The sequence below is a fragment of the Bacillus sp. FSL K6-0268 genome (assembly GCF_038005425.1).
Lineage (GTDB): Bacteria > Bacillota > Bacilli > Bacillales > Bacillaceae_G > Bacillus_A > Bacillus_A thuringiensis_S.
Window position 1 is genome coordinate 1,326,445 of record NZ_JBBOTF010000001.1, and the last position, 922,746, is coordinate 2,249,190.

A 922,746-nucleotide genomic window follows, 5' to 3' on the forward strand; every position below is an offset into this window, starting at 1 on the left:
GTAATAACATCTAACTCTAATAATTCACCAGCAATCCGTCTAAATTCTTTCTTTGCAACTGAATCTAACCACGTTGGTGGCTTTACCTTGTCTTTTTTTGCTTGTAACTGTTTTTCAGCTTTTAATCGTTGTTCGATTTCATCCTTTGTCAATCGATTTGTATTACCTTCTAATAAATGCAAATGAATCGGCTTCGCTTTCCTTCCTATGTGAACCACCTCCCTCAGCTGAACCCCCTTTTATAGAATAAAACGAACTTTTTACACGGAAAGCTTGGCGGCGGTCTCCAGGGCACCATTACTTGCTTTTTCAAGGTGGGGGGCTGTTTATCATTTTTTCTTCTCATCTTCTTTTGTTTTCTTGTTGTGGCAAGCATGACAGAGTGTTTGTAAGTTTGTTGGTTCTAATCGTTTCGACCAATCAACACGAATCGGAATGATATGATCGACTACATCTCCTATCTTGATAATGTCCTTGCTTCTACATTGCACACATAAGCCATGATCTCTACGAAACATAAGCTCACGCATATCCTTCCACAGTCTTGAGTTGTAGAAGGAACGTGAGCTTTTGTTTCGTATGTATTTATCATAATGTCTGGTGTTCTCCTGTATCTTATCTTGATGTTTCTCACAGTACTTGTCTTTCGTTAACGCTGTACACATTGGTGAAGTGCATGGCTTCATCGGTTTACTTGGCACTTGTACCACTGCCCTTACTACATAGCTTTATCACTCTGAATGTCAACAATGCTGGCCATAATGGAGCAAACAAACATATGAGCATAAGTACAACGGCCATCGCGATTGCTTCTCCTTTCTCATCACCCCCCTCTTCTTTCAACATCTTATGCAAAGTGGGTCGCATTTGAATCGATGCATACACCATACCTATAATGAGATACCCTAATACCCACAAAATCTTTATTCCCCCTGTTATTCGTTTATTTTCGTATACAAACGGTCGTATCGTGTATCTGGAACAGGCTCCAAATCTTGTAGCACCCTCGCCTCATTCATCGTTATCCGACAATCCTCAATTAGTTTGATTATTAAATCCTTTTTATTCATTATTCTCACCCTTCAATTTTAAAAAATAGCCATTCGGTTACTCAAGTACAACAGAATCTATGTTACTTGTAGTTGCATCTCGTAATGTTCATGACAATTAGAACAGTAGACTTGCATCTATCTCACTCCTTTAGAAAGAATATTCCGATTATATATTTACAAATAAATACAACTTGTTATAATAGAGTTAACATTGTCATCCGGAAAAGTAATTCGTCCCCAATACGAGTTACTTTTCCGTTTTTTTATAGCTACTTTTCTAAGAATTCATCCAACGTTTTACCAAGCAAACTAATCATCGCTTCTCTCTTTTGCTTTGGTGTTGTATTATCTTGCATTTCATTAAAGATAGGAAGTACACTTTCTAATTTCTTTTTATCAATGCGTTCATTTACAATATCCTGTCCTAACATTGAAATGAATGTACCAATTACAACCGCTTGTTCTTGTTTATTTAGTTTCATTTATCTCACTCCCTTTAATTACGCCACATTTGATTGAATCAGCTGTATGTTCGACAATAGATTCCGCTACAACTCTTCCATCTAATGAAACTCCAACTTTACAATCCATCCCTACCGATTTACTATCGTTAATCTTTTTAATTATTACAGATTGTTCAGCTATTTCTCTCACGTGATTGATATCAGCTTTCATTGCTAATCCCTCTTCTAACATAGTTACTCTTCGTATTAGTTCTTCAATCGTTGTTGTAGTCCAATAACTTGCATTCTTAATTCAACCATTCCAACTTTCATGTTGTTGTTTTTATTCCCCATCTTCATACTCCTCCTAAATTAAAAGTAGGCCTTCGGCTACTCAATCACAACTTGACGAACTATCAAATGAACTTCCTGCATCATACGAAGAATGTGAAGAACAAGAAGATGAATGGCTACCGCTATCATAGCCACCGTAATCCGAACTGGATTGGCTTGCACTTGATGCCATCGCATTGTGAATCAACCAATCATTTGTTGTACCATCGCTATTTCTGTTTCCATGTTCTTGCTTTACTTTCTTATTCTGTTCCTTCTTTTTCTTTCTTTTGAAAAATAACATGTTTCTTCTCCGCCTTCACATAAGAAAAAGCATGGAAGAAATGACCCTCCATACTTTTTCTTAACTTTATAATGCTCTTACCTGTTTTAGTGGCCAAAAAACAGCTTGTGCTTTTCCAACAATTTCATCTTCTGAAATAAAGCCAAATATACGACCATCTTTAGAAACTTCACGGTTATCTCCTAAGACAAACACTTTTCCTTCCGGTACTTTTGTTTCTCCTGTTATTTTTTCTAAGTTAAAATCTGGAGTTAATACATGACCAGCTGCTTTTTCTTTAAACTCTTTTAAATACGGCTCTACCATTGCTTTCCCATTTACATATAAAACATCATTTTTATATTCAACTGTATCACCTGGCAAACCAATTACCCGTTTCACTAAATCATATCCTTCTTCACCATGGAACACAATGATATCGAAACGGTTTAATCCATAGATACTATAACCAATTTTATTAACGAAAACTCGCTCATTATTTTCTAACGTTGGCATCATTGATTGACCTTGCACTAACGAAGGCGCGAATACGAGCGTTCGAACAAGGAAGGCAATCCCAAGTGCAATCCCTATTATTTTCATCCAAGATATCCATTCTTTTTTCTTATTTTCTTCCATCGCATTCTCTCTCCTCTAGCATAGTTTGATTACCTCTTTTCATGCGTGTTTTCATTATACAGCAGGAAACAACAGAAACCTACCGTTCTCATTTAACATCAACGCAAAGAGGAAAGAAAAATTTTAATACGAAAAAAGGTACGACACCGTACCGTGGTCATATATAAATTCCCTTGGTCTTTTCGTCCTATCGCGGGTTCCTACCGCCCATGCCCGTTCTTCGGTAACGTTTTGATAATGGGGCCCACTCACATCACTTCACATGATGGTGGATACGCTATCCCCACAGCCTCCTGTCTTCCAAACAGGAACTGTAAGAATATCGTACCTCCGATTCCAACTTAAAAAGGTACCCGATTTAGTGCCCCAAACAGTACCCCAAAAGTTCCATAAATTTTCATATCATCTCTAATGCAGTTGCAAAATTCAAAATCCCTGACTTTCGTTTCCGATAAAACTTACCGCGCTTCATCCCTAATACCGTATAAATATAATCATCGTTTAACTCTGTCGCACTCATATACTTCATTTCCAATATACGTTGTTCATCTTGATCTAAAGCATGTTCAAATGCACGATGTAATTGTCTGTACTTGAGTTCATGAACATCTACCTTTCGTAATTCCGGAAATAAGATATCTGCACCTATCTCCATTCGTTCTCGCTGATTCTGAAACCGAACACGTAATACCTTATACTTCTTTAATTCTTCTATCACAAAAGGGCGGATTTCTTTCTCATCGACATATGTAAAAAAAGATAATTGATTCATCGTTCCCCTCCTGCATAAAATCTTATGTTTCGTGCACACTGTAACTAAGCCTTGACGCGGCTTCCTTCCTGAATTGAATTGTTAACTAAACACTTCTAGTCCTTGAAAAGGAAAAACAGCTATTTTTGGCTAGCTGTTTTTTCTTTGTACCTTTTTTACCCAAGAGACATATGCTATCTCGAATCCTTACTTGTCGAATCATTATTTGTTCATGACTCACACACATAACAAGAATGAATCAACTTTAGGCTTCAAGAACGAGCACGCTGGCACAAGTGCTCGTTTTATTGTTTGTATAAAAAGAAAAAATTAACTCATACTATTCATAGGCTTGATATATAGCCCACAATGTCTGAAGGTGTAAAGAGCATATTCGCATTCCTTTCATCAACTGAGCAGTTAGCTTTTGCTAACTGCTTTATTATTTCTCCTTTCTATTCTATTCACTCTAAACTTTCTATACTTTGTCCTACCTAATCTGCTATACTACATATACAACCGTAAGAAAGGCGCTGATATCATGTATGAACAACAGGATAATAGGGATCGCGATCAAAAAATGATGTTCCAAATGCAAGGTATTCCCACGAATCAAGTCAACATGAGCCAATTACCAAAATGGATTCGTTATTTCGGCTATTTCTTTTATGCTTGGATAGGATTATTCAGTATCATCGCAGTTTTGTACTTACTTTTTCGATGACTTTTGTATAACCTTGTAAAACTGAGATATACTACACATACATTATGATGTTTTTTCTTGTTCATTTGTCAGCTACCTGTGGAACTCTTACAAAAGGGTTCCTCTTTTTGGTACAATCCCTATTTTTGATTTAAGCATCCTACTATTCTTTTTAAAGACCTATTGTCTGTCCGATACCTACGACATTCAAAAAAGATTCTAACGCAAATTTACCCGGTTCTATTAGGTCGCTTTTCTACAGTATAAAATTTAAACAGCCTCTCTATCCATTTCTGGAATAATACCTCGCTTCGTCAACATATCATGGATAAACAACCTTCCTTTTTGCGTCCAGCGTGTATTCATCTTTACAGACTTGCTGCCATCCGAATGTGTCACATCAATTGTTTGCGATTTTGTATGCCCTTTATTTTGATGTTTGGCATATAGCAACCATTGATTGTTTACTTTGTACTGTACTTTCTCATCCTTTAAGATTTTATTTAATCGTACAGCTGATAACCCATAATCAGCTGCAATTTGTGCAACAGTTACTGTATCTTTTGACTGAAGAATTTGATCGAGGTATGTAATCTTAGATGCATGCTCTGCGACTTGTTGGGTTAACATGAGATTCTTTTGCTCAGCCACTTCCCTTGCCTGTTGCTCATGTTTGAGTTGAGACGCCAAACTGATGAGTAAATCTGGATCTTGTAGTAAAGCGTTTATCGTAGGCGGTGTCATGTAAGCCCCGTGTTTTCGAATGCTGGGGAGTACTTCTTCAAACACCCATTTTTCAAATTGTTCCGCTTGTGGGAGTTTAGATTTGACGATTAATCTATACACATTCCCCTCATTGATGAACTTCTTCTCTTGTGTTCTCCCTAGTGAATCGATGACCTCGCAAAACGCGACCCCATCTTTTTTACAATGTTTACTTAAAGCATCATGAGGGTTTGAGTACCCTAAAGCTTTCGCAACATCGATTGCTGGAAAGTACTCTTTTCCATTCTGAATTAAGATTTCTAAATTACCGAACATGTGATGTGCGAATGTTTGCATTTGCTTCATCTCTTTCAATTCCCCTCGTTGTTATATTTTGTGACACAACTACTCTGCTATTTTCGGTAAGAACATCCATTTTAAAATAACCACCGAACGAAACGTTCCCCCGTCTTTTTTCGTTTGTTTACCACTATTCACAAGGACTCACAATACATACAAGCTTCCAATCTAGAAGACCACTGGGCAAAACGCCCACCCATCCTCATTCATTTGTTTACCGCTATTCAGAGAGACTAACGTTTCGTTCACCCCTTCTTGTTTACAGTGATCCCTAATTGCTTTGTGCGGATTCGTGTATCCTAATACTTTTGCAACATCTGTCCCTGGAAAGTACTCTTTCCCCTCCATAATCAAAATCTCTAGATTTCCGAACATGTGATGTGAAAATGTTTGAAATTGGTTCAATTTCTATCTCTCCCTCATAAAATATTTTTAGTCTTATTATCTACACCTTCACTTTTCTAGAACCGAAAACTCGTCTATTTCATTAACTAGGAAGAAAGGAGTGAAATTCATGTTTTTTTCCGATTGCGAATGTAATGAAATGAATTGTGAAGCATACGAAGCTAGCACGCTTCCAGCTTTTGGTTTCGCTTTTAATGCCACTTCACCTCAATTTGCTTCCTTATTCACACCCTTAGCATTACCTAGCGTGAGTCCAAATCCAAACATTCCTGCTCCTGTCATACATGATACAGTAAGTGTTGGCGATGGTATTCAAATTCAACGAGCTGGTATTTATCAAATCAGTTACACATTAACGATTAGTCTTGATAATATACCAACAGCTCCAGGAGCCGGTCGTTTCTTCTTGTCATTAAATACAACCAACAACGTTATTGCAGGATCCGGTACAGCAATACGCTCTAATGTGACTGGTACTGGTGAAGTAGATATATCCAGTGGTGTTATTCTTATTAATTTAAATCCTGGGAATGTCATTCGAATTGTACCAGTTGAATTACTTGGAACTGTGGATATACGCGCTGCCGCATTAACAGTTGTTCAACTTGGTTCTTAATCATGATGCATCCGGTGAAAGGTCCTATTCTTTGTAATAGGGACCTTTCACTCTTATCTCTCATACATTCCAATGTAATACTATTCCGCTAATCCCTGCTCTTTCCCAAACTCATTCGCTCTTTTCTGAATTCGTTTCAATATCCGACTTACTTGCACCTGACATCTCCCCACTCTATTCCCAATTTCTTGCTGCGTTTTATGTTTCGCATGCATATCCCACACGATCAATTCTGGGTGCTCCAGTGTTTGGTAAAATGATTGAAGGATCATATGATTCTCCACTTCTCCCACCTTATGTATTGCTTGTGTATCTTCCAGCATGTCTTCTAACAAAATTTCTTCATGACCACCACTGGCTGATGTATACATGACATCCTGTAAAGACTTTGTATTGAGTTGATATTGCAATGCCTCGTTCACTTTCGGAAGAGGCACACCCAGTTGTTTACAAATCGTCTCTGCATCTTCCTCCATCAATCCTTGCCTCATCATTTTTCCTCTTAGTATATATAAATTTCTTGGCACCTTTATCTTGTGACTATTCATAATGAGCTTTCCAACTTCTCCATGAATTTTCGGTATCGCATACGTGGAGAACTGATAACCCAGATTAGGATTAAAATCCCTTCTCGCTTTTATGAGACCCATCATCCCGCACTGCACTAAATCCTCCATCTCCAAACCTGTATTCCCTTTTACGATATCTAACCTGCCTTTGTATCTCTTCCAGATAAAGTGATGCACCAAATTTTCATATTTCCTCATAAATTCCTCATCTGACATCGCTCTCACATCTTCAATCGCTTTCATCATTTCCGCTTCCTCTTTTCCGTTTCTTCGATTTCTTCGGTGCCCGATTTGGTCCTTCCCATACTCCTTGCTTTCTCCATTTATTTTTCAGTTTTCCAACGTAGGAAGGACTTCGTCCAAACATGAGACTGATTTCTTTGTCTGGAATCCCCTGGTCATTGAGTTCCCTTACACGGGCTGGCGTCAATCCATCCGGAATATTTCCAGGTTTCCCTGCGCGTTGTCTCGGCTCTGTATCAAAATACCTACCCAACTGGCGTAACTCCTGACCAGTCGGGCAATTCGCACAAATGCTGATACTGAAACTCGCATCATCTGAACGATTGTAATAACACCGTCTACATTTCTGTTCGATGATATCGCCAATCTGATACGTAAGCTGGATGCGTTCTTCTCTGGTGAGCTTCATGTCTCTCACCTACAATATGGCTTTCAATGCGATGCCTAATGCTTGTGCCCTTGCTTGACATTCTAGGCGGTGCTTCCGTTCCATATCAGCCGTTTCTTCCGCTGCGTTGATTCTAATTTGAGTTTTTCGTAGTTCAGCTTCGACTTCCCATTTCTTTTCGCTTAACTGGTTACTTTCATTCAGTAAAATCGTATATGCTTCTTCCTGTTCTTGTAACTGTTTCTTGATACGTTCGTATTCCGCTTCGATTCCTTTTCTCGCTTCTTGTTCTGTCTGTAGGGTTTGTAAGAGTTGTTCTTTTTCTTTCAAAAGTACAGGAGTAGTCATCACACTTTTTCCGTTTTCATTGTTTGTTCCCTGAGCCTTTTCTTTTGTGGTGAATAGCTTAGATACGCCTATACGTCTCCTAGCCTTCTCTTTTTTCTCTCGTCGTTTTGCAACGTTATAATACAAGGTACTTTCACTCACACCAAGACGGTCTGCAATTTTTGCCCAAGATAGTTTTTCACCTCGTAATTTCTCCGCTCTCTCGCATAATGCATCCCAATTTCTTTCTTCAGCCAGTTGTTCTGCCATCGTTTCATTTCTCCCTTCCAGTAAGGTTTCTCCTAATTGTTTGATTCGCTTCCCAATCCTACAGTTATCCGCACACCAGGAAGTCTTACGATTCCCTGACTTCCTGTATGCCGGCATTTTCTTGCATCCTACGCAGTGTTCATCTTGTAGATTTAATATTTGAATCCGTATAGATTTATTCTTGCTCTTCTTCAAATGACTTGTCCTCATCTGTTATTTCAAATTCTTCTGATGGCTGCGTTGATTCTAAAGCGACCTCTTTTTTTATATCCGCTGTCTCCTCACTCTTTGGCTCTTCTTTTGTTTCTGGCTGCTGTTCTTTCCACTCATGCCACTTTATCGCTAATGGTGCTACACGCTTACGATATTCATCGATTACCTCGATAATTTGACCAGAAGACATATTCAACTCATTTGCCAATTTTAAGTAGGATTCTCCTTCCAGACGGCGTTTCACAATATCCGGAAGTTTATTCGGCATACCCTCAAAGTTCGGTGCTAAACCGCTAATGATAAACGCATCGATAACTTCACGGTCCGCTTGTTCTTTTTCTTCACGAGTCTGCATCTTTTCTTCTGGCATATCTAAATCCGCTTCCATTTGCTCGAACGTTGATTTTACCTCTTGCACCATTCCTTTCTCATCGACTTCGTACTGCGTAACTGGTTCATTTGTTTTCGCATTAATCGTGACATTAAAGTTGACTTGCATAGACTCTAGCGAGACAAATACTTTCGCATCAATCATTTCAGACAGAGAATCCAATTTCCCTTGTAGTGAGGAATCTGTTACTTCTAACACAATCTCTTTCTTCCCATCAGGTTTTAAGTTCACTTTCTTCAACACCGGTTTAAATTCGATATATGCCATTATGATCCGCTCCCTTTATTCTGTTTTTTCGCTTTTTTCTCCGCTCGTTGCAACTTGTTGTACTCATCCAATGTGATAAAACCACCGTATTTCTTCACATGCTTCAGCAAAATCAGCTGTAAGTGCGGGTATTTATATTCAAATAACTTTCTTTTTACGTTGAACGTTTCGGTAATGACGCCTTTTATGTCTATGACCTCTATCTCACCATTTGGCAAGTACACCAAGAAGTCCGCTATGTATGTAATGGCTTGAAAGCTCTTGTTATGTTTCTTGAATGCTGGTTGTAACTTAAATACGGGTTGTCGTTCAAATCCTTGTATTTCGCCTCCTGCACTGCGTATTTTTAAGTCTTCGTAATAATTTGCTTCCGCTTGTGAATCGAACACGTAATCATCGAGGTTCACTTTTTTGTTGTTGTATTTACTCAATCCCTCTCACCCTTATTTCATAACCAGCTTTTTAAATAGTGCTTCATCCTTCGTGTCGAGTGCATAATCGATGAGTTGTTTTGTGAGGAGATTTTCGATTGCATCATGATCTTCCCCGTCTAAATACGTCTGCAAGGAACATTCATCGTCTTCTAGTACATCCAGGTACTGCACATTCTCATATTTCCCTTTGAAATTAATTTGGATGTAGATTGGATTCTCATTCTCTACAAAATGTTCGTATGGCGCTGCCAAACGTTTGAATACACCATAAGGTGTATAAAATACTGAGGCTTCTCCTTCTGAACACGCAGCCGAAATTTCGATACCATACGGATATTTGCGGGCATTTTCTACGAAATGAATCCGGTTTATAAATCTCTCGTCACTAAACGTGACCAAAGAAGCAAATCCTCTTCTGATTTTCCGTTCTAGATTGTCAACTACCCATTCAATAAACTCCAATTTCTTTTCAGCTGACACTTTGCTCATAGCCTTCACTCCTTCTCCCGATAATCTTCGCCTTCAACAGCAACCATATAGTCTTTGCTCATGCCCTTTAAACGACTATTTGCTGCAAAACCTACCTTTTCACCTAACGTCTCGTCATCTTCGTTTGAACTATACAGAATCGGTAAATTATGACGATATCGATAATCAATAATCTGGTAGTACAAATTTTCTTTTGCTTCTGACCATTTGGATTTCCCTAAGTCATCCCACACTAGAACTTCTACTTGCTTTGCGGCATGTAATAAGCGATTGAATTCTTTTTTGTCATCATTCATCATCTTTGCTGCAATAAGGTCATCCATGAACGTCCCGTCCGAAATCAGTAATACGCTATATCCTTGTTTCATGAGATATTTTGCTGCCGCCACTTGCAAATGTGTTTTCCCAAGACCAAAACTGTTATGTTCCCGCTTTGCCTGTGCTCGTTTGGATGGTTCTAACTGTTTAATACGGAGCTCACCAAACGTTGCGATAAAGCCTAAGCTATTTTGTTTCGTCCCCTTGATTTCTTCAAAATTACGCAAATATTTTACGATCGTGCCATACAATAACTTTTGTTTTTCTGTCTCTTGTTGGTACGAATCAAATCTCGCTTGTGCAAACTCTTCTGGAATCATTGCATTTTTCAACCTTCGTTCGATCACTCGTTGCACTTTACACGAACAATCCTTCTGCACCGATACCCTCATTCCAAATTCATTCACTTCCTCGTAAAACAGTACTTCCGTATCCTGGCATGTTGAGCACTTATACGCGTTTGATGTAACTTGGCATGTTTCGTTCTCGGCTTGCAACTTCTTCCTCATAGCTTCTGCCCGCTTGATAATTTCCGCCATTGCGTCTCCCACGTGTTGCATGTTCCCCACCGCCTTTTTGATTTTTATATGATTCATCCAGTTGCATCACATCCGCCATTGTTTTGACATTGCCTTTCTGCCAATTGGATAAAATACCGCTGATATACTTCCAACGTTTTGCATTTTGGTCAATTGCTCGATCCACAGCTTCTACCACCATTTCACTTCCTAGCACATCACAAAACTCTCCCAAATCTTGCAGAGCTGTTTCACTTAGCGGAATATTGTTCTGCAGTAAGTACTGATAACTTTTCTGAAATTCCTCATCAATCAAGGGATGCTTATCTACATCATCATCTATATTTGTTGTAATATCTGTAGTAATATCTGTTAAAGAAAGTTCGTTTTCGCAATTTCCATCTTTCGATTTCGAACTTTCCTTTTTTCGATTTCGCAAAAAGGAAATGATCATTTCGAAAAAACGGTTTTTATCTAGTTTGTAGTGTACAGTAGGAACACCATTTGCCTTTTTCACATACGTTTTCAGAACGCTCATTTCCTCTAGCTTTTTTCTTGCTTTTCGAACACCGTATTTACTAATTCGGATTTCCTCATGCCACTCGCTATCCGTTTTATAAAAATAACCATCTTCTCTTGTTGTACGATCTGACCAATATACAAGTTGTGATAAAAACAAACCTGTTTCTAAGTCATCTACAAGGTCAATAAATACTGTATTGACAACGATTTTATTTGCTTGTCCACTAAACGTATGAATGATGTCAAACACTTCACTTTGAAAATCCACAAGGTTCATTCCCTTCTGCAAATTGCGATGTATGATTGGTTTTCCACAATAACTTTTTCAATTCGATAGTTTGGATACCCAGTCTGTATATATCTTGCAATAGAAAGCTTTAGTTCTTCTTTGGATTGCGCTCTCTCCCACAATTTACGGGAGAGGAGCACCTTTGATTTGCTCATCCTTCAATCGGGAATTCTTGTTGTCCAGCATCTTCTGTTATTACCTGCTCTCCTTCGATTGGATCCACTTCAATAAACTCCGGCTCTTCCGTAATATCCTTTCGCACCACTTCATCTTGCTGCGCTTGTGTCTGCACTTCAATACTAATCGGTAAGTATTTAAACATGTAACGAACCACGGTTTTCTTCGCCATTTCTTCATAGTCGCTACTCCAAGGGCTATAGCTAGAATGAGCGGAAGCGGAACGTTTCCGGCGTTTCTCAATTTCACTTTTCGGCATGAATTCCATTTGATACCCACCATCTTTAAAATGTGCGACTGCATACGCTCCAATAAACGCACCACGGCCCCCATGTGACGGCCTATGCTCCAATTTAGGATGTAGCCCCAACTCATACTCGAATTCATCATTTTCATGTACAGCATGGGCATAAATACTTTGAATATGACCAGACCGTCTTGCGAGGTCAATCATCCCTTTATAGCCTATGATAAATGTGGCTTCACGCTTATACGGTAAGATATAACAATGCCCCAATAATCCTGGTTCCAATCCTAGCTGTACGGCTTGCATCACAGCTCCCATAAGAGAAGGAACTGCGCATTCCAAAAGCTTTGGGTTTGTCCGGATTGTTGTTAAGGCAATGCGACTCATACGGTTCATATCCATATGCTTCGGTAATACTTCCGCCATTCTTGGCGCCATTTTCTTCATGTATGCTTCTACGGTTTGTTCTGGTGTAACTGGGGCACTTTCTTTTCGATTTGCCAATTGATTTTTTAACTTTTCATTTGTTGCCATATGTAACCCGCTCCCTATTTTTTATTTCACGATAAATTTTCTCGATATAGTTTCTTTTGCGTATTTTTTATATAAATCCGGATGGTCTGTTTTAAACCGTTTACTGTCAAAACGATTACTCGTATAGGACTTCCAATGAATGGTGTAATTCTCCGTTGTCGCTTTTTCATGAGAACCTAATTTCGCTTTCAGCTTGTTCTCATACTCTGCCTTTTGTTCTTGTAGTACCTTCATTTCTCTATCTACTTGGTCTCTCGCTTCAATGAGTAGCTCTTCTTGCTTTCCTAGACTGATAGAACTATCCTCAATAGATTCTGGATACATTTGCTTGAGTAGCTGCGTAGATGCCTCTGAACCATCAAACATAGGCGGTTCATCCTTTTCGACGTGATTCAGCCAAAAGTCCCGTTCCATGTTGATCAGATACTGGATTATATCCTCATCCCGCTCGACCTTTTTGTACACGAATTTGTTGCCACCAATTAATACGGCAATCCACCATGCTTCATAGCCTGTAACCGCCATATAGTGCTGACACTGGAGAAGATAAGCAACAGGGACCTCTTCATCCTTCCATTCTTTTTTCAAATATTCAGATGCTGTTTTGCATTCTAATCCAATTCTTTCTCCCACGATGAGCCTGTCCACATTTGCAAGCATCCAAGGATACTCTGGGTGTTGTAAGATGGCATTTCGACGCTGTACCTTTAGTCCTGTACGCTTAGCAAACTCTTGTGCGACTACTTCCTCGAGTACATTCCCAAAATACGCAGCTTCACTTTGTACATCCTCTTGCTCAATAGCTTGTGTTTTCTCAAGAAACACCTGTACTTGCGACTTCCATTTACTTAAGCCAGCAATGGCTGCCACATCTGAACCGCCTAATCCTTGCTTACGTGCTTCTAACCAAGCCTTGCGATCCATATGTAATGTATTTGCTAATACTTTCGCCTGCATGTTTCTTTCACTCACTCTCCGTGTTATACTAACTTCAAATTTATTTTTTCTAAGGAACTCATTGCCGTGAGTTCTTTTTTATTCCCCTGCGACAAAACGTGTGCCGTGTCGCTCTAAAAACTTCCCATGACAATCTTCGCAAATAAGATTCCCCTCAAATTCGTAATACGTCATACCGAAATACAATTCACCGTCACAGTCGCTACAATAATGTTCGAAATCTTTTCTGGAGGAATTGTGTTGGTTGCCTATGGTGTTTGGGTTTTCTAGCATTCAGCTAACCTCCTCAGAAAGCGTAATATAATGCGCCCTTTCCACAACATCCGCATTCACGCCTACACTTCTCAAACGATGAACAATTTCTTTTATATGCGTACGTTCCTCATCATGTTTCTCTTTCGCACGATAGAGTGCCGCCAATTCCCTTCGGGCTAATCGGGCTTCTTTGATCCAGATGCAAAACTGATATGGATCATTCTTTTGCAGCGCTTCAACTTGCTTCTTTTCACAATGCTGTAAAAATTCCTCTAGTATTTGTTTCTTGCCGAGATCCTTTGTTAGAACAGATTTGGTCATGATATTTTCTCCTTTCTACATCTCTTTAAACTTGATTTGCGAATTTACTAAATTAATTTTTTCACTTAATACAATTGGCAATGTATACTCTTTAACAATCTGCGCTGCTATTTCTAAATGACAACGTTTGATAGCTTTATGACTCGTCACACCAAATTCACGGTATAACTGGTTATAAATATCCCGATACACTTTCCCTCTCAATCCTGCGTGTTGATACGCATTTGCCTGTTTACCACCTAATAAAGCAACACCATGACGCTTTACTGCGTTTGAAATTTCATCGCATTCTACTGCAAATAGTGGTGCGTTTTCTCGTAAATCTTTTACATCTGATTTAATGTGTTGGAGTTCTTGTTTTTGTCCTTCTAATGCTTCAAAGGTCAGTTTTAAAATACTCACGGGGTCTGTTGGAACTTGTTGTTGGTTCTGGATGTGGTTTTTCATGCGCTTGAATTCTTGTATAAATCGAATTTTGGTTTGTACAGCCTCTTTCGTGTTATAGCCAAAAACAACTAATGTAAATGCTTCCTCTGTTAAATTGTACTTTGGGTAACTTCGTCCTCTATCTGTTTTATAATTTGACTCCTGAAAATTTAGGAGTGAGAATTCTTCTCCTGCATATTCTATTTGAAGCTTAATATCTGACAAGACATTGTCATGTCGTTTGCCAAACATTTCAGCAATCATTAAACTATCTGTTACTGCCTCACCATTCTTTTCAAATACCAGTTCATTATGTAAGGGTTGTTCGTTTGCTGCTGTTAATTCATTCATATAAAAAATCCTCCTCATTTGTAATAATGCTTGTCCACCCTACGCACTTGGAATGACTCGTCTTGAGTTCGTATGACGATGAACCAAATGTATCCGTCCATCCGCTTTCTTATAGATCAACCAATTTTCTGGATTTAACTTATACGAGTTAATATGTATCTTCTCTCGCTTCGTTGGTCGTTTACCGTTTTTCACTTGTTTCCTCTCCCTCTATTTCTCAAACAGCTCGTCCACTGTTGTTTTGAAGTATTTTGCTAGTTTTTGAGCCTCTTTTAGGGTGAAATCACTTTTGCCGTGTTCTTTAGCAAAATAGGTTCTCGGTGCAATATGAATCAAATTTGCTGCTTTCTCTTGTGTCATGCGTTGTTCTTTTCTAGCGATGTATAGGTTTTTATGCATGGGGATCGCTCCTTGTTTAAATTTTATTCACATTAACGCTTAATTGAAGTGTTTCCTTCAATTAGCTTTGGATAAAACCGTTTAAATACGAACGTTTCGTTCGTATGACAATTAAAAAAAATCTCTTCGATTGGTTCATCTAAAAAGTCAGAAATTTTTTTAGCAACTTCCATTGATGGAATCCGTTCTTTCTTATCCAACATTCTTATATATCTTTCAGTAACACCACAATGTTTAGCGATTTTATGATAAATAATTGACTGTTTCATGTCTGCCTCCTCAATAGAACGTTTCGTTCGATTTTAATCATATCGAATAATTTATACATTGTCAATGACTTTCCGAACATAATGTGCTATGATTGTCTCTAAAGAGAACAGGTTGTTCAAGTGAACAACCTTATGAGGTGATGAAAATGACAGGTATAGGTGCTAGAATAAAAAAACTAAGAAAACAACGTAACTGGACACAAGAAACGCTAGGAAAAAAGGTAGGCGCTTCGTCTCGTGTAATTGGTTATTATGAGTCCGAAGAACGTTTTCCTTCACCAGATACTATTGCAAAATTATCTGAAATACTAGAAGTAACAACGGATTTTATACTAGGACGTAGTACCGAATTAGATATAAAAAAACACAACAAGTTTAAGGAAATTATGGAACGATTAGATACATTACCTGAAGATAAACAGGACATTGTCCTACAACAAATGCTCGCAATCACCAAAACACTAGAAGAATACCATAATAACGAAAAAAATAGCCCCTCATATTAGAGACGGGCTATTTTTTAAATTTTAAAACTTTGTTCTATGTACTCCTCCACTAATTCAGGCTGCGTTTCATCTATTGTTTTCAAAAATAATTCTACAATCTCTTCTTTCGTCATTTCCATTCCTCCTGGTTTCATCTCTATCTACATACATTCTATCATCTTGTAATTTGTTAAATAGCTTACTCGCAAAACTTTTAAAAATAAATTTTTAGCTACTAAATAGCACAATAGAAACCTGAAAAATAAAAAAAGACAACTGCAAAAGTTGTCTTTTTAAGTTTCAGCCCCCAGGCTTCGACCCTTCTTCCATCTTTTGTATTTTATTCAATTGATAATTCTTTGTTTCTAGCACTTTGTCCGTTATTGGTAATATGAATGTCATTGCACAAATTACTAATACAATTTTTTTCAAAATTGATCCCTCTTTTCTCTTTTTTGTATCCCATAATCCATTTTAATGTTGGATGACTATCACCACCATTATATAACTTTCTTGCAATTAAACCAGCAAAAAAATAATTAGATTGGGCAAAAAATTGTTCAAGAACTTCATGCATAATCCCATAATCCTTACTTGCAATAGCTTTAAAAAAGATAACAAAATCATCATCGTCTTTCTGATAGAAAGCCTTCTTTATTTGATCAATCTCTGTAAAATTCAATACCCTATCTTCATAGTATATTTTTGCCAATATAAGATTATGCTTGGTCTCTTGTTCTAATTCAAATATCCCCGATTTTTGAGCAACTTCATGACTTCGTTCAAGATACTCTAAACACATTTTTTTATCCTCTGTCAAATAAGACATACCTAGCCGATAATATGCATCAGCAACTGTTTTATTACAAATATTCGCATTAATTATGATGTATGCATAATGCCTAGTAGCCTCTAAATCATTAAGTTGCAAACAAACTGTACAAAATAACTCTGCAACTCGGTGAATATAACAATTCCTTATAAACAATTTTCGACTTTCGCTCACAGTCAAGATGGAATTCTCAATTTCATTCCCAATTGTAAGCATACGTTCAAAATTTTTATCAAAATAATAATTGTAACATTTCATAATATCTGATAGAACCCGTAAAACTGGATCTTGAATTTTTCCATATCTATCTAATTCTATCTCTATATCATTCCCTTGCAATGTATCTTTCATGTAGTCGTACAAAATTTTATATACACCTACGTATTCTCTTATAGATGTTTCTTCACTTGAATACTTATTAATAAGGGCATTTAGTAATTCGATATCTCTAATAATAGCCGCATATTCGAAACTCTGTTTAATTAATTCTGTAGAATTTAATTCTAAACACCAGTTATGCATCATTTTTTTTGATTCAGCTGTATCTACTGACATAACATGCGATAGTTTAAGTAAATTACAAAAACTAATTGTTCCTTGTTTTTTGAATTTCGACATATATTGTAGTGGAACATCAATTTTTTCAGCCACAGTTGTTAAAGTTAAATCCTCCCTGTCTTCAATCAAATCACATATTTTTTGATGAAAGCGCATAAGAATATTTCCTCCCCCCTCAAATACATAAAAATCCACCATCCTATTTTCTCAACCTCTAAACTGCACTACGAGTGATGAATATCTGTTAAACTAAGAAGGAACTCGTATGATGCAAATGTTTGTCCTAAGGTAGTAGGATGAACGGTGTGAGCGGTTTTGTCACGATCACCTCTTACACACGCTCTGCGAGTTTTTATGTTTTAAATTATTATTTTTGTGATTATTCTGTCTATTAGTTAGATAGAAACCCATATACTGTATACAAGATTAATGTTATCACGAACCTACATTCTCTTCCATCCCTTACAACTTGATAAATATATGTGCCAAAAAATTCGTTGTATTTCCATAAAAATTTCTTGGCACATTTTCCATTTTTAATGAATATTGGTTCATTTTTATTATATTCTACCGAAATTAAATCCAGAAGCCAGCCAATTTTTGATGAATGTACCCAACCAATTTTAAATCGCATTACAATATTACAAGAAATAAATGTAGAACTTTCTCAATATGTGTCAACCCCTTTTTATGGTAGTATGATTTTATCCTTACTTGCAACATCCTGATTGGTGTCCCTAACCAATCTCCCCACTAATCCTAGTGGGGAATTTTATTTTTGGAGTATTTTCGGATTTAAATATAGTATACTATTTTAAACAGCAATTTTATTTTCATGTAGGTAATATGTTATTAAAATTAAAGTGGTTCAAGTCAAGGAAAGGCTCTCAATTTATTTTGGGAGCCTTTTCTTTTGGTAACAAACACGTTATAATCTACTCAATAAATTGAATTATCAATCTTTATATATACAGGAGGGATTCCTATGGTGGTCTACAAAGATAAAGAACGCGGAACCTATTTCTTCGTTGTCAGAGTACGTCAGTTTGATGGTACTCAAAAGCAAGTAAAGCGTCGTGGGTTTAAAACGAAAAAGGAGGCACGTGAAGCTGAGGCAAAAATGTTGGTTGAAAAAGAGACGAACTCTAGCTTAACTTTTGCTCAAGTCGCAGATAGTTATTTTGATTGGTATTGCCAAAGACGAAAGCACACATCAATAAACGTTATAAGAAATATAATATACAATCATTTAATCCAAGAATTTAATAAAATCAAAATTGACCAGATTACGGCCAAACACATTATGCATTATCAAAATAAAATTATTAACAACTATTCCGCAGACCATTTAAAAAAAATTCATACTGTACTCTCTTCCATATTCAACTTCGCAATTAAATTTCATGGATTAACAAACAATCCTGCACGCATTGCTGGAAATTTCGAAAAGGAATCGAATAAACGAATGAATTTTTGGGAGTTTGATGAATTTCATCAATTTATTGATAGTGTAGACGATTTATTATATAAAACTTTTTTCTCGACACTTTATTATAGCGGTGCTAGAAAAGGGGAGCTACTAGCCTTAACTTGGGAAGATATCAATTTTGAAGAAAAAACAATAAATATAAATAAAACAGAGTTTAACAGAAAAATTACAAAACCAAAAACAAAATCCTCAAATAGAATTATTATGTTACCATCTCTTGTAATCGATTTATTGAAAAATTTAAAAGAGCATGCTACAGTAAAATCACCTATCAAAATTAATTACGTTGTGTTTGGCGAATTTTATACTAGCATATCAGCAAGCACTCTCGATAGAAAGTATACAAACTATGTAATTAACGCTGGTGTTAAAAGAATCTTGTTACATGAATTTAGGCATTCCCATGCATCATATCTAATTAACAAGGGTGTAAGTCCACTTATAGTAGCACAACGTCTTGGTCATTCAGATGTGTCTACAACCCTAAATACGTATAGCCACCTATACCCTTCAAAACAAGCAGAAGTAATTGCATTTATAGAAGAAGATTTAGTAAAAAAGGTACCAAAATGTTGCCACAGGGTTTAAAAACCCTGTTATAATCACATTAAGAAACACTGTGACCATGTAATTCAGCAAAATTTGAAATATCATGAACGATTTCGCTTGAAAGTACTGATTTATGTATAACTTCTTCCCCACATTTTATATGTGCACCATTTGCAGAAATATACGTATTTATGCCTAACCCCTTAAATTGTGAGCATAAACTATATGGTCTCCCTGTTGTAACAACTACGTGAATCCCCTTATCTATTAATCTTTGTACCGCTTCTTTTGTACTTTCGTGCATACTTCTATCAATCTCGCTTAAAAGCGTACCGTCAACATCAAAAAATGCAACTTTGTACATAAGTCTTTACATCCCGTCCAAATGATTCGTATCATTAATGAAATGCACCGTTTTTTGTTCACCCTCAATTTCAATTAAACTTATTCCCGTATCTCCCATTTTGAAATAGTAGTCCATTGAAATTGGCATATTGAAAAATGCACGTAATAGACTATTAATTACGCCTCCATGGGCAACAATCGCAATTCGATCATATGTATTCTCTGTCACAATTTTAGAAAAAATCCCTTCTATTCTCATTCGAAACTCAATAAATGACTCTCCGTTTTCAAAACGGTCATGAAGAAACTTTGGTTCTGGATATTTCTTTGCTTCTTCAAATGATAAGCCAGCTTGTATTCCATTATTAAACTCCATTAATTCCTCTTCTAATTGAATTGGACAACCAATTACTTCTGCTAATGTTTCACCCGTTTCACGAGCACGTTTTAATGTGCTTGCCCAAATGAAATCTGGTGCAAAATCTTTTTTCACTTTCTGTACAAGTTTTTGTACTTGTTGTCTCCCTTTTTCAATTAACTCAAAATCAGCTCGTCCTTCATGCACATGTAAAATATCAGCTTCTGATTCTCCGTGGCGTATTAGTAGTATTTGCATGTTTCTCTCTCCCTTTATTTAACATTCATAAAATTCCATTATATCACATTTTAAGATTTCAAAATAAAAAAGGAACGGTCTCCCGTCCCTCATCCATTCACTTTTTCCGCATCATTCCAATAATATTTACTAAACGCTTCTGTTAACACATCAATTGTGTTATATAATTCATCTAACGTATTATCAACACCACCAACTTCAATTAACATCGCATTTTTCGATAAATCTTGGTTATAAACGCCATTTCCATCTTTTTTATACTTTGGAAAAATCCCTCTACTTAATCCGTAGTAGTTTTCATCTAAATAACTATTGATTGCTCTTGCAATTTTTTCATTTTCAGCACGCCTTTCATTTTCCATCCCAATTATAAAATATAATCTTGCATACGATTTCCCGTTAATTACTTTTGTTGTTACTTTCTTACGCTGGTCATCACGATGTATATCAATCGGAAACGCAATTTTATTATTTTGTGCTAATGCTTCTTTTACATATTCATGAGACGCTTTATATGACTGATACCATACCCACTTTTTACTCGCTAATAAATCACCCATATTCGTTTTATCGTGAATTACTGGAATTCCTTGCCCCTCAAGTTGTTCCTTCATACGTTTTCCTAGTAAGGACACATTTACATCTGGGCTAGATGGATCAGTTGCCCCTGGTAATAATGGAAAGAAGGATTCCCAGCTATGTGTATGATAAATATATACTGCACTCTCACCTTTTTTCGCTCCGTTCTTTTTCTGAACCGGATTATTCTTTTCCGCTTCTGTAACTTTATCTTTTGCTACTTTCCGCTCTTTCGTTACTTCTTCAATCGGTACACTAGATTCATTTGGGATATTCGTCAAGTTTGTCCCTTCCCCAGCTACGATAATGTTAGAATAATACTTTGACATACCAGGTACTTCTTTACCGACAAATGTTCTTAAATCTTTAATCTTCAAATCTGTCGCAATAGAGAACATTAAATTCCCAACTGACTCTCGTTTATTCTGCTTAAAATAATCAAATCCATAATAGCGATTCTCACTTTCTATCATTTGAACAAAACCTTGCATCGATACTTTTCCAAACCATTGATTTGCATAATTCGATTTCATTGTATGTAAAAGTGACGTCAGAATCGACGCTATCATAATTACTATTAGCGCATATAAAAGGAGTAACGAAATTAGTTTCTTCCCATGTATTCGAGTTGCATACTTTTTCACTGCATCACCTTCTTTATACATGGATATGTACAAGCTTTTCGGAATATACGCACAAAAAAAGAGAAATGGTATCCCATTTCTCTTCCTCACTTTTATTGTTCTTTTCCTGTATCATTTGAAGGTAGTTTCTTCGCTTGTTTTTCTTTAAATATTTCTCCAATTGCCCCAAGAGTACCAAGTGTTTCAATTGCATTAGACGGAATAAAGACTTTATTTGCTGGTCCTTTTGCAACTTCTTCTAATGATTCAAATGATTTATAAGCAAGTATACGTTCATCTATATTCGCTTCACGAAGCAATTCAATACGGTTTTGTTCTGCTTTTGCGATTTCTTCAATTGCTCTTGCTTCCCCTTGCGCTTCTAATTCTTTCGCTTCTTTTAAACCTTCAGCTTCGCGAATACGCGCTTCTTTATCCCCTTCAGCCATCAAGATTTTACTTTGCTTTTCCCCTTCAGCGCGAAGAACTTTATCTTGTTTTGCTGCTTCAGCTTCTAAAATAATCGCACGTTTATTACGCTCAGCCTTCATTTGTTTTTCCATTGATGCTTGCACATCTTTTGGCGGGTTAATATCAACAACTTCGACACGTTCAATACGTACGCCCCATTTTTCTGTTGCTTCATCAAGCGCTAAGCGGATTTCTGTTGAAATTTTTTCACGACCAGATAACGTTTCATCTAGTTCCATTTTACCGATGATTTGACGCATCGTTGCTGAAGTAATATTACGAACACCATATTCATAGTTTGAAATACCATATGTCGCAAGTTCTGGTTCAACAATTTGATAGAAAATAATTGTATCAATTTCTACTTGAACATTATCTTTCGTAATTACCTTTTGCGGTGGTACATTCGTTTGTTGAATACGTAAGTCATGATATACACGGACACGATCTACAATTGGTATTAAAATATTTAACCCAGGGTGCATGATACGTTGAAACTTACCAAATCTTTCAACAACCCCAACTTTTTGCTGAGGAATAATTTTAATTGTTAATGCGATAAATGTAACTACAATTAGTGCGAATATAATCGTTAACGTTAATGCTACCATATTTATTCACTCTCCTTTTTCACTTGTAATATAGTACTATGCCTCTTTATAACAACGACTTTTTCTCCAGCATCAATTGAAGAATCTGCAATAGCTGTCCAAGTATCTCCATCCACCTTTACAATACCATTCGCTTCATTTGTAATCGCTTGCATAACAATCCCTTTTTTACCAACAAGCATATCTACTGTATCAGTAAAACCTTTTGCTTCTCGAAAGTTTTTTGAAATTCTTTTCGTAAAGAATGTCAAAGTTAAACTTACAATTGCACCAACAGTAACTTGTAACAGTAGTGCATCAGGAGCAAACAAAGCAATAAGACCTCCGACAACAGCCCCAATTCCAAGCCAAAGCATGTAAAATGTAATCGACAACATTTCTGCGATAAATAAAATACCAGCTATTATAAACCAAATTACCCAAGCAGCCATATGCAACCCTCACTTTCTTTCTCATTTTCTATATGTATATGAAGAAAAGAATGGTTTATCCGCCCTTTCTTACACTTGGGCGTTTGCTACAAGCTATTGTACATACTCACTGTTACAATGATTATTAATATAATACTATATCAATATATTCTTCATTATACATGAAAATTCCTTTCAAAAAGTGACAAAAAATGAAATTCTTTAAAAATTTTAATTTTTAAACTACAATTATTCTAATTACTAAATACTATTTTTTAGAGGTGGTATTCTTATTGAAAAACCAGTCACTAACTTACTACTTAGGTTCCAAAATATGCATTACTCTTGCTGACATCGTATATGTAATGATTATTACAACTCATATTTATATAGCAACTAAATCAGCTACTATTACTGCTCTTTTTCCACTATTACAAGTTATCACAAATCTAATTGCTAACATCTCTGCACCTCTTATAGTAAATCGTTTTCCACCTTATACGTTGTTATATACGCTACAATGGCTAAAAACAGTCTTTTTACTATTATTAATGATTTTATTTCCGGTCTTATCCACAAATATTATAGCTCTATTAACTTTTATTTTTTTCATTTCATTATGTAGTGGATGGAGTGCTCCATTACTATACAGCATTCTTCCGCGCCTTACACCAAAAGAAAAATTAGTAAAAGTAAATAGTATCTTTTCCTTTTCAACACAAATTGCGCAAGCCGCCGCTTATTCATTTACGAGTGTTATCGTTCTTCTCATTGGCGCTACATCTACACTCATGATTAATAACATGTTGATGATTTTTGGATGCATTGCATTACACTTTTCATTACATACCATACATACTGAACGAATAGCAGACCCTCCCTCTTCAAAAAGTACTGCTTTATCGGAAGGTTGGAAACTCTTATTTCAAAATCCTTCTCTCCGTACCGTTACATATATGGACTTAATTGAAACTTTCGCAGGGACAATATGGATTGGTGCTATTACAATGGCATATGTTACGTCTATTCTTCATAAAAGCGAAGAATGGTGGGGATATATTAATACAAGTTATTATGTTGGTACGTTAATCGGTGGTCTATTAGCATGGAAAATGAGTTCCTATATTCAAAACAATTTAATACGATCCATGTCGATTGGCTCTCTTATGTTTAGCATTCTTACATTTTTATATGGTATGACGAGCAGCGGATTTATTGCGCTTTTTCTATGTGTTCTAATGGGACCATGTTATCAAATTAGAGATATTTCTCAAACGACAGTTTTACAATCAAGTGTCGCCCCTTCTTTATTATAAAAAATGTATACGGTACATGGCGCCCTTCTTTCAACAACTTCTGGTCTTTCTATGCTTAGCGTTGGCATTATTACTGATATGTTCGGTGTCCGTACAATTTATATAATCGCTTCTATTCTTATTTTATGTTCCGCTTGTTTATCTTTCAGTTTATTAAAATATTATAAACCAGAGTAGAATAATCTATCACTGTAGTCAACACAGCAAAAAGGACAGGAATTCCCTGTCCTTTTTGTTTATTCTGTTCATGACAAGTTCGGGATTTTTCTATGTTTTGTCGCCTGTTCAAAAGCGTAAGCTAGCTTAATTAATATCCCTTCACTAAAGGCAGTACTTGCAATCGTAATTCCAAAAGGTCTCCCGCTTTCCATATACCCTGCTGGTATTGCTATAGACGGATAACCCGCTTTCGCACATATAGTAGAACCTATATAGGAAGGAAACAGTATCGCATCAAGATTATATTTTTCCAATGCAAAATCAATGCCTTGTTCTTGAGAAAAATATATATCTTCTAATCTCGCATTTAAATATTCTGGATTTCGTAACGTATTAGGAAAATCTTTTCTTCCCTCTAACTTAGTTTGTCCATATTTTAAAGCTCTTTCTGCCATGTTTTTATTAAACTCCATTAACTCCGAAATAGAATGTACCGGAATAATAGAACGTAATTTAGAAAGATAGTTATCTAAACTATGCTTCAGTTCATAAAGCGGAACTCCCCAACTCCATTCTCTATGAAAAGAATGAATATCAATATTCTCTACTACTGCCGCTCCCTCATTACGTAATACTTGGATCGTTTCTTTAAACAATTTTTCATCATACTCACCATTTTCGTAATAATCTTTTGGTGCGTCGTTAAACACACCAATTTTCGCTCCATTTAAACCATTAGCATCAAGGTAAGATGTATAATCCTGATATGCCCTACCTTCACTTTTACGAGTTGCTACATCTTTCTCATCCACTCCAGTTAAGCTCCCTAGTAAAATAGCGGCATCTGTTACTGTTCTAGCAAATGGTCCAGCTGTATCTTGCGAATAAGTGAATGGAATAATTCCTCTACGACTAATTAGACCGACAGTCGGTTTAATGCCAACTACAGAGTTTTGAACAGCGGGGCTCAAAATAGAAGCATCGGTTTCTGTCCCAATAGATACTACTGTAAAGTTAGCGGCAACTGCTATCGCAGAGCCTGTACTTGAGCCCCCAACAAACATACCATCCTTACCCGTTCCGTATGGATTAATTGTTTGACCACCTCTTGCACTATATCCAGCCCACATTTTAAAAGACATTGCATTTGCTAATTCTGTCATATTCGTTTTTCCTATTATCACGGCCCCTGCTTCTCGCAGTTTAGTAACGAGAAATGCATCTTCACTACTTATATTTTGTTCTAGAGCAATCGTACCTGCACTTGTATGCATGGAGTCATTCGTTTCAATATTATCCTTAACCAAAACAGGTATACCATGTAGCGGACCCCTTACACCCTTTGTCTTTCTTTCATGATCTAACGCTTCTGCAATAAAAATAGCATCTGGATTGATTTCTAAAATTGAATTGATTTTCGGTCCGTCTTGATCATACTTTGCGATTCTATAGAGATAATACATCACTAGCTCTTTTGAAGTTAACTTTCCAGATTCCATTTCATTTTGAATATCTTGAATTGTTAGTTCCGTTTTTAAGATTGGATTAAACTGAATTTCCATTTATATTCTCCCTTATATGAACTTTTTTAGCGTATACCCCTTACTTTTTCATTTTTTCACCTCAACACATCCTAAATTAATATCCCTTTAAAGAAATTCAATTTCCTTATTTAAACACCTTTAATTTCCCGAAAAATAAAAAAAGTCTGAAACGGATTAACCTTCGCTTCAGACTCTTACATTACTGTGCGTATACTTCATCTAACAAATGTAAAAACTCACCTTGTTTCCCAGCTAATTCAGGGCATTTTGCAATATTAATCCATTCGTAGCAAAATACTAATCCTTTATCTTCCTCACCAGCACTTACAATATGTTCCCAAGTATCCTTTACATCTGTTAGTAAAGTTACATGGAAAAAGTGGCGTTTTTCATATTCCTGTTTTTCTTTCATATGTATAATGTAATCTGCTAAAAAACGCTCTATGCATAAATGACGCAATCCGGATTCTTCCTGTACTTCACGCAATATAGCCGCTTCTAACGTTTCACCTTCATCAACCGTTCCCCCTGGCACTTGAATACCAGCTTCATGTATATCACGATGTTTAAAAACAAGTAATTGCATAACCCCCTCTTTTTCTCTTGTAATATATGCATGTACTTTTTTCTTATATAATATCGTCATTGTACGCCTCTCCCCTCAATTGTTCACTCTGTTACTTCTTCAAGCGTCAGTTGATTATCATACAAATATGTAGCTTGTGGATTTCCCACATACCTTACGTGCCATGGTTCATACCGATAGCCCGTAATCGTCTCTTTCGCTTTTGTGTATCGAATCACAAAACCAAATTTATGGGCATTTTCAGAAAGCCACTGACCTTCTTTCGTTTCCCCAAAAACCGTCTCTAACTGAAATTTAGCAGATTGAGACGTAATATCCATAGCTAGTCCAGTTTGATGCTCACTTGTACCAGGAACCGCGCTAGACATTGCTGTTTTTGCTTCTCCATCTTGTTTTTTATACATCGTATTTAATGCTTTTTGTCGATCAAAAGATCTAAATCCAGAAACTGCAAACAGGAAAATACGCTCGTTGTCAGCCTGCTGAAACATATCCTCAAGCGCCCTCGCTGCCTCTTTTCTCATCTTTTTCTTTTCTTGATCACCTTCACTAGAGTAGCGCACTTTCGGAATAACTAAATCTGGCGGTCTATACCCATCTGGTAAACGCCTACTTTTATTCACAAGTACAAGCATTGAATTCGGATTATTAATTACCGCAATATCCCCATCCATATTAGCAATCGTTTCTTTTGCTTTCGGAAATATGCTATTTACACTTACTTCCCGCGCCTGCTTATCCTTATACATTTTATAATTGATTCCTGCTACTCCAACAATAATTATTGCAGCTATGATACCAAGTAGTGCCCATCTTTTTTTCATATAACGACCTCTTATTTTAATAATTTGGCCATTTCATACTCATCGATGCCCTTTCCATCGATAATAAGAGCAGCTTTTTTGACACCTTCTTTCTCAAATCCAGCTTTTTTATATAGTGCCTGAGCTCTTGTATTGTGGGCCATTACTGTTAATTCTAAACGCCATACATCATGTAATTTTGCCCACTTCTCAACCTCTTTAAACAATCTCGTCCCAATACCTCGCCCGTTATACTCTTGCAAAATACCAATTACAATGGTTGCTACATGCCTCTTTCTTTGAATGTTATTTCCATTCACTAATATAAAACCTACTATCCTCTCATCTTCAACTGCTACAAATATTGTTGCATATTCATTTTCTATAAAGCGATGGATCATTTTTTCTTGTTGCTCAGCTGTAGTTTTTCTTTCTCCTGGTTCATATAACATAAACTTCGTTTCTTCATCTAATTGCTTACTTAATTGCAAAAATGATGCTGCATCTTCTATTTCGATTTCCCTAATCACTTCAATCACCCTACCAGTTTCATAATAAAAAGTTTTCCTTATAAAAAGATTTTCTCTACTTTCCCGAAAATCCCTTTGTAAATCTCCTACTATAAATTGACAAATTTCGATATTACTATAACAACGACAAATTATGTCTATTCTGTGACGTCTCATCATTACAAAGAAAAAACGCAAGCATTACACTTACGTTTTTTCAAAAATACTGTGAACTCATCTTCATCAGGTGAGGTCTCTCACCAATTTAAATTTCACTTTATCCATTCACTTTTTCTGCCTGCCAAAAATATTCACCAAATGCTTTAGCAAGTGCATCAATTGATCGATTCAATTCTTCCTCTGTATTATCTACACCGCCAACTTCTATTAATATCGCTTGTCCTGATAGGTCTTGATTATAGATTCCATTTCCTGTCTGGAACCCTTTTTGAATGACCCCACGACTCACTCCTGGATATTTCTTATTAATCGCCTCATGTAAAGCTGTCGCTAATTGTAAGTTTTTTTCATAGTTTTTATTTCCTTTCCCTACTACAAATGCAAGCTTTGCATATGATTTATCTCCAATTGTTTTTGTCGTTACATTCTTTCGGGCACTATCACGATGCAAATCAAAAAAGTATTGAAGATCTTTATTTCCAGCCATAGCTTGCTGCACAATTTCTCGTGACATCTTATACGAACTATTACTGTTTAAACCTTTACTTATTAACTTTTGACCAACATCACTCTTATCGTTAGTGGCGCCAATTCCTTCACCTTCTAGTTGTTCACGGAAACGGTCTCCTAATATAGAAATATTCGATACAGAACTCGTTGCTTTATTCGGATTCGGGTCATTCGTTAAGTTAAGTAAAGGTAAATAGGATTCCCAGCTATGTGTATGATAAATAAACGCAACTTGTCTTTTCCCGGTCGTTTGGGACGGCTGTTTTTTCTCTTTACTCGTATCTTGTTTAGGTGCTTGTCCAGTTCCACTAGTCCGTTCCTTCACTACTTCTTCAAGAGGGACACTCGACTCTATCGGTAAGTTAGAATAATTTGTACCCTCACCCGCAATAACAATTTCTGTATCGTACTTACCAAACCCAGGGAGCTCTTTCCCGACAAAACTGCGTACATCATTAAAGCGAATATTTGTAGCCATAGAAAAGAGAAAAGAAGAAATTGAAAAATCTTGATTCAAATTTCGATACTCCTGTGTAAAATAATGATTCTCTTTTCCAAGTACATACATGTAACCATTCATCGATAACTCATTTAACCAATTATATAAATACGTTGACTTCGTCTCTTTCATAGAGGTTACCATCATACTAATAAGAAAAAAAGTCGCTAGCACTGTAGTAATAACAAATAAAACTAACTTACGCATGCTTGTAAACTTCATAAAAAAAAAGCCCCGATTCATACTATCACCTCTCTATTTCAAGTTATGTACAAGCCCTAGAGAATAGACCGTTAAAATTTCGGCTATATTGTTAATGAGGTGAAATGAATTGAAGCTATTAATAGGAATATTACCAATCGCTCTATCATTCATTTTTTATTTGTCCGCTAAGCATCCAAAAGTCTCTATTGTGCTACATATTTCTGCGTACTTGGCACTGTATGTACTCGGTACAATTATTTCCATTAATATATACGATGTTTTAATACAAGATTTAGTTTTCATGACAAGCATTCATGGAATTTTACTGAATCCATTTTTCCTTATTGCAGGAGCGTATATAGGAACTTACACTTTGTACCTACTTTTGTCTCACATTATTATGAAAATAAAAAATGGAGCGTAATGAAATGCAACCACCATTTATCTGTCATACATGCAAAAAAAGAATTGTAAGAAAGAAAGATCTTATTACAGCCACATGGTGCTTCCGCTTTTATTTATTTCACAGTGATTGTTTTAAACGACAGCAAGTGTTCATCTCACGGTTTCTCCCTGTGAATACACTTTTCAATTTCTTTCTTATTGTATATGGACTTATTTTTGGCAGTATTCTTATGATTACAGAACCATCTATTATTTGGCTGACTTTCTTTTTCCCCATTTTTTATCGGTTTCTTTCTTATTATTATGTTGAACGTTTTTTCTCTACATAACGAGTTGACTGTCCTTTAGGAATGCTTAAACATAGCCACTCATTTTCTTTTAACATTTTACCGATGTAAATAATCTGTCCAATATGCAATGCATAATGAGAAATTTGCCTTTCAATTGCTTGCAGGACCGTATGAGCTTCACCACGAATGTATACCGTCTTCAATAGATGTTCCGGCAATATCGTATTCATCGTATTAAAAACGTATTCCCATCCTTCTTGCCACGCTGCAAGGGCTTCCTTCTTTGAAGAATAGCCTCCTTCAAATTCACCATCTCGGTCACGATCAACTTTTTCACCATCAGATGTTAAAAAATCCGTCCATCTAGAACGCATATTACCATGCAGATGCTTTATAATAATCGCTATACTATTTGTTTCTTCATGAGAAGACCATTGTATTTGTTCGTATGATAATTGAGAAAGTGCCCGTTCCCCTTGCTTCTTTGTTGCTTTAAAGTTCGAAATCGCACATTGTAAATATTCTCGTCCGATACCCATATTAGCCCCTGCCTTCACCCTAGCTAATTTTTGTTCCATTTGGCAATTCCATATTAGGCTGAAGCAACACAACATCATCAGCTTCAGGAACGCCGCCAAGCACAAGCACTTCCGATTTAAATCCAGCTACACGCTTTGGCGGGAAATTTACAACAGCAACAATTTGTTGACCGACTAAACCTTCTGGGCTATACCTTTTCGTAATTTGAGCACTTGACTGCTTTATCCCAATTTCTCCAAAATCAATTTCTAGTTTAATCGCTGGAACTCTCGCTTCTTTAAATTCCTCTGCATGTATTACAGTTCCAATTCGCAAATCCAAATTTAAAAAATCTTCAAAATTAGCCATTTTATCATTCCTCCCAATTATTACTTAGACAAAATATAAAAATCCCCTTCAAAAAAAGAAAGGTGCCTAAGCACCTTTCTTTTGTAATTTACTTGATTCATTTGATTTATAGAGGAAGAAACCGAGAATCCCGCCAATACATGATGGAATTAACCATCCGATTCCTTCGTTATATAACGGTAACATTTGTAGTACATTAGAAATCACGTCAATTTTAATGTTCGCACTTTCTAAACCGTTAAAGAAACTAATTAACAATGCACCTAAAATAGCTCCAATATAAATTGTATTACGCTTCCCAATCCACTTATGGAAATACGAAAGTACGATTAATACAATTGCAACTGGATAAATGATCATTAACACAGGTAATGTTACGGCGATTAATTGTGTTAAACCTAGGTTAGATACAATTAAACTAAATACACATACCATTGTTACAATCGTTTTATGTGAAAGTTTTGGGAATAAGTTTGTAAAGAAACCCGCACACGCAGATGTTAACCCAACAGAAGTTGTTAAACAAGCGAGTATAATAACAAGCCCCAATAAAATTTTACCACTCGTCCCATATAGCTCATTTACAACATTCGTTAAAATAAGACCACCGTTTTCTGAGACACCAAGTGATGTACTTGTTGAACCAAGATAAGCAAGTGATAAATAAATTAACGTTAAACCAAGTACAGCAATAATACCTGATACGACTGTTATTTTTGCAATTTGACTACTCTCTTTTATCCCTTTAGAGCGAATAACTTGTACAACGACAATTCCAAATACGAGAGCACTAATTGCATCCATCGTTAAATATCCTTGAATAAATCCACCAAAGAAAGCATTTTCTTTGTAAGCAGCTAACGGCGCAGCCGGCTCTCCAATTGGATCAATAATTGCCTTTCCGACAATAACAGCGACAATTAATACCAATAGTGGCGTAAGAAACTTTCCGAACCAATCCACTAATTTAGATGGATTTAATGATAAATACCACGTTATTCCGAAGAAAACTATCGTGAAAAGAAATAGCATGTACCACTCTGAAACCATTGCCTCTGATAAAAACGGCTTCATACCCATTTCAAACGAAACAGCTCCAGTACGCGGGATTGCGAAAAATGGTCCAATTGCTAAATAACTAATCAATGGGAAAATAAACGCAAATATAGGGTGGACTCTAGAAGACAGCGCTTTCAAGTCCCCCTCTACAAACGCGACAGCTGTTACAGCTAGTAGGGGTAATCCGACTCCCGTTACAAGGAATCCTATTGTAGCAATCCAAACATTCTCTCCTGCTTGTTGACCTAAAACTGGCGGAAAAATTAAATTTCCTGCTCCTAAAAATAATGCAAATAGCATTAAACCAATTGCTACCGTATCACCTGGCCTTAAACGTCCCTTCATGCTCTTCATTTGCATAGCACTTTTCCATTGTTTATCTCTATATTTTACAATATGCTATGCATCCTCCTCTCTGCTCAAGATGATAAAATATGCCCCTTACAAAGCAGTGTCTTTCTCCATAATTTCTCCATTCCCCTTATTTTTACTCTAATCATTAATACAATTGTTATTTTCGAATTTTGATTTTTTTGAATTTTTAAATCATTAGAGTGTTATTACGTGGAGTATAGTTGTCAGACCTCTTTGTTTTTATCACACATATAGTAACATATTTAGTTGCAAAATAAAAACATATTTTCAAATTGATTTTTTTGAAAATCGAAATTATCTACAATTTTTATTCTCTTACACAAATATTGTTACAATCTCTCCTATTATCCTATCGTTATTTTCAAATAACTTTACACACGTAACATAACAAAAGCCATCCAAGATAATTAGATGGCTTTTGTATGTTACTCTATCGTTTCAACTTCACGTGGATTTTTCATCTCTTCCACATACACAACTCTAAATCCGTGATCTTCTAAATCTTTCAATAATGTCTCTAATTCACCGTCGTTAAACTCTTCTCCTAATGTAAACATAATTCTACGAACTAATAAGGCATCATTATCAAAAGTCATCAAACTTTGAATACCAGTGTATTTCTTTAAAACTGTCGATAACTTTTGAATTGCTCCATTATAGTCTTGCGTTCCAATCATGACAGAGTATTTACTAGAGTGAACGCCCCATGCATCCTCTAATAACTCAAAAACTTTTTTATGCGTTAAAATTCCAAGGAAAATCCCTTTTTCGTCAACTACTGATAAATATGGCAATTTTTTTATTGTAAAAAATACTTTAAAGAAAGATGAATCTTCTCTCACAAATCCTTCTTTATCGTTTAATAATTGTATTACACTCTCATCAAGCGATCCTTTATATTCTAAAATATCTACTTTATATATATTCCCTAAAAATTTCTCTTTTTTTTCATCTAAAACTGGTACACAACGATACCCCGTTTTATTTAAATGCTCTAACGCTTCCCCTATCGTAATCGAACTTGAGCACAGTAAAACTTCCCTTTTCGGCACGTAATTCCCTTTAATCCTCATAAAAAGCCTCCTTATGTTAAAATACTTTCTGTGCCATAACTATATTATATTTTCAGAAAAAAATAAATAATTTATTTTATTTTTCTGAAAATTTTCCATTTTCTTGTCATAATTTATTCATGAATCCTTCACTTGCACTTTCTTCAGCATCTAAAACCCTTCCTCTGAATTCTGAATCACTTCAATGTATCATTTGTACGGACCTAGTTGCTTTTTAGAAAAGTAATGATTTGTCTCCTTACTTTTCATTAATATATTTCCTTTTATAATTAAAAAATAGGTAGCTATTAGAAAGTAGATCACCCCAAATAACCAATCCAAATTTGTAGCCAGATTGTGTAAAAGAATATATCTCATATATACATAACCAATTGGAACATGTAGTAATACAACCGCACCTAATCCCGGATTATATATTGTTTTAGCTTTTATATTCGCAAAAATACCATGCCATATGAATTGAAAAAATCCCATTAAAATAGGTGCCAACCCAAGCCATATTATATTTTGAAAGAAAACCGGGAGTAAATAAAAAACATACGTAATCAAAATATTTATTACCATAGCAGATTGCGTATTTAATGGATAGCGATCTGGTATATCACTTTTAAATATAACTACATTAAATAGACCAGCAAAATAACCTGGCCAACGATACTCTTCAAATTGATGCACTAAAATGGCCACAAAACTTAACCATAACAGTACTTTCATTTCACTCATTTCTCCCAAATTCGCGACTAAACAAACTACGACAACAATAGCGACCACTAATCCTATATCACACCAATGCTTTCTAAAGAAACTAGCCATCTCTATCACCCACTATCTCAATTTTTATAAAAATAGCGTTCAATTAGGAAATCAATCTGTTTTTCTACAGATGGTACTTTTATATCTGCCCCTGATTCGAGAATTGGCATCATTAATGTGGGAAGAAAAATAGATCCAAATATTTGTACTGTCATCATCATTAAAATTTCCTGATCCGTTTCATTCGTTATTTCGCTCAAAATATTCTTCACTTTACTAAAACCTAGCCTCTTCAAAAAATCCCCATATTCGTATTGAGATGTAAATGCCGTAGTTCCCATTGCAATAATCTTCCTAACTAACTTCGGATATTGCCGAATTACTAGTACATAATCCAATAAAAATATTTTTAATCTTTCTTTTGCTGGCACTGTAATATTATCTAAAATAGAAAAAGTGCCTTGAAAGCTAATTAATAAGACTCTAATCGTCTCACTAATCAACTTTTCTTTTGAACCAAAATGGTAATTTACAAGCGCGATATTTACATCTGACAATGCTGCAATTTTTCTTATCGTTACCCTTTCAAAACCTTCTGTTTTAATTAATTCCAATGTTGTATTTAAAATCTTTTCTTTCGTTGATACGTTTTCATTTCCCTCCAATTTATATCCCCCCTCTAGAATTTATTAGTTAAACAAAGATTTAAACACCGTTTAATTACATGGTATCACTTTCAAATTAAAAAAATCTATTTAATCCTTTCGACACTTCCCTACATTTCTCTTCATTCCATACAAAAAGTGTGAAAATGCAAAACTGTTCACGCTTTTTGTATTCGTACTGTTACATACCCGTTTCTGCTTTATATTTCATACATAAAATAGATTTCTAAAAAGAATTTAAAACTATCCATCTACCGATACTTAAAGAAAAATATATTGTAACTTGCTCCAAAAACGGCTAAAATAAGAATAAGAATTTTCTGAATATTCCAAGAGTAGGTGGTTATATGTCCTTATTACGCTCACATATATACAAATTAATAATTGGTGTTATTGTTATTTTTGCCATAAGTCCAATTCCAGCTCTTTTTATTACACACAATTACTCTTATCAAAATGGATTTATTAGCATTTTTCAAAACTTCGCACAGCTTTCTTCTATATCAATTCCAAAGGTTGATTGGATGCATGAATCTATCTTTTTCTCAGCAAATCAAATGATACATACTTCTAATCATTCAACACCATTATTCCCTTACATATGGGAAATATATTTTATATCGATTGTTCGTTTTACTTTTACCCTTGCGATCGGATTTTTCATAAGTTTGGGTATCGGCCATTTATTTTTCAAAGTACCTAACTCGTTTAAAAAGTTTACTACTGTATTGAATTGGATACCTTACTCTTTTTGCACTGTAGTATTACAATGTTCAGTCTTATTACTACTTCTATACGTCGCACAATTTATAAACCTTCCTTACTACTCATCTTTTATCATCGTATGTAGTACTTCCATGATTATCGTTATGCAAGCAATAAAAAAATGGATTCCTTTCTTGAAAAACACAAATGAATATGAAATAAAACATGATTCTTTTCTTGTGGATACATTGTTTTTGGCGCTTACTTCGAATCATAAATCAATTTTAGGTTCCATTATTCTTTCATTCGTTTTTATGGAATGCGTTTTTCATACAAGTGGACTGTTACAATTTATCGTTCAATTTGGCGGAAATTCACCCATAATTGTTACAATAGGCTTATTACTACTCTATATCCCATATAGCATACTTTCTTTTCTTCAAACACTATGGACCACAAACTACTCCAAGCAACAGTCATATACTTTAACAAGAAGTGTTCCAAAACCTTAATTTGAAATTACCCTCTATAATCTAAAAGTAAGGGGTTATTCCTTTTGTATAGCGGACAAAATAACAGCAAATTCAAAAACTATTACAGAAACATACCAATATTTACCCTTTTCCTTTGACTATTCTTTTCATTTGGATTTATTATAAAAGTATAACATAATTGCAGGAGGTGACATCTTTATTCCAAACCTTGGAATAGAGAACACACTTGGACATATTAAATATTTTTCTCATATTTGTACTTATTCTTATTTCTGGCTTTTTCGTCGCATCAGAATTCGCTGTTGTAAAAGTACGTAAAAGTCGAATTGACCAACTTGCAAATGAAGGTAATAAACAAGCTTTAGCTGCAAGAAGTGTCCTATCTAATTTAGATGTTTATTTATCAGCTTGTCAACTCGGCATTACGATCACTTCTTTAGGGCTTGGTTGGCTTGGTGAACCGACTGTGGAGCATATGCTACGACCGCTCTTTGAAAAAATTAATATTACTGGAACAATGGCTAACACTTTATCTTTTGTTATTGCTTTTAGTGTTATTACATTTTTCCACGTTGTATTAGGTGAGTTAGTTCCAAAGTCTTTCGCAATTCAAAAAGCAGAAGCAATCACACTCAAATTTGCAAGACCACTTATTTTATTTGATAAAATTATGTATCCATTCATTTGGCTACTAAATAGTGCAGCTATATTTTTCACAAAACTACTCGGATTAGAACCTGCGAAAGAAAATGAACTTGCTCATTCTGAAGAGGAATTGCGACTCATTTTAGGTGAAAGTTTTAAAAGCGGTGAAATAAACCAAACCGAATATAAATATGTAAATAACATTTTTGAATTTGATGATCGAGTTGCGAAAGAAATTATGGTTCCTCGTACCGAAATGATTTGCTTATCTACTGAAAATACGTTAGAAGAAAATATGGATATCGTCGCTACTGAGAAATATACACGCTATCCAATCATTGAAAAAGATAAAGATGATATCATTGGGATGATCAATACGAAAGAAGTATTCCATGATCAAACGAAAGGTATTTATAAACCACTTGAATCTTATATACATCCTGTTCTAACTGTATTTGAAACAGTTCCAATTCGTAAAACGTTAGTCCACCTTCAAAAAAATCGCGTTCAGATGGCAATCGTTATGGATGAATATGGTGGCACTGCCGGACTTTTAACGATGGAAGATATTCTTGAAGAAATCATTGGAGAAATTCAAGATGAATTCGATGCGGATGAACCACCTATGATTGAAAAACGTACACCTAAGCTTACTGTTGTAGATGGAAAGGTACTTATTTCTGAAGTAAATGATATGTTTGGCCTACATATTGATGATAGTGATTTAGATACAATCGGAGGGTGGATTCTCTCTCAAGCAGTTGACTTAAATATTGAAGCTGGCTATTCCATTGAATATGCTGGTTTTCAATTTAAAGTATTAGAACTTGATGGACATCAAGTCAAAAAAGTTGCTGTACATAAACTAGATATTAAAAAGGAGCTATAAAGTGACTGTTTTATTAACAATTTGTATCATTGCCTGTTTCATTGTTTCATTTCTCGCCTTTATTTATCCCATTATCCCTGGCATACTAGCTGTCTGGGCTGGATATTTGATTTACCATTTCGGTATAAATGGAGGAGAATTAACAACTTCTTTTTGGATTATTCAAGTCATTTTCACTCTTTTCATTTTCGTTGCTGATTTTATTGCAAATGGATATTTCTTAAAAAAATACGGTAGTTCTAAATGGGGCGAACGTGTCGGAATGATTTCTATCATTGTTGGATCGTTTTTCTTCCCACCATTCGGACTTATTATCATACCGTTCTTATCAGTATTTATAACAGAACTAGTGCATAAAAAAGCGCCAAAAGATGCCTTTCTAGTTGGAGTCGCTACTGTAGTTGGTTTTTTAAGCAGTACAGTAGCGAAAGCAATTCTCCAAATCATTATGATTATCATCTTCGTATGTTATATCATCTTTTAACCATCCCGACTTCGGGATGGTTTTTTAATATGCAATACCTACTCGGCTATTTTCATATATGTTTTTCTTACATAGATCCCATGCAAAGTGTGCCGTATCACCCACTGTAATTTTTGATCCACCTTCTGGCAATATATCTTTTTCAGTTCGATATACCTCTGTCGCCTCACCATCTATTAAATGTGTCGGACAAACAACTGTCCAACATAAATTATTACTATTACTTAGTACCTTATATGCAGCCAAATGATCTTCTGCTGCTGTTGTCGTTTTCCTTTTGGATTCCGTTGATTGGAAACGATATAAATTTGGATTTGTTCTTGCTTGTAAAATACCGGCTGTTCCTACTGTAATAATTTTATGAACCCCTGCTTCTTCCATTTGCTTTATAATTTGTGGCATACTCTTCGCTAATGTTCTATTTTGATCCGTTCCAAGTGCACTAATTACTATATCACTTCCTTCTATCGCTTTCTTTATATCCTCTTCGTTCAATACATTACCTTCTATAACTCGTAACCTTTCATGTTGTATTTCTATTCTATTTAAATCACGCGCTAATGCAGTCACTTCAGCTGAATCCTTTAATGCTAAATTAATTATATTTGAACCTACTCGTCCTGTTGCTCCCAATATACATACTTTCATTTGTTTTCCCCCTCTTTCATTCTCTTTCTATTTTTCAATAATCTCAATCAATTTACAACAAAAAAGCTTCCTCATATAAAAGAGGAAGCTCTATTATTACATTATTTCTTTTCTTTAGAATCCGTAGACTTCTCAGTTCCGCTTGTTTCTTTATCGTTTTTGTCCTCTTGTTGTGTTGTTGTTTCGTCTTCTTTCTTCTTGTCCTCACCTTTACTACAACCTACCATTAATAAAGAACTTGCAAGTGCCATAGCAGTTAATGATTTAACCCATTTATTCATTTGCGTTTCCCCCTTGTGATAGAATATGTACAACCTCATATTACTCTCTATTTTTAAAGAAGAGATTGAAAAACAGTAAATATACGGTAAATTTTTGTAAATTTTCTGATAACAAAACCTAATTTAAATTTATATATTTCATTTCCAATTGATACACAATAAAACTAGTTTTCCCCTCTCAATGGACGTAAAAAAACTAAGGCGCATACCATTCCGCCTTAGTTTCTCATGCAAACTTTTCATTTTCATATAGATGTGTAATCTTATATTCCTTCTTCATAACATATTGCCACACACTATAAGCGTAACGGTTCATTTTCAAGAAACAATTTTCCAAAAATGAGCGAAACTCCGGATTAGCAACTTCCACTGCAACTTGAGCAAACTTTAAAGCTAATCGTTTCAAGTGCGCAATATAACAGGTTGCAATATGAATATCCCCTGTATATTTACTAACTGTCTCCTTTTCCATTTCATGCAAATCAAACTCCGTTGTTTCACAGGTTATATGCTGCACATTCTCTCCTTCTTGAAAATTTACTTGTTCATTATATGCTTGTAACATATATGGTAAATGGTGCTGTAATAGATTTTTTAATTCTTCGTCTCTGACCTTTCCAGCATACTCTCCAACCTTGTATATTAGCATATAACTATATCTCATTAATTCTTTCATACAGTCCATTAAAGCGCCTCCCTTCTCTTTTGTCCATATGCTATAAATATGATGCTAAAACATTCGCTATTCTTGCTAAAAACCAATCCCATCCACTAATTTTCTCAAAATCTTCTTCAGAAAATCGTTTTGATTTATGAAAGTCTACCTGTAATCGACTCCATACTTCATCAACAACTGTTTTATCATATATGATACAGTTAGACTCGCAATTTAAATAAAAACTTCTATTATCAAAATTCGCTGTCCCAATATCAACAATTTCTCCATCAATGATTGTTACTTTCCCATGAAAGAATCCATTTCGATATTGATAAATCTCCGCTCCAGCATGTAACATATCTTTCAAATATGGATAGGCAGCTTGTTTTAACAATATGGCATCACTTTTAAATGGCACGAGAATTTTTACATTAACACCACGATTTAATGCAGCTTTTAACTCTTTCACCATTTCTTTACTTGGTACAAAATATGGTGTAGCGATAATTAAAGACTTTTTAGCCTTTTTTAAAAGTGTCCCATACTTTTCCCATAAGCCTTTTCCATTTGAAAATAAATATTGATATTTCACATTCCCTAATGTAGGTATACTTTCATGTATAGGCATTTTTTCTCCTGTATCTTCTTTCCAATCTTCGGCGAACTTTCTTTCCATATCCGCTGCACCATCACCATGGATGCGCACGTGATAATCACGCCATGGCCCAAACTTCGGATCTTGTCCAAGGTACTCCTTTCCGATATTAAAGCCACCGACGTATGATATCTTTCCATCTATGGTAACAATGCGTCTATGATTCCGTTGATGCAAAGAATAGAACACATTTTTCAGTTTCAGTTTTTTACTAAATGTAAACTTCACACCGTTTTCCTTTAATCGGCTAATTACCTTTTTCTTCAACTTATATCCGCCTATCCGATCGACTGACAATTTCACTTCTACTCCGCTAGATGCTTTTTTCTCTAATAACTGTAAAAACTCTTGGCTTATTTCATCTTTTCCTACAATATAAAAATGGATATATATATACTTTTCTGCATCGTTTATATCGTCAAATAATTTTCTATATAACTCTTCACCGTTCGTATATAGTTGAAATTCACCTAATCGAACTTGTCCTAATTCATATTCACTAGCCATTTCCTTCCCCATTTCCACATCGATGTTCATCCAAATGAATACACCTATTAAACAAAGAATTATAGCGAAAAAGTGCTTCATGGATAAATTCCTTTCTCCACTTACTGTTATTTCTATATCTTCCCTTTTTTATTACATTATCATTCAAGAAAATATGTCATTGCATGATATATGTCCATATCAAACAATAGCTCATTTGCATATTGTATGTTGTATCTTAAAATAAAAGGAGGAAATAACAATGGGCTTCGCACATGGTAATGGATTTGCGCTACTAGTCGTATTATTTATCCTCTTAATCATCGTCGGTGCTGCTTGCTTCTGCTAAGTAGCTACTGTCATATGATATGTGGATGAAAAAACTATAAAAGCGGACACCTATTTTTAGGTGTCCGCTTTTCATTTTAAAACCATTTCCGCCTACTATAGTAAATTAAATGGCTAAATATTCATCTCAAAAGGTTAACAATGTGGCTACTTTCTTACTCTCTGCCTTACGTATATGACGCTGTTCTGCACGTAACACAGCAATACGATGTAATTCTTTCTCTTCTTCTGTTTCAGGGATAACACGCGGTACAGGAACTGGATTATTTTCCTTACTAAGTGCCACAAAAGTAACGAATGACGTTGCCGCTATACGCTTCTCACCTGAGATTAAATCTTCAGCCACTACCTTCACAAACACTTCCATTGAAGTTCTTCCCGTCCAAATTACGAAAGATTCATAACTAACACAATCTGAAGAACGAACAGGATGTAAGAAATCGACCCAGTCCATAGATGCTGTGACACATTCCTTTCTCGAATGTCTGGATGCTGAAATAGAAGCAACCATATCCATCTCCGCTAATATCTTCCCACCAAATAGCGTGTTATGATCATTTAAATCTGTTGGGAATACTCGGCTCGTTTTGAACACCCTTGACTCATTGGCTGTTTTCCCCTTTAATGATTTATCCCTAATATTTCAATAATCACTATACGAAATGAACTACACGTTTAATATTAACAACATTCAGAACTTTTAGTCCACAAAAAAGAACCGATCTTATCAATCGGCCCCTCTAAATACATATTGTTCTTTCGGCTGTTCAACTTTATTCCATTTCGTTACTTCTAATACAGGAATATTCGCATGAAACGGCTGATAAAATTCAGTAGAAATTTCTCCCTCTATTTGAATCCAATCATCATTTTTCCATTCTACACCTTCTGGTTTTTTCACTAACATACCATACACACCAGAATCTGCTACACAATGTATAATACCGAAACGGAATAAGAAGTATTGTTCTTTTTTAGAAGAATCATCTCTAAAAACAAACCCTTTAAAAGATAATTTTTTCCCAGTAAACTCGCCAGGATAATTGTAAATTGTTTCCATACCCTTTAGGAAGTCTTCATCTTTCAAATTAATATTGTCTTTCGTAACAAACTCTTTCTTCCCTTTTTCCATTACACCGCGGTATCCTTCTTTCCCGTAATAAATGCTCGTATCAGGTCTTAGAAATTGTCTTGTCATAAATGGATCCTTACTTTCTGCTTGTGCAACAGGAAAATGAAATCCTTTCGCCTTAACAATATCTGAATCTAACGTTGCAATCGGGAAAAATAAGCCTGAGATAATCGGAAAACAAAACAATGAGTACGAAAATGCTTTTTTCCACCATGTATTCTCATCTTTTGAATGATCATGCCCGCAATGGCTATGGTCACAACTGCAATCATTTTTCTCTTTTTCCTTTTGGTGCTCTTTTTGGAAAACGACGATAATTTGTACAATCGTTAAGAAACCTAAAATAATTGCTGCTGTTGTTGATAAATAAGCATACTTCATATTGATATACTTCGTAATGTTACCCGAAATATGAAGCTGCGCAATTAATATTGTAAAACCTAATAATATATACGCTCGAAACATAACCTACCACCCCATCGCATAAATGAGTAGTGAGCTTGCATAAACAACAAGTGTAACTGTAACTGTAACGACAATTACAAATTTCGTTTTAAATGTCGCAAGCATCATAAACATATTTTTAATATCCACCATCGGTCCGTAAACAAGGAACGCGACAAGTGATGCTGTTGAAAATGTACTTTGGAATGATGAAGCAATAAACGCATCCGCTTCTGAACAAAGTGATAATATGTAAGCAAGTCCCATCATAACAGCTGGTGAAGAGAACGGCCCTTGTCCTATAGCAAGAAGTGTTGAAGTTTGTACGAACGTTTGAACTGCAGCTGCAATTAACGCACCTAATACTAAATATTTTCCCATCGAGAAAAATTCCTCAACAGCATGCGTACATACATCCCACATTTTTTTACGTAATGGACGCTTATGATTCACTTCTGGGAAGTGATCATCTCTTAATTGATGTTCTCTAAACATAAATGATAATATAATTCCAACGATAATTGCTACGATAATCGCTACAATAGAACGATACCATACCATGTGCATACTACTTCCAAAGGCAACGTATGTTGCAAATAAAACAACTGGATTAATAATTGGCCCAGTTAACATAAATGCAATCCCCGCATATGGCGGAACCCCTTTTCCGATTAATCGTCTTACAATCGGAACAATTCCACATTCACAACCTGGAAACAACATCCCTAAAAAAGTAGCTACTAAAACAGACAGAAATCGGTTTTTCGGCATCCATTTTGCTACCATATCTTCTGTCACGAACATTTGAATGAATCCTGAAATAAATACACCAATGAGCACGAAAGGAAGTGCTTCGATCAATATGGAGATAAAAATTGTATTCATTTGCAGGAATGCTTTCGGTAATTGAAACAATTCCATGATGTATTTCCTCCAACTTTTCATTAACAATATGTAATTTTAACCCCATTTCATTAATTGGACAAGGTTTATATGGAATACATACCCTTTATATACATTACATTGTACAAGTTATATTCTATTCAAAATTTGAGATTTCATAGCAAAAAAGCTGCTCTAGCGTAGTTATATAACTATGCTAGAGCAGCTTTTTTATCGTTAAAAGTAACGTTTCTTCCAAAAAACAAAAGCTAACGTGAAAGATAGTGTTACACATATGATGAGTACAATTACAAAACCGTGGGCTTCCCCTTCAAACGGAACCTTTACGTTCATTCCAAAGAAACTAGAAACCATCGTCGGTAAAGATAAAATGATCGTAATTGACGTTAACAGTTTCATAACACTATTTAAATTATTTGATATAACGGAGCTAAAAGTATTCATCATTCCACTTAAAATGTGACTATATATTTCCGCCATTTCAATAGCCTGTTTATTTTCAATTAATACATCTTCTAATAAATCTTGATCGTCTTCATACATTTTTAAAAATGTACTATTACGCATTAACTTTTGAATCACAATTTTATTAGCCTTTAATGACGTTGTAAAGTATACTAAACTTTTCTCAAGGCCTAATAATGTGAAAATCTCTTTATTTTTCATTGACTGATTTAATTGATGCTCTAAATCAATTGTTTTTCGATTTATTTGCTTTAAGTATCTTAAATAATAAGTAGAAATCGTATATAAGAGCTGAAGTGCAAAGCGCGTCTTCTTAAACGTATAAAATTCTTTAATACGTTGATTAATAAAACGTTCAAAAATTGGGTTTTCTTCTAAACAAATTGTCACAAAGCAATCTGGCATCACAATCATACCTATTGGAATCGTGTCATAAATCGAATTTCCTTCTTCGTCATGTCTAACTGTCGGAATATCCACGATAATTAAAGTATTATTGTCTTCCTTTTCAATACGAGAGCGTTCTTCATCATCCAAAGGGTCTTTAATGAAATCTAAGTCTACATTTAAAGTTTGTACTAGATATTGAATTTCTTCTTCTGTTGGATGAAGTACATTAATCCAGCACCCCTTTTGCATTTCCTCAATCTCTTGTAGTTTTCCGTTTCGGTCTGTTAAATATATATTTAACATACTATCACCCCGATTCTTTTTACATGTAGGAATCTACCTCTCTTAAATCACAGTTTTTAAACCGCCATTCTCAGCATATGAAACATACGTTTAAATTTCAATAGAAAAATTATTTTGAAAACGTTTTTATAAGAAAAATATTATAAACATAGAAAAAGACAGAGTGCTCTCTGCCTTAAAAGCTTATGTTGCCTTTATAACATATTTAGAAAGCATCCACAAGTTAAACCCAACTGAAATCGTATAGCCCGCGTATGTTGAAATAATAAAACTTACATAATCGAAATACGGAAGCAATACAATATTTAAAACTATTTTCACAATAATTCCAATCACTAGTCCTAGCACCGTCTTCTGCTGTTGATTGATTCCTTGTAGCATAGCAGCCGTTACTGTAAAAAGAGAAAATAGTATGCAAGCAGGAGCATAATACTGTAAAATGATTCTCCCCATCTCTGGATCATTTCCAGCACCGAATAAAAGAGTATATACAGGCTTGGCTAACACAATCATTCCAATTGCAGCCGGCACCGTAATCGCTACTACTAATACATTTGTTCTCGTAAAATGTTTGTACAATAGCTTCGTATTTCCTGCTGTGTAAGCTTTCGTCATCTCTGGTACGAGAGACATACTAAAAGCTGTCGCAACGGATACCGGGATGAGCACAACCATTTGAACAAGACCAATTATCGCATTAATTTTTTCCGCTTCTCCTTGCATATACCCTATTTGTATAAGTAGTTTATTAATTGTAAATGTATCAATAGTCTGATACAACGGAATTGCTAAGCCCACCACAACAAAAGGAATAGAATATGTAAAGAGCTCCTTATACAATGAGAAAAAGGATTTTGTTGTTTGTGGTATACTTGCCATCTCTTTTTTCTTTAAGTGCCTTCTCCTTCTTATATAATATGCACTTAAAACAGTTAATCCACCTACAGCTCCCATAAATGCACCGAACGTTGAAATACCAACCGCTAATGAAACAGACGCTTTTAAAACATATAAAACGACAAAGCTTCCTATTAAAATGGTTAAAACCCGAAAAAATTGCTCTACAACTACACTTAATGCAGAAGGCCCCATCGATTGGAATCCTTGAAAGAAGCCCCTTAATAAACTCATTACTGGCACAAGTATTAACGCAAAACTTACAATTCGAATATTAGTAGTAACCGCTCCTACACTATTCCCCGTTTGATCATTTCCATCGATGACAAGCTTAGCTAAATGCGGAGCTAGCATATATAACGTAAAACACGAAATGACTCCCATTATAAACATAAACACGATTCCACTTTTCAACACTCTCTTAACCGTATGATAATCATTCAGTTGATCATATTTTGATACCATTTTTGAAACTGCAAGTGGTAATCCCATTGTCGCAATGCTGAGCATAATTGTATAGGGGCGATATGCATACGTATATAAAACGTACCCACTCGTACCGACCATTGCTGTAAATGGTATAACATATATAAACCCTAACATTTTTGATATCATCGTTGCCATCGTTAAAAATATCGTTCCACGTATAAACGGTGACCCTTTCATCACATTCCTCCGCTACGCTTTATTATTATACATTATGGACAACTCTTTTTTTTTAGAACCGAACCGAAACAAATAAAAAAAGCCAATGAATTATCATTGACTTTAGCGTGTTGTTTTTTTCTTTTTCAAATATTTTAAACCGAAGTATAGAGCAATAAAAAGAACAGCTCCTATAATTATGTAATGTGTGTAATCAGATGCATACTCTTTAATTTGTCGCCAATTCCCACCAAGTTTTTCACCTAAGTATATAAATAGAATTGACCATGGAATGATCGCTACAACCGTATAAAGCGTAAATAGTTTTAATGGCATCTTAGCTAGTCCTGCTGGAATAGAGATTGCATGACGTACTACTGGGATAAAGCGCGCAGAAAATATTACGCCAGCTCCATAACGCTTAAACCAACCTTCCGCTATGTCTAAATGGTGTTTATTAATAAGCAGATATTTCCCATATTTCTCTACAACCGGACGCCCTCCGTAGTATCCAAGCCAGTATAAAAAGATTTGGGCTAAAGTACCACCAATCGTTCCGGCGATAACTGCACCCACAAAACTAATTTTACCATCCGCTACTAAAAAGCCAGCATACGAAAGTACAATTTCACTTGGGATTACTTCAATCATTAAAGCAAGAGCTACTCCAAAGTAACCTAAGCTTGCAAAAAATTGCAATAACTGATCTATTATGTTTGCTAACATGTTCTTTTTTATCTCCTTTTTTCTTCACATACCATCCCATTATTACATAAAGGCTGCAATCTGCCAATATCTTCATTTTAACAATATGTACAATTCAAGCAGGATTAATCTATTAATTTCTCTTTCTGCGGGTCTTTCATGTAGGCAAACATCTCTTTAATTTGGTCTTCTGTATTTCTAGCAATTGATAAATTAGGCAATTCATTTTCACCAAAAAACTCCACCTCTTCTGTTTCAATGCTAGTTTTCTTTTCTCCACCAATAATCTCGCATCCAATGAAAATCTTATATACATGCGTCGCCGATGGAGATGGTTGATGTTTTTCTTTATCAAATATAGCTAGTAACTTAAAATGATCTACCTCATAACCCGTCTCTTCGACAACCTCTTTTGCTGCAACTTCGGTTGGCGTATAACCGACATCAGCCCATCCACCTGGCAATGCCCATTTCCCATCGCTTTTTTCTTTCACAAATAATAACTTTTCATTTTGAAAAACAACTGCTCTTATATCAACTTTAGGTGTTTGATAGCCTGTCTCACTTGCAAATAATTTCTCTACAACTTCCCAATCAGTTTTTGTGTAATGTGACATCATCGAAATCGAAATGTCTCGTAATTGTTGGAAGCGTTCTATATCGTACACATCCTTAGAATACGTTAAACCTGCTTGGGTTATAGATTGTATTTGTTTTACCCAATCAATCCATTTAATCGTCATATATCCGCATCCCCATTCTCTTTCAAATATATTACTTCACTTTTATTGATACATCTTTATTATACAAAAAAAAGAGATTGATAACGTTTCAATCTCTTTCAAAATTAATCCAATTCATATAAGTGGTCTTGTATATATTTTCTTCTTTTATTTATATATTCATAAATCATATCAGCCTCTTGATCAAATGTTTCTAATTTTTCTTTCATATATGGATCTTGTAGTAAATATGGACGAATCAATTCACACAATCCTTCTACTTTCGGCCTCATAAACGAAACTGTAAATTGGTCTTCTAATATTTCTTCTAAAATACTTCGATACTGCTTTCTAAACACAGGTATGTCTAACAATCTTGCACTTAGCGTGTTATACCCTTGAATGCGGATATATTCATGATTAAGCGGTCTCCCTTGTACATCTCGCCCCCAAGTCGCATCATAATCCCACGGTATAACTTCAAATAAATTTGTTTCATCGTTATGATATAGTGCATAGTTATGGACAAAACCATCAAAGTTTTGCGTAAAAATAACTCCTGCTAACCATCGTAAATATTTATCTACATGTAGAAACTTCCCAATCTCTTTTTCATAGGCTTCCCTCGTCAAAGTATTCGCTTGAAATACAAATTCACTCAGTTGTTCTTCACTATTTTCATTCGAATATTTAAATTCATAACCCGCAAAGAGCTCCGTCTTAACATCTTTATCTCGTTCACTCATTAATGAAAAATTCGCATCATCATCTATCGCATAATAAATAGAACCACTCGGTAATCCTCTATTTTTCAAAAAGTTTTCATCAACCGATTCTAACTGTAAATACACACCTTGAATTTGACCATTAATTTTTATAAATACATGTTGTGATTTTGGCGAAAGTACACCAATGTTATGAAAAAAGTCTAGCGATAGTTTATTTCGTATGAGAGACGGATCCATAAACTCAGAATTCAAATGAAACTCTTTCGCACCTTGAAATTTTTTTGGTTTATAAAACATAACATGATAAGATTTTTTCTCAAACTCACGAATATGAGCTCCTCGGTATACGATATCAATGTCATATTTCTTTTTTCCATAAGTTAATTTTGCTGGCACTGGACTATCTGACCAAATGTCTTTTTTCAATTCCACTAAGTACATTGGATGAACAAAAAAATCATATGAAGGTAACATATTTTCTCATCCCTTCTCAGTTCTCTTCATTCAATGTATGCGCCTTGTCTTGTCCATACATCCGCTATCATCTATTTATAGAAAATTACACTCTTGTCCTGTTCAGAAAGACGTCATCTCTCATATCATGTTAAGGAAAAAGAATACCTTTTCAACTTAATACATGATAAGGAGGATTTCTATGAAACGTGATATTAGAAAAGCTGTTGAAGAAATCAAAAGTGCTGGGATGGAGGATTTCTTACACCAAGATCCAAGCACATTCGAATGTGATGACGATTGCTCTTCAAAAATTGAGTGTAGCGACGATTGTAAATGCCCAAGAACAAGATGTACTCGTGTGAAACATTGTACATTTGTTACAAAATGTACTCACGTTAAAAAGTGGACATTTGTTACGAAATGTACTCGTGTACGCGTTCAAAAATGGACGTTCGTTACGAAAGTAACACGTAGAAAAGAATGCGTTTTAGTTACAAAACGTACGCGTAGAAAACATTGTACTTTCGTTACAAAATGTGTACGTTTTGAAAAGAAATTTTACTGGACTAAACGATGTTACTGTAAAAAATGCGAATTCTTCCCTCACGGACACGGCGGCTCTTGCGATGATTCATGTGATCATGGTAAAGACTGTCACGATGATGGGCACAAATGGAATGATTGCAAAGGCGGACATAAATTCCCATCTTGCAAAAATAAGAAATTTGATCACTTCTGGTATAAAAAACGTAACTGCTAGTTTTTATACCACCAAAAAAAGGCCGTTTTGCGGCCTTTTTTACATTTATTGAAAGTGACTTATATCTGCAAATTGTTTCACTTTACCAATACCCTCTTCAAATTCTATTATGCTCAAACTAGCACTATGCATAAATGGATCATCCCACACATTTTCTATTTCAATTCCCGCGAAATGCCCTACAAGTAATTTTGCTGCTGCCGCATGAGAAACAATCAATATGCTTTGTCCCTTATGCTTCTCTAAAAGAAGCTGCATCCCTTCAATTACTCTTTCATAAACGGCCTCAAAATTTTCGCCTGATGTTGACTGAAAAAGATGTGGCTCATTCCAAAACAGATGTACTTCTTCTGGAAATTGCTTTTCTATATCCGCGATTGTTTGTCCTTCCCATATACCCATGTTGATTTCATAGAAATGCTCATCCGCTATAATGGGTATATCACGTTCCCCCTTTATTAACTCTGCCGTATGAAGTGTTCTTTCGCTCGGACTACTATAGATCGCATGGATTGGTAAATCTTTCATTCGATTCCCTAATTGTTTCGCCTGAACTATACCATTTTCAGTTAAAGCAGAATTTTTCCGTCCTTGCATTCGCTTCACTACATTCCACTCTGTTTCACCATGCCTTGTTACATATATAGTTGTTTTCATTTCTTACTCCCCCTCACCATGTTGGTCGTAATTCCCACGGTTCAACTCTCCCTACAATCCACTCCGCTCGTTTACTTTCAATCCCTTTTATAACTCCATCAGCTATCTCTTCATGAGTAAGCCATCTTCCATATGTATCTTCTAAAATAAAACCTAAAATAATTCTATGATAACTACATCGCGTACTCCCTATTTTTTGTGCAGTCATACGTGATGCTTTACTACCTAAAATATGAAATAAACTATATGTTTTAGACGATAAATCTAGTTCTTTACAAATATTTGATAGTGCATGCTTTGCACTTGAGTGTACCCATGCAACAGCTAATGTGATCGGGCCATTTTTCTCAACTGTACTTTTAATAGCTAGCTTTACATCTTCATCATTATGATAATCTAACGAAAGGCATGTAATATTTTCTAGTGTAGAACTCATCCGCTTAACATTTTCTAATTTCACTTCATCTCGCCCGATAATAGAAACATGAAACCCTTGCTCACAAAGCCACATAGAAACTCTCTTTAGCATTCCTGTTCCACCAATTACAAGTGCATGCAAATGCTATCCCTCCCTAATAAAATGTCATATGAGGTTTCTCATCTCTATAATAATTTAAACGATCTTGCAGTGTCCCTGAGTGAAACTCAAATTTATTACCGTCAGGATCAACAAAGTATATAGATTCGCAATCTCTGACATCACGTTCTCTTCCTTTTAAAATATGAACATCATTTTCTTCTAATCGCTGTATTAGATATTCAAAGTCTTCTTGTTCAACAGAAAATGCAATGTGCGTATAAGATTGATGAATCTCATTTCTCGGAATATGTGTCTCTTCATTAAGCGCTATCCATACTCCACATATGTTAAAATACGCCAATTTCCTCCCTTTAACTAATAATTCTCCTTCTAATACTTTTTCATAAAACATAATAGAGTTTTCTAAATTAGATACCGAAAAACAAATATGATTGATTCCCCTTAACAACTATAATTCCTCCTTATACAAATAAAAGATGAGCGAAAATTCACTCACCTTTTATTGTACTATTTTTTTGTAACATATGCCCATTTATAACTGAAGTCCCCGCCAAACGTATGGTTAGCAATGCCTTTTACAAACGGCTTCTCTAAATAAGCTGTACTTTGTTGGTACGTAGGAGAAATTGCTGCGTCTTGACCAATTAAGATTTTTTCAGCTTCCGCAAGTGCATTCCAGCGTGCTTTATCATCTTTTAATAGCTCTCCTTTTGATTTCGCTACTAAATCATCATACTTCGGATTAGAATAATCCATTTCATTAAATGAGCTTCCAGTAACAAACATATCAATATAAGTCATTGGATCCGGATAATCAGGGCTCCATGCAGATAATGAGAATTCATATTGGAATTTCTTTTCTAAATCTAGCTTCTGCTTGTATGGTTGCTGTTTCAAATTCACTTTAATACCAGGCAAGTTTTTCTCTAGTTCTTCTTTAATAAAGTCGCCTACTTTTTTACGGCTACCGTTATCATCGTTTAGTAATTCAACCGTAATTGTATCTTGACCAAGCTCTTTCTTCGCTTCTTCCCATAATTTTTTTGCTTTCTCTGCATTATCTTTACTATCACGGAAGTTTTTATTTACAGAGCGGAAGTCTTTTCCATCCGGACCTGTCGTGAATTTTTCAGGTACTAAGAAATATGCTGGCAATGAACCGTCATTTAAAATGACATCAGCAATTCCTTTTTTATCATATGCCAAATCAATTGCTTCACGTACTTTTTGGTTTTTAAATGTTGCATTTTTTTGGTTAAAACGCAAGAAATATATGCGTGGATCTAACTTCGTTTTAAATTCATCTGGTTTATTCTTTTTATATTTATCAACAAATTCAGAAGTTAAAATAACTCGATCTGCTTGATCACTATCATATAAATTTACTCCCGTGCTTGTTTCCTTCACAATACTTACATTAATTTCGTCTAACTTTACAGTATCTTTATCCCAATAATTAGGATTTTTCTTTAACTGATAATTTTGTTCATGTTTCCATTGACTCATTGTAAATGGTCCATTATATAATAATTTATCTGCTTCTAATCCATATTTATCTCCTTGCTCTTTCACATATTTTTCATTTAATGGGAAAAATGTAGGGAACGACGTAAGCTCAAGAAAATAAGGTGCTGGTTGCTCTAATTCTACTACCAACGTTTTATCATCCTTCGCTTTAACACCCAATTGATCTGCTGGTAATTCACCTTTATTTACTTTCTGTGCATTTTTCACATCAAATAAAATGAATGCATATTCTGCCGCTATTGCTTTATCTAATGTACGTTGCCATGCATATACAAAATCTTGTGCTCGAACTGGATCACCATTTGACCATTTCGCATCACGTAATTCAAATGTATATGTCTTTTTATCTTCACTAATCTTCACATCTTTTGCCATACCTGGTGTTGGTTTATTATCTTTATCTAGACGATATAAACCTTCCATTGCATTTACAAATACACGGAAAGATACAGAATCCGTTGATTTAGATGTATCCATTGAAGGAATTTCAGCTGTTTCTAGCAAATTTAAAACTTGTTTATCGGCCATTCCCTTATTCGATTCTTTCTTCGTTGTCGAAGCCTTCTCACCATTCCCACATCCTGCAACCAATACACTCGTCGTTAACGCAAGTGCAGCAATTGTTGTTGTCTTTCTCTTCATTCTTCCTTCCCCCAATCTATATGTATAAGTTAAATCCTATATAATATATTTTATTATACAAAAGATTCTGATTATTTTAAATATTTATTTTAACAAACATAGAAAAAAGCGATCGGAAATTTCTTTCCAGCCGCTTCCTTGAATAGCATTTACTTGTAATCCATCCTCTATATCAAATGGATTTTGAACTTTAAATATTTCTTCCATCAGCTTCAAAAACTCTTCTTCAGTTTTAGATTCACCATTAACCATAAGTGAGTATGGTTCCACTTCACCTAATTTATAATCGACAACAAATTGAATCTTCACCTTTTGTCTTGGCGTTCCGGCGTTATATCCTTGGAATTCTACTAATTCTAACCCTTCCGTTCCACGATAATATATCCAACCTGAATTTTGAAAATAATTTTCGAAAGATTCACCTATTGAAAAGAAAGGATATTCATAAAGCGAGCTTGTACGAACCTTTTGAATAACGTCTCGATCAGTCGGAAAAAAGAAATGACTAAAAAATATGCTAGCAACTGCTAAAATAGTAACAATTGTCGCTCCCATTTTGCTCGTTCCGCCGCTATCATTGATTAGATAGTTTTCAACTGATTTATCTTTTATTTCTCTTGCTTTTATTCGGTATATACGTCTTTCCGCAAATTGATAGTATAATCCATTTGCAAAAATCCCCATTCCAAACAGAATAAAAATGAGTAATAAAAACGTAAGAGGTACCATATTAATGATTGGCAACGCTACATTAAATCCCATATAATACGAAAATGCATCACACGCTACTAATAACAACATAAATAAAGCAGCTGGTACATAATACTTACGATATCCTAGCCAGCCTATATTGAAAATAGCAGCCCAACCATTCCAGCTCCACCTAGCAATCCGCTTATTCTCAAGCTCCCATTTCCTTTTGTAATACGGATATTGTCTCCCTACATATACTTCTAGTTCTTTATCTATTAACGAGCTGCCTTCATCTTGTTCATTATCCAAGTTTCGCTGACAACTTGCACAATTTAACTGTTCCTCCTCGCAAGGTTGCCCACAATTTATACATTTCAAAACAATCCCTCTTCCCATACATACGTCATTTCAAAATACCTTCGTGTTTTAATAACCACTCTTTCCTCCATAAACCACCCGCATATCCAACAAGCTTTCCACTCTTTCCTATTACACGGTGACATGGAACGATTATTGAAATTGGATTCCGACTATTTGCCCCTCCTATTGCCCGTACAGCTTTTGTATTTCCAACCTTCTCTGCAATATCTAAATATGAAGCACTTACGCCGTACGGAATAGTATAAAGAGCATCCCATACATTTTTTTGAAATGCGGTTCCCTCCGCAGACAGCGGGACCGTAAACTCTTTTCTTTTCCCTTTAAAATATTCATCTAACTCATTTATACATTGTTCTATCATTTCATTTTTATTCTCTTCTTGTCGTTCATCAACAAATATAACAGACGTAATGCCTTCTTGATTTGCTGTAATTTCTAGCAAACCTACTTCACTTTCATAATAAGCCTGGTACATATGTCATCCTCCAATTCAGTTCATATTAGTCATTGTAACACGAATAAACAAAATTTTTCGTATAAGCGTTTTATTAGAGAAACAAAAAAGAGAATGGTAAAATATAAGAAAATTCAATCAAGGAGGCTATTTGATGAATTCCAAGCTTTTTTCACCTTATACAATTAAGAACGTTACACTAAAAAATCGTATCGTTATGTCGCCTATGTGTATGTATTCATCGGGGAATGAAGATGGCCGCGTTACGAATTTCCATCTCATTCATTATGGAACTCGCGCTGCTGGCCAAGTAGGTTTAGTTATGGTTGAAGCAACTGCCGTTTTAGCTGAAGGACGAATTTCTAACAAAGACTTAGGCATTTGGGATGACAACCTAATTGAAGGCTTACATAAAACGACTACTTTTATACATGATAACGGTGCAAAAGCTGCCATTCAACTCGCTCACGCCGGAAGAAAAGCTGAATTAGATACGAATGCTTTCGCTCCTTCTGCAATTCCTTTTAATGATACGATGAAAATACCAGTAGAAATGAATATACAGCAAATCAAAGAGACTATATTAGCTTTTCAGAGGGCCGCGTTACGTTCAAAACAAGCCGGATTTGATGTTATCGAACTACATGGCGCTCACGGTTACCTTATCAATGAATTCCTATCACCACTTACTAATAAACGAACGGATGAATACGGCGGCTCACCTGAAAACCGCTATCGCTTCTTACGCGAAATCATCGACTCTGTAAATAAAGTTTGGGACGGACCAATATTCGTTCGTATTTCAGCAAATGATTATCACCCTGACGGACTAACAGTTCAAGATTATGTTCAGTATACAAAGTGGATGAAAGAACAGGGAATAGATTTAATCGATTGTAGTTCTGGTGCAGTTGTACCAGCACATATTGATGTGTATCCTGGTTACCAAGTACAATACGCCAAACATATTAAAGAGTATACTAAGATTGCAACTGGTGCAGTTGGATTGATTACGACTGGATCTCAAGCAGAGCAAATTTTAAATGATAACGAAGCAGATTTAATTTTCATCGGACGTGAGTTACTTCGCAACCCGTACTTCCCGAGAATAGCAGCCAATGAACTTGGCTTTGAATTGCAAGAACCTCACCAATATAAGCGAGCACCAGGAAAAATTCATACGAATAAATAAAACCGAGAAGTCATTCTTCTCGGCTTTATTTATTCTATCGTTGTAATTTCATTTGAATTATAAGTATGGATACCCGATTCTTCTCGCAGCGCGGTTATATACATCCCTTTCGCCACATCTTTAGCTGAAATTGGTTTATACTTTTTGAAAGCCCCTTTAAAGATAAAAGGAATAATACGAGATAACTTTTCAGCCATTCGTTCACCGAAACGAAATTCTTGTCGATTTCCTACTAATAATGATGGTCTAAAAATGTGAATACCACCGATCACTAACTTTTGCAATTCTTCTTCCATTTTTCCTTTCACTTGTGAATAAAAGAAAAATGATTTAGGATTCGCTCCCATAGAAGACACAACAAGGAAATTTTGTACCCCTTGTTTTTCAGCTAAACAAGCAGCTCGTAACGTATATTCATAATCTACTTTTTTAAAATTTGCTTTTGTTTTTGCTTTTTTTATTGTTGTTCCTAAGCAACTAAAAACATCATCCACAGCAAAGAACTCTTTATATTCCTCTAATACCGAAAAATCAACTTGTTTCTGCTGTAACTTTTCATGTTGCCATTGCATTGGATCTCTTACAAAAATAGTAACCGAATCATAGTAATCTGATTCAAGTAATAGACGCGTTATCTCTTGTCCAACTAAACCACTTGCACCAAGTATTAACGCTGTTCGCTTATTCATATATGCATATACCTCTTATTTTACTTTTCTCTCCTTCAGTAAAATACAACCTTTAGGAGTTTCCTGATCTTATTTTACCACAAGTAAAACACTATGCGTACGCATAGTGTTTTACTTACTCTTTTTTCTCATCTCTCTCTTGTAATTTCGTTATTGTTGTAGCGTCCCCTAAATTACTTATTAATCTTCTTAAAAAAATTAATACAAAAGATAATGGCAATACTACCGCTAATATTAATAAAATAGCTTCCATTAAGTAACCCAAACGTTCACCCCCCTCTTTAACCTCCTTTTCAATATATGAAAACAGCGTTGTCACATATGCATGCATTTGCAAAAATAATACACTTATATTTGACAACTTTATAACAAAAACAAATCGGAATGATTATTATTTATTGCAACTTTATTAAAGATGTATTATACTAAGTTCGCAAACTAAAACGTAATTATTCCGTTTTGTATTAAAATGATATTTTTCTTCTATAATTGGGGAAAATATATCCGTAAAAAAGAAAAGAGGAGAACTTCATGCCTAAAAGATTGACTATATTTTCATTCTTACTTATTTTTACCTTAATTTTCGCTGGCTGCTCAAATAAAAAAGAAAGTAATGCCAAGAAAGATGGAAAGCTAACAGTTTATACAACGATTTTCCCACTTGCTGATTTCGCAAAGAAAATCGGTGGCGACTATGTAAATGTTGAAGCAATTTACCCACCTGGTGCAGATTCACATACATTTGAACCAAGTCAAAAACAAACAGTACAAGTTGCAAAAGCTAATTTATTCGTTTATAACGGCGCTGAATTAGAACCATTTGCTGAAAAAATGGAAAAAACATTACAAAAAGAAAATGTTAAAATTGTAAATGCATCTAAAGGTATTGAGCTTCGTGCTTCTACTGAAGAAGAGCATCATGATCATGGAGATGGCCATAAAGAAGATGAACATCATCACGATAAAGACCCGCATGTTTGGTTAGATCCTACTCTAGCAATGAAACAGGCGGAAAAAATTAAAAATGCACTTGTAGAATTACAACCTGAACATAAACAAGAATTCGAAAAAAACTTCGCCGCACTTCAAACTAAATTTACTGATTTAGACGATCAATTTAAGGCAGCTGTAGCGAACGCAAAAACGAAAGAAATTTTAGTTTCTCATGCTGCCTATGGTTACTGGGAACAACGATACGGCCTAAAACAAATTCCTATCGCTGGAATTTCAGCTTCTGATGAACCATCTCAAAAGCAGCTTGCTGACATTACAAAAACAGTAAAAGAACATAGTCTACAATATATTTTATTCGAAACGTTCTCTACTCCAAAAGTAGCATCCGTAATTCAAAAAGAAACTGGTACAAAAGTTTTACGCTTAAATCACTTAGCTACTATTTCTGAAGATGATGCGAAAAATAATAAAGATTACTTCACTTTAATGGAAGAAAACGTAAACACATTGAAAGAAGCAACAAACTAATCCATTATATTTTCTAGGCAGCTGAATCTGGTATTCAGCTGCCTTTTTATGTATTTATCCTTGACTTGACCAAAATAACAAGTAAAATTATCCATATTAGCTTTAAAGCTATATTAATTTAGAAGGTGAGTTGGAATTATGAATCTTCACATTTGTGAAGTAACAGCAAAAAATTGGCGTTCAGTAGTTGCTTTAAACGTCACAAAAGATCAGCAACAATTTATTGAAAGTAACGCGTTTTCTTTAGCAGAATCATTATATGAAGGAAACGGAACGTCAGTAGGTTTATATGATGGAGAAACACTTGTAGGTTATGCAATGTATGGATGGTATTCAGTAAAACATAAAAGTGTATGGCTCGATCGCTTTATGATTGACCAACAATATCAAGGAAAAGGATACGCAAAACGTTTCCTTCGCTTACTCATTCAATTCTTACAAGAAAAATTTGAATGCAAAATAATTTACTTAAGTTTACATCCAGACAACAAACTTGCAATGGGACTGTATGAATCATTTGGTTTCCGCTTAAATGGTGATATTGATGATGAAGGTCCAGTTGTAGGTGTTGTAATGGAGTTACTAATAGACGAAAATACAAGCCTGTGAAAACAGGCTTTTTATTATACATTTATCAATTTTTAATTTCTTTCCCTTATTTAATTCTGTTTTGCAATCTAATAGAATGTTCATAAAAAATAAGCCTGCAATTTACGCAGACTTATTTCACACACTCCTGAAAATGTTCTTGGAACCACTCTTTATTAATATCTCTTCCGATGAAAACTACTTCACTTACTCGCTCTTCACCCTCTTGCCACTCTCTATCGTACGAAGCGGCAAATAAAGTATGTACACCTTGGAAAACGATACGTTTATCTACTCCATCTATCGATAAAATTCCTTTGTAACGATATAAATATTCCCCTAGCTCTTGAACGACAGCTGACATCCACTCATTAAGCTTTTGTAAATCCAGCGGACGTTCTTCACGTAATACAAATGATTTCACACCTTCTAAGTGATTATGTTCTTTATGAGGGTAAATTTGCAACGTATCTTTCGTTTTAAACGTTTGGATTTGTAATAAAGATGGTATATCTACCTCACAGTTAGTCGCCTCAATTAACTTTGCAGTCGGGTTAATTCCTTGAATTTCATGCAAGAGATTTTCTTTCTCACTCTCTTCAATTAAATCTAATTTATTTACTAAAACGACATCCGCAAACGCAATTTGCTCTTTTGCCTCTAATCCTTTTTCAAAATGTTTATGTATATGATAACTATCTACCACCGTTACAACACCGTTAATTTGGTATGCAGATTGAATGACTGGATCTAAAAAGAATGTTTGAATAATCGGCCCTGGATTTGCAAGTCCAGTCGTTTCAATTACTAAACCATCAAAATCCATTTTCCCTTCTGCTTTTACGTCCAGTAACTGTTTTAAAGCAACAAGTAAATCTTCACGTACAGTACAGCATAAACAGCCATTTGTCATTTCCATAATTTCTTCTTCTACATTCATAATCAACTGATTATCAATGCCAATTTGCCCTATTTCATTTACAATCACCGCTAATTTCTTACCGTGATTTTCTGATAAAATACGATTTAATAAAGTCGTTTTCCCTGATCCAAGAAAACCAGTTAATATTGTTACTGGAATCATTCCTTACATCTCCTTATAGCTATATGTTTCTACATTATAGCATATAGAGAAAATCATTTTTTTAGCAAAACATATTTATTGTATGTACGCCCCCCAAACTATATAATAATACGTAGTAAGAAAGCCTTTTCAAAATAATAATCATTCATCAAGGGGGTACTTATAATGGAACGAGTTCAAATGAATGAAACGCTCGAATTCTCTCGTATTATTCAAGGATTTTGGCGTTTAGCAGAATGGAATATGACGAAACAAGAATTACTTTCTTTCATTGAAGATTGTATGGATATGGGAATTACTACTTTTGATCACGCTGACATTTACGGCGGATATACGTGTGAAGGGTTATTTGGCGAAGCTTTACAATTAAAGCCTTCCTTACGAGAAAACATGCAAATTATTACAAAGTGTGGAATCGCTCCCCCATCACCAAAATTTCCAGAGCGATATGTTGCTCACTACAATACTAGTGCAGATCACATTATTCAAAGTGCAGAAGCATCACTAAAAAATTTACATACAAATTATATTGACGTATTACTTATTCATCGTCCCGACCCTTTTATGGATCCAAATGAAGTGGCAAAGGCATTTTCACAATTAAAACAAGAAGGAAAAGTTCGTCACTTCGGTGTATCTAACTTCTTACCTTCACAATTTAATATGTTAAGTTCTTACTTAGATTTCCCGCTTATTACGAACCAAATTGAAGTTTCTGCCTTGCAGCTTGAGCACTTTGAAAAAGGGACAATTGATTTATGCCAAGAAAAACGAATCAATCCAATGATTTGGTCACCTCTTGCTGGTGGGGAAATCTTTACTGGTCAATCAGAACGCGCCGTACGTGTACGTGAAACTGTGCAAAAAGTTGCTACTGAGCTAGGTGTTACTAGTATCGATACGGTTATGTATGCTTGGTTACTTGCGCATCCAGCTAACATGATGCCAATCGTTGGATCTGGTAAATTAGATCGTGTAAAAACGGCCGCTCTTGCTACAAACGTTAAATTAGATCGTCAACAATGGTTTACAATTTTCGAAAGCTCTAATGGACATCCTGTACCATAATACACAAAAAGAAGAGCTGTTTCTTTACAGCTCTTCTTTTTTATATGTATTTCTCGTCATTGCAAATACACACATATCCCTTAATCCATTTCCATCTACTGCAATACTCGCACTTTCTAAAATCCCCTCTAATTTAAAGCCCAATTTCTCAGGTATCGCTCTACTCTTTTTATTTAGAGAATCACAACGAATTTCTACACGGTTTGCTTTCAATTCAGAAAAAGCATAATCCGTTATACCTTTCGCAGCCTCTACCATATAGCCTTTTCCGCTAAACCTTGTATCAATCCAATATCCGATTTCAAATTGAGGTATATCCCAATTAATACGATGTAATCCGGCAGAAGCAATAAATTCACCTGTTTCTTTCGAAAATACTAGTAATCTTAAATCCTCACGTTGCAAAAATTGAATATGCGATTTTCTAATACTCTCTTCTATTTCTTCCTCTGTTTGCTCTTTTTGTGCAAAAGCCATCCAAGGTTTTAGTTCTTGTATTGAAGCTTGAATTGCATCATATACAACTTTACCATCTCCTGGTTTCGGCATTCGAATAAAAAGCCTGTCAGTATAAAATTCAGAAGGAAAATCGAATAATAACGGATTCACTGTAAACACTCCCTATAATTCTTTTATATATAATAATATCCATCTCAATTTATATAGTAAAGAATTTTCTGAATTAAAAACATTTTACTCATTCACTTCCATCGCTACAAAAATTCCAGATTCAATCGCACCTTGAATCCATCCGTGATATAGCGTTGTATGATCTCCAGCGAAGAATATTCTCCCCTCTGGTTTGACAATCGCTGGTTGTAGCTCAGATTCTTGACCTGCTTGAAAAAGCGCAAATCCTCCAAGCGCATACGGATCCAATGTCCAGCTTTTTGATATTCCAGATATGAACTCATCATACACTTGACCACCTAATATTGTTGCTAAGTTGTGTAAGGCGTAATAAATACGATCGCCTTTTGATAAACCATCCCATAACAATGCATCGTAAGACCATGTATAGCTACCTAACATCATAGCAGGTCCTTTTTCTCCAATTCCATGACTTGGATAATAGGCATAACGAATTGGCAAATCTGTTATAATTCTGCCACCTAATTGCCCTTGTTCTTCCCAAAATCTGCTTTTAAATTGAATTCCTATTTTCGTCGCAGGCATGTAATGCAATTCACGAATTGCTTTCCATTTTTCATGAGATATAGAATCAAACGGATCTACTTCTACAAAACGCATTGTCGAAAACGGGATAGTAACAATAACTAAATCTCCTGTAATACTACTATATTCAAAAGTTTCCTCGTTCCGATAGAAAGCTGTCACACCATTATCGTGTTGATGTAACTTCATTAATTTTTGATTATATATAATATTTTCTTCTAATTGCGGTAAAAATGACTTTGGTAATCTATCATTCCCGCCCATAATTTCACAAAATCCGCTCTCCTCTTGCATAATGTATAGAAATCGTAAAGTCTCTACAAACGACCGCTCTAAAAAACCTTCTAAATCTAATAGAACACCGATCATCTCAATTGTTACTGGCGAAAAGTAAGTATTATACTGATAAGGATGATACTTTAAAAATTGTCCTGTGGAATATCTCCCAAAATCCTTCACTACAACATCCCAATTTTTCTCTGGATTTCTTTTAATAAAATTTATTATCGGCTGTACTGCTAATAACAATAGTTCTTCAGACGTTTTTCCCACTTCGTTCATTTCCACAGGATACCTTAAAATACTCGGATCCTTTTCATATTGTTTCAACGTCGTTTTCCGTCCATTTACATAAATAATATCCGTCTCATTCCTATTAATAAAAGGACTCACCTGTAGCCCAAATTTTCTTATATATGCCATCGTTAACCTATGTGTATACGGAATTCTCATTGCTCCCACATCTAAATATAATCCGGTATCTTCCATTCTAACTGTCTCTATACGGCCACCTACCCGGTTGTTTGCTTCAAAAATTTTCACATCATGTCCTGCAGCCTTTAATAAAGATGCTGAAACTAATCCAGCCATACCAGCTCCCACTACAATAATTTGTTTTGGACTTATCGTCTTCTTCAATCCTTTATCTATAACTTTTAACGCTTCATCCATTTCAGTGTTATACATTATATCTTTCTGCACAATTCCACCCCTTATTTCTGATATTAAGTCAATAAAATAGACACAGATAAATTTAATTATGTAGCCTCCAAGTCGTACATACGTTCTTTTTCTGTCGGGGATAAATAATCATTCGCTGAATGAATTCTTTTACGATTATAGAAAATTTCAATGTATTCCCAAATATCTTGCTGTGCTTGGGCACGTGTTGCGTATTGTTGCTGGTAAATAAGTTCTTTTTTCAAGACACCATGGAAGGATTCGATACAAGCGTTATCATAACAGTTCCCTTTTCTACTCATACTACATTGCATTCCATACTGTTGTAATTGTTTTTGATAATCATGGGAAGCATATTGACTTCCTCGATCAGAGTGATGCAAGACTGAACCTTCCGGTTTTTGACGGAAATAAGCTTGTTGTAAAGCCTTCAATACTAATTCTTTTGTCATCGTACGATCAGCATGCCAGCCCACAATTTTTCTAGAATACAAGTCCATCAGACTTGCCACATACAACCATCCTTCTTTCGTCGATACATAGGTAATATCAGCTACCCAAACTTGATTTGGCTTTTTTACCTTGAATTGACGATTTAACACATTGTCCTGTACCGGATAAGAATGTTTGGAATTTGTAGTAGCTTTATATTTTTTTACAGTTCTTGATTGTAATCCCTGTTCTTTCATGATTCTGGCCACTGTTTTTTGTGAGATTTGCTTTCCTTTTTGACGTAAGACAGACGTTACTTTCGGACTTCCATATAAACAACGCGATTCTAGAAAAATGCGGTGGATCTCTTTGGTTATTTGTTCTCTCTGTATTTGCCTGGGGCTTTTGGTGTGATGTTTCCATTTGTAATATCCGCTTCGGGATACATGTAGAACTTGGCACATCTTCTCCACTCGGTATGTGAAGCGGTGTCGATGGATAAATTGAAATTTTACCGATGGTCTTTCGCGAAGAAGTGCATCGCCTTTTTTAAGATTGCATTTTCTTCCTCTAAATCTCGAATACGTCGCTCCATTTCATTTGTTTTTTTGTCCTCAGAACGGAACGTTCGTTGCTGTATCACCTTGGGCTCTTGTTTATATTTCTTTACCCAACCGTGAAGGGTATTCACTGAAATTCCTAACTCTCGGGCAACTTGAGCTACAGCTTTACCTGTTTGGAAAACATGTTTTACGCTTTGGCGTTTAAATTCTTCTTCATATTGTTTTACTTTCCCCATGTAAACACCTCGTTCGGTTCATTTTTATTATAATAACCTGTGTCTACTTTTTAGTCTAACATCATTTCATCAAATGGACGTTAGTGGTTTAGTGCATTTTATTCATAGATCTCCATAAACATAACACCATTGCAATTTGAATATTCACTAAAAATACATAAGAGACAGATTTCATATTTCTTTATGCTTCGTATAATATAGCAACTGCAAAGAAGGAGTGGTTAAAAATGAAACATACTTATGACTACCATGCTACAAAAAAACATTTAGAATTAAAGAAACAAAACTTATGTAAAAAACTTAGCAATATGACACTATCTGCAAAAGAACGTGAACAGCTAAAACGTGAAATTGACAACTATGAATATATTTTAAATCTAGTCGAAATGAATCATTATGAACGCGGATTTTCTCATTAAAAGCGGAAATAAGATTATCCGCTTTTCATTTTGAGCATTTCACTACGCATTTTTCATAAGTAAATATATAATAGGATGTACATTAAGATTGAGAGGTATATTCTATGATCAAGTTAAGTGTATTAGACCAATCACCTATTTCAGATGGTAGCACAGCAGCCCAAGCTTTTTCACATACAGTTACGCTTGCACAAGAAGTTGAAAAACTCGGATTCACACGTTTTTGGGTATCCGAACATCATAATTCCGTAGGCTTAGCTGGTTCAAGTCCAGAAATACTTATTTCTCATATTGCCGCAAAAACGGACCATATTAGAGTCGGTTCAGGTGGTGTTATGTTACCGCATTATAGCCCATATAAAGTCGCTGAGAATTTCCGTGTTTTAGAAGCACTGTATCCAAATCGTATCGATCTCGGTGTTGGTAGAGCCCCTGGTGGTATGCCAATAGCAACTCGCGCACTTCAAGAAGGGAAAATGGTCTCACTTGATCAATATCCAGAACAAATTGCAGACGTTGCAATGTACATACATGATCAAGTACCAGAAAACCATCACTATGCAAACTTAAAAGCCACTCCAGTTATCCCAACATCTCCTGAAATGTGGATGCTCGGTTCTAGTGGAGAGAGCGCTAAAATTGCTGCAAACAACGGAGCTTCTTTCGCATTTGCACAATTTATTAATGGCTTTGGAGGCCCTGAAGTTATGAGGGCTTACCAAGAACAATATCAGCCCTCATTTTTAGGAGATAAACCAAAGTCAATCGTTGCTATTTTTGTTATTTGCGGAGAAACAAATGAAGAAGCAGAAAAAATTGCTTCTAGTTTAGATTTATCAATCTTATTATTAGAGCAAGGAAAACGAACTACTGGTACACCTTCTATTGAAACTGCTCAAAATTATTCATACAGCGCTTATGATTTATTCCGTATAAAAGAAAATCGTCAACGTATGATTGTTGGTGATCCGTCTTCTGTAAAAGAAAAAATAATAAACTTAAGCAAAGCATACAATACTGACGAATTTATGATTGTCACGATTACTCATCAATTCGAACATAAATTAAAGTCTTATCGCTTACTAGCAAATGCTTTTAATTTATAATTCTAAAAAGAGATGCATCACATATGATGCATCTCTTTTTCTTACTACTTATTGTTTTCATTTCCTATATATTCAATAGCTTCTTTTAATAGCTCATCAAAGTTAATAGGATAATTATGATCTAAGTCAGGCACAACTTTATACTTATGTTCTATATTCTTATCTCTTAATAGTTGCACAAATTGCTGCACGGATTCGAAACAATCTTCATCTTGATCCCCGCATACTATATATCCTTTTATATGTTTATCCTGCAGCACACTCAACAACTCATCCCATTCTTCAATCTTGGGAAGCCAGGGTGCCATAAAAACAAAACCATCTACATCTATATCTTTTTGTAAAATCGTATATAAAGCTACTCTTGCCCCTGCAGAAAAACCACCAATTATTACATTTTCTACTGTATGATTTTCTATAAACTTATTGTAATGCTCTTTTAATTCCCCTTTCCCTCTCTCTAGATCATCCCAAACAAATCCATCTGAAAACTGAATTTGTGAAGACTGTGGTAAAGCTAACGTGTAATCTTGTGTCAAAACTGATTTCCAATATGGCTCTACTATTTGAATATTTTCTTGGTCACCATGTAATGTAAGTAGTAGATTTCCCTCTTTCTTGCTGTATATATATTTCACGTCTGGTCTTTCCGTTTTATGTGCTAATCCTTCTCTTTCTTTACATAATTGAACCATTGTATGAAATTCTTCAAATTTATGTAGTGATTTTAAATCATCGTCCGAAATTAAATACTCATTTCCATACCAGAATCCCTTTTCTATAATGGCCTCTCTCATTAAATGTAATGCTTCTTTTTCAAGTCCCGATGCACTTGCGAGCGCATACTTAAAATTATATATTTGCGCCTCATTCCCTATTACACCTGTAGCATTTTCCATTATATAATTGTACGCTTCAAAACTTCCTTTATTTGCATAACAACGTAACGTTTCATTTAATAATTGAATGTAAGTCATACTATTTTTCATGTACCAATTCCCCCGAAACCTTTTATAATATTTTTTTGCGAATCTTTATACCACTTTGTATAACCTACGCTAACAATATCTTATTCTCAGAATGATGCTTAATAGTTACTCTTCCCTGTCCAATACATTTAGTATAAATAAAAATAGACTGAAAAATCAATATTTTAACAAACAAAAAAAGACAACAATATATGTATTGTTGTTTTCATTACATCTACCCGCTCTTTTGTTTTTTTCTATCTGGTTTACTTGAAACTAAATAATGTTTTTCTGAAATATATAAGTCTCTTTTTAAGCTACGATTTAAGTAAGGTCCTAGTTTCATTCCGCATATGAGGCGATCTTCGCTACCTTCAACAATTGGGAACATTTCTTTTTCTGTTACGTATTGATCTACTGCTTTTTGTACGACATCAATTTCTTTCACTAGGTTTAAATTTTCTGCTGTATGTTCAAATACCTCAAGCGTTTCCTTCGTTATGAGAAAATCATTTGTTGGAAATGCAGGTAAATACGGTTTTAACAAATCATAATTCACTGTATAATCGTCATTTACTAATACTGTATAAACAATATTAGCATTCGTTTCTAAAAACTGAGCCATCGCTTGTTCTAATTCATCTTTCGTAATTTCCCGCTCTTCTTTTCCAGTTCTGAAAAAGCGAAACATCGCATCGCCTCCTTTTTACTATATTATAGCATAAAAGAAAACTGAAAAATCATAAAAAAACCCATTGAAATAATTTTTCAATGGGTTTCTATATATTTATCGTTATTTTAAGAATGCACTTAGCATCCATACATGTTGTTCTAATGTTGTATGAATTGCTAACAACATGTCAGCTGATGTTTCATCGCCAGCTTCGCCCGCAACTTCCATACCTTCTTTTAATTCTTGAATAAGTGCAGAATAATCATTCACTAATGTTTGCACCATTTCTTCTGCAGATTCTTTGCTTGTCCCTTCGCTGACACTAGATGTTGCGAGATATTCTTTCATTGTCGCTAATGGTTTACCTTCTAAAGCTAAAATACGTTCTGCTAACTCATCAATATACGTTCCAGCTTCATTATAAAACTCTTCAAATTTCTCATGTAATGTAAAGAAGTGTGGCCCTGTCACATACCAGTGATAATTATGTAGTTTCACATATAACACATTCCAGTTTGCTACCTGCTTGTTTAATACTTCAACAACATTTGTTTTCGTACTCATACAACCCACTCCTCTTATCATTTTGTAATGTTTATCTTTTAATAACCTAATTACATTTTACCATACATTCCCTTTCCTTTCGAACAATCGGCTTATATGTAACAAAGTTTTAACACCTTTAATACTTCCCTAATATCATTTAATTCATGTATTTTTTCAAACACTTCATACGTCTAATTGTCCAAGCTCATACATATGCATAATAGTACATCAAGCTCATCATAGTAGAAAGAGGGATAACATGGACAATCAACAATGGCAAGTAGCAAAGAAAGTAGCTGCTACTTATATCGGAACTGTCGTTGGAGCTGGATTTGCTACTGGACGAGAAATTGTTGAATTTTTCACAGTGAATGGATTATATGGGACAATTGGCATATGTGTAAGTGGATTTTTTTTTATTTGGCTCGGCACAAAGATGATGTTACTTTCATCGCAAATTGGGGCATTTTCAGCGCAAGAATTTAACAAATATTTATTTGGGGATGTATTTGGGAATGTTGTAAACACATTATTATTACTCGTTTTATTCGGCGTAACGAGCGTTATGTTATCAGGGGCTGGTGCAGTATTTGAAGAGCAACTTCGCTTACCAAGACAACTCGGTATTCTCATTACAGTTATCGCTTGTCTCATTATAAGTAGCCGCGGATTACAAGGTGTTTTTGAAGTAAATACACTTGTCGTACCTATTATGATGATTTTTATTATCGGACTTGCTATTACAACCTTTTTTCACGGTACACCTTCCATTAATAACACTATTCCTGCAGAGAGTTGGAATATGAAATGGATTACTAGCCCTATTACATATGTCGCCTTAAATCTTTCTCTCGCCCAAAGTGTTCTCGTCCCATTAGCCAGTGAAGTTAAGGATCGAAAAGCCATTTTTTGGGGTGGGATTTTAGGGGGTGCTGGACTTTCTTTAATTTTATTATGCAGCCATTTAGCAATCTTATCAGTCGATCAATTTTATCAATATAACATCCCAATGGCTGAAGTCATAAGAAGATTTAATGCAACTTTTCACTTCTTCTTCGTTCTCATTATTTTCGGTGAAGTTTTCACAACTTTAGTTGGTAATGTGTTCGGAATGACAAAACAGATGCAATCTATTACTGGGTGGAAAAATAACAATATTATTTTCTTTATTTTACTAATTAGTTATTGCTTTAGTTACATCGGTTACAGTGACTTACTTCACATTCTATATCCTATCATCGGATGGGTAAGTATTGTTATACTTCCAATCATTGCATTTAAACAACTTCAAAAAACATAAAAAAGCATCCATGTTATTGGATGCTTTTTTATGTTCATTCACAATCATCACATACTTCCCAGTACGGCCCCATTTCTAATGCTAAATATGGCTTTAATTGCAACCGAATCATTCGACTAGGCATGCGCTCTAAAACAAATTGAATACCCTCTTCATCTTCGTCTAATTCAACTTTTGAAATCGCAATTCTTTGCATAGTCGTAATGGGAATTCCATCTTTATATAAAGTGATTTTCACCTCATCGTATTCATTAAAATACAATTCGACACTCATTTGATTTTTCAGAATTTCATCAACAATTTTATATGTATCATTTTGTTCTTGGATTATATATTTCCATCCGCCTCTATCTTCTTTCGGAGCTGTTTGAAATAATGTCTCCAAATCCTCGTATAGCATAAGATAACCCCTCTCTTACTAAAAACGATGAGTATTTTATATACCCTTTATCTCTATCACTATCCATAGCTATTGTACCATATATCACCGTTCTTACCGTATTCATTTGCTTCATACATACTTATAAAACAACTAATTCTATCTCCATTATTATGTATATTACCTCATTACTCCATACTCTCTTACAAGTTCAAATAACATCAGACTTTAATCAATGCAAATATTCTCTACTGTCCGCTTTTATTAGCTTACAGCATTCACACTTTTACATATAGTAAGACTAACACAAATAAAAAAGGAGAGTGACTTATACCACTCCCCTTAAAAGAACTTCCCTATAGCTGCTAAAACTAATACGATTATTAAAATTGCGAATAATAATGAGACAATGAAACTAAAAATAGGTAACGCTTTCTTTTCATTCTTCTTAAATAGTAACTTTAAACTAAGAAAAATATTTACTGGCACAAGTATAAAATAAAAATATTTAACAATTTGCACCGAGCTATTCGAAAGTGTTTTTAATATAAACACTTCAATTAGAAAAACAATAAAAAATGAAATACTTAGCCAAAATGAAACGTAACTAAGCCAAGAATGTCTTTTTGTCCCCCAGTACACTCCCATAATACTCTCCTTTTATTTGTATTCTATAGGTTAACAATTATACACAAAGCTAACAAATACCTCTATTTTTCGACAAATATTATGCAAAATACCATTTTAAACGTCATAAGAGGACTCTACATCCCACATTTAAATTTACATAATAAAACAGACTCTCCCAATACATACTTCTATTTTAGGGACAGCCTGTTCTCTGTTAAACTTTAAATCTGTCAATTAGTCCTTGTAACTCTTCAGCCATTTGAGATAACGTGCCCGCTGCGGATCCAATTTCCTCCATCGAAGCTAGCTGTTCTTCAGCTGAAGCCGCAACATTTTGTGTGCTTGTTGCATTATTTTGTGCTGTCATTGCAATTTGTCCTACCGAAATAGATACTTCATTTGCCCCTTTTGACATTCCATTAGCCGTTTCAACCATCGTCTTAATTTGATTAGCTATTTCATTTGTAGATTGTAAAATTTCAGCAAAGTTTTGCTTCGTTTCATTTGCGATAACAAGTCCAGATTGAACTTCCTCATTTACATGATTCATAGATTTGACTGTCTTACCCATATCATCTTGTATTTCACATATTAATTTACTAATTTCACTAGAAGATACGCTAGACTGCTCTGCCAATTTACGTACTTCATCTGCAACAATCGCAAAACCTCTTCCATGCTCACCGGCTCTTGCAGCTTCAATCGCCGCATTTAGAGCTAGAAGGTTTGTTTGATCTGCAATATTTTGAATTACTTCTAAAATATCACCAATTTGTTTTGATTTATTATTTAGTAATTGTATAACTGCATCTGATTGTGACACAGATTCTGCAATAGACTGCATCTGGTTTACTGTTCTTCCTACTAGTTTCCCACCATCTTCTGCTTTTTCACGAGTATGTGCGGAAGCCGTATTAATAGATGATGAACTATTTGCTACATGCTGAATTCCTTCCGTTACATCAAATAGCAACATAGCACCATTTTCTACGCTTGTTGTTTGCGTCGTTGCCCCACTTGATATTTCATCCATTGCGATTGTAATTTGCTCAGTCGCTTCACTTGCTTGCCTTACACTTGCAGTTAGCTCTTCTGATGCCGCTGCAACATGCCCAGCTGAATCGTTAATTCTTCCGATTAACGTCCGTAACGAATTCGTCATCTCATTAAAGCCTTTAGCAAGTTGGCCGATTTCATCATTAGAATGAATTTCAATTGTTTGCGTTAAATCCCCTTCACTTATTTCTTTAGAGGTAACAACTAATCTCTTTAAAGGCTTCGTAATTGAAAGTGTTACAAAATAAATAAGTGCTCCACCTATTACTAATGAGATAAGCATAACAATTAACATATTATAAAATACAGGTTGAGCAGCTTCAATTACTTCACTTGAGTACATAGTCCCACCAATTTTCCAACCTGTTTTTACATTTGTAGCAAATACCATATTCTTTTCACTACCACCATAAGAATATGAAAAAGCACCGTGATTATCTTCATAAATTTTCTTTGCCCAAGAATCAGCCGCTTTTTCTCCTGATTTTTCTTGTGGATGAGCAATTATTTTTTGCTTTCCATCTAAAATGAAGGCATATCCTTTTTTACCAATATTAATTAACTTTGATGTTTTTAATAAATTATCTAAACTTAAATCTAGCGCAACAACCCCATTTTTATCTTCTGTTTGTTTTGCGATTGTTACGACAATATGTCCATTTCCTTTTGCCTTATACGGCTCAGTAACAACAATACCACCTTGTTTTGCCACTGCATCTTTATACCAAGGTCGTGCTGTTGGATCATAATCTGCTGCCATTTGTATATTTGGTTCTTGCACAAATTTTTTATCATTTCCGGCAACATATACTTGTTCAACATCTTTATTTAAATTTATATATTGAGATAATATTTTTCTTAATTCATCCTGATTATCTCCTTGATACATATTCCCCTGAATCACCCGTGCAAAATTATTCACATCATTAAATTTTGCATCAATCATTTGATTGATTAAATTATCCAGTATTTTTATATTGTCGTTGGCACTACTCTTAATTTGTGATTCAAAATTCTTTTTGGCTGTTTGATAAGACATGCCTCCGATAATAGACACAGCCGCAATTAAAATTACAAAGAATGAAATTAATAGCTTTTTTGCTACTTTCATATCACGAAACAAATTTAATAGTTTACCCATTATGAACCTCCTAATTTTCAAATTTAAAAGTTAAATTGAGTTAATTATTAATATTTCCCAATCCCTAATTATTATTTTCATAACCTATTATGATGAATACTTTGTAAAGTTTAAACAATTAATTTCTCTTTGTCTATATATATAAATAATATTATTATAAAATTTACAAATAGAAAAAACCAAAGGGCACCCTTTGGTTTTTACATTTTTTTATGTTGTTTAGAAAGCTTTTTCCACTTATCACGCTCTGCTCTGGCAAGGATTGCATCTTGTCTTCTCATAAAATACGCCAGTTCTCTTTGTAATTTTTTATAGCTTTTCAAACGATCTATCGTAATAAGTCCGTTATCAATTGCACTATGCACCGCGCATCCTGGTTCATTCTCATGCTTACAATCACGAAAACGGCATGTTGTCGCGAGTTTTTCAATATCAGAGAATGTTGTTTGAATCGCTTCGCTTCCTTCCCAAAGTTGCAATTCCCTCATGCCGGGAGTATCAATAACTAAACTACCACTCGGTAATCGGAACAATTCACGATGAGTTGTCGTATGTCTTCCTTTACTATCTTCCTCACGAATATCTCCCGTTTTTGCTACTTCAATTCCTATAAGTGCATTTAACAAAGTGGATTTCCCAACACCGGATGATCCGACTAAAGCAATTGTTTTCCCTGAAGAAACAAATTGCTGCAACGATTCAATACCAGTATGCTCTAAACTATCAACGACGAAGATTGGAACACCAATTGCCACAGCTTCCGTTTCAACAATTTTCTGTTCCATGTCCTCACATAAACTACTCTTTGTTAAAACAATTACAGGCATTGCACCGCTTTCATACGCTAAAAGTAAATAACGTTCCATTCTTCTTACATTAAAATCATGGTTAAGTGCATTCACTAAAAATAGATAATCTACATTCGCTGCTATTACTTGTTCTTCCGTTCGAGTACCAGCCTCTTGTCTAGAAAAAGAGCTTCTTCTCGGAAAAATACTATGAATGATAGCTTTCTTTTCATTCTCTATTTTCTTTATATACACCCAATCACCAACAGCTGGATAATCTCCCTTCGTTACTGCTTCATGCCGAAACTTCCCAGACAGTTCTGCCATATATTCACCATCGTTACAAATAATGCGATATATATGCTTATGCTCAAGTAAAATACGACCTACTTCAAATTTCTCTACAGCTTGTTCCTCAAAAAAAGAATCCCAGCCATACGATTCTAAAATATTTTGATTCAAATTGATATCCTCCCTAGTTTTAGCTAAGTGGAAGGATAGTGCGCTCACTTATATCGTTTCGCCCTTTCCATCCACCTTTGTATTTGGTTTATTATTCATATAAGTTATTTTCGCCATAACACATCACCCCGTTCTTATTTTAATTACTCTCATTATATGGAATTCTCCTATAAAAAGCTACATCATTTAACGTAATTTTCAAATAACTTGTTTTTGAGCATTCTAATTTGTCCTCAGTGACTAATTTCATCTTCTAGCACATGAAACCAAAGATAGTGCTGGTTATATACTACACCGTTAGGCCACTTTCTTTCTGACATGAGCCACTCATCACCTTGTTCACTTAAATACTTCAGAGATTCTTCTCGAACACTTTGTAGAAGTTGTACATAATACTGTATTTCATGACCACGGATTGCTCTACCCGCTTCCCCTAAATACAGTGCATCTTCCCATATTTCTAATTCTTCTTTTGTAAAGTCACGATCTTGAAATGAAATAAGCTGATGAACTTTTTCAATAGCTGCTATATGTTTTAATAAGGCACCAATTGAATTCCCGCTACTCTGCATAATTAAATCTAATTGCTCAACTGATAAATTTCTTACTTCGCCTAATGTTACAGCTCTCGTATGCTCAAGCATGCTTACTAATTCCCCTATTTTTTTTGTATAACCATCTACACTTCTTATTCGATAATCTATATTCATATCACGCACCCCTTTCTGCATTCATATTATTGTAAAAATGATTCATATAATAGACTGAAATCTATCGGAATTTTCTGTTATAATTAAATTGAATACAAAATATACCCAAACAAACTTTCTCAATATGCTTATATGAAATATTAAAAGGAATCAATATAAAATAATCGAATCTTATTCACTAAAAGGAGTGGATTCGATGGAAATGTATCAATGGCTAACCGCTGTTCTCGTTGGTGGCATTACTGGCTTCGTTTCCCATCTAATCAATAACCAAGGTAAGTTATTGCTTCCACGCCGTTTGAAAACATTTTTTCATTTTGGATTTTTAACTGATATTTTTACCGGTAGCCTAGCCGCACTTCTCGGACTCGTTTTATTCGATGTCACCGCAATAAAAGAAATTATAAAAGTATCCATTGTAACTGCTATTTCCGGTCAAACTTTCTTACTACATCAAGCTCTTGGTGGCGAACAGGCTAAAAATACGCAAATTGGGAAAGCTGATGAGAAGATTCAAGAAATTGACAAATTATTGCGACGTTAGTGTATACTTTCTTTTAAAATTATTGTTATAATGAGAAATAAATATTTTCTATTGCGTCGTTTGTCAGGAGAAAGGGTGTTTCGTATGACAAAAAAGAAAATAGAAGATTTCTTAACAAACTCCGAAAAAGAGGAACTGCTAGAAAACTATAAATGTTTACGAGAAGCCCGCACAAAAAGCGAAGCTAACTATTTTGGTGAAGCAGTGAACCATCTATTAAATAAAGCAAAACAACGAATTATTAAAGATGCAGGTATACATGATGAAAATGCAGCAACTGTTCAATCAAAAAGAAAAGCACTGTTTTAGTTACATTAGCTAAAACAGTGCTTTTTGTTACAATATTTTTCACATTACTTTCACATCTATTTCACAAATATAAGTACTTCTATATGTTAAACTAGGTATATCCTTTTCCGAGGAGCTATATGCCGATATATAAATCCCTATCACCATAGGGATTTTTTATTTTCCCATAATTTTATTACAATTCTTTTTCAATAATATAGCTGAACAACGAATTATTAAAGATGCAGGTATACATAATGAAAATGCAGCAACTATGCAATCAAAAAGAAAAGTACCTTTTAGACTTAACCCAAAAAGTGCTTTTTGATTTACTAAAACTTTATGATGCAATTCCTTTTTCATTATCTTTATTAATGTTTTCACTTTTTCTAAACAGAAATAAAGCTAAAATATATAATAACGCAGTAAAGCTACCTACTAATATAAAATTATGAGATGTTGCAAATAACATTCCTGCTATTGCCGCACCAATCATTTGGCCAATGTACATCGAGGCATTTGCAAGAGCAGCACCTGTTCCTCTTGCTATAGTAGACATGTTTTGTAAGTGTCCCATCATTAATACAAACAAAATTCCTGTCACAAAAAATAAAACAAAGAAAAATAATTCAACAAATATAATACTCTTTAAATAAGGGAGTATTACATATAACACTGCTGTAAATACAATTCCACCATAGAAAGAAAAATTGTAACCAATTTTATTTACGAGTCTAGGGCCCAAAATATTACCAGCTAAATTTCCTAATCCTAGTACAAGCATAGCCGTACCTACTTCATGAACCTGTAACCCAAATTGAACGAAAAGCCATACACCAAAGAATGAAAATGCAGCAAAATTTCCGGTTTGAAAAATAAAGTAGGCAAAATAGGAAAGTGAAACCTTTGAATCTGTAAGTAATTGTTTATAACGCTTTAAGATAGATTTTTTATTTCCACTTATATAAACAGAGGGTACTATCCCTCTGTTTCACTAATCTTCTAAAATAGATTGGATTTCTTTCATGACTCTTTTATTCAATGAAACGTCTACCGCTTTCACACTTTCTCTTATTTGCTCTGCCCGCTTTCCACCAGGTATAACTGTATCAATTCCTTCTTTATTTAATAACCATGCTAACGCTAAATGAGACACTTCAATATGATTTTCTTTAGCTAGCCCTTTTAACTTTTCCACTTTCTTAAAATTACTCTTATATGTATTTTCTTCAAATAGATTTACATTTTGGCGCCAATCGACTTTGTTCAATTTAAAATCTTCTGTATATTTTCCGCCTAATATTCCAAAAGCAAGAGGCCCATATGGAATAAATGAAATACCCGCTTCTATACAATACGGCAACAGTTCTTCCTCAGCCGTACGTTCTAACATATTGTACGGAGATTGTACAACATCTATATGACCATGTTGGTTCGCTTCTTTTAATTGTTCTATGTTTACGTTCGATATTCCAATTGAACGAATTTTCCCTTCTTCTTTTAAACGAGTAAGCTCTCCGATTGAATCTATGTAACTTGTTTCAGAATTTGTAAAATGCAAATAATATAAATCAATATAATCAGTCTGTAACCTTCTTAAGCTATTCTCCACAGCATTTCTTAAATAACTTGGTTCATTGTTAATATAAGTTTCTCCATTTAATAACGGTTGAATTCCACCTTTTGTAGCAAGTATAAGCTTATGGCGTTTTCCCTTTAATACTTCTCCTACCATTTCCTCAGATCTACCGACACCATATGAATCTGCTGTATCAAAAAATGTAATCCCTTGCTGAATAGCTTCTTCTACTAATTGCTTTCCTTCTTCTTCATTCACATCAGCATATAAATTATGTCCCCCTACTGCATTTGTACCTAAACCCAACTTTGAAATATTTAATCCTGCCTTTTGCAATTTTGTATACTTCATTTCTTCTCCCCCTATATTTCTATTGTTCGAATATATTCGAACAATAGAAATATACCACTTTATATGTTATAGTGCAAATATCTCAACTTATACAAGCAGGTGAAATATGCGTACACTCTATCATCCAAATCGAGAAGAAATTCAATTTTCTTCTGTCTTATATGCACTTAGCGATCAAATTCGTTTACAAATTGTAAATATGTTACTAGAGAAAAACGAACAATCTTGTGGAGCTTTAAACATTCCTATTGCGAAATCAACTTTATCTCACCATTTCAAAGTTTTACGTGAGTCAGGTGTTATGTACACGCGCCTTGAAGGAACACAACGTTTCATTTCAATTCGTGAAGAAGATTTAAATGCTAGATTCCCAGGTTTGTTACAAGTTGTATTACATGCGACAGAGCCATATTAAAAAACATCTCATATGAATATGAGATGTTTTTTAATATGGCTATTCTTTTAATAAATCTATTAATCCATTTCCTTCAGATGTACGTTCGTACCCTAAAGGTACAGTTCTTTTAATGAGTTGTGCATATATTTCCGGCTCCGATAACTTTCGACCATATTCTTTCTCACACTGTTTAATGAGCAAGGCGAGCGCTCCAGCAACATGCGGCGTCGCCATGGAAGTTCCACTTAACACAGCATATTTCCCATCTGGATACGTAGATAATATTTCATCACCTGGCGCTACTAGATCAATTTCTTGATTTGAATTACTAAAACATGTAATCTTCCGCTCTAAATTAACAGCACCAACTTCAATTACCTCAGAATAAGCACCTGGGAAATCTAATTCCTCTGTTTCATCATCGCAATCTCCATTATTTCCAGCAGCACATACAACGAGAACATCCTGATTTACCGCATTTTGAATTGCTTCATGTAATTCTGGAACATCTTGCGGACCACCAAGTGACATTGAAATAATTCTCACTTTCTCTTGATTCGGCCCTCTCCAATTTACAGCATAATGAATTGCCTCAATAATTTGCTCATAACTTCCAGAACCATCTCCCGCTAAAACTTTTAATACTAACATTTTAGCAAGTGGTGCAACTCCCAATACACCGACACCATTTTCAGTCGCGGCAATCGTGCCCGCTACATGAGTACCATGTCCGTTATTATCAAGATACACATTTGGATCAGCTTCATAATCTTTTGTGAAATTTCTTCCGCCGATAATACGATCCTTTAAATCTATATGATTGGTATCACACCCTGTATCTAATACGGCAACGACTACATCTTGCCCCTTCACACTCTTTTCCCATACTTGTGGAGCGTGAATCAGTTGTACACCTGGTGGAATTTCATTTACTTGCTCTACCACCTTATTTACGGTAAACGGAATCAATTGTATACCTTTTTGCTTATTCACTGTACTACTCATCGTAATCCCTCCTGAAAATGTATTATTTTCATTTCAGACCACTTTTGAATACTTGTAAATGTAACATTCGTTTTATTCTTTTTGTTTTCCTTCTTTTCAAATATTTCTCAACATCATTAACTAACTCTATACTACTTTTTTATTTCCCCTATGATTTGTAGGAAGTAACAGCCCGTGTCGTTCAACTAATAACCAAAATAAGAGGACCAATTAATGGTCCTCTTACAGTCTTTTAAAAAAATGATATGTAATTTGAAAAATAATATAAATTAAGACTAAACCTCACTCTTGTTTAAAAACTTTTCTATTTCTTTTACTAAATATTCCGCTCCCTCTATCCCAACAGTAATATTTCCATTTGCTAATGATATGTTCTGTTCTGAAACATCACCTGTGATTTGGCAAGCATTGTAAGGTTGATATTTTTGCAAAATGATTTTATCTGCTTCTACAAAAATTTCAAGCGGTGATTTGATTTGTATTCCCAATACATCGCGTAATTCTTTAGGGATAACAATTCGTCCTAATTCGTCTACTTTTCGAATAACTCCTGTTGCTTTCATAGTTCTCCCCCCTTACTCTCTATTAATTTTTCCACCTCGCTTTTTCCATTTTATCACTTTTTGACAATACTTGCCTCTTTTTAGAAAATTTTGTACTCGAGTTAAAAAAACACATTTAATGCATACGTAATCTCTCTTTCAATTGTTTTACATAACGGGATCTTATAAGTAAGAAGTATACAACTTGAATACCTATGAAAATACTTAATACAACTGTATTTTCTTTAAACAATGAGTACTCAAACATTTGCCCTAACGCCGTTAAGGCTACTGCCCCATGTAATGTTGCAACACCAATTGGAACGAAGAATAAAAGCGCCAATCGAATTGTAACTACCTTCGATAATTCCCCACTCGTCAATCCAACTTTTCGAATCATTTCGAACAAGCGAACATCATCCTCCAAATCGGAGAATAAACGGAAGTAAAGGAAACTTCCTGCGCAAACGAAAAATACTATACCAATAAAGAAACCTACAAATAAAATCGGTCCTGCAATTTGTAAACTTTGGTTTTGTTCGTACTCTTCCGCACTAAACGTTGAATGTTCTTGATGCGGTTTAATTTGATGCGTAAGCTCTTTACCAATTTCAATCTCATCTTTCATTCTTTCAGTTTTATACATATAATCTTTTGTCTCTATAAATCCATCTTGTAATGAATCATATTGATTATTAGAGATTACATAAACATTTCCTCTTAATATTTTCCCCAATGAAGATGAAGTAACTTTTTTCACCTTTAAATGTTCATTCATATTGGGTAAAGTAATTTCTTTTCTTTCTTTCATCGCCGGCCCTGGTATATTAGCTGACAAAAATACAATCTCTTTATTGGCTACAGTATTAAATGGTTCTCCTGTTAACTTTGCATATTCCTTATAATCTGATTCTTTTATAAAAGTGGCGCTTCTTAACGACTGTTCCTCCGTTTTCTTTGTCGAAATATTAGTTTTTGAAGCTGCTATATTATGTTTCTTTAATCCTTTGTCAATCATTTGTATATGTTGTGATTCGTTACTATTCCCTTGCTTAGAATGGTAATGAAACGCAATTGGTCTCTCCATTATCCCTTTCGTCATGGATGCGAAGCCGACTAATGTCCCTATTGCGGAAAATGCTACAGTAGAAATAATGGTTACAATAAAGAACATTCTTGCGTTATCTCTCATGCGATACGCTAAATCTGATAACGTAATAATATTAGTCTGTGTCCAATAGAAACGTTTACTTTTTTTACATAATCGAATAATAAAGACACTCAGCTGCTTGTACAACAAATACGTCCCAATAGTAACTACCGTTGTAACAGGAATCATCATAATAAATACCATTGCGCCATGCGATAGAAGAGCTCCTATATAGCCAGCACTAAGCAACACTACTGCTAATATTGAAGAAATGATTGATGCTTTCGGTTCCGGTTTTGCCTCTGCTGATCCTCTAAACAACTTCATAATTTTATTTTTACGAATCATTCCTGCACTAAACAATGATATGATCATAAATAATATGAAAAACATAATACTCGTTACAACAATTGCTTTCATCGGTATGTAATAGGATAAGGAGATATCTAGTTTTAATATCATCGGGGCGACAAATAGTAATACCCCTGAAAATAACATACCTGAAAGAATACCAAAAATAATTGCCCCTATTCCAATCATAATATTTTCAAAAAAGATAAGACGCTTTAATTGATATTTCGTCATACCTAGCATCATTAAAATTCCTAGCTCACGCTTTCTCGTTTTTAAAAACATTCCCATCGAATATAAAATAAAGAAGAATGTAAATAAGTAAATAATAGACTGTGCAAAAGACATACTTACGAATACGTACTGCCCCAATTCTCCTGCACTTAATGCCGGATGAAACGCAAAAAATGAATACACAAAAAAGGCCATAATTGCAAATGCACTACTTAAAAAATAGGCTGAGTATGTCCGTCTATTTCGCGTTACATTCCGATATGCGAGTTCTCTAATGTTCATATTACTTCTCCGCCCTTCTTTCTACTAACTATGTTTTTATATTAGTAAAGTACGGAAATACCTTCCATCGATTCAAATGACAAAAACCTTACATTTTTGAAAGGTTTAAAAAAATTGATTATGCGTAGTACTTTATTTATAATGACTACATTCATATTCATACACACATCCTATTGTATATTCGTTAGTTTTGCGAAATAATAAAGGATAGAAGTATGTACCAATATAATACATAATTTTTTTTACCGCTTTAATATGAATAGGAGGAAAATATAATGACATTACAAGAACAGATTATGAAAGCATTACATGTTCAGCCTGTAATTGATCCAAAAGTTGAAATTCGTAAACGAGTTGATTTCTTAAAAGATTATGTAAAAAAAACAGGTGCAAAAGGATTTGTACTTGGGATTAGCGGCGGCCAAGACTCTACATTAGCAGGACGCTTAGCACAACTTGCAGTTGAAGAAATTCGTAACGAAGGTGGTAACGCAACGTTTATCGCTGTACGTCTTCCTTATAAAGTACAAAAGGATGAAGATGACGCACAATTAGCGTTACAATTTATTCAAGCTGATCAATCAACTGCATTTGATATCGCTTCAACCGTTGATGCTTTTTCAAATCAATACGAGAACTTATTAGGTGAATCATTAACTGATTTCAATAAAGGTAACGTGAAAGCTCGTATCCGTATGGTTACACAATATGCAATTGGTGGACAAAAAGGGCTACTTGTTATCGGAACAGATCACGCTGCAGAAGCTGTAACAGGGTTCTTTACAAAATTCGGAGATGGTGGTGCAGATTTATTACCATTAACGGGATTAACGAAGCGCCAGGGACGTGCATTATTACAAAAGTTAGGTGCAGACGAGCGACTGTACTTAAAAATGCCAACAGCTGATTTATTAGATGAAAAACCGGGTCAAGCTGATGAAACAGAGTTAGGTATTACTTATGATCAATTAGATGATTATTTAGAAGGTAAAGCAGTTCCAGCTGACGTTGCAGAGAAAATTGAAAAACGTTACACAGTAAGTGAGCATAAAAGACAAGTACCAGCGTCAATGTTTGATGATTGGTGGAAATAGAACATAAAAAAAGAAGCTAATCTTTTAGCTTCTTTTTTTATGTTAGCGATATACCCCTACTCTTTTCTCCAATAAATCTTGCAAGCAATCTTCATGTTGTTTACAAAATAACGGTGGCATGTCGTCTAACGGGAAAAACTTCAAATCTAACGTTTCATCACCATCTACTTTTTTGTCGCCTCCAACTATTGAGCATGAAAAACACATCACAATTGACTGTGCCTTATCTCCATTTGGATATGATTGAAAATATTTTGTATACACTCCAATAAGCTCATTTATTTCTACATCATACCCGGTTTCTTCTTTTATTTCTCGAATCGCAGTTTCCGCAGCCGATTCTCCTATCTCCATTGCGCCACCTGGAAATCCCCAAGCGTTAAAGTCTCCTCTTTTTTGCAATAATACTTCTCCCTCTTTATTAAATACACAACCACCGGCAAAATTTAAGAAAACATAATCATGCCCTACTTTTTCACGTAATTCTTTTATATAGTTGGCCATTCTCTTTCCCCTTTTCATACTTCTATCACTATTTCTTATCTTTTTCAAGCAACTCAATAATTCAATCTAGCTTCTGGTTCATATTAATTACATAGTGTTTCTTTGCAGCGCTGCTTTGTAATACTCTTCTAATAAACAAAGTAAATGATATGAAAAACAAAACGATAAGTCTGATTACTAAACAAGTATATATCAATGTAAATATATTACTTTCGAACAAGTTCATTCAGCATTCACATCTTCTCCTTTTTATTTTATCACATAATTAACAATTTTTTAAATTAAACAACAAATATAAAAAGAGCATCTTTTACAGATGCTCTTTCTCATTACTTAATACGTAAATGTAATTGTCGCTAATGAATAACCGGCCATTGCACTATATGGTGCTACTTGATAAGACACACGCTTTGCACCTTTTGGCCAATTTATTTCATTTAATACTTTCTTTATATCTTGCATCGCTCCATCCATGGACTGCTTATATCGTACTTCTACTTTGTCTGGTTTGGCTGCAAACTGTTGCTGTAACTTTTTCTTAAATTCATTATAATTTTCTGCTCCGTATTCCGCAGATAAGTATTGTAAATTTGTTTCTTTTAACATTTGCTCATATACGACAGTTTTTGAGCTACCAGCTTTTATTTTATTTGTTAATTCACCAAAATAACTTGTAGTTGCTGCTGGATATTTACTACGATCCCAGTCGTGATCTTTACTTAACTGTTCGTCAGACATATTAAAATATGAGTAAGTTACACGCCCTGCTTTATCTGGTACTGGATCATCAAATGTAGTATCTAGGTGATACCATTTGTTTTCAATGTTTACTAAATTCCACGCGTGAGCTTGTCCGTTTCCTGTGCCTGTTACAATATGATTTTGAATACCTGCCTCTTTTAACAACTCATACGTTAATAGTGTATATCCTTGGCAAACGGCAGAACGATTCGCTAATGCTTCATATGCCGTATACGCTTGATAAGACGTATCATAAGACACATGCTTAACAACGTAATCGTGAATAGCTTTTACTTTCTCATGCTCATCCATCCCTGGTTTTACAATTGATCCAACAATTGCTTTCGCCTGAGCTTTTACATATTGAGTTTGTTCTTTTGATTCACGGTATTTTACTTGCAGTGTAAACGTATAGTCCCCTGGCATTCCTTTAATAGAATATCTAGTAGACGCTACATTATATTTTACATACTCATCAGCATCTACAATTTTATTAAACTCACCATACAATTGATCCATAATATTTCTAGCATTTCTATCTTTTGTTTTATATGTGATTGTAATATTTTCTTCTCGATTATCAATCTGTTTTTTTAATTCTTTTCTGAAATCATCTAATAACTTTACATCTGATTGTGCTGTCACTGTAGTCGGATTTGTAGCTGCATAAGATACAGATGACGCTTGTAAGCCTCCCATTACTATAGTTGAACAAAGTGCGGCAGCTGTCACATACTTACTTGTCTTTCCCATCTTGTCACTCCTTATATTCTATAACTATACGAAAAAGTATCGTATAGTTTCAGAGTATACAATACTTTTTCGTATAGGTCATATGAGATTATGCATATTAACTAATTCACATAAAAAGGTTGTTCTTTTAAAAAGAACAACCTTTTTTCATTAGCAAGTTTGTAATACGCAGCATGTATTTTCAAAACGTCGATTTTTCAAATCTTCATTACTAATGCAGAAATATAGCATTCCTAGTTCTCCCCAAACCATATTACAATTTTTATGATCTGAATCAATTTGGAATAAAAGAGTCATTTGCTGCGGGTCTACTCCCATATATTCTCCTGTCTCATATAACACTTCTTCTTGTACAGAGAATGGCTCACCAAACATTTGATGGTTATCGTAGTTATCCGGAATTAGCTCTTCAAGTAATTGCAAGAAATGATCTGAATCAGCCTCATCTTCAATGAAAAGTTCTGGTAATTTGTATGTCAGTTCAAAAGTAATTGCACACTGGTTATATTTCGCTTGTATTTGATTTTCTCTTCGTAATTGCTCTACAGGAATATCATAATAAAGTACATGCCCAGCTTCTGTTAGGTTCACATTTTCTTCAAAATAATTTTCAATGCAAAAGAAATACAGCATCCCCGTTTTAGGAAGATTGTGATCCATACCAACATTTTGTAGATCACTTAAGTTAAATTGCGCGATAAATTGTAGTGGATTTCCTTTATGCTTTGGATATTCAAATAAAGCTGGTAAATCTGGAAATCCCCCCATTTTCGAACTACCTATCGCAACAGTTTCCTGCTGCTTTGGCACAACTTTTATACAAGGAAATATAGTATTAATAAGTTCCTCTTTCAAGTGTGTTAGTTCATATTTATCAATTAATACTTCAATTTTTTTATTCATAAATTCTCCTTACATTTACATACTTATTTGTATCTTAGTACAAAGATTATACTTCATTCTTTACAAAATCAACAAGCCTCCAAAAAACGGGCTTATCCTTCGTACGCGAACAAGTTTAAATAAGCATACTATACATTGTTCCTACAAACACGATAATTCTTTAGTTCTTCCAGTACATTTTCCCCTCGTTCATTTTTAAATATAAGGAGGAATTCCACATGGGTTACGGATATAGTTGCTGTGGTTACGGATACGGTGGTGGCGGCGGTTGTGGTTACGGAGGCTTCGCTTTATTAATCGTTTTATTTATCCTTCTAATCATCATCGGAGCTAGTTGTTGGGGCGGCTTTGTAGGCTGCTAGTAAACTTAAAAACTATTGCAAAAAAGCACGTACAATACGTGCTTTTTTGCCATTTCCAAATCTTTTATTCGAAAGGAAGTATGTTTAATGAAGATTGATGGTGTTTTTGAAGGAGGCGGTGTGCGCGGTATTGCGCATGTTGGGGCAATTTGCGCGTTAGCCGAAAAAGGTTATGAATGGGAACGTGTAGCTGGTACATCGGCTGGTTCGATTATTGCAGCGCTCCTAGCGGCAGGATATTCTTGTTCAGAGTTAAAAACGATTATAACTGATATTGATTATAATAAATTTATGAAAAGAACTTTTATTGATAGAATTCCTTTTATCGGTAAGGGACTAAGTGCATGGACTACTCTAGGTATATACTCTAATGTATTTATAGAAGAATGGATTGAAGAATTACTTCGAAAAAAAGGTGTTCATTTATTTACTGATTTACCAGATCTAAACAAACTCAAGATCATCGCCTCTGATATTAGTAATGGTAAAATGGTTGTCTTTCCTGACGACTTACCAAACTACGGATTTTTAAATTTTCGCTTCTCTATTGCTAAAGCGGTAAGAATGAGTAGTACAATCCCCTTCTTCTTTGAACCCGTAAAATGGAGAACTCCAAAATGGAAGCAGCCTTGTTATATGGTTGATGGAGGAATTCTAAGTAATTATCCAATTTGGATCTTCGATTCACCTACCGCTCCTCGCTGGCCGACTTTCGGATTTCATTTTGTAAAGGATGAAATTCAAGCTGACCCTGCTCGCTATAACGAGCCTATTTCCATGTTCAAAGGACTATTTAAAACAATGATGCAAGCCCATGATTTACGTCATTTAGATAAGGAATCAAAAGCAAGAACCATTACAATTCCAACAGGAACGATTACAAGTACTAATTTTGAACTGACAAAGGAAGAAAAAGAATGGCTTTACAATTCTGGCTATAACTCTGCTAATAAATTTTTACAAGCTTGGAACTTTAGGCAATATATTGATGAATATAGAAAAGGGAATCAAGACCGAAAGACAAATCGATTTTTCCGTCAACTTGACTCATAATATTATTACTTTGCATATAAATACGAGAACGTTTAACAACCTAATAGTAAATAAGCCTAGTAATTTCTTATATTACTAGGCTTATTTACTTCCTATATAATCTCGTACATTGTTTAAGGATACGTTAACCCTTCGGCTTCTTCTGCAGTAATAACTATGTAACGATTTCCCGTTCTTAATCCTAACAGTTCTGCTTTTTCAATCGCCTCTTGCTTCGTCTCCGCATAAGCAGCTAAGTATTTATGTCCACCAATCATTTGGCAAATTACATATTGTTTCATGACTTTCTCCTCTTACTTTTTCATTAGTTGTGCAAGTTTTTCTATACCTATTTCAATTTCTTCTAACGTTGCATATGAATATGATAGGCGCAAAAATTGATTTGCACTTCTATCATACAAAGTACCTGGGTTTAATAAAACCTTTTCTCGCAGAGCTTTATCAAATAAACTACGATATGAAATGGGTACTTTTATATGTACCCATATATAAAACCCACCTGTTGGTTCATGCCAAGTTGCTATTTCACGAAGATATTTATCTAACATTAGTAACATAAAATCTCTTCGTTTTTTCAATTCACTTCTTACAAATCGTAAATGCTCATCATATAGACCATTTGTAAACCACTCTGCTGCAATTTGCTGGGATATAGAGCTTGAACCATAATCTGTTTGCATTTTTATGTCTGACAATCTTTGAATTACTGGCTCGGGTCCAACAATCCATCCAATTCTTAAACCTGGACTAATTACTTTGGACATGCTTCCAATATGTAATACGATTCCATTTTTATCATAGGCTTTTAAAGGTTTTGAACAAGGTGCATCAAACCATAAGTCTTGATACACTGCGTCCTCTATAATAGGTAATCCAATTTCATTACATACTTCCATTATTTCTTTTCGCCTCTTAGTATCCATACTAAAATTCGTCGGATTATGAAAAGACGGAATTGTATATAAAATAGAGGCATTAAATTGCTTCTTATATTTCTCAATAAATGATGGATGTAAGCCACTCTCATCCATTGGGATTCCAATTAAACGTATTCCTGCTGATTGAAAAACATTAAGTGAATATAAATAGGAGGGTTTCTCTAATAAGATTGATGCCCCTTTCGAAAGAAGCCCCATAGAAATAAGTTGCAGCGCTTGAATTGCTCCCGAAACAATTAATATAGAGTCAGGAGATACATATACACCATGCCCCTTTAAGTATTCGGAAATCTTTTCCCTTAAATAAAGATTTCCTTTCGGCTCTTCATACCCAAGCGTCACATTTGACTTTAAAAGCTTATTCATAATTTCTTTCATCTTTGTCTCAGGTAAGAGACTCGGCGCGAGCTCACCTGTTCCTAACCGAATTACATGTGGATAAAATTCAGCTTGATTAATCTCTTGAATAGCTGGGAGATTCGGATAATGAACTCCTGTTTCTACATAAGACTGCCAATTAGGCGGGGGTGCGTAAGTTGAAGCATTCTCATTATTATTTACAACAATTGTTCCTTTCCTGCCATTCCCTTCAATATATCCCTTCGCAACTAGTTCATCGAAAGCCATTACAATTGTGCTTCGATTCACACCAAATGTATGGGCCAAATCTCTTTGTGAAGGTAATTTTGTTCCAACGGTCCATTCTCCATTAACGATCCTTTCTTTTATATACGTTTCTATTTGTTTATACAGCGGCGTCGCTAGAGACATATTCGGTTTCCAAACGAATCTTTCCATCATATCACCTTATATTCTTTTTGGTTGGTAACCTCCCCAACCATATGGATGGATACAAATTTTCATTTCTTCTATACAATATACAATATCATAATGAATTAAAATAGGAGGTAATATGATGAGTGAAGCAATTATTCATGGTATCATTCTTGCATTTGGACTTATCATTCCATTAGGTGTACAAAATGTTTTTGTCTTTAACCAAGGTGCGAGCCAACCAAACATTTGGAGGGCAGCCCCTGTAGTATTAACTGCCTCTATATGTGATACGTTACTCATATTGATTGCGGTGCAAGGTGTCTCCCTTGTACTCCTTACTTTTTCTTGGCTAACTAACTCGTTATATATAATTGGATTTTTCTTTCTCCTATATATGGGCTTTGTTATTTGGAGAAGTAACCCTTCCAACGATGTAAAACAAGAAAAAAGTATGCCCTTAAAAAAGCAAATCCTTTTCGCAGCATCAGTCTCATTATTAAATCCACATGCAATTTTAGACACAATCGGTGTAATTGGAACAAATTCTATTCAATACATAGGAAGTGAAAAATGGGCTTTCACACTTGCAACTATTATCGTTTCTTGGATTTGGTTTATAAGCTTAGCTTTAGCGGGGAAATTTCTAAAAAGACTAGACTCAACCGGAAAGGCAATCTTATTATTAAATAAATTTTCTGGTCTCATCATATGGGGTGTCGCGCTTTATATGTTAAAACAAGTTATTTATTCTTAATGAACGTAAGAGAATTGCATGTTACTGAAAACATCATGCAATTCTCTTATAAATTATGAAGTAGGTTCCGGTTTCTGTTTTACCGTCTTTTCATCTTTTGCTGGTTTAATCCAAATGATTGCTATAACAGCACCAATGGCAGCAAAAATACTTGTCAAATAAAACACTTCATGGTCCGCCCCTTTCATAAAAAAAGAATATAAAGGTGGTCCAGCTGCTACACCGATAAATCGCATTGAACTATAAAATGACGTAACCGTTCCCCTTTGCTCCTTTTCAATTCCTTGTGTAATGAGGGCATCTAAACATGGGAGTGCCATACCAATTCCTATCCCCATAATAACAAGACAAAGAAGTAGTAAATAAATCCCTTTTATAAATAAAGGAATGATGACTGATGCAGCTGCCATTAAAAAACCAATATAAATACACTTCTTCATAACATTTTGATTATCTCCAATTTTTTTACCGGCCATATATGAACTAAGTGACAGTACAAGTAACGGGATAGCAAGCACACACCCTTTCCATATACCATGAATGTCATACTTTGATTCCAGTATAGTCGACAAATAAAAGAGAATTCCGAATAAAATAAGCATAATAATTGCACCTAATGCAAAAATGGCAATTAACCATCTTCCCTTTTCTCGAAACGTAGAGATAATAGATTGAATAAACTCTTTTAGTGGTGGTACTTCCCCTTCTTGTTTTTTTGCCTTTACTAATACCAGCAATAAAACAATTGATACGACACATAAAACTGGAATCGCCCAAAATGGTAAGAACCATACAATGGCAGCAAGAGCAGATCCTAAAATAGGGCTCAGCACTTTTCCAAATGTATTGGATGTCTCAATGATTCCCAAACCTGTACTAACTTGTTTTTCATCTTTGTATAAATCACCAACACACGGTATAACAACCGGCATTGCACCAGCAGCACCAATACCTTGAATCGCTCTACCCATTAGTATCCAAATGTAGGGATTATCAACTTTCCAAGATACCCAGCCAGTTATCGCTCCTCCTATAGCCGCAATCAGCAAACTCGGAACCATTACCATCTTTCGTCCCCATCTATCTGATAAATAACCAGCAATCGGTATAAGTAAAATGGCTACGATAGAGTAAATTGTAATAATCATGGATACTTGAAACGATGAAATATGTAATTTCTTTTCAATTGTCGGCAAGATTGGAATAAGCATTGAATTCCCTAATGTCATGACAAGTGGAACTGATGCAAGCGCAATTAAACAACAGTTTTCTTTTTTTAACATGTTGATTTCGGAACCTTTCATCATATATTTCTTACCATATAATAGCCCTGCTGGAACATAATTTTCATTCCACCAGGGCTATTACATCTTTAATACTTCCCATTCACAACAAAAGAAATTGGGTAAAATATAGTATTACTTCTATTCTTTGAATTCTGTTCGCTATATATCCATACCAATTAATTGAAAAAAAAAGAAAGGAAGAATCCTTCCTTTCTCCTATAACCTTCTACATTTAGCGAGTATATCCGCCACCAAGCTGTTGTTCTGCCATCGCTACTAGGCGTTTTGTGATTTCACCGCCTACAGAACCGTTTGCACGTGAAGAAGTATCAGCTCCCAGTTGTACACCGAACTCTTGTGCAATTTCATACTTCATTTGATCTAAAGCCGCTTGTGCTCCATGTGATGCTAATTGATTAGAATTACGATTTCTAGCCATTACCAATCACCTCCTTATTTATATATAAATTGTGTAAAATTCAAATTAAAATACATGGAAATTTTTGGTTATTATTTCACGATAAAAAAAGAGCCTCTAAACGAGACTCTCACATCATTTCACATTATGAAGTTACTACTTCTAAATTTCTATTTATTAATACTTTCATTTCTTCTTTTAATATCTCCTTTGAGTTATGTCCAAACCATTCTAAAGAAGCAAAAAGATTCGTATCCCTCACTTCCTGAATAATCTCATCATAATTTACAATACCTTCAAATAACGGAACCATACCAATACGACTTCCTGCTGCAGCATATACATTATTAGGTTCAAACACATGCAAATAATTCGCTGAAGATATATTCTTAAAATGGTAATGTAATGTCCACGGCTTTAATTGATGGAAACTGTCTATTGGATCTGCGCCAGACTCCCATATATGAAGAAAATCAAGATTTATTTTTAAATTCGGATGATTTACTTCTTCTAATAGTTCTATAGTAGCAGGCAATGTGTCCGTTAGTGTATTGGGATGTGTTTCTAACAGCACATACATATTGTGCTGAGCAAACACATCACAAATCTTATGTATTCGCTTCACATACTCTTTTCTCTCTTGTTCCGAGAAGTCCTCGCTCCCTTTTTGCCCAGCAAACGTGCGAATTTTATTCGTATTAAACCAATTAGCTAGTACTACAAGTTGTTCACTTTTCTCTATCGTTTTTTCAAAATCTGCTGATAATGATATATCTAAGTAATCACTTATCATCGTAATTTCTAAGTTTTTATCCTTTAGAAAATTCAATTCTCGTTCTGTCGTTTCACGTTCTTGCATGTACAAATTTTGTGCATGCGTCCCCCATAATTCAATTCCTTCAAAACCGTTTTCATATGCAAATTGAACAATATCAGTAAATGAAATTAATTGATGACGAAATGAAATGGTACATAGCGAATATTTCATAGCATTAAACTCCCCTATCTTAAATTCAGTTAGCTTATTAAAGAGTTACGACAGACTGATTTGTTTTCATACCTTTCCATGATAGAAACTGTCTCTCTAATTCCTTCTTAATTTGCAGTTCAATTGCATTCATTTCATCCAGTTTTTCAATAATCGATACTAGCATACCTTTATTATTCGTCATTGCCATTTTAATTGCACGATACTGTACATTTGTAAATCCTTGTACAATATCCTCTACCCGATCACACCAATAATCAAATTCTTGCTCCGAATATTGCAACGTTTCACGGAAGTATGCAAAGGCATGCTCATAACTATATTTACGAATTGCAAGTACTGGTATTTGTTTTACTGCTGCTACAAGTCCAGAAAGCGTATACCCTTCTTCCTCATTTGCCATTTTTACAATTACATTTTTTAGTTCCATAGTCAGTTCATTGTCGTTCTTTTTGAATGTTTCTGTGAAATAACTAGCTACTGTTTCTTGCGTTGGCTCCCCAATTCTTTCTATATCAATGAAATACCCTCCACCAAATGGGTTATCTTGAACAGAGTGAAGTACTTTTTCTCTTTCCATACTCCCTTCCCAACGAAAATCAGGATCTAGCATGAACCACTCTTCTTCTTTCTCTGTTTTTGATATCATTAAATAATGCGGAAACGGTTTTTGATGAAATTTATTTTCCCTCTCTGGCAATAAAGACATATCAACCATTACAATGATATAACGATTTTCCGGCTTGTTTTCTACTAATTCTAAAAACATTTCTACATTGCTATCTTTATCTTTTGCATGATCATACCATTCGTTTACTTTAATACCGTACAATTTTTCAAACCAAAGTAAATAATGATCATGGTTAATGTTTTCAGAGTGATATGAAATAATTCCGCCTTCTGTTATATCAAAATCTCCATCCCATAGTCCAAAATAAAATGGACGAAAATCAATGTCGCTACGCCTTTTTATAATTTCACAAAAACAACTCACTAAACAGTGCACTTTAATTGAAGTCATACTCTCATCCACTTTCCTAAAGGTTAGTTATTCACATTTACTTCCTGTAACGGCTGTAACTCCTCCATAAAATCAAGCAAAGATCCTACAGTAAGAAATGCTTTTGGATCTACCTCATCCTCTGGAACGCATAGCTTTAAATCCATTTCTATGTATACAATAAGCTGTAACATCATTACCGAATCTATATATAAATCTTGATTTAAGCGCATCGTTTCTTCTAAATGCGTTACATTTTTCAGTTCCATTTTTTCTATCATAATTTTTAACACGGCATTCTTTAACGCTTCCCGTCTCATGTTGTAACCTCTCCCATCTCTAGTAACTTTCTACTTACTTTTCCCGTTTTATTTTTAGGAATTTCATTTACACTTTCAATTTCATGCGGAACTTTATAAGAAGGTAAGTGCTGAATACACCATCCTCTTATTTGCACTGGATCAACATGAGAGATCACTTTCGCTTTAACTATTTCGCCCATCACAGGATGTTTCCCTCGATATACAATTGCCTCTTGAACACCTTCCAATCGAAGCATTGTTTCTTCTACCTCTATAGGAAAGACTTTTAATCCTGAAACGTTAATTACATCATCCATACGCCCCATAAAATGAAGGCCGCGCTCAGATTTATACCCTAAATCTTTCGTGAAAATTTCCTTATCGTTCATTTTCACGACGATTTCTTCCGGTGCATTTTCATCTGAACCTATGCTTATACTCGCATGAGGTAGAGGGTTCCCTAAATCTAAATGGCTTGTCATATCATGACATATACTAATACAACCTGCTTCAGAACAACCATATTGCTGCATCATAAATGTTGTCATTTCTTTTAGTTTATAAAATAGTGCTTCTGGCAAAGGCGATCCGGATGTCATAATTTTATGAAACCGAAACGTTCCTAATGGAAAACTCCCCATAATGTGTAACATAAGTGGCACTGCATATATGATATGTTTTTCTGTATTACGAACTATATTTAATGCGAATTTAGGATTTTTGTTCGTAATGATTACAGGCTTGCTCCCCCTCTTAATTGCTGATAACGTACCACATATTAGTCCGTATGAATGTGAAACAGGAGCCATAACGATTGGCACTTCATCTACTCCACAGTTTAAAGCTTCATTATAAGCGGTAATTTCCGTATCAACTTCTGTCCATGCTCTACGAATCAATTTCGGTTCCCCTGTAGTTCCAGAACTATATTGCAATAAAGAAGGCTCTTCTAGTAAAAAGTTCCCTACTTCTAATTTTGTAAAATCCCCATATTCTCCATATAAAATTCCTACACAATTTGCACGCTTTGCCATTTCAATAGCTGTTTCTTTTGGCGTATCTTCATGTATAAGTAATACTGATGATTTCTTTTCTTTTAAGAAAAACACAAGCGTAATAATATCGAATGGATCTTTCAGACAAAGTGCAAATCTATTTCCTTCTGCTTTTTGAAATTGTTCCATTTCCGCATAAACTTGTAATCTCAATTCAAAATCACTTTTGCTATACTCTTGTTTATTAACGATTAGCATAATTTCCCCCTGTAACAACTGATTTTTGTTTCATAAGTTGTCTTACTCTATACAATGGATTTGGAACTTCATGAACAAGCGATTCCACATCCATATATAATCGACGTTTCGTTAATTGTTCAGCATAGAATGTAGGTGCATATAATTGAATATTTTCAAATCTACCTTTCAAATGTGGATATATTCTTAAATGATTTTCAATTTCTTCAACAACCATTATCCAAAAACGTTCTTCTTTCAATCCATATTCATCCGCAAGTACGAACGCTAATTCTCCTAAATTAAACAGGAAAAGTGCATCTAATACCATCTCTTGCAAACATTCGATGCGATCCATTTCAAAGAAATCATTCATTTTTCCATTCGCATATGTTCTATGCATTTTAGTAAAGTCGGGACATTTATCAACTTCTTTCAAATATGGACGATAAAACTCAAGCCCTTCATGAAAATCCTTTAACGCAATACGAACAGGCACCCCTTCTTTATGGACTAGAATCATATTTTGTCCATGTGATTCCAGTGCGATGCCATGCTCTACAACAAGATGTATAACTGGTATTATCGCTTTTTGAATAAGTAATTGTAGCCAATCCTTCATTCCATATTTGTTCAACCATGCATCAATAATTGGTGTACCATCTTTCTCTTTAGCGTATAAACCATTAAAAGGAATTGCGTCCTCTTGTGCATCTAAATACTTGTGAACGCTTTCGCGCCAAATACATCCTAATGAACCATATATAGCTTTCTTATTTGTGTCATACGTTACACTGGAAAACTCCTTTAACAAGATTAAACGTGCTTCATCGCTTAAATAGGCGTCATTACTTACAACATCACTTAACCAATTTGATATTGCTGGTGCACTCACAACAGAATACGGTTTCAACGTACGGAGTGTTGAAGTGTTGAGTAAATTCATCGATAATTTAACGTACGGTTTCTTTGGATTCGTAATATTTCTTACCGTTCTCATTGACTGTTGTGCGCAATACTCATCCTCTGATGTTCCTAAATAAATAATAAATTTACCCTGTATATGATCCGCATAATTTGAAATGATGAAATTCTCCCACTGCCAAGGATGAACAGGTATAAACACGTACTGTTTTGGATTACATCCCCGATTACAAATTCGCTCCATAAACTCTTCTAATTTACGCTCACCAATCTCCTCTATTAAAATTTCGTCATAAATTACTTCATTCTCATACCCTACACTGGAATATTTTTTATGCGCTGCAATCCATATGAGTTTTATTGGCTGCATAAATTCATATCCATATTGAAAATTGTCACGATATTGAAATCCAATACGAGCTTTATAACTAGGGTGATATGGATGGCCGTCTATTAAATGGCTTTCAAACTCATCGTAAGATTTTTGATTGTATTCTTTCTTATTATTTCTTTCATATTGTGCAATCGTGTCTTTAAATATTGTTTGTTCTAATTCGTGCATAAAAGAATCTAATTTGGCTTGTTCTACACTAGCAACTCGAAAAACTTCTTCTAGAAATTGCGAGACAGATTGTATTTCTTGCTGTTCATCTTGGACTCTTACTATTAATGAGTCTAAAGAAATACGTCCAAATGTCATCCGTTCCCTGCCATAGCATTTGTACGTGACACTTTTGTCTTCTTCATCAAGTCCTTGTATTATAAAAAGAATTTGTTCTTCTTTTTCTATGCGAACCGGTGTAATAATCCCCTCATAAATTAACGATTCTACTAATTGACGTAGCACTCTTCTTCGTACTGAAATGTAATCTTCTGATTCGAGCGCCTTCAATACTTTCGTATGATACATGTCCACTCTCATAAAACCCTCCACCTTATGACAAAATACCATTATTTGTATTACGTGAAATTTTAACGCTATTTATGAACGAACAGCCACTTCTCTAACGAGCGGATTATGTACTTGCACATAAATTGCTTGCTCTAATGGATTACTTAACTCATCGACATCGAAAAATCTCGTTAGTAAATTTGCTTTACACGCTAACTTATCTTCGTCCAATAATTCTCTTAAAAATGTTGAAGGTTCCCGGTTATACGGAAGGAATGATTCAAGTACAGACCTTAATTCCGAGAGAAGAATTTCCTCCTTAATTAATCCTGCTGTGCCAAAACCATTAATGAGGCCAAACATATGATTGAAAATTAAGTAGTAACGAAATCTCTCATCCACAATATAGTCGTCATATAAATTTCCAGTACGTTCTCCAATACCAGCTAATTCATTATTAAGCATCTCTTTCATTGAATTACAGAAATAAAATCCTTGATTATCACGGAAATAATATTTGACCGGATAACCATCTTTTAGCTGAACAACGCTATTTTGCTGATGAGCTTCTAATGCAACACCATACTGTAAATACATCCATACCATTGGCTTTAAAGAAATATTCATATATCTTCTAAACCACTCTAAGCTTACTTCTTCACAGCTTTTACTTTCTAAATCTGCTAGGCGATGAATAATATTCGATAACCGCGTACGCTCCCCAGGTATAGCATCTTGAACTAGCCCAGCAATTAATGTTGCGTCGTTTGCATGTTCACTATAAAAAGGGTTCTCGCGAATAATCACTTCAAATCCAGATTCTTGTGTTCCATAATTTAATGTAATATAGGCTGGATCACAAATAAAATCAAAGCCTGGAAATCTTTCTCGTACTTCACCAATAGCCGTATTTAACATTTCCTTCCCTTCAAGACCACTCTCAAGTTCTTTCAGTTTATTAATACGCATTGAATTCGTTACTTTCACCGGAAATGAAAACTTAAGCATATACTTCGAATCGGGATGATACAGCGTCCTTAGTGATGATGTTGCCATAAAATACTTACCTACAGGTCCAATATACTCAAGCAATTCTTGAACTATCCAATCCTGTACGTAAGCTTGATGCAAGAGCCATTCTGCCTGAAGCGGATGAATTGGAATTAATGCATATTGATCTTCCTTACAGTACTTCGCTATAAATTCCTTACTAACCATCTCATCATTACTTAATTCTTCTTTTATAATCGTTGTTGTAGAAGCTGATAATAATGATTTTTCATTTACTATACTTTTATGTGCCCGAAAATAATGAAGCTGACATTCTCCTTTTAATTCTGGAGAATACATTTCACTTTTCCAATCCAATATCCCCTGTCTACTCTTTGGTGTAGGATGAGTTAAATGCCCAAATAATAAAGACTGCTCCGCTTCTATAAAAGTTGTATGGAAACCGTATAATGCGGATGTATCTTCTATTCTCTCTTTTATAAATTCCTCAATATTTTGACAACTACGAATGACTCGAAGCATAAGTTCCGCAGGATTCGTTCCTTCTCCGTAGTTGATAGACATCTCTTTTATTAAAAATGTAATAACTGTAACGTAATCTGCTTTAATAACAGAATTACTATCTCCAATTTGATAATAAAATTTTTCTCCAAACAAATGGCGATCTGTTGATGATTTATATATAACTTCTCCATACAAAGTAACGTTCTGTGCCGATAGCCGACAACATAAATATGTGGGGACTGTATCTCTATTCAACGTATTACTGAAGATACTCTTCATTCTTTCATCCTCTGTAATCCATTCTCCACTCCCTGTTTCTCTTAAATAACAGTTTAAAAAGCTTTGTAATGTTGCATGTTCTGCGATTTGTTTCGCATGCTGCATGTTGGTCCTCCTCTTTATATTAAAGCTATCGAAATTTTATATAATAAACGATAATTGAATGTCGTTATCAATTATGATTCTAATTGATAATGATATTCAATTCAAGAGTATATTTCAGAATTTTTTTATCAAATAAAATTTTTCTTTTTTTCTTTCTTTTCTTTAATCTAGTTAAAAGTACACTAGAAAAATTCTTGTTTTCAAACTAATTACCTACTTTTATTAATCCATTTTTTGATGGATTAATAAAAAGGTACACCAAATGAGGTATACCTTTCCCTATGATATGTTTACATAATACTATTATATGCATCAATCTATATAGCTGTTTGTTTTTGTAAAAAATTCAAATCTCTCCAACAATACGCTGTTTCTTCTACCTTTACTCTCTCTAAAAATTTCGTATCAATTTTTTCAGGGTTGAATTTTTCATAAAACTTTTTAGAAGGATTATTCGTAACGACCCAAACTAAAAGAGATTGCATATCATTCTTTACACATTCTGATAGTAACGCTTGAAATAACTTTTGGCCTATTTTCAATCCTTGATACTGTTGTAAAAGATAGATTGCATATAATTCCCCATCACAATTATATGCACCGCTTCTTTCAACTCCCCCATCAATAAATCCGACTATCGTTCCATTTAACGTCTCTGCTACAAATCTATATTGGCATGTATCTTCTTGTTGAAAAATGTTTTCCCATTGTTTTTCTCGTTGCTCATATGTTATATTTTCTAAAAATTCGTCAGCAAATATACCTTTATACGTTGTTTTCCAGCTATCAACATGCACCTTTGCTATACCTCGTATATCATCTTTTATAGCTCTTCTAATATGTATTTCCATCATTTCTCCCCCTTGTTATTCATCATTATATCAATTTATTTCCTTAAAAATCCAAATAAAAAAAGAGCGAATGCACTTGAACTGCACCCCAATTGTTAGACACAGTCTAACAATTGGAGGTGCAGTTTTTCTATGGCTAAATTTACAGCTGATGAAAAAATACAAATCGTTCTACGTTATTTGAACGGAAATGAAAGTTATCGAGAAATGGGTAGATCGCTCGGTATAAGTGACACAATCATTTTGAATTGGGTAAACCAATATAAACAGAATGGTCTGGAAGCTTTTCTAAAACGATGTACAAATTACACACAACAATTTAAACTAGACGTACTAAACTTTATGATTGAAAACGGTATGTCCTTATTTGAGACGGCAGCTATCTTTAATATTCCTGCCCCTTCAACGATTTCTGTTTGGAAAAAACAGCTCGAAACACAAGGAATTGATGCCCTTCAATCTAAGAAAAAGGGGCGTCCATCCATGAAAAAAGATTCAAATAAACAATTAAAACAACATTTAGCTGAAGGGTCAGTCGAAGCACTTGAAGCACGCATTAAACAGCTTGAGATGGAAAATGAGTACTTAAAAAAGTTAAATGCCTTAGTTCAAAACAAGGAAAAATCACAAAACAAGACAAAGCGCAAGTAATCTATGAATTAAGGCATAAATATTCGGTGAAGGCACTCGTGGAGCTAGCTACTATTCCTCGAAGCACGTATTATGATTTAGTAAAGAAAATGAATCGTCCAGATGTAGATGCCGATTTGAAAGCTGAGATTAAAGCGATTTATGAGGAAAATGAAGGTCGTTATGGTTACCGTCGCATTCGTGATGAATTAACGAATCGTGGCCAGAAAGTGAACCACAAGAAGGTTCAGCGCATTATGAAAGAGCTTGGGTTAAAGTGTGTTGTGCGTATGAAGAAATATAAATCCTATAAAGGAAAAGTCGGTAGAATTGCACCTAATATTTTAGAGCGTAATTTTCATACAGATGCACCGAATCAAAAGTGGGTAACAGACATCACAGAGTTTAAATTGTTTGGAGAAAAACTGTATGTATCACCTGTATTAGATTTGTATAATGGTGAAATTATTACCTATACAATTGGTTCTAGACCGACGTATTCGCTTGTTTCAGACATGTTAGAGAAAGCATTGGAACGTTTACCTGAAACGCACCAGCTACTGATGCATTCGGATCAAGGATGGCATTATCAAATGAGACAATACGTCCGTACACTAGAATCAAGAGCTATCGTCCAGAGTATGTCTCGAAAAGGCAACTGTTACGACAACGCAGTAATAGAAAATTTCTTTGGGATTATGAAATCGGAGTTCCTCTACATAAAAGAATTTGAAAATGTAGAGCACTTTAAAATAGAATTAGAAAAATATATAGATTATTATAATACGAAACGGATTAAGGCAAAATTAAAAATGAGCCCGGTACAATACCGGACTCACTTTTATCAAGCTGCCTAATCAAATAACCGTGTCTAACTTTTAGGGGTCACTTCAACTTCACTCTTTTTTATCATAATTATCTACTTTCCACTTCCACTGAAACAACACGATCAATCTCTTTCAGGGAGCTATATAACTCTGTTGTATATAAATCTTCTGGAGCTAAAATAACCATTTCCAATTGCTGAAATGCTCCACTATCTATATCTTTAATTTTCACTCGTTTCACATGCATACCTAAATTTTTAATTTGCTTAAATATACCATCTAACTCATGATGCTCTTTTACAGTAATTTTTATAGATAAATCCTTTTGTCGTAATGAATACGGACCTGCAATTTTCACAAGTTGTGGAAGTACGTTAATTGCTAAAATAATTAAAATCATAGCAACCGTCGCTTGTAAATAAAAGCCTGCCCCAATTGCTATACCTAAAGCTGAAGCAGCCCACACCATAGAAGCTGTCGTTAATCCAGAAATAACATCATTACTTCTTCGTAAAATAACACCTGCCCCAAGAAAACCAATCCCACTCACAATTTGAGCAGCTAGACGCATTGGATCCATATTTGTATGCCCTGGAACAGAATATACATGTACGGCTTCAATTGAAACCATCGTAATTAAACAACTTGCTACAGAAATAACCATACTTGTTTTCACACCAAGCGGTTTATTCTTTAGCTGCCTATCTATCCCGATGAATAATCCTAAAAAGAGTGCTAAACCTAATTTGAGTAAAAATTCATATGACATATTTCCATTCTCCTTACTTTACAATATTTCCCTTGGAATAATTCACTATAACTCTTTTATGATATCAATTCCAGTCTTTTCTATTCATTCAACATAAAAAACCGAAAAAACATTTGTAACGATGTTTCTCCGGCTTTTTATTATGCTTAAGATTCTTCTTTATTTCTGATCTTTAATCTTAATCTCTGCATCTTTGTAGAATGCTAATTTACTGTCATTATACTCTTTTGTAAATTTGTTAAACTGCTCTTTCGATTTTTGTGCTTCCACATTTAATTCATTAACAGTTTTAACTTTTTCACCGATTTCTTTTAATTTCGTTTCTTTTACTTTTAATTTTTCATACAGTTCTTTTTCAGTCGCTAATACTTTCGTGTAATTTTCATTCATCTTTTTGAATGCATCATAACGATTTTTATACGACTCTTCTACTGCTTTTGCTTGTTTTTGTAACTTCTTATCTTCAATTTTCTCTATATTACTTTGAACAGATTTCGTTTCCTTCTGTGCTTTTTCTAGCATTTCTTTTTCACTTTTCAATACTTTTTCACGGTCATCTACATTTGCAGTAGCTTGCTCTATTTTCTTCACAACTGCTTCATTATGATCTTTACCTTCTTGCAAAATTTGAGCATATAATTCTTGCCCTTGTTTCTCTAACTGCTCTAATTTTTTTGCTTCATCCACTAAAGATTTTTCTTGTGTTGCTGCTGTTTCAAAAGCTGTATATAGATTTTCTTCTGGCTTTTCACCGAAACAACCTGTTAAAAGCCCTACTGATAATGCTCCAACTACTGCTACTTTTCCATACTTCAACGTTCATTCCTCCATTACATACGGTTATCATGCCAGAAGTTCACTGGAAAGTGACTCTCTTCATGATAAGCTTCAAACTCATAACCCTTTTCTTTTAGCCCCTTTAAAATTGCTGGCACAGCAGCAACTGATTGCGGGTGAATATCATGCATTAAAATTACTTCTTGTGGTTTTGTTGCGTTTGTTAAGACATTTTGAGCAATTTGTGCTGCAGCTGCATCAACTGGCATTTTATTGTATTTCCAATCTAATGAATCAATTGTCCAATCCCATACTTTAAATCCGCCTTCTACCACTTTATTTCGAAGACCTTCATTCAATCCAGGCATCGAACCATATGGAGGACGTGTTAATTTAGGTGATTTCCCAATAATATTAGCGATTAAACCTTGATCTTCTTTCATTTCATTTACATACTCGCCATTTTTATATAACTTTGCGAAATTATGTGTCATACTATGCATGCCTACATAATGACCCTCAGCATTTTCACGTTTCACTAAATCAGGAAATTCTTTTACATTCGCTCCAATTAAAAAGAACGTCGCCTTCGCATCATGTTGTTTTAGCGTATTTAATAATTCAGCCGTATATTTCCCTGGCCCATCGTCAAATGTAAGATAAGCAACTTTTCTTTCTTTTCCATTAAAACGACTTGGTGCCGTTTTATTCATTTCAACTTTCGGCTGTTCACTTGCAAGCTGCACTACATTTTCTTGTTTTGCAACAGCTTTTGCTGGTGAAGTAATTGATTGGAACATGTAATACCCAATAGCTACTGCGGCAATCGCTATTAAAACGACTACTATTTGTTTAATTTTTAAAGCTTTTTCCATTCTATCGAATTCCTCTCCCTATTAATCTTATATATAAATCGCCCAATATAATTATACATCTATTTATTTTTATTTCACCATGTAAACAGATTTTTTTGTATTATACTGGGAGTTTTATCAAAAGTATTGTTCCATGTGCTTATAAGACTCAACGTATCTCCATGAAGATCCACCATTTTTTGACGATAGCTAAACCATATTTTCACCTATTACATAATTATTAATCTGGCAAAATAGCTGGTCAATATATGATAAATGATCTTTCGCAATTACTATCTCTTCATCTTTCACCTTAATCGCTTCAATGTGTATGAATATGTAATTGCATTTTGAACAGTCTTTCTTTAACCTGTTTCAATTTCCACCAATTCAATTGTTCTATAAATAGTGATAAATTGAATTTCCTTTCCTTCAACTTTAGGAGCTAATTTCCAAATAGTCCCCTCTAGTATATCGTATAATTACACCTTTTGTTTATATAAATTAAAATGATTTTAGTATAATTTTTCTAGAACAAAAAAACGTTATTAAAAAGTTGCTAATCCACTTCAAAAAAAAGATTGGCAAAAGCCAATCTTTTTTTATTATTCGTTTCGAACTGATTTTGGCGTTACACCTAAATGATCATTTAATTTTTTTGAAATATCTTTTATATTTTTTTCATTTGGAATGTAATAATAAATACCACCGATACGTTTATCTGTACCTTCTATTTGCATTTTTTCCATTTCCAAATTAGTTCCTGCCATATTTTTTGTAATGGCAAGCATATCGTCAAATGTTAAGTTCGTTTTCATGTTTTTATCAACCGCATCTAGTAAAGAGCCCATTTTGCTAATTGATTGAACAGACATCGCTTTTTTGGCAATTGCTTCTATTACAAGTTGCTGTCTCTGTCCACGCATTGCGTCACTATCAATTTTACGCGTTCTTGCAAGTGCAAGTGCTTGTTCTCCATTTAAATGTTGGTAACCTTTTTCTAAATGGATCATACCAGCTTGGTCTTTACTATCTTGTTCAGTGAAAGTAACTGGTACATCAATATCAATACCACCAATTGAATCGACAATTTGTACGAATGATTCAAAGTTAAACTTCACATAATAATCAACAGGGACATTTAAAAATCTTTCCACTGTATCGCGTGTGCTTTCTACGCCACCAAATACGTGAGCATGAGTAATTTTATCTAATTTTTTTCTAGTTGGAATATAAACACGTGAATCACGTGGAATACTTACTAGCTTAACAGACTTATCATCTTTATTAATTGTTGCTAATAAAAGTGCATCTGTTCGAACTGCTTCGCCATATTGGCTTTTTCTCATTTCACTTCCATCTACACCCATGATTAATATTGAAATATTATCCTTTAAAGGTTCAACTTCTTTATCACGCTTTGATGACTTTTCAATTTTTGCATATGCATCATTTACAACTGCTTTTGCTTTATTATATATAAACGAACCATATCCTACTCCTCCAAAAATAAGTAGGAAAAATGGAATTAATATGAACCATTTTATTGACTTTCTTTTAGAACGCTTTTTATTACTTCTCGTATTTTGTTCTAATTCAGAGCTCATACCCATTCGCCTCTCTTTCTCTTTACCAAGTATAATGTAAGTCTATTTATCTTCATATTGAATTTCCTTTCACTAACCTTACAATTTTGTAAGGTTACTACTTAAACCCAATACGTATTCCATTTCACATTATACTCTCGTACTTATTTTTGGCAAGTCACTATTTACCAATTTCAAAAATTTAGCACTTCGCAACATATGAATTTACAAATTTATTAACTCTTTCATTTTAAATTAGGATGTCTTTTTCTTAACAAACGATATGAATAAAGAATCCAGCTAATTATAAAATCTCTATGAATACAGTATATTTGACGTTATTATTTCTCAAACGGCGTATACACGCTTTTCTTCCCCTGATTATCAATGTAAGCCGACTTTGCTTTTATTTTCGTTTTTTCTACTTCCATGTCTTCATTTGAGAAGTTCACAATGATTTTAATATCTTTTCCATAAGAAACAGATTGTACTAGCTTATCTTCTGACAAATACGCAAAATTCGTCATCTCTTCTTTTACTGCTTTTTCATGAACTTCATTCCAAACTTTTAGATGCTCTGTAATTTCTTTTTTATGCTTATTCCACTCTACTTCATCTAAATGGTACAACGGAGGAACATTATACAATAATTCAGACAGCATTCGATTTCCAACTTCATCTTTTACCTTTAAACTTCCCCATTCCCAATGATGCGTTGTAATAACGGAATCATTGTATACTAATTTATATAATGGTACCGAATATACTGGGTTTAAATATACTTGTTTATATTCTTCTTTTAATGGTACTTGTTTTGCATATTTTTCAGGCACATTTTGATTTGGTGACCAATATCCACCGACATAATACGGACTTGTTTTATTTTTCCGCATATCTTCATCGTCCCATTTAATAACAGGTGTTTCAATTCCATGTGCAAATGCAATCGTACCACTAGCAAAATCATTTCCGCCTTCAGAACCAACGACCATACCCTTTTCTTGCGCAATGTAGTCCATTCGTTTTAAACGTGCTTTTAAATCTTGCTCTTGCGTCGTTATATGTTTCGCTGAATAGTCATCGTAAATTTCACCTGTCGCATCACAATCAATAAACCATGAATTATATTTAGGACCATTTTGTAATATATCATTCATGCGTTCCTTTACACTAGGCAGCGATAAAGTCGGATTTAACTTGCGACCTCTTCCTAAAAAGCCTTGCACCTTTTCTCCGTTTTTCTTCGTTACAGTAGCCTCTTCATATAATGACGGGTCATTAAAGGATGCTGTGTTCCAATTTTTATCACTTTTTTCATGAATGGAATGATATGAATCATACGGACCAACTAAATACCCCATTTCCTTAGCTTTTGTCACGAAATTAGGTTGCATAAATCCTTGTTCCCAGTTCGGCAGACCAATCCACGCTTTTTCTATTCCTGCCTCTTTCATTTCCTTTAGTATATCCGTTCCATCTGCATTACCCCATTTACTTACCTCTTCAACCGCATCACCAAGTAGCGACTTTAATGAATGCTTATTTAAGCTATACAATTCTGTATTCGTTAAGTGACCTACACCTTTCTTTAATAGCACACTAGCTTCCTGATCAACGTTTTGAAAAATATCCTCTTTATAAAATTCCTTCATAGATAATACTTCGTTTATATAACGTAAAATAACATTTTTTTGATACTTATCAATGAAATCTTGTTTACTTACTTGATCTAATACATTCAGTTCCCCAGGCTCTGAACTGTTCTTTTGAATAAGTTCTTTTATATGGCTAAACAGCGGGCTATTTATTTGCTCTCTTAGTTTTGGCCAATTTATATTACTTTCTGATAAACCATTTTGATTCCAAAAATAAAAATGCGCCGCTCCATATAACTTTTCGATTTCTTTATTTTTTCTAGCCTTTTCTTGTAATGTTTTAAATTCACCTTTTCGAACAATATCATCCTTATACAGTTTAGCAATGCTTACCGCATCATTATTTGTCACATATAATTGAAATCCATATGTTTTATTTTTATTTATGCTCGGAAATTCATGTGTAAAATCAAATCCTATTTTCGGATCCGAATGAAATTTCAATTCATTATTAAACATATTGTTTGCAATATATACAATTGAATATTTCGAACCATTTAATGCGAAAAACTTCATAGAAAATGATTCAGCAAATGAATATGCATCATCCTTTAAAAACTTCTTCCAATTCTCATCATTGCTCGGAATTTGCTTACCCTCCCATAACGGAAGTGTATAATTTTCAGCTTCTACTTTCGGCCATGTAAAACTTTCTGCACCAGTCGATTCCACTTCAATGTTTAAGTGGTCTTTTTTCTTTTCTAATTTTATTTTTACTTTTTGATCTGGATATTCCCACGATGTACGATCCTTTTCTTTTTTTACATTCGATACCTTCATTTTCGGTAGGGGTTGTGATGCCTGTTCCTTTACACCCTCATGTTCTACAGTTACTGTGAATGTTTCTGGATTTACATCATAAGTAAAATCTTTATACGTCGCTTTCTTTATTTTAGACTCTTGTACAGCATTACTACCTTTTACGTCACAACCGACTAAAGTCGAAAATGGCATAGTTGTTAGAAGACATATCGCTATCATTTTTTTCATCCTCTGCACCTCCACCAATGAATATACAGGTGGTTTGTTACAGAAATGTGGCAAAAAATAATAGAGCTAGCATTTTGCTAGCTCTATTTGGAGTATTAAAAGTTGATATGAACAACTATAATTCGCTTAGAAGATATGTAATACAGTAACTGCATTTTTTCTCAACAATTATGAAACTAAACAAATCAAAATTTTAACAAGCATTCTTTAACTGAAAAAATAAGTGTATACAATGTATCCTAAAAGTAGTACTAAAATGATTATCCCTGTACCTTTCCAATTCATACCACCTGCTATATCAACTGAACTACCTGTTTCCGCTCTATTGAGTCCGTCATGTAAAGAACCCGTAGGATTACTTTTTAATTCACTTTGTCTCATACGCTCTCTTTTTTCTTCTGGTGACTCTTTATTCATTTAATCACCTCCAAAATGAATGCACTCTTTACTTACATTATTCAAAATCAACATTTGTTTTATATTTTTTCCGAAAAAACCCAATTTAAAATAGGTTTGCAACGTAAAGAAAGCTAGCCATGCCAGCTTTCTTTATAATCCAATATGCTCTTCCTTATTTACAATAATACCTTTATGGTCGATTTCAAGCTCACATACTTTCATATCTGTAAATACTCTCGCTAATTGCTCAGCGATTTCTTGACGTTTCTCATATGGCGTTAATATAAAAATAGATGGTCCCGCACCGCTAAGTGCTGTGCCGTACGCACCAAATTCTTTTGCGCATTTACGAATAGATGGTAATAACGGTACGAGTTCTAAACGATATGGCTCGTGAAAATGGTCTCTCTCCATCATTTCACCTACAACTTCCCACCGCTTTTGACATAATGCAGCTACTAATACGTTACTTATCGCACTAGCTTTAACTGCCTCATGAAACGGAAACATCTTTGGTAATACAGATCGACTTTCATCTGTATTTAATTCTTCATTCGGAATAAGAGAAATTACCCCTAATTCCTTGCTCTCAATTCTTACGACGGAAATATCCTTTCCATCAAGTGCTCCGATTACAGTTCCACCTAATATAGAAGCAGCAACATTATCAGGATGTCCTTCAAAATTTGTAGCAATTTGAACTTTTTGATCAGCAGTTAAGTTCAAATCACCTAGTTGATTCGCAAGCTCTATCCCAGCTACAATCGCTGATGCACTACTTCCTAGCCCTCTCGTTAATGGGATATTGCTAGTAACTTCTATTATATGGGGTGATATAGAAGGACATACTTTACATGCCGTGCTAACGATTAAATTTTTATCGTCTGTCGGAATTGATTCTTCAAAGGAATGGATTACTTGCCATTTATCAGCTTTTTCTTTAACCACCACATCTAAATACAATGACAAAGCTATTCCAACTGAATCAAATCCAGGACCAACATTCGCCGTACTAGCAGGGACACGAACGCTAAATGGTATCACGACATAATCACCCCTTTAATATGATCTTTAATTTGTTCTATATCATTTGACACACTTGCGATGTCTAGTTGATTTGAAGAAATAGCGATATCAGGATCCTTCAAACCATTTCCAGTTAATACTGCAACAACTGTTTCTCCCTTTTTGATTTTTCCAGATTCAACATGTTTAATTACGCCGGCTAATGAAGCATTTGATCCCGGTTCAGCGAAAACTCCTTCAGTTTTTGCCAATAACCTATACGCATGTAAAATTTCTTCATCTGATACCATATCTATTTCACCGTGAGACTGCTCAGCAGCCTCTACTGCGTATGACCAACTTGCCGGGTTACCGATTCGAATCGCTGTTGCAATTGTTTCAGGCTCTTCAATTACATGCCCTTTTACAATTGCAGCTGCTCCTTCCGCTTCAAAGCCATGAATTCTTGGCTTCTTATAACCTTTTTCTTTCTCATATTCACAGAAACCTTTCCAATATGCTGTAATATTTCCTGCGTTCCCAACAGGGATAGCTAGAACATCTGGTGCATTTTGCAATTGGTCACAAATTTCAAATGCTGCCGTTTTTTGCCCCTCAATTCGATAAGGATTTACTGAGTTTACTAACGTAATCGGCTCTTCTGCAGCAATATTTCTTACAGCCTTAAGTGCATCATCGAAATTCCCTTCTATTGAAATAATTTCAGCTCCATAAGCGACCGCTTGCGCTAATTTCCCATGTGCAATCTTTCCTTCAGGTATGACGATTATACATTTCATCCCAAGACGTGCCGCATATGCTGCAGCTGATGCTGATGTATTACCTGTTGATGCACAAATGATTGCTTCTGAACCTTCTTCTTTCGCCTTAGCAACTGCCATCACCATACCACGATCTTTAAAAGAACCTGTCGGATTCGCTCCTTCGTACTTACCATATAGCTGAACCCCTAATTGCTTTGATATATTTAATAACGGAATAAGAGGTGTGTTTCCTTCCATTAAGCTCACATCAGGTGTTTTTTCATTCACCGGTAAATAAGAAGCATACTGTTTTAATAGTCCTTTATACATATTGTTTTTCCTCCTCAATAATGTAGTAACTGTTTATTTCACTTGCGACAGCTTCTATCGCTCCTAAAACTCGTTCGAATTGATACTTGGAAGTTCGATGTGTCACAACAACAACTTCTGCCAGTTCACGGTTTAAAGGTAATTGAATAACTTCTTTTAAACTTACAGAGTAATTAACGAAACATTCTGTTATTTTTTGCAACATCCCAGGCTCATCTCGTAATGAAATACGCAAGAAATATTTCGAAACTACTTCTTCATCACCTTGTAATTCATAAGGAACTGGTTCTTTTAATGCACTTTTATTTTTCGGAACTTGATTCATATTTTTAACGATGGAAATAATATCACTTACTACGGCAGAACCAGTTGGCAACTTTCCAGCTCCAGGTCCGTAAAACATTACTTCTCCTACCGCTTGACCATGAACATATACTGCATTAAATTCATTATTTACATTCGATAATGGATGCCGTCTCGGTAAAAGCGTCGGTTCTACACTTAAATGAATGGCTGGTCCTTGTTTTTCTGCCTTACCAATTAACTTCATAGTAAATCCTAACTTTTCAGCCATTTGTAAATCTTCTTTTTCGACCTTTCGAATCCCTCTTACTTGCACATCATCTAATGAAACATTCATCGAAAAACCTAAGTTTGCAAGAATTGCTACCTTTCTCGCCGCATCTAGTCCATCTACATCTGCTGTCGGATCCGATTCTGCAAAACCTAATTTTTGAGCTTCCTGTAAAGCCTCTTCATAAGACCACCCATTTTGACTCATTTTTGTTAACATATAATTTGTTGTACCATTTACAATTCCCATTATTTTTTCAATTTGATCTGATGCTAGCCCGTCAGTTAATCCTCTTAACACTGGAATACCACCCGCTACACTTGCTTCATAACATAGATCACAATCATTTTCTTTCGCTAATTTGAGAAGCTCTGCACCGTATACAGCCATTAAATCTTTATTTGCTGTTACGACATGTTTCTTATTTCGTAAAGCCTTAACAATATGCTGTTTTGCTTCTTCAATTCCACCCATTACCTCTACTACAATATCAATATTCGAATCATTTAGAACTTCATCTACATGGCTTGTTACTGCAATTCCATCAATACAAACATCGCGTTCTTTTTCTAAATCACGTACAACGACTGTTTTCGCTTTCACTTCGTATCCTGTATCAAGAGCGATTTTTTTATAATGTTCTTTCAAAATATGAACAACACCACTTCCGACCGTACCTAAACCTAATACCCCAACATTTATAACGTTATTCATCTTCTAATCTCCTCCTACAATTTTATTATTTAGCTCTATCAATCACCTTGCTCTGCTTTTTAATTATGCAGGTGGTGGTTATTTCCATACGTATAAATAGTTTCATGTTACCGCACCTCCCTTCAAAGTAATAAAAAACACACTCATCCCTAGGAAAGGGACGAATGTGTTTTCGTGGTTCCACCCTTGTTCCAACCTAGGCGTATTTCTCCCTAGATTGCTCAAGTTCAGATAACGGCTGATTCCGTCAATAATTACTAGATTACTCGTTCACTATTGAAGTTCAAAGGTGGTAAAATCATTTCTCGTGTTAGGAAGCTCACACCCTTGGCTTCCCTCTCTGTAAACCGTAAAAATGATTCCGTGTCCTTATCGTTACTTTTTCGTTCATGTTTATTTGTTAACTCATTATACTCGCATAAAAAGCAAAATCAACAATATTTTTCAATTATTTTAAATTTTCGGTCTCAAAAACTATAAAAAAACACACTCATCCCTAGGAAAGGGACGAATGTGTTTTCGTGGTTCCACCCTTGTTCCAACCTAGGCGTATTTCTCCCTAGATTGCTCAAGTTCAGATAACGGCTGATTCCGTCAATAATTACTAGATTACTCGTTCACTATTGAAGTTCAAAGGTGGTAAAATCATTTCTCGTGTTAGGAAGCTCACACCCTTGGCTTCCCTCTCTGTAAACCGTAAAAATGATTCCGTGTCCTTATCGTTACTTTTTCGTTCATGTCTATTTGTTAACTTATTATAGTTATCAACTTTTTAAAAAGCAAGCCTATTTTTACTAACTATTTTTAAGAAATTTTTTATTATATTTCACAATAGCATTATGCAACTGCCACTCAATTTATCTATTTTGTTATTTCTCCAGTTTGTAAATCAACGGTTCATATATAAAGTGAAACTTTAATCAGTGGGGATTTTGTTCATCCCCACTGATTATTAGTTGAACCAATCGGGCTTTTACGGGCAGTTGATACCCACCTAACTTCTTTACTTACGCTGAATTTTAAGGTAGGGGTCTTACTGCCCGTTAATGCGGGATAAATTCCCCATTCTAAAACCCGTACATATCCGCTCCACAAAACTATATCAATAAAATTTTTAATACAATCTTTTTGTATAACTTTCTTCTAAAGAACGTGCAACATCTTCTTCTGAAGTATTCACTTTCGCATGTGCTCCAGCAACATTTTTGCTGCTGAAGGTAACTCTTTTTTATTTAACCAAGATTCTGAATCCCACATCTTAGAACGAATAAAAGCTTTTGCACAATGAATATAACACTCTTCTATTTCAACAACAATTCCAAGCAATGGATTACGTCCATTCGCCTGCATTTCTTTCAAAACTTCTTCGTCGTTTGTAATATACGCTCGGCCATTTATTCTGAGTGTCTCCCCAAGACCGGGAATAAAAAAGATTAATCCTACACTTGGATTGGAAATAATATTCAAAATGGAGTCTATACGGCGGTTTCCTGGTCTTTCCGGAATAATAATTTTACTATTATTTAATATGTAAACAAATCCAGGTGCGTCTCCTCTCGGCGAGGCGTCACACTCCCCCAACTTATTTGCAGTAGATAATACTAGAAAAGGAGATTTAGAAAGAAAATCTATGCAATGGTGGTCTAATGATGAAATAACTTTTTTCAATGCTCGCTCACTTGGTTGCCCCAATATTTTCCGTAACTCTTCCTCTGTTGAAATAATCGATTTTATTTCCATACGCTCTATCTCCACTTATAACCACTCCTTTTTCTTTATTTTCCCAAAATTCAATACAAATATTGTATAATAAAATTTGAGGAAAGGGGAATTAAAATGACAGAGTGGTTAACAATATTTGATCCTGAAAGAAATACACTTGGGAAGAAATTACGTGACGAAGTGCATCGTGACGGTGATTGGCACGAAACATTTCATTGTTGGTTTGTAGAAAAAGATAATGAAGATATGTTCTTATATTTCCAATTACGCTCTAAAAATAAAAAAGAAGCTCCATGTATATGGGATATTACTTCAGCTGGACATATTATGCATGATGAAGATGTACAAATTGGTGGCCTTCGTGAAATCGAAGAAGAATTGGGGCTTTCCTTTCAAACTACTGATTTAATATACAAAGGCATCTTTAAAATAGATTATGAAATTTCAAATCTTACTGATCGTGAATTTTGTCATATGTATTTTCACAATGTCAACAATCCACTTCCATTCGCACCAGGTGAAGAAGTAGACGATGTGATGAAAGTACATACAACTCCTTTTCTACAACTATTAAAAGGAGAGATTTCATCTTTAACGACGATTTCAGTCCTAAACAATAAACCGATTACGATAACATTTGAAGATATTTATCCGTATGATCTTGCATACTATGAATTTGTTATAGAGCAAGGAAAAGAAGTATTAAAAAATAATAGTTTATAAATAAAATAGGACTCTCAGCATCATATTGCGTGGAGTCCTATTTTTCATTATTGCTCAAGTACTTTTAATCTACTCTCTACTTGTATAAATAAACGCATAATTAATAACAGCATAACCACCATAATCGCTATCATTGTATGTGGATATCTAAACAGTATACTAATAACACTCCCAATTAACATCATGATGAATCCATTTTGCTTCATCACTGCTGCACTATACCTATTACCCGCATCCCATAATTCCTTATTTTTCATAGATCGTTTCGTACGATAACCATATGCCGCATTAATATCTGTCGGTGGATTTTTTTGAAGGATAAGTGCCGCAAGTATAAATATAATTCCAATCAATATGCTTATTCCTATGTTTACTAGTGCATAAATCAATTATATCCCTCCTAAACTTACACTTTCATTATACGGCATAACCCTATTTTTTCCAATTTATAACACATTCACTTTCTTTCTTTTGATGTCTGAAACATACTTGGAAGTGTTACAAAACGTGCCCCTTTCGTTTTTAACTGCGGAATGATTTTGTCTAGTGCATCTACAGATCCTTGTAAATGTCCACCTGGTGTTGAATGCTGGAGGATGACACTTCCAGGAAATGAATTCCCTAACACATTATTTGTAATCGTATCAGCGCTTACACCTTTCCAATCAACCGTATCAACACTCCACTGTACAATCATAAAATTTTGCTCTGTTGCCCATTTTAATTGATTTTCAAGTATTTCACCGTATGGCGGACGTATAAACTTTGGTGCGTAACCAGCTAAACGATTTAATATTTCTTCCGTTTTTATTATTTGATTATGGTACTCAACGTCATTTACTTTTGCTAAATTCGGATGACTATACGTATGATTACCAATTACATGCCCTTCATTTGCAATACGCTTTACTACGTTTGGATACTTTTCTGCGTTTTCACCAAGCAGGAAGAAAGTCGCTTTCACATTATGTTGTTTTAACTTATCTAATATTTTTGGCGTAAAGACTAAATCTGGCCCATCATCAAATGTAAGGGCTACTTCCGCTTTATTGTAAGAACCTGAAAATGCATACGCATATTTTTCGACCCACGAAAATGGTGTCCATGATCCACGCTCATATGCTTTCATTGGTACTTCATAATTTTGAGGGGTATATACGTAAGGTAATGAGCTTTTATAGTCTCCATAATAAAATGAGTTATATGGCATATAAGCATACGAAACATCTCGTTCTAGTCCCCATTGATATGGAACGAACATTTCTGGCGAATAAAAATAATACATGATAAAAACCTCCCTAAATTTTCATATGTGATTCATCTGCACTTTGTTAGAGAAATTGTTATTCATAAGCACAAATAAGACTGTCCGTTAACAGGACAGTCTTACTGCTTTATATTATTAATAAATCGATGTACTATCTTTTGGCAAAGCTTTCACATGTTTTAAATAGTTCGTCACTTTATCATCATCATCTTGCGCATATTGATATCCATATGTGTTAGCAATTTCATTCGCCACTTCTCTAAATAAATCACCCATGACAAAGAATGAGCCCCATATGTTTTCGTATTCTGCATTAGAAAATGTCTTTTTAAATTGCTTCCACATATCTTCTTCAACATATTGCTCGAAATGCTTTCCAAACTTACCTGCATTAACTGTAAAATCTTTTTTCATACCAACATGCCATTCTAGCATTACGATGAACATATCTCGTACTGGACCATCAAGCATCCCTTTCGCATAAGAAAGTTCCTCTCTCCATAGTCCTTTCCCTACATTCGTACTACACCACCAAAATTCATTACAGCAATCTAAAAACTCTTTTTCTGTAGGCTTTTTTATTAAGTAGTCTTTATCGCTTGCTGGTGGAAATTCAACAATACAATTATCTTTATCAAGAAGCAGCTTACTTAAACTATCTTGTCCAACGAACTTATTTATCAAATCAAATGGAACGAGCGTTAAATCAATTCGATTTCCATCCATAAACTGCATTAAATACGGAAATTTCCCGTCTTCGTCCGCTGGAATTAATGACATTTCTTCTGGCATTTGTACAATCATTATTTCTCCAAATCTATGAATCCAATTATGATTAGACGTAAAAGATTGTATATCATGTACAACATACATAATATCGTAGTCTTGAAAACAATCTCTTTTCACATTTGGATTTACACGCGATCCATTCATGATAACTGCTCGGATTCTTTCATCCTCTTTTGCTGTATTTATAATTAAGTCTAACATTTTTTTTCAGTTCTCATCTATTCCTAACCTCCAATTTTTATATAAACTTATATTTCCAAGTATGTTGGAGGTCCACGAGGTAGCTGCGTTGTACAAGATACATGTTATAATTTTTGAAATTTCTTTTTCATTTTCTCTCCTCCTATTTTTTTATATCTTTCATCCCCTTCAGCAATTGCAAACTCTTCTGTAATTTCATTCATAGGTACTATTGTTACTTCAATTGTTTTTACAATTGCTACCGGATTTTCATCGTAATCCAAAATAACAGAGTAGTCCTCTGTAGTTGGTAACGGTACATTCTTTAATTCATAGAAGAGATATGCAGAACAAGTTGCCGTTTTCGTTCCGTCAACTACTTGCTTAGCAAGACGATTTGCGGTATCACCAAATTTCCAAGCACTCACCGTTTTTGGTATCTCAGCATCTTTCCAATACTCCGCCCAGTATTGGAAAGATGCTTCATTCATTATCTCTCACTCCCCTAAAGTCTACTATAAATATAATAGACTTTCGAACGGTATCACTCTTTTACTACTGCCATTACAAACCCATCGTATCCTTTACTTCCGACAGTTTGAAGCGCTGTAGCACTAACACGTGGCTCATCAGCTATTAATTCATAGAAACGACGTATCCCTTGTACACGAGGATCGGTACTAGTATTGTCAATAACTTCTCCTTCACGTACTACGTTATCCCCAATAATTACAGTACCCGGTCGTGATAGTTTTAGTGCCCATTCAAAATAAGCAGGGTTATTTTGTTTATCAGCATCTATAAAAATAAAATCAAACGGTTCATACTTCTCGTTTTCTATTTGTTGTAAAGAATCTAACGCTAATCCTGTTCGTATTTCAATTTTATCAGTCAAATTAGCACGCTCAATATTGCTACGTGCAATTTCTGCATGTTTTTCACTTGCTTCCAATGTAACAACTCGGCCTCCAGATGGCAATGCTCTAGCAATCCATATCGTGCTATATCCGCCTAGCGTACCAATTTCTAAAACATTACGGGCCCCTTGAATTTGTACTAATAGTTGTAAAAACTTACCTTGCGTTGGTGATACATCATGTGCTGGCAAATTAGCTGCAGCATTAGTTTGAAGAACCCCTTCTAATGTAGAATCTTTCGGTATTAATACATCACTCATATATTGATCAACAGCCGTCCATTTCTCAATTCCAATCATGCAAATACCACCCCTTTCAATTTTCCAATGCTTTCTACCATTCACTTTTGATTATACAGAAAATTCCGTCTTAAACACAAAAAATAAAGAAGGGACATCTATCCCATTACAGAATAGATATCCCTTCTTTTATTAATAAATGTAATTCTTATGGATTAGTAGACCAAAGTCCAGCTGATTTAATAAATGTACGTTTATTTAATTTCAGCTGTGCTACGATAAATTCTGCAATATCTTCAGCTTGCATAACTTTATCAGGATTTCCGTCAGTTAATCCTAAATCAACAGCCATATCAGTTGCTACTGTACTTGGTGTTAAAGCCGTTACACGAATGTTATGCTTACGAACTTCCATCGCTAACGATTCTGTTAAACCAAGAACACCAAATTTAGAAGCACTATATGCACTTGTTACAGGTGCACCTTTTTGTCCTGCTGTAGATGAAATGTTAATGATATCACCAGATTGTTGTTCAATCATGCTTGGTAAAGCAGCACGAGTTGCATAATATACACCCATTAAGTTTACTTGAATGATTTTTTCCCAATCAGCAACATCTAATTCTAAAAACTTACCGAACTTAGAAATACCAGCGTTATTAATTAAAATATCGATAGATCCTAAACCATTTTTTAACGTTTCAATCGCAGTAGTCACTTCTTCGTATGAAGAAACATCAGCAGTTGCAATAACAGCTTTTACACCTTCTGCTTCTACTTCTTTCGCTACTGCTTTTAAGTTTTCTTCTGAACGAGCTAATAGTCCTACATTTACGCCTTCTTTCGCTAATGCGATTGCGACAGCGCGACCAATCCCTCTACCTGCTCCTGTAATTAAAGCATTTTTGCCTTGTAATAATTCTGCCAAGTATAACACTCCTTAATCATCTCAGTTATGTATTATATTAAAATTGTATCTATGTTTATGTAAAAAGGCAATGATGCACTTTCATGTGCGTAGGTTACTTGTAGGTAACTATAAAAAGTTTTTATTTATAAGTATCATGTTTTTTCCATTATTCATATAAAATAAAAATAAATCCAGCATAGGAGCGTGTATGTGTATGAAAAGAAAAAAATGGTTCTTATCACTAACTGCAGTCGGACTATGTATCATATTTTTGGCTATGTATTTTATATTTGGTAATCCACTACATTATAAAGTAATAGAAAAAGATACTAGCGACTATCTCCATACTATAAAAGGATATAAGCAAAAAGAAATACAAAGCATAACCGGAAAATATACTCCCCTTTATAATATCGGCTATTATGCAACAGTAGTATATAAAGACGAACCCTATTTTACATACTCTTATACATACGATAATAATAAAATAATACAAGACGAAGGCATTTTAGGAAGACATACTGAGTCATTTGAAAATCTTAATTTAAACTGGTCATTGTTTGACGAGTTAGTAGACAGTATACATAAAAATTTGCAAGAAAAGGGATTAAGTGAAAAGGAAGATTATTCTATACGATCCGTTCAATTCATTGATATAGATGATGATAAAAACGGTGCAGAAGCGTACGTTGACTTTAAGAAAGATAAAGAATCAGATTACTCATACCGTATGAATAGCGAAGGAAGAGCTTATCAATATAGCTGCAACAATGGTAAATGTATTTATAAAGAGAAATAGTGTTAGAAGATATCACCCTAACACTATTTCTCTTTATATTTAGGAATACACACAATAAATTCAGTACCATTCCCTTCCTCACTCTCAACTTTTATTTCCCCATGATGAAGATCGAGTACTTTTTTTACAATAGCTAAACCTAAGCCACTTCCTCCATAAGCACGATTTCGTGAAGAATCCGCTTTATAAAAACGCTCAAAAATATGTTGTTTCTGTTCTTCAGATATACCAATTCCTGAATCACGGATACGCACTTCCACTACTGTTTCATGTTCCTTTAACTGAATAATAATCGTACCACCGCTTGGAGTAAATTTAATACTATTATGAATTAAATTAATCCACACTTGACTCATACTTTCTTGATCAGCAATAACATGTACTTTTTCTAAATCTAGTTCTAACTCAATTTCTTTTTCAGCCCAGAGTGGTTCACTATTTAACACAATTTGCTTTAACTGCTGATCTAATCGATAACTCACTCTTTCTGGTATATACTCTTCTGATTCTAAAAGAGTTAGCTTTAATAAGTTTTGACTTAGTTTAGATAATCTCGTTGTTTCAGTTTCAATAATGGTAAGATAATGCTTTCTTTTTTTCTCAGAAAGATTATCGTCTTGTAGTGCTCTAGCAAATCCTTTTATAGAAGTTAATGGTGACTGTATTTCATGAGAAACATTCGATACAAATTCTTGTCTCATTTTCTCCATCGTATTCAGTTCATCTGTCATATCATTTATACTTTTTACGAGCACGCCAATTTCTCCATCATACTTTTCTTCATTTCGTATTTTTACGGAGAAATCTCCTTTTGCAATTTTTTGTATCGGTTCAATAATAGTCCAAATCATTGCCTCTCGTTTTGGCCTCATTAATATTCCAATTAATGTCCAAATAAGAATAATAAATACAAAACCGACCATATCACTAATTAGAAAGGCAACAAATGGCGATACGTTTACGTCAAAAGCATTCAATATACTAGTTGCTACATAAAATGCGATAGACCAAATGATAGTAAGAAAAGAAAAGAGCGCTAATACCGCTCCAAATACTTTCAGCATCTTCAACTTACTCATTCGTTTTCCTTTTCTCATTTACTTACCTCTAAGCGATACCCTAATCCTCTTATTGTTTTAATACTAAATTTCGACTGCTCTTCTTGAAACTTCTCACGTAACCGATTAATATGAACGTCTAGTGTACGTTCATTCCCTTCAAAATCATATCCCCATATTTCTTCAATTAATTGCTCTCTCGAACAAGTTCTTCCCGATTTAGACCCTAAAGTAAAGAGCAGCTCAAATTCTTTTAACGGTAACGTAACCGTTTGTTCTCCAGATGTAACTTCGAATGTTTTACGATTTAATAATACATTTCCAACTTGAATCGATTGTGAAACTGTAATTTGGTAACGTTTCAATAATGCCTTTACTCTCACTACTAGTTCTATAGGATCAAATGGCTTTACAAGATAATCATCTGTCCCAAGGTGAAATCCTTTTACTTTTTGTGATGTTTCTCCTTTGGCAGTTAGCATCAGAACCGGGATATCATAGTATTTTCTTAATTCAAAACATACATCAAATCCATCCATATTTGGCATCATGATATCAAGAATAACCATATCGACTTTTACGTCATCCATTTTCCGAAGTGCATCTACTCCATCAATTGCCTCATATGTTTGAAAACCTTCTCGTTCTAAAAATACAGAAACGAGTTCCCTAATGTGTGGATCGTCGTCTACTATTAAAATTTTAGGTATCAAAGGAACCATTTCCTTTCTACTTAGCATCTAATATATTTTTTTAAAATGAATCATCAGTGGAGTAAAATCCCACTGATGATTCATTTTATAATGCACCCTCTTTAATTTTCAATTGTTGCGTTGCAAACTCGCGATACATATCATGCGTCTGTAATAATTCATCATGCGTACCACTACCTGTAAGATTCCCTTTTTCAATAAAGATAATTTTATCTGCATCTACAACAGTAGAAAGTCTATGCGCGATCACTAACGTTGTTCTGCCTTTCATTAAGTTATTTAACGCTTTTTGAACGACAGACTCAGATTTACTATCTAAGCTTGAAGTTGCCTCATCGAGCATAAGAATTTGCGGATTTCGAAGTAACGCCCGGGCAATGGCAATTCGCTGTCTTTGTCCACCAGAAAGCTTCACACCGCGTTCTCCAACTTCTGTTGCATAACCGTTTGGTAAGTCATGAATAAATGCATCAACATATGCCATTGCTGCTACTTTTTCAATTTCTTCATCCGTTACTTCGCCTTCAACGCCGTAACAAATATTATCACGAATCGTTCCATCGATTAACGGACTATCTTGTGATACGTAACCGATTTGACGTCGCCATGACTGTAATGAATAACTCGTAATTGATTCTTTTCCTAATTTAATGGCACCGCTAGTTGGCTCATAAAAACGTTCCAGTAATGAGAATAACGTTGTTTTCCCACTACCACTTGGTCCTACAATCGCTGTCACTTTTCCTGATTCAATTGTGAAATCAATATTTTTCAAAACTTGCTCTTCTTCGTTATACTCAAAATGTACATTTTCAAGAACGATCGGCTGCTTAGCATTTGTCACTTTCACACCAGTTTCATGATCTTCTACTTTATATTCTAAAATCGTACTAATTCTTTCCGTTGCACCAATTGCCTTTTGAAATTGTGTAAAGAACATAGATAATTGACTCATCGGCATTATAATTTGAACTAAATACAAAATAAACGCTACAAGTTCACCAGTTGTTAATGCACCGCTAGAAACTCTCATCCCGCCATATCCTACGATAATAACAAGTAGTGCCATTAAAACAAACGACATAACTGGCGAAATTAATGCTTGCACTTTTCCTTCTTTCAAACCAAATTGTAATAACTTTTGTATACCTGTATTACCCGTTTCATATTCTCTTTTTTCTGTATTTGAAGATTTCACTAAACGAATTTCTGATAACACTTGCGTTAACACGCTTGTAAAAGATGCCGTTTCATCTTGAAGCGCTTTTGAAATCTTATACATTTTTCGTCCAAGTGGAACTAAAATTAATACAGACAACGGAATAACCGTTAAAAGTAACGCAGTCATTTTCCAATCTAACACAAATAATACAATTAACGATCCAACAATTGAAATACCACCTGTTAATAAGTTTGACAAATGCTCAGAAATTAACGTTTTCACAACACCTGTATCATTCGTCATACGGCTAATGGTATCACCTGTTCTATTTTGATCGTAATAAGATACCGGCAAGATAAGTACCTTTTTCCACAAACGTTCTCTTAGTCCCGCTACAATCTTCTGCCCAATATAATTTAGTAAATATATAGACAACCCTGCCGCAATAGTTTGCATTACAAAGAAAGCAACTAACCCAACAATTTGTCCTGCACTAATTGAAGAAAGCGAAAAATTATCTACTAATCCTTTTGTCAGCATAGGAATAAATAAACTCGCTCCCGTAGAAAGCAAACTCATTAATAACGCAAAAATTAAAATTCCTTTCGGAGGATTTGTATCTTGAATAAGGCGTAAAAACTGCCTCCAGCTCCCTTTTTTCTTCATTTCATTTCTAACTTCCATTCCTGTTCATCTCCTCGTGTTAAACCAAACTGTTCTTTCTAAAATTAGAATACGATACAAATGTAAACTGAATGTAAACACACTTTTTCTATTTTTACAAAATATACATAAAAACTCATCTTTACAACAGATATAAACATCTGATATTATTACCTGGTACTTAATATTATTCTATGTAAATTATAGATAAATAATTTACAACACGATATAAATCTCCAGTTAGTGAAAGGAGTATCCTTTTTGCAAACAAATATACATTCTGAAAAGGAAACAATTATTTTTATTCATGGATTAGTTGGCAATCGTCGCGCCTTCAAAAAGGAGCAAAAACGATTTTCTGCCTCCTACAACATTATAACTTATGACTTATTAGGTCACGGTGATGATAAAGGAGAAGCAATCGACTTTTCATTACAGCGCCTCGTAGATCAATTATTAAACTTATATGAACAAGAAGGTATTAAAAAAGCTCATATTTGTGCGCTAAGTTACGGCTGTTACATCTCTACAATTTTTGCACAAATGCATCCAGAAAAAGTATTAAGTATTTGTCATATTGGAGGACATTACAATAATCCTTCTCGCTTATATAACGTATTCCAAAAATTTTGGGAGAAACGAGGAGATGAATACTCTAAATGGCTCTCTCAATACGCAAATACTATTTTTCCAAGTGGTATACTAAAATCAAATCCGTTTGCAGTCATTTCAAGAAATATTTACTACCGTTTCGGATTACAATTACATTCATCCATTATTGCCCAGTCATTACGACATCGGTTAGAATTCGATTTAAAGTCTAAATTAAAATCACTTCCTCACCCTATACTATGGGTAATGGGAGAGCATGATCATCTCTATAAATCTTGTCTATTTGATTTGAAATCTATTTTACCTAACGTTCTATACAAGGAAATACCTTTAGCAGGACATGCAGCTAACTTATTTCGTCCTAACTATTTCCACGACTTATATGATCGATTTTTAAATGGAAAGTTAAAATAAAAACTATTAAACTTCCAATTCATTCAACTATAAAAAGGCTTCCCAAGTTTCCTTGGAAAGCCTTTTCTCTATACGAAAAGTATATAAACTACTTTTTCTTAGTATGCTTTTGTGTAACCAGTTAGATGTTTAGCCCAGTAAGAGTTATTAATTGAACTAATTCTTACACCAACTTGGTCATTCTCCGCACTAATGAACTGACCATTTCCTAAATAAATACCCATGTGAGAAAGACCTTTTTTATAAGTATTAGAGAAGTATACTAAATCACCTGGTTGTGGATTGCTAGTTTTTGTTTTAGAGCTCCAGTATCCAGCAACTGTTTGACGAGCGCCTTTATGACCAGTTTGATTTAATACGTAGTGAATGAATCCACTGCAATCGAAACCATCAGGAGTTTCACCACCGAATACATATTTTGAATGATCTAAAGATCTAGCGAATCCAACGATTGAAGATGTATCTCCACCTGTTGTTGGTTTTTGAACGTTATTTGTAACGTTGTTTACTCCGCCTTTTACAAACTTAACGAAGTCTGCACTTACGTAACCTGTGCGGCCGTTATGGTTAATTTTGTACCAGCCATTTTCAGCACCAGTAACGTTTAGTACTTTACCATTTGTTACTCCACCGATTACAGCGTTGTATGTAGCTGGGCCTGTACGTACTTTTAAAGCACCAGTGTTAACAACATAAGAACCACCAGTTTGAACTGTTGTAGTATTGTTGTTTGTAGTTGGTTGTTGTGTTTCGTTAGATACAGCAGAACCACCTTTTGTTACGAAGTCTTTGCTTACGTATCCAGTTCCACCATTGAAGTTGATTTTAAACCAATCTTGTACTTCACCTACAACTTGTACTGTTTTACCTTTGTTTACAGAACCTAATACTGTATGAGATGTACTTGGGCCTGTACGTACGTTAAGTGAAGAAACGTTTACTGTGTAAGTACCTGTTCCTTGTTGAACAGTCGTTCCTGTTTTGCCACCAGTCGTTACGAAGTCACCACTTACATAACCTGTTTGACCATTTACGTTTACTTTGAACCAACCATTTTCTTGTCCAACTACTTGTAGCACTTGACCTGATTTCACTTTAGAAATAACGTTATGTCCTGTACCAGCACCTGAACGAACATTTAATACATCAGCAGTTACTGTGTATTTTAATTCAGAAGTTGTTTCTACAGTTTTTGTTTCAGTTACAGTCGTTTGAGTTTGAGTTTGAGTTTGAGTTTGTCCATTAATTTCTTTTAGCGCTTCATTTGAAACTTGTGCATGAGCAGAATCCATTCCTGGAACTGCAACGCCAGCTACAGAAGCTGCTGCTAAACCTGCAATTACTTTTTTCATAAGTTGTCTTTACTTCCTTTCCCTACTATCCTCTTAAAAAAAACTTAAACCTTTAATACTTTACAATATTATCAAAGTAAAATATTCATCCAGTTCCATTTTTTAGCAAGAGTTTTATTTTTCACACAGAGTTCATTTTAAATGAACAAAGTGAAATCCGTGTGAACTTCATGTGAACTTTATCATTAAATATAGTGTTTTTGCAATGGTTTTTTCAAATTTCTTATATATCGCATGAAAATTCGACATTCTATTTAATATTTTAATATAAAATATCCCTTTTCTATCTATTACAAAAAATTCTATTAACCTAATACAAACTAAAGTATGTATTTCCTTATAAAGCTCCTTAAATGAAGTATACTTTCATCATGACAAAAATCACTCTATTTATCAATAGTATAATATTTTTAGAAAACTAATTTTCTATACTATCTACAATTTTGAAATAATTTGACGAATTGTAAGATTTATTTCACAAAAGTCATTTCTCCTTTAAAGAAAACACACACTATATCAACTGTTCTCTTTTTCCGATAATGGAATTTATAGGATGTTTATAGTATTATATACATATCTTAATAAAAAAGAATTTTAGCGAACTGATTAAAGTTTCATTCCCTTATAAAATGAAACTTTAATCAGTAAGGGGTTTATACATCCTCCGCTAATTATTAACCCTCACCACTCGGGTTGCCCATTAATGCGGAGTTTTATTTGAATAAAAAGAGGAGGCATATTTGTGAGAAATATAATAGATGATCCAATACAAAAAAATATAGAGCTATACTATGCTTTTATTCAATTCGTTTCAATGATAACATTACAAAAAGTATCAGCCATTGTAACACGTAAAAATGAATTAAAGAATCAGATGAAAAATGCCGAACAAAAAAACCCTTACTACTTATAAAAGGTGAACAGGTTATATTCCTGTTCACCTTTTATCAAATTATTTATAAATTTTCACACGGTTTTCTAACGGTTGGAATTCTTTTTCACCAGCCTGTACTACCGGTTTACCAAATGGCATTTGCGCAGTTAGTTTCCAATTCCCTGGGATATCCCACTCTTTTCTCACTTTTTCATCAATTAGCGGATTGTAATGCTGTAACGTAGCACCAAACCCTTCAATTTCTAAAGCTGTCCAAATTGCAAATTGTAACATTCCTGATGATTGCTGAGACCAAGTTGGGAAATTATCTTTATATAATGCAAAGTTTGCTTGAAGGCCTTCCACTACTTCACTGTCTTCAAAATATAAAACCGTCCCATAACCACTTTTAAATGCATTCATTTTTTCTTCAGTAGGTGCAAAGTTATTTTCAGGTACAATTTTTCTTAACGTTTCTTTCGTAATATCCCATAATTTATCATGTTGTTCTCCTAATAAAACAACAACACGAGCACTTTGAGAATTAAAAGCTGAAGGTGTATGTTTTACAGCATGATAAATCACTTCTTGAATTTTCTCATCAGAAACTACTTGCTCTTTACTAATTGCATAAATAGATCTTCTGTCTTCAATTGCTGAGTAAAAATCTTTTGCCATCATAATTCCCTCCAATTTTCAATTGAGGCTATTTCATATGTATACATCATATTACGCCCCTCAAACTTATTATTAATAAGCTTATAACTTTATAATATCACAGCAACAAATAAACTCAAATGATAACACTTGTATTTAGAATCTTTTTCCTTTTTAAAGTTAAAATAAAAAGACTGTTTATTGTTATCTAAAATTAGTAACAACAAACAGCCTTACTTATGTAGCGATCTAGATTGGTATTTTACTTACTTAATTAACTAATCCAAATGCATACGACATTAACTTATTCGTCTCTGTAAAACGTTTTGTTTTACTTGAGGTCCCCATGACTACTGTAATAATTCTGTTATCACCTTGCTTGGCAGTCCCAGTAAAACAATATCCTGCACTATCTGTAAATCCTGTTTTTAGTCCGTCCATTCCTTCTATATATAAACTTTTATTATTTTTGTTTAACATGTCGTTTGTGCTTATAACATTAATATTATTAAATGCTAGCTGACTTTGACGCAAGTGAGTCACTTCTAATATTTCCGGATAATCTTTTATAAGATGATACGCCAATTGTGCTACATCAGCAGCCGTCATTTTTGTTTCACTTCCATCTGGCTCTTGTAATCCAGAAGCATTTGCAAATTTAGCATGTTCCGACATTTTTAACTGTTTCGCTTTTGCATCCATAAGCTGAACGAAATCTTTCTCCGATTTTGCCATATGTTCTGCTAAAGCCACAGCTGAATTATTAGCTGACTCAATCATTAATGCATGATATAAATCTTTAACAGTTAATGTGTCATTAACTTGTACTGGGATTCTCGCTCCCTCTGTTTGTGCCGCCTTCGCACTCATTTTAACTGGATCTTCCCAGCGAACTTTCCCGTTATGTATACTCTCTAGTAGGAGATACGCTGTCATCATCTTAGACATACTAGCCGGTGCAAAAGCTTCATTTTCATTATATTGATAAATAATATCTCCATCACTCGCATCGATAATCATAGCCGCTTTTGCGTTAATTTCTGGTGGGATGTACTTTGGCGGGACTACTTTTTCAGTAAATCCTGCTTTAGGTAGTTCTGCCACTTGCAAAGGTTGTCCTTCTACATTCGCTACGCTCTTTTGATTTCCTTGGAATAAGAACCAACATATCCCTAATATAATGACTAATAGGACTGTCATCCTTCCCCATTTTAACCGATTCATTTCAAAACTCCTTTAGCAAACCTTTTATACACTCACATTTAACCTTAACAACAATTCCTTTATACAGTCAAGGTAAAAAGTATATTTATTCATATACAGTAATTATTATTTTAATTTGTTTATGTTACACTTATAATACTGAAATATAAGAATATTCAACAATAAAATCTTGTAAATAAACTATTTAATAGAAGGGATTCATACAAATGCTACTTCCAAAATCATTAAAATATGGAGACACAATTGGGATCTACTCCCCTTCTTCACCAGTAACCTACACTTCTCCAAAAAGATTTGAACGAGCAAAATCTTACTTACAACAGAAAGGGTTTCGTATATTAGAAGGTTCATTAACAGGTCGATATGATTTTTATCGTTCTGGTAGTATACAAGAGCGTGCTGATGAACTAAATGCCTTGATAAGAAACCCTAATATTTCTTGTATTATGTCAACAATTGGTGGGATGAATTCAAATTCAATATTACCTTATATTGATTATGATGCTTTTCTAAATAACCCTAAAATAATGATTGGATATTCAGATGCAACTGCTTTATTACTAGGAATTTATGCTAAAACAGGAATCCCTACATTTTATGGGCCCGCTCTCGTCCCTTCCTTTGGCGAATTTGAACCTTTTGTTAACTGCACATACAAATATTTTGCAGAAACTTTACTACATGATCAATCTCTTCCTTATCATATAAAACAACCATTATTTTGGTCAGATGAATTTATTAATTGGGAAGAAAAGACGAAGGAGAAAGAACTTCGACCAAACAATTGGATTTCAGTAATTGACGGAAAAGCTACTGGGCGTATTATTGGCGGGAATTTAAACACGATACAAGGAATTTGGGCTAGCCCCTATATGCCACATATTCAAGAAGGCGATATTCTCTTTATTGAGGACAGTTCAAAAGATGCAGCTACTATCGAAAGAAGCTTTTCATTCCTTAAAATTAACGGTGTATTTGATAAAATTTCAGGTATCATTCTTGGAAAACATGAGCAATTTGATGATTGTGGTACAAATCGAAAACCTTTTGAAATACTGTTGGAAGTACTTCAAAATCAAAGAATTCCTTTTCTAGCTGACTTCGATTGTTGTCATACACATCCAATGATTACTATACCTTTCGGTGTTCAAGTAGAGTTGGATGCAACAAATAAAACGATACATATTGTAGAATCTTGGAAAAAATGAATGCATGGCTTCTATTGTTTTACAATAAAAGCCATGATACTATATAATTTGGAATGTGAAAGATTAAACAAAATATATTTCTATATCTATCATTTAAAAAAACAGATATAAATAGATATTTATATGTAAAAGAGAGTGAATAAATGAAACCAACTATTAAAAATTATGTATTTTTACATGTAGCTTTTTTGATATATTCTATCATTATGGTTTACATGAAATGGGCAGCTCAATTTCCAATTGCTTCAATCTCATTTTTTGTTGCTTATTTCGGACTAGTTATACTTTTATTCGGATATGCAATTTTATGGCAACAAGTAATTAAACATTTCGAAATTTCAAAAGCATATTCACATCGAGGGATTATTATACTATGGTCAATGCTTTGGTCAGTATTTCTATTTGGAGATACAATTCAGTGGAATCATTTACTTGGTGCAGCTATTATTATCGTCGGAATTGTGGTGGTGACAAAAGATGAATAGTTATATGCTATTGTTTATTTTCGGGATAATTTTAGCAAATTACTCACAAATATTATTAAAAAAAGCTACTTTACAACAATACGATTCTAGAATAAAAGAATATGTGAATCCTTATGTTATTATCGGTTACTCTTTATTTGTACTTAATGCTGGATTAAATGTAATCGCCATGAAGGGCATGGAATTAAAACAAGCATCAGCATTAGAATCCTTAAGTTATATCATCATATTAATTTTCGGTTGGTATTTCCTAGGGGAAAAAATAACGAAACGTAAACTCATCGGCAACATGATTATTATCGTTGGTGTAATCGTTTATTGTATCCAATAACAAAAAGCTCCGTTTGTTACAAACGGAGCTTTTTGTTATTGACCTAAATTTTGCACCTTATCTTTCAAATCACGAACTTGATCTATCGTCTGCATGAGCTCTGAGTTTTTAAATTGCTCTACGTCCATTTTTCCTTCCTCTATCTTTTTCATAGACGTATCAATTAACGAATTTAGCTTTTCATTATATCCAACGATTTGTTGATGAAGATCCTTCGCTACATCTGGTGGCGTTAATTCATTGAAAGCTGGTATATCTTGTTTAATTTCATTCAGCTTCGTTTCTAATTCTTTTCGAGCTGTCCCATCGTTAATAGCTTTCTCTGCTAGTGCCGGTGCTTCATTTGCAAACGCGCTTATTTCATTTACATAGTCTGTCGCCTTTTGAGCATAATCTATCGAGTTCTTTCCTTCCTCCACTATTGAACATCCCATTAAACCAATTGAAACTATAAATACTAATAAAATTGATTTTATTTTCATTTCAGACTCCCTTCGTCTTTATAATTGTCTATAATTTTCTCTATCATAACTTCTAGCTAAATTGCTTACAACCTTTTTTCAAATAGCTATTTATACTCTTACATGCCCTATTATTGTTACAACATCTATTTCTATATGTACGCTTATAATATCTTCAATTATATCCATATATCCTTGTCCTATAGCTGCTCCATAGTGTAATGTAATCCCCTTCTTTTCATACACTGACTGTGGCACTGAAAAAATAAATCTCCTCAAGTTTCTTTCATCAGCTGGTTCCATAATTAAAACAATCCCATCCTCATCAAACATATACGCTCGCCCTCCAACTTTACATTCACTATGGCTCAGTATTGCCTTGGTCAGCAAAATTTAAAACATAATAAGTTAAGATACACTCTGCTCTATCATAAAGTGAAACTTTAATCAGCTCCCACCTAATTTCTTTGCTTTCGCTGAATTTTGAGGTGAAGTCTTACTGCCCGGCAAATAGCGGGATAAAAATAAAAAGCATTCATTCTTTTTTATTAAGAATGAATGCTTTTTAAAAAATCAATTTCCAACTCTAGCATCTTTTTTTGACGAGGTTTTACTTTCCTTACGGGAACTCCAGCGTAAATATACCAATCATCTAAACTCTCTTTTACCATACTCATCGCGCCGACTGCCGTACCTTCTCCTACAGTTACATTTGGAAAAATAATAGAATTAGCACCAATAATCACATGTTTTTTAAAAATAACTTTTCCTACTTTCACATTCCTATATTGATTCGGGACGGTTGGCCCCATTAATGTATTTCCACTGAAATCATCAAGTACTGCATATACGATTGTTTTAGCTGAAATGTTTGCAAAGTCATGCATTTCAATCCCAATTTCCCCTCCATATAACGCTGTATACGCCGAGATGTGCGAATAACTTCCAATTGTGATTTTGCCACTTAAAATGCAAAAGTCATCAATTCTTACATTATTGCCAACTGATATAGCACCCGGATTATATATACTTGCTTTTTTACTAACCAATACATTTTTCCCAACAGATAAAAATCCAATTTTCTTTAGTTCTTCTTGACTATAAAAACTATTCATCTACCAACACCACCTTCTGCTCTAAACAGATTACAATTTGCTCTACTAGTTCTTTCGTCATTCCTTCCCATAAAGGTAAACTTACAATTCGTTTTGCTATTTTATTCGTTTTTGTTAAATCTGTAGACTTATATTTTCTAAAAAGAACTTGTTGGTGGCAAGATGGTGAAAAGTATAATCTAGCTTCTATTTTCTGTTTTTTCAGTTCTTCTATTACTTGTATGTTGTGAACTTCTTCTGGACAAATGATAGGCATAAATTGATGAATAACCGCTTCTGTCTTTTGGACTTCCCACCCTTTTTTCATTAACCCAGTACTTTGCAATAACTGTTTATACCATTCAGAAATACGGGTGCGTTCTTTTAATTTTTGATCCCATCTTTTTATAGTCGCTATCCCAATAGCTGCTGCGTATTCAGACATTTTACAATTAAACCCCATCATCGTGCATTCACGATTTTTATCAAATCCGAAATTCCCCATTCTTTTAATACGTTGTATATCTTCTTCGTTTTTACTATATATGAGCCCTCCTTCACCAATTCCGAAAGGCTTTGTTGCATGAAAGCTATATACGATCATTCCACTAAAATCCTGACCGTAATGCATACCACTATTCATTAATCCAAATCCCGGTGCCGCATCTACGACAACCGGAACCCCGATTTTCTCTAATTCTTCATATTCTTCTAAGTCCATCCATGATCCAAAAGTTGCGTACGGGACAACAATCGCAACCTCTTCTTTTAATTCTTCTATCTTATCCAAAAGTACGGTTTTATCCATATACCAATCATCGATTGAAATATCAATAAAATAAGGTTCCAATCCACACCAAATAGCGGCTAAGGCAGTCGCAGGGAATGTAAAGCTAGGCATGAGAGCATACTTTCCCTTTCTTCTTTTCTTTAGTTGAATAGCCGCCATTAACCCTAACGTTGCGTTTGCTACTGTTGTAACAGCTCCCCTGTTTTGAAAAAATACCGACATAATTGTTTCCTCAAAACGTTGATTTATAGGTCCATAATTCGTATATATGTGAGATGTATCAATTTCCTTCAATTCGTCCAAATACTCAATTACAGGTACAGTTGAAGCACGTAAAAAAGGAATATTCTCCATATCTATCTATTCCTTCCTATCATTTTCGGACAATATAGAGCATATCCGTTTCAGATAATCCAAATCTCCTAGCACTTTTCATTCCTTGTTTTTCCGCTATGTTATATAATTCCACCTTAAATCCTGCATTCATTAATCGTTGAATAAATCCCGATTGATTATAAATTCTCACATGATCTTCTTGACCAAAAGCTAATTTCCTCAATTGTGGTGTTACAATTAATTCATTCTCTACAATAAAATCTACATTCATTACGATTGGTACTTGAATAATTCCCCATCCATTTGGCTTTAACACTCTATATAACTCTCGCATTGCTTTGTCATCATCAGGAACGTGTTCTAACACATGGCTACATAATATTACATCAAAGGTATTACTATCATATGTAATCCTTGTAACATCAATTTCCTTCATTAATGGATCCTTTGGTTCTAAGTCACCACATACGTACGTAATATTTTTATACTCGTTAAACCAATCTCTTAACTTCGCTTCAGGTGCAATATGAAGCATAGTATAGTTTCTATTTAACAAGTCTGTTTCCGTTTCAATGTATGTACGATACAATCTTTCACGATCCATCGAATTACAAACTGGACATATCCCTGTATCTTTATTCCACATCTCAAATTTATATTTCGGAAAATCATAATGTGCTGGCCAAGGTGAAAATTTTTCAAATTGTTGATTGCAATATTGACAATAACAGAATTCTTTCTCAAACATGTGAGCAACTAATTTGTGTAACCCTTTTTTTATCTTTTCATTATAAATTTGATCTATTTCGCCGTTTCTTACTGCATCCTTAACTATAAATCCCGCATTTTCTAAACAATAAGATAAACTCTCTTTATACTCACTTTCAGAACTTAAAAATCCACTATTATATGCATCTATAATTAATTCAATCCACTCTTCAATTGTCATTAACATAAAATGCATTTGTTTTTGATTTTGTCCACTATGTTGTCTAAAATAACTAAGAGGTTCTTGTATATAAACTACTTTTCCTTTTCTCATCATATCTATCCAAGTTGCAATATCATTAATAGCAGAATAAGCCTTTCCTTTAAAATACCCAAACTTACCTTCAAACAAATCCCGATTAAACAAAACAGTTGTCGGCTCACCAACTATATTTTTTAAGTTTTTTAACATATAATTCCCTAATTCTTTTCCTTCAAAAAGTGTTGTTTCTTTCGCGATTTTCATATTCAATGTTGAAGGTGGTAATATCTCTCCATTCTCATCAATCAGTTCACGATATGACGTCACAAATGAAATGTTTTCTAATGCCAAAAAGTATTTCATCATTCTCTCGATCTTTTCATGATGAAATAAGTCATCATCTAATAAAAAGTTTATATAATCCCCATTCGCAAGTTCTATACACTTATTAAAGTTTTCAGCAACTAATGGCGTTTCATTTTCAACATATGTAATACACTCATATTCACGTAAGTACGGTTGAATCATAACATTGACTTCATTATTTGTACTGTCGTCAGAAATAATAATTTCTATATTTTCATATGTTTGATTCAGAGCACTGTTGAGCGCTAATTCCAAGTAATAAGGTCTATTGTATGCAGGAATAAGTATACTTACTTTCGGTAAAGAAGAATTATTATTTATATGCTGTTTTTTCTTTTCTATATTTATTTTCTTTCCTCTAATTTTTTGGTAATAGTCTAATGTATATAATATCGATGATGGAACTATCCTTCTTGCATAATCTAGAAAATTAGTTATCGCTTTGTCTAAATCTTTTTCGTTGGATAAGAAACCATATTTTTCTCCCGCTATAATACTGTGTGAAAAATCTTCTAACCCATCCATCATTTTATTAGATTCATTTAACTGTTGATCTGGATGTAATCGAAAGTAACTAAGTGTCTCTGCTATATATACTGCTTTTCCTTCACTTAATAAAGATAACCATGAAGCTATATCTACATTACATAAATACCGCCTCTTATCAAAAATCCCATACGGTTCTTGTAACTCATTTTTACGAAATAAAACTGTTGTTGGTTCTCCAATATAATTTTTTTGATCCACAATTACCTTATTTCCTAATTCTATTCCCTCTATAATCGTATCCTCTTCAAATAAACGGACAGTTGAATAAATATGTCGTAGTTCTTTCCCTTTATCATCAATTACTTGACGATGAGATGTTACTAGCTTAATTTCATTATCTAGATCATTGAAAAAATACTTCATCATCTTTTCAATTTTATTCACATGAAATATATCATCATCCATTAAAAAATTTATATACTCACCGTTCGCTTCATGAAATAACATTAGCGCATTTTCAAATTGTCCGAGAGTTGATGTGTTTTTTATATAAATAATATTTAAATGATCACATAAATATTTTTGTAACACCTTTTCTGTTTCGTCATTCGTGCTGTCATCTCCAACTATAATTTCTATATTAGGGTACGTTTGTTCTAACACACTACATAACGCCTTTTCAAAGTAGCGAGGACGATTATACGTAGGAATTAACACACTTACCAACGGAAGTTGCTCTACGACCTCTTCAATTCTTTCAATACGATTTCTCATTTTAACTCTCTCACCTCTTCGCAAATTATTTATATACGCGACACAAAAATCACATTACTTTAACTGTATGGAGCCTATATACTTTTATGCAAACATGAAACAAAATATCATACTCTTCGTTCCTGAATAAACATATTTAATAACGCGGACATTTTATTTGCACCTTTTTTATTCATATGATCACTATCATAAAAATCATCCTCACAAAATAATGGCGAATCAAATAGATCTATGATTTGAAAAGAATATTGAGTTTGAAACTCATTTATAACTTTATAAAAATCTTCTTTTAATTTCTTACTACTACAATTGAAATAATGTGAAGTAACAGGGAATACAACAATTAATGGCTTTATATCGTTTTTTAATAGTAATTCTAAATATTTCTTAAAAATCATTTTATTTTCAACTAAAGTATGAGGATACGCCAATTTAGCGTGTGAAGCTGCTCTTATTTTCCCGTGTTCTTCAAAAGGAATGTAAAGAGGAGTAGTATTCCATTCAGCATTTATCCAAGGCAGTACCAATGATTCATCTTTTAGTTCATCTAATAAAATATATTCAAAATGCAAATTAAAAATAGAAAGAAGTGGTTTCGGAGTATTTAGATGTGAGAATCCATCAGTGGGTAGAGGAGAATGAACTACAGTATGATGACCATCTTGAAACAATGGATAATATACTTTGTGAATTCTATATGATTCAGATGATAACGACATATCAAAGAAAAATGAAAAATAGGCTATTCCTATTAAACAATATTGAAATGAATGAGTGTTTGATAGAAGTTGTGACGCTATTAAATAATCATAGTATAGATCTTGCGATGGAAGTGTTAATTTTATTGACTTTTTTGAGAGGAGCTCCGTACTTATGCCACAATGTGGATAAGACAAACCGGTAGCAAACAATTCATACGTCGGATCACTCTTTGCTTTTTTCATAGAAATGTATAAAGACATAAGCTCTGGATTTATTTGATAGATAGAAATTAATTTATCCTTCCATTCATACATGTATTTTGTTAAATTAATAATTTTTGAACTTTGCACGCCCCTATTTATCAAGTCATTTGTAAGTTTTTCTGCTTCCACTCTCCAAATGACTATATATTGAAAAGAATTTTCTATTCGAACAACATCTGAAACGTCTACAACATGAACTATTGTTTTACATTTATTTTTGTCTAATGTATTTCGAATCCTCTCCCCGGATAATTCATCACTTAAAACAATGATTTTATACTGCTCCTTCATGTACATCCCCTCCATTATATGTATAATATGAAATTCATTTTTAATTCGTAACAATCATATACACCTGCAATCTAACAAAAAAATAGCTCCACCATTAGGCGTAGCTATTTTTACAATTATTGCTTATTCAAATCATATTCCTTTATCTAACTCATAAAGTTTACGATACTTTTCATTTTCTTTCAGAAGTTGTTTATGACTACCTTGCATGACAATTTGGCCACGATCAAGGAATATAACTTCGTCTACATGTTCTATTCCTACAAGATGGTGCGTAATCCAAATAACCGTCTTTTCTTCCGTTGCAGAAAACATTGTTTCAATTAAAGACAATTCTGTTTTCGGATCTAAACCGATAGTCGGTTCATCAAGTACAATGATGGGTGTTTCTTGCATAAGAGTTCTAGCAAAAGCAACCCTTTGTCTTTCACCACCAGAAAACCGCTTTCCCATTTCATGCATTTTTGTTTGTAATCCGTCCGGAAGAGAAGTAATATGTGAAGCTAATTGTGCTTTCTCTAAAGCTTTCCATATCTCTTCATCCGTCGCCTCTGGTTTGCCAATTCGTACATTATTTCCAATTGTCGTATCAAACAAATGGGGCTTTTGATTTAATACAGAAATATATTTAGATAAAAGATTCGTATGAGCTCGTTCACCATTCAATACAACTTGGCCGTTTACTGGGCTTAACGCCCCTGTTAACAATTTTAGTAAAGTAGATTTCCCTGTCCCACTTCTGCCTAAAATAGCAATTTTCTTCCCTGCTTTTATTTGTAATGATACGTCTTTTAATACAATCTCATTACTATCTGGATAACTATACGATACGTGATTCAGTTCAATATCTACATGTCTTGGTTCAACGTAATCATTATCTCCATACAAATCCATTTTATCATGTAAAACAATATCACTTTCTACGCCATTAAGACGATGGGTAGATTCTACATACGACGGGATTCGATCGATGGCATCTGCAATAGGAATAAGCGCATTCGTTACAGATAAAGTCATTAATACGAAAGCTGCGATAACTGTAGGAGCAATTTGCTCACTTGCCGCTTCATTTCCAGTCCATATAATCATCGAAATAACTACAATACCTACTACTGATTGAATGATACTGTCCCGAATATGATACCAGCGTTTCACTCTCTTTTCGATTTTTAACAACTGATCATTTTGTTTTACATACTCATTAATAAATTCACCTTTACGACCACTTGCCTGCCAATCAGATAATCCAAAAACAGCATCCGTCAGTTGTTGATACAAACGGCTTCTGCCTTGCTTTAAAGTAACATGGTGTTTCTTCATCAAAAGTAATGATACAAATGGAAGAAGAAACACGATAATAGCTAACATACAACCTACAATAAGTGCAAACACAAGGTCAAATGCACCGATAACAAGTACGAAGATACTATAAACAACTAGCGCTAATATACTAGGAAATATTGTACGTAAATATAGGTTTTGCAAATGCTCTATATCTTCGGATAACACTCCTAACATATCACCCGTTTGAAATCGAGAACGGAAAAATAACGCCTGTGGTTCTACTATTCTATATAGCTTCGTTCTCATTTTTTCTAATATACGTAGTACGACATCATGTCCGACTAAGCGCTCTATATAATGAAACACAGCTTGCCCTATACTAAACGCTCTTGTTGCAACAATAGGAACATATACAGCCATTACATTTTCTGGTCTAAGGGCAGATTTTGAGATTAAATAACCTGAAATAAAAAGTAACATCGCTCCTGAACTAACTCCAAGAAGACCAAGGAAAATAGTTAAAGTCATTCTACCTTTATTTTGTTTTATATAAGGTTTAACCCAGTTACTCATTTCTCTCCCCTCTCTTCCCTATGAAAATGTAATGTCTCACTCTCTAAAAGTTCTTCATACGTCCCACTTTCTTTCATTTCCCCTTTATTTAAAATAAGGATATGGTCCATTTGTTTCATCCAATGTAGACGGTGAGTTGCTAAAAATACTAACTTTCCATTAAATAGACGTAACATCGCTTGCTTTATTTCAAATTCGGTTTCAATATCAAGATGTGCCGTAGGCTCATCTAATAAAATGATTGGTTTTTTACTTAAAAGTGCACGCGCCATAGCAACACGCTGTTCTTGTCCGCCACTTAGCATACGTCCACCTTCCCCAATTCTTTCGTGCATCCCATTTGGAAGTGATGTAACGAGTGAACGAAGGCCGACTTCATTAATAACTCTTTCAACTTCTTCATCTGTTGCTTTTGTTTCATAAAAACGAATGTTATCCTTTAATGAAAGCGGAAAAATATAAGGTTGCTGCGGAATGTAAGCAATATTTTTTTGCCAATCTTCACGAGTAGATCCATCAACTTCTAGACCATTTACTAACATCTTTCCACTCGAAGGAGATAAAAACCCGGCTAATACGTCGATTAACGTCGATTTCCCCGCACCACTTTCACCAATAACACCAATAGCACCGTTACCTTCCCAAGTAAAATTAATCCTTTCTAATATAGCCTTCTCAGATTCAGTATTATTAACTTTGATATCTTGTAATTTCAAGCTACTAGAGGCATTCCATACTATATCTTCATTTAAATCTTTCTTTTCTATTCCTTTTTGTTGTTGCAAAATCTCTTCTATTTGCTCCATCGCAATTTGTCCATCTAATGTCGCATGATAATTTGCTCCCACTTGTTTAATCGGCAGAAAATATTCCGGAGCTAAAATCAAAATTGTAAGGGCTGGTAATAGTATAATCGTTCCATCTATTAAGCGTATCCCTAATCCAACTGCCACAAACGCGATTGATAAACTCGTAAAGAAATCTAATGCAAAAGAAGAAAGAAAAGCAACTCGCAAAGTACGCATCGTTGCTTTTCTATATCTTTTACTTACTTTTTCAATCTTTCCTTCGTGCTGTTCACTTTTCCCTAAATACTTTAATGTTTCTAAACCTTTTAACGTATCTACAAAATGGTTCGAAAGTACACGATATATCTCATACTGACTATCTGCCATTTTTTGCGCTGCTAATCCGAGAAGAATCATAAATATGATCACGATAGGAATCGTTACAACTAAAATGATTCCAGACTCAATATCTAGCGTAAAAACATATAGTACAATTAGACCTGGAACGATACTGCTTCTAATCATTTTAGGAATCGTTAATTCAATATATGTTTTAAATTTCTCAATCCCCTCAATTGATAAGGTAACCAGATGACCAGTTCCAACCGTTTGAACATACCTTGGACCTAATGTGAAATATGCCTCTATCAATTGTTTTCTTAGTAACGACCCTGTTTTTTCGGCAAAACGTTCCACTAATATTTGTGATGTTCGAACTACTATGTGACGCGCTGCAAACGCGATACCAAAATAAACAATTTCACTTAATATTGTTTGTACTGTCTCTCCATGAAATAAAAACGTAATAGCTCGTGCTAAAAAGATTGTTTGCGCAATAATACTAAAAGCTTCTAAAATACTAATAATCGTTAACGCTACATATAAAATACGGCTACCGGGATAAGACGGAAGTCCTCTTTTTCTTTTCATTAGTACTCCAAATCGTTGTCTGACTTAACAGGTTGTCTAAATACATAATAACTCCATATTTGACTTCCGATAACGAAAGGCAAAATAGCAATCGCAAAGTAAGTCATAAGTTTTAATGCATAAGCTCCTGATGCTGCGTTGTAAATTGTCAAATCATTCATTGCTCCTAAAGAGCTAATCATAACACGTGGGAACATACCGATAAATACACTCGCACTTAGTAAAATGATTGTTAAACTCGTCATAAAGAAAGCCCAACCATCTCTTCTTCTTTTATTTAATAAAGTGGACACTAATAGTGCTACAAAAGCTCCGATTGGTACCATAATCCATTCTGTTCCATGAGCAGTGAAAATGTCGGTTTTCCATAACCCCACACCAGCAAAAACAAGAAGTGTAATTAATGAAAATGGTGCAATTTTTATTGCAGCAATTCGTGCACGTTCTCTCAATTTACCAGTTGTACGTATCGTAAGAAATTGTAATCCGTGAACAATACATAGTAGGAGAAACATTACTCCCCCAAGTAACGCAAATGGATGAAGTAATTGCAGGAATCCACCTACAACATTTTTACTCTCATCAATAGGTACACCTACCATAAAGTTTGCAATCGCAACTCCCCAAAGGATAGGAGGTAACATACTTCCAATAAACATCCCCCAATCCCACGCACTCTTCCATTTATGATTATCTATTTTCGCACGAAATTTAAAGGAAACACCTCTTAAAATTAAAGCAAGAAGCATAAACGGAATATAAAAACCACTAAATAAAGTTGCATACCAGTGCGGAAATGCCGCAAACATGGCTCCACCAGCACAAACAAGCCATACTTCATTCGCGTGCCAGAACGGTCCTATTGTATTTAAGTAAACTCGTTTTTCAAAATCATTCTTTCCTAAAAACCTCGAAACCATTCCTACCCCAAAGTCGAAACCTTCCAGTACGAAGAATCCAACAAATAAGATTGCAATAACTAAAAACCATAACTCATTAAGAGATAACATACTCTTCCTCCTTATCAAATGGATCATGGCTTTGATAATCCTTTTTCGTTTTCTTATTCGTGTGGCCCTTAATGGTACGAACAAATAAGTACACACAAATTCCACCCATAATTAAATACATTGATGTGAATGAAATAAGTGAGAATAATACTTCACCGAATGTTACATTTGGTGATACAGCATCTTCTGTTTTCATTACACCAAATACAACCCAAGGTTGACGACCCATTTCAGTCATAATCCACCCTACTGTATTACCGATGAATGGAAGAGAAATTGCATACACCATTAATTTTAAATACCACGTTTTTTCAGCTAAACGATCTTTTCTTGATAAGAACCATCCGTAAGCTCCTAGAAGAAGCATGAATGTTCCACTCATTACCATCGCTCTAAAACTCCAAAACATTGTATGCACTGGAGGAATATAATCCCCAGGTCCATATTTTTCTTCATATTGTTTTTGAATTTGATTCATCCCTTCAACTTGACCGCTAAACTTATCATACGATAATAGACTTAGCATATAAGGGATTTGAATTTCAAACGAATTTTCTTTCTTCTCTGTATCAATTTTCGAAAATACTGTAAATGGCGCTGGATCCTCACTTGTATTCCATAGTGCTTCAGCTGCCGCCATCTTCATTGGATGTGTCTTAATTAATTGTTGCGCTTGTGCATGACCGAAGAATAATACAAGCGCCGTTGTAATTGTTCCAACAATGATAGAAATGCGGAAAGATTTTTTAAATACTACAGTTTCTTGTCCTTTTGTAATTTTCCATGCACTTACACCCGCAATAAAGAATGCACCTGTTGCAATTGCTGCTGTAATTGTATGCGGGAATTGTACCCATAGTTGTGGGTTTTGAATAATGGCTAAGAAATCATTCATTTGTGCACGACCATCAGCTGCCATTTCATACCCGACAGGTGACTGCATAAATGCACTTGCAGTTAAAATCCAGAATGCTGATAACATCGTTCCAATTGAAAGGAGCCAAATACACATTAAGTGAATTCGCTTCGGTAATTTATCCTCACCGAATACCCATAAACCTAGGAATGTAGACTCAATGAAAAATGCCAGTAATCCTTCAATTGCAAGCGAGGGACCAAATACATCACCTACAAAACGTGAATACGTTGACCAGTTCATACCAAACTGAAATTCTTGTAAAATACCTGTTACTACACCTACTGCAAAGTTAATAAGGAATAATTGCGTCCAAAACTTTGCCATCTTCTTATATACTTCTTGCCCTTTTACCACATACAACGTTTGCATGATCGCAATAATAAAAGCTAAACCAATTGACAGCGGAACAAAAAAGTAATGGAAAATCGTTGTTGATGCGAACTGTATTCGTGCCAATTCGAGCGTTTCCATACTAAAATCACTTCCTTCATAGTTTTTATAATAAAAGTTAATTGAGCAATCTTATCAAACTCAATTATTAAGAAATACGAAAAGACAAAAACATTTTGTATGTATTGTCGAAAAATATGAAGTTTCAGTTTTTCAAACTATTGCAATGCTAATTTTTACCTTTTCACTATTTCTGTAGTGTTTTATTCGTTAATCGAATTGTATAATATACCTGCATAGTAAATTCAGGTTATTTTTGACGTATTATTGACATCATTTTGTCTGAAATATGTCTTTTGTCATTTTTTGAATCAGATTTTTTTCATTAGCAAAATGTGTTTTTTCAATATACTTCTTACTTTTATATCTATAAAACAATCGTTTTTTCTTCATACACTTGACTTTCAACCGAAAAAATGTCCTCGAAACTACCCTCGATAAATGCTTATTTTTTGTCAAGAGAAAAATGTATTTTCAAAATTCAAACTCGAAATAATGTTATTCAAAAATAGAAAACAACTTCCCTCTCCCTCGACTAAAAGTTCATTTTTTTGTCATTTTTCCATAACAAATAAAAAACTGAGAGTCAATTAGACTCCCAGTTTTTTTATTTATTTTGCTGTATGTTTTCTAACGGCTGGTAATATTTCAGTAGCAATTAATTCAATATTTTTCTCAATTTTATCAAATGGTACACCGCCAAAATCAATTTGTGCCATAAAGCGTTGTTGGCCAAACAATTCATATTGGTAAAGCATTTTCTCAATGATTTGTTGTGGGCTACCAACCATTAAAGCATCACGGTAATCTATTGCATTTGTAAATTGCTGTTTCGGATACCCACCACCGCGCAGTGTAAGCATACCAGCATTAATGTGAGGATAATATTCACTAAGTGCATCTTGTGAATTTTTTGCCGTATAAAATAAACTCGTTGTCGCAACTGGTAAACTAGCTGGATCAAATCCACTTTGCTGAGCAGCCTCGCGGTAAGCATCTACTGACACTTTAAAGTTAATTGCTGGACCACCAAGTGTTGTTATCATCATTGGCACACCTGCACGTCCTGCTTTAATTGCACTAGCTGGTGGACCTCCAACTGCACGCCAAATTGGTAAGTTATTATTTTTCGCTCTTGGAATAACCGATGCATGTGCGAGCGGTGCTCTGAACTGTCCATTCCATGTTACATGTTCCTCGTTATTAATTTTTAATAAAAGATCCATCTTCTCTTCAAATAATTCTTCATAATCATTCACGTCATAACCAAGTAAACTATATCCTCCAATACGAGATCCACGACCAGCTACGATTTCAGCACGACCATTAGAAATCAAGTCAATGGTAGCGAAATCCTCATATACTCGAACTGGGTCAGATGTACTTAATATCGTTGCGGAACTTGCAATTTTTATATTTTTCGTAGCTTGCGCGACCGCACCTAAAATAACTGTATGAGCTTGCGTTGTAAAATGCGTTTGATGACTTTCACCTACAGCAAACACATCAAGCCCTGCCTCATCTGCTAACTTAGCTGTTTCAATTAGTTCGTGAATTCTTTTCTCTGGCGTAATTTTCTCCCCATTATGTGGATTTAAAACATGATCACCAATTGAATATAATCCAAACTCAATTCCTTTTCTTGTATCTATACGGTATTTTTCCATAGTTACTCTCTCCTTTAATGAAGTAATATTAGTTTCTCTTCTAAAAACGTTGGTAAGTCAAGTATATCTCCGTATTACCTATCTCATCACTTGATTAGTCAATTGATAAGGTAAAAAAAATTACTCTTGCGGTAATTCTTTTTTTTCACTATGTTTATGAACTTTCGTCATCAGCTCGTATAATATTTTCTGCTCTTCTTCATTTAATACATCATCAAAAAACGAAGATTGAAATGCAAGTTGCTCTGGCAAGGCTCTCTCTAAAGCTGCTTCTCCTTGCTCTGTAAGACTAATTGTTTTCGTTTTCCAATCTTGTTTTCGTACAATATATCCTTCTTTTTCAAGACGAGTTAACATTCGAGAAATGCCACCTTGTGTAACAGTTACCTTTTCAGCTAACTCCATTTGTGTTAGTGGTTGATACGTACGTATTTGCAAAAGCACATCAAATTGAGCTGTCGTTAAATCAAAACGTTTTAAAAACTCATTTGACATTTGATTACTTTGGTTCGTAAATCGTATTAAACGTAACCATATTAATGATCCTATCGTATTATCACGCATGTTTCATCACTTCCTAGCGTTCATCTTACTATCAATTTACTACGCAAGTGATAAAAAAGCAAGATAAAATGTAATAAATATAGCGATAGAGTATTGCATAAATAATGATAAGTAAGAATTCATATAAACATGAATTCTTACTTATCATTATTCTTAACTTTTCATTTCATTCATTACTATATTTAAAGCTGTTACTGCTTTGGGCCAGCCAACATAAAAAGCCATATGCGTTATTAATGCAATCATTTCATTTTCTGCAATTCCATTTTGTTTGGCCAACTGCAAATGAAATAATAATTGTTCTGTATGACCAAGACTGATTAATGCCGACACTGTACATAAACTTCTTTCTCTTAATGTTAAAGTATCATCCCGCCACACTTCCTCAAACAATATCTCTTCACTATAATGAGCAAATGCAGGTGCCTTTTCTCTCATTTTCTCTTGAATACAATATTCAATTGATTCATTCATCATTTCACTCACCCTTCACTTTTACCAATTGTGCCAATCCTTGACCAAATGACCAATTTTCAGCAGATGTCTCATTTAGCGTAATAAAAATATCTGCACTTTTTATCCCCGAGCATTTAGAAACCTTCAAGGATATCGACTGATATAAATTCCTTTTTTGTTTTATCGTTCTTTCCGGTCCACATGTAATAGAAACATAAATCATATTCTCCGTTCTCTTTTCTCCTCTTTCTAATAAATAATATGGATTATATAAAAAGTGATTTTGTTGATAAGGTAAAAACATTTGAAAAAAATCATTTTCAGGGATGTTAAAATGTTCAATTAATGACAGATGAATACATTCACCTATCTTTTTCAGCTCTTCTTTATTTAATATATTTTCATGATAATAAACGTTCACAAAAGGCATACATTTTCATTCCTTTTTCTTAATTTAATTTCAACAAGTTTTCATCGTGAAATGTGCAAAATCTCATATACTGTAACACCTTTATTTGTTACCATTTCAGGCTTCTCTTCATAAAACTCAAACCTACTGTATCCCCATTTATCCGGATTATAAACGATTACATTCCCTAAACACTTTTCATTGTTTTGTACATTTTCATTTATCGTGTTTAATTGAGTCCCAATCAACGTTTTACTTTGAGAAATACTTCCTGCATATTCAACAACATATCTACTTTTCTTAAATCCATCACTTAGATTAACCACTAATGGAACACCTATATGTATTTGTTGCCATCCAAAAGATTGTAAAATGTTATCGTAATACCCTTCAAAGATAAATTTATTCATCCCTTCATGACCATTCCAAATATATAAAGGTGCATAGCAGTTATAAAAATTCCCGTCTTTCTCCGTTTCCGTAATTAAATAAGCTTTAAAATTTAGTTCTTGGAAACCATCAGTTTTATAGCCATTATCCTTTACCCTTTTCTTAATAATTTCCATGTCATAATCCTTTGGAAAAATGACCTTATATTGCATTCCAATCATGTTTATCACTCGCTTTCAATCTTATATACATTATGATAAATCGATAAGCGGCTAACGTAAAATAGGTATAAATTATGTTTGGTATCATTTATAATGATAGTGCATAAGGGGCTGAGATACATGGAAATAAATGATCTTATTATATTCAAAACTGTGGCCAGTGAGGGTTCTATTAGTAAAGCTGCTAAAGAGTTAGGATATGTTCAACCGAACGTAACTGAGCGAATCAAAAAATTAGAACAAGAATTAGAAACGCCTTTACTACATAGAGATAACAAAGGTGTTTCCTTGTTACCTGCTGGTGACATTTTATTAGATTACACGAATAAAATATTAACTCTATTAGAAGAAGTAAAAGATGAAATTAAAACGAGTGGTTCTTCTTATATAATAGCGACGTCACAATCTATTTTGACAAATTATTTAAGTAAGCGTATTAAAGTAAATTTCAGAAATTATCAAATATATGTAGAAAGTAGTAGTCATTTGCAAAAATTACTGCAGCAACAAAAAGTTGATATGGTCATAACTTATGAGGATTATCCTGACGCATCGTTTAAAAAAGTGTTCACAACCTCAATTTCTGTAGGCTTATTAAAAGCGAAAGAAAAATGTACCATTGATTATTCAAAAGAAATTTTCTTCGTTAGCAATGACAAAAAGTGCCCTTTTAGGAATAAGACAATACAATTTCTAAAAGAAAACAATCTATCTCAGCGACAACTTCAACAGTTGGATTCTTATTCGCTTATGGAAGAGTTTATTGCTGATGGAAAAGGAATAGCTTTTTTACCGATTAAAAATGATACATTAGTAATAATTGAAGATGTTCCCCTTGAGAATTTAGCTGTTCATTTTTTTACGAATCAAACCTTTATCAAGCATATCCCTGATGAACTATTTGATTAATAAAATGACTTTGATTACAAACTTTTTTCAAAATAAAAATCCCTCTTTAACGAATATACAAGAGGGATTTTTATTTTGTATACAATTGATTTTTCACACGTTTTGCTCCACTTCTGTACTTTTCTCCTTTTTATTCCTTTTAAAACTCTTCAATTTCTTAACCGTCCCAACCAATCCTTTCGGAAAAACGAGTAGCACGATAATATACAATAAACCTAGAATAATCGTCCATCTTTCAAAAATCGGATATTCCGTCGCTAGTTCTGATAAATAATATTTTAGTGATTCAATAATCCCAGACCCAGCAATAGCTCCAATTAATGTTCCGACTCCTCCAATCATTGTCATTAAGAGTGCATTTAGTGTCATTTCAATTGAAAATACAGTCGTATTGACAAAGCGTAATGTAATAACAAATAAACCACCGCTAATTGCAGCTACTATTCCTGCGACTACACTTGCGATTATTTTATAATGGAGGACTTTATATCCAAGTGCTTCAACACGTTGTTCATTTTGTGAAATTGCCTTTAATACTTTCCCAATAGAAGACTTTGTAAAAAGACGTAATAGAATAAAAATGAAGCATAAACATACAAGTGATACATAATAAAAAGTAAAACGATCACGGAATATTTCTGGTACCCCAAATGTAAAACCATCTCCTCCGTGAGTAAGCCCACGCCATTTTTCAGCAAGTACGAAAAACAACTGTGAAATAGCAAGTGTTAACATTGCATAAAAATGACTTTTCAATCGTAAAGAAAGCAAACCAATTATATAACTAACGATTGCTGAAACGATAATTGCAGCTACTATTCCAATTAAAAAGTTCGTTATTGATACGCCTTGTCGATCAAATAAAAGCGCTACCCCATATGCTCCTATCCCAAAGAACATACAATGACCGAACGATACAATTCCTGTATACCCAAGCAATACATCAAAACTCATTGCAAAAATAGCAAAGATGAAGATTTGAGTGAACAAAATTAACAGGCTCCGTGAATCATTTACGAACGGAAATACACTTAAACAAATGAGCATACATACTCCGGAGTATACTTTAATTCGGTTCGATGTGTTGTTCACCATTTCACCCCTTTTCACCAACAAGTCCAGTTGGCTTCACTATTAAGAAAAATAGTAACATTAACATATTAATTGCAAGTGATAAATCTGGTATAAAATACGCTGTAAAAGCACCAGCTAATCCGACAATTAAAGAAGCAATAGCTGAACCTTGTACGCTTCCTAATCCACCGATAATTACTACTATAAATGCTAAAATTGCATACTGCATGCCCATCTCGGCGAAAATAACGCCCGAATACGGTGCTAATAAGAATCCTCCCAAAGCTGCCATCCCTGCTCCTAATAAAAAGACGAAAGAAAATATCGCTTTTACATTAATACCAAGCGCTTGAACCATTTCTTTATCCATTACACCAGCACGGATCATAAGACCTATCTTCGTCTTTTTGAGTAATAATAGTAGTGCAATGTAAATAATTATCCCAATCAAAATAACAAATAGACGATATTTAATTAATATAATACCTCCGGATGTAAAACTTCCTTGTAACCATAACGGTAATTTTGCACTAATAGGGTTTGGCCCCCAAAATATTTTAATACACTCACTAAGAACGAGCATTCCTCCAAGCGTAACGAGCAGCTGTCGAACATGATTTCCATATACTGGTCTAATAAGAAACCTTTCTAAAATAAATCCTAGGAACATTCCCATAGCTACTGCTCCAACTAAAGCTAATATATAACTTCCTGTCATATTAAATAACCAAACACCTGTAAATGCTCCCCACGCAAATAAACCACCGTGTGCAAAGTTTAAAACGCTCATTAGACCGAAAATAAGTGAAAGACCTGATGCTAACAAAAAAATGAGCATCCCTGTTGAAATCCCATTTACAAATAAATTTATTAACACATCCATCCTTTTCACCTCGGGTTCATGTTAAGAGATTCCTAAATATTTATGACACATTTCCTTATCCTTTTTTAATTCATTCATAAAACCGTTATGAACAATTCGTCCGTTATCCATAATGTAAAAATAATCGCCAATTTGACTAGCCATCATAAAATTTTGCTCAACAAGTAAAACTGTTGTTTTCTCTTTCATCTTCAAAATAGCTACCATTAATTTCTCCACCATTATCGGGGATAGCCCTTTGCTCGGTTCATCAATAAGTAATAATCCATCACTATTAATAAACGCTCTTGAAATAGCCAACATTTGCTTTTGCCCTCCGCTCAAGAGCCCACTTTTCTTATTCCAAAACTGCTTTAAATCCGGAAATAGTTCCAGCATCCACTCTATTTTCCCTTCTACTTCTTCACCTTTCCCCCTAGCAAGAGCGAATGTTTCTTCTACTGTCAAATCATGAAAAATACCTTGATTTTCTGGTACATACCCTATTCCTTTCCTTGAAATTAAATGTGTAGGTAATCCACTTACTTTTGCACTATCATAATAAATTTCACCATCTGCAATCCGGTGAAACCCCATAACTGAGCGTAATGTCGTTGTTTTCCCTGCCCCGTTTCTACCAAACAGTACAGTAATCGTCCCTTTCTCAACAGTAAGAGATACTCCTTGCAAAATATGAAACTGATCTAAATACGTTTCTATATTATTCACTTGTAATAGTGCCACTATATAATCCCCCTAAATAAGCACTTTGTACACGCTCATCTTTTATAATTTCTTCTGGCAATCCTTCAGCCAATAACTCTCCATGAAATAAAACGATAAGATGATCTGACAAACCTAGTATCATATCCATTTTGTGTTCGATAAGTACAATTGTGCTCTCTGGATGTTTCTTAATATTTTCAATCACTTGTAATATAGCAGGGACTTCCTCAACCGAAATACCTGCCGTCGGCTCATCAAGTAATAACACATCCGTTTTTAAAGCTAATAACATCGCAAGTTCTAGCTTTCTTTTCTCTCCATGTGCTAAATCTTTCGCTAATACGTTCTCTTTCTCGTGAAGTAATACTGTTTTTAAGAAACGTCTCGCCTCTCCAACTTGTTGCTTTAATTTTGCTGGACTCGGGAAAAAACTATAGTAATCTTGTACGAATGATTGAACACTTAAACGGACATTTTCAAGTACCGTTAATTCTGGGAATATGTTTGTAAGCTGAAAAGAGCGACCGATTCCTAAGCGTGTTCGATCTGAAATCGATAGTTTTGTAATATCTTGCCCTTTAAAATACACTTCACCTGTTGTGGGTGAAATCTGTCCACTTAGTAAATTAAATAATGTTGTCTTCCCCGCACCATTTGGCCCGATAATAGAAATGAGTTTTCCTTTTTGGACAGTTAAATTTACATCTTTAATAACATGATCTTCACCAAAAGATACGCTAAGATTTTTCGTCTCTAACAAATGTGTCACGAAATCCCCTCCCTTTAAAGCCGTGAGTATGAAAGAAATATGTATAAAGAGGGTCCCCCCTCTTTATACAAAAACAACAGAAAATTCAGTCTATTTATTTTGAACTGGTGGTTCTGTTTCTTTCATCGTTAATTCTCGCTCTAACACTGGCACCGGATAATCAACACCGTCTTGCTTTTTCAATGTGATAGAATACAGTGTCTGCATCGCTTGGTGATCCTTCTCTCTAAACTTCATCTTTCCTTTTGGTGTATCAAATTCCATTCCTTCCATTTTCTTAATCAAGGTATCTACATCTGTATCACCTTTTGTTTTCTTTAAGGCTTCTACAATAGAAATTGCTGCTGACATTCCTCCCGCTGTAAACAAATCTGGCACTGCACCATTAAAACGTTTTTTATGCTCTTCAACTAGCCAATCATTCACTTTATTTTTTGGAAGTGTGTGATAATATACAGAAAAACCTTGCATACCTACTAATGCATCCATTGTTTTTAATGCTGGTATATCTGGCGCACCTGTAGAAATTTTAATACCTTGCGCTTCCACATTCATATCTTTCAACTGTTTCCAAGGTGAATTTGCCCCTGCCCAAACGATAAATAAATAATCTGGTTTTGAACTAATGATATTTTGAATATTCGCTGTAAAATCTGTTGAATTTGTATCCGCGTATTGCTCATTCACAATGTTCGCACCTAATTTTTTCGCACCCGCTTTAAATGCAGCAATCCCTTCACGACCAAAAGCGTTATCTGGGGCAAATGTCGCAATCTTTACATCTTTTTTCGCAATTGCTGCTGCTCCTGCAATCGCATCTTGTGAGGAACTTCTTCCAGTTCTAAAAATATATTTATTCCAGTTCTTCCCGGTAATACTATCCGCAACTGCCGGTTCTACAACCATAATCTTTTCATATTCTTCTGCCAGTGGTAAAACCGCTAACGTATCACTTGAACTAGACGATCCAACTAAAAAATCAACTTTCTCTTCTTCTAATAACTTCGTAGCTTTCTTCACTGCTACATCCGCTTTCGTTTCTGTATCTTCTACAACAAACTTAATCTTTTTCCCATCTACTTTCCCAGTCCCACCAGTTGCATAGTCTAACCCTAATTCAAATCCGTTCACTGTTTGTTTTCCATACGATTCTAGCGGTCCTGTTAAAGAAGCAAGGACTCCTACCTTAATCGTTTTTTCATCTTCTGTACTTGTTTTCTTTCCTGAACAAGCTGCCGTTATTAATAACGAACCTAAAACACAACCAGTAAACATTGTCTTTAGCCACTTACGTTTTTTCATCGACATTGTGATCCTCCCCATACTTTACTTTCTGATAGAATCAAACACGCCAAAATCCCCTGTCCGTAATCATGACTAACTAATACGATAGATAATGGAAAACTCTTGTAGTACCCTCTACATTCGGCACAAATATATAATCACCTTCCTATGTAATGGAAACGGACATACAATCAATATATATTCTGCAATCCAATTGAAAATACTGTTTCATTTTAGTAATGGCCATACAAAAAGACTAACTTATTTTTTAAGTTAGTCTTTTCACCTTAATTAGAGTTAAGTTCTACTTTCTCTAACCCTTCAGCCAATCGTTTCTTATCTATTCCTTCTCCAATTACTACTAAGTTTGTTGGGAAACCGAAATCTTGTTCCAGTAAAGTCGGTACTCCGAACGAATATTGGAATAGGTGAGGGTATTTATCTCCATGGAATTTCACAAAGCCTTTCACTCGATAAATACTATCTGGTAAATTCGAAAGCCATTCATATAATTTGTCTTGATCAATCGGTTTCGTAAATTGATACGTCATCGTTTGTATATGTAAATGCTGTTTAACGTGTAGTGTCTCATGTTCCTCATCATTTGGAAATTCTGCTTCTTCTATATCTTTTAAAGATATATTACAATACTTTGTCTCATACATTTTCGCATGATCATTTATTGTCTTTACTTCTTCAAGTACTATGTTCTTATCTTCATCTGTTAGTAAATCTGCTTTATTAACAAGAATGTGACTACCAAATTTCAGTTGCTCATGCAATAGCTGTTGTACATTTGCACTTAATATACTTTTGTTTAACCACCTTACTGCATCTAAAACGACTACAATTGATTTCACTTCCAGGAAAGGAGCTAAAATTGGCGAGACACACGCGTCTAACACTTCAATTGGATGCGCAACACCTGTCGTTTCTATATAAATGACATCTGGTCTTTCTTGTTGGTATAACGAATGTAATTGTATTTCAAGCTCTTCTTTTAACGTACAACAAATACAGCCTTTAAGAAGTTCTCTTAAAACATTCTCTTTTCCAATAATATCTGTATCTACCGAGTATTCACCAATTTCATTCATTAATACTGCAACTTTTCTATTCTTCTTTTTCTCTGCTAACAATAAATTTTGTAATAATGTTGATTTTCCACTACCTAAAAAACCACCTAATATATGAATCTCCACTTTATTCATTCAACCGACCATCCATTTCTTTACTTCAAATGTATTCAAAGCGTAATAATTACGATTTATATTTATCATTTTATTAAAAGAATGACCATTTGTAAATATAAGAGATTCACTGTTCATTTACTTCATATGCAACTCTTACTCCAGACTCAATTGCCCCTTGCATCCATCCATGTGTTAATGTCGTATGCTCTCCTGCAAAATGTACTTTTCCAGATGGTGGTGTAATATACGGAAATAACTCGAGCTCTTGGCCTGGTTCGAAAGCTGTAAATGCACCGCAAGAATACGGATTTTTACTCCAGCTAAAAGATGTTCCAGTGACAAACTCACTATAGACGATGTCACCGTATATTTCCGCTAAATTTTTTAATGCGTAACGAATACGATCTCTTTGCGGGAGACTATCCCATGTTAACGCCTCATCTGCCCACGTATAACTTGCTATTACGATAGCTGGTCCTGGAGTATGAATGCCATAACTCGGATAGTATGTAAACCGTATCGGTAAATCAGTAATAGATTTACCGCCACACTGTCCCGCTTTCTCCCAAAATCTACTTTTAAACTCTATTGCAATTTTAGTTGCAGCAATATAATTTAATTCACGAATTGCTCTTTTTTTAAAATAAGAGAATAAATAGTATGGCTGAACTTCTACAAATCTTAACGCTGAAAATGGAATTGTAATAATAGCAAAATCACTTGTTATTGTAAATTGCTCTAACGTTTGTTCATGATTTCCTTGTAACATTACTTTATTATCTTCTTGTATAATTTTATCAACCTTATATGGCATTAAAATATGTTCTCTTAATTGTGGTAAGAATGCATTCGATAACTTATCCATTCCACCAGTTATTTCATAATATTTTGTCGTTGAAGTAAAGAAAATCATTTCACGTAATACTTCAATTAAGGACATTCCCATATAAGCTTCCATATCAAGAAGTACCCCAATCATATCTATTGCACCATCTGAATAATACTCCATTAAAAATAAACCAAGCGAATACGTTTTATACTTTTTTTCAACGATAAGCCAGTTTTTATCAGGATCCTTCTTAATATAATTTAGTATTGGTTCTAATACCTCAATCATTAGCTCTTCTGCCGTTTTTCCTCTTTCTTTATCCAAAACCGGATATTCAAGTACACTTGGATCATTTTCAAACACATTCAATCTCGTTTGAATGTTATTCGTATAAATGATATCTGCAAAAGTTTTATTTATAAAAAGGTTTAAAGGTAGTTTAAATTTATGAATATACGCTAAGGTTAACTTATGGGTGTCAGGGATTCTCATCGGTCCCGCATTAAAATATAAACCCACACTAAATGGTTCCCGAATCGTATACACCCTGCCACCTATTCTGTTATTTGCTTCTATAATCGTTACTTCGTGCCCAGCCTCTTTTAATAAAGAACCTGCAACTAATCCAGAAATCCCTGCACCTGCAATCGTAATCCGTTTTGGGTTATTCTTTTTGACAAGCCCTGCATGAATAATATGAAGCATTTCTTCCATTGCTAATGGGTTCCCCATGCCATTTCCCCTTTTACAAAGGATTTTACTGAATTATATTCGGTTCACTGAATTCCTATGTTTTGTTCGCGGATTTGCACGGATACATTTTCAAATACTTGAATATCTTTTATAAAATGTAATAAACTAGATATGACTCTATAGAAGTAAGACGTATTATCTTACATAATAAAATCAATGAAATTGCGAGGAATTTTGAAATGAAAAAAGGTATTAACCGTGTTGTATTAGTAGGAACAGGAGCAGTTGGATGTAGTTATGCTTACTGCATGATTAACCAAGCCGTAGCTGAAGAATTTGTTTTAGTCGATGTAAATGAGGCAAAAGCTGAAGGGGAGGCAATGGATTTAAGTCATGCTGTTCCATTCGCACCAGCTCCAACTAGAGTATGGAAAGGCAGCTACGAAGATTGTAAAGATGCTGACCTTGTAGTTATTACAGCTGGATTACCACAAAAACCAGGCGAAACACGTTTAGATTTAGTTGAGAAAAACGCTAAAATCTTTAAACAAATCGTTCGCAGTATTATGGATAGCGGATTTGATGGCATCTTCTTAATCGCAACAAACCCTGTAGATATTTTAACTTACGTAACTTGGAAAGAATCTGGTTTACCGAAAGAACGTGTAATCGGTTCTGGTACAACGCTTGATTCTGCTCGTTTCCGCTATATGTTAGGTGAGTACTTCGATATTGGTCCACACAACATTCACGCTTATATTATCGGAGAACACGGCGATACTGAACTTCCTGTTTGGAGTCATGTTTCCGTTGGTATCCAAAAACTACAAACACTGCTTGAAAAAGACAACACGTATAATCAAGAAGATTTAGACAAAATTTTCATAAACGTCCGTGATGCAGCTTACCATATTATTGAGCGTAAAGGCGCAACTTATTATGGTATCGGTATGTCACTTCTACGTGTTACAAAAGCAATTTTAAACGACGAAAATAGTGTATTAACTGTATCAGCTTACTTAGAAGGTCAATATGGTCAAAAAGATGTTTATATCGGGGTGCCTGCTGTTTTAAATCGCGGCGGTGTTCGTGAAATTTTAGAGGTTGAATTAAGTGAAGAAGAAGAATTAAAATTCGATCACTCTGTTCAAGTATTAAAAGAAACAATGGCTCCGGTTCTTTAATTAAGATAAAAAAGCAATCCAATTTATTTTGGATTGCTTTTTTATCTTAATTATCCCCTATGACCTTTTAATGATTTTCTATCATTTCTTATTTTTTAGTCGCATCCTCATTATTTATATCAAGTACATCTAATAAAAAGATAAAGATTGGTATCCCGATAATAAGCCCCCATATTCCGAGGAAATGCTCTGAGAAGATGAGAATCATAAATGTATAAAAGATTGGTAAATTTGTTTTTGCAGACATAAACTTCGGATTTAAAAAATAACTTTCAAGAGCGTGGATTACTGTTATGAACACGAGTATGTATACTACGTACATAACCCCGCCTACGTTGTAAGCAATGATACAAAGTGGAAACAAAGAAATAATCACACCTGCAACAGGAATCAACCCTAGTAAGAAAACCATAACAGCTAATACAAGTAGCTGTGGAAATCCTAAAACAATTAATGCAATGACAGTAAGAATACAATTTACAACGGCAATTAAAAACTGAGCTTCAATTACTTTTCCGAACGATCTTGCAAATCTTTCACCAAAATATGCAATTTCCTCATAAAAGATTTTTAACTTACTATCTTTAAACTTAGATGTAAATGTAATAATACGCTCTTTTTCTAATAAGAAAAATAAGCTTAAAATTAGAGATAATAATATTTGTAAACTTACCTTCCCTATATTTGCTATTGATTGATATATAACATCTACACCTTGTTCTATATATTTTGATACTTCCATCCCATTAATTGTCGAAAGTACATATTTAACGATTTCATTATCAGGTGGATTTTGAAAAAATAGTTTAAATTGATAAATTAATTGTGAAATTTGTATCGTCAGCACAGGTAAATATTTATATAACGTTGTGCCTATAAAGGAAACTAGTATTATATACAAACATGCAATAACAATTTTCCGGTTTACTTTCAATTCCCTTGAAATAAAACGTTGAAATCGATCCATTAAAAACGTCAGTATAAACGTAATTAATATTAAATTGATCATACTTTTTAATGCATATAATACAAGCGCTACTATTATTAAAACGAGAAACCGTTGAAACCCTCTACTTCGAAAAAAACTCTTTACTTCATTCATTAAGAATTAACCTCCCCCTCCAATGGATGGAAATTGAATCTATTACATTTTATGAACTCCTATAGACAATCTTTCTTACTAATTGAGAAGAATCCTTTTTTTCTTTTCATATTGTTAGATTCGTTTAACTGGAATCCACCAACATATTTCGGTGGACTCCAGTTATTTTTCATATAATCTTTTTATAAACTAGGTGATTTTCTATTTTTAGACTGCTGTTCATACGCATATCCCATATTGAAAAGCTCTCTTTCACCAAACTGTTTCCCTACAAACACTACACCGATTGGTTCTCCATTTTTATCATATCCAGCAGGAACCGCTAATTCCGGATAACCAGCTACAGCTGATAGAAGAATTTCATCGTTATTAATCATAACTAGAGCATCCAAACCTTTTTCTACTAAATACCTATCTAGCTCTTTTTTTGCATTTGCTTGACTCGTTTGTACTACGTTTTCGAACTCTTCTTTCGTTATAGCAGATTTTTCAGACCCCTCAATTAATGTTTGTCCGTATTTTATTCGTCTTTTACTATCCTTTTTATTAAACGCTATAATCTCTTCTAACGATTTTACCGGTATATTTTTTTGCTGTGAAAAATAGTCGTTTACATTATGCTTGAACTCATATTCTAATGTTTGCAAATTATCTACACCCTCAGCACTTAACTGGATATTATCAGCTAATATCGCACCTGCATCTTGAAGGTCTTTTCTAATTTTTTCTGCTACTGTTTTTCTATTTTCATCTTGTTGGTCTACAGAAAAAAGAAGCCCTATCTTTTTCCCTTTTAATCCATCTATTGATAAATCCTTTGTATAATCAATTCTTTCTTTATCTTTCATTTTTTCTGTCATAACATCTTTTTCGTCATAACCTATCATTGCATTAAATAACGTTGCTGCATCTTTTACTGTTCTTGCCATAGGTCCTGCTGTATCAAGAGTTTCAGCTAATGGAATAATTCCTGTTCTACTTACCATACCTAAAGATGGACGTAACCCAACTACTGATTGCTGCGCCGCTGGTGCAACAATCGATCCCGTCGTTTCTGTTCCAATTGCAAGCGGCGCAAAATCTGCCGCAACTACTGTAGCAGATCCTGAACTTGATCCTGAAGTATCGAATGTAATCGGACCGTACGGGTTTAAATTTTGTCCTTTCTTCCCGCTATACCCACTTGGCATTGTAAAAGATAAATAATTCGCCCACTCAGACATATTCGCTTTTCCTAAAACAAATGCTCCTTCTTCTTTCAACTGCTTCACAATTGTTGCGTCTTGATCTGCAATCCAATCTTTTAATACATAAGTTCCTGCACTAGTCGGCATCACTTTTTCCGTCTGTACATTATCTTTTACAACGACAGGAATACCATATAAATTCGAATTTTTGTTTCTACCCCGCTCTTGATCTAACTTTCTTGCTTCTTCCATCGCATTAGGATTTATCTCTGTAACAGAATTTAATGTTATTCCATTTTGATCATGTTCTTGTATTCTAAAGAGATAAATGCTCGTTAATTCTTCATATGACAACTTTCCATCATCAATCATTTTTTGAAGCTCATCTACAGTCGCATTTACGACTTCTTTTTCTTTTATTTTTACATTTTCTATATTGATTCCTTTAAGCTGATTATGTATCGGTTGTAGCACTCTTTCTTTATCATATACAATACGCTCAGGTTCCTTTGGAAAATAATTTTTATACACGTAATATCCGCCGACACACGCTAATAAGACAATGCCTCCAGCGATAGACAGCGTTACCTTTACCCATTTCTTCATGTTGCTTCCTCCACTCTATAAGGTGCTTCGTTACACGAAAAAGAGAGTTACCTTTTACTTAACTCTCTCCAATCAAAATGCTAAATGAAAAAATGAAAGATTTCAATCTAATTACTTCTTTTTTGCATTTGCTTTGCTAACATTTCTTTCACTTGATTATACGTTAACCCTGAATTTTTATTTAAACGCTTTACTTCCTCAACATCAGTACCTACCACTGTATATTTTTTCTCATCATTCATTTTTCTAATTCCCTTCTCACCGGATTATTTCTTATATTTCTTCCCTAAATGCACATAAATTAACACCACTACAAAAAAGGAAGCTGTTTTTAAGCACAGCTTCCTTCTCGTTACATATTGTATTTCTTAATAAAATTTCACTACATCTTCAGTAGGCAAGAACGTTCTTTCTGCTGGTTGTTCGTTTGGTTCACCAAATGGCATTTGACCTACTAAGCTCCACTCTGCTGGAATGTTCCAAGTTTCTTTCACTTCAGCATCTACGATTGGGTTGTAATGTTGTAATGACGCTCCAATTCCTTCAGCAGATAATAGCATCCACACAGTATGTTGTAACATCGCATTTCCTTGATGAGACCAGAATGGGAACTGATCTTTATATAATGGCGCATTTTCTTGCATTTTTTGTACAGTTGCTTGATCTTCAAAGAATAGAACTGTTCCTACACCTGCATGGAAGCCTTTTAGTCTTTCTACAGTCGCTTCAAAGTTTTCTGCTGGTACGCGAGCTCTTAGTGTTTCTTTAACAATATCCCAAAACTTTTCATGCTCTCCATCCATTAATACAACCATACGACCACTTTGCATATTGAAAGATGTTGGTGCGTGTAAAGCTGTTTTTAACACTTCTTCAATTCTTTCTTTCGTAATTGCATCGTTTTTTGCTACTTTACGAATTGAACGGCGATTCACAATTGCTTCTTTTAAGTTTGTTGTAGTTGCTGACATTTTAATTCCTCCAAATGTTTGTTTTATAATTTATTTTGTTATTTCATAACAAGCGAATTAGCAATATCCATCGGTATTACATTGCATACCTTCAAATGAATTTGTTTTATCCTTTTCAATTTCTTTATCAATGACCCTTTCTAGTGTTTCTTTACTAGCAAGCCCTTGAATGACTTCATCTCCAATCATGACAGTTGGAACAGCCATAATATTCGCTTCATCATATGCGTGTTGAATTGCTTCTTGATGCTTTTCTTTATATTTACGAGTTACTAAAGCATCTTTAAATTCCGCCTCAGGAAGTCCTACTTCTACCGCTAATTTTGTTAACAAATCAATATCTTCAATGTTTTGCTCTTCTTGGAAAAATGCTGTGAATACGCGGTGATGATACTCATTACCTAGTCCACGTTCTTTCGCAAATTGACATCCTTCGAAAGCTAAATGTGTATATGGATGTGGTGAAACACGTGGCAAGCGCATATCAATTCCTAACTTCTTCGCTGTCGGAAGAATGAAAGCATCCCATGAACCTAATTTTTCTGGTTCATTCCATGGATCTATTTTTGAATATGGACTTGGACGTAATTCAAATGGCATCCATTCAATCTCTACATCTTTCTCTTTCGCTACCTCATCTAATGGACCTTTTGCTAAAAAACAAAACGGACATATAAAATCTGAGTATACTTTCATTTTTACAGTCATAACTTTTACACCTTACCTTTATAGTTGTAATCAAATCAGTTACATTAATGACAAAAAAATATAAATAGGATTTAAGCATTCATTTTTTCTTGCAAAGTTTCAAACAACTGCCCCATTGTAATATTTCCCAAAACTTCTTCCATCGCGGATTGTGCTTGAATTAAAATAATTTCTAACACCGCTTGAATATTCGCCCCAATTGGACAATCTGGATTCGGTTGCTCGTGAATATGAAATAGCTTGTCTTCTTCGACTACGTTCACTGCATGATACACATCTAACAATGTGATTTCATATAAATCCTTTAGTAATCCCGCGCCACCCGGTCCACGATTTACGTAAACAAAGCCAGCTTGTTTCAAGTACGACATGATTTTACGAATGACTACTGGATTTGTATTGACACTCTCAGCCATATAGTCTGAAGTACAAAGTGAAGATGGATTGTTTTTCAAAATAGATAAAATATGAACAGCTATGGAAAAGCGGCTACTAATTTTCATCGTAATCACCACCTCGATGTAATCATTATAGTTACAACTAAAAAATAAGTCAATCCTTTTCATAGATTTTTTATAAGTAAATTAAAAAGTGTCCCATTATGATATATGAGACACCTCTTTTTATTCTGCAAATAGCGATTGAAATTCTTCAATAAATAGCTGCACAGCGATTGAAGAATCCTTTAATGAAGGAACAGCTAAAGCAATTTCTCTCCATACTTGTGGTTCCAATTCTCTCGTTTGCACATTTTTTGGTAAATTCGTTAAAGATAATTCAGCTAATATTGCAATGCCCAATCCTTCTTGAATCATATTTAAAGCTGTAGTAACTGTCGAAATTACATATTCAGCCCGAAGTGGTACGTTTGCTTGTTTAAACATATCAATAATGGGTGGTTCGTATCCACCCTTACATAATATGATCGGTTCATTCTCTAAATCACAAATTGTAAGAGCGTCCTTCTTACAGAGAGGATGATCCTCTCTTAAGATAGCAACCATTTTCCCCTTCGTTAATGGAACAATCTCCATATCTTTATTAGGCAAAATAACAATTCCTATATCAATAACCCTCGATACTAACCAATCTTCAACTTCTTTAATCGTTCCTTCACAAAAAACGACTTCTAAGTTCGGATACTTCTCCTTAAAAAGGTTTATCATTTTGGGTAAGAAATGTGCAGAAGCGCTCGGAAAACTCCCAATTCGAATCGTCCCAACTTCGTGCCCTTTCTCCATCGCAACTTCTTGTTCAATCTTCTCTACACCGTTCAAAATCTCTCTAATATGTACAAGAATTCTGTTTCCTACATCCGTAACAATTAATCCTTTTCGTTTATCACGTATAAGAATCGTAACTCCTATCTCTGACTCAATACTTGAAATCGCATGACTAACAGCTGGCTGCGTCATATTTAACACCCGAGCTGCCTTCGTAAAACTACCTAACTCAACGGTTTTTATTAATACTTGCAGTTGTGTAATGGTCATAACTAATCACTTATACTCCCCATAAAAAAGATTCATTTTATTTATTACAGTCGATATCATATCATAGTGAAATGAATAACAACAAGGAGGTCTTACCGTGACACAGCTTTCTCGAACTAAGACGGCCATAATCCTTACCTTTCTCGTTTTCATGTGGGGAATCAATTGGCCTTTATCTAAGTTTGCCCTGCATTATACACCACCCGTTTTATTTGCAGGCGTTCGAACTTTAATTGGAGGATTCATTTTACTCCTTTTCGCATTACCGAAATACAAAGAGTTACACTTAAAAGAAACTTGGCATTTATACGTTATTTCTTCTTTACTTAACATCATTATATTTTACGGATTACAAACTGTAGGCCTTCAATATATGCCAGCTGGGTTATTTTCCGCCATTGTATTTCTACAACCTGTTTTACTCGGCGTTTTCTCATGGATTTGGCTTGAAGAATCTATGTACGGCTTAAAAATTTTTGGGCTTGTTCTTGGATTTATTGGCGTGGGTGTCATTAGCTCTAGTAGTTTAACTGGACATATCTCTATTATCGGAATCCTTCTCGCGATAGGATGCGCTATTGGCTGGGCACTTGGAACAGTATTTATTAAGAAGACTGGGCACCGCGTTAATTCCATTTGGATGGTAACACTTCAGCTCATTATTGGCGGGCTTTGCTTAATTGGATTTGGTTCAGAGTTTGAAAGCTGGTCTAGTATCGCTTGGAGTATACCATTTGTTAGCGTACTTCTCTTTATTTCGTTCTTCGTTATTGCAATGGGGTGGCTTGCATACTTCACACTTGTTGGAGCTGGTGAAGCAAGTAAAGTTGGGGCTTATACATTCCTCATTCCACTAATCGCTATTATTGTAAGTTCAATTTTCTTACATGAGGCCATTACAATGAGCTTATTTATTGGGCTATTATTTATTGTTGTGAGCATTTGTTTTGTAAATATAAAACCAAAAGCACTTGCTATAAGGCAGCAAGTTGAATTGAAATAAACGTAAGAAAGAGCCTACTGTTTGTAGGCTCTTTCTTACGTCTTACTTTTTACGACGTACTACAAAAACACACGCACCAACCGACGATACAATCGCCAAAATAGATAAGACAATCGCTATTACTTGCATATTACTAGTGCCTTCATTCTTTTCTACACTAGACACTTCACCATGTTCTCCTGTTAATGACGTACCTTTTGCAATTGTAGTAAGTGAATGTGGTTTTTCAGCTTTTTCATCGCCTGTCCATTCAACAATTTCTCCATCTTTATATTGTTGATATGCGTCCCAAGCTATTTTTTGCTCTTTATCCGGATTTTTAGCGACGAAAGTAAATCGTTGGAATTGACCGGTTAAAATCCCTTCTCCTGTCGCTTCCCATACTACAGTTTTCACTTTTCCAGCACTATCTTTTTGCGCTTCCACTTTCCACCCTGGCACTGGCTCATACTGTTGAAACTCAACGCCAGACGGTATTTTTAGTGTGACTTTTGTTGTTGCTATATTTTTTTCAACTGGTACCTTTATTGTGTAAGTCTCCCATGAATTAACATCAGAAGTTTCTGGCTTTACCGTCACATGAGCACTAACAGGTAACGAAAAGATTCCCATTGCAATTATTGTTGCGATCATTGTTGTTCCTAATTTTTTTATACGTTTCATTTTCTATTAACTCCCTTTCATCTATAACGCCTCTTTATCTGCCACCTACAATAAATTTATAATCTGTATCGAAGCTATCCAGAGATTTTGTTAATCCATGAACATGTATATTCCAGTTTCCTGTCATGTTAATATACATACCTTCTGCTTCATATTCTCCCGGTGAAACTGCTGAAACTTTAAATGAACCTTTTCCCATATTCATATCTAATGATTGAGTAGTTAAAATAATTTGCTCCATATCAGTAACAGGTTGTCCGTTTTCATCCTTTAAAGTAATATGAAATGTATTTTGTCCTACTTTATTAGGACTTACATGTAAAGTAAGTTCATACCCATTATCCAGTTGCTTACTTTCTGTAAAAGGTCCAGTAGGAGGCATCGGTGGTGTTTGTACGTTTGTCATAAAAGCTACGATGACAAAAATGATAATTCCGATGATAAACTCTACTTTCACCGTAGCGCCTAATCCCTTCTGCGCTCTCATTTTCCCTTTCACATAATGTACAATTCCCAATATCCCCATGAAAATGAATAAAAGTATTTTTGCTAATAAAGCTAATCCATACTTCGTATCAAATAAAGAGTGGATTGTTGGAATAAAAAATGTACTGTTAAAAAGACCTGTTATTAAAATCACGATGACAGCACCTGTTGCCCACGGTGAAAAACGCTTAATCATATCCCAATACATACTCCACTTGTCATCCTCTTTACGTAAAAGAAGAATAATGGATGATAGACCGCCAATCCATAATGAAGCTGCAAATAAATGCAGAAAATCCATAACGACAGCAATCTCTTTAAACTTCAAACCATATGCATGACTATTAAAGGCTTTCATAACAAGTATCCCGATAAACAATACTATTGGAATACTCCATACTTTAAACGACGATAGCTTCCCACACTTCATCGCAAAATACGTAACAATTATAAGTGAACTAATAAGAACCATTTGAGTAATCCATACATATCCAAAAACAGAAAGCTGTAACGTTTCTTTTAAGAGTAAAGGATTGAATGCTTCTAGCCATGAAACATCTGCATTTATTTTTGCTTGTAGTGGTAGATTGAATAACAAGCTAATAAATATCCCAAATAAGGAAATCCATATTATGTTCTTACTCCTTGATCGAACCGAGGTTGCATTCCCTTTATACATAATAAGATTAAAGAATAGCACTCCTATAAATAGTGAGAAACTTGTATATAGAACCCCACGTTCCATAATCATATCTATTTGCGGGACATACCCCATCTCTTCTAATTGTACATCATCTGCTCCCGCTTCCGCTGACCCAATTCGGAACGGAATAACTCCTTGAATTGGATGTCCATCAGCTGAAATCACTTTCCACTGAATAGAGTAGAGTCCGTTTTTCAGATTTTCTTTTAACCCTGCTTCTAATAGTTTTTTGTTTTTTTTATCAATATGAGCATCTTTCAAATCGACCCTTTTACCTGATGTATCCCTCACGTACAATGTATTAAAACTTGAAACTTGTATGTCCTCATCGAATTCGATTTTCACAACAGATGGTGCCTTCTTCAAAGTTTCATTTTCAACAGGGTTTGATTTCACAACGTACGCATGAGCAGATGTACTTTTCGGTATCGATATGATAAGCACACATGCAATTAATAACCATGTCCCTAACTTTCTCATTACTTTCACAATCACTTCACTTCTTTCTTACTCATCGCTATACTTCCATTCCTTTAACTTTCCAAGTTTGATTATCGGGCGAAATATTAACCTTATTAAATATAATCTTCTATACAGTATAACTATTTATTTCTCTCTCACCTCTAAACTTCCAATATAATAGTAACTACCTTCATAGATACTACTTACATTTTTAAAGTCGATTGTTATTATATCATAAAATATATTTACGTAAGTTCCTGAAGAAGAAAAGTTATCGTGAATCATTTGTGAAGAAAGTGTGAAATACATAAATAAAAAGGTATTACGTTATTACGTAACACCTTTTAAAAAATATCCCTCTTCTATTTCTCTTCCGGATAATCACAATACTCTATGATTGTTCCCTCTGTATCCGCTGGGTTAAGATAGATTAATCTTCTGCCGTGTTTATTAATTCGAAGTGTATGCTTTAACGTTCGAATACCTTGTTCTTTCAATTCCTCTAAAGCCACATCTAAATCATCTACTCGATACGCAACGTGATGAACACCTTTACCTTTTTGTTTAATAAAACGGGCAATTGGAGATGTCGTATTATTCGTCGGTGCAAGTAATTCAATTCTATCTCCATCCACTTCAAGAATGGCTACTTCGCTTTCCACACCAGGAGCTTCACTTACGTAACGATCTATTAAAGTTCCTAGTAACACATTTTCATAAAAACGTATCGTACTATCTATATCACGAACTGCGATTCCGATATGATCAATTGTTTTTTTCATTTTATTTCCCCTACTACTTTATTTTTTCTCATTATTAATAGTAACAAAAAAAGCTATAGAAACAAGTCTATAACTTTTTTTATTTAACCTATTTTCTTATCTGCTCTAGTTGCTGGTTGAACTTGGTTTTTCACTTTTAAAATGCTAATGCCATATCCGATAAATCCACCGATAATCGCTGGGAAGATCCAGCCTAATCCTACTTCCTGCATCGGAAGGAATTTAGTGAACACTTGGCTTACTACTTCAATGTTAACTCCAGCTGCACTTAATCCATCGAATAAGCTGATGATAAATGTTACGATCAAGCTTACTTGATAAACTTCCGCTCTTCCTTTAAATAATGAATGGAAGAATGTTAAGAAAATCAATACGATTGCTAGTGGATAAATTGCTGTTAATACTGGAACAGAAACTGCGATTAATTGTGTTAATCCTACGTTTGCAACAATGGCACTAAATACACAGAGCGTGATTGCAATTGCTTTGTAAGGAACATTTGGGAATAACTTATGGAAGAATGAAGAACATGCTGATACAAGTCCCACACTAGTTGTTAAACACGCTACTGTAATCATTAATCCTAATAATACTCCGCCGTATGATCCAAAATAGTAGTTAGAAACTTTCGCTAATACTTCTCCACCGTTCTCTAAATGTCCAAGCTTTGCAACACTTGAAGCACCCATATAAGAAAGAGCTGTATAGATAATTGCTAAAATAGATGCTGCAATTATGGTCGCTTTTGCACAAACGACCATAATTTGTGTTTTCGTTTTTGCACCTTTTTCTTTAATTGCATTAATGATAATAATCCCGAATACGAATGATGCGAGCGTATCCATCGTTAAGTATCCTTCTTGGAATCCTTTAAAGAATGCATGTGATGTATAAGCTTCCACTGGTGCTTGCATATCTCCAATCGGATGTATAAAAGCAACGATTACTAAAATACCGATGAAAGTCAACTTAATTGGCGTTAAAATTTTTCCAACAATATCGACAATTTTCGCGGGATTTAGCGAAAAAAAACAAGTGATGCTAAAGAATATAATTGTGAAAAGAATTAAAGGTGTAGAACCTACTCCCTCTGGCATAAACGGCTTAAGACCAATTTCATAAGATACATTTCCTGTTCTCGGTATTGCAAATAACGGACCGATCGCTAAGTATAAAACTGTTGTAAACACAATCCCGAACACTGGGTGAGCGCGACTTGCTAATGACTGCAAATCATCTTTACCTGAAAAACCAAATGCTAGTACACCTAGTAATGGTAGTCCAACACCAGTTACTAAAAATCCAGCGTTAGCAATCCATACATTCTCTCCTGCTGATTGACCAAGCATCGCTGGGAAAATTAAATTTCCCGCTCCAAAAAATAGTGCAAATAACATTAATCCAATAACTACTATGAACGAAAACGGTACTTTATTCGCCATAATATAACCCCCATTCAAATTTCCTTATCTCATTTTCCAATTTTAACTAATTGAATTTTCTGAATATTTAATTTAAGTATCAACTATTCTTGAACTCATTATAGTTTGCTATATAATATTTTGCAATACTATTTTCGAACTTTTCTTTTATTTTATAAATATACATTTTTTAACATGAAAAATAGACTAAAAAACCAACATGGTCATCCATGTTGGTTTTTCCATTTACTATCATGAATTAAAATTTCGCTGCTACTTTTTTAACGTTTTCTAGACCTTCTTCAACAATTTGTTGTGAACGATCTGGATATTGATTGTGCCCTTCAATTACAACTGTCTCTGGATTTGTAATTCCCCAGAATCCAAGTACAGTTGTTACGTAATTAACTGCCATTTCCATAGGAGCCATTTGTTCTGAAGAGTAATCTGAACCACGAGCACCTAACACAACTACTTTTTTACCACCAACTAAACCTTCTGGGCCATTTGCTGTATATTTAAACGTTTTTCCAGCTTGAGATAAGTATGAAATATATGTGATTAATGGTGCTGGTACTGTAAAGTTCCATAATGGGAATGCAAATACAACCTTATCAGCTTCTAAAAACTGATTTAAATATTGATCTACTGTAGCAACTGCCTTCTCTTCTTCAGCTGTTAACTCCATGCCTTGGCTACGTTTATATCCACCTGAAATCGCGATATTTCCGTAATAAGGAAGATCTAATGCAAATAAATCTAATTCCGTAATTTCTGTATTTGGATTTGCTTCTTTATAAGTACTTACAAATGTTTCATACATTTTTGAACTAACTGCTTGCTCCGCTGGACGATCGTTTGCTTTTACAAATAATACTTTTGACATTTTTTTATTCCCCTCTACATTCTTATTTTCTTCTTTTTTACCAAATAACGAGCTAAATAATCCCATTTTCTTCACCTAAACTTTCTTATCATATTCATTATTCATCATCATAAAAATTCTTATTCTAATAAAAAGTTCCAATTGATACCTTAAGTAAAGCCAATCAAAACTTTTTGTTATTTAATTACCTTATGTAAGTGATTGTAATATAACAACTTACTTTAGTCAAGTAACTTTTAATAAAAAACAAAATCTCAATTTAAAAATATTAACTAAAATACAATTGAACACCAAATACATCTTTATTACTTGTATAATAAACTTAGAGAGGAAAATTCATATATAGAAAGGATTTATTCATGAGCACTATAGAAAAGATTCAAACTTTTATTATTCTTTTTGCTGTTACATGCGGCATCGTACTCGGACAATTTAATATGATACATACGTATTCAGACAAGTTTATTGTTCCCTTCTTATTTTTTATGCTATATGGATTATTCCTCAGCATCCCATTAAAAGAAATAAAAAACGGATTTCGCAATTTAAAATTTGCTGGAACAAGTCTTACTATTAACTTCTTATGGACACCTTTACTCGCTTGGGGGTTAGGGGCACTATTTCTTTCAGATCATCCAGCACTTTGGGTTGGATTTATAATGTTAATGGTTACTCCATGCACAGATTGGTACTTAATCTTTACTGAAATAGCGAAAGGAAATGTAGCACTTTCTACTGCAATTTTACCTGTAAATTTAATTTTGCAAGTTCTACTCCTTCCAATTTATTTATTTTTATTTGCTGGTGTCATGAAAACTGTAGCGGTTTTTGTTTTAGTAGAAAGTATTGTTATCGTAATCGTCTTACCATTTATACTTGCACACGCTACAAAATTCATTATGAATAAAATGAAAAAAGCTGAAACTCTCGAGAATAAACTCATTCCGTTTTTCAGCTCTGCTCAAATTGTATTTTTAAGTTTAGCAATAGTAGCGATGTTTGCATCACAAGGTAAATATTTACTGCAAAATATGAATGTCGTTTTATTATTACTCGTTCCTGTTCTATTGTTCTTCATCATTAATTTTTTACTAGGACAATTTATCGGGCGCATGATGCATTTATCTTACAAAGATACAGTAAGTCTAAGCTTAACAACGTTAGCAAGAAACTCACCTGTTGCACTCGCTATCGCTGTGACCGCTTTTCCAGATGAGCCTCTTATCGCACTTGCACTCGTTATTGGACCATTGATTGAGTTACCAGTACTAGCTGGTGTGTCACAAGTTTTGTTGCTTATTAAGAAAAAACGGCAATACGCATAATAAAAAACGTCCCATTTTGGGACGTTTTTTATTATGGAAAGATTACATACAACACTTATTTCTTATTTATCATTACAAATGAAATTACCGAAACTACAAACATAATAATACCAATTATAATAAAGTGAAACTTTAATCATTGGGGGTTTTGTTCATCCCCCAATGATTATTAGCCCTCACCACTCCCGCATTAACAGATCCTTTCTAATTAAAAATGATAGGAAACGTAAATATGACGAAAGCTGCCCAAAGTCCATATATTGGCAAATACTTCGTAACGGCATCTTGGATAGCTTTTGGTCCTGATTTATTTTGCAAGAAACGCATATAGGAAAACATAATCCAAATTAGATTTGCCCAGATCAGTATGTTTACACCTAAAACAGCTAGTCTATTAGGTGTAATCCCGTAAGAAGAAAGTCTAAATACGATGGCTGACAATGCAACAGTATCAATAATAAGTGCCAGAACAATTAAGGCAAAATTTATATAATCTGAAATACTCTTTTTCTCGTCTGAGTCACTCTCAACGATAGAAAATATAGTAACAGCCAATACACCAAGCAGTATTCCGTTGAAGGCCATTAGGAAATTGCGATCCAAGAATGGATTTTTCCCGACCAAAATTACCGTTATAAGATAGATAAGCAAGGTAATCAGGACGAGAGGACTAAAAATTTTAGATATGTATGGTGTAATATTTTTAGCAAGCTTAAGATTCATTGATACTAAGTATGCAGTCACAATAGCGAGAGCCGCTGCTCCAAATAAAACAACATTACTAAAATAGAATTCTCCTATATCTAAGTCAACAAAGCTAAATAAACGCATGGTGAATATTGCTAGTATCATTCCGCTCACTGCCATGCTCCCGTAGAGAAGACAATATTCTAAATTAAATTTAATATAGGCTAATCTTGTACTGCCTTTTGAATATTCATTTCCTGTAAATGCAAGCCCTACTAAGACCCATAAAAATATAGGAAGATGTAAATACGCAAGTATGGTACTGTCTTTATAATTTATTGGCAACGTATTAAGATACACCCCGGAAACTAGGAATAACGCTATAAGGGAATAAATAATACTTTTTTTCGGCTTATTATTGTAAACAAAATAAGCAGCAATAAAGGGAATTACACCAAAAGCCAAATTAATTGGAGCAATTGCTTCCTGCTCAACAAAGTGGAAAATGATTCTAGTGCTTATGCCGGCCAGAATAGCTAAAAGGCCCATGAATAAGAAACCTTTTTGAAACAAAGATGTTTTTTCTTTATTTACTTTCTCCTTAAAATGCAACCTTTCATACCAAGCACCTAGAATTTGAGAATCAGGGTTTTGGTCCCATGCTTGTGAGAATGCTTTTTTAAAAGCTTTCGGATCTTTTCTATACATCTTCTCCAACTCATGGGGGTTATCCATATGTTTAACAATCAAATTGTTACTGTTCATAGTTATACCTCCTCTAATTTTAAAAATAAGGTTGTTACCTTTTAACAAAAGCATCTCACTCATTTATTATGATTTTGATTTTAATACAAAATTTATCGTTTTACAATAAAAAATTATTATTTAAAGGTTTTTTTTTATCGTTAAATTTTATATAAAAGAAAAAACAAAAGAGCATGACAGTTTTATGTCATGCTCTTTTAACAAATTAATTCTCAAATACAAAATTAATCTTATTATCTTTCCACTCTAATTTCGCATCAAACGTTTTCTCGCCCTTTTTAAAGCCTTTAATTAAATCAGTCTTTTCACCTTTTAAGAGCTTTGTCATATTCTTTTGCGAAATTGTTTTACTTAATATCTTCTTTGAAATGGTGAAATCACATTGCGTTGTATTATAGTTAGAACAACCGTAAAACGTTGACTTATCAATTACATCTCCATCACATTTTTTACAGCTACCAACCTTTTTACCCGTTGTAAATTTCGATCCTTTTCGTTCAACCGATTCAACATGTAGTCCCGTGAAATCCCACTTCTCAGACATTTCCACTGCGTCTTCAATAATTTTAGCTGATAGCTTTTTCGTCTGTTCCATAAATGTAGCTGGTGAAGCTGTACCTTCCCCGATTTCCGCAAGGCGTTGCTCCCATTTTGCAGTCATTTCTGGTGAAGCGAGTATTTTATCACCGATTGCTGTAATTAATACTTTTCCTTTATCGGTCGCATACACTTGGTTTTTCTGCACATCTATATATTTACGGTCTTTCAGCATCGTAATAATACCTGCACGAGTTGCCTCAGTACCTAAACCTTCTGTTTTCTTTAATACTTTCTCAAGCTCTTCATTCTCTAAATACTTACCTGCCGTTTTCATTAACGTAATAAGTTGTCCTTCTGTATAACGCTTCGGCGGCTGTGTTTTTCCTTCTTTCACTTTCACCTTTACAACTTTTCCTTCTTCGCCTTCAGCAACAATTGGAAGAATTGTTTCGTCATCTTTATCATCTTGGAAAATAACTTTACGCCAACCTTCTTGAATTTGCTGTTTTCCTTTTGAAATGAATTCAGCACGTTCATCTACAAGCGTTACAATCGTTGTATAGTCAAAGATTGCAACTTCATAATGAGCTGCAATAAGCCTTCTTACGATCATATCGTATATTTTCTTTTCATCACCTGATAGTCTGCTTGGGTTTGTAACTTGCTCTGTCGGAATAATCGCGTAGTGATCTGTTACTTTCTTTTCATTTACATAACGCTTATTGTTCATAATGGATTCAACCGGAGCCGGTAATAAACCTTTATATTCATCAAACTGACTTAACTTCTGTAAAATATCAGGGAAAGTCGCTGCTTCTCCTTGAGTAACATAGTTAGAATCTGAACGTGGATAAGAAACAATCCCTTTTTGATAGAGTGCTTGCGTTATATCAAGCGTCTTTTTCGGTGAAAACTTAAAGGCTTTATTTGCCGTTGCTTGCAGTGATGATAAGTTGAATAAAAGCGGCGGCTGAAACTCTTTACGCTCCGTTTTCATTTCCTTCACAACAGCCGGTTTCCCTTGGCAAAATGCCGCAATTTTATTCGCCATATCAGGGTCTTTTAAGCGGTATTCATTATCCTTCTCCCATTTCCCGTCATATTTCTTTCCTTCTATATTAAAGGTTGCAAACACTTCCCAGAAAGGCTCTGACTTAAAGTTTTCAATTTCTTTCTCACGCTTTACAATCAATGCTAACGTTGGTGTTTGGACACGACCAGCAGAAAATACATCATTCATTCCTTTTTTCTTTAACAAAATACTAAACACACGTGATGCATTCATGCCAACAACCCAGTCAGCACAAGATCTTGTGTATGCTTCGTAATACGTATTAATTGTATCTGATTCATCAAGTAAATTTTTAAACCCTTGATAAATAGCTTGCTTCGTTAAAGACGAAATCCATAGACGCTTCATAGGCTTTTGCACGTTACAAAGATTAATAATATTTCGTACGATCAGTTCCCCTTCACGCCCAGCATCGCCTGCGTGAATAATTTCTGTTACCTGTGGATTATGTAACAGCTGTTTCACAACGTTAAATTGCTTATACTTTGACTTTGTAACTTCAAATTGAAAACGCTCTGGAATCATCGGTAACGTATTAAGTGACCATTTTTTCCACTCTGCGTGATAATGCTCTGGATTACATAACTGCGTCAAATGACCAATTGCCCATGTACAGTACGCTCCATTTGGAAATAACTCATTCGCTTCTACTTCTAAATATCCATCTTTCCGGCGATATTTAAACTGTGAAACAAGAGCCAACCCTTGATCTGGTTTCTCGGCAATAATTAATTTCATTTTATAACTCCCTATCTGTATTCCAGTGTTACTTTCATTGTCTATATGTTTAGAAGCGATGATAAAACAACAATCTTATTTATCATTCGCGGTTTGTCTCGCAAATGTGAGACCTATAATATTATACGCTTATTCTTTATGGCTTCACAATAGAAACTCATAATACAGCAAATTCTTTAACACAGTTATATATAAAAGACGCCCAAAAATTGAGCGCCTTTTACATGTACTATTTTCTTTAATATCTTCTCTATAATCGGAAGTACTATCGATAATTGATTATATAGTACTAACGTATTTTACAATCAATGATATAAGTAAACCTAAATAGCGTTTTAAAATGGAACATATAAGTAACAAATACAAATCTCAAAAATGATTCGATAGTTTATTCTACACGGAACCTATCTTCAATTCTTGAAAAATAAACTGCTTCTCGCTCACTAACATTATCATCTGAACCCAGATAAGATACAATCGAAATACTAATTAATATTATACTCATTAGAACTTGCCACATGTGGCTACATGCATGAATTAAAGTCGATTTAATAAAAGAAGTATTTAAAAATGAAACTTCAATACTATGTAGTAATATATGAGGATATTACTCAAAAATCATCGTATTACTTATTAACATTGAATTATGCCCTTTTGAAAGTCTAAGTACATAATCTCTATAATTAATCGTACTCACAATTTCATTATTTACAGGAAAAATCCCACTCGGATTTATCTGATTAAATAAACATAAAAAATAAAACACTATCAAAAAAGATATCATCATTTCAATTAGAGAATATACAGCTAACAGAATTCTTCCATAAAACTCCTCTACATTCAAGTGTGATATCAAAAATTGAGTAGCACCAGTTAATTAGTTGCGGTATGGCACCTCTCATCAAACAGAAATCATTCTGTTTGAGAAGATCCATTGTAATCATTAATAACTTTATTTTGAAGAATCCATTTTTGATGGTCGTAACAATTAAATTGAATATAAATCCTGGGTTACAATTGTAATATCCTCTGAAACTTTAAATTCACTAAAATCATCCTCAGTGTTAATGTAAAGCCCTCTTGATTTTTGTTCTCTTAAACTTTTAACGATTTTATCTAAATTCAATACTCCATCTTGAGAATTCACATTTATTAACGCCAACATTCCATTTAAAGGTACAAGTAGCCGATCTTCAATGAACAGCTGACTTCTTTTATCAACTGCTATATAGAGGATATCTGGATCATCAGAAATTTCGTCAGGAGAAACTTTCCCTTCCAATATGTAACTCAATTTTTCTTTATCATTTTTTATAAAATCCTTGTGTTTACTAATTTGCTCATTATAAATTTCGTTTAGTGATTGATGTATCTTTTTATAATTCTCTTCACCTGCTGTTGTATAATGGTTTTCCTTCCATTTGGATTCAATAATAATAAATGTATTGGAGAGCTTGTCATACAATGCCACATCAATATCGCTATTAATTTTACCCATATCCCCTTGGAATTCATAGTATACTTCCTGACCAAAAACAATATTTTTGAATGTTTCAACTCGGCGAGTTATACTATTTACCACACTATGAGAAATAGTTTTATCACGGTTTCTAAATCTTTCACCTTTATAAAAATGACCATTTACTACACAAAATTGAAGATCATTTAACATCCATGACGATGGAACAAATATTAACTTTTCATTATGAAGAATGAACGGGAACTCCAAGAGGCTCCCTCTTCCATCAAATAAGAAGTAATTGAAATACTTCTCAACTTTACCAATAGACAGACCTGTAAATTGAACAGCCTTACTTAAAAACCACTCTTTATCTTTGAAAAAAAGTAAATCTAAAGAGGTCGTTTTATTAAAGTTACTACCCATTGTATAAGCAGCACGAACAACTATACTATAGTAATAAAAGAATGATATAATCGAATTTAGTTCACGAATATTTTTAACCACAGTACTTTTAACATTACCACCTAAATAATCCAAATCTACTTTTACACATTCATAACATAATTCGAGTAGTTCCCTATCCCTATCAACCAATAGTCTTTTTATCTTTTGATAAACCCTGGGTCCAAAATGAGAAAATTTCTCCACTATTTTTTGGGGAAGTCTCATCTTTATTTCTCTTTCCATCCCAAAATTTTGGTTATCTAACCCATGAAAATAGATATATTCTTTTCTGAATCCTCCCTCAATGATTGCTGTGGTAAATAGGTATTTATTCTTCTCAATTTCTTTACATTCACTTTTCGCAATGGAATTCATATCCATTATTTGGTCACATATATTGAAATCTCTATATAAATCTTTTATCTTACCTAAATAAGCAGCCAAAAAGTGTTTCAGTTCTTTCTCATTATATTCAAACCTTAGCTCCCAGTTTATTCCCCTCTTAAATAGCTCACCAATAAACCAACTAAGCGCAAACCTATCAATTATTGCCTGTTGATGATTTGGGTCAACCTCATGAAATCGATATTCAATAGCTATTAAAGGATAATACAATAGATATCCAATATTCTCCTTATAAGTTGTTACATATTCATCAATATAGCCTTCAATTTGTTTGAAAATATAATCTTTTGTTAGCGCACGAACCTCATATTCAACCATATATTTACCTCCAAATAAGCTTAAACCTATAAATTTAAAACACTTCACCTCAAAAACTTAATTAAAAGAATCCGAAAGACTAAAAGTTTACGTTCTGAAATAGTTTTATAGCACCATAAAAAATGGGAGAAATTCCTTGTCTAACATTATCATCGCTTAGTACTTCTCTTGGATAGAAATCTGAATGGGTTCACCTTTATTTAGCGAAGTACTAATGATGTCCATTTCTTCTTTGTTATAGTGTTCGAATTTAATTTTCATTAGTACAGGCACCTCAATAACATCATCTATCACGCTATCAACATACTCAGTATACAAGTACTTTCCTTCTTCTTTATCGTAATAAGAACTTGCAGAGTCCATATAAGAAACATTCGCCACGATATTCACACTTGCCTTAAAGGCTAACATAGCGGATTGTTCTTCATTCAAATCAATATTTTCGACCTCTCCATCCTCACCTATTAACATAAACCAGTGTTCCTCTATAAAATTTAATAAACTTGATTCAATTTCGTTTATATTAGCATCATAAACAGATACAATAAATTGATGTTTATATGTTTTATTCTTAGTTAGCCTATCAAAAAATGCCTCTAATGATGGCTTATAAATTGGGATTTGACTCTTTTCACAGAATTCTTGAGATCCTCATCACCACTAACAATGCTAATTTTTTCTTCTTGTTGCTCGAACCATTCCTCAAACGCCACTAACGAAAACTTATCAGGAAATTCGTCTCTTTTCTTCCTAATGCATCGCTTTTAAACAGTGGAAATGTGCAGAGTGTATGTGGCAACATATGGGGTGCTGGTGAACTAAACATTTTATGAACATGAATGAAATATTACAACTCATCATACTTGATATAATAAAATATAGTCATTAAAAAAGAGGAATTTTACACTTCTTTGTTGAATTTATACAGCCGACTAAATTTGTTGGAGGTTTTTATTGTGTCTAGTAATTCTTTTAGTGAAGGACAAATCAAAGAAAAATTCAAAAAAATTTCTTCTAGTAAAGATTTTGTATCGATTTCTGCAAATATGTTTCATGATAATCAAGATTCCGTGCAAAATTTTAAAAACTTACGTACAGTTGAAAAAGACAATCTTTATACATGGCTTGCTTTAGGAAAATCTTTTGAAGAAAGTCTAGATCCAAGGAACTCTATTGCTATTATTATTGGGTTGCTGGTTTTCGTCTTAACTTTTATAACTTCAGGAATAATAACAAACTTTGCCACCGGAAGCTTCAAATATAATTTTTTAATAATCGCTCTGATACTTGTAATAGTTGCATTTGTCGCTGTTTGTATTCTGGTTGGTAATTTAATCAGAAATAGGATGAGGGTTGTCCAACTAAATAACCTTATTGAAGCAGCAATTAATTTTAAAGAATAAATTATTAAGAGTAGCTCCTACTTAAAGTAGTTCTTTAGGTAGGAGTTATCATTTCATTTTAAAAGTCCACTTTTTAATTTTTATTAACTATCTTTAACAATAGTCAGAATAGTTATCCATCATTTCCGCCACCATATCAGCCCCATATTCTCTTATTTGAGACAGCATACCATCAACAGCATCTAAAAATGCAAATAATCCTTTATAACATAATGATATATTAGTAATGTCAAACTTCTTACGATTTTGAAAATGTAATTTTAAATTTTTATCTATTGGATATCTGAACTTATCTGATATTTGGTCTAAAACGTGTAGCTGATTTATATACACTTCAACATTCTGTAAGGTGTTATCATCAGAAGCATTTGAATTTATAGACATTTTATCTTTTATGGAGTTCCATAACCCCAAGATACTGTACTTTTTCTTTCTAATTATATTTGCAGCCAACAACAATCTGAACGCAGTATTCTCCACCCTCGATTATTAATTTTGACTCGTTATTTATAGTACCAATTTCGAGCATAACATTATTTAATGCATGAGTTAAAATACTATAAGCGGTATTCATATTTTCATAAAGAGCAATTAAGTTAATATGTGTTTGTTTATTAAAACAAATCTCCATTTTATTATTAAATGAATATCTAAATAAATCGCTTTGAGCACCAATATTGGAAATATATGTTGGATAATTGTACAACCATTCAATCTCTTCTTTACTCTTGTCAAAAACCTCCCCCATTTAAATTTATAATTTCCTCAAAACAATTTATTAAATTATGTCTAACAGTGGTAATAAAAGATTTTCTCTGATGTTCATCGGAGATATATTTAAAAGCGATAGATTTTAAAATAAGTTCTAAACATTGTCTGTATAGATAAACAACAGCGAAAAAATTCATATCTAATTTATGTATTTCAGCGGTGTCTATCATATATTCTACCAATTCATTCCCAGCTAAATTAAATTGCCTTGAGTACTCATAAAACTCTTTTTGAAAATCATTGGAGTTTTCTATATCAATTATATTCAAAAGATAGCAAATAGCTTGCTATTCTTTTCTATTCCAGAGCTACTATTCTGATTGTGAGTAACAAAATTGTAATATTACCAATTCAGCCAGATTTTCTATAATAATTTCCCATTCATTACTATCATCGGAGTTTAGTATAGCAGGAACTAATAATTCAAAATTTGCACCTCCCTTACCGTGAACCCTACTATTTCGATATTCATATAAATTATTTGCAAATTCTTTCTTATCATCTTGATTACTAATCAATCCCTTTGAAAAAGCTAACTCTAGTATTGGTTCTATATGCTCAATTTTATTAATTAATATTTCTATTAAGTTACGCTCTTTATCATTGTATACGTCTGAAATACCTCTTATCATTTCATCTAGATCTTTATCTTTGATATAAGTCGTAATATGAGCCTCAAAATCATCTTTCCTATTAATAATAAAGAAGTATTCTAATACTTTATAAAAGCTTAAAAAATCTTTTTTCTGTTTCCCTTCGTTATAGAAGGATATTGGATCAGTATATTTTCCCATTCTAAAATTATTACTAACTTCACCCTCTATTATTTCTTCGGGTTCAGTAAAATAGTCATGAGTGTACAAATACTGATAGACTTGTGGGTAATCGCCCACCAAATCTGATGGAGCAAACTTATGTATAATATACATTGCATGTTGGAGATAACTTTCCAACATTTTTTTATCTACATTCTTCAATTTTATCGTGTGAATATTTTCCCACTCAAAATTGTCATCATCTGATATATGATGAAACATTACTTTAAACATGTCACTCGGTTCACCAATTTCGAATTCTACATCATCAATGTTAAACTTGAGCATCGGATGATCTGGATATTCACTTTCAATGAGAGTGTAATGAAAAAGAAATTCTGCAGTATTTTTGATGTAAAAACCTTTGTCTTTAAAAAACTCTATTTGGGGGTTATCCAATTTATAATTATATTCTTGAAAAAGACGACTCACCCAATACATTTTCCAAGGTCTCCTCACTTGTTTGGGTGAAATAAATTTCTCACGACTAATCGCAATCTTATAGCCTGATTTTTGCTCTTCCCAAACAAGGATATCGTTATCATCTTTTACAATTTTAATAATTCCTTCATCAATGAAACTATTATAATACTCTTTTAAACACTGAAAAACTTCAACATCACTGAAAACTTTCATGATTCCATCTCCTTTTTAGAAAATATATCCATCACCTATTATACACTACTTAAAATTTAGATTTAACAGAGAGACTTTATACATTTTTTGTATTACTCGACTGATTACCAATTAGCTATCACTCTTATAGAGTCAACATATAAATAAAAAAATACCTCATAACAACTTGTTATAAGGTACAATTCATCACGTTTTATCTATTATTTACGAGTTTGATTCGCTCATATAAAATAGCATTAGTCTCGTACATCTTGTATTGAACTACGACTGTCTATGGTTATGTTTGAACCATGATGGCGACTCCCTTGATAAATTGCCTCAATTTGATTGGTAAAAATAGAAAGTAAAGCAAAAAACACCGATACAAGTATGCAACGGTGTTTTTCTATTTGTTATTTAGTGACACCAAGTCCCTTTGTTTCACTGATGATATGATAAAGTGGTGCCAAAACTTTAGCAATTTCAAATGATGTATCCGCTATACTCTCTGCTGTTTTAATACGCGGATCATTTGGAGAAAAGCTGCAAAGAAAGTATGATTCAAGTCCCTCTCTATCATAATTTTCATAAAAGGAAATAAAATCTTTCGGGTCTCTCTTGTCGATTGAAAACACCTCTTTTACACGATTTGCTTCAGGGTCATAAATTCGCCATTCGAAACCATCCCCTTTTAGCAAATTGAAGCAAGTAACAATCACCTCTTCTACTTCAGGGTGATGCAATTTCTTATGGAAATATTCGCGATCCATTGCCCCATTTGCAATAGAATGAAAAATGGTGACATTGACACCTTCTCCACGGATTCCAACTTGTATATTAGCATGTTGGTACATGGAATCTGCTTCTTTGGTTTTATCCCAATATGCGCCTTTTACATTATAGCTTGAAAGAACATTTGGACTTTTTCCGTATCGGATCCCTAACCAAGAAACACGTTCACGATTACTTTTATTCGGTACAATCGAAGATAGAATAAAGTTTGGATGACGATGCGAATGCAGATTTAGTTTCTTCATTCGCTTTTCTATAATTGAATGGATATGTAACAGTTTTGTTTTTACCCGTATCCGTTGCTTGTGAATAGGGTGATTAGATCCTAATCTCATATTACGGTTAAAAAACACTGCGAAATCTTCATACTGAAAATAATAGTCTTGTAATTCGTAAGTCTCGCTATCAAACGGATCTTGTTGCATTTTTTTTGGACGTATGCTTCGGGTTAACCTTTTCTTTGCTTCTTTCCATTCTGCAAAAGCACTTTCTAATTCTTCATAATGCATAACAGTGTCTTCTGTCACTTTCTCACTATAAGCGTGAAGCTGTTTAAAGTACGTGCCAAGTGAAGTCCCCATAGTCTCGGTCACAGTTTGTAGGCTATTGAATTCAGCGTTACTTTCATACCCTCCCCTTGTTAAATTACTACTACCGTGACACACATATGGATTCCTCCCTTTGAAATAATAGACCTTTGCATGCAAGAATAGGTCTTCTACAAGGTACACCTCAGCAATCTCCATTGTTTTTTTCAGGAGTTCTCCTGGTTGATTCATCGAAAATTCCTGTGAGAGATATAGCTTTATATGTTTTTTTGAGAGCCCCCACTTTTTCGACCATTCATTTAATAATTCAAGTCCGTATGTAGAATAGTATGCCGTTGCAATCTGTAATTCTGTCACTTCCGTTACTTTTTTATTAATGTCTTGTTGTAAGTCATAGCCCTCCCATAAAAAACGAATATCCTCCATCTCTTCACCCCTAGTTCAATTTTTACTCCTATAAATTATGATACTACGACAGTTAACATTCTAAAAGAAAGAAAAAGCTGCCGCCCGCGTTCATCATGCAATCCAAGAACTAATTCGGGAAAATAGGGCTGTAAATTTCCATGCCGTTTCTGTGCATTCTGGTATTTCTAAATCGTATCTCTATCAAAATGAAGATATCTTTCTACATATTGATAAATTGCGTAAAATGTTTGATTAAAAAAATGTTCTAGACTGAGTATCGCTGGTTTAATAGGATTCCTTTATTTTTATTTTTTTCTATTAATTAAATAAGGATTTAGACTAATGAATAGTTTATATTTAGAGAAAAGAAATTTTATTAAAATAAAGTATTAGACTAGATAGTAGGGTTTATTCTATCAAACGTATGAAAACGCATTTCAGGATTAAAGTGGACGTACTTTATAATTTTGAAATGAAACAAAGTAAATATTTCAAAATTATATCGATTATACATTCCATATATTGTATTTTAAAAGTAATCTTACTTTTGCAAACTGAAAAAAAGGGGGGCTTATTCATGCCAATTATTAAAACAAAAAACGGTGAATTTCACTACGAGTCTTTTGGACAAGGGGAATCAATCCTTTTTTTACACGGAAGCGGGTCATCTTGGAAGATATGGAAACCACAAATCGAATCATTTTCTAAAGAATATCAAATGATTCTTCTCGATTATCGTGGTCATGGAGAATCGAGAAAAACCTTTCCCGGTAATGTATATGATTACGACTTAATCGTATCTGATATCATTTCATTTTTAGATACACTAGGCCACACACCTCTTCATGTAATCGGCGTTTCACAAGGAGCAATTCTTGCGACATTAGTAGCCATTCATCATCCTTCCTATGTAAAAAAATTGGTCATTTCTAATAGCTATAGTGAATTCCCAACTAAAACTTCTAAATGGGTACTTCAATTTTCCAATTTCATCTTTAGTTTGCTGCCCTATTCAACAATTATTGATTTAATGATGAAATTTTACAAACACGAACCGTACACGCAACAAATACTACGCGATTCATTTTCAATAGACAAAAAAATGTTATTAATGATGAAAAAAGCAAAATTTCCTGTTCATACTTCTTTACTACATCTCATTCAATCCCCTACTCTAATTCTATCTGGAGCAGGTAAAGTTGTAACAGGTGTTGATGAAGGAAAAGCAGCTAAAACAATTCACCAGTATATCCCAAATAGCACACTTGCTTTATTCCAAGATGCATTCGATCCCCTCAATGTATTGAAAGAATCAACGTATCGTATCCTCTTTTATAAACATCATAACTTTATTTCAAATCTACATTTCGACGACCCTTATTAAAGTAAAGTACCTGATAATTTAAGTATAAACTTTCTTTTGAATAAGGAAAAAAAACTTCTTAATTGAAAAAAACACCTGTTAGAGTACCTTTATTTTTACGAATACTATTAGACTTAAAGAATCTATTTTTGGTATAATTCACACATAAAAATAATATATGGAGGTATTCGTATAAAAGCTAATCTTGTTTAAAGAGAAAAGAACCCTTTTTAAACACAAACTTACTCATAAATGATTGGAGAACCTGTATGACTGAAAAATTAAGTGCTGCATCTATTACCGCTCTAAAGGAAATCTCGAAGGAAGTTCTTAAGTTGATTGTTGTTCTTCTAATAATTGGTTTCATTCTCTTTTTTACTGTAAGTAATATTAAAAGTATATTTACCTTACACCGACTCATTAACCTATCTATCCTTTCAATTATTTTCATTATATTCAGATACATATATCTTGTTTATGATCTTTATAATCATCAAGAAAAAGTAGAAAAAATAAAGAATAGTTCTGATGATGTCTTACTCTCTAGCATTAATAAAACAAAAATGATTTCAGATCGTTTCAAATTAAAAGTAGATATCTATAAATCTTTTTCACCATTACCGGTTATTGTTTTGTTATTAACTATTCTAGTAAATAATGATAATTTCAAATCAATTCAAAAAGTAGAACAATATATAACTCATTTTAATATGAGTGATTCCTTAAGGTTTGTTTATGTAATATTTTCCGTAATAATATTGGTTATTTACTTTATGATTCTGATGAATAATTACAACAAATATAAAAACGCTCAAGACTATTTAACTCTTTACCAGACAAAATACGATGATATTAAATATAATCTTGAAAAGGAAAAGTTAGGCAGAGAAGTTGAGAAACATAAATTAGATATTCAGAAACTGGAACTTGATATAAAAAAACTTCAAACGGATAACTAACAACAATAAAATTCGTGAAAATTTTATTATACGAATAGTCAATGTAAAGAACCTCTTCTCTGGAAATACCTCATATGACGAGTGACACAAACTACTAAAAAATTCTGTACGCAGCTACTTTAAATTTAGTAATTTTGTGACTCTCGTCATCTATATTTCCTGTATCCATTTATGAACTATCGGGGACAAGCTCGTCCCGACCAAGTAACTTACTCCTACAGCCCATATTGTCTCTAGTACTGATGCAGAAGTTAAACTTACGTGATAAGTAATATTTCTCATACACATCTCTCCCTTAAACGTTGAAACCAGCAAATAACTAACATATCTAATTAAAGTTAAAACGATTAAGGCTGTAAGTATAATTTCAAGGTCCTGGGTTAAGCACACTCCCAGCGGGGTTCCCCCCGATAATTCACAAATCTCGAATGTCTATAATGTATTATACTGTTTCTAAGTTTTACTTTCAAAATAACTTAAAGAATCCTTACTTGTAGAAACGTCTCTTTTGAAATACAACAAGCGTATAATTTACCAAATTCGACTTTATATATATAAGCACTATTGACCTGTTTTCTGTCTTTAATTAAATGTAAAAAGCCAAGATTAACTATTTATTTTATAAAGTTTAATCAGAAATATTTTTTGGGATTTTATTTAGTAAGAAACAAACAGAAACCACCTTGAAATAATAGTGATGGTAATAACTTATCTATAAATCCTGGTACAAGGATTACTTTATACGCTGCAGAAAAAACAAAAAAATATTAATACCAGACACCCCTTTAGATATATCATATCTAAAGGGGGAAAACTATTGTTATTGTGTTTAGTTTGAAAATAAATGTAAATGCCTTCTTACTTCTGGTAAACTATCAGTTTCACATATCTTTTGCCACTTAATTAATATATCTGGCGTACCTTTTTTCTTCTCTTGAAACACTTTATAGGCTACACCAGCCAGCCTCACACATAGTTCTCTATATATTGCATATGATGATTTAGGAAACAGTTGAAATTCACTCTCTTTTGTTAAAACCTTTATATCTACTTCTTCGATAAGGTACTCCAAACCTTCTAACACATAATTCCAGTGCATCTCATTTAGTACATTAGGGACATACAGTATACAATCCCCTATGTCTCCTAATAAGTTATCTAATTTAGGTTGACGACGACTATAAACTTTATTTATCCAATTGTCAACAAGAATATTTGGAATTTCTGGTGCAATCCCTATTTGCTCGTATATAATCCAGTGCAAGCAACCTTTACTTGAGTACTTTACTCTATTTTTATCACTTGACTCTAAATCTTTTTTTAACATTTGATATACATAATCTATATCGTAAATCTTCAAATGTAAGGTTGCCGGCAGAACATGAGAGATTTGAATTCCCTTTCTTTTAAGATCTTCAAGTAATTCCTTTATCTCCATTTTGATTTTATCATCAATACTCTTTAATTTTAAAAATATTACGGTAACCATTAAATACGCAAGATTATACATGTGAGTTTCAGGATTTTCATGAAAATCCCCTTCACCTAATATATTAAATTTCTCCTTTTCCTTCTCCCACCAAGCCAGCACTTTCTTTAACAATATTATACAATCTTCTTCACTGTAATTTATATCCGTCTCACTCTTTAGGTCTGGGAATAAGGAAGGAGCGCTATTAATCCATTCAGTTACAAATTCAGCGAATTCAATACCACCACTATATCCACCAATTTCCGTGAAAACTCCTGGTATATCTTGCTTCACTATCCAATTATAATAATTCTGTTTAACCTGTTCCTCATCTTTTTTAGGCAAACGTAAAAAGAAACTGTTAAAAAATTTAAAAGTACATGGTAACCCCGTCTGCTTGTCAATTCGACTGTATAAGGCCTCAGCAAATTCCCCACACTGTCCTTTTGTTAACCCACAAATTTCAAATAAACTATTTAACCTTACTATTGCATTATCTCTAGCAGAATTGTTGAAATCTCTAACCAATTTTATTAACCTTGTAATGGCATTATCCCAAGCTTCATCCGTTCGATTAACCTTATAATTTCCGCTCCATTTTATGTGTCCAAAAGGCTCAAACCACCTTGGCTTTTTCTCTAAATCAAACCCTTTTTCTCCAATTATCGGGAGTTCCAACAACGTATTTAATTGTTGATATATTTCCTCATCACTCATGTCATATAATACCCTTTTAAACATGGAATTCAATTGAGAGTGCACAAGATGGAATTGTTGAATTTCCTTTGACTTATACATTTTTATCATTAAATTAAAAACTTCTTTCTTTTTCTCTTTTGAAAACCGAAAATATATCCTAGATATAATTTCTATTAAGTTAGGTAAGAGCCTACTAGAAAAACTAGCAATATCCTCCTCTTGAGAAATCCTACTCATCGCTTGCACAAGCGATGGAACAAATAATTCATAAAAAATTTCAACTTGTTCTTTTGTTAAAGAAACAATAAATTCCCTTGTAAATATTTTCTCAATTTCTTTGGTATCTCCTGTCCTAATTAAAGCACTCATTGCTAGCAAAGGTGCAGAATGTTCTATCCATTTTGTTGCATTTATAACAGATTTTTTATACATCGTTACTATTCCACATCTTTTAGGCATAGCTACTTCTTCAAACAAACGTAAAAAAGCAAAAGATAAACGTATTTCTTCTGCAAAAACGCTTCCATAGGAATAATGGCGCTTTATTATTCCTGGATCGAACCCTTGCGTAATACTAACATTTCCTTTCCATCTAGGAACAGAGTCTTTTAATAAAGAATCCATTACTTCCACTTCTTGAAATGGGTTACATTTGTATTGCGAAAGTTTTGTCCATCTATCACGATACTCCCCAAAATCATTTTCAAAATCACCATTATTCTTAATACTCCTTAATAAAACCATTGTCCATCCTTCTTGAGAAAGTAAAGAAACATCTACTCTATTGGCCTGTAATCGTATACGAATATCTTCTAAAGCTTCTTCACACTCTCTTTCAGCTTCCCTCATCTCACCTAATTCAGCAAGTATAGATGCCCTTTTAACCTGCCAAAAAGGAAAGTTTTTATTTCTTGGCCACTCTTTGAGAACACGCTGAATACCTTCCTGATCCAATTTGAACAAATTAAAGAGCGCTTTTTCATAGTACCACCTTGAAGTCCACTCAGGACTTTGCTTCACAACATCCTCAATGGTATCCATCCAATAATCGAATTCCGCTACTTTGTGATCCCCTCTAACTTCTCTTATAATCGCAAATATTAATTCCACCCAACACTTTTGTAAAAATTGCCAATCAATAGTTGATGTCAAATTTGACTTGAAATCTTTTAATTTTTCCTGATTTCTATATATATTTTTAGTTTGAAAGATTGCATTAAATTTCTCTATGATTACAACCATTTTACTAATATTTTCAGTGTATAACGGTACTAGTGAAGTCTCAATTCTCCAATTCAACTCATATAGAAGCATTAGTGCATCTACATAAGTTAACTTATCAAGATTATTTAGTATAGGATTGATTGCTCTATCAGTTTCTCTCCAAAGGCTATCTCGATTGTTTTTAGGAGTAATTATCCAACCGGGATGTAACATATGTATATGCTTCCAATCCTTTAAAATTTTTAATAGATCCTTTTCTTCGACTTTTTTACCAAAACCAAAATCCATTTCAATATTTGGAATATCAAGATTTTGCACAGGTATATATGGCAAATCCTCATGCTTACTATGAATAACGTTTTCTACATTAGGCCACCTTAACACGTCTGCTTTTCTACCATATTTTAGATTTAATAAAAACCATTCTAACGCTTTTTTATGCTTTAATATCCCAGGATATTTATAGTCTGGAAATAACGGCGAAAAATCAATCGGGGTAATTCCTCTTGCCTCTAACATTCTTCTTTGGGTAGAAGAAACAAATCCACAAAAGTAAATAGGCGGAGTATTTTTACCTAAATTATCTCTTACCCAACCTATCCAATTTAAGAAATTCGGATCATCTCCCGAAAAGCCAATCAAACATAATACGTTCTCCATAATTGTTTGTTGTACCATATTAACAAACGGAGCATAATTTATTGGGTAAGTTCGATAGTCCTCTTCACTAAAAATAAAAGGGCGATGCGAAGGGAAACTTCCATGTAATTTTACTATCCTAGGTTTCATACGATTTGGAATATCTGAGGTATTTAAAACTAAATTATATTTTCTATCATATATGTATTTTGTGGTTCTTTCTAAAAGAGTGTCATAATTTGTGGTATAAACATCTGCCCATGGCAAAGACAACAACACTTTATGTAGGCTACCCGGTACATAATTTTCATCCGGTAGAGAACTTATAATTAATTCGTCAAGAGCTTGTCTTCCAAAAACCTCTTCATATTCACTCGCAAGTTTCAGGACATCTTGATTATAACTGCTACTATAAGGATATAATCCAGCTTTCATTTTTTCTCCTAGTTGATTCCAGAGTAAAAAAGAACCTGAATTATCAGACAATTTATCAGCATTCATACTAAAACCTGCCCCTACCATTATTGAAACATTCCCATATTCTCTTTCACACCAAAGATTCTCTCGTATTTTTTCAATATGATGTTGATCAGGTAAATAAATTATATCTTCCATAATTCTCCCTCCTCCTTAAGTAATAATTTTATTATTACCACTACCATAATGATGGTAAATCGTACAATGCACCCGTTGTAAAAATAGGTAGTTTTTTCTAATTTCATTATAACAACGAACAAACATTCTCACAATGAGTACCTTTGAAAATAGATGTATTTAATATACAGATTCATTTAAAGTAAGGTCCTATATGTGTCTGTAGATATGGATTCAAAAGTTAAAGTTACAGTAACACTTATATTATTTAATTAAGTTTTAATAATTATATAGGTCGATATTAAAAAGTATCAAATATTTTAAGGTAAAACATTTGATACTTTAGGCTATTAGTCAGTTTTATTACATTCGGAAAACACCATCAACTTGTATATTACTCTTTAATTCTTCATCTGTCATAACTCGAATTTTTTTAAGTTTTTCAAATAGGTCATCTTCCAGAGGATTATGATGAGCAATATCCCAAAAGTATGGTTTTAATATTTCATGTTTATATACATATCGCAATAATACCATGTATTCTCTGAAATCATCTGCATTAAATTTGGAATGCCTTCCATCATAAGTAGTACTGATATGATTATATATAGATCCTTTAGGAACAATTAAAAATGAACCATTAAACCAACGTTTAATACTAAATAATGCTCGTTCATCATTTTCTCTATATGGCTCATACTCTTTATTTTCATTGACGATTAAATCTTCTGAAGATAATACTCCAAAATCATTTAAGTATTCTTTCATCATTTTTTCATTTTCTGCAACTATCTCGGGATATATAGGACTTAATCTTTCAAACTCTAAACGAAAATAACCAAATTCCGGATCCTCGTTTGGTAACTCCCATATTAATTTTTTTATTTTAAAAATCTGTGACATGTTAGGACCAAATTTAAGCATAACCATATCTTTTTCTATATCATCAAACATTTCGATACCTATTGAATCCATTCCCCCGCCATCATGGATAAAAGTATGATTGAAGTTTACAATAGATAATTGCTTAAGAATTTCTACTACTTGACTTTTGTCTCTCCAAATTACTGTACTTGGATATTTTTGATGAATAATATTTTGTTCTATGAATCGCCAACGGCTCATATCAACTTTAGCACTATCTTTAGATATTTCTTCCCACTCTATTAATCTACTTAAAAACTCCTCAATTGTGGGCCTTTTCTCCGGAATTTCAGCTGTTGAATCCATTAGCAATTGATATAATTCTACAAAATGTATTTCTTTATATTTATTTTGCATTTTCTGATTTTCAAAACAATTAAACTGACCATCAAATGCAAATTCCTCTCCAGTAAGTATAATCCAAAGTGTTTTTGCAAAGGAATAAACGTCTGCTGGCCTTGAATCTTGAACTAAAGAAGGCGTTCTCATTTCAGGAGCCATTGTTTTTCGGTTCCCTATAGGTTCATTCCCTCTAGTTAACTCTTCTTTTTCAGGGAAATCGATTAGACCAAAATCTCCAAAACAATACTCATCTTGATAATAAAGGATATTTTCCGGCTTTATGTCTCGATGCGAAATTGTTTTGGAATGCAGCTCGCCTAATGTTTTTGCCAAGCTTTTGAAAATATTTATTAAATCATAAATATTATTGTAATCCTTAATCTTTTCTTCTAAAGGAATTGCTATGGGCATTACAAAATAATAATCACCTGTTTCTTCGCAAGGTAATTTATAATCAAATACAGGAATTATTCCCCTTTGCCCCTCTTCATAGAGCTTATGGACTTTAATTGCTTCAGTTTTAAATCTTTCTAATTTTGATCTTGTATAGTGCCCCGTAACTTCCTTTATTTTCGAAATTTTGATAGCAAATTCCTCTTTGGAATCATTCTCCATTAGAAAAACTCGACCATTCCCGCCTTCACCAAGTTGTTTAATTCTTTTATAATTAGAGTACCGCATTCATTAGTCTCCTTTATAATAATATTTCTTTGGCTTATTGCTTATTTAATTAAGTCTTAAAATTAGTGGTTTTTCTCACAATCCGTACAATAAGCACCAGCAAGCTCACCTATTTCAAAGAAGTTCCCGCAATCTGGACATCCTTCATATTTTAGAGAACAATTATTACAAATGTTTTTACCTTTGTGGGTGATATATTCAGCTGGATTTCTGTTACAATCTTCACAAATTTCTTCCCCTGTTTCCCAATCAACTAACCTAGTTTTTCTTTGGATATCTTGAACATCAAATCCATTGACGATAATTTTGAGTGTATTATGATCTATAAAATTAACTTCATCTAAAGTTATAGCAAATTCAATAGTTATTAGACCTGCGAGCTTTAGTAATGCCTCGTATGAATGTTCATAGTCCTTTGTAACAAGCTCATAAATTATAGTACCAATATAAGTTTCAAAACTAGCCTCTATAATTGCTTCCTTGTTCTTAAGATCTATTGTATTTATTTCAATTTCTGGCATGCGATATGATGTAATTACAACATTTGAAAGTAAATGTTCTATTAAATTTTCAACGTCACCACTATGATTTAGGTAAAAAGAAAGACCACTTTCATGTAATATATTTTTCCAATCCAATTCTGATATTAAATTTAGTATGATTTCATTGGCATTCATCTCTATTTGAGTTTTATTCTTTATAATAATTTGATTTATTTCTGAAATATAATCTATAAAATTATTACGACTCATCAAAACAAATTGTTCATTACTATATTCAGAGAATTCTATAGTTAATTCTTCTCTTGGTTTTAAAGGTACTTTATTTTTTTCTAAAACCCACCAATCTTCTTTAACATCTTGAGTAACAAGTATTACTGGATTTGTGGTGGAGCTAGCTTTTTTTTAAATCTGTTTCCAAAGAATTAAATCACCAAATTTTTGTCTCTTAGTTTCATCTTTCTGATCTTTTTGTAAATCCTCATATCCAGGTGGAATTTTATATTTATACCTTTGCTCTCCCTCTGTATACAATTTTAATAATGTAGAAATATTGAACGGACTACCCACATTTCCATGTTCTTTAATTGTATCTATAAATAATTGAATTTTATCTTTACTAAGCATTTTTTATTTTGTTTAATTTCTTCTTTAATATCTTCCTCATATTTTTTTGCTTCATCACATATCAACGAAATCATCTTATTAATTTTATTTTCTAATGTGGTGACATGTGGGAATTTAAATTTAGTATACTGAGCAAAACTCTTCGAAATTTCATTGCGTGCTTTTGTCATTGTCGATTCAACTTTTGCAGGTACATCTTTGTATTTATTGTATTGTCCACTTTTTACTTGTTCTTTATTTTTATCAAATTCTTCTAAAATTTGTGCGGGAATCCAAAATTGGTCTAATGGGATAGAATTCATTACTCTTAATATATCCTCTGTAGTATCTGAAGAGCATTTATAAAGATTTAGAAATATATTAGTATCAATAACTATAATGGGATTCTTACTCCATATTTTTTGAAAATCTTTGAATGGATATTTATTAGACACTTATAGTCTCCTTCCTGAACTGAATCTAAGTTTGTATGTTTTGTTCTTTTATACAACTTGTAACCTCTTATTTTGTAGGACATCCTATCACCAAGCTTTTTCTCACCATGTTCGATGAATAATCTTTCACTCTGTAAAGCACTTTTTGTTTTTTGAAACTAATAATAGGTATTATTAGTTTTCTTTATCTTTATTCGTGAAATAATTTTTGGAATGAATACCTGCGACAATGTTGAATTTGATTAAAGACCTCTTTAAAATCTAGTCCTCTACGCTTAAATTCAAGTTGAACGATTGGAAATCCATTGATTAAAACTGTCACATCATAGCGGTTCTCATATTTTCCTACAACTGTTGCCTATGTTGTTAATTGAAATAAAATCTCCTTTTTTATGACTATAAATTTATATTGCTTTTTTATCCCTATACTAATTTATTATTTTTGGAACTCATAGATTTCTGTAAACTCTGAACATAGGTTAAAAACTCAAGTGTATTTTTTATTTTAGATTCAACAGCCCAGTTATTTACACCTTTGTTATACTTTGAAAAAGACTCACGAACTGTTTTAGTAGTCATTTTTTCACCAACCCAGTTTAAGACGTATTCCTCTTTTATATTTCCTAATTTATAAGGTACCTTATACTTAATTAGTATATTCTTATTCAGTAGTATATCTAAATTATTACTAATCACACTATTCGATAGTGAATTAATACACTCTTCATCTATTAGACAACCTGACCATTCTTGAATAGCTTCTTTTTTATATGCTTCTACTAATGCTTTTCCTACAACTGTAAACCTATGGATTAAAATATCCCCCTTAGATTTATCATGTTTTTGTGTCACAAGGGGCCCTTTTGCAATCGCACCTCTTAATGGAATTCCAGCTTTCATACTATTATATAAGACCTCTCTAACTACAAGTATTAAATCCATAAAATCCCAAGGATGATCATGATTAGTCCATAATAGTATACTGTCCGAAATAACCAGCGTATTTACTGAAGCGTACTCTAAATTTGGATTAGCATTACCATTTTCGTCAATATTTATCTGTCCCTTTGAAAGAGCATTTTCTACACTTCCGTCAATAATCTTAGAATATAGATCTATTAAATCCTTATTACTATTATTATTTACCAAATCTTTGAATCCTAATATATCTAAAAATGCAAAAAATACTTCTTTCTCTTTAACTTCTTCAACTTTCACAATACTTCCTTGATTAATTCCTCTAAATATTCGGCTTAGTTCAGATTCATTCAATTTATCTATATAATTTAAGTGTATTTTAATTTCCTTTATTTTTTTGGTATGCTTTTTTTCTTCATATGAACCAATTCTATCATTTATATATGAACGAATCTGTTCAGCATTTTGTTTATCCTCTTCTGTTATATTATTGTATTCTATTGATAGATTACCATCACCATAATCATCATTTACCCATCCTATTAAAGTACTTAATCTATGAGCCCCATCAATTATTAAGACTTTATCATCATTTAATTTCAAAACGTTAACTATTACCACTGTATCCCCTTCTATCACACCTTCTAAATACTTCATAATAGTTGACATTCCCCAAGAAATCTTTCTTTGATATATTGGTTTTCTTATACTTGATAAGAATGCTGATCCACTCAATAAATTATTAAGAGAAATTAAATCGTTATTTTTTTCATTTATTTTTATTGAACTTCTATCCTCTATCCCTACTTCTTCCTTTTCAATTAAAAAATCTAAATTTACACTATTCATTTATTTTCTCCATTCTACATTTTTTAAACTGATGAAAATAATCCTCTTTCTTACATAATCCTCCTCGAGAAACATCTATATATATCGCATTAAAAATATTATACTGTTAATGATTCAAACAAATAAAAAGGTCTGCTTACTTTTTCAGACCTTTTTATAAATGAAACGAATGAAATATTATAACCATTATATATTTTTATCTCATGGTATTTATTGTAAGGTCGCAATATCAAAAATTTTATACAAAGAATACTAAATGGATTAGGAATGTGTAGCAACCTTTCAAAACGCTTACCATCATCTGATTATGATTAAATTGGGATAACATTAATTCTTAAACCTATTATAATAGAATGATGCACTCCACTATTTGTAGTACAAACTCTGCACACCTTAAATAACTTCCTTTGATAGAGGTTTTTTCTAATAAAAACCTCTATCCCTATTCATTATAAGTGAACGTATTTTTTCATACACAAGAGATTAGCAAAAGGCTTTGGTACGGAGCTTTTTTTATGTATGCCAATTCCTCTAAAAGATTGCAAGAATTACAGCTTTAAAAGTGTATTCATATTACAAATACGGATACACCGACATAATACTTATACCGCAACTTATAATTCTATCGCCTATTTATTAACGCTTTTAACAAGTGCAAGGATTACTGTCATTTACTTTTTATGGTTCAAGACTTTTCTTATATCACACTTTACTCTCTCGGCAGCTATAATATGTGTGGCTTCTGCTTTGTAGGTCTTTGTGGATTACTACCATTTAAAATCATTTGAAGCCTATGGAAGGGTCTTAAGTAACTGCTTATTCTCCCTTTATAATCTAAAAGTTCGGTGTAAAAGACCTGCGCGTTTCCATATTTCCTTATGCCCCAATCAATTTGAAAGAACAAATGGTTCACATATTTTCCATCAATTGTTGTTTCATACTCCCATTTACAAACACGTCGTCCTTGCTGATCATAAGTATAACCACGTACTATAAAAGCTCTAGGATTATTTGTATCCACTTCCCAAATTTTGTGTTCCAAAATTCTATCCCCCACTAATCATATTTTATTTCTACTGAAAAATAAGCATAGAAAAGCCCTCTTACTATGAGTTCTTCTTACTTATATATACTAGTGCTCCAAAATCTGAATACGGGTTACTTATCCAAGGGCGCAGCCACATTATACAAAGAGATAAAATAGTATATTTATACTATACCGATAACTAGCTTATTGTCTAGATAACTAATTATTATCTATTGCCTGATTAAACCTCTTACCATAAATCCCCCATTTTTATGCTCTTTCGTATATAAGTATATAATTTTTTATTTTTCATTAATTTAGTCTTAAACGACTACGGAAACCTCGTGACTTTACTTCAAATCCACAACTACTCTTCTCATTCCTCACGTCCCTTTTCATAATTTGAATATATTAGATAAACTAGTTAAATATATCTCTATTCCTTTGCTATTTCATTACAAATAACATAATTACTTTATTGTATATTTACTCACTACTGTTATTTGAACTATTCCATAATAATAGTCAAACAAATATAGTCTTCTTAACCCTTTATGTGACAAGGATTAAGAAGACTATATAAAGTGTATTTATGATTGTTTGTCCATCCTTATCCATATAAAATAATTAATTTCATTTTATAACTCCCTATCTGTATTCCAGTGTTACTTTCATTGTATATATGTTTAGAAGCGATGATAAAACAACAATCTTATTTATCATTCGCGGTTTGTCTCGCAAATGTGAGACCTATAATATTATACGCTTATTCTTTATGGCTTCACAATAGAAACTCATAATATAACAATTTCTTTCACATGCTTACAATTAAAAAAGACGCCCTAAAAAATCAAGCGTTCCTTTGCTTACATCTATGAAATTGTGCAGATAATATGCAGATATTAATAAGCATAAGTACTCTCCATATAAACATATGATGAAATGAACGATAGGACAAGGAGGTATCATAATGTTTGCTTATACGTTAACTACCTTAACACTTTGCTGTACCTCAATTCTTATTGCATCCAATATTTCTAAACGTAAGGGTACCCTAATGGAGTATATGGTATTTATTATGTCTTTTAGTATGAGTATCGGTTTAAGTATTGGTTCTTATTTAGGCATTCTCTTTAAGGGGGAATTACTATATTCTACTTTACTTGCTATTTTAATTAGTGGTTTTATCGGTTTTTTAGTGGGTCTACGTTTTCACCTATATACTGCTTTAGAAGGAATGTTCTCTGGATTAATGGCAAGTATGATGGGAGCAATGATTACAGAAATGTTAAACGCTCAACAAGCTCATAGTATATTGTTCATTAGCCTTTTACTTACTATAACGATTACTATGTCCTGTGCGATTCAATTGTTATCGGAGAACTTTTCTACTTTTATCCAACAGCGTTTTTTGTTATTACTTTCAATTAGTGTAGTAATTATCGTTGCCGTATTCGCGACATTCCCAGATCATACTCCTGCACCTGGGCATAATCAACATATACATTAGTACTTGCAACAAAAATGAATAAGCAGCTATCCATAGGATAACTGCTTCCTATTATTCTGGCTTATTAGGAATATTTTGGTTTGGAACATAGTCAGATTTATAATCTGTATAGTTCACTTCCGTTACCATCCCTGCTGAAGCATGATGTAGGTCGTGACAGTGGAACATCCACTCACCGGGATTGTCTGCTACAAAGGCTACTTCATATTCTTCTCCTGGTTTTAAGTTCAATGTATCTTTTACAATTGGAGAACCTTTTATCGGTTTTCCATCTTTACTCAACACCTGAAAGAAGTGCCCGTGTAAATGCATTGGGTGATCATCCATTTTAGAACGATTTACCAACTTCACTTTTACTAAATCACCCTTTTTTACTTGAATTGGGTCAATATCCGGAAATACCTTTCCGTTAATTGTATATACCATTTCATTTCCATTCATTTGCGTATTTAAGTCCATATTATATGTGGCAGTATACTCTTGATTTAACGTGAAACCACCTAATTTTTTAGTACCATATTTCATTATATCTACTTTCGGTAATTTTTCTTTTTCGTCTGCTTTATCTTTCATCTCTTTGCTGCCATCATATTCAATAACAGCTTTCATTCCTTTTGCACCTTTATTTTTCGAATGGTCTTCAACATACCATTTCCCAGTTTTATTAGCAGTAAATTCAATATCATAACGTTCGCCCGGTGCGATTGAAATTACTTTATCCTTTATAACTTTTGGATCGTTTATTGGTTGACCATCTGTCGCAATTACTTTTATATCATGACCGTGAACATGTATATCATGTGATAGATAACCAGCATTAACGAGTCGAAAACGAACTTTATCTCCCTTATTCACTTTCAATGGCACTACTAAATCACCGCTTTTTCCATTAATTGTGAATAAATCATACATACTCATATCATGACCTTCCATCTTCATATTTCCATGGTCCATTCCTGTCATATTACTAGAGTCTTTTTGATCACTGTCCATGTCCATACCGGAATGATCCATGCCGTTCTTATCGTCATTCTTTTTCGTATTTTCATCACCTTTAGATTTATTACCTATTTGCCCTTTTGTCATTTCTTTTAACTGCTTTTTAATTTCTTCTTTATCTGTAACCCATTCATCCAACATTAATGTGTAATCTTTATCATATTTTTCCTTTGCATCTTCTACAATGAGCGCTCCATACAAACCTCTATCTAATTGATTTACAGAATCTTGATGCGAGTGATACCAGTACGTTCCTGGTACGTTCGCTTCAAATTCGTAAGTGAAACTTTTTCCTGGTTCAACTGCATCTTGTGTCACGCCTGGAATTCCATCCATGTTATTTGGGACAGGATATCCATGCCAATGAATAGATACTGGTACAGATAATTCATTTTTTAATGTCACTTTCACCTTTTCACCTTTTTTCACCCGAATTTCTGGACCAGGAGATGAGCCATTAAATGTCCAGACTGGAACAATAACACCGTTACTTAATTTTTGCTTTTCTTCTTTCGCTATTAAAGTAACTTCTGGTCCTTTTTCAACCTTCAATGGTGTTGTAGCTGTTTCAGTCTGTATTGTTTTTTTATCATTCATATTTTTATGATCATTTGTTGTATTTGTCGTCACAGAACAGGCAGCAATTAAAAATATTACATAGACTGTAACGGCTGCTAATACAAATCGCTTCATGGAAAATCCCCCCTTTTTCTTTTTCAAAATCATTATAGAAGTTGATTTTCAAGAAAATAAGGAGATGTAATTAGATCTTACGTAAGCTAATTGGAAGATTACTAAAAGCGGAGACATTACAAGAGGCGAATATTTTAGAAATACAAAATGCTTTCCTTGTAGCGACTATATTAGCCGTTCTCGTATTTGTTTTGACGTTATTTCTTAAGAAACAATAACACTGCTATTATTAAATAAGAAAAATGTAGCTAAAATGCTCTTCACAAAAGAACTTACATTTTTGTATAATAAGAACTAATGTTCCTTACAAGAAGACAATAGACTCAAATTACACAAATATATCAAATAGAAGAGGATTGATATACGATGAAAATTGATAGACCAAAAATTTCACCAGAGTTATCTTCAAAGAATTTTCAAGATATTTTTTATGAAGAAGATCCAACATTAGAAGTGTGTGAAATTATAGACTCCACTTTCGAAAATGAATCTGTAGATAGAGTGCGATTGTATGATGCAGTGATAAAGAATTGTAAATTCACTAATACAGACTTTAGCAATATCGATATTACAGATGTTTGTTTTGAAAACTGCGATTTATCAAATGTTAATTTAAGCAATTCTTCTGTTCATAGAGTCGAATTTAAAAACAGTAAATTAATCGGGGTTAATTTTGCAGAATCTAGCTTAGGAAATGTTAAATTTGAGAATTCAATTTTGAATTTAGCAGCATTTGGGAATTCTAAACTAGAAAAAATTATATTTAATGAAACTTCATTAAATAATGCAGATTTTTTTGACTGTAAACTTAAAAAAGTTGAATTCCAATTATGTAGTCTTGATGAAGCTAATTTTGATCAGACATCACTGAAGGGGATAGATATTAGTTCTTCTACCTTTGATACACTTACAGTTTCAGTGAACGATTTAAGAGGATGTAAAGTATCAACATATCAAGCTGTTCAGTTTGCAACTTTATTAGGATTAATAATTAAAGATTAGTATTTCGAAGATAAAAAGAACCCTATCCCGAATCCTGGATTTTTTAATTGTCCACGATTCGAGATAAAGTTCAAATAAATTAGTGATGACTTTTTTATTATTTAACTACAGCTTGGTTTCCTTTTACATGTTCATTATTTACACTCATAAATTCTTCAATTTCTTCAACTTCTCTAATGATATCTTTTGATAAGTTTTCATACCCGTCTTTCGTTACAAGAATATCATCTTCTATTCGAATACCAATCGACTCTTCCTCAATATAAAGACCAGGTTCAATTGTTATAACCATACCTTCTTCTAACACTCTATCTTTATATGTTCCTACATCATGTGTATCTAAACCAAGGAAATGGCTGACACCATGATAATAGTATTTTGATAACTCTTCATCTTCTTGAATTAAACCAATTGCTTTACACTCTTCTGCCAGTACCTTTTTTGTATGCTCATTTAATGCAGCGAACTTTAATCCTGGCTTAATAATCTCTGTTGTTTCTTTTAATGCTTTTAATACAATATTATAAATTTGTTTTTGGCGACTAGAGAATGTTCCATTTGCCGGGAATGTATAACTAATATCAGCGTTATAGTAGTCTTTTTGAGCGCCTAAATCTAGCAATACTAAATCACCATTTTGAATTTGTGCATCATTATCTTCATAATGAAGAACTGTAGCATTTTTCCCACTCGCCAAAATTGTATTGAATGCATGGTGCTTAATGCCAGATGATTTCAGTGTAAAATCAAATTGTGCTTCTAATTCATACTCCATCATGCCTGCTTTTGCATGCTTAAGTACGTTGTAAATACCGTCTTTCGTTATAGCAATCGCTTCTTTAATAATTTCAATTTCTTCTTCTGTTTTAAATACTCGTAATTCACAAATGTTCGGATATACATTACCAATTGTTACGTGTGGGAATTTTTCTCTTACATGTTTAGCAAATGCTAATGTTTTTGTCTCCATACCATTCCACTCACGACTTTCTATATCTAAATATAGATGCTTCGCATTTTCTGTAAAAAGTATATTTGACATTGTCTTTTCAAAGCTATCTAAATATACAACTTTCTTTATACCTGAAATTCCCTCTGCTTCTTCGCTAGAAACTGTTTTCCCAACCCATTTTTCCATTACTGGATCTGATTTTCCAATGAAAAGTGTCTCTTCTACACTATTCCCAAACTTTTTCAGCATAAAAATAACATTTGGTTCACCGATTCCCGTTAAGTAGTAAAAATTACGATTCGGTACAAATTTATAATGTGCATCGGCTGACATATGAGGTGCTTGTCCAGCAAATAAAATCGTAATGGATTCCTCTGGTAATGTGTTTGCTAATCGTTCTCTATTTTGAGCAAAAAATGTTGATTTCATAATAATCCCCCTAGCGTTTTATGTATAATTGTGAAACTAATTATTCAATACACTTCATTTTATTATTGTTATAATTTTTCGTCAATTTTTAACTAAATTTTAGATAGTATTGACACAGACAACTAAACAAGTTACAATAACTATAAATTAGTAAGTTACTAATTTAAATTTAAATAAGAGGTGAACAAAATGCAAAACATTTTATTCCGTATTAACGAATTGTCAAAAAAAGAAAAAGCAACTGGATTAACAGTTGATGAAAAACAAGAACAACAAATGTTGCGTCAAAACTATACACAAACATTTCGTGGAAGCTTAGATTCCATTTTATTAAACACAAAAATTGTTGATTCGAATGGTCTTAACGTTACACCAGCCGCATTACAAGATGCTCAAATACGTTTAAAATTAAGCAAATGAGTTCCGCGCTAAAGAATTTTAATAAAACATAAACAGAGCTGGATTTCCTATATAGAAATTCCAGCTCTGTTTATTGTCTTTTCTAATTTAGTAAACGAGCGATACATCGCAATTCTCCACGACACAATCATCGCAAATGCAAGTAAGAAAAACATTCCGCTTAACTCTGCCAAATCAATTGATTGGCTTAAATATGACTTTAATGCCACGCGTACAGCTAATAAGCCTACTAAAATGAATATGAATGCTTTTGACGGTTTCATAAATATATGTTCGCCTTTTATTTCGAACTTAGTTGTTTTAATAAGAAAAATAGAGAAAATAAGCCCTATACTAATTGCCTCGACTATTTCTAACGATGTTAATCGAAACTCTGGTAAAAAGTACATCATCGCGCCTGTACTCATAAAAATTGGCGGCAATATAATTTTCTTTTTCGTTACCGGCTTTTTCGCTGCTTTAAAACGTAGAAACATTACCCCAACAGCCATACAAACTGCTACGACACTTGATAAAAGTGCTATCATACTTTCCACTCCTATCTATTTAAATGACTTTTTTAACAAAACCATAAACCAAATGAGCCCTACACTTATAATAACGTGACCTACCCCAGCCATATGGCTTAAACCGTTAAAGTCAGTTCCGTTTACTTGTAATAGACCTCTAAATAGCATTGTTGCAATATTAAAAATTAATCCTACATTATAAACAATAAACCATGCACGAAAGCTCTTTGTTTCTTGTACATGAAACACTTTACATAAAGCGAAAGCAATTAAAAAAAATAAGAAACCAAGCACTAGTACATGTGTATGTACTAATTGCAACATTGTGGATCCTTTAATTCCTTGTGCTTTCGAATACTCTCTTGCAAATACTCCTGATAATAAACCGATAATTAAGTAAATGAATGATGCATTATATAAATTCTTCATTTTATTCCTCCTATTGTAAACTTTCCATATTCGCTACAATCATTTTACGGAAAGTTTATGAACGGAATATGAATAAAATATTACATCCTATTTTCAAATAAAAAACCATTTTGTTTATATTGGTTTACCCATTTCAAAATTACGGTGTCTCTTATATCAATAGCTTTACTAATTTCTCGGTAACTTTCATTTCCGTTCAAATAACGTTGAACGATGTATATTTTTTCATCAGTTGTGAATTTAACCATAGAAAAACTGCACCTCCAATTGTTAGACTGTGTCTAACAATTGGAGGTGCAGTTTTTAATGGTGGGATGCTCTTTTATAATTTATTCATTATTGATTATTTTCCATCCTGTAAGTTTCTAGTTTAATTTAAACCATTGCTTCAGTTTCTATAATTACTAAAATTACCCTTTTCTCATAACCGTCTAATATTCCTAGAATTTCCGGGATTTTTGAGTTCATGCGGTTAAGCCCTCTCAATTATTTTAGAACTTAACTAATCTCAGTTTGCAACTCCATTCCAAACATCGACATCATTATCATCTAAAATGGCTTTGATTTTATCTTTCTCAAAAACTACCAGATATTCATAAGGTAAGGCTAAAACTTGAATAATTGAAGGTCTAATTTTTAGTAGCTGATATGCGTAATATGCTTCTAATTCACCGTCAGTTTCTTCTGTTTCATCGACAGGACCGATATACCAACCAGAATCACCTTTATCACAATCCCTAGCTCTTTGTAAATAAACCTCATCTAGTTGTAACACATTTTTTGAAGTCACTATTTTATCGCTAAACTTTATTGTTTCACCGTCAATATTTAACTGACGTAAACAATGTACTTGTTCTAATTGCACCCATAAAGCAATTGTTAGATCATCTGTAGTATCCTTAAATGGATTTTTTGTATAATCTGGGGCAATAATGTGATACCCATCTTCACGTTTGGATAGAACAAAAATAGACCAACCAACTTGCATAGAAAATCTATCAACTAATTTATTATCTTCTACTTTAGTTAGCAAATACAATAACTTTTCTATCTGGGGGCCTAAATGTTCTTCTGCTGTAGCTATTATCTTTTTACCACCTATATTTTTAACTATTGTTTTCAATGGGTTGTAACCTCTCTTTTATTGATTTTTTCAAAGCTTCTCTAGCCACTGCTTCACGTTCTAACATTTCTAGTCTTATAATTTCCGGAACCTTACCGTATTTAGGGTGCCCCGGCCATGTACTCCAATCTTTTGCATTCTTAGAAGCATTTGTTGGTAGGGTGTTTTTTAGAGTACGAAAGGTAATTCAATTATAAAAATAGCCTATCATCTTTTAATATTAATTGGGAATTTATATTGTACTTACACTACATTAATATTTAATTTTTAAAATTTCACATGTGGTAAAATAATAAATTGATGAAAAAGGGGACGAAATATCAGTAAATAATTCACCGCAATATAAAGTAAAAAAACTGCCCCTCCAATTGTTATGCGTTTCTAACAACTGGAGGGGCAGTTCACTTTTCAACTTATTTTAGATTTTCTATTGTGAAAGCACCTGGAAGTAATTGCTCAACAGTCACTTCTTTTTCATCACCTTTTACATTCGTTAGTAATACAGGCATTTTCGGATCACAGAATTCAACAATTACTTGTCTACACGCACCACATGGTGAAATCGGTCCATCAGTTTCTCCTGTAATAACTAAGTAACTAAAATCGCGCTCACCTTCTGATACTGCTTTAAATATTGCTGTTCTTTCTGCACAGTTACATAAACCGTAAGAAGCATTTTCTATATTACAACCAGTATAGATTTTCCCTTCTTTCGTAACTAACGCTGCGCCAACAGGAAATTTAGAATACGGAATATACGCTTTCGATAACATCTTGTTTGCTTCTTCAATATATTTTTTCTTATCCATATTATTTCCCCCTCAAAGTAAATGAAATAATGATTAGTCAGTAATAACTGTATGAACTAATTTAGGAGCCACTGCTGTTTCAGCGATAGAGATGTTCTCATAAATTTTTGCTTTTACATCTTCTACATTTTCACGATTTGCGTAGATTGTTACGAACGGCTCGCCTTCTTTTACTGCATCGCCAACTTTTTTGCGTAACATTAAACCTACTGCTAAATCAATTTCATCTTCTTTTGTTGCGCGGCCAGCACCAAGTAACATAGCTGCGATACCGATTTCATCTGCAACAATGTTAGAAATAACACCTGAAGTTTTTGCAGGTACATCAATTACATACTTCGCTTGTGGCATTTTTTCTGGATTGTCTACAATTGAGCTATCTCCGCCTTGATTGCTTAAGAACTCTTTAAATTTCTCAGTTGCTTTTCCGTTTTTCATCACTTCAATTAGCATTTCACGAGCTTCTTCTAACGTATTTGCTTTTTTCGCAAGTACGACCATTTGACTTCCTAATACAAGTACTAATTCTGTTAAATCTTCTGGACCTTCACCTTTTAACGTATCAATTGCTTCTTTCACTTCTAGAGCATTACCAATCGCAAATCCAAGAGGTTGTGACATATCTGAAATAACTGCCATTGTTTGACGTCCTACATTATTTCCGATACGTACCATTGCATGTGCTAATTCTTTTGCATCTTCTTCTGTTTTCATAAATGCACCAGCACCTGTTTTTACATCAAGTACGATTGCGTCAGCACCAGCTGCAATTTTTTTACTCATAATTGAACTTGCGATTAAAGGAATTGAGTTAACAGTTCCTGTTACGTCGCGTAATGCATAAATCTTTTTATCTGCAGGTGTTAAGTTTCCTGTTTGTCCAATAACAGCTACTTTGTCACGGTTTACAATATCAATGAATTGTTCTTTCGTAATTTCAACGTGGAATCCTTCTACCGCTTCTAATTTATCAATTGTTCCGCCTGTATGCCCTAAACCACGACCAGACATTTTTGCTACTGGTACGTCTAAAGCAGCAACTAATGGTCCTAATACTAAAGTTGTTGTATCACCAACACCGCCAGTTGAATGTTTGTCTACTTTAATTCCTTCAATTGCTGATAAGTCGATCGTTTCTCCAGACTCAACCATCGCCATCGTTAAATCTGCACGTTCGCGATCTGTCATATCTTTAAAGAAGATTGCCATTGCAAGTGCACTCACTTGATAATCAGGAATACTTCCGTCTGTATATCCATTAATAAAGAATTTGATTTCTTCAGTCGTTAATTCTTTGCCGTCACGTTTTTTCGCGATAATATCTACCATTCTCATTACAATCACCATTCCTTTTTATATTATATGAATCTATTAAAATAATAAGCCAACGATTGTTGCTGATAAGAAACTTACTAACGTTGCACCGAATAGTAATTTCAAACCAAATCTTGCGACTACATTCCCTTGCTTTTCATTTAAGCTCTTAACTGCACCTGCAATAATTCCAATTGAAGAGAAGTTTGCAAATGAAACTAAGAATACAGATATAATTGCTGTCGTTCTATCTGAGAAATTAAAGTTTCCTTGTGCTAAATCTGTCATTGCGACAAATTCATTTGATACTAATTTTGTTGCCATAATATTTCCGGCATTAACTGCTTCATGCCAAGGTACACCCATAATAAATGCAAATGGTGCAAATGCATAACCAAGAATTTCTTGGAATGAAATACCGATTACACCTTTAAATACTGCATTAATGAATGCGATAAGAGCAACGAAACCGACTAACATAGCTGCTACTGTAATCGCAACTTTAAATCCATCAATAATGTATTCCCCTAATACTTCAAAGAAGGTCTTTTTCTCTTCTTCTTGTACTTCTAACATATCTTCTTCCTCAGTAACTTCATACGGGTTAATGATAGAAGCGATGATGAAGCCACCGAATAAGTTAAGCACTAAAGCGGTTACAACATATTGTGGTTTTAATAACACCATATATGATCCAACGATAGACATAGAAACTGTAGACATTGCCGATGCACATAATGTATACATTCTTTTCTCTGGCAATAACCCTAGTTGTTTCTTAACTGATATAAATACTTCAGATTGTCCTAAAATCGCAGAAGCAACAGCATTATATGATTCTAGTTTCCCCATTCCATTTACTTTACTTAATGCTAGACCGATAGATTTCACAATAATAGGTAATACTTTAATATGTTGCAAAATACCGATTAAGGCTGATATAAATACGATTGGCATTAATACACTTAAAAAGAACGAAAACTCTTTTTGATTTACTAATCCACCAAATACGAAATTCACACCGTCAGCGGCATATTTTAATAACTCTCCAAAACCATCTGCTATTCCGCTAATTAATATATTCCCTATACTTGTATTTAATAATAGAAACCCCAAAATGAATTGTAATATAACCATCGTTATGATTGGACGATATTTGACTTTCTTTCTATCATTACTAGCAAGCCAAGCGATACCTAAAATCAATACGAGGCCAAAAACACCGATTAAGTATTTCATAAGCCGTTTCCTCCCATTCGTATCCGCTTACATTTTCTTTAATTGTTAAAGCAATAGATATACTTTAAACGTATATCTATTGCTTTAACCTTTTATCGATTAGTAGTTATCTGTAGCACCTTTTGCATCATTTAATACGATTGCAACACTAGCACTTGCTCCAACGCGAGAAGCTCCAGCAGCTACCATTTTATCTGCATCTTCACGTGTACGAACACCGCCAGATGCTTTTACACCAACGTTTGGTCCTACTGTTTTACGCATTAATGCGATATCTTCAGCAGTTGCTCCGCCAGTTGAGAATCCAGTTGAAGTTTTTACGAAGTCAGCACCAGCTTTTACTGATAATTCACAAGCGCGTACTTTTTCTTCATCTGTTAATAGACAAGTTTCAATGATTACTTTTACAAGAGCTTTTCCTTTTGCTGCTTGTACTACTTCATAAATATCTTTTTCAACAAGTTCGTTGTCGCCATCTTTTAAAGCGCCTACGTTGATTACCATATCAACTTCAGTTGCACCTTTTGCGATAGCATCTTTTGTTTCAAATGCTTTTGTTTCAGTAGTGCTTGCTCCTAATGGGAAACCGATTACAGTACAAACGTCTACATCATGTCCAGCTAGTTCATCAGCCGCTAATTTTACCCATGTTGGGTTAATACAAACAGAAGCGAATTTATATTCCTTTGCTTCTTCGATTACTTTCATAACATCTTCTTTAGTAGTATTAGCTTTTAAAATTGTATGGTCAATTAACTTTGCAATGTTCATTATCTTCACTCCTCATATCTTTTAACAACTTCATTCTAACTCTTAGTTGAACAAATGTAAATACACTTTTGAAATTTTGTTCATTCTTTTTTAAAAGGAATTTTCTTGTAGTAAATAAAGCGCATTCTAACTAAGAAACAATTCCTATTTAAAATCAAAACTTTTATATTAACAATGGTAGTATGTATCTCCATATCCATAATTATTTTTAAAAAGGCAATTTGTGTTCAAAAAAACACCTATCATTCATACATAACAAAATAAAAGGCGTTCTCAAAATTAACATTTTGAGAACGCCTTTTATTTCTAATCTTTTTGATAATGTAACAATTCTTTTGCTGTATGCTGATCGATAATTAATACATTTGCATACCCGCCACGTAACGCACCATCAATTGCTTTTATTTTTCTATTACCACCTGCAACTAAAATAGAGCGTTTCTTTAATTTCAGTTCCTCTAACTCAATTCCAATGGTCCGCTTATTAATTTCTTCACTACTAATATTTCCGTCTCCATCAAAGAAACGTGAACAAATGTCACCGACCGATTGTTTTTTGAGTAAACTTGTTTCCTCCTTATCGAAATAACCTAATCGGAATAATAGCGCTTCATCTCGCACTGTTCCTACAGTAAAAATTGCAATATTCGCTTGCTTCCCCATTTCGATAATGTGATGAATATGTCGATCCTGCTCTACTAATTCTTTTGTCACTGCATTATCAAATATAACTGGAAGAGGTAGATTTCTTGGCGTCGTTTGAAAAGCATCTGCAAATAAAGCTATCGTCTCATTCGCATATGTATTTACACTCGAGTGACTAATGCCACCTTTTAGCTGGACAACCTCTATCCCTTTTACATGTTGCGGTACGATTTTTCTAGCGATTTCATACATTGTCATTCCCCAGCTTACACCAACGATATCACCATTTTTAACCGTCTTTTCCATATACTCAGCTGCATATTTACTAATATACTCTGTAATCGTTGCATATTCTGGCACTGGAGAAAACACAACATGTGCCTCTAACAAGTTGTACTTTTCTTTTAGTAAATTCCCAACGTTATCTAAATCCGCAAATGGATCGGCGATGCTAATTTGAACAAACCCTTTTTCTTTCGCGTACTTTAACAATCTAGAAATCGTCGGTCTTGAAATATTTAATTTGTTAGCAATTTCTTGCTGACTATAATCTGATTGATAATATAATCTTGCAACTTCAACGCTTAATTGTTGTTTATCTTTTTCCATAGTAACTCATTACAAATCCCTTCCTGTATTTCCCTTTCGTTACAAGCATTATACAGCTTTATGCAAAAAAATTCGACTACCGAATTTTATCTAACTGAACTTATATTCCACTTATTATATACAATGAAACCGTTCAATAAGAAACATAAACCATCGTCTAAAAACTATTCAAATACCCCTTATAAACAGAAGATACTGGTTATAAGGGGTATGTATTCAATTTAATTTTATAAAAATTGGATGAAAACAATGCAAGTTCCCACTTATTTAGAATAAGTGAAAAGATGATGTTTTATTTGTTCAATAAAATAATGATGGTGTATATTATCGTTAGATACTCGACTTGCCATAATAGCCCCCTCCATTGAAGATGCAAGAAAGGAAGCAAGTGATATAACCTCTATATCTTCTTTAAGTTCTTGTTTCTCTATTCCTTCTTTTATGAGAGAAGCCATTAACATTACTGTATCATCATAACCTTTTGCTGCTGCTTTTTGTAATTCTGGAAATACTCCAGTACTTTCAATTGCGCTATTAAGTAATGGACAGCCTCCAGCAATAGGAGGATTATTAGCTGCATCTTGATATACAAGGAAAATTGCAAGGATTTTATCGATTGCTGTCTTTTTATTTTCCATTGCTTTATGAAAATGACTCCACATAATCTCACCACTTTTGTCGTAGGCAGCAAGGACAATTTCTTCTTTACTTTTGAATCTACGATAAATAGATCCTTTAGGTAGTTCAGTAGCTGTCATTATATCCTGGATGGATGTGCGAGTTATCCCATTAGTATTAAATAAATATAAAGATGTTTCAATAATTTTTTCTTTAACCTTATCAACTTTAGTCATGCTTTGTAATCCTCCTAATAAAAACGAGCTTAATATTCCAGGTGATATTTACCATCTATTTTCTTGAATTTTTTTGTAAGTATAAAGAAGTTTGAAGCGAAAATATCTTATCAACCCCTATATTATGTGAACCTCAAACAATACAGTTTGAAAAGAGATTAATCAAATTGTATTATCTATATCATTCAAATGAATTTTCTGTCAAAATTAACATGACCAATTATTTAATTCAGTCATGTTATACAACTAATTTCACCTAACTTCGTAGTAGGTGTAAAAATATATAGTTAAATTTAACGTATAGACATATGATTATTATATATAATTTTGATTAATATGTTTAGCTAAAGTGTTTGAACTATCCCCACTTTCACTTCATTCTATAAAAGGGTAATCATTAATGATTACTGGAATTAAATTGTACCAAAGAAACTGAGATATAAATATATTTGCTTTTTTTCCATTTGGATTTTGTTAATACTTTATAAAAAGGGTTTAAAAAACTAGAAACTTATAGTATCATTAGGTTCCGGACCGAACCGTCCGGTTTATAATCTTATATAAATATATTTAGAAGGAGAACGTTATGCAGAGAGAAAAATCAAAAATTATAGGTAATTTAATTATGGGGGCAATACAGTGAACTTTATAAAAATGAATAAAAAAGAAATCATTATGCTCATAATCTTTACAATGTTTGTACCATTTCAAATTGGCTTGTACATATTATTTGGCATATCACTTTTAGCTAATGTCAATTTAGTTGAATCAGAATTTGTTCTTAGTGCCATCGGTTTTACTGTACCTGCTATTGTAGGAATCATTTTCTTTAGGAAAGAAATTATTGAAAGTTTTACTTATTTTAAAGAGAAGACAATTTTGAAAATAGTAAGTATTCCTATGGTAGTTTTATTTACGGTAATTGTGGAACAGTGTGTTATGCGTTTTCTAGCAACTGGTCAACCAGAGAACCAAGAGCAGCTCCTTGAAACGGGTGCGGAGGTACCTCTTGTATTTACATTGCTTGTATTTGGTATTCTGGGTCCAATACTTGAAGAAATTGTGTTTCGTCACATATTAATAAATCGTTTTTCTTACCATATTGGTACTGCTATTGCATCTATCATTTCGATTATGATTTTTACACTTCTTCATACGAACCAACTTTCGGATATTGCTATTTATTTACCTGGATCGTTGATACTTACTGCGGCTTATCTTATTTCTAAAAGATCCATTGCATATGTTATAGCGATACACATGTTAAACAATTGCCTTGGTTTCATTCTGTAAGAAACTAGACTTGTTTCTGGTGCCAAAAATACTTTTTCTATGGCATAAGAAAGCTAATCAAAAATTATAAGATATTAGGAGAGTGTCAGTCATGATTGTAACAACAACTTCTGGAATTCAAGGTAAAGAGATTATTGAGTATATTGATATTGTAAATGGTGAAGCTATTATGGGTGCAAATATTGTCCGCGATGTATTCGCTTCCGTTCGTGATGTTGTCGGTGGCCGTGTTGGTGCTTATGAAAGTAAGCTAAAAGACGCTCGTGATATTGCAATGGGCGAAATGAAAGAACTTGCAAAAGAAAAAGGTGCGAACGCTATCGTTGGTATTGACGTAGATTACGAAGTTGTTCGTGATGGAATGTTAATGGTTGCTGTCAGTGGTACAGCTGTACGTATATAAGTAAATAAAAAAACGGTTCCCCTTGGAATTTATACTTTGAGGGGAAATCCTGGTTCTGTTGCAGATTTTAAAGAATAATAAGAGATGTTGATAAATCATTGTACGTCGAAAAACACAGTTTGAGTGTAAACTGTGTTTTTTTATATAGAGGCCCCATCCCATCACTATCAAGCTAAAATTTTTTAGTGCCTCTAGAACGAAATTTTGTATTAACTTGTAACAAAAAGTTCATTTTTATTTTGTTGATAATTCAGAATATTTCGGTTGATAGGTATGTGGCGGTACCCTGATACGGTACAAATTTTTTATAAACGGTTGTAAGATTCTACGTTTTTGACCATTCTGTACAACGATAACTTTGGTTTATTAATTTCGCCTGTAATCTGGTAGCCTATCCTCTGATACAATTTAATGGCAAGTTGATTCTCTTTCTTTACCGTCAGAGAGCATTTGGCAAAGCCTTGCAGGGAAGCTTGTTCCTCGGCAAACTTAAGTAGTCTGGTACCTATCCCTAGTCCTCGACTTTCGGGCAATAAGGCAATTGTTCCGATGTGAAACTCGTCATCTTCTCCCTCCTTCAAGGTAAACATGGAATAAAGCATTTTGATATTCAAAATGTTATAAATAACAAAACCCAGCTTTCGGAATGAAAGCAGCTGTTTAAAAGTGGACCAGGCAAGACGGTTTAAAACGGGTATGGGATAGCAAGTAATCATCCCTAAAGTTTTCCCGTCCATTTGAGCTTCATAAGCGTATTGATGACTAAAACGGTTGTTCTCCTGCCGCCAGAGCTTACAAAATGTCCCTTCGACTGTGTTCTTCTCCTCAGATCCTGCAAGTGGAAACGCCATGTATTCCAATGCCATTACATTTAACTGGGCGCCGACCATGGATTGATGAACAGCCTTTACAATAGAGATTTGATTCATTTCCCAGTCCTCCTTTTCGCTTTCTGTATTATTGATATTAATTATCATGGATTTGAATCAGTTCACTTACCTCTCAAATCATCCTTAGCTTTAAAACCATAATAAAATGTATTTAAAACAAGCTCTGCAGCAGATTTTTTAGCCACATTTCCTTCATGTACCTGTTCCCAAGTATGGAAAAGCAGAGCATAAAGCGTATTCAAAATCCATTCGCTGCTAACCGTTTGCTGAAAATAACCTCTTTGTTGTAACAGCTCAATAACGCGTCGTAAGGGTTCCCTCAGCTTCTCTTCTGCTTTACCTAATTCTTTGTTGTTAAATACAGATGCATCATGACCTAGAAAATAGATTTTGTCACCTAAAGGGATTAACGCTTCAATGAGTTCCGGGATATAGTTTTCGCTTCTTTCCTCATCCAGTGGAATCTGGTTTACAGTATCACTTACCAGTTGTATAGCCCGATGGCCTAAGAACAGCATCAATTTCTCCCTGCTTTCGACGTAGCGATGGAGTGTAGCAATTCCAATTCCCGCATATTCCGCAATTTCATTCATCGAAGCAGTAGGATTTTCAACAAGCAATATAGTAGCCGAATCAAGAATTGCATTAAATCTCGCTTCCTTCAACGCTGACAAGTCTTTCTTCATCGTCAATCTCTCCCTTTTTCTGTATAAATTCGTCATTTTTGATAGAAAAATATATCATTTGATATTATAATAAACAATCTCAAATAAAGTGTCCAGATGCTGAATGTAGCTTTTCAAAAAGAATTATATTACTGAAACTGATAGTACTTTGAATGTTTCATTTTTAGCATTTCATTATTTAGATAACGATGAAGAAATTAAATTATTTAATGTAATAAATACAAGAACCAAAGGAAATGGTTCGAATCGCTTTCTTAGTAGAGAAATTGATTACCTTATCTAGGTTTTTTAAACTATTTTTCATGACGCATTAATACTTATAGTAATTTTTCTACTTTTATTAAATCCGGTTGCACTTCATTTAATTACTGAATGTTTTATAATGAAGCTTCTTTCTGCATAAAGTTATCGGTTTACTTTAAAATTCACTTCCGGGTATTTGGTCATCAGCCTTTTAAGGGTTGAGCCGTCATCCTTCTGTTTTACATACTGGTCAAAAAATGCCAGGCTGAATTCGTTGATAATACGATGAACTTCCTTTGGATTTTCACCTGGGCTCTGCAACAGAGGGGAGAACAAATGTAAATCAGTGAGGCTTGTATGATCCGTATGAGGTATGACCATTGACATACCACCACCAGCTAACCCACGTCCATATCGCTCCCTCACTTCATAGGGATCTGCTTCATCAGGCTCTTCTGCACTCATGAGTAGAAATGGTTTTCCAATTCCACTTTCAGGAAAGATTTCTCCATACAATGTACCATCCATATTGATAGCTGCTTTGACACGAGAATCTTTTGCAAGTATTTGTGCTGCGGTAGCTCCACCGTAAGAGTGACCAAACATTCCAATTCGCGAAGTATCCATTCTTCCTGTAAAGAAGCCGGTCTCATCGTTTTGATTAAGTTTCTCTATCTGATTAAGGACAAAGCTGACATCTTCCTCCCATAATTTTATGTGGCTATCCCCTTCATCAGTTAAATTGATGGGCTGTACGTAAGCAGTTCGACCATCTGGAAAGACGGTAGCTGCAGCATCAAAGGTATGATCGATACTTAGAACAATATATCCTTGACTAGCCAACTCCTCAACTTGAAACGTGTTTTGATTACGAAAACCATTAAAACCATGAGAGAAAAGTAATATGGGATAATGATTCTCTGAATCTGAGAGTTGTAAATCCATAAACGAATGAGATTTTACCAATTCCATGTGGCTGAATGCAAATGCAGGAATGGACAATGTTTTTTCCAATCCCTTGGAAAGCTCATTTATGTTACGAATATAAGGTTCTGGATCCCCCTTACTTTTTTCAGCTGTAGGATACCAAATTTGCACCATCAGTTCGCGCCGATCGGTTGGATTTTTCGAATATGGTTCATTTCTCTGATGATCAATCCAATGATATACCTTCGTACCGATCCTATGTGGGCCGGTTGGTTCTTCAAATGAAAATACTGGCATAAGTAAGGGTAGCGCCACTGCTACAGACAAATAGATACATAGCAACGAGGTCTTAACTATGAATATCCCCCAACTTCTACAGCCCTTTTTCCGCCCAGTTAATAAATAGCATAAAATTAAGATAACTGGGGATACATATGCCGGAATCATCTGCCACCTAAAACCTTCTGCCAATAACTGAACTGTAACCATTACAACGGCAATCAAAGTAGCTAATTTAGACCACTTTTTCGTTTCTCTGCCTATTAACAGTATCCAACTCAATAGACTAAAATTCACTACTATCAAAACAACTTCCCAGAAATTCATTGGCCTATCTCCTTTGAATGTATTTTACTTCTAATTAAAGAGGTAGTTTTCAGCCTAAGCAAAAGCAGATGAACCCCCTATATAGTTGCACCAATTATGCTTAGTAACCGTTTCATCCACTCTACTCCTTTCTTCAAATTAAAAACTTAAAATGCCCAGCTACCTTTACGGAAAATTGGTTCTACAGTTCCATCTGGTAGAATACCGTCGATGTCCATCTCACTGCTGCCAATCATAAAATCCTCATGTGTTACTGAAATATTTGCACCTAACGTTTCAAGCTGATCGTTTTCTAAATCTCTTCCATCCTCTAAGCAAGTTGGATAAGCTTTACCAATCGCTAAATGGTTCGATGCATTTTCATCAAACAATGTATTAAAATATAAAATTCCCGATGCTGAAATTGGTGATTCATTTGGTACAAGTGCTATCTCACCTAAATAGCACGAGCCTTCATCCACATTAATAAGCTCCTGTAATAAATCATGTCCTACCTGTGCTTCAGCTTTAACAATTTTTCCTTCTTCAAATGTCAGTTTAAAGCCGTCGATAATATTCCCTTGATAAACTAATGGTTTTGTATTGCTTACATAGCCATTTACACCTTGTTTCATCGGTAACGTATAAACCTCTTCGGTCGGCATATTAGCCATAAAGATAGTATCATCAGGAGTTTTACCACCTCCAGTAATCCATTTATGCTGTGGTGCTAATGCAATTGTTAAATCAGTACCTGGCGCTGTATAGTGAAGCTTTATATATTTTTTATTGTTCAGTAGGACCGCACGAGATTCTAAATTTTTTACATGTTCACGCCATTTTTCAATAGCACTGCCTTCACCAATACGAACAGCTTTAAAAATAGCCTCCCATAATGCTGGTACTTGATCCTCAGCTGCTAAATCCGGGAACACCTTCGATGCCCACTTTGGTGAAGGAACTGCTACCATAGACCAAGCTACTGAATCCTTCATTACGGCGTTGCGATTGTTGCTCAGAGCAGCTCCTGCTACCTTTTGATAGGTAGCTAGACGATTAGATGAAATACCTGTAAATTTATCAGGATCTGTAGCATCTATCATTAATAATGCTCCTTTACATTCGATCAGCTCATCATTCATTTTGACTATCCACTCTGGGAAGCGATTAAATTCTTCATCTGAGGCATAATCAAAGTAAGCACGTTCCATTTCTTCATCCGAGAAATTAACATGAACACGCCCTGCCCCAGCCTTATAAGCCTCTTTCACAACTATACGGGCGAAATCCAATGCATCCACTGATGTATTGACTAATAAGTATTGCCCTGGTTGAATATTCACACCGATTTTCACCGTAAGTTCTGCATATGCTTGTAATTTTTCTTCAAAAGTCATATTATTTACCTCACTTTTATCAAATTGGTTTTGAATTCCCATCACTAACTTGCTTTCATACCATACTTTCTGAACAGGTTTTCTCAGAATTTTTCTTGCCTATTTTTTATGTTTTTCATCAAGACATGATAACAACTAATGGCTTTTTTCTACTACTCATATATTTAATTTCTAAACTTTGATTCAATTAATATTGGTTTGTTTTTTAAAAAAATCTAATCAAAGGGCATCAAACACTACATAAAGTTATAGAGTTCTTTATTGTGAAAGCTCACTCATTTCTTCCCAATCTTTTCAATGTGGTTGCACCTAAAGGCTTACCATCAATGGGGCGTTTAACATTCTCAATCACTCCTTTATCTTTACAAAAGCATTTTTGATAGATAAATATATCATTTGACATAAGATTAAATCATTTTAAACGAATTATCAAGCCGTAAAATTTAATTTTTAAAAAATTCGGTAAAAAACCTATGTGAAAATGGATTCTATCAAAGGGAGCGATAACAAAAAGATTTTTTATACACACATGGATAAAACACATGAAAACTTATATATAAAATTACAAGTTCAACTCTCACAAAAAAACGGAATAAAAATAAACAGCGGAACTAGCCCACTGTTTACTTTGCCACACCTTCATGTAATTTTTCTGTATAATCCTTTACATCTTTCCAGCTATCTTTCGCTGTATGTAAATCTTCTTTTATAAACGTAAACTCTTCCGGACTAATTCCTTTTACGTTTTGTAGTAAATTATTATATTTTGCACCTACTGTATACCATTGGTTTGATATGTTTTGTAGTGCTGTAATTGCTGCATCAATTGTTTCCGTCATGTTTGTTGTTTTATTTTTTACATCAGTCAAAATTACGATTTCTGCTTGTGCTCCTGAAATTCTATCTTTTAAATTAGCTATCTCTCTTTCTGCATTTGCGATATCTTTTTTTGCAACCGCAATCATCGGCCCGCCAGCAAGACATGTTATTAGCGCTACGCAAAGTACGCCACCAGCAATGACCATATCATTACTCTTTTTAATCGAATCGTTATATGTATTTATTTGTTGCTCTAGAGCTGGAATACCAGCATTCGTACTTGCCAATATCGCTGTTAACTGATTTGTATCCTCTTTGAAACTATTTGTATCTTTCGCCATTCTATCGCGAAAACTTTTCAAATTTCCTAATAATCCATCTACCTCATTTTGATTCTTTACAATATCCGCATACAACTTTTCTAAATCCGCTTTTAATTTTCCGCTATCCTTTTGATCAATCGCTATTAACATGTCGTTATAATACGATTGAAAAGTATTATTGTAATTTATAATATTTTGATCCGTTTTCATAATTTGAGGCTTCATATTATTTAACCAATATGCTGCATTAATTTTTGCATCTCTTTGATGCTGAATCATATTCCCTTTAAATTCACTATTAATCGAACTTATTTTACTTAAATCCGTCTCTTGTTGATTTTGAATTAATTTTGCATATGAATCCATTGCAAATATACTCGATGTCGTTTGTGCCATTACATCTTGGAATCCAGCTGGTCCAAGAGAATAGTTTTTCACATTTTCTTGTAGTACCTTTACATTTTGTTCTGCTGCAAAAGGATGTAAAGGAGATACGTTACTCGTTGCCACCCCAGCAATCATTACCGCTAAAAGACATTTTTTATAAAATCTTTTCTGCATACTTTTCACCTATTTTCTTTATAAGAGTATAAAAAGCTCCTGCTCACAACTGAACAGGAGCTTCAAATCATTCATCAACACTTAACGCTCTAACGATTCGTATTCAATTATGCTTTTTTCGTATCTACTACTTTAATATCTTCAGCATAAATCTTTTCTGCATAGTCTTTAATATTTTTCCAGCTATCTTTCGCAATGTTTAAATCTTCTTTAATGAAAACAAGGTCGTTTGGACTAATTGAATCCACATTTTGAAGTAAAGAATTATATTTTGATCCCATTGTGTACCATTGGTTTGAAATATTTTGTAACGCTGTAATTGCAGTATCAATTGTATTTGTTAAATACTCTGTTTGTGTTTTAATGTTCGTTAATCCAGCTACTTCTAATTGCGCAGTTGTAACTTGTCCTGTTATCTTTTGAATTTCTGCTTGTGCATTATCAAGCTCTTTCTTCGCTAATACGATTCCAGCTGTACCACCGCCTACAGCTGCTGCACCACCTGCAATTAATGCTACTCCTAGCGGTGTTCCTGCGCCCGTAGCAATAACTACTGCACCACCGATAATTGCAATTGGTCCTAGAGCTGTCGCAACAGATGAACCGATAATAATTGCATTATATTTACTAATTGCTTCATTGTACGTTGTAATTTGATTTTGTAATAGCGGAATTCCTGCATCTTGACTAGCTAATATAGATGTAATTTGATTTGCATCACCCTTGAAGTTTTGCGTATCCGAAGTCATTTTATTTCGGAATTTCTTCAAGTCTTCTACTAACTGATCCACTTGTGCTTTATTTTCATTAATACTACTTGATAATCTAGTTAAGCCTTTCGTAAGAGTCGCTTTATCCTTTGCATCAACTGCAGCAACTAAAGTATCATAATAGTTTTGGAATTTCGTATTGTAGTTAATGATATTTTGATTCGTTGAAATAAGCTGTGGTTTTAATACATCTAACCATTGCTTCGCATTTCCTCTAGCTGTATCTTGGTGCTGAATTACTTTCCCTTTTAAAGCCGCATCAACAGACGATACATTTCCAAAGTTAACATTACCTTGTTTAATAATTGTTAAAGCGTACAGATCCATTACTAAAGCATTTGAACCTGTTCTTTCCATTGCATCTTTTAGGCCTTCTGGTCCTAATGAATATTCTTCATAGTCATTATAAGCTTTTGCTACCGCATGAACTGGAGCTTGTTTCACTGTACTTTCAGCTGCATACGTATGAGCCGGCATAATATTTCCTGCTGCAAATACTGCCATAAGTGCTGATAGAGCCATTACTTTATAAGGTTTTTTTGTCATTTTTCTTCTCTCCCTATATCGCTAATTATTTTTCTGTTTAATGTACTTCAACGTTTGTAACGTAATCTTCAAATTGATTTGTTTGCTTATTCATTTCATCACTTACTTTTTTAATTTGATTGAAATGTTTTTGAAGTAAACTACTGTCTGTATACGTGCCTTCTTCGACATTTGTTTGAATTTGAATCATATTATTATTTAAAACTTTCCAATCCGTTAATAACGTTTCTAAAGTTGTAATTTGACGATCAATTAATTCTGTAAAGCTATTTACTTGATCTTCAACGAATGTAATTTGAGTCGCCTCTGCTTCAGTTTGTGATAACTTTTGAATAAGTGGCAATAACTCCTTTTGCTTTTGTTGAATGCGAAGAGCTGCTTCCCTCGTTTGACTATCTGCAGCATTTACAATTTCATTACTTAAAGTACCGATAGAAACAAAATCGATTGTTTTCGTTTGTGCAGTTTGATTTGTGATTGTAAATACTTGTTTACCAATATTAATAGAACCTTTAATGATTTCTTGAGGTCTATTCAAAATAGTAGTTAATTCAGCTTGAATTTCACCTTGAATTCTTTTAATATCTTCTCTTAATTTCACAATATCTCCACTTGATCCTTGCAGTGTTTTTATTGCTTCATCGGCTTTAATTGATAAGTTGTTACTATCTTTGTCTAATACTGTTTTAAATCGATTTAACTCTAATAAATCTTGCTCCATACTCTCTTGGATGCTTTGTACTTGCAATTGTAATTTTCCATATGCACTCATAAAATCTGCTTTTGCTTGCTGATCTTCATTTACGTTTCCTGCTAATTCATAGAGCTTACTATAATAGCTATTAAATCTAGTGCTGTATCTCATCATCTCTTGATTTAAGTCAATTAGCTTCGGATTATATTCATCAATCCATTCTCGTACATTCGCCTTTGCAAACTTTTGATGATTCGTTAAGCTACTCATCGCATTTACCTTAATATCTGGCTGTTGTAAAATAATTAATCCATATGCTTGAATAAGCGGTGATTGTGATCCTAACATTCTAATTGAATTGGATAATGTATTTGGAGCAATTACATTTTGTGCATATACTGTTTTCACTTCCGTTTGCCCCTCCTTAGCGTAAGCGCTTACAGGAATGAAGCAACTCGTAGATACTGCTGTAACCAATAACCCTGTAATTAAAGTCTTTTTCACTTTAACTCCTCCTATGTATTAGCAACTATTACTATCGCATTTTATTATTCTATTTTCTTACCTATAATTTGAGATGGTTAAAATAGAGAACGTTCTCACCGCGATCCATGTACGAACCACCTCTCTCGTATTGCTACAGTACTTACTTATCGTCACAAAACATTTTATTATTTTTCATATGTGTTTAGTATGAATAATATTGTATAAATTTTCTATTTCATCGAAATCCCCACATTCACACAGTGAATATATTACATAAAAATATTATTCATTTTAAACTAAACAATATACGTAAATATGAAATTTCGTTTTGTTTTCATATATGTTTTGTACTGTAAGGTCATTTAAACACAGCTGTTTATATAACGTAAAGAAGTATTTTCATTCCCTTTATTTTCAAGCTTTCGTGTCCTTATTTCAAAATATAATCCGATTCACTTTATAGATTGAAATATCTACATATCACAACAGAAAACACTACTTGAAAATAACTGATAAAATTATATAAATATAATTTTCGAGCCCGTATGCAATTATGCATAGCATATACACAAAAAGGATAGCTTCATTTTCACGAAGCTATCCTTAAAAAATCTTCTTATTTTTTCAAATGATATGGAACTGTCGTAATAACAACATTTCTTTTATAAAGTAAATACGCACGTATGAGTAAACTGGATTGATTATGAAGAATGTTATGCCAACCTTTTTTCGGAATGAACTGTGGTATAACGACCGTAACGCGGTAATTCGATTCACTTGCCTTATATTGCACTGTATCGATGAACTTCGTTAGCGGTTGGATAATACTTCTATAATGAGAATGTAATGTAACAAGCCTAACTTCAGGTTGCCACTTTTTCCATTTCTCTTCAAATTTCTTTTCCTCTTCCCTGTCAAAAGCAACATATACAGCAATAACTTGATCTGCCGAAAGAGCCTTAGCATAGTTCAATGAATTTTCTACTACGTGAGTCATACCAGCTACCGGAACGACGATTACATTTCCCTTAATCGGAACAAGTGGTTCACAAGTTTTTAAACTTAACTGATCACCTACCGCATCATAGTGCTTCTTAATTCTGTGGAATAAGAATATGATTGCAGGTAAGAAAATAAGTATCGACCAAACTTGTGCAAATTTAGTTAAAAAGAACATGCTCATTACGATAAAACTAATAACTGCACCAATTAAATTAACCGTTAATCTTAAAGCCCATCCTTCAGGTTTTTCCCGAAGCCATTTTAATACCATCCCTGTTTGAGAAAGTGTAAATGGAATAAATACACCTACTGCATATAGTGGAATTAAATGTTCTGTTTGTCCTTGGAAAGCTACAATTAAAATAATCGAAGCAACTCCAAGTATAATAATACCGTTTGAGTAACCTAAACGGTCTCCTCTAATCGTAAACATTCTCGGTATGAATTTATCTTTTGCAAGGTTAACCGCTAATAAAGGAAATGCAGAATAGCCTGTATTAGCAGCGAGAATTAATATTAAAGCTGTTGTACCTTGTATGAAATAGTACATGAAATTACGTCCAAATGTTTGTTCAGCAATTTGAGAAACAACTGTTACTTCTTTACTCGGAGTCACTCCGTAATAATAAGCTAAAAATACAATTCCTGAAAATAACACAGCAAGTAATGCACCCATTGCAAGCAATGTTTTTGCAGCATTGTTTGGCGCAGGATCTTTAAAGTTCGGAATTGCATTTGAAATTGCTTCAACACCTGTTAAAGCAGAACTACCTGATGCAAATGCTCTTAGTAATAAAAATAAACTAATTCCTGCAACTGGTGTTCCAATCGGCGCATGTAAAGTAGGTGAAACATGACCAGTTAAAATATTATATATGCCCACACCAATTAATATAAATAGTGCTAAAACGAATAAATAAACAGGATATGCTAGCACGGAAGCTGATTCCGTTACTCCTCTTAAATTTAATATCGTAATTAATATAACAAATATAACCGCAATAATTACGTTATGTGCATGTAAGCTAGGAAACGCAGAAGTAATTGCATCTGTACCCGCGGACACACTTACCGCAACAGTTAAAATATAGTCAACTAATAAAGATCCTCCAGCAATTAAGCCTGGATTCATCCCTAAATTTTCTTTTGATACAACATACGCTCCCCCGCCATGCGGATAAGCAAAAATAATTTGACGATAAGATAAAATAAGGGCTGTCAATAATACTAATACCCCAACAGCGATCGGAATGGAATACCAATAGGCGATCGCTCCAACACCTGCTAAAGCAATTAAAATTTGCTCTGGACCGTAAGCAACTGATGACAATGCGTCAGAAGATAAAATAGCTAAAGCTTTCGTTTTATTAAGCTTTTGTTCTCCAAGCTCCGTTGATTTTAACGGTCTTCCAATTAAAAATCTTTTAATAGATGAAACCAATGCTGTCCACTCTCCAATAATTTTGTACGAACTTTTCTGCTTGTTACAGCCAGTAAACTATTTCTTCAGAAAACAAAAAATGTCTACAAGCCATAGCGAAATAGACTTGTAGACATTATTTTTTTTGTCGCACAAGCTCCACCTTCCTTCTCAATATAACGCTTACGAGGTTAGCTGTCGGATTCGGGCCTATGAGTAGCCCTACCTTTTTCAAGGATTCACCCCATCGGATTATGTACTAATCCGTAAAAACGGGTCCCCCGTACCATGCGGTTTCAGCGATTTAGAAAATTGAAACTGTGGATTATAATACTCCTTTATTTTCAAAAAGTAAACAAAAATTTTTAATAAGAAAAAAATTAAAATGATTGCGCATAATCCGCTGAGAAATATACATAATGAATACTAAAAAATCCACAAAGGAGACCCATATGTCTAAAGAAAAGAAGCCTATTTTTTCCGATTCATATTTAGATGCAGTAGCAAATGAAATTAATCAGTTATATGGTAAACGTGAACAGGAAATAAATTTGACAGATAGAACGAAAAGAAATAAATGATTTGTCATACAAAAAAAATAAAAAAGATAGCAATACACTTATATATTGCTATCTTTTTTATTTTTTCATACATCTAATTCTATTACAGATTTGTTAAAGGTCATCTCTTCATACACCTTTAAATTTTGATATATAGTTCCTAATAATGGTGCCGCTATAGAAAATTTCTCTGCTACATCCAGTAAATATCCTTGCAAGTGCTTCCCTTCAATAAATGAACCCTTTTCCATATCACGCTGCATCGATGACTTCATATCATACGAAATTTTATCAATCGTTTTCATATGTTCCTGGGCAATATTTTCCTTTACTGGAGCTCCTAATACTCTCATGATTTGTACAGATTCCTCAAACACATTACGGATAAAATCACGGCCGCCTTCACTTTCACGGATTGGTCCAATTGGTGCACGCATTAACGTTGTCACACCTGACATTACAGTAATAAATAAATATTTATGCCACATATCTTGCGTAATATTTTCACTTAAAACAAAACTAGACTTCGTACCTGCAAATGCTTTAGAAATATGCTTTACTCTTTCTGAATTTTGAGACTTAATTTCTCCAAACACAAGTCTGTTGGCAGCACTAGTTTGTACAATTTCTCCTTGATCGTTTAACGTCGTCTCGATAAAGCATAAACCGCCAATTACTTTTTCTTCGCCGAATTCTTTTTGTAGTAGTGATAAATGAGCGATACCATTTAACAATGGAATGATTACAGTATTTTCGCCAACAAACGGCTTCAAATCTTGAATAGCCTCGTTTAAGTGATACGCTTTTGTTGAAAATAAAATGACATCAAATGGAGAAGTTCTCTCTTCTTTCGTTATTAATTTCGGTTGGAAGGAAAAATCCCCGTTAACACTTCGGATTACAAGTCCTCTTTCCTCTAATTGTTTTTTCCGTTTACTACGAACAAGAAATGTAACATCTTCTCCCTTTTCGACTAATCTGCCACCAAAAAACCCTCCGACTCCACCAGCGCCTAATACTAAAATCCGCATACAGCATCCCCCTTTTCAAAATACAATTTTACAACTTTTAGTATACATAACATTATACATGTCCTCTGCTAAATAAGCTGAATTTTCACTCTCAATTGAGTATAAAACAGTGGTTATTTTCAAATAAATTTGGGCATGTTGTTTCTATAGCATATATGGAAAGGAAACAATGTAGATGGAGGCAATACAAACAATTGAGGAAAAAGGTGTAGCAACAGCTATATTCCAATTTATATTCCCGTTTTCGTTTAAAACTGGATATGAACAAAATATGTTCCCTTTCTTACAAAAAAACGATTTTCGTCCTTTTCGGCTCGATCATCTCGATGATGAAAATACATATTATGGGGAGTTTAAAGTTTCACATCAAAATATGGAAGCATACTATCTTTCATTTACAAATAAAATTCTCTTTCCTCACTCAGAGCATCAAAAGGGCTTGCAACGTTATTCAAAAGATCTTAACTTAACTGGACATTTAACAACAAACCTTATTTCAATTCCATTCAAGATACACTCTATTGATGTAACACTTTGTCCTTATGAACTTGGCTTCTTAACAATTCGAACAGAAGTAAACACTGCTCCAAACATGACTTTATCTGAAGCAATCGAATTCGCAGATCGCTTCCGTGTACTTGAAACTAAAACTGATACAAATGAGTCTATTTGTATTGAATGTAACGGAAAAAAGTATTCCCAAGTTGAAAAATTCATTTTTGGTTATTTATTTCATGGCGTAACTGATTTCTTTGAAAAGAAGAGATTAAGAAGTTCATACTTTCAAACCTTCCCTTTCTTTGAAGACCAGAGAATGTACGTCCAAACTTTATTGTCACTAAAAGAAGGTATGGAACTTAATGAAGTGGATGTTTATCGTACTTCCAGTCTTTCCGGATTAACAAGTGATGGTAAGCCATATGTGAGTGCAAGTAACCTTCCTTACATTCATAACTATTTAAAAAAACACGCTTACCAGAGATGGGCTCCAAATCGTTATTTCATTATGGAAGAACATATTTTTACATGTGTAACAAATGAAGGAGAACGCGAAATCGATAAACTTGCTAGTCAAATGTACGGAGAATTTTATTACGCTTTATTATTAAACCTATTCCATAAAATTGTTTTATTAAAAATGGCAAACGCCTATGCTGAGCTAAATATTGAACAAGATACTAATGAAATAGAGAAATTAATTTATTCGATTAATTCGTTCACTGCTAATTATTTTTCTTTAGAATTAGTATCTCAATCACAAAGTGAAGATATTTTCTTCCGCTTAAGAAAACTTTTTAATATTGAGGTTTTATACTCGAACGCGAAACAAAATCTTGATAGTTTGTTTAAATATCAAGAAAATGTCGCCTCAAAAAAAGATAGTCTCTTATTATTAATTTTAACGCTCTACTCTGTAGTTGGCCAAATGTTAGGGTTTACTATGATCGATCTTCTAAGAAACACCGATTCAAACAAAATATCGTCACCTCTTGAATTTTTCGCTCTATTAATTGCGATTAGCGGCATTGTCATTTCACTTATTTTAGGCGCTCAAGGGTTATACCAATGGGCTGTGCAGCACAAAAGAAGAAAAGCATGGGTAAAACAAACTGTACTGTCTGCTGTAAAAGAAAAAGAGGATAAAAATTAAAGAAGGTTATTTCCAAATATGTGGTATGCTGCAGTAAATAAAATTTTTATCAGCGATTTTTCAAATATATCGACTTACCGACAAATGACAGAACCGTATAACAAAAAAGGTACTCCAAAATAAAGCTTGGAGTACCTTTTTATTATACGAATTCAGCTTACTTCCCTGCTTCGATTTTCTCTAATGCAGCAGCTACTTGCTCTTCCGTTAATTCATGTTGTATTACGTAGCGGTTACGTGGACTTACACGACATTTATGAGAACATGCACGTAAATATTTCGCTTCGTTTTCTTCAGAACATAAAATTTTCTTATTACATTCTGGATTTGAACAGTTTACATAGCGCTCACATGGTTCACCTGTAAAGTGGTCTTTACCAACGATAACATGTTCTTTTTGATTTACTGGTACAGCGATACGCTCATCAAACACGTAACATTGTCCATCCCAAAGCTCACCTTGTACTTCTGGGTCTTTTCCGTACGTTACAATTCCGCCGTGAAGCTGACTTACATCTTCATAACCTTCACGAACTAACCAACCTGAGAATTTCTCACAACGAATTCCGCCTGTACAATAAGTTAAAATCTTTTTACCTTCAAGTGTTTCTTTGTTTTCTCTAATCCAATCTGGTAATTCACGGAATGATTCAATATCAGGTTTAATCGCACCTTTGAAGTGTCCTAAATCAAATTCATAATCATTTCGTGCATCAATGATAACTGTATCTTCTTGTTTCATTGCCTCATAAAAATCTTTTGGCTCTAAATACTTCCCAGTTATTTCGTGTGGGTTAATGTCATCTTCTAGACGAAGTGTAACTAATTCTGGACGAGGACGTACGTGCATTTTCTTGAATGCATGCCCTTCTTCTTCATCTATTTTAAATACGATACCATCAAAACGTGGATCATTGTTCATTGCTTCCATGTATTTTTCTGTTTGCTCTACAGTTCCAGAACAAGTTCCGTTAATACCTTCTTTTGCTACAAGAATTCTTCCTTTTAATTCAAGTGAATTACAAAATTCTAAATGCTCTGCCGCGAATTCTTCTGGATTTTCAATTGTTGTGTACATGTAATATAGTAATACTCTGTATGGTTTTGTAGTTGCCAATGTATTTCTACCACCTATCTAATTTTTAAAATCATGTATAAGTTAACGTTCATATCAAAACATATATAATAAGAAAATGAATCCCATTTTCTTTTCTTTATACTATTTTCTATCAGTTAACAAAAATAAAAAAACAAGATTACACATCAAAACACTATGGTTATGTTGTAATCCCAATATATTATATATCATACAAATGCAATTCCATCAATTAATATGCTGTATTATCGGCTTTATGTTCACATAAATTTCAAAAACAGCCCTTTAATTCACTATGTTTCCCCATGTCATCACACCATAAACTCCCAATTCATTTTACATTATCACACCATCCATTGCATAAAGGCATATAATTTGCATTAAGGAAACTTTCGTGTTCAAATGAAATTATCACATAACATATTTAAATGTATTGAAATAATGAGTAAGAATAAATACAATAATTTCATCAAGTTAACATTTTAAAGGGGAAAACTACTATGAATAAAGATATAACAAAAGATGAACATCTCCCTTCTGAAAGTACAACTGTACAATCAGCTCACTTAGCTTTAAGTGGAGAAACAAAAGGCTGGAAAAGACTGTTACCATTTTTAGGGCCCGCTTTTATCGCGTCCGTTGCTTATATTGATCCTGGCAACTTTGCTACAAATATCGCAGCTGGTTCACAATATGGATATTTACTATTATGGGTTATATTCGCTTCTAACTTAATGGCTGTATTAATCCAAACTTTATCGGCTAAATTAGGAATTGCTACAGGAAACAATTTACCCGAAATAGCTCGTGAAAACTTTCCAAAGCCTGTGTCTATCGGCTTATGGATACAAGGTGAACTCGTTATTATGGCTACAGATTTAGCTGAATTTATCGGGGCAGCACTCGGATTGTATTTATTATTTGGAATACCTATGTTACCAGCTGCTTTAATTACAGCAGTCGGATCATTTATTATTCTTGAGTTTCAACGCAGAGGATTTCGCTCACTAGAAGCTATTATTACAGGGATGATCTTTATTGTAGTAATAGCATTTGGGATCCAAGTTTTTTATGCAAAACCAGAATTAAGTCCCCTTCTTTCAGGACTATTTATTCCGAAATTCCAAGGTGTAGACAGTATATTACTTGCAGCAGGGATTTTAGGTGCGACAGTTATGCCGCATGCAATATACTTGCATTCTGCATTAACACAACGCCGCGTGGTTGGAACAACTGACGAACAAAAGAAAAAGATTTTTCGTTTCGAATTTATCGATATTATTATTGCAATGGTTATCGCTGGAGCAATTAATGCAAGTATGTTAATTGTAGCAGCTGCACTATTCTTTAAAAACGGTATGCACGTTGAAGATTTAGATGTTGCTTACACTCAATTTACCAACTTAGTAGGTCCTGTATCGGCTGCATTATTTGGGATTGGACTTTTATCAGCAGGTTTATCAAGCTCTTCTGTCGGTACAATGTCAGGTGATATTATTATGCAAGGATTCATTCGCATGCATATTCCGTTATATTTACGTCGATTTATTACAATGATTCCACCACTAGTTATTATCGCTTTAGGTGTAAATCCAACTTACGCTCTCGTTATGAGTCAAGTTGTCTTATCATTTGGTATTGCATTTGCACTAGTGCCACTTATTATGTTTACAAGTAATAAAAAGATTATGGGTGCACTCGTTAACCACCGTATAACAACATTTATCGCATGGATAATTGCAGCACTCGTTATCATTTTAAATATTTTCTTACTGTATCAAACGTTTGTAGGGTAATGAAAAAAGGGTATTCCAATTTTAATTTGGAATACCCTTTTTGGATGAAATGATTTTCTTCTACTTACCACTTATGTATGTCCCTCTTTCCGGCATCATGACACCATTTTCAGTTCGAAAGTAAAGTGGCAATCCTTCCGCAAAAAACATATTTACTTTGGACGGATCCTGCCTTTGATGATGAATATGTAAATGCGGCTCACTTGAACTTCCGGAGTTACCGACTTGAGCAAGAACCTCTCCTTCATTTACATGTTGGTCTTCCCTCACTTTAATTGAGCCTTTCTTTAAATGGGCAAGAATCAAAAATGTCCCTGATTCATCTAGTCGTAAATAAATATGATTCCCCGCCATCGACTGAAAATCATCCTCTCCTGGAACTACATCTTTTTCATCATTATTAATAGATACAACTGTTCCAGAAGCTGGTGCCATTACTTCTGCTCCATATATTCCATAATCCTCTAACATACTACTTTTCACTTCAGCAGGCGGCATAAGGATATCATATGCCCACCTTTCATTTGGTTTTATAACGTGATAGTTCGTTTCTAACCGATCACCGCCCCAACCTATCAATGCTCGTTCATTCAAAGGAACACGAACTACTGCTTTAGGACTCATCGATTGTATATCTGCTGGATAAGCAATTCTACCTATATTAGCAAACCAACCGACAGGCCAAGCTCCAATGATAGAAAACAGAATAATTAAAAGTAGCGTTCTATCTATCCGCTTTCTAAAAATGCCGTTCAAAAAAAACATTATTACTGATCCTATTAAGAGAAAAACTGAAATTACACTAAAAGCCTGTATACACCACCAAACAAAGACTGATGTAACACCATTAGCTACATAAATTAAACTCCAACTTATAATTAAAAAAGGAACTATAATTACTAATAAAAATTTCTTCCACATGTCGTATCCCTACTCTCATATCCTTTTTCTCAATGATACAAAGTAAAAATTACGACATATGAAAGAAATACTTACGACTTTCTTACTTTTTTATACTGCGGTAATTTTACAGTAAAAACTGTTTCTTTATCGTTACTACGTACAGTTATATCCCCTTGATGGAGCTGTGCTATACTTTTCGAAATTGCAAGTCCTATTCCTTTCCCACCCGTATGAGAGCTACGTGATTTTTCACTACGATAAAATTTCTCAAAAACGTAAGGAAGGTCCTCTTTCGGAATGCATTTTCCAAAATTTTTAATTTCTACTTCAACATTCATTGTTTTATTGGAAATTCCAATTGCAATTTCCTTTCCATCTTTTCCATACATAATACTATTACCTATTACATTTTCAAATAGTCTCACTATAAGTGCCACATCAACTTCTACATGTAGCACTTCATCACTTTTAATATAAAAGCTCATATTGGCATCATCTAATTGTGGTACAAAGTCAATCATGATTTGTTCAATTAATGCTTTCATATCTATTTCATCTTTATGTAATTCAATCTCTCTATAATTTATTTGACAGTATTCTAATAAATCATCTACTTGATTTTTTAATTCATAACTTTTTCGCTTTAATATACTTACATACTCTTCACATTCTTCTCCATTTGAATGAAGTTTATTTCCTAACAGGTCCGCATAACCTATTAAAGATGTTACTGGCGTTCGTAAGTCATGAGAAATATTACTAATCATTTCATTTTTCATTTCCTGTGATTTTTTTTCATTCTCAATAGACTCTTTTAAACTTTTCGCCATTCTATTAACATTTGCCGCTAGTTCACCAATCTCATCGCTTTTCGAAATAGGTATATGTATTTCAAAATTACCATCACTTATTTTCTTCACGTTCTTATTAATTTGAGATAATCTTTTCATCATCGTTTTTGTCATGAATGCAAAGTATGTTGTAGTAAAAATCAAAAAAACTATAAAATATAAAAATGAATATTTTTCCTCTAACGCAGTAACATGACTATATATATTTCCAATTACAATTTGAAACGCTATTATACTTACAGTTGCTAACAAAATGCTACATATGAATGCAATAAAAAACTTAGCTCTAATGCCTTGTAATGATTTAATCTTCAATTTTATATCCGACTCCCCAAACATTTTGAATAAACTTCGGCTCTTTTGGATTCTCTTCAATTTTATTTCTTAATCTTGCAATATGAACCATTACTGTATTATTACTTTCATAGGCTCTTTCTTTCCAAACGCTCTCATATATTTCTTCAATAGTGAACACACGATTCTTTGCAGCGGCCATTAAGTACAAAATATCATATTCAGTTTTCGTAAGATTCATTGTTTCTCCATATAACATTACTGTTCTCGACACTTCATCTATTTCTAAACCTCTAATATTTATTTTCTTTTCCATTACTTGAACAGCATTTTGGTTGAAATATGTATACCTTCTTAATTGAGCTTTCACTCTTGCGATAAATTCAATTGTACTGAACGGCTTCACAATATAATCATCTGCCCCAGTACTAAATCCAATTACCTTATCTACATCCGATGATTTCGCGCTTAAAAACATAATTGGTAAACTATGTTTCTCTCTAACCCTTCTACAAAGTTCTATACCATCCATTTGAGGCATCATAATATCCAAAATAGCAAGTTGAATACTGTTATTATTTATTATTTCTAAAGCCTCTTCTCCGTTATGAGCACTAAAAACTTTAAAACCTTCTTGCATTAGATTCACTTTTATAAATTGAACAATATCTTGATCATCATCTACAATTAAAATTGAATTTTTCTCCATATACAAACCTCTTTTTGAAATATATTCCACAATCAATTTTATCATAAATTAAAACCTTACTCCCCTCTTGAATAATCTTTATTTTCAGACTAGATTATATAATAACAACACATTCTAGTTTCAAAAGAAATGGAGTGAAAGCATGTTTCCTATATTGAAAACAGACCGACTCATTTTAAGAGAACTTACCGAAGAAGATGCACCGCGTATACTACAATGCTTTTCTAATACTAATGTACTGCGCTATTATGGCCAAAAACCGTTACAAGATGTTGATCAAGTGAAACAAATCATTCATAACTTTAAGCTCAGTTACAATGCAAGAAACGGTATAAAATGGGGAATCGAATTAAAAGACAAGAAAGAACTCATCGGTACCATTGGTTTTCACGATTGGTCTTCTGAGCATAAACGAGCCAATATAAGTTATGCCTTTTTACCTGAACACTGGGGAAAAGGATATGCGACTGAAGCTGTTTCTGAGGTTATATCATACGGTTTCCATACGATTCATTTAAAGCGGATCGGGGCAATTGTATTTCTTGAAAATGAAGCTTCCAATAAAGTACTATTAAAATTAGGCTTTGAAAAAGAAGGCGTTCTAAAAAATTATATGTATCAAGATGATATCCCATATGATACGAATTTTTACGCTTTATTAAAATCGGTTTAATAGAATTCATGTGTAAAAAACCTTACTTTTAAAAAGTAAGGTTTTTTGTATTTATTCATTAGCAATATAAGCATTCTTATAAGTATAAACACCACCAAATTGATGTTTTTCAATCCCTTTTACATACTCCTTTTGTACATACGCTGAGCCAATATGATAAAGCGGCGCCACCGCAGCATCTTCTAATAATACCTGCTCGGCTTCTCGCAACGCTTCCCATCGTTTTTCCCTATCTAGTACAAAATCCGTTTTCGCTTTCTTTATTAATTCATCGTAACGAACATTAGAATAATTCATTTTATTATTCGGATTCCCTGTCGTAAATAACTCTAAATAACTAATTGGGTCTTTATAGTCAGGTCCCCAATTTGCCATAGTTATATCGTAATCACCTGTTTGTTCTAACTGTAATTTTTGCTTAAATGGCTGTTGTTTAATTTGTATCGTTAATCCATGCAAATACTTTTCTAAGTCACCTTTTATATATTCTGCCATACGTTTTGCGTTATCTTGTTCAAATGTTAGAAACTCAAGGTTTACTTCGCCTACTCCAAGTTCTTTTTTCGCTTCTTCCCAAATCTTTTTCGCCTTTTGTAAGTCATATAGAGAAAGATCTCCGTTTTCTTTTCTAAAATCTTTGCCAGTCTCTTCATTTACATGACCAACTGGTACAAGTCCACTTGCAGGTTTTGCTCCGTTATTAATAAAGTGAGCAACGAAATCATCTTTATTTAACGCTAATGAAATAGATTGACGCACCTTTTTATTTGCTAACGCTGTATTTTTTTCATTAAAACGAAGCATAGCAATTCCAGGATCACTCGACATATGTAATTCCTTATTCCCCTTATACTTGTCTACAACTTGCGAATTAATAGGTACCCGGTCCAAATCTCCGGCTTCATATAAATTTACAGCTGTCATTGTATCCTTCACGATATGAAAGTTTATTTCGTCTAGTTTCACTTTCTTTTGATCCCAATATGTAGCATTTTTCTTTAATTGAAACTCTTGTTCATGCTTCCATTTTTCTAATACAAATGGACCGTTATATATGAGATTACTAGGTTCCAATGCATAATTGTTTCCTTGTTCTTTCAAAAATGATTCATGCTGTGGTAAATATATAGGTAATGCTAACAACTGTAAAAAATACGGAATTGGCTGTTCTAGTTCAACTTCTAACTTATAATCATTTATAACCGTAACTCCAAGTTCATCTAGAGACATTGCTCCCTTATTAATCTCTTTCGCATTTTTTACATAAAAGAGCATGGACGCATATTGAGATGCTGTTTCAGGGTTAATTGCACGTTTCCACGCAAACATAAAATCATTTGCTGTTACATTATCCCCATTTGACCATTTTGCATCTTTACGCAAGTCAAATGTATATTTCTTACCATCTTCACTTCTTTTAAACGATTTTGCTATGGCTGGAGTAGGCTGATCTTGATCATTTAATACATATAACCCTTCAAATATATTCTGCATAACGTGCGCTGATGTACCATCTGTTGTTTTCACAGTGTCCAGAGAAGGAATTTCTTCTGATACTGTTACATTTAACACTTGTTTTTTAACCTCTATGTCACTTTTATCCGCTTTATTATTACAAGCTGTTAATAATAAAGATGTAACAAGTGCCATTACCATTAAATGGCTCTTTTTTCGCTTCATGAGTTGTTCTCCTTAAATATAAAATATTATAAAGCGTAATATATTATAGCAGAAATATGAACAGAAAGATGCGACATTCTTTTGAATATTTATTCGTTCGAGAAAAAAGCTATCCTTTTAAAAAAGGATAGCTTTTTCAACTGCCACATAATTATCTATCTTTGTAAACCTCGTTTATAACGACTCGCTTCAAATATAATACGCTCTTCATCTAACGTTTTACATTCGCCATTCCAAACGACACGCTTTCCGTTAATAATTACATCGCTTATATCTTTTCCACTAGCTGCATATACCAGGTGCGATAACACTTCATCTGCTGGTTGTAAATGCGGCTTATTAGATGGGTCAATCGTAATAAAATCAGCACACTTTCCAACCTCAAGTGATCCTGTTTGTTTCATCCCGATTACTTCAGCAGCTCCTTTAGTCGCAAGTGTAAGAGCTGTTTCAACTGGTAACGCTGTTGCATCTTGGTGAATACCTTTTTGTAGTAAAGTCGCTATGCGCATTTCTTCAAACATATCTAAATTGTTGTTAGATGCCACACTATCTGTTGCAATTCCTACTTTCATTCCTGCCTCTAGCATCGCTTTTACATTTGCTATACCAGAACCTAGTTTTAAATTACTATTTGGGTTATGTGCTACTCGAACATCATGTTCTGCTAAAAATGCACGCTCATTTTCATTTAATACTACACCGTGTGCAATAACTGTTGGGCGTTTAAACAACCCGCAACTTGCTGCATATTCTACTGGACGTTTCCCGTACTGCGCTTCAATATCACGTACTTCACGCTCTGTTTCCGAAAGATGAATATGAACCATCGTTTGATTTTCTACTGCAATACGAGCGCACTCTTCTAACAGTTCTGCACTACATGTATATGGACTATGTGGTGCAACCATCGTAGTTAACATGCCACTTTCGTTATAGTAACGCTTCACATATTTCTCAGCTTCTTCGATTGCTTTCTTTTCATCGTCTTTCGTTCCGAAGCTAAATAAAGTTCTTGAAACAGCAGCTCGCATCCCACTCTTTGATACCGTTTCCATAATTGCATCTTGATCTACTCCAATTGGATTAAACATGTCAGAGAATGATGTTGTACCACTTTTCACCATTTCAAGTAATCCTAATTCCGTACTAGCAACCGCAAGCTCTGGAGTAAACTGACTTTCAAGTGGCCAAATTCTCGTCTCAAGCCATGGTTGTAATAACATATCATCGCCAATACCTCTTAAGAGACTCATTACAACGTGTGTATGTGTATTTACAAGCCCTGGTAAAACCCACTTTCCTTTCATGTCAATTACTTCATCTACTGCAAAATCATTAGCGAATTCTCCGCTCTTTACATCTATAATTTGATCATTTTCTACAATGATATATCCATTTTCTATCACTTCGTTTTGTTCATTCATCGTTACAATTGTAGCGTTTACATAAGTTGTTTTCAAAAGTATTTCCCCTTTCAACTCTATGAAGTTCCCTTTAATAAGTTACCACCATTATAGTAACTTATTAAAGATTAAGAGTCAAAAGATAATTTTAATTCTTTTGTTATTTTTTCCTTCAAAATGCTATATTGCTTTTCATTTGTATCTGCAAATGCTTCTTCCCGATTTGACTTTTCATCCATATAATTCAATTTCCCATTGAATTGAGTCTCTGTAAAATCAAATCTCTGCCCATCTATAAAGTTATAAAAGTGCCATACCTCTCTTACTTTTGTCTTTTTAATTTCTCCTCCGTATATGTCTTGAACGACAAGAGCTGTAACACCACATTGTCCCTTTGCTGGATTTTCAATTGTCCACTTTGAACTTGTTTCAATCGACCACGATTTTATTAGTGCTTCATATATTCTTTTTTCCTTTACATCATCCATTCTAATCTTCCCCTACTATTAATAGTTTTACACATCATATTTCAAAAGAGGCAGTAAACGACCCTTAAAGACAGTTGATGGTGTCTCTCCTATTAACTGTGCTCCCATTTTTAAGTAATATCCTTTTGCATTCGGATCACTATCAATTGTAAAGCTTTTTATTCCTAGTTCCTTTGCTTACTCTATTACAAACTTCCACATTATTTTTCCATACCCCTTTCCTTTGTAACGAGGATGAATGTATAAGAAATCGAGAGCTTTATCGTTATGTAAAAATGAGAACAACCCAATCTTCGTATTATCGTTTTCTAAAACATATACAAAATTATTTTTTATGTACTCTTCCGTAATTGTTAAATCTTCCTTACAGGCAAGTATGAATTCTTCACTATAATTCCACGTTGCTTTTGAATGTAGTGCGAATTCACTTAATTCATTTGCTTCACTTAATAACGCTTCTCTTATCTTCATGATTCTTTTTCCTCACTTTCAATATGTAAACTACTAAATTGATTCGGAAAGCACTTCAAAAAACCTTTTATTTCCATAATTTAGAAATTACTTTTATAAATCTTTATTATAATCAGTACGATTTTTAACAATTTATTTAAAGAAAAAGAACGCCATTGAACTGCACCCCAATTGTTAGACACAGTCTAACAATTGGAGGTGCAGTTTTTCTATGGCTAAATTTACAGCTGATGAAAAAATACAAATCGTTCTACGTTATTTGAACGGAAATGAAAGTTATCGAGAAATGGGTAGATCGCTCGGTATAAGTGACACAATCATTTTGAATTGGGTAAACCAATATAAACAGAATGGTCTGGAAGCTTTTCTAAAACGATGTACAAATTACACACAACAATTTAAACTAGACGTACTAAACTTTATGATTGAAAACGGTATGTCCTTATTTGAGACGGCAGCTATCTTTAATATTCCTGCCCCTTCAACGATTTCTGTTTGGAAAAAACAGCTCGAAACACAAGGAATTGATGCCCTTCAATCTAAGAAAAAGGGGCGTCCATCCATGAAAAAAGATTCAAATAAACAATTAAAACAACATTTAGCTGAAGGGTCAGTCGAAGCACTTGAAGCACGCATTAAACAGCTTGAGATGGAAAATGAGTACTTAAAAAAGTTAAATGCCTTAGTTCAAAACAAGGAAAAATCACAAAACAAGACAAAGCGCAAGTAATCTATGAATTAAGGCATAAATATTCGGTGAAGGCACTCGTGGAGCTAGCTACTATTCCTCGAAGCACGTATTATGATTTAGTAAAGAAAATGAATCGTCCAGATGTAGATGCCGATTTGAAAGCTGAGATTAAAGCGATTTATGAGGAAAATGAAGGTCGTTATGGTTACCGTCGCATTCGTGATGAATTAACGAATCGTGGCCAGAAAGTGAACCACAAGAAGGTTCAGCGCATTATGAAAGAGCTTGGGTTAAAGTGTGTTGTGCGTATGAAGAAATATAAATCCTATAAAGGAAAAGTCGGTAGAATTGCACCTAATATTTTAGAGCGTAATTTTCATACAGATGCACCGAATCAAAAGTGGGTAACAGACATCACAGAGTTTAAATTGTTTGGAGAAAAACTGTATGTATCACCTGTATTAGATTTGTATAATGGTGAAATTATTACCTATACAATTGGTTCTAGACCGACGTATTCGCTTGTTTCAGACATGTTAGAGAAAGCATTGGAACGTTTACCTGAAACGCACCAGCTACTGATGCATTCGGATCAAGGATGGCATTATCAAATGAGACAATACGTCCGTACACTAGAATCAAGAGCTATCGTCCAGAGTATGTCTCGAAAAGGCAACTGTTACGACAACGCAGTAATAGAAAATTTCTTTGGGATTATGAAATCGGAGTTCCTCTACATAAAAGAATTTGAAAATGTAGAGCACTTTAAAATAGAATTAGAAAAATATATAGATTATTATAATACGAAACGGATTAAGGCAAAATTAAAAATGAGCCCGGTACAATACCGGACTCACTTTTATCAAGCTGCCTAATCAAATAACCGTGTCTAACTTTTAGGGGTCACTTCACATCCCTAAAAGTCGGCGTTCTCTTTTTCTAAAATTTAATCTTCAAGCTCACTCATTCGTTTTACTATTTCGTACGATACACACCTATACAGTTTCTACTACCGCTTCAAGCATTGTTCCATTTTTAGCATAGTTCGTATGCCAAGAAAAAGCTTTTTCTAAAACATGAGGAGTTTGTCCACCTCTTGTTTGTGCTTCTTCGTAATAAGCTCTTAGCTGGTCACGATACATTGGATGTACACAATTCTCAATAATTAGTTCCACTCTTTCTCTTGGCGCTAATCCTCTTAGGTCAGCATACCCTTGTTCAGTGACGATAACATCTACATCATGTTCCGTATGATCTACATGAGAAACGAAAGGAACGATACTTGAAATGTTACCACCTTTTGCAATTGATTTCGTAACAAATATAGCTAGACGTGCATTTCTCGCAAAATCACCAGAACCACCAATACCATTCATCATCTTTGTACCTAAAACGTGAGTAGAGTTAACATTTCCGTATATATCTAATTCTAAAGCAGTATTAATCGAGATTAATCCGAGGCGGCGAATGATTTCAGGGTGATTAGAAATCTCTTGTGGGCGCATCATTAATTTGTCTCGGTATTTTTCAAAGTTAGAAAATACTTGTTGCATTTTCTCTTCAGAAAGCGTGATCGAGCAGCAGGAAGCGAAATTAACTTTCCCAGTGTCCATTAGATCAAAGACCGCATCTTGTAAAACTTCAGAATACACTTCTAAATCTTCAAACTCCGAATCTAGCATGCCGTGCAATACTGCATTGGCAACTGAACCAATTCCCGATTGTAACGGTGCTAAACTCTTTGTTAATCGGCCTACTTTAACTTCTTCTCGAAGGAACTCTATTAAATGTTGTGCCATAATGACAGTTTCTTCATCTGGAGGAACAATTGTCGATGGTGAATCCAGTTGATTCGTAAACACAATCCCCTTCACTTTTTCAGGATTTATCGGGATACCAATTGTTCCAATTCGATCATCCGTTTTTACGAGCGGAATTGGAAGTCTTACCCCTTGTTTACCTGGTTCATATAAATCATGCAGTCCCTCTAATTGCGTAGATTGAGCCATATTCATTTCAATGATAATAGACTTAGCATGTAAGGAAAATGCTAAGGAATTTCCAATTGAAGTGGTTGGAATAATCATACCATCTTCAGTAATCGCAACCGCTTCCAAAATAGCAACATCTATATCCATAACGTCAGCACGGAGTAACTCTGCTGTATGAGATAAGTGCTGATCCACAAATAAAAAGTCTCCGTTATTAATTCCTTTTCGCATAGTTGCATCGGCTTGGAAAGGCAATCTTTTCCCTAAAATCCCTGCCTCAGCAAATAATTTATCTACATCCGAACCTAAGGAAGCCCCTGTATAAACATTTACTTTAAAAGATTTATCATTCTTAACTCGATTTACAAGTGCAAATGGAACTGCTTTTACATCACCAGCACGTGTAAATCCACTTAAACCTAAAGTCATTCCACTTTCAATCCATGAAGCTGCTTCTTCGGGTGTAACTACGCGATCTTTTAATCGTTGATCCCTAATTCTATCTAAATTATTTTCCATATGTAATCCCTCTCTTAATGAATATTCATAATTATTTTACACATTAACACCATCAAAATAGGGGTTTTCTTATACAATACCGAAAATTCAGACAGAACAGCAAATCTAGGTTCTAAAGCAGAAAAACTTAGAATCCTAGAAGCTTACGGAAATAACTAGCGTACGATTGACTAACTGGTACTCTCTCACCATTATCCATTGAAAGTACAAAAGTAGAATGGGTATCAGGATAAATCGCTTTAATATGATTAACATTTACAATAAACGAACGATGACATCTAATAAATGAATCTTTCGGAAGCAAGTATTCGAATTCTTGCAGAGAGTATTTATGTGTTCCTGATAACTCTTCTGAATTCACATACGTCTTTTTATCTTTAGCCTCTAAATACATAACCTTTGAAAAAGGAACCGGAATCCAGCCGTCTGTTGTTTTTAAAGTAACAACTGACTTTCCATCCGTTAAAGCTGGATAAATTGCCGTTACGCACCCTTCAAGCTTTCCATTGTTTGAAAATGGTACAGCCATTCCATGATAAGGAATACCAAAAACATCCCGATTAATAAACTCAGAGGTTTTTTGGTTCATCACCATCGCTTTATGAGCAATCGTTCCTTCCTTTATAGGATCCCCGACACTAATCTTTAAATCAATTCGTTTACTTGGCCGATAGTAAATATATTCTTTCGTATTCGAAACAGCAATTGAAATTTCATCTGAAAATAATTCCCCAACAACATCTAGTAATAAACCTAACGTTCTATCTTCCATTCTATTAACACCTCATTCACTATTATACTACTATTATGAACAGGCATCTGTTGCTTTATAAAAAGGTTGATTTTAAGTTACTTTTAAAATTAGTTTTATTCACTATTACTTCGTTACTACAAAAAACCTCACTTCAGAAAAGTGAGGTTTCCTCTCATACAATATTTCTTTATTTTTTGAACGACTATAGAATAAGATTTATTTTTTATTAAGTAAAGTGAATTTAAGAATTTATTGCCTCTATTTCTGTATAATAAATAATCCCAAACTACAAACAGTTTGGGATTATCTTTCTCATTTATTATGCGCATCTAACCACGAAATTAAATCTTTAAATACTTCATCCTTATTTACTTCATGAAACATTTCATGTCTACCATTTTCATATAAACGTAGTGTCACGTCTTTCACACCACATTTTTTATAGTTTTCATATACTTCTTTTACACCTTTCCCCATATCCCCAACAGGATCACGATCTCCTGAAAAAATATGTATCGGAAGGTTTTTCGGTGTTTTTTTGAACTCTTCTAGTTTATTTACTTCTAATACACCAGAAAATAATTCTCGATAAAAACTCGTTGTACAAATGAATCCACATAATGGGTCCGCAATATATTTATCTACTTGACTGTTATCTGAAGATAACCAATCAAATTTTGTACGATTTGGTTTAAAGTGTGAATTGAAGTTTCCGAAAGATAAAAAATTTAACATTGGACTTTTCGTTTTTTCCCCGCGTAATTTCATCTCAATTGTCGCTACTTTATGACCGATACTTCCTAAAATCCCTGGATTTCCACCAGTTCCTGAAATAAGGAATCCATCATATAATTCACCTTTCAGTTGTACAGCACGTCTTGATAAAAAAGAACCCATACTATGTCCAAGTAAAAATAACGGGCATGTCTGCTCTTTTCTTATCGTTTCTGATACAAAAATAACATCAGAAACAGCCTCATTCCAACCTACATTTGGTTTAAAATGACCATAATCTTCTTCTCTTTTCACTGTTTTCCCATGACCTTTATGATCATGTGCATAAACACCATACCCTGCTTTTAATAACGCAGCAATAAAGTCTGTATAAACACCTGCATGTTCTGTCATACCATGTGCAATTTGAATAATCCCTCGCGGATCTCTTTCTGGTAGCCACTTACGTAAATAAATTTCCGATCCATCCAATGCCGTAACGAAACTTTCCTGTACGTTCATTTCGTCAGCCCCCAACTCTATTATGTATATCAAAAAATGAATATCCATTCATTATTCTTATTATGTATTATATGCAATTGCTTTCATTATGACAAATGCCGCACTTTTCCAATTAGCTCAATAACTATTATGTTGACGAATTTGAAATAAAATTATATAGTTACTTACATAAAGTAATTATTATATTTTTTGGGAGGTTTCTATTATGATGCCATCATTATTTTTAGCACACGGATCACCGATGCTTGCTATTCAAGATACAGACTATACAAGGTTTTTAAAAACACTTGGAGCAACATATAAACCGAAAGCGATTATTATTTTCACTGCTCATTGGGAAAGTGAAGCATTAACGATTTCTTCATCAGATAACGAATATGAAACAATTTATGATTTTGGAGGTTTTCCTCCTGAGTTATACGAAATCAAATATCGTGCGAAAGGTTCTTCTAACATTGCATCTATGTTAGAAACAAAATTTAAAAACAAAGGTATTCCAGTCCATCATAATATGACGAGAGGTTTAGATCATGGCTCATGGACTCTTCTGCACCGCATGTATCCAGAAGCAAATATTCCTGTCGTCCAAATTTCAGTCAATCCATTCCTTCCTGCAAAAGAGCAATTTAAGATTGGAGAAGCACTTAAAGGGCTTGGACAAGAAGATATTTTAATAATCGGTAGCGGTGTTACTGTTCATAACTTACGAGCTTTGAAATGGAATCAAACGACACCCGAACAATGGGCAATTGAATTTGATGATTGGATTATTAAACATATGCAGACTACTGATAAAGATGCATTATTTAATTGGGAGAACAATGCCCCTCATGCACAATTAGCAGTACCAAGAGCAGAGCATTTTGTTCCTTTATTTATCGCTATGGGAAGCGGTGAAAATAACGGTGAAGTCATTCACCGCAGTTATGAGATGGGTACATTAAGTTATCTTTGTCTTCAATTTTAAAGAAAAGGATGAAGCAATCGTTGCTTCATCCTCTTCTTTTTCATTCACTTAGTTAACTAACTTCCAAATGTCGTTTCTCTGATACCTCTTCGTTCTTATTATGAAAATAAACCCAAATGCACGCAATAAATAATAGTGATGATGTAGAGAAGAAAACATATTGGAAGCCCGCATGTGCTGCAATTTGTCCACCAAGTACTGGTCCAATCATATTTCCTAAAAATTGAAACGATTGATTATATCCAAATATTCGTCCCGTTACATGGGTTGGTGTATGTTGTTTTAGTAGAGTTTGTACGGAAGGTAATAATCCTGCTTGTGCGATACCTAATAAAAATCGAAGAATTAATAGTTGCCAAGCTGAGGTTACAAATGCTTGCGGGATAAAAATAATTCCTGCAGCAAACAACGCTACAACTAACGTTTTTTGAGGACCAATTTGATCTGATAATCTACCTAGCTTAGGAGCTGCCATAATAATAGCTAAACCTGTCGCAGACATGACTGCACCTGCAATCATTTCAATATGAGCTGTTCCTGGGCCTTCTAAATTCTTTACATACAATGTAATAATAGGTTGAATTGACATGTTCGCAAGTTGAATAATAAATGTTGTTACAAATAAACTAATAATTAAATGCTTTGCTGGAACCATCGTCCATACTTTTTTCTGTTGTACTTTTTTTGCTTGAGCGGAGTGATTCTCTTCATGTAGGAAGAAAAAAACGATGAGAAAAGAAAGGAATAAAAAAGCTCCTGTAACAAGAAAAACATGGCGCATTCCAATTAACTCCGACAAATAACCACCAAGTAATGGGCCAAGTAAAGAACCGCTCACGCCCCCAGTTGAAATTGTAGAAATTGCCCAACCTGAATGCTCTTTCGGAGTTTCTGCTGCAATAAATGTCATCGCCGTTGAAAGGAAACCAGATACCGCTCCCATCAAAAATCTTAGTGCGACTAGTTGATACACATCCGTTACAAACCCCATAAGCGTCATAATAATCGCCATACCAAGGCTCGCACGAATAAGCATCAATTTCCGTCCATGTATATCACCAAGCTTTCCCCATATTGGTGATACGATCGCACCCATTAAAAATGTTATACCAAATGCAAGTCCCGACCACTGTGCAATACTAGAAGTGCCAGTTACTCCTAATTCCTCAATATAAAAAGATAAAAAAGGAATTACTAAACTCATACCGGCTGCAGTGGTAAAACAACCTAGCCAACAAATCATCAAATTTCGTTTCCAGCTGGCCATTTTCACACCTTCTTTCTTTAGATACCCATTCTACACCCTTTCTTGTAAAAAGTTTAGTAATTTGCTTTATTTGTAAGATTTACTACAAAACCCGCTATTTTCTAGTGAAAATCACTACATCTCTACATTATTTTCATAAAAAAAACAACTCCCATATATGGAGTTGGTTAATTACTCTCTACCGGTATTAAACGTGCATTACAACATCGCTCATAAAACTCAACCGGACCTGCTTGTCCAATAATTGCGTATTCATATCCTTCTTTCTTCATACTATGTAAACAACGATATAACAATTGCTTCCCTACACCATTCACACGATTTTTTTTCGCTGTGCCCATTGGACCAAACAATCCTTTCTTCCCTCTCACTACATCATAACAAGCAAAACCTACTATCACTTCTTCTTGTTCTGCTATATAAATAGGTAAGTTTTCTTTATATGTACCTTCATCCCCTACTACTTTACTATTAAACCGTAACCATAAATAAGTGAAACAATTATACCAACTACCAATATACCTGGCAGTAAATTTGCCACCTTAATTTTAATAATACCAAGTAAGTTCAATCCAATAGCAGCTATCATAATACCACCTGTAGCTGTCATTCCCACTATAAATTGATTCATTAATGCTTTCGGGACCAAACTATTAATTTGTGTTGCAAAAACCGCAATACCGCCTTCGTATAAAATAACTGGAATCGCCGAAAATACTACACCAATTCCTAAAGTTGTCGTTAATATAATAGAAATAAATCCATCGATAATCGCCTTTGTAAATAAAATATCATGATTGCCACGAATCCCGCTGTCGAGTGCACCAAGTATGCCCATCGCACCTATTGCAAAAATTAAAGTAGCAGTTACAAAGCCTTCTGATATGCTCCCTTTCCCTTTTGATCCAACTTTATTTTCTAGCCAATCCCCTAAATGTTTTAACTTTCTCTCTAATTGTAGCCATTCCCCGATGACGGTACCAATCACTAAACTTAGTATGACAACAAGAAAATTTTCACTTTTCAATGCCATTTGAAGCCCAAGCACAGTAACCGCTAAACCGATTGCATGCATAATTGTTCCCTTCATACTTTCTGGAATCCTACTAAATAATTTACCTAGTAAAGTACCAAATATAATACAAATCCCATTTACAACTGCTCCTAATATAACCATTTCTTATTCTTCACCCTTCGAATTCTTTATTTCTATATTTTGGTTTATACATTGATTTACAGGTTATCTATATGTTAACTTAATATTAAGAATATTAACAAATGTTTTCCACAACATAAACCGCAATTTTTTTTGTAGTAATACATAATGTGAAACTTTAATTAACGTGAGTTTTATTGCCCACAAATTGCGGTATAAATTCAAAAGGGACGGTATTTATGAAAACTTTACTAAAACGATTTCTGTTAATAGCCTTTTGCATTACACCAATTGTTTTATTAATTAACTACTCTTTTACTTCAAAAGCGAAAGACAAACCCGATTTGCAAAACAAATCTAGTAAAACCGCTTCAACAAGTGAAAAGAAAATAGAAGACCCGGAAATTACACTCACTTTCTCTGGTGATACAATGTTCGATTGGCAATTACGTCCTGTAATCGAAAAAAATGGGGCTGATTATCCATTCCAACATGTAAAAGAAGAAATAACAAAAGCTGATATTTCTTTCGTTAATTTAGAGTCAGCATTTACAACGAGAGAAAAGAAAGCTCCTGGACAACTGTTTTGGATTAAAAGTGATCCATCCACGCTACAAGCTATAAAAAACACTGGATATGACATCGTAAATATCGGAAATAACCATACACTTGATTATGGGCAAGATGGATTATTAGACACGATTTCTCACGTAGAAAAATTAAAATTCCCTTATATCGGAGCCGGAAAAAATGCAAAAGATGCATATACAGCACGAGAAATGACTGTAAAAGGGAAAAAGTTCAAATTTCTTTCCTTCGTTCGATTTATGCCTGATACGAACTGGGTAGCTGGTAACAATAAACCTGGTGTTGCAAACGGATATGATTTAAATCTCGTAACAAAAACAATTAAAGAGCAAAAACAAGATGCAGACTATTTAATCGTCTATATGCATTGGGGCGTTGAAAAATCAAATCGTCCGGTAGAATACCAAAAACAATATGTACCTAAAATGGTTGAAGCAGGAGCTGACGCGATTGTCGGGAGTCACCCGCATTGGTTACAAGGATTTGAGTATTATAATAAAGTTCCTATCGCTTATTCATTAGGTAACTTTTTATTCCCAAGTTATGTGAGTGGGAAAAGCGCCGAAACTGGCGTATTAACTTTAACTTTTAAAGGAAAGGATGTACAAATGTCATTCAATCCTTACATCATTCGTAACAACCAAGTTTCCCCTGTAAATGAGGAAGAAAAGAAAAAAGCTCTTCAATATTTACAAACAATTTCAACTGATGTAGAAATTGATGCTACAGGGAAAATAAAAAACAAACGAAACTAGACAGCTCAAGATCTATTTCTCTGTAACATACATTACAGAATAGGTAATGAACATGCTGAAAGACTTATTAGAAAATGTAAGTTTGTTAGAGAATATTTATAAAATATCTATAGCCGTTCTACTTTTATGTTCAATTTTCTCTGTTAGACTTCTAAAAAAAATAAAACACGAACGAAAACTTACTACCTTTGAATTTACTATGTATGTAATCATTCGTATTGCGATACTCTTTTGGTTAACTAGCTTTATCCTTCTTGAATATGGAAAATATTTAGTTTAACTATAAAAAGATAGATACAAGTAGCGTTTCTACTGCTTATATCTATCTTTTTTATTTCTAGTAAAACCGTATGTTATCCCTTTCCTTCTATTAAATAAGTAAATCAAACAAGATGGGATTTTTATTAAGCTCCATAAATTGAATATTATTTTCTTTAAAGCGAGTAATTAATTGCTCATAATCTTCTTTATGTTTCAACTCTACGCCGACTAACGCTGGACCATTTTCTTTATTATGTTTCTTAATGTATTCAAAGCGCGTAATATCATCTTCTGGTCCTAATCCTTTATCAAGAAATTCTCTTAGCGCACCTGAACGTTGCGGGAATTCAATAATGAAGTAATGTTTTAATCCTTCGTAAATGAGCGAACGTTCTTTCATTTCTTGCATTCTATCAATATCGTTATTTCCACCACTTAGCGTGCATACAACTGTTTTACCCTTTATTTCATCTCTATATAAATCAAGCGCTGCAATAGATAGTGCACCAGCCGGTTCAGCTACAATTGCATTTTTCTTATACAGTTCTAAAATCGTCGTACAAACTTTTCCCTCTGGTACTAAAACAATGTCATCAATTACATCTTTACAAGTTTCAAATGTTAACTTTCCTACTTTTTTAACAGCTGCCCCATCAACAAAACTATCTATTTTCTCTAATGCGACATTTTCATTTTGAAGAAAAGCCTCTTTCATAGATGCAGCTCCCATCGGCTCTACACCAATAACCTTTGTAGCAGGACTAACACCTTTCACATATGTACCAACACCTGATGCTAACCCACCACCGCCGATTGCCGTAAAGATATAGTCAACCGATTTCTCCATATCATGCATAATTTCAACTGCAACTGTCCCTTGACCAGCAACTACATACGGATCATCAAATGGATGAACGAACGTCATTCTATTTTCTTCACAATAGCGCTGCGCTTCTTGGAAAGAGCTATCAAATGTATCACCAACTAATACGATTTCCGCAAAATCACCACCGAAAAATTGTACTTGTGATACTTTTTGTTTAGGTGTTGTCGTCGGCATGAAGATTTTTGACGCAATCTTCAATAAATTACACGTATAAGCAACTCCTTGCGCATGATTACCAGCGCTCGCGCATACAACACCGTTTTGTAATTGTTCTTTTGATAAACTTTGAATTAAATTGTACGCACCACGAATTTTGAAAGAGCGAATCAATTGTAAGTCTTCTCGTTTTACATAAACGTCACAATCATATTTCTCAGATAAAACTGTATCACGTTGTAACGGTGTTTTAATAACGATATCTTTCATGCAATTATGAGCCATTAAGATATCTTCAATTTTCACTCTCTCCTTTACCTTCTGCACCATTATATATCATCCTTATCTCTTTTAAATTGGCTCAATCAAAATCCGGGATTTTTAGAACTGCACCTGTATTCGCCGATGTTACCATCTGTGCATAACGTCCAAGCCAGCCAGTTTTCACTTTCGCTTCTGGTCGTTTCCATTCTTTTTTACGCTTATCTAATTCTTCATCACTAACTCTTACTTCTAGCAAGCGTTCTTCAACATCAATACATACAATATCCCCTTGTTCAAGAAGTGCAATCGTTCCACCCGCAGCTGCTTCTGGTGAAATATGTCCTACTGAAATACCACGTGAAGCACCCGAGAAACGACCATCCGTTAATAGCGCAACATCTGCACCTAATCCCATTCCAGCAATCGCTGACGTTGGCGCTAACATCTCTGGCATACCAGGGCCACCTCTTGGTCCTTCATAGCGAATAACAACTACATCGCCTTTCTTCACTTTTCCAAGCATAATGCCCGCAAGCGCCTCATCTTGTGAATTAAAAATAACGCAAGGTCCTTCAAAACGCTTTACCTCTGTTGCACCGCTTTTAATAACCGCTCCATCTTTCGCAAGGTTTCCTTTTAATATACGTAATCCCCCTTCTTCACTATGAGGGTTTTCGAGAGAATGAATAACTTCCTTATCTTTAATCTCTGCATGAGCAATGTTTTCTCTTAACGTCTGCCCGGTAGCCGTTATTCGGTCTAGATGAAGCACCCCTTCTTTTCGGCTCATCTCTTTCAAAATTGCACTAATCCCGCCCGCTCGATCAATATCTTCCATGTGCCAATTGGAAGCAGGGCTTACTTTACATAAATGTGGTACACGTCTTGAAACGGCATCAATGCGATTCATATCGTAATCTAAACCCGCTTCTTGTGCGAGAGCTAATGTGTGCAATACTGTATTCGTTGATCCACCCATTGCCATATCAAGCGCGAACGCATCATCAATCGCTTCTTCCGTTACGATGTCTCTTGGTTTAATATCTCTTTCAATTAAAATTTTTAATTTCTCTGCTGCTTGTTTAATTAACTCTTCACGTCTTGGATCAATTGCTAAAATACTCCCGTTACCAGGAAGAGCTAAACCTAACACTTCACATAAACAGTTCATAGAGTTCGCCGTAAACATTCCGGAACAAGAACCACAAGATGGACAGCCATGATCTTCAATATCCTTTAATTCTTCTTCTGAAATTTTCCCAGATTGATAAGCTCCTACTCCTTCAAAAACAGAACTTAAATCGACAACTTCTCCTTTAGATGTTTTTCCTGCTGCCATCGGGCCGCCTGAAACAAACACAGTCGGAATGTTAATACGTAGTGCAGCCATCATCATACCAGGTGTAATTTTGTCACAATTTGGGATACAAATCATGCCGTCAAACCAGTGTGCATTTACAACCGTTTCTACTGAATCTGCAATAATTTCACGACTCGGAAGAGAATAACGCATACCGATATGTCCCATCGCAATACCATCGTCAACTCCAATCGTATTGAATTCGAATGGTACCATACCTGCCGCGCGAACTGCCTCTTTTACAAGTTTCCCAAACTCGTTCAAGTGCTTATGCCCTGGAATAATTTCAATAAAAGAATTACAAATCGCTATGAAAGGTTTATCAAAATCTTCATCTTTCAAACCAGTTGCTTTTAATAAACTACGGTGCGGCGCTTTATCAAAACCTTTTTTAATCATGTCACTTCTCATCTTGTCAAATCCCCTCTTACGTATTTTTCACTTACAATCACTTACTCTATTTTTTCACTAATTCTTTCGGTGCATGAATCCAGCTCATCATTTCACGAAGCTCTGCCCCTACTTTTTCTAACTGATGATTTCGCTCTGCTTTTTTCATCGCATTATACGTTGGACGCCCTGCTTGATTTTCTAAAATCCATTTCTTCGCAAATTCACCTTGCTGAATTTCTGTCAAAACACGCTTCATTTCCTTCTTCGTTTCATCTGTAACAATTCTCGATCCTGTTACATAATCTCCGAACTCTGCCGTATCTGAAATAGAATGGCGCATATTCGTTAAACCGCCTTCGTACATTAAATCAACAATTAACTTTAATTCATGCAAACATTCAAAGTATGCAATTTCAGGTCGATATCCACCTTCTGTTAATGTTTCAAAACCAGCTTTCACAAGCGCAGTTACCCCGCCGCAAAGCACTGCTTGCTCTCCGAATAAATCCGTCTCTGTTTCTTCTTGGAATGTCGTTTCAATTACGCCTGCACGTGTACAGCCTACACCTTTTGCATACGCAAGAGCTAAACTTAATGCTGTTCCTGTTGCATCTTGATGTACTGCCACTAATGCCGGAACACCATTTCCTTCTTGAAATACACGACGAACGAGGTGACCTGGACTTTTTGGCGCGACCATCGCTACATCTACGTAACTTGGCGGGTTAATTTGTCCGAAGTGAATATTAAATCCATGTGAGAAAAGTAACATTTGTCCTTCACGAAGATTCTCTTCTACCTCTGCTTTATACACATAAGCTTGCTGTTCATCTGGCAATAACATTTGTACAACTTGTGCGGTTCGAACCGCTTCTGAAACAGACATTACTTCAAATCCATCTGCTTTCGCTACTTCATACGACTTACCAGGACGAACACCAACTACAACTTCTACACCAGAATCACGTAAATTTTGTGCTTGCGCATGACCTTGTGATCCATAACCAACTACTGCAACAGTTTTTCCTTGTAATAACTCTACATTTGCATCTTTCTCATAATATGTTTTCATATTCCATACACTCCTTATAATTTATTTACTTGCAGTACATCAATTAATTTTTTCAACTGACTAACAAGTAATGTCGCTTCATTTTCAGTACAAACTGCTGTGAGTTTCATTTCAGAAACACCACTTGTATCTCTTTCATTTAAATGTAAAGAAGAAATATAATAACCACGCCGAGCAAAAATCCCACTTATACGTAATAAGACGCTTGGCTCGTTATGAATAACGAGTGAAAAAGTATGACTCATTCTTCCCACCTCTTCATAATCATTTCGTTATTCCCTTTGTTTGGCGGAACCATCGGAAATACGTTTTCACCTTCTTCTACACAAAAATCAACTACGGCAGGACCTTCATGAGCAAATGCTTCTAACATCACTTGTTTCGCCTCTGTTGAATTTGTCGCTCTTAATCCCTTCACTCCATAAGCTTCTGCCACTTTCACAAAATCTGGCGATCCAATTTTTGATTCTGATAAACGATTTTCATAAAACATTTCTTGCCATTGCCTTACCATCCCTAAAAATTTGTTATTTATGATAAATACTTTTACAGGGATGTTATTTTCAGCAATTGTTTGTAGTTCTTGAATGTTCATTTGAAAAGAAGCATCACCTGCAATACAAATGACAAGTTCTTCTTTTTTAGCTAGCTGAGCACCAATTGCTGCTGGAAAACCAAACCCCATCGTTCCTAATCCTCCAGAGGTAAGGAACGTCCGAGGTTTTCTTGCTTTATAGAAGTGAGCAGCCCACATTTGATGCTGTCCTACTTCTGTTGTGACAATCGCTTCACCATTCGTTAATTCACTTACTAAGTTGATCACATGCTGTGGTTTTAACTCAGATTCTTTTTGCTTATAAGAAAGTGGATATTCTTCTTTCCATGCCTTTACTTTCTGAAGCCATTCGTCTGTTTGTGTATAAATAGACATATGTAACAACATGTGTAACGCTTTTTTCACATCACCAACAATGGGATGCTCTACAGTTACATTTTTATGAAACTCAGAAGGATCAATATCAATATGTACTTTTTTCGAGTGCGGAGAAAAAAGTTCTAATTTTCCTGTTACACGATCATCGAAGCGAACACCTAATGCAAGTAGTAAATCACATTCTGTTACCGCCATATTAGCAGCGTATGTCCCATGCATACCAAGCATCCCTAAAAACAATGGATCTCCCGGTGGATATGCACCAAGTCCCATTAAAGTTGAAACGACTGGAATACGGTTCTCCCTTGCGAATTCAAAAAGTTCATCGGATCCACCTGAATGAATGACACCTCCCCCAATATAAAGAAGCGGACGCTTTGATTTTGAAATTGCTTTAGCTACCTCTCTAAGTTTCATGCTGTCTGGTACAAGTTCTGGTTTGTACCCCGGAATATCAACTTCTTCATTAAAGAAACTGGTGACTTTTGCATTTTGAACATCTTTTGGAATATCGATTAATACTGGTCCCGGGCGTCCGCTTTCGGCGATGTAAAAAGCTTCTTGCACAATTCGTGATACATGATTTACATCACGAACTTGGTAATTATGCTTCGTAACAGGTACTGTAATTCCGACAACATCCGCTTCTTGAAATCCATCTTTACCAATTAAAGGCGTTGCAACTTGGCCGGTAATGACAACTAAAGGAATCGAATCCATATAAGCGTCTGCTAAGCCGGTAACTAAATTTGTCGCCCCTGGGCCAGAGGTAGCAAAGACTACCCCGACCTTTCCAGAAGCTCTCGCATATCCTTCAGCCGCATGAATGGCAGCTTGTTCATGACGAGTTAAAACATGTTTCAAACCACTTTCGTATAACGCATCGTATACTGGTAAGATCGCTCCGCCTGGATAGCCGAAAACGGTCGTTACACCCAATTTCTTCAAACATTGAATCACGTGCCCAGCGCCTGTCATTTCTTCACACTGTAACTTCTCATACGCTGTATACTGCTGCTTCATTTCAATTAACTCCTCTCCTTATTTATGCTAAGCTTTCCGTCAGCCCGGGAACACGTACTCCTCTTTCTCTCGTTAATTTTTTAAATTCTTCGGTCAATTGTTTCGTTACACTTCCTGGTTTCCCATCTCCAATTTCTCTCGAATCAACTTTTACAACTGGAATTAACTCCGCTGCTGTTCCTGTTAAAAATACTTCATCCGCTACATATACATCATGGCGAGTGAATGGTCTTTCCTCACATGGAATACTCAGTCGTTCACATAGCTCGATAACACTATTTCTCGTAATACCTTCTAATGCTCCTAAATAGGATGGTGGGGTTAATACTTTTCCATCTTTCACAACGAAAACATTATCGCCAGAACCTTCACAAACATATCCTTGTTGATTTAACATAAGAGCCTCTAACACTCCTGCTTGTGCCGCTTCAATTTTTACAAGTACGTTATTTAAGTAGTTCATTGACTTAATGCGTGGATCTAATGCATCTGGCGTATTACGTCTTGATGCAACAGATACAACGCTTAATCCATTATCGTAAAATTCCTGAGGGAATAACTTTAATTGTTCTGCAATGATAATAACGCTCGGTTTCACACAACTTCTAGGGTCGAGCCCTAAGTCACCTTTTCCTCGTGAAACAATTAAACGAATGTAAGCATCCGCATACTCATTTTTTTGCAACGTTTGTAAAACTGCTTCTTCCATTTCGTCAACTGTCAGTGGGACTGTAAGTAAAATAGATTTTGCCGATTCATATAATCGTTTTACATGTTCTTTTAAACAAAATACATTTCCTCCGTAACTACGAATCCCTTCAAATACACCGTCTCCGTATAAAAATCCGTGATCATATACTGAAACAACTGCCTTTTCTTTTTCTACAAATTCCCCATTCATGTAAATGTACTGGTTTCCCATCTCACATCGCTCCTCTTTTTTTCTCTATTTTTTGCAATCTATTTCTACATCGATTGCTGAGATGAGTATTTTTAACAGAATATTCAGTATATAAATATTAAAAATATACTCGTCTCAACAATCGATTACTTACATACTTGTAGCAATCCATTGCTGAGACGAGGGAATCGTGGTACCACTCAGCTTCCTTACACTTCTCACGAAATATAAGCTCTGCAAGTCCAATTAGACTTTTGTTTTTCTATCGGGAACAAAACCCGCTACTTTTTACTAATTTTCAAAAGTAGTGCTCCGAGGTGATTTTCAATGAGTGCATTGTTACCACCCTCACAGCCTCGGGGCAGCTCTCTGAAACAATCTTTATCATTTACTCTCCTCTTCCACGCATTCTCTTATTCTATTTTCTAAAATAAAAACTCTCGCCTCAGCAATCAACTACTACAATTTAGTAGCTTTGATTGCTGAGGCGAGAGTTTCGCGTTACCACTCAGCTTCCTTATACTTCTCGCGAAATATAAGCTTCGTAGGTCCAATTAGACCCCCGTCCTTTTACCGGAGACGATGCCGCCGCCCTCTACTCAGTTTCCCTTTCGCAAGCGATGCTCCGAGGTGATCTTCAATGATTTGATTGTTACTACTCTCGCAGCCTTGGAGTAGCTCTCTGAAACGATCATAATCATCTACTTTCCTCTTCTTTGCATATACAACATATAAAGTTAGAAAATTTTTAATTAACTTTTATTTGTTACACGTATTATAGGACGTTGTTCTTTTCTTTGTCAACATGTTTTTTCAAAAAAAATCTAAATTCATTCTATTTATTTTTTCTCAAATCAAAATTGGAATGAATTACTTACATACACTCATATATTGCTTAAGTATGTTTGCACTACTACATAAAGAAAGATTTATGAGGAGATGAGAAAACTATGTTAAAAGGGAAAGTAGCGTTAGTTACAGGAGCAAGCCGAGGAATTGGACGAGCGATCGCTAAACGTTTAGCAAATGACGGTGCATTGGTTGCTGTTCATTACGGTAATCGAAAAGATGACGCTGAAGAAACTGTTCATGAAATTCAATCAAATGGTGGCCAAGCTTTTTCTATCGGCGCAAATTTAGAATCCTTACATGGTGTAGAAAACCTTTATAAAGCTTTAGATACTGAATTACAAAAGCGCACTGGTGAAACACAATTTGATATTTTAATAAACAATGCTGGCATTGGTCCTGGTGCTTTTATTGAAGAAACGACTGAACAATTTTTTGATAGAATGTTTTCAGTAAATGCAAAAGCACCATTCTTTATCATTCAACAAGCACTGCCACGTTTACGTGACAATAGCCGAATTATTAATATTTCATCCGCTGCGACCCGCATTTCTTTACCTGATTTTGTTGCATATAGTATGACGAAAGGCGCTATTAATACAATGACTTTTACACTAGCAAAACAGCTTGGAGCACGAGGAATAACGGTGAATGCAATACTTCCAGGATTTATTAAAACAGATATGAATGCAGAACTCTTGAGCGACCCGATGATGAAGCAGTACGCTACTACTATTTCCGCTTTCAATCGCTTAGGTGAAGTAGAAGACATTGCCGATACTGCTGCATTTCTTGCTTCTCCAGACAGCCGCTGGGTTACTGGACAATTAATTGATGTGAGCGGAGGATCTTGTTTATAAAAAACATATATTTTCAAATCTTTTTTATTGCGCAATAAAACAATTTATATAATACTATATAAAAGATATACATTTAGGAGGATTACAGCAATGTCCGAAAAAACATACGAACTCGCAACCTTCGCAGGCGGTTGCTTTTGGTGCATGGTAAAACCATTTGATGAACTTCCTGGTATTCATAAAGTACTTTCTGGCTATGCAGGAGGTCATGTAGAAAACCCAACATATGAACAAGTAAAAACCGGAACATCTGGACATTTAGAAGTTGTTCAAATTACATTCGATCCTTCTATTTTTCCTTATCAGAAATTACTAGACTTATATTGGCCACAAATCGATCCAACTGATGATGGCGGACAATTCTTTGACCGTGGTCCATCTTATCGTACCGCTATTTTTTATCATAACGAAACACAAAAAGGGCTTGCTGAAAAATCAAAACAAGCTCTTGCAGAAAGCAGTATGTTTAAAGATCCAATCGTGACTGAAATTCGTCCTGCTGCACCTTTTTACGAAGCAGATGACTACCACCAACATTTCTATAAAAAGAATCCAGAGAAATATGCTACTGAGCAAAAAGAATCTGGCCGTGAAGACTTTATTAAAGAAAATTGGCAAAAAAAATAATAAAAACGCATCGTGCTTTTTTAGTACGATGCGTTTTTATTTTTGATAAAAGTACCATACAATTAACAGAACAATTGCTGTTAGTAACCAAAGTACTATCTCGTTTTTCACTCTATTCTTTTTCTTAGTCATTTCATTCCCTCCTAATAACAATTAAACATATTCAAGTTTTTCTTTGTTTAATTGTCCACCTTATATACATGAATACATCCTTACAAATTCTAATAGCAAGACCACCAATAATTCCGATTGCAATTGAAATTACTAACATCTGTCCAAAACTAAAAGAATTTGTGTACGTTATGTAGAGAACGATACATATAAGTAAAACATCCGGTAAAGAAAGTAAAAACCTTTTAAGCATTCCTTTATCTCCTCTATACTTTATTTATATCTTCTACTGTAATTTTGAAAGAAAGTTTGTTCAAAAATTCCATTTAGACCCTCATTTTACGAAAAATAATAAGAATCCCTTTTTAAAAGAGATTCTTATTCAGCAGATTTAAGTTTAATTATTTTCTACATATCCTATTCCATAATTACTCCTAAAATAGAATAATATTACTAATCATTTATTGTAAATTGACTATTTGCCAGGCGACCGAATGTCGCGCCAGCTACCTACATCACATTGGCCAAATTCATTATTACCTACCGCGACCACCGTGCCGTCTGATTTTAGTCCGACTGTATGTGCACAACCAGCCGCTATCGCTACAATATCCCGCCAATCGCTTACGTTACATTGACCATACTCATTCCAGCCCACGGCCACCACGGTACCGTCTAATTTTAGTCCGATTGTATGATTCGTACCAGCCGCTATTGCTACAATATCTATCCAGCCACTCACATCACACTGGTTATGTTTATCATTCCCCACTGCTGTCACCGTACCGTCTCATTTAAGACCAACAGTATGAAGATACCCAGCCTTGACCGATACAATACCTCGCCAGCTACTTACATTGCATTGACCATATCGATTATTTCCCACAGTCGTCAATGTGCCGTCCAATTTAAGACCGACTGTATGCCAGTCACCCGCTGTGACTGCCACAATACCTTGCCAACTGCTTACATTGCATTCTCCTTCTTTATTTCGGCCCACCGCTACTACCGTGCCATCCGATTTAAGGCCAATAGTACGACGCCACCCTGCCGCAACCGCTACAATATTATGCCAATCGTTTACATCACATTGTTCATGCTTATTCCAACCCACTGCTATCGCAGTATTGTCACATGTAAGACCGATTTTGTGAGCATTACCTGTGTTCGTCGCCATATGAACATTGCCTGCTGCAACTGCTTCAATATCTCGCCAGCCACATACATTACATTCTCCTTCTTTACTCCGGCCCACCGCTACTACCGTGCCATCCGATTTAAGACCAACAGTATGACCACGCCCCGCCGCTATCGTATCTTTTGGCCATCGCTTCAATTTTTCTTTCGGTAAAATGTAATCCATGTTTTACCTCCTTGCATATAAGCAACTGTATCATAATAGATATTTTTATCAAATTTCATTATAAATCTACATTTACAAAGAAAGCTTATTTTACTTCTTCAAAAAATAAAAACCTCCAGTTTAAATACTAGAGGTTTTCTCGTTATTTCTTCAAGCGGTCAATAAAATCGTTCAATTTATCTAGCGATTTCATATTCAGATTGCAAGCTACACCATCTTTGCAAATGTAGTTTCCCTTTTTAACGAAAGTTCCTGGTACATCACCTTTAATTTCAACTAAAAACATCCCTACTTCTTCATGCCCATGACATAATGAACAAATACTTTTTTTATTTAAACTTTGGAACGTTCCTTGCAGACCAACAAACTTATTTTTATCATTTTTCGCTATAATAAATTTCCTGCTTGATCCTTTGTCAATCCAGCTTAAATAAGATAATTCTTTCATATCCAGTTCTTCCATATCGGGAAGTTTTAGCTTTTTTGCTTTAGGAAATAATTTTTTTAATGTTTGTGCTGTAACTTCTTGAAACGGAATTACATACGGATTTATTTTCATTAAAAATGATTCTGCATCTTCTCTATTTTGAACTGTTAATACCGTATCAATTAACTCTTTCTGTTCATCGGTTAAATTCTCAAATACATGTATTATCTTTTCGATCGCAAGTGATTTTAACGCTTGAATTACACCTCTATCGTTTGCCGTTGCATGCCCGTTTGCTAAAATATAAGCTTGTGATTTTATAAAATTATATTGATCACTTCTAATAAACGCTTCCATCTTTATCACTCCATACAAATTGTTGATCTAGTTTTATTGTATACAATGATTACGTTTTTTGATATGTAAAAGATAACTTAGAAACAAACATTACATACATCACTTATTCTCTACCGCTGCATTTCCTGACAAAAGAAGCCATCATCTGTTTTCCATTCCGCATATAATACGTCTTCAAATTTAGTAATTCCTTTTTGCTTTATTTGTTTATAAAGCCACCCTTCATCAAATCCTGCTTCCCTCAAATTATCCTTAACTACTTTCCCATCACTAATTAATGAAATTGGTAAGTAGACAGGCTTATGTTTTAAACTTAAATCATTTATAGTAGGAGATTCGTATTTACTTTTTTTCAGAACGCTTATGTTTCCATTAGGTTCCAATATCATATATTCAACTTCTCGGATTGAAAATATATCTTTTTGTTGCCTAAGCATTTGTTGTAATTGGTTTATATCCAAATGATTCGATTTTAATTGATCTCTGTCAATATATCCATTACGAATAATAATAGAAGGATATCCTTCAAAAAACCTTCTTGTCCCCCTATATTTTTGCGTTATCACTTCTATTGCGTAAATTAATACTGTCCATACTAGTACCGCATATAAAATGGACCAGACTTTCACTTCAGGGTCATATATCGTATTTCCAACCAATTCTCCGAGTACAATGGCAGAAATAAAATCAAAAGGTGTTAGCTGCGATATTTGTGTTTTCCCTAATATTTTAGTAGCAATTAATAAAACAAAAAAACCAACAAAAAGTTCTATCGTTATTTGTCCAAGATGATTCATATATGTTCACCTTTCTGCTTTTCACTCAAATGTTATGTATCCAATTTAGTAAAAAATGGCACATTGTCGCTATTATCATGTCCATTCACATCCAATAAATACAAAACAAAAAGAGTCTGATTCAAAGTAATATATGAATCAGACTCTTTTCCTCTTATTTAGAATACACAATCTTTTTAATCGTTTCCCCAGAAAGAAAATATTCTTCTGCAAGTTGATGAATAGCAATCCCACTTTTAAACGCTTCTTTAATTGCTTTATTTCTTTCATCTAGTTGTTTTCTTCCGCCAGATCGTGTACCCCATTTATAATGTTTCGTTTCTTGTTTCGGAATGTAAATTGTTTCACCTTGTATATACTTTTGAATTTCAGTAATTAAACTCTCTGGTAAAACAGCATTAGCTTTTACGTATTTCATTTCTGCTCGCCCCTTATTTTTTATGGTTCATTTCAATAAGGTGCAAAGCCAAATATAAAAAATGATACGAGCTCATATAGGCGATTGTATATTACTTGTCTACCTCACGCAAAGTATCGCCATTTCCATACTTGGCTTTGCATGAGACGTTGCAGTGTCTGGCAATTGAATTATAATCGCCATATAAACACCTCCTAATATACCTTTTGCATTTTATTATATGATAAAATCCCTCTCCTTGCATCTTCATACTTTTTCAGCAATAAATAATTAATTTTGATATAATACTTTTTATTGAATCAAAAATCATTGTGAGGTTACGTTATGAGGAAAAAAATTATCATTACAATCGTTACACTATTCTTTATTATCACGGCATTATTCGGAACATACAAATTGATGAACGCAAGAAGCTTTCAATTATTTGGAGATTTAACACAACGCGTAGAAACAAATGAAAAAGTGATCGCTTTAACTTTTGATGATGGCCCTACTAACAATGTAAAACAAATATTACCGTTACTAGATAAATACAACGCTAAAGCTACTTTCTTTTTAATTGGAAATGAATTAGAGAAAAGTCTATCATTAGGAGAAGCTATCGCGCAATCTGGGCACCAGCTTGGAAACCATACATATTCTCATAAAAGAATGATTTTCAAAACACCTTCTTTTATTAAAGATGAAATAGAAAAAACGAATTCATTAATCCGCCAAACAGGATTTACAGACGAAATTGATTTTAGACCGCCTAACGGAAAAAAATTAATTGGACTACCCTATTATTTAAATAAAAATAATATTGAAACGATTATATGGGATCTTGAGCCCGATACTTTTTATAAATCTGCGGCTGATAAAATTAAATATGTTAATAAAAATGTAAAACCAGGTTCTATCATTTTACTGCATTCTATGTATGATGAGTCTGATGACAATTTAAAAACGATTGAAGGTATTTTAGATTCTTTATCTAAGAAGGGCTATCAGTTCGTAACAGTAAATGAATTGCAAAAAAGAGCAAAATAAAAAGAAAGGTAGCGTATCTTTGTATGATACGCCACCTTTCTTTTTATATAATGCCAAGTACATTTAAGAATACGATAATAATCGCAATTGGTGCGATAAAGCGAAGTAAGAATAACCATAATACGAATAGTTTATAACCTTTATTTTTACTTACACCTAGCTCTTTCATTAATACATCTTTCTTCATTTTTAAAGGAACAAAGATAGAAACTAATAATACACCAAGTGGCATTAAAACGTTACTTACTGCATAGTCCGCTAAATCAAAGACTGTCTTTCCGAAAATCTTCAGATCACTTAATATACCGAATGATAATGCTGATGGTACCCCAACAACGAAGATTAATAACCCTACGATTAAGGCCATTTTTTCACGTTTCCCTTTACCTTTTGATGTTAACGATGCAACACTAATTTCTAACATCGAAATTGCTGATGTAATCGTAGCGAAGAAGAATAGTAATAAGAAAACGATGAAGAATAATTTTCCGAATGCCATTTTACTGAAAATAGCTGGCAACACGATAAATAATAGTCCCGGCCCTTGAGATGGTTCCATTCCAAATGCGAACACAACTGGGAAAATTGCAAGTCCTGCAAGTAATGTAATAACAAGAGTTAAGGCTACGATAGAAAATGCTGAACGTGGTAAGCTTTCTTCTTTCGGTAAGTATGAGCTATACGTTACCATAACGGCTACCCCGACAGATAATGAGAAAAACGATTGCCCCATTGCGTATAATATAACTTCTGATGTTACATGTGAGAAATCAGGTTGTAAGAAGAAACGAACGCCTTCTCCAGCACCATCTAATGTAAGTGCACGAACGATTAATACAAAGAATAAAACGAATAGTGCTGGCATGAAATATTTATTTACTTTTTCAACACCATTTTGTACACCTTTACTTACGATGAAAATAGTAATAAGGATGAATAATAGCTGTGATCCAACTGCTAAATATGGATTGGAAATGATTTCACCAAACGTAGCTTCGTATGCTCCATTTCCTTCCCATAGTCTACCTGTAATTGCATTCCATAAATATAATAAAATCCAGCCTCCTACAACACTGTAGAAAGAAAGTAATATGAAACATGTTACAATTCCTAATTTACCTAACCAAGGCCATAACGTTTTAGGAGCAATCTCTCTATATGCATCGACAGCCTCTTTTTGTGTACTTCTTCCAATAACAAATTCAGCTAATAATAGCGGTAAACCAATTAATAATGTGAAACCGATGAAAATTAGGAAGAACGCTCCGCCTCCTCCAATGCCGGCCATATATGGGAATTTCCAAATCGCCCCAAGACCAATTGCCGAACCTGCTGCAGCTAATACGAAACCTAATTTCGATGTCCATTGCTGTGAATTCATTTGTTAATCTCCTCTCTACCTCTTTTTCTTTGTTACAATTCGGTATTTATATTGTTCTATCAATACTCTTTTCTAATACGTTCACTTCCTCCCTAATAAAAAAACGTCCCTACGTAAATACGTAGGGACGACAAAAATATCGCGGTACCACCCTAGTTGTGAAGAACACTAAGAAACCACCTAAATAAAAACGCCCCTACGCAAAAACGTAGGGACGATAAAATATCGCGGTACCACCCTAGTTATGAAGCCACACCAAAGTTAGGACCTAAATAAAAAACGTCCCTACGTAAATACGTAGGGACGATAAATATCGCGGTACCACCCTAGTTGTGAAACAATCTTCACCACTTTATTTGATAACGGTATAAACTACCGTCTTTCATTTCCTCATAATGCGAGATTTATGAAAGATGCTCCAGGACGAACTTCATGAATAATCTATATACTGATTCACACCAACCATCAGCTCTCTGAAATAGGGAGATATTCACTACTATACCCTTTCATTGCCCAAATATTATTTTCCGAATTGATTACTATCATTTTTATCACACATTAAAAATAGTGTCAACTTATATTTTGAATTTTTATGTATTACAATCTATTTAAAAATTCGAAATATAAGTTTTAGTTTAGAAAACAAGTGGATTAGTACATAACGAATTCTAACAGGCAATAGAAAAAGAATTACGTATTATTGATACTTATTCAATAATACAAATCATCTAGAAACATAACCTGTCTCTCTGTATTCATTTTTTAAGAGTTTGATGGATACCAAGAAAATTTCGCATCACTATCCAGTGGTCTATTTTTCGTTTCTTCTTTAATTACACGAAACCATTCATTTAAAATTTGAGTTTTTGGCAATTGAGCAGCAAGGTTATCTTCCCAAATTATATGTGAGAACCAGGCTTTCGTTTCCCATTCAAACTGCAATTGTGCGAACGAAATTATAGGGTGATCAGCTTCACGAAATTGCTCATTTACTGCATTTGAAACTTCTGGAGCTTGCGGTAACAACTCGTTCTGAATTCTATTTTTTATCTTCTCATTTTCTAGCTGATCCCAGAAATACAATTGCCCATTTATTTGATAAAAAATATCAAATGAAGCCTCACCTTTCTTCAAATTCAATAATACGAAGGCACGTTCCACATCATTGTCAGCTGCCTTTACAGCATTAATAATTATATTTTGTGCCATTGATACCCAGTAACTAGTCGCTTCCTCTACCGGTGATTCAACATACAATTCTTCACTTAATTCATGAAGAGTGGCCTCTTGCTCATTTACTTTTTCAACTTTTTTAAAAAACCTATTAAAAAAACCCATAACTTCCCCCTTATTACTATTTTCTATTTCACAAAATAAAAAATAGATTTTTCTTGCTCATCCACATTTACTCCTGGCGCGTATGTATGAACTTGTTGCAATACTTCTTCTATTAGCAACTCTAACTCCTGCACACTATTTTCTGGACTCCCTATTAATGTATCTGCCATACGTTTATATAATTTTTCAGGTTTAATAGTCATTCGTTCCACATTATTAGGCATCCATTTAAACGCTGGATGATGTACGTACATTTTATTCAAACCAAATAAAACACCAAATACATTCCTTTGTACTTCACAAATAACGTCATAAAGCATAAGCCAATCTTTCCGTTTTAAAAGCGCCTTTCGATTGTGCCAACGATTACTTAACCATAGATTTTCTGAAATCATCCGTTTTGCTAGTTCATCTGGATATGCCGCTACTCTATCTTTTAATTCATTCACTTTCCCTTCTCCATACAAACTAACACCATCATGAACAGATGATACAATACATTGTTTTTCATAACTTATATCATATTGATCCACCACATCCGAAATCACTTTCTCTACTGTCTCTGTTAAAAAGTTACTAATCTCTAATTTAATTCCCTCTTTCGTTAAATACGTTTCCGACCATTCTTCTTCCTCATACGGATGATACGATAATATTTTCCCATCAATATGATAAATAGGGGCCCTACGATCCTCATCTTCCGGCGGTGTTGACCATAAAATATGTAATTCTATATCTGAATGTTCATCTTCAAGTTTTCTAGCTACTGAACCCGCTAAAATAATAGCTTCCACTTTCGGATTTTTCCTATAAATCTCTGCCATCTCTATTGCTTTCTCTTTTAATCCCAATTCATTTCCTCCTAAAATTGCAGTAATCCCCTTACTTTTCATTTATCTATTTCGATTTTACAGCTTGCATTACCTTTTCAAATTCCTACTACATCATATTTCTATCCAATAGCGCTGAATAACTTCACCAGTACGAGAAGAAACTACTTCATTTTCTAACACACCGCCAACCTTTTGAATCGTTTTAGCAGAACCGATATTGGATTTATCGCAAGTTATTAACACTTTCTGTAATCCTAATTTTTGTGCTTCAGCTAATGCAAGTTGTAGTTGTTTCGTAGCGTAACCGTGGCGACGCTTATTTGGATGGACACTATATCCAATATGACCGCTTACCCGTAATAATTCTGGATTTAATCTATGTCTAATATTCACAAAACCTATAAGTTCCCTTTTTTCAAAACTTAAAAACTGGCTAGATGGCACTCGATTAGCTAGTATATTTTCTCCTAGTTCTTGTTTACTCACTTTTTCAAACCATTCATCAAGAGAATCAAAGTTTTGTAAAGAACTACTTCCATGTGGTTGTTCCCCTGATTGTAAAAATGCCTGTCTATACGCCGTAATATGCTCACTATATTCATGGATTGGTTTTAATAGTTTCATTGTTCTTCTCCCCCTTCTTCATTCCATAAAACAAACACCTTAATAGCAGCTATTCACTATTAAGGTGTTTCTATCCTTTTTATTCAAATAACCCCATACTCAAATAACGTTCCCCTGTATCAGGCGCAATACATAAAACTTTTTTACCAGCGCCTAGACGTTTCGCTATCATGATTGCAGCGTAAACAGATGCTCCAGAAGACGGCCCAACTAATAATCCCTCTTGTCTAGCTAAGTTTCTCATTGTCGTTAAAGCCTCTTCGTCTGCAATTTGAATAATTTCGTTATACACTTCTATATTTAAGTTTTTCGGGATGAACCCTGGGCTTGTTCCTACTAGTTTATGAGGACCTGGTACACCACCTGATAAAACGGGAGATCCTTTCGGTTCCACTACTGCAATATATAAGTTTGGTAATTTCTCTTTTAACGTTTCACCAGTCCCTGTAATCGTTCCGCCTGTTCCTGCCGTTGCAACAAAGGCGTCAAGCTCTCCATCCATTTGTTCATAAATTTCAAGCGCAGTCGTATAGCGGTGAATATTCGGATTAGCTGGGTTTTCAAATTGTTGCGGAATAAAACTATTCGGTATTTGCTTTTGCAATTCTAACGCCTTCGCAATTGCTCCTGGCATTCTTTGTTCTGCTGGTGTTAAAACTACTTCTGCCCCGTATGCTTTTAATAAATTAATACGCTCTTTTGACATATTGTCTGGCATAATTAAAATCGCTTTATACCCTTTAGCTGCTGCATTCATCGCTAAACCAATCCCTGTATTCCCGCTTGTCGGTTCAATGATTGTATCTCCTGGTTTGATGAGACCATTTTCTTCTGCAACGTGAAGTAAATTATAAGCAGCACGGTCTTTCACACTGCGCGATGGATTAAACATTTCTAGTTTCACATACACATCTGCTGCGTCTTCCGGAATAAATTTAGATAATCGGACGACAGGTGTATCGCCTATTAATTCTGTTACGTTTTCACATAATTTCATAGCGCATCCCCTATTCTATCGTTTTCTTATCACTTGGCAGTAACCATGAAGTGAGTCCAATTAATGGTAGACAACTACATAATAGCATAATAAATTGCAGGCTATATATATCTGCTAATTTCCCAAGAACTACTGCACCTAATGCTCCAAGTCCAAACGCAAGACCTACGATTAATCCTGACACCATTCCCACTTTTCCAGGTACAAGCTCTTGTGCATATACAACAATTACACTAAAACTACTTGAACTAATAAAACCGATACATAAAAATAACGGTACGACCCACACAAGTGAGACATGTGGTAATAACAGTGCAAGTGGCGCTGAACCTAACATTGAAAATACGATGATATTTTTCTTACCAAATCGATCTGCTAACGGTCCTCCGAAGAAAGTTCCTAACACACCAGCAATCATAAATGCGAATACGAAATACTGTGCATTTTTTATAGATAAACCATAATGCTCTATTAAGTAAAATTGATAGAAATTCCCGATACCAGCACCGTACCAAGAACGTACAAAAGTAAGAAAAACAAGAAGTATAATAACGAATTTAATGTGTGTACTTACAATTGCATTTTCCGCCTCAAGCGCAGCCCTCTTCTTCCTTCTTACAGCGCCGGTTGCTAATTCATTTTTGTACCAATTCGATACGAAAATTAATAATACAATTCCTACTGCTGCAAATGCTGTAAAACCTAATGAACCAATTTGACCGAGTGGAACGAAAATTAGCGCTGTAAAAATAGGAGCTAAGGAATTCCCCGTGTTTCCCCCAACTTGATAAATCGCTTGCGCTAACCCTCGTTTTGCACCTGCCGCCATATACGCAACACGAGCGCCTTCTGGATGAAAAACTGCGGAACCTAAACCAATAAATAAAACAGAAATAATAACAATAATAAAGTTTGGTGCAAACGCGAGTCCAATCATTCCAAGCATGCTTGAAAACATACCGAGTGGTAATAAAAATGGTGATGGCTTCTTATCTGAATACATACCAAACACCGGTTGCATAATCGATGACGTCATATTTAAAGCAAACGCAATCCACCCTACTTGCATATAGGATAAATTCATCGTTTTTTCCAAAATAGGAAACAACGCCGGCACAACTGCTTGCATCGAATCATTTAAAAAATGCCCAAAGCTAATCGCAAATAAAATTCGATATATTGTCGGTGTTTCTACAGTTTTTTTGTGTGAAACTGCCTGCATATGTGAATCTCCCCTTTCTGTACAAAATATATATTTATTACAGTAGGTGTAATAAATTCTGACTTTTGAAACATTTCTATTCTATACTGCTTTCATTTCTTTTTCCAGAAATATAACTTAACTCCCGTCATTGGCTTGCATCCTTGTAACTTTCAGCGGTAAAACAGTACAAAAAAAGACAACCCAATCACATACTGGGTTGCCTCTTACATTAAATTGCAAAATGCTTATACTTCTCGTAATCACTCGTCTTACATTCTATTTCTAATTTGGTACCTTCGTTTTCGTAACTCGTAGATAAAACGTGTGCATGATTATTGAAATACGAAACTACCTGTCCTTGATCATATGGAATTAACATTTCACACTTCGTATACTCTTTATAGATGTGTGAGCGAATCATTTCTACAAGTTCTTCAATTCCAACATGTTTCTTCGCTGATAAATAAACGCGATCTTCTTGCACTTTCGGAATTTCAACATCTACCATATCTGATTTATTATAAGCATAGATCGTTGGAATATTTTCTACTCCAATTTTCTTTAACGTTTCATTTGTAATATCAATTAATTGTTCATAATTTGAATTTGCGTAATCTACGACGTGAATAAGTAGGTCTGCTTCCGCTACTTCTTCTAACGTTGAACGGAACGCCTTCACAAGATGATGTGGTAATTTACTTACAAATCCAACTGTATCTGTTAATAAGAATGATTTATTATCTGGCAAATCAATATTTCGTACAGATGTTTCTAACGTCGCGAATAACATATCTTTTTCAAATACTTGTTTTTCTTCTGTACCATTATAAATTTCAAGCATTGCATTCATCGTCGTTGACTTTCCTGCATTCGTATAACCTACTAATGCTACAACAGGTATTTCATTTTTCTTACGTTGCTTTCGCTGCGTTTGACGCTGGGCAACGAGCGCTTCTAAATCTTTATTTAAAACTGAAATTTGTTCTTCAATTTTACGACGGTCTAACTCTAACTTCTTCTCACCGACACCTTTATTTTTCGTACCAACGCCGCCGCTCTGTCTTCCTAACGATTCACGAAGACCGATTAAACGAGGCATCATATACTGAAGATGGGCTACTTCTACTTGTAGCTGTGCTTCTTTCGTTTTCGCACGTTGCGCAAAAATATCTAAAATTAAAATGGTACGATCAATTACCTTACAATCTAAATCCTCTTCTAAATTTCGAATTTGTGAAGGAGATAATTCATCATTAAAGATGACCATATTCGCATCTATTTCTTGTACATACGCTGCTACTTCTTCAATCTTTCCTTTTCCGATATAATGCGATGGATTTACTCGTTGTAAATTTTGCGTTACTTGCCCAATTACCTCTACATCACAAGCTTCCGCAAGATTTGTTAACTCTTCCATCGAATATGCAAAATCATCTTCATTACCTACATTTACTCCAACTAAAACTGCTCTTTGTAATACTTCTTCCATATATTTATTCCTCCATTTCGATTACGTAAAATAAAAAACACAGGTCGCTGCCTGTGTTTTCGTAAACGGATAAGGGTTCATCAAAGAAATAGAAGAAAGCTGTGCTTTCATCCTATCTCATAGTAAAAAAAGTCCCAAAATCGTATACGTATCCACAATAAGTGTTCACCTATACAATCCCATTCTATTTATAAAGGCAAAACAAAAAGAGGGCGTATTCGTCCCTCCCTCTTTTTCACATATAAGCTTAATAAAGGGTTCCTTTAAAATAGGCAGACCAATCCCGTTCACTCTGTACACAGACAGAGCCTTTGAGCGCTATTCAATTATTGGCACAAAGTATTGAGACGTAATCTGATTAAGATCAAAGGAAGCCCCTCCGTTCATTTTAAGTTACATAAAGTGTAGCATAAGTAATTCGCTTTCACAAGGTTTAACAACCTATATCACACTAAAGAAAATCGTTATATTTTTACTTTAATCGTCATTTTTTGCGAATTTTTCTCACAATAAAAATAACAAAAGCAATTATCAATTTTAGAAACTTCTCGTATATTATTTTTACAACACTCGCTAAATTCCTTCATAGTAAGTTAAGTCGTTCAATACATCAAAAATCTATATTGACATTTTATAACCTAATATTAGTATCAGGTTATAAAAATAAAAATTAGGAGATGTTCCTATGCATTCTAAATCTCGTATTACTGCAATTGGTACTTATGTTCCAAATCAAATATTGTCTAATAACGATTTAGAAAAGATGGTCCATACGAATGATGAATGGATTGTACAAAGAACAGGAATGAAGGAAAGAAGAATCGCTAGCGAAGAAGAATATTCCTCAAACTTAGCCATTAAAGCAATTAAAAATTTATGTACAACATATAAGAAAAACTTAGAAGATGTCGACTGTATCATTGTCGCTACTACTACTGCTGATTACGTTTTCCCTAGCGTTGCTTGCCAAATACAACAATACTTCAACATACCTCATACACTAGCTTTTGATTTAAATGCAACTTGTGCTGGTTTTACATATGGACTACACGTCGGTAATAGCTTAATCACTTCTGGATCACATGAAAAAGTACTTGTCGTAGCGACAGAGACATTATCTAAAGTTACTGATTATACCAATAGAACGACCTGTATTTTATTCGGTGATGGTGCTGGAGCTATTTTATTAGAAAGAGATGAAGACACCCCAAGCTTTATCGCTGCTCACATGGGAACAAACGGTGATGGCGGCATTCATCTATATAGAACAAACTTATCTACTACTATGAATGGCACACCACTGCAAACAAATGAAAAAATCGTTCAAAATGGAAGAGAAGTATATAAATGGGCAACACGTACAGTGCCAAAAGGCATAAAAGATTTAATACATACCGCAAATATGCCAGTAGATGATATAGACTGGTTCATACCCCACAGCGCTAACTTACGAATGATCGAATCTATTTGCGAAAAATCTCAAATTCCAATACAAAAAACATTAACGAGCGTGGAATATATGGGGAATACCTCTTCAGTCACCATTCCACTCGCTCTAGATTTAGCTATAAAAGAAGGGAAGTTAAATAATGGAGACACACTTTTACTATACGGATTCGGTGGTGGTCTTACACATTTAGGGCTTATTGTAGAGTGGAATTTAATTTAAGTGTATAAAAAGAGGCTCTAGTCAGTAACTAGAACCTCTTTTTCATTTAATTTCTTGCCCCTTTTCGAGACCATATCACAACAGGAATAAGTAATAACGCTAACACGCCTCCAGCCAATGACAATGCCGCATAACTTGAATTCGCTACTACCATACCTGACATCGCTCCACCAGAAGCTCCAGCTAGCGCAATACAAACATCTATTTTCCCTTGTGTTTTAGCACGTGTAGACGGTGTTGTGGAATCAACGATTTGTGCTGTACCACTTATCAATCCGAGGTTCCATCCTAGCCCAAGTAAAGAAAGAGCAACGATTAATAATAATAAAGAATCACTTGGCGCTATCGCAGCTATGACACCCGCTGCAAGTAAAATCACTCCACCAGCTATACTCATTGTAGTTCGGCCAATTTTATCAATTAACATTCCTGTAATGAGAGATGGAAGATACATTGCACCTACATGAAAACCTATCACAAGTCCTACTGCACTTAAACCGTGACCGTGGTGTCCCATATGAACTGGCGTCATCGTCATAATCGCAACCATCACTATTTGCGTAAGTATCATTACGATTGCTCCAACTGTAATACCTCGTTTATTTTCTTTCGCTTCTTCTGTTATTGGTTGCCCTTTATATGTATGTTCCTGTTTATATCTTTCTATTATGTTAGCAATAATTAACGGATCTGGACGAAGCATAACAAAAAGAACTAGACCCGCCAGTATAAATGCTGCTGCCGATAGTATGAACGGACCTGCAAGTTTAGGAACTCCAATTGAATGAGCAAAACTTCCCATTACCCCTACTAAATTTGGTCCTGCAACTGCACCGAAAGTCGTCATTACCATCGTAATACTAACAGCCGTTGCTCTCTGCTTCTTATCTGCTAAATCTGTACCTGCATAACGAGCTTGTAGATTCGTGGCTGTACCGGCACCATATATGAGTAAAGAAATAAGTAAAAGAATAATACTATTTGTTAAAGCTGCCATTACAACACCAATTGCTCCAAATCCACCTACTATAAATCCTGTTGCAAGACCTATCCGGCGTCCATATCGTTGCGAAAGCTTCCCTACTATGAAAGCTGCTAATGCCGATCCCAATGTAAACATAGCAGTTGGTAATCCTGCAAATGCATCTGTTCCAAGCATTTGCTGCGCAAGAAGTGCTCCCACTGTAATACCAGCAGCTAGTCCTGCACCGCCAAACATTTGTGAAATGCTGACGATTATTAACGTTCGTTTGTATAGTTTTTGTTGCTCTTCTTCTGTGTACACATGATTATCTATTAAAGCCCCTGCCTTATCTAGCAATTCCCCATCCTCCTTTTAAAATTAAGCCCTCTTGTTAATGTACTATGTATAACGTTACATATTCAATGGCATTTTCCATTCATCCCTTTCATTCTAAAAAACTTTTTAATCATACTCTACTTATCCCATGCTATATTAAAAATACTACTATTCACAATATGCAAGGAGGAAACAATGAAAAAAACAGGCTGCTATAGCCTGTTTTTCTTTACGCTTCTTCTACTAATCTTCCCCTTCTCTTTTTACTCAAAGCTTTCCCTTCCCAAAACAACAAACTTACGAAAGCACAAATTAAAATAATTGGCACACTTGCTTTATATAAATCTGTAAAACTCATAGCCATCTGATTCTTGGCATAATGATTCACATCATTTGAAAATGTGAGTACCTCTTTCTTTATACTTTCCTCTTGTTTTTCAACTTCTTTTGTCACTTGCCTCATAACTTCTTCTCTTTTTACATCTCTATATTCTACTGGAACTTCTCTTAATATTTCATCCGTCTTGTCGCGAATCAATTCTTCCTTTTTCTCTTTACTTAATCCTATTGTCATTGCATTTTGTTTCTTATTTATATTCGACTCTAAACTTTGATTCTCTATTTTCTCTTTAGTCATTTGTAAAATTTCAGTTTGCTCAGCACTATTCACATGAATATTACGCACCTTTTCTTCTGCATAACGATATACTTTTTCTTTATTTACAGTTAAATTGTGAGTTAAGTTAGAGACAAATATTGCAACCGCCAATACAATTCCAACTTGTCGTAACATTGATACAACACTTTGAGAAGCAGTTAACAGTTCTCCTTCAAATGAAGAAGCACTTAAAACTGTAATTGGCCCCACTACTAAACCATATCCAACACCTAATATCATACACGGAATAATAATTTCTATATTTGTTGAATGAACATCAATCATTTGCAACCAATAGTAGGAAAGCCCCATAACAAGAAATCCTGACAAAATAATAGTTACTTTTCCGAGTTTTTTAATTAAAGTTGCTGCAACTGGTGAGATTAAAAATATCATTGCTGAAATAGGTGTCACTAAAAAAGCCGCTTCAATTTCCGTCCGACCTTGTAGTTTCGTCAAGAACGTTGGAAGCAATACAGTAACTCCAATTAAAAATAAATTACTTAATATAACAACGATAGACGCTCCGACAAACATTCGATCTTGAAATAACTTTAAATTCACCATTGGGTTATGAATCTTTCGTTCTACTAAAACAAATAGAATAAGAGAAATAGTGCTAATTGCATAACAAGACAAAGCAATATTACCTTGCCATCCCCATGTATTACCTTTTACTAATATGAGAGTAAATGAAAAAATTGCTGTGCTACTTAATAGTAGTCCTATCCAATCTATTTTTGAGATAATACGTTCTTCATTTTTTATTTGTAGCATGATGCAACATAACACGATTCCTATTATACAAACCGGAACATTAACGAAGAACACCCATCTCCATCCTAAATTTTGCGTAATAATTCCACCTATCACTGGTCCCATAGCAGCTGACAATCCTTGTGTTACTCCTAAAATCGCAAGCGCAACATGCCTCTTAGCTAATGGCATAGCTGATACACCAATTACCATACTTGTTGGAAATAAAATCGCCGCACCAATACTTTGTATAAAACGAGAAAAAATAAGAAAATCACCTGTATTAGCAAAAGCGCAAAGTACCGATCCACCACCAAAAATCACCAGACCAAGAACATACATCTTTGCTTTTCCAAAGATATCAGCTATCCGCCCTAACGGAATGGCAAGTACTGCAATCGTCATTGTATAAACATTTAATACCCAAGACATCTTTTCTAATGAAGTATTTACACTCGATTGTATTGCTGGTAAAGCTATATTCATAATTGTCGTATCAATCATACAAAGAAAGATACCTAGACACATTAAAAAGACAATCTTAATACCCTTTGATTGTTCCATCTTTATATACCCCTTTATTTATTGTGAACGCGTTTTTCATTCTTCTGTTTTATTGTTTTCTTCCGCCTCTAACTCTTCTAATTTTTTCTTCAAAGTCTCTACTTGTGCACTATACGATGCAATACCTACATCTAGTGAAATTTCTTCGACGAAAGTAATACCTACTCTCCACTTTTCATATTTCAATCGAAGATCTGCAATGTACGCTTCTTTTCTTTCAATTTCATCTTTAATCCATTTTTTTATCGTCACATCATCACTATAGTTGCCAAAATACATTCTCATTAAAAAATCCGAACGTAAAACATCCTTCTCTACAGGCGTCTGCATATATTGATAAAACTCTTCACGTCCTTCATCTGTAATAAAGTACATTTTCTTATTCGGTTTCCCCTCTTGCATGACAACCTCTTTTTTTATTTTCCCCTCATTCTCCAATTGTCGTAACGTTGGATAAATCATTCCAAAACTTCCATCAAAAAAGTGGGTAAATACGTCTTCAAAAACAATTTTAATATCGTAACCAGACATTTCTTTTCCCATTAATAAACCTAAAACAACATCTCTTCCCTTCAAAGTAAAACCCCCACATATTATATAATCAATAATCATATTAACAATGTTAATATGATTATTGATTATATACCTTATTCTGTTAATTGTAAAATGTTTCTAAATAAAAAAGCCCCATAATTTGGTTTTACCAATTCACAGGGCCATTTTCTTATTTACTCCTTCACACCTACATCTTGCAAAACTTCAATATCCTCTTTCATTTCATAATAATAAGAAGGCAATTCTATACCATGTTCTAAGAAATAATCCTCTATGAATGAAATAATGATTTTTAACGTTTTCACACGGGCATACAATTTATCGTTACTTTCAATAATATGCCACTTCGCATTTGGCTTACTTGTTCTTTCAAACATGTCTTCCATCGCTTCAACATACTCATCCCATTTTTCACGATTACGCCAATCTTCATCTGTAATTTTCCATCTTTTCAAAGGATTTTTCTCTCTATCGTTAAATCTCTTTAACTGTTCCTCTTTACTTATATGGTAGAAGAACTTCCCTATTATGTAATGGTCATCTGTTAGTAGTTTTTCAAAATCATTAATCTCATCATATGCTCTCATCCACTCTTCCTTTGTAGCAAAACCTTCAACACGCTCAACTAACACACGACCGTACCATGAGCGATCAAAAATGGTAATTTGCCCGTACTGTGGAATTTTGCGCCAGAAACGTTGCAAATAATGGTAACGTTTTTCATGAGGTGCAGGCGCTCCAATTGGATCTACTTGGAACCCACGTGGGTCAAGATGTTCCGTCACCCGCTTAATTGCCCCACCTTTACCAGCCGCATCCCATCCTTCCATAACAAGCATAACCGCGATTTTTTCTTCTTTCAAAATTTGTTGTAATGCTAATAAGCGCCTTTGATATTTTTCGAGTTTCTTGTTGTACTTAGATTTTGATTCAATTTTTTTCGTTAAATCTACTTTAGCAAGATGTCCATTTTCCATAAAACAAATCCCCCTTGTTGTATGACAATGTTATTTTAATATATTTTTGGTAATTTTTTCATATCCTAAAAAGCTGTGTAGGAACATCTCTACACAGCTTCCTTCTCTAATTTCACATCTACAAGCACATTTAACTACATTAAAATAAATAATTTATACGGAACTCTTAGTATATTCTTTTTTTAAAACGTAAAAATAGCCCTTTTAAAAAGGGCAGTAATCTAAGTATAGAAAAAACAAATTTATTCTTTCTTACTACATACGTAATTATGCCAGCTATAAGAGTAGTGAATAAGATATTGATTCACTACTCACAATACTCACTTTACATTATATGGTATATTTACTCGTAAAAAGAAGATAATAACAAGTAAATCCATTAAAGAATGGGAGCTCTCAAAAAATGAAACGAAAAATATTAACTCTCTTTACGCTTATATGTTTAGCACTACCAATGCAAGCTAGTGCTTACACATTTCAGTCACTACCGATTGCGTCAAAGTCTAAACAATGGTATGTCGAAATTGATAAATCTCATAACTCAAACAAGCAAGCAATCCAGCCAAAGCAAGGTGTATTTGATACGTATAGTTTACTCGTAAAAAACATCGGTCATGATGTATCAAACGTATCTGTGGAAATACTTGATAACAATCCTACCTCTAAGGCTACCTTTAAACCTACTACACCTAATGAAAATATTTCTAAAAGTCATACAAGCTTTGAGTACATGGTATTCCCATTAGACTTTAATAGTCATAATTTTAAAGTTGTGATCACTTGGGAAGAAAAGAATTTCTCTTATAACGGCCATCCGGTAAATGAAGGTAAAAAAATGAAACAAACATTTGTATTTAGTGAAGAATAAGTCCTAATTTCTTTAGGGCTTATTCTTCTTTTTTGAAACCTGCTTGTATCGCTTCCGTCACTTCTTTTGTGATTTCTAATTTTGTTGCTTCGATACTAATTTTTTGCGCCAAATATGTATGGAAGGCTTTTCATTACAAAGTTGTTTTATTAATACTGGTTGATTATATGCTAGGTTATTTTCTATATAGGTCTAGCCCTCTTTTCCCATATAATCAATTAAATCGACGAATACTCGGTACAGACAATGCTATTCCAATTGTTAAAATTACTAAACTAGCTAGTGTTATAATAGTTATCTCGCCACCTATGACAGTAGCTAACCAGCCTACAACTACATACCCTAATGGCAATAAAGCAAAAGAACCCAACATATCAAGACTTGCCACTCTTCCGAATGCTTCTTCTGGTACAAGTTCCTGTAAACTCGTTTCCCAAATGAGTCCAAATATCATCATGCCAAATCCTTCAATTGCCATTAAGAATATTAAAGCGGGTGCCCAAGAAATGAATGGCATAATTAATAAAGCAATACCACTCATTAAAACACCTCCATAAGCCAGTAATCCTCTCTTATGCCACCGCTCTTTCCCACCAAATATTAATGCAGCAATTACAGCCCCACCACCAGAAAAGGCCATGCCAAGTCCATACACGTAAGCTTCAAAATGATGATGAACATTAAATAACCACGGAATTAATACGACGATAATGCCGGCATAACAAATATTTATAAAAGAAAAAACTAAAATTGTAATCCACAGCCACGGATGACTTTTTAAAACTAATACACCTTCCATAAACTCTTGTTTGTAATTAAGCTTACTCTTTTCAATGGGTTTTACTTTTTCAAACTTAATTTCTTTTAAAAATAATAAACATAAAAATGATAATAAGTACGTTACTGCATCTAGTCCGAAACCTATCCCTGCAGACGCAACCGATACGATTAACCCACCAAGTGCTGGTCCAATTAATCGTATACCTTGATTACTCATTTGAGTGAGTGCGTTAGCTGCATTACGAATTTCAGGAACGAATACTTTCGCCCTTACAGCAGAATATGCTGGTTGGAATATCCCTTCCATAAGTCCGTATAAGGCAACGAGAATGTATAAAACTGTAATTGTTAATAAATCCATAAATATAAGCGATGCAAGTAATAGCATTAATATACAGCGGAGTATATCCGTAAATAACATTAATTTAACCCGATCAATTCGGTCTACAATTAAACCTGCAAACGGTAAAGCGAGAATATTAGGTAGCATGTACATTGCCATTGTCATTCCCATCACAACTGTTGAGCCAATTAATGAATACACAACAACTGGGAGTATGACCATAGTTATCGAACTACCTAAGGCCGAGAGTAATTGTCCAATCCATAAAAATTTAAAGTGTGGTGATACTTTAACCGGTAATAATAATTTACCAACATAACCTAAACTTTTCTCCTTTTGTATTTCTCCTTGCATGTCTCTTCCCTCTTTTCGAATGACTATAGAATTTATAATTTATAACTTAAAATTTATAATATTCAATTTATAATTATATAAGAAACAATTATGTTATGGTAAAATTATCAAAAAAATATAAAGGAGAATACATCATTATGCCTCTAAATTCACATAACATCGAACACCAGATCTATACAATGTGTATGATCCAACGTAACAATGAAGTTTTACTCATAAAACGCCCCAACCATCGAGGTTTCCCTGGCTACATCGCTCCTGGCGGCAAAGTAGATTTCCCCGAAAGTATCGTTCAAGCCGCTATAAGAGAAGTAAAAGAGGAAACTGGATTACTTGTTTCGAATTTAACTTTTAAAGGATTAGATGAATATGTAAATCCGAAAGGTAATGTTCGGTACATGGTATTTAACTACTGGACAGACTCATTTGAAGGTGAACTTCTTTTAAACCCTCCTGAGGGCGAATTATTATGGATACCAATCGATACAGCACTACATCTTCCTATGCAAGATTGGTTTAAAGAGAGATTCCCATTATTTTTTGAAACAGGCACTTTTGAAATTCAACGTGTTTGGGATAATGAGCTAAATAAACAAATTTCTATGACAATTACCCATACATAAAAAAGCTTGGAAACCTGTCCAAGCCTTTCTTACTTCTAAGTAATTTTTTCAATCTTATAATGAATATGTAAAAATTTAAGTCCAAATATCCACATGCTATGATGAGCTGTTAACATTTTATCCTTATCCTCTGTAATGACGAAAGTCTCTGCTAACGGTAAACGGATTGTTAAGAACTGAGTATGTAAATAAATACCCTCATCTCCCTGACCATTTTCTCTTAACTTACTAGTAATGATTAAATCATGACTATCATTATATATTTTCAAAATACCAGTCATATTCGAATAAGGTAAAGGTAAGGCGATATTCATATATGTCTCATTCTTATTTGTATGCTTTGAATAAAGAGCTACAAAAATAGATTCACCTGCTTCATTTTTCCTTAGCCAAGCCCTTACATTCTCTCTTCCATCTTTCTCATCTATTACATTAATGATAGAGCCATGCATCGTTTCCCAATTGCCGCCCATCCCTAAATGTATTTGTCCCACACGCTTACTCATTTTCTCATAACAAAATGCAAATGGGCGGAACCAACGAGCCCATTTAATATTTGATTGCAACTCATACTCTGTTGTATTTTCATAAAAACGAATAATACTTAAAGGTACCTTCGTCACGTCAAATGACTCACTATGAAAATCAGTTATTTGATCAACTAAACCGTTGTATTCCTTACTGCCTACTAAATTGCCGCTATATAAAAAAGCCTCACCAATTGCCACACTTCCTCTTAATTTACTCATTGGTTTCCCATAGTATTTATAATTCGGAACACTCTTTTCGATCATCCAGCCGACAAATGCCGGTAACGCTACTCCAATTCCATTGACAACACCATGAATCCAAACCATTTGAGCAATTGTAATCGTCATTACATGCTTCAAATTCCCGTATGAGTATATAAGTGAGAACATAATTGTAACCATGAGTGTACTAGACGAAACGATTAGTAGAATCTTTGCACTGATAGCATTAAATTTTGCTTTCCAAACGTAAAATCCATACCCATAAATCGCACATAAATATAGAAACACTGCAAAAAATTCAAATATTCTCGAGTATGTAATTCCTATTGCGACTGTCATAGGTGAAATCATGATGATAAACATAATAACATCATATACTTTACTTCTCTTTTCTCTTTTTCTCCCTATTAAACCAGCTGATAATGGCAATAGAAACGCCGAATAATGAAAATGTGCAGCTGTGAGTAAAACAATGTCAGAGCTAAACTGCATAATTGAAAGTTTTGCTACTGAAGCAAAAAACCAAAAACCACCTAAAAACAAATAAATAAACGCACTATCTATGGCGGTCTCTTCTAACGGCTTCCATCCTCTTTCTAGCAATCTACTTACACCAAATAACGCAACAATTCCTGTATATACAAACCAAACTAGCGCAAATACATAGTGATTTGTGACGAAAGCTAGCATTGCACAAATTGCTGCAATTGGATATAAAAACGATACGAATTTATAAAATAATAAATACGATCCATCTCTTTTTCTTTTATCAATAATACAAAGTGACATTGGTATAAATAATAAAACAGATAATAATATAATTGCTTCAACAGGATTTATATTCGACCGCTCACATAATAGAAAAACAACATAACCAGCAAGCCCAAATATTATATTTTTCATATCGTTTATTTCCTTTCCACAAATGTTCCCTTATATGAAAAAAGCGAGCCAATTAACGGGTTTCGTACTTGTACATGAATTCGAAAACACTGTAGTGTTGCATCATAACTTTCAACAATTTTTGCTTCACCATACAAGAATTTTGGCAACGGAATTTTTCTTCCAAACATATAAAACCATTGTTTCTTTGAAGCAATATGCATTGCCCCTAACTCATCGATATGAAAATGTAGTGTAGAAACGAGTAAATGTGGTTCGCCAAAATAATCTACAATTTCATTTTCGTTTTCATCCAATTGCATAACTGCGTTAAAATATCTTTTCTTATTATGAAAATAAAAAGTACGGTTCCACCTTACTAATTCTTGTCCATATTCATCTCGCTCAGCTATGTTTTGTATCGTAAATGGAATTTCCTCTCCTCGTTCCGAGAAAAACATTCGAAACTTCGATGCAATTTTCAATATAAATTTCACGAAAAAAGAGCCACCGTAAATTTCATCCATCTTTCCTTCCCCTGTAAAACTATTCTCTTCTGTAATGGCATAACGCTTCTGCAATTCAGGATGAAGATTTTTATAGGTATCCCCTAATAATCGTTCATACATATTAGCCATACACTTATCCCTTTCTCGCCCTCTTGCAATTTTTCGCGCTTGGTAAATCGAAACTATTTATATAACCGACAATTGATAACCCCATTAGAAGAACATTTAATGTAATCGGATTAAACGGCCCTGTAAAGCTTGCGATATTCGTAAATCCTGCCGCTAACGTTAAAACTAGTAATACAATAATATGCAGTATAAATAATTTTCGTTTTGTTAGTGGCAACAGCCATACGACACCGAAAATTATTTCTAACACCCCAATTATTTTAAGTATATATACACTACTTTCATTTGAACCAATTAATACAGAAAGCATCTTTACTTCTTCTGAATGAGTAAACAGTAGTTTCGGCACTATCCCTTGATATATCCATACAAAAGCAAATAAAAAGCATACGAGCCAATACGTCATTGTTCTTCTAATTAGTAACCTAGGATGAAGCCCCTTTTCTAACCATAATTTTAAGGCATCAAAACTCCAAGCGGTCGCCCAACCTAATAACGGACGAAAAATATAGGAATCTATTACATTTCCTATACGACCAAATCTTGTATCATAATCATATTGTGTCTCAAAATGGATGTATTCTTTATTCGGCGTATACTTCCAATAACCACGTCCTATTTGAATAAGAGATAATGTATTATCCGTCCAAAATTTTAAAGAGGAAATTCTTTCACCAGTTTCTTTTCTTATTTCACCTATTGATTCCCCTCGTATATTAATATTTAAGCCCTATCTCAGGCTTAGTTTTTCTCTCTAATAAGAGTCCAGTAATAAAGAAAATACTTGGACGTCTCAAGATATTTCTAGATAATGGTCTTAGGATCATTTGGGACAATTCTGTATTCCCCTGTGGATTTACCACACGAAAAGAGTGTTTCTCAGTGAACGCGCGGGGCTCCCTACTCGCAGGCTGAGCAGCCTGATCCTCGAACCTAGATGTTAGTAGCTCTAGGGCGGCTTTCGATTCAGGACTAGCTCTTATACACGAGGTTGTTGGTCGGCGTACACACTAGAGATATCTCGAGACGTCCAAGCAATGATTCTAAATCGAAAGGAGGTCTCTTACGTGAGATTATTTGTTGGTCTAGATGTAAGTTCGTTTGATATGAAAGTTTGCTTTTTAAATGGTGAAGGAGAAAAGCTAGATTCTTTTTCAGTCAGTAATGACTTACCAGGTGCACAGGTACTTAAAGAACGATTATTACAGTGCACAACCAATCAAGAGGTTGAAACTTTAAAAATCGGCTTAGAATCTACATCTGTTTACAGTTTTCACCCATCCATGTTTCTCCATCATGACGAAGACTTAAAAAGATTTGGCACAAAGGTATTTCTTCTAAATCCAAAACAAGTCGCAAACTTCAAGAAAAGTTATTCAGACATGAATAAGACTGACGAAATTGATGCCTTTGTCATCGCTGATTATTTACGATTTGGGCGAAATCAAATGTCCATCGTGAAAGAAAGTCAATACGTGGCATTACAGCAATTAACAAGAGCTCGTTATCAACTCGTTAGAATGTTGACAAAGGAGAAACAACATTTTCTACAACACCTAAGTTATAAATGTAATACGTTCTCACAAGAAGTCGATTCTTCTATATTTGGTAACGCCATGATGGAATTGTTCCTTGAAAAATTCAGTCTAGAAGAGCTAGCTGACATGCCTTTAGAGGAACTCGCTGAGTTCCTACAGGAAAAGAGTAAAAATCGATTTGGTGACCCGAAATGTGTCGCATCAACCATTCAAAAGGCTGTTCGCACGTCGTACCGTTTAGATAAGGTGGTAGAAGACTCAATCGATATTCTTTTAGGAACATCAATCGAAATCATTCGTACCTATCAAAGACAAATTAAAGAACTAGAAAAATCTATTAAGCGGATCATGGCTGGATTAACGCAAACATTAGAATCCATTCCTGGAATCGGGCCTATATATGCCGCTGGTATTATCGCTGAAATTGGCCAAATCGAAAGATTTGACGATGAAACCAAAATCGCAAAATATGCCGGGTTATATTGGCGTACATACCAGTCTGGCCGGTTCACCGCTGAAAATACTTCATTATCTCGTAATGGGAATCATTACTTGCGGTATTACTTAGTTGAAGCCGCCAACTCTGTAAGAAAGCATGTATTGGAATACCAAGAATATTACGCAAAAAAGTATAATGAAGTACCAAAACATCAACACAAACGTGCACTCGTTCTAACCGCAAGAAAATTTGTGCGATTGGTGGATGCGCTACTACGTAATCACCAACTCTTTACGCCTGAAAGGTGTGTGAAAGTGTGACATAAAACTTGTCATCGCTACCTTTCAATCAATTCCAGTATTTTACATGCGGTGCTGGTCTAGTTTCGTGATGTCTTTTTTAAGCAATTTGTCCTTTGATAACTTCAAAATATATTATTTTTCAGTTGACATACTACCGCAGGTCTTCTCCAGCTATTTCAAGCCCAAATCCAATCTTTGTTTTATACAAAAACTTCTGTGGTTCTCCTTCTTTTTTCCCTAAATACGAAATTTCAGTAAAGCGAGCATCCCACTCTGTATGTATATCTGGTTCTTGCGTATATCTCCATAATTTTTCCATCGTCGTGTTCATTTTTGTCGCAACATAAATAGGCTGTTTCCTTTTCATTCTCCCACCTCCTATGCACTATAAGTTTAATGTACATGCAATGAATTTATTTTGCTACATTTTTCACAAACTTTTCTAGAAAAAGAAAGAATTTTTAAAATATATATAAAACACTTGATTCCACGAAAAATTTAAATTATTATAAAACAAATGTTACCAATAACTTCATAAATCAAACACTCTCGCCTAAAACGTGAGATAGAGGTTGCGATACTTATGAGTATTCTAATGGAGACACAGAGATGTCTATGAACTTAGATGAAAGGAAGTATTGCCGAAATTGATAAATTTCTCTGCATTTGTCAATTGGGGCTGTTTTCGAATAGAAACAGAACTGTCATATGTACAGACGTGTACGTATGAAGAGCTATCTACAAAAAAGAGATATCATTTTTTTATGATATTCCTTTTTTGGCGGTTTTTTTATTAGCTCCGTTTTCTGTTTCCCTTTTCCTGTAACAGCACCATCCTCACTTATTTGAGATGGTGTTTTTTGTTTGTCTTTCTGGTAACTACAGGAGTATTGGGATTTATATATTTCCTAATCTATTCTTAAAAATAGACGAAAGAAGGAATTTGTAATGGAAACAATTGTTCAAAAATTTGGTGGCACTTCTGTCGGAAGCGTCGAACGCATTCAACATGTAGCAAATTTAATTATTGAAGAATATGAACGAGGTCATAGCATTGTCTCTGTCGTTTCAGCAATGGGAAAAAGCACAGATGAACTTGTCGCACTCGCTAACGCTATCACAGAAAATCCAAGTAAACGTGAAATGGATATGCTTCTATCTACAGGAGAACAAGTAACTATTTCATTATTAACAATGGCACTGCAAGCAAAAGGCTATCATGCAATTTCATTAACAGGGTGGCAAGCAGGTATTACGACAGAATCTATACATAGTAGTGCACGGATTACTGACATTCATACAAATCGTATTCAATCTTATCTTGCTGAAGGCACGATTGTTATCGTAGCTGGTTTCCAAGGTATAAGTGTAGAAAATGAAATTACAACGCTTGGCCGTGGTGGTTCTGATACGACTGCTGTCGCACTAGCCGCTGCACTTAAAGCAAAAAAATGTGATATTTATACGGACGTGACAGGCGTATATACGACGGACCCACGAGTTGTAAAAGATGCTTACAAATTAGACGAAATTTCTTATGACGAAATGTTAGAGCTTGCTAATCTCGGTGCCGGCGTATTACACCCGCGCGCTGTTGAGTTTGCTAAAAATCATAACGTAGTTTTAGAAGTTCGCTCAAGTATGGAACAAGAAAACGGAACAATTGTAAAAGGAGAATGTAACATGGAACAACAATCAATCGTTAAAGGTATTGCATTTGAGGATAACATTACACGTGTCACAATTAAAGGATTAGAACAAGGCTCGCTTTCAACAGTTTTCTCTACATTAGCAGCAGCACACATTAATGTAGATATCATAATTCAAAGTATTACAAATGAAGGAACTGTACACCTCTCCTTCTCCATTCATTCGAATGATTTAAGAGAAACTTTAGAAGTTTTGGAACAAAATCAAGAAACTCTTCACTATGAATCTGTAGAACATGAAAATCACTTAGCAAAAGTATCAATCGTAGGATCTGGCATGGTATCTAACCCAGGTGTCGCTGCAAATATGTTCACTACTTTAAAAGAAGAAGATATTCATATTAAAATGGTAAGTACATCAGAAATTAAAGTGTCTGTCGTTATTGACCGCCTTCATTTAGTAACAGGCGTTGAGGCGCTGCATCAATCATTTATGGCGAAAATTGAGCCTTTCGTGCAAATGAGCTAATCTCATCTATTTAGTAATACTAAAAAAATCATATTAATGTATTACATTCCTATTAAATAAAAAGCTGTTCGTTAACACGATGCTATATGACATATTAAAAAACACCTTGTCACATTTTCCTATACTGTGACAAGGTATTTTTAACTGAAAGGAATTTGTAACTACTTAGTAGTATAATTATGAGGATAATTAAATAATAGACTTTTATACATAAGGAGATAAGACTATGGCAAAAAACAAATTACTACGAATGGACAATGTCAGCATCGTTGTAGAATCCCTTGATAACGCAATCTCTTTCTTTGAGGAGATTGGCTTGAATCTCGAAGGTCGAGCCAATGTCGAAGGTGAATGGGCTGGTCGCGTAACTGGACTCGGTTCTCAGTGCGTAGAGATCGCTATGATGGCCACTCCAGATGGCCACAGCCGAATTGAACTTTCGCGATTTCTCACCCCTCCTACTATAGCAGATCACCGAACAGCTCCTGTAAACGCCCTCGGTTATCTACGCGTCATGTTCACCGTTGAAGATATTGACGAAATGGTATCGAGACTCACTAAGCATGGTGCAGAGCTCGTTGGCGAAGTAGTTCAGTACGAGAACTCGTATCGTCTCTGCTACATTCGTGGAGTCGAAGGAATTTTAATCGGTTTGGCGGAAGAACTCGGTAATAAGTAAGCAAGTGACGTTTTGTAAAAAAGAGGGAATAGCTCTATATTTAAGCTATTCCCTCACTTCTATTAAAACAGATGAATGTTTTCTTTTTTACAAGCTGCACGTAAATCGTCAGGCCATACAGAAGATTGAACTTCACCGATATGTGCTTTACGTAAGAAGTACATGCACATTCTTGATTGTCCAATGCCACCGCCGATTGTTAATGGTAGTACGTCTTCTAATATACCTTTATGGAAATCATACTCACGTTTGAAGTCTTCACCAGTTTTCGTTAACTGCTCATCAAGTGATTTACTATCAACACGAATTCCCATTGATGATAATTCAAATGAAGATTGTAGTACTGGGTGCCAGAATAAAATATCACCGTTTAATTTCCAATCGTCATAATCAGCTGCGCGTCCGTCGTGCTTTTCACCTGAACGAAGTGCATCACCAATTCCAATAATAAAGACTGCACCGTGTTCTTTCGCAATTGCATGTTCACGATCTTTCGGTGTTAATTCTGGATATTTATCTTCTAGTTCTTGAGAAGTAATGAAAACAATCTCTTCTGGTAAATACTTTCCAAGGAACGGATATTTTTCAAATAAGTGATCTTCTAAATCTTTGAATATTCCATAAATTGTTTGTACTGTTTTTTGTAAGTAATCGACAGTACGCCATTCTTTTTGAACGATTTTTTCCCAATCCCATTGGTCAACGTAAATGGAATGCGTTGCATCAAGTTCTTCATCACGACGAATCGCGTTCATGTTTGTATATAAACCTTCACCAGCTTCGTATCCGTATTCATGTAATGCAAATCGTTTCCATTTCGCTAGTGAATGAACAATTTCTAATTCTTCTCCTGAATGTAACATATCAAATTCAATTGGGCGTTCTACACCGTTTAGGTGATCGTTTAATCCTGATTTTTTCGTTACGAATAATGGTGCAGATACGCGGAATAGTTCAAGGCGTTTTGCTAATTGGTCCTCGAAAAATGTTTTAACTTCCTTAATTGCGATTTGAGTCTCTCTTACTGTCATTAATGATTGATACATGGTGGTTTCCTCCTAAAATGTTTGGATGTTGTGAAAAGAAGCCAACAAAAAAAGCCCTTCTTTCCCAAAAAACTGGGACGAAAGGCTTTGGTTCCGCGGTACCACCCAAATTAGCAACAGAGGTTGCTCACTTATACAGTACGGAGATAAAATATCTCGATACTGTTCTTCTTGTAACGGCGAAGTTCCCGGCTAAGTCTACTTTCCTATAAAGGATTTCGGTTAGCAACTCCAGGAGGTTCTTCATAATAGGCTTCGTATCAGGCTCACACCACCCCTGACTCGCTTAAACTACGTCCTACTACTACTCGTCCTTTCATAGTCGTTTTGTTGTCACATCTCTGAAACATTTTATTAATGATTATTCTATACAAAAAATAAAGAAAGTCAACAAAAAGTTTTAAAATGTTTTTCAATTCTTTATTTTACGGCTTTATTGATTGTTGTTAATTTAACATCTTTACTTTTTCTGCCTCGTCAATCCAAAAAATGTTTCACTGATCGAAACTAACGTATACACAACAATTAATGTGATCGTTCGGAATATAGAATCCGCAGTATTTCTTATTATTTTCATTTTCTTTATAATTCCTTTCAGTTTACTTGCAATTTCATGATATACTATAGCATTCAAGCAGTTTATTTTTACTTAAAGTAATCATAGTCATTTATAAAGAGTATTTTCTAAATCATTGACTATTATCAAATAAGATTTTTATATAACGGAGTGATCATATGAGTAAAACGAAAGCAAAACCGAAAAAAGGTGTAGGACAAGGTACAGGAAGTAAAGGATGGAACCGTTGGCAATCAAGTGCAAAGAAAAAGGCAGCTGCCAAACCATACAAAAGTAAAGGTACAAAGAAGTAATTTAAATAACATTTGATTTCTTTACTTTGTACAAAACAAAATATAATTATTACAACAAAAAAGCTATGCCCTCATCAATTTGAAGGCATAGCTTTTTTATATTAAATCATTAAAATATCTCGAATTTCTTCCTCTGTGATTGAGGACAATTTCTCTTCTCCCGGCTCAATCACTTCAGCGATTAAATTTTTCTTACTTTCTTGCAGTTCATGCATTTTCTCCTCAATTGTTCCCTGAGCTACTAGCTTTATAACTTGCACTGTATTTTTTTGTCCCATTCGATACGCTCTATCGGCCGCTTGTTGTTCAACAGCTGGATTCCACCATAAATCATATAATATTACTGTATCTGCACCAGTTAAATTAAGTCCGGTACCACCAGCTTTTAAAGAAATGAGAAATAGCTCTCCTTCTCCTTCGTTAAACCGATCGCACAGCTCTACACGTTCCTGCGCTGGTGTACTCCCGTCTAAATAAAAGTATGGAATTGCTTGTCGATTTAACTCACGACCAATAATAGAAAGCATCTTCGTAAATTGAGAAAAAATTAATATTCTCTTCCCTGTACTTCTACATTCCTCTAGAATCTCTAACAGTTGTTCAAATTTAGCTGAACTTCCTTTGTAATCATCAACAAATAAAGCGGGATGACAACAAATTTGTCGCAATCTCGTTAAACCAGCTAAAATTCTAATTTTATTTTTACGTAACGTGTCTTTGTCTAAATGCTTCAACGTTTCTTCCCTTAACTTCGCTAAATAAGCAGCATAGAAACTCTTTTGATCGGGTAATAACTCCGATGATTGTAAGTGCTCTATTTTCTCTGGCAACTCATTTAATACGTCCCCTTTTAACCGTCTTAATACGAATGGTTTCACTCGCTTCGCTATATCTTCACGCCTTAAATCACCGAACTCTTTTCTTCCTGGTAATAATTCCGGGAAAACGACATGGAAGATAGACCATAGCTCTTCTAATGAATTTTCTACAGGTGTCCCCGTTAGTCCGAAACGGTATTCAGCTTGAATTGTTTTCACAGCTCTTGCCGTTTGTGTTGTAGGGTTTTTAAACGCCTGTGCTTCATCAAGAAATAGTGTATGAAATGGTCTTGCATATAATCTTATATCTCTTCTCAGTAATGGATATGACGTAATTATGACATCAAATTCCGCTATATCTTTCAAAATCTTCCGGCGCTCTGCTTGGTTTCCATCTGCAATAACCGCTCTAATATGCGGGGCGAATTTTTTCAATTCACTAAACCAATTATAAACAAGAGATGATGGTGAAACGACTAATATAGGCAGCTTCTTTTCTCGAATCTCAGGCAAAACAGAATCTATAAAAGCAATGCTTTGCAACGTTTTTCCAAGTCCCATATCATCTGCCAAAATACCGCCAAAACGGTAATAAGCAAGTGTTTTCATCCATTCGAACCCATATACTTGATACTTTCTCATTTCTGCATTTAAAGTATTTGGCACAGCAAACTTTAATTTTTTCGGATTTTGAATATTTTCTACTAACTCTTGAACAGAATCATCCACACTTAAAACATTGCCTTCATGAAGTCCATTCATCCATTTTACACTCCGAATAAGCGGAACATTTACCTCTTCTCCATGTAAAAATTCTTTCCGAATACCTGATTCTTTTATAAACTGATTAATTTCATTAAACTCTTTACTCTCTAGCGATAAAAAAGAACCGTTCGCCAATCGATAATATTTACGTTTCTCTTCAAGAGCCGCTAATACACCTTTAATTTCTGCTTCTGGTATTCCTTTTATATCAAAACGAAATGACAACCAATCAATTCTTTCTTTTCTTCTCACTCTAATAAGAGGAACTACATCCCCTTTACTAATTCGCAATTTAATTGCTGTCGTCGCATAAATATCAACTAAACCTTTTAATGTTGGCACGACGTGATATAAAAAGTTATACTCAGCTTCTTCATTATGCATAAAGTAACCGCCTTCTGTTTTTGCAAAGGCACTTTCACTCATAATGTCTAAAATCTCTTTTTCCTTTTTCTCATCACGATTAAAAACAGACGGCTGTCCATCCTCTTCTAGCGGATTAATCATGACGTTCCCATAGTGAAATTCAAGACCTGCTAATAAGCGATTTTTCACGCGGTCTAAATACAATTTCGCTTTTAGCGAAGGTGTTTCAACACGATCCGATATTACTTCATCAATGTGTACAGTTCCGAGCTTCATTAATCCTGGTACAACTTTCCCGACGAAATGTTCCATCTTACTTTCTGGAATATAAAACTGATTACTATTTGAGCGACTTATCATCTTTTGTAATTCAATAAGTCGCATACAATCTTCAATGTGTAAGTGATATAATTTCCCATCGTAAAGTGCATTGTTATACATATCCATAACTCGTACACGATTTAGACCATCTATATGAAGTGTAAATCCGCCATTATTTCCCTTTGTAAATTCAAAGTGTAACGGCAACAAACCTTTTGAAACTTGTAATCCCTGAAACAGTTGTTCATTTTGTTTCAGCTGTACATATTCAACTTTAGAAAGTGAAGAGAGCATATCTTTCCATGAAGCTGGTGGTATGAATATCATACTTTCATCTTGTTTCGCATGTACTTCTAGCGCATCCTCATACATTTTTTCGTTATGATACATTTTAATGAGCTGCTGGATAATCGCATCCGTTTCTTGTTTAAAACTATGTACATCTGGCGTATATGTAAATTCATTTGAACAATGAAAAGACTCTCTTTTCTCCACCTTAGAAAGAAATTCTCTAATATGATTTATGAAATACACTTTGGCAAGTTTCAATTGAATTCCAAGTAGAGCCCCACCACTTCTCGTAGCTACTGGTGTACATATAAACTCAACATCTAATATTTCGCGTGTATCAAAACGGTGTTGTTTACTTTTTGGCCTCAGTGGTTTGTCCGCAAACAGCTGAAACATACCACTTGTCAATTGATCGTTTCTGTTACTAGTGGAGCTCATTCCACCTGTTTGTTGATTATAGTTTATTTGTATTAATACTGCTGCAACATGTTGACAATACGTTTGAAAAGACGATAATGAAGGACAACTACATTTTGCAACAACATCACCCTTTTTAGCTTTTTCTACTGTAACATGGAAATCCTCGTTCCCTTTTACTGTAGCCTCGCAAATTTCTTTATTTTTATCATAATGATTTATTATCACTTTATTTGATTTATAATAGGCTTCACCTCTTTTATATGAGGTCTCTCCGCACACTTCTTTAATAATCGATTTATTCAATGTGAAACTCATCGCTTTGACACTTCCTTAATATAAAACCATTTTCTCTTACTTAACATTTTACATGCTCCACGAGAAAATATAAAATGTTGATTTAACAAAAAAGATGCTTATTTATAAGCATCTTCTTCACTCTATTTCCATCAACCTCTTCGCCTCAAAATACAACACTTGAATAAACTTCTTTGTATTAATTCGCGTATGACCAGAAGATGCAAGTTCATCTTTCGTCATTTCTGTCATCCGTTTTCTAACTACAGTGAAATCGAAAAATTTTGGAGCATAGCTTTCAAATTTTGGATTTGAAAAGTCTGTTAGTCCTAAAGAAGCCAAATGATTTAACGACTGATAAATAGCTCGACGTACTCTTTGTTCAGACGCTTTTTTCTCTTTATCAATATCCGCCTCTAAAGCTATATCCCCTAATTTCCTTATCGTAATATGATGAAAAATTTCTTTTAACGCAGGAAAGCCAAAGTCAAATGTCTGTGCCTTTTCTTGACCATATAAATATTCCAGCATACTAAGTAAATCTTTACTTCCATTCTCTCCCGCAATACCGAGTTCTGATAGTAAAAAGCGCCCTAAATCCCCTATCTTTTTTCCTTCTTGTACTGGTTCAGTACGCAATTGCGGTTTTTCCCACTGAAACACGTTATTCAATGATTTTTGAATATCATGTATAGAACGCTCCAATCTAATACGCTCTATCACTTTGCGTACAACAGATACAACTTCGATTTTATTTAATGGTTTTGTAATATAATATTCTACACCAAATGTATATGCCTCACCTATAAGCTGCTTCGATTCCACCTGAGAAATCATAATAATTTTCCCCGTGAAAGTTGACGCAATGTGACGAACCGTTTCAATTCCGTCCCTCATCGGCATCAACAAATCAATAAATAAAATATCTATTTTTTTAAAATTTAGTTGATCCGCTTCAATAAAAGCTCCGTCATCCGCCTCACCAATTACTTCTCCAAGATCTCCATCTTCAATAATTTGCGACAGCATTGAACGGAAAACTTCATCATCGTCTACGATATAATAAAACAAATCTATTCCCCTTCCCGCTTTAAACTGCACTCCGGTAAACAAACGATAAACTTACACCCTTTTCCGGTTTCATTGTCTTCTAATCTTACTTCTCCGCCTAGCTCTGTTACCATTTCATGTATGTAAGAAAGTCCAATGCCTGTTGACGGTGTTCCTGTTTGATCATACTTGGAAGTAAACCCGGGCTTAAATACTAATTTTTTATACTTTTGTGCAATACCAGGGCCATCGTCAATTACTTCAAATATTACATGTTGCTCTCGTTTATATAAATCAATATGAATGAGACCTCTATCTTCAATTGCTTCCACTGCATTGGCAACTAAGTTATTAAAGATTGATAGCACTGTATACACGTGATATGCAGCGTGTTCACCTTCTATATATTTAGCAAAACGTATATCTTTCTCTAGCATTCCAGCGTACTTTTCATTTATTCTTACAATCATTTCTGTAAGCTCATGTCCTTCTACATACTCAGCTACATTTTTATCTAATAACAGTTTAGATAATCCCGCAAAAATTCTTTGATTATCCTTTTTTATTTCGTGCACTTCTCCTGCTATTTTCAATGCTGTTTTACTACTTGAATCAGCGCTTGCTTGTAAATTTCGATATAGTTGATATGCTTCTTGTGTAATTAACTCTGCATTTTGTAATGTCTTTTTCAAATGAACAGATTCCACATATAAATTAGAAAGATGCATTAACATGTTTTCATTTTCTTTTCGAACTTGCGATTCTTTTAATTTCGTTTCATATAAATTCATCATATTTAAAAAACCAAGTGCAAAGAAACTACGAAAAATAGCAATAATAATAAGTTTATTTACTTCAGAAATCGTTATTGTTGTACCGAGTACTAACATGTGATAGAACGCAAGTTCTGACATACTTGCAACAATTTCAATTGAAATGCCAAGGCATCCAATAATGATTGGTTTCTGATGGAACTTATTTACCCTGCAAAGCGAAAAAAGACTGCCATAAATAAAATAATAGAAGAACACAGGATAACGCAAATAAAATGATTCTGTCATATGAAATGAACCTTGCATGATCCAGTCAAGACATACTCGGAATAAGACTACAGATATACCAACAAGAATACCTGCAACTCCTGCTGGTACTCTTCTTAAAAATAATAATAAAAAGAAAAATAGCGGTGTACCGAAGCTAACTCGAAACGTATCATTAAAGGGATGAAAGTTCAGCTCCCCAGCAATAGGAACAACGACCATTAATATAATTAAAAGGGACATATCTTTCTTCCATAATTGATTCCAATTCAAAGGTGCCACTTCCTATACTTTTTTTCAGTAGTAAAGCGAAAGCCCGCTTATTGTTATAAACGGGCTTTTTTTCTATATTCTAACCTTTTCTACCGCTTTTATTTGGCGGTACTCCGGCTCCCATATTGCTTCTTTCACTGCCATCTTAATATCGTTATCACTTAAGTTCACTCTTGCAACACCTTCTGCAACTGCAACTTTAGCTACTTCAATTGCAACCATTTCTGAGATATTACGTAATTCTTCGACCTCTGGTAAAATAGGTGCTCCTGGCTGACTTGTATCTACCATACTTGCAACTGCTTCAGCAGCTGCTGCGAACATTCCATCCGTCATAACACTTGCACGTACTACAATTGTTCCAAGACCAAGCCCTGGGAAAATAAGTGCATTATTTGATTGTCCAATCACATACGTTACACCGTTATATGTAACTGGTTCAAATGGACTTCCTGTTGCAACTAATGCTCTTCCTTCTGTCCACTCGATTACATCTGCTGGCTTTGCTTCAGCAAGCGGTGTTGGATTCGACATTGGTAAAATGATTGGTCTTTCTACGTGAGAAGCCATTTCTTTAATAATTTCCTCTTTAAATGCGCCCGCAACAGTAGATGTACCAATTAAAATTGTCGGTTTTACATGTTTCACAACTTCAGCAAGTCCGATCATATCATTTTGCTTCCACTCACTTACTTCCGCTTCTTTTCTTGCGTACGGAATTTGGAAATCAAGAAGGTCTTCCATATTATCTGTAACTAATCCGTTACGATCAATACACCAGAAACGCTTATATGATTCTTCTTCAGATACGCCTACGCGGACCATCGCATCTCTAACTTGATCTGCGATACCGATTCCAGCCGTACCAGCACCAAATACAACAACGCGGTGTTCACTTAATGGTACACCAGAAGCTTTCACTGCCGATAACACAGCAGCAAGTGAAACTGCACCTGTACCTTGAATATCATCATTAAATGTACAAATATCATGACGATATTTATCTAAAATTTTTCGTGCATTTCGAGAACTAAAGTCTTCCCAATGTAAAAGTGCTTTCGGGAATTGTTTATTCACTGCTTGTACAAATGTATCAATAAATTCATCGTAAGCTTCACCAGTTATACGAGGGTGACGATTTCCAATATAAAATGGATTGTTTAATAGTTCCTCACGATTTGTACCCACATCTAAAATTACCGGTAATACACGGCTAGGATCGATACCAACTGCGGCCGTATAAACAGCTAATTTCCCGATTGCGATGTTTATACCACCAACACCCCAGTCACCAATTCCAAGTATGCCTTCTCCATCTGTTACAACGACTAAATCAATGTTTTCAGCTGTTGCACCGATATTGGCGAATGCTTCTTCGATACCCGACGGATCGTTAATTGATAAATACACACCACGCGGTTTACGGTATTCATGACTATACCTTTGAATTGCTACACCGACTGTTGGTGTATATACAATTGGTAACATTTCACGTAAGTGATTTGTTAATATACGATAAAATAATACTTCATTTCGATCATGTAACGCTGTTAAATATACGTTCTTTAATAAATCATCCGGCTGAGAACAGAATTGTTCATATGCTCGGCGTGCTTGTTCTTCTAATGTTAAAACTGCTGGCGGTAATAACCCTTTTAAACCTAATTCTTCTCTCTCTTCTTGCGTGAAAGCGACCCCTTTATTTAAAAGTGGTGTCGATAATACTTCTACTCCTCTTAATGTCGTTTCTAATGAACCATTAGAAGCTACTGTAAACTTACTCATAACATCCCTACCTCTATTCATATATAGCATTTCTATATTGTAAACAAAAAAGAGGGGATTGTCCCCCCTCTTCTTTTAATTTTTCTTTAAAAGAGTTGCTCCTGCAATCCCTGGGTGCGTCATTTCGAATGGATCTAGAATTAACTCTAAGTCTTCTTGTGACAGTACACCGTTTTTCACACAAAGTTCTCGAACGGATTGACCTGTTGCAATTGCTTCTTTCGCAACGCGAGCTGCTGCTTCATAACCGATATGAGGGTTCACGGCTGTAATAATTCCTACACTCTTCTCAACATACTCTTTTAAGCGATCTTCATTCGCTTCAATTCCTTTTAAGCAATTATCTGTAAAGGCACGGAAACCGTTATTCATAATGCTAATAGATTGAAGTAAGTTGAAAACAAGTACTGGTTCCATAACGTTTAATTCTAACTGTCCTGCTTCTGAAGCAAGGCAAATTGTATGGTCGTTACCAATTACTTGGAACGCAATTTGATTAATTACTTCTGGCATAACAGGGTTTACTTTCCCTGGCATAATAGATGAACCTGGTTGACGAGCAGGCAACATAATTTCCGCTAAGCCAACACGTGGACCTGATGCCATTAAGCGAAGGTCATTCGCAATTTTAGACATATTCATCATACATACTTTCAGTGCTGCTGATACTTCTGTGTATGCATCCGTATTTTGCGTTGCATCTACTAAGTCTTCTGCACCAACAAGTGGCAGTTCACTAATTGTAGCTAAATGTTTTACAACTGCTTCAATATATTCTGGATCTGCATTTAAGCCTGTACCAACTGCAGTTGCTCCCATATTTACTTCATATAGATGTTGACGTGATTGCTTGATACGTTTCATATCACGTTCAAGTACGCGAGAATACGCTTTAAATTCTTGTCCAAGACGAATTGGCACAGCGTCTTGTAAATGTGTACGCCCCATTTTAATAACATGATTGAACTGCTCTGCTTTTAATTCAAATACATCGTGCATATAACCCATCGTTTGTAATAAGCCTTCTAATGCATTTAATGTTGCAATATGAATCGCCGTTGGGAATGCATCGTTTGTTGATTGCGCCATGTTTACATGACTATTTGGACTAATATAATGATAGTCTCCCTTTTCCATTCCTAATAATTCAAGAGCACGATTGGCCATGACTTCATTTGCATTCATATTCATTGAAGTACCTGCTCCGCCTTGGATTGGATCTACGATGAAATGATCATGCCATTTTCCATCAAGAATTTCTTGAGCGGCTTCTGCGATCGCGCCGCCCTTGTTCAATTCCAATCTTCCTACATCTGTATTAGCAAGCGCTGCAGCCTTTTTTACAATTGCGAATGCTTTAATTAAGCCTTCATGGATTTTGTATCCTGTAATTGGGAAGTTTTCTACTGCACGCATTGTTTGTACGCCGTAGTATGCATAGTTTGGCACTTCTTTTTCACCTAAAAAATCTTTTTCAATTCGAACACCATTTTTAACTTCAGTTAATGTTGCCATGATTATTCACTCCTTAACGATTTCTTATGCTGCTTTTGTTTCTTTGACTGTTTCTACATATTGTTTTGCTTTCTCATTATCGAATTCGCCTTCCCACTTCGACATAACAATGGCCGCTAATGCATTTCCTAATACATTGACAGATGAGCGAATCATATCTAAAATGCGGTCAATTCCCGCAATTAACGCGATACCTTCTAGTGGTAACCCCATTGAACCTAACGTTGCTAATACAACAACGAACGATGCACCTGGAACTCCCGCCATACCTTTGGATGTTAACATGAGAACGAATAATAACGTTATTTGCTCCGTTAATGACATGTGCACACCGTACATTTGTGCAACAAACAATGCCGCTAACGCTTGATAAATAGCCGATCCAGTCAAGTTAAATGTATAACCTGTCGGAATTACGAAAGAGGCAACTGCCTTTGGACAACCGAACTCTTCCATTTTTCTCATTATATTAGGTAAAACAGCTTCTGAACTTGCTGTCGTAAACGAAAGAATCAGTTCTTCTTTTAAAATTTTCATTAATGTAAAAATGTTTACGCCAACCATTCGTGCATTAATACCTAATACAATCACAACGAATAGTATAACAGTTACGTATACAGCTAGCACTAGTTTTCCTAGCGGAAGTAATGTCGCTACACCAAATTTTGCAACCGTAACGGCAATTAATGCGAATACACCAAATGGTGCAAATTTCATCACTTGATTTGTAACCCAAAACATGGCTTCGAGTACGCCTTCAAAAAAGTTAAAGACAGGCTTTCCTTTTTCCCCAATTGCCGCAACTCCTAAGCCGAATAATACTGAGAAGAATATAATCGGTAATAGGTCACCTTGTGCAATCGATTCAAATACGTTTTTCGGTACAATGTGAACAATTGTCTCAGCAAAACCTTTCTTCTCGGTTGCATCTGCAGTTTGTTTATAAGAAGAAATATCACTTTGCTGTAAATTACTCATATCAACACCAGTACCTGGTTGGAATATATTCGCTGCAAGTAATCCCATTAAAATAGCAATTGTCGTAATAATTTCGAAATAAAGAATTGTCTTACCGCCCAGTTTCCCAAGCTTTTTCATATCTCCTACACCAGCTACTGCAACAATTAATGCTGAAATAACAATTGGTACTACAATCATCTTAATTAAGTGAATAAATATATCTCCAATTGGTGTGATATAAGAAATCGCCGTTTTATTGCCATAAAAGACTGCCCCTACTACAATCCCTAAAACAAGCGCTACAAAAATTTGTGTTGCCAATCCGAATTTTTTCATTTATGTTCATCCCCTTCATGCGAACGCTTTCAATTTGAATTTATAAAAGCTACTTACACATCTTATAAGCGAACCTACAAAATCATACAAAAACCTACAAGTTCGTCACAAAAAATTCAAATATTTTTATTCTTTTTTTCATTGACACCATTTTGTTAAAAAACGATAAAATAAACTTGATAAGTAATCAGATTGTTTCGTATAATCAAAAAGATATATACTTAAAAAAAATCGAAATGAAAAGGAGTGGATGTTATGAGAAACTATACAAAGAAATTCGTCCTATCTTCTTCTTTTCTTTTTCATTTTCTTAAAAAGGAACAAAGGCATTCGCCTTTGTTCCTTTTTTATTGCGATCTATATAGGGGGGAATAGTTATGAGACCATATAAACGTGTCTTAATTAAATTAAGCGGCGGTGCACTTGCCGATCAAACTGGAAATAGCTTTAACTCCAAACGATTAGAACATATCGCAAACGAAATTTTATCCATTGTTGATTTAGGTATCGAAGTATCCATCGTCATCGGTGGCGGTAACATTTTTAGAGGTCATCTAGCTGAAGAATGGGGAATTGATCGCGTAGAAGCTGATAATATCGGTACGTTAGGTACAATTATTAACAGCTTAATGCTTCGCGGTGTTTTAACAAGTAAAACAAATAGAGAAGTGCGCGTTATGACTTCCATTCCATTTAATGCAGTAGCTGAACCATACATTCGTTTGCGTGCAGTCCACCATTTAGATAACGGTTATATCGTTATCTTTGGAGGCGGAAACGGGCAACCGTTCGTGACGACAGATTATCCAAGCGTACAAAGAGCTATTGAAATGAATAGTGATGCCATATTAGTCGCAAAACAAGGTGTCGACGGCGTTTTTACAAGTGATCCAAAGCATAACAAATCAGCAAAAATGTACAGCAAACTAAACTATAATGATGTTGTTAGACAAAATATACAAGTCATGGATCAAGCAGCATTACTGCTTGCCCGAGACTACAATTTACCAGCACATGTCTTTAACTTTGATGAGCCTGGAGTGATGAAACGAATTTGTTTAGGGGAGCATGTAGGGACGTTGATTAATGATGATGCTTCATTGCTGGTGCATGAAAAATAATGATTTCCCACCAAAAAAGGGTGTCTTTTGTAGGCACCCTTTCCTAATTCATCATCACAAATAGAAGTCAACCAATCCCGCTACTTTCTCCTTACAACGCTCCCAAAAAGATAACTTTTCAAAAAACTCTTTCGTCATTTCTTTCGAATCATGAAAATCCTCTGTTAACGCCTTATTAACTTGTTCTACAATAGGACCACCATAAATATAAAAATTCATTTCATCATTTATATTGAAGCTACGCGAAGTAAAGTTTGTTGTACCTATAACAGTTAACTCATTATCAATCAGCATTAACTTTCCATGAAACATTCCTTTTTTATACCCATATACAGTAATCCCGTTATTAACAGCCTGACGTATGTATGGATACGCCGCTTCTTTTATAAGAGGTAGATCTGGTTTATATGACCAAAGTATTTTTACTGTAACACCACGCTTTTGCGCCGCGATTAAAGCATTCATAGATTCTTTATTTTTCGCTATAAAATACGGCGTTGCAATTACAATTGAGTGCTGAGCTTGTTTTATGAGCTCTATATATTTCTCAGCAACGTAATGGCCATTGTAACTAGTCATAGTATGTAATGTATTCCCTTTGCTAGCCTTATTCGTACTTCTCTTTATCTCTTCTTTCGTATCTCGCTTCCAATCTAAAGCGAATTGCTCCTCTAAATCTTTTGCTCCTTCTCCTTTAAGCCGTACATGATAATCACGCCAATATCCAAATCGCTTATCTTTCCCCAAGTACTCATCTCCTATATTAAATCCGCCTGTATAGCCAATTTCTCCATCAATCGTCGTAATACGGCGATGATTACGATGATGTAGGGAATAAAACCCGAATGGTAATTCCTGTTTTCTACTATATGTAAAATGCACGCCACTTTCCTGTAATTCTTTTTTCACCTTTCTTTCAAATGATAAATCGTTAAGTAAATCGACAGATAAATATACGTTTACTCCTTCTCTCGCCTTCTCTTTTAATAAGTTTAAAAAAGTATGGCTACTTTTATCATCCGACAAAATGAAAAAGTACGTGTAAATAGATTGCTTCGCCTCTCTTATATCAGTAAATAACTGTTTATAAAATGACTTTCCTTCTACATATAATTGAAAATCACTATAATGAGGAGCGTACTCTGTCGGCATATTTTTCCCGACTTCCATTTTTCTTCCGAGCGTAACGTCAATATGCATCCAAATTAAAACAAAAACGAAAATAGTAATTACAATAGAAGTAACTCGCAATATTTTTTTAATCATTTTGATTTCCTTCCGCTCATTTTCTTTCCACCTTTCTATTTTGTCATTCAAATTTAGATTTCATGCTTCATACAAAAAAGGATGCGACTTAACGTCACACCCTTTTCATATTAAACAAAGTTTCTCGCATCATTATTTCTTCCAAACTTATAAATAGCAATTAAGAAGAATGCTACTGCAAAGGCAAATAAGATTAAAATATTTAAATACAAATCTGAAATTGGAATTCCTTGTTGTAGTTTTGATACTGTGTCTAATAGCCATCTCTGCGGAAGAAAATCAGCTACTTTTTGTACCGCTTTTGGCATAATGTCATAAGGAAAATAACATCCAGCCAGTAAACATGTTGGTACAATAATCATATTTTGCAGTGCATTTGCTGATGCTGAGTTTTTCGAAAAAGCGACAAGGACTAACGATATTCCAATCGCTATTAAAGCAAATAGCATGAGTACACCAATCATCACTATGAAAGGCATATTGATATTTATATGAAAAATATTCGTTAGGAATAAGATTGTAATCAGAATTTGTACTGTTAATAGCAGCATATTTACCCCGACATTAGATAATATGAATTTCTTCCCATCTATCGGCGTTGATAAGAGTCTAAAATACGTTCTATTTTCCTTTTCTTTTAAAATATAACCTGATAAGTTCGCTGCTGAAAATAGCATAAACATAATAAGGTAACCCATCGTTTGGTTTGTCATATCTTTATTTTTCGAAGTATCTTCTAGCGTCTCAGTTTTCATTTTAAATGAACCTTTTTGATATCCTGCGTACATAGTATCAAATGCACTTTGATCTGTTCCTGCTACTTTACTAATAGCTGCTACATTATCAATATAATTGTATAAATATGATTTTATAAATCCTGTTACTTGATCACCTTTAATCGATGAAATTTCAATATGATTTGGTTTCCCTTCTCGAACACTTTTTGAAAAACCAGAATCTAATGTAATAACTCCATCAAGTTTTTTGGAAGTGAGTTTATCTTCTACTTCAGATTCTTTAATTTTACTTACCTTTACATGATTTAATCCTTCTAAAAATTTCACCGTATCATTTGCTATAGATTGATTTTCTTTATTAATAACCCCGATATTTAACGTCCCTTGCCCCATATTCCCATACATCGAGAAGGAGATTAGTGTTCCAATTATCGGCAAACTAATAATAATGAATAACCCTTTTTTATTTTTCAAAAGTACAGATAACGTTTTTTGTATGAGCCATAAAATATCTTTCATACTATAGCCCCTCCCGTCTACGTAATGCAATAATTGCAATTAATAAAAAGAGTGCTGAAATGCCAAGGTTTAAACATATTACCGGTAGTGCTGCTCCTACATCATTTGCATAAATAATTTTCATAACAGCTGTGTTTGCCCACGTTAATGGTGATAAATTCGTAACGAAATTTTCTTCTATTACGAAATATGCACCACCAAAAATAGAGGATAATTGCACAATAACCATAATAATTGCTCTAGATGATTCCGGTGTTTTTGTAATATATCCAATTCCTAAACCGAAGCTAATTGCTAGAAAAATTTGTGTTAATAAAATAAGAAATATGATTCCAAGATGGTCGCCCCAATTCGCTTGAAAAACAAATTTACTAAATAACATGACGAGTAATATGCACAGAGCATTTGCTACTAGGCTACCAAGTACTTTTCCAATGAATATTTCAGCCTTACTTATAGGTGCAGCAATGAGACGATCTCCTGTTTTACGTATTCGTTCTCCTCGAATTAAAGAACTCGCTCCCATCGCAGCATATAGTGCAATCATCGTTGTCATTACAACCGCGTAGTAATCCATAGAACCTGGTTTTTTCGCAGCTTGTAAAGATGTTTCTTTTATATAATCATTATGATTTCCGCTTGAAAAAACTGTGCTCACCTTACTAGGATCTACTTTTGCAACTTCGGCCGCTACATTGTACTTATCAACAAATGTTGTAAGCATGCCTTTCACAATACTTCCCTCAACACTACTTTTGTCACTTCCATAAAATTTTGCACCATCTTTATTTAACTCTACATAAGCAGCATATTTATTTTGCTTCACTTCTTCTTTCCCATCTATACCTTCGGAAGCTTTTTTAAAATGAATACCCGATTTATCGACTTCTTTCGTAAATGCTTCGAACGATTGAGAAAATGTGCTACTCGCTTCATCTTTGTAGAGCACTTGTATATCTTTAATCGCTTGACTATCGCTATCAAATGCATTCGTTAACGCTGTTCCTAACACAAGCATAAGTACAACCGGAAATGCTAACATAAAAACTAAAGTTCTTACGTCTCTGAAATCTCTTTTAATATGCATAACTGCAATATTGAAGATGTTCAATTGATGAACCTCCCTTTACCTTTTCTTCATTTACCTTTTATTTATCTCGTAAGTTTCTTCCAGTCAACGTAAGGAATACTGTTTCTAAGTTCGGGGCCTGCTCCTCTACCGAACGAATTTCAATATCATGATTAATGAAGTGCTGAATAATTTTATTTAAATTGTTTACTCCTGCATCCGAGTTTACTTTAATTACGTTCTCTTCAATTTGAACAGCTTTCACACCGTTTATCTCTTTTAACTTTTTTACATCTAAATTTTCTACTGACTTCACTTCAACCCAAATATCTTTCGTATCAGTAATAATCGCTTTTAACTGTTCTTTCGTACCTTCTGCAATTACTTTACCGTGATCTACAATTGCTATTTTCGTACAAATCTCTTCTACTTCTTCCATGTAGTGGCTCGTGTAAATAATGGTACTTCCCATTTCATTTAATTTTCGAACAGACTGGAGAATATAGTTTCTTGACTGTGGATCAATTCCCACTGTCGGCTCATCCATAATAATTATCTTCGGTCTATGAGCGATCGCACAAGCGATATTCAATCTTCGTTTCATCCCGCCAGAAAAGTTTTTCGGATAACTTTTATGTTTATCACTAAGCCCCACAAACTGAAGCGCTTCCTCTACTCTTGCTTTTAGCTCTGCTCCTCTTAAACCGTACAATCCAGCAAAGAATTTCACATTTTCATAGGCAGTTAACTCTTCATAAATCGCAATATCTTGCGGAACGATACCGATATTCATCTTCGCAAATCGATTATGTTTTTTTATATTTTTTCCTAATATGCTAATTTCACCTTCATTACTTCTTAACAACCCAGCAATCATATTTATCGTTGTACTTTTACCAGCACCATTTGATCCTAAAAAGCCAAATATCTCTCCTTCTTTAATAGATAAAGACATATTATCTACCGCGATGAAATCACCAAATTTTTTCGTTAAATTTTTAATTTCTAATGTATTCATCATTTCACCCCTATTTCGGTTTCTCTGCTTTTAGTATAAACAAAAAAAATGAACCTGCTCAGTGCAGAAGTTCATTCTTTTCACATGAGATTATTCACTTTTTTCATATGAGATGGTTCATCCTCGTACCATTCTCTTTATATTGGCAACAACATCGTTACTGAAAAACCACTTGTCCCATCTACAATAATTTTTCCGTTTACAGACGCCGTTCGCTCCTCCATCCCCATAATACCGAGACCTTTCTTAACAAGAGCTGCGCCTTTTCCGTTATCCTTCACTTGCACCTTAACCATCTTATTAAGTACATGAATATCTATAGAAATAACTGTCGCATCAGCATATTTCATCGCATTTGTTAGTGCCTCGGTAACATTTTCACCAATAATTTTCCACTGAATGGGAGAAATCATATCTAAGTTTCCCTTATATACGAAAGGAATGTTTACATCATGCTTACTAGCAAACTCCTCTATGAATAATTTCATACGGTGAATGCCAATTTGCTCAGTTGGTGGCTTCATATTTTTTAATGTAATGCGAATACTTTCAATTCCATCTTTTGAAATATGAATTGCATTTTGTAATAACTCCGCAGATTTTTCTTTATCTATCCCCATTAATCTCTTTGCAGCTTCCATTTGAATTAATGCACCTGTCATCGAGTGACCAATTTTATCATGAATTTCTTGTGATAACCGATTTCTCTCTTCTAGCTTAAATGTGTATTCTGATTGTCTTATGTACTCTTTATTTTCATGTAAGCTTTTCGTAAGTCGTTGCATATCTTTTCGCATCTTATCATTTTGCGATTCAAGCTTTACTACACGTGATATATATCGATCTGCCATAGTTAAAACGAGAAAAGAAAATGCAACAATTAATCCATAAGTCATTCGAATGCTTTCATCTGTAATTGTAATTGGAAGCATCATAATAACAAAGCGTGACCAATTCTTGTCTATGTAATGGAATGTAATTTCGTATAAATTCAAAGGTAAAAACAAAATAAAAAACGGATGAACCCTCCATGTTAATAACATAACTACACTAATTGAAATACAAATCAATATTTTTTTGTACGTATCTTTTTTTAATATAGAGATTAGCACGTTTACAGAAAGATATAAAAGCAAAGCAAATATAACCCATGGTAAGTTCGTAACATTTGAATGTATGTAACTGAACACAATATATATAAAGACAATTAATTTACTTACAGTTAACCAAAATTCCATATCATTAATCTACTTTCCCTGTTAAGTAGTAAATCGCAATTTGTGTGCGATGTTCAAGTCCCGTTTTCCCTAAAACTGATGTAATATAATTTGCGATTGTTCCTTCAGATATAAAAAGCTGTTTCGAAATTTCTTTATTTGAGAAACCTTTTGCAATTAATGCGATAATACTAAGCTCTCTTTCAGTAAAAAGACTTTTATCTATTTTACATTCTTCCTCTTTACTTTCCATTAAATTGGACTTAATTTTATCGAGAACTACATCTTGCATAACAGTTTGGCCATTATATACCCCTTTTATTGCATCACGAATACGCTCCGGATCGTTATTTTTTAATAAATACCCTTTCGCTCCGTTTTTTACTGCATCCAAAATATATTCATCATCATCAAACGTCGTTAAAATAAGCGGTTTTGTTTTCGTCTCTTCACAAATAAACTTCGTCGCCTCTACACCGTTCATATTTGGCATACGAACATCCAAAAGAGCAATATCAACTTCATGCTTTTTACAATATGCTACAGCTTCTTCTCCATCATTTACTGTATCTACCACTTCGAACTCTTCATATGTATTTAAAATAATTTTCATGCCTTCTCTAATAAAAGAATTATCGTCTGCTATTAATATTTTAATTTTCATGTTTGTTAGTATGGACCTTCCTCCTACTAACATTCACATCCTTTCTCCGTATAACATTTCCTACTTGCTCATTATATACTTCTGCTTACCATTTTTTCACACTTTTTTCATCTAGCTCTTCTGCAAAAAATATATTATTCTTTTTTTACAAAATGTGTAGGGTGACTTATCATTCTTTACGTCTATATAATAGAATGCGTCAAAAAGGAGGGAGAGACCCATTGAGGAAAAACAATTAATTGAAAAAGCACAACAAGGAAGCGAACATGCTTTTCGTATCCTCGTGCAAACATATCGTCATTATATTTTTCAAGTTATCTTTTCTATTGTAAGACATGAAGAAGATGCGAAAGATGTTACACAAGAAGTATTCGTAAAAATTCACGCCTCTCTCCCAAATTATCAATTTCGCGGATTAAAAACGTGGATGGCACGTATTGCCACCAATCACGCTATTGATTATAAGAGGAAGAAAGCTCGAGAAAGTGAAGAACTCTCCTTATGTAAAGAAAATGAGGAAAATATACAGTCCTCTCATAATATTGAGGCTTTATTATTGACGAAAGAGCAGAAATTACTCATTGCTCAAAAACTGAGAGAACTTCCTGAAAATTACCGTGACGTCGTTCTCGCACATTACTTACAAGAAAAAAGCTATCAAGAAATTGCTTTACAGGAAAACATTGAAGTAAAAACAGTCGAAATGAAACTGTATCGGGCAAGAAAATGGATTAAAAAACATTGGAAGGAGGAAGAGTTTCTATGATGCATTATTCAAAAGAAGATTGGCGCAATTATACATTAGATTTTATAGAAAGCAATGAACGTGAATCTATGGAAGAACATCTTTATGAATGTGATCATTGTTTAGCACTTTATATGGAAAGTATTGATGAACAACATGAAAACCTTCCAATGATAAATGATGATTCATTTACGAACGAAGTTATGACGCAAATTAATTTTGAAACACTACAGTCTAATGAAAATATAAAAACAACCTCACTAAAGCGCACGATCATTCACTACATAATTGCGACTGCGGCTACAATTATTTTTATGGTAAGTGGTTTATTTCAGTATATTTTTACAGCGACATCAAATTTAGAGAAATCTTCAAAACATAACGAGTCTTCTATCTCACAACAAATTGTAAACAAATCGGTAGACACATCGAAAAAGGACGGAGGTTCAAAGCATGAATAAAAATCCCTTTTTAGCACTTGTATTAGGGCTAATTCCTGGGCTTGGACATTTATATTTAAAGAAATTTGGACGGTTTATTTTATATAGCGGAGGGGCTGTATTTCTATTTATCTTTGCAGCATTTTGTACAATAGCATTAGGAGCCCGTGATATTGCTTTTCTTTCTCTATTTTTACTAGTCGTGTTATGGGCAATCAATTTATTAGATTTAGTTATCACTATTATTAATCAATCGAAAAAACAAGCTGCCGGAGAATTCATAGAATCCTCTAAAGAGAGCGAACGATTTTATATCATTCTCTTATCCATCATCCCTGGACTTGGCCATTTTCAATTAGGACTTATGCAACGCGGACTTACATTTTTAGTAGCTTGCACAGGAATCGGAAGTATGATCATTTTCGTTGCACTTTTAACATCGCAAGAAAGTTTTCTTATCTTCCTTATTACATTACCTGTTTTATGGATTTACAATTTCTTTGACGTTGTTCAGCAACTCCAGAAAAAAGAACGTGGCGAGCAATTAGATGATCGTACTATTTTCGAAGAGTTTGAAGAGCACCGCGAGCAAGGAAAGAAAAATAAAACATTTGCTTCTATTTTAGCGATGTTCCCCGGAGCAGGTCATATGTATTTAGGCTTACAACGCCGTGGTCTTCAGCTTATGGCAGCCTTTTTACTATCTATTTATTTACTCGACTTATTAAGACTTTCTGCGTTTTTATTTTTAGTGCCAATCATTTGGTTCTATAGCTTTTTTGATGCTTTACAGCAAACAGCAAAATACGGAAAAGAACGAGTACAAGACGAACCCATTATCGATTATTTTATAAATCATCAAAGATGGATTGGTATCGGATTAATTACACTCGGTGTTTATTATTTATTAGATCAAACAGTCCTTCCTATTTTGAATGATTATTTTGTAACTATATTTAATATTCATCTTAGTGAACTATATTATCGCTATTTCCAAACATCTATCGTTGCGCTCCTTTTAATTGGCGGCGGCTTTAAATTGTTACTTGGAAATAAAGAAAACAAAGGTGGGACAAGCGAATGAGGACTTGGCGTGTTGGAACATTCTCAATGGGGCTTTCTATTATATCGTTAGGATGCTTTTTACTATTTTCAGTCGTAAAAGGAATTCAAGTATTAGATACACTAACTGCATGGTGGCCAGTTTTACTTATCATACTTGGAGCTGAAGTTTTACTATACCTTGTATTTTCTAAGAAGGAACAATCATTTATTAAATATGATATTTTCAGCATTTTCTTTATCGGCGTTTTAGGAAGCGTCGGAATTGCTTTTTACTGTTTATTATCAACTGGATTACTAGAAGAATTTCGTCATTCTATTAACACAACGAGACAAACGAGTAATATTCCAGACGGACAATTTGATATACCTGAATCTATCAAAAAAATTGTAGTAGATGCAGGGCATCAGCCTCTAACGATAGAGGGAAATAATACAAATCAAATTCACCTTTTGGGAACTTATGAAATGACGACGAAAGCAAATGAAAAACTCAATTTAAAACAAGATGATTTCCTTTCAGTTCAAACGGCTGGAGAAACGATGTATATCAATTTAAAATCATTACCTGTTCAACATACGTTATTTAGTTCAGCACCACAAGTGAAACCAACGCTTGTTCTTCCACAAAATAAAAATGTGGAAATCCGTGCTTCAAATAACGAACTATCTCTTTATCCAGGTCAATTACAAAATAATTGGTTTGTACAAGAAAGCTCAAGAGTGTCTGTCCATCTTGCAAAAGAGAGTGATGTTTCTTTAACAGCAGTAACGAATCAAAAAGAAACACACGGAAGCACACCTTGGGAACAAGTAGAAGATTTAACAAAAAAAGAAAATACTTCTTCAGAAGAACATCCAGAATTAAACAACCAAGAACATTGGTATAAAAATTCAATTAAAACTGGAAATGGCACGCACAAGTTAAATATTGAGAAAACTTATAATTTAAATATGAGCGTTATTGAAAAATAAGAAAAACCTTCCGCAATTGCGGAAGGTTTTTCTTATATAATCGCTTTAATTCCTTCTAACACTAATCCAATCATAAATCCGCAAACCGCCCCGTTCACTCGGATCCACTGCAAATCTTTACCGACATTATTTTCAATCATTTCGATTAACGTTTTATCGTCTAACTTATCAAGGTTTTCTTGTACAAGCTTACCAATTTTCGAATGGTTCTTCTCAATAAGATTCACAACTTGTTTTTGTAACCAATCTTCTATTTTTTGAACTGTCTGTTCATCTTCTTTTATTTTATTCATTTGTTTTTGTAAAAATGGAATAACATATTGATTAGCAAATTCTTCATTATTTACAAAAGCAACTGCTCTTTGTTGTACTTGCTCTAGCATCTCTTTTATTTTGTCAGTAGCATTCCAATTCGCAATCCACTTTTCTTTCCAATTTTCTAATTCCTGTAATAAAGCTTCATTTTCTTTTACATTGATAATCTCTTGACGAATCTTCGCTAATATAAGTTGTCTTGTGCTATTATCAGCCTCTTGTAAGCTGTTAATATTACTAATGATAAACTTCTGCAAAATACCGCCAATTTTATCTTCATCTACAATATTCATAAATGATTTCAAAGTAAACTGCAAGAATCCATCTACTTTTATATTTTCCATCGCCTTCATACCTAAGCTACCGAGCTGGTAACGAGCTTCATCTTGCGCTGTCCAATCTTTTACCTTCACTAATATGTAATCAAGTGTCTTTTCATCATATTCTTGCACAACTAATTGATCAACAAGCACTTGTAAAATATTACTTGTATTAATTGTATGTAAATATGTTTTTAATTCTTTTTCAATAATAACAGCTAACTTTTCTGTATCTATTGTTACAATTGCTTTCTCTGCAATCGTTACAATCCCCTTTTTCACAGCATCAGACTGCATTTCTCTCTCAGCAATTTGCAGTACCATTTGTGCTAACTGCATCTCTTTTACTTTATTCGTAATACTTTCTTTCGTTAGCCATTCATTTTCTAACGTATGAATGAGCCCTTTCGTTACCCGTTTACGGTTTTTAGGTAACAAAGCTGTATGCGGAATTGGGATACCCATCGGATGACGGAATAAAGCAGTAACTGCAAACCAATCCGCAAGTCCCCCAACCAATCCAGCTTCAAATCCACCTTGTATAATCTCTCCAGCTACCGTTCCTTGAAAAGGGATAGAAGCCGCAAAGCCGACACCCATAACCCCAAGCGAAATACCCGCTATATATTTAGTCTGTAATGACATCGTATACACATCCTCTTATTATGTAAAATAAAGCTTTTTTGTTATATTTATTCAATATTAGTTATCCTTTATATATACTATAAAGAACTATTGTGAAAATAACAAAGATTTTTATGTACATGAAAAAATGAGGCTACAACTAGCCTCATTTTTCTTATATCGTTAATTCCAAACCTTTCCTATAATATTCATTCATTACATCTTTAGGAACCATGCTTCCACCCGTTCCCCACACAATATGAGTACCTTTTTTCACTTTCTCTGTTAACTGTTGCTTTTGTAAATACTCATCTTCTTTACACACTTTCACTGGCCCTATCATACCTGCTAGTGCAGAAGGCTCTAAATAAATATTCTCCGTATCAGCTAGTTCTTTTAACAATCTATATAACTCTTCATCGTTTACTGTATAATTTCCACTTAAAAATGGTTCCATCGTTTTCCCGACAAATCCAGACGGTCTTCCTACCGCAAGTCCATCCGCATCTGTTACATTATCAATTCCGATATCTTGAACGGCAATTTTGTCATGAAGGCCTGTCATTAAGCCGAGTAACATACATGGTGAGTGTGTTGGCTCTGCAAAGAAACAATGAACGTTGTCTTTATACAATAACTTTAAACCGAATGCTACTCCGCCAGGTCCTCCTCCTACTCCGCACGGAAGGTAAACAAATAAAGGGTGATCTTCATCTACTACAACCTCTAACTCTTCTAATTGCTTTTGTAATCGTGATGCTGCTACTGAGTATCCTAAAAATAGATCATGTGAGTTTTCATCGTCTACAAAATAACAGCTAGGATCCGCATCTGCCTGTCGTCTTCCTTCTTCTACTGCTTTGCTATAATCATCTTCATATTCAATAACGTTTACACCTTTACTTCTTAATAAACTTTTCTTCCATTCTTTTGCGTCTGCTGACATATGAACAGTTACATTAAAACCTAGATTCGCACTCATAATTCCTATGCTAAGTCCTAAATTCCCTGTAGAACCTACCGCAATTGAATACTTCGAGAAAAACTCTCTACATGTATCACTATCTAAAATGGAATAATCATCTTCTTCTGTTAACATTCCGTGCTGCAATGCTAGTTGCTCAGCATGTTTCAACACTTCATAAATGCCACCTCTAGCTTTAATTGATCCTGATATCGGGAGATGACTATCACATTTTAATAATAATTCTCCTAAAATAGGTTGCTTGTAATTTGTCTCTAAAGCTTCTTTCATAGAAGGTATTTTTACTAAAGGTGATTCGATTATGCCGTTAGTCCCTTTCGTTTCAGGAAAAACTTTCGCAATATATGGCGCAAAACGCTTTAATCTCTCTTCCGCATCTTTTACATTCTCTTCATTAAGTGGTGAATCTTTTATTGCCCTTTCATACTTTTCTATGTGTGGGTTTATCCAAAATACTTCTTTTGTTGCAATAAGTTTATTCACTAATGGGTATTCTGCTTGTAATGCCCCTATTTCTTTCATTTTGTTTCCTCCTTATATCCTTGTAGCTCACCATATAATAAATTATAATTAAATTAATTTTAATATAGTTTAACACAAATTGTTCACTTTAGTTAATTTTAATTTAATTTATTTAAATATAATTTAATAATCCTTGAGGAGATTTTCATTATGGAAAATATAGATATTGGTAAAAAAATTGAAAAACAAAGAAAAGAAAAAGGTTTAACTAGTAAAGAACTAGCAAAGATGGCCGATATTACACCATCTATGTTAAGTCAAATTGAGCGTGGGTCGGCTAACCCTTCTATTCAAACATTAAAAGTACTTGCTAAAGCTCTTGATGTTCCAACATTTAGCTTTTTACTTGAAGATACAAATACAGACGATTTAATTGTACGTTCCCATAAACGAAAGAAAATGATTATCGATAATTTATCATATGAAATGCTTTCACCTGATTTCACTGGAAATTTAGCAACAGCAATTATGACCGTCCCGCCTAATACAGCTTCATCAGAAAATGTGCTAGAACATAAAGGAGAAGAATTAGCATTTGTCTTAGATGGGAAAATCACATTATATTTAAACGAGGAAGAATACGTATTAGAAACTGGTGACAGTGTAAAGATACCTGCTTATTTAAAGCATAAATGGGTGAATCATTTTGAAAAAAACGCGATAGTTTTATTTTCTGTTACTCCGCCGATTTTTTAATGTATAAATAAAAACAGGATGGTTCTTATAAAATGCGGATTATCCTGTTTTTATTAAATAAGAAAGTGAAATTTTTGTTAAAAACTTAACAGTTGGACCCAATCCGAACAATCCTCCTAAAAACATATTTACAACTGAAACTATCCCTCCCATTGATGCTAACGTATCATGAGTCAGATTCATCCCACCACTACCAGAGGCACTTGTAATATTCACATAAAAATAAGAAATACGTAAAAATTAATTGATTTTTCAGAATTTTGTTGAAAAATATGGTAAAATCACTCTTATACTTCTTCTATTTTGTTATTATAGAAATAATTAAATTAGGATACTTTTATCGGATGGGGGAATATATAATGAGTGTGTTATTAAAAGGGCATGAACAGATTGTCAACGAATTAAACATTTTATATCAAGTAATGGTAGCGGAGCAATTAATTGAAGCGAAACAATTAAAAGAAAAAATAGAGAAACAGATTAATAAAATTGAAGCTGATCAAAATCTATCGCTTTACTACTCCCTACTAAACTTTAAATATAAGGTCCTAACCGATTGGACAAACATTAAGTATGATACTTTTAGTCAAATTGTTCGTTTAGACAATCCAATAACTGAAGACTTTATTACTTATTATTATCACTTTTTTAAAGCTGAACATGCTACCATTATTGGAAATTATGATGAAGCAAAAAAAGAATACGAAAAAGCTGAATCCCTTTTAAAACATGTACCAGGCGAACTAGAAGAAGCTGAATATAAATATAAATTTGCTATATTTAATCACCATACAAACAAACCACTTACAGCAATCAATTATGCAAATCAAGCTAAAGAGATTTTCTCAAAATATCCACGTTATGAAATTAAAATAGCTCTATGCGAAAACATTTTAGGCTCATGTTCTGTTTATTTAAAACAATTCGAACAAGCCGAAGAGAACTATAATTCAGCAATCAATATTTTACAAAAGCTGAAAGACGATACACTAATCTTAAAAGTTCGAAATAACTTAGGTTGGCTCTACTCTTCTCAAAATCTATCAACCCTTGCTATTAGACATCTTACAATAGTTACAAACAAATTACCTAAACACCTAAAAGCCAATTTTCTACAAGCCAAAGAACATTTTATTTTAAATGAAAAAGAACTTGCAAACCATTGGGTTCAAAAAGGCTTAGAAATTTGTAATGAATTAAATAATCAAGAATATAAACACCATTTCACTATCTTAAAAACACAACACACTGGTATTCTAGACGACTTAGAAAACGCAATCATTGCAGGCACTACATATTTTAACAGTAAAGAATTATACGATTATGCACAAGAATATTACGAATTATTAGCAGTAGAATTTCATAAAGTGAATAAAATAGAGAAATCTCAAAAATATTTTTTCAAAACTTACGAAGCAAAACAAAAATTATTAACTAAGGAGGCACTAAGATAATGAAAAAGATTAGTTTAGCTATTTTAACCTTTACATGCATACTTGCTTTTGGATTTAATAATTTTACTGAAAGTCAACAAGCAAAACAACTTCCAAAATGGGATACAGATAAACAAGAAACACATGCAGACCTATAGAAATCTAAAAACCCCTAATAAAGGGGTTTTTAGATTTCTACAATATAATGATTTAGCATATGATGAAGAAATATGCTTATAAAAGATAGCCATACACAGATACTCTCTGTACATGGCTATTTTTTATTTTTTCGACACTAACAAAATCCCTAAACTAATAATACAAAAGCTCATTATTTGCTGTGCTGATAGACCAAACAGAACCGAATTTTGTTCACTAACAAGCGAAATAATGATTTGAGCAAACCCCTCAATAATTAGAAAAACACTTATATTCTTTCCATTTCCAAGCCTTTCATTTTTCATCCATAAAAAGCCCATTATACAAAGAGCAAGGATGATCTCATATACGAAAATAGGGTGATATAAAAGTTTAGATTCATATATTTTTATTCCCCATGGTAGTGTCGTTTGTGCGCCTACTTCATGATGTAATAGAAAATAAAAGATAATACTCACACACAGACTAAAAGGCAATACATCAAGTAAAATACGAAGCGAAAATTGCTCCTTTTTACTTTTCCAAACAATGTATACACTCGCAATTACGCATCCTACTACAATATGTTGCATACTCCCAACAGCTAATATTGCTTGCACTGGCGCCCCAAAAGCCCATACAGGATTTAAAATTACTGGCGCAAACTTCCATACAAATACGATGATAAGAAAAGCATTTGTTACGGCATCCATCATTTTTTCATATGATACATTTTGATGCCTCATCTTTCGTTTCATCAACATAAATCCAAATAGACTTCCAATTATAAGAGATATGGGTTGTAACCTCACGATCCACTCCATCGTCACGAAATCTCCTTTTAATTCTCAATCAATTTCTTAAATTTCTTTTCTAATTGATCTGGTGGTAATACACCTCGTACATGATCTACTATGATTCCATCTTTATTAACAAAAAATGTCGTCGGTAAAGAGAATACTTTATAATCTAGTCCAGCTACTCCGTCCATATCTAGTAGAACAGGAAACTCAAACCCATAGCGATTAGCAAATGCGCTTGCTTCTTGTACTGGGTCACTAACAGTTGCATTCACCGCAAAAATTTCAACATCCTTTTTATATTTATCATACATATGAACTAAGTCAGGTGCCTCCATTTCACACGGCCCACACCATGATGCCCAAAAATTAATAATATACGGTTTTCCCTTGGCATCATTTAACGACTGCAACTTTCCGTCTAATCCTTTTAATGTGATGCCAGGTGCTTTAAAACCTACTTGTGGTAATACTTCTTTCTCTTGTAACTCTGCTTGCTTTGCTTTTCTTTCCTTTTCTTCTTTCTTTGAATTATAAAAGTTAACCCCCGCCCAAACGAGAGCACCTACTAGTATAATAGCAATTAGTTTCTTCACTTTTCTTCCTCCTCATTTTTAAAAGCCTGTAAATCCACCGAATAGACGAATAAAGAATGCTGTAATTTTCGTCATTTGATTTGTATACAATAAAATACCTGTTACAATCATCATTCCACCGCCAATTTTCATCATGACATTCGCATATGTAACAATCCATTTTACCTTCCCAATAAAGAATGCCATCACGAAAAATGGAACCGCAAACCCAAGAGTATACGCTGTAATATAAAGAAGTGCCCCTTCAGGATTCGTCGCGCCAAGCATGAGTACAGCTGAAAATATCGGTCCAACACATGGCGTCCAACCCGCTGCATATGTCATACCGACTAAAATCGAGCGAATATATCCAGTCGATTTACTTCTATACTGCACCTTTTTCTCTGCCATAAGCCACTTAGGCTGAAACAAGCCCGTCATAAATAGCCCCATTAAAACAATAAAAATCCCACCAATTTGTTGAATCAATTTTTGGTTAGATGAAAATGTTATTCCAATCCAGCTTACCGATAAACCTAACGCGTAAAATATAACCGAAAATCCGATCATAAAAAATATGGTATGTATAATCGCTGATTTTTGCATAATCCCACGATTTTCTTTTAAATCTTGGATAGACACACCTGTAATATAAGATAAATAAGATGGATATAACGGTAAAGAGCACGGTGATATAAATGACAATACTCCCGCCCCAGCCACAAGCCAAATTGTTAAATCTGCTGCATTCATTTTATTCCCCCTAAAACACTACAATAAGTAGTGTTTATTCTTAAAAAAAAGAGGCTATATGCACTCTCCGACAATAAGTACAACCGACATACAGAATAAACCTACTGTTACATATACCGAATTCGTATGTAACGGAATAGTAAGCTTAACAACCTTTTCATTTAACACTTGCTCGATTCGTAAATTTATTGCTGTTTTTGCAAATGAAGCGGTAACACATCGATTTTCCATTGTCTTTATTTTAATTAATTTTAATAACGCGCTACCTAACTCAAATGAAGATTCCATTTTTTGCATCGCATATTTATCAGCAGCTAGCTCCTGATACGTATGATATCGCTGTAACAACCCTTTTAATATCGGGATGTACATCATTCCTTCTGCTAATAACGTAAAACAAAATAATTTTAGCGGATCCCAATTCTTTTGATGATATTCTTCATGGAAAATAATTGCATCAATTTCTTCATCTGAAAACGTCTGAAGCAAACCTTCCGACATGACAACTTTCGGACGGAATAATCCAATTGTAAATGCCGCAACTTCCGTAGTCGGCAATATATATATTTGTTTTCCTTTTCGGATGAAAGGGATAAGTACTTTTTGTAATTTTTTACTATAGAAAAATTGTCGCCAAATTCTTTTGCACACGATTAATATAGTAAGTAATAATAATCCAGCGATTATAATACGAATCAGCGATAATTCTTTCATATGTTTTTCTAACTGGAACAAGCAAAAATTTGAAAGAAAGAACATCTTATTTTGAAACAGAAATGGATATGTAACGTAATACACTAACATACTGAAAAAGAGGGTACTAACAATTACTGCTAACAATACGATTTTACGCATTTGCCATTTCATTTCATTAATCCTCTTTTTTTAACTGACTCAATTTGTCTTCTAACTTTTTTATTAAAGTCGGATCAGCCTGCTCTAACTCATCTAACATATGATTTACAACTAAATCTCCAAATTCCCCCATCAATTCCTGTGTCATTTTCTTCGTTTGCTTGGATAAGAATTCTTCTTTTGTTTGTACAGCACGATATATGCCACTTCTTTTTACAATCTGTTTTTCTAAGTGTAACTTCTCTACTAACCTGTTCATAACTGTCATAACAGTGTTAAAATTCACAGGCGATTCTTCACTTAATTTCTGCTGCACTTCTTTAATCGTAATACCTTTGTTAGACCAAACAATCTCCATAATTTTCGCTTCAAGCGGTCCAAAGAAATGATTTAACCCGTGCTCATTTAATTTATAGTTTTGAGTAAACATAGTATGACTCCTTTCACACTACGAATTGTAGTACAAATTAAATAAAAGGTCAAACACGAATGAGATACACTAAAATTCACTACTTATAAATACGTACGCCATTCCATTAATTATAAGCCTAACTTATCTCCAAATGTATCAAAAAGATACTGCTCTAATATTTGTACACTAAACTTCTCATTACGCCCAAGTGCAAATAATTCCCGATCTTTCGCTACGATAGTATCTAACGGAATAGCTACATTATCCACTATTTTTGTAATTTCAATTATATTACTTTTTACATTTACTTCTGTTTTAAATTCAACATTTTCTAACACTATATGTGAACGTCTTCCTGATGCAAAAAAAGTAAAATTAGGATTTTTAACAACGCCAATTTCAGTCTCTAACGCATATAAATAGTGAAAAATTACATCTCTGTGCCCATCTTTTATTATTTTTTCATCCTTCTCATCGTCTAAGTATTCTTTCAGCTTCGTTGTAAATTCAAATCGAAAATCCACTTTTTTCACGCTCCTTCTTTGTATTTCATATTAAATAAATATATTGAAATAATTTTACCATATTGTAATACAACTTCCTATTAAAAGTAAAAACTGTTTTGGAAAATCGCTATTATTTCCGATTTCCTTTTAAAATATAAATATAAATTCAATATGAATTAATACTTCATTATATCTATTTAAACATATTTTTTCCATTTTTTGAAACATTAGTATGAAATATTATATATCAATGAATGGTTTCTAATTCACTGATATATATAATCAGTGTTTTCTTTACTATTCCGATATACTTAAGCTACATTTTCTAATTATTGATTACATTACAGAAGGAATGTAACTCTCTTCTATCGAATTTTTATATAACAAAAATGATTAGGTGGTGCTTTACTATGAAATTAGCTGTCATTGGTGGCGGTGATTTACAAGATTCAAATCACTTGCCTATTAATGAACGCCTTATAGAATTAACAAATAAACAGTATCCAAAAGTATTGTTTATTCCAACGGCAAGTCATGATGATGAAAGCTATATAAAATTATTTTTAGACACGTTTGAAAAACAATTACATTGTGAAGTACAAATTTTACGTACTACAACAGATTCACCTTCTAAGTATGAAATAGACGAGATGATTCATTCAGCCGATTTAATTTATCTAGGTGGCGGGAATTATATTCACATGTTTACGCAATGGAAAGAACATAGACTCGATGAAAAATTATTATTGGCTCTGCAACAAGGAACACTTATTGCTGGTTATAGCGCTGGTGCTATGTGTTGGTTCACGTCTAGTATCCGATCAGATTATGAAGGTTCTGGTTATATAGAGAGTAACGGATGGGGGATTGTTAATAAAAGATTTTGTCCACATTATAATCAATTAAATAGAATGAACGCCTTCCATTCCTTTTTACAAAATCATCAAGGGAATATAGAAGGAATTGCACTGGAGGATAATTGCGCTTTATATATTACAGAGGAATCCTTTGAGATTATCGGTGAACCAGAAAAAGCGTGGGAGTTTTATATGAGTGATAAAACACTCATTAGACAACATTTTGATATAACTTTAAAAAGCTATTTGTAAACCTGCACCTACAAAAAAATGTCCCTAAGTCAAATAACTTAGAGACATTTTTTCTATTTAACTAACTAATCGTGTAATTCGTTTCTTTTGCCATGAAAGCTTATAATATGCATACTGTAGTATTAAGCTGACAATAAATGCTGCTGGATACCCGATCCAGATCCCTTCTATTCCAAGACTTGTATGGTAAGAAAGATAATATGCTACGGGTACTTCCACAAGCCAAATTGAAACAACTCCAATAACAGTTGGCCAAAGTACTGTACCACTCGCTCGCATTGTCGCACTAATAATTTGTGCATGACCGAAAATTAAATAACTCCATAACGTAATCATAACTAAGCTATGAGCAATTTCAATTGTAGTTTGACTCGTTAAAAATAGTGATAAAATGTCTCTTGAGAATAAGTAAATAAGAGCTATTAACACACCACCGATGACGTAGTTCATAATAATTCCGACCTTCACAACTTTCTGCAATCGATCAAATTGATTCGCCCCAATTGATTGTGCTGCAAAAATAGAAACTGTAATACCAAGGCTAACTGCTGGCATTTGTACATAACTTGCAACTTGATTCACAACTCCGTAAGCAGCTGTTGCATCCGAACCGTAACGATTTACAAACGCGATTACAGCAATTTCAGATAATGAAACTAATATCATATTAATACTCGCTGGAATACCGAGCCTTAGCAATAGCTTTAATAACTCCCCATCCATTCGAAGGTATTTTCTAACCGTGCTATCTAGTTGTAATGGGTGATTTTTCTTCTTTAAATACAAAAGCATGACAATAAACGTAATAACTGTAGATATAACAGAGGCATAGGCTGCTCCATACACATCTAATTTCGGAGCTCCTAACCATCCAAAAATAAGAATTGGTAATAAGATCATATTTAGCGCTGTACTTACAATTAAAAAGTAAAATGGCGTTTTAGAATCTCCTGTACCTCTCATAAATGTTGTGTATGCGAAATATAAAAATAATACTGGCATCGATATAAATAAAATTCGTGCATAATGTACACTTATTTCAATAATATTTTCTGGCGTTCCCATTAGACGCATAATATCCATCGCAAAAATACTGCCTATTATCGCCAACACAACTCCAATAATAAAGGTAAATGTCAGCGTCGTACCAACGATAGCTTTTAAACGATCTTCGTTTTTAGCACCAAACGCCTGACCAATTAAAATAGAGCTTCCTGAACCGATACCAATTACAAATGAAACGAGCAAGAAAAATAATGGGAAGAATGCTGATATAGCCGCTAAATCATTAACTCCAAGCCATCTTCCTACTACTACCATACCAAATAATTGTCCAACTGATTGTAGTACATTACTTAATAATAATGGTACTAAAAACATCGACATCGATTTCCAAATCGGTTTACTCTCACTTTCCAACTTATGTGACTCCGCACCTTCTTTATTGTTATCTGCAGGTGGTTTCAAATTTCATTTCTCCTTTTATTAAAAATCAATTTTCAATATCTATCTCTTTGTATAGTTGTTATAATACTGTGCTTCTATTCACTTTCTTTTCGTATGATTATAACTTCACCCAATATTGACTTCCATCGGCTGTTCGATCTAAAAATCCATACTCGATTAAATATCTTCTTAAAGTTACGAAATCAGGGTATACATTTTCTATCACTGTATTTACTTCTTTTTCAGTATACTTTTTATTACTATCAAACTTCTTTACTAAATGACGTAATATAATTAATTTACGCTTTTGTTTTTTCGGAAATTTAGAAAGAGGTCCATCTAATCCTTCTGTAAAATGAGCTTTTAATACTTCATCATTTTCTTCTTCCGTAATATTGTATCGATCATCCACCATCGTTGCTGTTCTATGAATTGGTACAAATTTCGTTTGTACTTTTGATTTTTCTTCTGATAATTCCATTAGAGCTAAAAATACTTTTGCTTGCTTCATTTTCTCTCGCAGTGTAAATCGATGATTACGAATTGTTGATGTACTTCCGCCATCCAACTCTTTTACAATTTCTTTATCATTCAGTCCCATATGGAAAAACTGAACCATTTTCTTTTGTAAATCCGTTAAACCAGTAAATTTCTTATCCATATTTAACAAATAATCAAACATAGACGTATGCTCATTTTGAATATGCAATCGGACGAACTTCTCTGCTTCATACAAAACTTGATTATCTTGATAAATAACACCTTTAATAAATGTTTCACCACAAGCTAAGCAAATGTACTCCTCTTTTTCTCCATCAAACACATACCCTTTCTTTAATTCCTCTATTGACGCATCCCAAAACTTCTCTGAAATACCACTCATACTAAACACTCCTTCAAAATGTTTATTCAAAAACCAAACAAATCACTATAACGTTTATTACCACTTCACCATCTTATCATAACACAAACAAACATTTCAACATTTCGTTTACCCATTTTATAAACTTTTATAAAAACATCTACCGAAAGGGTTTAATACAACGAAAAGCGAATGTGTTTATAGAAATTCATTTTATATGATGTGGATTAGAACATGGATATTCTTCAAGACTCTTGGTTTACCGTTAAGCAAATTGCACAGAATACATATGCGATTAGTGAATATGGAACCGGTATTCATCCATTACAAAACTTCAGTATTCAATTTCAACTACAAAAAAGATGTTTCCGTATAAGAAAACACCTTTTACTTTTTATCCCACATTTAAGGGCAGTAAGACTCCCACATCAAAATTCAGCGGAAGCAAAGAAGTTAAATGAGGGCGGGCTGCCCTTAAAAGCCCGATTGGTGAGGGCTAATAATCAGTTGATTAAAGTTTCAATTTATATATTCTATTTACAGTCTCTACTAAAACCTTACTTGCTTGTACAAATGTATGCTTTCGATTTCTATCTTCAACAAATTTATTAGCACAACTACTCATAATCATCATACAACTAATTATGACTAACACTATCTTTCTATTCTTGTAAGTCACTTCATGTCACTCCACTATTACAAAACTTCTTTTGAATTTATCCTATCAAGAAATTTTACATGAATAATAAAACGTGTGAATATGCAATTCTGCATATTCACACGTTTTATCACAATGTTATGATTTAATTTAGTTAAAGAACAAGTATACCGAGGTGACTAACTTGAAATTTAAAGCGAAAAAAAATCCATTCCACGTCATTTTCATTACATTATTTCTAATTATTTTTTTCGTTTCGTTATTCTTCCAAAATGAAAATTCTATTTTTTTCACTCTCATGATGCTATTAAATATCGTGAATCTTTCTTCATTCTATTTCTCTCACTACAACGTAACGGAATCATCTCTTGTTGTAAAACACGGTTTCATACTTCGTACTGAAATCCCATTTAAAGACATTCGCCATATTAAGTACTCTGGCAAAAAACTTCGTTCAAAAAAATGGACTAGGCAACAATTAGAAATTAATTATAATTTATTTGACTCAGTGACCACTTTCGTACCACAAGAAGAAGAAAAATTCATTTCACTCTTAAAAGAGAACTGCCCACAGATGAAAGTAATGAATACGCCTGCTAACAAATAATATATTTTGAAGCTTGCAGTATTGCAAGTAGATGAAACATAAAAATGAACATCAAAAAAGCCAAGATTCTATACTAAGAACCTTGGCTTTTTCTATTACTCTTTTGGAGCAATCATTTTCTTTGGATCTACAATTTCATCAAATTGCCCTTCTGTTAGTAGCCCAGATTGCAATGCTGCTTCTTTTAAAGTTAATCCCTCTTTATGAGCATACTTCGCAATTTTCGCTGCATTTTCATATCCGATATGTGGGTTTAGCGCTGTTACAAGCATTAGTGAACGATTCACATTTTCATTAATTACTTCTTCATCTGCTTCAATACCAACTGCACAATTGTCATTAAACGAAACAATTGCATCCGCTAATAAGTGAGCTGATTGTAAGAAGTTATAAGCAATAACAGGTTTAAATACGTTTAACTCAAAGTTACCTTGGCTCGCAGCAAATCCGATTGTTGCATCATTCCCCATCACTTGCGCTACAACCATCGTTAATGCTTCACTTTGCGTTGGATTTACTTTACCTGGCATAATAGAGCTTCCTGGTTCATTGGCTGGAATAATAATTTCTCCAAGACCACTACGTGGACCACTTGCAAGCCAACGTACATCGTTAGCGATCTTCATTAGATCTGCAGCTAATGCTTTTAATGCACCGTGAGTATATACAACTTCATCATGGCTCGTTAATGCATGGAACTTATTTGGTGCAGAAACAAATTGTTTACCTGTAAATTGACTAATTTCCTCTGATACCATCTCACCAAATTTAGGATGAGCATTAATACCTGTTCCAACCGCAGTTCCACCAATTGCTAACTCTTTCATATATGTATTGCTCTCTGCAATCATACGCTCTGTTTTTTCAAGCATACGGTGCCATCCGCTAATTTCTTGCCCTAAAGTTAACGGTGTTGCATCTTGTAAATGTGTACGACCAATTTTTATAATATGTTCAAATGCAGTTACTTTTTCTGCTAAAGTTCCTTTTAATTTCCTGATTGCTGGTAATACGTGATTTTCTACTGCGATTACACAAGCTACATGGAGCGCCGTTGGAAATGTATCATTTGAACTTTGTGACATGTTCACATCATCATTTGGATGAATATGTACGTCAGATCCATTCTCTTTCAAAATTTGATTCCCACGATTTGCAATTACTTCATTCACATTCATGTTTGACTGTGTACCACTACCTGTTTGCCATACGACAAGCGGAAAATGTTCATTCCATTTCCCTGCAATCACTTCATCAGCAGCTTCTACAATTGCTTCTGCTTTTTCTTCTGATAACTTTCCTAATTTTTGATTGCTAAGCGCTGCACTCTTCTTTAAAATTGCAAATGCTTTTACAATTTCAAGCGGCATTTGCTCTGTTCCAATTGGAAAGTTTTCTTTACTACGTTGTGTTTGTGCTGCCCATAATTTATCAGCTGGAACTTTTATTTCTCCTAATGTATCTCTTTCAATTCTGTACTCCATGTTTTCATCCCCTTGAAAATATAATACCTACATCTCTTATAATAACAGACTTTTTCTTAAATGATAAGAATTCTCACTCTTATATATAGATATTTTATATTTATTTTAAAAAATTCCTCTTGACCTAAACTTAAGTTTAGGCTGTATCCTTTCCATTGTAACCTACTATAACACTACTGGAGGAATTCAATATGAAAAAATATGCTTTTATAACAGGTGCGAATAAAGGAATTGGATATGAACTTGTTCGTCAATTAGCAGAAAAAAATTATCACGTATTTTTAGGTGCTCGTAATGAACAACTTGGACAACAAGCCGTAGACTCTTTAAATGTTTCAAACGTTTCCTATATTCAAGTAGATATTTCAAATTCACAATCCATTCAAGAAGCAACAAAGAAAATTCACGAAACGACTGACCATTTACATTTATTAATTAATAACGCAGGCATTGCATTAGACTTCAATACGCTACCTAGTGAATTAAATATTGAAACTTTACGCCAAGGATTTGAAGTTAACTTTTTTGGAACTTTCCAAATGATACAAGCCTTTTTACCATTATTAAAGAATTCAAGCAACAGTAAAATACTAAATGTAACAACTGACATGGCCTCACTAACAATGTTTGCTAATGGTGAAACACATCCAATCAATACACTAGGATATAATTCTTCCAAAACTGCTATTAATGCTTTAACATTAGCTTTTAGTAAAGAATTTGCTACTAACGGTCCAGAAGTATTTGGGATAACTCCTGGTTTTACAACTACTGATCTTAATGGAAATTCCCCTGGTGGCCATACAACTATTGAAAGTGCTAAAATTATTATTAAATATGCATTAAGTGAAACAAACTATAATGGTAAAATACTAAATAAAAATGGCATTATACCTTGGTAACAAAAGGATGAATGATATGTATTATACAATTGGGCAAGTCGCCAAAATGCAACACTTAACTATTTCTCAAATACGTTATTATGATAAACAAGGACTGTTCCCTTTTCTGCAAAGAAATGAAAAAGGAGATCGAGCTTTTGATGAAGAAGCACTCAAATACTTAGAAATGATTTTGTGTTTAAAAAACACTGGTATGCCTATTCAAAAAATAAAACAATTTATCGACTGGTCTATGGAAGGAGAATCTACCATCTTTCAACGGTTGGAATTAATGAAACAACAAGAGACCAATGTCTTACAGCTCATCCAAGACACTGAAAAAAACTTAAAAAAGATACAACAAAAAATTGCTAAATATGAGAATGAAGTAACTTCAGCAGATGCTATTACAAAATAAAAAATCACCTTCTACATATTGTAGAAGGTGATTTTTATTTTATGATGCTTGCTTTCCTTTATCTGCATCATCTACATACCAGATGAATTTGCCTGTATATCCGTAAATAACTGCTAAAATTAACGATACGAAGCTTAACCACATAAACGGAACGTATGAGAACGTTGCTACACCTAAAATACCCGCCATAAAAATACCATTATCAGACCATGGAACCATACCTGAAGTTAACGTTCCACCTACTTCTGAGTTACGCGCTAATACACGACGGTCTATTTTTAATTTATCATAGCTATCTTCCATAATTTTTGGTGTTAAAATTAGTGATACATACATCGCACAACCAAATATATTAGCTAAGAATGCCACGATTAATGTAGACAATGTTACATTACCTGCAGAATTTAATTTCTTCTCAAATTTTGATACGATTACTTTTAAAACACCTAGTTTTTCAAGTAATCCACCAAATCCTAAACCGAAAATAATAACAGCTACTGAGCCAAGCATGCCGTTAATTCCACCACGGTTTAATAACTTGTCAACAAACTCAACACCAGATTGAATTGAGAATCCGTTATAAGCTGTTCCAATCGCCTCTCCAAAGTTCATCCCTTGGAAAAGAGTTGCCCAAATTGCACCAATTAAAGCTCCCATTGCAATTGTTGGCATAGACGGTTTCTTCATCGCTAATAGAACGATAACAATGACCGCTGGAATAAGCATCCATATTTTAATATCAAATTGCTTTAATAAAGCTTCTTTTAAAAATTCTACTCGATTCAAATCTACATTATCGCCGCCATACATCCAACCAGCTACAGTAAACATAATACTAGTAATAATATAAGCTGGAACATCTAATACGAGCATAGCTCGAACGTGAGCAATAACATCTACTTTCGCCATAGAAGCTGCAAGAACTGTGCTATCAGAAAGTGGTGATAATTTGTCGCCGAAATAAGCTCCTGAAAGAACTGCACCAGCAACAAGCGGAAGTGGTAAACCAAGTCCTTCACCAATCGCCATCATAGCAATACCTGCTGTTCCCACTGTTCCCCAAGACGTTCCTGTTGCGATAGAAGTTATAGAACAAATAATTAATGTTGCTAATAGGAATATGCTAGGGTGAATAAATTCTAATCCATAATAGATTAATGTTGGTACTACCCCACCAGCAATCCACGTTCCAATTAAAGCACCTACTGCAACTAAAATCAGTATTGCTTCTAATCCGTTAGAAATCCCTTTCGTAATTGCATCTTGCAATTCTTGATAACGAAATCCTAATCTTAATCCAAGCGCAATTACTAAAAACCATGAAATAAATAGCGCTAATTGAATTGGGAGATCAAAAATCGTTTGGAAGGAAAAGACAACAGCAAGAAATAGTAATAAAAGAACTATGATTTCTAGCATCGATGGTAATCTTACACTTTTCATTTTTTTCTCTCCTTACAAGTCGATAACATGACGTATGTCGTCTTACATGTATGTAATATACAATTAGCGAAGACAAAACAAAATTTTCATATTATTTCGATTTATTTTTCCAGTATAATATATTCACAACCCTTTCTATTGTAAAAGTAGATTACGTTTTTCGCAATGAAAAATATAAAAAATGTTGTATTTTTATTTATCCCGATATTTTCGGCCAATAAGACCTCCGCCTTAAAATTCAGTAAGCGCAAAGCACTTAGATAAGAAATTAACTACTGTAAAATTCCGAATTGATATGAACGTATTAAAGCTTCACTTTATTTACAAAGAACAATCCCATACTAACTTTTTTAATATTTGCTGCAACAAAACTTTTTACAACTATCTTCACTTTTTAATTAACACCATTATTTTCTACACAAAAAATAGGGCACACATCATTAAAATGATGCATGCCCTATCTTTATTTATACATATTTTGTATTTCTTCTTTATTTTTAAGTATTTCCTCAAACTTATCACTACAACCCTTCGGAAATAACACTCCCAGTCCATATGAATGCGCAAATTGAAAATGAGGGTACTTCGCTTTTACCTCATCCCAAAACTGATATACGCCGAAATCACCACTTCTAACTTCAATATCATGAAATAATACAATACCGTTTTTCGCGACTTTCGGTAGCCATGTGTTATAATCGTGAGAAACAGCTTCATACGTATGATAGCCATCAATATGCAAAAGATTTATCGTTTCATCTTGAAACTGGTCTACAGCATCATCAAAAGTAGATCGAATTAAATTTCCTATATTAAGGTAGTTATCGCTCACTACTTTTTCTACTATTTGAAAAACCCCTTCTCCATATGGACCTGTATGCCCATCTCCAGCCCAAGTATCTACTGCAAAGCATTTAGTCGATAACCCTCCATCTTTTACTCCCTGACAAAAACTGAAGAAAGAAGCACCTAGATGTGTACCTAACTCAACTAAAGTTTCTGGTTTTTCAAATCTTACTAAGTCATATGCAAAATCTAAATGTCCACTCCACGCAGATTGTGACCGAATAATAGGACTAAATGTTTCAAATTCAAATGATGGTTTATGAGTAACCCAGTTCATCGCATAACTCCTTCTGCACATATTTTTAACAAACCAAATTACTCTTATCTTTATTTTTTTATCGCCATGATTATGATTCTATTTCATGAAAATATGAAGAATTTATTCTTTTCTATTGAGGTAAAGCGTCATATACATATGGTTCAGTTGGCTTATCAATTTTCTCGATTTTGTTTACTTTTACAAGTGGAAAGACTGTTCCTTTATATGTCGTTTCATCTAATAATCCTGTTATTTTCACCCATGTTTCTTTTGGAATTTTCCCAACGTTTTTCCCGGTAACAATCATCCCCCAGACTGATGCATCCGCAATACAACAAGTTATGCCATATCGAGCCACTACTGCTTTATTACCCGTCACATCCTTATCATTATATATAAACCCTGAGAATATAATTTCTTTCCCTTTAAACCCTTTTACATCTTGACCAATTATACTCATTGTTTGAACATAATCCTTATCCTCTACTTGTAGTTTATGCTGTCCTAACATACTTTTTACTACTTGCTCTTCCGTTTCATAAGTCGTTGATAAATTTGATGTTTCATCTGGATCATCGAATACCTCTCGCCCATCAAAATCATCCTGTTTCCCCTCTTTTTCATTCCCTTCCATACTTCTCGCCTGTACACTTTGATTCATACCCCTTTTTCCTGCTAAACTTCCATCAATTGTTACATTTCCAAATAGAAAAGCACTAATAATCGGAACAACAAATAAAACATATACAAAGAAACTTTTCATCCCTGATTTTAATGCTGTATGATGCTTACAACAATTACAATCATCCTCTTTTTCTCTCCCATCTCTCCAAACTTGTAAAGAACCAAGAAGTAAAATCACTACAAAAGCTATATACGTAAATTTAATCATTTTTGGAGCGATAAAATTATAAATATTCCCTGTTACAAGTAGTTTAAATAAGAGCATTGCTAAACCAATTAAAATAATACCACGAATATAGCGATGATATGCCTTCTGCTCCTCTTTCTCCATTCTTTCTCACCTCCTATAACATTATAATTTGCAGGATGGTATACACAGATACAATGACAATTCCCATTAAAAAGAATACAAATTTCTTTTGAAAATATGCAAATAGCATTAACGTATTTTTCATATCAAGCATCGGCCCAAACACAAGAAATGCGAGAAGTGCCTTTACTGAGAAAACATGTCCAAAAGATGCCGCTATAAAAGCATCGGCTGCAGAGCAAATTGATAAAACATAACCAAATCCCATCATAATAAAGGGGGCAATTACTTCGTTATGTGCTACTGCATCCAGTACATTCCGATCAAAAAACGTTTGAAATACACTTGCTAAAAAAGCACCAATCAATAAATACTTACCAGTATCAAAAAACTCATCTACAGTGTGATTCATAACATCTTTCCAACTCTTTTTTTTGCTTGTTTGAACTGAAACCTCTACGTCTTTTAAAACATTTCTTTCGCGATAGCAATAATACACAATTAGACCTATGAATAGAGCAACTAAAATTGTTATCCCAAAGCGTGCATATACAACATAATCATTTTTTTGAAACGCATATACAGTAGATAAAAAAACGACTGGATTCATAATGGGTGCACTCAGTAAAATAACAATGCCTACATGAAGTGGTAACCCCTTTTGAATGAGCCTTCTTACAATTGGTATAATGACACATTCACACATTGGAAAAAGAACTCCCACAAATACTGCTGGAATCATTGCAACAATCGGAGATTTCGGCATTACTTTTTGAATCATATCTTCCGTCACAAACACTTGAATAAATGAAGAAACAATTACCCCTAATAAAATAAAGGGTATTGCTTCAAAAATGATACTTAAAAATACTGTATTCACATTCAACCATTCCTGTGGTATATTTTTGTGCAAATTTGCTAGACTTGTAAAATCTACAAAAAATAATAAAAAGAGAAACATAGCGATAAGAGCTATGCCTACTAATTCTTTTGAAACTCTATTAAAGACCAAGCTTCTCGCCTCCATTTTATTTATATGTAAACATGTGCTTGTCCAAATGCTTCATACTACAGCACAAATTTTATAGTCTATTTCTATTCTCAAATCGTAATCATTATGATTTATTATTGATTTTTCTTTTTCCATCGTTTAATATAAAACGTAATCATTACGATTTAAAAGGGAGATCATTTCATGAAAAAAGTACCTATCACTGTATTAAGTGGGTTTTTAGGATCTGGAAAAACTACCTTACTACATCACATTTTGACTAATAAGAACAACTTAAAAGTAGCTGTTATCGTTAATGATATGAGCGAAGTAAACATTGATGCATCTCTTATAAAAAAGGGTGGTTTTTCACGTACGGAAGAGAAATTAGTAGAAATTCAAAATGGTTGCATCTGCTGTACACTACGAGAAGATTTAATGATAGAAGTGGATCGTCTTGTTGAAAATGGTGATATTGACTATATTATTATTGAATCTTCTGGTATAAGTGAGCCTATTCCAGTTGCTCAAACGTTTACTTATACAGACGAAGTTCTTAACATTGATTTAACGAGAAATTGTCGCCTCGATACGATGGTTACAGTTGTAGATGCAAATAGGTTTTGGGATGATTTTGCAGATGGAGAAAGTTTATTAGACCGAAAACAAGCAATCGATGAGAATGATACCCGGGAAGTTATTGATTTATTAATAGATCAAATTGAGTTTGCAAACGTAATTATTCTTAATAAAATAGATTTGCTAGAAAAAGAAGATGTGATAGAGCTTCATCATTTACTAAAAAAATTAAATCCTAATGCAAAAGTTCTTAAATCTTCGTTTAGCAAAGTACCATTACAAGAAATTTTAAACACAAATCTATTTAATTATGAAGAAGCCAGTCAATCGGCCGGCTGGATACAAGAATTAAATAGTGAACATCATACACCGGAAACGGAAGAATACGGTATCAATTCCTTTGTTTACCGTCGCAAATATCCTTTCCATCCCGAGCGCCTTATGAATTGGCTAGAAAAATGGCCTTTAGATGTTGTAAGAGCGAAAGGATTCTTCTGGCTCGCATCTCGTAATAATATGATAGGGCTTCTATCTCAAGCAGGTTCCTCTATTACAATTCAAGGAGCCGGTGAATGGATAGCCGCATTACCTGAAACTGAAAGAAATCAAATGATTGCAGAAGAACCAGAAGTATTAAAAAACTGGGACGAGCGATATGGAGATCGAATAACTGAGCTCGTATTTATCGGTATTGATATGAATCGTTCTGTGATTGAACAATCATTAGATGATTGTCTATTAACAGAAAAGGAAATGGAACAAAAGTGGAATACATTTATTGATCCTATTCCGGCTTTTACTTATACTTCATAATAATTAATAAAAGGCTTCAGTAGAATGAAGCCTTTTTATTTTATAGCACTCTTATTTAATAGGTTTGCTTTAATTATAAATACAACTGTACCTAAAACAATTAATATAGTATATATGTTACCAACTACATCACCTATTTTTTCTAAGCCAAGCGGTAATATTATAGTAGCAACTCCGACTATATAAGAAAATGCTCCTGAAAGCTTCACTAATTTATTTTTATCTCCAACAAACGTTTCTTCTTGATATCCTGCTAACAAAAACAACCTCTAAAGAACAGCACCCTATTATTCAAGCGCTACAAAAACAAGATGAAAAACAAATGGAACAAATGATGTCTCAAAACTGGCTCCGTCCCATGAAAGAAATATAAAAAATGATTTCTATGAAATAATAAAGCTGGCTACACAAAAGTGTAACCAGCTCCTTATTTACTAATCTATGTGCTATGCCTGAATATTTGCGTAATCCTCAATATCTTCATACTCTTTTTCTAATTCCTCTAAAGACAGCTCGTATAATTGTCGGTCACGAATTTTAAACACACCTGCTCCAATTAACTCATCAATTAAATGCCTCTTACGATTTTCAACAGCAAAACGGAGTTGACTACTCATCTTTAAAAAAACTCCTTTCCACGATCATTGAAAATGATAATCTTTATCAATTACCACTTTTGATTATAAAAGATGACTCTTTATAAGTAAAGTAATTTCATGAAATATTTACCTGACAAAGTATTTGTGGCCACATTATATATATGTATGCCGTGCGAAAAATGTTATGACACATTTTCTTATCCTTTTTCTTTCATACTTTGCAGGTTGTCTCACTATGATTAAATTCACCATCTATTTCTACTTGAATGGTGACATGTTCTACATGAAACTTCTCCTTTAATACATCCGTAGCCTCTTTTAATACATTTTGCGTTTCATCACCTTTAATAATCAAATGGCAAGTTAATACTTGAAAATCAGATGTGACAGACCATATGTGCAAATCATGAACTTCTTTTACAACCGTAATATTTAATAATGTACTTTTTACCTCTTCAACATTTATGTGCTGGGGTGCACCTTCCATTAATATATGGACGGTATCACGTGTTACACGCCATCCACTAATAATGACTAAAATAGACACAAGAATACTAGCAATCGCATCAGCAACCGTCCATCCGAAAAATTTAATACATAGCGCTGCAATAATCGCTCCGACTGATCCTAATAGATCGCCTAATACGTGGAGGAAAGCACTTCTTAAATTCAAGTTCCCCTTCACATCTCCGCCTCTCATTAATATCCAAGCTGATAAAATATTAATAAGCAGACCAAGTACAGCAATAATGAGCATCCCATTACTAGCAATCTCAACTGGTTCTTTAAAACGGCGGATTGCTTCAATAAAAATGTATACCGAAATGACAATAAGAACGACACCGTTACATAATGCTGCTAACATTTCGACTCGCTTATATCCATATGTTTTCGCAGTTGTTGCTGTTTTTTCTCCGAGCTTAAACGCAAGTAAACTTAAGGCTAAAGATACCGCATCACTTAACATATGCCCCGCGTCAGATAATAGTGCTAAGCTATTTGTTACAAATCCACCAACAACTTCTGCAATCATAAAACTTGTTGTTAGTAGGAAGGCAATTAGTAACGCCTTTTTATTTTTTGAATGACCATGATCATGCGAATGTCCCATACGAATACTCCTTTAAGTACAATATCTGTATGTTAGTATGAAACAAACTCCCCATCTTTATCCCGAATTGACTGATTGTAAACGCCCGCTTCCTCTGTATACACACTTCGCTTCTTTTTAAACAATCCCTTTTTCTCAAATAAAACAAGACTACTTCTTTTTTATTTTCATATTGTTTACTAATGAAAGAATTTTTAAGGAGGTTACTAAAATGAAACGTTTATTTCTCTGTATGGAACGTGAACTTGTTGTAGTGAAAGAACAATATGATGACTATGAAACGACTTACCACTTACAAAATATGCAACCTACCTGTATCGCTGTTGATCCATTTCAAAAAAATCGTGTATATTGCGGAACATTTGGACGAGGTCTATGGTTAAGTGACGATAGCGGGGATTCATGGAGACCAATTGGAGATTCTTATCGTTACTTTGATTTTCCTAAAGAAGATGGTATTTTGCACTCCTCTATCACTTCCATAACAATAAGCTCAAATGAACAAGTTAACGGATATGGTGTCGTTTATGTTGGCACAGAACCGAGCGCTTTATTCCGCTCTGAAAATGGTGGTGAAACGTGGACTGAACTTAAAAATATGAAATCATTATTATCTTCTTATACGTGGGCATTTCCGCCTAGACCTTTTACCCATCACGTACGCTGGATTACAGTTGATCCAAACAACCCTAATACAATACACGTTTCAATCGAAGCTGGTGCTGTTATTCAAAGTAATGATAAAGGGCATACATGGATCGATAAAAAATTCGGTGCCCCTATCGATGCTCATCAATTACTTATGCACCCTGAAGCACCAAATCGCCTTTATGCATCATGTGGTGACGGATTTATGGGCGGACCTGATCGTGCATATCTTGAAAGTTATAACAATGGAAACAGCTGGATCTCATGCAGTGAAGGACTTGAACATCATTATTTATACAGCATGGCTATCGATCCCGCTGATTGCAATACGATTCTCGTTTCAGCTGCACCGAGTGCTGATCTCGCTCATCACCATATTCCTTATGAATCTTATATTTATCGAAAAACGAAAGATACTCCTTTCCAGCAAGTACAACAAGGACTACCATCCGCAATCGGTACAGTCATTTCGATGTTTGCGACAAACAAGGCAGAGCCACATACGTTTTACACGTTAAATAACAACGGCGTGTTTCAATCCAATGATAGCGGCGAATCGTGGGAACAACTAAACATTCCGTGGAAAGATGAGTATAAAACGCAGCATCCACATGCGTTACTCGTAACTAGTTTTTAGCGAAAAGAGAGACTGCCTAATGTTTTTAGGCAGTCTCTCTTCTATTTCTTTAAATCAATTACGATATCATCTAGAACAATATCTTTACTCTTCGCTTCTTTTTTCGGCACTTCAATTTTCTTCTCTTTTCCATTCACATACTCCACTCCACCATGATTTTCAGGTGTATGCACTCGCAAATTCACATGAGGCGTAACGATAAGCTTTGTAGCATTTTTATTCAATTTTTGGAATGTAGTACTCCAACTACTTTTATGTGGTTCTGCTACTGTACCCGTTCCGCCATTTCCTTCACCAGCGTATTGATTTCCTAAATCATCTTTTATTTCTAGCTCAACATCTGCACTATCCCATATGCGCCTTAATGCCTTAGATTCTTCCTGATTATAAAAAACGATAAATGACATAGGTGTTACTTCCATTTTGTCTATATTTACTTTTATACCTTCTTTTTCGGAAATCCCATTAACTTTTATATCCTTACTATCCATCGCCTTTAAAGTAAGAGCAAAATTCCAATTCCCTTTTATTGATTTTTTTTCTTCGTACATATTAATTGATTCCATATTCCATCTAACATTTGCAACGTCCATTCTTTTACTACCAAGATCACTTGTTGTAGTCATACCTACATATTTTTTATCTCCTACTTTCGTAGTTTTAGAACTTCCAGCCGCACCATTAGACATGCTTACTTGCGGGGAACCAAATATGCTCGGATGCTCTCCTAAATCTTTTTCACTTTCGATAGAATACGTTATCGTTACAGTTCTCCCATCAAACACAGCATCATTAATTGTAACCTTAACCCCATTACTCTCTCTCGTCATATTCAATTCAGTCGAAAACTCTTTATAATTTTCATGTAGCCCTGTTCTACCATTATCTAAAAATCGGAATATATCTCCTACTATAGGAAGACCTCCAGCATAGGTTGGAAAACCAATACCAAGTGTTGCAACTGATAGTCCTACTAAAATAGATGCAGCAGCGACACCTTTTTTCCAACTTTTCATCTTTTTCTTCGTACGTATCGATTGTTTTACATTACGCTTCACTTTTTCTTTTTCAATTTCAGAAGCCTCAATTTCCTCTAGTTCTTTTTCATCTATATCAATATCATTTAATAGTTCATAAATGTCTTTCATATTGCACTACCTCCAAAACTAATTTTCGTAGCATTTTGTTGTAGTTTCTTTTTCCCCCGGTACACTCGATTATCAATTGCTGCCCGAGTTAATCCTAACTTGTCACCTATTTCCTCTGTCTTCATACCAAGTAAATATTTCATAATGAATACCTTTTGATCTAACGGTTCTAATTGATTAATGAGCTTCAATAATTCTTCCCTATCTTCCATAACGATTAATTCGTCTTCTGCTGATTTTTCTGTACTGATATGAAACTCATCTGAAATAATTTCTACTTTTTTAGTCGCTTTTCGGTAATAATCAATTGCTTTAAACTTTGCAATCGCTGCAATCCACTTTTTAAAATCACTCGGCTCTCCATGGAATTTATTTGCGTTATTCCAAATGGAAAGAAATATATCGTTTATACATTCCTCTATGAGTCCATCATTTTGAATTGGAAGTAGAACTTTATGCGTGATCCCCTTTATGAGTGGTAAGTATGTATCGACAACAAATTCTAACGCGCCTTCTTTTTGCCGCTGTAATCTTTTTATAAAATTTTTCTCATTTGATTTCATGTAGCGATTCCCCTTATTGTTTTGTAAAAGCTTTTACACCCTATATAACGTCTGAAGAAATTTTTTCTCTCATCTTTTTTATTTTTTGTATGTAATGGAATACTTCCCCTTAGCCATTGTCTCACATGACTATGCGTTCAAAGAAAATTTTCTCAAGTCTACAATTTAATTCATGTAGTACACTATTTATATAGTCATTCTTTAATTTGGTGTACATTTTATTTCATTAATATATTTTTAAAATTAGGAGATGAGATGTGTATGTGTGGAATTACAGGTTGGGTAAATTGGAATAAGGATCTCTCCAATGAACATGTTATTTTAGAAAAGATGGCAAATAGTATCCAGCATCGTGGTCCTGATGCTGAAGGATTTTGGTTTTCACCTCGCGCGGCCTTTGCACACCGACGTTTAATTGTTATTGATCCAGAAGGCGGGACGCAGCCGAAGACATTTCGTGCTGGTGATTATACGTATGCTCTTACTTATAATGGAGAAATTTATAATTTCCGTGAACTGAGAGAGCAACTTCAAAAATGTGGTCATACATTTGAAACCCATTCAGATACAGAAGTATTACTACATGCTTATTTAGAATGGAAAGAAGACTGCGTACGACATTTAAACGGAATTTTCGCTTTTGCATTATGGGATGAACAGAAGCAACAATTGTTTTTAGCACGAGATCATTTAGGTGTAAAACCGCTCTTTTTTACAGAAAGAAATGGCAGTATTATTTTCGGCTCTGAAATTAAAGCATTATTAGCGCATCCATCTGTCCCTGCTGAAATTGATGCGGATGGAATAAATGAAATATTTGGATTAGGCTTATTTCGCACTCCAGGATGTGGTGTGTTTAAGCATATTCAAGAAGTACGTGCTGGACATTCTATAACATTTACACGTCATAAAAAAGTAGTTACGAAGTATTGGAATTTAGAAAGTAAGATCCATACAGACTCTATAGAAGATACATCTTCGCATATTTTATCTATTTTACAAGATACAGTAAAAAGACAATTAATTGCCGATGTTCCTCTCGTTTGTATGTTATCAGGCGGATTAGACTCTAGCGGTATTACTGCACTTGCAGGTAAAGAATTTGCAGAGGAGCACGAAACACTTCACACGTATTCAATCGACTTTTTAAATAGCGCCAAAGATTTCGAGCTGACATTTGCTCGCACTGGCTTAGACGCTCCTTGGGTAAAACGTGTTTCCGAACATGTAGGGACATCGCATCATGACATTATTGTGAATGCTGAAGAATTAGCAAATCACTTATTCGTTCCCCTCCATGCGAAAGATTTGCCAAGTGCAGGCGAAATGGAAACTTCACTATATTTACTATTTTGCGAAATGAAAAAAGATGCAACCGTAGCTTTATCTGGTGAATCGGCTGATGAAGTATTCGGGGGATATCCTTGGTTTCATCAAGAAGAACTACTGTATGTAGATAAGTTTCCATGGTTAACAAACTGGAAAAACACATCTTCTCTATTATTAAACGAAGTAACAAAGCAATGTAATCCTGAACACTATATCAATAAAAGATTCCATGAAGCTGTTCATGAAGTACCTACTCTTGAAGGGGAAAGTAAAAAATCCGCGAAACAACGCCAAATGTTTTATTTATTTTTAACGAGATTCCTTCCTTTCTTACTTGACCGTAAAGATCGTATGAGTATGGCTGTTGGTTTTGAAGTTCGTGTACCGTTTTGCGATTATAGATTAGTTGAATATTTATGGAATGTTCCTTTCAACATAAAAAGTATTGATAATATTGAAAAAGGCATTTTACGTAGAGCACTACAACCAGCTTTACCTGACGATGTACGCAATAGAAGAAAAAGTGCTTATCCAACTTCACAAGATCCACACTACTTACAAACAATCCGTAATTTAACACTTGATATGTGTAGCAATAAAAACAATCCTATTTTCTCACTTATTAACCATTCCATCTTACTTTCAATTGCTAATCAAAGTAATAAAGAGATTAACAATTTTGAGGCAAGAAGTGCCATGGAGTATATGCTACAAGTAAATGAATGGTTGAAAACATATCATATTCATATTGCTTAACAAAAAAGAGTTCAAGGATAAAAACCTTGAACTCCTTTTATATTAATTAGCACATTGTTTATTATCAGTATCAATAGACCATCCAATAATCGTGGCACAATCTCTACCTTTCCACTGCAATACATTTGTTAATACGGGCTCAATCTGCAAGCAACTTCCGTCGTGTAATATTTCTACTAAAGATTGATCATCATCAAACCTTCGTTTGTCACACTCTAAAATACCATCTGTTGCCATTACAATGTGATTCATTCCTTTTTCTAATCCTCTTACACCTGACGTAAAGCAAGGTGTATTTGCTGCAAAAATATTTTTCCTACCAATATATTCGTAATTTTTCCGTTTATTTAATCGTCCTTTTCCATTTTTCGTTTTCTCAGAATGGAATAAATACGCGAAACAATCACCAACTGATAACCAATATAAAAATTCGCCTTTTCGTAAACAAATTAAGCAAGCGAGTTCCTCATCATCTTGATCACATTTTTTAATAAATAACTCATCTGTAAATAACGCTAATAAGTACATATGTGTATGATGAAAAGCTAAATGTATTGGATATGAGAATAACTCTTTTAGTTTTTCTTTTCTTGCCGAAATCGCTTCTATTATATAATCTATATTTTTTGTTTTGTGATGTGTATCAAAAATCATAACAAATTCAAATTGTAATTCAGGATCCCACCAAGCAAGCACCGCATCTCCTCGTTCATATGCATCACTCTCTTGATTCCCCCCATATACGCCGACTGAAAGAGGACCACATTTTTCAACATGTATTTCATCTACATACATCTGTTCATGACTAATCCATTTGAATGTATTCACAGCTATCATCCTCTCTCTTGCTAAATGTATACCTTTACACATAGATTACCTTATATTTCAATAAAAATAAACTTTTTCAACATTTTTTATCCAAATAAAAGGATTTTATTTCTAAAATAACGAATATATCTTACTATACGATATAAAAAGGGGATTTATTATTATGAACAACATTAATCAACATTGGGAGAGCATTTATTATCACTTACGATACGAATACGAGGACAACCTTTCCCACCAAGCAATTCGTATTTTACAAATCGTTTCTCGTGAGAAAGATATAACAATTGGAAAAGTCGCTACTGAGCTTAGTCTTTCTCATAACACAGCGTCTGAACACATAAAGCGCCTTATTCAAAAGGGCTTCATCGTTAAAGAGAGAAATAAACAAGATGAAAGAGTGGTAAACCTTACATTAACAATTGAAGGGATTGAAGTATTAGAAAAACATACTTTACTGGATAAAGAAAAGATAAAAATATTAGAATCACAGTTATCAAAAGAAGAACAACAATTAATTGAAAAAGCATTTTCGTTATTAGCGAAGGAGGCAAAATATGCATTTCCTCGTTAAAGTAATCGTTTCGGCACTTATTATCGGCGTTATCACTGAAGTTGCTAAACATTTCAGTACGATAGGTGGCTTTATTGCTGCCCTTCCACTCGTTAGTTTACTTAGTCTATTTTGGATTTCATTCGAAGGCGGGAATAAACAAGAATTAAGTCAATTTGCTTTAGGGGTATTATATGGATTCCTCGCATCAGCACTACTATTATTTATCGTCTATATTGGTTTAAAAAATTCATTTACACTTAGTACATCTGTCCTACTCGGTATAGGTGTTTGGTGTATCGTTTTTGCTTGTCAAAAATTATTTCAAGCTTAGGAGGAATTAACATTCATAAATTTGTAGAAATAATGGGGCAAAATATAGAAGTACATATAAAAGGAAGTGGTAAACAAACTGTAGTCATTCAAACCGGAATGAGTTGCTCATTTTATGATTGGTTTCCTATTATAGAAAAGCTTTCAGAGTACTTTACAGTCGTTTCATACCATCGCCCAGGTTACGGAAAAAGTGATGTAGGCCATCAGCCGCGTACAATAAGGCAAGTTACAAAAGAGCTACATATGTTACTAAACAAACTAGCTATTCAAGAGCCATTTATTCTAATCGGTCATTCCTACGGAGGATTATGTGCACAACATTTTGCGATGTTACATGAAGATAAGCTGCAAGCACTTATTTTAGTTGATTCTACTTCGATGAACTTACACCGTTTAGATGAACTTCATTTACCAATTTCTGATCAAACTGATTCTGATGATGTTTGGTTTCAAAAATATAATATGTATTCCAAAATGGATGTAGACACACTTTATAATGAACTAAAATCTATGCTCGCCAATCAATCAAAACAGCAAATTGAATTCTCTACCTCCGCCTCATTATATAAAGCGACAGCTTCTGAACTATCTGAGTGGAAAAACTGTGCTCTCTCACTAAAAGAGCTATGTAAAACATTAGAAATACCATTAATCGTTATCGGTAGAGATCCTCAATATTCTATTACTCAATTGACTAATGGTGGCATGCCAAAAGAGGAAGCAACACAACTTGAAGCAATGTGGCAAGAACTAATTCATGAACAATTACACCTCTCAACTAACAGCCACTATATTCTTGCCCAACATGCTAGTCACGGTATAGAAAATGATCGACCAGATATTATTATTGAAGCAATTCATTTCTTACAAATCAAAAAAGGAAGCAACTAAAGCTGCTTCCTTACTTATCTTCTATTCATAATCTTCTTCATCATCGATTTCTTCGTAATATGAACTACCATTACTTACATATATAGGGCCATTCGCAACATCAATACGTAGTACCCACGCCCATGGCACAGCTAAACGTTTATGTATCGCTCGCCAAAAGCTCATTGATTTTCTTTCGTACTCCTGGAACTCCTGAAGTAACTCTTTGTAGGAGGAACCGTCTAACTGAATATTTGCTTCTAACAAACGAGAATGAGCATAGTACTGTAACTCTAGTTCAGCAGCAATTTCCATTTCTTCTTCCGTTGCCATACCAATAATTGTTCCATCTTCTGGTGCAATTTCATATACGTTTTGAACTTCAATAAGCCCTTCTTTCTCTTTCTCAAACATGTAAACAGCCTCCTTTAACATATATTTTTTATGTTACAAAGTCATACTTCTACAATAACTTCTCTGTTTCCTCTTTTTTTGATAAACTTTTACAAAATATTTAACCGATGACCTGTTTTCTCTATTCTTTCAGCAGAAATGAAGCGATTTTTATCAAAATTAAATTTATACACATCAGGCATATGAAGTGTTTTCCAAAACTCAAAATCATATTTCGAATTAAAATAATTCATTAGTAATACCATAATATTCCCATGCGTACCTATTACAATGTTCTTACCTTCATATTGTTTTAATATATTTTGCATACATATTACAGCGCGCCTTTGTGCGACATCACTCGATTCTCCGCCTTCGTATGCAAAACTCCAATCTTTCCACACATTCTGCATAGCAACATTAAAATCTGCTACTGGCTCTGTACTCAATAATCTTTCACGCAAATCTTCTTCTGTTTGTATTAATAATTTATATGTATTCGCAATTCCTTGTACAGTTTGGATCGCTCTTTTGTACGGACTAGAAATAACAACATCAATATGTTTATCTTTTAATAAATGCGTTACATTCTCTGCATCACAGTTCCCTTTTTCAGATAAAGGTCGTTCCCGTTCTTCTTTTGTATATGTAGAATGGGCATGGCGAACGAAATAGATTGTCGTCATTTATTCATCTCCCTTTTCCGTTTTTATCCAAATTCAATACATTACCATCAAATCCCTTTACCTTTATTATAAGTACTGTCAAATTCAAATGTTGATTTTCATATTAATAAAAGGGAAACACCTCATATGGTATTTCCCTCAATTAAAATAGACTACATCCAATTAAATACTTTATCAATTTTATTTCTATCGTATTCTAATATCCAATCATTATATGTATTATAAATATCCCTAATTGTATCAGGAGAGATAGCTAATACATCACAACCTCTATCATCATAAACGTGAAATATAGTATTCTTGTTAACATTTATAAAATACACCCTATGAAAAATACTCGGTTTTATTCCCATATCTTGATTACAAATTGCTTTTAGCATAGGAATGTATGTAAAGTCAGAGATTTCACATTTCAAAGTATATCTATGTGTTTTATATGCTCCATCTTCATCTTCATCTGGAAAAATATAAGGGATTGTATTTTTCTGTAACTTAAACAAATCGGACTTCTCTTTGACATACTTAGAAAAGATATTCAATTTCTGTTTGAAAGTTTCACCGTTTGCATGGTCATTTACATCCACTACAATATAAATATCATCTTTTGTTGAATGTAAAGACTGAAATAAAGTAATCGTCCTTTTATAAACGCCTTCTAAATATAGACAATTTTCATAAATGTTATTACAATCATAGTCCACACCTAATCTAAAACGAATACCAATATCCCAATTATAAAATAGAGGTGGTCTAAGTTCTAAATTCGGAAACGTTTCAAGCATATACTCATTCAACCTCATCTCAATACCTACCTTTAATAGCGTGTTGTTTACATAATAAAATTATTTCATTATAATTTATTTCTAAACTCTTCATCTGTTATAGCATCTTGAATAAAATAATTTATATTATTTCTCAGCTTTTGATATACAACTTGATCTTCTATATCGTTAAACATAATTACAACTTCTACTTTATTCCCTTTCTTATCTGTAGTATACAAGCTTTTTGTCAATACGAATGCGGTAGAACCACCTTTTTGCCCCGCAAATTCTAACTTACTATTATTAACTGTTCCTTTGAAAATATTCTCGATTTCTTCCTGCATTGATTTTGGAAAATACTTTCTACTATTTATTTTTCCCATTATACTCATATAATCTTTAGCGTTTGCACCCACTAATCGATCTGACCAAATTCGCTGAAATTCCATATCTACTTTTAATGGAATATCCCGCTTTTTCCATTCTTCCTCATCTTTCATCCATTCCTGTATTTGTAACACATGTTTATTATATTCATCTTTTGACATGTTACGTAACGTTTTTAATGACTGATTTTCTGGCACATGAAGTTCTTTTTCTACGTATCCTCTCATATATAGTGCAGCCGTATAAGAAGTGAACTTATCATGACTAGTAAGCTCTAACTCTTTTATACTTTCATTTACTCTTTCTATTCCAAGCTTTTCTAACAAATATGTTGTATTTGCATTAGAACTATAATGAATCATTCCTTTAGCGACTTCTTCTAAAGCGATTTGTCCATTTTTCACTAATTCTCTCGCTTTGGCATCTTCTAACCAGTTAGGATGTGCTCCACCATCAGTATCTTTAACGTAATATTTTTCTAGCTCGTGCAATGAAATTTGTTCATCACGACTTATTTTTCCTTCTGAAACTTGCTTAGCAAATTCAACTGCTATTACGATTTTTGCCATACTTGCTAATGGCAATTTTTTATTTTCATTTATAGAAGTTAATACTTCTCCATTTCTTCTAATCAGTAATGAACATGTCTCATCGTCTTTATGTTCTTTTATATACGTTAATACGTAATCAGAATCTTTTTTTGACAAATAATACTTCATTATGACAAAGAAAACTATAACTGCTACTATAATCACTCCTGCAACAATTCCTATAATCTTTAATATGTTCACAATGTACCTCCTCTAACAAATTTCCTTCTATATCATAATTATACCGAACTAAATTACAAAATTATACAAAATAGAATAACTCTTCCTACACATAAAGAATTATTATTTTATTTCACACTGTATTGCACGAAAAAATCTCATGAATATGTCTAACATTCACATAACAAAAAAACATGCTTTCATGATGAGAGCATGTTTTGTGATATTCTTCACATTGTTTCGTTAAAAAATTATCTTTTTATTTACCATGATGTAACATTAAATCACTAAGTTCTTCTTCAATGTGATTTAATTTCGCAACGCTTTCTTTCCATTTATGAATATAACGTGAAACCCCAACAAAAAACAAAACAATAATTGTGGAAAGAATAATACCATATACGATTGCTACAGTACTCATAGTTACACTTCCTTATAATTAGTAATGTGGTTATTAGTTATATTTTTATTATAAACCTTTTTCTTTTAAAATACTTCAATTTCAACTTTTTGTAACAAAATTGATTTTTCTAATATTTCATTCGTAAAAATGGCATATTTTTCACAAATTATACAAAACTTCACCATATGTACTATTACCATATGAGTTATATTATTAAATAGAATAAAGGGGATGATTACTATGACGACTTGGTTTATTGTAATGTTAGTTGTATTTGGGGCATTTAAAATTATCGTTTCTAGCCTTCCTAACACTGTTATTGAATCCATTATTAGCAAGTACGAAACACATCCAAAACTTGAAGAAGAGAATGTGACTATTACAATTCACGGAAATAACGTAGAAGGCGAACAGAAATCAAAAATTATTCATGATTTTAACGAAGGTTTATTTTTAGATCGCTATTATGCACCACCCCATAATGAAGGCACTCCTTTAATTATCAATGCAAAACGTGGTAAAAAAGATTTCACATTTTATATTTACAGTCATGAAGAGCATGTTGATGTTGTAAAACAATATAAAAAGAAGGTAGTTGCTTATAGTTTACGCTCTAAAAATCTTCAAAATAGTGATATGTTCGTGTCAGCTGATTTAGCTTAATACTCATATATAAAAAGGAATCCATGGCATATGGATTCCTTTTTACTATTTACTGAAAAATAAGCTCTGTCTTCAAACTATCTTTCGGTAACAACCAGCCTTTTTTCTCTAAACTCGCCATTAATAATTCCCTTTGTTTTGTCGCAATACTTTCTTCATTTGTTTTAAATGACACTTCTATTACGAAGTCATCTTCTAATTTTCCGGTATTACTTAATGGCCAAATTTCAATATTTGCTTTTATGTTTTCAAACTCTCCTGTATATCGTTTCATTAATACAGGACCGTAAATACGGGAATTCTTTAACATCTCTTCTCCCCAATTTGTATACAACCATCTGTTCATTTTCCCTGGTAATTTTTCCATTAACATATTTTGAGCAGCTTGTTCATTTGGTAAATCAAGTATTCCATATCCTTTAGCACTGTAACTTTTCTTATTTGAAATGCTTAATGTTTTCTTCTCAAATCCCCAATCTATTTCCGCCTCATAACTATCCGTATTACTATCGAATCCTTCTTTTTTAGCTACTTCTAGTGCATCTTGAATTACACCATTTTGAATAGGATATCTTTTTTTATATGTTAGTTCAAAATCTTTACTAAATTCTTTCTTTCGAATTCTAGCAAACCAACCTTCATCACTTAAACTTTTATTTGCAGTATCTAAAAATTGTACTTGTATTCTTTCATATTTTGTACCAGCCTGGAAATGTTCTAGCACCTCTTGCTTCATCTCTTTGTTATAACCTAATACTTGTTCTGGCTTCAATAATAACTTTACTTCAAAACTAGGTTTCATTGGACTAGCAGCAAACCCTTCCTTAACGTTATAAAGAAAACAACAAAAGAAAATACTTACGAATACAAATACTTTTTTCATATACCTATCCCCTTTACATTTTAAATGACTTCTATACGTTCCATTGCAAGTGAATATACATTTTCATATCCTGCTGTACTTAGCTTTTGTTGTAATCGATCCGTATCCTCTTTCAAAGCATGCACTAGCACCGTATGTTCTGGTAATAATGTATTTAACATCTCTTTAACGTCTTTTATACTTTGGTGAACTTTATACGGAACTCGCTTCACCCTACATGTACTCCTTACATGTTCTTTCATAACTCTTTCTGCAAAACTCCCTTTCGCAATATGCCCAGTAAAAATAACGGAATTACGTTTTTCATTCCGAAGCTGTTCATAGCATAACTGTGCTCGTTTCGTTTGCATATTCGCATCACTCATTACAACTATTCCATAACTATTTTGCATACTAATGTCATTATCCATAACGATTATGTTTCTTTTTAAACTCTCCATAATCCATTTAAGTTCTTCATTATTTTTTATCCAATCTTTATATATGAACATCTCTTCAAATCCAGCCAAAATTTCTTTATCTACTATAAGCGGAAATTCTTTATATCGTTCATATAAATACAATACTATATCTTGCGCCCTACCAAGTTGTGGCAGCGGTAGCAATGCTATTCCTTTATTCTGCATAACTCGCTCAATTTCTGCACATAGATCATCTAATCTTTCATTTTGCGAAACATCATCTGTGTGGTAAGCGGCATCTACAATTGCAACTTTTATATTGTGGCCCAATTTCTCAGGTAAATTAGCTCGTAGTATATTAGACTCTGCTGAATAATCGCCGGAATAGAACACGTATGTATTACACAAATCAACTAAAAACCAAACAGCTCCCAATACATGCCCACTATATCCCCATTGAAACCGCAATGTAGGAGTAATTTGTATCCATTCATTTGGATTACTAATCTCATCAATACATACATAATTTAAATCTTTTATGTGTTGGTCGCTATAAGGTAAATTCCACCCTTGCATCACATTATAGTTTCTCCATTTTTCATAATATAACGGCAGTTGCTCCTTCGTATAACGAGTCGTCCAAATTTTTTTCTTATATCCATACTTCGCTAATAAAGGTAAACCCATCGTATGATCTTCATGAATATGTGATAAAAATACCGCATCTAAAAATGGAACAGCTTCTCTCTCTATTTCTGGATAACTCTTCTCATATGATCGATTAATACCACAATCAAATAATATTTTCGTCTCTTTATTTTTTACAAAATAGCAGGAGCGACCGTATTCTCCTGCCCCACCCCATACTTCTATCCTCATCATGCTACCCCTTTTCGCTTTTGCTCCATATGTTGTAGCAGTAATAAGCACATTGTTGTAAGTCCAACAGAAACAACGGCCATCGCCATGCCTATAGATACTTCACCCTGTTCAAATTGAGCAAAAATAAACGTTGCTGACGTTTCTACTGATGGAGGTAATACGAGAAGCGATGCTACTAACTCTCTTATCGAAATTGTAAATGTCATCGCCCATCCAGCAAGAATGCCTGGGATAATAAGAGGCAATATTATTTTTCTAAAAATATAAATATAATTTCCCGAAAAAACACTTCCTGCCTGCATGAGAGAATCATCAATTTGTCCGAGTGATGATTTTACATATTGCACCGTGTAAGGTAAAAACAGCACAACATACGTTACGATAACCATGACTGGTGTATTGTAAATTGACAGGGGCATATATGGTGAATTCCAAAATAGAATAAGACCTACAACCATAACGATTCCTGGTACCATATTGGGTAACATACCGCACATATCGAGCCATTTTTCAGAGTTTTTTTTCCCCTTTCGAATCATAAGTGCCAAAAAGACTCCAATCATTACCGCAATAATCGCTGTTACGAGTGAAAAAAGAAAACTATTCCATAAAGCCTCTAATCCCGGAGATCCCATTGTAAACAATGCCTCATAATGGCTTGTTGTAAAGTTATTTACATGTAAACCGCCGCCTCTTAATTTTGACAAAGAAGCAATCAGTATAGAAAAGTATGGAATTCCAATTGATACGATTAATAAACCAATTACATACATCCATGCTACAACGCGCGTAAATATAGACAAAGTATATCTTTTAGATTTCACACCTTTTCCACTAACCATTGCATATGAATACTTTCGATTCAATACATTTTGCATATACCAAATGAGCATACAAGCACTAAGTAATAAAGAAGATAATGCTGTTGCACTACTAAAATCAATTGGCCAACTCGAAATAAATTTATGGATTTCTGATGTTAACACGTGGAATCCTATTCTACGTCCGAATGTAGCCGGTGTTCCAAATTCAGCAATCGTCTTTACGAAAATGAGTAAAGCACCCATTACATAACTTGATACTAATAACGGCAATATTATTTTTCTTAAACGATAGAGAAAACTTCCGCCATGAACTGCTGCAGCTTCTTCTTTACTACTCCCAATCTGAAGTAACGTGTTTTTCAGCATGAAATAAAGGAATGGGAATAAATGCAGACTCATAATTAAGACCATACCTCCTAAACTAAAAAACGATGATGAAACTGTCTTTAGCATCGGAAAAAATTGTTCAAAATAGCCGTTAGGTTGCATGAACAAAATCCAGCCCATTGATCCAATATACGGCGGTGTCATAAATGGAATCATAAAAACAATATCTAACTTACTATACTTTCCTACATCTGTTTTGCTCATAATAAACGCCAATGGAAATGCAAATATTGTAGCTCCTATTACAACGAGTACACCTAGAAGCATCGAGTTTAGAAAAATCCCAGCTAATCCACCACTCTGCATCACTTCAAAAGGCTTTAAAAAGTTCCAGCTGCTATTTTCATATATACTAGAAAATAAAATGAGAAAAAGCGGAATGACGATTAACATCGCCACAAGTAATAACGCTACCGTCATTCCAACTTGTCTTACTGATATGAATCGATTTACCATGGAATCACCATCTTATTGAAATACTTTCTTAAATTGTTTTCCTATTTCATCTTGCTCTTTCTCAACTGTTTTCCAATCAATATTTAATACTGGAATCTCTTCTACATTCGGTCTATTTTCAGCTTTTATATCTGTTCTACCTGGCAATAAATACGCTTTAGCAACTTGTTTTTGCACATCATCTGATAATAAATAATCAATAAACTCTTTTGCACCCTCTACATTTTTACTATCCTTCATAATCCCCGCTGCACGTGGGCTAATAACTGTTCCGCTTTTTGGATATACGATATCAACCGGTTCACCCTTTACTTTTGCGCTGTACGTCATATAATCAACACCTGCAATTACCATATCTTTCGCACCTGTTACTACTGGATCTAAAGCTTCTTGATTTGCTCCTGCTACTGTAACTTCATTTTTCTTAAGCTGTTCAAATAAATTCCATCCATCTTTTCCATTCTTTTTCACATATCCTGTTACAAAGTCTAAAGCTGAACCTGAAAGTGCTGGATCTGGAAGATTCACTTTTCCTTTCCATTCCCCTTTCGTTATATCGCTCCAATCTTCAGGCGCTGTCTTCACATTTTTTGTATTGTACACAATCCCTAATGCTGAAGCACTATACCCGAAATAATGTCCTTTATCATCTGACCATTCAGAACGCAGCTTATCAGCTTGTTTCGCTTCTTTATAAGCTAACGTTTGACCCTCTTTCTTTAATCCTTCCATCGCTGGTAATGATGCAAGTACGACTACATCAACGACTGGATTTTTCTTTTCAGCTTCCATTCTCGCTAAAATCTTACCTGTTGTTCCTTGAAACATTTCTACTTTTATACCTGTTTTCTTTTCAAAGTCTTTTTGAATTTTTTCTGCTAACCCTTTTGGCCCTGCACTATATACAACAATTTTCTTTTCATTCGTATTTTTACTTTTTGCATCTGCATTGCCTGTCTTTGAACTACACCCTGTTACTACAGCCGAAAATAATAAAGTACATACAAATAAAGACTTAAGCGAACTGAATTTCTTCATACGATTCTCCCCCTATATGATGAATACATTTTTTTGGCACATATAACGATACTGGTTTACCGATGCTTAATTTACTATTGTGATAAGCTGTCCATATTCCGAGTGCCCCCATGTTTACTTTTATTTCATACCGTTCTCCTACATATGTAACGTGCTTAATTTCACCTGTATACATTTCGCACACTTCATTTTTCGTCCAGCTCACATGCTCTGGACGAACCATTTTTTTACCCTCTACAAGCCAATTCGCCTTACCAACAAATTTGGCAACAAATTCATGAGACGGTTTCACATAAATATCTTCCGGTGTTCCTTTTTGTAATACTTCTCCTTGTTTCATGACAATAATTTGGTCTGACATTGACATTGCTTCTGTTTGATCGTGAGTGACATACAGTGCAGTTAAACCAATGGAATGAACGATATCCATAAGCTCTATTCTCATTTCTTCTCGCAAAATTGCATCGAGTGCACTTAGCGGTTCATCAAATAAAATAAAATGAGGTTTTGTTACAATTGCTCTAGCGAATGCGACACGTTGTTGCTGTCCACCAGAAAGTTCGTGTGGATACCTTTTCTCCATACCTTGCAGGCGAACTCGCTTTATCGCATCTTCTACTTTTTCTCGTAAATGATTTGTTTGCTTTGTAGCCCTTAAACCAAATGCAACATTGTCAAAAACAGTCATGTGCGGCCATAAAGCAAAATCTTGAAATACCATACCGATATTCCGTTCATGAGGAGATGTCTTTATCTTTTTTGCAGCAGAATACATGCACTGGTCTCCAAAATATATTTCTCCCTTATCCGGTTCTTCAAGCCCTGCTATCATTCTAAGTAAAGTCGTTTTCCCACACCCCGAAGGTCCTAAAAGTGTAGTGAATTCCCCTTGTTTCATTACAATCTGCAACGGCTTTAACGCCTGTGTTTTTCCAAATGTCTTTTCTAATCCACTAATTGTAATATCCATTGCTTCACCTCTCTCCCCTCATTCTTAACCTGCTTTCATTCTATATGGAAGATTTATACTGAATGTTAATGTACTGTAAAGATTAAATTAAAAAACTTCTAATAAACTATTTATTTCTATAGATTTTTTCTATAGTTAAAATAAAAAAGGCGGCAATTCATAATGAATCTCTTAAAATTAGAAATTGTAGTACTTATTAAGAAATACAAAAAGCTTACAATTGTTGCAGAAAAACTTGGCGTTAAACAACCAACTATTACATTTCATATAAAAAGCTTAGAAGAAGAACTCGGTGTGTCTTTATTCGAATTACGTTCTGGAAGGTATTTCTTAACAGAGGCTGGTGAGGCTTTGCACCATTATGCTTCTAAAATAGATGCACTTATGAAAGAAGCTAGACGTGTCACGCAAGAGTTTAAAGATTTTAATAAAGGTGCTATAACAATCGGCGCTAGTTATGTACCAGCGACTTATCTTTTGCCAGAAGTCGTTCATGAATTTCAATGTGAATTTCCCAATATAAAAATAACGCTACTAGTTAAAACAGCCCCTGAAATTCGAATGATGCTACAAAATCACGAAATCGATCTTGGGATAATTTCCGCTGCTCCATTTGATGAACCACTTTTAAAACAAACGAATATAATACCTGATACACTTGTTCTTGCCTTTTCCAAAGAACATCATTTTTCAAAGAAAGAAAATGTATCGTTACAAAATATCGAAAAGGAACGCATACTATTGCATCGTAATCCATCTACAACGAGAGATTTACTTACAAAATGGATGTCAGTTCATAACATTACATTCCAATCAGAAATTGAATTAGACTCATTAGAAACGATGAAACAAATTTTAAAATATGGTAATGGAATTGCCTTTATTTCTAAACTTGCTATTGAGCAAGAAATACAACGAAATGAGCTATGCTATATACCAATCCCAGAATTTGAATTTCAGCGTAATATTTATACGATTCATCATGAGGACAGATGGAATTCTAAAATCATTTCTTTTTTACTACAGAGCATCCATTCATTTGCAACAAAAAATTAAAAGGCTGTCGTTATGCACGACAGCCTTTTACACTATAAATCTATTTATTTTTCTTTGCCTCAATTTTTGCTTGCGCCTCTTCAGCCTTATCTAATGCTTCTGATACTTTCTTCTCTTTTTCTTTCACTTCATCTATACTATCGACAGCTTTAATAATTTTATCGATTCCTTCTTCTTCTACCTTTCTACGCTTTGCTACTCTTTCATTCACTTTCTCTTCTACATCTTTTGCTTTTTGAAGCATATTCTCTGCATTTGATGTTACAGCTTTTTCAAGTGCATCATCTTTTTTCTTTTGTAACACTTCATTTGCAATGTCTTTCGCTTCTAAATACTTACCGTCTTTTAATACTGTTGCCCCGTGATCCATTTTCTCAGCAACTTCTTTATATGATTTCGCTTCATTTCCTGATTTCTCTTTTTCTGCTTTTTCGAACCACATTGTTGCATCACTATACTTTTCATCTTTCAATGATTGCATACCTGTTTCAATATATGTGTCATAATTGCTACATCCAGCCATTACGATTAATAGAAAAAGCATAACAAAATTTAATTTTTTCATGCTGTTGTCTCCTTTTCTTTGCAAGCTCACTTTACTTTAACATACATGAAAAAGAGTTTCAAAAACTAAAATACTAATTCGGTCATTTTTATTTCGTTAAGTCAAATTTCCTTTTAGGCAGACACATCCACTTGCTTTTTCATTACATGCTTCTTTACTCCTACTAATACAACTAACAATAAGCCTCCGCCTAATGTCATCATAACAATGCTAGTTGGCAACATATCTAATAATAATCCATACACAATCATACCGAGTGGTGCGATTGCAGTAGAAATTGTTTCAAGTAAGCCGAAAACGCGTCCTAAATAATTGGGATTTGTCGTCTTTTGCAAATGTACTTGCATCGGAATATTTACAACCATCATTGATATACCAGTTAACATCATAAAAGCGATATAGTAAATAAAACTTGCTACTTTCGGAATGGTGACTACTAATGGAAACACTGTACATAAACTCAAGCTCGCAAATAAAAACAACCCAATATAAACAGAGCGAAACGGATTATTCACTTCTTTACGTACTGATAACGCAATTGCACCAATTAACATCCCAACTGCTAACATTCCCTCTACAACACCGAGTTGCTTCGAAGATAGATGCAAATTTTGAACAATAATATATGGAAGTGAAACGAAAAGTGCACTCGCAAAAAAGTTTACCCCTACTGCAATTTTCATTAAACCATATATTTCATGCTGTCTTTTTACATATGAAAACCCTTCTTTTATACTTGTCAAGAAATGCTCTTTACTTTCAGCCATGTCTTTTTTATATAAATCGAATACGATAAATAATTGTACAATTACCGCTAAAAAGAATGTAATGCTATTTAGCAGGAAAAACGATTTAATTGAAAAGAAACCAAATACAACTCCACCAATAATCGGTGCTAAAATATTTGATAAAGATGCTGCCGTCTGGTTCAAAGCACTCGCTTTTTGAATACGTCCCTCATCTACTAAACTTGGAATAGATGAAGTTAATGCAACAGAATAAAAACTCGCACAAATTGATAATAATGCTGCTGAAACATAAATAAACAGAAGTGATGGCCCAAAAGTAGTTGCAAGGATAAACATAATAAGCATTGTTAAACTACTTAACAAATCAATACCGATGACAAGCCATTTTCGATTAACACGGTCAGCTACAGCACCAGCAATCGGTCCACAGATCAGCCTTGGAATCGATCCGCAAATAAGCGTAGTTGCAAACCCCATTCCTGAACCCGTTGTCTTTAATACGTATAATCCCATTGCAAACGTATAAATACCCGCTCCTAACAAGGACGTCATTTTTCCAATCATCATTAAAATAATATTTCTCGTTGCAATCTTCATTTTCCAATCATTTTGACCTATATTTATATCCCCCATTATGACACTCTCCCCTTAAAAGTTAAATTGTGTTAAACTTATTATATAATCAACTTTCCAATTTTTACAATAAAAAGTTTAATTGTATTTAACTTTTAAATTATAAAGGAGCATATAATGGCTACTCTCGGTGCAAAAATTAAAACGTTACGAAAAGAAAAAAAGCTTACTCAAACTGATTTAGCAGGTTCAGAGCTGACAAAAAGTATGCTAAGCCAAATTGAAAACGGAAAAGCTACACCTTCCATGAAAACATTACAATATATTGCTGAAAAACTTGGATGCGAAACGAGTTTTTTACTAGAAGATGATGATGTGGAAAAGATAGAACTCATTCAACAAATGGAACAACTAATAAAAGCAAATAAGTACGATGAAGTATATGAGATCTTACTACCTATCGTTCAAAAAGAGCTACCTCCTACTTTGAATACCGCTCGTTTATATAAACAATTTGTAACAGCTGCGGCTAAAATGAAAGATTACAATATTGAACATTACGTGGAAAAGGCTACTTCTATTTTTGAAAAATATACGTTATACCGGGAAAGTACGGAAACAAAATTAAAATTATCCTTTACGATATTCACACGTAAAAAGTATGCTGAATGTTTACAACTCATTGCTAGCATCCGAAATGACTATGAAGAGAAACATTTAGAAATGGATCTCATTATACATATCGAGTTATATTTATATGAGGCGATTATTTTTCTTGCATATGGTAATTACGAACAATGTGAAAGTGTCATTTTAGATGCGCTTGCATTTTCAAAAAAACATCAAGTGTATTATAAAACAGATGAATTTTACCGTATTTTATCTTACCAAAAAGTCCTAACGGCTGATAAAGAACAATATTTACATTACATAAAAAAATCAGAGCAATTTGCCATTTTTACAGAAGATACTTTATCTGCAGCGGTTATTAATCTTTTAAAAGCTTACTACTACAACACAATTACTCATGAATATACTATTGCATTAGAACATGTAGAACAATTTCGAGAACAACTAAAAGATGAGCGAATTTTTCAAGATGATGGATCGTATTATCTTGAAAAAGGAAAAGCTTTGTATGGTTTAAAACAATACGAAGAAGCTTTAAAAACATTACAACGTGCTATCATACCAGATTATATAAACCATCCACTTGATCACGCACGGCTTACAACAGCTGGGGCATATCGTGCTCTTTGTTATGTCAAACTTAATGATAAAAAAAGAGCTCTTGAAGAAGTAACAGAAGCATATGAAATCGTACAGTCCTATCCTGATTCCATCTTCACTTCATTTATTAAAGAAACATTACAAATAATACAAAAACTTTAAGAATGTCTCAAAATGGTATATTATTCCTCTTTTTTAGCAAAGATAATAATGATGGGAGGAATATAAATGAATATACAACGTGCAATAGAGCTTTCTGTGTCAGCGGAACAAGCCAATGTCAGTTTTCAAGGCATGCCTGTTATGATTCAACACGTCGATGAAAGCAATGAAACCGCCCGCATATATGAAGTAAAAAACCCAGGACGCGAATTAACTGTTCCAGTTAATAGCTTAGAGGAAATATAAGAAATGCCACTTCTCTTTTGAAGTGGCATTTTTCTTATGAATCAAAAATACAACTATTATTTCTTCTAATTTTTTAAGCTTATAATAAGAAAATGTAAATTTTATACTCTAACCCTATATTTTGTGATATTTTATACTCTGGAAATAATTAAATCTTTATAGATGAATAATATAAATTTTTTTCTATTTCCCACTCTATACATAAAGGAGGAATTGTATGAGCCTCTCTATATACGAAGGTTTAGGTATTATTTTTTTCGTAATCATTATTACTTACGCCCTTGCACACAAATATTTATGGTCAAAAAAATTACTTATTATTCTATTTCTCATTTGTAATGCTATTTATCTTATTTGGCGAACTTTTTATTCGTTACCAACTATTAATCTCATAAGTATTATCGCTGGTATTATATTGTTAATTACAGAATGGGCTGGTTACTTACAATCTATCGTTTTTAGCATTGTTTCATGGAAACCATATAAACGGAAAGAAGTACCATTATCCACTTTTGAAAAACTACCTACTGTCGACATATTTATTGCCACTTACAATGAACCGATCGATTTGTTAAAACGTACTGTAGCTGGTTGTACGTTGATTACTTATCCGAAAGAGTTACTAAACATTTATATTTGTGACGACGGGCGCCGTGAAAGTGTAAAGCAACTTGCGGCAGATTTTTCTGTTCATCACATAACTCGCACCGAAAACAAGCATGCAAAAGCTGGAAATTTAAATCATGCGATGCTTCATTCAAAAGGTGATATTATCGTAACAATGGATGCCGATATGATACCACGAGCTAACTTTTTAGAGCGAACGATTGGATATTTTTCTAAAAATAATGTTGTATTCGTTCAAGCACCACAAGTTTTTTATAATGCTGATCCTTTCCAATATAATTTGTTTTTTGAAGATAACATCGCCAATGAACAAGATTTCTTTATGCGCCAGTTAGAAGAAGGGAAAGATCGCTTTAATGCTACGATGTATGTTGGTAGTAACGCCCTATTTCGCCGCACCGCGCTTGAAGAAATTGGAGGATTTGCGACTGGAGTTATTACTGAAGATATGGCAACTGGTATGCTACTACAAGCTAACAAATGGGAGACTATATTTGTCAATGAAACACTAGCTGTTGGATTATCCCCAGAAACATTTAGTGATTTATTAAAACAACGGGACCGCTGGTGTAGAGGGAACATTCAAGTCGTAAAAAAATGGAATCCTTTCACTATAAAAGGATTATCTTTTATGCAGCGTCTTTTATATGCAGATGGAATTCATTATTGGTTTTTCGGTGTTTATAAAATGATATTTTTATTAGCACCGCTATTATTTTTAGTATTTGATATTTATAGTTTAGAAATTAATTTCATGCACTTATTTATGTTCTGGGCACCTGCCTTTTTAACATCACAGCTTATTTTCAAAGCTGTTTCTAATAAAAAACGAACAACTACGTGGAGTCATGTGTACGAAGTTGCTATGGCTCCTTATATGGGATTTGCTATTTTATCAGAAATTTTCTTACGTAAAAAGTTTCAATTTCATGTGACAAGAAAGGGAGTTCAAAATAATACAAGGCATTTTTTATGGATTGCAAGCATCCCTCATCTCATATTACTCATTTTAACAATTATTGCACTTATTCGAGCAACACTTATGCTCTTATACCCTGAGCAATATTATATTGAAAGAGAGAGCTTATATATTAACATTTTCTGGTTACTATACAACGGGATAGCTATTGTCACTTCACTATTTGTAGCATTTGAAAGACCGCGTTTTCGAAATTCAGAACGTTTCGTAGTAAATTTACCAGGTACTTTATATGCCGAAGATATGATCATTTCTTGCAATATCCTTGATATTAGTGAAACGGGGGCACGTTTTGAATTAGATTCCTCCATTCCATTTGAAACTTTATCAAGTCTATCTTCCTATATGCTATCTTTTGGCGAGGTAGAAAAGATTTATAGTACAAAAAAATGGATTCGGAGACAAGAAAGTTCTGTACAAGTTGGTGTATCATTTGATGATGTATCCCATGAGCAATATTGTAAACTCATTCTTCATCTATTTAGTAAACCGGTTAATGACCGGGTGGAAAAGGTGTACGATAAAGCATTTCTTACACTAGCAATTGCATCTTTCATAAAAAACACAAAAAAAGCACCAAGACAATTTCGCAGGCAACATATACGTGAGCAACTGATGTCTCCTGGAACATTGCATATGAATGGGATGCCGATTGAAGCGACCATTATCGACTATAGTACAGGTGGGTGCCAAGTACAAACGAACATCCCTCTTGTGATTGACCAAATTATACAAGTAACAATGGAAGAACGTAATATTCAAAAGAAAAATGCACAAGTATGTTGGATTCAAAAAAAGGGTCGTAAAATATATGCTGGATTAAAATTCACAGCGTAAAAAAGAAAAGAAGCGTCGTGCTTCTTTTCTTTTTTACATGCTAAAATACTTATTAAAGGGGGGAATGTATATGAAAAATACTTCACAAAAAATGAGTCATTATTATGCCGTGATATTCACTTCTAATTTATCAAATGATACAACAGACTATAATACCGTTGCCGAAACAATGGAGGAACTTGCAAAGCAACAACCTGGATTTTTAGGTGTAGAAAGTGCACGAGGTAATTCTGGGCTCGGAATAACAATTTCTTATTGGGAATCACTTGATGCAATTGAAAATTGGAAGAAGAACGCCTTACATAAAGAAGCGAAAAAAAGAGGTCGTGAGCAATGGTATGAAAACTTCCATCTGCGTATTTGCCTTGTTGAGAAAGAATTTAAGTTTCAAAGAGGCACAATATAACTATGAAGGAAAAATTAGCTCTCGTTATTGTTCATGAAATATATGGTGTGAACGACCATATGCATCACGTTACCGAGCAATTTACTTCATCTCATATTGACGTATTCTGTCCTAATTTTCTGCACTTACAACACGCATTTCATTATCGTGATGAAGAAAAAGCATATGAACATTTTGTAAATCATATTGGATTTAATGATGGAAAAGACCAAATTGAAGCATTCATCAATACCCTTTCAAGCAATTATACACATATTGGACTTATCGGCTTTAGTGTTGGAGCTACCATCTCATGGCTATGTAGTAACAATCCGAAAATAGATTTTATCATCGGATGTTACGGTTCTCGTATACGCGACTATGTTCACATAAAGCCTACATGCGCTACACTACTTATATTTCCTGAAAAAGAAGCTAGTTTTTCAGTATCCTCTTTAATTCAAACATTGCAGCAACAAAAAAATCCTTTACTAGAAATACAACAACTACACGGTGAACATGGATTTCTAAATCCGTACACTGAAAAATATAACGGGCACTCTACAAAACAAGCATACAATGTAATAGATTCATTTCTTGTAAAGTGAAACTTTATTAGTTTTTTATTTGGGTTATTGTTGTTAGTTATTTCAGGGATGTAATAGAAGAAGGAAGAAAAGCCAACATTCAACTTTTCTTCCTTCTATCTTTACCTTTAGCTTTCACTGTCACTGTCACTGATTCACAAGGTGTATAATATATTTGAGGTGTCGCCTTATCAACAAACATCATAAACGTAATAAAGCCGATAATAAAGAAAATAAAAAACGTTAACAAAATTGCTCCTATCGTTAAAAGTATCATAACACCACCCCTATATTTTTCATGTTATTACACCTTTCGCTATTATATGAGCGTAATCCTTTTTAGAAAAAGAAACGTAACAAAATAATCACAACCACTCCCGTTAATACTGTACCTAATAAACTACGAGTATATATCGCTACAAGAAATGTGGGAATTGCTGCAATAAGATAATCCCACTGCATCGTCTCATGCATAAATAAAACTTGTGCTAAAAGTGCTGCTAATATCGCAATTGGTATGTAATTTAACCATTTTAAACCCCAGTCAGGAATTTGTAGTTTGCTAAATACGAGTAGAGGTAAAATACGTGGCACGAGTGTAACAGCTCCTGCTGCTAATAAAAGTAATAATACATCTAATCTCATTTCCATTTTTCAATCACCACTCCAATCGTCGCAGCTAGTAAGGTTGCGATAATAACCGCTATACTATCTGGCATAAATAGGTGTGAAACGTATGCGATGATAATCGCTACAATTGCAACACTTAAATGAATTGCTAGTTTTGGTTTACTACTTATGAGCTGAAGAACAAATAATCCAATAAACATCGCTGGTAATGCATAATCCATCCCGTATGTATGTGGATCTGGTATCCACTCACCAAACAGTCCACCAATAATAGTAGCAAGAATCCAATTTAAATACGCTGTTACGTTAAGCCCGATCATCCATCTTTCACCTAAATATCCTTTTTGCGCCGCGTGTTGCACTGCAACGCCGAAAGTTTCATCTGTAATTTGCGAACCGATGATTAAGTTTTTAAATAGAGGAATTTTCGTAAAGTACGGCGCGAGTGCAGCACTCATAAGAAGGTGGCGCAAGTTAACAAAAAATACAGTAAAAATAATTGCGGAAGCAGGAGCACCGGCTGCATACATACCAGCTAATATAAATTGGGCAGAACCTGCATAAATTAAAGTGGACATAAATGCAATTTCAATGATAGAAAAACCTGCTGTTTTTGCAATTACACCAGCTGCTATACCGATGCTCAAGTAACCAAATACAGTTGGTAAACAATCTTTTACTCCTTGCTGAAATGTATCATCGCTCTGCAAAGCTACATGTGCCTGAGCTTTACTCATCTCTATCATCCTCCATTCCTTCTAAAGTTCGTTTTCCTGTTACGACATGAACTAAATCTATATTTTCACGCCATAACGTATCTAACTTATCAGCTCCAAATTCCTTCGTGATTTCTTCAACCATAATATCGTGCCGCACATACTCTGTAGCAACGAGAACTAGCGCTGGGTCATACGTTGTAACGGCCCATGAAGTGCTATCATTTGAGAAGTTCGCAATTAATACTTCCTCTCCATCACGCGCAATAACAGTTAAATGACCACCCATTCTCTTTTCAACAACGTGAGGCGTCATATAATTATGGTGAAACGTCGCTCCTATTTTTGTTTCTGGAGCTCCAAATAAGATTGAAAATATATGTACGCCTTCCTCTTCCTTTTGATAAATGTATGGCTCAATTTCATGCACTTGATCTTCCCATACAGAAATCCATAATTCTTCCTTTGCCCTATTAATTATATTGCATATTTCTTTTAAAACACGATCATTTGAGCGAATATGCGAAATTACATCTATTTGTCGCTCTTGTTCTAAACAATTTAATTTCTCATCTAAAAATTCAAAGGACTTTTCAAAGTCTTTTCGCATTCGATTCATTAATTCGGTAGCTGGTACTGGTACATATTTAACTGGTTCAGAAGGTACAATATGCACTGCTCCTTTATCCATTAACTTACCGAGTACCTCGTAAATCATAGAACGAGGTACTCCTGTTTGTTTACTCACTTCATAGCCAGTTACTGGGGAATGTTTTAACAATCCAATATACGCTTTACATTCATATTGGGAAAATCCTAACTTTTGTAATTCCTTTATAATTTCATCCATCGGTAACCCCTCACAATCTAAATCGCTCTTACTTCAAAACGGCGATTTTGCTTCCCTTTACTTTTTACTTTATCAATAACAAGTGTTCCTATTTCACTCGTATTTTTCACATGTGTGCCTCCACAAGCTTGTTCGTCTAAGTTTTCAATTGTAACAATGCGGATTTCTTGGATAGTAGTTGGCAGGAGATTGATTGCTGTTTTAATCATTCCTACAGCATTTTCTGCTTCTTCGCGGCTCATATAACGAGTGGAAATTTCTTTATTTTGCTTAATAAGTTTATTCACTTCCTCAACAATTTCTTCTACTTCCACGCTCGATAACTCTTGTAACTCATTAAAATCGATACGTGCTTTATCAGGATAAATTTGATTTCCGGTGCATAGAGCTCCATACTTTTCATAAACTACAGCTCCGATAAGATGCAGTAAAGAGTGATGACGCATTAAATTATGACGTCTTTCCCAATTAATCTCTAATTTAACTGGACCTAATTTTACTTGAGCTTCATCTTTTATATAGTGAACTATTTCTCCCTGCTCCTTCTTTACTTTTTCAACTTCAAATACAGACCCATCTTGTACAATGACACCCGTATCACATTCCTGTCCTCCACCAGTTGGATAAAAAACTGTTTCTTTTACAAATACTTTATTCCCTTCCACTCTTATCACTTCTGTCTCGCAACTCGTTTTGTATGCATCTTCTAAATATAATGCCGTTTTCATACTCTCACCTCTTTAGTAGTTATAGTTATACCTACTAATATAAAAAATAATATTCATACAGTCAACTTATATTTCAGAATTTTTAATTTTAAATAAAAAAAGCCTTTTATAATAAGGCTTTTTTCTACATGCTATTATTTATTTTAACTGTAAAGTATTTAACATGTTTCCCGCCAAATGCTCCCGTAAAGTAGAACCTGTATACTCTTCCCTAAATACTCCCGCCTTCACAAATAAAGGAATGACTTCACTAAAGAATAGATTTAGTGACTTGGGAGGTCCTCCTGGAATAGCAATAAATCCATCTAACGCTCCGGCCTCAAACCTATCCATAATTTGCTTCGCAACGTCTTTTGGTGTACCAACCGCAACCCAATGAGCCGATCCAACAACTTCTGGTCGCTCTAATATTTGTTCAACTGTTGGTTCATTTTTAATAATGAAATGCCGTAATAATTCTGCATGTGTTTTACTACGTACAGTTTGATCCCGACTTGGCAGCATCTCTTCGGTAATTTTACTTTCTAGCGGAATCCCTCTCGCATCTAATCCGAGAACCATTTCAAGTAACGCATATCTCTTCTCTTTTGTGAGATGTTGATGAGCTTGTCTATGCATTTCTAGCGCCTCTTCATATGTATCACCTATAAAGAAATATAATCCAGGTAATACGCGTATAGCATCTTGCTTCCGGCCATGCTGTTCTGCTCTTCTTCTTAAATCTTGACGAAGTTCAATACCTGACTCTACATCTGGCGTTGCAGCAAAAATTGCATCTGCAACAGAAGCAGCAAAATTCCGACCAGACTCTGAAGCACCGGCTTGAAATAATGGCATTTCTCCTGATATATGCTGTGGGATATTCAGCGGACCTTTTACCTCAAAATATTCACCACTATGTTCAATTGGCTTGGCCATCTCTCTAATAACTTCAGTGTTATCTATTTTCAACACTTCATAAGGATGACTCCTCCAAAGTTTTCTTACTAACTCTGTACATTCTGCTGCTTTCGCATATCTCTCCTCAGATGATGGCATCCCTTCCTCACCAAAGTTTTCAGCACCGTCAATTGATGTAACAATATTCCACCCTACTCGGCCGTTACTAATCCAGTGTAACGATTGTAATTGCCTTGCTAATATATATGGTGGATAAAATGAAGTTGAATCGGTTGTAACGACTCCAATTTTTTCAGTTGCGTACGCAATAGCAGTAAACAGTAACGTCGGGTCTAAAATGACACTCCCTTTATTACGAGCAATTAAATCTGGGTGCGCCACTAAATAATCGGCTTTAAAAACAAAATCTAACTTAGCCTTTTCTGCCTGTAGTGCCAACTCTACTTGTTCATCAATTCCGGAATTAAACTCATTCAATTCTTCTTTCTTTCTAGAAATTAAACATAATCCAATGCAAAGTTGATTCTTTGTAGACATATATACACCATCCCCTTGTTTTTAATTCACTTAGTTAAACAAATGTTGCTGTCATTATGAAATTCTATTCTTATGAAAATAGATAAAATGATATTGATAATCATTATCATTTTATGATGTAACTGTAATAAAAGCAATAACAAAAAAGACTCCCACTTTTGGAAGTCTTTTATCTCAATATTTCATTCGCTTCTTTTTCATAAATTTTATCAAATGACGTCATAACACGCTGTGATGCTTGAATCATTTTTTGATCCGTCATAAGATCTGCCATCTCTTTCGTCATATCAACATTTGAATTTTCTAGCATATGATTTTTTACTATTCCTGTTCCGTTCGGTAAATTAGCAATGTTTCCTTCTGCTAGTGTAAAGCTTTTGTTCTCACGTTGCACGAGACGAGCATTCGTTTCGGCATCTACTGTTTTTGTTTGTAAACGAGCAATATTATTTTGTGTTACTTCATCATATAATGTACCGTCTGCTTGTACAGCAACCTTTGCTCCTTCCGGAATACGAATACGCTCATTATTCTCTCCCATTACGAAAGCACCTGAAGATGTTTGTAAATAACGATCACTATTTAATGTGAAACTACCATCTCTCGTTAAAAACGTTTCATCATTTTTAGAAGTAACGAAAAATGATGTTGTGCCGGCCGCGCCGTCATCTAAAAAGAAATCTGTAGCGCTATTTGTCATTTGTATATTTCCTTGTACTAAATTCACATGTGTTGCAGCTGGTACTACAGCGTAATCGACCGAACCGATATTTGTTACCGCCCCATCTCCTCGGCGATATGTGTCTTGTACATCAAATACTTTAGACGTCATATTTTCTGCTTTAAATCCTGTCGTTTGAGCATTTGCAACGTTATTCGAATGAACATTAATACGCTGCATGTAATTCATCATACCCATAGAACCTATATAAAGACCGTTCATATTCGTTTGAATAAGGCAAGCGCCTTATTCTTCACCTCTTTTCTACGATGTTTGTAACATTTGTTTCGCTAAATGTTCAGCTGTAGCGATATGTATATTTTTCCTTATGTCTTGGCCATCTGTCATTAATACAATAGGAGCTGATGATACTGCTGGAATTTTCAACAATTCGCCACTACTTGCTGTTTCATCAAATTTTGTAAACACAATACCATCTATATGAATATCTTTAAAGTTTGTAATGATTTCAATCATATCTTTACTTTTCATCGAAGCTGATAACGTTAAACAAATATAATCTGGTTCTACTTGTCCCATCGTTTCAATCATTTCTTCCACTGTTTCTGACGTACGATAATTTTTTCCGGCTGTATCAATTAAAATATAATCGACGCGTGCTTCTTCTTTAAAATACGTAAGCGCTCTTGTCATTGCAGCCTCATCACGCACAGCAATTACTTCCGATCCAATTGTCTTTACGTTATCTTGCAATTGCTGCACTGTCCCTATGCGAGAATGATCTGTCGTTATAAAACCAACTGTTTTGTTCTTACCGTGAAATTGCCATGCCATTTTCGCGAGTGTCGTCGTTTTACCAACGCCAGTTGGACCGATTAATGCGATTGTTTGTACTTCTTTTTCAAAGACGTTTTCCGTATTAAAATGAGATTTCATATCTTCCAATATGTACCTGATAACTTCTTCTTCTGTAATCATCGTTGCATTTTCAAACTTTATTTTTAACTTTTCAGCATATGCATAAATGAAATATTGTTCTACATCGTTTTGTTCTAGCATCCGAATTACTTTTTGAATAATAAACGGTACAGATTCTTGATTTTCTTTCTTTGGAGCTACTTCTTCTTTCTTTACCTGAACGACTTGTTTCACAACTTTTTTCTTTTTCGTTACTTCCGCTTCTTTCGTCGGTTTCACAACGACAATTCCTTTTTCGAACAGCTTTAATAGTTTCTCTTTTTTTCTTGCCCATTCTTCACTATTTCCTGTTTGCATCGCCGCGTATGACATAGAAGTCGTTACGTTTTCTAAATTGTGCAGTACTGATTGAATTCCATTCGCCTTCACAATTTGTTCTGAAGGATCATTCACAACATCCATTAACTGTTCATGAAATTGAGCTGTACCTTCATTCACTTCTTCCTGTTTTTCTTCTGGAAAAGCAACTAACATTTCATAATCCTTTTTCCAGAAAAACGGTATATTTCGTTTTACACTTTCATCGACAACGTAATAATAATCTGTACCATATTGGTCAAATAACTTTCGATACAATTCATTTTTCGAAGCTGCTTTTATTCGCATTAACGCTTCTTTCTTTTCTGTACTTTCCATTACTTCACCCCCTACTATTCAATATAGGCAATTTGATCCACAACAATTTCTGGTGCTAATTCGCTAATACAAAGTACTTGTGCTTCCACTTGATAACGTTCTAGCAGTCTTACGATCGCAAATCTAAAATCTTTTCTACGTGTTAATAACACTGGTTCTCTTCCCATTAAACGTGCTTGCTTAAAGACGCGCTGCACTTGCTCAACGACACGTGTTTCTAAATCTAAATCCCAGTTTAATAAGTAACCTTGATATGAATTATTCACAACATCCGCATCTAACTCAATTGAATCAGAGAAGAGCGCTGCATATATTTTTCCGTCCGGATTTTTCGCATTTTCACAAATAACTTTTGAAATACATTCACGAACAAATGATGTCACACCGTCAACGTGGTTTTGATAAATTTCTTTGCCGTCAATAATACCTTCAATAATTGTTGGTAAATCACGAATAGAAATACCTTCTTTTAGAAGTTGTTTAATAACATTTTGAACGAGTGATAAATCAATTTCTTTCTTCTTAATCTCTTCTAATAGAACGCCATTATCATTTTCAAGCGAGTTAATTAAGTCTTTTACATGTTGACGCTGAATTAATTCATGAAGATTACGTCTAACGACAACATCTAAATGTGTAATTAATATGCTAAGTGGCTCTAACACTTGATAGCCTTTCATTTGTGCATCTTGCACCATATGCTCTAAAATCCAATATCCATCTTCACCGAAAATTGGATCTTTAGCTGGCTCTGCATCTAAATCAGCCATTACGTTCGGTGTTTTCAGTGCTAATAAATAACCTGATTTTAAAACACCTTCAGCTGCCTTCGCACCTTTAATACGAATAATGTAACGTCCGCGTGGTCTAAAGCTCGTATTATCTTTAAAGTTAATTCCAGGAACGTTAATACCAAGGTCAGTAATAATCGACTTCCGCATAAGAACAACTTTATCACGAGCTGTTTCCCCGTTAATTTTCTGCTTTACAAGTGCTGCTAAATCTAAACCGAGTTCTACAATAATCGGATATTTATCCGTAAATACTCCGAATGAATCTTCCACTTGTTGCAGTTGCTCATCTTCGCCTTGAATCATTTCTAATTCTTTTTGAAGCTCGTCTTCTTTTTCTTTCTTTATTCGATTTTTATTACGAATACCTAAGAAGATAATCGTTCCACCAACGAGTGCGAATGGTAGAAACGGTAGCGGAGTAAAAATACCCATTGCGATAAATAAACCACCTAGTGCATATACAACAACTTCATGCGCTAATAACTCTTTAAAGATACCTTCTGTTACTGTATCCGGTGAGCCGTCAAATACACGCGTTACGATAATACCTGTTGAAATTGCAAGCATTAATGAACCGATTTGGTTTACGATTCCGTCACCGACAGTTAACTGTGTATAATGAAGAGCTGCATCTGCAAAGCTCATTCCTTGCTGCATCATGCCGACAATTAAACCGAAAATAATGTTTACGAATAAAATGACAATCCCGAAAATAACGTCCCCTTTAATGAACTTTCCGGCACCATCCATCGCCCCGTAAAACTCTGTTTCCATATTTAATTTTTTTCGTTTTGCCTGTGCATCTTTTTCTGAAATAATACGCTGGTTTAAATCAGCATCGATAGACATTTGTTTCCCCGGTAAAGAATCAAGTGTAAAACGAGCTGCTACTTCAGCTGTACGAGATGCACCGTTTGCAACGATAAACTGGAATATGATTAATACTGTAAAAATAACGATACCAATTAATAAGTTTCCGCCAATTACGAACTGGCCGAACTCTTCAATAACATGACCTGCATTTCCATCTGTCAAAATCGCTCGCGTCGTCGAAACGTTAATCGATACGCGGAAAATCCCGATTAATAACAACATCGTTGGAAATGACTTTAATTCATCCCACTCGTTAATACTTGTCGCTCGCATATAAATAAGCACTGACATACTTAGTAGAAAAACGATAATGATATCAAGTATAAATGGTGGAAGTGGAATTAAGAGCGCCACTACGAATGACGCTGCTAAAAAGATAGAAAAATAGGTTCTTGCAGACTCTATCTTAAACAAAGAGATCTCCTCCAAACGCGCTATTACACTTCAAGTTCGTTCGTCTGAATTAAATAGCGCATAACTTCAATTACAGCTACGTATAAATCTTCTGGAATCGTCTCATCTTCCTCGACCTGATAATATAAAGAACGAGCAAGCGGACGGTTTTCCACCATTGGTATTTCTTGTTCACGGGCAAGCGTTCGTATATATAATGCGAGCTCATCTTCCCCTTTTGCAACGACAATTGGTGCTGCATCAACGTGTTTATTGTAACGAAGTACGACCGAAATATGAGTCGGGTTGTTGACAATAAACGTTGCGCCATCCATCTTCTTCGCAATTGTTCCTTGCAAGATTGCATGCATAAAGTTTTTTCGTTTTCCTTTTACTTGCGGGTCCCCTTCATTATCTTTATGCTCCCTTTTTACTTCTTCTTTTTTCATCTTAATATCTTGTTCGTACTCCCATTTTTGATAAATGAAATCAATAATAGAAAGAATGATTAAAATAATTAAAATGGCTAAAAAGATAAATTTAATTTGGCTAATAATTTCAGTGAGTGACGCTGTCCAGTTAAATCCAATCATACTAACAATCTTCTCTAAATTCTTTTTAAAGAGAACGTACGAAACGTAACCAATTAATCCCATATAAAACAGTGATTTCAAAATATCTACTAAACTTTTACGACTAAACAATCTCGTAAAATAGTTTTTCGGATTAATACGTGACGCTTTCGGTTTAATGACTTTAGAAGAAAATAGGAAGCCGACTTGAATCATATAATTGAATAAATGAAAAGCATATACGAGTATTAATATCGGAGCCGATACTTTCAGTAATAAAATCCCCATTAAATAAAAATACTCGGTTGAATCTGTATTTTTTCCAATTTGATTAAACAGTACCGCTACGGAATTCGCAATCTCAAACCCTAGCCAATCTCCGAAGAAATAAACGACAACTGCTAATACAAGTATGGAAAATAAATTATTTAAATCTTTACTCCGGGCAATATTCCCTTCTTCACGCGATTTTTTACGCTTCTGCGGGGTGGCCTTTTCTGTTTTATTATCCTTTGCCATGCGCGTCCCCCTACTTCGTTAAGAAAAAGTTAAATAGTTTCGTATACTCTTCAAGTAATACATCCGTCATATTTTTAAACACATAACCGAGCATCGGTACACTCATCGCAATAAACAAAATCCCACATGTAATTTTAATTACGTATGCATTCATAAAAACGTTTAATTGCGGAGCATTTTTTGCAATTAAAATTAGAACAAAGTTAATGATGAATAAACTTCCCATAAGCGGCAGAGCAATTTCAACCGCTGATGTGATCGCAAATAATAACGTTGCGAGTAGACTATCTAAAAAACTAGTCGTCAACAATTTTGAAATCGCCTCTGTATATTGAAACGACTTTAAAATAGTGGCAACGAAATAGTTAATGCCGCCAAGTGAAATAAAAATAATAAGAAAAAATATATCAAAAATTGTTGATAGCAAAGTGGACTGTGACCCTGCATTTACATCAAACAAACTTGCTTGTGATAAACCAATATCAAAGTCTAAAATATGCCCTGCCATTTTCGGAATGTTCCACAGCATTTCTACAATTTTTGAAAGTGATAATCCAATTACAATTTGCGTTCCTGCATAAGCTGCAACGTCCCAAACTGTCTTGATGTGAGAGACATCCACTTGATCGGCCACTGTAATTGAAAGAGCAAGTCCAAATGTAGCCTTTGCCATCGCTGGAATGGATCGGCCTGAGAAAAACGGTAAAAAATATAAAAATGAAGTAATGCGGCAAAACGCCAAAAACGTCGCCGCCCATAATTCCATATTCATTTCAGTTCACCTATCTTAGTACGAACGCAATAGCGATGGGATTTTATCAAATAAATCTAAAATAAGCATCGTTAACTCTTGAAACATCCACGGACCTAAAATGATAATAACGAGCACAATACTCGCCATTTTCGGTAAAAACGTCAGCGTTTGCTCTTGAATTTGCATCATTGCCATAATAACCGCGATAATAATAACGACAATCAGACTTACAACGGCAATCGGCATTAAAATCATAACCCCTTTATAAAAAAAGGTTTGGAAAATATCTATAATTGGTGACGTATTCATTTATATGACTCCTATCACATAGCATCAAACGCTTCAGGCGACCGTCTTAAACATAATATCGACAATTTTTGTATATCCACCTAAATATACGAAAACGAGTATTTTAAACGGTAAACTTAAAATCATCGGCGGTACCATCATCATCCCGAGGTACATTAAAAGTGTACTAATAATCAAATCTATAAATACAAACGCTAAATAAATGAACATCCCTGTTAGTAAACCTTTTTGAATTTGCGTTAACGTAAAGGATGGTACAAGTGTAAATAAGGAAAGATCTTTCAAATCTTTCGGCAACTCTTCTCCGCGTACTTTCAGCATCATTTTCAAATCATGCTTATACGTATGCTTTGACATATATTCTTTCATAATAGGAGCTGTCGTTTCCGCAGCTTGGCTTACTGTTATTTTCTCTTTCGTCATCGGATCCCACACATCGCTCTTCAGTTGCCCGAGTACAGGCTGCATCGTAAAGAGTGATAAAAATAATGCAAGTCCAACAAGCACTTGGTTTGGTGGTAAATTCATTACCCCAAGTCCTTGACGTGTAATCCCAAGAACGATCATAAAATAAGTAAAATGTGTAAATAATAGAACGATAGAAGAAGATAATGATAAAAGGGTAACGAGCGCAAATAGTTGTACACTTGAATTACTCGTAAACTCTTTTCCATTTTCGAAATTAATAAAACCGTTCGGGGCCGCATACGCTGGATTTACAAAAATAATTGAAAAAACGATAGAAAATACGAAAATAACGGCTAATAATGATAACTGTTTCTTTATTCTCATGATGGATCCTCTACTTTTTTCGTTTCAGTCTTCACCGCGTCTTCTAGTGCTTGTTGAAACTGATTTCCTGTTCCGGTTAATTGCACAGACTGCACACCGTTATTACTAATAACAGTGAACACTTGCTTTCCGTCCACTTCAAATAAAAAGGCACTCGTTTGATGATTTAAATACACGCCGTCTTTTACTTGAATATGGCCATTTTCACCCTGCTTAAAAAACTGCTGTTTGCGCGTCTTTTTTGTCATATAATATGCACCGTAACCGAGCGCACCAAACAGTAAAACGACTTGAAATAAGGTCGTCATATACGACATATGACTCCTCCTCTACTCTTTATCTTGCATTTGACTTTGCGCTTTCATAAGCGCCGCTTGTTTCTTGTCAGCTTCAATTTCAGAAATGATAATACCGAATTTCTCGTCCATTACGATTGCTTCACCGATGCCGACTTTCATATTACTTAAATACACATCTACTTTATGTCCTAAGTTTTTCTCTACTTCAAGAACATCGCCAACTTTTAACTGCTTTACATCACCAAGCGTAATAGATGACTTTCCAAGCTTTACACCAAGTTCAATCGAAATATCTGAAACAGTATCGATATGTGCTTTGCCTGCTTCATTTCGCTTTCCTGCAAAATCTTCTAATCCCATTAATGACACAGGAGATACTTCATGCTTCATATGGATCCTCCTACTCTACAAAACTTTTAAATAGGAGCGCCTTACGCGTTCCATCTTTTCCAATAAAACAATTAAATTTATGCTTTCCATCTACATAACCAAGTAATTCATCCGAAACTTTCGTATGAAGCGGAATAATATCGCCTTCTTCAATTTGTTCAATCTCACTCATTGTCATTTTCTGCTCACCAATCGCAACGTGAACAGGTTTGTACACTTGATTTACTTTCACTTCCACTTCAGACGTGTACTTCCTACGTTTATCCGAAGAATGTTCGACAATATTTTCAGACGTTAACTTATCCATAATTTCTTCAACAGATAAGAACGGAATCCCGATACGCACCGTCGTATTCCAAAAATCTGTTTTCATATTTACATTAAGTAATGAAATGATATCGCTCGCTGTCGTAATCTTTAGTGCATTCGGATCTGTTTCCGTCGTTACAAATTTCGGTTCAATCGCAACAACACTTTCGAATGATTGCTCCAAATTTTTACAAAGAAGCAAGAATATATTATCAAGCGTTAAAAACTCAAATGCTGTTAACGGTCTGCGCATCGTAAAGTTACGCTTACTATCTCCGCCAAGCCAACATTCATGAATATAAATAACGAATGCTAAATCAATCTCAATAACAATTTCTCCAAGCTCTGGTAAACCGAGATCAATTACGCAATATAAATAATAATCTTTCGGCATTTTCTCCACATACTCACTCGTAAATGGAACTTGCTCAACTGTTGAAGGCTCTAGTTCAATTGGAATACGCATACGCGCTGATAACGTCTGTGACGTCTGTTTTCCAAACGTAGAAGCAATCGCTTGCAAACTACGTAAATGCTCAACACCGAACTTCTCTGGTCTATTAAAATCATACTCTTGAAATTTCTCTTGCTTTCCTGCTTCTTGTGCGAAAGCTGGCATTTCCTCGCCTTCATTTACCGCCTTCAGCAGGGCATCAATTTGCTCTTGGCTTAATTTTTCGCCACTCATGACAATCCCCTTCCCTACCTTTTCAATTCAACGATTTCAACGTACATCTTCCCATTCTTCGTCAAAATCTTTCCGGTTCCAATCTCTTCATTCTCAAGCATAAGACGCACCGTATTTTTCGTTGAATTTTCAAGACGATACAATGTACCTTTCGTAATATGAAGCAGATCTTCAATTTTCTTTTTCGTATTTCCGATTTCAAAATAAATTGTTAACGGAATATCATCTTGTAATTTCAAATCTAGCCAACTCCCATATCATGTTCACGAAAATTTCATGTTCTCTCTATATATGAAACTTCTTATTTTGAAACGTCGATATTTAATATTTTTTTAATATATCCTTGCGTTTCTTTAAATGGCGGTACGCCTCCGTACTTCCTCACATTCCCAGGACCAGCATTATAAGAAGCAAGCGCCAATACTAAGTCGCCGTTATTTTTCTTTAAATAACCGCTTAACTCTTTTACGCCACCTTCAATACTTTCAGCTGGTGAAAATGGATTCTTCACACCCATCTCCTTCACATTCGCTGGCATAAGCTGCATAAGACCCATCGCACCGGCATGTGACACCGTTTTCGGATTAAAATTAGACTCTACTTCAATCATTTTTTGAATTAACGTTTTCGGAATTCCGTATGTACGGCTAGTGCGATCAATAATATCCTCATACTTCCCTTCATTGGAAGAACGTATTTTTTGAATATTATACTTCTTCGTTAATTCCCACGTATCAACAGCCTCATTTTTCGTTTCTGGGAAACGTCGTTCAAACTCTTTTTGCGCAACTTGCACTTCATCTGCTTTCTTCGCTTCAGCCTTTTCTTCAGACTTACTCGCTTCCTCTACTTTATTAATAGTTTCTACCGGCTTATTAACAACCGCTTCTATTTTCGTAGATTGTACTGGCTGACTCATATCTTCTACTTTTGCCGGCTGCGTAGTTTCTTTCGTCTCCTTCGCAGGTTCACTCTGCAACTTCTCTTGAAAACGACTACTAACGAATGCTTGTGGACTACTTAGCTTTTGCTGAATTTGCCCTTTTTTATATGCAAGCACTTCTTTTACTATATTTCCAACTATCATAATATCACCTTTTCGGTAAACAAAGATAATCTAATATTAGAGTTTTTTTTTAAAGTTTGCAATAATCCTTTTAATAATTATGTAATAAAAAAATGAATATATTGTTAAACTGTTATTTTTTTATATTTATTAATTCGAATTTTTAGTTGACACCCGTTGTAGCAAGGATTACAATAAATCTCGAAATTGATTTTTTCGCATATTACCGTTTTTCAATTTGCAGAAAAGTCAATATAAAAAAATGGGGGTTTCTTAACATGAGAATTAATACAAACATTAACAGCATGCGTACTCAAGAGTACATGCGCCAAAACCAAGCTAAAATGAGCAACGCTATGGACCGTTTATCAAGCGGTAAACGTATCAACAACGCTTCTGACGATGCAGCAGGTCTTGCAATCGCAACTCGTATGCGTGCACGTGAAAGCGGATTAGGTGTTGCAGCTAACAACACACAAGACGGTATGTCATTAATCCGTACAGCTGACTCAGCTTTAAACTCTGTATCTAACATCTTACTTCGTATGCGTGACATCGCTAACCAATCTGCGAACGGTACGAACACAAAAGAAAACCAAGGTGCACTAAACAAAGAATTTGATGCATTAAAAGAACAAATTACTTACATCGCTGAAAATACACAATTTAATGATAAAAATTTATTAAATACTGATCAAGTAATTAACATTCAAACTCTAGATTCAAGTGAAGGTGCTAAACAAATTGGTATCCAACTAAAAGGTGCTAACCTTAAGGACTTAAAAATTGATGATTTAAAGATTGAAGATGCAGCAATTCCTCAAGATAAAATTGCTGACCTAGGAAAATTTAAAGACGCAATGAAAACCTTCGAAGCTGATTTTGGAGCAGCAACAGATGAAACAGCTAGAAAAAAAGTGGTTTCAGATGCTAAAGCTCAATTTGACAAAGTAAAAGGTTTATTTGATGGAACTAAAGTGACTGCATTTGAAAATGCTATGACAGCTGTTAAAACTGCTGATAGTGCTGATAACACAGCGGAATTTGCAAAAGTTACAGAAACATTGAATGATGTGACTTCACAAAACACTTTAAAAGCAATCGACAAAATTGACAATGCTCTTAAAACAATCGCTGACAACCGTGCAACTCTAGGTGCTACATTAAACCGTCTTGACTTTAACGTAAATAACCTTAAGAGCCAATCTGCTAGCATGGCTTCAGCTGCTTCTCAAATCGAAGACGCTGACATGGCGAAAGAAATGTCTGAAATGACTAAGTTCAAAATCTTGAACGAAGCTGGTATCAGCATGCTTTCTCAAGCAAACCAAACTCCACAAATGGTTTCTAAATTATTACAATAAGCCATTTGAGTTAGCTTCATGAATAAACCTCTCTGCTTGCGGAGAGGTTTATTTTTTATAAAAACTTCTTTTTTTTGATGGAAGAGAGCATCTGCGGTGCATAGAAGCGGTTAGTGCTTATCTTGATCCCCTCTTATGCTAAAACACAAATAGCAAATAAGCATAAGCCTTTTTATTTTTTCATAACCGTTTATTAGCTTTAGAACACTGACTATATCAATCTATAAGGAGTGTCTATTATGCGTATTGGTACGAATGTTTTGAGTATGAATGCTAGGCAGTCGTTGTATGAGAATGAGAAGCGTATGAATGTTGCAATGGAGCATTTGGCGACTGGTAAGAAGTTCAACAACGCTTCGGATAATCCCACTAATATTGCCATTGTGACTCGTATGCATGCGAGAGCGAGTGGTATGCGCGTGGCGATTCGTAATAATGAGGATGCGATATCGATGCTTCGCACGGCAGAAGCTGCCCTTTAAACTGTGACAAATATTTTACAGCGTATGCGTGATTTAGCCGTTCAATCTGCGAACGGTACGAATTCAAATAAAAACCGTCATTCGCTGAATAAAGAGTTTCAGTCTTTAGCAGAACAAATTGGCTATATTGGCGAGACGACTGAGTTTAATGATTTATCCGTATTTGACGGTCAAAACCGCCCTATTACATTAGACGATATCGGTCATACAATAAATATGACGAAACATATTCCCCCTTCCCCTACACAACATGACATCAAGATTTCAACAGAACAAGAAGCAAGAGCGGCGATTCTTAAAATTGAAGAGGCTTTACAAAATGTATCACTTCATCGTGCCGACCTTGGCTCTATGATAAATCGTTTACAGTTCAATATTGAAAATTTAAATAGCCAAAGTATGGCGTTAACAGATACTGCATCTCAAGTTGAAGATGCAGACATGGCGCAGGAGATAAGTGATTTTTTAAAGTTCAAATTATTAACTGAAGTTGCCCTTAGTATGGTTTCACAAGCAAATCAAATTCCGCAAATAGTTTCTAAACTACTACAATCGTAAAAATTCATCTTCCTTCTTCGGAACGATTCCATACAAAATAAAAGGGAAATACATATAAACTATGTATCTCCCTTTTATTTTGTACCCAATTTTTATTACTGTGTTACGGTCATAACTTGTCCGCTACGATCAACCATAATTTTCATTTTACCGTCTTGTGCATTATATAGCCCTAGTTTATGTAATTCCATTTTACAATCTTGTACGAAAGTTGGTAATTTACGAATTTGATCGATATCAGAACTTGTAATGAAATGAATTAAAAGCTGCGTCATGCCTTTAATATCTTGTACAAGCTCTTCTTTCTCTCGTTTTAGCCTTTCATTTTCTAGTTGTAACGACTGCAATTCACCTTCTAGACTACGTGTATTCTTCGCTTCCCTAGAACGCCCTGCTGCCATGCTAGAAAGCTTATAAATACCTTCCATAAACTGATGTAGTTCGTCTTCTTTCCTTTCACTACATTGATTAATCGTTTCAAAATTATCAACGATACCAGATATAACTGTTACAAGATTTTTTTCATCCTCTTTATGCTGGATTTCTTCTTTTAATTCGTACTCGTTTTCTTGTTTTCTTGCAACGATTGTCTCTTTTACTGGTATATATTTTCGCTTTCGTCCTGGTTTTTGTTTTTCAATATTTTCAAACGGTATTTCACGTTTTTTCAATTTATAATACGTATTTTGCAATTGACTTTCTGTTTTTGGAAAAAGATTTAGTTCATTTTTACTTACGTATTTTGAAATATTTAAAATGTTTAAACCGTGACGCTGACAAAATTGATACACTTCATACAGTAGCTCTAGTTCAGATTTTAGCCATGTAATTGCTGATTTTTCGTACGCTCGCATTCCGCCATTTTTTTCTATATCTATTTGAAATAATACCATTCTATTATGTAAATCAAGTAATTCTTCATACTTTACTTGGAATTCTTTTTCTATTTTTTTAAATTCCACCTCTAGTTGCATATCGTTCATTTTATTATTTGACATGTTTTGTAAAAGACCTAATACATTAATTGCTGTGTGGTGATACATAATCTGTGCCACTCCCCCTCATCCTTTCACAATTCTCATCTGACTCCCATGTCTTTTAAGAAAATAGCAATTTTTACATATCCATATTATAACAGTTCGAAATTATCTGTCAAATAATTAACATACAAAAATGTATAGAAAGTATAAAAATTCGGAAAATGTTTTTTATTAATATGTAAAATTGCATATTAATTACATTTAATTATATTATATGGTATTTTGAATATTTTTTCACCGAAAAAATTTGCGTTACCACGAAATATTACTAAAATAACCATCGAAAATACGTTTGCTTATATTTTTAAATCAAAAATCTCTAAATAAAGATTATTCATACATACAGCGACAAACACCCAAGAAACCTTTCATTTTTCTACCAGCTTAAAGTATAGAATACTAAAAAGGAATTAGCCATATGTAGCATTGGCTAATTCCTTCCCCTCTCTAACAGAATAGAGTTATAAATCCAGTCTTCAGATCCTCAATCAAAGTCTCACTTCTTCTTACCTAAAACTACTTCATACCTCTGAACTCACATCGCATAAGACTCTATTAATCACTAAAAACTTCCTTACATAAGTAGTTCCCCTATTCCTACTAAATAGAAAAATGTTATACGCCAGCTCTTCTACTTACCTATAACCACTCCATATGTCTGGTCTCAACATCGCATAGGGCTCTATTAAGCACTGACTGCTCAACACTTAGCTAGAGCTTCTATTCTGGCTAAATAGAGGCTTTTAAAGTACTAACTTATCAACTAAACCAATTAGCTCTTGAATATCTGGCTTACTTACTTGAGCATTTGCTCCTACAGCTTCACCTTTATGGAATAATTCATTTGTAATTAATGAAGAGAAAATAATGACTGGTAAACGATTCATTACTTCACTATCCTTAACCACTTTCGTTAAATGATGTCCATCCATTTTTGGCATTTCAATATCCGTAATTAGCAAGTGAATATGTTCAAACATTTTTTCGCCTTGCTCTTTCGCTAATTTTTCAATTTGCGCTAACGCTTCTGCACCATTGCTGAAGAAGTTCATTTTCGTATATCCAGCTGATGATAATGTTTCTTCTAATATTTGGCGAAGCATTGCTGAATCTTCTGCAATATAAATTACTTTTTCAGCTCGATCTGTTTTTTGTTCTAACCCTGCAATTGATTTATTGTCATAACCAGTGCCGCTAATTTCACATACAATTTTTTCATAATCTAATAGTAAGATGATTTTGCCATCTAGTTTTACAATACCAGATGTCGTTTCTTCTAGTCCCATAGATAATGAAGCTGGTTCATCAATTTGTTCCCACGAAATACGTTGAATACGATGCACTTCATCAACGCGGAAAATAACTTTCATTTGGTTTAATTCTGAGATGATAAATTTCGTTTGATCAAGTGGCTTTGTTGACTTTAAATTAAGAGCCATTGCTAAGTTAATAACAGGTAAAATTTCACCACGTACTTGAACAACACCTTCAACTGCATGATGAGATTCTGGCACAGTTGTAACAGGGAATGGATTAATGATTTCACGTACTTTCATTACATTAATACTAAATAGGTTTTCACCAACAGTGTACGTAACAATCTCTAATTCATTTGTTCCGCTTTCTAATAAAATACTTTGTGCTTGTGACATAAAGGTGTCGCTCCCCTTCCATTAATTCCGTATATCTAATTATTAAGCTTTATAAAAGCGAAAAAGTCAACTACCTATATAAAAAATATAGATAGTCGAACGATTCATTTTATAAAAAAACAATTAATCTTGTATAAACGAAGCAAGTGCCTCTAATAACACTTCTTGTGCTCCTACAACTTCCGTCGGCATTGCTTCCCATTTTTTCGAAAGCTCGGTCTCTACTCTTATTCTCAGCTCAGAATTCATTTCTGCTAGCACATATTCTTTCGTTGCTATATCAACATCAAGTAGCGCAAGTGCATATAATTCCGGGTCATTTATTTCTTCGAATAATCGTTTTAATACCACCGGTGCTATATGTTTTAATTTTTCAATATGAATTTCCTTATCCGAAAATAGTAACTCATATTGAATAAACGTAACATTTTCTTTAATCACTTTAAAATAGCAATTATTTTTTTTATCATTTACAAAATAACCGTTTGGATCTGCGATAATACTTTCTACTTTACGAATTAAATCTGGCAAACTATTCGCCGCCATTACAGTCCGCTGTTCAACCTCACTCGGCGAAATGAATGTAACGCGATACTTATTTTGCGCCATCCTCCTCACCTCTCCTTTTATAAAAATCTATCGTCACATACTATCCAGAAGGCACTAGCCTACTATGAAATGATTATCTCATCCCCAACCATCTCAGTACGCCTCCATAGCTCTATTCTTACTACTAGGAGCTCTTCTGGACCATAACTGTTTATCCACACTAAACTTTGCTTACCTCTTCTTATACTACCCTAGTAGCTCTCCATACCTCTGTCCTTACACACCAGTCGAGTCCCTATTAGGCACTAACCGCTCCAAAACAACGCTGGGCCCTCTCGTCAATCCTAAAAAGAGCTTTTTAGATCTTTTTAAGAACTTTTCAATAACTCTATGTTATTAAACCAAAACGCTATCTGCTGATCCGTAATATTTGGCAACATAACAAAAAACTCACGACACTTCATCTCATCCTTAAACAGTTGATACTTCCAAACGCTATCGCTACCAACACTTATGAAATAAAACTCATGGATGCGGCCAATGATTGCTTGTTTTTCGCCAAATGAATATGGAGGCACTTGCTTAATTTCAAATTGATCTGGTAAATATACATGCTCTTCTCGTTCTATTTTTAATACTTGCTCGGCAAGTTCACGTTTATTTTCGAAAAAAGGCAATTGTAAAATTCGCTCTTGTCTTGTCATACGAATAAAAAACCCTTCCTACTCCATTACATTTTTTCCATGCGATATATTATCGAATTAAGTTTACAACTTCATTTAATACTTCATCTGAAACTTTAATCACTTTCGCATTTCCTTGGAATCCGCGTTGGTATAACATTAAGTCAACGAATTCTACAGATAAATCTACATTGGCACCTTCTTGTGCACCACCGCGTACTTTACCCGCACCGTTTTGACCAGATGCACCAAGAGCTAAAATACCTGTTGTATTCGTCGCTGTATAGTTACCATTACCTGTTTTCATTAGTCCGCCTTCGTTCGGGAACATCGCAACAGCTAATTGACCAGCTGATTTCATACTTCCATCAGAATATTTTACCATCACATATCCACCGTCAGCAATGAAACAATCTTTAACCGTCGCTGCTGCTCTACCATCTACGTCTGTTACTGATAATGTTTTATCTGTTGGATGGTTTGTTAAATGACTTAAGTCTAATTTTATAGAGCCGCCATCAAATGGAATATTGGCCCCTTGCTCTTTCGGATTTGGATTTCCAACAGCATCAAATGTCATATTACCACCTGCACCTGGAACATCCTTAAACTCTGTTTCTTTTTTCGAGTCATTACGCATTTGTACTTTATATGTATAATTATGTTCGCTCGTTTGTTTAAACTCGACACGCATTGTCCATGTATTCCCCGCATTATCATATACAGGTAAATCTTGTGTAATTTGTTTTTCACCAGTTGGAATATTACCTTTAATTGTCCCTTTCGATGTTCGAATACCACCAATTGCTGTTCCCATTGGAATTTGCAACGGTCCTGGAATTCCAGATAAATCAACTTCACCAGTTGCCTCATTCGCAGGGTATGCAAATACATATTGACCTTCAGTATTCGTAATATAGTAATCTGAAGATATCCCAAACGTACCTTTACGAGTAAATTCCATATTTCCGCCTTTTGAATCACCTACAACGAAGAAACCATTACCTTCCATTGCGGCTTGTGTTTTGCCACCTGTTAACGTAATTGTACCATCACTATAATCCGTAACTGTACCACTCATTTTCACACCGTTACCAATACTTTTCGGATTTGTTCCTGCGTATTTACCGTCACCTTTTGCACCAATCGAATTGTTATATAGTAAATCATCAAACATTGCTTTTTGTTTTTTATAACCTACTGTTTGTGCATTGGCAATATTATTTGAAGTTACACTTAATGCATTTTGTGTTGCATTCATCCCTGTAATACTTGTATATAACGCTTTAATCATAACGTATGGACACTCCTTATGAATTTGTAGTTTTTACTTCTTCAGTTACTTTTTGATCGTCTTTCTTTGCGTCTTCTGGGTTCGTTTCCCCAATCGGTTTATCAGACACTCTCTCAACGAAACGAAGAGATACAACCTTATTATTAATAACGAGCTGTACATCGTTATTTTCCGCAAGGCGAACTGTTTCTACTTGACCGGTTACTTTGTTTCCGTCACCGTCAACACCTCTTACGTATTTACCTAAAAACTTCATTCCACCATCAAGTGCTGTTGAATACATCGTTGATTGCAGCTTATCTACTGCTTTCGTCATATTCTGTACTTGTTCCATAAGAGATAACTGCGCTGTCTGATTCATCATTTGATTCATATCCATCGCATTAAATGGATCTTGATGTTGGAAACTTGATAAAAACAATTTTAGGAAATCATCTTTCCCCATTACCCCAGGAGTCTTTTGCGCTCCTGCCGAAACTCCATTACTTTGTTGCACTGGCGATTGTACACCATTAACAGGTACATTACTTTTTTGCGCTCCTGCTTGTAACGGAATATGATTTGTACTCGTTGTATTTAATCCAACTGTTGGCACGCTTTATTCCTCCAATAATCCCGCAAATTCTGTTGATTGTTGTTTTTCATGATTTGTATTTGCTAATTTCTGTTTTTGCCTTTGCTCTTGTTCTCGCTGTTCTTTACGATTTTCATCTTTATCTGAATAGCTAATTTGAATATTGATTTCTTTTTCTTTTAACTTTAATTTCAATTCATCAAAAATGATTTCAACACGTTTTTTCGCATCGTGTTTTTCCATTTCTACGTGAACATCAATTTGATCTCCGTGTTTTTTCATAAACACTGTTAATGTACCAAGTTTTTCTGGATTTAACTGAAATAAAACACGTTCTTGTTTCACTACAAATTTTTGCAGCGCTTCTACTTGTGCTTCCATTTTCTTTCCTAAGTCAGGTAATGAAACTTTCTCAGCACCACTATTTGATTTCCCTACTTGTTCGGTACTCGTCGTTTTATTTAATAACTCTGCACCTGTAGAGCTCGAATCATTTAATGCATCAACCTCTGGCAACTCTACCTTTGCATCATCGCTCTCACCTTTCGGAAGATCTACGTCTTTAAACTCTTCTTGTTTCTTTGCAATATTACAAGTTTCTGTTTCTACAACCTTCAATGCTTGCATCGTTTGCTCCGGCATCTTCATTTTATCTAATACCATTTGCATTGTATCTTCTAAACATATAGCATTTTTGATATTCATATTTGAAAGAAGTTCTTGTAATTGTTGTAATTCAGCTGCAGGTAATTCATTAAGTTTAATATTGCCATATTCTTTATATAGCTCTTGTATTTTTTGTATGTATTGATATAACAATTCCGGCAGCACATGTAATTGCTCAATTGCAACCATTTGCTCAGATACAGCTAATAACAACTGTTCTGTCTCTTTTTTTTCTTCTTTCTTTACAATAGGCTCTTCTTTCGTTACCGATTTTTTAGAAAGAATATAATCTTTTTTCTCTTCTGTTGGTGCTTCTTCTCGTTTCGTTTTCTCCGTTTGCGGCTGTTTTTTATTTTCCATTCTCATCGTACGATCGAATGAAGAATCTTCATTTTTTGATTGTATTTCTAGCCCTTTGTCTTTTTGCGGAGGTAAACTTTGTTGCACCGGTAATACAGACTGTATCACTACATTCACCTCATCCATTCATACACATTTTCAAATCCAGAAGCATTTTTTCTTCCAGCTTTTCTTGTGCTTTCGCAAGCTTTTTGCAATCTTCTTGATACATCTCATCAATGACACGTTCTTTTTCTTTTACTTGCTCTAAAAGGCTTTCATTTTTTTGAATAAAACCTTCCGTTTTTTTAATTTTTCGATTCCATTCTTCTATTCTTTCAGGTGAAAACGTATGTGAAGAAAGCATGCCCGCCATAATACGTTGCCCAGTTTGTACGACTTTACTACGCGATTTCACAACATATAAATCATATTCTTTTTTTTGTTCTATTTTTCTTTTTTCAGCTGTTAATTCATACACTTCTTTTAAAATATTTTCTTTTTCTTGATTTATTTGCAATTTTATTGTGTCGTACTGCTGTTTATCCACCTGTTTTCATAGCCCCTTCCTATTATAACGTTCTCTTTTTCTATTATATAGTTTTTTTCCAAAAAAATCTGTGAAATATTAAAAAACAAAAAAATAAGACCTCTTAGGCAGAGGCCTTATACTATATGGTGTATCGCTTGAACGATATCATCAAATTGGAAACTATCCGATCGACCTTGCTTTAAAAATGTATTTATACCTTCTACTTTATTTTTACATTCAAAAATATAAGCATTTTCTTCATTTTCTTGAATCGTTCCTAACTTAAAATACAATTCATTTTCTTTATAAATTGATAAAATTTTCCTCATTTCATTTGCAAGTTGCCAATGATGTGGCGAAACAATTTCTTCCATAATCCTACTTACTGAATCTAATACTGAAATTGCAGGATAATGACTAAGCGTTGCAAGCTCACGCTTTAATACAATATGTCCATCTAAAATACCACGTGCTAAATCTGGTACAGGACCATTTAAATCGTCCCCATCAACAAGCACCGTATAAATACCTGTTATAGATCCCTTTTGCGTTTTTCCGGACCGCTCTAACAGCTTCTTCATATAACTTTCCATTAACAGTGTTTTACCACCAATCGGTAACTCTTTAACAGCAATATCAACACTTCTACGGGCATCGGCGAAACGAGTAACAGAGTCCATCATAAGTAGTACGTTATTGCCTTGATCACGGAAGTATTCAGCAATAGACGTTGCGAGTTTCGCGGCACGAAGTTGCATAAGGTGACTTTCATCTGACGTCGCTACAACAACGACGCTTTTTCGCATCCCTTCCTCGCCTAACTCTTTTCGAATAAAGTCTTTTACTTCCCGGCCACGTTCTCCTACTAAACTAATAACGTTTATATCCGCTTTTGCATTTTTTGCTATCATTCCAAGTAAAGTTGATTTACCAACACCTGACCCAGCAAAAATACCAATCTTTTGACCGATACCAATTGTTAGCATAGAATCAATTGATTTTATTCCTGTTTCAAATACATCAGTAATCTCTTCACGTTCAAATGCATGTATAGGCGGCGCATCTAATTTTATTTTCTGTAATGGCACGTTTTCAGCGTCCTCATTTAACACTTCACCATTTGCACTTAGCACTTTTCCGAGTAAGTGATTACCACGTGGTACAACAACATCTTCTGAAATTAATGTCACTGAATCTCCATAACATACTTTTTCTGTCTGTTCAAATGGAAGTAGCATATTATTTTCTTTTTCAATGGCAATCACTTCACATAAGACCTTATGTTCTCCAACGAAGCAAACATCTCCAATCTTCGCTTTCGGCCCTTTTGCTACGAAAAACTGTTCTTGTACACTATGAACTTTGCCTACTTTCGTATACAGTGGTGTTTCAATGAACTTATTCCATTTTTCGTTCTCATTCATTAACAGACGGCTCATACATTTTGCTCCTCAAATAACTTCTCTTCTTCCCATTTCTGACGAAGTTTCGCAAATATAGGTGCAAATTTAAATTCAAAGAACTCTTTCTCTTCTTCCAGAACAAATTCACCAAACTGCAGGGAGAAATCATATTTCCATTCTACTAATTGTAGCAACCAATATTCTTTCGTATTTTCCTTCTCTTCTTGAATACGTTCAAACGTTTCTGGATGTACTGTAATGATTAATTTTTCAAACGAAGTTGGCAATGTTTGCACGATGCCAGTTAAAATAGGTAACACATCAAGCAATCGTGAATCTACCGCTTGATTCACGATTTTTTCTGCTAGATGAAAAGATTGATCCCATAATAACTCTGTCCATTCATACGCTGTTTCTTGTTGTTCTTTTTGAAACTGCACACGCGCTGCTTCCATCTGTTCCATTTGTTCATGAATATGCATTTGAAATTGTTCTTTATCTTGTAATAACTGCTGCCGCTCTCGTTCTAGTATTTGCTTCTCTTGCCTTAGCTGATTCATTTCCATATGTAATGACTCTTGCTGGGCGCGAAGCTCTGCATGATCAGCTTGTAATTCTTCCTCTTCTATTTGAACTGAAGCTGGTTTTGGAAATTGTAATTCATACGTTTCTTCAGAAAAAGAAACAGAATTCTTCGGAATTCTGTTTTTAAATAAGGACATCCTCTTCACCTCTTTGAACGATAATTCTTCCTTCTTTCTCTAGCTTTTTCACTGTACCAGTGATCGTTTGCTGTGCTTTTTCAGCATCCGTCATCTTAAGCGGTCCTAAGCCATCTAATTCTTCTAGAATCATCTCTTTACGGTTTGAAGACATACATGTAAATAGTTTCTCTTTAATTTCTTCTTTTGCAATTTTAAGTGCTTTCGCAAGAACACCGTTATCTGTAATTTCTTCTAATACACGGCGAAGCGCAAGATCTTCAAGACCAAGTAAGTCTTCAAAGACAAACATATTTTCTTTAATTTTCTCAGATAACTCATAATCGACTTCATCCAGCTTTTGAAAGACTGTTTTTTCAACACCACGTGAAACATTATTTAAAATGTTTACGATTGTTTTCAAGCCATCAGTTTTATTAATTGCACTGAATGCCATATTATTTAATTTCGATTTTAACAACTCACCAATTTGATTAATTAATTCACCATCAACTTGTTCTAACTTCGCAATACCCATTACCGTCTCTACTCGTTTATGATCTGGCAATCTCTCAATTAATTGAGAAGCAAGCTGCGGTTTAATATAAGAAGCGATAATTGCAATTGTTTGTGGTGATTCATCATTAAGCACTGTAAGAAGTGGCTCTAAATCTGTAAGTGAATTTAAGAATTCAAATGGATTATCTTTGTTATACCAAAGGTCTTCCAATAATTTTTCCAGTTCGTCTTCTGGCATGTTTTTAAATATGCGACGAATGTATTCTTTATCTGGAGTGACTAAGTTCAATTCTTTTACATTTAGTTCATATAAGAACTCTCCCAGTACATTTTCTAACGTTTCTGGTTTATATACACGAAACTTCGCGATTTCACGAAGTAATACTTCTTTTTCCTCAGCTGTCATATATTCAATGACTTTTGCTGCCACCCCTTCTTCTAATGTACGAATAAGGATGGCAGCTTTTTCTTTGGAGGAGATTTCATCTAACATCGTTGTTCCTCCCTTACTGTCCGTTTAGCCATTTTTTAATTACTTTTGCAGTACCTTCTACATGTTCTTTCGTAGCATCCTGCACTTGTTCATCTAACGTTGGTTCTTTCGGTTCTTCTGGTTCAGGTTTTGGCTCTGGCACTATTTTTTCTTCAGGAATTTCCAAGATACTTTCATTACTTGCAGCAATTTCATCTTCTGCTAAATATTCTTCATATTCCTCTTCTTCTTCTTTCTTTCTCTTACGTCTTGCTAATAAGAACCATACTAGACCACCGATCGCTAATAAGCCAGCTGTAATTCCACCGAATAACCACCAGTTCATGCCACTTTTTTCTGGCTCTTTCTCTTTTTCGACTTTCGGCTGATCGAACTGAACAGTTACAACGTTAACTTGACCATTTATAAAGTTACCGTTCGGATCAGCTTGAAGTCCTGCCGCTGTTCCGATTGCTTCTTTAAAAGTTGTCATATCCATTCTACGTTTTACTAGCGTATCATTATCTACCCATACAACAACATTTGTTTTCGTTAATTCTGGGTGTTTCTTAATTGTTTCAACTGTTTTATCTATTTCATAGTTTTCGATTTTGTTACCATTTTTATTATCATAGACAACTTTACCATTTTGATTATTGTTCGTACCGTAGTTTGGCACTTCACCGTTCGCTGTAATACCAGCACCTTGCTTCGGATCTGCCCCTTCTTGCGCAGTAGAGCTTTCCTCTTGCTCTTGTTTACTACGAAGTACACCTTTATCACCATATTTCTCTGACTGACGTGTAACTTCATCGTAGTTTACAGATACTTTCGTATTCACTTTATATTCATTCGGTTTAAACATCGTCATTAACGTTGCATCAATATCTTGTTTTAATTTACCTTCAAGTTGGTGCTGCATCTCTACTTCTTTCTCATAAGAAGAAGAACTACTAGAATGTGCTTCATCTGTCCCTTTTGAGATAACACCTTTTTTACTATCAATAACGCTTACTTCTTCTGCCTTTACACCAGGAACTGCTGCACTTATCATTTGCTGTATACCTGCAACTTGATCAGCTGTTAACAATTGGCCACGCTTCACCCCAATTGTAATCGCCGCTGTTCCTTTTGCTTTTTCTTCATCAAAAATTGTCTCTTTTTCAGGCAATGTAATTTGAACATTTGCCGTTTCAACTGTCGCAAAGTTTCTTACAATATCTTGCTCCAATTGCTTCTTCGTACCGACAATTTGCTTCATTTTTTTATCTTGCTCACTTGAACCGAGCGAGCTTTCTAATAAAATTTCCTCACCGCTTTTAGAATTAAACGGTAAGCCCATCCCATTCATTTCTTTTCGAACCCATGGAGCATCATTCTTTTGCACACGAATCGAACCATCGGCCGCTAATTGATAATCGACACCTAACTTCGATAATTCTGCTGTAATCTCTTGTTTATCTGTATCATTTAAATTTTGATATACAACAACATATTTATCTGGCAAGGTGAAGTATAAAAGTGCTCCTGTTACAATCGCTAAAAGCGCAGCACCAATTACTAACTTATGCCACGTTTTTAACGATTGGATAACATTTTTCATCTTTTCCATTTAAACACACCCGTCCACTTTCCTAAATTTGCATATTAATTAGTGACTTATAATTTTCAATAAGATTATCACGTACGAGAGCAGCCGTTTTCATTTGAGACTCAGCTTTCTTTTGCTGAATTAAAACGTCATGTGTTTCTCCTACCCCTTTAGTTAGTAAATCATATACTGCTGTTTGTGCATTGTTTTGCGTTTGATTCATATCTTCCAATAAATCAATAAACTTTTTCCCCGGAGCTACAGATGTTTCAGAAGTTTTCGGTGCACCAATTGACTGAATTGCTCCAAATGGTTGTGTATGTAACATTGGTTGGATTTTCATATTACCATCTTCCCCCTTATCCTCGGCCGATTTCTAAATCTTTATCAAGCATTTTTTTATTTGCATTTAATACACTCGTATTTGCTTCATACATTTTTTGAGCAACCATAACATTCGTCATTTCAGCAGTTACATCAATATTTGGATAACGTACATATCCTTCTTCATTTGCGTGCGGATGCGTCGGATCATACACTAAATTTTCCGTTTTGTCTGCTTCAATACTTTTTATCTTTACTCCGTTAGTAGGAGCCCCATCTAGCATACTTGCAAAACTATTGTTTGATTCTAGCACCACACTACGACGCTCATATAAATCTGCCCCCGGAGCCGCCGTCGTATTTGCATTTACAATATTGTTAGAAGTAACTTCCATCCACTTTCTCGCTGTCGTTAGCCCTGAGCCACTTGCATTAATTGCCTGAAACATCCGTTGTCTCTCCTTCTACTTTTAACGTCCGCGTGCCGCTTGGTTAATTGCATATTGTGTATTAATTGCGTTAACTGAAATACCGTATAACTGATTTGTTTTCATTAAATCTAGCATTTCTGTCGTTACATCCACACTATTTCCGTCTTTATTCGTTTGCATTGATTTTGTTTGAATCTTTGCATATGTATTTTTCGTATTTACTGTCGGCAAGTGCATTTCATTCGTTTGATATAAATCTGGATTGCTCTTTAAATCAGCCGCATTGTTTTTATATAATGCACTACTTTTATTCATCTGCTCAGCAAATGTTACATCTTGTGCTTTATAGCCAGGTGTATTCGCATTTGCAATATTACTAGAAACAGTATTTCGTTTCGTCACTAAATAATTCATATAATGGCTTACATCACTCACTAAATCTGGCATATTCCACACCCTTTCTTTTCTAACGTAATGATCCACTGATAGAAGTTTCACTTCATTATTTATTTTCTTATATGCATTTATTAAAATATTTACTATTATGTACCCTTACATATTTTATTCCATTTTTTCATTGTTGTCTTTAGAAAAATACAAAAATATAAAAAAGAATGCAAAAAAACTGTATACACATAGTAATCTATAGAACATTTCAATGGATAAACTATAAACTAAAGTCCATTTTTTATTATTTAGATTACTATTATTTTTTCATCACAGTCATAAAATGAAACCTCAATCAGCGGAGTTCTTTATGCAAACGAAGGAATAGACCCCCTTTTAAAAGGGGAATCTGTTTCCAGACGTTATTATTAATATTTACCGTAAAATGAATTAGCCTTCATTCGCCCATCATTTGTCATAATCATTTCTTCCAAAATCTTTTGCTTATCTCGAATATGTTGAGCTGCTTTAATAATGAATGGGCTTACCTCCGCTGCAACTTGCGCACGCGTTTCTTCATCCAATGTCATCATCCAGCGATTTAACATCTCACTCTTCTCAGCAAACTCTCTGTCTGACACTTGCAATTCACCGATTTCATTAAAACAGCTGACAAACGTCCGATAAATATCATTGTTCATTTTCAAGTGCTCCGCGGTAACCGTCTATTAAATCTTGTAACACTTTCACAATTGCTTCAATATCTTTCGCTTCACGCGTTACTTTCATCATTTGAATTTGAATGCTAATCCAATCATATAAACCATAGAGACTATCATATAAATCTTTCGTAATTTCAGGATTTAATTGAAGCTTTAGTTCTTCAAAAATACGTTCTAATTTTTCAAGAAGTGCGTCCCCTTCTTGTAGTTTAAAAGTATGTAAAAGTTCTTCTAAATTACGAAACTCTACAATACATCTTTCATAAATAAAAATTGTATTTTTAATCGGATTACTCGTCATAATATCATTTTGCATATAACGTTGCCATGCTTGCATACGATCACTTCCTCAACTTTCATTAATCATCACTTTTTTGTTTTGTCATTGCTTTTATTGTTTTTAGTTGGCTATCAAGCGCCGCTAATGTACTCTCTAACTTTTGATACTTCTTCACAATTTCATCTTGCTTTTGCAAGTTTTGCGTTTCAATATCTTTAATCTTTTTATCTAAATCACTTACACGTGAATCAATATTTTTCACACGTTCTCCAACTACACCTTTATCACCGAATATTTTATCAAGTGGTTCTTCCATCATTTTTCCTAAACCGTTAGAACTAAAGAAAAATTGCTTCGCTGCATCAGGTTTTTCTTTTAATGCTTGTGTTAATTTTTCATCATTAACTTCCATCGTTCCATCTTGCTTTAATTGAATACCGAATGTGAATAAATAATTACCATCTTGAGAAAATGTTGCGACATTGTTCATCGCTTGACGTACGCTTTGCATAATTACCTGCCCTTGGAAAACTCCATCTTTCCCAGCAAAAAGGTCAACTGTAGAAACAGCTTTATTATACTCTGCTACCATCTTTTTAATAATATTGGCTGTGTCTGTTACATTAGAATCACTTACCGTAAATTTTAATTCTACACCTTTTGTTTTTGGATCTGTTGTTGTACCGGCATCTGGTGTCCCTTCTACTTTCGGCTCAGTTACTTTTAACAATTCAATTTTCACACCCGGAAGAGCCTCAATTGTATTAGTAAAACTTTCAGCTTCAATACCATTAATACTATATTTGGCATTTTGCGCTTCATTGATTGTATTAAGCGCTGTGCCATCCGCATTAGCTAAACCAATATCTTGAAATAGTGTAGATGTGTTCCCCTCAAACTTAATTACTCCATCTGTTCCTTCTTTTTTCGAGGTCATGAAAATTTTATTTCCAAGTGTATAAGCTGATACGCCATAATCTCCATCATTAATCTTATTAATTAAATCTTTATATGTCATATCAGTTGTTACTTTTAGTTCTTTACCGCCTAGTTTTAATGTTTCATCTTTAGGAAGCTTCGCATTTATATCTTTAATGTCATTTGAAGCTATTTGATGACGCTGCGCAAGCTGTGTAATAGTCATATTAAAAGTTCCTGCAATCGCCCCACCATCAGCTTTCACATTAATGTAGCCGTCTTGTGTTGTCGTTACTTTTTTCTCATTCCCTTTAAAAGCTGCTAAATCTTTAAACACTTGAGTAAAAGGAGTAAATTGTGTCTTTAAACTTGCATATACTTGTTTATCTTGCGTAAGTTTTTGCTTCTCAGTAGTATACGGTGTTTTTCTCATATCTAACGCTTGCATCTCTAATTCTACTAGGTTAGAAGTATCGATCATATTATTTCCGAGGTTCCAAATTTGTTGTCTACCACCAATACCTGTCATCGTTGTTCCTGCCATTTTTCTCACTCCTTATAGATTACATGTAGTCTAAAATACTTGTTTTACTCATCGTACTAACCGCTTTAAGAGTCGCTTCATACGTTGCATTTATATATGCCAAGTCAGAAATCGCGACCGCTAAATCGACATCCTCAATTTCTTTACGGTTTTCTTGAAGCGCTAAATTTTGCTCGCTTAAAATTGTTTTAAACGTCTCCATTGTGTTCATTGTTGAACCAACTTCAGTTGTACGGTTAATGATGCCATCTAAGTTTTTCTTATTTTCTCCTAATAACGGTTGTAACGCTTTTTGGTCACCTTTTTGCATCGCTTCGCTCATCTGTTTTAACGTTTTTATAACCGGGGATAATAATGCTTCTCCGTTACGGAACGCCTTGAATTCATAACCGTCATTTAGTTGCCAGTTCACATCATTTTTTCCGCCCTGGTATGTACCATCTTCTGTAAATGGTGGATTCTCTGCACTATCACCACCGAAAATATAACGGCCTTGCTCTTTCGTATTCGCTAAATATACAACTTGTTTTAAAATTTGATCAATCTCTGCACCGATTGCTTTCAATTCTTTTTCACCATTTTGCTCACTTAATGCTTGTACTGTTAATTGATCTGCTCTCGTTAAAGATTTCAAAACACCTTGTAAAGTATTTTCAGTTTGTGTTAATACATTTTTCGAATCCGCTATATCTTTTTGCATTTGCTCCATATTTGCCAATGAATGTTGAATCGCAAATGATTTACTCGCTGCAAGTGGATCTTCACTCATAAGAAGGTTTTTCTTCCCTGAAGTTACTTGGTTTCTATGGTATTGTTGTTGCACATTCAAATCCATTAACTGATTCTTTGCCCAGTTTGCATTTTGAAATGTAGATACTCTCATTTCTATCTCCTCCTTATATATTTCCAATCAATTATTATCACTTATCGAATAATCGAAAATAGACTATCAAACACTTCATTCATCGTAGTAATAGCTTTAGAGTTTGCGACAAAATATTTTTGGAAGGCCATTAAATTTACCATTTCCTCTTCCATATTTACACCTTCAACGCTCATTTTTTCTTGTTGAATACCTTCTAGTAAGTCGCCATGAATTTTTTGATAACCATTTACTGCACTTTTATCAGATGCAACACGAACTATAAATTGATCTAATGCTTGTTTATAAGAAAGACCTTCTTTATAATCGTCTTCTGTAACTGCTGCTAGTTTATTTGCTGTTTCAGCAGATATTTTCATTTTCGAAATATCTTTTTGGAATTCTGGATTTAACTTCATATCTTTCGCATGATCTCCAACGAAGAAATCTTTTCCCATCACTGTATTCACTTGATTTTTCATCGAACTCATTAAGTCTTCAAGATTTTTTTTATACTCAACAATCTTCGCTTTCGTATCAATCGCTGATTTTATCGCCCCGCTAGTTACGGAGATTTCTGAACCGTAAATCTCAACTGACATTGGGTCTTTTTCTTTATTTAATTGAAGTGGATATGTATCTTGTCCATTTACTGTTAAAACACCATTCATTCTAACACTCGCGATATTAGGATTCATAGATTCATAAGATACTTCTATATTTGCATACTTAGACATCTCTGTAACGATACGATCTCGTTCGTCTAAAAGTTGATTCGGCACTTGTGTACCTGCTTGTCCAATTTTATGATTCGCTTCTGCTAAACTAGCAGCAAGACGATTAAATTCATTAACATGCGCTTCAATATCTTCTGCCGTCTGTGCTTCCACTGTATCTAAGTTTTTCGCAAGACGATTCACTTGACTTGTGAACTTCCCAGTTTCAGAAATTAATGTATCGTAGTAGTTTGGTTGTTCTGGATTTTTTGCCACTTCACGAAAGGCATTAAAGAAACCTTCCATTAAACTAGATAATGAATTCTTTCCTGTCGTTCCAACCATAGACTCTACACGTGATAAAGTCGAATTCATGTAGTTATAGTAAGAGAGCTGAGATAATTGATCATTAAACTGCTTCGTCTTTACCTCATTAGTAATACGGTCAACACCTAGCGTTTGTACACCGTAACCAATTCTCTGTTCTGGCGTATGACCATTACTTGCTCCAACAGATCCGTAATTCACCATTTGACGCACATAACCCGGTGTATGAATGTTAGATAAGTTTTGTTTCGTTGTTTGTAATCCCATTTGAGCCGCTAGCATCCCTGATAGCGGTGTATTATAATCAGATAATCTCATAAAGCTTCACTTCTCCTTTACAATAGTTCATTCATAAAGATTTGCGAATTATTGTTTCGCTCTAAATTATATTCAGAAACAGAATCCACAATACTTTCTGTAGTTTTTAATAGTACGTTTAAGTAATATTGATTTTTCAAAAGAATCATTTTTACATTCTCTTCTAATTCAGTTACGTTTTTTTGTAATTCTTCCATTTTTTCAATTTCTTCTTGAGAAAAATACGAAAATAATGCACTTACACGAGATGCTTCAACATCCTTTTCTTTACAAAACTGAACAACCATTTCTTCGAATGAGCTAGATAGTCCTTTTAAACCATCAATGTACTGCAATTGTTCTACTTGTAACTTTTGAACTGCATTTATATCTTTATTTTTTAAATTCTCATATATTTGCTCTCCAAGCGCTTGAATATTTTCATACGCCTTTTGTATAATAACGAGCTTTTCATATAATTGTATGTACATATAGCTTCCTTCCTTTTACAAGACTAAATTCACAATTAAACCATGGATTTCTCCAATTTGATTTAACATTTCTAAATGTCCTGTTTTCGTATTAATTAAATTCATAACATCTTCTAATTCATTCAATCCCATTTCTGCCTGTTTCACAATCGTCATTTTCTGTGAATATCCGTAACGCGGGTGACGAGACATGACATCTTTATACTGCAATACATTATCAACGTAAAAATTCAAAAATGATTTTACTGTATTTTTGTATTCCATTACATTATCAAGCGTTAATTCCATTTCAATTTTTTCTTTAATTTCTCCAATATTATCGACAAACGCTTCCATTTGTTCTAGTAATTTATCTTTTTTCGGATCTGCATGCAAATTATCCGAAAATGCAAGTCCTGTCCTGACATTTGCATCTTTCGGCATTTGAGTAGCAGGCGGTATATGCGATAAAATTGGATTATGCGAGATAGAACGTAGCATATATATCACCTATTTATTTTTTTATTTCTTCCTAAACTTAATCGTAAAATCCAGTTATTTATAATTATACTCTGAACAGTAATATTTTGCAGTTATTTTTTATAAAAGATATGTTACAATTTAGCATGAGGTGGCACAATTCTATGAATATTTTCCTTTGTGGTTCAAATCAATTAACAGCATTAGATCAAGAAGAAATTAAAAAATTTTTAACTGACTATGCTCACAAACATAAAATTTACATATTATGTTATAAATCTATTGAAAATGAGGTTCTTCGTTTTTTCGTTGAGAATGAAAGACTCGCTCAAAATTTATGCCTTTACACGCTGCAACCATTGCAAGCAATAACAGATGAATTTCAAGAAGTCGTTGATTACTTAAAAAAACACGGAGCCGAATATGTTGCTTTCGATCATCCTTCTGACTCCATTTACCGATCAGATTATATGTTTTTTGTTAAACAAATTATTGAAGACACTGATCTAGTTCTCTGTTTTTATAATGGGGACAAACATACATCTGTCATCCCTGTCGATGTTGCAAAAGAAGCAGGTATTGATGCTGTCATTTATGATTTACCAGGATTACATGAAAAGCAAATGAAAAAAAGCTTTGAACAAAAAATTCGTATGATGTAAAGGGGGCGGCACAATATCATTATTGTGCCCATTGTAAATATGATAATTGAACAAGATTATGATCATTTTATCGCGAGTTTTAAACAACAATTCAATATGGATATCGCTTCGTATAAGCAAGATAGAATGCGCCGTAGAATCGATGCTTTCATTTCGAGAAAAGGCTTTGAAAACTACACTAATTTTTTAAACAAATTACGTGCTGATCAAAATTTATTTTTAAATTTTATTGACTATATTACAATTAACGTTTCAGAGTTTTTTAGAAATAAAGAACGATGGCAAACTTTAGAGTCGAAAGCACTACCTAAATTACTCGAACAAAATAGCGGAAAATTAAAGGTATGGAGTGCCGCTTGCGCTGCTGGTGAAGAACCGTATACACTTTCTTTAATTTTATCAAAGCATCTAGCTCCATTTCGTTTTGAAATTCAAGCAACAGATCTTGATTTTCATATTTTAGAAACTGCAAAACGCGGTCAATATACAGAACGTTCGTTAAAGGAATTACCTAATGATTTGAAAGAACGTCATTTCACAAAAGAGAATGATCTATATTCATTGCATCAAAACATTAAACAAAACGTCTCGTTTAAACAACATGACCTTTTAATGCAGTCGTTCGATACAAATTATGATTTGATTATTTGTCGCAACGTAATGATATATTTCACAGAAGAAGCAAGAGTAAAACTTTACGAAAAATTTAGTCGTTCTTTACGAAAAGGCGGTGTACTATTTGTTGGTAGTACGGAACAAATTTTAACACCCGAGCGTTACAATCTTCAGCGATTTGATACATTCTTCTACGAAAAAATATAAAAAAGGTCGTCACAATGGAGTGACGACCTTTTTACATAACTCGAATTAAAATAATACCGACAATCCATATGAAGAGAAAAAGAAACGTCATAGACCATTTATGTTCTTGCATCGTTTGTTTCAATGCCTGTGATAATTGTGTCATGTTCATTTCCGCAAGCGCTCTCCATACACTTACATCCCGATCTTTAGCAATGCGGTCTGTAACGCTAATTAAAATTGTTTCGTTAGACAATTTCGTTATATAAGCAGTAATAACCGTTACCATCAAATTTATATTTCCTTCTGAAGAATCACTTTCCACTCTAGAAATAAGTGCGCTCACATCTAGTAACGGAATATGTACTTTTCTACCAAATGATAGTTGTACTTCAGCGAAATCATATGTTCCATCTAACAAAGGAAGGTCTTTTATATGCGCCTGCTTAACAAGCCCTTGTAGGCTTCTAATTACTTGTTCAAATATTTTTTCTGTTTGCTTACCTTCTCCAGATAACGTATGTAGCTTTTTAAAAAGTTGTAACACTGTATCCATCTCTTTAGAAAGCATTTCCTTCATAATCTTTCCATCACTTAAACTTGCAAGTAAAATACCTATTTCATTATTTTTCGAAATAATTTTAGACTGTCCAGTAAACACTAAATTGCTACGCTTTCGTTCTTTCTGGATTTCATGCTCCGAAATAGCTGCAGGCTGTTTTAATGGTTGTAGCGTCTTATCTTCAATTGTCGTACGTTTAATCTCCATTTAAGCGCCTCCACTACTATGAAATAATTAGCCCCATTCTTTATTACTCTTTAAAACTAAAAACAGTACGAATAAACCTGACATGATAGTAAACACATCCGAAGCTTGTACTCCCTGTTCACCTTTTTCTTCTTTCTTGTCTTTTGATTCTTCTTTTTGTTCTTTCTTTTTAGAGGCAACTTGTTTGTTATTTTTCTCTTTTTGGTCCTTCGCCTTATGTACTTCCTTGTTGTCTTCGAACGGCTCTTTTATGACGTAAGTAAATTCCTCTTTCTCTTTCAACGGTTCTTTTATAAACTTATTTACTTTCTCATCTTGCTTCGGAATTTGAACAACTGGTAATTTTTCTTCTGGAAGCGGGTTTTTGACTTTCAAATCCTCTTGCTTCTCATTTTCTTTCTTATCTTCTAATTCATTTTCTAGTTTATTATCTAATTTATCTTCTTTCTCTTTCTCTTCTATCTTTTTGTCATCTTCGTTTTTTGGCGCCAAAATAGAAATGGTATATTCACTTTCCTCAACAAGTTTATTACCTGCTGCATCTATTATCTCTACATGTAATTCGTATGGCCCAGCTGGCAATTCTTCTGTTATTTCAAATACTTTTTGCCAATCCATATCATACTTGTTGTAGTCTAATAAAAACGAAAGCTCTTTATTTTCTTTCCCTTTTAATGTAACGCGCACTTCTTTTACAGCCGATTCTATATCTGACGCTTTTACTCGTATATGTATAGAATCTCCCTGTTTTCGTTCAACTAAGTTTTCTTTTACTTCATCAATAGTAACTTCCTGTAACTTTGGCAATTCTTTATCTATAGTAGGCGTTTCATTTTTAATACGAATGAGCGGGACTTTCAATTCATTTTTTATGAGGTCTTCTTTCTCATTCTCTTTGTAACTTTGAAAGAGCTGAAGATTCCAATCACCTTGCAAATCAAAATCCCCTGCTTTATAGTTAGCAACCCAGCTCTTCGTTTCTTCATCATACTCAAAAGATAGCATTCTTTCTTGCGCATATTGCTCGCCATTTTTTTGTAACTGCAATATACCTTTCATGCTTTGAATGTTTTTCCCATTTGGTTCTACAGCAATTCGCACTTCTTCGCCAACTTTAAGCTCCGGCTTATTTACTGTAACAATTCCTTGTTCCGTTTCTATCTTTCTTTCACCCAATTGTTTATTTACTGCTTCTTGTTGTTCTACTTCTTGTTGTTTTACTTCTTTTTGTTCTACTTCTTTTTGTTTCTCTTCATCTTGTTTCGTTTCCACTTGCTCTGACTTTTCTTCTTGTACATTCACTTCATTTATTTTTTGATCTGGCTCAATTTGTTCCTCAGCCTGACTTTGCAAGGGGAAGAACAAGCACACATGTATGCATAGCCAACTCATTAGAAAAAACTTTACGTTTTTCATCTACTAGTTCAAACTCCTATTTCAATGCCTTATAATGATTTCGTTACTTTTACTCCGAAAAATCCATCTACATTTACAAGTTCACCATACGCCACTAATACATCATTTACATAAATACGAATCGGTTCATCAATATCCTCATCTAGTACAACTGCTTCATTTTCTTGTAAACTTAATATATCTTGAATCGTTTTCACTGTACTTCCAAATACAAATTTCACGTTCATTTCTACATTTTGTAGAATGGACGTGTCCATATATACTGGCTCCATTTGTTTTACTTCTTTAAATTCAATAGGTTGCACAACTGGTTCTACAATTTTTTCTTCTTCAATTTCTTCTGTGGCAATCTCTTCTTCTTCCACCATTGGATACAGAAGTCGCCTTACCATTTCTTTCGCTTCAGAAATCGGCAAAATTTGATACATTTTCGATTGAAGCAGATCACCAATTTCAAGATTGAACGTAATTTGAACGAGTTCGTCCACTTCCATTGACTCTCCCAAATACTCCATTTCTTCTTTTAACGTTACAAATTTAACATTTGGCGGCGTCATGTCCATTTTTTCTTGAAACATTTCTGACATCGCCGTAGCAGCATGCCCCATCATTTGGTTCATAATCTCTTTAATACCGCTCAGTTCTAATTCAGTCAACTCTTTTTCCGGATCAACTTCCCCTGTTCCCATCATCATTAAATCTACCATTGTTAAGGCGACATCTTTTGTAAATACGAATACATTCTCATTCTTTAGCCCTTCAACAAAGTCGACATTTAAAATAACAAATGGTACTGGTACTCCATCATAATGCCGAACATTGATTGCTTCCACATTTGGTGTACTAATTGTAACTGGCTGATTTAAAAGCGTTGACAATACTGTTGAAGCGGAACCAATTGAAATATTTGCAATTTCACCAAGCACATCTTTCTCTTCTTGTGTTAAATGCTCTTTTTCAACTTCTTCTACAATCTCAGTTTCCACTACTTCTGCTGTCTCGTCTTTTTCTTCTACTCCACCAGATAATTGCATTAATTTATTTACCATTTGTTTCGCATGCTCAACAGAAACAATTTGTACAAGTTTAGAGTTTACAAGATTATCTATCTTTAAATCAAACGACACTTTAACAATCGTATGATTTCCATCGATTTCAGAGATTTTCTCCATTTCTTCTGATAACTTTACAACTTTAATCGTCGGCGGAGACATATCTACTGTATCTTGGAAGAATTCCGACATAGATGTAGCTGCGAATCCCATCATTTGATTCATCGCTTCTTGTACAGCACTTAGCTCTAATTCACCAAGTTCTTTTCCGTCCTCCACCTCGCCTGTTCCCATCATCATTAAATCAGCAATAGACAATGCAACATCTTGCTTAAGGACAAGAAGGTTTTCCATATCTAATCCTTTTGTAAAGTGAATGTTTAATACAACATGTGGAACTTCGACATCTCTTGAATCATATAAATCTACCAACTCTATGCGAGGAGCAGTAATGCTTACTTGCCTATTTAAAATTGTTGATAATACAGTCGAAGCTGAACCAAATGATATATTTGCAATTTCGCCAAGAATATCGCATTCTTGAGGCGTTAAATGCTCATTTTCTTTTTCTAGCACAATCGTGCTCGTATCCCCTTTTGTGTGTTGCTCAGGCATTTTCCCTGCCTCCTCATTTCTGTTTTTCTATCAAATGATATAAACTCTCATTTGATTTTAGCAAACTTATTATATAAAACGTTAATATGTATTTATTGCCATTATTAGAGTAGTAACGATTAGTCAAAAAGCTCCCCAATTGTATACAAGTGGGGAGCTTTCCTTCATTCCTATTATAAACCTTCTGGGTTTAAAATGAGGACCACTCGTCCATCACCGAGAATCGTCGCACCAGAGAAATAATTAGAACTCTCTGCAAAGAAGTCACCTAATGACTTTAAGACTATTTCTCTTTGACCGATAATTGTGTTTACAATAAGTCCATAGCTGCGATGTGTATTACGAACAATTAACACAGGAACCATTTGACCATCATATGACGCAAACGCCTCATCTACTGTTTTTTCACCAAATACAGTACTTAAATGTTTCACTTCAATAATTTGATTACGATAATTTAACACATCTTTTCCTTGTAAGGATTGGATGTCTTCTTTCTTAATTCGAATTGCTTCAACGATATTTCCAAGAGGTAAAGCATAACGCTTATCATTCGTTTGAATAAGCATAGATTGAATAATAGACAACGTTAACGGAAGTTCAATTCTAAATGTACTTCCCTTTCCTTCCTCAGAATCAATAATTAAATGTCCACCTAAACTATGAATCGTATGTTTTACAACATCTAATCCGACACCGCGTCCAGAAAGATCTGATACAACTTCAGCTGTACTAAATCCTGGTTGGAAAATAAGATCAAACACTTCACGATCTGTTAATCTATTCGCATCTGCTTCAGTTACAACGCCATTTTTAATCGCTTTTTCTAATACTTTCCCTTTATTAATACCGTTTCCATCATCCGTAATTTGAATAACGACATGATTTCCACTATGAAAAGCTTCTAATTTAATAGTACCTGTCTCATTTTTACCTGCATCACGTCGTTTTTCAACAGTTTCAACACCGTGATCGATTGCATTTCGAATTAAATGAACGAGCGGATCACCGATTTCATCAATAACAATTTTATCTACTTCAGTATCTTCACCTGTAATTTGTAAATCGATTTTTTTCCCTAAATCTTTCGCTAACATACGTACCATACGCGGGAAACGATTGAACACAGTTTCAATTGGCACCATACGCATATTTAATAGTACATTTTGAATATCTTTTGAAATATCGCCTAATCGATTTAAATGTTCAATTAGTTCCTTGTTTTGAATCGTTTGAGCCAATTCATCAATGCGCCCACGTTCAATTACACTTTCTTCAAACATATTCATTAATCTTTCAATTTTCTCTAATTGAACACGAATTGAACGATTCTCCACTTTAGCATTTTTCGTTTTTGTAGTACTTTTAGCTGGCTGATTCGTTGCCACTATCGGTGATTCTACCTGCGTAGCCACAGCTGGTTGTAGCGTTTCTTCTACTTGCACAACTTCTTGTGTAACGACTTTTTTAGAAGCTACTTCCCTCGATATAGGTTCTCCTTGCTTTACTTCCACTTTCTCAATTTCAGAAACATGAAGTACTACTTGTTTCAATTCTTCTATACTACAATCCGTATCCATAAATACTGTAAATTCAAATCCGAAAGCATCTGCTTCAATTTCTTCAATACTCGGAGCTGTTTTTTGTATATTCCCCACATTTTGTAATGCTTCAATACACATAATGGCACGTACTGCTTTTAAAATTGCTTGCTGTTCAACTGTTATATGCACTGCATGCGAAACTGCATCATCGTTGTCTATATGATTTTGCTCTATATGTTCCGTAGTAGTTTCTACATTACCGTTCAATAATGCTTCTAATTTCTGTTTAGTTGAGACTACATCAATATTGCCCATTCCACCTTGTTGCACATCTGCAACCATCTTCTCCAAATTATCAATGCACTCAAAAATCACATCAATAATATCCGCATTTACAACTATATTCCCATGACGAATTTCATCTAACACATTTTCCATCTTATGTGTTAAATCAGCCATCTCCGTAAATTCCATACTCGCAGACATACCTTTGAATGTATGAGCGGAGCGGAATATTTCTCCTACAACATCCATATCAGCAGGATTTTGCTCTAACACTAGCACATTTTCATTTAGCGACTGTAAATGTTCTTCTGACTCTTCAAAAAATATATTTAATAGATCTGTTTGCATTTTTATCCCCTACCTGTCTAACAAACATTTCATTTATGTATAACAATTTAGTGTTTTATAATGAGAAAAAAGGGGGCCACACGTCGATCCGCTATCACTGTTTTGATTCCTTGTGGCACCCCTTCTATATTAACTATTTGCTACTTTTGTTAAAGCTTCAATTACACGATCCGCTTGGAATGGCTTTACAATAAAGTCTTTTGCCCCGCCCTTAATTGCATCTAATACCATACCTTGTTGTCCCATTGCAGAACAAATAACAACCTTTGCACTTGAATCAATTTTAATAATTTCTTTTAATGCTTCAAGCCCATCCATTTCTGGCATAGTAATATCTAATGTTACAATATCAGGTTGAAGTTCTTTATACTTTTGAATTGCTTCTACCCCATTCTCTGCTTCGCCAATAACTTCAAATTCAGCATTACTTTTTAATAAGTTTTTAATCATCGTTCGCATAAACATCGCATCGTCTACTACTAAAATTTTATGTGCCATTCTTTTTAATTCTCTCCTTCTATGTATAAATATATCTTAATATTTCACCTTATCATTCTCACTCATTATACAAAATAAAATGATAAAATTTAATATTTTTTTAAAAGAATTTTCGTATTTTTATTATTTTATTATTAAAATAATAATATACTACTCTTTTATATAAATAACAACGCGACGGTTTTTTTCCCAGTTTTGCGGTGAATCATTTGGTACAATTGGCTTTGTGTCTGCATATCCTACCGCAGCTAGCCTTTTATCATCCACATTATACACTTCAATTAAATGGTGAATCATATTTGCCGCTCGTGCTGAAGATAACTCCCAATTTGAAGGGAATTTCTCGTTATGAATAGGTCTACTATCTGTATGTCCCTCTACAACAATTGGGTTAGGTACGGATTGAAAAAATCCAACTAATTGACTTATTATCCCTTTCGCTTCGGGCTTAACGTTTGCATCGCCTGTATCAAATATTAAATTATCTACTATAACGACGCTTACCCCTGTATCCTCTCGATATACATTCACTTGACTAATACCGTTATTATCTACATACGCTTTTAACTTCTTATATAATTCATCCATTCTCTTTTTTGAGATCATCTTTTCATCATTTTTTTCATGTGAAATATCCGGTATTGTATTTTCCATTACTTTTGCATCTACTTGCCCCGTATCACTAAACTTTTCAAGCATCTTTGACAATTTTACTGCATCTTGCTTTGATGTAGCAACTAGTAATACAAAGAAAGTTAATAATAACATTGTTAAATCTGTAAAAGTCGTCATCCAACGAGGCGATCCCTTTTGCGGTCCTTTACTCATCATACCACTCCTTGAAATATTAGGCTGCTCCTTTTACCTTTTTTACCTTTGTTTCGTATACGTATGTATCCAGTTTCAACTTTAATTTAGAAGGGATTTGTCCACGATACAATTCTGAAATTGCTTCTATTACAAACTTCTTCTCTGTATATAAATCTTCAATACCACGATATACTTTTTCCGCAAGAGGGATTGCAATCATATTCGCAAGTACGGACCCATATAATGTCGTTAACATCGCAACTGCCATCCCTGTACCAATTTGCGATGTATCTTGTAAGTTTTGGAGCATAATGATAAGACCGATTAACGTACCAATCATTCCCCAAGCTGGAGCAAAATCACCAATTTTATCTAATAATGCTGCTCCTTTTCTTAACTCATACACTTCCGTTTCAATATCTTTCAGTAACACTTCTTTTAATTCATCTTCATCGTAACCGCTTAACATTAATCGAATTCCTTTTTGAATAAAAGGATTGTCTACTTGCTCTCCATCAACCTCTAAAGAAAGCAAGCCGTGCTTTTTAGACTTTTTCGAAAAATCGACAAACAAATCCGTTAACTGTTCTAAATCTTCTTCTCTTCTATGTAAAACAGTAAAAATGCTTTTCGTATATTTTTTTATTTCTCCAAATCGATATGCCACAACAATTGTCGCTGTTGTTCCCCCTATGACAATTAAAATAGATGAAACATCTAAAAAGTTTTTAAAAGCTTTTATTCCACCGCCGCCAAGCATAATTGCCGCTATCACTATAATGAAACCTACTATAATGCCCACTGGGCTAGAAATATCAAACTTCCTTTTTCTTCTTTGTGATCTAGCTAATACTTGATTTTTCTCTCCCATATTTCTGCCCTTTCCTTTCCATTTTTATATAATATTTTTTTATTTTAATAATACGTTTTCACATATAACATGTATTATACGCTTATCATCTGTTTATCGCAATATACTCATGAAATTGACACATTTCATTTCTATATTAGAATTATAGTATGGATAAATGAGGAGGATCACGATGGAACACAACATTTTACAAGTCATTGCATTAGCAGAAAAACTAAAATATGAAATGCGACATAGCTGGCTTTCTAACGGACGTCAAGAAAGTGTTGCCGAACATACATGGCGTATGTCTCTAATGGCTATTTTAGTTGAACCTTATTTGGATCAAAAAGTAAATATTGAGAAATTACTTAAGATGGTTATTATTCACGACCTAGTCGAAGCCGAAGCTGGTGATATCCCTGCTTTTGATACGATGAATAGTCACGAATTACAACTACAAAAACAAAAAAATGAACTAGAAGCTATTTTAAATATTAAACAAACATTAACAAGTTCTCTCGGTGAGGAATTATATGACTTATGGATGGAGTTTGAAGCGAAAGAAACGTACGAAGCAAAAGTTGCTAATGCACTCGATAAACTTGAGGTGAAAATCCAACATAACGAAGCTGATATTGATACGTGGTTACCAATTGAACATAAAATGACATTCCAAGTAGCAAAGCATACAAACTTTGATTCTTTCCTATCTAAATTACAAAAAATTATTGAACAAGATGGAGAAAAGAAGTTAATTGCTGCCGGTATTGATGTTGAGGCATGCAAGCAATAATGAAATAAGACACTCAACAAGAGTGTCTTATTTCATTATTGTTGATATAGCCTGCTTATAAATAAGCTGTTGTTTTCCATCCACTAATATTAAAACTGTAAATTTATCTACTCCAACAACTTTTCCTACTATTCTAACGCCACTCTTTAAGAAAATTGTAACTGTACCTTTTTCTTCTTTTATTTGTTTATACAATTCTTCCTGTAAATGTTCCAATTACTGTCCTCTCCTTCTCGTGAAACATCTTAATATAAAAAACTATAAATTTTTTATTTATGCACTTTGTCTTTTCCATTCATAAACTTATTAATTAGTATATCTAAATCTCGGCTAAATAACAAAACTTTATCATGATCCAATCCGTGTCTCGCAACAAGTTGAATTAACTCTTTCTTTTTGTTTTCTATTTTATTTTGTAATTGTCCCATCTCCATCTCTATACTAAAACTCCCTTTTCCCATAATATTACTTGTAAAATTATAGTACATATTCTCTCATAAAAAAATAAAAAAATGGTTTTTTTTACAATTTTTTATTTTTTTATGCCTAAATTACGAATCACGTAAAGGTTCATTTACAAATCACTAACATACAATCCTAATGAATCTACAGGCATTTGTCTAATTATAAATGAGACTGGCTCGTTTTCTATACAAAAAACATACTGTATATAGTAGTCCATGAACCATATAGATTAACTTACTAAAAAGGAGGAAAACATATGAGTTATGGTGGAAGTTGCGCTGGTTTCGGCGGTGGATTTGCTTTGCTTATCGTACTATTCATCCTTCTAATCATCATCGGATGTAGCTGTTGGGGTGGCGGCGGATACGGATATTAATATATCCTATCCTTGACAAATGAACTAAAAACTATAGAAAAACAGCTCATATTTGAGCTGTTTTTTTCATACTTTCGTATGAATTTATATCCCTCTTATTTGCGATTTCAACTAACAAAATATCGTTTAATATGGAATAAGAAACATTTTTCACTGATATAAAAGATCGTTATACATACATATTACAAACAAAAATTATTTTAACATTAATTCTTGTCGGCATTTCATGGGGCATTATTGGAGGCGCTTATCAGCTACTCCTAACGATCTATGCCGAGAGAATTTTCCACACTAACATTGGAATTTTATATACAGTTCAAGGCATTGGGCTTATGATTGGAAGCCTTCTCGTTAATCTTTATATGTCTCATAATAAAGAAAAAATGAAAAAAGTATTCGGTTGAGCCTAATTATTACAAGGAATTTTCTTTCCCGGATTCATTCTATCCGATCAACTTATTATCGGTATCGTTACTTTATTCTGTATGCGCATAGCAGGAGGAATCCTCGTTCCACTTGATACGACATTACTTCAAACTTACACACACGAAAATATGATGGGTAAAGTTTTTTCATTCCATTATTCCGTTTACGGATCTCTTATTCAGTTATCTATGTTTTTTACAGGAGGGCTGTTAGAAATTCTTTCTCCTCAAATAATTGGCAGTTTATTAGCTACATGCTGTATTTTTGTAAATTTTATATGGCTTTTCTTGTTTATCGCGGGGATCTCAGTGAATAATCTAATGATAATCAATAGATTATTCACTGAGATCCCATTCATTATTTGTTTCCCAATAATAAAATTGCTTAAAAATGTCAGTCTAATTTTTTAGTTAATGATCCTTATATGGCAACACTATTTGAGAAAAAACTAGATATTTATGTTAAAATATAAATAAGTTTGTGAAAGTTTGCACTTAAATAAGAGACTTCAACTAGTTAAACTTGATTAAAGAGGAGGGCTGTTTTGGGTATCACATTCATTTTCATATGTATTATATTAGTGGCTTCTATTCTGCAAGCAAGTACAGGTTTTGGCTTTTCCATAATGGCAACCCCTTTCTTACTTATGTTATTTTTACCACAAGAAGCTATACAAATAAACATTATTTTATCTTTAATTATCTCCATTTCACTCATTTGGAAAATAAGAATGGACGTTGATTTTGTTCTACTGAAAAGGTTTATTTTGGGAAGTATAGTTGGTGTACCTTTTGGTATTTTAATCTTCATTTCCGTTAACATAAACACTTTTAAATTAGCAGTTAGCATCCTACTCTTACTATTAACATTGTTGCTAATATGCAAAGTTAAGGTTAGATCAACACAATCTAGAGATTTCATAGTTGGTGGATTATCTGGTCTTTTAACGACAAGTATCGGTATGCCAGGTCCTCCCCTGTTACTTTATTTTACAGGAACTAATACTGAAAAAGAGAAGTTAAGAGCAACTACATTAGCTTTTTATCTGTTTATATATTTCATTAGTCTAGTAACTCAAATACTCTTTACTGGCACAAACAAAACCATTTGGGAATCAAGTTTTTATGCCATTCCAATTTTATTTTTAGGTTTGTTTATAGGTCAAATTATTTTCAAATGGCTTAATCAACGGATTTTTAAAATATTTACGTATATCCTTTTAAGTTGTACGGGTATGTATCTTCTTATTGAAAGTTTGCATTTATTATAGAAGTTGCTTTAGGTTATGCATTAAGAATTAGGTTTCGAATGAAATATCATGATATATTTTTAAACGTGATAATGTAAAAAGCGGCTATTATGCCGCTTTTTACATTATCAAATTGGTCGATATTAAACCAAATGACAGTAAATACATCGTTATAACAATCATCCACATATTGTTTTTCAATAGGGTTACTTAATGATTTATGAATAATGTACAAAATTAATTTTCCATATTGATCAATCACTTCTTTCAAAGCATCTTGATCATGTTTTTTCATAGCTATAATTAAATCCTCTTCAGAATTGAAAATCATAAGCATCTTCCTTCCTCAGTTCCCCTTTAGCAGCTGCTTTTACTTACTATTGGCATTTCATTCTCTTTTTCTATCACTTTTGTAAAAAATTATTAATTTTTATTTCTATGTATATGATAACAAACAAAATACCTAAGTTCAGAAAGAATAAAGAACTTTCTGGCCTTAGGTATTTCTCCTTCCAAAAAAGGCAAACCCACATCACAGGTTTGCCTCTTTACTCACTTCTTATTTAAGCCTTTTTCACTTAAAAACTCTTTCATATGCATTCTTTTTTCTTTGGACATAAATGAACTCATTGATTCCGTCCACGTTACGTTTTTTTGATTTGATGATCTTTCTTTGTAATACGCGCTCATCGTTTCATCATATTCATTTAGTAATTCATCATATTTCTGTTCATTATATCCATTTTCATGAAGAACTGCTGCTACTGGTAAACGTGGTTTAACTCCATGTTCTTCATCTGGTACACCGACTGTCATTCCGAATACAGGATATACTTTATCCGGTAAATGAAGCAATTCGCTCACTTCTCTCGGATTATTACGAATACCACCAATATAACAAATACCGTAGCCTAATGACTCTGCCGCTAGTGCTAAGTTTTGCGCAAAAAGTGATGCATCTACCGTCGCAACGATAAAGTCTTCTACTCCCTCATGCTTTATCTCTGTACCATGTTTTTCACATGCAATTTCAAGTCGTTTTAAATCTGCACAACAAATAAAAAATGCTGCACAGTCTTTCACATGGCGATTTCCGGATAGCTCTGCTAGTTTAGCTTTTAATTCCTGATCTGTTACATATATAACAGAATACGCCTGTACAAAATGTGATGAAGCTGCATGTTGTGCAGCGTGCACCATCTTTTCTACTACATCTTTCGGAATGGATTCTTCTTTATATTTACGAACTGAAACATGTTGCTCCATCTTATGTATCATCTCATTCATGAAAATCACTCCTTTTTTCTCTTCATAATGAAAAATTAACATACCTTTTTCAATATTCACAACTTATAAGCACAAAAAGAGCAATTCAAAAAGAATTGCTCTTTTTTAAAACGTTTATCAATACGGTAAATGAAATTATACTTATCTTATTACGCCGTTTTCAAAACTTTAATACCTCTGACGATATTCCAAATAAAGTAATAAATTCCTACAAGAATGAACACTGCATATGTGATAATCATTCCAATTCCAGCACCGTCAGATTGATCGAAACCTAAACCGTACATTCCTGATACTGCTAGTCCTCCAAATAAGATTGCGTATGGGAAAACATGTGACCAAAATGCTTTTTTCGCGTGATACTTCACTTCATCTTCTGCAACAAAGTACACGATAATTGGTAGTAAAAATGGTGCAAAAAATATACTAAAGTAACATAACGAAGATAAAATATTATTTCCTTTCATCCGATTCACCTCTAAATAGTTTTTGTTACCTTCATTATGTCAGGAAACCATTCCAGAAACTATCGCTTTACCTTTCACGAACGTGACATATTTGTAAGATTTTCCTCTAAAATAATCCCGCCTGAAATTTCAGGCGGGATTATTTTCTCTATATTCGATTCATAAACCAATATTGTGTAATTGCTAAATATTCTCGTACATTCGATGGAATGATGATTGGTTTCGGTGTTTTTGCCGGAAGACCTTCTAATTGTAAACCTTGTTTGGCCGCTATTTTTTTCGCTCTAAACATATGAAAATCGTTTGTTACGATCATACCTTTTTTCATATCGGCTGGTATTAACGGTTTTGAGAATGTAATGTTCTCATCTGTGCTCGTAGATTTGTCCTCCATTATAATACGGTCTTCTGCGATGTTTTGTTTTATTAATCCTTGTTTCATTGCTAATGCTTCTGAAATGTCTTCACCTTTTCCTTGTCCGCCAGATACAATAGCAATTGTTTTCTCATGTGATTTTAAATATTCAGCTGCTTTATCAATACGATATTGCAATGAATAAGATGGTTTCGTCCCATTTACTTTCGATCCTAGTACAATTATGTAGTCAGCATCGTAGGTTGCATTCATATGCCCATGCTTATAAATGTGATATTGTAAAAAACCCATATACACGGCGCAAATCATTATGACAACTAAAATGCACTTCATTATTTTCTTCTTTCTCATATTCATATACTCCTATTTTCTTTTACTTCCTTCATGATAATATCCATTTATTTGTTTGTATACAGACAGATTTCAATAAACCCTAATTTATCCTCTGAAAGGTAATATTTATATTACTTTCGGGAATAGTAAGTACAACTTTACACGAAGGAGTGTCTCTATTGCTTCTCTTTTTATGTAACGTGTCGTTCTTTTTTATCTTATTTTTACTATCGCTTAAGTTACTCGGTAAATCCGCGTTAGCACAACTAACTCCTCATGATTTTGGGGCTATAATTTTTTTATCTTATTTAGCTTTCCAGGCCATACCCGTCTCTGGTGCTTTACAAGCATTTCTCGGTATGGTTGTTATCACATGTTTACATTTACTCCTTACAAAATTAAGCCTATTTAACAAACTAAATCGCTTTATTCTCGGACACCCTATCATTTTAATTAAACATGGTGATATTATTTTTGAGAACTTACAAAAAAGTAGATACCCCATTGCAGAACTCCTTTCTAATCTTCGCGTTGCAGGTTATCCAAGTGTTCATGAAATTGAATACGCTATTTTAGAAGCGAACGGCGCTATTAGTATTTTACCAAAAAGAGAACTTGTACCATTAACTCCAAAAGATTTAAACATAGATGTTAAGTATGCTGGGTTACCAATTGCCCTTATCGTCGATTCACAAATTCAATATGATAACTTAAAGTTAATACATAAAAATGAAAAATGGTTATATAAAGAATTAAAAGAAAAAGGAATTACAAATATTAAAAACGTTGCCTTTGCTTCTGTTCAAGAAACGGATGGATCTTTTGCGATTAGTTTAAAGGAATAAAAAATCCCCTTAATTGCTTAAGGGGATTTTCTTCATCATATCGCTTCTTTCTCTCCTGCCATATTTAATGGAACAGGATGTTTTATACGATTCATCGTAAATACGATAATCGCTGTCATTACTTCCGCAACTGGCATAACGAGCCAAATTCCGTTTATCCCAAATAATTTTGGCATAATCCATAACAATGGAAGAATAAATAGTAATCCTCGGCTCATTATAATAAGTACTGATTTCTTCGTTTGTCGCACTGATTGGAAGTACTCTCCATACACAATGTTATAACCTAAAAATACGTATTGGATAAAGAATAAACTAATACCTGTTAAGGTTAACTCCAATAATTCTGGAGATTGAACATCAAATAAACCAATGATATATTTCCCGAAGAATAATCCGACAATTATCGCAACGCCTCCGAGGACAACTGCAATTTTCACAGCAAACTTCAATCCTTCACGCAATCTTTCTGATAAGTTTGCACCATAATGGAAACTAGCAATTGGTTGCAATGCAGCACCTACACCGAAGAATAGTAGTAATGTCATTGCATGAATACTATTCACCATCGCATAGGAAGCTACTCCTACTTCTCCTGCATATTGGACGAATGCGATATTAAAACCAATCGTTACGATTGCAACCGTACTTTCTGCTGTAAAACTTGGGAAACCAATCACCATAATTTGTTTGACAGTATCCCATTCAAAATGGAATTTCGTCCACTTTAAGATACTACTTTTTCTAAAGAAATGAGTTAATAATACAAGGAAACCAATCGCTGCCGAAAGAATAGTCGCTGAAGCAGCACCTGTTACGCCCCATCCAAAAATAAAAATAAAGATGTAGTCAAACACGATATTTAATACAGCCGTTACAACAAGACCTGCCATCGCTAAATTAGGATTTCCATCATTTCGAATAAATGTACTTAAAATATTTTCTAAAACGTATATCATTCCAAATGTTAATAATACGTGTAAATAGTCTAATGCATACGGTAAAATCACTTCATTTGCACCAAATAAGTATGCTAAATCTTCTATTCTCCATAAGCAAATAGCTGCTAAAACACCTACGATAACAACTGCTACCGTCATTGATTGAGTAAAAATAGACCTTGCTCTCTCTCGTTTATTTTCACCTAATGCAATGGAATATAACGTTGCCCCGCCCATTCCAATCCATAATGAAATAGAGAAGAAAATCGAAAAGGCTGGAATAGCCACGTTCACTCCTGCTAAACCGTTCGCCCCAACTCCTCTACTAATCATAACCGCATCAATTACAATATTCACTGACATTAATACCATTCCGAGGACGGCTGGTATTAAATATGAAATAAATAAGCTTTTTATCGGTTTTTCTCTTAACTTTTCTGTTGCTTCCATACTCTAATATGCTCCTTTTTTTCAACTCTCTTTTCTTAGTTTAAACCTTCAAGTAACTTGAAGGTCAATAGAGAATTAAAAAATAAGTAACTTAATTATCGTGTTTGATCCTCATTTGTAATTATACGAGTCTTACAACTTATTGCTTTATTTTTTCATTATAGGAATTTGAATTTCTGTTACTTGCTCCTCAGGATCTTCTGTTACAGACCAATCAATCAATCCAATCTCAATCGAATCTCCATGTACTTCGTAACCTTCTTTATCAATGTATGTAAGTAACTCCTTGTACGTTGCATCTGTTTCTTCATATGGTCCATGATGATAAGAACAAGCATATAAACCTTCTTTAATTTCATCTGAAGTATGCACTTCATACGGCATATAATCCAAAAGAATAAATACACTGCTATATGCTTGAAACTCATTTTGCATTAATCCTTTTTTCGCAACAGTTACACCAATATCTCCAGAAAATAAACTATCATCCATTTGCCTCATATTTTTTTGCAACGAATGGATGTAGTACTCAAACATATCATCCGTCGTATTCGGGGCAACCGCAATTGCTGTAATTTTCCGCTGCGGGATCTCTTTAATTACCATTTGTTCAGCTTTTGCTTTTGTTGCTTCCTTAATTAAATGAATTCTATGCTCCATTTTCGCCAAAGCATACTCAATTTCTCTTTGTTTTTTCAACATCATTTCTTGTTGTTTTTCCAGTAAATTGAGTGCGTATGCTGGATTTCTTTCATCAATATATTTTTTAATTTCCTTTAATGGAATGTTTAATTGGCGTAAAAACTTAATCGTATCTAATAGTGAAAATTGATCGATTGTATAATAACGATAATTCGTTTGAGGATCAACAATGGACGGATGAAAAATTCCTTTTTCATCATAATACCTTAATGTAGATTCTGCGATATTATGCATTTTTGCCATTTCTCCAATTGTAAAACGTTTATTTAATAACATCTTTTATTTCCTTCCATTTCTATTTATTTCATTATATGTTCATTTTGTCTTCAAAACAAAAAAGAATTCCCATACGAGAATTCTTTTTTTACTATTAAACCTCTATTATTATAGGAAGAATCATCGGCTTTCGTTTTGTATTTGTATATATATACTTCCCTAACGCTTCTCTTACCTCCCTTTTCAAAATACCCCAGCTATTCACATTCTCTTTCTTTAAATTATTAATTGTAATAACAGCTAATTTATTTAATTCTCTTAAAAATTCTTCTGAATCACGAACATAGACAAATCCACGAGAAATAATATCAGGACCTGAAATTATTTCTCCATCCACTTTATTAAAAGTAATAACTATAACGAGCATTCCATCTTCTGAAAGTTGTTTACGATCACGTAATAATGCATTTCCAACATCTCCAATTCCTAATCCATCTACATATATATTTCCTGCCTGTATTCTTCTAGATTGAATTGCCACTTCATTACTTATATCTACAACATCTCCATTACGTACGATAAAGATATTTTCCTTTTCAATACCAATTGATTCTGCTAACAAACTATGGTGATGTAGCATTCTAAACTCTCCATGAATTGGAATAAAATATTTTGGCTTCATTAATGTAAGCATTAACTTCAACTCTTCTTGATATGCATGACCGGATACATGCACTCCAGTAGAACTACCTGATCCGTAAATCACCTTTGCTCCTAATGCAAATAAATTATCGATAATTCGAGAAACGTTACGTTCATTTCCTGGGATAGGGGTCGCGGCTATAATAACCGTATCTTCTGGTAAAATATCCACTTGTCTATAGTTTCCACTCGCTAAACGCGCTAAAGCTGCCATCGGTTCTCCTTGACTTCCTGTACAAAGTATCGCTACCTGCTTTGGATCTAAACGATTTACCTCACTCGCTTCAATTAACATGCCGTCTGGAATATGTAAATATCCTTTCTCTAGAGCAACTTCTACTACATTTACCATACTTCTCCCGAGCAAAGCCAATTTTCGATTTGTTTTTATACATGCTTCAACTATTTGCTGAACACGATTCACATTAGAAGCAAACGTAGAAATAATTACTTTTCTATTTGCTTTCATAAATATTTCCTCTATCCGTTCTCCTACTGACCTTTCTGATGGAGTAAAACCTGGGCGTTCTGCATTTGTGCTTTCAGATAATAAAGCTAGTACACCTTCACTTCCTATTTTAGCCATTTTATGAATATCAGGATGTTGATTATTTACTGGTGTTAAATCAAATTTAAAATCACCTGTATGTACTACAGTACCTTCTGGTGTATGAAAAACAATACCGAGACAATCCGGAATACTGTGGTTCGTTTTAAAAAAGGTTGCCTTAATAGAACCACAATCAATTTCTGATTCTGAATGAATAACGATTAATTCCGTATCATTTTGAAGATTGTGTTCCTTTAATTTAATTTCAATTAAACCTAACGTTAACTTTGTTGCATAGATTGGTACATTTAGTTGTTTTAAAAAATATGGTATTCCGCCAATATGGTCCTCATGCCCGTGCGTTACTACTAAACCGCGAATTTTTTCTTTATTTTCTTGTAAATATGTGACGTCTGGAATTATTAAATCAATCCCTAATAAACTTTCATCTGGAAATTTAGACCCACAATCAATGACGACAATATCATTTTCATATTGGATAGCATACATATTTTTTCCTATTTCATTTACTCCACCTAAAGCAACAATAGACAAGTTATTTTTTAATGAATTCAAATGATAAAGCCTCCTTTTCACATTTATAATTCGTGAAATAGCATTTAGGCTTTATTATTTGTAATGAAAAAGGACTTCATACTATTTTATACATATAAAATTCACACGCTACTCTTACACCTATATCTCAATAAGACAGCTTCTTCCCCAAAAAGCTCCCATTTTTTCATTGATTTTTTATAAAATCTATTATATATTAATTACAGGTTCAAATTACGAGTTCAAAAGAACTTGTAATCAGACCCTTTTGTTTAATGGGTTTTACATATTTTCATTAGGCAAATTCCGAGAAATCGTATGATAAAATTAAAAATGACGAGGAGAGGATCAGATGGAATTCGAATTTTTCTTTCAAATTGCACTTATTTTATTAAGTACAAAGCTTGCTGGTGATCTTAGTGTTAGATTAGGTCAACCTTCTGTGCTAGGTAAATTAATTGTCGGTATCGTTATCGGCCCAGCTATATTAGGTTGGATTGAAAATTCAGAGCTTCTAACTCAATTAAGTAATGTCGGTGTTATTCTTTTAATGTTTATGGCAGGACTTGAAACAGACTTAGATGAATTAAACGCAAATCGCAATTCTTCTTTAGCAGTTGCACTCGGGGGTATCATTCTTCCATTCGTAGGTGGTTACGTTTCCGGTCTTGTTATGGGAATGGAACAAGGAAACGCTGTATTCTTAGGGTTACTTCTGTGCGCGACAAGTGTTAGTATTTCCGTTCAAACACTTCGTGATTTAGGTAAAATGAAAACACGTGAAAGTACGACGATGCTTGGAGCCGCTGTATTTGATGATATTCTTGTTGTTATTTTATTAGCATTCGCAATGAGCTTCTTAGGCACAGATGATGTTAACTTAACAATGATTATCTTGAAGAAAGTAGTATTCTTCGCTTCTATTATTTTAATCGGATGGAAAGGTGTACCAGTGATTATGCGCTGGTTATCACCACTACGCGTATCTGAGTCTATCGTGAGCGCAGCTCTTATCATCTGTTTCTCATTCGCATATTTCGGCGAATTATTAGGAATTGCTGGTATTATCGGTGCTTTCGCTGCTGGTATTGCAATTTCTCAAACAAACTACAAACATGAAGTAGAAAAGAAAGTAGAACCAATTGCTTACGCTATGTTCGTTCCAGTATTCTTCGTTAGTATCGGTATGAATATTACATTTGACGGTATTGGCAATCAAATTTGGTTCATCCTAGCATTAACAGTAATCGCTGTATTAACAAAACTAATTGGTTGTGGTGTTGGTGCACGCATGACTGGATTTGATGCAAAGTCTTCTGCAATTATCGGTTCTGGTATGGTTTCTCGTGGTGAAGTTGCACTTATCATCGCAGGAACAGGACTCTCTTCAGGTCTATTAGCACAAGATTACTTTACAGCAATCGTTATTGTCGTTATTTTAACTACAATGATTACACCACCAATGTTAAAATACACTTTTGGTGCTAAAGATAAAGCAATGAATGAAAGCAAGTAAATAAGTTTACTATAATAAAAGGAGATTGCTATCTTATAAAATAGCAATCTCCTTTTTGTTTTACCCTTAAACAATCTCGTTCTTTTTTAACCATTTTTCAAAAATAATTCGTGCTTCTTCATCATCGATATCATTACTAAATGAATACACCTTAATGCCATAATCATCTATATATTCGCCTAGTTTCATTTCCTCCACTTTCTTATAAAAACCGTCTACCTCATAGTGCGGAAGATAAGCATCCCAAACTGGTTCATTTATTCTTTTGTACGCCGTCACTTCTAAATCATATCCATCTTCATAATATCCGATGTGATAATGTTTGTTCGGATCATATTTCTCCATTAAAAGTCCCCTCCTACTAAACAAAAGCGAGCCTTATATTACAGCTCGCTCCTCTCTCTATTTATTAAATACGTTCCATCGCCGTCTTCAAAGTTCCAACAACAAAGGCAATTTCTTCACTTGAAATAATAAGCGGCGGTGCTAATGTTAAGACGTTATTATATCCTGCTGTTGTCATACCGTTGCGTCCTATAATTAAGCCCTTTTCTTTACAAGCATTTACGACACTTGCAATTTTTTCGTTATCAATTGGCTCTTTCGTCTCTTTATCATTTACTAGTTCGATTCCAACTAATAGACCTTTTCCTCTAATATTCCCAACAAGCGGATGTTCTCCAATTTCATCTTTTAGTTGCTCTAATAAAAGGGAGCCCATTTGTGCAGATCGCTCGATCAAATTTTCATTTTCCATAATCTCTAAATTTTTAAGTGCTAATGCACAAGCTGCTGGATTTCCACCAAATGTATTAATATGGCGGAAAAATTCATATTCTCCTTTACCTTTAAAAGCCTCATATATTTCTTTTTTCACAGCCGTTGCAGATAATGGTAAATATGCGCTCGTAATGCCTTTTGCCATTGTAATAATATCTGGCTTCACATCATAATTCATAAATCCAAATGCTTTTCCTGTACGCCCGAAACCGCAAATCACTTCGTCACTAATAAGCAAGGCACCGTGTTTTTGACACGTCTCATGAACAGCTTTCATATAGTCTTGTGGTGGCATTAATATGCCACCGCCTGTGATAATTGGTTCCATAATAAAGGCGGCAATTGTTTCACTTAATTCCCACGTCATAACACGATCGACTTCTTTCACACATTCTACATCATAAATATGCTGCCCTTCAATCTCAGGCATACGGTAACAATCCGGTGGTGTTACATGTAAAAATCCTGAAGCAAACGGCTCATATTGATATCTACGCTGCGCTTGTCCCGTTGCTGCCATTGTCGCCATTGTATTCCCGTGATACCCGCGATAACGTGACATAAATTTATAACGATGTGGTTCACCTTTTTGAGCATAGTATTGCCTCACTATTTTAAAAGCTGTTTCGTTCGCTTCTGAACCACTATTTGAGAAGAAAATAACATACTCTCCCCCAAGCCACTCATTTAACTTTTCAGCAAGCTTTATAGCTGGTTCATGAGATTGTGACATCGGAAAGTATGATAATGTTTGTAATTGCTTATAGGCCGCTTCTGCGAGCTCCTTTCTTCCATATCCACTATTCACACACCAAAGACCACTCATACCATCTAAATATCTTTTTCCTTGTATATCTTCAACCCAGCACCCTTCAGCTTTTGCCCCTACCATTGTACTATTTGGACTAAAGGGACGCATTCCGTGCCAAACATATTGCTCATCTTTTGCTAATAATTCATCAGTTTGCTTCGTTTTCATCATTACTTCCACCTTCCATAACAACTTATTTTTCAAAAAAGCTGCGCTGGTGCCATGATGACTTAAATTTCTCCCTGCTATTTTCATTCCACAAAATTAAGACAAATCCTACTTACAAATCAGTAATATTTACAAGAAAATGACAAAAGAAAAAAGAGCTTTTCTTATCTATCGAAAAGCTCCTCTTTTATTTAATGTGAAGACGCATCACTAATACCGTGACCAGTATTAGATTTCACAAGAATTTCATCAAATTTCGCTACATCTTCTTTCTTACTAGATAAAACAGTTCCTAAATATGCTGCAAGAAATCCGAGCGGAATTGAAATAATTCCTGGTGTCGTATATGGGAATATCGCTTCCCCAACAAAAATAGCTTTTCCAGCTACAGGGTTCCAAACATTCGGACTCAACGCTACGAGAACAATTGCTGATACGAGCCCTACAATCATACCGGAAATAGCACCCGTTGTATTAAAACGCTTCCAATATATTGTAAATAAAATCACTGGTAGATTTGCACTCGCTGCAACTGCAAATGCTAATGATACTAAAAATGCTACGTTTAATGTTTGGGCAAATAATGCAAGTATGATAGATAGTATCGCTACTCCAATAGATGCATACCGAGCCATAGATACTTGCTCTTTTTCTGTTGATTTCCCTTTGCGAATGATCTCATTATAAAAATCATGAGCGAATGCTGATGCTGCCGTTAATACGAGACCTGCCACTACAGCCAAAATTGTTGCAAAAGCAATTGCTGATACGAAAGCAAATAAGAAATCTCCACCTAACGCTTTTGCTAATAAAGGTGCCGCCATATTACCAGCTGGGTTCGCTTTAATAATCGCTTCATTTCCTACAAAAGCCGCCGCACCAAATCCTAAGAAAATCGTCATAATATAAAATGCACCAATTAACCACGTCGCATATACGACAGATTGACGTGCAGTTTTTGCATCACGTACTGTAAAAAAGCGGACAAGTATATGTGGTAATCCAGCTGTACCAAGTACTAGTCCTAAATTTAAAGAAAGTGTATCAAGACCATCCTTATACTTTACACCTGGATTTAAAAATGAATCTTTTAATGGTGTAGCTGTTTTCATTTGAGCGAACATTTCAGTCACGCTGAAGTTGAATTTTGCGAAAACGATAACAGAAATAATAAACGTACCAGCCATAAGTAATACAGCAGCCTTTACAATTTGTACCCAGCTCGTTGCTGTCATACCACCAAAAATAACATACACCGTCATAAGTGTTCCAACGATTAATACAGATGTCGTATATTCAATTCCTAATAATAATTTAATAAGTGCACCCGCGCCAACTAATTGTGCAATCATATAAAAGATAGAAATCGTCATCGTATTAAGAGCTGCGACTCCGCGAACTTTTTTCGCATCAAAGCGTGCTGCAATCATATCCGCCAAAGTGTACTTTCCTAAATTTCTAAGCGGTTCTGCAACAAGATATAGTACAACTAAATAAGCAACTAAAAAACCGATACTATAAAAGAATCCATCAAACCCAGTTAATGCGATTGCTCCGGCTATACCAAGAAATGAAGCAGCAGACATATAATCTCCAGCAATGGCCAGACCATTTTGCCAACCAGTTAATCCCCCTCCAGCCGTATAAAATTCACTCGCATTTTTCGTTTTTTTCGATGCAAAATAGGTTATGACAAGCGTACCAAGAACAATAATTAAAAATAGTGCAAACGCAGTAGTATTCAAGTTCAGCCCCTCCCTTTTTGCATATCTTGCAGAATTTTTCGGGAGATTTCATCAAATGATTCTGCTTTTTTGCTATAAATCATACATAGTGCCCATGTCATGATAAATTGGGAAAAAGCAAATACCCACGCCCATGTAACGTCACCAAATGCAGGTGTATTGAGCACCTTTGAATACGATGTTAAAATAGGTAATGCGATAAAAAAACTAAAAAAGAAAATACTCATTGGAATGATAAACTTCTTTTTCGTATTTAATAACAATTGAAATTCTTCCGACTGAACGACCTCTGTATAATTCACCTCATTTTGCAACTTACGTGCTGACGTATCATCTCGTTTCATTAACCGATCCCCTCTCTTACTTGAAATGCAATTCCCCCTTGCATACCTAAAGACTAAATTTTATAAATATTCAGAAACTTATACTTATTGTAGACAATCCGTGCATTCATGCAAAGATTTTTTGATAGACATTTTTCGGCAATTTCCCCTAAATTTTTAATATACTTTTTCAACATAAAGTGACACCTTACTTATTTTTTCCTCATTAAGACAAAAGCAGTGCTTAACGCACTACTTTTGTCTTTTTTTCCTTTTCTAAATTACGAGCTGTTTCGCTTAACTCAACCTCTTTTCCGTCTTTAAGTGTTCCAAATATAAAATCGAATACTGGATTTGAAACACCGAACCAAAACTTTTCGTTTTTATAATGGTGTAATATATGTTGTTTTTTTAGCCATCTTCCAAACTTAGTGACGGGACGAATCGGTCTATGGGCAATATAATGTTTCCATTCGTAAACGAGCAGCATAATAATCATTCCGATTCCAAATGAAAGTGTAATAGTAAGACTTTTTGTAATACCATATGCTATAAGTAAATATATAGTAAAACTAGGTATACTAAACCATACAGGTAAAAACAAAAGTTTTAAATCATCTGGATATACGTGGTGATCATAATGTAATCTTCTTAACATTTTTAATAGAAATGTGTTTTTAGGTGGCTTTATATGGAATAAAAAACGATGTGTCATATATTCATTCAGTGTATAGAAAACAATTCCAAACATACATGCTAACATGCCAAACCACGTTAAAAATTGCATTTTTAAAATAATAATGAAAATAAATAGAATGCTATACATAATGACGATATCATATTGTAAAAAGAACTCTTTCCCCACTTTCTTCATCTTGTTTCCCCCTTTTCCAAAAAAACAGCCGCAACATATCGTTACGACTATTTCTTTTCTATTCTTATTCTATTCACTTTACAAATTTGCCTGCTGTTCTATTGTCGAGAAAAAATTGTTTGGTCCAAATATATTTTGCTTTGGAATAATATGTTCCACTGCAAACACTGTTACTTCTCCTCTTTGCACTTCTCCAATAATGAGACCAAATATTTGATGATTTACTGCAAACGTCGGTTGCTTTGTTTGTAGCAATCTTGCAGCATTATGAAATACTGCTTCATATAGTGGATTTCTATCAGTAATTTCTTTTCGGATTTTTGGCGCTAACGTAATTATAATTTCTTTTCCGTCAATAGTGGTTCGATACATAAAAATCTCCCCTTCAATCTTATGTGAACAACTGTAAAGCTTTGTATGCAAAATGTATAGAGTAACCTACTAAAATAATACCTGCTCCGGCTGTTATGTAGCCAAGCGCTTTTGGTTTTAATAAAGTTCTTCCAAAATGTACAGAAAAAGCAATATTTAAATTCCATAAAATAATACCTGCAATAATGCAAAGACTGTACAAAAAAGCTTCTTGTTTCGTTACCTTCGTAAGTAATGAGCTAAGTGTACTTCCGTATATACCAAACCAAAAAACAAGATTTAATGGATTGGATATCGCAATTAAAAATCCTGCCATAAACGATTGCTTAAGACCACCTACCTCTTCTTTTTTATATTCCATGTTTGAGTGGGAAATTCCTTGTTTTACACTTTGAAATCCTAAATAAAATAACAAGAAAAAACCCGTGCAATACATGAAGGCTTGTACATATGTATACATAAACACAGAAGATAAACCGAAATAAATGAGAAGCATAAATAAAACATCTGCAGTCATTCCACCAATTCCAACAACCCAAGCATGCCAAAACCCACGTTCAATTCCTCGTTTTAACATTTCAATATTAATCGGCCCTACTGGCGCAGCTAATGAAATACCTAATACGATTTGCTGAATAATTGCTCCAATCATCGCTCTATCCTTTCTACTCTCTTTACTACTAGTTAATGATGTAATTTGAAAAAATAGACTAGCTTTCATAATAAAATACCCTTTTTTATCCAAAATATACAAAAGAGCCATCTAGGTGATGTGCACCCCAATTGTTAGACACAATTAACAATTGGAGGTGTATTTTTTTATGGGAAAGTTTTCTCCTAAAGAAAAGATACAGATAGTAAAACAATATTTTAATGGAATAGATGGTGGAAAAAGGCTTGCTAAATCTCTAGGGATTCATTCTAGTGTAATTTATCAGTGGATCAAACAATATGAGGCATTTGGAGAAAAAGCTTTTGAAAAACGCTATACAACTTATTCGCTTCAGTATAAACTAGATGTGCTTAAATATATGGATACGCAAGGGACATCTATTAGAGAAACAGCGGCAATTTTTAATATTTCCTCTCCTGAAATAATTCGTAGATGGAAAGTAGCTTATGATTCAAATGGTGTGGATGCCCTACGTTCAAAGCGGAAGGGACGTCCAGCTATGAAAAATAAGAAGGTTAAGGTGCAACCCAAAAAAGATACAGTGCTAGTTGAGGGGTCTATAGAAGCACTACAAGCAGAAAATGAACTTTTACGTATGGAAAATGATTATTTAAAAAAGTTAAATGCCTTAGTTCAGAAAAAGAACAAATCATAGATCAAGACAGAGCACAGGTAATTTATGAATTAAGGCACGAATACAAAATCATCGATCTTGTGAAAATCGCTGGTATTGCCCGCAGTACGTACTATTACTGGATTAAACAAATGGAACGTCCAGATAAATATAAGAACATTAAAGAATTAATCCAAGAGATTTTTGAAGAGAATTATGGTAGATACGGTTATCGTCGTATCACATTAGAATTACGTAACCGTGGATATATATTAAACCATAAAACAGTTCGTCGTTTAATGAATATTATTGGATTAAAATGCATGGTTCGTATAAAAAAATACCGTTCATATAAGGGAGAAGTAGGGAAATTCGCAAAGAATATTTTGAAGCGTGAATTTAATGCATCTAAGCCTAATGAAAAGTGGGTAACAGATGTCACTGAATTTCATCTCCATGGTAAAAAACTATATTTATCTCCTGTTTTAGACTTATATAACGGGGAGATTATAGCTTACAATATAGAAAATAAACCTGTGTATTCACTTGTATCAAAAATGCTTAATAAAGCCTTTACACGCTTAAATGATGGAGAAACTCCTATTCTTCATTCAGATCAAGGATGGCATTATCAGATGAAGATATATCAACAATCACTAAAAAAACATAAGGTTATCCAAAGTATGTCCCGTAAGGGAAACTGTTTGGACAATGCAGTCATAGAAAACTTCTTTGGCTTATTAAAATCTGAATTATTCTATCTTAAAGATTTTGAAAGTATGGAGCATTTTAAGATAGAATTAGAGAATTATATTCATTATTATAATCACAAAAGAATTAAAGTGAAGTTAAATGGAATGAGTCCAGTACAATACCGGACTCACATCCAATCAGTCGCTTAACTTCTTTGTCTAACTTTTTGGGGTCAGTTCAAGGTGATGGCTCTTACTTTTCTATCCTATGAAGAAAAGGACATTTCCCTTTTATTGGTTCTACATCGTCTCCTATAAAATATTGTTTCCATTCACGATGCTCTGGGTCACCATAATGACTAATGTTAGGATGTTTCGGCAATTGATCCCACTTTTCAACTCGCTCACGGACCATTTGTCTTGAATATGCTCCTTTAGGACGATCCCCCTCTAATCCATCAAAAATAGTGCGTGGCTGAAACCCAATAACGAGAGAATTCCCTAAATGTCTAGTTTTTCGCTGTTTATAAGCTGGCGCGTTTCCAAATGCGAATATTGGCTCACCACAAAATGAAAATTCCCATAAATAATGGTCTGGATCTTCAGGAATTTGCTTTGGCCATGCTTGATTATCGTTTTCATGTAAATACTGTAACACTTTCCAAAAGGAATCACGGTAATATTCGAGTGATCGTTCTTCACATTCCGGTTCTACAAAAAGGAAAAAGCCCCTTCTTACAATCGGCCTCTCTTTCATTAACTCTAAAAAAGATAACATTGTATGCGGCAAATGACTCCAATCATTATGAGAAAGAAATGAATAACGAAGTTCATTCTTTTTCAAAGCTGTTAAACCGAAATAACATGGAAAAGTTGGTTCTAACACGACACTTGAAAAAATCTCAAATTCTTTTGCAACCCAATCCGGTATGTCGGTTCTCGTTCTCATTCCTTCATTATCTAATAAGTACGACCTATTCATTCTTTCACCTCGTTATGTATAGCATTCAATTAAGAATATTACATACTCGGCCTGTCCTATACCTATTTAAAAATTTGATTGGAAAATTATTTAAAAATATAAAAAATAAAACCGCTTACTTGACTAAATTCTCCCAATTCGTGTATATTTAAATTAATCATTTAGCAGAATATTCAAGAATATAGCATTTTTAGTTTATATTATTTCTTTAAATGAATTTCACTAAATGAAAATAGTAAACGCTTTTAGGAGGAATTGTAACATGCAAGGAAAAGTAAAATGGTTTAACAACGAAAAAGGTTTTGGATTTATCGAAATGGAAGGCGCTGACGATGTATTCGTACATTTCTCTGCTATTCAAGGAGACGGCTACAAAGCTTTAGAAGAAGGTCAAGAAGTATCTTTCGACATTACTGAAGGTAACCGTGGACCTCAAGCTGCTAACGTAGTAAAACTTTAATCCAACATATAACAGGAGGTTACCTTACTTGGTAACCTTCTTTGTTATTCCTTTGTATATTTCCGTTTTACAGAGCAAAAACTATGTAAAATGCGCACTATACAAAGGAGGAATTATTAATGGGATCAGAAGTAAATGATTTTGAAGAAGTAAAATTCCGTGTAGAAACAGCACAAAAGATGGTAGGTTCTGCAACAATTTCAATGGATCCAGACACATTAGAGCATGCCACTACTGCAGTAGAAGCAGCTCGCTCACAGCTTGAAATTATGAAATCTGTTGCAGTAGATTTAGATGAACCATTTTTAATGAACGAGGAAAAGAAACTAAGCAAATGCGAGCAGCAATTAAACGAAGCAAAGCACTAAAAAACATCCAGAGAATTTTCTCTGGATGTTTTTTTATGACAACTGTTCTCCATACTTTTTCAATGTTTCTCCAACTGTACATTGTCTTATACAAAATGAATGTGCATAATATTTACTATTTGTCTTTCGATTATGTTCTCGCAAGAAACATCCTTCACAATATGTTTCTAATAAGTCATTTACCTCTGTAATGAGTTGCTTTTTATCCACCTTTGCACCTCTCTATTCGGTTATTTCTTTATGACTATCAATGACTGTCCCTTCTAATGCTTGCGTTGCTAATTGATGTGCTTCTTTATTTTGTTTTCTAGATATCGGATCACATACAAGTTTTAATTTCATTTGCTTCGCCTTTTGTTCAATTTGATCTAAATAATGGTTTAAATGCTCATCATAACAAGGCCATTCTCCCGCCAATTGCTGCAATACAACTTGAGAATCTCCGCGAAGTGTAACTGCTTCATATTTAATCCCTAATTCCTCGAGTATATTCATACCGTATAATAGTGATGCATATTCCGCTTCATTATTATCATCTATACCTTCTATATATGCATTGCGGCGAATGCGGTAGTTTGTATTTCCTTTTTTATAGTACACACATATACCAACGCCAGCTTCTTTCGTTTGCACATCATACCCCCCATCAAAATAAACGAGTATTTCTTGGGGCTCTTCCTCTACTTGTTTACTCAGTTTTTTCATTTCCTTTAATGACCATTCTGCATCCATTTCATCGTAAAATAAAAGTTCCTTAGCTCTTCCTGTTTTCTCAAAATCCTCTGCAAATTGAAGTATTTCTTCTATGTTCATATAATCTGTTGTTAATTCCGTCTGCAATCCTCGCTTCGTTTTATACAACCAATGAATTTTATATTTCATACTAGATTCCCCTCGTATATTAATATTTAAGCCCTATCTCAGGCTTAGTTTTTCTCTCTAATAAGAGTCCAGTAATAAAGAAAATACTTGGACGTCTCAAGATATTTCTAGATAATGGTCTTAGGATCATTTGGGACAATTCTGTATTCCCCTGTGGATTTACCACACGAAAAGAGTGTTTCTCAGTGAACGCGCGGGGCTCCCTACTCGCAGGCTGAGCAGCCTGATCCTCGAACCTAGATGTTAGTAGCTCTAGGGCGGCTTTCGATTCAGGACTAGCTCTTATACACGAGGTTGTTGGTCGGCGTACACACTAGAGATATCTCGAGACGTCCAAGCAATGATTCTAAATCGAAAGGAGGTCTCTTACGTGAGATTATTTGTTGGTCTAGATGTAAGTTCGTTTGATATGAAAGTTTGCTTTTTAAATGGTGAAGGAGAAAAGCTAGATTCTTTTTCAGTCAGTAATGACTTACCAGGTGCACAGGTACTTAAAGAACGATTATTACAGTGCACAACCAATCAAGAGGTTGAAACTTTAAAAATCGGCTTAGAATCTACATCTGTTTACAGTTTTCACCCATCCATGTTTCTCCATCATGACGAAGACTTAAAAAGATTTGGCACAAAGGTATTTCTTCTAAATCCAAAACAAGTCGCAAACTTCAAGAAAAGTTATTCAGACATGAATAAGACTGACGAAATTGATGCCTTTGTCATCGCTGATTATTTACGATTTGGGCGAAATCAAATGTCCATCGTGAAAGAAAGTCAATACGTGGCATTACAGCAATTAACAAGAGCTCGTTATCAACTCGTTAGAATGTTGACAAAGGAGAAACAACATTTTCTACAACACCTAAGTTATAAATGTAATACGTTCTCACAAGAAGTCGATTCTTCTATATTTGGTAACGCCATGATGGAATTGTTCCTTGAAAAATTCAGTCTAGAAGAGCTAGCTGACATGCCTTTAGAGGAACTCGCTGAGTTCCTACAGGAAAAGAGTAAAAATCGATTTGGTGACCCGAAATGTGTCGCATCAACCATTCAAAAGGCTGTTCGCACGTCGTACCGTTTAGATAAGGTGGTAGAAGACTCAATCGATATTCTTTTAGGAACATCAATCGAAATCATTCGTACCTATCAAAGACAAATTAAAGAACTAGAAAAATCTATTAAGCGGATCATGGCTGGATTAACGCAAACATTAGAATCCATTCCTGGAATCGGGCCTATATATGCCGCTGGTATTATCGCTGAAATTGGCCAAATCGAAAGATTTGACGATGAAACCAAAATCGCAAAATATGCCGGGTTATATTGGCGTACATACCAGTCTGGCCGGTTCACCGCTGAAAATACTTCATTATCTCGTAATGGGAATCATTACTTGCGGTATTACTTAGTTGAAGCCGCCAACTCTGTAAGAAAGCATGTATTGGAATACCAAGAATATTACGCAAAAAAGTATAATGAAGTACCAAAACATCAACACAAACGTGCACTCGTTCTAACCGCAAGAAAATTTGTGCGATTGGTGGATGCGCTACTACGTAATCACCAACTCTTTACGCCTGAAAGGTGTGTGAAAGTGTGACATAAAACTTGTCATCGCTACCTTTCAATCAATTCCAGTATTTTACATGCGGTGCTGGTCTAGTTTCGTGATGTCTTTTTTAAGCAATTTGTCCTTTGATAACTTCAAAATATATTATTTTTCAGTTGACATACTACCGCAGGTCTTATATAAGACTTCTTATATGTAGCCAGCTAATGAAAGCCTCACTTTATTTTATTATATTTTATCTAGAGTCACAGCATTATATTCAATATGATTACATACAAAAAGAGCTATCCCTATAGGAATAGCTCTTTCATCTATTACATAAATCTTTCAAATTGTACTCGCTTATTAATCCAGTACATTACAGGCATACCAATGGCCATTACAACAAATTCACCGACTGCACATGTTAACCAAGACAACATAAATGGTAAACCCAATGCAAGATGAAGTTCAATTGCAATCATAAACATTGTAATCGTAAAGATAACCGTATTAAAAATCATACGAGCCCAAACACCTTTAATAAATCGCATAGAAATAATCGTTGCAACTAATGCAAGAATAGATTGCCCTACTCCAAATACTAAATCATAAGCGATCATAGGTGAGAAAAAGAGATTCGTTAAAAATACACCTAATACAATTCCGTAAATTGCTTTCTTGTTAAATACAATGAGATGATTAAACATCTCTGAAATACGAAATTGTACATTCGTAAAGCCAAATGGCTGAATAAGCATAGAAACAGCAATATATAATGCCGCTAAAATACCATTGCCGACTAAAGTTCTAATATTCATGACAAAATCTCCTTAGTTTTTTTACGTGGGATGGTTTCGAACCACGTTATTCTTTTTTTAGCAACAAGATTATATTTTACGTGGTAGCCCCTCTTTCGTCAATAGATTCCTATCATGAACTACCTTTTTTCTTTTAGACAACGTATAATGAAACATATGAAAGATTTAGGAGGTTTCACTTCATGATAGCAACAATCCAAAATGAAAAAGTGATCGTTTCCATTTCTGACAAAGGTGCAGAATTACAAAGCGTTCGCTTAAAAGAAGACAACACAGAATATTTATGGCAAGGTGATTCTACATATTGGGGACGCCGTGCACCAATTTTGTTCCCAATTGTCGGCCGATTAGTAGATAATACATACTACGTAGACGGTAAACCATATTCATTAACACAACACGGTTTCGCTCGTGATCTTACTTTCTCTGTGAAAGAACAAAGTGAAACAAAGATTACTTATATCGTTACTAATAATGAAGAAACGTTAAAAAAATACCCATACGAATTCGAATTACTCATTTCTTATGAGCTAGAAGGACAAAGCGTTCATGTAACATATGAAGTAAACAATCCTACTTCTAAAGAGATGTTCTTCTCAATTGGGGCACATCCTGGATTCAACTTCCCTTTATTGGATGGTGAATCATTTACAGATTATCACTTATCGTTTAATGGTTCGGAACGCTTAGAAACAAGCGTATTAGAAGGACCTTACCTTTCAAACAAAAAGCAATTAATCGCTGAAAATACAACTGAATTGCCACTTACATATGATTTATTCAAAAATGATGCGCTTATTTTTGAAAATATGAATACGAATGAAATTTCGATTCGTTCTCATAAACATAATAAATTTGTAAAAGTAGAATTTGATGGCTTCCCATTTGTCGGCGTATGGACACCAGGGGATAACGCACCTTTCTTATGTATTGAACCTTGGTATGGAATCGCTGATGAAGTAAATCCAGCAAAAGATTTCAAGGACAAAAAGGGAATTCAATCTTTACAAGCGAATGAAACATTTACATGTCGTTACAGCATCACAATCGGATAACTACTCTATCCCCTACTTCAAAAAAATATTTAAGTAGGGGATAACCTTATAATTTGGAGGTTTCTCATTTTGATTGAAGTATATATTGATGGTGCATCAAAAGGAAATCCTGGTCCTTCTGGTGCAGGAGTGTTTATTAAAGGCGTTCAACCACCTGTACAATTATCATTACCACTTGGAACAATGTCCAATCATGAAGCAGAATACCGCGCTTTACTTCTAGCATTAAAATATTGCATCGAGCATAATTATAGCACTGTCTCTTTTCGTACAGATTCCCAGCTTGTCGAACGGGCTGTTGAAAAGGAATACGCAAAAAATAAAATATTTGCACCTCTTTTAGATGAAGCACTACAGTACATAAAAAACTTCGATCTCTTTTTTATTAAGTGGATTCCAAGTAGTCAAAATAAAGTAGCTGATGAATTAGCTAGAAAAGCTATATTACAAAATTAACGGGGGTATGAGTGTGAAAAAAGATTGGATTGCTCCTCTTGCTTTATTATTTGTCTCTTTTATTTGGGGAGCTACGTTTGTTGTCGTTCAAAATGCTATGTCTTTCGTTGGTCCATTTACCTTTAATGGTATTCGCTTTTTATTCGCTGGAATTATTTTATTATTCGTTCAAATGATTTTCTCAAAAAACACTTCAAAACAAGATATAAAACAGAGTAGCCTCGCTGGATTAATCGTTGGGTTCTTTTTATGTGTTGGCTATGTATTACAAACATTTGGCTTACTTTATACAACTTCTTCAAAAGCAGGTTTCTTAACAGGGCTTAGTATCGTTATGGTACCAATTTTGTCTTTTATCTTTTTAAAACAAAAAGCTACCATTTTTATCGTACTTGGTATTGCTGTAGCAACAGCAGGTTTATACTTATTAACAGCTGCTGATTCTTTCCAATTAAATATAGGAGATATACTTGTTCTCGGTTGTGCAATCGCTTTCGCTGCCCATATTCTTATTAACGGCTTCTTTTCTAAGAAAATATCACCTTTATTATTAAGCACATCTCAAGTATTAGCTGTTGGTATATTTTCTTCTATTTGCGCTTTCTTGTTTGAAGATTGGGAAAAATTATTTTCAGTATCACTATGGACGAATCAATCTTTTTTATTCGCACTCTTTCTAACTGCCCTGTTTGCAACATCTATTGCTTTTTTCATTCAAACATCGGCCCAAAAGCACACTTCTCCAACAAGAGTAGCAATTATTTTCGCAATGGAACCCGTTTTTGCTGCATTAACAGGCGTTCTCGTTGCAAATGAACAACTTTCTATTTCTGCTATTATCGGATGTCTATGTATTTTCCTGGGCATGATTTTTGTTGAATGGCCATCCAAAACAAAAAAAGAAGCGCAGGCTGCGTGAAGTTATGCTTGTAACTTCCGCATAAAAGCCTTAGCGCTTTTTTTATCTGTAATTTCTTCCTCTTTCAATCGTTCTAATAACGCAACGAAATAACTACCATCAAACTGCAATTGATGTTTAATTGTCGCTTCTATTGCTGCGTTCACAATCCCATCAGACGCACCAGTATATCCTTGTCCGAACATAATAAACCCTTGTGCTTCCTCTGATAATTTAAATCCTTTCGTATGTAAGAATGAAAGATAATCTTCTACTGTTTGCATGTTATTCCCACCTACTCAAAAATTCTCCATCTCCTATCATACATGTTTTTACACGCTATGAGAATGAAATTTCTTTGACAACTTTGTAAATCGCTCTTCTAATTCGCTTGCAATGGAGGATTTCCTAACAATCTGAAGGAATATGTACAGTGGAACTTATTTCATATTAAAGGGGAGACACGATGAAACAAGCACTATTAATTATCGACGCTCAACAAGAATTAATTGATGGAAATGAGCAAGAAAATGAAGTTTTTCGTAAAACCGAGCTATTATCTACACTAAATACAGCCATGCAGAAAGCAATAGATTCCAATGCTCTTATTGTTTTCGTAAGAGATATCGATGTTGCTTCTGGCAGCGGAGAAGGATTTGAAGTACATAATCAAATTCAAGTACCTCAGTCTGCAATCTTTATTAATAAAGCAGCAACCAATTCATTCTACGGCACTTCTTTACTTGAACTTTTAAAAGAAGAGAAAATTGGCCATATCGTTATCGGTGGATGTAAAACAGAGCATTGTATCGACACCGCAGTTAGAACTGCGACTGTACAAGGATTTGATGTTACATTAATTAAAAACGGTCATTCCACAACTGATTCTAACGTATTATCTGCAGAGCAAATTATTGCTCATCACAATAAAACTTTACACGGTCATTATAACGTTGATCATTTTTCTATGGTGAGAGATATCGAGGAAGACCTCTTTCAGCCAACTCATGACCAATATCGTGATTAAATTAGCTCAAAAAAGAATCCTTCATTTAAAAGGATTCTTTCTTTATCCAAAAATTTGTGCTGCAATACTATATAGTTCACTATTTCTTTTTATTAACCGATTACTATTTTTCATCATAATTGGTGGTGTATTCACCTTTTTAAAACCAGCAATCTCTAATTCTTTCATGAAATCGTTCTTTCCTTCTGGTACATCCATTCTTAATTTTCCATTATGCCCTCTTGCTAAATCATGTACCATTCTCATCGCCATCGCATTATTTTTAGCAACGACTGGTCCTATTATTTTATTTTCTGGCGTTTGTATACTTATACCGTATCCTACTACATTTTCTTTCGTATCCTTTACAACGACACACTGCTCACTTTGCATAATTCTTTGTTTTAAAAACTCGTTTCGGCTTGTCCCAAATGCGCCTTTATCTATTTTTATTATTCCTTCTAAATCACTCTCTTTATAAACCATCATATATTCTTCATTTTCTGCACATTTATGATTCGCATTGTACGAGTTACAAATATATTTAGAAACATAGCTTACTACCCTAAATCCTAATGTTTCATATAAGGGCTTCCCTTCATCCGTAGCAATAAGCATACATGGAGTTTGAGCTGATACGCTATTCATACATGAATTCGTTATCATCTTTCCAATCCCTCTCCCCTTATAATCTGGATGTACAATTACCATTCCAATAGATGCCAACGCCTCCCCGTATAATATAATTGCTGCGCTAGCAATAAGTTCCTTTCTCTCATTCCAGACGCCGTATACAATACCTGAGTTAAAAACTGCTTCAATTTCTTCTCTGTTATAATCCCAGCCAATATAAGAAGATAACGCTACAATATCGCCTATTTGTTCTTTCCTAAGACGCTCCACCCTAATTTCCAATTCAATCATACTCCATCCCCTTATCTAGACATTTAAATCATTATTACTAAATCAACTTGTACATGTTTCCCTTTATTTGTCACACACATATGTTATTTTGACCAAGACTATATTGTAAATGAGGTGACAACATGCCCATTACGAATCGATTTTCTACCACCACTAACGGCGCACTCGCTATTACAGGTAATACTTTAGGCTTAAGTAAAATTAGTAATCAAAACCGTGCTGGTACAATCGGGGCCATTGGTGCGTTCGTAACTACGAATACAGCTTTACAAGTTCCTACTTTTCCTGCTGGTACAACATTAAACTATACACAAAATAGTTCTACCGCTATTTTAAATATCCCTGCTGGCAGTACTATTCTTTACGCAGAACTCATATGGGGAGGAAATTATTTAACTCGCGATCAAAATATTACAAGTGTTCTAGGAAATCCCGTTTCATTTACGACACCCGTTTCAACATACTCAATTACTCCTTCAGCTGTTACAGCTTCAAATCAAACATTCGTTTCAAACTCTATTACATTTGGCTTTTATACTCGTTCAGCAGACGTAACAACTCTTATTCAAGCGGGAGGTTCTGGTTCCTATACTACAGGAGCTGTCCCTGGACTTGTTGATCCTTTAGATGCTTCAAATGGATCTATTAACTCGGCTGGATGGACACTCATTGTCGCTTATCAAAACGGAACATTGCCTGCAAGAAACTTAACCATTTACGTAGCTGGTAACCGTGTTTCTGCTGATACTGGTAGTGCAGATGTAGCTGTTTCAGGATTTTTAACACCCGCAGGAGGACCTGTAAGCGGGAGATTATTCTTAAGCTCCACTGAAGGAGATGCAGATTTAACCGGGGATCAAGCATTATTTGGACCAAATTTCAGTTCATTAAATGCTTTATCTGGGCCAAATAATGCTGTAAATAACTTCTTCGGTTCTCAAATTAATAATGCTGCTGGAAACTTAGATACAACTGGGACATTTGGAACGCGAAATCAAAGTGCTTCTACAGGCACAAACATCTCCGCTGGGAGACAGGGCTGGGATATTACTTCTATTGATATTTCTCCTTATTTAACAAACTCACAAGTGTCCGCCGCAATCCGTTTAACAACTAACGGAGATGCGTATATGTTAAATACAGTCGGTTTACAAATCAACATAAATTCACCTACTATACAAGCAACGAAAAGCGTGAATAAAAGTGTTGCTGCAATTGGAGATATTCTCACTTATACAGTTACGATCCCTAACACCGGACTTCTTCCGGCGAATAATGTTACCTTTACAGACATTCTCCCTAACGGGACTTCCTTTATACCTGGCACTGTAACAGTAGATAATGTCCCGCAAACAAACGCAAATCCCGCCGCTGGTATATCTCTTGGAACAATCAATAATGGTGCTTCTCGTACAGTAACTTTCCAAGCTACTGTCGTTTCTCTCCCAAGTCAAAACCCTATCTCTAATACCGCTAATATTACATTTCAATATACACCTATCGCCGGAGGAACAACCTTTAACGGTCTTGCAACAAGCAATTCTGCTGGGACACAAATTAACCTGGCAGATATTAATGGAACAAAATCAGTCAACAAAATTTTTACCGATATTGGTGAAACATTAACTTACAGTATTGCCTTAGCTAATATAGGAAATATCGCTGCAACGAACGTTATATATACGGATCCAATCCCTAGCGGAACTACTTTCATTCCAGGAAGTGTAACTGTTAACGGAGTTACTCAAGCTGGAGCGAATCCCGCTAATGGTATATCAATTGGTTCGATTGCCGCAAATTCCACTACTACTATTTCATTCCAAGTGCTCGTTCCTTCTATCCCTCAAACAAATCCAATATTAAATAGTGGAACAACAACATATCAATATATTCCTATACCAAATCAACCTGCAGTAAGTGGGACTGATACGACAAATATCGTATCTACTCAAGTGAATAACGCTACTGTAACAATGGTAAAAGCAGTAGATAAAAATTTTGCAGATATTGGTGATACACTAACGTACACCGTTTCTTTTACAGGTACAGGTAATACAAATGCGAACAATATTATTTTTACAGATGTCATTCCTACTGGAACAACTTTTGTTTTAAACAGTTTAACAATAGATGGCACTACACAAGTGGGCGCAAATCCCGCTAACGGCGTGAACATTGGATCCATCCCAAGCGGCACAACAAAAAATGTTACATTTCAAGTAGTAATAAACACAATACCCGCGTCAAATGTCGTATCTAATGGATCAAATGCTTCTTATCAATATACCGTCAATCCTATCCAATCACCCGTTACAAAAAACATTTCTTCTAATCTCGTTTCCACTCAAATTAACAATGCGAATGTAACATTAACAAAATTAACTAACAAACAATTTGCCACAATTGGTGAAACGATAGGTTATACAATTCTTATTACAAACAGTGGAAATACAGCCGCTAATAACGTACAACTAACAGATCCACTTCCAAATGGAACGATATTAACATTAGGTTCGGTAACGCTCAACGGCGTTTTGCAAAATGTAGATTCTCTCGTTGCTTTACCTATTGGCACAATTCCTGCTGGAGCTACTTTTACCCTCTCTTTCCAAGTAACAGTTATTAATATTACTTCACAAAATCCTATCCTTAATAACGCTTTTGCCTCTTACATTTACACTGTAAATCCAAGTCTGCCACCAACTTCAAAAACAGCAAATTCTAATTCTGTTACATCTACAATTAGACTAGCAAATCTCCATGCTAATAAATCTGTAGATAAGACGTTTGCGGAAGTTGGCGATGTATTAACTTACACCTTTGCTCTTACTAACGATGGAAATGTTGCAGCGAACAACGTATTACTATCCGATTCCATCGCGAATGGCACTTCCTTTGTACCGAACAGTGTTATAGTTAACGGTGTTACTCAGCCGGGCATAACACCAGCTAGCATCAATATTGGTAGCATCAATGCTAATACTACAATTACAGCTTCATTCCAAGTAGTAATAACTAGCATTCCAAATCCAAACCCTATTTCAAATAGCGCTTTCGTCTCCTACAACTTTATCGTTGATCCAAACGCTTCACCTGTAAATAAAAACACTACTTCAACCACTACATTTACTCAAGTAAACGATGCAAATGTCATTTCAGCAAAAACAGTGGATCAAGCGTTCGCTACCGTAGGGGATATATTAACTTATACTGTTACTTTGACGAATGCAGGAAGTGTTTCTGCTGATAGTCCTACTTTCGTAGATACAAATCCAGACGGTACTACCTTTATTCCAAACACTTTTCTTATTAATGGTGTACTCCAAAATAACGCAGATCCAAATATAGGTGTTCCACTACCTTCCATTCCTGCTAACGGCTCACTTACCGTCTCTTATCAAGTAACCGTCACCTCTTTACCAACACAAAACCCAACGATAAATTCATCTAGTACACAGTATAGTTTTATTCTAAATCCGGGAGATCCACCAACTATAGAAATATCTGTAAGTAACACTGTAAGTACACAAATTAATTTAGCTAATGTAGTTATTGTCAAAGAAGTAGATTTAACTATCGCCGATGTAGGGCAACCAATCACATATACAATTTCTTTAGCTAATCTTGGCAATACTACAGCAAATAATGTTATTGTTACTGATATAATCCCTAATGGCACCACTATCGTACCAAATAGTATTTTTATAGGTGGTGCTTTACAACTAGGTGCAGATCCCAGTACCGGTCTTCAAGTCGGCTCCATTCCTTCGGGTGGTTTTACAACGATTGTTTTTCAAATAAGTGCAAATGGGCTACCTTCACCAAATCCAATTCAAAACAGCGCTTCACTTCAATATAGCTTTATCGCTGATCCAAATTTACCCGCTCTTGTTAGAAACGCTGCTAGCAATATAGTAACTACACAAATTAATACTGCTAATATCATTGCTACAAAGCTAACAAGCACAAACTTTGCTGATGTCGGTGATATCATATTATATGCGACTATTTTAACAAATAACGGGAATATCCCTACTGCTAATGTAACGTTTACAGATATCATTCCAGCGGGTACCCTCTTCATTCCTAATACTGTAACGATTAATAATGTCCCTATAGCTAATGCAAATCCTGCTAACGGCATTTCGATTGGTACGATAGGAGCAAATTCATCACGCACCGTTGCATTCCAAGTTTTTGTACCAACTATCCCTGCTGTAAATCCGATTACAAATCAATCAGGCACAACATTCCAATATACGTATGATCCATCCAAACCCGCTGTGATGCAGATGGTTGCTTCTAACACTGTACAGACAACTATTAATAACGCCTCAATTGCCGCTACTAAATCGGCAGATAAACAGTTTGCTAACGTAAATGATATTATTACGTACACGACTACTTTAACGAATAACGGGAATACACTTGCATCAAATGTAATATTTACAGATGTAATCCCAAACGGGACATCGTTCATTCCTAATAGTGTTACTGTAAACGGGAATGCACTGCCTAATGTCAATCCAGCAAGCGGAATTGCAATCGATCCAATAGATCCGAATACAAATACGATCATCTCGTTCCAATTACAAGTAAATTCTATCCCGAACCCGAATCCAATCCCGAACCAAAGTAATACAACGTATCAGTATGTCATAGATCCTAACTTACCTCCAGCATCCGCTAATGCGCTGAGTAACGTAATAACAACTCAAATCAATAATGCCACGATTATCGCTACAAAATCAGTGAACACACCGAATGCTGCAATTGGAGATATCGTTACTTATACAATTGCAGTTACGAACACAGGAAATATCCCTGCTAGTGCTACAGTTTTAACAGATGGGCTTGGACCTGGTGCATCCTTCATCCCAAATTCCGTTACAATAAATAACGTTTCCCAACCTGGATTAGATCCTTCATTAGGGATTCATTTAGACGATATTTCACCAGGAAACACTACTTTCATTACATTCCAAGTGAAAATTCTGGCTATTCCACCTAGTGGAACTTTAACGAATAATGCTCTTGTAAACTACGAATATGCAGTGAATCCAGCTGAAACGCCAGCTATTGGTAGTACCGTTACAAACACAACAGTTACACCGATTATTGACGCTACTTTAGTAATAAATAAAAGTGCTAGTACAACTTTCGCTACGATTGGTGATACAATTACATTCACTTCATCTGTTACAAACACAGGAAATACTACTGCGAACAACATTGTTTTTACAGATACAATTCCAAACGGTACTACCCTTGTCCCAAATAGCTTTAAGATAAATGGTGTAACCGTCCCGAATGCAAATCCACAAAACGGTATCAATATTGGTAACTTAAATTCAAATGCATCGGTTACACTCAGTTTCCAAGTAAACATCACAACGCTTCCAAATCCTAATCCAATTCCGAACAAATCATCGCTTCAATATAGCTTTATTGTTGATATAAATGAACCGCCTGTTTCACGAACAGTTCAATCCAATACAACTTTTACGCAAGTAAATTCAGCTTCCGTTATCGCAACGAAAACTGCGAGCAGTGCATTTGCCGCTGTTGGCGATACAATTACGTATACAACTACTCTCACTAATAGCGGAAATACTACCGCAAACACACCTGTTTTTATCGATATATTACCAACTGAACTTTCATTCGTTCCTGATAGCGTACAAATTAATACCATCCCACAACTTGGATTTAGACCAGATAGCGGAATCTCTTTAGACTCAATTCCAGTTGGAGGAACGACAACAATTAGCTTTCAAGCTATCGTTGGCTCAATACCAGCTACAAATCCAACTTTGAACCAATCCAGTACGACATACTTGATCATTGTTGACCCTACCCAGCCACCGGTGACAGAAACAGCTACAAGTAATCCAACTTTAGTTCAAATTAATGAAGCAATTATTCAAGCAACGAAAAGTGTGGATCGACTATTTTCTGACGTAGCACCTGGAAATTCATTTTTAACGTATACAGTTTTATTAGAAAATGTAGGGAACACAACTGCTACGAATATCATTTTTACAGATCCTATTCCAAATAACACAATATTTATAGAAGATAGGGTTCTGTTGCAAAGTTTGAAAAAACATCAACCTGCTTACAAAATACGGTTGTAGTTTAAGCAGTTCTAAATAACTGCTGTAATTCCTTGTACGTTGAAAAAGAGAAGTCTGGAATGTGACTTCTCTTTTGTTTATATATGGCATGAACCGTTTCGATTCCTTTCAATGTACGTGAAGCATGGCGCAGGTTTTGAAATCCTGCGGATTTAACAAAACGTCGTTTGATATGTCTATGGTCTTGTTCGATGAGATTATTGAAATGCTTAACAGTACAATGTTTCGTATGCACATAAAAGCCATTATGTTTTAGTTTTTTAAACGCACAAAGTAAAGCATGAGCCTTGTCTGTTGTGAGAACCGTTGGTTCTCCAAAAGCTTTCACTAACCTTTTCATAAACATATAGGCTGCTTGATGATCTCGCTTTTTGCGAAGTTGAATATCCAATGTGTGACCTTCCTTATCAATCGCACGATAAAGATAACGCCACTTTCCCTTGACTTTGATATAGGTTTCATCTAAATGCCATACGGAATGTGCTGATTTATTTTTCTTCTTCCAAATTTGATAAATGATATTTCCATATTCATGGACCCAACGCATAATAGTTGTAGGATGAACTGAAACACCACGCTCTCTCAAAAGTTCAGATACGTCGCGATAGCTTAAAGAAAAACGACAATAGTAGCCGACAGCTACCAAGATAATGTCTCTCTCAAATTGTTTTCCTTTAAAATATCCCATATGTTAGGCTCCTCATCTCATTTTTCTACAGTCTAGCTCAGCTCCAAAAACTTTGCAACGGAACCAAATCATGTCTCTTTTTCAACACATTTGCAATTTTGACAAATAGTTGATGGTTTTTCTCTTTGGATAATCTAGCTAATATCCCTATTTTATATGTAGATTCTTTCTTTTTCTGCTGGAATAAAAACTTTTCAATATCGACACCGTTATAAATTGTATTTATTTTTTCTTCTGCTACATGAATTGAGATTAAATTATTCTTTTCAAACTCACTTACTGTAATAATATTGTTCACATATTTATTCATGAAATAACGAAAAAGCGTTGGCATTTTCTTTTCTAATATCGTTACATTATGTTTCGTATAAACAATTTTTATCTTTTTTTTAATAAACTTTTGAAGTAGCAAAGCATATAATACCATTCGCAAACTATTTGCATGAATAAGTTCTATCTTTCGTTTACAAATTTCGTTTCGTAAATAATAAATATTTCTCAAATGATTCCATCGACTAAGTAATATAAAATTTTCTTTTCTAGTAAGAGATTCATATAGTTCTCCATTACCTGCAGCTGTATAAATCTCAAAATCCTCATAATGCAAATTACTTTCCAATTTACAGAAATAGCTCTCGGCTCCGCCAGTTATCAATTTATCTGTCATCAACAGTATATTCATAATTGCGTCTTCCCAACTACATTGATTTTATTTTTTTTATAAGCATGATAAGCATACTTACTAAAATAGTAAAAAATTTGCACCGAATTCAGTCGTTCTTGTTCCCTTAACAATTTCCAATACCGGAAAGCTGCTCTAATTTTATTTCTAGAAACAGAATTTGTAACAATTCTATATTTTGCTAATACTTGCTGTATCCCTTTTGCTTCATACCCTTCATGTAATAAGTTCAGCCATAACGCTGTATCTTCCGGCTGTATACTAGGCATTTCGACATACGGAATTTTTTCACGATCAATCATCACTGTTAAACACCCGATAATTGTATTCCCTGCTAAATAATGATAGTCAACAGATTTTGGTACACTCACTTCGCGATTTAGTTCATTACCATTTTCATCAATTAAACTATACGACGCATATGAAAAAGCAATATTCATTTCTTCCATAAATAATAATTGTGTCTTCAATTTATGCGGCAACCATATATCATCACTATCTAAAAAGGCAATGTACCTTCCTCTCGCCTCTTGAATCGCTAAATTCCGAGCTTTAGCAGCACCGACATTTTCTTTTAATGATAATAACCTAATTCGTGAGTCTCCTTCTATTATCTCTTTAATTTTTGCGGCAGATTGGTCGGTTGAACAGTCATCAACGATAATCATTTCCCAGTTTTCATACGATTGATTCTGTACAGATAAAATTGTCTCACCTATAAATCGTATACTATTATAAGAAGGTGTTATTACAGAAACATAAGGCGGCTCGTTATGTGCTGATAGACATTTTACCATCTATCTTTCTCCTTCCTTCATATATTGAAATATACTTCACAACAACTGCTAAAAATAAAAAGAACGCTTCGTTAATAATGAGTGACAATGACATCATCTGAAATAAAAATGCAATCATAGTCAATAGAAGGTATGGTTTTTCACGAAATAAAGTATGCTGCGCTAGCTTGAACATTAATATGAATAAAAACGCGCTATATAGAAGAAAACCAATTGTACCCGATTCAGACAAAATTTCTAAAAATGTATTGTGTACATATAATTTTCCATTAAATTGATACTCATAATAATTCGAAAAGTTAAAAGCACCGATTCCGATATATGGATTGGATAAATAATATTTAAAAGCAGCTTCCCATAATGTAAATCTACCACTTCCATTATCATGGGAAAAATCAGAGATTCGTTTATTTAATATGTCATCTAATTGGCCCCCCATTACACTATTCGATAAACTAAAAATAACTAAACTAAACAATACTAAGCTCATAATTATTTTTACTTTTTTAACGAAACTAGACATACATATATATACAAAAACGACAAGTACAAGAGCTAATATACCGCCCCTTGAAAAGGTTAATAGACTCGTCGTAACACATAAAATCAACCCTAATATATTGGTGATATTTTGTAAATTCGTCATATAGTACATAAAAAATATTGTATTATAGAAAATGAAAATATTAGGATCATCTAGCAATCCAATTAACCGTGGATATCCTCTATCAACTAATAACCCAGCAAAAATTTCTCTCTCTTCTCCACCGTATAAACCAAAGTATTGTAAACCGATTATATAGAGTATTAGACTTACAACATTAAATACTACTCCTACATAAGCAATAGATGATTCAAGTACCACTATTTCAGTATTCCCCAATAAATTCCTCATTATAAAATAGCATCCTAAAACGAGTAGCACGCCAAAAATCATACGAATACTAGCATTTAAATACATAGAAAGAATTCCACTTAAACAATAAATGAAATAAAACAGTAAAAATACAACTTCATGAAAATATAACTTTTGAATATGAAAGTCTTTAATTGTTAAACAAAAATATATGACTAAAAAAATCATATATACCTTCAATGAAAATCCAATATATAAATTGTATTTACTTAACATAACAAATAATATTAGAAGAATAATCCATCCCATCGATACTTTCATATTATTTCCCATAGGCTATATCCCCTGTTTCATAATATAATCCTTTTTGCGTATTTTTCTTATAAAAGAAAGAAGAAGTTTTTTTAGCTCATAATCATATAGGAATATGGCAGCTACTACAATTAGTATATTAAGAACAAGCGCAATCAAATGATATGTATGCACTATATATTGCACTCCAATAAAGGTTACACCAAAATAAATTGTATACGGTATTACAATTTGGAATACAATTTTTTTCTTCACTACACTTACCGCTATATATCCCACTAAAGCGACGATTTCAAATAAAACCATAGCATATGCCGCTCCTATCACTCCACCAATACTACTAAAGCTATAAAGCATAACCCCACCTATCACCAATGCTACACACTGCACAACAGTTCTTTTATTTTGACATCCACTCGTCGTTAAACCGTCAGCAATGGCAATATTTAAACTTTGTAGCACAATAAGAAATGATAATATTTGGAGTGGTTCTACTGCATTGCTCCATTCTTCATGAAAAAATATAGAAATAAAGTATGGTGCTAAATGATATAAACCGATCGTCATACATATTCCTACAATCGCCATTGATTTAATTTGAAGCAAATTTAATTTCGTATGCTCTTCTAAATTATTCTGGTTATAATGCTTAAAGAGCACTGGAAAAAATGCACCTGCAATTACCCCCGGTACTTGATATAAAGCTGCTGGCATCCGGTACGCCACTGCAAAAACACCTACCATACTTAATGGCAATGTATAGTTAAGCAAGATAGGCGCTAATTGTGGCGTACCCATTATTAAAAAACCGCTAATAATAAAAGGAGTTAATTGCCAAAATAACGCTTTATGAATTACGACTTTCATATTCATTTTCGTCTTTCTTCTCATGATATATATACTGAATAAACCGCCGATCATATACCCAAAAGCATATAAGCGAGCCGTTACATACACCGGTAACTCTCCGAAAATACAAAAACATGTAATTATAATAACAACCGATGATGATACAACTTTAATGAGCGCTATATACTTCATACGTTCCGTCAGTTGAAAATAGGCAATCCCTATGTTTTGCCAAGTTAATCCTATTAACATGAAAAACATTACGTTTATCATCATATAAATTAAATTTTTATCTACATACATATAATGAATAGAAATATAACCGATGATAGAAATAAAAATAAGTAGAATCATTCTTGTTTTTATATACGATGATAAAATCTTCTCTAAATCTGCTCCATCCTTTGCCCCTTCTCGAAGAAATGTATTACTAAGTCCTAAGTCTGTAAAAAATAACATAACAAACGTCACTGCTATGGCAACACTAAACATCCCATAATGTTGTGCGTTAAAAAAGTTTGCTAAAGCAATTAAACTGACAGCCTGAAGAAGGTTAGCTAAAATCGTGCTATAAAATAGATGGATAATATTATTTAGAATAGATCTACCCATACCAGTTCTCCTTTGCAAGTAACCTACTTATATATGTTGTTTGTTTACATATATATTTATCTTGCACCATTACCGTTCAATACAATTAAAACGGTCTTACATAAAATACGGATGTCCATCCGAATCGTTTTCATTTCAATATACTCCATGTCTAACCTCAACTTTTCCTTTGGATCAAGATTATACCCTCCATTTATTTGTGCCCATCCTGTTAAGCCTGGTTTTACCATTAAACGATCCTTAAATTCTGGAATATACGCATCAAATTCATTATAAAAAAACTCTCTCTCTGGTCTAGGACCTACAAAAGACATATCTCCTCTTAAAATATTTAAGAGTTGTGGTAATTCATCAATTCTCGTTTTTCTTATAAACAATCCAACTTTTGTAATTCTTTGATCATGTTCTTTTGCCCATTGTGGTCCGTTCATTTCAGCATCCTTTACCATCGACCTTAATTTAAATACATTAAACTTCTTCCCGTTTATACCTAAACGTTCTTGAAAGTAAATTGGAGCCCCTGATGTTTCTAAAGTAATCATAATACAAAAGAACAACATAATTGGTATCGTTAATAGTAACAATATGATTGAAAATATAATATCAAACAAGCGTTTTACACTTCGATTCAATATGCTAGGCTTTTCTTGAGCCGGAATCGTATACAACTTGGCTTGATTTGTTTCACGAATCATGGATCGTTACCCCCACATTCAAGAATATAAAATTATACCTATTAATTCACATTCTTTTCTCTTTATATCCGCTATTACTTTTTGCACTGTACGTAGTGAATCTTTTCGCTTTTTAACTGCTAAAACCACTCCATCGCACTTCCCTGCAATAATGTGCGTAGCAGGAAGGTCAAATACTTCAGAGGAATAAAAGAAAATGTAATCAAAATCTTCTTTCCACTTAGCAATCGCATTATCAAATTCATCCATAGCAATTAAGGGTGTCCCTGTGTGTACTGTTTTTTTTGCAGGAATACAATATAAGTATTTAGACAAATTACTAGAAAAAGATTCATAATTGCAGGGGGAAGAACTTATTATATCGTTTACTGTTATCATGTGATTACTTTGTAATAATACATGTAGTTTAGGGTCAGAAAAATTCACATCAATAAGTAACACCTTTTTCTTCATTTCCGCAAACACTAGCCCCATATTTACTATAAGCGAGGCAACAACACCTCTGTCCTTCGTTGAACTAACTGTGAACAGTTGTTTTCCAGATTTTTTCAGCTCGTGATATACCGTATAAAACTGCTCTTTCATCAAATCATCATGCAGATCGAATGGCAGCTGTTTCTTTGTCCTAAACATCGACATGTTCACCTCGATATATAGATGATTGTTTATCAACCTCTGTAGGTTTCTTTTTTCTATTCGGTTTCATATTTATGTAACCAATAACAGAAACTGTAGTTATTTTCTCTAAATCCTGTTCCACGTATATACGTTCATCAAAATAATCTCGAAATACAGCTAAACCTATACCAACAAAAAAACTAACAATTAAAGAAATAGGAATGATTAGTTGAAATTTCGGAAACAATTTTTCGGCCTGTTCCTGTAACTCAGGATCAGTTAATACTTTCACTCCTTGTACATTTGTGTACTGTTGAAAGCTTTTTTGTGATTGCTCTGCCAATGTCTTTACTATGTCTTTCACGACTTTCGGATTGGAATCTTTTACTGTAACAGTTACAATTTGTGAGTTGTCCGTATTTACCACCGAGATTTTTTGTGCTAATTCATAACTTGATTGCTCTAATTTCAAAGTTTTTTTAACTGTTGAAATAATTAATGGGCTTTTTAAAATATCGACATACGATGTTACTAGTTGCTTATTTTCTTGTGTTTTATTTGTTGAATTTTCCTTATTAAACTCATCTAAATTCCCAACAAGAATTTGCGTTGAATATTGATATGACGGCTTTAAAACATACATAGAGATAAGAACTAAAGAAGCGGTTAAACAACACATCGTTAAAATAATCGTTACGAATCTTCTTTTCAATAATTGTTGAAAATCTTTTATACTCATTTCTTGCTTCAATTATTTCACCGCCCTTTTCTGAATAACATCCTGCAAGTCACTCTTTACAGATAACCCTTTCTCCTTTCTATCCACTTGTTTTGTTACATACTTTCCGACTCTCAATGCAAATTTTTCTACATATATATACGAAAGCATTGCAAATATAAACGAAAAAACAAGTGAAAAAATTAAAATAATAGGCAACGGTAATATTTTATGGAGCATGTATATAAGGGAAAATAACGATATAATATGATATAAATAAAGACTGTAAGAAATCTTCCCCAAATATAACAAGTATTTATTACGTAGTAAGGACGACAAAGTTGATATTGACAAGCTTAATATGACAAATAGACATGCGCTTATCGCCACTACATAGTCTCGAAATATAAAATTATTGAGCACTTTCATTTCTCCAATAAGCCCTTCATACATAAAAAGTAAAATCGCAAATAAAAACCATGCAATTTTCGTGTTTTTAGTACAATTACTATAAAAAACTATTAAATTATTTTTATACTTCGCAACTAGTGCTCCTAGTAAAAATAGCACCGTATAATGCAAAGTTAATGCATAGCTTGTTAATGTTAAGCCCGAACGAAACAAAAATAATATGATGACAGAACATATACTAAAACTAAACAATAATAGTAATGAACCCCTTAACGTTTTTCGTAAGCAAATCATCAAAATTAACGGGAAAATTATTGATATTCGCATTTCATGGACAAGCGACCAAATCACACCGTTATATGCATCTGTATTATATTTCCCAACCAATAAAATATGTTGTGCGATTAAGCTTGAAGAACTTTCAATCGTCCATGAGCGATTAAACCATTCACTTAAATAAGAAATACCATATTCACTAATTGTAGTCTGGCATATAATCGCTATAATTATTGCCACAATATAAGGAATATATATTCTGCATATACGTTTTAAAAGGTATGACCCATAGCTACTATAGTTTTTTTGAATAGATTCATACAAAACAAATCCGCTCAAAACAAAAAAGATAATAACAGATTCGTTACCACTACTAAAAATTAGACGAGCAGGTGTTTCTTTTAATAGATACACAACAAATGGTTTATTATCTTCATAACTGTAATTTTGAAATGCTGAAAAAATCATTAAATGATGACCAATCATTACTACTAATGAAGAAATCCCTCTTATAGAGTCCAATTCTTCGTATCTCTTCATCTTTTTACATCAACTCCTAATGAAATGATACTAATCATTTCAAAGCGACATCTTTATTCATATTCCTCTCCTTTCTTTTCATTCCAATTTTTCATATTAAAATGATTTTATAGTATAAATTTGAGTGTATTGTAACATTTTTTGTAATATTATGAATAGTAAATCTCAAAAATTGGTATATACCAATTTCAACCTCGAAAAATGAGTAATATTGATAGAAAAACACTATAAAAATATCTTGCATATTTACAAAATTAAAGAGATGAATAGCGTTTTTTCAATATAAAATAAAAAAGATAGCCTATATAGGCTATCTTTTTTATTTTATTTAATTACTGGCACCACTATATGCTACATGTCGTTTCTCAATTCTTTCTTCAATTTCTTTCATATTTTCTTTATTATTTAATAGTGATTGTTTATTTTCAATTAATAATTGTTTAAAAGATTTTCTCACTTTTTTTCTCATTTTCATTGTCCTCCTTGGGGGATGGTTTATATAAAAGATAAAGAATTATCTGTGTGTCCTTATAATAATTGATTGTTGTGAATTCTATTTGAACTTCATATGAAAATTCCGTTTATTTTCTGACAACTTTGTGAACACGAAAAAAAGACTCTCTAAAACTATGTTGAAATTAATTCCCTTCATTATAAAAATTACTATTTCCATCAACTTTTATCATTATATCTTGTCGAAACATTTATATATTTAAAATTGATTTCGACATAATTTTATTTACTATAATACTGTTTATAAAAACAAAAAGAAGGTGTTGCATAAGTCAAAGTTCGACTTATGCAACATCCCTCTTTCTAAACTATTTATAGCATATTTATTAATATTTCAGGTCTTCCCCAATTCATTTCTTCACAAACAAATTTAAGTTTTTCTTCATCCATTGTGTGTAGTCCCTCTTCTAGTGCACATGAAATTGGAACTTCACAGTGAATTTGTGCTAATTGCAACGAAATATTTAAGTTCTCTAAATCACTTTCAATCTTCGTACGCTGCGCTTTCGTTAATGATTCTACATTTTCTAGTACAGCGGATACTGTTCCGTGCTCTTGAATAAGCTTATACGCTGTTTTTTCACCGATACCTTTTACACCTGGATAATTATCACTTGTATCTCCCATGAAAGCTTTTGCATGGACGATTTGCCACGGCTCTACACCTTTTTCTTCCATGATTTTCTCCGGTGTGTAATATTCGTAATTTCCAATTCCTTTACGCAGAAGCATAACTGTAACGTTCTTATCAACAAGTTGAAGTAAATCTGTATCACCAGTTAAAATATAAACTTCAGCTTCATTGCAATATTGTTTTGCAAGCGTACCGATACAATCATCGGCTTCGTAGCCTTTCATACCGATAACTGGAATGGATAATTTCGCAGTCATTTCTTGCACTAAATCAAATTGAGGAATTAATTCTTCTGGTGGCGCTGCACGATTTGCTTTATAATTCGAGAACGATTCTGTTCTAAATGTCGTACTTCCCATATCCCAGCATGTAACGATATGTGTTGGTTCGATCGCTTGCGTAGCTGTTAACAAGTGTTTCATATAACCATGAATCCCGTTCGTAGGGGTTCCATCTTGTCGTTTCATAAATTGTCCGTAGACACTTGTTGCGTAAAAAGCACGAAATAATAGTGCCATACCATCAACTAATAATACTTTTTTCATAATTCCTCTCCTATTAAAAAAATAATAACCTCACGTTATCACGTAAGGTTATATAAATAGATTACCATTCTACGTTTTTGCTCAACTTTGTCTATTATACATGGTTTTTGTATATTTAGCACCATTCACACATTAAGACATCCTACTACAACAAGTATGCAATATGCCTGAATACGTATTTTTTCCAGTAGAAACAACGACAGCCTTTGCATTTCCACGGTTCTGGTGCAAAAACTTTGAAGTAGATGAAAATGGTCTATCAAACTTGGAAATACTGATAGTATTACTCTATAAAAGGTGTGTGATCAGTATGGAAAAGGAGAATTTATTTAAGTGGAAACATTATCAACCAGACATCATTTTATTAACTGTACGTTGGTACCTACGGTACAACCTCAGCTTTCGTGATTTAGTGGAAATGATGGAGGAACGAGGGTTATTCCTGGCTCATACAACTATTATGCGATGGGTACATCAATATGGACCGGAGTTAGATAAGCGAATTCGACGTTACCTCAAACAAACGAATGACTCCTGGAGAGTAGATGAAACGTATATAAAAGTAAAAGGACAGTGGATGTACTTATATCGTGCTGTTGATTCTGAGGGGAACACAATTGACTTTTATCTAAGTAAATCGAGAAATCATAAGGCTGCAAAACAATTCTTCAAGAAAGCTTTGTGGTCTTTTCATGTCTCAAAACCTCGTATCATCACGGTTGATAAGAACCCTGCTTATCCAATTGCTATCGAACAGTTGAAGAAAGAAAAAAGGATTCCAATAGGCACTAAAATCCGAAGGATAAAATATTTAAATAACATAGTAGAACAAGACCATCGTTTCATTAAAAAACGTATACGCTCTATGTTGGGATTTAAATCATACAAAACATCCGCCTCTATATTGAGTGGTGTTGAAGCCATGCATATGGTCAAAAAAGAACAAATTGATTTACAGGACCAGTCTGTCCGAAATCAGAATATTTTTATCAACCAGCTGTTTGGATTAACTGCTTAGCAGGTAATTCCGTTAGGAATCCTTGATTCTTTTTTATTTATCATCTTTTTGCACCAGAACCATTTCCACTAACAATATGCGAACCTTTAAAACATACATTTTCAAGCTCAAGTGGATTATAATCTTTCATCCGTTTTAATGGAATAAATCGTTTACGTTCAAGGTGATAGCAGCTTTCAAACTTCTCTATACTCGCTTCGTTTCCCGTTAACACAGACTCATTTACTAATAAATCATCTGCATAAATAATACGTACATCAGCTGGCACAGCATCTCCAGCCGAAAGAAAAATCATATCTCCAGGTACAAGTTCTTGCACTGGTATCTCCATCATTTTCAGTTCACTATTTAGCCCTGTACTACTAGAACATTCTACTCTAGATACAGTAATCGTTTCACGTTGTAATTCATCACACACACGTTGTTTTGAAAAACCTGGGATCATGCCACCAAGCTTCATCATTACTTCTGCAAGAAGTGCTCTTTTTGAAGTTAGTTCATTTCGGCCATATACTTGAATACGTTTTTGTGCCTCTTTCATTGATAGTCCGTCTCTTGTTGTTTTAAAATATGCAAATACAGATTTTACATCTCTTGTTGCAATTTCAATTAATAAATCTTTATTTTTTTGAAGCATTGTTTGTTCTTTTATTGATTTTTTACTTAGTTTATATGACGTGTTACCCACAGTTTTGTTTGCATATAACATATTATCGTCTCCTCCTTTACAACATAGGAAGAAACGCTTTGTTTCTCAATTTATCCACTTTACTGTGAAAGTGTCTAGCGCTTTATAAACGCTACATTGTGATAAATATAGAGGGAGGAACAAATCGTTTCCTGCCTACATCATATATTTTTGATTTGAAGTATATGGGTAACGGAACCGAGTCAGAATTTGACATGCTCCTCACCTCCTCGTTTAATTTTATAGTTTATACTATGAAATTACTCATAGCTTGGTAACAAAAAAGACCCCTACCCTTAAGAGAGTAGTGGCCATTACATACACAAATAAACGATTTCTAATATAATTAGAAATCTACGGACCTCTCCCTCACCGAGTTTTAGCACTGTATAGCATAGGTACATTACCAGCTACGTTAAGAAAAACCTTAATTCGATCATTCCTGTTGACCCATTGGCGTCTCTCGACATTTTTGGGCAGTAGCATTTCTCTATACAGGAGCCTCACCTAACAGAGACTTATTTTCATTACATTGAAAATGTTACTCTTATTTAAAATAGATGTCAACCGTAGCCTACAATTTTTTCAAAAGGTATGGCAAACTAACATATATAAAGTGAAACTTTAATCAGTGGGGTTTTGTTCATCCCCCACTGATTATTAGCCCTCACCAATCGGGCTGCCCGGCAAATAGCGGAATAAAATAAAAAACTTTACGTTTAAACGTAAAGTTTTTAATAAGTTATACAGCCAGCAATTACAATCCCAATTGAAAGCGATAAAAACATAAGAAAAAGACCGACTGCTTGATTATCTTCTTCAAGACTTTTGTTTATATTAAAGCGTGGTGTAAGCCACTCAGCTAAATAAAAAACGATAATTTGAGCCAAAATCCCAACTGCTCCCCACGAAATCATATCAAGAAGTGAAATTGAATTAGCTGCTGTCGAATATAAAACAATAGCTAACCCAAGTAATCGTCCTCCAAGCACATAGCTTACCGCCTTATTCCCTTGAGCCATTAACTTAAATTCCTTAACTTTCGTTGTCACTTCCATCAAGAACAGACCAATACATAAAAGTCCGAGTGTTACTGCTAAATATGATAAAAAATTAATCATTTTTCCCCCTCCTTTTTATACCTACCGGTAAATAGTACGATTCATTTCCTGTAATCTTTTCTCCCGCGCGAATACCGATACTACTTGCTTTTCCAGCAATTAAAAAAGAACCAAACACATACGACAGTTTCTCCATCCCTTTTTCTGTTTCCAAGGATACGACTGGAAGTTCTATATACTTTTGAAATATCGGCAGTGAAGTTTTATACGTTTGATGTGCATTTTGAAGCATAATATTTTCATCCTTATCGCGAATCGTAATTGTATCTCCTTCTCTACCAAATGAAGGTTTTTGAACGAAAGAACCTTTTCCTAAAAATAAATCTGGTTCTAAATATGTAGGTAACATATATTCTTTAATCCACTGTTGTTCCTCGTTTGTATAAAAGACTTCTTCTTCTGCTAACCCCCAAATAAGACACTGAATTGATTTTGGCTGAAGTAAAAATGCTGACAAAGGATTTATTATAAAAAGCTTTCCGGCTTTTACAAGTTGCAGCAGTTCCACACCTACCAAATCTCCTGTTTCAGGATCTTGATCCTCAATTAAATCTTCTATCGGATATGTTTGACGATATAAAACATCAATCTTCGCCCCATCTTTATCAACTAGAGCACCTTTCGTAATTCTAAGTTCTGACATTGGCACTACTTTATTTTCAACATGGCATAACTGACTTAAATACATAGTCGTATTCCAATCCTCAATATGTTCATGATGTGCTGTAAAAACAACATTTGGATTGTCTAATCCCTTTGTCGCTTCCATTACAGCTTTCGTAACACCAGAAGATAGTAATCGTTCTTGATCCGAGTTTGGATCATCATAACCTAGGTTTTCACAAACTTTTCCATTCATTTGAAAGCATTCCATAATAAAAGTTGGTGTATCACTATTAAACTCAAGCATTTTAATTTGGTTATCAACCGTTATAACGAAATCAAATCGTGAAATAACAGATTCAGGATATAATCCTTTCATTCTAATGAATGATAAGCTCGCAGGAGGAAAACCAAGCTCAAGAATCTGTTCGTCACTTAAATTTCGCAAAAGTCTAGCAGTCTTAAAAAATATTTTACCCATTCGTTCAGTCGCTAAGTGTAATTGTTCCAAAGTCTGATTTGTTATAGAAAAAACATGAAACAAACTATATTCACATTCATATAAATCCGACCAAAAATTCGGATATTTTAAATAAAAATCTTTTCGATCCCTTATGTATTGCGACATATTTTAGCCCCCAAATCCTCCCTTTGAACCGCTTCCAATTCCACCTTTAAATTCAGCAGACGATTGATACGATTTAAACGCCGATGAATTTTTAAAAGTGGATTTATTTTGATAATATCGCCCACCATAGAAATAATGCCCACGATAACCTGAACTACTATCATCACACTGCCATACCCCAAGTTCATCATCCCAATCCCAATCAGAACAACTATTATCATTCGGTTTTGGGGGAAGATCTTGTGCGCAACCAAATAAAGTGCCAGTCATTAAAGACGTTACGACACCACCTACTAGCCATTTCGTTTTTGTCACCTTCGCACTCCCCTTTTTAAATTCTATTCCTATTATATAGGATGGCATGATAAAGTAGAAGAAAAAGGAAGAAGAGGGATGAAATGCGCTTAGAATATCGACTTAATGATGAAACGAAAGGGTATCCTGCTTTATGGAACTACGCCAATATTTCTAATTCTGAAATCATCGCACGCATGACTTGTGAATATTTTATTAAAGAGAAAAATACTTATGTTGTTACTGCAACTTCGGTTGATCCAGACGGAACAGCAGTTATTTATATTCAAAAAGAAGTTTTCGCCAATGACCCTTCAGACCCTACATACTCCCACATCGGTTTTGAAATTAGAGAACTAAGTGAAACGAGTTCAAGCTTAGTAGATAGTCAAGATGTATGGAACTACGAAGAAATTTTACCATCTCTTCATTCAGATATTATATATATTCAGCGAGACGGCATGTCTATGGAATTCTCCTTGGATTCAAGAGAGATTGATGAAGACAGAAAGTGCTACATTTATTACGGAAACTTCACAGGTGAATCAAGATAATATTGATATATCTATGCAACAAAAAAACCTTACGTATAAAACGTAAGGTTTTTATATAGCCCCACATATGCCGTTCTCTCTAGATGTCCATAAACCTGCTCTCACAGGTGGATGCTCTCACAAATGTTTGTAACTTCCTTCTTAAAAAGATGGCATGTTAGCTACATTTAAATATTGAACTTCCATATTAAACTTATTGGTTTAAGACATGCATAAGCTACGTACACCGTAGGAATTTTATATAAGGTTAGTTGAAATAAGACCCCCGCACGTGCCGCTCCTCGTAAATGTCCAAAAACCCGCTACTCGCAGGTGGATGCCCTCACAGTTACCGTACATCTTCCTCCACAAGGAAGGCTTGATGATGGTCGCTAAATATTGAGCTTCCGTATAACTAACATCGGTTTTAGACATAAATAAGTTACGTACACCGCAGGATGTATTATTTACTTGTCGTTATATTATCACATTGTTTCCAATGTGTAAAATACAAAGTTTTTCGAGCAATCTCTTGCTTGTGACCTTATTTTAATACAAATTATTTTTGCATGCAAGTGATTAATCTTCTTCTTTTGCAATTTGATTTTCTGGATAAGAAATCCAATCACTCCAGCTACCCGCATACAATTTAACATTTTGGAATCCAGCCAATTTTAACGCAATGATATTTGGACATGCCGTAACACCAGAACCACAATATACAATGGTTTCCTTATCTTTCGACAGATTTTGGAATCGTCCTTGTTGCTCAGCTTCATTCTTAAATTGTCCTGATTGCAACATTCCATCCTTCCAAAAATAGTTTGCTGCTGTCGGAATATGTCCTGCTTTATGATCGACAAGTTCCTCTACACCAGCATAACGTTTTGGCTCTCTTGAATCAATTAACGTAACATCTGCACCTGCCTGGATATTCTCTCTTACTGTTTCCATCGATACAAGCATATGATCTTGTATGTTTGTTTTGAATGTTTTTCGTATAACAACAGGAATTTCCGTTGTTGTCGGTAGTCCATTCTCTTTCCAAACCGGGAAACCACCATCTAATATATATACTTTCTCATGTCCTACATAGTTACATAACCACCATAAACGAGCAGCATTTGCACCAGCTTGACTGTCATACGCAATTACTGTCGTATGTTCATCAATACCAACCTCCGAAAGCTTGTCCGCAAACTCTTCAATGCTTGGCAACGGGTGGCGGCCACCATGCTCTACTATAGGACTTGATAAATCTAAATTCAAATCAAAATATAAAGCATGAGGAATATGTTCTTCTTCATACTTTTCTCTACCCCAATTAGGATTCGCTAAATCAAAACGACAATCGATTACACGGACGTTCTCATCTTCTATATGCTCACGTAACCATTCGACTGTAACTATCATCTTTAACGACCTTCTTTCTCTTGTAAACGACTTACATACTCCATAACCATTTCTTCTGTAACATATTTACGCTGCAAGGTAACACCATTTTTTGCAAGATCATTAATTTGCTTTGTTACAACATTAATGACATCAACCGAAAATTCTTTCCCATTTGACGCAAGAGATACGGCTGCTTCAATAGCTGCTTCACGCTGCGCATCTAATTGTAAACATGCTTTTACACTTTCATTTTGTTTACGAGAATGTGCTGTAATTGCTTTATGTACTTCCATCTTCTCTTCCCCCTAAATAAGTTATACGTTCTAATTCAATTCCATTGCAAGCCGAATCATATCACGGCATACAATGCCATTTTCAATAATCTCTTCTTCATAATGCTTCGAAAAGTAATCAAAATCAATAGAAAAAATACGAAATCCACATTTTTGATATAAAGCAAGTTGTGAAACACTAGAATTACCTGTACCAATTTCCAGTTTTGACATACCATATCCTTTAGCAGTTTCTACAGCATGACTTACTAGCTTCTTTCCAATCCCTTTTCCTTGCACATGCTCTGCAACCGCAATATTCATGATTTCCATCGTCTTTGGCCTTGTTTCTAAAAGAACATATACACCGATAACGCTACCCTCTTGCTTTGCTACGTATGTTAGTCCTCTTTGTACATATGTAGCTATTTGCCGTTCACTTGGATCAGCAAGTAGCAATAAAGACTTCGGTATAGCTTCTTCTTTCGAAATATACTCTATTACTACACCCATAAAAATTCCCCTTTCTCTATTGTTCTAAACCCTCCTTGTCTACCATAAGTAATAGAAAGGAGGGGTTCATCATGGACAACAATGAGAAAAAATGCAACGTCATCTCTATTGATGGAAAGAAGAAGAAAAGCGACACGTATTCCTACCCAAAATTAGTAGTAGAAAACAAAACATATGAATTTTCTTCATTCGTCTTATGCGGTGAAACACCAGATGGCAGACGACTCGTTCTTACTCATATGATTTCTACCGATGAATTTGCTGGATTTGTCAAATCTTTAGATACTGTACTGCAAAAGAAAATTGAACGAATCTTTTTCTCATAACGACTATATAACATAAATTTCTTTTTCAATCTCTACTAACTGCTTTTGCAATTGTTCTTTACTTTGTTCATATAGAGATACATCGATCGTTTCAGCCAATGCAAACAATATACTTTCATAATAGTTCATCACATCTTGTTGCATCACTTTTTGGAATAAGTTCCACTTCATATCCCATTCTTGCTTATAATGATGAACAAATAAATCTTTTTCATCGGCTACATAGTTTGATACGAGCGGTTCTAATACAGATTTAGCGTCTTCTTGCATAAAAGCTTTGTCATTCTTTTCAAAAAAGCTTTTCTCATTTTTAAAATGTGCCAGTGCTTTTTTGAAATCTTTTATTTCAACTGAAGGGAACGGTTCTTTATGTGTAATATCTTTATATTCATACTCCACTGTTCCATTCATAGAAATTGATTGATTTTCTACTTTACAGTTCACTACAATTTCGTCCTTTGCACGCTTCATCGCTTCGTCTATCCATTTTTCAAGACGTAATGATGTCGCACGCATTTCTTGTAATAAATCATGCTGAATAAATGCTACTAATTCCATAACACACTGTTGCAATTGTGTTTTCACATTTCCATCCGTTCGAAGTGACGCCGGATTAATAAATTCAGTAAACACATCGTTATAGCGTAGGAATAGACGCTGTTGCACGTAATAAAGCAACTCTTTCACTTCATTTTGCATCGCCTGTTCTTCAGCAAGTACACTATATGATGAAATGATATGAAGTAGTTGACCACGCTCTGCTTCATATTTTTTCGTTTGCTTCTCTTTCTCTTCATTCCCCTGCTTTGCACCATTTATCATGTTTACTAAAAGCTGATCTGCCCCTTGCAACGCACCATATAGAGCATGCACAGAAACAAGCATTAAATCTCTCATCATAAAGGACGTAAATGATTCCTCAAACTTAGTAATTCCAGAGTTTTGTAAAATACCATACTTCTCTTTTTCAACATTCTTTCCTTGTTTCTCTTCAAGCGCACATAAACTTGAAATTGCAAATAAACGCGGATTTCTAATACCGTATTGCAGTAGCTGATCTGCGATATAACCTTTTACCATTTCAAGTTCTTCTTCAGACTCTGCTAAATCCGCCGCATTAATTAAGAAGAACATTTTATCAAGGGCAAAGGTATCCTTTACACGACCAAGCTGAATTAAAAATTCACGATCAGCACGAGAGAATACATGGTTATAATATGTTACAAATAAAATAGCATCTGCGTTTTTAATATACTGGAATGCAACATCCGTATGGCGAGCATTAATAGAATCCGCTCCAGGTGTGTCTACAAGCGCTACTCCCTGCCTTGTTAAAGCACAATCATAATAAAGCTCCATATACTCAACGAAGCATGATTTTTCTTCGTTCGCTACATAATCAGAGAACTCTTCTAATGTAACTTGTACTTGTTCTCCTAAATAAGTAGAAACTGCATCATACCCTTTTTGTACCGCTCGTAAAAAGCTAAATGTTGTTTTTTGCTTCCCAGTTGGTGAAGGATATTTCATAACTTTATCAATTTGTGCTAACGCCTCATCTAACGTAGTAATCTCATAATGAAACAGCTTATAAACAGCTTTCATATCTTCTAATAAAGCTTGCTTTGATTTGAATTGAACCATTACTGTTCCGTGTGGTTTTTCCTCTGTAACCGGCAAAATTTGATTAATCGTTGCCGTCGTCGGATTTGGTGATACAGGAAGTACCTTCTCACCTAGTAAGGCATTGGCAAATGATGATTTCCCAGCACTAAAAGCTCCGAATAACGCTACTGTAAATTGTTTCGTTTCCACACGACGCCTTTTTTCTATTACCTCTTGCTGTACATGTTTCAGCGCTGGCAATGGCTCTAATATCATTTCAGCTTTCTTCACTTTCTCTAATATACGCTGAATATTTAAAACTGCTGTTCCTTTTATCTCTTCTTCATGAGCCGCCCCGTTATCATTTACAATCTCCTGCTCTTGTAGTGTAAATTTCTCACTAACAATTTGTTTTTCACGTTGCAATATCTCCTCTATTTGCAATCCTTCTGGTGTAGCAATACGCTCGCGCCAAATATTTTGTAAATAACTTTCATATGTCTCTAAATTGTTACTGTATTGTAATTCCGTCTCTTTTGCCGTTTGCAACATCGTATATTTTTCAATCTCTTGTTCCATACGAGCAACTGCTTCCTTCACCTTTTGCTTTAAAACGACTGCACTTTTATCAAAAATTTGCTGAGCTTTTGTAAAATAACGTTTCTTCAGTTCATTCGCTACATCCGCTGTATAAAGAAGTAAGTAATCACCTGTGAAACCTGCGCCTTGTTTAATGACTTCAGCTAACATTTCTGGTCCAAAAGCAATTTCTAAAGCATATATGTCTTTCCCAATTTCCTCCGTGAACAATCCTTCTTCTTTTAAGAAGGCCACAATAAATTCTTTCACATGAAAATCAAGTTGCGTTTCAACAGTCTTTTGAAGGGCAGAATAAAACGCCTCTACACGTCTTTGTTTTTCTTGCTCCGTCTTTCCTTTTGCAAATAGCAAACCAACTTTAAACTTTGTTAATTTCGTTTCTAAATATGCATTTGCCAATTCTCTCATTTCAAATGGCATTAAATACGCGTTATCTAATATAGCTTGTAAACCTTTTATAAATTCGTTTCTCACATGAGATTCTTTACTAGCCTCGCGATGTTTAATTTCCGTTAGCTCTTCTTTCTTTTCAACTATTTCTGAAATCGAAAGCGGTGATGCTAACTCTTCCTCATATGTCAAAAGAGCTTTTTCATTTTCAGAAAGAATAAACGAGAAATGTTCCCCCATTAAATATTCTGTTTCTCGCTCCATTCCATCTCTTACATACTGCTCTTTTTCTTTCATAATAGATGTAATTAATGTTTCTAAGCTTCCAATTTCATTTTGTGGATGGTTCATCATTCTTAATGACGTATAATAAACTCCATCTACTTCAATATCCCAGTTAGAGAACGATTGTTTTACACTATCTTTATAATCCTCAAACGATAATTCATTTTCTTTATGTTTATCTATTTGATTTACAACGAGATAAACCGTTTTATTACGTTGTTTCAATTCTTTAACAAATTGTAAATTCACTTCCGATTGGACGTGATTATAATCCATCATATAAAAAATTACGTCTGCTAGATGCAGCGTTGATTCTGTCGCTAATTGATGGGCATCATCTGTTGAATCAATCCCTGGTGTATCAACTAACATAACACCCTCAGGAATTGGCGCATCATTCCGATAAATATGAACACCAATTACCTCATCACCGTCTTTACAAATTTGTTTTAATTCTTCCGCTGAATATGCACCATCATATTCGTACTGTTCTCCAGATTTAATCGTTACAACAACACGATCAAATCCCTTTTCAATTTTAACGACGTTAGCGCTTGTCGGAATTGGACTTGTTGGTAACAACTGTGCTTTATATAGATGATTCATCATCGTTGATTTCCCTGCAGAGAAGTGACCGCAGAACGCTATCATAAGCTGTTCTTGTTTATATTTTTGAATCACCTCAAACAACTTTAAACTATTCTCTGCATCGCCGTGTTTTTGCCACTCTTCATAAAAACAAACAAGTTTTCTCATACCGTTTGTCTGTACTATGTTTGTCATCCCCTTGTTCCCCTTTATCCAAGATGTATATACTTTTCCCTGCTATTTGCGAGCTCATAACCAGTGAGAGTTACACCTACCCATTGATTACAGTTTCACTTTACTATCATACTAAATTTTCAGCATATTCTCATTAAAAATAAAAAATCCCTTTCATTCTTTTTACAAATGAAAGGGATTTTATGTCATATCACTCATTTTGCTGTTCCTACTCCATTTAAAACATACTTTGTAATAACTGCATATACAACGACTGTACCTGCTACTAATGCATATACCATACTTACGCACCAACCTTTTTTGATAATGATTATCACTTTTGAATACAGTTTATCATTAAAGAGAATCATTATCAACACTTTTCATAAAGAAAGCCCCTTATAGGAAGGAGCTTTACTGCCTGTTTTGAAGAAGGTTAAAACTTGTTGTGCACTCTTATTATATCTCATAATACGCATCTTAACAGTTTTAAAAATTGGAAATTACCTATATACCCTCTTCTTTACATTTTGTATAATAAAAGGGAATTACTTAACAAGGAGGAAAATAATGACACAAAACATTTCACAAGGCGAGAGGATACATTCCATCGATATTATTAGAGGAATAGCTGTATTAGGTATTTTTCTTGTTAACTGGCCAATTATTGCCGGGGTTGACTCACGTGATATTACAGGAATTTACGAAGGGATAGACAGCTATATTCGCCTATTTTACGATATGTTTATTCAAACGAAATTTTATACAATTTTTTCGTTTTTATTCGGATTAGGTTTTTATATTTTTATGAATCGTGCTGAGGCGAAGACCGATCGTCCAAAAACTTTGTTTGTTCGCCGCTTACTTATCTTATTATTATTTGGGTTCTTACATTACGTTCTTTTATGGGACGGTGACATTTTACATACTTATGCAATTACCGGGTTTTTCTTATTTTTATTTTACAAAAGAAAGACACGTACTATTTTAATATGGTCAATTGTACTATTAAGTTTCATGCAATTGTTCACATTATTAGGTTCTCTTGTCATGTTATTAGTGCCGGTAGATGAACTAGGCCTTTCCATAGCCATTATGCCGTTAGAAAACTGGGGCTTACAAATTACAGACAGATTCTATTCTGAAGCAATAAGTAACAGTCTTATTATGCTTCCTGAAACACTAGGATTGTTTTTACTCGGATTATATGCCGGTAAAAAAGACATTTTCCGCCGTGCTAAGGAATTAGATCCAAAACTTAAAAAATGGCAAATCATTATGTTCATTTTAACATTACCGATGTGGTTTATTATGGTTTACTTCTTTATGAACAATCAACCATACACACCATTTTCACTTATGGGTATTACGATGATAAGCGGAAAGACATTGTTCATCTTCTACATTGTCACGTTAATGCGTTTATTACAAAAAGAAAAATGGCAAACAGTATTACGTCCATTCCAATACGTTGGACGAATGGCGTTAACGAATTACATCTCACATACAATTGTTACATTACTTGTATTTGGGCTACTATTCAAAAATGATTATCTTGCTCCATTATGGGTTGGACCACTATTCTGCGTCGGTTTCTACACGTTACAAATCTTTATTAGCCGCTGGTGGCTTTCACATTACCAATACGGGCCACTTGAGTACATTTGGCGTCTTGGTACTTACGGGAAAATGATGCCACTTAAAAAGAAAAGCAAGGTCTCATAACGAGACCTTGCTTTTTTACGCTTCTCTTACTGCACTTTGCATAGACACCGGCTCTTCTTTTACTTTCACTTTGCGCTGCGGCACCATATTAAATACGATATTTAACAATACTGCTGATGCACTTCCAAGTACAATTCCGTTATCTGTTAAAATACGAATGCTTTCTGGAAGTTGTGAGAATAATGTAGGAACGACTGTTACGCCAAGCCCAATTCCAACAGAACATGCAACGATTAATAAGTTTTCTTGTCTTCCAAAGTCAACGCTACTTAACATTTTAATACCATATGCCATAACCATACCAAACATTGCGAGCATAGCACCGCCAAGTACTGACTTCGGAATAATTGTTGTGATAGCTGCAATTTTCGGAATAAACCCAAGAGCGATTAACATACCACCGCAAGTATAAATAATAACGCGATTTCTTACTCCAGTTAATTGAACAAGTCCTACGTTTTGAGAGTATGTTGTATATGGGAACGCGTTAAAAATACCACCTAACACCATCGCTAATCCTTCTGCACGATACCCTTTTGTTAATTCTTTTTCACCGATTTTTTTATTGCAAATATCAGATAATGCAAAGTATACACCTGTTGCTTCTACAATCCCTACACAAGCAACGAGAATCATTGTAATAATTGGTGTTAATTCAAATGTTGGTGTACCGAAGTAAAATGGCTGAATACCATGGAACCAATCCGCCTCTCCAACTGCTTGCAAGCTTACTTTCCCCATAAATGCTGCAACGATAGTACCGAACAACAAACCTAATAGAATAGAAATTGAACGGATAAACCCATCAAAGAAACGATACATAATGATGATAAATAATAACACTCCAAATGCTAACGCTAAGTTTTCAAGACTTCCGAAATCTTTGCTTCCTACTCCACCAGCCATATCATTAATAGCGGCTGGAACAAGTGTAACTCCAATTACTGTAACGACAGACCCTGTTACAACTGGTGGAAACAGTTTTACAAGCTTTCCAAATAATTTCGCAAAAATAACAACGAATAACCCGGCAGCAATAATTGCCCCATAGATAGAAGACACACCGTATTGTTTTCCAATTGCAATCATCGGCCCAACCGCTGTAAATGTACAACCAAGTACAACTGGGAGTCCAATACCGAAAAAGCGATTTGATAATGCTTGTAAAATTGTCGCAACGCCGCACATTAATAAATCAATTGAGACTAAGTATGTTAACTCTTTTTGATTTAAACCAAGTCCGCCGCCTACAATAAGCGGTACGATAATTGCGCCAGCATACATAGCAAGCATATGCTGCATACCAAGCGATGCAATTTTAAATGGATGCTGCTTCATTGCTTATTTCACCTCCGCAGTTTCATGCTGTACAAATGTAACTGTGCCGTTATCAAGTGATGCAATTTCTGCTAGTGATTCAACACGAACGCCTTGTTCACGAAGCTTCTTTCCTCCATCTTGAAATGCTTTTTCAATAACAATTCCAATTCCTGCAATACTCGCTCCAGCTTGCTCTACTAAACTCATTAAACCTAAAGCAGCCTGACCGTTTGCTAAAAAGTCATCGATGATTAATACACGATCATTTTCATCGATATGATTGCGAGATAATGAAATTTCATTCGTTTCTTGTTTCGTAAATGAGTATACGTTTGCAACGTACATATTATCTTGTAACGTTAACGATTTACGTTTTCTTGCAAAGATTACTTTTACACCAAGCTCTAATGCAGCCATAACTGCTGGTGCGATGCCTGAAGATTCAATCGTTACGATTTTTGTAATGTTCTCTTCTTTAAAACGTTTAGCAAATTCTTTTCCAATCTCTTGCATAAGTACTGGGTCAATTTGATGATTTAAAAATGCATCTACCTTTAATACGTCACCAGATAAAACCTTTCCTTCGTTCAAAATCTTTTCTTGTAATACTTTCATGTTTGTTCCCCCTCTTATGCAATAAAAAACTCCAAAAGCCGCCACCACTCGTTACAAGTGAGAGACGCGCTTTTGGAGTTTCGCAAAAAAGAATGCTAAACAAGCAATATATTCGTCCTCACTCATAGTCAAAGTATTTACGGTACTTCGGTAGAAACTTGCAGGCCATATCCCCGCGATTATATGAGTGTAGCTAACTATTTATTTTATAGATGGATTATAACGCACTTTTTATAATTTGAAAAGTATTTATTAACAAAACACGTACAAATTTTATAAAAACATCATTTTCGTTCGAGTTTTGTAAACTCTTACATATTATTTCAAAGCGTCGTTAAAACAAGTGGCCCATCTTTTGTAATTGCAATTGTATGCTCATATTGCGCTGATAATTTCCCGTCCATCGTTCTTGCAGCCCATCCATTTAAATCTACTTTCGAATATCGCATACCTACATTTACAATTGGCTCAATTGTAATTACCATTCCTTCTTGCAACTCAGGCCCTTGTCCTTGTTTCCCAAAATGAAAAATTGCTGGTTCTTCATGGATCTCTTTACCTATTCCATGTCCCGTAAAGTCTCTTGCGACAGAAAAACCTTCATTTGCTACGTAACTCTCAATTGCATACCCAATGTCCCCTACATGATTACCGATTACCGCCTGATCAATCCCTTTATACAATGCATTCTCAGCTACTACCATTAACCTTTCCGCTTCCTCAGAAACATTTCCAACTCTATACGTCCAAGCAGAATCTGAAAGACCACCATTTAAGTTTACTACCATGTCAATTGTTACAATATCTCCTTCATTTAAAGGAACATCGGCCGGAAACCCATGACACATTTCATCGTTTACAGATGCACATATCGCATATGGATACCCATTGTAACCTTTCTGTTCAGATGTGGCACCATGCTGTTTTAAATACATTTCAACAAACGTATCAATCTCTTGTGTCTTTATACCTGGCTTTATCATTTTCGCAATTTCTTTATGACATGAAGCAAGTAATTTTCCAGATTCATGCATCAAATCTATTTCATTTTTCGTTTTAATTGTAATCATACTACCTCTACCTTTCCTTGCTAAACCTACTATTTACTACTAAAATTCTATCATACACATCTTCTTCCACAATTTCCAATTACAAAAGCAAATATCCTTTATCTCTATTTTCCGAATATAAATTTTTAGTTAATTCGATTTTTAAGATGTTATATCTAGTATTTTTTATTGATATTTACTTATAAACAAAGTATAGTGTTACCATACTATTAAAAGGAGGATTATTAAAGATGATGCACGCAGGAAGACTACGTCAGCAAACTTTGAACAATAAGTAACTTAATATGTTCAAAGGCTCTGTTTTCATAAAGCAGAGTAAACGGGATTAGTCTGCACATTTTTAATAATCTTCAACGGAAGAGTACACTTTCCACATGAAGAAAGGCAGATATACGTCTGTCTTTTTTTCGTATATTTTTTCATACAAAGAGAGGCGTTTATTCATTATATCCTCGTTTACTCTTAACCACAGACAGAAGCTCGTCTGTGGTTTTTTTATGATTACATTTCCTTATATCTCGCTACTTTAATCATATTGATGTAGTTAGAAACAATTAGTAACAGAAAACATTAAAATTAGAATAAACATTTGGAGGAAATGGGAATGAATACACTTAAAGTTAAACAATTAGCAAATAAGGAAGGACTAAATATATTAGAAGATTCAATAGTAATTAATGAATCTGGCGTTGACTTTCAAGTAGCACACGTTAAAGAACAAAACGGAGATAAATGGATACTAAGAATTCCTCGTAGACCAGAATCTATGAGACATGTCCAACGAGAAAAAAAAGCATTAGAACTTATGAAAAAACATGTAGAATTCCAAGTTCCTGATTGGTCTATATTCTCTGAGGAACTAATCGCTTATAAACAACTAAGTGGCGTTCCTGCCGCTACTATCGATATAGAACGACAAGAATATATATGGAACTTTAATGAAAAGAATGCACCAACTGAATACAATATTTCATTAGGAAAAGTTCTAGCGAATTTACACTCATTACCTCAGCAAAAATTTAATAATATAGGTGTTGAAATTCTTACTGCTAATGAATTAAGAACTTCTATGAAACAAAGGATGAATCGAGTGAAGGAACAATACCACATCAATCAAAACTTATGGGATCGTTGGCAAGCATGGCTAGCTGAAGACTCTTTTTGGCCATCTCATGTAGGAGTAAAGCACGGGGATATACATCCAGGTCATATCCTGATTGATAAGAAAAATAATGTAACTGGCTTAATCGATTGGACAGAAGTAGGGATAGCTGATGTATCTATCGATTTCGCTTCCCATTATCTGCTCTTTGGGAAAGATGGACTAACAAAGTTAATTAATTCTTATGACAATTCTGGCGGTAAAACTTGGTCAAGAATGGATGAACATATTATCGAACTTCTAACAACAAGTAGTATCACTGTTGCTGAATACGCTCAAGTATCAGGTTTGAAAGACATGCATGAAATAGCTGTACACATGCTATCAACTGAAAGTTAATGAAGTTGCAAAAAACAGAAGAACCCTCTTCTGTTTTTTGTTATTTTCCACATATATAATTCATTTTCAAAAACTCAAAACAACTACCGTTTGTTTTTTGTATAAACGTCCCAACTGCTTCAAACCCTGCCCTTTTATATACTTTAATAGCTCTCTCATTAAATTTCACTACTGATAGTGTTATATAATTGCACCCATATTTTTCTTCACTAAAAGCTAGTCCCGCATTCACGAACTGTAAACCAAATCCATTGCCAGTTATATCAGGTCTCATTCCAAGTCCTATATCAACCGTTCCATTATTCATTTTACAAACAGTAAAAAAACCAATGAGAGTGCCATTTTCCTTTACAGAAAATGTATGATTCCCTCTACTCTCATCATGTAAAAACTCATCTAAATCTTCTTCATCTGCCGCTATATCATAAAAAGAATATTTCCCTTCATAGTGCCAGTTATATGCAATCTCTTCCGCTTCTTCTTGCGTCATTACTGTATATGTATAAAGCATTCTTTTATCCCCCTTAAAAAAAGAGCTGCAATTAAGTGAACTGCACCCCAATTGTTAGACACAGTCTAACAATTGGAGGTGCAGTTTTTCTATGGCTAAATTTACAGCTGATGAAAAAATACAAATCGTTCTACGTTATTTGAACGGAAATGAAAGTTATCGAGAAATGGGTAGATCGCTCGGTATAAGTGACACAATCATTTTGAATTGGGTAAACCAATATAAACAGAATGGTCTGGAAGCTTTTCTAAAACGATGTACAAATTACACACAACAATTTAAACTAGACGTACTAAACTTTATGATTGAAAACGGTATGTCCTTATTTGAGACGGCAGCTATCTTTAATATTCCTGCCCCTTCAACGATTTCTGTTTGGAAAAAACAGCTCGAAACACAAGGAATTGATGCCCTTCAATCTAAGAAAAAGGGGCGTCCATCCATGAAAAAAGATTCAAATAAACAATTAAAACAACATTTAGCTGAAGGGTCAGTCGAAGCACTTGAAGCACGCATTAAACAGCTTGAGATGGAAAATGAGTACTTAAAAAAGTTAAATGCCTTAGTTCAAAACAAGGAAAAATCACAAAACAAGACAAAGCGCAAGTAATCTATGAATTAAGGCATAAATATTCGGTGAAGGCACTCGTGGAGCTAGCTACTATTCCTCGAAGCACGTATTATGATTTAGTAAAGAAAATGAATCGTCCAGATGTAGATGCCGATTTGAAAGCTGAGATTAAAGCGATTTATGAGGAAAATGAAGGTCGTTATGGTTACCGTCGCATTCGTGATGAATTAACGAATCGTGGCCAGAAAGTGAACCACAAGAAGGTTCAGCGCATTATGAAAGAGCTTGGGTTAAAGTGTGTTGTGCGTATGAAGAAATATAAATCCTATAAAGGAAAAGTCGGTAGAATTGCACCTAATATTTTAGAGCGTAATTTTCATACAGATGCACCGAATCAAAAGTGGGTAACAGACATCACAGAGTTTAAATTGTTTGGAGAAAAACTGTATGTATCACCTGTATTAGATTTGTATAATGGTGAAATTATTACCTATACAATTGGTTCTAGACCGACGTATTCGCTTGTTTCAGACATGTTAGAGAAAGCATTGGAACGTTTACCTGAAACGCACCAGCTACTGATGCATTCGGATCAAGGATGGCATTATCAAATGAGACAATACGTCCGTACACTAGAATCAAGAGCTATCGTCCAGAGTATGTCTCGAAAAGGCAACTGTTACGACAACGCAGTAATAGAAAATTTCTTTGGGATTATGAAATCGGAGTTCCTCTACATAAAAGAATTTGAAAATGTAGAGCACTTTAAAATAGAATTAGAAAAATATATAGATTATTATAATACGAAACGGATTAAGGCAAAATTAAAAATGAGCCCGGTACAATACCGGACTCACTTTTATCAAGCTGCCTAATCAAATAACCGTGTCTAACTTTTAGGGGTCACTTCATAAGCAGCTCTTTTTTATAACTCATAAATTTCTTTATACTTCGCTTCTAAATAATCTGCTAAGTAGTTTGCATTTAATCCTTCGCCTGTCACATCTTCTAAAATTTCAAGTGGCTTTTTCGTTTTACCGTATTGGTGAATATTTTCTGTTAACCATTCACGAATTGGTGTTACGTTTCCTTCTTCTAATAATGCGTCAAAGTTCGGAATGTCTTTTAACATTCTTTGCTTAAACTGTGCTGCATACATGTAACCAAGCGCATAAGATGGGAAGTATCCAAATGAACCACCAGCCCAGTGAACATCTTGCAATACACCTTGTGCATTATTTTCCGGACGAATGCCTAAATATGCTTCCATCTTATCATTCCAAGCTGCTGGTAAGTCCTTCACTTGTAATGTACCATCAAATAATTCTTTCTCAAGCTCATAACGAACCATAACATGAAGCGGGTATGTAAGCTCATCTGCTTCTATACGAATGAATGACGGTTTCGATTCGTTAATTGCATCATAAAACTCATCGACTGACATATCATCAAATTGACCATTGCTATACTCTTTTAATAAATCATAATTCTTCTTCCAGAATGATTTATTACGGCCGATAAAGTTCTCAAAGAATAATGATTGTGATTCGTGAATACCCATAGATGTACCACTGCAAAGTGGTGTACCTTCAAATTGTTCTGCAATATTTTGTTCATATACTGCATGACCACATTCATGAATTGTTCCAAAAACAGCCATACGAAAATCTTTTTCATCATAGCGTGTCGTAATACGAACATCCCCTCTATTTAATGTAATTTCGAAAGGATGTACTGTTTCATCAAGACGACCTGCTTCAAAGTCATAATTCAATTGCTTCAATAATTCTAATGTAAAGTTCTTTTGTTTTTCTTTTGAAAATCGTTCCGATAAAGCACTTGTTTTTAATCCTTTTTTAGACTCAGAGATTTCTTTTACAAGCGGTACGATGCGCTCACGAAGTTGACCAAATACGTGATCTAAAACTTCCACTGTAATACCTGGCTCATACATATCTAATAATGTATTGTATTTATATGTTTCATAACCCCAATATGTAATAAATTTCTTTTTAAATTCCACAATTTTTTCTAAGTATGGGCGGAACATTTCGAAATCAGATTTTTCGCGAGCTTCTTCCCACACACTCTCCGCTTTCGCTTCTAATTTCACATAAGCCTCATATTCAACTTGTGGAATTTTTTTATTTCTATCATATTCTTTCCGGCACTCTTCAACCATTTTCTTCGTCGTTTCAGAAAGTTTATCTTCGCGTATTAAAGCTTCAAGCTCTGTTAAATAGTTTCTCATCTCATCTGAAGTCGACATAGCAAACACTTCTGACGAAAGCATACCAATTACTTCAGAACGCTGATCCACACCTTTTTTTGGTGCACCTGTTCTTAAATCCCAAAACATTAAACTTAATGCTTCTCCATAATTCTGTATCTTCTTCACGTATGTTAAAAATTGTTTTTCTACTTCATATGTAGCAACTGTCATCGTATAAAAGCCTCCTTTTTCTACCTCAAACTTAATTCGACACGGAAACATAAATTCCTTTTATAATAGAAAAAAGCTTGGCAAGCGCCAAGCTTTTTCCTTATAATTCTTTACCTTCTACTGGCAGTACATTTTTCACAGCTGCAACTACTTTCTCATCTTCTGAATCAGATAAGAAGATTGATATAGCACCTTTATCGTCGCTCGTACGAATTAAACGTCCAATCCCTTGACGAAGTCGTAAAATCATATACGGTACATCTACCTCCCAGAATGGATCATTTACGTGCTTACGTTTCGCTTCAAACACAGGATCGTTTGGAGGGAATGGTAATGACCAAATGATAACATGTGATAATGATGAACCTGGAATATCTAAACCTTCCCATAAATGAACGGCACAAAGTACAGTCTCTTCTTCATTTTGGAAACGAGAAACGAGCTGACTAATTTCCTGATCTCCTTCATATAGGAACGGAACTGACATTTGTTCTTTACTTACATATTCTTTAAACGCTGCAAGTTCTTGTGTTGTACGGAATAATACAAGCGTACGTCCATTTGTTTTTTGTATATTTTCAAGTGTATATTGACACTTTCTTTCCCATTCATTTTCTTTCGTATGCGATAGTAAGTTTACCGCCATTTGCTCCTCATAATCAAACGGTGAGGCAACTGAGAATGATAAGTAATCTTTTACCCCTAGACTATTTGCTGTAAATGCGAATGAATCGTTGTTCGATAATGTCGCAGAAGAGAAAATATACGGGATTTTCTTCGAGAATACTTTCTCTTGTAACACCTCTTCAACTGCACGCGGCATAATAACTAACGTGAAGGCACCATCACCTTCTTCACCCCATGTAATTACATTTTTCTCGTGCATAAACAGACGAAGTGAATGTTCTAACACATCTAAATGCTCATCAACGATATTTAAGTCATACGTGTTTACTGTATGCATTTCACTTTCAAATACTAATGCATCACCGACTTCACCAATTTTTGCATAAAGTCGCTTCGCTTCAGCTGTTACTTTTTCTGTCACAGTAATTTCTAAACGATCAGAACCGGCAATTTCCTTTTTATTCTCTTGTAACACATCAAAGAATCGCTCTGTTTGCCAAATTGTTTCTTCTACTAAATGTGCAAACTCCTCGCGAATATCGTTTTGCAACAATCTCGTTAAAAGTTGCTCCATCATCGTTTGCTTTAAACGGTATGTTAAAGCTTTTTGAGCTGCATATTCTACAAGATGTCCTTCATCGAATACAACGCAGCTACTTTCTGGTAATAATGGAATTTGCCCTTCACGCTTACGAGCATCGTACGTCCAAATATGATCCATATAGAAATCTTGAGAACAAATAATTAAATCTGCTGCTTTACGATAATGTTCACGAGAAAGAGTTTGTCCACAGCGATGACGAGAATCACAAGTAAAGCAATCTTGGAAGTAATCCCAATTTACTTTTGACCATTCTTCGTCATTTAAAAGTGGAAATTCTTTTCTGTCACCATAGTGAGTAAAGTTTTGCATCGTACCATGATCAAATACAAACTGTGGTAACTCATAATATACGTCTTCAATTACTTCTGGAGCTCGTCCACTCATAACATCTTCAAGTTTACGTAAGCATAAATAATTATCCATTGATTTTGCAAGCCTTACATCAACAGAGAGCCCTAATGCTTCAGATAACTTAGCAATGTCCCCTTCTTCTTTCACAAGTTGCTCAATTAACGTTTCATCTGCACAAGCAATAATAGCTGGTTTCCCAGTATAACGCGCGTAACAAATTGCATATAGAAGATATACAATTGTTTTCCCTGTTCCTACACCCGCTTCTGCGAACATAACTTTCTTTTCTTGGAAAGCGCGTTCTAACTGAAACGCCATAAAAATTTGTTCATCACGCTCTTCAAAGCCTTTTTCCGGAAGGATGTCGTAAAATACATCTCCAATCCACTCATTCAACTTATCATAAAAATTATCTTGTTTTCCTACTTCAAATGGTAATCTCTTCTCAGTAAACATCCTTAGCCTCCAACCAAAAAGTTTTTCTATAAAAAGATAATAGCAACTGCTACGCATATGTATGCATTTGCTTTCCCCTGTTGCCATACATAGAAATTCACGAAAAAAAATTTTCCTTTCGAAAAAGGAAAATTTTCTTCTATATTAATGACTTTAAATACCGTTTATCAATCGCTGTTTCATGTGAAAGAGCTGACAAATATTCTTCTTGTGCTTTTTGTATTTCATCTACAATCGCACCTTGACTATCCACTTCTTTTCCGAGCTCATCATACGTACGGTGAATAGCTTTTTGAATCATTGATAATTGGAAACTATCCATATCACTTCCTCCTTTACGCATTACATAATAGCCAGTATATGCGCGCTGGAGGAGTTTTATACTATGAATTACGCGGTGGACGTTTTCCGAAGTATTGGTAGTAATCTGTACGGATAAATCCGTTAAACAGTTTACGCTTCTTCGACGCATCTTTTCCGTAACACTTCTCAAATGCTTCGTAGCTTGTTAATACATACGCTGACCATGTATCTAACGGACGGAATACTTGTCCCATTTCTTTATACAGTTGTTCAACGAGTGCTTTTTCACTTAAACGTTCTCCGTATGGAGGATTCGTTACAACGTAGCCATAATCCTCTTTTGTTGTGAAATCTTTTACCTGCATTTGTTTAAATGTAATTAAATCACCTAAACCTACTTCTTCTGCGTTATCTTGAGCAACTCGAATCATACGATGATCAATATCTGATCCTATGATTTGTAATCGTTGATCATAGTTCGCTAAATCTTCAGCTTCTTGACGCGCTTCACGCCAGTTTTGTTTACCTACCCAGCCCCACTCACCTGATGCGAAACCACGGTTAAATCCTGGCGCAATGTTTTGCCCAATTAATGCCGCTTCAATCGGAATTGTACCTGATCCACAGAATGGATCAACAAATGGACGATCTGGCTTCCAGTTTGTTAATTTAATTAAAGACGCAGCTAATGTTTCTTTTAACGGAGCTTCCCCTTGATCCATACGGTATCCACGTTTATGAAGTCCAACACCACTCGCATCAATTGTTAATGTTGCAATATCCTTGAGCATTGCAATCTCGATACGGAATAACGGACCATCTTCTTCAAACCAAGTTGTACGTTTATATGTTGTTTTTAATTTTTCAACGACAGCCTTTTTAACAATACGTTGGCAATCCGAAACACTGAATAATTCAGATTTTAAAGATTTACCGATAACAGGGAACTCGCCATTCTCTGGAATATAATCTCCCCAGTTTAATGCTTTCGTTTTTTCAAATAGCTCATCAAATGTTGTTGCTTTAAATTCGCCAACTTTAATTTTTACACGATCCGCAGTACGTAACCATAAATTCGTGCGACAAATCGCCTTTTCATCTGCTTCAAATGTTACTTTGCTGTTTTCTACTTGACATTCATAACCAAGATCGCGAACTTCTCGGGCAACTAACGCTTCAATACCCATTGCCGCTGTTGCAATTAAAGTAACTTTTCCCATTTGCATTCACCTCTTATGTATATTCAAACAATAATTAATAGCAATTGTTCCTATTAATCATTACATTTTACGAAAAAATTTTCTCATTAACCATTTTAACTCATACTTTATAACTTCATACAAATAAAAAGCCCTCCTCTAACAAAGGAGAGCTGAGTTATTTCATAGTTGGTTCATAACGTTCTGTAAGCCATGTTCTGTTCCTTTGTACTACAAACGGCCCACGCCTCGTACTCCGGTGGCAATCATCTATCTACAGGTTATAAAACCTGTCCTTTCCCGTCGTTCATTTCCTTGGAAAAGATTCCCCTACCATTATTTGGGTTTCTCGCTCGTGGGGTTTACCTCGTTCCACTCCTATCATTTCTTCAAGGACTTCGTCACTGTGGCACTTTAAAGGTAGTCAAACCATATCCGAAAGGACTTAGGTTTTTTCCCTGCCGTTAAACCAGCCTTACAGCCAGAATACCCTAGCTTATGAATTGGCTAGGCACGAACACTACAGCCATCTCAGGCCGTGCGAGCATGGACTTTCCTCTACAACGTTGGCGTTGCAGCGATTACCCAAACGTTATGACATCCATTAGTATAGTGGAAACAAAAAGATTTTGCAACGTTTTTTTCTATGTAAAATGCTTAAACCTTTTTCCACCTTACATCATTCGTATAACTTACTTCCAAATACAGCTTTTTCTAAGTTAGATAAGCGTTTTAAAATATCCGTATTCGTGTTGTTATAAACCGGTTGTGCAACTGGTGTTTGTACAGGTTGTTGTGGAACTTGCGTTACTGCTAGTTTTTGTTCCTCTAATTCACGCTTTAAACGAGCATTTTGTTGCTTTAATTGCTCAAACTCTTTGTGGAAAGCTTCATAGTCTTTAATGATCATATCAAGAAACTTATCTACTTCTTCTTGCTGATAACCTCTCATACCTGTTTTAAATTCTTTTTCTAAAATATCTTTCGCTGTTAATTTAATTTTATCCGAAATCATTTTCTTCACCTCAAATTTTTACCAAAACTTTCATTAACTAAATTTTTTCAGAAACAATGCTTTTTGTCAATCATATATACGAGTACTATATTACATATTATTCTGCATTATTCCACTGTTCCTCTTCTATTATATCTTGTAACTCAGAAAAAAGAATGAAATAACTGTGATAATTTTCTATTTCCCCTTTTTTCTTTGCTGTTTCTACAATATATTTGGGACTTCCTGGTTTTTCTTCATCGTATACCGCTAAAAGTGCATCACTTTTTTCAATAAAAAATTGATTTTTTAATTTAAATTGCTCTGGGCTTTCATACTTCCGTTTCGTGATACTATCAACATGGTCTGCTTGAGAAAGAATAAATTCGTAATATTCACGATTATCTTCTTTCCAATTTTCTTCTTGTTCTAAAAACGGAGTGAATACCGCTAATTTTAAATCTGGATATTCTACTTGAATTTCAAAAACAACTTCAGCAGCCCATAATTCTACACCTAACTGGCCGCTTATTATAACCCATTCTAAACCATCTTCTACAAAAGTGGTTAATTTACGGTGTAATGCCTTTTTTATACACCCCACCCCTGGATGATCATTTTTAAATATTCCAAGTTCAAATGGCTTATATCCTGTTACTGCAATAACTTTCATATCAACACTCCAATTACAAAAAAAGAACTAGCATTTCGCTAGTTCTAACATATCATTTACTTTTTAAATATTCCACCAACGTTTGGTCCGATATTTGGACCTACTGGTGATACATTGTTTGGTAAAAACGGTGATACATTTGGTCCTGGTCCAAACGGTGATACATTCGGTCCTGGCCCAAATGGAGATATTTGATGACCGTGGTGATGATGACCATGGCCACACGGTCCACATCCACCGCCGAATCCTGGGTCGATTGGGTCCACAACATTTACATTTGAATTTGTTTGTGGGAAGAAGTTTTGGTTTTTAATTTGTTGATGATGTACACGTGTTGTATGTGTTGGGAAAATGTGTGGCACCACCGTTGTTGAAAAAGAGTGTGTTACGCATTGTTTCGTCGGATGAACGACAGGAGCAGTTGTACAAATAGGTCCTACAGGCTTATGCCCTCCAAAACAAGGATGACAATGATGCATAGTTTTTTCTCTCCTCTCTCGTTAAAAAAATCTGATTACACTTTACAGTATGAGAAAAGAGAGAAAGCCGTTTGTTATATATACCCATTTATTACAAGGAAATTTGTCTAGTCCTTTATTTCATATACCATACTTTCATAGACAACTCTTCAACATTACTTACCAAAAAAGCCTCCAACTTGCTTTACAATACCTGTCACCTGATTCATCGCATTCATCATTTGTCCAGCTGTATTCATCATTTTATTTACATCATAGTTACCATCGGATGTTTTAAATTGAGAAACAAAACTAGAAAACTGACTTGGCTGTTGTTGCTTTTGTTTACTCTGCGTCGGGTACGGCTGTTTTGGTGGATAAAACATCGCTTGTTGATTAGCATAGGGCGATGGTGGTGGCATATAATATTGCGAATTCATATAAGGCTGCTGCTGTTGTTGATTCATGTATGGTTGCTGAGCTTGTGATTGTTGAGCTTGATTCACATAAGGTTGCTGCTGTTGTGATTGTTGAGCCTGATTCACATAAGGTTGCTGCTGTTGTGGTTGTTGAGCTTGATTCATAAACGACACTTCAAACGGTTGATAATAATTTTGATTTCCATAATAAGGCTCGAAAGGATACATATTATACCGTAAATATGTATCCGTATTATATTGGTACATATTTTGCTGTGCATATGGATTTGTTTGCTGATATACGTTAGATTGTTGAAACATGCATTCTCTCCTCCTTCACATAAGTTTCTACATATATAATATGTACCTATAAAATAATATGTGTGATGGAGTATCTGTCTATTTTTGTCGGAAGTTTAAATTTTTAAAAAATTAAAAAAGAAAACCCTTCCATGCTATGATAATTAAGAAGAAGATTCTCATGGGGGAGGAATCAACATGGTATTAGGGGATTTAAAACAAGCGTTTTCTCAAAAAAAGGGGTATTGCACAGAGAATGCAAATGAATTATTAGACTTTGCGAGACATTGGTATCTCGAAGGAAAAATATGCATTTCAGATTATCGAACATTAATAAAAGAATTAGAAATAAACGGCGCAACAAAACCTACAACAATGACAGAAGCATAAAAATAACAAGAGGGTTCTCCCTCTTGTTATTTACATTGCTCAACTATATTTTGCAAAGTATACGAAATGGCTTGGTGTGTTTCAAAGAATCGTTTACCTTTACCTTTATTTACAAAGCATTGTAACACATTCGTTTGTAAATTATCGTATACTTGATCAATTTGCTGTACATGTATATACTTTGGCTTTTCTTCTTTAATCCACGTATAAGCTAATTCTTTCCACTTCTTTAATTCCTCATCTACCATGTCTACAAATGGTTTCATATCCTTATAAAAGTCGTATTCGATTAGTTCTCTTTTTTTTATATTCGCTTCATTATTATACTGCATGAGTTTTTCTGAAGACTGTATTAATGCTTCATTCTTCATCTCTTTCCCACCTTATTATGCACTCACTACGACGTTTTGAAATGTCTTTACCCAATTCCCTTTTTCTTCGTGATGCACTAATTTATTTTCCATATGTTCAATATGCATTTCTGTTATTTCTATCTTATTACATATTTTTTCACTCGCATCCTTTAATGCATGATTCATTCTAATCCCTATATTCATTTCCAGCAAATCGAGAGAACTTAACATTTGATCCATTTTTTTCATTACATCTTCCTTCTGAACCATCGCCATATACAAAACGCCTCCTTCTTTGCTTTTCCTTTGTCATGTAATTTCGCCGAACGATTCACCACTCCTGCCCACATGACAAAACTAGTTGTTATTCGTCAAAGAAATCATTTCGTATGTCATTTATAGAAATGGTAACAATACAAAAAGGAGGTGTAGTACAATGGCAAAGAACAAAAATGAAAAAAAGAAAAACCAAAACAAACAACAAAATAAACCCGAGACTGGCAATCCAAAGCTAGATGGTCCAAACTTCCCTGCTACATAAAGCGAGACTTTATTACGTACGGTTAAATTTCAAGTCACCCTTAATCTCCCACTAGCATTACGTTTTGAGATTAAAGTCGTAGCAAGCATAGCAGGATTATTTCAAATTAAGAAGTCCCGTCTTCAAAATGGAAGACGGGACTTCTTTTTCATTATATCATGAACTCATCCATCCTTTTAACGAAACGATTTACGATAGATATCCTATAGATTTGTTCCCTCTTTCTCCTATACCATTCTGTTATATTAACTTCCTCTTTAGGTTCTTCAAGTACAAATAGCACATTCATTTTCATATTTGCACAAAACCAATCTCTCATTTCTATTTCTTCATGTAAAACAACAGGATAACTATCTCTAAGTGCTGGCGTACACGATTTTCTAGTTTCCTTTGAGTAAAATTCATAATCTTCTCTAGACCCAGTATGTGTAGTTTGCACTGCAAACTTATAAAACGAACCATTATAAATTGGATGAAACAATAACCATGCTAATTTTTTTCCCAGTTCTATACGCTGTTGTAACGTTTCAAATTGATAAACCGAAAATCCATACATCCTCCCTTCAATTGTTGGGAAGATAACTGCACTAATATGAAATCTTTCTTGTACTTTAAAAAGTGCAGTATGGAATACATGTTTTTTAAAATATGTGCTCTCAATGACTGGTTTTTGAATTTTATTTTGTTCATTTATAATAAGGGCTGTTATAAGCCTATTCATATCTCTTTTCTCCCAGAAAAGTAACCATTCTTTTTCCATAAAAATTGATACGCTGAAATATTGCAACAAATGAAAGAGAGGTGTACGTCTCTTCTTACTTTCCTCATACAATAATAGCTGAGGAAAGGCATCTAAGAAAATAATCCAATTAGCTTGTTCGTACAGAAGAAATAAATGTTTTTTTACCGTTTTAGGTAAAACAGTAGCATAATATCTCCCTTCTAAATCGGTCATATTCCATCCCGCATTTCTCGAAACCATACTCGCTAAAAAGGCCCACCTGATTTCACTATTTCTTAAATAATATTCTTGATAAGATTGTGTCCGAGAAATATTGTCCACATTAGCTATTTCTGTTTTCTTTGTAATATTGCGAATGATTGCTTTTTCTTCCTCTGTACAAAACTTTTTTTCTCGATTTTGTTTAATTTTCATATAATCATTCCATGTCAACATAAATAAGTCATCATACCTTTCATCAAAAAGGTCACATCTTTTTTCATTTTTTGATATAATCACCTTTGTAAGTAATTCTTAGTAAGTTGGGAGTGGACACACTATGACCATTCGTTACCCAAATGGAAAAAGGTATAATCAAGCTTCACAACCTCAAAAAACACCTATAAAAACACATACTTATAGCAACAGAGGTATGTCCCTTGAAGAGGAATTGAATGAAACAAATCAATATTACTTAACCCATAATATTGCATGTGTACATAAAAAACCTACACCTCTTCAAATTGTAAAAGTAGATTACCCCGCTCGAAGTGCTGCAGTGGTAAAAGAAGCGTATTTTAAACAACCTTCTACAACAGATTACAACGGTGTATACAAAGGGAAATACATCGATTTTGAAGCAAAGGAAACAAAAAATAAAACTAGTTTCCCACTTCAAAACTTCCACCTTCATCAAATAGAACATATGAAGCAAGTGGTTGCTCATAATGGAATTGCATTTGTCATTATTAAATTTACACTTTTTGATGAATTTTATTTATTAGATGCAAAACATATTATTGCATTTTGGAATCGTCAAAATACTGGTGGACGCAAGTCGATTACGAAAGAAGAAATAGAAGAGCATGGATCCTTATTATCATGCGGTTATCACCCTCGGATTGACTATATCCGTGTACTAGACACGGTTTATTTTTCGTGATAGAGTCATCACTAAGGCTCTTTTTTCGACTTTTGGGGAGAGAATGAAAGGTAGGAGAAAGTATAATGTCAGATAATTATCGTTCTCGTACAGAACGAAATCATGTGAAAAATCAAGAGAAAAAAACACATAAAGAAGAAAAACCAAAGAAAAAAGGCTCCTTTTTCAAGAAATTCCTTATAGGTTGTCTACTTCTTGGTATCGTTGGTCTCGTAGCCGGCGTTTCCGCTTTCTTTGTTATGGTAAAGGACGCTCCAAAATTAGACAAATCCAAACTCGTTAATCCTTTATCAACAAAGTTTCTTGATAAAAACGGGAATTTCTTCTATGAATACGGTGCTGAAAAACGAACGCATGTTACTTATGATCAAATTCCAAAAGTAGTTGAAAATGCATTCCTTGCAACTGAGGATTCGCGTTTCTATGATCATAATGGAATTGATTTTAAACGAACTACAAAAGCAGTTATGGAAAATGTCACTGGTGGTTTCGGTTCCCAAGGTGGTAGTACGATTACACAGCAAGTCGTTAAAAACTATTTTCTAACGATGGATAAAACTGCTAAGAGAAAAGTACAAGAATGGTACTTATCTTATAAATTAGAGCAACAATACTCTAAACATGAGATTTTAGAAATGTACTTAAATAAGATTAATTTAGGTAACCGTTCATATGGTATTGCGACAGCAGCGCAAAAATATTATGGTAAAGATTTAAAAGACTTGCAATTACATGAAGCTGCTATGCTCGCTGGTTTACCCCAAGGTCCAAACATTTATGATCCAACAAAAAAGGAAAATGTTGAACGAGCAACAAATCGTCGTAATGTTGTATTATCATTAATGAATCGACATGGTTATATAACAAAAGAAGAAATGAATAACGCCGTTAAGATCCCAGTAACAGAGGGCCTTCAACCGTCTTCAGAAGTAACTGAGATGAAGTATCAAGCATTTTTAGATGCGGTTGTAAAAGAAGTTGAAAAAGAATATCCTGATGTAAATATCGGTTCAGATGGTTTAACGATTCATACAACACTTGATCAAGATGCTCAAGATTACGCTGACAAAATTATGGATGGCAATCTTATTAAGTATCCAGACGATCAATTCCAAGGGTCATTCGTATTTATGGATACACAGTCTGGAGAAGTTCGAGCAATTGGTGCTGGACGTAAAGAAAGTAAGTCTACTTTCAAAGGTCATAATATGGCAACTGATTTAAAACGCCAAGTTGGTTCAACAATGAAACCAATTTTCGACTACGGTCCGGCAATTGAAAATTTACAATGGTCTACATACCATCAATTAAACGATTCAGAGTATACGTATTCCAATGGTAAAAAAATACAAAATGCAACAAAGAGCTACAAAGGTGACGTTTCACTACGTGAAGCTTTGAAAAAGTCATTAAACATTCCAGCTTTAAAGACAGCACAAACAGTTGGTCTTAATAAGTCAAAAGAATTCGCTGAAGGTTTAGGCATGACCTTTAAAGAAGGAAAAGTCTACGAATCAACAGCAATCGGTAGTAACGAGGGGTCTCCATTGGAAGTAGCAGGTGCATATGCAACCTTCGGTAATAGTGGTAACTATAATAAACCACACTTCGTAAAAGAAGTAACCTTCCCGGACGGGAAAAAGAAAAGCTTTAAACCTAAGGAACAACGCGCAATGCAAGACTATACAGCTTACATGGTTACTGACGTTCTTCGTGACGTAGTAAAACCTGGTTCTGGTGGTACAGGTCCAACAGCATACGTTTCAGGTGTTGACGTAGCAGGTAAAACAGGAACACAAAACTTTGATGCATCAGTTCTTCAAAAATATGATATCCCAGCTGATGCAAACAGAGATAGCTGGTTTGCTGGATATACACCACAATACACAATGGCTGTTTGGACTGGTTACGAAAAAGATGGTCCAAAAAATTATGTTAGTGATCGCTCCACTAGAATTGCACAGCAAATGTTCCAAATAATGATGAGCAAATTCGCTACAGATAAATCACGCTTTGAACGTCCTTCTTCTGTACAAGAAATAAACGGAGAGTTATACGTTAAAGGTGCTAAAAAAGATGCAATTAAACAAATTAAAGTAGATGCCCCTAGTGGTCTGAATGTCACTTTTGATGGCGCTAGCACAGTTACACTAAACTGGTCTGGACCAGCAGAAGTTGACGCATATGCAGCCAGCTATAAAGCAACTGACGGTTCAAGTGGTAGCCTATCAATAAGTGGTACGACAGCTACTCTTGGTGGTATTAAACCAGGTGTTACTTACAGCTTCTCTGTAGTAGCGAAAAAAGGTACTGGAACAAGCCCAGCAATTGGTGCATCCTTCACTGCGCCTGGCGGAACTCCAGATGCGAAAAAAGCTGATGAAGAGGCTAAGAAAAAGGCCGATGAAGAAGCTAAGAAAAAAGCTGATGAGGAAGCCCAGAAAAAAGCTAATGAAGATAAAGTAAAACAAGACGAAGCTAAGAAAAAAGCTGATGAAGAGGCTAAGAAACAACAAGAACAGCAGCAACAACAAGAACAAGAACAACAACGTAAACAGCAAGAAGAAGCTCAAAAGAAAGCTGATGAGGAAGCTAGAAGAAAAGCTGAAGACGAAGCTAAGAAAAAAGCTGAAGACGAAGCTAAGAAGAAAGCTGAAGAAGAGGCCAAGAAAAAAGCTGAAGACGAAGCTAAGAAACAACAAGAACAGCAACACCAAAATACCGGAGGAGATACACCTCAGGCAGACGGTGCTGTTGTTACAACAGAGTCCTAATAAACAAAAAAAGAAGTCCGTTTCTCTTAACGAGAAGCAGACTTCTTTTTTGTTATCATTTTCTTTACAAACAGCTTTTCTATTTCGATATATAACTGCGCTAATTGAATATAAGAATGATAATTACTCGGTTTCTTTATAATGAATGAATACCTTTCCATAAAATTAACAGGTTGCACTTTTAATTTATTCGTATTTATTTGCATTTCATTCAAACTATGAACAGGTTGCTCATTTAACCAATAGACAACCGATAACAAGTGAGCTGCAAAAAGAATCATTGGCCCCTCAGCCTCTTGCTTATCTCTATTTCGAAACAGTATAGCAATGTCTTCATGCTTATTTTTCCATACATTCAACACTGCTGGAATACTGTTTTCAATTTCCTTCCATGGCTCATACTGTCTTTCAATATCAAATATAAAGTAAGTATTTTGTATTATTTCTTCAAAAGACTCGTCTGTATGATACTCAATTGAATTTACGCTTTCTTTAAAAAATGGTAAGCAATGAAATTCTTTCGGTATTTCTATAACTCGCTCCATCCTTTATTTCACCTTCATTCGCTTCTTTCCTTCACGACATACTTCTAACAGCCTGCACTCCTCACATTGCGGTCGTTGTGCTTTACAGTGATAACGTCCAAAGAAAATCATACGATGATGCGTAACCCCCCACTCATCCATCGGTACTTTCTTCATTAACGTTTTTTCTACTTCTAACACAGAGTCTTTCCATCTACAAATCGCTAATCGTTTACTCACTCGCTCCACATGTGTATCAACAGCAATTGCCGGAATCCCAAACGCTACGGAAACTACAACATTCGCTGTTTTCCTTCCTACACCTGGTAATTTCGTAAGTTCATCTCGATCGCTCGGTACCTCCCCATTATAGTCATCTAATAACATTCGGCATAATTTTTGAATGTTTTTTGCTTTATTTCTATACAATCCGATAGAGCGTATATCTTGTTGTAATTCTTCTAGAGAAACACTTAAATAATCTTCTGGTGTTTTATATTTTTGAAATAAATTTCTTGTCACTTTATTTACAAGTACATCTGTACATTGTGCAGATAACGCCACCGCGATTACAAGTTCAAATGGATTGTCATGAACCAATTCACAATGTGCTTCTGGATACATATCCGCCATTGTGTCTAAACAATAACGGATTTGCGTTTTGTTAAGCATATTTCCCCTCCTATATTACTGCTCCAACCAATTATAAAAAGGCACTTTTCCAGTAAATTTCGTCTCTTGTTTTGTCATTTGTTGTGCTCTTTGTTGATTCGCTCTAAATTTTTGACCTTGATTTTGAGCCTGATCTACCGTTTTAATTCCATTCTTTTTCCACTCAAATAAAATACGATCAATATATCGGAAATTTAGTTTTCCACTCATTACAGCTTCTCTAAGAGCCGCTTGAATTAAATTTGGATGATGTTGATCTTGGTCCTCCCACATTCCTAACGTTTCACATTCGAACGGCGAAAGTGGTCTTCCAAATTCTTTTTCGAATACTGTATATAAATTTACTTGCAGCTGTTTTTTTTCTTTTTGCTCTTCCTCTATTGATTCATCCATTAAGAAATGTAATATTTTTTCCCATAACGGTTGTAAAGAATAACTTTCGCACATCATCGCTTCTGATCTTTGTCCACCTTCTAGTGATAAAAAACCTTTTTGAATCAACGCTTGAATTATTTCCATACATTTCATTTCTGTTATCGTCATCCGTTCAGAAATCTCTGAAGGAGTCGGAAACGAATTACCTGATTCTAAAAATGTATGTATATGAAGTACAACCATAAATTCCGTCTCATTTAAACCTAATTTTTTATAATGCATCATAAGCAATTTTGGAATTGCAATGCTTCCCTGCTCAAACCACTGTAACATCATTTTCTTTTTCATCACCAAACACCTCGCTCTCTAGTATAACACACCTTTAGCTATTTCTTTTTGCCACAATTCGTCAAAAAAACCTCCCCATTAATAGGGAGGTTTTGTATATTACATAAATGAAATATACAATTAAGCTTGCACTTTACTTTTCATAAATGTATGGATGCGTTCCAATGCTTTCTCTACTTGTTCAAGAGATGTCGCATATGATAAACGAACATTATTTGGAGCACCAAATCCTGTACCTGGTACAAGAGCCACTTTTTCCTCTTCTAATAGAGCTTTTGCCCAATCATCAACTGTTGCATATCCTGATAAAGCTACAGCTTCTTTTACGTTAGGGAATAAGTAAAATGCACCTTGCGGTTTAATACAAGTAAAGCCAGGGATTTGAATTAATTTATCATAAATGATGTTTAATCTCTCTTCAAAGGCTTGACGCATTGTTTCCACAGGTTCTTGTGAGCCTGCATATGCCGCAATTGCGCCGTATTGAGCGATTGAAGTAGGGTTTGACGTACTATGACTCGCTAAGTTCGTCATCGCTTTAATAAGCTGCTTATTTCCTGCAGCATATCCAATACGCCATCCTGTCATAGAATGAGATTTAGATACACCATTAATAATAAGTGTTTGTTCTTTTAATTCATTAGAAAGCTGGGCAATTGAAATATATTCTACGCCACCATAAATTAATTTTTCATAAATTTCATCAGAAACGATTAAAATATCATGTTCTAAACATACTTCTCCAAGCTGTTGTAATTCTTCTTTGCTATAAATCATTCCTGTTGGATTGCTCGGTGAATTAATAATAACTGCTTTCGTTTTCTCTGTAATTGCCTCACGCAGCTGCTTTGCTGTAATTTTGTACTCATTGTCTTCTAAACCTTCTACATAAACCGGCTTACCGCCAGCAAGCTTTACTTGCTCTGGATAGCTTACCCAGTAAGGAGTTGGGATGATAACTTCATCTCCCTCATCAAGTAATACTTGGAATAATGTATATAATGCATGCTTTGCGCCATTACATACAATAATTTCAGATGGATCATACGCAATACCTTGATCGCGAGTAAATTTCTTCACAATTTCTTGTTTTAACGATTGTAATCCACCTGTTGGTGTATACTTCGTATGCCCTTCTAACATCGCTTTATGTGCAGCATCCATAATATGCTCTGGTGTATTAAAGTCAGGTTCCCCTGCCCCTAATGCAATTACATCATGACCCTCTGCTTTTAATGCTTGTGCCTTTGCTGTAATTTCTAAAGTTGAAGACGGTGTTAAAGCAGCTACTCGCTTTGCTAATTTCATTTGTAGTTCCCCCTACATCTATTTTTCAATGCTATATCGTCTTAAAAATTTTCCATCTTTAAATTCAAGATAGTAATAACTATAACGATTGTCATCATCAATATATGTAACTTCCCATAGTGGTACATCATTTTCAAAGCCTAATTTCACTTTCATAATCTCTTTCGGCTTACTTTTTGATTCCTTACTTTCATTGCCGACTTGCTCTATTGTTCTTTGTATAGCCTCTTTTTCAGAAATACCTTCGCTCTTTTTCCTTACTACAGTATCCCCTTTTTTCTCAGGCACCCAAACGATAAGTTGTTCTCCCTTTTCATCTGTACCTTGCACGACTATATATGCAGATTTTCCGTTGTAATAATCAACTGATTTCACCTTTGTAAGCTTTGCTTTTTCTTTAGCAATTTCTACAAATTTCGACTCTTTTGGAATTTTCTTTCCCATCGCTTTATTATAAACATACGCCCCATATATTCCGCTAGCAACGATAACAATAATGATTGCAAAAATCCACTTTTTCATTGTATCGCTACGTTCTGTAAATCGTAAATACAGCTGTTTCTTTATCTTTTTCGTCTAATGCTAGTCCGAACATGAGGTCCTGCTCTTTTAACGTACGATTCAAACTATCAACAATTTTATACAAATCAGACGAATATTTAATACGCGTCGTTGATAGTACTTCGATTTTCTTCTCCATGAAAAAACTCCTCCGTTACACAAAAATTTCTAATTATAGAAGAACGCAATGCGGTTACAATAAGAGTACATTCTTTACAACCCCTGCTTCATCACCCATCTATTATAGCAGGACATGTACAGCAAAAAAAGGTTTCAAGTCGAAAACCAACACATTTTGTATACAAGAAGTAAGAAAAATAAAATTCCTCCTACCCACATTTTTTACGCCTGAAGTTTATAAGTACTTCAGGCGTATTTTTCTTCCATTTTTATTCATTTAATGGTTCTTCTAATTGTACTAATAATTCTTCTAATGGCCCTTCATAAAGAGGTACGTTAGGGATCGATTGTAGAAATCGTTTTCCATAGGAAGAACTCGTCAAACGACGATCTAACACTACTACCGTTCCTGTATCTGTATTCGTTCGAATTAAGCGGCCGAATCCTTGTTTGAAACGTAATATTGCTTGTGGCAACGCTAATTTAGCGAATACATCCTCACCTTGATTTTTTAGCCACTCACCTTTCGCTTCCATCATAGGTTGATGAGGAGGCGTAAATGGTAGACGGACAATAACAAGACAACTTAAGGCATCTCCTGGAATATCTATCCCTTCCCAGAAACTACTCGTCCCTAATAAAATTGATTTGTCGAACTCTTGAAACTTTCGAATTAAGCGGCTTCGACTTCTATTATTCACACTTTGTGTGAGTAATAAATACCCCTCTAATTCATCATTATTTTTTAAATTCGCATACGCTTCTTTTAACATTTCATACGAAGTGAATAAAACAAGCATTCTGCCTTTTGTGGCTTTCGCTATCTTTGCAATATGTTCCGATACAGATTCAATATATCGCTCATTACTTACTTGCTTAATAAAAGGTACATCCGTTGAAACCATTAATTTCATTTGTTCATCATAACGAAATGGCGACGGAACCTTTAAAGTATTTGGAGCGAAATCATGTAAACCAAGTTCCTCTTTTATATAATCAAACGTATCGTTAACTGTTAGTGTTGCGGATGTAAAAATAACACTCTTTTTTTCTGTTAAAAATTTATCAGCAAATCTTTCACCAATATGAACAGGCTGTGCATATAGAACTGTTGAATGAATCGTCCCTTTCGTTTCAGTCTCCATCCAAGTTACATACGAATTCTTTTCTAATACGAGTAACTGTAATGATTCTGCCATCTTTCTCAGCAACTCAATTAAATGCATAAATTCACCTGTTACAACATGCATCTCCCATTCTAACTTACTTTGCAATATATCCACTTGCTTCTCAAGAGCAGTTACTACCCTTCTTAATTCATATATAAAACGATTTGTTAATTCGACGATACTATCCCACAACTTACCTTTTTCTAGTTCTGCGTTATACCTATAGATGAGCGGCATATTATTTGTTCCTTGTTCTTGCTTTGTTTGTTTAAATATAAAAGTACGTAACATTTGGAAGAGTTCATCCGCATCAAACTTAAGTTCCTTCAAACTATAACTTATCATACGGAAAGTTGAACGAGATGCTTGCTCTGATTTTTTCATCATTTTATATACTTTGGAGAGTACATCTTCTGTTTCTAGCGTCCCAAGACGAGATATAACCAATTGAAAATACATACAAGAGAACTGTTCACCCAATGTTCTACTCGCAGCTTCTTCAATATGGTGAGCTTCATCAAAAATAATATGTTCGCATGAAGCAAACAGCGGTTCTTCACTTGAAAAATCTTGAAATAATAACGCATGATTTGTAATAACGATATCTGCAAATAAAGCTTTATTCTTCGCTCGCTGGTAAAAACAACGACTAAACCAATTACTTTGCATACCGCCTGGACTATACGCATCACTACAAATACGATTCCAAAGTAACTTTCCGCCCTCAGGAATATTTAATTCGTCTCGATCACCCGTTTCAGTTTGCAATAGCCAAACTAAAATCTTCGCTTTCGTAAGTGCCATATCATAATTTTTTTCTTCCTCTTGTAAAGCATACTCAAATTTGTGTAAGCAAAGATAATGCTTTCTTCCTTTTAGAAGAGCTGCATCAAATGAAAATGGCATTATTTTTTGTAATAACGGAATTTCTTTTTCTAATATTTGTTGTTGGAGTTGTACCGTTTGTGTACTTATAATGACAGGTTCTTCTTTTCTCTTTGCAAAATAAAGACTAGGAAGCAAATACGCAAGAGTCTTTCCTGTTCCTGTACCGGCTTCAATTAGTGAAAAACGAGAATCTCTTAACGCCGTATATATCTCTTTCATCATCAGTTGTTGACTTTCTCTTCTTTCAAACTTTGGCATATGTGATTCCAATTTATCCATCGTTTTATTCAAGAAAGCATCAAACTTTGATGAACACGTTTCTCCAAGGTTTAAGGAATAGTTCCGCTTTTTCAGCGCAATATTTCGATGTATTTCATACTCCGCTATATCTTCTTTACCATGCATTACTTTCTTTAAAATATTTTCAGAAAGCACATCAGCTATATCACTTTGAAACACGTCGCTTAATTCATAAAGCGATTGCAACGTGACAAGTGGTAACTTTTCAATTTCATTTAAAAATTGTAAAAATAATTCCGCTGTTGCAAGAGCATCACTATCCGCACGATGTGGTTGATCATGTTCTAGTTCGTGCTTCTTAGCTAAATCACGTAATTTATAACTATCAGCTGTCGGTAAAAGAATTTGAGCCAATTCAACCGTGTCGATTTTAGGACAATGTATTTCTGTATATCCAGCCTGCCTTAATTCTTCATTTAAAAAATTCCAATCAAAGTGAACATTATGCGCAACGAAAGCCGCACCTTGTAATAGCTCAACAATCATCGGGGCTACATCTTGAAATAACGGGGCTTGTTTTACAAGACTTTCATCAATCCCTGTTAATTCTGTAATAAATGGTGGGATCTCTCTCTTTGGGTTAACAAAAGACGAAAAAATCTCCAATATCTCTCCATCTTCTACTACAACAGCTGCAATTTGGGTAATTTTATCCTTCCCATCTTTCCAGGAGTTCCCTGTCGTCTCTAAATCAACAACGACATAACGCTTACTCATATATGTAACACCTCAATTTCTTACCGTTCAAACAACAATAATTTATATAATGTTACTATACCACGTTTTATCTCATCTTAATGAAAAGATGCACAAAAAAGCTATCTCCGCAATGGAGATAGCTTTTCTACTTATAATATCGTACCCGCTTTTTCAGCACCTAACATTTCAATAATTTGATTATTGTCGTCTAGTACTGCAATTTTTGGTTCTTGTTTATGAACCTCTTCTTCCGTAACTAGCCCATAACAAATAATAATTACTTTGTCCCCTGGTTGTACAAGCCTTGCCGCAGCACCGTTTAAACAAACAACACCACTACCGCGTTCCCCTTTAATAACGTATGTCTCTAAGCGAGCACCATTATTATTATTTACAATTTGGACTTTTTCATTTTCTACAATATTTACTGCATCCATTAAATCTTCATCAATTGTAATACTACCTACATAATTTAAATTTGCCTCCGTTACAGTTGCACGATGTAACTTTGCTCTCATCATTGTGCGAAACATAGATGCTCCCCCTTATTTAACCGTTAATGTTATATTGTCAATTAATCTTACATTTTCAAATTTAACTGCAATAGCTAAAATGATTCGTCCTTCGACTTTCTCTACCATTGTTAATGACGGATATGCATATAAATCCGCATAATCTACAGTGCCTTTCGTATGCGTCTCAATATACTCTTTCACAAGATTTGTAATGATTTCCGGATTACGTTCACCTGCCTCAATTCTTTCTTTCGCTATACATAGACTGCGGTATAAATGAAGAGCCTCTTCACGTTCATCTTGTGATAGGTACACGTTACGAGAACTTTTCGCTAATCCATCTTCTTCCCTTACAATATCAACTGGTACGATTGTAACTGGAATATTGAAATCAGTTACAAATCCTTCAATTACTGCAACTTGTTGAGCATCTTTCATACCGAAATAAGCACGCGTTGGCAGCGTAATATTAAATAGTTTCATTAGTACAGTTGCAACACCAGCAAAATGACCAGGTCTTTGTTTACCGCATAATACGTCCGTGCGTTTCACAACTTCTACTGTTGTTGTTTGTTCTGATGGATACATTTCTTCTACACTCGGATAAAATAAATAATCTACACCGTTTTCTTTTGCTACATTTTCATCTCTATCAATATCACGAGGATATCGATCTAAATCTTCATTTGGGCCAAATTGCAGCGGGTTTACAAATACACTTAAAACTACAATTTCATTTTCTTCTCTTGCCTTACGTAATAAGGTAGCATGCCCTTCATGTAAATAACCCATCGTTGGAACAAAACCAATACTTTTTCCACTTGCATGCAGTTCGTTTGTAATTTGCTGCATCTCTTGCACTGTAGTTACGATTTTCATTATTGTTTTCCCCCGTATAACGCTAAGCGGTCTTCTTCTTTCATTGTGAACGAATGTTTTTCTTCAGGAAATTGCCTTGTCTTTACTTCAGTAACGTATTGTGAAATCCCGCGCACAATCTCCTCTTGAACAGAAGTATATTGCTTCACAAATTTTGGAACACGATTTACGCCATATGAGATAAGATCATGATAAACAAGCACTTGCCCATCTACTTTTTGTCCTGCACCAATCCCGATTGTTGGTATTGTTAGTTGTTCTGAAATAAGTTCTGCTAACTGCATTGGTACACATTCTAACACAAGCGCTATTGCACCAGCTTCTTCACATTTCTTTGCATCTTCTATTAATTTTTTTGCACTCTCCGCATCTTTTCCTTGCACTTTATATCCACCCAACACTCCTACAGATTGAGGTGTTAAACCTAAATGCGCTACAACAGGAATTCCTGCGTTCGTCAAATATTGAATCGTTGATATAACTTCTCCAGCACCTTCTACCTTCAATGCGTGCGCCCCGCTCTCTTGAACGATGCGGCGTGCATTCATCATCGTTTCTTGTAATGATACGTGATACGACATAAATGGCATATCAGTTACAATAAACGTCTCTTTCGCTCCGCGGCGTACAGCTTTCGTATGATGAATCATATCCTCTACTGTTACAGGTACTGTTGAATCGTATCCGAGTACAACCATTCCAAGAGAATCTCCAACTAAAATCATATCAACTTCAGCTTCTTCTGCTAATTTAGCAGATGGATAATCATACGCCGTTAGCATTGTAATCGGCTCACCTTGCTCTTTCATCTTCAAAAAATCTGTTTTTGTTTTCAAAAACTACTCCTCCTTTATGCAGGAGAGAGGAGATGGCCGAAATCATATAAAAAACCCCTCTGGCCATAAAAGGGCAGAAGGGTTGTGTGTTAGTCGGCATTATTCATCCCTCTGTCCCAGTCCGTTATTGGATCAAGGCAGAATCCAAGTTATTATTTTTCATATTACTTCGAATCATGGTGCAGTTCACTCTGATACTGCCCACATTCGAACTAATTATAGCAAACTACAAAAAGGAATTACTACATTTTTTTGAAAAAATAATTTTTTATTCTTATTACGGTATATGAAATTTAACAAGAGAGTATATATGCTATAAAGTGAAAATTTAATCAGCCCGACAAATAGCGGGATAAAGTTTTTATAGATAATTCAATCTTGAAAAGATACATGTTTTTTCAACGCATGTTAAAAAAATCTAAGTTAATTTCTTCTATAATCAATTGAACTGTATAGTATAACTCTTAAACTAATGATGCAGGTTAATTGAGGAAAAGTACTTAACAAAGGAGAATTGCAGATGTCTATGAACAGGTGGTTATTTCGATTCAGCAGTTTGCTTGTAATGATTGTATGGTGGATGTCTTTAGGATCCTTTCATGTATTTGCCTCAGTTAATGTCGTAACACAACCCACCGATTTAACGAACGTGATTGAGGTTGAACTAAATGATGATTACTTTAATCCAAATGTCATCACGATTCCGCTTGAAGGATCTACAACATTACTATTGAAAAATAAAGGTAAAAACGAGCACACCTTTACAGTGAAAAAACTCGGCATTGACGTCGTAGTCGAGTCAGGAAAAGAAAAGAATATTACCGTGAAACCTAAAAATACTGGTACATATGAATTAATATGTCGATACCATCTTCTTAAAGGAATGGAAGGCAAAGTAATCGTCAAATAACATGCCAGGCCAACTAGACGGAAGATATTTTGAAGTGAACTTTAAATATGAAAAGAATTTATTATCATGTTACAAATTCAACTCAAAAATATTAAAATAAAAAGAAGTTCCAAAAGAGGAACTTCTTTTACTTAATTTCGATATCTGCAGAATGAATATGATGTACTTTCCCCTCATGATCCTCCAGAAGTAATACACCATCCTCTGTGATTCCTTTCGCTAACCCCGTAATCGTCTCTCTCATCGTTCGAGCAGTAATTTCTTTCCCGATGCTCACAGCGTAACTTTCCCAAAGAATTTTAATGACAGAGAAACCATTTTGTAAATACTCTTCATATAATTTTTCTAGTTGTAAATAGATTTGTTGCATAAGTTCTGCACGAACAATCGGCTTACCTGATTCAATCGCTAATGAAGTAGCAATGTGCTGAATTTCTTCATCAAAATGTTCTTGCTTTTGATTCGCATTAATACCGATGCCCATAATGACAGCATTAATTTTATCAGGATCCGCTTGCATTTCTGTTAATATACCTACAGCCTTTTTACCTTGAATTAAAATATCATTTGGCCATTTTATTCCCACGCCTACACCTGTACATTTTTCAATTGCCTGTGCAACACTAACAGCCGCTAACAAAGTAAGTTGCGGTGCATGATGAACTGGAATCGATGGGCGTAAAATAATACTCATCCAAATTCCTGTTCCTTTTGGTGAATGCCATTTTCTGCTTAAACGACCTCTTCCCGCTGTTTGTTCTTCTGCTACAACGATAGTTCCTTCTTCTGCACCTTCATAAGCAAGTTTTGCTGCAATGTGCTGCGTTGATTCAACAGTTTCTTCAAAATACACTGTTCTACCAATTCGCTTCGTTTGTAGCCCTAACTGAATTTCATTAGCAGTCACTTTGTCTGGCTTACTTGCAATTCGGTAACCTAATCGGCGCACAGCTTCAAGTTCATATCCCTCACTCCGGAGATCTTCCATATGTTTCCACACAGCAGTTCTTGAACAACCAAGTTTATCACTAATCGTTTGGCCGGATACAAACTCGCCATCCGCTTCAGAAAAAACTTGTAATAACTGCTTTCTTATAGTAGATTGCATCCTTGCAGCCACTCCCTTATACGCTCTTTCTCATTAACTACGTTTCCTTTTACAATTGCTTCCTCGATTTTCTGAAGCATGTCAGCAACCCACGGACCAGGCTTTTTGTTTGCCCAGTTTAATAAATCATTACCAGTCACATTCATTTCTTGACGACCCTGGATTGGCAATGCATGAAACATTGATTGTACTCGTTTAACAGATGTAGGATTATAGCTTTCAATCATCGCTTCATATACTCTCTCTGCCATTTCAGCGATATAAATTCCCGTTTTATAAAGAAGGACTGTATCCCAATCCTTCTCCTTTCTAGTACGGATTGCCAATAAAACTGCAACAATATCTTTTATTTTTTTATTCGAAAACTTCCATTGACGTAAAAAGACAGATGGATGTTCTTCTCCGATACAATATAAGAAAAATGCCCACGCCTCAATATCCGTTTCGAAAGAATCCCATTTATACTGCGTAGCTTTTAACAGTCTCTCTTCTGACATTTGTAAATATGGCAAATGAGAAAATAGCTTCGTCTCTACTAATTCTTTGAGACCTTTCACACAATATGTACCAGTTAACAATTTCTCAAACTCTACTGTAATGCGCTCAATTGCTATATGTTCTAGCAAATGTCCATACGTTTCAATCGCTTGCTTCGTTTTCGTTTCTAATGAAAAACCTAACGCGCTTACAAACCGAATACCACGCATCATTCGCAGGGCATCTTCTTGAAAACGATCCGCAGCATTTCCAACTGTCACAATTTCTCTCTGTTGAATGGCTTCCTGTCCAGCAAATAAATCAACCATTTCGCCTTCTTCTGTCATAGCAATTGCATTCATCGTGAAATCACGACGTTTTAAATCCTCTTCTAATGAACGAACAAATTGAACACTACTAGGTCTTCGAAAATCTTCATATTCGCTTTCTGTTCGAAAAGTAGTTACCTCATAAGGCTCACCATTTTCTAAAACAATTACAGTTCCATGCTCAAGACCAACAGGAACATTTCTTGGGAATATAGCCATCACTTCTTCTGGTAAAGCAGATGTCGCAATATCAATATCTCCAATCGGCCTATCGATAATAAGATCTCGTACGCTCCCACCAACAAAGTAAGCCTCATGTCCTTGTTGTTTTAATGTCTCAATAATAGAACTAGCTTTTTTAAATCTTTCCATTTTTGTCATCCCTTAGTACGTCATAGTAAATCGTTTCATATTGTGAAACAATTTTTTCTGAGCGAAATTGCTCATAAACACTTTCTCTTGCTCGTTCTCCCATATTACGGTGAAGTTCCTCGTCCTTTAATAGCTGAGTAGCTTGATTTGCCACTCCTGTTGTATCGCCAACTTCACATAAATATCCTGTTTCCCCGTGTTGAATAACCTCTGGAATACCTCCAACCCGTGTTCCGATACAAGGTACACCACACGCCATTGCTTCTAATAAAACAAGACCAAAACTTTCCTTCTCTGATAGAAGCAACATTAAATCACTCATCGCAAGTAGTTCTGCAACATTATCTTGCTTCCCTAGGAATAAAACACGATCTTCAATATGTAAATTCTTCACTATCTGTAAAATCGTACAGAATTCTGGTCCGTCTCCAACAAGAAGCAACTTCGCATCTACTTCTTTAACAATTTTAGCAAATGCCTCAACAACATCCTGCACACGTTTCACTTTACGGAAATTCGAAATATGAATAAGTACTTTTTCACTCTCACTTATACCGTATTCTTTCTTTAATTGAGACATATTACGTTTGAAATATACACGTTCGTCTATAAAGTTATATACCGTTTGAATTTCTTTACTTGGTTTTACAAGCTCATGCGTTTCGTTAATTAATGAATGCGAGACAGCAGTAACAACATCCGATTGCTCAATACCAAAACGAATTAAATTATTTAACGAAGGGTCGGAACCTAACACAGTAATATCTGTTCCATGCAAGGTTGTAACAATTTTAATACGCTCTCCGATCATTTGTTTTGCTAAATATGCACAAATTGCATGTGGTATTGCGTAATGCACATGTAAAATGTCTAAGTTTTCTCTTTGTGCAACCTCTGCCATTTTACTTGCTAACGCTAAATCGTATGGTGGATATTGAAATACAGAGTACTGGCTTACCGTCACTTCATGAAAATATATGTTTGGATATACTTTATTTAACCGGAATGGTAAACCCGATGTAATAAAGTGAATTTCATGCCCGCGTTCCGCCAATTGCTTTCCTAATTCTGTTCCAACAACTCCAGAACCACCTACAGAAGGATAACATGTAATACCTATTTTTAATTTCATTTACATCCCCCTAATAAATCAGCATGTAATAAAACCGGTTTCTTACTCATAAATCCCTCGGCATACAAGACTCCAACTTCTTTTCCAAACATCTTCTCACGAGCAATCACAGTTTCAACGTATCCTTCTGTTAACGGTGTCTTAACACCATCACTTCCTGTTGAAAATTGACTTTCATATGCTTCTAATGCTTCCACCTTTATAGAGAGGTACTCACTTATATCTATACAAAAATTCGGTTTATGAAAACCATTAATCATATAATTATAAAAAGACTCCACACGATGTGGTGAAAGTTCCGGCATATATTTACGGATTCCTGCTGAAAAAATAGCCTCTTCCACAAGCTTTGCACAATTTGCATGATCTGGATGACGATCTTCATAGTATGGCGCAAAAACTAGTTTTGGTTTATATGTACGGATCACCTTGACAATTTCACGTATATACTCTTCTTTCATATACAAACCACGGTCTGGCATCGCTAAATTCAGCCTCGTTTTTACTCCCATTATACGAGCTGCGACCTCTGCTTCTTCTTTTCTCAACTCTATCGTTCCATTGGAAGAAAGATCAGCTTCTGTTAAATCACAAATACCTACTTCATACCCTTGCTTTGTATATTTAGCGATGGTACCAGCCATGCCGATTTCAACATCATCGGCATGAGCACCAAACGCTAATATATGTAATCCACTCATAATTGTTCCCCTCATTTTCTTAACTTACGATAATCTAAATCTCCTCGCTCTAATGCGTGCATCAACATTTCAGCACTTGCCATATTCGTTGCAAGTGGAATCGCATATACATCACATAAACGAAGCAATGCATTCACATCCGGTTCATGCGGCTGTGCTGTTAATGGATCGCGGAAGAAAATCACCATATCTAAATCGTTTTTTGCAATCATTGCACCAATTTCTTGATCTCCACCAAGAGGGCCAGATTGATATCTTGTTACAACTAATCCAGTCGCTTCCATAATACGAAGCCCTGTCGTTCCTGTTGCAAATAATTCATGTTGCTCAAAAATTGGTTTATATGCGTATGCAAACGAAACCATATCATTTTTCTTTTTGTCATGTGCGATTAAGGCAATTTTCATCCGTTGTCTCCCCTTTAGTCGATAATATTTTCTAAACCGTACACAAGATGATCAAGGTTCATTACTGTCTCAATTGATAGTTTTACACCTGACATAAATGATGCACGATTGAATGAATCATGACGAACTGTTAACATTTGTCCATCTCCACCAAACATTACTTCTTGGTGTGCAATAAGCCCTGGCAAACGTACACTATGAATGTGAATACCGTCTACATTTGCACCACGTGCACCTGCTAGTTGCTCTACTTCATTTGGATGACCTTGCTGCTTTGATTCACGATTTTGACGAATTAATTCTACCGTTTTTACAGCTGTACCAGATGGTGCGTCTAATTTTTGATCATGATGTAATTCAATTACCTCAACATCTTGGAAATATTTCGCTGCCATTTGTGAGAATTTCATCATAAGAACTGCACCAATTGCAAAGTTTGGAGCAATAATTGTTCCTACTGCTTTTTCTTTTGCATTCTCTGTTAAACGTGCCAATTCTTCTTCTGTAAATCCAGTTGTACCAATAACAGAACGAAGTCCACGCTCAACTGCAAGTGTAACGTGTTGTTTCCCAACTTCTGGTGTTGTTAAATCTAACAACACATCTGCTTCTACTTCATCTAAACAAGTATGTAAATCAGCGTAAATCGGTGCATGTAATGCTGGCATGCCAGGTAAATCAGAAATCTTCTCACCACCATGCTTATAATCCACTGCTGCTACTAAATTTAAATGTTCCGTTCTTTCCATAAGAAGGACTGCTTCATGTCCCATACGTCCTCTTGGTCCGGCGATAATTACTTTAATTTCTTTCATTATTCTTTCTCTCCCTCATCAATACGTGTCCAGCGATCTTTATCACGTGTATTAAATTTGTTCATTACAATGTTATGTGCTGTCTCTAAATCAATATTTAAACTATTTGCCATACAAATCATAACAAATAATACATCTCCAAGCTCTTCTTCAATACTATTTTCTTTTTCAGTTGTTTTCTTCGGTTTCTCACCATAATAATGATTTACCTCTCTTGCAAGCTCTCCCATTTCTTCCGTTAAACGAGCCATCATTGCAAGCGGACTGAAATAACCTTCTTTAAACTGACCAATATATGCATCTACTTCTTTCTGCATATCTTTCATCGTTTTTGCTTCCATACTATTCACCTCTAATCCTTCCTCTTTCATGTTAGCCAATTCATCGCGATTTGACAAATATTATTCCCCGCCAAACACCTATTTGCGACCCTTTTTTGGATAGACTATAATAAAGTGAAACTTCTTTTGCGATTTTTGCAAAAGATCAGCCCGAACTAATCGGGTTCCTACGGCTGGTTCGCCTTTCTTCAGAACTTTATCTCCTACAAGCCGTTGGTACGGGGTAAAGTGAAACTTCTTTTATGTGCTTTTCGCAAAAAATCAGCGCACACCAATCGGGTTGCAACTAGAAATTACTTATTATTATGTTTTACTGTTTCAGCGGAGCAATGCAATCATTACATAATTAGGGGGATTTCTATATGACATCAAAATTGAAGATGCGAAATATTATTTTTATTTTAATCGGTTCCGCTATATTTTCTTTCGGTATTGTCAATATCAATATTGAAAACCACCTTGCAGAGGGTGGGTTTACTGGTATTACACTATTATTGTATTTTTTATTTAAGTTTGATCCTTCCTACTCAAACTTAATTTTAAATATCCCTATATTTTTTATTGGTTGGAGGTTACTTGGCAGAACGACATTTTTATATACATTAATCGGCACCTTTAGCGTATCTTTATTTCTATGGATTTTCCAGCGTTACGAAGTGCTAAACTTACATTTAAACTTGCAAAATGATATGACACTCGCAGCTTTATTCGCTGGGGCATTTATAGGTATCGGCCTTGGAATAATATTTAAATATGGCGGGACTACTGGCGGTGTAGATATTATCGCACGACTAGCTCACAAATATGTTGGCTGGAGTATGGGAAAAACAATGTTTATGTTTGATGCTGTCGTTATCGTAGTCTCTATTCTTACCTATTTATCATACCGCGAGGGCATGTATACGCTAGTTGCTGTTTTTATCGGTGCTAAAGTCATTGATTTTATGCAAGAAGGGGCTTATGCTGCAAAAGGAGCGACTATTATCTCAGAGAAAAACGATGAAATTGCTGCCAAAATTTTATCTGAAATGGAGCGCGGAGCAACCTTTTTAAAGGCTGTTGGATCGTATACAAAAATGGAACGTAACGTACTGTATTGCGTTGTTGCTAAAAATGAAATCGTGAAATTAAAAAATATTATTACGTCTGTAGATCCTCATGCTTTTGTCGCTGTAAGTGATGTACATGATGTAGTTGGTGAAGGATTTACGTTAGATGAAAATAAAAACCCTTTACATAATTAAATGTAACTAGAAAAGCACCTTAGCTTTTCTAGTTTTTTATTACAAGTCTTTTAAGCTTCTCCAAATCCTCATAAATAAGCTCCAATAAACTCCGATTATAAAAAATAGAAGCTGGATGAAAAGTTGGAAAAACATGATATTCATTCTCTGACCATATAAACTCTGCACTTTGCATATCCTTTAATTTTTGAATGGGCTGTTTTAATAATTGCCCATGTACATCTGTGATTTTTTTATTTTTTCCTGTTAAACGTTGAAGACCGATATTTCCAAGCGTGACGATAAGCTTCGGATTTATTTTCTCTAATTCATAATCTAATAAAGGCGCATGGGCAACTATTTCTCCTTGATTTGGCGTTCTATTATACTTTTTTTGTATGATTTCACCATTTCGTTCTTTTTTCTCTCGCCATTTATAAGGTCTACTCCGAACAGCGCTCGTAATATATACTTCTTCCCTTGTAACGTGAATACGCTCTAAAAAAACCATTAATTGTTTTCCCGCCCTCCCGCTAAACGGAATCCCATTATGAATTTCTGTTTCACCAGGCGCTTCTCCTAACAACATAAATTTGGGATTTTCAGGGCCTTGTCCACTTAAAAAACCTTCTAGTTGATAAGGAGCACTACGCTCTTTCACTTGTTTTACTAAATGGTCTGGATATTTCATTTCCCCCCACCGCCTTTCCACATTACTTCTATTATTTCTATTTGCAATACATTATATAATTCAAGCCACACAACAAAAAAAGACTATCAAAATTGATAGTCTTTAGTCGTCGCTACGCTGCATACCAGTATACATTAATACGAGACGTAATAATTCAAATACCGCTACAGCTGCAGCTGCTACATATGTTAATGCTGCCGCATTTAATACTTTACGAGCTTGGCCATATTCATCTGTTGATACAATACCTAACGCTTCAATTTGTTGCATCGCACGCTTTGACGCATCAAACTCAACTGGTAATGTAACGAGCTGGAACACAACACCTGCTGCCATTAGAATGATACCTAATAACAACAAACCAGACATTTGTGCAAATATACCGATTAGGACGAAAACCCAAGACATATTCGAACCAAAGTTTGCAACTGGCACTAACGAATGACGAACGCGCATAAATTTGTAATCTTTTGCATCTTGAATTGCGTGTCCTACTTCATGTGCTGCAACTGCCGTACCAGCAACTGAATGTCCATAATAGTTATCTGTTGATAATCGAACCGTCTTAGCGGTTGGATCATAATGGTCTGATAAATGACCTGGTGTTTCTTCTACAGCTACGTTGTATAATCCATTTTCATCTAAAATTTTTCGGGCCACTTCCGCTCCTGTCATACCTGATGTTGAATAAACTTGTGAATACTTGCTATAGGCACTACGTACTCTTGACTGTGCATACAACGGTATGATCATTATGATCGCGAAGTAAATTAAATAAAACATCATGAACCTCCATTGAAGTTTTAATTATAGTACTTCTCATTCTATTTTCTTCTGCCACTATTGTCAATAAATAAACCTTACAATCCATATCTTTACTTATTACATTATCTATTTTTAGAATGTACATTACTTTTTCTTTTCTCTCTCTCTCCTTTATACTTTCTCCATCCAACATAAGTTAATGTGAATAAAATAAGTCCCCCAGTAATTGTCATAAACCAAATGAGAGAGGGTGCAATTTCATCCTTTTTTACTGTGTGAAATATCTTTTGCAAATCCCCTTTAATAATCCCTAATTGCATTTGGCCGCCTTTCGTTTTTAACATAACGTTACGAAATTCATCCAAATAAGATAAATGAGCATTTACACGCTGTACCTCGTTTTCTGGCAAAGCAATCATTAAGCTTGGATAAATAATATTGAATTCATTTAAAAATGTATTTAACGTTTGTTGAAACTGCCCAACATCTTCTTTTTCCATCGCTTTTTCCATTTGAGAAAAGGCATCCATTACTTTTCTTTCTCTTTCCATCCAAAGCGGTTGATATTTCGATACTTGCGCATCAACAGCAAGTTGTAATGCCAGCACATTATCCATTTTAGCTTGCTTACCTAAACCTTCTTCAAAGAGCGATTGTTGCGCCTTGTCGTAAGCTAAAGAAATAACTCTAACTTGATCTGGTGTTACTTCCTGCTTCTTTTCATTCCCCTTGATTAAAAATTGCTCTGAGAAAAGTTGTAATACTTGTACTGCTTTTTCATCTTCATTACGCTTCACTAACTGTAACGAGTCATCTAACAACCCTGTTAGCTCATTCCACTCTTCAGCATATATACGTAATGGAAACATTATAATTAGAAATGCTATCAATCCAATTAATGTTCTCTTCATCCCGGTCCCCCCTATAACTACTAGTACAAAATATGTTAATTGGGACAAGAATAGAACAGAACTGAACCGAAAAATATATTATCGTTTTACAAAGAAAAAATTCTCTTTAAGCAGAGAATTTTTTCTTTGACATCCTTTTCTTTTTTACGAAATATCTATATAAACTATAACAAAGTATACTACCACCTAAAATGAATAATAAAATAGCACACGCAGCATGCATAAAGAACTCCTCTGGTAGCATTAATATAACTGGATCCGTTTCAATATCAAACATCCAATAATCATTACTGAATAAAAGCTTATGGAATAATACAAAGCTCTTTTCAAAATTAATAGCGATTGGTAACATAAGCGCTATCGGAAAAATGATTGTTAAAATCGATCCGTGCAGTAAAAACTTTTCATTTTTCTTTTTTAATAAATAAATTCCGCCTATCACTGCAATCATAATTGTCGCATACATCACATATTGAATCTTTACTAAAATATTTTTAACATCTACAAAATGAATACGGCCATTTGTAGACATATCTAATGTTGGCAAATGTAATGCTCCGTCATAAAACGGGGATAAATATGTAATAAGCACATCGTAATTTCTTTTAATTTCATCCTTCGTCATATCCGCTAAATCAGGAATATTTAAAAAATCAATTTCAAAATAATACAGCCATTTTCCATACACAACTGCCGTTGTTGCAAGTGCAAAAATAGAAAATGCTATGCTATATGAAACAATTAAAGTAATCAATCGATCCAATATTTTTGTACCACTCTTATTTTTCTCCATGTTCTCCCCCTAAATGTTCTAACCATCATAAAGAAAATTGTTTCCTGTGCTCACGTAAGCAACAATAATATGTAATACATAGTACAGCAACGCTTAACCAAAACGTAAAATAACCAATTTCCTCTACAAACAAATGCATAATTCCATATCGCGGCATTTGCCAAAATAAATAATCAATTGCATCGTTATGCAACGTCCACACACCCGCTACTATAAAATGCCATTTTTTTATACGGTAAAATGGAGCATATAAAACACCTTGCACCGCCATCGCAAAGTGCGAAAGCATTAACATGTAGCCCATAAGGCCAATAGGACCTTTTACGTAAATCATAATCGCATTTACAACAACAGCCCAAATACCATATTTTATTAAAGTAACAATCGCTAGCGCTTCTATTAATCCCCAGTTTCTCTTTGTCAAAAAAGCAATTAAAACAAAGACAAAAAAGAGACTCGCCATAGGACTATCTGGTACAAACGGCCAAAATATAGGTGACGTTTCTTTCAATTGATTTCCGTACCATATAAACCCGTAAATTGTACCTAATATGTTAACAACCAATAAAAATAATAATACCGAGCGTTGTCTTAACATTGCATACAAGTACACCAATCTGTATGTCCAACACCTTTCAAGCAAAGTAATTCATTCACTAAATCCTACTCTATTATAACAAACTTCATCCAACTAAATAGAAAAGCTGACTACAAATTTTGTAGTCAGCTTTTTATTATTTTTTATTATACTTTGCAACGAATTCCGAAAGCTTCTTCAGTTCCTCATCTGTACCTTTAAATACACCTTTAGGCATGGAACCTTTTCCATCTTTCGCAATTTTAGCAATTTCTTCTGGCTTTAAAGTTAAGTTTTGCAGTGCTGGTGCTGCCGCCCCGCCCTGTAAGTTGTCACCATGACATGTTAAACAAGTATTTTTTTGCATTAATTTATAGCCATCATCATTTTTATCAACTGGCGCTGTTTTTACAATTGCTCCTTGTTTCTTTGCAGCTTCCCAGTCGTGGTGTGCTACAGATTCCCAAGTTAAAAAGATAATCGATGCAATTGCTAAAAGCATAAATCCAGTTGCTACAGGACGCTTCAATGGACGTCTTTCTGGACCTCGATCAAGAAATGGAGCTAACAGTAATGCACCAAACGCAATCCCTGGCATAATAAACGCTCCAATTACAGTAAATGAACCGGAAGCATAAGAATACTTTAATAACTGATACAAGAATAAGAAATACCAATCTGGAAGTGGTATATATCCAGCATCTGTTGGATCCGCCATTCTCTCAAGTGGCGACGGATGCGCCACTGTTAAACATAAATAACCGATTAAAAAAACTGCACCAACCATCCATTCTTTTAACAAGAAGTTCGGCCAAAATGCTTCTGTTTTCCCTGGGTATTCAGAATAGTCTTTTGGAATATTTGGTTTCCGAGCTACTGGTACCCGAGAATCTCCTACAAACTTCATCCCTTTGCCGCGATGCATAATCTCCCTCCTTTAGTTCTTTCCCCTTTAATTTAGCAATCTCTTATAGTGGACCGGAAATACCTTGTTTGCGAATCATGATGAAGTGGAAGGCCATTAAACCTAGAAGTGCTGCTGGTAAGAAGAAGACGTGAATAGCAAAGAAGCGAGTTAATGTTTGAGCGCCAACAATTTCGGAATGACCAGCGAGTAATGTTTTAATATAAGGACCAATGAGCGGTGTTTGCTCTGCAATTTGAATCCCTACTTTTGTAGCAAATAAAGCTTTCATATCCCACGGTAATAAATATCCGGTAAAACCAAGACCTAACATAACAAAGAAAATAAGAACACCAACAATCCAATTTAACTCACGGGGCTTTTTATACGCACCTTGGAAGAAAACTCTGAGTGTATGTAAAAACATCATTACAATTACGAGACTAGCACCCCAGTGGTGCATACCACGAACAATTTGCCCATAAGCAACTTCATTTTGTAAATAGTAAACGGATTCCCAAGCATTTTTAATATCAGGCACATAATACATCGTCAAAAACATTCCAGATAAAATTTGAATTACAGTAACGAAAAAGGTAAGTCCTCCAAAGCAATAGACGAATGCAGAAAAGTGATGTGCCGGGTTTACATGTTCAGGTACTTCATGATCAGCGATATCACGCCATATTGGTGTAATATCTAATCTTTCATCTACCCAATCATAAATTTTATTTAACATCTACTTTGCACCCCCTCTTGGCTTTGCTTTTCCTAGATACAGCGTTCCATCTTTCACTTTAGACTCGTACACATCAAGCGGAGCAAGGGGTGGCGTACCCTTAATGTTCATCCCATCTTTTGTATAACGCCCCCCGTGACATGGGCAAAAGAATTGATTCGGATGTGCTTTGTCCGAATTCCAGTTAACTGTACATCCTAAATGTTTACATACTGGAGAGAACGCAACAATGTCTCCGCTTTCATCTTTATGAACCCAAGCCGATTTTGGTTCTTCAGACTTGTACCAACCATCAACCTGCTTCACTTTAAAATCGAAACGCTTCGGCTCTGTTGTAATATCCTTTACTTGCGCAACAGCAACCATATCTGTTCCGGCTTCTTTTCTTAACACCGGATCAAGCGCAAATCGCGTCATCGGCATTAAAATACCGGCAGCCATAAAGCCTCCTACCCCTGTGAGTGTGTAATTTAAAAATTGTCTTCTTGACACGCGATGTTCTTTCTCGCTCACGAAAATTTCCCCCCCTCTATCAGAAATTGTCCCCTCGTGATAAATTATATAAAAAATAAAAACTAGGACACTATCATGATATAATACGCTCATGCACAGGTCAATATCATACTACTCATAATAATAAGAACTTTCTGTTTATTGCGAGTTTCCCCACTTCTCTTCCAACATCACCATTATATTTTTTATATGTGCATGAATAACTTCTCTCTTTGCTTGATCACTAAATTGTTCTAATGCTAATGAAGGAAACCAAAATAAATCTCCCTGTAACTCTTGTATATCCTCTTTCCATGAAAAATCACTTGTAACATAAGCAATATGCTTAAAACCTTCTCTTCGTAAATGATTTGTCCATTCTTGCAAACGACCTTTTTCATTCTTTTGACTTTCTACTAAATACGTAAAAGCAGGCAGTAAAAGCACTCTTCCTTTATACTCTCTTTCCAATTCCATACTCAACAATTCGATAAATTCACCTTGTTCTACAACCATTTTTATTTCTTTCGCTGCCGAAATTGATAAAAGCGGTATTACTCCTGTATCAACATACTCTCTTGCTTGCTCAAACTGTTCCACATCTTTTACAATCCATTTCAAATTTCTTCCCCCCCTTCATTTACAAATGACAGAACTTTCACTTTATATATATTAAACCATACTAAAAGAGGTAAAAAAAGAAAAACTAACCAATATAGGTAGTTTTTCTTGATAAAAGTCTGAAATTTGTAAAAATATTAATCCAAATACATTCTATAAAGTTTTTAACTCTGCCGTTAATCTATGAAACGCTTCCTTATCTTGCTTATCTAACGCTTCATCAATTTGTTTCAAAAGGCGTTCTCTTCTAAACGAAAATACACTTTCTTCCAAAAACCTTTCTGCAAGTAAACGATCTTTTTCATTTACTTCAATATGCTTTGGTAGATATGGGTTTTCTTCTAATACAGCTACATAATTCGCATTTTGAAACGATGATTTAAAGTTGAGTTGAATATAAATATCCTCATCTCGATTTAAACGAATATCATGAAACGATTTTTCAGCATCTGTTGTCATAACATTTTGTTTAAAAAAGTGAAACGGTGTGTCTTTCACACAATTCGCTGACATCACTAAGCCACGCGGACAATATTTTGCATGCTCTACGAAGTGGACTTTATGCATCAATTGGTCGTGACTCATTAAATAATTCAGAATCCATACACATTCACGCTGTTTCAGTTGGTAATTATTCAAAAACCATTTTACAAAATCCTTCTTCTCGTTTACAGAAACAGGGGTATTCATAGCAATTAAGTCCCTCCTCTGTCTTTCTCTTTTCTTTTTAGATTCAAGAAGCGGCATTCAGTTTCCTTCCAACTTATGAAAAATCCTCTAAATTATATAACAACTCTTCAATATGAATTTGTGTCGGGTCTAGTTGTAATAACTGGGTAAATACTTCTTTCGCCTCTTTTCGCTTTCCTTCTTCCAATAAGAAATAACCGTATTCTTCTAAGAAGTCTGGATGATTCTTAAAAGAAGTATATGCACTTTCATAGTGTTTTAATGCATCCGAATACATTTCTAATTGTTTTTTTGCATACGCAAGGTCCCAAAGTAGTTGTGTATCTGGTTCTCCACTATCAATAGCACGCTCTACAATTGCAATTAAATCTTCGTACTTTTCTTGTTCTTTTAAGATATACGCATATTTTAATGTTGCGCCTAAATGCCCTGGATCTAACTCAAGTGCTTTTTGAAGAACTTCCTCTGCTTCTACTATTTTTCCTAATTTCGCCGCAATGTTCGCTAACTCTACATAAAACGGAACTGAAAGCTCATCTACTTTAATTCCTTCATGAAGCGTTTCATAGCTTTCTTGAAGCATTCCTTCTTTTTCATAGCTTTTCGCTAAATACATGTACAGTGATGCGTACTCAGGGTCTAATTCTTTTAGTTCTTGCCAAGCACCGATTGCTCTCTGATATTCTTCACCTTGGTATAATGTGAAGGCATATCCAAATAATGAGTGAATATCTTTTTGTTCCTCTAGGCCTGCTTCATAATAAGAAATCGCCTCTTCCCAGTTTCCAATCGCACTTAACGTTTCTGCAAGACGAAGTGCGATTACAACACCACCCATTACTTTATGTTCCGCTAATAGTGATTCATAATAAGTAATTGCCTTTTGTTCTTCACCTTTACTACTATATAATTCTGCTAACCCAAACGTAATAACAGGTTCATCAGGCATCATTTCTTTCGCCTTTAATAGTTTTTGCTCTGCTACATCATCAAAACCTTGCATTTGGAATAAATCTGCAACAAGTAATAAAGATTGAACATATAAATCGTCATTTTCTGGAATATCATGAAGTACTTCAATCGCTTCATCTTCTTTATCTAGATCAATATATAATTCTGCTAAAAATACAGTGAATTCACTTTCTTCCGGATACAGTAAACGTAAGTCTTCAGTAATCGCTAATGCCTCATCTGTAAATCCAAGTGTATGATAGTAACGAGCGATATCATACTTCTCTTCATCATTTGCAATTTTTAATTGTTCTTTTAATAATTGTAATCCTTTTTCCGCTTCACCATTTTCAATATATGAAACAACTTGTTCAAACTTTTGCATAAACGTCTCCTTTAATTCTAAAAAATATTCTCTTCTGTTCATTTACCCCGCTATTAACGGGCAGTAAGACCCCCACCTCAAAATTCAGCTAAGGCAAAGAAGTTAGTTTGGGGATCAACTGCCCGTAAAAGCCCGATTGGTTCAACTAATAATCAGCGGGGGATAAACATCCCCCCACTGATTAAAGTTTCACTTTATCATAAGCAACTCACTGTTAGAACGCAACCTTTAGAATGAGCATGCTTCTTCTTATACTTCTTCTTACAGAGTAGGTAATTGTTCAAAAGGTCGGATATGACACCGATACCTTATCATCATCTTCTATTGTACCGCTTTCTTTTATGACCGTGCAAATAACTTCTCTCACTAATTATCAAGCCATACAAACCGTGATTTACAGAACAACTTAATTACCAGTCTTCAACCTTTATTTTTAATACGATAAAAAAGGCTCCTATAATAGGAGCCTTCACAATCTCTTAAGAATATGTTTCTTCTTTCTGTACTTGCTCATTTACAAGCTCTTTCAGCAACTCTATAATTTCATCATTTTCTTCTTTCAAACCGACAGTAATACGAATACCATCATCGATACCAAATGCAGCACCAGAACGAACGATATATCCTTTTTTCATTAATCGTTCGAAAGCTTCATTACCCGGTATACCAAGTTTTAAGAAAATGAAATTTGTTTGAGATGGATAATAGAATACGTTATATTCTTTACAAAATGCATAATACTGATTTAGACCTTCAGCATTCTTTTTCACACAATCTTGTAAAAAGGCTTGATCTTCTAATGCAGCGAGTGCTACAGATTGCGCTACAGTTGATGTATTGAATGGTAACCTTGCTACTTCTAGCTGTCCGATTAACTTCGCATCCCCAATCGCATATCCAATACGAAAAGCAGCTAAACCATATGCTTTTGAAAACGTGCGTAAAACCATAAGATTTTCATACTTTTCAAGAAGTGGTAATGTTTGCGGATAGTCTTCTGCTTCCGCGTATTCATAATATGCTTCGTCCATAATAACGAGAGCCGACTTAGGAACCGATTCTAAAAATGAAAGTAATTTTTGTTTCTCAACATATGTACCTGTCGGATTATTCGGATTACAAATCCATACAATTTTCGTTTTATCATCTACTTGCTCTAGCATTGCATCTAAATCGTGAATACCATCTTTAAGTGATACTTCACGAACTTCTGCTCCTTCAATAACAGCATGGTGATGATATTGTGAAAACGTAGGATTCGCCATTACAACGTTTGTTCCTTCATGTAGTAACGCTCGGCTAATCATTTGAATGACTTCATCTAATCCACTACCAAATAGTAGTTGTTCTGCTTTTACACCTAAATGTTCCGCTACTTTTGTCCGAAGTTCAAAGGCATATCCATCTGGATAAAGGGCATATTGGCTCGCTAAAGAAGTTAATGCTTCTGTCACACGCGCTGAGCAACCGAATGGATTTTCGTTCGATGCTAATTTCACAATTTTCGATAATCCATATTCCCTTTTTACTTCTTCAATGTTTTTCCCAGGTACATACGCTCTCAAAGTTAACAATTGCTCTTTCACTCTCATTTTTCTTCCCCCAGTCATTTCATTCAATTTGATTACAATACAGTTATAGCCCCTTACTGTAATCTTTTATCATAACCGTCACTATTACGAGAATACCTCTAAATGAGCACTTCACAACACTTCGCTATCATTTTAAACCATATCTTTTTGAAATGCCTCTAACGCAATATGAACAGTCTCATCTGAAATAGATACGACATTCACTACCCCATATTCCTGCATAAGCACCATATGAATTGCTCCTGCATTTGCTTTCTTATCTTGTTTCATCAATTGAACGAGGCGCTCTACATTCAAATCTCTTGGCATTTTTGGATAGCCGTATTTCAAGAACCACTGCTTCATATCTTCATAAGCAAGATTAACCTTGTACACTTGCTCACTTAAAAATATGGCGAATAACATTCCAACCGCTACGCCGTCACCGTGAGTAATATTTCCATACCCTAGCTCTTTTTCAAGAGCATGTCCTAACGTATGTCCAAAGTTCAAATGGGCACGTACACCCTTCTCTGTTTCATCTTGTGATACAACATTTGCCTTTACAGGAATCGCCTTCGTTAATATATGGATTAACTTCTCATCACGAAGATCCGCTAATGTTTGCACTTCTTCTTTTAACCAATGATATAGCTCCACATCACCAATAAGAGCATGCTTTATCACCTCTGCATAACCTGAACGCCACTCTTTTTTAGGAAGAGACTGTAAAAACGGTGTATGATATACAACTGCTTCTGGCTGATGGAATGCACCAATCATATTTTTACCTAACGGATGATTAATCGCTACTTTCCCACCTACTGCGCTATCGTGCGCTAATAAAGTCGTCGGAACCTGCACAAAGCGAATACCACGCATAAACGATGCAGCAACAAAACCAGCTAAATCTCCAATCATTCCGCCTCCCAGTGCAAGAATTAAAGAATTTCTATCTAATTTATTTTCAAGAGCTGACGTATGAGCCGCATAGAAATTTTCGAAAGACTTCTCTTTTTCGCCACTTGGTACAACAAACGAAAACACGTCCTGCTCCACTTGTAATGCATCGATAACTGTCTGTAAATGTAGTGATGCAACAGCTTCATCTGAAATGATCATTACGTTAGATACAGCTGGCTGCATATTTTGAACGATCATTGTTAAGTGTGACAACGCTTCTTTACCAACATGTACATCATATTCTTTCGATTTCGTTTGAATATGTATGTTTCCCATTAAAATCCCCTCGCATATTCATTATGTTTCTCAATATTTTCACGAATCAGTTCCATACGATCTAATCCGAATTGTTCTATTAAAGCTGTTGCTAATTCCCAAGCCACAACCGCTTCTGCAACGACACTAGCTGCTGGTACTGCACAACTATCTGAACGTTCAATGCTCGCTGTAAAAGGCTCTTTCGTATCAATATCTACACTTTGAAGAGGTTTATAAAGTGTAGGTATCGGTTTCATCACACCGCGCACAACAATTGGCATTCCAGTCGTCATACCACCTTCCAATCCACCTGCATTATTTGTTCTTTTTGTATATCCATGCTCCTCATTCCATAGAATTTCATCATGAACTTCACTTCCCGGTCTATGCGCTGCTTCAAAACCAATTCCAATCTCGACACCTTTAAAAGCATTAATACTCATAATTGCAGCTGCTAATTTCGCATCCAGTTTTCGATCATAATGCACGTAGCTACCTACTCCAATTGGCATTCCTTCCACAATTACTTCAACGATTCCACCAATTGAATCACCATTTGCTTTCGCATCATCAATCGCTTTCATCATTTGGTTACCAGCTTCGTCATCTAAGCAACGTACAGGAGATGCTTCTGTAATACTCTTTAATTCTTCAATTGAACTATACGTAACCTCCTTAGCTTGTACACCGCCAATTTCAATTACATGGCCCGCCACTTTAATACCAAGTTCTGCTAACACCTTTTTAGCAACCGCACCAGCAGCAACACGCACCGTCGTTTCGCGCGCTGACGAACGTTCCAGTACATTCCTCATATCTCTATGACCATATTTAATTGCACCATTTAAATCAGCATGCCCAGGCCTTGGTTTTGTCACTTTCCTTTTCATCTCTTTTTCTTCTTGTTTCGTTAAAGGTTCTGCACCCATAACTTTTATCCAATGGGCAAAATCACGATTTTCAACAACGAGTGCAATAGGGGAACCTAATGTTTCTCCATGTCTAACACCACTTAAAATTTGCACTTGATCCGTTTCAATTTGCATGCGTCTACCACGCCCATACCCCTTTTGCCTTCTAGCTAACTCTTCGTTTATATCATCCGCTACTAAAGACAATCCTGCTGGAACACCCTCTATAATTGTTGTAAGTTGCGGACCATGAGATTCACCAGCTGTAATATATCGCATACGTTATTCCTCTTTTCGTATATGTATTTATCTCACTATATTAACTTTTATCATTCTAAAAATATTAAAGAAATTATATCATATATCGACCATTTTCTTATTCTATATTTCCGATAGGCCTAATTTAAATATCAATATATCATAACAGCTCAAACTTCGTAACTAATTGAAAATAAAAAAAGTGCAAGAAGAATACCCCTATTCTTCTTGCACTTTTTACTATTATCACAGTGATTAAAGCGTTTACAAATTATTTCAAAATAATTAGTAAATCCATTCATTCATTAATTTTGAGTAGTCAACTAATTCTTCTTCTTTAAAGAAAATAGCAATCTCGCGCTCTGCGCTTTCTAAAGAATCAGAACCATGGATAATGTTTTTCGCAACAGTTACACCGAAATCTCCACGAATTGTTCCAGGAGCTGCTTCATGTGGTCTTGTTTTCCCCATCATGTTACGCGCTGTATCTACTACACCTTCACCTTGCCATACCATTGCGAACACAGGTCCAGATGTAATAAAGTCTACTAACTCACCAAAGAAAGGTTTTTCCTTATGCTCAGCGTAGTGTTGTCCAGCAATTTCCGGAGTGACTTGCATTAATTTTGCACCAACTAATTGAAAGCCTTTTTTCTCAAAACGAGCTACAATTTCCCCAATGAAGGCACGTTGTACACCGTCTGGTTTTACCATTAGAAATGTTTTTTCCATAAAAAATCTCTCCACTTCTGAATTATGTATGTAATTGTATATCCCCACACACATATTATCACCCTTATCACAATTGTGCAATAGTTTTGAAATAGAGAGATTATTTTATTTTTTAGAATAAACATTAAAATTTTCGTTTTCCAATATACTTTGCAACATTTTGTAACGCGTACTTTGCTTGTCCACGTGGGAGTGGTTTTATTATTTCTAAAGCTTTATGTAAATAACGTTCACTAAACGCAAATGCTTGATCAATTGCTGTACTATTTTTTACAGCATCAATAATTTCTTGCATTTCACTTGCTGTTGAATTTTCATGTACAGATGTGATTTTCTGACGAAGTACGGGATCTTCCATCGCATATAAAGCAGGAAGTGTAATATTCCCTTGTAGTAAATCTCCACCAGCAGGTTTTCCAAGTTTCTCTTCTGTAGAAACGAAGTCTAAAATGTCATCAATAATTTGATAAGACATTCCTACAAAATACCCATACCAAAATAGACGATTTACCGTATCACGATTAGCACCAGCAGCAATCGCTCCCAATTGACAACTCGCGGCAATTAATAATGCTGTTTTTCGCTTTATTCTTCTTAAATACGTTCTTAAATTTTGGTCATAATTGTATTTATCTTTAATTTGTTCAATTTCACCTTTACAGACTTCTAAAATAGTATGCGATAACGCTTGATGTGCCTCTGGAATTTCGATATTTGTTATACATTCAAGAGACTTAGCGAACAGATAGTCCCCTGTATACATCGCAATACGATCTCCCCATTTTGCATTCACAGTCGCACTGCCGCGTCGTAAAAATGCAGCATCAATAACATCATCGTGAACAAGAGAAGCCATATGAATAAGTTCTAACGCAACAGCAACATGCTTAATTGCATCTAACTTATAATCTCCAAATTTCCCTGCAAGCAACACAAATACAGGACGAATTCGCTTCCCACCAGCTTCAATAAGCTGTAATGCTGCCTCTTCTACTAATGGCTGTTCAGAAGCGACTGTCTTTTTTAATTCTTTTTCTATCACATTAATATCCGATCGTAAAAAAGAGTACATAAGTTGTAACTTCATATTGTTCACCTTAACCTAAAACTTCTTTTTTCTATTTTGATTCTGGTTTAATACCTAAATGCATCGCTGCTACCCCAAAAGTAAATGGTTTTACTTGCACACGTTCAAGTCCAGCTTGCTCAAACATTTGAGCCAGTTCTTTCATCCCTGGGAACGTACTAGCAGATTCTTGAAGCCATGAATATTCTTTATAACTTTTCGCAAACATCTTTCCAAATAACGGCATGATATATTTAAAGTATAAAATATACCCTTGTCGAAAACCAATCATTGTTGGTTGAGATGTTTCTAAACAGATTACTTTTCCACCTGGTTTTACTACACGTGTCATTTCTTTTAATACGTGCATATAATCCGGTACGTTACGTAAACCAAACCCAATCGTCACATAATCAAACGTATTATCTTCAAATGGAAGTTCCATTGCATTCCCATGTAGAAGTTCTACTTGTTTTAATTGTAACGCCTCTACCTTTTGCTTACCGACAGATAACATATTTTCACTGAAGTCTAAGCCAACAACCTTTCCTTGTTCACCTACCGCTCCAGCTAGCGCAATTGTCCAATCTGCGGTTCCACAGCATACATCAAGCGCTTGACTGCCTGGTTGTACATCCATAATTCGCATCGTTTCTTTACGCCACGCTTTATGTCTTTGAAAACTAATTACAGAATTCATCACATCGTATTTATCAGAAATCTTTTCAAATACGTCATGTACTCTTTCTTCTTTTGATTGTTGCATGCTCGTACCTTCTTCCAATGTAAAATTGCTTATGTCTTCTATTTATCCCTTAACACAGAATTTATTTCATTAATGTCTATGTGATTTTCTAAAAATTGTTTTTCTTTCTTTCTCAATTCCATCATCCAACTATTAATCACTACTTCTGCTTTATCCCCTAAAGCATCTTGCATCGCTTGAAAAACAGGTGAATGTTGTTTATCAGCATACAATTGAATTTCTTTTTGAAGACGATTTCCACCTAATACGTATGTGATAAATGGCTTCCAATGTGATAAATGAAAATGATCACATGTTTTTTGAAGGAGCGCAGACTCAATCGTTACTACGCTTTTCATTATGTCATCCGTCGTTTCATGCGCTTTTTGGTATAACATAATTTTGTGTTCATTTATCTCTTTAATTCCTTCAGCAAGTGCACGAATTAAAACAATATCACGATTCATAGACAATAAATAATAATATAGTCCACTATAGTAATCGCCTGCAAGTACTGTTAATTGACGACATTTATGCGATTCAATCGCTTCCTCGCCTGCTTTATTTGATACCTTTTCATGCGTATCAAGCGCAATTTGCACAAGCATAATCGTTACTACGTAATGCTCAATTTGTTCTATATGTAAGTTTGCACTCTTTAAAGCACCATATAACAATGCTATCTTTTCTTCATCAATAAATGGTTCTTCAATATAGTTTATAAAATAAGGATGGCGTAATTTCTCCATCAATTTCTCTTTTATACCCGCATACCCTCCGTAGATGTCACACACAAAAAATCACCCTTGTTTTCTAATTCATAAAACTTATTATAACACATACACTCTATTTTCTATAACCAAAACTTGGCTACACCTACCATTCATGTAAGCAATTTTTCTAATCTCACTCTGTCTAGCTAAAACTATATCATTTATTTACTAAAAAAAAAAAGAAAAGCAGTTTCCCGCTTTTCTTTACTTCGTTTTAATAAACGATAAAATTTCACTGCGCGCTGCAGCATCATTTTCAAGCACACCACGCACTGCTGTCGTTACTGTTTTCGCACCTGGTTTTTTCACACCACGCATCGTCATACACATATGTTCTGCTTCTACTACTACCATTACACCATGAGGCTCTAGTACTTCCATAATAGAGTTCGCTACTGTTGATGTAATACGTTCTTGCAGTTGTGGACGACGTGCAATTGTATCTACAGTACGAGCTAATTTACTTAACCCTGTCACCTTTCCACCTTGCGGAATATATGCAACGTGAGCAACTCCATAGAATGGAACTAAATGATGCTCACACATCGAATAAAATGGTATATCTTTTACTAGTACAAGCTCTTCGTGATCTTCTCCGAATACTTTATGCAAATGCTCTTTCGGATCTTCATGCATACCTGAGAACACTTCTGCGTACATTTTTGCAACACGTTTTGGTGTATCAAGTACTCCCTCACGATTTGGATCATCCCCAATCGCCTCTAAAATAAGGCGTACTGCATGTTCAATTTGTTCTAAATTAACTTTTGCCATCCGCTAGCCCTCCCGAAAACCTAAAAGTGATACGAACACATTCTAGCATATTTATGTTTTTAAAAGCAAAAAGAAGAGTTCCCAAAAAGGAAACTCTTCTTCCCTGTTAATATGTAAGGATTATTTAACCGCATCTTTTAACGCTTTACCAGGTTTGAATGCAGGTACTTTACTTGCAGCGATTTCAATCTCCTCACCTGTTTGTGGGTTACGACCTTTACGAGCCGCACGCTCACGAACTTCGAAGTTACCGAATCCGATCAGTTGTACTTTATCACCTTGTTTTAAAGCTTCTAAGATAGAATCAAAAACAGCGTCTACTGCTTTTGTTGCGTCCTTTTTAGAAAGGGAACTTGCTTCTGCAACAGCATTGATTAAATCTGTCTTGTTCATGCCATTCACCTCCTCCCAAAGATAAGACTGTATAATGATCATAAAATGAGTCTTACTTTCATTTGTAGGCAATTTTTACAAATTCTATACTACAAAGATGTAGATAAATCATTATCAACGCCTATATTATACGATTCTCCTTTATAATTCAATATTTTTAAGGAAATTGTTACTGTGAAAATGTGAAAATCTGATGAAACTTGACAATTTACAACAATGTATTAGATAATGACTGTTTATTTTTCTATTTTATAATCAAAAAAAACAAAAAATCCCTCTACAATGAGAGGGATTTTTCTTATAGTATAATCGCAATTAATCCGCCAGATCCTTCATTAATAATTCTTTCTAGCGTTTCTTTTAATTTATATCTAGCGTTTTCTGGCATTAAGGATAATTTCGCTTGAATTCCTTCTCGAACAATTGAGCTAAGCGAACGTCCAAATATATCAGAATTCCAAATTGATAACGGGTCATCTTCAAAATCTTGCATTAAATAACGAACTAATTCTTCACTTTGCTTTTCAGTACCAATGATCGGTTCAAACGTTGACTCTACATCTACTTTAATCATATGAATGGATGGCGCTACCGCTTTTAACTTCACACCAAACCTTGAACCGTGACGAATAATTTCTGGCTCATCTAAGCTCATATCTGCTAGCGCAGGCGCTGCTACACCATATCCTGTTTGCTTAACCATACGCAGTGCGTCTGCGACTTGGTCGTATTCTGTTTTCGCATGAGATAAATCGAGCATAAGCTTCAATAAATGATCTTTCCCCCGAATTTCTACCCCTACTACTTCTTTTAAAATCTGATCATATAATTCATCTGGCGCATATAAATCAATCTCCGCCACACCTTGCCCCATATCAATGCCAGCTAAGCTCGCTCGATCAATAAATTCATATTGACTAAACTGCCAAACAACCCGATCCACATCACGAAGACGTTTTATATCCTTCACAGTTTCTTGAACTGCTTCTTGATAACTTTGACGCAACCAATGCCCTTCATTTAGCACCATTACCCAGCTCGGAAGGTTCACATTCACTTCTAATACAGGGAATTCAAATAGCGCTTCACGAAGTACATTATATACATCTGTTTCTCTTAAACTCTCCACACTCATTGCAATAACCGGGATATCATATTCTTCTGATAAACTTTGGCGTAATTGCTCTGTATCTGGATGATACGGCTGTACCGTATTAATTATCATAATGAAAGGTTTTCCTACTTCTTTCAATTCATTTACAACGCGTTCTTCTGCCTCTATATAATCTCTTCTTGGAATTTCACCAATTGTTCCATCTGTTGTAATTACAACACCAATTGTTGAATGTTCTTGAATTACTTTACGCGTGCCGATTTCTGCAGCTTCATGGAATGGAATAGGTTCTTCATACCAAGGGGTATTAATCATGCGCGGGCCATTCTCATCTTCATAGCCCTTCGCTCCTGGAACCGTATATCCAACACAATCTACTAATCGAATATTCACTTCAAGTCCTTCATCTACTTCGATAGAAACCGCTTGGTTTGGAACAAACTTCGGTTCCGTCGTCATAATTGTACGACCAGCAGCACTTTGAGGCAATTCATCCTGCGCTCTTTGACGGTCAGACTCATTCTCAATATTTGGAATAACTACAAGTTCCATAAATTTTTTAATGAATGTTGATTTCCCTGTTCGAACAGCTCCTACAACTCCAAAATAAATATCACCGCCTGTTCGTTCTGCAATATCTTTAAAAATATCTACCTTTTCCAAGTGATTCCCTCCCTCAAAATTTTTGGGAATAATTCCGCGTTTATAGTCAACTAATACCTTCTCTAACGTTGCCTATAATATCTGATATAATATAATGGTATTCTAGAAGTTCGGACAATATATCATATAATTTTGTCCAATTTCATATGACTATTAAAAAATATCTTTTGTTTGCATCGTAAGTTGTATAACATAAAAAACCTTTCTTCTAGAACTTATTCACTAAAAGAAAGGTTCATGACTTATGATTTTAAAAAAATTGGTTCTCCGTCCTTTACTGTGTACGGTAAAGAATAAGCTGGTACAAACGGGGAACCTTTCGAAAGTATATTTCGAATATCTTCTCCCTCGGTAAACTGCCCTTCATTTTTTTTCAAAGCGTCATATAAGTCGATTCTATAATCAACAAAAACTTCTCCTTTTTCATTAATTACAAAAGGAAGTCCTTTACCAGAATATGGACTTGTCACTTGTGGCACATCTTTATATCCTAGTTTTTTAAAATCCAATTCATATACACCATCTGAAATTACTTTTTTAAAAGGTGGATATTGATGTTCATCACGATACATCCTAAGCTTTAAAGATAGTTCCTGAATTTGTTCAGCCATCCTAACATCAATTAACTTTACTGTTGGATTTGTTTCAACGTCTATTAATACGTATTGATATACTCCTCCACTTTCATATGCATTCCCTGGTGCTTCTTGTATGTAACGCGGGGCAATCTGTTGAAAGTCGATTGGATACTTTTGATAAATAGGTGTACTCATATCCCTCGTCTTAATTGGCAATATCCCATCATTTTGCTCCTTAAATGTCACAACAGCTTTTTGAACAACCTGTAGCTGATCTTCATAAGGAACCGCATTTTGCTTCATATTTTCTTTCGGATACAGACACCCCGTTAAAAGGCTCATACAACAAAATATTAAAATAATATGGACTTTTTTCACTAGCATCACCTTTTCATACTAATATAACTTGCTCCGTATGTAGTATTTTCGAGACCATTCCATTTACTGCTGTACAGGTCCACTAAATACAACAAGAAAAATAACAATTCCTGACACAACCATAAGGGTGTACGCTACTAACGCTGTAATCCCTTTCAAAAATTTATTCTGTATTTTATGTCTACTTAATAAAATAAAACTTACTGCAAAAAACATAAATCCAATTGCCCCTAAAGCCAACCACATTTTCATAAGCCCTTCTGACATATACACACCCCTTTTTATTAATCTATTTTTATACTATTTTAACAAATTAAAATCTTTAAACAAATACAAAAAGAACATTTTACTACAAATTACGAATATGTAACTTTAATCAATAGGTTTTTCAGCATTTTCCACTAATCTAGATAAAAATAAAACCGAAGCGATTGTATCTCTCGCTTCGGTTGACCAAATATGCCCAAAAACAGCTCTATTCCCATTCTTTCATGGCTATCATATGCAATCTACAAACTCTTTGTTTCTCATAATTTATTTTTTAAACATTTTGCTTAACGAGCCAAAATCTGCTGGCATATTATTATTAATAATCGCTTTTACAATTTGATCCTCTTGCTCTTTCGGCACTTCACGTCCCGCCATAAGAGCCACTTGATGAATTAATTGACGAAGTACAGTTTCATCACGTAAATTCGCATTTTGCACGGATGACGCTAATTTAAAAATATCCTCTTTATTTACTTTCGCTTCCTTCTCAATATTATTAAAAATGTTATTATCCATTCTTTTCACCCTCTCCTCAAGTTACTCTTCATCCTATGCAAAAATAAAAAAATGGTGAAAAGACCCATAAAATAAAAAAGCGACAGAAGTACAAATGTACTTCTGTCGCTTTTCTTTACAGTAAGTCAGGTATAGCTTCCACTTCATGTTTTCGAACACGTCCCATCAATGAGCCTACCGCATCTTTTACGTTATTCCCATTGAACAGCACGTCATATAAAGCAGCTGTAATCGGCATTTCAACTTCCATTTTCTCTGCCAATTCATGAGCAGCTTTCGTTGTTCTTACACCTTCTACAACCATACCCATGCTTTCTAACACTTCTTCTAAAGAATGTCCTTTTCCAAGCATATTTCCAGCGCGCCAATTTCGGCTATGAACACTTGTACAAGTTACAATTAAGTCTCCCATACCGGTTAGACCAGCAAACGTTAACGGATTCCCGCCCATTTTTCTTCCTAAACGAGCAATCTCTGTTAAACCACGTGTCATCAATGCCGCTTTTGCATTATCACCTAATCCAAGACCATCAGTTATACCAGCAGCTAATGCGATAATATTTTTTAACGCACCACCAAGTTCAACTCCAACGATATCTGGATTTGTGTATACACGGAAATAACTATTCATAAATAAATCTTGTACTTCCTCAGCCGCTTCCATACGCTTTGCTGCAGACGTAACTGTTGTCGCTTGTCGTAAACCAACTTCTTCAGCATGACTCGGTCCAGACAATACAACAACATCTTTAATTAAGTTCTCTGGAATTTCTTCCTCGATCACTTCCGAAATACGTTTTGACGTACCAGGTTCAATCCCTTTACTCGCATGAATCCAAGTAATCGGTTCTGTAACAATTTCTTTCATCTCTTGTAATACATCTCTGTACGCTTTCGTCGGTACTACTAGCAGTACTGTATTTACATCTACTAATGCTTCTTCTAAAGAAGAGTAGGCTACGATTGTGCTTGGCAATGTAATGCCTGGGAGATATCGACTATTCTCATGTTTCGTATTCATTTCATCCATAAGTTCTGAGCGATTTCCCCAAATACGTACATCATGTCCATTGTCAGCTAATACCATCGCTAACGCTGTTCCCCAGCTACCTGCTCCTACTACTGTGATTTTTGTCATAAAATCACATCCTCTCCATTAGTCTCTTGCTCGAGCAATAATGTGAATCGGCGTTCCTACAAAACCGAACGCTTCACGTAAACGATTCTTTAAGAAGCGCTCATATGAAAAGTGCATTAATTCTGTATCGTTTACAAACACAACAAATGTCGGTGGTTTTACCGCAACCTGTGTCGCATAGAAGATTTTCAGACGGCTACCATTATGAGTCGGTGTTGGATTCATCGCTACCGCATCCATAATTACATCGTTTAATACGTTTGTTTGTACACGGATACTATGGCTTTCATTTACCTCATTGATAACCGGTAATAACGTTTGTGTACGTTTTTTCGTTTTTGCAGATAAGAATACAATCGGTGCATAATCCAAGAATTGGAAATGAGCACGAATATTTTCTTCAAATGCTTTCATTGTTTTTTCATCTTTTTTCACTGCATCCCATTTGTTTACAACGATAATAACAGCTCGTCCTGAATCATGAGCATATCCAGCGATTTTTTTATCTTGCTCAATAATTCCTTCTTCTCCGTCTAAAACAACTAAAACAACGTCAGAACGTTCAATCGCTCTAAGTGCACGAAGTACACTATACTTTTCTGTACTTTCATATACTTTTCCTTTTTTACGCATACCAGCTGTATCAATGATTACATAATCTTGATCATCTTTACTATATGGTGTATCGACAGCATCACGCGTCGTTCCTGCGATATTACTTACAATTACACGTTCTTGACCAAGAAGTGCATTTACAAGCGATGATTTCCCTACATTTGGACGTCCAATTAAAGAGAAACGGATTGTTTCATCGTCATACGCCTCTTCTTCAATCTTTGGAAAATGATTTGCAGCTTCATCTAACAAATCACCAAGTCCTAAACCGTGTGTACCTGAAATCGGGAATGGCTCGCCAAATCCTAATGAATAAAAATCATAAATATCACTACGCATTTCTGGATTATCAACCTTATTTACCGCAAGTACAATTGGTTTTTTAGAACGATACAAAATTTTAGCAACTTCTTCATCCGCTGCAGTTACACCATCGCGACCATTCGTCATAAAAATGATAACATCTGCTTCATCAATCGCAACTTCCGCCTGTTGACGAATTTGTGTCAAGAACGGCTCGTCTCCAATATCAATTCCACCTGTATCAATAATGTTAAACTCATGATTTAACCATTCTCCCGCACTATAAATACGGTCTCGAGTTATACCTGGGATATCTTCTACGATTGAAACTCTTTCTCCAACTATTCTATTGAAAATAGTAGATTTTCCTACGTTCGGGCGGCCTACTATTGCTATTACTGGTTTCGGCATATACTTTCATCCTTTCAACTTGCTTCTGTTTATTATGTAAAAAACCCTTCTTTGTGCAAGAAGGGATTTGCATTCCAGAATATTTCTCAACGTATCAAAACACCTCACATTATAACACACGTTCCTAATGTTTCACAATAATATATACATTCTCTTGTAAGCGATGCGCAATACCATCTAAAATTGCCTCTAAATTATTTGCAACAAATTCTAGTTCCTCCATCGACTCACAAACAAATAAAGGAGCACCACCTGCAAATTTTTCTGGCGCTGTTGTAATAACTGCCAGGATAACGCTTTCTAACATCATCTCTTATCTCCCCTTCCTTTCGGGGCTTCCGATGACATATGGACGGCACTTTCTAACGTTGGTACATTTCCTATAACACTTATCGCTTTCTCTGCATCTTGATCTTGCGGTAAGACAAAAATTCCAACCCTACCATCCTCTAAATCACGCTTTGCTAACGGTACAAGCGCTGGTGTACCAGAATCTCTATAAATCCCTAGCGCCACCGAAACATCGTGTAAAACAGCTTGCCGTTGCCCTAAATTTGAGATTGTCACCATCGCATCAATTGATTTCGGTTTTAAAATAAACCCCATGCCATATTTCATAATCTCTTCTTGCCTCGCCGGCAATCCAATATTCATAATATAAATATTATCAATATACAGTCCTGCCCCTTCAAAACGAAGGGGCACGTGCTCAATTTCAACAAGATCATGTAGCCTTTTTCCAGACATTAATTTTTTCGCAATAAAAAATGCGATTATAGCCATAATTACTCCCGCAATCCATGAACGGAACCCTATATACGCAAATGTCGTTGCAAACGACGTTAACATCGCCAAATAGTTGCGACTTTCAAAAACCAATGCAATTCCTTCAATATATGTATTTCCACGCGGTACGAGCTCATATCCATCTAATTGTTGAAGCGTGTTTCTTTCCATATTACGTACATCACGAAATTGTGTTGCCGCTAACGTAAGAAATGTAATGGCAGAAAAATCTTTTTTCAAAATAGACGGGATTGCAATCGCTCCTAAAGCAGCTGCAATTAACCCCATTGCAATATGAATAATTTTCCCATGCAGCCTCGTCGGATATTGCCGCGTATCCGTCCGAAGCATTAACACTCTTGTAACTGTCCCCGCTATTACGCCGCATAAAATGGCTGATGTATATTCAGTCATGCATTACCCTCGCCTTTCTTTTACGTGTTTTTCTCTTAAACTGTTCCATGTATACTGATGCTTTTGCAATCCAAAACAATACTGCCATGAATAATGTAGAAACGGCGACGATATCAAAAAATGCTAAACTACCGTAATCATATGGAAAATTCAATTTCCGAAAAATAAATGTCACTAGCAACTCTCCTTGTAACATCCCTACATATAGGGAACATAATCGTAATATGCGATCCCCATGCAATAACACCGATGCATACACAAGAGCACTACTTAGCAGAAACACTCTATCCACCACAATCCAAATCGGATCATATATTTCTAACAAATGAAAACTTGTATATAACATTGCAATAATAAGTGCCGAAAGTAAGCTATATAATTTTTTCCAAACAGAATATAGCGTAATTCCTATAAAAGAAATAATACAAAGTAGAAGAGCATTTACTGATACCACGAATGAGGCAATCGTTACATGTAACGGAGAGCAAATTATAAAAATCATTATACAAGCGCCTAACTTCCACCGAATAGGGTCCTTTTTCATAAAAAAGGTTACGATGATCCACCCTATCCAAGCTACAAAATAAAAAGTACTTCCATCCATCAACTTCACCTCCTATGTTTTCCATTATGGGAACTTTTTATGAAAGTTAATCCACTTTATTTACGCATAGTTTTTTCTTATAACAGCAACACTTTTAACAAGGAGGTGTTATTTATTATGGGTAAAGATCGCCAAGAACGAAAACTACGAGAATCACGCCGCGTTGAATCTGATCGTAATCAATCACTACAATATCCAGGTGCAACTGGACTTGATACACCAGAGCAGGCTCGAAAACAAAACCAGCACTAATTAATACAAAAAGACGGTTTCGATGTTGTACGAAACCGTCTTTTGCATAATCATTTTAATGATTTTTATTTATATTGAAATAATATTTTGTGTACTATATCCTCCTATCACTTCTTTTACCCCCACCTATTTCCCTTATAAAAGCAAGTCCTCTCAAAAATCCAGTAACTAATCATCTTCATTTTTTAACCTTTTTTCAATTACAATTTTTATAAAATACCAATTCCATTCTCCACTTTATATTACGAGAAAGAAAAGAAAACAAAAAATCAACCGAACGGTTGATTTTTTATCTCCTACTATAATGCGCAGTATCAATACCACGCTGCATTAACCAATGATATGTTTCACCTTTTACAACAAGAGGTACAGATTGCAACTCTTCTATCGTCTTCGCACCAAGAGCTGTCATAATAAATTTCAAATCTGTATGTAGAAGCTCAATTTCATCCACTAATTTCTCGATACCATCTTGCATTAAAATACGTAAAAAGTAACCAGCAAACGCAGTTGTATTCGCCCCTAATGCGATTGCTTTCGCTACGTCAAGCGCTGTCTGTATACCCCCTGATGCAATAAAAGAGAGGTTATTATTTGTAGAGGTTGCTTCAATAATCGAGGTTGCTGTTTGTATGCCCCAGTTATTAAAATAAGAAAGCATTCGCTGTCTTCTTTCATTTTCAACAGCAGCAAAATTCGTACCACCTTGCCCACCAATATCAATTGCCGTTACACCTACGTTCGCTAACTGTTGCATTGTTTCCTTACTCATCCCAAATCCAACTTCTTTTACAATGACAGGAACTTTACTATTTAAAACAATTTTCTCAATACGCTGAAGTACGCCAGTAAAATCACGGTCTCCTTCTGGCATCGTTAACTCTTGTATGACATTTAAATGAATTTGCAATGCATTCGCTTCAATCATATCAACGGCACGCTCTGCCTGCTCGATAGTTGCCTCACTACCTAAATTAGCAAAGAAAATACCATTTGGGTTTACCTTTCTGATCACCTTATAAGAAGCAGCCTCACTTTCATCTTTTAACGCCGCCATTTGCGAACCTACAGCCATAGCAAGGTTATGTTGTTTCGCTACATATGCTAATTGCTCATTGATATGTAACGTTTTCTCTCCTCCACCACCAGTCATCGCATTGATAAAAATCGGCGAACTTAGTGAAAGTTCGCCGATTTTTGTTTCACATGTTATTGTGTCATAATTTGAATTTGGCAAGCTTTGATGCACAAAATCAATATCATGAAAGCCATGCGTACGAGACTGACCAGTAGAAAGAGCGTATTCAATATGATCTAATTTACGTTTTGCCCTTACCACTTGTACCCCTCATTATTTCTTTAATTTTTTCAGTTGTTCACCAATAATATCACTTAATTGGAAAGTAGCAGAATCAGCATTTGGCTCATACTGACTATAATCTTCAATTACATTATTTTCCTCAAGCGCTTCTTTTATACTTAAAGAAATACGTTTCTCTGCTGCGTGAACTTCAAGTACTTTCACTTTTACTTCTTGTCCCATTTCCAATACTTCATTCGGATTTTTCACGTGACGATTTGCAATTTGAGATACGTGTACAAGTCCTTCAACGCCAGGTAAAATCTCAACGAATGCACCAAATGTAACAAGGCGTTTTACTACGCCCTCACGAATATCTCCAGCTTTTATTTCGCCAGCAACGTTTTCCCAAGGTCCTGGTTGAGCTGCTTTAATCGATAAAGAAATACGTTGTGTATCAGCATCAACAGATAACACCTTTACCTTAACCTTTTGACCTTGCTCTAAAACTTCAGAAGGTTGCTCTACACGTTCGTGTGAAATTTGTGAAATGTGAACTAAACCGTCCACGCCACCAACGTTAACGAAAGCACCAAAGTCAGTTAATCGTTGCACTGTTCCTTCAACAACGTCCCCTTCTTTTAATGAAGAAATTGCTTCTTTTTTCTTAGAATCTAGTTCTAATTCTACTACCGCTTTATGCGAAAGGATTACACGATTTTTTTCACGGTCTAATTCAACAATTTTCACCGCTAACGTTTTACCTTTATAGTCAGTAAAGTCTTCTACATAATGTACTTCTACAAGTGAAGCTGGGATAAAACCGCGAACCCCAAGATCCACAACTAATCCGCCATTCACAATATCTTTTACAGTAACATCAAACACATGACCAGAAGTAAATTTCTCTTGTAATTCTACCCATGCTTTTTCTGCATCAACAGCACGTTTAGACAAGACAAGATCATCTTCTTCTAATTTAATAATTTTCAACTCTAGTGTTTGATCTAATTCTACAACATCGCTTGCTTTTTCAATATGAACGTTAGCTAATTCACTAATTGGAATTACGCCATCTGTTTTGTATCCAACATTTACAAGCACTTGTTTCTCTTCAACTTTCGTTACAGAACCTGTAACAACGTCACCAACTTGTAATTCTTTTGAATCCATAACTTCTTCATTCATTTTCTCTACCATGGAAATACCTCCCTACAGAATTGACAAAGCATTTTTTATGTATATACGAAATGAAAACAAAGTTTTCATTTGCATGTTTAAGAATTTCTCATCACATACTTTTTTCAATACCATTCATAAGAAAATATATTAAACCTATATAAATAGTATACAGCAAAACCAGCTTGAAAAAAGTATGTTTTGAAATATAATAGCGAATATATTCTGACAGTTTTATTCCTCTTTAACTAACTTCTTACAAATCAGCTCATTTGTCAAGGAAAGAGACTCACAATTCACGTATCCTTTACATTTCTATTTAAACAAAAAAGAAAGGGGATCATCCCCTTTCTTTATTTCGCAAACACTCCTGAAACAATACTCATAATTTTTTGGACAACTTCTTCAATTGATAAAGAAGTCGTATCTAATTCCAATGCATCATCAGCCTTTTTTAGTGGAGAAACTTCGCGTTCTGAATCTAATTTATCACGCTGAGCAATTTCTTCTTTTAGCTGCTCTAAATTAGAATCGAAACCTTTATTTAAATTTTCTAAATGTCTTCTTTCCGCTCTTTCTTCAACAGAAGCAAGCATAAAGATTTTCACTTCAGCATCCGGTAATACATGTGTACCAATATCACGGCCGTCCATTACAACGCCGCCTTTTTTCGCTAAATCTTGCTGACGGCGTACCATTTCTTCACGAACAAGGCGATGCTTTGCTACAATAGATACTCGATTCGTCACATCAGGTGTACGAATTACTTCAGAAACATCTTGTCCATTTAAAAATACAAGCTGTGTATTTTCTCCTTGCTGAAATTCAATATTTACATTCCTTACAACTTCCATTAACTGCTCTTCATTTTCAATATCTACTTTTTGTTCAAGGGCTGCATATGTAAGCGTACGGTACATTGCGCCTGTATCAATATAAACGTAAGAAAGTTCCTTCGCAACAACTTTTGCCACTGTACTTTTACCAGCAGCTGCTGGACCATCTATAGCAATTGAAATTCGTTTATCCATTGTAACACCTCATTTTTTCACTTATAAAACAAAACGAAAAGCAGGTGTTCACCCTGCTTCTTCTCATTTGCTTCACGTCATTAAATCCTCAATTATTGTAGCATAATCCTTCATAGAAGAAAATGAAAACTACCTATTCACCTGTAAGATTTCCGCTTTGTCTTTTACCATGACACCTTCATAATAAACAATTTTAGATAAATATTTCACTGATGACTTATGTATAAATAACAATTGCACAACAGAAAGACAAATAAATTGTATTATTAATATACGAATAAAAATTCTCTCCATCTTTTCCACCGTAATTGCTCCCTCCTATACTATATTTACACATCTCGTTTCGTAATTTTATACATCGTACATATAGCAGTTAATTTTATTGTCATTTGCGAGGCATACTTTTATACATTTCCATTGTCGAATTTACTAAAAACATGTTATGTTCTAAATGTATTTTTTACTTGAAAGACCTGCGGTAGTATGTCAACTGAAAAATAATATATTTTGAAGTTATCAAAGGACAAATTGCTTAAAAAAGACATCACGAAACTAGACCAGCACCGCATGTAAAATACTGGAATTGATTGAAAGGTAGCGATGACAAGTTTTATGTCACACTTTCACACACCTTTCAGGCGTAAAGAGTTGGTGATTACGTAGTAGCGCATCCACCAATCGCACAAATTTTCTTGCGGTTAGAACGAGTGCACGTTTGTGTTGATGTTTTGGTACTTCATTATACTTTTTTGCGTAATATTCTTGGTATTCCAATACATGCTTTCTTACAGAGTTGGCGGCTTCAACTAAGTAATACCGCAAGTAATGATTCCCATTACGAGATAATGAAGTATTTTCAGCGGTGAACCGGCCAGACTGGTATGTACGCCAATATAACCCGGCATATTTTGCGATTTTGGTTTCATCGTCAAATCTTTCGATTTGGCCAATTTCAGCGATAATACCAGCGGCATATATAGGCCCGATTCCAGGAATGGATTCTAATGTTTGCGTTAATCCAGCCATGATCCGCTTAATAGATTTTTCTAGTTCTTTAATTTGTCTTTGATAGGTACGAATGATTTCGATTGATGTTCCTAAAAGAATATCGATTGAGTCTTCTACCACCTTATCTAAACGGTACGACGTGCGAACAGCCTTTTGAATGGTTGATGCGACACATTTCGGGTCACCAAATCGATTTTTACTCTTTTCCTGTAGGAACTCAGCGAGTTCCTCTAAAGGCATGTCAGCTAGCTCTTCTAGACTGAATTTTTCAAGGAACAATTCCATCATGGCGTTACCAAATATAGAAGAATCGACTTCTTGTGAGAACGTATTACATTTATAACTTAGGTGTTGTAGAAAATGTTGTTTCTCCTTTGTCAACATTCTAACGAGTTGATAACGAGCTCTTGTTAATTGCTGTAATGCCACGTATTGACTTTCTTTCACGATGGACATTTGATTTCGCCCAAATCGTAAATAATCAGCGATGACAAAGGCATCAATTTCGTCAGTCTTATTCATGTCTGAATAACTTTTCTTGAAGTTTGCGACTTGTTTTGGATTTAGAAGAAATACCTTTGTGCCAAATCTTTTTAAGTCTTCGTCATGATGGAGAAACATGGATGGGTGAAAACTGTAAACAGATGTAGATTCTAAGCCGATTTTTAAAGTTTCAACCTCTTGATTGGTTGTGCACTGTAATAATCGTTCTTTAAGTACCTGTGCACCTGGTAAGTCATTACTGACTGAAAAAGAATCTAGCTTTTCTCCTTCACCATTTAAAAAGCAAACTTTCATATCAAACGAACTTACATCTAGACCAACAAATAATCTCACGTAAGAGACCTCCTTTCGATTTAGAATCATTGCTTGGACGTCTCGAGATATCTCTAGTGTGTACGCCGACCAACAACCTCGTGTATAAGAGCTAGTCCTGAATCGAAAGCCGCCCTAGAGCTACTAACATCTAGGTTCGAGGATCAGGCTGCTCAGCCTGCGAGTAGGGAGCCCCGCGCGTTCACTGAGAAACACTCTTTTCGTGTGGTAAATCCACAGGGGAATACAGAATTGTCCCAAATGATCCTAAGACCATTATCTAGAAATATCTTGAGACGTCCAAGTATTTTCTTTATTACTGGACTCTTATTAGAGAGAAAAACTAAGCCTGAGATAGGGCTTAAATATTAATATACGAGGGGTATAAGAATTGAAAAGAATCCTAGTTTTACACACAGGTGGAACAATTGCAATGGAGGAGGATAAAGAAACTGGAGTCGTACAACCAGGTGAAAAAAATCCTCTTTTAAAATTCATTCCTGATTTAGAAGGCGATGTTGATTTAATCGTTGAAGATGTGTTCCATTTACCATCTCCCCATATGACACCGAGCGAAATGTTACAATTACAAGTCATCATTGATGAAAGAGTAAAACAAGACAACATTCATGGCGTAGTCATTACGCATGGTACTGATACATTAGAAGAAACAGCCTATTTCTTAGATTTAACAGTACAAGCAACTATTCCGATCGTTGTGACAGGTGCAATGCGCTCTAGCAATGAATTAGGTGCTGACGGCCTATATAACTTCTTATCAGCTGTAAAGGTTGCTAGTTGTGATGAAGCTGCAGAAAAAGGTGTTTTAGTCGTATTAAATGACGAAATTCATTGCGCTACAAATGTAACGAAAACACATACAAGTAATGTCGCAACATTCCAAAGCCCACAATACGGACCAATTGGAATGGTAACAAAACGCGGCGTTGTCTTCCATCACGCTTTAGTACATCATGAAACATATACGATAAACACAGTGTCTAAAAATGTAGTTGTTCTAAAAGCATATGCTGGCATGGATGATACATTATTAGCAGCAATCGAAAATCTTCCTGTAGACGGTATTGTTATCGAAGCGCTCGGACAAGGTAATCTACCTCCAAGAACACTTCCTAGTCTAGAACGATTATTAAATAAAGGTATTCCTGTCGTATTAGTTTCTCGCTGTTTCAACGGTATCGTTCAAGACGTATATTCGTATGAAGGTGGCGGTAAACACTTAAAAGATATGGGCGTTGTATTCACATACGGCTTAAATGCACAAAAAGCACGTATTAAATTACTTGTCGCATTAGAGAATACAAATTCTCATGAATCCATTCAAAATATGTTTATGCACGAATAAAAAGGAGTTGTCGAGATTTTCTCGACAACTCCTTTTTATTTTTCTCTTGATGCAATGGTTTGCGCAATCGCATCTCCATGAAATCTACCGTTCTCGATAAATATTTCATTTGCATTATTTCCAGCAGCAATGACACCTGCAATGAAAATATTTTCAGCATTCGTTTCCATTCTATCCTCTGTATAAATTGGACGTCCTGTTTCTTCATCAATCTGAACACCCATCTTCGTTAAGAAGCTATGATCAGGATGATAACCAGTCATCGCAAATACAAAATCGTTTTGGACTGTATAAACTTCACCATCAACTGTAAACGTTAATGTATGCTCAGTAATTTCTTTCACATGAGCCCCGAAATGCATTTGAATTGTACCGTTTCGTACTAACGCCTCAAATTCCGGCAAAATCCAAGGCTTTATGCTTGGCGAATACTCAATTCCACGATACAGTACCGTTACACGCGCACCAGCTTTAACAAGTTCTAATGCGGCATCTACACTCGAATTTTTCCCACCTATAACTACTACGTCTCGATCAAAATAAGGATGCCCCTCTTTAAAATAGTGAGCTACTTTCTTCAATCCCTCACCTGGAACATTCATATAATTTGGATTATCATAATATCCAGTTGCTACAACAATATATTTCGCTATATATGTTTCTTTACTTCCGTCACACTTTGTCGTCTCAACTTGAAAAACTCCTCCATCTTTTTGAACTTTCTCCACTCGCTCAAAAGCATTTACACGTACAGATTTACGTTTTACTACTTCACGATAATACGCAAGCGCTTGATTTCGAACTGGCTTACGATTTTCTGTAATAAAAGCTACATCACCAATTTCTAATTTTTCACTAGAAGAGAAAAATGTTTGATGAGTTGGATAATTATAAATGGCATTTACAATGTTTCCTTTTTCAATTACTAACGGATTTATCCCTACCTTTTGCAACGAAATCGCTGCCGCTAATCCGCACGGACCGCCTCCGATTATAATAACTGTTTCTTTCTGCATACTCGTCCACTCCTAGTCTTCTACCAATACACTATTTATAAAAACAAGAAAAAACCTACTTACAGCAGTAGGTACCTATCTTTATTGTATTCATTTTTCATATATTTGTCATCTAAACGAAACGTACATCCGATAGACATCTGCTAAAAACTGCTGAAATTTAATACCTTGTTTCCCTAATACATTCTCAGGATCAATCTTTCTAGCTGGATCAAGCGTTTTATGTGACACGATATCTTTTTTCGGATTTAAGCCAAAGTTTTGGCATAAATACGCATGATACCATGTAAAACGATTATATGCTTCCCAAAAGTTAACATCACCGCCATAACAAAGTTCCACTCCAATGGCCGCCTTATTCGCGTCATAGCCGTATAAGTCATTATCCGTCGGCACACCATATCGAACATGATACGCAACTTCATTTATAGGAATAATCTCCAATATTGTTTTATCATCTATAAATGTATGCGCCGAAGCTTTCGGTTGTAATTCATTAAAGTAATCTCGATTTCCTATCGCATTGCTTCCTGGATTCCCCGTATCATGGCTTACAATAAATCTCACTTTAGTCAGAGGAATCCCCGGCCGTGAACTTCCATATCCAATATAGTTGCGTTCTATAGGAAACATCGCCATTGCTACCAACTCCCGCTCTAGAAGATTACCTTACTTCCTTATATATGTATTCGGTAGCAACGTCCTTATCGCATATTTCTTACACGAAGAGAAAATCGAAAATATTTGAAGTGAACACCATAAACAACAAGATACTTACAGCCACTCCATAAAAACCGTAAAACCAAACACAATCTTCTTTCGTATCTAAACCGAAAAATTTATTTACCGATTGTAATAATGTGCCACGCTTGCTTTGTTTGTTTCGCAATACTTCCACTCGCTCTACAACATCTGCTGGCATCATAAATCTTTGGTCTACTGTCATTTTCATCATTTATCTCTCCTTAAAATCATTTCCGTTTTGTTTATCTAAGGAGAGTATAGCACGTTTGTTCGTATAGAACAAGCGTTCTTTTTTTATTTTTATTTTATTTTTCAGCAAGCCAAGTAAAAATTGAGATTACAACGGCAATAATCGGCCCTACTACAACCACACCAAATATCAAAAACAGTAGCCCTTCCCCGAACATTCTAACGGTACTTACTTTTCGAGCTTTCATCGTTCTTGCAAGTTCTCCCTCTAACCTCTTAACCTTTTCTTCTAATTGTTCTACTCGTTCCAGCATTTCATTCTCCATATATAACACCTCATTTAATACTTCAACAAAAAAACGTGATTCCCTCGAAAGGAAATCACGTTTTCTCAAGATATAATATTTTATACCCAACCTCTGAAGCGGCTTGCTTCAGCCATTTTACGAACACCAACCATGTACGCCGCTAAGCGCATGTTCACTTTACGAACTTGTGCTGTTTCATAAATAGAATCAAATGATCTTACCATTACTTTTTCTAAACGTTGTTCTACTTCTTCTTCAGTCCAGTAGTATCCTTGGTTATTTTGTACCCACTCAAAGTAAGATACTGTTACACCACCGGCACTTGCTAACACGTCTGGAACAAGTAAAATTCCGCGATCTGTTAAAATTTTAGTCGCTTCTAATGTTGTTGGACCATTTGCAGCTTCAACAACGATTTTCGCTTTAATATCATTAGCATTTTCTTCTGTAATTTGGTTCTCAATTGCAGCTGGAACTAAAATATCGCAATCAAGTTCTAACAATTCTTTATTTGAAATTGTATTGTTAAATAGCTTTGTTACTGTACCGAAGCTATCACGACGGTCTAATAAATAATCAATATCTAATCCGTTTGGATCATGTAACGCACCGTAAGCATCTGAGATTGCAATAACTTTCGCACCTGCATCATGCATAAATTTAGCTAAGAAGCTACCAGCATTACCGAACCCTTGGACAACAACGCGTGCACCCTTAATATCAATGCCACGTTTTTTCGCAGCTTCACGAATACAAATTGTTACACCTTTCGCTGTTGCTGTTTCACGGCCATGTGATCCACCTAATACAAGCGGTTTACCTGTAATAAATCCTGGTGAATTAAATTCATCAATACGGCTATACTCATCCATCATCCATGCCATAATTTGAGAGTTTGTGAATACATCTGGAGCTGGAATATCTTTCGTCGGACCTACGATTTGGCTAATTGCTCGTACATAACCGCGGCTTAATCTTTCTAACTCACGGAATGACATTTCACGTGGATCACAGATAATTCCACCCTTACCTCCACCATATGGTAAATCAACAATACCACATTTTAAACTCATCCAGATTGAAAGTGCTTTCACTTCATTTTCTGTTACATTCGGATGGAAGCGAATTCCACCTTTCGTTGGACCAACAGCATCATTATGTTGTGCACGATACCCTGTAAATATTTTAACAGTCCCGTCATCCATACGAACTGGTATTTTCACTGTCATCATACGAATTGGTTCTTTTAATAATTCATATACTTCGTTTGGATAACCCAATTTTTCTAACGCTTCACTAATAACAATTTGTGTTGAATTCAATAGTTCAAAATGTTGTTCCCTTTGTTGTTGTGTTTTTGTTTGAGTTCCCTTTTCGGCTACCATAGTAAGTAAACCCCCTGTAATTTCACTTGTTTAGTAAACCTTCATTGCCTAGTATACACCCTTAAATTTGGAATGCAATAGAAAACGCTAACAAATATATACAAACTATTTTCTGTTGCAAGCGTTTTCACTATTATTATAGTCCTTTTATTACTTTTAGAAAAGTAAAATACTTAAATATTTAAATATTTTTTATTTTACTCAAACATACTCCCATAAAACTGCATATTTTATTTTAAAAAAGTATGTTGGAGTATTTACAATCATCCCTTCCCTTATCCAAATAAAAACAAAACCTCAGCTATGTTGTATTAGCTGAGGTTTTGTTTTTTCACAAAGTAATTGTGTATTTGTTCTATCGCATTAAAATCCATTAATTCTTTACCGTACTCCATGATGCGATAAATAGTTGCGGTAGACGGATTACCGTATTCCGCTAAAATAGCTATAAAATCCGCCTTTAACAATTGAATTTGTTCCTCTTCTTCCATCCAAAGATAGAAGCGCTTATCCCACGTATATAGCTTTCCGCCAGTTACACCAAGGTTATATAAGCGATTCGACAGGTTAATTATGTCATCTAGCGTAGCAAACTCATATAATATATGCTCACTTTCATCTAGAGTCACTTGCATTTCAATAAACTCGTCACGAAACTCATCATCTGTATCCATTTCTTGATTTTCTTTCGTTACAATTACAACCATCCCTTGTGCTTGTAGAGAAAATACTTCAACTGCAATCGGACCATCTGCTTCAAATCCTAATTCCTTATTTGCTTCTTGCATCATATCACGAAATAATTGCTGTACTTTCGGCGCATTTCTCCATAAATCTTCTTTCGTTAATCCTCGTTCAGATAAATCATCAAATGTTAGAAAAATTTTTATCTTATTGTAATTTAATCGTTCCAGCCTCATCTCATACCCTCCCTACGTAACCAATGCATCTAATTTTTATTATATGAAATAGAAAATAGATGGTTCTTTTCGAACAACTATTCCGACATTTTTAACCATTCATCCCATTCTTCTTTTGTATCACCAATTAAGGTTGTTTCAATGTCCAACTGGTTTAGAACGCCTAGCTTTCCGATAAAGCCAACAGAAAGAGATTCCCTTTTTTCTTGTAATAAATTTATAAAGTTCATCGTCTTTTTCATTTCTTGTTCGTCAGCACAAGATACAAATACATATTTCGGCTGTATTTCTTCTACCGCTGACAACATACCATCTTCAGCTAAGCTTGTCCTAATATATATCGCCTCATATCCTTTTAAGCGTAAATACGTTGAAAAAATAAATCCTTGCAATGCATTCTTTTCTAACACAATAACTTTGTGTAAAGAGGAAAACATTGAGGCATTGTGATACACCATTCCTAGACGCGTTTGTAAAAATGATAGTGCATATTGGAATTGCGCCATTGAAATCTCATTATTATTTTTTGACATTAATAAATTGTCTGTCACTCGAAGAACGATACTGGCAACAACCTTCTCTGTTGAATATATACTAAAAGCTTCGTTTAATAATGCAGTAATTGTAATTTCATCAAATTTTAACAAAGCTTGTAGCAAATCGTCCACTAAAACAACTTCTTTATCGAAAGGTATCTCTTTTTGAACTGTACTCTGCAAACGATTCTCTTCTAATAACTGAACTGCTTGTCCAATCATCATACCGGAAGAAACTTTTTCCATTAACCATTTTAAAATTTGAATATGTTCTTCTGTATATAAACGATGCCCAGCTTGATTCCGCTTTGGGGCAATAATTTGATATCGTCTTTCCCATGCACGAAGCGTACTCGGCTGAACTCCAATTATATTCGAAACAGCTTTTATATTATATTTTCCACTAAGAGTTGGCATCATTTCCCTCCGCACAATGTAATGATATGTGTTTGAGCAGGTGCTCGGAAACGAAGTGGTATCAATGTTGTTCCGTACCCATTACTAACAAAGAGAATCGTATTCAAATGGTTATATACGCCACCTTTTAAATATTTTTTAGATGGGAATAATCGGATTTGTCCCCCATGCGTATGTCCACTTAATACAAGTGAAATCTGCTCATTTCCAGACATCTTTTTTATTATATCAGGGTTGTGACTAACTAAGATACGAAAACCTTCTTCTTTACAATCCGCCAATGCCAAATCTAGACGATCACGGTGCAATCCAACATCATCTATACCGAGCAAACAAATTCTCTCTCCTAATTCAGACTCAAATACCACTCTTGTATTATCTAAAATTTTTACGTTATTTTCTAATAATAACGCATCTAATTCATGATATTCTATCTCATAATCATTGTTTCCCCACACAAAATATACAGGAGCTATCTCTCTTAACTTTTGGATATTCGCAGAGATTTTTGATAAAGAGACACCTTTCTCTGCTAAATCTCCTCCGATAATTACTAGATCTACTTTTCCTTTTACTTGTTCAATTAACAAATTCGAAATAACTCTTCTATGAATATCAGAAATAAAAAACACATTTACTTTTTGAAAACTTTTCGGAAATTCTTTAAATACTAAAGTATGTTCCAACACCGTATTACGCGTCGCTTCTTTATACATCACAAGAAGTAATAAAATCCCCATGCCTATGAGAGTACTGAATAATATAATCCATATCATATTTTTTACTCCCCTCCTCATAAAGATAATCCTAGGCTTTTATAACAAATTGTGATCGCCTAATTCACTAGCTCTCTTGCTTTGTGGATTTATCTTTTATCGGAATTTTTAATTCTTGCCCTGCACTCACTTCATCTTCTTGCAAGTTATTATACTTTTTAATGACTTCAATCCCATTTTCATCCGAAAAATATTGCTTCGCTATACTTTCTAAAGTTTCTCCCTCTTTCACAGTATGCGTTATCGCTTTTTCAGACTGTTTCTGTGAATCAGATTTAGCTGAATCAAAGAAGATTACTTCAAACGCACTTTTCCCGGCATTATTACTATCGCCCTTCACCTGAATATATTTATCCGTATACCACAAAATACTAATTGGCAGCAGAATGAATAGAAATGTTAAAACCCGGACGAAAATGTGATTTATTTTAAACTTTTGTTTTTTCTCTTTATTTCTATGAATTTCACTACGCGGCGGTAAACTTTCTTTTTCTTCCACTCGCTCAACTTCTAATTCCTCTTCAAAATCAGGAATTCGTTTCCTCATGTTGTTCACCACCACCTTCCATTTATTTTCTTAATTGGAGTCCCATTATAAAATCAACAAGAAAGTGTGCAAAGATTGTTATAAACAAATTCCCTGTCCATTCAAATACATAACCAAAGACAAAACTAATGAAACAGACGAAACAAAACAAAAATGGCTTTGTTATATAACGAATATGTAACACTGCAAATACTAAACTCGCAATTACAATTCCAAAATGAGTCTGCACTACACCTCTAAATAAAAATTCTTCTGCAAAACCGATTACGAACGTAATAACGAGTAAATGTAGAACCGACATTCCTCGAAACATCTTATCGTTAATACCACCATCATCAAACCAAGACTCTGGAAACACTCGCATTGCAACATAATCTAATAACACAATACCAATCGCTAACAAACCACCTATAATAAGTATAGATACTGGTTCCCATTTCCATAAATTAAACACTTCTTTTACATCTTGAAATAATATATATGCTAGTAAACAGCCAATACCGATAATAATTAACTGTGTTATATATAGATTCAGCCTTATTTCCTGCGGACTCATATCTTCAACATTATGCCTTTGAATGTTCATCATTCCTCCATCTTTTCTAGGCCGAAAAGCTTTTGTAACTCTGTTTCCCAATTATAGTCGAAATCCGATTGTTGCGCTCGTCTTTTTTTATAATCTTCTTTTGTAATACCGCAATAATCGCAGCAATTATTTAACTCTTTCTCTTTCCTATAACCGAACTGTTGCAGCACATATTCACGTCTACATCCTTTAACTCGTATCCATGACTTCATATTTTCTAATTCACTATATTTATTACGCAACCTTATTTCTACTTCAGCTATTAATCGGTTCATAATTTCATCTGACAAACCCTCTAATAATAATCTTCGTTGTTGTATAATTCCAACCTGTTCGAGATGATAACGAACGAAACGCCAATATTGCTCATTAAATCTTGCTGCATTATAACAAATTTCTTCTACATCTTCTATTGGTAATTCTTTCGTTTGAAACATTCTTTCTTGTAGTAAAGAAAATAAAAATTGTATTTGCGACTTACTTGGCAATTCATCCTCAATGATTGAAAGTGGTAAATCATGATCCAACGGACTACACAATAAAATAGCTATACTCGGTTTGCCATCTCTTCCAGCTCTTCCGATTTCTTGTAAGTAAGAAGCTATATTAGTTGGATAATGAAAATGAATAATATATTGCGTATTCGCCTTATTTACCCCCATACCAAATGCACTTGTACATATTACAAGCTGCAATTGATCGTTCATAAACTGCTGTTGAATTAACATACGCTCTTCATGTTCCATACCACCATGATAAAAAGCTACACCAGTAACACCTTTCCCTCTCAAGTATTCCGTTAACCTTTCTGTCCACGCTCTACTTGAACAATATACAATCCCCGGCCCTTGTAAATACATCACCTGCTCCAAAAGCGCCTCTTTCTTTTCTTCTATCGTCTCTACAAATTGCACCTCCATTGCAATATTAGGACGGTCAATAGAGTATACATGTTCCGCGGCACCCTTTAAATTTAAACTGTCTGCGATATCTTGCAGTACCCCTTTTGTCGCTGTGGCTGTCAATGCTAACACTGTAGGAGAACCAATATTTTCAATAACTACATTTAGTTTCTTATAGTCCGGTCTAAAATCATAACCCCATTGAGAAATACAATGAGCCTCATCAACAACAAATAATGAAATATGAATTTTCTTCAATTCCCTAATTAATAACTCCGACTGTAACATCTCTGGTGAAACAAAAATAAATTTATATGAAGATAATTTTTTCATCGCTTCTCTTTTTTCATTTAATGTCCGAAAACTATTAAATGCTATCACTCGGTTTTTCACAACATACTTTAATTGTGTCACTTGATCTTCCATTAAAGATAATAACGGCGATACAACAAGCACTGTTCCTTCTCGCATAAGCCCCGGAAACTGATAGCACATAGACTTTCCTCTTCCAGTCGGAAGCATTGCTATCACATCTTTTCCTTCTAATAAATCTGTAATAACTCCTTTTTGACCTGGACGAAATTCAGAATATCCAAACCACTTATATAAATATTCTTCAAGTTTCATTTACACCCTCCATCCGCGCTAATACAAGACGAACTTCAAAATAAGAGATATCTTCTCCAATCGCTTGTTTCAAAACACGTAACTTCCGCGTTTGCAATGCTTCAATTACTTTTATTACTTTGTCTATCTTTTCTTTTTCCATAAACATTTCAATAGAAAAATCTTTTTCTCGCAAAGCAATTTCAACAAAATGATCTTCTATCGTTGCAACCTTCAAATTCCGAATCGTTGCTATTTCTTCTAAAGAACGCCCTTGTCTCCAAAAATTATATGTTTTTTTCGTGGATAAACTAAATAGTTCAGCTCTCTCATTTGGATAAGATATAATTTCAGCTAATAGCGGAAATTCATTTTCTTTATCACGAACTTCTTGTATAAAGAAATGCATTGTACCCCAAAATAAAAAATACACCCTGAACATATCTTGTTTCGTAATTTCTGCTAATTGTTGCAATGTACAACCAATCCGTTCATAACCCGTTAGTCGATATGTTACAATCGTCGCTTCTATCGCATTACTTTTTTCTAAAAGATTATGTACTTCCGTCCACAGTTTTCTCGCCAATTCACTTCTCTTATATGGCCTTCCTGTTAGAAAACGTTTCACCCACATCATTATTTCTGTATCTTGTTGAATCGGGATAAACTTAGTATTATTCTGTTGTAAATTTGATATAGTTTGAATAATCAATGACAATCTTTTCCAAAATGTTTCACCTAATTCTCCATAATGTAAACCATGCAAATGCGCTGGAAAAGCATAAACTTCCTCCCATTTATGTAACTGCGTTTTACCCTTAGGTGTTAACACATATGTATTTTCATGTATTTCTTGAATAAAATCTGCTTGCAACAACTTTACAACTTCACCATCATAGTCATTTCTATTTAATGATTTATATATTCCGAACAAAAAAGAAATTCTAAACATATTTCCATCTTGTAAAGTTTGCGAAGAACGTTTGCCCTTTAGTAAATAATAAATAGATGAAACGGTTCTTTCACCATTCAATTGTTTTAAACAATGCAACAAAGTATATTGTATTTGCATGACCGCTTCCACCTTCCAATCTTAACTTCATTCTTTTCAGTACAATTACACTATCTACTGTCGCTCATTAAACTTATCATAATAAGAACTATATACTTGTATATATTCTATTGTATCAAACGAAATCATATTTACGTATTTTGAAAATCTTATGACATAATTCAAAAATAAGTTGACACTCTAATTGATAAGCATTATCATTATAATTTTATGTTGAAAAGTTTTACAAACCGTTTTACAATAAGGTTATAATTTTTATGGCAAGCTTTTCACATACATATTATCAGGAGGGAAAAAAGATGGCAAAATATACAATCGTTGATAAAGATACTTGTATTGCATGTGGTGCTTGTGGCGCTGCTGCACCAGACATTTATGACTATGATGATGAAGGTATTGCATTTGTAACATTAGACGATAACCAAGGTATCGTTGAAATTCCAGATGTATTAATTGAAGATATGATGGATGCATTCGAAGGCTGTCCAACTGACTCAATTAAAGTTGCTGACGAATCATTCGACGGAGACGCTTTAAAATTTGAATAGTCTTTTATTAACTTCAAAAAATGCCCCTCATATTGATGAGGGGCATTTTTTGTATCTAAATTTTATTTTCCTTAATAAAAAACCATTAGTAGTTCCACACTACTAATGGTTTATATATATTATGCATTTTTCATTTTTGCAAACACCCATACTTTCAGGCGTGAGAATAATGCCACAAATACAATTGTTACAACAATTCCTTTAATTAAATTAAATGGTAAGATTGCCGTTACAACCGTTGTTCTTATAGCTTCGCTAGACATAGCTGGTGAATTTAAAAACCAAGTGTACGCCGGGAATATGATGATGTAGTTTAATACACTCATAATAAGTGCCATTGTAATTGTCCCTAGCATTAACCCTGTCGTTAAACTCTTCACAGTACGATACTTTCTAAATAAGAAAGCTGCTGGTCCAATAAATAAACATCCTGCAATAAAGTTTGCAATTTCTCCAACTGGTACTCCCGTTAAACTTCCTTGAATCCCGTAATGTAAAATGTTCTTTATTGCCTCTACAATCACTCCAGCTACTGGTCCAAAGATAATTGCTGCAATTAGAGCTGGTACATCACTAAAATCAATTTTCAAAAATGGCGGAAGCCCTGGGAACGGGAAATCTAACATCATTAGTAAATATGCAATACTACTTAGCATCGCTACACTCACCATCTGCACCACACTGTTTTTTTGTTTCATCTTTCTCTCTCCTTTTCCATCGATCTTCTCATGGAAAGTGGAAAGGTTCTGCTATGCCTATTTTTTCATTGAACGAAAAAACCCTTTGTGTTTTACACAAAGGGAGAATTTAAGGCACATCAAACAGACGTTCAAATCCATATCTTTTTTGAACGCTTGAACCTCCATCTTCTCCCATCCAGACTGTACTGTCGGCTTTGGAATCACACCAAATCCTGCCTTAACGGCTCGCGGGCTTAGAACAAAATCATAAATAGTTCATCACCGCCGGTCGGGATTTTCACCCTGCCCCGAAGATAGACCGATATTCTATTTTCCCCTTCATTATACAACAACCTCATAACATTGTGAACAAAAAAATTGTAACTTATTTAAAATTAGTTATTTATTTTTCGTAACAATAAATAAATTGCGAGATATTTTACAATACAATCCATATTTTTTATTATTCGGCATTTCTCTTTTGAATTACCTAGTCATATATAATTAAAAGTGATAAGATATTGAATTGTTAAGATAAGAACATTTTCTGAGTTATGGAGGAAATGTCATGAAAAAAGAAAAGAGACATTCTATTCGAGAAGCAATGAAAAAAAACTTAAGAAAAGAATACTTTTACTTAAAAAAAGAATTACTTTTCTACTGCCCAATTGATTTAGGCACATTCTCAAACGAGACATACTATGCTACTTTCGATGAAGATGGCATCAGTATTTATCAGTATGATAAAAAAACAGAAAGTAAATTAAAATTGTGTGAGCGTCATCCGTGGAAAAGTTGGAGTAAAGTGAAGATTGATCACTATTTGACAACTTCTCAATTTATTTTTCAGGGTGAGCGAAATTGGATCTTATCCCTTTTTCAAAAAGGAAAAGAAGCTCAAAGAATTATTGAAGAGCATACATCTTTACAAACAGAAGTTGTTTCCCGCTCTTTCTTAAAAAAACTTCCTGGTTTTCGTTCTAATACACCACTGAATAAATACATCGGTAGCATTTGTTACACTGCACTTATTGCATTTTTATTAAAATGGATGATTCCATTTCAAGCACCACAAATCGCCCTGTATTCTATTTCGATTGGTTGTATGCTTCTTGGCCTACTTTGTTTGACAATCGGTTTAATTGAACCGACTATCGTACTGTTTCGAACAAAAGAGAAAACAAGAACAAAAGTTTTTTACTTATATAGCTATTTAGCTATTTCTGGATTTATATGTGTCTTTATTTTTTGGTAAAAGAAGCCGTCCCAAAATAAATTTTGGGACGGTTTTCTTTTAGATATAAATACTCTAATTCACTCAATACTTCTAGCAGAAGCGCCCATATAATTTCATTTACATTGAACCTTATTTAAGAATATTCAAAGTTTAATTTTTGAGACGTTACCTTTACTTAACATATAATTGTTGATTAGGATAAATTAGCTCTTGCTGCAATCCATTTTTTTCTTTAATTTCCTTAAGTGTCATACTAAATTTCCGTGCAATACTAACTAAAGTATCCCCTTTTTGTACGACATATAATGATGAAGAAACAACTTCATTTCTTTGTTCACTTAAAACAAGCAATGGGTTCATCGCATTCTTTTTCGCCATCGTCCATCTTCCTTGATGAAGTTCTAGATGTAAGTGTGCACCTCGCGATTCTCCCGTGTTCCCTACTTCTCCAATTTTTTCACCTTTTGAAATATAATCTCCTTGACCCACATATCTCTTATTTAAATGTGCATATACAGCCTCATATTCTCCGTGTTTAATAAATACAACATTTCCATAACTACTTGAATAATAAGACTTCGTTACCTTACCATCTTGGATAGCTGCCACAGGCGTTCCAATCGGTGCAGCTACATCAATACCATAGTGTTTTCCATGCCTTGTCCCAAAATAATCACTTATCTGACCTTCAACAGGCCATGTCCATCGATTTTCTTCTGCATAAACATGTAATTGAGATACAAACAGTATACTCAATAACATGACTCCGCATTTTAAAACTTTCATATACATCCTCCGTTTTCTAATTACCACCATACCTTCTCTATTTTGGTATATTACAGAAAAAAGTATACAAAAAAAGAAAGTGAATTACTCCACTTCCTTCTCTTTCTTATCACGAAAAACTAATGCACTACGGTTATACTCCACATCTTTCACTTGTAATCGGGCATTTATTACTCTAGCTACTGCAAATAAATAGTCAGATAATCTATTTACATACTTTAGAACAACTTCATTTATTTCTCCTTCTTTTTGTAAGGACACGATACATCGTTCTGCTCGCCTTACAACTGTACGTGCAATATGAATAGCAGCTGCCGACTCGCTTCCACCTGGTAAAATAAAGCGCTCTAGCGGCGGTGCTTCTTCTATATACAAATCAATCTTTCTTTCTAAGCTTTCAACCATCTCAATTGTCACCTTATAAGGAATTTTTTGTTCCACTATTGCCAAGTCTCCTCCGCAATCAAATAGCTCATGTTGAATATTTTCAAGCTCATTGTAAATATCTCTATAAGTCCCGCCTTGAAGCTTAGTCATTGCATATCCGATATGAGAATTCGCCTCGTCTATTGTTCCATACGCTTCCACACGGATATCATCTTTATCAACCCTACCGCCTATTACACTTGTCGTTCCTTTATCTCCTGTTTTTGTATATAATTTCATTTCTTCACAGCACCTCTCTTGTTATTCTTTATTCGAGCAACATAGAAAAAAGTTCTACCATTCTTTATTTAATTGAGTTTACAAAAAAATAAAAAACAGCAGAACTTTATTCATTATCAACTTTAAAAACACATATCTAAATTATACGATTCGGTAAATATACAGAGAATGTAGTTCCTTCTCCAACAACACTTGAAACAGAAATTTTACCATCATGACCTTGAACAATATTTTTCGCAATCGCAAGCCCGAGTCCTGTTCCACCCTTTTTCCCACGTGTTCTTGCTTTATCAGCTTTATAGAAACGATCAAATAAAAATGGAATATCCTCTTCTGGAATGCCTGCACCCGAATCTTGTACTTCAAAAATGAGGCCATTATTTTTCGAATCAATTACAAGCGTTACATGTCCGCCTGCGTTTGTATGACGTATTGCGTTATCAATTAAATTCGTCAATACTTGCTCCATACGATCTGCATCAAACGGGTATTGTTCAATTGAATCTTTGAAATCAACCGTTAACGCGACCTCTTTATCCTTTGCAATCCCTTGGAATTTACGACCTATTTTTTCAACGAAAGGATGAATATCAACTTCACCTATATGTAACTCTACATTACCACTTTCCATGCGTGCTAAATCTAATAATTCATTTACAAGTTTACCTAAACGAACGGATTCATCATAAATGATTTGAACAAAATCATCAATTTCTTCTTTCGTTTGCACAATATCATCTAAAATCGCTTCACTATACCCTTGCAGCATTACCATTGGTGTACGAAGTTCATGCGATACATTCGCAATAAAGTCTTGACGCATCTTTTCAAGACGGCGTTCTTCCGTCATATCTCGCAGTACCGCTACAGCTCCACGAATTTTCGTTTGATTGTAAAGCGGCGTCATAAGAACTACATAGTTCCCTTTTTGTAAATTAATTTCAACAACTTGTTGTTGTTCACTTTCTACAACAAGATGGAATAGTTCCACAAGTTCAGAAGGTAGTTTTTTACTTAGCTCTATCTCTTTTTCTTCTTGCCAAACTTGTAAGAAATGTTCGGCCGGCGGATTAATTACAACGACTTCACCTTCTTGATTTAACGTAATAACCCCATCTGCCATACTACTTAAAATACTAGCTAACTGTTCTTTTTCTTGCTGCAGTGCATTCATATTAAACTTCAACTGTTTCCCCATTTGATTTAAGGCCGTTGCAAGCTCACCAATCTCGTCCTGAGACACCATAGGAGCTTTCGCATCAAACTTCCCACGCGCCACCTCAAAAGCAACTTCACGCATTTTACGGAGTGGTGCTGTAATTCGAGTAGACAAGAAGAATGCAAAGAACGTTGTTAATATAATCGCAATCCCTGCTGATAAGAATATAAAATCAGTCGTTCTCTCCATGCCTTGTATCGGTACTTGTAAAGATTCGTATACGAACACTGCACTTTGATTTTTTGACTGCACTGGTTTTCCGACAATCATAATATCATTTTCAGTGTTTTTATTCTTTCTACTATTAGAGGCTTTTCTAATGTTATTCTTAATTTCTTTTTTGTCTGTGAAAACAGCCGCTAATTCTTTATCTTCTTTCAAATCATCCATTGTAAGAGTGACTAACCCTTCTTGTTTCGGCGAAGATGATATTTCTTTACCATCTTCTACAATAATGATCCTTGAAAGTGAATCAGAGAATTTGTACGCGATATTCTCAATCGTTTTTACATCGGCACCTTCTTCAATTAACTCTGAAACACTTGTTGCAACTTTTTGAAGCCTATCTTCACTCATATCAACATAATATGTTCTAAAAAACTGTGAAAGTAAAATCGCAACAAATCCAAGCACAAACGAAACGAGAAGTAATATAGTCATCCATAACTTCCCTACTACACTTCTCCAAAGCATCAGTCGTTCACAACCTCAAATTTATAACCTACGCCCCAAACGGTAACAATCATCTTCGCAGCATCTGGTGATTTTTTACTTAACTTCTCACGTAAACGCTTTACATGCGTATCAACTGTACGTAAATCTCCGAAGAATTCATATTGCCATACTTCTTTTAACAATTGCTCACGATCGAATACTTTATCAGGAGCTTTCGCTAAAAATAATAGTAACTCATATTCTTTCGGCGTTAAGTTTACTTCATTACCATCTGCAGTAACACGGTGTGCATCGTTATCAATTGTTAAGTGCGGGAATACAGTAACATCTTTTGTCGTTGTATCTTGTGTAAAGAATGTTGTTGGTACAGCACGACGTAATACCGCTTTCACACGTAGCACGACCTCACGTGGACTAAATGGCTTTACAATATAATCATCTGTTCCAACTTCAAATCCTTGTACTCTATTTACTTCTTCACCTTTTGCTGTCAGCATAATAATTGGTGTCGCTTTCTTCTCACGAACCCCTTTACATACTTCAATGCCATCTTTACCAGGCATCATAAGATCTAATAAGATTAAATCGTAATCATTTTGCAACGCCATTTCTAAAGCTGTATCACCATTATCTGCTTCTTCAATTGTGTATTGTTCTCTTTCTAAGTACATTTTCAATAAACGACGAATACGATCCTCATCATCTACAATTAAAATTCTTGATTCATTTTCCATCTCTACCCGCTGCGTACTCTCACCTCAGCGGTTCACACCTACCCTTCTTTACTATTATGTTGCGCTATTCTCGTTTATTTAAGCAATCTTCTAAATGTTTCACTTCCCATATTATGCTTCACAAGAATAATAAATTTTGTTCAATTTTTTTCCAAAACTATGTATTTTTTTTGAACAGTATATAATGTCCTCGACATCATTTTACAAAATCAACCGCTACTTTGTCATGTTTTTCTCAAAAAAGAAGAAAAGTTGACAAAAATAAAATAGGAAAGTGACATGCACTCTCCTATTTTATTTCTCTATGCATATGAATGTAAACCGGCAATAATTAAGTTTACTACAATAAAGTTAAACATAATAATTGCAAAACCAATTACTGCAAGCCAAGCTGATTTCTCTCCATGCCACCCTTTAGATAATCGTAAATGTAGTACTGCAGCATAAAAGAGCCACGTTATAAGTGCCCAAACCTCTTTCGGATCCCAGCCCCAAAAACGCGTCCACGCTATTTGAGCCCAAATCATTGCAAAAATTAACGCTCCTAATGTGAAAACTGGGAATCCAATTGCAATAGATCGATATCCGATTTCATCTAGTAAATCACTATTCGTATTCTTTACTAACGGCTGAAGTGCCGCCGATACTCGCTTCCGTAAAACAAGCCTTAATACAATATAAAGTAATGTTCCAACTAACACTGACCAAATAACAGTATTTAATTTTTTCGCATTTACAATCGCTGGAACTTCAACTACCGGTTCTAATTTATTTTCTGTCTGTAACTTCCCTTCATGCGGTCCTACTAAAGCTGGAAGATTGTACTTCATTTCCAGTTGTTGTTCATTTTTATCAACCCATTGAAACTTCGCTTCATATTTCATACTAGAAAATACCGTTGTTACTCCAATAAATCCAACTGTACAAACAAGCGTAAACACTACCGTCTCTAGCCAAAATGTCCGTTTACTTCTCGTTGATTGATCTACATTTTTTAATAAATACATGACGCCCGTAATAAAACTAATCGCTAAAATTGCTTGTCCTGCTGCTGCAGTCGTCACGTGAATATGTAACCAATTACTTTTTAAAGATGGAATAAGCGGAGATATTTCCCTCGGAAACATACTTGCATAGGCAATTAATAAAAGCGCAACTGGTAATGCAAATAGTCCAATTATACTTACGCGGTACATAAAATACATTACAATAAATGCTCCTACAAGCATCATGCCGAAAAATGTACCGAATTCAAAAAAGTTACTAACTGGCGCATGCCCTGATGCAATCCACCTTGTAACAAAATATACTGTTTGTGCTATAAACCCTAAAATTGTAATTGTTATTCCTACATTTGCCCATTTATGACCCTTTTCTTTAATGGCTCCACCAAAAAATAGAGTCGCAATTAAATATAAAATAAATGCGGTAAAGAGAAAGTTACTACTTATTTGCACCATATCGTTTCCCCACCTTAACTAATTTTTTTATCGATTACTTTATCATTTGGCTGTGGAATTGCTGTACCTTCTATTACTCTTTCAATATCTTTCTTTAAACCGAACCAATTTTTATTCGTATGCCCTGCAATCCACCATTCATCATTAACACGTTGTATCCAAATACGGCGATGATTCCAATACATACCTTGAATGACACCAACCATAAATATAAATCCTCCAATACCGAGAATCCAAAGCGTTAAATCTTTTCTTACAGTAAGTGCTGTTGCATTTTGCATTTCAACACCCGCAAACGACATTTTATATTTGTTGTTTCCATCAGGTTCTATATTTTGCTGAATACCAACAAAACTCACTTCACCATCTGGTGTTTCAGGTGTAAACATTTTAAATACAAATGCAGGATTGTTCGGTAATTTCGTTTTTGTATTCGGTTTTCCATTCTCATCAAAATAAAAATCAGGAAAATAGCTTAATAGTTCTAGAGAATAACCATTTCCTAAATCATATTTTTCCTTAGGATTCGTTAAATCTACTTTAATCGGTCCCCATTTTTGATTATTTTCTTTATTTTGCAAGTTGAAGGACATACTTTTAAATTCACTTTCTTTATAATCCACTTGATACACTGCAAATTGATCAAATTTCAGTGGTTCATTTACTCGAATTTCCGCTTCTTTTACTTTTTCCAACTTTGGTTTTTGCCCTGCTATATTTTCGCCCACAGCTTTATATAATACAGCATTCGTTTGGAAGTTTTTCGCAATCATTTTATCGCCTACACGATCAATCGCTTCCTCAAAAACTTCCTTGTCCTTACTTTTATCATAAACTTCTTTTATAAATTTCTCGTTTTTTAAGTAGTATTGTCCATCCGTCCCTGGTATTTCTTTCGTTTCACCATCACGTAACCAAAGTGCTTCGTCTACGTACATACTCGGTAAAAAACGAAGCATCGCACCGAATAAAAAGATAATAAGACCGATATGATTTACATATGGACCCCAACGCGAGAAGCGTCCCTTTTCTGCTAAAACGTTTCCGTCTTCCACTTTCACGTTATAGTTTCTTTTCTTTAAATTCTTTTGCACTCTTTCCAGGTCACCATCTTGCGGTGTACCAGTCCCATATAATCTCTGTCTCTTTAAAAAACTAGGATGTCTTTTTACGCCTTGCTTTTTTAAAGCTTTATAAAGTGGAATAACGCGGTCTAAACTACATATCACAAGTGAAATACCGATAGAAGCAATCAAAATCATATACCACCATGAACCGTATAAATTATTAAATCCTAATTGATAGTATAATTGCCCTAAAAATCCGTATTCTTGCTTATAATATTCAGCTGGTGCAATCCCTGGAGTTATGTACATTTCTTGCGGAAAAATAGTTCCTATCGCTGATGCAGCTAAAGTTATTACGATTAGCCATACACCGACTTTTACAGAAGAGAAAAAGCTCCAAATTTTATCGACTATCGTTTTTGTTTGCGTGAGAGATCTCCGTGCACTCCCCTCATAGCGCATATCCAATAGTTTTGCATTTTCATTGCTTTCAAATGGTTTCCCGCAAGCTTCACAAAAAACGGTTCCTATCGGATTAACATGTCCACATTCACATTTAATTTCTTTCAACACTCTCACCGCCCCTGTATCTATATGTACTATTGTATATTCTAACCTCGAGTTACCGCAATACTCAGAATTTTTAAATCAGAGGCACTATAGACACGCACCTCTTATGTAAAGGCTTTCTTTATTACGGAGTAATTTTCTTTAAATACTCTTCTAACTGTTCTTTCGTTTGTTCACCTATAATTTGCTCCACTACTTTTCCATCTTTATCAATCAAAAAGCTTGTCGGTAATGGACCTACTCCATATGTTCCTATAATCTTTTGTCCTTTATCAATAGCAACTGGGAATTTCAAACCATATTGGTTCACAAAGTTCTTTACTGCAATATCCGTTTCATCTGCATCTAACGCTATGATTTCAACGCCTTTTTCTTTATACTTTGGATATAATTCATTCATATAAGGCATTTCTTTTTCACAAGGTTTACACCACGTACCCCAAAAGTTTAAAAATACACCTTTTCCCTTTAAATCTTTTAGTTCAATTTTCTTCCCTTCTAAATCTGTCACAACAAAGTTAGGTGCTTCTTTTCCGATTTGCATTTTCTCTTTATTAGCAAAGAATCCTTGATAAAGGGTAAATCCTACAGCACCACATAAAATGAGTAGAATAATAACGCGAAATAATAAGCGATTTTTCTTCATATTACCTCTCCTCTCCTCGGTAAATGTTATGTATTATCTTCTGTAAATGTTGTATTGAATAAATCACCAGCAGAGCACTCCACTGGTGAATTTTTAACTCTATAGCTTATCTTGGCTTTGTAGAAGCAAGCGCGCGTAATTGTTTCACCTCATGTGGTGTCAATTCTCTCGCATCACCAGGTCGCAGGCTTCCTACTTCTAAGAAAGCATAACGTTCACGTTTTAATTTCACTACTTTACAGTCTAACGCTTCAAACATACGACGTACTTGACGATTACGTCCTTCATGAATTGTTAATTGTACAATAGCCATCTCTTTACGCTTGTCCCAAGAAATAATTTTCACATGTGCTGGTGCTGTTTTACCATCTTCTAATGCAACACCGCGTTCTAACATGCGAATTTTCTCACCTGTTAATGGGCCTTTTATTTTTGCAACATACGTTTTTTCAACTTTATATTTAGGATGCATTAATATATTTGCGAAGTCCCCGTCGTTTGTCATTAATAATACTCCTGACGTATCATAATCTAGACGTCCGATTGGGAATAAACGTTGTGTAATTTCAGGGAAAAAGTCTGTTACAACACTTCTACCTTTATCATCTGATACACTTGAAATTACACCAGTTGGTTTATATAGTAAAAAATAAACAGGTTCTTCTTTTTCAAGAGGGATGTTATTTACTTCTACTTTATCTTGAGGAGTTACTTTTGTTCCTAACTCTTTCACTATTTTTCCGTTAACTTTCACTTTTCCTTGCTGAATTAATTCCTCAGCCTTTCTTCTCGATGCAATACCTGCTTGCGCAATCACTTTTTGTAATCGTTCCATTTCTTTTTTTCACCTCGAATTTATCTTACCTTACATTAGAAAGACTTGGCAACCGCATACGCTTTACGGTTATTCGCTCCATCTCCCTTAAACAACATAGCGATGATATTAAACATATAAAGGTCAAATCATGTTTTTATCCTTTATTATTGTCCATATTTTTCATATTTCTCACAATAAAAGTTCATCATTTTGTCAAAAATACTGCATAAAAAAACCACTATTAAGCTACACCTTAATAGTGGTCGTATACGTATTATACGCGAAATAGCATAAAAAATGAATAGCTTTACTGAAACAATAGGGAAACAAAGACAATCGAGCAAATAATCCCGATTAAATCTGCAAAAAGACCTACTTTTAATGCATCTCCCATTTTTCTAATACCAACAGCTCCGAAGTATACTGTTAAAATATAAAAAGTCGTATCTGTACTCCCTTGCATCGTAGAAGCTAATCTCCCAATGAATGAGTCTGGCCCATATGTAGCAATTAAATCAGTCGTAATACTTAGACCAGCAGAACCTGAAATAGGACGTATTAGTGCTAATGGAACGATTTCTGCTGGAACGTGAATTAAATCTAGCATTGGCTTCATTACTGATATCATTGCATCTAGCGCACCTGACGATCGGAATATAGAAATAGACACAAGCATTCCAACCATAAACGGTAAAATGGAAATTGCAATTTGAATCCCTTCTTTTCCTCCCTCAACGAACGATTCATACGTCGGCACTTTCTTTATCGTGCCATATAAAAGGATAAAACCAATTACACAAGGGATTACCCATAAGGAAATTGTATTTACAATACTCATTTTTTCCGCCCCTTTCTACTCCTTCTTCGGTAAAAATAGCGGTCAATCCAAATTGCTCCAATCATAGAAAGTACTTGTGCAATAAATGTTACCCCAACAATTTCAGTAGGATTGGCTGATTCATATGTCATTCGAATTGAAATGACTGTCGTAGGAATTAATGTAATAGCTGATGTATTTAATGCTAGAAACGTCACCATAGAACGGCTCGCCGAATCCTTTCCTCCATTTAACTCTTTTAGTTGTTCCATCGCTTTAATACCAAGAGGGGTTGCTGCATTACCTAGACCAAAAAAGTTTGCCATCATATTTGATAGAATAAATCCCATGGACGGATGATCCTTTGGTATTTCTGGAAACAACCTTTTTACTATCGGCATAAAAAGTGAAACTAATTTTTTTAACAATCCGGCTTCCTCTGCAATTTTCATTAAACCAAGCCAAAATACTAAAACACTAATAAGTCCTATACAAATCGTTACTGCATCTTTTGCTCCGTCAAATACAGCCTTATTCACTTCTTCCATCGTTCCATTTATCATGGCGTATACAATCCCAATGACAGCCATCGCTACCCATACGAGATTAACCATTGTTCCCAACACCTATCATGTAAGAAAAAATTTCTTTCACATTATTCCAGTAAAGTCCCGTTGTAGCTACTAACTTCCGTTTACTATAAAATAAATTCCGTTCTCCAACTTTCTCATTGCCAACATAAACATCTGTCTTTCCAACCTTTACTCCATCCTCAAGCGTTATACTTTTATCCAGTTCAACTTTTAATAATACGTTCTTTCTTTCCTCTTCAGTTAACGGCACGGAAAAACTATTTTTCGTATAAACATGGTTGGCATACTTCTTTTCATTTATTTCAGCAATTGCTCCTTGTCCTAAAACTTTCGTTTGCTTGAAACGTTCAAATCCTTTATCAAATAGATTCATATGATCATCCCAATCACTAGAAGCACTCAAAGTTACGACAATTAAATCTAGTCCATCTTTTGATGCCGTTGTAACAAGCGTTCTTCCTGCTTTCTTCGTAAAGCCTGTTTTTCCTCCTGTTGCAAATTCATAATAAGACGTTACCAACTTATGTTTATTTTTCCACGGGTAATCCCAAGAATCGGATTTATACGTTTTTGTTCCAAAGATTTTTTTAAATGACTCGTTTCCCATTGCATACTTCGTTAATAACGCCATATCGTAAGCCGACGAATAATGTGATCCATCTCCATCTAAACCATGAGGGTTTGAGAAGTGAGTATCTTTCATTCCAATTTCTTTCGCCTTTTCATTCATTAAATATACGAATCCATCTATACTCCCACCCACACTTTCAGCAATTACTTGCGCTGCGTCATTACCAGATCTAAGCATGAGTCCGTATACTAAATCTTCTAACTTCACTTTTTGTCCAGGCTTTAAATAGATTGCTGATCCTTCCACCCTCACCGCTTCATTGCTAACTGACACCATTTCTTTCATCTTCCCTGATTCAGCAGCTAACAAGGCAGTCATAATTTTTGTTATACTAGCAATTTTTTGAGGTTCATGTTCTGCTTTTCCGTATAATACACGACCAGACTGTTGCTCCATTAATACAGCATTTCGAGCACTGACATTGCTGTTCATCTTTGCATATGTAGGAATCGGCATAACGCTTGCGTACATAATAAGAAGCGTAATGATTACACAAATTCGTCTCATATTTCCCCCCACGTCCTTTTGGCACTTTTTGTACAAGTGTATGCTTGGCCTTTTAAAATATGAACGAAATCTTCCTTCTGCTTCCATTAAAAAAGACGCAGAGAATTTGCGTCTAATATGGTGTCCATTCAATTTGTTTCGCAGTTTCAAACCTTTTTTCTACATCAGGCCAATTTACAACATTCCACCAGTTTTTAATATATTCATCTTTTCGATTTTGGTATTGTAAATAATACGCATGTTCCCAGACATCTAGTACAAGGAGTGGTATCGTATCCCATTGTGTAAATAATTGATGAAGTGTACTTTGCAAAATTTCTAACCTTCCAGACCGGGGCACCCAAACGAGAATTGCCCAGCCTGAACCTTCTACTTTAGAGGCCGCTTCTGTAAAATGTTTTTGGAAACGTAAAAAGCTCCCAAAATCTTGTTCGATTTGTTGTGAAAAAGCACCTCTTGGACTCCCACCACCGTCTTTTTTCATGTTATTCCAAAATATCGTGTGTAAGTAATGACCTGACCCATGAAAAGCCGCTTCTCTTTCCCAATGCTTAATTAAATCAAATTGATTTGTTTTTCTCGCTTCTTCCATCATCTTCTCTGCTTTATTTAATCCTTCCACGTAACTCCGATGATGTTTATCATGGTGTAACATCATAATTTCTTTAGAAATATAAGGTTCTAACGCATTATACGGATAAGGTAATGGCGGGAGTGTATGTCCTCCAATTGGAACAGCTCGTTCGCTATCCCCTCTTTCATATAATTCATATTCCTCTTCTTCTTGCATAAATACTTCCTGCAAGTGATGCTGAATATGTTCTACATCATCACTTATTTCATACATAAACTCTGCATCTGTTTCATACTCATGCTCTTTCATACGCTCTAACAACGCCTGAATTTTATAAGCAAGCATATGGACATCATACACTTCCATTGCGCGGCTATCTAATACGTGAAGAACACTTTCACACCAATTTTCTACTTCATGAAAGTAATCTGTAAATACACCTTGCTGATTCATGTTGCACCTCCCTAATGCTATCCACTTAACTATATTCAATGAAAATCCCTTATATAACTGTACAAAAGGAAAAGAAGCTAAGTCACCTTAGCTTCTTTTCCGCAATCAATATTTGTGTAACATCTTTGTCTGATAATCCGTCTCATAATATTCTAGTTCTTCACGCATCAATTGAAATTTACCTTCTAAACTCTTCATCACTTGCCCCAAAGATGCAGGTGGTGTTTGTTGAAAAACGATAGAATTTTTCCCTGTATATGCAGACCGACTATTTTCATACCAATAATCACTCTTTGGTGAAAAAAACTCTGCAATTACTTGATGGTAAATCTTATATAAAATTTTTTCAGCTGCTGTTTTTCGAAATGGCTGACTATTCAACAAAACAAAACATGCATCATGTCCTTCTTCGCAAAAAACGAGAAGTCGTCTCATTGATGCTAATAACCCTTTATAATATTGCTCATTCCCTGCTGGTGTTTCCTCTAATAAAGAAGGCAACGTATGATAATTTACATAATTGGTTATCAAATTAATAGCATCTTCTAAAAATATAGAAACTTGTTCTGTTTGATTTTCAACCATCAAATTAGACATTTTTTCTCTCTCCTTTGCCATTTCACGCTATTTCTACTCTTTTATTTTTATGTAATTCAGCCAATATTTCTTGTACTTTCGACACCGTTCCCTCATCAAAATATTGTTGAAATTCTTCCAGGTTATTTAAATACAAACGTTTTTGCGCACGAAGTTCCCTATCCTTCACTAAACAACATATCGCTACAATATCGCGCAAATATATGTTTTGTTCTTCTACTTTATACACTGGATTTCCTTCAAAAGGAGTAATTTCTTGTAAAACTTCTTCAAAATATCGAACGTATAAAACCGAAAAAGTTTTCTCTTTATCATTTAATATATATGTCACTTCAGATCTGTTAAAAAAATCTTCTGATGTATTAGGTTTCGCCTTTTCTAACTCATATCCTACATAACCTTTTATAATCATATACTCCCCTCCACCTTCTTTCATCTTATTCTAACTTAATTTTCTGATAAACAAAATATTCTTTTAAATATACCTATATAAAAAATAGCTCCCCTATACAGGAATTTACCTTTTTATTTTTCTTGAAGTTTGTCATAATAATATTATTGTCTCAGTTTTCTTATACAAGGAGAGTTGTATTTATGTCGTTTTCATGGAAACGTTTCTTACAAATCGGGAAAATTATCTTCCCATTTGTTGTATTAACAATTGTATTCTTTCAAGCAAAAAAAGAATTAGCGGGCATTTCTTTTTTAGAAGCGATTGATACAATTAAAAACATTCCAACTGGAGGAGTCTTTTTAGCAATTACACTTGGTGCATTCGCTGTATCAACAATGTTCTTTTATGACTATGTTATGCTTCGTTACTTAAAAGCTGATATCCCTGTCCAAAAGATTTTCCGTATCTCGTGGATTGCTAATACTTTAAATGGATTTATCGGGTTTGGTGGTCTAGTTGGAGCTGGCGTACGCACAATGCTTTATCGTCCATACATAAAAGAAAATGGAAAACTTATTAAAAGTATCGCTTGGATGACAACTGCCTTTATTAATGGATTAGCCATTCTTTCATTTCTTGGTCTTATCGGAATATTAGACACGAGATTTATTTTGCATGAAAAACCATGGCTATGGCCTGTTCTTATCTTCTTTGCTCTTTTCGTCCCTATATATATCGGATTTTCTAAATTAAAAAATAGAAAAGCGATGCAAACAGAGGGACAAGAAGAAGAGGAGAAAAACCCAACTGTTTTATACTCATTAGTTTCATTAGTCGAATGGGTATCTGCTGGTATTGTTATGTACGTCATATTACTATTATTTGGCATTGAAATCGAATTCCAAAAGTTTTTAGGCGTATATGTCATTGCTGCTTTAGCTGGTGTCGTTAGTCTTGTTCCTGGTGGTCTTGGATCATTTGATCTTGTCTTCTTAACTGGGCTTGGGCAATACGGCATCGATACAGGTGTTTTGCTTCCTGCTATGTTATTATATCGTCTCGTCTATTACATCTTACCATTCTGCCTTGGTCTCATTTTTGCAGCTTTTGAAATGACAGGAGTAGCCATTAAAAAGTTTGAAGATAAACCCTTTATTGCGCCTGCATTAGAGACAACTGGTGTTATATGGACTTTGCAGCGTGACTTTCTAGGAAAGTTAGGTTCTTGGGCATCTGCTGCTTTAACAGTATTTGCTGGCTTAATGGTTATTTTATCAACTATTCTACCGACAAGTATAAATCGGGCACACGCCTTACATATTCTAGCTCCAAAACATCTTATTCAATTTTCTTTTAGCTTATCGCTAACATTCGGTATTCTCCTCCTCATTCTTTCACGAGGGATATATTACGGAACAAAACGTTCTTATTATATGACGATTGTTTCTTTAATTGGAGCGGCTATTTTTAATACACTAAAAGGAATTGATGTTGAAGAAACTTTTATTTTATTAATCGTACTCGCTGTATTGTATATGCTTCGTAAAAGGTTTGTACGTGAGAAAATGGAAGTCTCACTTTCCGATATCGTAAAAGTTTTTATATTCCTACTTGTAACGTTATATTTATATAAAAACTTAGGTATTTTATTTGCAAGTGCAAAAGAAGCTTTCCAACCTGATTTTGTCGTTCGTAATATTACACAAGTGAAACGAAGTGCATTAGCAGCTGCCTTTTTTGTTCCTACTTTTTTACTAATTGGTTCACTCATTGCAAATCGTTATCGAAATGAATTTCCCGGGCAACCAGCTAATGATAAAAGATTACAAAACTTCTTAGATGAACATGGTGGAAATGTACTTAGTCATTTAGGTTTTTTAGGAGATAAACAGTTCTTTTTCAGTAGTGATGGAAAAGCACTCATTCTCTTCTCAATAACTGGAAAACGACTTATTGTACTAGGTGATCCAATCGGGGACCCTTCCTCCTATCGTACTGTATTGCAAGAGTTTTTAGCTGAGGCTGATCGATTTGGATACATTTGTGTATTCTACCAAATTGAAAGTAAATGGATGAGTTTATATCACGATTTTGGTTATAACTTCTTTAAGCTCGGTGAAGAAGCTGTTGTTGATTTAAATACATTTACAATAACAGGAAAGAAACGCGCTGGCATGCGAGCTACTTTCAACCGTTTTGAAAGAGAAGGCTATACATTCTCTATTCATGAGCCACCTTTCTCAGACGAATTATATGAAGAGTTAAGAAAAGTTTCAGATGCATGGCTTGGTGGAAAAAAAGAGAAAGGTTTTTCACTCGGATACTTCGATCGTGAATATATTAGTCGCGCTCCCATTGCAACATTATCTGATGCGGATGGAAAAATTATTGCATTCACAACATTCATGCCCGTATATCAAAACGGATCATTATCTGTCGATTTAATGCGATATTATCCAGATGCGCCTAGCGGCATTATGGACGCAATTTTCATCCACTTATTCCAATGGGCAAAAGAAAATGAATACCACTCCTTTAATATTGGTATGGCACCACTTTCAAATGTTGGTTTATCCACACAGTCTTTCTGGTCTGAACGAGTGGCTGCTGCAATCTTTAATAACGTTCGTTATACGTATAGTTTCAGCGGATTACGACATTTTAAAGAAAAATATAAACCAGCATGGAGCGGTAAATATTTAGCATTTAGGAAGAATCATTCTTTACCAATTACAATGCTCTCTGTAACAAAATTAATAGGAAAAAGAAAAAACAGCTAAATTCTTAGCTGTTTTTTCTTTTTTGAACTTGTACAATAAATTCTTTTTCATATTTCTTACCATTTATATAGAAATTCCCCCACATTTTATACGTACCCTCGGCAGGAAATGTAATACGGTATTGTAATTGTTCATCCGTATCCACAGGCATAGCGTATAAAAAGTTCTCCTTCGTTTCATCCACGATATAGAGTGACTCTACTTCTCCTCTCTCTGAATGTAATTTCAATTTTTCACCCTTTTTCGCTTGAAACTGAAATGTTAACGTAACTGGTTCATTCGGATGTAATGCGCCAAATAAAAGAGAAACTTCATACTCCCCTATTTTTTTTGTAAGTACACTGTCGATTGGAAATTTCACTTTTTTCTTATTGTTCTCCTCTTTCGTTCTACCAAAATCTTTCCTAGCGAATGACTCTACGGACTTATTTTTATCTTCGTATAAAAATATCGTATATTCTTCATCTTTCGCTATTTTGGAAGATAACTTATATGACCCGTTCCCTGCAAATGTAGGTTTAATTTGTTGTATGTGTTTTAACTGTCCATCTACAATCACTGCCCGTATTTGATCATTTACACCACGAATTTCATTATTCTTTTTGTTTAACAACTGAAATACAATATCTACTTTCTCATTTCCCTTTCCATTTGACACATCCCACTTTACTTCCTGAACATCTCCTACAATCTCTTCGTTTTCTTGATATTTTTTTATGTAAAATCCTCCTGCCACAATAAGTACTAACGCAATAAGCCCAATGACAAGATTTTTCAAAACATCACCTACCATTTTTATTGTCTCTGTTCACATAAAACTTCTTAAGCTATATATTCTAGATTATGATTTATGAAATCCTCCTATTTTGCACATATTACAAATAATAAAAAGATTTTAATTGAAAGGATTCGTAGTGTATAATGCAAATGATATTGATTTCTATCAATACATTATAAGGAGGACTTTTCATGAGTGTACATATCGAAGCAAAACAAGGCGAAATCGCTGAATCTATTCTATTACCAGGTGATCCATTACGTGCAAAATATATCGCTGAAACATTTCTAGAGGATGTTACTTGCTATAATAACGTACGTGGTATGTTAGGTTTTACTGGAACTTATAAAGGAAAACGTGTATCTGTTCAAGGTACAGGTATGGGTGTTCCTTCTATTTCTATTTATGTAAACGAATTAATCCAAAGCTACGGAGTTAAAAATTTAATTCGCGTTGGCACTTGCGGTGCAATTCAAAAAGATGTAAAAGTTCGTGATGTTATTATCGCAATGACGGCTTGTACTGATTCTAATATGAACCGTTTAACATTCCCAGGATTTGATTTCGCACCAGCTGCAAACTTTGATCTTTTAAAGAAAGCTTACGATGCTGGAACTGAAAAAGGATTACACGTTCGTGTCGGTAACGTCTTAACAGCAGATGTGTTTTATCGCGAAAGCATGGACATGGTTAAAAAACTTGGAGATTACGGTGTATTAGCAGTAGAAATGGAAACAACTGCTCTTTATACATTAGCAGCGAAATACGGCGTAAATGCATTATCTGTATTAACAGTTAGCGATCACATCTTCACTGGCGAAGAAACAACATCTGAAGAGCGTCAAACTACATTTAACGAAATGATTGAAATCGCTTTAGATGCAGCAATTCAACAATAATACACTAAAGAACTTGTCATACGTCTGGCGAGTTCTTTTTATGTGACTTTTTATAAATAACTATTTTATAAAGAGACAGATTTCTCCCCTCTACTTTATTGTAACGTTTGTTATAATAAAGTGAAACTTTAATCAGTGGGTTTTTTCCATCCCCCACTGATTATTAGTTGAACCAATCAGGCTTTTACGGACAGTTGATCTCCCACCTACTAACTCCCTTGTATTCGCCGAATTTTGAAGTGGAAGTCTTATTGCCCGAGCGGGATAAAGAAATCATTTACAGTATTTCTCATAAGAGGTGACGCAGTGAAAAACAGAAGTATCGTCTTTAAACTATTTTTATTAACATCAACTTTATTTACAATAATATTCCTACTTTTTTTCCTAGGACAATCTCTATTTTTAGAGAAATTTTATATTAATAAAAAAGTAAAAACAGTTCAAACTGCTTTTGAAAAATTCGTAGATAATTATGACAAAAGTGATAAAAGTTATGAGAAAGTTAGAAAACTAAAACAAGAATTTCATGATAAAACAAATGCCGATATGCAGTTTTTGGATTCTAACGGTATTATTAAAAGTGATAACAATTACTATATCGATGTATTTAATCCCAACAATAATAAACAGTATTCCATTCCACTCAATAACCTTTTAACACCAGAAGAATATAATAAATTCGAAAATTTAGGTTTAAAAAAAGATGTAATAATTAATGTTGATGGAGTCGTACAAGAGAATAATATTATTACACCACAAAAATTAGGAACGAATTATAATCAATGGCAAAACGAACATTTCTATTCGGATTTTCAGTCAATTAATGGTAATCCTTCTAAGAATAGACTTGCAAGCCGATACAAATCTACAACTCGTATCGTCTTTACAGGTGTTATAACTAAGTTACAGCTCCCATCAAAAGCTGAGGTTCGTCTTGCAAATGATATTGAAACATTACAAGCCGTTCAATATTTTGCAGATATTATTAGAGATGGCACTTCTAACTCGAACCAATTAAACACTTTCATATTAGATGGCGGCGAAAATATAAAAAATAGTATCTTTGTAAAGCCGATTATAGAAAACGGAAAGATTACAGAATATGCTTTTGCGATAGCGTCTTTACAACCCGTTAATGAAGCGATGCTAGTTTTAAAAGACTATTATGTTTATGCCTTAATCATCGTGTTTCTCGTTATTATTTTGTTATCCTTCTACTACTCAAAAATCATTGTTAAGCCATTAATTAAAATGAATCGTGTTACAAAAAAAATGGCTAATTTTGATTTCAGCGAGAAATTACCTGTTACAGCCGACGATGAAATTGGTGGGCTTTCCGGCAGTATCAATACATTATCTGTAAATTTAAAAGATCGAATCGATCGATTAAATGTTGCCAATACAAAGTTACAACAAGACATTGAACGTGAACGTCAATTAGAGAAAACAAGAAAAGAATTCATTTCTGGCGTATCACACGAATTAAAAACACCACTGAGTGTAATTAGAAGTTTTGCAGAAGGTATTAAAGATGGTGTTAGTAAGGATACTTCGTATTATACTGATGTTATTTTAGAAGAAACAGAAAATATGAACAGGCTGATTGTTGAAATGTTAGAATTAGCAAAGTTAGAATCTGGTACTTACAAACTAGATATGACGACGTTCTCAATTGGTGAATTAACGCAACAAGTCTATACAAAATTATTATTTAGCATGGAAGAAAAGCATCTACAAGTGAACGTCGATGCAGACCCTTCTATACTTGTTAAAGCAAATCGTAGCCGTATTGAGCAAGTAGTTGTGAACTTACTAAGTAATGCAATCCGCTATACGCCGGATGGAGAAAAAATACAAGTCTCCATTATAGAAGCAGAAGATACCGTAAAAATCGAAATCGAAAATACAGGAAACCCTATCCCTGAAGAAAGTCTTGAAAAAATTTGGGATCGCTTCTATCGCCTAGATGCATCACGTAGCCGTCACACCGGAGGTACCGGTCTCGGATTATCTATTGTAAAAAACATTTTAGACCTCCATCATGCCGAGTACGGTGTGTATAATACGACTAACAGTGTTGTATTCTATTTCAATTTACAAAAAGTAAAAGAAGTCAAATAATTTGTCTTAATTTCACTAGGAGTTCACATGAAATTCACACTCTCCCTTTATAGTAAGAAACAAGTTAATCCTTTCCTTTACACATATAAAAGAGGAGAGTGCGTGAAATGAAACAAGCAGGACAACCTATTCAAAATGAAAAACAATTAGAAACTATCAAAAATATACTTTTACAATCTTCGAAACGTGATGGCTTATTATTCGTATTAGCTGTAAATTCTGGCTTAAAAGTAAGTGAAATCTTACAATTAAAAGTTAGTGATGTAATCGATGAAAATGAAAATGTTCGCCATTCCATTTTATTTTACAATGAAAAAGTGAAGAAACATAAATGGTTTGCTGTAAATGAAGACTTACAGCACGCAATCGAAGACTACATGAAAGAACGTAAAACTTGGAAACGTAATGAACCATTGTTAAAATCTCAAAAAGGAACAAAATCTATTACGAGACAACATGCATGGTACATTTTAAACAAAGCTGCAAAAGAAGTTGGATTAGAAGGGATTAGCTCACATACACTTCGAAAAACTTGGGGTTATTGTGCATACAAATCAGGTGTTGATATTGCATTTTTACAACACTTCTTTGATCACAGTACTCCATCAAAAACTTTAAAGTATATCGGTATTGCTTAATAACTCTTATACATAAAAAAGGTTACCATTTGAAAATTTGGTAACCTTTTTTATATTTCATATTCTCTTTTCTTGTCTCTCCTATACTGTAGTGGTACTCTAATAATAAGGGGGAGAAATTATGAACACACTTACAATTGAATTACCAAAAGAAACGGCTGAAAAACTTGATTTATTAAAACAAGCTTACGAAAAGAAAACAGGTGCTTCTATCTCTGAGAGCACTCTCGTGCAAACACTTATCTCAAAAGAATTTATCCAGGCGATAACTCCTTTTGATTTACAACAATTCATCAACGGAAAAGAACAGCATTAATGCTGTTCTTTTTTTATCTCTATTTAAAATATACAAAGTTTTTTATATATTTTTAGAAAAACCATTGACAATGATAATGATAACCATTATCATTTATTATGAAGCCAACAATTGATGAATCAACCAAACGCTCAGTAACATTGTTACCCCTCTTTTTCATATAGAAAGGCACTGTACATTCCCCCTGTTTGTACAGTGCCTTTCTTGTTTATTATCATTCAAAAAAATTTAATTGCTCCGGCTTCGGCTCACCATATGTAATGTTCATCATTTTCATAAGCTGTTTCGCATTATCTGCTGCATCCCCACCTGAATTGTTGTTAAACAGTACGTATATATCCTTTGTTTTCTTTTTTAATTGCTCTAGTCGTTCCACCCATTCTTCCAGTTCTTTATTGTTGTAGCGATATAAACAACGAACCGCTCTCCAATTTTCCCCTTTATCAAGCCAACCATGAACATTTCGACCGTGAAAACGTATTAATGCCATGTTTGAATTCGTAACCTCTAATACGAGTGGCACAGAACCTATCCCAGCCTGTGGTTCATCACAAATTGTATGAACCCATTTCTCCTGTTCTAGAAACTGTAACGTCTTATCTCTCATTTCTGGATAAAACCATGTTTGATTTCGAAATTCTATTGCACATGGTAAACCTTCCATTTTTTCTTTCGTATATCGAAGAAAATCTACATTTTTCTTTTTGCAATCAAACCATGGTGGATATTGAAATAAAATTGTTTTTAATTTATTAGCTTCTATTAAAGGAAGAATGGACTGCTTATACACATCAAACATCTCATCAAACGTAGAAAAAGGAAATTCCCCTTTCATATGTCCTGTCATTCCTTGATACGCTTTTACGACAAAAGAAAAATCTTTCGGCGTTTCCATTGCCCATTTTATATAATTTCGTGCAGGTTGCATCGCGTAAAATGAACTATCCACTTCCACAATAGGAAAATACTCACTATATGTTCGTAATTTATTTCTATTTTCATAGGAATCTACGTATAAAGAATCATGATCTCCCCATCCTGTCACTCCAATGAACAGCACATATATTCCTCCCTTTTTAACTTTATCTTCTATTCACTCCCCAAACACTTTTGCTAATCAATTTCATTAAGTGGCCCTTTCTTTAAGAGTATCCTTATTAAAATATGATATACTATATGGAAGAATTTTTAAAATGAGGGGTTATTTATTTATGCTTCCAAACGATGCTACTGTATCTCATGAAAAACGAATTGAAGAACTAGAAAATAAAGTGCGTTTTTATGAAGAACTTGTAAATCAATTACCACATCATTTCACATACAAAAATCCACATATTGGTTTACAAATAAAGAAAACTAGAGCAACTCATTCCATTCAAGAAATACCAAAAGAGAATAAAGAGGCTCATTTTCAACTTACTTGTGATTCATTATTCTTATTTGAACAACTTGAAAAACACTTTGTACATATTTTTGATGCCTTTTCACATCATGTAACCTTTGTCGATAGTAAAGGGAATATTACTTTATGTAATCAAGTTGCCGCAGATGATTTCGGTGTAATACGAAATGATATTATCGGAAAACCGATTCAACAATTACTAAACTTGCCGGAAGAAAAAATTAAAGCGATTGAAACATTAAGAACGGGAACAGAAATATATAATGAAGAAGTTTTAGACAAAAACTATGGCATTATAAACAACCGAATTATTCGCGATTATAACGGGGAGATTTTTAGGGTTATTAGTGTCTTTCATTATTTAAACACAGAGCGTGATGCAGAGAAGTTTTCGTTAGCAGGACGAATCTCAGCCGGAATTGCACACGAGGTACGAAACCCTCTTACGACAGTACGAGGATACTTACAATTTTTACAAGAAAGTGTTTCTCCATCAAATAAAGAGTTATTTAAAAGCTTACTTATCCCTGAATTAGATCGTGCAAATAGTATTATTACAAAATTTTTAGCCATTTCAAAAACACGTGAATTTACAAGAGAACCGTTTCCTATTAATACATTTTTATGCGACTATATTCAACAGTTACTAGCTAGTGAAGTCTTCTTGCATAACATTTCAATTGATTATAACTTTTCTAATGAATTAGATGATATTTTAGTCAATATTGATCGACATGAACTTGTTCAAGTATTTTTAAACCTATTTCAAAATGCCGTCGATGCTCAAGGCGAAAAGCCTCTTTCTATTCAAATCACTAGTTATCGCCTAGATAACTTCGTTCGGATTACTTTCACAGACAATGGAATTGGTATTCCTCTAGCTATTCAAGAATATATCTTTGATCCATTCTTCTCAACGAAGGATTCGGGGACAGGACTAGGCTTATCAGTAACAAAAAAAATCATCCAAAATCATAACGGTACGCTCAAAATGACTAGTGATCCAGACGGTACAACCTTCACTGTTTCTATTCCGATTTTACCTAAAGTAAATCGTGAAGCAATTAACTTATAAAATGAGAATGCTGTTCTATTAACTCCCTTTAATTGTTAAGCACACTCTAACAATTAAAGGGAGTTTTTTAAAACATATAGATTTTTCTCTACTTCTTTATTGTTCGTGTTAGGTAGGTAAACTTCTTATTTTTTGAGAAATAGTAGTTTGTCCATCACGAATTTAATTTAAATTTCATTATAATATATAGTAACGACTATTATTCTATGAAAGAAAGGAATGCAAAGATAAACAACAAAAATAAAGGGAAAGTATTTTATGGTAATGATTGTTGCGAAGTAAGAGCTTGTAGTTATATCAACATCTCTAAGTCCGAACTTAAATAATTTGTTAGACTTCTTCAAGCTCTCGGCCAAGCTATTCAAGCTGTCTTAGTTCAATATGGATCTGGTTCCTAGGTGGAGGCGCTACTGGACCAGCGGGTACTCCGATTCGGGTAACTATAGCTGCAATAGGAAACTCCAATGCTCAAACAATATCAACTGGAATTAATATTCAATTAAATCAAGTTTTTGAAATAAATAATATTAACTTTAATGACACTACACATACTTTACAGGCGTATATGATATTAGTTTCTCGGCATCTACAACTTTCCCAGGCTCTTCACCGTTTGGATTCGGTATTTCATTCAATGGCCAACCACCTACTCGTAATTTTTCAACTAATGTTATCGGTAGTGCTGTTTCTTTCTCTACAATTGTTACTTTACAAGCTGGTACAACGATTTCTGTACAACCTACAGCAAATACTATTTCTATTCCTAACACGGGCGATACAACTGCGACACTATCTGTACTCCGAATTTACTAACCACAATTTCCGATAATATTTTGGGAGGATAAGTGCTCCTTCTTTACGTTTCTTTACCTCAAATTTACTCTATCTTAATCCTCATTTTGTATGATAAATAATGAAGTCAAAGATATGAAAGAGGGATGAAAAATGAGAGTTATGTCACCGATACGCATTTGGATTGCTCTTATGATATGCATTATTTTATGTGTAGGGTTTTTTTTAACTCTAAAATATTCTACTATTTCAAAAGCAGAGAGAAAAACAGTTCCATACACACTTTTGTATACGAAACAAAACAACATCCTTTATTCCAATTCCACAAATAATGAAAAAAAAGTTATAAAAGGAATGCTTATTACGAAAGCTTCTAGTTACGAAACTCTACTTCAAATTACTGAAACGATTAAAGATCAGTATACAAATAAAGGAATTGATGAAATCACGCTGACTATCCATAATGAAAATAATGGTAGTTATGAAGAAGAATTACCATACGAACCGATTAGTAAAGGAACAATAATCATCACATACGATTCTCAATCCTTTGGCAGTACCAACATTACTCTTAATGAATAGTAGCATTTACCCCACTAATTATGAGCTCACTTCATTTTTTACATGAGAAAGAGGCGAATAACGAAATTCGCCTCTTTCTTTTACCATAACGATGGAATCCACTCTTTCACTTTATTAAACCACTCTTGCTGTTCTTTTTTCCTTTTTTCTTCTTCTTCTTGCCTTTTCTTTTCTTCTTCTTTTCTTCGCTTTTCTTCTTCAATTGTTTGCAATTGTTTTTTATAGTCCGCCTCAGATATTAACGACAATTGGAACGCTTTTTGGGCTGGGTTTGCATTTGCTTTTTTCATGATATCCCGGAACATCGTCGTTGTAATTTGACTACCACCTGGAACATAATGCTCGCTATCTGTTTTGTCATATCCTACCCAAACTGCACCTACTAAATCTGGTGTGTATCCTACAAACCACGAGTCCTTTGCCCCTACGCTCGGGCCATTTACAAGTTGAGTAGTCCCTGTCTTCCCTGCTGTATCAACATTAGTAACTTTCGCTTTTCCACCTGTTCCCTTTTCTACAACACCTTTTAATAAATACGTCATCTTTTGAGCAATTTTCTCACTCGTCACTCGTGTCTCTTTCTTATACCATTTCCCTATTATTTCCCCTTCAGCATTTTGAACTTCTCTAATTGCATGAGCCTCTACTTGAACCCCATCATTAGCAAATGTACTATATGCTTGGGCCATTACAAATGGTGATGTCCCTACATGCATCCCACCTAAAGCAATTGGATACGTACGGTCTTCTGGTACTAACGGAATACCAAATCGCTCTAAAGATTTCAATCCTTTATCTAATCCTATTTGTTCTAATAGCCACACAGCGGAAACATTATACGACTTTGCTACCGCTTCATACATTGTCACATTACCATGAAAGGCCTGATCACTATTTTTCGGTTCATATTCTTTAATATGAAATGGTTCATCTTTTAATATATCGTATACTTCATACCCTTGTTCTAAAGCGGGTACATATACAGCTAGAGGCTTTAATGTTGAACCTGGCTGTCTTTTTAATTGCGTAGCATGATTAAATTGTAAAAACTGATATGGTCCTCTACCTCCAACTAAAGCTGGAACACCGCCTGTTTTTGGATTTATAAGGACTACACCCGTTTGCATAAGTTGATCTGAGCCACTATCTTTGAAATAACTATCATTATTCACAACATCTTCTACAGCTTGTTGTTTTTTCGGATCAAGCTCTGTATAAATACGATAACCACCTGCTAAAATTTCATTTTGTGTTAATTCATACTTATCCATCGCTTCTCTAACTATATAGTCTACATATTGGGAGTATTTACCTTTGTATTTATCATCAACCCCACGTTTTAATACAAGGCCTGACTCTTTTTCTTTATTGTATTGCTCTTCAGAAATATATCCTTGTTCCTTCATTAAACTTAATACGACATTACGTCGTTCAATTGATTTATTAAAGTTTTTATAAGGAGAATACGCAGACGGCGCTTTAATTAAACCTGCAATCGTTGCAGCTTCTGAAATTGATAAATCTTTTACCTCTTTATCAAAATAAGATTTAGCTGCCCTCTTTATTCCCCAAGCACCTTCCCCAAAATAAATTTGATTCATATACATTTCAATAATTTCATCTTTTGTATAAGTACGTTCTATTTTTTTGGTTAAAAAGTATTCCTTTATTTTACGAGAAAATGTACGATCTTGTGTCAAAAATACATTCTTTGCAAGCTGTTGTGTAATTGTACTTCCCCCTGCTACAACTTCTCCTGCTGTAATATTTTTAAAAACTGCACTTATAATTCCACTATAATAAATACCATGATGGTTAAAAAAACCCTTATCTTCTACTGCAACAATTGCCTGAACCATAATATCAGGAATATCTTTTCTTTTAACACCTTCTGTTTTCGAAGAAGCTAATTTAGTTGCGACCTCATTATTTGCATCATAAATTAAAGTCGGTTGTGGAACAGCTTGTTTTAATTCAGATATGTCTTGAATGGATATTATTATATTTATAGCAATAAATAGAGTAATGAGTACACTTCCCAATACAATTAATGAATTACGAAGTTTCTTCCTCTTATTGAACCACTCAAGCATTTTTTTAAAATGAGTGTTCTTCAATTTCATTCGTTCACTTCCTTCATTTATTTACACTCTTCTTTTTAAAAGGAAGAATATACCGCCTTTTAAATTTACTATAATAACGTAGTCATTCCTATAGTGTAAAGCTTTTCTTTTACATTCATACTTTTTGCAAGAAAAGGACATTCTACAAGTAAGATATTCACTATTGGATATTAATATTATTAATAGAACAACGAGAGTTATGTTAAGTTTTTGTAAACTTTTCGATAAAATGTTTTAAAAAACGACAGTTTTTTGTTAGAATTGATTAGCCAATATATTTTACATATATTACTTTTGTGGGGGTAACAATAATGGTCTTTAAATCAAAAAAAGATAAATTTTCTGAAATGTTAATGAATGTTTCCGAAAATTTAAAAGAAGGCGCGCAGTTTTTCGTGGAGTATAAAATTAAAAATGCTAGCGATTTAAAAGAGTTTTCTATGCGCATGAAAGAGTATGAGTCAAAAGGTGACTCATTTATTCACGAAATCATTATGGAGCTAAACAAAGCGTTTATTACTCCAATTGAACGTGAGGACATCCTACAACTTGCAATGAGTATGGATGATGTATTAGACGGATTAGATCACAGTGCTGGTCTGTTCGAAATGTATTCTATTACAGAAGCTGATGAATACATGATTAAATTCGTGGAAGCAATTAATCAATGTGCGATTGAGATTGCAAACTCTGTTGAACTACTGTCTAAAAAGAAGTTAGTCGACATTCGTACGAACGCGATTAAGATTAAGGATTACGAATCACAATGCGATGATATTCGTCGTCATGCGATTAAGCACTTATTCTCTCGTGAAAAAGATCCGATTAAGATTATTCAATTTAAAGAGATTTACGAAGAGCTTGAAGAAGTAGCTGATAGCTGTCAAAGCGTTGCAAACGTATTAGAAACAATTATTATGAAGAACGCGTAAGGAGTTTGATCATGGATACACTCTTGATACTGACCGTTTTAGTAGTCATTTGCGCTTTAGCTTTTGACTTTATCAATGGATTTCACGATACAGCAAACGCTATTGCAACGGCTGTTTCAACGAAAGCTCTAAAGCCTAGACATGCAATTATTATGGCAGCTATTATGAACTTTTTAGGTGCAATGACATTTACAGGTGTAGCAAAAACGATTACAAAAGATATCGTTGACCCATTTGCTTTACAAAATGGTTCTCTTGTAATTTTAGCTGCTTTGCTTGCGGCGATAGCATGGAACTTAATTACTTGGTACTACGGTATCCCAAGTAGTTCTTCGCATGCAATTATTGGCTCAATCGCAGGTGCAGCCATTGCTGCTGCTGGTATTAGCTCATTAAACCTTAAAGGATTCATTAAAATTCTTGAAGCTTTAATCATTTCACCAATTATCGCTTTCGTTATTGGTTATATCGTTTACAGTATTTTTAAAGTGGTCTTTAAAAACTTTAACTTAACGAAAACGAATAAAAACTTCCGTATATTCCAGATTTTCACTGCAGCATTACAAGCCTATACACACGGTACGAATGATGCACAAAAAGCAATGGGAATCATTACGATGGCTCTTATGGCTAATAACTATCATACTTCTAGCGATATCCCGTTCTGGGTACAATTATCTTGTGCTATCGCAATGGGACTTGGTACTTCTGTCGGTGGATGGAAAATTATTAAAACTGTCGGTGGACAAATTATGAAAATTCGTCCTGTAAATGGTGTAGCTGCCGATTTATCATCATCACTTGTTATTTTCGGTGCAACATTCATTCACTTACCGGTTAGTACGACGCACGTTATCTCTTCTTCTATTTTAGGGGTTGGTGCTTCTCACCGTGTGAAGGGGGTAAAATGGGGAACTGCAAAACGTATGTTAATTACATGGGTTATTACACTTCCTATTTCAGCTTCTTTAGCTGCTCTGTTTTACTACCTATTACATTTTGTTTTCTAATCAAAAGTCGTCTTCCTTATTTTTCTAGGAAGACGACTTTTTTGTGAACAAGCCTATTTCTCATTAAAAAGCGTGTATAATAATTGGTGGATAAGTTATTTAGAGGAGTTGGCAATTTTGGAATACATCATGTTACTTTTCATCGGACTAATCGCCGGGACAGTCGGCAGCCTAGTTGGGCTTGGAGGCGGAATTATTATTGTTCCGTTATTAATTGGATTACACAGTTTATCACCACAACTTGCAGTAGGGACTTCTATGGTAACAGTCGTTTTCACAGGACTATCTTCTACCCTTACTTACATGAAGCATAAGCGAGTGGATTATAAAAGTGGACTTATTTTATTTATCGGAAGCGGTCCTGGTGGTATTATCGGATCATGGGCAAATAAATTTTTAAACCAAGACACATTTTCTTTATACTTTGGGATTTTCCTTATATTCGTCTCAATTCTACTTATGCTTCGAGACAAATTAAAACCTCTTTCCCTCTCAAATACGTCTGTAATTAAGCGTTCTTTTACAGATAATGATGGAAATGCTGTACACTACCAATTCCCACCGTTTCTTGCTATCTTTATCGCCTTTATAGTTGGGTTTATATCTGGGTTATTTGGAATTGGTGGCGGTGCCTTACTTGTTCCAGCAATGATGCTTCTTTTTGCATTCCCAGCACATATTGCAGTAGCAACTTCAATGTTCATCGTATTTCTATCAGCAATTGTAAGTTCTGCAACTCACATCTCACTTGGAAATGTCAGCTGGATTTATGCATTAATCCTTATTCCTGGTGCATGGATCGGCGGAAAAATCGGGGCTTACATTAATACAAAACTGAGTGGTAACGCCGTAATTAATTTATTACGTATTACGTTAATTATTCTTGGAACTAGATTAATCATTATTTCCCTTTTATAACGTATTCTTTTTAGAATGCGTTTTTCTTATACACATGAATATAAAAATCCTCCGAGGAGAACAAATAAAATTAAACAAGCACTTAATAACATATAATTTGAAATATGTACTTTCTTCAAGTTGACCACTCCTATAACTGCGACTGTTATCTTTATGATAGCGAAAAAATAGTTCACTTGCAGTTACAGAGTGCTAACAATGCAAAATCAATTATTACAAATTTTATCCTTATATTTCATTTCTTTGTATATTCTATCGATTTAATAAAAAAAGATGTCATATTGACATCTTTTTTAGTGAAGAAGTGACCATCCCATAAAGTCTTCATGTACTTGGCACGCCCTCTTATCGTTTCGATCATATAATTCAGCATAACTATCTGTTTCTTCATCATAAGCCATCGTATAAATAATTTGGCCGTCTACTTCAACGGATAAAACGACTCCACCTTTCATCTCTTCTACATGAATGATAGCATTCGCCGGAATTCTCATATCCGTCATTCTTATCGCATCTAACAATATACTAAACCCCCTACAGCGTATTCATTGCTAGTACTATTACACACTAAATAGTATACTACTGTAATAGCATACATTTCGTCAATGAAATTGCTGTTGAAATAGCATATTGTCTATATACATATACGCTAAAATAGAAGAAATAGAAACATATTAATGGGGGGCTAACATTGATTCTACACAAAGGAGATGTACTATTCCGTCAAGGCGAGGACGGTCCTTTATACTTTATAAAAACAGGCTTATTAAAAGTAGTTCGGCTAGAAGAAGACGGAACACCATTTTTATTCAACATTATCGTTCCAGGTGAAACGATACCTCATCATTCTTTAATTTCACCGAAAGAATATCACGGTACAGCTATCGCTTTAATAAAGACAGAAGTGGAACCGATCACTAGTAGTGAATGGTACGAGAGACTTCAAGCAAATCCCGAATCGTATGCCAACATCGCTATGCAATTGCAATCTAAATTAAGAATGATGCAACAACGAATTGATCAATTGACAACTGTCTCTCCGAAAGAACGTCTTCATCGTTTACAAGAATGGTTCACATTATATTTAGGTGACATTCCTATATATGAAATATTAACACAAACTGAAATTGGTCAACTGATAGGCATACGCCGTGAAACAGTTAACCGTTTATTACGAGAACAAATAAAAAACGAGGTAAAATAAATACCTCGTTTTTTTGTTTATTCTCATCTGTCTTATTGTAAGCTTGTTGCTGGGCCGAAAAATTCATAATGAATATGCTCTTGTTTCACACCTAAATCAGTTAGTGCAGCATTTATATGCTTCATAAATGCTACTGGACCACAGAAATAAAATTCTGCTTCAGTTGTCTGAATAATAGTTTTTAACCATTCGCTTTCAACGAAACCTTCTTTATCAAAGTTCTTCATTTCTAAATCTTTTTCAGTCGGTGCAGAATAACAAGTATATGCTTTAACTTGTTCATATTCATTTTCTACTGCCTTAACGTGTTCTTTCATTGCATGTGTATTACTATTTATTGCTGCATGAATAAAATATACATTACGTTTTGAATCTTGTTCAATTAACGTATTTAACATACTCATCATCGGTGTAATCCCTACTCCACCACTAATTAGTACAACTGGTAATGTTGAATCCATATTTAACACGAAATCTCCCGCTGGTGCACTTATTGGTAAAACATCTCCTTCTTTTACATGTTCATGTAAGTAATTAGACACTTTACCGTCTGGTGTATCTACACCTTTTTCTTTCTTTACACTAATACGATAATATTCTTTCCCAGGTGCATCGGATAAACTGTATTGACGATTATGTGTATATGTCTCACCTTCAATATTGATTTGAACCGTTACATATTGACCTGGGATGAATGAAGAAACTTTCCCTCCATCTTCAGGTTTCAAATAAAATGACGTAATAACATCGCTTTCCTTCACTTTTTTAACAATCACAAAGTTACGGAAGTCTTTCCATCCACCTTCTTTATGTGCAGCTTCTTCATACATCTCTGCTTCAATGCTAATAAATGCATCAGCAATGACACCATATGCTTCTCCCCATGCATTTAAAACTTCATCAGGTGCACCTGCGACCTCTTTAATGGCACGTAGTAAACATGTACCTACAATCGGATAATGCTCAGCTTTAATACCTAAACTTCTATGCTTATGACCAATTTGTTTTACAACTGGAATAATTGCTTCTAAATTATCAATGTACGTTGCAGCTGCATAAACAGCATTCGCTAACGCTTGTTGTTGTCTTCCCTTTTTCTGATTCGTATGGTTGAAAATATTCAATAACTCCGGATGTTCTGAAAATAAAATTTCATAAAATCTCGTTGTAATTTCAACGCCTTTTTCTTGTAATAATGGTACTGTTGACTTTACGATTTCAATTGTTTTTGCACTTAACATTGTATCCCACTCCTCTATTTCCTTAACTGTTTTTAGTTTAACTGAATCTTATAATGCAGATTGTGATTTTAATCACTATTAACACGTTGTTTTTGTGAATAATATATGAACATTGTACTTACAAAAGAAAATAAGCTAACTAGAATTCTAGCTAGCTTATTATTTTGTTTGTATAGCTTGTTCAATTACTTTTATATCTTTCCCCTCGCCAAACTCTGTATACCCCCAGATATTCGTTTCCCCCCTATATTTATTTACGATAATATCCAAGTCATGATATACACGGTGGGCATACACTACATACTCAATATTTTGAAGTTCCACACCTTTTTTTACAATTTCATAGCTTCTATTTACATCGCGTTTTATTTTTTCATTCTTTATTTCCGTATGTATATTTTTGAAAGATGGTTCTTGTTGTTGAAACCATTGCTTAAATTGATTCCAATCCCCGTCTGTATAATTCTCTGCTTTACCGTAATTTAAGAAATTATTATAGCTTTCATGTGTCATTCGAATAAAATCTAGCACTTTTGTCTCTTCTTGCACATCTTCTACTTGAGCTATTGTATTTACCTCAGCAGGCTTATTCGCATAATGTAACAGCACTTTCATAAGACTATAACTCGCGATGATCATTACGATAATAATCCCGAATACACGTAGCAATTTCTTCATATACAGAACTCCTTCTCTACTAAAGATATTATAATGTATGGCTATACTTGTAACATTCTCTCGTAGAAATATACTTCCTGTATAAATTCTTCCTATCATTTCGACAATATTTTTCTATACATTTCTCGTTGGCAAATGTTCTTGTAAAACAATATATCCTTCATAAGCTGTGTAACCGAGTATAGCCATTAATCCGATATAACAAGCAAATACTGTCCATTTCGTTTTCGCATCCACTTTATAATAGTTTTCTTGTTGTTCTTTTTCTATTTTCCATTTATTTAATTTTCTTTCTGACGCTTCAAATGCTTCCCTTATGTGAATTGTATACTCATCTTTTTCATCTTCATATGGAACATAATCTAACGGTTCGAACTTCGGTAAAAGATACTCTAACACTTCCATTTTTTGAAGTTCACCTATTTGTAACTCTTTTTCCGGTTCTGGTGCAAAAAAACAAAATGTTTGAAATGTGTTTTTCAAATTTGGCTATACTGGTATTACTACTTCAAAAAGGTGTGTGATCAGTATGGGACCAGAAAATTTATTTAAGTGGAAACATTATCAACCAGATATTATTTTATTAACAGTACGTTGGTACCTGCGGTACAACTTAAGTTTTCGTGATTTGGTAGAAATGATGAAGGAACGAGGGTTATCTTTGTCTCATACAACGATTATGCGTTGGGTTCATCAATACGGACCGGAACTGGATAAACGTATTCGACGTCACCTGAAACAAACAAATGATTCATGGCGAGTGGATGAAACATATATAAAAGTAAAAGGGCAATGGATGTATTTATACCGTGCTGTTGATTCTAAGGGAAATACGATTGACTTCTATCTCAGCAAAACTAGAAATCATAAGGCTGCAAAGAGATTCTTTAAAAAAGCTTTGCAGTCTTTTCATGTCTCAAAACCTCGTACCATCACAATTGATAAAAATCCTGCTTATCCAGTTGCCATCACCAAATTAAAGAAAGAGAAAAAAGTGCCGTTAGGCACTCAAATTCGACAGATAAAATATCTAAATAACGTAGTGGAGCAAGACCACCGGTTCATTAAAAAACGTGTACGCTCTATGTTAGGATTTAAATCTTTTGCCACAGCGACATGTATTCTTGCAGGAGTAGAAGCCATGCATATGATAAAAAAAGAACAGGTTGATTTACGGAATCAGTCTGTTCAAAATCAAAAAGAATTTATTCATCAATTATTTGGATTAACAGCGTAAAGAATGATTCCAGTAGGAATCCTCATTCTTTCTTGGGAACGTATCCTTTCTTTGCACCAGAACCCTAAATACCGTTGAAAACTTTGCTAATTTAAAAATTGCAAATACCCACTTTAACTTAGACAGTAAAAATAATCCTATGGCAACAATAATTCCCCATAATCCTTTTTTATTATTTTTCATCTCTCTCCTTTAACCCCCTGTAACGAGTCATACAAGCTCATCAAAAATTATTCTCCTCTTTATTATGACATATTTTTTTCTATTGTTAGAAATAATGTTTATTTAATCCATTTTTAGCCAAAAATATAAATAAAGGAGGTATATACGAATGAATTTACAATCTCTCATAATAAGTGTTTTATCATTTTTAGCTTCAACTCTTATTTTTTATACAGTGAGCTATGTATTATTATTAGATTGGTTGCCAAATCACTTACTTATCACTCTTATCATTCTTTCCGCTCTTATGATTTCATTTCTTATTACACGAAAATCAATGAATGAGCCATCTGCAAAAGCAAAATAATAGAGAGGGTGTTCTTCTCCCCTCTCTATTATCATTTCCTAGGAAAGGCTATATAGAATTTACAATTCAGTTACAGCCAATAAGGGCCTTACCCCAAAATTCAGTTGAAACAAAGAAGTTAAGTGAGAGTCAACGCCGAATTGGCAAAGACTATTAATCAATGAGAAATGAGCAGCCTCCGCCGATTAAATTCTCACTTTATCTTTGGAAATTCATTTTTTCACCATACTCTTTAACGATTTTAATTATATTTTGAAACACACCTATTTTTTCTTTTTCACTGTTTAATATTTTTAAATCATACTTTTCGTAATATGTTTCTAATGATTTTAATTGTGATTCTGAAGCGCCTTTTACCTGCACAGTAGCATGCAATTCATATTGCTTATACCCTTCCTTTACTTTTTCACCTAAAATCATTTCACTCTCTTTTGCTCCAATTAATTTTTGAACTTTTTCTGGGAAAGTGAGTTGCAAATAATATTCTTGTTCCTTCACTAACTTGTTGTATAGTGATTGTGAAATCGTATACCGTACCATATAATTCACGTTTTGATCGCCTGCTTTAATATGAAACGCGGTAATCTGCAAATCTTTTTTTGTTACCTCCGTTAAAGGACCTACCTGCACCTCTTCTTCTTTTTGTTCTGAAACATTTGGAAATATAGCCAAAAGCTTTTCCGTATCTTTTTCATTCAACATATACATAACTTTCTTATATTGCACCCATCCTCGTCTATCTTCTCCCCTTAACCATGCATAATAAGTTTCTTTTTTCCCCTCTCTACTAATTTGTATTTCATATTCAGGTTCACCGAAGCTTCCGGTTATTTCTTGTTTCTCAGCTTTATCCAAAATGTCTATTACTAACTTCGCTTCTGATTCCTGCAACTTTTTCTCTTTATGTTTTTTTTGTATAACGGTTACCCCTATTGTTTCTTTCACTTCATTCACCGTCTCTTCTACTTTTTTTGTTTCTTGTTTTTGCTCAGCTTGACCACAAGCTGCTAGTAACATAACAAATAACAACAATACATATTTCCCTTTCAAATTAATCCTCCTTTTACGATAAGAAATTCTTATAATCTTCATACATAAAACAAAAACGTGACATCCTATTAAATAAGTTATACTAATCATTGAAAGGAGGTCTTTATCATGTCCATTAATTTTCATGATGCAAATAATAAATACACATACGCAACAAGAAACGCTCATATTTCTTGGGCTGAAATGGTAAAAAACATTACAGACATACAAAACAAGCAAATAATTGATATTGGCTGCGGTGGCGGGATTTATACGAAAGAACTCGCTCTTATGGGAGCCAAAAATGTTGTGGGACTTGATTTTTCAAAAGAAATATTACAAGCTGCAAAAGAAAATTGCAACAATTTCCCAAATATTTCTTTCATCCACGGTGATGCACATAATATCCCATACCCTAACGAAACATTCGACATAGTTATTTCGCGCGCAGTTATTCATCATTTACAAGACATTCCTACATTTTTATGTGAAGCTTCTCGTATATTAAATAAAAACGGTGTACTTATTTTACAAGATCGAACGATTGAAGATTGTACAGTTCCAGGAAGTCCCGAACACATTCGTGGATATTTTTTCTCTATATTTCCAAAACTCATTGAAATAGAGTCAAAAAGACGTCCAAAAACCAACACGATACAGAAAGAATTACAAAAACATTCTCTTCACGTGCTTCCCACACAAACACAATGGGAAGTACGAAAAATACATGATTCTGTAGAAGCATTGCTACAAGATTTATCTCCTCGAACAGGTCGATCCATTCTATATGAGTTAACAGATGATGAACTTTCTCAACTTCTACAACATATACAGACCACATTACAAAACGTCTCTCCTATTATTGAAAGAGATCGATGGACAATTTGGAGCGCCATGAAGTTGTAAGGAAGGAAGCCTCACAAAATAATGTGAGGCTTCCTTCCTTTCATAATCTAATTTTGCAACACTCTTGATATCCTCCACTTCTGGCCTGTGCACTTCCACACTTCGGACATACTAAATATCTAGACTGATTTGTCAACAAACTACCTTTTTGAAAGAGTAAAACTTCTGCTTGTTTAAACGAACGCGAATAATATAACCACATAAAACCAATTATAGCAATAATGCCAAATAATACTCCCATCGCAAGCATTTCAGTCACCTCTTTTGGTTTGTTCTTTCCAGCAAGTGGATTGTTGTAATATTCTCTGTAAATTCAAATAATCCCTTCTTTACTCCTATAAATATCAACTTTCTCTATAAATTTTACAATTCTCCACAAATTTTTACTCCCATTTTACAATTCATTATTCCTTTTGCAACAACGAATATTACTTTCGATATTTCCGTATATAAATATATCTTTCAAAAAACATATTGACTTTCTAAAAAAAACATGCAACAATACTGTCAGAATACTTGAATAAAAATTCATTGACGAGAACGAGTACGTTATAGAACTGTTCCCCAGAGAGTTGGCGATTTGCTGAAAGCCAACGTTCAGTGCGTAACCGAAAATCATCTCCGAGAAGTAGAACCGAATGTTACAGTAAGTTCTTACCGGCCGTCCCCCGTTACAAGGAACACGTATCATGTTGTACGTTGCAAAGCCGTATACATATAGATTTATTTCTACATGTGTAAATTAGGGTGGTATCGCGGGTAAATATAACTCGTCCCTTTCTTTAGGGACGAGTTTTTTGTGTTCTTACAAATGAATTTAAAAAAGGAGGAAAAACAATGAACACTGTATCAAAAAAACATATTTTTTTCACGGGTCTTATGCTATTTTCTTTATTTTTTGGGGCAGGTAATTTAATTTTCCCTCCCATGCTTGGCCAAAACGCAGGTGAAAACTTTTGGCCCGCAATGATTGGATTTTTACTAACAGGAGTTGGCTTACCACTACTTACTGTTATCGCAATTTCTCTATCAGGAAATGGAATGCAGCAACTTGCAAGTCATGTTCATCCATTATTCGGAATTTTCTTTACGGTAGTTGTATACATTGCCATCGGTCCATCCATGGGCATCCCACGTGTTGCAAATGTTGCTTATGAAATGGGTGTTAGTTCTTTCTTACCAGAAACAATCCGCTCTAGCAGCCTAGTGCTATTTGTATATACAATCATATTCTTTACTATCGTATTTTGGCTGAGTTTAAATCCATCTAAACTTGTCGATCGTATTGGAAATATATTAACACCTATTTTATTACTCTCAATTTTCTTATTGTTTGTTAAAAGTGTCTTTACACCACTTGGACAATCAGGACCAGCTATGCAAGAGTATCAAACTTCTCCAATCTTCAAAGGCTTTATGGAAGGGTACTTAACAATGGACACCATTTCAGCACTTGCATTTGGAATTATCGTTGTAAATGCAATTCGCTCTAAAGGTGTGAATGATCGTAAGTCCATTGCCATCGCCACAGCAAAAGCAGGGCTTATTGCCGCTACAGGACTCGTACTTGTATATGGTGCACTCGGCTGGCTTGGGACAACTAGTGTCTCTCTCGGATATGCAAAAAATGGTGGACAGCTACTTACTGTTATCGTACAACAATTATTCGGCCCATACGGTTTGCTCCTATTATCTCTTATCGTTACACTCGCTTGTTTAACGACATGCGTTGGACTCGTATCTGCGTGCAGCCAATATTTTTCAACATTATTGACTACATTTTCATACAAAACGTTCGCGAGTATCATTTGCGCATTAGGATTATTAGTTGCCAACTTAGGTTTAACAAAAATTATCGCAATCTCTGTTCCAATTCTACTTGTTGTATATCCAATTGCGATTGTACTCGTACTACTATCGTTACTTCATAAATACTTCGGTGGATATCGCTCTGTTTATGTAGGTGCTTTAATCGGAGCAGCAGTTGTGAGCGTATTTGATGGATTAAAACAAGGCGGTATTCCAGTCTCGTTTATCACGTCCAACTTTGAATTTATTCCTTTATATAATGAAGGAATAGGCTGGCTATTACCAGCATTAGCCGGAGCACTTATCGGATTTACTATCGCTAAACTAAACGGTGCTAAAAAAGTTCCCTTAATAACCGACGCAAAAGCATCCTAAAAAAACTCCCGAAAGGGAGTTTTTTTACATTTGATAAGCAGTATGATTAAAACTACTTATTTTATACGCTTTCGTATAATATTCAATATTCGTATCAACTGTTTCTACCTTAACAACATCATAGCAGTCTTCTTGCTTTACTAAAAATAAATAGTATTCCTCTGTTGCCTCAATAATCGCAATTTTATCTGTTTCAACATTATATTGTTCACAAAGCGCTTGTAATGCGTTCACATAATCCCCTAATTTTTTAGACTTATCCATTCCGAATATAGTTTGAACTAACATATACATTCTCCCCTTTGTATGTACTGTTAACAACTTAATGATAACGCTTACATTTATTAGCGTCAATAAAAAGATTTGATGCAAACTAATAATCAATGGGGATAGTCCCCCACTGATTAAAGTTGCACTTTATCATTTCGTTAATTGATGTCTAAATGCATAAATAACCGCCTGTGTCCGGTCACTTACATTTAGTTTATTTAATATATTACTCACATGTGTCTTTACTGTTTTGAGGGCAATAAACAATTCATCTGCAATCTCTTGATTACTTTTCCCCTCTGCAATTAATAACAAAATTTCAGACTCTCTTTCTGTTAACTCCTCATGCAAAGGTTGCTCTTTCTTTTGACGCATACGGGACATCATTTTCCCGGTAACTTTCGGCTCTAATACCGTTTCTCCATCATAAGTAGCTCGTACAGCGTCCGCTATATCACTTGCTCTTGATGTTTTTAATAAATAACTAGTCGCCCCAGCCTCAATAACAGGATACAATTTTTCGTCATCTAAAAAGCTTGTTACAACTACAATTTTTGCTTCTGGCCATTCTTGAATAATAGCACGTGTTGCTTCGACACCATCCATCTCATCCATAACAAGGTCCATTAAAATAATATCCGGTCTTAATTGCAGTGCTAATTCTGATCCTTTTTTTCCATTTTCAGCTTCCCCGACCACTTCAATATCTGGTTGTGTAGATAAATATGCCGATACACCCATACGAACCATTTCATGATCATCGACAAGCAATACTTTTATCATACTTCTCCCCCTCTCTCAAGCATAATCGGTACTTTCACTTCTATTTGTGTACCTTTGGCCGGGAAACTCAGTACCTTGAGTGTCCCACCAATTTCATGAACACGCTCTTGCATCGATCTTAAGCCATAGGAACCGGCTTTATTAACGCCTACTTCAAACCCAACACCGTCATCAATGATTTTTAAAATCGCATATTGATCAATTTTTCGAAGGCGCACTTCTGTTTTCTTTGCCTTCGCGTGTCGCAACGTATTTGATAGCGCTTCTTGCACAATACGGAATAAATGATCTTCTACACCTTTTTTTAATTCTATTGGCTCAATAAGCCATTCAATTTTCATATGTTGTTTTCGCGATAATTCCGTTAATAATTCCTCTATACCTTCTGTCAGTTTCTTACCTTCCAATTGTACAGGACGTAAATGAAGGAGCAATGCTCTCATTTCTGATTGAGCATTTACAACCATATTTTCAACAAGTTGTAATTGTTTTTTTGTCACATCTGGAAATTCAGTTATTTGTTCATTAATCGCTGACATCATCATCGACATTGCGAAAAGCTGCTGACTTACTGAATCATGCAACTCCCTTGCTAAGCGATGCCTTTCTTGAGAAATCGCTTCTTGTCTCATCTCTTCATTCCAATGAGCTCGTTCATTCGTTACTTTTTGAAAGAGTCCAGCTTGCTCCTCTAATCGACGAGCCAGAACGATTACTTTTCGCTCCACTTCATGAAATTCATCATCCGCAGTAAACGAAACATCACTCGGAAAATTCCCTCGCTCTACTTCAAATAGAAAAGTATTTAATCCTTGTATACGCTGCTCTATATAGTAACCGATTGCATATCCTACAATTCCCCCGATAAGTAAACTTGTAGTCATAATAAACAAGCCAATTGGAACAGAAGCGATGGATTCCTTCCATAATAAATCATACACTTGTTGCTCGCTTTTCCATACATATACAATTGTACAAATGAGTGCGATACTAACAGAGGACAACATAGAATAACGAATATACATCCACGAAATATTTTTTTGTTTCTTCATTATACTTTCCTCACTTCCGTGTCGCCTACGACAAGCGAAGAAATAATTTTAATACGACGAGGAGCCTCTTTATACTGCTCTGTTCTAAATGTAACATTGCGGTTAAACCCTGTCTCTTCATGACCTGGCAAGAGCACACGGCCGACAATAACAGAGTGATTTAAAGAAAGTTCAATATCATATGGCACATATAAACGAATATTACCAACGACACCTCGAATAACAATTACTGTTTCTCCTTCTGGAATCATAGCAGTTGTTAAATCTATTTCCACATCACAAGCACCATATTGAACATTAATATCCTCAAGTTCATAAATATGATCCATCATTCGTACATTGCCTACAAACATATTTTTCAAATATGGTTCTGTACGATATATTTGCTTCTCTTCGTCTATAATCCCTTTTTCTTTAATTTCAACCTTCATTGCTTTTTGCTGATGTCCTTGTTGAATCAATTGATAACCAATTAAAGCTAAACAAGCAAATACGACAAGAACAAATGCTGCTGATGAAAATAAGAAAAATAAAAATACGATACCACCAACAAATAAAAATACATTCCCCCGTACATAACGATTCTTTTTACGATAATGCCTTCCAAACATAAGCATAATAAATGCAAAAATGAGACCACCTGGTTCAAAATGTCCAAGTATCATATCAAGAAAAAGACCGAACCCAAATATGATGAGGAGCATCCCCATTAATTGTGTCTTTGAAAAATGTTTCTTCACTTCAGCTCCCCCCCTTCTTGTCACATATACATAGAAGAAAAGGCATTGCTTTCCAACACCTTTTCTCCTATCACTATATCATAAGCCTGTTTTATAATATACTACTATTATTTTGTTAACTCTTTCGTTAACGATACATCATTCTTTTCTTTCATTTCACGCTCAAGTTTTGCAATTTTCATATCAAATGTGTCACGCTCATACCCTTCATTCATACGAGTTTCTAAGTCACGAATGTGATCTTCAATTTCTTCAAATCGTAAGAACGGATTATTTTCATCCATTTTATGCATCGCAGTATTCATCCGACGATTTGCATGTGCCATATTTTCACGTGCCATTAGTTCCATACGCTTTGCGTGCATTTCTTTTAATTTATTTTTCATTTCAGAAAGACGACGCTCTAACTCATCAATTTGCTCTACAACACCTGCATACATTTCTTCTAATCGAGTTACTTGCCCTTCATAATAAGCTACCTCTTCTAACGCACGTTCGTGCAATTGTAATTCGCCTGCTTCTTGAGCAACGATAGCTTGCTTTGATCTTTTATTAACGAAATAACGTGCTTGCTCAAGCTCACGAGCGAAGTTAGATTTTAATGTTTTATGACGCTCAATTAACTTCTCAATTTTTGTTATTTCACGCTCACTATCACGTAAATATTGGTTTAACATCGCAATTGGATTTTTTCTTTCCTTCTCATCTAACACGTTATGAAAATCAGCTAAAATTGCATCGCGTACACGTCCGAATAAAGATTGTTTCATTATAAATCTTCCTCTCTTCTACTTTAATTATAATTTGATTTATTGTTTTAGTTTTTCATTAATTTGTTCCACTCATCTTCAAAGTTGCTATATGGTTTAGAACTTTCTGGAGCAGATTCAACAACTACATCTTTTTCTTTTTTCCACTCACGGTATCCGTAGTATAAAACCACTAAAGCAGCGATACCGATTAATGCTGGTGAATGAGAAAGTGCAATGGATAAACCGATTAAACCAACAATACCCCAAGCTAACTTTCCAAAAAATGATTTAGCTCGCACAAATGATTTATAGCTCCAATATACAACTCCTGCTCCGATTGCGAATCCTACAATACCAGCAAGACTACCAAGAGCAATTAAAGCCAAAATACCGGCTGCGATAAACGCTAGAAATTGTTTCATCTTGTGCTTGCCTCCCTTCGATTTGATACTCTTATCTTAACTATTTTTTCATCTTTCCATAACGAGCTTAAGAACCGTTTTTAACTCAGACTTAAGACCGAGTCATATTCAGCCCTTTACGCAAAAAAACGTGCAGAGTCTATTCTCTGCACGTTTTTTAATTACTAACGTTCATATTAGATTAAGCTGTTTTATGATACTTTTTTTTCTCAGCTACTTTCGAAAACCTTGGAAACCCAATTAAAATAGAAACAATCCCACATACTCCAACTAAAATTGGATAAAATGCATATGGTAACAATTCAACCGGAGATAACGCTGCAAATCCTGCTGCCGTTAACATTTGGGCACCGTACGGGATCAACCCTTGCACACAACATGAGAAAAGATCTAATACACTCGCTGATTTACGAGGATCTATTTCATATTGATCCGCAATATTTTTTGCAAGCGGGCCTGTAAAAATAATCGAAATCGTATTATTTGCTGTACACATATTCGTCATACTCACTAAACCAGCAATACCAAATTCCGCTCCTTTTTTCGAACGAATATTACGTGTTAATACATTCATTAAATATTGAATACCACCATTATATTGGATTAATTCAACCATACCGCCAATTAATATAGCAAGTAATACTAACTCCATCATACCGCCCATTCCAGTCGTTACACTTTTAAAGAAACTTTCTAACGTGTAACTTCCATCTATAAGACCGATAACACCAGATAGTACAGTTCCACCAGTTAATACGATAAGTACATTCCAGCCAAGTAGAGCTGTAATAAGTACTCCTGCGTACGGTAAAATCTTTATCCAATCAAAGCTATGCGCTTTAACCTGCGTATCACTTCCTGAAGTAACTATTACTAATAGTACAATTGTAATAATAGCCGCTGGTAATACAATTAAAAAGTTCGTTTTAAACTTATCTTTCATTTCTGTTCCTTGTGAACGAACAGCTGCGATTGTTGTATCTGAAATAAATGATAAATTATCACCAAACATCGCTCCGCCAACAACAGTAGCCATCGTAAGCGCAATTGAGATATCAGTTTGACCACTAATACCTACAGCAATTGGTGCTAACGCTGCAATTGTTCCCATTGAAGTCCCCATAGCTAATGAAATAAATGCACCAATAACAAAGATTCCAGCTACGATAAATCCTGGCGGTAAAATAGTTAACGCTAAATTAACAGTTGAATCTACCCCGCCCATTCCTTTAGCAGTTTCAGAAAATGCACCAGCAAGCACAAAAATTAATACCATAATCATAATATCTGGATTTCCTGCACCTTTAGCGAACCGCTCTACTTTCACATTAAAACTTTCTTTACGATTCATCACTAAAGCAACTCCTACAGCAATTGAAATCGCTACAAGTATCGGCAATTTATAGAAATCACCTGTAATAATTCCAGAACCAATAAATAGCGCCAAAAATATCCCAAGTGGTAATAAAGCTAAACCATTTCCTCTCGTTTCTTTCAAAGTACCATCTCTCCCTAGTTTCAACCTTTTTCTAATGAATAACAAAAGACCTCTTCCGATGAGAAGAGGTCTTATACATCTATAAGAAACACTCTTCTCATCTTTCAAGCACACGCTTGCTGGATTTGGCACAGCACTCTGAAATCGAGTCCGCTGCCGAGGCATCGTAGGGCCAGTCCCTCCGCCTCTCTTTATAAGAAGGTTTCATATTTATTTTTTAATAATAATTTCTTCCCTAACTTTACTCGCTTACAAAACAAAAGTCAATTATTTTTTGTATAGATTTTTTTGGTAATTATACAAAAATTTGAATACAACAATCATTTTAACTTTTCGATTTCTTCTTCCAATATTGAAATCCAATAAAATTCACTATTTTTTATTGCTGCTAATATCCATTTCGTAGTGTACCAAGCTAACTCATACTCTTCCTTCGTGACATCGCCACTTTTATAAGCATCCTCTAGCTCTTCTTCATCTAATATATACACCTTACCGCTGGGTAATAATACTACATCTAAATATAAATCATCAAAATACGGTAAACCACGATCGTCTATTTCATATTCTTTCGTCACATCAATATAATATTGCACTAAATTGTGCCTATCATCTAACATAGCTGTAATCGCAAAGTTCTTTCCATTAATGAAATATTGAACCCACGTATACCCATCACTTGCAATACAAATTTCTTTACCATCATATTCTTTACAACTAGGCTCTCTCACTTTTTTTATATCCAGTATTCCGAGCATTCCCTCTTCCACTTGCTTAACCGTATAACTCTTTTCTATTAGTCTCTTCCACGAAGCACCGTCACCATATTTACGTTTCATTATGTCTGCTCCTCTTCTATATACAGAAAAGCTCCCACATATTATGTGAGAGCTTGTTCATATTATAATTAAGCAGCTTGACCCTTTTCAGAAATCTCTTTTAAATAAGCTTGTCCTTTTTCAGCGTCATATTGACCTTCCCACTTAGACATAACTACAGCTGCTAAAGAGTTTCCTACAACGTTAACTGCTGTACGAGCCATATCTAAAATACGGTCAATACCAGCAATGAACGCTAAACCTTCAGGTGGAATACCTACTGTACCAAGTGTCGCTAATAATACAACGAATGATACGCCCGGTACACCTGCGATACCTTTTGAGGTAACCATTAATACAAGTAATAATGTAATTTGTTGTGTAATAGATAAATCAATACCGTACATTTGCGCCAAGAAAATCGCCGCAATTGCTTGATATAAAGTTGATCCATCTAAGTTAAATGAATAACCTGTCGGAATAACGAAAGATGTAATTGCTTTCGGACAACCGAATTTCTCCATTTTCTCCATGATTTTCGGTAAAACTGTTTCTGAGCTTGCTGTAGAATACGCTAAGATCAGCTCGTCTTTTAAAATCTTAAAGAATTGGAAAATGTTAATTCCAAATATTTTCGCTGTAAGTCCTAAGACAACTACGACGAAGAAGATCATTGCTCCATATACGACAATTAGTAATTTCCCTAATGGAATTAATGAAGCAAGACCAAATGTAGAAACTGTAACACCAATTAGTGCAAACACACCAAATGGTGCAAATTTCATAACTTGGTTTGTTACATAAAACATTGCGTCAGCTACACCTTGGAAAAATTGAAGAACTGGTCTTCCTCTTTCACCAATTGCTGCTACACCTAAACCAAATAGTACAGAGAAGAATATAATAGCAAGCATATCTCCGTCAGCTAATGACTTCATAATGTTCGTTGGAACAATATTTACAAATGTATCTGCAAATGAATGACTTTGTACTTGCTCTGTTGTATGTGTATATTTTGAAATATCTGTCTTTGTTAACTGCTCCATATTCACGCCTTTTCCTGGTTGGAAAATATTCGCTATTAATAGACCAACAATAATTGCAATTGTTGTAATAATTTCAAAGTAAATAATTGTTTTTCCGCCTAGTCGACCTAGTTTTTTAACATCGCCAACACCAGCAACCCCAACAACAATACTTGCTACAACAATCGGTACAACGATCATTTTAATTAATCGGATGAAAATATCACCAATTGGTTGTAAATAACTCACTACAGCCGGATTGCCAAAGAAAATCGCCCCAACTGCAATACCAAGTGCAAGTCCTATTAATATTTGCCATGCAAGTCCTATTCTTTTCATATTTGTTGTAACCCCCTCTTCGATGTGTCACTCTATCTCTCATTCTATCTCTATAAAACTAAGAAATTAAGAGTATTACATATTATTCGACAATTCACTACATTTTGTCCCTGTTAAAAATCATAAATCAAAATTTAAAATCTGACAACAAAATAACTTTGCTCGAACACAAATAATTTTCTTGACAAAAAATAAACTCATGTCAGAAAACCTCACATGAGAACGATTCCTTACTAGTATTTCATTGGCTTTCTAAGTAATATTTCACCCCATAAAAACTCTTACTTCCCTCCTGCATTTTACAAATAAATCAAAAATTCACCTTTGTTACACATATAAATAAAATGTAAGTACTATGACAATTAAAGTTGAAAAATGATAAATTCCGACAAAACTTAGCAATTTTATAAAGTTTTCTTTACATTATGATTACAACGATAGACACCCTTCTTCTTATGATATATAACATTCATAGGGAAAGGAGTCAGACAACAATGAAAAAGAAATTTGCAGCGTTTAGTGTTTTAGCAGCAGGAACGATTTTTGCTTCCCCGTTACTTTCACCCGTATACGCTGAAACGAATCAAGATAAATTAACTAACATTCAATCTGAATTAGAAGGCAAACAAAGTGACTTACAAAATAAATCAGTCGAGAAAGAACAAATAGAAAAAGAAATTCAAGAATTACAGAAGAAAATCGATGAATTAACTACTTCTATTAATAAAAACGAGGCTGAATTAAACGATACAAAAAAAGAAATTAGCAAAACACAACAAGTAATTACTGACAAAAAGAAACATATAGAACAATTACAAACAAACATAGATACACGTCAGGAAGTTATTAAACAACGATTACAATCTATGCAAGAAAAACCGCGTACAAATATCATTACAGAAGTATTAACAAACTCTACAAACATTGCTGATCTTGTTGATAATATGTACTCCGTAAGTTTAATATTAAACAACGATACAGATATTGTAAAAAAGCAAACATCTGATCAAAATGCTGTAACTACAGAAAAAGAAGCTGTTGAGAAAAAAGAACAACAACTGAAAGAATCTGAGCAAAAACTAGAACAAAAACAGCAAGAATTACAAAATAACCAACAACAGCAACAAACTCTTATTAACGATCTACATACGAAAGTAGCAAAAGTAGATTCAGAGATTGAAGGATTAGAAGAATCCAAAGGTATTTTAGAAAATCAACGTCAAGCTGTTCAAAAAGCAATTGAAGAAGAAAAACGTGCCGAAGAAGCTCGTAAAGCGGAAGAAGCTCGCCAGGCAGAAGAGGCTCGCAAACAACAAGCTACTAAATCTGCTCAAGCAACTCAAGCAGCTCCAACACCACATGATACAAATATCGGTGGCTTTATCAAACCAGCAGCTGGATCAAAAACATCCGGATTCGGTGTACGTTCTTTAGATAACCATAAAGGAATTGACATCGCTGCTTCGGGAACGGTTCCAATTATCGCTGCTGCAGATGGCGTTGTTATTCGCTCAGAATTATCATCTAGTTACGGAAACGTAGTGTACTTATCTCACCGTATAAACGGAAAAACATATACGACAGTATATGCTCATATGAATAGCCGTTCCGTATCGAATGGACAAACTGTAAAACAAGGCGATCAGCTTGGATTTATGGGGAATACGGGCCAATCATACGGACAACATTTACACTTCGAACTTCATCTTGGAGAATGGAATGTCGGCAAGACAAACGCAGTTGACCCATCTCCTTATATCGGATTATAAAAAACCTCGGTGCCTACCGAGGTTTTTTATTTACACTTCACACAATATAGGCATTCTACATAAACTATAACTAAATGCCTATAGTTTACGAGGTGATCCATATGAATACGCAATTACAACAAAAAATAGAAGAAGCTAGAACGACATATATCGGCCGGATATTTACATTTGGCGGCTCAGTTTTATTTTTAATCGGTTCATTCCTCGCAGTCACCACAGCCTATAAAGCGTATAATCGGCTATTACATTCATCAACATAAAAAAGACGGTAGATCCCCGTCTTTTTTATGCAAACATTTTAAATATACCTATCGCATTTAAAAATACAATTATTACAGTTACCGGAATGACATAACGAAGTAAGAAGAACCAAATGTTAAATAACGTTTTCCCTTTCGTTTCCGTCACTTCTAATTCTTTCATCAACAATTCTTTACTCATTTTATTTGGTACAAATAATGAAATAGCTAGTACTCCTAACGGCAGCAATACGTTACTTACTGAAAAGTCGACTAAATCAAAAAATGTTTTCCCGAATATTTTCACGTCACTCATTATTCCAAATGATAACGCTGATGGAATACCGACTGCAAAAATAAGAATACCAATTAATAATGATGCTGACGGACGCTTCTTCTCATTACCTTTCGCAACAGATGCTACTACAATTTCAAGCATTGAAATTGCTGATGTTAAAGTCGCAAAGAAGAATAAAATTAAAAACATAATAAAGAAAAATTGACCAAATGGTATTTTTGCAAATACTGCTGGAAGGACGATAAACAGTAATCCCGGTCCTTCAGTCGGTTTAACTCCTAATGCGAAAATCGCTGGGAAAATTGCTAATCCTGCAAGTACTGTAACAAAAACAGTTAAACTTACAATAGATGTTGCTGATTTCGCTAAATGTTCTTCTTTCTTTAAATACGAACTATACGTTACCATTACCGAGGCACCTACAGTTAGCGAGAAGAAAGATTGTCCCATCGCATATAAAATCGTATCTGCTGTAAGCTTTGAAAAATCTGGCTTTAAGAAGAACTCTACTCCAGCAAAAGCACCATCGAGTGTTAACGCACGAACAATAATCGCTATAAATAAAATAAATAATAGCGGCATCATGTACTTACTTGCCTTTTCTATACCTTTCTCTACACCTTTACTTACGACAAAAATTGTACAAAGCATAAAGATAAATTGTGCTCCAATCGCACTTAACGGATTTGAAATCGTTTCACCAAACAATTGTCCATAATCAGCTACTCCATTCCAGAAACTGCCTGTCACACTATAATATAAATAAAGTAAAATCCATCCACCTACAACACTATAAAAAGATAGTACACTAAAACAAGTAACAACTCCCATACGACCAATCCAAGGATATAATTTGCTATTTGGCACTAATACTTTATAAGCTGTAACCGCCTCTTTTTGCGTGCTACGTCCAATAACAAACTCCGCTATTAGAAGAGGCATACCTATAAATAAAGTTAATAGTAAAAATACAAGGAAGAATGCTCCTCCCCCGCCATTACCTGCAACATATGGAAATTTCCATATCGCACCAAGACCTACTGCGGCTCCGGCTGCTGCGAGTACAAAGCCTATTTTCGACGTCCATTGCTGTGTTTCTTTCATCATAAATTCTCCTTTTCTGAATATTTAAACTTTTGTTAATTATACACTTTCATTTCATACTCGCACACCTCCTTTAGAAAATAAAAAAGTCCTCTACACGCAAATATGCATGTAGAGGACGATATATGTAATGTAAATACCGTGGTACCACCTCAATTGGATTGATAAATCCCACTTGTTCAAGTACAGGAATAATTCCGATACTCTATCCTTTTAACGGCGGAACCCGGGTTGCCTACTACAATGTTCAACATACCTCTCGCAAGCCCATTCTGTATAATTTATCGTACCGGGCTCCCACCTAACCCCAGCTCTCTGAACGCATCAAATATACGTACTCTTCTTGCTCATCGATTTCATCTATTGAAGTTACTTGTGATTATAAATTATATTTTTATATTTGTAAAGCGCACTTTATCTTTTATTATTTTAAAACCTTTTCCTCTAATTCTCGCAAAAAACTTTCTCTTTTCCCCTCGTTTTGCATATATACTGATTTCAACACTTCCTGGAGCAATATATTTCGTTCCCTCTTTTCTAACTGTAAATCTTTTAACTTCACCCTTACTTCATATAAAAAATCTAAATACGATTCATATGTCTCATCATATTTATTTGCAATCTCATCTCGAATTTTTTTTGCGAGCTTCGGGCTCGCTCCCCCAGTAGAAACTGCTATATTAAGCAAACCACGATGAATCGCTGCCGGAAAATGAACATTACCACTTTCCGGATTTGTAATAACATTTACTAATTGATTCTCCGCGGCATCTTCAGCAACTTGTTCATTTAATATTGAATCACTACTCGCTGCAACAACTAAAAAAGCACTTTTAATATCACTTTTTTCATATTCTCTTTGATACCAACGAATTTTCTTTTCTTCCACAAGTTTTACTAAATTCGCATCTAATTCTGGACTGATTACAACTATATCTGCACCTTGTTTGAGTAAAGGAATAATTTTAAATCCTGCAACTTTTCCCCCACCAATAACAACAACACGTTTCTCATTAACTCGCACTGTAAGTGGATACATACTGATCTCCCTTCAATAACTCCGTCGTTTTCTGAATTAACATATCTTGAAACGCTTCATTCTTCCCTAAATATGGACTGATTTTTATCTCTTCCAATTCATATTGGCGCACTTCTTTCTCAATATGTTTCATAAGTAAACCTGTAAATAACAAGTAGGGCAGTACAACGATGTTCTTTTCTTTTCGTTCTACAACTTCCTTTAATTTCTTCTCAAATTTCGGCTCCGCAGCTGCTAAAAAACAAACTTCTACTTTAGCAATTTTTTCTTCTGCTTGAAATAAAGTAGCGATCCGATTTATATCTTGTAAAGTTTCAGGATCGCTACTACCCCTTGCAACGAGTAAAAGTGTTACTTCATCTTTATATTCTTCAATATCACTTCCGTTATATACCGACTTTATAAGCGTCTCTGATACACCAAACGGATTACCATACGTCACCTTAATATTAGGGTATTGATTATTTAACTTTTCTAATTCAAAAGGAATATCATTCTTCACATGGCCTGCTGCTAATAAGAAAACAGGAATAGCAATAATCTCTGTCGCACCACGCTTCGCACATGTACGAAATCCTTCTTCAATAGAAGGATTCGCCAGCTCTAAAAAACAAACTTCTTGAATAGCCGCTTCTATACGGCTCATACATGTCGTAATAAATTGAATTGCCTCTTCTTTCGCTGCCCTCAAACGACTTCCATGACATATATATAAGACGGCTTTCATTTTACAACACTCCACTTACTTGATAAGCATTTTCCGTTTGCTTCTCAAACCAATGGATTTTTTCTCTAAAACGGACAACTTCTCCAATTACAATCATGCTCGGATTTTGAATTTGCTCTTTTTTCGCAACATCTACAATTGTCCCTAACGTTCCAACAACTGTGCGCTGCATAGACGTCGTCCCCTGCTCAATAATAGCAACTGGCGTACTTTTATCTTTTCCATGCTTCATCAGTTGTTCGCATATGTAGGGTAAATTACTAACCCCCATATATACAGCTAACGTCTCTACACCTTTCGCTAAATTTTCCCATTTCACTTCTTCTTTAGCACCTTCTTTCCTATGCCCAGTCACAATAGCAAAACTTGCACTTGCATCACGGTGCGTCACTGGAATACCAGCATAAGCAGGTACAGCTATTCCAGACGAAATGCCTGGGACGATTTCAAATGGTACACCTTGCTTTGCTAATGCTTCCGCTTCTTCTCCTCCTCTACCAAATACAAATGGATCACCGCCCTTAAGCCTCGTTACAACTTTTCCTTTTTTCGCATATTTAATAAGAAATGTGTTAATTGTCTCTTGCTTCATCGTGTGATAATTCGGGAGTTTCCCGCAATAAATTAAATCCGCTTCAGGCTTTGCATATGAAAGCAATTCTTTATTCACGAGACGGTCATATAAAATAACATCTGCCTTCTCAATACATTTCAATCCTTTAACAGTAATTAAATCCGGATCGCCAGGACCCGCTCCAACTATATACACCTTCCCCATCATCTCTCCTCATTTCTTCTATTAAAATGAAACTTCCATTCGTATATAAGAATGGAAGTTTTTATTTTTTCGTATTACTGATCTCTACTCATGAATAACAAATGCCGCACCTTTTCGAATCTTCTTTTTTTCAAATAAGGAGATTTCCTTTACTTCTGGCAACGGTAAAAAATGCTTTTCAAGCTCAATCTCCGCAAGCTTAAATGCCTGCTCTTCACTTTGAGCAACAACAACAATCGGAACGATATTATTCGCTAATACAGCTTCAAATCGATATAATTCCATATTGCCCCTCCTAAGACGCTATTACTTCTTCTAACACGTTATTTAAAGCTATTTGCAATGTATCTACACCGATACGTCCGACAAAATCATAAAATGTTTCGGCAGGTAACTTATTCTCTTTAAAATAACTTATAAATGATGCGAGTACATCCGGTAAATCCTCGCCATCTATTTTCCCTTTTAACTTTTGATTATAGGCACCGCCATCTAACAACGTTCCACCTACATATATTTCAAATGCTTCAACAATCCCTTTTTCCTTCGTTTTCATTTTTACCCCTTGTAATCCGATGTCAGCAATTTGACGTTGACCACATGAATTTGGGCATCCTACCATATGAATTCGAACTGGAACATCAAGTGCAATTTCTGTATCTAAGTATTCTGCAATTTTCCGTAATCTTTCTTTCGTTTCTACTAGAGCAAGATTGCAATATTCAATACCAGTACATGAAACCGCATGACCAATAAATGATTTCGGACTTGCAGATATCGCTTCAAACAACGGTTCACTTAATAAACCCGTTACATTTTCTGGTGGAACATTCGGAATGATGAAGTTTTGTGAGTTACACGTACGAATTTGTCCATTTCCATACTGCTTTGCAATTCTTGCAATCTCAAACATTTCTTTTGCATGTAAACGACCTACCGGCACATTAAAACCGACATATTTTAATCCATCTTGTTTTTGATCTTGAACACCATAAAAATAGCCTGCATTCCATCCTTTAAGTGCACTTTCTCCTTTACTTTGCAATGGTCCTGTATACTCTATTAGTTTCTCTTTAAATTTCTCTGCTCCCCAGTCTGCAACAAGAAATTTCAAACGAGCTAAATGACGTTTCTCGCGATATCCAAAATCACGGAATATAGTAGCAATCCCAATTGCTACCGCCTTCACTTCTTCTGGTAAAACGAACACATCTAATTCATCAGCTAAATATGGACGGGCTGATAATCCACCGCCTACTTTTATATGAAAACCAACTTTTTTCTCACCATCTATTTCTTTCGTAGCAGGTGTAAATGCAACACAGTTAATCTCTGCGTTTGCCGAGTTATAAACGTTAGAACTAATAGACATTTTAAATTTACGTGGTAAGTTAGAAAACTCTTCATTATGTTGGAAATAGTCATATACCTCCTTCACAATATGCGTTGTATCAAACAGTTCATTCGCATCAATTCCTGCAAGTGGATTACCTGTAATATTACGTGTTATATCACCACACGCCCCTGCTGAAGATAACCCAACTCTTGCTAATCTTTTAAAAATATCTGGCATTTGCTGAATTTCTAACCAGTGAAACTGAATCGCCTGTCTTGTCGTAATATCTATTACATCACGTCCATAATCCTCAGCGATAGAAGCAAGCACTTCCGCCTGCGCATTTGTAATAATCCCTGAAGGAATATTTACACGCATCATAAAATAGCCAGCTTCTTTCGGTCTTTGCAAATACAATCCTGCCCATTTAAATGCGTCCCACTCTTCTTTCGGAATAGATTCGAATCCATTTTCCGCATAGTAAGGAATATCATTAAAAATTTCCAAACCATCTTTTGCTAATTTATTTTTCTCAGTCTGATTTAATTTTTCATTATTAGCCCATACTTTTTCATAACTCATTTTTAAATCCCCCTATATAAAGTGAAACTTTAATCAACCCTCACCAATCGGGCATTTACAGCCTGCTCCAGCCGAATTTTGAGGTGGGCGTTTTACTTCCCAGCAAACAACGGGACAAAACTACGCTCTTGTAAGTACTTCACGATTTGTTCTGCACATTCTTCAATAGAATACTTGTGCGTTTCTACAATTAATTCCGCTCGATCTGGTTCCTCATACGGTGAATCAATACCTGTAAAATCTTTAATATCACCTTGTCTCGCTTTTTTGTATAACCCTTTTGGATCACGTTTTTCACACTCTTCAATTGGACATTTTACAAACACTTCTATAAACTCATCTGCCGCTAATAGATCCCTAACTTGTTTGCGATCTACTCGAAATGGTGAAATAAATGCTGTAAGGACAACTGTTCCTTGATCTACAAATAACTTTGCCACTTCGCCAATACGTCTTATATTTTCCATGCGATCACTTTCAGAAAATCCTAAGTCTTTATTTAAACCGTGGCGAATGTTATCCCCATCCAGCACATAATTTCCAATATTCTTTTCAAACAGTTTACGAGCGACCGCATTCGCTACTGTAGATTTACCCGAAGCTGATAAACCAGTAAACCAAATTACAAAACTGTGATGTCCATTCTTCACTCTTCTATCATCTTTTGAAACCGAAGCTATATGCCAAGTAATATTCGTATCCATCTCGTTCTCTCCCTATTCTGTTACTACTTCTTTTTTTAAACCTTTAATTAGCACTTCTACTACTTCTTTACGACTAAATGTACTTGGCGGAATCTCACCGTTTCTTAATAATTCTCTTACTTTCGTACCCGATAAAATAACATGATCTTCTTTTCCGTGCGGACATGTTTTCGTTGAAGCCATCGCTTCACATTTCGTGCAGTAAAAACTATGTTCAAAGAATAGTGGTGTAATGCCTAACTCTTCTATCGTAAAATTCGTGAAGATTTCTTGCGCTTCGTATGTTCCGTAATAATCTCCTACTCCGGCATGATCACGCCCTACAATAAAGTGTGTACATCCAAAATTCTTTCTTACTAACGCATGAAATATAGCTTCCCTTGGTCCTGCGTAACGCATTGCAGCAGGAAATACACTTAAAAAGACACGATTTTTCGGATAATAGTTTTGAAGGAGTACTTCATAGCTTTCCATTCTTACATCAGCAGGAATATCATCCGATTTCGTTTCTCCAACGAGTGGATTTAAAAAGAGACCATCTACAATTTCAAGAGCAGATTTTTGAATATACTCATGGGCACGATGTACCGGGTTTCTCGTTTGAAATCCGACTACTGTTTTCCACCCACGTTTTTTAAATTCTTCTCTCGTTTCAATTGGGTCTAAACGATAAGAAGGAAATTGATTATTTTCAAAGCGTTTTGTTAGAATAATAGTTCCTCCAACGTAAACGTTTGGCCGTTCATATAACTTTTTCACTCCTGGATGAACCTCATCCGTTGTTTTATATACAAGTAACGCTTCTTTTTCTTTATCTGGTACGAAAATATCTTCTATTTGAATAACACCATATATATTTCCATTGTTGACAAGCTTTACTTCCTCTCCAGTCTTCAGGCTTTCTGCGACTTCTTCTGTTACCGGTAATGTAATCGGTATACTCCACACACTACCATTTGCTAAACGAAGCGTTTCTACGACTGAATCATAATCTTCCTTCCCTAAAAAACCAGTAAGCGGGCTATATCCACCTGTCGCCAATAGTTCTAAATCACTTAAAGCAATATTGTCTAATTTAATTTCTTTTTCAATTTGTGATACCTCATATGTCTCATCTATACGGTTTACTAATTCGTTTACTGTGCTCATTTTCTATATCCCCTCTTAGCTTTATTTCAAGATTCATCTTATTGATAATGAAGACCACATTCGGTTTTCATTTTCCCAGCCCATCTACCATCTCTTGAATCGCCACCATCCCCTACAGGTAAAGTACATTTCTCACACCCAATACTTGGATAGCCAACATCATGCAACGGGTTATACGGCAAGCTATGTTTGTATACATATCGCCAAACTTCTTTCCACGTCCAATGAATGAGTGGACAAACTTTAATAGATTGAAAACGATGATCTTGATTTATAAACTTTGTATGCTTACGTGTTTCTGATTGTTCCCTTCTTAAGCCCGATATCCATGCTTTTTCCACGACTAATGATTTTTCTAAAGGTAAAATTTTTCTAATCTTACAACAAAGATTCGGATTGCTCTCCCACAGTTTTTCACCATGCAACTTCGCCTGTTCATCAAGTGTAAGTTCTGGCTGTTTTTCTATAATATTCAATGAAGGAAATCGTTCCCTCACTCTTTGAATTAATTCATACGTTTCTTGAAAATGAACATTTGTATCTAAAAATACAACTTTAGCAGATGGATTTACTTGGTTTATAAGGTGCAGCAATACCATACCTTCCACCCCAAAGCTACATGCATAGACGATTTCATCTTTATACTCTTCATAAGCCCAATTTAATACTGATAACGCGCCTTTTGTTTCATCTTCTTCCGAAAATGAAACAACATTTTCTTCCCACGTTTCATACGTCAACATGTTTTTTCCCCCTGTAAAAGCAAAAAGACGGTTTTAACCTAATGAAAATAGGTTAAAACCGCCTCTAGTTTTTCTAGTCAGCGCTTTTCACTTTAAACGTACTTTTTCACTTTTCTCTAACTGAATTACTTTTCCATCTTGCACAACAATTGTAATTGAACCATATTTCATATCAGCAAGCATCGCTTCAATCTTCTCGGATACTTCATCAAAATGTTCCCGTACACTCACGCGAACAGCCCCCCTTTTTATTCATAAAAAAAATCTTTCCCATTTCGAAAAGACTGTTCGGTAATATATTTTACCTTATCTTTCAAAATGGATTCCATTTTGCTGGATTTAGCACCTTGCTTTCTATAAGCAGGTTGCCGAGCTTCTTCGGGCCAGTTCCCTCCGCTTCTCTTGATAAGCTTTGTATTTGTATTTTATCACAATTCTGATTTTTTTCAATCCTAGTTTTCCGATATATTTTAATTATTTTATTTTACAAAAAAGGAATTGCCCATCCGAACAACTCCTTTTCTATTTAGACAAGCTCTTTAATACGTATGCGATCGTTCCCAATAATATTTTCATATGTTTCGCGTTCCACAACTACTTGCGATGTTCCGCCTTTTGCAAAGACCACGGCTGGTCTTCGAATCCGATTGTAATTATTCGCCATCGAATACCCGTAGGCTCCTGTACAGGAAACTGCTAGTAAATCAGCAGAAGCGACTTTTGGTAAATGAATATCCCAAATCAACATATCTCCACTCTCACAGCATTTCCCAGCAATCGAAACGAGTTCCTCATTCTCATCATTCCCTCGATTCGCTAACATTGCTTCATAACGCGCACTATATAAAGCAGGTCTTAAATTATCTGTCATTCCACCATCGACTGATACATATTTCCGAATACCAGGAATATCTTTCACAGATCCAACTGTATAAATTGTTGTCCCAGCATCACCTACAATGCTACGGCCTGGTTCAATCCATATTTCTGGCAATGGATATTCACATACAGTAAATTGTTCTCTCACTGCACTTGTTACAGCTCGCACATATGTCTCAAGAGTTAATGGTGTATCCGACTCTGTGTAGCGTATTCCAAATCCCCCGCCTACATTTAACACTTTTACTACATAGTTTGTTTGCTCTCTCACTTCTTCTAAAAATTGGCGAAGAACTTCAATTGCTCGAACAAAACCAGCTGTTTCAAATATTTGCGATCCGATATGTGAATGAATCCCTAGCACATTATAATTTGATTTTTGTAAAGCAAATCCAATTGCCTGCATCGCTTGACCGTTTGAAACGCCAAATCCAAATTTCGAATCATCTTGGCCTGTTGTAATATATTCATGTGTGTGCGCCTCTACTCCAGGTGTTACACGAATTAATATGTTCACAAATTTTCCATGTTGCATCGCTAAATCGTGTAAAATTTCTAATTCAAAGAAATTATCTACGACAAAACAACCAATATTCGCCTGAAGAGCCATCACTATCTCTTCTTCTGTTTTATTATTTCCATGAAAATGAATACGTGATGCTGGAAATCCAGCTTGGAGCGCAGTATATAATTCTCCCCCAGAAACAACGTCTAATGACATATTCTCTTCACGAGCTACTCGGCACATCTCCATGCACAAGAACGCCTTGCTTGCATATGCTACTTGATAAGAGAAACCACTTTCTTTAAAAGCACGATGAAACGCTCGGCATTTTCCTCGAATAGACTCTTCATCGTATACATAAAGTGGTGTTCCGTATTGCTTTGCTAGCTGCGTCGTATCGCACCCTCCAATTTCTAAGTGTCCTTGCCCATTAATTCGGCTTGTGCCGTGTAAATACATTTAAATTCCTCCCTTATTTCCTCTAAAACTCATAACCCCAATCTTCTATTCATTGCAGCACGCTTTTAGATAGACAAAAAACGCGCGGAACAATGTTCACACGCGTTTCTTATTAGGAAAAATATATATTGAAAAAATAAACGAGTTGTTATCTCCTCAAAATAAGAAACCGCATCAACATCTCCAAATAGCTCTCCATAAAATAAATCTTATGACAGTACTACATTTATTCAATGTAGTCCCAATATATGAATAAGATGGTTATTCTTATATTTCGGCAATAGTCCCTTTCAACCTATGATCACAGATTCCATTAAATCTCCCATAGCTTACTCTTTCCTATCGCGGCCTCTACCTTTGAGAGTAGATGAGGTAAGTCTATTTAATTTTCAAACATCTAATTGTTGCTATTAACAATACCAAAGGACCATTTTATTTGTCAAACAATTTTTTATATTGTTTTTTTACAGTTTAATTTTGTATCGTTTGGTAAGCGCTTTACTGAAATCTTTGTCACTTCCCATTCGCCTTCTTCGTTATTAAATGTAATCGTTACCTTCTCAAATGGTGGAGCAATTTTCCCAGCAACACGTTCATACTTTGTCACTTCAATACTTGCTTGAAATAAATATGTACCGCTATACACTTTTTTTAAACTAATAATTTTAGGACATTGATAAGGTTTCAAACTTCCATATTGTTTTTCAATTGCTTTATTTATTTTTGGAAATAAAACAGAATAAAGTGCATCTTCCATAAGAGGTGCATCATATTGAGCTACCGACACACTCGGTGAAGTAAAAAGTATAACACTACTGCATGCTATAAAATATAATAATTTTCGCATTATAACCTCCGTATATCACGCGATTCTTTCTACGTACGATAATTATCATACATAGAAATTCTGTTTTATTGTCTCCCACCAATCTTTTTCTACTCGATTATTATAAAAAAGCCCACAACCCCCTTTTATTTTCGTATAATGATACTCATAGTATAATAATCATAATAACAAAGGACTGTTCGTATATATATAAAAGGAGTCGTTAAGCAAACTGACTCACAAGAACTGTCATGCTTTTTAGGAGAGGAGTATATTATGCTACAACATCTGTTTCCAAAACTGCGATTTGCACTCGTTGCAGTCGTTTTACTATGGATTAAAACATATATTGTGTACAAGCTAGCATTTGATATTAAAATTGATAATTTCTTTGAAGAATTCATGCTTTTTATTAATCCACTAGCTGCGTTACTTTTATTTTTCGGCTTAGCTTTACTTGCATCTAAGCACCGAAACCGAATTATAATTGGAATCAGTTTTATACTGTCATTTATTTTATTTGGAAACGCAATGTTTTATGGGTTCTATAACGATTTCGTTACTTTCCCGGTTTTATTCCAAACAAACAATATGGCTGATTTAGGGACAAGTATAAAAGAACTCTTTACGTACAAAACATTACTTTTATTTGCAGATGCAATTATTTTAATGTTTATTTCGCGTAAATTCCCATCATTTGGCGACAAAACACCACTTTCCCGCTCAGAGAAGCGAACTTTCTTTAGCGGTGTAACAGCTTTATTAGCACTACAAATTGTTGTATCAGTTATTTATAAACCACAAATGTTCTCACGCTCATTTGACCGTCAAACTGTTGTGAAAAATTTAGGTTTATACACATATCATCTATTTGATATTACACTTCAATCCAAGTCTTCAGCTGAGCGTGTATTTGCAAGTGGCGATGGATTTTCTGAAATTAAGAACTATACAGACTCAAAAGACAAGCAAGTTGATAAAAACTTATTTGGAGCTGCAAAAGGTAAAAATGTAATTTTAATTTCAATGGAATCTACACAAAGCTTTGTTATTAATAAAAAAATAAATGGAAAAGAAATTACACCATTTTTAAATGAATTTATTAAGGATAGCTTCTATTTCGATAACTTCTATCATCAAACTGGACAAGGTAAAACTTCTGATGCTGAATTTATCGTTGAAAACTCACTTTACCCACTAGATCGTGGTTCTGTATTCTTTACTCATGCAACAAATGAATACACAGCTACACCAGAACAATTAAAGAAATACGGATATTCTTCTGCCGTCTTCCATTCAAACGATAAAACGTTTTGGAATCGGGATGTAATGTATCCTACACTTGGATATGATCGTTACTTTAATTTAAATGATTACGTAGGAACGGAACAAATGTCTGTCGGTTGGGGATTAAAAGATAAAGAGTTCTTTGAACAATCTATTCCAAAGTTAAAATCTTTACCGCAACCGTTCTATACAAAATTTATTACATTAACAAATCATTTTCCGTTTCTTCTAAATCCGGAAGACCAATATGTTGATGAATTCAACTCAGAAAGTGGTGTTGTAAACCGCTACTTCCCAACTGTTCGTTACACAGATGAAGCTCTTAAATTATTTATTAAACAATTAAAAGAAGAAGGACTGTATGATAATTCCGTTATTGTCATTTATGGTGATCATTATGGTATTTCCGAAAACCATAACGCAGCTATGGCACAGTTCCTAGGAAAAGATACTATTACACCATTCGATTCTATGCAATTACAACGCGTTCCTCTTATTATTCATGTGCCTGGTCAAGAAGGAAAAGTTGTTTCTAAAGTATCTGGTCAAATTGATATTAAACCAACGCTCCTTCATTTACTTGGTATTAAAACAAATAAATCCGTTGAATTTGGAACTGACTTATTTATTAAAGAAAAAGACCCGCTTATGGTAATGCGTGATGGTAGCTTTGTTTCTGAAGAGTATGTTTATACAAAAAATATGTGCTACAAAAGAAGTACGGGTGAAGAAGCTGACATGACGCTATGTCAGCCGTATGTTGAAAAAGCAAAAACAGAATTAAAACTCTCCGATAAATTAATTTATGGAGATTTATTACGTTTCGATCCTAATAATCGATATAAAACCGGAACGATGACAACGAAATTTGAATAGTAAAGGAAGCAACTTTATACAAGTTGCTTCCTCTTTTTATTTTCACTTAATTTATTCCTCATCCTTCTATGAAATCTTTCACAAATTGGTAATTTCTTTCGTATGAGGAATAAATTTATGGTATGATAAAATAAGTAAACTTTCATACACTAATTAAGAATTTATTACAGAAAGCAAGGGATCAGATTTTGTATAGAGCAGCTATTCCAAACTTATTTACGCTCGGAAATTTATATAGCGGATTTTTATCAATCGGCTATGCATCTTTAGGATATTATAAATCAGCTGCTATTTTAGTACTTATCGGGATGATGTTAGATAGTCTTGATGGTCGTGTTGCTCGTTTATTACGTGTTGATTCACAAATGGGAAAAGAGCTCGACTCGCTTGCAGATGTCGTAACATTTGGTGCAGCACCTGCTGTTTTAATGTATTACACATCTTTCTCAAACTACGGAATCATCGGATTATACATAGCGGGATTATTCCCTCTTTTCGGGGCATATCGTTTAGCACGATTTAATGTAACACCATCTTCTACTTCAATGAAATATTTCACTGGAGTACCGATTACAGCAGCGGGAGGGCTTGTTGCTTTCTTAACATTATTTTCACATACCATTCCAAAAATCGTTCTTATTACCGTATTTGTAACGTTCGCATTTTTAATGGTGAGCCGCATTCGTATCCCAAGTTTAAAAGATGTACCAATTCCACGATATAGCATCATTATTACACTATTTTTAGTTGGAATCATTATTACAATGTATCAAACAGGATTTGGCAATTTTTCTGTTTTCTTATTCATTGCCATTCCACTATATATTTTGTACATGTTATCTCAATTCATTAGACAAAGACCGTCTAAAAAAGCGAATAAAGAAAAATAAGAAACCTTCCGAGTCCGGAAGGTTTCTTTTTATTTTGTGACTAATACCTTTTGATTTACAGGTGTTACTGGCTCTTCGCCGTTTAATACATCTAAAATATTTCTGACAGCCATTTCAGCCATCGCATCACGAGTTTCAAACGTTGCATTCCCTACGTGTGGAGCAAGCACTACATTCTTTAATTCTTTTAGCTCTTCTGTAATTTTCGGTTCAAATTCAAACACATCAAGAGCTGCCCCTTCAATTTCATTCGTTTTTAATGCATGAGCAAGTGCCGCTTCATTCATAATTGGTCCACGTGAAGCATTTACAATATACGCTGTTTTCTTCATCATTTTAAACTGCTCTTCATCAATCATATGATGTAATTTTGGATTATAAGCACAGTTAATTGTAATAAAATCTGCTGTTTGTAATAATTCTTCCAACGTCACATACGTTGCTCCCAGTTCACTTTCAGCTTCAAGCTTACGATTTGGCCCTGTATATAAAACACCCATTCCAAATGCTCTCGCACGTTTTGCAACAGCCTTCCCGATTTCTCCAAGACCAATAATTCCAATTGTCTTACCGTGGACTTCTCGTCCTAAGAAAAATAACGGTGCCCATCCGTTAAATCCAGTCGTACGACATAACGTATCCCCTTCAGGAATTCTACGCGCCGCTGCTAAAAGAAGTGCAAATGTTAATTCTGCAGTCGCTTCCGTTGATACTTTCGGTGTATTCGTTACTGCAATTCCTTTTTCCCCAGCATACGTGTAATCAATATTGTCGTAACCAGCACCATAGTTTGCAACAATCTTTAAATGAGGCGCTGCATCAATAACTTCTTTTGGCACCTTTGTTGAAAGTAAACTTAACAATGCATCTTTATCTTTTACACGCTCTGTTAATTCATCTATAGAAATTAACTCCTCTTTATCGTACATTTCTACATCATGATCTTTTAATAGTTCTAATCCAATTTCTGGAATTTTTCCCGCTACTAATATTTTTGCCACTACTAACACCTCTTCTATAGAAAATAAGATATCTCTTATATTTCATTGTAAGAAATCCATATATAAAAACCAAGGAATTTGATTATAGTTTTGAAAATCGACACTTTTCCATAAAAAAAGAGGAGATACAACTCTCCCCTCTTCTTACGCTTTTTCCTGCGATTCTTTTCCGAGCTTCACATCAATAGTTCCTTCTGCAACCGTATCGCTAATTTGCTCCTCAATAACCGATTGAGATGCAGCATTCGTTTCAGACGTATAAGCTTGTTGCTGTGCAACTTGTACATTTTGTTTATTTTGTTGTTTCGCCATTTCTTACCCTCCTTTTCATTCTTTCTTATTTTGAACAAAAAGGACGGTTTTCATCAAAAAATCGCGTTTCATTTTAAATTTGTTACTTCTTCTTCAAGCAACCTCATTACTCTTGCTCGCTTCGTAAATGTTGCGACCTGAGTAACACCGTGAGCTCGTAATGTTTGTACATTTTCTTGTACATAATTCCCTAAATCATTTGGATAATGGGCATCCGAAGAAATCGTAATTGGAACACCATACTTAGCTAATACTTGTAAATATAGTGGACTTGGGCACATCTCACGAACAGGGTAACGATAGTACAGTCCTGCATTTATTTCTGTTGCCGTATTCGTTTCTACTAACGCACAGGCAATTTCCTTATAATAAGAAAGCTGTTCATTCTCATCCAATCGATAATTAAATACTTTTATATTATCAAGATGAGCGATAATATCAAATAACTCTGTATGAATCGCACTCTCAACTGTTTTAAAAAACGTATCGTATAATGTGCGTAGGTCATGCACCTCAAAATATTCTTTCGTATCCGGATTATCAAATCCCCAGCCATTTAGAAAATGAACGGAACCAATTACATAATCAAAGTCTCCTAGCGCTAATAATTCTTTTAACTCTCCTTCACAATCAAGAAAATAATCCGCTTCAATTCCAAGTTTAAGTGTGACACCTCTTTTACTCCATCGTTCTTTCGCTTCTTCAATTGCCTTTGTAAAATCATACAGTGAAACTACCCTTACTTGATCTAACCATTCCTTCTGTATACGACCAAGCTTAGAATCACTAATATCTACATATTTTTCATAATATCCTTTCGCTTCATGAAAACGATATAGATGATCAACAATTCCCACTTCTTTTATTCCTTTTCGCACAGCTTCTTCTAAATAGAGATCCATCCATTCTTTTGTAAATGGCCCTTCCTTCACACGCTTTTGCAAACGCTCTTGTGTTTTCATAAGCCAATCAATAGAATGCCTTTCTTGAAGCGGTTCATAACATTCCAACGCTTCATTTATTTTAGCAAGCCATCTTATTGAATACGGTCCTTCTTCTAAGTGAAGATGATAATCTACTTTCATATACATTCCCCCTTATAATGTATCTATTTCCCTTCTATCCCCAACTCTCGAAAGCTTTCCATTTCGTTCTTTCACCTCTCGCATGACATCTTCCAATGCAATATTTTTTTCAGCCAATAAAACGAAACAGTGATAAAATACATCAACCATTTCTTTCACTACTTCTTCTTTATCATTATTTTTACATGCGATAATTACTTCAGCGCACTCTTCACCAATTTTCTTTAAAATTTTATCTTCTCCTTTTGAAAATAAATAATTTGTATACGATTCAGGAAGTGGGCTTTCCTTTCGTTCTTCAATTGTTTTATACAGCAACTTAAAGGCATTTTCCATATGTATCCCCCCTATATAATTTGATAGTGAAAGCATGTCTTCTCCCCCGTATGACAAGCAGGCCCTACTTGTTTCACATTCACAACAATTGAATCTTGATCACAATCTAAGTATAGAGATTGCACATATTGAACATTCCCTGATGTTTCTCCCTTTTTCCATAACGACTGCCTCGAACGAGAATAAAACCATGTTCTTTTCGTCTCTAACGTTTTTTCATATGCGTCTTCATTCATATAAGCTAGCATTAAAACTTCTTTCGTACCTTCTTCGATGACAATTGCTGGTATTAATCCTTTTGAAAAATTAGGTTTCATAACCGCACCTCAACATTTGCATCTCTTAATTTTCGCTTTACACTCTGCACTGTCGCCTCACCATAATGAAATATGGATGCCGCTAACGCTGCATCAACCGTTGTCTTTTGAAAAACTTCTATAATGTGATCCGTATGACCACAGCCCCCTGATGCGATGACTGGAATGGAAACACTTTTTGAAATCTCTTCTGTTAAACGAAGATCATATCCACTTTTCGTTCCATCTGCATCCATACTCGTTAACAAAATTTCACCCGCCCCGAGCTTAACAACACGCTTCGCCCATTCTATAGCATCCATTTCTGTGTCAACTCTTCCACCGTTGACGTATACGTTCCATTTATCTTCCGCTACTTTTCTAGCGTCAATTGCGACGACAATACATTGTGATCCAAAGTGTTCTGCCCCTTCTTCGATTAGCTTCGGGTTTCGCACTGCCGCTGAGTTTATTGAAACTTTGTCTGCTCCAGCTCTTAGTAAATTGTACATATCTTTCACACTTGAAATCCCCCCGCCAACCGTAAGAGGAATAAATACTTTTGCTGCTGTTTTTTCTACAACATCTATAATCGTTTTTCTTCCTTCATGGGTCGCCGTAATATCTAAAAATACGATTTCATCTGCCCCTGCCTCGTTATATGCTTCAGCTATTTCAACCGGATCACCGACATCTTGTAATCCTATAAAATTTACACCCTTTACGACTCGCCCTTCTTTCACATCTAGACATGGAATAATTCGTTTCGCTAACATAACTTCGTTACCTGTAATACTTCTTCTAAATCAATCTTTTTCTCGTAAAGCGCCTTTCCAATTATGACACCATATATATTCATATCATTTAACTTTTTCACATCTTGAATAGATGCCACTCCTCCAGAGGCAATGAGACGAATGCCCACACTTTTTTGAAGTAACGTCAATTGTTCAAAATTTGGCCCTGCAAGCGTCCCGTCTTTCGAAATGTCTGTAAACACAATCGTTTGAACACCTAAACTTTCCATTTGTTTCGCTAAACTAATATAAGAAATTTCAGACAAATCAAGCCAACCTCTCGTTGCTACGAAACCATTTTTCGCATCAATTCCAACAATGATTTTCTCTTTATATAGATGAACTGCTTCCTCTAAAAATGACTTATCATAAAGAGCCGCTGTTCCTAAAATCACTTTTTCTACACCTACTGACAATAACTTCTCCACCGCTTTAAGTGAACGAATTCCTCCTCCCACTTGCACAGGAATACGTACCGCCTTGCAGATTTTTTCAATGACGAGAAAATTTAGCGACTCGCCAGCAATTGCACCGTCTAAATCAACAATGTGTAGTATTTCCGCTCCAAGCTTTTCAAATATGATCGCCTGCGCTACCGGATCTTCATTCATCACCGTTTCTTTACTAAACTCTCCTTGATAAAGTCTAACGCATCGCCCTTCCTTTAAATCGATAGCCGGGAAGATTTCCATGCTTCTACCACCCCTTGAAAATTTTTTAATATTTGCATGCCAATTTCACCACTTTTTTCTGGATGAAACTGTGCACCAAATACATTTCCTTTCGCTACAAACCCTGGTACTTGCATTCCATAATCACTTACTCCGCATACAATTTCATCTGGACAATCCGCGTAATATGAATGAACATAATACACGAAAGAACCATCTACTAATCCATTCCAAAGCGGAAATTCTCTTTCCTTCCTTAATTCATTCCATCCCATATGAGGAATTTTATACGAAACTTTTAACTTACGAATTTCCCCTGGTAGTAAACCTAACCCACTACAACCTTTTAGTTCCTCACTTCGTTCAAATAAAAGCTGCATGCCCAAACATATACCGAGGAGTGGTTTTCCTATATCACAAACTTCTGTTAGTACACACACTAAATCTCTTTCTTCTAATACTTCCATCGCTTTCGGAAATGCACCTACTCCCGGTAAAATCACGCCATCGCTTCTCAATATCTCTTCTTTATCACTCGTTACAATGTGCTCTGCCCCAATATATTTTAATGCTTGCTCTACACTACGAATATTCCCCATTCCATAATCTATAATGGCAATCAATTACAACATCCCTTTCGTTGAATTTACACCAGTAATGTTGGCATTTTTTTCGACCGCTTCTCTAAGCGCTCTACCAAAAGCTTTAAATAATGCTTCAATTTTGTGATGTGTATTACTTCCATATAGAACGCGCGCATGTAATGTAATATTGGCAGCATGTGCAACTGCTCTAAAAAATTCTTCCGTCAATTCTGTATCAAAATCCCCGAGCTTCGGATTTGTTAATTCCCCTTGAAATACACAATATGAGCGTCCACTTATATCAATTGCGACAAATCCTAAAGATTCATCCATCGGTACATACGCTGAACCGTAACGATTAATTCTCTCTTTATTTTGCAATGCTTCTTTCAAGCAATTTCCGAGTACAATTCCAACATCTTCAACGGTGTGATGTGCATCGACAAATACATCACCTTCTGCCTCAACTTGCAATCCAAATCTTCCATGTCTAGCAAATAAAGTCAGCATATGATCGAAAAAACCAATCCCCGTTTGAATAGATACATTCGTACTTTCATCAAGCTGCAAACTTAATTTAATTTTTGTTTCTGTCGTCTGACGTACTTGACTGGACTGACGCATTATTTTTCCTCCTCTAACCTTATTTGGATTGCTCTCGCATGTGCATGTAACCCTTCTTTATTTGCAAGCTCTACAATATGATGCTGTACATTTTTTAATGCTTCCTCCGTATAAGAAATAAAACTTGATTTTTTCACGAAATCATCGACTGATAACGGAGAAAAAAATCTTGCCGTTCCGCTCGTTGGTAATACATGATTCGGTCCCGCCAAATAATCCCCGAGCGGTTCAGGTGCATATGGCCCAAGGAAAATAGAGCCTGCATGTTTCACATAATCTAGAGCATTCATCGGTTCTTTTATATGTAACTCTAAATGTTCTGGAGCAATTTCATTTGATAACTTTAGTGCCTCCTCTAAAGAAGGAACGATAAAGATGGCTCCATTTCTATTTATTGATTCACGTGCAATTTCACTTCTTGGTAACATTTCTAACTGTCTTTCTACCTCTTTTTCTACTTCTTTAGCTAGTTCCATATTCGTTGTAATACAAATTGCCGTTGCTCTCTCATCATGCTCTGCTTGCGATAATAAATCCGCTGCGATATATTTTGCATTACCTGTTTCATCCGCGACAACTACAATTTCTGATGGACCAGCAATCATATCGATATTTACTATTCCGTATACTTCTCGTTTCGCTAGAGCGACGTACAAATTTCCCGGTCCAACTATTTTATCCACTTTCGGAATCGATTCCGTCCCGTATGCTAAAGCCGCAATTGCTTGCGCGCCACCTATCGTATAAATTTCATCTACCCCCGCAAGATTTGCAGCAGCTAATATATGAGGATCAATTCCTTCTTTCCTCGGCGGTGTTACCATTACAATCTTTTTCACACCTGCGAGTTTCGCCGGCAATACATTCATTAATACTGAAGAAGGATATGAGGCTGTCCCACCCGGTACATATACACCTATATTTTCTAATGGCCGAATGAGCTGTCCTCTAATTATGCCTTTACTTTCACAATCGAATATTGAGTACTTCTTTTGCTTTTCGTGATACGAAACAATGTTTTTCTTCGCCTCTTTTAAAGCTTCTAAAAATGAATTCTCTACAAGCATACTCGCTTGCTGTATTTCTTCTTCACTTACACAAAAATCTTTCATCTCTACACCATCAAACTTTTTTGTATAGAAAGATAAAGCCTCATCTTTCCCTTCCCTTACATTTCTAATGATTTCTCTTACACTTCTTTGAACAGTTTCTTCTATTATATTAGCGTTTTCTCTTAGCACTTTTATTTTAGATAATGCCTCCTTAAAGTCTTCATAAATGATTTCCATTTTAAGTCCTCCTATTTCCCTGATAAGATTTCTTGCTCCATCATATTTACAATACTGAATATTTCGTCTTTTTTAGTTTTTAAGGCCGCCTTATTTACAATCATCCGAGCCGATATAGAGTGCATTTCCTCAAATACAATAAGTCCATTCTCTTGTAATGTTTTTCCTGTTTCAACAATATCTACAATTGCATCTGCCAATCCAAGAAGAGGAGCGATTTCTACAGAACCTTCTATTTTAATAATTTCTACGTCCTCTCCCTTATCATGAAAATAAGTAGAAGTAATATGTGGGTATTTCGTAGCAATTCTTTTCTTCCGGTAACTTTTCGGATTATACGTAGGAATAGAAGCAACACAAAACTTACAAATCCCTACTCCTAAATCCAGCATTTCATAAATATCTTTCTCGTTTTCCATTAAAATATCTTTTCCAACGATCCCAATATCAGCTACCCCATGTTCTACATAAGTAGCAACATCAACCGCTTTTACTAAAATAAATGAAACATTTGTATTTTTACTTTGAAATACAAGCTTCCGACCTTTATTTTTGAGTTCCGAACAATCAATTCCAATCTGCTCAAAGAGTGGAATTACATGTTTTTCTAATCTTCCTTTCGTTAACGCAATTTGAATGTTACGCATGAAGTCTCTCCTTCTTTCTGGACTACCCATTTCTCATTCCACACATATTCCACTAAGTATTCATTCTTTGCCTCAACGACCGTTCCTATTTTATTTTTTCTTGCAAATTGAAAGGTATCGCTTAAATTAGAGAATAGAGATAACCAGGCATTTTTCCCGTCCTTTCGAAGTAAATTTCGTAACCTTTCTGCTTCTGCTAATCTATTTAACTCATAATGAATCACAATATCAATTTGATTTCGTTCATATGGTTCTTGCTGCTCTTGTAGCGCCTTCACAATTTGATTTACTTGCACCGCGAGTCCAACAGCCGGCAGCGTTTCTCCAAAATTCCCAATTAGCTCATCATATCTTCCGCCACTAACGATTTCTTCTCCAATTTCATATATATATCCTTTGAAAATAACACCCGTATAGTAATCTAAGTGTTGAATCATGCCTAAATCAATTGATATGTAAGAACCATATCCTAACGTTTCCATTGTTTCATACATTTCTTTTACTCTTGCAATTGCCATTTTCATTTCATTACTTGAAGCAAGCTTTTCTGCTTCCTCAATAACTTCTAAATTTCCAAATAGCCTCGGTAATTTCTCAAGTAATCTTACTGTCTCATCGCATCGATCTAATTTCTTTTCTCCGATGAAATTTGAGAGGGCAGCATAATTTTTACTTTCTATATACGTTCTAAGTACCCTTTCTTCTTCATCATGGATGGAGAGCTTTTTTACAATACATTTATATAACTGTACTTGCCCAATCTCAATTGTAAAAGATTGCACATTCAACTTTTGAAGTGCTTGAATGACACTTATTACGCATTCAATTTCAGCTCTTACATTATCAATCCCGATAACTTCAATACCACTTTGTACGATTTCATTATATTTTCCAGAATGGGATTCATTTGCTCGAAATACATTCCCGCTATACGTCACTTTAAGTGGCGTATCCCATCTCTGTGTTCCAATAACTCTCGCTAAAGGAATTGTCATATCTGGACGTAAAACGATAATCCTTCCCTTTTCATCAAAAAATTTATACATCTTCCCTTCATCTATCGGTCTATTTTGAAATGCAAAAACATCATAAAATTCAATTGTAGGTGTTCTTATTTCCTCATAACCTCTCTCTAAAAAAGTAAGCCTTAATTTTTGCTCCACTTCTTCAATTAATGTACATTCTTCGAATAAATAATCTCTCGTTCCATTCGGGTTTGCCCGCTTCCATTTTGTCATCTAAATTTTCACACCTTTCCCCTTCTAATGTATGCCGATTTCATTCACCTAAGCCGAAAATAAAAAGAGCCTTGTAGACAAAATACCTACAAGGCTCTTCAATAGAGTGTAGGTACAACGGGAATACCCCTTGTACCTACACGTTTTCACGCTAGGTTCAAGGGTTTCATGTATGATGATGTAGTTGTGTAAGCATTGTAATAGATCGCACGATATTCATAATACTTACTCCCTTTCTCCTCTGATTTTCACATAGTATATAACAGTTAATTTTGAATGTAAATACATTTTTAATATTCCGTCACTTTTTTAATATAAAGCCACTTTTCTTTCATACTCTTTTATTTCTTGTTCATATTGCATTGTAATACTAATTTCATCTAAACCATTTAATAACTTCTCTTTCCACATTTTCTCGATTGTAAAATGGAATCTATGCGTATTCGTTGTAATTACTTCATTTTCTAAATCAACTGTGATTTGTTCCCTCGCATCTGTTTTAGCAAGTTGTTCACGCATATCTTTATCCATTACAATCGGTAACATGCCATTCTTCATACAATTCATATAAAAGATATCGGCAAATCCTCCAGCGATAATAACGCGGAAACCATAATCAGCAAGCGCCCATGGAGCATGTTCTCTTGACGAGCCACATCCAAAATTATCACCTGTAATTAATATGCTGGCTCCTTTTCTTTCTTGTGCATTAAGAGGAAAATTAGGGTTTTCTTGGCGATTATTATCATATCGCCACTCATCAAATAAAAACTTCCCAAACCCAGTTCTTTCAATTCTCTTTAAATATTGCTTCGGAATAATTTGATCTGTATCAATGTTATCATTCATCAGTACTGCGGCAGTACCTTTATGAATACGAAATGGCTCCATCATAACTCTCCTTTCTAATATCAACAAAATGACCATATAACGCAGCCGCAGCCGCCATTGCCGGGCTAACTAAATGCGTTCGTGCTCCCTTTCCTTGTCTTCCTTCAAAATTGCGATTTGACGTAGAGGCACAATGTTCTCCTTCAGGCACTTGATCTGGATTCATACCTAGACACATTGAGCATCCGGGCTCTCTCCATTCAAATCCAGCTTCTTCAAATATGCGATGTAATCCTTTATGCATCGCTGCTTCTCTTACCCTTTGAGATCCGGGTACAACAAGTGCTCGCACACCTTCTTTTACTTTCTTACCTTTCACGACAGATGCAGCAATTTCTAAGTCAGAAAGCCTAGAATTTGTACAAGATCCAATGAAAACATGTTGAACTGGAATGTCATACGTACTTTGTCCGGGACTCAATCCCATATAAGAAAACGCTCTTTCGTCATTTGCATCATACTTTTCTGGCAATTTCTCATCAATCCGAACACCCATACTAGGATTTGTTCCCCACGTAACGTACGGCGCTAAATCCGTAACATCTACTGAAATATGTAAATCATAAACTGCATCTAAATCTGTATAAAGTTCTGACCATTTTTTCTTAATAGATTCATAGTCTTTCGGCGCATATTTACGCCCTTTTACGTAAGCAACCGTTTTTTCATCTGGTGCAATAATACCAGCCTTTGCTCCCCCTTCAATTGCCATATTGCAAAGCGTCATCCTCTCTTCCATATCCATAGCATGAATGGTCTCTCCGTAAAACTCCATTACGTAACCTGTTCCAACTGCTACTCCGTACTTTGAAAGGAGATGTAAAATAATATCTTTCGCATAAACACCTTGCGGTAACTTTCCTTTTAACTCAATGCCCATCGCTTTCGGCTTTCGTTGCCATAAAGTTTGCGTTGCCAATACATGTTCCACTTCACTCGTACCAATACCAAACGCTAGTGCACCAAAAGCACCGTGTGTTGCTGTATGACTATCACCACAAACAATCGTTTTTCCTGGCTGTGTGAGTCCAAGTTCTGGTCCTATAACATGAACGATCCCTTGCTCTTCATCTCCGATATCCGCTAATGGCACCTGAAATTGTTTACAATTTTCCCGAAGTGTATCTAGTTGCTGCTTCGCAATACGATCGGTAATATTCCAAACATCTTTCGTTGGAATATTATGATCCATCGTTGCAAATGTTAAATCTGGTCTGCGGACTCTTCGATTTGTAAGCCGCAAGCCTTCAAAGGCTTGCGGTGACGTTACTTCATGAACAAGATGTAGATCGATATATAATAAATCCAATCCATTTTCATTAGTCGCAACTACATGTCTTTCCCAAAGCTTATCTAGTAACCTTTTCCCCATTATTTTCCTCTCCCTACTAACGCTTGCTCTTCCATTTCTTGAATAACTGCCTTTGTAAATGAAATTGTCGTTTCAGTCCCCCCGATATCTGCTGTACATTTTCCTGATTTAAGGACTGCAGAAACTGCTTCTTCAATTGCATATCCTTCCCTCGTTAATCCGAACGATTGCCCAAGCATCATTGCAACAGAACGCATCATCGCAATTGGATTCGCCTTATTTTTCCCCGCAATATCCGGCGCTGATCCGTGAATAGGCTCGTATAATGAAGGCCCCTTTTCAGCGTGACTTGCTGATGGAAGCATTCCTAATGATCCAGCTAATACTGAAGCCTCATCACTTAAAATATCACCAAATAAATTTTCCGTTACAATAACGTCAAATCTTCCTGGATTTCGAATTAATTCCATAGCCGCTGCATCTACTAAAATGTGTTCTACTTCCACATTTGGGTAGCGAAGTGCTACTTCTTCTGTCACAGCTCTCCATAGTTTACTAGACTCTAAAACATTCGCTTTATCAATAGATGTTACTTTTTTCTTCCGCTTATTCGCTAATTGAAAAGCATACGAAACGATACGTTCAATTTCATGGCGATGATACGTAAGTGTATCTGTCGCCACTTCTTCCGTTCGCTCTTTCGGATAAGAAAAATAAATTCCGCCTGTTAATTCACGAACGACAACGAAATCAATTTCATCCACATTTTTTAATGGTGATAAATGTGCAGTTGCACTTTCTACCGTTACAGGGCGAACATTCGCAAATACACCGAGTCCTTTTCTTAATGCTAATAATCCTTTCTCAGGCCTTTCTTTCGCACTATCCCACCTTGGTCCACCTACTGCTCCAAGTAAAACCGCATCACTCGCTAAACAGGCGGCAAGTGTTCGCTGTGGTAATGGTTGCCCAGTTAAATCGATAGCAACACCACCAAAGTACTCATCTTGCAAATGAAAATGATGTCCATATAGCCTTTCTACCATATGCAATACTTCCTTCGCACTTTCCATAACTTCTGGACCGACACCATCACCAGCTAAACAAACGATACGTTTTTCCATTTTTAACACTCCTTTTAACTGAATTTTCAGAACTTTAATTTGATAGGTGAGGAAAACTTCTCTCACCTATCAAATATTTATTTCACAAGCGCTATAAGAGATTTTAATTTCCCTGCTGCATGGACATAAGCTCTCGCCGACGCTTCCAATACGTCTTGCGCAACTCCGAAACCTGATATTTGGTGACTACCTTCTTTTAATTCAACATGAACGTGAGCAAGTGCATCTTGACCTTGTGTAATAGATTGTATGCGATAATCTGCCAATTCACATTCTAGTCCTAAAATTCTTTGAATCGCATTGTATATCGCTTCAATACTACCAGAACCAGTGGCTGCATCTTCATATACATTTCCTTCCTCATCCTTCAGCACAACTGTTGCGCATTGTGTACTATTTGATACGAAATGCACTTGTAATTGCGTAATGTTATATTGCTGGGCTGCAAATGCTGCTTCACCAAGCATAAGTGCGCGTAAATCTTCCTCAGTAATTTCCTTTTTACGATCAGCCAATTTTTTAAACGCTTCGAATACCGCATCTCGCTCTTCATTTGTAAATTCATAACCAAGCTCTTTCATTTTTTCCGTAAACGCATGACGGCCAGAATGTTTCCCAAGTACAAAGAGATTTTGAGATTCTCCTATAAGCGCTGGTTCGATAATTTCATAAGTTGTTACTTCTTTTAGAACCCCATCTTGGTGGATGCCTGATTCATGAGCAAATGCATTCGCTCCAACGATTGCTTTATTTTTCGGTACAACCATACCCGTTAACCTGCTTACTAATGTACTCGTCGCCTTAATCTCTTTTAAAGTCATAGAAGGTTCTGCTTTATAAAAATCTTTTCTAATATGAAGAGCAACCGCAACTTCTTCTAACGCTGCATTCCCTGCTCTTTCTCCAATGCCATTAATCGTTCCTTCTACTTGCAATGCTCCGCCTTCAACCGCAGCTAACGAATTTGCTACTGCCATACCAAGATCATCGTGACAGTGACAAGAAAAAATCGCTTTTTCATATGATGGAACGGATTCTTGTAAGTATTTGAAAAGAGAATAATATTCTTCTGGATTCGTATATCCAACTGTATCCGGAATATTAATTACATTCGCTCCTGCGCGAATCGCAGTTTCTACTGCTTCAGCTAAAAATGCTCTCGATGTTCTTGTCGCATCTTCTGCAGAAAATTGTACTGTCGGAAATAATGATTTTCCAAGCGTAACCGAACGATGAATACTATTTAACACATCTTCTTTTGACATACAAAGTTTATATTTCATATGAATATCACTCGTAGCTAGAAATACGTGTAGACGAGGAGATACAGCACCTTTCACTGCTTCATATGCTCTTCGAATGTCACTTTCTTTCGCTCTAGCTAAACTCATAACCGTAGCATTTTGAATTGTATTCGCGATGCGTTTTACTGATTGGAAGTCACCTTCGGAAGCTGCCGCGAATCCAGCTTCCATTACATGAATACCAAGCCTCTCTAATTGCCTAGCAATTTGTAATTTCTCTTGTTCATTTAAATTTACTCCTGGTGATTGTTCGCCATCACGAAGCGTTGTATCCATGAACAAAATCTGCTTCATATTATTTAATCCCTACCTTTACTCGCGGCTGTACGAAAGGCATCATTTCACGTAATTTACGTCCAACTACTTCAATTTCATGTTCATTCTCTTTCTCATTTGTCGCGTGGAAATTTGGTCTTCCTGCTTTATGCTCTGCAATCCAGCCTCTTGCAAATGTACCATCTTGAATTTCTGCTAATACTGCCCCCATCGCTTTCTTCGTATCTTCAGTAACAACGCGTGGTCCTGATACGAAGTCTCCCCACTGCGCTGTATCTGAAACTGAATATCTCATATTTTCAAGTCCACCTTCATACATAAGGTCAACGATTAGCTTCAGTTCATGTAAACATTCAAAATATGCAAGTTCAGGCTGGTATCCCGCATCAACTAACGTTTCAAACCCTGCTTTTACAAGTGCAGTCACTCCGCCGCAGAGTACAGCTTGCTCTCCAAATAAATCTGTTTCTGTTTCTTCTTTAAACGTCGTTTCTAATACACCAGCTCTCGTTGCTCCAATTCCGTCAGCATAAGAAAGTGCTTTTTCAGTCGCAACTCCTGTTGCATCTTGATATACGGCAAATAGTGCAGGAACAGCCCCGCCCTCGGCGAACGTACGGCGTACGAGATGCCCCGGTCCTTTTGGCGCTACTAGAAATACATCTACATTAGCTGGTGGTTTTACTTGATCAAAGTGAACATTAAATCCATGTGCGAACACGAGAGAATTTCCGGCTTGTAAATTTGGTTCAATTTCAGCTTTATATACTTCTGGTTGTAATTCATCAGGCAGTAGAATCATTACTACATCAGCTTTTTCCGCTGCTTCTGCTACTGTATATACAGAAAATCCATCTTCATTCGCTTTATCCCAAGACTTACCTTTTCTTAAACCTACTACTACATCAAATCCGTTATCACGTAAATTTTGCGCATGCGCATGACCTTGCGAGCCATATCCGATGATTGCTACTTTCTTTTCCTTTAATACATTTACTGTTACATCTTTCTCATAATAAACTTTTGCCATTTTCATTTCCCCCTATATTTAAATGATTATTGAATTAACATAACTTGCTTATCTTGTTTTTTCATACTACGTGTAAATGCTGTTACACCTGTTCTCGCAATTTCTTTCAAACCGTATGGTCTAAGTAATTCAATTAACGCTTCCACTTTATCTTGCGTACCTGTTACTTGCACAACTATGGAATCCTTCCCAACATCTATTACAGCGGCTCGAAACGGTTCAATTAAACTATATAATTCCGCCCTTGCTACAGAAGTTGCTACTTTAATAAGAGCAAGCTCTCTAGCAATCATCGCTTCTTCTGTAATATCTGATACTTTCAGAACATCGATTTGCTTATGAAGTTGTTTAATTAACTGCTCAACTTGCTGTTCACTTTCCACATGCACAACTATCGTCATTCGCGATATATCTGATGATTCCGTATGACCTACTGAAATACTTTCAATATTAAAATGTCTTCGTGTCATAACCCCTGTAATTCGGTTTAACACACCACTTTGATTTCGAACTGTCGCTGTAACAATTCTCTTCACCTTTTTTCCACTCCTTCCATTTGGTGAACGCCTTTCCCGGGCGCAACCATCGGCATAACTTTCTCAGATTGAAGTACACGGCAATCAATTAAGACTGGTTCTTTTAATTCAATCGCATGCTTCAACTGCTTCTTTGCAAGAAGTGGATCATCAATACGAACAGCTTTTATACCATACGCATTCGCAAGAGCGACGAAATCTGGTTGACACGACAATAAGGAATGTGAATATCTTTGATTATAAAATTCGTCTTGCCATTGCCTTACCATTCCTAAAGCTTCATTATTTAAAATAAATACTTTAACAGGTAAAGAATGTTCTTTTAATACACTTAATTCTTGTAGAGTCATTTGAAACCCAGCGTCACCAACAATTGCAATGACTAGTTCTTCAGGCTTTGCGATTTGCGCACCAATTGCTGCTGGAAATCCGAATCCCATCGTTCCCAATCCGCCAGAAGTTACCCATTTATCTGGATTTTTCAGCGGATAATATTGCGCTGCCCACATTTGATGTTGCCCAACGTCTGTTGTTACAATCGCTTCTCCTTTCGTGATTTCATATAGCATATCAATCGCGTATTGAGGTTTAATACTTTCAGAGTTTCGTTTATAAGAGAATGGATACTGTTCTTTTCTACTCTTTAATAAAGAGATCCATTCATGATGATTTTCTTTCCTTCCTTCTGGTTGAAGTAATACTTCCAATGCCCGCTTAGCACTTGCAACAATAGGAATTTCAGTCGGCACATTTTTTCCGATTTCTGCTGGATCGATATCGATATGCGCGACAGTCGCTCCTTTAGCAAAATAAGCTAAATTTCCAGTAAGCCGATCATCAAATCTCGCGCCTACATTAATGAGTAAGTCGCATTCATATAACGCCATATTGGCTGTGTAAGAACCATGCATTCCCCCCATCCCTAGAAAAAGTTCATCATCTGGCGGAAAGCCACCAAGACCAAGTAATGTATGCACAACAGGAATTTCATATTTACGCGCAAAACTTGTTAACTCTTTTGATGCTTTCGCATGCAATACACCTGCTCCAGCTAAAATTAACGGCTTGTTTGCAGCACTAATTGCTTGTAATAATTTGTTTATTTGGAGTAAATTCGGTTCATAATTTGGGTTGTATCCTGGTAAATCCATTTGCACATCATTACATCGTTCTCCTTGCTCTACTACCATATCTTTCGGAAGATCGATCACGACTGGGCCTGGTCTTCCTGTTTTAGCAATATGAAATGCTTCTTTAATAATTCGAGGTAAATCTGAAGCCTTTCGCACTTGATAGTTATGTTTTGTCACCGGCATTGTAAGCCCCATAATATCCGCTTCTTGGAAAGCATCACTTCCAATTAACGTTGTTGCTACTTGCCCTGTAAATACAACAAGTGGTAATGAATCAATCATCGCATCTGCTAGACCAGTAATCACATTTGTAGCACCTGGACCACTCGTTGCAATGACAACCCCTGGATTACCAGTAATTCTGGCATACCCTTCAGCAGCGTGAATTGCTCCTTGCTCATGCCTTGTTAAAATATGAGGAATTTCACAATCATACAGTGCATCATAGAGAGGTAAAACAGCACCACCAGGATAACCGAAAATCACTTCTACTCCTTCCTTTTCTAGCGCTTCTAACAATAGCTGTGCACCAGTTGCCAGTTTCTCTTCCGTTTTTGAAGACATTGTTCTTATAAGCCCCCTTTTTGAAAACCTTTATCAATAAAAAAAATCCTACGTCCACACTCCAGCTATGTGCTGAAGGGACGAAAGATTTCGCGGTACCACCCTTCTTTGCAAGAATACTCTTGCCTCAGTGACCCATAAATGGATCTAGCTAATAACGGAGCTACCGTCTAAGCCTAGACAAATGCTTCAGCTTAGCACTCAAGGGCGATGTTCGTCGACGTGAACCATCGGTTTTCAGCAACCACCGACTCTCTGTGAGGCTTCACAATCAACTACTCCTCCCTCTCAACGCTTTCTTATGTTATAAAAAGTTGTTATCCAACTTTATTTTCTTCGTAAATTTTCTCTCCATCTTCTATAACTAACTTTCGGAATTCTTCCAATAAACGATTCGTATGTGGACCCGTTTGCCCTAAACCAATCGTTCTACCATCTACTGTCGTAACAGCAATAACTTCAGCAGCTGTTCCTGTTAAAAACACTTCATCAGCTACATATACATCATGTCTTGTAAATAACTCTTCTCTTACGTCATATCCAAGTTTTTCGCCGATTTCTAAAATGGCGTTTCGTGTAATACCTTCTAACGCTCCAGCAGAACTTGGTGGTGTAATTAATTTATTTCCTTTAACAATAAACACGTTATCTCCTGATCCTTCAGCAACATATCCTTGATCATTTAACATAAGTGCTTCTTGTACTCCAGCTAATTTCGCTTCAATACGAACTAAAATATTGTTTAAGTAATTTAAAGATTTTACTTGAGGGGATAAAACATCGGGACGATTTCGGCGCGTTGCAACTGTTACAACTGGAATCCCTTTCTCATAATATTCTTGTGGGAATAAAGATAATTGTTCTGCAATTACTACTACATTCGGCTTCTTACATGAATCGGGATCCAATCCAAGATCTCCTGCTCCTCTTGATACAACAAGGCGAATGTATCCATTAGATAATTTATTTTGTCGAATCGTCTCAACAACAATATTCGTTACTTCATCTAATGAATATGGAATTTCTAAAAGGATTGATTTTGCTGATTCATACAACCGGACAAGATGCTCTCTCAAACGGAAAACATTACCGCTATAAACTCTAATTCCTTCAAATACTCCATCGCCATATAAATAGCCATGATCATATACCGAAACTTTTGCTTCATCTTTCGGAACAAATTCTCCATTTAAGAAAATCCATTGCTCATTCACTGGAAGTGCCTCCTATGTTCTATGAATTTTTTATTGTTTCCTAGTTTACTCTCCTTTTTAAATAAATCAAGTAAATTTTTAGAAAATTTATAATTTTTAATCGTACGTACATCTTCAATTATATTGATTTAACAACATTGTTAACGTTTACAAAAAGTCCGAAAATTTTTTTCGCCAATTTTCACTAAAAAAATATTTGTTTAAAAGAAGGATTTTCATCAATTAATACGAATCTATTGTATTCAATAAACGGACGTCCGATTTTATAAATCCGGGAATATATAACGACTTTTGCTGAAAAAGGGGGAAAATAACAAAAATAGCGCTGTCTAAAAATAACATTCATATTTTTCATTTCGTAATCATAATCCTATTTTTAAAAAACAATTTGTCAAAATGAAGGAGGAAATAAATATGGCATGTGTACAAATTAAAGGAACGAGACAAGAGGTAGTAGAAATGTTGCAATTATTTGATCTAATGGACACGAAAGGTTTTTGTAAATTCGATAATTACGTAGAGGTAGAACCAAACACGCAAGAACATAATCATTTTATTGCTTCAATCGACATCCATTCAAATACTTCTTCTGCACAAGATACATTAAACGATCAATTCGTTAGTCAAATGCTTACTGGCGTATATAACGACTAAACAAAGATTTACTTCCTACCGTCTTTTCATAAATATATGCAGTGAACTTGAGCATACTAGCAATTAGATGGTAGGAGGTGAGAATTATGGCTAGAATTGGCGTTGAAAACTCATTAACAGACGTTCAACAAGCTCTTCAGCAACAAGGTCATGAAGTTGTTACACTTAACTCAGAACAGGATGCACAAGGGTGTGATTGTTGCGTTGTAACTGGGCAAGATTCTAATGTGATGGGCATTGCAGATGCATCAATTAAAGGATCAGTCATTACAGCTCACGGTTTAACAACGGATGAAATTTGTCAACAAGTTGAAATTCGCACTTAAAAAAAGAAAGAGGACTCCTTTTGAAAAGGAGTCCTCTTTTTTATATTCACCTAACGGGAAAGTAACATATACTGGATGAAAGCCCTACCTCTCTCTCATCATTACGGTTCCACTGACCGCTCCTTGATTCACTAGTATACCTATAAAGCTTACACTTATAATTTATAGGGTTTGTTCACAAAAGTTGTTGGTAAGACTACCCGATCTTTCGCAAACTTTTCGTATTACATTTATAAGATTTATTTACTTTATACTAGCTGTAACCGAGACACGAATTAAAATTTTAACATCAATAAAATAACTTGTCAACATTTTTTGTAAATTAAAAACAGACAGTAACGGTTTGTCTGTTTTAGAATGGAGCTTTTTCTTTTATTACATATACAACAAAACCGCTTACTAACATACATAAACCAACTACTAAGTTTTTGATATTAATCATAAATTCCTCTCCCTTATTCCACACATCATATATATTTACAGTTCAATTATTCCGATCATCCTAAAGCGCACTTTTTCTAATATATCATAATTCCTAAAAAATGCAAGTTCACTTTTGGCGACCATTTACAAATTTATCTACAGTGCTTGGTACCGTATTTAAAGCCTTTTCAATTAAATGTGTACTACTATTGAGGTGTAATACTTGCACACCGTTAGAACCGACTACTAAAAAAGCAACTGGGCTAATAGAAACCCCAGCCCCGCTTCCTCCTCCAAATGGATGCCCTTGCTTTTTCTCTTTATGCTGATTTTGCCCACCGTTATGTTTTTCAGTAATGAAATCCCCTTTAAAATCACTTCCACCAGCTCCAAAACCAAAAGCCACCTGAGATACTGTTAATACTACATTTCCGTCAGCTGTTGAGACCGGGCTCCCAACAATTGTATTTACATCTACCATCTCTTTTAAATTTGTCATTGCCGTTTTCATTAAATTTTCAATTGGATGTTCCATTATGTATTGCACCCTTTCCTCTTTATTCCTTTTTATACTTTCCAAAATAGAGGAAGTCATACTAACTTTTCCTATTTCAAGAAAACATTTTCCTCCTTTTAAAAGATACTACTCCCTGTACATGCTCCGGTATAGTGAAACTTTAATCAGTAGGATGTGTACGTAGCTCGACTCCCACAAATAGCAGGATAAAAAAGAAAAAGAGATACATACTACTATTGAACCTTGTTATGAAAGGAGTCATGACTTTGACTGAGAAATTTGATGATTATAAAAGAAGAGATAGAATAGATAGTGATTATAGTGACTATAAAGAAGAGTACGCCGCTGAGGTTGCACCACAACGCATTGATTATGATTACGATGATAAAGACGATAAAGATGTTGTAAAATCATCCGCCGCTGGATCAACTGCTGGTTTTATCGCTCTTGCGCTATCTATCTTATCGCTATTTACATTCCCAACACTATTTGGTCTTGTTTCTGTTTTACTCGGTATTTACGCTTATAATCGCGGAGCTACTGTAACTGGCGGTATCGCTGCAGTTGTCGGTGGGATTGCTGCACTTATCGCAATTTTATTCCGAGTAGCACTTATTGGTTTATTGTTCTCCCTGTTCTAAAAAAGAAAAAGGTATCTCGCTTAACGCGGGATACCTTATCCTGTAAACACATCTTCCGATGGATATTTTATTTTTTGTTTTGCTGGTCGCGCTAAAGAAAACACAAGTGTTAACGGTCCAATTAATCCGCAAAACATAACAAACATAATAATACATTTTCCGAATGCCGATAGCTTTGCAGTAATTCCCATCGTTAATCCGACTGTGCCAAACGCTGATATTGTCTCAAATAATAATTGAATAAAGCTGAAGTTTTCTGTAAGCATTAATATAAATACCGCTGTAAAAATAAGTATTTGACTAGCAACAGCAATCGCTAAGGCCCTCGTTACTGTCGACATTTTAATTGTACGCTGAAATAAAACAATTTCTTCCTTTTTTCTAAAGAAAGAAAGGACAGATGTAATTAAGATAACAAACGTTGTTAATTTAATTCCTCCACCTGTTGATACACTTCCTGCACCAATAAACATTAAAATCATCGTAAATAATATAGATGATTCTTCCATACCTCCATAGTCAATCGTATTAAATCCAGCTGTCCGCGGGGTAATACCTTGAAAGAAGGAAGCCCATAGTTTTTCATTTAAAGATAAATTCCCTAACGTCTTCACATTATTATATTCCAATACAAAAATTACAATCATTGCTATAACATTTAACACTACTGTTCCAATAATCATTATTTTTGAGTGAAGTGATAATTTTCGAAAACTGCGACTATACCATATATCAATTAATACGGTAAAACCGAGTCCACCTATTACAATTAAAGAGCAAATCCCAATATTAATAATGGGATCCCCTACATATCTTGTTAAATTATCTGGCCATAAAGCAAATCCTGCATTATTATAAGATGCAATTACATGAAAAATACTATAGTATAAACCTTTTCCAAAACCAAACTCTGGAATAAAGCGAAACGATAAAAAGATGACCCCAATAAGCTCAATACAAATCGAAAATATAAAGACACGCTTTACTAATTTTACAAGACCACCTATATTTGTTTGATTAAATGCTTCTCCAATTAATAAACGATGGCGTAATCCGATTTTTTTGCCTAATACCCAAACAATTAAAATGGCAATTGTCATAAGACCTAGACCACCTGTTTGAATTAAAAACATAATAACAATTTCGCCAAACATCGTAAATGTACTTGCTGTATCCACTACTCCCAAACCAGTTACGGTCGCTGCTGACGTTGCTGTAAAGAAAGCATCTACCCAACTAATATGTGCTTTCGTTGCGAATGGTAACTTTAATAACAAACCGCCAACCACAATTAAGCAGAAAAAACCTAATGCTAATATTTGTGGTGGGTTTAATCGTATAAGACGATTATACAGCCCTTGTTTTTTTGTTACTTCCATATCACTAACTCCCTTATTAAAGTGAAGCTTTCCCCTCATAAATAAAAAGCTTTTAAAAAGCCCTTAAACAATTGGGACAAACCTTATATTCTTATAATATAGTTGAGCATAATCCTTTTTTTCATAGATTACAACTTTTATTTATATTCAGATTCCTTTTTGTTTTATGCTGGAAAACTATATATCCTAGCTCAATATTGCTAGCAATAACAATTTCATATGTACTATTTTTCAAATCCCCATATCTTTCACTCTATGTTCACATAGAGGTCACATCCACCTTTTATAGTATATGTATCGAAGCTGTTCCTCCCTAATTTTTAAGACATTCCCCAGTGTCTTTGAATAGCTTCCATCCCTAATTAAATTGACATAAATTGCCCCCTTCCTTGACCATCTTATAAATGATGGTCTTATTTTTTTGTCTTTCTATCTTTTCTTTAAAACTCCCTCTCTCTTTCACTCTATGTTCACACAGAGGTCACATCCACCTTTTATAGTATATGTATCGAAGCTGTTCCTCCCTAATTTTTAAGACATTCCCCAGTGTCTTTGAATAGCTTCCATCCCTAATTAAATTGACATAAATTGTCCCCTTCCTTGACCATCTTATAAATGATGGTCTTATTTTTTTGTCTTTCTATCTTTTCTTTAAAACTCCCTCTCTCTTTCACCCTATGTTCACATGAGAGTCACACCTACCTTTTATAGTATATATATCGAAGTTGTTCCTCCCTAATTTTTAAGACATTCCCCAGTGTCTTTGAACAACTTCCATCCCTAATTAAATTGACATAAATTGTCCCCTTCCTTGACCATCTTATAAATGATGGTCTTATTTTTTTGTCTTTCTATCTTTTCTTTAAAACTCCCTCTCTCTTTCACCCTATGTTCACATGAGAGTCACACCTACCTTTTATAGTATATGTATCGAAGTTGTTCCTCCCTAATTTTTAAGACATTCCCCAGTGTCTTAAAGCAGCTTCCATCCCTAATTAAATTGACATAAATTGTCCCCTTCCCTAGACCATCCTATGTGATGGTCTATTTTATTTTCCAAACACAAAATCAGTCTATCTACACTTAAATAAAAACAAAAAATTCAGAAAATATTGTTAAATTAGGTGTTTTTTCGGTATAATTACTTTAGAAAGAACTTTCGCACAAACAAAAGGGGGGATTTTATTGAAACAAACAAAAGCAATCTTAATCGCATTATTTCTAGGTCTAGTTGTTGGACTCACTCTAAATTTAGCCGCTCCATCTATCTTTGAGCCACTAAATCAATATGTGTTCAACCCAATTGGTCAATTGTTTATTCGCCTTATTAAAATGCTAGTTGTTCCTGTTGTATTCATTTCTATCGTACTTGGTGCTGCCGGCCTTGGAGATCCGAAACAACTTGGAAGAATCGGTTTAAAATCAATTTCATTCTTTCTCGTAACAACTGCGGTTGCCATCTCTATAGCGGTTACATTTGCACTTATTATAAAACCAGGAGCTGGCGGTAATTTTAAAACAGAAGGTCTTAAGTATGAAGGTGCAAAAACTGAAACATCTTTCGTCGAAACATTGCTAAATATCGTACCAGATAACCCAGCAAAAGCAATGGCTGACGGAAACATGTTACAAATCATTGCCTTTGCCGTATTGATTGGACTCGGTATAGCTATTTTAGGAAAACGAGTTCAAGGTATCCATTCATTACTTGAACAGGGCAACGAATTAATGATGTATCTTGTTAATCTCGTTATGAAATTAGCCCCAATTGGAACATTCGGTTTGCTCGCTTCATCCGTTGGTAAAATGGGTCTTGCAGGCGTCGCTGCGATGTTCAAGTATATGATTGTCGTTATGTTAGTACTCATTATTCACGGGGTCTTTGTATATGGCGGCCTATTAAAGGTATTAGCAAAAGAAAGTATCGTCCGGTTCTTTAAGCATTTCGGACCGGTAATGGCAATTGGCTTTAGCACATCTAGCTCTAATGCATCTCTTCCATTTGCAATGAAAACCGCACAAGAGAAGCTTGGAGTTCCAAAAGCAATCAGCTCATTTGTACAACCACTCGGTGCAACGATTAATATGGATGGTACCGCTATTATGCAAGGGGTAGCAACTGTATTTATCGCTCAAGTATACGGAGTTGAACTTACATTACCGCAATTAGCTATGGTCGTATTAACTGCTGTACTAGCTAGTATTGGTACTGCTGGTGTACCAGGTGTTGGACTTGTAATGCTTACAATGGTTTTAAATCAAGTAAATCTACCAGTAGAAGGTATCGCTTTAATTATTGGTATTGACCGTATTCTAGATATGTCAAGAACAGCTGTAAACATTTCTGGTGATGCAATTTGTGCAATGATTGTCGCAAAATCAGAAGAAAAATATAATACTGATCAATCGGCAGCATCTTAAATCAAAAAAGGAGTGAATATATTCACTCCTTTTTTGATTTACTTCCTTTTTTCGAACGATATTCTTTCCCTTTATTATCATTACCAGTTTCAAATTCAGTGCTAAATTCCTGATTAAACTGGCCGGACTTTGGTGATCCTTGATTACCGCTCCCTTTACTACCGTTACGATTCGTCATATTTCTCCCTCCCTTCCTTGTATTAGTAGTATGGCGCTCTATCTTTTTTCATACACATTTTATTTTTTAACATCTACTACACACGAAAGAAGACCTTCCATATATAAGGAAGATCTTCTTTTTCATCACGTAAGCGTTTTCTTGTTTATAATCACTTAAATAAGTTTTTTGGAAATCGAAATCATTACACTCATTTCATCTTCTGAAAGTGCAGAGAATCTTTCTTGTAAATATTGTTTTTTCGCATCTTCCATTTTCGCAACTAAATCTTTCCCTTGTTCTGTAATCTCTAAATACACAACTCGGCGATCCGATGTAGAACGTGAACGAGTTACAAAACCTTTATTAATTAATTTTTCTGTAACAGCTGTAATATGACTATTCGACACATTTAATTCATTTGCTACACGCGATACCATTTCTTTATTCGTACGATTTAATATTCTCAGGACGATGAATTCATTCCACGGTATGTAACCACCGAATATTTTTCCGATATCATTACGCAATGTGCGAAACATAGCAAACACATTTGTCGATAGTTCTTCCATTAATTGCTCTCGATTTTGAGACAACTTTGACAGCTCCTTTTATTTCATTTAGTTAAATAAAAACCTTATTAATAATTTTACATGAAATCTTACTTTTTGTCACCTTATTTTCCCATAATTCGTAGTTTTTTAATAGGTATTTCATGATAAAATGAAGTTAACTTCCAGAAAAAGGGGGTGTTTTAATGCATGAGGAGGAGAAATTCTCAAATCTCAGCCTAAAAGATAAAACGATTATCACTAGTATTATTGCTCTTTTTCTCATTATCGTTTTTGCATTTATATTTTTTGTATATGTAGGAATCTTTCAAATTACAGGTATAGAGTATAGTTCACGTACTGCGTTACTTCTCTTTTTTTATTAATCACTTTCTTAGACAGTATTACATTTTTCATCTTCAGTTTCTTCAAAGCGCTGCTATATCCACTGACACAAAACATGCCAAATTGGATTTCTATTACTCTTTTCTCGTTCATTGAAATTACACTAGATTGGTTCGTCATTCATACTGCTGATAATTGGATAGAAAGCGTACAAATGTCCAACACAGCTGAATTATGTGTCGTACTATTCTTTTTCCTCTTAAATAAATTATTAAGTGACGAGAAAGAGTAAGAATACAAGCTTTTCTATATAAAAATTGGTACAATGAAAGCAAATCTTACTAAAGAGGTGTTAATTATGAACTTACAACAATGGGCTGATAAAGGTATGTCCTTTGATACATATGTGAATGAAATGCAAGTAAACCAATACGAGCTACTACACATTTACAATAACTTTTTAATTCCAAATGAATTACTTCCTGTATTAGAAGAACGTCAAAATGACCGCTGGCGTGTTATCGTATTAACTGCTGATTGGTGTGGCGATGCTCTTTTATGCGTACCTGTTATGAAACGAATTTCTGAAGTTGCAAATATTGATATGAGTTTATTAATTCGCGATGAAAACTTAGAATTAATGGATCAATATTTAACAAATGGAACAGCACGTGCGATTCCAATCTTTATTTTCATTGATAAAGATGGAAATGAACAAGCCGTCTTTGGACCACGCGCTCCAAAAGTACAAGAATTAGTAACTTCAATGCGCGCTACATTACCTGAAAAAGAAGATCCAACATTCGAAGAAAAACAAAAAGAAATGTATGCTAATTTCCGTGCTACATTAGCTGATGATACTTCTCTTTGGGAGCATGTAATGGAAAATATGGTGGAAAAAATAGTAAAATAAAAAAAACTGCCGAGCTCGGCAGTTTTTTTTATTACATAATGAAGAAATAGAATACCGCAGCTAAAATGAAACGATAGTAAGCGAACGGTGTTAGTTTTACACGAGATAATAATTTCAAGAATGAAACAATTGCAAGCATCGCAACAACGAATGCAGTTACAAATCCTGTTACAAATAGCGTTATATCTGCTGAGCTTAATACATCCCAGCTTTTAATTAAATCTAACCCACTTGCAGCTACCATCATCGGTACCGCTAAAATGAACGTATATTCAGCTGCCGCTGTATGCGACACGCGAGCTAATAAACCACCACTGATTGTAGAACCAGAACGAGAAAACCCTGGCCAAAGAGCTAAACATTGGAACATTCCAATTGTAAATGCCTGTTTATATGTGATTTCATCTAACGTTCTTGCTGTACTTGGTTTTGAAAACTTCTCAGCAACAATCATTAAAATACCACCGGCTACTAAGCTAATAACAACTGGTCCTGGACCAAATAAAACCTCTTTAATAGTGCTATGGAATAATACGCCAAGTACCCCGGCAGGAATCATCCCGATAATAATATGTAATAAATTTAACGATGGTCCGTCTGTTACTTTTCCTATTCCAACTAACGACCATAGACGCTTCCAGAATATAACAACAACTGCTAAAATCGATCCCAATTGGATAACAACTTCGAAAACTTTCGCTCTCTCATCTTCAAATCCAATTAAATGTCCTGTTAAAATCATATGTCCTGTTGATGATACTGGTAGAAACTCTGTTAACCCTTCAACAGCACCCATGATTAAACCAATTAACCAATCAGCCACAAGTAGTGCCTCCTTAATAACAAATAATATGTAATTTTTTCACACCTTATCATAATACCTTATCCCTTTTCAAAGTGCATCCTTTTTTTATTGGTTTCATATGTTGTAGGCGCGTATTTCTTTTCTAATCTTTGATTAAATTGTATGATAGTAAGAGTTTGTTTTTTTATACGGAAAGGGGATTTTATGAAAGAAACTACTTCATTCTCACAAAAGTTAAAGCAATTTGTATTACTATTTTTTCCGATTTTCGTAACGCAAATGTCATTATTTGCGATGAGCTTTTTTGATACAACAATGTCAGGACATGCAAGTCCAACTGATTTAGCAGGTGTTGCAATTGGAACAAGTATATGGCTTCCAGTTAGTACGGGATTAACAGGAATTTTAATGGCTACTACTCCCATTGTTGCACAGCTCGTTGGATCCAAGAAAAAAGAGGACGTTCCCCACGTTGTCATACAAGCAGTTTATTTAGCAATTTGTGCTAGCTTCGTTGTTATCCTCATCGGTTTCTTCGTCGTTTCACCTATTTTAAACGGCATGCGCTTAGAAGAACCTGTGGAACGAATTGCAGCTCAATTTTTAAGTATTATCGCAATAGGAATTATACCTTTATTCACGTACACTGTTTTACGTGGATTTATTGATGCATTAGGAAAAACTCGAACAACGATGATTATTACATTACTATCATTACCAATTAACGTAATATTAAATTACCTATTAATTTTTGGTAACTTCGGTTTCCCAAAGCTTGGTGGTGTCGGAGCAGCAATTGCTTCCACTGCAACATATTGGTGCATTTTAATTATTACAGTCATTATTATTCAGACGAAAGAGCCTTTTGCCTCTTTTAACATTTTCAAACAATTATATCGTCCTTCTCTTTCGAGTTGGACAGCATTCTTAAAGCTTGGCGTCCCTATCGGATTTGCTATCTTTTTTGAAACAAGTATTTTCGCTGCGGTAACGCTTATGATGAGTAATTTTAGTACGACAACTATTGCAGCTCACCAAGCAGCTATGAACTTTGCTTCCTTGTTATATATGACTCCGCTAAGTTTAGCAATGGCAATGACTATTGCAGTCGGATTCGAAGTCGGAGCAAAACGTTACGATAATGCAAAACAATACGGACTGATTGGAATTGGATTAGCCCTTGCCTTTGCTTTATTATATTCGATTCTTCTCTACTTCTTTGATAATCAAATTGCTTCTATTTATACGACAGATGCAAAAGTTCATCATTTAGCAAAAGAATTTCTTATCTTTGCGATTTTATTTCAAATTTCAGATGCAATTGCAACCCCTGTACAAGGAGCTCTGCGTGGTTATAAAGATGTAAATGTTGCTCTAATTATGACTTTAATTGCTTATTGGATAATAGGTCTACCACTAGGTTACATACTAGCAACGTATACAGAATGGGCCGCAAAAGGCTATTGGATCGGTCTTATTATCGGTCTAGCATTTGGCGCTGCCTTCCTACTTATCCGTCTCTTTCAAGTACAACGAAAATATGCAACACAAAACAGCCGCTAATAATTGAACTGACCCCAAAAAGTTAGACAAAGAAGTTAAGCGACTGATTGGATGTGAGTCCGGTATTGTACTGGACTCATTCCATTTAACTTCACTTTAATTCTTTTGTGATTATAATAATGAATATAATTCTCTAATTCTATCTTAAAATGCTCCATACTTTCAAAATCTTTAAGATAGAATAATTCAGATTTTAATAAGCCAAAGAAGTTTTCTATGACTGCATTGTCCAAACAGTTTCCCTTACGGGACATACTTTGGATAACCTTATGTTTTTTTAGTGATTGTTGATATATCTTCATCTGATAATGCCATCCTTGATCTGAATGAAGAATAGGAGTTTCTCCATCATTTAAGCGTGTAAAGGCTTTATTAAGCATTTTTGATACAAGTGAATACACAGGTTTATTTTCTATATTGTAAGCTATAATCTCCCCGTTATATAAGTCTAAAACAGGAGATAAATATAGTTTTTTACCATGGAGATGAAATTCAGTGACATCTGTTACCCACTTTTCATTAGGCTTAGATGCATTAAATTCACGCTTCAAAATATTCTTTGCGAATTTCCCTACTTCTCCCTTATATGAACGGTATTTTTTTATACGAACCATGCATTTTAATCCAATAATATTCATTAAACGACGAACTGTTTTATGGTTTAATATATATCCACGGTTACGTAATTCTAATGTGATACGACGATAACCGTATCTACCATAATTCTCTTCAAAAATCTCTTGGATTAATTCTTTAATGTTCTTATATTTATCTGGACGTTCCATTTGTTTAATCCAGTAATAGTACGTACTGCGGGCAATACCAGCGATTTTCACAAGATCGATGATTTTGTATTCGTGCCTTAATTCATAAATTACCTGTGCTCTGTCTTGATCTATGATTTGTTCTTTTTCTGAACTAAGGCATTTAACTTTTTTAAATAATCATTTTCCATACGTAAAAGTTCATTTTCTGCTTGTAGTGCTTCTATAGACCCCTCAACTAGCACTGTATCTTTTTTGGGTTGCACCTTAACCTTCTTATTTTTCATAGCTGGACGTCCCTTCCGCTTTGAACGTAGGGCATCCACACCATTTGAATCATAAGCTACTTTCCATCTACGAATTATTTCAGGAGAGGAAATATTAAAAATTGCCGCTGTTTCTCTAATAGATGTCCCTTGCGTATCCATATATTTAAGCACATCTAGTTTATACTGAAGCGAATAAGTTGTATAGCGTTTTTCAAAAGCTTTTTCTCCAAATGCCTCATATTGTTTGATCCACTGATAAATTACACTAGAATGAATCCCTAGAGATTTAGCAAGCCTTTTTCCACCATCTATTCCATTAAAATATTGTTTTACTATCTGTATCTTTTCTTTAGGAGAAAACTTTCCCATAAAAAAATACACCTCCAATTGTTAATTGTGTCTAACAATTGGGGTGCACATCATAATAAAGCGGCTGTTTTCTTTATGCATATTTTTTCTTGTAACGTGTAATATAATGAAAAAGAAAGGTGGGTACATATGGACGACAAAGAAAAAAAGCAATCATTCGATGAAGAATTTGCCCCTGAAATTTCACCTGGATATCGGCAAGATGTACATAAGCCACCTAAATATAAAAACACTTCGTTTTTAATGGGCATTACCATTTTCGCTGCTGTATTACTCATACTTATCATTTTCGTTTATTTTTGATGAAAGGTGCCTATTATATGAAGAAACAAAATTCCAATCGTTCAAAAAGAACTGTTAAAACACAAAAAGGATATGCAGGAGATTCTGTTCATACACTTAAACAAGTCGAGCAAGGAAATTTATATATTGCTCAAAAAGAACTTGGTCAACAAAATGAAAATCTTTAAAGGCCCTTGATTCCTTGAGGGCCTTTTTATTCCGCATTAAGTAGTACACCCCCAAATGTTCTATTGAGCAATGAATTTCCTTTATTGTACGCGCTGCTTTTGTTCTAGCACCATAAATATATTATTAACCTTTACAATTTTCACTTCATAATTCAATTTCATTTTGCTTCTCTTACCATTTTCAGTACCCGCAACGTACGCTACAGCTTGATAAAGAAAACTCTCATCGGTCTCTTCACGTATCTCCTCGTTTGTAAATTTATACTCTAAATCTTGAAAACGATTTGGATAATAATTTCCCATTAATTGTTCATACCCTCTATTTAAAAATAGTTCTTCACCTTTTCGTTTCACATCTTCTTTATTAGTAAACTCAAACACTGATAGTTGCTCGGTCACAAAATGCTCTCCTACCTTTTTCATTTCATTATGAGTTAAATTTTCTATACTTTTGTTCTTTAATTCCTTATTTAACTCGTACTGATCAATCGGTTTAAAGGTAGCAAAAACCTTCTCTTTATATGACCAAAACAATACAAAAGCGATACATAGAGAAATGATTAACAATCTTTTTTTCGTAATACTCCCGCCCTTCTTCATAATGATAGCTATATTTTAACATATAGAAAGAAAATTCTGATATCATAAAGTAGAATAACTTAACTCAGAAACGAGGAACAATTATGGACTCTTACAAACATTATATAAAAGAAGCTTTGCCTAATCTTTCTATACGTTCATATAAACAAAATAAAGGAGGATGGGATAATGTAGCAGTTATAGTAAATGATGAGCTACTGTTTCGTTTCCCGCGAAAACAGGAATATGCAATGCGAATTCCGTTAGAAAAAGAACTATGCACAATTCTCACTCAATCACTACAAGAAATCAAAGTTCCACAATATCACCTAATTTATAAAAATGAATCTGATGAGGTTCCTCTTTGTAGTTACTATACTCTCATTCATGGTGAACCATTAAAAACAGAAACAATTGCCACGCTGGAGGATACAGAGCTGAAAGCAATTATTACAAAATTAGCTACTTTCCTTGCGGTACTACATAGTATTCCTTTAAACCAAGTTACAACGCTATGTTTCCCTATTAGAAAAACATGTACCTACTGGAAAGAGCTACAAACAAAATTAAACCAATATCTCACTACTAACCTTACTTCATTACAGAAACTAGCCTTAAATCGCTTATTTGAAAATTTCTTTGCATGTTTAGCTACATCCACTTTTCAAAACACAATCATTCACGCTGATTTTACACATCATCACATTTTATTTAACAAGCAGAACAAAAGCATTTCAGGTGTTATCGATTTTGGTGATGCGCAAATTGGCGATCCTGCTTTTGATTTTGCAGGACTATATTATGATTTCGGACATGAGTTTACTACATCTGTATATGAACAGTACAGTACACTTATTTCTCATCATGATCCATTACTCATTCACCGCATTACTACCTTTTATCAATACAGTCCTTTACTACATAATATTATTTATAACTTTGAGTCAGAGAATGAACTCGAATTCATTACAAGTACAGAACAGCTAAAAACGATATTACAGGGATGAGATTACATTCTCTCCCTGTATACTCTTTCCTCATACATCATTAACTTTTTATCCATTTCAACAATAACTTTATACAATTGAAATGCCTGTAAGATTTGCAGTTGAATTTCAAAAGGAGCATTTTGTTCTTTTAACCATTGAAATACTTTCGTTTCATCTTTCATTGATTATTCCTCCCTTTATCCCGCTATTTGCGGGCAGTAAGACCCCCACCTCAAAATTCAGCGGAAGCAAAGAAGTTAGGTGGGGGTCGGGCTGCCCGTTAAAGCCCGATTGGTTAAGGCTAATAATCAGTGGGTGATGAACAAAACCCCACTGATTAAAGTTTCACTTTATTAAAATCTGCTACAAATATACCGTAAATGATGAAAAGCTTTTCATGTCAATAACAAAAAAGGATGCAAAGTTGCATCCTTTAATGAACTATATTTTTCTTCTGTTTCGCTTCTTTCTTTACTTCTTCCCTTTGGCATTCACTACGAAACGCACAACTTATACACTCAGAACGAAAATGACGCTCAGTATAATGCTCAGGTTGCTGTAACATTTCTTTCATTCTAGATAAATCAGCCATTCCAGTTATAATATCTTCTTGTTTCGGAATGTACTCATACTTAGTTCCTTCTATTAAATTAATAACTTCAATTTTTCCTGGAAGAACGCCGAAAGCTTTATAACTGAATACTGTCATTAGCTTCTGACAAAGAGCAAGCATTTCCTCATCCGCATCGACAACATACTTTTTAATTACAAACGACTCAGCATTCCACTCACCAACTTCAAATGTCAATGACATGTGGACACCTAACTCATCTACTATCTATAAAACTTAAACTGCCTAAAGGCGCTACAAACCGCTACATTACACAGTTTTTCGCTTCACCTAAAATTATAAATGGCAACACTTTTCTAGTTATTTGTGACCAAATCCGTTACCGAAAAACTCAAGATTAAACCAATAAAAAAATAAAGAGCACAGCGTGTTAATAAGGTGGTGAGACACCTTATTAACCGTCCGCCTAACGTAACTAGGCAAACACTTGCTGCACTCATGCGTACATGTTCATTTTACCGTACGTATGGGTTCCTCCGCAACAGTTTGCTTACATTTTGTGGCATTCTGTTGCTTTTTTATTATCGGAGGAGAAGAGACCTATGAAAAAACTAACTGCCTATAATGCAGATGTTCAAAAGCATATGCAACAAAACCACTTAAGTACTCACAAAAAAAATGAAATCATAGATGCTATGAGAAAACGTATCGACGATACGAATCAAAGTTTTGAAAGTTTATTTCCTTCACGATCTAAACGAAAAGATGTGGCGGACCATATTATTTATATGCTATCAGGAAATGGCATATGCAAAATTTCAGCTGAAACATTAACAAATAAAGCGGACTGTTCTGTGAGAACTGTGACTGACGCTGTTCGTGCATTAAAACAACTAGGTGACATCCTAGTCGCTGGATTAGCTGACGGTAAGAATAAATATGTATTTGTATTAAAGACACACCCTAATTTCACAACAATCTTGAAAGAAGTATTTTACATAGATGCCGACCAAATTGCTGAACTGAATGCCGAACAGGTTGCCGAACAGAAAAATCCTGAAACCGTTGAGGCTGTAATGTTAGAGGACGAAAAAACGACTTCTAACTATAATAACTCTATTAACTCTTTTAATTCTTTAAAACAAGAAAAAAATAATAATAGAGTATCTCTAATAGAATCCATCGAAAACGAGTTACAAGAAGCACAAAACGATCGACAAAAAGAATTCGAAAGAGTCCATACGTATTTTGTAAATGAATACCAAGAAAGGATGTACCACACAATCAAAGCTGGAACATATCATCCTGCTTTAAAAGCTAACGCATCGATTATTGGGCTACGTGTGGGTAGCAATTGTGATCAAAGCCTATTTCGTCTTGCGTTCAATGTACTAGGAAAAATTGATAGATTCCTAAAAAACAACGGTACTCTTACGGACAGTGTACAAGCTCTATTTTCTCGTGTGTATTCGGATAATACCAAACTATCTAATGCACCTAAAAAAGCGCATACAGGTTCTTCTGATGTACATAACCAACAATCACCGTTCATTTTTTACAACTGGCTAGAAGACACTAGCTCAAGAGAACCATCCACAAATACAATAGACAGCTCTCTTGTGCCAGGTGTGTATTACAAGATATCAAAAGAAGAAGCTGATGAAATGGGGCTGTATTAAAGAGCAGATATCCTGATTTTGCTTTATAATTCAGGTATAACATGAACTTTTACATATACACCTTGCTTCACAGCGAATTGTTCGAGTGTCTTTTGCCTGTATGCAGTAAGTGTAAAGAAATGAATAATTGGCACTTTGCCATTGTATTTATTTTTGTAATACGTGGTAAATTCGCCATATCTATTTATTTTTTCACTGTTGCTATTCATCATCTGTGTACGATCTATTTCAACTGCGTTTAATATGCCATCGGCATCTCGGAATTTCACATCAGGAATAATCGTTTTCTTTTTGCCACCTTCTTTATAGCGTATAGGTGCTTCTATCTGCCAATCATCAGGACAAAACAGATTCAGCCAAACTTCGTTTCTCATGAGACTATGTGCTAAACGAATAGTTGGGACAACTTTTTCTGTATCATCGAATAGTGCACGCCCTTGTTTATTTAAATAATATACATGCTCTTTTTTATAAACGGTACTGTTTACATATGGGCTTAAATCCTTTAGAATTCGATTTGCGTTTCGAGTTCCTCCCATATCATGAATTGCCATTAAGTGTCTTCTGGTTGCGAATTTCAGTTTTCTAATCGAGGTCAAAATCGTCATCTGACGGTTCATCTTGATGTGTGTCTGTATATGCATCCCTTTCCACCTCGTATTGTTTTAATACCTCCCACATTTGTTCATTTGAGATATATGGGACTTGAATTTCTGTTAATCTATCTGTTTTAAAAAGCGCACGTCCAGGTATACTTTGTATAGATTCTAAACCTGCTTCATCAATTACCACTTGAGAAGCCGTTTGAGTCGGTAAGCGAAATCCTAATTTCGCATCGCTATTTTGCTTCACTTGACGCGGTAAAGTATCACCAGTCGGGTATTGGGTACAAAATATCAGCCTAAAACCGAGAGCTCCGCCAATTCGTGCTATGTGAGAAAGCATTTGCTGACAAGCGCCTAGTAATTTTTGTTGCTCTTTACTCATGTTTTTATCCGGACAAAGTTCTGCCCCTTCATCCACAATAATAAAATAACGGTCTCTTATATTGGTTTCTACTACATTCGTATAATGGTGTTCTTTCATAAACAACATTTTTTCTTCCATCTTTTTTAGAATTGTATGCAAGACTTGAAAGGCTTCCACGGGCTTTTCTGCAATAGACTCTACTTGTTTTATGTTCTGATAAGGCCCAAACTCTAATCCGCCTTTTAAATCAATGATATATAAGTGCGTATGATCAGCTTGTGCCGTAATAAGAGATGTCATCACGTTTTTCAAGAATACAGTCTTCCCCATACGAGTTAATCCACCTAACGTCATATGGGGTGTTTTATCAAAATCGTGATACATTAATTCTTCTAAACTTTGCCCTATAGGCACAAGCCATTTTCCTTTTTCAACTAATGTTTTTGACCATTTCCATTTCTCAGGTATGTCTTTATGAAATACTCGAATGCTTAGTCTGTAGTTGTCATAATGAATTCGAACAGGCTTATTCAACCCTTCACTCACCACATCTTCAACTTTTCGAATGATTTTACTTGGCATACCAACAGGTAATTCATAGACATATGTTGTACTTCGATCGTCGTACATTTGTTTTTGAAACTTTGGGTAATGAAGTTGATTATCTTTTTTTATCGCAATTCCTGATACCTCAAAAAACACTTGTATTTTCTTTTTATCATCTATTTTCTTTTTAAACCGATCACTTACAAAAGCCAAAGTTAACGCTGTCGTCGGGATCATTAATAATTCCAGCATAAACATTTCCCCTTCAGATATCCTATAAGGATATCATTGCACTTTGTTGGAAGAGAGCCGAACAAACCTTTTCCTTTATGACGCCTATCGTCCCGCTCTGCCACATCGCCTTCCATCATAGAAACATACCTAGAACAGAACGTAGAAGATATAAGAACGACCCTGTAAGCGTGGTATACAAGGTCATACCTGGAAGCCAATGTGGAACATTTATCCCCATTTTTTCCGCTGCCTTCATGGTAACTACAGACAAGCCTGTTGCCGTCCAAATAATAACCGCTTCCCCTGCAAGAGTCATGATTATTCCTCCTCATCCTTTTCTCGAAAATTCACGCCTGATTTCGTAGCCACAATTTCATATCGCTCCATTAAATCTTGCCAGTCAAGGATATCTTCTTCCTCTCCATACAAATCCTCTGCAACCATTTGCGATAAACTGAAATATCCTTTGTACTCTTTGTTATCAAATACTTCGTGATTTTTCATGTGGTTGAGAATAGATTCTGTTTCCGCTCTCGATCTAGCGTGATTATACATGCGACGCAATTCATTTGATGAATATAAATATGGAGTTACATTGAGGTAACCATACTGAGTACGCATATATCCCCCCTCCCCTCTTGCTATCTTTGATGCCATTTGGAATTCCAAGTAGAATTCTTCGTGGGCTTCCAAATGGAAGTAATATAGGTATATGATATGGAAGAAGGATTATTGCTTGTCAATGTGAATTTAGTTTAATTTTTATTTAAATTATATTTAACAGGTAATTCCTATTTTTTAGTGAATATATTTGTAGGTGATGCTAATGATCGAATTAAAAAGTAATATAGGAGAATTAGTACAAAAAAGAGGTTTAAAAGGAAGGTGGATTGCGCAACAATTAAAGGTTACCCCTAGTCAAGTGAGTAATTATATACAAGGCCGTTCATTCCCCACAGTTGACAAAGCCTTTCAACTGGCCGAAATATTAGACTGTAAAGTAGATGATTTATACGAAAAAATTAATAAGCAACCATAATCACTCATAAAACAAAAAAATCCGTCTCTTTTGAGGCGGATTCTTCCCAGTAAAAAAATTACATATATGAAATGGAGTAATCTGAATATACTTTATTTTCATCTAACAGTCAATATTGAGTTCTATCCTTCGCAACTATTACATATACTGTTTATGCGACTGGAAAGTTACTATATAAAGCGCCTTTACCGGGAAGGGGCTTTTTTGTTCTATTTCAGATTCATTGACCATATACATATATTGCCGACTCCGTAAAACGTTTCAATAAGCGATTGAGCATTCTCTCCCAACCTGAGATTGCTCTCTTTTTCATTGGTTGCATATTTTTCATCCTAATTACATACACTTCTACTACATGAGGAAAACATCAACGATTTTCTTCACCCGAAGAGCACCTTCACCTCACTCCGAAGGTGCTCTTTCTTATGTGATTCCCTACGTCTCGCCATCATTCGAGAATTTTACATGTGCCATTCCATTTTTCCTCGTCAAGGTTCGTTAGGCTTCCCTAATCTTCTTTACCCCTCAAACCTCACATACTCCCCAGACACCCATTGGTCACCGCCAACGTTATACCAACCATTTTGAACACCCCAAGATTGATAGCATTCCCCTCGGTACACATTCTTTACAATCCCATAATTCGTTCCTGGTCCTCTGCGAACCCGTAATACATCTGCTGTAATCGTAACTACCCCTACACCATTATTAGATGGTTGTGTAGATGTACCCGCACCATTATGATTAGAACCGCCCGTAACAGTTTGTCCAGTCAAAGCGTATACGATTGAATTCGCAATCTTATCCACATTCCATTTCTCCATATCCGCATCGTTATCGATAAATCCTAATTCAATTAAGATAGCTGGGGCTTTTGTCCCTCGAAGTACAGCAAGGTCTTTACGCTCTTTCGCACCCCGATTAGACCAACCGATATCTTTCGATAATTGAGCTGAAACCTTATCAGCTAGCGCTTGTTGATCGTAGTACAAGACCTCGACGCCATTAGCAGATCCGTTATAAGCGTTTAAGTGAAATGAAATTACAAGGTCCACACTATGAGAATTACAGTTACGAACGATGTTATTTAAGTTTTGCGCTTGAGTAGAACCTGTTTCATCCGTATCATCGTACACTGTATGACCTAGCGCACGTAACTTAGCTGCAACCGCGTCTTTAACCAGACGATCCATTACATGCTCTTTTCTATCCCCCCAATTAGCACCTTGTACAATACGATTGTGACCACCATGTAAACTATATGTAGCCATTACTCCACATCCCCTTTCTCATTTCCTTCATGATCTGACCAAATTCCTAAGGCAATTCCTACAGTTAACAAGTAAGGTGCCAATTCATCTAAAAAAATCTTCGCCTCTGGTAAACCAAACTTCGTACATACAAAACCAAGCAAGGAAAAAACCGCAACCCATGTTTTCCAGTTGCGGAATCGTTTTTTGATATTTTCTTTTGATACATTCATGTTTAATCATTCTCCTTTTCGATAGTATCCAAGCGTTTATGCGCTTGTTTGGTGCTTTCCTCCACCCTCGTGACTCGTTCTCCTAGTGCGACCATTTGCCTTTCACTTGCTTTCAAGTCAATGCGAATGTCATCCACTCCTTTCCGGATATATCCCAGTTCTGCTTTTACTTCTGCACTCTGTTGTCCATCTGATTTAATCGATTTTGATTTATTCAGTGCATAGCCAAAATAACTGATGGCGAGTGACAAGACGGCAATCAGTGCACCAATTTCCATGCTCATATGTTTCAACTCCTTTCCAAAAAAAAGAGAGACTTTTGTCCCCCCTTGCATACATACAATTATCTTAAAATCCGCCTTTTAGCACCAATCCTAAAACTGCCATGATTACAGAACTAATAACAATTCGTAAAATCCATGTGGTATTCATGCTAATTTTTTCTAATTGCTTATTGATTGTGGAAATATCCTTTTCGTTTATCGTTGTACGAGTTTCTAAATTACGAATATCTCGCATGATTTCTTTTTGCTCTGCTTTTAGGCTGTCGATTTTTACATATACGTCTTCCATGCATTCACATCCCTTTTGAAATCTTAATAAAACAATCTCTATATACTATGAGACAACCCTTTTCTGAGTGAATACATAGGTTTACTTTTATACAAAATCCCTATTTTGTCAAAAAAGTGATTCTCGGCTCCTTCTTTACACTAAATAGTTAATTGAAAAATGAATAATTTTATCAGTAGTGATGTTGTATATTCTTACATTCCCGCCAGTTTCTATGTTGAATTCACAGATAGAATACGGTGGGCCGGCGATAATCACAACATCTGTTATTTGTTGGGCTGGTCGCATTGCAACTGGAACATTGAATACAACTTGTCCTTCTTTTACATTCTTTAAAGAGCCTATAACAGAAACTTGGTCACCATTTCGTTTTGCTCTAGTAACTTGTCTTCCTTCAACATTGGACGCATTTACTGTGTTGATTGATATCTGAATCCAATCTGTATCAGTTGCTTGTTTAATTGTTCCATCTGTCCGAAATTCTACTCGTTTGGACCAATCCCAAGTATCCCCCTGTTCCTTTGTAGAAGGAGCAAAAATCAGCTCTCCCTGCGCCCCTTTGTGAATGACTGTCTTATAAGAACGACTACCTAATACAATTGCGTTATCGCTCTTAAATTCAAGTAATCCATTTATGATGTCGCCAGCTTTTTTTAGAAGATTATCAGCAAAAACATTGAATACTCCAGTAGGTGATTTATCAAGCAACACTTTATTGTTTTTCCAGTCTTTTAAATAGAATTGACCATCCGAGGCTCCTACAAGACCGATATCTAATAACTTATCCTCACTATTGAATCCAACTCCGATATTGGAACCGGACGTTGGTCTCATTGTTAGATAACCTGTCATTATCCCACCTGATCGCTTTACAACATCTATTTTATCAACCGCTTGTTGCAAAGCATCTATCTGTTTCTTGAGCTTATCAAACTCAGAAATATAGTTTTCTATTTTGATATTTCCTTCTTTTACATCTCTTCGCAATTGGATCCGAATGTCTGGTGTGCTCATCCGCTCTGTGCCTTTTTCCATCACAAAATAAGCCGTCCAATCATTCGATGTAGAAACAGCTTGAATAGATAGTGTATAGGCGAATACGCCATTCTTCGCATCCACGATTTGCGCATCCTCACGAATGAATAGTCCTATATGATTGGTCGCTTCATATTTCACCGCATAACCCGTTAAATCAATCGGTTGTCCCTTTTCTCTTACATACACCGTCATCTTCAACCCATTTTTATCATTTTGTCTGGAACGAATGGTTTTGGTACAAACAGGATCTGCTACATCTATCATCATTTCCTCATTTCGCATGACTACACCTCTCTCTCTCTAACTATTCCTTTTCACGCGTCTAGGCGGTCTTCTTTGGCGCTTTACTTTGTTCCTGTGTTTTATATTCCCTTTAGGCTTTATCGGTTCTCCTTCTTCGAATTTAGCCGTAGTTTTAGTTACATGCTCTTGAAATGCACTTGTTAATTGTGAAAGCATTCCGTATAAGCCTACACCATTTTCCTCTGATTCTTTTGGAATAACTAAACCATAATGTGTAGGAATGGCCTCTGTCGTAATTGTCGGTTCTCCTTCTTTGCGATGCATACGCATTTCATAGAGTTTTGGAATGTCCGTTTTCAGATTATATTGTTTAATATCCCAAGCCATTACAGTTTCCAATACACTACGTGTAATGGGTCTAATATTGGTTTTATAGGTTTCTTTTGAAGAAACTTTGAAGTCCGAAGCAATTACTCCTTGATAATAGGATCCAAGAGCGGTTTTCACTTGGATATACCCATTGTCCCAACTCGAATTTCGTATGATCGCATTTGGGAGCATAATATCCGTATCCCCTCCAGATGCAACTCCGATACTCGCAATCCAATTGTCATTCCGATAAAATCGGAACTGATCTTTGACTTTAAACCTCATTTCACTTTGAGCATCTAAGACAATCATTTTATCAGCGTCAAGCATTGCATTCCCTGTTTGCGAAAAGTATAAAGAAGCTGCATTCAAGTATCCATTGCCATCGAGCCCCTTTGTCATTCCAATTCCACCCGACTTAACGCTCGTATCTGAGAATTGGTACATCATAATAGCCCCATTTGCCCCTGTGGAATCTGAATCTCCACCTAAAATAAGAGTAGGTTGTATTTCATTTCTACTATTTTTGTAATACCCTACAAACACCCTTGTTCTAGATGACTCATACAAGCGTATGAATTGCTTTGAAATATTTACATAGTTCACACTATCTGAAGTTCGTAATGTTGCACCTGTGATTTCTCCACCTTGCACAAGATTTCCATTCAACGTACCCGCTGTAATAAAATCAGCAACAATTCTGCCGTCACTTGTAATAGCGGTTCCATACGGTCCATTCACTCCTGTAGAAGAATACCCGAGCCCATTCAAGTTCCATTGCCAAACCTTTTTAGCAGTCTTTTCATCCTTCGTATCCATAATGAAAATACGATCTGGATAAATGCGAACATGTCCTCCGAACCCTGAATGAATAAGGCTTGTTGCATTCGCTTTTGCTGCATCTAAAATAGAACTTGGCATATTTGACAATTCTTCTTGTACCAGGTCAACCCTACCGGAAACGTCTGTAAACGATTCTTTGAAGTTACCAATGGTTATATCCAGATACTCTTTTTTTATTGGATCATATTTATAAGCAATTACCTTCGCCTTTATATCAATCCCATCTTCTTGATGCTCAACCGTAACCGTATCTGCCATATAAACACTCTGTAAATGCTTATAATCCTTATACTCTTCCATTTGTGATAACTCCTGAAACGTAACGGTATAAGTTGCTTTAGGCTGATCAACCTTTTGAATAGCAAACATATCCTTCGCTGCCTGGCGTAATAACCGATATGCTTCTTCTAACGGAACTGCATCTTCATCGTCAGCATTTTCACCAATAGCTGCTTTAATATGTTTACATTCAACCACTTTAATTTTAGGATGAGGATACTTATTTATAAGTGGGCTATCCACGTACTTTTCAGGAAGAAATAACCCATCAAAACCTTGTGGCATGATTCTAGTTATGGGACTTTTCCAATCCATATTACCCTCATACCCTAACAAATCTTTTTTATGACGAATCACTACCCCACGATCCATACCACGATTTTGTAGCATCTTCACGTCAAAATTATCGCGTTTTAATTCACCGCCCCAACGATTCACAAATGAATTGTCTTGACTAGAATCCAATAATGCTTCTACAGGATTTTTACGGACAATACGTGCACTTGCAATCGTAGGGACATCAGAATAAAAAGTAAAAGGATGCTTGTATTGGCATCCTGCTGACATACGATTCATAGCTCCATTGCCATTTGTTGTTTCAGCAAAAATATCTTCAATAAGATTTTCCGTTAAATCATAAAAGATGTGATAACATTGCGCTGTAATCTCACCCATACTGACCTTAGGCGCTGCCACTCGAAACAGTTGTTCACCATCAGGAGTTGGAACTTTAATGATGCTCATTCCCTCTATTTCCAGACCATGTGGTGCAAACAATGGATAACGAAATGAAAATAAAAATAAACCATTGAGTTCTTCCTCAACAGTTGCGTTATACATATTTTTATCTAAAGCCCCTATACCATTGTGTGTAAAATCAGTCTCATTTGGTTTATATAACGTAATCATTTATATCTCCACCTTGGCCTGATTTCCATAAATTGAATGGCTCCTGACCACTCTATTGTATTTTCTCCCACGCCCAATATAGGGAACTGCCCAACCATTTTATGATTCATTGATATGGTATCGGTATATGCTTCCAGTACTTCTGAGTCTATGACAACAGAACCTTTCACATCTTTTATTTGAAAAGAGACGTCATTGATTGTTATACGGAAAGTACCGTTTCCCACAATCCAAAACTTAGGATCAGATTCCATTGTACCTGGATTATAAATGACACCAGGTTGGGTGAGCTTTAGATTTACATCCTCTGTATATTCAAAAGGATCTAAAGTGAAATCTACTTCAAATTCACCATGTTCCTCAATCTCAGTTATGATGTCTCCCATTTCAACATGCTTAATCTTCCGATACACATCGTCATCTGTGAAAAAGAGTGTTTTCCCTTGTAATAACCAAGGTTTTGCACGTCTTATGAAAGGTTTAATATTTTCCCTTTCCAACATATTAAATTTCACCTTAAAAGAGACATTTTCATATGCCCCTTTCTTTGTAAGTGAACCATGTCGTCCTGGTACTTCTATATGTTCTACCTTTTGTTTTGCGGTTGGAATCACTGGACGACCTACTAAACCTAATCCGTAACTACTTGCCAATTCATTATCGATTCCTATATCCAACAATTAAGTCGTCCTCCCTACTCCCATTTTGGCCATACGTTCCCGTTCAGCAAGTGCACCGTCCACTTTTTCTACGATGCGATCAATATCACGATCTTCTCTTACGGAAGGATTATAAATATTGACGATAGTTGGTTCCGTAGACATCGTTGCTGCAATCCCTTCCCCAATCGCACCTAATGTTTTTTTGTTCAACGGTAATACGCCCTCTGGTCCTGCTTCACCTGCTCCTTGGAAACGTCCACCGTTCATTCCGAAAATTGTCGGTCTAGTAAAGATACCACCTTTCGCACGCCAATCTATATGAAGACCTGACGGGAAAGTGATGTCTTTTCCTAAAATATTTTTCGTACTAGTCTGCAGACTAAAGTGTGGCATTTTAGGCATTTCCGGTTTCGGAATCTTTAATTTCAAATCACTGAAAAACCCTTTGATTTTATCAATGAACCCCTTTACTTTTTCTACCGCATCTTTTATCGGATCAACGATAAATCTCTTTGCTGCATCAAACTTTTCTTGTGCGGCATTCTTCACAGAATCAAACTTTTCTCTCGCACTATGATATAAATCACTAAACTTTTGCTTCGCTGCATGATAAGCTTCCGTTACTGGGTCAATTACATATTTCTTCACTACATTCCAAGCCGTAAGCGTATAGGATTTTATCGTTTCCCAGTTTGATAATATCCAGTTAGCTAAATCCCCCAGTTTTTGCTTTGTCCCATTCCACAATTCTTGAACCGGTTGCATCACATACTGTTTTACCAAATTCCATGCTGCAAGTGTATAAGATTTGGCTGTTTCCCACTGTTGACCTAACCAAGAAACCAGCTCACCAAGTTGTTCTTTACACCAGTTATAGGCTTTAGTTATTGGATCAATGATATATTGACTTATTGCAGCCCAGGCAATTTGTGTGCCTGCCTGTATTAATAACCAACCTGCTTCTAAAACGACAGATATCGCCGAAATAATCGGATCTAAGACGGTAAGTATCGTATTCCACGTATCCTGCCAAGCTTGTACCAATGTTCCCCACAATTCAGATGCTGTTTCGACAAGTGACGACCACCAAGAAGACGCTGTTTCGACAATTCCAGTCCATAAATCACTAAAAAACTGACCGATTGGGTCAAAAAAGCTATGCATCATTTCAACAAAGGAAGACCAAGCTTCTGAAAAATACGTAACGGTAGAAGACCATCCATCACTACATACCTGAACGAAACCAGACCACAATTCACCAAACCAATCTTTAAATTGGGACCATTTTTCGGAGAGCCAATCGGTTATCTGTCCCCAATTCTGTATAGCCCAAATAACACCTGCTATTACCGCTGCAAGACCAGCAATAACTGCAATAACAACCCCTATTGTTGTACCTAATACCCCAACTGATACCACAACCGCAGCAATGATGGGTGCCAAAACACCTACTATAGCTATCAATCCAGCAAAAACATAAACAAAATTTTGAACTGGTCCCGGTAATTTAGTGAACCAATCAACTACAGATTTAATTCCATTGACCAATGGTGGTAAGACAGCTTTAGTTAACTCAGCTAGTTTCTTTCCAAGTGGCTCTAACGCCGCTTGTGTTTCTCTTAATGCTTTTTGAAATTGCTGTCCCAAAGATTCTTCTTGCAGTTTCTTCATTTCATCCATACGTCCAGTTACATCACCAAGACCACCATGTACATCAGTAAGCCCTAATACAGCTGCAGCGCCCATATCTTCCCAACGGGTGGCAAACAAACCAACTCCAATTTGGTTCTGTTTTACCTTGTCATCCATGTTTCCCAAATCACCTATTACTGCTTTAAACACATCGGCGGCTGTTGCTTTCCCACCGTTAAATGCTTTCCAAACGCCTTGTGTCTCTTTTGAGAGACCGGCAAACGCATCTGCCGTACCTTTTGATCCATCTTGTACTTTCTTTCCAAATTCGGCAACTGTGTCATTGATATAATCAAGGTTATAAGCGCCATCCTTAGTCCCATTCGCAAGAATGGTAAACATTTCATTCGCACTAAAACCACCTTGTTTGAATAACGGCGCGTATTCAGAGAGGTTATCAAATAACTCGTCTGAATAATTAAGACCTTCTTGAGCACCGGCAGCCAGTAAGTCAAAGGTTTCCTGTGTCGATAAACCAAACTGACTCATTAACTGCCCTGCACCTCGAGTCGCTTCATTTAAATCTACATCATAAACTTTAGCTAATGTTAATACATTTTCTGATGCCCCTTGCAATTCCTCATGTGGAACGTCACGCATATTTTGATAGACTTTTATAAGCGCATTGTCTACCTCTTCCAGATTTGCACCAAAACCTTTTTTCCAAGTATCAACCGCAATCTTTTGGAGGTTTTCAGCACCTTTCCCAGTTAATCCTAATGAAGCTTGTATTTTCCTCTGTGATCCATCAAACTCTATTGCTGTATTTACAATCGACTTTCCCATTTCCATTAACTGTTCAGATATTCCTTGTAGAACTTCAGCGGCTTCCATCAAATTGTTCATATCTAATTTTTTATTGATCTCTGCCATACCATCCGCTGCTTGAGAGCCACTTCTTCCTACACTCTGTAAGGAGTTTTCAAATTGCTTCATTGTGGTTTTCGCTTGATTTAATTTCGTTTCAAGTTGCTGCACTTCGGTAGAATTCTCACCATACACACGCTTTGCTGCACTTAATTGTTGTTCTAAATTGTGGACGACCCTATCCGTCATTTCCATTTGCTGGCGTAGTTGTTTCTGTGCTAATTCCAACTTATCCGCTTCACTAGCGTTTGCTCCTAGTTCAGCATTTTGAAGTTTGAAAGAGCTTGTTAATTTCTTTTGTTCTGCTTCAAGCTTCTTAGAATTCTCTTGCAAATCAAGTAAAGTCCCACGTGCTTCCCTAGCTTCAATTGCTTGCTCAGAAAGGCCTTCATTCACTCTTTTCATGGCGTTATCAAGAGAAGTTTCAGCACGTTCTGCGTCTAGCAATTTACCGTACATTTTATTGAGCTGTTCAGCGGTTGTACTTGTGTCCTTGGACATCGCTTGATATTCGGAACGCAACATAGCTGTACGTTTCTTGGCTGCTTCCATTTGAATTTCAAGCTTCTTCTTTTCAGCAAGAAGTTTATCGGTCATCGTCGCATCTTGGCCCATTGCTGCAATATGATTTTTATATTCTTTCGCTGCATTATTCATAACCATATTGATTTGTTTCAATGTATTGGCATACTGAACCTGGCCATCCATTTTAAAATGAAGGACGACGTTTCTTTCTTTACTATTCCCAGGCACTTTCTCATCTCATTTCTTATAGGAATGGTGTTTGATCTAGCGTGTAGATTTGTTTTGGTTTCTGCTCATGTAATGCATCCGGATTGTTGTATCTGAGATGCATGATGAATTGCTTTAAAAAATGTGCAGGTGTGATTTTCCAGAAGTCATCCATACTTAAACCAAGCAATGTATTACCGACATAAAAATAAAAATCCCAGTCGAGTTCCGACTGAGATTCCTCATTTTTCGTCAGTATGTTTTTTACTTTTTTTCTTGCTTCAGCTTCTCCATATCAGAAGTTTGGAAAGTTTGTCCACTGAAAATTTCGTATACAACGATGAAAATATCAGGTAATTCATTCATAGGAATAGCACCTTTTAATTCATCTACTGTACATTCCGTACCACCACTACGTACCATCGCATAAATTAATGCACGCATCAATTTCGCTTCATTTTCTCCTAGGCTAAATTGTCCTTTTCTTAACATATCATTCATTTCTTTTTCAAATTCATGATAAGGTGTTCCAAATGCTTCTTCCACATAAGGAAAAGATTCAAAAGTAAAAATAACAGGGATTGAGACACCCTGTATCTTAATGCTATTTCTAGTTATATTTACATTTACTAAATCACTTAATCGTACCATTTTCTCACATCCTGTTCTTACGTTGTTTTTGGTCCAAGTGTTGCAAGTTGCGATTCATCACAAATCACTTGTTTCAAGAAATCCTCCACTTTGATTCCTTTTGCATCCACATGACCCGTATCTAGTTCCGCCTGCGTAACATCATTGTACAATAGCGGATCAGCTGTAATCGTATAGGCAATATCATCCACTGTCATTTCTTCATTTTGTGTTTTCCAAGATTCTTCTACTGGTGCGACTGTACATTTTGGATACCACCGAACAAGCTTGGTTCCATCATTCAGAGGAAATACAACACCTACTGCAAATTTCGGATATGCTTTCGGCTTTGCGGTTTCAAAAGAGACACCTTTTTTACGCACTTTAGCGAAGAGTTTATCCTTTACTTCACGGTTTAAACCAGCAAGATTAAACGCGAGTCCAAAGGCAGTATTTTTGACAATGTTAATAATTTTTTTGTTAGATGCCCACTTTGTAAAATTAGTAGATGTCGTCGAAATTGTTAAATCTGTAATGTTGGTTTGCTGATAAATGGTATCCTCGTACGTTGGCATCGTCTGAGACGTTTCCGTCCCTTTCATCATACATAGATATAAATCTTCGATTCCTACTGTATATTGAATCTCTTTATTTTCAATTGGCATGTCCATCACCCTCACATTCTATCAATTATTTTTTGTGCCATCATATCAGCAATTTTGTCACCTTCTGCATCAAAGGTATTCTGAACAAAGTGTTTTCCTTTCACACGTCCCCTACCATTTGCTTTTTTATGGCCATGTTCAACTAAGTACCAATACCAAGCCTCCTCTTTAAACTCCACAGATACACGATCATCTTTCACAACAACCTTTAAACTATCTCTTAAATGTGTCCGCTTGTTTTTACTGGATGCTTTAATTTTTGGTTTTAATTTACTCGCAAAATACTTCGCTGCTTCGTCTAATACATCTAGTTCGACCTTTTTATTCACACGTAATAGCGTATGGATATCTTCTAAAGCTTCAGCAAAACCATTGTTATTGGAAGCCATTACTGGATACACCTCACATACGTGATAAACTGCGTGATAGTGTCGTCGTTCTCGCCATAACCCATTCCATCAAATTGAGAATAAGACACGCCTGCTTCGTTAAAAACAGCCTTTAACGGAGCGTAATCTTTTTCAGTTCCATTTGTAATAACTGCAATTTGATAAAGTGGCATATCCTTTATCACCTTATTAGAAGCTCTTTTCTGTTGCTCATTCACAAATTCATACACAATGTACGGATAGTTTGCTGTTGTAGGAGCTTCATCACGGTACACTGGCATGCCTGATTCTTTCATGATGCCTCGTAACTGTTCAAAACTAATTTGCATGGGACAATGACACCTCCATCATTCGGTCTTCTTCCCGTACATAAATACGTTCAATATCATAGATACGGCCACCAACTTTTACACGATAGTCCTTTTGGTTATTTTCAATGTCACGATCCATACGGACTTCAATTTTCTTTACAATTTCATTCGTATCTTTTGTTGTGAATTTATCAGTGGCCGTAACTCCAATGTTGTTATATCGAATTTTCCGTTCGAATGGATATCCCATCACAACACGGTCTGTTTCTGAATCAATGGTTTCTCCTAATTTCAGTAGCTCACCCATCCATTTAAGCTTATTCGTCTTCCTCTTCGGCATCATACACCTCCTGGACAAAGAATGGTGTCAGCGCATCCAGTGCTTGTTCTAATTCTTTTTCGGCAACGCGATATTCATAAAAAATACCGGCGACCATAATAACTAGATATTCAGTCTGTTTTCCTGTCGCATGTTTCACATACGTCTGTGCTTGATTGATATAAAAAGAGAGCAAAGAATCATCTATGCCCTCTTCCCAGTGCATATGTGCTTTTAATTTATCAATTAGATCATTCATATGAAATACCCATATTAACTATTTATCGTAATGGGATTTGATTTATCATCTGTTCCAATCCATGTTCCACCTGTAATTTTCCCAGCAGTATCAACCGTTACAGAAATAGATTTCACACCCACACCATTGGTACCGTTTGTTCCATTTTTCCCATCAGCGCCTTTCACACCAACTTCACCTTTGGCTCCTGTGTCACCTTTTACACCAGCATCTCCTTTCAGACCTTGGCTTCCCGTTTCACCTTTATCTCCTTTAGGCCCTTGGACTCCTGCTACCTCAATTAAATCTGTAAAATCTTGTTGCGTCGGCTTATACCCCGTCACAAATAACATTTTTAATTCTTCTTTTGTTTTTCCCACCTTGTCATCCCCCTATGAAAGTATCAAACTCTTCCCAATCACCGCTTCTCCAATTGGAAGCGGTTTATCAGGGTTTCGTCGGCGTCCCATCCTGCAAGATATATTTATAAACTGGCACTTCAAATGGAGAATGAATTAATTGAGCATCTAGTAAGTTCCAGATACGGAAGCCTACACGGTTTGTACGTGAGAATAACTCAACTAACTTTTGTACTTCTAGTGATCCAATAACATCTTGAATATAGAACTTAGAGAAATCACCGAAATAGAATACTGGTGTATCTGGTGAATCAGGGATATCAATTGCATCTTCTTCCTCCACAGGGAAGCCTAATAATGTATAACCAATGCCGCCCTCTGCTTGATTAAATGGACGAAGTAATGGGAAACCATCATCCGTTTTCATTGTTTCAATTTTTGTTAGTGCCGCTGTATTTAATACCCATCGTGCTTTTTTACGAATTTCTTTAACCGGTGTATTTTTCATTTTTACTAATGCATCATAGAGATTTTTTTCATCCGTTTTAAATGCAACGGCTTTCTTTGCCAATGCACCATCATTTATATTATTAGCTTCATCGCCATTCACCATATATTGCGTTTCTTTACGAACATAAGCTTTTTTCAGCTCATCCATAACAATTTGTTCAATCGGTAAACCTGTACGTGCTAATAATTTTTTCGTCACTGTAGCCAGTGCATCAAATTCCCTTGGTGATAATTCGATTTCATCGAACTCGATATCCGTTTCTGGCATTTCATTATTACTTCGCTCATTTTTATGACCTTGTGCTTCTGCCTTTTTCACTAAAACAGGATACTTAATATTTTCTTTTGTTTTTACTCCTGTTCCTAATCGACGTAAGAAGTTTTCTTCTTGAGCATACGTGATAATTTCTTTACTCAAGAAATCTGGAATCGTAACAGAACCATTCCCCGTGACTAAACCTAACGCACGAGCTTCCGTTTCATCAATGTTACCGACGATATAGTTTGCAAAGGCAGAACGAGTTTCCATTTCTTTGTTTTGAGTAGATGTATGACCTTTTGTAGAAAGAGCTGCGGCGATAGATACTGAAATAGCAGAACGTTGCTCTTCTGACAGTTCCGTTTTTTCATTCGGATTTTCTTTTGCTGCTGGATCTTCTTTTTTATCTGGATTGTCATCTTTCTTTTTGTCAGGATCTTCTTCTTTTTCGTCTGCTTCTAATTTCGCTAATTCATCAGCAAGAGTTTTCGCTTCTTCTGTTAATGCTTCTACTTCAGCCTTAACTCCTGCTAGTTCTTCTGAACGAACTTCATTTTTTTCTACTTTACCTTGTAATTCTGCTAATCGAGCTTTATTTCGTGCTTGAGATGCATTTAAGATTTCTTTTAAGTTCATGTTACTTTTCCTCCAGGACTTTTTTTATTTGTTTAATAATGTTGTTTCTTTCTTCTGGATCTTCTTCCACAACTGTTTTTACAGCTGCTTCTTCCCTTCTCATTTCAATCATGGCTGTATTTTCACCCCTGGTTTCAATGGAAGTCGCAACATAGGCAGGTGTCATATCTAAGATAGATACTTCTAAAAGCTCTAGTTCTTCAATAGATCGTTTTTGAACACCAGATTCGCCTTCTTCCCATGAATCTTTTTCAGAAACAAAACCAAATGACCAACCACGCAATTCTTTATTCCTTGCCTTTTCAATCACTTGCTCATCCGTAACCGTAGCAATCGCTCTTAAACCAATATTGTCTTCATACAATTCCAGATTTCCGTTTTCAATAGAACCAAGCTTTCTATTTTTGTTGTGATTAAAAAGCAAGTCCACATTCTTTGCTTTACTCAATGCTTTCTCAAATGCTTTTGGAACAATTCTTTCTTTGAAATATCCCCTGGGCGAAGGCAACATTCGACTTTCTCTATCTACAACATTCACATAACCATCAAGTATGACTTGATTCCCTCGGACCTCAATTTTCATTCTCTTCACCTCCCAATGAACCATCCGCTGCTTCTTTCTTGCCGATTTCAGTTACATCATTTGAAATATAAATAGCTTGTGATTCTTTTGTATTTTGTTTAGGAAATCCAAGCATATCAGCGACATTATCAGGTGAGGTAATAGCGGTACGCACCAGGTTATAACCGATATTTGTCTTGTTGCTATACGTAACAAAATCAAGGATATTCATCTTAAATTTGATACGTTTCCCTGAATTTTGGCCATAAAAAAGAAGACTCAAATGGTCTTCGAAATTTTTCATGATGGGTCTAACTGCTTTATTGTGGATATACATCATTGCTTTCTCAATATCTTCTTTGATTAGCTCTGTATAGGTATCCACATTTATGCCTAAAAACTTGCCCAAATCCTTTTTGTATACATTTAGATATGCCAAGGTCTTTTCGTCGTCTAGCGGGCTTTTCAGCGTGTCTATCGAGTACCCTTTTCCAAGAGGAATCATTTTTACAGACCGTGATTCGTCAATAGACTCTAATTGATCTAAAATGGCCTTGATTAACTTGGACTGCGCGCCATTTTGCGGATTAATATGGGCTTCCAGATTTAATAAGAATGCTAATAGTCCACCCTTTTTATACTTGTCCGTTAACGTTTTCTCAGCTGACATAACACCCTCAAGTGTATCTCTTCCTAAATCAAGAATCCCTTTCCCTCTTAGATGATCTGCACCAATATTTTTCACATGCCGAATCATAAACGGAGGGATTTCTTCCCCACCGATGTTGAAATGTTCTACTAAATGATCATCTAACTCTGTAAAAACATGGGAAGCTAAATGGATTTGAGCACCATTTAATATCGGGAAGCATTCCCCCTCGAGCAAATAGGTATTTGTCATTAATTTAATGAATTCCGATTGTGTAAGATAGTTGTTCGGATTCCTTAAGATTTGAAGTGCCATGTCATCTTTAATTTCATTTCCAAATTCATCTTCCACAACAATATCAGCCAATACCATTTGATTACTGATGTCTTGTAGTAATTCGTATACATCACTAGACTGTAAGATGTTTGAATCTGTAACATATACACCGCCGTAACGAATGCTTTTACCTAAAACGTCATCCAGATAACCACGCTTTTCAGCTTTTTTAAATAAATAATTTGAAAACCTATCCCTTAAACCCAATTTTTCACCGCCTCTCTATCTATAAATCTCATCAATCAATGCATCCATTCCCTCTTCACTCACATCATCCATTACCATCATAGTTTCTTTATGAGCGACTAAAAAGGCAACAAATCCATCAATCTTCTTTTTAGATTGCCTTTTACTTGGTGCTTTCATTCCGTTAATGTTTGTCACAACAACCACATTCAGAGCACAATACACAAATAAAGGATTGTCTGTAAAGACACGTTTTTCATACATGAGTCTTTCTGCATCATCCAGCATTGCATTCATCACGTTTGGATACTGATTGACTGCAATACACTCTAAACCGAGATTTTCAAGCTTTTCTATTAACTTTTGGGACATCGCGGGATCATAATTAATTTGTTGTATATCGTACAACTCCATACATGTAAGGATATATTCCATCACTTGATCCTGGTCAATCATCTTTCCGTCACAAAATGTTGCAAAACCACGTTCCACCATACTTGTATAAGGAACATTGTCTTCCTTTTCCCTAAAATCAAGGTTTTCATTCGGCAGAAAATACATCTGCTTGACTTTCAAAATGGATGTTCCTTCCTCATCATGAGTGGGAAAATTTAAACTCACGCACGTTAAATCTGTTGTTTTAGATAAGTCTAACCCGATAAAACAAGTCTCGCCTGTAAGGTCTCCCAAGTCCTCTACTAATATATGTTCCACCTGATCTTGTTCAAAATAATTATCTGCACCGTTCACGAACACATTTAAATGTTTGGAAAGGAACTCAGCTTTCGAATGGGCGGATTGTTGCGCTTTCTTATACTCATTCTCAAGTTGTTCCATCGTCACAGAAACACCAATATTCGGATTCACCATCTCCCACACTGTTCTATCTGTCCAGTCATACCCTTTGTTCGGCTCCCAAATTGCAACAAATAAAGGATCGTCATTATCTTTTTCCAACGCTTCTTTTGCAAGTTTATATACACGCATTCCGACGCTCGATGAGCCTTTACCTGCCGTTGAAATATTCAGCATCATGGGCTGTTCACGAGATACCTGGGCAGATTTTAAATTATCGTACATGTCCATGTTTTCTTGTGCATGTAATTCATCGTTCAATACAAAATAAGGGTTCTTTCCCTCAAGACCCTTCGTGTTTTTCGTTAATACCTTAAATTTATTCTGATAAGCAATACCATTTTTATGATATCGGTACATGGCACCACTCACTGTACCATTGATTCCTTTATACACCTGTGTATGTCGTGCCAACGGTTCCGAGTTTTCTATTGCTTGCGCAATAGGTTCCGCTGCATTTTGTGCTTGTTCATAATCAGATGCTGCACAATAACAATCCGCTCCCAGTTCCAGTTCTCCATACATCGCATAGAGCAGTGCACCTGCGGCAATAATTGTTTTCCCATTCTTTTTTGGCACTTGCACATAGGCCTCTCGAACAACACGGACATCTTTCCCTTTTTCATTTTTACGATACCAACCATACATATTAGCAAAGACAAACATTTCCCACAATTCTAATTCCATCAATTGACCGGCCAGTGGTCCTTTCACATGGCGGATGAAAGATTGAACGAAATCTAACATTTCATTTGCTCGATCTACTTCAAACCAAATATCTTTTCTTTTTTTCCACTTCTTATATCGCTCTACCGCAAGAATGATCGATTTCGGGTATTTCTTTTTATGCTCCATGACGTGACTTGCATACTGATCCGCATAGTTCACGCCTAGTTTAATCATCATGTAGATTTCCGCCATTTGGCTCGATGAACTGCTAATTCATCTTTTGGTTCATTAGATTGCATATTTTCATTGTTTTTTTGTGTTTTTTGTACACTTTTTCCCTTATTCGTCATTCCTAGAGCTTCTAACATTTTATTCTTCTTATCATTCCAAGTTTCAACTTGTTGAGCGAGCGGATGTTTCATTTCATTTACTGCACCAGCCTTGTTTTTATGCGTTTTTGTAGGAGCAAAACCATCGGCTTTCCATTCTTCAAACATCGTTTTATAAATGATAAAAGCATCTAAATAATTATCAATTAATGGTTCTAAGGAAGGTGTGAAATTGTCATCTTCAGTCAATAATTTTATGATTCTATTTCGTTCTTCATCCCTTGCAACATCTAGCATTTCCAACTTTTTCTTCTTTGACATTCGAGCCATTTTCACACCCCCCTTCATTTTTAAAAAATGGCGCAACTATTGATATGCCCCCTACGCTACCTATCCTCCCCAGAGCGGAATTTTTAACTTTTGATAGGGGGGCTTCCAAAATAACTCGGAAAAACTTTTTTCGGTTTATCTTCATTTTCTTCGATTGTATGACAAACTGGACAAAGTAACCTTAAGTTATTTTCTTCTAATTTAAGAGTTGGATTTTCCTTGATTGGTATTACGTGATGAACATGAGCACGCCTACCAAAGACGAACCTTCCACATCGTTGACAGCAACCATTCTCTCTTTCGTAAACTTGAGACCTGACAAACTTCCATGCATCCGTACGATAGAATGGTTTGTTATCATGATGGTAGATGTTCTTCTTATCTTTCTTCTTCCTTAGTTTATTACGCTTATGTTCCCCGCAGTAACGTCCTTTGTTTATCTTGTTACCGCAGCCGTTAAAGTCACAATACTTCATGATAACAATTCAATGATGTCTTCTTTCCTTCTAACATCAGCTGAAATCTCAATGCCTAACTCATAAGCATACTCACGTAACTCTTTGACTGTCATGTTACTTAGTACTGGCACTTCACTAACCACTGTTGTGTCTGAACCACCCGCTACACCCACACCGACGAGCATACTCCCTGGATTTACAGTTATTTCAAAACCTAGATCTTCACTAATTGGAACAAATAGACTCTTCTTCTTTTCGTTATCCCAATACTCTGTGCCCGCTATTGTTTTTCTTGTTTCTACAATCATTCTTCAGCCTCCTCAAAAATAAAAAGAGCCACTTGGCTACTTAATCACAACTTGATGAACTACTATATGAATTTCCTGAATCTGATAATGAATGTGACGAACAAGAAGATGAATAACTGCTGCTATCATAACCACTGTAATCTGAGCTAGAATTTATTACACTTGATGCTGCGGTATGTATGAGCACATCATTATGTGCTCTTTCGTTATTTCGTTTCAAATTACTCTGAGCTACTTTCTCATTCTTCTTTTCCTTTCTTTTGAAAAACATACTTCCGCTCCTCCTTAAAATAGGAAAAGCACCCATTACGGATGCTTTTCACTTCAACGACTACATTCAACCTTATACCATCGAAATCTGGTTTCGGATTTTAGATGCCGTCACTATAAATCGTTTAGACAAAATATATTATAAAGAAATTTTATGAGTCGTGTTTTCCGCCACTTCTCACCATACAAATATAACACGTTTTTTCTAAAACAACCGATACTTTTTCTGCCAAAAAGCGGTCATGTCTCTGCCAATTTTAATGTTTTTTTATTAGAAATTAACGAAATATACTTATTTCTATTTTCTAACAAAAAAACACAGATATTATACAAAAGCAGAAAAACTAGACTATCAAAGTTCTAATTTTCACCTAATAAACATATAAAGAATCATACCTACACCAAATAGTGCAAAACCAATAGCTGGAATATACAAGTAAATACTTTCTTCTTCCTCAGTATCTTTATTCTGTACCATACCCTTATCATCCCTTCATATATATGCTATGAGAACAATGTGTAAATCATTTTACCCAGAATAAAAAATATAATGTAAGCAATAATTGTTATCGACAAATTCTTTTTTTTCAAAACGTTTCTTAACAAACAGTATACTATTACAATATTCATAAACAATGAAATGAAATTGAATACATATATATACTCATTATAAATTTTACTTCCAATGGTTCTAATAAGCAAGACGTCTATCCATTGAAAAAAAGATAGTATTGACAACGCCTTGAATAAAATCATATTAGGCACGTCATGTTCCTTGTCACTAAATACTACAAACAATGTAGATAGGATAATCACAAATACCGATATGGCTCCTACAGAAAATGACGTATTAAAAATAGCTACTATACCTTTCAACATAAATTTTTGATCATCATTAGGCAGATAGGGACTTTTTTCTGCAAATATGAAAAAGGCTTGATCAAATAGTATAAAAGACATTAAAAAGTAATTAAATATAACTAATAAAATCAAATATTTGCTATTAATTCTATGTAATAATCCATTATTAATCATTGCGTTAACCTCATAATAAGCATATGTGAGAAATTTGATTCAATCCATGCACCTATAAATAAAAGAAAAATCATGCCACAGAATAAATTAAGGTTATTGTTTAGTATACTTCGGTAATCGATGTGCCTTTTATTTAGTAGCTTATAGACTATTAAACTATTAATATTCCAAACGATTACAAGTGCTAACAAATTTGCAGAAATCTCAAAAATGCCGTGAGGTAATAACCCTGCAAAAACACTTAATCCCCAGCGGGAAAAGCCAAGTTTAATAGTTGTAACTAGAATAATTGCATTAAAGATAATTAAAACAAGCGAAATAACACCAAAAGATAGTGTTCCGAAAAGAATTATATTTAACGTAACCATAACATTATTAGATAATATTTCTGAAAAACCTTTTTTCTGAGACAAATCAAATGAACCATCTTTAAAATCAAAAAATAACATAGCAGCCAAAAGCAAAATATACGTAACAACAAGTAATAAAAACTTTTTAGTATTACTCATTAAACCTTAGATTAATACGTAATAACAACCGCTTTTGTCATTTTGTTCAAGGCTGCTTTTATAGCGAACAAAACCCCTACTCCAACAACATTAAGAGTTGCAAACATCCCCATTATAGTCCAAACTCCTACTCCCGCTTCTACTAAGTTGACAATTTGACTTACAAATGCAGTGTCAAGACCGAATTGCGCAGAAATCATAAACATATTCGATGTATCCATTCCTGAAACAACTGCGAAACCTACAATACTGAACGCCATTAAAAACATTAATTTTCTTACCATAAAAAAACTCCTTCACTATAATTTTTTAGCTGTCCATATACATGAAATACAAAAATCATTTCGAATTTCATGAGGCATCTTAAACTCCCCATCTACCTAAATTCCACTGATGTATATGTATAGCTGATAATACCTTAATTTCTCCTAGGTAATAATATCTTACATTCCAACTCCCGACTATACTTAAAAAGTCTCTTCTCATATCCTTTTTTCATTATTGACAATTAAATGCAGCGCACTAAACCTTTTTTAGACTCTCTTTAATTACCCATATCTTATATTGTGTGTCATTCATTGCAACCTTAGAACCCTTGGTATCTATGGTTTTATCAAACCTTCCTTTTTCAATGCGACAGTTCGAATTTTATGGTTCATTGCTACGCATACAAAAAGAAAAAACAATGATTAGATTTTGAATCTGCTCATTACTTTATCCATTGCATCTTGGTTTACACCTATATACCGTAACGTTACTTTTTCACTTGAATGGTTAAAAATTTCCATTAACAACGCTATATTTTTCGTTTGCAAGTACATATGATAACCGTAAGTTTTGCGTAATGTATGGGTACCAATTTCATCCAATCCAAACTCTCCAGCCGTACGCTTTAATATCTTATATGCCATACTACGACCAATTGGTCGATTCTTTCCTTTTCTACTCTTTAGTACATATTCCTCCTCTCCTCTTCCTTCATTAAACCATTTCAATTCTCTTTTTAAAGATGATGTGATTTGAATCCGTTTTTGCTTCCCCGTCTTCATTTCACGCATGGAAATATGACTCCCTTGTACATCTCCCACTTTCAATTTTAGAATATCGCTTATGCGTAGCCCTGTATTAATCCCTATAACAAACAACATATAGTTTCGTTCATTCTTTTCTTTTAAATATTCTTTGATTTGTTGGATTTGCTCTGGATCACGTATGGGCTGGACAAAATTCATGATTCATTCCCTCCAGTTTTTTCAGTTTCATAAACTTCTAATCTAAGAGCAAAAGACAGTTTATAAAACGCTCTCGCTTTCACACGTCGATACGTACGTTCACTCATGCCAATTTCGTTATACACCATATAATCGCATACATCTTCGTCTTCTAAATATCGTTTCACTATAATGTCCCGCTGATTTTTTCCAGCTGTACTGTTTCCGAATCGACTCAATGCTTGTTCCACTCGAAATGCCATTTTCTCTAACCATTCTTCACGTTTGCTTTGTTGGATATTAGCGATTGCTACATCCTCTAACGGTTTGCCAACTGTATGTGTAGGACCATGCACTCTCACTTTATAAGAAGGCGTGACTTTCATTTCCTTACGTATCATTCCAAATTGCTTATATATACGTACACTTTCCAAAATTCCCTCTACATTCTCTTGTGTTGCTGCTCGATCTATTTTTGGTAAAAAAGATATTTGCTCCGTCATTCCAGACCACTCCTTTTTCTTCTGTATTACTTTTGTCTTAACGCTCCACGTCTACGCTCATAACGTGGTCCATGCACCCCCATTAAACCCTCAATTTCACGAGTGCTAAAATTCTCTTTTGATTTTTTCTTTTTTATTTGTTTTTCCCATTCACGTAATAGATCCCTTCGCACTTTCATTCTTTCCATCCCCCTTACAAAATAAGAAAAAGGGCACCCTTTCCTAAAACAGTTTGATTGCTGTTCTAAAAATCGGTGTCCTCCAGTTTTCTAGCCGGACTATATGTATTTCATCATGCTCAGCTATATAAAAAGATTTCTCCAAGCTTTCTCTAGTCTGTCTTTTTCTTCTTTTTGCATAGCCTTTGTACGACGAGCGATTGCCTTTTTTAATTTCTTTTTCTTCATCTTAGCCAAACCCTTCACTCCTTCTCTTTCAACACCCTTACTCTCCATTTTCGGACGTTTTCATTCATTTAATACCCATTACATTTAAAAATAATCGAATTGCGCATGGCACCCATCCGTTCCTACTTACAAACGAATTATTTTATAAAAATTATTTAATCAGAACCTCTAGACTCATTCCTCATATACAAAACTAACTTATTCTTCAAAAGCAGGTGAACAACATGCCCTCTATCTTTGGAAATGTAGTCTTTCAAACAAGCAATGGTTCATTTCATTCGGGTAATTTTTATAACGTTTCTCCCAAAGAAAATAGAAAAGGCTATCATGATTCTGGTGCATCTCATGCAGCCTTCATTGTCAATACCTTTAATGGTGTTTGCTGTAAACCAAGACCAGGTTGGAACAACTTTATTGCCTCACTCTGAATACAAATCAATATTCTGTTCATACTATAGATAACCCATTTTTGAACCACATTCCATGATTAGAGTAGTTAGCTTTTTGCTAGCTGCTCTTTTCTTTCGTTCCCCTTCCCAATCTGCGCACACCCTATATCATGTAGACCGCTTTCTTATCCATTTCCGGAATAATTCCTCGTTTCGTTAGCATATCATGAATAAACAATCTACTCTTTTGTGTCCAGCGCGTATTCATTTTTATAGACCGACTACCGTCAGAATGCGTTACGTCAACCGTTTGTGATTTTGTATAGCCTTTATTTTGATGTTTCACATATAGTAGCCATTGCTGGTTTACTTTATACTGTACTTTTTCATCCTTTAAGATTTTATTTAATCGAACGGCAGACAATCCATAATCAGCTGCAATTTGCGAAACGGTTACCGTATCTTTTGATTGAAGAATTTGATCGAGGTAGGTAATCTTGGATGCATTTTCTGCAACCTGCTGTGTTAACATGAGATTCTTTTGTTCTGCCATTTGCCTAGCAAGTTGTTCGTCTTTCAATTGTGAAGCAAGGCTAATCAACAAGTCTGGATCTTGTAATAACGCGTTAATAGTAGGTGGTGTCATGTAAGCCCCGTGTTTTCGAATACTTGGCAGCACTTCATCAAATACCCATTTTTCAAATTGTTCTGCTTGTGGGAGTTTGGATTTTACGAGTAATCTATATAAATTCCCCTCGTTTATGAATTTCTTCTCTTGTGTTCTTCCGAGTGAATCGATGACCTCGCAAAACGCGACCCCATCTTTTTTACAATGTTTACTTAAAGCATCATGAGGATTGGAGTACCCTAAAACTTTCGCAACATCGATTGCTGGAAAGTACTCTTTTCCATCCTTGATAAAAATCTCTACATTCCCGAACATGTTATGTGAAAATGTTTGCATTTGCGGCATTTTTCAATTCTCCTTTTCTACAAAATTCAAACTTTATGACTGAAATTTAACAGTTGCTGTTGTTTGTGTATGTGTCACCTTTCCATTTACCCAATATACAACTTGTTGCCCATACCCACTTTCTGGCGGTTTCACCCATGTGGCCGCTCCATCCGTCACAATATATACGCCATTTATCGTTACATTGATTTCTCTCTTCATATTCATCATCTCTCCCCTACATTTTCTGGAAGGAACCCTTAATCTAACTCCATAATTTCTTGTAACGTCAGCTTGGACACATACACTTTGATGACTTGAATCTTTCCGAACGTATCCTTGGCTTGTTCTTCCGCTCCCGCCTCAGATTTTGCTTCAAACCAGAACAACCTTTGTTTTTCATCTCGATCAAAAAACTCTACTGCATATGTTCGTTTCGCTACACACTGCGATACAAACCGTTCTGCTGTACACTCCGCTTTGTAATCCAAACTACCTACCACATCTTCAAATGTGAGTTGTCTCATGCGCCTAACCCTATGACTCTTTTTTCAATCCTTCCTTTTCTTGCTAAATCCATAAGAAGTAAAGCCACTTCATCTGGATCTCGTTCTATCCTCTGACCAATTGCAAATACACTCTCATTGTTGTTCCATGCCTCTTGTACTCGCCATACATCATCTTCATCCCAAAACATGTCCAGTTCTTCTAATGCAATATAGAGTTTGCGGCGTTCACTCTTCATATATTTTCGATTCTGCGCGGCCATCGTATAATTTTCTAACTGTAACTCTGTCATACGCTTTCCCATTGATTATCTCCTCCTATATCGTTTTTTTGAAATTTCGCAATCTATAATTTTCACCCTGCATGTGTAGCACCTCTGCATTTTCCATCATCCTGCTAAAATCTCGTTCTCCATACATTGCCCCTAGTTCTTTTATCGTAAAATTCGTAGTAAATAATGTACTTTTTCCGACACGGCTGTCCACGATTTCATTTGTCTTCGTTTGTTTCCACGTTACGCCCTCTCTGTCTTTCTCTGTAAATTCCGCTCCAAAGTCATCCAAAATCAATACATCAACCTTTGCAAGGAGTGACATCAGCTTTCCTTCTGTCATGTCGCTATTTTTATTCCATGTTTCTTTAATCTTTGTAAACAGCATGTTCATCTGAATAAACAGTGCGCTGTGCCCTCTCTTCATGAGTTCTTTTGCAGCCGCTACACAAAGGTGACTTTTGCCAATTCCATACCCACCTGTCAGAATACGACTTGTTGGTTCTGTTTGCGCAAACGAGTCTACAAAATATTTCAAGTCTTGTTTGGCACCTGATAACGATTTGTTCGGTGGTATGTAATTTTCGAACGTTGCTTTTTTCAATTTTTCATTAATTAAACTATGATCCGCAAACGAATCATACAAACTTACAATTTCCTGTTTCTGTTTGATGTGTACCGTTTCTTGCGCTAACCGTTGGTCTTCCTGCTCCACAACTCTACAATGTGGGCAAAATTCTTCTTTCGTTGCAATATCCTTCAACATTCGCTTGTTACAAACATCTTTGATCTGATGTTGTCCAACTACAAATATATTTTGACATCGATTCGCTGACACCGTATACTGTTGGACCCTTTCTTTAAAAGTCGTATGCTTCGATGAAGCGGTTGTCTTTCCGAGTGATTGCATGATTCGTTCCTCCTCCATTTGGTCCATCTGAATGATTCACTGGTTCTTCGTTTAGATAACTTTCAAATTTCGTTCCAAATAACGTTTCTGGTCGTATATACTGTTTCATACGTGCATCTGTTAACCACTGCACTGTTTTTTGATCAATAACTTTCTGAAAATCCGATAGGATAAATCCTTCTTGCCATCTCGCTTTAATTAACGTTCTGTTTTTAGGCGTTTGATGTTTAAATGATTTATTGGCTTTTTCATTCAAATACAAAATAATCTCTTCGTAGGGGATAGTGTCTTTTCCTGTAGTAATCTCTGTAGTAGTCTTTGTAGTAATCTTTGTTAAAGAATTTCCCCTTTCGGTAAGTTCCATTTCATCCAAAGAGGCATTTGAAATTTTCCCAAAGGTCAAAATGGATTTTACCCTTTGGTTTATTTCAGGAATGTTGAGTTGAATATGATGTGTAGGTGCCCCATTAAACTTAAATGTTTGCACATTTACAAACCCTTTTTCTATTAAAATTTTAATCGCTCGATCATATTGTTTCGGTGTAATGCGAATCTCACTCCCCCAATCTTCACGGCTTTTCGCCAGCCAAAATGCACCATTCTTTTTCACTTTCAATTTACTCTTCCCCTGCTCATTCGGCAGATACCAATACACAATTTGTCCCAACAAAATCCCCGCTATTAAATCCCCTGTGAGATCTACATACGCGTGACGTACTGTAAAACCATTCCTCGCAAAAGCTTCCACCTCAAATATCTGTCCACTCATCTCCTGTTCTCACCCCTTCCACAACATACACTCTCGTAACTTATCTACTTGTCTTTTATGTACATGATTTGTTATACTATAAGAGCTTTCGAGTAGCTTGTGTTTTCAGTTTGGTATCTTGCTCTATACTAGTATCGCGGATAGAAAGACCTGATTTCAGGTCTTTTTGTCTGGTTATAAATTTACATACTGACGAATCCGTTTACATATGATATACTAATTAAGATGAATGTTCATTTACATCAAATATGATGGCTAGGTACAGAAAAAGTCCTATTTTATAGGGCTTTTTCATATTTAAACGCATTCCTCAAAAAATGTAATACCATGCACCCTCTCCACAACATCCGCATTCACACCTACACTTCTCAAACGCCTTACAATCCCTTGAATACGTGCACGTTCCTCATCATACTTCTCTTTCGCACGACAGAGTGCCGCCAATTCCCTTCGGGCTAATCGGGCCTCTTTGATCCAGATGCAAAACTGATAGGGATCATTCTTTTTGAGTGCTTCTACTTGCTTTTGTTCGCAATGTTGCAAGAATTCCTCGAGTATTTGTTTCTTTTGTAAGTCTTTTATTAGAACTGATTTGGTCATGTTGGTTTCTCCTCTTCTTTCACCTGCGATAATCGCTCACCGATTGGACACATTTTCCAGTGTTTTCTTTAAAAAGATTATGCTATATTAATTATGTTGACGGCTCTAGCATTCTGCTAGAGTCCTTTTTCTTTTTCACACACCCTATGCACTTGGAATGACTCGTATTGAGTTCGTATGACGATGAATGAGATAGAGCTGTCCATCTGCCTTTTTATAGATCAACCAATCCTCCGGATTCAAATCGTACGAGTTAATATGTATCTTCTCTCGCTTCGTTGGCTTCTTGCCATTTTTCACTTGTTTCCCTCCCTCTATTTCTCAAACAGCTCGTCCACTGTTGTTTTGAAGTATTTTGCTAGTTTTTGAGCTTCTTTTAGGGTGAAGTCATGTTTGCCTTGTTCCTTCGAGTAATATGTTCTTTGAGCTATGTTTATCAATTTCGCTGCTGCTACTTGTGTCATGCGTTGCTCTTTTCTGGCTATGTATAGATTTTTGTGCATGGGTATCGCCTCCTTTTTTAATATTTTACAAACCGCACAAATTCCCCAAGGGAATTAAAATTCCAAAAAAAATTACTTATCGAATAAATTAGCAATATCTTTTTTAAAAACACAAGCTATGCGGGAAGCAAGATTATAATAAATATTTTTTTGGTACTTGTCATTATTAATAATTTTGTAGCAATAACTATTCGAAATCCCTAAAATTCCAGCTAATTCTTGATACGTATACCCTGATTCTTTAAATGCTTGTTTTAACTGCGTCTTTTCACTATTAGAAGAATTCATGTTAGAACTCCTTTCTGTACTTGTATAAACAAGATTAACATTCCCTAAGGGAAATATCAAGACGTTTTACAAATAATTTTTTACAGTTGTTTTTCCCTAAAGGAAATATTATAATGAATTCAAATGAAATTAATGTATGAGGTGATTATATGGAATTAAAAGAGCGAATTCGATTTCTAAGAACAGAACGCAATTTAAAACAAGACGAACTAGGAAAAGCTATAGGTGTAAATGCTGCTAGTGTGTCAAAATTCGAAACAGGTTTAAAATCCCCTTCTCGCGAAACCCTTCAACGTATGGCAGATTTTTTTAATGTTTCAGCTGATTATTTACTAGGAAGATCAGATAACCGCCAATTGAACCAGATACTCAATAAAAAATACAATATTTTAAAAACGCGACTTGATCAACTACCTCAGGAACATCAAGAGATTGTATTACAAAATATGTTAACAATGATGGAGAGTTTCGAAAAAATATCTAATTATAAAAAAAAATAGATTGCTCATATAGACTCCTCATCTTCTAATAATATAATCGATTCAAACATACAATCGATGTGCTCATCTATTTGTTGTTCGTGATTTGTAATCTCGTCTAAAAATTTGATAAATTCTCTCAAAATCTCATATTTAGTCATTAACATTCTCACCTCAAAAATAATTATTATAGTAATAATAACATTTCCTTTAGGGAATATTATTAAAGTATCTAAACTTGTATTTTTTTATTTTTAGATACTTAAAAAAGGAACGAGATAAACTCATTCCTCATTCACTTCATAACAGTATTTCAACCACCTGGTTTAATTGTCTCTTGTGCTTGAGCTTTATTATTAGTAGTCGGCAGTTGTTTGAGGTTCTCCTGATTTATTCCCCACACACCACTCACCATTGTGAATACCATTGATGCTGAAAATACCATATAAACTAATTTCTTCATCATTCAACACTTCCTTTCCTACATCCCCATTAATATGAATCATTGTTTCTATCAATTCATATTCTTCTCCGCGAGCATATAACTCTTTAGCTGTCAAACTTGCGAAAAAATAATTTGACTGAGAAAGAAATTTCGTGAAAATCTTATGCAAATCTCTACGATGCTGGCTTGCCACTCCTGTAAAGTATACCAAAAAGTCTCCCTCTATCCCATCATATAATACTTCTTTTAACTTAGAAATATTCTCAATGCACGGATTCTTTTGAAATTCAATTAGATTTAAATCAGAATCATCTTCCAATTTAACTCCAAAATAAACCTTAGCTAAATCTAAATTATATCTAGATTCTGTTTGTAGTTCTATGTCATTTACGTTTTTTATTAAATCATGACTTGCCTGAAAATATCGTAGGCTTTTAGTTTGATTTTTTGTTAAATGAGACATACCCAAAATATAGTACGCATCAGAAATTGTTTTTTTACTGACATTTGCTTCTATAATAGCGTTCGCAAATTTCTCAGCATAATCTAAACGATTGAAATGTAAATAAACTGGAGCGAAAACTTCAATAACCCTATATACATAACATGCTTTAATGTAAAATTTTCTTTCGCTCTCTATAGCTATTACCTGCTTTTCAATTTCTTGTGCTAATTCCAACATGACATGATATTTCTTTAAATGAAAATAGTTATAACATTTCATTATATCAACCAGAATACCCAAAATCTTATCCTTTGGTTGTCCTAATTTGTTTAATTCATGGATAATTTTTGTACCATGCAGTTCACTAGTAATGTATCTATACAAAATGCTGTAAAAAACTGCATATTCACGCACCGTCCCAGTATCTTCTTTGTATTTAAAAATTAACTGTTTTAACAACCCTACATTTCTAGTTAAGGCTGCATATTCAAAACTCTGCTTAATTGCCTCCGCTGTATCCAACTGTAAGCACCAATCTGCCATCGTTTCTGCTGGACTTTTCTCAGAATCATTTAGTACATATGATAATTTTACTAAATGACAAAAACTAATCGTTCCTTGATTTTTAAATTTTGACATATACTGTAAAGGAACACCGATTTTTTCAGCCACAATTGTTAATGTTAAATCCTCTCTATCTTCAATCAAACCACATATTCTTTGACTAAAGCGCATAAAAATATTCCCCCTCTCTAAAACATAAAAATTCATCATCCTATTTTTATTTTCTCAACCTAGAAACTGCACTACGAATGATGAATGTCTGTTATACTAAGGAGGAACTCGTATGGTGCAAGTGTTTATCCTAAGGGTCTAAAGTAGCTAGGATGAACGGTGTAGGAGGCTTTGGAGAGCACCTCTTACACACGCTCTGCGAGTTTTTATGTTTTGATTTGTTTTATTTTTTCGATTATTCCGTCTATTATTCCGACAGAAAACCCTAATACTGTATCTACACCCAATTTTAGCACGAACTCCCATTCTATTACACTTTCAAATTTATTTCTCAATATAATTTAAAAGGCATTTATTGTTTTTTCATAATATTAACTTGTAATATTTTCCACCTATAATGAATAACGGTTCATTTTCATTATATTTTACCAATATCGGTATTGAAACCAGCCAATTCTCAAAAGTTTAGCCCAACCAATTCAAAATAATATCCTAACATTAAAAATATCAAATTTATAACTTTCTCAACATGTGCCATCCATTAATTTGATGCAATTATTTTAACCTTACTATTACAATTACCTTGATTGGTGTCCCAAGCCAATCTTCCCTACTAATACGACAAGTGGGGATTTTTCTTTTTCAAACAAATTCTAAATATGTTATACTGTCTTCAAATGTCAATTTGTTTCACGCAAGCACTATGTTGTTAAAATTAAGGTGATTCAAGTCAAAGGTGGGCTCTCAATTTATGTTGAGAGTCTTTTCTTTTGGTAACAAACAAGTTATACTCTAATCAACAAATTGAATTATCACTCTTTTTATATACAGGAGGGATTCGTATGGTGATCTACAAAGATAAAGAACGAGGAACGTATTTCTTCGTTGTCAGAGTCCGTCAGTTTGACGGTACACAAAAACAAGTAAAACGTCGTGGGTTTAAAACGAAAAAAGAGGCACGTGAAGCCGAAGCGAAAATGTTAGTTGAAAAAGAAACCAACTCGAGCTTAACGTTTGCTCAAGTTGCGGATAGTTATTTTGATTGGTATTGCCAAAGACGAAAGCAAACCTCAATAAAGGTTATACGAAATGTAATATACAATCATTTACTACAGGAATTTAGCAAAATCAAAATTGAAGAGATTACAGCTAAACACATTATGAATTATCAAAATAAAATCATAAATAGCTATTCCGCTGACCATTTAAAAAAAATTCATACTGTACTCTCTGCCATATTCAACTTCGCAATTAAATTCCATGGAATAACTATTAATCCAGCACGTATTGCTGGTAATTTTGAAAAAGAATCAAATAAACGAATGAATTTTTGGGAATTTGATGAGTTTCAACAGTTTATTGAAGTTGTTGACAAGCCATTGTACAAAACATTCTTCTCAACACTATATTATAGTGGGGCTAGAAAAGGTGAACTATTAGCTTTAACTTGGGGAGATATTAATTTTGATGAGCAAACAATTAACATTAATAAAACAGATTATAATAGGCAGATTACTCAGCCAAAAACCAAGGCTTCTAACAGAATTATTATGTTGCCCTCTCTTGTTATAGACTTATTGAAAAAATTAAAAGAACATGCTACATTAACAGCACCAGTAAAAGATGATTATGTCGTTTTTGGAGAGTTCCGTAGCAGTATTTCTACAAGCACACTACAATTAAATTATAAAAAATATATAAAGATAGCCCAAGTTAAAAACATTGTGCTCCACGAATTCCGACATTCTCATGCATCCTATCTAATTAATAAAGGCATAAGCCCTCTTATGGTAGCCCAACGTCTCGGTCATTCAGATGTAGCAACGACTCTGAACACTTACAGTCATTTGTACCCGTCAAAGCAAGCGGAAGTAGTTGCATTTATGGAAAAAGATTTGTCACAAAAGTTACCAAATCGTTGCCGAGATACTTAAAAACCTTGCTATGTTTGTTTTTACAGACACCTAACTCTTCCATATATGTTTGAAACTTCTCGTATAAAAACAATGGTGGTGTCTGACTATCATCCCTTTCAACAAACTGTAATAAGTGATCCGTTAGCTTCGCTAATACAATATAGTACTCCGTCTTCGAAGCAAACATATTAATCCTTACTTTTTTCCAATACTTTTCTATTAATATTAAAAGTACAATTTTCGTTTGTTGACCCGCAGGTAGCGTGTAATACTCGTTAATAATTTGATTCACAATCATTTGCGCTATTTGTTGCCATTCAAATGAAGAAGGTTCTCTTCTTTTTATATGACGAAAATAAAATTTATGCGGACACCGCATAAAATCATACAAATGATAATCTGTCATCGTTTTGATTGAGATTTTCTCATGCACTTGCTCTTCAGCTCCCTTCTGCCATTAAGAAAGGTGTTTTACAAATTTAGCTCCAAACTGTAAACATTTTTCTACATCTTCATCTTCTGGCGTTAATTCTACTTTTAGTCCTTCTAACACAACTGCTGCTCCGCGCTCTTGTAGCTTTTCTATTAAAATGTCAACCGCCACTCCGTATTTCGGATAAGCCGAATCACATGATCCGAATACGGCCGCTTTTTTCCCAGTTAAATCAATAGAATCCATTGCACCATAAAAATCTAAGAAATCATCAGGAAGATCACCATCTCCCCATGTGTATGCACCTAAAATAATTCCATCATACTGTTCCAATATAGAAGCTTCTGGTGAATCCATAATATCAATAACTTCAATTTCATTTTCTGTTTCACGAATTACGCCGGCAATATGGTCAGCCATTTCCTCTGTATTTCCACTCATACTTGCAAAAATCATTACTAACTTACTCAACTGAACCTCTCCCTTTACTTTGTATCTCTTTTTCTGTTTGAATGCTCTTCTTCTCATCTACATATTCAGACCGAATTACATTTCGTTGCCATTCCATATGCTGATCAACATCTTTATTTTTATCTTTTAATCCCCTCCGTAGAAGGTGAAATTTTTTTCTCATTAACATGTCGCATCCATCCTATTGATAATAATTATCAATTTCAACTATATTTAGATTAATTGACATTGATTATCAATGTCAACAACTATTTTTAAAAAAATGATTAAAATGTACAAGCTTGTCCGTTAGCTATTCATATACTATAAATGAGCATAGTTCTTTCTCAGCCCTCTCTGACGGAAAGAAATAAAAGCAACTGCGATAGAGCGCAGTTGCCTTTTTTTGTTTTTCTATGATTTTAGTAATCTTATAGTAGTCTCTAAGAATAGCTCCACTCCACAAATTAATGCTGATTCATCCACGTCAAATTTCGGATGATGATGTGGATAACAAGTATATATATTTTCATTACCTGTTCCTAATTTAATGAAACAACCGGGTGCTTTTCTTAAATATGCTGAAAAATCTTCCCCACCCATAGAAGGTTCAAGCTTAACAACACGCTCATTCCCAAACAAATGTAGTGCACTTTCTTCTACTATTTTCGTAATATATTCATCATTAATAACCGGATCATATCCATATCGATACGTATATGTATACGATCCTCCATGTGCTTCTGTAATTCCTTTCACAATTTTTTCGATTTTCCCTTCTGCTTCTATTCTTAATGTTTGATTAAAAGAACGTACAGTTCCCATTAAAGTTGCTGTACTTGGAATAATATTATCAGCCATTCCCCCATGGAACTGCGTAACTGAAACGACTCTTTGCATGAAAGCACTTGTATTTCTTGATACGATATGTTGTAAATTTGTAATAATCTGTGCTCCGATAGCAATAGGGTCAATCGTTTCTTCTGGACGTGCTGCATGTCCTCCTTTGCCTTGAATCTCAACTGTAAATACGTCTGGAGCTGCCATCATTGGCCCATACGCAATACCTATCTTTCCGCTCTCCAATCCAGACATAACATGTAAACCTATTACATAATCAACACCGTCCATAACGCCCGCCTCGACCATTTCTTGTCCACCACCAGGGTATGCTTCTTCTGCATGCTGAAAGAATAGACGAACTTCCCCTACAAACTCTTCCTTCATATTTGATAACATCTCTGCTGTACTTAATAAAATAGCTGCATGAGCATCGTGCCCACATGCATGCATCACTCCTTTATTTACAGACGTATAAGATTTCCTTGTCTCCTCTTGGATTGGTAAAGCATCTATATCAGCTCGAATCGCAATCACTTTCCCTTGCTTCACGCCTCTTTTAATTGCTAGTACACTATACTTCGTCGGTCTCGTTACTTCAAAAGAAGAAAACGAGCATAATGTATCATATATAAATTGCGAAGTTTCTTTTTCATGAAATGATAATTCCGGATACTTATGAAAATGCCTTCTCCATTTCACGATATTTTCTTCCGAAATTAGACTCTTCCACACTCTATTCATGATAATTTCCTCCTTTTCAAAAGAACTAGAAATTTTAAATTTTACTCCGTCTTAAATGATTAATAAAAGCAAATACTGCATTTTTACGTATTCTTATAGTCCACTTTTATGTATTCACACAATCCACTTTCTATTTACATATCAAACCCATTACAAATTCATGCTGAATGTAATATAATTGCTAAGTTAGGGATTTTCTTTTTTAGTATTTAGTGCTAATATCAGAAAAGAGCCTTTTGACTTATTTTTACCTAAAATGTGGGATTTTGTTTTTTTCACAATAATGTAGGACATGATACCTACAAAGAGCTATTATTTCATTAAGAGAGGGAAAGACATGGAAAGATTAAAAGAGATATGGTCTCGACCACTCACACAATGGGTTGCAAAGACGGTTTATTATCTTGCAATTTTATTTGCATTACTTTGGTTGTATGGATTCCATGATACAAACACAAGTACATTTATTTACAATGAATTCTAGGGTGGGAACGTTATGAAGTTATTAGAACTAATTGAAAAGTGGGCTATTGAAACGCCTGATCAAACTGCTTTTGTTTGGCGAGATGCGAAAATTACGTACAAACAATTAAAGGAAGATTCTGATGCGTTAGCACATTGGATTTCTTCTGCGTATCCAGATGATCGTTCACCAATTATGGTGTATGGCCATATGCAACCTGAAATGATTATTAACTTTTTAGGATGTGTAAAAGCTGGACATGCTTATATTCCTGTAGATTTATCTATCCCAGCTGATCGTGTACAACGTATCGCTGAAAATTCTGGTGCGAAATTACTTTTATCGGCAGCAGCAGTAACTGTAACTGATTTACCAGTTCGCATCGTAAGTGAAGACAACTTAAAAGATATTTTCTTTACTCATAAAGGGAACACTCCAAATCCTGAACATGCGGTAAAAGGTGATGAGAACTTCTACATTATTTACACATCAGGAAGCACAGGTAATCCGAAAGGGGTTCAGATTACTTATAACTGCCTTGTTAGCTTTACAAAATGGGCTGTAGAAGATTTTAACTTACAAACAGGGCAAGTATTCTTAAACCAAGCACCTTTCTCATTCGATTTATCTGTCATGGATATTTACCCATCATTAGTAACAGGTGGTACACTTTGGGCAATCGATAAAGATATGATTGCGCGTCCAAAAGACTTGTTTGCTTCTTTAGAGCAATCGGATATACAAGTATGGACTTCCACACCTTCTTTCGCTGAAATGTGTTTAATGGAAGCATCCTTCTCTGAGAGTATGCTACCGAACATGAAAACATTCTTATTCTGTGGTGAAGTATTACCAAATGAAGTAGCTAGAAAATTAATTGAGCGTTTCCCAAATGCAACAATTATGAATACGTACGGTCCAACAGAAGCTACTGTCGCTGTAACAGGTATTCACGTTACAGAAGAAGTACTTGATCAATACAAATCACTTCCAGTTGGCTATTGTAAATCAGACTGTCGCCTTCTTATTATGAAAGAAGATGGCACGATTGCACCTGATGGTGAAAAAGGTGAAATCGTAATTGTCGGTCCAAGCGTAAGCGTTGGATACTTAGGAAGCCCTGAATTAACAGAAAAAGCATTTACTATGATTGACGGTGAGCGTGCCTATAAAACAGGCGATGCTGGCTATGTAGAAAATGGTCTTCTATTCTATAATGGTCGTCTTGATTTCCAAATTAAGCTGCATGGTTATCGAATGGAATTAGAAGAAATTGAGCATCACCTTCGTGCGTGTTCTTACGTTGAGGGAGCAGTTATCGTTCCAATTAAAAAAGGTGAGAAATACGATTATTTATTAGCGGTTGTTGTTCCTGGAGAGCATTCGTTTGAAAAAGAATTCAAATTAACATCTGCAATCAAAAAAGAACTCAATGAGCGATTACCAAACTACATGATTCCACGTAAATTCATGTATCAATCTTCTATTCCAATGACACCAAATGGAAAGGTAGATCGCAAAAAATTATTGAGTGAGGTTACAGCATGACCGCATATGGATCATTTTATTTTTTCGCTATAGTGGGCATTTTATTAATACCTACTATCATAGCTGGATTAAAAGGTAAAATGTTGCGTAAATATAATGCCGTTTTAACATTAGTCATGCTTGCTATTATCTTCTCAGATAAACCAAAGCAAGCAATGATGTTAGCTGCATTTATTATTTGGCAATATGCCCTTATTAAAGGCTATTTAATTTTAAGAAAACAAAATAATAGTACATTCACATTTTGCATAGCTGTTATTTTATCGATTTTGCCTCTTATTTTGGCAAAAATCGCACCATTTGCATCGTTATTACCTGAGTTAAAACTTGTTGTTTTTCTAGGTATATCTTACGTAACATTCAGAGCAGTTCAAATGGTATTTGAAGTTCGTGATGGTTTAATTAAAGAGCTTTCTTTCTTTAACTTCTGGGAATTCGTTTTATTCTTCCCTGCAATTTCAACAGGACCTATCGATCGTTACAGAAGATTCCAAAAAGATATTCAAAAGCCACCTAGCGCTGAAGAATATCAAAATTTACTATATACAGGACTAAATCGTATTTTCCAAGGTTTCTTGTATAAATTTATTATTGCTTACTTAATAAAGCAATATTGTATGGATCCAGCATTCGCTCAACACGATACAATCTTTTCAAATATGATTTACATGTATAGCTATAGCTTATATCTATTCTTTGATTTTGCTGGTTATAGCTCTTTTGTAATTGGTGTAAGTTATATGATGGGAATTAAAACGCCAGAAAACTTTAATAAGCCATTCCTTAGTCGTAATATTAAAGACTTCTGGAACCGCTGGCACATGAGTTTATCATTCTGGTTCCGTGATTTTATTTACATGCGTTTCGTCTTTTTTGCAACGAAGAAAAAGTTAATTAAGAACCGTTACACAATTTCATATATCGGTGCATTTTTAAACTTTTTCATTATGGGAATTTGGCATATCCAAGGAAGCGCTGTTGCGCAGTATATTATTTATGGTCTATATCATGCCGCACTGTTTATTTTATTCGATATTTTCGAACGAAAAAACAAGAAGCATAAGTTTTGGCCAAACACTAAATTTACACGTATCCTTGCGATTGTAATTACGTTCCACGTTGTATGTTTCGGTTTCCTAATCTTCTCTGGACACCTTAACAGATACTTTTAATGCACCCTTCTTATTCCATTAAGAAGTTGCACATATAATATATTTCGGATATAAAGGAGATTTTAAAAATGGCAGAATTCAAAGAGCAAGTATTAGATATTTTAGAAGAAGTATGTGAAAACGATATTGTGAAAGAAAACTTAGATGTTCAATTATTTGAAGAAGGTATCCTTGATTCTTTCGCTGTAGTATCTTTATTAGTTGAATTCCAAGAGCGTTTAGATATTGAAGTTTCTATTTCTGATTTTGACCGTGACGAGTGGGCTACACCAAACATGGTTATTAAAAAGTTGGAAGAAATCCGATGAACAAAGCAAAATTTGGTCCGATGCTTTTAGCATTGGCCCTTTTTGCTGTATTCTTACTTATTCCAACGCGCTTCCTACTTCCACTTTTAAGTGATGAAAAAGTAGAACAAGCTGCTACTTCTTTAAAAGAAGAAAAAATTCAAAGTATGATTTTACAGCAAAAGATGTTAGCAAATCCAAAATATCTTCCGATGTACGGTTCATCGGAATTCGCACGTATGGATGCTTTCCATCCATCTAATTATTTTAAAGTAAAGCCTGAAGGGTTCACACCATTCCTTCTTGGACGCGGCGGAACACAAGACCTTGTACATGTGTTAAACTTCGCATCTACAATGGATCAATTGAAAGATAAGAAAATGGTATTCGTTCTTTCTCCGCAATGGTTTGTACCACAAGGTATTGATGAAACGCACTTTGCACCTAACTTTTCAAAGCAACAAGGTTACCATTTCATTTTCAACAATGATTTAAAACCTGAAATGAAAAAACAAATTGCAAAGCGTTTATTAAACTTTGAGATTGTAAAAAAAGAAACTTTATTAAAAATTTCGCTTGAAGGCATTGCTTATGATGATACGAAGTATAAAGTAAAAGCACTTGCTGCTAAACCTTTCGCTTATATTTATCGTAACATTTTAGATCGTAAAGATTTATTTACAGCTATGTTTAATATTAAACCGCACAAAGAAAAGCTTGATCCTTCATTAAAACAAATGAACTGGGAAGAGGCTCGTAAACATGCGGATCAAACAGGTGCAGTAGAATCTGGATCTAATGAATACGGTATTGAAGATGATTATTTCAATAGCAAAATTAAGAAAAAATTAAAGCAACGTGAAGGTTACTTAAAAAATGATGCTTATGACCAATCGCCAGAATATGAAGATTTACAAATTGTACTTGATTTATTAAAACAATCTGGTGCAAAACCGCTCTTCATTTCTGTTCCTGTCAAAGGTCCTTGGTACGACTACGCTGGCTTCCCGAAAGAACGCCGTGAAGCATACTATAAGAAAGTTCATGAGCAAATCGAAAAAGCTGGTTATCCAATTGCCGACTTCTCAAATCATGAATACGATAAATACTTCTTAAAAGATCATATGCACTTAGGTTGGAAAGGCTGGGTTTACATCGACGAAGCCATCCAACAATTTTATAAAGCAAACTAATGAAAAGACCGCTTGAATTACTCAAGTGGTCTTTTTGTATATATTTTGTAATTGCTCGATTGCATTCTCCGCTTCTTTCATAACTCGCTCCACTACATGCTGAGCTGATTCGATTCGTGCCAACGATGCTGCCTGTCCTGCCCAAAGTGACATATATTCTTCCTTATTTTGCTTCGCTGCCTCTTGGCGTATTTTAGAAGTTAATACGTTTTGCACTGGATACATCGGAAGCCCTTCTTCTTTTCCTTCATGTCTCTCTATAAATTCATTCCGGATACCCCGTGCATATTTCCCGGAAAACGCACGAGTTACCGTTGTGCTCGTATCTGTACTATGTAAAACCGCTTCTTTATACACATCGTGCGTAATACTCTCTTCACTTGTTAAAAAGGCCGATCCCATTTGAACACCTTCTGCTCCTAGTGCCAATGCCGCAACAAGCCCTTGTCCGTTCATTACACCACCTGCTGCGACAATTGGGATATGCGGAACAGCTTCTACTAACTGAGGTACTAACGCAAAAGTACCAATCATAGCATCTCGTTCTTTCCCAATAAACGTTCCTCTATGCCCTCCTGCTTCGCTACCTTGTCCGATAATAATATCTACTCCTAGCTCGGCAAGTACTTTCGCTTCCTTCACATGGGTAGCTGTTCCGATAACTTTTATTCCACTTCTTTTTAAATCATTTATTTCTTCTTTTTCTAACGTTTGAAATGCAAAACTAACGACCGGTACTTTTTCATCTAATAGCACTTGTAATTGTTCCTTATAGCTTTTTGGAAGCTTTAACGTTCCTTCTACTTCTATACCTAATTCTCTATTCACTCCGCTTAGTAATACTTTCGCCTCATTTACCTTCTCTTCTTCTATTTGTATCTCTTTCGTTACAAGTAAATTAACACCGAAAGGCTTATCTGTTAGTTCTCTTATTCTATAAATCGCTTCACAAATTTGTTCTGGGCTCATATAGCCCGCTCCAAGCGTACCTAATCCTCCGCTATTACTTACTGCTGCAACGAGTTCTGGCGTCGTAATCGCGCCTGCCATACCGGCTTGAACAACGGGATACTCAATTTTTAATATGTCTGTTACTCGACTTGTAAACATCATTTTCCCTCCTATTTCCCTTATATCTTCTTTATTTGATAAGCTTTCCCCTGCTTTTGCAAGGGTTGAACTTCATATGAAGCGAATATATTGAAAGATAAGGAGGCTGAGCTTAATGATTTATCCAAATGCATTAAAACAAGGTGATACAGTAATGATTATTGCACCATCTGGTCCACCTACAATCGAAAATGTATTAAAAGGTGTGAATGTATTACAAGAGATGGGGTTATCCGTAATAATCGGGAAGAGTGTTTACGAGAAATATGGATTTTTAGCCGGAAGTGATCAAGTTCGGCTTGACGATATACATGAAGCATTTACAAATAATGAAGTGAAGGCAATTTTTTGTGCACGAGGTGGTTATGGAAGTGCTCGTCTTCTTCCTCACATTCAATATGAAGTTATTAGGCAGAATCCAAAAATCTTTTGGGGATATAGCGATATTACAGCTTTACATACTGCTGTTTCACGTTATGCAAAGCTTATAACATTTCATGGTCCGATGATTGAAGAACTAGGAAAAGGTATTGATTCCCTATCTTTATCCTCTTTTAATCAGCTATTCCATCCGTATTCAACCATTTTATCTGCATCAGAATGTATCGTACCTAGCTCTCACAGTACAGTTACAAGTACGTTAGTTGGAGGAAATTTAGCTGTGTTAACAAGTATAATTGGCTCGCCCTACGAGATAAATACGGACAATACACTTTTATTACTTGAAGACATTGGTGAAGAACCGTACCGCATTGACCGTATGTTAAATCAGCTACTTTTATCTGGAAAGTTTAATGAATGCAGGGGCGTTATTTTCACAAGTTGTCACGACTGCACTCCTTCAAAGCCATCTCAATCATTGCAAACAATATTATATGAATATTTCGCGCCATATCATATACCTGTCCTATTCGGTTTACCAATTGGACATATAAGTCCAAACATCGGTATTCCACTTGGAGCTACAGCGACAATAAACACAAATAATAAAACAGTCTCTATTTCTTCTGGTATAGCCACTCCATGTTCAAATTAAAAAGGAAAAGCGATTACGCTTTTCCTTTTACTTATAATAATTAAAAATTCTTCCAGATGCGATATCTGCAATTTCTTCTGGAATAAATGTTTTACTTATATCAGTGCCAACATTTAATACAGCTGTAGCATCTTTCTCAATGCTACCAAATAACTCTTTCCCACGTATCGTAATAAGGGGCGTTCCTTCTGGCAACACATCTTTTACAAATTCCATTTGTGTAAAGAACGGAACGATCCATCTACCTTCTCCTTGGAAATGACGCAAACGAAGTATTCCTTCTGTTGCCCCGTCCTCTGCTTCTAGTGAACCAGCAACATAAAACTCAGTAGATAAGAGCAATTCATAAAATTCCTTTTGCTTCTGTTTATCATCCCCTGCTACAACAAGTACCTCTTCTAATTTCTTTACTGAAATTTGCTCCATATGATGCACCCCTATTTCAAAATGATTGTACTTAGATTATACGAAATATTCTTATTTTTTTCTACATAATTCGCAATTATTTTTTCAAAATAATTTTAATGCTTCTTTTGTCGTCACAATCGTAGCAAACTCTTCATGTAAATTTACAAGTGTCATATTGTGAATATCTTCTGCACTATACTCTTTACCATCTAAACCTTTACGGTTAAAAGTAGCCGTTGCATCACTCACTAAATACGTTGTAAATCCTAAATTCCCTGCCATTCGTGTCGTAGTTTCCACGCAATGATTTGTCGTTAATCCTACAACTACTACTGCATTACATTTGTCCTCTCTTAATTGCTCTTCTAAATTCGTCCCAATGAACGCGCTGTTAACGAATTTCTGAATAACCACTTCACCAGGTAGTGGTTGCACTTCTTCTTTAAAGTTTACCGTTTCCCCTCTCTCATAAAACATTGACCGAGCATCTTCTTTATTTACATGTTGAATATGAAAAACTGGTCGTTTCCTTTTCCTCCATTCTGCTAACAAAATTCTCATGTTTTCTTCAGCAAAAATATTATTTCTCTCGCCCCAATCTTGTAATTGAAATGCCTTTTGTACATCGATTATGATAAGTGCTATTTGATTTGTCATCATTTCCTCCTTAATTTGGCTGTAATTGAAATAGAAAACCAAGTTGTTGTGACGCAGTAATAAAGCAAACATAGGCGCAAAGCTCTACAATTTCTTTTTCTGTCCAATATTGTTTTAATGCGTGAAACATAGTATCATCTATCGCTTTTCGGTCATGAACAAATGTATGCGCAAAAGTAACGGCTACACCAATCTCCTCTGCCTTTTGCACATCATCAGGTCTTCCCTTTGCCATACAGTACGGACATTCATTCCCATACGCTAATGTTCTTCTCACTTGCTCCTTCAACTCTGCTGAAAGAATTCCTTTATTGTACAGTGTATCCTCTAACGTACTCCACGAATGTAATATATCCGAATTATGCCCTAATAACTTTTGAAACTTTGTATCTCCTACATTTGATAATGAAATTCTCTCCATCATTTCCCCTCCTATTTCCTTCTGTTTTATTGTAAAATAAATAACGTTCACTTTACATTTCATATGAATCTTAATTTATATTTTCCCTTTACAAAAATCATTATTTTACTGGAGGTATATTTACAAATGCAACTAGACCGTGTTGATCGAAAAATTTTAAATGAATTATATAATGATAGTCGCCTTTCTATGCGTGAATTGGCGAAACGAGTAAACTTATCTGCTCCGTCTACTGCAGAACGTGTTCGTAAACTTGAAAGTGAAGGCGTTATTCAAAAATATACAATCGATATCGACTATAAAAAAGCAGGACTAGTTTTAGATTGTATTTTAGAAATCACTTTAAAAAATGGTGATACAACACGTATGCAACAGTTTATTCAGTCTTATCCATCTGCAAGTTTTTGTTACCGAGTAACAGGAAGCTTATGCTACATTGTAAAAATTTCTGTTCCTTCACTCGTTGAACTTGAAGAATTTATCAATGATGTTTCTTCATATGCAACGACAGTTTCTCATATCGTATTATCAGAAGTATCTCTTACTCCTGATATTGAACATATCTTCCCAGAAGATTAATTTATTTTTATTCATAAAATATAAAAAAACCCCTTACAATAAGAATAAAAATAATATATTATGTATTAAAATACATAAAGTTCGAGAAAGGGGCTTTACATTGAAAATCTGGTTTTATGAAAAAACGGCACAATTAGATGACTTGCTTGGTATTTGGGACAATGTTCCGACCATCCCGCGAATTGGTGAAAAAGTGGAGATTTTAAAGACAGTCCGTACTGTTACAGATATTAAATATGTAAAGAACGGTAATAATTTTCGTATAGAAATTATTACAAATTAAAAAGTAGCTCCTAAGGAGCTACTTTTTAATTATCTATTATGTGCTTTCTTTATAACGATTTTATCTTCTTCTACTGATACTGTTACATAATCACTTTCTTCTAACCGAAGCTTATTTACAACCTCATCTGGTAACTCTATGGCCATCAATCTATCGGTTACGATCACTTGACTATACACTTCATTTTCTTGTGATGAATTCACTACTTTTTGCTCATTTATAAAACGTACTGGTGGCACGCCAACTTCTTTTACTGTACGCCATTGTTTCCAAACATACGGAATTAACCATAGTAATCCAACAACTGTAAGACCGATACCAATCCATAAATTACTTTGCGCTTGTAATTCAGTAATTGAGATTGTACCACTTTCTTCTCCACCGAAAAATTGCATACTTGTTGCAATCAAATTATTTAGAGCGTGCACAGCTATATTCGTCCATATATTTTTTGTCTTTATGTATAAAAGGCACATAACGACACCAAACATGAACGCACCAATAACATCAAAATGTCCTAGGCCAAAAATAATTGAAGATATAATTACAGCTTTTTTAATTCCCCATTTATGAGCCATTCGCTGTAAGAAAAATCCCCTAAAAATAACCTCTTCCATAATAGGTGCTAACACACATGCTGAAATGAAAGTAAATATCGTCATATATACGTTACTCGTATTAATAACATTTCCGTCTTCTAGCATAGTAACTAAGAAATTCGGTAACGTATGTGCTAATATGTAAAATTGAATCTGAGATATGCCAACTGAAAAAATCATCCCCATTATCGTTGCTAATACAATTAATCCCCAAGATAAACGTCCTGGCTTATCAAAAAAACTGTTAAATACAACATTATTTTTATTTGTTTTTACGTATAGCCAAAGTAACGGAAATACAAAAAATACAGTTATTTGTGAAATAACCTCCATCGTATTCTCAGAAACATTTGCTAGACCTAATGGTATCATTATAAGGAACACCCCTATAATCATCCATCCAAAAAAGCTACGTAGCCTTATACTTGAAAATGCATAGTGCACATGAAACACCCCCAAAGATAGTAAAAAATAAAGTAAAACTTGAATCAATATTTTATAGGCGTCCTTTCCTTATAAATAATTGGATAACTAAATTACAATATGAATCTAGTTGAAATCCTTCCTATTTTTCTCAAATCATTTCAAACAGCATGGCTCTTAAAATACCATATCGCTGTTCTTCAAGTTGCAATCCAAGTGAAATTTATGTAATAAAAATCCCCGTTTTTACAAGCGGGGATTTCTTTTATTATAATACGTCACGTTTTTGGAATAATGCACTTGATGCTACAAGTAACACAACAAAGTATGCAGCTACAAGTAATAATGAAGTTGTAAACGTAAATTCTGTAAATGTTGGTTCTACTCCACCACTAATTAATTTATTACTGTCGTAAGCTCTTAAATCCAAATGGAAGAATACTACAAACTTCGCTACACCTTTTGCAAACATCATTAGTGCCATATTAATTGCTCCTTGTAAGAATAATAGGAACATCGTAATAATTAATGGTAATACAGACTTTCTAAATACGTTTGCTAAGAAAAATGCAAGTGTTGCAAAGAAAAATGGCGATAGCAACTGATATAATATTGTTTTCAAAACAATTCCTAATGTTAATTCAGTTTTACTACCGTCCATTACAATTAATCCAATAATCATGGCAATTAACGTACTAGCAAATACAATAAATAACATCGTTAATAACACTGTAATATATTTAGAAAATAAAACTGTCATTCGTTTTCTTGGACGAATTAATAATTGTTTAATCGTTCCTTTTTGGAATTCATCTGTAATTGTACGAGAAGCTGTTGTAATTCCAAAAATCGTTGTGAATATCATAATTAAGCCGATATCTGAACTTACAAAATCTAAGTAAGATCCACTTAAACTACCAGCTTCACCCCATTTCGCCAGTACTACAGCTCCTAAAATCTCCAATAAAGCAATGACACCAATTAAAATATACATACCTTTTTTCGCATGTAATTTTAAAAATTCATTTTGAATTAATTTAAACATTACGCTTTCACTCCCCCAGTAATCGCTAAGAACTCATCCTCTAACGTTTTATTTTGAACAGTAACTCCGTATACAAGCACATCAGCATGAACAAGTTTTTTGACAAGTTGCGGAATGTTTTCTTTTGTTACAGATGCTACAATCACATTCCCTTTTGCTTTACCTTTAATAATTTCATTCGCTTTCTGAACTTCATCTACTTCAAACGCCACAACGACTGCCTCATCATGCTTCACTTTTTCATGTAAGTTGTACTCTTGTACAAACTCACCTTGTTTAATAATAACAACGCGATCACACATTAATTCAATTTCACTCAATAAGTGACTTGATACGATTACAGCAATATTCTCTTCTTTCGCTAAACGTTGTAAATAATCACGAATTTGGCGAATACCAGCTGGATCTAATCCATTTGTCGGCTCATCTAAAATTAAGATTTTCGGCTGATGAAGTAATGCTTGTGCAATTCCTAAACGTTGTTTCATACCAAGTGAATATGTTTTCACCTTTTTATGAATCGCATGCTCTAATTCAACAAGCTTTACAATCTCAGCAATGCGCTCTTTACTAATTGGAGTGATGGCCATGTTCGCAAAATGCTTTAAGTTTTGCATTCCTGTCATATAATCATATAGTTCAGGATTTTCTACAATCGCTCCAATTTGCTCTAGTGCCTTTTCACGCTCCGAGCGAATACTATGTCCACAAATTGTAATATCGCCCTCTGTCATTGAAATAAGACCTGTCATCATACGGATCGTCGTCGTCTTACCGCTACCGTTCGGCCCAAGGAATCCGTATACTTCTCCTTCACGAACCTCAAATGATAAACCACGAATAATTTCCGTTCCACCAATCCTTTTTCGAACATTCTCTAACTTTACTACTACGTTTCCCAATGCTGATTCCTCCTTTAGACTTCTAGTTTTTTATCGACTATGTAAGCAATTACATATATTATTAGAGCACTAACCATTACCATGAAACTTATATTAAAAATGTTAAATCCATTTTCTTGAAACATATTAATAAACAGACTCTTGCTTTCACTATGATATTCTACTCTTCGTAATACTTGGAAAGCTGGAGCTAATTTTCCTAGCAAGGTTGTCGCTAAAGTAATCGCTATATTTATTACTAGGAAAATAATAACGATTAGTATATTTTGCGCCTTTTTCTTTTTCGTAAGTAACTTTACTAGAGTAATTACCAATATGATTTGTAAAACACTAAACAAAAACTCAAATAAATCGCTTATCGTATATATTAAATTATTAATTATGCCTACTTGCATAATCTCTTTTGCTTCTATATATACAGAAGTCGTAGGAAAAGCTAATACATAACTTACGTAGAAAAGAATTCCACATATCCCATACCATATAGCCATTGCGATAAATGAGAAAATAAGCATAGAAATTACATATTGTTTCCCAGATATTGCTGTAAGTCGTAACATTGGATTAGTTAGTAAGCGTGAATATGATTTCATTGTTTGTATAAACATATAAACAATATAAAAGAAAAATATAATCATAATGATTCCAAATATACCCTCTTGTCTACTGATAGCCGCATCACTTTTTCTTACAATCATTTGTGAAAATAACACAGCTTCAATTAGCACAAAGAATAAAAAAGTAACAATATATCTTTTCTTATTTACATTCCATAAATAGGAAAGTACTGACTTCACTTACTAAACACCTCCTTAAACAATTCATGAACTGCTTTTCCTCTCTGAAAACGAATTTCTTCTACATTTTCATATAGAACCATTTCTCCATCTTTTAAAAAGATCACTTCATCAAAAATATTTTCAATTTCATTTATTAAGTGAGTGGAAATTAATATCGTACAATCTTCCCTATAGAACTGTAGAATTAGATCCAATACATGTTCTCTAGAAAGAGGATCTATCCCGCCCAATGGCTCATCTAGTACATATAGCTTCGCTTTTCGAGAAAACGTTAAAATAATCTGCAGCTTCTCAACCATACCTTTTGACAATGCTGTAATTTTTTCTTCTAGCGGTATTTTAAATTCTGCAATCGTATCTACCGCTTTTTGAATATCGAAGTCTTTATAAAAATCCCGGTAGAAAAATAAAGCGTCTTTTACAGTCATCCAATCATCAAAGATTGGCTTATCGGACATAAATGAAACGATTTCTTTCGTCTGTAATCCTACCTTTTTACCGTCTATTGTGATACTGCCTTCAGAAGGGTGTTGCAAGCCTGCAATCATTTTCAATAACGTCGTTTTCCCGCTCCCGTTATCTCCAACAAGCCCAACGATTTTCCCTTCCGTAATCTCTATGTTTAATTCACGGATCACTGCTTTTAATCCGTATCTCTTCCATAAGTTTTCTATTTTTAATAGCTCTGTCATTGGCTCTCCTCCCTCTTATCATGCAATGAAGAACGAAGAATTGTAAGAATTTCTTCTTCTGAAAAACCTAAATTTTCCATTCCATCTATAAAAGAATGAAGTAATTCTTTCGCCATCTCTTTTCGCAGCTCCATTATTTTCTCCCCTTCATTCGTTACATACCGTCCCATTCCTCTACGTGTTACAACAACTCCATCCCGTTCTAGCTCTTGAAATGTACGCTGAATCGTATTTGGATTCACTTGTAATTCACTCGCTAATTCACGGACAGAGGGAATTTTATCACCAGGCAATAACTGTCCTGTTACGATCTCTTTTTTTATGTATTCCATTACCTGAATGTAAATTGGTATATTTGGAGAAAACTCTATTTTCATTTCTTCCCTCCTTTTGTATCGGTGTACTAGTTAAATAATACACTGATACAAAAAGTTTGTAAATACCCATTTAATTACAAAAAGTTCTATCCGTTAACCGAATAGAACTTCCCAAACATAAATCGCTATATAGAAATAATAGTGTTATGTAAACAAAATTATAAAGAAAAGCTGTCTTATCAATGAATAAGACAGCTTTTCTTTATAATCCTATATTAAAAGTTAAACACGAAGTCATCGTCAGCTAACTTTTCAACGTTCGTTGCTTTTACGTAACCATTTCCTTTTACAGAGAAGAAATCATGGTTTTTCGTATCTGTACGTAAACCATTTAAAACGATTGGGTTAATTTCTTCTTCTTCAAACTTCGGCTCAAGTCCTAAGTTCATAAGCCCTTTATTCGCATTGTAACGAACGAAACGATTTACATCTTCTACAAGACCGATAGAAGTGTAAATTTCTTCTGTATAAGCCATTTCAATTTCATATAGTTCCATTAATAACTCTTGTGTTTCTTTTTGCACTTCTTGTTGCTCTTCTGCAGAAAGTTCTGCGAAGATTTGTTGTGCTAAAATACCGACGAATACGCCGTGAATTGACTCATCACGAATTATCAAGTTAATAATCTCACCACTTGCTGTTAGTTTTCCTTGACCAGCTAAGTAAAGCGGATAGAAGAATCCACTATAGAATAAATAACTTTCTAAGAACACACTTGCTACCATTGCCATATATAGCTCTTTTTTCGTTACGTCAGGCTTTAACAAACGACGATAGTAACCAGTAATAATACCGGCCTTTTTCTCAAGTAATGGATGATTGTCTACCCAGTCAAAAATATCATCAATTTCTTCTTCAGTAGCTAACGTTGTAAAGATATGACTGTAACTCTTCGCATGTACTTCTTCCATAGCTCCCATGAAAGCTAATACACTTTTAGCTTGTAAATTTTCAAGATGAACAAGTACAAGTGGCATTCCTTCGCCACCTTGTTTCGTATCTAAAAGTGTTAAACCACCTAATACACGCTTATAAGCAATTTGCTCTTCTTTCGATAATTGCACCCAAGTATTTTTGTCAGACGAAACCGCAATTTCTTCTTCTGTCCAAAACTGAGCGATGTTTTGCTTCCAAAACATTAAACTAAAATCATCTTCTTTTTTGTTCCAGTTTACCGCACGCATTAAATCGCCCCTTCTCTAAATATGATAACTAAGCATGAGCAGGGTTCAGAAAACCCTGCTCATCATGTCTCACTTTTTATATTAAACGGTACAAGCCACACACTCTTCCACGCTTAATTTACGTGTTCTCGTATAATACAGACTCTTTAAGCCTTTTTTATGTGCATAGATGTAGTAACGTGCTAATTCACGTGTTGAAATATCACTATTAACGTAAAGAATTGTACTAATTCCTTGATCAATATGTTCTTGAATTTCTGCGATTAAATCAATTAATTTAAACTGATTCATATCGTAAGAAGATTTATAGTACCAGAACGTATCTTTTGATAAATACGGCATTGGATAATATGTTGTCGCGTTCGCATATGTTCTTGATTCGATTTGACTTACGATCGGCATTACGCTTGAAGTTGCATTTTGAACGTAACTGATTGATTGTGTTGGAGCAATGGCAAGACGATATGAGTTGTATAAACCATTCTTTTGCACTTGCTCTTTTAAACTTGTCCAATCTTCTTTTGTCGGAATATGAATTCCTTCAAATAGTTGCTGAACTTTTTCAGTTACTGGGCTGTAATCTGTCGTTTCATACTTTTCGAAGTATGTGCCATTCGCATAATCAGATTTATCGAAGTCTTTAAATGTCTCGCCTTTTTCTGTAGCGATTTCCATACTTTTCTCAATAGAATAGTAATTTAACATCATAAAGAATGTACGAGCGAATTCTTTCGCTTCTGCACTTTCATAAGCGATTTTATTTTTTGCTAAATATCCGTGTAAGTTCATTGCTCCAAGTCCAACTGAATGAAGCTCGTCATTTGCTTTTTTCACAGTTGGTGCATTCGGAATAATCGTCATATCAGAAACAGCTGTTAAAGCTTCCATTCCCGCATGAACTGCTTCACGAATTTCTTTATTTTCCATTACGTTTACGATATTTAACGATCCTAAGTTACAGTTAATATCACGACGGATAATGTCATCTGTACCGTAATCATTTATTTCTGAAGTTTCTTGAAGCTGGAAGATTTCTGTACATAAGTTCGACATCTTCACAGTTCCAATATCCTTCAATGGATGTTGATTATTTGCATTTGATTTAAACATTAAGTATGGGTAACCAGACTCAAGCTGAATCATAGCGATTTTAATAAGCATATCACGTGCACTAATATCTAGTGGCTTCTTCTTCACTTTCGGATTGCTCATTAATTCATCGTACATTTCATCAATGTCAATATCATCTAAATGCTTGCCATATTCTTTATAAACCGTATAAGGCGCGAAAACATGGAAAGGTTCGTTTTTCTCAGCAAGCTCAAAGAACTTACTTGGAACGATAATTCCGATTGATAGAGACTGAATACGGCTCTTCTCATCGGCATTTATTTTTTTTGTATCAAGGAATTCAATAATATCCCAATGGAAAATGTTTAAATATACTGCGCCGGCACCTTTTCGTTGGCCAAGCTGATTCGCATATGAAAACGAATCTTCAAGCAATTTCATAACAGGCACTACACCACTTGCAGCGTTGTCGATACCTTTAATTTGCTCACCACGTGCGCGTAGCTTAGATAAGTTTAAGGCTACTCCCCCGCCGATTTTCGATAATTGCATCGCAGTATTAATGTTAAAGCCAATTGAATTTAAGCTATCGTCCATCTCTAACAAGAAACAAGACACCATTTCTCCTCTTCTGCTTCTTCCCGCATTTAAAAAGGTTGGTGTCGCTGGTTGGTAGTTTTGTTTTACAATCATGCTTGCGAATTGTTTTGCCTTCGAAACATCACCGCGTCCTAAGTATAATGACACAATTGCTACACGATCTTCATAGCTTTCTAAGTATTGTTTTTGATCATTCGTTTTTAACGCATAATCTTTGTAGAACTTAGATGCTGCCATATAAGATTGGAACTCGAAGTTTTCACCATAAGCGATGTTATATACTCCCTCTACTTCCTCCAAGCTATACTCGTCCAGAACGTTGTAATAGTAATCATGTTCTTTCATATACTCCATTCGCTCTGCCACGCTATTAAAAGGAACGGTATTCTCTCTAGCTTCTTCCATAAAGACTTCTAATGCCTCTTTATCTTTATGAAGCTGATAAAAACCGTCCTGCATTTGCGTGATTTCATTATTCAGTTCAATGTGTCGCAATCTCCCGCACCCTTTCCTTAAAATATTCTACATCGTTATTTGTTCCAGATAACTCAAATTTTGATACAATAGGCACTTCATATTTAGTAGAAATCTTGTCAGCACTTGCACCGAACATGTCTCCCCAGTTACGATTGCCGCTTGCAGATACGCCTTTTAATTTTTCATTATTGCGCTCTAAAAAGTCTAAAACACGTTCTGGTACATTGCCAAAACCTGTTGTATACGTAATAAGAATAAAGTCTTCATCTATTACTAGATCTTCATCAATTTGAACGGCCGGCATATTTAATTTGTGAATGAAACGCTTCACGTTTCCTGTCATAGAATCATATGCAACTAACATTTCCGACCCTCCCTCTCAAATCTATATTCTCTATATGTTGTTCTTGATTTCTCTATATATTGTATTACGTTTCAAAATAAGACACAAGATATATGTATAAATTCTTTCTTTTTTTAACTTTTACTTTTCGACATGATAGCCGTTTTTTTTCAATACAATGACTATGAAACAACATTCTAAAACTCATGTCAATAAAGTGCTTTTCAAAAAAGTTGTCAACGAATTTAATCTTATTTTTAAAAAAGTTAACAATATATTTTGTCATAAAACGGTAGATGCTGAAGAAATATATTTCTCCAGCATCACGCAAAAAAGAACAGATATGAAACTATAATCTGCTCTAAAAAACGATTACATTTATCAAATTTACCTTATTAAATATATTATACATATACTTTCGTTTTTCGTTACATACTAAAAGATAACTATTATAGAAAAAGATTATTATTATGGAACTTCAATTTATTTATGAAAAGTTTATTCAGAGTGCTCAATACGCAAAATATCTTTTACAAATATGTGATGTGGATTTTCATCTTTATCAAGCATTGTACATACAGGAGCTTCTTCATCAAAGTATACAATCATTCCTTCTACGTACTGATATGTATGTTGAACTTGTACAGTTACTTTAATTTCTATCGCTTCTTCATATGCTCTTTTTATTTTCTGAAGCATTTTTGCTGAACATTTTCGTTTCTCTGGATACATAACCATTCCCATAAATCTATTGCCGGCTCTATCTTTCCACATATAATCCCAATGTGGTAAAATGCCTTGTTTAAAATCGCCCATAATTCCCCTCTCCTTTATCTTTTATTTATCCCGCATTAAACGTTCGATTGGTGTCGGCTACTAATCAGTGAGGGATGCCCTGCTGATCAAAATTCCCCTTTATGAACGTGGCGTTTCTGAATATGTATAAATCACTTGCCCGCCTCGTTGTGCGTTACCAATGAAATGCTTAAAGTCTTCTCTATTTACAACAACTTCTCTGAACGTATAAAATACATCTTTCGTAACAACATACTCCGTTATTTCACCATTTTTCAGCTGATCTAAAATTGTATTTGCTAATTCTTTATCCATGTATTTCACCTCTCTGCAATATTTTATTTTATCGTATATTCTATAGGTCAACAACTGTAAAATTATCCCGCTATTTGCAGGCGGTCCGATTGGTGTTGGCTACTAATCAGTCGTGGAATGAACAAAAGTCTTACTGATTAACGTTTCATTTTATCTCGTTGTTATGCCATGATTTTATTTTCGTTATTTCGCAAACAATATCGTTTTACTATATGTCCACTAAATATCATATACTAACATAGCTACTTCTCTATATCAAACATTTCGGCATTCAATTATGCAAAGTTCCATACCACTATGCTACAATATACAAATAGAACTAGGAGGGATACTATGATTCGGAAAGCAAAAAAGACAGATGCACTGGCAATAGCTCCTTTATTGTATAATGCTCTGCATGAAATTGCTGAAAAAATCACAGGTAGCACAGTTAAAGCAGAAGTATTACTAGGACTTGAGACATGGTTCTCAAAAGAAAATAACCGTCTGAGCTACGAAAACTGTTTTGTCTATGAACAAGACGAGAGTGCAGTTGGAATTATTGTCGCTTATCACGGTAGTGAAGCAACACAGCTTGACGCACCAATTGTACATCACTTAAGAGAATTACATAAAGATGAATCAATTACGTTAGAAAAAGAAGCTGAGCTTGATGAGTATTACATTGATACATTATCAGTTTCAAGTGCACACGGCGGAAAAGGTATAGGTTCTAAATTAATTGAAGCTGCCGAAATCTATGCAACTGAAAAAGGGCATGAAAAAATCGCTTTACTTGTTAATTTAGAAAACACACGCGCCTATTCACTATACGAAAAGTTAGGTTATAAAAAAGATGAAATTGTTATGCTAGTAGGCGAACCTTATGCTCATCTCGTAAAAACATTAAACGTCAAAATTTCTATATCTTAAAAAGAAAGCACACGATTTATATAAATCGTGTGCTTTTATGTTAAATTCGTATTTAATATATTTCCATCCATCGCCTCGTGAAACGTATATGTTGTACATCCCCATGGCTTTCTATGCAAAATAGGAGAACCAGACCATCCCATTGCCCTCAGCTCCGTTCCAATCATCGAATTAAAATACTTATGACCTACAAGAGCAATACTTCCATGTACGAGAGCATAACGATGTAACAGGTAAGCCGCTTGCCTTGCCCTCTCTCTTACTTCCTTATAAGACTCAACATCTTTATGGTAGCCAAGTATCCATAATGTTCGTCCAATGAACATCCATACCTTAATTGTGCATTTCAACCACTTCGGAGCAAAAAAGCATGAAGGAACTTCAGCTTCTCTAAAAAGAGAATTTTGCATAAAAGATAAAGAATCTGTCAATTCAGCTGCTGATTGTACAGCACGCCTTTGATCACTTGTTAAGACAAATTTCGCTGCTTCAATTGCCTCTATTGTTTCTATCGGCATTTTAGCTTTTTGTATCATTGATTCGGAATCATACTGTTTCATCCATTCGTGAAATGAATTAATTGTCATCGGTTCTCTTATACGACCTAAACAACCATGACGAATAAAAGAAATCTTCATTCTTTTCACTCTCCATTCATCACTTACGAACTCTATTATGCACTAGTTCTAAATATCATACCACGCAAGAAAAGAAAGTTATATACCTTTACATCTCCCCACCACTATCATGTGTTATCGAAGCATGGGTACCATCCATCCCATCAAAATATGTATTCGTATCATATTGACGAATCTTTTTTAAATGCATATAAGAAAATAAAAATAAAATTAAAGCTATAACACTCCCCACAAATTCAAACATCATTTTACCGCCTCTAATTTCTCCCACTTCAGCAGGTTATTCTACTTTTTCATTATACCTCGATATAAAGATTTCCGCATTTTTGCTATTTTTTCAAATAACATGGATTTTCTACATATTTTCTTACAAAAAGTGAATTTTTTTCGAATTTTTACTTTGGAAACATTTACAAAGTAGGAAATATGGTTCAAAATAGGAGGAAATAAAAAAAACCAAATTTATTCTTTTTTTGGGAAAACTGTAACAAGGAGAGTTGCTTATGCAGATCGCAGAAACTGGAGATATCATCGAATTTAAAGGTGGAATGCAAGGCCGTGTTCAAAAAGTAAATCAAAACTCTGTTATTGTTGATATAACAATTATGAAGAATTTTAGAGAACTAGATATGGAACCTCTTACAGTTGTAAGTCATAAAAACTATACTGTCATTAATCAAAATGCATAATATAATAGAAAGAAAGGGCCTGTATAGTATACAGGCCCTTTCTTTCTATTAACGATTATCAATTGTTTCCGGATATAGATCGTGGTTCATCATGCGGTAGTCAGCCATTTGTTCATACTTCGTCCCCGGGCGACCGTAGTTGCAGTATGGATCAATTGAAATGCCACCACGTGGTGTAAATTTCCCCCATACCTCAATGTAACGTGGATCCATTAATTTAATTAAATCGTTCATAATAACGTTCATGCAATCTTCGTGGAAATCACCATGATTGCGGAAACTAAATAAATACAACTTTAAAGATTTACTCTCTACCATTTTTTGCTCTGGAATATAGCTAATATAAATTGTTGCAAAATCTGGTTGTCCTGTTTTCGGACATAAACTTGTAAATTCAGGACAATTGAATTTTACAAAATAATCACGGTTTGGATGATTATTATCAAATACCTCTAATATTTCTGGGCTATATTCAAATAAATATTTTGTATTTTGATTTCCTAGTAATGTTACATCTTTTAAATCTTCATCTAATCTTCCTGTCATTTTAAACATCCCTTCTCATTATACGCCGCGTTTATTTCCCCATACTAACGCATGAAGCTGGGGCAATACTTTTGCATCATTCATCTCTTTACAATTTACAGCTTTATCAATCAGCCACTCATACTTATCTAATAATTTTTTAATAAGCATTGCATCATCCACTGTTTTTGTATCATCGTTTCCTACTTGCAAGAAAAATGGTACATCTGGATAACGTTCGTGCATCTTAACTGCATATTCAAAATCATGATCATCGAATACTACTACTTTTAAACTAATATCTTTTCCTGCTAGTTTCTGAATAATAGCATCTAACTTCTGAAAATCTGTTTTCATCGTCGAACTTGGTGGTTTTGGAGAAATTGTTACTTCATCAATTTGAAGTAACCAATCTTGCCATTTACTCCCTTGAGTTTCAATTGCCGTCCGCATTCCATTTTCTTTTAATATAGAAAGAAGAAACTCAATATTTTTCAGCAATGCCGGATTCCCGCCTGAAATCGTAACATGAGAAAATTTTTCTCCTCCAATTGCAACAAGCTCATCCCAAATACCTTCTGCTGTCATCTGTCTAATTTGATTTTTAGCTGATCCATCCCATGTAAAAGCAGAATCACACCAAGCGCAGCTATAATCACAACCAGCCGTACGGATAAACATTGTCTTTTGCCCTACAACCATTCCTTCACCTTGAATAGTCGGACCAAATATTTCTAAGACAGGGATTTTACTCATCGAGCATCCACTCCCGTCTTACTTCCGCATAACTAGTCGGCGTCTCAAATAGACGAACAAATTCTACGCGAGCTCCTTTATATTCGTTCACTCGATTCTCTTTAGTTAGTGCCTCTGCCATCTTTTCATAAATCCAAACGACCATATTTTCAGCAGTCGTATTCATTGCAGGTAACGTTTCGTTTAAATAACGATGATCTAAATAAATTTCGATTTCATTCTTCCAAATCTCTTTTATATCACCAAAGTCAATTGCAAGTCCTATTTCATTTACATATCCACTAATTCCAAATACAACTTTATATGTGTGACCATGTAAGTTTTTACATTTCCCTTCATAACAGTGTAAATGGTGTGCTGCATCAAATGTAAATTCCTTGCTGACCATTACTCTTTTATTATGGTATTTGAGCTGTTTACGCTGAATATCCTTGTCCATTTTTTGCAAATTTTCTACGATGCGAAATCCAAAGAAATTATCCATTAGTTGTTCGCTCCTTCGCGTTCTTGTAGGTACGTATCTAATCCTGCTTTACGAAGTTGGCACGCTGGACATTCACCGCAACCATCACCAATGATTCCGTTATAACATGTTAATGTTTTTTCTCGAACAAACTCAAATGCTCCAAGTTCATCTGATAATTTCCATGTTTCAGCTTTATCAATCCACATAAGTGGCGTGTGAATGACAAACGGGTAATCCATGGATAAATTTAAAGTAACGTTTAACGATTTCACAAACACATCACGGCAATCTGGATAACCACTGAAATCAGTTTCACATACACCCGTTACAATATGACGTGCTCCAACTTGTTTTGCTAATACAGCAGCAAATGATAAGAAGAGTAAATTTCGTCCATCTACAAATGTCGATGGCAATTCACCTTCTTCATGTGTAATCTCCATATCCGTTCTCGTTAACGCATTTGGAGCAAGTTGATTTAATAGACTCATATCTAGTACCGTATGCTTTATTCCTAGCTCTTTTGCAATTTTCGCTGCACAATCAATTTCTAGCTTATGACGTTGATTGTAATTAAAAGTTACAGCTTCTACCTCTGCAAACTGCTCTATTGCCCAAAATAAACATGTTGTACTATCTTGTCCTCCACTAAAAACAACAACTGCTTTTTCTTTTTTCATTTCACTCATTCTCCTTCTCTACTATAAATAAGAAGAAAGAACGTTCTTGAACTGTCACAATAAAAAAACAAAACAATACCTAAGGATATTGTTGTTTCCATAGTTTTTTATAGAGGGAGTTCGCGAACCTCTCCCGCGCGGTGCACGGAATTTCTTCTTTCATTGACACAGCTTATTGTAACATATTGTATACTAGCGTAAAAATTTCTGATTTTTCCGCTATTTATTATTTCATTTCTTTCATTTTATAGTATGATTAATTTAATATAAGAAGAGAGGAGGCATCCCACTGAAATCCTTTATTATTTATCTCTTTTTAAATATATTATTCATCCTTATTACAATGCTCGTATATCATTTATTTTGGAATCAAAAAGGGAAACGCTCTCCTAAATTAAATTCAGCTATATTTATTGTATTGTGTTGCCTCGCTACCGTACTCTGTATTACATTTGCAGCAAAAACAAATAATGGTTTTCAATTTGATATGCGCCATATTGTATTAATTGTCGGTACATTAACGGGAGGGCCTATTGCTGGTGGTTCTATCTTAGTTGTATTAAACATATATCGCTTACTATTAGGTGGGGTAGGTGTTTTCCCATCTCTTATCGGTTCTGTTCTTCTATTTATTGTTCTACTATTAACATATAAATTTTTCAATCGAACTTCTAATCGTATAAAAATAACACTTGCTATTATCTACAGTCTCACATACGGATTTAGTTGGATACCTTTCTTTCTTTCAAAGGTTACAAATAAGACTGATTATATACCGCATATTATTGTATATGAGTTATGTTCAATGCTTGGTACGATCCTAATTTTATATTTACTACACATATTACAAACTCAAGTTCGTCTCCAAAACGAACTTATAAATGCTGAAAAGTTTCATTTAATTGGTGAAATGGCAGCGTCTATCTCTCATGAAATTCGCAATCCATTAACTTCAACGAAAGGGTTTTTACAACTGTTACAATCAGATACATGCACTGAGCAGGAACGAAAATTATATATCGACATTGCCATTAACGGCATCGAACAAGCAAATCATGTTCTTACAGATTATTTAACTTTTGCCAAACCAAGCATTGAAAAAGAACAAACATTACAGTTAGAAGAAGAATTACTACATGCATTGTCGTTAATTACACCGCTTGCTAATTTAACAAATGTACGTACTCATTATATAAAGCAAAGCACTTCTTTTTTTATCGCTGGAGAAAAACAAAAACTAAATCAATGTTTATTAAATATTTTAAAAAATTGCATTGAGGCTATGCCAAAAGGCGGTGATCTTTATTTCACATTAGTTCCTGATCATAAGCATATTCAGTTATATATAAAAGATACAGGAATCGGTATGGATTCAGAACAAGTAAAACGTCTTGGTTCGCCTTTCTATTCAACGAAAGAAAAAGGCACTGGACTTGGAATGATGGTCGTATTCAGTGTTGTTCAAGCTATGAACGGAAAAATTGATATTATAAGTGAAAAAGGAATCGGTACAACCTTTTTATTAACTTTTCCACTCATACAAAAAACGTGATGAAATAATCATCACGTTTTTTCTGTTCCTTCAACTAATTCAGCAAAAGCTTTCACTTTTCCGTGCGGTTGTTGATTTTCTTTACGCGCTTTCCAGGCGCGCTCCTCTTCTCGCTTCTTCTTAGACATATTTTTTCAACTCCTTCTTTTCTTTCTCCATGTAGTATTCCAAAATAAGAAAGAAAACTATGCACATATCAAAAAAGAAGTGGTTTCCCACTTCTTCCACTTTAGCGTTGCAAAATTGCATGTTTCGCCTCTTTTAACTGCGTAAGATGTCTTTGTTCATGCAAATCAAGAAATTGAACCCATTGATACAAATTCAGATCATTAAAAACAGGATGCTTTAATCCATTTTCAAATAGATCTTTTTCATCTATAACACTATGAAGCGCGTGTAATAGTTCTTGTCGTGAATGTTCTAGTAATTGAATTCCTTGCTGTTTTTTCATTAAAGTTTCTGTTGGTTGCATTTGCTGAGGAGCTTCTCGTTTATGTGTGCGATCAAGCGTAAGTTGGAGGTCTTTAAATGGAGTCATGTTTCTTTCGTTTTTTTGTAAAGCATATACAAGGGCAGACGTGACAGATTGTTCAACTAAATGCAAGTGGTGTAAAATTTGAGTAATACTCCATTTATCACGGCGTGGCTTTACATTCACTTCTGTATCATTTAACATTTCAATTTCTGATAATAGCGTGCTTCGGGTAGACTGTAATGAGTTTACTAAACTTTCTAAACTCACATCCATATTAGATTGAAGCATACTTGTTCCCCCCTTTTGTTGGTGAAAAGAGGTGCTCCTTATTAGAAACACCTCTTTAGTATTCTGAATTTTCTTTTATTATCTCATCATTTTCCCATTATGTCGATGTTAAACATGTGAAAAAAAGCGCATGTTTTTTACAATTTTGTGTCGTCAATCGCATGTAACCATGCTTCAATTTCTGTAATAACACTTTTCACACAGCCTTCAGCAAATGGTGATGTTAAATTTGCAACTTCTACTAATTCTAAGAACGATTTACTTCCACCTTGTTGGCACAGATTCACATAATCTTCCCACGCCTCTTGTCTATTATCTCTTGCATGTTTCCAAAATTGTAGCGCACAAATTTGAGCAAGCGTGTAATCAATATAATAGAAAGGTGAACTATAAATATGCCCTTGACGTTGCCAAAAACCACCGCGCTCTAAATAATCATTATCCTCATAATCACGATGCGGTAAGTATTTCTTCTCTATGTTACGCCATGCTGTCTTACGCTCTTCAGGTGATGCTTCAGGATTTTCATATACATAATGTTGATATTCATCAACTGATACGCCATAAGGTAAAAACAGAAGTGCTGAACTTAAGTGAGAGAAGTAATATTTATCTGCATCTTCTTCAAAGAATAGCTTCATCCATGGCCATGTAAAAAATTCCATACTCATAGAGTGGATTTCACACGCTTCATATGTTGGCCAATTATATTCTGGAATTTCAAATTTACGACTTTCATATACTTGGAAAGCATGACCTGCTTCATGTGTTAATACATCAATGTCACCAGATGTTCCATTGAAGTTTGAGAAAATAAATGGCGCTTTATAATTCTCAATATATGTACAATATCCGCCACCAGCTTTTCCTTTTTTCGCAACTAAATCTAATAAATCATTATCTAGCATGAAATTGAAAAATTCATCTGTCTCAGCCGATAACTCTTTATACATCGTCTTTCCATGATCAACAATCCAATCCGCATCTCCTTTTGGAGTTGGGTTCCCTGTAGCAAACTCAAAGTTTTCGTCGTAATAAGCTAACTTCTCTACACCGATACGTGCTTGTTGTCGCTTTCTTAATTCCGTTGTAACGGGAACGATATAATCCAGCACTTGCTGACGGTAATTAGCCACCATCTCCGCATTATAATCTGTACGGTACATTCTTGCATATCCAAGTTCAACAAAGTTTTTGAAACCTAAAGATTTTGCGATTTTCGTTCTCACTTTAACAAGCTCATCATAAATACGATCTAGTTCTTCCTCATTTCCAGCTAAAAATCCGTAGTATGCTTCACTTGCTGCTTTACGTTCGCTTCTTTCTTTTCCTTGCATAAACGGAATCAGTTGCGATAACGTTCTTTCTTCTCCAGCAAAGTCAATTTTTGCAGATGCTAATAACTGTGTATATTGCGACGATAATTTATTTTCTAATTGTAAATCTTTCACGACTTCATCTGAATATGTTTTTAAATCACATTCTGCTAGAGCAAATAATTGTTTTTCATAATACGCCTCTAATTCTTCACGAAATGGAGAATTAATGAGTGCCTTATAATATTTTGTACCATATCCTTGTACAACTGGAGAGAATTCATCAAAGAAATCCTGCTCCTCCTTATAAAAAGTATCCGTCGTATCAACAGAATGGCGAATGTAACAAAGGTTTCCCATTGTACCAAAATCGTTGCGAATTTCATTAATTGAATTAATGACTTGTTTTTGTTCTTCTACAGTTTTTGCGTTATCAAACTTCTCTAAAGCAACAGTAAATTTCTCTTTTAACTCTTCAATATTTGGGCGTTTATATTCATAGTCTTTAAATGACATGAACGAGCCTCCTCTCCATTACATACCTTTACTATAATTCAATACGTATTCCCGAATTCCCTCTTAATTTTCAACAAAATTCGGCAGTTACTACCCTGAGTTCATTGCAAATAAAAAAGCCTTGGATTTATTTATCCAAAGCTCCTTTGGAACATATTATTATTTTTCATACTTCCCAATTTTTTTTAATAGATCAAGTAATTCATCTTTTTCATCTTTCGTTAACATTTCAAAAGACTGATGTATAACTTTCTCATGCCCCGGAAAAATAGAAGCAATAAAGTTCTCGCCAGACTCAGTTAATTGCGCGTAAATAACACGTCTGTCATTCGGGCATGGGATTCTCTTTACTAATCCCTTTTTCTCCAGCTTATCTACAACATATGTAATGCTGCCACTGGCTATTAAAATGCGCTCACCAATTTGCTGGAGTGGTTGACCGCCTTTATGATATAGCAGTTCTAATACAGCAAATTCCGTTGGATTTAACCCGTTACTTTGTATAGATTTATTTGTAGTATCCATAACAGAACGATGTACACGAGATAATGCAATAAATACTTTTAAAGATTGAGAAATATCTTCTCGTTCATTATTTGATGTCATACAACTTTCAACCCTTCACTTAAATTCTCAGCAATAAAAAGAAAATGCCACTTCATACTTCATGTGAATTCCGAATGAGCATTCACTCATCCATTTCCTCTCCCCTAATATATTAAGAATCATTCTTGAATAAAAACATGACAATTTTAACATAGTTTATATATAATGATAATAAAAAAAGAAGGAGTACCACATTTGAAAGTCAAATTCCAAAGCATAATTATATATATATTGCTTGTTATCCTACCGACAATAGGGATTGGTGCTACATTTTATTCGTATCATACATATAAAATGAAACAGGAAAACAAATTATCCGCTCATACAGTTCTCTTTTTATATAGAGATTATTTAGATCATCATCTTGGTGAAGCAATTTCTGCTTTAGACATGCTTGCAAAAGTTGTAGGCACCGAGACTGGTAATATAAATGGCATTAAACAAATTGTACATGATACAGATGGAAACGATGCACGCTTTTCTGGTCTATATTACGCTACACCAAAAGGGGTCATTACAATCGCATCTGAAGATGAATCAAAGCCCGTAGATGTTTCAGACCGTAAATATATTCAAGACGTGCTACAAACTAAAAAAACCACTGTATCATCAGTCATTACTGATCGCGTTCTTGGACATAAAGCTATTATGATTGCTGCCCCCATATTCAATAAACAGAAGGAGCTCTCAGGATTATTATTAGCTAGTTTACGCTTTGATTACATTTCATCTTCTTTAAATGCCATTAAACCACAATACCATTTTGAGGTAACTGATAAACATGATGTAGTTTTTCTAACCGATGATAATAATGACACAAGTGATACGCATTCTAATATGCTTACTACTCCACTCCAAAGATTAAATTGGAAGGTCTCTGTTTCACCATTACCTATTCATCAAAAAAACTTATACCAGTGGGTTGCAATAGAGTGTATCGCTACTTTATTTTTAATGTCTATTTTATTTTTACTTGCTCAATATATGTTGTTAAAACGTCAAACAAAACTTGAAAGACAACAAAATGAACTACAGAAAATTGAATTAGTTGGAACTTTTGCAGCAAGTACAGCACACGAAATCCGTAATCCTCTTACTGGAATTAAAGGACTCGTCGCTCTATTAAAAGAGAAATATAAAGATGAACAAGATCAGTTCTACTTTTCCGTAATTGAACAAGAAATAGAGCGAATCAATGAAATTGTAAGTGAATTTCTTATTCTCGGCAAGCCAACCGCCATCATCGAACAAACATATGACGTAAGAACAATTCTAAATGAGGTAGCATTAATTATTCAATCTGAGGCGAATTTACATAACATTGTATTCCATTTACATTTGCCAGACCATCCTGTTCATATCCGTTGTTCGAAAGACCATATGAAACAAGTGGTTTTAAACATTACAAAAAATGCAATTGAGGCCATGACTTCTAGTGATACACTAACCATTGTAGTAAAAAACAATGAAACACACGCACAATTACAGATTACAGATACTGGAAAAGGGATTCCGCAACATATTCAAAAACACCTCTTTCATCCGTTCTTTACTAATAAAGATACTGGAACAGGTCTTGGACTTGTCATATGTAAACGAATTGTAGAGATGTATAATGGGCATATTTTTATTGACAGTACAGAAAACGAAGGAACGACAGTTCATATCGAAATTCCGTTACACATAGTATAATTATCCTTATCCTATAAGGGTAATTATACTTATTTCATAAAACCAGCGACAAGCATTCGCCAAAAATTATTTGATTTTCCTTCATACCCGATTTGGAAAATTGGTATTTTTATAATTGAAAACCATTTCGGTGTTTGTTTTTCTTTATAACACTGATATTGTAAAATAAGCTTGTCCAATTCTTGACTAACTTGAATTGTCTCCCTACTATTTAGCCCACTTGTTAATCCTAGTTGAATCATTTCTTCACGTTTCATATGAATATCACGTGAAAGCTTTTCTAATGTGTACTTCCTTTTTACAGTAAACATCCATATCCCCCTTATTATACTTCCATGCTCTCAACTTCACTTCTCCATTGACCTTTTTAACTACTTAATCATATACAAATTTGAAGAATCAGAAATTTTAACATTTTCTCCCTGTAATTTACAAATCTTTACCCTCACTTTGAGAATTATTACAAATTATTCTATCTTTGTAAATACATTCGCAATAATAGACATTTTTTTCATCTTCTTTTTTTACAAATTCTACGTAAACCGGGGATTCTTAATTTTCCACCTACTTTTCTTCGACATTTTTTGTTTAATTTATATAAAAAAGCAAAACATAATGATGATTGATAAAGTGAAACTTTAATCAGTGTTTTTTGTTCAGCCCCACTGATTATTAGCATTCACCAATCGTGCGTTTATAGGCAGTGAATCTCCCACCTATCCAGCCCAATGTTGAGGTGGGAGTCTTACTACCCACAAATAGCGGGATAACAATAGAAAGGAAATATTTATATGCGAAAATATACGATTACATTGTTCATCATTGTTTTGTTTTTACCGTCCTTCTTATTTCCTATTCAAGCAAATGCTCATACAAATAAAGTTGCTATTGTCATTGATGATTTCGGCAATAATATGAAGGGGACTAATCAAATGTTATCACTTCCCATTCCGCTCACTGTTGCTGTTATGCCTTTTCTTCCTTCCACAAAAGAAGATGCAATAGCCGCCCATAAAAAAGGCCATGAAGTTATTATACATATGCCAATGGAACCTATTAAAGGTAAAAAAGAATGGCTTGGACCGAAAGCAATTACAACCGATTTAAGCGATGAAGAAATAAACAACCGACTTGAACAAGCGATTCAAGAAGTTCCGCATGCAATTGGAATGAACAATCATATGGGGTCAAAAGTAACAGCGGATGAAAGAATTGTTCGCCTTATACTTGCTGCTTGTAAAAAACACGGTTTATTTTACTTAGATAGTAAAACTAATCCTAATAGTGTCGTCCCAAAAATCGGAAAAGAATTAGGAGTTCCTATTATTGAAAACCAACTATTTTTTGATGATGTGTATACAGCAGGACATATTTCAAAACAAGCCCAATTACTCATCAAAAAAATTCAAGAAAAACCTATTATGGTAGCTATCGGGCATGTGGGCCCCCCAGGTGAAATTACATCACGCGTTATTGAAACTTCTATCCCTAAAATTCGTGAGCATGCAGACTTTATTTTTTTATCTGATCTAGCATTATCCCCGCCTCCTGTTTCAAAATAAAGTTTATTACTCACAAAGAAAAGTACCTATCTATATATAACAGATAGGTACTTTTCTTTTTAACTTAAATATAATCTACATGACTCACTCTGAATCCTTTTTTCTCTATTTTTCCGATTAATTGCTTTAATCTTGTTTCATCTAACTCATCTGATATATTTACAATAACGCGGCGGATATATTGATCACCGTTATCGAGTGTAAACAACCCACCGATATTATATGCTTTTAACAATGTCCCAAGCTCTTTAATCGTTCCTTTACAATCTTGTGTTGCAATTGTTAATATATAACCACCTGTCCGCATACCAAATGAATCTTCAATAACATCAAATATATTCGAATGCGTTAACATACCGACAAATTCATTATAATCATTTAGCACGGCTAAAAACGGAAGCCGACGAATCACATAAAAGGCTCTGAAGAAGGAATCCTTTTCAAAAATAAATGCATTGGAATTGTCAAGTATATCTCCTGCACTTACATGCTCTAATCCGCTATTGCATTTTTTTTCTAATAAATCTACTTTATAAATAATCCCCGTGAATTTCTTCTCATCTTCTGCTAATACCGGGATGGCTCGAAATCCCGTTTTGTTCATCGTTTGCAGTGCCTCTTCACCAGAATCATTTATTTTGCAAAATGTTACTTGCTGCTTTGGCAGAAAATGATATTTAACTCGCAAAATATGTTCCTCCTTACATGTCAACATGTAATCTATATATAATAAGGAGACCTATATTTTATGAGTGAAATTATTTTTAAAACGCTTTCATTTATTTATTAACTTGTGGCCATATCACATTCATTTTTATATAACAGAGCTTCTTGCGCCCTTAATCATTAATAATTTCACATGATAGTTCATTAAATATTCTATACCCTCTAGCCATTTTTTCGCTTCTTCTGGCGTTTTTCCCCACACAATCATGCCGTAATTATGAACAAGAACTACTCCTCCACCTTCAATGAAATTCGGAACATTGCTTTCTAATAAATCAGCGAATTTTTTTTCATCTTCTACAATTGGAATGGTCATTTCTGTTATACCTTCTTTTCCGAAAACACGTTCCACACTGCGTTTATCGAACGTTACTTCTCCTTCTTCTCCATATAACTCTGATATTAAATGACTATCTACAGTCTGCACTTGTAAAATACATCCTGCACTACTTTTTTTATAAATATCCGCATGCATAAATGACTCTGCAGCTGGTTTTTCTTCATTTTCAAATACTGACTCGCACATGCAATTTACGACAATAAAATCTTCTTCCGAAAATAGCCCTTTATCTCTTCCCTCAACATTTACTAAAAATGTTAACGGCTCTTTTGACGTACATAGCGACAAACTAATTTTGGTACCATAAAACCAATCACGAAGTGCCAATTCAGATTTCACATCTTTTAATTCATTCCATTTCTTCAGAAAAAATAACATTTCGTCACCCCCGGCATAATATTCATATAAGGTTCGAATCCTTTCTATGTAAAAGGAATATTTTTTGATTATTCTAAAAATTTAATTGAATTATCACATGAGAATGCTTTTTTGTCAATATAGTTTCGCGGTTCTTCTTTAAAATAGGCTATTCATATGTCTATACTCCTATCTATTGCCTATTTCATTTTGTACATAAAAAAATGCACTATTCTTTAATTAAAGAATAGTGCATTTTCCTCACTTTTTATCCCGCTATTTGCTAGGCAGTAAGACCCCCACCTCAAAATGCAGCGAAAGCAAAGAAGTTAGGCGGGGATCGGGCTCTGCCCGTAAAAGCCCGATTGGTGAGGGCTAATAATCAGTGGGGGATAAACAAAACCCCCACTGATTAAAGTTTCACTTTATTTATTTATTGCATTATACAAAAACTGTGCATATTGTTCACGTGTTACCAAATTATCTCCTAAAAAATTCCCTTCCCCGTCACCTTTTGATATTTTATTATCTACTAGAGCTTTCACATATCCTTTCGCCCAATGGCCATTTGGTATATCTTTGAAATTCTCTGCACTATTTTCATTTTCTTTTAACTGAAATACTCTTTGTAGTACTACTGACATTTCATATCGAGTTAATACTCCATCTGGACGGAATATATCATTTCCATACCCTGTCATAATACCAGCTTGAACCACTGCATCAATAGCCGTTTCATACATATTTCCTTTCGTATCTGTAAATGCCGTTTTTGGTTCTAGATTATTTTCTAATTTTAAATACCTTTGTATTAGAAGAGCTACTTGTCCACGAGTAATGTTATCACCAAATCCAAATTCACCATTTCCATAGCCTATAAATAACTTTTCTTTCGCTAAGTAATTAATTGCTTCTTCTGACCAATGTCCCTTTGGTACATCTTTAAATTCTACCACTTCTGTTTTCTCATCTTCTTTAGATGTATTACCGTCTTTACTTTCTACTACATTTTGAATAACAGACCCTGTAAAGAAGATTCCTGTATCCGCAAATGGATCTTTCACACCAAATTCATATACTTTCTCACCTGGTGTACTCCATTTCACTACACCATTACTATACGTACCGTTATCGCTCTTCAGACGAATTTTCGTAGAAATCTCACCATCTTTTTCATATATAGGTACTTTTACTTCTTTATTTACTTCTGTTTCCTCTAAAAATACTTTTTGGTTTTGGACATTGATATAAGCCGTCTTACTTAGTTCTATAACTGGTCGGACATCACGGATTTCATTTGCAACAAAACTTAGAAATACTAATTTTTTCAAATTGCTCACTGGTGATAAGTCTGTAATATAATTCGCTTCTAAATCAAGCTTTTGTAAGTTTACTAGACTTGATAATGGAGTAATATCTTTTAATTCATTATTGGGTAAATCTAATTCTGTAAGCTGAGTCATTTTAGCAAGTGGTGTCACATCTTTAATTTGATTTTTCCCGACAAATAATTTATTTAATTGATTCATTTGATCAATACCCGATAAATCTTTAACATTATTACGCGTTAATACTAAATCTTTTAAAGGTAATGAATATAACGGTTTAATATCTTCAATTTGATTACCTGCTAAAGTTAAGTATGTTACATTTTTTAAAGCACTTAATGGAGCAACGTTCTTAATTTTATTATTTGCTAAATTCAAGTAATCTAGTTGTTCCATTTTCGCTAATGCTGTTACATCTTCTATTTGGTTGCCTGATAGATATAAAGTTTTTACATTTTTCATTTCAGTTAGTGGTGCAACATTTGTAATTTTATTATTACTTAAATCAAGAGACTCTAAATTATTCATCTTAACAAGTGGCGTTACATCTGAAAACTCATTACCACGCAAAGCTAAATGATTTAATTGCTTTAGGTTCGCAAAGAACGACGGATCTTTTATCTTTGCATTCGCAACTGTTAAAGATTTTAAATTTGGCATATATTTTAATGCACTATAATCAAGTATCTCGTTTGTATTTAAAAACAAATCCTTTACTTGTAATAACTCTTCTTTCGTAATTGGTGTATTTAAATCTTTTCTATTAAATACTTTTTTATTAACAAGTTCTCTTAATTTGTTATCTGTTATCATGTTTTGATTATCAACTGGATTATCCGTTTCCGTATTGCCTGAATTAGAGTTATCATCTGGTTTCTCTGTTTCTTTGTTACCTACAGTTGGATCTTTAATTTCAAATTGAACTTGATATTTGTGATCATATCCAATAGCTGGAATAAGTATATGCATTTGCATATTGTGCTTCTTCTCAAACTCGCCAATTTCAAATTGAACTACTTTCGTTCCATTCTTCCTCTTATCTTCTGACAAAACTTTCACATCATGAAATACACCAGGCTGGTTTCTATCTTCTATTCTAAGATATTGAAAATAATCGCTATCTTGCATTGTTACAGTGACAATTTTTTTGCCAGCTGCAATTGTTACTTTAGGATCTTTTATATATTGAGAAACCATAGATGGCTCGTCTTTTTGATCCTTATATATTTTAATCTCAGTATCATACGTGCGATCACTCGCTGCTGCTACCGATTGATTTGCTTCAACTTTTAGTGCTGCTAATGCTGGAGTAGAGTACGTAGCAAATGGAATTGCTAATGTTGTCGCTACTACTAGCGCCTTCATATAATTTTTTTTCAAAATAATATCCCCTATCATATATAATTTTTATAATTGATAATACTTATCAATTATCCACAAATAAATGATAATGAATCTCATTATCATTGTCAATGAGAATATTACATTAAATTTATATTTTTAAAGATAAATAATAAAAAGCCCTTTATTCAAAGGGCTTTTTTACCTATCGTATGAAGAATTTCACTTTTTTCCTTCTCATTGATGACACCGATTTTTTGCAAAATATTCGCGTACAATACAAGTTTATTATATATTCGTTCTGACATGTTCTCCCTTCTTTCCTTCGACCAACTTTTTTTGTATTGGTAAATTATATGAAAGAGATGAGAAAATGTGTCCACTTTTTGCATAAATGCAAATCTTTTATTTTACGATTTACAGACAATAAAACTCCCTCCTAAAAATTAGGCGGGAGTTTAGGTACTTTCACTGTATTTAACAAACTGTCCACTGAATATTATGCTTCATAAGTTCTTCTTCAAAACTATATGGCATTTTTTTATCACAAATTACATGTTGAATACGTGAAAATGCTGCTATACGATAATTCCCTTTCACGCCTACCTTCGTATGATCACATAAAATATATGTTTTCTCAGCTAATTTCATCATCGCCTCTGACAATTTCGCTTTCTCTAATTCAAAGCTGGAAACTCCAAAACTAGGTAATAGCCCATCAATCGAAACGAACGCTTTATGAAAATGGAATTGCTGTATTACTTGCTGAGAAATAGACCCTGATACACGCGAATGCTTTGGAGATACTTTTCCACCTATAAATAAAACTTCACCGTGAAACATCTTTTTATTAATAGAAGAAATTAATTGTGTTGCGACTGGAAATGAACTTGTTACAATCGTTAAGTTTTTACGATGAACAAGGTATGGAACCATTTGAAGCGGTGTACTTCCATCATCAATTGCAATGACATCACCATCTTCTACAAATGTCGCTGCTTTATAACCAATTCTTTTCTTCTCTTCTATATGTAGCATTTCTCTTTCTAACATTGGTGCCTCTACCCCAGCGCCTGGAAGTTGAACAGCTCCACCATACACTTTTTTCAACTTCTTTTCACGATCTAATTCTTCTAAATATCGACGAATCGTTTCTGTTGATACAGCAAATTCTCTAGCTAATTCTGAAACCTTTACTTTCCCTTTAAATTCTACCTTTTCAAGAATGGTTCGCTTTCTTTCTTCTCCTACTACAGACATAGCTTCACCTCATTTATATCTCCCTCATAAACTTCCTTATTTATACAAGGTTGTAATTTTCTTTATAAGCAGAAACTTTTTCATGAATATGAATACCGCGCTTTGCTAGCTCATCAAAAATCAATTGTGGATTTTCAAAAGCTTCTTCAGGCGTAACAACACCCACCCTATTTACATTTCCATTTGCAATTAACTCTGCAGCAATCCCAAATGGAATACCTACGTTTCTCGTATAAGCTCTTAATTTTTCCCATCCTACAACAGAGCCATCAGATAACGGATGTGTATGATATAATACATGTCTTTGCTTCTCATTATTTTTCATACCTATTACTTCTACATGAAGTGCATAACCATAAACTTCTGTTTCTTGTCCTTCTTTCGATTGTAATAAATACTGCGAAATACAATCCATAATACCAATTTCTTTCCCATTTATTTCAATCTGATCATTACGCAATATGCCGTAATCATATAAAGCATGTACAAGTTGCATATTTTGCTTTGGCCAAGTTCCTCTCGTCTCTATCAGTTTGATACCTTTATTTTCTAGTGCCTTTGCTAACGTAATTGTTTCAGAATGCGGGATTATATACTGCGTTGTCTTACCATAAGGCGCTGGCAATTCTATTTCTCTTGGACGCGCAAACGGAAGTACTTGCTTAAATTCACCATCTTCATACACTGTACGCGATGGTAAATGTGGATCATATTCATATGTCGTTGTCTCTGTAATTGATGCAGAAAAAGCAATCGGACGATACGAACCGTGACTTACGCGGATCGTATCTACAGTATCCAGTTGATTTGCTGCATGCATTGCCATCATTTGCGTTACACCTGGCGTCATGCCAAATCCAGGTAAACATGTTTTTTCGTTTTGAACAAATATAGCATGCGATTCATTTTCTTCACCAAATCCATTTAAGTTCACACCGTGACACCCTGCTTCTGCAATACAGCGGGTCGACAATCCGTTTAGCTTTATCGTCGTACCGTCCATTACAATGTCATAACCAATCATTTTTGCAACCGTATCCTCGTGATTCGTTACATCTACTTTTACAAAATCAACACGAGGATCGTTGAGCCATTCTACTACTTTACGGCCCTCTTCCTCGTTAAAATCAGCTACTGTAATCGTCTCAAAAGATGAAAATTGAACTAAATCCAAAATAGCTTCACGACAAATTTTACCTGCTCCACCTAAGCAAAATACTTTCATCCAATAACAGCTCCTTTAGCAATACTATCAACTAAGCGATTAATATCTTCTTCATGTACATCACCGATATTTCCAATGCGAAACGTATCTACTTTCGAAATTTTTCCAGGGTAAATAACAAATCCATAACGCTTTAATTCGTTATATAACTGTTGAAACTCGAACCCCTCTTTTGGATAAATGAAAGATGTAATAATAGGAGATTGATATTTCTCATCTACTAGTGGCTTAAATCCGATTTCTCCCATTCTATTCACTAGTAGTTTTTGATTGTTGTAATATCGATTGTAACGCGCTCTCACTCCCCCCTCTTTTTCTAGTTCAAGTAGTGCTTGATAAAAAGCATGTACAACATGTGTAGGTGAAGTAAAACGCCATTTCCCATTTTGTTTTTCCATCGTTTCCCATTGATCATATAAATCAAGAGATAAAGAACGTCCTTTTCCTTTACACTTCAATAATTCATCACGTTTTGCGATTACAAATCCGAATCCAGGAACCCCTTGAATACACTTATTTGCACTACTAATTAAAAAATCAATTTGTAAATCAGCAATGTCTATTTCAATCCCGCCGAAACTACTCATCGCATCAACAATTGTAACCTTTCCATACTGCTTTCCTAATTTACATACATCTACAATTGGATTTATAATACCTGTCGTTGTTTCACAATGAACAACTGCAATATGCGTAATCTCTTTATCTTCTTGCAATAACTTTTCTACTTCTACAATATTAGTAGGTTCCCACTCTTCTGTTTGACTGACCACTACATCAATCTGTAACATCTCTGCCATTTGCACGATGCGCTTACCGTACGCACCATTTGCACAAACGAGAAGCTTCCCATTTGCCGGAATAACAGAACCAATTACTGCTTCAACTGAAAACGTACCGCTTCCTTGCATTAACACTGTTGTATATTTCTCTTCTTCCTTCGTCGCTAACGATACAAGTTTAGCTCTTACTTCTTGCACCATCGTATTATATTCAACATCCCACGTACACCAATCGTATAGCATAACTTCTTTTACTGATTTTGTTGTCGTTAATGGTCCTGGTGTTAATAATAAATAGTGATTTTCATTCATGATCCAGTGCCCCTTTTATGAAATAATTAGTTCTTGTTTCTCGATATGTTCTATTATATTTTCGAGCTCCTGCATCGTTTCAATCGTAAAATGAGCCCCATTTTCAACAAACCGATTACGAACTACTTCTATTTTTTCACGAAGCTCTACCGAATCCATACTCTCCACTTCCTCTTCCGTTAAACCGAGCTCACTACTTCCAAGAATTACGCCAACTGTCCACATTCCAGCATTTCTACCTTCTTTCATATCTGATACTGTGTCCCCTACTTTTATCATATGATTCATCGGATACACATCAAGTTCCATTGCATTTTTATAGCACATCCATGGATATGGACGGCCTGCTGGAACATCATCTGGCGTAACAAGAAAATCAGGTTTATATCCTTGTAACGCTGCTTCCTTTGCAACAATATCCATCATTTCTCTCGTATAACCAGTTGTTGAACCGATTTTAATGCCTCTCTCACGTAAAGAAGCGATTACTTCTTTTACCCCCTCAATCGGCGTAGCATAACTTGGCAAAATAGAAAAGAGAATTTCTTCAAACTCTTCATACATCTCATGAATGTCTACTTCTGTTGGTAATTGACCGAAGACACGCTTCCACTCATCCGCAATACGAGGCATTTCTGTTAGTGCCCTTACATGATCTATTTTTAATAATCCCATTGGCTTACGTGCTTCTTCTACTGTAATTTCAACGCCGCGTTTATGAAAAATCTTCATGAATACTTCTAGTGGTGCAAAACATCCGTAATCAACTGTCGTACCTGCCCAATCAAAAATAACTGCTTCAATTTTCATTCTGTCCATCACCCTTCTTATTTATCTTTTTTGCCATTGCGAAGTTCGGTTACGAAGTGCTTTCGTTCCCCATTCATATACAACTCTCACTACAATATTTGTAATAACAATAAGTACACTCATTGCAGCTGCTGGCGCTACATTTCCTGCATCATCCATATTTACGATTGATACGGCAGCTAGTTTAAAATCAGCTGCATATAAGAATACAACTGCTGACACAGTTACCATCGAATTTACGAAGTAGTACATCACCATTTCTAAAATTGCTGGTAAACACATTGGTACTGTTACTCTAAAGAATGTTTTATAAAACGGAATACCCATTGACTGCGAAACAAGCTCAAACTCTCGGTCTAATTTCTTTAAGGCAGTCGTTGCCGTGACAAATGTTACAGAATAAAAATGAATGATATTTACTAGTACTAACACAGCGATTGTTCCGTATAAAGAATGAAATGGATTCGTTACTGATAGTCCCAGAATTTGAATCGTTGGTTGACTAAAGAAAAAGACATATCCTAATCCGAGTACTAAACCTGGTATCGCTAACGGCACTATAGAGAAAAAGTAACCTGTTTTTCTAAAAAATTGTAGCTGGTCTATTTTCTCAATTGCATATGCGAATACAAATGTTAAAATCGCCCCAATAACTGCTGTAACTGCTGAAACAATTACGCTATTTTTAAATGCTTCAAGTCCATCTCCTGTTAAACTCGAAAAATTAAAATGCTCAAATGTAAAACTCATATTATATGGCCATACTTTCACACTTGCAGCAATACCAACTGCAACAAATAATAGAATGATCATAAGTGTAATTACACTACAATATATGAATGAGATTACATCTCTTTTCTTATTAGCTATTATTCTGTATGGTACTGCTTTTGAAGATAAGAAATTCGCCTGCTTTCTTTGCGTAATACGATCAACTACAAATGCGAATATAGCTGGGATTAATAAAATCATTCCGACAGTTGCACCCATCGGCATATTTTGCTGTCCAATTACTTGTTTGTATACGTCAGTAGCAAGCACATTATATTGCCCACCAACAATTTTTGGTGCCCCAAAATCAGTAAAACTAAGTGTAAACACAACAAACATTGCACTAATTAATCCGTACTTTACACTAGGTAAAGTAACCGTGAAAAATTGCTTTGTTTTACTCGCCCCTAACATATTAGAAGCTTCATATAATCGATAATCAGATCCTTGAAAGGCAATTAGCAATATAAGAAATGCTTGCGGAAATGTATACATAACTTCAGCTATTACAATTCCTACTGGTCCATATAAAGGGATTTGTATACCTTCAAATAACCCAAACATCCCTTTCGTTACTAGCCCTTGATTACCAAATAAATATGTAAGTGCTATACCGTGCATCATCGTTGGTGCGAACAATGGTAATAACGCTACATACTGAAATACACGCTTTCCAAAAACATTCGTACGGGCAATTGCATATGCGTAAACGAATGCGATTGCAACTGAAATAATTGTTGTTGCGCCCGAAATCCATACTGTATTTTGTAAAGACTGAACTAAAGTTGGTGTTGTGAAATATTTACTGAAATTCGCTAAACCAATGAAAACTCCATCTTTATTATAAAAAGCTTGTGTAAATATTTGTAATAGCGGCAATACAAGTATGATAAGGAAGGAAAGGATCATACCGATAATTACGAGCCTTTGGATCCATTCCTCTTTCCCAATACTTCTCTTAATCTTTTTTTTCGTACTTTCTACCTTATAGTTTTCTAACATCTCCATCTATACAATGACCTTCTTTCCATATGACAACATATGATTTTCTGAGAAAGAGATTTGAATCGGCTTTCCTTTTCTAATAGCGGTTGCTTCTACTTCTGATGCTAATATATCCACTACAATTTTCTCATTATAAAGGTGTGTGTTTTCTTCTATGACTCGCACTTCCGTCCGATATACGGATCCGCGAAATTCCATACTTTCCACAACTGTTTTAATACCTTCCTTTTGTACAATTGTTACATGTTCAGGACGAATTGCATGTTCTTCGTTATTTTTCGAAAAGAAATTAATAGAACCAATAAAATCTGCCACAAACGGATTGGCTGGTCTTTGATAAATCTCCTCTGGTGTTCCAATCTGCATAATTTCCGCATGATTCATTACAACAATTTTATCAGCCATCGTTAATGCCTCTTCTTGATCATGCGTTACCATAATCGTCGTTATTCCTATTTCCTCTTGCAAATCACGCATTTCTCTACGTAATTTTTCACGCACTTTTGCATCTAAAGCTGATAACGGCTCATCGAGTAACAAAATATCTGGAGACAGAGCGAGCGCACGTGCAAGTGCTACTCGCTGCTGTTGTCCACCAGACATTTGAGCAGGATATTTATCTTTTACATTCAGCAAATCTACAAGTTTTAACGCATCTAGCGCTTTCTCTTTCACTTCTGCTTTCCCATATTTTTTTGTCTTTAAGCCGTATTCAATATTTTCAAGTGCTGTTAAATTCGGAAATAAAGCATACGATTGGAAAACCATTCCGAAGTTTCTCTTTCCAGGAGGCAATGCTGTAATATCTTTTCCATTCACAGCTATACTGCCAGTCGTTGGTTCCTCTAGTCCCGCTAAAATGCGAAGCAACGTCGTTTTCCCACAACCACTTGGGCCTAATAAACAAACAAACTCATTTTTGTTCACAGTAAAAGAAATATCTTTTAACGCTGTAAATGCATCAAACTGTTTTTGAATGTGTTGAATTGATAAATATTCGCTCATTTTTCTCTCTCCCACTCACTTACTTTTTCGGTTCTGCTTTTTGGCCAAACTCTTTTTCCCATTTTTCTAAAATTTTGTCACGATTTTCTGCTGCCCATTTAAAGTCATTCTTTTTATATAATTTTTCAGTAACATCTTTCGGGAATCCCTCTGGAAGTTTATAGTCATTTTTAATTGTCACAAATCCATTTTTCTCAAAGTATAACTTCATTACATCATCAGTAATTGCCCAATCTAAAAATGCTTGCGCTAATTTATCATTTTTCGCATTATCTTTCTTAATAAGTGCGTTCGCTTCTACTTCCCATCCTAATCCTTCTTTCGGCAGTACAACTTCAACTGGGGCACCTTTTTGTTTTTCTTTTAAAGCACTATAAACCATTGATACACCGACTGGATATTCACCTGCTCCTGCTAATTTTGCTGGTTTTGATCCTGAATGCGTATAACTTGCCATATTATCATGAAGTTTCTTCATGTAATCCCAGCCTTTATCTTCACCCATGATTTGTAGCCATGCAGAAACTGTTAAAAACCCTGTTCCAGATGATGCTGGATGTGGCATAACAAGTGTTCCTTTATACTCTGGTTTCGTTAAATCTTCATATGATTCTGGCATCGGTAAATTTTTCTTCTTTAATTCTTCTTTATTTACAGCAATCCCCGTCATAAATGCAGTATTTCCTACCCATTTTTCAGGTTGCTTATCATCTTTAAATTGCGGAAGAACACGATCTGTTCCTTTTGGAGAGTATCCTTTTAACATATCTTTTTTATCTAAAGCTAATAGACTTGATGCCGCAGTTCCCCATACAACATCTGCTTGTGTATTTTTCCCTTCAGCTAGCAATTTCGCAGTAATAACTCCTGTTGAATCACGTACAATGTTTAATTTCACATCAGGATATTTCTTTTTAAAGGAATCAAGATAAATTGGTACAAGCTCTTCTTCAATTGCTGTGTAAACAGTTAATGATCCAGATAATTTTTCATCTTTCACTTTCGCTCCAGCACTTTCTTCCTTCTTTGCACCACACCCCATTAATAACGAAAATACCATTCCAGTCGCTACAGCTTTAAAGATTGTTTTTTTCACTGTTTCTCTCTCCTTTTACAAATCTTATGTACAACTCAAATATAAACAACTAGTGTAAAAGCAGTATTAAACCAACATTAATCTTTTGTTTGTTGTTTGTTTTTGTGTAATACGTTGCTACTTCTATGTTTTTTCGCATTTTTCTGCTAATAGAAAACACTAAATTTACAAATAATTAAAAAAACCTTTATAATCCCACAAAAAAATGAGGCGTTTGTAAAAACGCCTCATTTTTGTTTCCCTTTTTTTGAATTACGATTAGCATACTTTGCGCTATTTTCTCCTTCATACTCTAATGCAAATTCTGCATCTGGTAAGCTTTCTTTCGGAGTTTTATTATTATTGATTGCCGCATTTTGTTTTACTTTTCTTTTTACCAATACATTCACCTGCTCTCAAGAAATCACTTTCTACTCTAGTTTGAAACAATTTAAAATAATTATTACTGGCAAGTGTTAACAAGTACATAAGAGGCGTTCGATGGAAATACTACGTATGAAGAAATCATTATAAAAAGGAGCGATGATTTTGAAGAAAAAAGAAAAGATTCAATCACCAATTTTAGACGAAACGCTCCCGCATCAAATGAATTTTCCATCTTTTAAAGGAACAGGAAAAACGATGCAACAACCTTTTGTGAATCCATATGATGTTGTAATTGGAGACAGTAAATATAATTCCGAGAACAGTCCACTTAACAATTGGAGTGATGAAGTAGATCCTGCCATTATGGCTGGTGATGAGTGGATCCATCCTACAAATGATATTGGGTGGATTTCAGAAGAAAATCAAGAGTTGCTAAAAAACGAATCAGATAATAAAAATGAAGCTTTTATGCATCCACAATTTGGCATTAACGACTAAAAAACCATTCTACCTAACATAGGTAGAATGGTTTCATACTATCCAATAATAATCCGTTCTTTCGGGTATTTATAGCGAGGTGGTTGTTCCCTTCCACCACTAGCTAAAATAAATGTTAAAATACCAACGCGTCCGATAAACATAAGCACAATGAGTACAAGCTTCCCAATAGTTGTTAAATCAGGCGTAACACCTGTTGATAGTCCTGTCGTTCCGAAAGCAGAACAAACCTCAACAATTAAGCTCATAAGCGGTACATTTTCCGTAATAGATAAAACGAATAGCGCAGTAGCACATAACAAAATCCCCATCGTCATAACGACAGATGCTTTCAGTACATCCTCTTCATGTAACTGACGTTTGAAGACTCTAACTGTTCTACCGCCCCTTGCAAAGGTGTATAGTGACAATATACTAACAGCAAATGTTGTTGTACGTATTCCGCCCCCAACCGAACTTGGAGATGCCCCTATAAACATTAATATACTCATAAATAAAAGCGTCGGTTGTGACAATTCACGTATATCCATTGTAGCCAGTCCACCACTTCGCGTCGTCACAGATTGGAATAATGTATAGAAAACTGTTTCATGCCATGACTTTCCTGCTAAAAACTGATTTCGTTCTAGTAGAAAAATCATAATTGTTCCAACGATAACGAGTGCAAAAAATGTCGTTGTCGTCAATTTTGTAAATAACGAAAAGCGGAATAGTTGCTGTCGCCTTTTACTAAAGAATTGTTTTACTTCCATTAACACCGGGAAGCCAATCGCTCCTAAAATAATAAGCAACATATGAATCATTTGCACAATATAATCTTTTTTGTACGGAATTAGTGATTGTCCAGTTAAATCAAATCCTCCGTTCGTAGTTGCACTAACAGCGGCAAAGAAACCGTGGAAATAAGCTTCTTGCCAAGTTGGAAAATAAAGTAGAAATCTTGTACCTAATAGTATTGCTCCAATAAGTTCTATCGAAATAATTACAATTAAAATAGAACGCATCAATTCTACAAGGCCTGATAAATTCCCTTGATTATGATCTGCCATAATGAGTCTTCTTCTCTGCAAACCGATTTTTTTCCCCGTTATAATCCAAACAAACGTACCAAGTGCCATAATCCCTAAGCCGCCTAATTGTAAAATAAGGGCTAACATAATAATTCCTGCCGTAGTAAATGTATCTGAAATCGTAACAACAGACAGTCCCGTAACACTTACCGCACTAACAGATGTAAAGAGGGCATCTATAAATGTCCATTTCACACCAGCCTTCGTAACAAACGGGAAACTAAGCAATATTACCGATACAACTACCGCTAATAAATAAAACAAAACGATGAGTTGTACAGGACGTAATTTTTGTAAAAACTTTTTTATATCTCTCATTCCATCACTTCGCTACCTTTTTTCTATCGATTAAATAAAGAAAAATCTTTACTTTCTTTATTTGTAAATAACTGCTCAAATAATTTGGCAAAGACCATTCCATATACAGTTCCATTACCTCCATACGGCAATGCGTAAAACAAATTATGTATCTTTTCGTCTTCTTTTAAAATGGGGAGACCATCATGAGTACCACCAAATGCGGCTGCCCAATAGTAGTCTGCCTGTATATTTTTATACTGCGGGAACAGTTCTTTTACAATATTAATAAGGATATCACGCTTATGCAATAATTTCGTATCACCGATTGTTTGAATTTGTATCGCTTCATCTAATCCGCCTACAATAATGCGGTTTCGATACGTTCGAAAATATAAGTAGGGCCGTGCCGTTTCCCAAATTAACGATCGCTCATGCCAGCCTTCAAACTGATTTATTTCATTTGTTACAATTGCATAAGAAGTTTCTACTGTTGTATTCTTTTCTTTCTTTCCAAAAAGCGCTTCATAACCTGTCGCCATAATAATATTCTTTGCTACAATTTGATTTCCTGTTTTCGTGTAACAAATTAAATCATTTTGGTGTTTTTTTATATGTATTGCCTCTGTATGTTCATATATATTAGCTCCCATTTGGTTTGCTTTATGCAAAAAACTATGCGCTAGTAAATACGGATTCACCTCAGCATCACCTTGCATATATAACGCTGCTTGTTTTGCAAAAGAATAACGTTTCTTAATATCAGCTTCTGTAAAATATTCAACTGGAAATCCATAATTCTGTAACGTATTATATTCCTCTTGTAAAAATGAGACATCCTCACTTTTACTTGCATAATATAAACTATTTCGCGGAATAAAATGGGGATCAATATCAAGAGTCGGTATAACCTCTTCCATTGTTCTTAGCGCTTCATAACAAAGCTTATATGCTCGTACCCCTTTTTCTTTACCAAATGTATGAATAAGAGAAGTTAACGATTTATCATGAAGAAATTGTAGTAAACCTGTATTAGCAGCTGTGCTACCACACGCAATTGCTCTTTTTTCAATAAGTGTAACACTCATACCAATTTTCGCTAACGAATGCGCTATATGAGCACCTGCTTCGCCACTTCCGACTACAAGTACATCACATATCATATCACTTTCTAACGGTGGATAACAAGGTACAGAAACTCCTGTATTCCAAAACAACTTACCGGTCATAAGTTTCATAATCATACTCCTAAAATATAAATTTCTCCTTTCTATGTTTTGTTATTTTCCATAAAAAAATCCAACTAACATAGGCTAGTTGGATTTTTTTATTTTTAATTAGAACGCTCTTCAAGCCAATTTCCAATCGTCGGATATGTTTGTTTTACAGCTGTTCCACCGTAAACAATAGACATATGCCCTGTCGGTAAACATACATATTGTTTATCTGTGCTAGAAATATGGTCTAGTAACGCTTCTACTTGACATGGCAAAGCGATATGATCACGTTTCCCGGAAATATTTAAGACATTCGCCTTAATATTTGCAAGGTCTACCTTTTGTCCGCGAATAACAAGTTCACCCTTAACCAGTTTATTATTTTGATAAAAATCACGAATCCACTGTCTGTATGATTCACCTGGGAACGGAATACCATCACCAACCCACTTTTGAACCAATCTCCAGCTTTCGACGAAGCGCTCATTCTCTGAACGATCTACTAAAGCAACATATGGACCAACAAAGTTCGTAATTGGTTTTAACATTTTGTTTCCGAAATCAATCATTTCTGGCGGAATATTTCCAAATGTATCAACCGCTTTATCTAAATTGAAGTATTTCTCATCTAATAAAGGACCATACAATCCTGTTTCAGAGAAATCAAAAGGACTTGTCATGAAAATTAAATTACGAATTGGCATGTGCGGATGAAGTGCTGCATAAATGGAAGTTAGCGTTCCACCCATGCAATAACCAAGTAAAGAAATCTCGTCCGCTTTTGCAGTTCGCATTACTTTTTTTACTGCTTTTGCAATATAATCAAACACGAAATCATCAAATTTCAAATGACTATCTTCTAAACCAAATGTGCCCCAATCAAGCATATACACATCAAAACCACGATCCACTAGATATTCCACTAAACTATTTCCAGGAGTTAAATCCATAATATATGGTTTATTAATAAGAGCATATATTAACAGAATTGGAACTCTTTGTGTTTTTTCTTGTTTTGGAATGTAGCGATAAAGCTTCGTCTTATTCTTCGTCCAAATAACCTCTTTCGGCGTTAATCCTACTTGCGGCTCTGGTTCACGTAATAAAATTTCACTCGCCCTTTTCACTCGGCGGTATGCTTTTCGGTACTCTTCTGGGTATAGCTCTAATTGCTTTTCCCATTCTGTTGCGAATGTAGTCATTTTCCTATCTCCTTTTTGGTCGATTTCCTTCTAAAAAAAGAAGTGCATTCCTGCTATGGATATGCACTTTTTTCTTACTTCATTACATATATAATCCGCCGTTAATGTTTAATTGCTGACCTGTGATATACGCACCGTCACGGCATAGGTATACTACACCTTTTGCAATTTCATCAGCTTGACCAAAACGTTTTTTCGGGATTTTTGCAACGATTTTTTGACGTACTTCTTCTGGTACTTCTGCTACCATTTCAGTATCAATAAATCCAGGGCAAATTGCATTTACAGTGACATTTGTTTTTGCAAGTTCTAATGCTAATGATTTTGTAAATCCTAACATACCCGCTTTTGCTGCTGAGTAGTTTGTTTGGCCAAATCCACCTGCTTGGCCAATAATAGAAGAAATGCTAATAATTCTTCCTTCTTCCGCTTCCGTTATGTATGGAAGAACCGCGCTTGTCGTATTAAATACGCTACTTAAATTCACGTCAATTACGCGCTCCCAATCTTCACGATTTAACTTTTTGAATGTACGATCTCTTGTAATACCAGCATTATTAACAAGAATATCAACTTTACCAAAATGATTCACAGCTTCTTCTACAAGTCGGTTTGCATCTTCTACTTTAGAAACATCCGCTTGCACTGCATAAACGTCATGTCCATCTTTTCCTAGTTCATTTACTAAATTTTCAGCTGCTTCTTTACTGCTATTATAGTTAATAACTACTTTCGCTCCCTCTTGTGCTAATGCTACTGTAATTGCTTTTCCAATCCCTTTTGCTCCACCTGTTACGATTGCTACTTTGCCATTTAATTGAACCATTTCTTTTCCCCCTTAAATGAATTTGTGAACGATTGTTATGAATCATTTTGGTACTCATACTGTAGAGTCCCTATATAATTATGTTTCGCCGTTTACACGTGAAAGAGATTCTCCCTCTCTCTTTTACCTGTTATAAACAAGCGCTTTTATCATTTTTTATTTTCCGGCTTATTCGCAGGCTTTATCTCTTCTTTTACAGGTACTTGTAGTTTAGCTAGTACTGCATTTTGCTTTTCTAGCAATTCTAAAATTTGATCTACTTTTGTTTCAAGCGTACGAATATCTTGTTTCACTTTCGTCACATCACGCTTTAATGTAGGAGCTTGTCCTAAAGAATCTACTTTCTCCTCTAGAAACTCCTCAATGTTATCTACTTTATTTTCTAAGTTAATAACAAGCGTAGCCACTCTTGCGATATCCTCTTTCGTCGGCACATTTACTTGTTCTAAATAGTTTTTTGTCGTATCATTTAATGCTTTTTGATAAAACAAATTCAAATCTAGAACGCTGCCCATCCAAGCAGAATATTCTTCTGTTTTAATTGTTTCATTGAGCGCTTTTCCCCAAAATGTTTCGGTTTGTTCATAAGCATTTTTCCATGCTTGTAGTGGATCGAATTTTTGATCAATCACTTTACCTACACTCCCTTTTTCGTTTTTGAAACAATTCAACCTATTCACTATTTTCTAATATTCTGAATAAAACTTCAAGTCTATATTTTATTTTTTTCTATTTTCTAACAAATGTGTTGACTTTAAAAACAGATAGGTGTAAATTGCACTTATAAGCAAAAAATTCCATCTAACTGATTCATGAGGTGATGCACAATCATGCTACAAAATGAACCAGAACAACGCGAAAGTTTGGAGAACAACCAAGCGAAACAACCAAACTCCATGCCAAAAAACTTCTTAGTTCCCTTCTTACTTCTCTGTCTAAAAGACTGGAGTCTTCATGGTTACAAACTTATTCAAATGCTAATGGATATCGGCTTTTCTTCTGTTGACCAAGGTAATGTTTATAGAACACTACGCAAATTAGAAAAAGAAAACCTTATTTCTTCTACTTGGGATACAAGCGATGGAGGGCCGGCAAAAAGAATTTATTCTTTAACTGAATATGGAGAGCAATATTTAACAACATGTGCGACTTCTTTTGAACATTATCAAAATATGTTGCGAACGTTTTTCACGTTATACACCAATGCATTCTTTCCATTTTCTACTTCTCCAGAAAAGGATGAAAAGGATTCTTCATCTTCACCTGGTGGTACAGCAGAGTAATCTGCGTTCACAATATGCAAAAAAACATTTGGGGGTCAAACAATGGAAACTAAACCATACGAATTAGTCGATGCATTTTGGAAAAACTGGTCTCAATCACTTTCCCTTTTCTCTTCAGCTGGGAAACAATTAGAGCAACTTACTTTAGAAACATTAAAACAACAACAAGACGCTTTGCATAAATTAACATCAGGAGTAGATGAACTAGAAAAAGAACTACAACAACTCACTGCTCAGTTCAATAACCAATATACAGATTACGTGAAACAATTAACTGGAAACTCCTTAAATGATCAAATTAACGAGTGGCAAGACAAGTGGAAGGAACTTTCTGCTCATATGCAGCAACTTACTGTTTCTCCTACAAAAACATCTTTGTCAATCCTTACACAAACAAGCGGTCAATTTGAAGAAACAACAAAACAATTTATTGAGCAACAACAATTACAACGTGAAGAGGCTCAAAAACAGTTAGAGGGTTTTTTGGAAGAGTTCAAGTCAAAACAGTTGGAACTCGCAAAAAAGTTCGAGGAAAATTCAAAAAATCTATTTACTTCCATCAAGTAAGAAAAATGTGGGAGCTAACTGCAGCACAAACAAAACTCTTTCTTCCTCCTACTACATCAAGATGGCTAGCATTTTTCGATATGGAAAAGAAGGAGGACAAAATGAATCCATTTCAAGAAGCACAAACTGTTCCGGAGCTTCGTTATGATGAGATTCAAGTCGGTGATCAAGCATCCCTTACAAAAACAATTACGGATGAAGATGTTATCAATTTTGCAAAATTGACTGGAGATGTGAATCCTATTCATATTTTAGATTCTTTTGCAAAAACAACAATGTTTAAAGAACGTATTGCTCACGGTATGCTCGTTTCGAGTTTTATTTCTACCATCCTTGGAACGAAACTCCCAGGCAAAAATACGATTTATTTATCCCAAAATGTTTCATTCCGTGCCCCTGTCAAAATCGGTGATACACTTCGTGTTGTGGCAGAGGTTATTAAGAAGCGTGACGATAAAAAAATCATTACGTTGCAAACAAACATATATAATCAATCAGATGATATTGTCGTGGAAGGAACGGCGACAATACTAAAAAAAGAGTAGCAAATTTGCTACTCTTTTTTCTATCCAAGAACTTCTAATCGCACCGATTACTTCCGCGTATGACTACGTCATTTCCACATAAAATAACGTTACCAGTTTAGATAAGAACTTAGCTGAACTGGACTACTCATAAGGATGTGTATCAACATGGTAAAAACAAACAAATTATTAGTTCCAGGTGCAGAGCAAGCGCTTGAACAATTTAAATATGAGATTGCACAAGAATTTGGTGTAAGCTTAGGGTCTAATACAGCATCTCGTTCTAACGGTTCAGTTGGCGGTGAAGTAACAAAACGTCTTGTTGCTTTAGCACAACAACAATTACGTGGATAATAATATAACATATGGCTTAGAGGCAGATATTCTCTGCCTCTTTCTATTTTCAACATACATAATAGTGCTTTTTCACATACTAATCAAAGCAAAATGAAAGGAGCGATATGTGAAATGAAACGGATTAATATTAGCATGAGCCCTCCACGCGTTCTTACTTTATCTTTTCTTCTATTATCAGTTGTCGGCACATGCTTATTAAAACTGCCCATTGCTACGACAACGTCCATTTCATGGCTCGATGCCTTATTTACAACCGTTTCCGCTTGTACTGTTACTGGGCTTGGTGTTGTAGATACCGGAAAAATGTTTACTTTATTTGGACAATGTGTCATTTTAGCGCTTATACAAGTTGGCGGGCTTGGCATTATGAGCTTTGCTGTCTTAATTGCGATTATGCTCGGAAGAAAAATCGGTCTTCAAAACCGTATTTTATTACAACAAGCATTAAATCAAACGAATATCGGCGGCGTCATCCGTCTTGCCAAATCGTTATTTTTATTCTCTTTTACAGTCGAATGTATCGCTACTTTAATTCTTTCTTTTGAGTGGGTACCAAAATATGGGGTTACCAAAGGGATCTATTATAGTTTTTTCCATTCAATCTCAGCCTTTAACAATGCTGGTTTTTCTGTGTGGAGCGATAATTTAATGTCCCATTCCCATAGCATTCTTGTCAATTTCGTCATTTCCTCTCTCATCATTTTAGGTGGAATAGGTTTTACAGTAATCGTAGACATAAAAAGAAAGAAAAACTTTAAAAACCTTACACTACATTCAAAACTTATGCTTTCTTCTACTCTAATCGTCAACATTATTGCTACCCTTTTTATTTTTATATTCGAGTTCCATAACTCCCTTTCTATGAGAGGTTTTACCCCATTTGAAGAAGGAATAGCCTCTTATTTTCAAGCAATTTCGACGCGAACTGCCGGGTTTAATACAGTTGATATTTCTACATTGTCAAAACCTTCCCTCCTATTAATGATGCTCCTTATGTTTATTGGTGCTGGTAGCGCTTCAACGGGTGGTGGGATTAAGTTAACAACATTTTTAATCATATTTTTTGGCGTATTTAAATTTCTACAAGAACAAGAGGATATTGTCGTATTTAAAAAATCCATTAAAGATACTCTCATTGTCAAATCATTAACTATTACTATTATTTCCATTTCATTTATCTTTTTTGCTATTTTAATTTTGAGTATTACTGAGCGAGTTCCTCTATTGATGAGTGCTTTCGAAGTATTTTCAGCATTTGGGACTGTTGGCCTCAGTATGAACTTAACACCCCACTTAACTATAATCGGAAAAGCTATTATTATCTTTATGATGTTTTTTGGGAAAATGGGTCCTTTAACATTGGCTTTTTCATTTGCTCGTAAAAAGAACCGGAAAATAAAATATCCGAATGAAGATATTTTAACAGGTTGACAACCGTAGAAATTATCCATATAATGAGAATACAATAGCATATCTCCAAAGGGGAGTAGCGTCCAAGAAAATTTCTTGGAAACAAAGTCGTCATTACGTAGAACTTAGTTCTTCCGGCTTTGTTGGCATTTTCATTACATATGTCTAGCAAGACCTTTGCCTATTAACGGCAGAGGTCTTTTTTGTATTCATTTCCAGATTCTTCCAAAGTTAATAGGCAGGAGTATGGGGAAACTAAATAGTGGGGAAATTCTTCACTTATTTAGAACTTATAGAAATGAGAGGAGAATGTACATGGATGTATCATTATTATTGGAGTATGGTTGGGTATTACTCATCCTAATTGCACTTGAAGGAATTTTAGCGGCTGATAACGCTCTTGTTCTTGCAATTATGGTAAAACATTTACCAGAAGAAAAACGAAAGAAAGCACTATTTTATGGATTAGCGGGGGCATTTGTTTTCCGATTCGGATCGTTATTTATGATTTCGTTCTTAGTCGATGTATGGCAAGTGCAAGCAATCGGTGCCATCTACCTTATGTTTATCGCTGGTAATCACTTATTTAAAACGTATGTTAAAAAGAATACGGATGAAGAAACTGAAGAAAAAGAAGCCAAGAAAAAACAAGAGAACTTTTGGTGGACTGTATTTAAAGTTGAGGTTGCTGATATCGCCTTCGCAGTTGATTCAATTTTAGCTGCTGTTGCACTAGCAATGACTTTACCAAAAACAGGATTAGGTACAATTGGTAGTCTTGATACTGGGCAATTCGTTGTTATCTTTGTGGGTGGACTTATCGGATTAATCATTATGCGATTTGCAGCAACTGCTTTCGTACAAATCTTAAAACGTAAACCAGGACTTGAAACTGCAGCATTCTTAATTGTAGGTTGGGTTGGTGTAAAGCTAGCAGTTTATACATTAGCACACCCTGCATTAAATGTAATTCCACATTCATTCCCAGAATCCACTCCGTGGAAGCTTACATTCTGGATTGTATTAGTCGGAATCGCAGTTGGTGGTTGGTTCTTCTCAAAAGAAGTAGAAGTAAAAGTAGAAAAGAATTTAGACGAAAAAGCGCTGTAATTACAGCGCTTTTTCTTTTTGCTTTCTTCCTCTCAATATCCAGAAAAAATTCCATTATACTATCTTTTGTAAACGTTTTCTAAATATATGTATGTCCTTTTTGTGAAACATTGCACAAACTTATTGAAAGTGAGAACAATTCCATGTACTTTATTCATATAAGGAGTATTTATAGAAGATTTACTAAAGGAGCGTATTACTCATGCTAGAACAAGGACTAGATTATGTTGTCAAACTGGCTAAAAGCAAAAAGAAAATGCTAGATACAAACCCAATGCAATATTTCATTCGTGCTGCACTTGCGGGTATTTATATCGGTTTTATTATTGTACTATGTTTTAAATTAGGTAATTTTTTTCACATTGCGGATTCACCAGCAACTTATTTAGCTGCTTCTATGTTTTTCGGGATTGCTCTCGTACTTATTATATATGGCGGTGCTGAATTGTTTACTGGAAACACAATGTACTTTACTGTAGCAACTTTAAGAAAGGAAACAACGATTTCTGATACACTGCGTAACTGGGTTGCTTGTTACGCAGGTAACTTAGGTGGCGCGTTATTCTTTGCCTTACTATTTTACGCAACTGGAATTTTTGAAGCAATTGATCACGGTCACTTAATGAGTAAAGTCGTTGAAGGAAAGATGAACACACCTACAATGCAGTTATTCTTTAAAGCCATTTTATGTAACTGGCTCGTATGTCTTGCTTGCTTCTTACCTTCTCAGGTCAAAGGTGACACAGCAAAAATAATGGTCATGATGCTACTTGTTTTCACATTCTTCTTATCTGGTTACGAACATAGTATTGCAAACTTATCACTCTTTGCTTTATCTTTAGTTTCACCGCATCCTGAGACAATTTCTTTTTCAGGTGCTATTCATAACTTAATTCCTGTTACAATCGGTAACATTATTGGCGGATCAGTATTTGTCGGTATGGTATACCACTACTTAACTAAGAAAACACCTGACGTTCAACAGGAAGAAACTGAAATCGCAGCAGCTCAACAAGAAGAGATTATTCCTTTACAAGCACATATGAAACATTAAAAACTCCAAAGTTTTACTTTGGAGTTTTTAGCTTCCCACATATTTAACAACAAGGTAAGGATTAATTTCTCCTTCTTCCTTTCCCTTATCCAATCTTTGTTTCATCTTATGCATACCGATGATATCATTCGTATGAAGGTGAATTTCATTTACATATAACCCTTCTGTACAAAAGGCTTCTACAAAATCTAGTCCACTTTTTTCTCCCCATCCCATATTAAAATCAAGGGAAAGAATATTCACACCATAATCCCGAACCATTTGTAAGGTACATTCTACTGTAGTTGCCGGCACATACCCGAACGGACAACTTCTTTGATCATCCATATATACGTTCATTTTCTATTCCCTCTCTACTTTGAATATGCGACCAATACATAACATATTGCCCCAAGGCTAATAAAAGGACCAAATGGAATGGGCTTTCGTACTTCTATACGCTTTAATACGATCCCAATCCCGAAAAAACAAAGACTAAAACAAGATGCTAAAAATAAAATGATAAAAACTCCCTTCACTCCTACTATAAACCCAAGCAACGAAAGTAGTTTTATATCTCCACCGCCAAGCCCTTCTGGATATATCTTTTGCATGCAATATAACAAAATGAATATAACACCACTACCAACTATACTATCTGTCCAAGTAACTAATTGTACAAAAACACTTTCGAGAATGAGTAAAACGGCAAATGAAATTAAAATACAATCAGGAATTAACATATATAAGTAATCTGTAAGTGAAATAATAAGAAGTAGCGAAAAAAGGGATAAAATGATAATAAGCTCTCGTTCTATTCCAATCATATACACGGTAAGAAGAAATATACTTCCTGTTATACATTCAAATGCTACATACATAATCGGAATTTGCCTCTTACAATTCGTACAACAGCCTCTTTGTATATAAAATGAAATGATGGGGATTAGTTCTTTTGGCCTTAGCACATATTTACAATAATGACAATGTGAACGCGGGGTAATGATAGACTCCCCTAATGGAACCCTCATCGCAACTAACATAAAAAAAGACCCAAACACCATCCCTGCTAACAGTGCATATAAATAAGTGAACATCCCTTCCTCTCCTTTCCCAAAAAACATAGCAAAAAAAGGAGAGAACTTCTACTTCATATTATCCATTATTCTACTAAAAAAGCAGGCCATTTTCTGGCCTGCTTTCCCCTCTTTTATACGATGAAATATATTGCTTTTAATGGTCCATGTACTCCGACAACAAGATTCATCTCAATGTCAGCCGAGTTACTTGGTCCTGTAATAAAGTTAATACAAGATGCCGCTGTCTCGCCATCTTCTACACGTGAGTTCATATCCTGAACTGCTTGTGTAATACGAGGCACAAGTGTTTCACGTGGAATAATAGCTAAATATACAGTCGGTAAAAAATGTAAAGAACGTCCTTGTCCTTTATGACTTTGTACAACAATTGTACCAGATTCAGCTAATGTATAATCACTAAATGCAATACCAATATTCGCTTTTTCAGCTAAACGCATATTTCCGTCTTTTCTCTCTGGATCCCATACGTTTACTTCAACGTCTCGCTTTGGAAGTTCTTCTTTAAATAAAGATGTTAAACCATATGCATCAAAACGCTCATCCGCTGATAATAAAATAGGTCCTCCGCCGTTTTCCATGATTACTTGTTGAAGGTCTTCACGTAAACGTTCATTTGTCGTTTCTACTACAGTTGTATGAATGTTTGTACATTGATTTTTAAACACTTCTAGTAATTCTTCTTGTGAATAATCTTTTAACGTTTCTATATTCACATTACTTTTCCATACTGGACGCTCTACACCTTCTGTTTTACGCGCGCGCCCAAGTTCTTTTGCAATGTTATCTAGAAAGGCATCACGGTTTTGAATTAATCCTGTCATTATTTATCCCCGCCTTTCTTATGATCTTTATACCAATCACGGAATCGTTCTTTACTTGGAGCTGGGAATTCACGAATATCCGTCCAGTTTTTAAGTGGCCCAATACCTTTTGATACACGATTACCAGATGTAAATGGACTCATTGCCGCTGGTGCCATTTTTGAACCCATTTTATATAAAGCAGCTGAAGAAGCACCCATACTAAACATTTTCATCGCTAGTTTTTCTGCAAGTGGTGCACGACCTTCTTGCTCAACGATGACTTGACGATGTTTTAATAATAAATCATGCAATGGAATTTTTACTGGACAAGCTTCTGTACATGCTCCGCATAAACTAGATGCATAAGGAAGCTCTTTATAATCATCATATCCACCTAGAAGCGGTGTTAATACCGCGCCGATTGGTCCTGAATAAATCGATCCATATGAATGTCCACCAACGTGACGATATACAGGACATACGTTAACACAAGCAGCGCAACGAATACATTGTAATACTGAACGGAATTCAGATCCAAGAATTTGAGAGCGACCATTATCAACAACAACTAAATGGAATTCTTCAGGTCCATCAACTTCCTCTTCTTGAATTGGTCCTGCTACTGTTACATAACTTGTTAATTTTTGACCTACTGCACTACGACATAGTAAACCAACTAAAACATCTAATTCTTCCATTGTCGGAACCATACGTTCCATACCCATTACTGCAATTTGTGTTTTCGGAATTGACATAACAAGATCTGCATTACCTTCATTCGTTACTAAACAAAGGGAGCCCGTATTTGCAACAGCAAAGTTACAACCAGTTACACCAATTTCTGCATCCATAAATTTCTCACGAAGTTGTTTACGAACAAACTTTGTCATTTCATACGGGTCATCAGAATTTTCATAGCCTAGCTTTTCTTTAAATACATCGCGAATTTGCGTTCTATTTTTATGAAGTGCAGGTGCAATAATATGTGAAGGTGGATCGTTATCTACTTGCAAGATATACTCTCCTAAATCACTCTCTAACACTTCACAGCCAATCTCTTCAAGCGCATGGTTCATACTGATTTCTTCTGTTACCATCGACTTTGATTTTACTACTTTTTTCGCTTGTTTCTTTTTGGCGACGTCTTGAATATACTTTGCTGCTTCCTCTTTCGTCTTCGCAAAGTACACGTGTCCGCCTCTTTTTGATACATTTTCACTTAACTGCATTAAGTAATAATCAAGATTTTCTAACGTATGTTGACGGATTTGTTCACCTAGTTCACGCCACTCTTCCCAGTTTCCTAATTCATCTGCGGCTTTTAAGCGATTCGTATATAAGCGCGTTTGTGCCGAAGATACTGCTCCGCGCATAAACGAATCTTGAATTCCATCACCAACGCGATCATTAAATTTTTTCTCACTGATTTTCATAGACATAGCTTATGTTCCCCCTTCATGAGCGACTATTCAGTACCTCAGCAATATGCATTACTTTTACTTCTTTTCCTAAACGCTCAATACGTCCGCCAATGTTTAACAAACACCCACAATCTGCACCGATTAAATAATCTGCACCTGTTTCCATTACACTATCTACTTTTTCATCTACCATTTGCTCAGAGATTGGAGTCATCTTAACTGAAAACGTTCCCCCAAACCCACAACAATTTTGCACGTTTGGCAAATCTCTCACAGTTAATCCTTTTACATTTGATAATAAAATCCCTGGTGCTTCTTTTACTCCGAGCATACGTGTCATATGACATGATTTATGAATAGTAGCTATCCCTGATAAACTTGCACCAACATCTGTAACTTTTAAAACATCTACAATAAACTGTGTAAATTCATAAGTTTTATCAGCAACTTTTTGTGCACGTTTAGCCCACTTTGGATCATCTTTGAAAACATGCGGATACTCATGAAACATTGTCGCACACGAGCCAGATGGTGTAACAATATATTCTGCATCTTCAAAAGTTTCAATCATATGTTTCATCGCTTCTTTTGCTGCTTCTACATGGCCGCTATTATAAGCAGGCTGACCACAACAAACTTGTGCTTCTGGAAATTCAATTTCACAACCTAAACGCTCCAACACTTCAACTGTTGCTTTACCGACATTTGTTTCAAACATATCGACTAAACAAGTAACAAATAAAGTAACTTTCATAACTATTACTCCCCCTTTTTACAACTTCGCCAACAAACATATGGTCATCAGATGACTGAGTAGAGAAGAAATAGGCTCAACCATGGCCTATCCTCTCCCTCTCCTAAAGAAAACGCTTACTTAATCTTTCTCTATTTTATCAGAAAATTAAATTTTTAAAAGATTAAATTACGAATTTATATCGTTTTTACCTGTGACAATATGTTCTACATTTGTTAAATGATCTAGCATTGCTTTCTGCGCTAATTCTACATCTTGTTTTAACACCGCATCATATATAACTTGATGCTCTTCTATAAGTCGTTCTGATGTCGTTTGTTCACCATATAAAATAATGCGTCTTGATTCACCAATTGTTTCAGCAATCATCTCTGAAACATGATTCATGAGTTCAAGCAAAATGTTATTATGCGAAGACTCTGCAATTCCCATATGAAATTGAAAATCAGCTTTTTCGCCAGCCTTTTCATCTCCAATGCTCTTTGCCATTTCATCTAACCAATGTTTCATATTTTGTAAATTATCTTCCGTACGTTTTGCCGCCGCTACTCGAACTGCCCCCACTTCAAGCACCTTTCGTACTTCTAATAAATTCAAAATATCTTCTTTCTTCATTAATAATCTATTGTTTAATGATTTTGTTAATGAAGAAGAATCGAAGTTCTTCACATATGTACCTTCTCCTTGTTTCATCTCAATTAAGCCCATCGCTCTTAGCGCACTTAGCGCTTCACGAACAGCAGATCTGCCAACTTGAAACTGCTCAGCTAATTGATGCACAGGGAGTAGTTTGTCACCAGGTTTTAACGTACCATTTTTAATCATTGTTAAAATAGCTTCAGATACTTCTTCGTAAATTTTTTTCGGTTTAATAGATTTGTACTCCAGTTAAATCACCTCAGTATCTTCCAAACAACAATTGAAACGATTTATAAGAACTTTGCATCATAACTATTTTAGACCGAATTGATAAGAAGTACAAATGTTTTGTTCATAAAATAGTCAAATTTCCGATATTTATTACATATTAATTTATATTTTTACGTATAAAGTGAAACTTTAATCAGTGAGGGTTTTGTTCATCCCCCACTGATTATTAGCCCTCACCAATCGGGCTTTTACGGGCAGCAGTGCCTCCACCTAACTTCTTTGCTTCCGCTGAATTTTGAGGTGAGGGTCTTACTGACCAGAGAATAGCGGGATAAATATTTTCTTCAATATAAAGAACATGCCCTAAAAATTAGAACATGCCCCCTCATCCTGTACATTCAGTTTAATAATAACCGTTGTTCCCTTATCTTTTTCACTTTCAATTTTCCACTGTCCACCATGTATATGAACAATTTGTTTCACAATAGCAAGGCCTAAACCTGTTCCACCATGTTGACGACTTCTCGCTTTATCAACTCTGTAAAAGCGCTCGCCAAGATTTTCTAAATGCTCTATATCAATGCCAATTCCTGTATCTTTTATTTTTAATTCACAGTAATCATCGATTTGCTCTAAAGTTATAACGATATTTCCATTTTGATTTGTATACCGTATCGCATTATCTAACACATTATGAAGCACCTGTTGCATACGATCCTCATCAATCATGACAATGACCTCTGGATTTAAATTGGTTGAAATATGAATTTCCTTTTCTATAAACTTAATCTCATACGTATCTAATACGTCTTCAATCAGCTGTGAAAAAACGATAGGTTGCTTCTTTAACGGAAAGTGCTCACCTTCTAATTGTGCTAAGTCTAACAAGTCATGAACGAGACGCTGCATACGACCTGCTTCTTTATGAATTAGCTGGGTTACTTTTTCCTGCTGAGCTCCCTTTGCAACACCATCTAAAATAGCCTCGCTATACCCTTTTATATAACTAAGTGGTGTTCTAAGTTCATGCGAAACATTTGCTAAAAATTCCTTACGCTTTACATCTTCTGTTTCTAATGAATTTGCCATTTTATTAAATGCTTTTCCTAATCGTCCAATTTCATCCTCTGAAGAAACGGTAATCCGCTCCGAAAAATCTCCCGTAGCCAAATGATTTGCAACCCGCTCCATTTGCGAAAGCGGCTTCGTAATTGCAATTATAATTTTTCTTCCAACCCATATCGTAATTAAAATCATAGCAATTGCTAGTGGTGCTAAAATAAGACCCATATCATATATTAAGTCTTTTATACTTTTTAAAGGAATATAAGAATATACAATTCCGACTAATTTTTTATTTTCCAATACAGGGATGACAACCCCCATAATATTACGTTCAAAATGTTCTTCATATCCTATCTTTGTCACAGTTTTCCCATCTAATAGCGTTTGCCTATCTCCTTCACTTATAAGAGAATGATGATGCACATCAAAAGGTAAACATGCACTTAAATCACGCGGATTAGACACGAAAAGAACGTCTGAACTAGATATTTGATCAAATGATCTTACTTTCTCTTCAAAAATTGATATTCCTTCGCGCTTATCATACTGAGCAGCAAGATTTTTCCCTTCCATTACTAATGAACCTTTTAAATTATCAACGTATAGTTTTTCATATGAGTATAAAGATACGAAATAAAGAAAGGACACTGTTACACATACTGCACACACTACTGTAAGCCAAAGTTTTTGTACCATCGTAAACATACGTTACACCTCGAATTTATAGCCTACACCCCAAACAGTTTGAATGTAGTTTCCACTTTCTCCAAGCTTCAAGCGCATCGTTTTCACGTGCGTATCTACTGTTCTTGTACTTCCCGCATAATCATATCCCCATACCTTTTCAAGTAATTGTTCCCGGCTAAATACTTGTCCTGTATGCTGACAAAGAAAATATAGTAAATCAAACTCTTTTACTGTAAGAGAAATCGGCTCACCATCCGCCTCTATTCGTCTACTTTTTTCATTGATAAGAATTGGTCCAAATTGAATCTCTTCTTGCTGTTCTTGCTTTGTATATCTTCTTAACACAGCTTCCATACGGGCAACCAATTCACCAGGACTAAACGGTTTTACAATATAATCATCCGCTCCCATACGTAAGCCGTTCACCCTATTCCACTCTTCACCTTTTGCGGTTAAAAATATAATCGGCACATCTGACGTTTTTCTAATTTCTTTACAAACTGAAAGTCCATCCATTTCTGGCATCATAATATCTAATACAACGAAATCATAATGATCTGTTTCTAGTTTTTTAAGAGCCTCTTTTCCATTTTCAGCTTCTCCCCACTCATATCCGAAGTTGTCCAAATACATTCCAACAAGCTGCCTCATATCACTTTCATCATCTACAACTAGCACTCTATATTTATTCATTATCCTTCCCTTCCCTCTCTATGAGTTGAAACGGTCCTTTTCCGACTTTAATTGTTTGTTTTATTTTCAAATTCTTCATATCCATAACGCACACTTCATCACTATCATAACTTGCTACATATCCTTCTGCTCCGCTCTCCAAAAATGCAAATGGATTCGATCCTACTTCTACAGAAGCTATTTCTTTATATGTGCTAATATCAAACTTTCTAAGTGTGTTCGAACCATGACTTAGTGCATATACGTACTTACTATCCTTCGTTATATTCACAGGCATAAATGGAGCGTGTAAAGAGCGCACCATTTCTCCCCCCTGTAAAGAATACACTAACACTTTCTCATTTACTTGATTTCCATCACCATGTCCGCCAATCCATATTTCTTTCCCATCAGGACTAATCGTTGCTCCGGTTGATGCTGGCGGAATCATAAAGGATTGAACAACTTCTTTTTTCTTCGTATCAATTGTCGTTAGTTTCGTATCATAAAAGTTTAGTACAGATAACCGATGATGATACTCTACCATCGTTATAGGACCTTTTCCTGTTGAAACATTTCCTGTCTCTTTCCCATTTATCGTAAAGAACCTTACCTTTTGAACATTTTGATCGGCAGCAAATAATTGCTTTTTATCTTCTGATACGACCACATTTACAATGCCCTTTCCAGTTTTATATTTTTCCACTTGCCTTCCTTCCGCCAATGAATATACATACATATATTCTAATTGCTTACCGTATACAAGGATTTCCTCACCGTTTGGAAGCAGTGTGATTCCGGCCATTGGCTCATTTAGTTCCCATGTCGTGATTAACTTTTTATTTTTTTTATCAATAAAACTAATGCTGCCTTCTTTTATATTCGTTGTTATAATAACATTTTTATCTTTAGCAATTGGTGTATATGAACTTCCTTGACACCCTACTAATAGAAATAAAAAACAGAGAAGAAAAACATACTTTCTCAAAAGATTCCCTCCATCTTCGGATGATTTCGTTATAATTGTAAAATAACAAATAAATGTGTGGAAAGTGTGAAATTTTCCTTTCTTACTCAATTTACATATATAATGTACAACAAATAGAATTTGAGGTGTGTCAATTATGCTATTTCCTGATTTAGCGAATAAAATTGTACGAGAAGTACGCAGACTAATTACAGAGAATATTATTATTATTAATATACAAGGCGTTATTATTGCAAGTACAGATACAGAAAGAATTGGTCAATTTCATGAAGGTGCACTCCGCTGCGCTAACCAAAAGAAAACTGTCATCATTACAACAGAAGATGAAAGGCAGTTGCAAGGTGTAAAGGCTGGAATGAATCTTCCTTTATTATTTCATGACGAAGTAATTGGTGTTATTGGAATTACAGGAGAACCTGAAAATATTTCACGCTATGGAGAAATATTGCGTAAGATGACCGAGTTATTAATTCATGAAAACTACTTTTTAGAGCAACTAGAACTTGAGCACCGTTCTTATGAAGCTTTCGTCTTTGATTGGCTTCAAAATACAGAATGGTCTCCAAGTTTTCTCGATCGCGCCAAAACACTTGGCATTGATTTATATAAGAAGAAACAACTTATTTTGTTTTCTATTGGAAAAAATGACACGATGCTCCAGCGTAAAATATGGCAACATATACGCAATATATTAACAAAAGAGCATCTATTTGTTCGGTGGGGAAATGATCGTTTTATTTTATTTACAGCGATGAGCTCCAACGAGCAAACATACCAATTTTTAAAACGATTAAAACAAGACTGCGAAGCTTTATTTTCTATTCCTTTATATATCGGGATTGGACAAACAGTTACCCCAAACAATATGAACATATCTTACGAACAAGCATTACGTGCTCTTTCTGTATCATTGGAAACGAAACAAATTGTATTTAATGAAGATTTACGTTTAGAAATGTGTTTACAAGATATTTCTGCCGAAACGCGTGAACAATTTCTAGAGCGTACCATCGAAAACTTACTATCATCTCCTGAGCTTATGCACACCTTACGCTTATTTATCGATTATAACCAATCTTATAAACAGACAGCTAAACAATTACATATACACATTAACACATTACATTACAGGCTAAAAAAGATTGAAGAGCATACAGGACTTGATCCAAAACAATTCAAAGACTTAAACGTTTTATACTTCGCACTCCTCCTATTAGATAATCATACAAAAAAGAACGATAAAACAGATTAATCTTTAGATGATTACACATAGAAAGAATCCCTTTACTTTTTTATCATTATAATGAAAGCACTGTTACCACGTTGTTTATTATAACTAAACACGTTAACAGTTTGAGGGGGATTTCCAATGTTAGAAAAGCAAATTATTCATTCATTCGTATCTATTGTTGGCGAAGATAATGTAGATACATCCAATATGGGGCGTTTAACTTATAGTTATGATGCCACTCCAAACTTCCAAGCAATGCCTGATGCAGTCATTGCTCCACGTAATACAAATGAAGTAGCTGAAGTGTTAAAGGTATGTAACACTCACAAAATTCCTGTGTATGTTCGTGGGTCTGGAACAAATCTTTGCGCAGGAACATGTCCACTTGAAGGCGGTATCGTCCTTATTTTCCGCCATATGAACAATATTTTAGAAATTGATGAAGAAAACTTAACAATTACTGTACAAGCTGGTGTCATTACACTTGATATTATTAAAGCAGTAGAAGAAAAAGGTTTATTTTATCCGCCAGATCCAAGTTCGATGAAGATTTCTACAATCGGCGGCAATATTAATGAAAATTCAGGTGGGTTACGCGGCTTGAAATATGGCGTAACACGTGATTATGTAATGGGGCTTGAACTTGTCTTACCAAATGGTGATATTATTCGTACTGGCGGCAAATTAGCAAAAGATGTAGCTGGTTACGATTTAACTCGTTTATTTATCGGCTCTGAAGGAACACTTGGCGTGGTAACAGAAGCGATATTAAAACTTGTTCCTATGCCTGAAACAAAGAAAACAATGCTTGCACTCTATGAAGATATTAATGAAGCTGCACGTGCTGTTTCTTCTATTATTGCAAATAAAATTATTCCAGCAACTCTGGAATTTTTAGACCAACCGACAATTGAAGTAGTAGAAGAGTTTGCACAAATCGGTTTACCTACAGATGTAAAAGCAATTTTATTAATCGAACAAGACGGCCCGCCCGAAGTAGTCAATCGAGATATTGAAAACATGGCTAACGTTTGCCGCTCTATGAATGCAGTTGATGTTCGCATTGCAAAAGATGAAACGGAAGCAGATGCACTTCGTACCGCTCGCCGTAGTGCACTATCAGCGCTCGCACGATTAAAACCTACTACAATATTAGAAGATGCAACTGTACCACGTTCACAAATCGCTCCGATGGTTGAAGCTATTAATGCCATTGCAAAAAAATATAATATTCCTATTTGTACGTTTGGACACGCTGGTGACGGTAACTTACATCCAACTTGTATGACAGACGCTCGTAATGCAGAAGAAATGCACCGAGCTGAACAAGCTTTTGCTGAAATATTTACGAAAGCAATTGAACTTGGTGGCACAATTACTGGTGAACATGGTGTTGGTGCGATGAAAGCTCCATATTTAGAAATGAAATTAGGTAAAGAAGGTATTGCAGCTATGCAAGGAATAAAGCAAGCTTTCGATCCAAATAACATTATGAATCCTGGAAAAATGTTCGCGAAAGACACTCGAAAAAGAGTGGTGGTTGAGCGATGACCACATTAAATAAAGAAAATATTCAAAAAGAATTTAAAGAACGATTAAGTGAAGATGAATTACTAAACTGTATGCGATGCGGTTTTTGTTTACCTACTTGTCCTACCTACATTCAATCCGGATATAAAGAGTCACATTCACCGCGCGGACGTATCGCATTAATGAAAGCTATCGTTGATGGTTTAATCGAACCAGATGAAGATGTTGAAAATACATTAAACGTTTGTCTTGGTTGCCGTGCTTGTGAGCCTGTTTGTCCATCTGGTGTAAATTATGGACATTTATTAGAAGAAGCTCGTGATATTATTAATCAAAATAAAAAATTCTCAATGCCAGTGAAAGCTGTTCGAAAAGTCGTTTTTGAAGGATTGTTCCCCCATCAAAATCGAATGAGAACATTAACAGGACTAATTGGATTTTATCAACGTTCTGGTTTACAAACACTAACACATAAAACAGGTATTATGAAGTTATTCCCTGAAACACTTGCAACGATGGATCTCATTTTGCCAAAAGTGCCAAAAATGAAAGCAATGAAAGATCGTCCTTCATTTTTACCTGCAGAAAGTACAAAGAAAAAACAAGTTGCATTCTTCACAGGCTGCTTAATGGATACTATGTTTTTAGAAACAAATAACGCAACGATGAAACTTCTTCAATTAGCTGGTTGTGATATCGTTATTCCGAAAACACAAAGTTGCTGCGGTGCATTGCATGGACATGCTGGTGAAAAGAGTGGAGCAAAAGAATTAGCAAAGCGAAATATAAAGGCATTCGAAGATTTAAACATCGACTATATTATTACGAATGCAGGTGGTTGCGGAGCTTACCTCGTAGACTATGATTATCTTTTAAAGGATGATCCAGAGTGGGCTGAACGTGCTAAGCAGTTTGTTTCTAAGATTAAAGATATTACTGCTATACTAGTAGAACTAGACTTCCATAAGCGAACTGATTTACGACTCACGCAGCAAATTATTACGTATCAAGACTCTTGTCATTTACGCAATGTTATGCGCACAGCTTCTGAACCTCGTATGTTACTAGAGGCTATCCAAGGTGCAACATATCGTGAAATGAAAGATGCGGACCGCTGCTGTGGCTCTGCTGGTATTTACAATATTGTTCATTCAGAGTTATCAATGGAATTTCTAGATTACAAAATGGACCGTGTGCATGAAACAGACGCAGCAACCATTGTTACTGCAAATCCAGGTTGTTTATTACAAATGAAATTAGGAATTGAGCGAGAAGGGCTTTCTCATAAAATGAGAGGAATTCACATTGTAGATTTATTATTAGAAGCAATTGAAACTAACTCGTAACATACGTAATAATAGGAAAACGGCTATCTCCTTCGTCTATGTAAAGAGATAGCCGCTTTTTTGTCTGCTACAACATTAAAAATATGTTACTTTATTATAAAAAAGAACAACAGAAACATTACAGTTTTGTAAAAATCAATCCATTATATTCCTCAAAAAATCGCTCAAACCATTGATACAATAGGATTCTTTATTTTCTCTTTAGGTAAATTTATCCAAAAACCCCTCTTAAAATCAAGTATAAAAACACTATAAATTCCTTTTATACTCTATATTTCTCTTATTTTTGCTCACTTCTTCTCTTAGGATAAATTAGGTAATTTTAAAGTCTATGAATTTTTTTCCATCTTTTTTCTCGCAAATTGTATGCTACGATGAATTTGTCAGTCAGACAGGCTGTCAAAAACAAATCGTGTGAAAACAAATTAAAACTTTATATAGGGGGACACACATCATGAAAAAGCGTGTTTTATTATCTGTAGCTGCTGCAACAGCTCTTACTTTAGGAGTATCTTCTCTAGATGCACAAGCTGCAACAGTACAACCATCTAACATTAAGGTTCAAAATATTCAGCATTCAAAAGTAATGATGAAACAAATGAACCAACAAGAATTACAAGCATTCTTACAATCTATGGGCGTTGAGTCATTAGCGCAATGGCAACAAGGAAACTTCCAACCAAATTGCATTATTCCTGGTCAACAACCTACTGAAAATGTTGTAACTGAGCAACCAACAGCTAAGCCAGAAACTCAAAAGCCTGCCGAGCAAAAGCCTGCTGAAGAAGTTCAAAAACCAGAAGCTCAAAAGCCTGCTGAAAACAACAATACTCAAAAACCTGCTGAGCAAAAACCTGCTGAGCAAAAGCCTGCTGAAGAAGCAAAATCTTTAAGCGAGTTCGAACAACGTGTTGTTGAATTAACAAACGCTGAGCGTACAAAGCAAGGCTTACCAGCACTAAAAATCGATACTGAATTAAGCAAAGTAGCACGTATTAAGTCTGAAGACATGCAAAAAAACAACTACTTTGATCATAACAGCCCTACATACGGGTCTCCGTTTGACATGATGAAGAAATTTGGTATTTCTTATACATCTGCAGGTGAAAACATCGCTCAAGGCCAACGTACACCTGAAGAAGTAGTACAAGCTTGGATGAACAGCGCTGGACACCGTGCAAACATCTTAAATAACGGCTTCACTCACATCGGTGTTGGTTATGTAGAAAGCGGCAACTACTGGACACAACAATTTATTACAAAGTAAATAGATTAAAAGAGTCTTCTCATAATTGATGTGCACCCCAATTGTTAGACACAATTAACAATTGGAGGTGTATTTTTTTATGGGAAAGTTTTCTCCTAAAGAAAAGATACAGATAGTAAAACAATATTTTAATGGAATAGATGGTGGAAAAAGGCTTGCTAAATCTCTAGGGATTCATTCTAGTGTAATTTATCAGTGGATCAAACAATATGAGGCATTTGGAGAAAAAGCTTTTGAAAAACGCTATACAACTTATTCGCTTCAGTATAAACTAGATGTGCTTAAATATATGGATACGCAAGGGACATCTATTAGAGAAACAGCGGCAATTTTTAATATTTCCTCTCCTGAAATAATTCGTAGATGGAAAGTAGCTTATGATTCAAATGGTGTGGATGCCCTACGTTCAAAGCGGAAGGGACGTCCAGCTATGAAAAATAAGAAGGTTAAGGTGCAACCCAAAAAAGATACAGTGCTAGTTGAGGGGTCTATAGAAGCACTACAAGCAGAAAATGAACTTTTACGTATGGAAAATGATTATTTAAAAAAGTTAAATGCCTTAGTTCAGAAAAAGAACAAATCATAGATCAAGACAGAGCACAGGTAATTTATGAATTAAGGCACGAATACAAAATCATCGATCTTGTGAAAATCGCTGGTATTGCCCGCAGTACGTACTATTACTGGATTAAACAAATGGAACGTCCAGATAAATATAAGAACATTAAAGAATTAATCCAAGAGATTTTTGAAGAGAATTATGGTAGATACGGTTATCGTCGTATCACATTAGAATTACGTAACCGTGGATATATATTAAACCATAAAACAGTTCGTCGTTTAATGAATATTATTGGATTAAAATGCATGGTTCGTATAAAAAAATACCGTTCATATAAGGGAGAAGTAGGGAAATTCGCAAAGAATATTTTGAAGCGTGAATTTAATGCATCTAAGCCTAATGAAAAGTGGGTAACAGATGTCACTGAATTTCATCTCCATGGTAAAAAACTATATTTATCTCCTGTTTTAGACTTATATAACGGGGAGATTATAGCTTACAATATAGAAAATAAACCTGTGTATTCACTTGTATCAAAAATGCTTAATAAAGCCTTTACACGCTTAAATGATGGAGAAACTCCTATTCTTCATTCAGATCAAGGATGGCATTATCAGATGAAGATATATCAACAATCACTAAAAAAACATAAGGTTATCCAAAGTATGTCCCGTAAGGGAAACTGTTTGGACAATGCAGTCATAGAAAACTTCTTTGGCTTATTAAAATCTGAATTATTCTATCTTAAAGATTTTGAAAGTATGGAGCATTTTAAGATAGAATTAGAGAATTATATTCATTATTATAATCACAAAAGAATTAAAGTGAAGTTAAATGGAATGAGTCCAGTACAATACCGGACTCACATCCAATCAGTCGCTTAACTTCTTTGTCTAACTTTTTGGGGTCAGTTCAAATGAGAAGACTCTTTTTCAAGTTTCATAGCTTTCTATTATGTATGAATAGAAAATATAGAACATAAACAACATAGATCCACAGCTTATTACACTAAGCAATATATAAAATCCCCACTCTAAGTTCAAAAACAATGAAAACAATATGCCACATGCCATCACTTGAAAAATCCGTCTACTTACTAAACGAATTTTTTGTAATTTAATTGGATCTTTTTCTTTGCCTTTTATTTTCTTAAATTCTTTACTCAGCATAAAAAGAAACATACTAATCCCAATCGTTAATCCTGTTTGAAAGAATATAAAATCTCCAAAATTAATCAAGAGAATAAGCATATGAATAAACAACATAAATAATGTAATTTTCTTTATAAATCCACCTATAATACAATGCTCTCTTTGATTAAACTTAAATATATTATGTGAAATAATATACAAAAATCCATATGAAAAAATAATAAAACAAGGAATAAATGCTACAACAACTTGTTTACTCATAAACTCGTTTGGCTCACCATTTACGTTCCAATGTACTGCCATACGATTTGGTAAATAGGGGTAAAGACATAGAGTAACTAAAAGACAAGCGAAAAATATTCCAAGTACATACTTATATTTGATCAAGTAATTCTCACCTGTTATGAAGTGACCTTTGTCAATAGTTTTTCACCCATAATATTTTTCTTGATGGCATACAAAAGCTTCAGAAATAAGATCTATCGACAGTTAACCACTCTGTTATTCGTGGATTGGTTACCTCAGGTTAATGGTTCGTCGTTAGGCTCTTATAATCTCACTGCGTGGATCACACCTTTTCAAATTCTAATAAATAGCTTGTTTATCAGAATTTCAGCCATGCCAGAAGAGGTGAGTCATAGATAGCCAGACCTGTAATTCACTATCTCTGAAGCTCATCTATGCCATCAATTGATACCTTTGATTTCTAACTATGAATCAATCAACTTCATATCCTTCCCTCTTTATTTTCGGTGAATTTTACCTGTTTCTAATCCCCATATAAAACACCCCAGTTCTCTTGCGATAGCTGTAACGGCAACATTTCTAGGCTTCCCTTGATATATCATGCGATAATATTTTCTTTGTAACCTTTCTACAGCCTGATCCGCATAAGCAATCACTTCGCTTCGTTGCCCTTTTTGTCTTGCTTTCACTCGCTTCGATTTTAATCCGATTGCTCCTTTTACCAACGCATTTGCACATTCTACAAGAGTAGACCTAACGGTCGAATTTCCTTGTTTTGTAATCGAACGTCGACTGATTTTCTCTCCACTTGAGCTTTCGCTTGGCGTCAATCCTACATAAGCCATAAATGCTTTAGCCGTGGGAAAACGAGTGAAGTCTGCAATTTCCACATGAACAGTCATTGCCGATGTTGTATCTATACCTTTTAAGCATCTTAACTTTGCGATTGGTTCTTCGTACCTTTCACGATGAGATAATTCTTCTAATCTCAAACTGAACCGCTCAATTTTATCGACTAGAACATCATACTGTAATAGGTATTCGCCTAACGTTTCTTTGAATAATCCTTGTAGATCAAGATTCTTTAACCATTTCATATAAGCGATTGTCCAGCTTGATTTCCCTTCATACACATAGCCATGTCTTAAAAGGAATGCTTTTATCTGTTGTTTTATTTTTTTCAAAGATGTTTTAAAATCACCTAACATGCGGATATACTCTTTCACGGCAACATCCTCTTCTTCTGGAACATATACTTCTTTATAGGTGCCATTTGCTAAATTAAGAGCAATCATTTTGGCATCGAATTTATCATTTTTCACCATTTTGTTTTTTGATGAACTGTACATTGTTGTGGGAGCTAAAATATCACAATCAATTCCATTTTGTTCAAGAAGATTATGAAGTGAATACCCTAAACAACCAGCCTCATATCCAGCTTTAATTTTTATATCTTCACCATATTTTGTTTTCAGTTTCTCAACGAATTTTTTTACGAGAGATACATTTGAAGCACATCGTGCTTCTCTTACAATTTCCCCAGTTGTTCCGTGTAGTGCACATAAGCTAAAACTTTCCTTGTGGACATCCATCCCAATATATATTATATTTTCCATAGTGGCCTCCTATTATCATAGGGTATAACCCCATTCATAATGTTTTCATTCATTATTATGGGTTAAAATCCCTGACTTGATAATCTAGGAGGTCACTTCATATTATCTCTCTTTTCTCTTAACGGCTTCGCTTCTTTTAGAGAAATCCCTGCAAAAATCTACTTTTTTCAAATTAAAACTTATACTTTACGCATTTTCTTTTTGAAATTCTTTTATTTTATTATTTAATTTTGTAGGAAACGGCACATCAACTTCAATCGCTTCTTTCGTAATTGGATGCAAGAAATTTATCTTCATCGCATGTAATGCTTGACTGGACATATATTTTGTTTGCCCACCATATAATACATCCCCAACTAGTGGATTACCATTATGACTCATATGAACACGAATTTGATGCGTTCTACCCGTTTCTAATTGTAACGTTACGAAAGTCGTGTTTTGCTTCTTAAAATACTTTTCTACTTTATAATATGTGATAGCTTGGTCACCTTTTGGAGAAATACGACGCCTTGTAGCATGATGGCGATCCCTTCCGATAGCAGCATCAATCGTTCCTTGTTTCTTCTTTACTTTCCCTTCAACGAGCGCTGCGTACGTTCTTTTAATTTTTCGTTCCATTAATAAACGATCCATAATTGCACCAGCAATTCTATGCTTAGCAAACACGACACCACCTGTCGTATCTTTATCTAAACGATGAATATGACGAACCTTCGTCTCTAAACCTTGCATTTGAAAATGAAAAGCAACAAGATTTGCAAGCGTCCCGTTTCCACCTTTTTCAGCAGGATGTGTGTCCATTTGCTCTAGTTTATTTACGATGAGTACGTGATCATCTTCGTATACTACATTTAATTCACCATATTCTGGATCTACACCGTACTCTTCCTCCGCAAACATATGAACTTGTAACTTATCGTTCTCTTTTAAAAGCTCATTCCATCTTCTTTGTTCCCCGTTAACCGTAACACCTTTTTCCATACGAAGCTGATGTAATAGCTTTTTCGGTATTTCCCATTCTACTTTTAATACCGATTCAATACTTATACCATTCCATTTAGCTGGAACGGTAATTTCACACCATTCGCCCTTTTTCTTTGTTTCCATACTGTTTATCACCTTATTTCTATTGATTCTCTCATTGTAACGGAAAACACACTTTGATGCACCGTCAAAAATAGAGGACAGTCTTATAATAGACTGCCCCTCAAGCTCTAAGCCTTTTCATTTCTAACAATACTTCTTCAGCTTTTTGTTCATACGATAAATCTTTAAAGAAATCTGCCAACCTTTTATAATCATTGTAAGCATCTAATAAATCGTCCATCCTTTCTATTTTCATCACTTGTTGTTTTTGTTTCATTTTTACTGGATAACGATAACCTGATACTTCTTGTATTTTGTAATACTCATCCTCTACTTGAACGACCTTTACAAGTTCTTCCTCCTCTGCATCCATCGTATACCCGTCAAATTCTCTAAGTAGTTCATAAATGATATGAGTCCATTCATCTTTTGGATAAAATCCCTTTTCTAACCGATAACCGACAATGCGATACATATGCCCATCGTTTTCTGCAAACTGTACTGTATCATTTAACTTAAACTTAAAATAACGAAACATTGCCTTCACCTACTTGTATGTAATGTTCTTATCACATACTATTTGCAAAATGTAGGTCTTGCTATTCATAAAAAAATGCTCATCAATATGATGAGCATTTTTTTATGATGATTTTTCTCGTTTTTTTCGAAATGGCAACCACCAGTTCCAGTCTCCAAATAACTTCATTAAGCTTGGTACGAGCATAAGACGAATAATTGTTGCATCAAGAAATATTGCTAATGCGACGCCAAGCCCCATCTGCTTTACTGGTAAAATATCAGTAAATGCGAATGCACCCGTTACAACAATCATTATTAAAGCAGCTGATGTAATGATTCTACTTGTTGAAACGAGCCCTTCTAACGTTGCTTGATCGTTATCTCCTGTTTCTTCATAGAGCTCATGAATGCGTGAAATAAGAAATACTTCATAATCCATACTAAGCCCAAATACGAGGCCAAAAATGAAGATTGGTAAGACAAACAGAACCGGACTCGCTTCTAAACCGAAATGACCACCTTCAAATAACCAAACAACAATTCCAATGGTTGCACTTAAACTAAGTATATTCATAATAATTGCCTTAATTGGAATGAGTATAGATCGGAATGCAAATAATAATATAACAAAGGTCGATCCAAATATAACAGACATACCAATTACAACTTTATCTTTAATTTCATCTTCTAATTCTTGTTGAAACGTCGTCATTCCGCCTAGATAATACGTAACATCCGTTTCTTTATAGTTCTTTTTAAAGTCACGCACCCACTGTTTTGCAGTCTCTGTACGTGGTTTTGTTTTCAAAAAGACTTCTATCGTCGTCTTATTCCCTTTCGTGTATGCTTCAAATACAGGAGTTAGTTTCGCTGACTCTGGCGACTGCAATATTCCAACAACTTGATCTGCTTTCATTCCAGTTAACCCGTCGTATAAACTTCTTACTTCATGTACTTTCTTATCATCTTTTAACTTTTGAACGACTTCTTCTATCTTTTGTAGACTTTCTTTTTCTTTCATATCTTCTTTCGTCTCTACAACTAACATAACATCAGCGTGTGTTTTGACAGTTTCATTAAATGCTTCTTCATACTTTTCATATGCAATCCTTGTATCACTCTTTTCAGGTAAAGCTTCAACACCAGGGAACTGCAAATTAGCTGTACGTAACGGCAATAAGCAAATAACAATAAATGTTGTAACAACAATAATCATTGCGATTGGATGTTTCATTACAAATTGTGCAAATTTACGCCATGCTTTTGCCGGCGTATGTGCTACTTGATTCTTTTTTAATATTCTTTTACCTATTAACGATAATAGCGCTGGAAGAAGTGTGAGTGAGAATAAAATACTCATAATCACAACAATCATTCCGCTAATCGCGACAGATTGAATATAATCTATCTTAAAGAAAAACAAACCTGACAACCCAACAAATACGCATAATCCTGAAAATACAATTGCACGTCCTGCCGTCTGATATGTAATTGCTATCGCTTCTTTTACCGTTCGTTTAGCAACTTCCTCTCGAAAACGGTTCACAAATAATAGCGCAAAATCAATAGATAGTGCAAGTCCAATCATCGGTGCAACGTTTAACACGAAAATAGAAAGTTCTTTATCCACACCGATAAAATACAATATACCCATCGTGCTAATAACACTAAGCGCCCCATTCAAAATCGGTAAAATTGATGCCAAAAGGCTACCAAACGAAAATAGTAATACAAGAAACGCAATTGGTAATCCAATCATTTCTGCTACTTTTAAATCATTTTGCGTTCTTTCATTAATCTCTTGATTAATTTTCGGAAATCCTGTAGGTGTTACTTTTAATGCTACATTACTTTCTTTCTCAATCTCATCAGCAAATTGTAATGTCTTTTCCATTCTTTCTTTATTTGTTTTCCCGGAAAATAAAATTGTCGCATAACCGATATCACCTTGTAGCATTTCTTTATTTTGGATTGGGTGATGGAAAGATTCATAGTTCTCTTTCTCTTGAACATTCTTTACAATTTCATCTATTCGTTTTTTAAATTCCTCATGCGAAGCATCTTTATTTTTCTCAAAAACGAGCAGAAGCGTATCTTGAGACCTCTTAAAATCTTTATCTAAAATTTCTTTTGTTTTTTGATAGTCGCCTTCCGTTTGGAAACCGTCACCACCTAATACTCCCGGTAGCTTTGGAGCAAAAATCCCAAGTGCGATTGCGAGCAACAGTAACGCTACAATTACTGTATAACGAAATTGATACAAAAAAGCTCCTAACTTGCCCCACTTATCAACTTTATGAACATTTGTCTTCACACATTTTCACCTACTTTAAATAATTCAATTGTCACTTATACTGTATCATATCTTTATACAAACAAAAAACGCCTAGGAACACTATAATGATAGTTTTTCCAGGCGTTTTTTCTATCTCTCTTTATTAAACCCCAATCTCTCAGTAAGTAAACGATGATAGTAAATAGCGATAACTAACAAAATACCACCTACGCAGTAACCAGCTAAAATATCAGTTGGGTAATGTACATTTAAAATGACTCTACTTAATCCAATCGATAGAATTACTGTGCCCATCAAAATCGTTGTGACACATTTCCCAGCTATGCTTTTCAAATTAGCAGCAATGATATAAGCAAGAAATCCAAATGTCATAATTGATAGCATTGCATGTCCACTAGGAAAACTATATCCAAGTGCATCTAGCGCTTCATTTAATGACGGACGTTCTCTCTGTACAATCTCTTTTATCCCTTTATTCACAAGATGTGTTATTAAAATTCCCAGTGGATACACAATCATCGTAGCATAATAACGCTTCTTCCAAAAAACAAGCAAACTTATAACGAGCGTAGCGACTATCCCAATTGCTGATCCCAATTTTGTAAAGTACGAGAAAAATGTAAGGGAACTCTCCGTTTGTAGCCCTTTTACTAATCCACGGACATATGTATCCATCACGGTAACGCCACCTGCATGTACGCGCCAAGCAACAATACCAAATACAGCAAATAATAAAGCAATACACATTATCTCATATTGATGTAACTTCTTCTTCAAACGATTTCCTCCTACTATGAAAAAATGCGATTTCTACTTTAGAAACCGCATTTCCTTACTTATTTACCTTTTGTTTTTAGCTCTGTCCAGTAACGATCATAGTCTTTTAACTTATCATCTACATCAACAAGCCATTCTGTACGATCTAACTCTTCTTTCGTTAAGAAAATCATGTGATTATCACGGTATTCTTTACTATGAAGAGGATGAGCTTTTTCATTTGGATTACTGTAACCAATTGACTCGTAGTTTTTCACACTTACTTTTTCATCTAGTAAGTAGTTCATAAATTTCTCAGCAAGCTCTTTATGTTTTGCACCTTTTGGAATTGCTAACGTATCAGCCCAAATTGTTCCGCCTTCTTTTGGTACAACGTATTCTACATCTTTATTATCTTTTGCGATAAATGCTGCATCTCCAGACCAAACTGTTCCGATCCAAGCATCTTCTGTAATGAATTTTTGTTTAATGTTGTCTGTATCAAATGCTAATAAGTTTGGAAGCAGCTTCTTTAAATCATCTGCTGCTGTCTTTAACTCTGCATCTTCTTTCGTACTGTTTGAGAAACCGTGCTTCTTAAGACCCATTCCTAATACTTCACGAGAATCGTTTAGTAACGTTACATGTCCTTTATATTTCTCATTCCATAAGTCAGCCCAGCTTGTAGGTGCTTCTTTCACATACTTTTTATTGTATGCAATCCCTGTTACACCCCAAGTGTACACTAAAGAATATTTATTCTCTGGATCAAACGCCGGTGTTTTGAAATTAGAAACCATGTTTTCGATATTTGGGATATTCTTTTTATCTAACGGCGCTAATAAATCCATTTTCGCCATTGTTTTAACCATGTAATCAGATGGCTGAATTAAATCATACTTTGCGCCACCAGCTTGTAATTTCGCAAGCATTTCTTCGTTACTTGCGTACTTATCATAGTTAATTTTCACATTATATTTCTTTTCAAAATCTCTTAGCACTTGCTCATCAAAATTGTCAGCCCAGCTATAAATATTTAATTCTTCTTTTTTTTCACCACAACCAGCAAGTACACCAGCAACAAGGCTAAAGCTAATTGCTGCGCCAGCTATTCTTTTCATTAATTTCATCGGTTTATTACCCCCTCGTACTTTCTATATCATTCGTATTATAAAGGAAGGTGTCCTCCAGAGTTTTCTTCACCATCTGCACCTTTGTTACGGAAGATTTCAGATAGAACCATTAATCCTACGATAGCAACAATTAAAATTGTAGAAAGAGCATTAATTTCTGGTGATACTCCGCGCTTAACCATACTGTAAATGTATAATGGCAATGTTGTTGATCCTGGTCCTGATACGAAGAAACTAATTACAAAATCATCAATTGATAATGTGAATGTTAATAATGCTGCCGAAATAACTCCCGGTGCAATTGCTGGGAACGTTACATAACGAAACGTTTGCCAAGGCGTTGCTCCTAAATCATTTGCAGCTTCTTCTAAGTCACGTCCCATACTTGAAAGACGCGCAGCTAAAATAACAACAACAAACGAAATACTAAATGTAATATGTGCAATAATAATCGTTGTTTGTCCAAGTTCCATTCCTAACTGACTGAAAAGAATTAGTAAAGATAATCCCATTAAAATATCAGGAATTAAAATTGGTAAATATACAAGGCCATTAATAGCCCCTTCGAAACGATATTTATAACGATGTAAAGCAATCGCAAAGAATACGCCAAGTACCGTTGTCACAATCGTTGTTATAACTGCAATCGTAATACTATTTACAAATGCATCAATAACATCTTGTTTTTGAAATAAATCTGTATACCAATGGAATGTAAAACCTTCCCACTCCGCATTAATGCGAGAGTCGTTGAAAGAATAGACCATTAAAACCATCATTGGAAAATACAAGAATAACAAAATTAACCAAGAATAAGAAACTAAAAACTTCTTCATCTTTGCCTATTCCCCTCCGTTCTCATTATATTTATATACTTTCGTTGCACGATAATATAAGTAAATTAACAGAACAGAGAATAGAACAACGATAATCGATAACGCAGATCCAAACGGCCAGTCACGTGCACCTAAGAATTGGTTTTGAATAACGTTTCCGATTAATGCTACTTTCGATCCGCCCATCACGTCTGATACAACAAACATTCCGATAGAAGAAACGAATACTAAAATAGAACCAGTCGCAATTCCTGACATTGTCATCGGCACTGTTATATTCCAAAATGCCTTTATTGGTGTTGCTCCTAAATCATAAGCCGCTTCTAGCTTACGCTTATCTAGCTGCTCAATTGCTGCATACACTGGTAAGATCATAAATGGTAATAAAGAATAGACCATTCCGAGTATTACAGAAGGAGTATTATATAATAAATTTAACGGTTCACTAATAATACCAAGCTTTAATAACAACGTATTCACAAGGCCTTGTGAACGTAAAATAACAATCCATGCGTATGAACGAACAAGAAAGTTAATCCAAAACGGGATCGTTGCCAATAATAAAAGAATAGAACGATATTTGCGGTCAACAATTGTAATTGTATACGCAAATGGATAACCAATTAATAAACATATTACTGTAGTAATAACTGCGATTTTAACAGTTTCCCATAATGTCCCTAAGTACAATGGATCAAACACACGGGATATATTCTCCAGCGTAAATTGCATTTCTACTGTCCCGTAAGCTCCGCGCTGCATGAAGGCGAATCCTAATACGAATACGAGCGGGATTAGGAAGAAAATTAATAACCACGCGACTGTAGGTAGTGCGAGTAATTTCCCTTTTTTCAATTTAAGGTCACCTCGTCCTCTTGCTCCCAGCCTACATATACATTATCTCCAATGCTCCACTGCGCTGCCTCTTCAGCAGTTTGATATGCCATTAGTAATTCTGATGTTTTCTCATCACGTACATAAAGCTTCTCCATATTTCCGACAAACTCTATATCTTCAATATGTCCAAGATGGTATTCTTTTAAAATTGGTTCTTCAACCGAACGTACTTTTACATTTTCAGGGCGAATTGCTACATAGCCTTCCCCGTTTTTCACAATATTATTTTCACCGATGAATGTCGCAACGAACAACGTTTTCGGCTTATTATAAATTTCTTTCGGCGTTCCGATTTGTTCGATATGTCCTTTATTCATAACCACGATACGATCGCTCATGCTCATTGCTTCTTCTTGATCGTGCGTTACGTATATGAACGTAATTCCTAAATTACGTTGTAAGTTTTTCAATTCACGTTGCAAGTCTTTTCGTAACTTAAAGTCAAGCGCTCCAAGTGGCTCATCTAATAGTAATACACGCGGATTATTTACAATTGCTCTTGCAATTGCAACACGCTGCTGTTGTCCACCAGAAAGCTTCGCAGGTTTACGATTACGGAACTCAAGTAACTGCGTTAAACGCATTGCCTCTTCAGCACGCTCTTTCTGCTCTGCTGCTGATACTTTCTGCATTTTCATACCAAAACAAATATTCTTCTCCACTGTCATATGTGGGAATAGTGCGTAATGTTGGAACACTAGGTTCATATGACGCTTATATGGCGGTAAATCGTTAATTCTTTCATCATCTAATAAAAGATTCCCTTTAGTTGGAGTTTCAAATCCTGCGATCATACGAAGTAAAGTCGTTTTCCCGCAGCCACTCGGCCCTAAAATTGTTAAAAACTCTCCCTCTTTAATATCTAAAGAAAGAGGTGGGATAATCACTTGATTTCCAAAATGTTTTTCAACTGCTTCAACTTTAATAATCTTTTTCATTTTCCCGTCCTATCTACCTTAAATTTTAAATTTTTATATTCATGAATAAATATTTATGTTCTATAGACTATTTTTTGTTTCGATCCAAACAAAAATGGTTATTTAGCAAGCGTTCGTTTCTATTCTTTATGTAGTATGTTTGATTCATTTTCGCATGATACATAACGTCGAACAGAAAAACCCCTTCCATTGCGAAGGGGCTATTATCATACGGCTGCGCCTACTGATAAACACCATCATCATTTTAACAACTTTCGTATGAATTTTAAAGCACTTTTTGTAGAAGAGTAACGAATTTTCATGTCGAATGCTGTAGATTGGGCTAAAATGCTTTTATAATGTGAAAAAGTCCGAAAACTTTCTTTCCCATGATAACCCCCTAATCCACTACTTCCAACACCCCCAAAAGGTAAATATGGCGTGGCAAGATGATAGACAACATCATTAATACAGCCTCCACCATATGAAATATTACTCGTCACTTTCTTTTGTACTTCTTTATCTTCAGAAAATACATATAACGCTAACGGCTTCGGATGTTGCTGAATTGTGCCAATTACATCTTCTATATTGTCGTACTCTATGATTGGTAAAATCGGGCCAAAAATTTCATCTTCCATAACAGCATCTTGCCATGTAGTATCCGCTAGTACTGTCGGCTCAATATGTAATGTATCTTTCTTATAGTTTCCACCAATTACGACTTGACCATCTTGTAAAAATCGACATAATCGTTCAAAATGACGCTCACTTACAATACGCACGTAATTTTCATTTTGCAAAGGTTCTTTACTATACTGCTCTGTAATTTCATGTCGCATTGCCTCAATTAGCTTTTCTTTCACGGAAGAATGCACGTACATATAATCAGGCGCTACACACGTCTGCCCTGCATTTAAAAACTTACCCCAAACAATTCTTCTTGCTGTCATCTCTATCTTTGCATCTTTATGTACAATACAAGGACTTTTCCCGCCAAGTTCTAACGTAAGCGGCGTCAACTGTTTCGCTGCTGCTTCCATTACAACTTTTCCAACGCCAACACTACCAGTAAAGAAAATATAATCAATCGGTTCCCTCAGCAAAGATGTACTCTCTTCAACGCCACCTTCTACTACCGCTACAAGCTCTTCTGGGAATAACTCACCTAACATTCTCTTAAGCACTTTTGAAACGCTTGGCGTTAACTCTGACGGCTTTAAAACGATTGTATTTCCAGCTGCCAGTGCTCCTACAAGTGGTGCAATTGCTAATTGGAACGGATAGTTCCACGGTGCAATAATAAGCGTAACACCATACGGTTCTGGCACTACTTTTCCTTTTGATCCAAAATGAGTCAGTGCTGTTCGAACTCGCTTTGGTTTACTCCACGATGACATATGTTTCAATTGAAAAGAAATTTCTTTTAATACATATCCAACTTCCGTTGTAAACGACTCGTGAACTGACTTATTTAAATCTAATTTCAATGCCTGAAATATTTCTTCTTCAAAACGCTGAATGCCTTCATAAAGCCTCTTCAAATTATTCTTTCTCATTTCGATGCTTCTCGTATGCCCTTTTAAAAAATATTCCTTTTGCCTACTTACAATAGAGGAAATACTCATTCACTCACCTTCTCCCACTATTTTTATCCAGTTCTTTCATTATTTATATAGACTTCATATATAATAAATTTCTATTCTTAAAGTTACATTATATATGACTTTTTCAACTATATAAAATTCATTGCTCACAAAAAAACTACCGAAAGAAAATCTCTCGGTAGTTTCACAGTATTAACGATATAAACGAACAGCACCTGCAGAATTATCATCAGCTTGTCCTACTACTTCAAACTTCAGACCAAGCTTCGGTAAAATACGTCCTGCATCTGGAATCTGTTGATTAATATACGTTTTCGAATCATCAAACTTCGCTACACCCGCTAAGCCATCATACGTATACGTTCCACGCGTTGGAGATACAACTTTCCAAGCTGGCGTTTTATCGAATGAGAATGCCGCATCAGCGATTTGGAATCGTGTACTACTATCAATTGTTGGTTTACCATTTAAAGTTCCTACAATTGCTTCTGGATGAGAATCAACTACACCAAGGAAACCATGTCCTGGATGTAAACCAACCCAGTTATCTGCGTAAGCTGAGTCTGCATACCATACAACCATACCTGAGTTATATTCTGGACCGCGAGCAAATTTCAATGCGCTATCTGATCCAGTATGGTTTCTCCACTCTACGTAGTAGTTATGTTTTTTCTTCTCTGTTCCGCTAGATACAACGAAACCATCTAATTTTAATTGTGGTGTACCTTCAGCATCATCTGAGAATGTAACTTTACCATCTACTGTTAATGACGCATTATCAAGTAGGAAACCATTTAATGCTAAACCACCATCCGTAATGTACTCAAACGTTAATTTTACTTTTTTACCTTTGAATTGACTTAAATCATATGATTTGTCAATCCATTTTCCATTTGTCGAATCTGCATTTCCACTATTTGCTTTCTCGCCCAGTCTTTCAATTAACGTTTTTTGACCATCTTCTGTTACAGCATGTACTTCAAGGAAATCATACTCTGCTTCGATTTCATATAACGATTTGAAATCAAATTTCGCATTCGTTGCATTCGTTAAATCGAACAGTGGTGTTTCTAACGTTGTATGAAGATTATCACCTTTTGTGCTGTAGTAATACTGTTTACCAAATGCTGGTGCAATTGTTTTTACATCTTTATCTGGTAAGTTAACACGAATCATACCTGGACGGTTAGATTTCGTAACACTTTGGTCTAAATATGTTGCTAGACCGATACCTTTATTTAATTTCTCGTAATCTACTTCTACGATGTTTGCCCAGTTACCACCAATTGTTTTTTGGAAAAACTCTTTATTTTGTGGTGAGAAACTCGTTGGTGTTGTTCCAGCGATTTTACCAGCCCAGCTGCCGCCACTCATAACAGACCAAGCTTGAATTGGCTCACCATGACCCGTATAGTCTGTATCATACTCATCTGGTAAACCTAAATCATGGCCATATTCATGCGCGAATACACCAACTGCGCCATCTTCTGGTTCAATTGTATAGTCGAATGCTGCCATCTTTCCGCCCCAATATGGAACTTTCGCTTGTGTGCCTTCAATTGCGAATGGTTTTGGTCCAACTGTCCAGCGATGTGACCAAATTGCATCATCACCTAATTTACCACCGCCAGCTTCTTGTCCAACACCCGCATGAATAATCATTAAGTGATCGATTAAACCGTCTGGTTGATTTTGATTTCCATCACCATTTACATCGTATTGATCGAACTGATCAAACTGTGATAAATCAAGACCGCTATCTACAGCTGCTTTTAATGCATCTTTTACTAGATCACGTGGTCCTTTTGGTCCTTTATTATCATGACCTGTAGCAGCATCTGCACCATAATCAGCAGCTTTACCAGGAACTGTTAACCATTTTGTAACTGTTCCGTCCACTGTGTAACTACCACCGGATTGCTCTTCGTAATATTGTTTAAATGTTTCGATTTTGCTTCCATCCTCTAACGCGAATGGCTCATCACCGAATAACATTTTTTCATAGTGTTCTTTGTTAAAGTCTTCCGAATACATATAACCAGGTTCTTTATCGATGTTGTTATGTTTAAAATCAGCGTACTCTACAAGTAAAACAAGTACCTTATCTTTACGAACATCGCCGTTATATGCTTTTTGTTTTGCTGGAGAAGTTGGTACTTTACCATTTAGTCCGCCTTTAACTGGTCCTGTCGCTGCAGGTGTCCCTGTTGCTGGCTGATTTAGTTTTTCTTTCGTATCTGCTTTCGCATCTTTCACTTTCTTTAAAAAGTCAGATGCTTCTTTCGTAAGTTGATCCCCATTTGTTGCTTCTTTCCCAGGATTTTCACCCTTTTTGTCCTCTACATACTTTTCAACAGCTTTCTTTGTTTCTTTCTCTGAAGCTGAAGAATCAATTACCCCACGTTTTTTCAGTGCATCTGCTAAACGCTCTTCTGGAATTAAATGATCATCCACTGGGCTCGTAGCTGTTTTATTCACAGGTGTTTCAGCATATGCCGATTGAGTGCCAGCTCCGAATGAAAGGCCTAATACAGCTGTCAAAGCGATTGATGACAAAACTTTGAACGGTTTCTTGTTCATCCCTTATTTCCTCCCCTAATAAATAATATGTATTACAAATTAAATTTTATTAAAAATTCAATATTTTTTCAATATTTAGTCATATTATGTAATGTTTTTAATATATTTGTAAAAATTTCATAGTTAGCATACGGATATATCACAATTCAACAATGTTTTCTGAAAATATTGAAAGTTTTTATCGAACAATTTATAATTTCCATAGAGGGAGTTTAATGGGGATTTTATCTTTGTTTCATCTACAAAGTATTTGATAATTCACTATATAAAACACAAAGTCCGATTGCATTATCATGTATTCTGTAGCAGCAATTATGACCGATAATTAGGGAGGAATTACATTTGTACAAAGATAAGACAGACGCACTGGATCAAGAATGGATTGATTTAATACTTGAAGCTCTAGATGCTGGTATCGCCATGCAAGACATCGAACAATTTTTCCAACGTATGAAGCCATCCAGTCAGGCTCAATAGGTTTGTTCTTTTTAACGAAGTTTATGTTATAATAATGACATCATAAGACAACTACATATTGATAGAAAGGTGCGCAAATATGATTGGAGAACGTATAAAACGCCTTCGTTTACAAAAAGGTATTTCATTAACTGAACTTGCCGAAAAAGCTGGCGTTGCTAAATCTTACATTAGTTCTATAGAACGAAATTTACAAAAAAACCCTTCCATTCAGTTTCTTGAAAAGATCGCAGCAGTTCTACAAATTCCAGTTGATACTTTACTTCATGATGAAACAACAAAGGCAACTAACCTAGACTCCGAATGGACACAACTCGTTAAAGATGCAATGAACTCTGGTGTCTCCAAAGAACAATTTCGTGAATTTCTTGAATTTACAAAGTGGAAGCAAAATCAAAAATAATAATAGAAAGAAGTGCTTACAACCAGCACTTCTTTTTCTTTATAAAAAAAAGCGGGAATACCCGCTTTTTTATTATTTTTCTTCCCCAGCTTCTTGGTTAGCATTGAATGTCCATTCTAAATTCAATGTATCACCTTGGAAGATATTTTGGTCTTTTCCATCATCTACAAATTCAAATTGTACCCATAGATAATCCTCTGTACCAGCTGCTAATCCACCCTTTTCTCCCCACTCAGGAGCAAAGATGTCTTTAGCTAAAAGATCTGGATCAACTTTTTGTAAGTCTGCTAAAGTTGTTTCGTATACAGGCTCACTTTGTTTATCCCAGTTCCAAAGGAATTTTACTTTAACGTGCTTACCAAAGTCTTCACCAGCATTATCACCTTTTGCATCTTTAACAGTATACTTTGTTGCTAATTTAACGTCTTTAATAGTTAACGAACCGCTGTTTTGTAATAAGAACTCTTTCTTAACAGAATCCCCTGGTTTTAAATCTTTAATATCTACAAGCGTCTTAGGGTTTAATGTAAGGTCTAACGTCCCAGCTGCAAATGTATTGTTTGATACTTCTTTATCGCTAAAGAATGCAAATGTTCCTCCACCAATTAAAGCTAACCCCAATGCTGCTGATGCAACTCCCATACCTAATTTCTTTTTCAGACTCACAATCAATTCCCCCTAGCTTTTTTTTATATTTTTATCACTTATTTTTCAATAAGAGATGTAAAGAAAACTATATTAGCTTAGCTAATATGTGTTCTTTTTTAAAAACCTTATGTTCATTATAACGAACAACCCTATATAAACACAACACATATTTATTAATATTTTCAATTATTTTTATTTCTCAATATTATTTAGATTTTTCAGAAAAAAGAATGATGATTTATAACTTTTTTCACACTCAAATGCATTTAATACTATAAGAAAAACAAAGAGGTGAGGGCTAACGTTCCCTCACACTCATATAAATATTACTAGTTTTGCTTATTCGTTCATTATCTCTTGCACCACATTCTTGTTTTCCAGCCGTTTCACTACAGCAGTTACTCCGCTTTTTTCTGTTCTTCTGCTTTCTTTTGCTCTTCTACTTTCTTTTGCTCTTCTATTTTCTTCTGTTCCTCTACTTTCTTCTGTTCTTCTGCTTTCTTCTGTTCTTCTACTTTCTTTTGTTCTTCTGCTTTCTTTTGTTCTTCCGCTTTCTTCTGTTCTTCTACTTTCTTCTGTTCTTCTGCTTTCTTCTGTTCTTCTACTTTCTTCTGTTCTTCCGCTTTCTTCTGTTCTTCTACTTTCTTTTGTTCTTCTGCTTTCTTTTGTCCTTCCGCTTCAATTGCAACGTTTAATTGTTGCTGAAGAGCCTGAATTTGCTCATCAATAGCTTTCAAGCTAATTTCTTTCTCAATATAGTCATGTTTCTCTTTGATACTGCGAAAGCCTTCATTTACATATACGGACACTTGCTGCATCGACTCATCTTTATTTACCTTTAATTCTTCTTGTATTTGATTGTAAGGAGCCTCTATTTCAGTATATACATTTTGCAGAGCTTCCTTCTCAGCAACAATTTTCTCACGCCCTTGTTGCCATACAGAAATCGCCTGTTTTATTTCTTCAATAGAAGTTGCTTTCGATTTCCCCTTCATCGTTCCATACTCACGCTCAATAAACTGTTTATGTTTCTCAGATTGCTCTTTTAACGTATTAACTGTTTTCGGAAATATAATTGCTGTAGAAAGCGTCGCTTCCACTTTCGTTTCATGAATGAACGCCGCTTCTGTATACGTCATAATTTGAGATCCTAAATAAAACGTAATAGAACACATACACGGCAATATAAGCATCTTTTTAAAATTCCGCGGTCTTTTCAGCATCTTAATCTCCCCCATCGAACATTACGTTCTTTATACAGAACATTATCTATATTATAGTAAAGAACTATTAAAATTGATAGACAAATACTAGAAAAATAGAAAAAGGGCTATCCATGTGATAGCCCTTTTTGTTATTATCTTTCTTCACCTGCTGTTTGTTGTGCATCAAACGTCCAATTTAATTGTAACTTATCGCCTTGGAATTGATTTTGATCTTTTCCATTATCAACGAACTCAAATTTCACTTTGAATTTATCAGATTTACCTGCTGAAATACCTTTTTCATCCCAGAACCAAGCCGATAAATCATTATCTACAGCTGTAAGTGTGTCACCTTTTAATTTATCTAAAGTAGTTTGTTTCACAATTGTCTCATGCTTATCTACATTTTTTAAGAATGTTACTTTAATATGTTTACCAAAATCATCTTTATTATCTTTCTTTACATCTTCTACATTATAATCTGTTTTCAGTAGAACCTTTTTAATATCTAAAGAGCCTTTATTTTCTAGTTTAAATTCTTTTTCAATTGTATCCCCAGGTTTTAAATTCGATACGTTAACAACTGTTGATGGATTTAATGCTAAATCCAGTGTCCCAGCCGCAAATGTATTGTTTGACACTTCTTTATCACTGAAAAACGCAAATGTTCCTCCACCAACTAACGCTGCTCCTAGTACTGCTGATGTAATACCCATTCCTAATTTTTTCTTTAAAGTCATGTCCATATCCCCTTAATATATATTTGTTAACTTCCTAAACGGAAAGTATAACCAAACGAACTAGACGGATTGTTCTACTTTTTTATCTTTCTTTTCTCCGTCAATACTACGAATAGCACCAAAAATAGAAATCGCGGAATAACCAAGTAAAAAGACTCCTGGAATAATAAGAAGTAATGCTGCTCCCGCTTTTGAATTCGCATAATTCAGTAAATACCCAACATACGGAACTGTAATATCTGCATACTTTCCAACTACATTTTCTGCAAGTACTGGCTCTAAATCTGGTCCGTTGTTGTTATCCCCTTTTGTTTCATACACTACTTTTCCATTTGTATCTTTTACACCGATAATACGGTGAGTGATAATTTTTTGATCTTTCTCTTTAAAGGTAATAACATCACCTTTTTGATATTTAGAACCATCTTTGTTTGGTTCTATTGCAATGATTGATCCTGTTAAAAACGTTGGCTCCATTGATCCTGAAAGAACGCTCTTAAATTGATATCCCATCACTGTGGGATCACCACCACTTGCTTTTGAAGAAATAACTACAAAAGCTAAAAACACCATCAATGCAAATAAAACAAATGAGATCGCGTTGCTAATTACCTTCCAAATTAATTTCATCGACTCTCTCCCTCTCCGTTGTTTTATATTATTTGAAGTATGCAATGTTCATTGCGTTCTTTAACAAGAACACAAGTAAATGATATAACGAACTTTAGGTTATTGCAATAAGAAAATTTACAATTATTAGTTAAAAGTATTTTTAGCATAGAAAAAGACTGTGATAAAATCTCCACAGCCTTTTTACTAATACGTTATTTTTCTTCTGTTTTCATTCCTTTTGTATTTCGGCGTAGCACTACATATAAAATGGCTCCAAATAGTACAAGTGCGCCTACCCCAAAACTTATTACTTTCACATTTGACTCTTTTTCTTCTGATACAATTGTATCTTTTTTAGGCATCGCAAAAGTGACATCTTCTGTTGAAAGAACATTTACCGTCGCAATTGTTTGATTATTTTTCGTAATATCAACTGCACCAACTACCTCACCACGATGAATTCCTTTATGATACAAAGATTCTTTATCTAATGAAGCTGCCCGGAAAATAGTTTTCACATTTTTCCCTTCATCTTTCTTAAGCATAAGTTCTGCACTTTTTTCAAGTTCACTATTAATATCTTTATTTAAATATGTTGTTTTTTGATGCCAACTATGTTTATCTAGTACAGTTTGCTTCACAAATTGACCAAAAGAATAGTCCGCCATCTGCTTCAAATCTTCATAAATTTCAGGTCTTTGAGAAGCCATTACTACATTTATAATACGATTTCCATCTTTCTCATTTAATAAAACAAGTGTATTACGCGCTTCATTCGTAAACCCTGTCTTACCGCCAATGCTATATGGATTTTCAAAAAAATTAGATTTATTAAAAATAGACACCGTCTGCCTAGACGTCGTAACTGTCGTTCTTTTCGTATTCATCGCTTGTAAAATTTCAGGATAATTTTGCACACCTTTCGTAATCATAGCCATATCATATGGCGTCGTATAATGATTCGGATCATGCAATCCATTCGGTGTTACAAAGTGACTATCTCTCGCTCCTAATTGCTTCGCTTTCTCATTCATCATATTGGCGAAATTTTCAACACTCCCGCCAATCCGCTCCGCAATCGCATACGACACATCATTCGCACTCAGCACCATTAAAATCATAAGCGCAGTATTTCTATTAATTGTCTCTCCAGGTTGAAACTCAATTTGATAATTACTCTTCTCTTGATCTAATGCTAATTGTGAAAATGTAAATTGATCCTCTGGCTTTGTATGCTCCATGAGTAGAATCGCTGTTAACACTTTCGTCGTACTAGCAGGATATGCGCGGTGATATGCGTTTTTGTCATACAAAACATCTCCTGTTTTCGCATCAATTGTCGTTGCAAACTGACTAAAAACATTTGGTCCTTCCGCAGGTGGTGGTGCAACTTGTTCTGGATTTACTCCAATATTCGTCTCAGCACGCAATGTCATAGGTGTCAACAAAAACAAACAAATAACTGTAATAAAAACCAAAATTTTCTTAAAATTTACCATATGACTCTCCCTTTTCCATTTAATCCCTTAACAAAATAATATATCTACCAATCATATGTAATTTGTATTAAACTGGAAGAATTTTCACTATTTTTTACTATATCATATTTTTACGATAAAGAACATAAATATACAATAAAAATAAGAAGGAATTACTCTTTCTTATCCTTCTCATCAATCAACGAATCTATTAACTTTTGACTAGCTTCCTCGGGCGTAATCTCATCCGTTATCCCCATAAACGACCAACCTTTAGAATCAACCCACTCAACAAACTCTTGTAAAAATTCATCATGTGTAACATCCACATCAAGAATCGATCCATTAATCGAAATCGTTCTATTTCTAGACACGCGCATCTTGAACGTTTTTCTTACCATTACAACTTTTCTCCCTCTACTCCTGAATATTTATAAAATAATCTTGTATCTCTGTTATACATGATTTTCAGTAAATTGTAAAAAGGATATATTGGCCAATTTAAATAGCAAAAATGAAAATCTCTTACCTACGTAAACGTAATACGACATATAACTGCTCATAAATTATTAAATAAATTCATAAAAACATACAGTTATGTGGATTTATTTAAGTAAGCCATTATAGCCTTTTGGAAGATATTATCTAAAATAGTATACTAAACGGATGAAGGATATTTGAATACAGAAACTGAGGCTTTCTATTTAGCTGGACTCTTAAGTGGTAGACTTAGAGACTGATGCCGAAATTCATATTTAATTTCTATTTCTGTACATAATATTGTAAGAAAGAAGGTAGTACTGTGAAAACAACAGAAAATTTTACTGACAGGGCCGATATATATGCACAATATCGTCCTAGTTATCCTAATGAATATATTGATTACTTACTTTCAGCTAACCAACTGAAAGGAAATCCGATTGTAGCTGATATTGGTTCAGGTACGGGTACGGGGATATTTAGCCGCCAGCTGCTTGAAAGTGGTTTACATGTTATTGGAGTTGAGCCAAATAATGATATGAGGAAGATGGCTGAGCAATCGTCAAAACTATATTCTCGTTTTCAATCCATAAAAGCAACTGCTGAAAATACCACTTTAAAAGAAAATAGTGTAGATTTAGTAACTGTTGCCCAAGCATTTCATTGGTTTGATAAAGAGGCTTTCAAAATTGAATGCCAACGAATTTTAAAACAAAAAGCAAACGTTGCTCTTGTTTGGAATAGTAGAGATTTAACTAGTCCACTTATTAAAGAGAACGCAGAAATTTGCCACATCAAATTCAAATGACTTTCGTACAATAAAGTAGAATACATTAGAAAACACCTTAAAATGAGGAGGAACTCAATGGCGCGTTGTACGTATTGTAAAACGAAGTGGAAAGTAAAAGACGTATGGTCGCTTCTCATAACATTTGAAAAAGATTGTCCGTATTGTTTTGGAAGACAATATATGTCTAATGATACTTTTCATCAAGCTAACGCCGCTTTACCACTGTTATTTTTATGCCCTTTAATTGTTGATTTAAGCGATGAAAATCCTTTAGATAAATACCGGAAATAATATAACGGCTACATTCAAAAACTACTTTTCACTGAATTTTCTTCTTATCATTATCCCTTCATACATTACTAGCATAATCGCTTATACTTTCCCTTTTGAAGATTCCGTAGCCCAGCAGGAATAGCGTCCTCTGAACAAGGTTTATCAATTATGACTAAAAAACAGTGATATATGTATACTGTTAAACATAAAAAATTAGCATTAGGTTCCAATCAAATATTAATTGAAACTCAGCACCGCTTGTATTCTGTAATTCAGAATACAAGCAGTGCTTTTTATTATGCATTTTTGCATACAGTATGATTTTCTCTTGTAAATAGATAATAATGGTATATAATAAAATCAACGTTTTACCAATAAAAGGTAATAAAAAGCAGTGTGATAAGTAAATAACCAAAACGTATTAACAGATTTGCTCTATGTAAATCATGATACATATATGGAATCAAAACTATGAAATTATATGTAGAGGTTAGATTACTACAAGATGAAAGATTCATAGCGAATACACTCGAGGAAAAAAGCGTTCGATTAGATTAATGTTATAAAACTACTTAATGTGGTATCTATGGAACGAATTGAGAATATACTTAGGGGGAATTTCAAGTGAAAACATTTGGTAAAGTATTATTAACAGGAGCTTTAGCTTTAGGTGGTTTAACAGCTATGAACATTGATACACCGAAGGCACATGCTGACGGAGCAAGCGAGTTCTGTCGTTATATTTGTGGTCCTAGCGAAACGGTGAACGGTGTTACAGTTCAGGTACACTCTACACAAGTTACTTTTGGTAACAGCGTAATTGCAAGAATTACAAATGACCGAGCGGAAGAAATTCATTACAATGTCAGCCTTGAAAAGAAATATGGCGATAGATGGGGAGAATTTGAAACCAACTTCCGTTGGCAAAATCAATGGGTCCCAGCTGGAAGCAATGATGAAATTGCAACTTTCACAGGATATGGCGATGATATTTATGAGGATGGAACATATCGTTATAAAGTCGAAATAAAAGACGCTGACGGTTCTATTGATACAATTTACACAGCAGGAATGACAGTTACAGGGCGATAGCTCATGACTGAGTTCCATTATTTATGATTTTATTTTTGATAATATCATTGATAATTGCGGTGATATTATTATTAAAATAAGCTCTTCGGGGCTTATTTTTTTATATAAAAATTGGAATGATAATATTCAGAAAATTACATCTTTACACTATTGAAATTTGTTGTTATTATAAGAATACATTAAATGTTACAATATTCAACAAATTATATAAATTCTCCGATTACACGAATGAAATGAAAACACATTGCTGGTGGTAATATTTATAGTTGGGATCCCGTAGCTCAGCAGGGAGAGCGCCACCTTGACAGGGTGGAGGTCGTGAGTTCGAACCTCTCCGGGGTCATAAAAAAAGAGACACCATATCAACCTTCTACGTGATATGGTGTCTCTTTTTTATCTAATTCAATTACTTCCCACCAAACATCTTCTCCAAAGACTTTGCATTGGCAAACAATACTTCTTTCAAGTTATCGTCAGCAACGATTTTATAGTCGCCATCTTTGTCTTTCTTTAAGTTCAATGTAACTTCGCGAGTTGCCATTGCTGCATCTTTATCCGTTAAGTTTTTGATGATAGTTGAGGTCATTGTTTTTTCAATCGCTTTTTCAGATTGTTCTTTGTCTTCGCTAAATGCGCTAGCGAAGGCCATTGGCATAACTTCTCCCACTGCTTTTGTTACAGCAACGGATAGATCAGCAGATGTAATTTTCACTTTCACTTCTGCTTTGTCATCCTTTTTCGATACTTCTTCTAGCTTTTCAAATTTAAAGTTCTTTGTAATTGCACTTAGCATTGCTTTTGCCTCAGCATCATCTGTTTTTTCATTTAGTTTATTAAATTCCTTGTCACTCTCAACAAATGTACGAGCCTTTTCTACATCACCTTTTTGTATCGCTGTTAAAAATTCTTCTGTAGTATCTTTCGGATTTGCACACCCTGCTAAAACAACCGCTGTTAATCCTACTACCATCATTAATAGCAATAATCTCTTTATCTTTTGCACGCTCATTCTCCTCATTATCTTTTCTAGTAAGTCAGTATCATACAATATTATGAAACTGACATTACAAACATTTTTTAGTATAGCATTTATATGATTAATTTTCTATTAATTCCCAAAAATATAAAGAGCCTTGCAGCATTCCTACAAGGCCTCTCTTCTATCAATCTGTATCCGTAGCACAAATGAACCACATTTTCTGTTCCCTACTACCATCCATATAGTCCGATCAAAGATCATAAGCGATAACCAAAGTGATATATTAATAGCAGCAAATAATAAATATAAAATGAAGTCTCTCTTTTGTAGTGCCCCTCTATTCATTACAATGTAAAATGCACCGATAGGAGGCAAAATAAAGCAAAGGAAAAAGTTTTTCTTAACAACCATAGATACGCAGTTTCTTTCTGCATATGAATCCCCTTTTCATCATAATACTTGCTTCAACATCGGCCTCACTACCCTATATTCATCACTATAAGCTTCCTTTATGATTAAAGGCGGATATTCACTTTTTTCTTCCTCAATCATTGTAAACACTTCTGTTTTCTCTTGTAATGTATTAGATTCTCTATTTTTAGTAGGGTTTTTACTTGTTTTAATTTTCTTTGTTACTTCGCCAAGTTTTTGCCCAACTTCTTCTACTTTGGCAGGTTCATTCGTAACATAGTATTCTTGTTCGTCCCATACTAATATAGGTGGCACTTGTTCTCTTTTGTTACATATTATATAAGTAGTACTAGCTACAAGTAGTATACAAGTTAATAAATAGAAGATAGTTTTTTTATTCATATACTACACTCCTTATCTATCAGTTCATTGGATTATATAACACAATTTATTTACATTAAATTGATTTAGAGGTAATTTTTAGGTTTAACAATAAAGAAAAACCTTACCGAAGTAAAGTTCCGTTTTTACATTCTATAGTGACTGATTAATTAATACGATCATTACAATAATCGCTATAAGCATAACAACTAAACAGCCGATTAATTTATAAAATCCTCGCTTCGTTAATGTCCCACCTTGAACATCTTTACGAATAAATAAGAATACGGCTAAAAATAATACAAGCCCAATGCCAAAAGCATACATCATTTGCATATGTTAATCTTCCTTTCTCTCTTCCATCTTAATATCTTTTTGCCAAAACAACAAATGAGATAAAGACGGTACTCATCGTAAGTGCCATAAGTATATTCAATAATTCAGTAGCAGATAGTGTAAGTATTTTTAAGTTTAAGCCAATAGAGAAAAGAAGATAATATACTGTTAATGCAAAAAAGGTTACAAACATTCCTTTATAACGAATGAGTTTCATTCGCTCATCTTTTTCTTTAAATTGTGGGTGTAAGTAGCTTAGGCAGAAACTCATAATCATCATCCCAAGCAATGGATACGTTATAGCCGGCGGTGCAGAATGCGTCATTATACCTGTTAATATCATAAATCCACTCATAAATAGAAAGATAATTCCCATGATTACAAAGTACTTTTGTGAATAGTTCATTCTTACTCCTCCCCTTCTTTTCCTTCATAAATAAATACATGTTCTATCGTTGTCTGAAATGTTTTTGCTATTTCAAATGCTAGCGGAAGTGATGGATCGTATTTCCCTTTTTCAATTGAGATAATGGTTTGTCTGGAAACCCCGAGTTTCTCGGCCAGTTTTTCTTGAGATAGTCCAAATTTCTTTCGGTATTCGACCATTTTATTTTCCAAGGAAATTTCTCCCTCCTTCCATATATCGAGTATATATGTAAAGTAAACTTTACGTCAAGGTTCCTTTACATTTATTTCAATCAGTTTTCGTTCTATTTATAATAGAAGAAACTTGTTCGATTTCAGCACGTCTATTTTGTAATAAAACATGGAACACTGTATGTAATCGTTACTATATTTCCTCCTCACTTTTTTAAAAATTTAATATCTTCATATTTGTTTTATCCTTTTAAAATATTTCATTCTCTGCTTTATTAGATGCAATGTGTTATTTGTTTTACGGTGTTTTTTGGCATATTTATAGAAACTAACGGGTTATAAAGCATTTTTTATGTTTAACCACTTTTTTTGTAGAAATCCTTCATTTTCCTTTCGATATTTAACACTATCGAAATAAAGTTTATGGTAAATTCATAATTTTTTATTTTTTATACTATATTCCGTTATATTGTTGTATAATATCTATGAAAGCGCTTATTATTTCAATATACATAATTCGAATCAACTTTTATCAAAACATTCCAATGATTATACTTATATTTACATGTAACAATTCTAGTTTTCAATGTAGGTATACCAAATATATCCACCCCATTTTTCTGTAAAATTACTTTATAAAGTGAAAGATTAACTTGGGTGATAAGTTATTGTGAATGTTTTTTTAAAAAACAGATAAGTAATAGTGTTTGGTATTATGTAAATTATTGTAATAACATAAGAGTAAAGAAAACATTTACATTGATTATTGGTTCATCAATTATTGAAAAGAGCAAAATGCACCTTTTGTATGGAAAAGGATTATATGCATTGGGAGGTTTAAACAAATGACGAGGAAGAATACAACGACAAACCCTTGGGCCAAGTTCCACGGTCCGAACCTTGGTTATGTGATTGAACAGTATGATCTTTACGTAACTGGAGCAGGTTCTGTTGATCCGGAATTACAAGAGCTTTTTGAAATTTTTGGAGCTCCTTCGTTTCAAGATGATGTCGTAACAGGGGACAACACAGCAACACATTTTTCTCCTCAAAACACAGGTAACATTGAAAAAATTCTTAAAGTCGTTCAACTTGTTGAGCAGATTCGTTCTTTCGGGCACACGTTGGCTCACATCAACCCGATGGAAGATGCTGCAAATGGACAATCTCTTCTTGAGAAAGCAATGAACGAACTGAGCGATGCTGACTTGAAAGCGATTCCAGCGAAAACAGTATGGCAAGATGCACCAGAAGGTATTCACACTGCACTTGATGTAATTCATAGATTAAAAGACGTTTATACAAAATCTTTAGCTTATGAATTTTCTCATATACAAGATAGTGAAGAACGCACGTGGTTGCATCAAATGGTGGAATCAAATTCATTGCGTCAACCACTATCAAATAAAAAACGAACTGCTCTTTTAAAACGTTTAACAGCTGTTGAAGGTTTCGAGCAATTCTTGCATAAAACATTCGTTGGGCAAAAACGTTTCTCTATCGAGGGCGTTGATATGCTTGTGCCTGTTTTAGATGAAATTGTTCTAGAAGGTGCTAAGAACGGCGTAGAGGATGTCATGATTGGTATGGCTCACCGCGGTCGTCTAAGCGTACTTGCTCACGTATTAGAAAAACCATATAGTCACATGTTTGCTGAGTTCAAACATGCAAAAATAGAAGGCGCAGTAGCCAATTCTGGCTGGACTGGCGACGTAAAATACCACCTAGGTAGAGAACAAGTCGTTAGTAACGAAGAAGTTAGCACTCGCGTGACATTAGCAAATAACCCGAGTCATCTTGAGTTCGTGAATCCTGTAGTAGAAGGTTTCGCACGTGCTGCTCAAGAGAATCGTAAAAAATCTGGTCTTCCAGATCAAGATATTTCAAAATCATTCGTAATTTTAGTTCATGGTGATGCTGCATTCCCTGGTCAAGGTATTGTATCTGAAACGCTCAACTTAAGCAGATTGAACGCGTATCAAACAGGCGGAACGATTCATGTTATCGCAAACAATGCAGTTGGTTTTACAACTGATAGCTATGATTCTCGTTCTACGAAATATTCAAGTGACCTTGCAAAAGGTTTCGATATTCCGATTGTTCACGTGAACGCTGATGATCCAGAAGCTTGTCTTGCAGCTGCTAACCTTGCGATTCAATATCGCATGTTGTTCAAAAAAGACTTCTTAATCGATTTAATCGGTTACCGTCGATATGGTCATAACGAAATGGATGACCCAGCGGTTACGCAACCACAAGTGTACAAAAAAATTAAAAATCACCCAACTGTAAGAGCAATTTATGCAGATCAATTACAAGCTGCTGGTGTTCTAAATGCAGATGAGGTTGAAACAATTACTCAGTTTACGCAAGAACAATTAAAATCAGATTATGCACAAGTACCGCCAGCTGATACGAGCGATGCAACAATTCACGTTAAAGTGCCAAATGTTGTTGCAAAAGGCATTCAACCAATTGATACTGGTGTTGAGATTGACTCACTTCGTGCAATTAATGAAGGTCTACTATCTTGGCCAGAAGGCTTTAACGTATATCCGAAAGTGAAGAAAATTCTTGAGCGCCGTAAAGATGCTTTAGAAGAGAACGGTAAAATTGAATGGGCACTTGCTGAGTCATTAGCATTCGCTTCTATTTTACAAGAAGGTACGCCAATTCGTTTAACTGGTCAAGATTCACAGCGTGGTACATTTGCGCACCGTCATATCGTATTACACGATACTGATACAAATGAAACATATTCACCATTACATCGCTTACCAAACATTAATGCATCATTCTCTGTTCATAACAGTCCGTTATCAGAGGCTGCTGTTGTTGGTTACGAATATGGTTATAACGTATTCGCTCCAGAAACTCTTGTTATGTGGGAAGCGCAATATGGTGACTTTTCAAATACTGCGCAAGCATTATTTGATCAATATGTTTCAGCTGGAAGAGCAAAATGGGGTCAAAAATCTGGTTTAGTTCTTCTATTACCACACGGTTATGAAGGTCAAGGACCAGAGCACTCTAGTGCACGTCCAGAGCGTTTCTTACAGTTAGCTGCTGAAAATAACTGGACAGTTGCAAACTTAACGAGCGCGGCACAGTACTTCCATATCCTGCGTCGTCAAGCATCTATCTTAGGAACAGAAGCTGTTCGACCATTAGTACTGATGACGCCGAAGAGTTTATTACGTCACCCACTTACGCTTTCAACTGCTAGTCAGTTAAGCGAAGGACGTTTCCAACCTGCTTTAGAACAAGAAAACCTTGGCACAAAACCAAATAAAGTAAAACGTCTTGTTTTAAGCACAGGTAAAATCGCGATTGACTTAGCAGCAGAAATCGAGTCTGGTAAACATGAGTACAACTTAGACGAAGTTCATGTCGTTCGTATCGAGCAATTGTACCCATTCCCTGCTGAGAAAGTTCAATCTATTATTAAACGATTTAAAAACTTAGAAGAAATCATTTGGGTTCAAGAAGAACCTCGTAATATGGGCGCATGGCATTACATGGCTCCAATTCTGTTCGAACTTGCTGGAGATAAAGTGAAAACAGGTTACATTGGACGTCCTGATCGCTCTAGTCCATCTGGCGGCGATCCATTCGCTCACAAAGCTGAGCAAGAACTAATTGTTGCACACGCTTTAGATGTGAAGTATAACTTCCGTCAAGATAAACAAGAAATTGAAGTTTTCAGCAACTAAAAAGTAATAATGAAGGTTTCTAGCTTGTTCCCTGGGCAGATATTCTGCCCAAGGCCAGGCTAACAAATGGAGATTACCGAAGACAAAAGAAGAAAAAACACACCGTTAGGCAAATAAGGGGAGGACATTTAAAATGATCGAAATTAAAGTACCTGAGCTTGCAGAATCTATTACCGAAGGAACTATTTCACAATGGCTTATCAACGTAGGCGACAAAGTTGAGAAAGGCGGCAGCGTTGTTGAGCTTGAAACTGATAAAGTCAATGTAGAAATCATTGCAGAAGATTCAGGTATTGTATCGAAGTTACTAGGCGAACCTGGGGATACAGTTGAAGTTGGCGCAACTATCGCAATTTTAGATGCTAATGGAGCACCAGTTGCAGTAAGTACACCTGCACCACCTGCTGAGCAAGCAAAACAAGAAACAGCTGAAGCACCGAAAGCTGCGGCTCCAAATGCTGAACAAACTACGAGTCTACAAGGCTTACCAAATACGAACCGTCCTATCGCATCACCAGCTGCTAGAAAAATGGCTCGTGAATTAGGAATCGACTTAAACGACGTACGTAGTACAGATCCACTTGGACGCGTGAGACCACATGATGTACAAGCTCATGCTGCCGCACCAAAAGAAGCACCAGCTGCTCCAAAAAGTCCAGCTCCTGCTCCAGTTGCAAAAACAGAATTCGAAAAACCAGTTGAGCGCGTGAAAATGTCCCGCCGCCGTCAAACAATTGCAAAACGCCTTGTAGAAGTTCAACAAACATCTGCAATGTTAACAACATTTAACGAAGTTGATATGAGTGCGATCATGGAATTACGTAAAGAGCGTAAAGACGCTTTCGAGAAAAAACATGATGTACGTCTTGGCTTCATGTCATTCTTCACAAAAGCAGTTGTTGCAGCATTAAAACAATTCCCATTATTAAATGCTGAAATTCAAGGTGACGAGCTTATCATCAAAAAATTCTATGATATCGGTATTGCAGTAGCAGCTCCAGATGGATTAGTTGTTCCAGTTGTACGCGATGCTAACCAATTAAACTTCGCTGAAATCGAAAGTGAAATTCGTAATTTAGGTATGAAAGCACGCGATAACAAACTTTCATTAAAAGAACTACAAGGTGGTACATTTACAATTACAAACGGTGGTGTATTCGGTTCTCTAATGTCAACACCAATCCTAAATAGCCCTCAAGTTGGTATTTTAGGAATGCATAAAATCCAAGTACGCCCAGTTGCAATTGATAACGAGCGTATGGAAAACCGCCCAATGATGTACATTGCTTTATCTTACGATCACCGTATTGTTGATGGTAAAGAAGCAGTTAGCTTCCTTGTTGCTGTTAAAGATATGCTTGAAGATCCAAAATCATTATTATTAGAAGGTTGATAGATTAATAATCTAATATATAAAGGCTGTAGAATACATCATTCTACAGCCTTTTTTTGCGTTCATACGGGACAAATTTCATGACATAAGATAATAATGTATGCCTAAACGTAAGGAGGATTAAAATGAATAACCTTCCAATTCATGCAAAACTTAAAGTAAATAAGGATACTTTCTTCCTGCCCGATTCAAACGGGGGTGTCTATTTTCGAAATAACGCCAGTTCATTTCGCATGGACGGTGATGGAATTTATGACTGGATTGAAAAATTAATGCCAATGTTTAACGGTAATCATTCTTTAGCAGAAATAACTGATGGTCTCCCTCTCCCCTATCAAAATCGTGTATTTGAAATTGGAGAGGTTTTATATGAAAATGGTTTCGTTCGCGATGCAAATCAAGATGCACCTCATGAATTAAACAGTACATTACTCGACAGATATGCTTCACAAATTGAATTTTTAGAAGCTGATTCTCATTCAGGTGCTTTAAAATTTGAAACGTACCGCGGAGCAAATGTCCTTGTACTTGGCTCCGGAGATATGCTTACTTCTTTAGTTTCTTCTTTATTAGAATCTGGTTTACCTACATTTCATTACCTCGTTACAGATCGAGATGAAACAAACTATGACAGAATACATGAGCTAATAGAACGTGCATATGAAGTTGATAACGGTGTACTCATTCAAGAAATCGATACTACAATTGACCGTCCCTTGCATGAAGTATTCGAACCTTTTGATTGGATTTTATATGTTTCTCAAAATGGAGACATTGACGGTTTAAAAACAGTTCACACTATTTGTAGAGAAACGAAAAAGAATTTTATACCAGCTATTTGTTTATCAACACTCGGTATAGCTGGACCTGTCGTAACGGAAAATCGTGATGAATGCTGGGAATCCGCATGGCATCGGCTACATGAAACGACTTTGCAAAATGAAAATTCATCAGATTCCTTCTCACCAATTACATCTGCAATGTTAGCAAATGTAATCGTTTTTGAATTGTTTAAACATGTCGCGGATGATTTATATCGTGAAAAAGAATTACAATTCTTTTTATTAAACTATGAAACACTTGAAGGAACGTGGCATCCTTTTATAAAACACCCTCTTGCAACTGATGAAAGTTTTACAATTGATACGATAGAAAATCTTTCTGAAAAACTTGAGCATCGGTCCAACCAACATACTTCAACTGATGTATTCCGCTTTTTCGACTCATTAACTTCTAAAGAAGCCGGTATATTCCATGTATGGGATGAACAAGATTCATATCAATTACCGTTATCACAATGCTATATTCAAGTAGCCAATCCATTATCAGATGGCCCAGCTCCCCTTCTGCCTCTTATGACTCGCAGTGGATTAACTCATAATGAAGCACGCCGAGAAGCTGGTTTAACAGGAATTGAAACATATGTAGCAGAAATCATTCACCGCCTTATTCCTGAACATAACGATATCGGTATTGGCGCTGGAGAAACGATGACAGAAGGATTTTACCGGGCACTACAACAACATTTAAATAATAAATTGTATGAACGGCAGTCACATATGCTAGAAGAACTTACAACGATTGATTTAACTGATATTCACGATAAACATTGTAGATTTTATTACGATGCCCTTGCTACAATTCATGAAACACCTAAAATCGCAATGAGTGAAGAGATTCTCAGTTTTCCAGTCGTTTGGGTTGGTATAAATGATAAATGGTACGGTGCATCTAATATTAATATGACGTTAGCGTTACGGAGCGCACTACAACTATCACTGCTCCACATTCAAAGTGAAGAGACTCCTTACAGAGCTAATATCTTGCCTGAATCATCTATTATTTTATATGACACGGATTCTTTTAGGGTGGAAATACAAGCGGAAGAAGAAATTCCAAGTGTGCAATCTTTACAGCTTGCCTTACAGCATTTAGAAGAACATAATTTTTATCCCTTCGTGTTTGATTTAGCAATCGAACCATTTTTGAAAGAAAACTTAGACGGTGTGTATGGGGTATTAATTGCAAAGGAGGACGGTCTATGACTCAAAATATATTGCTTATAGGGGATGGCCTTCTTGCAGACTATGTACATGATCAATTATGCAAACAATATTCCATCATTCGTCAGCATACCCTTACAGAAGAACTTCCTGAAAATATTTATCTCGCTCTGGTATTACATGATGGATCTCCTTCTACTATTCATCATGATGCTGAGCTAATTTTTCGCTCAAATCATATTCCGTGGCTTCGTGGTTTCACTTCATTTGGCGAAGGTATTATCGGTCCTTACATTCATCCTCTTACGCCCGGATGTTCCCATTGTTCTAATGGACGCCGTTTTATCGCTGGCTTTGATCAAAAAGAAATGTGGGAACTACAGCGGAAATATGCCTTTAAAGCCGAAAATGGAACGAGGCGTGATGTACGTGCCACCCAAAATGGCATGTTACAAATGTGCCATCTTATTTGCGCAGAAACAGAAAAAATATTAACTCATAACCATTCTTCTTTAGAAAATGAACTTATTTTACTAAACTTACAAACATTACAATGTACGCGGCATTCTTTTCTTCCAGATCCTCTCTGTCCTGTATGTAGTAGTTTACCTGATGATACTGCGGATGCGGCGGAAGTTTCTTTACAACCGAGTTTAAAAGTAAGCACCGAAACGTATCGCTGCCGTTCCATTCATGAATTAAACACATTTTTAACGAAAGACTATTTAGATTATCGGATCGGTATGTTGAACGGCAAAATGCAGCATTCTTTATTGCCATTCGCTGACGTCATTATAAACATGCCATTAATGTTTGGAAATGAAGGTGTTGCAGGCCGAACTCATTCATTTGCAATGAGTGAAGCAACTGCTATTTTAGAAGGTTTAGAACGATATTGCGGTATGTCGCCTCGCGGGAAAAAGACAAATGTGCATGGTAGTTTTCATGATTTAGAGGAACATGCACTAAATCCCCTTACACTCGGTGTGCATACAAATGAACACTACAATCGTGATAATTTTCCATTTAAGCCGTTTGATCCTGATTATGAGCAAAACTGGGTATGGGGATATTCTTTATCACAAAACAGACCGCTTTTAGTTCCTGAATCAATTGCTTATTATAGCCTTGGTCATCGAGATGCTTTCGTGTATGAAACATCAAATGGATGTGCAATTGGCGGTAGTTTAGAAGAAGCGATTTTTCACGGCATTTTAGAAATTGTAGAGCGTGATGCCTTCTTACTAACTTGGTATGCCGAATTACCTCTTCCCCGCCTTGATCTTAGTTCAGCAAATGATACGGAATTACAATTAATGATTCAGCGGCTGTACACGATTACTGGGTATGAGTTACATGCTTTTAACGCAACGATGGAACACGGTATCCCGAGCTTATGGGTAATTGCAAAGAATACACGTGAAAATGGAATGAACGTTGTTTGTGCGGGAGGCGCTCATTTAGATCCTATTCGAGCTTTAAAAAGTGCCATTCAAGAAATAGCAGGCATGTTACTTATAACAGACGATGAGCTCGAGCACAAAAGAGAATACTACGAAAAATGCTTACAAGATCCTTATTTCGTTAATAAAATGGAAGACCATAGTATGCTGTACGGATTGAAAGAAACGGAAGAACGTCTTCACTTCCTTTTACGAGAAGATGCACCGGTGCAAACGTTCCAAGAAATGAATGTATCACAATCATTTGATATGGATTTAACATCCGATCTCCACCAACTTTTAAATCGTTTGCATCAATCTAATCTTGAAATAATCGTTGTAGATCAAACCGTTCCCCTTATAGAAAAGAACGGACTACACTGTGTAAAAGTTATTATTCCAGGCATGTTACCGATGACTTTCGGACACCATCTTACTCGGATTACAGGACTGGACCGGGTATATACCGTACCGATGACACTTGGATATACAGACGAACCTTTAACGAATGAAAGATTAAATCCACATCCACATCCGTTTCCATAGTAAAGGAGGGATTTCATGCAGCTAGATACTTTTTTACATCATCTCCATTTCTCTATCGATGAAATTATGCCGAATCATGAGGTGGACTGGAAAGACGCACCGCTTCCTTATAAATTATATCGAAATGTACCTACCATCCCGCTCTCCTTAGAAATCCCATTATCTTTACCGAACTCTTCTACTACACCTACTTTAGATGAAATTGGTCACTACCTTTGGTATTCATTTGGTGTAACACAATTATGTCAGCTAAATAGCGAGAGAAATGTATTACGAAGATCTATTCCTTCAGGCGGCGCTTTATATCCGAATGAATTGTATATCTATTTAAAGATTGACGATTATCCAGACGGCATTTACCATTATGACGCCGCGCATCACCGGCTTATTTTACTTCGCGAAGGAAATTTCGATTCTTATTTAGCAGGCGCACTCGGTAATCGCTGTAACATACAGTCTTGTTTCGGTGCTGCATTTATATCTACTATGTTTTGGAAAAATTTCTTTAAATACAATAATTTTTCATATCGTCTTCAAGGATTAGATAGCGGGGTCCTTATTGGACAATTACTAGAAAGTGCAAAACAGTTTGGCTACACAAATGGCGTATATTTTCAATTTCTAGACCGGGCAATGAATCACTTAGTCGGATTGTCAGAAGGTGAAGAAAGTGTGTATGCCGTTATTCCTTTAAGTACAGAGCCAGAAACTAATTGGTTTCACAATGATTACCGTGAAAATAAAACAGTTACTTCTCATGAGTTGTTGCAACAAATTCCGCCGTTAGCACATGAACATTTCGTTCGCTCAAAACATGTAGGTGAATATCCGATGATAACAAAAATAAATGAAGCTTCTATGATCGAATCGACAGCACACTTCCAAACACTACATCATGAAGAGCACTATCAACATAATGCGTACGCTGTACAGCTACCAAAAGTAGAACGGTTATCGTATGATTTCCTACAACTTTGTAAAAAACGATATTCTCCTGATGCGGACTTTATTTTAACGAAATGGGATGCAGCCGAGCTCGCTACTTTACTACAAGAAGCGAGCCTCTCCTTCCCCTATTACAACGACCTTGACGGTAAGTATGCAAATGAAAATGCACGCGTCTTCTTATATGGATGTTTTTATAACGTGAAAAATATTGAAAACGGGGCTTACGCTTATAATAGTAAAACACATTCGATACAACCAATTCGGTATGGAGACCTTCGTTACCCTCTTCAATCTAGTATGACGATGGATAACGTTAACCTTTTTCAAGTACCACTTTGCTTACATGTAGTCGGAAAGAAAGATTACTATACACGTGCATTAGGCTATAGAGGATATCGTATTCACCAAATGGAAGCTGGTATCCTCGTTCATAAACTCGTTTTTGCAGCGACCGCGATGGGGATGGGCGGGCATCCATTACTTAGTTTTGATACAAATTCATGTGATCAATTGTACGGTATTGATGCTGGGAATGAAACGTCTCTTATTCAAATTCCTGTTGGGGCGTATCGAGCGCGGAATTGGTTAAAAGGGGTTTTGCATAATTAAAAGAATTAAATTATAAAAAACAAATAAATGCACCTATATAAAAAGAGAGTTTATATTCAGTATTTTACAGCTGTTAATTAAACAAACGAAGAACCCTCTTGGGACAATTGTTTTTTTCCGTGCTTTGCATTATGGATTCTGCACATACTAGATTAACAAATTGGGCTTTGCAATATATATATATATATATATGGATATTTAGTTATTTTAAATATTAGTTGTAAAGACAGGAAAACAATCTTGAACTAGACCCCAATTGTTAGACACATTCTAACAATTGGAGGTATAGTTTTTTATGAATAAATTTACTTCAGAAGACAAAATGAATGGAGTAATACATTATTAAGATGGAAGCGAGAGTATACAAGATATTGCGAAATCATTGAGGGCGAATCACGGAGTGGTTCTCATGTGGATAAAACAATTTGAATATCATGGAATTCAGGCATTTCAAAAAAAGCTATACAATATATTCCACACAGTATAGACTAGACGTATCAAATTATATGTTCAAAAATGGCGCATTCAACTACATTAAAAAGAAGTAGACGCCCTTAAATCGAAGAATCATTAGAAGTTTTAAAAGCTGAATTGAAGCGCTTACGTATGGAAAATTCTTATCTAAAAAAATGTAATGCCTTAGTTAAAAACAAGGAATCTATAAACTAAGGAAAGCATTTGCGATGAAGACACTTTTAAAATTAGCAGAACTCCCACGAAGTACGTATTATTACTGGATACAGAATTCTAATTGTCCATATAAAGAGCTAAAAATCTTAATTAAAAACATTTACGATGAACACCAAGGTTGTTATGGATATCGCTGTATTCGCGATGAATTAATGAACCAAGGACACAAAATCAATCATAAAAAAGTGTAACTAATTATGAAGGAGTTAGATTTGAAGAGCCTAGTTCATATGAAGAAATATCGCTCTTATAAAGGAAAAATAGGTAAGATTACGCCAAATATTTTAGAACGTAACTTTAAGGCTGAAAAGCCGAACGAAAAGTGGATTACAGATATAACAGAATTTAAATTATTCGGCGAGAAGCTCTACTTATCACCGATGTTAGATTTATTTAATGGAGAGATAATCTCTTATACAATTGATTCAAGACCAACCTATTCACTTATATCGAAGATATTAAGAAAGTCTTTTCAACAATTGACAGAAGAAGACGAACGCCTTATTAACTGTGATTAAGGCTGGCATTATCAAATAAAAAAGTATCGTCACTCCCTAAAAGAACGTAAAATTCCTCAAAGTATGTCTCATAAAGGAAGCTGTTACGATAATACAGTTATTGAAAGTTTCTTGGGAGTATAAAATCCGAATTTCTTTATCTAAAAGATTTTGAAAGAATAAAACAATTTAAACCAGAGTTTGAAAAATAAATCGATTATTATAATCACAAACGAATTAAGGAAAATTTAAAAGGCATGAGCCTGGTACAATACCTAACTCATGATCTAAGGGCTTCCTGATGAAATGACCTGTCTAACTTTAAGCGTCAGTTCATCCATATACTTCTGTTTTTAAGCATATTCGTATTTTAAATTCAACCCCCAGATCCTTTTCATCCGTTTATATTGGTGCAAGAGGGGACAGCCAGATAGCAAAGATAAAGATTCAGCTTGAGTATAATCTATTAAGTGGAAAGTTCCTTCATATCCATACAGGTCCAGGTAAACAACATGATCAATCCTACTGTTCTTTGTATGCTTCAACTGTAACAGCAAATGATTTATGTATCCAACATCTAGATTATCTTCATTTGAAAGCTCTTGAACATATACAAAATAAAAAGTTTTATTATATCTCACGTATCAAGTTGAACACATTCATTCAGCCAAAAATTTCTAACCTGTTTTTTTCAAGATAGCATAATAAAGGAATATATATGTGTGTGTGGATGTTTTAGTTAACCCTCTTGAGCTTGGGCAAACATGTGAAATATCTAATGCTTATGTAGGAATGACTGATAAGCTCTCAACCCATGCGATTATTCATCGACTAACAAAAGAACAACAAACAATTACAAGATTAAACTACAAGGGAAAGGTATGAAATGTTCTTCTCGTAATAAATGAATTAGCAGTATCAATATATATATGACAAATTAAGATTTTATTTAAAACGTGGAAATCATTCTTTTGTATTCACCATTGTAAAAAGCTAAAACTGGAAAGATTGGAATGTCTTTTGCATGGGTAACTCATTACAATTCTCCTATGTTCTTCTACCATGTTTCACTTCATATAGAAAAATCTATCTCTCATCTTTCTAAATAAAAAGAATAAGAAAATCCAAACGAATAAACGTTTTAGGGTTTTCCTATTCTTTCATACAAGATTTTCATTAGGGTTATTACTTACTATTAGATAATGCCTTTGCTTTTTAAATTTACAAACTTTAACCATTACTAATAATTTTTCGTATTAAACCTTATTTATTGTCGTTCGTTAATTCAATAGAAGTATTTTGTGATCCAATCTTCTTTCCTAAAAGTGAAAATACAATTATACCCAGAATTAACATTGCTAAAATAATAATTATTATTATTTTATAATCGATAAACAGGCCTGTAGGGTCTAGTAGATATACTATTAACATTAATAATATTCCAGCCATAACTCCTATTGATAGCCCTACAATTAGATACATCATTACCTGTGTTAAGATAATCTTCCGTATTCCAACTGGCTGAACACCCATAGTTCTTAAAATAGCGAATTCTTTTCGTTTTGAATAAATGTTATTAGCTAAAGAATTAAATACTCCTATTATCGTAGTAAGTACTAAAATACATATGATAATGATAAAGATTGTCCAACGCTGATAGAACATTTCATTCGCTTCCTTAACGGATTCTTCGTAGCTACTAATTTTCACTTCTGGATACTGTTGCTTAATTACTTCCAATTGTTTTAATGTTTGGTCTACATCTCTAGAACTTATAAACAGTTGGTCGAATTTTATATAATCTGGTTTAAACATACTATTATCCCAATCCATGTAAATCTCTGCACCTGAAAGCAATTTATCAGCTATTGCAATAACTTTATATGATCCTTTTAACTCGATTCTTTGTGCTGAATTAGAATATAGTCCTAATTGAATTGTTTCCCCAATCTTCAAATGATTCTCATCCGCAAAATCTTGCGAAATAACTATACTATTCTCATCAAATTTATCTATTAAATTAGGAATTAATTTTTGATCCTGCAGCTCTTTCAAATCCACCAAAGCATAAGGAACACTAACAAAGTTACTTCCTACTTTCAACTCTGCTGCTCCTAAATTACTAATGGAACTAGCGTTTTCAACGGTTGATAATTGACTCACAGCTTTACTTAACTCTTTTGAATCTAATTGAGTATCTCCTCCAAGACGACTGTTGACTATAATAGGCGTTGGAAAATCACGTTTTATTTGATTAGATTGGTTCATTTTAATTGTTTTTACTAAAGATGAACCAAATATAGAAACTATCATTAACGAACTGATTGTTAAAATAATAGCCGTATTTTTTTTCACTTGTGGAATAAGATTTTTGATTGCTACATAAAATTCTTGTCCGAATATTTTTTGTCCATATGGTAATAACCCATTTAAAAACTTTGTTAAATAAATTGGGAAAATTAAAAATCCACCTAACAACATTAATATTGCTGCAATTAACAACAAAACTGCACTGTATTCCCCTCTTGTAGTTATAAATTGACTCGCCAAAATCAAAAATATAGAAACACTTAGTAACAGCTTACTAAAAAAAACTCTTGCTTTTGAATAACTAAAATCTAATTTTTCATTTTCTTCCATGATTTTAATCGGGAGAATTTTCGAACTTTTATAAGCTGGAAAGAGTAAAAACACTTGAATTATTCCAAAACAACACAGACTAATAATAACAGCTATTTTAAAGTTAAATGTATCTAATGTGGCTGAAATACCAAGCCATTTCTCCATCCAATTATACATTAACTTTCTACTAATGAAAGTTAACCAAAATCCAAGAAAAACTCCTATAATATTAATAATACCACTTTGAATTAAAATAATGTTACTCATCTGTTTAGTGGTTGCACCAAGAGAACGCATAATAGCAAACTGATTCTTCATCTTGTAAAAAAGCAACTCAAAATTCGAAATAACTAATAAAGAAATAATAGCCAATACTAAAATAGATAAAATGATAATAAAAATACTTAATGAATTTAGATTACTTTTTATAGAAGGATCTTCTTCAATAATATCAATTCGTAAATCTTTATCATTAGCTTTAATTTGATTAGATAAATTAAATATATTTGTATTATCCGTAGCCTTAATTAGTATAAAAGTTGCTTGTGAATCCAAATTGGACTTTAATTGAATATAATTTTTAACTACCTCATTACTTAATAACACCATATCTGGTACTATTCCTATAGCGGGCAAATCATTAATTATTTCTACTAGATTAAAAGACTGATTTTCAATTATTAATTTATCACCGACTTTAACCTTTAGTGTTTCTGCAAGACTTTTATTAATAATAACAGATTCTTTATTTAACGAAGTCGAAAAATGATACCGACTTCGCGCTAGTTTATCATTTTCCACGCCAACTGTATAAACCTTTGCTTTGAGGCTATTAAAGTTTAAATGCGTTATTGATACTTTTGAAAGTTGTTTAACTTCCTTGTATGATTTAATTTCATCAACAAATTCTTTAGATATACTCTTATTTTGCTCTGGATTATAACCGACTAGTAAATCCATATCTCCATACATTTTCTTCACTTCGTCTTTAAGTGTATGTTTTGCACTGAACGAGAATAGGACTAGTGTTAGAACTAAAGTTACAGCAATAATTACACTGAGAATAGAGGAGAATATGATAAATTTATTTGCTCGAAAAAGTCGAAAAGAAAGTCCCTGTATTGATTTCATATGTCTTTTCTCTCTGTTATTTTTTTGAATTTTTCTAATATATCATCTAAACTATCATAGTCTCCACATTTATATTCATCAACTATTCTCCCGTCATGGAAAAATAATACACGGTCTGCGTATGTTGCCACGTTGGCATCATGAGTTACAATTAATATACTCTGATTAAATTTCCTTTTCATATCAACTAAAATACGTAAAATCTCAGAAGAAGTATTAAAATCTAAGTTCCCTGTTGGCTCATCTGCTAATACAATAGGTGGTGCTGTAATGATAGCTCTACCTATTGCAACCCTTTGTTGTTGTCCACCTGAAAGCTGTGTGGGTCTATGCTTCTTCCATTTTACTAAACCTAGTAAATTCATTATTTCATTTGATTTTTCTGTTATTTCTCTTTTATTTACGTTTTTTAAAATCAAAGGCAATGAAATATTTTCCTCAACTGAAAGATCCTTCAATAGATTAAACGATTGGAAAATAAAACCAATGTTTTCTTGTCTATATAGAGATGCAGATGGTTCTATAAAAATATCTTTAACATGTTTGCCATTAAGCTTAATTGAACCTAAAGTCGGCTTGTCAAGTGCACCTAAAATATTCAATAACGTACTTTTTCCTGAACCACTTGTACCCATTATGGCAATCATTTCTCCCCTATGTAATTGAAAAGATATGTTGTCCAATGCATTAACTTTGAATCCATCTCCTATATAAGTCTTTGATAAATCTTCTACAGATAAAACTATATTATTATTCATAGTACACCTCTTGGTATATTTTCTAAAACCAACTAAATTTCACTTTTTAATTAATACCTATTTTTTACATAATTTTACATTAGAACCGAACTAATTTCTTTTGATTTTAATAAATCATCTTTATACCACACTGATTGTGATTCATACATTTTATAAAATAAACCCTGGTTATTTATTAACTCTTCAAAAGTACCTTGCTCAACTATTTTTCCTTTATCCATTACGATAATAAGGTCCGAGCGTTTAGTTGGCCCTATTCTATGAGATATAGTTAAAGTCGTTTTGTTTTTCGATAATCTATAGAATGTTTCAAATACCTTTAATTCGCTTATTGGATCTAAGGCCGCTGTAGGTTCATCTAATATTACTAAATCAGACTCTTTCATAAAAGCTCTAGCAAGTGCTACTTTTTGCCATTCTCCCCCTGAAAGTTCAGTACCGTTAGGTAACTCTTTTGTTAAGTACGTATCTAATCCATCAACATAATTTGAAAGTTTACTATCTAGTCCAACTTTCTTTAGAACCTCATATATTTCATTATCATTATACAATTTTGATAAATCACCGAATCCAATGTTTTCTCTTATACTATATTTATACCTCATAAAATCTTGAAAAATTGCTGATGTTTTACTAAGAAAAGAATTAATATCAATTGTATGAACAACATTATTATTAACTTTTAATTCACCTTCTTCTAAATCAAATAGACCAAGTATACAATATGCTAAAGTTGTTTTTCCCGAGCCATTATATCCAACAATTGAAATATTATCGCCTTTATTTATTTTCAATGATACATTATCTAAAACTTTAGTGCTTGAATTTGGGTAACAAAAAGATGCGTTCTTTAAGGTTATACTTTCTATATTATTAATCTTAATTAAGTGAGAGTTTTCTTTTTTGTTTTCACTATAATTTAAGATAGACAATAATGCATTATTATAGATTGCAGTTTCAAAAATAGTACCAAGATTTCCCCCAATTGTCCCAAACAATCCTTGTACAGTTGTGACTGCTGTAAGTAAAGCTACATATGAACCAATTGATAATTTAGCATCAAAAATTTGATATACTAAGAATACCGATACTCCCATACTAGCTACTTGTAACACAAATGCCGCAAATGATCTAGATTTTAACTCCCATAAAGCCAAACTCATTTTTTTATCCTGTGTATACTTAAATAACACTTTCCATTTATTTAATAGATAGTTACCCAAATTGTATATTTTGATTTCTTTTAAACTTCTTTTATCTGTAAATAAAGTATCTGTAAAATGCATTTCTCTTTCTTTTTCAGAAATATCTTTCTCCATATGATAGCCTTTGATTTTTGACCAAAAAGCGAGAAGAATTCCAGGTAAAGTGGATAAAAATAAAGCAAATGGCAATGACCAATGTATTGTTAGTAGAATCCCAAAAATACCTACTAAAGAAATAATACTACCCACAACATATATTAAATTTTGTATAACTCTAATACCATTGCCACCTATAGCCATATCAGCAAGCTTCATAGAATCGTAAAATACACTATTTTCAAATTCCTTTAAAGGAATTTGAATAAGTTTTTTTGACATTAAAGCTTTTAAAACATAATTTACTGTTATCGATATTTTTGTGAAAATATAATTTTCTATCTCAGTAAAAATTGCTGTAGCATAATTTAAGATAAAGTATATTAAAAGGAAAAGTAGAGCATATTTAAAAGCATTCGAATCCCCATTAATTGTACTAATCCTATCAATCGTTTCTTTATTTACTAATACAATTAATGGGGGACAAATTGAGGATAAAAGTACCAATAAACCAAACAGCAAAAAACTCTTTGGATATTCCTTATATATTAATTTCAAAAAGTAAATTTGTGAACGTACAAAAGCTTTAAACGGTTTTTCTTCTTTCTGAGTAGTTAAAATTTGTTCTTCTTCCATAATACCTTCCCCTTTCATGATTTATACTAAATATTCAATTATAACATTACTAGAAGCATATCCCTTTTTTTCAATTACATTGTTATTATCAGCTTCTATATAAAAAGGGAATCCTTTTATATTTAAATTCACAAATATTTCTTCTTCATTTAAAAAATAAAAATTAGCATCTATATTTTTTTCTTTTACTCCTTTTAAATTCTCTCCCGTATCAGCTAACAGAAATTGGATTTCACTTAATACACTACTATTCATTAACTTTAAAGAATCTATAATTTTATTACAATGATCACAATCCATATCAACAAATAAAATGAGATTTTTCCCTTTTTTTAATACATTATTTAATTTTACTTTGTTTCGATTTACATCCAAAATTTCAAGTTCGGAAATACATTTTCCTATAGGTGGACCAGATTTAACTTTAAATCTATTTTTTAAATGATATACAATAAAAAACTGTAAAATAATATATATGAAAATAATAATTATTAATGAAACTGCAATTTGGCTGTTTATCATCATAACCCCTCCTGTACTTCATTTTCAATTCTCCGAAATTAATAATTTATCAATGGTAGTTCTAATTAGCATGAGAGATATTACCCATAAAAGAATTGTTATAATAATAACTATAAATTCAAAATTATATTTTTGAAATGAAAGCACTGTAATTACATTTGAATTATTAAAAAGTATATTAGGCAACAAACTGAATAAGAGTAAACTCGATTGAATTAAACCGCCAATTCCCATTCTGGATTTCATAAATTTACCAAAACAAAAACATTCTTCATTATTATGTTTAAATATTGCATTAGCATTAATAATTACAAATACACTTATAATTAAAATAGCTACAGTATTGACCCAAAGATCATACATACGTAAAATTAATAAAATTGATATTAATAATTCTAAAAAAGGAAATAGATATCCTAATAATTTTGATATGGTTTTAGGGAAAAAAGTTATTTTATAGATAGCATTGGATGATTCTTTTATAGATATTATTTTTAACAAACTAGAAATAAGTAATAATATCCCTGAACCTGTTGTAAATATTAATGACATTATGGACATATTAAAATCTCCCATTTCAATAGATTTGAATTTTTACCCATTCTCTAGCCTAAGTAACCATCCATATGTAAGTATTATGGATATTAAAAGAGCAATATTTATACTTATGTTCTTTGTTGTAACCATTCCAGGTGCATTGAGAGAAAAACATTGACAATTGTTCTTAAAATTTTTACCGATATTTAATAATAATAAGAAGACATAAAATGATTGTAGAATAATTCCTAAAATCAAAAATGCAAGTGGATTTACAGGTAGGATTAAACAAAGAGACAAAACTTGTTCAATTACTATCAATAACGGAACGATATATAGAAGAAATTTATTATGTATAAACTTATAATCTTCTATCGCCTTATAAAATTGATATGGTTTTTTTAGTTTATTAAAACTACTTTTCAAAAAAATTATACCTAATATAATTTTAAAAATAATAATTAGCTTCATTTTAGATTTCCCTGACTTTCATTATTGTATAAGACGCCTTTAATTATCTTTAAAACTTCCCTAGAGTTCAAACTGTCTTCTAGATCATTAAAATTAAAAATTTCTTTAGATTTTTTTTGTTCATCAACAAAATGTATAGAAGGAATATTTTTCAATTTCAATTTATCTATTAGATTGAAATTAGCATCATCTTCCTTAGAGAAATCAAAAGAAATCAATTCATATGGTATATTTTTAGGCATAATTTTAACTACATCCTTGTAAAAGTAAAAGTCATCTATAATCATGCTTTTTTCGATGCATATAATGTATTTTTCAATGTCTACTGAACCATCCATATGTTCTGTCGATTTTTGGATACTATTCATGAAATATAGATCTTTTTTTAATGTTCTAAAAAAGTATATATATGATATAATTGCTAATAATAATACTAGTAATAAAAGTTTCATTAAAATCTCCTTTAAAATTACATTAGTAAATCATGCCAGTCAGCAGCTGGCATGATTTATAACAATATTGTGTTATTTCAATAGAATATTTATCTTTGACTATTTGAACATTGATTTGATTTTATATATTATTACTAGTATTATTAGCACTCATTTGAACTATCGCTACATTGGTTAGTGAATGTTTGACATCTGAAACAAATATTCACTACTCCTGGACCATAACAAGAATAAGAAACTTTTTTTCTTACTGTTTTATTTTTTTTAGTTCCATCTTTATCGACTAAAAAGTTTTCTGTTCCCCACCCACAGGCACCTTTAATAACACTTTCACTTGTTCCACATTCCACAATTGTTGGTTTTACATAAGTTATCATAATTTAAATTCCTCCATTTTCTTTTCTTACTTGAAATAACACAATAGTCTTATAACTAATTCATTTTATTTTTGATTAAATTTGCGATACCATAATTCTATAGATAAGAGAGTCAAAAAGTCTGATGGCGTGTCAATACCATTCCTCCATTTCCCAAGAGATATTTTCCACTCCTCTGCTGTTGTTAGTTTTAGCTCGCTAACTATACTAGGGTTCTCAATAGCTTTTATAATATTAGACCAATTTTTCTTTAAACTCTTATATGTATAAGCTAAATGTGCAGTTTTATTAAGTCGATCTACTATTGCAGGTGTTAAGTACTCTCTCATGGACTCTCTAAGGATGTATTTAGAGTAATCTGGTTTAATTCTAAGCTCGCCTGGAATTTGATATACAAATTCTACCAATCTCCTATCCAAGAAAGGATGATAGATATCAGCACCTGTCAAGCCACCAATTGTTCTATCCGTATATAAATGAGATTTTGCATTTGTAATTTGAAAATACAACTCTTTTTGATTGTATGTTTTTATTTTTTTGAATTTTCTTTTTATCGACTCGTAGTAATCAGATTCATTATTCCCAATAAACTCCTTGGCAATGTCGGGTTTAATCATGTAATTAATCATATTTTTAAAAGCTGATGCATTTGTGTACATTGAATACTCAGTTAAAAACGAAAATGCTTTTTTAAATTGAAATCTATTACAATAGTCCTTAGTAATGTATAAAGTACCTGATAACAAATGATCACCAGCAAACCCCGTTAATATATTATACTGTCCTTTGGCTACTGATTTTTCAATTAAGTTATATGCAAATTCATAATACAAAGAATTAACATTAGGTTCACATCCAATAGGTATTTTGTTAGGGAAATCGTCGAACATTAATCTCTTATCAAAATTTTCATACTCTCCGGTATCTTTATATTTTGTAAGTAGTTCTTCAATATATTCAGTTTCATCACAATCTTTTAATTCGTTAAATACAGCACTTACTGATGAAATCGAGTAAATATTTTCAATTTTTTCTCTACTCTTAGCGAGGGCGTAAATAGATGTTGAATCTAAGCCACCACTCAGCATGATAGAGTTATTATCCCCTAATACAATTCTACTACGTACAGATTGAGATAATAATTGGCGGAAATGTTCGAAATATTCTTCCTCACTAGAATAACTGATTGTACTTTTAACGTCGGATAAATCCCAATACTTCGTTAATTCAACCTTTTTATTTTCTACTACCATATGCTGTCCACTGGGCAACCTATTAACGTTATTAAATGGCGTTATTGGAGTATCAACTATCCCATTTTTCTCGTGAAATTCTTTAAAATAAGAATAATTAATATCTTTTATATTAAAGAAATCTTTCATTAGAAATATATCACTAGAAAAAACAAATTCATTTTCAAGTTGAATCCAAAATAGTGTTTTCACCCCTAAATGATCTCTTACTGCATACGCTTTATTACTTTTTTCATCAAAAATTACAAATGCAAATTCTCCTACTAAATCCTTAATACTTTCAATTCCTCTTTGGGTATAAATCTCACTAATTAATGCAGCATTATCTTTCTTAGAGTAATATGAAACATCTAAATTATACCGATTCATTATTTCATCACGATTATGTATTCTTATATCTCCAATAACAACTACAGCATTAAACTGAATTTCTTGTATTTCATTAACTCGATTTGTTGCATATGCAAAGTTCACTTTTCCTTTTCTACCTTTTATTTCTTTCACATTTTTCCCATTATATTCTCTATGAATATTCTCTAATATACTAAATTCATCGGAGTATACATCTGTGTTTTTTATTGAAACTAAAAACCAATTCAACTTATTGTTCCCCCTGCACATATTTATATGAACTTAAAATTACTTTGTACTCGTTAGATTCCTCATCCATTAATAAATCTTGGTTATTTAGCATTAACCATGCATGGGCTTGAAAAGGAAATTTACGAACTCCTATTACCATTTCAACTGGTATGGAATATCTAGAATGCAAAATTCTATAACCAATTAGTGTTTTGTGAATACAATCCGCTTTCCTAGGATACCAAGCACATACAATATTTAACAATGTGAAAAACTCTTCTATTTCAACCACTGAGCTTTCTGAAATTTGGTAACTAGTTTCTTGACTATAATATTTTTTTGAATACCTTTTAAAAGTTTCAGTAAATCCCCGTTTTGATAAACCTAAATCAAAGCGAGCTAGTAGCACATACATAGATACAAACCTATAGTACATTCTAAACTTTTTCATCAATTTCTATTACTCCTACCTTTTCTAGATTATAGATAAACTCTGTTATATCTTTTCTAATAATTCCTTTTTCCCCGTCAGAATTTTCAGATATAAATTTTATTACATCATCTACTTGTTTATATTCTTCTATCTTATTCCATATAATAGAGCTAATTGAATCTAGAGAATGAAACGTATTCTCTTTCATATTAATCAGTAAAATCTCTTCATCTTCTTCAAAAACTATTAGATCTTTATTAAGTTTTATGTTCAAAACAAACCTCCTCAAACAACTTAAACCTTATTACATCTATATATTAAACTATAAAAAGTAAATTTTCAACATTTTTTTATTTTTTTTACATATTTTACATTAAAATCATCCTAATTCAATCTACTTATTTATAAAAAATATTTATAATAATTTCATTTTAATAGCATTGAAGTCTCGAAAGGCTATCAATGGGTAAGAACGTTACTCTTTCTTTGCACGAAAGAGTAACAATTCTAATTAAAAATCCCTATCTAAATGACACATTCAATAGACTATAAGATTCCCCATCAGTGAATTATCTATAATTTTCATTATTTTATAGAATATAAAAAATATTGCGTTATTTATTTACTTATTTATTGACTATTAAGAAATTATTATTTTCTTGACGCTATTACGTATTTTTTATTTCGTAGTCTTCAAAACTCCAGGTTCAATATGAGTCGACTGGAATTTATTCGTCATACGGCTACCCACTTTATCCAACGTAAAACCTTCAGCACCCCAACCAGATTTGCCTTTAATTACACTTTCACTTTTTCCACAATCTACAATAGATGGTTTAACAAATTTTTTCATCATAAGAACTCCTCCTAATTTTTTCAATAAATAACGCAATAGTTTTACACCAATCCTGGATATTAACTTTTCAATTAATCTCTGTGATTAGAAATAAATATTATTTTATAAAAATATTACGTTATTTATTAATTAACTATATTTCTTAATTATTCCTTATGTCATTTAATTTTCTATAATATTTTATTAACCACAATTCAATTGCAAATAATGTCCAAAAGTCATTTCTATTCGGACTACCATTTCTCCATTTTTTCATTTCTTCCTTCCACGAATCTGGGGAAATAAGATTAAGTTTCTCAACAACCAAAGGATTTTCCATTACTTTAAATATACTATCCCAATTCTGTCTAATACTTTTATATATGTAAGCAAGATGAGTTGTCTTATCAAACCTATTAACTATACTTGGTGTCAAATGTTTTTCCATAGATTTTCTTAAAATATGCTTTGTATTCTCTTCTGAAAATCTAAGTTCACCAGGGATTTTATAAACATATTCCACTATCCTTCTATCCAAAAAAGGATGATTTATATCCGCACCAGCTATTGCTCCTATTACTCTATCTGTATATAAGTGCGACTTCGCATTAGACATCTGATAGTACAACTCTTTTTGGTGAAAATGTTTAATATTTTTAAATTTTTTTCCTATTTCTTCATAATAGGTAGTACTTTTAACTACGTTATGTTCTTTAAGAATATTAGGCGTTAATATATATTGAATGAAATTTTCAAAGGCAGATGTGTTATTAACTATAGAATAATTTGTTACATAGGATAATGCTTTTACGAATTGTCCTTTTCGTAAAAAATCTCGTGCTATATACAAAGAACCTGTTAAAAGATGATCTCCAGCATACCCACTAAATACATTGGATAATCCATTATCTACTGCTTTTTTTACAGTGTTATATGTAAAATTAAAAGATATAGAATTTACGTTTGGTTCATAAGAAAAAGGTACATTGTCCGGAAAATTTTCAAACAACAATATATTATCACAATTCAAAAATATCTCTTTGGCATGATACTTATTTATCAAATCATAAATATATTCCCTTTCATCACATTCTTTTAATTCATCAAAAACTGCACTAACTCCCTCCACACGGAAACCATTATCCATTTTTTCTAAATTTTTACCAATGGCATATATCGACGTGGAATCCATTCCTCCACTGAGCATTATAGAGTTCCCCATACCTTTAATTAATCTATCCTCTACCGATTTAAAAAGCAATTGCGAAAACTCTTCCCAATAGTCTGATTCTTTTTTGTGGACTATAGTTTCTGAAATACAAGATAAATCCCAATATTTATGTAGATTAAATGTGTCCTTTGTTGAAATTATGTAGCCACCACTTGGTACCCTATATACATTGTTATAAGGAGTTATTTCAGTATCTACTATCCCATTTCTTTCATGAAACTCCTTAAAGTAATTGAAATTTATATCATTAAGGTTAAAGAATTTTGTTAATAAAAAAATGTCACTTGCAAAAATATAACAATTGTTATATTTTATCCAAAATAAAGTTTTTACTCCCATTTGATCTCTTATAGCATAAAATTTTTGCTTCTTTTGATCATATAATATAAATGCAAACTCTCCTACCATATCTTCAACAAATTCGATTCCATTTTTTTTATATAAGTAAACAAGCAATTTTTCATTTTCTATATTTGTATCTAGTCTTTTATCCAAATTGTATTTTTTTATTATTTCTTCTTTATTATGTAATGCAATATCACCTACTATTAATACATCCTCAAAATTAAACTCATTGACTAAATTCCTTTCATTACTTGCAAAACTAAATTGATAATTATCAACTTTCACATGAATTTCAGTTACTAATTTTTTAAATTCAGCAAAAATTTCTTTTTGAATATTATGATTTGCAACATCCACCTTCTCAAATGAAACAGAAATTAAAAACCACTTCATTTCAATCACTTCCCACTAAATCAATTAAAATGCCAGCTAACACATAAAATCTCATTAAATACTACCATGAATCTTAATAGCATCAATGTTCTGTAAATTCCGGACGAATTCTAATATTTCATCCTTAATTACATCTTCTTCTTCATCAAACTCTTCAGAAACAGCATTAATTACCTTTTCTAGATTTGATAATTCTTCTATTTTATTCCATATAATAGATCCAACATAATCTAAAGTATAAAAATTATTCCTAATCATATTCAATAAAATAATCTCATTGTTTTCTTTGTAAACAATCAATTCCTTATTTATCAAGAGATTCAATCATTATGCCCCCTTAATACAAAATTTTCATCTCATAAACTACATTTCAAATAAAATATATAAATTCTAAATATATTTATAACATTACAAGTAAAAAAATGTCAAATTATATATTGATTACCTTTTCTGGGTTTGACAGTTCTTCCATTTCATTCTATATAATTAATTCAACATATTCTAAAGTATAAAAATTATTCCTAATCATATTCAATAAGAAAATCAATTCCTAATTTATCAAGAGATTCAATCATTATGTCCCCTTAATACAAAATTTTCATCTCATAAACTACATTTCAAATAAAATATATAAATTCTAATATATTTATAACATCACAAGTAAAAAAATGTCAAATTATATATTAATATCCTTATAATACTTTAAATGCAAATTATATTATAATAATTCCATTGTTTTTTTTAAATATCATTTAATAATTTGCACATAAATATCCAATTACCTTCTTTTTTATTCTTTAGATACATAATTTTATTATTAAAAATTTATAGGTCCGATTAAAAGCTACCTTAACTGGTATTTCATGAATCAAATTTACCTTCATCATAAATACGAGAGAATATAATACTTCTATAAGAACAGTAAAAACATGATTGAAGCGGAACAGGACTCGATCCAAAAGTATATATGAATAGCAAATTATTTTTTTAGAAAAATCAACTAAAAAAAAGAGTTAAACACTAAGTGTTTGGCATAAAAAATTGAATTGGCTGTAAAAGAACTATTCCTAGTATTAGAATTACCACATTCAATGTTTCAGTTACAAAAAGGAAAAATTCTTAACACTATATTGAGGAAAAGATTCATCATAAAACGCGTATCTGGAGTTCATCTAGTTTTTATGTAAATTCTATATATAAGTATTATCTGTTAAATTAATATCCTGAAGTAATCCAAAACGAAATTTTCATCTCTCCACAGCTATTTATATAAATTTAGCTCATTTTTTATTTTTTAGGGCAATAATTTTCTTAACTTAATAGCAATGCCTACCATGATCTGCTTTTTCTCAGATTGTTATTGGAGCACTTTATTTTCATCGTTATTTGTCAGAAAATCAATATCCTTTTCCCGAATATTGATATATATATAAATTTTAATTGATATGATTTCATTTACGATTTCTCCATCATAAAAAATTTACTCATCATTTTCATTTATAACACATACTAAAAAAGGCAGACCCTATAATGAACTGCACCCAATTTGTTAGACACAGTCTAACAATTGGGTGCAGTTTTTTTATGACTAAATTTACTTCAGAAGACAAAATGAATGCAGTAATACATTATCAAGATGGAAGTGAGAGTATAAAAGATATTGCGAATTATTGGGAGCGAACCACGAAGTGGTTCGCATGTGGATAAAACAATTTGAATATCATAGAATCCAGGCCTTTGAAAAAGGCTATACAACGTATTCTGCACAGTATAAACTAGACGTACTAAATTATATGTTCGAAAATGGGACGTCTCCAAACGAAACGGCAGTTATTTTTAATATTTCTTTACCTGGACTTATTAGAAAATGGCGTATTCAGCTACATCAAAAAGGAGTAGACGCCCCTAAATCGAAGAAAAAGGGGCGTCAATCTATGACTAAGGACAATCAAAAATCAATTAAAGAAACAAACACAAACAGAAGAGTCAGTAGAAGCATTACAAGCTGAATTGGAGCGTTTGCGTATGGAGAATGCTTATTTAAAAAAGTTGAATGCCTTAGTTCAAAACAAGGAAAAATCACCAAACAAGATAAGGCGCAAGTAATCTATGAACTAAGGAAAGCATTTCCGGTGAAGGCACTTTTAAAATTAGCAGAACTCCCACAATGTACATATTACTACTGGATACAGAATTCTAATCGGCCAGATAAAGATAAAGAGCTACAGATCTTAATTCAAAACATTTACGATGAACACCAAGGTCGTTATGGATATCGCCGTATTCGCGATGAGTTAATGAACCAAGGACACAAAACCAACCATAAAAAAGTTCAACGAATTATGAAAGAGTTAGGTTTAAAGAGTCTAGTTCGTATGAAAAAATATCGCTCGTATAAAGGACAAGTAGGTAAGATTGCGCCAAATATTTTAGAACGTAATTTTAAAGCGGAAAAGCCGAACGAAAAATGGGTTACAGACATAACAGAATTTAAATTATGCGGCGAGAAGCTCTACTGATCACCTATTTTAGATCTATTGAATGGAGAGATAATCGCTTATACAATTGATTCAAGACCAACCTATTCACTTGTATCGAAGATGTTGGAGAAGTCTTTTCAACAATTGACAGAAGAAGACGAACTCCTTATTCACTCTGATCAAGGCTGGCATTATCAAATGAAGAAGTATCGTCACGCCCTAAAAGAACGCAAGATTACGCAAAGTATGTCGCATAAAGGGAACTGTTACGATAATGCGGTTATTGAAAGTTTCTTTGGTATTATGAAATCTGAATTTCTTTATCTAAAAGATTTTGAAAGCATAGAACATTTTAAACAAGAATTTAAAAAATATATCGATTATTATAATCACAAAAGAATTAAGACAAAACTAAAAGGCAGCCTAATGAAACAACCTGTCTAACTTTATGGGGTCAGTTCACAAATGTCTGCCTTTTACTACTAGATTAACTTAAAAATACTCTTAATTTGTCTAGCAAATAACCAATTTTTCGTACCGTAGTTATCATTTAAACTATCTAAATTGATAGATTGTCCGTTAGCAAACTTTAATTCTAGCATTGTATTTTTATCATTTGTTTTTAAGTTACTATGTGTAATAGCATCATACTTTAATTTTTCAATCTCAATACATTCGTCTTTTTCTTGTCCAATCACGACATGGTCTTGGAAGAAGAAAAAGACTTCTACTTTTTTACCGAAACAAAATACATTTTTCGTATAGATTAATGTCGCGTTATCAAGTCCGATGCATACTTCTTTCATCTCTTCAACAACGTTTCCAAAGTCTTCTTCATGTCTTGCGTTTGATTCAGCAATCCATTCTTCGATTGTTTTCATGTTAATTGCCATACTGCGCCCCCTGGTTCGTTCATTGCTTTATTTAAAAATAAATACTATATGAAAATATAAGCGATAAGTACTATGTTTTCAAGGGTAAACGGTATATTCGAAATAAAGTTAAATTTCAAAGTAATATACTAGGTGCATCGATTTCATTATATTTCAAACGTTTGAACGAGACATTCTTCATCATCAATTAACTGTGTTTTCTCATCAAATTCGATGTTTATCTCCCTATATACTTTCTTCCAAAAAGAAACTGCTGGTATATTTTTCACAAGTTCGATAACGAAATACTGCCCTCGTTTCTCTTTTAGTACATTCGCAATAACTTGTTTACCGATTCCTTTCCCTTTGTACTGATTCAATATGAAAATGTCATTTATACCAAAGTTGTTTTCCTTCTTCAAAAAAGGACGTTCCAGTAGTAACAAAAATCCTACAATATCATTATCACTTTTAATAAAATACGGAGTGATTCCGTCATTTTCCCAAAACATGTGCAAATCTTCGTATTCGAAAAATCCATTTGCCTCAATCGTTATATTGGGAGTGAATGTAGAGAGGTCATGAAGATATAGTGCATACAAATTACGCAATATTTCTTTTTCTGATTCTTGAACTATTTGAAGTGTTACAAACATTTTTAAAGATCCCCTTCCCTATATGTAACTGTTTCTTCCTCTTTATTATTCGCTAAAAAAGTTTACCTACCTTTAACAAAAAAATAGCACTTTAAAAAGTGCTATTCTGCTCTCCTTGCCGCTTGCTGAATTGGATCCCAAACGCTGTTATATGGTGGTGCATAACTTAAATCGACATCTTCTAAATCATGAATGCTCATTTTATTGAAAAGTGCCATCGCGATCACATCAATACGTTTATCTACGCCTTCTTCTCCAATTACTTGCCCGCCCAATAATTGTTTCGTATCGGAGCGATATAGTAATTTCAAGTAAAGTGGTTTTGCATTTGGATAATAGCCCGCCATATTTGTAGAATCTACTTTGACCGTTTTATACGGAATGTGTAGCCCTTTTGCTTCTTTTTCATTTAACCCTGTTCTTGCGAGTGTCAAATCCATAAATTTAATAATGCCTGTGCCTAACGTACCTTTAAAAGCTCTTCGTTTATCAAGCATATTCAGTCCAGCAAGTCGCCCTTGCTTATTGGCAGTCGTTCCGAGCGGGATATGATCATGAATTTCCTTTATAACGTGGTAATGTGTTGCGCAATCACCGGCTGCATATACGTCTTGCACATTCGTTTGCATATATGCATTTACTTCGATTGCTCCTTTATGATTTGTACGTATATTTGTCCCTTCAAGAAAATCAGTATTTGGCTTCACTCCAACCGACACTAAAACAAGATCTGCTTTATACGTACCTTTATCCGTTTCGATTGCTTCTACTCGTTCATTTCCTTTAAATGCTTTTACATTTTCATTCGTTAAAATTTCAATATGATGCTTATCTGCTTCTTTATGTATGTACTCTGCCATATCTGCATCATAAATCGTACCGATATGATCATTTCGCTCAATCATTCTTACTTTCTTACCAAGTTCGACGAATGTTTCTGCCATCTCAAGTCCAATGGCACCACCGCCAATAATCGTTACATCTTCAACTTTATTCGTTTCTAGCGTTTTTAATATGCGCTCAGCATCAGGAATTGTTTTTAAAAGATGAACGCCTTGTAATTCCCGTCCTTCCCATTCTGGCATAACAGGACGCACTCCAGTCGCAATTAATAATCGATCATATGGAAATTCAAAGACATCCTTCGTCTTCGTATGCTCTGCGTACACCATTTTCTTTTCCGTATCTACTTTCGTTACTTCATGACGCACTTTCGCATCAATTCCATATTTCTCACGAAACGTCTTTACGTTGCGCGCGATTAACTTTTCAGTTGAAGCGATAGCACCACTAATGACATACGGTAATCCACACTGAGCGTATGAATAAATTTCACCTTTTTCTAAAGTTACAACATTTGCATTTTCATCGTTTCTAACAATTTGCATAGCTGCACTCATACCAGCTGCATCTCCGCCAATAATGACATAGTTCACTTTACCACTCCTTCTTTTTTACATACTCTTTACGTTTTCCATATTTTATAGAAATAACACCTACTTCCATTGTAAAGAAAGAGGATTTTATCTTCAAATTTGGTGCACAAACCTATGCCTGAATAGGTAGCCGTCGTGTCTCATAAACAACATGTTTAATATGCTATAACAGTTACTATTGAAAGTAGGTGAAATATATGTGCGCCGGCCTTCTCGCCCAGCTTCCAGATGAACCGCAAGAACCAAAAGAACCGAAACCCGCCCTCTCACTTGACCAAGAATTTTCCATTAATGCGACAATATACAGCGCTCGTGCCTGGTTATCTAACGATGATACGTTTGCGCAAGATATTTGGAAAGCTACCCAATTCGCTTCAGCATCACATGCTGGCAAGTCTATCTTTCCAGTCGGTTCAGTTAAAATTCTGAACTTCTCTGACGATACAATAACTGTTACTGCTTCACCAGAATCAGATCATGCGCTCAAAATAGTCGTACCCCCCCATTCCGAGGCAGCCCTAACATCTGGTCCTTTATCACATATACAAGCTAGTACATCAGGAGGATCAAGTAAAGTCACATTTCTCTTTCACATCTTTTTCTCAAGGGATCCTGGTTCAGATAAATAACCATAAAAAAGGTACAGTTATGCACTGTACCTTTTTCACATGTTTATTCTCTTGATTTGATGAGTTCAACATTATAAGTTTCAATATCTGTTAGCTTTCCTGTAAAATATGGATTTTCTCTATACCAAGATTGTTTTGAAAAATACGTTTGCATATCTTTCGTCTGAAAAATATGTCCATGCCTTGCATATATTTCATTTCTAGCAATTTTCAACTGTTCTTTCGATAAATATGCTAAATCTGTACTCGTTAATTTTCGAATATCACTATCTGGGAAAATGAAACCATTATATACATACGGAGTGGTAGATGGCGGAGTAACATTATAAACAACTGTTTTTTCTGTACTTTTCTTTTGAAATGGAAGATTATAAGACGGAAGTGCCGTTACCGTTTCTACCTTCGTCGTTTCCCTTCCATTTTCTCCATTTCGTTCTAAATAAATCGTCGTACTTCCATCAGTCGCTATAGGCCCCCATGTAATTTCTTCTCCTGCCAGTGCTGTAACTGGTTTTTGATTTACGTACAATGTTGCACCAGGCGCGTTCGTTTGAACTGTAATATATTGACCTTGCAACGTTAAATCTATCATTACGTTATTTTGGCTTTGTTTCATAAGTACAACCTTTTCCTCACGCGATAGTTTTACATAATCATTTTTATATTCTGATTGAAACACTTGATTGCCCGGAAGAAACGGCCCATATTGCTTCTCAAACTTTTTGTCATCTGTCTTATCAATTTCTTTTCCGTTCATTTTTAACGATACGCCTTTTTCATTTGTAAGCAAAGTGGTATAGTACGTCTTCACTTTCAATTTATACCGATCAAATATAAAGAAATACTTTCCGTCTTTCGTTAACGAAAAATCAGCTCTTTCTATTCCGTCCCGTTGTTTTTCACCTTGTCTCAAATATTCTTTTAATTCATTCACATACGATGGATTTTCTTTTATATATGAAAATAGAGGCGTTAAACTCTCTTTTGTTATCATAACCGATTGATCATCTGCCGTAATGATCTCAGCTAATTTCTCTCCGTCCCTCTCTTGTAAAATCGTAATCATCCGATCTACTTGTGCCACCTGCGTATAATACGATGATCCGTACAAATATAATCCAATAATCGCTATAACAAATAGTGCTAACAGTGTAATGCCAACCTTTGCACCACCGCTCATGTTCTTCTTTACTACAGGACTTCCCCTCTTCGTCCCGCAGTTTTGACAAAATTGCACACCATCTTCAAACTGAATTCCGCACTTTGTACATACATTCATCCAGTCAACCACCTTTTCATTAGAAGCCAGTTATTCCCTGTGTTAAGGCTTGAATTATCGTGCTAATGTAAGACCAAAGTACAATAAATGTTGCAATTCCAATTAAAACATTTGCAATAATAAGTGTGTACACGAGATCTAATCCGCCATTGTCTAGCTTTAATATGGCTACAGTTATACTAATCCCTATATAAGTTGCAGCTACCGATAATAATATCGGTAAGAAAAAGATTAATAAGAAACTAAAAAGAAAAGAAAGGACTAATATAGCAATAGCCGGCGTCGCTAGCGTTCCCCATATACCGAATACTTCAAGAAACGAAAAAGATGATTTCATCATCTTACCACTTACAAAAATAATAAATCCGACAAATAAAATTAAAATTAATAAAAAGAAAAAGACCGTTATAGATTCTACAAAAAATGTGGGAGTAGATATATCTGGTGCAAATGTTCTCGTAACTGCTGATGCTGCACTCATCATTCTATAAAAAATACATGCTCCTAAAAAACAAATAAGAACAAGACTTACAATTCCATTTCTTACTTCAATCGTGCCGCTTTTCATAATCGCTGTCGGTGCTTGTAATGCATGTTTAAAAAATTGAAAATAGCCGCTCGCAAACCGCTTCGCTTGCTCTACCGTTTCATTTGGCCGAGTTTCCTTTACTTGTGCCGCGCGTGCTTGTTCCGGCCCTTCTTCTTGACCACTACTTGCCACTACTTCTTCCGTTAACGAATGTCCACAATTCCCGCAAAACTTTGCCTCTGCTGCATTTTCTGTATGACATGACGGACATTTCATTCTCTCATCCCTCCTTAAGCATATACCATATAGGGTGTTACAAATTCAATATATGACTTTGTACATAAAACATGACTACAAGAAAAAGATTCTGAAATCCTTCTTTCAAAAGAAATTATATATGCTAGCAATCTTGAAAAATAATGCTATTATGAAACAGAACAAATAACATTTTTAACAGATTGGATGAAAGACAATGGAATTGGTAAACTCAATTTTTCAAATACTCCTTACAAGCGTAATCCAATTATTTTCCTTAATTGGCGTTATCATTGTAATTGGATTTCTATTAGGTTATTTAGAATCACTAACACGAATGTATTGGTCGAGGGCTTTCGGAAGAAAAGGATTCCTTTTAACGGCGTGGATTGGTGTTCCGATCCACGAACTTGGACATGCCATTATGTGCGTACTGTTCCGTCATAAAATTGTAGCAACGCAGTTTTTCCCAACAGATACAAGTCAAGGAGCATTAGGTTACGTACAACATCAATACAATCAAAAAAGTGTGTATCAACGAATTGGGAATTTCTTCATCGGCATCGGGCCTATTATTTCTGGTATTACTGCATTAATCCTTTTAATGCGCTATTTCGTACCAGAATCATATTTTTTATTTAATACAACTCTCGAAAAAACGATCGCTTCTACTTCTATTAATGTAGAAATGATTCAAAACATGCTCTTGTCGACGTTTGTATTATTGAAAAGCTTATTTACAATCGGCAATTTATTGAATCCTTCCTTTTGGTTATTTTTATTTATCGCCATTTGTATTTCCGCACATATCGCTTTAAGTAAACCAGACATTAAAGGATCAATAGACGGAGTTATCGTCATGTTTATCGTTTTATTTTTATTCAACATCATAGCGGGACTGTTTCAATACGACAGTAACCAGCTAATTGGACAGGTTATGAAATATAATATGTATCTCATTGCGTTTTCTAGTGTAGCACTGCTTTTCTCTTGTCTTTCTACACTCGTTAGTTTTTCGTTTTATAAAATAAGAAGAGGGCGTTCTTTTTGAACGCCCTCTTCTTATTAATTATTCCCCTTATAATCACAATGCTCAACAGGCACACGAGCATGCCCTTCTTCATCGGTACACCATGACTGTGATTGGAATGCAAGAAAGATACCAATCCATTCTTCTTCCTTTTCAAAGTGAATGAGTATCCCTCCGTCTTGCCATATGCCATTATCACCTTTCCATTTCTCTACATTCCCTTGATTCATGTGAATATCATGTATACCGTTTCCTGGTTTGAAATGAAAATAGGAATCTGGTGTGTTTTCTTCTGGTCCCCATCTTTCACCAAACGCGTAAATAATCGCTTTTTCTTCTATCGCTCGCTTTATATAACGTTCTATTTTTTCGTTTAAATCATTATCTGCTCCTGCTTTTTCGGGAGGCAAAGGAATCATTTGTTTTGAATCAAATAGATTTCCTCTTACATAATCTAAAGCCACTTTCGGTTCATTGTTTTTTATTTCTGTAAAACCGAATGGTAATGTCGGTAAAATATGAATCGCTTCTGATTTAATATTGTTACTCGCAAAATATAAAACTTCTGACGGATAACTTTGCGATTTTACGTTAATTGCAATACGATAATCTACTCCTACTTCATCTTGTAAATGAACTTGATAATGAGGTGTTTTCCCTTTTCCAATCTTTGATTGTATAACTGTACCTTTTAACACACCGTAGTTTTTTAGGGGCATACATTTCATCTCCTATTCATCTAAAATCGGCAAGGATACCCCCTACTTCAATCGTGTGAAGGGCGATAGCCCAACGATAAGTGGGGGAGGAATTGCCGGCAGATACGGTATGGTACGTTAAAAATCCTAAGATTCTGTACCATATCAAGTATCTGAAACTTCCACCTTGCCTCCTACTTTCTCTACTTAAGTTGTTTGCTTTCACTAAAAATCTGTTACAATTTAATTTGTGAAAGGCGGTGAAAATAATGCCTACAATTACTGCAAAAATACAAATCCATGTTTCCGATAATCAAGCTGAAAGTCTAAAGATAACAACGAACGCTTACCGCAAGGCTTGTAATTGGTTATCAAAACACATATTTGAAACAAAGAACCTTAATCAAGTAAATCTCAATAACTTATATTATTCTGATTTGCGAAATCAATTTAGGTTAAAAAGTCAAATGGCTCAATCTGTGATGAAAACTGTAATTGCTCGTTACAAGTCGGCTAAATCAAATGGACATGAATGGTCTTTGATTGACTTCAAACTTGCAGAATATGATTTAGTCTGGAATCGAGATTATTCACTAACCAAAAACCAATTTAGTGTAAACACGCTTGAAGGTCGCCTAAAACTAAATTATGAGCGTAAGGCTATGAAGAAATACTTCAACAGCACTTGGAAATTTGGTACTGCTAAATTAGTGCATAAGTACAAAAAGTGGTTCTTACATATCCCGATGACAAAAGAGTACCAAACATTAGATTTCGCAGATGTAAACAACATCGTTGGTGTTGATTTAGGAATCAACTTCCTTGCAACCACTTATGATAGTCAGGGCAAAACAACCTTCTACAACGGAAATATTGTTAAACATAAGCGTGGTAAATTTAAAGCTACTCGTAAGCAATTACAAACACGACAAACACCATCTTCTCGTAAGAAAATAAAACAAATTGGCTCAAGAGAAAACCGTTATGTAACTGATGTAAACCATCAAATTACAAAGGCACTCGTTGAGGCATACCCTAGAGGTACTATGTTTGTTTTAGAAGACTTAACAGGGGTTCGTTCTGCGACAGAGAAAGTACGAGTGAAAAACCGCTATGTTTCTGTATCTTGGGCTTTCTATCAGTTCCGTCAAATGCTTGAGTATAAAGCTGAATTGAATGGACAAAAGGTAATTGTGGTAGACCCCAAATATACTTCCCAAACTTGCCCTAAGTGCGGAAACATTGAAAAAGCGAATCGTAATAAAAAGCTACACACTTTTAAGTGTAAAAATTGCCAATACCAATCAAATGATGACCGTATTGGTGCGATGAATCTACACCGTAAGGGAATTAAGCATATCAGTGTAGTTACCACAGGAGTATAGCTCTTGTGGTAGGGGCGAAGTCAACCGTCCTTATGCTCCACCATACTAAGGTAGGAGAGCATTGCTCGTTCGTACTACTGGGTAGGAATAAGCGTAGTTGCTCTCTATGAGGGTAGAAGCACTGTCGAACTCCGACAGACGCAAGCCCCCACTTCAAACGACCCGTAAGGGTGTTAAGTGGCGGGTTGTTGACTTAGTAGAAGCTTTTCATATTTAAAACATTATCCATTCATAAAAAAAATCCTCCTATGTTAGGAGGATTTTTAATTTCTCAACATATACCAAACAATAACCTCTACCACTACAAGCAAAACCGCACCAAAGATCATTAACGTCGTCTTCTTTAATAGTTCATTTTCACGGTAAGGGATATTACATAAGTAAGCACCTAGTGTAATCCGTGATGGACAAGCGATTGTCGCTACTGATGATGCGGTGTTTTGAAGTGTTGTGACATATTGCCACGGGAGTGCTACGTTTTGTGCGGTTTGCATTTGTAGTTTTATAAACATTGCATTTGATCCTGCGTTACTACCTGTTAAAAATCCACCAATAGCGCCAATAAACGGCGCAACGAAAACGAAAAAGGTTCCAAATGTATCACCAGCTGTCTTTGCGAGTAATGAATGCATGCCTGATGCACCCATTAGTTCTGAAATGGCGATAAACATTGTCGTCGTAATAGCAAATGGAATCCATTGTTTGATCGTTTGTGAGAATGATTGTTTAATAATATTAGACGGGATGCGGAAGAAAATAATAGTAAATAAGCAAGTCATACCGAGCCAAAATCCTGGTGAATATAGTAACTCTAGTTTATAAGAGTATGATTTCAAATCAAGAACCGCATATGATCTGAACAAATCATGTAATGCTGGAACGAGGCGAGAAAGTAAAATACAAACTGTTAGAAATATATAAGGGCTAATAATTTTTATAATGGATACTTCTCTCTCCGTTGCAGCGGCATGTTCTGTTATAAGATTTTGCCCACTTTTTCCTTTTAATTTAATGATAAGAAAGCCAAATGTAATCGTAACGATAGAACTTAATATCCCGGCTAGTTCAACACTTACGTACGCATTAGAAAGATATATTCCGAGAGAAAATAATAGAAAGAACCCTACTCCTTCTTTCCACTTTTCTATAACCGCTTGCCAGCCGCCAACAACGTGTAAAGAAAGAATAACGAAGTAAGCAAACATCGGAATACTTAATAGCGCTGTATTTGTACCAAGTGTTGTAAGAGGCATATTTATTAGCTGCGAACCGATAATCGTACCCGTTGCCATTGCGCCCCATGAACTAGCTAGTAAGCCGATGAATGAGAGCAGTACAGCTTGAAATGGTTTATAGCCTAGCGAAAGAAAAATAGGTGCTGCAACCATGAATCCAATACCAAATCCACTTACTGATTCAATAAGCGGACAAATGCCAAAACACATAAGCAGCATTTGTAATAAGCGATCATGTGTGATTTCTTCTAAAAAACGTGCTACTTGATCGATGTATCCCATTTTGTTCATGAGGTGAAATAAAAAAATACCGAAAAATAAAACGTACCCGACAATAAAACAAATTAACCATCCTTTAATCGTTGCGTGCACAGTTTCACTTATCCCTAATCGAAACGTTGGCGAGAGTAAAACGATTCCGACAGACACTGCATAAGAAATTAACGAGGATCTTAATGACGTTTGTTTAAATAAAAATAAACAAATGAAAATCATCATAATTGGGATAAGTGCCAACAATATGGCCATGTTATCATCTCATTTCGTTTAAAATACAATTTTTAACTATTATATAACAGATGACATAATTTTCAATTGTTTTTACAACAGATTCAAAAAAGGAGCCGTTTGGCCCCTTTTCATTCACCCCATTTTCTATTATTCTGAAAAACTGTCTGCTGCCCAATTATTTTTTCTAACACAACAAACACAATGTAAGTACATATTGCTTGCAATACAATATTCCCAAATTTCATTAATGTAAATGAATGAATCCGTAGAAATAATTCGTTTAATAATACAATCGAAACGATACTAAATAATTCTATACTAATCGAAAATAGACATATTTCTAAAATAGACTGTTCTTGAATGCGATTTAAGTTGGAAAAGATAAATACATATCCTAAAAATAGAGCCATCAACTCTATTTTCGCCATGCTAATGAGCCAAGCGTATAGTGGTATAGTTAAAAGAAGATACAGTAATTTGCGTCTTAGCATGCCTTCTCACCTCTGAATTAAATGTATTTTCTGTATATTTTAACATTTATTACGCAAAACAAAAAGAAGAGACTTACGCCTCTTCTTTTTGTTTTGTTGCATATATTAATTCACATATTTCTTCTCGTTTTTCATTTTCTAAAAGCTCAATGATCTTACTTCCAACAACAACTCCGTCACATATTGTAACCATTTCTTCTACATGTTCTTTTGTTGAAATACCGAATCCTGCGACTACTGGTAAGTTGACGTGTGATTTTACTTTTTCTAAGTAACTACGAATCTCCTCTTTAAAGTTTTGACGTACTCCCGTTACGCCCGCTACTGTAACAGCGTAGACGAATCCTTCTGATTCACTCGTAATTTTTTCGATTCGCTCAATTGGGCTCGTTACGGTAACGAGTGGAATTAGCGCAATGTTTGCCTCTCGAAGTAACGGCGCAATAATATTTTGTTCTTCATATGGTAAGTCTGGAATGATGATGCCGTCTACACCTGCTTCTATGCAGTTTTCGATGAATCGTTCTTTTCCAAATGCGAGTACTGGATTTAAATATGTCATGAGTATAAACGGAATTTGCACTTCTTCCCTTACCTCTATTAATGCTTGAAAAATTCCTTTTACTGTTATACCGCTATCTAGCGCTCGCTTCCCTGCTCTTTGAATCGTTGGGCCATCTGCAACTGGATCTGAAAACGGGATACCAATTTCAACGATGCTTGCTCCTGCTTCGTCTAGAAAACGAATTCTTTCTTTTAATTTCTCAAGTCCACCATCTCCGCCCATTACGTACGGAATAAATGCTTTCTTACCATTTTCAAACGCTGCTTTAATTTTTTCTACTCCCATTTTTCACACCTCTTCCATATAACGTTTTATACTCTCTACATCTTTATCACCGCGGCCTGATAAGCAAATGACAAGTCCTTCGTCTTTCTTCATTTGCGGCGCTAATTTTAATGCATATGCGACAGCATGTGAGCTTTCTAAAGCCGGAATAATTCCTTCTTTTTTCGTTAATAATTGAAATGCTTCTAACGCTTCATCATCAGTAATTGAATGATAAGAAACGCGGCCAATATCTTTTAGCAAGCTATGTTCTGGACCAACACCTGGATAATCGAGTCCTGCTGAAATAGAGTGCGCTTCTTGAATTTGCCCTTCTTCGTTTTGCAGAAGATACATCATTGATCCGTGTAAAACACCGACGCTTCCTTTCGTTAAAGTTGCTGCATGCTTTTCTGTATGAACGCCTTTCCCTGCTGCTTCTACGCCGTAAAGAGCGACCTCTTCATCGTGTACGAACGGATAAAACATGCCCATCGCATTACTACCACCGCCAATACAAGCAACGACTGCTTCTGGTAACTTTCCTTCTAACGCCTCATATTGTTTTTTCGTTTCATTTCCAATTACACTTTGGAAATCACGGACAATTTGCGGGAATGGATGTGGCCCGAGAACGGATCCCATAATGTAGTGTGTATCGTGCACGTGTGAAACCCAGTAGCGAAGCGCCTCGTTCACTGCATCTTTTAATGTGCCGCTACCTGCCGCTACACTTTCTACTTTCGCTCCGAGTAATTCCATTCGGAACACATTTAATTTTTGACGTCTCACATCTTCCTCTCCCATAAAGATGACGCATTCTAATCCGAGTAGGGCACATACAGTAGCAGTTGCCACTCCGTGTTGTCCTGCTCCTGTTTCAGCGACAACTTTTTTCTTGCCCATTCGTACTGCAAGTAGTGCCTGACCGATTGTATTGTTAATTTTATGAGCTCCTGTATGGTTCAAATCTTCACGTTTTAAATAAATCTTTGCACCACCGCAATACTTCGTCATATTTTCAGCGAAATAAAGCGGTGTTTCCCTTCCAACGTACGTTTTTAAATAATGATTTAATTCCTTTTGAAACGCTTCATCTTGCATCGCTTCTTTATATGCTTCTTCTAGTTCTAATACAGATTGCATTAACGTTTCTGGAACGTATCGTCCTCCGTATATACCGTAGTGACCTTTTTCATCTGGATATGCGTAGTTCATTTGGAACACTCCTTCGATTTTATAATAAATTGTTTTATTTTCTTTAGATCTTTCTTTCCTTCTGTCTCTACTCCGCTACTTACATCGACCATATATGGCCGAACAGTTCGAATTGCTTCTTCTATGTTAAGGATGTTTAATCCACCAGCTAATATCGTTTTCTTTCGCAACTCTTTTGGCATATGCTCAAGTAATTCCCATGAAAATGTCTTTCCATTTCCTCCATGAAACTTTTCTTTCGGGCTATCAAACAATATATAATCCGTTTCATATGCTTGAGCGCTTTTCATATCACTCTCTGAAGTTACTCCTAGCGATTTTATAGACGGAATATTCAATCTTCTAATTTGATGATTCTCTTCATCCCCATGTAGTTGCACATGCGTTAACCCGCACTCATCTGCAATCTTCTGAATCACTTCAACTGATTCATTTACGAAAACCCCGATTTTTAATACGTGTGCTGGAAGCTCCCCAATAATTTCTTTCGCTAGCCCCAGAGTAATTTTCCGCTTACTTTCTGCAAAAACAAATCCGATTGCATCTGCTCCGTATTCGCAAGCACATTTTGCTGTTTCAACATCAGTAATACCACAAATTTTCACTTTCATATATTCACCTTACAATCTTCAAAAAAGCTACTAATAGAAGATGATGTCATAAGTGCCTCTCCAACTAATACACCTTTTGCTCCAGCTCTTTTAACGCGGGTAATATCTTCTTTTGAATGAATGCCACTTTCACTAATCCAAAGTAATTTCTCCTCATTCAATCGTTTTCCTAACTTTTCAGTTTGGCTTAAATCTACTTCGAACGTTTTTAAATTACGATTATTAATGCCAATAACATGTGGATTTAGTTGGATCGCAGTTTCTAATTCCTGTTCATCATGAACTTCAACAATCGCTTCCAATCCTTTTTCTAACACGTAGCTATACAACTCTTTTAACTTTTCTTTCGTTAACGCTGCTACGATTAGTAAAATAATATCTGCTCCCGTTTCATACGCTCTATCGATTTGAATCTTATCGATTATGAAATCTTTACATAAAAGCGGAATGTTACTTTCTTCTCTTGCTGTTTGTAAATCGTGAAACGATCCTTTAAAAAATTGACCATCTGTTAAAACAGATACTGCTCCTGCCCCACAGTCTTCATATGTTCCCACTTGTTTTCGTACGTCAACGTGTAAATTGATATCTCCTTTTGATGGTGATGCTCGCTTTACTTCTGCAATGACAGTAAACTGCTGTAACGCTTCTACAAGTGAATGTGTCTTTCTTTTTGTTTTGACTGGTGTATACGTTTCATATAACTCCGCAACTTCCTTTTTCTTCTGTTCTACAATTTTATCTAAAATCGTCCCCACTTTAGTTCACCCTTTCTAATTTTTCGTTGCTTGCTGCAATTAATAAGTTTAATTTGGTTAATGCTTTTCCAGAGTCAATGCTATGTGTTGCTAGTTTAATTCCTTCTTCAATCGTTTCTGTTTTTCCATTTGCAAAAAGGGCTAGACCTGCATTTAATAACACTGTATCGCGGTAAACACTCTTTTCTCCACTCAATACGCCGACTGTAATCTTTGCATTTTCTTGTGAATTCCCCCCTCTAATTTCTTCATTTTTCACTCTTGAAAAACCATAATTTTCTGGATCAATATTCATTTCTACTATTTCATTATCTTTTAAAAGGACTACTTGATTTTCCCCTTGTAATGACGCTTCATCTAAAAAACCACTTCCATTTACGACAAGCGCTTGTTTCCGGCCTAACTTTTGTAATACTTGTGCAACTGGTAATAACATATCTCGTTTATAAATACCGACAAATTGTGTTTCTAAATTCACTGGATTTGTTAAAGGACCAATTAAATTAAAGATTGTCGGCACGTTTAACTCTTTTCTTATTTTCATAATGCGCCTTAGTGCTGGATGCATTGCTGGTGCAAATAAGAAGGCAATGCCCACATGCTCTAGTAAATAATCAATCTCGTTTGGCGTACTACTAATATTTACACCTAGTTCTTCTAATAAGTCTGCACTTCCTGTTTTACTAGAAACGGCACGATTACCATGTTTTGCAACCTTTACACCTGCTCCTGCCAGTACGAATGCTGATGTTGTGCTAATATTAAACGTTTGAGCACCGTCACCACCCGTCCCGCAATTGTCCATTGCTCCTTGTATATGGTTCGAAAACGGCAATGCCTTTTCGCGAAGAGCTCGAACGAGACCGTATATTTCTTCTGCAGTTTCACCTTTCGCTTTCAGTAAGACTAAGAAAGCTGCAATTTCACTTTCTAATATGTTTTCACTTAATAAAAGTAGTCCTGCTTTATACATTTCCTCTTCTGTTAAATGTTGACCCTCCACTAATTTACGAAGATAGTTATTCATACTCTTTCCTCCTCTTTTACTTCTGTTAAAAAGGCACGTATTAACTTTCCGCCTTCTTCTGTTGCGATTGATTCCGGATGAAACTGTAATCCGAAGAGCGGATAATAATTGTGACGGACTGCCATTATTTCTCCGTCGTCCATCGCTGTCGCTAATATGTCAAAACAATCTGGCAAGCTCGTTTGCTCTGCAACAAGGGAATGATAGCGCATCGCCGTCAGCGGCTGTGTAACGTATGAAAAGATTGACGTTCCGTTATGTTTCACACGCGATGTTTTTCCGTGTTTAATACGTTCTGCTCTAACAATGTCTCCTCCAAATGCGGCTATGATCGCTTGGTGGCCAAGACAAATCCCTAATATGGGAACGTTCTTATAAAAATGACGAATCACTTCGATACAAATACCAGCATCCTCTGGTTTTCCTGGTCCTGGTGAAAGCACAATTCCTGTTGGATTCATCTCTTCTAGCTGTTCTATCGTTATTTGATCATTTCTTACGACTACAATATCTTCTTCGTATTCACCTAACAGTTGATACAAGTTATAAGTAAATGAATCATAATTATCAATTAGTACAATCATTTCATTACCTCCAATAGCGCTCTCGCTTTATTTAATGTTTCTTCATATTCAGCTACTGGATCTGAATCGTAAACGACTCCTGCTCCGGCCTGAACGTATGCTTTTTCATCCTTTACGACCATCGTTCGAATGGCAAGTGCCATATCAAGATTCCCTGAAAAACTAACGTATCCAACTGCTCCGGCGTATACGTTTCTTTTTTCATTCTCTAGCTCATTTATAATTTCCATCGCTCTAATTTTCGGAGCTCCAGAAACTGTCCCTGCTGGTAAGCAATACGCTAACGCATCAAATCCGCTCGTTTGTTTTCGCAATGTTCCGTAAACTTCAGATACAATGTGCATAACGTGAGAATATTTTTCTACTTTCATATATTTATCTATCGTCACGGATCCAATTTTACTCACTCTGCCAATATCATTTCGCCCAAGATCTACAAGCATCATATGCTCTGCTCGCTCTTTCTCATCTTCCAACAGTTCTTTTCCGATTTCCTCATCTTCCCTCTTCGTTTTCCCTCTCGGTCTTGTACCAGCAATTGGATTCGTCATTACTTTATCCTCCCTTACTGATAGCAAACTTTCCGGTGAAGAACCGAGTACAACATAATCTTGAAAATCGATATAGAACATATATGGTGATGGATTTGCAATTCGAAGTTTTCGGTATAACGCGAATGGATCACCAATACATTCACTTTGCAAACGCTGTGACAGTACGACTTGGAATATGTCCCCAGCTCTTATATGTTCTTTCGCCATTTCTACCATCTCACAAAACTCTTTTTCCGTTATAGAAGAAGTGAATGATAATGTGGATTGTATTGCATTTACTTCAGCTTCTTCTCCTTGTAGCACTTCCTCTTTGTATACTCGTAGCCTTTCGTATACTTCCTCATAATCTGCTGAATCATCTTCCCTGCATACATATACAAACGACAACTTTTGGCGTAAATGATCGTAAACGATAAACTCACGATATAGTAAAAGGTGTACTTCCGGAATATTTAATGGGTCGTGTAAATCCGCTCCAATGTTTTCATACTGCCGAATGACATCATATCCAATATAACCAACTGCTCCTCCGCAAAATGGAAATGGGCTATCTACTTGTGATGATGCGATTACTTCTTCTAACACTTGTAGTACGTTACCTTTTAACTTTTCTGTTTGCCCATATATCATTCTTTCTACTTCCGTACCAACGCTTGTCACCTCTCCATAAGGATTACATCCTAAGTAAGAATAACGCCCTTTATCTTGATGAATCTGTGAACTTTCTAATAAAAATTTCTTCTTCCCTTTCATACGTCTATATAAAGAAATTGGCGTAATGCTATCTCCTTCTTCTTCAGTGATTACTAAAAATGTCTTTCTCTCTCTTTTTTGTTTTATAAATTCTTCTTTCGTCATCATGTCCTTCACCTCACTCTGAAAAATAAAAAAGTCCCCTACATATCGAAAATATGTAGAGGACGATAAATATACCGCGGTACCACCTCGTGTTGGATGCAAAAGCATCCCGCTTTGTTCAGGTACAAAATTTATACCTTATCCTTGTAACGGCGGAACCCGGGTTGCCTACTGAAAATAATTGTTCAGCATACCTCTCGTAAGCCCATTCCGTATATGGCACCGTACCGGGCTCCCACCTATTCCCGGCTCTCTGTAACGTCTCCAATATACGTACTCTTCTTACTTAAACGATTTCATTTATTTAATTTTTTATACACAAAAAGGGAGTACTCATCCTATAGAAAGGACGGGTACTCCCGTGGTGCCACCTTAATTCGTTACAAATGTAACGCACTTTACCGTATCAAAAACAATACGTGTCTCTTGTATCGATGAGATCATGTCGCCAAAGCCTACTTCTTTCGTTTCGGTTTGGAAGCTCCGAAGCCCATTCCACATCAATTCCATACTGATTCGCACCAACCATCAGCTCTCTGACATGTTCATCATGTGTACTCTTCTTCATCAACGCTTGCATTTTTTTAAGTTGCACTCATTATAGACCTGACTTTTTTCACAAGTCAATACTTTTTTAAAAATTTTATTTTTCTTTCCTTTCAATATTATATTGACAAAACAACCTCTTTTTATGTAAATATAATAAATACTCTATTAAAAATAAGGTTTTTTGTATGAATATTATATATTAAAAAAGTAAAATCACATCAAAAAACGCTTACATTTCTGAAAATTCATATTTCTATATGGATTTTCCAGAATAATCATGATAGATTATAAAGTGAAACTTTAATAAGTGGGGGTTTTGTTCATCCCCCACTTATTATTAGTTGAACTAATCGGGCATTTACGGGCAGTTGATCTCCCACCTAACTTCCTTGCCCATCCAATTTTAAGGTGGGAGTTTTACTGCCCGTTCATGCGGGATAAATATGCATAACGCATCAAAAGACATGACAAAAGAAAGGGGAACTACATGAGTACGCAGATGTTAATTTTAACTTCTATCTCTATTTACATGCTCGGGATGCTAATTATCGGCTATTTCGCTTATAAGCAAACATCCAACTTAACAGATTATATGCTTGGCGGGCGTACACTAGGCCCCGCAGTAACAGCATTAAGTGCTGGAGCAGCTGATATGAGTGGTTGGCTTTTAATGGGCTTACCCGGTGCAATGTTTAGCGTTGGATTAAGTAGTAGCTGGATTGCGATTGGCCTAACATTAGGCGCATATGCAAACTGGCTTTATGTCGCTCCTCGCTTACGTACCTACTCTGAAATTGCAAATAACTCTATTACTATCCCAGAATTTTTGGAACACCGTTTCCACGACAAATCCCATATGCTACGTTTAGTATCTGGACTTGTTATTATGATATTTTTCACGTTTTATGTAGCTTCAGGATTTGTCTCTGGTGCTGTATTATTCGAAAATTCATTTGGACTCAATTACCATGTTGGTCTTCTTATCGTTGGTGGAGTTGTCGTAGCTTACACATTATTTGGTGGATTTTTAGCTGTAAGTTGGACAGACTTCGTGCAAGGAATCATTATGGTAGTCGCTCTTATTCTTGTTCCAGTCGTAACAATTATGCACGTAAATGGACTTGGTCCAGCATTTGAAACAATTAAATCTATCGATCCGGCATTATTAGATATTTTTAAAGGTACTTCTGTATTAGGAATTATTTCATTATTCGCATGGGGCCTTGGTTATGTTGGACAACCACATATTATTGTACGCTTTATGGCGATTTCTTCTGTAAAAGAAATTAAAAGTGCACGACGTATTGGTATGAGCTGGATGATTTTCTCTGTTGCTGGAGCTATGTTTACTGGCCTTATCGGTATTGCATACTATTCAAAAGCAGGTTTAAAACTTTCTGATCCAGAAACGATTTTCGTTGAACTTGGCACTATTTTATTCCATCCACTTATTACTGGATTTTTATTAGCAGCTATTTTAGCAGCTATTATGAGTACAATTTCTTCTCAACTTCTCGTTACTTCGAGTGCAGTAACAGAAGACTTATATAGAACTTTCTTTAAGCGTGATGCTTCTGATAAAGAACTTGTATTTGTCGGTCGTATGGCTGTTCTTGTTATTGCTTTAATTGGATGTGCATTAGCACTTAAACAAAATGATACGATTTTAGCTCTTGTTGGATATGCTTGGGCTGGGTTCGGTTCTTCATTCGGACCTGCTATTTTATTAAGCTTATATTGGAAACGTATGACGAAATGGGGCGCGCTTGCTGGTATGGTTTCTGGTGCCGCTACTGTTATTATATGGACTCAATTCAAATTCTTAAAAGATTTCTTATATGAAATGATTCCAGGTTTCGCTATTAGTTTACTAGCTATCGTAATTGTTAGTTTACTAACACAACCTTCAAAAGAAGTTGAAGAGCAATTTGAGAATTTCGAAAAACAACATAGTCATAATCTATAAAGGGAAAGCTCTGCTGTTATCGTATCAGCAGAGCTTTCTTTATATCAAAGTTCGAGGATCTTCTGCTCGAATTTAACAATTTCTTTATGTTTCGTTAAATTAAACGTAACACTACTCCTTTATAGTATTACTATCAGCACTTATACAGAAAGGGGACTCCAATATGTTAGCAGCTTTCCAGCAACAACAAACACGAAAATTTTCACCTATCACCAATACTTCTGCGTCTTGTTTGAACATACAACCTAATCCACCTAAAATTACTATTGCTCCTTCTGTTATTTCAGTCATCGGTGTTCATATGGAAAAAAATAAGTTAAAAGTAAGAACTGGCCAAAGCACTGAGTTATCAGCTTCCGTTTTGCCAATGCAGGCAACAAATAAAGAACTTCTTTGGACGAATATGAATGCTGATGTTATCACACTGTATCCAAAGGGGGACACGGTAACGATTACTGGAAAAAGTGCAGGTAGAGCAGTCGTAATTGTCACAACTGCTGAAGGAAAGTTCCGTGACCTATGTATCATTCACGTACAACCTTATATGACAAATCCAAAGTAAAAGAGTGGCTACGAAGCCACTCTTTTACTTTATTTCAATGTGTGGATTTTTACTTTTAACAAGATTGATGAATTGCTCTTTATCTTTAGGAGAAATAATTTCTGTTTGATGTGCACCATAAACAATTTCAAGTCGATCAAATGACAATGCATGGGCTGCTATTGGATTTTTTGTATTTAAAACTTGTTTTATATCTCGTATAAATATGCGCTTTTTAACGAAACCTGATCTAATTGTAATTGTTTCTTCTCCGACGATGTATTTTGTCGAAAACCAACTCCAAATAAATAATATCGCTAATGAAATTGTAAAAAATAAAAGAAAATATTCTCTACCTGCAAATAGGGGAGCAAAACACGCTCCAATGACAACGAAAAAAATCGGATATAGCCATACATCTTTTTTTGATGGGAATTCCATTTCCTTCCCCCTTCCACACCCGTATTTATATAAAACAAAAAGAGAAGTATCACAACTTCTCTTTTCTCCTCTAACATTATAATTCCTGTGTATACGCCGGCTCGTTTACTACATTTTTTGCTGTTCGTTTTTGTTGCTGTAGTAAGAAAACAGATACACCAAATAATACGAGCATGCTACCGATAATTTGCATGGCATTTAGTCTTTCACCGAGTAAGAAGAACGCTAGTATAGATGCTCCAACGGGTTCTCCTAAAATACTCATTGAAATTGTTGTTGCATTTACGTAGTTTAATAACCAATTATTAATGACGTGTGACACTGTCGGGACAACCGCAAGTAAAAGAAAAACGGTCCAATCCCACTTCGTATAACCTGTAAAAGGCACTTGCAATACTATATTATAAATTCCCATAAAAATACCTGCGAATGCAAAAACTGTAAAGCTGTAAATCCAGTGTGATACTTTCTTTACTGTCGTTTGCCCGATAAATAAATAAATAACCGACAACCGCTATTACACTTAAAAAGGATAATATATCTCCATAAATTGCTTGTTCACTTAGCCCTAAATCTCCCCAACCAATACACATTACGCCTAATATCGCAATTCCCATCGTTGCAATAGCTGAGTATGTTGTTCTTTCTTTAAATAAGAAAAAACCTCCAATTAAAGATACGATTGGTTGAAGCGCTAAAATAATCGTCGAACTCGCAACTGTCGTATGCTTTAAAGATTCAAACCATAATAGAAAATGAAGTGCTAAAAAGAAACCAGATCCAATTAAAAATCCCCAATCTTTTATTTGAATTTTACTAAACTCTTCCCGTTTTTTCCATACGATAGGCAGCATAATAAGTACGATAATCCATAAGCGGTACATACTTAAAATAGAAGATGGTGCTGAGGACATCTTTACAAAAACTGCTGCAAAAGAAATGGCAATTATAGAAATAGCTAATGGTAGTGCGATTGACTTTTCTTGTTTCAAATCCTGTCTCCCCTCTCACCTGTCAAAAATCCCACTTCATTATATCCGTTTTCTTTCGTGACTTAAATACTAATTTTTTAGATTCTTCGTACCATTATGGTAAAATAGAAATTAAGGCACCAATTAGTGAATATTTATTTCCTTTTTCACTACAAGCGTCGCTCTTACAATCGTTACAGTAAATTTTTATTTAGGGGGATCTACATGAGTCAAACAATAGGGAGAATTGAAGAAATTTCATTTTATAGCGCATCACTTCAAGAAGACGTTACACTTCTCGTTTATTTACCAGTAAATTACACACCACTGCACAAACATACAGTTGTAATTGCACAAGATGGTAGAGATTATTTTCAGCTCGGTAAAGCGCATCGTGTAATTGAGCGCCTTCGTGAAACTGAAGAAATTGACCGTACAATTATTGTCGGTATTCCATATAAAAATGTACATGATCGTAAAGAAAAATATTTCCCAAATGAAGTAAAAAATGCTGCATATATACGTTTCCTTGCTCATGAACTTGCACCATATATTGATGAAAATTATCCAACGTACCAAATGGGAAAAGGTCGTGTTTTAATTGGTGATTCTCTTGGCGGAACAGTTTCCTTTATGACTGCACTTATGTATCCGCATACATTCGGTAAAGTCGTTATGCAATCACCATTTGTGGATGAGACAGTAATGAACTTAGCAAAAGACTTCAAAGATCCACAAGCATTAGAACTGTATCACGTCATCGGTACAGAAGAAACGGCTGTAAAGCGTACTGATGGACAAGTATCTGATTTCGTAGAACCGAACCGTGAGTTAAATACACTTCTTACAGATAGAAATTTCATTACGCATTACGAAGAGTTTGAAGGTAATCATACTTGGAAATATTGGCAAACTGATTTACCAAAAGCCTTCTCTCATATTCTATCAATGAAATAATAGAGAGCAGTATTCAGAATAATTTGATATAATAGACGAAGAGATCTATTTATCTCAAAATCTAACTAGACTTACAAAGGGAGGAATTGGAACATGAAATTAGGCATTGTAATTTTTCCATCTAAAATGATTCAAGATAAAGCGAACGGATTGCGTAAGCGTTATGACCCACACTACGCATTAGTTCCGCCACATATTACATTGAAAACACCCTTTGAGACGCAAGATGAACAATTAGAATCGATTGTAAACGAGCTACATACAATCGCAGGTAAAACGAACCCTTTCACCCTTCATGTTGGGAAAGTCGGTTCATTCGCACCTGTTAATAACGTCCTTTATTTTAAAGTAGAAAAAACACCTGAACTTACTTTCTTAAATGAAGAAATGCATGGCGGGTTATTCACGCAAGAACGCGAATATGCTTTCGTACCTCACTTAACAATCGGACAAGGCTTATCAGATGCAGAGCATGCTGATGTATTGGGGCGATTACGTATGAAAGATTTCTATTATGAACAACCAATTGATCGTTTCCATCTTCTATATCAATTAGAAAATGGAACATGGACTGTACACGAAACATTCCATCTTGGAAAGGGGAACAACTAATTTGCACGCACAGATTGTACAAACGGACGAACAACTAAGAGATGCATTCTCTGTACGTAAACAAGTGTTTGTAAATGAACAACGTGTCTCTGCTGAAGAAGAGTACGATGAGTTTGAAGAAACTTCAACACACGTTGTTATATATGACAATGATGTTCCAGTTGGTGCTGGACGTTTTCGCACCCTTGATGGTATAGGAAAAGTGGAACGCATTTGCGTGCTAGGTTCCCATCGAAAAAAAGGCATCGGAAAAATTGTTATGGATGCGCTTGAAGCGTATGCAAAGGAAAATTCGCTACCAAAATTGAAACTTCATGCTCAAACACATGCTGAAGATTTCTATAAAAAACTTGGATATGTAACGAGTTCTGATGTATTTATGGAAGCAAATATCCCGCACGTCGTAATGATAAAAGAATTGTGATTTGAAAGCAGGAGGTGACCCCTCCTGTTTTTTTACATTGCTATTTTCTTTTTCTTCCGCTAAAGTTAAATGTTGATGCTATAGTTTTGAAGGTGAATATATGACACAAGAAAAATTTTCACAAAAATCGTTAACACACGCTGATATTCCGCGTGCGACATATCATACTCCGAAAACATCTACCCATTTAATTATGGAAGAAGATGTAGATGCGGCTTATTTCCGCGCTCTCGAACAACAAAATGTTTTTTTAAACGAAAAACAATTAGAAGCCGTGCGCACAACAGAAGGTCCTGTTCTTACACTAGCTGGTGCTGGAAGCGGGAAAACATCTGTTTTAACAACTCGCGTTGGTTATTTAGTAAATGTAAAACAAGTTCATCCAAGAAATATTTTATTACTTACATTTACACAAAAAGCAGCTGAAGAAATCCGAAGTCGTGTTGCAAAGTTACCAGGTATGAATCATGCAGCAAGTAGCTACGTTGTTGCTGGTACATTCCACTCTGTTTTCTTAAAATTGCTTCGTAGTCAAGGGTATAATCAGCAAATTTTAGCAAATGAAAAACATAAACAAATTATGATAAAGAAAATCTTAAAAGAATTGCGTTTAAAAGACGATTATGATTCGGAAACGATCCTCGCGATGATTTCACTTGAGAAAAACAAATTAAATCGTCCGAAAGATGTAAAGGCGAAAACGCCAGTCGAACAAGAATTTAAAGAAGTATATGAACGTTTTGAAGAGGTAAAACAACGATACAATTATATTGATTTCGATGACATCTTATTGGAAACATATTATATGTTAGAAAATAATGCTCCTTTACTAACTCAATTACAACAACGTTTTCACTACATTGAAGTAGATGAGTTTCAAGATACATCCTATGCACAATATGAAATTGTAAAATTGTTAGCCACGCCAAGAAATAATTTGTTCATCGCAGGTGATGATGATCAAGCAATTTATGGCTGGCGAGGGGCAAGTCACCAAATTATTTTATCTTTTCCAAAAGAATTTGATAACACAACAATCATTGCACTAAATACGAATTATCGATCCAATCCCTTTATCGTCGGGCTTGGAAATGAAGTTATAAAATTAAATCAAGAACGTTTTGATAAAGAGCTATACTCCGTTCGTGAGGAAGGTGTACAACCTTTTTATGCAAGACCTGCTACAACTCTTGATGAAGCAAATCAAATTTTGCAGCTCATTCAAGAAAAAGTAGATAGCGGTGACCGAAACTATAAAGATTTTTGTTTACTGTATCGCACACATTCTGTAAGCCGTTCGTTACTTGATCAGCTTACCATTCATAAAATTCCGTTTATTAAACACGGGGCGAGCCAATCATTTTATGAACATTCTTTAATTAAGCCTGTATTAGATCATTTAAGACTCGTGATTGAGCCGTTTCGACTAGAATCACTTTCAAACATATTGCCGACGATGTATATCGGACGTGATGATTGTATTTCATTTATTGAACGTGAACAATGGAAATATGGTGAAGGCCGTTTTCCTTCTCTTCTTCATTTCTTATTATTAAATCCGAGCTTAAAACCTTTTCAAGTGAAAAAGGTAAATGAGCGCATCGATTTTATTAAATTTATTAAAGAATTAGAACCGAAAAAAGCATTAAAAGAAATCATACATGGTAAAGGAAAATATTTAGAGTACTTACAAAGTAACGATCGTTCTTCCTTTACGATGCATAAAGACATACAAGAAGAAATGTTGGAAGAATTAATGGAGTCTGCAACTCGTTTCACCGATATTCCAGCTTATTTACAATTTATCGACGAGGCGATTCAAGGTCAAAAGGAAATGGAAGCATTAAAAACAATGCCGCAAAAAGATGCCGTTTCACTTATGTCAATTCATAACGCAAAAGGCCTTGAATTTCCATGTGTCTTTTTACTTGGAGCGAGTGATGGAATCCTGCCCCATACTTCTTCTTTAAAAGATGCAAATGATCGTATTACGGAAACTTCTGAAGCGTTAGAAGAAGAACGCCGATTACTGTATGTCGCCATTACACGTGCGAAAGAAGAGCTTTACATTTCTTCTCCGCAATTTTTCAGAGGAAAGAAATTAGATATATCTCGTTTTTTATATACTGTGCGAAAAGATTTACCTGAAAAGACATCCACTAAATAAGGATGTCTTTTTTTATATCACATTATGTACATCCCTCCTATATAAATTCCTTGTTTTTATCGTGAGAATTAACGTAATATCAGCCATATCCCACTCATATTGTAATAGTGTATGTCAGAACTCACGATAAGGAGTGAACATAATGAGCTGCAATTGTAACGAAGACCATCATGAACATGATTGTGATTTCAACTGTGTATCGAATGTCGTTCGCTTTATACATGAACTGCAAGACTGTGCAACAACAACATGTGGATCTGGTTGCGAAGTTCCATTTTTAGGTGCACATAACACTGCATCAGTAGCTAATACACGTCCTTTTATTTTATACACAAAAGCCGGAGCACCTTTTGAAGCATTTGCACCATCAGCAAGTCTTACTAGCTGCCGATCTCCAATTTTCCGCGTAGAAAGTATAGATGATGATGATTGTGCTGTATTACGTGTATTAACTGTAGTATTAGGTGATAACTCCCCTGTACCACCTACTGACGATCCCATCTGTACGTTTTTAGCTGTACCAAATGCAAGATTAGTATCAACCTCTACTTGCATTACTGTTGATTTAAGTTGCTTCTGTGCGATTCAATGCTTACGCGATGTTACAATTTAAAACTAAATAATGCGTTAAGTATGGATTGGGTGGCAGATAATTCTGCCACCCAATCCATGCTTAACGAGTATTATTATGTAAATTTCTTAAAATTGGGAACTTGTCTAGAACATAGAACCTGTCCTTTTCATTAACTGAAAGTAGAAACAGATAAAGGAGTGAAAAACATGTTCTCTTCTGATTGCGAATTTACTAAAATTGATTGCGAGGCAAAACCAGCTAGTACACTACCTGCCTTCGGTTTTGCTTTCAACGCGTCTGCACCTCAGTTCGCTTCACTATTTACACCACTACTATTACCTAGTGTAAGTCCAAACCCAAATATTACTGTTCCTGTAATAAATGATACAGTAAGTGTTGGAGATGGTATTCGAATTCTACGAGCTGGTATTTATCAAATCAGTTATACATTAACAATTAGTCTTGATAATGCACCTGTTGCACCAGAAGCTGGTCGTTTCTTCTTATCATTAGGTACGCCAGCTAACATTATTCCTGGATCAGGTACAGCGGTTCGTTCTAACGTTATTGGTACTGGTGAAGTAGACGTATCCAGCGGTGTTATTCTTATTAACTTAAATCCTGGTGACTTAATTCAAATTGTACCAGTTGAGTTAATTGGAACTGTAGACATCCGTGCAGCAGCATTAACAGTTGCACAAATTAGCTAGTAAAAAGCGGTATTTCTAATACAGAAATACCGCTTTTTATATGTATAATAAAAAACACTCACAGTAACATGAGTGTTTCATTCTTCATAGTGTTTTATTGTGTTCTTCTTTTTCCCACAATTGCATCCCTTTTTCTTCACAAATCCTTGTTGTTGTAATTGTTCTTGATATGCCTGTTGTTGTGCATGGTGCTGTTGCTGTATTTGATACCACTGCTGCAGGTCATATGAATTTTGCCTAGGATTATTGCTCACAGCAAACATCTCCTCTACTGTCAATTCTGTCTATTTACTATATGAACAACTCTTTATTTCCGTTCCCTCATTCTTTTAAACTCCGCTTTTTCTCTTATTATGAAAATATATTATTCTCCCATAAAATATCCTGTAATCGTTTCAATGATTGCTGCTGCTCCTGCAATAGCTAATAATGCAAGTAACGGCTCCGCAACGATAGGAATCCAATTATATAAAACTAATAAAAAAGCACTAACCCATACACCTGTACACCAATAACAGCTTAATAATTCGCCAATCCACTTTCTTAATCCTTTACCTTTCACTTTTGTAAACGTTGATACACTTCCATCTGGCTCCGTAATCTCTAATTCATCAATAAATGGTCTTCGCAAAAAGGCTGTAATTTTATCATAAACAATTAAACGAGTGAGCCTAAAGGCTGCTAACGCGAAAATAAAAAATAAAAGCCAGCTTGTAAACAGCATAATTCCACCTTCCCTTATCTTCTTTCGCCTATTTAAAAAAAAAGGTCTTGAGATTGTGACCAAATCTCCTCGACTCCAATATCTTATTAATGTAAATACAAACAAGAAGATAAGGAGTGACATTAATGAGTTGTAACGAAAATAAACACCATGGCTCTTCTCATTGTGTAGTTGACGTTGTAAAATTCATCAATGAATTACAAGATTGTTCTACAACAACGTGTGGATCTGGTTGTGAAATTCCATTTTTAGGTGCACACAATACTGCATCAGTAGCAAATACACGTCCTTTTATTTTATACACAAAAGCTGGAGCACCATTTGAAGCATTTGCACCATCTGCAAGCCTTACTAGCTGCCGTTCTCCAATTTTCCGTGTGGAAAGTGTAGATGATGATAGCTGTGCTGTACTACGTGTATTAAGTGTAGTATTAGGTGATAGTTCTCCTGTACCACCTACTGATGACCCAATTTGTACGTTTTTAGCTGTACCAAATGCAAGACTAGTATCGACATCTACTTGCATTACTGTTGATTTAAGCTGTTTCTGTGCGATTCAATGCTTACGCGACGTTACTATCTAATAAGTGAAGTAAACTAAAAAACTATTGGGGTGGTAGAAGCTTTCTACCACCTTTACATATTTAAAAGCCGGCCATACTAATTGATTGGATATCATCTATAGACAACCTAATATCTCTCATGCTATTTTGCGGCATAATAGATACAATGCCATTACGATACGATATGATCGATCCAACATAAGAAACTGTAGCTGTTTTTATTCTGCACCTTACTTTCGGAATGTAATGAGGGCGGTTTAATAAAAAATGAATTTTTTCATCATTATTCATATCCTTAAATGATTTATTATACGGAACAGTTCTTACTGGTTCTTTCTGTTCTTGTTGTTCTTGTTGTTCTTGTTGTTCTTGTTGTTCTTGTTCTGCGTGTGCTTCTTTTTTCTCTTCTTCTATTTTTTCTTCCACTTGCTGCTCTTCTTGTTGTTCTTGTTCTGTTACCTCTTCCACAGCACTACTTACAATATTTTCATTTCTATTACTTTGCTCTTTTTGATCTTCATTTCCAAAGTTTGTCAGGATAATCCTTTTTATTTTCGGTGCAGTAAGTTCTAAACTTACTTGCGCAATATATAACAACGGTTTTCCAACTGTTGAACTTTTATTTTTATTCTTCACACTCGTCCCTCCCACTTCCATACGTAGCTGAATAAATTGTGTACTATTATAGTTATATTCATCACGTGGTAAGAACTTTCGTTAAAAATCGTTCTTTCTCAGAACAAATAAAAAGGACAATCTCAGCATTTAGAGATTGTCCTTTAAAAATTAATATTATATTTATCCTAGGATATGATACCCTGAATCAACATGAATGTTTTCTCCTGTTACACCGCGAGCTAAATCACTGAATAGGAATACTGCTGTATCGCCAACTTCTTCTGGAGTTGTTGTACGACGAAGTGGTGCGCGCTCCTCAATTTCTCTTAAGATTGAGTTGAAATCGCCTACACCTTTTGCAGATAACGTACGAATTGGTCCTGCAGAAATAGCGTTGACACGAATACCATGTTGACCTAAATCGTTTGCTAAATATTTCACGCTCGCTTCTAATGAAGCTTTCGCAACACCCATAACGTTATAATTTTTCACAACACGCTCGCCGCCAAGGTATGTTAACGTTAAAATATTTCCGCCTTCTGTCATAACTTTCTTCGCTTCTCTGGCTACAGCTGTTAAAGAGAATGCACTAATATTTTGTGCAAGTAAAAATCCATCGCGAGAAGTATCTACAAATTCGCCTTTTAAGTCATCGCGATTTGCAAAAGCAATACAATGTGCTACACCGTGAATAGTACCTACTTCTTGTTTAATTGTTTCAAAGCAAGCTGTAAGTTCCTCATCATTTGTTACATCACAAGGTAATACAAGTGATTCTTGTCCTTCTAATGTATCCGCTAATTCACGAACATTTCTTTCTAAACGTTCTCCTGCATATGTGAAGATTAATTTTGCACCTGCATTATGCAAAGAGCGAGCAATTCCCCACGCAATACTTCTTTGGTTCGCAACGCCCATAACAACAAATGTTTTCCCTTGTAATAGTTCCATGATATATCCTCCCAGAAATACTTATACTTGTTATTAGTACCTGATACTATAATTATAGTACCATAAAACCGCTTAAAGGCAAACAAAAAAGTCATTAACAGAAATTTGTTAATGACTTTTGGTTTCTATAAAAAAGCGCTCTAATCCTTCTTCCCAAGACGGCATTTGTAAAAAACCATTTAATCGTAGCATGTTATGTTGAAAGATAGAATATTTGGGCCTCGCAGCCGCAGCCCCGAATTCTTCCGTTGAAACAGGTAACACATTCACTTTCATATTTGTATACGAAAATATCTTTTTTGCAAATTCAAACCAAGAGCATGAGCCTCTGTTTGATACGTGGTATGTACCGTATAAAGAAGTATGAATGAGCTTATTAATAACTATATTTAAATCCGCCACATACGTAGGAGAGCCAACTTGATCCGCTACAACAGATATTTCATCTCTTTCTTTTCCTAATCGCATCATCGTTTTCACAAAATTATTTCCATATTTACCATATAGCCACGATGTGCGAACGATAAAATATTTATTATGTAACTCTTTGACGAACTGCTCCCCCGCATACTTAGAGGCTCCATATATATTTATCGGCGCTGGACTATGAAATTCATCGTATCCCTCTGGTCTGGCGCCTTGAAATACATAATCAGTACTAATATAAACTAGTTTCGCTCCTACTAATTGTGAAGCGACCGCTACATTTCGAGCTCCGATTGCATTTATTCTATATGCAAGATCCTGTTCTTTCTCCGCATGATCTACTTTCGTATAGGCAGCACAATGAATAATTATATGTGGTTTTATTTCTTGTACCACTTGTTGTATTCGGGATATATTTGTCACATCTAATAACTTTTTATCAAATGGATATATATCATATTCTTCAGAGTTTAACTCTTCAAATAGTTGCTTTCCTAATTGGCCGTTTGCTCCTGTTATGATAACCCTCTCTTTCATTTAACATGCCCCTTACTGGTCTTTTAGTAGTTTCCACCATTCCTTATTCTTTTCATACCATTTCACCGTCTCTTGTAATCCTTGTTCAAACGTATATTTCGGTTCCCAATCAAATTCATTCTTCATTTTCTCTGCATCAATCGCATAACGACGATCGTGCCCTAAACGATCTGTAACATATTCGATATCTTTTTTTGTTTTTCCTAAAAGAGTAATAATTTGTTCCACAACTTCTACATTTGTTTTTTCATTATTTCCACCTATATTATATACTTCTCCTACACGTCCCTTATGCAGAACAACGTCAATCGCACTACAATGATCCGTTACATGTAACCAATCTCTTACATTTAAACCATCACCATATAACGGTAGTTTTTTTCCTTCCAGTGCATTCGTAACCATTAACGGAATTAATTTCTCGGGATACTGGTACGGCCCATAATTGTTAGAACAACGCGTTACTATAACCGGTAAGTGATATGTTTTATAGTAAGATAGAGCTATCAGGTCCGCGCTCGCCTTACTTGAAGAATATGGACTATTTGGAGCTAACGGCGTTTTCTCTGTGAATTTCCCTATTTTCCCTAAAGAGCCATACACTTCATCCGTTGATACTTGCACAAGTTTTATATGCGAATATTTTTTAACTAGTTCTAATAAAGTGACCGTCCCAATTACATTTGTATCATAAAAAGGAATCGGATTTTCAATACTACGGTCCACATGTGATTCAGCTGCAAAATTTACAATCACTTGTACGTCTCGCTCTTTTATAATATGTTCTAATAGCTCTCCATTTTGAATTTCTCCTTTTACAAAAGAGTAATTCGGGTGATTCTGAAGAGATTTTACGTTATTTAAATTCCCGCTATATGTTAATGCATCGTAATTAATAATTTTATATGTTTCATAACTTTGTAGCATATAATGAACGAAATTACTTCCAATAAATCCAGCCCCACCTGTTACTAATATATTCATAAACAACGCTCCTACTTAAAAACTATCTTCATATTCCTCTAGTAATGGTAATATCTGATCCTTATCGGACAATATAGGATCGGTTACTGGCCAAGGAATTGCTAAATCTTTATCTTCCCAAAGTAATCCTGAGTCATGCTCTGCGCTATAATATTCATCTACTTTATACATAACGATAGTATGCGGAACAAGGGTGCAAAATCCATGCGCAAACCCTTTTGGCACTAGTAATTGTCGATGGTTATCTGCACTTAAAATATACCCTTTCCATTGTTTAAATGTTGGTGATTTTTTTCGTAAATCAACGATAACATCATAAATTGCCCCTTGCATAACTTGAATGAGTTTCGTTTGTGCTTTCGGTTTTTTTTGAAAGTGTAGTCCCCGAATCGTTCCTGCCTTAGCCGAATAAGATACGTTATCCTGTACAAATGAATACGTAATCCCTAATGTTTCTAGCACCTGCTTATTATAGCTTTCTGAAAAAAAGCCACGCTCGTCTCCAAACAACCTCGGTTCTAACAATTTTGCATCGATAAAATTTGTTTCTACGACTTTCATATTCTCACCTATTCTCCGTTAAACTGTTTCCCAAAATCAATATCCCGTGCTAACGTATTCGCCTTTTGAAGAGAAGCATGAGTTCCCGCATCAGTCCACCAGCCGCTCATTTCATTATAAGTAAGTACCCCTCGTTTTAAATACCAATTATTTATATCTGTAATTTCAAGTTCTCCCCGTGCAGAAGGTTTTAATTCTTTAATATAAGAAAAAACTTTCGAATCATACAAATAAATTCCCGTAACAGCATAAGAACTTTTCGGCTCTTTCGGCTTTTCTTCAATTTCAACTATTTTTCGGTTTTGAATATGTGCTACGCCAAATCTTTCGGGATCTTCTACAGATTGCAAGAGCACTTTCGCACCTTCTTTTTGATTTGCAAACTCTTCAACATACGGAAGAATATCATCTGAAAAAATATTATCCCCCAATATAACTACCATACGATCATTCCCGACGAAATCTTCACAAAGCCCTAACGCCTGTGCGATACCGCCCGCTTTATCTTGCACACGATACGTAAAGGACACGCCAAATTCATGACCACTCCCTAAGAAGCTAACAACATCCCCCATATGCTCTTTACCTGTAATAATCATAATGTCTGTAATATCGCATTGTTTTAGCTTATATACCGCATGATAAATCATCGGATACCGACCAACAGGAAGTAAATGTTTATTCGTTACTTTCGTTATTGGATATAATCTCGATCCAGTACCACCTGCTAAAATAATTCCTTTCACTCTGCATCTCTCCTTTATGATGGAGATAATATATCTTTGTAATGTTCTATAAACACTTGCCGGTACTTCTCATATGTATCCGCATCAAACTCATCCCCGTTGTAATGAATACACCATAAATTTGCTTGATTTGGGATACCGATTAAATAACCAGCCCTTTGAAACTCTAAAGACTGTGACACATCATAAAAGTGAAACCCTTGAAACAAATCTTCTCGCCACGGAATATCATACTGCGTTGCCATGAATAAACCATCAATTGCCTGAACTGACAAAAATGGTTGATTACCATAAAAAACCTGATCTAAATTTAATAATTGATAATTCTGTCTTCTGTATTCAATCACTTTCCCTACTAAATTTTTTCCTTCCCACCATATCCCGTTATTCGGTAAAAACTGAGCCCCAGCGACTCCTATTAAACCAAGCTTTTCATTTTCTTTAAAAAGAGATATAAGTGTAGAAAACATGTCTCGATTAATAAGATATGTATCTTGATGTATATACACTTTGTATTTCGCTGGATATGAAAGGGCTCGGTTGTATGCACTTGCCATACTTTGTGCATCTCGTATCGGAAAAATTTGTACGACATAGCCAGGGGGAACAAAAATGTTTCTGATTTGGCTCTCACATTGTTTGAAAAGCTCTTCATTATTTACACAAACAACAACTAATATTGTATGATCTTTCATTTTTGTCCCCCCTTTTATTCTTCCTTATTTACCTCTGACATATAGTGTTCCACAAATATTTCCCGATACTTCTCATAGTTCGTCATATTCACATCAAAATGATAATGGATACACCAAGCATCGCGCTGTACAGGTACACCGACTGTATATCCTGCTTTTTTAAATTCAAATGATTGAGATACATCATAAAAGTCAAATCCGTCAAATAAGTCTTCTCGCCACGGAACATCATATTGTGTCGCCATTAATAAACCGTCAATACATTCTACAGGAATAAATGTTTTTGATTCGTGATACGGTTGTTCTAAACTTGCCATATAAAACAAATCATTCATATAACCAATGACCTTTCCTACAATTCCACGCCCTTCGTTCCATACACCAGTTGGAGGAACATATTGCGCTCCAACCATCCCAATCATACCAAGGTGTTCATGTTCCTCAAATAATTGAAGTAATCCGTATAAAAAAGCTCTATTTATAATAAAAACATCTTGATGTAAATACACTTTATACTTCGCTGGATGCGAAATGGCTTGATTGTATCCACTCGTCATACTTTTCGCATTTCGAATCGGCATAAATTGGACAATATACCCTGGTGGTACTAACAATTGCAATATATGTCGCACGCAGTTTGCATACAATTTCCGATCATTTATACATGTAACAAATAATATTGTTTTGTCTGCAGCACTCATAATTGTGATTTTTCAGCTTCAATAATATACTGAAATACAACTGTCTCAGCCATGAAGCCACTTCCAAGACGATATTTTTTACAAATTCCATATAACTCCTCAATAAGTGGCTCATACATTTTATGATCAACATATACACGATCTACTTTACTAATAACATATCCTGCTTTTAAAAACATTCTTAGCATTTCATTAAATGTAAAGAAACGAATATGTGTTTTATCTAATAAACCATATTCTGTATACGTCCAATTTCCGGCAAGTAAGGGAGCTAATACTGAAATATGAGCAACGTTTGGTATACTTGCTAAAATCACACCATTTTGCTTTATATATGGCTTAACCTTTTCAATCACAGCCCATGGATCAAATAAATGCTCTAATACATCTCCAAATAGGATGCAATCAAATTGCCCCTCCTCATAAGGAAGATCTATTTTTTCTATATCCCCTAAAATAACATGATCTAGTCTTTCTTTCGCTTTTTCTGCAGCCTCTGGAAATGCCTCGATTCCTGATACACGTGTACCATTTTCTTTAATAGCTGCTCCCAATGTACCGCTCGAGCAACCAATATCAAGAACTTCTTTCCATTCCTTTTTTATATGCTTTAATAAATTCGGATTCGCTGCATTATAATAATGCTCGGATTTTTCTTCATATAAAGAACTTTTTTCGCGATTCATTTCACACACTCCTTATGCAAATTGAATTAGAAATATAAATCTCATATGAATTCTATAAAGTGCAGATTTTGTTCATCCCCCACTGATTATTAGCCCGCAAATAGCTTTATAAAATTTTTTATCTATATTGGTTTCGTTACTGATACTCTAATATATAACCAATCTATTAGAGTTAGAATAACGATAAATCATTTCTAAAAAACGAAACCTATTACGCTTTATATGGTTTATCAAAAACTCCCCGAAAATATTTACGGTTATATTCAATTGCAGCATTATTCGGAACATAAGAAGCTGCTAATTCATTGTAATAATACGCTTTATCCTGCTCCCCTAACCTGCTATAACAAATACACATTTGTAAATAGGGTAGCCATGTGTAGCTAGCTGGACTATGAAAAGGACTTTCCGTTGCCATTGGTACTTCCGTTGCAAGTTTAAACCAAAATATCGCTTCATTATATTTTTCTTGTTCCATATATATATATCCTATTCTTGTACAATTCTCTCCTCTAGGGACGTCATACCGAAACGACTTCACACAAGATTCGATTGCCTTCTCCCACATTCCGAGCTTCGCATAGCAATCTCCTAACTTACCACATGCATAAATTTTCTCTTCATACCATCCTTCGTCTTGATTAAGAAATGTTTCATAAAGAAGAACTGCATCATCATATTTTTGGTTATCCATAGATTCATTTGCGTAATAAAATAAATCCCTCGAACTCAATTCTTCCCCTGCAGCTACAGTATTTTGAAAAATTTTCAAATTACGATTTGTTACTTTTTTTTCTTTTTTATGTGTAATAGCAACTTTACTACTAAAAGTCTCACCAGCAATAGCTAAATACTCATGAACCTTTCCAAACCATTGAAATTGTTTTTCACGCTTTACAAGTCGATTTCTTTTTGTACAATATAAAGGTTTCCCGTTAGAATCCATCGCAAGATGATAAGGCATCGAAACAGCATCAAATTTAGGATCTAATTCTATTTTTAAGAGTTTCAATGCTTCTTGAGCATCTTCTAATAATACGTCATCTGCATCTAGCCACAATATATACTCTTGCGTCGCTTTTGAAAAAGAAAAATTTCTTGCTGCCGCAAAATCATCAATCCACTGGAAATCATATATGTTAGAAGTGTATTTCTCTACGATTTCTTTCGTTCGATCGACGGAACCTGTATCCACTACTATAATTTCATCCACAATTTTCTCAACTGTCTCTAAACAACGGGCTATTGTCTCCTCCTCATCTCGAACAATCATACATAAACTAATTGTAATTCCTTGCTTGTTCAACATAATCACCCTCTTCCAAATCAATCATATGTTATACATATACTAAACTTTCCATTTTTTTAAATTGTTCAAGTAGTTTAAGATTTCTTTTCAATAATTCAAATGTCCGTGTCATTTTCTTTCGGTTTTGCATCTACTATATAATGAACGCTTTATGGAGGTGAATTTATGTCAAATAATAATTATTCAAATGGATTAAATCCCGATGAATCTTTATCAGCTAGTGCATTTGACCCTAATCTTGTAGGACCAACATTACCACCGATACCACCGTTTACCCTTCCAACTGGGCCTACCGGGCCTACTGGACCTACCGGACCTACCGGGCCTACTGTACCTACGGGGCCTACCGGACCTACTGGACCTACTGGACCTACCGGGCCTACTGGACCTACTGGCGGAGGAACTGGAATAACTGGACCTACCGGGCCTACTGGTGACACTGGGGCTACTGGACCTACCGGGCCTACTGGTGACACTGGGGCTACTGGACTTACGGGGCCTACTGGTGACACTGGGGCTACTGGACCTACCGGGCCTACTGGTGACACTGGGGCTACCGGACCTACGGGAGCTACTGGACCTACGGGGGCTACTGGACCGACTGGACCATCCGGATTAGGACTTCCAGCAGGATTATATGCATTTAACTCCGGTGGGATTTCTTTAGATCTAGGAATTAATGATCCAGTACCATTTAATACTGTTGGATCTCAGTTTGGTACAGCAATTTCTCAATTAGATGCTGACACTTTCGTAATTAGTGAAACTGGATTCTATAAAATTACTGTTATCGCTAATACTGCAACAGTAAGCTTATTAGGAGGTCTTACAATCCAAGTGAATGGAGTACCTGTACCAGGTACTGGATCAAGTTTAATCTCACTTGGAGCACCTATCGTTATTCAAGCAATTACGCAAATTACGACAACTCCATCATTGGTTGAAGTAATTGTTACAGGACTTGGGCTATCATTAGCTCTTGGTACGAGTGCATCCATTATTATTGAAAAAGTTGCTTAATTTTTTACTTAGCAGTAAAACTGATATCAGTTTTACTGCTTTTTCAATTTCAAATTCAATCATGAAACATTCGTTAGCTACATAATCATATTGTTGTATGACATTTTGCAGGAGGCACAAATATGGAAAGTAAATCTGCTGTTCAGCTTTATCTCGAATTGCTAAAGAAAACAATTTTATTTGAAATATGGTTGGAATATGAGGCATACTTACCCGCATCTCTACATATTTCGAAAGAACTAGAATTCGAACCCGTTACAGTCCCCCTCCCTTTATTCATTAAGCAATATGCCGAAAACCATAACTTAAAAATTGTAAAACCAAATGTTTCAAAAAGTGAACGTCATGATGGAATGGATTGGCCAAGAGCAGCACATAGCATGATTGGTCGAGAACGTATGAACCAATTACAAGAGGCAATGGAAACCGTTGTTCGTGAAAATATAGAGGGAGATTTTATTGAAACAGGTGTATGGCGCGGAGGATCATGCATTTTTATGAATGGTTTTTTACAAGCAAACAACATTACGAATCGTACTGTGTGGGTCGCAGATTCATTTGAAGGTTTGCCAGCACCGAATCTAGAACAATATCCAAAAGATTACGGTGATTATTTACACACATTCGATTACTTACGCGTCTCTTTAGAACAAGTACAAGAGAATTTTAAAAAATATGATTTACTAAATGATCAAGTGAAATTTTTAAAAGGTTGGTTTAAAGATACTTTACCAACAGCACCAATTGAAAAAATAGCAATTGCACGGCTTGATGGTGATATGTACGAATCCACCATGGATGGTCTCATGAACTTATATGATAAAGTTTCTAAAGGTGGCTATATAATTATCGATGACTACGGGCTACCGCCATGCGCTGAGGCTGTGACAGACTTTAGAAAGCAACGAAATTTAAAAGCCCCTATTACTAAAATTGATGTATTTGGCGTTTATTGGAGAAAAGAATAAACAAGATTTAATCTATAGGAGATTCCATTTTCACTCATTCTTCTCTTACTTCTAATCCAATTAAGTATTTCTTTTGTGGAATCTCCTTACATATAACAATTGTTTTCCTTTGTTCTCTCACTACAAATTGAAAATTTTATTAATAGAGTGACTGCATATTCTCACACAAGAAAGGGGTATACTCATGAGCGAACTTAACAAAGAAATGACTTTACTCCCCCCTCCTGAACTCGTCCAATATGTAGGTGGCGACTTCAAAAAGGTGGGAAAAGAGTTCCTAAAGCATTTTATTCAAATTGGCGCTTTAAAATCAAATGAAAAAGTATTAGATGTAGGCTGCGGCGTCGGCCGAATGGCTGTACCATTAATGAATTACTTAAATGATGATGGAGCATATTATGGATTTGATTTGTTTAAAGATGGAATTACTTGGTGTCAAAATAACATTTCAACTATGCGTAATAATTTTCACTTTGAACATGTTGACATATACAATCAATTCTATAATCCAGAAGGAAAAGAAGATGCCTCTCAATATCGTTTTCCCTATGAAGACGGAACATTCGATTTTATCTTTTTAACTTCTGTATTTACACATCTTCTTCCAAAAGAATTAGAACATTACGTATCTGAAATTGTACGTGTATTAAAAAAAGACGGGAGATGTTTCATTACATTCTTTCTAATAAATCCTGAATCGTCCTATTATTTAAATGCAGGACAAAGTACATTAGGTTTTTATCATCGAATTGAAAATTGCTACGTTGTAAATAAAGATATTCCCAATTTTGCAGTTGCTTATCCTGAGACAGATATTTGCAATCTATTGAATAAGTATGGTCTAGAAATAATCAATAAGCCACATTATGGTTTATGGTGCGGCAGACCAGAATATACAAGTTACCAAGATATTGTTCTTACAAAAAAAAGCTTCTGAAAGGAAGTTATGTATGGCGAGTGAAAAAAATCTACCCCTCGTTTCTATCCTTATTCCCACTTATAATCGACCCCATTATTTCAAAATCGCTCTAGAAAGTGCATTGGCACAAACTTATTCAAATATTGAAATCATCATCGGAGATGATAGTACAAATGATGAAACAGCAACTCTAATCCATGAACAATACTTACCAAATTATAAAAATATAACATACATTCGAAATATCTCTACTCTAGGACAATTTCACAATGACCTTATGCTCATAGAAAAATCAAATGGTGAGTATATAAATTTTTTAATGGACGATGACGTGTTTTATAAGCATAAAATACAAAAAATGATGGCCTATTTTGAGCAAGATTCCAATAAAGATCTTGCTCTTGTTACTTCTTATCGAGTACGTATTGATGATCATGGAAATCTAATCGGCGATGCCCATCCAACACAAAAGTTATATAGCGAAGATACACCATTAAACGGAATATTTTTAGGCGACTGGATGCTAAAGGCCGGCCACAACATTATCGGCGAACCTACAACTACTTTGTTTCGAAAGAACTTGCTCACTGAACCTTTTGGCACCCTTAAAGAGCGACAATATTCTTGTAGTGTTGATATGGCCTCATGGATTTCTTTACTTTCTAAAGGAAATGCAATATACATTTCTGAGCCTTTAAGTCAATTTCGCTACCATGCTGGACAACAAATACACAATAAACTACTTCAAGGTTGCGAAGATTTCACACACCTCGTTATAACAGCAAAAGAATATGGATTTTTACAAAATACTATAGACTATAGAACAGCTCTACTTAGTGCTTACAAATGGTGTAAAAGTTCCTTAAAATACTACCTTCATCAACTAGATATTTTTCCTGACGCACATGTACGTCTTGCCCATTGTTTGGATATAATTATTAAAGAGTTAAACAATTAAACTACTCTGCAAAATCAAAAGTGTATGGACTATATGTGAATCATTCGTATAGTTCATACATTCTTTCTCATACTATAAAATCCATTACTATAAAGAGCAGTAGAAAGGAATACCTACATTGAAAGATTCAAATTCTCAATATCAAATAGACTACGTATTACTATTTATTTTATTTGCCATTGGGATTGTTAGTTGTTGTGCTATTGCAAGTGCGCAAGCCTCCTTACCGCCATTTTTACAAAACGTCAATTTTGTACTCAAGCAAATCCAATGGTACTTCATTGGATTTATAGCCATTGGTGTTATTATGATTATCGATTTCGATCGTTATCAAAAAATTGCTTGGTATTTGTATAGCTTTGCAATGGTACTACTTATTGGACTAGAACTTCAAGTACCGGGTGCCGTTACAATTAAAGGCGCTACCGCTTGGTACAGGCTCCCAGGCATCGGAAATTTTCAGCCTTCTGAAATTATGAAATTGTTTTTAATTATCGTCATTGGACGAATTATAGCAAATCATAATGAGAAATATTTTTCCCAAACAATGCGTGACGATTTTTTATTACTTGGAAAAATATTTGCGACAAGCTTGCCACCACTACTACTTATTGCAAAAGAACCAGATTTAGGAAACACAATGGTCATTTCAGCGATGCTTGCAGCAATGATACTAGTTTCTGGCATACGATGGCGTTTTATTTTCGGATTAGTTTCAGGTACTTTCGTGGCTGGATCTACATTAATATATATATTTTTTACTCACACAGATTTCTTTAAAGCACACATTTTAAAAGAATATCAATTAAATCGCTTCTACGGATGGTTGGCACCTTACAAATATGATGCGCAAGGCTATCAATTAAGACAAGCATTCTTAGCGACTGGATCCGGAGAAATGCAAGGAAAGGGGTGGGAAAATGGACAAGTATATTTTCCAGAACCACATACAGATTTTATTTTCACTAATGTCGCTGAACAATTTGGATTTCTAGGTGCAAGTGTCATTATTTCACTTTTTTTCTTACTCATTTTTCGAATGATTCATATCGCTTTAGAAAGTAATGACCCTTTCGGTAGTTACATTTGCGCTGGTACAATCGGAATGTTTACTTTCCAAGTATTCCAAAATATCGGGATGACAATCGGATTACTTCCCATTACAGGGATAACATTACCTCTTATGAGCTACGGAGGAAGTTCACTGCTTACATACATGATTGCGATTGGATTCATTTTAAATATTCGCTCAAGAACGAAAAGCTTTATGTTTAAATGAACAACACAAAAACGCTATATTTTTATCTCTATCCTTTTTTAGATATACTAATGAAAAATACGATGGAGGTTTAAATATGAAATATGACATTATAGGAGATATTCATGGATGCTTCCAAGAGTTTCAAAATTTAACAGAGAAGCTAGGGTATAACTGGAGTAGCGGTCTACCGATCCACCCTGAACAACGTAAACTTGCATTCGTTGGTGATATTACAGACCGTGGTCCTCATTCATTACGTATGATCGAAATTGTATGGGAACTTGTCATACATAAAAAAGAAGCTTATTACGCTCCTGGAAATCACTGTAATAAACTATATCGATTTTTCCTTGGACGTAATGTAACAATCGCTCACGGACTTGAAACAACTGTCTCTGAATATGAGGCACTTCCTTCTCATAAGCAAAACATTATAAAAGAAAAGTTTATCACTCTTTATGAACAATCACCACTCTACCACATACTAGATGAAAAAAAAGTAATCGTATGTCACGCTGGGATTCGGCAAGATTACATAGGAAGACGAGATAAAAAAGTACAAACCTTTGTATTATATGGTGATATTACAGGAGAAAAGCATGCCGATGGCTCACCTGTCCGTCGCGATTGGGCGCAAGAATACAAGGGGCAAGCTTGGATTGTATATGGACATACACCAGTAAAAGAACCTCGATTCGTCAATCAGACAGTCAATATTGATACTGGTGCTGTATTTGGTGGCAAATTAACCGGATTACGTTATCCTGAAATGGAGACTATCTCTGTCCCTTCTTCTTTACCTTTTGTCGCTGAGAAGTTCCGTCCAATTTCATAACTACCTTACTTAGCGAGAGATTACCGTATTATTTAGGCAGATCTCATATAAAACTAGGTAAAGTAATTAAAAAAAGATGCAATAAAGTGCATCTTTTTTTAATTACTTTACATATAATGTCGCAGGAGGTGACAGAATGAAGAAAAAATCTTCTAAACAAAAAAGAAAATTTCCCCCTTTATATCTGCCCATGTACGGAATTAACAACTGGTGTAGCATTCGGGCTGCAGCCATAGAAGAACTAGAAGAACAAGAGTCATCAAAAAAAAGCAAAGTAAAACCAACATATGTCTCTTTAGAAAATGCTGTGATGAACCACATAATCGATCGCAGAAAAATAAAGATGCAACAAAAAAATAAACAGCTCTCAAATCAAGATGAACAGGTACTACGTTCTAACCAAACAGAAGAAACGGTGGAAGAAAATAATTCTGTAGCAATAAATAAAAAAGTGGAACCAGAAATTCCAGCTGCTATTATAAACAAAGTAAAAAAAATAAAAGAAGCATTAGCTTCATCGAATGATATACAAACTGAAAAACCACTCATAATTGAGACACCTACACCTGAAAATACAAAAGTTAAAAGGGGCGGCCGATATGCATATGCGGAGGGGCTTCACTCTCATGCGGAGGGCATGGCAGCACATGCGGAAGGCTTATTAACACACGCAAAAGGTTCTTTCTCTCATGCAGAAGGATCCAACTCAAAAGCAACTGGACATAGTTCGCATAGTGAGGGAAGTGAAACGACAGCAGGCGGTGCTTATTCTCATGCGGAGGGTAAACAGACGACTGCTTTAGGCGAAGCAGCACACGCAGAAGGAACCGCAACTATCGCTAACGGCTTCTCTTCTCATGCGGAAGGTCATCATACATCAACAGCTCATTTTGCAGGTAGCCATATTATGGGGCGCTTCGGCACTGCAGAAGAAGCTTATTCCTGGTTTATTGCAAATGGTGCAAACGACACCGACCATAATATCGGTGCTAAATGGCTTGCCCATAATGGAGAAATGTATATTGAGGGCGCGTCTTACAATGCAAGCGGAACGGATTTTGCACAAATGTTTGAAACAGAAGGTCATAAACCTATTGATGTCGGTTATTTCGTTACATTTAGTAGCGAAGAAAAAATTCGGATAGCTACTTCACACGATTCGTTCATTTTAGGAATATCTAGTGCAACCCCTGCACTTATAGGAAATAGCGGGGCTTTAAGTTGGCAAAAACGCTATAAAACAGACAACTTTGGAAAACGCCAATATGTATGGACGGAATCAGAAGAAATACAACCTCTTTTAAATACAGAATGGGATCCAGCTTGCAAATATGTAGCAAGAAAAGATCGCGCCGAGTGGCTTCCTGTCGGATTAATTGGGCAAATGTTAGTACGTGATGACGGCACTTGCGAAACGCATGGATATTGTCGTCCAAATGACAATGGCATTGCTACAAAAGCCGAAAGTGGATTTTTCGTTATAAAGCGTACGCGTGAAAACCAAATTTTAATATTATTCCGCTAAGAAAAAAGGGAACAAAATTCTTTATAACATAAGAATTTTGTTCCCTTTTTAAGCATTCCTAAGTAACTCTTGCATATCGCTTGGAATCTTTATAGTGAAAGACATTTCTTTCTCTAAAATAGGATGATAAAACGTCAAAGATTTACTATGAAGTGCTTGCCGTTTCATTTCATCCCTTCTTCCTCCATATAAGTTATCACCAAGTAATGGATGTCCTATATGAGCCATATGCACACGAATTTGATGCGTTCTTCCTGTCTCAAGCTCCAGCGCTACATGTGTCTTATGATATGTACTATCAATTACTTTAAAATGAGTAACTGCCCTTTGTCCATCCTCACAAACCGTTCGCTCAATAATGCTATCAGATTTCCGACCAATTGGTGCATCAATCATTCCTTCTCGTTCTACCATCTCACCGTGAACAATTGCTTCATACGTTCGTTTCACAGCTTTTTGTTGATGCTGCTTCGATAAAAGATGATGCACGAAACGATTTTTTGCAATAAGCATAAGCCCTGAAGTATCACGATCTAACCGTGTTACAATGTGTACTGTACTTGCAAGATGCTGCTTATCATAATGAGATAAAAGCGCATTGGCAACACTCCCTGTCGGATGTTCCCTAGATGGAATCGTTGACATGTTCGCCTCTTTATTAATGATAAGAACCGCATCATCTTCATATACAATGCATAAAGGGATATCTTCTGCAATCATCCCTTCACTTCTTTCCTCCACTGGAAAAAAGATGCGTAATTCTTCACTAGCGCGCAACTGATGACGAACACTCGCATGTTGACCATTTACTTCAATTGCCCCGCCGTGAAACTTTATATCCGTTAAAGCGGCTTTAGAAATACCTTTCGTTTTCAAAAATTCCCTAACTAAAGTACTCTCTTCAGCCAGTCCTATATCCCATTTCAATGTAAATCTGTTCAAATTTATAACCCTTTCTATTTATCTGCAACAAACGAGTCACGAACTCGTTTCCAGAACGGGAACGGGCGGAAACGAACAAATCGTACTTTCTCGTTTGCGACGCGATACTGGATTGATTTCACATCTTGATGAACCATCGTTAAATGATCCACTGTAATTTGTAAGTTCATTCCTGCAGCTGGCTTTAACACACATGTATGGTGCTTCGGCAATACGAGTGGCGATCCCACAGTACGAAACACACGATTGTTAATGGACGCCATTTCTGCAATTTGAATCGCTTCAATAGAAGGGTGAATAATTGCTCCGCCAAGCGCTTTATTATATGCAGTACTTCCTGAAGGAGTAGAAATACAAAGGCCGTCCCCGCGGAATGTTTCAAAATATTCTCCGCGTATTTCTACTTCTGTTACTAATGTACCTTCTGCACTTTTTACAGTCGCCTCATTCATCGCCAAATACTGTGACTCTTTACTTCCATTCACATAGCGAATAATCACTTCTAAAAGCGGATATTCCACCACTTGGAATGGTGTTTTCGCAATCGCAATTACTAATTTCTCTACTTCTGTCGGTAACCAATCTGCATAGAAACCTAAATGTCCTGTATGTACACCAACAAATGCTGTTTCATCCAATCGATTATAATAACGATGAAACGCATATAAAAGCGTTCCATCTCCCCCAACAGAAATTACAATATCGGGTTCCTTTTCATCCATTGTAAATCCAAAATCTAACAAGTACTCTTTCATCGTGCTTGCCAGTGTATCTGATGATTGATCTCCCTTTGACATAATTGTAAATTTCATCGCCCAACACCCTTTAGTTTATGATTCGGAATCTTTCGTTTCTTGCTTTCTTGAAAAAGCCTTCTGCGCTTCTTGAATCTCAAGACGAATAGAAGACATTTCTTCATCTAATAAAAACGCCGCTTCCGCTGCACGTTGCAAGCGTATTTTAATATCTTCAGGAAAACGTCCACTATATTTATAATTTAAAGAATGCTCAATTGTTGCCCAAAAGTTCATTGCTAACGTGCGTATTTGGATTTCTACCAATACTTTTTTTTCTCCCTGAATCGTTTGAACGGGGTAACTAATGACAACGTGATAAGAGCGATAGCCGCTATCTTTCTTTTGCGTGACATAATCACGTTCTTCCACGATTTCAAAGTCATTTCGTTTTCGAAGATATTCTACAACAGGCTTAATCTCATCAACAAATTGACACATCATTCGAAGGCCCGCGATGTCTTGCATATCTTCTCTCAGCCGATCTAGCGGTACATTTCTCTTCTCCGCTTTATCAATAATACTAGCAACCGACTTTACCCTTCCTGTTACAAACTCAATTGGAGAATGCTCTGTCAACATTGCAAATTGAGTACGCATTCCTTTTAGTTTCACTTTCAGCTCTGCCACCGCTTGATGGTAAGGTGCTAAAAATTCTTCCCAATTTCGATTCATTTCAACCACCACCAAAATCAATCCATTTGCTTATAGAAATACTTTTTCTACAGCAGTTACTAGTTCTTCTCCGTAATTTGCATTACCTTCAATATTTTCAACTAAATATTCTACTTCTTCTTTTAAATTTTCTAATTCCATTTCAACGTCATTCACACGAACGAACATTACTATATCGTTATTCATCGCTTCATGCATTGCTTCCCAGCATGTGTGCGGAATACTTACATAAATGAAAGATGATTCGTTTTCTAAAATATATAAAAATGATAAATTGTCTGAGTCTACAAGTACGTGATTACGCGCACTTAACTCCTTTACCTCTATTTCATTATTTTCCGCACAAAAAATAAGCGCATTCTCTCTCTTTTCTACGCTCTTAACTTGAATTTTATTTTGCATGCTCTAACTCCTCCATCTCAACTTCCTGTCTTACTTAACAGTATTATTGTATCATAACATGGACGCAAACAAATAAAACATTGAACCAAATTTATGAAAAAGCGATAATGTGTAAAGAATTATTTTTTAAAAGGAGCGCGCATACAATGACACAAGAAATTGAAATTGAATTTAAAAATATTGTTACAGAAGAAGAATTCGATACATTATGTAAATCATTCTCTATTGAAGCATTTACGAAACAGGTGAATCACTACTTTGAAACACCGGGCTTCTCGTTAAAAGAAGCCGGCTCTGCACTTCGTATTCGTCATAAAGGAGAAATTTATACATTAACATTGAAACAACCTGCAGAAGTCGGCTTGTTAGAAACGCATCAAGTCGTAACAGAAGACGAAGCAAGAATGATGATGGAAACAAACGTAATCATTCCAGGGGCTGTAATGGATCAACTACACAAATTACAAATTCCTGTTTCCACTTTAACTTATATGGGTAGTTTAACAACTGAAAGAGCCGAAGCATTATTTAAAGGCGGAACGCTTGTCTTTGATCATAGTTTCTATTACAATCACGATGATTATGAAATTGAATTTGAAGTGCAAGATGAAGAAACAGGAAAAGCTGCATTTATTCATTTATTAACGCAACATAACATACCTGTTCGTCATACAAATAACAAAGTAAAACGCTTTTTCCTTGCCAAACAAAACAAAGCACGCTAAAGTGAAAATTCCACTAGTGAATATGTTTCACTAGTGGATACATCTTACTAAAAAAGTTTACACCCGTAGAATAAGCAAAGAATGTTTGAGAAGGCTGTTTATTTGCCCTCTCGAACATTCCATTGCTACAATAGATATACATTTCATGGAAAAAGGAGTTTATAAAGGATGAGCAAGCAACCGATGACACCATTTGAAGCAATTGGCGGTGAACAATGCATTGCAATATTAGTAGATACATTTTATTCCTATGTCAGTAAACACCCTGACTTATCTCCCATCTTCCCGGAAGATTTAACAGAAACCGCTAGGAAGCAGAAGCAATTTCTAACACAATATTTAGGTGGTCCTAATTTGTACACTGAAGAACATGGTCATCCTATGTTAAGGGCACGCCATCTTCCGTTTGAGATTACTCCAAAACGAGCAGAGGCTTGGCTATCATGTATGGAGCAAGCAATGGATGATACTGGAGTGCATGGTCATATAAGAGAGTTTGTTTTTGAACGTTTAGCATTAACCGCTCAGCATATGGTTAATACTCCAAACGAAACAGGTGAAGTGTAATGGATAAGCAGGAAGCAAAGCATATAAATATGCCATCTCCTTCCGCATGCGAGCATAAGTCTGTAGAAGCATATTTATTTATTGATCCACTTTGTAAAGATTGCTGGGAAATTGAGCCTTTTATTATTAAACTATGGCTTGAATACGGGAAATACTTCTCTATTCGTCATATCGTAACAGGAAAAGTGGATGGAACGAACGCTTCCTCACACAAATGGAATAAACCTGCTAATATTCGATTTGTGTGGGAAAAGACAACAAGTTTACAAGGTTTTTCATGTGATGGAAAGGTACATATGCAAGAAGCATCGTCAACACCATATTTAGTTTCGATGGCAATTAAGGCGGCGGAGTTGCAAGGCCGAAAAGCAGGTTCGAAGTTTTTGCGAAAACTCCAAGAATACATTTTCCTTGAAAATGTATCAAACCCTGACTGCGAACTATTACTTGCATGTGCGAAAGATAGCAATATTGATGTAGAAGAATTTAAAAAAGATCTACATTCTGCTAGTGCAAAAAAAGCTTTCCAATGTGACTTGAAATTCACGAATGAGATGCATATTACAGAAATACCCTCCCTCGTCTTTTTTCATGCGAACTCAGATGAAGAAGGTATTAAAATCGCTGGAAATTATTCCTACGATGTATACGTACAATTATTGAAAGAACTTGTAAAATGTGAAATTGAGCCAGAACCATTACCACCTTTAGAAGCATTACTAGAAGCAACACAATTTATATCTTCAAAAGAAGTAGCATTTATTTATGACTGTCCGCAGCAAGAAATTGAGCGCGAACTTAAAAAATTACAACTGAAACGAAAAGTACAAATGATTGAAGTAAAATGCGAACGTTATTGGAAATGGATAGCAAAAGAAAAAGACCTGGTGTAAACACCAGGTCTTTTTCTTTACGGCTTATAAAAATATTAAAGGGGATGGGAGAAATTTTCACGTTCAAACAAAGGGGTATATGTTTGTATGTGAATTCGTTCACGCTTATTATATTACAAGATTCGACGCCAGATGACAACCCCTTTTGTCGAAATTCACACTTTTGTCACATTCTAAACGTTTTCATTTTTGAATAAGCTATAAAAAAGGTCATTTAGGGGGGTTATTTATGAAAAAATCTTATATTGCTCTTCTCTTTCTAGCTGTCATCGTTTCTTTTTTCTTGTACATCCTCTCTCTACTACAAGCTTTTCCTAAAATTATTGCCTTACCTCTTTTATTTGGAATCATCGTTATCACTCTCTCTTATTTCAATCATAAAAAAAGATTCAAAGGGTTTTAATTTCAAAAATCAGCTGTAAAACTATCCTTTCAGTTAGAAAAACAAAGAAATTCACCTTATTTTTTCGACAAATATCGACATTGAATTTATTCAACAAAAAAGACGAGGATACAATCTCTCGTCTTTTTTCATTACTTTTCTTCAAATAATAATGCTTCTAATTCATTTAATTTCTCTTCAAATACTTGTAGTGCCTCTTTTACTGGTTCAGGAGATGCCATATCTACTCCTGCTTTTTTCAGCACTTCAATTGGATAATCAGAGCTTCCTGCTTTTAAGAACTCGTTAATATAACGTTCTACTGCTGGTTGTCCTTCTTCTAAAATCTGTTTAGATAGAGCTGTCGCTGCACTAAATCCTGTTGCGTATTGATATACGTAATAGTTGTAGTAGAAGTGCGGAATACGAGACCATTCTAAACCAATCTCTTCGTCGATTACTAAAGCGTCACCGAAATATTTCTTATTTAAATCGTAGTAGATTTCCGTTAGCATGTCTGGCGTAACAGCATGTCCTTCTTGTACTTTCTTATGAATAATATGTTCAAACTCTGCAAACATCGTTTGACGGAATACAGTACCACGGAATCCTTCTAAATAATGATTTAATAAATATAGACGCTCTTTCTTATCTTCTGTCGTTTTTAATAAATAATCATTTAGAAGCGCTTCATTACAAGTTGATGCCACTTCTGCTACGAAGATGGAATAATCACCATATACGTGCGGTTGTGTTTTTCTTGTATAGTAACTATGCACCGAATGACCAAATTCATGAGCAAGTGTAAATAAATTATTTACATTATCATGCCAGTTCATTAAAATATACGGATTTGTTCCATATGCACCAGATGAATATGCCCCGCTTCGTTTTCCTTTATTCTCATACACATCTACCCAGCGATTTTCATATGCTTCTTTCAAAATATCAACATATTCATCACCAAGTACGTTTAAAGATTTTAATAAAAGGTCTTGCGCTTCTTCGTATTTCACATTCATTTTCACTTCTGGTACAAGTGGTGTATATAAATCATACATATGAAGCTCATCAAGTCCTAATGCACGCTTACGAATATCGATGTAACGGTGTAATAAATGTAAGTTGTCATTTACCGTTTCAACAAGTTGATCATATACTGCTTCTGGAATATTATTATTGCTTAGTGCAGCTTGGCGAGCAGAATCATATTTACGAACACGCGCATTGAAATTATTACGTTTTACTGCTCCGCTTAACGTACTTGCGAATGTATTTTTAAATTTCCCGTACGTTTCATATACAGCTTTAAATGCATCTTCGCGAACACGGCCATCATCACTTTCTAAAAACTGAATGTAACGACCATGTGTAATTTCTATTTCTTCTCCGTCTTCACCTTTAATAGATGGGAATTTTAAATCCGCGTTATTCAACATACCAAATGTATTGCTTGATGAACTCATTACTTCAGATGCTTCCGCTAATAAAGCCTCCTCAGCTTCTGATAATACGTGCGGGCGTTGACGTGTAATTTCTTCTAATGCATGTTCATATACACTTAAATCTCTATTTTCCTTCAAGAATGTTTGCAGTGTATCTTCTGAAACCGACAAAATTTCAGGTACAATATACGCTGTGCTACTAGATACTTGTGAATATAAATTTGTTGCGCGATCATTTAATGCTTGATATACAGAGTTTGTTGTATCTTGATCGTAACGCATATGAGCATATGTATATAGCTTACCTAATCGCATTGAAATTTCGTCTTCATATTGCAATGCCTCAAGTAAATTGTCCGCAGAGTCACCAAGTTTCCCTTTAAATTCAGTTAACTTCGGTAATAGCTCTTTAATAGCTTGGAATTCTTTTTCCCATTCTGCATCTGTTTGGAAAATATCTTCTAATCGCCACGTACTTGCTTCTTCAATCTCATTGCGATCTGGTAATGTTTTCGCTTTGTTTTGTTCAGACATTCTTTAAGCCCTCCTTTAATTATCTCTACTTAAGTACAATTCGTTTTTTTCTTATGTAATTCCTTCACAATCAGTCTTTATTATATCCCCTTTTCCTTCTCTCATGTTGTACTTTGCCTCAAATAAAGATAAGGCATACGCTAAACAAGTTTCATCATATTTCATAACTTCCTCCTCTGTTTTTAACATAACGATTCCCCTTATTTTCCGGTACTTATAAGTCTCCACTTTACGTAATACACCTGTATAACATAAGAATGTCATATATTCAGTAACTGCTACTTTCCATATATGCTTTGAAAAGTACGGGAGCATACGCCTTTTCGTATACTTTTTTACATAACTACACACATATTGAAGAGAAATACACTCTCCTACTGCAAGCTCCCCTATACACTTCATATATAGAAAAGCTTGCCATATAAATGGGTTTGTTTGAAAAGCAAATCCAGAAGGGAGTGGAACACCAATTTCAGAAGGAAAGCTCGCTGGGGTACATTTAAATTGATATAAGAGGCGTAATAGTGACTTATAATTATAATTCCAAATAGGCAAAGCATTTTTTCGAAAATAGTCCTTTCGTTGCTTCCATTCTCGGTCTAATATTTCTTTTTGGAAAGGAACAGGGGAAAAGAGTAATTCAAAAGTAGTAGTTTCAGTTGGTAAATATATAGTATGTGAGAAAGAGACGCTTGTAGAAAAAGAAGTGAGAAACGCGCATTTCATAAATGCTTTTTGTTTGGAACAGAAGAAAATAAGAAATGGTTGAGGATAAGATTGTAAGGAGAAAGCCATAAGTGAGGAAAATTTCATCCAATATGCAGATTGCTTTTTCAATTGATTTCCACCAATGATCCAAATGACCTGTATACCCGCTCGCCAATACGAATAGGTTCGTTTGTACAGCTGCTCTATAGAAAGATTTGCGCATTGGTATTCAATCGCAATTTTTCTCCCTGCTCTCTCTATAAAAATATCTGGTCGTTGCTGAATCTGGGGCAGATAATGCTCTATATCTACATGAAAGTTTTGACGTTCGAACCATCTATATAACAATTCTTTACCGTGCCTATGATACATAGATTCCGCTTCATAAAAGGCAAGACATGAATCCACTTTTTTATGAGCAAAATGCCAACTTTTTTGTTTCCCTAATTTCATTTGTACTTCCTTTCCACAAGCTACACAAAAGAATCGTTCCTGTTGACGCATACGGCGCAAAAGCTCTTCATTACAATTGTAGAGTAAATGAATTTTTTCTCCGTTTTCTCTTTTAGCTATAAATATCGTAATCACATCCTTTCAGCTCTTTACATTCTACAATTTATTACAAATTCCTTTAAAAAAAGAGATGTCCCAATTTCGGACATCTCTTTTTATAATAAAGGGGATAATAACCGGTACGTTGATTCAACAATTCGTCTATGAAGACGCCTTTTATGAAAATGATCGACATGAATTTCACTTGATTCTTCTAAATCATCTTTAAAGTCTTGAACAAGTCTTTTAATGCTATCTGTATCATATAAAAAGGCATTTACTTCAAAATTCAAATGAAAACTTCTCATATCCATATTAGCTGTCCCAATTGAAGCTAAATCAGAATCGACAATGACAACTTTACTATGGAGAAAACCTTTTTCATACTCATATATCTTTACCCCTGCATCTAAAAGCTCTGGGAAGTACGATCTCGATGCGTAAAAGACAGTACGCTTATCAGGCTTACTCGGCATTAACAAACGAACATCAATACCAGCAAGCGCAGCTACCTTTAATGCGGATAAAATATCATCATCCGGAATGAAATACGGCGTTGCAATCCAAATAGATTTCCGAGCAGAAGCGATCATTGCGAAATATAAATGCTTAATCGTTTCCCACTTATTATCAGGGCCGCCTGCAACGAGCTGCACGCCTCCCCAATGATCACCCTCAACTGCTTTTGCTTGTAAATATTCAGGAGCTAGCACAGCCTCTCCAGTCATATAAAACCAATCTTGAAGGAAAATAAGCTGTAAACTTTGAACCGCTTCACCACGTAAATACAAATGCGTGTCTCGCCAAAAGCCAAAATATTTACTTTTCCCTAAATACTCATCACCGATATTTAATCCGCCTACAAACCCTTCGTTCCCATCAATCACAACAATTTTCCTATGATTTCGATAATTAATCTTATCGTTTAAAATCGGAAAGCGCACAGGAAAAAACGGAATCATTTCAACACCTGCATCGTTTAATTCTTCAATATACGATTTTGATAACTTAAAACTTCCAACCGCATCATATAAAAAACGAACAACAACGCCTTCTTTTGATTTTTGTATTAAAATATCTTTAATTTCTGTTCCTAATTTATCATCACGCACAATGTAATATTCCATATGAATGTGATGTTTTGCTCGTTTTAATCCATCTAAAATGGCCTGAAACGTTTCATCTCCATTTGTTAATGTCCTCGTTTCAGTTTGAAATGAAATATTTAAAGCGCCTAAGCGATCCGCTAAACGAAATAACAGCTCTTGATGCTTATGATTGCGTAAAATTCTTTCTTCGTAATCTTCATGCCCTTTATATTGTAAAAACGCCTGTTCATCAAGTAACGCCTTCTTTTGAAACATTCTTTTTCTCCGAAAATTTTGTCCAAATAATAAATAAGCAAAGAAGCCAAATACCGGAAAAATCCCTAACACAATTAACCATGTAAGTGTTTTAGATGGATGGCGATTTTCTAAGAAAATAACGCAACCAATTAAAAACGCAGATACTGTAAATAAAATACTAATAATACCTAAAATCGAAACATCTTTTATCCCAATCACATCTGAATAAAATGCTACATCAATAAACATACGTAACGAAACAAATAATGCGAACAATAGCAGGATAAAGAAAATCAGCTTTAACGTATTTTTCATCTCTTACCTCCTAACTAAGAAAGCTTTCCTATTCTTCATATAAAAAGCCGATTTCATACTACAGAAATCGGCCTACGTTTTAGCAGGAAAATTATTGCGAATCGTTTCAAGCGCATGCTCTTTCACAATTTGTTTTCCATACTCACTTACACGATGAATTGTTAAAGTTGATTCTTCCCCATATTCTAAAATAATACTTAAAATACGATCGATTTCTTCTTCATCATGTAGCACTTCATCGAATTCCACATATACATAATAGCGGTTCTCAAATGAATACAGCTCATCTTTTATATCTTCAAAGATAAGACGATGACTTAATGAAATGACATCTTCAAAATCATTAAATTTAATTAAAAAGCCAAACGTACCATCTTCATTAAAGTTTGTTCCTGTTTGTTCTTCTACCTCTTCGACTAACTCTTGTTGGAATAATGATTCGATGCCTTCATCTAGAGGAATATCTATAATTTTGTCTACCCCTATCGGTAGTTCCAGCTTTTGTCCGTCCTTTGAAAGCTCTGCTTTCGTGACAAGTACTTCAATCCCTTTATCGACTGCTTGCACTTGAATCCATAACGGCCCATCAATAAAGAAATCGTCATGATCACGAGCTTCGTCCATCATCTCCCAAAAGAGCTCTTCACTTCGTTCGCGATCATACCAAATTTCTTCACGATTAAATCCTCTATCCTCTATATCAATGTACGTAATAAAAAATTTCATCGTATGATCATTAATTCTTTCAATATCCAAAATACAACTCTCCCTTCCTGCTTAGAATTGTTATGAAGGGATTCCCCACTCATATGACAAATCAATAGATTCTTGTACTCTCATTTTATGATAAGATTCTCCAGAATGGAAATAAAATCGATTTATTTTACAAAAATAGTTATATGCCTATCTTTACTCGATCAACTACATAAATATATTATTATAGCGATTTCTTACTTACAAAAAATTTGGACATACATTTCCACATTCCCCCGTACACTTTAATAAAGTGAAACTTCTATTGGAAGAGATTATTTAACAACAACTTTCTTCATCACATACATACAGTTCGCTTATTAAAACATCATAAATGGAGGCAGACGAATGGACTTAGAGTTTTTAACATCCGTACTAATGATTGTCGGTATCGATGTTGTATTAGGTGGTGACAATGCAATTGTCATCGCACTAGCTAGCCGAAATTTACCTGAATCGAAACGAAATAAAGCTATTTTGATTGGTACTCTTTTAGCAATCGTACTAAGAATTGCCCTTACTATATTAGCTGTCTATTTACTCGACATTCCATTTCTACAACTGATTGGCGGGGTTTTACTTACATTAATTGCAGTCAATTTATTAACTGATAATAACAACGATCTTTCTGCTATTCAAGGAAAAACAACTTTATTCCAAGCTGTGCGGACAATTGTTTTCGCGGATCTCGTTATGGGGTTTGATAATGTTATTGCCATTGCAGGTGCAGCTCACGGGAGATTTTTACTCGTCATAATTGGCTTACTCATTTCTATCCCTATTATTATTTGGGGCAGCAAACTTATTTTAATACTTATGGAACGATTTCCATTCCTCATTTATTGCGGTGCAGCGATTCTTGCCTATACTGCAGGAAAAATGGTTACACATGAAGACAGACTTGCCACCTTTTTTCATAACAACCCAAGTTTCACTGCAAGCATTCCTTATTTGTTCATTTTCACTATTTTATGCATCGGCTTTATCGTACAACAAGTTCGATTACGCAATGTGAAACATTAAAAAAAACCTTCTACTATATAATAGGTAGAAGGTTTTCATATTATTATAATTAATTTACAAGACGTTGTGCTTCACGTAATTGGAACGTTCTTACTGTACGTGGTAAGAAACGGCGAATTTCGTCTTCGTTGTAACCAACTTGAAGGCGTTTCTCGTCAATCATAATTGGACGACGTAAAATCCCTGGATAGTCACGAATCATCTTATATAAATCTTGAAGTGGTAAAGATTCTAAGTTTACATTCAATTCTTGGAAAACTTTCGAACGAGTAGAAATAATCTCATCCGTTCCGCTTTCTGTCATACGTAAAATCTCTTTAATTTCCTCAATTGTTAATGGATCTGAGAAAATATTACGTTCTGTATAGGGAATATGATTTTCCTCTAGCCATAATTTCGCCTTTCTACAAGACGTACAGCTTGGAGAACTATATAATGTTACCATACAAAGCTCACTCTCCTTAAAGAGTACAAATTCTGTACTAAATACAGTTTTAATTTCTAACTTCAGCAATTTTTCGCGATAACTTGTCTTATTGAAAAGTACAAAAATCGCATTTCATGTAAGCAACAACTTATAATAAACAACAATTACTTTTAATAAGTAACTTCTATAATCATTATACAATAGATTTTGCAAGAAATATACAGTAAATTTCCTGCTAGTTGAGAAAACTCTTCCGTGTATTCCACTGCTATGTAACATGATTACGCTCAATTTATCTGTACTTGAACAATAACTTTCAACCCTTTCAATACTCATTTCCCCTAGATTTTTCATATAATATATAGTTATTTATCTATAATCTTCCCTATGAAAAAGAGAACGTTTTCTTACTTTTTCCTGATAAATCAATTAAGAAATGTAAGACTATACAAATGAGAATGAAAAGGAACATTTGTTCTTATTTTAACAAATATTCTCCCTCCTGTCCACACGATTTCTAAAGTAAATTATTTTTTTCTGACATTTCTTTCTTTTTTATTTTTTATCTCATACAATAAACATACAGACAGGCAAAGGGGGAGTTTGCAAATGATTGCTTTTTTTGTTGATTTTATTACGGTTGCTGCCCTCATCATCGGAATAACAGCATTGATTGGTGTCATTACAAATAGCATTGGCGAAAAGCTCTTTGGCGGAAAAGAAAAAATGAAGTTTGTTAACAAAAGTTTGGATGTACAATCCGGCTGGAATCAAGTTGGCGGAAAAGGCATTTATAAGAAACGCACGTATTAAAAAAAGCAGGTGGTTAGCCTGCTTTTTTTATTTCCCTACGGATGCCCATTTGAAGCTCACATCAGGGCCATATTTATGGTTGTACATATCTTTAATTGTTTCTCTTTGTAAGTATGCTCTACCACGTTGGTATACTGGAACAATCGCAGCGTCATCAAGTAACATTTTTTCTGCCTCAAGTAAGTTTTTCCAGCGAGCATTTACATCGCTTCCATCTTTTTTCGCTTTCATAATGATTTCATCGTATTTCGGATTAGAGTACTTCATCTTATTTTGTGACCCATCTGTTACAAACATATCAAGATATGTGATCGGATCTGGGAAGTCTGCCCCCCATCCAGAGAATGACATGACATAATCACCCGCATCTTCTAATTTCAACTTTTGTGCGAATGGTTGTTGTTTAATTTTCACTGTTAAGCCTGGTAAATTCTTTTCCAGTTCACCTTTTAAATATTCACCAGTTTTCTTAGATAATTCAACATCTTCATTTAATAACTCTAATTCAATTTCATTTTTTCCAAGCTCTTTTGTACCAGCTTCCCAATATTTTTTTGCTTCTTTCACATTTGGTTTTACAATATCACCATTTTCAGCACGGAAATCCTTTTTATCCGGACCTTTAATGAAGTTATCAGGAATTAATCCTGTTGCTGGCTTAGAACCGTTATTTAATAATGTATCAACGAACGGCTTACGATCAAAAGCAAGGGAAATTGCTTTACGAATATTTTTATTTGCTAAAGCTGGATCTTTTTGATTTAAGCGTAGGAAAAATACAGATGTCTCTTCTACTGTTTTGAAATCTGGTTTTCCTTTATATTTATCGATGAACTCTGCTAATAACGTCGCTCGATCGATTGCATTTGTTTCATATAAGTTAATTGGCGTAGATGTATCTTTTACAATATTAAAGTTTACTTCTTCAAGCTTCACTTCTTTATTGTCCCAATATGATGAGCTCTTTGTCATTTTAAAACTGCGTTCATGTTGCCAATCACTTAATGTAAATGGTCCGTTGTAAAGCGTTGTGTTCGCTTCCAAACCAAACTTCGCACCTTGCTCTTTCACAAATTTCTCATTTACAGGATAAAAGATTGGATATACCATTAAATCTACAAGATATGGAATAGAATTGTCTAATTCTACTTCTAATGTGTAATCATCAATTGCTTTTAGGTTCTTTCCCGTATTAGTTGAAATTGATATAATGACATATAAAATAGGGAAAAGGTATGGGGGATATTCGATGGAAAATATTTTAAGTGTATTAGATTCTAACATTCAATATGTAAAACATGAATTTATCGACGATCAAATTGTTTTTCAAGCTAAAACAAAATATATAAAAGCTATATGCCCATATTGTATGATGGAATCAGACAAAGTACATTCAAAATACTATCGAGTTTTTCAAGATCTTCCTGTTTCAAATTTTGAAACCCTTATTCATCTAGAGCTGCCTAAATTTTTTTGTATAAACGCTAGCTGCTCTTATACGACTTTTAGCATGCCACTTCCTTATATCGAGCCGAAGGCACGCAAAACAAAGCGTTTACAAAAGGAAATTTTGGCTCTTTCTTTAGAAATGAGTTCGATTAACTCTGCTAAAAGGCTCCATCAACAGAAAATTAAAATTAGTAAAAGCACCATTTGCCGTTGGATTAAAAAAAAGAAATCATAATCGATAAAAGTAATATTACCAAGGTCTGTATTGATGATTTCGCTATTAAAAAAGGGCATCGATATGGAACGATTATGGTAAATATTGAAACGCATAAAATCGTCGATTTAATCCCTTCTAGGGATTTAGAAGATGTGACTGTCTGGTTGAAAACATTTCCCCATCTAGAAATCGTTTCTAGAGACGGTTCTGTCACTTTTCGAAATGCAATTACAGCGGCACACCCTACAGCTATTCAAGTTAATGACCGCTTTCATTTAGTAAAAAACGTAATGGATTATATAAAAAAATATTTTCAACGATTACTACCTACTTCTATACAAATTAATAGCCCATTAGTGGACGAAATAAATCCAGCTTACTCTTTGCTTACCAGAAAAGAAAAAATTGTGATCGCGCAAAAATTACAGAAAAAAAAGATACCTATTTCTAGGATTGCAAAAGAATTAGCAATGGACATTCGTACGCTTCAAAAGTATATTCATCTGCCTAAACATCAATTGTCTACTCTTTTCATGACTAAATTTGAAAGGGAAAGATTTGAAAACATACAACGAAAAAAGCAGATAATCAAACAGGTGAAAAAACTTCATTCCGAAGGAATGAGTATCAGAAAAATTGCTGTATACGTACATTTAGATCGACGAACGGTACGAAGGTATATAAAGGAAAATTTACGAACAATCAGTGTACAAACCCGTTCTGGTCGAACTACAAAAATCAATTCTTATTTGGAGCACATGATTACATATATGCAAAAAGGATACTCCTCAAAGAAAATTCATGATCATTTAGTTTTGCAAGGATACACAGGCAGTGTTTCTACAACTCGTTACCATATCCGATTGCTCAAGAAGCAACAGAACATCAAGAAACCATTTTTTCATTCTATTCCTAGACAAAAAATTATTAGATTGATCTTTAATCCAGCAGGGGATCCTGCATTGAAGAGTCAACAGATAGAAGAAATTTTTGAGCTTTATCCATCTGTTCAGGAATTGTTAACTTTGCTATACCAGTTTCAAACTATACTGGCAGAAAAACAGTATGAAAAATTGTCTGAATGGATACTTAAAGCAGAAAAACTTTCTATTCCAGAAGTAGACTCCTTCCTACATGGAATAAAACGAGATTTTGAGTCTGTACTCCATGCTTGTAAATATCCCTATAGTAATGGTTTAGCGGAAGGCAGTGTGAATAAAACAAAGCTCATCAAACGGATTATGTATGGCAGGAATAATTTTGATATTTTGCGAAAAAAGATTCTATTACGAGAGTTCAACTAATACGGGAAAGAACCTGCTTTTACACCTAATTGATCAGGACTCATCTCTTTTTTATTAATTTTCTCTGCATTTTTTATATCATACATAATGTATGCTGATTTCGCAGCTGTGTCTGGGTTGATTGCTCTTTGCCATGCGTATACAAAATCTTTCGCCGTTAAAGGCTCACCGTTTGACCATTTCGCGTCTTCACGTAATTTAAATGTATATTTTTTACCGTCTTCTGACTTTTTAAATTCTTTTGCTACACCTGGAACTAACTTATCATCTTTTCCAAGGCGGTATAGACCTTCCATCGTGTTGTTCATTACTTTTGAAGAAACTGCGTCAGCTGATAATGCTGGGTCCATCGTTGGAATTTCTTGTGTTTCAATTAAATTAAGAACTTGCTTCGCACCGCTTTTCCCGCTATCCCCTTTTGCGTTTGCTTGCGGTTCATCTTTTTGGTAGCTACATGCCCCTAATATCATGCTCATTGCTACTGTTGATACTACAAAAACTGGTATCTTTTTTTTCATACTTCCACCCTCCAAAAAATGTTAGCCCTTTCATTTTCAAACAGAAAGAAATATATATATGTTCTAATAATTCATATTATACACACAAATATATTTTTTGTATATTTATATTTCTATTTCATTAAAATTTTGTGTTAAAAAATATATCTTTGTAAACGTTTTATATTGTCTATTTTCCTTACTAAAGTGCCAAAAATAATTATTTTTTATATTTTTCTAAATTATCAGAGAAAAATAAATTTTATATTTTATAATATTTTATGTATAATTATCCCACCCTTTTCAACATAAAATAGCAGGCCCTTCATATTAAAAATATATAGGCTAAAATGAGTGCAAAGGATAAGAAAGTATGTTACGATACATTTTGCTAAAAATAGATATCGGTAAAGAGGGGACGGACATGACAGCAATTCAGGCAAAAAATGGGCCGACAGAGAAATTAAGTTTATTCTTATTAACATGGCCTATTTTTCTAGAAGTTTTTCTTTTTATGTTGATGGGGATCGCTGATACTTTCATGTTAAGTGCATTATCAGACGATGCTGTATCTGGGGTTGGTGCAGCGAATCAATATCTCCATATTGCGATTTTGGTATTAGAAGTCATCGGGAACGGCGCTGCTATCGTTGTATCTCAATACCTCGGTTCCAGACGCTTTATGGAAGCATCTAAAATATCAGCATTAGCCGTCACATTAAATTTAATAGTTGGGCTCGTTATAAGCGCTGGTTTTCTTTTATTTTCGGAACATATGATGCTCGCAATGAACTTACAAGGCGATGTACTAACGTATGCGCAAAACTACTTATCTATCGTCGGAGGGGCAATCTTCCTGCAAGCTATCATTAACTCATTAGCCGCAATTATCCGTGTACACGGTTTTACAAAGCAAGCGATGTTTATTTCACTCGGAATGAATATTATTCATATCGCTGGAAACTACGTACTCATTTTCGGGAAATTTGGTTTCCCTGAGCTCGGTGTACAAGGGGCTGCAATTTCTTCCGCTATCAGTCGATTGATCGCACTTATTGTTTTCTTCTGGTTACTATATCGCGTTATGGAATATCGTGTGAAATTACAATATTACTTCACTTTATCCAAAGAATACATTGGAAAAATTTTAAAAATCGGCATTCCATCTGCATTTGAACAAGTGATGTATCAAGCTTGTCAAATCGTCTTCCTTTATTACGCAACGTACTTAGGAACGGAATCATTAGCTGCTAGACAATACGCTACTAACATTTCCATGTTCACTTATTTATTTGCAATTGCGATTGGTATGGGAACAGCCATTATTATTGGCCGCCTTGTTGGTGGTGGCGAAAAGGATGAAGCATACGAACGTTTGTGGAAAAGTGTAAAATGGGCGATTGGTGTAACTTTATGTATGGTCGCTCTCGTTATTACATTCCGTACACAATTAATGGGACTGTTTACAGATAATCCGCACATTATCAGGTTAGGCGCAAGTGTTCTTTTACTAAGTGTACTACTTGAAACGGGACGTACGATGAACATCGTCATCATTAATTCGCTTCGTGCAGCTGGTGATGCAAAATATCCTGTTTTAATCGGTGCATTTTCTATGGTGTTAATGAGTTTACCACTAGGTTACTTTTTCGCCTTTCATTTAGATATGGGGCTCGTGGGTATTTGGCTAGCGATCGCCATCGACGAATGGACACGTGCCATTATTATGTTCTTCCGCTGGAAAAGTAGAGCTTGGGAACGTTACGCACTAGTTAAACCTGAAGAACAAGAAGAGAGTATTTCTGTTCAAGTTTAGTAATTTTATATAGTAGAAAAAAGAGCCCTCCTTCCGCAATGGAAGAATGGCTCTTTTTTATTGATAGATTTCTTTATATTTCTTATACTCTGCTTCAGAACATAGTACGAAATGTCCTGGACGAATTTCACGCATTGTTGGCACTTCGCTACCGTAATCATGCTGCGATGGATCGTATACGATACGTTTACGATTACGCTCATAATCTGGATCTGGTAGCGGAATTGCTGATAATAGTGATTTCGTATATGGATGAACTGGATTCGCATATAACTCTTCACTTGTTGTCAGTTCTACAATTTGACCACGGTACATTACGCCGATGCGGTCACTAATGTATTTTACCATCGATAAATCATGGGCAATGAATAAGTATGTTAACCCTTTTTCTTTTTGTAACTTTTTCAGTAAGTTTACAACTTGCGCCTGAATCGATACGTCAAGTGCTGAGATCGGCTCATCGGCAATGATAAATTCTGGTTCTACAGCAAGCGCTCGAGCGATACCGATACGCTGACGTTGTCCACCTGAGAATTCGTGTGGGAAACGGTTTGCGTGCTCTTTATTTAAACCAACTGTGTTTAGTAGTTCATGAACACGGTCCATGCGCTCTTTTTTACTTTTCGCTAATCCGTGAATATCAATACCTTCTGCGATAATATCCCCTACTGTCATACGAGGATTTAGTGATGCGTATGGATCTTGGAAAATCATTTGCATTTTACGGTTGAATTTCTTCAATTCTGTGCGTGATTTCTTACCATGTACGTTTTCACCATCGAATAATACTTCACCAGCAGTTGCATCATATAAACGAATAATCGTTCTTCCAGTTGTTGATTTACCACAACCTGATTCTCCTACAAGACCAAATGTTTCTCCGCGGTAAATATCAAATGAAATATCATTAACCGCTTTGACAACACCACCACTCACGTCGAAGTGCTGCTTTACATTTTTTACTTCAATTAATTTCTCACGTTGTTTAGTCATGTTGTTCACCTGCTTTCATTTGAAGAATACGTTTTTCAACAACTGCCGGCGGTTTTACTTCTGGAGCTTGCTCGTGAAGTAACCAAGTTGCCGCATAGTGTGTATCACTTACTTTAAATAAAGGCGGTTCCATTTCAAAATCAATTTTCAGCGCCTGTGGGTTACGTGGTGCAAAAGCATCACCCTTTGGCGGCTTCAATAAATCCGGAGGCGTTCCAGGAATTGCGTATAACTCTTCCTCTGAACCATCTAAACTTGGCATAGATGCGATTAAGCCCCAAGTATATGGATGTTTCGGATTATAGAAAATTTCATCTACAGTTCCAATTTCAACAACTTTACCAGCATACATAACTGCCACTCGGTCAGCAACGTTTGCTACTACACCTAAGTCATGCGTAATGAAAATAATTGCCGCTTCTGTTTTTTGCTGAATGTCTTTCATAAGTTCTAAAATTTGTGCCTGAATCGTAACGTCTAGCGCTGTTGTCGGCTCATCGGCAATTAATAATTTCGGGTTACAAGCTAACGCCATCGCAATAACTACACGCTGTCTCATACCACCTGAGAATTGGTGAGGATATTGTTTTAAACGTGCTTCTGGATTTGGAATACCTACAAGGTCGATTAATTCTAACGCAACTTTACGTGCGTCTCCTCTACTCATCCCTTGGTGTTTAATAAGACCTTCCATAATTTGATTCCCAATTGTCATCGTTGGATTTAATGATGTCATTGGATCTTGGAAAATCATCGCGATATCTTTACCACGAACTTGCTGCATTTCTTTTTCCGTTAATTTCGTTAAATCACGACCGTCAAATACAATCTCTCCATTTTTAATACGGCCTGGAGGATTTGGGATTAACCCCATTAGCGCTTTAGAAGTAACTGATTTCCCAGAACCAGACTCTCCTACAATCGCTAATGTTTCCCCTTTTTTCAAATCAAAAGTAACTCCGCGCACTGCTTGTACTTCACCTGCATGTGTATCAAAGGAGACTTGTAAATCTTTTACCTCTAACAATGTTTTCATTTTTACTTCTCCCTCCTCATTTACTTACGCATTTTTGGATCTAACGCATCGCGTAATCCATCTGCCATTAAGTTGAATGCTAGAATTAACATACTGATGACAACCGCAGGGATGAACATCATGTGTGGATACGTTTGAATAGATTTATAACCATCATTTACAAGAGAACCAAGTGACGCGAATGGTGGCTGAATTCCTAAACCAATGAAACTTAAGAACGCTTCACCAAACACCGCTGATGGAATTGTGAACATTGTCATTACGATAATAGGTCCCATTACGTTTGGAATTAAATGTTTCACAATTAATTGTGTATTTGTTGCACCTAATGTACGAGATGCTAATACATATTCTTGGTTTTTTAACTTTAGGATTTGTCCACGAACAATCCGCGACATCCCTATCCAACCCGTAATCGCCATCGCGAGTGTAATTGACCAAATACCAGATCCCATAATGATTACCATTAAAATAACGATGATTAAGTATGGAATACCGTTAATAATCTCCATAATACGTTGCATAATATTATCTACTCTACCGCCGTAGAATGCTGAAATACCTCCGTATGCAACCCCAATTACTAAGTCAATTGCTGCTGCTAAAAGAGCGATATATAATGATACGCGTGTACCTCCCCATGTTCTTGTCCATAAGTCACGGCCAAGATCATCTGTACCAAACCAGAAGTACTCTTTAATATCACGTTTTTCATATTGGTCAACACCATATTGATCTGTACCGTCAAATGGTAACCAATGAACATTTTCAATAACTGGAATTTTTGGTGGTAATTTCGCACGACCTAAATCTTGCTCTTTATACGAGTGTTTACTTACCATCGGTCCAAAAATCGCTAATAGCGCAATGATTACTAATAATACAAGGCCAAGCATCGCACCTTTATGTTGGAACAAACGTCTTCTTACATCTTGCCAAAACGTTAAGCTTGGACGGGCAATGACTTCATTATCAACATTATTTTGATTGGCTTGTTGAAATAAATCTGGAGATAATTTTTGTACATCTTTCATCATTTTTTCCCTCCCGCTAAACGAATACGAGGATCAATAATTCCGTATAAAATATCGACAATGAAAATAACTAAAATGAAGATTGCACTATAGAAAATCGTAGTTCCCATAATAACTGTATAGTCATTTAAAGTAATCGATTTAACGAATTGTTCCCCAAGTCCTGGTACAGCATAAATTTGCTCGATAACAAGTGTTCCTGTAATTAATGCCGCAACCATTGGTCCTAAAATTGTTACAACTGGAATTAACGCGTTACGAAGTGCGTGTTTTACAATGATAACGCCTTGACTAATTCCTTTTGCTTTCGCTGTTAAAATATAGTCTGACTGCATAACTTCAATTAATTCTGCACGAGAGAAACGTGCGATTGTTGCGATAACTCCCATCGATAATGCAATTGTAGGCATTACAGTAAACTCTGGTCCTTTCCAGAATGCTACCGGGAACCAACCAAGTTTTACCCCTACGAAATATTGTAGTAATGCGGCGAATACGAATGATGGTACCGACATTCCGAGTACCGAAATAACTGTTGCACTATAATCCACCCACGTATTATTACGAAGTGCGGCAACAATACCTAAAATTAAACCGATAAATGTCCCTAATATAATCGCTTGTAAACCTAATTGGGCTGATGGTCCAATACGATCCACAATCATGTCTGTTACTGGGCGGTTATCATATTGGAATGATACCCCTAAATCACCTTTTGCTAAGTTACCTAAGTAACGTGCGTATTGAACTGGTACCGGATCATTTAATCCGTATTTTTCAAGAATGATTTCTTTTTGTGCCGGTGATAGCTTCTCCTGGTTTTTAAGCGGAGAACCCGGAAGTAATTTCATCAAAAAGAAAGTCAGTGTAGTAATTAAAAATAATGTCAAAGCCATGTACACGAAACGTTTTAATACATAACGTCCCATAGTCAAGCACCTCCCCGTTTTTCTCAAAAGCAATAAGATAGTTTAAAATATTCTTACTTTTATTTTTTTAAAATAAGAGCATATGCCCATCATAGGCATATACCCTTGTAAACGATGGAAAAAAAAGATTATTTTTGTTCAACAGATGCCCATTTGTAAGTTAATTTACCACCATAGTTAATTGGGATAATATCTTTTACGGCACCTTTTACTACATACGCTGAACCTTTTTGGAAGATTGGAGTGATAACTGCATCTTCTTTAATTAACATCTTCTCTACTTCTAGAAGGTTGTTCCAGCGAGCTTGTAAATCTTTTGTATCTGTTTTAGCTTTTAGGATTAACTCATCATACTTCTGATTAGAATACCCTGTTTTATTTTGAGAACCATTCGTAACAAACATATCTAAATATGAGATTGGATCTGGGAAATCTGGTCCCCAAATACCAAACGCAATATCATATTGCTGAGAATCTTCTAATTTATTTTTTTGTGCGAATGGTTGCTGTTTAATTTTAATTGATAAACCTGGTAAGTTCTTTTCTATCTCACCTTTTAAGAATTCACCAACTTTTTTAGCATCTTCATTATCAAAGTTTAAGAATTCTAGTTCGATTTTATCAGTTCCAAGCTCTTTCTTCGCTGTTTCCCAAAGCTTTTTCGCTTCTTTTGGATTTGTTTCAACTAGCTTTCCATTTTCAGCTCGGAAATCTTTTTTATTCGGACCTTCAGCGAAATCTTTTCCAACAAATCCGTAAGCTCCAATTGCACCGTTATTTAAAATAACTTTCGCAATGTTATCACGGTCAAAGGACATTGAAATTGCTTTTCTTAAGTTTTTATTACTTAAGTACTGATTACTTTGATTAAATCTTAAGTAAGCAACCCCTGCTTCTTTTCTTGTTTGGAACTCTGGGCTTTGTCTAAACTTATCAACAAATTCAGACGTTAAAGCCGCACGATCAATCGCGTTTGTCTCATATAAATTTACATCAGTTGCTGTATTTTTTACAATATTAAAGTTGATTTCTTCGATTTTAACCGTTTTATTATCCCAATATGAAGGATTCTTCTTGAATTGGAAACTTTGTTCATGTTTCCAATCACTCATAACGAATGGACCGTTATATAATGTTGTATTTGCCTCTAAACCAAACTTATCACCTTGTGCTTTTACAAAGTTTTCATTTAGCGGGTAAAATACTGGATAAACTGTTAAATCGATAAAGTAAGGAACGGGATTGTCTAATTCCACTTCTAATGTATAATCATCAATCGCTTTTACACCTAATTGGTCAGCAGGTAATTCTTTTTTATGAATTTTCTCTGCATTTTTAATATCGAACATAATGTACGAATACGTTGCTTTTGTATCTGGATTTACGGCTCTTTTCCATGAATACACAAAGTCTTTAGCTGTTACAGGTTCCCCATTTGACCATTTCGCATCTTTTCTTAATTTAAATATGTATTTCTTCCCATCATCTAGCTTTTCGACATCTTCTGCAACGCCAGGCATTCTCTTTTGATCTTTGCCAATACGATATAAACCTTCCATCGTATTATTTAATGCTGTAGAAGATGAAGAGTCAGATGCTAATGATGCATCCATTGACGGAATTTCAGATAACTCTGTTAAATTAAGAATCTGTTTTCCGTTACTACTACTCGTAGCGTTCTCTTTCCCTTTTGCTTTTGCATCATCTTTTTGGTAGCTACACGCGCCAAGCAACATACTTGCAGTTAAAGTTGATGCAAGTAATAACGGTATCTTTTTCTTCATGTTGTGTTGCCTCCCCTAATTGCACTTCCTGTACCCTCACTTGTTAAAAAGTAGAATTGAAAGAATAATCTCCAAGTTTCTACAATTTTCATTATACATATAATACGACGATTGTGAATATAGTTTTTTGTTTTTTTGTTAAAATTTTTAATAAAATGTTTATATTTTTAATTTTTCGTAAAGGGATACGTTAACATTGCTACCATCATCTTAAAATCAGACCTTTAATTGTGTATAATTTTCAAAAAATTATTTCTAGTACTTATTATAGCTTTTATAGTATAATAATTCTAGTAATATTTTGACGGAGGGGAATATTTTGAATAAAGTTTTTTTTCATACTTGTATACTAATTTTTATAGCGATGATTGCTTCTAGTATTGGTGCATTCCTCATTTCATCTCAATTTTTGTTGAACTTTGTCAACATCTCGTTTTATATCGCGCTATTTTTTATTCTGATAGGTGGTTTTTTATTCATATTTCAAAATGGATTTTTCAATGTAACTCTTTACGCTTTCCAGAGAGTATTTGGCACGAACAAAAAGATTGACTCTTTAATTGAAGAAGTCGATGAACCTACAGATAAGAAAGAACGTATTTATAAAACATATTCATTCAAATGGACATATCCAATTTGTATTACAGGTATCGTTCTTGGGTTGTTCTCGACCCTCATTAGCTTTACTATTTTGATGTAGTTTGCAAACACTATCCCATATGATATAATAATCAGCAAAACATTTTGTTATAAAACTTTAGTTCTTTCATATTAAAAGAGCTCAAGTAACAATAAATAAATTTATATGTATGCGATGATAAAGAAGAGTACATATTGATGCAATTTCAGAGAGCTTGTGGTCGGTGTGAACAAGTAATTGTACAGTATGGAATGGGCTTTTGAGCACCAAACCGAACCGAAAGTAGTAGGCCTTGGCGTTATATCCAGACGTTACTATGGATTAGAGAGATTTCACAGTAGTGAAATAATTAGGGTGGTACCGCGGTCCATTCGTCCCTATAGTTTTTTGGGATGAATGGGCTTTTTTGTTTGCCTTCTCTTCCCTATCACGCATTCAAATTTAGGAGGAAATAATTATGTCAGTTATCTTTTCTGGTATTCAGCCAAGCGGAACGATTACACTTGGAAACTATTTAGGGGCTATGAAGCAATTTACAGAGCTTCAAAACGAACACGATTGCTATTTCTGTATTGTAAACCAACATGCCATTACAGTACCTCAAGATCCTATACAACTTCGCAAAAACATTCGTAGTCTTGCTGCACTTTATGTAGCATGCGGCATCGATCCTGAAAAAGCTACTTTATTTGTACAATCAGAAGTACCTGCACACGCTCAACTAGGATGGATCATGCAATCTGTTGCTTACGTTGGAGAATTAGAGCGTATGACACAATATAAAGATAAAGCTTCAGGTAGAGATTCAGTTCCAGCTGGATTACTTACGTATCCACCATTAATGGCTGCTGATATTTTACTTTATAACACAGAAATCGTACCTGTTGGTGATGACCAAAAACAACATATGGAATTAACACGTGATCTAGCAGAGCGTTTCAACAAACGCTTCCGTGAAGTGTTCATAGTTCCTGAAATTCGTATTCCAAAAGTAGGAGCTCGCGTTATGTCATTAACCGAACCTACGAAAAAAATGAGTAAATCTGATCCGAATCCAAAATCAATGATCAGTATGCTTGATGAACCAAAAACAATTGAAAAGAAAATTAAAAGTGCTGTAACAGATTCAGAAGGTATCGTGAAATTCGATAAAGAAAATAAACCTGGAATCTCTAACCTATTAACAATTTACTCTTCATTCTCAGGAAAAACAGTTGAAGAGATAGAAGCAATGTACGAAGGAAAAGGATACGGCGACTTCAAAGGCGACTTAGCACAAGTAGTCGTAGAAGCAATTCGCCCAATCCAAGACAAATATAACGAACTAATCAGCTCCCCAGAACTAGACGAAATTCTAGACAAAGGTGCCGAAAAAGCAAACCGCGTTGCATTCAAACAACTACGCAAAGTAGAAAACGCAATGGGACTAAGCAGAAAACGTAGGTAACATAAAAAGCGGAGGCGACTGCTTAGCCCTGACGGCTAAAGTTCTTTCCCACAGAAGGTGCTTTTTACCTTCTCGTGGGGAAGGTTCTTAGACGCGAAGGGCTAGGAGCCGGAGCTAAATTACATATAAAGTGGAAGCGGCTCGTTTAGAATGTGAGGGGGATGGAGCTCCTGACGTAAAGGCGCTTTTTGCCTCGCAGGAAGGCGCGAAGCCACCGAACATTCTTGCCGCTGGAGCTGGATTTCACCAAATTAAAAAACCGCCAATTGGCGGTTTTTTAATTTACCTTTTGCTCATTTTCCATTTCCCATAACTTTTCAAAAAACGGCTGTCCTTTTACAAGGCGCTCGCATAATTGTTCGTGCTTCTCAGACCAGCCTGATTTCGCTTCATCATATAGTCTTGCCCAAATATCTTCAAATTCCATATGTTGGACCGTTCCATATGCTGACGGATCCCACTCTGTGTACCAATAGCGAATTTCCGCTGTATTTTTCGTTGTATGTAATTGATCTAACGCCATAAATAATAATTGTTTTAGTTGTCTTTCTTTACGAGTCAAGCCATTCATAATGAAAGGCGATGGTGATAAAATGTGGTGTTCTTTTTCTGTTTCTTCTACTTGGAACTCATACTTTTCTGCTTGTACGTTTTCTACCATCTCATATACCATCTGCTCTTGCCGTGGTATAAGTCTGCTTTTACGAATAGGTACATTGTAACCAATTGTATCAATCGCAATAATTCCTTTTCCATCTGTAACAACAAAGCAATACTCTTGCTGCAAACGTTCATGATTTTTACGAATATAAGCCTTATGATGTACGTCTTCCAACAATTTTTGCGGAAGCTCTAACAATTCGTCCTCGATGTAATGATATAATGTGGCATCTACTTTTAATAATGGCACTTGATCTAATAGCTCAATCGTATCATCTTTCCGCCATTCGTAAAAATGACAAACGTTATACCCATTCTCTTCACCTTCAAACCAATTTACCCATACATCATGTAGATATAACATTCACTACCCCTCACTTCACTACTGTTTGTATCAATCATTATGTTCAATTTTTCTTAACTTTATTCCACCTAAGGAAATATATTCTAATTATTATTTTTTCTTCTATTAATACTAAAAAAACAGGAAATAGAGCTCCTGTTTTTTTATATATGAAATGTATTTGCTTTATTCAATATTTCTTTTGCATCTATAGATAATAAAGAAAGTGTATCTTCTCCTTCCAATGTTACACAATCTTTGACAATATGAAATCCAAGCGCATAGCCAAGCATCTTCGGATAAGAGTGAAATCCATTTAATAAGATGTCGTGCTCCCTTGTTCCTCGTTTTATACTTATTCTTTCATGTACAACATTTTTCCAATAATAAATAGCCTCTTCTTTTGAAAGATACATCGTCCACGGTGCATTGTTTTTTTCTGAATATCTTTCCGTTACCGCTTGCTCAGCTAGCCCTTCCATAATCATCGTATCAAGTAATGTATATTCTGTTTCTTTCGTCTCAATTTGATGTAACCTGCATATGTGATGATATTCATGCGCCAATAACACCTTTAATTCTTCCACCGAATTCCGTCCACATACAAATAAGAAAATAACATGACGCATAGATAATCCAGCTCTACCGTTATACTCTTCTTGTACAGTTCGATTATAGGCATCTGATAATAAAATAAAGACAGGGACATCCGGACCTTTCAACCAATTTTTCAATTTATCATACTCCAAGCTCAACTCTTTCCAAATTTCCTTTTCCTCTAATTCTTTAATTTCCTTTTCCCCATGCATGACCGGACGATACATCCCTTTTGAAATCAAAAAGCGATACAACCTTTCTTTTGGCAACGGAATATACTTCGTAAATTTCTCACAAAGTTTTTCTGGCCGTCCATAATATAAATGTAGCCATTCAGCTGTTTCAATAACCCCCATCTTTATCCCTCCTTTTTTCTTATGTATATGCTACAAGAGAAAAAGACGTAAAAATAAATAAGGAGTTTTTTCGTAATATGCTACGAAAAAACTCCTTATTTCATCTATTATTTATACGATTTAAATACTAATACTGCGTTATGACCACCGAATCCTAGTGAGTTACTTAATACTGCATTTACTTCTTGTTGTCTCGCTTGATTCGGTACGTAATCTAAGTCACATTCTGGATCTGGTGTTTCATAGTTAATTGTTGGAGGGATTACTCCGTCTGTAATTGATTTAATTGAGAAGATCGCTTCAACAGCACCAGCTGCTCCTAATAAGTGACCTGTCATTGATTTCGTTGAGCTAATTGCTACTTTGTACGCGTGCTCACCGAACGTTTCTTTAATTGCCATCGTTTCATACTTTTCATTCGCATCCGTACTTGTACCGTGCGCATTAATGTAATCAATATCTTCTGGCTGTAGACCTGCATCTGCTAAAGCTTGACGCATTGCACGCACGCCGCCTTCACCACCAGGAGCCGGCATTGTAATATGGAATGCATCACCAGTTGCACCGTAACCAGCGATTTCGGCATAAATGTGAGCACCACGAGCTAATGCGTGCTCTAATTCTTCAAGAATTAAAATACCTGAACCTTCACCCATTACGAAACCGCTACGGTTTTTATCAAATGGACGGCAAGCCGTTGCTGGGTCTTCATTAAATGTTAATGCTTTCGCTGAGCTAAATCCTGCGAATGCCATACTTGTTAACGGCGCTTCAGCTCCGCCTGTTATCATTGCATCAGCATCACCACGCTGAATTGCTTTAAATGCATCACCAATTGAGTTTGCACCAGATGCACAAGCCGTTACAGAGCAAGTGTTAATTCCTTTCGCTCCTGTTGCGATTGATACTTGACCTGCTGCCATATCTGGAATCATCATCGGCACGAAGAATGGGCTCACACGGCGCGGACCTTTCTCAGTAAAAATCTTAAATTGTTCTTCGTATGTCTCCATACCGCCAATACCAGATCCAATCCATACACCAATTCGAGGTCCGTTTTCTTCTGTAATCTCAAGCTTTGCATCTGCAACTGCCATTTTCGCTGCTGCTACTGCATATTGTGTAAAGCGATCCATACGGCGCGCTTCTTTTTTATCAATATATTTCTCGACTTCAAAGTCGTTAATTTCTGCTGCTACTTTTGCTGGAAATAGTTCCGGATCAATTCTTGTAAGTCGTCCGATTCCAGATACACCTTTTTTAATGTTTTCCCACGCTGTTTCAACATCTGTACCGATCGGTGTAACAGCTCCTAGTCCTGTAATTACGACCCTCTTTTTTTCCATACAAAATACACTCCTTTTTTTCTCTCAGTCCTTATTTACCCCAACGAAGAGCAACTGCTCCCCATGTTAATCCGCCGCCAAAACCAACAAGTATAATTAAATCACCATCTTGAATACGTCCATTTTGCAATTCCTCTACCATTGCAATTGGAATTGAAGAAGCTGATGTATTACCAAACTTTTCAATTGTCATACTCATTTTTTCTTGTGGTAAATTTAATCTCTCTCTTGCAGATTCCATAATACGAATGTTCGCTTGATGCGGTACTAAGAAATCCACATCCTCTTTCGTAAGACCAGCTTTATCCAGCACGCGAAGACAAGATTCACCAAGTTGACGAACGGCAAATTTAAACACTTCTCTGCCATTCATCATAACATACTCGTCTTGATAAAGATGCTTACCGCCACTTCCGTCTGCTCCTAATTCGAAAGATAGAACGCCTCTTCCTTCTGAAACAGCTCCCATTACGATAGCACCGGCTCCGTCTCCAAATAGTACCGCTGTATTTCGATCATTCCAGTCTACAATTTTAGATAGTTTATCACTACCAACTACTAATACATTTTTATAAGTTCCCGTTTGAATAAATTGCTGCGCTGTAATCATTCCGTACATAAAACCAGCACATGCTGCACCTACATCCATTGCAGCTGCATGTTTCGCTCCAATCGCTTCTTGAATGACACAAGCTACTGCTGGAAACGCACGATCTGGTGTTACTGTCGCCACCAAAATAAGATCGATATCTTCTCCGCTAACCCCTGCATCTTCAAGTGCTTTTTTAGCAGCCTCTACGGCCATATACGAAGTATCTATTGTATCATCGGCAATGCGTCTTTCGGCAATTCCCGTTCTCGTACGAATCCATTCATCGGATGTATCCATTATCTTCTCTAAATCGTGATTTGTGACTACTTTTTCCGGCACATATCTTCCGATCCCTAAAATGCCCACGTTCACATCGCAGCCCTCCGTTTTATATCAATTATTATGACTTGGTACTAATTTTAAAACATAAATGTATTTTTGTCTAGAATATATTTCAGCTAAAACATAAAGCTAGGCATTATTCACTTTATTGTTTATTAAAAGAAACAGAAACATACCTTCCCTGTTTCTTTTGAAATATAAAAAGGCTCGAACCGCTTCTCTCGACGGTTCGAGCCTCTTTCTCCTCAAAAAGAAAGGGTTTTATTGTTGATCTGCTTTCCCAAGCTCATATGCTTCGTTCATAACTTTCATCAATAACTCTAATACTGGTTGTGCTTTCTCCATATCAAGCGCAATTCCATTATCATCTAAAATGGCCTTTGCTTCTGGTAAATGCTTCATTGCGATTTGTAAAAACTGCATGCTTTTTTCGTTCATATTATACTCTTCCTCTCCATTAAAACTTTCACATACAATAGTGTAACACGCGTGCTACCCTTCGTATAACTCTTTATATTTTTTCATGTGTGCCAGTTGCTTATTTAAACCGTATTCTAACGGAGTATTTCTTTTTATCGAAATTACCTCGATAGCCTCATCTCTTACTTCGTTATTATTTTTATTTACTTTATCATCCGCGCGTAAAAGGTTCATACCTTTTTTCCATAATGACTTTTTACCACTAAGCAAATTGTATATACCGAGATGCTGCTCGTTCATTCCATTTTCCCATAAGTATTCACATACATCTTCCACGTACAGTAGATCACTTCCGTTTTCCTCACTCGCATAATAGCACTCTTTCTCATCCAGTTCTGATAAAATGAGCTGATGATACATCATAAAAGACGGTTGCCACGGTCCATATAATGTAGGAACTCGAAATACACTATATTGTAAATCCCCTTTTTTCAATCCTTCTTCTACTTTCAAAAATATGCGCTTATTTTCCGATTCATCTGTACTACCTACTTCAATAGAAGAAATTAAATTTAACTTCAATTTTTGTTCTTCACACATTCTTATAATTCGCTTTAAATATTGTAATATGACTCTTTCATTCCGAAATCCACATTGCTGATTTGGCTCATATAAGCAAAAGTAAACAGTATCGAATCTCTCTTCCTCTACTAATCTCCATCCATCTTCATCTCTTATCGAATAATACGTAAATAACGCATTTCGCCCAATTAACAATAACTTCTCTTCATTAATTTTGGTCATACTATTGAATTCATCAAAATCAAGACCATACACTTCTACTTCTTCTGCGATCATTTTATTCACAAGGTGATAACCTACAAACGTAAGTGCACCTATTATCAGCACGCGTTCCATACCACCAACCCTTTCTCCTTGAAACAAATAGCTCCTCATTTATGTATATGGGAGCTTCACAATTCTTCTTCATATTTTTTAAAGAAATCAGTCGTTTGCCTAACCATTTTATATTTCACATCTTGCAGATGGAACAAGACAGAAGTATCGCATTGATTTAATTGCCTCATTTTCTCATATTTACGCAACTGTTGTTTTCTTCCTCTTTTTTCTTGTGTTGATACGAAAACTTTGACAGGTACACAAGATGGCAGAAGCGTAAATGATTTCTTATTTATTTTTAAATCTAACTCTTCTTCTTTGGCATCATACGCCAAACTTAATTCCTTCACTAATCTTTTGTAAAAAAACTTATGCTCTTTCTCAAATTCCACATATTCTGGTAAATCTAAACATGGATTCAACATAATGACAGAACGAATACATTCAGGGTATTTGTTCATCATTTCAAGTGCTACAAGCGCACCCATACCATCTGCCATTATGTGCATTTTCGCATTTAACGTCTCTTTTCTCAAAACAACATCATATAAACGTTTTGCTAGACGAACAGATTGGTCGTTTCCCCAGTGCCTTCCGTATAAATTAGAAGAAAAGACTGTGTAGCCTTCCTCAATAAGGCCATGTAAAAAATAAGATCTTCCCGCATGCTGTGTCCATAAACTTGTACCATTCTCAATAAAGTAGTTGTAATCACCGAGGAGCATAACCGAAAATCCATTTGGCTTCTCCGGTAAATAAATGACACATGGTTCTTTTTCTAAGTAAAAAAAACGTTCCGTAATACTCATTTTTCCCCCGCCTTATTTTCTAAACATATAAAACCACTCTTTTATAATGTATGAACGGAATGCAAATTTGCGTTGAAAAATCTACAAATATTTTTCTATATTCTTTTTTCAATTGTGTTACAATAAGGACAGATTGAACGAATAGAGGTGTAAAATATGCGTTTCATGTGGGCATTAATTTGGTCGTTCTTACTTGTACATATGATGAGCTATGTAATCGGCTCTATGACTGGCGGTACATACGACTTTAACCAAGCGTCTATTTTCTCAGTTGTTCTTGCTGTATTAGTACTAGCGATTTCAGCTGCAATTCCAAACGAGCCAGTAGAACAACACTAAAAAAAGAGTCCGGATTTTATCCGAACTCTTTTTTATTTTTATTTCACATGAACAACTAATTCGTTATTTTCTACATCGACAACTACGTGACTATTGTCAGTAATTGTTCCTGCAATTAATTCTCGCGCTAATTTCGTTTCCACTTGACGTTGTACGTATCGTTTTAATGGACGAGCTCCATACATCGGATCAAAGCCAGCTTCTACAACAAATTCTTTTGCTGCGTCTGTTAATTCTACTGTAATGTGACGGTCAGCTAAACGCCCTTGTAATTCTTTTACAATTTTATCAACAATACCTTTAATTTCATTCGTTGTAAGAGGTTTAAATAAAATAATTTCATCAACACGGTTTAAAAATTCAGGGCGGAAATGTCCTCTTAATTGCCCCATTACAAGGTCTCTTGATTCCTCTTTAATCGAGCCATCTTCTTCTAATCCATCTAGTAAATGAGCAGATCCAATATTTGAAGTCATAATAATAACTGTGTTTTTAAAGTCCACTGTACGTCCTTGCGAATCTGTAATGCGTCCATCATCTAACATTTGTAATAAAATGTTGAATACTTCTGGATGTGCTTTTTCAATTTCATCTAATAAAATAACGGAATATGGTTTACGTCTTACCGCTTCTGTTAATTGACCGCCTTCTTCATATCCTACATATCCAGGAGGTGCACCAATTAAGCGTGACACTGCGTGTTTCTCCATATACTCAGACATATCAATACGAATCATTTGCTCTTCACTATCGAATAAAGACTGCGCTAACGTTTTTGCAAGTTCTGTTTTACCAACACCCGTAGGGCCTAAGAAAATGAAGGAACCAATCGGGCGGTTCGGATCTTTAATACCAGCGCGAGCACGAAGAACCGCGTCTGATACTAAGCTTACTGCTTCCTCTTGTCCGATGACACGCTCTGATAAGATTTGCTCTAAGCGTAGTAATTTCTCGCGTTCACCTTCAACGAGTTTAGCAACAGGAATACCAGTCCAGCGTGAAACAATATCTGCAATTTCTTCTTCACTTACTTCCTCACGTAATAAACGATTTTCTTGTTTATTATGCGCGCCCATTTCTTCCGCTTCTTTTAACTCTTTTTCAATTGCTGGAATTTTCCCGTGACGAAGTTCGGCTGCTTTATTTAAATCGTAATTACCTTCTGCTTCTTCTAATTCACGGCGCAGACGTTCTAAATGTTCACGTAAGTCACGAACTTTGTGAATGTCTTCTTTTTCTTTCTCCCATTTCGCTCTCATACCACTTGCAACTTCTTTTAAATCTGATAGTTCACGTTGCAACGTTTTAAGACGTTCTTGGCTACCACGATCTGTTTCTTTTCCAAGAGCTGCTTCCTCAATTTCTAACTGCATAATACGACGCGTTACTTCATCTAATTCTGTCGGCATAGAATCGATTTCTGTACGAATTGTTGCACACGCTTCATCGACAAGATCAATTGCTTTATCTGGTAAGAAACGGTCCGAAATATATCGATCTGATAAAACTGATGCTGCTACAATCGCGCGGTCATGAATATTTACACCATGATAAATTTCAAAACGCTCTTTTAAACCACGTAAAATGGAAATTGTATCTTCAACAGTTGGTTCTTCTGCTAATACTTGTTGGAAACGTCTTTCTAACGCCGGGTCTTTCTCAATATATTTACGATATTCATCTAATGTCGTCGCCCCAATACAGTGTAGTTCACCGCGAGCAAGCATCGGTTTTAACATATTCCCTGCATCCATCGCACCTTCTGTTTTACCGGCGCCAACGATTGTATGAAGTTCATCAATAAATAATAAAATACGCCCTTCACTCTTTTTAATTTCATTTAATACAGCTTGCAGACGCTCTTCGAACTCACCACGGAATTTCGCACCAGCTACGAGCGCACTCATATCTAACGCGAAGATCGTTCTATCTTTTAGCCCTTCAGGTACATCTTTTTTCACAATACGCTGCGCTAACCCTTCAACGATTGCTGTTTTACCAACACCTGGCTCACCAATTAAAACAGGGTTGTTTTTCGTTTTACGTGAAAGAATGCGAATGACACGTCGAATTTCACTATCCCGGCCAATAACAGGATCAATTTTCCCTGCTCTCACTTCTGCCACTAAATCACGGCCATATTTTTCTAACGCTTCATAAGTTGCTTCTGGATTTTGACTAGTCACTCTTTGATTCCCCCGAACTGTCATTAAAGACTGTAATAAGTTATCTTTCGTAATATGAAATCTTGTAAATAATTGATTGATATCGCCTTTTTCTTCAGAAAAAGCAAGCAATACATGTTCCACTGAAATGTAGTCATCTTGCAATTTCTCTGCTTCTTTTCCTGCTCTTACAAATAGTTGTTGCAGAGCACCTGTTATATATAATTTGCCTACTTCTGCACCGCTTCCCGTTACAGAAGGCTTTTTCTTAATTAAACTTTCGGCGCCTTGCTTTAACGCTTCTATATCGACATTCATTTTTTGAAAAATACGCACTGCTAACCCATCTTGCTCTTCTAATAATGTAAACAAGAGATGAACAGTATCTACTTCTTGATGATGATGAGATACCGCTAAAGATTGGGCACTCATAATCGCCTCTTGTGTTTTTGTTGTCATTTGATTTAAGTCCATCTTTACAGCCCTCCAAACGTTTGACTTTCTTTGACCTTTGATTTAATTATACGCCAACTGACTTTTTTATACAATAAATTCGCCTATGCATTTTCAAACTTATTATTGGAAAAAGAAAAAAGGAGCATTCATTATGCTATTAAAAAAAGTACGATAAATGAAACTACATTATGTAACAACAAAAAAGCCGCAATAAAGATTGCGGCTTCTGTTACGGTTTTCTTTTATATGTCCACTGGCGGTTATGATTCGTGTTATCTGGAAACTTTTCACCGGCAGTTAATTGTACCATTTGCGGATTTTTTACCATACTTCCCGTTTCACCAATTTCTACGTAAATGCCATCATTTGGCGCTTTTTGTCCAGAACGAAACCTGCGATTTTGTCCCATCTTCATTCTCCTTCCATGACGTCTTGCCTCATTAGTATATCCATTTTAAAAGAAAGGTTTTCTGTCATGTTTAGGAAACAAGTACTACATCTCATTCTTGTACATATACATGAATGACACAAGCTTAGGAAGGAATTCCTTTCCTATCTGTAGAAAAAAAGAAACCAACCTACTCTAGGCTAGTTTCAAAGGAGAGTCAAACATATACGAGAAGATTACATGTTCATTATATGCCTCATCATACGAGCAATGTAACCCTTTTCACATTTTGTACATAATGAAAGAAACATTATTTGAACTTTCTAAAAAGATGTTGACTTTTCTTAATTTCCAACGAGAAATAGTAGACACCATAGTACTTCGCGACGTAAGATGGATATATAGTGAAACCTCCATCTATGGTGGTCTCACCCAGTCTAACCTCTTATTTCTGCATATTAAAAACGGAAATACAGATAGAAACAAAAAAATTATTATAAGAGGTGAAATTATGAACAAACAACATTTAATCGCATTAGACTTAGACGGCACTTTATTAACAGACAACAAAATAATTTCCACTCGAACGAAACATACAATTGCAAAAGCAAAGGAACAAGGACACGTTGTCGTTATTTCAACAGGACGTCCATTCCGCGCTAGTTATGATTACTATAAAGAACTAGGTCTGAATACACCTATCGTAAACTTTAACGGTGCGTACGTGCACCATCCTCTTGATTCAAACTGGGGTATACATCACTCTCCTCTTGAGCTAGCAACAGCGCAAGAAATTGTACGAGCTTGTTTTGATTTCGGCGTAAAAAATATATACGCTGAAGTTATGGATGATGTGTATGTTCGTGAAATTGATGAAGATAAAAAACACATTTTCGAATTCGGTTCTCCTAAGATTTTTACAGGAGACTTATTAAATATTTTAAATGACCATCCAACTTGCTTATTAATTGACGCACATGACGAGCATTCTACTGCAATTCGTCAACATTTAACTGATATGCATGCGGAAGTAATCGACCATAGAAAATGGGGTGCACCTTGGCCGATTATTGAAATTGTAAAAAGCGGATTAAATAAAGCGGTCGGATTACAAAAAATTTCTAGTCATTACAACATTCCACAAGAGCGAATTATCGCTTTCGGTGACGAAGATAATGATTTTGAAATGATTGAATTTGCTGGTCACGGCATCGCAATGGGTAATGCCATCCCTGAATTAAAATCACTCGCAAACCATACTACGTTAACGAACGAAGAAGATGGTATTGCTTTATATTTAGAAGAGGTTCTTGGGTTGTAATCTAAAAATTCCCTACTTATAGTTTCCTGCCAAATGCCCATACTATAAGTAGGCGCATAAGACATCGCGTCGATTGTTTTCAGCTAAATAAAGGGGGTTTTTCGAATGGGTAAAAAGAACAAATCAAAACGTTTTATCCAACAAGGAGCCGATGCTGTTATGAAGCATGATGCAAGATTCCCGTACAGAGGTACATTAGCTGAGGCAGAAAAGGCAAGAAGTAACTCTTCTTTTGGAGGGGTTTAAATGGGGAACTTACTATTCCAACAAGCTAGAGATGCTGTTGAAAATGCCGTATCTTGTTCAAGCGGTACTGAGCAACAAGATCTCGTATATAGAGCAAAAAATGCTTTGCAATCCGCTTACGCAAACTCTTCAACTGCTGAAAAAGTTCAGCTCCGTGAAATGCAAGAGCAATTGCAAAACATTACGAATGTACATTAAAAAAGAGGACCAACTTTGGTCCTCTTTAATCTTTCCGAAACAATCCGAACACCCCAACTGTTTGCAGTATATTTGTAAATGCACCTGGGTCCACTTGTTTAATAATCCTCTCCAATTCGTATAACTCGTAACGGGTAATAACCATCATTAACATTTCTTTATTTTCATTCGTATAAGCACCTGTTGCTGGTATCGTTGTAATTCCTCTTACTAATCGCGAGTGAATCGCCTTTCTTACGTCCGCCCCATTCTTCGTAACAATTAATGCTGTAATCTTTACATGACGAGTATGAATTGCATCAATAATTCTCGTTGATACATATAAAGTCACTAACGTATATAACGCTTTTTCCCATCCATATACATAGCCAGCAGCGATAATGATAATTGCATTAAAAAAGAAAAAGTATGTACCGACAGGCTTATCTTTTATTTTTGATAAAATCATGGCGATAATATCTAATCCACCTGTAGAAGCACCCCACTTTAAAGCAATCCCTACTCCAATTGCCGAAATAATCCCGCCAAAAATCGCATTTAATATAATATCATTCGAAACCGCTCTAACAGGGATGATTTCTAGAAACAGAGTCATAAATATAACACAAAGAAAACTAAAAAAGGTGAAGGCCTTTCCAACCTTTTTCCACGCTAAAATAACGACAGGAATATTAAATAAGCTAAACAATACTCCCGTAGATATGTGAATCGATAAAAAATCACCTAATATTTGTGATAATAATTGAGACAATCCAGCAAAGCCGCTCGCATACACTTTTGCTGGTGTTAAAAATAAATTCATCCCAATCGCGTTTAATAAACCTGCGATGATTACAACGATTAACTTCTTTATAAGTTCAGTATAATTCAACTTCAAATCCATTTCGAATCCACCTTTACCCTTCATAAATGCACCGCTATACATAGTCTTTACGAAAAAGGAAATGATAAACGTACAACGTTTAGGAATGGAGTTGATACATATGCCACATACGAGTGATAACGACAAAAAAGCACGCGATAATAACGCAAAACGCACACAAAAAAATGAGCAAGAGCAAAAAAATATTCAGCAAGGTAAACGTGCATACTCTAAAAAGACCGATCACCTTTGATTCCATCGTACATCAACAATTATGTTGATGTACTTTTTTACATTTTAAAGGAAAAAAACATTAAAAATTCACTTCATGTTCACTTCTATATTCTACAATAGCGATAACATATTCGGATGAGGTGTTGGCATGAGAGGGAAACATATTTTCATTATTACTGCACTAATAAGTATATTGATGCTATCTGCTTGCGAACAAAAAAATGGCTCAGCTACAGTCGCTACAGCAACAGACTCGACCATTACAAAGGATAACTTCGAAAAACAATTGAAAGATCGTTACGGAAAAGACATGCTATACGAAATGATGGCACAAGACGTCATCACAAAAAAATATAAAGTATCTGATGAAGAGGTAAATAAAGAAGTAGAAAAAGTAAAAAAACAATATGGAGATCAATTCAAAAAAGTATTAGAAAATAATGGTTTAAAAGATGAAGAGGATTTCAAAAATCAAATTAAGTTCAAACTTGCTATGAATGAAGCGATTAAGAAAAGCATTACAGAGAAAGACGTAAAAGACCACTATAAGCCAGAAATTAAAGCGAGTCACATTTTAGTAAGTGACGAAAATGAAGCGAAAGAAATAAAGAGTAAACTAGATGCTGGTGCTTCATTTGAAGAATTAGCAAAACAAGAATCACAAGATCTACTATCAAAAGATAAAGGCGGAGACCTTGGATACTTCAATTCAGGTACAATGGCTCCTGAATTTGAAACGGCTGCCTACAAACTAAATGTTGGACAAATTAGCAACCCCGTAAAATCATCAAACGGTTATCACGTTATTAAATTAACTGATAAAAAAGATTTAAAACCTTACGATGAAGTAAAAAAATCTATTCGCAAAAACTTAGAAGAAGAACGTATCGCTGACCCTATATTCAGCAAAAAATTGTTACAAGAGGAATTAAAAAAGGCAAATATTAAAATAAACGATAGTGATTTGAAAGATACATTTACTCTTGTTTCTCCACAAGGAAATTAAAAAAAGCACACCCTTATCTTTTTAGATAAGGGTGTGCTTTTTAATCTTTCATCAATATTTTCAACTTTTTCTTCAAGCTTTTATAATGCCAATTGATGTGATTTAATTCTATCTCCACTTCAATTAGCGCATCTATTAAGTCTTCTTTAGATTGCTGAGAGTTTATAATATTTTCAAGCAATCGTTCGAATCTTTCAGTGCTCTCATATATATCATGTAAATCAACTGCTGCTATTTCACGTTCTTTTTCAGAGGATAATACTGAGAGACTCTTTATTAATTGTTCCAGTACATTATCTTGCATTATCATAACTCCCTTCTCCTCATGGATTGGTTCTATTACCGTCATAGAAGAATAAGTAATTTAAAATAAAAAAGTGTATCTCAAAATCAAACTATTTGTTTAGGGTTTGAAATACACCGAATAGACTTTACTTTTCTTTTTCAAAAATACCAGCCAAGATAAAACTACTCCCCAGAAAAATTACAATTATCACGTTAATTGTATAACCCAAGAACGACATATACGAAGTAAAACTTACTAGAATTGTATATATGAGACTTACTACTAACACCATTGTAGCTCGATAGTTTTTCCTTTTTAACATAATCACCAATAATGCTACAATAAAAACAACATTATATATACCAATCATTGTATGTGTCGTCTCCATTTTACTAATCTATCTTCTTCTTTTCTTAGAATTAGTTTTTTTCGGCTTATAATCTTTATATCCTTTTTTATATCCCTTATAATCTCCATCTATAAAAACCGCCGCGTCCGGAATCAGCCCTATCCCTCCAACAGCTTTACTACCAGTGAATAACGCTCCTTTAGTCGCTGACTTCACTGCATTTTTTAGTATTTGCTGCGTTTGAACGCGCTGTCCCGGCGATAAATTTGCGATTTGTTTTTTCGAGTTACTTCTAGATGATTTCCATCCATAAGTATACCCATTCTGCGTCACAGGATCATCTTCATCACCTGGATCAGGATCCACCGATAAGAACACACCATGATCTGGATTATAATAACGCGCAATCCCTATCTTCAAATTCTTCATTAAAACTAATTCACACTTTAAATCCAATGCTTGTAATCTGCCAATTACTTTTCCCTATTGTCTTGATCAGGAATTACAATAAAGAAATCCACTATGTGTGTTTTATTAAAGTCTATACCTTGTTTATATAACATATTTAATACTTGTCCATCTTCATATTTTAGGAATTTCATTATCATCCCCTCCTTGCTATCAATAAATACAAGCAGTCTTTAATAACTATACCCTTTTATTAGATTCATAGCCTTTGTAATAAATAACATAAGAAATCATTTTATCAAACCCTCCACCAAAAAAGTGATTATTTCGAAAAAAGGAGTTCATCCCCTGTAAATAGTAGGTGATGAACTCCTTTTTCTGACCTGGTCAAGAAAAACTGGAACACAAATTAGATTACGCAATTGATTTTGAATATTGATAAGGAGTCATTCCGTTTAATGTTGAATGAGGACGAACAGAATGATAGTACATATAAATAAATTCAGCTACTAGCTGATTCACTTGGGACAGGGAAATGAGCTTTTCTCCATGTAAGCATTCTCGCTTAAAGATACTAAAGAAAGATTCTATTACTGCATTATCCCAACAGTTTCCTTTTCGGGACATACTTTGTTGAATTTTTTGCTGTTTACAAAAATCAGTCACTTGGTAACTGCTAAATTGTGATCCTTGATCGCTATGAAATAATATGTTTTCTCGTTTCCCATATGTGTTTTTTACTTGTTGAATTGTGTCTTTTACTAATTGAGCATCTTGACAAGTATCTAACGAATAACCAAGCACCCGTCGGGTGCTAATATCTAATGCCGCACAAAAATATACTTTCATCCCATTCATTAAATGGAATTCCGTAATATCACATACTACAGTTGGTATGTCTTTCTTACCAGGTTTAAAGGATCGCTTTAATACATTGGGAAATGTACGGTGTTCTTGTTTTCGTTTCTTATAATAAGTGACAACTTTTGACTGCAAGCCGGCTTTGCATAACGCTTGTCTTACTTGTGACAACGTAACCTTGACTCCCTTGTTTATAAGATAACTGTACAACTTTCGATACCCCATTCTTCCTTTTAAGCATTTAAATTGCATGACAATATAAGCCGCTGTCTTTTTACGTTTTTTCTGATTTTCAGTGGGTTTACGATGAATATAGTCGTAAAAACCACTGACAGACACTTGTAATCGATGGCAAAGCCAGCGCACTCCAAATATTTGATTATATTGTCTTATAAACCGAAAGCGTGTTAGTTTTGGTTGCTCGCAAAGAAGGTTGCCGCCTTTTTTAGAAATTCATTTTCCTTTTTTAACGCCTGGATTTCTCTTCGTAAAGAACGTAGTTCTTCCAGTTCATTGCTTTCATAGGAGGAAATCTGTGTAGAATATTTTTTAATCCATACATTTAGAGTTCCGTTACCCAAGTCAAATTCTCTTTGGATACTTGAAATAGAACGACCTTCTTTGATCACCAATTCAACACATTGTCTTTTAAACATTTCATCATACTGTTTTTTCATCTGAAACACCTCTTCATATAGAATAATTTATCTCTATACTGTGTTCCAGTTTTACTGTACCACCTCATTCTTTTTAAGTGGACTTTTTCAATGACCTCCTAATTAACTATATATTTTTTTTATTTTACAACACATCTCTTCTACAACTTTTACTTCCATCCCGAATGATGTTTCATACTCCCATTTTTCATTAATCAAATCATTTTTAACAAAAGTAAAGTATACTAAAAATCGATTTTTTTTTAGCTTCACTTTAAATTCTATTTCCTCTTCATCAGCACTTAATACAGCTTCCTTAATATCTTTTCGTAGTAATGCTTCTAGTTCTTCCCCAAATTTAATTATTTCACTCCTCAAAAACATTGGCCCTTTACACTCATAATGAATATTATTCGAGGATACAGCTAAGAAATTCAGTTGTAAATCACGTAAATACAGCTCATCATCATTTGGATACATAGACCCAAATGATACAATGGTTATCTTTTTTTCATCCCCTAAAAACACCAACTCAATTTCTTTTTTTATTTCCACCATTCCACCTTCTTCCAATTTTTATCCTTCTTCGAGCGATGCCCTAGACTAATAATGTTATTTTTTTTAGTTTTTGATACAACAATATGTTTTTTACCTAACGTTTGCACAAATCGGTCATGTGGATTTCTTTTATCTATATGCTTTCTACCAAAACTTCGAACTAATACTGTAGCAGATTTAGACATTTGACGCGCTGGGTTCGCTAAGTGCTCTGTCGCATGAATACTATATTTTAATTTTGCTGCGAAATAGCCAACTCTTCCAACTCCACCTAGTGCAACTCCTGCCACCGCTCCTCTTAGTGCTGATTTCCCTACTCCTTTCCAAGAATACCCTTTTTTTCGATTATTACATAAGTAAGTACCAACATCCCAAGCAGCTCCACCTAACGCACCAGCTATCCACCAAGCGACATGCCCATCTGGATCAATCTTCATCACCGGATTATTATCACCATACGTATACCCATTCATGGTAATCGGATCATCTTCATCACCCGGATCTGGATCCACCGATAAGAACACACCATGCTCTGGATTATAATAACGCGCAATCAGATAATACATCCCAATTTCTTTATCATACATGTATCCCGCATATCCAAACGGATTATCTGCGGCGATACCTTTTGCGTCGCTTTTTAATACGTTACCCCATGAATCATATTCATACGTTGCTACAACTTCTCTATTTTGATCTGTCATCGCAATGACATCACCACGAGGGTTGTAGTGGTAGTATAACGTTTGTCCTTTTGATTTCATCGCTAGACGCGCGCCACTTGTCGAGTATACATATTGACGAAGAACATTTCCACTACCATCTGTCTCATATAATGGGTTAATGCTGTCTCCATCATAGAAATAACGTGTTACTTGACCATTTACACTCTTTTCAATACGACGATTATCCTCGTCATACTTATAAGTTGCGAATGCATTGCTTTCACCTTGTTTTGTAATCGCTACAAGTTGGTCATCTTCATTCCATGTATATTTGTACTTTCCATCAGATGTACGATTTCCATTTGCATCATACGTTAACGATTCGTTTCCGAATTTTACAAGCTGATTTCCTTCATTGAATGTTGCCGCTATAGATTTTGTTTCTTTTCCATTCTCTACAACTTTCACACTTGTACGGTTTCCAAATCCATCATATGTGTATGATTTAGTTGTTCCGTTTGGTAATATCTCATTTAAAATTGAATTCATTGGATTAAGATCCAAAAAGAAAGAAGAACCGATATCGGCCCTTCCTCCTACAAATTTATTATGCACCCGAACTATTAAGGAAGTAAATCCCCAAATACATCAATCAATTTCTCTAAATTCCTACCAAAATCATTAATATTATCCTGTTCATCAAAGCCTTTTTCAATTAATTCATCTGCTAATATATCTCTCAACTCATGTATTGTTTCAATTTCTGATAGACTAAAGTCCTTACAATTTGCAATCCACAATAACTCAGGCCAATTTTCCTTTAATATCCTTTGCAATAATACCCCTTTCACATCACTATTAAATTTACCCACGCTTATTTTTTTCCTTTCCGTGTATATTTCGTTCCTCTAGCAAATGTCGTTACGACTTTTCCCTTCTTATTTAAAACGACTACAGCTTGTTTACTAGTATATTTAATAGTTCCACGATCTTTTTGTATAGCCCTCTTTTACCTGACCTAACTGTATGTAAGATCGCCTTTGATTTGTCTCTAAATCTAAAAGCCCAGCTAAATCCTCAAAAATGATATATTCTTTTGAACTAAAATCCGGTATAAACATACGACTTTTCCCGACCTGTAACATATAATTTAATTTATTAAACAGTACTGATTTCATCTATTCTCCCCTATAACACCCTAACTGTTTTTCATTGAAACCATTTTCTTCTAATAATAAAACCCTCTCATTGATTCTACACATAAAGGTTGTAAAAAATGCACCCAAAAATTCAGGTGCATTTTCATTCTCAATATAGAAACTTCATGTTTTGCGGCTTCATTCTAATCCATAATACGTTCTTCCGCATAACAAACAAATACTTGCTTTTCCGAACGTAAAGATACTAAATAATACTCATCTTCAAAATGCCCTACTATATACCCCATCTCCCCCGCCAGTTCAATTGTTTCTTTATTAAAATATACTCTTGTCCGATCAAAATTTATATGTTTTATGATACTCTCTAACTCATTATCGTTTGCTTCTTTTTCAGAGAAAAGGAACATGAGGCTCCCTTCCATACATACAGGAGAGATCACATCGAAAATATCAGTTGCAGGATCATACTGGTTTATTAAAATTGTGCTCTTCACAATCGACTTTTTCCAGTTTAACTCTTTTAATTCTTTTTCCAAAATGTAATTTTGCACCTTTGTTAACTCCTCTTGAATCCCTTCACAATTCACTAAAATATATAAATGAAATTTCGACATCATTGTTTTCATAAATTGTTCCATGCTTGTATCAACATCAACTATATATCTATTAATTTTTGATAACAAATTCAAGATTTTATCATTTTCAAAATTATCATGTTCATCCAACACTAGAAAATATTCGTTTTTTTCTGTTGCAGGTTTGTGTATTTCAATATATTTGTCCATATTTTCTCCTTAAAAGCAATTTTTTATTTATTCCGTCTTGGATCCCAATTACTGCGGTAGAAAATATGTTTATTTACAACTACAGTTCCTTTCACTTTAACGTATACATTAAAATGTGGTTTAACAGTTCTGCCATCTGCAAATTTATGCCCCCATTTATCTTGAGCAACTCTTACACCAGATCCTCCCTTATTAGCAAAACTTCTGGTTTCCCAAGTAGGGCGAACCTGTCGACTTTGTTGTCCATATGGATGTCTTGATCCTGGGTTATAATAATACTGTTTTTTCGATTTGTAATTATTATAATTATTTTTCCCCCATCCTGCAGTCCTAATCGCTAACCTGAAGGCAGTATTACGAGCCTGTTGTTTAGCATTAGCCTCTATTCGACTTACTGATTTATAAGCTTTATATCCATAATAGGCAGCACCAGCTCCTGCGGCTGCTACACCTAGCCAAAGTAAAGGTGCAGCTGCAACTGCAAAAATAGGGATTTTTCCATCAGGATCTATTTTTAATACTGGATTGTTATCTACATAGGTATACCCATTCTGCGTCACAGGATCATCTGCATCACCCGGATCCGGATCAATCGATAAGAACACACCATGCTCCGGATTATAATAACGCGCAATTAGATAATACATACCAATCTCTTTATCATACATGTATCCCGCATATCCAAATGGATTATCTGCTGCGATACCTTTTGTATCACTTTTTAATACGTTACCCCACGAATCATATTCATACGTTGCTACAACTTCTCTATTTTGATCTGTCATCGCAATGACATCACCACGTGGGTTGTAGTGATAGTATAACGTTTGTCCTTTTGACTTCATTGCCAAACGTAAACCGTCTACAGAGTATACATATTGGCGAAGAACATTGCCATTTCCGTCTGTCTCATATAATGGACTAATACTATCTCCATTATAAAAGTAGCGTGTTACTTGACCATTTACACTCTTTTCAATACGCCGATTATCGTCATCATATTTATAAGTTGCGAATGCATTGCTTTCACCTTGTTTTGTGATAGCTACAAGTTGGTCATCTTCATTCCATGTATATTTGTACTTTCCATCAGATGTACGATTACCATTCGCATCATACGTTAACGATTCGTTCCCGAATTTGACAAGTTGATTTCCTTCATTAAATGTTGCCGCTATAGATTTTGTTTCTTTTCCATTCTCTACAACTTTCACACTTGTACGGTTTCCAAATCCATCATATGTGTATGATTTAGTTGTTCCGTTTGGTAGTGCTTCATTTAATAATTGGTTAATCGGGTCATAGACAAAGTTTGTTTCTGTTACTTTTCCGCCCGCACCTTCATGTTTAATCTTCGTACGGTTGCCTGCTTGGTCATATTCATATCGTTCAGAAAGTAGAATACTATTTGACGTACCTACTACTAAATCTTTAATTTTGTTCGCATGATCATAGTTGAAAGTAGAACCTGAACCATTTCCAGCTGTATACGTACGAACATTTCCTTGATCATCATAATCAAATCGATATGTTTGCGAACCATCTGTTACACGTATGTTTTGATCTAACGTGTTGTAGTCATACGATACTTTATTTGTGTATCCACCTTGCGTAATTGTTTGTTCTTTTAGTTTTTCTGTCTTACTGTTTGCTTTGTCATGGTATGCCCAGTCAACTTTTCCGCCTCGGCTATCCGTTGCACTTGTAACGCGGTCAGCCTTGTCGTATGTTTTCGTGCGTTCTACGCCATTGACAAGATCTTTCACTTTCGTAACTTGTCCATTTTGATCACGTTCGAATGTAAATGAATCTTTTCCGTTACGCTTTTCACCGACGACACGATCTGCTGTATCATATACAGATTCTAAAATAGAACCGTTTGGCATTTTTGTTTTAATCTTGTTTGCATTTTCATCATACGTATGTTCAATACGACGGTTTAACGCATCGATATACACTGTATTTTTATTATCTACATCATATTCATATTTGTGTGTTTGTGTTTTCCCACCAAACATGACAGATTTCTCTGTTGTATTTCCATTATGATCATAACGATAATTGACAGAGGTACCATTTTTCAATGTAACCTTTGTTAATAGATTATCTTTGTTGTAATCATATAGTTTTGTATTTCCTTTTTCATCTGTTTCGCTCTTTTTATTTCCTGATGCATCATATGTGAAAGTATTTTTCTGTCCTTCTTCATCATACGCAGCAACAACATTTCCATCGTTGTCGTACTCATTTTTTATAAGAGCGTTCCCTTCTAATAGACGTATATCATCAAACCAAACTTTCCCTTTGTTGTTATGTCTGAAAAGAAGATAGATTTCCATACGTTTAATTGGTTTCGTTGCTGGGATTACAACCGCACTACGATTCCAATCATTTGTACCGCTTGGGAATTTCGCTTGGTAATTGGTACCACTACCATCTTGATAATGCACATCCGCCCAAATCGCATAGTCTCGAGAAAGTTTATCTGGCGCATCATTCTCTACATTTTCAGATTTAGACATTCCTGTTAGTGTAATTGGCTCTGCTTTTTTCTGATTTACAGTTACATGCTTACCATAGCCTACATTTGAACCACCATATTGACTACGCTCTAATACAATAGATGAATGTCCCGTAAAGCTCTCTTGCTGAGAAACATCTTTCGGATCACAGCTTGTTCCATCTCCTCGAATCCAACCTGGCATACAGCCATTTCCCGCCATATTTTCTAAACTACTATTTTCAATTGGGTTAAAGCTGGAAGACACTTCTCCTCTTTCCAATTGAATCTTATCAAACCATGCGGAACCACTTGAATCTGCTCGATTATAATCAACTTGTAGATATATTCTAACTTTTTTTGTTTGATCTGTTGTCTTAAAGGTTACTTGACGATTCGTCCAATCTTTCTCGCCCTCTATCCTATTATGACGTGTATCAAACCAGTTATTCCCACTTCCAAGAGGGGTTCCATCTTCTTTTAATAACTGAACATTAAAAAATGCACCAGCGTGAGTTAATGATGTTTTCATCATCCCACTTAATGTGTATGTTGTATTTGGTTCTACTACCACATCTTGAATCGCACTATGGTATCCCCAACCAGCGTTTTGCGCCTTTACTATCATTTGTAAAGATGAAGATCCACCCAATCCACCTGGCGCGAATGTTGCATCTTTTTTCAATGATCCATGACTATTAGTCTTCTCTTCATTCCATCTCTCAGTGTTATTCATTTCAAAGCTTGGATTTTGAATCAGGTTTTCTCCTGTTCCTAGCTCTCTAGTTGTTGCAATTGGATTTCCAAACTGATCATACTGCATGAAAGATGATGTATTTGCTTCTTGGTCAGTTTCAGACACTTCTGTATTTGCTGCTTTATAAGCAACTGTTGTTTCACGATTTTCGTTATCTGTCGCTTTTATAAGCCCGTTGTCTTTATTGTACTCGAACTTTTCTGTTCCCATTTCATCAGTAACAGAAGTTACATTCCCATTACCATCATAGGTCGCTGTTTCTGTTTGATTTTTAGGAGTTGTTGTTTTTACTAGGTTATTTGCATTATATTCATATGTTGTTGTTAAATTTAGACGTCCGGAATCTTCAACTGTTTTGACTGGGTTTCCAGCATCGTTATACGTATAAACAGTTTTACGTCCTTTAGGATTCGTTAACGTAACTTCTTTCGCATCTGTATTATATGCTAATGTCGTAGCTTTTCCTAATGGGTCCGTTACTTTTACTAACCTATTATTCTCGTATGCATACGATGTTTTATATGGTTTGGCATCTGTATGTTGCGGATCATAAATAGATGTTAGTAATCCATTATCATATCCGTATTTATATACTTTTCCTTCTGGAGTTGTAGAAGAAACGAGTAAATCTCCATCATATTTAAATGTAATCGTCTTGCTATCTGGGCCGATTACTCTTGCTGCTTTTTTATTATTTCCATCATATTGTACGACTAACTCTTTACCAGAAGCGTTCTTTACTTTTGATAAACGTGATTCCCCATCATACTCATATGTCGTCGTATTTCCGTATTTATCTTTTGTATACTGGATACGACCTTGTGCATCTCCAGATTTATAGAAAGTAACCGTTTGGTCTTTATCTTTTATTTCATATCCGCCTGATACTTGTTTAATTTCTAAATATATACCAGTAGGGGCTTGATACGTATTATCTCCCGTTCTAGTAAAAGTAATATTTGCGCCATCGGCAGAAATTAATAGTAAGTTTCCATTTCCTTCAGCCAAAATTCTTTCTTCTAATCCACTAGACCAACCTGTACCAAATAAACCTACTTTTTTACTTTGGCTATTATACGTTCTTTCCACTGATACATCCGGTCCGCGCCCTGATAACGTAATATCTTTTTCACTCATGATAAAGTTACCATTTGTAGCATTCACTGTACCATTTAGTACCGGAACTGATGCCCAGTAATCAAACATCCCTATAAACCCAAAGTCTTGAGCAAATTTAGGTACAAACTCATGCGAAATTTCACTTTCAGCATGTCCGGCTTTACTATACGCTGTTACACGGAACCAATAATTTTTAAAGCCAGCATAGATTCCGCCAGAATTTTTATACACAGGTGATGGATCAACTGCTAATTCTGCACCTTTTTTATCATGATGAAGTAAATATTGGCCTTTTGCAATTTCATCTTTCGTTGGCCAAATTTTCTCATTTTGCGTTGTCCAATTTGTTTTATTTCCTACATCGAACGCTTCGTAATCTTTTCCGTTATAAATCCAAACTTTATAGCCTGCAGCCGCTGGAACTGCATCCCACTTTAATGTGACATATCCCGTTTCCTTATCTGTCGCATTAATATAGGCCGATCCGTCTGGCTTTTTCACTTGTTCTAATGGAATAAATGGAACTATTTCATCTGAAAGTGGACTATCCTCAAACGGATACTCTGCTACAATACGAATCCAGTAGCTACTTCTTCCGCTATAATCCCCGTACGGACCTCCTGACTCGTAAGCATTTTTATATATTTGTCCTGGGTTAGTAGGCGCTTCTGCACCTTTTCCATCATCATGTATCCAGTAACGCCCTTGTGCAATTTCTTCTGGCGTCGGGAATATTTTTTTATCTTTCGTCGTCCAGCTTGTCACATTCCCAACAGGAATATATTCATAGTCATATCCATTAAAAATGGCAACTTTATAACCTGTTGCTCCTGGAACTGCGTCCCATTGTACATTGAAGTGACCTGAACCACTCCCACTGCCATTTGAGTAAGCTTGTACTCTTGGCTTATTCGGTTTTGCGTAGGAATATTTCACTTCCAAGAATGGTGCATTCGTTCCATTTTCAGCTGCAATGAATTTCTTCCAATGGTTTTGACCATTACCATTTGCATGTAGCTTAAAGCCATTGTTTTGTCTCGCGCCTTCTACCCATGCTTTTACTGTGTTAGTTACATTAAACTTCGCCAATTGTCCTCTTGTTACATCAGCATGTGCAATATTATTTGAACCAGGTTTATTATTCCAATTTAAACTGCCTTCATTCCAGGCACTCGTTACTTCATCTAACCAAACACCATTTGGTTGATTCGCATAATAATGCCAAATGGTATGTACATTGAATGTTGCACTTTCAATATTTGCACCTTTAAAACTCGAAACGTCTGGTTTAATAAATGCAAAGTTTGTCCCAGATGATCCATCATAATATCCTACTTTTAACGTATAAGCATTTTGACCAGCATCCCAAAGCTTTCCTCCTGAATAATTGACAGTTGGATATGCACTTGAAGCATATGCATTATCAAAATCCTTCAACTGAACCGAAGGGTCTACATATACCGGATATTTTCGCTCTGGTGCTTGTAACCACTGCGGGTCTGCAGTAACAGTTAATGTATATGTTTTTTCATCTTTCTTCTCAATATTGTAGCGAACCGCATCTGACGTTACAGCCTCACCTGATTGTTGGTCCACATTGGAATCATTCATATATGGTTTCGGCAATGTGAATACTTTTTCTTTTTTCTCATCTTGGAAGTCGATTGAACCATCTTCCTGTAAGCTAGGTGTTAAATCTGTTTCTAATGCAAATGTAAAAATGTGGTGCCCTGTATACTCACGTAATACAAAATCTTCTTTTACATTTTCATTGAATGTCGTACTCTTTAAATCAATATTTGGGAAGACTCCTTTATACCATACTGTATTATTTTCATGTGTTGCGGTTACTGGTGATGGCTTTATTTCACCTTTTTCACCATTTGCACTTATTAGTTTATACTGAATAGTATGATCTTTTACTTTAAATTGAACGTACTTTCCATCTTGTGTCGCTTTCTCGAACTCTGGTTCTAATGTTGTATTTTCCGTTACAATTTTTTCATTTGGTGCTTCTACTAATTTTGGTGAAACCTCTTCTAGCTTTCCATCTTTCTCTGCATGAATCGGTTCCGTATATACCCTCTTTGTAAAAGTACCATCATTGTTATCAAAAACCTTTTCAGTTTCCGTTCTTTCTTCTACAATCTCAGTCGGACTCGCCTGCGCTTTAGCCTTATCCTTCTTTAATTGATCTGGATGTGGAGCTGGTAATTCCTGCTCCTCTTTCTTTTCCACTTCTGGAGTTTGTTCTGAATTTGGAGATGGTGTAAACGGTGGTGCCGTTTCTGCCAACCCATTCAGTGGTATAGAAGTAACAATTAATGCAACTACGATAAGTTGGATTAATTGCCTATACCATTTTTTCTTAACTTGCCTCTTTTCCATACATTCACCCCTAATTCGCATCGGTTTTATTCTTACAATTAACAATTTAAAGAATTTTCCGAGGGGCTTCAACATAAAAATGACAATATTGTGGCATTTTTTCTAAAAATGTATATTTTCCGACTATTTACCATTTTATATTCCTTTTTCCTTATAAATACAGTAAAATATTTGTAGATTAAACGTTTTATTACACCTTATTTACTTTTTATCTACTTTATAATAAAAAAGAACTATCCCTTCTCTTAAAAATTCAGAGAAAGAATAGTTCTTTTTTCATTTACTTTATTTCTTAAAGTAAGTCCAACCTTCTTCTTGGTAAACTTTTTCTTCTTTCATCAACTTACCAAGTGCGCGCTTAAATGCAGCTTTACTCATGTTAAAGCGTTCTTTAATATCTTCTGGATGGCTCTTATCCCAAAACGGCATTGCTCCGCCTCGTTCTTCCATATATGCATAAATTACTGCCGCATCGTCTTCCATTCCTTCTTCTTTACGAGGAAGAAGTGAAATGTTAATTGTACCATCATCTTTCACGTCAATAATACGGCCCGTTACACGCTCCCCGATGCGGACTTGTTCTTTTCTTTCTGTATGGTGTAAGAAAGCACGGAAATGCTCATCAGTTAGTACGAATGAACCAACTTGAAGAGAACGATATACACGTCCATTTACGTTTTTATTACGCATAGATGGCGTTGCATCTACGATAATTTCTTGCATATCACTGTCTCTTGCCGGAAGAGCAATTAAACGATCACGATTCGTTAATTTTAACGTACAATATAATTCGTCGCCTACTTCTGGCCATACCGGCATATAAATCGGGAACTCATCAGCTGGAATTAGTATATCTTTTGATACACCAATATCAACAAACACACCTAAACTAGGAATGACTTCTACAACCTTTACCCAGTTCCAATCATACGTTGTAATAATTGGCTCCTTCATTGTTGCTGAAATACGATTTTGGTGATCAAGGTATAAGAATACATCAATCGTATCGCCTTCTTCAATTTCTCCAGCTACTTCGTTTTTATGTAGGAAAATTTCTTCTTCTTCATTCCCAACCATATATCCAATTTCCGTTTCGCGTAAAACAGTTACCTGTTCAATCGATCCTATTTGCAAATACATATTTTTTAATTCCCTTCTATATATATAAAATTATCTTTTTTATCATTCCAAACAAAAGTTAATTATAACATGATTTTTCCTGTATTTGTCCAACTGCCCAAAATTCACTATAATAAAGTGAGGTTACATGAATATAAGTATGAAAACACTTAAGTCTAGACTCGTTTTCAGCTATACTTTAGTATGTACAGTACATAACAAGATTAGAAATTTATTTGGAGGTGCTAACTATGGCAAAAGATAGTTCTTTTGACATCGTTTCGAAAGTAGAATTACCTGAAGTAACAAACGCAATTAATATCGCATTAAAAGAAATCCAAAACCGATATGACTTTAAAGGAAGTAAAAGTGATATTAAATTAGAAAAAGAAGTACTAGTTTTAACTTCTGACGACGAGTTCAAATTAGACCAAGTAAAAGACGTTTTAATTTCTAAACTTGTAAAACGTAACGTTCCAATTAAGAACTTAGATTACGGAAAAGTTGAAGCTGCAACTGGCAACACTGTTCGCCAACGCGCAACACTTCAACAAGGTATCGATAAAGATAACGCTAAAAAAATTAACAACATCATTAAAGAAATGAAATTAAAAGTAAAAACACAAGTACAAGACGATCAAGTACGTGTTACAGCAAAAAGCCGTGATGACTTACAAGCAGTAATTGCAGCTGTTCGTAGCGCTGATTTACCAATCGACGTACAGTTCATTAACTACCGCTAAAAAGAAAACTCCTCTTAATTAGAGGAGTTTTCTTTTTAGTTTTGTAGAGACAATATTACAAGAACAAGCCATAGAAAAAAGGCATCTGCGGTGAAAATTGCTAAGTGAACAGAGTCTAACTATACGAATACTTCACAAGTGAATGCATGATTAAACTAGGCCTTATTGTAGAATTTGTTTCATACATGCATTTAGCAGACCTTATTGAAAATAAAAAAAAAGACAATTTAAGACGTTTCCCCTTCGATTTGAATTACTTTTCTTAGTAATTACATCCTAGGCCAAAGTCATCTTAAAAATCGCTGTAACTTATAATTTCTCTTCCCGCCAAAACGTAACAATTTATGAGTATAAGAATATTTCCCAACCTTTAATATAATGTAAAATTAATAAGGATCTTAAAAAATGTTAATTAAAAAAGAGTTAGAAGTGGTTATATGAAGAAATTAATATTATGGTTTTTATTGGCCACATTCTCCCTAAATACTGTAGGATGTTCTAATAATACGAATACACTAACGGATAAGTCTAACTGTATCAACAAAGCTTGGTACAAAAAAACTATGTCATGTAATCATTTAAAAAACATTAAATAGTTAATGATAAAAGTCATAAGAAAAGACCCATCAAAGTGCCTTCCTCCGACTTGAACCATCTTAATTTTAATCATATTTGGATGGAGTTAAAAAGAAGCATAAATTGTTAATAAAGATGCAGACTTCAAAATAAAAAAGTACGTTAAGGACACTCTTATATTAAACACTAATATTTTAGAAGCAAGTTTATAAGTATAAAACCTACAGGGATTTCCCCTGTAGGTTTTATTATATTTCAAGTGATTTCCAAATGAATTATGAGTGGCTTTTTTCAGTTTGATTTTCAAAATATTTTTCTTTAACCATTTTTATCAGAGTTTCTTTTTCTGTTAGTTCAAATATAAATAATGCTTTTTTCATGTTATTTGCAATATCTTCTTCATTCTGTTGTTTAAATCTTAATAAATTCCATCCTTTTAAATAGTACAGTTCACCTAATAAGTATAAAGTATTTAGATTAATAGCTAATTTGATGCCCTTATCAATGTATTTTACCGCTTCTTCATATTGATAGGTCATACCTAAACATTTCGCTAAATTAAAAATGATTTTTAATTTAATCGCTTTATCTCTCGGAAAATCTAACTTATTAAAATTAGTTAAACATCTTCCTAATATAGTAATACTTTTATCATATTCTTTATTTTCCGCATAAAATATAGACATTGTCTGCATAATATCTATTTCTCTTTCTGATAAAAAATCAACATTGGTTAAAGTTAGTTTTAATGCATTATTTAAAAGTTTTAAAGCAGTTTTTATGGATCTGTTCACCTCAAATACAGCAATTGCTTCATGCCATAGGAGAAATTGTTTATCTTCTTTTGCTTGGAAATTTTTTTCATCTTTCTCTTTTTTCACTATTTCATAAAGTTCTTTATATTGTTTTTGCTTTAAGCAATCTTTTATTACGTATTTTACATTTTCTACATATTTAAATTTTTTGTTTTGAGTTAATGCAAATATATTATTCGGGTCAATACCAAGTCTTTCTGATAATTGATATAACAATATACTAGATGGATAAATCATACCTTTTTCTATTTTGCTAATTTGACTTTGCGAACATATTCCATGACATAATTCGGATTGTGATATATTTTTTTTAATTCTAAGCTCTTTAATGGTAATACCCAAATCGTAAAATTCCATTTTCCCACCTACTATTTAGCACTATATTAGTATAAGAGTATTCTCTAATTTTTAATGTAATATAAAATTAATATAGTTGCAATTATCGTTCGTTCCAAAGATCTTTCTCTATCCGTATTGACACAAAAACAGGCTAGGAAGAAGACTTTCTCCCTAACCTGGAACCCCCTCTCATTAGAGAAGTTTTCATTTTCGTATCGTTTCTCTTAAGAAATTTCATATCAACAGAATAAACACTATTGCCCCACCGAACAAACAAATACAATAAGAAGACGTGAACATAGAACGAGCAACTTCTCATCTACGTTTCCTTTTAACTGCAATTAAAAACGCAATAAATAATACATTCACACCAACGATTAAGGAGATAAATAACCAATTCACACCTGTTTCTCCGTTAAGTTTATACACGTTTGATTCTTCACGCTTTAAAACGAGATAAAATCCCCCATTTTCCTCTCTTATAATTTCATCCTCTAACAATCCTCTTAACTCTTGTTTTTCACCAATCGTACTTGCAGGTAAGGAGACTTTTTGTGTTTCTTTCGTATTATTAATTGCTACTAAAGTTACTTCATTTTTATATTTTCGTTTTAGTATGCTCATCCCGCTATTATCATACAATAGCTCAAACGTACCGCGTCGTAAAGACGGTCTCGCCTGTCTAAATTCACCTAGTTTTGTTATGTGCTGCATAAATTTTTCGTCTGACTTAAAATCCATTAATCGTCTATTATCGGGTACACTTCCTCCATCTAATGCAATTTCAGTTCCGTAATAAAAATTCGGAATTCCAGGTGATGTTAACAGATATGTAAGCGCCAGTTTTAAACGTGATGGCGGATAATACATATTTTCTTTTGCAATACGCGCATATCTTTTTGTTTCTTGATCATCTAAGAACGTAACAAATTCTCCTTCTTTTTTACTCACATCGTATAACGATTTCACCGATACATCCGCTTTGGAAAACGATTCTACTATTTTTTCGTTGTATTCGCTATCCTCCTTTGTCATAATACGAAAATCTTTCTTTATCACTTGCATATCTTTTTGCGCGTTATCCCAAAAGGAACGCGGCTTTTTTTCACTATGTATAACATAACTTCCGTCTAAATCAACTTCTTTTATCCACCATTTCATCGCGTCAATTACCTGTTGTTCGTTTTCTCCAAGCGGAAATTGAAATACAACTTTCATTCCTTTTGCCTGAGCTTCTTTTACAAGTTCTTTCACATCATTTTCTGTCCCGAAATGTTCATTTACCTTTTTAAAATTTCGCACGTCTAATCCATCGTACTTTCCACTTTCAAAAAGTGGCGAAAGCATAACGGTAGTAAAACCCATTTCTTTTATGTAATCCAACCTTTTTATAATTCCTCTTATATCCCCGCCTTGATACCCTTCTAAATTACCAACTTCTAACTGTTTGTCATTTTTCGGTTCTCCATTATTGAAGCGATCAATCATAATGGAGTATATAACCTCATCTCGCCACTCTCTTTTTTCGTCTGCAAAAGTATGTATTGGTACAAACAAAACAACAGCTAAGCAAAAACAAATGAATAGTTTCCTAGTCCATATTTTTCCCACACGCATCCCCCAATTTTTTAATTGTAAGAATATTATACCAATTATCCAAGTGAAACGCATATGCCGATTTCAATCCTCACAAAATAATCTATGTTAGATTTTATGACATCACGTATATAATTTTCTGAATTTTTAGTTGATTTTTAGTTTTATTTCGAATATGATATGAAACATAACAAATAGATGTTATTTTTTCTAACATTCCAGGAGGAGAGATCATGAATATGGGAGATACGGTTTTTATGTTTGTGACGACAGTAATGGTCATGTTGATGACACCAGGATTGGCACTTTTTTATGGAGGTATGGTTCGTAGCAAAAACGTACTCAGTACAACGATGCATAGTTATAGTGCAATGGCTATCGTTTCGATTCAATGGATTGTTATCGGCTATTCTTTATCATTCGGGCCAGATTGGCACGGACTTATCGGTACACTTGATTGGTTCGGTCTAAACGGAGTTACCTACGCACCAAATCCAGACTACTCATCTACTATTCCTCACAATTTATTTATGATGTTTCAACTCATGTTCGCCATTTTAACTCCAGCTTTAATTTCAGGTGCATTCGCTGAAAGAATGCGATTTTCTGCCTTTCTTATTTTTATCCTTCTATGGACAACAATCGTTTACAATCCTGTCGCTCATTGGGTATGGGGCCTCGGTGGGTGGCTAAGGGAACTTGGTGCACTAGACTTCGCTGGCGGAAATGTCGTTCACATCACTTCCGGAGTTGCCGGTCTTGTATTAGCTATTTTCCTTGGAAAACGAAAAAACATAAATGGTTCTTCTCCTCACCATTTGCCATTTACAATGTTAGGCGCAGGCTTATTATGGTTTGGCTGGTTCGGTTTTAACGTTGGCAGCGCATTATCCTTAAACGACGTAGCTTTAACTGCATTTATTAATACAAATATAGCCGCTGCTGCCTCTGCTCTAACTTGGATGCTTTCTGAATGGTTCTTCCAATCAAAACCGACCGCGATGGGAGCTGCTTGCGGAGTTGTTTCTGGTCTAGTAGCTATTACACCAGCCTGCGGGTTCGTTACACCTTTCTCCGCCCTTCTTATCGGAGCAATTGGTGGTATAATATGCTTCGGCGCCGTTTTCTTCCTAAAAACAAAATTCGGGTATGACGATACACTTGATGCCTTTGGATGCCACGGCATCGGAGGAACTTGGGGCGGTATTGCAACAGGACTATTTGCAACTACTGCCGTAAACGGGGATGGCGCAAACGGATTATTTTACGGAAATGCCGCGTTACTGTTTAAACAACTTATAGCGATTGGCGCAACATATGCATTCACGATCATCATGACGTATGCCATTATTAAAGCGATCAACTTCTTCCTCCCCGTTCGCGTCGATGAACATGAAGAACACATGGGTCTTGATATTTCAATGCATGGCGAGAAGGCTTATGAACATGCAGAGCGAGTAAACTAAAAAAGAGATGCAATCTATTGATAGTAGATTGCATCTCTTTTTTGCGTACTAGGCAACATACCCCACCTAGTATAAATGTAAATATATCAACGGTTTTTTGGATATATCAACGATTTTTCAAATATATCGATTGTTTCTTTCAATATATCAACGGTCCGACACAACATATCGATTTACAAACAAATTCCGACATAATTTACAAGCAAAATACCCCACATAACGTTATACAAAAAAGACGACCGAAACCCGGTCGTCTTTTCCTATTTATTTTGGAGCATTTCCTACATATTGCGTAATATCAACATTTAACGCCTGCGCTAAACGCATACCGTATTCTTGATCTGCACGGAAGAAGTTACAAACAGCTAGTAATTTCGTGCGTTCATTTACGTCTTTCAAGTCATTTGTTAAGTTTGCAATTAAGTTATCTTGCTCTTCTTTAGAGAATGAACGGTAACGCTCACCTGCTTGTTTAAAGTCATTTGGTTTCTCGATTTTTTCACGAGATACATAGCCTTCTACTTTCATAGTCGAATCGCGGTAAGCTTTGTCTTCAACTGGATTCTCTGCATGACGGCTCGGTTCGTAGTTGATTGTAGATGGGTTTTGATTCATTTGCATCGCACCATCACGTTGTTGGTTATGAACAGCTGCATATGGGCAGTTTACAGGAATTTGCAAGTAATTTGCACCAAGACGATAACGCTGTGTATCTGGGTAAGAGAATAAACGACCTTGTAATAATTTATCTTCCGATGGTTCAATACCATTTACAGTTGCACTTGGAGAGAACGCTACTTGTTCTACTTCTGCAAAGAAATTTTTCGGATTACGATTTAACGTCATTGTCCCTACTTCAATTAACGGGAAGCGATCTTCTGGCCATACTTTCGTTGGATCTAGTGGATCAAAGTCTAAAGAATCCATTTCATCTAGTTGCATAACTTGTACGTGTAAATCCCATTTTGGATGATTTCCTTTTTCGATTGCGTCGAACAAATCACGAGTTGCATGATTGAAGTCTTTCCCCTGCACTTCTTGCACTTCTTTCGCATTTAAGTTACGTACACTTTGCTGCGGTTTCCAGTGGTATTTAATATAAACAATTTTACCTTCTTCATTAATCCATTTAAATGAATGGACACCGAAACCTTCCATTTCACGATAGCTTGCTGGTGTACCATAATCAGAAAATACCCATGTCATCATATGTGTAGACTCTGGAGTTAACGTCATGAAATCCCAATAACGATCTGGCGTTTGAATATTTGTATCCGGTGCTGGTTTTAAAGAATGAACCATGTCAGGGAATTTAATTGCATCACGAATGAAGAAAACTGGTAAATGATTACCTACGATATCGTAGTTTCCTTCTTCTGTATAAAATTTAACTGCGAAACCGCGTGGGTCACGAGCTGTTTCCGGAGAACCTTGACCATGAATAACCGTTGAAAAACGAACAAATACAGGTGTTTCAGTTCCTTCATTTTGTAAAAATGCTGCTTTCGTATATGGCTTCATGCTATTTTTCGTTACGAATACACCGTGAGCACCTGCACCACGTGCATGCACAACACGCTCCGGAATACGTTCACGATCAAAGTGTGCAAGTTTTTCTACTAAATGATAGTCTTCTAATAATACTGGTCCACGACGACCAGCTGTACGAGAATTTTGGTTGTCTCCAACTGGAGCACCTTGGTTTGTTGTTAAGCGATTATTTGGATTCATCTAGGGGGATCCTCCTCTTTCTTTCATAGTAATTATTATTTATTTAAAATTATTATAAATTAATTATTATTTAAAACTAAATCTTTGTCAACTATTTCCTTCACTTTTTTGGAAACAATTTCAGCCAAACAGTCGATAAATGCAGATTGTGCATTCGGCATATTTGGTCTAAAATATTTAGCATTTAATTCATCAGTTACAACTTTACATTCATAATCATTGTCATATAAAACTTCTAAATGCTCTGCCACAAAGCCAACTGGGCAATATATGAAAGATTCGTACCCATGCTCTTCATATAAATCTTTCGTTAAATCTTGCACATCTGGACCAATCCACGGATCTGGAGTATTCCCAGCACTTTGCCAACCCGTTGTATAGTTTTGAATATTGGCAGTCCCCGCAATTAAATCTGCTGTATGCTGCAATTGCTCCACATAAGGGTCCCCTGCTGCAATAATTGTTTCTGGCAAACTATGCGCCGAAAAAATTACAACTGTTTTCTCTTTATCTTCAATCTTTGTAAATGTTTCTTTTATTTGATCTGTCCAATACGAAATAAACTTCGGTTCATCGTACCATTGTTCAATTGGTTCAATCACAGGACCACCGATTTCTTTTGAAAGACGAATAGCACGGTCATTATACGCTTTAATGCTAAATGTAGAATAGTGCGGTGCTAATACGATACTAATCGCCTGCTCAATTCCATCTCGCTTCATTTCTTCTACAGCATCTTCTATAAATGGCGCAGTATGTTTTAAACCTAAGTAACAAGTAAATTCATACTCTGTAAATATATTATTCATTGAATCTGTTAATTTATGCGCCTGCTCTTTCGTAATTTTTGCAAGCGGCGAAATTCCACCAATCGCTTTATAGCGCCCAATTAAATCTTCAAGCGCTTCTTCTGATGGCTTACGTCCGTGACGGATATGTGTATAATATGCCTCTACATCGTCTAATGATTCTGGTGTTCCATACGCCATTACGAGTAAACCTATTTTTTCCTTTGTCATCTATATAACACCTCAATTTTATAAATGAGAATACTTTTCAGAACGTTTGTTTCAAATTATAACAAGTAATAATAAGTACGTCAAAATAATAATTCTAATTAAGTATTATTTATAAGGTGATTTTGAATTTTATATGACAATTTCTTTAATAAAAGCGACTTACATAATTGCAAGCCGCTTTTCTCCTATTCTTTAATATTTACCCCATACTCTTTAAACCAAACATGAATTTGTGCTAAATGAGCTAAAAGCTGTGGCCCAGTCATCAATTGACCAAACCACGGTGTTTGAAATGCACTGCCACCAGACTGAATCAATCCGCTCAACTGCTCTTTATCAAATAGTTCGTGTAAAATTGAACCTTTATCTGTTAATAGATTTTGAAGCCATACCGTTACTGCCTTTGTATAGTGTGGATTGTGCGTTTTCGGATAAGGACTCTTCTTCCTATATAAGATGTCATGTGGGAGTACATCTTCTAACGCTTTACGTAATAGACCTTTTTCGCGGTTTTTATACATTTTCATTTCCCAAGGAATATTCCACGCATATTCGACAAGACGATGATCTGCAAATGGAACGCGTACTTCTAAACTTGCCCCCATACTCATACGGTCTTTTCTGTCTAATAATGTTGTCATAAACCATACCATATTTAAATAAAATAATTGGCGTCTTTTTGCTTCTAGTGGACTTTCCCCCTCTAAAATAGGAACTTCTTGAATCGATTCCTCATAGCGCCTTTGTACATATTGTTGTAAATTTAGTTTATTTCTCCATTCTTTTTTTAGAAGTTGTTCACGTGCCTCTGTAGAACGCATCCACGGAAATGCACTCGATTGTAAATCATCTTCTCTATAAAACCACGGATATCCACCAAATATTTCATCTGCACATTCTCCAGATAAGCCAACGACAAAATCTTGTTTAATTTCTCGGCAAAACCATAATAATGACGAATCGATATCTGCCATACCAGGCAAATCACGAACGAGTACCGCTTCAGTTAAATACTCTGCTAATTGTTCATTCGAAATGACGCAGCGATGATGGGTTGTTTGAAATGTCTCAGTCATTAAATTAATAAACGGAGCATCTGAATTTGGCTGAAACGCATTCGCTTTAAAGTATTTGTCATTATCTTCATAATCAACAGAATATGTGTGTAATTGCCCTTTTCCTGACCTTGCATATTCTTTCGCAGCAATTGCTGTTATAGCGCTCGAATCTACACCGCCTGATAGAAAAGTACATAGTGGTACATCAGAAACGAGCTGCCTTGTAATCGCATCTTGTAATAAAAAGCGTGTTTTCTCTACTGTTTCTTCAAAGGAGTCTTCATGTTTTTTACTTTCCACATTCCAATATCTCCATATACATAAACCGTTCTTTGAAAATGTCATCGCATGACCTGGACGTAATTCTTTTATACCAGCATAAATACCGTGGCCAGGTGTTCTTGACGGTCCGAGTCCGAATATTTCTGATAATCCTTCTAATGTTACTTCTGCCTTCACATCTGGATGCGACAATATCGCTTTTAACTCCGAACCAAATAATAAGCGTCCGCTATCATATTTATAAAAAAGTGGCTTTACACCTAATCGATCTCTCGCAATAAATACTTGTTCTTTCTGTTCGTCCCATACTGCAAACGCATATATACCGTTTAAATGATCGACACATTCTTCTTTCCATTCAATATAAGAAGCTAATAATACTTCTGTATCAGAATGACCTTTGAACGTATATCCTCTTCTTAATAATTCCTTTCGAATGTCTTCTGTGTTATAAAGTTCACCGTTATAACAAATGGCATAATTCGTTTCATCTTTTAAACAAGTCATCGGTTGTTTACCACCCTCAGGATCAACAACGATTAACCGTTTATGCCCAAATGCGACATTACCTTTAATCCAAACTTTATTATCATCTGGACCGCGTTTCGCTAACGTCTCAGCCATCTTCGTAACGACATCTCTTTCTCCTTCTAATGAGCGTTTATAATCCACCCATCCTGTAATCCCGCACATATAAATCATCCTTCCATCTTATTTCTTTTCTTGAACGTGCAGTAATCCCCACCCTGTGAGTGCGGATCAAAAAAATGACAAACTTGACGATAACCTACTATCCACATTTGGAATAGCATTCTCACTCAGTAAAACGTGTTTTATTGTATGCCCACCTATGTTTAGATGTGTCTAGTTATAAAGAATGCACGAACTGTCTATAACAGGAATAACTACTTTTCATAAAGGAGAAATCGTGTATGATACAACGTAAACATATTTTATATAACCAGCCCCGTGCTCATACAGTCGGTAATGTAGAATATATAAACAATGAATGGGTATTCTTTGATGATGAAAATGATGAAGCGTTTTTATTAGAAGATATTGCCGAAGATGGGTTTGAAGTTTTATATAATAACAATTGGCTACCAGCCCGTTTCTATGAACAAGATGTATTACAAATCGCCAACGAACAACACCATTTGCAAAATGGTGAAATGATACGTATTCGAAAAAAGTTACTTCTTAGTTATAATGAATGGCTCGAGGAATTACCTGACTCCGTCTTCACATTATTAACTGAATCATTGCAATCACTTCACTACTCTTTATATGATTGCATGTATTGTCATAATTATTTATCTTTCTTACCGAAAGAGGAGTCACGCGAAGGAGTAAATATTCTTTTGTTTGATAACGAAGAGATGATTTGTACACTGCAGCACCATTTCGTCCGTCACACTACATCCAATAAAAATATGTTCCGTTTTACGAAAGTAAATGGGGAAGAGTTGCATATCGATGCGACATAAAGTGAAACTTTAATCAGTGGGGCAGCCCCACTGATTATTAGCCTTCACCAATCGGGTGTTTACGAGCAGTTGATCTCCCGCCTAACTTCTTTGCTTAAGCTGAATTTTGAGGTGGAAGTTTTACTGCCAGTTAATACGGGATAACGTAAAAAACCACCTTATCTCCCAAGTCTTTGAGATTATAAGGTGGTTTTATTTTTATTAGAATACTTTCCAGCCAATCGGTAATTTCAGCCCAAGGTAAAATACTGCTACTAGCGCAACAATAAATAAGCCCCAAACCGCCCCTGTTGGTTTGTTTTTGCTCATTTTCACAAGAACCATTTCCATTCCACCGATAACTAAAATACCAGTTAACATTTTTAAGCCATACCACATGTGCATGCTACCTGTTGCTGTCTTCACAATACTCATGTACAACATGAAGCCTGTCACAATAATGATGATATACATTAGGCGAAGCCCCATATGTACACCTTTACCTTTTCTTCCTGCTGAATAAAGTGAATACGCAACGAAGAATAAAATTAAACCTAACGCCCATGCTGTAATATGCATATGTACCATCGTATCCCTTACCTCCTCTTTTCACACTTTTTCACTCTATATGATAACATGTTCATTTATTTTCAGGAAATGTTTCGCTTTTTTACATTTAAATGATATAATATTTAGAGTATTTACAAACTTCTTGTAATAACAAAAGGGGGAACAATCATGATTCAAACTAAGGATATTATCGAACTTACAGACACATACGGAGCAAATAACTATCACCCACTTCCAATCGTTATTTCTAAAGCAGAAGGTGTTTGGGTAGAAGATCCTGAAGGAAACCGCTATATGGACTTATTAAGTGCATATTCTGCAGTAAACCAAGGTCATCGTCACCCGAAAATTATTAACGCTTTAATTGACCAAGCTAATCGTGTTACGTTAACTTCTCGTGCTTTCCATAGCGATCAATTAGGTCCTTGGTACGAAAAAGTTGCGAAACTAACTAATAAAGAAATGGTACTTCCAATGAACACAGGTGCTGAAGCTGTTGAAACTGCAATTAAAACAGTTCGCCGCTGGGCTTATGATGTGAAGAAAGTAGAAGCAAACCGTGCTGAAATCATCGTTTGTGAAGATAACTTCCACGGACGTACAATGGGTTCTGTTTCTATGTCTTCAAATGAAGAGTACAAGCGTGGATTCGGTCCAATGCTTCCTGGCATCGTTGTAATTCCTTACGGTGATTTAGAAGCATTAAAAGCCGCAATTACACCAAACACAGCAGCATTCATTTTAGAACCGATTCAAGGTGAAGCTGGAATTAACATCCCACCAGCTGGTTACTTAAAAGAAGCTCTTGAAGTATGTAAAAAAGAAAACGTTTTATTCGTAGCCGATGAAATCCAAACAGGCTTAGGCCGTACTGGTAAAGTATTCGCTTGTGACTGGGACGATGTAACTCCTGACATGTACATACTTGGTAAAGCACTTGGTGGCGGTGTGTTCCCGATCTCTTGCGTTGCAGCAAACCGCGACATTTTAGGTGTATTTGAGCCAGGTTCTCACGGTTCTACATTCGGCGGTAACCCACTTGCATGTGCTGTATCTATCGCAGCTCTTGAAGTGTTAGAAGAAGAAAAATTAACAGAGCGTTCTCTTCAATTAGGAGAAAAATTAGTTGGGCAATTAAAAGAAATTGATAACCCAATGATCACTGAAGTTCGCGGTAAAGGTTTATTCATCGGTATCGAATTAAACGAGCCAGCTCGTCCTTACTGTGAACAACTAAAAGCAGCTGGTCTACTATGTAAAGAAACACACGAAAACGTAATTCGTATCGCACCACCTCTAGTAATCTCTGAAGAAGATTTAGAGTGGGCATTCCAAAAAATTAAAGCTGTATTATCATAATAATAGAGAGGTTGTCCGGCATGTTGGGACAACCTCTTTCTTTTTATATTCATTTATATTAAGATAAAATCGTAATTTTCTGTATTTTAAAATCGTAAAGGAGGTGCGATATGCTATTAAGATACGGTAAACAGATTAACTATTTAGCTACATCTTTTATTTTAGTTACATTCTGTGGCTTCCTACTTTCCACAACATGGCTTACTCACTACTCAACTCCTACTACATTCACACTACTGAAAGCATCATTTTGGACTGCTGTTATTCTTACTATCATTGGTTTTGGACGAGAAAAAAGTGCACTTACGGTTATACTATTTGGCATTTGTACACTTGCATTCATTGGCCTTTACACTTTTTCCGTTATCGATTACCTCTATAACCCAAGGCCATAAAAAAGAGCTATCTTTTAACAAGATAGCTCTTTTCTTTATTTCACTACATTTCGCAAAGTACCAATTCCTTCTATTGTAATGACCACTTCATCACCAGCATGTAAAAACTTCGGTGGTGTAAAACCTTTTCCGACACCAGCCGGGGTTCCTGTTGCGATAATATCACCTGGTTCTAAAGTCATTCCTTTGCTTATCGTTGAAATAATTTCTTCTATCGAAAAAATCATTTTATTTGTGTTGGAAGTTTGCCTTACTTCTCCATTTACTACCGTTTCAATGTGTAATGCATTCGGCGCATTAACCACCGATTTATGAATTAAATACGGTCCCATCGGGCAAAATGTATCGAAGCTTTTCCCAAGGAAAAACTGTTTATGTTTTCTTTGAATGTCTCGAGCTGTTACATCATTTATAATCGTATAACCAAAAACATGCTCAAGCGCTTTTTCTTTTTTAATTTGCTTCCCTCGCTTACCTATAATGACAGCTAGTTCTCCTTCATAATCTAGTTCGTCCGTTGCGTGAGGGTGACCATTAATTTGCTCATTTATGCCAATAACTGTTGTTGGTGCTTTCGTAAAGATCATTATATTTTCTGGAATAGACTCTACTCCGCCCATTTCTACCGCATGCTCACGATAGTTTTTTCCAACGCACAAAATATTCTTTCTTGGCCTTGGAATCGGTGCTAATATTTTCACCTCTGTTAACGGATAATACGCCGCTTCCCCGTTCTCTTTTGCCCAATTTACAATTTCACATACTTTCTCAAAGCACTCAGTCCCTCTTTCAATACACTCTAACATTGTAATAGGGATTGTAACCTTTTCCCCTTTTTGTCTTTGCGCTTCTCTTAAGTGTAATACCTTTTCTTCTTCTTCATCCACAATACCTACAAATACCTTTTCTTCTTTCTTCGCCGTTACAAAACGCAATATTTCCACTCTCCATCCTAAAACTCATACCCTTTAATTGTATTCGCATCCGCAAGAAAAAAACCTTCTCATGCACGCTAATTTTTACAATATTCTTCTCACATCCTATTCGTTACCCCTCTACATTTGGCATAAAATGTAGAATTTTTACTTTTTTTAGCGAAGGTATTTCTTTTTTATGGAGTTTTTGTATAATATGTACTACATATATACTAAAAATTTCATTTAGAGATGGAGCCGATTTCAATGTTTGAGCAAGCGATTGAAAAAAAACGTGAAAAAATGATTTATTTTGCTGAACGCTATGGAATGACTTCTCAAAAAACAGTGGATTGTAGCCAAGAACTGGACAGGCTCTTAAATGTAATTTGGCATGTACATACGGATTTTCACTCAAATCAAACACTCAACACACACACGCAATAATGTGTGTGTTTCTTTTATTTCAAAAAAACACACATTTTATCGGAAACGCCCATACAATAGTAGAAAAGAAAATTTTAAAAACGAAGGGTGTTTTGTATGCCAGCTATGGTCGGACATATTCGTATCGTCAATATTGGATCAAGTGGTATTTTTCATATTGGAGATGTATTTGCGATTAGGCCTATTAGTTACTCACGTGCTTTCGCCGGGGCCGGCTCTTTTAATGTTGGAGATAATGTTTCTGTCTACAATTATCAAAGTGCAACGACTGTTAATGATTCAGATGTCGTTGATCAAGCGATAATTGGTTCAACTTAAAGGGGGCGATTGTATTGAATTTTTACGTAAACCAAAGCATTATCATTAACAGCATTAAAATTGATAGCATTACAACCTCTTCTGTATTCCAAATTGGCACTGCCGGAAGTATTAAAGCCCTATCCAAATTTTCAAATACGGGCGGATTTACGGAGCCGCTTCGCCCATTACAGGCAAACGGACAAATTATTTCTATCAAACCATCAACTAGTTCTTCTTAAGACATCCTTGTCATAAATATATAGCAGGAATATTTTTACCCTCCCTATTGAAAAGGAGGTTTCACAAATGAATCAAGATATATATACTTACTTACACCAACTTCAACAAGCTCTTCAAACACAACAAGCAGCCATCCTCAATTTAGAAGATCAAGTGCGTCAACTCCAAGAAGAGCTTAACGAATTAAAAAATCGCCCCTCCTCTTCTGTAGGAAAAGTGGAATACAAATTCGATCAATTAAAAGTCGAAAATTTAAATGGCACTTTAAATATTGGCTTAAACCCATTTTCAGCAAAAGGACAACAAATTGAAGATTTTCAAGTGGATACAGAAACATTGAAGGTAAATCCTGAAACCGAAACAAACCCAGACTTTTATCAAGGTATCCTCCAAGAAATGCATCGATACTTAGATGAAGAAGCATATAATCGTATTCTCCATTTTGAACAAGAAGAGAGAACACCGCTTGATGAAATGTATCGACAAATGATGGTGGATGACATAAAAAAACAGATGGAGCATCGACTCCCTTATTATTTATCACAAGTTCAATCATATGAAGGTATTTCAACAGATCCAGATTATTTACGAGATATCATTATCCAGGCAATGAAACAAGATATTGACAAAGCCTTTCTCTCATTTATTCAGCACATACCGGGAAATTTCCGAAAGGAGTAAGTATGTATGAACCTTAACGTTGTAAACCGTGAGTTAAAAGTCGGACAGATTAAAATGAACGGTGTATCGTCGTCCGCACTCTTTTTAATTGGAGATGCAAATCTCCTCATTCTATCTTCTATTCTCGATACACCATTTGAAACAGTTACAGAGGGTCCATTTGTACCATTAGTAACAGATGTCCCTCCTACTCCAGGTTAAGGAGACTGAGAAATTATGTTGCATCATGTGTCCATTGTCCAAAATGTTTCTATTATTTCTTTAGGGATTACTGCCGTATTTCAAGTTGGAGATGCAAACCAAATGGAATTAAAAAGTAGAGCTCTTGCCGTCCACCGTGAAATTCCTTGTTATATAAGGGGAGAAGGTCGCTTTGATGCTTTTGAAATCTTTACAGATGAACACATTACAATTCCAAAACGAACGACAGATGTAAAATTAAATATTGTAAATGAATGCCCTTTTATTGAAGTTAATAATGTTGAATTGCGGACACTTTTAAATTCTGGTTGCTTTCAAATTGGAAATGTTGATTATGGTTTTAATAACTCTCGTATTATGCAAATCCGCCAATATATTACGGATGAACCTTCCGCACAATAATTCATATAGTAAGTAAAAAGCTTAGTAAAGTAGGTGGATGGTATGCCTTCGGTTGTAGGAAATCTCGTCGTTCAAAATAGTAACGGCTCTTTCAACTTAGGAGATTTTTATAACGTATCTCCGAAAGAAAACACGAAAGCTTATAACGGATCTGGGGCTTCCAATGTTGGATTTGTCGTAAATACGTTTAACGGTGTTAGTGCAACAAATACGTTTGATTCTGATGTGGCGGATCAAGATCAGATTGGAACAGCGTAAAAAAAGTAGGAGATATTCTCCTACTTTTTTCTTTTATCTAATTCAAAATTATTAAAATGAAATTTTAATAAGAAAGAGCTTTACTGTCCACAAATAGCAGTATAAACAAGTAAGTAGTAAAGAGGCACTATTTCATTTTATTTAAATGATAACCCTCTCTCCTCCAAAGCCTTTCTAAGCTTCGGCATAGACGCAGGTCCCATACCATGCAGTTTTAAAATCTCTTTTTCACTATACTTGGATAGTTCTTCTATCGTGTGAATTCCATGGTGCTCTAGCGCATTTCGTGCTGGTGATGAAAGAAGTGAAAGAAATCCTGTTTTAGGTTTCTTTTCTTTCTCACAAGTCGGGCAAGTTGGGCAATCGCTACTTTTGTAGTATTCATGTCCTTTTTCACAAGTTCTTAACGTTTTTTCCGTTACCATTTTCAAGCCCCTCTATTCCTCAATATTTACAACATGATTCCCATCAAAGAAGTATAAACATTTCTCTTTCACAGGATGTTGTAAGCTTTTCTCCAGCGCTTTTGCATATAACGAAAGCTGTACTTTATATCGATCTTCTAAAATTGGTTTTGCTTGTTCGAATCCGCCTGGGAATTTCCCTTCAATCGTATCTGTTTTGAAGTCAATTAACGTAATGCCGTCTTCCTCTTCAATCATGCAGTCGATAACCCCTTGGACAAGAATCGTTTCTTCACTCTTCCCTTGCCAATCTTGATATGCTTCTTCTGCTGCAAGCATCATCGTAAATGGCACTTCACGCTCAACACTTTTCGCCGCTAGTACCCTTTTACCTAAATCACTGTCAAAGAATGAAATTACTTTTTCAATCGCTATTTCTTCCGCCTGCTCGAATGTTAATAATTCCTTATTTACCATTCCAGCAATTTGCTCTTGCAGAACTTCAACCGTAATCGGCTTCTTCAAATCAACATGCTGCATAACGGCATGGACTGCTGTTCCACGCTCTGCGTACGTTAATCCTTTTTTCTCCATAAAGCGCGGACGTGTTTTAATTGGCGTACGTAGTTTTTTAATAAAGGCATTATCGCTACCTTCTTCAGATTGATAATTTCTCTTTATTTCTGTAACAGATTGCTTCGCACGATAAGATGTTGCATCCTCATATCCGTACTTCCACATTAATCTGTCGTACACTTCTTCTTTCCGTTCACTTTGCAGGGGAACAGCCTTTTTCTCACGAAGCGCTTCTAACAATTCTTGTTTCTCTTCTTGAACTGGCTCTGGTGCAAGTAGCGTGTTACCGTCCACAACTTCTACTTTCCAGTTCGTGTCATACCCGTAAATTTCATCTGGAATACTTCCTTGTCCTAATTCAAGAAGCATTTCACTATCACGGTGTCTATATAATGAAGGTGCAATCCAGTCTAAATAACAAGACGCTCCGGCACGTATGTGATCCGGTAATAACCATTCACTATGTTCCCTCGCATCAAGCCATTTTTCCATCTCCTTATTTGCATCCTTAACTGTTCCGATTAAAATTAACTTCTCTTTCGCACGCGTCAACGCTACGTATAGTACGCGCATTTCTTCCGCAATTAATTCCATTTTCATTTTACGTTTAATCGCAAGCTGTGATAATGTCGTGTATTTAATTCGTTTACGCGGATCGATAAATTGCGAACCGAAACCGAAATCTTTATGGAGTAAGAAACGTTTCATTAAGTCTTGTGTATTAAAACGACGGCCGAGTCCAGCTACAAATACAACCGGGAACTCTAGCCCTTTACTTTTATGGATCGTCATGATGCGAACAACGTCTTCTTGTTCACCGAGGGCCCTCGCCGTCCCCATATCATCACCGCGTTCTAAAATACGTTCAATAAAACGTAAGAAGCGGAATAATCCTCTAAATGATGTTGCTTCATATTGTCTTGCACGGTCATATAGTACGCGTAAGTTTGCCTGCCTTTGCTTTCCAGCTGGTAAACCGCCAACGAAGTCGTAATAACCTGTCTCGCCGTACACTTTCCAAATTAAATCAGAAAGTGATTGTTGACGTGCAAATTCACGCCATCCTTGCAGTAAGTTATAAAACCACTCTAGTTTTTCATGAAGTTCTTGTTCCTCTTCAAGCGGTGCACCTTTTAAGAATGAGCTCATTACTTCATAAAACGACCCTTTCTTTCCGTGAGCACGAAGCGTCGCAAGGTCTTCATCGTTTAATCCAACGATTGGGGAACGAAGTACAGCTGCAAGCGGGATATCTTGCATCGGATTATCAATAACGCGGAATACGTTCATCATAATATTTACTTCCGTTGCTTCAAAATAACCAGTCGCAAGGTCAGCATATACCGGAATTCCTTGCAATTTTAACTCTTCCATAATTTGCGGCGCCCACGGCATGGAGCGAAGTAAAATAACGAAGTCGCGGTATTGTACAGGACGCATACTATCCGTTTTACGGTCATACACTTCATAACCGGAATCAACCATCGCTTTAATGCGCTGCGCCATAAGGCGAGCTTCAAGCTGTGCTTTTTCGACTTCTGCACCTTCTTCACCGTCTATTACTTCTTCTTCCGTTTGCTGAATACAGAGTAATTCTGCCGCTACATCTTCACCTTCTGGATAGGTAGCACCTAGTTTTAATTCAGCGTCAGCATCGTAGTCAATCTCTCCAACTTCTTCGCCCATAATTTGTTTGAAAATGAAGTTCGTACCTGCTAGTACTTCATGACGACTACGGAAGTTTTTCGCTAAGTCAATCTTCATTCCGCCGCCCAATCCTTCTTGTGTGAAGCGTTTATACTTTCCTAGGAATAGTCCTGGTTCAGCTAGTCGGAAACGATAAATCGACTGCTTTACGTCACCAACCATGAACAAGTTTCCTTCACTCTCAGAATCTTTCGTTACGAATTTAATAATGGATTCCTGTACAAAGTTCGTATCTTGATATTCATCGACTAATACTTCAGTAAATTTATTACGATATTGGAGCGCCACTGCTGACGGATTCATTTCACCATTTTCACTTTGTTCACTTAAAATTTGTAAACAGAAATGCTCTAAATCTGTGAAATCGACCATTCCTTTATCTCGCTTCATCGCTTGGAAACGCTCTGTAAATACTTTTACAAGTTGAACAAGCTTTTCTAATACTGGGTGCATATCTTGAAAATCTCGTAAGAAACTTTCAGGTTTGCGGCTAAATAACTCTTCTTGTAATTTCTTTACTTCATCTTTCGCTTTATTACGAAGAGAGTCTACTTGTTTTACAACATCTTCATTGTAATCACTTTTCTTAATACGCTTTAACGTTTGCCACGATACGTTTTGCATCGCTTCATACACGCTTGTCCACGACTCACGAGCAGCTGATGATAACGTTCCAAGTAATGCTACATCTGCTTGCAGGGTTTCAACGCGAGGCGCTGGACCGTCAGGAAGCATTGCGAGTTCAGTTGCCTTACGAATATGCTGTTCCGCTGTTTCAAGCTGGAATTTCACATCTTCTAATAAATAAGAAGCATATACTAAATCTTCAATTGTCTTTCCTTCTACGTCATATGCTTCTACTAATTTATCAAGCCATTTTTCCGGATTTGGATGCGCTCTTGACTCTGTATGAAGCGCTAAAATCATACGTTGTAAGTCATCATCACTACGGTCACTCGTATAACGATCAACAAGTTCAAAGAAGATTGTATTATCTTCGATTCCGTACTCTTCTTCTAATATGTCATCTAGCACTTCTTCTTTTAACAATTCATTTTCTGTTTGATTCGCAATACGGAAACGAGGATCAACATCCAGCATGTAGTAATATCCTCTAATTACTTGTAAACAGAATGAGTGAATTGTTGAAATGGAAGCTTTATTTAATAGGCTCAGTTGCTTTCTTACATGCTGAGAGCCTGGTTCATCAATTAATACCTTTTCTAACGCTTCCCCAATTCGATTTTTCATCTCTTGCGCTGCTGCATTTGTAAATGTTACAACGAGCAGGCGGTCGACATCGACTGGATTCTCTTCATTAATAATCTTTTTAATAATACGTTCAACTAATACTGCTGTTTTACCTGATCCAGCTGCAGCCGCAACTAAAATATCACGTCCGTTCGCTACAACAGCTTTCCACTGGTCATCTGTCCATTGACTACCTTCTGGTTTTTTAGGCCAATTTTCTATCATTCTCCGCCAACCTCCTCTCTTATTTTCTCCATCGCTTCACTATCTTTCATATCTTTTAACGTACGGAATTGATTATCTTCAAGTGACTCATCAAATTGACAAACAGATTTGAAGTTACAGAACGTGCACGCTGCTTTATTTCCCATTTTATAAGGAGCAATATCGATAACACCTTCTGTAATATCTTTTCCGATATTTTCAAACGTATGGTGTACATATTTTTGCAGTACGTTAAACTCTTGCTCACTTGCAATACTTGAACGCGCACTAAAGCTACCGTCTTTTTTCAGGCCAGCAGAAATAATATCTGAACTCCCTGTTGAAAGTTTGTTATCCATTAAACGAACAACGTCAGCATCTCCTAATACGAGTCCTTTCATTTTAAATTTCTTTAAAATTTCTTTTTCAATTTCGGCTTCAGATGCGTCACCTTTCATTTCAACAATTGGATTATGGATATGAAAATACAATACACCCGCTGGTGATGCTGCTTGGCCTTTTTTCATCCACGTCTGTGCATTCGAAGTAACAACATCTAAATACGTTAACATTTGAAGTGCTAATCCGTAATACACTTCTGTTAAATCTAACGCTTTTGAACTTGATTTATAATCAATAATACGTAAGAACGTCCCGTTCTCATCTTCTGCCTTATCAACACGGTCAATACGGCCGACTACTTCCATCTTCACACCATTTGGTAGTGAGAATTCCATCGGCGGAAGTGATCCTGTACCGCCCATACCGAATGGCACTTCTAAATCAACTGGTACGAATCCGCTCGACTTCGCATGTTCACGAAGAATGATTGACGTACGGAAAATGATTTGTTGTAGTTTTTGTTTTAAATAGAAATGACGGTTTGAACTTAATAAAATTTGTCGTTGTAATAACGGTGCGATTTCTTCTATTACTAAGACAGAAAGATGCTCACACTCTTTTATAGATAAATCCGCCCAAGTGCGGTTTTCACGCAATAACTTATCCGCAATTTTCTTTAATGCCGCATGGAATAATTCACCGATGTCTGGTGCATCAAGCTTGAAAATATCACGCTCTCTAAGTGATAAACCGTGCTGTGCAAAATGAGCGTATGCACAACGATTAAATAGTTCCATACGAGAGACGCTTCCTTTAATTATATCTCCATATAAATCTCTACTTACTGCTGTACTTAGTTTCTTCGCACGATTTCGATAGAATAAACTTGATAAGACGCGGCTACTTTTTTGTTTCCATTCATCTGAAGTTACGTAGAAGTTGTATACGTCCCACCAAAAGTCTAAATTCCCTTCAAATCCGTATCGCTTCCACGTTTGTAGTTGCTGCATAACGTAAGATAACGTTACTTCTGGCGTTGCCACGTATGAAATTTGTTCTGAACGTGATAAATCATTTACGTCATTCGTAATAAATGAATCTTTCACATTAGGGAACATTCTTTTTATTTTCTTAATAAAGCTAGACGCAAGTAACGTCTTTCCTTCTTCATCTGCAAGCGGGCATGAAATGTATAACCTCTCAGACGCTCTCGTTACCATTTGATACATAACGAACTGTTCTTCTAACAAAGTTTGTCTCGTCGTTGGCGCTAATTCAATCCCTGCCGCACCAAGAACTTCTCTTTCCTCATCAGAAAGCATACCTTCATCCATAGGTGCTGCTGGAATGCCCCCCTCATTTACACCTATAATAAACGTTGCTTTCACGTCAGATAACCTGGAGTGATCAATATTAGCAATTAACACTTGGTCTAATGACGGCGGAATGTTAGCAAATTGAAGTGCCTCAAGACCTGTCGACATAACGTCCGTAAACATAGAAAGAGACATTTTCTCTTCACCAAGCATCTCTACAAATGTATCAAGAAGACTCATTACTTCTTCCCATACTTGTTCATGATCTGTCGCAAATAAGAAATCTCCACTTTCTTCTGCACGTATACGTAATTCTTCTAGCTTCTTCGGAACATCCAGTTCTTCTAAAAATAAGTAAACTGCTTCACACATTTGCATAACTGTTCCTGCACGCTTTAACCTTTTTTGCATGCGAATAACAGGTGTTCTTACAACGTCACGTAACCTATTTATTTTCTCTTCCATTTCACGTTCACTGTCTGTAATCATCCCGTTCGTATCATCAAGAGAACGATAACGGCGATACATCCATGGATCCTCTGAAGTCCACCTCTTTCCTTGTACACCGTACGCTAAACAGTAATTTTCAAATTCATCCATTTCTTCACGCATCGTTTCTTTTCTTACGTCTAATGGATATAAAAGCTCTGTTTTCACGCAGCGGAACACCGCATCATAACGCCAATTCCCACTAATAATCTCGAGTGCAGAACGAATACATTCTACTAATGGGTGGTGTGACATCGGACGCTTTTCATCGATGAAGTGCGGGATATTGTAATCTGGAAATAACGTGCGCATCACATCGTAATAACTTTCCCCATTACGAAGAAGCACTGCAATATCTCGGTAACGATATTTTTCATTCGCAACAAGTTTACGAATTTCACGAGCAACACCTTCTACCTCCGCTCGTAAATTCGCAGCTGTGCTAATCGTTACACTCGCTTCACCGTTAAATTTTTCATTTGGACGCGCTTCATAATGAGCTTCTAAATGCGCTAATGCTGGAGAATGAAAACGCGGCTGTTCCATAAGTGGAATTGTTTTTTCAATTTCTATTTTCTCTTCACGCGCTACTTGTTTGATTTTTTCATACGTTAACGTCGTTTCATAAAATAAATCGAGTTCATTTACTGGCTGTGCTAACGTTTTTTCATCTATCGTTAACGTGATCGTAACTCTCGCTCCGCAAATCATAAGCTGTCTTACAATCTCTAACTCTTGCGGGGAGAATGAATGAAATCCATCTATATAAATTTCCGCACCATTTACATATTCAGACTGCGGAAGCTTTTCCACTAGCAATTGCAGGTAGTCTTCTGAATCTAAATATTTTCCAATTAAAGCACGTTCAAAATCATCGTATAATAGCTGTAAATCATACACTTTATTCGCTAGTAACTTTTGTTCGGCACTGCTACTATGCGCATCCAATTGTTGCCACATTTCATATACGTTAGATGGCGTTACATTGTAACGTTTAAACTCTGCAATCATACTGCCAAGATGTTCAAAGAAACCGTTTTGCTCCGCTGCTTTTTGGAACACCGATAATCCATCTTTACGAGACTCTACAATTTTACGGAGTAACATATGTACACCCGCTTCATCAATATGAAGACGACTCGCTCCGCCAACTTCTTGTAGTACCTTCCACGCTAATCGTGAAAAACTAAAAACTTGTGCCCGAATAGAACCTCTTACATCCTCACTTCCAATTAACGCCTGCTGCGTCTGGAATGTCATCTGTTCTGGCACAAGATATAATATTGTTTTCCCTCTCGGGCGTTGTTTTAACTCTTCTTGCACTTCGCGTAAACAAAGTGTACTTTTTCCACTTCCCGCTCTACCAATCACAAATCGAAGTGACATGTAACCCCACCTTTCACTTACATAACGAACGTTAGTTTGCTACTATAATTGTATTATAGTACACGAAAAAAGACAAACTGAGTTGTTTGTCTTTTCTATACTTCTATCTATTATATCAACCTTTTGAAAAATTCGTTTGCACCTCTTGAATTGGCCAATATCGCAAATCAACTTTACCGACGACTGTATCAGCTTTTACAAAGCCAAAGTGTCTACTATCCCAGCTCCCGAGCCGGTTATCACCTACTACAAAAATAAACCCGGGTGGCACCAGCTTTTCTTTCGTTAACTCTTCTAATTTAAAGTCGCCTGTTAGTTGCCTTCCATTTATCTCTTTCTTATATTTCTCTAGATACGGCTCATCAATAAATTGTCCATTTATATATAACTTATCATGCTTATATTCAATATGATCTCCAGGTAAACCGATAATTCGCTTTACATAGTCCTCTTTTTTATTCGCATGAAACACCACAACGTCAAATCTGTTCAAGTCCCCAACTTGATAACTCACCTTATTTACAACGAGCATATTACCATCTTGCAATGTCGGCATCATTGACTTCCCCTCTACAACATACGTTGAGAAGAAAAACGTTCGAAAAAATACAGCTAATAATACACCAATTAAAATTGTTCGTATCCACTCTATGCCTTCTTTTTTCAAAGTTTTCTTCATCCGCTTCTCCCCTTATCCTTTAATACTGAAGCTTTCCTTTACAAAGAAGACTATTCTTAATGTAGTTCTAACTTTACTTCAATTTTCTTACCGACATACCATAAAATAAAAATACCAATCGCTACAATGACTGATTTCACCGGATTATGAATAAATGACATTAAATCATGACCGATATACGTTAAAATAAAAATCATCACAAGTTTTCCGAATGCTAACGCTAGCCCAAACTGTTTTACACTAATTCGTGATAAACCAGCGACAACATTTATTAGCGCTGACGGTGTAAACGGAAAACAAAATATAACAAAAATCGGTGCGAATCCTTTCCTTTCAATCCACCCCATTGCTTTTCTTACTCTCTCATGCTTATTTACAAACGAAAAGAAACGACTGCGACCAAAATGGCGGATGATGAAAAAGACAAGTAATGCACCCATTACTGATCCAAGCCATGAATAAAGAAAACCGAGCCAAAAGCCAAATGCAACAGCATTCGCCAGTACAAATACAATAAGCGGTAATGCTGGAATCAACGCCTCTATCATCGGTAAACCAATACCAAGAAGTGGTCCGAACGCTTTATAACTCTCAACAATATGATCCATATTTTCTGGTGAAAAATACTCTTTGATTGTCTGAAAATCCATTCTACACTTTACCCCTTTACTCTAAATACTATCCCTACTGTATCATTGCTTATATGAAAGAGGAAATGGTAGATACGACATATGGAGATGTATTTATTAAAGTTTCCATATCTTTCATAAGAATTCCTTCATTATTTAGCTATGATAATCTATCAATATTCGACAGGAAATGTCGTTCGTTTTGTTATTTAGGTGGTTTTCCGGTATTTTTATCGGTAAATGAAATTACAACTCGGTTTTTCTAACACATCTCTTTATCTATAAAGATTGATAAAATGAAGTTTTAATCAACCCTCACCAATCCGGCTTTTACAGGCAGCAGGGCCCC

At 34.9% G+C, this 922,746-nt stretch carries 951 protein-coding genes, 1 tRNA gene, 3 other RNA genes, 38 pseudogenes, 11 riboswitches and 12 other annotated features (1 of these 1016 only partly in view); of the genes and pseudogenes, 251 read left to right on the plus strand and 742 right to left on the minus strand.

Annotated elements, in window-relative coordinates; translation table 11 throughout:
• From MHI28_RS06580 to MHI28_RS06620, 9 genes and pseudogenes are all read right to left on the minus strand, one after another.
• On the minus strand, positions 1 to 218 hold the 5' portion of the coding sequence (locus MHI28_RS06580; RefSeq protein ID WP_340827712.1) for a phage terminase small subunit P27 family. It extends 286 nt beyond the left edge of the window; only the first 218 of its 504 coding nucleotides appear in the window; its start codon is at positions 216 to 218; its stop codon lies off the left edge, out of view.
• 111 nt (positions 219 to 329) lie between these two features.
• Entirely contained in the window at positions 330 to 701 is a 372-nt protein-coding gene (locus tag MHI28_RS06585) for an HNH endonuclease (RefSeq protein WP_098709978.1), read from the minus strand.
• Positions 691 to 918, minus strand: coding sequence for a hypothetical protein (locus tag MHI28_RS06590; RefSeq protein WP_257156165.1), 228 nt, complete (start codon positions 916 to 918; stop codon positions 691 to 693). Before MHI28_RS06590 ends, MHI28_RS06585 begins: the two co-directional genes overlap by 11 nt.
• Before the next feature lie 17 nt (positions 919 to 935).
• Positions 936 to 1,070, minus strand: coding sequence for a hypothetical protein (locus MHI28_RS06595; protein WP_256425422.1), 135 nt, complete (start codon positions 1,068 to 1,070; stop codon positions 936 to 938).
• Positions 1,071 to 1,321: 251 nt separating this feature from the next.
• Positions 1,322 to 1,534: a hypothetical protein gene (locus MHI28_RS06600; protein WP_098856399.1), complete on the minus strand. Its 213-nt coding sequence runs from the start codon at positions 1,532 to 1,534 to the stop codon at positions 1,322 to 1,324.
• Positions 1,521 to 1,816, minus strand: a pseudogene (locus MHI28_RS06605) (hypothetical protein). The gene MHI28_RS06600 and the pseudogene MHI28_RS06605 overlap by 14 nt, the downstream one beginning before the upstream one ends.
• A gap of 73 nt (positions 1,817 to 1,889) precedes the next feature.
• Positions 1,890 to 2,132 carry a hypothetical protein gene (locus MHI28_RS06610; RefSeq protein ID WP_065485558.1) on the minus strand — a complete coding sequence of 81 codons (243 nt, stop codon included), beginning with the start codon at positions 2,130 to 2,132 and terminating at the stop codon, positions 1,890 to 1,892.
• 66 nt (positions 2,133 to 2,198) lie between these two features.
• Entirely contained in the window at positions 2,199 to 2,750 is a 552-nt protein-coding gene (gene lepB / locus MHI28_RS06615) for a signal peptidase I (protein WP_065485560.1), read from the minus strand.
• A gap of 397 nt (positions 2,751 to 3,147) precedes the next feature.
• Complete coding sequence (locus MHI28_RS06620) at positions 3,148 to 3,522, minus strand: ArpU family phage packaging/lysis transcriptional regulator (RefSeq protein ID WP_098856398.1); 375 nt, start codon at positions 3,520 to 3,522, stop codon at positions 3,148 to 3,150.
• 520 nt (positions 3,523 to 4,042) lie between these two features.
• Here MHI28_RS06620 and MHI28_RS06625 point away from each other — a divergent pair.
• Positions 4,043 to 4,225, plus strand: a complete 183-nt coding sequence (locus MHI28_RS06625) for a hypothetical protein (RefSeq protein WP_030028814.1) — start codon at positions 4,043 to 4,045, stop codon at positions 4,223 to 4,225.
• A 249-nt stretch (positions 4,226 to 4,474) separates the two neighbouring features.
• Here the strand turns inward: MHI28_RS06625 and MHI28_RS06630 are convergent, their stop codons facing one another.
• Together MHI28_RS06630 and MHI28_RS06635 are read right to left on the minus strand one after the other, a co-directional pair.
• Positions 4,475 to 5,275 carry a phage antirepressor KilAC domain-containing protein gene (locus tag MHI28_RS06630; protein ID WP_340827717.1) on the minus strand — a complete coding sequence of 267 codons (801 nt, stop codon included), beginning with the start codon at positions 5,273 to 5,275 and terminating at the stop codon, positions 4,475 to 4,477.
• Between the two features lie 162 nt (positions 5,276 to 5,437).
• Positions 5,438 to 5,674: a BRO-N domain-containing protein gene (locus MHI28_RS06635; RefSeq protein ID WP_429699444.1), complete on the minus strand. Its 237-nt coding sequence runs from the start codon at positions 5,672 to 5,674 to the stop codon at positions 5,438 to 5,440.
• Between the two features lie 109 nt (positions 5,675 to 5,783).
• Here MHI28_RS06635 and exsF (MHI28_RS06640) point away from each other — a divergent pair, with 109 nt between their 5' ends.
• Positions 5,784 to 6,290 (plus strand): exosporium protein ExsF, encoded by a 507-nt coding sequence (gene exsF, locus MHI28_RS06640; RefSeq protein ID WP_340827718.1) that lies wholly within the window; start codon positions 5,784 to 5,786, stop codon positions 6,288 to 6,290.
• 80 nt (positions 6,291 to 6,370) lie between these two features.
• Here the strand turns inward: exsF (MHI28_RS06640) and MHI28_RS06645 are convergent, their stop codons facing one another.
• The 16 genes from MHI28_RS06645 to MHI28_RS06720 all read right to left on the minus strand — a co-directional run bounded on the left by MHI28_RS06645 (position 6,371) and on the right by MHI28_RS06720 (position 15,464).
• Positions 6,371 to 7,105, minus strand: coding sequence for a sigma-70 family RNA polymerase sigma factor (locus tag MHI28_RS06645; protein ID WP_340827719.1), 735 nt, complete (start codon positions 7,103 to 7,105; stop codon positions 6,371 to 6,373).
• A complete protein-coding gene (locus MHI28_RS06650) occupies positions 7,089 to 7,511 on the minus strand; it encodes a hypothetical protein (RefSeq protein ID WP_098856396.1) in 423 nt (140 codons plus the stop codon). Before MHI28_RS06650 ends, MHI28_RS06645 begins: the two co-directional genes overlap by 17 nt.
• Positions 7,512 to 7,520: 9 nt before the next feature.
• Positions 7,521 to 8,204 carry a zinc-finger domain-containing protein gene (locus tag MHI28_RS06655; RefSeq protein WP_242316663.1) on the minus strand — a complete coding sequence of 228 codons (684 nt, stop codon included), beginning with the start codon at positions 8,202 to 8,204 and terminating at the stop codon, positions 7,521 to 7,523.
• A gap of 58 nt (positions 8,205 to 8,262) precedes the next feature.
• Entirely contained in the window at positions 8,263 to 8,958 is a 696-nt protein-coding gene (locus MHI28_RS06660) for a 2-methylcitrate dehydratase (protein WP_144517405.1), read from the minus strand.
• Positions 8,958 to 9,389: a DUF1064 domain-containing protein gene (locus MHI28_RS06665; protein WP_144517403.1), complete on the minus strand. Its 432-nt coding sequence runs from the start codon at positions 9,387 to 9,389 to the stop codon at positions 8,958 to 8,960. Before MHI28_RS06665 ends, MHI28_RS06660 begins: the two co-directional genes overlap by 1 nt.
• 12 nt (positions 9,390 to 9,401) lie before the next feature.
• Positions 9,402 to 9,881 (minus strand): YpiB family protein, encoded by a 480-nt coding sequence (locus MHI28_RS06670; protein ID WP_242316665.1) that lies wholly within the window; start codon positions 9,879 to 9,881, stop codon positions 9,402 to 9,404.
• Positions 9,882 to 9,886: 5 nt separating this feature from the next.
• Entirely contained in the window at positions 9,887 to 10,696 is an 810-nt protein-coding gene (locus MHI28_RS06675) for an ATP-binding protein (RefSeq protein WP_030028828.1), read from the minus strand.
• Positions 10,650 to 11,507, minus strand: coding sequence for a DnaD domain-containing protein (locus MHI28_RS06680; protein WP_098856536.1), 858 nt, complete (start codon positions 11,505 to 11,507; stop codon positions 10,650 to 10,652). Before MHI28_RS06680 ends, MHI28_RS06675 begins: the two co-directional genes overlap by 47 nt.
• 172 nt (positions 11,508 to 11,679) lie before the next feature.
• Positions 11,680 to 12,486: a recombination protein RecT gene (gene recT, locus MHI28_RS06685; RefSeq protein ID WP_340827720.1), complete on the minus strand. Its 807-nt coding sequence runs from the start codon at positions 12,484 to 12,486 to the stop codon at positions 11,680 to 11,682.
• 21 nt (positions 12,487 to 12,507) lie between these two features.
• Positions 12,508 to 13,443 (minus strand): YqaJ viral recombinase family nuclease, encoded by a 936-nt coding sequence (locus MHI28_RS06690; protein ID WP_340827721.1) that lies wholly within the window; start codon positions 13,441 to 13,443, stop codon positions 12,508 to 12,510.
• A 78-nt stretch (positions 13,444 to 13,521) separates the two neighbouring features.
• Complete coding sequence (locus tag MHI28_RS06695; RefSeq protein WP_098856538.1) at positions 13,522 to 13,716, minus strand: hypothetical protein; 195 nt, start codon at positions 13,714 to 13,716, stop codon at positions 13,522 to 13,524.
• Positions 13,717 to 14,019, minus strand: a complete 303-nt coding sequence (locus MHI28_RS06700; RefSeq protein WP_000167565.1) for a hypothetical protein — start codon at positions 14,017 to 14,019, stop codon at positions 13,717 to 13,719.
• A gap of 15 nt (positions 14,020 to 14,034) precedes the next feature.
• Positions 14,035 to 14,796 (minus strand): ORF6C domain-containing protein, encoded by a 762-nt coding sequence (locus MHI28_RS06705; protein ID WP_098856537.1) that lies wholly within the window; start codon positions 14,794 to 14,796, stop codon positions 14,035 to 14,037.
• 39 nt (positions 14,797 to 14,835) lie between these two features.
• Complete coding sequence (locus MHI28_RS06710; protein WP_180231840.1) at positions 14,836 to 14,991, minus strand: DUF6906 family protein; 156 nt, start codon at positions 14,989 to 14,991, stop codon at positions 14,836 to 14,838.
• Positions 14,992 to 15,006: 15 nt separating this feature from the next.
• Positions 15,007 to 15,195, minus strand: coding sequence for a helix-turn-helix transcriptional regulator (locus tag MHI28_RS06715; protein ID WP_023523419.1), 189 nt, complete (start codon positions 15,193 to 15,195; stop codon positions 15,007 to 15,009).
• A gap of 32 nt (positions 15,196 to 15,227) precedes the next feature.
• Positions 15,228 to 15,464, minus strand: coding sequence for a helix-turn-helix transcriptional regulator (locus MHI28_RS06720; protein ID WP_098282341.1), 237 nt, complete (start codon positions 15,462 to 15,464; stop codon positions 15,228 to 15,230).
• A 146-nt stretch (positions 15,465 to 15,610) separates the two neighbouring features.
• On the opposite strand from MHI28_RS06720, the gene MHI28_RS06725 reads away from it, so the two are divergent.
• Complete coding sequence (locus MHI28_RS06725; protein WP_098687089.1) at positions 15,611 to 15,970, plus strand: helix-turn-helix domain-containing protein; 360 nt, start codon at positions 15,611 to 15,613, stop codon at positions 15,968 to 15,970.
• Positions 15,971 to 16,289: 319 nt separating this feature from the next.
• Here the strand turns inward: MHI28_RS06725 and MHI28_RS06730 are convergent, their stop codons facing one another.
• Complete coding sequence (locus MHI28_RS06730; protein WP_098856540.1) at positions 16,290 to 17,495, minus strand: AimR family lysis-lysogeny pheromone receptor; 1,206 nt, start codon at positions 17,493 to 17,495, stop codon at positions 16,290 to 16,292.
• A gap of 829 nt (positions 17,496 to 18,324) precedes the next feature.
• On the opposite strand from MHI28_RS06730, the gene MHI28_RS06735 reads away from it, so the two are divergent.
• Positions 18,325 to 19,416, plus strand: a complete 1,092-nt coding sequence (locus tag MHI28_RS06735; RefSeq protein WP_098678217.1) for a tyrosine-type recombinase/integrase — start codon at positions 18,325 to 18,327, stop codon at positions 19,414 to 19,416.
• Between the two features lie 22 nt (positions 19,417 to 19,438).
• Here MHI28_RS06735 and MHI28_RS06740 read toward each other — a convergent pair.
• The 5 genes and pseudogenes from MHI28_RS06740 to MHI28_RS06760 form a co-directional block, all read right to left on the minus strand.
• A pseudogene (locus MHI28_RS06740) lies at positions 19,439 to 19,741 on the minus strand (HAD hydrolase family protein); the annotation flags it as partial.
• 6 nt (positions 19,742 to 19,747) lie between these two features.
• Positions 19,748 to 20,338: a histidine phosphatase family protein gene (locus MHI28_RS06745; protein ID WP_340827724.1), complete on the minus strand. Its 591-nt coding sequence runs from the start codon at positions 20,336 to 20,338 to the stop codon at positions 19,748 to 19,750.
• 89 nt (positions 20,339 to 20,427) lie between these two features.
• Positions 20,428 to 21,633, minus strand: a complete 1,206-nt coding sequence (spoIIP, locus tag MHI28_RS06750) for a stage II sporulation protein P (protein WP_374058747.1) — start codon at positions 21,631 to 21,633, stop codon at positions 20,428 to 20,430.
• Positions 21,634 to 21,653: 20 nt separating this feature from the next.
• Positions 21,654 to 22,622 (minus strand): SPFH domain-containing protein, encoded by a 969-nt coding sequence (locus MHI28_RS06755; RefSeq protein WP_000226256.1) that lies wholly within the window; start codon positions 22,620 to 22,622, stop codon positions 21,654 to 21,656.
• Between the two features lie 2 nt (positions 22,623 to 22,624).
• Positions 22,625 to 23,053 (minus strand): NfeD family protein, encoded by a 429-nt coding sequence (locus MHI28_RS06760; protein WP_000741974.1) that lies wholly within the window; start codon positions 23,051 to 23,053, stop codon positions 22,625 to 22,627.
• Positions 23,054 to 23,325: 272 nt separating this feature from the next.
• Here MHI28_RS06760 and MHI28_RS06765 point away from each other — a divergent pair.
• Positions 23,326 to 24,525, plus strand: a pseudogene (locus MHI28_RS06765) (MFS transporter).
• Between the two features lie 68 nt (positions 24,526 to 24,593).
• On the opposite strand, the gene MHI28_RS06770 reads toward MHI28_RS06765, so the two are convergent.
• The 5 genes from MHI28_RS06770 to spoIIP (MHI28_RS06790) all read right to left on the minus strand — a co-directional run bounded on the left by MHI28_RS06770 (position 24,594) and on the right by spoIIP (MHI28_RS06790) (position 29,381).
• Positions 24,594 to 26,069 carry an amidase family protein gene (locus MHI28_RS06770; RefSeq protein WP_000405403.1) on the minus strand — a complete coding sequence of 492 codons (1,476 nt, stop codon included), beginning with the start codon at positions 26,067 to 26,069 and terminating at the stop codon, positions 24,594 to 24,596.
• Positions 26,070 to 26,250: 181 nt separating this feature from the next.
• Positions 26,251 to 26,697 carry an NUDIX hydrolase gene (locus tag MHI28_RS06775; protein WP_340827726.1) on the minus strand — a complete coding sequence of 149 codons (447 nt, stop codon included), beginning with the start codon at positions 26,695 to 26,697 and terminating at the stop codon, positions 26,251 to 26,253.
• Positions 26,698 to 26,720: 23 nt separating this feature from the next.
• Positions 26,721 to 27,461: a M15 family metallopeptidase gene (locus tag MHI28_RS06780; RefSeq protein WP_000747643.1), complete on the minus strand. Its 741-nt coding sequence runs from the start codon at positions 27,459 to 27,461 to the stop codon at positions 26,721 to 26,723.
• A gap of 11 nt (positions 27,462 to 27,472) precedes the next feature.
• Positions 27,473 to 27,970 (minus strand): GNAT family N-acetyltransferase, encoded by a 498-nt coding sequence (locus MHI28_RS06785; protein WP_000617571.1) that lies wholly within the window; start codon positions 27,968 to 27,970, stop codon positions 27,473 to 27,475.
• A 256-nt stretch (positions 27,971 to 28,226) separates the two neighbouring features.
• A complete protein-coding gene (spoIIP, locus tag MHI28_RS06790) occupies positions 28,227 to 29,381 on the minus strand; it encodes a stage II sporulation protein P (RefSeq protein WP_001079284.1) in 1,155 nt (384 codons plus the stop codon).
• Positions 29,382 to 29,469: 88 nt separating this feature from the next.
• Between spoIIP (MHI28_RS06790) and MHI28_RS06795 the strand changes: the two genes are divergently transcribed.
• Together MHI28_RS06795 and MHI28_RS06800 are read left to right on the plus strand one after the other, a co-directional pair.
• Positions 29,470 to 29,766 (plus strand): hypothetical protein, encoded by a 297-nt coding sequence (locus MHI28_RS06795; RefSeq protein WP_000770731.1) that lies wholly within the window; start codon positions 29,470 to 29,472, stop codon positions 29,764 to 29,766.
• A gap of 4 nt (positions 29,767 to 29,770) precedes the next feature.
• Positions 29,771 to 30,076 carry a hypothetical protein gene (locus MHI28_RS06800; RefSeq protein WP_043333388.1) on the plus strand — a complete coding sequence of 102 codons (306 nt, stop codon included), beginning with the start codon at positions 29,771 to 29,773 and terminating at the stop codon, positions 30,074 to 30,076.
• Here the strand turns inward: MHI28_RS06800 and MHI28_RS06805 are convergent.
• From MHI28_RS06805 to MHI28_RS06830, 6 genes are all read right to left on the minus strand, one after another.
• A complete protein-coding gene (locus MHI28_RS06805) occupies positions 30,049 to 30,615 on the minus strand; it encodes a DUF1572 domain-containing protein (RefSeq protein ID WP_000435822.1) in 567 nt (188 codons plus the stop codon). The two genes, MHI28_RS06800 and MHI28_RS06805, sit on opposite strands and share 28 nt — an antisense overlap.
• A complete protein-coding gene (csaA, locus tag MHI28_RS06810) occupies positions 30,596 to 30,925 on the minus strand; it encodes a chaperone CsaA (protein WP_001263021.1) in 330 nt (109 codons plus the stop codon). The genes MHI28_RS06805 and csaA overlap by 20 nt, the downstream gene beginning before the upstream one ends.
• A 66-nt stretch (positions 30,926 to 30,991) precedes the next feature.
• Positions 30,992 to 32,329, minus strand: coding sequence for a branched-chain amino acid transport system II carrier protein BrnQ4 (brnQ4, locus tag MHI28_RS06815; RefSeq protein WP_395939124.1), 1,338 nt, complete (start codon positions 32,327 to 32,329; stop codon positions 30,992 to 30,994).
• A 455-nt stretch (positions 32,330 to 32,784) separates the two neighbouring features.
• Entirely contained in the window at positions 32,785 to 33,432 is a 648-nt protein-coding gene (cbpA, locus tag MHI28_RS06820) for a cyclic di-AMP binding protein CbpA (RefSeq protein WP_001220522.1), read from the minus strand.
• 189 nt (positions 33,433 to 33,621) lie between these two features.
• Complete coding sequence (locus MHI28_RS06825; RefSeq protein WP_000135769.1) at positions 33,622 to 34,245, minus strand: HXXEE domain-containing protein; 624 nt, start codon at positions 34,243 to 34,245, stop codon at positions 33,622 to 33,624.
• Positions 34,246 to 34,262: 17 nt separating this feature from the next.
• The gene (locus MHI28_RS06830; protein ID WP_000398854.1) at positions 34,263 to 34,850 is read right to left on the minus strand and encodes a TetR/AcrR family transcriptional regulator; all 588 of its coding nucleotides are present in this window, start codon (positions 34,848 to 34,850) and stop codon (positions 34,263 to 34,265) included.
• Positions 34,851 to 35,197: 347 nt separating this feature from the next.
• Here MHI28_RS06830 and MHI28_RS06835 point away from each other — a divergent pair, with 347 nt between their 5' ends.
• The 3 genes from MHI28_RS06835 to MHI28_RS06845 all read left to right on the plus strand — a co-directional run bounded on the left by MHI28_RS06835 (position 35,198) and on the right by MHI28_RS06845 (position 38,067).
• Positions 35,198 to 36,067, plus strand: a complete 870-nt coding sequence (locus MHI28_RS06835) for a hypothetical protein (RefSeq protein ID WP_000055306.1) — start codon at positions 35,198 to 35,200, stop codon at positions 36,065 to 36,067.
• A 208-nt stretch (positions 36,068 to 36,275) separates the two neighbouring features.
• Positions 36,276 to 37,583 (plus strand): hemolysin family protein, encoded by a 1,308-nt coding sequence (locus tag MHI28_RS06840; protein WP_000353743.1) that lies wholly within the window; start codon positions 36,276 to 36,278, stop codon positions 37,581 to 37,583.
• A gap of 1 nt (position 37,584) precedes the next feature.
• Positions 37,585 to 38,067, plus strand: a complete 483-nt coding sequence (locus tag MHI28_RS06845; RefSeq protein WP_000217335.1) for a DUF456 domain-containing protein — start codon at positions 37,585 to 37,587, stop codon at positions 38,065 to 38,067.
• 24 nt (positions 38,068 to 38,091) lie between these two features.
• On the opposite strand, the gene MHI28_RS06850 is transcribed toward MHI28_RS06845, so the two are convergent.
• The 4 genes from MHI28_RS06850 to cls all read right to left on the minus strand — a co-directional run bounded on the left by MHI28_RS06850 (position 38,092) and on the right by cls (position 40,897).
• Positions 38,092 to 38,715: an NAD(P)-dependent oxidoreductase gene (locus MHI28_RS06850; protein WP_000861641.1), complete on the minus strand. Its 624-nt coding sequence runs from the start codon at positions 38,713 to 38,715 to the stop codon at positions 38,092 to 38,094.
• Between the two features lie 101 nt (positions 38,716 to 38,816).
• Positions 38,817 to 38,996 carry a hypothetical protein gene (locus MHI28_RS06855; RefSeq protein WP_001045963.1) on the minus strand — a complete coding sequence of 60 codons (180 nt, stop codon included), beginning with the start codon at positions 38,994 to 38,996 and terminating at the stop codon, positions 38,817 to 38,819.
• A 226-nt stretch (positions 38,997 to 39,222) separates the two neighbouring features.
• Positions 39,223 to 39,681 (minus strand): spore coat protein, encoded by a 459-nt coding sequence (locus MHI28_RS06860; protein WP_000340541.1) that lies wholly within the window; start codon positions 39,679 to 39,681, stop codon positions 39,223 to 39,225.
• 31 nt (positions 39,682 to 39,712) lie between these two features.
• On the minus strand, positions 39,713 to 40,897 hold the full coding sequence (cls, locus tag MHI28_RS06865; protein WP_000680093.1) for a cardiolipin synthase: 1,185 nt from the start codon (positions 40,895 to 40,897) through the stop codon (positions 39,713 to 39,715).
• A gap of 160 nt (positions 40,898 to 41,057) precedes the next feature.
• On the opposite strand from cls, the gene MHI28_RS06870 reads away from it, so the two are divergent.
• Complete coding sequence (locus tag MHI28_RS06870) at positions 41,058 to 41,144, plus strand: YjcZ family sporulation protein (RefSeq protein ID WP_000505094.1); 87 nt, start codon at positions 41,058 to 41,060, stop codon at positions 41,142 to 41,144.
• A 126-nt stretch (positions 41,145 to 41,270) separates the two neighbouring features.
• Here the strand turns inward: MHI28_RS06870 and MHI28_RS06875 are convergent, their stop codons facing one another.
• The 8 genes from MHI28_RS06875 to cotH all read right to left on the minus strand — a co-directional run bounded on the left by MHI28_RS06875 (position 41,271) and on the right by cotH (position 48,951).
• Complete coding sequence (locus MHI28_RS06875; protein ID WP_043311483.1) at positions 41,271 to 41,783, minus strand: acyl-CoA thioesterase; 513 nt, start codon at positions 41,781 to 41,783, stop codon at positions 41,271 to 41,273.
• Positions 41,784 to 41,870: 87 nt separating this feature from the next.
• Positions 41,871 to 42,740 carry a TIGR03943 family putative permease subunit gene (locus MHI28_RS06880; RefSeq protein ID WP_000488058.1) on the minus strand — a complete coding sequence of 290 codons (870 nt, stop codon included), beginning with the start codon at positions 42,738 to 42,740 and terminating at the stop codon, positions 41,871 to 41,873.
• Between the two features lie 3 nt (positions 42,741 to 42,743).
• Positions 42,744 to 43,640 carry a permease gene (locus MHI28_RS06885; RefSeq protein ID WP_000418726.1) on the minus strand — a complete coding sequence of 299 codons (897 nt, stop codon included), beginning with the start codon at positions 43,638 to 43,640 and terminating at the stop codon, positions 42,744 to 42,746.
• Positions 43,641 to 43,838: 198 nt separating this feature from the next.
• Positions 43,839 to 44,780 carry a magnesium transporter CorA family protein gene (locus tag MHI28_RS06890; protein WP_000932389.1) on the minus strand — a complete coding sequence of 314 codons (942 nt, stop codon included), beginning with the start codon at positions 44,778 to 44,780 and terminating at the stop codon, positions 43,839 to 43,841.
• Between the two features lie 183 nt (positions 44,781 to 44,963).
• Positions 44,964 to 46,343 (minus strand): putative polysaccharide biosynthesis protein, encoded by a 1,380-nt coding sequence (locus MHI28_RS06895; protein WP_000678844.1) that lies wholly within the window; start codon positions 46,341 to 46,343, stop codon positions 44,964 to 44,966.
• 102 nt (positions 46,344 to 46,445) lie between these two features.
• Complete coding sequence (locus MHI28_RS06900) at positions 46,446 to 47,048, minus strand: DedA family protein (protein ID WP_000880690.1); 603 nt, start codon at positions 47,046 to 47,048, stop codon at positions 46,446 to 46,448.
• Positions 47,049 to 47,152: 104 nt separating this feature from the next.
• The gene (locus MHI28_RS06905; protein WP_000153595.1) at positions 47,153 to 47,770 is read right to left on the minus strand and encodes an NUDIX hydrolase N-terminal domain-containing protein; all 618 of its coding nucleotides are present in this window, start codon (positions 47,768 to 47,770) and stop codon (positions 47,153 to 47,155) included.
• Between the two features lie 104 nt (positions 47,771 to 47,874).
• Complete coding sequence (cotH, locus tag MHI28_RS06910; RefSeq protein ID WP_000938005.1) at positions 47,875 to 48,951, minus strand: spore coat protein CotH; 1,077 nt, start codon at positions 48,949 to 48,951, stop codon at positions 47,875 to 47,877.
• Between the two features lie 181 nt (positions 48,952 to 49,132).
• Here cotH and exsB point away from each other — a divergent pair, with 181 nt between their 5' ends.
• A complete protein-coding gene (gene exsB / locus MHI28_RS06915) occupies positions 49,133 to 49,693 on the plus strand; it encodes an exosporium protein ExsB (protein WP_000817480.1) in 561 nt (186 codons plus the stop codon).
• Positions 49,694 to 49,738: 45 nt separating this feature from the next.
• Here exsB and MHI28_RS06920 read toward each other — a convergent pair whose 3' ends face one another.
• From MHI28_RS06920 to MHI28_RS06945, 6 genes are all read right to left on the minus strand, one after another.
• Entirely contained in the window at positions 49,739 to 50,350 is a 612-nt protein-coding gene (locus MHI28_RS06920) for a phosphoserine phosphatase 1 (protein ID WP_000858837.1), read from the minus strand.
• A 13-nt stretch (positions 50,351 to 50,363) separates the two neighbouring features.
• On the minus strand, positions 50,364 to 50,909 hold the full coding sequence (locus MHI28_RS06925) for a short-chain dehydrogenase (protein WP_000543153.1): 546 nt from the start codon (positions 50,907 to 50,909) through the stop codon (positions 50,364 to 50,366).
• 13 nt (positions 50,910 to 50,922) lie between these two features.
• Complete coding sequence (gene fosB, locus MHI28_RS06930; RefSeq protein WP_000943765.1) at positions 50,923 to 51,339, minus strand: FosBx1 family fosfomycin resistance bacillithiol transferase; 417 nt, start codon at positions 51,337 to 51,339, stop codon at positions 50,923 to 50,925.
• 59 nt (positions 51,340 to 51,398) lie between these two features.
• On the minus strand, positions 51,399 to 53,060 hold the full coding sequence (locus MHI28_RS06935) for a peptide ABC transporter substrate-binding protein (protein ID WP_000824270.1): 1,662 nt from the start codon (positions 53,058 to 53,060) through the stop codon (positions 51,399 to 51,401).
• An 84-nt stretch (positions 53,061 to 53,144) separates the two neighbouring features.
• Complete coding sequence (locus MHI28_RS06940) at positions 53,145 to 54,149, minus strand: DUF2628 domain-containing protein (RefSeq protein ID WP_079245463.1); 1,005 nt, start codon at positions 54,147 to 54,149, stop codon at positions 53,145 to 53,147.
• A gap of 7 nt (positions 54,150 to 54,156) precedes the next feature.
• A complete protein-coding gene (locus MHI28_RS06945) occupies positions 54,157 to 54,609 on the minus strand; it encodes a methylated-DNA--[protein]-cysteine S-methyltransferase (protein ID WP_000283913.1) in 453 nt (150 codons plus the stop codon).
• A gap of 133 nt (positions 54,610 to 54,742) precedes the next feature.
• Here MHI28_RS06945 and namA point away from each other — a divergent pair, with 133 nt between their 5' ends.
• Complete coding sequence (gene namA, locus MHI28_RS06950) at positions 54,743 to 55,780, plus strand: NADPH dehydrogenase NamA (RefSeq protein ID WP_001086170.1); 1,038 nt, start codon at positions 54,743 to 54,745, stop codon at positions 55,778 to 55,780.
• 29 nt (positions 55,781 to 55,809) lie between these two features.
• Here the strand turns inward: namA and MHI28_RS06955 are convergent, their stop codons facing one another.
• Entirely contained in the window at positions 55,810 to 56,469 is a 660-nt protein-coding gene (locus MHI28_RS06955; RefSeq protein ID WP_001042730.1) for an oxidoreductase, read from the minus strand.
• A gap of 115 nt (positions 56,470 to 56,584) precedes the next feature.
• Positions 56,585 to 56,734, minus strand: coding sequence for a hypothetical protein (locus MHI28_RS06960; protein ID WP_000540932.1), 150 nt, complete (start codon positions 56,732 to 56,734; stop codon positions 56,585 to 56,587).
• A 266-nt stretch (positions 56,735 to 57,000) separates the two neighbouring features.
• Between MHI28_RS06960 and MHI28_RS06965 the strand changes: the two genes are divergently transcribed.
• The gene (locus tag MHI28_RS06965; RefSeq protein ID WP_001126158.1) at positions 57,001 to 57,951 is read left to right on the plus strand and encodes a metal ABC transporter substrate-binding protein; all 951 of its coding nucleotides are present in this window, start codon (positions 57,001 to 57,003) and stop codon (positions 57,949 to 57,951) included.
• Between the two features lie 138 nt (positions 57,952 to 58,089).
• Entirely contained in the window at positions 58,090 to 58,560 is a 471-nt protein-coding gene (locus MHI28_RS06970) for a GNAT family N-acetyltransferase (RefSeq protein ID WP_001048684.1), read from the plus strand.
• A gap of 112 nt (positions 58,561 to 58,672) precedes the next feature.
• Here the strand turns inward: MHI28_RS06970 and MHI28_RS06975 are convergent, their stop codons facing one another.
• Positions 58,673 to 59,623, minus strand: a complete 951-nt coding sequence (locus tag MHI28_RS06975) for a CobW family GTP-binding protein (protein ID WP_000613427.1) — start codon at positions 59,621 to 59,623, stop codon at positions 58,673 to 58,675.
• Between the two features lie 165 nt (positions 59,624 to 59,788).
• On the opposite strand from MHI28_RS06975, the gene MHI28_RS06980 reads away from it, so the two are divergent.
• Complete coding sequence (locus MHI28_RS06980; RefSeq protein ID WP_340827729.1) at positions 59,789 to 60,691, plus strand: aldo/keto reductase; 903 nt, start codon at positions 59,789 to 59,791, stop codon at positions 60,689 to 60,691.
• Positions 60,692 to 60,715: 24 nt separating this feature from the next.
• Here the strand turns inward: MHI28_RS06980 and MHI28_RS06985 are convergent, their stop codons facing one another.
• From MHI28_RS06985 to MHI28_RS06995, 3 genes are all read right to left on the minus strand, one after another.
• A complete protein-coding gene (locus MHI28_RS06985; RefSeq protein WP_001068739.1) occupies positions 60,716 to 61,300 on the minus strand; it encodes a GNAT family N-acetyltransferase in 585 nt (194 codons plus the stop codon).
• 84 nt (positions 61,301 to 61,384) lie between these two features.
• Positions 61,385 to 62,848 carry a flavin monoamine oxidase family protein gene (locus MHI28_RS06990; RefSeq protein WP_001168122.1) on the minus strand — a complete coding sequence of 488 codons (1,464 nt, stop codon included), beginning with the start codon at positions 62,846 to 62,848 and terminating at the stop codon, positions 61,385 to 61,387.
• A gap of 56 nt (positions 62,849 to 62,904) precedes the next feature.
• A protein-coding gene (locus tag MHI28_RS06995) for an IS3 family transposase (protein ID WP_340827731.1) occupies positions 62,905 to 64,058 on the minus strand; the annotation gives its coding sequence in 2 pieces (ribosomal slippage) (positions 62,905 to 63,803 and positions 63,803 to 64,058; 1,155 coding nt in all).
• A 227-nt stretch (positions 64,059 to 64,285) separates the two neighbouring features.
• Here MHI28_RS06995 and MHI28_RS07000 point away from each other — a divergent pair.
• Together MHI28_RS07000 and MHI28_RS07005 are read left to right on the plus strand one after the other, a co-directional pair.
• On the plus strand, positions 64,286 to 64,477 hold the full coding sequence (locus MHI28_RS07000) for a DUF3896 domain-containing protein (protein ID WP_000683363.1): 192 nt from the start codon (positions 64,286 to 64,288) through the stop codon (positions 64,475 to 64,477).
• A 104-nt stretch (positions 64,478 to 64,581) separates the two neighbouring features.
• Complete coding sequence (locus tag MHI28_RS07005; protein ID WP_000594036.1) at positions 64,582 to 65,583, plus strand: LLM class flavin-dependent oxidoreductase; 1,002 nt, start codon at positions 64,582 to 64,584, stop codon at positions 65,581 to 65,583.
• Positions 65,584 to 65,627: 44 nt separating this feature from the next.
• Here MHI28_RS07005 and MHI28_RS07010 read toward each other — a convergent pair whose 3' ends face one another.
• The 3 genes from MHI28_RS07010 to MHI28_RS07020 all read right to left on the minus strand — a co-directional run bounded on the left by MHI28_RS07010 (position 65,628) and on the right by MHI28_RS07020 (position 67,788).
• Positions 65,628 to 66,572: an alpha/beta hydrolase gene (locus MHI28_RS07010; RefSeq protein WP_000798311.1), complete on the minus strand. Its 945-nt coding sequence runs from the start codon at positions 66,570 to 66,572 to the stop codon at positions 65,628 to 65,630.
• A 214-nt stretch (positions 66,573 to 66,786) separates the two neighbouring features.
• Entirely contained in the window at positions 66,787 to 67,242 is a 456-nt protein-coding gene (locus MHI28_RS07015) for a DUF3939 domain-containing protein (RefSeq protein ID WP_000488205.1), read from the minus strand.
• Positions 67,243 to 67,344: 102 nt separating this feature from the next.
• Positions 67,345 to 67,788, minus strand: a complete 444-nt coding sequence (locus MHI28_RS07020; protein ID WP_000105199.1) for a Dps family protein — start codon at positions 67,786 to 67,788, stop codon at positions 67,345 to 67,347.
• A gap of 241 nt (positions 67,789 to 68,029) precedes the next feature.
• Between MHI28_RS07020 and MHI28_RS07025 the strand changes: the two genes are divergently transcribed.
• Positions 68,030 to 69,070 (plus strand): YkvI family membrane protein, encoded by a 1,041-nt coding sequence (locus MHI28_RS07025; RefSeq protein WP_000370209.1) that lies wholly within the window; start codon positions 68,030 to 68,032, stop codon positions 69,068 to 69,070.
• A 34-nt stretch (positions 69,071 to 69,104) separates the two neighbouring features.
• Here the strand turns inward: MHI28_RS07025 and MHI28_RS07030 are convergent, their stop codons facing one another.
• The 5 genes from MHI28_RS07030 to MHI28_RS07050 form a co-directional block, all read right to left on the minus strand.
• Positions 69,105 to 69,470, minus strand: coding sequence for a DUF3979 family protein (locus MHI28_RS07030; RefSeq protein ID WP_000965064.1), 366 nt, complete (start codon positions 69,468 to 69,470; stop codon positions 69,105 to 69,107).
• A gap of 321 nt (positions 69,471 to 69,791) precedes the next feature.
• The gene (locus MHI28_RS07035) at positions 69,792 to 70,097 is read right to left on the minus strand and encodes a hypothetical protein (protein WP_000539571.1); all 306 of its coding nucleotides are present in this window, start codon (positions 70,095 to 70,097) and stop codon (positions 69,792 to 69,794) included.
• Positions 70,098 to 70,293: 196 nt separating this feature from the next.
• A complete protein-coding gene (locus tag MHI28_RS07040; RefSeq protein WP_000517283.1) occupies positions 70,294 to 72,276 on the minus strand; it encodes a HAMP domain-containing methyl-accepting chemotaxis protein in 1,983 nt (660 codons plus the stop codon).
• Positions 72,277 to 72,476: 200 nt separating this feature from the next.
• Positions 72,477 to 73,526, minus strand: a complete 1,050-nt coding sequence (gene rsgA, locus MHI28_RS07045; protein WP_001073085.1) for a ribosome small subunit-dependent GTPase A — start codon at positions 73,524 to 73,526, stop codon at positions 72,477 to 72,479.
• 233 nt (positions 73,527 to 73,759) lie between these two features.
• Positions 73,760 to 74,236 (minus strand): mycothiol transferase, encoded by a 477-nt coding sequence (locus MHI28_RS07050; RefSeq protein ID WP_001018103.1) that lies wholly within the window; start codon positions 74,234 to 74,236, stop codon positions 73,760 to 73,762.
• Between the two features lie 196 nt (positions 74,237 to 74,432).
• On the opposite strand from MHI28_RS07050, the gene MHI28_RS07055 reads away from it, so the two are divergent.
• Together MHI28_RS07055 and MHI28_RS07060 are read left to right on the plus strand one after the other, a co-directional pair.
• Positions 74,433 to 74,780, plus strand: coding sequence for a DUF4257 domain-containing protein (locus tag MHI28_RS07055; RefSeq protein WP_000426317.1), 348 nt, complete (start codon positions 74,433 to 74,435; stop codon positions 74,778 to 74,780).
• Positions 74,781 to 74,864: 84 nt separating this feature from the next.
• Positions 74,865 to 75,089, plus strand: coding sequence for a hypothetical protein (locus MHI28_RS07060; RefSeq protein WP_000162602.1), 225 nt, complete (start codon positions 74,865 to 74,867; stop codon positions 75,087 to 75,089).
• Positions 75,090 to 75,408: 319 nt separating this feature from the next.
• Here MHI28_RS07060 and MHI28_RS07065 read toward each other — a convergent pair.
• Together MHI28_RS07065 and MHI28_RS07070 are read right to left on the minus strand one after the other, a co-directional pair.
• Positions 75,409 to 76,047 (minus strand): annotated as a pseudogene (locus MHI28_RS07065) (MFS transporter); the annotation flags it as partial.
• Between the two features lie 15 nt (positions 76,048 to 76,062).
• Complete coding sequence (locus MHI28_RS07070; protein WP_000877951.1) at positions 76,063 to 76,998, minus strand: aldo/keto reductase; 936 nt, start codon at positions 76,996 to 76,998, stop codon at positions 76,063 to 76,065.
• Between the two features lie 106 nt (positions 76,999 to 77,104).
• Here MHI28_RS07070 and MHI28_RS07075 point away from each other — a divergent pair, with 106 nt between their 5' ends.
• Complete coding sequence (locus MHI28_RS07075) at positions 77,105 to 77,413, plus strand: ArsR/SmtB family transcription factor (RefSeq protein WP_001259903.1); 309 nt, start codon at positions 77,105 to 77,107, stop codon at positions 77,411 to 77,413.
• Positions 77,414 to 77,452: 39 nt separating this feature from the next.
• Here the strand turns inward: MHI28_RS07075 and MHI28_RS07080 are convergent, their stop codons facing one another.
• The 3 genes from MHI28_RS07080 to MHI28_RS07090 all read right to left on the minus strand — a co-directional run bounded on the left by MHI28_RS07080 (position 77,453) and on the right by MHI28_RS07090 (position 80,959).
• The gene (locus MHI28_RS07080; protein WP_000099758.1) at positions 77,453 to 78,400 is read right to left on the minus strand and encodes a serine protease; all 948 of its coding nucleotides are present in this window, start codon (positions 78,398 to 78,400) and stop codon (positions 77,453 to 77,455) included.
• A gap of 275 nt (positions 78,401 to 78,675) precedes the next feature.
• Positions 78,676 to 78,963 (minus strand): AbrB/MazE/SpoVT family DNA-binding domain-containing protein, encoded by a 288-nt coding sequence (locus MHI28_RS07085; protein WP_000648324.1) that lies wholly within the window; start codon positions 78,961 to 78,963, stop codon positions 78,676 to 78,678.
• Positions 78,964 to 79,078: 115 nt separating this feature from the next.
• The gene (locus MHI28_RS07090; protein WP_001025993.1) at positions 79,079 to 80,959 is read right to left on the minus strand and encodes an ABC transporter permease; all 1,881 of its coding nucleotides are present in this window, start codon (positions 80,957 to 80,959) and stop codon (positions 79,079 to 79,081) included.
• Between the two features lie 275 nt (positions 80,960 to 81,234).
• On the opposite strand from MHI28_RS07090, the gene nadE reads away from it, so the two are divergent.
• Positions 81,235 to 82,053, plus strand: coding sequence for an ammonia-dependent NAD(+) synthetase (gene nadE / locus MHI28_RS07095; RefSeq protein ID WP_000174900.1), 819 nt, complete (start codon positions 81,235 to 81,237; stop codon positions 82,051 to 82,053).
• A 42-nt stretch (positions 82,054 to 82,095) separates the two neighbouring features.
• On the opposite strand, the gene MHI28_RS07100 is transcribed toward nadE, so the two are convergent.
• From MHI28_RS07100 to MHI28_RS07115, 4 genes are all read right to left on the minus strand, one after another.
• Positions 82,096 to 82,557, minus strand: a complete 462-nt coding sequence (locus MHI28_RS07100; protein ID WP_000024996.1) for an NUDIX hydrolase — start codon at positions 82,555 to 82,557, stop codon at positions 82,096 to 82,098.
• 61 nt (positions 82,558 to 82,618) lie between these two features.
• Positions 82,619 to 82,783 carry a DUF4083 domain-containing protein gene (locus MHI28_RS07105; RefSeq protein WP_082180130.1) on the minus strand — a complete coding sequence of 55 codons (165 nt, stop codon included), beginning with the start codon at positions 82,781 to 82,783 and terminating at the stop codon, positions 82,619 to 82,621.
• 107 nt (positions 82,784 to 82,890) lie between these two features.
• Positions 82,891 to 84,051, minus strand: a complete 1,161-nt coding sequence (locus MHI28_RS07110; protein WP_000520848.1) for a transglutaminase domain-containing protein — start codon at positions 84,049 to 84,051, stop codon at positions 82,891 to 82,893.
• A gap of 150 nt (positions 84,052 to 84,201) precedes the next feature.
• Positions 84,202 to 84,954 carry a YwqG family protein gene (locus MHI28_RS07115; protein ID WP_001034829.1) on the minus strand — a complete coding sequence of 251 codons (753 nt, stop codon included), beginning with the start codon at positions 84,952 to 84,954 and terminating at the stop codon, positions 84,202 to 84,204.
• Between the two features lie 218 nt (positions 84,955 to 85,172).
• Between MHI28_RS07115 and MHI28_RS07120 the strand changes: the two genes are divergently transcribed.
• Both MHI28_RS07120 and MHI28_RS07125 read left to right on the plus strand, forming a co-directional pair.
• On the plus strand, positions 85,173 to 85,316 hold the full coding sequence (locus MHI28_RS07120) for a YjcZ family sporulation protein (RefSeq protein WP_000540420.1): 144 nt from the start codon (positions 85,173 to 85,175) through the stop codon (positions 85,314 to 85,316).
• A gap of 87 nt (positions 85,317 to 85,403) precedes the next feature.
• Positions 85,404 to 86,369: a patatin-like phospholipase family protein gene (locus MHI28_RS07125; RefSeq protein ID WP_000686797.1), complete on the plus strand. Its 966-nt coding sequence runs from the start codon at positions 85,404 to 85,406 to the stop codon at positions 86,367 to 86,369.
• A gap of 113 nt (positions 86,370 to 86,482) precedes the next feature.
• On the opposite strand, the gene MHI28_RS07130 is transcribed toward MHI28_RS07125, so the two are convergent.
• The gene (locus MHI28_RS07130) at positions 86,483 to 86,650 is read right to left on the minus strand and encodes a DUF3933 family protein (RefSeq protein ID WP_000816388.1); all 168 of its coding nucleotides are present in this window, start codon (positions 86,648 to 86,650) and stop codon (positions 86,483 to 86,485) included.
• 12 nt (positions 86,651 to 86,662) lie between these two features.
• Positions 86,663 to 88,105 (minus strand): aminotransferase-like domain-containing protein, encoded by a 1,443-nt coding sequence (locus tag MHI28_RS07135; RefSeq protein WP_086397413.1) that lies wholly within the window; start codon positions 88,103 to 88,105, stop codon positions 86,663 to 86,665.
• Positions 88,106 to 88,223: 118 nt separating this feature from the next.
• Here MHI28_RS07135 and MHI28_RS07140 point away from each other — a divergent pair, with 118 nt between their 5' ends.
• Positions 88,224 to 88,838 carry a LysE/ArgO family amino acid transporter gene (locus tag MHI28_RS07140; protein ID WP_001287302.1) on the plus strand — a complete coding sequence of 205 codons (615 nt, stop codon included), beginning with the start codon at positions 88,224 to 88,226 and terminating at the stop codon, positions 88,836 to 88,838.
• A 53-nt stretch (positions 88,839 to 88,891) separates the two neighbouring features.
• Here MHI28_RS07140 and MHI28_RS07145 read toward each other — a convergent pair whose 3' ends face one another.
• The 9 genes from MHI28_RS07145 to MHI28_RS07185 form a co-directional block, all read right to left on the minus strand.
• Positions 88,892 to 90,121: an MFS transporter gene (locus tag MHI28_RS07145; protein WP_002083274.1), complete on the minus strand. Its 1,230-nt coding sequence runs from the start codon at positions 90,119 to 90,121 to the stop codon at positions 88,892 to 88,894.
• Positions 90,122 to 90,356: 235 nt separating this feature from the next.
• Entirely contained in the window at positions 90,357 to 90,563 is a 207-nt protein-coding gene (locus tag MHI28_RS07150; RefSeq protein WP_000113545.1) for an alpha/beta-type small acid-soluble spore protein, read from the minus strand.
• 124 nt (positions 90,564 to 90,687) lie between these two features.
• Entirely contained in the window at positions 90,688 to 91,530 is an 843-nt protein-coding gene (locus MHI28_RS07155; RefSeq protein WP_000877677.1) for a sugar phosphate isomerase/epimerase family protein, read from the minus strand.
• Between the two features lie 37 nt (positions 91,531 to 91,567).
• Positions 91,568 to 92,551 carry a DUF6005 family protein gene (locus MHI28_RS07160; RefSeq protein WP_000200701.1) on the minus strand — a complete coding sequence of 328 codons (984 nt, stop codon included), beginning with the start codon at positions 92,549 to 92,551 and terminating at the stop codon, positions 91,568 to 91,570.
• A 23-nt stretch (positions 92,552 to 92,574) separates the two neighbouring features.
• On the minus strand, positions 92,575 to 92,850 hold the full coding sequence (gene asbD / locus MHI28_RS07165; RefSeq protein ID WP_001250559.1) for a petrobactin biosynthesis protein AsbD: 276 nt from the start codon (positions 92,848 to 92,850) through the stop codon (positions 92,575 to 92,577).
• Positions 92,847 to 94,085, minus strand: coding sequence for an AMP-binding protein (locus MHI28_RS07170; protein WP_000909566.1), 1,239 nt, complete (start codon positions 94,083 to 94,085; stop codon positions 92,847 to 92,849). The genes asbD and MHI28_RS07170 overlap by 4 nt, the downstream gene beginning before the upstream one ends.
• Positions 94,072 to 95,910, minus strand: a complete 1,839-nt coding sequence (locus MHI28_RS07175) for an IucA/IucC family protein (RefSeq protein WP_001261817.1) — start codon at positions 95,908 to 95,910, stop codon at positions 94,072 to 94,074. The genes MHI28_RS07170 and MHI28_RS07175 overlap by 14 nt, the downstream gene beginning before the upstream one ends.
• Before the next feature lie 60 nt (positions 95,911 to 95,970).
• The gene (locus MHI28_RS07180) at positions 95,971 to 97,779 is read right to left on the minus strand and encodes an IucA/IucC family protein (protein ID WP_001163341.1); all 1,809 of its coding nucleotides are present in this window, start codon (positions 97,777 to 97,779) and stop codon (positions 95,971 to 95,973) included.
• A 317-nt stretch (positions 97,780 to 98,096) separates the two neighbouring features.
• The gene (locus MHI28_RS07185) at positions 98,097 to 98,630 is read right to left on the minus strand and encodes a GNAT family N-acetyltransferase (RefSeq protein ID WP_000402426.1); all 534 of its coding nucleotides are present in this window, start codon (positions 98,628 to 98,630) and stop codon (positions 98,097 to 98,099) included.
• Between the two features lie 132 nt (positions 98,631 to 98,762).
• Between MHI28_RS07185 and MHI28_RS07190 the strand changes: the two genes are divergently transcribed.
• Positions 98,763 to 100,117 (plus strand): IS3 family transposase gene (locus MHI28_RS07190; protein ID WP_208730123.1). Its coding sequence is split into 2 segments (ribosomal slippage): positions 98,763 to 99,216 and positions 99,216 to 100,117, totalling 1,356 coding nucleotides; the frame shifts between segments, so codons are not numbered across the junction.
• A 58-nt stretch (positions 100,118 to 100,175) separates the two neighbouring features.
• On the opposite strand, the gene MHI28_RS07195 is transcribed toward MHI28_RS07190, so the two are convergent.
• The 10 genes and pseudogenes from MHI28_RS07195 to MHI28_RS07240 all read right to left on the minus strand — a co-directional run bounded on the left by MHI28_RS07195 (position 100,176) and on the right by MHI28_RS07240 (position 112,259).
• Positions 100,176 to 100,856 (minus strand): MgtC/SapB family protein, encoded by a 681-nt coding sequence (locus MHI28_RS07195; RefSeq protein WP_000119503.1) that lies wholly within the window; start codon positions 100,854 to 100,856, stop codon positions 100,176 to 100,178.
• 159 nt (positions 100,857 to 101,015) lie between these two features.
• The gene (locus MHI28_RS07200; RefSeq protein ID WP_000873563.1) at positions 101,016 to 101,672 is read right to left on the minus strand and encodes a YkyA family protein; all 657 of its coding nucleotides are present in this window, start codon (positions 101,670 to 101,672) and stop codon (positions 101,016 to 101,018) included.
• Positions 101,673 to 101,686: 14 nt separating this feature from the next.
• Positions 101,687 to 102,508 (minus strand): peptidoglycan-N-acetylglucosamine deacetylase, encoded by an 822-nt coding sequence (locus MHI28_RS07205; RefSeq protein ID WP_000409482.1) that lies wholly within the window; start codon positions 102,506 to 102,508, stop codon positions 101,687 to 101,689.
• Between the two features lie 584 nt (positions 102,509 to 103,092).
• Positions 103,093 to 104,094, minus strand: coding sequence for an LCP family protein (locus tag MHI28_RS07210; protein WP_002083270.1), 1,002 nt, complete (start codon positions 104,092 to 104,094; stop codon positions 103,093 to 103,095).
• Positions 104,095 to 104,414: 320 nt separating this feature from the next.
• Positions 104,415 to 106,718, minus strand: a complete 2,304-nt coding sequence (locus MHI28_RS07215; protein WP_000738099.1) for a glycoside hydrolase — start codon at positions 106,716 to 106,718, stop codon at positions 104,415 to 104,417.
• A gap of 207 nt (positions 106,719 to 106,925) precedes the next feature.
• Entirely contained in the window at positions 106,926 to 107,135 is a 210-nt protein-coding gene (locus tag MHI28_RS07220) for a DUF6366 family protein (RefSeq protein WP_001031480.1), read from the minus strand.
• A gap of 132 nt (positions 107,136 to 107,267) precedes the next feature.
• Positions 107,268 to 108,161, minus strand: coding sequence for a homoserine kinase (thrB, locus tag MHI28_RS07225; RefSeq protein ID WP_000612099.1), 894 nt, complete (start codon positions 108,159 to 108,161; stop codon positions 107,268 to 107,270).
• On the minus strand, positions 108,158 to 109,216 hold the full coding sequence (gene thrC / locus MHI28_RS07230; protein WP_000276427.1) for a threonine synthase: 1,059 nt from the start codon (positions 109,214 to 109,216) through the stop codon (positions 108,158 to 108,160). The genes thrB and thrC overlap by 4 nt, the downstream gene beginning before the upstream one ends.
• Positions 109,209 to 110,504, minus strand: a complete 1,296-nt coding sequence (locus MHI28_RS07235) for a homoserine dehydrogenase (RefSeq protein WP_086413570.1) — start codon at positions 110,502 to 110,504, stop codon at positions 109,209 to 109,211. Before MHI28_RS07235 ends, thrC begins: the two co-directional genes overlap by 8 nt.
• Before the next feature lie 153 nt (positions 110,505 to 110,657).
• Positions 110,658 to 110,889, minus strand: a binding site (T-box leader).
• Positions 110,890 to 111,004: 115 nt separating this feature from the next.
• Positions 111,005 to 111,236 (minus strand) — a binding site (T-box leader).
• A 382-nt stretch (positions 111,237 to 111,618) separates the two neighbouring features.
• Positions 111,619 to 112,259 (minus strand): annotated as a pseudogene (locus MHI28_RS07240) (pyridoxamine 5'-phosphate oxidase family protein).
• Between the two features lie 81 nt (positions 112,260 to 112,340).
• On the opposite strand from MHI28_RS07240, the gene MHI28_RS07245 reads away from it, so the two are divergent.
• Positions 112,341 to 112,949: an NUDIX hydrolase gene (locus MHI28_RS07245; protein WP_000141354.1), complete on the plus strand. Its 609-nt coding sequence runs from the start codon at positions 112,341 to 112,343 to the stop codon at positions 112,947 to 112,949.
• Between the two features lie 47 nt (positions 112,950 to 112,996).
• Here the strand turns inward: MHI28_RS07245 and MHI28_RS07250 are convergent, their stop codons facing one another.
• From MHI28_RS07250 to MHI28_RS07275, 6 genes and pseudogenes are all read right to left on the minus strand, one after another.
• Positions 112,997 to 113,338: an SdpI family protein gene (locus tag MHI28_RS07250; protein ID WP_000638559.1), complete on the minus strand. Its 342-nt coding sequence runs from the start codon at positions 113,336 to 113,338 to the stop codon at positions 112,997 to 112,999.
• 68 nt (positions 113,339 to 113,406) lie between these two features.
• Positions 113,407 to 114,234: a peptidoglycan-N-acetylglucosamine deacetylase gene (locus tag MHI28_RS07255; RefSeq protein WP_000291212.1), complete on the minus strand. Its 828-nt coding sequence runs from the start codon at positions 114,232 to 114,234 to the stop codon at positions 113,407 to 113,409.
• Positions 114,235 to 114,351: 117 nt separating this feature from the next.
• A pseudogene (locus MHI28_RS07260) lies at positions 114,352 to 115,223 on the minus strand (aminoglycoside 6-adenylyltransferase).
• Positions 115,224 to 115,310: 87 nt separating this feature from the next.
• Positions 115,311 to 115,676: an ASCH domain-containing protein gene (locus tag MHI28_RS07265; RefSeq protein WP_002162838.1), complete on the minus strand. Its 366-nt coding sequence runs from the start codon at positions 115,674 to 115,676 to the stop codon at positions 115,311 to 115,313.
• A gap of 53 nt (positions 115,677 to 115,729) precedes the next feature.
• Positions 115,730 to 116,401 (minus strand): O-methyltransferase, encoded by a 672-nt coding sequence (locus tag MHI28_RS07270; protein WP_000579239.1) that lies wholly within the window; start codon positions 116,399 to 116,401, stop codon positions 115,730 to 115,732.
• A 148-nt stretch (positions 116,402 to 116,549) separates the two neighbouring features.
• The gene (locus MHI28_RS07275; protein WP_000818985.1) at positions 116,550 to 117,269 is read right to left on the minus strand and encodes a 3-ketoacyl-ACP reductase; all 720 of its coding nucleotides are present in this window, start codon (positions 117,267 to 117,269) and stop codon (positions 116,550 to 116,552) included.
• A gap of 190 nt (positions 117,270 to 117,459) precedes the next feature.
• Between MHI28_RS07275 and MHI28_RS07280 the strand changes: the two genes are divergently transcribed.
• Complete coding sequence (locus MHI28_RS07280) at positions 117,460 to 118,050, plus strand: DUF3139 domain-containing protein (RefSeq protein ID WP_002162839.1); 591 nt, start codon at positions 117,460 to 117,462, stop codon at positions 118,048 to 118,050.
• Positions 118,051 to 118,073: 23 nt separating this feature from the next.
• Here the strand turns inward: MHI28_RS07280 and hitS are convergent, their stop codons facing one another.
• The 3 genes from hitS to MHI28_RS07295 form a co-directional block, all read right to left on the minus strand.
• Entirely contained in the window at positions 118,074 to 119,147 is a 1,074-nt protein-coding gene (gene hitS, locus MHI28_RS07285; protein ID WP_001225395.1) for an envelope stress sensor histidine kinase HitS, read from the minus strand.
• A complete protein-coding gene (hitR, locus tag MHI28_RS07290; protein ID WP_000612415.1) occupies positions 119,144 to 119,821 on the minus strand; it encodes an envelope stress response regulator transcription factor HitR in 678 nt (225 codons plus the stop codon). The genes hitS and hitR overlap by 4 nt, the downstream gene beginning before the upstream one ends.
• A gap of 85 nt (positions 119,822 to 119,906) precedes the next feature.
• Positions 119,907 to 121,667: an ABC transporter ATP-binding protein gene (locus tag MHI28_RS07295; RefSeq protein ID WP_016082006.1), complete on the minus strand. Its 1,761-nt coding sequence runs from the start codon at positions 121,665 to 121,667 to the stop codon at positions 119,907 to 119,909.
• A 240-nt stretch (positions 121,668 to 121,907) separates the two neighbouring features.
• On the opposite strand from MHI28_RS07295, the gene MHI28_RS07300 reads away from it, so the two are divergent.
• Positions 121,908 to 122,672, plus strand: coding sequence for an alpha/beta fold hydrolase (locus MHI28_RS07300; RefSeq protein ID WP_001194305.1), 765 nt, complete (start codon positions 121,908 to 121,910; stop codon positions 122,670 to 122,672).
• A 98-nt stretch (positions 122,673 to 122,770) separates the two neighbouring features.
• Here the strand turns inward: MHI28_RS07300 and entFM are convergent, their stop codons facing one another.
• Complete coding sequence (gene entFM, locus MHI28_RS07305) at positions 122,771 to 124,024, minus strand: enterotoxin EntFM (RefSeq protein WP_086413574.1); 1,254 nt, start codon at positions 124,022 to 124,024, stop codon at positions 122,771 to 122,773.
• A 742-nt stretch (positions 124,025 to 124,766) separates the two neighbouring features.
• Between entFM and MHI28_RS07310 the strand changes: the two genes are divergently transcribed.
• On the plus strand, positions 124,767 to 124,937 hold the full coding sequence (locus MHI28_RS07310; RefSeq protein ID WP_001244280.1) for a hypothetical protein: 171 nt from the start codon (positions 124,767 to 124,769) through the stop codon (positions 124,935 to 124,937).
• A 39-nt stretch (positions 124,938 to 124,976) separates the two neighbouring features.
• Here the strand turns inward: MHI28_RS07310 and MHI28_RS07315 are convergent, their stop codons facing one another.
• Positions 124,977 to 125,579, minus strand: coding sequence for a nitroreductase family protein (locus MHI28_RS07315; RefSeq protein WP_002162851.1), 603 nt, complete (start codon positions 125,577 to 125,579; stop codon positions 124,977 to 124,979).
• Positions 125,580 to 125,825: 246 nt separating this feature from the next.
• Positions 125,826 to 126,779 (minus strand): D-alanyl-D-alanine carboxypeptidase family protein, encoded by a 954-nt coding sequence (locus tag MHI28_RS07320; RefSeq protein WP_001080878.1) that lies wholly within the window; start codon positions 126,777 to 126,779, stop codon positions 125,826 to 125,828.
• A 206-nt stretch (positions 126,780 to 126,985) separates the two neighbouring features.
• On the opposite strand from MHI28_RS07320, the gene MHI28_RS07325 reads away from it, so the two are divergent.
• From MHI28_RS07325 to MHI28_RS07335, 3 genes are all read left to right on the plus strand, one after another.
• Positions 126,986 to 127,987: a S66 family peptidase gene (locus MHI28_RS07325; protein ID WP_000926326.1), complete on the plus strand. Its 1,002-nt coding sequence runs from the start codon at positions 126,986 to 126,988 to the stop codon at positions 127,985 to 127,987.
• A 143-nt stretch (positions 127,988 to 128,130) separates the two neighbouring features.
• Positions 128,131 to 128,472, plus strand: coding sequence for an EamA family transporter (locus MHI28_RS07330; protein WP_000805130.1), 342 nt, complete (start codon positions 128,131 to 128,133; stop codon positions 128,470 to 128,472).
• Complete coding sequence (locus MHI28_RS07335; protein ID WP_001089874.1) at positions 128,465 to 128,803, plus strand: EamA family transporter; 339 nt, start codon at positions 128,465 to 128,467, stop codon at positions 128,801 to 128,803. The genes MHI28_RS07330 and MHI28_RS07335 overlap by 8 nt, the downstream gene beginning before the upstream one ends.
• A 35-nt stretch (positions 128,804 to 128,838) precedes the next feature.
• On the opposite strand, the gene MHI28_RS07340 is transcribed toward MHI28_RS07335, so the two are convergent.
• The 15 genes from MHI28_RS07340 to MHI28_RS07410 form a co-directional block, all read right to left on the minus strand.
• Positions 128,839 to 129,285 (minus strand): DUF6376 family protein, encoded by a 447-nt coding sequence (locus MHI28_RS07340; RefSeq protein ID WP_000695205.1) that lies wholly within the window; start codon positions 129,283 to 129,285, stop codon positions 128,839 to 128,841.
• Between the two features lie 90 nt (positions 129,286 to 129,375).
• The gene (locus MHI28_RS07345; protein WP_000459105.1) at positions 129,376 to 129,597 is read right to left on the minus strand and encodes a hypothetical protein; all 222 of its coding nucleotides are present in this window, start codon (positions 129,595 to 129,597) and stop codon (positions 129,376 to 129,378) included.
• 215 nt (positions 129,598 to 129,812) lie between these two features.
• A complete protein-coding gene (locus tag MHI28_RS07350) occupies positions 129,813 to 130,379 on the minus strand; it encodes an acyltransferase (protein WP_029442030.1) in 567 nt (188 codons plus the stop codon).
• Positions 130,372 to 131,502, minus strand: coding sequence for a DegT/DnrJ/EryC1/StrS aminotransferase family protein (locus tag MHI28_RS07355; RefSeq protein WP_000427950.1), 1,131 nt, complete (start codon positions 131,500 to 131,502; stop codon positions 130,372 to 130,374). Before MHI28_RS07355 ends, MHI28_RS07350 begins: the two co-directional genes overlap by 8 nt.
• A gap of 19 nt (positions 131,503 to 131,521) precedes the next feature.
• The gene (locus tag MHI28_RS07360; protein ID WP_086413576.1) at positions 131,522 to 134,083 is read right to left on the minus strand and encodes a glycosyltransferase; all 2,562 of its coding nucleotides are present in this window, start codon (positions 134,081 to 134,083) and stop codon (positions 131,522 to 131,524) included.
• Between the two features lie 107 nt (positions 134,084 to 134,190).
• The gene (locus MHI28_RS07365) at positions 134,191 to 135,339 is read right to left on the minus strand and encodes a hypothetical protein (protein WP_000664258.1); all 1,149 of its coding nucleotides are present in this window, start codon (positions 135,337 to 135,339) and stop codon (positions 134,191 to 134,193) included.
• A 132-nt stretch (positions 135,340 to 135,471) separates the two neighbouring features.
• The gene (cydC, locus tag MHI28_RS07370) at positions 135,472 to 137,196 is read right to left on the minus strand and encodes a thiol reductant ABC exporter subunit CydC (protein ID WP_000073640.1); all 1,725 of its coding nucleotides are present in this window, start codon (positions 137,194 to 137,196) and stop codon (positions 135,472 to 135,474) included.
• Entirely contained in the window at positions 137,193 to 138,914 is a 1,722-nt protein-coding gene (cydD, locus tag MHI28_RS07375) for a thiol reductant ABC exporter subunit CydD (protein WP_000824019.1), read from the minus strand. The genes cydC and cydD overlap by 4 nt, the downstream gene beginning before the upstream one ends.
• Positions 138,914 to 139,924 (minus strand): cytochrome d ubiquinol oxidase subunit II, encoded by a 1,011-nt coding sequence (gene cydB, locus MHI28_RS07380; RefSeq protein WP_340827734.1) that lies wholly within the window; start codon positions 139,922 to 139,924, stop codon positions 138,914 to 138,916. The genes cydD and cydB overlap by 1 nt, the downstream gene beginning before the upstream one ends.
• Positions 139,911 to 141,314 (minus strand): cytochrome ubiquinol oxidase subunit I, encoded by a 1,404-nt coding sequence (gene cydA, locus MHI28_RS07385; RefSeq protein ID WP_000448870.1) that lies wholly within the window; start codon positions 141,312 to 141,314, stop codon positions 139,911 to 139,913. Before cydA ends, cydB begins: the two co-directional genes overlap by 14 nt.
• Before the next feature lie 590 nt (positions 141,315 to 141,904).
• Positions 141,905 to 142,960, minus strand: a complete 1,056-nt coding sequence (locus MHI28_RS07390) for an LLM class flavin-dependent oxidoreductase (RefSeq protein ID WP_000417550.1) — start codon at positions 142,958 to 142,960, stop codon at positions 141,905 to 141,907.
• 120 nt (positions 142,961 to 143,080) lie between these two features.
• Positions 143,081 to 143,524 (minus strand): MarR family winged helix-turn-helix transcriptional regulator, encoded by a 444-nt coding sequence (locus tag MHI28_RS07395; protein ID WP_001205523.1) that lies wholly within the window; start codon positions 143,522 to 143,524, stop codon positions 143,081 to 143,083.
• 153 nt (positions 143,525 to 143,677) lie between these two features.
• Positions 143,678 to 144,001, minus strand: coding sequence for a carboxymuconolactone decarboxylase family protein (locus tag MHI28_RS07400; RefSeq protein WP_000980843.1), 324 nt, complete (start codon positions 143,999 to 144,001; stop codon positions 143,678 to 143,680).
• 1 nt (position 144,002) lies between these two features.
• Positions 144,003 to 144,410 (minus strand): tautomerase family protein, encoded by a 408-nt coding sequence (locus tag MHI28_RS07405; RefSeq protein WP_001117255.1) that lies wholly within the window; start codon positions 144,408 to 144,410, stop codon positions 144,003 to 144,005.
• 41 nt (positions 144,411 to 144,451) lie between these two features.
• Positions 144,452 to 145,000: a DUF4865 family protein gene (locus tag MHI28_RS07410; protein WP_000579873.1), complete on the minus strand. Its 549-nt coding sequence runs from the start codon at positions 144,998 to 145,000 to the stop codon at positions 144,452 to 144,454.
• A gap of 120 nt (positions 145,001 to 145,120) precedes the next feature.
• Between MHI28_RS07410 and MHI28_RS07415 the strand changes: the two genes are divergently transcribed.
• Positions 145,121 to 145,909 (plus strand): LysR family transcriptional regulator, encoded by a 789-nt coding sequence (locus MHI28_RS07415; protein WP_000404994.1) that lies wholly within the window; start codon positions 145,121 to 145,123, stop codon positions 145,907 to 145,909.
• Positions 145,910 to 146,002: 93 nt separating this feature from the next.
• Here the strand turns inward: MHI28_RS07415 and MHI28_RS07420 are convergent, their stop codons facing one another.
• From MHI28_RS07420 to MHI28_RS07450, 7 genes are all read right to left on the minus strand, one after another.
• A complete protein-coding gene (locus MHI28_RS07420) occupies positions 146,003 to 146,956 on the minus strand; it encodes a branched-chain amino acid ABC transporter permease (protein WP_002083259.1) in 954 nt (317 codons plus the stop codon).
• 49 nt (positions 146,957 to 147,005) lie between these two features.
• On the minus strand, positions 147,006 to 147,866 hold the full coding sequence (locus MHI28_RS07425) for a branched-chain amino acid ABC transporter permease (protein WP_000382788.1): 861 nt from the start codon (positions 147,864 to 147,866) through the stop codon (positions 147,006 to 147,008).
• Between the two features lie 21 nt (positions 147,867 to 147,887).
• Complete coding sequence (locus MHI28_RS07430) at positions 147,888 to 148,589, minus strand: ABC transporter ATP-binding protein (RefSeq protein WP_001196709.1); 702 nt, start codon at positions 148,587 to 148,589, stop codon at positions 147,888 to 147,890.
• Positions 148,567 to 149,340 (minus strand): ABC transporter ATP-binding protein, encoded by a 774-nt coding sequence (locus tag MHI28_RS07435; protein ID WP_000149310.1) that lies wholly within the window; start codon positions 149,338 to 149,340, stop codon positions 148,567 to 148,569. Before MHI28_RS07435 ends, MHI28_RS07430 begins: the two co-directional genes overlap by 23 nt.
• Positions 149,341 to 149,430: 90 nt before the next feature.
• Complete coding sequence (locus MHI28_RS07440; protein ID WP_000061996.1) at positions 149,431 to 150,648, minus strand: substrate-binding domain-containing protein; 1,218 nt, start codon at positions 150,646 to 150,648, stop codon at positions 149,431 to 149,433.
• A gap of 263 nt (positions 150,649 to 150,911) precedes the next feature.
• A complete protein-coding gene (locus tag MHI28_RS07445; protein WP_001044926.1) occupies positions 150,912 to 151,835 on the minus strand; it encodes a CobW family GTP-binding protein in 924 nt (307 codons plus the stop codon).
• 106 nt (positions 151,836 to 151,941) lie between these two features.
• Positions 151,942 to 153,378, minus strand: coding sequence for a flavin monoamine oxidase family protein (locus tag MHI28_RS07450; protein WP_000527999.1), 1,437 nt, complete (start codon positions 153,376 to 153,378; stop codon positions 151,942 to 151,944).
• A gap of 200 nt (positions 153,379 to 153,578) precedes the next feature.
• Between MHI28_RS07450 and MHI28_RS07455 the strand changes: the two genes are divergently transcribed.
• Entirely contained in the window at positions 153,579 to 154,523 is a 945-nt protein-coding gene (locus MHI28_RS07455) for an L-lactate dehydrogenase (protein ID WP_000715322.1), read from the plus strand.
• An 88-nt stretch (positions 154,524 to 154,611) separates the two neighbouring features.
• Here MHI28_RS07455 and MHI28_RS07460 read toward each other — a convergent pair whose 3' ends face one another.
• From MHI28_RS07460 to MHI28_RS07490, 7 genes are all read right to left on the minus strand, one after another.
• Positions 154,612 to 155,625: an AI-2E family transporter gene (locus MHI28_RS07460; RefSeq protein ID WP_001006594.1), complete on the minus strand. Its 1,014-nt coding sequence runs from the start codon at positions 155,623 to 155,625 to the stop codon at positions 154,612 to 154,614.
• Between the two features lie 182 nt (positions 155,626 to 155,807).
• On the minus strand, positions 155,808 to 157,418 hold the full coding sequence (locus tag MHI28_RS07465; RefSeq protein WP_000759451.1) for an amidase family protein: 1,611 nt from the start codon (positions 157,416 to 157,418) through the stop codon (positions 155,808 to 155,810).
• A 107-nt stretch (positions 157,419 to 157,525) separates the two neighbouring features.
• A complete protein-coding gene (locus MHI28_RS07470) occupies positions 157,526 to 157,660 on the minus strand; it encodes a hypothetical protein (protein ID WP_000997346.1) in 135 nt (44 codons plus the stop codon).
• 126 nt (positions 157,661 to 157,786) lie between these two features.
• Positions 157,787 to 158,389, minus strand: coding sequence for a nitroreductase family protein (locus MHI28_RS07475; RefSeq protein ID WP_001277013.1), 603 nt, complete (start codon positions 158,387 to 158,389; stop codon positions 157,787 to 157,789).
• A 57-nt stretch (positions 158,390 to 158,446) separates the two neighbouring features.
• Complete coding sequence (locus tag MHI28_RS07480; RefSeq protein WP_000216665.1) at positions 158,447 to 159,097, minus strand: DsbA family oxidoreductase; 651 nt, start codon at positions 159,095 to 159,097, stop codon at positions 158,447 to 158,449.
• Positions 159,098 to 159,168: 71 nt separating this feature from the next.
• Positions 159,169 to 159,600 (minus strand): Rrf2 family transcriptional regulator, encoded by a 432-nt coding sequence (locus MHI28_RS07485; protein ID WP_000704083.1) that lies wholly within the window; start codon positions 159,598 to 159,600, stop codon positions 159,169 to 159,171.
• 120 nt (positions 159,601 to 159,720) lie between these two features.
• Complete coding sequence (locus tag MHI28_RS07490; RefSeq protein WP_340827735.1) at positions 159,721 to 160,590, minus strand: LysR family transcriptional regulator; 870 nt, start codon at positions 160,588 to 160,590, stop codon at positions 159,721 to 159,723.
• A gap of 97 nt (positions 160,591 to 160,687) precedes the next feature.
• Here MHI28_RS07490 and MHI28_RS07495 point away from each other — a divergent pair, with 97 nt between their 5' ends.
• Entirely contained in the window at positions 160,688 to 161,593 is a 906-nt protein-coding gene (locus MHI28_RS07495; RefSeq protein ID WP_000192819.1) for a DMT family transporter, read from the plus strand.
• 42 nt (positions 161,594 to 161,635) lie between these two features.
• Here MHI28_RS07495 and MHI28_RS07500 read toward each other — a convergent pair whose 3' ends face one another.
• The 5 genes from MHI28_RS07500 to MHI28_RS07520 all read right to left on the minus strand — a co-directional run bounded on the left by MHI28_RS07500 (position 161,636) and on the right by MHI28_RS07520 (position 167,062).
• Positions 161,636 to 162,256: a YcnI family copper-binding membrane protein gene (locus tag MHI28_RS07500; protein ID WP_000821388.1), complete on the minus strand. Its 621-nt coding sequence runs from the start codon at positions 162,254 to 162,256 to the stop codon at positions 161,636 to 161,638.
• A gap of 34 nt (positions 162,257 to 162,290) precedes the next feature.
• Positions 162,291 to 163,940 (minus strand): copper resistance CopC/CopD family protein, encoded by a 1,650-nt coding sequence (locus tag MHI28_RS07505; protein ID WP_000636159.1) that lies wholly within the window; start codon positions 163,938 to 163,940, stop codon positions 162,291 to 162,293.
• Between the two features lie 329 nt (positions 163,941 to 164,269).
• The gene (locus tag MHI28_RS07510) at positions 164,270 to 164,689 is read right to left on the minus strand and encodes a VOC family protein (protein ID WP_000750851.1); all 420 of its coding nucleotides are present in this window, start codon (positions 164,687 to 164,689) and stop codon (positions 164,270 to 164,272) included.
• A gap of 83 nt (positions 164,690 to 164,772) precedes the next feature.
• A complete protein-coding gene (gene brnQ, locus MHI28_RS07515; RefSeq protein WP_001284783.1) occupies positions 164,773 to 166,131 on the minus strand; it encodes a branched-chain amino acid transport system II carrier protein in 1,359 nt (452 codons plus the stop codon).
• A 238-nt stretch (positions 166,132 to 166,369) separates the two neighbouring features.
• On the minus strand, positions 166,370 to 167,062 hold the full coding sequence (locus tag MHI28_RS07520; protein WP_000522502.1) for an FMN-dependent NADH-azoreductase: 693 nt from the start codon (positions 167,060 to 167,062) through the stop codon (positions 166,370 to 166,372).
• 293 nt (positions 167,063 to 167,355) lie between these two features.
• Here MHI28_RS07520 and MHI28_RS07525 point away from each other — a divergent pair, with 293 nt between their 5' ends.
• A complete protein-coding gene (locus MHI28_RS07525; protein ID WP_000103813.1) occupies positions 167,356 to 168,321 on the plus strand; it encodes an arsenic resistance protein in 966 nt (321 codons plus the stop codon).
• Positions 168,322 to 168,525: 204 nt separating this feature from the next.
• Here the strand turns inward: MHI28_RS07525 and MHI28_RS07530 are convergent, their stop codons facing one another.
• From MHI28_RS07530 to MHI28_RS07545, 4 genes are all read right to left on the minus strand, one after another.
• Positions 168,526 to 169,773, minus strand: coding sequence for a DUF4153 domain-containing protein (locus tag MHI28_RS07530; RefSeq protein WP_001087655.1), 1,248 nt, complete (start codon positions 169,771 to 169,773; stop codon positions 168,526 to 168,528).
• Between the two features lie 205 nt (positions 169,774 to 169,978).
• Complete coding sequence (gene topB, locus MHI28_RS07535; RefSeq protein WP_000766773.1) at positions 169,979 to 172,123, minus strand: DNA topoisomerase III; 2,145 nt, start codon at positions 172,121 to 172,123, stop codon at positions 169,979 to 169,981.
• Positions 172,124 to 173,111: 988 nt separating this feature from the next.
• Positions 173,112 to 174,752, minus strand: coding sequence for a hypothetical protein (locus tag MHI28_RS07540; RefSeq protein WP_000230650.1), 1,641 nt, complete (start codon positions 174,750 to 174,752; stop codon positions 173,112 to 173,114).
• Between the two features lie 156 nt (positions 174,753 to 174,908).
• Positions 174,909 to 175,223: a hypothetical protein gene (locus tag MHI28_RS07545; protein ID WP_000904665.1), complete on the minus strand. Its 315-nt coding sequence runs from the start codon at positions 175,221 to 175,223 to the stop codon at positions 174,909 to 174,911.
• Between the two features lie 485 nt (positions 175,224 to 175,708).
• Between MHI28_RS07545 and MHI28_RS07550 the strand changes: the two genes are divergently transcribed.
• Positions 175,709 to 176,155 carry a hypothetical protein gene (locus MHI28_RS07550; protein WP_000097770.1) on the plus strand — a complete coding sequence of 149 codons (447 nt, stop codon included), beginning with the start codon at positions 175,709 to 175,711 and terminating at the stop codon, positions 176,153 to 176,155.
• A 93-nt stretch (positions 176,156 to 176,248) separates the two neighbouring features.
• Here the strand turns inward: MHI28_RS07550 and MHI28_RS07555 are convergent, their stop codons facing one another.
• From MHI28_RS07555 to MHI28_RS07570, 4 genes are all read right to left on the minus strand, one after another.
• Positions 176,249 to 176,614, minus strand: a complete 366-nt coding sequence (locus MHI28_RS07555) for a hypothetical protein (RefSeq protein WP_002162852.1) — start codon at positions 176,612 to 176,614, stop codon at positions 176,249 to 176,251.
• Positions 176,589 to 176,903: a hypothetical protein gene (locus MHI28_RS07560; protein WP_000504861.1), complete on the minus strand. Its 315-nt coding sequence runs from the start codon at positions 176,901 to 176,903 to the stop codon at positions 176,589 to 176,591. Before MHI28_RS07560 ends, MHI28_RS07555 begins: the two co-directional genes overlap by 26 nt.
• 334 nt (positions 176,904 to 177,237) lie before the next feature.
• Positions 177,238 to 178,377, minus strand: coding sequence for a hypothetical protein (locus MHI28_RS07565; protein WP_000862515.1), 1,140 nt, complete (start codon positions 178,375 to 178,377; stop codon positions 177,238 to 177,240).
• 392 nt (positions 178,378 to 178,769) lie between these two features.
• Positions 178,770 to 180,122 (minus strand): phospholipase D-like domain-containing protein, encoded by a 1,353-nt coding sequence (locus MHI28_RS07570; RefSeq protein WP_000389499.1) that lies wholly within the window; start codon positions 180,120 to 180,122, stop codon positions 178,770 to 178,772.
• Positions 180,123 to 180,201: 79 nt separating this feature from the next.
• On the opposite strand from MHI28_RS07570, the pseudogene MHI28_RS36125 reads away from it, so the two are divergent.
• The 3 genes and pseudogenes from MHI28_RS36125 to MHI28_RS07580 form a co-directional block, all read left to right on the plus strand.
• A pseudogene (locus MHI28_RS36125) lies at positions 180,202 to 180,360 on the plus strand (DUF6262 family protein); the annotation flags it as partial.
• 321 nt (positions 180,361 to 180,681) lie between these two features.
• Entirely contained in the window at positions 180,682 to 181,488 is an 807-nt protein-coding gene (locus tag MHI28_RS07575) for an alpha/beta fold hydrolase (protein WP_001121573.1), read from the plus strand.
• Positions 181,489 to 181,736: 248 nt separating this feature from the next.
• Positions 181,737 to 182,426: a hypothetical protein gene (locus MHI28_RS07580; protein WP_000136867.1), complete on the plus strand. Its 690-nt coding sequence runs from the start codon at positions 181,737 to 181,739 to the stop codon at positions 182,424 to 182,426.
• A gap of 150 nt (positions 182,427 to 182,576) precedes the next feature.
• On the opposite strand, the gene MHI28_RS07585 is transcribed toward MHI28_RS07580, so the two are convergent.
• The 9 genes and pseudogenes from MHI28_RS07585 to MHI28_RS07625 form a co-directional block, all read right to left on the minus strand.
• Positions 182,577 to 182,708 carry a hypothetical protein gene (locus MHI28_RS07585; protein WP_309445994.1) on the minus strand — a complete coding sequence of 44 codons (132 nt, stop codon included), beginning with the start codon at positions 182,706 to 182,708 and terminating at the stop codon, positions 182,577 to 182,579.
• Positions 182,709 to 183,255: 547 nt separating this feature from the next.
• On the minus strand, positions 183,256 to 187,074 hold the full coding sequence (locus MHI28_RS07590; RefSeq protein ID WP_340827737.1) for an SIR2 family NAD-dependent protein deacylase: 3,819 nt from the start codon (positions 187,072 to 187,074) through the stop codon (positions 183,256 to 183,258).
• A gap of 342 nt (positions 187,075 to 187,416) precedes the next feature.
• Positions 187,417 to 189,000, minus strand: coding sequence for a protein kinase domain-containing protein (locus tag MHI28_RS07595; RefSeq protein ID WP_001270761.1), 1,584 nt, complete (start codon positions 188,998 to 189,000; stop codon positions 187,417 to 187,419).
• 62 nt (positions 189,001 to 189,062) lie between these two features.
• The gene (locus MHI28_RS07600; protein WP_340828450.1) at positions 189,063 to 189,755 is read right to left on the minus strand and encodes a hypothetical protein; all 693 of its coding nucleotides are present in this window, start codon (positions 189,753 to 189,755) and stop codon (positions 189,063 to 189,065) included.
• Between the two features lie 150 nt (positions 189,756 to 189,905).
• Positions 189,906 to 190,127: a PIN-like domain-containing protein gene (locus tag MHI28_RS07605; RefSeq protein WP_002162853.1), complete on the minus strand. Its 222-nt coding sequence runs from the start codon at positions 190,125 to 190,127 to the stop codon at positions 189,906 to 189,908.
• The gene (locus MHI28_RS07610; RefSeq protein ID WP_002162854.1) at positions 190,094 to 190,561 is read right to left on the minus strand and encodes a PIN-like domain-containing protein; all 468 of its coding nucleotides are present in this window, start codon (positions 190,559 to 190,561) and stop codon (positions 190,094 to 190,096) included. Before MHI28_RS07610 ends, MHI28_RS07605 begins: the two co-directional genes overlap by 34 nt.
• A gap of 190 nt (positions 190,562 to 190,751) precedes the next feature.
• Positions 190,752 to 190,901: pseudogene (locus MHI28_RS07615) on the minus strand (type I restriction endonuclease); the annotation flags it as partial.
• An 83-nt stretch (positions 190,902 to 190,984) separates the two neighbouring features.
• Complete coding sequence (locus MHI28_RS07620) at positions 190,985 to 192,328, minus strand: DUF262 domain-containing protein (protein ID WP_001089663.1); 1,344 nt, start codon at positions 192,326 to 192,328, stop codon at positions 190,985 to 190,987.
• A 724-nt stretch (positions 192,329 to 193,052) separates the two neighbouring features.
• Positions 193,053 to 193,370 carry a hypothetical protein gene (locus MHI28_RS07625; protein WP_000400341.1) on the minus strand — a complete coding sequence of 106 codons (318 nt, stop codon included), beginning with the start codon at positions 193,368 to 193,370 and terminating at the stop codon, positions 193,053 to 193,055.
• A gap of 955 nt (positions 193,371 to 194,325) precedes the next feature.
• On the opposite strand from MHI28_RS07625, the gene MHI28_RS07630 reads away from it, so the two are divergent.
• Positions 194,326 to 194,865: a hypothetical protein gene (locus tag MHI28_RS07630; protein ID WP_000458532.1), complete on the plus strand. Its 540-nt coding sequence runs from the start codon at positions 194,326 to 194,328 to the stop codon at positions 194,863 to 194,865.
• Between the two features lie 51 nt (positions 194,866 to 194,916).
• Here the strand turns inward: MHI28_RS07630 and MHI28_RS07635 are convergent, their stop codons facing one another.
• Positions 194,917 to 196,557 (minus strand): multicopper oxidase family protein, encoded by a 1,641-nt coding sequence (locus MHI28_RS07635; protein WP_000819879.1) that lies wholly within the window; start codon positions 196,555 to 196,557, stop codon positions 194,917 to 194,919.
• 366 nt (positions 196,558 to 196,923) lie between these two features.
• Between MHI28_RS07635 and MHI28_RS07640 the strand changes: the two genes are divergently transcribed.
• Positions 196,924 to 197,559 carry a pentapeptide repeat-containing protein gene (locus MHI28_RS07640; protein ID WP_000687268.1) on the plus strand — a complete coding sequence of 212 codons (636 nt, stop codon included), beginning with the start codon at positions 196,924 to 196,926 and terminating at the stop codon, positions 197,557 to 197,559.
• Between the two features lie 97 nt (positions 197,560 to 197,656).
• Here the strand turns inward: MHI28_RS07640 and MHI28_RS07645 are convergent, their stop codons facing one another.
• Positions 197,657 to 198,940 carry an aminopeptidase P family protein gene (locus MHI28_RS07645; RefSeq protein WP_340827739.1) on the minus strand — a complete coding sequence of 428 codons (1,284 nt, stop codon included), beginning with the start codon at positions 198,938 to 198,940 and terminating at the stop codon, positions 197,657 to 197,659.
• A 189-nt stretch (positions 198,941 to 199,129) separates the two neighbouring features.
• Here MHI28_RS07645 and MHI28_RS07650 point away from each other — a divergent pair, with 189 nt between their 5' ends.
• The gene (locus tag MHI28_RS07650; protein WP_001179615.1) at positions 199,130 to 199,360 is read left to right on the plus strand and encodes a DUF896 domain-containing protein; all 231 of its coding nucleotides are present in this window, start codon (positions 199,130 to 199,132) and stop codon (positions 199,358 to 199,360) included.
• Positions 199,361 to 199,407: 47 nt separating this feature from the next.
• Here the strand turns inward: MHI28_RS07650 and MHI28_RS07655 are convergent, their stop codons facing one another.
• The 10 genes and pseudogenes from MHI28_RS07655 to MHI28_RS07700 all read right to left on the minus strand — a co-directional run bounded on the left by MHI28_RS07655 (position 199,408) and on the right by MHI28_RS07700 (position 207,662).
• Entirely contained in the window at positions 199,408 to 199,887 is a 480-nt protein-coding gene (locus tag MHI28_RS07655; protein ID WP_000561074.1) for a CcdC family protein, read from the minus strand.
• A gap of 15 nt (positions 199,888 to 199,902) precedes the next feature.
• Positions 199,903 to 200,298, minus strand: a complete 396-nt coding sequence (locus MHI28_RS07660; protein WP_000794056.1) for a DUF2871 domain-containing protein — start codon at positions 200,296 to 200,298, stop codon at positions 199,903 to 199,905.
• A 104-nt stretch (positions 200,299 to 200,402) separates the two neighbouring features.
• A pseudogene (locus MHI28_RS07665) lies at positions 200,403 to 200,546 on the minus strand (transposase); the annotation flags it as partial.
• 260 nt (positions 200,547 to 200,806) lie between these two features.
• The gene (locus MHI28_RS07670) at positions 200,807 to 201,421 is read right to left on the minus strand and encodes an immunity protein Imm33 domain-containing protein (RefSeq protein ID WP_000849723.1); all 615 of its coding nucleotides are present in this window, start codon (positions 201,419 to 201,421) and stop codon (positions 200,807 to 200,809) included.
• Between the two features lie 413 nt (positions 201,422 to 201,834).
• Positions 201,835 to 202,230, minus strand: coding sequence for a cytidine deaminase (locus tag MHI28_RS07675; RefSeq protein WP_000358540.1), 396 nt, complete (start codon positions 202,228 to 202,230; stop codon positions 201,835 to 201,837).
• A gap of 33 nt (positions 202,231 to 202,263) precedes the next feature.
• Entirely contained in the window at positions 202,264 to 203,565 is a 1,302-nt protein-coding gene (locus tag MHI28_RS07680; RefSeq protein WP_001983022.1) for a pyrimidine-nucleoside phosphorylase, read from the minus strand.
• A gap of 36 nt (positions 203,566 to 203,601) precedes the next feature.
• A complete protein-coding gene (locus MHI28_RS07685) occupies positions 203,602 to 204,783 on the minus strand; it encodes a NupC/NupG family nucleoside CNT transporter (protein ID WP_000876177.1) in 1,182 nt (393 codons plus the stop codon).
• Between the two features lie 99 nt (positions 204,784 to 204,882).
• The gene (gene deoC, locus MHI28_RS07690; RefSeq protein ID WP_001017441.1) at positions 204,883 to 205,554 is read right to left on the minus strand and encodes a deoxyribose-phosphate aldolase; all 672 of its coding nucleotides are present in this window, start codon (positions 205,552 to 205,554) and stop codon (positions 204,883 to 204,885) included.
• A gap of 306 nt (positions 205,555 to 205,860) precedes the next feature.
• Positions 205,861 to 206,808: a sugar-binding transcriptional regulator gene (locus tag MHI28_RS07695; protein WP_000409779.1), complete on the minus strand. Its 948-nt coding sequence runs from the start codon at positions 206,806 to 206,808 to the stop codon at positions 205,861 to 205,863.
• 263 nt (positions 206,809 to 207,071) lie between these two features.
• Positions 207,072 to 207,662 (minus strand): TetR/AcrR family transcriptional regulator, encoded by a 591-nt coding sequence (locus MHI28_RS07700; RefSeq protein ID WP_000169651.1) that lies wholly within the window; start codon positions 207,660 to 207,662, stop codon positions 207,072 to 207,074.
• Positions 207,663 to 208,301: 639 nt separating this feature from the next.
• Between MHI28_RS07700 and MHI28_RS07705 the strand changes: the two genes are divergently transcribed.
• Together MHI28_RS07705 and MHI28_RS07710 are read left to right on the plus strand one after the other, a co-directional pair.
• Complete coding sequence (locus MHI28_RS07705) at positions 208,302 to 208,955, plus strand: CPBP family intramembrane glutamic endopeptidase (RefSeq protein WP_001009305.1); 654 nt, start codon at positions 208,302 to 208,304, stop codon at positions 208,953 to 208,955.
• 91 nt (positions 208,956 to 209,046) lie between these two features.
• On the plus strand, positions 209,047 to 209,358 hold the full coding sequence (locus MHI28_RS07710; RefSeq protein ID WP_000637518.1) for a heavy metal-binding domain-containing protein: 312 nt from the start codon (positions 209,047 to 209,049) through the stop codon (positions 209,356 to 209,358).
• A 305-nt stretch (positions 209,359 to 209,663) separates the two neighbouring features.
• On the opposite strand, the gene MHI28_RS07715 is transcribed toward MHI28_RS07710, so the two are convergent.
• From MHI28_RS07715 to MHI28_RS07750, 8 genes are all read right to left on the minus strand, one after another.
• Positions 209,664 to 210,287, minus strand: a complete 624-nt coding sequence (locus tag MHI28_RS07715; protein WP_001071938.1) for a GNAT family N-acetyltransferase — start codon at positions 210,285 to 210,287, stop codon at positions 209,664 to 209,666.
• Positions 210,288 to 210,349: 62 nt separating this feature from the next.
• On the minus strand, positions 210,350 to 210,934 hold the full coding sequence (locus tag MHI28_RS07720; RefSeq protein WP_000710982.1) for a TetR/AcrR family transcriptional regulator: 585 nt from the start codon (positions 210,932 to 210,934) through the stop codon (positions 210,350 to 210,352).
• 405 nt (positions 210,935 to 211,339) lie between these two features.
• A complete protein-coding gene (locus MHI28_RS07725) occupies positions 211,340 to 212,710 on the minus strand; it encodes an alpha/beta hydrolase family protein (protein ID WP_001012300.1) in 1,371 nt (456 codons plus the stop codon).
• A 146-nt stretch (positions 212,711 to 212,856) separates the two neighbouring features.
• On the minus strand, positions 212,857 to 214,086 hold the full coding sequence (locus MHI28_RS07730; protein ID WP_000141970.1) for an aminopeptidase: 1,230 nt from the start codon (positions 214,084 to 214,086) through the stop codon (positions 212,857 to 212,859).
• A gap of 623 nt (positions 214,087 to 214,709) precedes the next feature.
• Entirely contained in the window at positions 214,710 to 215,789 is a 1,080-nt protein-coding gene (gene nheC, locus MHI28_RS07735; RefSeq protein ID WP_001172000.1) for a non-hemolytic enterotoxin NHE subunit C, read from the minus strand.
• Positions 215,790 to 215,896: 107 nt separating this feature from the next.
• Entirely contained in the window at positions 215,897 to 217,105 is a 1,209-nt protein-coding gene (nheB, locus tag MHI28_RS07740; RefSeq protein ID WP_000162968.1) for a non-hemolytic enterotoxin NHE subunit B, read from the minus strand.
• 37 nt (positions 217,106 to 217,142) lie between these two features.
• The gene (gene nheA / locus MHI28_RS07745; protein WP_000751828.1) at positions 217,143 to 218,303 is read right to left on the minus strand and encodes a non-hemolytic enterotoxin NHE subunit A; all 1,161 of its coding nucleotides are present in this window, start codon (positions 218,301 to 218,303) and stop codon (positions 217,143 to 217,145) included.
• Between the two features lie 598 nt (positions 218,304 to 218,901).
• Positions 218,902 to 220,728 carry an APC family permease gene (locus tag MHI28_RS07750; RefSeq protein ID WP_000254886.1) on the minus strand — a complete coding sequence of 609 codons (1,827 nt, stop codon included), beginning with the start codon at positions 220,726 to 220,728 and terminating at the stop codon, positions 218,902 to 218,904.
• Between the two features lie 144 nt (positions 220,729 to 220,872).
• A riboswitch (cyclic di-AMP (ydaO/yuaA leader) is annotated at positions 220,873 to 221,019 on the minus strand.
• Positions 221,020 to 221,159: 140 nt separating this feature from the next.
• Here MHI28_RS07750 and MHI28_RS07755 point away from each other — a divergent pair.
• A complete protein-coding gene (locus tag MHI28_RS07755; protein ID WP_000031873.1) occupies positions 221,160 to 221,288 on the plus strand; it encodes a hypothetical protein in 129 nt (42 codons plus the stop codon).
• A gap of 65 nt (positions 221,289 to 221,353) precedes the next feature.
• On the opposite strand, the gene panE is transcribed toward MHI28_RS07755, so the two are convergent.
• Positions 221,354 to 222,298, minus strand: coding sequence for a 2-dehydropantoate 2-reductase (panE, locus tag MHI28_RS07760; RefSeq protein ID WP_001221905.1), 945 nt, complete (start codon positions 222,296 to 222,298; stop codon positions 221,354 to 221,356).
• A gap of 175 nt (positions 222,299 to 222,473) precedes the next feature.
• Between panE and MHI28_RS07765 the strand changes: the two genes are divergently transcribed.
• Positions 222,474 to 223,949: a hypothetical protein gene (locus MHI28_RS07765; RefSeq protein ID WP_000387459.1), complete on the plus strand. Its 1,476-nt coding sequence runs from the start codon at positions 222,474 to 222,476 to the stop codon at positions 223,947 to 223,949.
• 157 nt (positions 223,950 to 224,106) lie between these two features.
• On the opposite strand, the gene trhO is transcribed toward MHI28_RS07765, so the two are convergent.
• The gene (gene trhO, locus MHI28_RS07770) at positions 224,107 to 225,066 is read right to left on the minus strand and encodes an oxygen-dependent tRNA uridine(34) hydroxylase TrhO (protein ID WP_000246235.1); all 960 of its coding nucleotides are present in this window, start codon (positions 225,064 to 225,066) and stop codon (positions 224,107 to 224,109) included.
• Between the two features lie 479 nt (positions 225,067 to 225,545).
• Between trhO and MHI28_RS07775 the strand changes: the two genes are divergently transcribed.
• Complete coding sequence (locus MHI28_RS07775; RefSeq protein ID WP_001030674.1) at positions 225,546 to 226,841, plus strand: Nramp family divalent metal transporter; 1,296 nt, start codon at positions 225,546 to 225,548, stop codon at positions 226,839 to 226,841.
• 60 nt (positions 226,842 to 226,901) lie between these two features.
• Here the strand turns inward: MHI28_RS07775 and MHI28_RS07780 are convergent, their stop codons facing one another.
• The 3 genes from MHI28_RS07780 to MHI28_RS07790 all read right to left on the minus strand — a co-directional run bounded on the left by MHI28_RS07780 (position 226,902) and on the right by MHI28_RS07790 (position 229,598).
• Positions 226,902 to 227,762, minus strand: coding sequence for a M23 family metallopeptidase (locus MHI28_RS07780; RefSeq protein ID WP_000265527.1), 861 nt, complete (start codon positions 227,760 to 227,762; stop codon positions 226,902 to 226,904).
• Between the two features lie 71 nt (positions 227,763 to 227,833).
• Entirely contained in the window at positions 227,834 to 228,934 is a 1,101-nt protein-coding gene (locus MHI28_RS07785) for a HAMP domain-containing sensor histidine kinase (protein WP_170952490.1), read from the minus strand.
• Positions 228,900 to 229,598, minus strand: a complete 699-nt coding sequence (locus MHI28_RS07790; protein WP_000414529.1) for a response regulator transcription factor — start codon at positions 229,596 to 229,598, stop codon at positions 228,900 to 228,902. Before MHI28_RS07790 ends, MHI28_RS07785 begins: the two co-directional genes overlap by 35 nt.
• A 142-nt stretch (positions 229,599 to 229,740) precedes the next feature.
• On the opposite strand from MHI28_RS07790, the gene MHI28_RS07795 reads away from it, so the two are divergent.
• Positions 229,741 to 230,271 (plus strand): GNAT family N-acetyltransferase, encoded by a 531-nt coding sequence (locus MHI28_RS07795; RefSeq protein WP_000483974.1) that lies wholly within the window; start codon positions 229,741 to 229,743, stop codon positions 230,269 to 230,271.
• Between the two features lie 51 nt (positions 230,272 to 230,322).
• On the opposite strand, the gene MHI28_RS07800 is transcribed toward MHI28_RS07795, so the two are convergent.
• The 4 genes and pseudogenes from MHI28_RS07800 to MHI28_RS07815 form a co-directional block, all read right to left on the minus strand.
• Positions 230,323 to 231,951, minus strand: a complete 1,629-nt coding sequence (locus MHI28_RS07800) for a peptide ABC transporter substrate-binding protein (RefSeq protein ID WP_000823502.1) — start codon at positions 231,949 to 231,951, stop codon at positions 230,323 to 230,325.
• Positions 231,952 to 232,106: 155 nt separating this feature from the next.
• Positions 232,107 to 233,432 (minus strand): bifunctional S-methyl-5'-thioadenosine deaminase/S-adenosylhomocysteine deaminase, encoded by a 1,326-nt coding sequence (locus MHI28_RS07805; RefSeq protein WP_002083246.1) that lies wholly within the window; start codon positions 233,430 to 233,432, stop codon positions 232,107 to 232,109.
• Between the two features lie 53 nt (positions 233,433 to 233,485).
• On the minus strand, positions 233,486 to 233,845 hold the full coding sequence (locus tag MHI28_RS07810) for a YunG family protein (RefSeq protein ID WP_000342908.1): 360 nt from the start codon (positions 233,843 to 233,845) through the stop codon (positions 233,486 to 233,488).
• A gap of 27 nt (positions 233,846 to 233,872) precedes the next feature.
• A pseudogene (locus tag MHI28_RS07815) lies at positions 233,873 to 234,316 on the minus strand (GNAT family N-acetyltransferase).
• 211 nt (positions 234,317 to 234,527) lie between these two features.
• Between MHI28_RS07815 and MHI28_RS07820 the strand changes: the two are divergent.
• Positions 234,528 to 235,882, plus strand: a protein-coding gene (locus tag MHI28_RS07820) for an IS3 family transposase (RefSeq protein ID WP_208730123.1) whose coding sequence is annotated in 2 segments (ribosomal slippage) — positions 234,528 to 234,981 and positions 234,981 to 235,882 — 1,356 coding nt in all. Because the reading frame shifts where the segments join, the coding sequence is not laid out codon by codon here.
• A gap of 120 nt (positions 235,883 to 236,002) precedes the next feature.
• Here the strand turns inward: MHI28_RS07820 and MHI28_RS07825 are convergent.
• The 3 genes from MHI28_RS07825 to MHI28_RS07835 form a co-directional block, all read right to left on the minus strand.
• Positions 236,003 to 237,517: an acetyl-CoA hydrolase/transferase family protein gene (locus MHI28_RS07825; RefSeq protein ID WP_000429792.1), complete on the minus strand. Its 1,515-nt coding sequence runs from the start codon at positions 237,515 to 237,517 to the stop codon at positions 236,003 to 236,005.
• Positions 237,518 to 237,644: 127 nt separating this feature from the next.
• Entirely contained in the window at positions 237,645 to 238,289 is a 645-nt protein-coding gene (locus tag MHI28_RS07830) for a LytTR family DNA-binding domain-containing protein (RefSeq protein ID WP_000390209.1), read from the minus strand.
• Between the two features lie 294 nt (positions 238,290 to 238,583).
• Positions 238,584 to 239,507, minus strand: coding sequence for an alpha/beta hydrolase (locus MHI28_RS07835; RefSeq protein ID WP_001102604.1), 924 nt, complete (start codon positions 239,505 to 239,507; stop codon positions 238,584 to 238,586).
• Positions 239,508 to 239,712: 205 nt separating this feature from the next.
• Between MHI28_RS07835 and MHI28_RS07840 the strand changes: the two genes are divergently transcribed.
• The gene (locus MHI28_RS07840; protein WP_000982885.1) at positions 239,713 to 240,474 is read left to right on the plus strand and encodes a DODA-type extradiol aromatic ring-opening family dioxygenase; all 762 of its coding nucleotides are present in this window, start codon (positions 239,713 to 239,715) and stop codon (positions 240,472 to 240,474) included.
• 52 nt (positions 240,475 to 240,526) lie between these two features.
• On the opposite strand, the gene MHI28_RS07845 is transcribed toward MHI28_RS07840, so the two are convergent.
• From MHI28_RS07845 to MHI28_RS07855, 3 genes and pseudogenes are all read right to left on the minus strand, one after another.
• Positions 240,527 to 241,741: a multidrug efflux MFS transporter gene (locus MHI28_RS07845; RefSeq protein ID WP_000179292.1), complete on the minus strand. Its 1,215-nt coding sequence runs from the start codon at positions 241,739 to 241,741 to the stop codon at positions 240,527 to 240,529.
• Positions 241,742 to 241,908: 167 nt separating this feature from the next.
• Positions 241,909 to 242,187, minus strand: a pseudogene (locus MHI28_RS07850) (GNAT family N-acetyltransferase); the annotation flags it as partial.
• 14 nt (positions 242,188 to 242,201) lie between these two features.
• The gene (locus tag MHI28_RS07855; protein ID WP_000236048.1) at positions 242,202 to 242,918 is read right to left on the minus strand and encodes a DUF554 domain-containing protein; all 717 of its coding nucleotides are present in this window, start codon (positions 242,916 to 242,918) and stop codon (positions 242,202 to 242,204) included.
• A gap of 218 nt (positions 242,919 to 243,136) precedes the next feature.
• Here MHI28_RS07855 and MHI28_RS07860 point away from each other — a divergent pair, with 218 nt between their 5' ends.
• Positions 243,137 to 244,240: a CapA family protein gene (locus MHI28_RS07860; RefSeq protein ID WP_000854495.1), complete on the plus strand. Its 1,104-nt coding sequence runs from the start codon at positions 243,137 to 243,139 to the stop codon at positions 244,238 to 244,240.
• 52 nt (positions 244,241 to 244,292) lie between these two features.
• Positions 244,293 to 244,520 (plus strand): hypothetical protein, encoded by a 228-nt coding sequence (locus MHI28_RS07865; RefSeq protein WP_002162858.1) that lies wholly within the window; start codon positions 244,293 to 244,295, stop codon positions 244,518 to 244,520.
• 90 nt (positions 244,521 to 244,610) lie between these two features.
• Here the strand turns inward: MHI28_RS07865 and ilvA are convergent, their stop codons facing one another.
• From ilvA to ilvE (MHI28_RS07895), 6 genes are read right to left on the minus strand one after another with little or no spacing between them, the layout of a single operon-like run.
• Positions 244,611 to 245,873 carry a threonine ammonia-lyase IlvA gene (gene ilvA, locus MHI28_RS07870; protein ID WP_000250342.1) on the minus strand — a complete coding sequence of 421 codons (1,263 nt, stop codon included), beginning with the start codon at positions 245,871 to 245,873 and terminating at the stop codon, positions 244,611 to 244,613.
• Between the two features lie 31 nt (positions 245,874 to 245,904).
• Positions 245,905 to 247,578, minus strand: coding sequence for a dihydroxy-acid dehydratase (gene ilvD, locus MHI28_RS07875; RefSeq protein ID WP_001255822.1), 1,674 nt, complete (start codon positions 247,576 to 247,578; stop codon positions 245,905 to 245,907).
• A gap of 46 nt (positions 247,579 to 247,624) precedes the next feature.
• A complete protein-coding gene (gene ilvC, locus MHI28_RS07880; protein WP_000861150.1) occupies positions 247,625 to 248,632 on the minus strand; it encodes a ketol-acid reductoisomerase in 1,008 nt (335 codons plus the stop codon).
• A gap of 14 nt (positions 248,633 to 248,646) precedes the next feature.
• The gene (locus MHI28_RS07885) at positions 248,647 to 248,877 is read right to left on the minus strand and encodes an ACT domain-containing protein (protein WP_000019916.1); all 231 of its coding nucleotides are present in this window, start codon (positions 248,875 to 248,877) and stop codon (positions 248,647 to 248,649) included.
• Positions 248,874 to 250,589, minus strand: a complete 1,716-nt coding sequence (gene ilvB, locus MHI28_RS07890; RefSeq protein ID WP_000813467.1) for an acetolactate synthase large subunit — start codon at positions 250,587 to 250,589, stop codon at positions 248,874 to 248,876. The genes MHI28_RS07885 and ilvB (MHI28_RS07890) overlap by 4 nt, the downstream gene beginning before the upstream one ends.
• A 22-nt stretch (positions 250,590 to 250,611) precedes the next feature.
• The gene (gene ilvE, locus MHI28_RS07895) at positions 250,612 to 251,511 is read right to left on the minus strand and encodes a branched-chain-amino-acid transaminase (protein WP_000528163.1); all 900 of its coding nucleotides are present in this window, start codon (positions 251,509 to 251,511) and stop codon (positions 250,612 to 250,614) included.
• Positions 251,512 to 251,662: 151 nt separating this feature from the next.
• Positions 251,663 to 251,903 (minus strand) — a binding site (T-box leader).
• A gap of 67 nt (positions 251,904 to 251,970) precedes the next feature.
• Positions 251,971 to 252,216, minus strand: a binding site (T-box leader).
• Positions 252,217 to 252,440: 224 nt separating this feature from the next.
• Between ilvE (MHI28_RS07895) and MHI28_RS07900 the strand changes: the two genes are divergently transcribed.
• Positions 252,441 to 253,199, plus strand: coding sequence for an SDR family oxidoreductase (locus MHI28_RS07900; RefSeq protein ID WP_000911802.1), 759 nt, complete (start codon positions 252,441 to 252,443; stop codon positions 253,197 to 253,199).
• A gap of 90 nt (positions 253,200 to 253,289) precedes the next feature.
• Entirely contained in the window at positions 253,290 to 253,826 is a 537-nt protein-coding gene (msrA, locus tag MHI28_RS07905; protein ID WP_001291894.1) for a peptide-methionine (S)-S-oxide reductase MsrA, read from the plus strand.
• Between the two features lie 163 nt (positions 253,827 to 253,989).
• On the opposite strand, the gene MHI28_RS07910 is transcribed toward msrA, so the two are convergent.
• The 5 genes and pseudogenes from MHI28_RS07910 to MHI28_RS07930 all read right to left on the minus strand — a co-directional run bounded on the left by MHI28_RS07910 (position 253,990) and on the right by MHI28_RS07930 (position 257,299).
• Positions 253,990 to 254,190 carry a hypothetical protein gene (locus MHI28_RS07910; protein WP_000919318.1) on the minus strand — a complete coding sequence of 67 codons (201 nt, stop codon included), beginning with the start codon at positions 254,188 to 254,190 and terminating at the stop codon, positions 253,990 to 253,992.
• A 222-nt stretch (positions 254,191 to 254,412) separates the two neighbouring features.
• Positions 254,413 to 255,300, minus strand: a pseudogene (locus MHI28_RS07915) (RCC1 domain-containing protein).
• A gap of 142 nt (positions 255,301 to 255,442) precedes the next feature.
• The gene (locus tag MHI28_RS07920) at positions 255,443 to 256,084 is read right to left on the minus strand and encodes a FusB/FusC family EF-G-binding protein (protein WP_000387066.1); all 642 of its coding nucleotides are present in this window, start codon (positions 256,082 to 256,084) and stop codon (positions 255,443 to 255,445) included.
• 110 nt (positions 256,085 to 256,194) lie between these two features.
• On the minus strand, positions 256,195 to 256,881 hold the full coding sequence (locus tag MHI28_RS07925; protein WP_001015971.1) for a DUF421 domain-containing protein: 687 nt from the start codon (positions 256,879 to 256,881) through the stop codon (positions 256,195 to 256,197).
• A gap of 154 nt (positions 256,882 to 257,035) precedes the next feature.
• Positions 257,036 to 257,299 carry a CD3324 family protein gene (locus tag MHI28_RS07930; RefSeq protein WP_000878325.1) on the minus strand — a complete coding sequence of 88 codons (264 nt, stop codon included), beginning with the start codon at positions 257,297 to 257,299 and terminating at the stop codon, positions 257,036 to 257,038.
• Positions 257,300 to 257,623: 324 nt separating this feature from the next.
• Between MHI28_RS07930 and MHI28_RS07935 the strand changes: the two genes are divergently transcribed.
• A complete protein-coding gene (locus tag MHI28_RS07935; RefSeq protein WP_001227581.1) occupies positions 257,624 to 258,328 on the plus strand; it encodes a polysaccharide deacetylase family protein in 705 nt (234 codons plus the stop codon).
• A gap of 43 nt (positions 258,329 to 258,371) precedes the next feature.
• Here the strand turns inward: MHI28_RS07935 and MHI28_RS07940 are convergent, their stop codons facing one another.
• From MHI28_RS07940 to hflX, 7 genes are all read right to left on the minus strand, one after another.
• Positions 258,372 to 259,709, minus strand: coding sequence for a sodium-dependent transporter (locus MHI28_RS07940; protein ID WP_001088185.1), 1,338 nt, complete (start codon positions 259,707 to 259,709; stop codon positions 258,372 to 258,374).
• 296 nt (positions 259,710 to 260,005) lie between these two features.
• Positions 260,006 to 260,228: a binding site (T-box leader), on the minus strand.
• Between the two features lie 243 nt (positions 260,229 to 260,471).
• Positions 260,472 to 261,047: a hypothetical protein gene (locus MHI28_RS07945; RefSeq protein WP_000505537.1), complete on the minus strand. Its 576-nt coding sequence runs from the start codon at positions 261,045 to 261,047 to the stop codon at positions 260,472 to 260,474.
• A gap of 23 nt (positions 261,048 to 261,070) precedes the next feature.
• Positions 261,071 to 261,898, minus strand: a complete 828-nt coding sequence (locus MHI28_RS07950) for a DUF4037 domain-containing protein (protein ID WP_000523164.1) — start codon at positions 261,896 to 261,898, stop codon at positions 261,071 to 261,073.
• 93 nt (positions 261,899 to 261,991) lie between these two features.
• Positions 261,992 to 262,504: a GNAT family N-acetyltransferase gene (locus MHI28_RS07955; RefSeq protein WP_340827740.1), complete on the minus strand. Its 513-nt coding sequence runs from the start codon at positions 262,502 to 262,504 to the stop codon at positions 261,992 to 261,994.
• 79 nt (positions 262,505 to 262,583) lie between these two features.
• On the minus strand, positions 262,584 to 263,501 hold the full coding sequence (cysK, locus tag MHI28_RS07960; RefSeq protein ID WP_000762269.1) for a cysteine synthase A: 918 nt from the start codon (positions 263,499 to 263,501) through the stop codon (positions 262,584 to 262,586).
• A 10-nt stretch (positions 263,502 to 263,511) separates the two neighbouring features.
• Positions 263,512 to 264,723: an MFS transporter gene (locus tag MHI28_RS07965; protein ID WP_001149399.1), complete on the minus strand. Its 1,212-nt coding sequence runs from the start codon at positions 264,721 to 264,723 to the stop codon at positions 263,512 to 263,514.
• Between the two features lie 211 nt (positions 264,724 to 264,934).
• Positions 264,935 to 266,194, minus strand: a complete 1,260-nt coding sequence (gene hflX, locus MHI28_RS07970; protein ID WP_000393288.1) for a GTPase HflX — start codon at positions 266,192 to 266,194, stop codon at positions 264,935 to 264,937.
• Between the two features lie 685 nt (positions 266,195 to 266,879).
• Between hflX and MHI28_RS07975 the strand changes: the two genes are divergently transcribed.
• A complete protein-coding gene (locus MHI28_RS07975) occupies positions 266,880 to 267,863 on the plus strand; it encodes a ketoacyl-ACP synthase III (RefSeq protein ID WP_340827741.1) in 984 nt (327 codons plus the stop codon).
• Between the two features lie 46 nt (positions 267,864 to 267,909).
• On the opposite strand, the gene MHI28_RS07980 is transcribed toward MHI28_RS07975, so the two are convergent.
• From MHI28_RS07980 to MHI28_RS07995, 4 genes are all read right to left on the minus strand, one after another.
• Positions 267,910 to 269,184: an MFS transporter gene (locus MHI28_RS07980; RefSeq protein ID WP_000884512.1), complete on the minus strand. Its 1,275-nt coding sequence runs from the start codon at positions 269,182 to 269,184 to the stop codon at positions 267,910 to 267,912.
• 208 nt (positions 269,185 to 269,392) lie between these two features.
• Complete coding sequence (locus MHI28_RS07985) at positions 269,393 to 271,141, minus strand: MFS transporter (protein ID WP_000438124.1); 1,749 nt, start codon at positions 271,139 to 271,141, stop codon at positions 269,393 to 269,395.
• Positions 271,142 to 271,177: 36 nt separating this feature from the next.
• Positions 271,178 to 271,717, minus strand: a complete 540-nt coding sequence (locus MHI28_RS07990) for a PadR family transcriptional regulator (RefSeq protein ID WP_000678344.1) — start codon at positions 271,715 to 271,717, stop codon at positions 271,178 to 271,180.
• A gap of 152 nt (positions 271,718 to 271,869) precedes the next feature.
• Complete coding sequence (locus tag MHI28_RS07995; protein WP_000427314.1) at positions 271,870 to 272,673, minus strand: polyphosphate kinase 2 family protein; 804 nt, start codon at positions 272,671 to 272,673, stop codon at positions 271,870 to 271,872.
• Between the two features lie 403 nt (positions 272,674 to 273,076).
• On the opposite strand from MHI28_RS07995, the gene MHI28_RS08000 reads away from it, so the two are divergent.
• Positions 273,077 to 273,541 carry a hypothetical protein gene (locus MHI28_RS08000; protein ID WP_000823339.1) on the plus strand — a complete coding sequence of 155 codons (465 nt, stop codon included), beginning with the start codon at positions 273,077 to 273,079 and terminating at the stop codon, positions 273,539 to 273,541.
• A 214-nt stretch (positions 273,542 to 273,755) separates the two neighbouring features.
• Here the strand turns inward: MHI28_RS08000 and MHI28_RS08005 are convergent, their stop codons facing one another.
• Positions 273,756 to 275,018: an MFS transporter gene (locus MHI28_RS08005; RefSeq protein ID WP_001161167.1), complete on the minus strand. Its 1,263-nt coding sequence runs from the start codon at positions 275,016 to 275,018 to the stop codon at positions 273,756 to 273,758.
• A 137-nt stretch (positions 275,019 to 275,155) separates the two neighbouring features.
• On the opposite strand from MHI28_RS08005, the gene MHI28_RS08010 reads away from it, so the two are divergent.
• Positions 275,156 to 275,641, plus strand: coding sequence for an 8-oxo-dGTP diphosphatase (locus MHI28_RS08010; RefSeq protein WP_001130579.1), 486 nt, complete (start codon positions 275,156 to 275,158; stop codon positions 275,639 to 275,641).
• A gap of 35 nt (positions 275,642 to 275,676) precedes the next feature.
• Here the strand turns inward: MHI28_RS08010 and MHI28_RS08015 are convergent, their stop codons facing one another.
• The 3 genes and pseudogenes from MHI28_RS08015 to MHI28_RS08025 all read right to left on the minus strand — a co-directional run.
• Positions 275,677 to 277,296, minus strand: a complete 1,620-nt coding sequence (locus tag MHI28_RS08015; RefSeq protein WP_000789395.1) for a YndJ family protein — start codon at positions 277,294 to 277,296, stop codon at positions 275,677 to 275,679.
• 5 nt (positions 277,297 to 277,301) lie between these two features.
• On the minus strand, positions 277,302 to 277,913 hold the full coding sequence (locus tag MHI28_RS08020) for a DUF4166 domain-containing protein (protein ID WP_000002648.1): 612 nt from the start codon (positions 277,911 to 277,913) through the stop codon (positions 277,302 to 277,304).
• Between the two features lie 4 nt (positions 277,914 to 277,917).
• Positions 277,918 to 278,643, minus strand: a pseudogene (locus tag MHI28_RS08025) (DoxX-like family protein); the annotation flags it as partial.
• Between the two features lie 337 nt (positions 278,644 to 278,980).
• On the opposite strand from MHI28_RS08025, the gene MHI28_RS08030 reads away from it, so the two are divergent.
• Complete coding sequence (locus tag MHI28_RS08030; protein WP_100909797.1) at positions 278,981 to 280,210, plus strand: IS110 family transposase; 1,230 nt, start codon at positions 278,981 to 278,983, stop codon at positions 280,208 to 280,210.
• 145 nt (positions 280,211 to 280,355) lie between these two features.
• On the opposite strand, the pseudogene MHI28_RS08035 reads toward MHI28_RS08030, so the two are convergent.
• Positions 280,356 to 280,559 (minus strand): annotated as a pseudogene (locus MHI28_RS08035) (hypothetical protein); the annotation flags it as partial.
• Positions 280,560 to 280,750: 191 nt separating this feature from the next.
• A riboswitch (Lysine riboswitch) is annotated at positions 280,751 to 280,937 on the plus strand.
• 203 nt (positions 280,938 to 281,140) lie between these two features.
• Here MHI28_RS08035 and MHI28_RS08040 point away from each other — a divergent pair.
• Together MHI28_RS08040 and MHI28_RS08045 are read left to right on the plus strand one after the other, a co-directional pair.
• Positions 281,141 to 282,370, plus strand: coding sequence for an aspartate kinase (locus MHI28_RS08040; protein WP_000448029.1), 1,230 nt, complete (start codon positions 281,141 to 281,143; stop codon positions 282,368 to 282,370).
• Positions 282,371 to 282,596: 226 nt separating this feature from the next.
• Positions 282,597 to 283,049 carry a VOC family protein gene (locus tag MHI28_RS08045; RefSeq protein ID WP_001107256.1) on the plus strand — a complete coding sequence of 151 codons (453 nt, stop codon included), beginning with the start codon at positions 282,597 to 282,599 and terminating at the stop codon, positions 283,047 to 283,049.
• A 62-nt stretch (positions 283,050 to 283,111) separates the two neighbouring features.
• Here the strand turns inward: MHI28_RS08045 and asnA are convergent, their stop codons facing one another.
• On the minus strand, positions 283,112 to 284,095 hold the full coding sequence (asnA, locus tag MHI28_RS08050; protein ID WP_000284912.1) for an aspartate--ammonia ligase: 984 nt from the start codon (positions 284,093 to 284,095) through the stop codon (positions 283,112 to 283,114).
• Positions 284,096 to 284,165: 70 nt separating this feature from the next.
• Positions 284,166 to 284,424: a binding site (T-box leader), on the minus strand.
• A gap of 406 nt (positions 284,425 to 284,830) precedes the next feature.
• Between asnA and MHI28_RS08055 the strand changes: the two genes are divergently transcribed.
• Positions 284,831 to 284,965, plus strand: coding sequence for a DUF3934 domain-containing protein (locus tag MHI28_RS08055; protein WP_000047588.1), 135 nt, complete (start codon positions 284,831 to 284,833; stop codon positions 284,963 to 284,965).
• A gap of 101 nt (positions 284,966 to 285,066) precedes the next feature.
• On the opposite strand, the gene MHI28_RS08060 is transcribed toward MHI28_RS08055, so the two are convergent.
• From MHI28_RS08060 to MHI28_RS08085, 6 genes are all read right to left on the minus strand, one after another.
• Entirely contained in the window at positions 285,067 to 288,261 is a 3,195-nt protein-coding gene (locus MHI28_RS08060) for a DEAD/DEAH box helicase (RefSeq protein ID WP_000011068.1), read from the minus strand.
• A 117-nt stretch (positions 288,262 to 288,378) separates the two neighbouring features.
• Positions 288,379 to 289,311: a response regulator gene (locus MHI28_RS08065; RefSeq protein WP_000500296.1), complete on the minus strand. Its 933-nt coding sequence runs from the start codon at positions 289,309 to 289,311 to the stop codon at positions 288,379 to 288,381.
• Positions 289,312 to 289,313: 2 nt separating this feature from the next.
• Entirely contained in the window at positions 289,314 to 290,612 is a 1,299-nt protein-coding gene (locus MHI28_RS08070) for an ATP-binding protein (RefSeq protein ID WP_082180134.1), read from the minus strand.
• 63 nt (positions 290,613 to 290,675) lie between these two features.
• Positions 290,676 to 292,388, minus strand: coding sequence for an oxaloacetate-decarboxylating malate dehydrogenase (gene malS, locus MHI28_RS08075; RefSeq protein ID WP_000033289.1), 1,713 nt, complete (start codon positions 292,386 to 292,388; stop codon positions 290,676 to 290,678).
• A 75-nt stretch (positions 292,389 to 292,463) separates the two neighbouring features.
• A complete protein-coding gene (gene aspA / locus MHI28_RS08080; protein WP_000224185.1) occupies positions 292,464 to 293,903 on the minus strand; it encodes an aspartate ammonia-lyase in 1,440 nt (479 codons plus the stop codon).
• Positions 293,904 to 293,927: 24 nt separating this feature from the next.
• Entirely contained in the window at positions 293,928 to 295,199 is a 1,272-nt protein-coding gene (locus tag MHI28_RS08085) for a cation:dicarboxylate symporter family transporter (protein WP_000713293.1), read from the minus strand.
• A 377-nt stretch (positions 295,200 to 295,576) separates the two neighbouring features.
• Between MHI28_RS08085 and pyrH the strand changes: the two genes are divergently transcribed.
• Entirely contained in the window at positions 295,577 to 296,320 is a 744-nt protein-coding gene (pyrH, locus tag MHI28_RS08090; protein WP_001248060.1) for a UMP kinase, read from the plus strand.
• A gap of 54 nt (positions 296,321 to 296,374) precedes the next feature.
• On the opposite strand, the gene MHI28_RS08095 is transcribed toward pyrH, so the two are convergent.
• From MHI28_RS08095 to MHI28_RS08120, 6 genes are all read right to left on the minus strand, one after another.
• Positions 296,375 to 297,586: a phospholipase D-like domain-containing protein gene (locus MHI28_RS08095; protein ID WP_000591944.1), complete on the minus strand. Its 1,212-nt coding sequence runs from the start codon at positions 297,584 to 297,586 to the stop codon at positions 296,375 to 296,377.
• A 110-nt stretch (positions 297,587 to 297,696) separates the two neighbouring features.
• Positions 297,697 to 298,842 (minus strand): ABC transporter permease, encoded by a 1,146-nt coding sequence (locus MHI28_RS08100; protein ID WP_000651861.1) that lies wholly within the window; start codon positions 298,840 to 298,842, stop codon positions 297,697 to 297,699.
• Between the two features lies 1 nt (position 298,843).
• Complete coding sequence (locus MHI28_RS08105) at positions 298,844 to 299,953, minus strand: ABC transporter permease (protein WP_001020190.1); 1,110 nt, start codon at positions 299,951 to 299,953, stop codon at positions 298,844 to 298,846.
• A gap of 37 nt (positions 299,954 to 299,990) precedes the next feature.
• Positions 299,991 to 300,929 carry an ABC transporter ATP-binding protein gene (locus MHI28_RS08110; protein ID WP_001093808.1) on the minus strand — a complete coding sequence of 313 codons (939 nt, stop codon included), beginning with the start codon at positions 300,927 to 300,929 and terminating at the stop codon, positions 299,991 to 299,993.
• A gap of 137 nt (positions 300,930 to 301,066) precedes the next feature.
• The gene (locus MHI28_RS08115) at positions 301,067 to 302,167 is read right to left on the minus strand and encodes a sensor histidine kinase (RefSeq protein WP_000397660.1); all 1,101 of its coding nucleotides are present in this window, start codon (positions 302,165 to 302,167) and stop codon (positions 301,067 to 301,069) included.
• 4 nt (positions 302,168 to 302,171) lie between these two features.
• Positions 302,172 to 302,810 (minus strand): response regulator transcription factor, encoded by a 639-nt coding sequence (locus tag MHI28_RS08120; RefSeq protein WP_000694093.1) that lies wholly within the window; start codon positions 302,808 to 302,810, stop codon positions 302,172 to 302,174.
• Positions 302,811 to 303,093: 283 nt separating this feature from the next.
• On the opposite strand from MHI28_RS08120, the gene MHI28_RS08125 reads away from it, so the two are divergent.
• The 4 genes from MHI28_RS08125 to exsE are packed head-to-tail and all read left to right on the plus strand — an operon-like array spanning position 303,094 to position 306,032.
• Positions 303,094 to 303,576: an RNA polymerase sigma factor gene (locus MHI28_RS08125; RefSeq protein WP_001195483.1), complete on the plus strand. Its 483-nt coding sequence runs from the start codon at positions 303,094 to 303,096 to the stop codon at positions 303,574 to 303,576.
• Entirely contained in the window at positions 303,573 to 304,016 is a 444-nt protein-coding gene (locus tag MHI28_RS08130; RefSeq protein ID WP_000972351.1) for a hypothetical protein, read from the plus strand. Before MHI28_RS08125 ends, MHI28_RS08130 begins: the two co-directional genes overlap by 4 nt.
• Positions 304,009 to 305,079, plus strand: a complete 1,071-nt coding sequence (locus MHI28_RS08135; protein WP_001039098.1) for a hypothetical protein — start codon at positions 304,009 to 304,011, stop codon at positions 305,077 to 305,079. The genes MHI28_RS08130 and MHI28_RS08135 overlap by 8 nt, the downstream gene beginning before the upstream one ends.
• Positions 305,076 to 306,032 carry an exosporium protein ExsE gene (gene exsE / locus MHI28_RS08140; protein ID WP_001261433.1) on the plus strand — a complete coding sequence of 319 codons (957 nt, stop codon included), beginning with the start codon at positions 305,076 to 305,078 and terminating at the stop codon, positions 306,030 to 306,032. The genes MHI28_RS08135 and exsE overlap by 4 nt, the downstream gene beginning before the upstream one ends.
• Before the next feature lie 32 nt (positions 306,033 to 306,064).
• On the opposite strand, the gene MHI28_RS08145 is transcribed toward exsE, so the two are convergent.
• Both MHI28_RS08145 and MHI28_RS08150 read right to left on the minus strand, forming a co-directional pair.
• Entirely contained in the window at positions 306,065 to 307,312 is a 1,248-nt protein-coding gene (locus tag MHI28_RS08145) for a DUF445 domain-containing protein (protein WP_000058309.1), read from the minus strand.
• 154 nt (positions 307,313 to 307,466) lie between these two features.
• Positions 307,467 to 308,798: a D-serine ammonia-lyase gene (locus tag MHI28_RS08150; RefSeq protein WP_000658546.1), complete on the minus strand. Its 1,332-nt coding sequence runs from the start codon at positions 308,796 to 308,798 to the stop codon at positions 307,467 to 307,469.
• Positions 308,799 to 308,948: 150 nt separating this feature from the next.
• Between MHI28_RS08150 and MHI28_RS08155 the strand changes: the two genes are divergently transcribed.
• A complete protein-coding gene (locus MHI28_RS08155) occupies positions 308,949 to 309,494 on the plus strand; it encodes a helix-turn-helix domain-containing protein (RefSeq protein ID WP_000427637.1) in 546 nt (181 codons plus the stop codon).
• Between the two features lie 39 nt (positions 309,495 to 309,533).
• On the opposite strand, the gene MHI28_RS08160 is transcribed toward MHI28_RS08155, so the two are convergent.
• Positions 309,534 to 309,710, minus strand: a complete 177-nt coding sequence (locus MHI28_RS08160) for a hypothetical protein (protein ID WP_003309331.1) — start codon at positions 309,708 to 309,710, stop codon at positions 309,534 to 309,536.
• A gap of 143 nt (positions 309,711 to 309,853) precedes the next feature.
• On the opposite strand from MHI28_RS08160, the gene MHI28_RS08165 reads away from it, so the two are divergent.
• Together MHI28_RS08165 and MHI28_RS08170 are read left to right on the plus strand one after the other, a co-directional pair.
• Entirely contained in the window at positions 309,854 to 310,948 is a 1,095-nt protein-coding gene (locus MHI28_RS08165) for a response regulator aspartate phosphatase (RefSeq protein ID WP_000114844.1), read from the plus strand.
• Positions 310,948 to 311,085 carry a hypothetical protein gene (locus MHI28_RS08170; protein WP_000724012.1) on the plus strand — a complete coding sequence of 46 codons (138 nt, stop codon included), beginning with the start codon at positions 310,948 to 310,950 and terminating at the stop codon, positions 311,083 to 311,085. The genes MHI28_RS08165 and MHI28_RS08170 overlap by 1 nt, the downstream gene beginning before the upstream one ends.
• Positions 311,086 to 311,208: 123 nt before the next feature.
• Here the strand turns inward: MHI28_RS08170 and MHI28_RS08175 are convergent, their stop codons facing one another.
• The 6 genes from MHI28_RS08175 to MHI28_RS08200 form a co-directional block, all read right to left on the minus strand.
• Positions 311,209 to 311,889 carry a prolipoprotein diacylglyceryl transferase family protein gene (locus MHI28_RS08175; protein ID WP_000454851.1) on the minus strand — a complete coding sequence of 227 codons (681 nt, stop codon included), beginning with the start codon at positions 311,887 to 311,889 and terminating at the stop codon, positions 311,209 to 311,211.
• Positions 311,890 to 311,906: 17 nt separating this feature from the next.
• Positions 311,907 to 312,461 (minus strand): TlpA family protein disulfide reductase, encoded by a 555-nt coding sequence (locus tag MHI28_RS08180; RefSeq protein WP_000733184.1) that lies wholly within the window; start codon positions 312,459 to 312,461, stop codon positions 311,907 to 311,909.
• A gap of 18 nt (positions 312,462 to 312,479) precedes the next feature.
• A complete protein-coding gene (ccdA, locus tag MHI28_RS08185; RefSeq protein WP_000990435.1) occupies positions 312,480 to 313,193 on the minus strand; it encodes a cytochrome c-type biogenesis protein CcdA in 714 nt (237 codons plus the stop codon).
• Between the two features lie 54 nt (positions 313,194 to 313,247).
• Positions 313,248 to 314,060: a M56 family metallopeptidase gene (locus MHI28_RS08190; RefSeq protein ID WP_000871954.1), complete on the minus strand. Its 813-nt coding sequence runs from the start codon at positions 314,058 to 314,060 to the stop codon at positions 313,248 to 313,250.
• A gap of 4 nt (positions 314,061 to 314,064) precedes the next feature.
• Positions 314,065 to 314,478, minus strand: a complete 414-nt coding sequence (locus MHI28_RS08195) for a BlaI/MecI/CopY family transcriptional regulator (protein ID WP_000495050.1) — start codon at positions 314,476 to 314,478, stop codon at positions 314,065 to 314,067.
• Between the two features lie 110 nt (positions 314,479 to 314,588).
• Positions 314,589 to 314,984 carry a DUF3942 family protein gene (locus MHI28_RS08200; protein WP_000347524.1) on the minus strand — a complete coding sequence of 132 codons (396 nt, stop codon included), beginning with the start codon at positions 314,982 to 314,984 and terminating at the stop codon, positions 314,589 to 314,591.
• Positions 314,985 to 315,376: 392 nt separating this feature from the next.
• Between MHI28_RS08200 and MHI28_RS08205 the strand changes: the two genes are divergently transcribed.
• On the plus strand, positions 315,377 to 316,075 hold the full coding sequence (locus MHI28_RS08205) for a peptidase E (protein WP_000762125.1): 699 nt from the start codon (positions 315,377 to 315,379) through the stop codon (positions 316,073 to 316,075).
• Between the two features lie 57 nt (positions 316,076 to 316,132).
• Here the strand turns inward: MHI28_RS08205 and MHI28_RS08210 are convergent, their stop codons facing one another.
• Positions 316,133 to 317,542, minus strand: a complete 1,410-nt coding sequence (locus MHI28_RS08210) for an MATE family efflux transporter (RefSeq protein ID WP_000804121.1) — start codon at positions 317,540 to 317,542, stop codon at positions 316,133 to 316,135.
• Positions 317,543 to 317,639: 97 nt separating this feature from the next.
• Positions 317,640 to 318,404: a DUF2087 domain-containing protein gene (locus MHI28_RS08215; RefSeq protein ID WP_000014491.1), complete on the minus strand. Its 765-nt coding sequence runs from the start codon at positions 318,402 to 318,404 to the stop codon at positions 317,640 to 317,642.
• A gap of 213 nt (positions 318,405 to 318,617) precedes the next feature.
• Between MHI28_RS08215 and MHI28_RS08220 the strand changes: the two genes are divergently transcribed.
• Positions 318,618 to 318,995 (plus strand): hypothetical protein, encoded by a 378-nt coding sequence (locus MHI28_RS08220; RefSeq protein WP_002162860.1) that lies wholly within the window; start codon positions 318,618 to 318,620, stop codon positions 318,993 to 318,995.
• Between the two features lie 230 nt (positions 318,996 to 319,225).
• Positions 319,226 to 319,648: a PH domain-containing protein gene (locus MHI28_RS08225; RefSeq protein ID WP_000669083.1), complete on the plus strand. Its 423-nt coding sequence runs from the start codon at positions 319,226 to 319,228 to the stop codon at positions 319,646 to 319,648.
• A 95-nt stretch (positions 319,649 to 319,743) separates the two neighbouring features.
• Here the strand turns inward: MHI28_RS08225 and fumC are convergent, their stop codons facing one another.
• Positions 319,744 to 321,132 carry a class II fumarate hydratase gene (gene fumC, locus MHI28_RS08230; RefSeq protein ID WP_000456612.1) on the minus strand — a complete coding sequence of 463 codons (1,389 nt, stop codon included), beginning with the start codon at positions 321,130 to 321,132 and terminating at the stop codon, positions 319,744 to 319,746.
• A gap of 191 nt (positions 321,133 to 321,323) precedes the next feature.
• Between fumC and MHI28_RS08235 the strand changes: the two genes are divergently transcribed.
• Both MHI28_RS08235 and MHI28_RS08240 read left to right on the plus strand, forming a co-directional pair.
• Entirely contained in the window at positions 321,324 to 322,034 is a 711-nt protein-coding gene (locus MHI28_RS08235) for an SDR family NAD(P)-dependent oxidoreductase (RefSeq protein WP_000759560.1), read from the plus strand.
• 16 nt (positions 322,035 to 322,050) lie between these two features.
• Positions 322,051 to 322,431 (plus strand): MerR family transcriptional regulator, encoded by a 381-nt coding sequence (locus MHI28_RS08240; RefSeq protein ID WP_000291857.1) that lies wholly within the window; start codon positions 322,051 to 322,053, stop codon positions 322,429 to 322,431.
• 39 nt (positions 322,432 to 322,470) lie between these two features.
• Here the strand turns inward: MHI28_RS08240 and nhaC are convergent, their stop codons facing one another.
• From nhaC to MHI28_RS08260, 4 genes are all read right to left on the minus strand, one after another.
• On the minus strand, positions 322,471 to 323,874 hold the full coding sequence (gene nhaC / locus MHI28_RS08245) for a Na+/H+ antiporter NhaC (RefSeq protein ID WP_000843986.1): 1,404 nt from the start codon (positions 323,872 to 323,874) through the stop codon (positions 322,471 to 322,473).
• Between the two features lie 463 nt (positions 323,875 to 324,337).
• Positions 324,338 to 324,997, minus strand: coding sequence for a class I SAM-dependent methyltransferase (locus tag MHI28_RS08250; RefSeq protein ID WP_001104666.1), 660 nt, complete (start codon positions 324,995 to 324,997; stop codon positions 324,338 to 324,340).
• Between the two features lie 112 nt (positions 324,998 to 325,109).
• Positions 325,110 to 325,994, minus strand: coding sequence for a TIGR03943 family putative permease subunit (locus tag MHI28_RS08255; RefSeq protein ID WP_000409945.1), 885 nt, complete (start codon positions 325,992 to 325,994; stop codon positions 325,110 to 325,112).
• A gap of 13 nt (positions 325,995 to 326,007) precedes the next feature.
• Entirely contained in the window at positions 326,008 to 327,000 is a 993-nt protein-coding gene (locus MHI28_RS08260) for a permease (RefSeq protein WP_003309320.1), read from the minus strand.
• Between the two features lie 168 nt (positions 327,001 to 327,168).
• Between MHI28_RS08260 and MHI28_RS08265 the strand changes: the two genes are divergently transcribed.
• The gene (locus MHI28_RS08265; RefSeq protein ID WP_000757662.1) at positions 327,169 to 328,356 is read left to right on the plus strand and encodes a GTP-binding protein; all 1,188 of its coding nucleotides are present in this window, start codon (positions 327,169 to 327,171) and stop codon (positions 328,354 to 328,356) included.
• A 35-nt stretch (positions 328,357 to 328,391) separates the two neighbouring features.
• On the opposite strand, the gene MHI28_RS08270 is transcribed toward MHI28_RS08265, so the two are convergent.
• A complete protein-coding gene (locus MHI28_RS08270) occupies positions 328,392 to 328,622 on the minus strand; it encodes a hypothetical protein (RefSeq protein ID WP_102981840.1) in 231 nt (76 codons plus the stop codon).
• A gap of 8 nt (positions 328,623 to 328,630) precedes the next feature.
• On the opposite strand from MHI28_RS08270, the pseudogene MHI28_RS08275 reads away from it, so the two are divergent.
• Positions 328,631 to 328,729 (plus strand): annotated as a pseudogene (locus MHI28_RS08275) (GntR family transcriptional regulator); the annotation flags it as partial.
• 73 nt (positions 328,730 to 328,802) lie between these two features.
• Here the strand turns inward: MHI28_RS08275 and fbpA are convergent.
• A complete protein-coding gene (fbpA, locus tag MHI28_RS08280; protein ID WP_000098300.1) occupies positions 328,803 to 328,973 on the minus strand; it encodes a Fur-regulated basic protein FbpA in 171 nt (56 codons plus the stop codon).
• 193 nt (positions 328,974 to 329,166) lie between these two features.
• Positions 329,167 to 330,066 carry a cation diffusion facilitator family transporter gene (locus tag MHI28_RS08285; RefSeq protein ID WP_000510030.1) on the minus strand — a complete coding sequence of 300 codons (900 nt, stop codon included), beginning with the start codon at positions 330,064 to 330,066 and terminating at the stop codon, positions 329,167 to 329,169.
• 211 nt (positions 330,067 to 330,277) lie between these two features.
• Here MHI28_RS08285 and MHI28_RS08290 point away from each other — a divergent pair, with 211 nt between their 5' ends.
• Complete coding sequence (locus MHI28_RS08290; RefSeq protein WP_000825316.1) at positions 330,278 to 331,351, plus strand: WD40/YVTN/BNR-like repeat-containing protein; 1,074 nt, start codon at positions 330,278 to 330,280, stop codon at positions 331,349 to 331,351.
• 41 nt (positions 331,352 to 331,392) lie between these two features.
• Here the strand turns inward: MHI28_RS08290 and MHI28_RS08295 are convergent, their stop codons facing one another.
• Both MHI28_RS08295 and MHI28_RS08300 read right to left on the minus strand, forming a co-directional pair.
• Positions 331,393 to 332,499, minus strand: a complete 1,107-nt coding sequence (locus MHI28_RS08295) for a DUF4179 domain-containing protein (protein WP_000653118.1) — start codon at positions 332,497 to 332,499, stop codon at positions 331,393 to 331,395.
• Entirely contained in the window at positions 332,496 to 333,062 is a 567-nt protein-coding gene (locus MHI28_RS08300) for a sigma-70 family RNA polymerase sigma factor (RefSeq protein ID WP_000840029.1), read from the minus strand. Before MHI28_RS08300 ends, MHI28_RS08295 begins: the two co-directional genes overlap by 4 nt.
• A 261-nt stretch (positions 333,063 to 333,323) precedes the next feature.
• On the opposite strand from MHI28_RS08300, the gene asnB (MHI28_RS08305) reads away from it, so the two are divergent.
• On the plus strand, positions 333,324 to 335,147 hold the full coding sequence (gene asnB, locus MHI28_RS08305) for an asparagine synthase (glutamine-hydrolyzing) (RefSeq protein WP_000334020.1): 1,824 nt from the start codon (positions 333,324 to 333,326) through the stop codon (positions 335,145 to 335,147).
• Between the two features lie 42 nt (positions 335,148 to 335,189).
• Here asnB (MHI28_RS08305) and MHI28_RS08310 read toward each other — a convergent pair whose 3' ends face one another.
• Positions 335,190 to 336,017 carry a protein phosphatase 2C domain-containing protein gene (locus tag MHI28_RS08310; RefSeq protein WP_002083203.1) on the minus strand — a complete coding sequence of 276 codons (828 nt, stop codon included), beginning with the start codon at positions 336,015 to 336,017 and terminating at the stop codon, positions 335,190 to 335,192.
• A gap of 121 nt (positions 336,018 to 336,138) precedes the next feature.
• On the opposite strand from MHI28_RS08310, the gene MHI28_RS08315 reads away from it, so the two are divergent.
• The 3 genes from MHI28_RS08315 to MHI28_RS08325 are packed head-to-tail and all read left to right on the plus strand — an operon-like array spanning position 336,139 to position 337,755.
• Entirely contained in the window at positions 336,139 to 336,549 is a 411-nt protein-coding gene (locus tag MHI28_RS08315; RefSeq protein WP_001059787.1) for a MarR family winged helix-turn-helix transcriptional regulator, read from the plus strand.
• Positions 336,533 to 336,862 carry a DUF3147 family protein gene (locus tag MHI28_RS08320; protein ID WP_340827750.1) on the plus strand — a complete coding sequence of 110 codons (330 nt, stop codon included), beginning with the start codon at positions 336,533 to 336,535 and terminating at the stop codon, positions 336,860 to 336,862. Before MHI28_RS08315 ends, MHI28_RS08320 begins: the two co-directional genes overlap by 17 nt.
• Positions 336,823 to 337,755 (plus strand): alpha/beta fold hydrolase, encoded by a 933-nt coding sequence (locus MHI28_RS08325; RefSeq protein WP_002083200.1) that lies wholly within the window; start codon positions 336,823 to 336,825, stop codon positions 337,753 to 337,755. The genes MHI28_RS08320 and MHI28_RS08325 overlap by 40 nt, the downstream gene beginning before the upstream one ends.
• Before the next feature lie 21 nt (positions 337,756 to 337,776).
• On the opposite strand, the gene MHI28_RS08330 is transcribed toward MHI28_RS08325, so the two are convergent.
• The 6 genes from MHI28_RS08330 to MHI28_RS08355 all read right to left on the minus strand — a co-directional run bounded on the left by MHI28_RS08330 (position 337,777) and on the right by MHI28_RS08355 (position 341,337).
• A complete protein-coding gene (locus tag MHI28_RS08330; protein WP_000461779.1) occupies positions 337,777 to 338,148 on the minus strand; it encodes a hypothetical protein in 372 nt (123 codons plus the stop codon).
• Between the two features lie 89 nt (positions 338,149 to 338,237).
• On the minus strand, positions 338,238 to 338,813 hold the full coding sequence (locus tag MHI28_RS08335; RefSeq protein ID WP_000208294.1) for a histidine phosphatase family protein: 576 nt from the start codon (positions 338,811 to 338,813) through the stop codon (positions 338,238 to 338,240).
• Between the two features lie 152 nt (positions 338,814 to 338,965).
• A complete protein-coding gene (locus tag MHI28_RS08340; protein ID WP_340828441.1) occupies positions 338,966 to 339,595 on the minus strand; it encodes a DUF3885 domain-containing protein in 630 nt (209 codons plus the stop codon).
• Between the two features lie 68 nt (positions 339,596 to 339,663).
• Positions 339,664 to 340,755, minus strand: a complete 1,092-nt coding sequence (locus MHI28_RS08345; RefSeq protein WP_001023336.1) for a serine hydrolase — start codon at positions 340,753 to 340,755, stop codon at positions 339,664 to 339,666.
• Between the two features lie 238 nt (positions 340,756 to 340,993).
• Positions 340,994 to 341,155, minus strand: coding sequence for a hypothetical protein (locus MHI28_RS08350; RefSeq protein WP_000108702.1), 162 nt, complete (start codon positions 341,153 to 341,155; stop codon positions 340,994 to 340,996).
• 65 nt (positions 341,156 to 341,220) lie between these two features.
• Positions 341,221 to 341,337, minus strand: a complete 117-nt coding sequence (locus tag MHI28_RS08355) for a hypothetical protein (protein ID WP_002011946.1) — start codon at positions 341,335 to 341,337, stop codon at positions 341,221 to 341,223.
• A gap of 40 nt (positions 341,338 to 341,377) precedes the next feature.
• Here MHI28_RS08355 and MHI28_RS08360 point away from each other — a divergent pair, with 40 nt between their 5' ends.
• Positions 341,378 to 341,800, plus strand: coding sequence for a YfmQ family protein (locus tag MHI28_RS08360; protein ID WP_000214589.1), 423 nt, complete (start codon positions 341,378 to 341,380; stop codon positions 341,798 to 341,800).
• A gap of 49 nt (positions 341,801 to 341,849) precedes the next feature.
• On the opposite strand, the gene MHI28_RS08365 is transcribed toward MHI28_RS08360, so the two are convergent.
• From MHI28_RS08365 to MHI28_RS08385, 5 genes are read right to left on the minus strand one after another with little or no spacing between them, the layout of a single operon-like run.
• Entirely contained in the window at positions 341,850 to 342,683 is an 834-nt protein-coding gene (locus MHI28_RS08365; RefSeq protein WP_000755319.1) for a hypothetical protein, read from the minus strand.
• 20 nt (positions 342,684 to 342,703) lie between these two features.
• A complete protein-coding gene (locus tag MHI28_RS08370) occupies positions 342,704 to 343,966 on the minus strand; it encodes an MBL fold metallo-hydrolase (protein ID WP_033668886.1) in 1,263 nt (420 codons plus the stop codon).
• Positions 343,963 to 345,633: an ABC transporter permease gene (locus tag MHI28_RS08375; protein ID WP_000248135.1), complete on the minus strand. Its 1,671-nt coding sequence runs from the start codon at positions 345,631 to 345,633 to the stop codon at positions 343,963 to 343,965. Before MHI28_RS08375 ends, MHI28_RS08370 begins: the two co-directional genes overlap by 4 nt.
• A gap of 12 nt (positions 345,634 to 345,645) precedes the next feature.
• Entirely contained in the window at positions 345,646 to 346,671 is a 1,026-nt protein-coding gene (locus MHI28_RS08380) for an ABC transporter substrate-binding protein (RefSeq protein ID WP_000714683.1), read from the minus strand.
• Entirely contained in the window at positions 346,649 to 347,641 is a 993-nt protein-coding gene (locus MHI28_RS08385; protein WP_000355543.1) for an ABC transporter ATP-binding protein, read from the minus strand. The genes MHI28_RS08380 and MHI28_RS08385 overlap by 23 nt, the downstream gene beginning before the upstream one ends.
• 162 nt (positions 347,642 to 347,803) lie before the next feature.
• On the opposite strand from MHI28_RS08385, the gene MHI28_RS08390 reads away from it, so the two are divergent.
• On the plus strand, positions 347,804 to 348,697 hold the full coding sequence (locus MHI28_RS08390; protein WP_001050622.1) for a LysR family transcriptional regulator: 894 nt from the start codon (positions 347,804 to 347,806) through the stop codon (positions 348,695 to 348,697).
• A 40-nt stretch (positions 348,698 to 348,737) separates the two neighbouring features.
• Here the strand turns inward: MHI28_RS08390 and MHI28_RS08395 are convergent, their stop codons facing one another.
• Positions 348,738 to 349,262, minus strand: coding sequence for a DUF4398 domain-containing protein (locus MHI28_RS08395; RefSeq protein WP_000735855.1), 525 nt, complete (start codon positions 349,260 to 349,262; stop codon positions 348,738 to 348,740).
• A gap of 113 nt (positions 349,263 to 349,375) precedes the next feature.
• A complete protein-coding gene (locus MHI28_RS08400) occupies positions 349,376 to 350,644 on the minus strand; it encodes an MFS transporter (RefSeq protein ID WP_340827751.1) in 1,269 nt (422 codons plus the stop codon).
• 117 nt (positions 350,645 to 350,761) lie between these two features.
• Here MHI28_RS08400 and MHI28_RS08405 point away from each other — a divergent pair, with 117 nt between their 5' ends.
• The 5 genes from MHI28_RS08405 (at position 350,762) to MHI28_RS08425 (ending at position 355,658) form a co-directional block, all read left to right on the plus strand.
• Positions 350,762 to 351,976: a helix-turn-helix domain-containing protein gene (locus MHI28_RS08405; protein WP_000212330.1), complete on the plus strand. Its 1,215-nt coding sequence runs from the start codon at positions 350,762 to 350,764 to the stop codon at positions 351,974 to 351,976.
• A 66-nt stretch (positions 351,977 to 352,042) separates the two neighbouring features.
• Positions 352,043 to 352,222: an H-type small acid-soluble spore protein gene (locus MHI28_RS08410; RefSeq protein ID WP_001025734.1), complete on the plus strand. Its 180-nt coding sequence runs from the start codon at positions 352,043 to 352,045 to the stop codon at positions 352,220 to 352,222.
• Between the two features lie 217 nt (positions 352,223 to 352,439).
• Positions 352,440 to 354,665 carry a glycosyltransferase gene (locus MHI28_RS08415; RefSeq protein ID WP_000059018.1) on the plus strand — a complete coding sequence of 742 codons (2,226 nt, stop codon included), beginning with the start codon at positions 352,440 to 352,442 and terminating at the stop codon, positions 354,663 to 354,665.
• Positions 354,666 to 354,735: 70 nt separating this feature from the next.
• On the plus strand, positions 354,736 to 355,071 hold the full coding sequence (locus MHI28_RS08420) for an antibiotic biosynthesis monooxygenase family protein (RefSeq protein WP_000799455.1): 336 nt from the start codon (positions 354,736 to 354,738) through the stop codon (positions 355,069 to 355,071).
• A gap of 2 nt (positions 355,072 to 355,073) precedes the next feature.
• A complete protein-coding gene (locus MHI28_RS08425; protein ID WP_098424959.1) occupies positions 355,074 to 355,658 on the plus strand; it encodes a dienelactone hydrolase family protein in 585 nt (194 codons plus the stop codon).
• Between the two features lie 79 nt (positions 355,659 to 355,737).
• Here MHI28_RS08425 and MHI28_RS08430 read toward each other — a convergent pair whose 3' ends face one another.
• The 18 genes from MHI28_RS08430 to MHI28_RS08515 all read right to left on the minus strand — a co-directional run bounded on the left by MHI28_RS08430 (position 355,738) and on the right by MHI28_RS08515 (position 370,073).
• On the minus strand, positions 355,738 to 355,914 hold the full coding sequence (locus MHI28_RS08430) for a DUF3951 domain-containing protein (protein ID WP_000602226.1): 177 nt from the start codon (positions 355,912 to 355,914) through the stop codon (positions 355,738 to 355,740).
• A gap of 62 nt (positions 355,915 to 355,976) precedes the next feature.
• Entirely contained in the window at positions 355,977 to 356,288 is a 312-nt protein-coding gene (locus MHI28_RS08435) for an AzlD domain-containing protein (protein ID WP_000425944.1), read from the minus strand.
• Positions 356,279 to 357,004, minus strand: coding sequence for an AzlC family ABC transporter permease (locus tag MHI28_RS08440; RefSeq protein WP_000030479.1), 726 nt, complete (start codon positions 357,002 to 357,004; stop codon positions 356,279 to 356,281). The genes MHI28_RS08435 and MHI28_RS08440 overlap by 10 nt, the downstream gene beginning before the upstream one ends.
• Entirely contained in the window at positions 356,997 to 357,833 is an 837-nt protein-coding gene (locus MHI28_RS08445) for a TrmB family transcriptional regulator (RefSeq protein ID WP_000343356.1), read from the minus strand. Before MHI28_RS08445 ends, MHI28_RS08440 begins: the two co-directional genes overlap by 8 nt.
• Positions 357,834 to 357,850: 17 nt before the next feature.
• Positions 357,851 to 358,561: an alanyl-tRNA editing protein gene (locus MHI28_RS08450; RefSeq protein ID WP_000844967.1), complete on the minus strand. Its 711-nt coding sequence runs from the start codon at positions 358,559 to 358,561 to the stop codon at positions 357,851 to 357,853.
• A 138-nt stretch (positions 358,562 to 358,699) separates the two neighbouring features.
• Positions 358,700 to 359,998: an NtaA/DmoA family FMN-dependent monooxygenase gene (locus MHI28_RS08455; RefSeq protein WP_340827752.1), complete on the minus strand. Its 1,299-nt coding sequence runs from the start codon at positions 359,996 to 359,998 to the stop codon at positions 358,700 to 358,702.
• 169 nt (positions 359,999 to 360,167) lie between these two features.
• Positions 360,168 to 360,941, minus strand: a complete 774-nt coding sequence (locus MHI28_RS08460) for a flagellar basal-body rod protein FlgG (protein WP_001013934.1) — start codon at positions 360,939 to 360,941, stop codon at positions 360,168 to 360,170.
• A gap of 42 nt (positions 360,942 to 360,983) precedes the next feature.
• On the minus strand, positions 360,984 to 362,294 hold the full coding sequence (gene flhF, locus MHI28_RS08465) for a flagellar biosynthesis protein FlhF (RefSeq protein ID WP_000446179.1): 1,311 nt from the start codon (positions 362,292 to 362,294) through the stop codon (positions 360,984 to 360,986).
• 14 nt (positions 362,295 to 362,308) lie between these two features.
• Positions 362,309 to 364,375, minus strand: coding sequence for a flagellar biosynthesis protein FlhA (gene flhA, locus MHI28_RS08470; RefSeq protein ID WP_000472586.1), 2,067 nt, complete (start codon positions 364,373 to 364,375; stop codon positions 362,309 to 362,311).
• A gap of 23 nt (positions 364,376 to 364,398) precedes the next feature.
• A complete protein-coding gene (gene flhB, locus MHI28_RS08475; RefSeq protein ID WP_001030097.1) occupies positions 364,399 to 365,445 on the minus strand; it encodes a flagellar type III secretion system protein FlhB in 1,047 nt (348 codons plus the stop codon).
• Between the two features lie 10 nt (positions 365,446 to 365,455).
• Positions 365,456 to 366,217, minus strand: coding sequence for a flagellar biosynthetic protein FliR (locus MHI28_RS08480; RefSeq protein ID WP_001055723.1), 762 nt, complete (start codon positions 366,215 to 366,217; stop codon positions 365,456 to 365,458).
• A gap of 15 nt (positions 366,218 to 366,232) precedes the next feature.
• The gene (locus tag MHI28_RS08485; RefSeq protein WP_001098080.1) at positions 366,233 to 366,508 is read right to left on the minus strand and encodes a flagellar biosynthetic protein FliQ; all 276 of its coding nucleotides are present in this window, start codon (positions 366,506 to 366,508) and stop codon (positions 366,233 to 366,235) included.
• Positions 366,509 to 366,541: 33 nt separating this feature from the next.
• Positions 366,542 to 367,300 (minus strand): flagellar type III secretion system pore protein FliP, encoded by a 759-nt coding sequence (locus MHI28_RS08490; protein ID WP_001220582.1) that lies wholly within the window; start codon positions 367,298 to 367,300, stop codon positions 366,542 to 366,544.
• Entirely contained in the window at positions 367,297 to 367,617 is a 321-nt protein-coding gene (locus tag MHI28_RS08495) for a hypothetical protein (protein ID WP_000121178.1), read from the minus strand. Before MHI28_RS08495 ends, MHI28_RS08490 begins: the two co-directional genes overlap by 4 nt.
• 12 nt (positions 367,618 to 367,629) lie before the next feature.
• The gene (fliN, locus tag MHI28_RS08500; protein ID WP_000680010.1) at positions 367,630 to 367,989 is read right to left on the minus strand and encodes a flagellar motor switch protein FliN; all 360 of its coding nucleotides are present in this window, start codon (positions 367,987 to 367,989) and stop codon (positions 367,630 to 367,632) included.
• A 10-nt stretch (positions 367,990 to 367,999) separates the two neighbouring features.
• Positions 368,000 to 368,986 carry a flagellar motor switch protein FliM gene (fliM, locus tag MHI28_RS08505; RefSeq protein WP_000012361.1) on the minus strand — a complete coding sequence of 329 codons (987 nt, stop codon included), beginning with the start codon at positions 368,984 to 368,986 and terminating at the stop codon, positions 368,000 to 368,002.
• A gap of 14 nt (positions 368,987 to 369,000) precedes the next feature.
• Positions 369,001 to 369,225 (minus strand): flagellar motor switch protein FliN, encoded by a 225-nt coding sequence (locus MHI28_RS08510; protein WP_000775712.1) that lies wholly within the window; start codon positions 369,223 to 369,225, stop codon positions 369,001 to 369,003.
• 62 nt (positions 369,226 to 369,287) lie between these two features.
• Entirely contained in the window at positions 369,288 to 370,073 is a 786-nt protein-coding gene (locus MHI28_RS08515; RefSeq protein WP_000635232.1) for a lytic transglycosylase domain-containing protein, read from the minus strand.
• A gap of 257 nt (positions 370,074 to 370,330) precedes the next feature.
• On the opposite strand from MHI28_RS08515, the gene MHI28_RS08520 reads away from it, so the two are divergent.
• On the plus strand, positions 370,331 to 371,416 hold the full coding sequence (locus MHI28_RS08520) for a flagellin N-terminal helical domain-containing protein (protein ID WP_001222350.1): 1,086 nt from the start codon (positions 370,331 to 370,333) through the stop codon (positions 371,414 to 371,416).
• 239 nt (positions 371,417 to 371,655) lie between these two features.
• Positions 371,656 to 372,456 (plus strand): annotated as a pseudogene (locus tag MHI28_RS08525) (flagellin N-terminal helical domain-containing protein).
• A gap of 95 nt (positions 372,457 to 372,551) precedes the next feature.
• Here MHI28_RS08525 and MHI28_RS08530 read toward each other — a convergent pair.
• From MHI28_RS08530 to MHI28_RS08635, 22 genes are all read right to left on the minus strand, one after another.
• Positions 372,552 to 373,499, minus strand: a complete 948-nt coding sequence (locus MHI28_RS08530; RefSeq protein ID WP_000274679.1) for a DNA-binding domain-containing protein — start codon at positions 373,497 to 373,499, stop codon at positions 372,552 to 372,554.
• Between the two features lie 740 nt (positions 373,500 to 374,239).
• Positions 374,240 to 375,148 (minus strand): chemotaxis protein, encoded by a 909-nt coding sequence (locus MHI28_RS08535; RefSeq protein WP_000075943.1) that lies wholly within the window; start codon positions 375,146 to 375,148, stop codon positions 374,240 to 374,242.
• A 123-nt stretch (positions 375,149 to 375,271) separates the two neighbouring features.
• The gene (locus MHI28_RS08540; RefSeq protein WP_000068299.1) at positions 375,272 to 375,757 is read right to left on the minus strand and encodes a hypothetical protein; all 486 of its coding nucleotides are present in this window, start codon (positions 375,755 to 375,757) and stop codon (positions 375,272 to 375,274) included.
• Between the two features lie 308 nt (positions 375,758 to 376,065).
• Positions 376,066 to 376,401, minus strand: a complete 336-nt coding sequence (locus tag MHI28_RS08545) for a DUF3964 family protein (protein ID WP_000198167.1) — start codon at positions 376,399 to 376,401, stop codon at positions 376,066 to 376,068.
• Between the two features lie 49 nt (positions 376,402 to 376,450).
• Positions 376,451 to 377,674, minus strand: a complete 1,224-nt coding sequence (locus MHI28_RS08550; RefSeq protein WP_000588320.1) for a flagellar hook protein FlgE — start codon at positions 377,672 to 377,674, stop codon at positions 376,451 to 376,453.
• 16 nt (positions 377,675 to 377,690) lie between these two features.
• Positions 377,691 to 378,269: a flagellar hook assembly protein FlgD gene (locus tag MHI28_RS08555; protein ID WP_001143462.1), complete on the minus strand. Its 579-nt coding sequence runs from the start codon at positions 378,267 to 378,269 to the stop codon at positions 377,691 to 377,693.
• A 3-nt stretch (positions 378,270 to 378,272) separates the two neighbouring features.
• Positions 378,273 to 379,382, minus strand: a complete 1,110-nt coding sequence (locus MHI28_RS08560) for a flagellar hook-length control protein FliK (RefSeq protein ID WP_340827753.1) — start codon at positions 379,380 to 379,382, stop codon at positions 378,273 to 378,275.
• Positions 379,383 to 379,392: 10 nt separating this feature from the next.
• Positions 379,393 to 379,803, minus strand: a complete 411-nt coding sequence (locus MHI28_RS08565; protein ID WP_000360864.1) for a hypothetical protein — start codon at positions 379,801 to 379,803, stop codon at positions 379,393 to 379,395.
• Positions 379,804 to 379,919: 116 nt separating this feature from the next.
• Entirely contained in the window at positions 379,920 to 381,224 is a 1,305-nt protein-coding gene (gene fliI / locus MHI28_RS08570) for a flagellar protein export ATPase FliI (RefSeq protein WP_079245321.1), read from the minus strand.
• Positions 381,221 to 381,910, minus strand: a complete 690-nt coding sequence (locus tag MHI28_RS08575; protein ID WP_000051687.1) for a FliH/SctL family protein — start codon at positions 381,908 to 381,910, stop codon at positions 381,221 to 381,223. Before MHI28_RS08575 ends, fliI begins: the two co-directional genes overlap by 4 nt.
• A complete protein-coding gene (gene fliG / locus MHI28_RS08580) occupies positions 381,897 to 382,901 on the minus strand; it encodes a flagellar motor switch protein FliG (RefSeq protein ID WP_000883364.1) in 1,005 nt (334 codons plus the stop codon). Before fliG ends, MHI28_RS08575 begins: the two co-directional genes overlap by 14 nt.
• Positions 382,902 to 382,914: 13 nt before the next feature.
• Positions 382,915 to 384,492, minus strand: coding sequence for a flagellar basal-body MS-ring/collar protein FliF (gene fliF / locus MHI28_RS08585; protein WP_000413949.1), 1,578 nt, complete (start codon positions 384,490 to 384,492; stop codon positions 382,915 to 382,917).
• A gap of 22 nt (positions 384,493 to 384,514) precedes the next feature.
• On the minus strand, positions 384,515 to 384,814 hold the full coding sequence (gene fliE, locus MHI28_RS08590; protein WP_000701668.1) for a flagellar hook-basal body complex protein FliE: 300 nt from the start codon (positions 384,812 to 384,814) through the stop codon (positions 384,515 to 384,517).
• 16 nt (positions 384,815 to 384,830) lie between these two features.
• Complete coding sequence (gene flgC, locus MHI28_RS08595; protein ID WP_000484680.1) at positions 384,831 to 385,244, minus strand: flagellar basal body rod protein FlgC; 414 nt, start codon at positions 385,242 to 385,244, stop codon at positions 384,831 to 384,833.
• 21 nt (positions 385,245 to 385,265) lie between these two features.
• Positions 385,266 to 385,724 (minus strand): flagellar basal body rod protein FlgB, encoded by a 459-nt coding sequence (flgB, locus tag MHI28_RS08600; RefSeq protein WP_003277601.1) that lies wholly within the window; start codon positions 385,722 to 385,724, stop codon positions 385,266 to 385,268.
• A gap of 317 nt (positions 385,725 to 386,041) precedes the next feature.
• Positions 386,042 to 386,314: a hypothetical protein gene (locus MHI28_RS08605; protein ID WP_001058088.1), complete on the minus strand. Its 273-nt coding sequence runs from the start codon at positions 386,312 to 386,314 to the stop codon at positions 386,042 to 386,044.
• Positions 386,304 to 386,672, minus strand: coding sequence for a flagellar export chaperone FliS (locus tag MHI28_RS08610; protein WP_001149515.1), 369 nt, complete (start codon positions 386,670 to 386,672; stop codon positions 386,304 to 386,306). Before MHI28_RS08610 ends, MHI28_RS08605 begins: the two co-directional genes overlap by 11 nt.
• 22 nt (positions 386,673 to 386,694) lie before the next feature.
• Complete coding sequence (locus MHI28_RS08615; protein ID WP_000929308.1) at positions 386,695 to 388,077, minus strand: flagellar hook-associated protein 2; 1,383 nt, start codon at positions 388,075 to 388,077, stop codon at positions 386,695 to 386,697.
• A 19-nt stretch (positions 388,078 to 388,096) separates the two neighbouring features.
• A complete protein-coding gene (locus MHI28_RS08620; protein WP_001266416.1) occupies positions 388,097 to 388,960 on the minus strand; it encodes a flagellar hook-associated protein 3 in 864 nt (287 codons plus the stop codon).
• A gap of 41 nt (positions 388,961 to 389,001) precedes the next feature.
• Complete coding sequence (gene flgK, locus MHI28_RS08625; protein WP_340827755.1) at positions 389,002 to 390,300, minus strand: flagellar hook-associated protein FlgK; 1,299 nt, start codon at positions 390,298 to 390,300, stop codon at positions 389,002 to 389,004.
• A gap of 17 nt (positions 390,301 to 390,317) precedes the next feature.
• Positions 390,318 to 390,770, minus strand: a complete 453-nt coding sequence (gene flgN / locus MHI28_RS08630) for a flagellar export chaperone FlgN (RefSeq protein ID WP_000275875.1) — start codon at positions 390,768 to 390,770, stop codon at positions 390,318 to 390,320.
• Between the two features lie 15 nt (positions 390,771 to 390,785).
• Positions 390,786 to 391,250 carry a YaaR family protein gene (locus tag MHI28_RS08635; RefSeq protein ID WP_000946318.1) on the minus strand — a complete coding sequence of 155 codons (465 nt, stop codon included), beginning with the start codon at positions 391,248 to 391,250 and terminating at the stop codon, positions 390,786 to 390,788.
• Between the two features lie 143 nt (positions 391,251 to 391,393).
• On the opposite strand from MHI28_RS08635, the gene MHI28_RS08640 reads away from it, so the two are divergent.
• Together MHI28_RS08640 and cheR are read left to right on the plus strand one after the other, a co-directional pair.
• Positions 391,394 to 391,891 (plus strand): flagellar motor switch protein FliG, encoded by a 498-nt coding sequence (locus tag MHI28_RS08640; RefSeq protein ID WP_001020110.1) that lies wholly within the window; start codon positions 391,394 to 391,396, stop codon positions 391,889 to 391,891.
• A 39-nt stretch (positions 391,892 to 391,930) separates the two neighbouring features.
• Positions 391,931 to 392,713, plus strand: coding sequence for a protein-glutamate O-methyltransferase CheR (cheR, locus tag MHI28_RS08645; RefSeq protein WP_000582876.1), 783 nt, complete (start codon positions 391,931 to 391,933; stop codon positions 392,711 to 392,713).
• A 31-nt stretch (positions 392,714 to 392,744) separates the two neighbouring features.
• Here the strand turns inward: cheR and MHI28_RS08650 are convergent, their stop codons facing one another.
• The 7 genes from MHI28_RS08650 to MHI28_RS08680 all read right to left on the minus strand — a co-directional run bounded on the left by MHI28_RS08650 (position 392,745) and on the right by MHI28_RS08680 (position 400,900).
• Complete coding sequence (locus tag MHI28_RS08650) at positions 392,745 to 393,461, minus strand: hypothetical protein (RefSeq protein ID WP_000403964.1); 717 nt, start codon at positions 393,459 to 393,461, stop codon at positions 392,745 to 392,747.
• Positions 393,462 to 393,488: 27 nt separating this feature from the next.
• Complete coding sequence (locus MHI28_RS08655) at positions 393,489 to 394,877, minus strand: hypothetical protein (protein ID WP_000800059.1); 1,389 nt, start codon at positions 394,875 to 394,877, stop codon at positions 393,489 to 393,491.
• Between the two features lie 29 nt (positions 394,878 to 394,906).
• Positions 394,907 to 396,544, minus strand: coding sequence for a flagellar motor switch protein (locus MHI28_RS08660; protein WP_001115006.1), 1,638 nt, complete (start codon positions 396,542 to 396,544; stop codon positions 394,907 to 394,909).
• 173 nt (positions 396,545 to 396,717) lie between these two features.
• Positions 396,718 to 398,721: a chemotaxis protein CheA gene (locus MHI28_RS08665; protein ID WP_001192626.1), complete on the minus strand. Its 2,004-nt coding sequence runs from the start codon at positions 398,719 to 398,721 to the stop codon at positions 396,718 to 396,720.
• Positions 398,722 to 398,850: 129 nt separating this feature from the next.
• Complete coding sequence (locus tag MHI28_RS08670; RefSeq protein ID WP_000940568.1) at positions 398,851 to 399,219, minus strand: response regulator; 369 nt, start codon at positions 399,217 to 399,219, stop codon at positions 398,851 to 398,853.
• Positions 399,220 to 399,369: 150 nt separating this feature from the next.
• Positions 399,370 to 400,047, minus strand: a complete 678-nt coding sequence (locus MHI28_RS08675) for an OmpA family protein (protein ID WP_000033627.1) — start codon at positions 400,045 to 400,047, stop codon at positions 399,370 to 399,372.
• 19 nt (positions 400,048 to 400,066) lie between these two features.
• A complete protein-coding gene (locus tag MHI28_RS08680) occupies positions 400,067 to 400,900 on the minus strand; it encodes a flagellar motor protein MotP (RefSeq protein ID WP_000504194.1) in 834 nt (277 codons plus the stop codon).
• A 172-nt stretch (positions 400,901 to 401,072) separates the two neighbouring features.
• Between MHI28_RS08680 and MHI28_RS08685 the strand changes: the two genes are divergently transcribed.
• On the plus strand, positions 401,073 to 401,675 hold the full coding sequence (locus MHI28_RS08685) for an HD domain-containing protein (protein ID WP_000400770.1): 603 nt from the start codon (positions 401,073 to 401,075) through the stop codon (positions 401,673 to 401,675).
• A gap of 27 nt (positions 401,676 to 401,702) precedes the next feature.
• Here MHI28_RS08685 and hfq read toward each other — a convergent pair whose 3' ends face one another.
• Both hfq and MHI28_RS08695 read right to left on the minus strand, forming a co-directional pair.
• The gene (hfq, locus tag MHI28_RS08690) at positions 401,703 to 401,891 is read right to left on the minus strand and encodes an RNA chaperone Hfq (RefSeq protein WP_000400667.1); all 189 of its coding nucleotides are present in this window, start codon (positions 401,889 to 401,891) and stop codon (positions 401,703 to 401,705) included.
• 53 nt (positions 401,892 to 401,944) lie between these two features.
• On the minus strand, positions 401,945 to 402,163 hold the full coding sequence (locus MHI28_RS08695; RefSeq protein WP_000291690.1) for an aspartyl-phosphate phosphatase Spo0E family protein: 219 nt from the start codon (positions 402,161 to 402,163) through the stop codon (positions 401,945 to 401,947).
• Positions 402,164 to 402,396: 233 nt separating this feature from the next.
• Between MHI28_RS08695 and MHI28_RS08700 the strand changes: the two genes are divergently transcribed.
• From MHI28_RS08700 to MHI28_RS08710, 3 genes and pseudogenes are all read left to right on the plus strand, one after another.
• Positions 402,397 to 402,516: a YjcZ family sporulation protein gene (locus tag MHI28_RS08700; protein WP_000120179.1), complete on the plus strand. Its 120-nt coding sequence runs from the start codon at positions 402,397 to 402,399 to the stop codon at positions 402,514 to 402,516.
• A 140-nt stretch (positions 402,517 to 402,656) separates the two neighbouring features.
• Positions 402,657 to 403,244 (plus strand): annotated as a pseudogene (locus tag MHI28_RS08705) (MFS transporter); the annotation flags it as partial.
• Positions 403,245 to 403,486: 242 nt separating this feature from the next.
• Positions 403,487 to 404,212 (plus strand): sulfite exporter TauE/SafE family protein, encoded by a 726-nt coding sequence (locus MHI28_RS08710; RefSeq protein WP_000513088.1) that lies wholly within the window; start codon positions 403,487 to 403,489, stop codon positions 404,210 to 404,212.
• A gap of 46 nt (positions 404,213 to 404,258) precedes the next feature.
• Here MHI28_RS08710 and MHI28_RS08715 read toward each other — a convergent pair whose 3' ends face one another.
• The 4 genes from MHI28_RS08715 to MHI28_RS08730 form a co-directional block, all read right to left on the minus strand.
• Entirely contained in the window at positions 404,259 to 404,522 is a 264-nt protein-coding gene (locus MHI28_RS08715; RefSeq protein WP_000577070.1) for a hypothetical protein, read from the minus strand.
• A 221-nt stretch (positions 404,523 to 404,743) separates the two neighbouring features.
• Positions 404,744 to 405,478: an oxygen-insensitive NADPH nitroreductase gene (nfsA, locus tag MHI28_RS08720; RefSeq protein WP_001004528.1), complete on the minus strand. Its 735-nt coding sequence runs from the start codon at positions 405,476 to 405,478 to the stop codon at positions 404,744 to 404,746.
• A 149-nt stretch (positions 405,479 to 405,627) separates the two neighbouring features.
• A complete protein-coding gene (locus MHI28_RS08725) occupies positions 405,628 to 405,945 on the minus strand; it encodes a DUF4870 domain-containing protein (protein WP_000678054.1) in 318 nt (105 codons plus the stop codon).
• Positions 405,946 to 406,093: 148 nt separating this feature from the next.
• Complete coding sequence (locus tag MHI28_RS08730) at positions 406,094 to 406,672, minus strand: YdcF family protein (RefSeq protein ID WP_001227671.1); 579 nt, start codon at positions 406,670 to 406,672, stop codon at positions 406,094 to 406,096.
• 161 nt (positions 406,673 to 406,833) lie between these two features.
• Here MHI28_RS08730 and MHI28_RS08735 point away from each other — a divergent pair, with 161 nt between their 5' ends.
• Positions 406,834 to 407,499 carry a DUF421 domain-containing protein gene (locus MHI28_RS08735; protein ID WP_000923923.1) on the plus strand — a complete coding sequence of 222 codons (666 nt, stop codon included), beginning with the start codon at positions 406,834 to 406,836 and terminating at the stop codon, positions 407,497 to 407,499.
• 35 nt (positions 407,500 to 407,534) lie between these two features.
• Here MHI28_RS08735 and MHI28_RS08740 read toward each other — a convergent pair whose 3' ends face one another.
• The 3 genes from MHI28_RS08740 to MHI28_RS08750 form a co-directional block, all read right to left on the minus strand.
• Positions 407,535 to 408,890 carry an MATE family efflux transporter gene (locus MHI28_RS08740; RefSeq protein WP_000388401.1) on the minus strand — a complete coding sequence of 452 codons (1,356 nt, stop codon included), beginning with the start codon at positions 408,888 to 408,890 and terminating at the stop codon, positions 407,535 to 407,537.
• A gap of 147 nt (positions 408,891 to 409,037) precedes the next feature.
• Positions 409,038 to 409,868: a MerR family transcriptional regulator gene (locus tag MHI28_RS08745; RefSeq protein ID WP_000925914.1), complete on the minus strand. Its 831-nt coding sequence runs from the start codon at positions 409,866 to 409,868 to the stop codon at positions 409,038 to 409,040.
• A 94-nt stretch (positions 409,869 to 409,962) separates the two neighbouring features.
• Positions 409,963 to 411,636, minus strand: coding sequence for a ribonuclease J (locus tag MHI28_RS08750; protein ID WP_001086700.1), 1,674 nt, complete (start codon positions 411,634 to 411,636; stop codon positions 409,963 to 409,965).
• Between the two features lie 331 nt (positions 411,637 to 411,967).
• On the opposite strand from MHI28_RS08750, the gene MHI28_RS08755 reads away from it, so the two are divergent.
• On the plus strand, positions 411,968 to 413,131 hold the full coding sequence (locus MHI28_RS08755; protein WP_000393875.1) for a cation:proton antiporter: 1,164 nt from the start codon (positions 411,968 to 411,970) through the stop codon (positions 413,129 to 413,131).
• A gap of 66 nt (positions 413,132 to 413,197) precedes the next feature.
• Here MHI28_RS08755 and MHI28_RS08760 read toward each other — a convergent pair whose 3' ends face one another.
• From MHI28_RS08760 to MHI28_RS08790, 7 genes are all read right to left on the minus strand, one after another.
• On the minus strand, positions 413,198 to 413,476 hold the full coding sequence (locus tag MHI28_RS08760) for a DUF3986 family protein (protein WP_000417071.1): 279 nt from the start codon (positions 413,474 to 413,476) through the stop codon (positions 413,198 to 413,200).
• A gap of 64 nt (positions 413,477 to 413,540) precedes the next feature.
• Complete coding sequence (locus tag MHI28_RS08765) at positions 413,541 to 414,890, minus strand: aspartate aminotransferase family protein (protein ID WP_000850980.1); 1,350 nt, start codon at positions 414,888 to 414,890, stop codon at positions 413,541 to 413,543.
• Positions 414,891 to 415,081: 191 nt separating this feature from the next.
• On the minus strand, positions 415,082 to 416,635 hold the full coding sequence (locus tag MHI28_RS08770; RefSeq protein ID WP_340827760.1) for a solute symporter family protein: 1,554 nt from the start codon (positions 416,633 to 416,635) through the stop codon (positions 415,082 to 415,084).
• A 2-nt stretch (positions 416,636 to 416,637) separates the two neighbouring features.
• A complete protein-coding gene (locus MHI28_RS08775; protein WP_000817366.1) occupies positions 416,638 to 416,979 on the minus strand; it encodes a DUF485 domain-containing protein in 342 nt (113 codons plus the stop codon).
• Positions 416,980 to 417,202: 223 nt separating this feature from the next.
• The gene (locus MHI28_RS08780) at positions 417,203 to 417,832 is read right to left on the minus strand and encodes a sterol desaturase family protein (RefSeq protein WP_000755405.1); all 630 of its coding nucleotides are present in this window, start codon (positions 417,830 to 417,832) and stop codon (positions 417,203 to 417,205) included.
• Between the two features lie 78 nt (positions 417,833 to 417,910).
• A complete protein-coding gene (locus tag MHI28_RS08785) occupies positions 417,911 to 418,204 on the minus strand; it encodes a hypothetical protein (RefSeq protein ID WP_000286367.1) in 294 nt (97 codons plus the stop codon).
• Positions 418,205 to 418,223: 19 nt separating this feature from the next.
• Complete coding sequence (locus MHI28_RS08790) at positions 418,224 to 418,967, minus strand: LysE family transporter (protein WP_001196842.1); 744 nt, start codon at positions 418,965 to 418,967, stop codon at positions 418,224 to 418,226.
• Between the two features lie 58 nt (positions 418,968 to 419,025).
• Here MHI28_RS08790 and MHI28_RS08795 point away from each other — a divergent pair.
• A protein-coding gene (locus MHI28_RS08795; RefSeq protein ID WP_327947199.1) for an IS3 family transposase occupies positions 419,026 to 420,392 on the plus strand; the annotation gives its coding sequence in 2 pieces (ribosomal slippage) (positions 419,026 to 419,488 and positions 419,488 to 420,392; 1,368 coding nt in all).
• A 43-nt stretch (positions 420,393 to 420,435) separates the two neighbouring features.
• On the opposite strand, the gene MHI28_RS08800 is transcribed toward MHI28_RS08795, so the two are convergent.
• Positions 420,436 to 421,164: a YqcI/YcgG family protein gene (locus MHI28_RS08800; protein WP_001082150.1), complete on the minus strand. Its 729-nt coding sequence runs from the start codon at positions 421,162 to 421,164 to the stop codon at positions 420,436 to 420,438.
• Positions 421,165 to 421,426: 262 nt separating this feature from the next.
• Between MHI28_RS08800 and cspB the strand changes: the two genes are divergently transcribed.
• Both cspB and MHI28_RS08810 read left to right on the plus strand, forming a co-directional pair.
• Positions 421,427 to 421,624, plus strand: coding sequence for a cold shock-like protein CspB (gene cspB, locus MHI28_RS08805; RefSeq protein ID WP_001161731.1), 198 nt, complete (start codon positions 421,427 to 421,429; stop codon positions 421,622 to 421,624).
• 119 nt (positions 421,625 to 421,743) lie between these two features.
• Complete coding sequence (locus MHI28_RS08810) at positions 421,744 to 421,992, plus strand: DUF2564 family protein (protein WP_000534400.1); 249 nt, start codon at positions 421,744 to 421,746, stop codon at positions 421,990 to 421,992.
• A gap of 33 nt (positions 421,993 to 422,025) precedes the next feature.
• On the opposite strand, the gene MHI28_RS08815 is transcribed toward MHI28_RS08810, so the two are convergent.
• Positions 422,026 to 422,202 (minus strand): zinc-finger domain-containing protein, encoded by a 177-nt coding sequence (locus tag MHI28_RS08815; protein ID WP_000358801.1) that lies wholly within the window; start codon positions 422,200 to 422,202, stop codon positions 422,026 to 422,028.
• 12 nt (positions 422,203 to 422,214) lie between these two features.
• The gene (locus tag MHI28_RS08820; RefSeq protein ID WP_000875533.1) at positions 422,215 to 422,874 is read right to left on the minus strand and encodes a ribonuclease H family protein; all 660 of its coding nucleotides are present in this window, start codon (positions 422,872 to 422,874) and stop codon (positions 422,215 to 422,217) included.
• Positions 422,875 to 423,244: 370 nt separating this feature from the next.
• Here MHI28_RS08820 and MHI28_RS08825 point away from each other — a divergent pair, with 370 nt between their 5' ends.
• Positions 423,245 to 424,474 (plus strand): IS110 family transposase, encoded by a 1,230-nt coding sequence (locus MHI28_RS08825; RefSeq protein ID WP_100909797.1) that lies wholly within the window; start codon positions 423,245 to 423,247, stop codon positions 424,472 to 424,474.
• Between the two features lie 284 nt (positions 424,475 to 424,758).
• Here the strand turns inward: MHI28_RS08825 and MHI28_RS08830 are convergent, their stop codons facing one another.
• Complete coding sequence (locus tag MHI28_RS08830) at positions 424,759 to 425,244, minus strand: QueT transporter family protein (protein WP_001026464.1); 486 nt, start codon at positions 425,242 to 425,244, stop codon at positions 424,759 to 424,761.
• Between the two features lie 6 nt (positions 425,245 to 425,250).
• A riboswitch (PreQ1 riboswitch) is annotated at positions 425,251 to 425,295 on the minus strand.
• Positions 425,296 to 425,426: 131 nt separating this feature from the next.
• Between MHI28_RS08830 and MHI28_RS08835 the strand changes: the two genes are divergently transcribed.
• From MHI28_RS08835 to MHI28_RS08845, 3 genes are all read left to right on the plus strand, one after another.
• Complete coding sequence (locus tag MHI28_RS08835; RefSeq protein WP_000562116.1) at positions 425,427 to 426,299, plus strand: aldose 1-epimerase family protein; 873 nt, start codon at positions 425,427 to 425,429, stop codon at positions 426,297 to 426,299.
• Between the two features lie 69 nt (positions 426,300 to 426,368).
• Complete coding sequence (locus MHI28_RS08840; protein WP_000573877.1) at positions 426,369 to 426,755, plus strand: reverse transcriptase-like protein; 387 nt, start codon at positions 426,369 to 426,371, stop codon at positions 426,753 to 426,755.
• A 13-nt stretch (positions 426,756 to 426,768) separates the two neighbouring features.
• Entirely contained in the window at positions 426,769 to 427,674 is a 906-nt protein-coding gene (locus MHI28_RS08845) for a DMT family transporter (protein WP_000711161.1), read from the plus strand.
• A gap of 2 nt (positions 427,675 to 427,676) precedes the next feature.
• On the opposite strand, the gene MHI28_RS08850 is transcribed toward MHI28_RS08845, so the two are convergent.
• Positions 427,677 to 427,937 (minus strand): DUF6123 family protein, encoded by a 261-nt coding sequence (locus tag MHI28_RS08850; RefSeq protein ID WP_001195212.1) that lies wholly within the window; start codon positions 427,935 to 427,937, stop codon positions 427,677 to 427,679.
• Between the two features lie 182 nt (positions 427,938 to 428,119).
• On the opposite strand from MHI28_RS08850, the gene MHI28_RS08855 reads away from it, so the two are divergent.
• Positions 428,120 to 428,680, plus strand: coding sequence for a cysteine hydrolase family protein (locus tag MHI28_RS08855; RefSeq protein ID WP_000806325.1), 561 nt, complete (start codon positions 428,120 to 428,122; stop codon positions 428,678 to 428,680).
• Between the two features lie 42 nt (positions 428,681 to 428,722).
• Here MHI28_RS08855 and MHI28_RS08860 read toward each other — a convergent pair whose 3' ends face one another.
• A complete protein-coding gene (locus MHI28_RS08860; RefSeq protein WP_000571020.1) occupies positions 428,723 to 429,583 on the minus strand; it encodes a GNAT family N-acetyltransferase in 861 nt (286 codons plus the stop codon).
• 122 nt (positions 429,584 to 429,705) lie between these two features.
• Between MHI28_RS08860 and MHI28_RS08865 the strand changes: the two are divergent.
• A pseudogene (locus MHI28_RS08865) lies at positions 429,706 to 435,669 on the plus strand (beta strand repeat-containing protein); the annotation flags it as partial.
• Between the two features lie 52 nt (positions 435,670 to 435,721).
• Here the strand turns inward: MHI28_RS08865 and MHI28_RS08870 are convergent.
• The 12 genes and pseudogenes from MHI28_RS08870 to MHI28_RS08925 all read right to left on the minus strand — a co-directional run.
• Positions 435,722 to 436,408, minus strand: coding sequence for an IS6 family transposase (locus MHI28_RS08870; RefSeq protein WP_100910633.1), 687 nt, complete (start codon positions 436,406 to 436,408; stop codon positions 435,722 to 435,724).
• Positions 436,409 to 436,469: 61 nt separating this feature from the next.
• Positions 436,470 to 437,090: pseudogene (locus tag MHI28_RS08875) on the minus strand (glycosyltransferase); the annotation flags it as partial.
• On the minus strand, positions 437,087 to 437,887 hold the full coding sequence (locus MHI28_RS08880; RefSeq protein ID WP_000237677.1) for a glycosyltransferase family 2 protein: 801 nt from the start codon (positions 437,885 to 437,887) through the stop codon (positions 437,087 to 437,089). The pseudogene MHI28_RS08875 and the gene MHI28_RS08880, both read right to left, overlap by 4 nt.
• The gene (locus tag MHI28_RS08885) at positions 437,862 to 439,076 is read right to left on the minus strand and encodes an O-antigen ligase family protein (RefSeq protein ID WP_000527868.1); all 1,215 of its coding nucleotides are present in this window, start codon (positions 439,074 to 439,076) and stop codon (positions 437,862 to 437,864) included. The genes MHI28_RS08880 and MHI28_RS08885 overlap by 26 nt, the downstream gene beginning before the upstream one ends.
• A 3-nt stretch (positions 439,077 to 439,079) precedes the next feature.
• Positions 439,080 to 440,516, minus strand: coding sequence for an oligosaccharide flippase family protein (locus MHI28_RS08890; protein WP_340827763.1), 1,437 nt, complete (start codon positions 440,514 to 440,516; stop codon positions 439,080 to 439,082).
• A gap of 56 nt (positions 440,517 to 440,572) precedes the next feature.
• On the minus strand, positions 440,573 to 441,211 hold the full coding sequence (locus MHI28_RS08895) for a sugar transferase (RefSeq protein WP_000617647.1): 639 nt from the start codon (positions 441,209 to 441,211) through the stop codon (positions 440,573 to 440,575).
• 18 nt (positions 441,212 to 441,229) lie between these two features.
• The gene (locus tag MHI28_RS08900) at positions 441,230 to 441,850 is read right to left on the minus strand and encodes a CpsD/CapB family tyrosine-protein kinase (RefSeq protein ID WP_002162871.1); all 621 of its coding nucleotides are present in this window, start codon (positions 441,848 to 441,850) and stop codon (positions 441,230 to 441,232) included.
• Positions 441,837 to 442,580, minus strand: a complete 744-nt coding sequence (locus MHI28_RS08905; protein ID WP_000807060.1) for a YveK family protein — start codon at positions 442,578 to 442,580, stop codon at positions 441,837 to 441,839. Before MHI28_RS08905 ends, MHI28_RS08900 begins: the two co-directional genes overlap by 14 nt.
• A complete protein-coding gene (locus tag MHI28_RS08910; protein WP_000833052.1) occupies positions 442,581 to 443,774 on the minus strand; it encodes an acyltransferase family protein in 1,194 nt (397 codons plus the stop codon).
• Positions 443,775 to 444,102: 328 nt separating this feature from the next.
• Entirely contained in the window at positions 444,103 to 444,243 is a 141-nt protein-coding gene (locus MHI28_RS08915; protein ID WP_001228048.1) for an FbpB family small basic protein, read from the minus strand.
• 356 nt (positions 444,244 to 444,599) lie between these two features.
• Entirely contained in the window at positions 444,600 to 445,466 is an 867-nt protein-coding gene (locus MHI28_RS08920) for a 5'-3' exonuclease (protein WP_000757068.1), read from the minus strand.
• 132 nt (positions 445,467 to 445,598) lie between these two features.
• Positions 445,599 to 445,682 (minus strand): annotated as a pseudogene (locus MHI28_RS08925) (cation-transporting P-type ATPase); the annotation flags it as partial.
• Positions 445,683 to 445,776: 94 nt separating this feature from the next.
• Here MHI28_RS08925 and MHI28_RS08930 point away from each other — a divergent pair.
• The gene (locus MHI28_RS08930; protein ID WP_326274466.1) at positions 445,777 to 446,484 is read left to right on the plus strand and encodes an IS6 family transposase; all 708 of its coding nucleotides are present in this window, start codon (positions 445,777 to 445,779) and stop codon (positions 446,482 to 446,484) included.
• 61 nt (positions 446,485 to 446,545) lie between these two features.
• Here the strand turns inward: MHI28_RS08930 and MHI28_RS08935 are convergent.
• From MHI28_RS08935 to MHI28_RS08950, 4 genes and pseudogenes are all read right to left on the minus strand, one after another.
• A pseudogene (locus MHI28_RS08935) lies at positions 446,546 to 447,193 on the minus strand (P-type ATPase); the annotation flags it as partial.
• 335 nt (positions 447,194 to 447,528) lie between these two features.
• A riboswitch (M-box (ykoK) riboswitch) is annotated at positions 447,529 to 447,694 on the minus strand.
• Between the two features lie 212 nt (positions 447,695 to 447,906).
• A complete protein-coding gene (locus MHI28_RS08940; RefSeq protein ID WP_000606873.1) occupies positions 447,907 to 448,293 on the minus strand; it encodes a DUF350 domain-containing protein in 387 nt (128 codons plus the stop codon).
• Positions 448,286 to 449,524: a glutathionylspermidine synthase family protein gene (locus MHI28_RS08945; protein WP_000084926.1), complete on the minus strand. Its 1,239-nt coding sequence runs from the start codon at positions 449,522 to 449,524 to the stop codon at positions 448,286 to 448,288. The genes MHI28_RS08940 and MHI28_RS08945 overlap by 8 nt, the downstream gene beginning before the upstream one ends.
• A 3-nt stretch (positions 449,525 to 449,527) precedes the next feature.
• Entirely contained in the window at positions 449,528 to 449,839 is a 312-nt protein-coding gene (locus tag MHI28_RS08950) for a hypothetical protein (RefSeq protein WP_000169030.1), read from the minus strand.
• Between the two features lie 83 nt (positions 449,840 to 449,922).
• Here MHI28_RS08950 and MHI28_RS08955 point away from each other — a divergent pair, with 83 nt between their 5' ends.
• Positions 449,923 to 450,372 carry a hypothetical protein gene (locus MHI28_RS08955; protein WP_001235522.1) on the plus strand — a complete coding sequence of 150 codons (450 nt, stop codon included), beginning with the start codon at positions 449,923 to 449,925 and terminating at the stop codon, positions 450,370 to 450,372.
• A 54-nt stretch (positions 450,373 to 450,426) separates the two neighbouring features.
• On the opposite strand, the gene ssrS (MHI28_RS08960) is transcribed toward MHI28_RS08955, so the two are convergent.
• The 5 genes from ssrS (MHI28_RS08960) to MHI28_RS08980 all read right to left on the minus strand — a co-directional run bounded on the left by ssrS (MHI28_RS08960) (position 450,427) and on the right by MHI28_RS08980 (position 452,531).
• Positions 450,427 to 450,610: non-coding RNA, 6S RNA (gene ssrS / locus MHI28_RS08960), on the minus strand.
• A gap of 21 nt (positions 450,611 to 450,631) precedes the next feature.
• A non-coding RNA gene (gene ssrS / locus MHI28_RS08965) (6S RNA) lies at positions 450,632 to 450,814 on the minus strand.
• A gap of 116 nt (positions 450,815 to 450,930) precedes the next feature.
• A complete protein-coding gene (locus tag MHI28_RS08970) occupies positions 450,931 to 451,764 on the minus strand; it encodes a sulfurtransferase (RefSeq protein WP_000637581.1) in 834 nt (277 codons plus the stop codon).
• Positions 451,765 to 451,766: 2 nt separating this feature from the next.
• Positions 451,767 to 452,039 (minus strand): YpbS family protein, encoded by a 273-nt coding sequence (locus MHI28_RS08975; protein ID WP_000451820.1) that lies wholly within the window; start codon positions 452,037 to 452,039, stop codon positions 451,767 to 451,769.
• Between the two features lie 30 nt (positions 452,040 to 452,069).
• Complete coding sequence (locus MHI28_RS08980) at positions 452,070 to 452,531, minus strand: GNAT family N-acetyltransferase (RefSeq protein WP_000539328.1); 462 nt, start codon at positions 452,529 to 452,531, stop codon at positions 452,070 to 452,072.
• A 71-nt stretch (positions 452,532 to 452,602) separates the two neighbouring features.
• Here MHI28_RS08980 and MHI28_RS08985 point away from each other — a divergent pair, with 71 nt between their 5' ends.
• Positions 452,603 to 452,857, plus strand: a complete 255-nt coding sequence (locus MHI28_RS08985) for a DUF3931 domain-containing protein (RefSeq protein WP_000369740.1) — start codon at positions 452,603 to 452,605, stop codon at positions 452,855 to 452,857.
• A 3-nt stretch (positions 452,858 to 452,860) separates the two neighbouring features.
• On the opposite strand, the gene MHI28_RS08990 is transcribed toward MHI28_RS08985, so the two are convergent.
• Positions 452,861 to 456,520 carry a dynamin family protein gene (locus MHI28_RS08990; protein ID WP_086412903.1) on the minus strand — a complete coding sequence of 1,220 codons (3,660 nt, stop codon included), beginning with the start codon at positions 456,518 to 456,520 and terminating at the stop codon, positions 452,861 to 452,863.
• Positions 456,521 to 456,714: 194 nt separating this feature from the next.
• A complete protein-coding gene (locus MHI28_RS08995; RefSeq protein ID WP_000600126.1) occupies positions 456,715 to 456,870 on the minus strand; it encodes a hypothetical protein in 156 nt (51 codons plus the stop codon).
• Positions 456,871 to 457,069: 199 nt separating this feature from the next.
• Here MHI28_RS08995 and MHI28_RS09000 point away from each other — a divergent pair, with 199 nt between their 5' ends.
• Positions 457,070 to 458,224, plus strand: coding sequence for a DUF418 domain-containing protein (locus MHI28_RS09000; RefSeq protein WP_340827767.1), 1,155 nt, complete (start codon positions 457,070 to 457,072; stop codon positions 458,222 to 458,224).
• Positions 458,225 to 458,239: 15 nt separating this feature from the next.
• Here MHI28_RS09000 and pbuX read toward each other — a convergent pair whose 3' ends face one another.
• From pbuX to MHI28_RS09015, 3 genes are all read right to left on the minus strand, one after another.
• Positions 458,240 to 459,562 (minus strand): xanthine permease PbuX, encoded by a 1,323-nt coding sequence (pbuX, locus tag MHI28_RS09005; protein WP_000809215.1) that lies wholly within the window; start codon positions 459,560 to 459,562, stop codon positions 458,240 to 458,242.
• Positions 459,563 to 459,565: 3 nt separating this feature from the next.
• Positions 459,566 to 460,159: a xanthine phosphoribosyltransferase gene (locus tag MHI28_RS09010; RefSeq protein WP_000866482.1), complete on the minus strand. Its 594-nt coding sequence runs from the start codon at positions 460,157 to 460,159 to the stop codon at positions 459,566 to 459,568.
• A gap of 105 nt (positions 460,160 to 460,264) precedes the next feature.
• Positions 460,265 to 460,366: riboswitch (purine riboswitch) on the minus strand.
• Between the two features lie 116 nt (positions 460,367 to 460,482).
• A complete protein-coding gene (locus tag MHI28_RS09015; RefSeq protein WP_000628413.1) occupies positions 460,483 to 461,229 on the minus strand; it encodes a type I methionyl aminopeptidase in 747 nt (248 codons plus the stop codon).
• 604 nt (positions 461,230 to 461,833) lie between these two features.
• On the opposite strand from MHI28_RS09015, the gene mphL reads away from it, so the two are divergent.
• The gene (gene mphL, locus MHI28_RS09020; RefSeq protein WP_001094261.1) at positions 461,834 to 462,730 is read left to right on the plus strand and encodes a macrolide 2'-phosphotransferase MphL; all 897 of its coding nucleotides are present in this window, start codon (positions 461,834 to 461,836) and stop codon (positions 462,728 to 462,730) included.
• Positions 462,731 to 462,770: 40 nt separating this feature from the next.
• Here the strand turns inward: mphL and MHI28_RS09025 are convergent, their stop codons facing one another.
• Complete coding sequence (locus tag MHI28_RS09025) at positions 462,771 to 463,241, minus strand: GNAT family N-acetyltransferase (RefSeq protein WP_000967501.1); 471 nt, start codon at positions 463,239 to 463,241, stop codon at positions 462,771 to 462,773.
• Positions 463,242 to 463,332: 91 nt separating this feature from the next.
• Between MHI28_RS09025 and MHI28_RS09030 the strand changes: the two genes are divergently transcribed.
• A protein-coding gene (locus MHI28_RS09030; RefSeq protein WP_208730123.1) for an IS3 family transposase occupies positions 463,333 to 464,687 on the plus strand; the annotation gives its coding sequence in 2 pieces (ribosomal slippage) (positions 463,333 to 463,786 and positions 463,786 to 464,687; 1,356 coding nt in all).
• A 50-nt stretch (positions 464,688 to 464,737) separates the two neighbouring features.
• Here the strand turns inward: MHI28_RS09030 and ypwA are convergent.
• The 9 genes from ypwA to MHI28_RS09075 form a co-directional block, all read right to left on the minus strand.
• Entirely contained in the window at positions 464,738 to 466,255 is a 1,518-nt protein-coding gene (ypwA, locus tag MHI28_RS09035; RefSeq protein WP_000215105.1) for a carboxypeptidase, read from the minus strand.
• A gap of 100 nt (positions 466,256 to 466,355) precedes the next feature.
• The gene (locus MHI28_RS09040; protein WP_000493703.1) at positions 466,356 to 468,293 is read right to left on the minus strand and encodes an ATP-dependent DNA helicase; all 1,938 of its coding nucleotides are present in this window, start codon (positions 468,291 to 468,293) and stop codon (positions 466,356 to 466,358) included.
• A 139-nt stretch (positions 468,294 to 468,432) separates the two neighbouring features.
• Entirely contained in the window at positions 468,433 to 468,615 is a 183-nt protein-coding gene (locus MHI28_RS09045) for a DUF3921 domain-containing protein (RefSeq protein ID WP_000376895.1), read from the minus strand.
• Positions 468,616 to 468,676: 61 nt separating this feature from the next.
• The gene (locus tag MHI28_RS09050) at positions 468,677 to 469,816 is read right to left on the minus strand and encodes a THUMP domain-containing class I SAM-dependent RNA methyltransferase (RefSeq protein ID WP_000521233.1); all 1,140 of its coding nucleotides are present in this window, start codon (positions 469,814 to 469,816) and stop codon (positions 468,677 to 468,679) included.
• A 181-nt stretch (positions 469,817 to 469,997) separates the two neighbouring features.
• Positions 469,998 to 470,388: RNase P RNA component class B (gene rnpB, locus MHI28_RS09055), an RNA gene on the minus strand.
• Between the two features lie 86 nt (positions 470,389 to 470,474).
• Positions 470,475 to 470,810, minus strand: coding sequence for a cell division regulator GpsB (gene gpsB / locus MHI28_RS09060; protein ID WP_000622431.1), 336 nt, complete (start codon positions 470,808 to 470,810; stop codon positions 470,475 to 470,477).
• A gap of 97 nt (positions 470,811 to 470,907) precedes the next feature.
• Positions 470,908 to 471,462, minus strand: a complete 555-nt coding sequence (locus MHI28_RS09065) for a DUF1273 domain-containing protein (protein WP_000862927.1) — start codon at positions 471,460 to 471,462, stop codon at positions 470,908 to 470,910.
• Positions 471,463 to 471,518: 56 nt separating this feature from the next.
• Entirely contained in the window at positions 471,519 to 471,941 is a 423-nt protein-coding gene (locus MHI28_RS09070) for a CotD family spore coat protein (RefSeq protein ID WP_340827774.1), read from the minus strand.
• 155 nt (positions 471,942 to 472,096) lie between these two features.
• Positions 472,097 to 472,660 carry a YppG family protein gene (locus MHI28_RS09075; protein WP_000487716.1) on the minus strand — a complete coding sequence of 188 codons (564 nt, stop codon included), beginning with the start codon at positions 472,658 to 472,660 and terminating at the stop codon, positions 472,097 to 472,099.
• Between the two features lie 177 nt (positions 472,661 to 472,837).
• On the opposite strand from MHI28_RS09075, the gene MHI28_RS09080 reads away from it, so the two are divergent.
• Positions 472,838 to 473,029: a YppF family protein gene (locus tag MHI28_RS09080; RefSeq protein WP_000242652.1), complete on the plus strand. Its 192-nt coding sequence runs from the start codon at positions 472,838 to 472,840 to the stop codon at positions 473,027 to 473,029.
• Between the two features lie 26 nt (positions 473,030 to 473,055).
• Here the strand turns inward: MHI28_RS09080 and MHI28_RS09085 are convergent, their stop codons facing one another.
• Positions 473,056 to 473,400 carry a YppE family protein gene (locus MHI28_RS09085; RefSeq protein ID WP_000786936.1) on the minus strand — a complete coding sequence of 115 codons (345 nt, stop codon included), beginning with the start codon at positions 473,398 to 473,400 and terminating at the stop codon, positions 473,056 to 473,058.
• Between the two features lie 15 nt (positions 473,401 to 473,415).
• Positions 473,416 to 473,658: a hypothetical protein gene (locus tag MHI28_RS09090; RefSeq protein WP_001252036.1), complete on the minus strand. Its 243-nt coding sequence runs from the start codon at positions 473,656 to 473,658 to the stop codon at positions 473,416 to 473,418.
• An 85-nt stretch (positions 473,659 to 473,743) separates the two neighbouring features.
• On the opposite strand from MHI28_RS09090, the gene MHI28_RS09095 reads away from it, so the two are divergent.
• Positions 473,744 to 473,923, plus strand: coding sequence for a hypothetical protein (locus MHI28_RS09095; RefSeq protein ID WP_003277508.1), 180 nt, complete (start codon positions 473,744 to 473,746; stop codon positions 473,921 to 473,923).
• 151 nt (positions 473,924 to 474,074) lie between these two features.
• Here MHI28_RS09095 and MHI28_RS09100 read toward each other — a convergent pair whose 3' ends face one another.
• On the minus strand, positions 474,075 to 475,100 hold the full coding sequence (locus MHI28_RS09100; RefSeq protein WP_003277507.1) for a DUF2515 domain-containing protein: 1,026 nt from the start codon (positions 475,098 to 475,100) through the stop codon (positions 474,075 to 474,077).
• A 103-nt stretch (positions 475,101 to 475,203) separates the two neighbouring features.
• On the opposite strand from MHI28_RS09100, the gene recU reads away from it, so the two are divergent.
• The gene (gene recU / locus MHI28_RS09105) at positions 475,204 to 475,806 is read left to right on the plus strand and encodes a Holliday junction resolvase RecU (protein WP_000155599.1); all 603 of its coding nucleotides are present in this window, start codon (positions 475,204 to 475,206) and stop codon (positions 475,804 to 475,806) included.
• A gap of 65 nt (positions 475,807 to 475,871) precedes the next feature.
• The gene (locus MHI28_RS09110) at positions 475,872 to 478,580 is read left to right on the plus strand and encodes a PBP1A family penicillin-binding protein (RefSeq protein WP_340827777.1); all 2,709 of its coding nucleotides are present in this window, start codon (positions 475,872 to 475,874) and stop codon (positions 478,578 to 478,580) included.
• Positions 478,581 to 478,606: 26 nt separating this feature from the next.
• Here the strand turns inward: MHI28_RS09110 and MHI28_RS09115 are convergent, their stop codons facing one another.
• From MHI28_RS09115 to panB, 10 genes are all read right to left on the minus strand, one after another.
• On the minus strand, positions 478,607 to 479,125 hold the full coding sequence (locus MHI28_RS09115) for a YpoC family protein (RefSeq protein WP_000442661.1): 519 nt from the start codon (positions 479,123 to 479,125) through the stop codon (positions 478,607 to 478,609).
• A 3-nt stretch (positions 479,126 to 479,128) separates the two neighbouring features.
• Positions 479,129 to 479,776, minus strand: a complete 648-nt coding sequence (nth, locus tag MHI28_RS09120; protein WP_000933035.1) for an endonuclease III — start codon at positions 479,774 to 479,776, stop codon at positions 479,129 to 479,131.
• Between the two features lie 15 nt (positions 479,777 to 479,791).
• Positions 479,792 to 480,499, minus strand: coding sequence for a DNA replication protein DnaD (gene dnaD / locus MHI28_RS09125; RefSeq protein ID WP_000728537.1), 708 nt, complete (start codon positions 480,497 to 480,499; stop codon positions 479,792 to 479,794).
• Between the two features lie 120 nt (positions 480,500 to 480,619).
• A complete protein-coding gene (aspB, locus tag MHI28_RS09130) occupies positions 480,620 to 481,807 on the minus strand; it encodes an aspartate transaminase AspB (RefSeq protein ID WP_000761559.1) in 1,188 nt (395 codons plus the stop codon).
• Between the two features lie 18 nt (positions 481,808 to 481,825).
• Positions 481,826 to 482,329: a cell wall elongation regulator TseB-like domain-containing protein gene (locus MHI28_RS09135; RefSeq protein WP_000758739.1), complete on the minus strand. Its 504-nt coding sequence runs from the start codon at positions 482,327 to 482,329 to the stop codon at positions 481,826 to 481,828.
• Between the two features lie 7 nt (positions 482,330 to 482,336).
• Positions 482,337 to 482,507 carry a YpmA family protein gene (locus MHI28_RS09140; protein ID WP_000412179.1) on the minus strand — a complete coding sequence of 57 codons (171 nt, stop codon included), beginning with the start codon at positions 482,505 to 482,507 and terminating at the stop codon, positions 482,337 to 482,339.
• 250 nt (positions 482,508 to 482,757) lie between these two features.
• Positions 482,758 to 485,562, minus strand: coding sequence for an ATP-dependent DNA helicase DinG (gene dinG, locus MHI28_RS09145; protein ID WP_000044952.1), 2,805 nt, complete (start codon positions 485,560 to 485,562; stop codon positions 482,758 to 482,760).
• A 131-nt stretch (positions 485,563 to 485,693) separates the two neighbouring features.
• The gene (gene panD / locus MHI28_RS09150; RefSeq protein ID WP_000490186.1) at positions 485,694 to 486,077 is read right to left on the minus strand and encodes an aspartate 1-decarboxylase; all 384 of its coding nucleotides are present in this window, start codon (positions 486,075 to 486,077) and stop codon (positions 485,694 to 485,696) included.
• Between the two features lie 12 nt (positions 486,078 to 486,089).
• The gene (panC, locus tag MHI28_RS09155) at positions 486,090 to 486,938 is read right to left on the minus strand and encodes a pantoate--beta-alanine ligase (protein ID WP_000707008.1); all 849 of its coding nucleotides are present in this window, start codon (positions 486,936 to 486,938) and stop codon (positions 486,090 to 486,092) included.
• On the minus strand, positions 486,938 to 487,774 hold the full coding sequence (gene panB, locus MHI28_RS09160) for a 3-methyl-2-oxobutanoate hydroxymethyltransferase (RefSeq protein WP_000851105.1): 837 nt from the start codon (positions 487,772 to 487,774) through the stop codon (positions 486,938 to 486,940). The genes panC and panB overlap by 1 nt, the downstream gene beginning before the upstream one ends.
• Before the next feature lie 520 nt (positions 487,775 to 488,294).
• Between panB and MHI28_RS09165 the strand changes: the two genes are divergently transcribed.
• Complete coding sequence (locus MHI28_RS09165; protein WP_000062380.1) at positions 488,295 to 488,684, plus strand: cupredoxin domain-containing protein; 390 nt, start codon at positions 488,295 to 488,297, stop codon at positions 488,682 to 488,684.
• Between the two features lie 127 nt (positions 488,685 to 488,811).
• On the opposite strand, the gene MHI28_RS09170 is transcribed toward MHI28_RS09165, so the two are convergent.
• The 7 genes from MHI28_RS09170 to MHI28_RS09200 are packed head-to-tail and all read right to left on the minus strand — an operon-like array spanning position 488,812 to position 494,366.
• Positions 488,812 to 489,792: a biotin--[acetyl-CoA-carboxylase] ligase gene (locus MHI28_RS09170; RefSeq protein ID WP_001192058.1), complete on the minus strand. Its 981-nt coding sequence runs from the start codon at positions 489,790 to 489,792 to the stop codon at positions 488,812 to 488,814.
• Positions 489,777 to 490,970, minus strand: a complete 1,194-nt coding sequence (locus MHI28_RS09175; RefSeq protein ID WP_000439312.1) for a CCA tRNA nucleotidyltransferase — start codon at positions 490,968 to 490,970, stop codon at positions 489,777 to 489,779. The genes MHI28_RS09170 and MHI28_RS09175 overlap by 16 nt, the downstream gene beginning before the upstream one ends.
• Positions 490,957 to 492,102, minus strand: a complete 1,146-nt coding sequence (bshA, locus tag MHI28_RS09180; protein WP_000768317.1) for an N-acetyl-alpha-D-glucosaminyl L-malate synthase BshA — start codon at positions 492,100 to 492,102, stop codon at positions 490,957 to 490,959. The genes MHI28_RS09175 and bshA overlap by 14 nt, the downstream gene beginning before the upstream one ends.
• The gene (gene bshB1, locus MHI28_RS09185) at positions 492,099 to 492,803 is read right to left on the minus strand and encodes a bacillithiol biosynthesis deacetylase BshB1 (protein ID WP_000015660.1); all 705 of its coding nucleotides are present in this window, start codon (positions 492,801 to 492,803) and stop codon (positions 492,099 to 492,101) included. Before bshB1 ends, bshA begins: the two co-directional genes overlap by 4 nt.
• A gap of 11 nt (positions 492,804 to 492,814) precedes the next feature.
• Positions 492,815 to 493,210, minus strand: a complete 396-nt coding sequence (gene mgsA / locus MHI28_RS09190; protein WP_000684765.1) for a methylglyoxal synthase — start codon at positions 493,208 to 493,210, stop codon at positions 492,815 to 492,817.
• 14 nt (positions 493,211 to 493,224) lie between these two features.
• On the minus strand, positions 493,225 to 494,025 hold the full coding sequence (gene dapB, locus MHI28_RS09195; RefSeq protein ID WP_000658818.1) for a dihydrodipicolinate reductase: 801 nt from the start codon (positions 494,023 to 494,025) through the stop codon (positions 493,225 to 493,227).
• Positions 494,025 to 494,366 (minus strand): nucleotide pyrophosphohydrolase, encoded by a 342-nt coding sequence (locus MHI28_RS09200; RefSeq protein WP_014894810.1) that lies wholly within the window; start codon positions 494,364 to 494,366, stop codon positions 494,025 to 494,027. The genes dapB and MHI28_RS09200 overlap by 1 nt, the downstream gene beginning before the upstream one ends.
• A gap of 362 nt (positions 494,367 to 494,728) precedes the next feature.
• On the opposite strand from MHI28_RS09200, the gene MHI28_RS09205 reads away from it, so the two are divergent.
• Entirely contained in the window at positions 494,729 to 495,610 is an 882-nt protein-coding gene (locus MHI28_RS09205; protein ID WP_000202120.1) for a YitT family protein, read from the plus strand.
• Between the two features lie 28 nt (positions 495,611 to 495,638).
• On the opposite strand, the gene MHI28_RS09210 is transcribed toward MHI28_RS09205, so the two are convergent.
• The 29 genes from MHI28_RS09210 to MHI28_RS09350 all read right to left on the minus strand — a co-directional run bounded on the left by MHI28_RS09210 (position 495,639) and on the right by MHI28_RS09350 (position 520,342).
• A complete protein-coding gene (locus tag MHI28_RS09210) occupies positions 495,639 to 496,280 on the minus strand; it encodes a uracil-DNA glycosylase (protein ID WP_000876860.1) in 642 nt (213 codons plus the stop codon).
• A 102-nt stretch (positions 496,281 to 496,382) separates the two neighbouring features.
• Positions 496,383 to 497,066: a zinc metallopeptidase gene (locus MHI28_RS09215; protein WP_003258828.1), complete on the minus strand. Its 684-nt coding sequence runs from the start codon at positions 497,064 to 497,066 to the stop codon at positions 496,383 to 496,385.
• A gap of 101 nt (positions 497,067 to 497,167) precedes the next feature.
• Positions 497,168 to 497,956, minus strand: coding sequence for a sporulation protein YpjB (gene ypjB, locus MHI28_RS09220; RefSeq protein ID WP_000831587.1), 789 nt, complete (start codon positions 497,954 to 497,956; stop codon positions 497,168 to 497,170).
• 106 nt (positions 497,957 to 498,062) lie between these two features.
• Positions 498,063 to 498,749, minus strand: coding sequence for a lipoprotein intramolecular transacylase Lit (lit, locus tag MHI28_RS09225; protein WP_000414366.1), 687 nt, complete (start codon positions 498,747 to 498,749; stop codon positions 498,063 to 498,065).
• Positions 498,750 to 498,774: 25 nt separating this feature from the next.
• Positions 498,775 to 499,365: a DUF1405 domain-containing protein gene (locus tag MHI28_RS09230; protein WP_000262838.1), complete on the minus strand. Its 591-nt coding sequence runs from the start codon at positions 499,363 to 499,365 to the stop codon at positions 498,775 to 498,777.
• A gap of 118 nt (positions 499,366 to 499,483) precedes the next feature.
• Entirely contained in the window at positions 499,484 to 500,251 is a 768-nt protein-coding gene (gene qcrC / locus MHI28_RS09235; RefSeq protein ID WP_000554601.1) for a menaquinol-cytochrome c reductase cytochrome b/c subunit, read from the minus strand.
• Positions 500,252 to 500,294: 43 nt separating this feature from the next.
• Positions 500,295 to 500,969: a menaquinol-cytochrome c reductase cytochrome b subunit gene (gene qcrB / locus MHI28_RS09240; protein ID WP_000932700.1), complete on the minus strand. Its 675-nt coding sequence runs from the start codon at positions 500,967 to 500,969 to the stop codon at positions 500,295 to 500,297.
• Positions 500,970 to 501,482: a menaquinol-cytochrome c reductase iron-sulfur subunit gene (gene qcrA / locus MHI28_RS09245; protein WP_001290420.1), complete on the minus strand. Its 513-nt coding sequence runs from the start codon at positions 501,480 to 501,482 to the stop codon at positions 500,970 to 500,972.
• A 138-nt stretch (positions 501,483 to 501,620) separates the two neighbouring features.
• Positions 501,621 to 502,082 carry a YpiF family protein gene (locus MHI28_RS09250; RefSeq protein ID WP_000871304.1) on the minus strand — a complete coding sequence of 154 codons (462 nt, stop codon included), beginning with the start codon at positions 502,080 to 502,082 and terminating at the stop codon, positions 501,621 to 501,623.
• Between the two features lie 153 nt (positions 502,083 to 502,235).
• The gene (locus tag MHI28_RS09255; RefSeq protein ID WP_001095925.1) at positions 502,236 to 502,772 is read right to left on the minus strand and encodes a ReoY family proteolytic degradation factor; all 537 of its coding nucleotides are present in this window, start codon (positions 502,770 to 502,772) and stop codon (positions 502,236 to 502,238) included.
• Positions 502,773 to 502,845: 73 nt separating this feature from the next.
• Positions 502,846 to 504,108, minus strand: coding sequence for a tetratricopeptide repeat protein (locus MHI28_RS09260; RefSeq protein WP_001168695.1), 1,263 nt, complete (start codon positions 504,106 to 504,108; stop codon positions 502,846 to 502,848).
• A 479-nt stretch (positions 504,109 to 504,587) separates the two neighbouring features.
• Positions 504,588 to 505,700 (minus strand): histidinol-phosphate transaminase, encoded by a 1,113-nt coding sequence (hisC, locus tag MHI28_RS09265; protein WP_001264022.1) that lies wholly within the window; start codon positions 505,698 to 505,700, stop codon positions 504,588 to 504,590.
• Between the two features lie 132 nt (positions 505,701 to 505,832).
• Complete coding sequence (aroB, locus tag MHI28_RS09270; RefSeq protein ID WP_000526805.1) at positions 505,833 to 506,918, minus strand: 3-dehydroquinate synthase; 1,086 nt, start codon at positions 506,916 to 506,918, stop codon at positions 505,833 to 505,835.
• A complete protein-coding gene (gene aroC / locus MHI28_RS09275; RefSeq protein WP_001269378.1) occupies positions 506,918 to 508,090 on the minus strand; it encodes a chorismate synthase in 1,173 nt (390 codons plus the stop codon). Before aroC ends, aroB begins: the two co-directional genes overlap by 1 nt.
• A gap of 264 nt (positions 508,091 to 508,354) precedes the next feature.
• Positions 508,355 to 508,801 (minus strand): nucleoside-diphosphate kinase, encoded by a 447-nt coding sequence (gene ndk / locus MHI28_RS09280; RefSeq protein ID WP_000415883.1) that lies wholly within the window; start codon positions 508,799 to 508,801, stop codon positions 508,355 to 508,357.
• A gap of 124 nt (positions 508,802 to 508,925) precedes the next feature.
• Positions 508,926 to 509,888: a heptaprenyl diphosphate synthase component II gene (hepT, locus tag MHI28_RS09285; RefSeq protein ID WP_000776078.1), complete on the minus strand. Its 963-nt coding sequence runs from the start codon at positions 509,886 to 509,888 to the stop codon at positions 508,926 to 508,928.
• 31 nt (positions 509,889 to 509,919) lie between these two features.
• The gene (gene menG, locus MHI28_RS09290) at positions 509,920 to 510,633 is read right to left on the minus strand and encodes a 2-heptaprenyl-1,4-naphthoquinone methyltransferase (protein ID WP_001187674.1); all 714 of its coding nucleotides are present in this window, start codon (positions 510,631 to 510,633) and stop codon (positions 509,920 to 509,922) included.
• Positions 510,634 to 510,671: 38 nt separating this feature from the next.
• The gene (locus tag MHI28_RS09295) at positions 510,672 to 511,406 is read right to left on the minus strand and encodes a heptaprenyl diphosphate synthase component 1 (protein WP_000332840.1); all 735 of its coding nucleotides are present in this window, start codon (positions 511,404 to 511,406) and stop codon (positions 510,672 to 510,674) included.
• Between the two features lie 183 nt (positions 511,407 to 511,589).
• A complete protein-coding gene (folE, locus tag MHI28_RS09300) occupies positions 511,590 to 512,159 on the minus strand; it encodes a GTP cyclohydrolase I FolE (RefSeq protein WP_001151482.1) in 570 nt (189 codons plus the stop codon).
• 120 nt (positions 512,160 to 512,279) lie between these two features.
• Entirely contained in the window at positions 512,280 to 512,552 is a 273-nt protein-coding gene (locus tag MHI28_RS09305) for an HU family DNA-binding protein (protein WP_001043860.1), read from the minus strand.
• Positions 512,553 to 512,850: 298 nt separating this feature from the next.
• On the minus strand, positions 512,851 to 514,329 hold the full coding sequence (gene spoIVA / locus MHI28_RS09310) for a stage IV sporulation protein A (RefSeq protein WP_000416521.1): 1,479 nt from the start codon (positions 514,327 to 514,329) through the stop codon (positions 512,851 to 512,853).
• A gap of 242 nt (positions 514,330 to 514,571) precedes the next feature.
• Positions 514,572 to 515,285 (minus strand): hypothetical protein, encoded by a 714-nt coding sequence (locus tag MHI28_RS09315; protein ID WP_000755479.1) that lies wholly within the window; start codon positions 515,283 to 515,285, stop codon positions 514,572 to 514,574.
• Between the two features lie 63 nt (positions 515,286 to 515,348).
• Positions 515,349 to 515,552 (minus strand): DUF2768 domain-containing protein, encoded by a 204-nt coding sequence (locus MHI28_RS09320; RefSeq protein WP_001289006.1) that lies wholly within the window; start codon positions 515,550 to 515,552, stop codon positions 515,349 to 515,351.
• 267 nt (positions 515,553 to 515,819) lie between these two features.
• Positions 515,820 to 516,071, minus strand: a complete 252-nt coding sequence (locus MHI28_RS09325; protein ID WP_000369753.1) for a stage VI sporulation protein F — start codon at positions 516,069 to 516,071, stop codon at positions 515,820 to 515,822.
• 115 nt (positions 516,072 to 516,186) lie between these two features.
• Positions 516,187 to 517,209, minus strand: a complete 1,023-nt coding sequence (locus MHI28_RS09330) for an NAD(P)H-dependent glycerol-3-phosphate dehydrogenase (protein WP_000161783.1) — start codon at positions 517,207 to 517,209, stop codon at positions 516,187 to 516,189.
• 18 nt (positions 517,210 to 517,227) lie between these two features.
• The gene (gene der / locus MHI28_RS09335; RefSeq protein WP_001125890.1) at positions 517,228 to 518,538 is read right to left on the minus strand and encodes a ribosome biogenesis GTPase Der; all 1,311 of its coding nucleotides are present in this window, start codon (positions 518,536 to 518,538) and stop codon (positions 517,228 to 517,230) included.
• Positions 518,539 to 518,662: 124 nt separating this feature from the next.
• Complete coding sequence (locus MHI28_RS09340) at positions 518,663 to 518,848, minus strand: capping complex subunit for YIEGIA (protein WP_000979048.1); 186 nt, start codon at positions 518,846 to 518,848, stop codon at positions 518,663 to 518,665.
• Positions 518,845 to 519,738, minus strand: a complete 894-nt coding sequence (locus tag MHI28_RS09345; protein ID WP_000141605.1) for a YIEGIA family protein — start codon at positions 519,736 to 519,738, stop codon at positions 518,845 to 518,847. Before MHI28_RS09345 ends, MHI28_RS09340 begins: the two co-directional genes overlap by 4 nt.
• A complete protein-coding gene (locus MHI28_RS09350) occupies positions 519,731 to 520,342 on the minus strand; it encodes a YphA family membrane protein (RefSeq protein WP_000349104.1) in 612 nt (203 codons plus the stop codon). The genes MHI28_RS09345 and MHI28_RS09350 overlap by 8 nt, the downstream gene beginning before the upstream one ends.
• 117 nt (positions 520,343 to 520,459) lie before the next feature.
• Between MHI28_RS09350 and MHI28_RS09355 the strand changes: the two genes are divergently transcribed.
• Positions 520,460 to 520,594 (plus strand): YpzI family protein, encoded by a 135-nt coding sequence (locus MHI28_RS09355; RefSeq protein WP_000513902.1) that lies wholly within the window; start codon positions 520,460 to 520,462, stop codon positions 520,592 to 520,594.
• Between the two features lie 289 nt (positions 520,595 to 520,883).
• Here the strand turns inward: MHI28_RS09355 and MHI28_RS09360 are convergent, their stop codons facing one another.
• The 5 genes from MHI28_RS09360 to MHI28_RS09380 all read right to left on the minus strand — a co-directional run bounded on the left by MHI28_RS09360 (position 520,884) and on the right by MHI28_RS09380 (position 525,949).
• On the minus strand, positions 520,884 to 521,933 hold the full coding sequence (locus MHI28_RS09360) for a type 2 isopentenyl-diphosphate Delta-isomerase (protein WP_000251041.1): 1,050 nt from the start codon (positions 521,931 to 521,933) through the stop codon (positions 520,884 to 520,886).
• A gap of 12 nt (positions 521,934 to 521,945) precedes the next feature.
• Positions 521,946 to 523,094: a 30S ribosomal protein S1 gene (gene rpsA, locus MHI28_RS09365; protein WP_000229557.1), complete on the minus strand. Its 1,149-nt coding sequence runs from the start codon at positions 523,092 to 523,094 to the stop codon at positions 521,946 to 521,948.
• A gap of 332 nt (positions 523,095 to 523,426) precedes the next feature.
• Entirely contained in the window at positions 523,427 to 524,104 is a 678-nt protein-coding gene (cmk, locus tag MHI28_RS09370) for a (d)CMP kinase (RefSeq protein WP_000361254.1), read from the minus strand.
• Positions 524,105 to 524,233: 129 nt separating this feature from the next.
• Positions 524,234 to 524,407, minus strand: coding sequence for a YpfB family protein (locus tag MHI28_RS09375; RefSeq protein WP_000413849.1), 174 nt, complete (start codon positions 524,405 to 524,407; stop codon positions 524,234 to 524,236).
• A 312-nt stretch (positions 524,408 to 524,719) separates the two neighbouring features.
• A complete protein-coding gene (locus tag MHI28_RS09380) occupies positions 524,720 to 525,949 on the minus strand; it encodes an IS110 family transposase (RefSeq protein WP_100909797.1) in 1,230 nt (409 codons plus the stop codon).
• A gap of 370 nt (positions 525,950 to 526,319) precedes the next feature.
• On the opposite strand from MHI28_RS09380, the gene ansA reads away from it, so the two are divergent.
• The gene (gene ansA, locus MHI28_RS09385; RefSeq protein WP_000822011.1) at positions 526,320 to 527,294 is read left to right on the plus strand and encodes an asparaginase; all 975 of its coding nucleotides are present in this window, start codon (positions 526,320 to 526,322) and stop codon (positions 527,292 to 527,294) included.
• A gap of 35 nt (positions 527,295 to 527,329) precedes the next feature.
• Here the strand turns inward: ansA and MHI28_RS09390 are convergent, their stop codons facing one another.
• From MHI28_RS09390 to MHI28_RS09445, 12 genes are all read right to left on the minus strand, one after another.
• Positions 527,330 to 528,310 carry a YpdA family putative bacillithiol disulfide reductase gene (locus MHI28_RS09390; protein ID WP_340827791.1) on the minus strand — a complete coding sequence of 327 codons (981 nt, stop codon included), beginning with the start codon at positions 528,308 to 528,310 and terminating at the stop codon, positions 527,330 to 527,332.
• 108 nt (positions 528,311 to 528,418) lie between these two features.
• Positions 528,419 to 528,949, minus strand: a complete 531-nt coding sequence (locus MHI28_RS09395) for a peptidoglycan recognition protein family protein (protein ID WP_001240655.1) — start codon at positions 528,947 to 528,949, stop codon at positions 528,419 to 528,421.
• Between the two features lie 79 nt (positions 528,950 to 529,028).
• On the minus strand, positions 529,029 to 529,265 hold the full coding sequence (locus MHI28_RS09400) for a DUF3961 domain-containing protein (RefSeq protein ID WP_002083150.1): 237 nt from the start codon (positions 529,263 to 529,265) through the stop codon (positions 529,029 to 529,031).
• 94 nt (positions 529,266 to 529,359) lie between these two features.
• The gene (locus MHI28_RS09405; RefSeq protein WP_000426765.1) at positions 529,360 to 529,569 is read right to left on the minus strand and encodes a hypothetical protein; all 210 of its coding nucleotides are present in this window, start codon (positions 529,567 to 529,569) and stop codon (positions 529,360 to 529,362) included.
• Positions 529,570 to 529,649: 80 nt separating this feature from the next.
• Complete coding sequence (gudB, locus tag MHI28_RS09410; RefSeq protein ID WP_000225173.1) at positions 529,650 to 530,936, minus strand: NAD-specific glutamate dehydrogenase; 1,287 nt, start codon at positions 530,934 to 530,936, stop codon at positions 529,650 to 529,652.
• 311 nt (positions 530,937 to 531,247) lie between these two features.
• On the minus strand, positions 531,248 to 531,856 hold the full coding sequence (locus MHI28_RS09415) for a genetic competence negative regulator (RefSeq protein ID WP_001235399.1): 609 nt from the start codon (positions 531,854 to 531,856) through the stop codon (positions 531,248 to 531,250).
• Between the two features lie 77 nt (positions 531,857 to 531,933).
• The gene (locus tag MHI28_RS09420; RefSeq protein ID WP_001142721.1) at positions 531,934 to 532,809 is read right to left on the minus strand and encodes a MerR family transcriptional regulator; all 876 of its coding nucleotides are present in this window, start codon (positions 532,807 to 532,809) and stop codon (positions 531,934 to 531,936) included.
• Positions 532,809 to 533,585, minus strand: coding sequence for a metallophosphoesterase (locus MHI28_RS09425; protein WP_000637800.1), 777 nt, complete (start codon positions 533,583 to 533,585; stop codon positions 532,809 to 532,811). Before MHI28_RS09425 ends, MHI28_RS09420 begins: the two co-directional genes overlap by 1 nt.
• Before the next feature lie 67 nt (positions 533,586 to 533,652).
• Complete coding sequence (locus MHI28_RS09430; protein ID WP_001231548.1) at positions 533,653 to 534,132, minus strand: LysM peptidoglycan-binding domain-containing protein; 480 nt, start codon at positions 534,130 to 534,132, stop codon at positions 533,653 to 533,655.
• Positions 534,133 to 534,154: 22 nt separating this feature from the next.
• On the minus strand, positions 534,155 to 534,718 hold the full coding sequence (locus MHI28_RS09435; RefSeq protein WP_001025781.1) for a CPBP family intramembrane glutamic endopeptidase: 564 nt from the start codon (positions 534,716 to 534,718) through the stop codon (positions 534,155 to 534,157).
• Entirely contained in the window at positions 534,718 to 536,247 is a 1,530-nt protein-coding gene (gene recQ, locus MHI28_RS09440; protein WP_000762978.1) for an ATP-dependent DNA helicase RecQ, read from the minus strand. The genes MHI28_RS09435 and recQ overlap by 1 nt, the downstream gene beginning before the upstream one ends.
• The gene (locus MHI28_RS09445; protein ID WP_001167015.1) at positions 536,237 to 537,298 is read right to left on the minus strand and encodes a helix-turn-helix domain-containing protein; all 1,062 of its coding nucleotides are present in this window, start codon (positions 537,296 to 537,298) and stop codon (positions 536,237 to 536,239) included. The genes recQ and MHI28_RS09445 overlap by 11 nt, the downstream gene beginning before the upstream one ends.
• A gap of 299 nt (positions 537,299 to 537,597) precedes the next feature.
• Between MHI28_RS09445 and MHI28_RS09450 the strand changes: the two genes are divergently transcribed.
• Positions 537,598 to 537,846 carry a ferredoxin gene (locus MHI28_RS09450; RefSeq protein ID WP_001151993.1) on the plus strand — a complete coding sequence of 83 codons (249 nt, stop codon included), beginning with the start codon at positions 537,598 to 537,600 and terminating at the stop codon, positions 537,844 to 537,846.
• Positions 537,847 to 537,965: 119 nt separating this feature from the next.
• On the opposite strand, the gene MHI28_RS09455 is transcribed toward MHI28_RS09450, so the two are convergent.
• Positions 537,966 to 538,544, minus strand: a complete 579-nt coding sequence (locus MHI28_RS09455) for an ECF transporter S component (protein WP_000810856.1) — start codon at positions 538,542 to 538,544, stop codon at positions 537,966 to 537,968.
• A gap of 162 nt (positions 538,545 to 538,706) precedes the next feature.
• A riboswitch (FMN riboswitch) is annotated at positions 538,707 to 538,846 on the minus strand.
• 248 nt (positions 538,847 to 539,094) lie between these two features.
• Here MHI28_RS09455 and MHI28_RS09460 point away from each other — a divergent pair.
• Positions 539,095 to 539,781, plus strand: a complete 687-nt coding sequence (locus MHI28_RS09460) for a hypothetical protein (RefSeq protein WP_000711799.1) — start codon at positions 539,095 to 539,097, stop codon at positions 539,779 to 539,781.
• A 153-nt stretch (positions 539,782 to 539,934) separates the two neighbouring features.
• On the opposite strand, the gene MHI28_RS09465 is transcribed toward MHI28_RS09460, so the two are convergent.
• From MHI28_RS09465 to MHI28_RS09530, 14 genes are all read right to left on the minus strand, one after another.
• A complete protein-coding gene (locus MHI28_RS09465) occupies positions 539,935 to 540,549 on the minus strand; it encodes a peptidoglycan DD-metalloendopeptidase family protein (RefSeq protein ID WP_000866113.1) in 615 nt (204 codons plus the stop codon).
• An 84-nt stretch (positions 540,550 to 540,633) separates the two neighbouring features.
• Entirely contained in the window at positions 540,634 to 541,215 is a 582-nt protein-coding gene (locus tag MHI28_RS09470; protein ID WP_000781274.1) for a cob(I)yrinic acid a,c-diamide adenosyltransferase, read from the minus strand.
• Positions 541,216 to 541,351: 136 nt separating this feature from the next.
• On the minus strand, positions 541,352 to 543,127 hold the full coding sequence (gene resE, locus MHI28_RS09475; RefSeq protein WP_000964692.1) for a sensor histidine kinase ResE: 1,776 nt from the start codon (positions 543,125 to 543,127) through the stop codon (positions 541,352 to 541,354).
• Positions 543,127 to 543,843, minus strand: a complete 717-nt coding sequence (gene resD, locus MHI28_RS09480; RefSeq protein ID WP_000426861.1) for a DNA-binding response regulator ResD — start codon at positions 543,841 to 543,843, stop codon at positions 543,127 to 543,129. Before resD ends, resE begins: the two co-directional genes overlap by 1 nt.
• Positions 543,844 to 544,145: 302 nt before the next feature.
• Entirely contained in the window at positions 544,146 to 545,303 is a 1,158-nt protein-coding gene (resC, locus tag MHI28_RS09485; RefSeq protein ID WP_000250089.1) for a cytochrome c biogenesis protein ResC, read from the minus strand.
• A gap of 14 nt (positions 545,304 to 545,317) precedes the next feature.
• A complete protein-coding gene (gene resB, locus MHI28_RS09490; RefSeq protein ID WP_000910521.1) occupies positions 545,318 to 546,943 on the minus strand; it encodes a cytochrome c biogenesis protein ResB in 1,626 nt (541 codons plus the stop codon).
• Positions 546,944 to 547,064: 121 nt separating this feature from the next.
• Positions 547,065 to 547,586, minus strand: a complete 522-nt coding sequence (gene resA / locus MHI28_RS09495; RefSeq protein ID WP_000742193.1) for a thiol-disulfide oxidoreductase ResA — start codon at positions 547,584 to 547,586, stop codon at positions 547,065 to 547,067.
• Between the two features lie 106 nt (positions 547,587 to 547,692).
• On the minus strand, positions 547,693 to 548,421 hold the full coding sequence (gene rluB, locus MHI28_RS09500; RefSeq protein ID WP_000440553.1) for a 23S rRNA pseudouridine(2605) synthase RluB: 729 nt from the start codon (positions 548,419 to 548,421) through the stop codon (positions 547,693 to 547,695).
• A 289-nt stretch (positions 548,422 to 548,710) separates the two neighbouring features.
• Entirely contained in the window at positions 548,711 to 549,241 is a 531-nt protein-coding gene (gene spmB, locus MHI28_RS09505) for a spore maturation protein SpmB (RefSeq protein WP_000029514.1), read from the minus strand.
• On the minus strand, positions 549,238 to 549,834 hold the full coding sequence (spmA, locus tag MHI28_RS09510; RefSeq protein ID WP_000247810.1) for a spore maturation protein SpmA: 597 nt from the start codon (positions 549,832 to 549,834) through the stop codon (positions 549,238 to 549,240). The genes spmB and spmA overlap by 4 nt, the downstream gene beginning before the upstream one ends.
• A complete protein-coding gene (locus MHI28_RS09515; RefSeq protein WP_001252627.1) occupies positions 549,827 to 550,951 on the minus strand; it encodes a D-alanyl-D-alanine carboxypeptidase family protein in 1,125 nt (374 codons plus the stop codon). The genes spmA and MHI28_RS09515 overlap by 8 nt, the downstream gene beginning before the upstream one ends.
• 112 nt (positions 550,952 to 551,063) lie before the next feature.
• The gene (locus MHI28_RS09520) at positions 551,064 to 551,978 is read right to left on the minus strand and encodes a superoxide dismutase (RefSeq protein WP_001075736.1); all 915 of its coding nucleotides are present in this window, start codon (positions 551,976 to 551,978) and stop codon (positions 551,064 to 551,066) included.
• Positions 551,979 to 552,083: 105 nt separating this feature from the next.
• Positions 552,084 to 552,575, minus strand: a complete 492-nt coding sequence (locus MHI28_RS09525; RefSeq protein WP_000067555.1) for a YpuI family protein — start codon at positions 552,573 to 552,575, stop codon at positions 552,084 to 552,086.
• 22 nt (positions 552,576 to 552,597) lie between these two features.
• The gene (locus MHI28_RS09530) at positions 552,598 to 552,987 is read right to left on the minus strand and encodes a hypothetical protein (protein WP_000584359.1); all 390 of its coding nucleotides are present in this window, start codon (positions 552,985 to 552,987) and stop codon (positions 552,598 to 552,600) included.
• A gap of 182 nt (positions 552,988 to 553,169) precedes the next feature.
• Here MHI28_RS09530 and mprF point away from each other — a divergent pair, with 182 nt between their 5' ends.
• On the plus strand, positions 553,170 to 555,749 hold the full coding sequence (gene mprF, locus MHI28_RS09535; protein ID WP_000010842.1) for a bifunctional lysylphosphatidylglycerol flippase/synthetase MprF: 2,580 nt from the start codon (positions 553,170 to 553,172) through the stop codon (positions 555,747 to 555,749).
• Positions 555,750 to 555,753: 4 nt separating this feature from the next.
• On the opposite strand, the gene MHI28_RS09540 is transcribed toward mprF, so the two are convergent.
• Positions 555,754 to 556,542, minus strand: a complete 789-nt coding sequence (locus tag MHI28_RS09540; protein ID WP_000232598.1) for a hypothetical protein — start codon at positions 556,540 to 556,542, stop codon at positions 555,754 to 555,756.
• Positions 556,543 to 556,718: 176 nt separating this feature from the next.
• Here MHI28_RS09540 and deoD point away from each other — a divergent pair, with 176 nt between their 5' ends.
• From deoD to MHI28_RS09560, 4 genes are all read left to right on the plus strand, one after another.
• A complete protein-coding gene (deoD, locus tag MHI28_RS09545) occupies positions 556,719 to 557,426 on the plus strand; it encodes a purine-nucleoside phosphorylase (protein WP_000110707.1) in 708 nt (235 codons plus the stop codon).
• Between the two features lie 306 nt (positions 557,427 to 557,732).
• Positions 557,733 to 559,547: a sensor histidine kinase gene (locus MHI28_RS09550; RefSeq protein WP_000797506.1), complete on the plus strand. Its 1,815-nt coding sequence runs from the start codon at positions 557,733 to 557,735 to the stop codon at positions 559,545 to 559,547.
• A 107-nt stretch (positions 559,548 to 559,654) separates the two neighbouring features.
• Positions 559,655 to 560,185, plus strand: a complete 531-nt coding sequence (locus MHI28_RS09555) for a tyrosine-type recombinase/integrase (protein WP_000806236.1) — start codon at positions 559,655 to 559,657, stop codon at positions 560,183 to 560,185.
• A gap of 121 nt (positions 560,186 to 560,306) precedes the next feature.
• Entirely contained in the window at positions 560,307 to 560,501 is a 195-nt protein-coding gene (locus MHI28_RS09560) for a DUF3924 domain-containing protein (RefSeq protein ID WP_001094856.1), read from the plus strand.
• 214 nt (positions 560,502 to 560,715) lie between these two features.
• Here MHI28_RS09560 and MHI28_RS09565 read toward each other — a convergent pair whose 3' ends face one another.
• Positions 560,716 to 561,561 carry a DUF72 domain-containing protein gene (locus MHI28_RS09565; RefSeq protein WP_000897362.1) on the minus strand — a complete coding sequence of 282 codons (846 nt, stop codon included), beginning with the start codon at positions 561,559 to 561,561 and terminating at the stop codon, positions 560,716 to 560,718.
• Positions 561,562 to 561,712: 151 nt separating this feature from the next.
• Here MHI28_RS09565 and MHI28_RS09570 point away from each other — a divergent pair, with 151 nt between their 5' ends.
• From MHI28_RS09570 to MHI28_RS09585, 3 genes and pseudogenes are all read left to right on the plus strand, one after another.
• A complete protein-coding gene (locus MHI28_RS09570; RefSeq protein WP_340827811.1) occupies positions 561,713 to 562,978 on the plus strand; it encodes an ATP-binding protein in 1,266 nt (421 codons plus the stop codon).
• Positions 562,979 to 563,184: 206 nt separating this feature from the next.
• A pseudogene (locus tag MHI28_RS09580) lies at positions 563,185 to 563,791 on the plus strand (Gly-Xaa-Xaa repeat protein).
• Between the two features lie 132 nt (positions 563,792 to 563,923).
• On the plus strand, positions 563,924 to 564,352 hold the full coding sequence (locus tag MHI28_RS09585) for a hypothetical protein (RefSeq protein ID WP_001265587.1): 429 nt from the start codon (positions 563,924 to 563,926) through the stop codon (positions 564,350 to 564,352).
• Between the two features lie 80 nt (positions 564,353 to 564,432).
• On the opposite strand, the gene MHI28_RS09590 is transcribed toward MHI28_RS09585, so the two are convergent.
• Positions 564,433 to 566,475, minus strand: a complete 2,043-nt coding sequence (locus MHI28_RS09590; protein WP_079245290.1) for a transglycosylase domain-containing protein — start codon at positions 566,473 to 566,475, stop codon at positions 564,433 to 564,435.
• Between the two features lie 311 nt (positions 566,476 to 566,786).
• On the opposite strand from MHI28_RS09590, the gene MHI28_RS09595 reads away from it, so the two are divergent.
• From MHI28_RS09595 to MHI28_RS09605, 3 genes are all read left to right on the plus strand, one after another.
• Positions 566,787 to 567,407 carry a DUF47 domain-containing protein gene (locus MHI28_RS09595; RefSeq protein WP_000231445.1) on the plus strand — a complete coding sequence of 207 codons (621 nt, stop codon included), beginning with the start codon at positions 566,787 to 566,789 and terminating at the stop codon, positions 567,405 to 567,407.
• Between the two features lie 11 nt (positions 567,408 to 567,418).
• Positions 567,419 to 568,417, plus strand: a complete 999-nt coding sequence (locus MHI28_RS09600; RefSeq protein ID WP_000380276.1) for an inorganic phosphate transporter — start codon at positions 567,419 to 567,421, stop codon at positions 568,415 to 568,417.
• Between the two features lie 117 nt (positions 568,418 to 568,534).
• Entirely contained in the window at positions 568,535 to 569,335 is an 801-nt protein-coding gene (locus MHI28_RS09605; protein ID WP_000455760.1) for a sulfite exporter TauE/SafE family protein, read from the plus strand.
• A 293-nt stretch (positions 569,336 to 569,628) separates the two neighbouring features.
• Here MHI28_RS09605 and MHI28_RS09610 read toward each other — a convergent pair whose 3' ends face one another.
• A complete protein-coding gene (locus MHI28_RS09610) occupies positions 569,629 to 569,856 on the minus strand; it encodes a hypothetical protein (protein WP_000882911.1) in 228 nt (75 codons plus the stop codon).
• 170 nt (positions 569,857 to 570,026) lie between these two features.
• Between MHI28_RS09610 and MHI28_RS09615 the strand changes: the two genes are divergently transcribed.
• Positions 570,027 to 570,539: a Crp/Fnr family transcriptional regulator gene (locus tag MHI28_RS09615; RefSeq protein WP_000600585.1), complete on the plus strand. Its 513-nt coding sequence runs from the start codon at positions 570,027 to 570,029 to the stop codon at positions 570,537 to 570,539.
• Between the two features lie 32 nt (positions 570,540 to 570,571).
• Here the strand turns inward: MHI28_RS09615 and hmpA are convergent, their stop codons facing one another.
• The 3 genes and pseudogenes from hmpA to MHI28_RS09630 form a co-directional block, all read right to left on the minus strand.
• On the minus strand, positions 570,572 to 571,780 hold the full coding sequence (gene hmpA / locus MHI28_RS09620) for an NO-inducible flavohemoprotein (protein WP_000947318.1): 1,209 nt from the start codon (positions 571,778 to 571,780) through the stop codon (positions 570,572 to 570,574).
• A 159-nt stretch (positions 571,781 to 571,939) separates the two neighbouring features.
• Positions 571,940 to 572,458, minus strand: a complete 519-nt coding sequence (locus tag MHI28_RS09625; protein ID WP_000735432.1) for a hypothetical protein — start codon at positions 572,456 to 572,458, stop codon at positions 571,940 to 571,942.
• A gap of 114 nt (positions 572,459 to 572,572) precedes the next feature.
• Positions 572,573 to 572,902, minus strand: a pseudogene (locus MHI28_RS09630) (site-2 protease family protein); the annotation flags it as partial.
• A gap of 85 nt (positions 572,903 to 572,987) precedes the next feature.
• Here MHI28_RS09630 and MHI28_RS09635 point away from each other — a divergent pair.
• Positions 572,988 to 573,695 carry an IS6 family transposase gene (locus MHI28_RS09635; RefSeq protein WP_197234856.1) on the plus strand — a complete coding sequence of 236 codons (708 nt, stop codon included), beginning with the start codon at positions 572,988 to 572,990 and terminating at the stop codon, positions 573,693 to 573,695.
• Here the strand turns inward: MHI28_RS09635 and MHI28_RS09640 are convergent.
• Entirely contained in the window at positions 573,684 to 573,878 is a 195-nt protein-coding gene (locus tag MHI28_RS09640; protein WP_340828451.1) for a hypothetical protein, read from the minus strand. The genes MHI28_RS09635 and MHI28_RS09640 overlap by 12 nt on opposite strands.
• Before the next feature lie 148 nt (positions 573,879 to 574,026).
• On the opposite strand from MHI28_RS09640, the gene MHI28_RS09645 reads away from it, so the two are divergent.
• Positions 574,027 to 574,224: a hypothetical protein gene (locus tag MHI28_RS09645; RefSeq protein WP_001053359.1), complete on the plus strand. Its 198-nt coding sequence runs from the start codon at positions 574,027 to 574,029 to the stop codon at positions 574,222 to 574,224.
• 198 nt (positions 574,225 to 574,422) lie between these two features.
• Here MHI28_RS09645 and MHI28_RS09650 read toward each other — a convergent pair whose 3' ends face one another.
• The gene (locus tag MHI28_RS09650) at positions 574,423 to 575,274 is read right to left on the minus strand and encodes a hypothetical protein (RefSeq protein ID WP_340827815.1); all 852 of its coding nucleotides are present in this window, start codon (positions 575,272 to 575,274) and stop codon (positions 574,423 to 574,425) included.
• 108 nt (positions 575,275 to 575,382) lie between these two features.
• Between MHI28_RS09650 and MHI28_RS09655 the strand changes: the two genes are divergently transcribed.
• Complete coding sequence (locus tag MHI28_RS09655) at positions 575,383 to 576,159, plus strand: class I SAM-dependent methyltransferase (RefSeq protein ID WP_000026263.1); 777 nt, start codon at positions 575,383 to 575,385, stop codon at positions 576,157 to 576,159.
• Between the two features lie 40 nt (positions 576,160 to 576,199).
• Here the strand turns inward: MHI28_RS09655 and MHI28_RS09660 are convergent, their stop codons facing one another.
• Positions 576,200 to 576,409 carry a hypothetical protein gene (locus MHI28_RS09660; protein WP_000880630.1) on the minus strand — a complete coding sequence of 70 codons (210 nt, stop codon included), beginning with the start codon at positions 576,407 to 576,409 and terminating at the stop codon, positions 576,200 to 576,202.
• 272 nt (positions 576,410 to 576,681) lie between these two features.
• Positions 576,682 to 576,940: a binding site (T-box leader), on the plus strand.
• A gap of 56 nt (positions 576,941 to 576,996) precedes the next feature.
• On the opposite strand from MHI28_RS09660, the gene brnQ3 reads away from it, so the two are divergent.
• Positions 576,997 to 578,343 carry a branched-chain amino acid transport system II carrier protein BrnQ3 gene (gene brnQ3 / locus MHI28_RS09665; protein ID WP_001099170.1) on the plus strand — a complete coding sequence of 449 codons (1,347 nt, stop codon included), beginning with the start codon at positions 576,997 to 576,999 and terminating at the stop codon, positions 578,341 to 578,343.
• A gap of 24 nt (positions 578,344 to 578,367) precedes the next feature.
• Here the strand turns inward: brnQ3 and MHI28_RS09670 are convergent, their stop codons facing one another.
• The 9 genes from MHI28_RS09670 to gltP form a co-directional block, all read right to left on the minus strand.
• Entirely contained in the window at positions 578,368 to 578,706 is a 339-nt protein-coding gene (locus tag MHI28_RS09670; protein ID WP_118961699.1) for a DUF3922 domain-containing protein, read from the minus strand.
• Positions 578,707 to 578,763: 57 nt separating this feature from the next.
• Positions 578,764 to 579,396 carry a response regulator gene (locus tag MHI28_RS09675; RefSeq protein ID WP_000598702.1) on the minus strand — a complete coding sequence of 211 codons (633 nt, stop codon included), beginning with the start codon at positions 579,394 to 579,396 and terminating at the stop codon, positions 578,764 to 578,766.
• Positions 579,393 to 580,448 (minus strand): sensor histidine kinase, encoded by a 1,056-nt coding sequence (locus MHI28_RS09680; protein ID WP_000744327.1) that lies wholly within the window; start codon positions 580,446 to 580,448, stop codon positions 579,393 to 579,395. The genes MHI28_RS09675 and MHI28_RS09680 overlap by 4 nt, the downstream gene beginning before the upstream one ends.
• Positions 580,448 to 581,188 carry a cell wall-active antibiotics response protein LiaF gene (gene liaF, locus MHI28_RS09685; RefSeq protein ID WP_000716094.1) on the minus strand — a complete coding sequence of 247 codons (741 nt, stop codon included), beginning with the start codon at positions 581,186 to 581,188 and terminating at the stop codon, positions 580,448 to 580,450. Before liaF ends, MHI28_RS09680 begins: the two co-directional genes overlap by 1 nt.
• A 107-nt stretch (positions 581,189 to 581,295) precedes the next feature.
• On the minus strand, positions 581,296 to 581,958 hold the full coding sequence (locus MHI28_RS09690) for a PspA/IM30 family protein (protein WP_340827819.1): 663 nt from the start codon (positions 581,956 to 581,958) through the stop codon (positions 581,296 to 581,298).
• 47 nt (positions 581,959 to 582,005) lie between these two features.
• Entirely contained in the window at positions 582,006 to 582,362 is a 357-nt protein-coding gene (locus MHI28_RS09695) for a lmo0954 family membrane protein (RefSeq protein ID WP_000808640.1), read from the minus strand.
• 181 nt (positions 582,363 to 582,543) lie between these two features.
• Positions 582,544 to 583,860, minus strand: a complete 1,317-nt coding sequence (locus MHI28_RS09700; protein WP_000665498.1) for a Na+/H+ antiporter NhaC family protein — start codon at positions 583,858 to 583,860, stop codon at positions 582,544 to 582,546.
• Positions 583,861 to 583,954: 94 nt separating this feature from the next.
• Positions 583,955 to 584,060, minus strand: a riboswitch (SAM riboswitch).
• 120 nt (positions 584,061 to 584,180) lie between these two features.
• The gene (locus MHI28_RS09705) at positions 584,181 to 584,699 is read right to left on the minus strand and encodes a DUF402 domain-containing protein (protein ID WP_000824630.1); all 519 of its coding nucleotides are present in this window, start codon (positions 584,697 to 584,699) and stop codon (positions 584,181 to 584,183) included.
• Positions 584,700 to 584,767: 68 nt separating this feature from the next.
• Entirely contained in the window at positions 584,768 to 586,042 is a 1,275-nt protein-coding gene (gene gltP, locus MHI28_RS09710; RefSeq protein ID WP_000821134.1) for a glutamate/aspartate:proton symporter GltP, read from the minus strand.
• A 494-nt stretch (positions 586,043 to 586,536) separates the two neighbouring features.
• Between gltP and MHI28_RS09715 the strand changes: the two genes are divergently transcribed.
• Together MHI28_RS09715 and MHI28_RS09720 are read left to right on the plus strand one after the other, a co-directional pair.
• A complete protein-coding gene (locus tag MHI28_RS09715; protein ID WP_000726091.1) occupies positions 586,537 to 587,811 on the plus strand; it encodes a murein hydrolase activator EnvC family protein in 1,275 nt (424 codons plus the stop codon).
• Between the two features lie 101 nt (positions 587,812 to 587,912).
• Entirely contained in the window at positions 587,913 to 588,071 is a 159-nt protein-coding gene (locus MHI28_RS09720; protein WP_001096007.1) for a hypothetical protein, read from the plus strand.
• 25 nt (positions 588,072 to 588,096) lie between these two features.
• Here MHI28_RS09720 and MHI28_RS09725 read toward each other — a convergent pair whose 3' ends face one another.
• The 12 genes from MHI28_RS09725 to MHI28_RS09780 form a co-directional block, all read right to left on the minus strand.
• The gene (locus MHI28_RS09725) at positions 588,097 to 589,452 is read right to left on the minus strand and encodes a sodium-dependent transporter (RefSeq protein WP_000665434.1); all 1,356 of its coding nucleotides are present in this window, start codon (positions 589,450 to 589,452) and stop codon (positions 588,097 to 588,099) included.
• Between the two features lie 111 nt (positions 589,453 to 589,563).
• Positions 589,564 to 589,812, minus strand: a binding site (T-box leader).
• A gap of 64 nt (positions 589,813 to 589,876) precedes the next feature.
• A complete protein-coding gene (locus tag MHI28_RS09730; RefSeq protein WP_000283361.1) occupies positions 589,877 to 590,491 on the minus strand; it encodes an NAD(P)-binding protein in 615 nt (204 codons plus the stop codon).
• Positions 590,466 to 591,218, minus strand: coding sequence for a sirohydrochlorin chelatase (locus tag MHI28_RS09735; protein WP_000648893.1), 753 nt, complete (start codon positions 591,216 to 591,218; stop codon positions 590,466 to 590,468). Before MHI28_RS09735 ends, MHI28_RS09730 begins: the two co-directional genes overlap by 26 nt.
• A 1-nt stretch (position 591,219) precedes the next feature.
• On the minus strand, positions 591,220 to 591,996 hold the full coding sequence (gene cobA, locus MHI28_RS09740) for a uroporphyrinogen-III C-methyltransferase (RefSeq protein WP_000521280.1): 777 nt from the start codon (positions 591,994 to 591,996) through the stop codon (positions 591,220 to 591,222).
• Between the two features lie 84 nt (positions 591,997 to 592,080).
• Positions 592,081 to 592,281 carry a DUF3906 family protein gene (locus tag MHI28_RS09745; protein WP_000424929.1) on the minus strand — a complete coding sequence of 67 codons (201 nt, stop codon included), beginning with the start codon at positions 592,279 to 592,281 and terminating at the stop codon, positions 592,081 to 592,083.
• Positions 592,282 to 592,291: 10 nt separating this feature from the next.
• Complete coding sequence (locus tag MHI28_RS09750) at positions 592,292 to 593,914, minus strand: nitrite/sulfite reductase (RefSeq protein ID WP_000119600.1); 1,623 nt, start codon at positions 593,912 to 593,914, stop codon at positions 592,292 to 592,294.
• 92 nt (positions 593,915 to 594,006) lie between these two features.
• A complete protein-coding gene (gene cysC, locus MHI28_RS09755; protein WP_000380490.1) occupies positions 594,007 to 594,618 on the minus strand; it encodes an adenylyl-sulfate kinase in 612 nt (203 codons plus the stop codon).
• 12 nt (positions 594,619 to 594,630) lie between these two features.
• A complete protein-coding gene (sat, locus tag MHI28_RS09760; RefSeq protein ID WP_000108784.1) occupies positions 594,631 to 595,767 on the minus strand; it encodes a sulfate adenylyltransferase in 1,137 nt (378 codons plus the stop codon).
• Between the two features lie 38 nt (positions 595,768 to 595,805).
• Positions 595,806 to 596,510: a phosphoadenylyl-sulfate reductase gene (locus tag MHI28_RS09765; RefSeq protein WP_000959017.1), complete on the minus strand. Its 705-nt coding sequence runs from the start codon at positions 596,508 to 596,510 to the stop codon at positions 595,806 to 595,808.
• A gap of 87 nt (positions 596,511 to 596,597) precedes the next feature.
• Positions 596,598 to 596,741 carry a YezD family protein gene (locus MHI28_RS09770; RefSeq protein ID WP_000116158.1) on the minus strand — a complete coding sequence of 48 codons (144 nt, stop codon included), beginning with the start codon at positions 596,739 to 596,741 and terminating at the stop codon, positions 596,598 to 596,600.
• 72 nt (positions 596,742 to 596,813) lie between these two features.
• Positions 596,814 to 596,922: riboswitch (SAM riboswitch) on the minus strand.
• Between the two features lie 114 nt (positions 596,923 to 597,036).
• The gene (lysA, locus tag MHI28_RS09775) at positions 597,037 to 598,353 is read right to left on the minus strand and encodes a diaminopimelate decarboxylase (protein ID WP_000280641.1); all 1,317 of its coding nucleotides are present in this window, start codon (positions 598,351 to 598,353) and stop codon (positions 597,037 to 597,039) included.
• 180 nt (positions 598,354 to 598,533) lie between these two features.
• Positions 598,534 to 598,715: riboswitch (Lysine riboswitch) on the minus strand.
• Positions 598,716 to 598,804: 89 nt separating this feature from the next.
• A complete protein-coding gene (locus MHI28_RS09780; protein ID WP_001228823.1) occupies positions 598,805 to 599,200 on the minus strand; it encodes a DUF3888 domain-containing protein in 396 nt (131 codons plus the stop codon).
• A 255-nt stretch (positions 599,201 to 599,455) separates the two neighbouring features.
• Between MHI28_RS09780 and MHI28_RS09785 the strand changes: the two genes are divergently transcribed.
• Both MHI28_RS09785 and pssA read left to right on the plus strand, forming a co-directional pair.
• On the plus strand, positions 599,456 to 601,342 hold the full coding sequence (locus tag MHI28_RS09785; RefSeq protein ID WP_000939085.1) for an LTA synthase family protein: 1,887 nt from the start codon (positions 599,456 to 599,458) through the stop codon (positions 601,340 to 601,342).
• A 188-nt stretch (positions 601,343 to 601,530) separates the two neighbouring features.
• Positions 601,531 to 602,232: a CDP-diacylglycerol--serine O-phosphatidyltransferase gene (pssA, locus tag MHI28_RS09790; RefSeq protein ID WP_000285417.1), complete on the plus strand. Its 702-nt coding sequence runs from the start codon at positions 601,531 to 601,533 to the stop codon at positions 602,230 to 602,232.
• Between the two features lie 29 nt (positions 602,233 to 602,261).
• Here pssA and MHI28_RS09795 read toward each other — a convergent pair whose 3' ends face one another.
• The 20 genes from MHI28_RS09795 to ilvE (MHI28_RS09890) form a co-directional block, all read right to left on the minus strand.
• Positions 602,262 to 603,233: an NAD(P)-dependent oxidoreductase gene (locus MHI28_RS09795; RefSeq protein ID WP_001062838.1), complete on the minus strand. Its 972-nt coding sequence runs from the start codon at positions 603,231 to 603,233 to the stop codon at positions 602,262 to 602,264.
• A gap of 144 nt (positions 603,234 to 603,377) precedes the next feature.
• Positions 603,378 to 603,545, minus strand: a complete 168-nt coding sequence (locus MHI28_RS09800) for a DUF4025 domain-containing protein (RefSeq protein WP_001118893.1) — start codon at positions 603,543 to 603,545, stop codon at positions 603,378 to 603,380.
• A 68-nt stretch (positions 603,546 to 603,613) separates the two neighbouring features.
• Entirely contained in the window at positions 603,614 to 604,630 is a 1,017-nt protein-coding gene (locus MHI28_RS09805) for a histidinol phosphate phosphatase domain-containing protein (protein ID WP_000861857.1), read from the minus strand.
• A gap of 12 nt (positions 604,631 to 604,642) precedes the next feature.
• Entirely contained in the window at positions 604,643 to 604,966 is a 324-nt protein-coding gene (gene hisE / locus MHI28_RS09810) for a phosphoribosyl-ATP diphosphatase (RefSeq protein ID WP_000426355.1), read from the minus strand.
• 11 nt (positions 604,967 to 604,977) lie between these two features.
• Positions 604,978 to 605,283: a phosphoribosyl-AMP cyclohydrolase gene (hisI, locus tag MHI28_RS09815; RefSeq protein ID WP_000803958.1), complete on the minus strand. Its 306-nt coding sequence runs from the start codon at positions 605,281 to 605,283 to the stop codon at positions 604,978 to 604,980.
• Positions 605,280 to 606,038 (minus strand): imidazoleglycerol phosphate synthase cyclase subunit, encoded by a 759-nt coding sequence (gene hisF, locus MHI28_RS09820; protein WP_000880105.1) that lies wholly within the window; start codon positions 606,036 to 606,038, stop codon positions 605,280 to 605,282. The genes hisI and hisF overlap by 4 nt, the downstream gene beginning before the upstream one ends.
• Positions 606,032 to 606,751 carry a 1-(5-phosphoribosyl)-5-[(5-phosphoribosylamino)methylideneamino]imidazole-4-carboxamide isomerase gene (gene hisA, locus MHI28_RS09825; protein WP_000402290.1) on the minus strand — a complete coding sequence of 240 codons (720 nt, stop codon included), beginning with the start codon at positions 606,749 to 606,751 and terminating at the stop codon, positions 606,032 to 606,034. Before hisA ends, hisF begins: the two co-directional genes overlap by 7 nt.
• Positions 606,724 to 607,353, minus strand: a complete 630-nt coding sequence (hisH, locus tag MHI28_RS09830) for an imidazole glycerol phosphate synthase subunit HisH (protein ID WP_000560347.1) — start codon at positions 607,351 to 607,353, stop codon at positions 606,724 to 606,726. Before hisH ends, hisA begins: the two co-directional genes overlap by 28 nt.
• Positions 607,354 to 607,938 (minus strand): imidazoleglycerol-phosphate dehydratase HisB, encoded by a 585-nt coding sequence (gene hisB / locus MHI28_RS09835; RefSeq protein WP_001249962.1) that lies wholly within the window; start codon positions 607,936 to 607,938, stop codon positions 607,354 to 607,356.
• Positions 607,938 to 609,227: a histidinol dehydrogenase gene (gene hisD / locus MHI28_RS09840; protein WP_000402916.1), complete on the minus strand. Its 1,290-nt coding sequence runs from the start codon at positions 609,225 to 609,227 to the stop codon at positions 607,938 to 607,940. The genes hisB and hisD overlap by 1 nt, the downstream gene beginning before the upstream one ends.
• 11 nt (positions 609,228 to 609,238) lie before the next feature.
• Entirely contained in the window at positions 609,239 to 609,874 is a 636-nt protein-coding gene (gene hisG / locus MHI28_RS09845; RefSeq protein WP_001244492.1) for an ATP phosphoribosyltransferase, read from the minus strand.
• A complete protein-coding gene (locus MHI28_RS09850) occupies positions 609,850 to 611,112 on the minus strand; it encodes an ATP phosphoribosyltransferase regulatory subunit (RefSeq protein ID WP_000170303.1) in 1,263 nt (420 codons plus the stop codon). The genes hisG and MHI28_RS09850 overlap by 25 nt, the downstream gene beginning before the upstream one ends.
• Before the next feature lie 309 nt (positions 611,113 to 611,421).
• Positions 611,422 to 612,003: a 3-isopropylmalate dehydratase small subunit gene (leuD, locus tag MHI28_RS09855; RefSeq protein WP_000433191.1), complete on the minus strand. Its 582-nt coding sequence runs from the start codon at positions 612,001 to 612,003 to the stop codon at positions 611,422 to 611,424.
• Positions 611,981 to 613,375 (minus strand): 3-isopropylmalate dehydratase large subunit, encoded by a 1,395-nt coding sequence (gene leuC / locus MHI28_RS09860; RefSeq protein WP_000518094.1) that lies wholly within the window; start codon positions 613,373 to 613,375, stop codon positions 611,981 to 611,983. The genes leuD and leuC overlap by 23 nt, the downstream gene beginning before the upstream one ends.
• Positions 613,375 to 614,439 carry a 3-isopropylmalate dehydrogenase gene (gene leuB, locus MHI28_RS09865; RefSeq protein ID WP_000415387.1) on the minus strand — a complete coding sequence of 355 codons (1,065 nt, stop codon included), beginning with the start codon at positions 614,437 to 614,439 and terminating at the stop codon, positions 613,375 to 613,377. The genes leuC and leuB overlap by 1 nt, the downstream gene beginning before the upstream one ends.
• A 77-nt stretch (positions 614,440 to 614,516) precedes the next feature.
• Complete coding sequence (leuA, locus tag MHI28_RS09870) at positions 614,517 to 616,037, minus strand: 2-isopropylmalate synthase (protein WP_000809594.1); 1,521 nt, start codon at positions 616,035 to 616,037, stop codon at positions 614,517 to 614,519.
• Position 616,038: 1 nt separating this feature from the next.
• On the minus strand, positions 616,039 to 617,049 hold the full coding sequence (gene ilvC / locus MHI28_RS09875; RefSeq protein ID WP_001151745.1) for a ketol-acid reductoisomerase: 1,011 nt from the start codon (positions 617,047 to 617,049) through the stop codon (positions 616,039 to 616,041).
• Positions 617,050 to 617,075: 26 nt separating this feature from the next.
• Positions 617,076 to 617,585: an acetolactate synthase small subunit gene (ilvN, locus tag MHI28_RS09880; protein ID WP_000822952.1), complete on the minus strand. Its 510-nt coding sequence runs from the start codon at positions 617,583 to 617,585 to the stop codon at positions 617,076 to 617,078.
• Complete coding sequence (gene ilvB, locus MHI28_RS09885; RefSeq protein WP_000095837.1) at positions 617,582 to 619,282, minus strand: acetolactate synthase large subunit; 1,701 nt, start codon at positions 619,280 to 619,282, stop codon at positions 617,582 to 617,584. Before ilvB (MHI28_RS09885) ends, ilvN begins: the two co-directional genes overlap by 4 nt.
• 73 nt (positions 619,283 to 619,355) lie before the next feature.
• Positions 619,356 to 619,583 (minus strand) — a binding site (T-box leader).
• Positions 619,584 to 619,599: 16 nt separating this feature from the next.
• Positions 619,600 to 620,496: a branched-chain-amino-acid transaminase gene (gene ilvE / locus MHI28_RS09890; RefSeq protein WP_001005482.1), complete on the minus strand. Its 897-nt coding sequence runs from the start codon at positions 620,494 to 620,496 to the stop codon at positions 619,600 to 619,602.
• 414 nt (positions 620,497 to 620,910) lie between these two features.
• Here ilvE (MHI28_RS09890) and MHI28_RS09895 point away from each other — a divergent pair, with 414 nt between their 5' ends.
• Together MHI28_RS09895 and MHI28_RS09900 are read left to right on the plus strand one after the other, a co-directional pair.
• Positions 620,911 to 621,150 (plus strand): DUF3911 family protein, encoded by a 240-nt coding sequence (locus MHI28_RS09895; protein WP_000752514.1) that lies wholly within the window; start codon positions 620,911 to 620,913, stop codon positions 621,148 to 621,150.
• Between the two features lie 86 nt (positions 621,151 to 621,236).
• Complete coding sequence (locus MHI28_RS09900) at positions 621,237 to 621,476, plus strand: YkuS family protein (protein ID WP_000101020.1); 240 nt, start codon at positions 621,237 to 621,239, stop codon at positions 621,474 to 621,476.
• Between the two features lie 352 nt (positions 621,477 to 621,828).
• Here the strand turns inward: MHI28_RS09900 and MHI28_RS09905 are convergent, their stop codons facing one another.
• On the minus strand, positions 621,829 to 621,918 hold the full coding sequence (locus MHI28_RS09905) for a hypothetical protein (RefSeq protein WP_000608225.1): 90 nt from the start codon (positions 621,916 to 621,918) through the stop codon (positions 621,829 to 621,831).
• Positions 621,919 to 622,026: 108 nt separating this feature from the next.
• A complete protein-coding gene (gene ytfJ / locus MHI28_RS09910; protein ID WP_000204240.1) occupies positions 622,027 to 622,494 on the minus strand; it encodes a GerW family sporulation protein in 468 nt (155 codons plus the stop codon).
• Positions 622,495 to 622,682: 188 nt separating this feature from the next.
• Between ytfJ and MHI28_RS09915 the strand changes: the two genes are divergently transcribed.
• Positions 622,683 to 623,057 (plus strand): hypothetical protein, encoded by a 375-nt coding sequence (locus MHI28_RS09915; protein ID WP_000136546.1) that lies wholly within the window; start codon positions 622,683 to 622,685, stop codon positions 623,055 to 623,057.
• A 35-nt stretch (positions 623,058 to 623,092) separates the two neighbouring features.
• Here the strand turns inward: MHI28_RS09915 and MHI28_RS09920 are convergent, their stop codons facing one another.
• A complete protein-coding gene (locus MHI28_RS09920) occupies positions 623,093 to 624,436 on the minus strand; it encodes a TrkH family potassium uptake protein (RefSeq protein ID WP_000454114.1) in 1,344 nt (447 codons plus the stop codon).
• A gap of 1,185 nt (positions 624,437 to 625,621) precedes the next feature.
• Between MHI28_RS09920 and MHI28_RS09925 the strand changes: the two genes are divergently transcribed.
• A complete protein-coding gene (locus MHI28_RS09925) occupies positions 625,622 to 626,857 on the plus strand; it encodes a dicarboxylate/amino acid:cation symporter (RefSeq protein ID WP_000814811.1) in 1,236 nt (411 codons plus the stop codon).
• A 22-nt stretch (positions 626,858 to 626,879) separates the two neighbouring features.
• On the opposite strand, the gene MHI28_RS09930 is transcribed toward MHI28_RS09925, so the two are convergent.
• A complete protein-coding gene (locus MHI28_RS09930) occupies positions 626,880 to 627,035 on the minus strand; it encodes a hypothetical protein (protein ID WP_000184928.1) in 156 nt (51 codons plus the stop codon).
• Positions 627,036 to 627,190: 155 nt separating this feature from the next.
• Entirely contained in the window at positions 627,191 to 627,610 is a 420-nt protein-coding gene (locus MHI28_RS09935) for a MarR family winged helix-turn-helix transcriptional regulator (RefSeq protein WP_000081433.1), read from the minus strand.
• 161 nt (positions 627,611 to 627,771) lie between these two features.
• Here MHI28_RS09935 and MHI28_RS09940 point away from each other — a divergent pair.
• Together MHI28_RS09940 and MHI28_RS09945 are read left to right on the plus strand one after the other, a co-directional pair.
• A pseudogene (locus MHI28_RS09940) lies at positions 627,772 to 628,202 on the plus strand (regulatory YrvL family protein).
• A gap of 33 nt (positions 628,203 to 628,235) precedes the next feature.
• Positions 628,236 to 628,823 carry a thioredoxin family protein gene (locus MHI28_RS09945; RefSeq protein ID WP_340827847.1) on the plus strand — a complete coding sequence of 196 codons (588 nt, stop codon included), beginning with the start codon at positions 628,236 to 628,238 and terminating at the stop codon, positions 628,821 to 628,823.
• A 31-nt stretch (positions 628,824 to 628,854) separates the two neighbouring features.
• Here MHI28_RS09945 and uppP read toward each other — a convergent pair whose 3' ends face one another.
• Complete coding sequence (gene uppP / locus MHI28_RS09950; protein WP_000796263.1) at positions 628,855 to 629,646, minus strand: bacitracin resistance undecaprenyl-diphosphatase; 792 nt, start codon at positions 629,644 to 629,646, stop codon at positions 628,855 to 628,857.
• 186 nt (positions 629,647 to 629,832) lie between these two features.
• On the opposite strand from uppP, the gene MHI28_RS09955 reads away from it, so the two are divergent.
• Positions 629,833 to 631,191 (plus strand): MATE family efflux transporter, encoded by a 1,359-nt coding sequence (locus MHI28_RS09955; RefSeq protein ID WP_000665558.1) that lies wholly within the window; start codon positions 629,833 to 629,835, stop codon positions 631,189 to 631,191.
• 35 nt (positions 631,192 to 631,226) lie between these two features.
• Here the strand turns inward: MHI28_RS09955 and MHI28_RS09960 are convergent.
• Positions 631,227 to 632,593 (minus strand): IS3 family transposase gene (locus MHI28_RS09960; protein WP_327947199.1). Its coding sequence is split into 2 segments (ribosomal slippage): positions 631,227 to 632,131 and positions 632,131 to 632,593, totalling 1,368 coding nucleotides; the frame shifts between segments, so codons are not numbered across the junction.
• A gap of 129 nt (positions 632,594 to 632,722) precedes the next feature.
• On the opposite strand from MHI28_RS09960, the gene MHI28_RS09965 reads away from it, so the two are divergent.
• Both MHI28_RS09965 and MHI28_RS09970 read left to right on the plus strand, forming a co-directional pair.
• On the plus strand, positions 632,723 to 632,896 hold the full coding sequence (locus MHI28_RS09965) for a hypothetical protein (protein ID WP_000341062.1): 174 nt from the start codon (positions 632,723 to 632,725) through the stop codon (positions 632,894 to 632,896).
• A 17-nt stretch (positions 632,897 to 632,913) separates the two neighbouring features.
• On the plus strand, positions 632,914 to 633,063 hold the full coding sequence (locus MHI28_RS09970) for a hypothetical protein (RefSeq protein WP_000744623.1): 150 nt from the start codon (positions 632,914 to 632,916) through the stop codon (positions 633,061 to 633,063).
• Positions 633,064 to 633,144: 81 nt separating this feature from the next.
• On the opposite strand, the gene MHI28_RS09975 is transcribed toward MHI28_RS09970, so the two are convergent.
• Positions 633,145 to 633,663, minus strand: coding sequence for a hypothetical protein (locus MHI28_RS09975; protein WP_002083113.1), 519 nt, complete (start codon positions 633,661 to 633,663; stop codon positions 633,145 to 633,147).
• An 83-nt stretch (positions 633,664 to 633,746) separates the two neighbouring features.
• On the opposite strand from MHI28_RS09975, the gene MHI28_RS09980 reads away from it, so the two are divergent.
• Positions 633,747 to 634,649 carry an aminoglycoside phosphotransferase family protein gene (locus MHI28_RS09980; protein ID WP_000378990.1) on the plus strand — a complete coding sequence of 301 codons (903 nt, stop codon included), beginning with the start codon at positions 633,747 to 633,749 and terminating at the stop codon, positions 634,647 to 634,649.
• Positions 634,650 to 634,651: 2 nt separating this feature from the next.
• On the opposite strand, the gene MHI28_RS09985 is transcribed toward MHI28_RS09980, so the two are convergent.
• The gene (locus MHI28_RS09985; RefSeq protein ID WP_000651086.1) at positions 634,652 to 634,813 is read right to left on the minus strand and encodes a hypothetical protein; all 162 of its coding nucleotides are present in this window, start codon (positions 634,811 to 634,813) and stop codon (positions 634,652 to 634,654) included.
• Positions 634,814 to 635,064: 251 nt separating this feature from the next.
• Positions 635,065 to 635,466 (minus strand): annotated as a pseudogene (locus MHI28_RS09990) (hypothetical protein); the annotation flags it as partial.
• A gap of 338 nt (positions 635,467 to 635,804) precedes the next feature.
• On the opposite strand from MHI28_RS09990, the gene MHI28_RS09995 reads away from it, so the two are divergent.
• On the plus strand, positions 635,805 to 636,881 hold the full coding sequence (locus tag MHI28_RS09995; RefSeq protein WP_078186284.1) for a cytosolic protein: 1,077 nt from the start codon (positions 635,805 to 635,807) through the stop codon (positions 636,879 to 636,881).
• 23 nt (positions 636,882 to 636,904) lie between these two features.
• Here MHI28_RS09995 and MHI28_RS10000 read toward each other — a convergent pair whose 3' ends face one another.
• The 4 genes from MHI28_RS10000 to MHI28_RS10015 form a co-directional block, all read right to left on the minus strand.
• Positions 636,905 to 637,525 (minus strand): replication-relaxation family protein, encoded by a 621-nt coding sequence (locus MHI28_RS10000; protein ID WP_078186285.1) that lies wholly within the window; start codon positions 637,523 to 637,525, stop codon positions 636,905 to 636,907.
• Entirely contained in the window at positions 637,467 to 638,648 is a 1,182-nt protein-coding gene (locus MHI28_RS10005; protein WP_078186286.1) for an FtsK/SpoIIIE domain-containing protein, read from the minus strand. The genes MHI28_RS10000 and MHI28_RS10005 overlap by 59 nt, the downstream gene beginning before the upstream one ends.
• A 115-nt stretch (positions 638,649 to 638,763) precedes the next feature.
• On the minus strand, positions 638,764 to 638,946 hold the full coding sequence (locus tag MHI28_RS10010) for a hypothetical protein (protein ID WP_078186287.1): 183 nt from the start codon (positions 638,944 to 638,946) through the stop codon (positions 638,764 to 638,766).
• Positions 638,947 to 638,948: 2 nt separating this feature from the next.
• Complete coding sequence (locus MHI28_RS10015; protein ID WP_078186288.1) at positions 638,949 to 639,251, minus strand: hypothetical protein; 303 nt, start codon at positions 639,249 to 639,251, stop codon at positions 638,949 to 638,951.
• Positions 639,252 to 639,456: 205 nt separating this feature from the next.
• On the opposite strand from MHI28_RS10015, the gene MHI28_RS10020 reads away from it, so the two are divergent.
• Complete coding sequence (locus tag MHI28_RS10020; RefSeq protein ID WP_078186289.1) at positions 639,457 to 639,669, plus strand: helix-turn-helix domain-containing protein; 213 nt, start codon at positions 639,457 to 639,459, stop codon at positions 639,667 to 639,669.
• A gap of 746 nt (positions 639,670 to 640,415) precedes the next feature.
• On the opposite strand, the pseudogene MHI28_RS10030 reads toward MHI28_RS10020, so the two are convergent.
• The 28 genes and pseudogenes from MHI28_RS10030 to MHI28_RS10165 all read right to left on the minus strand — a co-directional run.
• Positions 640,416 to 640,940 (minus strand): annotated as a pseudogene (locus tag MHI28_RS10030) (N-acetylmuramoyl-L-alanine amidase); the annotation flags it as partial.
• A complete protein-coding gene (locus tag MHI28_RS10035; protein ID WP_139362408.1) occupies positions 640,940 to 641,152 on the minus strand; it encodes a hypothetical protein in 213 nt (70 codons plus the stop codon). The gene MHI28_RS10035 and the pseudogene MHI28_RS10030, both read right to left, overlap by 1 nt.
• Positions 641,153 to 641,154: 2 nt before the next feature.
• The gene (locus MHI28_RS10040) at positions 641,155 to 641,436 is read right to left on the minus strand and encodes a hypothetical protein (RefSeq protein WP_078186299.1); all 282 of its coding nucleotides are present in this window, start codon (positions 641,434 to 641,436) and stop codon (positions 641,155 to 641,157) included.
• Positions 641,437 to 641,500: 64 nt separating this feature from the next.
• The gene (locus MHI28_RS10045) at positions 641,501 to 641,725 is read right to left on the minus strand and encodes a hemolysin XhlA family protein (RefSeq protein WP_078186291.1); all 225 of its coding nucleotides are present in this window, start codon (positions 641,723 to 641,725) and stop codon (positions 641,501 to 641,503) included.
• Between the two features lie 135 nt (positions 641,726 to 641,860).
• Entirely contained in the window at positions 641,861 to 643,045 is a 1,185-nt protein-coding gene (locus tag MHI28_RS10050; RefSeq protein WP_197235778.1) for a BppU family phage baseplate upper protein, read from the minus strand.
• An 18-nt stretch (positions 643,046 to 643,063) separates the two neighbouring features.
• On the minus strand, positions 643,064 to 645,406 hold the full coding sequence (locus MHI28_RS10055) for a phage tail spike protein (protein WP_139362409.1): 2,343 nt from the start codon (positions 645,404 to 645,406) through the stop codon (positions 643,064 to 643,066).
• On the minus strand, positions 645,403 to 646,086 hold the full coding sequence (locus tag MHI28_RS10060) for a phage tail domain-containing protein (protein ID WP_078186293.1): 684 nt from the start codon (positions 646,084 to 646,086) through the stop codon (positions 645,403 to 645,405). The genes MHI28_RS10055 and MHI28_RS10060 overlap by 4 nt, the downstream gene beginning before the upstream one ends.
• On the minus strand, positions 646,087 to 649,380 hold the full coding sequence (locus MHI28_RS10065; protein ID WP_197235776.1) for a phage tail tape measure protein: 3,294 nt from the start codon (positions 649,378 to 649,380) through the stop codon (positions 646,087 to 646,089).
• A gap of 243 nt (positions 649,381 to 649,623) precedes the next feature.
• A complete protein-coding gene (locus tag MHI28_RS10070; protein WP_098856226.1) occupies positions 649,624 to 650,010 on the minus strand; it encodes a hypothetical protein in 387 nt (128 codons plus the stop codon).
• A gap of 17 nt (positions 650,011 to 650,027) precedes the next feature.
• Positions 650,028 to 650,654 carry a phage tail protein gene (locus MHI28_RS10075; protein WP_078186296.1) on the minus strand — a complete coding sequence of 209 codons (627 nt, stop codon included), beginning with the start codon at positions 650,652 to 650,654 and terminating at the stop codon, positions 650,028 to 650,030.
• An 11-nt stretch (positions 650,655 to 650,665) separates the two neighbouring features.
• Positions 650,666 to 651,043 carry an HK97-gp10 family putative phage morphogenesis protein gene (locus tag MHI28_RS10080; protein ID WP_078186297.1) on the minus strand — a complete coding sequence of 126 codons (378 nt, stop codon included), beginning with the start codon at positions 651,041 to 651,043 and terminating at the stop codon, positions 650,666 to 650,668.
• A complete protein-coding gene (locus MHI28_RS10085; protein WP_197235775.1) occupies positions 651,043 to 651,372 on the minus strand; it encodes a hypothetical protein in 330 nt (109 codons plus the stop codon). The genes MHI28_RS10080 and MHI28_RS10085 overlap by 1 nt, the downstream gene beginning before the upstream one ends.
• A complete protein-coding gene (locus MHI28_RS10090) occupies positions 651,362 to 651,694 on the minus strand; it encodes a phage head completion protein (protein WP_139362554.1) in 333 nt (110 codons plus the stop codon). The genes MHI28_RS10085 and MHI28_RS10090 overlap by 11 nt, the downstream gene beginning before the upstream one ends.
• Positions 651,672 to 651,932, minus strand: a complete 261-nt coding sequence (locus MHI28_RS10095) for a head-tail connector protein (protein WP_078187988.1) — start codon at positions 651,930 to 651,932, stop codon at positions 651,672 to 651,674. The genes MHI28_RS10090 and MHI28_RS10095 overlap by 23 nt, the downstream gene beginning before the upstream one ends.
• 14 nt (positions 651,933 to 651,946) lie before the next feature.
• A complete protein-coding gene (locus MHI28_RS10100; protein WP_078187989.1) occupies positions 651,947 to 652,291 on the minus strand; it encodes a collagen-like protein in 345 nt (114 codons plus the stop codon).
• 67 nt (positions 652,292 to 652,358) lie between these two features.
• Positions 652,359 to 653,675, minus strand: a complete 1,317-nt coding sequence (locus tag MHI28_RS10105; RefSeq protein ID WP_197235774.1) for a phage major capsid protein — start codon at positions 653,673 to 653,675, stop codon at positions 652,359 to 652,361.
• A 1-nt stretch (position 653,676) separates the two neighbouring features.
• The gene (locus MHI28_RS10110; RefSeq protein WP_139362555.1) at positions 653,677 to 654,258 is read right to left on the minus strand and encodes an HK97 family phage prohead protease; all 582 of its coding nucleotides are present in this window, start codon (positions 654,256 to 654,258) and stop codon (positions 653,677 to 653,679) included.
• A complete protein-coding gene (locus MHI28_RS10115) occupies positions 654,248 to 655,429 on the minus strand; it encodes a phage portal protein (protein ID WP_078187992.1) in 1,182 nt (393 codons plus the stop codon). The genes MHI28_RS10110 and MHI28_RS10115 overlap by 11 nt, the downstream gene beginning before the upstream one ends.
• A gap of 15 nt (positions 655,430 to 655,444) precedes the next feature.
• Positions 655,445 to 657,169 carry a terminase large subunit gene (locus MHI28_RS10120; protein WP_340827867.1) on the minus strand — a complete coding sequence of 575 codons (1,725 nt, stop codon included), beginning with the start codon at positions 657,167 to 657,169 and terminating at the stop codon, positions 655,445 to 655,447.
• Positions 657,166 to 657,591 carry a P27 family phage terminase small subunit gene (locus MHI28_RS10125; RefSeq protein ID WP_197235773.1) on the minus strand — a complete coding sequence of 142 codons (426 nt, stop codon included), beginning with the start codon at positions 657,589 to 657,591 and terminating at the stop codon, positions 657,166 to 657,168. Before MHI28_RS10125 ends, MHI28_RS10120 begins: the two co-directional genes overlap by 4 nt.
• Before the next feature lie 83 nt (positions 657,592 to 657,674).
• Positions 657,675 to 658,067 carry an HNH endonuclease gene (locus MHI28_RS10130; RefSeq protein ID WP_197235772.1) on the minus strand — a complete coding sequence of 131 codons (393 nt, stop codon included), beginning with the start codon at positions 658,065 to 658,067 and terminating at the stop codon, positions 657,675 to 657,677.
• Positions 658,064 to 658,357, minus strand: a complete 294-nt coding sequence (locus MHI28_RS10135; RefSeq protein WP_197235771.1) for a Rho termination factor N-terminal domain-containing protein — start codon at positions 658,355 to 658,357, stop codon at positions 658,064 to 658,066. The genes MHI28_RS10130 and MHI28_RS10135 overlap by 4 nt, the downstream gene beginning before the upstream one ends.
• A gap of 1,301 nt (positions 658,358 to 659,658) precedes the next feature.
• Positions 659,659 to 660,171, minus strand: coding sequence for a stage II sporulation protein M (locus tag MHI28_RS10140; RefSeq protein ID WP_065485744.1), 513 nt, complete (start codon positions 660,169 to 660,171; stop codon positions 659,659 to 659,661).
• Between the two features lie 11 nt (positions 660,172 to 660,182).
• Positions 660,183 to 660,455: a hypothetical protein gene (locus tag MHI28_RS10145; RefSeq protein WP_065485746.1), complete on the minus strand. Its 273-nt coding sequence runs from the start codon at positions 660,453 to 660,455 to the stop codon at positions 660,183 to 660,185.
• 405 nt (positions 660,456 to 660,860) lie between these two features.
• Complete coding sequence (locus MHI28_RS10150) at positions 660,861 to 661,403, minus strand: site-specific integrase (RefSeq protein ID WP_340827871.1); 543 nt, start codon at positions 661,401 to 661,403, stop codon at positions 660,861 to 660,863.
• Complete coding sequence (locus MHI28_RS10155) at positions 661,400 to 661,885, minus strand: ArpU family phage packaging/lysis transcriptional regulator (protein ID WP_340827874.1); 486 nt, start codon at positions 661,883 to 661,885, stop codon at positions 661,400 to 661,402. Before MHI28_RS10155 ends, MHI28_RS10150 begins: the two co-directional genes overlap by 4 nt.
• 26 nt (positions 661,886 to 661,911) lie before the next feature.
• The gene (locus MHI28_RS10160; RefSeq protein ID WP_340827876.1) at positions 661,912 to 662,064 is read right to left on the minus strand and encodes a hypothetical protein; all 153 of its coding nucleotides are present in this window, start codon (positions 662,062 to 662,064) and stop codon (positions 661,912 to 661,914) included.
• Positions 662,065 to 662,187: 123 nt separating this feature from the next.
• On the minus strand, positions 662,188 to 662,301 hold the full coding sequence (locus MHI28_RS10165; protein ID WP_127064183.1) for a DUF3983 domain-containing protein: 114 nt from the start codon (positions 662,299 to 662,301) through the stop codon (positions 662,188 to 662,190).
• 215 nt (positions 662,302 to 662,516) lie between these two features.
• Between MHI28_RS10165 and MHI28_RS10170 the strand changes: the two genes are divergently transcribed.
• Positions 662,517 to 662,720: a spore germination protein gene (locus tag MHI28_RS10170; RefSeq protein ID WP_069354804.1), complete on the plus strand. Its 204-nt coding sequence runs from the start codon at positions 662,517 to 662,519 to the stop codon at positions 662,718 to 662,720.
• 124 nt (positions 662,721 to 662,844) lie between these two features.
• Here MHI28_RS10170 and MHI28_RS10175 read toward each other — a convergent pair whose 3' ends face one another.
• The 10 genes from MHI28_RS10175 to MHI28_RS10220 form a co-directional block, all read right to left on the minus strand.
• Entirely contained in the window at positions 662,845 to 663,654 is an 810-nt protein-coding gene (locus tag MHI28_RS10175; protein WP_340827881.1) for a phage antirepressor KilAC domain-containing protein, read from the minus strand.
• 33 nt (positions 663,655 to 663,687) lie between these two features.
• A complete protein-coding gene (locus MHI28_RS10180; protein WP_087986591.1) occupies positions 663,688 to 663,855 on the minus strand; it encodes a DUF3954 domain-containing protein in 168 nt (55 codons plus the stop codon).
• Between the two features lie 38 nt (positions 663,856 to 663,893).
• The gene (locus MHI28_RS10185; protein ID WP_340827883.1) at positions 663,894 to 664,160 is read right to left on the minus strand and encodes a hypothetical protein; all 267 of its coding nucleotides are present in this window, start codon (positions 664,158 to 664,160) and stop codon (positions 663,894 to 663,896) included.
• Entirely contained in the window at positions 664,157 to 664,444 is a 288-nt protein-coding gene (locus MHI28_RS10190; RefSeq protein WP_065485755.1) for a hypothetical protein, read from the minus strand. The genes MHI28_RS10185 and MHI28_RS10190 overlap by 4 nt, the downstream gene beginning before the upstream one ends.
• A 13-nt stretch (positions 664,445 to 664,457) precedes the next feature.
• Positions 664,458 to 665,321, minus strand: coding sequence for an ATP-binding protein (locus tag MHI28_RS10195; RefSeq protein ID WP_327880322.1), 864 nt, complete (start codon positions 665,319 to 665,321; stop codon positions 664,458 to 664,460).
• Positions 665,272 to 666,090, minus strand: coding sequence for a conserved phage C-terminal domain-containing protein (locus MHI28_RS10200; protein WP_340827889.1), 819 nt, complete (start codon positions 666,088 to 666,090; stop codon positions 665,272 to 665,274). The genes MHI28_RS10195 and MHI28_RS10200 overlap by 50 nt, the downstream gene beginning before the upstream one ends.
• A gap of 297 nt (positions 666,091 to 666,387) precedes the next feature.
• Entirely contained in the window at positions 666,388 to 666,690 is a 303-nt protein-coding gene (locus MHI28_RS10205; RefSeq protein WP_078186392.1) for a hypothetical protein, read from the minus strand.
• Positions 666,691 to 666,834: 144 nt separating this feature from the next.
• A complete protein-coding gene (locus MHI28_RS10210; RefSeq protein ID WP_176116538.1) occupies positions 666,835 to 666,990 on the minus strand; it encodes a DUF6906 family protein in 156 nt (51 codons plus the stop codon).
• Between the two features lie 14 nt (positions 666,991 to 667,004).
• Positions 667,005 to 667,193, minus strand: a complete 189-nt coding sequence (locus tag MHI28_RS10215) for a helix-turn-helix transcriptional regulator (RefSeq protein ID WP_078186391.1) — start codon at positions 667,191 to 667,193, stop codon at positions 667,005 to 667,007.
• 72 nt (positions 667,194 to 667,265) lie between these two features.
• Positions 667,266 to 667,481 carry a helix-turn-helix domain-containing protein gene (locus tag MHI28_RS10220; RefSeq protein WP_078186390.1) on the minus strand — a complete coding sequence of 72 codons (216 nt, stop codon included), beginning with the start codon at positions 667,479 to 667,481 and terminating at the stop codon, positions 667,266 to 667,268.
• A gap of 149 nt (positions 667,482 to 667,630) precedes the next feature.
• Here MHI28_RS10220 and MHI28_RS10225 point away from each other — a divergent pair, with 149 nt between their 5' ends.
• Complete coding sequence (locus MHI28_RS10225) at positions 667,631 to 667,981, plus strand: helix-turn-helix domain-containing protein (protein WP_078186389.1); 351 nt, start codon at positions 667,631 to 667,633, stop codon at positions 667,979 to 667,981.
• 5 nt (positions 667,982 to 667,986) lie between these two features.
• Here MHI28_RS10225 and MHI28_RS10230 read toward each other — a convergent pair whose 3' ends face one another.
• Complete coding sequence (locus MHI28_RS10230; protein ID WP_276569828.1) at positions 667,987 to 668,121, minus strand: hypothetical protein; 135 nt, start codon at positions 668,119 to 668,121, stop codon at positions 667,987 to 667,989.
• Positions 668,122 to 668,316: 195 nt separating this feature from the next.
• Entirely contained in the window at positions 668,317 to 669,585 is a 1,269-nt protein-coding gene (locus MHI28_RS10235) for an AimR family lysis-lysogeny pheromone receptor (protein ID WP_078186388.1), read from the minus strand.
• Between the two features lie 842 nt (positions 669,586 to 670,427).
• Between MHI28_RS10235 and MHI28_RS10240 the strand changes: the two genes are divergently transcribed.
• Positions 670,428 to 671,519 (plus strand): tyrosine-type recombinase/integrase, encoded by a 1,092-nt coding sequence (locus MHI28_RS10240; protein WP_078186387.1) that lies wholly within the window; start codon positions 670,428 to 670,430, stop codon positions 671,517 to 671,519.
• 25 nt (positions 671,520 to 671,544) lie between these two features.
• On the opposite strand, the pseudogene MHI28_RS10245 reads toward MHI28_RS10240, so the two are convergent.
• From MHI28_RS10245 to MHI28_RS10260, 4 genes and pseudogenes are all read right to left on the minus strand, one after another.
• Positions 671,545 to 671,934: pseudogene (locus MHI28_RS10245) on the minus strand (hypothetical protein); the annotation flags it as partial.
• Positions 671,935 to 671,958: 24 nt separating this feature from the next.
• Positions 671,959 to 672,405, minus strand: coding sequence for a flavodoxin (locus tag MHI28_RS10250; protein WP_000041157.1), 447 nt, complete (start codon positions 672,403 to 672,405; stop codon positions 671,959 to 671,961).
• Positions 672,398 to 672,574, minus strand: a complete 177-nt coding sequence (locus tag MHI28_RS10255; protein WP_000929009.1) for a hypothetical protein — start codon at positions 672,572 to 672,574, stop codon at positions 672,398 to 672,400. Before MHI28_RS10255 ends, MHI28_RS10250 begins: the two co-directional genes overlap by 8 nt.
• A 224-nt stretch (positions 672,575 to 672,798) precedes the next feature.
• Entirely contained in the window at positions 672,799 to 673,968 is a 1,170-nt protein-coding gene (locus MHI28_RS10260; RefSeq protein WP_001082809.1) for an amidohydrolase, read from the minus strand.
• 337 nt (positions 673,969 to 674,305) lie between these two features.
• Here MHI28_RS10260 and MHI28_RS10265 point away from each other — a divergent pair, with 337 nt between their 5' ends.
• The 5 genes from MHI28_RS10265 to dltD all read left to right on the plus strand — a co-directional run bounded on the left by MHI28_RS10265 (position 674,306) and on the right by dltD (position 678,631).
• The gene (locus MHI28_RS10265; RefSeq protein ID WP_000440293.1) at positions 674,306 to 674,452 is read left to right on the plus strand and encodes a teichoic acid D-Ala incorporation-associated protein DltX; all 147 of its coding nucleotides are present in this window, start codon (positions 674,306 to 674,308) and stop codon (positions 674,450 to 674,452) included.
• Positions 674,453 to 674,464: 12 nt separating this feature from the next.
• Positions 674,465 to 675,979 (plus strand): D-alanine--poly(phosphoribitol) ligase subunit DltA, encoded by a 1,515-nt coding sequence (dltA, locus tag MHI28_RS10270; RefSeq protein WP_000770497.1) that lies wholly within the window; start codon positions 674,465 to 674,467, stop codon positions 675,977 to 675,979.
• The gene (gene dltB / locus MHI28_RS10275) at positions 675,976 to 677,151 is read left to right on the plus strand and encodes a D-alanyl-lipoteichoic acid biosynthesis protein DltB (RefSeq protein ID WP_000127955.1); all 1,176 of its coding nucleotides are present in this window, start codon (positions 675,976 to 675,978) and stop codon (positions 677,149 to 677,151) included. Before dltA ends, dltB begins: the two co-directional genes overlap by 4 nt.
• A 68-nt stretch (positions 677,152 to 677,219) precedes the next feature.
• A complete protein-coding gene (dltC, locus tag MHI28_RS10280) occupies positions 677,220 to 677,459 on the plus strand; it encodes a D-alanine--poly(phosphoribitol) ligase subunit DltC (RefSeq protein ID WP_000807310.1) in 240 nt (79 codons plus the stop codon).
• Positions 677,456 to 678,631 carry a D-alanyl-lipoteichoic acid biosynthesis protein DltD gene (gene dltD, locus MHI28_RS10285; protein WP_001030287.1) on the plus strand — a complete coding sequence of 392 codons (1,176 nt, stop codon included), beginning with the start codon at positions 677,456 to 677,458 and terminating at the stop codon, positions 678,629 to 678,631. The genes dltC and dltD overlap by 4 nt, the downstream gene beginning before the upstream one ends.
• A 21-nt stretch (positions 678,632 to 678,652) precedes the next feature.
• Here dltD and MHI28_RS10290 read toward each other — a convergent pair whose 3' ends face one another.
• Entirely contained in the window at positions 678,653 to 679,741 is a 1,089-nt protein-coding gene (locus tag MHI28_RS10290; RefSeq protein WP_000495271.1) for an NAD(P)H-dependent flavin oxidoreductase, read from the minus strand.
• Between the two features lie 115 nt (positions 679,742 to 679,856).
• Here MHI28_RS10290 and MHI28_RS10295 point away from each other — a divergent pair, with 115 nt between their 5' ends.
• Positions 679,857 to 680,777 (plus strand): S66 peptidase family protein, encoded by a 921-nt coding sequence (locus MHI28_RS10295; protein WP_000640066.1) that lies wholly within the window; start codon positions 679,857 to 679,859, stop codon positions 680,775 to 680,777.
• 27 nt (positions 680,778 to 680,804) lie between these two features.
• On the opposite strand, the gene MHI28_RS10300 is transcribed toward MHI28_RS10295, so the two are convergent.
• From MHI28_RS10300 to MHI28_RS10310, 3 genes are all read right to left on the minus strand, one after another.
• Positions 680,805 to 681,203, minus strand: a complete 399-nt coding sequence (locus tag MHI28_RS10300; RefSeq protein WP_000435265.1) for an SseB family protein — start codon at positions 681,201 to 681,203, stop codon at positions 680,805 to 680,807.
• A gap of 84 nt (positions 681,204 to 681,287) precedes the next feature.
• Positions 681,288 to 681,842 (minus strand): cysteine hydrolase family protein, encoded by a 555-nt coding sequence (locus MHI28_RS10305; RefSeq protein WP_000184442.1) that lies wholly within the window; start codon positions 681,840 to 681,842, stop codon positions 681,288 to 681,290.
• A gap of 10 nt (positions 681,843 to 681,852) precedes the next feature.
• Positions 681,853 to 682,263: a carboxymuconolactone decarboxylase family protein gene (locus tag MHI28_RS10310; RefSeq protein WP_000439752.1), complete on the minus strand. Its 411-nt coding sequence runs from the start codon at positions 682,261 to 682,263 to the stop codon at positions 681,853 to 681,855.
• Positions 682,264 to 682,389: 126 nt separating this feature from the next.
• Here MHI28_RS10310 and MHI28_RS10315 point away from each other — a divergent pair, with 126 nt between their 5' ends.
• Together MHI28_RS10315 and MHI28_RS10320 are read left to right on the plus strand one after the other, a co-directional pair.
• Positions 682,390 to 682,842: an Lrp/AsnC family transcriptional regulator gene (locus MHI28_RS10315; protein WP_001175498.1), complete on the plus strand. Its 453-nt coding sequence runs from the start codon at positions 682,390 to 682,392 to the stop codon at positions 682,840 to 682,842.
• Positions 682,843 to 682,942: 100 nt separating this feature from the next.
• Positions 682,943 to 683,125 carry a DUF3913 family protein gene (locus MHI28_RS10320; protein WP_000707106.1) on the plus strand — a complete coding sequence of 61 codons (183 nt, stop codon included), beginning with the start codon at positions 682,943 to 682,945 and terminating at the stop codon, positions 683,123 to 683,125.
• A gap of 29 nt (positions 683,126 to 683,154) precedes the next feature.
• Here the strand turns inward: MHI28_RS10320 and MHI28_RS10325 are convergent, their stop codons facing one another.
• The 11 genes from MHI28_RS10325 to MHI28_RS10375 form a co-directional block, all read right to left on the minus strand.
• The gene (locus tag MHI28_RS10325) at positions 683,155 to 684,168 is read right to left on the minus strand and encodes a CPBP family intramembrane glutamic endopeptidase (RefSeq protein ID WP_002162875.1); all 1,014 of its coding nucleotides are present in this window, start codon (positions 684,166 to 684,168) and stop codon (positions 683,155 to 683,157) included.
• A gap of 247 nt (positions 684,169 to 684,415) precedes the next feature.
• Complete coding sequence (locus tag MHI28_RS10330) at positions 684,416 to 685,192, minus strand: ABC transporter permease (RefSeq protein ID WP_000475436.1); 777 nt, start codon at positions 685,190 to 685,192, stop codon at positions 684,416 to 684,418.
• Positions 685,192 to 686,094, minus strand: coding sequence for an ABC transporter ATP-binding protein (locus MHI28_RS10335; protein WP_000528821.1), 903 nt, complete (start codon positions 686,092 to 686,094; stop codon positions 685,192 to 685,194). Before MHI28_RS10335 ends, MHI28_RS10330 begins: the two co-directional genes overlap by 1 nt.
• Positions 686,095 to 686,108: 14 nt before the next feature.
• Entirely contained in the window at positions 686,109 to 686,891 is a 783-nt protein-coding gene (locus tag MHI28_RS10340; protein WP_000843920.1) for a hypothetical protein, read from the minus strand.
• On the minus strand, positions 686,888 to 687,586 hold the full coding sequence (locus MHI28_RS10345) for an ABC transporter ATP-binding protein (protein ID WP_000137741.1): 699 nt from the start codon (positions 687,584 to 687,586) through the stop codon (positions 686,888 to 686,890). The genes MHI28_RS10340 and MHI28_RS10345 overlap by 4 nt, the downstream gene beginning before the upstream one ends.
• A complete protein-coding gene (locus MHI28_RS10350) occupies positions 687,583 to 687,963 on the minus strand; it encodes a GntR family transcriptional regulator (RefSeq protein ID WP_000687507.1) in 381 nt (126 codons plus the stop codon). Before MHI28_RS10350 ends, MHI28_RS10345 begins: the two co-directional genes overlap by 4 nt.
• A gap of 215 nt (positions 687,964 to 688,178) precedes the next feature.
• Positions 688,179 to 689,147 (minus strand): class 1b ribonucleoside-diphosphate reductase subunit beta, encoded by a 969-nt coding sequence (nrdF, locus tag MHI28_RS10355; protein WP_001203024.1) that lies wholly within the window; start codon positions 689,145 to 689,147, stop codon positions 688,179 to 688,181.
• An 81-nt stretch (positions 689,148 to 689,228) separates the two neighbouring features.
• Positions 689,229 to 691,313, minus strand: coding sequence for a class 1b ribonucleoside-diphosphate reductase subunit alpha (nrdE, locus tag MHI28_RS10360; RefSeq protein ID WP_001215843.1), 2,085 nt, complete (start codon positions 691,311 to 691,313; stop codon positions 689,229 to 689,231).
• The gene (gene nrdI / locus MHI28_RS10365; RefSeq protein WP_000959447.1) at positions 691,300 to 691,659 is read right to left on the minus strand and encodes a class Ib ribonucleoside-diphosphate reductase assembly flavoprotein NrdI; all 360 of its coding nucleotides are present in this window, start codon (positions 691,657 to 691,659) and stop codon (positions 691,300 to 691,302) included. The genes nrdE and nrdI overlap by 14 nt, the downstream gene beginning before the upstream one ends.
• A gap of 477 nt (positions 691,660 to 692,136) precedes the next feature.
• Positions 692,137 to 692,454 (minus strand): hypothetical protein, encoded by a 318-nt coding sequence (locus MHI28_RS10370; protein ID WP_000502199.1) that lies wholly within the window; start codon positions 692,452 to 692,454, stop codon positions 692,137 to 692,139.
• Between the two features lie 99 nt (positions 692,455 to 692,553).
• The gene (locus MHI28_RS10375; protein ID WP_000356686.1) at positions 692,554 to 692,748 is read right to left on the minus strand and encodes a hypothetical protein; all 195 of its coding nucleotides are present in this window, start codon (positions 692,746 to 692,748) and stop codon (positions 692,554 to 692,556) included.
• Between the two features lie 333 nt (positions 692,749 to 693,081).
• On the opposite strand from MHI28_RS10375, the gene MHI28_RS10380 reads away from it, so the two are divergent.
• A complete protein-coding gene (locus tag MHI28_RS10380) occupies positions 693,082 to 693,660 on the plus strand; it encodes a GNAT family N-acetyltransferase (RefSeq protein WP_000619541.1) in 579 nt (192 codons plus the stop codon).
• 35 nt (positions 693,661 to 693,695) lie between these two features.
• Here the strand turns inward: MHI28_RS10380 and MHI28_RS10385 are convergent, their stop codons facing one another.
• Together MHI28_RS10385 and MHI28_RS10390 are read right to left on the minus strand one after the other, a co-directional pair.
• Complete coding sequence (locus MHI28_RS10385) at positions 693,696 to 694,298, minus strand: phosphoglycerate mutase (RefSeq protein WP_000703092.1); 603 nt, start codon at positions 694,296 to 694,298, stop codon at positions 693,696 to 693,698.
• An 88-nt stretch (positions 694,299 to 694,386) separates the two neighbouring features.
• Positions 694,387 to 694,542, minus strand: a complete 156-nt coding sequence (locus tag MHI28_RS10390) for a hypothetical protein (protein WP_002083105.1) — start codon at positions 694,540 to 694,542, stop codon at positions 694,387 to 694,389.
• 259 nt (positions 694,543 to 694,801) lie between these two features.
• Here MHI28_RS10390 and MHI28_RS10395 point away from each other — a divergent pair, with 259 nt between their 5' ends.
• Positions 694,802 to 694,987 (plus strand): YkvS family protein, encoded by a 186-nt coding sequence (locus tag MHI28_RS10395; RefSeq protein ID WP_001165082.1) that lies wholly within the window; start codon positions 694,802 to 694,804, stop codon positions 694,985 to 694,987.
• Between the two features lie 48 nt (positions 694,988 to 695,035).
• Here the strand turns inward: MHI28_RS10395 and queF are convergent, their stop codons facing one another.
• The 4 genes from queF to queC are packed head-to-tail and all read right to left on the minus strand — an operon-like array spanning position 695,036 to position 697,414.
• The gene (queF, locus tag MHI28_RS10400) at positions 695,036 to 695,533 is read right to left on the minus strand and encodes a preQ(1) synthase (RefSeq protein WP_001986050.1); all 498 of its coding nucleotides are present in this window, start codon (positions 695,531 to 695,533) and stop codon (positions 695,036 to 695,038) included.
• A gap of 18 nt (positions 695,534 to 695,551) precedes the next feature.
• A complete protein-coding gene (gene queE / locus MHI28_RS10405; protein WP_000036305.1) occupies positions 695,552 to 696,268 on the minus strand; it encodes a 7-carboxy-7-deazaguanine synthase QueE in 717 nt (238 codons plus the stop codon).
• A complete protein-coding gene (gene queD / locus MHI28_RS10410) occupies positions 696,261 to 696,752 on the minus strand; it encodes a 6-carboxytetrahydropterin synthase QueD (protein WP_000368414.1) in 492 nt (163 codons plus the stop codon). Before queD ends, queE begins: the two co-directional genes overlap by 8 nt.
• Positions 696,752 to 697,414 (minus strand): 7-cyano-7-deazaguanine synthase QueC, encoded by a 663-nt coding sequence (gene queC / locus MHI28_RS10415; RefSeq protein WP_000711598.1) that lies wholly within the window; start codon positions 697,412 to 697,414, stop codon positions 696,752 to 696,754. Before queC ends, queD begins: the two co-directional genes overlap by 1 nt.
• 93 nt (positions 697,415 to 697,507) lie before the next feature.
• Positions 697,508 to 697,551, minus strand: a riboswitch (PreQ1 riboswitch).
• A 206-nt stretch (positions 697,552 to 697,757) separates the two neighbouring features.
• On the opposite strand from queC, the gene kinB reads away from it, so the two are divergent.
• Positions 697,758 to 698,966 (plus strand): sporulation sensor histidine kinase KinB, encoded by a 1,209-nt coding sequence (kinB, locus tag MHI28_RS10420; protein WP_002083096.1) that lies wholly within the window; start codon positions 697,758 to 697,760, stop codon positions 698,964 to 698,966.
• Between the two features lie 11 nt (positions 698,967 to 698,977).
• Here the strand turns inward: kinB and MHI28_RS10425 are convergent, their stop codons facing one another.
• From MHI28_RS10425 to MHI28_RS10440, 4 genes are all read right to left on the minus strand, one after another.
• Positions 698,978 to 699,094, minus strand: coding sequence for a DUF6254 family protein (locus MHI28_RS10425; protein ID WP_000038355.1), 117 nt, complete (start codon positions 699,092 to 699,094; stop codon positions 698,978 to 698,980).
• A gap of 101 nt (positions 699,095 to 699,195) precedes the next feature.
• Positions 699,196 to 699,729, minus strand: a complete 534-nt coding sequence (locus tag MHI28_RS10430; RefSeq protein WP_000941975.1) for a DinB family protein — start codon at positions 699,727 to 699,729, stop codon at positions 699,196 to 699,198.
• Positions 699,730 to 699,866: 137 nt separating this feature from the next.
• Positions 699,867 to 701,561 carry a M3 family oligoendopeptidase gene (locus tag MHI28_RS10435; protein ID WP_000008587.1) on the minus strand — a complete coding sequence of 565 codons (1,695 nt, stop codon included), beginning with the start codon at positions 701,559 to 701,561 and terminating at the stop codon, positions 699,867 to 699,869.
• 159 nt (positions 701,562 to 701,720) lie between these two features.
• Positions 701,721 to 702,167, minus strand: coding sequence for a MarR family winged helix-turn-helix transcriptional regulator (locus MHI28_RS10440; RefSeq protein ID WP_000203336.1), 447 nt, complete (start codon positions 702,165 to 702,167; stop codon positions 701,721 to 701,723).
• A 195-nt stretch (positions 702,168 to 702,362) separates the two neighbouring features.
• On the opposite strand from MHI28_RS10440, the gene MHI28_RS10445 reads away from it, so the two are divergent.
• Positions 702,363 to 703,859, plus strand: coding sequence for a DUF3149 domain-containing protein (locus MHI28_RS10445; RefSeq protein ID WP_000865060.1), 1,497 nt, complete (start codon positions 702,363 to 702,365; stop codon positions 703,857 to 703,859).
• 29 nt (positions 703,860 to 703,888) lie between these two features.
• On the opposite strand, the gene MHI28_RS10450 is transcribed toward MHI28_RS10445, so the two are convergent.
• Complete coding sequence (locus tag MHI28_RS10450; RefSeq protein WP_000495536.1) at positions 703,889 to 704,170, minus strand: aspartyl-phosphate phosphatase Spo0E family protein; 282 nt, start codon at positions 704,168 to 704,170, stop codon at positions 703,889 to 703,891.
• A gap of 480 nt (positions 704,171 to 704,650) precedes the next feature.
• Here MHI28_RS10450 and MHI28_RS10455 point away from each other — a divergent pair, with 480 nt between their 5' ends.
• The gene (locus tag MHI28_RS10455) at positions 704,651 to 705,421 is read left to right on the plus strand and encodes a divergent polysaccharide deacetylase family protein (protein WP_001234134.1); all 771 of its coding nucleotides are present in this window, start codon (positions 704,651 to 704,653) and stop codon (positions 705,419 to 705,421) included.
• 64 nt (positions 705,422 to 705,485) lie between these two features.
• Here the strand turns inward: MHI28_RS10455 and cbpA (MHI28_RS10460) are convergent, their stop codons facing one another.
• From cbpA (MHI28_RS10460) to MHI28_RS10510, 11 genes are all read right to left on the minus strand, one after another.
• Positions 705,486 to 706,109: a cyclic di-AMP binding protein CbpA gene (cbpA, locus tag MHI28_RS10460; protein WP_001264213.1), complete on the minus strand. Its 624-nt coding sequence runs from the start codon at positions 706,107 to 706,109 to the stop codon at positions 705,486 to 705,488.
• A 126-nt stretch (positions 706,110 to 706,235) separates the two neighbouring features.
• Positions 706,236 to 706,865, minus strand: coding sequence for a class II aldolase/adducin family protein (locus tag MHI28_RS10465; RefSeq protein ID WP_000896006.1), 630 nt, complete (start codon positions 706,863 to 706,865; stop codon positions 706,236 to 706,238).
• 404 nt (positions 706,866 to 707,269) lie between these two features.
• A complete protein-coding gene (locus MHI28_RS10470) occupies positions 707,270 to 709,552 on the minus strand; it encodes an NEAT domain-containing leucine-rich repeat protein (protein WP_340827915.1) in 2,283 nt (760 codons plus the stop codon).
• Between the two features lie 438 nt (positions 709,553 to 709,990).
• Positions 709,991 to 710,773 (minus strand): DeoR/GlpR family DNA-binding transcription regulator, encoded by a 783-nt coding sequence (locus tag MHI28_RS10475; RefSeq protein WP_000117666.1) that lies wholly within the window; start codon positions 710,771 to 710,773, stop codon positions 709,991 to 709,993.
• A 40-nt stretch (positions 710,774 to 710,813) separates the two neighbouring features.
• Positions 710,814 to 711,998 carry a saccharopine dehydrogenase family protein gene (locus MHI28_RS10480; RefSeq protein WP_000862157.1) on the minus strand — a complete coding sequence of 395 codons (1,185 nt, stop codon included), beginning with the start codon at positions 711,996 to 711,998 and terminating at the stop codon, positions 710,814 to 710,816.
• Positions 711,995 to 713,092 (minus strand): 2-aminoethylphosphonate--pyruvate transaminase, encoded by a 1,098-nt coding sequence (phnW, locus tag MHI28_RS10485; protein ID WP_001004778.1) that lies wholly within the window; start codon positions 713,090 to 713,092, stop codon positions 711,995 to 711,997. Before phnW ends, MHI28_RS10480 begins: the two co-directional genes overlap by 4 nt.
• A 15-nt stretch (positions 713,093 to 713,107) precedes the next feature.
• Positions 713,108 to 713,902 carry a phosphonoacetaldehyde hydrolase gene (gene phnX, locus MHI28_RS10490; RefSeq protein WP_000687386.1) on the minus strand — a complete coding sequence of 265 codons (795 nt, stop codon included), beginning with the start codon at positions 713,900 to 713,902 and terminating at the stop codon, positions 713,108 to 713,110.
• Positions 713,903 to 713,923: 21 nt separating this feature from the next.
• Positions 713,924 to 715,681, minus strand: coding sequence for a putative 2-aminoethylphosphonate ABC transporter permease subunit (locus MHI28_RS10495; RefSeq protein WP_000425527.1), 1,758 nt, complete (start codon positions 715,679 to 715,681; stop codon positions 713,924 to 713,926).
• Complete coding sequence (locus MHI28_RS10500; protein WP_000006195.1) at positions 715,682 to 716,683, minus strand: putative 2-aminoethylphosphonate ABC transporter ATP-binding protein; 1,002 nt, start codon at positions 716,681 to 716,683, stop codon at positions 715,682 to 715,684. It abuts the gene before it with no gap.
• Positions 716,684 to 716,702: 19 nt separating this feature from the next.
• Complete coding sequence (locus MHI28_RS10505) at positions 716,703 to 717,779, minus strand: putative 2-aminoethylphosphonate ABC transporter substrate-binding protein (RefSeq protein ID WP_000750916.1); 1,077 nt, start codon at positions 717,777 to 717,779, stop codon at positions 716,703 to 716,705.
• 227 nt (positions 717,780 to 718,006) lie between these two features.
• Entirely contained in the window at positions 718,007 to 718,159 is a 153-nt protein-coding gene (locus MHI28_RS10510; protein ID WP_000240799.1) for a hypothetical protein, read from the minus strand.
• 148 nt (positions 718,160 to 718,307) lie between these two features.
• On the opposite strand from MHI28_RS10510, the gene MHI28_RS10515 reads away from it, so the two are divergent.
• Entirely contained in the window at positions 718,308 to 718,643 is a 336-nt protein-coding gene (locus tag MHI28_RS10515) for a DUF3905 domain-containing protein (RefSeq protein WP_000726020.1), read from the plus strand.
• 38 nt (positions 718,644 to 718,681) lie between these two features.
• On the opposite strand, the gene MHI28_RS10520 is transcribed toward MHI28_RS10515, so the two are convergent.
• From MHI28_RS10520 to phaR, 5 genes are all read right to left on the minus strand, one after another.
• Entirely contained in the window at positions 718,682 to 720,031 is a 1,350-nt protein-coding gene (locus MHI28_RS10520; protein ID WP_001204689.1) for a TrkH family potassium uptake protein, read from the minus strand.
• Positions 720,032 to 720,054: 23 nt separating this feature from the next.
• On the minus strand, positions 720,055 to 721,248 hold the full coding sequence (locus MHI28_RS10525) for an NAD(P)/FAD-dependent oxidoreductase (protein WP_000772567.1): 1,194 nt from the start codon (positions 721,246 to 721,248) through the stop codon (positions 720,055 to 720,057).
• Between the two features lie 95 nt (positions 721,249 to 721,343).
• Positions 721,344 to 722,429, minus strand: coding sequence for a class III poly(R)-hydroxyalkanoic acid synthase subunit PhaC (gene phaC, locus MHI28_RS10530; RefSeq protein WP_000206331.1), 1,086 nt, complete (start codon positions 722,427 to 722,429; stop codon positions 721,344 to 721,346).
• A gap of 82 nt (positions 722,430 to 722,511) precedes the next feature.
• Positions 722,512 to 723,255 carry an acetoacetyl-CoA reductase gene (locus MHI28_RS10535; protein ID WP_000250407.1) on the minus strand — a complete coding sequence of 248 codons (744 nt, stop codon included), beginning with the start codon at positions 723,253 to 723,255 and terminating at the stop codon, positions 722,512 to 722,514.
• Positions 723,256 to 723,404: 149 nt separating this feature from the next.
• Entirely contained in the window at positions 723,405 to 723,887 is a 483-nt protein-coding gene (gene phaR, locus MHI28_RS10540) for a polyhydroxyalkanoic acid synthase subunit PhaR (RefSeq protein ID WP_000566941.1), read from the minus strand.
• Between the two features lie 198 nt (positions 723,888 to 724,085).
• On the opposite strand from phaR, the gene phaQ reads away from it, so the two are divergent.
• The 7 genes from phaQ to MHI28_RS10575 all read left to right on the plus strand — a co-directional run bounded on the left by phaQ (position 724,086) and on the right by MHI28_RS10575 (position 729,560).
• Positions 724,086 to 724,538 carry a poly-beta-hydroxybutyrate-responsive repressor gene (gene phaQ / locus MHI28_RS10545; RefSeq protein ID WP_000939954.1) on the plus strand — a complete coding sequence of 151 codons (453 nt, stop codon included), beginning with the start codon at positions 724,086 to 724,088 and terminating at the stop codon, positions 724,536 to 724,538.
• 42 nt (positions 724,539 to 724,580) lie between these two features.
• Complete coding sequence (phaP, locus tag MHI28_RS10550; protein WP_000448596.1) at positions 724,581 to 725,105, plus strand: polyhydroxyalkanoic acid inclusion protein PhaP; 525 nt, start codon at positions 724,581 to 724,583, stop codon at positions 725,103 to 725,105.
• Positions 725,106 to 725,206: 101 nt separating this feature from the next.
• Complete coding sequence (locus MHI28_RS10555) at positions 725,207 to 725,650, plus strand: MaoC family dehydratase (RefSeq protein WP_001067916.1); 444 nt, start codon at positions 725,207 to 725,209, stop codon at positions 725,648 to 725,650.
• A 147-nt stretch (positions 725,651 to 725,797) separates the two neighbouring features.
• Positions 725,798 to 725,983: an alpha/beta-type small acid-soluble spore protein gene (locus tag MHI28_RS10560; RefSeq protein WP_000241212.1), complete on the plus strand. Its 186-nt coding sequence runs from the start codon at positions 725,798 to 725,800 to the stop codon at positions 725,981 to 725,983.
• A 114-nt stretch (positions 725,984 to 726,097) separates the two neighbouring features.
• Positions 726,098 to 727,417, plus strand: a complete 1,320-nt coding sequence (locus tag MHI28_RS10565; protein WP_000822358.1) for a TrkH family potassium uptake protein — start codon at positions 726,098 to 726,100, stop codon at positions 727,415 to 727,417.
• Positions 727,418 to 727,455: 38 nt separating this feature from the next.
• A riboswitch (yybP-ykoY riboswitch) is annotated at positions 727,456 to 727,629 on the plus strand.
• Positions 727,630 to 727,711: 82 nt separating this feature from the next.
• Positions 727,712 to 728,506, plus strand: coding sequence for a TerC family protein (locus MHI28_RS10570; protein ID WP_000383326.1), 795 nt, complete (start codon positions 727,712 to 727,714; stop codon positions 728,504 to 728,506).
• A 202-nt stretch (positions 728,507 to 728,708) separates the two neighbouring features.
• Positions 728,709 to 729,560 carry a formate/nitrite transporter family protein gene (locus tag MHI28_RS10575; protein WP_000893035.1) on the plus strand — a complete coding sequence of 284 codons (852 nt, stop codon included), beginning with the start codon at positions 728,709 to 728,711 and terminating at the stop codon, positions 729,558 to 729,560.
• A 27-nt stretch (positions 729,561 to 729,587) separates the two neighbouring features.
• Here MHI28_RS10575 and MHI28_RS10580 read toward each other — a convergent pair whose 3' ends face one another.
• From MHI28_RS10580 to MHI28_RS10620, 9 genes are all read right to left on the minus strand, one after another.
• Positions 729,588 to 729,899 carry a cyclic-phosphate processing receiver domain-containing protein gene (locus tag MHI28_RS10580; RefSeq protein WP_001103767.1) on the minus strand — a complete coding sequence of 104 codons (312 nt, stop codon included), beginning with the start codon at positions 729,897 to 729,899 and terminating at the stop codon, positions 729,588 to 729,590.
• 14 nt (positions 729,900 to 729,913) lie between these two features.
• Complete coding sequence (locus tag MHI28_RS10585) at positions 729,914 to 730,636, minus strand: prepilin peptidase (RefSeq protein WP_000495721.1); 723 nt, start codon at positions 730,634 to 730,636, stop codon at positions 729,914 to 729,916.
• Between the two features lie 113 nt (positions 730,637 to 730,749).
• Complete coding sequence (locus tag MHI28_RS10590) at positions 730,750 to 731,460, minus strand: LutC/YkgG family protein (protein WP_000147194.1); 711 nt, start codon at positions 731,458 to 731,460, stop codon at positions 730,750 to 730,752.
• Entirely contained in the window at positions 731,460 to 732,881 is a 1,422-nt protein-coding gene (locus MHI28_RS10595) for a LutB/LldF family L-lactate oxidation iron-sulfur protein (RefSeq protein ID WP_000061929.1), read from the minus strand. The genes MHI28_RS10590 and MHI28_RS10595 overlap by 1 nt, the downstream gene beginning before the upstream one ends.
• Before the next feature lie 16 nt (positions 732,882 to 732,897).
• Positions 732,898 to 733,617: a (Fe-S)-binding protein gene (locus MHI28_RS10600; RefSeq protein WP_000869152.1), complete on the minus strand. Its 720-nt coding sequence runs from the start codon at positions 733,615 to 733,617 to the stop codon at positions 732,898 to 732,900.
• Positions 733,618 to 733,785: 168 nt separating this feature from the next.
• The gene (locus tag MHI28_RS10605; RefSeq protein ID WP_254894088.1) at positions 733,786 to 734,475 is read right to left on the minus strand and encodes a FadR/GntR family transcriptional regulator; all 690 of its coding nucleotides are present in this window, start codon (positions 734,473 to 734,475) and stop codon (positions 733,786 to 733,788) included.
• A gap of 375 nt (positions 734,476 to 734,850) precedes the next feature.
• On the minus strand, positions 734,851 to 736,257 hold the full coding sequence (locus tag MHI28_RS10610; RefSeq protein ID WP_000494813.1) for a sensor histidine kinase: 1,407 nt from the start codon (positions 736,255 to 736,257) through the stop codon (positions 734,851 to 734,853).
• A 3-nt stretch (positions 736,258 to 736,260) separates the two neighbouring features.
• On the minus strand, positions 736,261 to 736,932 hold the full coding sequence (locus MHI28_RS10615; protein WP_001046396.1) for a response regulator transcription factor: 672 nt from the start codon (positions 736,930 to 736,932) through the stop codon (positions 736,261 to 736,263).
• The gene (locus MHI28_RS10620) at positions 736,925 to 737,899 is read right to left on the minus strand and encodes a YncE family protein (protein ID WP_001234157.1); all 975 of its coding nucleotides are present in this window, start codon (positions 737,897 to 737,899) and stop codon (positions 736,925 to 736,927) included. Before MHI28_RS10620 ends, MHI28_RS10615 begins: the two co-directional genes overlap by 8 nt.
• A gap of 127 nt (positions 737,900 to 738,026) precedes the next feature.
• On the opposite strand from MHI28_RS10620, the gene MHI28_RS10625 reads away from it, so the two are divergent.
• The 5 genes from MHI28_RS10625 (at position 738,027) to MHI28_RS10645 (ending at position 744,719) form a co-directional block, all read left to right on the plus strand.
• Positions 738,027 to 739,151, plus strand: a complete 1,125-nt coding sequence (locus MHI28_RS10625) for a CdaR family transcriptional regulator (protein WP_003277264.1) — start codon at positions 738,027 to 738,029, stop codon at positions 739,149 to 739,151.
• Positions 739,152 to 739,268: 117 nt separating this feature from the next.
• On the plus strand, positions 739,269 to 740,681 hold the full coding sequence (glcD, locus tag MHI28_RS10630) for a glycolate oxidase subunit GlcD (protein ID WP_000890758.1): 1,413 nt from the start codon (positions 739,269 to 739,271) through the stop codon (positions 740,679 to 740,681).
• Positions 740,678 to 742,006: a (Fe-S)-binding protein gene (locus MHI28_RS10635; protein ID WP_000209615.1), complete on the plus strand. Its 1,329-nt coding sequence runs from the start codon at positions 740,678 to 740,680 to the stop codon at positions 742,004 to 742,006. The genes glcD and MHI28_RS10635 overlap by 4 nt, the downstream gene beginning before the upstream one ends.
• A 454-nt stretch (positions 742,007 to 742,460) precedes the next feature.
• On the plus strand, positions 742,461 to 743,273 hold the full coding sequence (locus MHI28_RS10640) for a CAP domain-containing protein (protein ID WP_000747571.1): 813 nt from the start codon (positions 742,461 to 742,463) through the stop codon (positions 743,271 to 743,273).
• A gap of 79 nt (positions 743,274 to 743,352) precedes the next feature.
• Positions 743,353 to 744,719, plus strand: a protein-coding gene (locus tag MHI28_RS10645; RefSeq protein ID WP_327947199.1) for an IS3 family transposase whose coding sequence is annotated in 2 segments (ribosomal slippage) — positions 743,353 to 743,815 and positions 743,815 to 744,719 — 1,368 coding nt in all. Because the reading frame shifts where the segments join, the coding sequence is not laid out codon by codon here.
• A 48-nt stretch (positions 744,720 to 744,767) separates the two neighbouring features.
• On the opposite strand, the gene MHI28_RS10650 is transcribed toward MHI28_RS10645, so the two are convergent.
• The 12 genes from MHI28_RS10650 to inhA1 form a co-directional block, all read right to left on the minus strand.
• Complete coding sequence (locus MHI28_RS10650) at positions 744,768 to 745,373, minus strand: DUF1648 domain-containing protein (protein WP_000599008.1); 606 nt, start codon at positions 745,371 to 745,373, stop codon at positions 744,768 to 744,770.
• Between the two features lie 356 nt (positions 745,374 to 745,729).
• Positions 745,730 to 746,848, minus strand: a complete 1,119-nt coding sequence (locus MHI28_RS10655; protein ID WP_277548338.1) for an IS110 family transposase — start codon at positions 746,846 to 746,848, stop codon at positions 745,730 to 745,732.
• Between the two features lie 186 nt (positions 746,849 to 747,034).
• On the minus strand, positions 747,035 to 747,958 hold the full coding sequence (locus MHI28_RS10660; protein WP_000448353.1) for an RluA family pseudouridine synthase: 924 nt from the start codon (positions 747,956 to 747,958) through the stop codon (positions 747,035 to 747,037).
• A 100-nt stretch (positions 747,959 to 748,058) separates the two neighbouring features.
• The gene (locus MHI28_RS10665) at positions 748,059 to 748,475 is read right to left on the minus strand and encodes a hypothetical protein (RefSeq protein ID WP_000490302.1); all 417 of its coding nucleotides are present in this window, start codon (positions 748,473 to 748,475) and stop codon (positions 748,059 to 748,061) included.
• Between the two features lie 102 nt (positions 748,476 to 748,577).
• On the minus strand, positions 748,578 to 750,770 hold the full coding sequence (locus tag MHI28_RS10670) for an MMPL family transporter (RefSeq protein ID WP_000856414.1): 2,193 nt from the start codon (positions 750,768 to 750,770) through the stop codon (positions 748,578 to 748,580).
• 111 nt (positions 750,771 to 750,881) lie between these two features.
• Positions 750,882 to 751,529, minus strand: a complete 648-nt coding sequence (locus MHI28_RS10675) for a phosphatase PAP2 family protein (RefSeq protein ID WP_000727779.1) — start codon at positions 751,527 to 751,529, stop codon at positions 750,882 to 750,884.
• 59 nt (positions 751,530 to 751,588) lie between these two features.
• Positions 751,589 to 752,638 carry a spermidine/putrescine ABC transporter substrate-binding protein PotD gene (gene potD / locus MHI28_RS10680; RefSeq protein ID WP_000772489.1) on the minus strand — a complete coding sequence of 350 codons (1,050 nt, stop codon included), beginning with the start codon at positions 752,636 to 752,638 and terminating at the stop codon, positions 751,589 to 751,591.
• Positions 752,639 to 752,676: 38 nt separating this feature from the next.
• Complete coding sequence (potC, locus tag MHI28_RS10685) at positions 752,677 to 753,477, minus strand: spermidine/putrescine ABC transporter permease PotC (protein WP_000714192.1); 801 nt, start codon at positions 753,475 to 753,477, stop codon at positions 752,677 to 752,679.
• Between the two features lie 6 nt (positions 753,478 to 753,483).
• A complete protein-coding gene (potB, locus tag MHI28_RS10690; protein ID WP_000715500.1) occupies positions 753,484 to 754,332 on the minus strand; it encodes a spermidine/putrescine ABC transporter permease PotB in 849 nt (282 codons plus the stop codon).
• A complete protein-coding gene (gene potA, locus MHI28_RS10695; protein ID WP_000720333.1) occupies positions 754,329 to 755,312 on the minus strand; it encodes a spermidine/putrescine ABC transporter ATP-binding protein PotA in 984 nt (327 codons plus the stop codon). The genes potB and potA overlap by 4 nt, the downstream gene beginning before the upstream one ends.
• Positions 755,313 to 755,551: 239 nt before the next feature.
• Entirely contained in the window at positions 755,552 to 756,919 is a 1,368-nt protein-coding gene (locus MHI28_RS10700) for an aldehyde dehydrogenase (protein ID WP_000028385.1), read from the minus strand.
• A 171-nt stretch (positions 756,920 to 757,090) separates the two neighbouring features.
• The gene (inhA1, locus tag MHI28_RS10705) at positions 757,091 to 759,478 is read right to left on the minus strand and encodes a M6 family metalloprotease immune inhibitor InhA1 (protein ID WP_001035950.1); all 2,388 of its coding nucleotides are present in this window, start codon (positions 759,476 to 759,478) and stop codon (positions 757,091 to 757,093) included.
• 342 nt (positions 759,479 to 759,820) lie between these two features.
• On the opposite strand from inhA1, the gene MHI28_RS10710 reads away from it, so the two are divergent.
• Positions 759,821 to 759,955 (plus strand): anti-repressor SinI family protein, encoded by a 135-nt coding sequence (locus MHI28_RS10710; protein ID WP_000276219.1) that lies wholly within the window; start codon positions 759,821 to 759,823, stop codon positions 759,953 to 759,955.
• 79 nt (positions 759,956 to 760,034) lie between these two features.
• Positions 760,035 to 760,358: a helix-turn-helix domain-containing protein gene (locus tag MHI28_RS10715; RefSeq protein WP_000578875.1), complete on the plus strand. Its 324-nt coding sequence runs from the start codon at positions 760,035 to 760,037 to the stop codon at positions 760,356 to 760,358.
• A 72-nt stretch (positions 760,359 to 760,430) separates the two neighbouring features.
• On the opposite strand, the gene calY is transcribed toward MHI28_RS10715, so the two are convergent.
• The 6 genes from calY to MHI28_RS10745 all read right to left on the minus strand — a co-directional run bounded on the left by calY (position 760,431) and on the right by MHI28_RS10745 (position 765,442).
• Positions 760,431 to 761,024, minus strand: coding sequence for a biofilm matrix protein CalY (gene calY / locus MHI28_RS10720; protein ID WP_000053713.1), 594 nt, complete (start codon positions 761,022 to 761,024; stop codon positions 760,431 to 760,433).
• Positions 761,025 to 761,404: 380 nt separating this feature from the next.
• The gene (locus MHI28_RS10725; RefSeq protein ID WP_014894816.1) at positions 761,405 to 762,229 is read right to left on the minus strand and encodes a DUF4047 domain-containing protein; all 825 of its coding nucleotides are present in this window, start codon (positions 762,227 to 762,229) and stop codon (positions 761,405 to 761,407) included.
• Positions 762,230 to 762,363: 134 nt separating this feature from the next.
• Positions 762,364 to 762,951, minus strand: a complete 588-nt coding sequence (locus MHI28_RS10730; protein WP_000172852.1) for a CalY family protein — start codon at positions 762,949 to 762,951, stop codon at positions 762,364 to 762,366.
• A gap of 60 nt (positions 762,952 to 763,011) precedes the next feature.
• Positions 763,012 to 763,581 carry a signal peptidase I SipW gene (gene sipW / locus MHI28_RS10735; RefSeq protein WP_000767804.1) on the minus strand — a complete coding sequence of 190 codons (570 nt, stop codon included), beginning with the start codon at positions 763,579 to 763,581 and terminating at the stop codon, positions 763,012 to 763,014.
• A gap of 194 nt (positions 763,582 to 763,775) precedes the next feature.
• Positions 763,776 to 765,062, minus strand: a complete 1,287-nt coding sequence (locus MHI28_RS10740; RefSeq protein ID WP_000247023.1) for a D-alanyl-D-alanine carboxypeptidase family protein — start codon at positions 765,060 to 765,062, stop codon at positions 763,776 to 763,778.
• Positions 765,063 to 765,214: 152 nt separating this feature from the next.
• Entirely contained in the window at positions 765,215 to 765,442 is a 228-nt protein-coding gene (locus tag MHI28_RS10745) for a hypothetical protein (RefSeq protein WP_000251862.1), read from the minus strand.
• Between the two features lie 401 nt (positions 765,443 to 765,843).
• Here MHI28_RS10745 and MHI28_RS10750 point away from each other — a divergent pair.
• The 4 genes and pseudogenes from MHI28_RS10750 to MHI28_RS10765 all read left to right on the plus strand — a co-directional run.
• A pseudogene (locus MHI28_RS10750) lies at positions 765,844 to 766,311 on the plus strand (class I SAM-dependent methyltransferase); the annotation flags it as partial.
• Between the two features lie 75 nt (positions 766,312 to 766,386).
• Positions 766,387 to 766,602: a hypothetical protein gene (locus MHI28_RS10755; RefSeq protein ID WP_000090226.1), complete on the plus strand. Its 216-nt coding sequence runs from the start codon at positions 766,387 to 766,389 to the stop codon at positions 766,600 to 766,602.
• A gap of 606 nt (positions 766,603 to 767,208) precedes the next feature.
• A complete protein-coding gene (locus MHI28_RS10760; RefSeq protein ID WP_000846651.1) occupies positions 767,209 to 767,676 on the plus strand; it encodes a hypothetical protein in 468 nt (155 codons plus the stop codon).
• A gap of 270 nt (positions 767,677 to 767,946) precedes the next feature.
• A tRNA-Val gene (locus MHI28_RS10765) sits at positions 767,947 to 768,019 on the plus strand.
• Between the two features lie 63 nt (positions 768,020 to 768,082).
• On the opposite strand, the gene MHI28_RS10770 is transcribed toward MHI28_RS10765, so the two are convergent.
• The 6 genes and pseudogenes from MHI28_RS10770 to MHI28_RS10795 form a co-directional block, all read right to left on the minus strand.
• On the minus strand, positions 768,083 to 768,679 hold the full coding sequence (locus tag MHI28_RS10770) for a DUF4878 domain-containing protein (RefSeq protein ID WP_001169502.1): 597 nt from the start codon (positions 768,677 to 768,679) through the stop codon (positions 768,083 to 768,085).
• Between the two features lie 141 nt (positions 768,680 to 768,820).
• A pseudogene (locus MHI28_RS10775) lies at positions 768,821 to 769,089 on the minus strand (hypothetical protein).
• A 16-nt stretch (positions 769,090 to 769,105) separates the two neighbouring features.
• On the minus strand, positions 769,106 to 769,468 hold the full coding sequence (locus MHI28_RS10780; RefSeq protein ID WP_001036577.1) for a hypothetical protein: 363 nt from the start codon (positions 769,466 to 769,468) through the stop codon (positions 769,106 to 769,108).
• A gap of 132 nt (positions 769,469 to 769,600) precedes the next feature.
• Complete coding sequence (locus MHI28_RS10785) at positions 769,601 to 769,783, minus strand: DUF3976 domain-containing protein (RefSeq protein WP_001178294.1); 183 nt, start codon at positions 769,781 to 769,783, stop codon at positions 769,601 to 769,603.
• Positions 769,784 to 769,811: 28 nt separating this feature from the next.
• Positions 769,812 to 770,189, minus strand: coding sequence for a hypothetical protein (locus MHI28_RS10790; protein WP_001109904.1), 378 nt, complete (start codon positions 770,187 to 770,189; stop codon positions 769,812 to 769,814).
• A 2-nt stretch (positions 770,190 to 770,191) separates the two neighbouring features.
• Positions 770,192 to 770,401 carry a helix-turn-helix transcriptional regulator gene (locus MHI28_RS10795; RefSeq protein ID WP_000428510.1) on the minus strand — a complete coding sequence of 70 codons (210 nt, stop codon included), beginning with the start codon at positions 770,399 to 770,401 and terminating at the stop codon, positions 770,192 to 770,194.
• Positions 770,402 to 771,225: 824 nt separating this feature from the next.
• Between MHI28_RS10795 and odhA the strand changes: the two genes are divergently transcribed.
• The 8 genes and pseudogenes from odhA to MHI28_RS10835 form a co-directional block, all read left to right on the plus strand.
• Complete coding sequence (gene odhA / locus MHI28_RS10800) at positions 771,226 to 774,093, plus strand: 2-oxoglutarate dehydrogenase E1 component (protein WP_340827934.1); 2,868 nt, start codon at positions 771,226 to 771,228, stop codon at positions 774,091 to 774,093.
• A 133-nt stretch (positions 774,094 to 774,226) separates the two neighbouring features.
• Complete coding sequence (gene odhB / locus MHI28_RS10805) at positions 774,227 to 775,486, plus strand: 2-oxoglutarate dehydrogenase complex dihydrolipoyllysine-residue succinyltransferase (RefSeq protein WP_000569919.1); 1,260 nt, start codon at positions 774,227 to 774,229, stop codon at positions 775,484 to 775,486.
• A 125-nt stretch (positions 775,487 to 775,611) separates the two neighbouring features.
• On the plus strand, positions 775,612 to 777,531 hold the full coding sequence (locus MHI28_RS10810) for a putative thiazole-containing bacteriocin maturation protein (RefSeq protein WP_001061548.1): 1,920 nt from the start codon (positions 775,612 to 775,614) through the stop codon (positions 777,529 to 777,531).
• Positions 777,528 to 779,477 (plus strand): TOMM precursor leader peptide-binding protein, encoded by a 1,950-nt coding sequence (locus tag MHI28_RS10815; protein ID WP_340827937.1) that lies wholly within the window; start codon positions 777,528 to 777,530, stop codon positions 779,475 to 779,477. Before MHI28_RS10810 ends, MHI28_RS10815 begins: the two co-directional genes overlap by 4 nt.
• Positions 779,478 to 779,492: 15 nt before the next feature.
• Entirely contained in the window at positions 779,493 to 781,034 is a 1,542-nt protein-coding gene (locus MHI28_RS10820; RefSeq protein WP_001175538.1) for a SagB family peptide dehydrogenase, read from the plus strand.
• Positions 781,035 to 781,086: 52 nt separating this feature from the next.
• Positions 781,087 to 781,219: pseudogene (locus MHI28_RS10825) on the plus strand (SAM-dependent methyltransferase); the annotation flags it as partial.
• A 110-nt stretch (positions 781,220 to 781,329) separates the two neighbouring features.
• Positions 781,330 to 782,523 (plus strand): annotated as a pseudogene (locus MHI28_RS10830) (IS3 family transposase).
• 35 nt (positions 782,524 to 782,558) lie between these two features.
• Positions 782,559 to 783,250: pseudogene (locus MHI28_RS10835) on the plus strand (transposase); the annotation flags it as partial.
• 234 nt (positions 783,251 to 783,484) lie between these two features.
• On the opposite strand, the gene MHI28_RS10840 reads toward MHI28_RS10835, so the two are convergent.
• From MHI28_RS10840 to MHI28_RS10905, 14 genes are all read right to left on the minus strand, one after another.
• Positions 783,485 to 785,974, minus strand: a complete 2,490-nt coding sequence (locus tag MHI28_RS10840) for an ABC transporter permease (RefSeq protein WP_000836300.1) — start codon at positions 785,972 to 785,974, stop codon at positions 783,485 to 783,487.
• Positions 785,971 to 786,732, minus strand: a complete 762-nt coding sequence (locus MHI28_RS10845; RefSeq protein ID WP_001063567.1) for an ABC transporter ATP-binding protein — start codon at positions 786,730 to 786,732, stop codon at positions 785,971 to 785,973. The genes MHI28_RS10840 and MHI28_RS10845 overlap by 4 nt, the downstream gene beginning before the upstream one ends.
• Before the next feature lie 74 nt (positions 786,733 to 786,806).
• On the minus strand, positions 786,807 to 788,669 hold the full coding sequence (locus MHI28_RS10850; protein WP_000390766.1) for an ABC transporter ATP-binding protein: 1,863 nt from the start codon (positions 788,667 to 788,669) through the stop codon (positions 786,807 to 786,809).
• Between the two features lie 21 nt (positions 788,670 to 788,690).
• Positions 788,691 to 789,191, minus strand: coding sequence for a hypothetical protein (locus MHI28_RS10855; RefSeq protein ID WP_000610908.1), 501 nt, complete (start codon positions 789,189 to 789,191; stop codon positions 788,691 to 788,693).
• A 24-nt stretch (positions 789,192 to 789,215) separates the two neighbouring features.
• Positions 789,216 to 789,752 carry a MauE/DoxX family redox-associated membrane protein gene (locus tag MHI28_RS10860; RefSeq protein WP_000026200.1) on the minus strand — a complete coding sequence of 179 codons (537 nt, stop codon included), beginning with the start codon at positions 789,750 to 789,752 and terminating at the stop codon, positions 789,216 to 789,218.
• 33 nt (positions 789,753 to 789,785) lie between these two features.
• A complete protein-coding gene (locus tag MHI28_RS10865) occupies positions 789,786 to 790,199 on the minus strand; it encodes a MauE/DoxX family redox-associated membrane protein (RefSeq protein ID WP_017762660.1) in 414 nt (137 codons plus the stop codon).
• On the minus strand, positions 790,196 to 790,651 hold the full coding sequence (locus MHI28_RS10870) for a hypothetical protein (protein WP_000771478.1): 456 nt from the start codon (positions 790,649 to 790,651) through the stop codon (positions 790,196 to 790,198). The genes MHI28_RS10865 and MHI28_RS10870 overlap by 4 nt, the downstream gene beginning before the upstream one ends.
• A 143-nt stretch (positions 790,652 to 790,794) precedes the next feature.
• Positions 790,795 to 791,028 carry a hypothetical protein gene (locus tag MHI28_RS10875; RefSeq protein ID WP_000634206.1) on the minus strand — a complete coding sequence of 78 codons (234 nt, stop codon included), beginning with the start codon at positions 791,026 to 791,028 and terminating at the stop codon, positions 790,795 to 790,797.
• A 65-nt stretch (positions 791,029 to 791,093) separates the two neighbouring features.
• Positions 791,094 to 792,881: an asparagine synthase-related protein gene (locus tag MHI28_RS10880; RefSeq protein ID WP_001103985.1), complete on the minus strand. Its 1,788-nt coding sequence runs from the start codon at positions 792,879 to 792,881 to the stop codon at positions 791,094 to 791,096.
• A gap of 1 nt (position 792,882) precedes the next feature.
• Entirely contained in the window at positions 792,883 to 793,314 is a 432-nt protein-coding gene (locus tag MHI28_RS10885) for a lasso peptide biosynthesis B2 protein (protein ID WP_000714527.1), read from the minus strand.
• Positions 793,301 to 793,570 carry a PqqD family protein gene (locus MHI28_RS10890; RefSeq protein WP_001022326.1) on the minus strand — a complete coding sequence of 90 codons (270 nt, stop codon included), beginning with the start codon at positions 793,568 to 793,570 and terminating at the stop codon, positions 793,301 to 793,303. The genes MHI28_RS10885 and MHI28_RS10890 overlap by 14 nt, the downstream gene beginning before the upstream one ends.
• A 405-nt stretch (positions 793,571 to 793,975) precedes the next feature.
• Positions 793,976 to 794,152: a hypothetical protein gene (locus MHI28_RS10895; RefSeq protein WP_002162881.1), complete on the minus strand. Its 177-nt coding sequence runs from the start codon at positions 794,150 to 794,152 to the stop codon at positions 793,976 to 793,978.
• A 142-nt stretch (positions 794,153 to 794,294) separates the two neighbouring features.
• Complete coding sequence (locus tag MHI28_RS10900; protein ID WP_000870870.1) at positions 794,295 to 796,100, minus strand: asparagine synthase-related protein; 1,806 nt, start codon at positions 796,098 to 796,100, stop codon at positions 794,295 to 794,297.
• A 54-nt stretch (positions 796,101 to 796,154) separates the two neighbouring features.
• Positions 796,155 to 796,424, minus strand: coding sequence for a PqqD family protein (locus MHI28_RS10905; RefSeq protein ID WP_001050457.1), 270 nt, complete (start codon positions 796,422 to 796,424; stop codon positions 796,155 to 796,157).
• A 1,260-nt stretch (positions 796,425 to 797,684) separates the two neighbouring features.
• On the opposite strand from MHI28_RS10905, the pseudogene MHI28_RS10910 reads away from it, so the two are divergent.
• Positions 797,685 to 799,024: pseudogene (locus MHI28_RS10910) on the plus strand (IS3 family transposase).
• Between the two features lie 38 nt (positions 799,025 to 799,062).
• Here MHI28_RS10910 and MHI28_RS10915 read toward each other — a convergent pair.
• The 3 genes from MHI28_RS10915 to MHI28_RS10925 all read right to left on the minus strand — a co-directional run bounded on the left by MHI28_RS10915 (position 799,063) and on the right by MHI28_RS10925 (position 801,544).
• Positions 799,063 to 799,473: a DUF3908 family protein gene (locus tag MHI28_RS10915; protein WP_000996785.1), complete on the minus strand. Its 411-nt coding sequence runs from the start codon at positions 799,471 to 799,473 to the stop codon at positions 799,063 to 799,065.
• Between the two features lie 146 nt (positions 799,474 to 799,619).
• Complete coding sequence (locus tag MHI28_RS10920) at positions 799,620 to 800,108, minus strand: GNAT family N-acetyltransferase (RefSeq protein WP_000498237.1); 489 nt, start codon at positions 800,106 to 800,108, stop codon at positions 799,620 to 799,622.
• 101 nt (positions 800,109 to 800,209) lie between these two features.
• On the minus strand, positions 800,210 to 801,544 hold the full coding sequence (locus MHI28_RS10925) for a CoA-disulfide reductase (RefSeq protein WP_001110230.1): 1,335 nt from the start codon (positions 801,542 to 801,544) through the stop codon (positions 800,210 to 800,212).
• A 197-nt stretch (positions 801,545 to 801,741) separates the two neighbouring features.
• Between MHI28_RS10925 and MHI28_RS10930 the strand changes: the two genes are divergently transcribed.
• Complete coding sequence (locus MHI28_RS10930; protein WP_000332402.1) at positions 801,742 to 802,173, plus strand: hypothetical protein; 432 nt, start codon at positions 801,742 to 801,744, stop codon at positions 802,171 to 802,173.
• Positions 802,174 to 802,216: 43 nt separating this feature from the next.
• Here MHI28_RS10930 and MHI28_RS10935 read toward each other — a convergent pair whose 3' ends face one another.
• Positions 802,217 to 803,452 (minus strand): TcaA 3rd/4th domain-containing protein, encoded by a 1,236-nt coding sequence (locus MHI28_RS10935; RefSeq protein WP_001099914.1) that lies wholly within the window; start codon positions 803,450 to 803,452, stop codon positions 802,217 to 802,219.
• Positions 803,453 to 803,471: 19 nt separating this feature from the next.
• The gene (locus MHI28_RS10940) at positions 803,472 to 804,257 is read right to left on the minus strand and encodes a zinc ribbon domain-containing protein (RefSeq protein ID WP_000650095.1); all 786 of its coding nucleotides are present in this window, start codon (positions 804,255 to 804,257) and stop codon (positions 803,472 to 803,474) included.
• A 196-nt stretch (positions 804,258 to 804,453) separates the two neighbouring features.
• Between MHI28_RS10940 and MHI28_RS10945 the strand changes: the two genes are divergently transcribed.
• Positions 804,454 to 805,287 carry a hypothetical protein gene (locus tag MHI28_RS10945; protein ID WP_000424512.1) on the plus strand — a complete coding sequence of 278 codons (834 nt, stop codon included), beginning with the start codon at positions 804,454 to 804,456 and terminating at the stop codon, positions 805,285 to 805,287.
• 14 nt (positions 805,288 to 805,301) lie between these two features.
• Here MHI28_RS10945 and MHI28_RS10950 read toward each other — a convergent pair whose 3' ends face one another.
• Positions 805,302 to 805,985 carry a DUF2278 family protein gene (locus MHI28_RS10950; RefSeq protein ID WP_001128581.1) on the minus strand — a complete coding sequence of 228 codons (684 nt, stop codon included), beginning with the start codon at positions 805,983 to 805,985 and terminating at the stop codon, positions 805,302 to 805,304.
• A 248-nt stretch (positions 805,986 to 806,233) separates the two neighbouring features.
• Between MHI28_RS10950 and MHI28_RS10955 the strand changes: the two genes are divergently transcribed.
• Positions 806,234 to 807,349, plus strand: a complete 1,116-nt coding sequence (locus tag MHI28_RS10955) for an RNA-guided endonuclease InsQ/TnpB family protein (protein WP_001142359.1) — start codon at positions 806,234 to 806,236, stop codon at positions 807,347 to 807,349.
• A gap of 263 nt (positions 807,350 to 807,612) precedes the next feature.
• Here the strand turns inward: MHI28_RS10955 and MHI28_RS10960 are convergent, their stop codons facing one another.
• The 9 genes from MHI28_RS10960 to trpE all read right to left on the minus strand — a co-directional run bounded on the left by MHI28_RS10960 (position 807,613) and on the right by trpE (position 816,027).
• Complete coding sequence (locus MHI28_RS10960; RefSeq protein WP_000996271.1) at positions 807,613 to 809,112, minus strand: L-lactate permease; 1,500 nt, start codon at positions 809,110 to 809,112, stop codon at positions 807,613 to 807,615.
• Positions 809,113 to 809,222: 110 nt separating this feature from the next.
• Positions 809,223 to 809,585 (minus strand): DUF4029 domain-containing protein, encoded by a 363-nt coding sequence (locus MHI28_RS10965; RefSeq protein WP_000946134.1) that lies wholly within the window; start codon positions 809,583 to 809,585, stop codon positions 809,223 to 809,225.
• A gap of 73 nt (positions 809,586 to 809,658) precedes the next feature.
• Positions 809,659 to 810,435, minus strand: a complete 777-nt coding sequence (gene trpA, locus MHI28_RS10970; RefSeq protein ID WP_340827949.1) for a tryptophan synthase subunit alpha — start codon at positions 810,433 to 810,435, stop codon at positions 809,659 to 809,661.
• 3 nt (positions 810,436 to 810,438) lie between these two features.
• Positions 810,439 to 811,632 carry a tryptophan synthase subunit beta gene (gene trpB, locus MHI28_RS10975; protein ID WP_001105026.1) on the minus strand — a complete coding sequence of 398 codons (1,194 nt, stop codon included), beginning with the start codon at positions 811,630 to 811,632 and terminating at the stop codon, positions 810,439 to 810,441.
• A complete protein-coding gene (locus MHI28_RS10980) occupies positions 811,629 to 812,243 on the minus strand; it encodes a phosphoribosylanthranilate isomerase (protein ID WP_000865127.1) in 615 nt (204 codons plus the stop codon). The genes trpB and MHI28_RS10980 overlap by 4 nt, the downstream gene beginning before the upstream one ends.
• Positions 812,240 to 813,001, minus strand: coding sequence for an indole-3-glycerol phosphate synthase TrpC (gene trpC / locus MHI28_RS10985; protein WP_000536711.1), 762 nt, complete (start codon positions 812,999 to 813,001; stop codon positions 812,240 to 812,242). Before trpC ends, MHI28_RS10980 begins: the two co-directional genes overlap by 4 nt.
• Before the next feature lies 1 nt (position 813,002).
• On the minus strand, positions 813,003 to 814,028 hold the full coding sequence (gene trpD / locus MHI28_RS10990) for an anthranilate phosphoribosyltransferase (protein ID WP_001067363.1): 1,026 nt from the start codon (positions 814,026 to 814,028) through the stop codon (positions 813,003 to 813,005).
• Complete coding sequence (locus MHI28_RS10995; RefSeq protein ID WP_000636336.1) at positions 814,025 to 814,612, minus strand: aminodeoxychorismate/anthranilate synthase component II; 588 nt, start codon at positions 814,610 to 814,612, stop codon at positions 814,025 to 814,027. Before MHI28_RS10995 ends, trpD begins: the two co-directional genes overlap by 4 nt.
• Positions 814,609 to 816,027, minus strand: coding sequence for an anthranilate synthase component I (gene trpE, locus MHI28_RS11000; RefSeq protein ID WP_002162884.1), 1,419 nt, complete (start codon positions 816,025 to 816,027; stop codon positions 814,609 to 814,611). The genes MHI28_RS10995 and trpE overlap by 4 nt, the downstream gene beginning before the upstream one ends.
• 52 nt (positions 816,028 to 816,079) lie before the next feature.
• Positions 816,080 to 816,324 (minus strand) — a binding site (T-box leader).
• 42 nt (positions 816,325 to 816,366) lie between these two features.
• Positions 816,367 to 816,604: a binding site (T-box leader), on the minus strand.
• Positions 816,605 to 817,060: 456 nt separating this feature from the next.
• Here trpE and putP point away from each other — a divergent pair.
• The gene (gene putP, locus MHI28_RS11005; protein ID WP_000107191.1) at positions 817,061 to 818,539 is read left to right on the plus strand and encodes a sodium/proline symporter PutP; all 1,479 of its coding nucleotides are present in this window, start codon (positions 817,061 to 817,063) and stop codon (positions 818,537 to 818,539) included.
• Positions 818,540 to 818,702: 163 nt separating this feature from the next.
• Positions 818,703 to 819,101, plus strand: a complete 399-nt coding sequence (locus MHI28_RS11010) for an Ig-like domain-containing protein (protein ID WP_000878727.1) — start codon at positions 818,703 to 818,705, stop codon at positions 819,099 to 819,101.
• A 24-nt stretch (positions 819,102 to 819,125) separates the two neighbouring features.
• Here MHI28_RS11010 and MHI28_RS11015 read toward each other — a convergent pair whose 3' ends face one another.
• Positions 819,126 to 819,521 (minus strand): PH domain-containing protein, encoded by a 396-nt coding sequence (locus MHI28_RS11015; RefSeq protein ID WP_000395656.1) that lies wholly within the window; start codon positions 819,519 to 819,521, stop codon positions 819,126 to 819,128.
• Between the two features lie 76 nt (positions 819,522 to 819,597).
• A pseudogene (locus MHI28_RS11020) lies at positions 819,598 to 820,513 on the minus strand (DMT family transporter).
• 204 nt (positions 820,514 to 820,717) lie between these two features.
• Between MHI28_RS11020 and MHI28_RS11025 the strand changes: the two are divergent.
• From MHI28_RS11025 to exsF (MHI28_RS11050), 6 genes are all read left to right on the plus strand, one after another.
• Positions 820,718 to 821,449, plus strand: a complete 732-nt coding sequence (locus tag MHI28_RS11025) for an alpha/beta hydrolase (protein WP_000084010.1) — start codon at positions 820,718 to 820,720, stop codon at positions 821,447 to 821,449.
• A 93-nt stretch (positions 821,450 to 821,542) separates the two neighbouring features.
• On the plus strand, positions 821,543 to 822,061 hold the full coding sequence (locus MHI28_RS11030; protein ID WP_000765871.1) for a YjcG family protein: 519 nt from the start codon (positions 821,543 to 821,545) through the stop codon (positions 822,059 to 822,061).
• Between the two features lies 1 nt (position 822,062).
• A complete protein-coding gene (locus MHI28_RS11035) occupies positions 822,063 to 822,485 on the plus strand; it encodes a GNAT family N-acetyltransferase (RefSeq protein WP_000543309.1) in 423 nt (140 codons plus the stop codon).
• Positions 822,486 to 822,585: 100 nt separating this feature from the next.
• Positions 822,586 to 824,652 (plus strand): ATP-dependent helicase, encoded by a 2,067-nt coding sequence (locus MHI28_RS11040; protein ID WP_000191211.1) that lies wholly within the window; start codon positions 822,586 to 822,588, stop codon positions 824,650 to 824,652.
• Positions 824,653 to 824,794: 142 nt separating this feature from the next.
• Entirely contained in the window at positions 824,795 to 825,265 is a 471-nt protein-coding gene (gene cotY / locus MHI28_RS11045; protein ID WP_001277697.1) for a spore coat protein CotY, read from the plus strand.
• 167 nt (positions 825,266 to 825,432) lie between these two features.
• A complete protein-coding gene (gene exsF / locus MHI28_RS11050; RefSeq protein ID WP_000492933.1) occupies positions 825,433 to 825,936 on the plus strand; it encodes an exosporium protein ExsF in 504 nt (167 codons plus the stop codon).
• 77 nt (positions 825,937 to 826,013) lie between these two features.
• Here the strand turns inward: exsF (MHI28_RS11050) and MHI28_RS11055 are convergent, their stop codons facing one another.
• Positions 826,014 to 826,199, minus strand: coding sequence for a hypothetical protein (locus MHI28_RS11055; protein WP_014894818.1), 186 nt, complete (start codon positions 826,197 to 826,199; stop codon positions 826,014 to 826,016).
• Positions 826,200 to 826,300: 101 nt separating this feature from the next.
• The gene (locus MHI28_RS11060; RefSeq protein WP_000899662.1) at positions 826,301 to 826,660 is read right to left on the minus strand and encodes a DUF1360 domain-containing protein; all 360 of its coding nucleotides are present in this window, start codon (positions 826,658 to 826,660) and stop codon (positions 826,301 to 826,303) included.
• 125 nt (positions 826,661 to 826,785) lie between these two features.
• Here MHI28_RS11060 and exsY point away from each other — a divergent pair, with 125 nt between their 5' ends.
• Entirely contained in the window at positions 826,786 to 827,244 is a 459-nt protein-coding gene (gene exsY / locus MHI28_RS11065) for an exosporium assembly protein ExsY (protein WP_001277734.1), read from the plus strand.
• Positions 827,245 to 827,304: 60 nt separating this feature from the next.
• On the opposite strand, the gene MHI28_RS11070 is transcribed toward exsY, so the two are convergent.
• The 10 genes from MHI28_RS11070 to MHI28_RS11115 all read right to left on the minus strand — a co-directional run bounded on the left by MHI28_RS11070 (position 827,305) and on the right by MHI28_RS11115 (position 835,437).
• Complete coding sequence (locus tag MHI28_RS11070) at positions 827,305 to 827,880, minus strand: spore coat CotO family protein (RefSeq protein WP_086389842.1); 576 nt, start codon at positions 827,878 to 827,880, stop codon at positions 827,305 to 827,307.
• Between the two features lie 141 nt (positions 827,881 to 828,021).
• Entirely contained in the window at positions 828,022 to 828,792 is a 771-nt protein-coding gene (gene fabI / locus MHI28_RS11075) for an enoyl-ACP reductase FabI (RefSeq protein WP_000421885.1), read from the minus strand.
• 108 nt (positions 828,793 to 828,900) lie between these two features.
• The gene (gene rfbD / locus MHI28_RS11080) at positions 828,901 to 829,755 is read right to left on the minus strand and encodes a dTDP-4-dehydrorhamnose reductase (RefSeq protein ID WP_000664661.1); all 855 of its coding nucleotides are present in this window, start codon (positions 829,753 to 829,755) and stop codon (positions 828,901 to 828,903) included.
• A gap of 12 nt (positions 829,756 to 829,767) precedes the next feature.
• Positions 829,768 to 830,739: a dTDP-glucose 4,6-dehydratase gene (gene rfbB / locus MHI28_RS11085; RefSeq protein WP_001024179.1), complete on the minus strand. Its 972-nt coding sequence runs from the start codon at positions 830,737 to 830,739 to the stop codon at positions 829,768 to 829,770.
• A gap of 15 nt (positions 830,740 to 830,754) precedes the next feature.
• On the minus strand, positions 830,755 to 831,300 hold the full coding sequence (gene rfbC, locus MHI28_RS11090) for a dTDP-4-dehydrorhamnose 3,5-epimerase (protein ID WP_000869412.1): 546 nt from the start codon (positions 831,298 to 831,300) through the stop codon (positions 830,755 to 830,757).
• A gap of 8 nt (positions 831,301 to 831,308) precedes the next feature.
• On the minus strand, positions 831,309 to 832,046 hold the full coding sequence (locus MHI28_RS11095) for a sugar phosphate nucleotidyltransferase (RefSeq protein ID WP_000676159.1): 738 nt from the start codon (positions 832,044 to 832,046) through the stop codon (positions 831,309 to 831,311).
• Between the two features lie 14 nt (positions 832,047 to 832,060).
• Positions 832,061 to 832,741, minus strand: a complete 681-nt coding sequence (locus MHI28_RS11100) for a glycosyltransferase family protein (protein WP_000651525.1) — start codon at positions 832,739 to 832,741, stop codon at positions 832,061 to 832,063.
• A 14-nt stretch (positions 832,742 to 832,755) separates the two neighbouring features.
• Positions 832,756 to 833,442 carry a glycosyltransferase family protein gene (locus MHI28_RS11105; RefSeq protein ID WP_001271181.1) on the minus strand — a complete coding sequence of 229 codons (687 nt, stop codon included), beginning with the start codon at positions 833,440 to 833,442 and terminating at the stop codon, positions 832,756 to 832,758.
• Positions 833,439 to 834,128, minus strand: a complete 690-nt coding sequence (locus MHI28_RS11110) for a class I SAM-dependent methyltransferase (protein WP_001078436.1) — start codon at positions 834,126 to 834,128, stop codon at positions 833,439 to 833,441. Before MHI28_RS11110 ends, MHI28_RS11105 begins: the two co-directional genes overlap by 4 nt.
• Before the next feature lie 211 nt (positions 834,129 to 834,339).
• The gene (locus MHI28_RS11115; protein WP_000932911.1) at positions 834,340 to 835,437 is read right to left on the minus strand and encodes a glycosyltransferase; all 1,098 of its coding nucleotides are present in this window, start codon (positions 835,435 to 835,437) and stop codon (positions 834,340 to 834,342) included.
• Positions 835,438 to 835,602: 165 nt separating this feature from the next.
• Here MHI28_RS11115 and MHI28_RS11120 point away from each other — a divergent pair, with 165 nt between their 5' ends.
• From MHI28_RS11120 to MHI28_RS11150, 7 genes are all read left to right on the plus strand, one after another.
• Complete coding sequence (locus MHI28_RS11120; protein WP_242315330.1) at positions 835,603 to 836,457, plus strand: BclA C-terminal domain-containing protein; 855 nt, start codon at positions 835,603 to 835,605, stop codon at positions 836,455 to 836,457.
• 122 nt (positions 836,458 to 836,579) lie between these two features.
• On the plus strand, positions 836,580 to 837,425 hold the full coding sequence (locus tag MHI28_RS11125; protein ID WP_000444387.1) for a TylF/MycF family methyltransferase: 846 nt from the start codon (positions 836,580 to 836,582) through the stop codon (positions 837,423 to 837,425).
• A gap of 184 nt (positions 837,426 to 837,609) precedes the next feature.
• Positions 837,610 to 838,362 carry a class I SAM-dependent methyltransferase gene (locus MHI28_RS11130; protein WP_001292844.1) on the plus strand — a complete coding sequence of 251 codons (753 nt, stop codon included), beginning with the start codon at positions 837,610 to 837,612 and terminating at the stop codon, positions 838,360 to 838,362.
• A gap of 13 nt (positions 838,363 to 838,375) precedes the next feature.
• The gene (locus tag MHI28_RS11135) at positions 838,376 to 839,302 is read left to right on the plus strand and encodes a glycosyltransferase family 2 protein (protein WP_000135606.1); all 927 of its coding nucleotides are present in this window, start codon (positions 838,376 to 838,378) and stop codon (positions 839,300 to 839,302) included.
• A 118-nt stretch (positions 839,303 to 839,420) separates the two neighbouring features.
• The gene (locus tag MHI28_RS11140; RefSeq protein ID WP_000655325.1) at positions 839,421 to 840,581 is read left to right on the plus strand and encodes an FtsW/RodA/SpoVE family cell cycle protein; all 1,161 of its coding nucleotides are present in this window, start codon (positions 839,421 to 839,423) and stop codon (positions 840,579 to 840,581) included.
• A gap of 76 nt (positions 840,582 to 840,657) precedes the next feature.
• Positions 840,658 to 841,398, plus strand: coding sequence for a bis(5'-nucleosyl)-tetraphosphatase PrpE (prpE, locus tag MHI28_RS11145; protein ID WP_000872693.1), 741 nt, complete (start codon positions 840,658 to 840,660; stop codon positions 841,396 to 841,398).
• Positions 841,399 to 841,534: 136 nt separating this feature from the next.
• A complete protein-coding gene (locus tag MHI28_RS11150) occupies positions 841,535 to 842,923 on the plus strand; it encodes a peptidase G2 autoproteolytic cleavage domain-containing protein (protein WP_000730509.1) in 1,389 nt (462 codons plus the stop codon).
• A 48-nt stretch (positions 842,924 to 842,971) separates the two neighbouring features.
• On the opposite strand, the gene MHI28_RS11155 is transcribed toward MHI28_RS11150, so the two are convergent.
• From MHI28_RS11155 to MHI28_RS11170, 4 genes are read right to left on the minus strand one after another with little or no spacing between them, the layout of a single operon-like run.
• On the minus strand, positions 842,972 to 843,865 hold the full coding sequence (locus MHI28_RS11155; protein ID WP_001079127.1) for an RluA family pseudouridine synthase: 894 nt from the start codon (positions 843,863 to 843,865) through the stop codon (positions 842,972 to 842,974).
• Between the two features lie 14 nt (positions 843,866 to 843,879).
• Positions 843,880 to 844,677 carry an NAD kinase gene (locus MHI28_RS11160; protein WP_000673196.1) on the minus strand — a complete coding sequence of 266 codons (798 nt, stop codon included), beginning with the start codon at positions 844,675 to 844,677 and terminating at the stop codon, positions 843,880 to 843,882.
• An 18-nt stretch (positions 844,678 to 844,695) separates the two neighbouring features.
• A complete protein-coding gene (locus MHI28_RS11165) occupies positions 844,696 to 845,334 on the minus strand; it encodes a GTP pyrophosphokinase (protein ID WP_001081480.1) in 639 nt (212 codons plus the stop codon).
• Positions 845,335 to 845,364: 30 nt separating this feature from the next.
• Positions 845,365 to 845,736, minus strand: coding sequence for a UPF0738 family protein (locus tag MHI28_RS11170; protein ID WP_001179996.1), 372 nt, complete (start codon positions 845,734 to 845,736; stop codon positions 845,365 to 845,367).
• Between the two features lie 146 nt (positions 845,737 to 845,882).
• Between MHI28_RS11170 and MHI28_RS11175 the strand changes: the two genes are divergently transcribed.
• The 4 genes from MHI28_RS11175 (at position 845,883) to MHI28_RS11190 (ending at position 848,324) form a co-directional block, all read left to right on the plus strand.
• Positions 845,883 to 846,461: a CYTH domain-containing protein gene (locus MHI28_RS11175; protein WP_000191102.1), complete on the plus strand. Its 579-nt coding sequence runs from the start codon at positions 845,883 to 845,885 to the stop codon at positions 846,459 to 846,461.
• A gap of 168 nt (positions 846,462 to 846,629) precedes the next feature.
• Entirely contained in the window at positions 846,630 to 847,028 is a 399-nt protein-coding gene (locus tag MHI28_RS11180; RefSeq protein ID WP_000043386.1) for a globin domain-containing protein, read from the plus strand.
• The gene (locus tag MHI28_RS11185; protein ID WP_000360643.1) at positions 847,028 to 847,921 is read left to right on the plus strand and encodes a ClpXP adapter SpxH family protein; all 894 of its coding nucleotides are present in this window, start codon (positions 847,028 to 847,030) and stop codon (positions 847,919 to 847,921) included. The genes MHI28_RS11180 and MHI28_RS11185 overlap by 1 nt, the downstream gene beginning before the upstream one ends.
• A 229-nt stretch (positions 847,922 to 848,150) precedes the next feature.
• The gene (locus tag MHI28_RS11190; RefSeq protein ID WP_000750354.1) at positions 848,151 to 848,324 is read left to right on the plus strand and encodes a hypothetical protein; all 174 of its coding nucleotides are present in this window, start codon (positions 848,151 to 848,153) and stop codon (positions 848,322 to 848,324) included.
• 131 nt (positions 848,325 to 848,455) lie between these two features.
• Here MHI28_RS11190 and pepF read toward each other — a convergent pair whose 3' ends face one another.
• From pepF to mecA, 4 genes are all read right to left on the minus strand, one after another.
• Positions 848,456 to 850,282, minus strand: coding sequence for an oligoendopeptidase F (gene pepF / locus MHI28_RS11195; RefSeq protein WP_000003356.1), 1,827 nt, complete (start codon positions 850,280 to 850,282; stop codon positions 848,456 to 848,458).
• A gap of 51 nt (positions 850,283 to 850,333) precedes the next feature.
• On the minus strand, positions 850,334 to 851,578 hold the full coding sequence (locus MHI28_RS11200; RefSeq protein WP_000628322.1) for a competence protein CoiA: 1,245 nt from the start codon (positions 851,576 to 851,578) through the stop codon (positions 850,334 to 850,336).
• 80 nt (positions 851,579 to 851,658) lie between these two features.
• A complete protein-coding gene (locus MHI28_RS11205; RefSeq protein ID WP_000799189.1) occupies positions 851,659 to 853,203 on the minus strand; it encodes a cardiolipin synthase in 1,545 nt (514 codons plus the stop codon).
• Between the two features lie 72 nt (positions 853,204 to 853,275).
• Positions 853,276 to 853,959, minus strand: coding sequence for an adaptor protein MecA (gene mecA / locus MHI28_RS11210; protein WP_000350716.1), 684 nt, complete (start codon positions 853,957 to 853,959; stop codon positions 853,276 to 853,278).
• 345 nt (positions 853,960 to 854,304) lie between these two features.
• Between mecA and MHI28_RS11215 the strand changes: the two genes are divergently transcribed.
• A complete protein-coding gene (locus MHI28_RS11215; RefSeq protein WP_000362600.1) occupies positions 854,305 to 854,979 on the plus strand; it encodes a TerC family protein in 675 nt (224 codons plus the stop codon).
• Between the two features lie 49 nt (positions 854,980 to 855,028).
• Here the strand turns inward: MHI28_RS11215 and spx are convergent, their stop codons facing one another.
• The gene (gene spx / locus MHI28_RS11220; RefSeq protein WP_000258267.1) at positions 855,029 to 855,424 is read right to left on the minus strand and encodes a transcriptional regulator Spx; all 396 of its coding nucleotides are present in this window, start codon (positions 855,422 to 855,424) and stop codon (positions 855,029 to 855,031) included.
• Between the two features lie 591 nt (positions 855,425 to 856,015).
• Between spx and MHI28_RS11225 the strand changes: the two genes are divergently transcribed.
• Positions 856,016 to 856,219: a hypothetical protein gene (locus MHI28_RS11225; RefSeq protein WP_000559983.1), complete on the plus strand. Its 204-nt coding sequence runs from the start codon at positions 856,016 to 856,018 to the stop codon at positions 856,217 to 856,219.
• A 27-nt stretch (positions 856,220 to 856,246) separates the two neighbouring features.
• On the opposite strand, the gene MHI28_RS11230 is transcribed toward MHI28_RS11225, so the two are convergent.
• Positions 856,247 to 857,503 carry a peptide ABC transporter substrate-binding protein gene (locus tag MHI28_RS11230; RefSeq protein ID WP_340827963.1) on the minus strand — a complete coding sequence of 419 codons (1,257 nt, stop codon included), beginning with the start codon at positions 857,501 to 857,503 and terminating at the stop codon, positions 856,247 to 856,249.
• On the opposite strand from MHI28_RS11230, the gene MHI28_RS11235 reads away from it, so the two are divergent.
• Both MHI28_RS11235 and MHI28_RS11240 read left to right on the plus strand, forming a co-directional pair.
• Positions 857,469 to 857,903 (plus strand): transposase family protein, encoded by a 435-nt coding sequence (locus MHI28_RS11235; RefSeq protein WP_075717486.1) that lies wholly within the window; start codon positions 857,469 to 857,471, stop codon positions 857,901 to 857,903. The genes MHI28_RS11230 and MHI28_RS11235 overlap by 35 nt on opposite strands.
• 14 nt (positions 857,904 to 857,917) lie before the next feature.
• The gene (locus tag MHI28_RS11240) at positions 857,918 to 859,189 is read left to right on the plus strand and encodes an ISL3 family transposase (protein ID WP_269800728.1); all 1,272 of its coding nucleotides are present in this window, start codon (positions 857,918 to 857,920) and stop codon (positions 859,187 to 859,189) included.
• A 14-nt stretch (positions 859,190 to 859,203) separates the two neighbouring features.
• Here the strand turns inward: MHI28_RS11240 and MHI28_RS11245 are convergent.
• Positions 859,204 to 859,707 (minus strand): annotated as a pseudogene (locus MHI28_RS11245) (ABC transporter substrate-binding protein); the annotation flags it as partial.
• A 352-nt stretch (positions 859,708 to 860,059) separates the two neighbouring features.
• On the opposite strand from MHI28_RS11245, the gene MHI28_RS11250 reads away from it, so the two are divergent.
• Positions 860,060 to 861,502: an MATE family efflux transporter gene (locus tag MHI28_RS11250; protein WP_002083070.1), complete on the plus strand. Its 1,443-nt coding sequence runs from the start codon at positions 860,060 to 860,062 to the stop codon at positions 861,500 to 861,502.
• 57 nt (positions 861,503 to 861,559) lie between these two features.
• On the opposite strand, the gene MHI28_RS11255 is transcribed toward MHI28_RS11250, so the two are convergent.
• The 5 genes from MHI28_RS11255 to MHI28_RS11275 form a co-directional block, all read right to left on the minus strand.
• Positions 861,560 to 862,495 (minus strand): ABC transporter ATP-binding protein, encoded by a 936-nt coding sequence (locus MHI28_RS11255; protein WP_000166354.1) that lies wholly within the window; start codon positions 862,493 to 862,495, stop codon positions 861,560 to 861,562.
• A complete protein-coding gene (locus MHI28_RS11260; RefSeq protein WP_000854341.1) occupies positions 862,488 to 863,531 on the minus strand; it encodes an ABC transporter ATP-binding protein in 1,044 nt (347 codons plus the stop codon). The genes MHI28_RS11255 and MHI28_RS11260 overlap by 8 nt, the downstream gene beginning before the upstream one ends.
• A gap of 20 nt (positions 863,532 to 863,551) precedes the next feature.
• Positions 863,552 to 864,568 carry an oligopeptide ABC transporter permease gene (opp3C, locus tag MHI28_RS11265; protein ID WP_340827964.1) on the minus strand — a complete coding sequence of 339 codons (1,017 nt, stop codon included), beginning with the start codon at positions 864,566 to 864,568 and terminating at the stop codon, positions 863,552 to 863,554.
• Positions 864,565 to 865,494 carry an oligopeptide ABC transporter permease gene (gene opp3b / locus MHI28_RS11270; protein ID WP_000534168.1) on the minus strand — a complete coding sequence of 310 codons (930 nt, stop codon included), beginning with the start codon at positions 865,492 to 865,494 and terminating at the stop codon, positions 864,565 to 864,567. Before opp3b ends, opp3C begins: the two co-directional genes overlap by 4 nt.
• Positions 865,495 to 865,622: 128 nt before the next feature.
• Entirely contained in the window at positions 865,623 to 867,278 is a 1,656-nt protein-coding gene (locus MHI28_RS11275) for a peptide ABC transporter substrate-binding protein (RefSeq protein WP_000727209.1), read from the minus strand.
• Between the two features lie 319 nt (positions 867,279 to 867,597).
• On the opposite strand from MHI28_RS11275, the gene MHI28_RS11280 reads away from it, so the two are divergent.
• Positions 867,598 to 867,978, plus strand: a complete 381-nt coding sequence (locus MHI28_RS11280) for a DUF3899 domain-containing protein (protein WP_001045001.1) — start codon at positions 867,598 to 867,600, stop codon at positions 867,976 to 867,978.
• 105 nt (positions 867,979 to 868,083) lie between these two features.
• Positions 868,084 to 868,300, plus strand: a binding site (T-box leader).
• A gap of 75 nt (positions 868,301 to 868,375) precedes the next feature.
• A complete protein-coding gene (gene trpS / locus MHI28_RS11285) occupies positions 868,376 to 869,365 on the plus strand; it encodes a tryptophan--tRNA ligase (protein ID WP_000110979.1) in 990 nt (329 codons plus the stop codon).
• A gap of 277 nt (positions 869,366 to 869,642) precedes the next feature.
• Here the strand turns inward: trpS and MHI28_RS11290 are convergent, their stop codons facing one another.
• The 7 genes from MHI28_RS11290 to MHI28_RS11320 all read right to left on the minus strand — a co-directional run bounded on the left by MHI28_RS11290 (position 869,643) and on the right by MHI28_RS11320 (position 875,730).
• The gene (locus MHI28_RS11290) at positions 869,643 to 870,389 is read right to left on the minus strand and encodes a YjbA family protein (protein WP_000966119.1); all 747 of its coding nucleotides are present in this window, start codon (positions 870,387 to 870,389) and stop codon (positions 869,643 to 869,645) included.
• 143 nt (positions 870,390 to 870,532) lie between these two features.
• The gene (locus MHI28_RS11295) at positions 870,533 to 871,321 is read right to left on the minus strand and encodes a DUF2268 domain-containing protein (RefSeq protein WP_000538197.1); all 789 of its coding nucleotides are present in this window, start codon (positions 871,319 to 871,321) and stop codon (positions 870,533 to 870,535) included.
• 107 nt (positions 871,322 to 871,428) lie between these two features.
• Positions 871,429 to 872,667: a beta-ketoacyl-ACP synthase II gene (gene fabF, locus MHI28_RS11300; protein WP_000412645.1), complete on the minus strand. Its 1,239-nt coding sequence runs from the start codon at positions 872,665 to 872,667 to the stop codon at positions 871,429 to 871,431.
• A 31-nt stretch (positions 872,668 to 872,698) separates the two neighbouring features.
• A complete protein-coding gene (fabH, locus tag MHI28_RS11305) occupies positions 872,699 to 873,631 on the minus strand; it encodes a beta-ketoacyl-ACP synthase III (RefSeq protein ID WP_001100533.1) in 933 nt (310 codons plus the stop codon).
• Positions 873,632 to 873,862: 231 nt separating this feature from the next.
• A complete protein-coding gene (locus tag MHI28_RS11310; protein ID WP_001003335.1) occupies positions 873,863 to 874,039 on the minus strand; it encodes a ComZ family protein in 177 nt (58 codons plus the stop codon).
• A gap of 54 nt (positions 874,040 to 874,093) precedes the next feature.
• A complete protein-coding gene (locus tag MHI28_RS11315) occupies positions 874,094 to 874,966 on the minus strand; it encodes an NAD-dependent epimerase/dehydratase family protein (RefSeq protein WP_000486171.1) in 873 nt (290 codons plus the stop codon).
• Between the two features lie 29 nt (positions 874,967 to 874,995).
• A complete protein-coding gene (locus MHI28_RS11320) occupies positions 874,996 to 875,730 on the minus strand; it encodes a hypothetical protein (RefSeq protein ID WP_000028706.1) in 735 nt (244 codons plus the stop codon).
• A gap of 156 nt (positions 875,731 to 875,886) precedes the next feature.
• On the opposite strand from MHI28_RS11320, the gene MHI28_RS11325 reads away from it, so the two are divergent.
• A complete protein-coding gene (locus MHI28_RS11325) occupies positions 875,887 to 876,069 on the plus strand; it encodes a YjzD family protein (RefSeq protein ID WP_001211948.1) in 183 nt (60 codons plus the stop codon).
• A gap of 38 nt (positions 876,070 to 876,107) precedes the next feature.
• Here the strand turns inward: MHI28_RS11325 and clpB are convergent, their stop codons facing one another.
• Positions 876,108 to 878,708, minus strand: coding sequence for an ATP-dependent chaperone ClpB (gene clpB / locus MHI28_RS11330; protein ID WP_000365378.1), 2,601 nt, complete (start codon positions 878,706 to 878,708; stop codon positions 876,108 to 876,110).
• Positions 878,709 to 878,919: 211 nt separating this feature from the next.
• Positions 878,920 to 879,099 (minus strand): YjzC family protein, encoded by a 180-nt coding sequence (locus tag MHI28_RS11335; RefSeq protein WP_000531422.1) that lies wholly within the window; start codon positions 879,097 to 879,099, stop codon positions 878,920 to 878,922.
• 490 nt (positions 879,100 to 879,589) lie between these two features.
• Between MHI28_RS11335 and MHI28_RS11340 the strand changes: the two genes are divergently transcribed.
• The 3 genes from MHI28_RS11340 to MHI28_RS11350 all read left to right on the plus strand — a co-directional run bounded on the left by MHI28_RS11340 (position 879,590) and on the right by MHI28_RS11350 (position 880,843).
• Positions 879,590 to 880,399, plus strand: a complete 810-nt coding sequence (locus tag MHI28_RS11340) for a Cof-type HAD-IIB family hydrolase (protein WP_001041241.1) — start codon at positions 879,590 to 879,592, stop codon at positions 880,397 to 880,399.
• A gap of 105 nt (positions 880,400 to 880,504) precedes the next feature.
• Positions 880,505 to 880,645 carry a hypothetical protein gene (locus MHI28_RS11345; RefSeq protein WP_000516816.1) on the plus strand — a complete coding sequence of 47 codons (141 nt, stop codon included), beginning with the start codon at positions 880,505 to 880,507 and terminating at the stop codon, positions 880,643 to 880,645.
• Positions 880,646 to 880,843, plus strand: a complete 198-nt coding sequence (locus MHI28_RS11350) for a DUF3813 domain-containing protein (RefSeq protein WP_000527408.1) — start codon at positions 880,646 to 880,648, stop codon at positions 880,841 to 880,843.
• A 25-nt stretch (positions 880,844 to 880,868) separates the two neighbouring features.
• Here the strand turns inward: MHI28_RS11350 and MHI28_RS11355 are convergent, their stop codons facing one another.
• On the minus strand, positions 880,869 to 881,726 hold the full coding sequence (locus tag MHI28_RS11355) for a YitT family protein (RefSeq protein WP_000364431.1): 858 nt from the start codon (positions 881,724 to 881,726) through the stop codon (positions 880,869 to 880,871).
• Positions 881,727 to 881,826: 100 nt separating this feature from the next.
• On the opposite strand from MHI28_RS11355, the gene MHI28_RS11360 reads away from it, so the two are divergent.
• Both MHI28_RS11360 and prsA read left to right on the plus strand, forming a co-directional pair.
• Positions 881,827 to 881,958: a DUF3941 domain-containing protein gene (locus tag MHI28_RS11360; RefSeq protein WP_001120851.1), complete on the plus strand. Its 132-nt coding sequence runs from the start codon at positions 881,827 to 881,829 to the stop codon at positions 881,956 to 881,958.
• A 129-nt stretch (positions 881,959 to 882,087) separates the two neighbouring features.
• Positions 882,088 to 882,945 carry a peptidylprolyl isomerase PrsA gene (prsA, locus tag MHI28_RS11365; RefSeq protein ID WP_001214205.1) on the plus strand — a complete coding sequence of 286 codons (858 nt, stop codon included), beginning with the start codon at positions 882,088 to 882,090 and terminating at the stop codon, positions 882,943 to 882,945.
• A 40-nt stretch (positions 882,946 to 882,985) separates the two neighbouring features.
• Here the strand turns inward: prsA and MHI28_RS11370 are convergent, their stop codons facing one another.
• The 12 genes and pseudogenes from MHI28_RS11370 to MHI28_RS11425 all read right to left on the minus strand — a co-directional run bounded on the left by MHI28_RS11370 (position 882,986) and on the right by MHI28_RS11425 (position 896,577).
• On the minus strand, positions 882,986 to 883,249 hold the full coding sequence (locus MHI28_RS11370) for a hypothetical protein (RefSeq protein WP_003260911.1): 264 nt from the start codon (positions 883,247 to 883,249) through the stop codon (positions 882,986 to 882,988).
• 379 nt (positions 883,250 to 883,628) lie between these two features.
• A complete protein-coding gene (locus MHI28_RS11375) occupies positions 883,629 to 884,009 on the minus strand; it encodes a hypothetical protein (RefSeq protein WP_002162888.1) in 381 nt (126 codons plus the stop codon).
• Positions 883,984 to 884,182, minus strand: a pseudogene (locus MHI28_RS11380) (ribonuclease E inhibitor RraB); the annotation flags it as partial. The gene MHI28_RS11375 and the pseudogene MHI28_RS11380, both read right to left, overlap by 26 nt.
• 220 nt (positions 884,183 to 884,402) lie before the next feature.
• The gene (locus MHI28_RS11385) at positions 884,403 to 885,302 is read right to left on the minus strand and encodes an IS3 family transposase (RefSeq protein ID WP_340828443.1); all 900 of its coding nucleotides are present in this window, start codon (positions 885,300 to 885,302) and stop codon (positions 884,403 to 884,405) included.
• Positions 885,257 to 885,526 carry a transposase gene (locus MHI28_RS11390; protein WP_069354784.1) on the minus strand — a complete coding sequence of 90 codons (270 nt, stop codon included), beginning with the start codon at positions 885,524 to 885,526 and terminating at the stop codon, positions 885,257 to 885,259. Before MHI28_RS11390 ends, MHI28_RS11385 begins: the two co-directional genes overlap by 46 nt.
• 102 nt (positions 885,527 to 885,628) lie before the next feature.
• Complete coding sequence (locus MHI28_RS11395) at positions 885,629 to 886,078, minus strand: hypothetical protein (RefSeq protein ID WP_000390929.1); 450 nt, start codon at positions 886,076 to 886,078, stop codon at positions 885,629 to 885,631.
• A pseudogene (locus MHI28_RS11400) lies at positions 886,051 to 887,283 on the minus strand (RHS repeat domain-containing protein); the annotation flags it as partial. The gene MHI28_RS11395 and the pseudogene MHI28_RS11400, both read right to left, overlap by 28 nt.
• A 68-nt stretch (positions 887,284 to 887,351) precedes the next feature.
• The gene (locus MHI28_RS11405; protein ID WP_000514486.1) at positions 887,352 to 887,600 is read right to left on the minus strand and encodes a hypothetical protein; all 249 of its coding nucleotides are present in this window, start codon (positions 887,598 to 887,600) and stop codon (positions 887,352 to 887,354) included.
• A 2-nt stretch (positions 887,601 to 887,602) separates the two neighbouring features.
• Positions 887,603 to 887,769 (minus strand): annotated as a pseudogene (locus tag MHI28_RS11410) (RHS repeat-associated core domain-containing protein); the annotation flags it as partial.
• Between the two features lie 301 nt (positions 887,770 to 888,070).
• A complete protein-coding gene (locus tag MHI28_RS11415) occupies positions 888,071 to 888,673 on the minus strand; it encodes a hypothetical protein (protein ID WP_000362166.1) in 603 nt (200 codons plus the stop codon).
• Positions 888,674 to 888,696: 23 nt separating this feature from the next.
• Positions 888,697 to 895,437 carry a DNRLRE domain-containing protein gene (locus MHI28_RS11420; protein ID WP_000415559.1) on the minus strand — a complete coding sequence of 2,247 codons (6,741 nt, stop codon included), beginning with the start codon at positions 895,435 to 895,437 and terminating at the stop codon, positions 888,697 to 888,699.
• A gap of 285 nt (positions 895,438 to 895,722) precedes the next feature.
• Positions 895,723 to 896,577 (minus strand): CvfB family protein, encoded by an 855-nt coding sequence (locus MHI28_RS11425; RefSeq protein ID WP_000281261.1) that lies wholly within the window; start codon positions 896,575 to 896,577, stop codon positions 895,723 to 895,725.
• A 230-nt stretch (positions 896,578 to 896,807) separates the two neighbouring features.
• Here MHI28_RS11425 and MHI28_RS11430 point away from each other — a divergent pair, with 230 nt between their 5' ends.
• Entirely contained in the window at positions 896,808 to 897,299 is a 492-nt protein-coding gene (locus MHI28_RS11430) for a YajQ family cyclic di-GMP-binding protein (protein WP_001040146.1), read from the plus strand.
• A gap of 851 nt (positions 897,300 to 898,150) precedes the next feature.
• On the opposite strand, the gene MHI28_RS11435 is transcribed toward MHI28_RS11430, so the two are convergent.
• Positions 898,151 to 899,047, minus strand: a complete 897-nt coding sequence (locus MHI28_RS11435) for a helix-turn-helix domain-containing protein (RefSeq protein WP_000397873.1) — start codon at positions 899,045 to 899,047, stop codon at positions 898,151 to 898,153.
• Positions 899,048 to 899,344: 297 nt separating this feature from the next.
• Positions 899,345 to 900,700 carry an alpha-amylase family glycosyl hydrolase gene (locus MHI28_RS11440; protein WP_340827967.1) on the minus strand — a complete coding sequence of 452 codons (1,356 nt, stop codon included), beginning with the start codon at positions 900,698 to 900,700 and terminating at the stop codon, positions 899,345 to 899,347.
• Between the two features lie 158 nt (positions 900,701 to 900,858).
• Between MHI28_RS11440 and MHI28_RS11445 the strand changes: the two genes are divergently transcribed.
• Positions 900,859 to 902,091, plus strand: a complete 1,233-nt coding sequence (locus MHI28_RS11445) for an ammonium transporter (RefSeq protein ID WP_001055851.1) — start codon at positions 900,859 to 900,861, stop codon at positions 902,089 to 902,091.
• A gap of 264 nt (positions 902,092 to 902,355) precedes the next feature.
• On the opposite strand, the gene katB is transcribed toward MHI28_RS11445, so the two are convergent.
• The 3 genes from katB to asnB (MHI28_RS11460) form a co-directional block, all read right to left on the minus strand.
• Complete coding sequence (katB, locus tag MHI28_RS11450; RefSeq protein ID WP_001069166.1) at positions 902,356 to 903,822, minus strand: catalase KatB; 1,467 nt, start codon at positions 903,820 to 903,822, stop codon at positions 902,356 to 902,358.
• A gap of 59 nt (positions 903,823 to 903,881) precedes the next feature.
• Positions 903,882 to 904,841: a ferrochelatase gene (hemH, locus tag MHI28_RS11455; protein WP_000159539.1), complete on the minus strand. Its 960-nt coding sequence runs from the start codon at positions 904,839 to 904,841 to the stop codon at positions 903,882 to 903,884.
• A 185-nt stretch (positions 904,842 to 905,026) separates the two neighbouring features.
• Complete coding sequence (asnB, locus tag MHI28_RS11460) at positions 905,027 to 906,874, minus strand: asparagine synthase (glutamine-hydrolyzing) (protein ID WP_000333993.1); 1,848 nt, start codon at positions 906,872 to 906,874, stop codon at positions 905,027 to 905,029.
• 239 nt (positions 906,875 to 907,113) lie between these two features.
• On the opposite strand from asnB (MHI28_RS11460), the gene MHI28_RS11465 reads away from it, so the two are divergent.
• Positions 907,114 to 907,668: a DUF2777 domain-containing protein gene (locus MHI28_RS11465; RefSeq protein ID WP_000616051.1), complete on the plus strand. Its 555-nt coding sequence runs from the start codon at positions 907,114 to 907,116 to the stop codon at positions 907,666 to 907,668.
• A 201-nt stretch (positions 907,669 to 907,869) separates the two neighbouring features.
• Here MHI28_RS11465 and MHI28_RS11470 read toward each other — a convergent pair whose 3' ends face one another.
• A complete protein-coding gene (locus MHI28_RS11470) occupies positions 907,870 to 908,235 on the minus strand; it encodes a YisL family protein (protein ID WP_000233496.1) in 366 nt (121 codons plus the stop codon).
• A 150-nt stretch (positions 908,236 to 908,385) separates the two neighbouring features.
• Between MHI28_RS11470 and rocD the strand changes: the two genes are divergently transcribed.
• Together rocD and MHI28_RS11480 are read left to right on the plus strand one after the other, a co-directional pair.
• The gene (gene rocD, locus MHI28_RS11475; protein ID WP_000616660.1) at positions 908,386 to 909,576 is read left to right on the plus strand and encodes an ornithine aminotransferase; all 1,191 of its coding nucleotides are present in this window, start codon (positions 908,386 to 908,388) and stop codon (positions 909,574 to 909,576) included.
• Positions 909,577 to 909,686: 110 nt separating this feature from the next.
• Complete coding sequence (locus tag MHI28_RS11480; protein ID WP_000926870.1) at positions 909,687 to 909,971, plus strand: hypothetical protein; 285 nt, start codon at positions 909,687 to 909,689, stop codon at positions 909,969 to 909,971.
• Between the two features lie 35 nt (positions 909,972 to 910,006).
• On the opposite strand, the gene MHI28_RS11485 is transcribed toward MHI28_RS11480, so the two are convergent.
• Positions 910,007 to 910,906, minus strand: a complete 900-nt coding sequence (locus tag MHI28_RS11485; RefSeq protein WP_001213076.1) for a fumarylacetoacetate hydrolase family protein — start codon at positions 910,904 to 910,906, stop codon at positions 910,007 to 910,009.
• 246 nt (positions 910,907 to 911,152) lie between these two features.
• On the opposite strand from MHI28_RS11485, the gene MHI28_RS11490 reads away from it, so the two are divergent.
• The 7 genes from MHI28_RS11490 (at position 911,153) to gerPF (ending at position 913,414) form a co-directional block, all read left to right on the plus strand.
• Entirely contained in the window at positions 911,153 to 911,332 is a 180-nt protein-coding gene (locus tag MHI28_RS11490) for an aspartyl-phosphate phosphatase Spo0E family protein (protein ID WP_000462848.1), read from the plus strand.
• Positions 911,333 to 911,428: 96 nt separating this feature from the next.
• Positions 911,429 to 911,650, plus strand: a complete 222-nt coding sequence (gene gerPA, locus MHI28_RS11495) for a spore germination protein GerPA (protein ID WP_001111188.1) — start codon at positions 911,429 to 911,431, stop codon at positions 911,648 to 911,650.
• A gap of 14 nt (positions 911,651 to 911,664) precedes the next feature.
• The gene (gerPB, locus tag MHI28_RS11500; RefSeq protein WP_001012509.1) at positions 911,665 to 911,871 is read left to right on the plus strand and encodes a spore germination protein GerPB; all 207 of its coding nucleotides are present in this window, start codon (positions 911,665 to 911,667) and stop codon (positions 911,869 to 911,871) included.
• 67 nt (positions 911,872 to 911,938) lie between these two features.
• A complete protein-coding gene (gene gerPC / locus MHI28_RS11505) occupies positions 911,939 to 912,553 on the plus strand; it encodes a spore germination protein GerPC (RefSeq protein ID WP_001070761.1) in 615 nt (204 codons plus the stop codon).
• A gap of 6 nt (positions 912,554 to 912,559) precedes the next feature.
• Entirely contained in the window at positions 912,560 to 912,754 is a 195-nt protein-coding gene (gene gerPD, locus MHI28_RS11510; RefSeq protein ID WP_001052807.1) for a spore germination protein GerPD, read from the plus strand.
• A 15-nt stretch (positions 912,755 to 912,769) separates the two neighbouring features.
• Positions 912,770 to 913,156, plus strand: coding sequence for a spore germination protein GerPE (locus MHI28_RS11515; RefSeq protein WP_000902327.1), 387 nt, complete (start codon positions 912,770 to 912,772; stop codon positions 913,154 to 913,156).
• A 42-nt stretch (positions 913,157 to 913,198) separates the two neighbouring features.
• The gene (gene gerPF, locus MHI28_RS11520) at positions 913,199 to 913,414 is read left to right on the plus strand and encodes a spore germination protein GerPF (RefSeq protein ID WP_001141566.1); all 216 of its coding nucleotides are present in this window, start codon (positions 913,199 to 913,201) and stop codon (positions 913,412 to 913,414) included.
• 137 nt (positions 913,415 to 913,551) lie between these two features.
• On the opposite strand, the gene MHI28_RS11525 is transcribed toward gerPF, so the two are convergent.
• The 5 genes from MHI28_RS11525 to MHI28_RS11545 all read right to left on the minus strand — a co-directional run bounded on the left by MHI28_RS11525 (position 913,552) and on the right by MHI28_RS11545 (position 922,418).
• Positions 913,552 to 913,839 carry an RNA polymerase alpha subunit C-terminal domain-containing protein gene (locus tag MHI28_RS11525; protein WP_000255717.1) on the minus strand — a complete coding sequence of 96 codons (288 nt, stop codon included), beginning with the start codon at positions 913,837 to 913,839 and terminating at the stop codon, positions 913,552 to 913,554.
• A gap of 12 nt (positions 913,840 to 913,851) precedes the next feature.
• Positions 913,852 to 917,577 carry a helicase-exonuclease AddAB subunit AddA gene (addA, locus tag MHI28_RS11530; RefSeq protein WP_000572304.1) on the minus strand — a complete coding sequence of 1,242 codons (3,726 nt, stop codon included), beginning with the start codon at positions 917,575 to 917,577 and terminating at the stop codon, positions 913,852 to 913,854.
• The gene (gene addB, locus MHI28_RS11535) at positions 917,574 to 921,089 is read right to left on the minus strand and encodes a helicase-exonuclease AddAB subunit AddB (protein WP_340827971.1); all 3,516 of its coding nucleotides are present in this window, start codon (positions 921,087 to 921,089) and stop codon (positions 917,574 to 917,576) included. The genes addA and addB overlap by 4 nt, the downstream gene beginning before the upstream one ends.
• A gap of 115 nt (positions 921,090 to 921,204) precedes the next feature.
• Positions 921,205 to 921,768 (minus strand): signal peptidase I, encoded by a 564-nt coding sequence (lepB, locus tag MHI28_RS11540; protein ID WP_000751896.1) that lies wholly within the window; start codon positions 921,766 to 921,768, stop codon positions 921,205 to 921,207.
• 56 nt (positions 921,769 to 921,824) lie between these two features.
• Positions 921,825 to 922,418, minus strand: a complete 594-nt coding sequence (locus tag MHI28_RS11545; protein ID WP_000347517.1) for a TVP38/TMEM64 family protein — start codon at positions 922,416 to 922,418, stop codon at positions 921,825 to 921,827.
• Between the last annotated feature and the right edge of the window lie 328 nt (positions 922,419 to 922,746).

Coding starts and splice junctions, on each gene's coding strand:
- MHI28_RS06595 (WP_256425422.1), bottom strand. CDS start 1,070: ATGAATAAAAAGGATTTAATAATCAAACTAATTGAGGATTGTCGGATA.
- MHI28_RS06600 (WP_098856399.1), bottom strand. CDS start 1,534: ATGAAACTAAATAAACAAGAACAAGCGGTTGTAATTGGTACATTCATT.
- MHI28_RS06610 (WP_065485558.1), bottom strand. CDS start 2,132: ATGTTATTTTTCAAAAGAAAGAAAAAGAAGGAACAGAATAAGAAAGTA.
- lepB (WP_065485560.1), bottom strand. CDS start 2,750: ATGGAAGAAAATAAGAAAAAAGAATGGATATCTTGGATGAAAATAATA.
- MHI28_RS06620 (WP_098856398.1), bottom strand. CDS start 3,522: ATGAATCAATTATCTTTTTTTACATATGTCGATGAGAAAGAAATCCGC.
- MHI28_RS06625 (WP_030028814.1), top strand. CDS start 4,043: ATGTATGAACAACAGGATAATAGGGATCGCGATCAAAAAATGATGTTC.
- MHI28_RS06630 (WP_340827717.1), bottom strand. CDS start 5,275: ATGAAGCAAATGCAAACATTCGCACATCACATGTTCGGTAATTTAGAA.
- exsF (WP_340827718.1), top strand. CDS start 5,784: ATGTTTTTTTCCGATTGCGAATGTAATGAAATGAATTGTGAAGCATAC.
- MHI28_RS06645 (WP_340827719.1), bottom strand. CDS start 7,105: ATGATGAAAGCGATTGAAGATGTGAGAGCGATGTCAGATGAGGAATTT.
- MHI28_RS06650 (WP_098856396.1), bottom strand. CDS start 7,511: ATGAAGCTCACCAGAGAAGAACGCATCCAGCTTACGTATCAGATTGGC.
- MHI28_RS06655 (WP_242316663.1), bottom strand. CDS start 8,204: ATGCCGGCATACAGGAAGTCAGGGAATCGTAAGACTTCCTGGTGTGCG.
- MHI28_RS06660 (WP_144517405.1), bottom strand. CDS start 8,958: ATGGCATATATCGAATTTAAACCGGTGTTGAAGAAAGTGAACTTAAAA.
- MHI28_RS06670 (WP_242316665.1), bottom strand. CDS start 9,881: ATGAGCAAAGTGTCAGCTGAAAAGAAATTGGAGTTTATTGAATGGGTA.
- recT (WP_340827720.1), bottom strand. CDS start 12,486: ATGGCAACAAATGAAAAGTTAAAAAATCAATTGGCAAATCGAAAAGAA.
- MHI28_RS06690 (WP_340827721.1), bottom strand. CDS start 13,443: ATGCAGGCGAAAGTATTAGCAAATACATTACATATGGATCGCAAGGCT.
- MHI28_RS06695 (WP_098856538.1), bottom strand. CDS start 13,716: ATGCTAGAAAACCCAAACACCATAGGCAACCAACACAATTCCTCCAGA.
- MHI28_RS06700 (WP_000167565.1), bottom strand. CDS start 14,019: ATGACCAAATCTGTTCTAACAAAGGATCTCGGCAAGAAACAAATACTA.
- MHI28_RS06705 (WP_098856537.1), bottom strand. CDS start 14,796: ATGAATGAATTAACAGCAGCAAACGAACAACCCTTACATAATGAACTG.
- MHI28_RS06715 (WP_023523419.1), bottom strand. CDS start 15,195: ATGCATAAAAACCTATACATCGCTAGAAAAGAACAACGCATGACACAA.
- MHI28_RS06720 (WP_098282341.1), bottom strand. CDS start 15,464: ATGAAACAGTCAATTATTTATCATAAAATCGCTAAACATTGTGGTGTT.
- MHI28_RS06725 (WP_098687089.1), top strand. CDS start 15,611: ATGACAGGTATAGGTGCTAGAATAAAAAAACTAAGAAAACAACGTAAC.
- MHI28_RS06730 (WP_098856540.1), bottom strand. CDS start 17,495: ATGCGCTTTCATCAAAAAATATGTGATTTGATTGAAGACAGGGAGGAT.
- MHI28_RS06735 (WP_098678217.1), top strand. CDS start 18,325: ATGGTGGTCTACAAAGATAAAGAACGCGGAACCTATTTCTTCGTTGTC.
- MHI28_RS06745 (WP_340827724.1), bottom strand. CDS start 20,338: ATGCAAATACTACTAATACGCCACGGAGAATCAGAAGCTGATATTTTA.
- MHI28_RS06755 (WP_000226256.1), bottom strand. CDS start 22,622: ATGGTAGCATTAACGTTAACGATTATATTCGCACTAATTGTAGTTACA.
- MHI28_RS06760 (WP_000741974.1), bottom strand. CDS start 23,053: ATGGCTGCTTGGGTAATTTGGTTTATAATAGCTGGTATTTTATTTATC.
- MHI28_RS06770 (WP_000405403.1), bottom strand. CDS start 26,069: ATGGAAATTCAGTTTAATCCAATCTTAAAAACGGAACTAACAATTCAA.
- MHI28_RS06775 (WP_340827726.1), bottom strand. CDS start 26,697: ATGACGATATTATATAAGAAAAAAGTACATGCATATATTACAAGAGAA.
- MHI28_RS06780 (WP_000747643.1), bottom strand. CDS start 27,461: ATGAAAAAAAGATGGGCACTACTTGGTATCATAGCTGCAATAATTATT.
- spoIIP (WP_001079284.1), bottom strand. CDS start 29,381: ATGAATCGGGGCTTTTTTTTTATGAAGTTTACAAGCATGCGTAAGTTA.
- MHI28_RS06800 (WP_043333388.1), top strand. CDS start 29,771: ATGCAACCACCATTTATCTGTCATACATGCAAAAAAAGAATTGTAAGA.
- MHI28_RS06805 (WP_000435822.1), bottom strand. CDS start 30,615: ATGGAACAAAAATTAGCTAGGGTGAAGGCAGGGGCTAATATGGGTATC.
- csaA (WP_001263021.1), bottom strand. CDS start 30,925: ATGGCTAATTTTGAAGATTTTTTAAATTTGGATTTGCGAATTGGAACT.
- brnQ4 (WP_395939124.1), bottom strand. CDS start 32,329: ATGAAGGGACGTTTAAGGCCAGGTGATACGGTAGCAATTGGTTTAATG.
- cbpA (WP_001220522.1), bottom strand. CDS start 33,432: ATGAGGATTAAAGGGAATTACGTGCCGAAAAGGGAAGTTTTACTGTGC.
- MHI28_RS06825 (WP_000135769.1), bottom strand. CDS start 34,245: ATGGCTAGTTTCTTTAGAAAGCATTGGTGTGATATAGGATTAGTGGTC.
- MHI28_RS06835 (WP_000055306.1), top strand. CDS start 35,198: ATGTCCTTATTACGCTCACATATATACAAATTAATAATTGGTGTTATT.
- MHI28_RS06850 (WP_000861641.1), bottom strand. CDS start 38,715: ATGAAAGTATGTATATTGGGAGCAACAGGACGAGTAGGTTCAAATATA.
- MHI28_RS06855 (WP_001045963.1), bottom strand. CDS start 38,996: ATGAATAAATGGGTTAAATCATTAACTGCTATGGCACTTGCAAGTTCT.
- MHI28_RS06860 (WP_000340541.1), bottom strand. CDS start 39,681: ATGGACTGTATGAAAGAATTAATGAGATATAGTTATATGCTAATATAC.
- cls (WP_000680093.1), bottom strand. CDS start 40,897: ATGAAGCACTTTTTCGCTATAATTCTTTGTTTAATAGGTGTATTCATT.
- MHI28_RS06870 (WP_000505094.1), top strand. CDS start 41,058: ATGGGCTTCGCACATGGTAATGGATTTGCGCTACTAGTCGTATTATTT.
- MHI28_RS06880 (WP_000488058.1), bottom strand. CDS start 42,740: ATGTTTCGAGCGTATATATTATTAGGTTTTACAATATTAATTGCGCAG.
- MHI28_RS06885 (WP_000418726.1), bottom strand. CDS start 43,640: ATGGAATTGTTTCAATTACCGAAAGCATTCCTGCAAATGAATACAATT.
- MHI28_RS06890 (WP_000932389.1), bottom strand. CDS start 44,780: ATGTTAAATATATATTTAACAGACCGAAACGGAAAACTACAAGAGATT.
- MHI28_RS06895 (WP_000678844.1), bottom strand. CDS start 46,343: ATGAAAGGGTCACCGTTTATACGTGGAACGATATTTTTAACGATGGCA.
- MHI28_RS06900 (WP_000880690.1), bottom strand. CDS start 47,048: ATGTTAGCAAACATAATAGATCAGTTATTGCAATTTTTTGCAAGCTTA.
- MHI28_RS06905 (WP_000153595.1), bottom strand. CDS start 47,770: ATGACGATTAAATGGATTGATTGGGTAAAACAAATACAATCTATAACC.
- cotH (WP_000938005.1), bottom strand. CDS start 48,951: ATGTTACCTTCATATGATTTTTTTGTTCATCCAATGTACTTAGTGGAA.
- exsB (WP_000817480.1), top strand. CDS start 49,133: ATGAAACGTGATATTAGAAAAGCTGTTGAAGAAATCAAAAGTGCTGGG.
- MHI28_RS06920 (WP_000858837.1), bottom strand. CDS start 50,350: ATGAAAACAACTATATATGTAACAAGGCATGGTGAAACAGAGTGGAAT.
- MHI28_RS06935 (WP_000824270.1), bottom strand. CDS start 53,060: ATGAAGAGAAAGACAACAACAATTGCTGCACTTGCGTTAACGACGAGT.
- MHI28_RS06940 (WP_079245463.1), bottom strand. CDS start 54,149: ATGGGAAGAGGGATTGTTTTGAAATGTATAAATTGTGGGCAACCTTGC.
- MHI28_RS06945 (WP_000283913.1), bottom strand. CDS start 54,609: ATGTACCAGGCTTATTATGAAAGTGAAGTAGGTTTGCTAGAAATTACA.
- namA (WP_001086170.1), top strand. CDS start 54,743: ATGAATTCCAAGCTTTTTTCACCTTATACAATTAAGAACGTTACACTA.
- MHI28_RS06955 (WP_001042730.1), bottom strand. CDS start 56,469: ATGAATAAGCGAACAGCGTTAATACTTGGTGCAAGTGGTTTAGTTGGA.
- MHI28_RS06965 (WP_001126158.1), top strand. CDS start 57,001: ATGCCTAAAAGATTGACTATATTTTCATTCTTACTTATTTTTACCTTA.
- MHI28_RS06970 (WP_001048684.1), top strand. CDS start 58,090: ATGAATCTTCACATTTGTGAAGTAACAGCAAAAAATTGGCGTTCAGTA.
- MHI28_RS06975 (WP_000613427.1), bottom strand. CDS start 59,623: ATGATTCCAGTAACAATATTAACTGGTTTTCTTGGATCAGGGAAAACG.
- MHI28_RS06980 (WP_340827729.1), top strand. CDS start 59,789: ATGGAACGAGTTCAAATGAATGAAACGCTCGAATTCTCTCGTATTATT.
- MHI28_RS07000 (WP_000683363.1), top strand. CDS start 64,286: ATGAAACATACTTATGACTACCATGCTACAAAAAAACATTTAGAATTA.
- MHI28_RS07005 (WP_000594036.1), top strand. CDS start 64,582: ATGATCAAGTTAAGTGTATTAGACCAATCACCTATTTCAGATGGTAGC.
- MHI28_RS07010 (WP_000798311.1), bottom strand. CDS start 66,572: ATGAAAAATAGTATGACTTACATTCAATTATTAAATGAAACGTTACGT.
- MHI28_RS07015 (WP_000488205.1), bottom strand. CDS start 67,242: ATGTTTCGCTTTTTCAGAACTGGAAAAGAAGAGCGGGAAATTACGAAA.
- MHI28_RS07020 (WP_000105199.1), bottom strand. CDS start 67,788: ATGAGTACGAAAACAAATGTTGTTGAAGTATTAAACAAGCAGGTAGCA.
- MHI28_RS07025 (WP_000370209.1), top strand. CDS start 68,030: ATGGACAATCAACAATGGCAAGTAGCAAAGAAAGTAGCTGCTACTTAT.
- MHI28_RS07030 (WP_000965064.1), bottom strand. CDS start 69,470: ATGCTATACGAGGATTTGGAGACATTATTTCAAACAGCTCCGAAAGAA.
- MHI28_RS07035 (WP_000539571.1), bottom strand. CDS start 70,097: ATGGGAGTGTACTGGGGGACAAAAAGACATTCTTGGCTTAGTTACGTT.
- MHI28_RS07040 (WP_000517283.1), bottom strand. CDS start 72,276: ATGGGTAAACTATTAAATTTGTTTCGTGATATGAAAGTAGCAAAAAAG.
- MHI28_RS07050 (WP_001018103.1), bottom strand. CDS start 74,236: ATGAATATAGATTATCGAATAAGAAGTGTAGATGGTTATACAAAAAAA.
- MHI28_RS07055 (WP_000426317.1), top strand. CDS start 74,433: ATGGAAATGTATCAATGGCTAACCGCTGTTCTCGTTGGTGGCATTACT.
- MHI28_RS07060 (WP_000162602.1), top strand. CDS start 74,865: ATGACAAAAAAGAAAATAGAAGATTTCTTAACAAACTCCGAAAAAGAG.
- MHI28_RS07070 (WP_000877951.1), bottom strand. CDS start 76,998: ATGAAGTATACAAAATTGCAAAAGGCAGGATTAAATATTTCAAAGTTG.
- MHI28_RS07075 (WP_001259903.1), top strand. CDS start 77,105: ATGCGTACACTCTATCATCCAAATCGAGAAGAAATTCAATTTTCTTCT.
- MHI28_RS07080 (WP_000099758.1), bottom strand. CDS start 78,400: ATGAGTAGTACAGTGAATAAGCAAAAAGGTATACAATTGATTCCGTTT.
- MHI28_RS07085 (WP_000648324.1), bottom strand. CDS start 78,963: ATGAAAGCAACAGGAGTTATTCGAAAAGTAGACGAATTAGGACGAATT.
- MHI28_RS07090 (WP_001025993.1), bottom strand. CDS start 80,959: ATGAACATTAGAGAACTCGCATATCGGAATGTAACGCGAAATAGACGG.
- nadE (WP_000174900.1), top strand. CDS start 81,235: ATGACATTACAAGAACAGATTATGAAAGCATTACATGTTCAGCCTGTA.
- MHI28_RS07100 (WP_000024996.1), bottom strand. CDS start 82,557: ATGGCCAACTATATAAAAGAATTACGTGAAAAAGTAGGGCATGATTAT.
- MHI28_RS07105 (WP_082180130.1), bottom strand. CDS start 82,783: ATGAACTTGTTCGAAAGTAATATATTTACATTGATATATACTTGTTTA.
- MHI28_RS07110 (WP_000520848.1), bottom strand. CDS start 84,051: ATGGGAAAGACAAGTAAGTATGTGACAGCTGCCGCACTTTGTTCAACT.
- MHI28_RS07115 (WP_001034829.1), bottom strand. CDS start 84,954: ATGAATAAAAAAATTGAAGTATTAATTGATAAATATGAACTAACACAC.
- MHI28_RS07120 (WP_000540420.1), top strand. CDS start 85,173: ATGGGTTACGGATATAGTTGCTGTGGTTACGGATACGGTGGTGGCGGC.
- MHI28_RS07125 (WP_000686797.1), top strand. CDS start 85,404: ATGAAGATTGATGGTGTTTTTGAAGGAGGCGGTGTGCGCGGTATTGCG.
- MHI28_RS07130 (WP_000816388.1), bottom strand. CDS start 86,650: ATGAAACAATATGTAATTTGCCAAATGATTGGTGGACATAAATACTTA.
- MHI28_RS07135 (WP_086397413.1), bottom strand. CDS start 88,105: ATGGAAAGATTCGTTTGGAAACCGAATATGTCTCTAGCGACGCCGCTG.
- MHI28_RS07140 (WP_001287302.1), top strand. CDS start 88,224: ATGAGTGAAGCAATTATTCATGGTATCATTCTTGCATTTGGACTTATC.
- MHI28_RS07145 (WP_002083274.1), bottom strand. CDS start 90,121: ATGTTAAAAAAAGAAAACTGTTGTTTAATTGCGCTTGCATCAGTTCCA.
- MHI28_RS07150 (WP_000113545.1), bottom strand. CDS start 90,563: ATGGCTAGAAATCGTAATTCTAATCAATTAGCATCACATGGAGCACAA.
- MHI28_RS07155 (WP_000877677.1), bottom strand. CDS start 91,530: ATGAAATATTCGCTATGTACCATTTCATTTCGTCATCAATTAATTTCA.
- MHI28_RS07160 (WP_000200701.1), bottom strand. CDS start 92,551: ATGACTTCAATTAAAGTGCACTGTTTAGTGAGTTGTTTTTGTGAAATT.
- asbD (WP_001250559.1), bottom strand. CDS start 92,850: ATGAGACGGGAAGCGTTAAAGAATGCCGTGTTAAAAATTATGATAGAA.
- MHI28_RS07170 (WP_000909566.1), bottom strand. CDS start 94,085: ATGCTAATCGTTAATAAACAAGAGTATAGCAAAAGTGATTTTGAATTG.
- MHI28_RS07175 (WP_001261817.1), bottom strand. CDS start 95,910: ATGAGAGTGGACATGTATCATACGAAAGTATTGAAGGCGCTCGAATCA.
- MHI28_RS07180 (WP_001163341.1), bottom strand. CDS start 97,779: ATGCAGCATGCGAAACAAATCGCAGAACATGCAACATTACAAAGCTTT.
- MHI28_RS07185 (WP_000402426.1), bottom strand. CDS start 98,630: ATGGAAATACATATTAGAAGAGCTATAAAAGATGATATACGAGGTATA.
- MHI28_RS07195 (WP_000119503.1), bottom strand. CDS start 100,856: ATGTCATATGAATTTTTACTCAAATTAGGTTTAGCACTCTTTTTAGGA.
- MHI28_RS07205 (WP_000409482.1), bottom strand. CDS start 102,508: ATGGAAAAAGCTTTAAAAATTAAACAAATAGTAGTCGTTTTAATAGCG.
- MHI28_RS07210 (WP_002083270.1), bottom strand. CDS start 104,094: ATGAGCTCTGAATTAGAACAAAATACGAGAAGTAATAAAAAGCGTTCT.
- MHI28_RS07215 (WP_000738099.1), bottom strand. CDS start 106,718: ATGAAAAAAATGATAGCGATATGTCTTCTAACAACTATGCCATTTTCG.
- MHI28_RS07220 (WP_001031480.1), bottom strand. CDS start 107,135: ATGAATAAAGAGTCACCAGAAGAAAAAAGAGAGCGTATGAGACAAAGT.
- thrC (WP_000276427.1), bottom strand. CDS start 109,216: ATGTATAAAGGACTATTAAAACAGTATGCTTCTTATTTACCGGTGAAT.
- MHI28_RS07235 (WP_086413570.1), bottom strand. CDS start 110,504: ATGAATAACGTTATAAATGTTGGGGTATTAGGTTTAGGTACGGTCGGA.
- MHI28_RS07245 (WP_000141354.1), top strand. CDS start 112,341: ATGACAGAGTGGTTAACAATATTTGATCCTGAAAGAAATACACTTGGG.
- MHI28_RS07255 (WP_000291212.1), bottom strand. CDS start 114,234: ATGTATTATTTTTATTCGCCAGAAATGTTCGTTCCATATCAATGGGGA.
- MHI28_RS07265 (WP_002162838.1), bottom strand. CDS start 115,676: ATGAATGAAGCATCTTTCCAATACTGGGCGGAGTATTGGAAAGATGCT.
- MHI28_RS07270 (WP_000579239.1), bottom strand. CDS start 116,401: ATGATTGGAATTGAGAAATGGACGGCTGTTGATCAATATATGAGTGAT.
- MHI28_RS07280 (WP_002162839.1), top strand. CDS start 117,460: ATGTGTATGAAAAGAAAAAAATGGTTCTTATCACTAACTGCAGTCGGA.
- hitS (WP_001225395.1), bottom strand. CDS start 119,147: ATGAGAAAAGGAAAACGAATGAGTAAGTTGAAGATGCTGAAAGTATTT.
- MHI28_RS07295 (WP_016082006.1), bottom strand. CDS start 121,667: ATGGAAGTTAGAAATGAAATGAAGAAAAAAGGGAGCTGGAGGCAGTTT.
- entFM (WP_086413574.1), bottom strand. CDS start 124,024: ATGAAAAAAGTAATTGCAGGTTTAGCAGCAGCTTCTGTAGCTGGCGTT.
- MHI28_RS07315 (WP_002162851.1), bottom strand. CDS start 125,579: ATGATGGCAAAAGATTTTTACTCAGCAATTGAAGACAGAAGATCTATT.
- MHI28_RS07320 (WP_001080878.1), bottom strand. CDS start 126,779: ATGAATCGGTTAAAATGGGGAAGGATGACAGTCCTATTAGTCATTATA.
- MHI28_RS07325 (WP_000926326.1), top strand. CDS start 126,986: ATGCTACTTCCAAAATCATTAAAATATGGAGACACAATTGGGATCTAC.
- MHI28_RS07330 (WP_000805130.1), top strand. CDS start 128,131: ATGAAACCAACTATTAAAAATTATGTATTTTTACATGTAGCTTTTTTG.
- MHI28_RS07335 (WP_001089874.1), top strand. CDS start 128,465: ATGAATAGTTATATGCTATTGTTTATTTTCGGGATAATTTTAGCAAAT.
- MHI28_RS07340 (WP_000695205.1), bottom strand. CDS start 129,285: ATGAAAATAAAATCAATTTTATTAGTATTTATAGTTTCAATTGGTTTA.
- MHI28_RS07345 (WP_000459105.1), bottom strand. CDS start 129,597: ATGTTTGATGAGGATGGGATTGTTTTAATTATGGAACCAGCTGATGAA.
- MHI28_RS07350 (WP_029442030.1), bottom strand. CDS start 130,379: ATGAATAGTTTTTATAGTCAAGAAGAACTAAAGAAAATTGGATTTTTA.
- MHI28_RS07355 (WP_000427950.1), bottom strand. CDS start 131,502: ATGGAGAATATTCCTTTTTTACGTGCTTCAACTGTACCTGTAATTGAG.
- MHI28_RS07360 (WP_086413576.1), bottom strand. CDS start 134,083: ATGAGAAATCGTATTGAAAGAATTGAAGAGGTCGTAGAGCAACTTCCG.
- MHI28_RS07365 (WP_000664258.1), bottom strand. CDS start 135,339: ATGAAGGAGCAGTATAAAATCATTGTTTTAAGTGATGAATTATCCGGG.
- cydC (WP_000073640.1), bottom strand. CDS start 137,196: ATGAGTAACTGGGTTAAACCTTATATAAAACAAAATAAAGGTAGAATG.
- cydD (WP_000824019.1), bottom strand. CDS start 138,914: ATGAAAAGAAAAAGAGGACTTCCGTCTTATCCCGGTAGCCGTATTTTA.
- cydB (WP_340827734.1), bottom strand. CDS start 139,924: ATGTTATCTCTTAATGAGTTATGGTTTTTAGTTATTGCAATCTTATTT.
- cydA (WP_000448870.1), bottom strand. CDS start 141,314: ATGGAAACGCTCGAATTGGCACGAATACAGTTCGCATCAACAACGATT.
- MHI28_RS07390 (WP_000417550.1), bottom strand. CDS start 142,960: ATGGAAAAATACCGTATAGATACAAGAAAAGGAATTGAGTTTGGATTA.
- MHI28_RS07395 (WP_001205523.1), bottom strand. CDS start 143,524: ATGCGTGATAATACGATAGGATCATTAATATGGTTACGTTTAATACGA.
- MHI28_RS07400 (WP_000980843.1), bottom strand. CDS start 144,001: ATGATGAATGAATCAATTGAATATTGTATTCAAGAGAAAATGAGAGAA.
- MHI28_RS07405 (WP_001117255.1), bottom strand. CDS start 144,410: ATGCCTTTTGTGAACGTTTATTATCATGAAAATATATTAAATAAAGAA.
- MHI28_RS07410 (WP_000579873.1), bottom strand. CDS start 145,000: ATGATTGGAATGCAATATAAGGTCATTTTTCCAAAGGATTATGACATG.
- MHI28_RS07415 (WP_000404994.1), top strand. CDS start 145,121: ATGGAAATAAATGATCTTATTATATTCAAAACTGTGGCCAGTGAGGGT.
- MHI28_RS07420 (WP_002083259.1), bottom strand. CDS start 146,956: ATGCTCATTTGTTTAAGTGTATTTCCGTTCGTAAATGATTCACGGAGC.
- MHI28_RS07425 (WP_000382788.1), bottom strand. CDS start 147,866: ATGGATGTGTTAATAAATTTATTTGTAAATGGGATTTCAACAGGGATG.
- MHI28_RS07440 (WP_000061996.1), bottom strand. CDS start 150,648: ATGTCGATGAAAAAACGTAAGTGGCTAAAGACAATGTTTACTGGTTGT.
- MHI28_RS07445 (WP_001044926.1), bottom strand. CDS start 151,835: ATGAATAAAGTGGAGATTCATATATTAGGTGGTTTTTTAGGTAGTGGA.
- MHI28_RS07450 (WP_000527999.1), bottom strand. CDS start 153,378: ATGGGGAACCCATTAGCAATGGAAGAAATGCTTCATATTATTCATGCA.
- MHI28_RS07455 (WP_000715322.1), top strand. CDS start 153,579: ATGAAAAAAGGTATTAACCGTGTTGTATTAGTAGGAACAGGAGCAGTT.
- MHI28_RS07460 (WP_001006594.1), bottom strand. CDS start 155,625: ATGAATGAAGTAAAGAGTTTTTTTCGAAGTAGAGGGTTTCAACGGTTT.
- MHI28_RS07465 (WP_000759451.1), bottom strand. CDS start 157,418: ATGAAGAAATGGGTAAAGGTAACGCTGTCTATCGCTGGAGGCATTGTC.
- MHI28_RS07470 (WP_000997346.1), bottom strand. CDS start 157,660: ATGAATGATGAGAAAAAATATACAGTGGTAGGTACTGATGTTGAGGAA.
- MHI28_RS07475 (WP_001277013.1), bottom strand. CDS start 158,389: ATGTCAGCAACTACAACAAACTTAAAAGAAGCAATTGTGAATCGCCGT.
- MHI28_RS07480 (WP_000216665.1), bottom strand. CDS start 159,097: ATGACTGTAAAAATGAAAGTATACTCAGATTTTATATGTCCGTTTTGT.
- MHI28_RS07485 (WP_000704083.1), bottom strand. CDS start 159,600: ATGAAAATTAGTAGCCGCTTTTCCATAGCTGTTCATATTTTATCTATT.
- MHI28_RS07490 (WP_340827735.1), bottom strand. CDS start 160,590: ATGACCATTACACAACTGCAAGTATTAATAAAAACCGTTGAGTTAGGT.
- MHI28_RS07500 (WP_000821388.1), bottom strand. CDS start 162,256: ATGAAACGTATAAAAAAATTAGGAACAACAATGATCGCAACAATAATT.
- MHI28_RS07510 (WP_000750851.1), bottom strand. CDS start 164,689: ATGAAAAAAACAATTGATCATATCGGAATCGCAGTTCGTGATATAGAT.
- brnQ (WP_001284783.1), bottom strand. CDS start 166,131: ATGGCGAATAAAGTACCGTTTTCGTTCATAGTAGTTATTGGATTAATG.
- MHI28_RS07520 (WP_000522502.1), bottom strand. CDS start 167,062: ATGGGATTATTTAGCTCGTTATTTGGTAAAAAAGAAGAAAATAAGAAT.
- MHI28_RS07525 (WP_000103813.1), top strand. CDS start 167,356: ATGAGCACTATAGAAAAGATTCAAACTTTTATTATTCTTTTTGCTGTT.
- MHI28_RS07530 (WP_001087655.1), bottom strand. CDS start 169,773: ATGAACAGTAACAATTTGATTGTTAAACATATGGATAACCCCCATGAG.
- topB (WP_000766773.1), bottom strand. CDS start 172,123: ATGAAATTAATTATTGCCGAGAAACCAGATCAAGGGTTGGCTCTTGTT.
- MHI28_RS07540 (WP_000230650.1), bottom strand. CDS start 174,752: ATGGTTGAATATGAGGTTCGTGCGCTAACAAAAGATTATATTTTCAAA.
- MHI28_RS07545 (WP_000904665.1), bottom strand. CDS start 175,223: ATGTTAATAGGTGAGGATGGAGAGGTCGAAAATATTGATTTGAATGAA.
- MHI28_RS07560 (WP_000504861.1), bottom strand. CDS start 176,903: ATGGGGGAGGTTTTTGACAAGAGTAAAGAAGAGATTGAATGGTTGTAC.
- MHI28_RS07565 (WP_000862515.1), bottom strand. CDS start 178,377: ATGAAAGTTTTCAGTGATGTTGAAGTTTTTCAGTGTTTAAAAGAGTAT.
- MHI28_RS07570 (WP_000389499.1), bottom strand. CDS start 180,122: ATGGAGGATATTCGTTTTTTATGGGAGGGCTATGACTTACAACAAGAC.
- MHI28_RS07575 (WP_001121573.1), top strand. CDS start 180,682: ATGCCAATTATTAAAACAAAAAACGGTGAATTTCACTACGAGTCTTTT.
- MHI28_RS07580 (WP_000136867.1), top strand. CDS start 181,737: ATGACTGAAAAATTAAGTGCTGCATCTATTACCGCTCTAAAGGAAATC.
- MHI28_RS07585 (WP_309445994.1), bottom strand. CDS start 182,708: ATGAGAAATATTACTTATCACGTAAGTTTAACTTCTGCATCAGTACTA.
- MHI28_RS07590 (WP_340827737.1), bottom strand. CDS start 187,074: ATGGAAGATATAATTTATTTACCTGATCAACATCATATTGAAAAAATA.
- MHI28_RS07595 (WP_001270761.1), bottom strand. CDS start 189,000: ATGCGGTACTCTAATTATAAAAGAATTAAACAACTTGGTGAAGGCGGG.
- MHI28_RS07605 (WP_002162853.1), bottom strand. CDS start 190,127: ATGCTTAGTAAAGATAAAATTCAATTATTTATAGATACAATTAAAGAA.
- MHI28_RS07620 (WP_001089663.1), bottom strand. CDS start 192,328: ATGAATAGTGTAAATTTAGATTTTTTAATTGAAAAGGAAGAAGTAGGG.
- MHI28_RS07630 (WP_000458532.1), top strand. CDS start 194,326: ATGTTTGCTTATACGTTAACTACCTTAACACTTTGCTGTACCTCAATT.
- MHI28_RS07635 (WP_000819879.1), bottom strand. CDS start 196,557: ATGAAGCGATTTGTATTAGCAGCCGTTACAGTCTATGTAATATTTTTA.
- MHI28_RS07640 (WP_000687268.1), top strand. CDS start 196,924: ATGAAAATTGATAGACCAAAAATTTCACCAGAGTTATCTTCAAAGAAT.
- MHI28_RS07645 (WP_340827739.1), bottom strand. CDS start 198,940: ATGAAATCAACATTTTTTGCTCAAAATAGAGAACGATTAGCAAACACA.
- MHI28_RS07650 (WP_001179615.1), top strand. CDS start 199,130: ATGCAAAACATTTTATTCCGTATTAACGAATTGTCAAAAAAAGAAAAA.
- MHI28_RS07655 (WP_000561074.1), bottom strand. CDS start 199,887: ATGATAGCACTTTTATCAAGTGTCGTAGCAGTTTGTATGGCTGTTGGG.
- MHI28_RS07660 (WP_000794056.1), bottom strand. CDS start 200,298: ATGAAGAATTTATATAATGCATCATTCATTTACTTAATTATCGGTTTA.
- MHI28_RS07675 (WP_000358540.1), bottom strand. CDS start 202,230: ATGGATAAGAAAAAATATATTGAAGAAGCAAACAAGATGTTATCGAAA.
- MHI28_RS07680 (WP_001983022.1), bottom strand. CDS start 203,565: ATGAGAATGGTAGATATTATCGCGAAAAAACGTGACGGCAAAGAATTA.
- MHI28_RS07685 (WP_000876177.1), bottom strand. CDS start 204,783: ATGAAATACTTAATCGGTGTTTTTGGCCTCGTATTGATTTTAGGTATC.
- deoC (WP_001017441.1), bottom strand. CDS start 205,554: ATGAACATTGCAAAGTTAATTGACCATACAATTTTAAAAGCTAATACT.
- MHI28_RS07695 (WP_000409779.1), bottom strand. CDS start 206,808: ATGGAAAAAGATAAACAACAATTAAGCGTTGAAGTTGCAAGATTATAT.
- MHI28_RS07700 (WP_000169651.1), bottom strand. CDS start 207,662: ATGACTAAAGTTGATAAGGTTAAAGAAAAAATTATTGAAACATCTTTA.
- MHI28_RS07710 (WP_000637518.1), top strand. CDS start 209,047: ATGATTGTAACAACAACTTCTGGAATTCAAGGTAAAGAGATTATTGAG.
- MHI28_RS07715 (WP_001071938.1), bottom strand. CDS start 210,287: ATGAATCAAATCTCTATTGTAAAGGCTGTTCATCAATCCATGGTCGGC.
- MHI28_RS07720 (WP_000710982.1), bottom strand. CDS start 210,934: ATGAAGAAAGACTTGTCAGCGTTGAAGGAAGCGAGATTTAATGCAATT.
- MHI28_RS07725 (WP_001012300.1), bottom strand. CDS start 212,710: ATGAATTTCTGGGAAGTTGTTTTGATAGTAGTGAATTTTAGTCTATTG.
- MHI28_RS07730 (WP_000141970.1), bottom strand. CDS start 214,086: ATGACTTTTGAAGAAAAATTACAAGCATATGCAGAACTTACGGTGAAA.
- nheC (WP_001172000.1), bottom strand. CDS start 215,789: ATGCAGAAAAGATTTTATAAAAAATGTCTTTTAGCGGTAATGATTGCT.
- nheB (WP_000162968.1), bottom strand. CDS start 217,105: ATGACAAAAAAACCTTATAAAGTAATGGCTCTATCAGCACTTATGGCA.
- MHI28_RS07755 (WP_000031873.1), top strand. CDS start 221,160: ATGTCTAAAGAAAAGAAGCCTATTTTTTCCGATTCATATTTAGATGCA.
- panE (WP_001221905.1), bottom strand. CDS start 222,298: ATGCGGATTTTAGTATTAGGCGCTGGTGGAGTCGGAGGGTTTTTTGGT.
- MHI28_RS07765 (WP_000387459.1), top strand. CDS start 222,474: ATGGAGGCAATACAAACAATTGAGGAAAAAGGTGTAGCAACAGCTATA.
- MHI28_RS07775 (WP_001030674.1), top strand. CDS start 225,546: ATGAATAAAGATATAACAAAAGATGAACATCTCCCTTCTGAAAGTACA.
- MHI28_RS07780 (WP_000265527.1), bottom strand. CDS start 227,762: ATGTGGAAGAAATTTTTATTAGTAATTATAGTTCCTTTTTTAATTATA.
- MHI28_RS07785 (WP_170952490.1), bottom strand. CDS start 228,934: ATGTTTGGGGAGTCGGATATAAAATTGAAGATTAAATCATTACAAGGC.
- MHI28_RS07790 (WP_000414529.1), bottom strand. CDS start 229,598: ATGGAGAAAAATTCAATTTTAATTGTAGATGATGATCAAGATATTGTT.
- MHI28_RS07795 (WP_000483974.1), top strand. CDS start 229,741: ATGTTTCCTATATTGAAAACAGACCGACTCATTTTAAGAGAACTTACC.
- MHI28_RS07800 (WP_000823502.1), bottom strand. CDS start 231,951: ATGAAGCGAAAAAAGAGCCATTTAATGGTAATGGCACTTGTTACATCT.
- MHI28_RS07810 (WP_000342908.1), bottom strand. CDS start 233,845: ATGGATGATGTAAAGGAAAAAAGAATATATGAAGCACTAATAAAATCG.
- MHI28_RS07825 (WP_000429792.1), bottom strand. CDS start 237,517: ATGGAAAATAATTTAGATAGAATTAGGGATCAACGATTAAAAGATCGC.
- MHI28_RS07830 (WP_000390209.1), bottom strand. CDS start 238,289: ATGGAAGATAGAACGTTAGGTTTATTACTAGATGTTGTTGGGGAATTA.
- MHI28_RS07835 (WP_001102604.1), bottom strand. CDS start 239,507: ATGAACGTACAGGAAAGTTTCGTTACGGCATTGGATGGATCGGAAATT.
- MHI28_RS07840 (WP_000982885.1), top strand. CDS start 239,713: ATGATGCCATCATTATTTTTAGCACACGGATCACCGATGCTTGCTATT.
- MHI28_RS07845 (WP_000179292.1), bottom strand. CDS start 241,741: ATGGCCAGCTGGAAACGAAATTTGATGATTTGTTGGCTAGGTTGTTTT.
- MHI28_RS07855 (WP_000236048.1), bottom strand. CDS start 242,918: ATGGTTATATTAGGAGCAGTTGTAAATGGGATTTGTATTATATTTGGT.
- MHI28_RS07860 (WP_000854495.1), top strand. CDS start 243,137: ATGAAAACTTTACTAAAACGATTTCTGTTAATAGCCTTTTGCATTACA.
- MHI28_RS07865 (WP_002162858.1), top strand. CDS start 244,293: ATGCTGAAAGACTTATTAGAAAATGTAAGTTTGTTAGAGAATATTTAT.
- ilvA (WP_000250342.1), bottom strand. CDS start 245,873: ATGGTGCAGAAGGTAAAGGAGAGAGTGAAAATTGAAGATATCTTAATG.
- ilvD (WP_001255822.1), bottom strand. CDS start 247,578: ATGAGAAGTGACATGATTAAAAAAGGTTTTGATAAAGCGCCGCACCGT.
- ilvC (WP_000861150.1), bottom strand. CDS start 248,632: ATGAAAACATATTATGAGAAAGATGCAAATGTAGAGTTATTACAAGGA.
- MHI28_RS07885 (WP_000019916.1), bottom strand. CDS start 248,877: ATGAGTCATACTTTTTCACTCGTTATTCATAACGAGCCAAGCGTCTTA.
- ilvB (WP_000813467.1), bottom strand. CDS start 250,589: ATGAAGCAGCAGTATACAGCGTATGAGAAGTTACAGTGTGAAGAAATG.
- ilvE (WP_000528163.1), bottom strand. CDS start 251,511: ATGGGAAACCAGTACATTTACATGAATGGGGAATTTGTAGAAAAAGAA.
- MHI28_RS07900 (WP_000911802.1), top strand. CDS start 252,441: ATGTTAAAAGGGAAAGTAGCGTTAGTTACAGGAGCAAGCCGAGGAATT.
- msrA (WP_001291894.1), top strand. CDS start 253,290: ATGTCCGAAAAAACATACGAACTCGCAACCTTCGCAGGCGGTTGCTTT.
- MHI28_RS07910 (WP_000919318.1), bottom strand. CDS start 254,190: ATGCTTAAAAGGTTTTTACTTTCTTTACCGGATGTTTTACTTATATGT.
- MHI28_RS07920 (WP_000387066.1), bottom strand. CDS start 256,084: ATGGAAGCGTTTATTAGAAGTGATCAATATAATTTTATAAAATCACAA.
- MHI28_RS07925 (WP_001015971.1), bottom strand. CDS start 256,881: ATGAATCATCTTGGACAAATAACGATAGAACTTTTTGTTGGTTTTTTT.
- MHI28_RS07930 (WP_000878325.1), bottom strand. CDS start 257,299: ATGAAATACGTAAAAGCTAATGCTGTTTTACCAGAGAGTTTAATTACT.
- MHI28_RS07935 (WP_001227581.1), top strand. CDS start 257,624: ATGAGGAAAAAAATTATCATTACAATCGTTACACTATTCTTTATTATC.
- MHI28_RS07940 (WP_001088185.1), bottom strand. CDS start 259,709: ATGAATTCACAGCAATGGACATCGAAATTAGGTTTCGTATTAGCTGCA.
- MHI28_RS07945 (WP_000505537.1), bottom strand. CDS start 261,047: ATGGGTTTTTTTAATAGGTTTTTTAAAAAAGTTGAAAAAGTAAATGAG.
- MHI28_RS07955 (WP_340827740.1), bottom strand. CDS start 262,504: ATGAAACTATTAAAACCAATCCATGAATATAGTGAGCATATTACGGCG.
- cysK (WP_000762269.1), bottom strand. CDS start 263,501: ATGAAATTATGTGAAAACGTAACAGAATTAATAGGCGATACACCTGTC.
- MHI28_RS07965 (WP_001149399.1), bottom strand. CDS start 264,723: ATGCAGGCAGTTTCACACAAAAAAACTGTAGAAACACCGACAATATAT.
- hflX (WP_000393288.1), bottom strand. CDS start 266,194: ATGGAAGAAGTATTACAAAGAGCAGTTTTAGTTGGAGTAAATGTAGGT.
- MHI28_RS07975 (WP_340827741.1), top strand. CDS start 266,880: ATGCATTCTAAATCTCGTATTACTGCAATTGGTACTTATGTTCCAAAT.
- MHI28_RS07985 (WP_000438124.1), bottom strand. CDS start 271,141: ATGGAACAATCAAAGGGTATTAAGATTGTCTTTTTAATGTGTCTAGGT.
- MHI28_RS07995 (WP_000427314.1), bottom strand. CDS start 272,673: ATGGAAAATGGACATCTTGCTAAAGTAGATTTAACGAAAAAAATTGAA.
- MHI28_RS08000 (WP_000823339.1), top strand. CDS start 273,077: ATGAAACGAAAAATATTAACTCTCTTTACGCTTATATGTTTAGCACTA.
- MHI28_RS08005 (WP_001161167.1), bottom strand. CDS start 275,018: ATGCAAGGAGAAATACAAAAGGAGAAAAGTTTAGGTTATGTTGGTAAA.
- MHI28_RS08010 (WP_001130579.1), top strand. CDS start 275,156: ATGCCTCTAAATTCACATAACATCGAACACCAGATCTATACAATGTGT.
- MHI28_RS08015 (WP_000789395.1), bottom strand. CDS start 277,296: ATGAAAAATATAATATTTGGGCTTGCTGGTTATGTTGTTTTTCTATTA.
- MHI28_RS08020 (WP_000002648.1), bottom strand. CDS start 277,913: ATGGCTAATATGTATGAACGATTATTAGGGGATACCTATAAAAATCTT.
- MHI28_RS08040 (WP_000448029.1), top strand. CDS start 281,141: ATGGAAACAATTGTTCAAAAATTTGGTGGCACTTCTGTCGGAAGCGTC.
- MHI28_RS08045 (WP_001107256.1), top strand. CDS start 282,597: ATGGCAAAAAACAAATTACTACGAATGGACAATGTCAGCATCGTTGTA.
- asnA (WP_000284912.1), bottom strand. CDS start 284,095: ATGTATCAATCATTAATGACAGTAAGAGAGACTCAAATCGCAATTAAG.
- MHI28_RS08055 (WP_000047588.1), top strand. CDS start 284,831: ATGAGTAAAACGAAAGCAAAACCGAAAAAAGGTGTAGGACAAGGTACA.
- MHI28_RS08060 (WP_000011068.1), bottom strand. CDS start 288,261: ATGAGTTTCACATTGAATAAATCGATTATTAAAGAAGTGTGCGGAGAG.
- malS (WP_000033289.1), bottom strand. CDS start 292,388: ATGAGTAAGTTTACAGTAGCTTCTAATGGTTCATTAGAAACGACATTA.
- aspA (WP_000224185.1), bottom strand. CDS start 293,903: ATGGCAACATTAACTGAAGTTAAAAATGGTGTTCGAATTGAAAAAGAT.
- MHI28_RS08085 (WP_000713293.1), bottom strand. CDS start 295,199: ATGAAAAAATTCGGATTGGCAACACAAATTTTTGTAGCGCTTGTTTTA.
- pyrH (WP_001248060.1), top strand. CDS start 295,577: ATGAGACCATATAAACGTGTCTTAATTAAATTAAGCGGCGGTGCACTT.
- MHI28_RS08095 (WP_000591944.1), bottom strand. CDS start 297,586: ATGATTAAAAAAATATTGCGAGTTACTTCTATTGTAATTACTATTTTC.
- MHI28_RS08100 (WP_000651861.1), bottom strand. CDS start 298,842: ATGAAAGATATTTTATGGCTCATACAAAAAACGTTATCTGTACTTTTG.
- MHI28_RS08110 (WP_001093808.1), bottom strand. CDS start 300,929: ATGAATACATTAGAAATTAAAAATTTAACGAAAAAATTTGGTGATTTC.
- MHI28_RS08115 (WP_000397660.1), bottom strand. CDS start 302,167: ATGGAATTTTGGTTAACTGTAAGTAAATTAATTGTCTTTATATATATT.
- MHI28_RS08120 (WP_000694093.1), bottom strand. CDS start 302,810: ATGAAAATTAAAATATTAATAGCAGACGATAATTCTTTTATTAGAGAA.
- MHI28_RS08130 (WP_000972351.1), top strand. CDS start 303,573: ATGATGCATTATTCAAAAGAAGATTGGCGCAATTATACATTAGATTTT.
- MHI28_RS08135 (WP_001039098.1), top strand. CDS start 304,009: ATGAATAAAAATCCCTTTTTAGCACTTGTATTAGGGCTAATTCCTGGG.
- exsE (WP_001261433.1), top strand. CDS start 305,076: ATGAGGACTTGGCGTGTTGGAACATTCTCAATGGGGCTTTCTATTATA.
- MHI28_RS08145 (WP_000058309.1), bottom strand. CDS start 307,312: ATGTCATTACAGACTAAATATATAGCGGGTATTTCGCTTGGGGTTATG.
- MHI28_RS08150 (WP_000658546.1), bottom strand. CDS start 308,798: ATGAAAGAAATAGGGGCATTACAAGCAGAATACCCATTAGTGAATAAA.
- MHI28_RS08155 (WP_000427637.1), top strand. CDS start 308,949: ATGGAAAATATAGATATTGGTAAAAAAATTGAAAAACAAAGAAAAGAA.
- MHI28_RS08165 (WP_000114844.1), top strand. CDS start 309,854: ATGAGTGTGTTATTAAAAGGGCATGAACAGATTGTCAACGAATTAAAC.
- MHI28_RS08170 (WP_000724012.1), top strand. CDS start 310,948: ATGAAAAAGATTAGTTTAGCTATTTTAACCTTTACATGCATACTTGCT.
- MHI28_RS08175 (WP_000454851.1), bottom strand. CDS start 311,889: ATGGAGTGGATCGTGAGGTTACAACCCATATCTCTTATAATTGGAAGT.
- ccdA (WP_000990435.1), bottom strand. CDS start 313,193: ATGAATGCAGCAGATTTAACAATTTGGCTTGTGGCTGGGGCGGGAGTA.
- MHI28_RS08190 (WP_000871954.1), bottom strand. CDS start 314,060: ATGAAATGGCAAATGCGTAAAATCGTATTGTTAGCAGTAATTGTTAGT.
- MHI28_RS08195 (WP_000495050.1), bottom strand. CDS start 314,478: ATGTTTACTCAAAACTATAAATTAAATGAGCACGGGTTAAATCATTTC.
- MHI28_RS08205 (WP_000762125.1), top strand. CDS start 315,377: ATGAAATTAGCTGTCATTGGTGGCGGTGATTTACAAGATTCAAATCAC.
- MHI28_RS08215 (WP_000014491.1), bottom strand. CDS start 318,404: ATGAGTGGTATTTCAGAGAAGTTTTGGGATGCGTCAATAGAGGAATTA.
- MHI28_RS08220 (WP_002162860.1), top strand. CDS start 318,618: ATGGATATTCTTCAAGACTCTTGGTTTACCGTTAAGCAAATTGCACAG.
- fumC (WP_000456612.1), bottom strand. CDS start 321,132: ATGGAGTACAGAATTGAAAGAGATACATTAGGAGAAATAAAAGTTCCA.
- MHI28_RS08235 (WP_000759560.1), top strand. CDS start 321,324: ATGAAAAAATATGCTTTTATAACAGGTGCGAATAAAGGAATTGGATAT.
- MHI28_RS08240 (WP_000291857.1), top strand. CDS start 322,051: ATGTATTATACAATTGGGCAAGTCGCCAAAATGCAACACTTAACTATT.
- nhaC (WP_000843986.1), bottom strand. CDS start 323,874: ATGAAAAGTGTAAGATTACCATCGATGCTAGAAATCATAGTTCTTTTA.
- MHI28_RS08250 (WP_001104666.1), bottom strand. CDS start 324,997: ATGAACTGGGTTACTCATAAACCATCATTTGAATTTGAAACATTTAGT.
- MHI28_RS08255 (WP_000409945.1), bottom strand. CDS start 325,994: ATGGAGAAAGAGGAGCAGAAGGCATATCATCGCTATATTCGTGGTATT.
- MHI28_RS08260 (WP_003309320.1), bottom strand. CDS start 327,000: ATGGAGGCGAGAAGCTTGGTCTTTAATAGAGTTTCAAAAGAATTAGTA.
- MHI28_RS08265 (WP_000757662.1), top strand. CDS start 327,169: ATGAAAAAAGTACCTATCACTGTATTAAGTGGGTTTTTAGGATCTGGA.
- fbpA (WP_000098300.1), bottom strand. CDS start 328,973: ATGAGTAGTCAACTCCGTTTTGCTGTTGAAAATCGTAAGAGGCATTTA.
- MHI28_RS08285 (WP_000510030.1), bottom strand. CDS start 330,066: ATGGGACATTCGCATGATCATGGTCATTCAAAAAATAAAAAGGCGTTA.
- MHI28_RS08290 (WP_000825316.1), top strand. CDS start 330,278: ATGAAACGTTTATTTCTCTGTATGGAACGTGAACTTGTTGTAGTGAAA.
- MHI28_RS08295 (WP_000653118.1), bottom strand. CDS start 332,499: ATGAAAGACATTTATGAACTATTAAATGATATTGATATAGATGAAAAA.
- MHI28_RS08300 (WP_000840029.1), bottom strand. CDS start 333,062: ATGAAATCAAATGAGAAAAATTTTATAAAAAGATTACAGCGGCAAAAA.
- asnB (WP_000334020.1), top strand. CDS start 333,324: ATGTGTGGAATTACAGGTTGGGTAAATTGGAATAAGGATCTCTCCAAT.
- MHI28_RS08310 (WP_002083203.1), bottom strand. CDS start 336,017: ATGTGTAAAGGTATACATTTAGCAAGAGAGAGGATGATAGCTGTGAAT.
- MHI28_RS08315 (WP_001059787.1), top strand. CDS start 336,139: ATGAACAACATTAATCAACATTGGGAGAGCATTTATTATCACTTACGA.
- MHI28_RS08320 (WP_340827750.1), top strand. CDS start 336,533: ATGCATTTCCTCGTTAAAGTAATCGTTTCGGCACTTATTATCGGCGTT.
- MHI28_RS08330 (WP_000461779.1), bottom strand. CDS start 338,148: ATGTTTGAGAAAGAGAAAGAAGGGCTTATTGAAGTTCAAAACGTATAT.
- MHI28_RS08335 (WP_000208294.1), bottom strand. CDS start 338,813: ATGACGACAATCTATTTCGTTCGCCATGCCCATTCTACATATACAAAA.
- MHI28_RS08340 (WP_340828441.1), bottom strand. CDS start 339,595: ATGCTTGAAACGTTTCCGAATTTAGAACTTAGACCACCTCTATTTTAT.
- MHI28_RS08350 (WP_000108702.1), bottom strand. CDS start 341,155: ATGAGTACTGTAGCAATCGTATATGGTATTATTCTTTCCACAATTATT.
- MHI28_RS08355 (WP_002011946.1), bottom strand. CDS start 341,337: ATGGTAATAGTACATATGGTGAAGTTTTGTATAATTTGTGAAAAATAT.
- MHI28_RS08360 (WP_000214589.1), top strand. CDS start 341,378: ATGACGACTTGGTTTATTGTAATGTTAGTTGTATTTGGGGCATTTAAA.
- MHI28_RS08365 (WP_000755319.1), bottom strand. CDS start 342,683: ATGAAAAAAGTATTTGTATTCGTAAGTATTTTCTTTTGTTGTTTTCTT.
- MHI28_RS08370 (WP_033668886.1), bottom strand. CDS start 343,966: ATGATGAGGATAGAAGTATGGGGTGGGGCAGGAGAATACGGTCGCTCC.
- MHI28_RS08375 (WP_000248135.1), bottom strand. CDS start 345,633: ATGGTAAATCGATTCATATCAGTAAGACAAGTTGGAATGACGGTAGCG.
- MHI28_RS08380 (WP_000714683.1), bottom strand. CDS start 346,671: ATGAAGAAATTCAGTTCGCTTAAGTCTTTATTTGTATGTACTTTATTA.
- MHI28_RS08385 (WP_000355543.1), bottom strand. CDS start 347,641: ATGGATATTACAATTAGTGGATTAGAAAAGACATTTGGAAAAACACAG.
- MHI28_RS08390 (WP_001050622.1), top strand. CDS start 347,804: ATGAATCTCTTAAAATTAGAAATTGTAGTACTTATTAAGAAATACAAA.
- MHI28_RS08395 (WP_000735855.1), bottom strand. CDS start 349,262: ATGAAAAAATTAAATTTTGTTATGCTTTTTCTATTAATCGTAATGGCT.
- MHI28_RS08400 (WP_340827751.1), bottom strand. CDS start 350,644: ATGGGGGATATAAATATAGGTCAAAATGATTGGAAAATGAAGATTGCA.
- MHI28_RS08405 (WP_000212330.1), top strand. CDS start 350,762: ATGGCTACTCTCGGTGCAAAAATTAAAACGTTACGAAAAGAAAAAAAG.
- MHI28_RS08410 (WP_001025734.1), top strand. CDS start 352,043: ATGAATATACAACGTGCAATAGAGCTTTCTGTGTCAGCGGAACAAGCC.
- MHI28_RS08415 (WP_000059018.1), top strand. CDS start 352,440: ATGAGCCTCTCTATATACGAAGGTTTAGGTATTATTTTTTTCGTAATC.
- MHI28_RS08420 (WP_000799455.1), top strand. CDS start 354,736: ATGAAAAATACTTCACAAAAAATGAGTCATTATTATGCCGTGATATTC.
- MHI28_RS08425 (WP_098424959.1), top strand. CDS start 355,074: ATGAAGGAAAAATTAGCTCTCGTTATTGTTCATGAAATATATGGTGTG.
- MHI28_RS08430 (WP_000602226.1), bottom strand. CDS start 355,914: ATGATACTTTTAACGATAGGAGCAATTTTGTTAACGTTTTTTATTTTC.
- MHI28_RS08435 (WP_000425944.1), bottom strand. CDS start 356,288: ATGGAAATGAGATTAGATGTATTATTACTTTTATTAGCAGCAGGAGCT.
- MHI28_RS08440 (WP_000030479.1), bottom strand. CDS start 357,004: ATGAGTAAAGCTCAGGCACATGTAGCTTTGCAGAGCGATGATACATTT.
- MHI28_RS08445 (WP_000343356.1), bottom strand. CDS start 357,833: ATGGATGAAATTATAAAGGAATTACAAAAGTTAGGATTTTCCCAATAT.
- MHI28_RS08450 (WP_000844967.1), bottom strand. CDS start 358,561: ATGAAAACGGCATTATATTTAGAAGATGCATACAAAACGAGTTGCGAG.
- MHI28_RS08455 (WP_340827752.1), bottom strand. CDS start 359,998: ATGTCTACAAAGAATCAACTTTGCATTGGATTATGTTTAATTTCTAGA.
- MHI28_RS08460 (WP_001013934.1), bottom strand. CDS start 360,941: ATGAACGGTCTTTATATAGGTTCTATGGGTATGATGAATTACATGCAG.
- flhF (WP_000446179.1), bottom strand. CDS start 362,294: ATGGAAAGTACAGAAAAGAAAGAAGCGTTAATGCGAATAAAAGCAGCT.
- flhB (WP_001030097.1), bottom strand. CDS start 365,445: ATGGCAAAGGATAATAAAACAGAAAAGGCCACCCCGCAGAAGCGTAAA.
- MHI28_RS08480 (WP_001055723.1), bottom strand. CDS start 366,217: ATGAATATGGAATTATGGGCGGCGACGTTTTTGGCGTTTTGCCGCATT.
- MHI28_RS08485 (WP_001098080.1), bottom strand. CDS start 366,508: ATGAATACGTCACCAATTATAGATATTTTCCAAACCTTTTTTTATAAA.
- MHI28_RS08490 (WP_001220582.1), bottom strand. CDS start 367,300: ATGAGAATAAAGAAACAGTTATCATTATTAGCCGTTATTTTCGTATTT.
- MHI28_RS08495 (WP_000121178.1), bottom strand. CDS start 367,617: ATGTCGTATATGACGACCTTATTTCAAGTCGTTTTACTGTTTGGTGCG.
- fliN (WP_000680010.1), bottom strand. CDS start 367,989: ATGAAGCATGAAGTATCTCCTGTGTCATTAATGGGATTAGAAGATTTT.
- fliM (WP_000012361.1), bottom strand. CDS start 368,986: ATGAGTGGCGAAAAATTAAGCCAAGAGCAAATTGATGCCCTGCTGAAG.
- MHI28_RS08515 (WP_000635232.1), bottom strand. CDS start 370,073: ATGATAGTTGGAAATATAGTAAAAGAAGTGCTTGCATATAAAAAAGGG.
- MHI28_RS08520 (WP_001222350.1), top strand. CDS start 370,331: ATGAGAATTAATACAAACATTAACAGCATGCGTACTCAAGAGTACATG.
- MHI28_RS08530 (WP_000274679.1), bottom strand. CDS start 373,499: ATGTATCACCACACAGCAATTAATGTATTAGGTCTTTTACAAAACATG.
- MHI28_RS08535 (WP_000075943.1), bottom strand. CDS start 375,148: ATGTCACAAGCACAAAGTATTTTATTAGAAAGCGGAACAAATGAATTA.
- MHI28_RS08540 (WP_000068299.1), bottom strand. CDS start 375,757: ATGGCGCAAAATAAGTATCGCGTTACATTCATTTCGCCGAGTGAGGTT.
- MHI28_RS08545 (WP_000198167.1), bottom strand. CDS start 376,401: ATGACAAGACAAGAGCGAATTTTACAATTGCCTTTTTTCGAAAATAAA.
- MHI28_RS08550 (WP_000588320.1), bottom strand. CDS start 377,674: ATGATTAAAGCGTTATATACAAGTATTACAGGGATGAATGCAACACAA.
- fliI (WP_079245321.1), bottom strand. CDS start 381,224: ATGAGCCGTCTGTTAATGAATGAGAACGAAAAATGGAATAAGTTCATT.
- MHI28_RS08575 (WP_000051687.1), bottom strand. CDS start 381,910: ATGTCCTTATTTAAAAACAGAATTCCGAAGAATTCTGTTTCTTTTTCT.
- fliG (WP_000883364.1), bottom strand. CDS start 382,901: ATGTTAGATGAAATCTCCTCCAAAGAAAAAGCTGCCATCCTTATTCGT.
- fliF (WP_000413949.1), bottom strand. CDS start 384,492: ATGGAAAAGATGAAAAATGTTATCCAATCGTTAAAAACGTGGCATAAG.
- fliE (WP_000701668.1), bottom strand. CDS start 384,814: ATGAAAATCCAACCAATGTTACATACACAACCATTTGGAGCAATTCAG.
- flgC (WP_000484680.1), bottom strand. CDS start 385,244: ATGTTTCAGGCAATTAATGCAAGTGGCTCAGGGCTAACGACAGCGAGA.
- MHI28_RS08605 (WP_001058088.1), bottom strand. CDS start 386,314: ATGAACAATGATATTTATCGGACGTTTGTCAGCTGTTTTAATGAAATC.
- MHI28_RS08610 (WP_001149515.1), bottom strand. CDS start 386,672: ATGCAAGCATGGCAACGTTATATGCAAAATGATATTATGACGAGTAAT.
- MHI28_RS08615 (WP_000929308.1), bottom strand. CDS start 388,077: ATGGCAGGAACAACGATGACAGGTATTGGTGGTAGACAACAAATTTGG.
- MHI28_RS08620 (WP_001266416.1), bottom strand. CDS start 388,960: ATGAGAGTATCTACATTTCAAAATGCAAACTGGGCAAAGAATCAGTTA.
- flgK (WP_340827755.1), bottom strand. CDS start 390,300: ATGAGATTATCTGATTATAATACACCGCTATCAGGGATGCTAGCGGCT.
- flgN (WP_000275875.1), bottom strand. CDS start 390,770: ATGTACATACAATTATATGAAAAGCTCGTTATTATACAAAAGGCGTAT.
- MHI28_RS08635 (WP_000946318.1), bottom strand. CDS start 391,250: ATGCTACGTTCTATCTCGCATAATCCAATTTTATCGCATATACCGCCT.
- MHI28_RS08640 (WP_001020110.1), top strand. CDS start 391,394: ATGAATATTTTCCTTTGTGGTTCAAATCAATTAACAGCATTAGATCAA.
- cheR (WP_000582876.1), top strand. CDS start 391,931: ATGATAATTGAACAAGATTATGATCATTTTATCGCGAGTTTTAAACAA.
- MHI28_RS08650 (WP_000403964.1), bottom strand. CDS start 393,461: ATGGAGATTAAACGTACGACAATTGAAGATAAGACGCTACAACCATTA.
- MHI28_RS08655 (WP_000800059.1), bottom strand. CDS start 394,877: ATGAAAAACGTAAAGTTTTTTCTAATGAGTTGGCTATGCATACATGTG.
- MHI28_RS08660 (WP_001115006.1), bottom strand. CDS start 396,544: ATGCCTGAGCAACACACAAAAGGGGATACGAGCACGATTGTGCTAGAA.
- MHI28_RS08665 (WP_001192626.1), bottom strand. CDS start 398,721: ATGCAAACAGATCTATTAAATATATTTTTTGAAGAGTCAGAAGAACAT.
- MHI28_RS08670 (WP_000940568.1), bottom strand. CDS start 399,219: ATGGCACATAAAATTTTAGTAGTAGACGATGCGATGTTTATGCGAACG.
- MHI28_RS08675 (WP_000033627.1), bottom strand. CDS start 400,047: ATGAGTAAAGGACCGCAAAAGGGATCGCCTCGTTGGATGACGACTTTT.
- MHI28_RS08680 (WP_000504194.1), bottom strand. CDS start 400,900: ATGGGAGAGAAAAATCAAGTATTAGCTAGATCACAAAGAAGAAAAAGG.
- MHI28_RS08685 (WP_000400770.1), top strand. CDS start 401,073: ATGGAACACAACATTTTACAAGTCATTGCATTAGCAGAAAAACTAAAA.
- MHI28_RS08695 (WP_000291690.1), bottom strand. CDS start 402,163: ATGTACTATAATTTTACAAGTAATATTATGGGAAAAGGGAGTTTTAGT.
- MHI28_RS08700 (WP_000120179.1), top strand. CDS start 402,397: ATGAGTTATGGTGGAAGTTGCGCTGGTTTCGGCGGTGGATTTGCTTTG.
- MHI28_RS08715 (WP_000577070.1), bottom strand. CDS start 404,522: ATGATTTTCAATTCTGAAGAGGATTTAATTATAGCTATGAAAAAACAT.
- nfsA (WP_001004528.1), bottom strand. CDS start 405,478: ATGAATGAGATGATACATAAGATGGAGCAACATGTTTCAGTTCGTAAA.
- MHI28_RS08725 (WP_000678054.1), bottom strand. CDS start 405,945: ATGAAAGGAAATAATATTTTATCTTCGTTATGTTACTTTAGTATATTT.
- MHI28_RS08730 (WP_001227671.1), bottom strand. CDS start 406,672: ATGAGAAAGAAGAAAATAATGAAGTGCATTTTAGTTGTCATAATGATT.
- MHI28_RS08740 (WP_000388401.1), bottom strand. CDS start 408,890: ATGGAAGCAACAGAAAAGTTAAGAGAAAAACCGATAAAAAGCTTATTT.
- MHI28_RS08745 (WP_000925914.1), bottom strand. CDS start 409,868: ATGTTATTAAATAAACGTTTTACAATTGGAGAAATGGCAAAAATGCAT.
- MHI28_RS08755 (WP_000393875.1), top strand. CDS start 411,968: ATGGAATTCGAATTTTTCTTTCAAATTGCACTTATTTTATTAAGTACA.
- MHI28_RS08760 (WP_000417071.1), bottom strand. CDS start 413,476: ATGGAGAAATATGATCCGAACAAACATTATCACATCGGATATTATGAA.
- MHI28_RS08765 (WP_000850980.1), bottom strand. CDS start 414,890: ATGAAAACGAAGCAAACTGATGAATTATTAGCAAAAGATGAGCAATAT.
- MHI28_RS08775 (WP_000817366.1), bottom strand. CDS start 416,979: ATGAAACGAGATGATACGTCAGCACGTAAGTTGCAAAATGAGGTGAAT.
- MHI28_RS08780 (WP_000755405.1), bottom strand. CDS start 417,832: ATGAAGAAAGTGGGGAAAGAGTTCTTTTTACAATATGATATCGTCATT.
- MHI28_RS08785 (WP_000286367.1), bottom strand. CDS start 418,204: ATGTATCGAACCACTATTGACGGAAAAGAAATTATAATTACGTTAGCG.
- MHI28_RS08790 (WP_001196842.1), bottom strand. CDS start 418,967: ATGGCTCTTTTGTATATTTTGGATAAAAAAGGGTATTTTATTATGAAA.
- MHI28_RS08800 (WP_001082150.1), bottom strand. CDS start 421,164: ATGAATAGGTCGTACTTATTAGATAATGAAGGAATGAGAACGAGAACC.
- cspB (WP_001161731.1), top strand. CDS start 421,427: ATGCAAGGAAAAGTAAAATGGTTTAACAACGAAAAAGGTTTTGGATTT.
- MHI28_RS08810 (WP_000534400.1), top strand. CDS start 421,744: ATGGGATCAGAAGTAAATGATTTTGAAGAAGTAAAATTCCGTGTAGAA.
- MHI28_RS08820 (WP_000875533.1), bottom strand. CDS start 422,874: ATGAAATATAAAATTCATTGGTTGTATAAAACGAAGCGAGGATTGCAG.
- MHI28_RS08830 (WP_001026464.1), bottom strand. CDS start 425,244: ATGAATATTAGAACTTTAGTCGGCAATGGTATTTTAGCGGCATTATAT.
- MHI28_RS08835 (WP_000562116.1), top strand. CDS start 425,427: ATGATAGCAACAATCCAAAATGAAAAAGTGATCGTTTCCATTTCTGAC.
- MHI28_RS08850 (WP_001195212.1), bottom strand. CDS start 427,937: ATGCAAACAGTAGAAGATTATCTTTCATTCTTACATACGAAAGGATTT.
- MHI28_RS08855 (WP_000806325.1), top strand. CDS start 428,120: ATGAAACAAGCACTATTAATTATCGACGCTCAACAAGAATTAATTGAT.
- MHI28_RS08860 (WP_000571020.1), bottom strand. CDS start 429,583: ATGATTGAATTGGAAATTAGGGTGGAGCGTCTTAGGAAAGAACAAATA.
- MHI28_RS08870 (WP_100910633.1), bottom strand. CDS start 436,408: ATGGGATATTTTAAAGGAAAACAATTTGAGAGAGACATTATCTTGGTA.
- MHI28_RS08880 (WP_000237677.1), bottom strand. CDS start 437,887: ATGGTAAAATGTCTATCAGCACATAACGAGCCGCCTTATGTTTCTGTA.
- MHI28_RS08885 (WP_000527868.1), bottom strand. CDS start 439,076: ATGGGAAATAATATGAAAGTATCGATGGGATGGATTATTCTTCTAATA.
- MHI28_RS08890 (WP_340827763.1), bottom strand. CDS start 440,516: ATGGGTAGATCTATTCTAAATAATATTATCCATCTATTTTATAGCACG.
- MHI28_RS08895 (WP_000617647.1), bottom strand. CDS start 441,211: ATGATTCGTGAAACAAATCAAGCCAAGTTGTATACGATTCCGGCTCAA.
- MHI28_RS08900 (WP_002162871.1), bottom strand. CDS start 441,850: ATGTCGATGTTTAGGACAAAGAAACAGCTGCCATTCGATCTGCATGAT.
- MHI28_RS08910 (WP_000833052.1), bottom strand. CDS start 443,774: ATGAAGAGATACGAAGAATTGGACTCTATAAGAGGGATTTCTTCATTA.
- MHI28_RS08915 (WP_001228048.1), bottom strand. CDS start 444,243: ATGAGAAAAAAAGTGAGAAAATCTTTTAAACAATTATTAATTGAAAAT.
- MHI28_RS08920 (WP_000757068.1), bottom strand. CDS start 445,466: ATGAAAAAAGTATTATTAGTTGATGGTATGGCACTATTATTTCGTGCT.
- MHI28_RS08930 (WP_326274466.1), top strand. CDS start 445,777: ATGGAAAAGGAGAATTTATTTAAGTGGAAACATTATCAACCAGACATC.
- MHI28_RS08940 (WP_000606873.1), bottom strand. CDS start 448,293: ATGATTAATTTTTTATCATATTTAGCAGTAACACTCGGACTTTTATGT.
- MHI28_RS08945 (WP_000084926.1), bottom strand. CDS start 449,524: ATGTCGCAATACATAAGGGATCGAAAAGATTTTTATTTAAAATATCCG.
- MHI28_RS08955 (WP_001235522.1), top strand. CDS start 449,923: ATGCGCTTAGAATATCGACTTAATGATGAAACGAAAGGGTATCCTGCT.
- MHI28_RS08970 (WP_000637581.1), bottom strand. CDS start 451,764: ATGATAGTTACAGTCGAATGGTTACGTGAGCATATAGAAGATGAGAAC.
- MHI28_RS08975 (WP_000451820.1), bottom strand. CDS start 452,039: ATGGAAGTACATAAAGCAATTACAGCACATTCTCGTAAACAAAATGAA.
- MHI28_RS08980 (WP_000539328.1), bottom strand. CDS start 452,531: ATGGGTGTAGTAATAGAGTATATTTCGAAAGAAGAAGCTATACCGAAG.
- MHI28_RS08985 (WP_000369740.1), top strand. CDS start 452,603: ATGGACAACAATGAGAAAAAATGCAACGTCATCTCTATTGATGGAAAG.
- MHI28_RS08990 (WP_086412903.1), bottom strand. CDS start 456,520: ATGACAAACATAGTACAGACAAACGGTATGAGAAAACTTGTTTGTTTT.
- MHI28_RS08995 (WP_000600126.1), bottom strand. CDS start 456,870: ATGATTCTCTTTAATGATAAACTGTATTCAAAAGTGATAATCATTATC.
- MHI28_RS09000 (WP_340827767.1), top strand. CDS start 457,070: ATGACACAAAACATTTCACAAGGCGAGAGGATACATTCCATCGATATT.
- pbuX (WP_000809215.1), bottom strand. CDS start 459,562: ATGAAGCAGCATCCATTTAAAATTGCATCGCTTGGTATGCAGCATATG.
- MHI28_RS09010 (WP_000866482.1), bottom strand. CDS start 460,159: ATGAAAGTATTACAAGAAAAGATTTTGAACGAAGGAAAGGTTTTATCT.
- MHI28_RS09015 (WP_000628413.1), bottom strand. CDS start 461,229: ATGATTACAATTAAAACGAAAAATGAAATAGATTTGATGCATGAATCT.
- mphL (WP_001094261.1), top strand. CDS start 461,834: ATGAATACACTTAAAGTTAAACAATTAGCAAATAAGGAAGGACTAAAT.
- MHI28_RS09025 (WP_000967501.1), bottom strand. CDS start 463,241: ATGCTTTATACATATACAGTAATGACGCAAGAAGAAGCGGAAGAGATT.
- ypwA (WP_000215105.1), bottom strand. CDS start 466,255: ATGACAGTTGCTACATATGAAGTAGAAAAACAATTTTTAACATACGTG.
- MHI28_RS09040 (WP_000493703.1), bottom strand. CDS start 468,293: ATGTTTACTGAGAAGAGATTACCATTTGAAGTAGGAAAACAAGATAAT.
- MHI28_RS09045 (WP_000376895.1), bottom strand. CDS start 468,615: ATGGATAGTTTCCAATTATCAATGATTCAAAAAGCTATTCACCGTACG.
- MHI28_RS09050 (WP_000521233.1), bottom strand. CDS start 469,816: ATGGGAAAAGTTACTTTAATTGCAACAGCGGCAATGGGTATTGAAGCG.
- gpsB (WP_000622431.1), bottom strand. CDS start 470,810: ATGATTTCGGATAAAATTAAATTAACAGCGAAAGATATTTTAGAAAAA.
- MHI28_RS09065 (WP_000862927.1), bottom strand. CDS start 471,462: ATGAAAGTTATTGCAGTAACAGGATATAAGCCATTTGAACTTGGAATA.
- MHI28_RS09070 (WP_340827774.1), bottom strand. CDS start 471,941: ATGCATCATTGTCATCCTTGTTTTGGAGGGCATAAGCCTGTAGGACCT.
- MHI28_RS09075 (WP_000487716.1), bottom strand. CDS start 472,660: ATGTTTCAACAATCTAACGTATATCAGCAAACAAATCCATATGCACAG.
- MHI28_RS09080 (WP_000242652.1), top strand. CDS start 472,838: ATGGTATTAGGGGATTTAAAACAAGCGTTTTCTCAAAAAAAGGGGTAT.
- MHI28_RS09085 (WP_000786936.1), bottom strand. CDS start 473,400: ATGAAGAATGAAGCATTAATACAGTCTTCAGAAAAACTCATGCAGTAT.
- MHI28_RS09090 (WP_001252036.1), bottom strand. CDS start 473,658: ATGGCGATGGTTCAGAAGGAAGATGTAATGAAAAAAATGGATCAAATG.
- MHI28_RS09100 (WP_003277507.1), bottom strand. CDS start 475,100: ATGTTGACATGGAATGATTATATGAAAATTAAACAAAATCGAGAAAAA.
- recU (WP_000155599.1), top strand. CDS start 475,204: ATGACCATTCGTTACCCAAATGGAAAAAGGTATAATCAAGCTTCACAA.
- MHI28_RS09110 (WP_340827777.1), top strand. CDS start 475,872: ATGTCAGATAATTATCGTTCTCGTACAGAACGAAATCATGTGAAAAAT.
- MHI28_RS09115 (WP_000442661.1), bottom strand. CDS start 479,125: ATGGAGCGAGTTATAGAAATACCGAAAGAATTTCATTGCTTACCATTT.
- nth (WP_000933035.1), bottom strand. CDS start 479,776: ATGCTTAACAAAACGCAAATCCGTTATTGTTTAGACACAATGGCGGAT.
- dnaD (WP_000728537.1), bottom strand. CDS start 480,499: ATGAAAAAGAAAATGATGTTACAGTGGTTTGAGCAGGGAAGCATTGCA.
- aspB (WP_000761559.1), bottom strand. CDS start 481,807: ATGAAATTAGCAAAGCGAGTAGCTGCTTTAACACCGTCTTCAACTTTA.
- MHI28_RS09135 (WP_000758739.1), bottom strand. CDS start 482,329: ATGAAAAAGTGGATTTTTGCAATCATTATTGTTATCGTTGCTAGCGGA.
- MHI28_RS09140 (WP_000412179.1), bottom strand. CDS start 482,507: ATGGAGAAGAAAATCGAAGTACTATCAACGACGCGTATTAAATATTCG.
- dinG (WP_000044952.1), bottom strand. CDS start 485,562: ATGAGTAAGCGTTATGTCGTTGTTGATTTAGAGACGACAGGGAACTCC.
- panD (WP_000490186.1), bottom strand. CDS start 486,077: ATGTTTCGCACAATGATGAGAGCAAAGTTACATCGTGCAACTGTAACG.
- panC (WP_000707008.1), bottom strand. CDS start 486,938: ATGAAAATCGTAACTACAGTGCAAGAGATGCAGCAAATTACAAACGAA.
- MHI28_RS09165 (WP_000062380.1), top strand. CDS start 488,295: ATGTCTATGAACAGGTGGTTATTTCGATTCAGCAGTTTGCTTGTAATG.
- MHI28_RS09170 (WP_001192058.1), bottom strand. CDS start 489,792: ATGCAATCTACTATAAGAAAGCAGTTATTACAAGTTTTTTCTGAAGCG.
- MHI28_RS09175 (WP_000439312.1), bottom strand. CDS start 490,970: ATGGAAAGATTTAAAAAAGCTAGTTCTATTATTGAGACATTAAAACAA.
- bshA (WP_000768317.1), bottom strand. CDS start 492,102: ATGAAATTAAAAATAGGTATTACATGTTATCCTTCTGTAGGTGGTTCT.
- bshB1 (WP_000015660.1), bottom strand. CDS start 492,803: ATGAGTGGATTACATATATTAGCGTTTGGTGCTCATGCCGATGATGTT.
- mgsA (WP_000684765.1), bottom strand. CDS start 493,210: ATGAAAATTGCCTTAATCGCACATGACAAAAAGAAAAATGATATGGTT.
- dapB (WP_000658818.1), bottom strand. CDS start 494,025: ATGAAAGAAATTAAAGTAATTATCGCCGGACCAAGAGGACGTATGGGA.
- MHI28_RS09200 (WP_014894810.1), bottom strand. CDS start 494,366: ATGGAAGCAAAAACGATGAAAGATATGCAGAAAGAAGTAGATGCATAT.
- MHI28_RS09205 (WP_000202120.1), top strand. CDS start 494,729: ATGACATCAAAATTGAAGATGCGAAATATTATTTTTATTTTAATCGGT.
- MHI28_RS09210 (WP_000876860.1), bottom strand. CDS start 496,280: ATGAAATATCCAGACCATTTAGTAAAACAAGTGAAAGAGCGTAGTGCT.
- MHI28_RS09215 (WP_003258828.1), bottom strand. CDS start 497,066: ATGATGTTTTATTTAATTTACTTCGCGATCATAATGATCATACCGTTG.
- ypjB (WP_000831587.1), bottom strand. CDS start 497,956: ATGAAGAGAACATTAATTGGATTGATAGCATTTCTAATTATAATGTTT.
- lit (WP_000414366.1), bottom strand. CDS start 498,749: ATGGAGAAAAATAAGAGTGGTACAAAAATATTGGATCGATTGATTACT.
- qcrC (WP_000554601.1), bottom strand. CDS start 500,251: ATGCATCGCGGCAAAGGGATGAAGTTTGTAGGAGATTCTCGGGTACCA.
- qcrB (WP_000932700.1), bottom strand. CDS start 500,969: ATGTTAAATAAAATTTATGATTGGGTAGATGAAAGATTAGATATTACA.
- MHI28_RS09255 (WP_001095925.1), bottom strand. CDS start 502,772: ATGAATACCCCTGTTTCTGTAAACGAGAAGAAGGATTTTGTAAAATGG.
- MHI28_RS09260 (WP_001168695.1), bottom strand. CDS start 504,108: ATGCAAAAGTTTGAACAAGTTGTTTCATATATTGAAAATGGTGAAGCG.
- hisC (WP_001264022.1), bottom strand. CDS start 505,700: ATGAGAGTGAAAGAGCAATTGTTAACTTTGAGAGCGTATGTACCTGGG.
- aroB (WP_000526805.1), bottom strand. CDS start 506,918: ATGGGAAACATACATATTCAAACGAAATCGAAAGAATATGATGTACAT.
- aroC (WP_001269378.1), bottom strand. CDS start 508,090: ATGCGATATATTACAGCTGGTGAATCTCATGGTCCGCAACTTACAACA.
- ndk (WP_000415883.1), bottom strand. CDS start 508,801: ATGGAAAAAACATTTCTAATGGTAAAACCAGACGGTGTACAACGTGCC.
- hepT (WP_000776078.1), bottom strand. CDS start 509,888: ATGAAGTTACAACTTATGTACTCTTTTTTACGATCGGATATTAATGTG.
- menG (WP_001187674.1), bottom strand. CDS start 510,633: ATGCAACAATCAAAAGAAGAAAGAGTACATGACGTATTTGAAAAGATT.
- folE (WP_001151482.1), bottom strand. CDS start 512,159: ATGGCAAAAGTTAATTTAGAACAAATTGAACATGCAGTACGCCTTATT.
- MHI28_RS09305 (WP_001043860.1), bottom strand. CDS start 512,552: ATGAACAAGACAGATTTAATCAATGCTGTTGCAGAAGCAAGTTCCCTT.
- MHI28_RS09320 (WP_001289006.1), bottom strand. CDS start 515,552: ATGTCAGAAGGGCTTATGAAAATGTGGTTGGCTTTAGGGGCAATTGGA.
- MHI28_RS09325 (WP_000369753.1), bottom strand. CDS start 516,071: ATGGATAATAACATTTTTAATAATATTGAGAAGGAAGCGAAAGTAAAT.
- MHI28_RS09330 (WP_000161783.1), bottom strand. CDS start 517,209: ATGACAAAAATCACAGTAGTAGGAGCAGGTAGCTGGGGAACAGCGTTA.
- der (WP_001125890.1), bottom strand. CDS start 518,538: ATGCCGAAACCAGTAATAGCAATAGTAGGCCGCCCGAACGTAGGAAAA.
- MHI28_RS09340 (WP_000979048.1), bottom strand. CDS start 518,848: ATGATGTTAGAAAGCGTTATCCTGGCAGTTATTACAACAGCGCCAGAA.
- MHI28_RS09345 (WP_000141605.1), bottom strand. CDS start 519,738: ATGACTGAATATACATCAGCCATTTTATGCGGCGTAATAGCGGGGACA.
- MHI28_RS09350 (WP_000349104.1), bottom strand. CDS start 520,342: ATGGATGGAAGTACTTTTTATTTTGTAGCTTGGATAGGGTGGATCATC.
- MHI28_RS09355 (WP_000513902.1), top strand. CDS start 520,460: ATGGGTAAAGATCGCCAAGAACGAAAACTACGAGAATCACGCCGCGTT.
- rpsA (WP_000229557.1), bottom strand. CDS start 523,094: ATGGTAGAGAAAATGAATGAAGAAGTTATGGATTCAAAAGAATTACAA.
- cmk (WP_000361254.1), bottom strand. CDS start 524,104: ATGGATAAACGAATTTCAATTGCTATAGATGGTCCAGCAGCTGCTGGT.
- MHI28_RS09390 (WP_340827791.1), bottom strand. CDS start 528,310: ATGCAGAAAGAAACAGTTATTATAATCGGAGGCGGTCCGTGCGGATTA.
- MHI28_RS09395 (WP_001240655.1), bottom strand. CDS start 528,949: ATGGCGATGTTTCCTATAGAACGCAACTATATTGGATATGGAAGTTCA.
- MHI28_RS09400 (WP_002083150.1), bottom strand. CDS start 529,265: ATGATGAAAATGACAGTAGACCAAAGATTTATGATGCCAGCAGATGTT.
- MHI28_RS09405 (WP_000426765.1), bottom strand. CDS start 529,569: ATGGAGAATGAAATGCTGGAACGAGTAGAACAATTAGAAGAAAAGGTT.
- gudB (WP_000225173.1), bottom strand. CDS start 530,936: ATGGTAGCCGAAAAGGGAACTCAAACAAAAACACAACAACAAAGGGAA.
- MHI28_RS09415 (WP_001235399.1), bottom strand. CDS start 531,856: ATGAGGCTGGAACGATTAAATTACAATAAGATAAAAATTTTTCTAACA.
- MHI28_RS09420 (WP_001142721.1), bottom strand. CDS start 532,809: ATGCCAACTCTTAGTGGAAAATATAATATAAAAGCTGTTTCGAATATA.
- MHI28_RS09425 (WP_000637800.1), bottom strand. CDS start 533,585: ATGATATGGATTATATTATTCAGTACTCTCATAGGCATGGGGATTTTA.
- MHI28_RS09430 (WP_001231548.1), bottom strand. CDS start 534,132: ATGAGGAAACGAATTCCTGATTTTGAAGAGGAATTAGAAGTTGAGCGA.
- MHI28_RS09435 (WP_001025781.1), bottom strand. CDS start 534,718: ATGAACATTCAAAGGCATAATGTTGAAGATATGAGTCCGCAGGAAATA.
- recQ (WP_000762978.1), bottom strand. CDS start 536,247: ATGAAACTTGAAGAATATTTATATAAGTGGTTTGGATATTCTGAATTT.
- MHI28_RS09445 (WP_001167015.1), bottom strand. CDS start 537,298: ATGCAAATACAATATACTTTGTTGCATTGTTTAAAACAATTGAATGGT.
- MHI28_RS09450 (WP_001151993.1), top strand. CDS start 537,598: ATGGCAAAATATACAATCGTTGATAAAGATACTTGTATTGCATGTGGT.
- MHI28_RS09455 (WP_000810856.1), bottom strand. CDS start 538,544: ATGAAACAAAAAAACAGTGTGGTGCAGATGGTGAGTGTAGCGATGCTA.
- MHI28_RS09460 (WP_000711799.1), top strand. CDS start 539,095: ATGAAAAAAGAAAAGAGACATTCTATTCGAGAAGCAATGAAAAAAAAC.
- MHI28_RS09465 (WP_000866113.1), bottom strand. CDS start 540,549: ATGAAAGTTTTAAAATGCGGAGTCATGTTATTGAGTATACTGTTTGTA.
- MHI28_RS09470 (WP_000781274.1), bottom strand. CDS start 541,215: ATGAAATTATATACAAAAACAGGAGATAAAGGAACGACAAGTGTAATA.
- resE (WP_000964692.1), bottom strand. CDS start 543,127: ATGCTTTGGAGAAGTGTAGTAGGGAAGTTATGGATGACTATATTACTT.
- resD (WP_000426861.1), bottom strand. CDS start 543,843: ATGGAAAATGAATCAAGAATTTTAATTGTAGATGATGAGGATCGTATT.
- resC (WP_000250089.1), bottom strand. CDS start 545,303: ATGGTGCAAATAAGTAGTAACTTTCTCTTTACCGCATTTATTTTATAT.
- resA (WP_000742193.1), bottom strand. CDS start 547,586: ATGAAGAAAAATCGCTTATTATTTCGCGTTATTATTCTACTCATTTTA.
- rluB (WP_000440553.1), bottom strand. CDS start 548,421: ATGGAACGATTACAAAAAGTGATTGCGCAAGCAGGTATTGCATCGAGA.
- spmB (WP_000029514.1), bottom strand. CDS start 549,241: ATGAGTATTGTAAATACAATTTCCTTATGGGTAATCCCTTGTGTAATT.
- spmA (WP_000247810.1), bottom strand. CDS start 549,834: ATGGTTAATCTCGTATGGGTAGCGATGGCTGTCATTGGGATTGTATAC.
- MHI28_RS09515 (WP_001252627.1), bottom strand. CDS start 550,951: ATGAGACGAATTTGTGTAATCATTACGCTTCTTATTATGTACGCAAGC.
- MHI28_RS09520 (WP_001075736.1), bottom strand. CDS start 551,978: ATGAATCAGCAAGGTGTATTTACAGATTACTTTCATGAAGTAGAAAAT.
- MHI28_RS09525 (WP_000067555.1), bottom strand. CDS start 552,575: ATGTCTAATTTGATGGTTGAAAATCAAACAGAACAAGTTTCTATATTT.
- MHI28_RS09530 (WP_000584359.1), bottom strand. CDS start 552,987: ATGATTATAAAAGGTTATGTAGGATATGAGTTAGAAAAGGCGAAACCT.
- mprF (WP_000010842.1), top strand. CDS start 553,170: ATGTCGTTTTCATGGAAACGTTTCTTACAAATCGGGAAAATTATCTTC.
- MHI28_RS09540 (WP_000232598.1), bottom strand. CDS start 556,542: ATGGTAGGTGATGTTTTGAAAAATCTTGTCATTGGGCTTATTGCGTTA.
- deoD (WP_000110707.1), top strand. CDS start 556,719: ATGAGTGTACATATCGAAGCAAAACAAGGCGAAATCGCTGAATCTATT.
- MHI28_RS09555 (WP_000806236.1), top strand. CDS start 559,655: ATGAAACAAGCAGGACAACCTATTCAAAATGAAAAACAATTAGAAACT.
- MHI28_RS09560 (WP_001094856.1), top strand. CDS start 560,307: ATGAACACACTTACAATTGAATTACCAAAAGAAACGGCTGAAAAACTT.
- MHI28_RS09570 (WP_340827811.1), top strand. CDS start 561,713: ATGCTTCCAAACGATGCTACTGTATCTCATGAAAAACGAATTGAAGAA.
- MHI28_RS09585 (WP_001265587.1), top strand. CDS start 563,924: ATGAGAGTTATGTCACCGATACGCATTTGGATTGCTCTTATGATATGC.
- MHI28_RS09590 (WP_079245290.1), bottom strand. CDS start 566,475: ATGAAATTGAAGAACACTCATTTTAAAAAAATGCTTGAGTGGTTCAAT.
- MHI28_RS09595 (WP_000231445.1), top strand. CDS start 566,787: ATGGTCTTTAAATCAAAAAAAGATAAATTTTCTGAAATGTTAATGAAT.
- MHI28_RS09600 (WP_000380276.1), top strand. CDS start 567,419: ATGGATACACTCTTGATACTGACCGTTTTAGTAGTCATTTGCGCTTTA.
- hmpA (WP_000947318.1), bottom strand. CDS start 571,780: ATGTTAAGTGCAAAAACAATTGAAATCGTAAAGTCAACAGTACCATTA.
- MHI28_RS09625 (WP_000735432.1), bottom strand. CDS start 572,458: ATGAAGAAATTGCTACGTGTATTCGGGATTATTATCGTAATGATCATC.
- MHI28_RS09635 (WP_197234856.1), top strand. CDS start 572,988: ATGGGACCAGAAAATTTATTTAAGTGGAAACATTATCAACCAGATATT.
- MHI28_RS09640 (WP_340828451.1), bottom strand. CDS start 573,878: ATGAAAAATAATAAAAAAGGATTATGGGGAATTATTGTTGCCATAGGA.
- MHI28_RS09645 (WP_001053359.1), top strand. CDS start 574,027: ATGAATTTACAATCTCTCATAATAAGTGTTTTATCATTTTTAGCTTCA.
- MHI28_RS09655 (WP_000026263.1), top strand. CDS start 575,383: ATGTCCATTAATTTTCATGATGCAAATAATAAATACACATACGCAACA.
- MHI28_RS09660 (WP_000880630.1), bottom strand. CDS start 576,409: ATGCTTGCGATGGGAGTATTATTTGGCATTATTGCTATAATTGGTTTT.
- brnQ3 (WP_001099170.1), top strand. CDS start 576,997: ATGAACACTGTATCAAAAAAACATATTTTTTTCACGGGTCTTATGCTA.
- MHI28_RS09675 (WP_000598702.1), bottom strand. CDS start 579,396: ATGATAAAAGTATTGCTTGTCGATGATCATGAAATGGTTCGTATGGGT.
- MHI28_RS09680 (WP_000744327.1), bottom strand. CDS start 580,448: ATGAAGAAACAAAAAAATATTTCGTGGATGTATATTCGTTATTCTATG.
- MHI28_RS09690 (WP_340827819.1), bottom strand. CDS start 581,958: ATGAAACAATCTTTATTCGGACGTGTACGCGATGCAATTTTAGCTGAT.
- MHI28_RS09695 (WP_000808640.1), bottom strand. CDS start 582,362: ATGAAACAATTTCTAGCGTTTATCGCAGCCGGTATTTTGGCTTTAATT.
- MHI28_RS09705 (WP_000824630.1), bottom strand. CDS start 584,699: ATGAAACGTAAATATGGTGACGGTGCTTCGTGGAAGAGACTAATAGAA.
- gltP (WP_000821134.1), bottom strand. CDS start 586,042: ATGAAAAGAATAGGACTTGCATGGCAAATATTAATAGGACTTGCACTT.
- MHI28_RS09715 (WP_000726091.1), top strand. CDS start 586,537: ATGAAAAAGAAATTTGCAGCGTTTAGTGTTTTAGCAGCAGGAACGATT.
- MHI28_RS09720 (WP_001096007.1), top strand. CDS start 587,913: ATGAATACGCAATTACAACAAAAAATAGAAGAAGCTAGAACGACATAT.
- MHI28_RS09725 (WP_000665434.1), bottom strand. CDS start 589,452: ATGAAAGAAACACAGCAATGGACGTCGAAAATAGGCTTTGTACTCGCA.
- MHI28_RS09730 (WP_000283361.1), bottom strand. CDS start 590,491: ATGTATCCACTTACAGTGCGAGTTAATGAGAAACGTGTTGTTGTTATT.
- MHI28_RS09735 (WP_000648893.1), bottom strand. CDS start 591,218: ATGAAAGCCGTCTTATATATATGTCATGGAAGTCGTTTGAGGGCAGCG.
- cobA (WP_000521280.1), bottom strand. CDS start 591,996: ATGGGGAAGGTGTATATAGTTGGAGCGGGTCCTGGCGATCCGGATTTA.
- MHI28_RS09745 (WP_000424929.1), bottom strand. CDS start 592,281: ATGGAATTATATCGATTTGAAGCTGTATTAGCGAATAATATCGTTCCG.
- MHI28_RS09750 (WP_000119600.1), bottom strand. CDS start 593,914: ATGAGTTATGAAAAAGTATGGGCTAATAATGAAAAATTAAATCAGACT.
- cysC (WP_000380490.1), bottom strand. CDS start 594,618: ATGGATACGAATATTACTTGGCATATAGCTTCGGTTTCAAAAGATGAT.
- sat (WP_000108784.1), bottom strand. CDS start 595,767: ATGAGCACAGTAAACGAATTAGTAAACCGTATAGATGAGACATATGAG.
- MHI28_RS09765 (WP_000959017.1), bottom strand. CDS start 596,510: ATGTTGACGTATGAAACGTGGGAAGAAAATGTTGTTTCATTTTCGGAA.
- lysA (WP_000280641.1), bottom strand. CDS start 598,353: ATGTATTTACACGGCACAAGCCGAATTAATGGGCAAGGACACTTAGAA.
- MHI28_RS09780 (WP_001228823.1), bottom strand. CDS start 599,200: ATGCGAAAATTATTATATTTTATAGCATGCAGTAGTGTTATACTTTTT.
- MHI28_RS09785 (WP_000939085.1), top strand. CDS start 599,456: ATGCTACAACATCTGTTTCCAAAACTGCGATTTGCACTCGTTGCAGTC.
- MHI28_RS09800 (WP_001118893.1), bottom strand. CDS start 603,545: ATGGCGAAACAACAAAATAAACAAAATGTACAAGTTGCACAGCAACAA.
- MHI28_RS09805 (WP_000861857.1), bottom strand. CDS start 604,630: ATGAAAGTAGATTATCATCTTCACTTAGAAGAAGGACCGTATTCAATA.
- hisE (WP_000426355.1), bottom strand. CDS start 604,966: ATGGAAAATGCCTTTAAGTTGCTGTATAAAACAATTGAAGAACGAAAG.
- hisI (WP_000803958.1), bottom strand. CDS start 605,283: ATGAAACCTAATTTTTCAAAAGGATTAATACCAGCAATTGTCATCGAA.
- hisF (WP_000880105.1), bottom strand. CDS start 606,038: ATGTTAGCGAAACGAATTATTCCATGTCTAGATGTGAAAGAAGGGCGA.
- hisA (WP_000402290.1), bottom strand. CDS start 606,751: ATGGAAATCTTCCCGGCTATCGATTTAAAGGAAGGGCGATGCGTTAGA.
- hisB (WP_001249962.1), bottom strand. CDS start 607,938: ATGCGTCAGTCCAGTCAAGTACGTCAGACGACAGAAACAAAAATTAAA.
- hisD (WP_000402916.1), bottom strand. CDS start 609,227: ATGGAAATCATTTATGAAGACTTTAAGGAGGCATTATCTAAAATAAAA.
- hisG (WP_001244492.1), bottom strand. CDS start 609,874: ATGCGTAACATTCAAATTGCGTTAACGAAAGGAAGATTAGAAAAACAT.
- MHI28_RS09850 (WP_000170303.1), bottom strand. CDS start 611,112: ATGACAAAATGGAAGCGGGCAAACCCGAATGGAACGAGAGATTATTTA.
- leuD (WP_000433191.1), bottom strand. CDS start 612,003: ATGGAGCCATTTCGTATTCATAAAGGTACTGCCGCAGTACTGATGAAT.
- leuC (WP_000518094.1), bottom strand. CDS start 613,375: ATGGGGAAAAGGTTACTAGATAAGCTTTGGGAAAGACATGTAGTTGCG.
- leuB (WP_000415387.1), bottom strand. CDS start 614,439: ATGGAAAAACGTATCGTTTGTTTAGCTGGTGATGGTGTCGGTCCAGAA.
- leuA (WP_000809594.1), bottom strand. CDS start 616,037: ATGAAGCAGATTTTGTTCATGGATACAACGCTTCGTGATGGCGAACAA.
- ilvC (WP_001151745.1), bottom strand. CDS start 617,049: ATGGCAAAAGTTTATTATGAGAAAGATGTAACAGTAAATGTATTAAAG.
- ilvB (WP_000095837.1), bottom strand. CDS start 619,282: ATGTCTTCAAAAACGGAAGAGAAACTGGCAACTGGTGCACAGCTATTG.
- MHI28_RS09895 (WP_000752514.1), top strand. CDS start 620,911: ATGGCATGTGTACAAATTAAAGGAACGAGACAAGAGGTAGTAGAAATG.
- MHI28_RS09900 (WP_000101020.1), top strand. CDS start 621,237: ATGGCTAGAATTGGCGTTGAAAACTCATTAACAGACGTTCAACAAGCT.
- MHI28_RS09905 (WP_000608225.1), bottom strand. CDS start 621,918: ATGATTAATATCAAAAACTTAGTAGTTGGTTTATGTATGTTAGTAAGC.
- ytfJ (WP_000204240.1), bottom strand. CDS start 622,494: ATGACTTCCTCTATTTTGGAAAGTATAAAAAGGAATAAAGAGGAAAGG.
- MHI28_RS09920 (WP_000454114.1), bottom strand. CDS start 624,436: ATGGAAGTAACAAAAAAACAAGGGCTGTATAATCGTCTTATACGATTA.
- MHI28_RS09930 (WP_000184928.1), bottom strand. CDS start 627,035: ATGACGAATCGTAACGGTAGTAAAGGGAGCGGTAATCAAGGATCACCA.
- MHI28_RS09945 (WP_340827847.1), top strand. CDS start 628,236: ATGAAAGCAAATCTTACTAAAGAGGTGTTAATTATGAACTTACAACAA.
- MHI28_RS09955 (WP_000665558.1), top strand. CDS start 629,833: ATGAAAGAAACTACTTCATTCTCACAAAAGTTAAAGCAATTTGTATTA.
- MHI28_RS09965 (WP_000341062.1), top strand. CDS start 632,723: ATGGACGACAAAGAAAAAAAGCAATCATTCGATGAAGAATTTGCCCCT.
- MHI28_RS09970 (WP_000744623.1), top strand. CDS start 632,914: ATGAAGAAACAAAATTCCAATCGTTCAAAAAGAACTGTTAAAACACAA.
- MHI28_RS09975 (WP_002083113.1), bottom strand. CDS start 633,663: ATGAAGAAGGGCGGGAGTATTACGAAAAAAAGATTGTTAATCATTTCT.
- MHI28_RS09980 (WP_000378990.1), top strand. CDS start 633,747: ATGGACTCTTACAAACATTATATAAAAGAAGCTTTGCCTAATCTTTCT.
- MHI28_RS09985 (WP_000651086.1), bottom strand. CDS start 634,813: ATGAAAGATGAAACGAAAGTATTTCAATGGTTAAAAGAACAAAATGCT.
- MHI28_RS09995 (WP_078186284.1), top strand. CDS start 635,805: ATGAAAAAACTAACTGCCTATAATGCAGATGTTCAAAAGCATATGCAA.
- MHI28_RS10000 (WP_078186285.1), bottom strand. CDS start 637,525: ATGCATATACAGACACACATCAAGATGAACCGTCAGATGACGATTTTG.
- MHI28_RS10005 (WP_078186286.1), bottom strand. CDS start 638,648: ATGCTGGAATTATTAATGATCCCGACGACAGCGTTAACTTTGGCTTTT.
- MHI28_RS10010 (WP_078186287.1), bottom strand. CDS start 638,946: ATGACTCTTGCAGGGGAAGCGGTTATTATTTGGACGGCAACAGGCTTG.
- MHI28_RS10015 (WP_078186288.1), bottom strand. CDS start 639,251: ATGCGTACTCAGTATGGTTACCTCAATGTAACTCCATATTTATATTCA.
- MHI28_RS10020 (WP_078186289.1), top strand. CDS start 639,457: ATGATCGAATTAAAAAGTAATATAGGAGAATTAGTACAAAAAAGAGGT.
- MHI28_RS10035 (WP_139362408.1), bottom strand. CDS start 641,152: ATGAATGTATCAAAAGAAAATATCAAAAAACGATTCCGCAACTGGAAA.
- MHI28_RS10040 (WP_078186299.1), bottom strand. CDS start 641,436: ATGAGCATGGAAATTGGTGCACTGATTGCCGTCTTGTCACTCGCCATC.
- MHI28_RS10045 (WP_078186291.1), bottom strand. CDS start 641,725: ATGGAAGACGTATATGTAAAAATCGACAGCCTAAAAGCAGAGCAAAAA.
- MHI28_RS10050 (WP_197235778.1), bottom strand. CDS start 643,045: ATGCGAAATGAGGAAATGATGATAGATGTAGCAGATCCTGTTTGTACC.
- MHI28_RS10055 (WP_139362409.1), bottom strand. CDS start 645,406: ATGATTACGTTATATAAACCAAATGAGACTGATTTTACACACAATGGT.
- MHI28_RS10070 (WP_098856226.1), bottom strand. CDS start 650,010: ATGGTACGATTAAGTGATTTAGTAAATGTAAATATAACTAGAAATAGC.
- MHI28_RS10075 (WP_078186296.1), bottom strand. CDS start 650,654: ATGCCAATTGAAAATAAAGAGATTCAATATACAGTAGGAATCGAAGAT.
- MHI28_RS10080 (WP_078186297.1), bottom strand. CDS start 651,043: ATGGCTTCCAATAACAATGGTTTTGCTGAAGCTTTAGAAGATATCCAT.
- MHI28_RS10085 (WP_197235775.1), bottom strand. CDS start 651,372: ATGCAAATTAGTTTTGAACAGTTACGAGGCATCATGAAAGAATCAGGC.
- MHI28_RS10090 (WP_139362554.1), bottom strand. CDS start 651,694: ATGCCGAAGAGGAAGACGAATAAGCTTAAATGGATGGGTGAGCTACTG.
- MHI28_RS10095 (WP_078187988.1), bottom strand. CDS start 651,932: ATGAATGATCTAATTGATAAATTAAAAGCACATATGCACTGGGAAGAG.
- MHI28_RS10105 (WP_197235774.1), bottom strand. CDS start 653,675: ATGAACTTAAAAGAAATCTTAAATGCATCTCAAGCACGAAATAAAGCT.
- MHI28_RS10110 (WP_139362555.1), bottom strand. CDS start 654,258: ATGAAAATTGAGGTCCGAGGGAATCAAGTCATACTTGATGGTTATGTG.
- MHI28_RS10120 (WP_340827867.1), bottom strand. CDS start 657,169: ATGATGATTAAACTAGGCGTGAACTATGCGGATCAGTATGCAAGTCAC.
- MHI28_RS10125 (WP_197235773.1), bottom strand. CDS start 657,591: ATGGCTCGAATGTCAAAGAAGAAAAAGTTGGAAATGCTAGATGTTGCA.
- MHI28_RS10130 (WP_197235772.1), bottom strand. CDS start 658,067: ATGAAGTATTGTGACTTTAACGGCTGCGGTAACAAGATAAACAAAGGA.
- MHI28_RS10135 (WP_197235771.1), bottom strand. CDS start 658,357: ATGATTGTAGAAACAAGAAAAACAATAGCGGGCACAGAGTATTGGGAT.
- MHI28_RS10140 (WP_065485744.1), bottom strand. CDS start 660,171: ATGAGTAATACTAAAAAGTTTTTATTACTTGTTGTTACGTATATTTTG.
- MHI28_RS10145 (WP_065485746.1), bottom strand. CDS start 660,455: ATGGTAAGAAAATTAATGTTTTTAATGGCGTTCAGTATTGTAGGTTTC.
- MHI28_RS10150 (WP_340827871.1), bottom strand. CDS start 661,403: ATGAATTTTGTCCAGCCCATACGTGATCCAGAGCAAATCCAACAAATC.
- MHI28_RS10155 (WP_340827874.1), bottom strand. CDS start 661,885: ATGACGGAGCAAATATCTTTTTTACCAAAAATAGATCGAGCAGCAACA.
- MHI28_RS10160 (WP_340827876.1), bottom strand. CDS start 662,064: ATGAAAGTGCGAAGGGATCTATTACGTGAATGGGAAAAACAAATAAAA.
- MHI28_RS10170 (WP_069354804.1), top strand. CDS start 662,517: ATGCCCTCTATCTTTGGAAATGTAGTCTTTCAAACAAGCAATGGTTCA.
- MHI28_RS10175 (WP_340827881.1), bottom strand. CDS start 663,654: ATGCCGCAAATGCAAACATTTTCACATAACATGTTCGGGAATGTAGAG.
- MHI28_RS10180 (WP_087986591.1), bottom strand. CDS start 663,855: ATGAAGAGAGAAATCAATGTAACGATAAATGGCGTATATATTGTGACG.
- MHI28_RS10185 (WP_340827883.1), bottom strand. CDS start 664,160: ATGAGACAACTCACATTTGAAGATGTGGTAGGTAGTTTGGATTACAAA.
- MHI28_RS10190 (WP_065485755.1), bottom strand. CDS start 664,444: ATGGGAAAGCGTATGACAGAGTTACAGTTAGAAAATTATACGATGGCC.
- MHI28_RS10195 (WP_327880322.1), bottom strand. CDS start 665,321: ATGCAATCACTCGGAAAGACAACCGCTTCATCGAAGCATACGACTTTT.
- MHI28_RS10200 (WP_340827889.1), bottom strand. CDS start 666,090: ATGAGTGGACAGATATTTGAGGTGGAAGCTTTTGCGAGGAATGGTTTT.
- MHI28_RS10205 (WP_078186392.1), bottom strand. CDS start 666,690: ATGACCAAATCAGTTCTAATAAAAGACTTACAAAAGAAACAAATACTC.
- MHI28_RS10215 (WP_078186391.1), bottom strand. CDS start 667,193: ATGCACAAAAATCTATACATAGCCAGAAAAGAGCAACGCATGACACAA.
- MHI28_RS10220 (WP_078186390.1), bottom strand. CDS start 667,481: ATGAATTCTTCTAATAGTGAAAAGACGCAGTTAAAACAAGCATTTAAA.
- MHI28_RS10225 (WP_078186389.1), top strand. CDS start 667,631: ATGGAATTAAAAGAGCGAATTCGATTTCTAAGAACAGAACGCAATTTA.
- MHI28_RS10230 (WP_276569828.1), bottom strand. CDS start 668,121: ATGACTAAATATGAGATTTTGAGAGAATTTATCAAATTTTTAGACGAG.
- MHI28_RS10235 (WP_078186388.1), bottom strand. CDS start 669,585: ATGCGCTTTAGTCAAAGAATATGTGGTTTGATTGAAGATAGAGAGGAT.
- MHI28_RS10240 (WP_078186387.1), top strand. CDS start 670,428: ATGGTGATCTACAAAGATAAAGAACGAGGAACGTATTTCTTCGTTGTC.
- MHI28_RS10255 (WP_000929009.1), bottom strand. CDS start 672,574: ATGTTAATGAGAAAAAAATTTCACCTTCTACGGAGGGGATTAAAAGAT.
- MHI28_RS10260 (WP_001082809.1), bottom strand. CDS start 673,968: ATGAATAGAGTGTGGAAGAGTCTAATTTCGGAAGAAAATATCGTGAAA.
- MHI28_RS10265 (WP_000440293.1), top strand. CDS start 674,306: ATGGAAAGATTAAAAGAGATATGGTCTCGACCACTCACACAATGGGTT.
- dltA (WP_000770497.1), top strand. CDS start 674,465: ATGAAGTTATTAGAACTAATTGAAAAGTGGGCTATTGAAACGCCTGAT.
- dltB (WP_000127955.1), top strand. CDS start 675,976: ATGACCGCATATGGATCATTTTATTTTTTCGCTATAGTGGGCATTTTA.
- dltC (WP_000807310.1), top strand. CDS start 677,220: ATGGCAGAATTCAAAGAGCAAGTATTAGATATTTTAGAAGAAGTATGT.
- dltD (WP_001030287.1), top strand. CDS start 677,456: ATGAACAAAGCAAAATTTGGTCCGATGCTTTTAGCATTGGCCCTTTTT.
- MHI28_RS10290 (WP_000495271.1), bottom strand. CDS start 679,741: ATGTTTACAAGTCGAGTAACAGACATATTAAAAATTGAGTATCCCGTT.
- MHI28_RS10295 (WP_000640066.1), top strand. CDS start 679,857: ATGATTTATCCAAATGCATTAAAACAAGGTGATACAGTAATGATTATT.
- MHI28_RS10300 (WP_000435265.1), bottom strand. CDS start 681,203: ATGGAGCAAATTTCAGTAAAGAAATTAGAAGAGGTACTTGTTGTAGCA.
- MHI28_RS10305 (WP_000184442.1), bottom strand. CDS start 681,842: ATGACAAATCAAATAGCACTTATCATAATCGATGTACAAAAGGCATTT.
- MHI28_RS10310 (WP_000439752.1), bottom strand. CDS start 682,263: ATGGAGAGAATTTCATTATCAAATGTAGGAGATACAAAGTTTCAAAAG.
- MHI28_RS10315 (WP_001175498.1), top strand. CDS start 682,390: ATGCAACTAGACCGTGTTGATCGAAAAATTTTAAATGAATTATATAAT.
- MHI28_RS10330 (WP_000475436.1), bottom strand. CDS start 685,192: ATGTTTAAATTAATTCAAAATGAATTTTTAAAATTACATGCGAAAAAA.
- MHI28_RS10345 (WP_000137741.1), bottom strand. CDS start 687,586: ATGACAGAGCTATTAAAAATAGAAAACTTATGGAAGAGATACGGATTA.
- MHI28_RS10350 (WP_000687507.1), bottom strand. CDS start 687,963: ATGAAAATAGAGTTTTCTCCAAATATACCAATTTACATTCAGGTAATG.
- nrdF (WP_001203024.1), bottom strand. CDS start 689,147: ATGCGTGCGGTAAACTGGAACAAAAAAGAAGATGATTTTAGTTTAATG.
- nrdI (WP_000959447.1), bottom strand. CDS start 691,659: ATGTTAGTTGCATATGATTCTATGACAGGAAACGTGAAGCGTTTCATT.
- MHI28_RS10370 (WP_000502199.1), bottom strand. CDS start 692,454: ATGGGCGATTTTAAACAAGGCATTTTACCACATTGGGATTATATGTGG.
- MHI28_RS10375 (WP_000356686.1), bottom strand. CDS start 692,748: ATGGATAAAGAATTAGCAAATACAATTTTAGATCAGCTGAAAAATGGT.
- MHI28_RS10380 (WP_000619541.1), top strand. CDS start 693,082: ATGATTCGGAAAGCAAAAAAGACAGATGCACTGGCAATAGCTCCTTTA.
- MHI28_RS10385 (WP_000703092.1), bottom strand. CDS start 694,298: ATGAAGATTTCTTTTATTCGTCATGGTTGTTTAGGTCGTATAAGAGAA.
- MHI28_RS10390 (WP_002083105.1), bottom strand. CDS start 694,542: ATGTTTGAATTTGTGGGGAGTGTTATAGCTTTAATTTTATTTTTATTT.
- MHI28_RS10395 (WP_001165082.1), top strand. CDS start 694,802: ATGCAGATCGCAGAAACTGGAGATATCATCGAATTTAAAGGTGGAATG.
- queF (WP_001986050.1), bottom strand. CDS start 695,533: ATGACAGGAAGATTAGATGAAGATTTAAAAGATGTAACATTACTAGGA.
- queE (WP_000036305.1), bottom strand. CDS start 696,268: ATGAGTAAAATCCCTGTCTTAGAAATATTTGGTCCGACTATTCAAGGT.
- queD (WP_000368414.1), bottom strand. CDS start 696,752: ATGGATAATTTCTTTGGATTTCGCATCGTAGAAAATTTGCAAAAAATG.
- queC (WP_000711598.1), bottom strand. CDS start 697,414: ATGAAAAAAGAAAAAGCAGTTGTTGTTTTTAGTGGAGGACAAGATAGT.
- kinB (WP_002083096.1), top strand. CDS start 697,758: ATGCTCGTATATCATTTATTTTGGAATCAAAAAGGGAAACGCTCTCCT.
- MHI28_RS10425 (WP_000038355.1), bottom strand. CDS start 699,094: ATGTCTAAGAAGAAGCGAGAAGAGGAGCGCGCCTGGAAAGCGCGTAAA.
- MHI28_RS10430 (WP_000941975.1), bottom strand. CDS start 699,729: ATGCTTCAATCTAATATGGATGTGAGTTTAGAAAGTTTAGTAAACTCA.
- MHI28_RS10435 (WP_000008587.1), bottom strand. CDS start 701,561: ATGTCATTTAAAGACTATGAATATAAACGCCCAAATATTGAAGAGTTA.
- MHI28_RS10440 (WP_000203336.1), bottom strand. CDS start 702,167: ATGACATCAAATAATGAACGAGAAGATATTTCTCAATCTTTAAAAGTA.
- MHI28_RS10450 (WP_000495536.1), bottom strand. CDS start 704,170: ATGTTTACTGTAAAAAGGAAGTACACATTAGAAAAGCTTTCACGTGAT.
- MHI28_RS10455 (WP_001234134.1), top strand. CDS start 704,651: ATGCGAAAATATACGATTACATTGTTCATCATTGTTTTGTTTTTACCG.
- MHI28_RS10465 (WP_000896006.1), bottom strand. CDS start 706,865: ATGTTATTTTTTCTGAAGAAATGGAATGAATTAAAAGATGTGAAATCT.
- MHI28_RS10475 (WP_000117666.1), bottom strand. CDS start 710,773: ATGTCTGTAGTAGGAGAAGAAAGAAAGCGAACCATTCTTGAAAAGGTA.
- MHI28_RS10480 (WP_000862157.1), bottom strand. CDS start 711,998: ATGAAAGTATTTTGCTTAGGTGGAGCAGGTAAAATTTGTCGTGAAGCT.
- phnW (WP_001004778.1), bottom strand. CDS start 713,092: ATGAATGAAAATCACTATTTATTATTAACACCAGGACCATTAACGACA.
- phnX (WP_000687386.1), bottom strand. CDS start 713,902: ATGAAAATTGAAGCAGTTATTTTTGATTGGGCAGGTACGACAGTTGAT.
- MHI28_RS10495 (WP_000425527.1), bottom strand. CDS start 715,681: ATGGAGATGTTAGAAAACTATAAGGTAGAAAGTACGAAAAAAAAGATT.
- MHI28_RS10500 (WP_000006195.1), bottom strand. CDS start 716,683: ATGAGCGAATATTTATCAATTCAACACATTCAAAAACAGTTTGATGCA.
- MHI28_RS10520 (WP_001204689.1), bottom strand. CDS start 720,031: ATGAGAGATATAAAAAAGTTTTTACAAAAATTACGTCCTGTACAACTC.
- MHI28_RS10525 (WP_000772567.1), bottom strand. CDS start 721,248: ATGAAACTTATGACCGGTAAGTTGTTTTGGAATACAGGAGTTTCTGTA.
- phaC (WP_000206331.1), bottom strand. CDS start 722,429: ATGACTACATTCGCAACAGAATGGGAAAAGCAATTAGAGCTATACCCA.
- MHI28_RS10535 (WP_000250407.1), bottom strand. CDS start 723,255: ATGGTTCAATTAAATGGCAAAGTAGCAATCGTAACAGGTGGAGCAAAA.
- phaQ (WP_000939954.1), top strand. CDS start 724,086: ATGCTACAAAATGAACCAGAACAACGCGAAAGTTTGGAGAACAACCAA.
- phaP (WP_000448596.1), top strand. CDS start 724,581: ATGGAAACTAAACCATACGAATTAGTCGATGCATTTTGGAAAAACTGG.
- MHI28_RS10555 (WP_001067916.1), top strand. CDS start 725,207: ATGAATCCATTTCAAGAAGCACAAACTGTTCCGGAGCTTCGTTATGAT.
- MHI28_RS10560 (WP_000241212.1), top strand. CDS start 725,798: ATGGTAAAAACAAACAAATTATTAGTTCCAGGTGCAGAGCAAGCGCTT.
- MHI28_RS10565 (WP_000822358.1), top strand. CDS start 726,098: ATGAAACGGATTAATATTAGCATGAGCCCTCCACGCGTTCTTACTTTA.
- MHI28_RS10570 (WP_000383326.1), top strand. CDS start 727,712: ATGGATGTATCATTATTATTGGAGTATGGTTGGGTATTACTCATCCTA.
- MHI28_RS10575 (WP_000893035.1), top strand. CDS start 728,709: ATGCTAGAACAAGGACTAGATTATGTTGTCAAACTGGCTAAAAGCAAA.
- MHI28_RS10580 (WP_001103767.1), bottom strand. CDS start 729,899: ATGAACGTATATATGGATGATCAAAGAAGTTGTCCGTTCGGGTATGTG.
- MHI28_RS10585 (WP_000495721.1), bottom strand. CDS start 730,636: ATGTTCACTTATTTATATGCACTGTTAGCAGGGATGGTGTTTGGGTCT.
- MHI28_RS10590 (WP_000147194.1), bottom strand. CDS start 731,460: ATGACAGGATTAATTCAAAACCGTGATGCCTTTCTAGATAACATTGCA.
- MHI28_RS10595 (WP_000061929.1), bottom strand. CDS start 732,881: ATGTCTATGAAAATCAGTGAGAAAAAATTTAATGATCGCGTTGGTGAT.
- MHI28_RS10600 (WP_000869152.1), bottom strand. CDS start 733,617: ATGAAAGTTACTTTATTTGTTACTTGTTTAGTCGATATGTTTGAAACA.
- MHI28_RS10610 (WP_000494813.1), bottom strand. CDS start 736,257: ATGTTTACGATGGTACAAAAACTTTGGCTTACAGTAGTGTGTGCAGTA.
- MHI28_RS10615 (WP_001046396.1), bottom strand. CDS start 736,932: ATGAATAAATATAGAGTGCTAGTTGTAGATGATGAAAGTGATATGAGG.
- glcD (WP_000890758.1), top strand. CDS start 739,269: ATGTTAGAAAAGCAAATTATTCATTCATTCGTATCTATTGTTGGCGAA.
- MHI28_RS10635 (WP_000209615.1), top strand. CDS start 740,678: ATGACCACATTAAATAAAGAAAATATTCAAAAAGAATTTAAAGAACGA.
- MHI28_RS10640 (WP_000747571.1), top strand. CDS start 742,461: ATGAAAAAGCGTGTTTTATTATCTGTAGCTGCTGCAACAGCTCTTACT.
- MHI28_RS10655 (WP_277548338.1), bottom strand. CDS start 746,848: ATGGAAAATATAATATATATTGGGATGGATGTCCACAAGGAAAGTTTT.
- MHI28_RS10660 (WP_000448353.1), bottom strand. CDS start 747,958: ATGGAAACAAAGAAAAAGGGCGAATGGTGTGAAATTACCGTTCCAGCT.
- MHI28_RS10665 (WP_000490302.1), bottom strand. CDS start 748,475: ATGTTTCGTTATTTTAAGTTTAAGTTAAATGATACAGTACAGTTTGCA.
- potD (WP_000772489.1), bottom strand. CDS start 752,638: ATGAAATTAATGAAAAGAATAGCTGGCGCAGCAATTAGCTTTAGCCTT.
- potC (WP_000714192.1), bottom strand. CDS start 753,477: ATGAAGAAGTTTTTAGTTTCTTATTCTTGGTTAATTTTGTTATTCTTG.
- potA (WP_000720333.1), bottom strand. CDS start 755,312: ATGAAAAAGATTATTAAAGTTGAAGCAGTTGAAAAACATTTTGGAAAT.
- MHI28_RS10700 (WP_000028385.1), bottom strand. CDS start 756,919: ATGAGTATTTCCTCTATTGTAAGTAGGCAAAAGGAATATTTTTTAAAA.
- inhA1 (WP_001035950.1), bottom strand. CDS start 759,478: ATGAACAAGAAACCGTTCAAAGTTTTGTCATCAATCGCTTTGACAGCT.
- MHI28_RS10715 (WP_000578875.1), top strand. CDS start 760,035: ATGATTGGAGAACGTATAAAACGCCTTCGTTTACAAAAAGGTATTTCA.
- MHI28_RS10725 (WP_014894816.1), bottom strand. CDS start 762,229: ATGCTGAAAAGACCGCGGAATTTTAAAAAGATGCTTATATTGCCGTGT.
- MHI28_RS10730 (WP_000172852.1), bottom strand. CDS start 762,951: ATGACTTTAAAGAAAAAATTAGGAATGGGTATTACATCAGCAGTACTA.
- sipW (WP_000767804.1), bottom strand. CDS start 763,581: ATGAAATTAATTTGGAAGGTAATTAGCAACGCGATCTCATTTGTTTTA.
- MHI28_RS10740 (WP_000247023.1), bottom strand. CDS start 765,062: ATGGTAAATTTTAAGAAAATTTTGGTTTTTATTACAGTTATTTGTTTG.
- MHI28_RS10745 (WP_000251862.1), bottom strand. CDS start 765,442: ATGGTAAGAAAAACGTTCAAGATGCGCGTGTCTAGAAATAGAACGATT.
- MHI28_RS10755 (WP_000090226.1), top strand. CDS start 766,387: ATGGCGCGTTGTACGTATTGTAAAACGAAGTGGAAAGTAAAAGACGTA.
- MHI28_RS10780 (WP_001036577.1), bottom strand. CDS start 769,468: ATGAATAAAAAAACTATCTTCTATTTATTAACTTGTATACTACTTGTA.
- MHI28_RS10785 (WP_001178294.1), bottom strand. CDS start 769,783: ATGCAAATGATGTATGCTTTTGGCATTGGGCTTGTATTATTTTTAGCC.
- MHI28_RS10790 (WP_001109904.1), bottom strand. CDS start 770,189: ATGAACTATTCACAAAAGTACTTTGTAATCATGGGAATTATCTTTCTA.
- odhA (WP_340827934.1), top strand. CDS start 771,226: ATGACGAGGAAGAATACAACGACAAACCCTTGGGCCAAGTTCCACGGT.
- odhB (WP_000569919.1), top strand. CDS start 774,227: ATGATCGAAATTAAAGTACCTGAGCTTGCAGAATCTATTACCGAAGGA.
- MHI28_RS10810 (WP_001061548.1), top strand. CDS start 775,612: ATGAATAACCTTCCAATTCATGCAAAACTTAAAGTAAATAAGGATACT.
- MHI28_RS10815 (WP_340827937.1), top strand. CDS start 777,528: ATGACTCAAAATATATTGCTTATAGGGGATGGCCTTCTTGCAGACTAT.
- MHI28_RS10820 (WP_001175538.1), top strand. CDS start 779,493: ATGCAGCTAGATACTTTTTTACATCATCTCCATTTCTCTATCGATGAA.
- MHI28_RS10840 (WP_000836300.1), bottom strand. CDS start 785,974: ATGAAATCAATACAGGGACTTTCTTTTCGACTTTTTCGAGCAAATAAA.
- MHI28_RS10845 (WP_001063567.1), bottom strand. CDS start 786,732: ATGAATAATAATATAGTTTTATCTGTAGAAGATTTATCAAAGACTTAT.
- MHI28_RS10850 (WP_000390766.1), bottom strand. CDS start 788,669: ATGGAAGAAGAACAAATTTTAACTACTCAGAAAGAAGAAAAACCGTTT.
- MHI28_RS10855 (WP_000610908.1), bottom strand. CDS start 789,191: ATGATAAACAGCCAAATTGCAGTTTCATTAATAATTATTATTTTCATA.
- MHI28_RS10860 (WP_000026200.1), bottom strand. CDS start 789,752: ATGTCCATAATGTCATTAATATTTACAACAGGTTCAGGGATATTATTA.
- MHI28_RS10865 (WP_017762660.1), bottom strand. CDS start 790,199: ATGAAGCTAATTATTATTTTTAAAATTATATTAGGTATAATTTTTTTG.
- MHI28_RS10870 (WP_000771478.1), bottom strand. CDS start 790,651: ATGAAACTTTTATTACTAGTATTATTATTAGCAATTATATCATATATA.
- MHI28_RS10875 (WP_000634206.1), bottom strand. CDS start 791,028: ATGATAACTTATGTAAAACCAACAATTGTGGAATGTGGAACAAGTGAA.
- MHI28_RS10885 (WP_000714527.1), bottom strand. CDS start 793,314: ATGAAAAAGTTTAGAATGTACTATAGGTTTGTATCTATGTATGTGCTA.
- MHI28_RS10895 (WP_002162881.1), bottom strand. CDS start 794,152: ATGATGAAAAAATTTGTTAAACCATCTATTGTAGATTGTGGAAAAAGT.
- MHI28_RS10900 (WP_000870870.1), bottom strand. CDS start 796,100: ATGAAGTGGTTTTTAATTTCTGTTTCATTTGAGAAGGTGGATGTTGCA.
- MHI28_RS10915 (WP_000996785.1), bottom strand. CDS start 799,473: ATGGCAATTAACATGAAAACAATCGAAGAATGGATTGCTGAATCAAAC.
- MHI28_RS10920 (WP_000498237.1), bottom strand. CDS start 800,108: ATGTTTGTAACACTTCAAATAGTTCAAGAATCAGAAAAAGAAATATTG.
- MHI28_RS10930 (WP_000332402.1), top strand. CDS start 801,742: ATGTGCGCCGGCCTTCTCGCCCAGCTTCCAGATGAACCGCAAGAACCA.
- MHI28_RS10935 (WP_001099914.1), bottom strand. CDS start 803,452: ATGAATGTATGTACAAAGTGCGGAATTCAGTTTGAAGATGGTGTGCAA.
- MHI28_RS10940 (WP_000650095.1), bottom strand. CDS start 804,257: ATGAAATGTCCGTCATGTCATACAGAAAATGCAGCAGAGGCAAAGTTT.
- MHI28_RS10945 (WP_000424512.1), top strand. CDS start 804,454: ATGGAATTGGTAAACTCAATTTTTCAAATACTCCTTACAAGCGTAATC.
- MHI28_RS10950 (WP_001128581.1), bottom strand. CDS start 805,985: ATGCCCCTAAAAAACTACGGTGTGTTAAAAGGTACAGTTATACAATCA.
- MHI28_RS10955 (WP_001142359.1), top strand. CDS start 806,234: ATGCCTACAATTACTGCAAAAATACAAATCCATGTTTCCGATAATCAA.
- MHI28_RS10960 (WP_000996271.1), bottom strand. CDS start 809,112: ATGGCCATATTGTTGGCACTTATCCCAATTATGATGATTTTCATTTGT.
- MHI28_RS10965 (WP_000946134.1), bottom strand. CDS start 809,585: ATGCTAAGACGCAAATTACTGTATCTTCTTTTAACTATACCACTATAC.
- trpA (WP_340827949.1), bottom strand. CDS start 810,435: ATGGGAGTAGAAAAAATTAAAGCAGCGTTTGAAAATGGTAAGAAAGCA.
- trpB (WP_001105026.1), bottom strand. CDS start 811,632: ATGAACTACGCATATCCAGATGAAAAAGGTCACTACGGTATATACGGA.
- MHI28_RS10980 (WP_000865127.1), bottom strand. CDS start 812,243: ATGAAAGTGAAAATTTGTGGTATTACTGATGTTGAAACAGCAAAATGT.
- trpD (WP_001067363.1), bottom strand. CDS start 814,028: ATGAATAACTATCTTCGTAAATTAGTGGAGGGTCAACATTTAACAGAA.
- MHI28_RS10995 (WP_000636336.1), bottom strand. CDS start 814,612: ATGATTGTACTAATTGATAATTATGATTCATTTACTTATAACTTGTAT.
- trpE (WP_002162884.1), bottom strand. CDS start 816,027: ATGATGACGAAAGAAGAATTTATAAAACAAAAAAGAGAGAGAAAGACA.
- putP (WP_000107191.1), top strand. CDS start 817,061: ATGAGTACGCAGATGTTAATTTTAACTTCTATCTCTATTTACATGCTC.
- MHI28_RS11010 (WP_000878727.1), top strand. CDS start 818,703: ATGTTAGCAGCTTTCCAGCAACAACAAACACGAAAATTTTCACCTATC.
- MHI28_RS11015 (WP_000395656.1), bottom strand. CDS start 819,521: ATGGAATTCCCATCAAAAAAAGATGTATGGCTATATCCGATTTTTTTC.
- MHI28_RS11025 (WP_000084010.1), top strand. CDS start 820,718: ATGAGTCAAACAATAGGGAGAATTGAAGAAATTTCATTTTATAGCGCA.
- MHI28_RS11030 (WP_000765871.1), top strand. CDS start 821,543: ATGAAATTAGGCATTGTAATTTTTCCATCTAAAATGATTCAAGATAAA.
- MHI28_RS11040 (WP_000191211.1), top strand. CDS start 822,586: ATGACACAAGAAAAATTTTCACAAAAATCGTTAACACACGCTGATATT.
- cotY (WP_001277697.1), top strand. CDS start 824,795: ATGAGCTGCAATTGTAACGAAGACCATCATGAACATGATTGTGATTTC.
- exsF (WP_000492933.1), top strand. CDS start 825,433: ATGTTCTCTTCTGATTGCGAATTTACTAAAATTGATTGCGAGGCAAAA.
- MHI28_RS11055 (WP_014894818.1), bottom strand. CDS start 826,199: ATGTTTGCTGTGAGCAATAATCCTAGGCAAAATTCATATGACCTGCAG.
- MHI28_RS11060 (WP_000899662.1), bottom strand. CDS start 826,660: ATGCTGTTTACAAGCTGGCTTTTATTTTTTATTTTCGCGTTAGCAGCC.
- exsY (WP_001277734.1), top strand. CDS start 826,786: ATGAGTTGTAACGAAAATAAACACCATGGCTCTTCTCATTGTGTAGTT.
- MHI28_RS11070 (WP_086389842.1), bottom strand. CDS start 827,880: ATGGAAGTGGGAGGGACGAGTGTGAAGAATAAAAATAAAAGTTCAACA.
- fabI (WP_000421885.1), bottom strand. CDS start 828,792: ATGGAACTATTACAAGGGAAAACATTTGTTGTTATGGGCGTTGCGAAC.
- rfbD (WP_000664661.1), bottom strand. CDS start 829,755: ATGAAAGAGAGGGTTATCATAACAGGAGCAAACGGCCAATTAGGAAAG.
- rfbB (WP_001024179.1), bottom strand. CDS start 830,739: ATGAATATATTAGTAACAGGTGGGGCTGGATTTATTGGAAGTAATTTC.
- rfbC (WP_000869412.1), bottom strand. CDS start 831,300: ATGAAAGTCGTAGAAACAAATTTTATCGATGCAAAATTGTTAGAACCG.
- MHI28_RS11100 (WP_000651525.1), bottom strand. CDS start 832,741: ATGAAAGATCATACAATATTAGTTGTTGTTTGTGTAAATAATGAAGAG.
- MHI28_RS11105 (WP_001271181.1), bottom strand. CDS start 833,442: ATGAGTGCTGCAGACAAAACAATATTATTTGTTACATGTATAAATGAT.
- MHI28_RS11110 (WP_001078436.1), bottom strand. CDS start 834,128: ATGAATCGCGAAAAAAGTTCTTTATATGAAGAAAAATCCGAGCATTAT.
- MHI28_RS11115 (WP_000932911.1), bottom strand. CDS start 835,437: ATGTTGAACAAGCAAGGAATTACAATTAGTTTATGTATGATTGTTCGA.
- MHI28_RS11120 (WP_242315330.1), top strand. CDS start 835,603: ATGTCAAATAATAATTATTCAAATGGATTAAATCCCGATGAATCTTTA.
- MHI28_RS11125 (WP_000444387.1), top strand. CDS start 836,580: ATGGAAAGTAAATCTGCTGTTCAGCTTTATCTCGAATTGCTAAAGAAA.
- MHI28_RS11130 (WP_001292844.1), top strand. CDS start 837,610: ATGAGCGAACTTAACAAAGAAATGACTTTACTCCCCCCTCCTGAACTC.
- MHI28_RS11135 (WP_000135606.1), top strand. CDS start 838,376: ATGGCGAGTGAAAAAAATCTACCCCTCGTTTCTATCCTTATTCCCACT.
- prpE (WP_000872693.1), top strand. CDS start 840,658: ATGAAATATGACATTATAGGAGATATTCATGGATGCTTCCAAGAGTTT.
- MHI28_RS11150 (WP_000730509.1), top strand. CDS start 841,535: ATGAAGAAAAAATCTTCTAAACAAAAAAGAAAATTTCCCCCTTTATAT.
- MHI28_RS11160 (WP_000673196.1), bottom strand. CDS start 844,677: ATGAAATTTACAATTATGTCAAAGGGAGATCAATCATCAGATACACTG.
- MHI28_RS11165 (WP_001081480.1), bottom strand. CDS start 845,334: ATGAATCGAAATTGGGAAGAATTTTTAGCACCTTACCATCAAGCGGTG.
- MHI28_RS11170 (WP_001179996.1), bottom strand. CDS start 845,736: ATGCAAAATAAAATTCAAGTTAAGAGCGTAGAAAAGAGAGAGAATGCG.
- MHI28_RS11175 (WP_000191102.1), top strand. CDS start 845,883: ATGACACAAGAAATTGAAATTGAATTTAAAAATATTGTTACAGAAGAA.
- MHI28_RS11180 (WP_000043386.1), top strand. CDS start 846,630: ATGAGCAAGCAACCGATGACACCATTTGAAGCAATTGGCGGTGAACAA.
- MHI28_RS11185 (WP_000360643.1), top strand. CDS start 847,028: ATGGATAAGCAGGAAGCAAAGCATATAAATATGCCATCTCCTTCCGCA.
- MHI28_RS11190 (WP_000750354.1), top strand. CDS start 848,151: ATGAAAAAATCTTATATTGCTCTTCTCTTTCTAGCTGTCATCGTTTCT.
- pepF (WP_000003356.1), bottom strand. CDS start 850,282: ATGTCTGAACAAAACAAAGCGAAAACATTACCAGATCGCAATGAGATT.
- MHI28_RS11205 (WP_000799189.1), bottom strand. CDS start 853,203: ATGAAAAATACGTTAAAGCTGATTTTCTTTATCCTGCTATTGTTCGCA.
- MHI28_RS11215 (WP_000362600.1), top strand. CDS start 854,305: ATGGACTTAGAGTTTTTAACATCCGTACTAATGATTGTCGGTATCGAT.
- spx (WP_000258267.1), bottom strand. CDS start 855,424: ATGGTAACATTATATAGTTCTCCAAGCTGTACGTCTTGTAGAAAGGCG.
- MHI28_RS11225 (WP_000559983.1), top strand. CDS start 856,016: ATGATTGCTTTTTTTGTTGATTTTATTACGGTTGCTGCCCTCATCATC.
- MHI28_RS11235 (WP_075717486.1), top strand. CDS start 857,469: ATGGAAAATATTTTAAGTGTATTAGATTCTAACATTCAATATGTAAAA.
- MHI28_RS11230 (WP_340827963.1), bottom strand. CDS start 857,503: ATGTTAGAATCTAATACACTTAAAATATTTTCCATCGAATATCCCCCA.
- MHI28_RS11250 (WP_002083070.1), top strand. CDS start 860,060: ATGTTACGATACATTTTGCTAAAAATAGATATCGGTAAAGAGGGGACG.
- MHI28_RS11255 (WP_000166354.1), bottom strand. CDS start 862,495: ATGACTAAACAACGTGAGAAATTAATTGAAGTAAAAAATGTAAAGCAG.
- MHI28_RS11260 (WP_000854341.1), bottom strand. CDS start 863,531: ATGAAAACATTGTTAGAGGTAAAAGATTTACAAGTCTCCTTTGATACA.
- opp3C (WP_340827964.1), bottom strand. CDS start 864,568: ATGATGAAAGATGTACAAAAATTATCTCCAGATTTATTTCAACAAGCC.
- opp3b (WP_000534168.1), bottom strand. CDS start 865,494: ATGGGACGTTATGTATTAAAACGTTTCGTGTACATGGCTTTGACATTA.
- MHI28_RS11275 (WP_000727209.1), bottom strand. CDS start 867,278: ATGAAGAAAAAGATACCGTTATTACTTGCATCAACTTTAACTGCAAGT.
- trpS (WP_000110979.1), top strand. CDS start 868,376: ATGTCAGTTATCTTTTCTGGTATTCAGCCAAGCGGAACGATTACACTT.
- MHI28_RS11290 (WP_000966119.1), bottom strand. CDS start 870,389: ATGTTATATCTACATGATGTATGGGTAAATTGGTTTGAAGGTGAAGAG.
- MHI28_RS11295 (WP_000538197.1), bottom strand. CDS start 871,321: ATGGGGGTTATTGAAACAGCTGAATGGCTACATTTATATTATGGACGG.
- fabF (WP_000412645.1), bottom strand. CDS start 872,667: ATGGAAAAAAAGAGGGTCGTAATTACAGGACTAGGAGCTGTTACACCG.
- MHI28_RS11310 (WP_001003335.1), bottom strand. CDS start 874,039: ATGAACGAAAAAAGCATGCAGTTTTTACAAATCGCAATGAAGCATTTA.
- MHI28_RS11320 (WP_000028706.1), bottom strand. CDS start 875,730: ATGAGTATTACGGAACGTTTTTTTTACTTAGAAAAAGAACCATGTGTC.
- MHI28_RS11325 (WP_001211948.1), top strand. CDS start 875,887: ATGCGTTTCATGTGGGCATTAATTTGGTCGTTCTTACTTGTACATATG.
- clpB (WP_000365378.1), bottom strand. CDS start 878,708: ATGGACTTAAATCAAATGACAACAAAAACACAAGAGGCGATTATGAGT.
- MHI28_RS11335 (WP_000531422.1), bottom strand. CDS start 879,099: ATGGGACAAAATCGCAGGTTTCGTTCTGGACAAAAAGCGCCAAATGAT.
- MHI28_RS11340 (WP_001041241.1), top strand. CDS start 879,590: ATGAACAAACAACATTTAATCGCATTAGACTTAGACGGCACTTTATTA.
- MHI28_RS11345 (WP_000516816.1), top strand. CDS start 880,505: ATGGGTAAAAAGAACAAATCAAAACGTTTTATCCAACAAGGAGCCGAT.
- MHI28_RS11350 (WP_000527408.1), top strand. CDS start 880,646: ATGGGGAACTTACTATTCCAACAAGCTAGAGATGCTGTTGAAAATGCC.
- MHI28_RS11355 (WP_000364431.1), bottom strand. CDS start 881,726: ATGGATTTGAAGTTGAATTATACTGAACTTATAAAGAAGTTAATCGTT.
- MHI28_RS11360 (WP_001120851.1), top strand. CDS start 881,827: ATGCCACATACGAGTGATAACGACAAAAAAGCACGCGATAATAACGCA.
- prsA (WP_001214205.1), top strand. CDS start 882,088: ATGAGAGGGAAACATATTTTCATTATTACTGCACTAATAAGTATATTG.
- MHI28_RS11370 (WP_003260911.1), bottom strand. CDS start 883,249: ATGCAAGATAATGTACTGGAACAATTAATAAAGAGTCTCTCAGTATTA.
- MHI28_RS11375 (WP_002162888.1), bottom strand. CDS start 884,009: ATGAAGAATTTGAAGATAGGGATTGCGCGTTATTATAATCCAGATCAT.
- MHI28_RS11390 (WP_069354784.1), bottom strand. CDS start 885,526: ATGAAAAAACAGTATGATGAAATGTTTAAAAGACAATGTGTTGAATTG.
- MHI28_RS11415 (WP_000362166.1), bottom strand. CDS start 888,673: ATGGACAAATATATTGAAATACACAAACCTGCAACAGAAAAAAACGAA.
- MHI28_RS11420 (WP_000415559.1), bottom strand. CDS start 895,437: ATGGAAAAGAGGCAAGTTAAGAAAAAATGGTATAGGCAATTAATCCAA.
- MHI28_RS11425 (WP_000281261.1), bottom strand. CDS start 896,577: ATGTATTTGCAAATAGGATCGATTGAACAGGTAACTGTTTTACGCGAA.
- MHI28_RS11430 (WP_001040146.1), top strand. CDS start 896,808: ATGGCAAAAGATAGTTCTTTTGACATCGTTTCGAAAGTAGAATTACCT.
- MHI28_RS11435 (WP_000397873.1), bottom strand. CDS start 899,047: ATGGAATTTTACGATTTGGGTATTACCATTAAAGAGCTTAGAATTAAA.
- MHI28_RS11440 (WP_340827967.1), bottom strand. CDS start 900,700: ATGCGTTTCACTTGGATAATTGGTATAATATTCTTACAATTAAAAAAT.
- MHI28_RS11445 (WP_001055851.1), top strand. CDS start 900,859: ATGAATATGGGAGATACGGTTTTTATGTTTGTGACGACAGTAATGGTC.
- katB (WP_001069166.1), bottom strand. CDS start 903,822: ATGAATCCAAATAATCGCTTAACAACAAACCAAGGTGCTCCAGTTGGA.
- hemH (WP_000159539.1), bottom strand. CDS start 904,841: ATGACAAAGGAAAAAATAGGTTTACTCGTAATGGCGTATGGAACACCA.
- asnB (WP_000333993.1), bottom strand. CDS start 906,874: ATGTGCGGGATTACAGGATGGGTGGATTATAAACGCTCATTAGAAGGA.
- MHI28_RS11465 (WP_000616051.1), top strand. CDS start 907,114: ATGATACAACGTAAACATATTTTATATAACCAGCCCCGTGCTCATACA.
- MHI28_RS11470 (WP_000233496.1), bottom strand. CDS start 908,235: ATGGTACATATGCATATTACAGCATGGGCGTTAGGTTTAATTTTATTC.
- rocD (WP_000616660.1), top strand. CDS start 908,386: ATGATTCAAACTAAGGATATTATCGAACTTACAGACACATACGGAGCA.
- MHI28_RS11480 (WP_000926870.1), top strand. CDS start 909,687: ATGCTATTAAGATACGGTAAACAGATTAACTATTTAGCTACATCTTTT.
- MHI28_RS11490 (WP_000462848.1), top strand. CDS start 911,153: ATGTTTGAGCAAGCGATTGAAAAAAAACGTGAAAAAATGATTTATTTT.
- gerPA (WP_001111188.1), top strand. CDS start 911,429: ATGCCAGCTATGGTCGGACATATTCGTATCGTCAATATTGGATCAAGT.
- gerPC (WP_001070761.1), top strand. CDS start 911,939: ATGAATCAAGATATATATACTTACTTACACCAACTTCAACAAGCTCTT.
- gerPD (WP_001052807.1), top strand. CDS start 912,560: ATGAACCTTAACGTTGTAAACCGTGAGTTAAAAGTCGGACAGATTAAA.
- MHI28_RS11515 (WP_000902327.1), top strand. CDS start 912,770: ATGTTGCATCATGTGTCCATTGTCCAAAATGTTTCTATTATTTCTTTA.
- gerPF (WP_001141566.1), top strand. CDS start 913,199: ATGCCTTCGGTTGTAGGAAATCTCGTCGTTCAAAATAGTAACGGCTCT.
- MHI28_RS11525 (WP_000255717.1), bottom strand. CDS start 913,839: ATGGTAACGGAAAAAACGTTAAGAACTTGTGAAAAAGGACATGAATAC.
- addA (WP_000572304.1), bottom strand. CDS start 917,577: ATGATAGAAAATTGGCCTAAAAAACCAGAAGGTAGTCAATGGACAGAT.
- addB (WP_340827971.1), bottom strand. CDS start 921,089: ATGTCACTTCGATTTGTGATTGGTAGAGCGGGAAGTGGAAAAAGTACA.
- lepB (WP_000751896.1), bottom strand. CDS start 921,768: ATGAAGAAAACTTTGAAAAAAGAAGGCATAGAGTGGATACGAACAATT.
- MHI28_RS11545 (WP_000347517.1), bottom strand. CDS start 922,418: ATGGATTTTCAGACAATCAAAGAGTATTTTTCACCAGAAAATATGGAT.